Source organism: Microbacterium arborescens (genome assembly GCF_030369635.1).
Taxonomy (GTDB): domain Bacteria; phylum Actinomycetota; class Actinomycetes; order Actinomycetales; family Microbacteriaceae; genus Microbacterium.
Genome location: NZ_CP128474.1, coordinates 2,564,041 through 3,370,341, shown reverse-complemented (window position 1 = coordinate 3,370,341; position 806,301 = coordinate 2,564,041). Strand labels below are relative to the sequence as shown.

At 69.9% G+C, this 806,301-nt stretch carries 740 protein-coding genes, 2 tRNA genes, 3 rRNA genes, 5 pseudogenes and 2 riboswitches (1 of these 752 only partly in view); of the genes and pseudogenes, 446 read left to right on the top strand and 304 right to left on the bottom strand.

The genetic code is table 11. The features are described 5' to 3' along the window. Nucleotides 1–195 precede the first annotated feature (195 nt). From yidD to QUC20_RS15895, 7 genes are all read left to right on the top strand, one after another. A complete protein-coding gene (gene yidD / locus QUC20_RS15925) occupies nucleotides 196–552 on the top strand; it encodes a membrane protein insertion efficiency factor YidD (RefSeq protein ID WP_289331540.1) in 357 nt (118 codons plus the stop codon). Nucleotides 553–559: 7 nt separating this feature from the next. Continuing rightward, on the top strand, nucleotides 560–1,648 hold the full coding sequence (yidC, locus tag QUC20_RS15920; protein WP_289331539.1) for a membrane protein insertase YidC: 1,089 nt from the start codon (nucleotides 560–562) through the stop codon (nucleotides 1,646–1,648). Between the two features lie 46 nt (nucleotides 1,649–1,694). After that, nucleotides 1,695–2,201 carry a Jag family protein gene (locus QUC20_RS15915; protein ID WP_289330519.1) on the top strand — a complete coding sequence of 169 codons (507 nt, stop codon included), beginning with the start codon at nucleotides 1,695–1,697 and terminating at the stop codon, nucleotides 2,199–2,201. After that, the gene (gene rsmG, locus QUC20_RS15910; protein WP_289331538.1) at nucleotides 2,194–2,841 is read left to right on the top strand and encodes a 16S rRNA (guanine(527)-N(7))-methyltransferase RsmG; all 648 of its coding nucleotides are present in this window, start codon (nucleotides 2,194–2,196) and stop codon (nucleotides 2,839–2,841) included. The genes QUC20_RS15915 and rsmG overlap by 8 nt, the downstream gene beginning before the upstream one ends. A gap of 126 nt (nucleotides 2,842–2,967) precedes the next feature. Then, nucleotides 2,968–3,897, top strand: a complete 930-nt coding sequence (locus QUC20_RS15905) for a ParA family protein (RefSeq protein ID WP_120263928.1) — start codon at nucleotides 2,968–2,970, stop codon at nucleotides 3,895–3,897. Further along, nucleotides 3,897–4,880 carry a ParB/RepB/Spo0J family partition protein gene (locus QUC20_RS15900; RefSeq protein ID WP_120263929.1) on the top strand — a complete coding sequence of 328 codons (984 nt, stop codon included), beginning with the start codon at nucleotides 3,897–3,899 and terminating at the stop codon, nucleotides 4,878–4,880. The genes QUC20_RS15905 and QUC20_RS15900 overlap by 1 nt, the downstream gene beginning before the upstream one ends. A gap of 33 nt (nucleotides 4,881–4,913) precedes the next feature. Further along, on the top strand, nucleotides 4,914–5,252 hold the full coding sequence (locus tag QUC20_RS15895; protein ID WP_289330518.1) for a tryptophan synthase subunit alpha: 339 nt from the start codon (nucleotides 4,914–4,916) through the stop codon (nucleotides 5,250–5,252). Nucleotides 5,253–5,337: 85 nt separating this feature from the next. On the opposite strand, the gene trxA is transcribed toward QUC20_RS15895, so the two are convergent. The 4 genes from trxA to QUC20_RS15875 form a co-directional block, all read right to left on the bottom strand. Next, nucleotides 5,338–5,661, bottom strand: a complete 324-nt coding sequence (gene trxA / locus QUC20_RS15890) for a thioredoxin (protein ID WP_023953450.1) — start codon at nucleotides 5,659–5,661, stop codon at nucleotides 5,338–5,340. Between the two features lie 61 nt (nucleotides 5,662–5,722). Continuing rightward, a complete protein-coding gene (gene trxB, locus QUC20_RS15885; protein ID WP_289330517.1) occupies nucleotides 5,723–6,736 on the bottom strand; it encodes a thioredoxin-disulfide reductase in 1,014 nt (337 codons plus the stop codon). Nucleotides 6,737–6,840: 104 nt separating this feature from the next. Then, the gene (murJ, locus tag QUC20_RS15880; RefSeq protein ID WP_289330516.1) at nucleotides 6,841–8,436 is read right to left on the bottom strand and encodes a murein biosynthesis integral membrane protein MurJ; all 1,596 of its coding nucleotides are present in this window, start codon (nucleotides 8,434–8,436) and stop codon (nucleotides 6,841–6,843) included. Then, the gene (locus QUC20_RS15875) at nucleotides 8,433–10,562 is read right to left on the bottom strand and encodes a DUF6049 family protein (protein ID WP_289330515.1); all 2,130 of its coding nucleotides are present in this window, start codon (nucleotides 10,560–10,562) and stop codon (nucleotides 8,433–8,435) included. The genes murJ and QUC20_RS15875 overlap by 4 nt, the downstream gene beginning before the upstream one ends. Nucleotides 10,563–10,689: 127 nt before the next feature. Here QUC20_RS15875 and QUC20_RS15870 point away from each other — a divergent pair, with 127 nt between their 5' ends. From QUC20_RS15870 to QUC20_RS15840, 7 genes are all read left to right on the top strand, one after another. Continuing rightward, entirely contained in the window at nucleotides 10,690–12,207 is a 1,518-nt protein-coding gene (locus QUC20_RS15870; RefSeq protein WP_289330514.1) for a DUF7059 domain-containing protein, read from the top strand. A gap of 56 nt (nucleotides 12,208–12,263) precedes the next feature. After that, nucleotides 12,264–13,697, top strand: a complete 1,434-nt coding sequence (locus QUC20_RS15865; protein WP_289330513.1) for a CCA tRNA nucleotidyltransferase — start codon at nucleotides 12,264–12,266, stop codon at nucleotides 13,695–13,697. Between the two features lie 78 nt (nucleotides 13,698–13,775). Further along, a complete protein-coding gene (locus tag QUC20_RS15860) occupies nucleotides 13,776–15,104 on the top strand; it encodes a GAF domain-containing protein (RefSeq protein ID WP_289330512.1) in 1,329 nt (442 codons plus the stop codon). Between the two features lie 74 nt (nucleotides 15,105–15,178). Further along, nucleotides 15,179–15,715: a putative glycolipid-binding domain-containing protein gene (locus QUC20_RS15855; protein WP_289330511.1), complete on the top strand. Its 537-nt coding sequence runs from the start codon at nucleotides 15,179–15,181 to the stop codon at nucleotides 15,713–15,715. A gap of 34 nt (nucleotides 15,716–15,749) precedes the next feature. Continuing rightward, nucleotides 15,750–17,906: a 4-alpha-glucanotransferase gene (gene malQ, locus QUC20_RS15850; RefSeq protein ID WP_289330510.1), complete on the top strand. Its 2,157-nt coding sequence runs from the start codon at nucleotides 15,750–15,752 to the stop codon at nucleotides 17,904–17,906. Between the two features lie 85 nt (nucleotides 17,907–17,991). Then, entirely contained in the window at nucleotides 17,992–18,501 is a 510-nt protein-coding gene (locus QUC20_RS15845) for a DUF2231 domain-containing protein (RefSeq protein WP_120263937.1), read from the top strand. Between the two features lie 13 nt (nucleotides 18,502–18,514). Next, nucleotides 18,515–19,030 (top strand): DUF2231 domain-containing protein, encoded by a 516-nt coding sequence (locus QUC20_RS15840; protein WP_289330509.1) that lies wholly within the window; start codon nucleotides 18,515–18,517, stop codon nucleotides 19,028–19,030. A 64-nt stretch (nucleotides 19,031–19,094) separates the two neighbouring features. Here the strand turns inward: QUC20_RS15840 and QUC20_RS15835 are convergent, their stop codons facing one another. Continuing rightward, a complete protein-coding gene (locus QUC20_RS15835; protein WP_289330508.1) occupies nucleotides 19,095–23,387 on the bottom strand; it encodes a family 43 glycosylhydrolase in 4,293 nt (1,430 codons plus the stop codon). Between the two features lie 289 nt (nucleotides 23,388–23,676). Here QUC20_RS15835 and exaC point away from each other — a divergent pair, with 289 nt between their 5' ends. The 20 genes from exaC (at nucleotide 23,677) to QUC20_RS15735 (ending at nucleotide 44,525) form a co-directional block, all read left to right on the top strand. Continuing rightward, on the top strand, nucleotides 23,677–25,224 hold the full coding sequence (gene exaC, locus QUC20_RS15830) for an acetaldehyde dehydrogenase ExaC (RefSeq protein ID WP_120263938.1): 1,548 nt from the start codon (nucleotides 23,677–23,679) through the stop codon (nucleotides 25,222–25,224). A gap of 19 nt (nucleotides 25,225–25,243) precedes the next feature. Continuing rightward, the gene (locus QUC20_RS15825) at nucleotides 25,244–25,648 is read left to right on the top strand and encodes a DUF779 domain-containing protein (protein ID WP_289330507.1); all 405 of its coding nucleotides are present in this window, start codon (nucleotides 25,244–25,246) and stop codon (nucleotides 25,646–25,648) included. A 216-nt stretch (nucleotides 25,649–25,864) separates the two neighbouring features. Further along, entirely contained in the window at nucleotides 25,865–26,308 is a 444-nt protein-coding gene (locus QUC20_RS15820; RefSeq protein ID WP_289330506.1) for a hypothetical protein, read from the top strand. Next, nucleotides 26,305–26,790, top strand: coding sequence for a hypothetical protein (locus QUC20_RS15815; RefSeq protein ID WP_289330505.1), 486 nt, complete (start codon nucleotides 26,305–26,307; stop codon nucleotides 26,788–26,790). Before QUC20_RS15820 ends, QUC20_RS15815 begins: the two co-directional genes overlap by 4 nt. Further along, nucleotides 26,787–27,647 (top strand): efflux RND transporter periplasmic adaptor subunit, encoded by an 861-nt coding sequence (locus tag QUC20_RS15810; protein WP_289330504.1) that lies wholly within the window; start codon nucleotides 26,787–26,789, stop codon nucleotides 27,645–27,647. The genes QUC20_RS15815 and QUC20_RS15810 overlap by 4 nt, the downstream gene beginning before the upstream one ends. After that, on the top strand, nucleotides 27,644–28,333 hold the full coding sequence (locus QUC20_RS15805) for an ABC transporter ATP-binding protein (protein WP_289330503.1): 690 nt from the start codon (nucleotides 27,644–27,646) through the stop codon (nucleotides 28,331–28,333). Before QUC20_RS15810 ends, QUC20_RS15805 begins: the two co-directional genes overlap by 4 nt. Before the next feature lie 59 nt (nucleotides 28,334–28,392). Next, complete coding sequence (locus tag QUC20_RS15800) at nucleotides 28,393–29,472, top strand: ABC transporter permease (protein ID WP_289330502.1); 1,080 nt, start codon at nucleotides 28,393–28,395, stop codon at nucleotides 29,470–29,472. A gap of 70 nt (nucleotides 29,473–29,542) precedes the next feature. After that, nucleotides 29,543–30,142, top strand: coding sequence for a TetR/AcrR family transcriptional regulator (locus tag QUC20_RS15795; RefSeq protein WP_289330501.1), 600 nt, complete (start codon nucleotides 29,543–29,545; stop codon nucleotides 30,140–30,142). Between the two features lie 20 nt (nucleotides 30,143–30,162). Next, nucleotides 30,163–31,947 (top strand): alpha/beta fold hydrolase, encoded by a 1,785-nt coding sequence (locus QUC20_RS15790; RefSeq protein ID WP_289330500.1) that lies wholly within the window; start codon nucleotides 30,163–30,165, stop codon nucleotides 31,945–31,947. A 76-nt stretch (nucleotides 31,948–32,023) separates the two neighbouring features. After that, complete coding sequence (locus QUC20_RS15785) at nucleotides 32,024–32,656, top strand: TMEM175 family protein (RefSeq protein WP_289330499.1); 633 nt, start codon at nucleotides 32,024–32,026, stop codon at nucleotides 32,654–32,656. A 199-nt stretch (nucleotides 32,657–32,855) separates the two neighbouring features. Continuing rightward, nucleotides 32,856–33,905 (top strand): LacI family DNA-binding transcriptional regulator, encoded by a 1,050-nt coding sequence (locus QUC20_RS15780; RefSeq protein ID WP_120263945.1) that lies wholly within the window; start codon nucleotides 32,856–32,858, stop codon nucleotides 33,903–33,905. Next, the gene (locus tag QUC20_RS15775; protein WP_120263946.1) at nucleotides 33,902–34,846 is read left to right on the top strand and encodes a carbohydrate ABC transporter permease; all 945 of its coding nucleotides are present in this window, start codon (nucleotides 33,902–33,904) and stop codon (nucleotides 34,844–34,846) included. The genes QUC20_RS15780 and QUC20_RS15775 overlap by 4 nt, the downstream gene beginning before the upstream one ends. Next, nucleotides 34,843–35,682, top strand: a complete 840-nt coding sequence (locus QUC20_RS15770; RefSeq protein ID WP_220118278.1) for a carbohydrate ABC transporter permease — start codon at nucleotides 34,843–34,845, stop codon at nucleotides 35,680–35,682. The genes QUC20_RS15775 and QUC20_RS15770 overlap by 4 nt, the downstream gene beginning before the upstream one ends. 43 nt (nucleotides 35,683–35,725) lie before the next feature. After that, nucleotides 35,726–37,015 carry an ABC transporter substrate-binding protein gene (locus tag QUC20_RS15765; protein WP_289330498.1) on the top strand — a complete coding sequence of 430 codons (1,290 nt, stop codon included), beginning with the start codon at nucleotides 35,726–35,728 and terminating at the stop codon, nucleotides 37,013–37,015. A gap of 66 nt (nucleotides 37,016–37,081) precedes the next feature. Next, the gene (locus QUC20_RS15760) at nucleotides 37,082–38,251 is read left to right on the top strand and encodes an ADP-ribosylglycohydrolase family protein (protein WP_289330497.1); all 1,170 of its coding nucleotides are present in this window, start codon (nucleotides 37,082–37,084) and stop codon (nucleotides 38,249–38,251) included. Further along, complete coding sequence (locus QUC20_RS15755; protein ID WP_289330496.1) at nucleotides 38,248–39,621, top strand: ADP-ribosylglycohydrolase family protein; 1,374 nt, start codon at nucleotides 38,248–38,250, stop codon at nucleotides 39,619–39,621. The genes QUC20_RS15760 and QUC20_RS15755 overlap by 4 nt, the downstream gene beginning before the upstream one ends. Then, complete coding sequence (locus QUC20_RS15750; RefSeq protein ID WP_289330495.1) at nucleotides 39,618–40,550, top strand: ribokinase; 933 nt, start codon at nucleotides 39,618–39,620, stop codon at nucleotides 40,548–40,550. The genes QUC20_RS15755 and QUC20_RS15750 overlap by 4 nt, the downstream gene beginning before the upstream one ends. Beyond that, nucleotides 40,547–42,493, top strand: coding sequence for an SUMF1/EgtB/PvdO family nonheme iron enzyme (locus QUC20_RS15745; protein WP_289330494.1), 1,947 nt, complete (start codon nucleotides 40,547–40,549; stop codon nucleotides 42,491–42,493). The genes QUC20_RS15750 and QUC20_RS15745 overlap by 4 nt, the downstream gene beginning before the upstream one ends. Beyond that, entirely contained in the window at nucleotides 42,490–43,677 is a 1,188-nt protein-coding gene (locus tag QUC20_RS15740) for a CaiB/BaiF CoA transferase family protein (RefSeq protein WP_289330493.1), read from the top strand. The genes QUC20_RS15745 and QUC20_RS15740 overlap by 4 nt, the downstream gene beginning before the upstream one ends. After that, nucleotides 43,674–44,525 carry an HpcH/HpaI aldolase/citrate lyase family protein gene (locus QUC20_RS15735; RefSeq protein WP_120263952.1) on the top strand — a complete coding sequence of 284 codons (852 nt, stop codon included), beginning with the start codon at nucleotides 43,674–43,676 and terminating at the stop codon, nucleotides 44,523–44,525. The genes QUC20_RS15740 and QUC20_RS15735 overlap by 4 nt, the downstream gene beginning before the upstream one ends. An 81-nt stretch (nucleotides 44,526–44,606) precedes the next feature. Here the strand turns inward: QUC20_RS15735 and QUC20_RS15730 are convergent, their stop codons facing one another. Then, nucleotides 44,607–45,599, bottom strand: coding sequence for a LacI family DNA-binding transcriptional regulator (locus tag QUC20_RS15730; protein WP_120263953.1), 993 nt, complete (start codon nucleotides 45,597–45,599; stop codon nucleotides 44,607–44,609). 159 nt (nucleotides 45,600–45,758) lie between these two features. Between QUC20_RS15730 and QUC20_RS15725 the strand changes: the two genes are divergently transcribed. The 8 genes from QUC20_RS15725 to QUC20_RS15690 all read left to right on the top strand — a co-directional run bounded on the left by QUC20_RS15725 (nucleotide 45,759) and on the right by QUC20_RS15690 (nucleotide 53,886). Further along, nucleotides 45,759–47,618: a glycoside hydrolase family 2 protein gene (locus QUC20_RS15725; protein ID WP_289330492.1), complete on the top strand. Its 1,860-nt coding sequence runs from the start codon at nucleotides 45,759–45,761 to the stop codon at nucleotides 47,616–47,618. 72 nt (nucleotides 47,619–47,690) lie between these two features. Beyond that, on the top strand, nucleotides 47,691–49,001 hold the full coding sequence (locus QUC20_RS15720) for an ABC transporter substrate-binding protein (protein WP_289330491.1): 1,311 nt from the start codon (nucleotides 47,691–47,693) through the stop codon (nucleotides 48,999–49,001). Nucleotides 49,002–49,062: 61 nt separating this feature from the next. Next, on the top strand, nucleotides 49,063–50,004 hold the full coding sequence (locus tag QUC20_RS15715; protein ID WP_120263956.1) for a carbohydrate ABC transporter permease: 942 nt from the start codon (nucleotides 49,063–49,065) through the stop codon (nucleotides 50,002–50,004). Continuing rightward, entirely contained in the window at nucleotides 50,001–50,924 is a 924-nt protein-coding gene (locus QUC20_RS15710; protein ID WP_289330490.1) for a carbohydrate ABC transporter permease, read from the top strand. Before QUC20_RS15715 ends, QUC20_RS15710 begins: the two co-directional genes overlap by 4 nt. Continuing rightward, nucleotides 50,921–51,544 (top strand): hypothetical protein, encoded by a 624-nt coding sequence (locus tag QUC20_RS15705; RefSeq protein ID WP_289330489.1) that lies wholly within the window; start codon nucleotides 50,921–50,923, stop codon nucleotides 51,542–51,544. The genes QUC20_RS15710 and QUC20_RS15705 overlap by 4 nt, the downstream gene beginning before the upstream one ends. A 27-nt stretch (nucleotides 51,545–51,571) precedes the next feature. Then, a complete protein-coding gene (locus QUC20_RS15700; RefSeq protein ID WP_289330488.1) occupies nucleotides 51,572–52,366 on the top strand; it encodes an SDR family NAD(P)-dependent oxidoreductase in 795 nt (264 codons plus the stop codon). Further along, nucleotides 52,363–53,082: an SDR family oxidoreductase gene (locus QUC20_RS15695; RefSeq protein ID WP_289330487.1), complete on the top strand. Its 720-nt coding sequence runs from the start codon at nucleotides 52,363–52,365 to the stop codon at nucleotides 53,080–53,082. The genes QUC20_RS15700 and QUC20_RS15695 overlap by 4 nt, the downstream gene beginning before the upstream one ends. 108 nt (nucleotides 53,083–53,190) lie before the next feature. Beyond that, the gene (locus tag QUC20_RS15690) at nucleotides 53,191–53,886 is read left to right on the top strand and encodes a helix-turn-helix domain-containing protein (RefSeq protein ID WP_289330486.1); all 696 of its coding nucleotides are present in this window, start codon (nucleotides 53,191–53,193) and stop codon (nucleotides 53,884–53,886) included. 6 nt (nucleotides 53,887–53,892) lie between these two features. On the opposite strand, the gene QUC20_RS15685 is transcribed toward QUC20_RS15690, so the two are convergent. From QUC20_RS15685 to QUC20_RS15675, 3 genes are all read right to left on the bottom strand, one after another. After that, nucleotides 53,893–54,291 (bottom strand): VOC family protein, encoded by a 399-nt coding sequence (locus tag QUC20_RS15685; RefSeq protein WP_289330485.1) that lies wholly within the window; start codon nucleotides 54,289–54,291, stop codon nucleotides 53,893–53,895. A 243-nt stretch (nucleotides 54,292–54,534) separates the two neighbouring features. After that, the gene (locus QUC20_RS15680) at nucleotides 54,535–55,758 is read right to left on the bottom strand and encodes a hypothetical protein (RefSeq protein WP_289330484.1); all 1,224 of its coding nucleotides are present in this window, start codon (nucleotides 55,756–55,758) and stop codon (nucleotides 54,535–54,537) included. Continuing rightward, nucleotides 55,755–56,741, bottom strand: coding sequence for a hypothetical protein (locus QUC20_RS15675; protein WP_289330483.1), 987 nt, complete (start codon nucleotides 56,739–56,741; stop codon nucleotides 55,755–55,757). The genes QUC20_RS15680 and QUC20_RS15675 overlap by 4 nt, the downstream gene beginning before the upstream one ends. Before the next feature lie 175 nt (nucleotides 56,742–56,916). Here QUC20_RS15675 and rpsF point away from each other — a divergent pair, with 175 nt between their 5' ends. Genes rpsF through rplI form a run of 4 tightly spaced genes read left to right on the top strand, consistent with a single transcriptional unit; the run spans nucleotide 56,917 to nucleotide 58,590 of the window. Further along, nucleotides 56,917–57,273: a 30S ribosomal protein S6 gene (gene rpsF / locus QUC20_RS15670; protein WP_036305492.1), complete on the top strand. Its 357-nt coding sequence runs from the start codon at nucleotides 56,917–56,919 to the stop codon at nucleotides 57,271–57,273. Nucleotides 57,274–57,278: 5 nt separating this feature from the next. Further along, nucleotides 57,279–57,812 carry a single-stranded DNA-binding protein gene (locus QUC20_RS15665; protein ID WP_120263965.1) on the top strand — a complete coding sequence of 178 codons (534 nt, stop codon included), beginning with the start codon at nucleotides 57,279–57,281 and terminating at the stop codon, nucleotides 57,810–57,812. A 59-nt stretch (nucleotides 57,813–57,871) separates the two neighbouring features. Continuing rightward, complete coding sequence (gene rpsR / locus QUC20_RS15660) at nucleotides 57,872–58,126, top strand: 30S ribosomal protein S18 (protein ID WP_023953545.1); 255 nt, start codon at nucleotides 57,872–57,874, stop codon at nucleotides 58,124–58,126. Nucleotides 58,127–58,137: 11 nt separating this feature from the next. Further along, nucleotides 58,138–58,590, top strand: coding sequence for a 50S ribosomal protein L9 (gene rplI / locus QUC20_RS15655; RefSeq protein ID WP_120263966.1), 453 nt, complete (start codon nucleotides 58,138–58,140; stop codon nucleotides 58,588–58,590). A gap of 398 nt (nucleotides 58,591–58,988) precedes the next feature. Here the strand turns inward: rplI and QUC20_RS15650 are convergent, their stop codons facing one another. Next, nucleotides 58,989–60,716: a chaplin family protein gene (locus QUC20_RS15650; protein ID WP_289330482.1), complete on the bottom strand. Its 1,728-nt coding sequence runs from the start codon at nucleotides 60,714–60,716 to the stop codon at nucleotides 58,989–58,991. An 80-nt stretch (nucleotides 60,717–60,796) separates the two neighbouring features. Then, entirely contained in the window at nucleotides 60,797–61,915 is a 1,119-nt protein-coding gene (locus QUC20_RS15645) for a hypothetical protein (protein WP_289330481.1), read from the bottom strand. Between the two features lie 464 nt (nucleotides 61,916–62,379). Here QUC20_RS15645 and dnaB point away from each other — a divergent pair, with 464 nt between their 5' ends. The 6 genes from dnaB (at nucleotide 62,380) to QUC20_RS15615 (ending at nucleotide 67,898) form a co-directional block, all read left to right on the top strand. After that, nucleotides 62,380–63,750, top strand: a complete 1,371-nt coding sequence (gene dnaB, locus QUC20_RS15640; protein ID WP_036304736.1) for a replicative DNA helicase — start codon at nucleotides 62,380–62,382, stop codon at nucleotides 63,748–63,750. Nucleotides 63,751–63,823: 73 nt separating this feature from the next. Beyond that, nucleotides 63,824–64,171, top strand: coding sequence for a hypothetical protein (locus QUC20_RS15635; RefSeq protein ID WP_120263969.1), 348 nt, complete (start codon nucleotides 63,824–63,826; stop codon nucleotides 64,169–64,171). Continuing rightward, complete coding sequence (locus QUC20_RS15630) at nucleotides 64,168–65,070, top strand: ATP-grasp fold amidoligase family protein (RefSeq protein WP_289330480.1); 903 nt, start codon at nucleotides 64,168–64,170, stop codon at nucleotides 65,068–65,070. Before QUC20_RS15635 ends, QUC20_RS15630 begins: the two co-directional genes overlap by 4 nt. A 32-nt stretch (nucleotides 65,071–65,102) precedes the next feature. Beyond that, nucleotides 65,103–66,131: an AbaSI family restriction endonuclease gene (locus QUC20_RS15625; RefSeq protein ID WP_120263971.1), complete on the top strand. Its 1,029-nt coding sequence runs from the start codon at nucleotides 65,103–65,105 to the stop codon at nucleotides 66,129–66,131. Between the two features lie 182 nt (nucleotides 66,132–66,313). Then, complete coding sequence (locus QUC20_RS15620) at nucleotides 66,314–67,648, top strand: APC family permease (RefSeq protein ID WP_289330479.1); 1,335 nt, start codon at nucleotides 66,314–66,316, stop codon at nucleotides 67,646–67,648. 55 nt (nucleotides 67,649–67,703) lie between these two features. Next, nucleotides 67,704–67,898 (top strand): hypothetical protein, encoded by a 195-nt coding sequence (locus QUC20_RS15615; RefSeq protein WP_120263973.1) that lies wholly within the window; start codon nucleotides 67,704–67,706, stop codon nucleotides 67,896–67,898. 1 nt (nucleotide 67,899) lies between these two features. Here QUC20_RS15615 and QUC20_RS15610 read toward each other — a convergent pair whose 3' ends face one another. The 7 genes from QUC20_RS15610 to QUC20_RS15580 all read right to left on the bottom strand — a co-directional run bounded on the left by QUC20_RS15610 (nucleotide 67,900) and on the right by QUC20_RS15580 (nucleotide 74,944). After that, complete coding sequence (locus tag QUC20_RS15610; protein WP_289330478.1) at nucleotides 67,900–68,706, bottom strand: CPBP family glutamic-type intramembrane protease; 807 nt, start codon at nucleotides 68,704–68,706, stop codon at nucleotides 67,900–67,902. Nucleotides 68,707–68,750: 44 nt separating this feature from the next. Continuing rightward, nucleotides 68,751–69,086, bottom strand: coding sequence for a hypothetical protein (locus tag QUC20_RS15605; protein ID WP_120263974.1), 336 nt, complete (start codon nucleotides 69,084–69,086; stop codon nucleotides 68,751–68,753). A 35-nt stretch (nucleotides 69,087–69,121) separates the two neighbouring features. Beyond that, complete coding sequence (locus QUC20_RS15600; protein ID WP_289330477.1) at nucleotides 69,122–70,534, bottom strand: phytoene desaturase family protein; 1,413 nt, start codon at nucleotides 70,532–70,534, stop codon at nucleotides 69,122–69,124. Further along, complete coding sequence (locus tag QUC20_RS15595; RefSeq protein WP_289330476.1) at nucleotides 70,531–71,379, bottom strand: UbiA family prenyltransferase; 849 nt, start codon at nucleotides 71,377–71,379, stop codon at nucleotides 70,531–70,533. Before QUC20_RS15595 ends, QUC20_RS15600 begins: the two co-directional genes overlap by 4 nt. A gap of 66 nt (nucleotides 71,380–71,445) precedes the next feature. Next, complete coding sequence (locus QUC20_RS15590; protein WP_289330475.1) at nucleotides 71,446–72,375, bottom strand: hypothetical protein; 930 nt, start codon at nucleotides 72,373–72,375, stop codon at nucleotides 71,446–71,448. 9 nt (nucleotides 72,376–72,384) lie between these two features. Next, nucleotides 72,385–73,932 carry a cryptochrome/photolyase family protein gene (locus tag QUC20_RS15585; protein ID WP_289330474.1) on the bottom strand — a complete coding sequence of 516 codons (1,548 nt, stop codon included), beginning with the start codon at nucleotides 73,930–73,932 and terminating at the stop codon, nucleotides 72,385–72,387. 61 nt (nucleotides 73,933–73,993) lie between these two features. Continuing rightward, the gene (locus QUC20_RS15580; RefSeq protein ID WP_289330473.1) at nucleotides 73,994–74,944 is read right to left on the bottom strand and encodes an ATP-grasp domain-containing protein; all 951 of its coding nucleotides are present in this window, start codon (nucleotides 74,942–74,944) and stop codon (nucleotides 73,994–73,996) included. Between the two features lie 92 nt (nucleotides 74,945–75,036). Between QUC20_RS15580 and QUC20_RS15575 the strand changes: the two genes are divergently transcribed. Then, nucleotides 75,037–75,426 carry a DUF2256 and DUF3253 domain-containing protein gene (locus tag QUC20_RS15575; RefSeq protein ID WP_120263980.1) on the top strand — a complete coding sequence of 130 codons (390 nt, stop codon included), beginning with the start codon at nucleotides 75,037–75,039 and terminating at the stop codon, nucleotides 75,424–75,426. A 19-nt stretch (nucleotides 75,427–75,445) separates the two neighbouring features. Here the strand turns inward: QUC20_RS15575 and QUC20_RS15570 are convergent, their stop codons facing one another. Next, nucleotides 75,446–76,663 carry an ROK family protein gene (locus QUC20_RS15570; protein WP_289330472.1) on the bottom strand — a complete coding sequence of 406 codons (1,218 nt, stop codon included), beginning with the start codon at nucleotides 76,661–76,663 and terminating at the stop codon, nucleotides 75,446–75,448. Nucleotides 76,664–76,835: 172 nt separating this feature from the next. On the opposite strand from QUC20_RS15570, the gene QUC20_RS15565 reads away from it, so the two are divergent. The 6 genes from QUC20_RS15565 to QUC20_RS15540 are packed head-to-tail and all read left to right on the top strand — an operon-like array spanning nucleotide 76,836 to nucleotide 83,061. Continuing rightward, nucleotides 76,836–78,089 carry an ABC transporter substrate-binding protein gene (locus QUC20_RS15565; protein WP_289330471.1) on the top strand — a complete coding sequence of 418 codons (1,254 nt, stop codon included), beginning with the start codon at nucleotides 76,836–76,838 and terminating at the stop codon, nucleotides 78,087–78,089. Then, on the top strand, nucleotides 78,086–79,009 hold the full coding sequence (locus QUC20_RS15560; protein WP_289330470.1) for a carbohydrate ABC transporter permease: 924 nt from the start codon (nucleotides 78,086–78,088) through the stop codon (nucleotides 79,007–79,009). Before QUC20_RS15565 ends, QUC20_RS15560 begins: the two co-directional genes overlap by 4 nt. Beyond that, a complete protein-coding gene (locus QUC20_RS15555) occupies nucleotides 79,009–79,932 on the top strand; it encodes a carbohydrate ABC transporter permease (RefSeq protein ID WP_434543647.1) in 924 nt (307 codons plus the stop codon). Before QUC20_RS15560 ends, QUC20_RS15555 begins: the two co-directional genes overlap by 1 nt. A 31-nt stretch (nucleotides 79,933–79,963) precedes the next feature. After that, nucleotides 79,964–81,676 (top strand): glycoside hydrolase family 13 protein, encoded by a 1,713-nt coding sequence (locus tag QUC20_RS15550; protein ID WP_289330469.1) that lies wholly within the window; start codon nucleotides 79,964–79,966, stop codon nucleotides 81,674–81,676. A 42-nt stretch (nucleotides 81,677–81,718) separates the two neighbouring features. Then, nucleotides 81,719–82,117, top strand: a complete 399-nt coding sequence (locus QUC20_RS15545; protein WP_353105712.1) for an ArsR/SmtB family transcription factor — start codon at nucleotides 81,719–81,721, stop codon at nucleotides 82,115–82,117. Then, on the top strand, nucleotides 82,117–83,061 hold the full coding sequence (locus QUC20_RS15540) for a cation diffusion facilitator family transporter (RefSeq protein WP_289330468.1): 945 nt from the start codon (nucleotides 82,117–82,119) through the stop codon (nucleotides 83,059–83,061). Before QUC20_RS15545 ends, QUC20_RS15540 begins: the two co-directional genes overlap by 1 nt. 16 nt (nucleotides 83,062–83,077) lie before the next feature. Here QUC20_RS15540 and QUC20_RS15535 read toward each other — a convergent pair whose 3' ends face one another. Continuing rightward, nucleotides 83,078–83,824, bottom strand: coding sequence for an EI24 domain-containing protein (locus QUC20_RS15535; protein WP_289330467.1), 747 nt, complete (start codon nucleotides 83,822–83,824; stop codon nucleotides 83,078–83,080). Between the two features lie 110 nt (nucleotides 83,825–83,934). Between QUC20_RS15535 and QUC20_RS15530 the strand changes: the two genes are divergently transcribed. Continuing rightward, nucleotides 83,935–85,281: an APC family permease gene (locus tag QUC20_RS15530; protein WP_289330466.1), complete on the top strand. Its 1,347-nt coding sequence runs from the start codon at nucleotides 83,935–83,937 to the stop codon at nucleotides 85,279–85,281. Here QUC20_RS15530 and QUC20_RS15525 read toward each other — a convergent pair. Continuing rightward, nucleotides 85,266–86,036 (bottom strand): IclR family transcriptional regulator, encoded by a 771-nt coding sequence (locus QUC20_RS15525; protein WP_120263985.1) that lies wholly within the window; start codon nucleotides 86,034–86,036, stop codon nucleotides 85,266–85,268. The genes QUC20_RS15530 and QUC20_RS15525 overlap by 16 nt on opposite strands. Before the next feature lie 161 nt (nucleotides 86,037–86,197). On the opposite strand from QUC20_RS15525, the gene QUC20_RS15520 reads away from it, so the two are divergent. From QUC20_RS15520 to QUC20_RS15500, 5 genes are all read left to right on the top strand, one after another. Continuing rightward, nucleotides 86,198–87,133, top strand: a complete 936-nt coding sequence (locus tag QUC20_RS15520) for a carbohydrate ABC transporter permease (RefSeq protein WP_289330465.1) — start codon at nucleotides 86,198–86,200, stop codon at nucleotides 87,131–87,133. Continuing rightward, a complete protein-coding gene (locus QUC20_RS15515) occupies nucleotides 87,130–88,032 on the top strand; it encodes a carbohydrate ABC transporter permease (RefSeq protein ID WP_289330464.1) in 903 nt (300 codons plus the stop codon). The genes QUC20_RS15520 and QUC20_RS15515 overlap by 4 nt, the downstream gene beginning before the upstream one ends. Nucleotides 88,033–88,060: 28 nt before the next feature. Beyond that, entirely contained in the window at nucleotides 88,061–89,347 is a 1,287-nt protein-coding gene (locus tag QUC20_RS15510) for a sugar ABC transporter substrate-binding protein (RefSeq protein WP_289330463.1), read from the top strand. A 102-nt stretch (nucleotides 89,348–89,449) separates the two neighbouring features. Beyond that, complete coding sequence (locus QUC20_RS15505; protein WP_289330462.1) at nucleotides 89,450–91,705, top strand: FAD-dependent oxidoreductase; 2,256 nt, start codon at nucleotides 89,450–89,452, stop codon at nucleotides 91,703–91,705. Nucleotides 91,706–91,734: 29 nt separating this feature from the next. Beyond that, the gene (locus QUC20_RS15500; RefSeq protein WP_289330461.1) at nucleotides 91,735–93,789 is read left to right on the top strand and encodes an alginate lyase family protein; all 2,055 of its coding nucleotides are present in this window, start codon (nucleotides 91,735–91,737) and stop codon (nucleotides 93,787–93,789) included. Nucleotides 93,790–93,853: 64 nt separating this feature from the next. Here the strand turns inward: QUC20_RS15500 and QUC20_RS15495 are convergent. Then, nucleotides 93,854–94,877, bottom strand: a pseudogene (locus tag QUC20_RS15495) (zinc-dependent alcohol dehydrogenase family protein). Nucleotides 94,878–95,328: 451 nt separating this feature from the next. On the opposite strand from QUC20_RS15495, the gene QUC20_RS15490 reads away from it, so the two are divergent. The 5 genes and pseudogenes from QUC20_RS15490 to QUC20_RS15470 all read left to right on the top strand — a co-directional run bounded on the left by QUC20_RS15490 (nucleotide 95,329) and on the right by QUC20_RS15470 (nucleotide 101,011). Further along, the gene (locus QUC20_RS15490; protein ID WP_289330460.1) at nucleotides 95,329–97,485 is read left to right on the top strand and encodes a DUF6923 family protein; all 2,157 of its coding nucleotides are present in this window, start codon (nucleotides 95,329–95,331) and stop codon (nucleotides 97,483–97,485) included. 43 nt (nucleotides 97,486–97,528) lie between these two features. Then, the gene (locus QUC20_RS15485) at nucleotides 97,529–99,013 is read left to right on the top strand and encodes a SpaH/EbpB family LPXTG-anchored major pilin (protein WP_289330459.1); all 1,485 of its coding nucleotides are present in this window, start codon (nucleotides 97,529–97,531) and stop codon (nucleotides 99,011–99,013) included. A gap of 26 nt (nucleotides 99,014–99,039) precedes the next feature. Further along, nucleotides 99,040–99,942 (top strand): class C sortase, encoded by a 903-nt coding sequence (locus QUC20_RS15480; protein WP_353105711.1) that lies wholly within the window; start codon nucleotides 99,040–99,042, stop codon nucleotides 99,940–99,942. Nucleotides 99,943–99,978: 36 nt separating this feature from the next. After that, nucleotides 99,979–100,176 (top strand): annotated as a pseudogene (locus QUC20_RS15475) (DUF3140 domain-containing protein); the annotation flags it as partial. Between the two features lie 28 nt (nucleotides 100,177–100,204). Continuing rightward, a complete protein-coding gene (locus tag QUC20_RS15470) occupies nucleotides 100,205–101,011 on the top strand; it encodes an alpha/beta fold hydrolase (RefSeq protein WP_289330458.1) in 807 nt (268 codons plus the stop codon). A gap of 19 nt (nucleotides 101,012–101,030) precedes the next feature. Here the strand turns inward: QUC20_RS15470 and QUC20_RS15465 are convergent, their stop codons facing one another. Beyond that, entirely contained in the window at nucleotides 101,031–101,480 is a 450-nt protein-coding gene (locus QUC20_RS15465) for a GIY-YIG nuclease family protein (protein ID WP_289330457.1), read from the bottom strand. Nucleotides 101,481–101,518: 38 nt separating this feature from the next. Next, nucleotides 101,519–102,442, bottom strand: a complete 924-nt coding sequence (locus tag QUC20_RS15460) for an NADP-dependent oxidoreductase (protein WP_289330456.1) — start codon at nucleotides 102,440–102,442, stop codon at nucleotides 101,519–101,521. A gap of 130 nt (nucleotides 102,443–102,572) precedes the next feature. Between QUC20_RS15460 and QUC20_RS15455 the strand changes: the two genes are divergently transcribed. Then, the gene (locus QUC20_RS15455) at nucleotides 102,573–103,223 is read left to right on the top strand and encodes an acyl-CoA synthetase (protein WP_289330455.1); all 651 of its coding nucleotides are present in this window, start codon (nucleotides 102,573–102,575) and stop codon (nucleotides 103,221–103,223) included. Next, the gene (locus tag QUC20_RS15450) at nucleotides 103,220–103,558 is read left to right on the top strand and encodes an amino acid transporter (RefSeq protein ID WP_120263998.1); all 339 of its coding nucleotides are present in this window, start codon (nucleotides 103,220–103,222) and stop codon (nucleotides 103,556–103,558) included. The genes QUC20_RS15455 and QUC20_RS15450 overlap by 4 nt, the downstream gene beginning before the upstream one ends. A 118-nt stretch (nucleotides 103,559–103,676) precedes the next feature. Here the strand turns inward: QUC20_RS15450 and purB are convergent, their stop codons facing one another. Next, entirely contained in the window at nucleotides 103,677–105,059 is a 1,383-nt protein-coding gene (purB, locus tag QUC20_RS15445; protein WP_120263999.1) for an adenylosuccinate lyase, read from the bottom strand. Nucleotides 105,060–105,086: 27 nt separating this feature from the next. Further along, nucleotides 105,087–105,563, bottom strand: a complete 477-nt coding sequence (locus QUC20_RS15440; protein WP_120264483.1) for a low molecular weight protein-tyrosine-phosphatase — start codon at nucleotides 105,561–105,563, stop codon at nucleotides 105,087–105,089. Between the two features lie 145 nt (nucleotides 105,564–105,708). On the opposite strand from QUC20_RS15440, the gene QUC20_RS15435 reads away from it, so the two are divergent. Together QUC20_RS15435 and QUC20_RS15430 are read left to right on the top strand one after the other, a co-directional pair. Further along, on the top strand, nucleotides 105,709–106,011 hold the full coding sequence (locus QUC20_RS15435) for a hypothetical protein (protein WP_147374378.1): 303 nt from the start codon (nucleotides 105,709–105,711) through the stop codon (nucleotides 106,009–106,011). Nucleotides 106,012–106,016: 5 nt separating this feature from the next. Next, nucleotides 106,017–107,342: an alpha/beta hydrolase family protein gene (locus QUC20_RS15430; protein WP_289330454.1), complete on the top strand. Its 1,326-nt coding sequence runs from the start codon at nucleotides 106,017–106,019 to the stop codon at nucleotides 107,340–107,342. A 51-nt stretch (nucleotides 107,343–107,393) separates the two neighbouring features. Here the strand turns inward: QUC20_RS15430 and QUC20_RS15425 are convergent, their stop codons facing one another. Next, nucleotides 107,394–107,795, bottom strand: a complete 402-nt coding sequence (locus tag QUC20_RS15425) for a phage holin family protein (protein ID WP_120264002.1) — start codon at nucleotides 107,793–107,795, stop codon at nucleotides 107,394–107,396. A gap of 72 nt (nucleotides 107,796–107,867) precedes the next feature. Between QUC20_RS15425 and QUC20_RS15420 the strand changes: the two genes are divergently transcribed. After that, entirely contained in the window at nucleotides 107,868–108,932 is a 1,065-nt protein-coding gene (locus tag QUC20_RS15420; protein WP_120264003.1) for a histidinol-phosphate transaminase, read from the top strand. Nucleotides 108,933–109,074: 142 nt separating this feature from the next. Here the strand turns inward: QUC20_RS15420 and QUC20_RS15415 are convergent, their stop codons facing one another. The 7 genes from QUC20_RS15415 to QUC20_RS15385 form a co-directional block, all read right to left on the bottom strand. Continuing rightward, the gene (locus QUC20_RS15415) at nucleotides 109,075–109,581 is read right to left on the bottom strand and encodes a DUF1990 domain-containing protein (RefSeq protein WP_289330453.1); all 507 of its coding nucleotides are present in this window, start codon (nucleotides 109,579–109,581) and stop codon (nucleotides 109,075–109,077) included. A 318-nt stretch (nucleotides 109,582–109,899) separates the two neighbouring features. Further along, nucleotides 109,900–111,222 carry a glucoamylase family protein gene (locus tag QUC20_RS15410; RefSeq protein WP_289330452.1) on the bottom strand — a complete coding sequence of 441 codons (1,323 nt, stop codon included), beginning with the start codon at nucleotides 111,220–111,222 and terminating at the stop codon, nucleotides 109,900–109,902. Next, nucleotides 111,219–112,925: an ABC transporter ATP-binding protein gene (locus tag QUC20_RS15405; RefSeq protein WP_289330451.1), complete on the bottom strand. Its 1,707-nt coding sequence runs from the start codon at nucleotides 112,923–112,925 to the stop codon at nucleotides 111,219–111,221. Before QUC20_RS15405 ends, QUC20_RS15410 begins: the two co-directional genes overlap by 4 nt. Further along, nucleotides 112,922–113,821, bottom strand: coding sequence for an ABC transporter permease (locus QUC20_RS15400; RefSeq protein WP_289330450.1), 900 nt, complete (start codon nucleotides 113,819–113,821; stop codon nucleotides 112,922–112,924). Before QUC20_RS15400 ends, QUC20_RS15405 begins: the two co-directional genes overlap by 4 nt. Before the next feature lie 116 nt (nucleotides 113,822–113,937). Next, the gene (locus QUC20_RS15395) at nucleotides 113,938–114,924 is read right to left on the bottom strand and encodes an ABC transporter permease (protein WP_289330449.1); all 987 of its coding nucleotides are present in this window, start codon (nucleotides 114,922–114,924) and stop codon (nucleotides 113,938–113,940) included. A gap of 3 nt (nucleotides 114,925–114,927) precedes the next feature. Further along, a complete protein-coding gene (locus QUC20_RS15390) occupies nucleotides 114,928–116,649 on the bottom strand; it encodes an ABC transporter substrate-binding protein (protein ID WP_289330448.1) in 1,722 nt (573 codons plus the stop codon). 53 nt (nucleotides 116,650–116,702) lie between these two features. Continuing rightward, the gene (locus tag QUC20_RS15385; RefSeq protein WP_289330447.1) at nucleotides 116,703–117,725 is read right to left on the bottom strand and encodes a LacI family DNA-binding transcriptional regulator; all 1,023 of its coding nucleotides are present in this window, start codon (nucleotides 117,723–117,725) and stop codon (nucleotides 116,703–116,705) included. A 160-nt stretch (nucleotides 117,726–117,885) separates the two neighbouring features. Here QUC20_RS15385 and QUC20_RS15955 point away from each other — a divergent pair, with 160 nt between their 5' ends. From QUC20_RS15955 to QUC20_RS15335, 9 genes are all read left to right on the top strand, one after another. Then, on the top strand, nucleotides 117,886–120,081 hold the full coding sequence (locus tag QUC20_RS15955; protein ID WP_353105710.1) for an alpha-amylase family glycosyl hydrolase: 2,196 nt from the start codon (nucleotides 117,886–117,888) through the stop codon (nucleotides 120,079–120,081). A gap of 254 nt (nucleotides 120,082–120,335) precedes the next feature. Continuing rightward, a complete protein-coding gene (locus QUC20_RS15370; protein ID WP_289330446.1) occupies nucleotides 120,336–121,472 on the top strand; it encodes a thiamine pyrophosphate-dependent dehydrogenase E1 component subunit alpha in 1,137 nt (378 codons plus the stop codon). Continuing rightward, nucleotides 121,469–122,449, top strand: a complete 981-nt coding sequence (locus QUC20_RS15365; RefSeq protein WP_289330445.1) for an alpha-ketoacid dehydrogenase subunit beta — start codon at nucleotides 121,469–121,471, stop codon at nucleotides 122,447–122,449. Before QUC20_RS15370 ends, QUC20_RS15365 begins: the two co-directional genes overlap by 4 nt. A 31-nt stretch (nucleotides 122,450–122,480) precedes the next feature. Further along, complete coding sequence (locus tag QUC20_RS15360) at nucleotides 122,481–123,827, top strand: dihydrolipoamide acetyltransferase family protein (protein ID WP_289330444.1); 1,347 nt, start codon at nucleotides 122,481–122,483, stop codon at nucleotides 123,825–123,827. Nucleotides 123,828–124,216: 389 nt separating this feature from the next. Then, the gene (locus QUC20_RS15355; RefSeq protein ID WP_289330443.1) at nucleotides 124,217–124,957 is read left to right on the top strand and encodes a DUF5819 family protein; all 741 of its coding nucleotides are present in this window, start codon (nucleotides 124,217–124,219) and stop codon (nucleotides 124,955–124,957) included. Then, nucleotides 124,954–126,126 (top strand): HTTM domain-containing protein, encoded by a 1,173-nt coding sequence (locus tag QUC20_RS15350; RefSeq protein ID WP_289330442.1) that lies wholly within the window; start codon nucleotides 124,954–124,956, stop codon nucleotides 126,124–126,126. The genes QUC20_RS15355 and QUC20_RS15350 overlap by 4 nt, the downstream gene beginning before the upstream one ends. Before the next feature lie 84 nt (nucleotides 126,127–126,210). After that, nucleotides 126,211–132,861 (top strand): hypothetical protein, encoded by a 6,651-nt coding sequence (locus tag QUC20_RS15345; RefSeq protein ID WP_289330441.1) that lies wholly within the window; start codon nucleotides 126,211–126,213, stop codon nucleotides 132,859–132,861. Between the two features lie 82 nt (nucleotides 132,862–132,943). Further along, complete coding sequence (locus QUC20_RS15340; RefSeq protein WP_289330440.1) at nucleotides 132,944–134,380, top strand: phytoene desaturase family protein; 1,437 nt, start codon at nucleotides 132,944–132,946, stop codon at nucleotides 134,378–134,380. Nucleotides 134,381–134,581: 201 nt separating this feature from the next. Further along, a complete protein-coding gene (locus QUC20_RS15335) occupies nucleotides 134,582–134,833 on the top strand; it encodes a DUF4287 domain-containing protein (RefSeq protein ID WP_289330439.1) in 252 nt (83 codons plus the stop codon). Nucleotides 134,834–134,962: 129 nt separating this feature from the next. Here QUC20_RS15335 and QUC20_RS15330 read toward each other — a convergent pair whose 3' ends face one another. From QUC20_RS15330 to QUC20_RS15290, 9 genes are all read right to left on the bottom strand, one after another. After that, nucleotides 134,963–135,529, bottom strand: a complete 567-nt coding sequence (locus tag QUC20_RS15330) for a manganese efflux pump MntP (protein WP_064955859.1) — start codon at nucleotides 135,527–135,529, stop codon at nucleotides 134,963–134,965. A gap of 175 nt (nucleotides 135,530–135,704) precedes the next feature. Beyond that, complete coding sequence (locus QUC20_RS15325) at nucleotides 135,705–137,657, bottom strand: SDR family NAD(P)-dependent oxidoreductase (RefSeq protein ID WP_289330438.1); 1,953 nt, start codon at nucleotides 137,655–137,657, stop codon at nucleotides 135,705–135,707. Further along, complete coding sequence (locus QUC20_RS15320) at nucleotides 137,654–139,144, bottom strand: FGGY-family carbohydrate kinase (RefSeq protein ID WP_289330437.1); 1,491 nt, start codon at nucleotides 139,142–139,144, stop codon at nucleotides 137,654–137,656. Before QUC20_RS15320 ends, QUC20_RS15325 begins: the two co-directional genes overlap by 4 nt. 17 nt (nucleotides 139,145–139,161) lie before the next feature. Further along, nucleotides 139,162–140,814 (bottom strand): glycerol-3-phosphate dehydrogenase/oxidase, encoded by a 1,653-nt coding sequence (locus tag QUC20_RS15315; protein WP_289330436.1) that lies wholly within the window; start codon nucleotides 140,812–140,814, stop codon nucleotides 139,162–139,164. Between the two features lie 47 nt (nucleotides 140,815–140,861). After that, complete coding sequence (lsrF, locus tag QUC20_RS15310; RefSeq protein WP_289330435.1) at nucleotides 140,862–141,734, bottom strand: 3-hydroxy-5-phosphonooxypentane-2,4-dione thiolase; 873 nt, start codon at nucleotides 141,732–141,734, stop codon at nucleotides 140,862–140,864. After that, complete coding sequence (locus QUC20_RS15305; protein WP_289330434.1) at nucleotides 141,727–142,797, bottom strand: ABC transporter permease; 1,071 nt, start codon at nucleotides 142,795–142,797, stop codon at nucleotides 141,727–141,729. Before QUC20_RS15305 ends, lsrF begins: the two co-directional genes overlap by 8 nt. Continuing rightward, entirely contained in the window at nucleotides 142,794–143,765 is a 972-nt protein-coding gene (locus tag QUC20_RS15300; RefSeq protein WP_289330433.1) for an ABC transporter permease, read from the bottom strand. Before QUC20_RS15300 ends, QUC20_RS15305 begins: the two co-directional genes overlap by 4 nt. Next, nucleotides 143,762–145,255: a sugar ABC transporter ATP-binding protein gene (locus tag QUC20_RS15295; protein ID WP_289330432.1), complete on the bottom strand. Its 1,494-nt coding sequence runs from the start codon at nucleotides 145,253–145,255 to the stop codon at nucleotides 143,762–143,764. The genes QUC20_RS15300 and QUC20_RS15295 overlap by 4 nt, the downstream gene beginning before the upstream one ends. A 44-nt stretch (nucleotides 145,256–145,299) precedes the next feature. Then, nucleotides 145,300–146,379 carry a substrate-binding domain-containing protein gene (locus tag QUC20_RS15290; RefSeq protein ID WP_120264027.1) on the bottom strand — a complete coding sequence of 360 codons (1,080 nt, stop codon included), beginning with the start codon at nucleotides 146,377–146,379 and terminating at the stop codon, nucleotides 145,300–145,302. A 183-nt stretch (nucleotides 146,380–146,562) separates the two neighbouring features. Between QUC20_RS15290 and QUC20_RS15285 the strand changes: the two genes are divergently transcribed. Both QUC20_RS15285 and QUC20_RS15280 read left to right on the top strand, forming a co-directional pair. Then, the gene (locus QUC20_RS15285) at nucleotides 146,563–147,303 is read left to right on the top strand and encodes a GntR family transcriptional regulator (RefSeq protein WP_120264028.1); all 741 of its coding nucleotides are present in this window, start codon (nucleotides 146,563–146,565) and stop codon (nucleotides 147,301–147,303) included. Between the two features lie 53 nt (nucleotides 147,304–147,356). Beyond that, nucleotides 147,357–148,379, top strand: coding sequence for a metal ABC transporter solute-binding protein, Zn/Mn family (locus tag QUC20_RS15280; RefSeq protein WP_289330431.1), 1,023 nt, complete (start codon nucleotides 147,357–147,359; stop codon nucleotides 148,377–148,379). 19 nt (nucleotides 148,380–148,398) lie between these two features. Here the strand turns inward: QUC20_RS15280 and csrA are convergent, their stop codons facing one another. From csrA to QUC20_RS15220, 12 genes are all read right to left on the bottom strand, one after another. Then, complete coding sequence (gene csrA, locus QUC20_RS15275; RefSeq protein ID WP_396652159.1) at nucleotides 148,399–148,647, bottom strand: carbon storage regulator CsrA; 249 nt, start codon at nucleotides 148,645–148,647, stop codon at nucleotides 148,399–148,401. A 60-nt stretch (nucleotides 148,648–148,707) separates the two neighbouring features. Beyond that, on the bottom strand, nucleotides 148,708–150,759 hold the full coding sequence (locus tag QUC20_RS15270; RefSeq protein ID WP_289330430.1) for a flagellar biosynthesis protein FlhA: 2,052 nt from the start codon (nucleotides 150,757–150,759) through the stop codon (nucleotides 148,708–148,710). Continuing rightward, on the bottom strand, nucleotides 150,756–151,847 hold the full coding sequence (locus QUC20_RS15265) for an EscU/YscU/HrcU family type III secretion system export apparatus switch protein (protein ID WP_289330429.1): 1,092 nt from the start codon (nucleotides 151,845–151,847) through the stop codon (nucleotides 150,756–150,758). Before QUC20_RS15265 ends, QUC20_RS15270 begins: the two co-directional genes overlap by 4 nt. Before the next feature lie 13 nt (nucleotides 151,848–151,860). Then, the gene (locus QUC20_RS15260; protein ID WP_289330428.1) at nucleotides 151,861–152,622 is read right to left on the bottom strand and encodes a flagellar biosynthetic protein FliR; all 762 of its coding nucleotides are present in this window, start codon (nucleotides 152,620–152,622) and stop codon (nucleotides 151,861–151,863) included. A gap of 1 nt (nucleotide 152,623) precedes the next feature. Beyond that, on the bottom strand, nucleotides 152,624–152,899 hold the full coding sequence (fliQ, locus tag QUC20_RS15255; protein WP_023953659.1) for a flagellar biosynthesis protein FliQ: 276 nt from the start codon (nucleotides 152,897–152,899) through the stop codon (nucleotides 152,624–152,626). A gap of 12 nt (nucleotides 152,900–152,911) precedes the next feature. Then, entirely contained in the window at nucleotides 152,912–153,616 is a 705-nt protein-coding gene (gene fliP, locus QUC20_RS15250; protein WP_289331533.1) for a flagellar type III secretion system pore protein FliP, read from the bottom strand. 26 nt (nucleotides 153,617–153,642) lie between these two features. After that, nucleotides 153,643–154,200, bottom strand: a complete 558-nt coding sequence (locus tag QUC20_RS15245) for a flagellar biosynthetic protein FliO (RefSeq protein ID WP_289330427.1) — start codon at nucleotides 154,198–154,200, stop codon at nucleotides 153,643–153,645. Next, entirely contained in the window at nucleotides 154,157–154,807 is a 651-nt protein-coding gene (gene fliN / locus QUC20_RS15240; RefSeq protein ID WP_289330426.1) for a flagellar motor switch protein FliN, read from the bottom strand. The genes QUC20_RS15245 and fliN overlap by 44 nt, the downstream gene beginning before the upstream one ends. Continuing rightward, nucleotides 154,804–155,733: a flagellar motor switch protein FliM gene (locus tag QUC20_RS15235; RefSeq protein WP_120264037.1), complete on the bottom strand. Its 930-nt coding sequence runs from the start codon at nucleotides 155,731–155,733 to the stop codon at nucleotides 154,804–154,806. Before QUC20_RS15235 ends, fliN begins: the two co-directional genes overlap by 4 nt. 587 nt (nucleotides 155,734–156,320) lie before the next feature. Then, nucleotides 156,321–157,130, bottom strand: a complete 810-nt coding sequence (locus tag QUC20_RS15230) for an OmpA/MotB family protein (RefSeq protein WP_289330425.1) — start codon at nucleotides 157,128–157,130, stop codon at nucleotides 156,321–156,323. After that, nucleotides 157,127–157,930 (bottom strand): motility protein A, encoded by an 804-nt coding sequence (locus QUC20_RS15225; RefSeq protein ID WP_120264039.1) that lies wholly within the window; start codon nucleotides 157,928–157,930, stop codon nucleotides 157,127–157,129. Before QUC20_RS15225 ends, QUC20_RS15230 begins: the two co-directional genes overlap by 4 nt. Then, complete coding sequence (locus tag QUC20_RS15220; protein WP_120264040.1) at nucleotides 157,930–158,196, bottom strand: flagellar FlbD family protein; 267 nt, start codon at nucleotides 158,194–158,196, stop codon at nucleotides 157,930–157,932. Before QUC20_RS15220 ends, QUC20_RS15225 begins: the two co-directional genes overlap by 1 nt. Nucleotides 158,197–158,301: 105 nt before the next feature. On the opposite strand from QUC20_RS15220, the gene QUC20_RS15215 reads away from it, so the two are divergent. Next, on the top strand, nucleotides 158,302–158,931 hold the full coding sequence (locus QUC20_RS15215; RefSeq protein WP_289330424.1) for a hypothetical protein: 630 nt from the start codon (nucleotides 158,302–158,304) through the stop codon (nucleotides 158,929–158,931). Nucleotides 158,932–159,033: 102 nt separating this feature from the next. Here QUC20_RS15215 and QUC20_RS15210 read toward each other — a convergent pair whose 3' ends face one another. From QUC20_RS15210 to QUC20_RS15140, 15 genes are all read right to left on the bottom strand, one after another. Next, a complete protein-coding gene (locus tag QUC20_RS15210) occupies nucleotides 159,034–160,194 on the bottom strand; it encodes a flagellar hook protein FlgE (protein WP_289330423.1) in 1,161 nt (386 codons plus the stop codon). A gap of 88 nt (nucleotides 160,195–160,282) precedes the next feature. Then, complete coding sequence (locus QUC20_RS15205; RefSeq protein WP_289330422.1) at nucleotides 160,283–160,729, bottom strand: flagellar hook assembly protein FlgD; 447 nt, start codon at nucleotides 160,727–160,729, stop codon at nucleotides 160,283–160,285. Between the two features lie 13 nt (nucleotides 160,730–160,742). After that, a complete protein-coding gene (locus QUC20_RS15200) occupies nucleotides 160,743–162,158 on the bottom strand; it encodes a flagellar hook-length control protein FliK (protein WP_289330421.1) in 1,416 nt (471 codons plus the stop codon). Continuing rightward, a complete protein-coding gene (locus tag QUC20_RS15195; RefSeq protein WP_289330420.1) occupies nucleotides 162,155–162,595 on the bottom strand; it encodes a hypothetical protein in 441 nt (146 codons plus the stop codon). Before QUC20_RS15195 ends, QUC20_RS15200 begins: the two co-directional genes overlap by 4 nt. Then, nucleotides 162,592–163,926, bottom strand: a complete 1,335-nt coding sequence (locus QUC20_RS15190) for a FliI/YscN family ATPase (protein WP_289330419.1) — start codon at nucleotides 163,924–163,926, stop codon at nucleotides 162,592–162,594. The genes QUC20_RS15195 and QUC20_RS15190 overlap by 4 nt, the downstream gene beginning before the upstream one ends. After that, a complete protein-coding gene (locus tag QUC20_RS15185) occupies nucleotides 163,923–164,540 on the bottom strand; it encodes a FliH/SctL family protein (protein WP_289330418.1) in 618 nt (205 codons plus the stop codon). The genes QUC20_RS15190 and QUC20_RS15185 overlap by 4 nt, the downstream gene beginning before the upstream one ends. Continuing rightward, complete coding sequence (gene fliG / locus QUC20_RS15180) at nucleotides 164,530–165,531, bottom strand: flagellar motor switch protein FliG (protein ID WP_120264048.1); 1,002 nt, start codon at nucleotides 165,529–165,531, stop codon at nucleotides 164,530–164,532. Before fliG ends, QUC20_RS15185 begins: the two co-directional genes overlap by 11 nt. Then, nucleotides 165,528–167,153 (bottom strand): flagellar basal-body MS-ring/collar protein FliF, encoded by a 1,626-nt coding sequence (fliF, locus tag QUC20_RS15175; protein WP_289330417.1) that lies wholly within the window; start codon nucleotides 167,151–167,153, stop codon nucleotides 165,528–165,530. Before fliF ends, fliG begins: the two co-directional genes overlap by 4 nt. Further along, nucleotides 167,153–167,458, bottom strand: a complete 306-nt coding sequence (gene fliE, locus QUC20_RS15170; RefSeq protein WP_120264050.1) for a flagellar hook-basal body complex protein FliE — start codon at nucleotides 167,456–167,458, stop codon at nucleotides 167,153–167,155. The genes fliF and fliE overlap by 1 nt, the downstream gene beginning before the upstream one ends. Then, the gene (locus QUC20_RS15165) at nucleotides 167,458–167,850 is read right to left on the bottom strand and encodes a flagellar basal body rod protein FlgC (RefSeq protein ID WP_289330416.1); all 393 of its coding nucleotides are present in this window, start codon (nucleotides 167,848–167,850) and stop codon (nucleotides 167,458–167,460) included. Before QUC20_RS15165 ends, fliE begins: the two co-directional genes overlap by 1 nt. Continuing rightward, on the bottom strand, nucleotides 167,847–168,188 hold the full coding sequence (locus QUC20_RS15160; protein WP_289330415.1) for a flagellar basal body rod protein FlgB: 342 nt from the start codon (nucleotides 168,186–168,188) through the stop codon (nucleotides 167,847–167,849). Before QUC20_RS15160 ends, QUC20_RS15165 begins: the two co-directional genes overlap by 4 nt. 110 nt (nucleotides 168,189–168,298) lie before the next feature. Next, the gene (locus tag QUC20_RS15155) at nucleotides 168,299–168,559 is read right to left on the bottom strand and encodes a hypothetical protein (RefSeq protein ID WP_289330414.1); all 261 of its coding nucleotides are present in this window, start codon (nucleotides 168,557–168,559) and stop codon (nucleotides 168,299–168,301) included. After that, nucleotides 168,556–168,933: a flagellar export chaperone FliS gene (gene fliS / locus QUC20_RS15150; RefSeq protein WP_120264054.1), complete on the bottom strand. Its 378-nt coding sequence runs from the start codon at nucleotides 168,931–168,933 to the stop codon at nucleotides 168,556–168,558. Before fliS ends, QUC20_RS15155 begins: the two co-directional genes overlap by 4 nt. Continuing rightward, complete coding sequence (gene fliD / locus QUC20_RS15145; RefSeq protein ID WP_289330413.1) at nucleotides 168,930–170,309, bottom strand: flagellar filament capping protein FliD; 1,380 nt, start codon at nucleotides 170,307–170,309, stop codon at nucleotides 168,930–168,932. The genes fliS and fliD overlap by 4 nt, the downstream gene beginning before the upstream one ends. A 91-nt stretch (nucleotides 170,310–170,400) precedes the next feature. Continuing rightward, on the bottom strand, nucleotides 170,401–171,207 hold the full coding sequence (locus QUC20_RS15140; RefSeq protein ID WP_259455302.1) for a sigma-70 family RNA polymerase sigma factor: 807 nt from the start codon (nucleotides 171,205–171,207) through the stop codon (nucleotides 170,401–170,403). Between the two features lie 234 nt (nucleotides 171,208–171,441). Here QUC20_RS15140 and flgN point away from each other — a divergent pair, with 234 nt between their 5' ends. From flgN to QUC20_RS15120, 4 genes are read left to right on the top strand one after another with little or no spacing between them, the layout of a single operon-like run. Next, nucleotides 171,442–171,924 carry a flagellar export chaperone FlgN gene (gene flgN, locus QUC20_RS15135; protein WP_120264056.1) on the top strand — a complete coding sequence of 161 codons (483 nt, stop codon included), beginning with the start codon at nucleotides 171,442–171,444 and terminating at the stop codon, nucleotides 171,922–171,924. 8 nt (nucleotides 171,925–171,932) lie between these two features. Continuing rightward, nucleotides 171,933–173,336, top strand: a complete 1,404-nt coding sequence (flgK, locus tag QUC20_RS15130; RefSeq protein WP_289330412.1) for a flagellar hook-associated protein FlgK — start codon at nucleotides 171,933–171,935, stop codon at nucleotides 173,334–173,336. 13 nt (nucleotides 173,337–173,349) lie between these two features. Continuing rightward, nucleotides 173,350–174,231 carry a flagellar hook-associated protein FlgL gene (gene flgL, locus QUC20_RS15125; protein WP_120264058.1) on the top strand — a complete coding sequence of 294 codons (882 nt, stop codon included), beginning with the start codon at nucleotides 173,350–173,352 and terminating at the stop codon, nucleotides 174,229–174,231. Then, entirely contained in the window at nucleotides 174,228–174,596 is a 369-nt protein-coding gene (locus tag QUC20_RS15120; RefSeq protein ID WP_289330411.1) for a flagellar assembly protein FliW, read from the top strand. The genes flgL and QUC20_RS15120 overlap by 4 nt, the downstream gene beginning before the upstream one ends. A gap of 7 nt (nucleotides 174,597–174,603) precedes the next feature. Here the strand turns inward: QUC20_RS15120 and QUC20_RS15115 are convergent, their stop codons facing one another. After that, a complete protein-coding gene (locus QUC20_RS15115; RefSeq protein WP_120264060.1) occupies nucleotides 174,604–175,665 on the bottom strand; it encodes a sugar-transfer associated ATP-grasp domain-containing protein in 1,062 nt (353 codons plus the stop codon). Between the two features lie 97 nt (nucleotides 175,666–175,762). Continuing rightward, on the bottom strand, nucleotides 175,763–176,608 hold the full coding sequence (locus QUC20_RS15110) for a flagellin N-terminal helical domain-containing protein (RefSeq protein WP_289330410.1): 846 nt from the start codon (nucleotides 176,606–176,608) through the stop codon (nucleotides 175,763–175,765). A 72-nt stretch (nucleotides 176,609–176,680) separates the two neighbouring features. Between QUC20_RS15110 and QUC20_RS15105 the strand changes: the two genes are divergently transcribed. Genes QUC20_RS15105 through QUC20_RS15075 form a run of 7 tightly spaced genes read left to right on the top strand, consistent with a single transcriptional unit; the run spans nucleotide 176,681 to nucleotide 182,904 of the window. Further along, nucleotides 176,681–177,535, top strand: coding sequence for a metal ABC transporter ATP-binding protein (locus tag QUC20_RS15105; RefSeq protein WP_289330409.1), 855 nt, complete (start codon nucleotides 176,681–176,683; stop codon nucleotides 177,533–177,535). Further along, a complete protein-coding gene (locus QUC20_RS15100; RefSeq protein ID WP_120264062.1) occupies nucleotides 177,532–178,413 on the top strand; it encodes a metal ABC transporter permease in 882 nt (293 codons plus the stop codon). The genes QUC20_RS15105 and QUC20_RS15100 overlap by 4 nt, the downstream gene beginning before the upstream one ends. 10 nt (nucleotides 178,414–178,423) lie before the next feature. After that, nucleotides 178,424–178,840: a Fur family transcriptional regulator gene (locus QUC20_RS15095; RefSeq protein WP_289330408.1), complete on the top strand. Its 417-nt coding sequence runs from the start codon at nucleotides 178,424–178,426 to the stop codon at nucleotides 178,838–178,840. Further along, on the top strand, nucleotides 178,818–179,837 hold the full coding sequence (locus QUC20_RS15090; RefSeq protein ID WP_120264064.1) for a permease: 1,020 nt from the start codon (nucleotides 178,818–178,820) through the stop codon (nucleotides 179,835–179,837). The genes QUC20_RS15095 and QUC20_RS15090 overlap by 23 nt, the downstream gene beginning before the upstream one ends. Next, a complete protein-coding gene (locus tag QUC20_RS15085) occupies nucleotides 179,830–180,789 on the top strand; it encodes a TIGR03943 family putative permease subunit (RefSeq protein ID WP_289330407.1) in 960 nt (319 codons plus the stop codon). The genes QUC20_RS15090 and QUC20_RS15085 overlap by 8 nt, the downstream gene beginning before the upstream one ends. Next, on the top strand, nucleotides 180,779–182,209 hold the full coding sequence (locus QUC20_RS15080; protein ID WP_289330406.1) for a hypothetical protein: 1,431 nt from the start codon (nucleotides 180,779–180,781) through the stop codon (nucleotides 182,207–182,209). Before QUC20_RS15085 ends, QUC20_RS15080 begins: the two co-directional genes overlap by 11 nt. Before the next feature lie 35 nt (nucleotides 182,210–182,244). Further along, the gene (locus tag QUC20_RS15075) at nucleotides 182,245–182,904 is read left to right on the top strand and encodes a DNA-3-methyladenine glycosylase (protein WP_289331532.1); all 660 of its coding nucleotides are present in this window, start codon (nucleotides 182,245–182,247) and stop codon (nucleotides 182,902–182,904) included. A 147-nt stretch (nucleotides 182,905–183,051) separates the two neighbouring features. Here the strand turns inward: QUC20_RS15075 and QUC20_RS15070 are convergent, their stop codons facing one another. Beyond that, nucleotides 183,052–186,105, bottom strand: a complete 3,054-nt coding sequence (locus QUC20_RS15070; protein ID WP_289330405.1) for a DEAD/DEAH box helicase family protein — start codon at nucleotides 186,103–186,105, stop codon at nucleotides 183,052–183,054. Between the two features lie 230 nt (nucleotides 186,106–186,335). Here QUC20_RS15070 and rpmB point away from each other — a divergent pair, with 230 nt between their 5' ends. The 7 genes from rpmB (at nucleotide 186,336) to QUC20_RS15035 (ending at nucleotide 191,381) form a co-directional block, all read left to right on the top strand. Next, nucleotides 186,336–186,572, top strand: a complete 237-nt coding sequence (gene rpmB, locus QUC20_RS15065; RefSeq protein ID WP_005051771.1) for a 50S ribosomal protein L28 — start codon at nucleotides 186,336–186,338, stop codon at nucleotides 186,570–186,572. Then, nucleotides 186,572–186,742: a 50S ribosomal protein L33 gene (gene rpmG, locus QUC20_RS15060; RefSeq protein ID WP_005051772.1), complete on the top strand. Its 171-nt coding sequence runs from the start codon at nucleotides 186,572–186,574 to the stop codon at nucleotides 186,740–186,742. Before rpmB ends, rpmG begins: the two co-directional genes overlap by 1 nt. Nucleotides 186,743–186,746: 4 nt before the next feature. Further along, nucleotides 186,747–187,052, top strand: coding sequence for a 30S ribosomal protein S14 (rpsN, locus tag QUC20_RS15055; protein ID WP_023953697.1), 306 nt, complete (start codon nucleotides 186,747–186,749; stop codon nucleotides 187,050–187,052). 375 nt (nucleotides 187,053–187,427) lie between these two features. Next, nucleotides 187,428–187,550: a hypothetical protein gene (locus tag QUC20_RS15050; RefSeq protein WP_259455303.1), complete on the top strand. Its 123-nt coding sequence runs from the start codon at nucleotides 187,428–187,430 to the stop codon at nucleotides 187,548–187,550. Nucleotides 187,551–187,552: 2 nt separating this feature from the next. Beyond that, nucleotides 187,553–188,719 carry an alpha/beta hydrolase gene (locus QUC20_RS15045; RefSeq protein WP_289330404.1) on the top strand — a complete coding sequence of 389 codons (1,167 nt, stop codon included), beginning with the start codon at nucleotides 187,553–187,555 and terminating at the stop codon, nucleotides 188,717–188,719. 233 nt (nucleotides 188,720–188,952) lie between these two features. Next, nucleotides 188,953–189,240: an HU family DNA-binding protein gene (locus QUC20_RS15040; protein ID WP_036304753.1), complete on the top strand. Its 288-nt coding sequence runs from the start codon at nucleotides 188,953–188,955 to the stop codon at nucleotides 189,238–189,240. Between the two features lie 164 nt (nucleotides 189,241–189,404). Continuing rightward, a complete protein-coding gene (locus QUC20_RS15035) occupies nucleotides 189,405–191,381 on the top strand; it encodes a bifunctional copper resistance protein CopD/cytochrome c oxidase assembly protein (protein ID WP_289330403.1) in 1,977 nt (658 codons plus the stop codon). Between the two features lie 22 nt (nucleotides 191,382–191,403). Here QUC20_RS15035 and QUC20_RS15030 read toward each other — a convergent pair whose 3' ends face one another. Further along, nucleotides 191,404–192,540, bottom strand: a complete 1,137-nt coding sequence (locus tag QUC20_RS15030; protein ID WP_289330402.1) for a hypothetical protein — start codon at nucleotides 192,538–192,540, stop codon at nucleotides 191,404–191,406. A 42-nt stretch (nucleotides 192,541–192,582) separates the two neighbouring features. On the opposite strand from QUC20_RS15030, the gene QUC20_RS15025 reads away from it, so the two are divergent. Further along, entirely contained in the window at nucleotides 192,583–193,962 is a 1,380-nt protein-coding gene (locus tag QUC20_RS15025; protein ID WP_289330401.1) for an ATP-dependent DNA helicase, read from the top strand. 24 nt (nucleotides 193,963–193,986) lie between these two features. Here QUC20_RS15025 and QUC20_RS15020 read toward each other — a convergent pair whose 3' ends face one another. Together QUC20_RS15020 and QUC20_RS15015 are read right to left on the bottom strand one after the other, a co-directional pair. Continuing rightward, complete coding sequence (locus tag QUC20_RS15020; RefSeq protein WP_120264071.1) at nucleotides 193,987–194,652, bottom strand: biliverdin-producing heme oxygenase; 666 nt, start codon at nucleotides 194,650–194,652, stop codon at nucleotides 193,987–193,989. A 71-nt stretch (nucleotides 194,653–194,723) separates the two neighbouring features. Then, entirely contained in the window at nucleotides 194,724–195,032 is a 309-nt protein-coding gene (locus QUC20_RS15015) for a DUF2470 domain-containing protein (RefSeq protein ID WP_120264072.1), read from the bottom strand. A gap of 78 nt (nucleotides 195,033–195,110) precedes the next feature. Here QUC20_RS15015 and QUC20_RS15010 point away from each other — a divergent pair, with 78 nt between their 5' ends. From QUC20_RS15010 to QUC20_RS14930, 17 genes are all read left to right on the top strand, one after another. Further along, the gene (locus QUC20_RS15010) at nucleotides 195,111–196,358 is read left to right on the top strand and encodes a serine hydrolase domain-containing protein (protein WP_120264073.1); all 1,248 of its coding nucleotides are present in this window, start codon (nucleotides 195,111–195,113) and stop codon (nucleotides 196,356–196,358) included. Nucleotides 196,359–196,664: 306 nt separating this feature from the next. Beyond that, the gene (locus QUC20_RS15005; RefSeq protein ID WP_289330400.1) at nucleotides 196,665–198,359 is read left to right on the top strand and encodes an ABC transporter substrate-binding protein; all 1,695 of its coding nucleotides are present in this window, start codon (nucleotides 196,665–196,667) and stop codon (nucleotides 198,357–198,359) included. Nucleotide 198,360: 1 nt separating this feature from the next. Beyond that, nucleotides 198,361–199,335 (top strand): ABC transporter permease, encoded by a 975-nt coding sequence (locus QUC20_RS15000; RefSeq protein WP_120264075.1) that lies wholly within the window; start codon nucleotides 198,361–198,363, stop codon nucleotides 199,333–199,335. Next, complete coding sequence (locus QUC20_RS14995; RefSeq protein ID WP_289330399.1) at nucleotides 199,332–200,330, top strand: ABC transporter permease; 999 nt, start codon at nucleotides 199,332–199,334, stop codon at nucleotides 200,328–200,330. Before QUC20_RS15000 ends, QUC20_RS14995 begins: the two co-directional genes overlap by 4 nt. Before the next feature lie 17 nt (nucleotides 200,331–200,347). Beyond that, complete coding sequence (locus QUC20_RS14990; RefSeq protein WP_120264077.1) at nucleotides 200,348–201,211, top strand: ABC transporter ATP-binding protein; 864 nt, start codon at nucleotides 200,348–200,350, stop codon at nucleotides 201,209–201,211. Further along, nucleotides 201,208–202,098, top strand: coding sequence for an ATP-binding cassette domain-containing protein (locus QUC20_RS14985; protein WP_120264078.1), 891 nt, complete (start codon nucleotides 201,208–201,210; stop codon nucleotides 202,096–202,098). The genes QUC20_RS14990 and QUC20_RS14985 overlap by 4 nt, the downstream gene beginning before the upstream one ends. Continuing rightward, the gene (locus tag QUC20_RS14980) at nucleotides 202,095–203,384 is read left to right on the top strand and encodes an alpha/beta fold hydrolase (RefSeq protein ID WP_289330398.1); all 1,290 of its coding nucleotides are present in this window, start codon (nucleotides 202,095–202,097) and stop codon (nucleotides 203,382–203,384) included. Before QUC20_RS14985 ends, QUC20_RS14980 begins: the two co-directional genes overlap by 4 nt. Continuing rightward, on the top strand, nucleotides 203,381–204,823 hold the full coding sequence (locus QUC20_RS14975; RefSeq protein ID WP_289330397.1) for an aminopeptidase P family protein: 1,443 nt from the start codon (nucleotides 203,381–203,383) through the stop codon (nucleotides 204,821–204,823). The genes QUC20_RS14980 and QUC20_RS14975 overlap by 4 nt, the downstream gene beginning before the upstream one ends. After that, nucleotides 204,820–207,597 carry a beta-L-arabinofuranosidase domain-containing protein gene (locus QUC20_RS14970; RefSeq protein WP_289330396.1) on the top strand — a complete coding sequence of 926 codons (2,778 nt, stop codon included), beginning with the start codon at nucleotides 204,820–204,822 and terminating at the stop codon, nucleotides 207,595–207,597. Before QUC20_RS14975 ends, QUC20_RS14970 begins: the two co-directional genes overlap by 4 nt. Beyond that, a complete protein-coding gene (locus QUC20_RS14965; RefSeq protein ID WP_289330395.1) occupies nucleotides 207,594–208,496 on the top strand; it encodes a dihydrodipicolinate synthase family protein in 903 nt (300 codons plus the stop codon). Before QUC20_RS14970 ends, QUC20_RS14965 begins: the two co-directional genes overlap by 4 nt. A gap of 57 nt (nucleotides 208,497–208,553) precedes the next feature. Then, a complete protein-coding gene (locus QUC20_RS14960) occupies nucleotides 208,554–209,555 on the top strand; it encodes a proline racemase family protein (protein WP_120264082.1) in 1,002 nt (333 codons plus the stop codon). Next, nucleotides 209,552–210,532, top strand: coding sequence for an ornithine cyclodeaminase family protein (locus QUC20_RS14955; RefSeq protein WP_289330394.1), 981 nt, complete (start codon nucleotides 209,552–209,554; stop codon nucleotides 210,530–210,532). The genes QUC20_RS14960 and QUC20_RS14955 overlap by 4 nt, the downstream gene beginning before the upstream one ends. Next, nucleotides 210,529–211,239, top strand: a complete 711-nt coding sequence (locus QUC20_RS14950; RefSeq protein ID WP_289330393.1) for a GntR family transcriptional regulator — start codon at nucleotides 210,529–210,531, stop codon at nucleotides 211,237–211,239. Before QUC20_RS14955 ends, QUC20_RS14950 begins: the two co-directional genes overlap by 4 nt. Further along, entirely contained in the window at nucleotides 211,236–212,402 is a 1,167-nt protein-coding gene (locus QUC20_RS14945) for an NAD(P)/FAD-dependent oxidoreductase (RefSeq protein WP_289330392.1), read from the top strand. Before QUC20_RS14950 ends, QUC20_RS14945 begins: the two co-directional genes overlap by 4 nt. Continuing rightward, entirely contained in the window at nucleotides 212,399–212,707 is a 309-nt protein-coding gene (locus tag QUC20_RS14940; RefSeq protein WP_289330391.1) for a (2Fe-2S)-binding protein, read from the top strand. Before QUC20_RS14945 ends, QUC20_RS14940 begins: the two co-directional genes overlap by 4 nt. Beyond that, complete coding sequence (locus QUC20_RS14935) at nucleotides 212,704–214,212, top strand: FAD-dependent oxidoreductase (RefSeq protein WP_289330390.1); 1,509 nt, start codon at nucleotides 212,704–212,706, stop codon at nucleotides 214,210–214,212. The genes QUC20_RS14940 and QUC20_RS14935 overlap by 4 nt, the downstream gene beginning before the upstream one ends. Further along, the gene (locus QUC20_RS14930) at nucleotides 214,209–215,708 is read left to right on the top strand and encodes an aldehyde dehydrogenase (NADP(+)) (RefSeq protein WP_289330389.1); all 1,500 of its coding nucleotides are present in this window, start codon (nucleotides 214,209–214,211) and stop codon (nucleotides 215,706–215,708) included. The genes QUC20_RS14935 and QUC20_RS14930 overlap by 4 nt, the downstream gene beginning before the upstream one ends. A 95-nt stretch (nucleotides 215,709–215,803) precedes the next feature. Here QUC20_RS14930 and QUC20_RS14925 read toward each other — a convergent pair whose 3' ends face one another. Continuing rightward, nucleotides 215,804–216,670, bottom strand: a complete 867-nt coding sequence (locus QUC20_RS14925) for a MurR/RpiR family transcriptional regulator (protein ID WP_289330388.1) — start codon at nucleotides 216,668–216,670, stop codon at nucleotides 215,804–215,806. 123 nt (nucleotides 216,671–216,793) lie between these two features. Between QUC20_RS14925 and murQ the strand changes: the two genes are divergently transcribed. The 4 genes from murQ (at nucleotide 216,794) to QUC20_RS14905 (ending at nucleotide 221,255) form a co-directional block, all read left to right on the top strand. Further along, nucleotides 216,794–217,699 carry an N-acetylmuramic acid 6-phosphate etherase gene (murQ, locus tag QUC20_RS14920; protein ID WP_289330387.1) on the top strand — a complete coding sequence of 302 codons (906 nt, stop codon included), beginning with the start codon at nucleotides 216,794–216,796 and terminating at the stop codon, nucleotides 217,697–217,699. Between the two features lie 69 nt (nucleotides 217,700–217,768). Continuing rightward, on the top strand, nucleotides 217,769–219,304 hold the full coding sequence (locus QUC20_RS14915) for a PTS transporter subunit EIIC (RefSeq protein ID WP_289330386.1): 1,536 nt from the start codon (nucleotides 217,769–217,771) through the stop codon (nucleotides 219,302–219,304). A gap of 15 nt (nucleotides 219,305–219,319) precedes the next feature. Further along, on the top strand, nucleotides 219,320–220,387 hold the full coding sequence (locus tag QUC20_RS14910) for a MupG family TIM beta-alpha barrel fold protein (protein WP_289330385.1): 1,068 nt from the start codon (nucleotides 219,320–219,322) through the stop codon (nucleotides 220,385–220,387). 109 nt (nucleotides 220,388–220,496) lie between these two features. Continuing rightward, complete coding sequence (locus tag QUC20_RS14905) at nucleotides 220,497–221,255, top strand: phosphotransferase (protein ID WP_289330384.1); 759 nt, start codon at nucleotides 220,497–220,499, stop codon at nucleotides 221,253–221,255. A 63-nt stretch (nucleotides 221,256–221,318) separates the two neighbouring features. Here QUC20_RS14905 and QUC20_RS14900 read toward each other — a convergent pair whose 3' ends face one another. Genes QUC20_RS14900 through QUC20_RS14890 form a run of 3 tightly spaced genes read right to left on the bottom strand, consistent with a single transcriptional unit; the run spans nucleotide 221,319 to nucleotide 224,504 of the window. Then, complete coding sequence (locus tag QUC20_RS14900) at nucleotides 221,319–222,623, bottom strand: ABC transporter substrate-binding protein (protein WP_289330383.1); 1,305 nt, start codon at nucleotides 222,621–222,623, stop codon at nucleotides 221,319–221,321. Between the two features lie 41 nt (nucleotides 222,624–222,664). Then, nucleotides 222,665–223,570 carry a carbohydrate ABC transporter permease gene (locus QUC20_RS14895; RefSeq protein WP_434543646.1) on the bottom strand — a complete coding sequence of 302 codons (906 nt, stop codon included), beginning with the start codon at nucleotides 223,568–223,570 and terminating at the stop codon, nucleotides 222,665–222,667. Next, nucleotides 223,560–224,504, bottom strand: a complete 945-nt coding sequence (locus QUC20_RS14890; RefSeq protein ID WP_289330382.1) for a carbohydrate ABC transporter permease — start codon at nucleotides 224,502–224,504, stop codon at nucleotides 223,560–223,562. The genes QUC20_RS14895 and QUC20_RS14890 overlap by 11 nt, the downstream gene beginning before the upstream one ends. 151 nt (nucleotides 224,505–224,655) lie before the next feature. On the opposite strand from QUC20_RS14890, the gene QUC20_RS14885 reads away from it, so the two are divergent. After that, on the top strand, nucleotides 224,656–225,654 hold the full coding sequence (locus QUC20_RS14885; RefSeq protein ID WP_120264095.1) for a LacI family DNA-binding transcriptional regulator: 999 nt from the start codon (nucleotides 224,656–224,658) through the stop codon (nucleotides 225,652–225,654). Nucleotides 225,655–225,754: 100 nt separating this feature from the next. After that, complete coding sequence (locus QUC20_RS14880) at nucleotides 225,755–226,156, top strand: VOC family protein (protein ID WP_289330381.1); 402 nt, start codon at nucleotides 225,755–225,757, stop codon at nucleotides 226,154–226,156. Here the strand turns inward: QUC20_RS14880 and QUC20_RS14875 are convergent. The 5 genes from QUC20_RS14875 to catA all read right to left on the bottom strand — a co-directional run bounded on the left by QUC20_RS14875 (nucleotide 226,122) and on the right by catA (nucleotide 230,171). Next, nucleotides 226,122–226,877 carry a TetR/AcrR family transcriptional regulator gene (locus QUC20_RS14875; protein ID WP_120264097.1) on the bottom strand — a complete coding sequence of 252 codons (756 nt, stop codon included), beginning with the start codon at nucleotides 226,875–226,877 and terminating at the stop codon, nucleotides 226,122–226,124. The genes QUC20_RS14880 and QUC20_RS14875 overlap by 35 nt on opposite strands. Nucleotides 226,878–226,979: 102 nt before the next feature. Next, the gene (locus QUC20_RS14870) at nucleotides 226,980–228,488 is read right to left on the bottom strand and encodes an alanine/glycine:cation symporter family protein (protein ID WP_289330380.1); all 1,509 of its coding nucleotides are present in this window, start codon (nucleotides 228,486–228,488) and stop codon (nucleotides 226,980–226,982) included. 62 nt (nucleotides 228,489–228,550) lie between these two features. After that, on the bottom strand, nucleotides 228,551–228,958 hold the full coding sequence (locus QUC20_RS14865; RefSeq protein WP_179223243.1) for a GNAT family N-acetyltransferase: 408 nt from the start codon (nucleotides 228,956–228,958) through the stop codon (nucleotides 228,551–228,553). Next, nucleotides 228,955–229,518 (bottom strand): pyridoxine/pyridoxamine 5'-phosphate oxidase, encoded by a 564-nt coding sequence (locus QUC20_RS14860; RefSeq protein ID WP_289330379.1) that lies wholly within the window; start codon nucleotides 229,516–229,518, stop codon nucleotides 228,955–228,957. Before QUC20_RS14860 ends, QUC20_RS14865 begins: the two co-directional genes overlap by 4 nt. Beyond that, complete coding sequence (gene catA, locus QUC20_RS14855) at nucleotides 229,515–230,171, bottom strand: type A chloramphenicol O-acetyltransferase (RefSeq protein WP_289330378.1); 657 nt, start codon at nucleotides 230,169–230,171, stop codon at nucleotides 229,515–229,517. The genes QUC20_RS14860 and catA overlap by 4 nt, the downstream gene beginning before the upstream one ends. A gap of 56 nt (nucleotides 230,172–230,227) precedes the next feature. Here catA and QUC20_RS14850 point away from each other — a divergent pair, with 56 nt between their 5' ends. The 4 genes from QUC20_RS14850 (at nucleotide 230,228) to QUC20_RS14835 (ending at nucleotide 232,504) form a co-directional block, all read left to right on the top strand. Beyond that, nucleotides 230,228–230,629: an arsenate reductase ArsC gene (locus QUC20_RS14850; RefSeq protein WP_289330377.1), complete on the top strand. Its 402-nt coding sequence runs from the start codon at nucleotides 230,228–230,230 to the stop codon at nucleotides 230,627–230,629. A gap of 357 nt (nucleotides 230,630–230,986) precedes the next feature. Next, nucleotides 230,987–231,475, top strand: a complete 489-nt coding sequence (locus QUC20_RS14845) for a hypothetical protein (RefSeq protein ID WP_289330376.1) — start codon at nucleotides 230,987–230,989, stop codon at nucleotides 231,473–231,475. Between the two features lie 253 nt (nucleotides 231,476–231,728). Then, complete coding sequence (locus QUC20_RS14840) at nucleotides 231,729–231,935, top strand: hypothetical protein (RefSeq protein WP_289330375.1); 207 nt, start codon at nucleotides 231,729–231,731, stop codon at nucleotides 231,933–231,935. 170 nt (nucleotides 231,936–232,105) lie between these two features. Further along, on the top strand, nucleotides 232,106–232,504 hold the full coding sequence (locus QUC20_RS14835; RefSeq protein ID WP_289330374.1) for a hypothetical protein: 399 nt from the start codon (nucleotides 232,106–232,108) through the stop codon (nucleotides 232,502–232,504). 193 nt (nucleotides 232,505–232,697) lie between these two features. Here the strand turns inward: QUC20_RS14835 and QUC20_RS14830 are convergent, their stop codons facing one another. The 3 genes from QUC20_RS14830 to QUC20_RS14820 all read right to left on the bottom strand — a co-directional run bounded on the left by QUC20_RS14830 (nucleotide 232,698) and on the right by QUC20_RS14820 (nucleotide 234,845). Next, nucleotides 232,698–233,687, bottom strand: coding sequence for a serine hydrolase domain-containing protein (locus tag QUC20_RS14830; RefSeq protein ID WP_289330373.1), 990 nt, complete (start codon nucleotides 233,685–233,687; stop codon nucleotides 232,698–232,700). A 38-nt stretch (nucleotides 233,688–233,725) separates the two neighbouring features. Then, nucleotides 233,726–234,298 carry a MarR family winged helix-turn-helix transcriptional regulator gene (locus QUC20_RS14825; protein WP_289330372.1) on the bottom strand — a complete coding sequence of 191 codons (573 nt, stop codon included), beginning with the start codon at nucleotides 234,296–234,298 and terminating at the stop codon, nucleotides 233,726–233,728. Between the two features lie 94 nt (nucleotides 234,299–234,392). Further along, nucleotides 234,393–234,845, bottom strand: a complete 453-nt coding sequence (locus tag QUC20_RS14820) for a GNAT family N-acetyltransferase (protein ID WP_289330371.1) — start codon at nucleotides 234,843–234,845, stop codon at nucleotides 234,393–234,395. 6 nt (nucleotides 234,846–234,851) lie between these two features. Here QUC20_RS14820 and QUC20_RS14815 point away from each other — a divergent pair, with 6 nt between their 5' ends. Beyond that, a complete protein-coding gene (locus QUC20_RS14815; RefSeq protein WP_289330370.1) occupies nucleotides 234,852–236,000 on the top strand; it encodes a helix-turn-helix domain-containing protein in 1,149 nt (382 codons plus the stop codon). Between the two features lie 536 nt (nucleotides 236,001–236,536). Here the strand turns inward: QUC20_RS14815 and QUC20_RS14810 are convergent. The 3 genes from QUC20_RS14810 to QUC20_RS14800 all read right to left on the bottom strand — a co-directional run bounded on the left by QUC20_RS14810 (nucleotide 236,537) and on the right by QUC20_RS14800 (nucleotide 238,397). Then, a complete protein-coding gene (locus QUC20_RS14810; protein ID WP_289330369.1) occupies nucleotides 236,537–237,097 on the bottom strand; it encodes a dihydrofolate reductase family protein in 561 nt (186 codons plus the stop codon). 114 nt (nucleotides 237,098–237,211) lie between these two features. Further along, entirely contained in the window at nucleotides 237,212–237,697 is a 486-nt protein-coding gene (locus QUC20_RS14805; RefSeq protein WP_289330368.1) for an RNA polymerase sigma factor, read from the bottom strand. 109 nt (nucleotides 237,698–237,806) lie between these two features. Continuing rightward, nucleotides 237,807–238,397, bottom strand: a complete 591-nt coding sequence (locus QUC20_RS14800; RefSeq protein WP_289330367.1) for a hypothetical protein — start codon at nucleotides 238,395–238,397, stop codon at nucleotides 237,807–237,809. Between the two features lie 254 nt (nucleotides 238,398–238,651). On the opposite strand from QUC20_RS14800, the gene QUC20_RS14795 reads away from it, so the two are divergent. Further along, on the top strand, nucleotides 238,652–239,209 hold the full coding sequence (locus tag QUC20_RS14795) for a recombinase family protein (RefSeq protein WP_289330366.1): 558 nt from the start codon (nucleotides 238,652–238,654) through the stop codon (nucleotides 239,207–239,209). A 39-nt stretch (nucleotides 239,210–239,248) separates the two neighbouring features. On the opposite strand, the gene QUC20_RS14790 is transcribed toward QUC20_RS14795, so the two are convergent. Further along, a complete protein-coding gene (locus QUC20_RS14790) occupies nucleotides 239,249–240,481 on the bottom strand; it encodes a tyrosine-type recombinase/integrase (RefSeq protein WP_289330365.1) in 1,233 nt (410 codons plus the stop codon). Between the two features lie 306 nt (nucleotides 240,482–240,787). On the opposite strand from QUC20_RS14790, the gene QUC20_RS14785 reads away from it, so the two are divergent. Both QUC20_RS14785 and QUC20_RS14780 read left to right on the top strand, forming a co-directional pair. Next, nucleotides 240,788–241,837, top strand: coding sequence for a PIN domain-containing protein (locus QUC20_RS14785; protein ID WP_289330364.1), 1,050 nt, complete (start codon nucleotides 240,788–240,790; stop codon nucleotides 241,835–241,837). Between the two features lie 37 nt (nucleotides 241,838–241,874). After that, complete coding sequence (locus QUC20_RS14780) at nucleotides 241,875–242,639, top strand: hypothetical protein (protein WP_289330363.1); 765 nt, start codon at nucleotides 241,875–241,877, stop codon at nucleotides 242,637–242,639. A gap of 62 nt (nucleotides 242,640–242,701) precedes the next feature. On the opposite strand, the gene QUC20_RS14775 is transcribed toward QUC20_RS14780, so the two are convergent. The 3 genes from QUC20_RS14775 to QUC20_RS14765 all read right to left on the bottom strand — a co-directional run bounded on the left by QUC20_RS14775 (nucleotide 242,702) and on the right by QUC20_RS14765 (nucleotide 245,078). Next, the gene (locus QUC20_RS14775; protein WP_289330362.1) at nucleotides 242,702–243,694 is read right to left on the bottom strand and encodes a hypothetical protein; all 993 of its coding nucleotides are present in this window, start codon (nucleotides 243,692–243,694) and stop codon (nucleotides 242,702–242,704) included. A 398-nt stretch (nucleotides 243,695–244,092) separates the two neighbouring features. Beyond that, the gene (locus QUC20_RS14770; protein ID WP_289330361.1) at nucleotides 244,093–244,608 is read right to left on the bottom strand and encodes a septum formation family protein; all 516 of its coding nucleotides are present in this window, start codon (nucleotides 244,606–244,608) and stop codon (nucleotides 244,093–244,095) included. An 86-nt stretch (nucleotides 244,609–244,694) separates the two neighbouring features. Continuing rightward, a complete protein-coding gene (locus tag QUC20_RS14765; RefSeq protein ID WP_289330360.1) occupies nucleotides 244,695–245,078 on the bottom strand; it encodes a DUF4406 domain-containing protein in 384 nt (127 codons plus the stop codon). 22 nt (nucleotides 245,079–245,100) lie between these two features. On the opposite strand from QUC20_RS14765, the gene QUC20_RS14760 reads away from it, so the two are divergent. From QUC20_RS14760 to QUC20_RS14750, 3 genes are all read left to right on the top strand, one after another. Further along, the gene (locus QUC20_RS14760) at nucleotides 245,101–245,880 is read left to right on the top strand and encodes a DeoR/GlpR family DNA-binding transcription regulator (protein ID WP_434543645.1); all 780 of its coding nucleotides are present in this window, start codon (nucleotides 245,101–245,103) and stop codon (nucleotides 245,878–245,880) included. 115 nt (nucleotides 245,881–245,995) lie between these two features. Then, a complete protein-coding gene (locus QUC20_RS14755; RefSeq protein WP_289330359.1) occupies nucleotides 245,996–246,883 on the top strand; it encodes an SDR family oxidoreductase in 888 nt (295 codons plus the stop codon). 106 nt (nucleotides 246,884–246,989) lie between these two features. Then, entirely contained in the window at nucleotides 246,990–247,484 is a 495-nt protein-coding gene (locus QUC20_RS14750) for a DUF1269 domain-containing protein (protein WP_120264105.1), read from the top strand. Between the two features lie 57 nt (nucleotides 247,485–247,541). Here the strand turns inward: QUC20_RS14750 and QUC20_RS14745 are convergent, their stop codons facing one another. The 3 genes from QUC20_RS14745 to QUC20_RS14735 are packed head-to-tail and all read right to left on the bottom strand — an operon-like array spanning nucleotide 247,542 to nucleotide 249,141. Further along, nucleotides 247,542–247,772 carry a helix-turn-helix domain-containing protein gene (locus tag QUC20_RS14745; protein WP_094260618.1) on the bottom strand — a complete coding sequence of 77 codons (231 nt, stop codon included), beginning with the start codon at nucleotides 247,770–247,772 and terminating at the stop codon, nucleotides 247,542–247,544. Beyond that, complete coding sequence (locus QUC20_RS14740; RefSeq protein ID WP_289330358.1) at nucleotides 247,769–248,383, bottom strand: hypothetical protein; 615 nt, start codon at nucleotides 248,381–248,383, stop codon at nucleotides 247,769–247,771. Before QUC20_RS14740 ends, QUC20_RS14745 begins: the two co-directional genes overlap by 4 nt. Further along, nucleotides 248,383–249,141 (bottom strand): hypothetical protein, encoded by a 759-nt coding sequence (locus QUC20_RS14735; RefSeq protein ID WP_120264108.1) that lies wholly within the window; start codon nucleotides 249,139–249,141, stop codon nucleotides 248,383–248,385. The genes QUC20_RS14740 and QUC20_RS14735 overlap by 1 nt, the downstream gene beginning before the upstream one ends. Before the next feature lie 175 nt (nucleotides 249,142–249,316). On the opposite strand from QUC20_RS14735, the gene QUC20_RS14730 reads away from it, so the two are divergent. The 3 genes from QUC20_RS14730 to QUC20_RS14720 all read left to right on the top strand — a co-directional run bounded on the left by QUC20_RS14730 (nucleotide 249,317) and on the right by QUC20_RS14720 (nucleotide 253,824). Further along, the gene (locus tag QUC20_RS14730) at nucleotides 249,317–251,842 is read left to right on the top strand and encodes an ATP-dependent Clp protease ATP-binding subunit (protein ID WP_120264109.1); all 2,526 of its coding nucleotides are present in this window, start codon (nucleotides 249,317–249,319) and stop codon (nucleotides 251,840–251,842) included. 148 nt (nucleotides 251,843–251,990) lie between these two features. Beyond that, a complete protein-coding gene (locus tag QUC20_RS14725; protein WP_289330357.1) occupies nucleotides 251,991–252,491 on the top strand; it encodes a GNAT family N-acetyltransferase in 501 nt (166 codons plus the stop codon). Between the two features lie 583 nt (nucleotides 252,492–253,074). Further along, nucleotides 253,075–253,824, top strand: a complete 750-nt coding sequence (locus QUC20_RS14720) for a gamma-glutamyl-gamma-aminobutyrate hydrolase family protein (protein ID WP_289330356.1) — start codon at nucleotides 253,075–253,077, stop codon at nucleotides 253,822–253,824. Nucleotides 253,825–253,980: 156 nt separating this feature from the next. On the opposite strand, the gene QUC20_RS14715 is transcribed toward QUC20_RS14720, so the two are convergent. Continuing rightward, complete coding sequence (locus QUC20_RS14715) at nucleotides 253,981–254,865, bottom strand: transglutaminase family protein (protein WP_289330355.1); 885 nt, start codon at nucleotides 254,863–254,865, stop codon at nucleotides 253,981–253,983. Next, on the bottom strand, nucleotides 254,862–257,381 hold the full coding sequence (locus QUC20_RS14710; RefSeq protein ID WP_289330354.1) for a circularly permuted type 2 ATP-grasp protein: 2,520 nt from the start codon (nucleotides 257,379–257,381) through the stop codon (nucleotides 254,862–254,864). The genes QUC20_RS14715 and QUC20_RS14710 overlap by 4 nt, the downstream gene beginning before the upstream one ends. 137 nt (nucleotides 257,382–257,518) lie before the next feature. Here QUC20_RS14710 and QUC20_RS14705 point away from each other — a divergent pair, with 137 nt between their 5' ends. The 3 genes from QUC20_RS14705 to QUC20_RS14695 all read left to right on the top strand — a co-directional run bounded on the left by QUC20_RS14705 (nucleotide 257,519) and on the right by QUC20_RS14695 (nucleotide 259,344). Beyond that, complete coding sequence (locus QUC20_RS14705; RefSeq protein ID WP_289331529.1) at nucleotides 257,519–257,962, top strand: amino-acid N-acetyltransferase; 444 nt, start codon at nucleotides 257,519–257,521, stop codon at nucleotides 257,960–257,962. Between the two features lie 45 nt (nucleotides 257,963–258,007). Continuing rightward, nucleotides 258,008–258,685 (top strand): hypothetical protein, encoded by a 678-nt coding sequence (locus QUC20_RS14700; RefSeq protein WP_289330353.1) that lies wholly within the window; start codon nucleotides 258,008–258,010, stop codon nucleotides 258,683–258,685. A gap of 251 nt (nucleotides 258,686–258,936) precedes the next feature. Then, a complete protein-coding gene (locus QUC20_RS14695) occupies nucleotides 258,937–259,344 on the top strand; it encodes a dehydrogenase (protein WP_120264114.1) in 408 nt (135 codons plus the stop codon). A 513-nt stretch (nucleotides 259,345–259,857) separates the two neighbouring features. Here the strand turns inward: QUC20_RS14695 and radA are convergent. The 3 genes from radA to QUC20_RS14680 all read right to left on the bottom strand — a co-directional run bounded on the left by radA (nucleotide 259,858) and on the right by QUC20_RS14680 (nucleotide 263,110). Beyond that, the gene (gene radA, locus QUC20_RS14690; RefSeq protein ID WP_120264115.1) at nucleotides 259,858–261,222 is read right to left on the bottom strand and encodes a DNA repair protein RadA; all 1,365 of its coding nucleotides are present in this window, start codon (nucleotides 261,220–261,222) and stop codon (nucleotides 259,858–259,860) included. A 119-nt stretch (nucleotides 261,223–261,341) separates the two neighbouring features. Beyond that, entirely contained in the window at nucleotides 261,342–262,298 is a 957-nt protein-coding gene (locus QUC20_RS14685) for an L-lactate dehydrogenase (RefSeq protein WP_289330352.1), read from the bottom strand. Between the two features lie 32 nt (nucleotides 262,299–262,330). Beyond that, entirely contained in the window at nucleotides 262,331–263,110 is a 780-nt protein-coding gene (locus QUC20_RS14680) for an SDR family oxidoreductase (RefSeq protein ID WP_289330351.1), read from the bottom strand. Nucleotides 263,111–263,210: 100 nt separating this feature from the next. Between QUC20_RS14680 and QUC20_RS14675 the strand changes: the two genes are divergently transcribed. Beyond that, on the top strand, nucleotides 263,211–264,062 hold the full coding sequence (locus QUC20_RS14675; RefSeq protein ID WP_289330350.1) for a helix-turn-helix transcriptional regulator: 852 nt from the start codon (nucleotides 263,211–263,213) through the stop codon (nucleotides 264,060–264,062). A gap of 3 nt (nucleotides 264,063–264,065) precedes the next feature. Here QUC20_RS14675 and QUC20_RS14670 read toward each other — a convergent pair whose 3' ends face one another. Then, nucleotides 264,066–265,451 carry an MFS transporter gene (locus QUC20_RS14670; RefSeq protein WP_289330349.1) on the bottom strand — a complete coding sequence of 462 codons (1,386 nt, stop codon included), beginning with the start codon at nucleotides 265,449–265,451 and terminating at the stop codon, nucleotides 264,066–264,068. A gap of 71 nt (nucleotides 265,452–265,522) precedes the next feature. On the opposite strand from QUC20_RS14670, the gene QUC20_RS14665 reads away from it, so the two are divergent. The 3 genes from QUC20_RS14665 to QUC20_RS14655 all read left to right on the top strand — a co-directional run bounded on the left by QUC20_RS14665 (nucleotide 265,523) and on the right by QUC20_RS14655 (nucleotide 268,381). Next, nucleotides 265,523–265,613: transfer RNA gene (locus QUC20_RS14665), tRNA-Ser, on the top strand. Nucleotides 265,614–267,219: 1,606 nt separating this feature from the next. Next, complete coding sequence (locus QUC20_RS14660; RefSeq protein ID WP_289330348.1) at nucleotides 267,220–267,876, top strand: hypothetical protein; 657 nt, start codon at nucleotides 267,220–267,222, stop codon at nucleotides 267,874–267,876. Between the two features lie 208 nt (nucleotides 267,877–268,084). Further along, nucleotides 268,085–268,381 (top strand): hypothetical protein, encoded by a 297-nt coding sequence (locus QUC20_RS14655; protein ID WP_289330347.1) that lies wholly within the window; start codon nucleotides 268,085–268,087, stop codon nucleotides 268,379–268,381. Between the two features lie 76 nt (nucleotides 268,382–268,457). On the opposite strand, the gene QUC20_RS14650 is transcribed toward QUC20_RS14655, so the two are convergent. Further along, complete coding sequence (locus tag QUC20_RS14650) at nucleotides 268,458–269,039, bottom strand: TetR/AcrR family transcriptional regulator (protein WP_289330346.1); 582 nt, start codon at nucleotides 269,037–269,039, stop codon at nucleotides 268,458–268,460. A gap of 57 nt (nucleotides 269,040–269,096) precedes the next feature. Here QUC20_RS14650 and QUC20_RS14645 point away from each other — a divergent pair, with 57 nt between their 5' ends. From QUC20_RS14645 to QUC20_RS14600, 10 genes are all read left to right on the top strand, one after another. Further along, nucleotides 269,097–270,296, top strand: a complete 1,200-nt coding sequence (locus QUC20_RS14645) for an FAD-dependent oxidoreductase (RefSeq protein WP_289330345.1) — start codon at nucleotides 269,097–269,099, stop codon at nucleotides 270,294–270,296. A gap of 372 nt (nucleotides 270,297–270,668) precedes the next feature. Then, complete coding sequence (locus tag QUC20_RS14640) at nucleotides 270,669–270,938, top strand: hypothetical protein (protein ID WP_289330344.1); 270 nt, start codon at nucleotides 270,669–270,671, stop codon at nucleotides 270,936–270,938. Between the two features lie 416 nt (nucleotides 270,939–271,354). Beyond that, on the top strand, nucleotides 271,355–272,692 hold the full coding sequence (locus QUC20_RS14635; RefSeq protein ID WP_289330343.1) for a hypothetical protein: 1,338 nt from the start codon (nucleotides 271,355–271,357) through the stop codon (nucleotides 272,690–272,692). 116 nt (nucleotides 272,693–272,808) lie between these two features. Beyond that, nucleotides 272,809–273,159, top strand: a complete 351-nt coding sequence (locus QUC20_RS14630; protein ID WP_289330342.1) for a hypothetical protein — start codon at nucleotides 272,809–272,811, stop codon at nucleotides 273,157–273,159. Nucleotides 273,160–273,163: 4 nt separating this feature from the next. Next, complete coding sequence (locus QUC20_RS14625) at nucleotides 273,164–273,628, top strand: hypothetical protein (RefSeq protein ID WP_289330341.1); 465 nt, start codon at nucleotides 273,164–273,166, stop codon at nucleotides 273,626–273,628. A gap of 13 nt (nucleotides 273,629–273,641) precedes the next feature. Next, a complete protein-coding gene (locus QUC20_RS14620) occupies nucleotides 273,642–274,121 on the top strand; it encodes a hypothetical protein (RefSeq protein ID WP_289330340.1) in 480 nt (159 codons plus the stop codon). A gap of 47 nt (nucleotides 274,122–274,168) precedes the next feature. Beyond that, on the top strand, nucleotides 274,169–274,642 hold the full coding sequence (locus QUC20_RS14615; protein WP_289330339.1) for a hypothetical protein: 474 nt from the start codon (nucleotides 274,169–274,171) through the stop codon (nucleotides 274,640–274,642). Nucleotides 274,643–274,680: 38 nt separating this feature from the next. Further along, nucleotides 274,681–274,860, top strand: coding sequence for a hypothetical protein (locus QUC20_RS14610; protein ID WP_289330338.1), 180 nt, complete (start codon nucleotides 274,681–274,683; stop codon nucleotides 274,858–274,860). Nucleotides 274,861–275,039: 179 nt separating this feature from the next. Further along, complete coding sequence (locus QUC20_RS14605) at nucleotides 275,040–275,498, top strand: hypothetical protein (protein WP_289330337.1); 459 nt, start codon at nucleotides 275,040–275,042, stop codon at nucleotides 275,496–275,498. A 9-nt stretch (nucleotides 275,499–275,507) separates the two neighbouring features. After that, entirely contained in the window at nucleotides 275,508–276,404 is an 897-nt protein-coding gene (locus tag QUC20_RS14600; protein WP_289330336.1) for an oxidoreductase, read from the top strand. A gap of 50 nt (nucleotides 276,405–276,454) precedes the next feature. On the opposite strand, the gene QUC20_RS14595 is transcribed toward QUC20_RS14600, so the two are convergent. Then, nucleotides 276,455–277,381: an SDR family oxidoreductase gene (locus QUC20_RS14595; RefSeq protein WP_289330335.1), complete on the bottom strand. Its 927-nt coding sequence runs from the start codon at nucleotides 277,379–277,381 to the stop codon at nucleotides 276,455–276,457. Between the two features lie 125 nt (nucleotides 277,382–277,506). Beyond that, on the bottom strand, nucleotides 277,507–278,343 hold the full coding sequence (locus QUC20_RS14590; RefSeq protein ID WP_289330334.1) for a helix-turn-helix domain-containing protein: 837 nt from the start codon (nucleotides 278,341–278,343) through the stop codon (nucleotides 277,507–277,509). 318 nt (nucleotides 278,344–278,661) lie between these two features. Between QUC20_RS14590 and QUC20_RS14585 the strand changes: the two genes are divergently transcribed. The 4 genes from QUC20_RS14585 (at nucleotide 278,662) to QUC20_RS14570 (ending at nucleotide 287,489) form a co-directional block, all read left to right on the top strand. Continuing rightward, nucleotides 278,662–279,588, top strand: coding sequence for a helix-turn-helix domain-containing protein (locus QUC20_RS14585; RefSeq protein WP_289330333.1), 927 nt, complete (start codon nucleotides 278,662–278,664; stop codon nucleotides 279,586–279,588). A 186-nt stretch (nucleotides 279,589–279,774) separates the two neighbouring features. Further along, nucleotides 279,775–285,387, top strand: a complete 5,613-nt coding sequence (locus QUC20_RS14580) for a DUF11 domain-containing protein (RefSeq protein WP_289330332.1) — start codon at nucleotides 279,775–279,777, stop codon at nucleotides 285,385–285,387. Nucleotides 285,388–285,479: 92 nt separating this feature from the next. Beyond that, the gene (locus tag QUC20_RS14575) at nucleotides 285,480–287,228 is read left to right on the top strand and encodes a sigma-70 family RNA polymerase sigma factor (RefSeq protein WP_289330331.1); all 1,749 of its coding nucleotides are present in this window, start codon (nucleotides 285,480–285,482) and stop codon (nucleotides 287,226–287,228) included. 84 nt (nucleotides 287,229–287,312) lie between these two features. Further along, a complete protein-coding gene (locus QUC20_RS14570; protein WP_183045346.1) occupies nucleotides 287,313–287,489 on the top strand; it encodes a hypothetical protein in 177 nt (58 codons plus the stop codon). Between the two features lie 24 nt (nucleotides 287,490–287,513). On the opposite strand, the gene QUC20_RS14565 is transcribed toward QUC20_RS14570, so the two are convergent. Further along, nucleotides 287,514–288,323 carry a TspO-related membrane protein gene (locus QUC20_RS14565; protein ID WP_289330330.1) on the bottom strand — a complete coding sequence of 270 codons (810 nt, stop codon included), beginning with the start codon at nucleotides 288,321–288,323 and terminating at the stop codon, nucleotides 287,514–287,516. Between the two features lie 113 nt (nucleotides 288,324–288,436). Next, nucleotides 288,437–289,288, bottom strand: coding sequence for a hypothetical protein (locus QUC20_RS14560; RefSeq protein WP_289330329.1), 852 nt, complete (start codon nucleotides 289,286–289,288; stop codon nucleotides 288,437–288,439). 107 nt (nucleotides 289,289–289,395) lie between these two features. On the opposite strand from QUC20_RS14560, the gene QUC20_RS14555 reads away from it, so the two are divergent. Together QUC20_RS14555 and treS are read left to right on the top strand one after the other, a co-directional pair. Further along, nucleotides 289,396–290,055: a YoaK family protein gene (locus QUC20_RS14555; protein ID WP_289330328.1), complete on the top strand. Its 660-nt coding sequence runs from the start codon at nucleotides 289,396–289,398 to the stop codon at nucleotides 290,053–290,055. A 62-nt stretch (nucleotides 290,056–290,117) separates the two neighbouring features. Beyond that, nucleotides 290,118–292,415: a maltose alpha-D-glucosyltransferase gene (gene treS, locus QUC20_RS14550; RefSeq protein WP_289330327.1), complete on the top strand. Its 2,298-nt coding sequence runs from the start codon at nucleotides 290,118–290,120 to the stop codon at nucleotides 292,413–292,415. 97 nt (nucleotides 292,416–292,512) lie between these two features. Here the strand turns inward: treS and QUC20_RS14545 are convergent, their stop codons facing one another. After that, nucleotides 292,513–293,754 (bottom strand): maltokinase N-terminal cap-like domain-containing protein, encoded by a 1,242-nt coding sequence (locus tag QUC20_RS14545; RefSeq protein WP_289330326.1) that lies wholly within the window; start codon nucleotides 293,752–293,754, stop codon nucleotides 292,513–292,515. Between the two features lie 161 nt (nucleotides 293,755–293,915). Between QUC20_RS14545 and QUC20_RS14540 the strand changes: the two genes are divergently transcribed. After that, the gene (locus QUC20_RS14540) at nucleotides 293,916–294,158 is read left to right on the top strand and encodes a hypothetical protein (RefSeq protein ID WP_120264152.1); all 243 of its coding nucleotides are present in this window, start codon (nucleotides 293,916–293,918) and stop codon (nucleotides 294,156–294,158) included. Here QUC20_RS14540 and QUC20_RS14535 read toward each other — a convergent pair. Then, nucleotides 294,155–295,453 carry an MFS transporter gene (locus QUC20_RS14535; RefSeq protein WP_289330325.1) on the bottom strand — a complete coding sequence of 433 codons (1,299 nt, stop codon included), beginning with the start codon at nucleotides 295,451–295,453 and terminating at the stop codon, nucleotides 294,155–294,157. The genes QUC20_RS14540 and QUC20_RS14535 overlap by 4 nt on opposite strands. 70 nt (nucleotides 295,454–295,523) lie before the next feature. On the opposite strand from QUC20_RS14535, the gene QUC20_RS14530 reads away from it, so the two are divergent. Then, nucleotides 295,524–296,132, top strand: coding sequence for a TetR/AcrR family transcriptional regulator (locus QUC20_RS14530; protein WP_289330324.1), 609 nt, complete (start codon nucleotides 295,524–295,526; stop codon nucleotides 296,130–296,132). After that, on the top strand, nucleotides 296,129–296,830 hold the full coding sequence (locus QUC20_RS14525) for a FadR/GntR family transcriptional regulator (RefSeq protein WP_289330323.1): 702 nt from the start codon (nucleotides 296,129–296,131) through the stop codon (nucleotides 296,828–296,830). Before QUC20_RS14530 ends, QUC20_RS14525 begins: the two co-directional genes overlap by 4 nt. A 7-nt stretch (nucleotides 296,831–296,837) precedes the next feature. Here the strand turns inward: QUC20_RS14525 and QUC20_RS14520 are convergent, their stop codons facing one another. Next, nucleotides 296,838–297,029, bottom strand: a complete 192-nt coding sequence (locus tag QUC20_RS14520; RefSeq protein ID WP_120264155.1) for an Rv3202a family protein — start codon at nucleotides 297,027–297,029, stop codon at nucleotides 296,838–296,840. Between the two features lie 177 nt (nucleotides 297,030–297,206). Between QUC20_RS14520 and QUC20_RS14515 the strand changes: the two genes are divergently transcribed. From QUC20_RS14515 to QUC20_RS14505, 3 genes are all read left to right on the top strand, one after another. Further along, nucleotides 297,207–298,637 (top strand): four-carbon acid sugar kinase family protein, encoded by a 1,431-nt coding sequence (locus QUC20_RS14515; protein ID WP_289330322.1) that lies wholly within the window; start codon nucleotides 297,207–297,209, stop codon nucleotides 298,635–298,637. A 21-nt stretch (nucleotides 298,638–298,658) separates the two neighbouring features. Then, entirely contained in the window at nucleotides 298,659–299,555 is an 897-nt protein-coding gene (locus QUC20_RS14510; protein WP_289330321.1) for an NAD(P)-dependent oxidoreductase, read from the top strand. 352 nt (nucleotides 299,556–299,907) lie between these two features. After that, nucleotides 299,908–300,117 (top strand): DUF3072 domain-containing protein, encoded by a 210-nt coding sequence (locus QUC20_RS14505; RefSeq protein ID WP_259455361.1) that lies wholly within the window; start codon nucleotides 299,908–299,910, stop codon nucleotides 300,115–300,117. Here the strand turns inward: QUC20_RS14505 and QUC20_RS14500 are convergent, their stop codons facing one another. Genes QUC20_RS14500 through QUC20_RS14485 form a run of 4 tightly spaced genes read right to left on the bottom strand, consistent with a single transcriptional unit; the run spans nucleotide 300,118 to nucleotide 302,505 of the window. After that, complete coding sequence (locus tag QUC20_RS14500) at nucleotides 300,118–300,600, bottom strand: BLUF domain-containing protein (protein ID WP_120264158.1); 483 nt, start codon at nucleotides 300,598–300,600, stop codon at nucleotides 300,118–300,120. Further along, a complete protein-coding gene (locus QUC20_RS14495; RefSeq protein WP_120264159.1) occupies nucleotides 300,597–300,863 on the bottom strand; it encodes a hypothetical protein in 267 nt (88 codons plus the stop codon). The genes QUC20_RS14500 and QUC20_RS14495 overlap by 4 nt, the downstream gene beginning before the upstream one ends. Then, nucleotides 300,860–301,216 (bottom strand): DUF6804 family protein, encoded by a 357-nt coding sequence (locus QUC20_RS14490; protein ID WP_120264160.1) that lies wholly within the window; start codon nucleotides 301,214–301,216, stop codon nucleotides 300,860–300,862. The genes QUC20_RS14495 and QUC20_RS14490 overlap by 4 nt, the downstream gene beginning before the upstream one ends. Nucleotides 301,217–301,275: 59 nt before the next feature. After that, complete coding sequence (locus QUC20_RS14485) at nucleotides 301,276–302,505, bottom strand: ROK family transcriptional regulator (protein ID WP_259455316.1); 1,230 nt, start codon at nucleotides 302,503–302,505, stop codon at nucleotides 301,276–301,278. A gap of 88 nt (nucleotides 302,506–302,593) precedes the next feature. On the opposite strand from QUC20_RS14485, the gene xylA reads away from it, so the two are divergent. Both xylA and xylB read left to right on the top strand, forming a co-directional pair. Continuing rightward, on the top strand, nucleotides 302,594–303,781 hold the full coding sequence (gene xylA / locus QUC20_RS14480) for a xylose isomerase (RefSeq protein WP_120264161.1): 1,188 nt from the start codon (nucleotides 302,594–302,596) through the stop codon (nucleotides 303,779–303,781). A 47-nt stretch (nucleotides 303,782–303,828) separates the two neighbouring features. Continuing rightward, on the top strand, nucleotides 303,829–305,145 hold the full coding sequence (xylB, locus tag QUC20_RS14475; RefSeq protein WP_183045349.1) for a xylulokinase: 1,317 nt from the start codon (nucleotides 303,829–303,831) through the stop codon (nucleotides 305,143–305,145). A 6-nt stretch (nucleotides 305,146–305,151) separates the two neighbouring features. Here xylB and QUC20_RS14470 read toward each other — a convergent pair whose 3' ends face one another. Further along, nucleotides 305,152–305,997 (bottom strand): NAD-dependent epimerase/dehydratase family protein, encoded by an 846-nt coding sequence (locus QUC20_RS14470; RefSeq protein WP_289330320.1) that lies wholly within the window; start codon nucleotides 305,995–305,997, stop codon nucleotides 305,152–305,154. A 53-nt stretch (nucleotides 305,998–306,050) separates the two neighbouring features. Here QUC20_RS14470 and QUC20_RS14465 point away from each other — a divergent pair, with 53 nt between their 5' ends. After that, the gene (locus QUC20_RS14465) at nucleotides 306,051–306,590 is read left to right on the top strand and encodes a YaeQ family protein (protein ID WP_120264162.1); all 540 of its coding nucleotides are present in this window, start codon (nucleotides 306,051–306,053) and stop codon (nucleotides 306,588–306,590) included. On the opposite strand, the gene QUC20_RS14460 is transcribed toward QUC20_RS14465, so the two are convergent. Beyond that, entirely contained in the window at nucleotides 306,575–307,456 is an 882-nt protein-coding gene (locus QUC20_RS14460; RefSeq protein ID WP_289330319.1) for a hypothetical protein, read from the bottom strand. The genes QUC20_RS14465 and QUC20_RS14460 overlap by 16 nt on opposite strands. Before the next feature lie 93 nt (nucleotides 307,457–307,549). Between QUC20_RS14460 and QUC20_RS14455 the strand changes: the two genes are divergently transcribed. Continuing rightward, a complete protein-coding gene (locus QUC20_RS14455; protein WP_289330318.1) occupies nucleotides 307,550–309,892 on the top strand; it encodes a helix-turn-helix transcriptional regulator in 2,343 nt (780 codons plus the stop codon). Here the strand turns inward: QUC20_RS14455 and QUC20_RS14450 are convergent. Continuing rightward, nucleotides 309,799–310,983 (bottom strand): MFS transporter, encoded by a 1,185-nt coding sequence (locus QUC20_RS14450; RefSeq protein WP_289330317.1) that lies wholly within the window; start codon nucleotides 310,981–310,983, stop codon nucleotides 309,799–309,801. The genes QUC20_RS14455 and QUC20_RS14450 overlap by 94 nt on opposite strands. Before the next feature lie 245 nt (nucleotides 310,984–311,228). Between QUC20_RS14450 and QUC20_RS14445 the strand changes: the two genes are divergently transcribed. The 6 genes from QUC20_RS14445 (at nucleotide 311,229) to QUC20_RS14420 (ending at nucleotide 317,954) form a co-directional block, all read left to right on the top strand. Continuing rightward, nucleotides 311,229–313,745: a DUF7507 domain-containing protein gene (locus tag QUC20_RS14445; RefSeq protein ID WP_289330316.1), complete on the top strand. Its 2,517-nt coding sequence runs from the start codon at nucleotides 311,229–311,231 to the stop codon at nucleotides 313,743–313,745. A gap of 190 nt (nucleotides 313,746–313,935) precedes the next feature. Further along, nucleotides 313,936–315,246 carry a hemolysin family protein gene (locus QUC20_RS14440; RefSeq protein WP_289330315.1) on the top strand — a complete coding sequence of 437 codons (1,311 nt, stop codon included), beginning with the start codon at nucleotides 313,936–313,938 and terminating at the stop codon, nucleotides 315,244–315,246. Between the two features lie 78 nt (nucleotides 315,247–315,324). After that, nucleotides 315,325–316,593 carry a Na+/H+ antiporter NhaA gene (gene nhaA, locus QUC20_RS14435; RefSeq protein WP_289330314.1) on the top strand — a complete coding sequence of 423 codons (1,269 nt, stop codon included), beginning with the start codon at nucleotides 315,325–315,327 and terminating at the stop codon, nucleotides 316,591–316,593. A gap of 113 nt (nucleotides 316,594–316,706) precedes the next feature. After that, the gene (locus QUC20_RS14430) at nucleotides 316,707–317,249 is read left to right on the top strand and encodes a MarR family winged helix-turn-helix transcriptional regulator (RefSeq protein WP_289330313.1); all 543 of its coding nucleotides are present in this window, start codon (nucleotides 316,707–316,709) and stop codon (nucleotides 317,247–317,249) included. 89 nt (nucleotides 317,250–317,338) lie between these two features. Next, on the top strand, nucleotides 317,339–317,575 hold the full coding sequence (locus QUC20_RS14425; protein WP_120264169.1) for a hypothetical protein: 237 nt from the start codon (nucleotides 317,339–317,341) through the stop codon (nucleotides 317,573–317,575). 61 nt (nucleotides 317,576–317,636) lie between these two features. Further along, nucleotides 317,637–317,954, top strand: coding sequence for a DUF7882 family protein (locus QUC20_RS14420; protein ID WP_120264170.1), 318 nt, complete (start codon nucleotides 317,637–317,639; stop codon nucleotides 317,952–317,954). Between the two features lie 31 nt (nucleotides 317,955–317,985). On the opposite strand, the gene QUC20_RS14415 is transcribed toward QUC20_RS14420, so the two are convergent. Further along, complete coding sequence (locus QUC20_RS14415) at nucleotides 317,986–318,330, bottom strand: DUF7882 family protein (RefSeq protein ID WP_120264507.1); 345 nt, start codon at nucleotides 318,328–318,330, stop codon at nucleotides 317,986–317,988. 89 nt (nucleotides 318,331–318,419) lie between these two features. Here QUC20_RS14415 and QUC20_RS14410 point away from each other — a divergent pair, with 89 nt between their 5' ends. The 3 genes from QUC20_RS14410 to QUC20_RS14400 are packed head-to-tail and all read left to right on the top strand — an operon-like array spanning nucleotide 318,420 to nucleotide 319,950. Continuing rightward, nucleotides 318,420–318,560, top strand: coding sequence for a hypothetical protein (locus QUC20_RS14410; RefSeq protein ID WP_289330312.1), 141 nt, complete (start codon nucleotides 318,420–318,422; stop codon nucleotides 318,558–318,560). 10 nt (nucleotides 318,561–318,570) lie between these two features. Next, a complete protein-coding gene (locus tag QUC20_RS14405; protein ID WP_120264171.1) occupies nucleotides 318,571–319,455 on the top strand; it encodes a transposase in 885 nt (294 codons plus the stop codon). Nucleotides 319,456–319,464: 9 nt separating this feature from the next. After that, nucleotides 319,465–319,950, top strand: coding sequence for a glutaminase (locus QUC20_RS14400; RefSeq protein ID WP_289330311.1), 486 nt, complete (start codon nucleotides 319,465–319,467; stop codon nucleotides 319,948–319,950). Nucleotides 319,951–319,984: 34 nt separating this feature from the next. Here QUC20_RS14400 and QUC20_RS14395 read toward each other — a convergent pair whose 3' ends face one another. The 5 genes from QUC20_RS14395 to QUC20_RS14375 all read right to left on the bottom strand — a co-directional run bounded on the left by QUC20_RS14395 (nucleotide 319,985) and on the right by QUC20_RS14375 (nucleotide 324,927). Continuing rightward, entirely contained in the window at nucleotides 319,985–321,028 is a 1,044-nt protein-coding gene (locus QUC20_RS14395) for a YihY/virulence factor BrkB family protein (RefSeq protein WP_289330310.1), read from the bottom strand. A 138-nt stretch (nucleotides 321,029–321,166) separates the two neighbouring features. Further along, on the bottom strand, nucleotides 321,167–321,742 hold the full coding sequence (locus tag QUC20_RS14390) for a DUF3618 domain-containing protein (RefSeq protein ID WP_120264174.1): 576 nt from the start codon (nucleotides 321,740–321,742) through the stop codon (nucleotides 321,167–321,169). After that, the gene (locus QUC20_RS14385) at nucleotides 321,739–322,155 is read right to left on the bottom strand and encodes a phage holin family protein (RefSeq protein WP_289330309.1); all 417 of its coding nucleotides are present in this window, start codon (nucleotides 322,153–322,155) and stop codon (nucleotides 321,739–321,741) included. Before QUC20_RS14385 ends, QUC20_RS14390 begins: the two co-directional genes overlap by 4 nt. Further along, a complete protein-coding gene (locus tag QUC20_RS14380; RefSeq protein WP_289330308.1) occupies nucleotides 322,145–322,978 on the bottom strand; it encodes a F0F1 ATP synthase subunit B family protein in 834 nt (277 codons plus the stop codon). Before QUC20_RS14380 ends, QUC20_RS14385 begins: the two co-directional genes overlap by 11 nt. A 443-nt stretch (nucleotides 322,979–323,421) precedes the next feature. Further along, a complete protein-coding gene (locus tag QUC20_RS14375) occupies nucleotides 323,422–324,927 on the bottom strand; it encodes an HNH endonuclease signature motif containing protein (RefSeq protein ID WP_289330307.1) in 1,506 nt (501 codons plus the stop codon). Between the two features lie 215 nt (nucleotides 324,928–325,142). Here QUC20_RS14375 and QUC20_RS14370 point away from each other — a divergent pair, with 215 nt between their 5' ends. The 12 genes from QUC20_RS14370 to QUC20_RS14315 all read left to right on the top strand — a co-directional run bounded on the left by QUC20_RS14370 (nucleotide 325,143) and on the right by QUC20_RS14315 (nucleotide 337,661). Beyond that, nucleotides 325,143–325,430, top strand: a complete 288-nt coding sequence (locus tag QUC20_RS14370; RefSeq protein WP_112617469.1) for a WXG100 family type VII secretion target — start codon at nucleotides 325,143–325,145, stop codon at nucleotides 325,428–325,430. Between the two features lie 7 nt (nucleotides 325,431–325,437). Then, nucleotides 325,438–325,746, top strand: coding sequence for a flagellar protein FlgN (locus QUC20_RS14365; protein ID WP_120264178.1), 309 nt, complete (start codon nucleotides 325,438–325,440; stop codon nucleotides 325,744–325,746). Between the two features lie 9 nt (nucleotides 325,747–325,755). Continuing rightward, on the top strand, nucleotides 325,756–327,000 hold the full coding sequence (locus tag QUC20_RS14360; RefSeq protein WP_289330306.1) for a hypothetical protein: 1,245 nt from the start codon (nucleotides 325,756–325,758) through the stop codon (nucleotides 326,998–327,000). 43 nt (nucleotides 327,001–327,043) lie between these two features. Further along, the gene (locus QUC20_RS14355) at nucleotides 327,044–327,661 is read left to right on the top strand and encodes a hypothetical protein (RefSeq protein WP_120264180.1); all 618 of its coding nucleotides are present in this window, start codon (nucleotides 327,044–327,046) and stop codon (nucleotides 327,659–327,661) included. Continuing rightward, complete coding sequence (locus QUC20_RS14350; RefSeq protein ID WP_289330305.1) at nucleotides 327,658–328,287, top strand: hypothetical protein; 630 nt, start codon at nucleotides 327,658–327,660, stop codon at nucleotides 328,285–328,287. Before QUC20_RS14355 ends, QUC20_RS14350 begins: the two co-directional genes overlap by 4 nt. Beyond that, the gene (locus QUC20_RS14345) at nucleotides 328,284–329,048 is read left to right on the top strand and encodes a hypothetical protein (protein WP_289330304.1); all 765 of its coding nucleotides are present in this window, start codon (nucleotides 328,284–328,286) and stop codon (nucleotides 329,046–329,048) included. Before QUC20_RS14350 ends, QUC20_RS14345 begins: the two co-directional genes overlap by 4 nt. A 177-nt stretch (nucleotides 329,049–329,225) precedes the next feature. Then, entirely contained in the window at nucleotides 329,226–329,513 is a 288-nt protein-coding gene (locus QUC20_RS14340; protein WP_112617469.1) for a WXG100 family type VII secretion target, read from the top strand. A 162-nt stretch (nucleotides 329,514–329,675) separates the two neighbouring features. After that, the gene (locus QUC20_RS14335) at nucleotides 329,676–330,242 is read left to right on the top strand and encodes a hypothetical protein (protein WP_289330303.1); all 567 of its coding nucleotides are present in this window, start codon (nucleotides 329,676–329,678) and stop codon (nucleotides 330,240–330,242) included. A 157-nt stretch (nucleotides 330,243–330,399) separates the two neighbouring features. Then, nucleotides 330,400–332,613 carry a glycogen debranching protein GlgX gene (glgX, locus tag QUC20_RS14330; RefSeq protein ID WP_120264184.1) on the top strand — a complete coding sequence of 738 codons (2,214 nt, stop codon included), beginning with the start codon at nucleotides 330,400–330,402 and terminating at the stop codon, nucleotides 332,611–332,613. Further along, nucleotides 332,610–335,045, top strand: a complete 2,436-nt coding sequence (treY, locus tag QUC20_RS14325) for a malto-oligosyltrehalose synthase (protein WP_289330302.1) — start codon at nucleotides 332,610–332,612, stop codon at nucleotides 335,043–335,045. The genes glgX and treY overlap by 4 nt, the downstream gene beginning before the upstream one ends. Further along, the gene (gene treZ / locus QUC20_RS14320; RefSeq protein ID WP_289330301.1) at nucleotides 335,042–336,778 is read left to right on the top strand and encodes a malto-oligosyltrehalose trehalohydrolase; all 1,737 of its coding nucleotides are present in this window, start codon (nucleotides 335,042–335,044) and stop codon (nucleotides 336,776–336,778) included. Before treY ends, treZ begins: the two co-directional genes overlap by 4 nt. A gap of 31 nt (nucleotides 336,779–336,809) precedes the next feature. Beyond that, entirely contained in the window at nucleotides 336,810–337,661 is an 852-nt protein-coding gene (locus QUC20_RS14315; RefSeq protein ID WP_120264187.1) for a TspO-related membrane protein, read from the top strand. 21 nt (nucleotides 337,662–337,682) lie between these two features. On the opposite strand, the gene QUC20_RS14310 is transcribed toward QUC20_RS14315, so the two are convergent. Then, nucleotides 337,683–338,294, bottom strand: coding sequence for a hypothetical protein (locus QUC20_RS14310; protein ID WP_289330300.1), 612 nt, complete (start codon nucleotides 338,292–338,294; stop codon nucleotides 337,683–337,685). A gap of 179 nt (nucleotides 338,295–338,473) precedes the next feature. Further along, on the bottom strand, nucleotides 338,474–339,199 hold the full coding sequence (locus tag QUC20_RS14305; RefSeq protein WP_289330299.1) for a glutamine amidotransferase-related protein: 726 nt from the start codon (nucleotides 339,197–339,199) through the stop codon (nucleotides 338,474–338,476). Nucleotides 339,200–339,274: 75 nt separating this feature from the next. Between QUC20_RS14305 and QUC20_RS14300 the strand changes: the two genes are divergently transcribed. After that, a complete protein-coding gene (locus QUC20_RS14300; protein WP_120264190.1) occupies nucleotides 339,275–339,574 on the top strand; it encodes a hypothetical protein in 300 nt (99 codons plus the stop codon). A gap of 52 nt (nucleotides 339,575–339,626) precedes the next feature. Here QUC20_RS14300 and QUC20_RS14295 read toward each other — a convergent pair whose 3' ends face one another. Together QUC20_RS14295 and QUC20_RS14290 are read right to left on the bottom strand one after the other, a co-directional pair. Further along, on the bottom strand, nucleotides 339,627–340,391 hold the full coding sequence (locus QUC20_RS14295; RefSeq protein WP_289330298.1) for a LysR substrate-binding domain-containing protein: 765 nt from the start codon (nucleotides 340,389–340,391) through the stop codon (nucleotides 339,627–339,629). A 75-nt stretch (nucleotides 340,392–340,466) separates the two neighbouring features. Continuing rightward, nucleotides 340,467–340,874, bottom strand: a complete 408-nt coding sequence (locus tag QUC20_RS14290) for a transferase (RefSeq protein ID WP_120264192.1) — start codon at nucleotides 340,872–340,874, stop codon at nucleotides 340,467–340,469. A 230-nt stretch (nucleotides 340,875–341,104) separates the two neighbouring features. On the opposite strand from QUC20_RS14290, the gene QUC20_RS14285 reads away from it, so the two are divergent. Next, entirely contained in the window at nucleotides 341,105–341,752 is a 648-nt protein-coding gene (locus tag QUC20_RS14285; protein ID WP_120264193.1) for a YitT family protein, read from the top strand. Between the two features lie 44 nt (nucleotides 341,753–341,796). On the opposite strand, the gene QUC20_RS14280 is transcribed toward QUC20_RS14285, so the two are convergent. The 4 genes from QUC20_RS14280 to QUC20_RS14265 all read right to left on the bottom strand — a co-directional run bounded on the left by QUC20_RS14280 (nucleotide 341,797) and on the right by QUC20_RS14265 (nucleotide 350,134). Then, a complete protein-coding gene (locus tag QUC20_RS14280) occupies nucleotides 341,797–342,570 on the bottom strand; it encodes a DNA-formamidopyrimidine glycosylase family protein (protein ID WP_120264194.1) in 774 nt (257 codons plus the stop codon). Beyond that, nucleotides 342,563–347,383 (bottom strand): Lhr family ATP-dependent helicase, encoded by a 4,821-nt coding sequence (locus tag QUC20_RS14275; RefSeq protein ID WP_289330297.1) that lies wholly within the window; start codon nucleotides 347,381–347,383, stop codon nucleotides 342,563–342,565. The genes QUC20_RS14280 and QUC20_RS14275 overlap by 8 nt, the downstream gene beginning before the upstream one ends. Nucleotides 347,384–347,594: 211 nt before the next feature. Beyond that, entirely contained in the window at nucleotides 347,595–349,265 is a 1,671-nt protein-coding gene (locus QUC20_RS14270; RefSeq protein ID WP_289330296.1) for an ATP-binding cassette domain-containing protein, read from the bottom strand. Nucleotides 349,266–349,480: 215 nt separating this feature from the next. After that, nucleotides 349,481–350,134 (bottom strand): alpha/beta hydrolase, encoded by a 654-nt coding sequence (locus QUC20_RS14265; RefSeq protein ID WP_120264197.1) that lies wholly within the window; start codon nucleotides 350,132–350,134, stop codon nucleotides 349,481–349,483. Between the two features lie 57 nt (nucleotides 350,135–350,191). Here QUC20_RS14265 and QUC20_RS14260 point away from each other — a divergent pair, with 57 nt between their 5' ends. Both QUC20_RS14260 and QUC20_RS14255 read left to right on the top strand, forming a co-directional pair. After that, nucleotides 350,192–350,803, top strand: coding sequence for an NUDIX hydrolase family protein (locus QUC20_RS14260; RefSeq protein WP_094260535.1), 612 nt, complete (start codon nucleotides 350,192–350,194; stop codon nucleotides 350,801–350,803). A 26-nt stretch (nucleotides 350,804–350,829) separates the two neighbouring features. Then, nucleotides 350,830–352,749, top strand: a complete 1,920-nt coding sequence (locus tag QUC20_RS14255; RefSeq protein WP_289330295.1) for a M3 family metallopeptidase — start codon at nucleotides 350,830–350,832, stop codon at nucleotides 352,747–352,749. A gap of 17 nt (nucleotides 352,750–352,766) precedes the next feature. Here QUC20_RS14255 and QUC20_RS14250 read toward each other — a convergent pair whose 3' ends face one another. Then, nucleotides 352,767–353,741 (bottom strand): helix-turn-helix transcriptional regulator, encoded by a 975-nt coding sequence (locus tag QUC20_RS14250; RefSeq protein ID WP_289330294.1) that lies wholly within the window; start codon nucleotides 353,739–353,741, stop codon nucleotides 352,767–352,769. Between the two features lie 99 nt (nucleotides 353,742–353,840). Between QUC20_RS14250 and QUC20_RS14245 the strand changes: the two genes are divergently transcribed. Then, nucleotides 353,841–354,296, top strand: coding sequence for a VOC family protein (locus QUC20_RS14245; protein WP_289330293.1), 456 nt, complete (start codon nucleotides 353,841–353,843; stop codon nucleotides 354,294–354,296). A gap of 74 nt (nucleotides 354,297–354,370) precedes the next feature. Here the strand turns inward: QUC20_RS14245 and QUC20_RS14240 are convergent, their stop codons facing one another. Both QUC20_RS14240 and QUC20_RS14235 read right to left on the bottom strand, forming a co-directional pair. Further along, nucleotides 354,371–355,438, bottom strand: a complete 1,068-nt coding sequence (locus tag QUC20_RS14240) for a threonine aldolase family protein (RefSeq protein WP_289330292.1) — start codon at nucleotides 355,436–355,438, stop codon at nucleotides 354,371–354,373. 81 nt (nucleotides 355,439–355,519) lie between these two features. Further along, on the bottom strand, nucleotides 355,520–357,007 hold the full coding sequence (locus tag QUC20_RS14235; protein ID WP_289330291.1) for a DUF6421 family protein: 1,488 nt from the start codon (nucleotides 357,005–357,007) through the stop codon (nucleotides 355,520–355,522). Nucleotides 357,008–357,157: 150 nt separating this feature from the next. Here QUC20_RS14235 and QUC20_RS14230 point away from each other — a divergent pair, with 150 nt between their 5' ends. Together QUC20_RS14230 and QUC20_RS14225 are read left to right on the top strand one after the other, a co-directional pair. Next, nucleotides 357,158–357,853, top strand: a complete 696-nt coding sequence (locus QUC20_RS14230) for a thiamine pyrophosphate-binding protein (RefSeq protein WP_289330290.1) — start codon at nucleotides 357,158–357,160, stop codon at nucleotides 357,851–357,853. Beyond that, nucleotides 357,853–358,725 (top strand): transketolase family protein, encoded by an 873-nt coding sequence (locus tag QUC20_RS14225; RefSeq protein ID WP_289330289.1) that lies wholly within the window; start codon nucleotides 357,853–357,855, stop codon nucleotides 358,723–358,725. The genes QUC20_RS14230 and QUC20_RS14225 overlap by 1 nt, the downstream gene beginning before the upstream one ends. Here QUC20_RS14225 and soxR read toward each other — a convergent pair. After that, nucleotides 358,720–359,202 (bottom strand): redox-sensitive transcriptional activator SoxR, encoded by a 483-nt coding sequence (gene soxR, locus QUC20_RS14220; protein ID WP_120264206.1) that lies wholly within the window; start codon nucleotides 359,200–359,202, stop codon nucleotides 358,720–358,722. The genes QUC20_RS14225 and soxR overlap by 6 nt on opposite strands. Nucleotides 359,203–359,391: 189 nt before the next feature. Here soxR and QUC20_RS14215 point away from each other — a divergent pair, with 189 nt between their 5' ends. The 5 genes from QUC20_RS14215 to QUC20_RS14195 all read left to right on the top strand — a co-directional run bounded on the left by QUC20_RS14215 (nucleotide 359,392) and on the right by QUC20_RS14195 (nucleotide 364,658). Continuing rightward, the gene (locus QUC20_RS14215; protein ID WP_289330288.1) at nucleotides 359,392–360,393 is read left to right on the top strand and encodes a diacylglycerol/lipid kinase family protein; all 1,002 of its coding nucleotides are present in this window, start codon (nucleotides 359,392–359,394) and stop codon (nucleotides 360,391–360,393) included. A gap of 72 nt (nucleotides 360,394–360,465) precedes the next feature. Then, nucleotides 360,466–361,662 (top strand): histidine kinase, encoded by a 1,197-nt coding sequence (locus QUC20_RS14210; protein WP_120264208.1) that lies wholly within the window; start codon nucleotides 360,466–360,468, stop codon nucleotides 361,660–361,662. Continuing rightward, entirely contained in the window at nucleotides 361,659–362,315 is a 657-nt protein-coding gene (locus tag QUC20_RS14205; RefSeq protein ID WP_120264209.1) for a response regulator, read from the top strand. The genes QUC20_RS14210 and QUC20_RS14205 overlap by 4 nt, the downstream gene beginning before the upstream one ends. Nucleotides 362,316–362,409: 94 nt before the next feature. Next, nucleotides 362,410–363,171, top strand: coding sequence for an ABC transporter ATP-binding protein (locus QUC20_RS14200; RefSeq protein WP_120264210.1), 762 nt, complete (start codon nucleotides 362,410–362,412; stop codon nucleotides 363,169–363,171). Next, nucleotides 363,168–364,658, top strand: coding sequence for an ABC transporter permease (locus tag QUC20_RS14195; RefSeq protein ID WP_289330287.1), 1,491 nt, complete (start codon nucleotides 363,168–363,170; stop codon nucleotides 364,656–364,658). The genes QUC20_RS14200 and QUC20_RS14195 overlap by 4 nt, the downstream gene beginning before the upstream one ends. Before the next feature lie 34 nt (nucleotides 364,659–364,692). On the opposite strand, the gene QUC20_RS14190 is transcribed toward QUC20_RS14195, so the two are convergent. Together QUC20_RS14190 and QUC20_RS14185 are read right to left on the bottom strand one after the other, a co-directional pair. Continuing rightward, complete coding sequence (locus tag QUC20_RS14190) at nucleotides 364,693–365,238, bottom strand: GNAT family N-acetyltransferase (protein ID WP_120264212.1); 546 nt, start codon at nucleotides 365,236–365,238, stop codon at nucleotides 364,693–364,695. Further along, nucleotides 365,235–365,765, bottom strand: coding sequence for a hypothetical protein (locus QUC20_RS14185; protein ID WP_289330286.1), 531 nt, complete (start codon nucleotides 365,763–365,765; stop codon nucleotides 365,235–365,237). The genes QUC20_RS14190 and QUC20_RS14185 overlap by 4 nt, the downstream gene beginning before the upstream one ends. A 32-nt stretch (nucleotides 365,766–365,797) precedes the next feature. Here QUC20_RS14185 and QUC20_RS14180 point away from each other — a divergent pair, with 32 nt between their 5' ends. After that, nucleotides 365,798–366,445 (top strand): 2-phosphosulfolactate phosphatase, encoded by a 648-nt coding sequence (locus QUC20_RS14180; protein ID WP_289330285.1) that lies wholly within the window; start codon nucleotides 365,798–365,800, stop codon nucleotides 366,443–366,445. A gap of 57 nt (nucleotides 366,446–366,502) precedes the next feature. On the opposite strand, the gene QUC20_RS14175 is transcribed toward QUC20_RS14180, so the two are convergent. From QUC20_RS14175 to QUC20_RS14165, 3 genes are all read right to left on the bottom strand, one after another. Continuing rightward, nucleotides 366,503–366,991 (bottom strand): SprT-like domain-containing protein, encoded by a 489-nt coding sequence (locus QUC20_RS14175; protein WP_120264214.1) that lies wholly within the window; start codon nucleotides 366,989–366,991, stop codon nucleotides 366,503–366,505. A gap of 43 nt (nucleotides 366,992–367,034) precedes the next feature. After that, the gene (locus tag QUC20_RS14170; RefSeq protein ID WP_120264509.1) at nucleotides 367,035–367,562 is read right to left on the bottom strand and encodes a hypothetical protein; all 528 of its coding nucleotides are present in this window, start codon (nucleotides 367,560–367,562) and stop codon (nucleotides 367,035–367,037) included. A gap of 79 nt (nucleotides 367,563–367,641) precedes the next feature. Continuing rightward, nucleotides 367,642–368,505, bottom strand: coding sequence for a spermidine synthase (locus QUC20_RS14165; RefSeq protein WP_120264215.1), 864 nt, complete (start codon nucleotides 368,503–368,505; stop codon nucleotides 367,642–367,644). Nucleotides 368,506–368,678: 173 nt separating this feature from the next. On the opposite strand from QUC20_RS14165, the gene QUC20_RS14160 reads away from it, so the two are divergent. The 3 genes from QUC20_RS14160 to QUC20_RS14150 all read left to right on the top strand — a co-directional run bounded on the left by QUC20_RS14160 (nucleotide 368,679) and on the right by QUC20_RS14150 (nucleotide 372,388). Continuing rightward, a complete protein-coding gene (locus QUC20_RS14160; protein ID WP_289330284.1) occupies nucleotides 368,679–370,352 on the top strand; it encodes an ABC transporter substrate-binding protein in 1,674 nt (557 codons plus the stop codon). Between the two features lie 81 nt (nucleotides 370,353–370,433). Next, on the top strand, nucleotides 370,434–371,438 hold the full coding sequence (locus QUC20_RS14155) for an ABC transporter permease (protein WP_289330283.1): 1,005 nt from the start codon (nucleotides 370,434–370,436) through the stop codon (nucleotides 371,436–371,438). Beyond that, the gene (locus QUC20_RS14150) at nucleotides 371,435–372,388 is read left to right on the top strand and encodes an ABC transporter permease (RefSeq protein ID WP_120264218.1); all 954 of its coding nucleotides are present in this window, start codon (nucleotides 371,435–371,437) and stop codon (nucleotides 372,386–372,388) included. The genes QUC20_RS14155 and QUC20_RS14150 overlap by 4 nt, the downstream gene beginning before the upstream one ends. A gap of 16 nt (nucleotides 372,389–372,404) precedes the next feature. Here QUC20_RS14150 and QUC20_RS14145 read toward each other — a convergent pair whose 3' ends face one another. Then, nucleotides 372,405–374,096, bottom strand: a complete 1,692-nt coding sequence (locus QUC20_RS14145) for an ABC transporter ATP-binding protein (protein WP_289330282.1) — start codon at nucleotides 374,094–374,096, stop codon at nucleotides 372,405–372,407. Between the two features lie 461 nt (nucleotides 374,097–374,557). Between QUC20_RS14145 and pxpA the strand changes: the two genes are divergently transcribed. From pxpA to QUC20_RS14110, 7 genes are all read left to right on the top strand, one after another. Beyond that, nucleotides 374,558–375,304, top strand: a complete 747-nt coding sequence (pxpA, locus tag QUC20_RS14140; protein ID WP_289330281.1) for a 5-oxoprolinase subunit PxpA — start codon at nucleotides 374,558–374,560, stop codon at nucleotides 375,302–375,304. A 73-nt stretch (nucleotides 375,305–375,377) separates the two neighbouring features. Beyond that, a complete protein-coding gene (locus tag QUC20_RS14135) occupies nucleotides 375,378–377,123 on the top strand; it encodes a carboxyltransferase domain-containing protein (RefSeq protein ID WP_289330280.1) in 1,746 nt (581 codons plus the stop codon). Between the two features lie 70 nt (nucleotides 377,124–377,193). Next, nucleotides 377,194–377,835: a hypothetical protein gene (locus tag QUC20_RS14130; RefSeq protein ID WP_289330279.1), complete on the top strand. Its 642-nt coding sequence runs from the start codon at nucleotides 377,194–377,196 to the stop codon at nucleotides 377,833–377,835. Between the two features lie 100 nt (nucleotides 377,836–377,935). After that, nucleotides 377,936–378,541: a hypothetical protein gene (locus QUC20_RS14125; RefSeq protein WP_289330278.1), complete on the top strand. Its 606-nt coding sequence runs from the start codon at nucleotides 377,936–377,938 to the stop codon at nucleotides 378,539–378,541. 248 nt (nucleotides 378,542–378,789) lie between these two features. Continuing rightward, nucleotides 378,790–382,284, top strand: coding sequence for a DNA-directed RNA polymerase subunit beta (gene rpoB, locus QUC20_RS14120; protein WP_120264224.1), 3,495 nt, complete (start codon nucleotides 378,790–378,792; stop codon nucleotides 382,282–382,284). Between the two features lie 41 nt (nucleotides 382,285–382,325). Next, nucleotides 382,326–386,198 carry a DNA-directed RNA polymerase subunit beta' gene (locus QUC20_RS14115; RefSeq protein WP_120264225.1) on the top strand — a complete coding sequence of 1,291 codons (3,873 nt, stop codon included), beginning with the start codon at nucleotides 382,326–382,328 and terminating at the stop codon, nucleotides 386,196–386,198. Between the two features lie 95 nt (nucleotides 386,199–386,293). Further along, nucleotides 386,294–386,878, top strand: coding sequence for a hypothetical protein (locus QUC20_RS14110; protein ID WP_120264226.1), 585 nt, complete (start codon nucleotides 386,294–386,296; stop codon nucleotides 386,876–386,878). On the opposite strand, the gene QUC20_RS14105 is transcribed toward QUC20_RS14110, so the two are convergent. Continuing rightward, entirely contained in the window at nucleotides 386,879–387,526 is a 648-nt protein-coding gene (locus tag QUC20_RS14105) for a hypothetical protein (protein ID WP_120264510.1), read from the bottom strand. A gap of 129 nt (nucleotides 387,527–387,655) precedes the next feature. On the opposite strand from QUC20_RS14105, the gene QUC20_RS14100 reads away from it, so the two are divergent. The 41 genes from QUC20_RS14100 to QUC20_RS13900 all read left to right on the top strand — a co-directional run bounded on the left by QUC20_RS14100 (nucleotide 387,656) and on the right by QUC20_RS13900 (nucleotide 415,797). Further along, the gene (locus tag QUC20_RS14100; RefSeq protein ID WP_289330277.1) at nucleotides 387,656–388,756 is read left to right on the top strand and encodes an ABC transporter; all 1,101 of its coding nucleotides are present in this window, start codon (nucleotides 387,656–387,658) and stop codon (nucleotides 388,754–388,756) included. Beyond that, on the top strand, nucleotides 388,756–389,229 hold the full coding sequence (locus tag QUC20_RS14095; RefSeq protein WP_289330276.1) for a DUF6121 family protein: 474 nt from the start codon (nucleotides 388,756–388,758) through the stop codon (nucleotides 389,227–389,229). Before QUC20_RS14100 ends, QUC20_RS14095 begins: the two co-directional genes overlap by 1 nt. 45 nt (nucleotides 389,230–389,274) lie before the next feature. Continuing rightward, nucleotides 389,275–389,937 carry a spermidine/putrescine ABC transporter substrate-binding protein gene (locus QUC20_RS14090; RefSeq protein ID WP_289330275.1) on the top strand — a complete coding sequence of 221 codons (663 nt, stop codon included), beginning with the start codon at nucleotides 389,275–389,277 and terminating at the stop codon, nucleotides 389,935–389,937. 40 nt (nucleotides 389,938–389,977) lie between these two features. Beyond that, a complete protein-coding gene (locus QUC20_RS14085) occupies nucleotides 389,978–391,720 on the top strand; it encodes a DUF5684 domain-containing protein (RefSeq protein ID WP_289330274.1) in 1,743 nt (580 codons plus the stop codon). A 261-nt stretch (nucleotides 391,721–391,981) separates the two neighbouring features. Then, on the top strand, nucleotides 391,982–392,350 hold the full coding sequence (rpsL, locus tag QUC20_RS14080) for a 30S ribosomal protein S12 (RefSeq protein WP_018187369.1): 369 nt from the start codon (nucleotides 391,982–391,984) through the stop codon (nucleotides 392,348–392,350). A 5-nt stretch (nucleotides 392,351–392,355) separates the two neighbouring features. Beyond that, complete coding sequence (gene rpsG, locus QUC20_RS14075) at nucleotides 392,356–392,826, top strand: 30S ribosomal protein S7 (RefSeq protein ID WP_023954027.1); 471 nt, start codon at nucleotides 392,356–392,358, stop codon at nucleotides 392,824–392,826. A 69-nt stretch (nucleotides 392,827–392,895) separates the two neighbouring features. Next, nucleotides 392,896–395,010 (top strand): elongation factor G, encoded by a 2,115-nt coding sequence (gene fusA / locus QUC20_RS14070; protein WP_120264231.1) that lies wholly within the window; start codon nucleotides 392,896–392,898, stop codon nucleotides 395,008–395,010. Nucleotides 395,011–395,154: 144 nt separating this feature from the next. After that, a complete protein-coding gene (gene tuf, locus QUC20_RS14065; protein ID WP_023954029.1) occupies nucleotides 395,155–396,348 on the top strand; it encodes an elongation factor Tu in 1,194 nt (397 codons plus the stop codon). Nucleotides 396,349–396,477: 129 nt separating this feature from the next. Further along, entirely contained in the window at nucleotides 396,478–396,693 is a 216-nt protein-coding gene (locus tag QUC20_RS14060; RefSeq protein WP_120264232.1) for an Rv0909 family putative TA system antitoxin, read from the top strand. Nucleotides 396,694–396,872: 179 nt separating this feature from the next. Beyond that, nucleotides 396,873–397,829 (top strand): type IV toxin-antitoxin system AbiEi family antitoxin domain-containing protein, encoded by a 957-nt coding sequence (locus QUC20_RS14055; RefSeq protein WP_289330273.1) that lies wholly within the window; start codon nucleotides 396,873–396,875, stop codon nucleotides 397,827–397,829. Between the two features lie 564 nt (nucleotides 397,830–398,393). After that, nucleotides 398,394–398,702, top strand: coding sequence for a 30S ribosomal protein S10 (rpsJ, locus tag QUC20_RS14050; protein WP_017201594.1), 309 nt, complete (start codon nucleotides 398,394–398,396; stop codon nucleotides 398,700–398,702). Nucleotides 398,703–398,710: 8 nt separating this feature from the next. After that, entirely contained in the window at nucleotides 398,711–399,370 is a 660-nt protein-coding gene (gene rplC / locus QUC20_RS14045; protein WP_023954036.1) for a 50S ribosomal protein L3, read from the top strand. Nucleotides 399,371–399,372: 2 nt separating this feature from the next. Further along, nucleotides 399,373–400,035 (top strand): 50S ribosomal protein L4, encoded by a 663-nt coding sequence (gene rplD, locus QUC20_RS14040; RefSeq protein WP_120264234.1) that lies wholly within the window; start codon nucleotides 399,373–399,375, stop codon nucleotides 400,033–400,035. Further along, on the top strand, nucleotides 400,032–400,331 hold the full coding sequence (gene rplW, locus QUC20_RS14035; RefSeq protein ID WP_023954040.1) for a 50S ribosomal protein L23: 300 nt from the start codon (nucleotides 400,032–400,034) through the stop codon (nucleotides 400,329–400,331). The genes rplD and rplW overlap by 4 nt, the downstream gene beginning before the upstream one ends. Before the next feature lie 24 nt (nucleotides 400,332–400,355). Further along, nucleotides 400,356–401,195 (top strand): 50S ribosomal protein L2, encoded by an 840-nt coding sequence (rplB, locus tag QUC20_RS14030; protein ID WP_023954042.1) that lies wholly within the window; start codon nucleotides 400,356–400,358, stop codon nucleotides 401,193–401,195. A gap of 12 nt (nucleotides 401,196–401,207) precedes the next feature. After that, on the top strand, nucleotides 401,208–401,489 hold the full coding sequence (gene rpsS / locus QUC20_RS14025; RefSeq protein WP_023954043.1) for a 30S ribosomal protein S19: 282 nt from the start codon (nucleotides 401,208–401,210) through the stop codon (nucleotides 401,487–401,489). 38 nt (nucleotides 401,490–401,527) lie between these two features. Further along, complete coding sequence (rplV, locus tag QUC20_RS14020; RefSeq protein WP_036304774.1) at nucleotides 401,528–401,926, top strand: 50S ribosomal protein L22; 399 nt, start codon at nucleotides 401,528–401,530, stop codon at nucleotides 401,924–401,926. Further along, nucleotides 401,926–402,684, top strand: a complete 759-nt coding sequence (rpsC, locus tag QUC20_RS14015) for a 30S ribosomal protein S3 (protein ID WP_023954045.1) — start codon at nucleotides 401,926–401,928, stop codon at nucleotides 402,682–402,684. The genes rplV and rpsC overlap by 1 nt, the downstream gene beginning before the upstream one ends. Next, nucleotides 402,684–403,103, top strand: a complete 420-nt coding sequence (rplP, locus tag QUC20_RS14010) for a 50S ribosomal protein L16 (protein WP_023954047.1) — start codon at nucleotides 402,684–402,686, stop codon at nucleotides 403,101–403,103. The genes rpsC and rplP overlap by 1 nt, the downstream gene beginning before the upstream one ends. Beyond that, a complete protein-coding gene (gene rpmC, locus QUC20_RS14005; protein WP_023954048.1) occupies nucleotides 403,103–403,411 on the top strand; it encodes a 50S ribosomal protein L29 in 309 nt (102 codons plus the stop codon). Before rplP ends, rpmC begins: the two co-directional genes overlap by 1 nt. Continuing rightward, nucleotides 403,411–403,743 (top strand): 30S ribosomal protein S17, encoded by a 333-nt coding sequence (gene rpsQ, locus QUC20_RS14000; protein WP_120264235.1) that lies wholly within the window; start codon nucleotides 403,411–403,413, stop codon nucleotides 403,741–403,743. Before rpmC ends, rpsQ begins: the two co-directional genes overlap by 1 nt. A gap of 4 nt (nucleotides 403,744–403,747) precedes the next feature. Next, complete coding sequence (rplN, locus tag QUC20_RS13995) at nucleotides 403,748–404,116, top strand: 50S ribosomal protein L14 (RefSeq protein ID WP_091500775.1); 369 nt, start codon at nucleotides 403,748–403,750, stop codon at nucleotides 404,114–404,116. Nucleotides 404,117–404,118: 2 nt separating this feature from the next. Then, nucleotides 404,119–404,478 carry a 50S ribosomal protein L24 gene (rplX, locus tag QUC20_RS13990; RefSeq protein WP_120264236.1) on the top strand — a complete coding sequence of 120 codons (360 nt, stop codon included), beginning with the start codon at nucleotides 404,119–404,121 and terminating at the stop codon, nucleotides 404,476–404,478. A 2-nt stretch (nucleotides 404,479–404,480) separates the two neighbouring features. Continuing rightward, entirely contained in the window at nucleotides 404,481–405,071 is a 591-nt protein-coding gene (rplE, locus tag QUC20_RS13985) for a 50S ribosomal protein L5 (RefSeq protein WP_120264237.1), read from the top strand. A 133-nt stretch (nucleotides 405,072–405,204) separates the two neighbouring features. Continuing rightward, complete coding sequence (gene rpsH / locus QUC20_RS13980) at nucleotides 405,205–405,603, top strand: 30S ribosomal protein S8 (protein ID WP_120264238.1); 399 nt, start codon at nucleotides 405,205–405,207, stop codon at nucleotides 405,601–405,603. Between the two features lie 4 nt (nucleotides 405,604–405,607). After that, the gene (rplF, locus tag QUC20_RS13975; protein ID WP_064955469.1) at nucleotides 405,608–406,144 is read left to right on the top strand and encodes a 50S ribosomal protein L6; all 537 of its coding nucleotides are present in this window, start codon (nucleotides 405,608–405,610) and stop codon (nucleotides 406,142–406,144) included. Nucleotides 406,145–406,146: 2 nt separating this feature from the next. Beyond that, a complete protein-coding gene (gene rplR / locus QUC20_RS13970; RefSeq protein WP_120264239.1) occupies nucleotides 406,147–406,506 on the top strand; it encodes a 50S ribosomal protein L18 in 360 nt (119 codons plus the stop codon). After that, entirely contained in the window at nucleotides 406,503–407,201 is a 699-nt protein-coding gene (gene rpsE / locus QUC20_RS13965; RefSeq protein WP_370877338.1) for a 30S ribosomal protein S5, read from the top strand. The genes rplR and rpsE overlap by 4 nt, the downstream gene beginning before the upstream one ends. Next, nucleotides 407,201–407,386, top strand: coding sequence for a 50S ribosomal protein L30 (gene rpmD / locus QUC20_RS13960; RefSeq protein WP_023954062.1), 186 nt, complete (start codon nucleotides 407,201–407,203; stop codon nucleotides 407,384–407,386). The genes rpsE and rpmD overlap by 1 nt, the downstream gene beginning before the upstream one ends. After that, nucleotides 407,386–407,877 carry a 50S ribosomal protein L15 gene (rplO, locus tag QUC20_RS13955; RefSeq protein WP_183045353.1) on the top strand — a complete coding sequence of 164 codons (492 nt, stop codon included), beginning with the start codon at nucleotides 407,386–407,388 and terminating at the stop codon, nucleotides 407,875–407,877. Before rpmD ends, rplO begins: the two co-directional genes overlap by 1 nt. Nucleotides 407,878–408,008: 131 nt before the next feature. Then, nucleotides 408,009–409,334 (top strand): preprotein translocase subunit SecY, encoded by a 1,326-nt coding sequence (secY, locus tag QUC20_RS13950; protein ID WP_120264240.1) that lies wholly within the window; start codon nucleotides 408,009–408,011, stop codon nucleotides 409,332–409,334. Further along, nucleotides 409,331–409,918, top strand: a complete 588-nt coding sequence (locus QUC20_RS13945; RefSeq protein ID WP_289330272.1) for an adenylate kinase — start codon at nucleotides 409,331–409,333, stop codon at nucleotides 409,916–409,918. The genes secY and QUC20_RS13945 overlap by 4 nt, the downstream gene beginning before the upstream one ends. Next, complete coding sequence (map, locus tag QUC20_RS13940) at nucleotides 409,915–410,748, top strand: type I methionyl aminopeptidase (protein WP_289330271.1); 834 nt, start codon at nucleotides 409,915–409,917, stop codon at nucleotides 410,746–410,748. The genes QUC20_RS13945 and map overlap by 4 nt, the downstream gene beginning before the upstream one ends. Before the next feature lie 11 nt (nucleotides 410,749–410,759). Further along, nucleotides 410,760–411,446: a DsbA family protein gene (locus QUC20_RS13935; RefSeq protein WP_289330270.1), complete on the top strand. Its 687-nt coding sequence runs from the start codon at nucleotides 410,760–410,762 to the stop codon at nucleotides 411,444–411,446. Between the two features lie 156 nt (nucleotides 411,447–411,602). Further along, on the top strand, nucleotides 411,603–411,824 hold the full coding sequence (gene infA, locus QUC20_RS13930; protein ID WP_017201569.1) for a translation initiation factor IF-1: 222 nt from the start codon (nucleotides 411,603–411,605) through the stop codon (nucleotides 411,822–411,824). Nucleotides 411,825–411,900: 76 nt separating this feature from the next. Then, nucleotides 411,901–412,017 carry a 50S ribosomal protein L36 gene (rpmJ, locus tag QUC20_RS13925; RefSeq protein ID WP_005050492.1) on the top strand — a complete coding sequence of 39 codons (117 nt, stop codon included), beginning with the start codon at nucleotides 411,901–411,903 and terminating at the stop codon, nucleotides 412,015–412,017. Between the two features lie 156 nt (nucleotides 412,018–412,173). Beyond that, nucleotides 412,174–412,548 carry a 30S ribosomal protein S13 gene (rpsM, locus tag QUC20_RS13920; protein WP_056371363.1) on the top strand — a complete coding sequence of 125 codons (375 nt, stop codon included), beginning with the start codon at nucleotides 412,174–412,176 and terminating at the stop codon, nucleotides 412,546–412,548. Nucleotides 412,549–412,582: 34 nt separating this feature from the next. Then, nucleotides 412,583–412,981 (top strand): 30S ribosomal protein S11, encoded by a 399-nt coding sequence (gene rpsK, locus QUC20_RS13915; protein ID WP_023954078.1) that lies wholly within the window; start codon nucleotides 412,583–412,585, stop codon nucleotides 412,979–412,981. 122 nt (nucleotides 412,982–413,103) lie between these two features. Continuing rightward, nucleotides 413,104–414,093, top strand: coding sequence for a DNA-directed RNA polymerase subunit alpha (locus QUC20_RS13910; RefSeq protein ID WP_023954080.1), 990 nt, complete (start codon nucleotides 413,104–413,106; stop codon nucleotides 414,091–414,093). A 29-nt stretch (nucleotides 414,094–414,122) separates the two neighbouring features. Then, nucleotides 414,123–414,692: a 50S ribosomal protein L17 gene (gene rplQ / locus QUC20_RS13905; RefSeq protein ID WP_289330269.1), complete on the top strand. Its 570-nt coding sequence runs from the start codon at nucleotides 414,123–414,125 to the stop codon at nucleotides 414,690–414,692. 103 nt (nucleotides 414,693–414,795) lie between these two features. Then, nucleotides 414,796–415,797, top strand: a complete 1,002-nt coding sequence (locus QUC20_RS13900) for a GNAT family N-acetyltransferase (protein ID WP_289330268.1) — start codon at nucleotides 414,796–414,798, stop codon at nucleotides 415,795–415,797. Here QUC20_RS13900 and QUC20_RS13895 read toward each other — a convergent pair. After that, nucleotides 415,791–417,665, bottom strand: a complete 1,875-nt coding sequence (locus tag QUC20_RS13895) for an acyltransferase family protein (protein WP_289330267.1) — start codon at nucleotides 417,663–417,665, stop codon at nucleotides 415,791–415,793. The genes QUC20_RS13900 and QUC20_RS13895 overlap by 7 nt on opposite strands. 134 nt (nucleotides 417,666–417,799) lie before the next feature. Here QUC20_RS13895 and QUC20_RS13890 point away from each other — a divergent pair, with 134 nt between their 5' ends. The 3 genes from QUC20_RS13890 to QUC20_RS13880 are packed head-to-tail and all read left to right on the top strand — an operon-like array spanning nucleotide 417,800 to nucleotide 420,223. Then, nucleotides 417,800–418,684 (top strand): PfkB family carbohydrate kinase, encoded by an 885-nt coding sequence (locus QUC20_RS13890; RefSeq protein WP_289330266.1) that lies wholly within the window; start codon nucleotides 417,800–417,802, stop codon nucleotides 418,682–418,684. Between the two features lie 4 nt (nucleotides 418,685–418,688). Continuing rightward, on the top strand, nucleotides 418,689–419,522 hold the full coding sequence (gene truA / locus QUC20_RS13885) for a tRNA pseudouridine(38-40) synthase TruA (RefSeq protein ID WP_289330265.1): 834 nt from the start codon (nucleotides 418,689–418,691) through the stop codon (nucleotides 419,520–419,522). Nucleotides 419,523–419,554: 32 nt separating this feature from the next. Continuing rightward, complete coding sequence (locus QUC20_RS13880; protein WP_120264248.1) at nucleotides 419,555–420,223, top strand: endonuclease/exonuclease/phosphatase family protein; 669 nt, start codon at nucleotides 419,555–419,557, stop codon at nucleotides 420,221–420,223. 73 nt (nucleotides 420,224–420,296) lie between these two features. On the opposite strand, the gene QUC20_RS13875 is transcribed toward QUC20_RS13880, so the two are convergent. The 3 genes from QUC20_RS13875 to QUC20_RS13865 form a co-directional block, all read right to left on the bottom strand. After that, nucleotides 420,297–420,851 carry an LPXTG cell wall anchor domain-containing protein gene (locus QUC20_RS13875; protein WP_289330264.1) on the bottom strand — a complete coding sequence of 185 codons (555 nt, stop codon included), beginning with the start codon at nucleotides 420,849–420,851 and terminating at the stop codon, nucleotides 420,297–420,299. Nucleotides 420,852–421,071: 220 nt separating this feature from the next. Next, nucleotides 421,072–421,623: a cell wall protein gene (locus QUC20_RS13870; RefSeq protein ID WP_120264250.1), complete on the bottom strand. Its 552-nt coding sequence runs from the start codon at nucleotides 421,621–421,623 to the stop codon at nucleotides 421,072–421,074. Between the two features lie 11 nt (nucleotides 421,624–421,634). Next, nucleotides 421,635–423,428 (bottom strand): DUF4012 domain-containing protein, encoded by a 1,794-nt coding sequence (locus tag QUC20_RS13865; protein ID WP_289330263.1) that lies wholly within the window; start codon nucleotides 423,426–423,428, stop codon nucleotides 421,635–421,637. A 58-nt stretch (nucleotides 423,429–423,486) separates the two neighbouring features. Between QUC20_RS13865 and QUC20_RS13860 the strand changes: the two genes are divergently transcribed. From QUC20_RS13860 to QUC20_RS13850, 3 genes are all read left to right on the top strand, one after another. Further along, nucleotides 423,487–424,113 (top strand): hypothetical protein, encoded by a 627-nt coding sequence (locus QUC20_RS13860; protein WP_120264251.1) that lies wholly within the window; start codon nucleotides 423,487–423,489, stop codon nucleotides 424,111–424,113. Nucleotides 424,114–424,241: 128 nt separating this feature from the next. Next, nucleotides 424,242–424,988 carry a fructose 1,6-bisphosphatase gene (locus QUC20_RS13855; protein ID WP_120264252.1) on the top strand — a complete coding sequence of 249 codons (747 nt, stop codon included), beginning with the start codon at nucleotides 424,242–424,244 and terminating at the stop codon, nucleotides 424,986–424,988. A gap of 127 nt (nucleotides 424,989–425,115) precedes the next feature. Beyond that, nucleotides 425,116–426,612: a glycosyltransferase family 2 protein gene (locus QUC20_RS13850; RefSeq protein WP_120264253.1), complete on the top strand. Its 1,497-nt coding sequence runs from the start codon at nucleotides 425,116–425,118 to the stop codon at nucleotides 426,610–426,612. 29 nt (nucleotides 426,613–426,641) lie between these two features. Here QUC20_RS13850 and QUC20_RS13845 read toward each other — a convergent pair whose 3' ends face one another. Both QUC20_RS13845 and QUC20_RS13840 read right to left on the bottom strand, forming a co-directional pair. Beyond that, on the bottom strand, nucleotides 426,642–427,721 hold the full coding sequence (locus QUC20_RS13845; protein WP_289330262.1) for a response regulator transcription factor: 1,080 nt from the start codon (nucleotides 427,719–427,721) through the stop codon (nucleotides 426,642–426,644). Nucleotides 427,722–427,800: 79 nt separating this feature from the next. Continuing rightward, nucleotides 427,801–428,955: a glycoside hydrolase family 6 protein gene (locus QUC20_RS13840; protein ID WP_289330261.1), complete on the bottom strand. Its 1,155-nt coding sequence runs from the start codon at nucleotides 428,953–428,955 to the stop codon at nucleotides 427,801–427,803. A gap of 72 nt (nucleotides 428,956–429,027) precedes the next feature. Here QUC20_RS13840 and QUC20_RS13835 point away from each other — a divergent pair, with 72 nt between their 5' ends. Continuing rightward, nucleotides 429,028–429,729: a universal stress protein gene (locus QUC20_RS13835; protein WP_120264254.1), complete on the top strand. Its 702-nt coding sequence runs from the start codon at nucleotides 429,028–429,030 to the stop codon at nucleotides 429,727–429,729. Continuing rightward, a complete protein-coding gene (locus QUC20_RS13830; RefSeq protein ID WP_289330260.1) occupies nucleotides 429,726–430,145 on the top strand; it encodes a VanZ family protein in 420 nt (139 codons plus the stop codon). The genes QUC20_RS13835 and QUC20_RS13830 overlap by 4 nt, the downstream gene beginning before the upstream one ends. Here QUC20_RS13830 and QUC20_RS13825 read toward each other — a convergent pair. The 7 genes from QUC20_RS13825 to QUC20_RS13795 form a co-directional block, all read right to left on the bottom strand. Continuing rightward, on the bottom strand, nucleotides 430,124–430,516 hold the full coding sequence (locus QUC20_RS13825; RefSeq protein WP_259455323.1) for a PLD nuclease N-terminal domain-containing protein: 393 nt from the start codon (nucleotides 430,514–430,516) through the stop codon (nucleotides 430,124–430,126). The two genes, QUC20_RS13830 and QUC20_RS13825, sit on opposite strands and share 22 nt — an antisense overlap. A gap of 63 nt (nucleotides 430,517–430,579) precedes the next feature. Further along, nucleotides 430,580–431,653 (bottom strand): spore photoproduct lyase family protein, encoded by a 1,074-nt coding sequence (locus tag QUC20_RS13820; RefSeq protein ID WP_289330259.1) that lies wholly within the window; start codon nucleotides 431,651–431,653, stop codon nucleotides 430,580–430,582. A 14-nt stretch (nucleotides 431,654–431,667) separates the two neighbouring features. After that, complete coding sequence (locus QUC20_RS13815; RefSeq protein WP_120264255.1) at nucleotides 431,668–431,916, bottom strand: hypothetical protein; 249 nt, start codon at nucleotides 431,914–431,916, stop codon at nucleotides 431,668–431,670. 9 nt (nucleotides 431,917–431,925) lie between these two features. Continuing rightward, on the bottom strand, nucleotides 431,926–432,756 hold the full coding sequence (locus QUC20_RS13810) for a metal ABC transporter permease (protein ID WP_434543672.1): 831 nt from the start codon (nucleotides 432,754–432,756) through the stop codon (nucleotides 431,926–431,928). Nucleotides 432,757–432,797: 41 nt separating this feature from the next. Then, the gene (locus tag QUC20_RS13805) at nucleotides 432,798–433,574 is read right to left on the bottom strand and encodes a metal ABC transporter ATP-binding protein (RefSeq protein ID WP_434543640.1); all 777 of its coding nucleotides are present in this window, start codon (nucleotides 433,572–433,574) and stop codon (nucleotides 432,798–432,800) included. Continuing rightward, entirely contained in the window at nucleotides 433,571–434,512 is a 942-nt protein-coding gene (locus QUC20_RS13800; protein WP_289330257.1) for a metal ABC transporter substrate-binding protein, read from the bottom strand. Before QUC20_RS13800 ends, QUC20_RS13805 begins: the two co-directional genes overlap by 4 nt. Nucleotides 434,513–434,521: 9 nt before the next feature. Further along, entirely contained in the window at nucleotides 434,522–435,637 is a 1,116-nt protein-coding gene (locus QUC20_RS13795) for a Gfo/Idh/MocA family oxidoreductase (RefSeq protein WP_289330256.1), read from the bottom strand. A 77-nt stretch (nucleotides 435,638–435,714) separates the two neighbouring features. Here QUC20_RS13795 and QUC20_RS13790 point away from each other — a divergent pair, with 77 nt between their 5' ends. Continuing rightward, nucleotides 435,715–436,677: an alpha/beta fold hydrolase gene (locus QUC20_RS13790; protein ID WP_289330255.1), complete on the top strand. Its 963-nt coding sequence runs from the start codon at nucleotides 435,715–435,717 to the stop codon at nucleotides 436,675–436,677. A gap of 39 nt (nucleotides 436,678–436,716) precedes the next feature. Here QUC20_RS13790 and QUC20_RS13785 read toward each other — a convergent pair whose 3' ends face one another. From QUC20_RS13785 to QUC20_RS13770, 4 genes are all read right to left on the bottom strand, one after another. Continuing rightward, a complete protein-coding gene (locus QUC20_RS13785; RefSeq protein WP_289330254.1) occupies nucleotides 436,717–437,577 on the bottom strand; it encodes a MerR family transcriptional regulator in 861 nt (286 codons plus the stop codon). Further along, on the bottom strand, nucleotides 437,574–438,110 hold the full coding sequence (locus tag QUC20_RS13780; RefSeq protein ID WP_289330253.1) for a VOC family protein: 537 nt from the start codon (nucleotides 438,108–438,110) through the stop codon (nucleotides 437,574–437,576). The genes QUC20_RS13785 and QUC20_RS13780 overlap by 4 nt, the downstream gene beginning before the upstream one ends. Before the next feature lie 70 nt (nucleotides 438,111–438,180). After that, nucleotides 438,181–438,357: a hypothetical protein gene (locus QUC20_RS13775; RefSeq protein ID WP_183045356.1), complete on the bottom strand. Its 177-nt coding sequence runs from the start codon at nucleotides 438,355–438,357 to the stop codon at nucleotides 438,181–438,183. Nucleotides 438,358–438,376: 19 nt separating this feature from the next. Then, nucleotides 438,377–439,513, bottom strand: a complete 1,137-nt coding sequence (locus QUC20_RS13770) for a VanZ family protein (RefSeq protein WP_289330252.1) — start codon at nucleotides 439,511–439,513, stop codon at nucleotides 438,377–438,379. A gap of 85 nt (nucleotides 439,514–439,598) precedes the next feature. Here QUC20_RS13770 and QUC20_RS13765 point away from each other — a divergent pair, with 85 nt between their 5' ends. Beyond that, nucleotides 439,599–440,303, top strand: coding sequence for an L-ribulose-5-phosphate 4-epimerase (locus QUC20_RS13765; protein WP_289330251.1), 705 nt, complete (start codon nucleotides 439,599–439,601; stop codon nucleotides 440,301–440,303). A 9-nt stretch (nucleotides 440,304–440,312) separates the two neighbouring features. Here QUC20_RS13765 and QUC20_RS13760 read toward each other — a convergent pair whose 3' ends face one another. Beyond that, the gene (locus QUC20_RS13760) at nucleotides 440,313–440,546 is read right to left on the bottom strand and encodes a three-helix bundle dimerization domain-containing protein (RefSeq protein ID WP_289330250.1); all 234 of its coding nucleotides are present in this window, start codon (nucleotides 440,544–440,546) and stop codon (nucleotides 440,313–440,315) included. Nucleotides 440,547–440,638: 92 nt separating this feature from the next. On the opposite strand from QUC20_RS13760, the gene QUC20_RS13755 reads away from it, so the two are divergent. Together QUC20_RS13755 and QUC20_RS13750 are read left to right on the top strand one after the other, a co-directional pair. After that, nucleotides 440,639–441,106 carry an acyl-CoA thioesterase gene (locus QUC20_RS13755; RefSeq protein WP_259455406.1) on the top strand — a complete coding sequence of 156 codons (468 nt, stop codon included), beginning with the start codon at nucleotides 440,639–440,641 and terminating at the stop codon, nucleotides 441,104–441,106. Nucleotides 441,107–441,196: 90 nt separating this feature from the next. Next, complete coding sequence (locus QUC20_RS13750) at nucleotides 441,197–442,264, top strand: helix-turn-helix domain-containing protein (RefSeq protein WP_289330249.1); 1,068 nt, start codon at nucleotides 441,197–441,199, stop codon at nucleotides 442,262–442,264. Here the strand turns inward: QUC20_RS13750 and QUC20_RS13745 are convergent. From QUC20_RS13745 to QUC20_RS13720, 6 genes are all read right to left on the bottom strand, one after another. Then, nucleotides 442,208–442,960 carry a glycosyltransferase family 2 protein gene (locus QUC20_RS13745; protein ID WP_289330248.1) on the bottom strand — a complete coding sequence of 251 codons (753 nt, stop codon included), beginning with the start codon at nucleotides 442,958–442,960 and terminating at the stop codon, nucleotides 442,208–442,210. The genes QUC20_RS13750 and QUC20_RS13745 overlap by 57 nt on opposite strands. Then, a complete protein-coding gene (locus tag QUC20_RS13740; protein ID WP_289330247.1) occupies nucleotides 442,957–444,324 on the bottom strand; it encodes a bifunctional PIG-L family deacetylase/class I SAM-dependent methyltransferase in 1,368 nt (455 codons plus the stop codon). Before QUC20_RS13740 ends, QUC20_RS13745 begins: the two co-directional genes overlap by 4 nt. Continuing rightward, on the bottom strand, nucleotides 444,318–445,382 hold the full coding sequence (locus QUC20_RS13735; RefSeq protein WP_289330246.1) for an acyl-CoA dehydrogenase family protein: 1,065 nt from the start codon (nucleotides 445,380–445,382) through the stop codon (nucleotides 444,318–444,320). The genes QUC20_RS13740 and QUC20_RS13735 overlap by 7 nt, the downstream gene beginning before the upstream one ends. 68 nt (nucleotides 445,383–445,450) lie before the next feature. Then, nucleotides 445,451–446,761: a UDP-glucose dehydrogenase family protein gene (locus tag QUC20_RS13730; protein WP_120265318.1), complete on the bottom strand. Its 1,311-nt coding sequence runs from the start codon at nucleotides 446,759–446,761 to the stop codon at nucleotides 445,451–445,453. Nucleotides 446,762–446,857: 96 nt separating this feature from the next. Further along, entirely contained in the window at nucleotides 446,858–448,711 is a 1,854-nt protein-coding gene (locus tag QUC20_RS13725) for an amidase family protein (protein WP_289330245.1), read from the bottom strand. Continuing rightward, nucleotides 448,708–449,463, bottom strand: a complete 756-nt coding sequence (locus tag QUC20_RS13720; RefSeq protein WP_289330244.1) for a cohesin domain-containing protein — start codon at nucleotides 449,461–449,463, stop codon at nucleotides 448,708–448,710. Before QUC20_RS13720 ends, QUC20_RS13725 begins: the two co-directional genes overlap by 4 nt. A 227-nt stretch (nucleotides 449,464–449,690) precedes the next feature. On the opposite strand from QUC20_RS13720, the gene QUC20_RS13715 reads away from it, so the two are divergent. Next, the gene (locus tag QUC20_RS13715) at nucleotides 449,691–451,154 is read left to right on the top strand and encodes a protein adenylyltransferase SelO (protein WP_289330243.1); all 1,464 of its coding nucleotides are present in this window, start codon (nucleotides 449,691–449,693) and stop codon (nucleotides 451,152–451,154) included. A 128-nt stretch (nucleotides 451,155–451,282) separates the two neighbouring features. Beyond that, entirely contained in the window at nucleotides 451,283–451,888 is a 606-nt protein-coding gene (locus QUC20_RS13710) for an excalibur calcium-binding domain-containing protein (protein WP_289330242.1), read from the top strand. A 22-nt stretch (nucleotides 451,889–451,910) separates the two neighbouring features. Here QUC20_RS13710 and QUC20_RS13705 read toward each other — a convergent pair whose 3' ends face one another. Beyond that, nucleotides 451,911–452,846: an aldo/keto reductase gene (locus tag QUC20_RS13705; protein WP_289330241.1), complete on the bottom strand. Its 936-nt coding sequence runs from the start codon at nucleotides 452,844–452,846 to the stop codon at nucleotides 451,911–451,913. Nucleotides 452,847–452,926: 80 nt separating this feature from the next. On the opposite strand from QUC20_RS13705, the gene QUC20_RS13700 reads away from it, so the two are divergent. Next, nucleotides 452,927–453,415, top strand: coding sequence for an SRPBCC family protein (locus QUC20_RS13700; protein WP_289330240.1), 489 nt, complete (start codon nucleotides 452,927–452,929; stop codon nucleotides 453,413–453,415). Nucleotides 453,416–453,480: 65 nt separating this feature from the next. Here QUC20_RS13700 and QUC20_RS13695 read toward each other — a convergent pair whose 3' ends face one another. The 3 genes from QUC20_RS13695 to QUC20_RS13685 form a co-directional block, all read right to left on the bottom strand. After that, entirely contained in the window at nucleotides 453,481–454,914 is a 1,434-nt protein-coding gene (locus tag QUC20_RS13695) for an HNH endonuclease signature motif containing protein (protein ID WP_289330239.1), read from the bottom strand. A gap of 109 nt (nucleotides 454,915–455,023) precedes the next feature. Beyond that, a complete protein-coding gene (locus QUC20_RS13690) occupies nucleotides 455,024–455,296 on the bottom strand; it encodes a DUF1905 domain-containing protein (protein WP_120265209.1) in 273 nt (90 codons plus the stop codon). Nucleotides 455,297–455,461: 165 nt separating this feature from the next. Next, a complete protein-coding gene (locus tag QUC20_RS13685; protein ID WP_289330238.1) occupies nucleotides 455,462–457,150 on the bottom strand; it encodes a fibronectin type III domain-containing protein in 1,689 nt (562 codons plus the stop codon). 226 nt (nucleotides 457,151–457,376) lie between these two features. Here QUC20_RS13685 and QUC20_RS13680 point away from each other — a divergent pair, with 226 nt between their 5' ends. From QUC20_RS13680 to QUC20_RS13665, 4 genes are all read left to right on the top strand, one after another. Continuing rightward, nucleotides 457,377–458,459 (top strand): ECF transporter S component, encoded by a 1,083-nt coding sequence (locus QUC20_RS13680; RefSeq protein WP_289330237.1) that lies wholly within the window; start codon nucleotides 457,377–457,379, stop codon nucleotides 458,457–458,459. A 109-nt stretch (nucleotides 458,460–458,568) separates the two neighbouring features. After that, nucleotides 458,569–461,181 carry a LuxR C-terminal-related transcriptional regulator gene (locus QUC20_RS13675; protein ID WP_289330236.1) on the top strand — a complete coding sequence of 871 codons (2,613 nt, stop codon included), beginning with the start codon at nucleotides 458,569–458,571 and terminating at the stop codon, nucleotides 461,179–461,181. A 198-nt stretch (nucleotides 461,182–461,379) separates the two neighbouring features. Continuing rightward, nucleotides 461,380–463,944 (top strand): DUF5979 domain-containing protein, encoded by a 2,565-nt coding sequence (locus QUC20_RS13670; RefSeq protein WP_289330235.1) that lies wholly within the window; start codon nucleotides 461,380–461,382, stop codon nucleotides 463,942–463,944. Between the two features lie 407 nt (nucleotides 463,945–464,351). Further along, nucleotides 464,352–464,534, top strand: a complete 183-nt coding sequence (locus QUC20_RS13665; RefSeq protein WP_289330234.1) for a hypothetical protein — start codon at nucleotides 464,352–464,354, stop codon at nucleotides 464,532–464,534. A 301-nt stretch (nucleotides 464,535–464,835) separates the two neighbouring features. Here the strand turns inward: QUC20_RS13665 and QUC20_RS13660 are convergent, their stop codons facing one another. The 3 genes from QUC20_RS13660 to QUC20_RS13650 form a co-directional block, all read right to left on the bottom strand. Further along, nucleotides 464,836–466,194: an HNH endonuclease signature motif containing protein gene (locus tag QUC20_RS13660; RefSeq protein ID WP_289330233.1), complete on the bottom strand. Its 1,359-nt coding sequence runs from the start codon at nucleotides 466,192–466,194 to the stop codon at nucleotides 464,836–464,838. 153 nt (nucleotides 466,195–466,347) lie between these two features. Beyond that, nucleotides 466,348–467,220, bottom strand: a complete 873-nt coding sequence (locus QUC20_RS13655) for a hypothetical protein (protein ID WP_289330232.1) — start codon at nucleotides 467,218–467,220, stop codon at nucleotides 466,348–466,350. A gap of 14 nt (nucleotides 467,221–467,234) precedes the next feature. After that, a complete protein-coding gene (locus tag QUC20_RS13650; RefSeq protein ID WP_289330231.1) occupies nucleotides 467,235–467,645 on the bottom strand; it encodes a hypothetical protein in 411 nt (136 codons plus the stop codon). A 218-nt stretch (nucleotides 467,646–467,863) separates the two neighbouring features. Between QUC20_RS13650 and QUC20_RS13645 the strand changes: the two genes are divergently transcribed. Next, entirely contained in the window at nucleotides 467,864–468,628 is a 765-nt protein-coding gene (locus QUC20_RS13645) for a hypothetical protein (RefSeq protein ID WP_289330230.1), read from the top strand. Between the two features lie 374 nt (nucleotides 468,629–469,002). Then, the gene (locus tag QUC20_RS13640; protein ID WP_112617826.1) at nucleotides 469,003–469,185 is read left to right on the top strand and encodes a hypothetical protein; all 183 of its coding nucleotides are present in this window, start codon (nucleotides 469,003–469,005) and stop codon (nucleotides 469,183–469,185) included. Nucleotides 469,186–469,284: 99 nt separating this feature from the next. Here the strand turns inward: QUC20_RS13640 and QUC20_RS13635 are convergent, their stop codons facing one another. From QUC20_RS13635 to QUC20_RS13625, 3 genes and pseudogenes are all read right to left on the bottom strand, one after another. Next, nucleotides 469,285–470,922 carry an ATP-dependent nuclease gene (locus tag QUC20_RS13635; RefSeq protein ID WP_289330229.1) on the bottom strand — a complete coding sequence of 546 codons (1,638 nt, stop codon included), beginning with the start codon at nucleotides 470,920–470,922 and terminating at the stop codon, nucleotides 469,285–469,287. Between the two features lie 1,299 nt (nucleotides 470,923–472,221). Then, entirely contained in the window at nucleotides 472,222–472,509 is a 288-nt protein-coding gene (locus QUC20_RS13630) for a Dabb family protein (protein ID WP_289330228.1), read from the bottom strand. Then, nucleotides 472,506–473,450, bottom strand: a pseudogene (locus QUC20_RS13625) (GDP-L-fucose synthase family protein); the annotation flags it as partial. The gene QUC20_RS13630 and the pseudogene QUC20_RS13625, both read right to left, overlap by 4 nt. A gap of 161 nt (nucleotides 473,451–473,611) precedes the next feature. Here QUC20_RS13625 and QUC20_RS13620 point away from each other — a divergent pair. After that, the gene (locus QUC20_RS13620) at nucleotides 473,612–473,821 is read left to right on the top strand and encodes a winged helix-turn-helix transcriptional regulator (RefSeq protein ID WP_289330227.1); all 210 of its coding nucleotides are present in this window, start codon (nucleotides 473,612–473,614) and stop codon (nucleotides 473,819–473,821) included. Here the strand turns inward: QUC20_RS13620 and QUC20_RS13615 are convergent. Continuing rightward, a complete protein-coding gene (locus QUC20_RS13615) occupies nucleotides 473,818–474,090 on the bottom strand; it encodes a DUF1905 domain-containing protein (protein ID WP_289330226.1) in 273 nt (90 codons plus the stop codon). The genes QUC20_RS13620 and QUC20_RS13615 overlap by 4 nt on opposite strands. Nucleotides 474,091–474,280: 190 nt before the next feature. Continuing rightward, a complete protein-coding gene (locus tag QUC20_RS13610; protein WP_289330225.1) occupies nucleotides 474,281–476,374 on the bottom strand; it encodes an acyltransferase family protein in 2,094 nt (697 codons plus the stop codon). Between the two features lie 458 nt (nucleotides 476,375–476,832). Between QUC20_RS13610 and QUC20_RS13605 the strand changes: the two genes are divergently transcribed. After that, complete coding sequence (locus tag QUC20_RS13605) at nucleotides 476,833–478,074, top strand: hypothetical protein (RefSeq protein ID WP_289330224.1); 1,242 nt, start codon at nucleotides 476,833–476,835, stop codon at nucleotides 478,072–478,074. On the opposite strand, the gene QUC20_RS13600 is transcribed toward QUC20_RS13605, so the two are convergent. From QUC20_RS13600 to QUC20_RS13555, 10 genes are all read right to left on the bottom strand, one after another. Then, nucleotides 478,071–479,570: an MATE family efflux transporter gene (locus QUC20_RS13600; protein ID WP_289330223.1), complete on the bottom strand. Its 1,500-nt coding sequence runs from the start codon at nucleotides 479,568–479,570 to the stop codon at nucleotides 478,071–478,073. The genes QUC20_RS13605 and QUC20_RS13600 overlap by 4 nt on opposite strands. A gap of 313 nt (nucleotides 479,571–479,883) precedes the next feature. Beyond that, complete coding sequence (locus QUC20_RS13595; RefSeq protein WP_289330222.1) at nucleotides 479,884–480,900, bottom strand: polysaccharide pyruvyl transferase family protein; 1,017 nt, start codon at nucleotides 480,898–480,900, stop codon at nucleotides 479,884–479,886. A gap of 182 nt (nucleotides 480,901–481,082) precedes the next feature. Further along, a complete protein-coding gene (locus QUC20_RS13590; protein ID WP_289330221.1) occupies nucleotides 481,083–481,943 on the bottom strand; it encodes a hypothetical protein in 861 nt (286 codons plus the stop codon). 245 nt (nucleotides 481,944–482,188) lie between these two features. Further along, the gene (locus QUC20_RS13585) at nucleotides 482,189–483,103 is read right to left on the bottom strand and encodes a glycosyltransferase family 4 protein (RefSeq protein ID WP_289331527.1); all 915 of its coding nucleotides are present in this window, start codon (nucleotides 483,101–483,103) and stop codon (nucleotides 482,189–482,191) included. A gap of 355 nt (nucleotides 483,104–483,458) precedes the next feature. After that, entirely contained in the window at nucleotides 483,459–484,364 is a 906-nt protein-coding gene (locus tag QUC20_RS13580; RefSeq protein ID WP_289331526.1) for a glycosyltransferase family 2 protein, read from the bottom strand. Nucleotides 484,365–484,398: 34 nt separating this feature from the next. Further along, on the bottom strand, nucleotides 484,399–485,487 hold the full coding sequence (locus QUC20_RS13575) for a glycosyltransferase family 4 protein (protein WP_289330220.1): 1,089 nt from the start codon (nucleotides 485,485–485,487) through the stop codon (nucleotides 484,399–484,401). Beyond that, nucleotides 485,471–486,580, bottom strand: a complete 1,110-nt coding sequence (locus QUC20_RS13570) for a glycosyltransferase (protein ID WP_353105709.1) — start codon at nucleotides 486,578–486,580, stop codon at nucleotides 485,471–485,473. Before QUC20_RS13570 ends, QUC20_RS13575 begins: the two co-directional genes overlap by 17 nt. A 26-nt stretch (nucleotides 486,581–486,606) precedes the next feature. After that, nucleotides 486,607–488,181 (bottom strand): sugar transferase, encoded by a 1,575-nt coding sequence (locus QUC20_RS13565; protein ID WP_289330218.1) that lies wholly within the window; start codon nucleotides 488,179–488,181, stop codon nucleotides 486,607–486,609. Nucleotides 488,182–488,434: 253 nt separating this feature from the next. Continuing rightward, nucleotides 488,435–489,673: a hypothetical protein gene (locus tag QUC20_RS13560; protein WP_289330217.1), complete on the bottom strand. Its 1,239-nt coding sequence runs from the start codon at nucleotides 489,671–489,673 to the stop codon at nucleotides 488,435–488,437. After that, nucleotides 489,666–491,147 carry an outer membrane protein assembly factor BamB family protein gene (locus QUC20_RS13555; RefSeq protein WP_289330216.1) on the bottom strand — a complete coding sequence of 494 codons (1,482 nt, stop codon included), beginning with the start codon at nucleotides 491,145–491,147 and terminating at the stop codon, nucleotides 489,666–489,668. The genes QUC20_RS13560 and QUC20_RS13555 overlap by 8 nt, the downstream gene beginning before the upstream one ends. Nucleotides 491,148–491,402: 255 nt before the next feature. On the opposite strand from QUC20_RS13555, the gene QUC20_RS13550 reads away from it, so the two are divergent. Further along, nucleotides 491,403–493,109 carry a LuxR family transcriptional regulator gene (locus tag QUC20_RS13550; protein ID WP_289330215.1) on the top strand — a complete coding sequence of 569 codons (1,707 nt, stop codon included), beginning with the start codon at nucleotides 491,403–491,405 and terminating at the stop codon, nucleotides 493,107–493,109. 461 nt (nucleotides 493,110–493,570) lie between these two features. On the opposite strand, the gene QUC20_RS13545 is transcribed toward QUC20_RS13550, so the two are convergent. Beyond that, entirely contained in the window at nucleotides 493,571–494,026 is a 456-nt protein-coding gene (locus tag QUC20_RS13545) for a MarR family winged helix-turn-helix transcriptional regulator (RefSeq protein WP_289330214.1), read from the bottom strand. 110 nt (nucleotides 494,027–494,136) lie between these two features. Further along, nucleotides 494,137–494,892, bottom strand: a complete 756-nt coding sequence (locus tag QUC20_RS13540) for an SDR family NAD(P)-dependent oxidoreductase (protein WP_289330213.1) — start codon at nucleotides 494,890–494,892, stop codon at nucleotides 494,137–494,139. A 79-nt stretch (nucleotides 494,893–494,971) separates the two neighbouring features. Here QUC20_RS13540 and QUC20_RS13535 point away from each other — a divergent pair, with 79 nt between their 5' ends. After that, complete coding sequence (locus QUC20_RS13535) at nucleotides 494,972–495,238, top strand: hypothetical protein (RefSeq protein WP_120265233.1); 267 nt, start codon at nucleotides 494,972–494,974, stop codon at nucleotides 495,236–495,238. A 39-nt stretch (nucleotides 495,239–495,277) separates the two neighbouring features. Here QUC20_RS13535 and QUC20_RS13530 read toward each other — a convergent pair whose 3' ends face one another. After that, nucleotides 495,278–495,655, bottom strand: a complete 378-nt coding sequence (locus QUC20_RS13530; protein ID WP_120265234.1) for a MerR family transcriptional regulator — start codon at nucleotides 495,653–495,655, stop codon at nucleotides 495,278–495,280. Nucleotides 495,656–495,791: 136 nt separating this feature from the next. On the opposite strand from QUC20_RS13530, the gene QUC20_RS13525 reads away from it, so the two are divergent. Continuing rightward, complete coding sequence (locus tag QUC20_RS13525; protein WP_289330212.1) at nucleotides 495,792–497,318, top strand: SulP family inorganic anion transporter; 1,527 nt, start codon at nucleotides 495,792–495,794, stop codon at nucleotides 497,316–497,318. A 40-nt stretch (nucleotides 497,319–497,358) separates the two neighbouring features. On the opposite strand, the gene QUC20_RS13520 is transcribed toward QUC20_RS13525, so the two are convergent. Further along, entirely contained in the window at nucleotides 497,359–499,341 is a 1,983-nt protein-coding gene (locus tag QUC20_RS13520; RefSeq protein WP_289330211.1) for a sigma-70 family RNA polymerase sigma factor, read from the bottom strand. A 23-nt stretch (nucleotides 499,342–499,364) separates the two neighbouring features. After that, the gene (locus tag QUC20_RS13515; RefSeq protein ID WP_289330210.1) at nucleotides 499,365–499,670 is read right to left on the bottom strand and encodes a hypothetical protein; all 306 of its coding nucleotides are present in this window, start codon (nucleotides 499,668–499,670) and stop codon (nucleotides 499,365–499,367) included. Nucleotides 499,671–500,235: 565 nt separating this feature from the next. Between QUC20_RS13515 and QUC20_RS13510 the strand changes: the two genes are divergently transcribed. The 8 genes and pseudogenes from QUC20_RS13510 to QUC20_RS13475 all read left to right on the top strand — a co-directional run. After that, nucleotides 500,236–501,636, top strand: coding sequence for an HNH endonuclease signature motif containing protein (locus QUC20_RS13510; RefSeq protein ID WP_289330209.1), 1,401 nt, complete (start codon nucleotides 500,236–500,238; stop codon nucleotides 501,634–501,636). A gap of 237 nt (nucleotides 501,637–501,873) precedes the next feature. Then, complete coding sequence (locus QUC20_RS13505) at nucleotides 501,874–503,334, top strand: helix-turn-helix transcriptional regulator (protein WP_289330208.1); 1,461 nt, start codon at nucleotides 501,874–501,876, stop codon at nucleotides 503,332–503,334. Nucleotides 503,335–503,398: 64 nt separating this feature from the next. Then, nucleotides 503,399–503,695: a DUF7882 family protein gene (locus tag QUC20_RS13500; RefSeq protein ID WP_120265238.1), complete on the top strand. Its 297-nt coding sequence runs from the start codon at nucleotides 503,399–503,401 to the stop codon at nucleotides 503,693–503,695. 223 nt (nucleotides 503,696–503,918) lie between these two features. Further along, on the top strand, nucleotides 503,919–505,301 hold the full coding sequence (locus tag QUC20_RS13495; protein ID WP_289330207.1) for a UDP-N-acetylmuramoyl-L-alanyl-D-glutamate--2,6-diaminopimelate ligase: 1,383 nt from the start codon (nucleotides 503,919–503,921) through the stop codon (nucleotides 505,299–505,301). Between the two features lie 70 nt (nucleotides 505,302–505,371). Continuing rightward, nucleotides 505,372–505,740 carry a hypothetical protein gene (locus tag QUC20_RS13490; protein ID WP_147374451.1) on the top strand — a complete coding sequence of 123 codons (369 nt, stop codon included), beginning with the start codon at nucleotides 505,372–505,374 and terminating at the stop codon, nucleotides 505,738–505,740. Nucleotides 505,741–505,882: 142 nt separating this feature from the next. After that, complete coding sequence (locus QUC20_RS13485; protein ID WP_289330206.1) at nucleotides 505,883–506,905, top strand: SDR family oxidoreductase; 1,023 nt, start codon at nucleotides 505,883–505,885, stop codon at nucleotides 506,903–506,905. 106 nt (nucleotides 506,906–507,011) lie between these two features. Continuing rightward, the gene (locus QUC20_RS13480) at nucleotides 507,012–507,926 is read left to right on the top strand and encodes an endo-beta-N-acetylglucosaminidase H (protein WP_289330205.1); all 915 of its coding nucleotides are present in this window, start codon (nucleotides 507,012–507,014) and stop codon (nucleotides 507,924–507,926) included. Next, nucleotides 507,926–510,550 (top strand): annotated as a pseudogene (locus tag QUC20_RS13475) (glycoside hydrolase domain-containing protein); the annotation flags it as partial. The gene QUC20_RS13480 and the pseudogene QUC20_RS13475, both read left to right, overlap by 1 nt. Nucleotides 510,551–511,065: 515 nt before the next feature. On the opposite strand, the gene QUC20_RS13470 reads toward QUC20_RS13475, so the two are convergent. Next, complete coding sequence (locus QUC20_RS13470; protein WP_289330204.1) at nucleotides 511,066–512,106, bottom strand: LacI family DNA-binding transcriptional regulator; 1,041 nt, start codon at nucleotides 512,104–512,106, stop codon at nucleotides 511,066–511,068. Between the two features lie 107 nt (nucleotides 512,107–512,213). Here QUC20_RS13470 and QUC20_RS13465 point away from each other — a divergent pair, with 107 nt between their 5' ends. The 7 genes from QUC20_RS13465 to QUC20_RS13435 all read left to right on the top strand — a co-directional run bounded on the left by QUC20_RS13465 (nucleotide 512,214) and on the right by QUC20_RS13435 (nucleotide 521,731). Next, complete coding sequence (locus QUC20_RS13465) at nucleotides 512,214–513,485, top strand: ABC transporter substrate-binding protein (RefSeq protein WP_289330203.1); 1,272 nt, start codon at nucleotides 512,214–512,216, stop codon at nucleotides 513,483–513,485. An 8-nt stretch (nucleotides 513,486–513,493) separates the two neighbouring features. Beyond that, the gene (locus QUC20_RS13460; RefSeq protein WP_289330202.1) at nucleotides 513,494–514,471 is read left to right on the top strand and encodes a carbohydrate ABC transporter permease; all 978 of its coding nucleotides are present in this window, start codon (nucleotides 513,494–513,496) and stop codon (nucleotides 514,469–514,471) included. Next, a complete protein-coding gene (locus QUC20_RS13455) occupies nucleotides 514,468–515,355 on the top strand; it encodes a carbohydrate ABC transporter permease (protein ID WP_289330201.1) in 888 nt (295 codons plus the stop codon). The genes QUC20_RS13460 and QUC20_RS13455 overlap by 4 nt, the downstream gene beginning before the upstream one ends. 66 nt (nucleotides 515,356–515,421) lie before the next feature. Further along, nucleotides 515,422–516,720, top strand: coding sequence for a glycoside hydrolase 5 family protein (locus tag QUC20_RS13450; RefSeq protein ID WP_289330200.1), 1,299 nt, complete (start codon nucleotides 515,422–515,424; stop codon nucleotides 516,718–516,720). Nucleotides 516,721–516,770: 50 nt separating this feature from the next. Beyond that, complete coding sequence (locus tag QUC20_RS13445) at nucleotides 516,771–519,794, top strand: alpha-mannosidase (protein WP_289330199.1); 3,024 nt, start codon at nucleotides 516,771–516,773, stop codon at nucleotides 519,792–519,794. Then, on the top strand, nucleotides 519,791–520,306 hold the full coding sequence (locus QUC20_RS13440; RefSeq protein ID WP_289330198.1) for an ASCH domain-containing protein: 516 nt from the start codon (nucleotides 519,791–519,793) through the stop codon (nucleotides 520,304–520,306). Before QUC20_RS13445 ends, QUC20_RS13440 begins: the two co-directional genes overlap by 4 nt. 120 nt (nucleotides 520,307–520,426) lie before the next feature. Continuing rightward, nucleotides 520,427–521,731, top strand: a complete 1,305-nt coding sequence (locus QUC20_RS13435; protein WP_289330197.1) for an alpha/beta hydrolase — start codon at nucleotides 520,427–520,429, stop codon at nucleotides 521,729–521,731. On the opposite strand, the gene QUC20_RS13430 is transcribed toward QUC20_RS13435, so the two are convergent. From QUC20_RS13430 to QUC20_RS13395, 8 genes are all read right to left on the bottom strand, one after another. Then, on the bottom strand, nucleotides 521,700–524,249 hold the full coding sequence (locus tag QUC20_RS13430) for a bifunctional lysylphosphatidylglycerol flippase/synthetase MprF (protein WP_289330196.1): 2,550 nt from the start codon (nucleotides 524,247–524,249) through the stop codon (nucleotides 521,700–521,702). The genes QUC20_RS13435 and QUC20_RS13430 overlap by 32 nt on opposite strands. 72 nt (nucleotides 524,250–524,321) lie before the next feature. Then, nucleotides 524,322–525,212: a hypothetical protein gene (locus QUC20_RS13425; RefSeq protein ID WP_289330195.1), complete on the bottom strand. Its 891-nt coding sequence runs from the start codon at nucleotides 525,210–525,212 to the stop codon at nucleotides 524,322–524,324. A gap of 47 nt (nucleotides 525,213–525,259) precedes the next feature. After that, nucleotides 525,260–526,273 (bottom strand): LacI family DNA-binding transcriptional regulator, encoded by a 1,014-nt coding sequence (locus QUC20_RS13420; RefSeq protein WP_289330194.1) that lies wholly within the window; start codon nucleotides 526,271–526,273, stop codon nucleotides 525,260–525,262. Beyond that, nucleotides 526,266–527,801, bottom strand: coding sequence for a sugar ABC transporter ATP-binding protein (locus QUC20_RS13415; protein WP_120265253.1), 1,536 nt, complete (start codon nucleotides 527,799–527,801; stop codon nucleotides 526,266–526,268). Before QUC20_RS13415 ends, QUC20_RS13420 begins: the two co-directional genes overlap by 8 nt. A gap of 55 nt (nucleotides 527,802–527,856) precedes the next feature. Further along, nucleotides 527,857–528,876, bottom strand: a complete 1,020-nt coding sequence (locus QUC20_RS13410; RefSeq protein WP_120265254.1) for an ABC transporter permease subunit — start codon at nucleotides 528,874–528,876, stop codon at nucleotides 527,857–527,859. Further along, the gene (locus QUC20_RS13405) at nucleotides 528,873–529,916 is read right to left on the bottom strand and encodes an ABC transporter permease (RefSeq protein ID WP_120265255.1); all 1,044 of its coding nucleotides are present in this window, start codon (nucleotides 529,914–529,916) and stop codon (nucleotides 528,873–528,875) included. The genes QUC20_RS13410 and QUC20_RS13405 overlap by 4 nt, the downstream gene beginning before the upstream one ends. Beyond that, nucleotides 529,913–531,460 (bottom strand): sugar ABC transporter ATP-binding protein, encoded by a 1,548-nt coding sequence (locus QUC20_RS13400; protein ID WP_289330193.1) that lies wholly within the window; start codon nucleotides 531,458–531,460, stop codon nucleotides 529,913–529,915. Before QUC20_RS13400 ends, QUC20_RS13405 begins: the two co-directional genes overlap by 4 nt. 64 nt (nucleotides 531,461–531,524) lie before the next feature. Then, a complete protein-coding gene (locus QUC20_RS13395; RefSeq protein ID WP_120265257.1) occupies nucleotides 531,525–532,505 on the bottom strand; it encodes an ABC transporter substrate-binding protein in 981 nt (326 codons plus the stop codon). Nucleotides 532,506–532,830: 325 nt separating this feature from the next. Here QUC20_RS13395 and bsh point away from each other — a divergent pair, with 325 nt between their 5' ends. The 5 genes from bsh to QUC20_RS13370 all read left to right on the top strand — a co-directional run bounded on the left by bsh (nucleotide 532,831) and on the right by QUC20_RS13370 (nucleotide 537,409). After that, on the top strand, nucleotides 532,831–533,808 hold the full coding sequence (gene bsh, locus QUC20_RS13390; protein WP_120265258.1) for a choloylglycine hydrolase: 978 nt from the start codon (nucleotides 532,831–532,833) through the stop codon (nucleotides 533,806–533,808). 157 nt (nucleotides 533,809–533,965) lie between these two features. Then, a complete protein-coding gene (locus QUC20_RS13385; RefSeq protein WP_289330192.1) occupies nucleotides 533,966–534,136 on the top strand; it encodes a CsbD family protein in 171 nt (56 codons plus the stop codon). A gap of 166 nt (nucleotides 534,137–534,302) precedes the next feature. Next, on the top strand, nucleotides 534,303–534,674 hold the full coding sequence (locus QUC20_RS13380; protein ID WP_289330191.1) for a sigma factor: 372 nt from the start codon (nucleotides 534,303–534,305) through the stop codon (nucleotides 534,672–534,674). Nucleotides 534,675–534,749: 75 nt separating this feature from the next. After that, complete coding sequence (locus tag QUC20_RS13375; protein ID WP_289330190.1) at nucleotides 534,750–535,760, top strand: LLM class flavin-dependent oxidoreductase; 1,011 nt, start codon at nucleotides 534,750–534,752, stop codon at nucleotides 535,758–535,760. Beyond that, entirely contained in the window at nucleotides 535,757–537,409 is a 1,653-nt protein-coding gene (locus QUC20_RS13370; RefSeq protein ID WP_120265262.1) for an alpha-amylase family protein, read from the top strand. The genes QUC20_RS13375 and QUC20_RS13370 overlap by 4 nt, the downstream gene beginning before the upstream one ends. A 142-nt stretch (nucleotides 537,410–537,551) precedes the next feature. Here QUC20_RS13370 and QUC20_RS13365 read toward each other — a convergent pair whose 3' ends face one another. The 3 genes from QUC20_RS13365 to QUC20_RS13355 form a co-directional block, all read right to left on the bottom strand. Continuing rightward, nucleotides 537,552–538,475 carry a hypothetical protein gene (locus QUC20_RS13365; protein WP_289330189.1) on the bottom strand — a complete coding sequence of 308 codons (924 nt, stop codon included), beginning with the start codon at nucleotides 538,473–538,475 and terminating at the stop codon, nucleotides 537,552–537,554. A 6-nt stretch (nucleotides 538,476–538,481) separates the two neighbouring features. Next, nucleotides 538,482–540,020, bottom strand: coding sequence for a tyrosine-protein kinase domain-containing protein (locus tag QUC20_RS13360; protein ID WP_120265264.1), 1,539 nt, complete (start codon nucleotides 540,018–540,020; stop codon nucleotides 538,482–538,484). A gap of 96 nt (nucleotides 540,021–540,116) precedes the next feature. Further along, entirely contained in the window at nucleotides 540,117–540,722 is a 606-nt protein-coding gene (locus QUC20_RS13355) for an arsenate reductase/protein-tyrosine-phosphatase family protein (protein ID WP_120265265.1), read from the bottom strand. Between the two features lie 54 nt (nucleotides 540,723–540,776). Here QUC20_RS13355 and QUC20_RS13350 point away from each other — a divergent pair, with 54 nt between their 5' ends. Continuing rightward, on the top strand, nucleotides 540,777–541,589 hold the full coding sequence (locus QUC20_RS13350; RefSeq protein WP_289330188.1) for a CPBP family intramembrane glutamic endopeptidase: 813 nt from the start codon (nucleotides 540,777–540,779) through the stop codon (nucleotides 541,587–541,589). Nucleotides 541,590–541,614: 25 nt separating this feature from the next. After that, a complete protein-coding gene (locus QUC20_RS13345) occupies nucleotides 541,615–543,261 on the top strand; it encodes a hypothetical protein (protein WP_289330187.1) in 1,647 nt (548 codons plus the stop codon). Here the strand turns inward: QUC20_RS13345 and QUC20_RS13340 are convergent. Together QUC20_RS13340 and QUC20_RS13335 are read right to left on the bottom strand one after the other, a co-directional pair. Then, complete coding sequence (locus tag QUC20_RS13340; protein WP_289330186.1) at nucleotides 543,253–544,317, bottom strand: PAS domain-containing sensor histidine kinase; 1,065 nt, start codon at nucleotides 544,315–544,317, stop codon at nucleotides 543,253–543,255. The genes QUC20_RS13345 and QUC20_RS13340 overlap by 9 nt on opposite strands. A 48-nt stretch (nucleotides 544,318–544,365) precedes the next feature. After that, nucleotides 544,366–546,063: a sensor histidine kinase gene (locus QUC20_RS13335; RefSeq protein WP_289330185.1), complete on the bottom strand. Its 1,698-nt coding sequence runs from the start codon at nucleotides 546,061–546,063 to the stop codon at nucleotides 544,366–544,368. A gap of 227 nt (nucleotides 546,064–546,290) precedes the next feature. On the opposite strand from QUC20_RS13335, the gene rplM reads away from it, so the two are divergent. From rplM to glmM, 3 genes are read left to right on the top strand one after another with little or no spacing between them, the layout of a single operon-like run. Further along, nucleotides 546,291–546,737, top strand: coding sequence for a 50S ribosomal protein L13 (gene rplM / locus QUC20_RS13330; protein ID WP_120265270.1), 447 nt, complete (start codon nucleotides 546,291–546,293; stop codon nucleotides 546,735–546,737). Nucleotides 546,738–546,766: 29 nt separating this feature from the next. After that, the gene (gene rpsI / locus QUC20_RS13325; RefSeq protein WP_120265271.1) at nucleotides 546,767–547,258 is read left to right on the top strand and encodes a 30S ribosomal protein S9; all 492 of its coding nucleotides are present in this window, start codon (nucleotides 546,767–546,769) and stop codon (nucleotides 547,256–547,258) included. A gap of 5 nt (nucleotides 547,259–547,263) precedes the next feature. Then, complete coding sequence (gene glmM, locus QUC20_RS13320) at nucleotides 547,264–548,625, top strand: phosphoglucosamine mutase (protein ID WP_289330184.1); 1,362 nt, start codon at nucleotides 547,264–547,266, stop codon at nucleotides 548,623–548,625. Here the strand turns inward: glmM and QUC20_RS13315 are convergent. Then, nucleotides 548,618–549,832 (bottom strand): NAD(P)/FAD-dependent oxidoreductase, encoded by a 1,215-nt coding sequence (locus QUC20_RS13315; RefSeq protein ID WP_289330183.1) that lies wholly within the window; start codon nucleotides 549,830–549,832, stop codon nucleotides 548,618–548,620. The two genes, glmM and QUC20_RS13315, sit on opposite strands and share 8 nt — an antisense overlap. A gap of 424 nt (nucleotides 549,833–550,256) precedes the next feature. On the opposite strand from QUC20_RS13315, the gene QUC20_RS13310 reads away from it, so the two are divergent. Next, the gene (locus QUC20_RS13310) at nucleotides 550,257–552,278 is read left to right on the top strand and encodes a glycoside hydrolase family 71 protein (protein WP_289330182.1); all 2,022 of its coding nucleotides are present in this window, start codon (nucleotides 550,257–550,259) and stop codon (nucleotides 552,276–552,278) included. On the opposite strand, the gene QUC20_RS13305 is transcribed toward QUC20_RS13310, so the two are convergent. Next, nucleotides 552,198–553,661 carry a tyrosine-protein kinase domain-containing protein gene (locus QUC20_RS13305; RefSeq protein WP_289330181.1) on the bottom strand — a complete coding sequence of 488 codons (1,464 nt, stop codon included), beginning with the start codon at nucleotides 553,659–553,661 and terminating at the stop codon, nucleotides 552,198–552,200. The two genes, QUC20_RS13310 and QUC20_RS13305, sit on opposite strands and share 81 nt — an antisense overlap. Before the next feature lie 141 nt (nucleotides 553,662–553,802). Between QUC20_RS13305 and QUC20_RS13300 the strand changes: the two genes are divergently transcribed. Next, complete coding sequence (locus tag QUC20_RS13300) at nucleotides 553,803–555,323, top strand: hypothetical protein (protein ID WP_289330180.1); 1,521 nt, start codon at nucleotides 553,803–553,805, stop codon at nucleotides 555,321–555,323. Here the strand turns inward: QUC20_RS13300 and QUC20_RS13295 are convergent. The 4 genes from QUC20_RS13295 to QUC20_RS13280 form a co-directional block, all read right to left on the bottom strand. After that, on the bottom strand, nucleotides 555,255–556,241 hold the full coding sequence (locus QUC20_RS13295; protein ID WP_120265277.1) for a GDP-L-fucose synthase family protein: 987 nt from the start codon (nucleotides 556,239–556,241) through the stop codon (nucleotides 555,255–555,257). The genes QUC20_RS13300 and QUC20_RS13295 overlap by 69 nt on opposite strands. Continuing rightward, nucleotides 556,229–557,254: a GDP-mannose 4,6-dehydratase gene (gene gmd, locus QUC20_RS13290; RefSeq protein WP_120265278.1), complete on the bottom strand. Its 1,026-nt coding sequence runs from the start codon at nucleotides 557,252–557,254 to the stop codon at nucleotides 556,229–556,231. The genes QUC20_RS13295 and gmd overlap by 13 nt, the downstream gene beginning before the upstream one ends. 137 nt (nucleotides 557,255–557,391) lie before the next feature. Further along, nucleotides 557,392–558,492, bottom strand: coding sequence for a glycosyltransferase (locus QUC20_RS13285; protein WP_289330179.1), 1,101 nt, complete (start codon nucleotides 558,490–558,492; stop codon nucleotides 557,392–557,394). Then, nucleotides 558,489–559,025: a DapH/DapD/GlmU-related protein gene (locus tag QUC20_RS13280; RefSeq protein ID WP_120265280.1), complete on the bottom strand. Its 537-nt coding sequence runs from the start codon at nucleotides 559,023–559,025 to the stop codon at nucleotides 558,489–558,491. The genes QUC20_RS13285 and QUC20_RS13280 overlap by 4 nt, the downstream gene beginning before the upstream one ends. A gap of 118 nt (nucleotides 559,026–559,143) precedes the next feature. Here QUC20_RS13280 and QUC20_RS13275 point away from each other — a divergent pair, with 118 nt between their 5' ends. The 3 genes from QUC20_RS13275 to QUC20_RS13265 are packed head-to-tail and all read left to right on the top strand — an operon-like array spanning nucleotide 559,144 to nucleotide 561,854. Continuing rightward, complete coding sequence (locus QUC20_RS13275; RefSeq protein WP_289330178.1) at nucleotides 559,144–560,418, top strand: hypothetical protein; 1,275 nt, start codon at nucleotides 559,144–559,146, stop codon at nucleotides 560,416–560,418. Further along, on the top strand, nucleotides 560,411–561,115 hold the full coding sequence (locus tag QUC20_RS13270) for an acyltransferase (protein WP_289330177.1): 705 nt from the start codon (nucleotides 560,411–560,413) through the stop codon (nucleotides 561,113–561,115). The genes QUC20_RS13275 and QUC20_RS13270 overlap by 8 nt, the downstream gene beginning before the upstream one ends. 25 nt (nucleotides 561,116–561,140) lie before the next feature. After that, nucleotides 561,141–561,854, top strand: coding sequence for an SGNH/GDSL hydrolase family protein (locus tag QUC20_RS13265; RefSeq protein ID WP_289330176.1), 714 nt, complete (start codon nucleotides 561,141–561,143; stop codon nucleotides 561,852–561,854). 10 nt (nucleotides 561,855–561,864) lie between these two features. On the opposite strand, the gene QUC20_RS13260 is transcribed toward QUC20_RS13265, so the two are convergent. Beyond that, a complete protein-coding gene (locus QUC20_RS13260; RefSeq protein WP_289330175.1) occupies nucleotides 561,865–562,599 on the bottom strand; it encodes a CDP-alcohol phosphatidyltransferase family protein in 735 nt (244 codons plus the stop codon). Between the two features lie 166 nt (nucleotides 562,600–562,765). Here QUC20_RS13260 and QUC20_RS13255 point away from each other — a divergent pair, with 166 nt between their 5' ends. After that, nucleotides 562,766–568,279, top strand: a complete 5,514-nt coding sequence (locus QUC20_RS13255; protein ID WP_289330174.1) for a LamG-like jellyroll fold domain-containing protein — start codon at nucleotides 562,766–562,768, stop codon at nucleotides 568,277–568,279. 166 nt (nucleotides 568,280–568,445) lie between these two features. Here the strand turns inward: QUC20_RS13255 and QUC20_RS13250 are convergent, their stop codons facing one another. Both QUC20_RS13250 and QUC20_RS13245 read right to left on the bottom strand, forming a co-directional pair. After that, nucleotides 568,446–569,708 carry a glycosyltransferase gene (locus tag QUC20_RS13250; RefSeq protein ID WP_120265285.1) on the bottom strand — a complete coding sequence of 421 codons (1,263 nt, stop codon included), beginning with the start codon at nucleotides 569,706–569,708 and terminating at the stop codon, nucleotides 568,446–568,448. Then, the gene (locus QUC20_RS13245; RefSeq protein WP_120265286.1) at nucleotides 569,708–571,186 is read right to left on the bottom strand and encodes a sugar transferase; all 1,479 of its coding nucleotides are present in this window, start codon (nucleotides 571,184–571,186) and stop codon (nucleotides 569,708–569,710) included. The genes QUC20_RS13250 and QUC20_RS13245 overlap by 1 nt, the downstream gene beginning before the upstream one ends. A gap of 350 nt (nucleotides 571,187–571,536) precedes the next feature. Between QUC20_RS13245 and QUC20_RS13240 the strand changes: the two genes are divergently transcribed. After that, the gene (locus QUC20_RS13240; RefSeq protein ID WP_120265287.1) at nucleotides 571,537–571,980 is read left to right on the top strand and encodes an FAD synthase family protein; all 444 of its coding nucleotides are present in this window, start codon (nucleotides 571,537–571,539) and stop codon (nucleotides 571,978–571,980) included. An 89-nt stretch (nucleotides 571,981–572,069) separates the two neighbouring features. After that, a complete protein-coding gene (locus QUC20_RS13235) occupies nucleotides 572,070–573,842 on the top strand; it encodes an ATP-binding protein (protein ID WP_289330173.1) in 1,773 nt (590 codons plus the stop codon). Here the strand turns inward: QUC20_RS13235 and QUC20_RS13230 are convergent. Further along, entirely contained in the window at nucleotides 573,803–574,747 is a 945-nt protein-coding gene (locus QUC20_RS13230; RefSeq protein WP_289330172.1) for a Ppx/GppA phosphatase family protein, read from the bottom strand. The genes QUC20_RS13235 and QUC20_RS13230 overlap by 40 nt on opposite strands. 66 nt (nucleotides 574,748–574,813) lie before the next feature. Here QUC20_RS13230 and coaA point away from each other — a divergent pair, with 66 nt between their 5' ends. The 10 genes from coaA (at nucleotide 574,814) to QUC20_RS13180 (ending at nucleotide 584,552) form a co-directional block, all read left to right on the top strand. Then, nucleotides 574,814–575,770 carry a type I pantothenate kinase gene (coaA, locus tag QUC20_RS13225; RefSeq protein ID WP_120265290.1) on the top strand — a complete coding sequence of 319 codons (957 nt, stop codon included), beginning with the start codon at nucleotides 574,814–574,816 and terminating at the stop codon, nucleotides 575,768–575,770. Nucleotides 575,771–576,727: 957 nt separating this feature from the next. After that, nucleotides 576,728–577,927, top strand: a complete 1,200-nt coding sequence (locus QUC20_RS13220) for an esterase/lipase family protein (protein WP_289330171.1) — start codon at nucleotides 576,728–576,730, stop codon at nucleotides 577,925–577,927. Between the two features lie 65 nt (nucleotides 577,928–577,992). Next, nucleotides 577,993–579,843, top strand: a complete 1,851-nt coding sequence (gene glmS / locus QUC20_RS13215) for a glutamine--fructose-6-phosphate transaminase (isomerizing) (protein WP_120265292.1) — start codon at nucleotides 577,993–577,995, stop codon at nucleotides 579,841–579,843. Nucleotides 579,844–579,868: 25 nt separating this feature from the next. Next, nucleotides 579,869–580,225: a holo-ACP synthase gene (locus QUC20_RS13210; protein WP_120265293.1), complete on the top strand. Its 357-nt coding sequence runs from the start codon at nucleotides 579,869–579,871 to the stop codon at nucleotides 580,223–580,225. Further along, entirely contained in the window at nucleotides 580,222–581,358 is a 1,137-nt protein-coding gene (gene alr / locus QUC20_RS13205; RefSeq protein WP_289330170.1) for an alanine racemase, read from the top strand. The genes QUC20_RS13210 and alr overlap by 4 nt, the downstream gene beginning before the upstream one ends. Next, on the top strand, nucleotides 581,355–581,858 hold the full coding sequence (gene tsaE, locus QUC20_RS13200; protein WP_289330169.1) for a tRNA (adenosine(37)-N6)-threonylcarbamoyltransferase complex ATPase subunit type 1 TsaE: 504 nt from the start codon (nucleotides 581,355–581,357) through the stop codon (nucleotides 581,856–581,858). Before alr ends, tsaE begins: the two co-directional genes overlap by 4 nt. Before the next feature lie 36 nt (nucleotides 581,859–581,894). Continuing rightward, nucleotides 581,895–582,566: a tRNA (adenosine(37)-N6)-threonylcarbamoyltransferase complex dimerization subunit type 1 TsaB gene (gene tsaB, locus QUC20_RS13195; RefSeq protein WP_120265296.1), complete on the top strand. Its 672-nt coding sequence runs from the start codon at nucleotides 581,895–581,897 to the stop codon at nucleotides 582,564–582,566. Then, a complete protein-coding gene (rimI, locus tag QUC20_RS13190; RefSeq protein WP_120265297.1) occupies nucleotides 582,563–583,030 on the top strand; it encodes a ribosomal protein S18-alanine N-acetyltransferase in 468 nt (155 codons plus the stop codon). The genes tsaB and rimI overlap by 4 nt, the downstream gene beginning before the upstream one ends. Further along, a complete protein-coding gene (gene tsaD / locus QUC20_RS13185) occupies nucleotides 583,027–584,091 on the top strand; it encodes a tRNA (adenosine(37)-N6)-threonylcarbamoyltransferase complex transferase subunit TsaD (protein ID WP_120265298.1) in 1,065 nt (354 codons plus the stop codon). Before rimI ends, tsaD begins: the two co-directional genes overlap by 4 nt. Continuing rightward, entirely contained in the window at nucleotides 584,091–584,552 is a 462-nt protein-coding gene (locus tag QUC20_RS13180; RefSeq protein WP_289330168.1) for a hypothetical protein, read from the top strand. Before tsaD ends, QUC20_RS13180 begins: the two co-directional genes overlap by 1 nt. On the opposite strand, the gene QUC20_RS13175 is transcribed toward QUC20_RS13180, so the two are convergent. Further along, nucleotides 584,531–585,757, bottom strand: a complete 1,227-nt coding sequence (locus QUC20_RS13175) for a class I SAM-dependent methyltransferase (protein ID WP_289330167.1) — start codon at nucleotides 585,755–585,757, stop codon at nucleotides 584,531–584,533. The genes QUC20_RS13180 and QUC20_RS13175 overlap by 22 nt on opposite strands. Before the next feature lie 143 nt (nucleotides 585,758–585,900). On the opposite strand from QUC20_RS13175, the gene groES reads away from it, so the two are divergent. The 3 genes from groES to QUC20_RS13160 all read left to right on the top strand — a co-directional run bounded on the left by groES (nucleotide 585,901) and on the right by QUC20_RS13160 (nucleotide 588,866). Continuing rightward, a complete protein-coding gene (gene groES / locus QUC20_RS13170; RefSeq protein WP_023954390.1) occupies nucleotides 585,901–586,197 on the top strand; it encodes a co-chaperone GroES in 297 nt (98 codons plus the stop codon). Nucleotides 586,198–586,319: 122 nt separating this feature from the next. Continuing rightward, nucleotides 586,320–587,261: an EamA family transporter RarD gene (gene rarD / locus QUC20_RS13165; protein WP_120265301.1), complete on the top strand. Its 942-nt coding sequence runs from the start codon at nucleotides 586,320–586,322 to the stop codon at nucleotides 587,259–587,261. A gap of 246 nt (nucleotides 587,262–587,507) precedes the next feature. Continuing rightward, nucleotides 587,508–588,866, top strand: coding sequence for an ABC transporter substrate-binding protein (locus tag QUC20_RS13160; protein ID WP_289330166.1), 1,359 nt, complete (start codon nucleotides 587,508–587,510; stop codon nucleotides 588,864–588,866). A gap of 503 nt (nucleotides 588,867–589,369) precedes the next feature. Here QUC20_RS13160 and QUC20_RS13155 read toward each other — a convergent pair. The 5 genes from QUC20_RS13155 to QUC20_RS13135 all read right to left on the bottom strand — a co-directional run bounded on the left by QUC20_RS13155 (nucleotide 589,370) and on the right by QUC20_RS13135 (nucleotide 594,558). Beyond that, nucleotides 589,370–590,350 carry a putative endonuclease domain-containing protein gene (locus tag QUC20_RS13155; protein WP_289330165.1) on the bottom strand — a complete coding sequence of 327 codons (981 nt, stop codon included), beginning with the start codon at nucleotides 590,348–590,350 and terminating at the stop codon, nucleotides 589,370–589,372. Between the two features lie 201 nt (nucleotides 590,351–590,551). After that, nucleotides 590,552–591,274, bottom strand: a complete 723-nt coding sequence (locus QUC20_RS13150; protein ID WP_091503903.1) for an ABC transporter ATP-binding protein — start codon at nucleotides 591,272–591,274, stop codon at nucleotides 590,552–590,554. Then, entirely contained in the window at nucleotides 591,271–592,308 is a 1,038-nt protein-coding gene (locus QUC20_RS13145) for an ABC transporter ATP-binding protein (protein ID WP_434543639.1), read from the bottom strand. Before QUC20_RS13145 ends, QUC20_RS13150 begins: the two co-directional genes overlap by 4 nt. After that, a complete protein-coding gene (locus tag QUC20_RS13140; RefSeq protein WP_120265305.1) occupies nucleotides 592,298–593,278 on the bottom strand; it encodes a branched-chain amino acid ABC transporter permease in 981 nt (326 codons plus the stop codon). The genes QUC20_RS13145 and QUC20_RS13140 overlap by 11 nt, the downstream gene beginning before the upstream one ends. A gap of 5 nt (nucleotides 593,279–593,283) precedes the next feature. After that, entirely contained in the window at nucleotides 593,284–594,558 is a 1,275-nt protein-coding gene (locus tag QUC20_RS13135; RefSeq protein WP_289330164.1) for a branched-chain amino acid ABC transporter permease, read from the bottom strand. A gap of 251 nt (nucleotides 594,559–594,809) precedes the next feature. Between QUC20_RS13135 and guaB the strand changes: the two genes are divergently transcribed. Both guaB and QUC20_RS13125 read left to right on the top strand, forming a co-directional pair. Next, nucleotides 594,810–596,315 (top strand): IMP dehydrogenase, encoded by a 1,506-nt coding sequence (guaB, locus tag QUC20_RS13130; RefSeq protein ID WP_289330163.1) that lies wholly within the window; start codon nucleotides 594,810–594,812, stop codon nucleotides 596,313–596,315. A gap of 188 nt (nucleotides 596,316–596,503) precedes the next feature. Then, nucleotides 596,504–597,370, top strand: a complete 867-nt coding sequence (locus QUC20_RS13125) for an endonuclease domain-containing protein (RefSeq protein WP_289330162.1) — start codon at nucleotides 596,504–596,506, stop codon at nucleotides 597,368–597,370. A 138-nt stretch (nucleotides 597,371–597,508) separates the two neighbouring features. Here QUC20_RS13125 and QUC20_RS13120 read toward each other — a convergent pair whose 3' ends face one another. Continuing rightward, a complete protein-coding gene (locus QUC20_RS13120) occupies nucleotides 597,509–598,621 on the bottom strand; it encodes an FAD-dependent oxidoreductase (protein ID WP_289330161.1) in 1,113 nt (370 codons plus the stop codon). Between the two features lie 188 nt (nucleotides 598,622–598,809). Here QUC20_RS13120 and QUC20_RS13115 point away from each other — a divergent pair, with 188 nt between their 5' ends. The 27 genes from QUC20_RS13115 (at nucleotide 598,810) to der (ending at nucleotide 628,184) form a co-directional block, all read left to right on the top strand. Beyond that, nucleotides 598,810–600,498 (top strand): ABC-F family ATP-binding cassette domain-containing protein, encoded by a 1,689-nt coding sequence (locus QUC20_RS13115; protein WP_289330160.1) that lies wholly within the window; start codon nucleotides 598,810–598,812, stop codon nucleotides 600,496–600,498. 57 nt (nucleotides 600,499–600,555) lie between these two features. Beyond that, a complete protein-coding gene (locus QUC20_RS13110; RefSeq protein ID WP_120265310.1) occupies nucleotides 600,556–601,674 on the top strand; it encodes a GuaB3 family IMP dehydrogenase-related protein in 1,119 nt (372 codons plus the stop codon). A gap of 1 nt (nucleotide 601,675) precedes the next feature. Then, a complete protein-coding gene (locus QUC20_RS13105; protein WP_434543638.1) occupies nucleotides 601,676–602,557 on the top strand; it encodes an SURF1 family protein in 882 nt (293 codons plus the stop codon). A gap of 10 nt (nucleotides 602,558–602,567) precedes the next feature. Continuing rightward, nucleotides 602,568–603,089, top strand: coding sequence for a DUF3817 domain-containing protein (locus QUC20_RS13100; protein WP_112617903.1), 522 nt, complete (start codon nucleotides 602,568–602,570; stop codon nucleotides 603,087–603,089). After that, nucleotides 603,086–604,666 carry a glutamine-hydrolyzing GMP synthase gene (gene guaA, locus QUC20_RS13095; protein WP_289330159.1) on the top strand — a complete coding sequence of 527 codons (1,581 nt, stop codon included), beginning with the start codon at nucleotides 603,086–603,088 and terminating at the stop codon, nucleotides 604,664–604,666. The genes QUC20_RS13100 and guaA overlap by 4 nt, the downstream gene beginning before the upstream one ends. Nucleotides 604,667–605,273: 607 nt before the next feature. Then, a 16S ribosomal RNA gene (locus tag QUC20_RS13090) occupies nucleotides 605,274–606,793 on the top strand. A 374-nt stretch (nucleotides 606,794–607,167) separates the two neighbouring features. Continuing rightward, a 23S ribosomal RNA gene (locus QUC20_RS13085) occupies nucleotides 607,168–610,274 on the top strand. 99 nt (nucleotides 610,275–610,373) lie between these two features. Continuing rightward, nucleotides 610,374–610,490 (top strand): 5S ribosomal RNA (gene rrf / locus QUC20_RS13080). Together the 16S, 23S and 5S rRNA genes form the textbook arrangement of a ribosomal RNA operon. A 169-nt stretch (nucleotides 610,491–610,659) precedes the next feature. Beyond that, nucleotides 610,660–611,193: a hypothetical protein gene (locus tag QUC20_RS13075; protein WP_289330158.1), complete on the top strand. Its 534-nt coding sequence runs from the start codon at nucleotides 610,660–610,662 to the stop codon at nucleotides 611,191–611,193. Nucleotides 611,194–611,240: 47 nt separating this feature from the next. Then, nucleotides 611,241–611,855 carry a hypothetical protein gene (locus QUC20_RS13070; RefSeq protein WP_289330157.1) on the top strand — a complete coding sequence of 205 codons (615 nt, stop codon included), beginning with the start codon at nucleotides 611,241–611,243 and terminating at the stop codon, nucleotides 611,853–611,855. Then, on the top strand, nucleotides 611,855–612,895 hold the full coding sequence (locus tag QUC20_RS13065) for an HAD-IIA family hydrolase (RefSeq protein ID WP_289330156.1): 1,041 nt from the start codon (nucleotides 611,855–611,857) through the stop codon (nucleotides 612,893–612,895). Before QUC20_RS13070 ends, QUC20_RS13065 begins: the two co-directional genes overlap by 1 nt. Nucleotides 612,896–612,915: 20 nt before the next feature. Beyond that, a complete protein-coding gene (locus QUC20_RS13060) occupies nucleotides 612,916–613,125 on the top strand; it encodes a hypothetical protein (protein ID WP_120264519.1) in 210 nt (69 codons plus the stop codon). After that, on the top strand, nucleotides 613,122–613,928 hold the full coding sequence (locus tag QUC20_RS13055) for a TlyA family RNA methyltransferase (protein WP_289330155.1): 807 nt from the start codon (nucleotides 613,122–613,124) through the stop codon (nucleotides 613,926–613,928). The genes QUC20_RS13060 and QUC20_RS13055 overlap by 4 nt, the downstream gene beginning before the upstream one ends. Further along, nucleotides 613,925–614,860, top strand: a complete 936-nt coding sequence (locus QUC20_RS13050; RefSeq protein ID WP_120264521.1) for an NAD kinase — start codon at nucleotides 613,925–613,927, stop codon at nucleotides 614,858–614,860. The genes QUC20_RS13055 and QUC20_RS13050 overlap by 4 nt, the downstream gene beginning before the upstream one ends. Beyond that, complete coding sequence (gene recN / locus QUC20_RS13045; protein ID WP_289330154.1) at nucleotides 614,857–616,548, top strand: DNA repair protein RecN; 1,692 nt, start codon at nucleotides 614,857–614,859, stop codon at nucleotides 616,546–616,548. Before QUC20_RS13050 ends, recN begins: the two co-directional genes overlap by 4 nt. Nucleotides 616,549–616,566: 18 nt before the next feature. Next, nucleotides 616,567–618,261, top strand: a complete 1,695-nt coding sequence (pyrG, locus tag QUC20_RS13040) for a CTP synthase (protein WP_120264523.1) — start codon at nucleotides 616,567–616,569, stop codon at nucleotides 618,259–618,261. Then, nucleotides 618,254–618,820 (top strand): NUDIX domain-containing protein, encoded by a 567-nt coding sequence (locus tag QUC20_RS13035; RefSeq protein ID WP_120264524.1) that lies wholly within the window; start codon nucleotides 618,254–618,256, stop codon nucleotides 618,818–618,820. The genes pyrG and QUC20_RS13035 overlap by 8 nt, the downstream gene beginning before the upstream one ends. 5 nt (nucleotides 618,821–618,825) lie before the next feature. Then, on the top strand, nucleotides 618,826–619,749 hold the full coding sequence (xerD, locus tag QUC20_RS13030; protein WP_289330153.1) for a site-specific tyrosine recombinase XerD: 924 nt from the start codon (nucleotides 618,826–618,828) through the stop codon (nucleotides 619,747–619,749). A 50-nt stretch (nucleotides 619,750–619,799) separates the two neighbouring features. Next, on the top strand, nucleotides 619,800–620,876 hold the full coding sequence (locus QUC20_RS13025; RefSeq protein WP_289330152.1) for a hypothetical protein: 1,077 nt from the start codon (nucleotides 619,800–619,802) through the stop codon (nucleotides 620,874–620,876). A 92-nt stretch (nucleotides 620,877–620,968) separates the two neighbouring features. Further along, complete coding sequence (locus QUC20_RS13020; RefSeq protein ID WP_120264527.1) at nucleotides 620,969–621,610, top strand: vitamin K epoxide reductase family protein; 642 nt, start codon at nucleotides 620,969–620,971, stop codon at nucleotides 621,608–621,610. Nucleotides 621,611–621,770: 160 nt separating this feature from the next. Beyond that, nucleotides 621,771–622,655 (top strand): ParA family protein, encoded by an 885-nt coding sequence (locus QUC20_RS13015; RefSeq protein WP_120264528.1) that lies wholly within the window; start codon nucleotides 621,771–621,773, stop codon nucleotides 622,653–622,655. Continuing rightward, nucleotides 622,639–623,487, top strand: coding sequence for a segregation and condensation protein A (locus QUC20_RS13010; protein ID WP_120264529.1), 849 nt, complete (start codon nucleotides 622,639–622,641; stop codon nucleotides 623,485–623,487). Before QUC20_RS13015 ends, QUC20_RS13010 begins: the two co-directional genes overlap by 17 nt. Then, nucleotides 623,477–624,070 (top strand): SMC-Scp complex subunit ScpB, encoded by a 594-nt coding sequence (gene scpB / locus QUC20_RS13005; RefSeq protein WP_120264530.1) that lies wholly within the window; start codon nucleotides 623,477–623,479, stop codon nucleotides 624,068–624,070. The genes QUC20_RS13010 and scpB overlap by 11 nt, the downstream gene beginning before the upstream one ends. After that, nucleotides 624,067–624,843 (top strand): pseudouridine synthase, encoded by a 777-nt coding sequence (locus QUC20_RS13000; protein WP_120264531.1) that lies wholly within the window; start codon nucleotides 624,067–624,069, stop codon nucleotides 624,841–624,843. Before scpB ends, QUC20_RS13000 begins: the two co-directional genes overlap by 4 nt. Beyond that, nucleotides 624,840–625,967: a prephenate dehydrogenase gene (locus QUC20_RS12995; RefSeq protein ID WP_289330151.1), complete on the top strand. Its 1,128-nt coding sequence runs from the start codon at nucleotides 624,840–624,842 to the stop codon at nucleotides 625,965–625,967. Before QUC20_RS13000 ends, QUC20_RS12995 begins: the two co-directional genes overlap by 4 nt. Next, nucleotides 625,960–626,658 (top strand): (d)CMP kinase, encoded by a 699-nt coding sequence (cmk, locus tag QUC20_RS12990; protein ID WP_289330150.1) that lies wholly within the window; start codon nucleotides 625,960–625,962, stop codon nucleotides 626,656–626,658. The genes QUC20_RS12995 and cmk overlap by 8 nt, the downstream gene beginning before the upstream one ends. Then, entirely contained in the window at nucleotides 626,658–628,184 is a 1,527-nt protein-coding gene (gene der, locus QUC20_RS12985) for a ribosome biogenesis GTPase Der (protein ID WP_120264534.1), read from the top strand. The genes cmk and der overlap by 1 nt, the downstream gene beginning before the upstream one ends. Before the next feature lie 102 nt (nucleotides 628,185–628,286). Here the strand turns inward: der and QUC20_RS12980 are convergent, their stop codons facing one another. Then, nucleotides 628,287–628,706, bottom strand: a complete 420-nt coding sequence (locus QUC20_RS12980; protein WP_289330149.1) for a GNAT family N-acetyltransferase — start codon at nucleotides 628,704–628,706, stop codon at nucleotides 628,287–628,289. Between the two features lie 92 nt (nucleotides 628,707–628,798). Between QUC20_RS12980 and QUC20_RS12975 the strand changes: the two genes are divergently transcribed. Then, complete coding sequence (locus QUC20_RS12975) at nucleotides 628,799–629,689, top strand: NUDIX domain-containing protein (protein WP_289330148.1); 891 nt, start codon at nucleotides 628,799–628,801, stop codon at nucleotides 629,687–629,689. Then, nucleotides 629,686–630,093 carry a DUF2809 domain-containing protein gene (locus QUC20_RS12970; RefSeq protein ID WP_259455363.1) on the top strand — a complete coding sequence of 136 codons (408 nt, stop codon included), beginning with the start codon at nucleotides 629,686–629,688 and terminating at the stop codon, nucleotides 630,091–630,093. The genes QUC20_RS12975 and QUC20_RS12970 overlap by 4 nt, the downstream gene beginning before the upstream one ends. On the opposite strand, the gene QUC20_RS12965 is transcribed toward QUC20_RS12970, so the two are convergent. Continuing rightward, entirely contained in the window at nucleotides 630,026–630,709 is a 684-nt protein-coding gene (locus tag QUC20_RS12965) for a TetR family transcriptional regulator (protein WP_289330147.1), read from the bottom strand. The genes QUC20_RS12970 and QUC20_RS12965 overlap by 68 nt on opposite strands. Nucleotides 630,710–630,760: 51 nt before the next feature. Here QUC20_RS12965 and QUC20_RS12960 point away from each other — a divergent pair, with 51 nt between their 5' ends. From QUC20_RS12960 to QUC20_RS12950, 3 genes are read left to right on the top strand one after another with little or no spacing between them, the layout of a single operon-like run. Next, a complete protein-coding gene (locus QUC20_RS12960; RefSeq protein WP_289330146.1) occupies nucleotides 630,761–631,402 on the top strand; it encodes a biotin transporter BioY in 642 nt (213 codons plus the stop codon). Then, on the top strand, nucleotides 631,399–632,118 hold the full coding sequence (locus QUC20_RS12955) for an energy-coupling factor ABC transporter ATP-binding protein (RefSeq protein WP_289330145.1): 720 nt from the start codon (nucleotides 631,399–631,401) through the stop codon (nucleotides 632,116–632,118). The genes QUC20_RS12960 and QUC20_RS12955 overlap by 4 nt, the downstream gene beginning before the upstream one ends. 25 nt (nucleotides 632,119–632,143) lie before the next feature. Beyond that, on the top strand, nucleotides 632,144–632,740 hold the full coding sequence (locus tag QUC20_RS12950) for a CbiQ family ECF transporter T component (RefSeq protein ID WP_120265144.1): 597 nt from the start codon (nucleotides 632,144–632,146) through the stop codon (nucleotides 632,738–632,740). Nucleotides 632,741–632,773: 33 nt separating this feature from the next. Here QUC20_RS12950 and QUC20_RS12945 read toward each other — a convergent pair whose 3' ends face one another. The 8 genes from QUC20_RS12945 to QUC20_RS12910 form a co-directional block, all read right to left on the bottom strand. Beyond that, nucleotides 632,774–633,499 carry an anaerobic ribonucleoside-triphosphate reductase activating protein gene (locus QUC20_RS12945; protein WP_289330144.1) on the bottom strand — a complete coding sequence of 242 codons (726 nt, stop codon included), beginning with the start codon at nucleotides 633,497–633,499 and terminating at the stop codon, nucleotides 632,774–632,776. Nucleotide 633,500: 1 nt separating this feature from the next. Beyond that, a complete protein-coding gene (locus tag QUC20_RS12940; protein ID WP_289330143.1) occupies nucleotides 633,501–635,297 on the bottom strand; it encodes a ribonucleoside triphosphate reductase in 1,797 nt (598 codons plus the stop codon). 217 nt (nucleotides 635,298–635,514) lie between these two features. Then, complete coding sequence (locus QUC20_RS12935; RefSeq protein WP_289330142.1) at nucleotides 635,515–638,544, bottom strand: alpha-mannosidase; 3,030 nt, start codon at nucleotides 638,542–638,544, stop codon at nucleotides 635,515–635,517. A gap of 27 nt (nucleotides 638,545–638,571) precedes the next feature. Then, on the bottom strand, nucleotides 638,572–639,423 hold the full coding sequence (locus QUC20_RS12930) for a carbohydrate ABC transporter permease (protein WP_120264543.1): 852 nt from the start codon (nucleotides 639,421–639,423) through the stop codon (nucleotides 638,572–638,574). Nucleotide 639,424: 1 nt separating this feature from the next. Continuing rightward, a complete protein-coding gene (locus QUC20_RS12925) occupies nucleotides 639,425–640,369 on the bottom strand; it encodes a carbohydrate ABC transporter permease (RefSeq protein WP_289330141.1) in 945 nt (314 codons plus the stop codon). Between the two features lie 7 nt (nucleotides 640,370–640,376). Beyond that, nucleotides 640,377–641,732 carry an extracellular solute-binding protein gene (locus QUC20_RS12920; protein ID WP_289330140.1) on the bottom strand — a complete coding sequence of 452 codons (1,356 nt, stop codon included), beginning with the start codon at nucleotides 641,730–641,732 and terminating at the stop codon, nucleotides 640,377–640,379. A gap of 107 nt (nucleotides 641,733–641,839) precedes the next feature. Beyond that, complete coding sequence (locus QUC20_RS12915) at nucleotides 641,840–643,069, bottom strand: ROK family transcriptional regulator (RefSeq protein ID WP_120264546.1); 1,230 nt, start codon at nucleotides 643,067–643,069, stop codon at nucleotides 641,840–641,842. 88 nt (nucleotides 643,070–643,157) lie between these two features. Beyond that, complete coding sequence (locus QUC20_RS12910; RefSeq protein ID WP_183045430.1) at nucleotides 643,158–644,060, bottom strand: Bax inhibitor-1/YccA family protein; 903 nt, start codon at nucleotides 644,058–644,060, stop codon at nucleotides 643,158–643,160. 156 nt (nucleotides 644,061–644,216) lie between these two features. On the opposite strand from QUC20_RS12910, the gene QUC20_RS12905 reads away from it, so the two are divergent. The 5 genes from QUC20_RS12905 (at nucleotide 644,217) to QUC20_RS12885 (ending at nucleotide 650,163) form a co-directional block, all read left to right on the top strand. After that, a complete protein-coding gene (locus tag QUC20_RS12905; RefSeq protein ID WP_289330139.1) occupies nucleotides 644,217–645,215 on the top strand; it encodes a glycerophosphodiester phosphodiesterase family protein in 999 nt (332 codons plus the stop codon). A gap of 90 nt (nucleotides 645,216–645,305) precedes the next feature. Continuing rightward, nucleotides 645,306–646,928: a sensor histidine kinase gene (locus tag QUC20_RS12900; protein WP_289330138.1), complete on the top strand. Its 1,623-nt coding sequence runs from the start codon at nucleotides 645,306–645,308 to the stop codon at nucleotides 646,926–646,928. A gap of 10 nt (nucleotides 646,929–646,938) precedes the next feature. Beyond that, a complete protein-coding gene (locus QUC20_RS12895) occupies nucleotides 646,939–647,880 on the top strand; it encodes an ABC transporter ATP-binding protein (protein ID WP_289330137.1) in 942 nt (313 codons plus the stop codon). Further along, nucleotides 647,877–648,968, top strand: a complete 1,092-nt coding sequence (locus QUC20_RS12890; RefSeq protein WP_289330136.1) for an ABC transporter permease — start codon at nucleotides 647,877–647,879, stop codon at nucleotides 648,966–648,968. The genes QUC20_RS12895 and QUC20_RS12890 overlap by 4 nt, the downstream gene beginning before the upstream one ends. A gap of 7 nt (nucleotides 648,969–648,975) precedes the next feature. After that, complete coding sequence (locus tag QUC20_RS12885; RefSeq protein ID WP_120264551.1) at nucleotides 648,976–650,163, top strand: sensor histidine kinase; 1,188 nt, start codon at nucleotides 648,976–648,978, stop codon at nucleotides 650,161–650,163. A gap of 10 nt (nucleotides 650,164–650,173) precedes the next feature. Here QUC20_RS12885 and QUC20_RS12880 read toward each other — a convergent pair whose 3' ends face one another. From QUC20_RS12880 to QUC20_RS12870, 3 genes are all read right to left on the bottom strand, one after another. Then, the gene (locus QUC20_RS12880) at nucleotides 650,174–651,118 is read right to left on the bottom strand and encodes a helix-turn-helix transcriptional regulator (protein WP_289330135.1); all 945 of its coding nucleotides are present in this window, start codon (nucleotides 651,116–651,118) and stop codon (nucleotides 650,174–650,176) included. After that, nucleotides 651,111–651,437: a DUF7882 family protein gene (locus tag QUC20_RS12875; RefSeq protein ID WP_289330134.1), complete on the bottom strand. Its 327-nt coding sequence runs from the start codon at nucleotides 651,435–651,437 to the stop codon at nucleotides 651,111–651,113. The genes QUC20_RS12880 and QUC20_RS12875 overlap by 8 nt, the downstream gene beginning before the upstream one ends. Nucleotides 651,438–651,623: 186 nt before the next feature. Next, the gene (locus tag QUC20_RS12870; RefSeq protein WP_120264554.1) at nucleotides 651,624–651,833 is read right to left on the bottom strand and encodes a hypothetical protein; all 210 of its coding nucleotides are present in this window, start codon (nucleotides 651,831–651,833) and stop codon (nucleotides 651,624–651,626) included. A gap of 133 nt (nucleotides 651,834–651,966) precedes the next feature. On the opposite strand from QUC20_RS12870, the gene QUC20_RS12865 reads away from it, so the two are divergent. From QUC20_RS12865 to QUC20_RS12855, 3 genes are all read left to right on the top strand, one after another. Next, nucleotides 651,967–652,302 carry a DUF7882 family protein gene (locus tag QUC20_RS12865; RefSeq protein ID WP_289330133.1) on the top strand — a complete coding sequence of 112 codons (336 nt, stop codon included), beginning with the start codon at nucleotides 651,967–651,969 and terminating at the stop codon, nucleotides 652,300–652,302. 240 nt (nucleotides 652,303–652,542) lie between these two features. After that, entirely contained in the window at nucleotides 652,543–653,574 is a 1,032-nt protein-coding gene (locus QUC20_RS12860) for a fatty acid desaturase family protein (protein WP_120264556.1), read from the top strand. A 42-nt stretch (nucleotides 653,575–653,616) separates the two neighbouring features. Beyond that, nucleotides 653,617–653,931 carry a biopolymer transporter Tol gene (locus tag QUC20_RS12855; RefSeq protein ID WP_120264557.1) on the top strand — a complete coding sequence of 105 codons (315 nt, stop codon included), beginning with the start codon at nucleotides 653,617–653,619 and terminating at the stop codon, nucleotides 653,929–653,931. A 7-nt stretch (nucleotides 653,932–653,938) separates the two neighbouring features. On the opposite strand, the gene QUC20_RS12850 is transcribed toward QUC20_RS12855, so the two are convergent. The 3 genes from QUC20_RS12850 to QUC20_RS12840 form a co-directional block, all read right to left on the bottom strand. Beyond that, nucleotides 653,939–654,014, bottom strand: a tRNA-Met gene (locus QUC20_RS12850). Between the two features lie 63 nt (nucleotides 654,015–654,077). Continuing rightward, nucleotides 654,078–654,491 carry a hypothetical protein gene (locus QUC20_RS12845; protein WP_289330132.1) on the bottom strand — a complete coding sequence of 138 codons (414 nt, stop codon included), beginning with the start codon at nucleotides 654,489–654,491 and terminating at the stop codon, nucleotides 654,078–654,080. After that, entirely contained in the window at nucleotides 654,484–655,980 is a 1,497-nt protein-coding gene (locus QUC20_RS12840) for a PspC domain-containing protein (RefSeq protein WP_289330131.1), read from the bottom strand. The genes QUC20_RS12845 and QUC20_RS12840 overlap by 8 nt, the downstream gene beginning before the upstream one ends. Before the next feature lie 114 nt (nucleotides 655,981–656,094). Between QUC20_RS12840 and QUC20_RS12835 the strand changes: the two genes are divergently transcribed. The 5 genes from QUC20_RS12835 (at nucleotide 656,095) to ligD (ending at nucleotide 662,809) form a co-directional block, all read left to right on the top strand. Beyond that, the gene (locus QUC20_RS12835) at nucleotides 656,095–657,336 is read left to right on the top strand and encodes an ATP-binding protein (protein ID WP_289330130.1); all 1,242 of its coding nucleotides are present in this window, start codon (nucleotides 656,095–656,097) and stop codon (nucleotides 657,334–657,336) included. Continuing rightward, nucleotides 657,329–657,988 (top strand): LuxR C-terminal-related transcriptional regulator, encoded by a 660-nt coding sequence (locus QUC20_RS12830; RefSeq protein ID WP_289330129.1) that lies wholly within the window; start codon nucleotides 657,329–657,331, stop codon nucleotides 657,986–657,988. The genes QUC20_RS12835 and QUC20_RS12830 overlap by 8 nt, the downstream gene beginning before the upstream one ends. Before the next feature lie 68 nt (nucleotides 657,989–658,056). Beyond that, a complete protein-coding gene (locus tag QUC20_RS12825; protein ID WP_289330128.1) occupies nucleotides 658,057–660,525 on the top strand; it encodes an ATP-dependent helicase in 2,469 nt (822 codons plus the stop codon). A 46-nt stretch (nucleotides 660,526–660,571) separates the two neighbouring features. After that, complete coding sequence (locus tag QUC20_RS12820; protein ID WP_120264573.1) at nucleotides 660,572–661,672, top strand: SseB family protein; 1,101 nt, start codon at nucleotides 660,572–660,574, stop codon at nucleotides 661,670–661,672. Between the two features lie 105 nt (nucleotides 661,673–661,777). Continuing rightward, on the top strand, nucleotides 661,778–662,809 hold the full coding sequence (gene ligD, locus QUC20_RS12815) for a non-homologous end-joining DNA ligase (RefSeq protein ID WP_289330127.1): 1,032 nt from the start codon (nucleotides 661,778–661,780) through the stop codon (nucleotides 662,807–662,809). A gap of 40 nt (nucleotides 662,810–662,849) precedes the next feature. On the opposite strand, the gene QUC20_RS12810 is transcribed toward ligD, so the two are convergent. The 4 genes from QUC20_RS12810 to QUC20_RS12795 form a co-directional block, all read right to left on the bottom strand. After that, nucleotides 662,850–664,148 carry a threonine/serine exporter family protein gene (locus QUC20_RS12810; protein ID WP_120264575.1) on the bottom strand — a complete coding sequence of 433 codons (1,299 nt, stop codon included), beginning with the start codon at nucleotides 664,146–664,148 and terminating at the stop codon, nucleotides 662,850–662,852. Nucleotides 664,149–664,219: 71 nt separating this feature from the next. After that, complete coding sequence (locus QUC20_RS12805; RefSeq protein ID WP_289330126.1) at nucleotides 664,220–666,316, bottom strand: phosphatase PAP2 family protein; 2,097 nt, start codon at nucleotides 666,314–666,316, stop codon at nucleotides 664,220–664,222. Between the two features lie 141 nt (nucleotides 666,317–666,457). Then, nucleotides 666,458–667,501, bottom strand: coding sequence for an ATP-dependent DNA ligase (locus QUC20_RS12800; RefSeq protein ID WP_289330125.1), 1,044 nt, complete (start codon nucleotides 667,499–667,501; stop codon nucleotides 666,458–666,460). Between the two features lie 9 nt (nucleotides 667,502–667,510). Beyond that, entirely contained in the window at nucleotides 667,511–668,668 is a 1,158-nt protein-coding gene (locus QUC20_RS12795; RefSeq protein WP_289330124.1) for an AI-2E family transporter, read from the bottom strand. Nucleotides 668,669–668,886: 218 nt separating this feature from the next. On the opposite strand from QUC20_RS12795, the gene QUC20_RS12790 reads away from it, so the two are divergent. Next, a complete protein-coding gene (locus tag QUC20_RS12790) occupies nucleotides 668,887–670,758 on the top strand; it encodes an alkaline phosphatase (protein WP_289330123.1) in 1,872 nt (623 codons plus the stop codon). 75 nt (nucleotides 670,759–670,833) lie between these two features. Further along, nucleotides 670,834–671,823: a hypothetical protein gene (locus QUC20_RS12785; protein WP_289330122.1), complete on the top strand. Its 990-nt coding sequence runs from the start codon at nucleotides 670,834–670,836 to the stop codon at nucleotides 671,821–671,823. On the opposite strand, the gene QUC20_RS12780 is transcribed toward QUC20_RS12785, so the two are convergent. Both QUC20_RS12780 and QUC20_RS12775 read right to left on the bottom strand, forming a co-directional pair. Continuing rightward, complete coding sequence (locus QUC20_RS12780; protein ID WP_289330121.1) at nucleotides 671,816–673,063, bottom strand: acyl-CoA dehydrogenase family protein; 1,248 nt, start codon at nucleotides 673,061–673,063, stop codon at nucleotides 671,816–671,818. The two genes, QUC20_RS12785 and QUC20_RS12780, sit on opposite strands and share 8 nt — an antisense overlap. Before the next feature lie 55 nt (nucleotides 673,064–673,118). Then, nucleotides 673,119–673,784, bottom strand: coding sequence for a TetR/AcrR family transcriptional regulator (locus tag QUC20_RS12775; RefSeq protein WP_289330120.1), 666 nt, complete (start codon nucleotides 673,782–673,784; stop codon nucleotides 673,119–673,121). A 61-nt stretch (nucleotides 673,785–673,845) separates the two neighbouring features. Between QUC20_RS12775 and QUC20_RS12770 the strand changes: the two genes are divergently transcribed. Then, on the top strand, nucleotides 673,846–675,372 hold the full coding sequence (locus tag QUC20_RS12770; RefSeq protein ID WP_289330119.1) for an FAD-dependent oxidoreductase: 1,527 nt from the start codon (nucleotides 673,846–673,848) through the stop codon (nucleotides 675,370–675,372). 5 nt (nucleotides 675,373–675,377) lie between these two features. Here the strand turns inward: QUC20_RS12770 and QUC20_RS12765 are convergent, their stop codons facing one another. After that, nucleotides 675,378–677,072 carry a long-chain-fatty-acid--CoA ligase gene (locus QUC20_RS12765; protein ID WP_120264582.1) on the bottom strand — a complete coding sequence of 565 codons (1,695 nt, stop codon included), beginning with the start codon at nucleotides 677,070–677,072 and terminating at the stop codon, nucleotides 675,378–675,380. Between the two features lie 62 nt (nucleotides 677,073–677,134). After that, nucleotides 677,135–677,635, bottom strand: coding sequence for a small multidrug efflux protein (locus QUC20_RS12760; protein ID WP_120264583.1), 501 nt, complete (start codon nucleotides 677,633–677,635; stop codon nucleotides 677,135–677,137). A gap of 111 nt (nucleotides 677,636–677,746) precedes the next feature. On the opposite strand from QUC20_RS12760, the gene QUC20_RS12755 reads away from it, so the two are divergent. From QUC20_RS12755 to sucD, 4 genes are all read left to right on the top strand, one after another. Next, nucleotides 677,747–679,003: a sensor histidine kinase gene (locus QUC20_RS12755; protein ID WP_289330118.1), complete on the top strand. Its 1,257-nt coding sequence runs from the start codon at nucleotides 677,747–677,749 to the stop codon at nucleotides 679,001–679,003. Further along, nucleotides 679,000–679,602, top strand: coding sequence for a response regulator transcription factor (locus QUC20_RS12750; RefSeq protein WP_120264584.1), 603 nt, complete (start codon nucleotides 679,000–679,002; stop codon nucleotides 679,600–679,602). The genes QUC20_RS12755 and QUC20_RS12750 overlap by 4 nt, the downstream gene beginning before the upstream one ends. A 132-nt stretch (nucleotides 679,603–679,734) precedes the next feature. Further along, the gene (sucC, locus tag QUC20_RS12745) at nucleotides 679,735–680,901 is read left to right on the top strand and encodes an ADP-forming succinate--CoA ligase subunit beta (protein ID WP_289330117.1); all 1,167 of its coding nucleotides are present in this window, start codon (nucleotides 679,735–679,737) and stop codon (nucleotides 680,899–680,901) included. Nucleotides 680,902–680,928: 27 nt separating this feature from the next. Next, nucleotides 680,929–681,831, top strand: coding sequence for a succinate--CoA ligase subunit alpha (gene sucD / locus QUC20_RS12740; protein WP_289330116.1), 903 nt, complete (start codon nucleotides 680,929–680,931; stop codon nucleotides 681,829–681,831). A gap of 78 nt (nucleotides 681,832–681,909) precedes the next feature. Here the strand turns inward: sucD and QUC20_RS12735 are convergent, their stop codons facing one another. Continuing rightward, on the bottom strand, nucleotides 681,910–683,346 hold the full coding sequence (locus QUC20_RS12735; RefSeq protein WP_289330115.1) for an NCS2 family permease: 1,437 nt from the start codon (nucleotides 683,344–683,346) through the stop codon (nucleotides 681,910–681,912). 80 nt (nucleotides 683,347–683,426) lie between these two features. On the opposite strand from QUC20_RS12735, the gene QUC20_RS12730 reads away from it, so the two are divergent. The 7 genes from QUC20_RS12730 to QUC20_RS12700 all read left to right on the top strand — a co-directional run bounded on the left by QUC20_RS12730 (nucleotide 683,427) and on the right by QUC20_RS12700 (nucleotide 694,238). Next, a complete protein-coding gene (locus QUC20_RS12730; protein ID WP_289330114.1) occupies nucleotides 683,427–684,713 on the top strand; it encodes a cell division protein PerM in 1,287 nt (428 codons plus the stop codon). Nucleotides 684,714–684,717: 4 nt separating this feature from the next. Continuing rightward, a complete protein-coding gene (purN, locus tag QUC20_RS12725; protein WP_289330113.1) occupies nucleotides 684,718–685,332 on the top strand; it encodes a phosphoribosylglycinamide formyltransferase in 615 nt (204 codons plus the stop codon). Nucleotides 685,333–685,371: 39 nt separating this feature from the next. Continuing rightward, nucleotides 685,372–686,976: a bifunctional phosphoribosylaminoimidazolecarboxamide formyltransferase/IMP cyclohydrolase gene (gene purH / locus QUC20_RS12720; protein ID WP_120264589.1), complete on the top strand. Its 1,605-nt coding sequence runs from the start codon at nucleotides 685,372–685,374 to the stop codon at nucleotides 686,974–686,976. A 113-nt stretch (nucleotides 686,977–687,089) separates the two neighbouring features. Further along, nucleotides 687,090–688,547: an RDD family protein gene (locus QUC20_RS12715; protein ID WP_289330112.1), complete on the top strand. Its 1,458-nt coding sequence runs from the start codon at nucleotides 687,090–687,092 to the stop codon at nucleotides 688,545–688,547. Between the two features lie 42 nt (nucleotides 688,548–688,589). Continuing rightward, nucleotides 688,590–693,167 carry a type VII secretion EssC family protein gene (locus QUC20_RS12710; RefSeq protein WP_120264591.1) on the top strand — a complete coding sequence of 1,526 codons (4,578 nt, stop codon included), beginning with the start codon at nucleotides 688,590–688,592 and terminating at the stop codon, nucleotides 693,165–693,167. Nucleotides 693,168–693,247: 80 nt separating this feature from the next. Then, nucleotides 693,248–693,613, top strand: coding sequence for a hypothetical protein (locus QUC20_RS12705; RefSeq protein ID WP_289330111.1), 366 nt, complete (start codon nucleotides 693,248–693,250; stop codon nucleotides 693,611–693,613). 199 nt (nucleotides 693,614–693,812) lie between these two features. Continuing rightward, a complete protein-coding gene (locus QUC20_RS12700) occupies nucleotides 693,813–694,238 on the top strand; it encodes a hypothetical protein (protein WP_289330110.1) in 426 nt (141 codons plus the stop codon). 623 nt (nucleotides 694,239–694,861) lie between these two features. Here the strand turns inward: QUC20_RS12700 and QUC20_RS12695 are convergent. After that, nucleotides 694,862–696,256, bottom strand: a complete 1,395-nt coding sequence (locus QUC20_RS12695) for an HNH endonuclease signature motif containing protein (RefSeq protein ID WP_289331522.1) — start codon at nucleotides 696,254–696,256, stop codon at nucleotides 694,862–694,864. A 619-nt stretch (nucleotides 696,257–696,875) separates the two neighbouring features. Here QUC20_RS12695 and QUC20_RS12690 point away from each other — a divergent pair. The 8 genes from QUC20_RS12690 to QUC20_RS12655 all read left to right on the top strand — a co-directional run bounded on the left by QUC20_RS12690 (nucleotide 696,876) and on the right by QUC20_RS12655 (nucleotide 702,062). Beyond that, on the top strand, nucleotides 696,876–697,163 hold the full coding sequence (locus tag QUC20_RS12690; RefSeq protein ID WP_112617469.1) for a WXG100 family type VII secretion target: 288 nt from the start codon (nucleotides 696,876–696,878) through the stop codon (nucleotides 697,161–697,163). 58 nt (nucleotides 697,164–697,221) lie between these two features. Beyond that, nucleotides 697,222–697,530 carry a P-loop NTPase family protein gene (locus tag QUC20_RS12685; RefSeq protein WP_137750659.1) on the top strand — a complete coding sequence of 103 codons (309 nt, stop codon included), beginning with the start codon at nucleotides 697,222–697,224 and terminating at the stop codon, nucleotides 697,528–697,530. Then, a complete protein-coding gene (locus QUC20_RS12680) occupies nucleotides 697,527–698,654 on the top strand; it encodes a hypothetical protein (protein WP_289330109.1) in 1,128 nt (375 codons plus the stop codon). Before QUC20_RS12685 ends, QUC20_RS12680 begins: the two co-directional genes overlap by 4 nt. Then, a complete protein-coding gene (locus QUC20_RS12675) occupies nucleotides 698,654–699,295 on the top strand; it encodes a hypothetical protein (protein WP_120264598.1) in 642 nt (213 codons plus the stop codon). Before QUC20_RS12680 ends, QUC20_RS12675 begins: the two co-directional genes overlap by 1 nt. Nucleotides 699,296–699,305: 10 nt before the next feature. Further along, nucleotides 699,306–699,980 (top strand): hypothetical protein, encoded by a 675-nt coding sequence (locus QUC20_RS12670; protein ID WP_289330108.1) that lies wholly within the window; start codon nucleotides 699,306–699,308, stop codon nucleotides 699,978–699,980. Between the two features lie 32 nt (nucleotides 699,981–700,012). Beyond that, complete coding sequence (locus tag QUC20_RS12665; protein WP_289330107.1) at nucleotides 700,013–700,498, top strand: hypothetical protein; 486 nt, start codon at nucleotides 700,013–700,015, stop codon at nucleotides 700,496–700,498. 107 nt (nucleotides 700,499–700,605) lie between these two features. Beyond that, nucleotides 700,606–701,256: a hypothetical protein gene (locus QUC20_RS12660; RefSeq protein WP_289330106.1), complete on the top strand. Its 651-nt coding sequence runs from the start codon at nucleotides 700,606–700,608 to the stop codon at nucleotides 701,254–701,256. Further along, nucleotides 701,253–702,062 carry a hypothetical protein gene (locus QUC20_RS12655; protein WP_289330105.1) on the top strand — a complete coding sequence of 270 codons (810 nt, stop codon included), beginning with the start codon at nucleotides 701,253–701,255 and terminating at the stop codon, nucleotides 702,060–702,062. Before QUC20_RS12660 ends, QUC20_RS12655 begins: the two co-directional genes overlap by 4 nt. 27 nt (nucleotides 702,063–702,089) lie before the next feature. Here QUC20_RS12655 and QUC20_RS12650 read toward each other — a convergent pair whose 3' ends face one another. Then, the gene (locus tag QUC20_RS12650) at nucleotides 702,090–703,517 is read right to left on the bottom strand and encodes a dihydrolipoyl dehydrogenase family protein (protein ID WP_289330104.1); all 1,428 of its coding nucleotides are present in this window, start codon (nucleotides 703,515–703,517) and stop codon (nucleotides 702,090–702,092) included. A 502-nt stretch (nucleotides 703,518–704,019) separates the two neighbouring features. On the opposite strand from QUC20_RS12650, the gene QUC20_RS12645 reads away from it, so the two are divergent. From QUC20_RS12645 to QUC20_RS12610, 8 genes are all read left to right on the top strand, one after another. Beyond that, on the top strand, nucleotides 704,020–704,313 hold the full coding sequence (locus tag QUC20_RS12645; protein WP_289330103.1) for a hypothetical protein: 294 nt from the start codon (nucleotides 704,020–704,022) through the stop codon (nucleotides 704,311–704,313). Further along, a complete protein-coding gene (locus QUC20_RS12640) occupies nucleotides 704,310–706,001 on the top strand; it encodes an alpha/beta hydrolase (protein WP_289330102.1) in 1,692 nt (563 codons plus the stop codon). The genes QUC20_RS12645 and QUC20_RS12640 overlap by 4 nt, the downstream gene beginning before the upstream one ends. A 27-nt stretch (nucleotides 706,002–706,028) precedes the next feature. Then, nucleotides 706,029–706,703, top strand: coding sequence for a hypothetical protein (locus QUC20_RS12635; protein ID WP_147374411.1), 675 nt, complete (start codon nucleotides 706,029–706,031; stop codon nucleotides 706,701–706,703). A 28-nt stretch (nucleotides 706,704–706,731) separates the two neighbouring features. After that, a complete protein-coding gene (locus tag QUC20_RS12630; protein ID WP_289330101.1) occupies nucleotides 706,732–707,349 on the top strand; it encodes a hypothetical protein in 618 nt (205 codons plus the stop codon). 141 nt (nucleotides 707,350–707,490) lie between these two features. Further along, nucleotides 707,491–709,005 carry a DNA-3-methyladenine glycosylase 2 family protein gene (locus QUC20_RS12625; protein ID WP_289330100.1) on the top strand — a complete coding sequence of 505 codons (1,515 nt, stop codon included), beginning with the start codon at nucleotides 707,491–707,493 and terminating at the stop codon, nucleotides 709,003–709,005. Further along, nucleotides 709,002–709,547: a methylated-DNA--[protein]-cysteine S-methyltransferase gene (locus QUC20_RS12620; protein WP_289330099.1), complete on the top strand. Its 546-nt coding sequence runs from the start codon at nucleotides 709,002–709,004 to the stop codon at nucleotides 709,545–709,547. Before QUC20_RS12625 ends, QUC20_RS12620 begins: the two co-directional genes overlap by 4 nt. 309 nt (nucleotides 709,548–709,856) lie before the next feature. Next, complete coding sequence (locus QUC20_RS12615; protein WP_120264611.1) at nucleotides 709,857–711,677, top strand: ABC transporter ATP-binding protein; 1,821 nt, start codon at nucleotides 709,857–709,859, stop codon at nucleotides 711,675–711,677. After that, on the top strand, nucleotides 711,674–713,485 hold the full coding sequence (locus QUC20_RS12610) for an ABC transporter ATP-binding protein (RefSeq protein WP_289330098.1): 1,812 nt from the start codon (nucleotides 711,674–711,676) through the stop codon (nucleotides 713,483–713,485). Before QUC20_RS12615 ends, QUC20_RS12610 begins: the two co-directional genes overlap by 4 nt. 103 nt (nucleotides 713,486–713,588) lie before the next feature. Here QUC20_RS12610 and QUC20_RS12605 read toward each other — a convergent pair whose 3' ends face one another. Both QUC20_RS12605 and QUC20_RS12600 read right to left on the bottom strand, forming a co-directional pair. Beyond that, on the bottom strand, nucleotides 713,589–714,515 hold the full coding sequence (locus QUC20_RS12605; protein ID WP_289330097.1) for an N-acetylglucosamine kinase: 927 nt from the start codon (nucleotides 714,513–714,515) through the stop codon (nucleotides 713,589–713,591). Beyond that, on the bottom strand, nucleotides 714,512–715,492 hold the full coding sequence (locus tag QUC20_RS12600; protein ID WP_289330096.1) for an acetylxylan esterase: 981 nt from the start codon (nucleotides 715,490–715,492) through the stop codon (nucleotides 714,512–714,514). Before QUC20_RS12600 ends, QUC20_RS12605 begins: the two co-directional genes overlap by 4 nt. Before the next feature lie 115 nt (nucleotides 715,493–715,607). On the opposite strand from QUC20_RS12600, the gene QUC20_RS12595 reads away from it, so the two are divergent. Beyond that, nucleotides 715,608–717,824 carry an NADP-dependent isocitrate dehydrogenase gene (locus QUC20_RS12595; RefSeq protein ID WP_289330095.1) on the top strand — a complete coding sequence of 739 codons (2,217 nt, stop codon included), beginning with the start codon at nucleotides 715,608–715,610 and terminating at the stop codon, nucleotides 717,822–717,824. A 76-nt stretch (nucleotides 717,825–717,900) separates the two neighbouring features. Here the strand turns inward: QUC20_RS12595 and QUC20_RS12590 are convergent, their stop codons facing one another. The 3 genes from QUC20_RS12590 to QUC20_RS12580 all read right to left on the bottom strand — a co-directional run bounded on the left by QUC20_RS12590 (nucleotide 717,901) and on the right by QUC20_RS12580 (nucleotide 720,432). After that, nucleotides 717,901–718,353 (bottom strand): GNAT family N-acetyltransferase, encoded by a 453-nt coding sequence (locus tag QUC20_RS12590; RefSeq protein WP_289330094.1) that lies wholly within the window; start codon nucleotides 718,351–718,353, stop codon nucleotides 717,901–717,903. A 78-nt stretch (nucleotides 718,354–718,431) separates the two neighbouring features. Beyond that, nucleotides 718,432–719,871, bottom strand: a complete 1,440-nt coding sequence (locus QUC20_RS12585) for a L,D-transpeptidase family protein (RefSeq protein ID WP_120264616.1) — start codon at nucleotides 719,869–719,871, stop codon at nucleotides 718,432–718,434. Between the two features lie 123 nt (nucleotides 719,872–719,994). Further along, nucleotides 719,995–720,432: a hypothetical protein gene (locus tag QUC20_RS12580; protein WP_120264617.1), complete on the bottom strand. Its 438-nt coding sequence runs from the start codon at nucleotides 720,430–720,432 to the stop codon at nucleotides 719,995–719,997. Nucleotides 720,433–720,604: 172 nt separating this feature from the next. Between QUC20_RS12580 and QUC20_RS12575 the strand changes: the two genes are divergently transcribed. From QUC20_RS12575 to QUC20_RS12555, 5 genes are all read left to right on the top strand, one after another. Beyond that, complete coding sequence (locus QUC20_RS12575; protein WP_120264618.1) at nucleotides 720,605–721,753, top strand: ROK family transcriptional regulator; 1,149 nt, start codon at nucleotides 720,605–720,607, stop codon at nucleotides 721,751–721,753. Between the two features lie 94 nt (nucleotides 721,754–721,847). Continuing rightward, nucleotides 721,848–723,107 (top strand): extracellular solute-binding protein, encoded by a 1,260-nt coding sequence (locus tag QUC20_RS12570; RefSeq protein ID WP_120264619.1) that lies wholly within the window; start codon nucleotides 721,848–721,850, stop codon nucleotides 723,105–723,107. Between the two features lie 64 nt (nucleotides 723,108–723,171). Continuing rightward, nucleotides 723,172–724,143 carry a carbohydrate ABC transporter permease gene (locus QUC20_RS12565; protein WP_120264620.1) on the top strand — a complete coding sequence of 324 codons (972 nt, stop codon included), beginning with the start codon at nucleotides 723,172–723,174 and terminating at the stop codon, nucleotides 724,141–724,143. Further along, nucleotides 724,140–725,105, top strand: a complete 966-nt coding sequence (locus QUC20_RS12560; RefSeq protein WP_120264621.1) for a carbohydrate ABC transporter permease — start codon at nucleotides 724,140–724,142, stop codon at nucleotides 725,103–725,105. Before QUC20_RS12565 ends, QUC20_RS12560 begins: the two co-directional genes overlap by 4 nt. Continuing rightward, nucleotides 725,102–726,178, top strand: a complete 1,077-nt coding sequence (locus QUC20_RS12555) for an ROK family protein (protein WP_353105706.1) — start codon at nucleotides 725,102–725,104, stop codon at nucleotides 726,176–726,178. Before QUC20_RS12560 ends, QUC20_RS12555 begins: the two co-directional genes overlap by 4 nt. Here QUC20_RS12555 and QUC20_RS15945 read toward each other — a convergent pair. The 5 genes and pseudogenes from QUC20_RS15945 to QUC20_RS12530 all read right to left on the bottom strand — a co-directional run. Continuing rightward, a pseudogene (locus QUC20_RS15945) lies at nucleotides 726,073–726,339 on the bottom strand (NUDIX hydrolase); the annotation flags it as partial. The gene QUC20_RS12555 and the pseudogene QUC20_RS15945 overlap by 106 nt on opposite strands. 44 nt (nucleotides 726,340–726,383) lie before the next feature. Beyond that, the gene (locus QUC20_RS12545) at nucleotides 726,384–727,751 is read right to left on the bottom strand and encodes an FAD-binding oxidoreductase (protein WP_289330093.1); all 1,368 of its coding nucleotides are present in this window, start codon (nucleotides 727,749–727,751) and stop codon (nucleotides 726,384–726,386) included. Then, entirely contained in the window at nucleotides 727,748–728,146 is a 399-nt protein-coding gene (locus QUC20_RS12540) for a YrdB family protein (RefSeq protein ID WP_289330092.1), read from the bottom strand. The genes QUC20_RS12545 and QUC20_RS12540 overlap by 4 nt, the downstream gene beginning before the upstream one ends. A gap of 61 nt (nucleotides 728,147–728,207) precedes the next feature. After that, entirely contained in the window at nucleotides 728,208–729,368 is a 1,161-nt protein-coding gene (locus tag QUC20_RS12535; protein WP_289330091.1) for an N-acetylglucosamine-6-phosphate deacetylase, read from the bottom strand. Then, nucleotides 729,356–730,852: a beta-N-acetylhexosaminidase gene (locus QUC20_RS12530; RefSeq protein ID WP_289330090.1), complete on the bottom strand. Its 1,497-nt coding sequence runs from the start codon at nucleotides 730,850–730,852 to the stop codon at nucleotides 729,356–729,358. The genes QUC20_RS12535 and QUC20_RS12530 overlap by 13 nt, the downstream gene beginning before the upstream one ends. Nucleotides 730,853–730,921: 69 nt before the next feature. Beyond that, nucleotides 730,922–731,005, top strand: a riboswitch (ZMP/ZTP riboswitch). A gap of 38 nt (nucleotides 731,006–731,043) precedes the next feature. Between QUC20_RS12530 and glyA the strand changes: the two genes are divergently transcribed. Both glyA and QUC20_RS12520 read left to right on the top strand, forming a co-directional pair. Beyond that, a complete protein-coding gene (gene glyA / locus QUC20_RS12525; protein WP_289330089.1) occupies nucleotides 731,044–732,318 on the top strand; it encodes a serine hydroxymethyltransferase in 1,275 nt (424 codons plus the stop codon). 132 nt (nucleotides 732,319–732,450) lie between these two features. After that, complete coding sequence (locus tag QUC20_RS12520; protein ID WP_289330088.1) at nucleotides 732,451–733,332, top strand: bifunctional methylenetetrahydrofolate dehydrogenase/methenyltetrahydrofolate cyclohydrolase; 882 nt, start codon at nucleotides 732,451–732,453, stop codon at nucleotides 733,330–733,332. A 112-nt stretch (nucleotides 733,333–733,444) separates the two neighbouring features. On the opposite strand, the gene QUC20_RS12515 is transcribed toward QUC20_RS12520, so the two are convergent. The 3 genes from QUC20_RS12515 to QUC20_RS12505 are packed head-to-tail and all read right to left on the bottom strand — an operon-like array spanning nucleotide 733,445 to nucleotide 735,911. Then, complete coding sequence (locus QUC20_RS12515; protein WP_120264627.1) at nucleotides 733,445–734,197, bottom strand: amino acid ABC transporter ATP-binding protein; 753 nt, start codon at nucleotides 734,195–734,197, stop codon at nucleotides 733,445–733,447. After that, nucleotides 734,194–735,039 carry an amino acid ABC transporter permease gene (locus QUC20_RS12510; protein WP_289330087.1) on the bottom strand — a complete coding sequence of 282 codons (846 nt, stop codon included), beginning with the start codon at nucleotides 735,037–735,039 and terminating at the stop codon, nucleotides 734,194–734,196. Before QUC20_RS12510 ends, QUC20_RS12515 begins: the two co-directional genes overlap by 4 nt. A 20-nt stretch (nucleotides 735,040–735,059) precedes the next feature. Continuing rightward, nucleotides 735,060–735,911 carry an ABC transporter substrate-binding protein gene (locus QUC20_RS12505; RefSeq protein ID WP_289330086.1) on the bottom strand — a complete coding sequence of 284 codons (852 nt, stop codon included), beginning with the start codon at nucleotides 735,909–735,911 and terminating at the stop codon, nucleotides 735,060–735,062. A 292-nt stretch (nucleotides 735,912–736,203) separates the two neighbouring features. On the opposite strand from QUC20_RS12505, the gene QUC20_RS12500 reads away from it, so the two are divergent. Continuing rightward, on the top strand, nucleotides 736,204–737,286 hold the full coding sequence (locus QUC20_RS12500; RefSeq protein WP_289330085.1) for a winged helix DNA-binding domain-containing protein: 1,083 nt from the start codon (nucleotides 736,204–736,206) through the stop codon (nucleotides 737,284–737,286). A gap of 87 nt (nucleotides 737,287–737,373) precedes the next feature. On the opposite strand, the gene QUC20_RS12495 is transcribed toward QUC20_RS12500, so the two are convergent. Further along, entirely contained in the window at nucleotides 737,374–738,816 is a 1,443-nt protein-coding gene (locus QUC20_RS12495) for an XRE family transcriptional regulator (protein ID WP_289330084.1), read from the bottom strand. Between the two features lie 118 nt (nucleotides 738,817–738,934). On the opposite strand from QUC20_RS12495, the gene QUC20_RS12490 reads away from it, so the two are divergent. Next, nucleotides 738,935–740,833, top strand: coding sequence for a phosphoenolpyruvate carboxykinase (GTP) (locus tag QUC20_RS12490; protein WP_289330083.1), 1,899 nt, complete (start codon nucleotides 738,935–738,937; stop codon nucleotides 740,831–740,833). A gap of 117 nt (nucleotides 740,834–740,950) precedes the next feature. Here the strand turns inward: QUC20_RS12490 and QUC20_RS12485 are convergent, their stop codons facing one another. Next, entirely contained in the window at nucleotides 740,951–742,903 is a 1,953-nt protein-coding gene (locus QUC20_RS12485; RefSeq protein ID WP_289330082.1) for an ABC transporter ATP-binding protein, read from the bottom strand. A gap of 96 nt (nucleotides 742,904–742,999) precedes the next feature. Here QUC20_RS12485 and QUC20_RS12480 point away from each other — a divergent pair, with 96 nt between their 5' ends. Beyond that, nucleotides 743,000–743,542 (top strand): hypothetical protein, encoded by a 543-nt coding sequence (locus tag QUC20_RS12480; protein WP_289330081.1) that lies wholly within the window; start codon nucleotides 743,000–743,002, stop codon nucleotides 743,540–743,542. Between the two features lie 4 nt (nucleotides 743,543–743,546). On the opposite strand, the gene rraA is transcribed toward QUC20_RS12480, so the two are convergent. Continuing rightward, complete coding sequence (gene rraA / locus QUC20_RS12475) at nucleotides 743,547–744,014, bottom strand: ribonuclease E activity regulator RraA (RefSeq protein ID WP_120264634.1); 468 nt, start codon at nucleotides 744,012–744,014, stop codon at nucleotides 743,547–743,549. A gap of 36 nt (nucleotides 744,015–744,050) precedes the next feature. Next, a complete protein-coding gene (locus tag QUC20_RS12470) occupies nucleotides 744,051–744,902 on the bottom strand; it encodes a sulfurtransferase (RefSeq protein ID WP_289330080.1) in 852 nt (283 codons plus the stop codon). Nucleotides 744,903–744,964: 62 nt separating this feature from the next. On the opposite strand from QUC20_RS12470, the gene QUC20_RS12465 reads away from it, so the two are divergent. Genes QUC20_RS12465 through QUC20_RS12455 form a run of 3 tightly spaced genes read left to right on the top strand, consistent with a single transcriptional unit; the run spans nucleotide 744,965 to nucleotide 747,590 of the window. Continuing rightward, the gene (locus QUC20_RS12465) at nucleotides 744,965–745,906 is read left to right on the top strand and encodes an ABC transporter ATP-binding protein (protein ID WP_289330079.1); all 942 of its coding nucleotides are present in this window, start codon (nucleotides 744,965–744,967) and stop codon (nucleotides 745,904–745,906) included. Beyond that, nucleotides 745,903–746,763: an ABC transporter permease gene (locus QUC20_RS12460; RefSeq protein ID WP_289330078.1), complete on the top strand. Its 861-nt coding sequence runs from the start codon at nucleotides 745,903–745,905 to the stop codon at nucleotides 746,761–746,763. Before QUC20_RS12465 ends, QUC20_RS12460 begins: the two co-directional genes overlap by 4 nt. After that, on the top strand, nucleotides 746,760–747,590 hold the full coding sequence (locus QUC20_RS12455) for an ABC transporter permease (protein ID WP_289330077.1): 831 nt from the start codon (nucleotides 746,760–746,762) through the stop codon (nucleotides 747,588–747,590). The genes QUC20_RS12460 and QUC20_RS12455 overlap by 4 nt, the downstream gene beginning before the upstream one ends. A gap of 9 nt (nucleotides 747,591–747,599) precedes the next feature. Here QUC20_RS12455 and QUC20_RS12450 read toward each other — a convergent pair whose 3' ends face one another. The 10 genes from QUC20_RS12450 to QUC20_RS12405 form a co-directional block, all read right to left on the bottom strand. Further along, nucleotides 747,600–748,529, bottom strand: coding sequence for a phosphotransferase (locus tag QUC20_RS12450; RefSeq protein WP_120264639.1), 930 nt, complete (start codon nucleotides 748,527–748,529; stop codon nucleotides 747,600–747,602). A gap of 41 nt (nucleotides 748,530–748,570) precedes the next feature. Continuing rightward, nucleotides 748,571–749,551, bottom strand: coding sequence for an NADP-dependent oxidoreductase (locus QUC20_RS12445; RefSeq protein ID WP_289330076.1), 981 nt, complete (start codon nucleotides 749,549–749,551; stop codon nucleotides 748,571–748,573). A gap of 123 nt (nucleotides 749,552–749,674) precedes the next feature. Continuing rightward, complete coding sequence (locus QUC20_RS12440; RefSeq protein ID WP_289330075.1) at nucleotides 749,675–751,117, bottom strand: MFS transporter; 1,443 nt, start codon at nucleotides 751,115–751,117, stop codon at nucleotides 749,675–749,677. A gap of 220 nt (nucleotides 751,118–751,337) precedes the next feature. After that, nucleotides 751,338–751,688 carry a Fe-S protein gene (locus QUC20_RS12435; protein ID WP_120264642.1) on the bottom strand — a complete coding sequence of 117 codons (351 nt, stop codon included), beginning with the start codon at nucleotides 751,686–751,688 and terminating at the stop codon, nucleotides 751,338–751,340. Nucleotides 751,689–751,728: 40 nt separating this feature from the next. Continuing rightward, nucleotides 751,729–752,202: a 6,7-dimethyl-8-ribityllumazine synthase gene (ribH, locus tag QUC20_RS12430; protein WP_120264643.1), complete on the bottom strand. Its 474-nt coding sequence runs from the start codon at nucleotides 752,200–752,202 to the stop codon at nucleotides 751,729–751,731. Continuing rightward, complete coding sequence (gene ribA / locus QUC20_RS12425) at nucleotides 752,199–753,530, bottom strand: GTP cyclohydrolase II (protein WP_289330074.1); 1,332 nt, start codon at nucleotides 753,528–753,530, stop codon at nucleotides 752,199–752,201. Before ribA ends, ribH begins: the two co-directional genes overlap by 4 nt. Further along, complete coding sequence (locus QUC20_RS12420) at nucleotides 753,527–754,159, bottom strand: riboflavin synthase (RefSeq protein ID WP_120264645.1); 633 nt, start codon at nucleotides 754,157–754,159, stop codon at nucleotides 753,527–753,529. Before QUC20_RS12420 ends, ribA begins: the two co-directional genes overlap by 4 nt. Next, nucleotides 754,159–755,241 carry a bifunctional diaminohydroxyphosphoribosylaminopyrimidine deaminase/5-amino-6-(5-phosphoribosylamino)uracil reductase RibD gene (gene ribD, locus QUC20_RS12415; protein WP_289330073.1) on the bottom strand — a complete coding sequence of 361 codons (1,083 nt, stop codon included), beginning with the start codon at nucleotides 755,239–755,241 and terminating at the stop codon, nucleotides 754,159–754,161. Before ribD ends, QUC20_RS12420 begins: the two co-directional genes overlap by 1 nt. Before the next feature lie 57 nt (nucleotides 755,242–755,298). Then, a riboswitch (FMN riboswitch) is annotated at nucleotides 755,299–755,445 on the bottom strand. Nucleotides 755,446–755,501: 56 nt separating this feature from the next. After that, nucleotides 755,502–756,365 (bottom strand): Fpg/Nei family DNA glycosylase, encoded by an 864-nt coding sequence (locus QUC20_RS12410; protein WP_289330072.1) that lies wholly within the window; start codon nucleotides 756,363–756,365, stop codon nucleotides 755,502–755,504. A gap of 119 nt (nucleotides 756,366–756,484) precedes the next feature. Next, a complete protein-coding gene (locus tag QUC20_RS12405; RefSeq protein WP_289330071.1) occupies nucleotides 756,485–757,048 on the bottom strand; it encodes a GNAT family N-acetyltransferase in 564 nt (187 codons plus the stop codon). Nucleotides 757,049–757,449: 401 nt separating this feature from the next. Here QUC20_RS12405 and QUC20_RS12400 point away from each other — a divergent pair, with 401 nt between their 5' ends. Then, on the top strand, nucleotides 757,450–758,331 hold the full coding sequence (locus QUC20_RS12400; protein ID WP_289330070.1) for an endonuclease domain-containing protein: 882 nt from the start codon (nucleotides 757,450–757,452) through the stop codon (nucleotides 758,329–758,331). A 576-nt stretch (nucleotides 758,332–758,907) separates the two neighbouring features. On the opposite strand, the gene QUC20_RS12395 is transcribed toward QUC20_RS12400, so the two are convergent. The 8 genes from QUC20_RS12395 to sdhC all read right to left on the bottom strand — a co-directional run bounded on the left by QUC20_RS12395 (nucleotide 758,908) and on the right by sdhC (nucleotide 766,095). Continuing rightward, the gene (locus QUC20_RS12395; RefSeq protein WP_289330069.1) at nucleotides 758,908–759,426 is read right to left on the bottom strand and encodes a hypothetical protein; all 519 of its coding nucleotides are present in this window, start codon (nucleotides 759,424–759,426) and stop codon (nucleotides 758,908–758,910) included. After that, nucleotides 759,419–760,396, bottom strand: a complete 978-nt coding sequence (gene trpS / locus QUC20_RS12390) for a tryptophan--tRNA ligase (protein ID WP_289331521.1) — start codon at nucleotides 760,394–760,396, stop codon at nucleotides 759,419–759,421. Before trpS ends, QUC20_RS12395 begins: the two co-directional genes overlap by 8 nt. 86 nt (nucleotides 760,397–760,482) lie before the next feature. Beyond that, a complete protein-coding gene (locus QUC20_RS12385; protein WP_289330068.1) occupies nucleotides 760,483–761,322 on the bottom strand; it encodes an exodeoxyribonuclease III in 840 nt (279 codons plus the stop codon). Nucleotides 761,323–761,355: 33 nt separating this feature from the next. Continuing rightward, entirely contained in the window at nucleotides 761,356–762,516 is a 1,161-nt protein-coding gene (locus QUC20_RS12380) for a YihY/virulence factor BrkB family protein (RefSeq protein WP_289330067.1), read from the bottom strand. Between the two features lie 58 nt (nucleotides 762,517–762,574). After that, entirely contained in the window at nucleotides 762,575–763,345 is a 771-nt protein-coding gene (locus QUC20_RS12375; protein ID WP_120264651.1) for a succinate dehydrogenase iron-sulfur subunit, read from the bottom strand. Next, complete coding sequence (gene sdhA, locus QUC20_RS12370) at nucleotides 763,345–765,171, bottom strand: succinate dehydrogenase flavoprotein subunit (protein ID WP_120264652.1); 1,827 nt, start codon at nucleotides 765,169–765,171, stop codon at nucleotides 763,345–763,347. Before sdhA ends, QUC20_RS12375 begins: the two co-directional genes overlap by 1 nt. A 46-nt stretch (nucleotides 765,172–765,217) precedes the next feature. Next, the gene (locus tag QUC20_RS12365) at nucleotides 765,218–765,661 is read right to left on the bottom strand and encodes a succinate dehydrogenase hydrophobic membrane anchor subunit (RefSeq protein WP_023955540.1); all 444 of its coding nucleotides are present in this window, start codon (nucleotides 765,659–765,661) and stop codon (nucleotides 765,218–765,220) included. Continuing rightward, on the bottom strand, nucleotides 765,661–766,095 hold the full coding sequence (gene sdhC, locus QUC20_RS12360; protein WP_120264653.1) for a succinate dehydrogenase, cytochrome b556 subunit: 435 nt from the start codon (nucleotides 766,093–766,095) through the stop codon (nucleotides 765,661–765,663). Before sdhC ends, QUC20_RS12365 begins: the two co-directional genes overlap by 1 nt. Nucleotides 766,096–766,284: 189 nt before the next feature. Here sdhC and QUC20_RS12355 point away from each other — a divergent pair, with 189 nt between their 5' ends. The 8 genes from QUC20_RS12355 to QUC20_RS12320 all read left to right on the top strand — a co-directional run bounded on the left by QUC20_RS12355 (nucleotide 766,285) and on the right by QUC20_RS12320 (nucleotide 775,754). After that, nucleotides 766,285–767,400, top strand: coding sequence for a mannose-1-phosphate guanylyltransferase (locus QUC20_RS12355; RefSeq protein ID WP_289330066.1), 1,116 nt, complete (start codon nucleotides 766,285–766,287; stop codon nucleotides 767,398–767,400). 127 nt (nucleotides 767,401–767,527) lie between these two features. Next, entirely contained in the window at nucleotides 767,528–768,640 is a 1,113-nt protein-coding gene (locus QUC20_RS12350; RefSeq protein ID WP_289330065.1) for a BMP family lipoprotein, read from the top strand. Nucleotides 768,641–768,725: 85 nt separating this feature from the next. After that, nucleotides 768,726–770,240 carry an ABC transporter ATP-binding protein gene (locus tag QUC20_RS12345; protein ID WP_289330064.1) on the top strand — a complete coding sequence of 505 codons (1,515 nt, stop codon included), beginning with the start codon at nucleotides 768,726–768,728 and terminating at the stop codon, nucleotides 770,238–770,240. Next, on the top strand, nucleotides 770,237–771,571 hold the full coding sequence (locus QUC20_RS12340; RefSeq protein ID WP_120264657.1) for an ABC transporter permease: 1,335 nt from the start codon (nucleotides 770,237–770,239) through the stop codon (nucleotides 771,569–771,571). Before QUC20_RS12345 ends, QUC20_RS12340 begins: the two co-directional genes overlap by 4 nt. Further along, the gene (locus tag QUC20_RS12335; protein WP_120264658.1) at nucleotides 771,571–772,848 is read left to right on the top strand and encodes an ABC transporter permease; all 1,278 of its coding nucleotides are present in this window, start codon (nucleotides 771,571–771,573) and stop codon (nucleotides 772,846–772,848) included. Before QUC20_RS12340 ends, QUC20_RS12335 begins: the two co-directional genes overlap by 1 nt. 8 nt (nucleotides 772,849–772,856) lie before the next feature. Next, on the top strand, nucleotides 772,857–773,258 hold the full coding sequence (locus QUC20_RS12330) for a cytidine deaminase (RefSeq protein ID WP_023955526.1): 402 nt from the start codon (nucleotides 772,857–772,859) through the stop codon (nucleotides 773,256–773,258). Next, nucleotides 773,255–774,565: a thymidine phosphorylase gene (locus tag QUC20_RS12325; RefSeq protein ID WP_289330063.1), complete on the top strand. Its 1,311-nt coding sequence runs from the start codon at nucleotides 773,255–773,257 to the stop codon at nucleotides 774,563–774,565. Before QUC20_RS12330 ends, QUC20_RS12325 begins: the two co-directional genes overlap by 4 nt. A gap of 73 nt (nucleotides 774,566–774,638) precedes the next feature. Continuing rightward, nucleotides 774,639–775,754, top strand: coding sequence for an adenosine deaminase (locus tag QUC20_RS12320; RefSeq protein WP_289330062.1), 1,116 nt, complete (start codon nucleotides 774,639–774,641; stop codon nucleotides 775,752–775,754). An 80-nt stretch (nucleotides 775,755–775,834) separates the two neighbouring features. On the opposite strand, the gene QUC20_RS12315 is transcribed toward QUC20_RS12320, so the two are convergent. The 8 genes from QUC20_RS12315 to QUC20_RS12280 all read right to left on the bottom strand — a co-directional run bounded on the left by QUC20_RS12315 (nucleotide 775,835) and on the right by QUC20_RS12280 (nucleotide 783,281). After that, nucleotides 775,835–776,635 (bottom strand): endonuclease domain-containing protein, encoded by an 801-nt coding sequence (locus tag QUC20_RS12315; protein ID WP_289331520.1) that lies wholly within the window; start codon nucleotides 776,633–776,635, stop codon nucleotides 775,835–775,837. Between the two features lie 202 nt (nucleotides 776,636–776,837). Next, on the bottom strand, nucleotides 776,838–777,635 hold the full coding sequence (locus QUC20_RS12310) for an alpha/beta hydrolase (protein ID WP_289330061.1): 798 nt from the start codon (nucleotides 777,633–777,635) through the stop codon (nucleotides 776,838–776,840). Next, nucleotides 777,632–778,798 (bottom strand): mannitol-1-phosphate 5-dehydrogenase, encoded by a 1,167-nt coding sequence (locus tag QUC20_RS12305; protein ID WP_120264663.1) that lies wholly within the window; start codon nucleotides 778,796–778,798, stop codon nucleotides 777,632–777,634. The genes QUC20_RS12310 and QUC20_RS12305 overlap by 4 nt, the downstream gene beginning before the upstream one ends. Continuing rightward, a complete protein-coding gene (locus QUC20_RS12300) occupies nucleotides 778,795–779,232 on the bottom strand; it encodes a PTS mannitol transporter subunit IIA (RefSeq protein ID WP_023955519.1) in 438 nt (145 codons plus the stop codon). Before QUC20_RS12300 ends, QUC20_RS12305 begins: the two co-directional genes overlap by 4 nt. An 86-nt stretch (nucleotides 779,233–779,318) precedes the next feature. Further along, nucleotides 779,319–780,902 carry a PTS mannitol transporter subunit IIBC gene (locus QUC20_RS12295; protein ID WP_289330060.1) on the bottom strand — a complete coding sequence of 528 codons (1,584 nt, stop codon included), beginning with the start codon at nucleotides 780,900–780,902 and terminating at the stop codon, nucleotides 779,319–779,321. Nucleotides 780,903–780,955: 53 nt separating this feature from the next. Then, nucleotides 780,956–782,611 (bottom strand): phosphoenolpyruvate--protein phosphotransferase, encoded by a 1,656-nt coding sequence (gene ptsP, locus QUC20_RS12290; protein ID WP_289330059.1) that lies wholly within the window; start codon nucleotides 782,609–782,611, stop codon nucleotides 780,956–780,958. Between the two features lie 50 nt (nucleotides 782,612–782,661). Beyond that, complete coding sequence (locus QUC20_RS12285; RefSeq protein WP_120264666.1) at nucleotides 782,662–782,934, bottom strand: HPr family phosphocarrier protein; 273 nt, start codon at nucleotides 782,932–782,934, stop codon at nucleotides 782,662–782,664. Further along, nucleotides 782,931–783,281 carry a PTS sugar transporter subunit IIB gene (locus QUC20_RS12280; RefSeq protein ID WP_120264667.1) on the bottom strand — a complete coding sequence of 117 codons (351 nt, stop codon included), beginning with the start codon at nucleotides 783,279–783,281 and terminating at the stop codon, nucleotides 782,931–782,933. Before QUC20_RS12280 ends, QUC20_RS12285 begins: the two co-directional genes overlap by 4 nt. Before the next feature lie 107 nt (nucleotides 783,282–783,388). Between QUC20_RS12280 and QUC20_RS12275 the strand changes: the two genes are divergently transcribed. Further along, nucleotides 783,389–785,308, top strand: a complete 1,920-nt coding sequence (locus QUC20_RS12275) for a BglG family transcription antiterminator (RefSeq protein WP_289330058.1) — start codon at nucleotides 783,389–783,391, stop codon at nucleotides 785,306–785,308. Nucleotides 785,309–785,318: 10 nt separating this feature from the next. On the opposite strand, the gene QUC20_RS12270 is transcribed toward QUC20_RS12275, so the two are convergent. The 3 genes from QUC20_RS12270 to QUC20_RS12260 form a co-directional block, all read right to left on the bottom strand. After that, nucleotides 785,319–785,888 (bottom strand): GNAT family N-acetyltransferase, encoded by a 570-nt coding sequence (locus QUC20_RS12270; protein WP_289330057.1) that lies wholly within the window; start codon nucleotides 785,886–785,888, stop codon nucleotides 785,319–785,321. 61 nt (nucleotides 785,889–785,949) lie between these two features. Further along, on the bottom strand, nucleotides 785,950–787,626 hold the full coding sequence (locus tag QUC20_RS12265) for a phospho-sugar mutase (protein ID WP_289331519.1): 1,677 nt from the start codon (nucleotides 787,624–787,626) through the stop codon (nucleotides 785,950–785,952). Nucleotides 787,627–787,676: 50 nt separating this feature from the next. Then, nucleotides 787,677–788,510: a purine-nucleoside phosphorylase gene (locus tag QUC20_RS12260; RefSeq protein ID WP_120264670.1), complete on the bottom strand. Its 834-nt coding sequence runs from the start codon at nucleotides 788,508–788,510 to the stop codon at nucleotides 787,677–787,679. A gap of 68 nt (nucleotides 788,511–788,578) precedes the next feature. On the opposite strand from QUC20_RS12260, the gene QUC20_RS12255 reads away from it, so the two are divergent. Continuing rightward, entirely contained in the window at nucleotides 788,579–790,042 is a 1,464-nt protein-coding gene (locus tag QUC20_RS12255) for an NAD(P)H-quinone dehydrogenase (RefSeq protein ID WP_120264671.1), read from the top strand. A gap of 114 nt (nucleotides 790,043–790,156) precedes the next feature. Here the strand turns inward: QUC20_RS12255 and QUC20_RS12250 are convergent, their stop codons facing one another. From QUC20_RS12250 to QUC20_RS12240, 3 genes are all read right to left on the bottom strand, one after another. Continuing rightward, the gene (locus QUC20_RS12250; protein WP_289330056.1) at nucleotides 790,157–790,606 is read right to left on the bottom strand and encodes a hypothetical protein; all 450 of its coding nucleotides are present in this window, start codon (nucleotides 790,604–790,606) and stop codon (nucleotides 790,157–790,159) included. Nucleotides 790,607–790,619: 13 nt separating this feature from the next. Further along, entirely contained in the window at nucleotides 790,620–792,386 is a 1,767-nt protein-coding gene (locus QUC20_RS12245; protein WP_120264673.1) for an acetyl/propionyl/methylcrotonyl-CoA carboxylase subunit alpha, read from the bottom strand. 98 nt (nucleotides 792,387–792,484) lie between these two features. Continuing rightward, nucleotides 792,485–793,141: a Maf family protein gene (locus tag QUC20_RS12240; RefSeq protein ID WP_289330055.1), complete on the bottom strand. Its 657-nt coding sequence runs from the start codon at nucleotides 793,139–793,141 to the stop codon at nucleotides 792,485–792,487. Nucleotides 793,142–793,185: 44 nt separating this feature from the next. On the opposite strand from QUC20_RS12240, the gene QUC20_RS12235 reads away from it, so the two are divergent. From QUC20_RS12235 to QUC20_RS12220, 4 genes are read left to right on the top strand one after another with little or no spacing between them, the layout of a single operon-like run. Then, nucleotides 793,186–794,481 carry a class I SAM-dependent RNA methyltransferase gene (locus QUC20_RS12235; protein WP_289330054.1) on the top strand — a complete coding sequence of 432 codons (1,296 nt, stop codon included), beginning with the start codon at nucleotides 793,186–793,188 and terminating at the stop codon, nucleotides 794,479–794,481. A gap of 9 nt (nucleotides 794,482–794,490) precedes the next feature. After that, the gene (locus QUC20_RS12230; protein WP_289330053.1) at nucleotides 794,491–795,147 is read left to right on the top strand and encodes a response regulator transcription factor; all 657 of its coding nucleotides are present in this window, start codon (nucleotides 794,491–794,493) and stop codon (nucleotides 795,145–795,147) included. Beyond that, nucleotides 795,137–796,375: an ATP-binding protein gene (locus QUC20_RS12225; RefSeq protein WP_259455368.1), complete on the top strand. Its 1,239-nt coding sequence runs from the start codon at nucleotides 795,137–795,139 to the stop codon at nucleotides 796,373–796,375. Before QUC20_RS12230 ends, QUC20_RS12225 begins: the two co-directional genes overlap by 11 nt. After that, nucleotides 796,372–797,448 carry a hypothetical protein gene (locus QUC20_RS12220; RefSeq protein WP_289330052.1) on the top strand — a complete coding sequence of 359 codons (1,077 nt, stop codon included), beginning with the start codon at nucleotides 796,372–796,374 and terminating at the stop codon, nucleotides 797,446–797,448. Before QUC20_RS12225 ends, QUC20_RS12220 begins: the two co-directional genes overlap by 4 nt. A gap of 219 nt (nucleotides 797,449–797,667) precedes the next feature. Here the strand turns inward: QUC20_RS12220 and QUC20_RS12215 are convergent, their stop codons facing one another. Next, nucleotides 797,668–797,919, bottom strand: a complete 252-nt coding sequence (locus QUC20_RS12215; protein WP_120264677.1) for an acyl-CoA carboxylase subunit epsilon — start codon at nucleotides 797,917–797,919, stop codon at nucleotides 797,668–797,670. Beyond that, complete coding sequence (locus QUC20_RS12210; protein WP_183045392.1) at nucleotides 797,916–799,505, bottom strand: acyl-CoA carboxylase subunit beta; 1,590 nt, start codon at nucleotides 799,503–799,505, stop codon at nucleotides 797,916–797,918. The genes QUC20_RS12215 and QUC20_RS12210 overlap by 4 nt, the downstream gene beginning before the upstream one ends. 129 nt (nucleotides 799,506–799,634) lie before the next feature. Between QUC20_RS12210 and QUC20_RS12205 the strand changes: the two genes are divergently transcribed. From QUC20_RS12205 to QUC20_RS12175, 7 genes are all read left to right on the top strand, one after another. After that, nucleotides 799,635–800,423: a biotin--[acetyl-CoA-carboxylase] ligase gene (locus tag QUC20_RS12205; protein WP_289330051.1), complete on the top strand. Its 789-nt coding sequence runs from the start codon at nucleotides 799,635–799,637 to the stop codon at nucleotides 800,421–800,423. A 62-nt stretch (nucleotides 800,424–800,485) separates the two neighbouring features. Continuing rightward, nucleotides 800,486–801,040 (top strand): PH domain-containing protein, encoded by a 555-nt coding sequence (locus tag QUC20_RS12200; RefSeq protein WP_289330050.1) that lies wholly within the window; start codon nucleotides 800,486–800,488, stop codon nucleotides 801,038–801,040. Between the two features lie 78 nt (nucleotides 801,041–801,118). Beyond that, the gene (locus QUC20_RS12195; RefSeq protein ID WP_289330049.1) at nucleotides 801,119–802,246 is read left to right on the top strand and encodes a 5-(carboxyamino)imidazole ribonucleotide synthase; all 1,128 of its coding nucleotides are present in this window, start codon (nucleotides 801,119–801,121) and stop codon (nucleotides 802,244–802,246) included. A 111-nt stretch (nucleotides 802,247–802,357) separates the two neighbouring features. Then, nucleotides 802,358–802,825: a 5-(carboxyamino)imidazole ribonucleotide mutase gene (gene purE, locus QUC20_RS12190; protein WP_120265158.1), complete on the top strand. Its 468-nt coding sequence runs from the start codon at nucleotides 802,358–802,360 to the stop codon at nucleotides 802,823–802,825. Continuing rightward, nucleotides 802,822–804,264 (top strand): LCP family protein, encoded by a 1,443-nt coding sequence (locus QUC20_RS12185; RefSeq protein WP_289330048.1) that lies wholly within the window; start codon nucleotides 802,822–802,824, stop codon nucleotides 804,262–804,264. Before purE ends, QUC20_RS12185 begins: the two co-directional genes overlap by 4 nt. Nucleotides 804,265–804,267: 3 nt before the next feature. Continuing rightward, on the top strand, nucleotides 804,268–805,353 hold the full coding sequence (locus QUC20_RS12180; protein ID WP_289330047.1) for a glycosyltransferase: 1,086 nt from the start codon (nucleotides 804,268–804,270) through the stop codon (nucleotides 805,351–805,353). Between the two features lie 34 nt (nucleotides 805,354–805,387). Beyond that, on the top strand, nucleotides 805,388–806,301 hold the 5' portion of the coding sequence (locus QUC20_RS12175) for a glycosyltransferase family 2 protein (RefSeq protein ID WP_289330046.1). Its footprint extends 19 nt past the window's final position; only the first 914 of its 933 coding nucleotides appear in the window; it begins with the start codon at nucleotides 805,388–805,390; its stop codon lies off the right edge, out of view.

Sequence of the window (806,301 nt, the reverse complement as noted above, 5' to 3'; positions counted from 1 at the left end):
CGTCAGCAAGCAAGTCGGATCAGCCGTCGTGCGCAACACAGTGCGCCGACGGCTGAAGGCCGTTTGCGCACTGGCTCTTCCCGACGTCCGCGAGGGCGCCGACATCGTCATCCGAGCTCTGCCGTCCGCGGCGCGCTCGGATTTCGCGGATCTGAAAGACGAGGTGGAGCGGTGTCTGCGACGACGTGCGGCGGTATGAGCTGGTCGACGCTGCCGGCCGCCTCCGTCGGTGAGGGCCGGCTGACCGCGGCATCCGTGGCCCGCGCAGTTCCCCTCGTTCCGCGCAATGCCGGCATCGCGCTGTTGCATGCCTATCGATCCGTGGTGTCGCCTCTGTACGGCGACGTCTGCAAGTACTACCCGAGCTGTTCCGCCTACGCGGTGGGAGCCGTGCAGCAGCACGGTCTCGTGAAGGGCTCCGCCCTGACCGCCGCTCGGCTCGCCCGATGCCACCCATGGGCCGCCGGAGGCGTCGATGACGTTCCCGCCCATCGGGACTTCCGCCACACCCTGACCAGGCACGGCTTCGTCGTGCCGCCGAGAAAGGACTGATCCCGTGCTGGATCTCTTCCTCGCCACGCCGACTCCCGTCGTGCCGACCCCGACGACTCCTCCTCCCGGTGGTGCTGACTTCTTCAGCACGATCATGTGGCCGTTCAAGTTCCTCGTCGAGGCGATCCTGGTCTTCTGGCATTGGGTTCTCACTGCAGTCGGCATGCCGGCGGCGGCGGGTGCGACTTGGGTGATGTCGATCATCGGCCTGGTTATCGTCGTGCGTTCCGCCCTGATCCCGCTGTTCGTGCGGCAGATCAAGAGCCAGCGCAAGATGATGGAGCTCGCGCCCGAGATGCGCAAGATCCAGGAGAAGTACCGCGGTAAGCGTGACCAGCTGTCGCGTGAAGCCATGAGTCGCGAGACCATGGCGCTGTACAAGAAACATGGCACGACTCCGGTGTCGAGCTGTCTTCCGCTCCTCGTGCAGATGCCCATCCTCCTCGGCATGTTCTACACGCTGAGTGACGTCAAGAAGCACGCCGAATGGGGCGTGGGTGGTGTCGGCCTGCTCAATGTCGACCTGACCAAGCAGTTCTACGACGCGCAGCTGTTCGATGTCGCACCGCTTCACACGAACATGATCGAGGCGATCAACCTCGGCCAGACCGCCACGGTCACGATCCTCGTGATCCTCGTCGTGCTGATGATCGCGTCGCAGTTCATCACCCAGCTGCAGATCATCTCGAAGAACCTGTCGCCCGAGGCCAAGACCGGCCAGGCGTACCAGATGCAGAAGATCATGCTCTACGTTCTGCCGCTGGCGTTCATCTTCTCGGGCGTCTTCTTCCCGCTCGGTGTCGTCATGTACTGGTTCACGTCGAACATCTGGACCATGGCGCAGCAGTTCATCGTCATCCGCAACCTGCCGACCCCCGGTTCGGAGGCGGCGAAGGCTCGCGAGGAGCGCCTCGCGCGCAAGGGCAAGGCGCTCGATTCGAAGGGCCGCGTCATCTCCATGGAGAAGTACGAGGCCGAGCAGAAGCGCCTTCTCGAGGAGGCCGAGCGTGCTCGTGCAGCCCAGCCGAAGCGCCAGCAGCCCATGAGCAAGCAGCGCGCGAAGAAGCAGACGAACAAGGACGGCTCGCAGGGCTGACCCTGCGAGAACCTGTCAGCGCACTGATCGAACCACGCGAGGAATCATGACGAACCCCACAGAGTCGACGACGGCCGAGCGCGCCGATGCCACGGTCGAAGAGCTCGAGCACGAGGGCGACATCGCCGCCGACTACATCGAGGGGCTGCTCGACATCGCCGATATCGACGGTGACCTCAACCTCGATGTGCGCGCGGGGCGTGCTTATGTGTCGGTCGAGGCCGATGACGCGAGTGCGCTGCGGGTGCTGTCGGACCCGGACGTCGTCCAGGCCGTCCAGGAGCTGACCCGGATCGCCGTCCAGACCAAGACCGGGCGCTTCTCTCGGCTCATCCTCGACATCGGGGGATCGCGCGACGCGCGTCGGCGCGAGCTCGAGCGCCTCGTCGACCGGGCGGTCGAGCGCCTCAACGATGGTGCATCCCAGGCATCCCTGCCCGCGATGTCGAGCTACGAGCGCAAGCTGGTTCACGATATCGCCTCTGAACGCGGGGTCGTGTCCGAGTCGTACGGCGAGGGTGCTGACCGTCATACCGTCATCCGTCATGGCTGATGTTTCACGTGAAACACCCGTGATCGAGTCGGAGCCGACGGGAGCGGTCGATGCTCTTTTCGGACCTCGCGCTGACCTGGCGCGCCAGTACGCGGCTTCTCTCGCCCAACACGGCGAGGAACGCGGCCTGATCGGCCCCCTTGAGCTGCCGCGTCTGTGGACGCGACACATTCTCAACTGCGCTGCTGCCGCGCCGCTGTTCTCTGGGCGAGTAGGCGACGTCGGTTCCGGCGCCGGCCTTCCGGGCCTGGTGCTCGCGATCGCGCGGCCGGATGTCGAGTGGGTCCTCATCGAGACCATGGAGCGTCGGGTTACCTGGTTGGCAGAGCAGGTCAGTGGATTGGGTCTGGCGAACGTCGAGATCGTGCGCTCCCGAGCGGAAGAGTGGAACGGCGCCGGGACTCTGGATGCCGTGACGGCGCGCGCCGTCAGTGCGCTGCGAACTCTCGTCCCCCTGACGGCGCCGCTCGTGCGAAGCGGAGGTGAGCTCATCCTCCTGAAGGGCGCAAATGCCGAGGCTGAGATCGCGGCGGCCGATAAGGTCATCCGTCGATTCCGATTGAACGATGTGCATGTCGAGACAGTGGGGGAGACCCTGCTGGCGGAACCAACGCGAGTCATCCGCGCCACTGTGGCGTGATGTTTCACGTGAAACGTCGGGCTGCGACACCAACCCCCGTTTCACGTGAAACATCACCCCATCCGTTTCACGTGAAACATCAGAGGGCGTCCGTAGAGTGAGATCACGAACCGAGGAGTTGAACGAATGGCAGAACCCGAGTCGGGCCGCGCGTCGTTGACGTTCGATTCTCCGCTGGCTCGCGAGTTGGCGGACCTGTCATCCCGTCGCCGCGCGCTCGACGCTGTGTCGATCGATTTCAGTGGCGACACCCGTGTCATGACGGTCTCCAACCAGAAGGGCGGAGTGGGTAAGACGACCACCGCGGTGAACCTGGCTGCATCCCTCGCTTCGCTGGGTGCACGCGTGCTCGTGATCGACCTCGATCCGCAAGGAAACGCCTCGACCGCGTTGGGCGTGCCCCACAGTGCGGATGTCCCGAGCGTGTACGACGTACTGATCGACCAGTTTCCACTGTCAGACATCGTCCAGGTGAGCCCGGAATCCCCTAATCTCCTCTGCGCTCCCAGCACCATCCATCTGGCTGGCGCCGAGATCGAGCTGGTATCTCAGGTCGCTCGCGAGCATCGCTTGCGAACGGCGGTCGAGGACTATCTCGCCTCGGTGGAGGAGCGCATCGATTTCGTGGTGATCGATTGCCCGCCGTCGCTGGGTCTTCTCACGATCAACGCCTTCACGGCTGCGCACGAACTATTGATCCCCATCCAGTGCGAGTACTACGCGCTCGAAGGGCTCAGCCAGCTGCTCGGCAGCGTGTCGATGATCCAGAAGCACCTGAACAGCCGGCTTCACCTCTCGACGATTCTCCTGACGATGTACGACGGACGTACCCGACTGGCGCAGCAGGTGGCGGAGGAGGTGCGGTCGCACTTCCCGAACGAGGTGCTCCGCACGGTGATCCCGCGCTCTGTGCGCGTGTCGGAAGCGCCGAGCTTCGGACAGACCGTGATCGCTTACGATGGGCAGTCGGCCGGCGCGGTGGCATACCGCGAGGCGGCCGTCGAGATCGCTCAGCGAGCTTCTGCGACGACACAAGGAAACAAGGGAGAAGCCTGATGGCCAAGCGCACCGGATTGGGTCGAGGGATCGGCGCACTCATCCCGACTTCTGAGGCGACGGAGGCTCGACCCGTCGACGTGTTCTTCCCGGGCGGCAGGAATGGTGCGGCCACGGTTGAGGCGCCCGCGTCGTCGGCGACAGAGCAGAGTGATGCCCCCGAGCTCGTCTCGATTCCCGGCGCAGCGCTGATCCAGGTCGACCCGAACGACATCGTTCCCAACCCCCGGCAGCCGCGTACGCACTTCGATAGCGACGACCTGGCGGAACTCGTGCACAGTGTGCGTGAGTTCGGGGTGCTGCAGCCCGTCGTCGTCCGCACGAACGAGGACGGCAAGTACGAGCTGATCATGGGGGAGCGGCGCACACGTGCCGCGCGTGAGGCCGGACTCACCGCTATTCCGGCGGTCCTGCGTGACACCTCCGACGAGAATCTCCTCCGAGATGCCCTCCTCGAGAACCTGCACCGATCGCAGCTGAACCCGCTCGAAGAGGCATCCGCCTACCAGCAGCTCCTCGAGGACTTCGGCATCACGCAGGAAGAGCTCGCTACGCGCATCGGACGCTCACGCCCGCAGATCAGCAACACGATCCGTCTGTTGCGGCTGCCGGTACCGGTGCAGCAACGCGTCGCGGCGGGTGTCCTCAGCGCCGGCCATGCGCGTGCGATCCTTTCGGTCGACGGCGCCGACGGTATGCAGCGCCTCGCGGACAAGATCGTCAACGAGGATCTGTCGGTCCGCGCTGCCGAGGCCGCGGCGAAGACCATCGAGGCTGCCGGTACCCGTCGCCCCGCCCCCAAGGCGGGGGGAGTGCGTGCGCACCTCGATGAGGTCGCGGGACGACTCGGCGACCGTCTCGATACCAAGGTGAAGATCTCGCTCGGGGCTCGCAAGGGACAGATCGTCGTCGACTTCGCGACGATCCAGGATCTGAACCGCATCCTCGCCGAGCTCGGTGAGGATGCATACGGAGCACGCTGACCCCGTGTCGGTGACGCGACGTAGGCTTGTTCGGTGACCGACGAGCAGAACCCCCGCCGAGCGAGCGTCGAGCTGCTGCGCGCGGAGGCAGCTGATGAGCTGTCAGTGCTCGTCGAGGAGCGGCTCCGGGCGGGTGAGGACCCGTGGGAGTTCATGGAGGAGCTGCCGTCCGTCGATGAACTGGTCGTGCTCATGCTCCGAGCCGAGGACATCGCCGCGTACGGCGGTGGGCGCCCGAGCTCGGCCCGCAACTACCGCGTGCTCCGACAGATCGCGATGGATCACCCGGAGTTGACGAGGGCGGTGTGGCGACTGCTCGGCAGCGAACCCCACAGGCGTTGGGATGCCGCGACACGCGCAGACGCCTCCTGAAGTTGAATAGTCCTCGTTCGAAGCACGAAAAAGCCCCGGTCAGATTAGATATCCGACCGGGGCTTCTGTGAGAGCGCCTGAGATCTCAGCCGATGTATGAGGCGAGGTCCTGCTCGAGTGCGAACTTCGGCTTCGCGCCGATGATCGTCTTCTCGACCTCGCCCTTGTTGAAGACCTTCATCGCCGGGATGGAGGTGATCTGGTACTGCATGGCGAGATTGGGGTTCTCGTCGACGTTCAGCTTGAGCACCGTGATCTTCTCGGGGTGCTCAGTGGCGATCTCGTCGAGGATGGGGCCGACCATGCGGCAGGGACCGCACCACGCGGCCCAGAAGTCGACGAGGACGGGTCCATCGGCGTCGAGGACGTCCTGCTGCCAGGTGCTCTCGGTCGTGGCCTTGGCGGTCATGGTGATCTCCTTCGAAAGGGTGTCGCGTACGTCAACGACGTACGCGGGCGAATTGTTCCTGTCAGACCGTCTCGGTCTCGGCGACGAGCGACTCGAGGCCCTCGTCGGGGCGGCCGCGCAGCGGTGAGCTGTCGGCGGCGGGCTCGGACGCCTCACCGAGGGCGGCGAGGTAGTGCTCGACGTCGAGAGCCGCGACCGTTCCACTGCCCGCGGCGGTGACCGCCTGGCGGTAGGTCGGGTCGATGACGTCACCGGCGGCGAAAACACCCGCGACCGAGGTGCGCGACGAGCGGCCGTCGACCCACACGGTGCCGTGCTCGGTCAAGTCGAGCGATCCGTGGACCAGGTGTGTCCGGGGGTCGTATCCGATCGCGACGAAGATGCCGTCGAGGGCGAGCTCGCGGGTCGAGCCGTCGACCGTGTCGCGCAGAACGACGCCCGTGACGGCATCCTCGCCCAGGATGTCGGCGACCTCGGAGTTCCAGATGAACTCGATCTTGTCGTTGTTCATGGCGCGGTTCTGCATGATCTTCGAGGCGCGCAGCTCGTCACGGCGGTGGATGACGTAGACCTTCGAGGCGAACTTCGTCAGGAACGTCGCCTCTTCCATGGCCGAGTCGCCGCCGCCGACGACGGCGATCGTGCGCTCGCGGAAGAAGAAGCCGTCGCACGTGGCGCAATACGACACGCCTCGACCCGACAGGCGGCTCTCGCCCTCGATGCCGATCTTGCGTGGGGCGGAACCGGTCGCGAAGACCAGGCTGTCGGCCTCGTGGGTGGCGCCGCTTCCGAGCGTGACCTTCTTGACGGGGCCGTCGATGTCGAGCTCGACGACGTCGTCGTACAGGACCTCGGTGCCGAACTTCTCGGCCTGCTCCTGCATCTTGGTCATGAGGTCGGGCCCCATGATGCCTTCGGGGAAGCCGGGGAAGTTCTCGACCTCGGTGGTGTTCATCAGCTCGCCGCCCGCTTCGACCGAGCTCGCGATCAGCAGCGGCTTCAGGTTCGCGCGCGCCGCGTAGATGGCGGCGGTGTAGCCGGCGGGGCCGGATCCGATGATGATGACCTGTCGCACGTCGACATCCCTTTCTGGGGTCTGGAATCCGCGTCGCGGATACCCCGACACGTCCAACCCATGGTAGCCGCGGGGCATTCCCCCGCGGCCGTGGCGGAGGGGTGTCAGCGACCGAGGATGCGCCGCACCGTCCGCACCGCGGTGCCGAGCTCCGGTGCGCGCAGGACGGCGAGAAGGCCGACATACACCACGAGGGTCGTCAGGCCGATGACAGCGCCGCCCAGAAGTGCGCCGATGTAGCCGCCGGCCACCCAGCCCGCGCTGCCGCCGAGCGATGCGAAGACGAGCCAGCCGACCATCGCGGCCGGGATTCCGGCGACGACGAAGCGGATGACCGCGCGGACCGCACCACCCAGGCCCAGCGGCCCGATCTTGCGGCGCAACAGGATGACGGCGAGAGCGAGCTGCACGACGTTGGCGAGCGACTGTCCGAGGGCGATGCCGACCGCGAGGTGCTCGAGCGGCAGGAAGGCCGCAGCGATGAGTGCCGTCACGATGACCAGCACCGCCTGGGCAAGGGTGAAGAAGAACGGTGTGCGGGTGTCCTGATAGGCGTAGAACGTCCGCTGAAGCACGAACTGGAACGACAGGGGGAGGAGGGCCACCAGATACGCCGCGAGCACCCAGGCGAAGGCCTGGGCGGCATCGGGCGTCTTCGTGAAGACGCGGGAGATCGGCACGATCGCCGCCACGATCGCCGCGAGCGCGCCGACCATGAAGATCCCGATGGTGCGAGTCGCCGAATCCAGGTCGGCACGCAGCGCGTCGGGCCGACCTGCCGACACGTGTTCGCTGAGCCGGGTGAAGTACGGCGTGCCGATCGACAGCACGATCACCGAGAACGGCAGCATGAAGACGAGCCAGGCGTACGACAGGACGGCGATCGATGGGGCGCTGGATGACGCCGAGCCCACGATGTTGGTCTGGATGAGTCCTGCGACCTGCCCGACGACGACCATCAGGAAGGTCCAGCCCGCCAGCCGGCCGATGTGCCGCAGGCCGATGCCGCGCCACTGGAAGTCCGGGCGGACACGAAGCCCGGCCCGGCGCCAGAACAGCAGTAGCACGAGGGCTTGGAAGACGATGCCGAGGGTCGCCGTACCGCCCATGATGGCGACCATCGTCGGCGTCCATCCGACCGCGTCCTCGCGGACGCCGAACATCCAGATGAAGACCAGGAACCCGGTGATGGAGACGACGTTGTTGATGATCGGCGACCACGCGAAGGGGCCGAACACGCGACGGGCGTTCAGGATCTCGCCGAGCAGCGCGTACAGGCCGTAGAAAAGCAGCTGGGGGAGGCACCAGTAGGCGAAAGCCAGCGCCAGCGCCTGGGTCTCGGGTGCCAGCTTGCCGCCGTAGGCGATCACCAGCAGCGGGGCGGTGATGACCGCCACCGCGGTCGTCACCGCCAGGGCGATCACCCCGAGCGTCAGCAGCTTCGACACGAAGGCGCTGCCGCCGTCGCGGTGCTTGGCCGCCTGGATGATCTGGGGAACGATCACGCCGGCGAGCAGACCCGACGAGATGATCGCGTAGATGTTGTTCGGCAGCTGCGTGGCGAGCGTGAAAGCGTCCGCCGCGCCTGCGCCCACTGTTCCGAGCGCTGCAGCGAGCACGATATTGCGCACGAGACCCGTGACCCGGGAGACGAGTGTTCCCGCGGCGACGACCGCTCCTGCCCGGCCGATTCCGCTCACTCGGTGCTCTCCTGCTGTTCGGGGGTGTCCTGCTGTTCAGCTGCGTTCTCGTTCCGGCGCCGCCGGAGCTTCAGGACCGTGCGGATCACGCCGCCCGCGAAGAGGACGACGACGATCACGATGATGGCCGTGATGCCGACCGATTCCCACTCGGCGCGCACCGTGAGACCGATGGCTTCCGATGCGCCGATCGGCACGGCGGCGGTGCTGCGCAACTGCAGGCTGAGGGTGGTGTCTCCGCTTCCGACGCGTGCCTCGACCGGCACGTCGACACGGGTGTTCTGCTGCGCCCCCGCTTCGACGACGGTCGCCTTCTGCACGATGAGTCGGGGGTCGCCGGTCTCGGCGAAGAGCACGAGCGAGACCGGCCAGGGCAGGTCGTTCCGAACGGTGACCGGGATGGGCGCACTCGTGGCGAGGAAGTTGATGGTGCCGGGATTGGCGATACCGACGGCATCCAGCGTGCTCTCGGTGTTCTGCTCGTGCTGCGCCACGGCGGTCGCCCACGCGGTCGGGTCATTCAGCCAGCCGTCGCCGATCAGCTGCAGGATGGCGGTGCGTTCGCGTGCCGTCAGCTGCGTGGGCTCGACTAACGCCGTGGCGAAGGTCGCGAGCCGTTCCTCGTCGGCGAGGAAGCGTTGGAGGGCCGCGACGCGGTCGGCGGCGGCGGGGATGTCGGCGACGGTGACCTGAGCCGGCGCTGCCGCACGAAGGGCTAGCAGCGACGTCGGGGTCGCCCCCGCGCTGCCGGTGACGGCGGAGATCGCCGCCCTGATGCTGGTGCGCGAGCTCGCCGCCGGCCGATCGATGGTCGTGACGATCGGGGTCTCGCCGCTGAGGGCGACCTGCGCGGTGGCTGCCGCGAGTTCGGCGCTGCGAACCGGTGCGTCGTCCGAGGCGGCGGCGACGCGTGCGAGCTCGGCCGAGACGAGGTTGTCGTAGACCAGCAGATCGGCGTCGCCCGCCGCGGCGCGAACGCCGCCATCGCCGGCAACGGTGTCGGACGGCACGAGGGTGAGCACGTCGGCGTCTGCGTCGGCCTGGGCGTCGAGCGTCGTGACGACATCCGGTCCGGCGGTGCCACCGGCCGGCCAGAACACGTCGCGGACGGTGTTCGCCGCGGTTCCGACGGCGAGCAGCTGCCGCAGGTCGGGCACGGCAGCGGGGGTGGTCGAACCTGCGGAGGCGCTGAAGTCGGCCGGGTCGGCGTACGGGGCGAGGGTTGTGGGCTCGAGCGGCGCCGTCAGGCCGGCGTGGACCTGGGTCGCGAGGTCGGCGTCACCGAACTGCAGGGCGAAGCGCTCGTTGGGGAGAGACATGAGGCTCGTGAGCCAGCCGGTGGCGCTCGCGGGGGCGCTCGATCCCAGAACCCGGATCGAGGCGACGATCGCCGGGTCGACAGCGAGGACGGCAGGAGTGCCGGTCACGGCATCGAGAACAGCACTGAGCGCACCGTTCTCGGCGGTGAGCTCGGAGAGCTCCGCGGCCGTGAGCATGCCCGACGTGCGGGCGCCCGCGGTGACGGGGACGATGACGGTGACCGAGCGCGGCGGTGCGTCGGTGCGGGGCACGGTGATGACCGTGCGCGCCGACCCGCCGGGACCGGAGGCCACGACGGGGTAGACGCCGGGGGCGAGGCCGACGAGGTCCTTCTCGGTCGCTGAGATCGACACATTCGTGGCGCGCTCGTCGCCGGCCGCGAGCTCGGTGACATCGGTGCTGGCGACCTCTTCGAAGACCGGCAGTGTCTCGTCGGCGTCCTCGGCGGGGCGCAACCAGTCGACGACCGCCTGCGGCGATGTCAGCGCAGAGCGCGACAGTGACACCGACACGGTGCCGGCGGGCAGTGCGCGCGGTGAACCGTTCCGCTGATCCACCGAGATCACCGCGTCGCTGCCGTTCGCGACGAGCCCGCCGCTCGCGGGAGCGGCGATGAGCGTGGCCACCCCGGGGGCGCCGGGCGTCGGACTGGCACTCGGTGTCGGGCTCGGCGACGTCTCGGCGACGGCGGCGGCGGGAGAGGCGAGCGGGGCGATGACGATCGCGGCAGCGGCGAGCCAGCCGAGTACGCGGGCACCGCGACGGCCGCGACGGGCGCGGGCGGTGGCAGGGGAAATGTCGGTCATGGCGGCTCTCGACCCGCTGCGATACCCGATCGCAGGGTCGCACAGAGTCTAGAGTGGCCGCCCTGTGCGTCATCCGAGGCGGGCCGGGCCTCGGGCTATTCGCGCATACGCACGGTTGAATGGGGGAGTGACTCTTCACCCCGACGCCGACCGCTGCACGGCGCTCCGTACCGATCTGGATGCCGCGGGCTATCGCGCCGACGCCGTGCGCGAGCTCTGGGGCTCGATGGTCGAGACGGCGGTGGGTCACGGCCTCACCGAGCCCGCCCGTCGCGTGCTGGCCGGGCGAACCGACGCCCTCGCTGTGCTGGCGGGCCTGCTGTTCCTGGGTGGTCCGGCGCCGCGTGAGTCGGTCGACGCCGCGTTGCCGTCGCTCGGAGCAGCGGGCCTGATCGAGCTCGGGCTCGCGCACGTCGACGGCCACCTCGTCGTGCCCGACGCGCTCGTGCGTCCGCAGGACATCTCGGATGCCGCGGGCGAGGGGCACTGGTGGATCGCGAGCGACCTCGACGAGGCCGCGGTGGGCGGCCCGTTGCCCACCGGTCACGTCCTCGGGGTGGGCGGTGCCTCACTGACGCTTGCGGGATTGCAGCTCACGTCGCGAGTGGGACGCGTGCTCGATATCGGCACAGGGTGCGGCATCCAGGCTCTTCGAGCCCGCCGAACGGGCGACAGCGTCGTGGCGACGGACGTGTCGGAGCGTGCTCTCGCCTTCACGCGCCTGAACGCGCTGCTCAACGCCGTCGACGGCATCGAGACGCGTGCCGGCAGCCTGTTCGAGCCGGTGGTGGGCGAGCAGTTCGAGCGTGTCGTCTCGAACCCGCCGTTCGTCATCACGCCGCGCGTAGAGGGTGTGCCCGCGTACGAGTACCGCGACGGCGGGATGTCGGGCGATGACCTCGTCGCCGCGTTCGTGCGCGAGGTCGGGTCGGTGCTCGCTCCGGGCGGAGTCGCGCAGCTGCTCGGCAATTGGGAGTACCGCGCCGGTGAGGACGGTCTCGACCGGGTGCGCTCGTGGGTGTCGGAGTCTTCCGTCGTCCTGGATGCGTGGGTCGTCGAGCGCGAGCAGCTCGATCCGCTCGCCTATGCCGAACTCTGGGTCCGCGATGGCGGCACCGCGCCCGGCTCACCCGCATACGCCCCGCTCGTGCAGGCGTGGCTCGACGACTTCGCCGCGCGCGGGGTCACCGCCATCGGGTTCGGGTACATCACGCTGCACCGCCCGACGGTCATCCCGACGCTCGCCCGCTACGAGCGCATCTCCGGCAGCATCCCGGGCGCTCTCGGTCCCCACATCGGTGCGTCTCTCGACGCCTGGCAGCGGCTCTCGAGCATGACCGACGCCGACCTGGATGCCGCGGTGCTGCGCGTCGCGCCGGATGTGACCGAAGCGCGCCACCACGTACCCGGAGCCGAAGACCCGCAGGTCATCGAACTGCGCCAGGGGGCGGGCTTCGGTCGCGTGCTCGACGTCGATCCGGCGCTCGCTGCCCTCGTCGGGGCCAGCGACGGCGACCTGCCGGTCCGCGTGCTGGTCGCTGCGATCGCGGACCTGCTCGAGGTCGATGCCGCCGCGCTCCGCGCCGACCTGCTGCCCCGCGTGCGCGAGCTGCTGTTCACGGGCTTCCTGCGTTTCGCCGACTGATCGCGAGCTGATCGCCGGCTCGGGAGCGCCGGGGGAGGGCCGGTAGGCTCGGAGTCATGCTGAACATGGCCGAGGGTGTCGCGCGCCTGCGCGCCCTGGCAGCATCTCCCGTCGTCTCGGCGCTGGCCGACGCGTTCGAGCGCGCCGGCTTCGAGCTGGCGATCGTCGGCGGTCCCGTGCGAGATGCACTGCTCGGACGCGCGACGAACGATCTCGACTTCACCACGAACGCCCGACCCGACGACATCCTGCGCGTCGTCGAGCCTCTCGCCACCGCGACATGGGACATCGGTCGTGCGTTCGGGACGATCGGCGCGAAGGTGCGCGGCGAGCAGATCGAGATCACGACGTACCGTGCCGACAGTTACGACGGTGTGACCCGCAAGCCCACGGTCGAGTTCGGCGACACCCTCGAGCAGGATCTCGCGCGGCGCGACTTCACCGTCAACGCCATGGCGCTGCGCGTGCCGGGACCCTCGCTCGTCGACCCGAACGGCGGGGTCGAGGACCTCGTCGCCACGACGCTGCGCACACCGAGTGATCCCGCCGTGAGTTTCGGCGACGATCCGCTCCGGATGCTGCGGGCCGCGCGCTTCGCGTCCCAGCTCGGGTTCTCGGTCGATCCCGCCACCGAACAGGCGATGACCGACCTGCGCGAGACGCTCTCGATCGTGAGCCCGGAGCGCGTGCAGGGCGAGCTTGTGAAGCTGTTGCGCACCGACGACCCTGCCCGCGGCATCCGGCTGCTCGTCGACACCGGCCTCATGCAACTCGTGCTGCCCGAGGTTCCGGCGCTGCGGCTCGAGATCGACGAGCACCACCACCACAAGGATGTCTACGAGCACTCTCTGACGGTGCTGCGTCAGGCCATCGAGCTCGAGTATGAACGGAATCCCGATGCAGCGCCGGATGTCGTGCTGCGACTGGCCGCGTTGCTGCACGACATCGGCAAGCCCGCGACGCGCAAACTCGAGCCCGGCGGGGGTGTGAGCTTCCACCACCACGACATCAAGGGCTCTCGGATGGCGCGCAAGCGCCTGCAGGCCCTCCGCTTCGACTCCGACACGATCTCGTCGGTGAGTCGCCTGGTCGAACTGCACCTGCGGTTCTTCGGCTACTCGGAGGGGGCGTGGACCGATTCGGCCGTCCGACGCTACGTCCGTGACGCGGGGGATGAGCTCGAGCGACTGCACATCCTCACCCGCGCCGACGTCACGACGCGGAACAAGCGCAAGGCGGCTCGCCTGAAGTCGGCGTACGACGACATCGAGAGGCGCATCGACGAGCTGGCGGCCGCCGAAGAGCTCGGCGCCATGCGCCCGGAGCTCGACGGCAACCGCATCCAGGAGGTCCTCGGCATCCGACCCGGCCGTGAGGTGGGCGAGGCGTACCGGTATCTGCTCGACATCCGTCTCGACGAGGGGATGATCGGCGAGGAGGCCGCGGAGCAGCGGCTGCGCGAGTGGTGGTCGGCGCGCTCGGACGGCTGACGACCACGCGAGCTCTACCGCGATGAGCCCGCCCGGCTTAGGCTGAGGGCGCTCCTTCACCGCCGATCGGAGTCGCCCGTGTCCTCGTCGTGGTCTGCGCAGTGGGATGTCGCTCCCGAGTCGTCCCGTCTGCTCATCGAGCGTGCACACGACGAGCTGCTGGCCGGTACCGATGCCGAGCGTCGTCTGAACGATGTCCGGTCGCTCGTCCGAGAATCGTGGCGCCGATCGATGGCGAACCTCGTCGGCGCCGAGGCGCTGCCGCCACTGGAGTTCGACGAACGCGCGCTCGCGGCGTACCGCAGCGCTCACCCGCTCGCCGGGGTCATGGACATGGTCCGCGCCCTGCTCGTGCCGAGCGCCGACTCCGGCGTGGTCGTCGCCGTCGGGGATGCGGCTGGCCGATTGCTCTGGGTCGAGGGCGACACCAGCGTGCGGACGCTCACGGGCGACGTGGGGTTCGTCGCGGGGGCGAACTGGTCGGAGTCTGCGGTGGGCACCTCGGCGCCGGGCACAGCACTGCAACTCGGCCGGTCGGTGCAGATCCGCGGCGCGGAGCACTTCAATCGCCTGGTGCAGCCCTGGTCGTGCACGGCGGCACCCGTGCACGACCCCGAGACCCATCGGCTGCTCGGCGTCATCGATGTGACGGGCCGTGCGGAGGCAGCGACCCCCCAGGCGAGGCTTCTCGTCGACGCGACCGCGCGTGCGATCGAGAGTGAGGTGCTGGTCGCTCGGTTGCGCTCCCGGGCGGACCGGCCGCGCGGCTTCGTCCGATCACGGAACCGCGTCGGTTCCGCCCCGACAGCGTCGACGCTGCGGGTACTGGGGCGCGATCGTGCTCTCCTCGAGATCGCCGGACCCGACGGTGAGCGCATCGTCGAGGTGTCTGCCCGTCACGCCGACATCCTGCTGATGCTCGCGACGCACCGCCAAGGCCTGTCGGCGGAACGTCTGGCCGAACTGGTCTACGGCCCCGATGCCACCGACACGCTTCGCCCCGAGATGGTGCGGTTGCGGCGGATGCTCGAACGAACCGCGCCGCACCTCGTTCCCCTGTCGCGTCCGTACCGGCTGCCGACGGAGCTCGAGACCGACGCGCAGCAGGTGGCCTCGCTGCTCGACCGCGGGGCGCACCGTGTGGCACTCGCCGCCTACTCGGGCCCGGTGCTGCCGGACTCATGCGCCCCGGGAACCGAGGAGGTCCGCGATCGGCTGCGGGGTTCGCTGCGCGAAGCCCTTCTGGCCGAGGCCTCGGTCGAGGTGCTGCTCGCTTACGTCGAGACCGATGAGGGAACCGGAGACGCGGAGGTTCTGCGGCTGTGCCTGCGACTGCTGCCGGCACGCTCGCCGAAACGGGCGGGCATCGTCGCACGGCTGACCGCGCTCGGCAACCCCGACGAATGACCATTCCGTCGGCGCGGACCCGCTGACAGGATGGCGACGCGATGTTGCACGTGAAACATCGAGAGGATGGGAGCATGAGGACGACGCGAATCTCGTGGACCGGCGTCGGGTCGGCGGAGACGGTCGAGAGGTGCACGACGGAGTATTCCGATGACGGCATCCGCATCGTCGGCGAGGTCGACGGCGGCGAGCAGGCCTGCCGCTACGCGGTGCGGCTCGCTCCGGACGGAGGCTTCCACCACGCGACCATCGAGGTGGGCGAGCGGGTGACGCATATCGAGAACACCGACGGAGCATGGACGGTCGATGGCGCCGCACGCCCCGACCTCGCGGGCGCGACGGACCTCGACATCACCGTCACGCCCGCCACCAACGCCCTTCCGATTCGCCGTCTACGACTGGCCGTCGGCAGCCACGCGGATGTCGTGGTGGCCTGGGCGCACGTGCCGTCCCTCGAGGTTCAGCTCAGCCGACAGCGGTACACGCGGGTCGGACCGCGCGCATACTGCTTCGAATCACGTGACCACAACTTCCGCCGCACGCTCACCGTCGACGACGACGGCTTCGTGCTGAGTTACCCCGGGCTGTTCGAGCGCGTGACGGGGTCGTGACCGCGCAGGCGCTCACTGAGACGAGGAGATGCTGATGAGTCGAGACAGCACAGTGGGCGTCGTTCCCGACGCGACGCTCGGATCGCTCGCCGAGGCGTACGGCGTCGCGACCGAGTACTGGTCATTCTCGGGGGAGCATGTGCGCGTGCCCGCCACCACGCTGCGCGCCGTCCTCGCGGCGATGGGCGTCGATGCATCCGACGATGAAGCGGTCGAGCATGCGCTCGCCGAACGGACAGCCGAGCCGTGGCGGCGACTCGTGGCCCCGTCGACCGTCGTTCGGCAGAGTTCGGGGGAGATCGAGGTGCACGTCGCCGACGGCTCCGATGTCGAGGTCGCGCTCGTTCTGGAGGACGGGTCGATCCGAGCCTTGCCCATTCCCGTGCAACAGCCCGTCGCCCGTACGATCGACGGGCAGACGCGTTGGCGGGTACGGGTTCCGGTACCCGAAGACGTGCCGCTGGGCTGGCACACGGTGGAGGCGCGGCAGTACGGCGGAGGAGGCGATCTCCTCGGAAGCGGAGCGCTCATCGTCGCGCCGCAGCGCCTGCCGCTTCCATCGGCTGAGGCTGGACGGCGGTCATGGGGTCTCATGGCTCAGCTGTACTCGGTGCGTTCGCGTCGGTCGTGGGGCATGGGCGACTTCGCTGACCTTGCGGACCTCGCCGCGATCGCGGGCGAATCGGGCGCGGACTACCTGCTGATCAATCCGGTGCACGCAGCGGATGTCACGACTCCGATCGAGCCGTCGCCGTACCTGCCCTCCTCACGGCGTTTCCTCGCACCGCTGTACATCCGGCCCGAGCTCATTCCTGAAGCGGCATACCTCTCCGAGGAAGCGGACGATCGGTTCGACCAACTGCGTCGCACCGCGGCGTCTGCGAACGAGAACGCGGAGACCATCGATCGCGACTCCGTCTGGCGCGCGAAGCGCGAGGCGCTCGCGCTCATCCACGCCGTCGACCTCTCGCCCGCCCGGCGCGCTCAGCGCGACGCCTTCGCCCGGCGCGAAGGGACTGCCCTCGCCGACTTCGCCCTGTGGTGCGCGGTGCGGGAGCACGAGGCTGAGACGGGCGACACGGTCCCGGACGGGATCGCGATCGACGACCCCGAGATCGACAGGCTTCGCGAGCGACTGTCGGACCGCATCGCGTTCCACATCTGGTTGCAGTGGGTCGTCGACGAGCAGCTCGCGGATGCTGCTGCCGCAGCGGCGGCGTCCGGGATGCGGATCGGGATCATGCACGACCTCGCGGTCGGCGTCTCGACGGCCGGTTCGGACGCGTGGTCGCTGGGCGAGCTGTACGCGCCGGGCGTCGTCGTGGGCGCACCACCCGACATGTACAACCAGCAGGGTCAGAACTGGAATCAGCCTCCCTGGTTGCCGCGAGCTCTTGCCGATCATGCCTATGCGCCGCTGCGCGACATGCTCCGGTCGCTGCTGCGCCACGCGGGCGCGTTGCGCATCGACCACATTCTCGGCTTCTTCCGGCTGTGGTGGATCCCCCAGGGACTCGGGCCGGGGGAGGGCACGTACGTCCGCTACGACCACGAGGCGATGATCGGAGTGCTCGCACTCGAGGCCGCCCGTGCCGGTGCGGTGATCATCGGAGAGGACCTGGGGCTCGTGGAGCCCTGGGTGCGCGACTACCTCGCCGAGCGCGGCATCCTCGGCACCTCGGTGCTGTGGTTCGAAAGCAGCGACGACGGCGGTCCCCTCGACCCCGAGCGTTACCGCACCGACGTGCTCGCCACGGTCAACACGCACGATCTGCCGCCGACGGCCGGGTACCTCGAAGGCGAGCACGTCGCGCTGCGAGCTCGCCTCGGTCTGCTGACCAGATCCGTCGACGACGAGCGCGCCGACTTCGAGCGCGAGCGCGACCGGATGCTGGCGGAGCTGCGATCGCGCGGACTGATCGGCGACGGGGCGAGCGTTCAGGATGTCATCGAGGCCCTGCACGTCTTCCTCGCCGCATCTCCGTCGCGTCTGCTCGGCGTCTCGCTCGTCGACGCCGTCGGCGAGAAGCGCGTGCAGAATCAGCCCGGCACCGACGACGAGTACCCGAATTGGCAGGTGCCGCTCGCGGATGCGGACGGCCATGCGGTGATGCTCGACGACCTCGCATCGCTCCCGCAATACCGCTCGCTGGTCGACGCACTCGAGAGGGCGCTGCGCGGCACCCCGTAGAGGTCACGCGCCGGGCTTGTCAACCCGCTACGTGTACGACCCGGGGCGGCCCGTACGGTCAGGGCGTCGAACGAGAGGAGACGCCATGGTCGACACCGCACCGCTCACGCGGGCGAAGTACCCGCGGTCGCTGATCGCGGGGCCCTACGGGCATCCGTTCCACGCGATCGCCATCATCCTGCCGATCGGCGCATGGGTGTCGGCATCGGTCTTCGACGTCATCGCCGTCACGAGTCCGGACGCGGCGGTCTTCGCGCTCGGTGCCCGCATCCTCATCGCGATCGGTCTGCTGGGTGCCGTCGTCGCCGCGGTGCTGGGGCTCATCGACTGGAGCAGCATTCCGAGAGACACCCCCGCGCGGGCGACGGGACTGACCCACATGATCCTGAACTTCATCGCGATGGCGGTGTTCGCCGGCAGCCTGGCCCTCCGCGTCGAGGAGGAGGCGGTGCCGACCCTCGCGATGGTCGCAAGCTTCGCCGGACTCGCTCTTCTGTCGGTCTCGGGTTGGCTCGGCGGGAAGCTCGCGCACACCTTCGGCGTTCGCGTCGCGACCGAGACCACTCAGGCCGAGGGCCTGGAACCGCTGCCCTGACCGAGGAGAAACCATGACCGACCTGGACACCCGTCCTGACAAGCGGCCCGCGAACCCTCTGGCGGGCCCCTACGGACATCCGTTCCACCCGATCGCCGTCACGATCCCGATCGGTGCGTGGATCGCGAGTTTCGTGTTCGACATCATCGGCCTGATCGTGGCCGACCCCACCCCCTACGCCGTCGGTTCGCGGGTGCTCATCGGGATCGGCCTCGTAGGCAGTCTCGTGGCCATCGTGCTGGGGATCTTCGACTACCTCCGCATCCCCGACCGCACCCGGTCGTCGAGCACCGCCACGATCCACATGGGGCTGAACTTCGTGGTGTGCGGTGCGTACCCGTTCCAGCTGTTCCTGCGGACCTCGACCGACGACATCCCGATCGCGGGCGTGATCTTCAGCGCCGTGAGTCTGCTGACGCTCAGCGCGTCCGGATGGCTCGGAGGCAAGCTCGCCTATCGCTACGGCGTGCGGGTCGCGCACGAATCGAAGCAGGCCGAAGGGTTCGTCACGCGACGCAGCCGGCGCTGAGGGCGTGTGAAACGGGCGGCGACCTTCAGGGAAGGCCGCCGCCCGTCGGCGTCGGATGTCGGTGTCAGGCGGCCCGGTCGCGGCGCGCTGGCCGGATCGACCACAGCACGCCTCCCGCGACGAGCAGGAGAGCTGCCAGCAACGCACCGCCGAGCGGCGCCTCAGCACCGGTGACGGCGAGCTGCCCGGACGTGACCACGGTGATCGCCGCGCTGCCGATCACCTGACCGTCGGCCCCGAAGACCACGATCGTGTGACCTCCCGTGGGCAGATCGGCGGGGATCCGCACGTCGAATGCGACGCGCCCGTTCACGTCGGCGGCCGGGATGCCCGCCACCCGGATCGGGTCGCTCCGCAACTCGGCGGCGACCTGCTCGCGGGCCTCGAGGCCGGTGACCGTCACCCGCACGGCCTGTCCGCGCTCGACCGTTGTGGCCGACACCGACACGACCGGGGCCGCAGTGCCGGGCTCGGTCGGGTTGGGCTCGGTCGGGTTGGGCTCGGTCGGGTTCGGCTCGGTCGCCCCGGGCACGTCGCGCGGGTCCACGCTCGCGAGGGTCGGCGTCACGGTCTGGAAAAGCCCGTCGGCGCCGATCTCGACCCGATCGATCGTCGTCTCGCGGTTGGTGCCGTTGCCGCCGGGGATCGCGAACCGGTGGTAGGCGATGTACCACTCGTCGGTGCCGGGGACGTTGATGATCGAGCTGTGACCGGTGCCGAGGATGCCCTGCGACGGGTCTTTCTGCAAGAGGATGCCGCGATACGTCCACGGTCCGTCGATGCTCGTCGACGTGGCGTAGCCGACGCGGTAGTTCTCGGAACCGGTGTCGTCGATCGAGTACGTCAGGTGGTACGTGCCGTCGCGGTAGTTCAGGAAGAGCCCCTCACGGAAGTCCACCAGTCCGTCGATCGGCTTGATCGTCTCGGCCTTGACACTCAGCATGTCGTCGGAGAGCTCGCCGTAGACGGGTCGCCCGTTGCCCCAGAAGAGGTACGACTTCCCCGTCTCGGGGTCGGTGAACGCCGCCGGGTCGATCGCCTGGCCACTGTTGACGGCCTCGTCGTTGGTGATCATCGGCTCCGCCTGCGCGGTGAACGGGCCTACAGGACTGTCAGCGACGGCAACGCCGATCATCTTCCGGTTCGCGGTCGGCTCATGACCGCTGAAGTAGAAGTAGTACCTCCCGCCCTTCTCGATGATCGTCGGGGCCCACGCGTTTCCGGTGGCCCACGGAACGTTTCCGTTCGCGCCGTCGAGCTTCAGGATGGGCTCGTCCGACCGCGTCCAGTCGACGAGATTCTTCGAGGTCCAGACGTAGAAGGTGTTGCCGCCCCAGCCCGGGGTGCCGTCAGTGGTCGCGTAGATGTAATAGGTGTCACCGAACACGGCGATGTTCGGGTCGGCGTACAGTCCCGGCAGCACCGGGCTCTTCATCTCGATGGCCTCCAGCGTCCAGACGACATCGGGCTCTCCCGGTGTCGTGAGCGTGACAGTGGCAGGGGTGCGCAGGTCGCGTGCGGTGCCCGACGGGGGCGTGGCCGTCGTGCCGGATGCCGTGGTGAAGACCGGACGCAGCTGCGTCAGATCCGTGCCGCGCTGCACGGGGAACAGCACCGTGCGGGCGTCGGTGTCGACGATCGGCGCGACCTTGAGTGCGTCGGCATCCTGCAGGCTGATCGCCCCGAGTGCGCTCGTGTTGCCCGAGTTCTGCACGATCTCTTCGGCAGTGAGCGCGCGGTTGTAGAGAGCGAACTCCCGCATCTGACCGCGGAAGAGATTGTCGGCGTTGTAGACCGACTTGCCCAGGTAGTTCGCGAGCGTGCTCCCGCCGCCGATGTCGCCGGGGCGCACCGTCACGTTCGTGTTCTCAGCGACCTGCTGGCCGTCGAGGTACAGGCGAGCCGTGCTCCCGCTCAGCGTGTACGTGAGGTGCACCCACCGGTCACGGGGGAGTGCCGCGCCGGACGTGACGTTCTGCTCGCCGCTCCAGTTGCCCGTGGTCAGCGCCGCGCGGTACTGGTCACCGGTGGAGAAGAGGTAGCCGTTGCCGGCCCCGTCGCCGCCGGTGTTGCCGAAACCGTAGAGGAAGTACGGAGTGCGCTGGGCCGGGTCGATCCGCAGTTCTGCTTCGACCGTGATGTCGTCGACGCCGACGAGCACGTTGTCGGGCAGGTCGACGTAGTCGTCGGTGCCGTCGAACGTGAGCGCGCCGTCGGCGAACGCCGCGCCGCCGCGCACCTGGGCGTCGCGCCCGGCCCCGGAACGGTCGTGCAGCACCGCACCCGCGGCATCCGTGAAGTCGTAGCGCAGCAGCTCACCCTGCTCGTTCGCCGTGAGGGGCTGAGGGAGGTTCGCGCGCAGCGCCGCCAGCTCAGCCGCGGTCACGGGCATCACCGTGCCGTGGCGCGGGCTCGCCGGCAGACGGTAGCTCGCGGGCACCTGCCAGTCCGGCGCGTCGAGATCGTCCGTCCCCAGCGGGATGTAGCCGCGTCCGCCGTACTCGTCGACGAAGAGGTAGTAGTTCGAGCCCGAGGTGTCGCCGGGGTTGGCCCGGAAGATGGTCGGGCCCTCCACGGCACCGAGGCCGGCATCGCGACCGATGCAGCTGTCGATCAGCTTCCATGCGGGGTCGGCGGCGCTCCAGCCGGGCGTGTTGCGATCGTCGACGGCGGTGAGGCTGCTCGACGACTCCTGGATGATGTCACGGCATCCGGTCGTGCTGGCTTCGTCCTTGGTGAATCGGTAGTAGGTGCCGTCGTCTTCGAGGACCGTGGAATCGATGCGCGACGCTCCGAAGTCCTGCCAGACCTTCGGCTCGCTGAACGTCGTGAAGTCACGCGTCGTGGCGTACATCATGGTCTGGTAGAAGCTCCCCGTGTGGTTCGGGTCGTCCTCGCCGAACAGCGACGAGGCCCAGAACACCACGTACTCGCCGAGCGTCTCGTCGTAGTACGCCTCGGGCGCCCACGTGTTGCCCGCGTTGTCGGGGGCGACGCGGACGTGACGCTGCTCGCTCCAGGTGATGAGGTCGTGCGACTCCCACACTTCGAGGTACTTCGAGCCCTGCGTCTGGGCGCGGCCCCAGTCGCCGTTCCTGCCGATGGAGAGGTCGGTGGCGATCAGGTAGAAGGTGTCGCCTTCGGGCGAACGGATCAGGAACGGGTCACGCAGGCCCCGCTCGCCCTGCGTGGAGGTGAGCGTCGGCTGGCCGCCGTTGAGCTCGGTCCACGACAGTGCGTCATTGCCGTTGCTGGCGGCGAAGTAGATGTTCTCGCCCTCGACGGAGTTCCCCGTGAAGTAGGCGAACGTGTATCCCTCGAGCGCCCCGATGTTCGCGGCCTTGCGCACCGACGCCGAGAAGGAGCGGGTGAGCGTCACATTCCCTTTCGTGACGGATGCCGTGAGCGCCACGGTCGTGTCATCGGCGGGTCTCGTGACCACGCCGTCGGCGGTGATGACGGTCGTGTCGGCGGACGACCACGACACATCGAGTCCCTGCGAGCTCGGCGGGAGCGCCAAGTTGCCGCGGACGTCGTCGATGTTCGTGACGGTGAGGGCGTCGAGCGCCGCCTGCGCGGCCTGCCGGTCGTCGGGGGTCTCGACCAGACCCGCGACCTCGTCGGCCGACAGCGCGCGGTCGTACACGCGGAAGTCGCGAAGGCTGCCGGCGAGCCGCTTGTCGGGCGTGTAGGTCGACCGGCCGAGGTAGTTCGCCGTCGTCGTGCCGCCGCCCAGTTCACCAGGAGTGGTCGTGGTGTTCGTGTTCTCGGCGACCTGAACGCCGTCGAGGTACAGGCGAGCCGTCGTCGTGTCGGCATCGAGCGTGTAGGTCATCGTCGTCCAGACGTCGCGCTCGAGGTTCGCCGAGCCGCGAGTCTCCTGCTCAGTGGACCAGTTGCCACTCGCGATCCCCGCGCGCGCCGGGTTGCCGGTGGCGAAGAGGTAGCCGTCGCCGAACCAGTCCGTCGTGTTGCCCAGGCCCCAGATGAAGTAGTCGCCCGATTGCTCGGGACGCACCAGCACCTCGGTGCTCACCGTGACGGACGACAGACCGGCCATCACATCATCGGGAAGGTGCACATAGTCGTCGTCGCCGTCGAGGCGCACGCCGTCCGCGCCGCCGAGGGTCGGGCCACCGACGAACGACGCGTCACGGCCGTTGCCCGACGCGTCGTGCGCAACGGTTCCCGACGTCTCGTCGAGCGGATAGGCGACGACCAGCCCGGAGCCCGGCTCGGCCGCCTGAACAGCGGATGGGATGACGGCCGGCGCCGCGACGAGTGCGGCGACGATCGGGACGGCGAGCGTCCATGGGCGGTGGTGGCGCCAGGGCGCCGAGCGAGCGGATGCGGGCACGGGGAACCTCTCATATGCGACGTTGCATGATCGTCAACACCGACGACGCTCGAATGTTAGCGCTCACAATTGCCGCGGCGCTAGTGCGCGGCATCCTTCCCGCCCCACGTCCGCCTGCTCGTGCCGAGGACGCGCATCCGCACGGTGCCGGCCGCCGACGACCGTGCGGATGCGCATCCTCGCCGCTGCGGGACGAGCCACCGGCCCGTGCAACGCGATGCAACGTAGCGGCGCGTAGCGTGCCCGACACCACCGCAGCATCGGCGCTGCGGGGAGTCGAGGAGATGACATGACCATCGTCGAAGAAGGCGTCTCGAGCGTCTACGCCGCTCCGGGTCAACGCGGAGCCGTCGCGGAGTACCGCGCCCGCTACGGGCACTACATCGGCGGCGAGTTCGTCGACCCCGTGAAGGGGCAGTACTTCGAGAACATCACGCCCGTCACCGGAAAGCCGTTCTGCGAGGTGGGTCGCGGCACCGTCGAAGACATCGACCGGGCCGTCGACGTCGCGTGGCAGGCGTTCGCGTCGTGGAAGAAGACCACGCCCGCCGAGCGTGCCGTGATCCTGAACAAGATCGCCGACCGCATGGAGCAGCACCTCGAGAAGATCGCGGTGGCCGAGACGTGGGAGAACGGCAAGCCCGTTCGCGAGACGCTCGCCGCCGACATCCCGCTGGCGATCGACCACTTCCGCTACTTCGCCGGCGTTCTGCGGGCCCAGGAGGGCTCGCTCAGCCAGATCGACGAAGACACCGTCGCGTACCACTTCCACGAGCCCCTCGGTGTGGTGGGGCAGATCATCCCGTGGAACTTCCCGATCCTCATGGCGACGTGGAAGCTGGCCCCAGCGCTCGCCGCGGGCAACTGCGTCGTGCTGAAGCCCGCCGAACAGACACCCGCGTCGATCCTGTTCCTGTTCGAGCTGATCGGCGACCTGCTGCCCGCCGGCGTCGTCAACATCGTCAACGGCTTCGGCATCGAGGCGGGCGCCCCGCTCGCGCAGCACCGCCGCATCCGCAAGGTCGCCTTCACGGGCGAGACGACGACGGGGCGCCTGATCATGCAGTACGCCTCGCAGAACCTCATCCCCGTCACTCTCGAGCTCGGGGGCAAGAGTGCCAACGTGTTCTTCGAGGATGTCGCCCGCGAGCGCGACGACTACTACGACAAGGCGCTCGAGGGCTTCACGTTCTTCGCCCTGAACCAGGGTGAGGTGTGCACGTGCCCGTCGCGGGCGCTGATCCAGCGCTCGGTGTACGACTCGTTCCTCGGCGACGGTCTCGACCGCGTCGGCAAGATCGTGCAGGGCAACCCGCTCGACCCCGCGACGATGATCGGCGCGCAGGCATCCAATGATCAGCTCGAGAAGATCCTGTCGTACATCGACATCGGCAAGGCCGGGGGAGCGAAGCTGCTCGCCGGCGGCGAGCGGGTCGACCTCGGCGGTGAGCTGAGCGGTGGGTACTACGTCGCGCCGACGGTCTTCGAGGGCACGAACGACATGCGCATCTTCCAGGAGGAGATCTTCGGCCCGGTCGTCTCGGTGACGAGCTTCGACGACTTCGACGACGCGATCGGCATCGCGAACGACACCCTCTACGGGCTCGGCGCGGGCGTCTGGAGCCGCTCGGGTGACACCGCCTACCGCGCAGGCCGTGCGATCGAGGCCGGCCGCGTGTGGACGAACACCTATCACCAGTACCCCGCCCACGCCGCCTTCGGCGGCTACAAGCAGTCGGGCATCGGTCGCGAGAACCACCTCAAGATGCTCGACCACTACCAGCAGACGAAGAACCTCCTCGTGTCGTACGCCGAAGGCGCGATGGGCTTCTTCTGAGACACATCCAGTCATCGACATGTCGAACGACACGTACAGCAGGGTCGCGGTGACCGACGCCGCCGCGGCCCTGCTGCGCGACCTCACCGCCCAGCACGGGCCGCTGATGTTCCATCAGTCGGGCGGATGCTGCGACGGCTCCGCCCCCATGTGCTACCCGGTCGGGATGTTCCTCACAGGACCCGCAGACGTGAAGCTCGGTGAGCTCGACGTCGGTCTCGACGACGCGATCGAGGTGTTCATCTCGCTCGCGCAGTTCGAGTACTGGAAGTACACGCACATCACGATCGACGCCGTGCCGGGGCGCGGTGCCGGCTTCAGCGTCGAGGGACCGACGGGGATGCGGTTCATCATCCGCTCCCGCATGCTCGACGACGCCGAACTGGCCGCGTTCGGGCTCGCGCCGGCATTACCGTCGCAATGACGGTGACGACGCCTTAGGCCCGGCCTCGGATGGCGACGTCGCGCTCGGCCATGAGCCGCGAGAGCCGGGAACGCGAGCGTCGCCTTGAGGGTATTTGTGCGACGTAAGCGCAGGCCGTAACAGCGCGTTGATTCATCCTTTCGGTTGATGCGTCTTGCAATGCAGTCTGTTTAGGCTCGGGGAAGCGATGAAGTCGCTTTCACGAGAGGAAGACAAGTGAAGAGCAGACAGAGAAGCCGCAGACTACGGCTCATTGCGGGCTCGATTGCGGCATCGGCCGCAATCGTTCTCACCGCTGCCGTGCCCGCGAGCGCAGCGGAGTACAGCATCAATGCGCAGCTGAACTGCGCCGGTTCCCTGTTCGAGGGAGACACATTCCGGCCGCACTCCGCGGGCGGCGCGAGCATCCAGCTCACGAGGCACGACTGGTGGAAGAACAACTGGGCGCTCAGAACGGGCCTCCGTGTGCCGTCTGGGGCGCAGACGACGGGTAGCCTTGAATTCTCCCCCGCGAGTCGTGAAGTACATCGATATCGCACGACCAGCGGGAACACCACGATCCCGTCCGGCAGCTATGCCGTGAACGCGCGCGTCAACACCAATGCAAATGGAGGATGTGTCCTCTGGCCGCCGAGCTTCGAGGCCAAGCTGAACCTGTGATGCGCCGCAAATCCCTGGGGGCGGCCATGACGTTGATCGGCGTCATGGCCGTCTCCGGCTGTAGTTCGGAAGAGCCCGAGACTCGAAGCGGCGTCCTCACGAACGCCGAGTATGTCAGCAGCTACCAGAAGATCGCGCGAGAGTTCACGCAGGAGCTTCCTGAGGGGGTTTCCCTGCCGGAAACGCCGCCGGCTCTCGATGGGGACAACATCGGAGAAGGAAATGCTGCGGCTGGTGCCTACTTCTTCTGGTCGTGCGCCTGGCAAGACGTCTATCTCAGCTCCGCCGATCCGGAAGCGCGCGCCACCGCGCTCGCCGAGTTGCGGGAGTTTCCCCGCAGCGACTGGGCCCTCCGATACTGGGACGATCCCGACGACGTGTGGGGTGCAATGCTAGATGCCGCTGAACTCGGCGATCTAACGGATCTCCGCGCGTTCTATGAGGCGGACTGCGGCCATTACCGGAGCGAGGTGGGTCGGTGAAGCGAGGCGTCGTCTGGTTCGTCGTCCTGATGTCCGTCGTCGCTTTGTCGTCATGCGCTCCCGAGCAGGCGGAGAGCGGTGACGTCTCGGCGATGGCGGAGAGTGAAACGGTGAGTGTCGCCGTAGAGACTCGCACGATCAGCGACGTCCTTACTCTGCCCGTCGTCGTCGCGGCCGGTTCGGTCTACTCGGTGACAGCGCCCGCGATCGGCAAGCTCGAGTCGCGACAAGCGGATGCATCCACTCGAACCCCCGACGACGGTCCCGACATCGGTGTACCTCGATCATCGGTATTCACCTTTGTGCCGTCAGACGGTTCTACGCCGACCGAGATCGTTCTGGCTGAAACCGTCACGTCCGTGGAGCCGTCGGTTCCCCTGGACGTGGACGTCGGTGTGGGCACGCCTTTACTGAGCGTGACGGATTCGGCGCTGACGATCACTGCGCAGCTGACTCCGCCGCAAGTCCTACGCCTCGCGAACCGCCAGCCCCTGTCGGTCAGAGCCCAGCTGGATGGCTCGACCGGGCCGTTCGACTGCAGGCTCAACGACTCACGCCCGACGGCAGACGCAGGAACATACCAGCTCACGTGCCGAGTACCGATCGAGACGCCCGGTGTCGTCGGAAGCGAAGGCCTGCTCGCGATCGCCCTCGACGAGAGGTCGGACGTACCGGCCCTCCCCATCGAAGCGATAGCGGGCACGCGCGATCGTGGCATCGTCTACGAGGCGGCAACGGGAGCGACTCGGGACGTCACCCTCGGCATCACCGATGGTGCGTTCATCGAAGTGACAAGCGGGCTGAGCGTCGGTGAGCAGGTCCTCATCCCCGGCCCCAGCCTGTTGAGGAATCGGTGACAGCAACGGTCGTGCGGCTCCGAGCCGGGAATCGGACGCTGCCAGGAGGCGCGCGACTTCTGAAGGGAGTCGATCTCGACGTCGTGCGCGGCGAGAGCATCGCAATCATCGGTAGGTCGGGAAGCGGCAAGAGCACACTCCTCGCGGGGCTCGGTCTGCTTGCCCCGTTCGACGGTGGCACCCACTACGAACTCGGGGGCGTCGATGTCGCCACGATCTCGGAGCGGAAGCGAGCCCGTCTGCGAGCGCAGAATGTCGGGTTCGTCCTGCAGAACGCGGGCCTCGTCTCTCATCTGTCCGCCATCGAGAACGTCGAGATGCCCCTTATCCACAGCCGCACCATGCGCCTCGGTCGAACGCGGGCTCGCGCACGCGAGATGCTCGACCTGCTCGAGGTGGGCCATCTGAGCCGCAGGCGTTCGCCGCAGGTCAGCGGCGGCGAACGGCAGCGCATCGCGATCGCTCGCGCTCTGGCCATCGACCCGGATCTGATCCTGGCAGACGAACCCACGGGAGCTCTCGATGAGGTGACGGGGCGACGGGTGCTCGATGAGATGCTCTCGCGGGTGTCGCAATCCGGCGCAGCATTGATCGTGGTGACCCACGATCCGGAGGTCGCCGCGAGAACCGACAGAACCTATCGGCTGGACGGCGGAACTCTTCGCGAAGACGCGCGGGCATCGTGAGGACGTTGATCGTCGCCCTTCAGGGTCTGCGGGGCGCGCCCGTGAAGAGCATCCTCGTCGTGCTTGCTCTGACACTCGGCATGGTCGGTTTCGTGGCGGTTCTCACCGCCGACCAGGTGATGCGCGACGCGGTGACCCAGCGCGCAGTTCTGCTCGGAGGGAACGCGTCGACCTATCAGGCGACGATTGCGGTTCCGCCGGGCGACGGCGAAGCCGGGCGAGCGGCCGATCAGCTGGAGCGCCGCCTCGCCGCGACCGCGGCGGCGAGTATCGAGGACCTCGACGTCGGTGTCTGGTCGGATGGCGCTGTCATGAACGACGTGGCGGTGGTGTTCACGGAGCCCGGGGTTCGCGACATCCTGCCGTTCCCGCTCGTAGAGGGGTCGTGGTTGATCGACGCCGACGTTCTCGCACCGCGGGTTGCGCTGAACGAGGCGGCGCGCGATGCGCTGAGCGGTACGAAGCCCTACGAGATCGGTACTCAAGACCAGAGAGTGGCCTTCTCTCGCATGGGTGTTGTTCGGGATGGACGTTCCACACCCCAGGTCTACATCCACCTCAACGAGTACTCGCGATGGAACGTGAGCCCATCCGCCGTTTCAGTACGGCTCCACAGTCCGACGCTGAGCGAGGACGAGGTGAGGATGGCCGCACGCCAGCTCGGGGCGGTGGGAGCATCCTTCACCCTCCGCGACATCGCCCGCACCGACCAGGTCGACCTCCTGGCCGACGAGATCGGAACCACGACGCGTGTGCTCTTCGTGCTGGGGCTTCTCAGCCTTGCGTCAACGGTTGTCGGGATAGCCAACGTCGGGCTGGCGACGGCACGGGCACGTGCTCGCGAATTCACCCTTCGACGCGCGATGGGTGCGAGCCGCTCGCAGCTCGCACTCATCGTGATCGTCGAGTCGCAGATACTCGCGGGTGCTGCGGCGGTGATCGCGGTCGCCGGATCGTATGCCCTGTTCCCGGCGGTCGTCGGCGCCTTCGACGCTCAGCTGGGCGTGACCCCACCGCCCTATCAGTGGCACTACGCGCTGGTCTGTCTCATCGTGGCCAGCGCGACAGCGATCGTATCGAGCATCGTCCCTGCGCTGTTGAGCTACGGGCGGGACCTTTCCCGCGTCATGCGCGAGTGAGTACGGCGCGACCGCTTCTCAGGCTGGTGGACGGGGTGCGCGAATATGTAGATCGGTCTATAGTCGATGTATGCCATCCAAAGGAGACCTCACCAAGGCCCGGCTCGCGGCTTCGATGCTCGAGCTCATTCAGATGAACGGTTACAGCGGAACCGGTCTGAACGCTGTGATCGACCATGCGGGCGCACCCCGTGGATCGGTCTACTTCCACTTCCCGGAGGGGAAGGAAGCACTCGGGGCAGCAGCGGTCGACCTCGCTACGGCGCAGTTCGAAACTCTTATCGCGGAAGCTGCGGCGACAGCCGGTGGCCCCGCAGGGGCCGCGCGATCCGCCATCGAAGCTCTGACGTCGATCGTCGTGGAGAGCGACTTCCAGCTCGGGTGCTCGGTATCCGTCGTCACCCTGGAGATGGGCGCCAACAGCGACCGGCTGCGGGACGCGTGCGCGACCGCCTTCGAGGCCTGGATCACTCCCGTTGCTCGCCTTCTCGAGGATGGCGGACTCGAACCCGCCGGGGCTCGCTCGCTCGCGACCGTCATCGTGTCGACCATCGAGGGAGCCGTCATCGTCGCGCGCGCTCTGCGGAGCGCTGAGCCCCTCGCTGCTGCCGCTGACGTCGTGAGCGAACTCATCGATCAGCGCCTTCAGTCGACGGCGGTCGGCCGGTGACGGCCACGGGATCGACCCTCATGCCGTCTCCCCGTCATGCGCTCGTTCTCGGGGCATCCGGATTGATCGGAAGACACCTCGTCGCCACTCTGGCGGCAGCGGGGGCGACGGTCACCGCAGGCGTGCGGAGCGCCGGATCAGCGGCCCGGGTCGAGCAGTGGCTCACTGCGAGAGGTGTGACGAGCGGCATCCGCACGGCGATCGTCGACTCCGACTCGGACCAGATCGTCGCGGCCGGCACGTCGGCACTCGCGGGCGTGACCGAGATCCACAACTGCGCCGGGTCGTATCGCTTCGGGATGAGCGCGGATGAGGCGCGACGAGCGAACGTCGGCATCGTCGAGAAGGTGGTCGACCTCGGTGCCGAGATCTCTGCTCTCCGCCGAATCGTGCACATCTCGGGTTACCGCGTCGGGGGGCAAAACCCGTCGTCGGTGCCGTGGAGCGACGACCACCGCACCGCCCTCTATCGAGAACTCGGCGCGTACGAGGCCTCGAAGGTCGAATCAGACGCGATCTTCCAGGCTCGGGCGAACGATCGCGGCATCTCCTGGACGATCGTGAACCCCTCCAGCGTGATCGGCGACAGCGCGACGGGGGAGTCGGACCAGCTGATCGGCCTCGCGACGACGATCGGGCAGCTCTGGGACGGCACGTCGGCCGCGCTTCCCGGCGACGAGGCGACCTTCCTCCCGGTCGTGACCGTCGACTTTCTGGCCGCGTTCATGGCTGCCGCGGCTGTGGACCCGGCGGCGAGCGGGCAGGCCTACTGGGTGCTCGACGACGACACGCCGCCCCTCGCCGACCTGCTGACCGGGGTGGGTCGCCATCTCGGTGCGCGTATCCCGCGACTGCGCGTTCCGACGTCGGTCATCAAGAAGATCCCGCGCAGCATCAGCGGCGTCGATCCCGAGACGCTGACCTTCCTGTCCTCCGACCGCTACCCGACAGCGTCGGCGCAGGAGCTCGCGAAGCGGCACGGTATCCGGATGCCTGACGTCCGGGTGTCTCTCGAACGGTGGGCGGACCATCTCGCCGCGGGCCGCTTCGGCCAGGCGGTTTCCGACGAGCGACGGTTCACCGTCTACGACCGCACGCGAACGTTCGAGCTCGGCGCGTCGGACTCCCGGCGGGTGATCTTCCCCGGCCTCCCCCTCAACGCCGACACATGGGCCGAGGTCGCGCGCGCGATCGGAGCTCGCGCGGTCGATCTCCCGGGGCTGGGCCTCAGCGGCGGCTCGGGGATCGACGAATGGGAGCAATGGCTCCCCGCAGTTATGGCTGGCCCGGACACCCACATCGTCGGTCACTCCATGGGCGCGGCTGCCGCGGTCATCGCAGCGGACCGTTCCCGTGCTGGCGTGGCATCGCTCACGCTGGTGGCGCCGTTCTTCCTGCAGGAGGCGAGGGGAGCCGCATCCCTCCCGAAATGGTTGGTACGTGCGTACCTGAAACGCGTGACGCCGACTCGGCTTTCGCGCCAGCTGACGGGATCGACGGTCAGCGCCGCGAAGCTCGTCTCCAGCGCGGCGGATCTCCGGCGCCGTTCCGCTGCTTCGGTCGCCGAACATCTCGGGCGTGCGCGGTCACCGAAGTGGCGCGCTGAACTGGTCGAGGCGCTCGCACGCTTCGAGGGACCCGTGCGGATCATCACCGGCAGCGACGACCCGCTGGCGTCGGCCATGATCGACCGATTCGGATCATCGCCGAATGTCGAGCTGATCGAGATCGCGCACGCCGGACACCACCCGCAGCTGACCCACGCCGAGGAGCTCGTCGCGCAGCTGATGCCGGTCCGCGTCTGACGACAGTGTCGGGGGCGCGATCGAGCCGCCCGCGGCAATCTGAGCCACAGGTCTCCGCCGCGCTAGCATCCTCGGCATGAGCGAGGACGTCGCACCGGAGCCCGGCATCCGGGGTCTCAGCGCCGAGCGCACGAAGGCGTTCGTCGACGCGGTCGTCGCCATCGCGATGACGCTGCTGGTCCTGCCGCTCATGGAGAGCGTCGGCGAGAGCGCGGGGCGCGACCACACGACGTGGGAATGGCTCATCGATCAGCGCGACCAGCTGCAGAGCTTCCTCATCAGCTTCGTGCTCATCGCGATGTTCTGGATGCTGCACCACCGGCTCTTCGTGTCGGTGCAGCGCATCACACCGGCGCTGATGTGGATCACGGTGGCATGGATGCTCACGATCGTGTGGATGCCGGTCGTCACCGCCCTCACGGGTCAGGTAGCCGACGATGCGCTCCAGAAGGTGCTCTACATCGGCACACTCGTCACCACGAGCGGGATGCTGCTCGTCACGCGGGTCTACCTGGCACGGCATCCCGATCTGCACCGTGCATCCCGGGACGACCTGCGGCTCGGGATGTCGATCGATCTGTCGATGATCGTGCTGTTCCTGGTGGCGCTGGCGATCGCGCTCGTCTTCCCGGCGGTCGGCTACCTCGGACTGTTCGTCATGTTCCTCACCGGCACGGCGCAGAAGCTGATGGCCCGGATGCTGCGCTGACCCCGCCCTTCCGGTCGCCACCGGACGCGAGGGTGCGCATCCGCACGGTGCGGACCCCCGGCGACCGTGCGGATGTGCGCTCTCGCGGCGGCGAGAAAGAGGGGCAGGCGGAGACCGGGGGTTGACAGGGGGCGGGTGGGGGTGAGAACGTTTACAACGTCCAGCGTTGGAAACGTTTACAATCGCTCGAAGGAGAGCCATGGTCCGCGTCACGATCACGCAGGTCGCCGCCCGCGCCGGCGTCTCCGTCGCGAGCGCGTCGCGTGCGCTGAACGGGCTCGTCGCGAGTCCGGAGACCGCGGCAAAGGTGCGCGACGCGGCACGCGAGCTCGGCTACGTGGCCGACGCCACGGCGCAATCGCTCAAGCGGGGTCGCACGCTGCAGCTGGGCTTCGCCGTCGCCGACATCGGCAACCCGGTCTACGTGGAGATGATGGCAGCGGTCGAGCAGGTGGTCTCGGCATCCGGCTACCGCCTGCTGCTGTCATCGACCGGCACATCGTCATCTTCTGTGGATGTCGTCCGCGACCTCGGTCGCGGATACGTCGACGGGCTCATCCTGTCGCCGCTGCGCGTCACCGATGAGCTGCTCACGGCGCTCGCCGCGGCGCCGATCCCGTTCGTCGTCCTCGGACGGCTGCCGGCATCGGCCGAGTTCGACACCGTGCGTGCCGACTCGCCGACCGCGATGCGCCTCGTCGTCGACCACCTCGTCGACGAGGGTCGCCGTGACATCGCGTTCGTCAACGGCCCGACCGACACCACCCCCGGCGTCATGCGCCGCGACGGTTTCATCGCGGCGGTGGGCCAGTACGACGACCTGCGGACGCGGCACGTCGACGCCGCCGACTTCACGATCGCAGCCGGCTACGACGCGGCGCTGCCGCTTCTCGACCGGCCCGACCGTCCGACGGCCGTGGTCGCGGCGAACGACCTGATCGGCGTCGGGGTCCTCCGCGCCGCCGAGGACCTCGGCCTGCGCGTTCCCGTCGACCTCGCCGTCACCGGCCTCGACAACACCGAGCTCGCCGAGGTCGTCCGCCCCGGGCTCACGAGCGTCGACCTCGGCGCCAAGGAGCGCGGCCGTGCCGCCGCCGAGATGCTTCTCGCACGGATCGCCGACGACACCCGGCCGGCCCGCACCGTCACGGTTCCGCCCGCGCTCGTCGTGCGCGGATCGACGTCGGCATCCGTCCCCGCGGCGCTCCGCCGCCCCGAGCCCATCGATGAAGAGAAGGCACACGGATGACCACGCTCGCAGAGACGAAGACGTCCTCGCGCCCGCCCCGCGTCCGGCAGATCGGACCGCGCGCCCGCGCCCAGCGCAAAGAGGCGATCGCGCTCGTCGCCCCCGCCCTGCTGCCGATCATCATCTTCTCGGTCATCCCGCTCGTCAGCGGAGTGCTCCTCGGGTTCACCGACGCCACCCTCGCGCGAAACGCCGAGGTCTCGTTCATCGGGCTCGACAACTTCATCGAGCTCGCCGGAGACCGTCGATTCTGGCAGTCGTTCGGCATCGGCATCGTGTGGGCCGGGTCGGTCGCCTTCCTCACCCTGGTGAGTGCGATGGGGCTCGCTCTGCTGCTCAACAGCAACCTGCGACTCAAAGGCCTGACGCGCGTGCTCGCGCTGATCCCGTGGGCGATGCCGCCTGTGGTCATCGCGATCGTCTGGCGCATGATCTACAACCCCAACTCGGGCCCGCTCAACGGCGTTCTCGGCTGGCTCGGCATCCCGGGCGTCAACTGGCTGGGCGACTTCTCGACCGCCCTGCCCGCCGTCATCGTCGTCGGCGTCTGGGCCGGCATCCCGCAGACGACCGTGCTGCTGTTGGCCGGCATGCAGTCGATCGCACCAGAGCAGCACGAGGCCGCCGCCGTCGACGGCGCCGGAGCCGGGCGCCGGTTCTGGCACGTCACACTGCCCGCCTTGCGGCCCGTCATCATCGCGGTCACGGCGCTCGACTTCATCTGGCAGTTCAACTCGTTCGGCCTCATCTACGTGCTGACCGAGGGTGGCCCGGGCGGCCGCACCATGATCCCGCCGCTGTTCACCTACCTCGAGGCGTTCCGCAACCGCGAGATCGGATATGCCTCGGCGATGGGCAACGTCCTCGTCGTCGCGATCCTGGTGATCCTCTCGCTGTACCTGATCAATCAGTTCCGTCAGAACAAGGGGGCAGGAAAGTGACCACCAAGCGCCCCCTGTACGCGACCGTCCTGATGTACCTGGCCCTCGCGGGATACCTGATCTTCCTCGGCTTTCCGCTGCTGTGGCTGCTGTCGGCGTCGTTCAAGTCGACGCGTGAGCTGAACTCGCTCGCGGTGAACCTCATCCCGCAGCAGTGGGACTTCGGCAACTACATCGCCGCGCTCGAGCGACAGAACCTGATCACCGCGGCCGGCAACTCGGTACTCGTCTCGATCGTCACGATGATCGTCGCGGTGCTCCTGTCGATGCCCATGGCCTACGCGCTCGCCCGGCTGAAGGGGCGGCTGCGAGCGGCCGGCACGGTCTGGATCCTCGTCAGCCAGGTGTTCCCGACGATCCTCATCATCATCCCGCTGTTCCTCGTGCTGCGGAGCCTGCAGCTGAACGACACCCTTTTCGGCCTCATCCTCGTCTACGTCACCTTCACGATGCCGTTCACGCTCTGGATGCTGCAGGGATACGTCGCGGCGATCCCGCCGGAGCTCGAAGAAGCGGCCGAGATGGACGGCGCCGGCCGCTTCACCATCCTCCGCACCGTGATCCTGCCGCTGCTGGTGCCGGGCCTGGTCGCGACGGCGATGTTCACCTTCGTCTCGGCCTGGAACGAGTTCTTCCTCGCGCTCGTGCTCATCCAGAGCCCGGAGCTGTACACGCTGCCGATCGCGCTGCGCTCGTTCCTCGGGGCCGAAGGGCAGACCCAGCTGGGGCCGCTGGCCGCCGGCGCCATCCTCGCCACGATCCCGTCGCTCATCATCTTCGGGATCCTGCAGAAGAAGCTCACCGGCGGCATGCTCGCCGGTGCCGTCAAGGGCTGACCTCCCCGTGACGACGAAACCCGAAAACCAGAAAGGCCACACCATGAGAAGAATCCGCGGCATCGGCGCCGTCGCATTCGTGGGCATCGCAGCCGTCGCGCTCGCAGGATGCCAGCAGGGCAGCGCGAACAACAGCGGGGGAGACGGCGACGTCGTCACCCTCCAGTTCCAGTCGCTCTCGGACCAGCCCGCGACCCAGGCGGCCATCAGCGAGATCGTCGACGCCTGGAACGCCGAGCACGACGACGTCCAGGTCAAGATCATCCAGGCCGGCTGGGACGGCACCTACGACAAGCTGATCACCCAGTTCTCGGGCGGCACCGCGCCCGACATCATCCACTTCGAGGCGAGCTCGATCGTGTCGTTCGCGGCCGACGGCTACCTCGCCGACCTGACCGACCTCATCGATCCCGAGCTGAAGTCGGACATCTCCGACGGCATCTGGGAGTCGGTGACCCACGACGGTCAGATCGTCGCCTACCCCTCGACCCTGCAGTCGTATATGGCGTTCGCGAACGCCGATCTGCTGGCCGAGGCCGGTGTCGAGGTGCCGACGGGCGACACGATGACGTGGGATCAGCTCCAGGAGATCGCGCGAGCGACGACCACGGCCGACCACTACGGCCTGGGCTGGGGTCTCGGTTCTCCGACCGCCACGATGATGAGCCTGTCGATGGGCTTCGACGGCGGCTACTTCGACGGCGAGGGCGACGACGTAACGATCCAGGTCGGCGACGACGAGCTCGCCGTTCCCGAGCGCATCCACGAGATGGCCTACACCGACCGATCGATCGACCCGACCTCGCTCACCCAGTCGGGATCGGACGTGCTTCCGTCGTTCTACGGCGGCAAGGTCGCGCTGACCGTGCAGGGCTCGTTCCAGGCGACGAACATCGCCGCGGATGCTCCCGAGGGTCTCAACTGGGTCGCGCTTCCGCCGCTCGAGGGATCGGCCGGCGCCGTCCAGGCCGCGAACCCGCAGACCTACTCGGTGAACATCGACTCGGAGCACGTGGAGGAGTCGGCGCAGTTCCTGAACTTCTTCATGGACGGCGAGAACCTCGCGAAGATCGCCTACGCCGACGCGCTCATCCCCTCGTCGGGTGCCGCACGCACGCAGGTCGCCGAGCTCGCCGGTGACGACGCCGCCTGGAAGCAGGTGCTCGCGTCGGGTGAGGGCCTGGTCGGCCCGCCGTTCCTGAAGGTGTCGAAGTACACCGAGTGGAAGGACACGATCGCGACGCCGGCGTTCCAGCAGTACCTGGCGAACCAGATCGACCGCGACCAGCTCGCCGCGCAGCTCAGCGACGGCTGGGCCGACGTCGCCGGTTGACGACTCGCGGGGGCGGGTCGATCCGATCCGCCCCCGCCCACACGCTCGAACGAAGAGAGGGACGTAATGGACGTGTTGCACGATCGGGTGGCAGCAGTACTGGCGGGAGCCGCCGTGGGCGATGCGCTCGGCGGTGCGACGGAGGGCTGGACCCCCGAGCAGATCGAAGAGCGGCACGGTGGACGTGTCGAGGGGATCGTCGGTCCCTTTCTGCCCGACTGGCGCACGGCTCGCCCCATCGCGCCGTACCACAAGGGCGATGGGCACGTCACAGACGACACCCTCATGACCCACGCCCTCATCGAGGTGTACGCCAAGCAGCGCCGGCACCTCGACGCGTACGACATCGCGAGCGATCTCGTGCCCCTCATGATGGGCGAGCGCCGCTGGATCCCCGAGCTCGAAGACGAAGCGCTCATCCTGCAGCGCGTGTTCCTCGCCGAGAAGTGGCTCGTCATGAAGCTGCACTACGGCCACGCCGACCCCCGTGAGGCGGGCGTCGGCAACGTCGTGAACTGCGGCGCGACGATGTACATGGCCCCCGTCGGCCTCGTGCACATCGGCGATCCGCGCGGCGCCTACGCTGAAGCGATCGATATCGCCGGCGCCCACCAGTGGTCGTACGGTCGCGAAGCGGCCGGTGTGTTCGCCGCCGCGGTCGCGGCATCCGCCACTCCCGGAGCGACGGTCGACGACGTTCGAAACGCGGTCCTGGACATCGCACATGACGGCACCGCCGCCGCCATCCGTGCCGTGTTCGATGCCGTCGACGCCTTCCGTGCCGCCGGCGGATCGGACGACCCGCGCGAGCTCGGTCGCGTCGTCCGCGAGGCGGTCAGGCCTTTCGACACGGTGGGCGAGGCGTACCGGTCGCCGGCGATGGATGCGCGTCTTCCCTCGCGGACGAAGGCCATCGAAGAGCTTCCCGTCGCGCTCGGCTTCGTCGTCGCTCACGACGGCGACCTGCGTGCCGCCGTGCTGGATGCCGTCAACTACGGCCGTGACGCCGACTCGATCGCCACGATGGCGGGTGCGATCTGCGGCGGGCTGCACGGCAGCGCCGCCGTTCCCGAGGAGTGGCTGAGCGAGGTCGTGACCGCGAGCCGCCTCGATCTCGACGGCGTCGTGACGACGATGGTGGAGGTCGTGCGCGATGTCGCCCGCGCTGATGCCGAGCGTGCCGCCGCCCGTGCGGAGTCGCTGTCGTCGTTGCTGTCGGTGGGGGCCGACGCGTGAGACTGACCTGGGCTCAGCCCGAAGACCTCGTGCCGGCCGAGTTCGCCGCGCTGCGCGAGCAGGGTGTTCCCGACGCCGAGCTGTCGTCGATCGAGCACCGATGGGCCGAGGCGGGCGGGGCGACGGCGCTCGCTCCCTCCGGAGCCAGCGCGACGCCGGCCTCACCCGAGCTGCGGGCGGAGGCGCGTCGCGTGCTCGACGAGCTGCAGTCGCTGCAGCGCCCGAGTGCGGATGAGCCCGACGGGTGGGATGAGATCGCAGCGCTCCTTCCGGAGTCGTCCGCGCTGACCGGTGACGCCGGCGGCGCCGTGTTCGACCGCGTGCACGGCGCGTGGCTCGGGCGGTCGGCCGGATGCCTGCTCGGCAAGCCCGTCGAGAAGATCCCCCGCGCGGGCATCGAGCAGATCGCTCGCGCCACCGGAAACTGGCCGATCGGCGGCTATTTCACCGCGCGCGGTCTTCCTACTGGTGTCGCCGAGCGCTGGCCATGGAACCGCCGGTCCGCGCCGACCTCGCTCGTCGAGAACATCGCCGGGATGCCAGAGGACGACGACCTGAACTTCCCGATCCTCGCCCTCGACCTGCTCGAGAAGCACGGCTCCGCGCTGACGACCGATCACGTCGCCGAGGCCTGGCTCGCCGCGCTGCCGGCGGGGCGCGTGTTCACAGCGGAACGTGCCGCGTACCGCAACATCCTCGACGCACACCCGGTGCCCGAGACCGCGACGCACCGCAACCCGTTTCGCGAGTGGATCGGCGCCCTCATCCGCGCCGACGTGCACGGGTGGGCGCATCCCGGCGACGTACGGGCCGCGGCGCGCTCCGCATGGATCGATGCGCGACTCAGCCACACCCGCAACGGCCTGTACGGCGCCATGTGGGCGGCCGCCCTCTGCGCGGCATCCCTCGTCGCGGACTCGATGGACGATGTGCTGGATGCCGCAGACACCGTCGTGCCGCCGGACTCGCGCCTTGCCGCGGCCGTACGGCTCGGGCGCGAGACCGGTCGCGCGCTCGGCGCGGGCGAGCTCACGGCTGCCGGTGCGCTCGACGTCCTGCACGCCGAGTATGAGGGGATGCACTGGGTGCACACCCTGAACAACGCCGCGCTCACCGCGTGCGCGCTGCAGGCGCACGGTCATGACTTCGGCGCCGCCGTCGCGCTCGCCGTCGCGGGCGGCTGGGACACCGACTCGGTCGGGGCCACGGTCGGGTCCGTCGTGGGCGGCCTGGTCGGTCCGGACGGCATCGGGCGCGCCTGGACCGAGCCGCTGCGCGACAGCATCGCAACCTCGATGCCCGGCGGTCCAGAGCGGTCGATCCGCGAGCTCGCCGAGCGGACGACCGCCCTCGCGGAGGGGACCTCGTGAGCGTCGTCGTCGTCGGCAGCATCAACCAGGACATCGTTGCCCGCGTCGCCCGCATCCCTGCTCCGGGCGAGACGCTGCTGGCGTCGTCGCTCGTCCGCACGGGCGGAGGCAAGGGCGCCAATCAGGCCGTCGCCGCCCGCCGTGCCGGTGGAGCTGCGGTCGCTTTCGTCGGGGCAGTGGGAACGGATGCCGCGGGCGAGACCCTGCGTTCGGCGCTTGCATCCGACGAGATCGACGTCTCGGGGGTCGCGCAGGTCGACGAGGTGACCGGAACGGCGCTCATCTCGGTCGACGCATCGGGGGAGAACGCGATCGTCGTCGCCGCCGGTGCGAACGCCGCCCGCGACGTCCTCACCGACGTGCAGCGGGCCGTCGTCGCGTCGGCGTCGGTTCTGCTCACGCAGCTCGAGATCCCGGTGGCTCTGGTCCGCGACGCCGCAGCGGCCCGGCGCGAGGGTGCCTGGCATGTGCTGAACGCCGCGCCGTCCGCGCCCTTCGCGTCCGCCCGCGACGCACTGCTCGCGGCCACCGACGTGCTGGTCGTGAACGAGCACGAGGCCCTCGAGGCGGCGGGCATCGACGATCTCGACGAGGCGGTCACCGCGCTCGCGCGTGCGGTGCCCGGACTCGTCGTCACACTGGGCTCGCGCGGAAGCCTCGTCGTCTGCGGTGCCGAGCGCGCCGAGGTTCCGGCGCATGTCGTGACGCCGGTCGACACGACGGGCGCCGGCGATACCTTCTGCGGTGTGCTGGCTGCGGCGCTCGCCGCCTCCGGGCGCCGCCCCGACGCTGTCGACCTGGATCTGCTCGTCGATGCCGCGCGGGCCGGGGCCGCGGCATCCGCTCTGGCCGTCACGCGCCCGGGCGCGCAGGACGCCGTGCCCACCGTCGACGAGGTCGCCGCCCTGCGAAAGGAGAGTCAGCCGTGAGCGGTGGATTCGACCCCCTCGTCCCCCGTGAGATCGACCGCCCGACGCCGGTGCCCCTCGGCATCGACGTCCGGTCGGGCGATGCGGCCCTCGTCCTCGACGACGCGAAGATCTTCGTCGCGCCGACCGATCCCGCCGACGTCGAGGCGTGGCGCGCACAGCTGACGGCGTGGCGCGAGGGCGCGCGCGAACGTCACGGTGCGCCGACCCGCTACGACCAGCCGGAGTCGGCGTGGGCGAGCCGGTGCTTCACCGTCGCCCAGGTTTGGCTCTGGGACGAGCTGTTCTTCGACTTCGACGAGCAACGCTTCACCCCCGAGCGCTTCCTCGCCGACGCGCAGCGGCGGTTCGGCGGCCTCGACGGGATCGTGCTGTGGCACGCCTATCCCGTCATCGGCATCGACGACCGCAACCAGTGGGACTTCTACGCCGTGCCGGGTCTCGTCGAAGCCGCCGAGGCTCTGCGCGCCGCCGGTGCGGCCGTCTTCGTCGACTACAACCCCTGGGATGTCGGCACGCGGCGCTCGGGAGATGACGCCGCCGAGCTCGCCGCCACGGTGCGGCGCCTCGGTGCCGACGGCGTCTTCCTCGATACGCTCCGCAAGGCCGACCCCGACCTCGTCGCAGCCCTCGATGCCGCCCGCCCGGGCATCGGGCTCGAAGGCGAATCGAAGCTCGCGACCGAGCGCATCGCCGACCACACCCTGTCGTGGGCGCAGTGGTTCGCCGACTCGGACGTGCCCGGTGTGCTGCGCGCCCGCTGGTTCGAGCGCCGACACATGCAGCACCACATCCGCCGGTGGCATCGCGACCACGCGGAAGAGCTGCGCTCGGCATGGCTCAACGGCGTCGGCGTGATGGTGTGGGAGGTCGTCTTCGGCGTCTGGGTCGGCTGGAACGACCGCGATGCCGCGACCCTGCGGCGGATGCTGCCCGTGCTGCGCGGCATGCACCGCTGGCTCGTCGAGGGGGAGTGGACGCCGCTCGCGGTGCACGACGCACCGGTCTTCGGGTCGGCGTTCGAACTCGATGGCGTGACCCTGCTGTGCCTCGTCAACACGTCGGGGGCCGACGTCGACTTCGGGCTCGAGACGCGGGGCCGGTGGGTGCCGCTGCACGAGCCCGGCGATCAGGTCTCGTCGGTGACGGTGCCTTCCGGCGGCGTCGCCGCCGTGGTGCGATTGGCCGCGGATGCCGCCGTGCCGGCGGTCGTGGCTGAGGTGAAAGCCACGCTGCGCGACGAGCCTCCCGTGGCGGACGCCTCGTTCCCGCATCGCCGCGCTCGGCGCCTCACTGCTCCGGCCTGGACGGGGCCGGTGCGCGACCTCGGCGCGCGCGAGGAGGAGCCGACCGTGACGGTGGCTCCCGGGTCGCACGTGCTCACGGTGCGATTCCGCGCCCGCGAGACCGGGATGTACGAGGGCGCACCGTACGTGGACGAATGGAAGCCGTTGCCGCCGCGCCTGCACGATCAGCGGACGCTCGAACGAGTCGCCGAGGTGCGGCATCCGGTGAGGGTCGGGGCGTCCGAGGTGACCGAGGCCGAGTACGCGCGGTTCCTCGATGCGATCGGCGAGCACACGGATGCCCGTGACGCCGAGCGCCCCGCGACGGGCATGACGTTCGCGCGGGCTCGGGAGTACGCCGCCTGGGCGGGTGGGCGCCTTCCCACCGAAGACGAGTGGCAGCTCGCAGCATCCGACCCGTCGTTCCGGCGGCGCCAGCCGGAGGTGTGGAACTGGACGGAGTCGGAGCATTCCGACGGCCGCACCCGCTTCGTCATGCTCAAGGGCGGCAGCGCTCACCGCAGCGAGGGGTCGGACTGGTACGTCGAGGGCGGTGTGCAGCGGCCGGAGTTCGCGCTCAAGCTGCTGTTGCCCGGCCTCGGTCAGGACGCGTCGCCCTCGATCGGATTCCGCGTCTGCTGGGAGGAACGCCCGTGACCCCGCTCGACGGACTGCGCGTCATCGACGCCTCGACGCTGTTCGCAGGTCCCATGGCCGCGATGCACCTCGGAGACATGGGGGCCGAGGTCGTCAAGGTCGAGCATCCGACCCGCCCGGATCCCGCGCGTGGTCACGGGCCGAGCAAGGACGGGCAGAACCTCTGGTGGAAGACGCTCGGCCGCAACAAGCGGACCGTCGCGATCGACCTGCACACGACCGACGGGCGGGAAGCGTTCCTGCGCCTCGCCCGCACCGCGGACGTCGTCGTCGAGAACTTCCGCCCCGGAACCCTCGAGCGTTGGGGGCTTGGTTACGACGAGCTGTCGGCGGAGAATCCCGGGCTCGTGCTCGCCCGTGTCACCGGGTTCGGTCAGATCGGCCCGTACCGCAGCCGTCCGGGCTTCGGCACGCTCGCCGAGGCGATGAGCGGGTTCGCCGCCGCGACGGGCGAGCCCGACGGCCCGCCGACCCTTCCCCCGTTCGGACTCGCCGACGGCATCGCCTCGCTCGCCACCGCCTACGCGATCATGACCGCTCTGCACGCCCGTGAGCGAGACGGGCGCGGGCAGGTGGTCGATGTGGCGATCATCGAGCCCATCCTCGCGATGCTCGGCCCGCAGATCACGCGCTGGGATCAGCTCGCGACCGTGCAACCCCGCACCGGGAATCGATCGGCGAACAACGCGCCCCGCAACACGTACCGCACGGCCGACGGCTCGTGGGTCGCCGTGTCGACGAGCGCACAGTCGATCGCGGAGCGGGTCATGACCCTCGTCGGCCGTCCCGACCTCGCCGCCGAGTCGTGGTTCGCGAGCGGATCGAGCCGGGCGCAGCACGCCGACGAGCTCGACGAGGCTGTCGGCAGCTGGATCGCCGGACGCACGCGCGACGAGGTCGTCGAGGCGTTCGAGGCCGCACAGGCCGCCGTCGCCCCGGTATACGACCCGTCGGACATCGTCGCGGACCCGCAGTTCCAGGCGTTGGGCACGGTTCACCGCATCCACGATCCCGACCTCGGCGACATGGCCATGCAGGGACCGCTTTTCCGGATGTCGCGTGACGAGTCGACCATCGCGTTCACCGGCCGCGCCCACGGTGCCGATACCGCCGAGGTGCTGGCGACGCTCGGTTACACAGCCGATGACATCGCCCGCATGCGCGCGGAAGGATCGATCGCATGACACGCGCGATCATGGTCGCGCTGTACGCGCCCGCCGACCGCCTGGAACGCTTCGCGAAAGCGCTGGATGCCGGAGCCGACGCCGTCATCGTCGACCTCGAAGACGCCGTGGCGCCCTCGCGCAAGGCCGCGGCGCGGGCGGCGCTCGCCGACTTCGCCGAGGCGTGGACGTCGCGCGGGGCTTCTGCCCCCGTGGTGCAGGTACGGGTGAACGCTCGGGGTGCGCAGATGCACGACGAGGATGTCGCCGCTGTCGCGGATCTGCCCGCGGCCTTCGGCATCCGTCTTCCCAAGACCGAGTCGGCGGATGACGTCGCGGCGGTCCGCGCCGCGGCACCGGGGCGCGAAGTCCACGCGCTGCTCGAGTCGGCCCTGTCGATCGAGCGGGCGTTCGAGATCGCGCAGGCCGGGGTCGCATCGCTCGCGGTCGGCGAGGCCGATCTGCGAGCGGAGATCGGTGTGCCGGCGGGACGGGACGGCGAGCCCGGACTCGCGTGGTCGCGCGCGCGGGTCGTGAACGCCGCGGCTGCGGCGGGGCTGCCGCTTCCGCTCATGGCAGTCTGGGCGGACGTCGCCGACCTCGCGGGCCTGGAGGCGAGCTGTCGCGCCGGCCGCGCGCTCGGCTACGCGGGGCGCACCGCCATCCATCCGCGGCAGATCGAGGTGATCCGGCGGGCCTTCACCCCCACCTCCGACGAGGTCGAGCGGGCACAGCGCATCGTCGACCGGGTGCGTACCGCGTCCGCGGACGGCACGGGCGCGTTCGTGCTGGAGGACGGCACCTTCGTCGACATCGCCATGGTCAGGGCCGCCCACCGCATCCTCGACGCCGGCTCTCCGTCTCGCTGACGCCGAGAGCGCGCATCTGCACGGTGCGGGCCGCTTCGGACCGTGCGGATGCGCACCCTCGCCACCTCGCCGCTGGCGGGATCAGCGGGTGATGAGGCGGTACGGCACCTGGTGGTGCACGCCGGTCTGGCGGGCGGGGTCGCTCAGGATGTCGAGGATGGATGCCGCCGCCTCTTCGACACCGTGGTCGACGGTCGAGAACCCCGGGATGTGGAAGCGCCCCTCCTCGATGTCGTCGAAGCCCATGACCTGCACGCGATCCGGCACGGAGACGCCGTGGGTGCCGAGGGTGTACAGCGCGCCGAGGGCGAGGCTGTCGCTGAAGCAGAACAGCGCGTCGAAGTCGGTGCCGCTCGCGATGAGGCGTGCGACGGCGGTCGATCCTTCGGCGCGATTGAACTGGGCGACCGAGGCGTACAGCGCCGGGTCGTCGGCGATGCCCGCTGCGGTCAGCGCTCGCCGGTACCCTTCGAATCGCAGCCGGGAGGTGGCGGTGGGGCCGGCTTCCTGCACGCCTACCGCGGCGATGCGACATCGCCCCTGCTCGATGAGGTGCGTGGTGGCCGCTGCCGCCGCCGAGACGTTGTCGATGCCGACGTGATGCACGGACGGATTCAGGAGCTCCTCCGCCTGCTCGCCGATCAGTACGAGCGGAGGGCCGCTCGGCCGGTCGCGCACATCGTCGGGAGTGAGGGCGAGCGGACTCATCACGATCCCGTCGAGCGCGGGGAAGCCCTCCCCGGCCATCATCGCCAGCTCCGCCGGTCGGGCGCCGCCCGTCTGCGCGATGAGAACGGTGAGCGCGCGAGTCTGCGCTGTGGATACGAACTGGGACGCGAACTCGGCGAAGTAGGGCTCACGCAGATCGGGGAGCACCAGCGCGATCAGTCCGCTGCGCCCGTTCCGCAGCTGGCGTGCGGCGAGGTTGGGCCGGTACCCGAGCTCGTCGATCGCCGCGAGGATGCGCTGCCGCATCTCGTCGCCCACCCACCCCGTCCCGTTGACGACGTTGGAGACGGACTTCGCGCTCACGCCGACGCGGGCGGCGACGTCGGCGAGTGTGACGCGGGTCATACGGGCTCCTGTCAGATGGTTCCGAGGGTCGCTGTTGACTCTAGTTCAGCGTGGAACTACTGTTTAGTTCAACGTGGAACGGAAAGCGGTTTCCACCGATCCGCTTCGGGCGGATCCACGACGAGGCCGGCATCGGAGCCGGCAGAGGGAGTCATCGCAGTGGAGCAGGATGCCGGTCGAGAGCCCGACACGACGCGTGCGAGCGCGCTGGAACCGGCGCGGCCGCGCCCGCAGCTCGTGCGTAACTCGTTCCTTCTTCTCGACGGGATGTGGGGGTTCGCTCACGATGACGACGATCGCGGTGTCGCCGACCGGTGGTTCGACGGCCGTGAGCTGCGCAGCAGCATCCTCGTTCCGTTCCCGCCGGAGTCGCCGGCCTCGGGCGTCGGCGAGACGGGCTTCCACCCGATCGTCTGGTACCGCAGGACTCTGTCCGAAGCCGACCTCGCCGCCGCCGGTCATCAGCCGAGCCAGCGTGCGATCCTGCGCTTCGGTGCCGTCGACTACCGGGCCGCCGTCTGGATCGACGGTCAGCTGGTCGGCGAGCACGAGGGTGGGCACACCCCGTTCGCCCTCGACATCACGGACGCGCTCGACGGCGACGCGCGGGAGCACGTCATCGTCGTGCGCGCCGAGGACGACCCGCACGACCTCGCGCAGCCTCGGGGGAAGCAGGACTGGGAAGAGCAGCCCCACTCGATCTGGTACCACCGCACGACCGGGATCTGGCAATCGGCGTGGCTCGAGTCCGTCGCGCCGCAGCACATCACCGGGCTCAACTGGACCAGCGACCTCACCGACGGAACGGTGGCCCTCGAACTCCGGCTCAGCCGGCCCGGACACGCGATCGCGAGCGTTCGCATCGCGCACGAGGGTCGGGAGCTCGCCGCCGCGACGATGCGGACGAGTGGCACGCGAGCGACGCTGACGATCCCTCTCGACGGACAGCGCAACGGTCAGAACTACGAGCGACTCCTCTGGAGCCCCGACCGGCCCACCCTCCTCGACGCCTGGATCGACCTGACCGACGACGGCGGACGAACCGACTCCGTGGCGAGCTATCTGGGCCTGCGCAGCGTGGCCTGGAACCGGGGCGCCCTGCTGCTGAACGACCGGCCCGTGACGCTGCGGTCGGTTCTCAGCCAGGGGTACTGGCCCGAGTCGCACCTCGCCGCGCCCTCACCCGACGCCCTGCGACGCGAGGCCGAGCTGATCGCCGAGCTCGGCTTCAATTCGGTGCGCGTGCACCAGAAGGTCGAGGACGACCGCTTCCTGTACTGGGCGGACCGGCTCGGACTGCTCGTCTGGGGCGAGATGGCGGCGACGTACACGTTCGACGAACAGGCCGTGCAGCGGACGACCGCGGAATGGACGGAGGCGGTGCTTCGCGACCGGGCGCACCCCAGCATCATCACGTGGGTGCCGCTCAACGAGAGCTGGGGTGTGCAGCACATCGCCTCGCGCGCCGATCAGCGGGCCTTCGCCGAAGCGCTGTTCCACCTGACCAAAGCGCTCGACCCCACCAGGCCCGTCATCTCCAACGACGGGTGGGAGCTCGGCACCTCCGACCTGTGGACCCTGCACGACTACGAAGCCGACGGCGGCGTCCTCGCCCGCCGTTACGACGTCGACGACCAGGTGCTGCACGGCCTCGTCTCGGGCATCGGCCCAGCCGGCCGCCGCGTGCGTCTGCCGGGTACGACGGACAGTGGGCAGCCGATCATGCTCACCGAGTTCGGCGGCGTGAAGTGGGCGGCCGATGCGAGCCCGGACGACTCCTGGGGCTACTCCGAGGCGCGCGGCGCAGAGGAGTACGGCCGGATGGTCGCGGACATCCTCCGCGCGGTGCAGTCGGGCACGAGAGGCACCGGCGGCCGACCCGACGGGCTCGCCGGTTGGTGCTGGACCCAGCTCACCGACACCATGCAGGAGCGAAACGGCCTGCTCACCGAATCGCGCGAGCCCAAGCTGCCCATCCAGACCATTCGCTCCCTCATCCGAGGAGCCGAGACCGGCTGAACGTCCGCCGGCGTCCGGCCGGCCACATCCCACACCTAACCCGGGCTCATGCTTGCTCAATGAGGAGAAAACATGTTGAAGAGACTGCCCGCATCGTTCGCTCTCGTCGGAGCCGCCGCCCTTCTGCTCGCCGGTTGCGGCGCCGGCAGCGGTTCGAACGCCGCTCCCGAGGACATCACCTTCGACGACGAGACCGCAGCCAAGATCAGCTTCTCGTGGTGGGGGAACGAAGACCGCGCCGCTCGCTTCGAAGAGGTCGTGGCGCTCTTCAACGAGCAGTACCCGAACGTCGAGGTCGTGCGGAACTTCAACGCCTGGGGCGACTACTGGACCGCTCGTAACACCGAGGCGGCAGGAAAGTCGCTTCCCGACGTGGTGATGATGGATGCCGGCTATCTCGGCGAATACGCCAGCAAGGGTCTGCTCGCCGACCTCTCGCCCTACCGCGACTCACTGCTGCCGCTCGAGGGCATCAACGACCAGGTGCTGGGATCCGGCACCGTCGACGACCAACTCGTCGGGGTCCCGCTGGGGACGAACGCCTGGTCGATGATGTACAACAAGGACATCCTCGACTCGTTCGGCATCGACTATCCGACCGACGACATGACCTGGGACGAGTTCAACGACTTCGTCCTCGAGGTCAACGCGGCAGGCGCGTCATCCGAACCCCGGATCTACGGGGCAGAGGACTACACGGGCGGCCTTCCGAACTTCATCTACCACCTCATGCAGGACGGCAGCCCGGTCTTCGAAGAGGACGGCTCGCCTGCGTTCGACGAGAACGATGTGATCGAATATCTCGACGGCGCCGCCGACCTTCGCGAGGACGGCGACTTCTACCCCGTAGAGCGCAGTGTCGCGCTCTCACCCAGCGGTGGCTTCCTCGCCGGCGAGACCGCGATCTGGTTCAACTTCTCGACGACGGTGCTGCAGGGCATGACGGATGCCGGTACCGAGAACATCGGCATGGTGCAGCCGCCGCTCGAGAAGGGCCAGGACGAGCACGTTCTCGCGCCCAAGCCGAGCATGCTGCTGAGCGTGGCGAAGAACTCCGACCAGAAGCAGGCTGCCGCCGCGTTCGTGGACTTCCTCACCACATCTCCCGAGGTCGCCGAGATCTTCGGCACCTCGCTCGGCACCCCGCCCACCGAAGCCGGGCGCGAGGCGATCGACCAGACCGCGGCCGACACCGTCAACCTCGACTACCTGGCGTCCATCGACGATGAGCTGACCGCCAGCTATCCGATCCTGCCCGCGGGCTACGGCACCATCGAGGCCAAGTGGGGAGAGCTGCACGAGCAGCTGCGATACGGCGATCTGACGACGAAGCAGTTCGCGCAGGAGCTCTTCTCCGAGATCTCGCTGGTACTCGGCTCCTGACCGCTCCGCACGACCCTGCCGCACGGCCGAGGCGCCGGTCCGCAGGAGAAAGGAACAACCCATGACTGCTCCTGCAGCCGTCGTCCCGGTTCGTGCGGGCTCGACCGTGCGGGCCCGGCGTGAGACGCGCGCCGGCTATCTCTTCCTGAGCCCATGGCTCATCGGGTTCTTCGCCCTCACCGCCGGCCCGATGATCGCGTCGCTGGTGCTGTCGTTCACGGACTACAACCTGTTCAACGATCCCGAGTTCATCGGCATCGACAACTACACGCGTATGTTCACCGACCCCAACTTCCTGCAGGCGGTGAAAGTCACCGGCATCTATGTGCTGGTCGGCACACCGTTGAAGCTCGCTGCGGCGCTCGGGGTCGCGCTGCTGCTGAACGCACCGCGCCGTGGGCAGGGGTTCTACCGGTCGGCGTTCTACCTGCCCTCGCTGATCGGCGGGAGCGTCTCGATCGCGATCGTGTGGAAGGCGATGTTCATCGACGACGGCATCGTCGCCCAGATCGGCTCGTTCTTCGGGGGACCGCCGGCTTCGGAGGGCGGATGGGTCGGCGATCCGGCGCGCACGCTCCCGCTGCTCATCCTGCTGACGGTGTGGCAGTTCGGCGCCCCGATGGTCATCTTCCTCGCTGGTCTGAAGCAGGTACCCCCGGAGCTGTACGAGGCGGCATCCGTCGACGGCGCAGGCCCGGTGCGGCGCTTCCTGTCGATCACGATCCCGATGCTGTCGCCGGTGCTGTTCTTCAACCTGCTGCTCGAGACGATTCACGCCTTCCAGGTGTTCAACTCGGCCTACATCATCTCCAACGGCAGCGGTGGCCCGGCGGGATCGACGCTCTTCTACACGCTCTATCTCTACCTCCGGGGCTTCCGCGACTTCCAGATGGGATACGCCTCGGCGATGGCCTGGGTGCTCGTGATCGCCGTCGGGCTGGTCACGCTCATGCTGTTCCGCACATCCCGGGCGTGGGTTCACTATGCGGGGGACGAACGATGACCAACACGATCACCCAGACGGAGCTCATCACCACCGACCCGTCGTCGCGGCGTCGCGGTCGCGATCTCGCGGGAGGGCGGCGTTGGCGCACGCGGGGGAGCGCGGTGGTCTTCCACGTGCTCGCGATCGCCGTGCTCGTCGTCATCCTCTATCCGGCGGCCTGGATGGTGATGTCGTCGTTCAAACCTGGCAACGAGATCATCGGATCGGTGAGTCTCGTGCCGGAGACCTTCTCGCTCGAGAACTACGCCACAGCGTTGGCCGGGATCGGCGGGGTCTCGTTCTGGACGTTCGTCGTGAACTCGCTCGTGCTCGCCGTCGCTTCGGTCGTCGGAGTCGTGCTCTCCTGCTCGGTCACGGCGTACGCGTTCGCCCGCATTCGCTTCCGCGGCAGCAAGGTGTTCTTCCTGTGCATGATCGCGACGATGCTCCTGCCGTTCCACGTCGTGATCATTCCGCAGTACATCGTGTTCAACCAGCTCGACATGATCAACACCTACTGGCCGCTGCTGCTGGGCAAGTTCCTCGCGGCCGATGCCTTTTTCGCGTTCCTCATGATCCAGTTCATCCGCGGTCTTCCCCGCGACCTCGACGAGGCCGCCCGCATCGACGGTGCCGGTCACGCGCGAACGTTCACGGCCGTCATCCTGCCGCTCATGCGCCCCGCCCTCGTCACGAGCTCGATCTTCGCGTTCATCTGGTCGTGGAACGACTTCTTCGGTCCGCTGCTCTACTTGAAGGACCCGGGGATGTACACGATGCCGCTGGCCCTGCGCCTCTACGTCGACCAGACGTCGACGAGCGACTACGGCGCGCAGATGGCGATGGCGATCCTCGCGTTGGTGCCGGTGGTCCTCTTCTTCCTCGCTTTCCAGCGCTACCTGGTGGCGGGCGTCGCGACAGAGGGGCTCAAGGGATGACCTCCCTGCGCAAGCCGGGCGGATCGCCCGAGAGCCGCGCGATCTTCGGCGGCTCGGGTGTCGCGGGGTTCGGCGAGATGTTCGTGGTGGGCATCGGGGTGACGCTGCTGTCGCTGCCGCTCGTGACCCTTGCCCCGGCGTTCGGCGCGGGGGTGCGTCACTTCCGTGCTCACCTCGACGATGAGCCCGACTCGATCCGACTCTTCGCTCTGCGCGGCCTTCAGGCAGTGCGTTCGGGCTGGTGGTTCGGTGCGGCCTGCGCCGTCGTCATCGCGCTCCTCGCCCTGAACGCGGTCGGGGCGGCACAGGGGGCGCTTCCGGGCGGGACGGTCTTCGCGATCATCAGCGGCGGGCTGGCGGTCGTGGTGGCCGTCGCGATGCTGCGAACCGCGGCGCTCTGGACGCCGGGCGCACGATGGATCGACCTGTGGCGCGAGGGACGCGCGGTCGTGACCGACGACCCGGTCGGAACGTCTCTCGTGCTGGTGGGCGTCGGTGTGAGCGCGACGGTCGTCTGGATGCTGCCGCCGCTCATCGTGATCGCGCCCGGGCTGATCGTCGTGTCACTCGTCGCTGCGGAGCGCCGTCGTGCTGCGACATCATCGAGGAGAGCCGCGTAGGCACGTCACCGATCGAAGGAGAGCACGATGCAGTGGGATCTCGACGGCAAGGTCGTCATCGTCACCGGCGCGGGCCGCGGCATCGGCCGAGCCATCGCCGAGACATTCATACATGAGCGTGCCGTCGTCGTCGCGACGGACGTGACCGAGGACGCGGTCGCCTGGGCGGACGAAGCGCGCCGCGCCGCAGGACTCGAGGGCGCCTCCTCGGCATGCGACGTGCGTTCGACCGCCTCGGTGCGGCAGGCCGTGGATGCCGTGCTGAGCCGGTTCGGCCGCATCGACGTCCTCGTGAACAACGCCGGCATCCTGGGCGACGGTCTCATCGAGGATGCCGACGCCGAGACCTGGAACCGCGTCTTCGACGTCAACGTCACGGGAACGTTCCGCACCTGCCAGGCGGTCATCCCCGCGATGAAGCGGCAGGGCGGAGGCCGCATCGTCAACGCGGCGTCGTTCGCCGCCGTCATCCCGAGCGTCGGCGGTGCGGCATATGCGGCATCCAAGGCCGCTGTCGTCCAGTTCACGAGGACCCTCGCGGGAGAACTGGGCCCGTGGGGGATCACCGCGAACGCGTATGCCCCGGGGATGATCCCGACCGACATGAACGGCTTCGCCGACAAACCGCACGACGAGCAGAGTCGGCTGCTCGACACCCTCACCCTCCGTCGCTGGGGCGACCCGCGCGAGGTGGCGGACGCCGTCTGCTTCCTCGCGAGCCATGCCTCGCGCTACGTCACGGGCACCCTGCTCGATGTGAGCGGCGGCAAGTTCGCGACCCAGTTCCCGCAACGCGCATACGAGATGGCGGCCCGGGCATGACCGCCGCCGAACGGCGCGTCGCGTGGATCACCGGCGCCGGCAGCGGGATGGGGCGCGCCGCCGCGCTCGCCCTGGCCCCCGATCGACGTCTCGCGCTCAGTGGCCGGCGTCCGGACGTGCTGGCGCAGACCGCGCGCGATGTGGCGGGCGCGGGCGGAGAGGCCGTCGTGCTCCCGTTCGACACCACTGACGCGGGGGCGGCGACGGCGGCTCGCGACGAACTTCTCAGTCGGTGGGGACGCATCGACGAACTCGTTCTCGCCGCGGGACTGAACTCGCCACGGCGGACGTGGGCCACGCAGTCCGTCGGCGAGGTCGAACAGGTCATCGGCACGAACCTCCACGGCGTCATCCAGGTGATCGATGCAGCCCTACCCGCCCTGCGGTCTTCTGGTTCGGCCTGCGTCGTCGTGGTGTCGTCCATCGCGGCCTGGCGCTTCTCGCCCGTCGCAGGTGTCGCGTACAGCGCCAGCAAGCGCGCGCTCGCCGCTGTCTGCGAGACCCTGAACGCGCAGGAAGCCGCCGCCGGCATCCGGGTGTGCCACCTGTGCCCGGGCGACGTCGACACGGACTTCCTGAGCCTGCGTCCCGAGGTACCCGATGCCGAAGCGCGCCGGCGGATGCTGACTCCCGCCGACATCGGCCGCACGGTGCGCTTCGTCGTCGATGCGCCCCCGCACGTGCGCATCGACGAGTTGGTGATCAGTCCGGTCTGAGGGCGCGAGGGCGCGCGGCTGAGCCGAGGTCCCCGTTCGGCCGGGTATCCAGGGCGGATTCCCGGCTCAAGTGGGACATCGACCGGCTCGAGGCGCGAGACTGGGCCCATGTACTCCGAGGTGCGGTTGTCGGGCGCGGCGACTCTCTGGCGCTCGGCCCACAGCGCCGGGCGTGCCGTCATCCCCGCGGACGGATGCGTCGACCTCATCCTCCGCGACGGGCGGGTCGACGTCGCCGGCCCGTCGACACGCTGGCTCGAGACCGCGCCCGACGGCACGGACGGGTCGACCGGTGTCCGGCTCGCGCCCGGTCACGCCGCCCACGTGCTGCGGATCGACCTCGCCACGATCGCCGATCAGCTCGTTCCGCTCGACGACCTCGCCGCGGCCGGTCACGCGCGCCGTCTGCGGGAGACGATGCTGCGAGCGGCGGATCGGTCGGGGCGAAAGGATGCCGTGTCGCGGATCGCTGCGCTCGGCGACGAGAGCCCACGCTGGATCCACGGCGCTCGCCGCTCGGCGTACGACGCCGTCTCGGCCCGGGATGCTGCCGCGTCGCTCCAGATATCGGAACGCACGTTCCGCCGGCGGATGCTGATGACGTTCGGCTACGGCTACGCCGCCCTGGTGCGTCTGGAGCGGGCTCGCCGCGCACAACGGGTGCTGCGGTCCGGCTCATCGATCGCGGATGCTGCCGCCGCGGCCGGATTCGCCGACCAGCCGCACCTCTCCCGCGAGTTCCAGCGCTTGGTCGGCCGAAGCCCCGCGCAGTTCGCGTCGCAGGTCGCAGTTCGCGTCGAGTGAGGCCCGTCAGCTCGCGTCGAGTGAGGCGTAGAGGTCGACCGAGTTGCCGTCGGGATCGAGCAGCGTCGCGTAGCGCTGGCCCCAGACGGCATCCCACGGCGCCACGTGCCCGGTGAACCCGGACGCGACCATCGCCGCGAACGCCGCGTCGACCTCGGCCGGCGTGCCCTTGTCGAAGGCGAGCGCGATGCGGTGACCGCCCGACGCGGGAGTGTAGGCCGTATCGAACGAGCGGATGGTGTCGATGGTGTCCCATGCCAGGGACGTTCCGTCGTCGAGCGTGGCGTCGACGTGGGGCCGATCGTCCTGGCCCGCATCGATAGGCACGCCCAGGGCTCGGTAGAAGGCGAGTGACGCCGCCATGTCGCTCGTGACGATGCCGATGAATCCGAGTGTGAGTGTCATGGCCTCACCGTAGGGCGGGCCCGTCCGCCTCGTCATGAACGGAACGGCCACCGCCGCGCGCCTCGCGGCCCTGTGGCGGCCCTCGTGCGTGCCGTACGCAGGCTGGATGAGAGTCGCGGGGCGATCGGACGGCGGATAGGGCCGTTCAGCCTGTTGGCGGCACGGGCAATCGCGAACCCCCGCACCGGGATCAGCCCGCCCGAGCGTCGTGACAGCCGCGCAGGCCCGACCGGCGCCGGCAGGTCAGCGCATGGCGGCGAAGAGTCCGCCGATGAACGCGATGACGGGTCCGATCGCTCCGACTGTGACGATCACCAGCACGACGACCACCGCCATCCACGGAACGCTCTTCTTCAGGCGCTGGCCCGGTGCGGCGACACCGGGCGGCGGGCGCAGCAGTCCCGGCGGCGGGGTGACCGGCAGCGCGGGTACGGTTCCGACCGCCTGGCCCGTGCCCGGCTCCGCTGGACCGGGCGTCACCGGGCCGGGGGAGCCGGGTACCGCGGGTACGCCCGCGCCGGACGCCGCCGTCCCGAGCCGGTCGTCGCGCCAGCGCTCCCACTGTGCGAACTTGTCGATCATCGCCGCGACGGCACCGAACAGCCACGACCACGTCGCCGGGTCGAGGGTCGAGAAGTCGCGCTTGCCGTAGAAGAAGAGCCAGTCATCGACGATCTCGACATCCAGCGCGGCGGCGTTGTCGACGAACCGCGCCATGATGTCGGGCGTGAAGAGGTACAGCGCGTCGCGCTCGTAGCCGCGCGGGCAGTAGAGACGGAAGTAGCGGTCGAAGTCGCCCTCGAGGCTCAGGTGCTGATCGCGGTCGAACGTGACGGGCAGGTTCGAGCCGAACAGTCCGTTGTTGCCGAGCGCGTCGAGCACGATGTGGGGTAGGGGAGTCGACAGGTGCACGGCGACGTATCCCCAGGTGTGCGTCTGCTGGTTCTTGCCCGAGCCGGTCGTGTAGCGGTAGTTCGCGAACTCGACGAAACGCGGCTGGTCGCCGCGGACGAGGTTGGATGCCATCCGCCCCGACCCCTGCGAGAAGATCATGCCCGGCAGCGGGGGCTGGGGTCGCTGGGGCTCGAAGCTCATGCCGTTGGCGCGCGCGAAGCGGTCGAGTCGGTACCAGACCGCGGCTTGCGCAGCGCGCTGCCGACGGATGAAGAACGGGATGAGCGCCGCGAGCGCGATGAGGATGACGAGGGGGATGACGCTCGTCAACGACAACACCGCACCCGAGCCCGACTGCGTCCCGATCGCGAACACCAGACCGCCGATGATGGCGGAGAGGACACCGCCGAACACGAGCACGACGAAGGCGATGACGACGACCGCGATGATCACGCCGGCGGTGCCCGAACCGCCGGGAAGCCGGCCGCTGCCGGCCAGGTGCTTGCGAAAGGCGCGCGCGGTAGCCGGGGAGACCGGCTCGAGCAGGGGCCGCGGGTCGAACGGCACGGTCATCGATTCACCTCGTCTGCGCCCCAGTACAGGGATGCGTCGGCCGGAAGGGGCAGGGCTTCGAGCTGGGGTGAGCGGCAGATCGCGTTCACGAGCTCCCGCGAGCCGCCGACGATCGTCGAATCGAAGTCGACTTCCGAGACCATCGCCCAGGAGCGGTCCGCGGGCCAGAGCAGACTCGGGCTCTGCGCCATCGGTGCTGCACCCGCCGCCTCGGCGGCGGCGTCCCGCCAGGGCATCCGCAGCTCCCAGTCGTCGTCGGCGAACTCCCCGACAGCGCCGCGGAACAGGACGAACGAGCGCTCCGGCAGCCTCAGCCGCGGCCCCTCGGAAATCTCCCGCGACAGGATGCCCTCTTGCCAGGTGGGCTTGCGGAAGACGTTGTTGAAGCGGTCCGAGAACGACGAGCCGAGCATGCGGTTGTGGCGGGCCAGGGTGGCATCGTCCGGGTCGCCCATCTGGAAGAACGCGCGCGAGGGATGCCGGCCCAGGTGGCCGAGCAGGCCGCCGCGGCCCTCCCAGAGGCCTGCGGCCACGTCATCCGGTGTCGACGTGTGCCTGATCAGCTCGCGGGCGAGAACCGCCAGGTGGTGCGGGTCGAGATCACCCATCCCGGGTGCTGCGAACCAGCGGCCGTCCGGCGCGCTGCGCTGGTTCGAGCCGAACTCGGGCGAGCGCACGATCGAATCCCACTGCGCCAGCGGATGCAGCGTCGTCTCGAACGCGGCGGCGGTCTCGGCCCACGTGGTGGGACCGGTGACGAGGTCTGCGGTGACCCGCTGCGACTCCTGCCACGGCATCTCGACCCACTCGTCGAACGGGGGAAGCGGGTCGCCGTTCGTGCGGCACTGAACGGATGGCGGATGCAGGACGCGCGCGTACGCCTCGAAGCCCCGGGGCACGACGTCGTGGAACGTCCCCCGCCACGGATCGTCGATGCGTTCGCGCAGCCACTCGCCGGTCGAGACGTCCGCGGTCCATTCCATGCACCCACGCTATCGGGCACCGGTCCGCGGGATCACGCGCGATCAGGTAAGCTGTTGTGGTTGTCCGACTTCGGTCGGGCACGTGCTACACACCCTCCTGCTTCCGGGAAACGCCCGGGAGCCGTTCTAGTCCGAAGGAGGTGGGTCAGTGACGCACACGTACCAGTACGAGCTCATGGTGATTCTCCAGCCCGAGATCGATGAGCGTCAGGTTGCTCCCAACCTTGACAAGTTCCTCAAGGTCATCACGAATGACGGCGGAACCATCGAGAACATCGACATCTGGGGCCGTCGCCGCCTGGCGTACGAGATCCAGAAGAAGAACGAGGGCATCTACGCCGTCGTAAACTTCACCGCGACGAGCGAGACCACGCAGGAGCTCGACCGCCAGCTGAAGCTGAGCGAGTCGATCATGCGCACCAAGGTCCTGCGCGCCGAGGAGGCCATCGCACAGGTCGCCGCCGAGAAGGCGCGCTCCGAGGCGAAGGCTGCTCGCAAGGCTGCCGCCCCCGCTAAGGCTGCGAAGGCTTAAGGCTCATGGCCGGCGAGACCGTCATCACCGTCGTGGGCAACCTCACGGCAGACCCCGAGCTGCGTTACACGCAGAACGGCCTGCCGGTGGCGAACTTCACGATCGCCTCGACTCCTCGCACCTTCGACCGTCAGGCGAACGAGTGGAAGGACGGCGAAGCGCTGTTCCTCCGCGCGTCCGTGTGGCGCGACTTCGCCGAGCACGTGGCGGGTTCGCTGACCAAGGGCATGCGGGTCGTCGCGACCGGCCGCCTGCGTCAGCGCTCCTACCAGGACCGTGAGGGCCAGAACCGCACCGCGATCGAGCTGGAGGTCGACGAGATCGGCCCCTCGCTGCGCTACGCGACCGCACAGGTCACGCGCGCGGCATCCGGCTCTGGTGGTGGTGGCGGCGGCGGAAGCTTCGGCGGCGGTCAGCAGTCGCGCCCCCAGCAGCAGGTGCAGGAGGAGCCGTGGGCGACCCCGGGTTCTTCGGCTCCCGACGCGTGGAGCGCACCGGGTACCAGCGGCGCCTCCTACGGCGACGACACCCCGTTCTGAATCGGATTCCGGGTGCTGCGTGCAGCGGCATCCGATCATCACTCTCGTAAGGAAAAACAATGGCTGGAAAGGCAACCGGCGACCGCCGCAAGCCGCGGAAGGGCGCGAAGAACGCGGCCCCCGCGAAGGCGATCCGCGTCGGCGTCATCGACTACAAGGACGTTTCGACGCTCCGCAAGTTCATCTCGGAGCGTGGGAAGATCCGCGCCCGTCGTATCACCGGTGTCTCGGTGCAGGAGCAGCGTCTGATCGCCAAGGCGATCAAGAACGCGCGCGAAATGGCGCTCCTGCCTTACGCCGGCGCTGGCCGGTAAGGAGCACCGACATGGCAAAGCTGATTCTCACGAACGAGGTCGCCGGGCTCGGAAGCGCCGGTGACGTCATCGAGGTCAAGAACGGGTACGCCCGTAACTACCTCGTCCCCCAGGGCTACGCCGTGGCCTGGACCCGCGGTGGCGAGAAGCAGGTGGCGTCCATCCGCGCCGCCCGCGAAGCCCGCGCGATCCACGACCACGAAGAGGCCGTGGCCCTCAAGAACAACCTCGAGTCGAACAAGGTCAAGCTGGCGGTCAAGGCCGGCGCTGAAGGCCGTCTGTTCGGTGCGGTCAAGCCCGCCGACGTGGCAGACGCCGTCAAGGCTGCTGGTCTGGGCGACCTCGACAAGCGCAAGATCCACATCACCTCGCCGATCAAGGCCGTGGGCGAGCACGAGGCGACCATTCGCCTGCGTGACGACCTCACCGCTGTGATCACCCTGCAGGTGGTCGCCGCCAAGTAATACCTGGCGCACCCGTACGGATGCCGCGGACCTTCGGGTTCGCGGCATCCGTCGTTTCCGGGTGGGTGTCGCCGCGCGTGCGCGGGTGCAAGGTTTCAGATGCGACACCCCGCCAACGGATGGCGTGAGCCGGGGTGTCGGTGTCGATCCGTTGCATCCCGGCCCGCTGCACCACCGGGAGCCGGACGACCCGAACGGCCCGGACGACCCGGCGCGCGCGGATGCAATGGTTCTGGTCCGACACCCCGGTGAGGGATGCCGTGGCCCCGCGTGTCGGTGACGATCCCTTGCATCGCGGCGCGGCGCCGTGAGCGCGACAGTCCGCCCCGAGGGCAGGCCGGAGCGGATGCCGCAGGCTGTGGGCCCGCGGCATCCGCTGTGTCCGAGCTGGCGGTGTGTCAGACGGTGGAGCGACGGCGCAGCGCGACGAGGACGAGCCCCATCAGCGTGAGCGCCAGGGCGCCGAGGCCGAGTGCCACCGGGGTCTCACCACCGGTCTTGGCGAGCGCCAGCGGCCGAGCCGACGCCGCCGAGGCCGACGTGCCGACCACGGTGGTGCCGTTCATGCTCGACGTCGTCGAGACCGCGGGGGTTCCGTCGGTGCCATCCGTGCCGGGCGTCGTGCCCGGGTCGGTGCCGGGGTCGGTGCCGGGGTCGGTGCCCGGGTCGGTGCCGGGGTCGGTTCCCGGGTCAGTTCCGGGGTCGGTGCCCGGGCCGGCCGGGGTGACGACCTCGGTCGTCGAGTCGCCGATCACCGAGATCGCGGTTCCGGTCAGTGAGATCGGCGCCGTGATCGGAAGCGCCAGCTGGGTGCCGCCGAGGATGCCGTCCGAGCCGCTGGTCGATGCGCCCGGCGTGGAACCCGCACCGCCGTTGCCGCTGGTGGTGGTGTCGGTGGTGGCATCGCCGATGACCGAGACGGCGGTGCCGCTGAGGTCGATCGGTGCGGTGATGGGGGCGAGTACCTGGGTGCCGCCGAGGACCCCGTCGGTGCCGTTGGTGGTTGCCTCGGGCGTGGTGCCCGTGGTGCCGCCGGTCGCGCCACTGGTGGTGGTGTCGGTGGTGGCGTCGCCGATGACGGAGACGGCGGTGCCGGTCAGGTCGATCGGTGCGGTGATGGGAGCGAGTACCTGGGTGCCGCCGAGGATCCCGTCGGTGCCGTTGGTGGTTGCCGCGGGCGTGGTGCCCGTGGTGCCGCCGTTGCCGCCGGTCGCGCCGCTGGTGGTGGTGTCGGTGGTGGCGTCGCCGATGACGGAGACGGCGGTGCCGGTCAGGTCGATCGGTGCGGTGATGGGGGCGAGTACCTGGGTGCCGCCGAGGATCCCGTCGGTGCCGTTGGTGGTCGCCGCGGGCGTGGTGCCCGTGGTGCCGCCGTTGCCGCCGGTCGCACCACCGGTGGTGGTGTCGGTGGTGGCATCGCCGATGACCGAGACGGCGGTGCCGCTGAGGTCGATCGGTGCGGTGATGGGGGCGAGTACCTGGGTGCCGCCGAGGATCCCGTCGGTGCCGTCGGTGGTTGCCTCGGGCGAGGTGCCCGTGGTTCCCGTGCCCGTGGTGCCGCCGGTCGTGCCGCTGGTGGTGGTGTCGGTGGTGGCGTCGCCGATGACCGAGACGGCGGTGCCGCTGAGGTCGATCGGCGCGTTCACCGGGGCGACGACCTGGGTGCCGGACGCGACGCCGTCCGCCCCGTCCGTTTCGGCAGTCGGTGCCGGGGCGGGCTGCGCGGGTGCGGGAGCCGGTTCGGTCGACCCGCTGCCGCTGTCCGCCGATGACGTGCTGTCGCCGATGACGGAGACAGAGGTGCCCTCGACCGTCACCGGCACCGAGACGCTGATGAGCGCCTGCGACCCCGAGCCGACGCCATCCGCGCCGCTCGTCGAGCCGCTGGGGGCCGGTGCCGACTGCGGTGCGCTCGCCCCCGAGGCCGAGCTGTCAGCGTCACCGAGGACGGCGAGGGAGGTGCCGCTGACCGTGATCGGCACGTCGACGGAGATGAGGCCCTGGGTGCCCGAGAGCAGCCCGTCCTCTCCCGAGGTGTCGGCCGCGTGGGCGACCGATGCGCCGAGGATCGTGATCCCCCCGGCGAGGAGCGTGCCCCAGACGGCACGCGAGACGATGGTGTTCATGATTGTTCTCTCCTTGAGACTGACGAATGAATGGCGCGAAGCGCCGGGGGTCGTGCCGCGTTGATGCGGCCGACCGCTCGTCAGTCAGGAGAGACGTCAGTGGGGTAGACGGGCGAGATCGGGCCCGTCGAGTCCGTGAGGCGTCCGCGAAGGCGGGGCAGCAGAACGGCCGTCGCTCCGAACGCGAAGAGGGCTGCGGTGACACCGCCTGCGGCACCCGCCGCGCCGGCGGAAGCCGAGCCGGGAACGTTGACGGGAAGTCCGCCGGACATCGGGATGTCGAGCGCGAGTACCTGCTCGCCGACGGACGGCGCGGCGCCAATGGCGGCCCCGACGGCCTCGGATGCGGGCGCGAGCGCGTGCGCCGACGCCACGAGCGTCGCGAGAATGCCCGACCGATCGCCCCCTGAGGTCGGCGTCGCCGCAGCCTCGAGGATGCCGTCCGCAGCCGTGGCGACCGCGTTCATGGGCGAACCGGTCGCGACTCCGGGCTCGAGGTCGTTGCCGGGAATCAGCGGAATCATCGGCTGGTGACCGCCGGGCAGGACGGCATCCGTGATCGGGATGATGGCGGGCGACAGTGCGTCGGTGACCGGCATCAGGGCGTCGGTCACGGGAGTGAGTGCCGACGTGACGGGCGCCAGAGCACCTTCGACCATGCCGAGCACAGGAGCCAGTGGGGCGCCGACGGTCTCGGTCAGCGGCGACAGCGAGGCGACCACGGGAGCCACGGCGGGCGCGACCGCCTCGGTGACGGGCGCAGCGACATCCGACACCTTCTCCACGACGGGGGCGACCGTGCTCGCGACCGGCTCGATGACGTCGGCGACCGGTTGAACTGCCGGGGCGACGACGTTCTGCACGACGGGCTCGACCACATCGCGAACGACGGGTTCGACGACCGGGGCGACGACGGGCGGCGCCGACGAGACGACGGGTGTGACGGCCTGCACGACGGGTTCCGCGACGCGCGCGACGGGCTGGACGACCGTGTCGAGCACGGGCGCGACGATGTCGTCCACCGCCCGATCGACGGGATCGGTGACGGCTGAGACGATGCCCTGGAGTGGGCTGCTCTCGTCATCGGCGGCGTAGGTCGTGGGCGCGAACGCGAGAGAGAGCGCCGTCCAAGCGAAGGCGAGGCCGAGGCCGGTGCCGAGAATCGGCACCCAGCGCGGAGCGCGGCGGTGCTGTTCCATGACGAGCGATCACCTCCCCCGAGAGCGTCGTCATCGTTGGCACGGGACAACCCGTGCCTTCGGGTACTGCTTGGCGTAGAAACATACTCCTGTCGATCCGTCGTGTCTAGGTTTCCCCTGAGTTCATCATGAGCTTTCGCTGAGGCGGACTCGCCGGAGCGCTCGGGCCGACTTGACAAGGCGGTCGTTTTACACAAGTGAGTCCCCAGATGAACAAACCTTCAAGTGAGACTTCAACTACGATCGCCATCCACAGGCTGGGGAAACTAAAAACCCCGATCAGGAGGCTATTAATTGCGAAGTTTCCACGTATCCCCGGGCGTTTTCCACAGGACTTCTGCACAACCGTCGCGGCGTTTCCCGCATTCTCTCCACAGAGTTATCCACAGGCCGGTTTGCGGGTGTCGGACGCCCTCCATACCGTGTACTCCGGCTCGGTCACAGGCCAGGATGCGGGGGTGCGGATGTCGATCGCGGACATCTCTGACGACAGGCTCGGCGGACGGCGCGAACCCGATCGCACTCCGCCGCACGACATGCTCGCCGAGCAGAGCACGCTCGGCGGCATGCTGCTGTCGAAGGATGCCGTCGCCGACGTCATCGAGACCCTGCGAGGCACCGACTTCTACGTGCCGAAGCACGAGCTCATCTACGAGGCGCTGCTCTCGCTGTACTCCCACGGCGAGCCGACCGACGTCGTCGCCGTCACCGACGAGCTCATCAAGAACGGCGAACTGCAGCGGGCCGGCGGCGCCGACTACCTCCACACCCTCACCTCGATCGTTCCCACCGCGGCGAACGCCGGCTACTACGCGACGATCGTCAACGAGCGCGCGCTGCTGCGCCGCCTCGTCGAGGCTGGAACTCGCATCGTCCAGATGGGCTACAACGGTCAGGGCGACGCGGTCGACCTCGTCAACAATGCGCAGGCCGAGATCTACTCGGTGACCGGTGCCGAGAAGGCCGAAGACTACGTCCCGCTCGAGGTCGCCGTCACCGCGGCCATCGACGACATCGAGGCCGCGCGTGGCCGTGACGGTCAGATGACCGGCATCCCGACCGGCTTCTCGGGTCTCGACCAGCTGACCAACGGCCTGCATCCCGGTCAGATGATCGTCGTGGCGGCACGACCCGCCATGGGTAAGTCGACGCTCGCGCTCGACTTCGCCCGTGCGGCGGCGATCAAGAACAACTCGCCGACGATCTTCTTCTCGCTCGAGATGGGTCGCAGTGAGATCGCGATGCGCCTCATGAGCGCCGAGGGTGCCGTGCCGCTGCAGTCGATGCGTAAGGGAACGCTCGACTCGCGCGACTGGACCACGGTCGCTGCCACCCGCGGCCGCATCAACGATGCCCCCCTCTACATCGACGACAGCCCCAACATGACGCTCGTCGAGATCCGGGCGAAGTGCCGCCGGCTCAAGCAGCGCGTGGGGCTCAAGATGGTCGTGATCGACTATCTGCAGCTGATGACGAGCGGTAAGCGCGTCGAGTCGCGTCAGCAGGAGGTCTCGGAGTTCTCGCGCGCGCTGAAGCTGCTCGCGAAGGAGCTGCAGGTTCCCGTCATCGCACTGTCGCAGCTGAACCGTGGTGCCGAGCAGCGTGCCGATAAGAAACCCGCGATCAGCGACCTGCGTGAGTCGGGCTCGATCGAGCAGGACGCCGACATCGTCATCCTGCTGCACCGTGAAGCCGCGTACGAGAAGGACAGCCCTCGCGCCGGTGAGGCCGACCTGATCGTCGCGAAGCACCGTAACGGTCCGACCGACACGGTGACTGTGGCGTTCCAGGGCCACTTCTCGCGCTTCACGGACATGGCGGTCGGGATGGACTGAACGGTCAGCCGACGACCGTTATAGTCCAATGCGCGGAATCGCGCGCATCCCGCCGCGGCCCGTTGGGAGTCTGATGCCGTTCCGCAGTAAAGAGACGCTCGAGCGTTGGCTCGACGAGTTCCACGATCAGCGCGGAGCCGGTGAACTGATCCGTGTCCTCGTTCAGGACGGTTCCGAGGGATCCGATACCGGGCTCGTCGTCGTGCCGCTCGCGAACTCGTCCGTGTCGGTGTTCATGGAACCCATCGAGATCGGTGACGCGCGCTGGCGGATCACCATCGAGCCGCAACCCGACTTCACGATCCTGAGCAGCTTCCAGATGCACGCGCTGGCCGCCGAGTTCACTGTCGCAGCCGAGCTCTGTTCGTTCCTCGAGGCGAAATCGCTCGGTCACGAGGAAGACGACCTCGACGAGTCGTGACCGTCCGAACGCCTCACGTCCGCTGGCGCGAGCGCAGTCGGCTGGTACGGATGCTGCGCCTGTGGCGCACCCGCAACCCGACGACGTTCCGCGAGAAGGTGCGCTACAAGATGCTGCGCGACCGCCGTAGCCTCATCGTCACTTTCGCCGACAAGGCTGCCGTCCGTGATCATGTCGCTTCGCTCGTCGGCGAGCAGTACCTGCCCCGGGTGTACGCGATCGTCGACGACCCGCAGCGACTGCTGAACCTCGATTGGCCCGAGTCGTACGTCGTGAAGCCGACGCACGGCAGCGGTGCCGCACTCGTCGTCTCGCCGACCGCGCCGGCCGACGCCCGCCTCCCCGAGGCGCGCTGGGGGTGGGTCTACCGGCACGTGCGGCCGGAACAGGCGAACCCGCACGAGATCGCTGCGATCGCCGCGGGCTGGCTCGAGAAGCTCTACGGCCAGGGGCCGAACCGCGAGTGGGTCTACGGGCAGGTGCCGCGCCGCGTCATCGTCGAAGAGTTCTTGGTCGGTGGCGATGGCGGCGTCCCGGACGACTACAAGCTCTTCGTCTTCCACGGACGATGCCACTTCATCCAGGTCGACGGCGGACGCTTCGGCGCGCGCACGCAGGACTTCTTCCGACCCGATTGGACCCGCATCCCGATGAGCGGCGGCCCGCCCTGGGCTGATCCCGAGCGCTCGCGACCCGCGCATCTCGACGAGATGATCGACATCGCCGAGCGCCTCGGCGAGGGCACGGACTTCGTGCGCGTCGATCTGTACGACGTCGCCGGTCGCGTCGTGTTCGGCGAACTCACGAGCTTCCCGGCCGGCGGCGACAGCCCGTTCGAGCCGGAGTCGTACAACGCCGAGTTCGGACGACCCTGGACCGTGCCGCGGCGCTACCGCTGAGCGGTTCCCGCGACGCCGATACGCTCTCGACCATGACCGATCGTCTGCTGTATCTCGCGCGGACGTTGTCGCGCACCAAGCGCAAAGACTACGAGAACTACGTGCTCGGCGCCGTGTGGAACCGGCTCTCGGCCGAGACCCGCGCGCACATCAAGCCGGTGTCGCAGCAGACGGTCCGCGCGAGCGACGGAGGGCTCTTCTACCTCGACCTCTTCTTTCCCCAACTCAACATCGCCGTGGAATGCGATGAGCTGCATCATCTCCGTCAGAAGGCGGACGACACCCTGCGCGAGAGCAGCGTGCGTGCGACGTTGGATCCTGTGGAAGACCCCGATGTCTTCGCCACCATCACGGCCATCTCCGCCGACGCCGGCTGCCGAATTCTCCGCGTTCCGGTTCCGGAGGCGCCGAAGGCGGCCGGAAAGGGTCCGGCCGTATCCGCACCCGCCCACACGCTCAGCCTCGAGGCGTTCGAGAAGGCCATCGACGCGCAGGTGGCAGAGATCGAAGCCGCTTCGCGAGAGGCGCGCTCGCGAAGCGGCTTCGTGAGCTGGAACGAGCTGGACGCCCGCGATGAGCCGGAGCTCTTCTACCGCGAGCGCACGGAGTTCGCGGTGGAGGATGCCGTGGTGTTCTCGACCATCGGCGAGATCTGCAACGTTCTGCTCGGCGCCGGCTACTCTTCCGGCCTCACCCGCACCCGCGGCTACTTCACTCCGCGATCGCTCGCGGCGACGCGGCGGTCGTCGAACGATCTGTCCGATGTCAAGCTGTGGTGCCCCTCAGAGGTGCGTGTTTCCGGAGCCCGAGCCGCATGGGGCAACACCATCTCTCCCGACGGACAGGAGTTGCGGGAGCATGACCGGCGAAGTGACGCGGAGAGGGCGAAAGCCGGCCGCGCTGCGGCGGATCACCCGCGGATCACCTTCCTCAAGGTCAAAGACCCCGTCACCGGGCGCAGCGGCTACCGCTTCGTCGGACTCTTCCGGCCCCACTCCGTGGACGGCGCCGTGCGCGTCTACCGCCGATCCGAGACCCGCTTCCCCCTCATCGGGAGATGAGGGGCCGCTGCAGCCGCCGACGGCTCGGGCGTTCGCGCAGGTCGGCGATCGCCTCGTCGCTGACACGATCGGGGGCGTGATGCTCGTTCGTCACGCCCCGAGTATTCCGCTCGCGCCGCCGGATCGCAGACGCTTGTCAAGCCGCTACGGGTTTCGCGGTGCCGCGACCTAGCGTTCGCGGAATGAGCAAGACCGACATCCCCGCGCCCACCCGCCTTCGGCGGGGAATCGGCGGACCGCTGCTGTTCGCCTTCATCCTCGGTGACGTTCTGGGGGCGGGTGTGTACGCGCTCATGGGGGTGCTGTCGGAGCGCGTCGGCGGGATGCTGTGGGCGCCGCTGCTCGCAGCCCTCGTGCTCGCGCTGCTCACGGCCGGGTCGTACGCCGAGCTGGTGACGAAGTACCCGCGCGCCGGCGGCGCCGCCGTCTTCGCCGAGCGGGCGTTCAAGAACAAGCTCGTGTCGTTCCTCGTCGGCTTCTGCATGCTGGCCGCGGGCGTCGTGAGCGCGGCGGGGCTGTCGATCGCCTTCGCCGGTCAGTATCTGCAGACGTTCGTCGAGGTTCCCGTGGTGCCGGTCGCCATCGTGTTCCTCGCCGTGCTCGCGGCGCTCAATGCCCGCGGCATCCGGGAGTCGATGGGCGCGAACTTCGTCATGACGGCCATCGAGGTGTCGGGGCTGGTGATCGTCGTCGTCGTGGTCGGTGTCCTCCTCGCCGGGGGCGGCGGGGACGTCTCGCGCGTGACCCAGGTGCCCGATGGCACCGGAGTCGCGACGGCGGTCCTCGCCGGAGCGATCATCGCGTACTACTCCTTCGTGGGCTTCGAGACGTCGGCGAACATGATCGAGGAGGTCAAGGAACCGTCGAGAATGTACCCCCGCGCGCTGTTCGCGGCCCTCGGCGCGGCGGGGCTCGTCTACGTGCTGGTCGGTCTCGCGAGCAGCATCGCGTTGCCGCCCGAAGAGCTGTCGAGTTCGAGCGGTCCCCTCCTCGCCGTCGTCGAGGCGAGCGGCGTCGCCATCCCGTCATGGCTGTTCAGCCTCATCGCGCTGATCGCCGTCGCCAACGGCGCCCTGCTCACGATGATCATGGCGAGCCGTCTCACGTACGGCATGGCTGAGCAGGGGCTGCTGCCGCGCGCTCTGTCGCGGGTGCTGCCCGGGAGGCAGACGCCATGGGTGGCGATCCTCGCCACGACGCTCGTCGCGATGCTGCTGACGCTCGTCGGCGACCTCGCGCTGTTGGCCGAGACGGTCGTCCTGCTGCTGCTCTTCGTCTTCCTGAGCGCGAACATCTCCGTGCTCGTTCTGCGCCGTGACCGCGTCGAGCATGATCACTTCCGCGTATGGACGTTCGTTCCCGTGTTGGGCATCGCGTCGTGCCTGCTGCTGCTCAGCCAGCAGACGCTGCGGGTGTGGATCTTCGGCGCCATCCTCATCGCCGGCGGCATCGTGCTGTTCTTCGTGGCGCGCTGGGCGCGGGGTCGTGGCGAGCAGGAGAAGACATCGCCAAGATGATTCGTGGGCATATCTTTAGTAGGCTCATGATCTCCACGAGAAGGAGGACGTCAGCGTGATCGTGCTGTTCCTGGTTCTGTTCCTCGGGGGCATCTACCTGATGGGTGCCGCCTTCAACGTCGCCGAGTTCCCCGGCCTCGTGTTCACCGGAGGGCTGCTCATCACCTCGGCTGCCGTCGCCATCCCGTTCCTGATCAGTGCAGTCGAGCATCGCGGCGAGAAGCGCAGCGGTACGAGCGCCGCGGACTGAGTCAGGTTCGAACTGTGTCCTCGGCTTTCCGGCCGAACAGGGCGACCGATGCCAGCGCGATGGCCACGACGGCGGCATTCGCGACGAGGGTGCCCGGCCAGGTCGCCGGCGGAACTCCGACGGTGAAACTCATCGCGTTGAATGCGGTGTGCGCGACGATGCACAGAAAAACCGCATTCGCGCTCGATACCCGGAGAACGGCGCCATAGAAGAAGCGGAACGCCATGATCTGCAGCGCGAACATCGCGAAGTCGATGGCTCCCGATTGATGATTCGTGCCGGGGATGAAGAAGAGCGGCACGTGCCAAGCGAGCCAGATGAGGCCGACGATGAGGGAGGAAAGCAGGTATCCCCATCGGTGGTCGACCGCGGGCTGGAGCGACGTCATCCAGCCCGACTCCTCCATGCCTCCGATGATGAGGTTGCCGGGGATGGACAGGAAGAACATGTACCAGGGCACGGCGGTCGCTGACGGTCCCGACACGGCGACGTGCAGGATGAAGTACACGGTCAGCGTGAGCGCGATGAGGACGTACCCTCGCAGCGGTCCACGCGCGGCGAACACCCATCGCAACCATTCCCCGAGGTGGGATACCCGTCCGTTGCGACGCAACACGATGTACGACGCGATCGCCGGCGAAAGGATGTAGAGGGCGAAAGGCACGTTCGCGGCGAACTCCGGCAATGTCGTGACGACGTTGTTCACCCGGTACCCGAACGTCGCGGCCACGATCAGCGCACCCGCGAATCCGTAGGCGATGACGAAGGTGAGCGCGACGAATTGCCGCGCAATCCGGACATCCCTCATGCCACCACCGTAGAGCCCCGCGGCTGCGCGCACTGCCGAGCGGATCACGGGTGGTTCGACGTGAGGACGAACACCATCGCTCCCAGCAGGACAGCCGCGTTGAACGCAAGGGAAGCGCACACAGCCACCGACCCCGCGCGAGACGGATATCGACCGCGAAGGCCGACGAATGCGGCGGTAGCCGAGAGACCGGCCCATCCCGCGAGGCCTGCAATCCCCATCGCGACGCCAACCGTTCGTTCGAGATCGTCGGAGTCGGAGAACTCTCGAAGGACGAAGCCGCCTTCCCAGTAGAGGCCCGCCAGGCCGAGCATGAGAAGTCCCGAAAGGCCCGCCACGGTCGCAGCCAGGGTGAGGACGATGCTTGCCGCGATACGCACGACCCCATCCTGACGCAACGGGTGCGTTCGCCTGCTCAGGCCGGATGCCGCTTCAGCAGCTTCGAGGCGACGATCATCGCGCCGCCGAGAACGGCGGGGATCCCGCCGCCCGGATGCACCGACGCGCCGACACGCCAGAGCCAGGGCGCGCGGAGGTCGTGCTGCGCGGGCTGGTGCAGCGGACCGCTCATCCACAGCGGTCGCGACGCCCCGTAGAGGGCGCCGTGCGGTTCGCCGAATGTGCCGAAGTAACGCGGGTCGAGGACGGTCGTCTCGGTCATCCCGTCGGTGAGCGGCTCGTCGAGGCCCATGACGCGTGAGATGCGTTCGATCTCCCGCGTCACGAACGGGTGATCGAGCGAGTAGCCCTGTCCGTCGGCGGGGCTCGTCAGCAGGACGGCGAGCGTGCTGCGGTCGTTCGGGTAGATCTCGCCGGCGCGGTAATGGTTGACGAATGCCATCGTGTCGGCGGGCTCGTCGCCAGCGGCGAGACTGCGGTGCAGGGCATCGGGCTTCGTAGGCAGGATGACGCTGTGCGCGGAGATCCGCTCGGGCAGGGGCCTCTCGAGCACGCCGTAGATCGCGACGGCCGAGCACGACAGCGACGGCGAACCGGGAGCGAGCCGACGACGGCCGAGCAGCACGTCGAGCCGCGCGGCGTCGAGACCGCTCACGACGACATCCGCCTCGTGCACGCCGCGCTCGGTCGTGACCCGCCCGCGCTCGATGCGCGTGACGCGCTCACTGGTGCGGATCTCGACGCCCGCGGCATCCGCCAGTCGCTGCAACGCGATGACGATCTCGAACACGCCGCCGCGCGGCACCCACACCCCATCGGCGGCCATGACGGCGGGCATGCTCGCGTACAGCGCGGGAGTGCGGTCGGGAGAGACGCCGGCGTTGAGGGTGTGGATCGCGATGATCTCGCGCAGCCCCTCGGGCATCCAGGTGAGGCTGTCGAGGTAGGCGCGGGTGCTGAGGCGCCGGCCGTACACGGCGAGCAGCCGCCGCAGTGCAGGCAGCGACGAGCGATCGAGCGGGTCGGCGACGAGCAGCGCGGCCACGTCGCCCGCGAGGGGCGCATGCTCGTCGCTGAACCGCTTCCACGCGGGGTGCCAGGGATGCCCCTCCGGCACGGGCAGCGAGACCTCTTCGCCGCGGTAGTAGTAGCGGCCGACCTCATCGAGACGGACGAGGTCGAGGCCCGCGACATCCGCGCCCGTTCGCGATCCTGCGTCCAGACGGCGCAGCAACTCGTCCCAGACGGAGGGGAAGGTCACGAGCGACGGACCGGTGTCGATGCGCTCGCCGTCGAGCTCGATGCGCCGACTCTTGCCGCCGACCGTCTCGGCCGCTTCGAGCAGGGTCACCCGATGGCCGGCGTGGGCGAGAAGGGCGGATGCCGCGAGCCCGCCGAGGCCTGCGCCGACGACGACGATACGACTCATGGATAGATCCCGAGGAAGATGGCGGCGAGCAGCAGCCCGCTGGCGACCGAACCCGCGATGTACGGGAACGCGATGGACAGGGGATACAGCGTGCGGCCGGTGGCAGGCGTCGGACGCACCAGCATCCACACGACGAGTGTTCCCGCGAGCGCGAGGTTCACCAGGGCGACGGGCAGGCTGACGAGCGCGAACAGCACGGTCGAGACCAGCCACCACGCTCCGCTCCACACGGCCGTGCCGCGCGGGCCGAGCAGCACGGCGGTCGTGGTGATACCCGCCTCGCGGTCTTCCTCGATGTCTTGCACGGCGTCGTAGGCGTGTTTCGCGACGCTCCAGGCGAGCAGCCCCACGACGGCCGGCCAGACAGGGGGTGCCTCGAGGGCGACCGGCAGGATCAGCAGCGGCAGGCCGTAGGCGGCGTTGCTCAGCGAGTCGAGGAACGGTCGCGCCTTGAAGCGCAGTGGCGGAGCCGAGTAGAAGACGAAGACGCCCGCGTACAGCAGGATCAGGCCGACAGCGGCGATCGGCAGCGCGATCACGAAGTAGACGAGGAACGGGATGTTCGTGATCGCCACCGCCCACGCGATGAGCTTCACTTCGCGCGGATCGATCCGCGCACCCTCGATCGATCCCTTTCGCGGGTTCAGCGCGTCCGTGTCCTGGTCGAAGATGTCGTTCACGCCGTAGATCAGCAGGTTGAACGGCAGTGTGAGCCAGATCAGGAGGGGGATGGCGGCGAGGTCGATCAGCTGGCCGGTCAGCCACATGCCGAGCGCGCCGGTGCCGATCGTGTTGATCCACAGGACGGGCCGCGAGATGTGGACGAGGCGCGCGATCGGCCTCATCCGAGATTCGTCCGGTCGAGGCGCTTCGTATCGTCGTTCACGCGGATGCTCACGCCTCACGGTACCTCAGCGATGATCGGCCACGGCGCCGCTGCTCTCGCTGCGGGGTCGGCGACGAAGAGCGGTCAGAACCAGTGCGCCGACAGCACCGATGCACGCCGCCACGATGAGCGGCGGCACGACGAGCTCGACAGCGGTCAGCGCCATGGCGAAGACTCCGATGCCGTAGTCGGCCATCTCGGCGGGGTAGGGCGCCAGCACGCGCGTGCCCGCGGCGGACGAGACGGCGGTGAAGAAGGCCGGTCCGATCCACAGCGCGGCCAGGCTCACGACGACGGCCGCGACGCGCCCGGCCGTGCGGAACCCGCACCACGCGATCACGGCGCCGACGAGAACGGCCGGCAGCCACCGGAGCAGCAGCAGGACAGCTGAGGTGACCGGGTCGTTCGCGAGCGACAGATAGCTCTGCAGCGGGAGCCCGATCCATCCGGGAACGGTGAGCGCCGCGAGCGACAGAGCGATCGCAGCGCCGGGGACCGGGGCACGCGCGGTGAGAAGCAGCACGAGCACGCTCATCAGGAGCGAGACGACCATGACGGCGATCACGGCCGCCGCGTACACGACGCGGCGGCTCGAATCCTCGAGCATCGACACCGTCACGACCGACGACTGCGCGATCGCGATGACCTGGATCACGGCCACCCCGAGCGTGAGCCAGCCTGTCGCTCGGCGGGAGCGGCGGTGGCGCAGGATGCGCGCTGCGAGGCCGGCGACGGCGCCGCCGACGACGAGCAGCGAGACGATCGTCGTGAGGTAGTACTGGCTGAACGGCAGCAGCGAGAACGGCGTCGTCAGGTCGGTCTGGTCTGCGGCGAGATTCTGCAGCGGCAGCCGCGCGCCGGTGATCAGCCAGGGCAGCAGACCCACGACCGCGCCCCCGGCCCCGACGAGAACCCAGGCGGCGCCGGACAGTGGCGGGCGGTCGATGCTGCTCATCCGCGCAGACTATCGAGACGCCGCCACGTCGCCCCGCCGGATGGCGTCAGCTCGGTCGCGGATCGCGGTGATCTCGTCGTCGTCGAGGCGCGCCAGGTTCTTCACCTGCAGCGCCATGCGGTGGTTCTCGGCGAGCGGCTCCTCGTGGCGGATGAGGTAGTCCCAGTAGAGAGTGGTGAAGGGGCAGGCGTCGTCGCCGATGCGCTTCGCGGGATCGAACGGGCACGTCTTGCAGTACGGGCTCATCCGGTCGATGTACTTGCCGGTCGCGGCGTAGGGCTTGCTTCCCATGAGCCCGCCGTCGGCGTACTGGCTCATGCCCAGCGTGTTCGGGAGCTCGGCCCATTCGACCGCGTCGACGTACACGGCGAGGTACCAGGCGTGCACCTCGCGCGGGTCGACGCCGAGCAGCATCGCGTAGAGCCCGGTGACCATGAGGCGCTGGATGTGGTGCGCGTACCCGTTCTCGAGCGTCGTGCCGACGGCATCGGCGAGACACGCCATCGGGGTGTCGCCCGTCCAGTACCAGTCGGGCAGCGGCTCGAACGCCTCGAACGCGTTCCGCTGAAGGTAGCCGGGCATCTGCGTCCAGTAGATCCCGCGCACGTACTCGCGCCAGCCGAGGATCTGCCGGATGAACCCCTCGACCGCAGGCAGCGGCGCGTGCTGCCGCCGGTACGCCGCCTCGGCGGCTGCGACGACCTCACGCGGATGCAGCAGCTTGAGGTTCATCGACGACGACAGGTGTGCGTGCCACAGCCAGGGTTCGCCCGGCCACATCGCGTCCTGCGCGTCGCCGAAGCCCGGCAGCCGCTCGTCGATGAAAAGGTCGAGCGCTTCGAGCGCCTGCGCGCGAGTGACCGGCCACGCGAACGTGTCGAGCGAGCCGGGGTGCTCGCCGAATTCTCTCTCGACCAGTGAGATCACCTCGCGCGTGATCTCGTCGGGCGGAAACGTCGCCCGGGGCGGCACGAGTCCCGGGCCCTGCTTCGGGAACGCTCTGCGGTTGTCGGCGTCGTAGTTCCACTGCCCGCCGACGGGTTGCCCGCGGTTGGTCATCAGGATGCCGTGCCGCTTTCGCATCTCGCGGTAGAAGTACTCCATTCGAAGGGTCGCCCGGCCTTCGGCGTGTTCGGCGAACTCGGCGATGGTCGAGAAGAAGTGGCGGTCGACCCGGATGTCGAGGGGGATGCCGGCGGCATCCGCGGTCTGCTTCAGCGCCTCGCGCACGCGCCACTCGCCGGGCTCGGTCACTACGAGCGTCTCGGGCTTCAGCTTTTCCAGGTCGGCGGCGAGCTGGCCGGCGAAAGTGCCCGAGTTCCCCCGCGCGTCGAGCTCCGTGTAGTGCAGGGCGTGCCCGGCGTCGCGCTGGTCCTCGGCGAAGTGGCGCATCGCCGCGAGGAACACCGCGGTGCGGGGCTTCGAGCTCCAGACATGCGTGGACTCCTCGGCGACCTCCGCCATCCAGACGGCATCCTGCGCGGGGTCGAAGTCGTCGAAGGCGCTCGCGTCGGGGTCGAGCTGGTCGCCCAGGACGATCACGAGGTTTCGGAGCACGGTGTCAGCGTAGGAAGGGCCTCGGGTGCGGCCTATCGGTTGTGCGTGAGGCGGGCCTGCGCTAGTTGCGTGCTTCGCCGAGCAGTCCGCCGAGGTACCGGGCGATCTCGCCCGGCCCGGATGCGTGAGCCGAGGCCTCGACGTCGGGGTTATAGTTCGTGTTCGTGTTGAGGTCGTAGGTGACGAGTCGCCCGTCGATCGTCTCGACGAACTCGATCCCGGCGATGCGGATGTCGACGGCGCGGAGGAAGTCGCGGTGCTGCGCGACCAGCGGGTGGTCGGCGGTGATCTCGCCGCGCAGCGCGAAGGGCGGATAGGCCGGGGCGGCGTCCGTGCCCGCGGCGGGGTCGACGACGCACGCATCGGCGGGGCAGAGCTCGAAGCTGCCCGCGCTCGTGTCGACGCGCACGGCGTAGACGAACTCGCCGCCGACGTATTCGGCGCGGGTGACGAACGGCTCACGGGCGAACAGGAACTCCTGGATGAGCGTGATGCCGTCGGGGGATGCCTCGAACTCGGGGCCGTCGACCCAGGCGTCGAACTCGTCGTGGGAGTCCCAGCGGCGGACGCCGAGACCCTTGCCGCCCTGGTTGTGCTTGCTGATGAACGGCACCGGGAACTCGCGTGCGCGCTCCTTCAGGTCACCGGTGCCGAAGACGGCGACGGTGCGCGGGACGTCGATGCCGCTCGACCGCAGGGCGGCGTGCTGGGCGACCTTGCTGACCTCGAACTCGAGGACGTGGCTGCCGCCGACCACGGGGCGGCCCCACGACTCGAGCCAGCGCAGCACTGCGCGGCCGTACTCCTTCGACTGCGCGTGATCGCGGGTGTGCGCCGATGCCGACAGCCGCGACCAGAAGACCCCCTGCGGCGGCTCGGCCGACAGGTTGATCGAGCCGTCGGTGAGCAGCCACTGCTCGGCGGGGACGTCCTCGGCGGCGAACGCGGCCGCGAAGGGCGCCCACCACTCGGGGTTCTCGTGGATCACGTACACCTTCGGCGACAACGACATCCCGCCAGGCTAAGCCGGAGAGGCGGGCCCGGGCGCACCCGGCGTCTGTCAACAGCGCGCGTCCACGCCCGGAACGCGCGCAGACTGGACGCATGCCCCGAGCTGCCGCCGCCGCGACCCCGCCGCCGAAGACGTGTGCGTCGTGCGGGCGCGAGATGCAGTGGCGTGCGAAGTGGGCAAAGAACTGGGACGAGGTCCGCTACTGCTCGGATGCCTGCCGCCGTCGCGGCATCCGTCCCGTCGACGCGCAGCTGAGCGAGAAGATCCTGGAGCTGCTGAGCGCCCGCTCGGCGGACGCGACGATCTGTCCGTCCGAGGCCGCGCGCGCCGTCGGCGGCGAGGAGTGGCGCGACCTGATGGAGCCTGCGCGTCGCGCCGCGCGGCGGCTCGTCGCCGACGGCGAGGTCGAGATCACGCAGCGCGGCATCGTGGTGGACCCATCGACGGCGAAGGGACCGATCCGCATCCGTCGCGCCCGCTGACGCCGGCGCCCGCGCGCGGTCAGGCGCTCGCGCTCGCGCGCGCCGCCCACACGTCCAGTGCCGAGGCTCGGGCGGCTTCTGCTGCTCCGGCTACGGCGCCGACCACGACGACGTCGGCGCCGAGATCGGATGCCACGAGCTCTGGCGCCGGCAGGTCGAGGTCGGTCGGGAGGAACCGGCGCGCGGCGGCGACGACTTCTTCGACGCCCGCGGAGATGCCACCCGAGACGACGACGCGCTGGGGGTCGAACATGCTCCCGAGCACGCTCACGATGCGGGCGAGCGTCATTCCGACGCGTTCGGCGATGCGAAGGGCGTCGGCGTCGCCGCGCGCGGCGAGCTCGAGCACGGCGCGGGCATCAAGATCGGCGGATGCGAGGGCCGAGAGCGGGCTCTCGGGCGAGAGCTCGCCGCCCGCGGCGGCTTCCCTCGCCCACTGAACGGCGCGAGTTCCGAGCCCCTCCGCGTTCCCGACCCCCTCGACGTGGTCGAAGGCGACCATCTCGCCCACCCCGCCGTGTCGTCCCCGCAGCAGGTTGCCGTCGACGACGACACCCGCCCCGAGGCGCGTCCCCGCGAGCAGGGCGATGAAGTCGCGGCACTCGGCCGCGGCGCCGACGGAGCCCTCGGCGACGGCGGCGAGCGAGGCGTCGTTGTCGACTCGCACGATCGGCGCCCACGACAGTTCGTCGACGAGCCCCGGGTTCATGCGCGCCCAGAACCCGCGGGGGTGCTCAGGCGAGTGTCCTTCGCCATCGACGGGTGCCGGCACGCCGACGCACACGGCGAGCACATCGCCACGCGTTCGCCCGGCGGCGTCGAGTGCCGCGTCGATGACGGCGATGATCCGCCGGGCGCGGGTTGCGGCATCGTCGCCGTCGAGCACGAGAGTCGCGCGCTGCGTGGCGAGGCTGCGCGAGCGGAGGTCTGTCACGGTCGCGGTGAGGTGCACATGCCCGGCATCCACGCCGACCAGCACGGCAGCATCGTCGCGGAGCGCGAACCGGCGGGCGGGGCGTCCCTTGCGGTAGTCGCCCGCGAGGCGTGCGTTGGGGAGCTCTCGCAGCAGCCCGAGCTCGTCGAGGGCCTCGAGTGCGTCGATCGTCGTCGAGCGGGTCAGCCCGGTCGCGGCGATGACGTCGGTCGCGGTGAACTCCGCCGAGGTCCAGGCAAAGGCGAGGACCGCGTCGTGGCTCGCGGGGCGCGCGGCCACCGTCGTCATCGTCGTCGTCGACATGCGTGTTGACCTTTCTGATCCGGCCCTGCCATACTGCCGTTCAGTAATTGATTTGGCGAGTAAATTTACTCGGCGACGATTCGAGCCGCAATGAGGCGATCGGAGGAAACAGGTGACGGAGCCGGTGTGGAACAGGGCGAGACGGTCGAGGCGCATCGTCGCGTCGGCGGCGGTGGCCGCGCTCGCCGCGACGCTGCTCGTGGGGTGCTCAGCGGACGGGCGGGAGACGATCCGCTTCACCTTCAGCAAGCGTGAGGCGCTGTCGTTCATGCAGGACGTGGTCTCGCAGTACAACGCCTCGCAAGACCGCGTGCGCGTCGAGATGGACACCTCGGGAGTGGATGTCGTCTCCGCCAGCTTCGTCCGGGGCAATCCTCCCGACATCATGCTGGCCAACTACAACTACGAGGTTGCCCGATTCGTTCAGCGATGCGCGCTGACGGATCTCGCCGGCACCGACGCCGCCGCGAGCACCCGCGAAGACTTGCAGCCGCTCATGGACCAGTACGGCACGTGCCCCGGACGCACGAGCGCCCTGCCCTACTCGGTCATGGCGTCGTCGGTCATCTACAACACCGCGATCTTCGACGAACTCGGCCTAGAGGTCCCGACGACGTGGAGCGAGCTCATTGCGGTGTGCGACGCGCTGCAGGCGGCGGGGGTCACCCCGTTCTACGCGACCTTCAAGGACGACTGGACCATCGGTCAGGGCTGGTACGACTACGCCGTGGGCGGCTCGGTCGACGTCCTCGACTTCTTCGACCGGCTCGCGACGGAGGGCGCGGATGTCGGTCCCGAGTCCTCCACGTCGTTCGAGAAGGACTTCGCCGAGCCCGCAGAACGGATGCTGCAGCTGACCGGTGCCTACGTCAACCGCGACGCCGCGAGCCGCGGCTACGGCGACGGCAACCTGGCCTTCGCCCAGGGCGAGGCGGCGATGTACCTGCAGGGACCGTGGGCCTTCAGCGAGATCGCGAAGACCGCCCCCGACCTCGACCTCGGTACCTTCCCGCTGCCGATGACCGACGACCCGGCCGACCGCGCAGTGCGGGTGAACATGGACCTCGCGGCGATGATCCCCGAGGGGTCGCGTCATCAGGACGCCGCCCGTGACTTCCTCGAATACCTCTTCCGACCCGAGATCATCGAGGCCTACAACGCCTCGCAGCTCGGCTTCAGCCCGACGACGGATGCCGCACCGCCCGACGATCCGCGCATCGCGGGGATGGAGGAGTTCTACGACGCCGGGCGCGTCTACCAGGGTCCCTCGGTGCTGGTGCCGAAGACCATCCCCGTCTTCGGGTATGCGCAGGCGATGGTCTTCGGCGACAGCCCGGCATCCGTCCTCCGCACGATGGACACCGACTGGGCGCGACTGGCCTTCCGCCAGCCCGCGCTGACGAACGAGGCGGAGAGCGCGCGATGACCGCGACGACGAGTTCCACGACGACGATCCTCACCGGCGGTGACCGGCGCGCCCGCCGGAGCCACCGCCGGGTCGAGCCGATCTACTACGTGTTCCTGCTGCCCAGCCTGGTGCTGTTCACGCTCGCGATCACGGTGCCCGGCCTCATCGGCATCTTCTTCAGCCTCACCGACTCGATCGGGATCGGGGAGTGGCGCTTCGTCGGCCTGACGAACTACATCGCGCTCTTCAGCGACCCGGCGATCCTGCAGAGCTACCTGTTCACCGCGGGCTTCGCGATCGCGACGGTCATCGTCGTGAACGTCATCGCGTTCCTGCTCGCTGTCGGCCTGACCGCGCGCATCCGATTCAAGACGGGCCTGCGCACGATTTTCGTCATCCCGATGGTGATCTCGGGCATCATCATCGCCTACGTCTTCAACTTCCTGTTCTCGAACTCGCTGCCCGCCGCGGGCACATCGCTCGGGCTTCCCTGGCTCGAGACGAGCCTCCTGGCGAACCCCGACCTCGCGTGGGTGGCGATCGTCATCGTGACGGCCTGGCAGGCAATCCCCGGCACGCTCCTCATCTACATCGCCGGGCTGCTGTCGGTTCCGGGTGACGTCTACGAGGCGGCAGATCTCGATGGCGCGTCGAAGACGCAGCAGCTGCTGCGCATCACGGTGCCGCTCGTCGCGGGATACGTCGTCATCAACGTCATCCTCGGGTTCAAGGGCTTCCTCAACGCCTACGACATCATCGTCGGCCTGACCAACGGGGGACCGGGCACCGCGACCCGCAGCGTCGCGATGACGATCATCGCGGGCTTCAACGGCGGTGACTACGCCTATCAGATGGCCAACGCGACCATCTTCTTCGTCGTCGCCGTGCTCATCTCGCTGCTCCAGCTCTCGCTCACGCGTGGAAGGAACTCGTTCTGATGTCCACTTCTCAGCCCGCGCTCGCGTTCGAGCAGGCGGATGCCGTCACCGTCGGCGCCCGCCGTCGCGCCCGTCCGTCCCGCGTGGCCCGCACCGGGAAGGGCGAGCGCATCAGCTGGTCCACGACCGTCATCCTGATCCTCTGCGCCGTCACGGTGCTGCTGCCGCTGTATGTCACCGTCTCGATGGCATTCAAGACGACCGGTCAGGCGGTCGACGGCAACGCGTTCTCGTTGCCGGCGCCCTTCAGCATCGACGGGTTCGTGCAGGCGTGGAACCTGACCAGATTCCCGGTCGGGGCCGCGATCTCGTTCTTCGTCACCGCAGGCACGGTCGTTGCGACCATCATCCTCGCCGCTTTCGCGTCGTACGCGATCGTCCGCAACTGGGACCGCCGGCTGTTCCGCTACTCGTTCTTCTACCTGCTGGCGGCGATGTTCATCCCGTTCCCGGTGGTGGCTCTGCCGCAGATCCAGCTGACCGGTCGTCTCGGCCTCGACAACCCGGTCGGCGTGGTGCTGCTGGCGACGATGTTCCAACTCAGCTTCAGCGTGCTGCTGTTCACCGCGTTCCTGCGCTCGATCCCCATCGAGCTCGAGGAGAGCGCGCGCATCGACGGCGCGTCGACGTGGCAGACCTTCTGGAAGCTGATCTTCCCGCTGCTCGCGCCCATGAGCGCGACGGTCGGCATCTTCGCCTTCCTCTACGCCTGGAACGACTTCATGCTGCCGTCGCTGATCATCTCGGACCCCGCCATGCAGACCCTGCCGGTGCGGCAGAACCTGTTCCAGACCCAATTCAGCAACAACTACAACGTCTCCTTCGCCTCGTACCTCATGGCGATGGCGCCCGCGATCCTGGCGTACCTGTTCACGCAGCGCTGGGTGATGGAGGGCGTCACCCAGGGTGCGGTCAAGGGCTGACCACGCGAACCCCATGAAAGGACACATCTCCGTGACAACCTCGCTAGACCTCGCCGCCGGCCCCGACGCCGACACCGTCCTCGGTGATGAGTCCGCCCCGTGGTGGCGGCAGGGGGTGGTCTATCAGATCTATCCCCGGAGCTTCTCCGACGCCAACGGCGACGGGCTGGGCGACCTCCCCGGCATCACGGCGCGCGTCGACTACCTGGCGGAGCTCGGGGTGGATGCCGTCTGGCTCAGCCCGTTCTACCCCTCCGAGCTCGCCGACGGTGGCTACGACGTCGCGGACTATCGCAACGTGGATCCGAGGCTCGGAACGCTCGAGGACTTCGACGCGATGCTCGCGGCGCTGCACGAGCGCGGCATCCGTGTCGTCGTGGACATCGTGCCGAACCACACCTCGGACCAGCACGTCTGGTTCCAGGAAGCGCTCGCTGCAGGCCGGGGATCCGCCGCGCGTGAGCGCTACATCTTCCGAGAGGGCACGGGCCCGGAAGGTGCCGAGCCGCCGACCGACTGGCTGTCGGTGTTCGGCGGATCGGCCTGGGAACGCGTCTCGGACGGGCAGTGGTACCTCCACAACTTCGCCCGCGAGCAGCCCGATCTGAACTGGGACCACCCCGAGGTGCGGGCCGACTTCGTCCAAACGCTGCGATTCTGGTCCGACCGCGGCGTCGACGGGTTCCGCATCGACGTGGCGCACATGCTCACGAAAGACCTCACCGAACCGCTTCCCTCGCGTGCTGAGCTCGACCTCATCCCGCGCGACGGCAACCACCCGCTGATCGACCGGGATGACGTCCACGAGGTGTACGCCGAGTGGCGCGCCGTCTTCGACTCGTACGACCCGCCCCGCACCGCGGTCGCGGAAGCGTGGGTCGACCCGGCGCGCATCCACCTGTACGCGCGCCCGGAGAGCCTCGGCCAGGCATTCAACTTCGATCTGCTCGAAGCCGACTTCGACGCGGCGGCCTTCCGCCGGATCATCACGGACAATCTCGCTCTCGCCCGTCAATCGGGATCGTCGAGCACGTGGGTGCTGTCGAACCACGACGTCGTCCGGCACGCCACAAGGTACGGGCTGAAGACGCCGACCGCGGAGACGAGCATGCCCTCGCGGCATGGCGGGCAGTGGCTCATCGACGGCGGCGACGAGGCGGGCCTCGACCGTGAGCGCGGGCTGCGCCGAGCCACGGCCGCGACGATGTTCATCCTCGGCCTGCCGGGGTCGACTTACATCTACCAGGGCGAAGAGCTCGGACTGCACGAGGTCGCTGACATTTCGGCATCCGATCGTCAGGACCCGACCTTCTTCCGCACCGAGGGTGCCGAGATCGGACGCGACGGATGCCGTGTGCCGTTGCCCTGGACGACGACCGACCCGTCGTTCGGGTTCGGCGACGGCGGTTCTCACCTGCCGCAGCCCGCCTGGTTCGCCGAGCATGCCGTCGCGGCTCTCGACGGCGCACCCTCGTCGACGCTCAATCTGTACCGGAAGGCACTACGGCTGCGATCCCTCCTCCAAACAGGGGAGGAGCTGACATGGATCGAGACGGGCCGTCCCGACGTGCTGCACATCGAGCGACCCAACGGATGGCAGGTCGTGACGACATTCGGCGCGGAGCCGTACCCGGTGCCGGCGGGGGAGATTGTGCTCGCGACGCAGCCCCTCGTCGACGGGTGGCTCCCCGGCGAGGCGACCGTCTGGCTCGCGCCGGGCGGAGCCGATCAGGTGCACGCCTGACATCGCCTATCCCAGATCGGAGTTGCGCGATATCATCGCTTTATGGCGATGAATGAAGCTCTCGAGGGTCGTGTCCCCGTCGAGCTCGACGCGCGCGCGACCGAGGTCTACGCACACCTCTTCCAGGCGCTCGCCGACCCGACCCGGCTCGCCGTGCTGCAGCATCTGTCGTACGGCGAGCACCGGGTGCGCGATCTTGTCGAGCACGTGGGGCTCGCACAGTCGACCGTGAGCAAGCACGTCGCCTTCCTGCTCGAGTGCGGGCTCGTCTCGGTGCGGCCCGACGGGCGATCGTCCTGGTACGCCCTGGCCGAGCCCGAGGCGACCGCGCGACTCATCAACGCGGCGGAGGCGTTGCTGGGCGCGACGGGGACGAGCGCGACGCTGTGCGGGCACCTCCGGCGGCCCCGCTCCGTCGCCCCCGAGGCCGAGGCCAGCTGATGGGCGCCGGACACGACCACGGCCCCGTGGACGCGGCCCAGGCGGGACAGCCCGCCGACTTCCGGATGAAGCTCTGGATCGCCTTCGGGATCACGGCGGCGATCGTCGTGACCCAGGCAGTGGGGTCGATCGTCACAGGCAGCCTCGCCCTGCTCACCGACACCGCCCATGCCCTCACCGATGCCTCGGGCCTGCTCGTCGCGCTCGTGGCCGCGAACCTCATGATGCGGCCCGCCAACGCCCGCCGGACGTGGGGCTTCCGCCGGATCGAGGTGATCGCGGCGTTCGCCCAGGCGGCGCTGCTGCTCGTGGTGGGCGTGTACGCCGCGATCGAAGGCATCCGTCGCCTGTTCGAGCCGCCGGAGGTTCCCGCGCTCGAGCTGCTCGTCTTCGGCGTGGTCGGGCTCGTGGCCAACATCGTCGCGATCGCGGTGCTCGCATCGAACCGTGGCGCGAACTTCAACATGCGTGCGGCGTTCCTCGAGGTGCTCAACGACGCCCTCGGGTCCGTCGGGGTCATCGTCGCGGCGATCGTCATCGCGACGACCGGCTTCGCCCAGGCGGATGCCGTCGCCGGCCTGTTCATCGCCGCCCTCATCGTGCCCCGCGCGGTCAAGCTCATGCGCGAGACGGCGTCGGTGCTGATGGAGTTCACGCCGCAGGGGCTCGACCTCGACGACGTCCGTGCACACATCCTGCGCCTGGACCACGTGACCGACGTGCATGATCTGCATGCCTCCACGGTCGCGTCGGGGCTTCCGACCATCACGGCGCACGTCGTCGTCGAGGACCGGTGCTTCACCGACGGCCATGCGGCCGAGGTGCTGCAAGAGGTGCGCTCGTGCGTCGCGGAGCATTTCGAGGTATCGGTGCTGCACTCGACGTTCCAGATCGAGAACGAGCGTATCCGCGACGAGGAGCCCGATTCGGTCCGGCACGACTGACGCCGGGCGCGGGGCCTCAGTCGTGCGCGTCCAGCACGGTCCGCGCCAGCCGGGTCGAGCCGGCGACGGCAGCCGGCATCGCGACGACGGCCCCGAGCGGAACAAGAAAGCACAGCTGCGTGGCGATGCCGAAGCCCAGGAACCGGGCGCGGTGTACTCGACGCAGCCGCCGACGGTCGGCGGCTCGGATGCCGCGGGCCGACAGGGCGCGCGAGGTCAGCTCATCCGCGAGAAGCCAGCCGGTGAGCGACACCGCCGTGACCGACCCCAGTACGCCGCCGACGACGGGGATCAGGCCGACGAGCGCCGCGATGGCGGCCGCGAGCAGACCGCGGGCGATGAGCCCGATCGCATCGCCGACCGAGCGCCAGAACCCGCTCTCGCTGTCGGGTACCGGCCCGCCGAGGTCGGCCTCCGCGGCCCGCCAGATGCGGTCGTAGAACGGCTCGCCCACCATGAGGGTCAACGCCGTGAACGATACCGCGACGAGCACGATCGCGCCGCCCAGGAGCGCTGTGCCCGCGGCGATCCTCACGAGCGTGGCCCACAGTCCCGGCCAGGCGTCGGCGAACGGGGTGAGGGAGTCGACGATCCCCGGCAGGAACCCGCCGAGCGCGATGAGTCCGCCGAGGAGGACGAGGCCGACGATCGCGGCGGGGATGAGGCCGAGCGCCATGACCCCGGGGCGGCGCGACCAGAAGCCGAACCCGCGAGCGAGATCTGCGGCACCGCGGAGGAACAGGCGAGCGGGAGCGTCGGGCATGTTCACATCCTGCCTGCACCGGTGGCACGCGCGTGTCAGGGGCACAACCACAGATCGCGCGCCGACGCCAGGGGTTGTTCGGATCCGGGGCGAGCCGCTGAAGTGATGCGATGACCAACGACACCAGTGCGCCGATCGCTGACGATCGCCCCGGGCTGAAACGGGCCATCGGGACCCCCCTCCTGTTCGCGTTCATCGTCGGCGACACCCTCGGCGCCGGCATCTACACCCTCGTCGGGACCATGGCGACCGATGTCGGCGGTGTGATCTGGCTGCCGCTGCTGATCGCGCTCGTCGTCTCTCTGCTCACGGCGGGAACGTATGCGGAGCTGATCACGAAGTACCCGCACGCGGGCGGGGCGGCTCGTTACGTCGACAAGGCGTTCGGCATCCCGTTCCTGTCGTTCCTCGTCGGCTTCCTCATGATGGCGTCGGGCATCACGACGGCGGCGGCGCTCGCGAACGCGTTCGCGGGCGACTACTTCGCCGCGCTGTTCGACATTCCGCCGATCCCCGTGGCGATCGCCTTCATCGCGGTACTCACCCTCATCAACCTGCGGGGTGTGCGCGAGTCGCTCGCGACGAACTTCGTGGCGTCGATCATCGAGGTGTCGGGGCTTGTCATCGTCATCTTCGTCGCGGCGATGGTCTTCGCCGGGGGCGGCGGCGAGCCGGCACGGATCTTCGAGTTCGCCCCGGACGTGGCCCCGCTGCAGGGGGCGTTCGCGGCATCCATCGTCGCCTTCTTCTCGTTCCTCGGCTTCGAGGCGGCGGCCAACATGGCCGAAGAGGTGAAGAACCCGTCGAAGTCATACCCCCGGGCGCTCTTCGGCGCCATCATCACCGCGGCGGTCGTCTACCTGCTCATCGCGATCGGGGCCGTCATCGTCGTGCCCCCTGCCGAGCTCGCCGAGTCGACCGGGCCGCTGCTGGACGTCGTGACCGCGAGCGGCTTCGCGATCCCGCCGTGGCTGTTCAGCCTCATCGCCCTCGTGGCCATCGCCAACGGGGCCCTGCTGTTCATGGTGATGGCCAGCCGCGTGGGTTACGGTCTCGCCGAATCGGGGCTCCTGCCCCACGCCTTCGGTCGCGTGCTGTCGAAGCGTCGCACGCCGTGGGTCTCGATCCTCGTCGTCGCGGGCGCCACGATGCTCCTCACGGTGCTCGGTGACATCGGAACACTCGCGGAGACGACGGTGCTGCTGCTTCTGCTCGTCTTCTTGTCGGCGAACGTCAGCGTCCTGGTGCTGAAGAAGGACAAAGTCGAGCACAAGCACTTCTCGGTGCCGCGGGTCGTGCCCGTGCTCGCGATCATCGCCAGCATCGTGCTGCTCACGCAGCAGACCGGGCCGGTGTGGCTCGGCACCGCCGGCTACATCGTCGTCGGCACGATCCTGTTCTTCATCGCACGCGCGGGGCGCCGCCGGTCGGACCGCAAGGCTCAGGCCGGGCCCTGATAGCCGAGGCCCGAGCTGATGCGGTCGGCGGTCTCGACGACCGTGCGGCCCAGCTCCGCGCCGCGCGCCTCGAGATCGATCGCCGTGAGCGGCCCGGAGATGGAGACGGCCGCGACGATCTTCCCGCTGCGGTCGAGGATCGGCGCTGCGGTCGAGGCCCGTCCGAGCACGAACTCCTCGACCTCGATCGCGTAGCCGCGTCTCGCGGTCAGCGCGACCTCGCGGTCGAGCGCTTCGTGCGTCGTGATGGTCGCCTCGGTGAAGCCGGGCAGCTCCGGCAACAGCCGTAGGCGCTTCTCGCGATTCGTGCCGATGAGCGTGGCCTTGCCGATGCTGGTCGCATGCAGCGGCACGCGCTGCCCCATCAGCGTGTGCGACTTCGGTGACAGCGGCCCTTCGAAGTTGCAGAGGTAGACCAGCTCCGCGCCGCGAAGGAGGGCGATGTTGACGCCGAGACCGATTTCGCCGGCGAGGCTCTGCGCGATCTGACGGCCGACTCGGTGCACCCGGTTCTGATTGATCGCAATGCCCGCGAGGGTCATGAGCTCGGCGCCGAGGAAGTACAGCGCCGTCTGCGGATCGCGTTCGACCAGCCCGCCGGCCTCGAGAGTCGCGAGCAGACGGGACGCGGTCGACTGACCGATCCCGGCTTCGCGCGCGACATCGCTCACGCGCATGGGCTCGCCCCCCGAGAAGGTCTCGAGAACCGTGATCGCCTTCTCGACGCTCTGATTGGCGCCCTTCTCCGCAGCCATGCTTCCTCGCTTTCGCCGCCGACGTCCGTCACCCCATTATGCACATAGTGCATGACGGTTGCGCACTGTGCGCACGTCGTGCACTCTGAGTTCGGCGACGCGGATAGTCGCTACCCCGGGAGTCGCAGACGACGGCCCGGACGACGAAACGAAGGACGACGATGACCTCTTCGAGCGTGACCGCTCACGAGAGCCCCGGGCGGGGCCGACTCGGCTCGCGGCTGAGCGAGCGCACCTTCCTGGTCTTCCTGCTGCTGCCCGGGTTCGTGCTGCTCTGCGCGATCGTGCTCTACCCGCTGCTGCGGTCGCTCGTCTCGGCGTTCTTCGACGAGAACCTGCTCTATCCGGGCATGGAGTTCGTGGGGCTCGAGAACCTGTCCGCCGTCCTTGCGGATGACTTCGGTCGGCTCGTCTGGCAGACCCTCATCTTCACCGTGGGCGCGACCATCGCCCCGTTCCTGATCGGGCTCGCGCTCGCGCTCGTGCTGAACCAGCGCTTCCCGGGCCAGCGCATCTTGCGGGGCGCCTTCCTCATCCCGTGGCTGATTCCCGGGGTCGTCGTCTCGTTCCTCTGGATGTGGATCTTCGACGCCAACTACGGTGTGCTCAACGGCATCCTCATGAGCCTCGGTGCCATCGACAGTCCGGTCGCCTGGCTCTTCCAGACCGACACTGCTCGTGGTGCGCTCATCATCGCGAAGACGTGGAACACCTTCCCCTGGGTGATGGTCATGCTGCTGGCCGCACTGCAGACGGTCCCCGGCGAACTGCACGAGGCGGCCTCGATGGACGGAGCCGGAGTCGTCCGCCGATTCTTCGCCGTGACCTGGCCGCACATCCGCGGCGTCGCGGCTCTGGTCGTGCTGCTCGAGTTCATCTGGAACTTCCAGCACTTCGACACGATCTTCGTGCTGACCGACGGCGGCCCCGCGGGCACTACCAGCACTTTCGCCACCGAGGTGTACGACACCGCTTTCCGCGGCTACGACCTGGGTCACGCCGGCGCGCTCGGCATCGTCTGGATGGCGCTGCTGACGGTGCTCGTCGTGGTCTACGTGTGGCTCTCCGAGCGTGGCGAGAAGGAAGGCTCCCGATGAGCACCATCACCCCCGTCCCCGTGCCCGCGGCAACGGCCGCGGCGGCCCCCGAGCCCCCGCGGCCGACCCGACGCCGACGCACCCGCATCCGCTGGGGCATGTGGACCGCGCTCGCGGTGATCGTCCTCTTCGGCTTCGCTCCCGTGTACTGGCTCCTCGTGACGTCGCTCACCCCGAGCGACCGCGTGTTCGCCTTCCCGCCGGCCATCTTCCCCACACAGGTGACGTTCGAGCACTACGCGGCGGTCTTCGGCAACGAGCAGATCTTCGGCTACCTCCGCAACAGCGTGATCGTGTCGGTCGTGACCGCCGTGCTGTCGGTCGTGGTGTCGATGTACATGGGATACGCCTTCTCGAAGTACCGCTTCGCGGGCCGCAAGTCGCTGATGTACTTCGTGCTGTCGAGCCAGATGTTCCCGCAGGCGCTGCTGCTCGTCACGCTCTACCTCGTCTTCGCGCAGTTCGGTCTCCTGAACACCTACCTCGCGCTGATCCTGTCGTTCACGACGTTCACGCTGCCGCTGTGCGTCTGGATGCTGAAGGGCTTCTTCGACGCGCTCCCCGACGACCTCATCGAGGCCGCGCGCATCGACGGTGCCGGTCCGTGGCGCATCTTCCACTCGGTCGTGTTCCCGCTGGCGGCCCCCGGTCTCGTCGCGGCCGGGCTGTTCGCCTTCGTCCGCGGGTGGAACGACTTCATCTTCGCGCTCACCCTCGCCGGGCCCGATCGGCAGACGCTGCCGCCCGGCCTCGTGAACACCTTCATCTCCGAGGCCAGCACCTCGTGGCCCGCGCTCATGGCGGCATCCCTCGTGGTGTCGGTGCCCGTCTGCGTCGCGTTCATCCTGCTTCAGCGCTTCCTCGTCGGCGGCATCACCGCCGGCGCGGTCAAGGGCTGACCCACCCACCCGATTCGAAGGAGAATTCATGGTCCAGGACATCTCGCGGCGCACGCTGCTGCGGTACTCGGTGTTCGGCATCGGCGGCGCCGCCGTGCTCGGGCTCGCCGGTTGCGCCCCGGGAGGCTCCGGTGCGCCGGCCGCGACGCCGGGCGGCGGCACCGCCACCGACTTCACGTTCTCGTCGTGGAGCCTGTCGGAGGAAGCGGCGAAGCCGGCGATCGAGTCGGCCCTGACGAGCTTCCGGCAGGCCGAGGGCATCGGGATCGACACGGTCGCCTACCCGTACAACGACTACCTCAACCAGCTGACGCTGCAGGTGCGGGGTGGCCAGTTCGCCGGTGCCGCGCAGCTCGACGTCGCCTGGCTGTCGGCGCTCGCCGCGCTCGGGAAGCTCACCGACCTGTCCGCGTTCACGCAGGGCAAGGGGTACACCGACGCCGCCCTGGGGGCGGGCAAGTCGGACGGCAAGCAGCTCGGACTGCCCTGGACGATCGGCGCCGTCGGCCTCATCGGCAACGCCGAGCTGTTCGACCGTGCCGGGGCGTCGCTCACCCCCGCCACGATCGAGGAGTTCGAGGATGGCCTGCGTGCGCTCAAGGGGATCGGGGTGATCCCCTACGCGGCGAGCACGAAGGCCGCGCAGCTCAAGGACATCGTCGTGTGGATGCAGACCTTCGGTTCGCCGATCGTCGACGGCGACGAGTCGGCGATCGGAGACGAAGCGTCGATCAAGGCCGTCGAGTGGTACAAGAAGCTCTACGACGAGGGGCTCATCGCGCCCGACGTCGACCGGGCCGCCGCCCGCACCCTCTTCGCTCAGGGTGCGACCGCGCTCTACGACGATGCGCCCGTGGGCAAGTCGGCCGTGCTCTCGCAGTCGCCCGACGCCTCGCTCAGCGACAAGATGATCCCGATCGCGCGGCCGGTTCTCAAAGCCGGTCAGACCCCGCAGCACGTCCTCTGGGGACACCTCGTCGTCGTCGTCGACGGCGAGGGGGCGCAGACGGCGGCTGACTTCGCGTCGTGGCTGACCAGCGACACCGCGCAGAGCGAGACGTACTTCACGGCGCTGGGCCTGCCGCCGACGACGGATGCCGCGCTGTCGTCGGACGCGGTCACCTCGAACGCCTTCGTCGAGGCATTCACGTCGTCGATCACGGCGACGGCGAAGCCCAGCCCGCTGTGGAAGTACCCCGCCTACGGGCAGATGGAGACCGCGATCGCCGAACAGGTGCAGGCGGTCCTCATCGGCCAGGCGCAGCCCGCCGCGGCGATGAAGAGCGCGGGGGAGGCGATCTCCCGCCTGCTCTGAGCCCGCCCGGGCCCGCGTCCGTCTCACCGCTCGATCAGACCGCCATCCGACCGGCGGGAGCCGTCTCGCTCCCGCCGGTGATCCCCCTGCCCTGAAGGAACCATGCGCACTCAGAACATCGAATCCGACATCACCGTCGTCGGCGGCGGCCTTGCCGGCGTCTGCGCGGCGATCAGCGCCGCGCGGCTGGGGAAGCGGGTGGCGCTCATCGGCAACCGGCCGGTGCTGGGCGGCAACTCGTCGTCGGAGGTGCGGGTCTGGGTCGTCGGCGCGACGTCGCACGGCATCCAGCGGTTCGCCCGCGAGAGCGGCGTGATCGGTGAGCTCTACGTCGAGAACCAGTACCGCAACCCGGAGGGCAACCCGATCATCTGGGACGAGGTCGTGCTCGACGCGGTGCGGGCGGAGCCCAACATCCGGTTGTTCCTCAACACGGATGTGCGCGAGATCGACACCGACGACGTCGACGGCGAGCGGGTCGTGACGGCCGTGCACGGGTGGACGATGGGGTCGGAGATCGCCACGACGTTCCGGAGCCCGTATGTCCTCGACTGCACCGGCGACGGGCTCATCGGGTACCTGGCCGGCGCCGAGTTCCGGATCGGACGGGAGTCCCGCGACGAGTTCGGCGAGGCGTGGGCGCCTGAGACGGCCGACGACGAGCTCCTCGGCTCGACGATCCTCTTCTACACGAAGGATGTGGGGCGACCGGTCGACTTCGTCGCGCCGGACTCGGCGAAGGACATCACGACCACCCCGATCCCGACGTCGCGGATCCTGCGGTCCGGCGACTCGGGTGCGCATTACTGGTGGATCGAATGGGGCGGCCACCTCGACACCGTGCACGACAACGAGGCGATCCGCGATGAGCTGCGCTCCGTCATCTTCGGCATCTGGGACTACATCAAGAACTCGGGCCGCTTCGACGCCGACACCCTCGATCTCGAATGGGTCGGCACGATCCCGGGCAAGCGCGAGTACCGCCGATTCATCGGCGACCACGTGCTGACCCAGAACGACATCCTCGATCAGGTCGACCACCACGACGACGTCGCGTTCGGCGGCTGGTCGATCGACCTGCACCCGGTCGAGGGCATGTACGCCACCGAGGCCGGGGCTCACCAGCGGTACTCGAACGGCATCTACGGCATCCCGTTCCGCAGCTACTACTCGCGCAACGTCGCGAACCTGCTGGTAGCGGGTCGTGACATCTCGGCGAGCCATGTCGCGTTCGGCTCGACCCGTGTCATGGCCACATGCGGCGCGGGCGGCGAAGCGGCGGGAACCGGAGCCGCCCTCGCGCTCGACCTCGGGGTGCGTCCGCGCGCGCTGGCGGCCGACCACGCCGACGCGTTGCGCCAGGTGCTCCTGCGCCAGGACGCCTCGGTGTTCGGCGTGCGCAACACCGATCCGGCCGACCTGGCGCGGCAGGCCCGCGTATCGGCGTCATCGGTGGCGACCACGCTCGACCCTGTCGAACTCGTGCCGGATGCCGCTGTCGCCGAGCAAACGCTCGACTCCGACCTGGGGGTGCTCGTCCCGGTGGACCCGCGGCTCGACGGCGTCGACGTCCTGCTGAAGGTGACCCGCGGCACCACCCTCACCGCCGCCCTGTGGACCACCGGGCGTCGGCAGAACGCGGTTCCCATCGACGAACGGATGCGGGTCTCGGTCGACGTGAGGGCAGCCGCCGACCCGCAGTGGGTGCGGCTGCCGCTCGTGTGGACCCCGGCTGAGCCCGAGAACGTCGTCGTGGTCCTGGGCGCCGATCCCGATGTGAGCGTCGTGCTCGCCGAGGCGCAGGTGCCGGGAGTGCTGACCCTGCCGCACCGACCTCAGGCCGACGGTGATCAGAACGTCGCCGTCGACGAGTCCGAGAGCGTCATCGCGTGGCCGGCGATCCCGATGCGAGGGCGCACGCCGCGCGTGCGCCTGCATCCCCAGACATCGGCCTTCGCGGCCCAGCAGGCGGTCGGCGGCTATCAGCGGTTCTTCGGCGGTCCGAACCTGTGGATGTCGCGCCCCGACGACGCGGCGCCGCATCTCGCCCTCGCGTGGGACGTCGAGCAGTCGATCACGGCCGTGCGCCTGGTGTTCGATGACGACACCGACGTCGAGCTCAACACGCTGCATCACCACCGCACGCCCAACCGCGTGTTCCCCGAGCTGGTTCGCGACTACGTCGTGGAGACCTGCGGCGCCGACGGTGTCTGGGTCGAACGGGTCAGCGTGACGGCGAACCGCCGACGACAGCGTGTGCACGATGTCGAGGTCGACGGGGTCACGGGCCTGCGGGTGCGGGTGACGGCCACGAACGGTGCCGCGCAGGCGCGGATCGTGTCGCTGCGCGTGATGTGAACACCGAACACCCCGACGAAAGGTACGACATGAAGAATCGATGGAGATTCTCGCTCGCTGTGATCGGAGCCGTCGCGCTCGCGATACCGGCTCTGCCCGCGGTCGCCGCTCCGGCGCCGCCCGCGACGATCGAGGAGGCGTTCGATGAGCTGACTCCCGACTGGCTGCCCGCAGCCGGAACGTGGGAGGCGGCGGACGGCGTCGCGAGAGTCGTGCAGCCGGGGTCGTCGCGCGGATCGATCCTCGCGCTGACCGGCCGCGGCCTCGCCGAAGCGGCGACGGCGACGGTGACCTTCGCCTCTGCGGGCGGGGGAGCCAGCGCGTGGGCGGGCTTCACGGTGCGTCGCACCGGAACAGCCGACGACTACACGCAGTCCGGTTACACCGTCTTCGTGCGCAACAGCGGAGAGCTGGCGGTCATCCGCGCAGCCGGTGACGGGCAGGTCGCCGTGCTCGGCACCGCGCAGACCGACGCCCGCCCCGGCGCCGGCCCGGTGACAGTCACGGCGTCGCTCGACGGTGAGCGGATGCGGGTGGGTCTCGGTGGCGCCGGGGAGGTGACGACGCTGATCGAGGTCACAGACGCCACCTTCTCGGGCAGTGGGTTCGCGCTCGCGGCGCACCGCGACGTCCGGATGTCGGTCGACGCCGTGCAGCTGTCGGGCGTCATCGATCGCGCCGAGCCGGTGCCGACCGACTGCGTCGGATGGTCGGGTTCACCGGCGACGGATGCGGGTCGCGGCGAGGTGCTCGTCAGCGACGCGCGCATCGAGGCGGTGTCGGCGCGCATCGCGGCGGGTGAGCAGCCGCAGACGTCTGCGTACGCGCGTCTGCTCACGGCCGCCGACGCGGGTCTCGAGCGAACACCTGCTCCTCCCACGACTTTCTTCGTGCCGTTCTTCTACAACGATCCGACCGCGCACCGTGCGGCGCGGGACGGGCTGCAGAACGACGCGAACACCGCCTACGAGCTCGCATTGGCGTATCGCCTGTCGGGTGATGCCCGCTACGGCGCGCACGCCGCGCAGTTCATCGATGCCTGGACCACGACGGTCGAATGCGTGCGTACCCGGGAGGACTCCGCGCTCGCCTTCAGCTACCACTTCCCGGCCTTCGTCCACGCCGCGGAGCTGCTGCGCGGCACTTCCGTGTGGAGTGCGGCATCCGAGGCCGTGTTCGCCGGCTTCCTGCGTGAGACGGCGACACCGGTCGCTGCGTCGATCCTGCATCGCACGAACAACTGGGGCAGCTGGGCCCTCGAGACGACGACCGCCGTCGCGGCCTACCTCGACGACGAGGCGGGGCTCGACGCTGCGAGCGCGCGCGCCGTCGAGCTGCTCGATCACCAGATCGACGAGAACGGGCACCTTCCGGAAGAGGTCGACCGGAACAACGGCGTCGGCGATTACGGCATCTGGTACACGCACTTCTCTCTGCTGCCGCTCTTCCTCGTCGCCGAGACGCTGTCGGCGCACGCTTACGACGTGCACGATCACGTGAACGCTAACGGGCGCGGGCTCGCGGATGCCGCAGATGCCGCGACGAGATGGGTCGCCGACCCGGCATCCTTCCCCTACTACACGGGCGACCCGGCGAAGCTCGCGAACGTGCGCACGATCGATTACCTGCGTGACGCGGGAATCACGGCGCACAGCATGAGCTACTTCGAGCTGGCGCAGAACCACTTCCCGACCGACGAGCGCGCAGCGCTGCTGGCCGAGGAAGGGCCCATGACGACGATCCATTCGGCGCCGTACCTGAGCCTCACCCACGGTGGACTCGCCGACATCACGGCGGCTCCCGGCGAAGGTGAGCCCGGCGGGGGCGAGCCAGGCGCGGGAGAACCGGGAGGGGGAACCCCCGGCGGCACGGATTCGCCGGGAGGCTCGTCGGGAGGCTCGTCGGGCACCGGTCCGGCCGGGGCGCCGGGCGGTAGCTCGGATGCCCGGGCGGTCGGCTCGCTCGCGGCATCCGGTGGTGAGGTCTCGCTCGCGCCGCTGGCGCTCGCCGCAGGGCTGAGCCTCGGCGGCCTGCTCCTCATCGTCGCCCGGGTGCGCCGGCGAGCGGTCACGGCGCGGGGCTGAGCCGGTCTGCCGCGGTCCCGCATGCAAGGGATCGCGGCAGACGCGCCGTGCATCCCGGTACCGGTCAGAGGGTGAGCAGCACCTTCGTCGCGCGGCGTTCGTCCATGGCTCGATAGCCCTCGGCGGCGTCGTCGAGGGGGAGCGTCAGGTCGAACACGGCTCCGGGGTCGATCGTCCCCGACATGATGAGCTCGATCAGCTCGGGCAGGTACTGCCGCACCGGGGCGGGGGCCGCCGTGGAGGTGCACGCCGGATCCGAACAGCTCGGCGCCCGGCAGCTCGACGTCGTGCGAGACCCCGACGTAGCCGACGTGACCGCCGGCGCGGGTGGAGCGGATCGCCTGCATCATCGATTCCTGCGTGCCGACCGCTTCGATGACCGAGTGCGCGCCCAGGCCGTCGGTGAGCTCCTTGATGCGAGCGACGCCGTCGGCGCCGCGCTCCTCGACGATGTCGGTCGCGCCGAAGCGGCGGGCGAGCGCCTGGCGGTCGGCGTGCCGCGACATCGCGATGATGCGCTCGGCCCCGAGCTGCTTGGCCGACAGGATGCCGAGGAGGCCGACCGCTCCGTCGCCGACGACCGCGACCGTCTTGCCAGGGCCGGCCTGAGCGGCGACGGCGGCGAACCAGCCGGTGCCGAGCACGTCGGATGCCGCCAGCAGGCCACGGATCTGGTCGTCGGTGGGCTGGCCCGGGACGACGACGAGCGTGCCGTCGGCGAGGGGAACGCGCAGGCGCTCGGCCTGTGAGCCGAGACGGCCCATCGGCACGCGGTCGACGCAGTGCGACTGGTAGCCGTCGCGGCAGATCTCGCAGGTGTTGTCGGAGGCGATGAACGAGCCGACGACGAAGTCGCCGACGGAAAGGCCGCTGACGTCGTCGCCGATCTGCTCCACGACGCCGACGTACTCGTGGCCCATGGGGATGGGGCGGCGGATGGGGTCGTCGCCGCGATAGGGCCACAGGTCGGAGCCGCAGATGCAGGCCGCCGCGACGCGGATGACGGCATCCGTGGGCTTCTCGATGATCGGGTCGTCGCGTTCCTCGACGCGGACGTCGCCGGGGGCGTGCATGATGACTCCGCGCATGGTGGGTGTCCCTTCGTAGCGGTTCTTAGCGGTGATCCCATTCCACCCCCATCCGAGCCCTCCCGCGCACCTCTGGCCAGTCGTGAGGGATGCGTGGCAGCATGCGGGCTCACGCAGCGCGGACCTGTCGGGGCCCTCGTGGCGAGTCGCCGCCGGGCATGACCGCTGCCGTGGCGGCCGTCGCCGGGGATACGGTTCACGTCGGACTGCTCGGACGCGTCGTCCACCCAGCGTGGCGCGTGAACCCATCCATCTCGTGGGCGGGGCAGGTGTGCCCGCTATGAGACCCTCACCGGCCAGCCGGCCCCATGCAGGAACTCCGTCGGTTGTCTCGATGCGCGCGGCCGACGTCCTATTTGGCGCAGTTCCCCACCGAAACGGCGGCACCTCATCGAGGATAGACAGGCTGTCTCGGCCTCCTGAACTCGAGACAGGTTGTCTGGGGGTCAGGATGCGACGTTTCGTGGCGAAGCCGAGATCGTCGAACCGCGGAAAGCGTCTTCTCGCGATGCTCGCCGGCGTTGCCGTGCTCGTCGGCGGAATGCTGGTCGGCGGTGGGGCGCCGTCGGCGCAGGCGGCCGCGGGCGATCCGTTCGACCCGTCGACGCCGACCGTCTTCATCTCCCAGGGGACCCCGACGCAGCTGCAGCGCGCGGAGACGCGCGGCGACGGATCGTTCACCTTCGTGAACGAGGGCGGGCGTGCATCATCGGGCTACAACGCGATCGGATTCAACCCGGCTGACAACTACATCTACGGAATCGTGTCCGAGACGGGAGGGAACTTCCCTCAAGGATCACTCGTCCGCATCGGCCAGGGCGGCGTCGTGACACGTGTGGGGACCACGATCTACTCCGACCCGGTCTCCGGGTCCCGGCAGTTCTTCTCGGGTGCGTTCAACCCGGCCGACGGGCTTTTCTATATCGGCAGCACGAACAGCGCGAATGTTCTCGCGCTCAACGTGGCCACCGGCGCCGTCGCCAAGACAATCGCCCTGCGCGACCCGATCGCGAGCAACAACAACCAGCTGTTCGTGCCGGATTTCGCGTTCAAAGACGGATATGCGTGGGGCTCGGCATCGAATGGCAGCATCCGCCGTATCGACATGAACACGGGCAACATCACGAGATTCACGGGTGTCCTCCCCGACTCGGCTGCCGGCTACGGAGCGGTCTGGACGTTCGGAAACGGAAACCTGGGCCTTTCGGCGAACAGCACCGGCTTGGTGTACCAGGTGGTCATCTCCAACCCCGCTTCCGCCAACCCCACCTTTGAAGTAGCGGATCCGGTCACCGGTCCGTCCTCCACCCTCAATGACGGCACGTCGATCCCGGGCCTGCCTGCAGACCTTTCGATCACGAAGACCGGGCCCGCCGAGTTCGTGAGCGGCAGCCGGATCGAATACGAGCTCACGGTGACGAACAACGGTTCCGGCTCCTCGAGCGGATGGACCGTGATCGACACATTGCCCGCAGGCATGAGCGACCCGACGATATCAGCCGGGGTCACCGCCACGGTGACGGGCGACAGGATCTCCGTCGCCGGCGGCCGTCTGGCCGTCGGCGCCTCCACCACGTTCCGCATCGCCGTCAACACGAACGTGCCGGTCGGCGAATGCCGGACCAACGTCGCGACCGTCGAGGGCAACGAAGCGGACTCGAACGCCGCGAACGACAGCGGGTCGGCCCAGGCCTGCTCCGTGACCCGCGAATGGAGTCTCGCGAAAGCCGCGTTCCTGGACGGGCAGCCGCTCGCCGACGGAGCGACCGTTCAGCCGGGAGATACCCTGAGCTACCGAGTGACCGCCGCGAACACCGGCACCGCCGCAGTCCCGGATGTCGTCCTCACCGACGACCTCGCCGGCGTCCTCGACGATGCGACCTTCACGGCAGGCTCGGGCTCCCTCGTGGTGGCCGGCGGAACGCCTCAGCCCGTAGCCGACCCCTCCGGGGACTCGCTGACGGCCGGACCTGTGGTTCTGCCGCCCGGCGCGAGCGCCGTGCTCTCGTACGACGTCGTCGTCGGCGCGGACTCCTGGTCGCGTGAGCTCCGGAACACGGTGAGCGGAACGGGTCTGTACCCGCCGGCTGCCTGTGACGAGAACTGCTCGACGCTGCAGGTCACTCCTTCGCTGGTGCAGGTGCAGAAGGTCGGGGAGTCCGCGACGGGGCAGGTCGTTCCGATGGACGGCTCGCTGTGGGCCGTGTACGCCGCCGCCCAGGGCGGCACCCCCGTTCGGGCCCCCCTGCCTCCGCGGACCGACGATTCCGGGCAGCCGGCAATCGGACTGTTCGTGACTTCCCTCGAAGCGGGCTCCTACTACCTCGAAGAGACGCGGGCGCTTCCGGGGTTTCAGCTCCTCGCGCAGCGGGTGGGGTTCACCGTCGACGCCGCGGGCACGATCGTCCTGACCGATGCTGCGGCCACCCTGTCAGTTGTCGATGTCGACGGGGTCGCGACGATCCGGGTCGAGGACGTGCCGCGGTACGTCCTCCCCGCCACTGGCGGCCCCGGCGAGGGCGCCGTGTACCTCGCCGGGAGCATCCTCATCCTCCTCGCGTTCGGTGCACTCCACCGCGCCCGGGTGAAGCACGACCCCACCTCCTGACTTGGCACTTCCCGAAACACGATCACTCACCCAAGGAGCACTCTTGTCCACGAGCACACGATCACGCGCGGCCAGCGCTTTCGCTGCGGCTGCCATAGCGGTCCTGACAGCGTTGTCGTTCGCCGCGCCCGCCAGCGCCGCCCCTGTGATCGACCCCGATGAGACCGGGTCGATCACCATCCACAAATTCGACCGGCCGGAGTCGCCGACGGGACTGCCGAACAACGGTACGGAAGTCGACACGACCGGGCTGACGCCTCTCGAGGGAATCACATTCCGCGCGCGCCAGGTGCAGGGGCTCGACCTCAGCACGAACGCCGGCCTGGCGGCGGCATCCGACCTCGCCGCCTCTTTCAACGCCGGCGATCCCGAGGGGTCGATCACTGCGGAGGGGTACACCCTCTCGAGCGGGACGACGCAGACCACGGGCGCGGACGGCGAGGCCCTCTTCGGTGGGCTTCCCGTCGGCGTCTACGTCGTCGAGGAGACGGGCTACGGCCCGGGCATCACCCCGAGCGTGCCGTTCGTCGTCACCGTGCCGCTGACCGACCCGAACAGCAACGACACGTGGCTCTACGACGTGCACGTGTACCCGAAGAACTCGACGACGGCGGCGGAGAAGACCGTCACCGACGCGACCGCCCGTGGACTGGGCGACGAGGTTCGTTTCACGATCGCGACCGACATCCCTAACGAGTCGGTCATCGACGGCTACCGCATCGTCGACACCCTCGATGCCAAGCTCGACTACGTCTCGACAGCCGTCGCGCTCGAGAGCGGTACCGCCCTCGGCGAGGGAACCGACTACACGATTGGCTTCGACGAGGCGACCAACTCGGTGCGGGTGGAGTTCACGGCAGCCGGCCGCGCCGTCCTGGCCGCGAACAACAGCACTCGCGTGATCGTGAACATCATCACGTCCGCCAACGCGATCGGTGAGATCGAGAACCAGGCCGTGCTGTACCCCAACGCCGCGAGCTTCGACGCAGCAGCCGGCGACCCCGGCGGCCCCGTCCTCACCCCGACGGTCGAGACCCGCTGGGGTGGTATGACCCTCCAGAAGGCGGGCACGGGGGGAGAGGCGCTCACCGGCGCGAAGTTCGCGATCTTCACCAGCGAGGCCGACGCTCTCGCGCAGACGAACGCGGTGAGCATCGACGGAGTGACGGAGTTCGAGGTCACCGCCACCAGCGGTGAGCTCACCATCAACGGTCTGCGGTACTCCGACTTCGCCAACGGTGCCACGGTCGCCGAGGGCGACCCCGGCTTCATCCGCTACTACCTCGTCGAGACGCAGTCGCCGGACGGCTACGAACTGCTCGCTCAGCCCGTGAGCTTCCTCGTGAACGCTGCGAGCACGGCGACCGGGATCGACATGACGGTCACGAACGTCCCGAGCAACGCCGGTTTCCAGCTTCCGCTGACCGGTGGAACCGGAACAGGGCTGCTCTACCTCGCGGGCGGGGTGCTGGTCGTCGGCGGAGCAGCGCTCTTCATCGTGTCGCGCGCGCGGCGCGCCCGGGCCTGATCCGGCCGTTCCCGGGCGACCATCACATGAGCGCGACGACGGCCATGCCTCCGACGAGGCGTGGCCGTCGTCGACTCTCGCGACGACGCTGGTCGCCGGTCCACCTCTTCGCGGCTCTCGCGATGCTGTTGGGAGTGAGCATCCTGCTCTACCCGTCGGCTGCGCAGTGGCTCTCAGACCGCGCCCACGCGACCGAGGTGTCCGGGTACGTCGAGCGCGTCGAGGCTGCCCCGCCGGCCGAGCTGCAGCGGCTTCTCGCCGAAGCGAAGGACTACAACACGCGGCTTCCCCAGGGGCCTCTGCGCGATCCCTACGTCCTCACCGAGGCCGGGTCGCCCGCGCCGGCTGCCGGTGATGTCGACTATTACAACGCCCAGCTGTCGACCGGCTTGAATGCGCCGATGGCGCGCGTACGCATCCCCGAGATATCGCTCGACCTGCCCGTCTACCACGGCACGGACCCGGCAACCCTCGACAAGGGGATCGGGCATCTGCTCGGTTCGAGTGTGCCGACGGGCGGCCTCGACACGCACGCCGTCCTCACCGGCCATTCCGGGCTGCCCGGGGCGCGGCTCTTCACCGACCTGCACGAGCTGAAGGTCGGTGACCGCTTCTTCATCGAGGTCGCGGGGCAGACCCTCACCTACGAGATCGATCAGATCCTCACGGTCACGCCTGAAGACGCAGAGCTCCTTCGCCGAGATCCGAACGGCGACTACGTCACGCTCCTGACGTGCACACCGACCGGCATCAACACCCACCGGCTCCTCGTCCGCGGCGCGCGGGTCGAGACCGTCTCGAGCGGTCTCGCCGATGAGACGCTTCCGCCCGATGTCGCCGAGCAGGCTTTCCCCTGGTGGATCGTTGCCCTCACCGCGTCCGCGGTGGCCGCGGGATGGCTCGCTCGCCCGCGTCGCCGCCTGCGGTGAAGCCGAGATCCGCCGCATCGCTCTCAAGAGGGTGCATCCGGGCAACCGCCGCGCCGCATCGTCGACCTCCTGCGCACCAAGAAGGACGATCTCACCGAATCGGACCTGAAGCACATGCGCAGAGTCGTCGGCTATGTCAACCGGCACCTCGCGCAGCGCCCCTCCGGTGACATCACCGAGACGGCCTGGCGCTATTCGCTCATGAACTGGGGTCACGACCCCGCGAAGAAATGACGGCCCCGCTGGGCGGGAGAATGGAACAGTGAGCATCCCCGCATCCTCCGGTCTGACCGAGCTGCCCGAACCGCGATTCGTCCTCGTCGGCGAAGACGGCCATCGCATCGCCACCTACTCGTGGGGGGAGGATGAACTTCCGACCGTGGTCGTCGTCCACGGATTCGCGTCGAACACGAAGGACAACTGGGTCTCGACCGGCTGGGTGCGAGACCTGCAGCGTGCCGGGTTCCGCGTCCTCGGTCTCGACCAGCGCGGTCACGGGGCGAGCGACAAGCCGCATCGCGCGTCCGACTACGACCTCCATCAGCTCGCCTCCGACGTCGAGGCGGTGCTCGACACCTACCTCGTCGACACGGCGATGTACGTCGGATACTCGCTGGGTGCGCGCGTGGGCTGGGAGGTGCTGAAGGACTTCTCCGCGCGCATCACCCGCGGCGTGCTGGGCGGCGTGCCCGACGGCATCCCGCTCGCGCGCCTCGACATCGATCAGGTGCGCGCGCTCGTTGAGAACGGCACCGAGGTGACCGACCCGGTCACGCAGAACTACGTGCAGCTCACCGAGCGCGTTCCCGGCAACGACCTGCGGGCGCTGCTGGCGATCGCCGGCGGCATGCGCGCCTCGGGCACCGTCGACCCCGACCCCGCCAACGCGCCGGAGCAGCCTGTGCTGTTCGCGACAGGATCGCGCGACGCGATCATCGAGGGATCGAAAGCCCTCGCCGCCGCGACGCCGCAGGGACGATTCGTCGAGATCCCCGACCGGCATCACTTCAATGCGCCGGGGTCGCGGGTGTTCCGACAGACCGCGATCGAGTTCCTCACCGAAGAATGACGCGGCGCCGGCCGCGGAGTCATGACGACGCGCGCCGGTAGGCGTCGCCCAGCCAGCGGTCGTAGGCGAGCCATGGGTCGGATGCCGCTGCCCGCAGCGTCTCGATGTGCTCGGTCAACGGGTCAGTGAGCGTGAACCACTCACCGCCCTCTCGCAGGGCCGCGAACTCGCGGTGCCGCTGCTGTTCGAGCGGCCGGCCGCCGCGTTCGAGCGCGAGGAGCTCGTCGTGCCGGATCGCGGCCAGCCGCTGACGCGGCCGCTCGCTCGTGCCGATCTTCACGCGTGCGCCGAATCGCAGGTAGTAGACGACGGGGACGACCGGTCGGGGTAGATCGGCGTCGAACGCATCGCCCAGGCGCCACCCGCAGCGCTGACACAGCCAATGCCCCGTGTCGGCGTCGACCCCGCCCGCCCGCCCGCCGCAGACGCGGCACGGGGACGGCATCTCGGATATCGGCGAGGCGGGCACGACTCCAGGATCGCGCCCGCCTCCGACATCCGGTCGGGTCAGACCGTGACGACGATCTTGCCGCGCGTGTGTCCCTCTTCGAGACGGGCATACGCCGCGGCGGCGTCGTCAAGCGGGAAGGTCTCGGCGACCTCGACCCGCAGCGAACCGTCGGCGGCGAGACGCGCGAGCTCGGCGAGCTGCGCGGCATCCGGGCGCACCCAGATGTAGTTGCCGCCGAACTCGGATGCCGCCCGCGGGTCGGCGATCGATGTCACGACCCCGCCGTCGCGCAGCAGGTCGTTCGTGGAGTCGAGCGAGCTTCCGCCGGCGAAGTCGAGCACGACGTCGACGCCCTCGGGGGCGAGCTCGCGCACCCGGTCGGCGAGGCCGTCGCCGTAGACGACGGGCTCGGCGCCGAGCCCTCGGAGGTAGTCGTGGTTGCGCTCCGACGCGGTGCCGATGACGCGCGCGCCGCGCAGGCGGGCGAGCTGAACACCGAACGATCCCACTCCGCCGGCCGCGCCGTGGATGAGGACGGTCGATCCCTCGCCGACGGCCGACCGCTCGATCGCCTGCAGCGCGGTCAGGCCGGTGAGCGGAATCGCAGCGGCCGCGGTGAAGTCGAGACCGTCCGGCTTGCGCGTGGCCGTGCGCACGGGAACCGCCATGTATTCGGCGACCGAGCCGCCGCTGACGACGTCGGCGCGGGCGTAGGCGAGCACCGGGTCGCCGACCTGGAACTCGGGGGTGTCGAGACCGACCTTCTCGACGACGCCAGCGACATCCCAGCCGGGAACGGCGGGCAGCTGAACGTCGAGGAGCCCCTGCAAGTAGCCCTCGCGCACCTTGTAGTCGACGGGGTTCAGGCCCGCGGCCACCACGCGCACCACGAGGGTGTCGGGTCCGATGTGGGGCATCTCCCGCTCGGTGATCTCGAAGCGGTCGTTGCCGCCGAACTCGTTGTACGTCAATGCCTTCATGTGCCGAGCCAACGTCGGCGTGTGCGGCGGGATTCCCGACAGGATGCGGTGGGGATGCCGCCGACGGGCGGCCTCCCGGGTCGGACGCGTAGAATCAGGGGGATCCCGTTCTGAATCGCGAGAGTCCGCCGTGTCTGCTGCATCCGCCGCCCGCACCTTCGAGGTGCGGCATGTCCAGCTCGCGCGCGCCCTTTTCGCGGCCGTCGCCGCGGTGATGATCACCTTCTCGCCCGATCACTCGGCGACCGTAGGGATGTCGGTCTTCAGCGGTTTCGCGACGGCGACCGCGATCGTGTTCTTCGTCGGAGCATGGTTGACGAGTCCCGCAGGCCGCCGCGCGCTGCCGATCGTCCTCGGCATCATCACCCTGATCGCCGCGATCCTCGCCGGCGTGCCGCCCTTGCGGACGACGGTCGGTTTCTTCGTCGTCGTCATCTCGTGGGCCGCGCTCACGGGGGCGATCGAGCTGATCGGCGGCATCCGCGGTCGCCGTTCCGGTGCCCCGGTCGCGCGCGACGAGGTTCTCATCGGCGCGGTCACGCTTCTGCTGGTCGTCGGCCTGCTGCTGGTCAACCCGGCCTACCGGCTCGACTACGTCATCGAGGAGGCCGGAGCCTTCACGCTCACCGGCATCACGATCGGGGTCGGGCTGTTCGGCGGCTATGCCGCGGTCGTGGCCGTCTTCCTCGGAATCGCCGGCTTCTCGCCGCGGCGCGAGGAGCTCGCGCCGGCGGCATCCGTTCCGTCATCCCCCTCGTCCGATCCGGAGGTCGCATCGTGAGCGGCGAACACCCCACCCGCCGCGAGATCATGCGTCCGGTCCAGCTGCTGGGCCTCGCGTTCGTCGCGGCGATCTTCTCGGGTGTCATCACCCTGGTCTCGATGGGGGCGTTCCAGTCGATCCCGCGCGAAGACGTCGAACGCGCCGTCGTGGTGGCCCTGGTCGTCGCGGGCATCGCCTTCATCGCGACGCTCGTGATCATCGCGCTACTGATGCTCGCCGTCGACCCCGCGCAGGTGAGCAAGCGCGTCGACCGGCCCGTGCTGTACCCCGACGAGTCCGAGACGCCCGACGACCCGGCGTCCGGCTCGTCACCCTCGTCGCCCCAGCGCTGAGATACCGCCCAGCGCTGAGGTATCGCCCAGCGCGTACCGTTCACGCGAGAACGCACCGCCCCGCGAGCATTCTCGACGGGGCGGTGCGTTTTCGGTGCGGCGCGTTGACGACGAGGCCTCAGGGCAGGCGTGACACCAGGTCGTCGGCGAGGCCGGCGTAGGTCGCGGGCGTCAGTGCCAGCAGGCGCTCCTTGGCGGCATCACCGATGTCGAGCCCACGGACGAACTCGGCGAGCTCGGATCCGCCGACGCGGCGGCCACGGGTGAGGTCCTTCAGCAGCGCATACGGATCGGTGATCTGCGAGCGACCGGCCGCGATCTCGGCGCGGACGACGGTCTGGATCGCCTCGGCGAGCACCTCCCAGTTCGCGTCGAGATCTTTCAGGAGCACGTCGCGCGACAGCGAGATCTCGGTCAGCCCGCGCTGCAGGTTGTCGAGGGCGAGCAGCGAGTGACCGAAGGCGACGCCGATGTTGCGCTGCGTCGTCGAGTCGGTCAGGTCGCGCTGCATCCGGCTCGTTACGAGCGTCTGCGCGAGGGTCGAGAACAGGCCGCCCGAGATCTCGAGGTTCGCCTCGGCGTTCTCGAAGCGGATCGGATTGATCTTGTGCGGCATCGTCGACGACCCGGTCGCGCCGGCGACGGGGATCTGCGCGAAGAAGCCGAGCGAGATGTAGGTCCAGACATCCGTGGCGAGGTTGTGCAGGATGCCGCCGGCGTGCCGGACGCGGTCGTAGAGCTCGACCTGCCAGTCGTGCGACTCGATCTGGGTGGTCAGGATGTTGAAGTCGATGCCGAGGCCCTCGATGAACGAGCGCGAGAGCTCGGGCCAGTCGACGTCGGGCTCCGCCGCGAGGTGCGCGGACCAGGTGCCGGTGGCGCCCGAGAACTTCGCGAGGTACTCGCCGCCCTCGATCTGCTTGGCGACGCGGGCGAGACGCCAGGCGAACACGGCGATCTCCTTGCCCATCGTCGAAGGGGTCGCGGGCTGACCGTGCGTGCGCGAGAGCATCGTGGCGTCGCGGTGCTCGCGGGCGAGGTCGCCGAGCGCGTCGATCACTGCCTGCAGCTTCGGCAGCCAGACGTTCTCGACGGCACGCTTGACCGTGAGGGCGTAGGAGGCGGAGTTGATGTCCTCGCTCGTGCAGGCGAAGTGGGTCAGTTCGGCGATCGCGTCGAGGCCGAGGGCCGACAGGCGATCGCGAACGAGATACTCGACGGCCTTCACATCGTGGCGTGTGACCGCCTCCTTCGCCGCGAGCCAGTCGATCTCGGTCTGGCCGAAGTCGCGGTACAGCCCGCGCAGCTGCGTCTTGTGCTCATCCGAGAGAGGCGAGCTGCCGAACAGGCTCCGGTCGGTGAGGGCGATGATCCACTCGACCTCCACCTCGACCCGCGCGCGGTTCAGACCGGCTTCGGAGAGGTAGTCGGCGAGGGAGCCGACGGCGGCGGCGTAGCGACCGTCGAGGGGGCTCAGGGGCTGCGGGGGCAGAGAGGTCACGAGGCTCCATTCAGTGTGAACGGGCGCTCAGGACGTGGTGCGGATCGCGGGTTCGAGCTGCCGGAAGAGCGCCCGGCTCGCGCTCTCGATCATACCGAGCACCTCGTCGAACATTCCGGCGTCTCCGTAGTACGGGTCGGGAACGTCGAGGTCGCCACCCGCGTGCGCGTCGAACGACATCAGCAGGCCGAGCTTGTCGGTGTCGGCCGTCGTGCGCGCCCAGTTCGACAGGACGCGCTCGTGCGAGCGGTCGAGCGCGACGATGAGGTCGGAACGATCGAAGTCGGACAGGGTGAAGCGGCGCGCCCGGTGCCCCCGTCCGTCGTATCCGCGACGCTCGAGCGCCTCGAGTGTTCGTCCGTCGGCGGGCTCGCCGACGTGCCAGTCGCCGGTTCCCGAGCTCGCTGACACCACGCGGTCGCCGAGTCCCGCCTGGTCGACGAACCAGCGGAAGACCACGTCGGCCATGGGGGAGCGGCAGATGTTCCCCGTGCAGACGAACATGACGCGGAAGGGGTCGGCGCGTCGGGTCACCGTCCCATTGTGGAGGATGCGGCCTTTCCTGCACAGACGTATCGGCGCACGACCTCCTCCCCGGCGGCGGACGAGGGCGGTCTCTGCGGCTTCCCGCAGCGGCATCGTGGCAGGCATGACCTCTCCTCACCTGCTCGTTCCGGACGCCGCGCGGCTCGATGCTGCCGCGGTGCGGACGCTCGAGATGATCGCGGTGCTGCGCTCGCGCCTGCCCTCCCTGCGCGACGAGCTCGACGCGGTCCGGCGCCGCGCCGCCGAGCTCCAGCACGAGACGGCCTGGCGCGCACGGGCGGCGAGCGACTACCGCTCGCGCCTCGACGCATGGCGCGCGTGGGCGGATGGCGTCGCGGCTCGCGTCGATCAGCTCGACGACGAGCTGCGCCGGGTTCAGGTCCGGCTCGTGGCGGGCGGCCCGTGAGGTCCGTGAGCGACGACTCCCTCGACATCCGCGACGGTGGGGTCATCGCCGTCGATACGGGGCAGCTCCGGGCCGCGGCATCCGTGCTCGTCGGGCTGTCGACGCGATGCGACGCACTTCGGTCGACGTTCGAGACGGGCACGCGCGAGCTCGCCGCGCACGATGCGACCGCGTGGCCTGCCGCGGCCGTCGCCGTTGATCTCGCCCGCGTTCTCCATGAGCTCGCGGTCGAGGCCTCGGCTCTCGCCGGAGGGTTGCGGGATGCCGCCGACGTCTACGACATCGTCGAGCTCGAGGTGTCGCGACGGGCCGCCGCGGACGGCGATCGCCGGGTGACGGCGCTCCTCGATCACCGCATCGCCGAGGCGCGCGAGCGCTCACCGAGCGCCGGCGGCCGCGCCGACCTGCTGCTGATGACGTGGCCGTTACTGCGGCACGGTGAGCTTCAGCGCCAGATCGGCGGCGCCACCGTCCCGCTGGGTCTGCTCGGCGGCGCGGCAGTCGCGGCCGGCGGCCTCGCCCTGACGGCTCTCGGAGCGCTCGGGCTGGGGCGTACGCCGCCCGCGCGGGGCGGGCCCGGGTCGGTCGGAGATGCTGGGCCGGCGCCGCTCGTTGAGGTCGCCCGGTCGGCGGCGCCACCGGGATCGGCCTCGCCGCCGCTCACCCTCGCGACGCTCGCCGAGCGCATCCCGCGCGAGGGTGATCAGCTGCGCGTCGAGCGGTACACCGTCGCCGGAGGCGAGAGGCACTTCGCCGTCTACGTCGCCGGAACCCGATCGCCGCTCGGCTTCGGCGGCCGCGAACCGTTCGACATGTCGTCGAACGTTCAGCTGTACGCCGGCCGCACCTCGGCGTCGTACGAATCGGTGGTCACCGCTCTCCGAGCGGCCGGTGCTCGCTCGGGTGACGCCGTACTCGCCGTCGGGTACTCCCAGGGCGGCGCGATCACGTCACGGCTCGCGTTGGACGGACCCTTCCGCGTCGTCGGCAACGTGACCTTCGGCTCGCCGGTGCAGGCGGATCCCGGTGACTCCACGGTCCAGGTCACGCTGCGGCACACCGACGACCTCGTCCCTGCCCTGCAGTCCGGCGGCCACCTCGATCGTGCCGGGGCGCCGGGCAGCATCGTCGTCGAGCGGATCGCCGATCCACCGCCCGGCATCGCGGACATCACGCTCGGCGCTCACTCCATGGACGCGTACGGAGACACCGCCTCGCTCGCCGACGCGTCGGGCGATCCCCGCGTCGGAGACGTCCACGAGCGTCTCGCGCAGTTCGTGGGCGATGAGCCCGCGGAAGTCACGACCTACCGTGTGCAGCGGCCCGAGTGATCCTCCGATCTCGGCTGCGCCGGTGCCGGTGGGCGTCAGCGGCGGTCGGTGTCAGCGGCGGTCGGCGTCGCGACGAGGGCGGAACAGGATGCCGGCGACCCAGTTGATCAATGCGATGACGATGGCCGCGAGCACAGCGACCCAGAAGCCGCCGATGCGCAGGCCCCAGTCCCAGCCCGAGGTCACCCATCCGGTCAGCCACAGCAGGAAGCCGTTGATGATGAACGAGATCAGGCCGAGGGTCAGGATGTACAGCGGGAACGCGAGCACCTTCAGCACAGTGCCGACGACCGCGTTGACCAGCCCGAAGATGAGGGCGATCAGAAGCAGTGTGAGCACGAGCTGCAGGTCACCGCCCGGCGGGAACGCCACGACCGACACCTCCAGCGCCGGGATCAGCGTCACGATCCAGACCGCGAAGGCGTTGACGATCAGTCGGATGATGAGGCTCATAGTGCCGTCAGTCTCCCACGGCCGCCCCCGTGCGTCATCCGATCGGCGTGACGGCATCCGTAGACTCGCATCGTGACCGACCTGCCCGTGCGCATCCGACCCGAGATCGCGGCCCTGCCCGCATACCGCCAGGGCCGTCAGGCCTCAGCCGACGCTTTCAAGCTGTCGAGCAACGAGAACCCCTTCGACCCGCTGCCCGGCGTCGTCGAGGCCGTGCGCGCGGCGACCACGTTCAACCGGTACCCCGACGCCTCGGCGGGTCGCCTGCGCTCCCGGCTCGCAGACCGTTACGCGGTCGCGCCCGATGGTGTGCACGTGGCCGCCGGATCGGTGTCGATCCTGTACCAGCTCGCGTCGGCGACGAGCGGCCCGGGCGACGAGATCATGTTCGCCTGGCGGTCGTTCGAGGCCTACCCCGGGCTCGCGACCGTCGCCGGAGCGACCGCCGTCGCCGTGCCGCTGGCCGCTGACGCCGGACACGACCTCGATGCGATGGCGGATGCCGTCACCGACCGTACGCGGATGATCATCGTCTGCAGCCCCAACAACCCGACCGGGCCCGTCGTCAGCCAGGCGGCCTTCGACGCGTTCGTCGCGCGCGTCCGCTCCGACGTCCTCATCGTCCTCGACGAGGCCTACGCCGAGTTCGTCACCGATCCGGATGCCGTCACCGGCGCCGCCGTGCTCGCCGCCGGCCACGCCAACGTGGTGGTGCTGCGCACCTTCTCGAAGGCGTACGGACTCGCCGGACTTCGCGTCGGGTACGCCATCGGCGACCACCGCATCCTCGACGCGGCCCGCAGCACCGGCATCCCGCTCTCGGTCACGGCCCAGGCCGAGGAAGCCGCGCTCGCGAGCCTCGACGCCGAGGACGAGCTGCTCGAACGGGTGCGTCACATCGCCGTGCGCCGCGACGCGCTCGCCGACCGGTTGCGCGAGGCCGGCTGGGACGTCCCGGTCGCGCAGGGCAACTTCGTCTGGCTGCCCGCGGGCGAGCGGGCGCTCGAGATCGCGGAGGCCTTCGACGCGGCGGGCCTGATCGTCCGGGCGTTCGCCGGCGACGGAGTGCGCATCTCGGTGGGCGAGGAGGAGTCGATCGAGCGGATCGTCGCGGCCGCGGCATCCGTCGTCGGCTGACCCGGCGCGTCGCGTGGAGCCGCGAGCCGGGATGCAACGCTTCGGGCCCGACACGCCGTGACGGATGCCCGTCCACCCGGGGTGTCGGCCACGATCCCTTGCGTCGCGGCTCAGCGCCTCAGTGGCTCAGCGGCTCAGCGGTTCAGTGACTCAGCGGGCCGGCGGAGTGGTCGCCGCGGCGCAGCGCGCTGAGGTAGCGGGTGCGCACGATCACCTGCACCACGCGGACGGCGGGATAGGCCAGCCGCCAGAACCACGTCGGCGCCGGTCGCGAGAGTGACCGCAGGGTGAAGAGCACCTCGTCGCCGCGTCGCGTGATGAGGAACGTCTCCTCTCCCTCGAGGGGATGGCCGGGCAGCGCGAGGTAGACGTACCCCACGCGGTCGGGCTCGTCGACGAACGCGACCACCTCGACCGGCTCGCGGAGGGTGAGCGGCCCGAATCCGATCTCGAGCCAGTGCCGCCCGTCGACGGCGGGGGGAACATCGGGGACCACCCGGAATCCGCTGCGCGTCTTTACCCGCCAGGCGAGCAGGTCGGTGCGGGCTCGTCGCCAGGCGGCATCGCCCGCACCCACGCGCACGGTCCTCTCGAACCGGCGGAAGCCTCGCCCATCGGCGTTCCACTCATCGCGGTGCGGCAGGCTCATGCGTCCAGCATCCCACCCGACTCTCCGGCTGTGCGCGGATACAAGGGAATCGACGAGACACCCCGCACGGATGCCGCTGCCGCAGGGTGTCGGTCATCATCCCTTGCGTCGCGGCGCGAGGGCCCGGTTCGCGAGGCGCCCGCTGCTGGGTGGGGTTCGCTTGGCGGGTAGTGCCCGTATCGGGGGCGGTGTGGGCGGGAAGTGCCAGGTCAGAAAGACCCCCGTCGCTCGGCGGCGTTCGCTTGGCAGTTCGCGCCCTTGGTCGCGGCCCGTGGGGGCGCGAGGTGTCAGCTCACGCGAGTCGCGACGACCGGCGACCTACGCCGGGGTGAAGCCCAGCTTGTCAGCGCCTCGTGCGATCCAGGGATGCCGTGAGAATGCGTCCCACACGAGCGTCGAGCCGAGTGCCGCGGCGCCGAGCAGCGCGGTTGCCCCCTTGTTGAGCCCGTATCGGGGCTCGGCGTACCAGGGTTCGTCGCCCTCGAGGTTGACTCCGTCGGTTGCGCCCCAATCGTTCCACGCGCCCGGGTGCTCATCGCGCAGCACCCGCAGTGCGGGCGCCACCTCATCGGGCGCGAGGGCGAGCGCCCCGAAGAGCGAGACGGGCGGCACCGTGCCGTCGGCGTGCGGCTCGCGCAGCGCGGGGCGCGCCCCGTTGACGACGTACCCGCCCGGGCCGAGGCCCGCCGCCGGACCCCAGAGTCCAGCGTCGAAGGTCTTCCATCGTCCCGCCTGGTCTGCGCACCACGCGCGCGAGGCCAACGACGCCTCACGAGCGTTCGCCCACCAGTCATGCCCGTCGAGGTCGCGCACCCGCTGGAACGGGTAGAACGCGAGGGGAAAGTGGTACGTGAACAGGGTTCCGGCCGGCTCGTGCACGCACTCGTGCCCGCCGTACGATCCCACAGGCTTGTCGAACCCCTGCCACAGCGCACGCGCGAGTTCGGGCGACACCGACTCGTGGCCCGCCGCGAGAAGGTACATCGGCAGCTGCTCGGCGGTCATCGACCAGGCGCTCACGAATCCGGCCTCGTCGGCGCCGTCGGCGTAATCGTCCTCGCGGTCGGCGACCCACGCCATCCGCACGACGGTCCGGTCGCCCGAGTCGTCGATGATCCACGGCCAGTCGATGCGCTGCAGCAGGCGCTCGGTGCGCTCGCCGATCTCCCGTCCGGCGTCGCCGTCGCCGGCGAAGAAGGATGCCGCCACCGCGGCGCCGCAGAGCGCGAGCGTCGTGTCGATCGTGGAGTACTCCGATCGGCCTTGGCGCTCGCCGGTGGCCGCGTCGACGAAATGCGCGAGGAACCCGCCGCGTTGCGGCACCGACTGTTCCAGGGTGCGCAGTGTCGCGGCGGCCCGGTCGCGGACGTCGCCGCGGTCGAGGATGCCGCGCTCGACGCCGACGCACCAGGCCGCCAGGGCGAAGCCGGTCGCCGCGATGGTGGCGACCCCCGGCAGGTCGTCGCGGTCGAGCACGAGTCCGCAACCGGGGCTGTCGAGACCAGCGGTCGCGTGCGCCCACAGCCACCGGATCGATGCGTCGACCTCGCGCTCGGTGAGCTCGCGGATGTCCGCGGGAAGCTCACCAACAGGAAGCCCAGTGCCAGGAAGCCCAGTGCCAGGAAGCTCAGTGTCGGTCACGCGGCGGTCCTTCTCTCGAACGGGTTGGGGATGGCATCGAGCAGCTGTCGGGTGTACTCGGCCTGCGGGTTGTCGATGACCTGGTCGGCCGGCCCCGCCTCGATGAGCTCGCCGCCTCGGAGCACGAGCGCGTGGTTGGCGAGGCTCTTGGCCGAGAGCAGGTCATGGGTGATGTACAGCATCCCGACGCCGTGGTCGGCGACGAGCGACTGCAGCACCTCGAGGATCTCGGCACGGATCGACACGTCGAGGCTCGCGATCGGTTCGTCGGCGACGACGAGTCGCGGCTCGGCGGCGAGGGCGCGGGCGATGACGACGCGCTGACGTTGGCCGCCCGAGAGCTCGTGCGGGAGACGCCCGAGGTACCGGCCCGCCGGGGTCAGGCCGACCTGTTCGAGCAGGCTCGCCGACCGCTCCACGGCCTCGCGACGCCCGACGTGCAGGAAGTTCGCGAGCGGTCGTGACAGCGAGTACCCCACGGTGAGCGTCGGGTTGAGTGCGGCGTACGGATCCTGGAACACGTACTGCACGTTGCGCCGATACTCGCGCGCGAGCCGGCCGTGGAGCGTCGTGATGTCGTGCGCCTCGCCGTCTTTCTGTCCGTAGTAGCGCACCGAGCCCGAAGTCGGATCGTCGATGCGGGTGAGGATGCGCGCGATCGTCGACTTTCCCGAGCCCGACTGGCCCACCAGCGCCGTCACCTCGCCCTCGCGCAGCGTGAATGAGACGTCCTTCACGGCATCCACATGCTCGGTCCGCAGCCCCTGCCGCTTCGAGAACCGGCGGTGGAGGTTCTCGACGTCGATGACGGGGGCGTGCTCGACCGGAGCCTCCTGCGACACCTCGACGGGCGCTTCGAGCTCGGCTCCGGTGTACCCGGCGACGTCCTCGCCGAGCAGCTCGGCGTACGACCCGACGAGGTGGATGGAATACGGATGCCGCGGGCCCGTGGTGACGGCATCCTGCGCGCTCATGTCCTCGACGATCTCGCCCTCGTACATGACGGCGACACGGTCGGCGAAGTCGAGGAGCGTGCCCATGTCGTGGGTGATGAGGATCGCACCGAACCGCTCGCGTTCCTGCAGCTCGCGGATCTTGTCGAGGATCGACTTCTGAACCACGACGTCGAGCCCCGTGGTGGGCTCGTCGAACAGCACCAGTTTCGGCTTGAGCGCGAGCGCGAGGGCGAGGTTCACCCGCTGCTTCATGCCGCCCGACAGCTCGTGCGGGTACATGTCGAGAAACCGGGCGTCGACGCTGACGAGGTCGAACAGCTCCTCCGCGCGTGCCCGCGCAGCCGCTGTGCCCGCCCCGGTGTGCTCGGCGAGGATGTCTTCGAACATCTTCCGGACGCGCACGACCGGGTTGAGCGAGTTCATGCTCGACTGGAACACCGTCGACACGTACGACCAGCGCAACGGGCGCAGCTCGTCGTCGGCGAGTGCCGTGACGTCGCGATCGCCCCATCGGATCGAGCCGCCGGTGATGTGCCCCGGGCTCCGCAGCAGACGCAGCACGGCCTGTGCGAACGTCGTCTTGCCCGAGCCCGACTCGCCGGCGAGTCCCACGAACTCGCCGGGTGCGACGCGCAGCGACACCCGCTTGACCGCGTCGAGCGTGGCGCCGAGCTTCGGCCGGTACTGCACCGACAGGTCGGACACATCGAGCACGGGCGCCGCGCTCGGATCGGATGTCGGGCTCATGACTTCTCCTCTTCGCGAAGGTGCGGGTTGCTGAGCATGTCGACGCCGAAGTTCACGAACGTCAGCGACGTCATGAGGAGCGCGAGCATGACGCCGGGCGCGACCAGCCAGACCCAGAGGCCCTGAACGAGCGCGCCGTTGGCGTTGGCCTGAGCGAGCATCTGACCCCAGCTGACGGTGTTGGGATCGCCGAAGCCCATGAACGACAGGCCGGCCTCGGCGGCGATCGCGGCGGTCGCGGCCCCGATGAAGCCCGAGACGATCAGCGATGACATGTTCGGCATGATCTCCCGGAACACGATGCGCAGCATCCCGTCGCCGCCGAACCGCGCGGCGGTGACGTAATCGCGGTTGCGCATCGAGATGATGAGCGATCGCATCTCGCGCGATGCGCCCGCCCAGCTGGTGATCGCGATCACGAAGACGAGGAGACCGAGCCCGCGCGTCTCGCTGTACGCGACGATGACCATCATCAGCGGGAGCACCGGGATCACCAGGGCCAGGTTCGTCAGGAACGACAGGATGTCGTCGAGCAGCCCGCCCTCGCGGTAGCCGGCGAGCAGCCCGACCACGATCGCGATGACGATCGTGGCGAGTCCTCCGAGCACCCCGATCGCGAACGAGAGGCGGGTGCCGTGGACGAGCTGCGTCCAGATGTCGTAGCCGAGCGTGTTCGTGCCCATCCAGTGGGTCCAGCTCGGATCCTGCGACGGCGCGAAGGTCGCGTCGTTCGGTCGGTACGGCGAGAGGAGATCGGCGAACACCGCGACGAGCAGGAACACCACGAGCATCACGATGCCCACGCGCGCCTTCCTGCTCGACCAGATGACGGCGTACCACCGGGCGGGTCGGACGACCGCCACGATCTCTTTGGTCGATGCATCTTCGTCGGTCACGCGCCGCCGGAAGGTGCGGACGGGCTCGGTGCGCATCGGTTCGGTTCGCGCCGGTTGCGGCATCGAGGCCGGCTGGGGGATGGGGGTCTCATCGGACATCGTTCGTCACCTGCCTTTCACGCCTTGGCCCGGCGGGCCCGGGGGTCGATGAGGGGGTAGAGGAGGTCGACGATGAAGTTCGCCGTCAGCACGATGACGATCGTCGCCAGCAGGATGGCCTGCATGAGGGGGAAGTCGCGGTTCGAGGTCGCCTCGCCCATGAGGCGCCCCATGCCGGGGTAGTCGAAGACCGTCTCGATGAGGATCGAGCCGCCCATGAGCACACCCAGCGACAACGCGAACCCCGTGATGACCGGGAGCAGCGCGTTCCGAGCCGCATAGCCGAGGGCGAGGGTGCGCTCCTTCAGTCCGGCGGCTGCGCCGAGGCGGATGTAGTCCTCGCCGAGCACCTGCACCATGGTGTTCCGCATCGACAGGATGAAGCCGATCGGAGCCGTGACCATCAGCGTCAGCGCGGGGAGGAACCCGTGCGAGACGACGTCGGCGATGTGGATCGGGGTGAGCCCCGGGGTCGTGTAGCCGTAGCCGCCGGATGCCGGGAACCAACCGAGCGTGTAGGCGAAGACGAACAGGACGATGAGACCGATCCACACGGACTGCAGGTTGCCGACGAATGTCGAGCCGACCGAGATCGTCGCGTCGAAACGGCTGTTGCGCCGCCACGCGGCGATCGCCCCGAGCAGCGTGCCCAGCACGAACGAGAGGATCTGGGTGATGCCGACGAGAACGAGCGTCCACGGCAGCGCCTGGCCGATGACGTCGGCGACGGGGTACGGGAAGTATGTGAACGACGTGCCGAGGTCGAACGACGCGAGCTGTCGCAGATAGTCGCCGTACGCGATGAAGACGTTGTCGTTCGAGTAGCCGAGCATCGCCTTCACGGCGGCCACCTGGGCCGGATCGATCTCGCCCTGGCCGTTGAGCTGACGGACCATGATCTCGGCCGGATCGCCGGGCTGGAGCCGGGGGATGATGAAGTTCAGCGTGATCGCGGCCCAGAGCGTGAGCAGGAAGTAGCCGGTCTTGCGGGCGTAGTAGGCCATGGCTCAGTCCTCCCCGCCGGCATCCGCCCCGCCGGCATCCGCCCCGCCGGCATCCGCCTCTCCCGGCGGGCGCAGGTTCGGGAGGACGCGGATGAGCTGGTCGACCGGATACGGGTTGTCTTCGCTCGGCCATCCGACGGCGTTGTTCGTGCGGTAGATGAGCCGGTTCGGCGCGTACTGCAGCGCGATGTAGGGGAACTCGGTCATGAAGATGTCGATGATCCGGGCTTCGATCTCGGCGGTGCGGCTCTCGTCGGTGGTGTTGGTCCACTCGGCGATGAGAGCGTCGATCTCCGGGTTGACGTAGCGGGCGCGGTTCAGCAGAAGCTCCTGCTCGGTCGAGATCTGCGAGGCCTGCAGCTTCGCGCCGAGGTCGCGCGCCCGCTGGCATCCGCCGCTGATGAAGTCGACCGTCATGTCGAAGTCGCCGGCCTTCTGCATCCCCTCGATCGCGTTGGGATCGGTCGTGACCATGCGCACCGAGATGCCGACGTCGGCGGCGTTGCGGGCGACGACATCCGCCATGGCGATGACGTCCATCCACCCGGCCTGCACGCTGAAGACGAACGACAGCGGCTCACCGTTCTCGTCGACGCGGAGCCCGTCGGGCCCGCGCTCGTAGCCGGCGGCATCCAGCATCTCGTTCGCCCGCGCGGGGTCGTAGGGGATGAACTCCTTGCCCCGCCACTGCTCGGGCACCGCCTGCTCCTGGAAGGGGAGGAGCAGCATCGTCTGGCTCGCCGGCTCCATGATGCCGAAGCTCGCGCGCTGGCTGAGCGCCTCGCGATCGAGCGCGTAGGCGAAGGCCTCGCGGAATCTCGGGTCGTTGAGCACCGGGCGCTCGTTGTTGAGCACGAGGGCGGTGATGGCGTCGGGCGGGTAGAAGAAATGCGCGTTCTCGGGGTCGGGCGCCACCACCGAGCGGTTGGGGTTGGGGATGTCGCCGCGGTAGAGGTCGAGCGCGCCGCTGCGGAGCTTCAGTGCCCCGGAGTTCGCGTCGTACTGGCCCTCGAGCGAGAGGCGCTGGACGCGGACCTCGTCGGCGTTCCAGTAGTTCTCGTTGCGCTCGAGCACGAGGCGGCGTCCGTTGTAGGACTCGGGGGTGAACGGGCCGGTGCCCACGCCCTGCTCGTCGACGAACAGGGTCGGATCGCCCTGCGCGGCGTAGATGTGCTCGGGCAGGATCTTGGTGTTCTGCAGGATGGCGTCGGTCTTCGGCACCGCGGCACCCGCGAAGTCGAAGACGACGGTGTGGTCGTCGGCCGCGGTGACGCTCTCGGCGGGAGCGCCGAAGAAGTCGCCCCACAGGCCCGACTTGTCAGCGGCGGGAAACTCCTTGCCCGCCATGAAGGTGTACACGACGTCGTCAGCGGTGAAGGGCTCGCCGTCGCTCCACTCCACGCCCTCGCGCAGGGTCAGTACGAGGCGGTCGGGGCGTTCCCACTCGTAGTCGGTGGCGAGCCAGGGCACGGCCTCGCAGGTGAATCGGTCTCGGATCATGAGCGGCTCGAAGAGCCAGGTCTGAACCGTCGCGTTGGGGGAGAGCCAGTTGTAGTTGAGCAGTCCCTGCACCGATCCGCCGGCCTCGGACGGCATCCGCAGCTCGTCGATGAATCCCGGCGGGGCTTCGGGTGCGGGCTCGAGGCCGACATTCGCGCACGCGGATGTCGCGAGCAGCGCGGTCAGGGCGATCGCTCCCGCCGCCAGTCCTCTGCGTCTTCTCATCGGAACCTCCTCGTTCCTCTGTGAGGCCGGTCGCTCCTCGACCGGTCGCGTTCTCAGTCGGGCATCGCCTCCGGCGTCGTTTCCGGCGCGCAGCCGCACGACTCCCGCACGACCAGTCGGGTCGGCAGGACGGTGTGCGACCGGATGTCATCGCCCAGCGCACCGGCCGCTGCGCGAGCACCGAGCTCGGCGATCGGCTGGTGCACCGTCGTCAGGCGCGGCGAGGCGATGCCGGCGAGAGCCTGGTCGTCGAAGCCCGTGACCGCGACATCCGCCGGGATGCGGTGGCCGAGGCCCGGCAGTGTGGCCAGCATGCCGATCGCGAGCTCGTCGTTGGCGCAGACGAGAGCATCGGGCAGATCCGCGTCATCGTGCAGCATCCGGGCGGCGACCGCGCCGCTGCGCACGTCGAGGCCGAGCCGGACGGGCTCACCCGCCTCGGCGAGACCGCGCTGCTCGAGAGCGTCGCGGAAGCCCTCGTAACGCCACGCCGTGTCGGGTGACCCCGAGGGCTCACCGACGAAGCGCATGCGGCGGTACCCGTGCACGTCGGCGAGGTGGCCGGTGAGCTCGGCGGCGGCCGCGCGGCCGTCGGTCACCACGGTCGCTGCCTCGTCGGCCTCGCCGGCGACGACGATCACTCGGCCCGAGCGTGCGAGCGCGGCGACCTCGTCGGACGGCAGCGTGCCGCCGGCGATGATGAGTCCGTCGGTGCGTTCGGCGAGTTGGCGCACGGCCCCGGCGGCGTCGGGCCGCAGGTGGGTTCCGACGACGTTGATGACGACGCCGCGCTCGACCGCCACCGACTCGGCGCCCTCGATGAGCTGGGCGAAGTAGGGGCCGCCGAGTCCGGGCAGCACGATGCCGAGAGTGTTCGTGCGCTGATACGACAGGGCGCGGCCGAGAGCCGAGGGGCGGTATCCCAACCGGTCGATCGCGGCCTGGACGCGTTGTTTCGTTTCGGCGACGACGCGCGGATCGTCGTGCGTGACGCGCGAGACGGTCGCGACCGACACCCCGGCCTCGCGGGCGATGTCGCGGATGGTCGGGCGAACGGCGGGGGAATCGGATGCCACGCGGGCCCACCTCACTTCGTCGTGTCGGGTGCGGGTGCTGGTGTCTGGTGCCGGGTTGCTCTGTGATCCGGCGATGTAACCGGATACATTGGGGACTGTACCTCCGTGTAACCGGTTACATCAAGCCTTGCATCGAGAAAACCTGCGAAGGAGCAGCGTCATGACCCTCGTTCCCCTGGCCGATCGCCTCGACCGCCTCGTCCTGTATCAGGCGTATCCGCAGAGCTTCGCCGACGCTGACGGTGACGGCATCGGCGATCTCGACGGTGTCGCGGCGCGACTGGATTACCTCGCCTGGCTCGGCGTCGATGCCGTGTGGCTCAACCCCGTCTTCGTCTCGCCCTTCCGCGACGCCGGGTACGACGTCGCCGACTTCGACCGTGTGGCCGACCGGTACGGCGGCGACGCGGCGATGGACCGGCTCCTCGCCGAGGCCGAGCGGCGGGGCATCGGGATCGTGCTCGACCTCGTGGCGGGTCACACCTCGGACGAGCACGTGTGGTTCGGCGACGCGCTGGCCGCGCCCGTCGACGGTGACCCGGAGGGTGACCGGTACGTCTTCAGCCCCGTGGCCGCAGACGGATTCGTGCCGGTGCCGCGCGGGGACCGCGGGTTCTACAAGCCGAACTTCTTCCACTTCCAGCCCGCGCTGAACTTCGGCTACGCCCGGCCTCATCCGGACGAGCCGTGGCGTCAGGCCGTCGATGCACCCGGGCCATCGCGCAACCGAGATGCCCTCGTCGACATCATCCGGCGGTGGTACGACCGCGGTGTCGCGGGATTCCGCGTCGACATGGCCGCGTCGCTCGTGAAGGACGATCCCGGACACGTCGAGACCGCGAAGCTCTGGCACGACGTGCACCGTCGTCTCGACCGCACGCACCCGGGCCGCATCCTCATCTCCGAGTGGGGCGACCCGGCACGAGCGGTGCCCGCGGGATTCGACGTCGACTTCTTCCTGCAGTTCGGCGGCGACTTCGACGGGATGCCGCTGAAGTCGCTGTTCGAGAACGGCTCGGGCACCGTCCACGAGGCATGGCCCGCCCGCGACGCGTGGGCCGACGCCGCCGGTCGAGGCGACGCGGCAGAATTCGTCGAGGCGTGGTCCGAGGCGCGCGATGCCATCCGTGAGGCCGGCAGCCGGGGGATCGTCGGGCTGCCGACGGCGAACCACGACTTCACGCGCATGGTCAGCGGCGACCGCGATGCGCGGCAGGCCCGCGCGGCGCTGCTGCTCGTGCTGACCTGGCCGGCGATGCCCTCGATCTACTACGGCGACGAGATCGGCATGCGCTACCTGCCGGGCGTCGGCCCTCTCGAGGGGTCGTCGCTCGGGCCGACGTACGAGCGAGCGGGATCGCGCACGCCGATGGCCTGGGGAACGGTGGAGATTCTCGGGCAGCGCGCCCACGAGTCGAGGTACCTGCCCGCCGACCCGGCCCCGGACGCCCCGACCGTGGCGCGGCAGCTGCATGACCCGGCATCCCTCCTGCACTTCCTACGTGACGCGATCGCGCTGCGGCGGGGCGATCCCCGACTGTCGGCGCGGGCCGACGTGACGGTCGACGACCGGCTACCCCTTCGTGTACCGGCGGGGAGGGTCGCTTCTGGTCGCGCTCAATCCGGCCGACCGGCCCTGCGACGTGGCGCTCGGTGGCCGCGGCATCCCTCTCCTGTCGTTCGGGGCGCGTGTCGAGGGCACGACCCTGCGCCTCGAGCCCTTCGGCGCGGCCGTGATCGACCTCGGCCGCTGACCGGCCCCGGCGTGGTGGGGGTGTGGGTGCCCGTGCGCGGATGCAAGGAATCGACCGCAACACCCCGGTGCGGATGCCGCCGGCCCGGGGTGTCGGTCGTGATCCCTTGTATCGCGGTGTGTGCGCGGCGCGGGCGGCACGCGTGGCCGGACGCGGCGCGGCGATCAGCCCGAGACGGACGTCACCAGATGCTCGGCCCGGCGGGTGAGCAGGCGGCGCAAATAGGGTACGAGCACGAGGCGTTCGGCGATTCGGCCGAGAACGGGCGAGGCGAGGGTCACGCGGTCGGTCATGATCGTCATCCCGTCGCGCTCGACATAGAGGTGCTCGTGCCGGAACACGCGGAACGGCCCGGAGACCTGCTCGTCGACGAAGCGGAGCGGCCGGTCGAGTGCCGTGACCCGCGACGTCATCCGGAACGGGATGCCGAAATGCCACGCCCGCCAGGTCACCGTTTCGTCGAGCCCGATCAGGCCGCTCGTCACACCATCGATCGCGCGCTCGCCGGTGCCGCGCATCGAGGCGACGTGCGCCCCGATGTCACGCGACGCGTCGAACAGCGCCTCCGCCGATACCGCGGCGCGCGTCACGATCTCGAATGACGACGTCATCCGCCGATCCTCCCACCCCCCCCCGCCCGCTCGCGCCCGTCGCACCGCGATGCAAGGGATCCAGTGCGACACCCCGACTCGGATGCCGTCGCCCCGGGGTGTCGGCCACGATCCCTTGCATCCGCGCCACGCCCACCCCGCCCCCCACCAACCCACCCCGGGTTGTGCCGTGTCGACCGCGAATCGCGGCATCCGTTGTCGACCGCATGCAGATCGGGTCATACCGGGGGCGTTAGCGTGGGAGGGTGACCGACGAAGCTGAACTCGATCCCGCTCTCGTCCGCGTCCTCGCGGCCGACGGCTCACTCGACCCGTCGCCCGAAGCCGAACGCTACTTGCCGGTGATCGAGGCGCTCGCCGACACGGAGCTCGAGACGTTCTACCGCGACATGGTGACGGTGCGGGCCTTCGACCGCCAGGCCACGAACCTGCAGCGTCAGGGGCAGCTCGCGCTCTGGCCTCCGTCGTTCGGCCAGGAGGCCGCTCAGGTCGGTTCCGCGCGGGCGACCCGGCCCCAGGACCACCTCTTCCCGTCGTACCGCGAGCATGTGGTCTGCACGATCCGCGGCGTCGACCCGATCGACATCATCCGGCTCATGCGCGGCCTCACCCACGGCGGGTGGGACCCGACCGACCCCCGCAACGGCAACACCCACATCTACACGCTCGTGCTCGGCTCGCAGACGCTGCACGCCTCGGGCTACGGCATGGGGATGGTCTTCGACGGGCGCACCGGCACGGGCGACCCCGAGCGCGACGAAGCGGTCATCGTCTACTACGGCGACGGCGCCTCGAGCCAGGGCGACGTGCACGAGGCGATGGTCTTCGCCACGAGCTACAACACCCCGCAGGTCTTCTTCCTGCAGAACAACCACTGGGCGATCTCGGTGCCGGTCTCGACGCAGTCCAAGGTCCCGCTCGTGCGCCGCGGCGCCGGCTATGGGATGCCGTCGATCCGTGTCGACGGCAACGATGTGCTCGCCAGCTATGCCGTCACCAAGCTCGCCCTCGACGAGGCCCGCTCCGGTGAGGGGCCCCGTGCGATCGAGGCGCTGACCTACCGCATGGGTGCGCACACGACGAGCGACGACCCGACGAAGTACCGCACGAGCGACGAAGAGGCCTTCTGGGCGCGGCGCGACCCGATCGCCCGTATGCGCGCCTATCTCGAGAGCCGCGGCGCCGCCGCATCCTTCTTCGACGACGTGGATGCCGAGGCTGCGGCCTATGCCGACGACGTCCGGGTCCGCACGAACCAGCTCACCGCTCCCGAGGCCGACAGCATGTTCGCTCACGTCTACAGCGAGCAGCACCCTCTCGTCGATCGGCAGCGGAAGTGGCTCGCCGACTACGAGGCATCCTTCGAGGAGGGACGCGCATGAGCGTCGAGACGCTGCCGTTCAGCAAGGCGCTCAACGCGGGCATGCGCGCCGCGATGCAGGCCGATGACCACGTGCTGATGATGGGCGAGGACATCGGCCGCCTCGGGGGCGTGTTCCGCGTCACCGAGGGGCTGCAGGCCGAGTTCGGCGACCGACGCGTACTCGACACGCCCCTCGCCGAGTCGGGCATCGTCGGAACCGCGATCGGACTCGCGATGGCCGGCTTCCGGCCGGTGTGCGAGATCCAGTTCGACGGATTCGTCTTCCCCGCCTTCGACCAGATCACGACGCAGCTCGCGAAGCTCACGAACCGGCACGATGGGCGGATGTCGTTCCCCGTCGTCATCCGGATTCCCTACGGCGGGCACATCGGCGCCGTCGAGCACCACCAGGAGAGCCCGGAGGCGTACTTCACGCACACCCCGGGTCTGCGGGTCGTGTCGCCCTCGACGCCGAACGACGCGTACTGGATGATCCAGGACGCCATCTCCTCGAACGACCCGATCGTCTTCCTCGAGCCGAAGTCGCGCTACTGGACCAAGGGCGAGGTCGATCTCGCCGCGCGGGCACTGCCGCTGCACGCCTCGCGCGTGGTCCGCCGCGGAACCGACGTCACGCTCGTGGGCCACGGTGCGATGGTGACGGTGCTGTTGCAGGCTGCCGCGCTCGCCGAGAGCGAGGGCGTGTCGTGCGAGGTCGTCGACCTGCGCTCGCTGTCGCCCGTCGATTACGGCCCGATCCTCGACTCGGTGCGGCGCACCGGACGCATGGTCTACGGCCAGGAGGCCCCCGGCTTCACATCGCTGGGCTCCGAGATCGCCGCGACGGTGACCGAGCAGGCGTTCTTCTCGCTCGAGGCTCCCGTGCTGCGGGTGTCGGGCTTCGATGTCCCGTTCCCGGCGGCGAAGCTCGAGGGCGCGTACCTCCCCGACGCCGACCGCATCCTCGAGGCCGTCGACCGCGCCCTCGCCTACTGACCACCCGACGCGCCTGCGAGAGGATTCCCTCATGAGCACCCAGACCTTCCATCTGCCGGACGTCGGCGAAGGCCTCACCGAGGCCGAGATCGTGCAGTGGCGCGTGGCCGCCGGCGACGAGGTCGCGGTCAACGACGTCCTCGTCGAGATCGAGACCGCCAAGTCGCTCGTCGAACTGCCGTCGCCGTTCTCGGGCACGGTCGGCGAGCTGCTCGTCGACGAAGGCACCACTGTCGAGGTGGGGGCCGCGATCATCACGATCGCGGGCGCGGCCGGGGGAGCGGATGCCGCGAGCGGCAACTCCGAGCATGGCGAGACCCCTGCCGAGAAGCCGGCCGCCGCCGGTGATGCAGCGGAAGAGAACGGTTCGGTCCTCGTCGGGTACGGCGGAGCCGGTCAGGTGCAGTCGCGTCGCCGCAAGCCGGCTGAGCCGCCGGCCCGTGCCGCTGTGGGCGTCGTCGCGAAGCCCCCGATCCGCAAGCTCGCGCGCGACCTCGGCGTCGATCTCGCGTCGGTCACGCCGACAGGAGCCGCGGGCGAGGTGACCCGCGAGGATGTCGTCAACCATGCGTCGCAGGCATCCGTCTTCCGCAACCTGCAGACGCCTGCCCGACCCGAGGTGCGCGAGCAGACCATCCCGGTTCCGCCGGCGGTCGTGTCGGCCGGGCCGGTTGACGACCGCGAGGAGACGATCCCGGTCAAGGGCGTGCGCAAGGTCACGGCCAAGCACATGGTCGACTCCGCGCACACCGCGCCGCACGTATCGGTGTGGACCGACGTCGACGCGACGCGCACGATGGAACTCGTCAAGCGGATGAAGGCGTCGCCCGACTTCGCCGACATCAAGGTCTCACCGCTGCTGATCATGGCGCGTGCCGTCGTGTGGGCGGTGCGCCGCACGCCCATGGTGAACGCGGCGTGGGTCGAGACCGAGAACGGCGCTGAGATCCGGGTGCGTCACTACGTCAACCTCGGCATCGCGGCGGCGACTCCGCGAGGCCTGCTCGTGCCGAACATCAAGGACGCCCAAGACCTGAACATGCGCGGCCTCGCCCGCGCGCTCGAGAAGCTGACGCTCACCGCGCGCGAGGGGAAGACCTCCCCCGCCGAGCAGCAGGGCGGCACCATCACGATCACGAACATCGGCGTGTTCGGCATGGATGCCGGCACCCCGATCATCAACCCCGGCGAGTCGGGGATCGTCGCGATGGGAACCATCCGGCAGAAGCCGTGGGTCGTCGACGGCGAGGTGCGTCCTCGCTTCGTCACGACCGTGTCGGGCTCGTTCGACCACCGTGTCGTGGACGGTGACGGCATGAGCCGGTTCATCGCCGACGTGGCATCCGTCTTGGAGGAACCCGCACTGCTGCTGGACTGATTCCGCCGGTACGTCGTCGGAGACCTGCGAAGGGGGGAGCGTGATCACGCTCCCCCCTTCGGCGTGGGAGGGAATCCCCGCGGGGTGAGGTCCGGTACCGCTCGTCGATGACGAAGCGGTAGCTGTCGACCCATGGGGGGCACGTCGTCGCGCCCGGATCGTGACGCCGAAACCGCGATCACGGATGCCCCGCGCCGTGCTGACGAAAAACTTCCCGCATTCCGCGTCACGATCCGTCGTCGCAGCGGTCTCGAAGTCAGGGCGCATTCACGGGCGCCCCCGAGACCACGTACACGGGGAGAGAAATGACCAGGACAATGCCATCGGCGCGGTGGAGGCCGACGCCCGCGAGAAACGACGGAGACGCCAAGGCGTCGACACGATGGACGGTGCGCATCGTCTCGACGGCACTGGTGCTGTTGACGGCGTGGCACGTCTTCGCCTCGTTCTTGTGGATCTATCCGCCCTCGGCGCTGCGCCAGCTCCCTCCCGAGAACGCGCTCAGCTCGTACATGCTGCCGCTGTTCGGTCAGTCGTGGAGTGTGTTCGCGCCCGAGCCGATCAACGGCGACTATCACTTCAACGTTCGCGCCCTCGTGACAGATGACGCGGGTAACGAGTCCGAGACCGGCTGGGTGAGCGCGACCGATGTCGAGCTCTCCATGGTGAAGAACAACCTGTTCCCGCCGCGGGCCGGCATCCAGGCCGAGGAACTCGCGAGCAACTTCAAGAAGTCGTGGGACGGGCTGTCCGAGAGCCAGCGCGCGCTGACCCTCGAGAACCACATGGGTGACGAGTGGCTGTCGACGCTGTCGGCCGAGCTCGAGAGTGCTGACGACGAGGTCGATCCCGACGCCTACGTCGGCGACGACCGCATGGCGACCGCTTATGCGACCCAGGTCGCCCACGCGATCTGGGGAGACGACGTCACCGCGGTTCAGTTCCGCGTGAGCCGCCAGAACGTCGTGCCGTTCGCCGAGCGCAACAACCCGAACGCTCAGCGCCCCGACCCGACCGTCATCCGCCCGGGCTGGCGCGAGGTGTTCACCGAGCCGGGACAGAACGAAGACCGCTTCGCCGAGGTGTTCCGGTCGCAGTACGAGACCTACCTGAAGGGCCTGAACCGATGAGCACCACCGACTCGAACGCTACGGCGACGCCCCGCATCCTCACCTTCGTCGGCTCGCTCATCGCGCAGTTCGCACAGACCACGACTGTCGCCGCGACCCGCACGTTCTCGGCCGCGAACCACTGGCTTCATGACTCGAAGAAGGCGCTCTACGGCCTGGCCGTGACCCGCATCCTGTTCGGCCTCACCGGACTCGGACTGCTGCTGACGAACTTCAACACCCGCTACTACTCGTTCGGCTCGGGCTCCGCCTGGAACCGCGAGATGGCGGACCCGCTCAGCGACTTTCCGAGAATCTGGCTCTTCTCGTCATTCCACAACGCCATGGGCAACGACCTGGCCTACTCCACGCTCTACGTCGCGCTGATCGGCCTGAGCATCCTGTTCATCCTCGGCTGGCGATTCCGCGTCGTGCTTCCGGTGTTCTTCTGCCTCTGGGTCGGTTTCATCGAGGCCAACGACATGGTCGGCGACCAGGGCGACAACATGTTCCGCATCGCGATGATCCTGCTCTTCTTCGCTGACCCTGCCGCGCGGTGGTCGCTCGACGCTCGCCGTCGGGCACGCAAGGGCGAGTGGTTCCGCGATGGATCCGCGCCGCGTCAGATCGGCATCGTCGCGCACAACCTCACGCTCGTCGCTCTGGCCGCACAGGTCATCTTCGTGTACACCTCGGGCGCCCTGTTCAAGGCCGGCGGCGCACCCTGGCGTGAGGGCTGGGCGATCTATCACCCGCTCGAGACGGCGCGTTTCGGCACCTGGCCCGCGTTGTCGGACTTCTTCATGGCCTGGGGGCCGGCTGTCGCCTTCCTGACACTCGGCACGCTGTTCCTGCAGGCGGGATTCCCGTTCATGCTGCTGACGCGCCCGACCCGACTGATCGCGCTGTTCGGAATGCTCGGCTTCCACATCGGAATCGCCGTGCTCATGGGCCTGCCCTGGTTCTCGCTGACGATGGTCGCGATCGATGCGATCTTCATCCGCGACCGGTCTTGGGCGGGAATCGCTCAGACATTCACGGAGAAGTGGCGTGCGGCCGCATCGAGTCCCGGAGGGGGAGAACTCCAGGTTCAGCGCATGCCTGCCACGACCGAGGACGTCGATCCCTCCGCGGCCGAAGCCCAGGACCACACAGACTCCGCGCAGCTCGTGGGAGCGGGCTCGCGGTGACCGCCGTCCGGCTCGGCCGGTCGGCGTATTGGGGGAAGAGCACCGGGACACCGGTACTTCCGATAACAAAGGAGAACGCTCAGAATGACGAATGAGCAACATGCACGCCCGCCGGGGCGTTGGAAGCGCAGAGCGCTGACGGTCGGCGCGGGGGCGGCTGTCATCAGCCTCGCCGTGATGGGTGCGGCGACCGCGGCCAATGCGGCTGCGGGTGACCCGTGGCCCACCGACAAGACTCAGGTATGGCTCCTGCAATCGAACCGGACATCTGCCGGTTCGCTCTTTGACGTCAAATACTCGCCGACATCGGGACAGTACAGCTTCGACCGATTGGGTTCCGTCCAGCCGGGCGACCTGTCGACGATGGCTTTCAACCCGGATGACGGCTTCATCTATGCGACGCTCTACCCGGGCACCGCGGTGCGCGACCCGCTCTATCGCATCGGTCAGGGTGGTGTGGCGACCCGAGTGGCCGGGCTGACCGGACCCGTCGCACCGAATGTGACGGGCTGGTCGGGCATGGAATACCACGACGGGAAGTTGTGGTTCTACTCGACCGGTGGAACGGTCATCGCCTCGATCGACCTCGCAACGGGTGCGCAGGAGACCCACACCTTCTCGGGGACTGTGCGAAACGACAGCCCGAACGATCTTGTCTACGCGGACGGCTACTTCTGGTCGGCGAGTTCGGGTGGGTACCTGCTGCGCTATGACGTATCCAGCAACACTGTGACGAGGATCGACGCGCCGGGACTCCGGACGGGCGGGACGACTAACTACGGTGCTGCCTGGGTGACGGGATCCGGGTTGCTCGGGTTTGTCGACAACGCCTCCGGCAGGGTCGTGCATGTACGTGTCGCCGGCTCACAGGTCGCTGAAGTGATAGGCGTGGGGACGGCGAACTCCACTATCGACAACGATGGGGCCTACAACTTCGGTGACCCGGCTGACATCGCGCTGAAGAAGACCGGCCCGGTGGAGTTCATGCCCGGTGAGTCGTTCGAGTACTCGTTCACGGTGAGCAACGTCGGCAGTTCCCCGTCGGGAGGCTGGTTCCTCAAGGACGTGCTCCCCGCGGGGCTGAGCAACGCGATCCTGGTCGACAGCCCGGGTGTCACGCTGACCACCCAGACGGGCGCAGACGGCCGGGAGACTCTGCTCATCAACGGCGGTGAGGTCGGAGCCGGCGAGAAGATCGATTTCCGCGTCCGCGTCACGGCCGCGAACGACATCAGCGGCTGTGTGACGAACACGGCCGAGCTGGTGGGCATGGAGGATGACCCCGACTACGGGAACAACACGTCCTCCACCGACTGTGCGCGGGTTGTGACCGCACGTCTGAACCTCGACAAGGAGGTCTCGAAGGTCGTCGACACGAATAACAACGGCATCACCGACCCGGGCGACCAGATCTTCTGGCGGTTCAAGGTCACCAACACCGGAATCGCGAACATCGAGAACATTGCGATCCGCGACGAGTTCCTGCAGAACGCCGGCGTCGGCGTCAGCTGCGACCCGATCGCTCTCGCGCCCGGCCAGTCGGCTGAGTGCGAGTCGACCGAGCCGTACGTGATCACTGCCGACGACGCGAAGAAGGGTTCGGTGGAGAACACCGCGCTCGCGACGGGCAACGTGCCCCCGGGACAGCCCGGCGAGCCCGGCAACGTCGAGTCGCCCGAGGATTCGACGAAGACCCCGGTCGAGGAGCCCCAGAGCAACGTGAACGCGTCTGCGTCTGCGTCGGCTTCGGCGAAGGCTGATGACAACAGCAACCCGTCCGCTCAGGCGGCGGCTCAGGCTGCAGCATCCCCGGATGCTGAGTCGGCTGCCTCTGCTGCGGCAACCCCGAACGCGGAAGCGGCAGCGAAGGCTGCGGCTAACCCGGATGCGTCGAGTGCGGCGTCGGCTGATGTGTCTTCGGACCCGTCTGCTGCCGCGCAGGTCTCGGCGAGCCCGGCTGCGAACGCGGATAACTCGGACAAGGTGAACGCTGATGCTTCGGCGTCGGTGAACGCTGATGCATCCAGTGCGGCGAAGGCGTCGGCGACGTCGAACTCGTCGACGGATGCGTCGTCGGAGTTCCAGGCCAATGCGAACGCGTCGGCGTCTGCGTCGGCTTCGGCGAAGGCTGATGACAACAGCAACCCGTCCGCTCAGGCGGCGGCTCAGGCTGCAGCGACCCCGGATGCTGAGTCGGCTGCGTCGGCTGCGGCGACCCCGAACGCGGAGGCTGCAGCTCAGGCTGCGGCTAACCCGGATGCGTCGAGTGCGGCGTCGGCTGATGTGTCTTCGGACCCGTCTGCTGCCGCGCAGGTCTCGGCTAGCCCGGCTGCGAACGCGGATAACTCGGACAAGGTGAACGCTGATGCTTCGGCGTCGGTGAACGCTGATGCATCCAGTGCGGCGAAGGCGTCGGCGACGTCGAACTCGTCGACGGATGCGTCGTCGGAGTTCCAGGCCAATGCGAACGCGTCTGCGTCTGCGTCGGCTTCGGCGAAGGCTGATGACAACAGCAACCCGTCCGCTCAGGCGGCGGCTCAGGCTGCAGCGACCCCGGATGCTGAGTCGGCTGCGTCGGCTGCGGCAACCCCGAACGCGGAAGCGGCAGCGAAGGCTGCGGCTAACCCGGATGCGTCGAGTGCGGCGTCGGCTGATGTGTCTTCGGACCCGTCTGCTGCCGCGCAGGTCTCGGCGAGCCCGGCTGCGAACGCGGATAACTCGGACAAGGTGAACGCTGATGCTTCGGCGTCGGTGAACGCTGATGCATCCAGTGCGGCGAAGGCGTCGGCGACGTCGAACTCGTCGACGGATGCGTCGTCGGAGTTCCAGGCCAATGCGAACGCGTCGGCGTCTGCGTCGGCTTCGGCGAAGGCTGATGACAACAGCAACCCGTCCGCTCAGGCCGCAGCTCAGGCTGCAGCGACCCCGGATGCTGAGTCGGCTGCGTCGGCTGCGGCAACCCCGAACGCGGAGGCTGCAGCGAAGGCTGCTGCTAACCCGGATGCGTCGAGTGCGGCGTCGGCTGATGTGTCTTCGGACCCGTCTGCTGCCGCTCAGGTCTCGGCTAGCCCGGCCGCGCAGGCTGATAACTCTGACAAGACCAACGCTGACGCGTCGGTCGCGGCAGAGTCTGACGCCTCGTCGGCGGCGAAGGCGGCGGCAACGTCGAACTCGTCGACGGATGCTTCGGTGCAGTTCCAGGCTGATGCTGACTCCTCGGCTGACCCGAACACCAACGTGAACGCTTCGGCGTCTGCGTCGGCTTCGGCGAAGGCTGATGACAACAGCAACCCGTCCGCTCAGGCCGCAGCTCAGGCTGCAGCATCCCCGGATGCTGAGTCGGCTGCGTCGGCTGCGGCAACCCCGAACGCGGAGGCTGCAGCGAAGGCTGCTGCTAACCCGGATGCGTCGAGTGCGGCGTCGGCTGATGTGTCTTCGGACCCGTCTGCTGCCGCTCAGGTCTCGGCTAGCCCGGCCGCGCAGGCTGATAACTCTGACAAGACCAACGCTGACGCGTCGGTCGCGGCAGAGTCTGACGCCTCGTCGGCGGCGAAGGCGGCGGCAACGTCGAACTCGTCGACGGATGCTTCGGTGCAGTTCCAGGCTGATGCTGACTCCTCGGCTGACCCGAACACCAACGTGAACGCGTCGGCGTCTGCGTCGGCTTCGGCGAAGGCTGATGACAACAGCAACCCGTCCGCTCAGGCCGCAGCTCAGGCTGCAGCATCCCCGGATGCTGAGTCGGCTGCGTCGGCTGCGGCAACCCCGAACGCGGAGGCTGCAGCGAAGGCTGCGGCTAACCCGGATGCGTCGAGTGCTGCGTCGGCTGATGTGTCTTCGGACCCGTCTGCTGCCGCTCAGGTCTCGGCTAGCCCGGCCGCGCAGGCTGATAACTCTGACAAGACCAACGCTGACGCGTCGGTCGCGGCAGAGTCTGACGCCTCGTCGGCGGCGAAGGCGGCGGCAACGTCGAACTCGTCGACGGATGCTTCGGTGCAGTTCCAGGCTGATGCTGACTCCTCGGCTGACCCGAACACCAACGTGAACGCTTCGGCGTCTGCGTCGGCGTCGGCGAAGGCTGATGACAACAGCAACCCGTCCGCTCAGGCCGCAGCTCAGGCTGCAGCATCCCCGGATGCTGAGTCGGCTGCGTCGGCTGCGGCAACCCCGAACGCGGAGGCTGCAGCTCAGGCTGCGGCTAACCCGGATGCGTCGAGTGCGGCGTCGGCTGATGTGTCTTCGGACCCGTCTGCTGCCGCTCAGGTCTCGGCTAGCCCGGCCGCGCAGGCTGATAACTCTGACAAGACCAACGCTGACGCGTCGGTCGCGGCAGAGTCTGACGCCTCGTCGGCGGCGAAGGCGGCGGCAACGTCGAACTCGTCGACGGATGCTTCGGTGCAGTTCCAGGCTGATGCTGACTCCTCGGCTGACCCGAACACCAACGTGAACGCTTCGGCGTCTGCGTCGGCGTCGGCGAAGGCTGATGACAACAGCAACCCGTCCGCTCAGGCCGCAGCTCAGGCTGCAGCATCCCCGGATGCTGAGTCGGCTGCGTCGGCTGCGGCAACCCCGAACGCGGAGGCTGCAGCGAAGGCTGCTGCTAACCCGGATGCGTCGAGTGCGGCGTCGGCTGATGTGTCTTCGGACCCGTCTGCTGCCGCTCAGGTCTCGGCTAGCCCGGCCGCGCAGGCTGATAACTCTGACAAGACCAACGCTGACGCGTCGGTCGCGGCAGAGTCTGACGCCTCGTCGGCGGCGAAGGCGGCGGCAACGTCGAACTCGTCGACGGATGCTTCGGTGCAGTTCCAGGCTGATGCTGACTCCTCGGCTGACCCGAACACCAACGTGAACGCGTCGGCGTCTGCGTCGGCTTCGGCGAAGGCTGATGACAACAGCAACCCGTCCGCTCAGGCCGCAGCTCAGGCTGCAGCATCCCCGGATGCTGAGTCGGCTGCCTCTGCTGCGGCAACCCCGAACGCGGAGGCTGCAGCGAAGGCTGCGGCTAACCCGGATGCGTCGAGTGCTGCGTCGGCTGATGTGTCTTCGGACCCGTCTGCTGCCGCTCAGGTCTCGGCTAGCCCGGCCGCGCAGGCTGATAACTCTGACAAGACCAACGCTGACGCGTCGGTCGCGGCAGAGTCTGACGCCTCGTCGGCGGCGAAGGCGGCGGCAACGTCGAACTCGTCGACGGATGCTTCGGTGCAGTTCCAGGCTGATGCTGACTCCTCGGCTGACCCGAACACCAACGTGAACGCTTCGGCGTCTGCGTCGGCTTCGGCGAAGGCTGATGACAACAGCAACCCGTCCGCTCAGGCCGCAGCTCAGGCTGCAGCATCCCCGGATGCTGAGTCGGCTGCGTCGGCTGCGGCAACCCCGAACGCGGAGGCTGCAGCGAAGGCTGCTGCTAACCCGGATGCGTCGAGTGCGGCGTCGGCTGATGTGTCTTCGGACCCGTCTGCTGCCGCTCAGGTCTCGGCTAGCCCGGCCGCGCAGGCTGATAACTCTGACAAGACCAACGCTGACGCGTCGGTCGCGGCAGAGTCTGACGCCTCGTCGGCGGCGAAGGCGGCGGCAACGTCGAACTCGTCGACGGATGCTTCGGTGCAGTTCCAGGCTGATGCTGACTCCTCGGCTGACCCGAACACCAACGTGAACGCTTCGGCGTCTGCGTCGGCGTCGGCGAAGGCTGATGACAACAGCAACCCGTCCGCTCAGGCCGCAGCTCAGGCTGCAGCATCCCCGGATGCTGAGTCGGCTGCGTCGGCTGCGGCAACCCCGAACGCGGAGGCTGCAGCGAAGGCTGCTGCTAACCCGGATGCGTCGAGTGCGGCGTCGGCTGATGTGTCTTCGGACCCGTCTGCTGCCGCTCAGGTCTCGGCTAGCCCGGCCGCGCAGGCTGATAACTCTGACAAGACCAACGCTGACGCGTCGGTCGCGGCAGAGTCTGACGCCTCGTCGGCGGCGAAGGCGGCGGCAACGTCGAACTCGTCGACGGATGCTTCGGTGCAGTTCCAGGCTGATGCTGACTCCTCGGCTGACCCGAACACCAACGTGAACGCTTCGGCGTCTGCGTCGGCGTCGGCGAAGGCTGATGACAACAGCAACCCGTCCGCTCAGGCCGCAGCTCAGGCTGCAGCATCCCCGGATGCTGAGTCGGCTGCGTCGGCTGCGGCAACCCCGAACGCGGAGGCTGCAGCGAAGGCTGCTGCTAACCCGGATGCGTCGAGTGCGGCGTCGGCTGATGTGTCTTCGGACCCGTCTGCTGCCGCTCAGGTCTCGGCTAGCCCGGCCGCGCAGGCTGATAACTCTGACAAGACCAACGCTGACGCGTCGGTCGCGGCAGAGTCTGACGCCTCGTCGGCGGCGAAGGCGGCGGCAACGTCGAACTCGTCGACGGATGCTTCGGTGCAGTTCCAGGCTGATGCTGACTCCTCGGCTGACCCGAACACCAACGTGAACGCGTCGGCGTCTGCGTCGGTCGATCCGGGCGCTGAGAACTCGGCTTCGGTTGACCCCGGCGCTGAGACGTCGGCCTCGGCCGACAACGGCACCGACCCCGGCGCTCAGGCGTCGAGCAACAGCGCGTCGAGCAAGTCCGACGGCTCGCTCGCGCGTACTGGAGGCGACACGGCGGCTGCCATGGGTATCGGCATCGGTGCAACGATGCTGACTCTCCTGGGCGTGCTCGCTGCCGTCTTCGGACGCCGCAAGAACCGGGAGGTCGAGGCGGAGTAATCCCCTCGTACCATTCCAAGGGTGGGGCGGGAGCCTTCGGGCCCCGCCCCACCTTCCCTACTTTCCAGAGAGGTGCACAGCCATGGCCGCTGTCGCGCAAGGCACCGCCGTCGTCGTCGGCAGCGGCCCCAACGGGCTCGCCGCCGCCCACGTCCTCAACCGGGCCGGCTACGCCGTGACGGTCTACGAGGCGAACGATGTGCTGGGCGGCGGCGCCCGCGCGGCCGAGCCGCTGATCCCGGGGATCGTCCAAGACCACTGCGCCGCTGTGCATCCGCTCGCGCTCATCTCGCCCTACATCGCCGAGCTTGCGCCGGATGTGCAGTGGGGCAAAGCGTCGATCGAGGTCGCTCATCCGCTCGAGGGCGGCCGCGCCGCACTGCTGCACCGATCGGTGGAGATGACCCTGCACGGCCTCGGCGCACCCGCGTGGGGTCGCCTCTTCGGCGCCCCGGCACGCCGCTTCGATGCCCTCGCCCCGGAACTCTTCGAACCGCCGCTCCATATTCCGCGGCATCCCTTTCTCTTCGCCCGGTTCGGAATGGTCGCAGCTCCGCCGCCGAGTCTGATCGCGCGGCTGCTGACCTCTGAACCCGCCGCAGCGCTGTACGCCGGGATCGCCGCTCACTCGTTCCAGCCCTTCTCACGCCCCTTCGCGGGGGCGGTGGCGGCCGCGCTTCTCACCGCCGCTCACGGTGTCGGGTGGCCCGTGGTGGTCGGGGGTACCTCGAAGCTCACCGATGCGATCGTCGCCTCGCTGCGGGAACGCGGCGTCACCTTCGTCACCGGGCATCGGGTTCGCAGCCGGGCGGAGCTGCCACCCCACGACATCCTGATGCTCGATGTACATCCCACGCAGGTCGAGGGCATCGTCGGCGATGCTCTTCCGCGCTGGAGTAAAACCCGTCTTCGGCGGTTCACGAGCGGACCTGGCGCGTTCAAGGTCGACTTCGTCGTCGAAGACGGGGTGCCCTGGACCAACCCGGACGTGTCGCGCGCCGGAACGGTGCACGTCGGCGGAACGGCCGCCGAGATCGCACGGGCCGAGGCCGAGACCTCGCGCGGCCGCATGCCCGAGCGGCCATTCGTGCTCGTCGGACAGCAGGATGTCGCCGACCCGACACGCCGCGTCGGCCGCCTGGCGCCCGTGTACGCCTACGCCCATGTCCCGCAGGGATACACGGGTGACGCGACGGCGGCCATCATCCGCCAGATCGAGCGTTACGCCCCCGGTTTCCGTTCCCGAATCGTGGCGCAACGCAGCTACTCGACAGGCGATCTCGCACGCGACAACGCGAATTTCGTCGGCGGCGACATCCTCACCGGGGCGAAGACGCTCGGCCAGCTGCTCCTCGGCCCGGCAGCGGCGGCATCGCCCTACGACGTCCGGGTTCCCGGCGTCTACCTGTGCTCGGCGGCCACTCCGCCGGGGCCGGGTGTGCACGGGATGTGCGGCTACAACGCGGCCCATCGCGCGCTGGCGGACGAGAGGCCTCGAGCGCGTTCCGCGTCGGCGTGACGTCACGAGAGGGGGAGCGGCCGAAGTCGCTCCCCCTCTCGCTACACGGTTCCCCACCGGTTGGGGGCCGGCAGGGGCCCGACGGGGAGTGCCGGACAGGTCTCGCGACCTACCGAAGAGATGCCCGCCCACCCGTTTCGTGACGAGACTTCGCAAAAACTCCTCGCCCGCGGCAGCGCGGGTCGGCGGTAGCCTCGGCGCATGAGTGCGTCGCGCGTCCCCGCTCCGGACATCGATCCCGCGAACAAGCCGAAGGGGCCGGCGTCGTACTTCCCGAGCATCGAGAAGACGCACGGGCTGCCGATCCAGCACTGGCTCGACATCGCAGCCGATCAGCTCTCGACCGGGATGTCGCACATGCAGGTGGTCGAGTCGCTCAAGACCGAGCACGGACTCGGCCACGGTCACGCGAACGCCGTGGTCGCGTACGTGAAGGCGAAGCTCGCGGGCTGACCCGCCTCGCTCCGGCGCTCACGCGCCCCGGCATCCGTGCTTCGGAGGATGTCGCGAACCTCGGACTGTTCGCGCGCAAAGATCCGAGGTTCGCGTGATTCTCCGAGGCTCGCGAGCGCGACCCGCGCGTCAGCCGGCGACGAGGTGCTCGATGAGGATCTGGGTGCCGATGCCGATGAGCACGATGCCCCCGATGATCTCGGCGGGCTTGCGCCAGCGCGTGCCGATGCGGTGGCCGATCAGCACCGCGACGAACGACAGCGCGAACGTGACGAGGCCGATCGAGACGACCGCGATCCACAGCGGCACGTCGAGGAATGCGAACGACAGGCCGACGGCGAGGGCGTCGATGCTCGTCGCGAGGGCGAGCAGCACGATCTCGCGAGCGGAGAGGCCGGATGCGGCATCCGCGTCGTCCTCGTCGGGACGGAACGCCTCCCACAGCATCTTGGCGCCGATGGCGGCGAGGAGGCCGAAGGCGATCCAGTGGTCGAACGGGGCGATCGCCTCGGCGAACGTGCTGCCCAGCAGCCAGCCGATCAGCGGCATCACCGCCTGCGCGAGGCCGAAGGCGCCTGCGATGAGCAGGGCGCCCCGCACCACGTGGGCGCGCAACTGCAGTCCCTTTCCGAGAGCTACGGCGAACGCATCGGCGGAGACGCCGACGGCCAGGATGAAGAGCGCCCAGGGCGACATGGCTCCTCCTCGAAGCGGGGATGACGGGATGGCCGGCGATCGTCCCGGGCACCGTCGAACGGAGATCGGCCGCTCTCGAGCTTGCCAGTCGCGGGCCGTCGAAAATGACGAAAAGCCCTGATTGACAGCATTTCGGGCGAGCGAATCGTTCGGTCGGCCGAAAAACGGCGCGGCCTCAGATCACCCGGTCGTTGCCCCCGTCGACGCTGAGGTGCGCGCCGGTCGTCGCCGGCAGCTGCTCACAGAAGACGGCGACCGCCTCGGCGACCATCGCGCTCGTGACCTCAACGCGCAGCAGATTGCGTGTGCGGTACTCCTCGACGCTGAGGCCGTAGCTGGCCGCGCGCTCCGCGAGCAGCTCGGGTGTCCAGATCGCCGTGTCGAAGACCGCGTCGGGCTCGACCTGGTTCACCCGGATGCCGTCAGCGGCCCACTCGATCGCTGCGACCCGCGCGAGCTGAGCCGCTGCGGTCTTGCTCGCCGAATACGACGCGACGCCGGGGCCCGGTGCCGCGACGTTCTTCGTCGACACGAGCACCACGCGCCCGCCCCGGGGCGCCAGCGCGAGGTGCGCGTGCGCCGCCCGCATCAGGCGCAGGGGCGCGGTGGCGTTGACGCGAACGGCGCGCTCCCACGCGGCATCGTCGAGGTCGGCGATCGGCTGACTGCGGGGGAAGATCCCGGCAGCGACGACGAGCATGTCGATGCCCCCATACGTGCGGACCGCCTCTTCGAGGGTGCGCTCGATGACCGCAGCGTCGGCGACGTCACCGACCACCCCGCGCCACGCGTCACCCGAGAATGCGTGCGGCACGCTCGGATCGAGGTCGACCCCGACCACGGCGGCGCCATCGGCGAGCAGTCGCTCCGCGGCGGCCCGCCCGATTCCGGAGGCGGCGCCCGTCACGATGGCGACTTCCCCCGCGAGCGGCGCGCGGCGGCGGCCGGCGAGCTTGGCCTGCTCGAGCGACCAGTACTCGATGTCGAAGCTCTGCGCTTCGTCGAGCGACCGGTAGCCGCCCAGCGCGTCCGCCGCCTCGATGACGGCGATGGTGTGCTCCGCGATGTCGGCCGCGACCCTGACGTCCCGCACGGTGTCGCCGGCGGTCAGCATCCCGAGCTCCGGGTCGAACACGACGCGCGGCGCGGGGTCCAGCGGCGTCATCGGGCCCGGCTGGCGGTGCCGGTGGCGCTCGACGTAGGCCCGGTACGCGCTCGCGTAGGCCGCGACATCGCGCCCGACGAGCGGATGCCGCTTGGTGTAGATGACGTGTTCGGGGGTCGCGGTTCCGCGGGTCGTGGCCGCGTCGAGATCGGTGCGGCCGGCGAACGCGGCGGCACGGCGCGACCGGCTCTGTCGGAGCAGCATCGGCCGTCCGGCGGCGCGCGCGATGTCGGCGCGCAGGCCCGCGATTGTCTCGAGCGTGCCGCGCGGGGGGATATCGTGACCACCGGCATCCGTCTGACCGGCATCCCTCTCGCCGGGTGCGATGATTGCCGACAGCCCGGTCGCGCGGGCGACGATCTCGCGATGGCGGGCGAGCACGGCGTCGGGGTCGTCGCCGAAGGTGAACAGGCCGTGATTGCGGAGGACGAGCGCATCCACGCCGCTGAGGTCGGTGTCGGCCACGAGGCGTGCCAACGGGAAGCCGGGCATCACGTACGGCAGAACGGCGACCCGCGGGCCCAGTGCCGCGGCGATCTCGTCGTCGGGCACGTCGCGATCGGTCACGGCGACGATCGCGTCGGCATGCGAGTGCAGCGCGACCCGGCCGGGGAGATACGCGTGCAGCAGCGCCTCGATCGAGGCCGTCGGTGCCGATGCGTCGAGCGAGGCCTGGCGCAGCTCGTTCACCATCGTCGGGTCGTCGAGGTGCGGCAGGCGCAGCAGGCGCTCGAGGCGGTCGCGACGCAGTGGCGCGAATCCTGCCGGCTCGATCGTGGCGAGATCCCATCCGCTCCCCTTGACCAGGACGAGGTCGACGGGCTCGCCCGTGACGTCCTCGCCTCGCGCGGTGATCGACGTGTTCCCGCCCCCATGGAGGACGAACGAGGGATCGCCGCCGAGGGCCCGACTGACGCGCACGATCTCGTCGAGGGCGTCGGACACGCCCGACGAGGGCGTCATGCGTAGGCCTCCCAGACGCTCGTCATCGACGACACGACGCGGTCGAAGCGGGCCGCCTGCTGCTGATACGCGGTGCGGCAGATGCCCGGTTGCACGACGAGCGCGGGGTCGGGTTCGACGCCCCACGGCGTCATGTCGACCCCGACGCCCCGTGCCGCGAGCGAGGCGACGCCGCGCGCGCCCAGCTCGGTGCCGAGCTGCCGGCGCATCGCGTGACCGATGACATCAGCGAACATCTGCGCCCACTGGGGGTTCTTCGCCCCGCCGCCGGCGAGGGTCCACGGGGCGTCGGTGACGACGGCCCCCGTCGCGACGACCTTCTCGATCTGCACGCGGTGGTACTGCGTGATGCCTTCGGCGACGGCGCGGGCGACGTGCGGGTAGCCGTGGCTGCCCTTGATTCCGACGAAGGTGCCGGAGGCGCCGAGATGCTCGGGCGCGCCGTGGATGAAGGGCAGGAAGAGCAGCCCGTCCGCCAGCGGGGGTGCGCCGTGCGCGGCTTCGAGGAGGTCGCGCGGAGTCAACGGGAGAGTCGCGCGGGCGCCGAGCAGCCCGGACGCCCACTCGATGCTCGCGGCGGACGTGGGCGCGACCTCCATGGCCAGCATGAGGCGGGGATCGGGGAGCAGCGCGTTGATCGTGACGCGCGGGGGAACGGCATCCGTCGGCACCACGACCGCGTTGATCGCCCAGGTGCCCACGATCACCGTCACGTCGCCGAGATCGGTGGAGCCTGCGCCGAGCGGGCTCGCGACGCAGTCCATGCAGCCGGCGACGACGGGCGTACCCGCGGTCAGGCCCGAGCGTGCGGCGGCGTCGGCGCTGATCGTCCCGACGACCTCGTCGCTCGCGTGCAGGGGTGGCAGGATGCGCTGGAGTTCGCGGGGCAGACCGAGCATGTCGAAGACCTCGGGCTCGTACTCCCGCTCGCGGAGGTTGACCAGTCCGCACCCCGACGAGTCGGACGTGTCGGCGCTCGCGACGCCGGTGAGGCACGCGGTGATCCAGTCCTTGCAGGTCAGTGCCCAGCGTGCTCGTTCGAGCGACTCGGGCTCATTGTCGAGCAGCCACCGCAGCAGCACGCCGGGCTGCGCGGCCCACGGAAGCGACCCGGTGAGCAGCCGCATCCGCTCGACCGCCGCAGGATCGAGGGCCGCGACGACGTGCTCGGCCCGGCTGTCGGTCGAGGCGATGGCGGGCCGCACCGGCCGCAGCTGCTCGTCGACGAGGTACAGGCCGTTGCCGTGACCGGTCGCGCCGACGGCCGTGACGGTCCATCCGTCGGCCGCGAGCCACGCGGTCAGGTCGCGCAGGACGTCGGCCACGACGTCCCACAGCGTGTCCATCGCGATCTCCTGCCGCTCGCGCGAAACCGCGACGCGGGGGTTCGGCGCCGAGACCGTGCGGATCTCCCGCCCGGCGTCGTCGAACGCCGCTGCTTTGGCAGACGTGAGGCCCACGTCGATGCCGATGACGCAGATCTTCATCGATCCTCGTTTCTCACTCAGGCGGCCGTCGGCTGAGCGGGTGCCGGGCGCAGGGTTCGGGGTGCGAAGCGCCGAGCGGCTTCACGGTATCGCGCCAGCTCGGCTTCCGCGCGCTCGGCACTCCAGTCGCCGTGCGCGACGAGGACGTCGGCGGCACGTGCCGCACAGCCGAGGCCGACGTCGCTGTTCAGCGCGATCGCGGTGCGGCGGATGAGCACGTCTTCGAGCGTGTGGGCGCCCTCCTCGCGGACGGCGTAGACGACCTCCGCGGCGATCGCCCCGCTCTCGTCTTCGATGACCTCGGCGAGAGACGGGTCGGATGCCGCCAGCATCTCGATCGGGCGACTGAGGGTTCCGTACAGGTCGGCGAGCCGGCGGGCGCTGCGCTCCGGCAGGGTGCTTCGGGTGACGCTGTCGGTGATGAAGCGTGCGTGATCGCCCGCGGGGGCGCCGGGGAACCGGGCGGTGCGGGTCGCGGAGCGGCGGTGGCCGAGCCCCAGCGCCGTCTCGATGCGCCGCAGCGCCTGCTCGCCCAGGGCCCGGTGGGTCGTGTACTTGCCGCCGATGACGGTGAGCAGTCCCGCGGCGTCGCCGGTGTGCACGACGATCTCGCTGTCGCGGCTGACCGAGGCCGGGTCGCTCAGGTCTGCCACGTAAGGAAGCGGGCGCACTCCCGAGAACGACCACAGCACGGCGTCGCGTCGCAGACCGGCCCCCGGGATGAGGTCGTTTACCGCGCGGAGCAGGTAGTCGACCTCGTCGTCGTCGACGACGATCTCGTCGATCGACCCGTCGTAGGGCAGATCGGTCGTGCCGATCATGTACTTTCCGTCCCACCACGGCAGGACGAACATGGGCCTGTTGTCATCGGGTGACTCGAAGAAGATGCAGGTGTCGGGCGCGCCGGGGAACGCGTCGACGACGAGGTGGCTTCCCTTCGTCGGGCCGATGCGGCGCGGGTGCTCGCCCTGCAGATCGAGGATCGCGTCGACCCACGGGCCGGCGCAGTTGACGACGACCGGGGCGCGCAGCGTCCGCTCGCGACCGTCCTCACGGTCGAGGTAACGCACGCCCGCGATGCGTCCCTTCTCGCGGATCAGGTCGGTGACGGGGGTGTGGGTGAGCACCGTGGCGCCGTGGTTGGCCGCATCGATCGCGAGCTCGATGCCGAAGCGCTCGGTCACCGGCACGTGCGCGTCCTGGAACAGGCCACCCCACTTCACGCCGCCCGCAGCGACCGACGGCCACTCGCGCGACAGGCGCCGCGAGAAGACGATGCGGTTGCGCGGCAGCTTCTTGCCGAACGACAGGATGTCGTGCAGCAGCAGGCCGCACGAGAGCAGCCAGCCCGGCCGCGAGGCGCCTCGCGAGAACGGGATGAGCATGGGGTAGGGGCGCACGAGATGCGGTGCGGTGCGCAGCAGGATGTTGCGCTCGCGGATCGATTCGAGCACAAGCGGGATCTCCACGCGCTCGAGGTACTTCAGGCCGCCGTGGATGAGACGGGTCGAGATCGCCGAGGTGCGGGCGGCGATGTCGTCGCGGTCGATGACGACGACGTGGAGGCCACGGCTCGCGGCCTCACGGGCGATGGCGAGGCCGTTGATCCCGGCGCCGATGACGACGACGTCGGCCGAGGTGGGCTCGGCATGGGTACGAAGCGAGGGCATGCTGCATCCTTCGGGTCTCGGGGCGCCCGCGGGCGCCCCGAGACGGTTCAGTGGGAGAGGGTCTGGAACAGGTCGAAAGCGTCGTCGGCGCTGAGGCCGTCGTGCACGACCCCCCGGACGGCCGCGAGCATGGCGGCCGGGTGCTCCGACTGGAACACGTTGCGTCCCATGTCGACGCCCGCCGCGCCTTCCGCCATGGCGCGCGACGCCACACGCAGGGCCTCACGCTCCTCGACCTTCTTGCCGCCGGCGATGACGATCGGGACGGGGCACGCACTGGTGATCGTCTCGAAGCCCTCCTCGACGTAGTAGGTCTTCACGAACGCCGCGCCGAGCTCGGCGCTGATCCGGGTGGCGAGCCGGAAGTAGCGGGCATCGCGCACCATGTCGCGACCGACCGCGGTGACGGCCAGCACCGGGATGCCGGTGGCCTGGCCCGCGTCGACGAGCGTGGTCATGTTGCGCACCGACTTCGTCTCGTTGTCGCCGCCGATGAAGACCTGCACGGCCAGGGCCGCGGCATCCAGTCGTATGGCGTCGTCGATCGAGACGGCGATCTCTTCGTCGGAGAGCTCCTTGAGCACGCTGGGACCGCCGGAGGCGCGCAGCACGATGCCCTTCGACGAGTGCGGCGGGATGGTCGTGCGCAGGGCTCCGCGCGTGCACATCAGAGCGTCCGCCTGGGGAACCAGCGGCAGGATCGAGCGGTCGAGCCGCTCGAGGCCGGAGGTCGGGCCCTGGAAGTAGCCGTGATCGAATGCGAGCATCACGGTCTTGCCGTCGCGGGGGTCGAACACGCGCGACAGTCGCGCGCGCATCCCCCAGTCCTGGCCTGCTTGGCCCTTGATGGGGTAGCCGGTTCCGGCCACGGCGGGGCCGGAGTAGTCGGTTCCCTCACGCAGGTCGTCGAGGTCAGCCATGGATGTTCTCCTTGTTCTTCGGGATGGGGTCGGTGTCGGCGCGTCGGGCCGAGGGAACGGAGGCGGGGCGACGCAGGCTCACCCGCAGCCGGTGCAGAGAGCTGCGGCCGGTTCCGGTGGCGGCCGAGGCGATCACGACGACGAGGACGACGAGCACGCCCTTGAGCACGTTCTGAGCGCCGATCGACCACCCCACGAGGTTGAGCAGTCCCGACAGCAGCACGAAGAAGAGGGCGCCCGTCCAGGCGCCGGCCGGCACGGGGCGACCGCCGGAGATGAGGGTGCCGCCGATCACGACGACGGCGATCGAGTCGAGCATGTACGAGCTGCCGAGCACCGTGCTGGGGGAGATGAAGGCGGCGAGCAGGCCGCCGACGAGCCCCGCCAGGCCCGCCGAGACGAGGTAGGCCGTGACCGTCACCCCGGCCACCGGCAGACCGGCGCGCTCGGCGGCGCGAACACTCTGGCCGACGGCGATGACCGCCACGCCGACGCGGGTCCGCGTGAGGGCGAGCCAGACGATCACGGTCATGGCCGCGACGACGAGCGCGATGACGGGGATGCCGAGAGCCTTGGCCGTGACGAAGGCCCGCAGGCCCGCGTCGGCGCCGGCGCGTGCGGCATCCGCCAGCAGGAGCGTCGCAGAGGTGACGACGAGGCTCGTCGCGAGCGTCGCGATGATTGGCGGCACCCGCAGGAGCAGGATGGCGGCCGCGCTGACCGCGCCGGCGGCGAGCCCGGAGCCGACCCCGGCGGCGAGCCCGATCACCGGCCCCGCCGTGGCGCCCACGCCGACCGAGACGTAGGAGGCCATCGAGATGACGGTGCCGACGGAGACGTCGATGTTGCCCGGGCCGAGGGTGATCACCAGCATCTGCCCGAGGGCGACGAGCACGAGGAACGGCGCGAGCGAAAGGGCCTGGGCCATGGGATCGAGGGGCGACCCGGGGCGCACAGCGATGATGACCGCCCACACGGCGAGGACGCCGAGGAGCGACCACCCCCAGGCGGGCCAGACGGGGCCGCGGCGGAGCGCCGGGAGCGGGATGGAGGCGGAGGTCATCGCGCGATCCTCTCGGTGATCATGCGGCCCGCGAGCACGGCGATGACGATGACGCCTTGTGCGGCCGATTGCAGGGCGGACGGGAGGTTGATGAGGCTGAGCAGCACGGTGATGAGGCCGAGGGTGATCGCGCCGAGCGTCGTACCGATCGGCAGGGCCCGGCCGCCCGAGAAGGTTCCCCCGCCGAGGATCACCGCGGCGATCGTCATGAGGGTGTACTCGCCGGCGGCGTTGATGTCGCCCGACCAGGTCTGCGAGGCGAGGAGCAGGCCCGAGACGACGAGGAGCGCGGCCGCGGCGACGTATGCCGTCGCGCGGGTGGCGACGAGCGAGGCGCCCGTCTTCTCGAGCGTCGCGGCCTGCGAGCCGAGCGCGCGCATGCGGGCCCCGGCGAGGGAGCGTCGCGTGATCCACCATCCCAGGACCGTGGCCGCGGCGATGAAGATGAGCGGTGCCGGGAACCAGGTCGGCCGCCAGGTCGACAGCGCCGAGAGCCAGTCGGGGGTCTGACCGCCGGGCGTCGGCCGGATCTGCAGTCCGATCCCCAGCCACACGAACGACATGCCCAGCGTCAGGATGATCGAGGGCACCCCGCGGCGCTGCACCACCCAGGCGAGCAGTGCGTACACGACGAGGATGCCGGCGATCATGGCGATCGCGAGGGCGGGGGTCTCCCGCAGAAGCGTCGCCGCGATGACCGTGATGAGGCCGACGAGATAGCCGACGCTCAGGTCGATGTCGCCGACGGCCATCATGATCATCTGCGCTTGGGCGGCGAGCACGAGCGGCACCGACGACATCAGCATCAGGGTCAGGCCAGGCACGCTGAGGATCCCGGGCTGCAGGACGGCGGTCACGGCGAAGATCGCGATGAGCGCGACGAGTGCGAGGAGAGCGGGCGATCCGTTGACGGCGGAGGCGCGCAGGCGCTGCGGCGCGGTGGGTGGGGAGAGCACGTCGGTGGTCATCGGTCCTCCTGGACTGTCTCGGCGTCGATTCCGAACGAGTCCGCGATGATGCGCTCGTCGGTGATGTCGTCGCCCGCGAGCTCGCTGACGACGCGCCCGGCACGGAAGACGTAGACACGGTCGCAATGCGCCATCTCGCCGTTCTCGGTGGAGTACCAGACGATCGAGCGGCCGCGTGCGGCCTCGACGCGCATGAGGGCGTAGAGCTCGTTCTTCGTGGTGACGTCGACGCCGCGGAAGGGGTCGTCGAGCAGCACCAGGGGAGCATCGGTCGCGAACGCCCGCGCCACGATGACCTTCTGCTGGTTCCCGCCCGACAGTGACGTGATCGGTGCGCGTGCGCCGCCTTTCACGTTCAGGCGTTGCACCCATTCCTCCGCGAGCCGCCGGCGCCGGGCGGGCGGGACGATACCGGCCCTCGCGAGATGACGCGTGGCCGAGACGGTGAGGTTGTCGGCGACGTTCCAGAGCGAGAAGATCCCGCTGGTCTGGCGGTCGCCGGGAACGTAGGCGCGCCCGCGTACGACACGGACGCCGCGCGCGTTGGCCCAGAGCCGGTGCAGCAGCTCGTCCTGACCGTGGCCGGCGAGGCCGGCGAGGCCCACGATCTCGCCCGGTGAGACCGAGAACGGCACCTCGCCTCCGTCGATCCGGGCGACGGTGCCCGTCGCGTCGATCTCGGGCCGAGCGCTCGCCGCGCTCACCCGGCGCACCGTGGCGGTGTCGGCGTGCACCTCGCCGCCCATGGCCGCCAGCAGTGCGTCCTCGTCGGTCTCTCGCGCCGAGACCACGTCGACCACGCGTCCGTCTTTCATGACGGCGATCCGGTCGGCATGGGCCAGCACCTCCTGCATCCGGTGGGAGATGAGGACCATGCCGACGCCCTCGGCCGCGAGGCCGCGGAGGGCGTCGTAGAGCTGGCGGGTCGCGTTGATGCTGAGCGATTCGGTCGGCTCGTCGAGGATGAGCAGCGACAGCGACGGCGTGCACAGTGCGCGCGCGATCTCGACCATCTGCCGCTGCGCCATCGTGAGGTCGCCGGCCCGGCGCAGCGCCGAGACGCCGTGTCCGGGGAAGACCTCGTCGAGCTTGCGCGACACCCGCCGCTCGGCGCGGCGGTTCCAGCCCGCACCTCGGGTGCCGGCATCCGAGAGCGCGATGTTCTCGGCGACCGTGAGGTCGGGGCAGAGGGCGAGCTCCTGGTAGATCATCCGCACACCGGGCTGCTCGGTGCCGGGCTTCGCGGTCGCGGCGCCGGTCTGCCAGCGGATGCTGCCGGCCTCGGGCTGCTCGCGCCCGGCGAGCACCCGCATGAGGGTGCTCTTGCCGGCGCCGTTGTGGCCGACCAGGCCGAGGATCTCGCCGGCCGACACCGAGATGTCGATCCCGGCCAGGGCCGTCGTGTTTCCATACCGTTTGGCGACGGCCTCGGCCGTGACGAGCGCCACGTCCGAGGGTGCGGTCGCGGGGGTGTGCGACAGGGTTGTCATCGGGTCTCCTGGTTCGAGCTGGTCGGCCACGGCATCACCGGGTGTCAGGGCAGTGCGGGCGTGGCGACGTCGTCGCCGGCCAGCAGAGCCGCGATGGCGGCGTCGGTGGTCGCCTCGTCCCAGGCGTTGGCGGCGTACTCGTCGGTGCCGAGGGTCTCGACCCAGTAGTCGAGGTTCTCCTGCGTGACCTGCACGAGCGGGAGGACCACGTCGTCGGGCACCTCGTCGCCGCGCAGCTTGGCGATGGCGGCGTAGAGGGCGGCGACGATCTGTCCGGGATCGGTCAGCGCCGCGAACGACCCGTTGTCGATGCCGCTTTCCTTCCAGAACGACAGCGACTTGCCGTCGGTGTCGAAGACGACGACCGGGATGTCGCGCCCGGCCGACTGGAAGGCCTGGACGACGCCCATGCCGCCGATGCATCCGGGAACCGCGGCGATCGTCGGCATCGAGCCGAGGATCGCGACGATCTCCTTCTGCGCCGTCGCGGCGTCGCAGAAGCCGTTCACTTCGGCGGCGACCTTCACGTCGGGGTAGCCGGCGAGGATCTCCTGCTGGCGGGCGTAGAACGCCTCGTCGGGCTGCGAGCCGATGACGCCCCGGTTGAGGATGATGTCGCCCTTGCCGTCGATGGCGTCGAGGGCGGGCTGGAGCGAGTCGGCGCCCCACTGCCCGTAGTCGTTGCGCACGACGACGCCGCAGCTGGTGTCCATGTCGGCGTCGACGATCACGACGGTGATGCCGGCGGCGCACGCCTCCTCGATGACGGGGACGAGGGCGGTCGAGGATGCCGGGATGACCATGAGCACGTCGGGGTTCTGAAGCATGAGGCTGCGAATCTGGGACGCCTGCTCGGTCGCGCTGTTCTCGCCCGGGGCATTGACGACGCTGTAGTCGGAGACGACGCCGCTCTCCTTGAGCTTCGCGGCCTCCGTCTCGAACTTGTCGATGAGGGTCAGGCGCCAGCCGTTGACGAACCCGTTCGACAGGGCCACCTTCAGGCCCTGGGGTTCACCGCCGGCGGTGGTGTCGGTCGGGCTGCCGGCGCAGCCCGCGAGGACGAGAGCGGAGATCGCTGTCGCGGCCGCTGCGGCGAGCATGCGGCGGGTGGTCGGGAACGTCATCGTTGTGCCTCCTGGTGTCGCATCGTTGCGAGGTGCCGATGTCACGAGGGCGTGCGGGCTGCCTAACTCGTAACAACCAACCTGTCATGACAAGTTGGTGATGACTAAGATAGGGAGCGGGCCGCCGGGTGTCAACACGGCGCCGGATACGCTCGCCGTGACGGCCCGATCGAGGAGGCTCCCATGACCGCAGCGACGACGCTCGACCGCTCGTCCGATCTCCCGCTGTGGCAGCAGCTGTCGCTCGCCTTGCGTGGCGAGATCGAGTCGGGGCGCCTGCGGCCCGACCAGGCGCTGCCCTCCGAGTCGGAGCTCATCGATCGTTTCGGGGTCTCGCGCACCGTCGTCCGAGAGGCGCTGGCCGACATGGTGCGCGCCGGGCTGATCTACAAGGTGCGGGCCCGTGGCTCATTCGTCTCGCCGGCGCGACCCGACCTCCGCTTCGTCGGTTCGATGGCGGGCTCGTCGGACGATCTCGCCGGAACGGGGCGGGTGGTCACGACCCGCGTGCTCGACTTCGCGGTCGGGACCGCGGATGCCGCCGACGCCGAGGCGCTGCGCATCCCCGTGGGTGCTTCCGTGGTGCGGCTGCGTCGTCTGCGGCGTGTCGACGAGACGCCCTGGCTGCTGGTCGACACGGTGCTGCCGCACGACCGCTTTCCCACCCTTGCCCGTGCCAACCTCGAGAACCGTTCGCTGTACGAGCACCTCCGGCGCAACTTCGGGGTGCAGCCCAGCGGAGCCGACCGCTGGCTCAGTGCTGTCGTCCCCGAGCCGCCCGACGCCGAGCTCCTCGAGCTGGCGCCGGGCCAGCCCGTGCTCTCGATCGAGTCGATCGCGTGGGATGCCGACGGGCGGCCCTTCGAGCGATATCTGGCGCTCCACCGGAGCGACGAGTCGCGCTTCTACGTGGGAATCCGCTGATGTCGGGCTCCTGCGGTCAAGAGAACGATTATCAGTAACGTACAATCGAGGGTATGACCCGTCGACTCCTCCCCGCAGCCGTGCTCGTGGCCGCGGCATCCCTCGCACTCGCCGGCTGCGCCGGTACCTCCTCGCCGGCCGCGAGCGGCTCGGACGACGGAAAGATCAGCGTCGTCGCCTCGACGAACGTGTACGGCTCGCTGGCTGCCGAGGTGGGCGGCGACGCCGTCGAGGTGACCTCGATCGTGACCTCGCTCGCGCAGGACCCGCACTCGTACGAAGCGTCGGCGCGCGACCAGCTGACGGTGTCGCAGGCCGACCTCGTCATCGAGAACGGCGGGGGCTACGACTCGTTCCTCGACGGGCTCGTCGAGTCGAGCGGCAGCACCGCTCCGGTGCTCACGGCGGTCGAGTTCTCGCACGACTTCCCCGGGGCCGAGGGGCACGGGGACCACGCCGACGAGCACGCGTCCGACGAGCACTCGGCCGACGACCACGCGTCCGACGACCACGACCACGGTCACGACCACGAAGGTCACGACCACATCGAGGGCTTCAACGAGCATGTCTGGTACGACCCGCACACGATCGCCCACCTCGTCGAAGACATCGCGCACGAGCTCGGCGAGCTCGACGCGGCGAACGCCGACACCTTCGAGGCGAACGCCCAGGCGCTCATCGAGCGGATCGACGGTCTCGAGACGTCGCTCGACACCATCTCGGCGGCTCATCAGGGCGAGAAGATCTTCGTGACGGAGCCGGTGCCGCTGTACCTGGCCGCCGCGGCGGGCCTCGACAACGCGACTCCGGCCGCGTTCAGCGAGGCCGTCGAGGAGGGGCAGGACGTGCCTCCCGCGACGCTCCTCGAGGCGCAGCAGATCCTGCGCTCTGGCGACGTGCGGATCGTGATCGTGAACGCCCAGACGGGCGGCGCCGAGACGACGGAGATCACCAAGCTCGCCGGCGAGCTGAACATCCCCGTGCTGGAGTTCACCGAGCTCATGCCCGACGGCGTCGACTACGTGGGCTGGATGCAGCAGAACATCGACGAGATCTCCGGGGCGCTCGCGGGCTGACCCGCCGCCCGAAGCTCTCTCAGTCCGCCGTCGGGGCCGCGCCCTGGCGGCGGACGAGTGCGTTCAGGAGGGCCTGCTGCTCGTCCGCGGACGAGCGGGCGGCCGAGACGTTCTCGGTCTCGACGGCAGCGACGATCTCGGCGCGCTGGATACGGGTCGACCGCGGGGCTTCGATGCCGAGCCGGATGCTGTCGCCCTTGACCTCGAGCACCGTGAGCTCGATGTCGTCGCCGATGAGCACCTTCTCACCGACTCGTCTCGTCAACACCAGCACTCGATCACCCTACTTTCCGTACGCGCTGCGCGCGCTCCGCGGCCGACGCGAGTCTCATGCGGTCGTGATGGCCTGCGCGTCGCCGACGGTGTCTCGGACCACGCCCACGGTGTCGATCGCCAGGCCACCCGCCGTCGCCTCGGTGTACGACAGCACAGGCAGACCGTCCGTCTGCGACGAGATGAGGCGCCGGACGGCGGAACGCAGCGACGGGGCGCACACGAGCACAGGCTCCGGCCCCGGGCCGGCCGCCTCCAGAGCGGCGCGTGTCGAGGCCACGACCGCCTCGAGCCGATGCGGGTCGAGCGCGATGTGCGGGCCGTCCTCGCTCGGCCGCATGGCCTCGAGCATCGACTGCTCGAGCAGCGGGTCGATCATGACGATGCGCAGCCGCCCCTGCTCGGCGAACCGCGTCGCAACGGCGGGACCGAGGGCGAGGCGCGCGGTCTCGATCAGGGCGTCGGGGTCCGTCGTCGTCTTGGCGCGCAGCGCGAGTGCCTCGTAGATCCGGGTCAGGTCGTTGATCGGGATGCGCTCGGCGAGAAGGCCCTGCAGCACGCGCTGCACCTCGGCGAGCGACAGCAGCGCCGGCGTGAGCTCTTCGACGGCCGCGGGGCTGGACTGACGCAGCGTCTCGGTGAGCTGACGGACGTCTTCGCGGCTGAGCAGTCGGGCGGCGTGGGCCTGGATGACGGACGAGAGGTGCGTGATGATGACGCTCGCGCGGTCGACGACCGTCGCGCCCGCGAGCTCGGCGCTGTGCCGCATCTCGAGGGGCACCCACTTGCCGTCGATCCCGAAGACCGGGTCGGGCGACGACCGGCCGGGCAGGGTCTCGAGCCCCGAGCCGAGGGCGAGGAGCGAGGCCCGAGGCGCGACGCCGCGACCCGCCTCGATCCCGGCGACCCGGATGACGTAGGTCGACGGCGGCAGTTCGATGCTGTCGCGGGTGCGCACGGGCGGAACGATGAGCCCGAGCTCGAGCGCGGTCTTGCGTCGCAGCGAGCGCACGCGCCCGAGCAGGTCGTCGGGGCCCCCGGTGACGAGATCGACGATGTCGGGCGCCAGCAGGATCTCGAGCGCGTGCACCCGCATCCGCTCGGCCAGTTCCTCGGGGGTGTCGACGGCGCCGCGCGGGTCGACGGCGGGGGCGTCCTCGGCCGCCTGAGTCTGCTCGCGACGCCCGACCCGCTGCGCGATGAGCAGCAGGGTGGCGCCGATGACGAGGAACGGCAGCATCGGCATTCCGGGGATGAACGACATCACGATCGCCGCGCCGCCGGCGATCGACAGCGCGTTGCGCGACTGCGTCAGCTGCGCCGCCGCGGCCGAGCCCATGTCGGACTCCGCCCCCGAGCGCGTGACGATCATGCCCGTCGCGACCGCCATGAGCAGTGCGGGGATCTGCGTGACGAGGCCATCGCCGATCGTGAGCAGAGCGTATGTGTTGAGGGCTTCGCCCGGCTCCATGCCCTTCGAGAGCATGCCGATCGCGACGCCGCCGACGAGATTGATGATGATGATGACGAGACCGGCGATCGCGTCGCCCTTGACGAACTTCGAGGCACCGTCCATCGCGCCGTAGAAGTCGGCCTCGGCGGCGATCTCTGCGCGCCTGCGCCGAGCTTCGGTGTCGCTGATGAGGCCGGCGTTGAGGTCGGCGTCGATCGCCATCTGCTTGCCCGGCATGGCGTCGAGGGTGAACCGGGCGCCGACCTCGGCGACGCGCTCGGCGCCCTTCGTCACGACGACGAACTGGATGACGATGAGGATCAGGAACACCACGATGCCGATGACGAGCGATCCGCCCACGGCGATCGCGGCGAACGCGTCGATGACCTGCCCCGCGTGCGCCTCTCCCAGCACGAGCTTCGTCGACGCGACGTTCAGCCCGAGCCGGAACAGCGTCGCCACCAGCAGCAAAGAGGGGAAGACCGCGAAATCGAGCGGCCGCTTCACGAACATGGCGGTTAGCAGGATGAGCAGCGCGAACAGGATGTTCGTGATGATGAGGACGTCGAGGATCGGCGGAGGCACCGGCACGATCAGCAGCATGATGATGCCGACGACCCCCATCGGCACCAGCGACCTTCTCAGGATGTTCATCGGGGTGCCTTCCTCTCGGGAACGGTGTGAACGCCGCGCGCAGCGCCGCGGCGCTTGAGCCCGTCGACGAAGACGAGCACGCGGGCGACGGCGGTGTAGAGATCACCCGGGATCTCCTGTCCGAGCTCGCACGCGCCGTGCAGGGCGCGGGCGAGCGGGATGTCGCGGACGAGGGGGACGCCGGCCTCATGGGCTCGCTCGCGGATGCGTTCGGCGATGAGGCCCTGGCCCTTCGCCACGACCCGCGGTGCCGATTTGCCCGGCTCGTAGCGAAGGGCGACCGCGATGTGCGTGGGGTTCACGAGCACGACATCCGCGTCGCCGACGGCGGCGATCATGCGGTTGCGGCTCATCGCCATCTGGCGGGCGCGGCGCTGGCCGCGGATGAGCGGGTCGCCCTCGGAGTTCTTGTGCTCGTCGCGCGCTTCCTTCTTGGTGACGCGCGTGTGCTTGCGGTTGCGACGCATGACCACGAGGACGTCGATCGCGGCCAGCAGCACGCCGACCGCGACCGCGGTGATGAGCAGTGCGGTCACGACGTTCGAGGCGATCTCGAGCAACCGCGTGATCGGGTGCGCGCCACTCATCGTCAGCACGGGCATGAGCCCGGCGACGACGAACCACAGCGCGAGACCGATCGCGGTGGTCTTCAGCAGTGCCTTCGCACCCTCCCACAGCGCCTGCACGCCGAAGAGCCGTTTGACGCCGTTCAGCACGTTGAACTGCTCGAACCGCGTCGGCACGCCGCGCAAGTGGATGCCGCCCTGCGCGACCGACCCGAGGATCGCGACGAGCGCGACGGCCAGCAGCGCCGTGCCGAGGACGGCCGGGATGCTGCCGAGGGCCGACGACAGGACGGCGACGGCGTGCTCGGGGTCGGGGTTGCGGATGACCGCGGCGATCTCGACGAACTGCGCGGCACCGGCATCCGCGCCCGCCCCGATCATGGCGGGGAGGACAAGCGCGACGGTGCCGATGGCGAGCCAGGCGGACAGGTCCTGGCTGCGCGAGAGCTTGCCCTTGCGATAGGCATCGCGCAGCTGACGCCGGCTGGCGTGCTCGGTGCGTTCGCCGCTGTCGCTGCTCATGAGACGCCGCCGTTCATCGGGTGCCGCCGATCAGCAGCCCGGTTGCCTGGTCGGTGAGCGCCCCGACGACAGCCGGCAGGGCGAGGATGACGCTGCCGGCGAGGAGGAACGTCAGGATGATCTTCAGCGGGAAGCCGAGAGCGAACGCGTTGAGCGCCGGGGCGACGCGGCTGACGAGCCCGAGCGCGATGTCGGCGAGGAAGAGCACGAGCAGCAGAGGGCCGGCGATCTGGAGCGCGGCGACGAGCAGCTGTGACGCCGTGTCGACGAGCAGCTCGACCGGGCGAGCGAGGTCGAGCACGCCGTCGACGGGAATCGCCGCGAAACTGCGCGCGAGCCCTGCGAGGATCAGCTGGTAGCCGTTGCTCGCGAACAGCAGGGCGAGGGCGATCATCTGGAAGAGCCGCGTGAACTGGGCGCCGTTGACGTTCATCTGCGGATCGAAGCCCTGCGCGAGCTGGAACCCGCCGAAGACGTCGATCAGGCCCCCGGCCGACTGCACGACGGCGAAGCAGGTCATCACGAGGAAGCCGAGCAGTGCGCCGGTGACGACCTGTGCGGTCAACGCGAGGAAGAACGCGCCGGTGTCGAGGCTCTCGTATCCCGGCGCGACCGTGCCGCTGAGGGCGAGGGCGACCCCGATCGCGACCATCGCCTTGATGCGGGCCGGAAAGGCACCGTATGAGAAGGGTGGTGCTATGAAGATGAACGCGGTCGTGCGGACCGCGGCGAGACCGGTGGCCTCGATCCAGGCGAAGTCGAGCAGCAGCTGCATCTCAACCGCCCGAGAGCAGGTGCGGGATGCGGTCGAACATGGTGTGGGTGAAGGCGATCGCCTCGGCGATCATCCAATGCCCGCAGACGACCAGCGCGATCGCGACGGCGACGGCCTTCGGCACGAACGAGAGCGTGACCTCCTGGATCTGCGTGATCGACTGCAGGAGCGAGATGGCGAAGCCGACCACGAGCGCCGTGATCAGCAGGGGCGCGGCCAGCTTCGCGGCGAGCACGACGCCCTCCATGCCGATGTCGAGGACGGCCTCAGGGTTCACGCGTGCCCCCGGTCATCCGCCCGCTCCGTAACTCTCCATGAGGGTGCGGAGGATGAGTCCCCACCCGTCGACGAGGACGAACAGCAGGATCTTGAAGGGCAGCGAGATCATCACCGGCGGGAGCATCATCATGCCCATCGACATCAGCGCCGCGGCCACGACGAGGTCGATGACGAGGAACGGCACGAAGATGACGAAGCCGATGATGAAGGCCGCACGCAGCTCGGAGATCATGAACGCCGGGATGAGGGTGATCATCGGGACGCTCGCCGGATCCTCGGGGTTCTCGGCCCCCGCGAACCGCGTCATCAGGGCGAGGTCCTCCTCGCGCGTGAACGACAGCATCCAGGTGCGCAGCGGGTCGGTGCCGACGCCCACCGCATCGGTGAACGTCAGCGAGCCGTCGACGTAGGGCTGCACGGCGACCGTGTTGATCTCGGTCAGCACGGGCCACATGACGAAGAGGGTCAGGAACAGGGCGAGGCCCGCGAGCACCTGGTTGGGCGGGATCGTGGGCAGCGACAGCGCGTTCCGGGTCATCGCCAGCACCACGAAGATCTTCGTGAACGACGACATCATGAGCAGCAGCGCCGGGGCGACCGACAGCAGCGTGATGCCGATCAGCGTCAGCACCGACGATGAGGGCGTACCGTCGATGCCGTTGATGTCGACGGAGATGCCGCCGTTCGACGACGGCGTCGAGGCGGCGACGAGCACGAGCGCGCCGAGCGCGCCGCCGAAGGTCACGCGCCCAGGGCGCGGCGCAGCACCTGTGCGGCATCACGCGCGGTCATGATCGCCGGGCGGGCGGTGCGTTCGGCGCGGGCCTGCGATCGCAGGAGGGGCACCGGCGGGCTCAGGGGCGCGCCGCCCGCGACATCCCGCAGAGCCGGACGGCTCGTGCCGAGCTCGTCGTGCTCGGCATCCCGTGACGGGGCATCGGAGGCAGGGTCGATCCGATCGAGCATCGACACGCCGCCCTCGGTGATGCCGAGCACGTAGCGGGCGCCGTCGATCTCGACCACGGCGACCTGCGCCTTCGGCCCGATGCCGCGCTTGGCGACGACGGTGATGTCGGTGACGGCATCCGAGCGTGCCGACCTCCGGCTCCGCGCGCCTCTCGCCCGGGCGCCCGCCGCACCGCCGAGGCCGCCGATGCCGCCGCTCCGCGAGAAGCGGCGCTGCAGCACCCACACGATGCCGAGCACGACGCCGAGCGAGACGACGACGCGCAGCGCGAGCAGCAGATCGTCGATGTCAGGCCTCCGCGTTCTCGATGATCCGCGTGATGCGCACCGCATAGTCCTGGTCGACGACGACGATCTCGCCGTGGGCGATGAGCCGGCCGTTGAGCTTGACGTCGGCGGGCGCGCCCGCCGAGCGATCGAGCTCGATGATGCGGCCGGGCTCGAGGTCGAGCACGTCGCGCACGGTCATGCGCGTGCGGCCGACCTCGACCGTCAGCTCCATCTCCACGCCTGCGATGCGCTGCAGGCGACGAGGCGAGGCCGCGGCGGGGTGCGATACGCGAACCGCGAGGCGCCCGATCACGCGGGCATCCTCGTCGACGAGGTCGAACACCTGCGCGGCCGGGTGCGCGAAGAGCGACGAGGCGTCGCCGATGGTGGCCTCGCCGAGCACGCTCGGCCCGAACGCCGTCGCGGCGGCGTCGAGGGCGTCGCGCAGCCGCTCGTGCAACGGCAGTCCGGCGTCGGCGCCGACGAGGGCAGACTCGTCGAACACGACGACCGCGAGCGCCGCGCTCGTGTCGCCGACCGACGAGACGATGACCGCATCGCCGGTCTCGCCCGCGTTCGTGCCGGGTCGGGCCGTGATGCGCGACGCCGTGGGCAGCCGGTCGGCGAATGCGGCCGCGGCCGCGGCCTCGTGGGTGGTGGTGCTGGTCATGACGACTCCTCGGACAGCGCGGGGGAGAGATCGGATGCCGTCACGACGCACGCGAGGCGCGCGCCGTGCGACCCGATGGCAGCGGATGCGACGACGTGTTCGTCGACGGCGAGATCGAGGGGACGCTCGGCCGCGTGTGCGAGCGAGATGACGTCGCCGACCGCGAGGTCGAGGACCTCGGCGGGCCGCACGGCGCGCGGCGCGAGCCGCAGCGTCACCTCGACGGGGGTCTGCTCGATGTGCCGGCGGACGAGGCCGGGGTCGTTCGTCGCACGCGGCGCCGAAGCGCTGTCGGACAGGCGTTCGAGCAACGTCGCGGCGGGGAGGGCGATCGTCGCGGTCTCGGTGCGGTCGGCCAGGCGCATCGAGAACCGGGCGACGACCACGAGGTCCTGACCGCCGACGACCTGGGCGAAGGCGGCGTTGTACTGCACCGCGCCGACGCTCAGCTCGCGGGGCAGGAGCGAGCCGAGGGCCGTGCGGAGATGCCCGAGGGTCTCGTCCATGAGCGACCGGATCAGCGCCTGCTCGATCGCCGTGAGAGCGCGGGCCTCCGGGCGCTGCGAGCCGTCGCCACCGAGCATCTTCACGATCCACGACAGGGCCGACGGCAGGGGGAACTCGATGACGGCGCGGTCGTCGGAGGCCGCATCCGAGCACAGCACGAGCGTCGTCGTCGGCGGGACGGTCGCGACGTACTCGTCGTAGGTCTCCAGGCTCACCCGCTCGAGGGCGATGTGCGCGCGCACGCGGGCTTTCGCAGCGAGGAGCATCGCCCACTGACGCGCGAAGGCGTCGAAAGCCCCGGCGAGAGCGCGCGTGTGCTCACGCGACAGTGCCGCGGGTCGGCCGAAGTCGTAGCGTTCCGGGGCCGCGGTCGCGGCATCCTCGGTTCGCGCGCTCGGGGCGATCGGCACGGTCTGCACGGCGGGGACTATCGGTCACGCGTGTGGCTCCGTTAGGCGCGGGCCGCGCCCGCTCGGCGTCGCGGGCTTGGGTTGGGGTGGCAGTTCGCGCCCGCTCGGGGCCCGGGTTGGGGCGGGAGGTGCCAGCTGGGTGCTGGGGGTGGTGTGGGCTTGGGTTGGGGTGGCAGTTCGCGCCCGTTCGGGGCCCGGGTTGGGGCGGGAGGTGCCAGCTGGGTGCTGGGGGTGGTGTGAGCTTGGGTTGGGGTGGCAGTTGGCGCCCGCTCGGAGCCTGGGTTGGGGCGGGGGCTGCCAGGTGAGCGCTGGCCGCGGGCGCGCGCCAGGGTTGGGTTGGCAGGTGCTGCACTCAGTGCCCGGTTGGGGCGGGAGCTGGCGGGCAGATGCTGGCTAGGGCTCTGGTTCGGGCGCGGGCTGGACCAGGGTTGGCAGTGGCTGCCCACTCAGAGCCCGGTTTGGGGCGGGAGTTGCCATCTGGATGCTGGGTGTGGGCGCGCGTCGGCTTTGGGTTGGCAGTTGCTGCCCGCTCGGGGCCCGGGATGAGGTGGGAGCTGCCAGGTGAGCGCTGGCCAGCGCGACGGCGCGGCGCGGGGTCAGCCGTCGGCGGCGGCGAGGCCGGCGAGCTCGCCGCGCACCTGGGCGTCGGCATCCGAGAGCACGACGAGGTCGACGCGGCGGTTCTGGGCGAGGGCCTCCGCGCTCGACCCCTCCGCGAGGGGCCGTGACGACCCGAAGCCCACCGAGCTGATGCGCTCGCGGGCCACGCCGCGCGCGTCGACGAGGTAGCCGAGCACGCCGTTGGCCCGCGCGGTCGAGAGCTCCCAGTTGTCTACGAAGGGCGCGATGGCGGGTCGGGCGTCGGCGTGACCCTCGACCGAGATGAGGTGCGTGTCGGCGGCGAGAACGGCTCCCGCGGCGTCGAGCACGGCCCGGGCGCGATCGCTCAGGTCGGTGCTGTTGGTGTCGAAGAACGTCTCGGCGCTCACGAGACCGATCGTGAGACCCCGGTCGTCGATCGTGAAGGTCGCGGCGTCGCCCAGGCCCTGCTCGGCGAGAGCACCCTCGAGTCGTGAGCGCAGGTCGTCGAGCGAGCTGTACTCCTGCTCGGCCGGCGTCGGCCCGGTCGGCGTCTCGACGAACCCCTCGCCCTCTTCGTCGATGAGCTCGGGCGGCACGACGACACCCTCCGAGACGTCACGGGTCTCGGAGATCTCCGAACCGAACCCCGTCGCGAGCGAGGCGCGCAGCTGCTCGAACTTCTCCTGGTCGACGTTGGACATCGCGAACATGACGATGAACATGCACATCATCACGGTGATCATGTCGAGGTACGACGCCATCCAGCGCTCGTCGGGGCCCTCGTGCGAGGACTCCATGACGCGGCGGCGACGCGGCGCGCTCATACCCCGGCGTCCGCGGGCTCGTCGGCCGTCGCCTTCGCGCGACCGCGGCCCGGCTTGGTCTCGGGGGCGAGGGCGCGCAAGCGCTCGGCGACGAGCATCGGGGGATTGCCCGCTTGGACGGCGAGCATGCCCTCGGTCACGAGCGTCATGCGGTCGACCTCGATCTCGGCGAGGCGCTGCAGGCGGGTGCCGATCGGCAGCCAGATGAAGTTCGCTGACAGCAGGCCCCACAGGGTGGCGACGAAGGCCGCCGCGATGAGGGGGCCGAGCTGGTCGGGCTTGTCGAGGTACTCGAGCACGTGGGTGAGCGAGACGACCGTTCCCACGATGCCGACCGTCGGGGCGTACCCGCCCAGAGCGGAGTAGAACCGCGAGGCCGTGCGGCGCTCCGCGGCGACGGTGGCGACGCGGTCTTCGAGGACGACGCGGAGGTCTTCGGCATCCGTGCCGTCCGCGATGCTCTGGAGGGCGTGGCGCAGCAGCGGGTCCTTCTCGTCCGCCACCGCGCTCTCGAGCGCGAGCAGGCCCTCGGCGCGCGCCTTCTCGGCATAACCGACGACGGTGTCGATGAGCGCCTCGGTGGAGCCCTTGATGCCGACGAACGCTCGCGGCAGCGCGCGCACGGCGCCCGCGGCATCGCGCAGCGTGCCTCCGGCGATCCCGATCGCGATCGTCGCTCCGAACACCAGCACCATCGGCGCCGGCAGCAGCAGGGCGTTGAGGCTCGCCCCCTCGAGCTGGATCATCGCCCACAGGCCGCCGAAGGCCAGCAGGATGCCGATGAGCAGTGACGGATCCATCAGCGCTCGCCCCCCGTGACCGGGGAGGCCGACCCGGAGGCCGAACCGGATGCCGACCCGGAGGCCGCGGCATGGCCGAGCGCCGTCGCGAGCACGCGGGCGCGGAAATCGACGATGCTCTGGATGACGGCATCCATCGTCTCGGCGACGACGAACGTCGCCCCGTCGACCAGTGTCAGCGTCGTATCCGGGCTCGCCTGGATGCGTTCGACGAGGTCGGGGTTCACGGCGAACCGGTGGCGGTTCAGTCGTGTCAGAACGATCATGTCGCCCTTCTCGTCGGTCGGCGCGTGGGGGATCGGGGTCGTCGCGGGTACGGCGGCTCCGAGAGGACTGTCGGCAGGACGCGGCGGTCGGTTAGCGTTGCGCTCGTGTCAGCGTCGTCACCGCAGCCCTCGTTCTTCCGACCCGTCGCACCGCGGGACATCCCCGACGACGATCATCCGGCGCTCGACATGCCGCCATGGATGGGCCCGCCGTGGCACGTCGCGCCCGCGATCGTGGCGCTCGACCGGGAGGTGGGTCGCTCGTCCGACACGGTGGTGTCGCTCGTCCTCGCGCGGGTGTACCGAGAGGGCATGGCACTGCGGGTGGCGGTGCGTGTCGCCGAGACCGGTCGGCTCGCGCGGCAGCGGATCTGGGGATACCTTGACCGCGCCCACGGCCGAGGTCAGCTCGACGAGCGGTTCGATCCGACGGGCCTGCGCTGGGGAGTCCGCTTCGCCGACGGGCGCACCGTCACGACGCAGGACGATTCGCCGTGGGCGCGGGGCGACGTGACCGATACGCAGGTCGAGGGGCCGGTGCTCGAGGGACTCGCCCGCCCGCAGGGCTACGCCGACAGCTGGGAGCGCGAGTTCTGGGTCTGGCCGACGCCCCCCGGCGCGACGTTCGAGGTCGGAGTCGAGTGGACCGCCCGGGGTATACCCGAGACGGTCACCGAGCTCGATGCGGAGGCGCTCGACGCGGCATCAGCGCGAGCGCGCCCGCTGTGGCTTTGACCGGCCGCGCGCGCAACTCCTCAGAGACCGTCGCAGCCGGCGCCGCCTGCGGGTCATGCGGGCGAACCCACGGGGATTCCGAGGAGTTGTGCGCTGCGGCGATCAGCGCTTGAGGTTGGTCAGCTCCTGCAGCACCTCGTCGCTCGTGGTGATGATGCGGGCGTTCGCCTGGAATCCGCGCTGCGCGACGATCAGGTTCGTGAACTCCTGCGAGAGGTCGACGTTCGACATCTCCAGCGCCCCGCTGACGAGCCCGCCGCGATCATCGGTGCCCGCGGTGCCGACCGCGGCCGCGCCCGAGTTCGCTCCGGCGCGATACTGCGACGAGCCGGCCTTCTCGAGCCCCTCGGGGTTGTCGAACGATGCGAGCGCGATCTGCGCGAGCACCGAGGTCGCCCCGTTGCTGAACGCGCCGACGAGGCTGCCGTCGGCCGACAGGGTGTACGAGACGAGGCTGCCGGGCGCGCGACCGTCCTGCCCGCCGAGCTTGACGGTGCTGAGGTCGGCGTAACCGGTGATGGCCGAGAGGTCTACGGCGACACCCCCCGAGGTGATGGTGGCGGGCGTCGTGGTCAGGCGTCCGTCGGTGAAGGCGAGCTGCGTCGTCGCGGCGCCGTCGGTGACATCCCAGCCGCGCGCGGTGCGCGTGAAGGTCAGCGCGAGCTGCCGCGATTCGCCCTGCGCGTCGTACACGGTCACATCGCGCACGAGCTTCTCGCCGACGGCGGCGCCGGAGGGCAGGTTGCCGGTGACGCTGGCGTTCTCGGTGCGCCGCCCGGGCGAGGTCGCGCCGACGGGGAGGGCGATGTTGCCGACCGGCCCGCCCGTCGGCACGACGCCGTCGACGCTGGTCCAGCCCTGGACCAGCGCGCCGTCCTTGGTGGTCAGGCGACCGGCGGAGTCGAAGCCGAACGAGCCGTTGCGCGTGTAGAGCGTCTCGGCACCGTTGCGCACGACGAAGAAGCCGTCGCCGGCGATCATGAGGTCGGTGGGCACGCCGGTGGCCTGCTGCGACCCCTGCGTGAAGTTGGTGCGGACGGCGGCGACCTGGGTGCCCAGGCCCACCTGAGCGGCGTTCGTGCCGCCGGCGCCGGCCTGCGCCGCGCGGGAGTTCTGCACGATCTGCGAGAGCGTGTCCTGGAACTGGACCGATCCCGCCTTGAACCCCACGGTGTTGACGTTGGCGATGTTGTTGCCCGTCACATCGAGCATGGTCTGGTGCGAGCGGAGGCCGGAGATGCCGGCGTAGAGCGAGCGGAGCATGGTGTGTCCTTCGGTGAGGGGGGGCTGACGTTTTCGGTGGGACTGGCGGGATGCGCGGGGGCGAGGGGCGGGGCGTCGGCGAGGTGATTCAGGATGCGGATGCCGCGGGCGCTGCGGCATCCGTCACGGAGATCCCCGACACGACGTCGAGGGGCACGGCGGTGCCGCCGATCGTGACGAGCGGGACGCCCTTCTCGAACGACACCTGGGTCACGCGACCGCTGCGGGTCGTGCCGTCCGCGTCGACGTACGAGGCCTGTTGCCCGACGAGCGCGGCGGCGGTCTGGCGCATCGTGAGCGCGAAATGCTCCGACGAGGTCGTGGTGAGCGCGACGAGCTGCTCCATCATCGCGAGCTGCGTCGTCTGCGCCATCATCTCGTTGGTGTCGAGCGGCGAGCTCGGGTCCTGGTTCTTCATCTGCGCGACGAGCAGTTGCAGGAAGACCTCCGAGTCGAGCGTCTGCTTCGGGGCGGCGGGGGGAGGGGATGCCGTGGGCGTGGCGCCCACGACGCCGACGGGCGGAATGCTGCTCATGGGATTCTCCGATTCAGGCGTAGAGGTCGATGCGGCCGGCCTCGAGAGGCGCGGGGCGGTGGGGCACGGCGATGCCGGTGTCGTCGGGGTCGGACGCACGACCGGTGTGCTCGTTGCCGTGCACGCCGGGGGTCTGCGGGGATGCTCCGCCGGACGAGCCGCCTCCGGATGTCTGCGCGCCGAAACCGCCCGGACCGCTCGGTGTGGCCTGGTGGCCGACGGTCGGCAGCGACGACGGTGTCGGCGACGGGTCGTCGCCCGCGGCGAGGCTGACGGACGAGAAGGGTGCGAGCGCGGCGAGATCGCGCCGCAGCTCGCCCAGGAGCGCGCGGATCGCCTCGTGCGCCGCCGGCGTGCCGGTGGCGAGCTCGACGGTGACGGCAGATCCGGAGATGTGCGCCGTGACGGTGATCGGTCCGAGGCTCTCGGGTGAGACGCGCAGCACCATGGCGTGACGTCCGGGCTCGGCGGTGACGAGTGACAGCACGGGCGCGCGCAGCTGCGGTGCGAGAGGCGGCGCGGCCGTCGGCGCGGGAGGTGCGGCCGCGGAGGATGGTGCCGATCCGAGCTGCGTCGGCGTCGGTATCGGAGCAGGGGATGCCGCGGTCACGCCCGCAGGAGGCGTAGGCGTCGACGGCGAGGCCGCGTCGACTCGCGTGGCCTGCGGGGCCTCGGGGGCGCCGGGCTGAACGCTCGCCGCGTCGGAGGTGAACGCATCCGTGGCCTCGGACGCGACGACGACCGACGCTGTGCGCACATCCGCGCCGGCGCCTGCTGTCGTGCCGGATCCCGCTGCTCCTGCCGTCGCTGTTGTCGCCCCTGCTGCTGCTGATGCCGTCGTCGCTTCCGTCACCGCTGCCGAGAACGTCGCCGCCACGGCGGTCTCTCGCGTTGCCGCTCCCGCTCGGTCGGCCCCGAGCTGCGGGACGTCGGAAGACGGGATCAGGCTCGGGTCGGCAGCGACCCCGGAAGCATCCTTCGCGGTGGCCGTCGCCCCTGCCTCTTCCGCGATCACGTCTCCGCTGACGGCACTCCCGCTGACGGTGTTCCCGCTGACGGCGTCTCCGACGACGGGGTTCCCGCTGATCGCACTCCCGACCACCGGATCGCCGGAGACACCGGCATCCCCGACGCCGGCTGCATTCGAACCCGCCCGAGGCGCCGCGGGCGCGGCCATCGCCGCGAGTTCCCCGGTCGCCGCCTCGACCCCGGACCCGACCCCGGCCTCGACCTCGGATCCGAGCCCGGCGACATCCCGACCGACCCCGGAGGCGTCCTCGCCGCCCATCGGCGCGGTCGCGGTCTGTCCGGCGAGTACGAGCGCGAAGACATCCGCGGCCACCGCACCGTCGTCGCCGCCATCGTTCGGCCCGCCGCGAGGACGCGCGACCGCGACCGTCGCCCCGGGGGTGATTCCCCACAGATTCACGACGTCTCCTCCGGTGCCGGATAGTCGTCAGCCGTCGAGCGCAGCGCGACCTCGTCGAGCACGGCCTGCTCGGCGGCATCCCGTCTCGCGCGCTCTCGATCGTGGAAAGCGTCGGCCAGCCGTTCGATGCCCTGCTCCGCCCGACGGGCGTCGGTGAACCGGGCGCGCGCCGCGTCGACCTCGTCGCGCTGCGCGCTGCGGAGCGTGTCGAGGTCGGTCAGCAGGCTGCGGGCGGCCGCACGACTGGCGGCGAGAGCCGCGAGGGTGCGGACGTCGCCCGGGGTGTCGGCCGACGTCGTCAGCGCTGCACGCAGCTGCCGGTCACGTGCCTCGGTGCGCTGCTGCTCCATCGCCGCGCGCGAGAGGTGCGCTGCGGCGGCGCGCTGCTGGATGCCGCGGATGCGCAGCAGTCCGGCCAGGGGGAAGCCGCGCTTCATGAGACGTCTCCGAACGATGCGACGAGTTCGCCGAGCCGGCGCCACGACTCGCCCGCGGGGGAGCGGTCGTCGAGATCCTGGCGGAGGAAGGCGTCGATCGCGCGCGCGGACGCCACGGCGGCATCGACCCGCGGGTTCGCTCCCGACTGGTACGCGCCGACACCGATGAGGTCTTGCGCCTCTTGGCGCGCGGCGAGCACCGACCGCAGCGTCGTCGCGAGGCGGCGCTGCTCACCGGTCGCGACCTTGCCGGCGAGCCGCGACACCGAGCCCAGGACGTCGATCGCCGGGTGATGGCCGGTGACGGCGAGCGTCCGATCGAGCACGAGGTGCCCGTCGAGGATCGACCGCACGGTGTCGGCGACGGGTTCGTTGTGGTCGTCTCCCTCGACGAGCACCGTGTAGATGCCCGTGATCGACCCGCGGCAATCGGTGCCGGCGCGTTCGAGCAGACGCGCGAGCACGGGAAAGGTGGAGGGCGGGTAGCCGCGCGTCGCGGGCGGTTCGCCGGCGGCGAGTCCGATCTCGCGCTGGGCCATGGCGACTCGGGTGAGCGAGTCCATCATGAGGACCACGTGCTGCCCCTCGTCGCGGAACGACTCGGCGATGCGTGTCGCGGTGGACGCGGCCCGCAGCCGCGCCATGGCCGGCTGATCGGATGTCGAGACGACGACGACCGAGCGGGCGAGACCGTCGGGGCCGAGGTCGTCTTCGAGGAACTCCCGCACCTCTCGCCCGCGCTCGCCGACGAGGGCGATGACGTTGGCTGTGGCCGACGACCCGCGCGCGATCATCGACAGCAGCGACGATTTGCCGACACCCGACCCGGCGAACAGGCCCACGCGCTGGCCGCGGCCGAGGGGGGTGAGCGTGTCGATCGCGCGGACCCCGGTGATGAGCGGGTCGGTGATGCGTTCGCGCCCCATCGCAGAGGGAGGCGCATGGTCGAGGTCGACGCGCGGGGCGACGAGGGGGCCGCGCCCGTCGATGGGGCGACCCAGGCCGTCGAGCACGCGCCCGAGCGCAGCGGATCCGACCGGCACTCGGGCACGGCCGGCGAGGGCGCGGACCGGGTCGCCGACCCGCAGCCCGTCGGTGACTCCGAGCGGCATGCAGCGCAGGACGCCGCGGTCGGCGGCGACGACCTCCGCGGGTATGCCGGGGGTCCCACCGCCGATGGCCCCACCGCCGGTCTGCCCGCCGAGCTCGACGAGATCGCCCACCGCCCCGTGCACGCCGCGGATGTCGACACCGAGCCCGACGATCCGCGAGACCGCGCCGGTCCGGATCGGTCTCACCGCCTCGATGACCGCCGGCCAGCCCCCGCTCACGCGCGCTCCTCGAGGGCACGGCGGGCCCGCGCGAACGCGGCTGCGATCCGCAGATCGATCGCACCGTCGGCGAGTCGGATCGTCGCGTCGCCGGGCGCCAGGTCGGGGTCGACCTCGAACGCCACCGATCGCGGCAGCGTCTCGGCGAGGGCAGAGGTGACGACGTCCGCGTCGGCAGGGTTGAGTCGCACCACGCGCACTTCCGGAGCCTCGACGTCAGCCACAGCGTTCTCGATCCGAGCCGCGGTCGTGAGCGCCGACCGCACGGAATCCGAGAGTTCGCGCTCGACGATCGCCTGCGCCAGCTCGATCGCCATCGCGTGCAGGTCCGCGACCGCCGGGGCGGTCAGTTCCGCCGCGCGGGCGTCGAACCGGTCGGATGCGCGCTCGACCGCAGCGATGGCGGCGGCCACGCGTGCGCGCTCGGACGCGGTCGCGGCAGCCTCGCGCGCGTCGCGTTCGGCGGCTTCCCGCGCGGCGTGGGCCGCGGCCAGCCGCATCCCCTCGGCGTACCCGGCAGCGTGACCGCGGGCGCGGGCCCGGTCGCGTTCGTCGGTGAGCGACGGCCCCGACAGTCGAGGGATCTCGAGGCGGGTGAAGGCGTCAGACGACATACTCCTCCTCGACCCGCTGCACCCGGATGTCGCCGGCGGCCTCGAGCTCGCGGATGGTCCGGACGATCGCCGCGCGGGCCTCCTCGACCTGCGAGACGCGCACGGTGCCGAGCAGGCGCGACTCCTCTTGCAGCGCCTCGCGGTTGCGTTCGGTCATGTTGCGGAGGATGACGTCTGCGACGGGACCCGACGAGCCCTTCAGCGCGAGGGCGAGCACGCGCACGTCGATGCCACGCAGAACGCGCTGCGCGTCACGGTCGTCGAGCACGACGATGTCGGCGAAGGTGAACATGCGCGAGCGGATGTCTTCGGCCAAAGCGCTGTCGCGCGCCTCGATGCTCGCGAGCAGCGCCTTCTCGACGGTCGCATCCGACCGGTTGATGATGTCGACCAGGGGCTGCACGCCGCCGAGGGTCTCGCGGGCATCGCGTGTGGTCAGCGCTCCCGAGCGCGCGCGCAGCGCGGTTGCGACGACTGCGACGGCATCCTGCGACGCGGTCCCCATCGTCGCGATCGCCTGGGCGACGTCGGTGCGGGCCGGGTCGGTGATCTCGGCCAGGACGGCCGCCGCGCGCTCCACGGGCAGATGCGCGATGACGAGCGCGACGGTCTGGGGAAGCTCGCCGTCGAGGATGCTCGCGACCTGGGCCGGTTCGACGGCGGTGAGGAACTCGAACGACGAGCTCGTCATCGACGACGACACCTTCGTCAGCACCCCCGCGGCGCGTTCGGGACCGAGCGAGGCCTCGAGCAGACCCGTGGCCAGGTCGCGTCCGCCGCGGACGGGCGGCAGGTGTCCCCGAACGACCCGTTGGAAATCGGTGAGCGCATCGCGCGTGGTCTCGAGGTCGAGGTCGCGCAGCCGGATGATCTCCGCCGCGATCGCCTCGGCCTCGTCGTCGGAGAGGTGCTTGAGCACCTCGACGGCCTGCGCCCGGTCGAGGTTCATGATGACCACGGCCGCCGTCTGGGTTCCGGTGAGTTCGCTCATGCGTCGGTCGAGTCCCGGACGAGCCGGCGCAGCAGGTCGGCGGTGCGGGCGGGGTCGCGGCGGGCGAAGTCGCCGATCTCGGCGCGACGGCGGTCGAGCGCGACCTGTACGGGCTCCGGGTCGGGTTCGGGCTCCGGGTCGACCGCCATCGCGGGCAGCGGCACCGTGGGCGCCTCGTCGAGGAGCGGGGTCGCGAGGCCGCGGGTGAGCGCGTCGAATCGGTCGAGCGGCTCGTCGACAGGGGTCAGAGTCAGCACCGACTCGTCCTCGGCGGCCGCGCGACGGCGGCGGACGATGACGATACCGGCGATCGTCGCTCCGATGAGCCCGAGCACGACGACGGCGGCGACGATCGCGGTGCGGAGCGTCTCGGCGGAGCGTTCGGACTCCTCGGCCTCGCGAGCGGCGTCGAGAGCCGCCTGGGCGGCCGCGGCGCCCTGATCGCTGAACGCGACGAGCTCGACGGTCACCTGGTCGCCGCGGGCGCGGTCGATTCCGGCGGCCGACATCACGAGGGCTTCGAGCTGAGCGACGTCGACGACGTCGGTGCCGTCGGCGTTGACCGCGACGGCGACGGTCTGCCGCGCGACGGACCCCGCCGGGGTCGAGGTGCTCTCGACGGTCTTGTTCACGACGTTCGACCGGTTCGTCTGCGTCGACTCGTAGGTGCCGGCGCCGCCGACGCCCGCGGGCAGCTCCGCGCCCAGGACGCCGGTCTGACCACCCGTGCCCGTGTAGCTCTCGGTGCTCGATTCCTCGGTGGCCGGCAGGGCGCCCTCGACCGGCGTGTAGGTCTCGTCGACGCGCTCGGTCGCGGCCTGCTGCATCTCGGCGGCGACCGAGACGGTCGCGTTGCCGGTGCCGAGCACGGTGTCGAGCATCTGCTGCACGCTCGCGGCCATGCGGGTCTCGTATGCCCCGGCCTGCTGGTCGGCGTTGCGCGTGGCATCGCCGCCGATCGCCGAGAGGGTGCGGCCGGCGGCGTCGACGACCGCGACGTTCTCGGGCTTCATCCCGCTCACGGCCGCCGAGGTCAGGTGAACGATGGCCTCGACCTGTTCGGGTGGCAAGGCGACCCCGCGGGACGTCTCGATGAACACGGATGCCGTGGGCTCGATCTTCTGCGAGACGAACACGCTCTCTTCGGGCAGGGCGAGCTGGACCGAGGCCGTCGTCACGTTCTCGAGAGCGCCGATCGTGCGGGCGAGCTCGCCTTCGATCGCACGCTTGTACGTGACCGACTGCTGGAACTCCGAGCTCGTCACGCCCATCTTGTCGAACAGCGAGTACCCCGATGACTCCGCGCTGGGCAGGCCGGCCGCCGCGGCCGCGAGGCGCTGCTCGTAGACGGCGGTCTCGGGCACGAGCACGGTCGAGCCCCCGTCGGTCAGCTCGTAGGGGATCGAGCCGGAGCGCAGCTGCTCGACGACAGCGCTGGCGTCGGAGGCCGACAGCCCCGAGAACAGCGGGGTGAGGGTCGGACGCGACATCCAGCTCGCCAGGGCGAACACACCCATCGCGAGCACCGCGATGCCGATGATCGCGATCGTGCGCTGGGCGAGGGTGAACCCGGCGATCGTCGCGCGCAGGCGGGTCCAGAGCGAGGTGACGGCGGCGGGCATCAGGCCTGCATCCGCATGATGTCGTTGAAGGCCTCGACGCCCTTGTTGCGTACGGCGGCGATGAGCTCGAGGGTCACCGAGGCGCGCGACGACGCGATCATCGCGGAGTGGATGTCGTCGAGGTCACCCGTGACGGCCGCGACGGCCAGCTCGTTCGACGTCGACTGCATCGCGCGCAGCTCGTCGACCGCGCCGGTGATGCTCGCGCCGAAGTCGGCGCCGCCGGTCTGCTGGGGTGCGCGGGTGCTCGAGGTGAGGGCGGATGCAGCCGCGCCCAGCGCGTCGATGCCCGACAGCGGCGGCATCAGCGGCGTCCGATCTGCAGGGCGGCCTCGTAGGTGGCCTTGGCGCGGTCGACGACCGCCGCGTTGGCCTGGTACCCGCGCTGCGCGAGGATCAGGTGGCTCATCTGCTCGCCCAGGTCGATGTCGGGGTAGCGGACGTAGCCGTCGGCGTCGGCGAGCGGGTTGTTCGGCTCGTGCACGAGCCGGCCCTCCGCGCCGCCCCACACGGCGCCGGCGACGCGAACGCCGCCCGGATCGCCGGCCGACTCGACCGCGATGTAGCGCTGGCGGAACGCGTCGTCGCCGGGCGCGACCGCGGTGTTGATGTTGGCGATGTTGTCGCTGAGGGCGTCGAGCCAGGTGCGGTGGGCCGTCAGGCCCGACCCGGCGATGCCGATGGCGTCGAAGGTCATGAGGTCCTCATCGCGGTCTGCATCGAGCTGAACGTGCCGCCGACGGCCTGCGCGGCGAACTGGTACCGCAGCACCGCCTCGATGTTGGCGAGGGTCTCGGTGTCGAGATTGACGTTGTTGCCGTTGAGGCGTGTGGCGGCGGTCGACTCGCGCACGGTCGCCGTCACGGCGCCGTCGCCGCGTTCGACCGAGCGGGCCAGGGCGTTCTCGAAGCTGACGACCTTGGCCCGGTAGCCGGAGGTGTTGACGTTCGCGATGTTGTCCGCGATGGCGCGCTGGCGCTCCGCGAGGCCCGAGAGGGCGCTCGTGAGCGCGGTGGTGGTCACAGATTCGAGCACGAAGGCGTCTTCCGTCGAACGATGTGGCCGATCCCTGGCCGATGGATGAGCGATCCGTGCTCAGCATCACCTATCGGCCGCCGCAGCGACGGCGTAAGCCGCGAGCGCGGTCAGCCGTCGAGGTCGAGGTAGACGGCGTCGGGATGCCGCTGCGGGATGCGGTCGATGGCGTCGAGGTGCCCGCGGACGGTGTCGAGCTCGGCGCGCAGCTGCCGCGACCGGTCGGCCTGCGCGCGCACGACCGCCCGCGCCCGGTCCTCGAGATGCGCGGGGAGCGGGCCGAGCCCGGGGGGCGGGTGCCACGGGAGGGCGCCGGCGGGGTCGCCCATCAGCTCCGCCTCGAGCCCGTCGAGCAGGTCGGCCCACGTCACGCGGGCATCGCCTCCGCCGCGCCGTGCCACGCCTCGCGCAGCGGCGCGATGAGGTCGCGGCATTCGCGGGTACGCTCGGGGTCGCGCCCGATGTTCGCCCCGATGAGCGTGCGGGTGATGTAGTCGTACACCGTCCGGAGTGCCGCCGAGCCGCTCCAGCTGTCGTCGAGCGAGCCGGTCAGCTCGACGAGGATCCGCTGGGCGTGCTGCAGCTGATCGTTGGCGGTCTGCCAGTCCGCGGCGCGCTGCGCCGCCTCGCCGCGCTCGACGTCGAGCAGCAGCCGGTCGAACAGGAGCGTGACCAGGCGCGACGGGCTGGCCGAGAGGATCGTCTCTTCGCGGTAGCGCTGTTGGGCGCGCAGGGCGGCGTTCATTTGTTGCCCGTTCCCGACATCGCCGACAGCTGCGACTCGAGGTACGACGATTGGGTCTGCAGCCTCGAGAGCATGGTCTCCATCGCGGCGTAGGTCCGCTCGAGGGTCGCGCGTCTCTGCTCGAGCCGGAGGTCCCAGCGCGTCAGCTGCTCGCCGAGCATCTTCACCTCGGACTCCTGTCCGGTGATGCGTGCCGTGAGCAGACCGTCGTACTTGTCGGAGTAGCGGTCTGCGACATCCTGCACCCGCGCGGCGACGCCGGCGAAGACCTGCTGCACCCCGGCCGGATCGTCCGCCAGCGCCTTCGTGAACGCCTCCTCGTCGAAGGTCAACGCGCCCCAGCGGTCGACGCTCAGCCCCATGGTCGAGGGAGCGACCCCGTCGAGCGGCAGCTGCACCGCACCGGTGAGAGCCTGGTGGAGGGCGCGCACGGTGCTGTCGCCGGTGAAGACGCCCAGTCGGGTCTGCTCGCCGGGCGTCGTGGCGGTGGTCGCGGTCGACCCGCGGGCGATCCCCGCGAGCAGCGTGCCGATCTGGGTGACGAAGGCCTTCGCGGCCGCGGCGCTGCCGTCGGCGTCCGCGGCGACGGTCACCGACACCGGGGTGGCCGATGCGCGGGTCACCGACACGTCGACGCCGGCGAACAGCGACGTGAAGGTGTTGCTCGCCGAGGTCACGGTCTGCTCCGCGGCGGTTCCGGCCCACAGCCGTACCTGCGCGTCCGTGCCGACCGTCACGATCGCCGATGCGGGTTCCGAGGCGAGATCGCTCGCTGTGCCGGCAGCGACCGCGGCGGCGTCGCCGCGGAACACCTGGAACGCGTTCTCCGCGCCCGTCTCGGTGGCGGTGATCTGCAGGCGCCACAGCGCCTGGCCGTCGGCGTCGACCCCCGCCGATACCGCGGACGCCGTGATGCCGGTGCCGGCTGCGCTCAGCGCGTGCGCGATGTCCGCGGCCGCACCCGACGTCGGTCGGACCTCGACGGGCTTGCCGTCGGTGCCGACCACCGTGAAGACGAGCGGGTCGTCCGCGGCGGAGCCGAACGGCCCCGTGACGATGCTGTGGGCCGTGGCGACGCGGTCGACGACGACGTCGGCCCGGAGGACCGGCGCCCCCGCGGATGCCGTCACCGTCAGGCTGTCGTCCGAACTCGTCGCCTTCCGGTGCAGCAGGGCCGTCGGGCCGGCGGCATCCTTCGCCTTCGTCGCCAGCGACTGCAGCGACGCGTTCAGCGCCTGCAGCTGCGCGATGACGGCCTTGCGGTCGTCGGACTTGGCGCTGAGGATCGTGCGCGGCAGGCGCTCGACGTTCATGAGCGCGTCGATGATCGCCTTGGTGTCGAGTTTCGAGGCGAGGCCGTCGATCGAGATCGCCATCTGCCCGTCCTGTCGTTCATCCGTGCGGCCGCGTGCGCGCCGTCCGTTCGCTCTATCGGCCGCGCGGGCGCGTGCGTTAGCGGGACGGATGTCAGAGCGCGACGGATGCCGCGGGCGCGACGCCCCGGCCGCTGCGGGGCAGCATCGCGGTGATCCGGGCGAAGTAGGCCTCGCGTGTCTCGACCGACACGCGCGAGACGGGTTCGGCCTGTTCCTCGGCGACGAATCGTTCCAGCGCGTCGCGGAGCAGCCGGATGGCCTCGGCGCGCTGCTGCGAGACGGCGGAGTGCGAGACGCCGAGCTCGGCCGCGATCTCTTTGACGGGGCGCTCGTCGATGTAGACGGCCTGGACGATGGCGCGCATGCGCTCGGGCAGGGCCGCGACGGCGCGTTCGAGCACCTCGCGCCGCTCACGGAGCACGGCGGCCTCGTCGGGCAGGACCATCGCGCTCGGCACCTCGAGCGCCGTGGCGTCGTCGATGCTCGTGACCGTGCGCGCGGCGTCGTCGAGAGCCTCGACGACTGCGGCGCGGGGCAGGCCCATGGTGGCCGCGATCTCGTCGACGCCGGCGACGCGGCCGAGGCGTGCGGTCAAGGTATCGCGTACGGCCGTCGTCTCTTTGATGCGCTTGCGGATGCCGCGCGACGCCCAGTCCATCGAACGCATCTCATCCGCGAACGCGCCGAGGATGCGCCGCCGCGCGTAGGCGCCGAAGGGGACGCCCAGAGCGGGGTCGAACGCGTCCGCGGCCGTGACGAGGGCCAGCGCTCCGACCGAGGCGAGCTCTTCCAACGGCACGTGCGTGGCCCGCGAGTGGAGATCGCGCGCCAGATAGCCCACGAGGGGCAGGTTCTCTTCGATGAGTCGATTGCGTTCCGCGTGACCGAGGATGTGCAAAGGGGGCCTCTTTCGTGGCGTGCACCCGCTCCCGCGGCCCGAATTCGCGGAAGCCGTCACGCCGGCTGAGGCCATCATAAGCAAAATGAGAAAGATCTCATACGGAATCCTGAGCAGAAGTAACGTGATCGACTCATGCGCCGATAGTCGAGGATGATCGCTTCAGAACGGTTCGTCAGAAGAGCGAGTCGTTCGATGCGGTCCATGGGGGGCTGCTCAGGTAAGGGGGAAACCGTGGGAGCCAACGAACTGTCGATGCAGCTGTGGCGCGAGCGAGAACTGCTCGAGATGCTGATCTTCAAACTCGAGGAGCAGCGTCTGCTGCTCGAAGCCGGGAACACCCGGTGGATCCATCTCGCGTCACGCGAGATCGAGCGCGTGCTCGAAGAACTGCGCGAGTCGGGCCTGGGCCGCGACGTCGAGGTCGCCGCGGTGGCACGCGAGTGGGGCGTCCCCGAAGCCGCCACACTCGCGGAGCTGCTCGACTCGGCGCCGACGGGCACCTGGCGCGATGTCTTCGCCGAGCATCGCGCCGCGCTCACCGAGCGCATGGCCGAGGTCTCGCAGCTGAAAGAGGCGAACGAGACGCACCTGCGCGCAGCCAGCCGCGCAGTCGACGAGACGCTCGCCGGGCTCGAATCCGGCACGGGCGAGTACACCACCGGCGGTGGGCGGGTCCGCGAGGACACCGCGCGCATCGTCGACAGGGAGATGTGAGGACGCAGATGTCGACATTCAGCGGGTTGGGAACGGCGGCGAGCGCGCTCGCCGCCGCGCGCCGCGGCATGGATCTCGCGGGGCAGAACGTCGCCAACCAGCTGACACCCGGTTACACGCGGCAGCGCCTCGAGACCTCCGCCGTCGCGCCCCCGGCGAGCTCGACGCGCTTCGGGCCGGTCGCCGGCCAGGGCGTCTCCGTCGACGGGATCGCGCGCCTGGGCGATGCCGTGCTCGACGCGCGAGTGCGAGACACCCTCGCGGCATCCGGGTACTGGTCCGCGCGGGCGCAGGCCGCGGTGCGCGCCGAGGCGTCGCTCGCCGAGCCGGGCAAGAACGGTCTGGCCGATCAGCTCTCGCAGCTGTGGACCGCGTGGCAAGACCTGTCGAATGCTCCGGACTCCACCGCGGCGGCGGCTGCGGTGGTGACACGGGGCGAGACGCTCGTGGCACGCATCGCCGACGGCTACCGTTCCGTCGCCGAGCAGTGGTCGTCGGCGCGCGACGCCGCCGAGTTGACGGTCGATCAGATCAACGCCGCCGCGGCCGAGATCGCCGAGCTCAATGCCGGCATCCGCGAGGTCGGCGTCGCGGGCGGTTCCGCGAACGAGCTCATCGACCGACGGAACCTGCTTGCGCAGACGGTCGCGCGGCTCTCCGGTGCCGTCGGCACGGTCGAATCCGACGGCACCCTCACCCTGCGGGTCGATGGGAACGCCCTCGTATCGGGCACGCGCGCTCGTGAGCTGGACGTCACCGGACCCCGATCGATCGGTGCGGGTGAGCCGGTCGTACTCGCTTGGCGTGAGCCCGGCGCCCCGCCGGTCGGCGTCTCGAGCGGGGAACTGGCCGGCACCCTGTCCGTGCTCGCGCCCGCGGAGTCCGGGGGAGTGCTGGCCGGGCTCGCGGCCTCGTACAACGAGCTCGCGAGCTCTCTCGCGGCGACCGTGAACGCCCAGCACCGTCTCGGGTCGACCGCATCGGGAGCGCCGGGCGGCGACTTCTTCGCCGTCGCAGCCGGTGCGCCCGCCGCGCTCGGACTCAGCGTCGTGCCCCGGGGCCGCGACGAACTGGCGATCGCCGCTCCCGGCGCCGGAGCCCTCGACGGCGGCAACGCCGACGCCCTCTCCGGCATCGGGAAGAGGTCCGACGGACCCGACGCGCTCTGGAGCGACGTCGTGTCGCGCCTCGCGGTCGCGACATCCGCCGAGTCGGGACGGGCGGCGCGCGCCGAGACGACGGCGGTCGCCGCCGCGGCGGCCCAGCAGTCGGTCGCAGGGGTCGACAACGACGAGGAGACCATGAGCCTGCTGACGTATCAGACCGCGTACCAGGCGGCCGCCCGCGTCCTCACCGCCGTCGACGAAGCCCTCGACGTCCTCATCAACCGCACCGGCCTCGTCGGCCGCTGACACCCGGAGCGCCATGATCAGCCGAGTCACGTCGCAGACGCTCGCCCAGTCCGCCCTGCGCAATCTGCAATCGGGTCTGAGCGACCTCGCCCGCCTCCAGAACCAGGCGACCTCGCAGCGGGCGTTCGCCGCTCCGTCCGACGATCCGGCCGCGGCGGCAGCCGCCCTCGACCTCCACGCCGCGCAGCGCCGGAACGACCAGTACGCGCGCAACATCGGCGACGGTCTCACGTGGGTGACGACCGTCGACAACGCCATCTCGGCGTCGACGTCGCTGCTCGGGCGAGCGCGAGACCTGACGCTGCGCGGTGCCAACTCCGGGGCGCTCGACGCCAACGCCCGCGAGGCGATCGCGCTCGAGCTCGAGACCATCGCCGACGAGCTGCTCGCTCAGGCGAACACCACGCTGCTCGGACGGTCGGTGTTCGCCGGGACCGCGGAAGGCAGCGCCTTCGGGCCCGACTTCGCCTTTGCGGGGGTGCCGGGCAGCGAGGTGCGCCGACGTGTCGCCGACGGCGAGACGGTGCGGGTCGACGCGAGCGGCGCCGAGGTGTTCGGCTCGGGCGAGGACTCGGTCTTCGCGCTGATCGGATCGATCGTCGCCGATCTGCGCGGCGGAGCGGACGTGCGCGGCCGCATCGACCAGATCGATGACCGCATGAACGCGATGCTGGGGGTGCAGGGCACGGTGGGGGCGAGGCAGAATCAGATCATGCGAGCCAAAGACGCGGCGGCAGACGCGACGGTGTCCCTCGAAGCCCAGCGCGCGGCGATCGAAGACATCGACACCGTCGAGGTGCTCGTCGCCCTGAAGTCGCAGGAGCTCGTCTACCAGTCCGCCCTGGCCGTCACCGCCCGGGTGATGCAGCCGACGCTGATGGACTTCCTCCGATGAGCGCTCTCGAGTTCGTGACGCCCCCGCCGGGACTGTCACCGCACACGTCGTTCTCCCTCGACGAGGTCGAGGGCGGCGGCGGGCTGTTCACGCTGACGGCCGCCGACGATCCCGGGGTGCGGCTGTTCGCCGTCGATCCCGGAGCGGTCGTCGACGATTATTCGCCCACGCTCTCCGACGCGCACGTCGCCGACCTCGGACTCGCCGAGTCGGCCGACGCCCGCGTGCTCGTGGTGGCTCGGATGACGGATGAGGGAATCGGGGTCAATCTCCTCGCGCCCGTCGTGATCAACCGCCGTACCGGCGTCGCCGCCCAGGTCATCCTCGAGGGCCAGGATCTGCCCGTCCGGGCTCTGCTGAGCTGAGCCGCGCTCAGGCCACGGCGCGCGCGAGCGGCGTCGCCGACACGTCCGCATCCGCGTCGATCGCGGCGAGGTAACGCGGCTTGTGGCCCGTGCGGATGCCGGTCGCGCTCGGCTTGTTCTCATAGACGCCCGCCGCCCAGTTGCCCTCGACGAGCACGGGGCCGGTCGGCGAGACAGCGATGTCCCAGCCGACGTAGCGCACCTGCGGCACGACGCGCGCGAGCCGGTCGACGAAGTCGAGCACCTCGTCGAACATCGGCAGGCGGAAGTCGGCGATGCGGATGCCGCTGTCGGGATGCGTCGGGTACACGCGGTCGTTCGAGTCGTAGCCGTCGCCCGTCGCCCGGCCGGTCTCGTCGAGCATCGCGTAGAAGCCGCCGAAGGCGTTCTGGTCGCTCACGGCGCCGCGGCCGAACTTCTGCGCCATGGCGAGCACGTGCGTGCGCTCGCCATCGAAGTACGTCGTGACGCGCGTCGTGTTGACGGTGCCGGCGCAGAGGGCCGCGAGCTCGTCGTGCTGGCGGATGACCTCTTCGACGAGCGTCTCGCCGCGCTCGAGCAGTCCGCGGTGGAACCGGGTCCAGTCGGTGACGTCGCGGGCGAGGTAGCGGTGCACCCCGAGGCCCGCCCGGCCCAACGGCTCCTTCGTCACGATCGTTCCGTGCCGCAGCGCGAAGGCGCGCACATCGTCGGCGTTGTCGTCGGTGACGACCAGCCACTCGCGCTGCAGGTGCGGCGCGAAGGTGTCGTTGAAGGCGATCTTGTCGTGGAAGAGATGACGGTATGCCGGATCGTCGAACCGCACCGCGAGGCGGTGCGAGACGGGGCTGGTCATGTAGGTCGCGCGCTCGGCACGGGTGAGCATCGCGAAGTCGTAGTCGATGTAGTCCTGGAACCCGACACCGCGCACTCCGGCCTGCCAGAGCATGTCGACGACGACGCCGAGCGTGCTGCGGCCGTGCCGCTGCCCGGCCCGCCGCGCGCGGGCGACGAGGCTGCTCGGGTTCACGCGTCGCGCCCGTTCCCACAGGAAGGGGAGGCCGGGCGTGAGGGTTCGGGGGGATGTCATCGGGTTCCTCGTCAGTTCTCTCAGGCGCGTTCCCGCGGTGCGCCCGCGACGGCGATGGGTCCTGCGTCGGGCGGCGCAGGACCCACCGTCGCGAGGCTTACCGGAGCAGCTGGAGCACGCCCTGGTTGGCCTGGTTCGCCTGCGCGAGCATGGCGGTGCCCGCCTGCGAAAGGATGTTCGCCGCGGTGTACTTGACCATCTCGGCCGCCATGTCGGTGTCGCGGATGCGGCTGTTGGCCGCCGACAGGTTCTCCGCCGACACGTTCAGGCTGTTGATGGCCGACTCGAAGCGGTTCTGCGACGCACCGAGGCTCGACCGGGCGGTCGAGATCGCGGTGATCGCCGTGTCGATCGTGTCGATGGTGGTGCGTGCGGTCGCGTTGTCGGTGACCGCGAAACCGGCACCGACGGCGGTGCCGTCGGCAGAGGCGAGCGTGCCGACCGCGGTCGCGACGTTCGCCAGGTTGATCGTGATCGCGTCGTTGTCGGTACCGCCGGCGCCGACCTGGAAGGTCAGCTCGCCGCCCTTGAGCAGGTCGATGCCGTTGAAGTTGGTCGACTCGGCGATGCGGCGCAGCTCGAGGCTGAGCTCACCGGCCTCCTTGGTGATCGCGGCACGGGAGTCCGCGTTGTTGGAGCCGTTGCCGCCCTGGACAGCCAGGTCGCGCATGCGCTGGAGGATCGAGTGGACCTCCGTCAGGGCGCCTTCAGCGGTCTGGATGACCGAGATGCCGTCCTGAGCGTTGCGCGAAGCCACGTTGAGCCCGTTGACCTGAGACTTCAGGCCCTCCGAGATCGCGAGGCCGGCGGCGTCGTCCGCGGCGCGGTTGATGCGCAGACCGCTCGAGAGCTTCTCGAGCGACTTCGACACATCGTTCTGCGTGCTGGACAGGTTGCGGTACGCGTTGAGCGCGCCCACGTTGGTGGCGATCTGCATTCCCATGGTTCATTCCTCCGTGATTGGGATGAGCGGGAGCCCGTCCTGGGCTCCCGGAGTCCGTCCGTGGACTCCTGGATGCCTCTATCGACCACCTCGGCGGATCGGTTAGGCGGGTACGCTGACCCGGTGAGCCTGCTCGATATCCGTGGTGCCGCGCTGCGGCGTTCCGGGCGCGAGCTGTGGAGCGGACTCGACCTCACGGTCGAGCCGGGCGAGCTCATCGCGGTCCTCGGTCCGAGCGGCTCCGGCAAGACGACGCTGCTGCGCGCCATCCTCGGGCTCGAGCGCTTGAGCGAGGGGTCGATCACGGCGCTCGGCCGGCCGGTCAAGCACAAGGGCAACCGGTCGATCGGCTACCTGCCGCAGGCCCGCCCGCTGCCGCGCGACACCGCGTTGCGCGCCCGCGACCTCATCGCCCTCGGCGTCGACGGGCACCGGTTCGGTCTGCCGCTTCCGCGCAAGCGCGACCGTGAGCGCGTCGACCGTCTGCTCGACGGCGTCGGCGCCACGGCGTTCGCCGACCGTCCCGTGGGTGTGCTCTCGGGCGGCGAGCAGCAGCGCCTGCGCGTCGGTCAGGCTCTCGCCGACGACCCGCAGCTGCTGCTGTGCGACGAACCGCTCACGAGCCTCGACCTGGCGAACCAGCAAGCCGTCGTCGGTCTCATCGACCAGCACCGACGGTCGGGCGCCGGCGTGCTGCTGGTGACGCACGACATCAACCCGGTGCTCGGCAAGGTCGACCGCATCCTCTACATCGCGAACGGCCGGTTCACGCTCGGCACCCCGAAGGACGTGCTGACCTCGCCCGTGCTCACCGACCTGTACGGCGCGCCGGTCTTCGTGCTGCGGGCGGGCGATCGTCTGGTCGTCGTCGGCGCCCCCGACGCCGACGCCTCGCACCACCACCACGACCACGGAGACCACGCATGAACTGGGGCGACATCGGCGACGCGATGTTCGGCGGGCTCCCCGTCTACGGCGACATCCTCGCTCTCGTGCAGAACTCCGTCTGGGCGGGGGCCGTCCTCGGCCTCGTCGGCGGCCTCATCGGAGTGTTCGTGCTGCAGCGCGACATGGCCTTCGCCGTCCACGGCATCAGCGAGCTCTCGTTCGCGGGCGCGGCGGCGGCCCTGCTGATCGGCGTCGATGTCGTCACGGGGTCGATCGTCGGGTCGATGATCGCCGCCGCCCTCATCGGGTGGCTCGGCTCGCGGGCACGCGACCGCAACTCGATCATCGGCGTGCTCATGCCGTTCGGCCTGGGCCTCGGCATCCTCTTCCTCTCGCTCTACGACGGCCGCAGCGCCAACCGGTTCAGCCTGCTGACCGGGCAGATCGTCTCGGTGCAGTCGGGGCAGCTCGGATGGCTCATCGGCATCGGCGCGTTCGTGCTCATCGCCCTGCTCCTGATCTGGCGCCCGCTGCGCTTCGATTCGCTCGATCCGCAGTCGGCCGCGGCGCGCGGGGTGCCCACAGTGGCCGTGTCGCTCGGGTTCATGCTGCTGCTCGGCCTCATCGTCGCCGTCGCCGTGCACATCATCGGTGCGCTGCTGGTCATGGCGCTGCTCGTGACCCCCGCCGCCGCGGCGGTGCGTGTGGCGACGGGTCCCCTCGCGGTACCGCTGCTGGCGGCCCTGTTCGGCGTGGTGTCGGCCGTCGGCGGCATCCTGCTCGCGGTCGCCGGAACGCTTCCGGTGAGCCCCTACATCACCACCATCTCGTTCACGATCTACCTGGTGTGCCGCATCGTCGGCGCCCGCCGCGGCAGAGTGCTCCGCACCCAGCCGACGCCGAGGCGCGCCGAGTAGACTCGCCGCCATGGCTCAGCGGAACACCTGGCAGCGCGAGCGCGTGCGCACGGCGCTGTCCGACGCCCGCGGTTTCGTCTCGGCCCAGGACCTCCACGCGTCGCTGCGCGACGACAACACCGGCATCGGATTGGCAACGGTCTACCGCGCCCTCGCGACCCTGGCCGCCTCCGGCGAGGCCGACCAGCTGCAGAGCCCCGAGGGCGAGGCCATCTACCGGGCCTGCTCGAGCGACGGTCACCACCATCACCTGATCTGCCGCTCGTGCGGACTCACGGTCGAGATCCAGGCGTCCGACGTCGAGGAGTGGGCTCACCGCACCGCCGCCGCCAACGGCTTCACGCAGGCCGAGCACATCGTCGACATCTTCGGCGTCTGCGCCGCGTGCTCCGCAGCCCGAACCGATGAGAAGCGTGGCGGCGCCTAAGACCGCACGGCTCGCGCCATCTCCCGCGACGCGTTCGGCCGTCGCGCTCGGGATCGGTGCGGCCGTCGTCGCTGTGCTCGTCGCCATCGCCGCACTCGCACCGGGGCCGTCGCTGCCGACCCGCGCGCAGGACGGCGTCACGCTCGGGCTGAGCGTCCTCATCGAGTCGTTGCCGTTCGTCCTGCTCGGCGTCGCGCTGTCGATCATCGTTCAGGTCTGGGTGCCGCCGGGCGTCATCGAACGCTGGATGCCGCGCCGCGCGTGGGCCCGTCGCGCCGTGCTGTCGCTGCTCGGCATGCTCATCCCCGTCTGCGAGTGCGGCAACCTGCCCTTCGCGCGCGGGCTCATGATCCGCGGCTTCTCGGTTCCCGAGACGATGACCTTCCTCATCGCGGCGCCCATCGTGAACCCGATCGTCATCATCACGACCCACCAGGCGTTCGGCTTCGACGACGGCATCCTGATCGCGCGTCTGCTGGGCGGGTACGCGGTCGCGAACCTCATCGGCTGGTTGTACTCGCGTCATCCCGATCCCGACGGCCTGCTGACCGATCGGTTCCTCGCGGCCTGCGAGCTCGCGGCCGAGGATCCGGGCGGAAAGGGACGCCGCAGTCTCGCTCAGTTCGTGGTCGAGCTGCGGGCGGTGATGCCCGCGCTGATCCTCGGCTCGGCGATCGCCGGCGCCGTGCAGGTGCTGGTGCCGCGCGATACCTTGCTCGCGATCGGCTCGAACCCGGCGCTGTCGATCCTCGCGATGATCCTGCTCGCGATGATCGTGTCGATCTGCTCGAACGTCGACTCGTTCTTCGCGCTGTCGTTCGCCTCGACCTTCACGCCCGGCTCGATCGTGGCGTTCCTGCTCGTCGGTCCGCTCGTCGACGTGAAGATGCTCGCGCTCATGCGCACGACGTTCCGCTCGCGCGTGCTGGTCGCGCTCGTCGTGATCGTCGTGCTCTTCGCGATCGCCGTGGGAGGGATGGTGAATCTCCTTGCCTAAGTCATCGGCTCTGCTGACCCGGCTGTTCGGCGTCGGGCTCGCCGCCGCGCTCGCGGCCATCACGGTCACCCTCGCCCTCACGGGGCGCATCGGGCTCTACATCAACCCGGAGTCGGCGTGGTTCGCCGTCGGGATGTCGGTGCTCGGCCTCATCGGCACCGTCGTGAGCTTCGCGCTGCCGCTCGGGGCCGAGGCCGACCACGGGCACGACCACGGTGAGCTGCACGGGCACGGCGACCTGCACGGCCACGGCGCCGGGCACACACACGAGCACGAGCACCAGCACGCGCATGAGTCCGCGCACGAGTCCGCGCACCAGGACGCACCGCCGACCAGCCGTCGCGCAGCCCGCGCCGCGGTCCTCGCAGGACCCGACGCCGCCGCCCTCGCCGGCGACACGGCCGCGCCGGGTGCTGCCGTCACGCCCGTGCGCCCTCGCCCTGACTGGCGGCTCATGCTGGGTTCCGCTGCTGCGGGAACGGGTGGGCTGCTCGCGACCGGCATCGTGGCCGTGGTGCTCGTGACGCCGCCCGCGACGCTGTCGGCCGAGCTCGCCATGTCGCGCGACACCGGCACGCCGCCGCTCTTCCAGGGCGCCGACACGGTCGCCCTCGCGACGACGGGTGACACGTCGTCGTTCGGTGTCGGCGAGTGGGCGAGCGTCTTCGCGACGGCGACGAACCCGGAGGCGTTCGAGGGTGACGAGATCAGCCTGACCGGCTTCGTCACGCCGTCGAGCTCGGGGGGCTTCGGGCTGACCCGGCTCGTCATCACCCACTGCGTCATCGACGCGCAGCCCGCGAGCATCCCGATCGGCGACGCCTCCGACATCCCCGCGACGGGGGAGTGGGTCACGGTCACCGGCGTCATCCGAGACCGCGACGGTGCGCTCGTCGTCGAGGCCACCGGGGTGCAGACCGTCGGCGAGCCCGAGGACCCGTATGAGTACTGAGGATACGGACGGGATGTCGCGGCGAGGACGGTCGCGCGAGCGGCGATCGCGGCGCTTCGTCGTCGCGATGGCGGCGGTCGTGGGCGCTCTCGCTCTCGTGGGTGCGGCCGGCGGCGTCCTGACGACGGTGCAGGGACCGCGTGCGACGTCGACGAGCGTCGATCCGCAGGCCGGCATCGAGTCCGCGGGGTCGCGCCTGATCATCACCACGACGCAGTCGCTCGAAGAGGTCGATCCCGCGCAGGTGCACATCGAGCCGGCGGCGGACTTCACCGTCGACACGTCGGGGCGACAGATCGGCATCCGCTTCACCCTGCCGCTGCGCGATGCGACCGACTACACCGTGCGGGTCGACGGGGTCCAGGGGCTGGGCGGGGGACCGGCGGCCACGCTCGAGGAGTCGTTCTCGACGCCGGCGCTGGAGACCTACATCCTGCAGCGCGGTGGTGCCGAAGACACCATCTTCCGCACGGGACTCGACGGCGCGAACGCGGTGCCCGTGTTCGCGGATCCGCACATCGAGGACTTCCGGGCGACGTCGACGCATCTCGCGATCGTGACGGCCGACGACGAGGGCGTCTCGACGCTGATCGTCACGGATCGCGACGGCGAGGGGGCGCGCGAGCTCGCCCTGCCCGGACGCGGGTTCGTCACCAACCTGCAGACCGCCGATCGCGGCGATCTGATCGGCTACACGTACACCGACGCGGGTATCGGCTCGTCGGGTGGTCTCGAGAGCGCGCTGTTCACGGCGTCGCTCACGGAGGCCAGCGCTGACGACGAGCCGGCGCAGCTGCAGTTCGCGGGCGGCGACGCGCGCGTCGACGACTGGCGGTTCGTGCCGGGGACGGATGCCGTGCTGCTGCTCGGCTTCGACGGCGCGTTGACCCTCGTGTCCGCTGCGGGCGGTGAACCGGTGTCGCTCGGCAATGCGATCACGATCGACGGCATCGCCCGCGGGTCCACGGAGGCCATCGTGCAGCGCGCTACCGGGCTCGTGGCGATCGATCTGGCGACGGCGGAGGAGCGGCCGCTGAGCGCCGCGGATGCCGCTGCCGGTGAGACCCAGTCGGTCACGGCGCTGCCGGGCGACGCCGACCAGACGCTGCGCGTGCTCTCCCGCCTCGACGGGTTCACGGTGCTGTCGACCTCGGCTGCCGTCGTCGGCGCCGACGGGGCCACGCGTGACGTGTTCACCGTCGCGCCGGACGACCTGCTGCTGCACACGTGTGTCTCACCGAGCAGCCGCTACGCGGCGTTCCTCATCGCCCCCGACGCGGTCTCGAATCCGTATGACGCCTACGCGCTGCCGTTGCCCGAGCGAGTGCAGACCCACATCGTCGACCTCGGCACAGGCGAGGAGGCGTCGGTGCTCAGCGGATTCGACATCTCGTGGTGCCAGAACGCGCCACGGCCGTGAGCGTCGGCGGGGGTGGGGTTCCCGTCGGGTTCCACCTGGCGACGCGTGAGGAGCTCGCGGAACTTCCGGTGCACGTCGCGCCGCGGCTGCTCGGCGGTCTGCTCGAGGTCGCGGTCGACGGTGCACGGGTCGTGGCCCGGCTGACCGAGGTCGAGGCGTACCACGGGCGCGACACGGGTGATCTGCCCGATCCCGGATCGCACGCGCGCATGGGGCGGACCGCGCGCAACGCCACGATGTGGGGCGAACCGGGGCATCTGTACGTGTACCTCAGTCACGGCATCCATTCGTGTGTCAACGTCGTCTGCGGCCCCGCGGGCGTCGCCGGCGGTGTGCTGCTGCGCGCCGCGGAGATCGTCGATGGTGCGGATGTCGCGCAGGTGAGGCGCGCTGCGGCCCGCACGCCGCGCGACCTCGCCCGCGGCCCCGGACGGCTCGGCCAGGCCATCGGCCTCCGATATCCCGCCCACGACGGCATCGACGCGGTCGCGGGCGTCGAGCGCGCCGGCGCCACGGCCCGCCTCTATCTTCCGGATGTCGCGGAGCCGGAGGTCGTGGCCGGCCCGCGTGTGGGCGTCGCCGGCGTCGCGGGAACGGACGCGTTCCCCTGGAGGTTCTGGATCGCCGGTGACCCGACGGTCTCGCCGTTCCGGTGGGGCCGCGGCGCCGCAGAAGCCGCTTCGCGCGCCCGCTGACGCGCGCCCGCTGACGCGCGCCCGCTGCCGCGCGCCCGCTGCCGCGCGCCCGGCGACGACCCGACGCGAATGGTCGTGTCAGCACCGGATAAGGCGCCGTTCGCGTCGGTTCGCGCGGCAGGGGAGGGGTGAGGGGGGAGGGGGCTGTCAGTCCCAGCGGGTGACGACCGTGAGGTCGTCGGCGACGGCCCCTGCGCGACGAGACCTCGCGAGGAGAGCGAGCGAATCCGGGCTGTCGACGAAGTGCAGTGTGCACGGGCCGACGACCCGCTGCCAGTCGTCGGCGAACGCGCGGATCCGCGGTCCCGCCATGCCGAACGCCGCAGGCACCGGCAGGAACTGCGAGCCGCCCGAACCGCTCGACGATCCGGTCCGGGCCGCGCGCCACAGCAGCCACCGCACGATCGGTGTCCGCCCGCCGGCATCCACCTGAAGGAGGAATCGCGGTGTCTTCACCGGGCCGAGCAGTTCCGCCATCGCGGCGGCGAACACGCGCTGCTCATCGAGGGAAGCGTGCGTCAGTCGCAGTTCCAGATGTTGGATGCCGCTGGCACCCGCCGGCCGCGCGACGACCACCTCTGGCGTCGCGGCGTCGCGGAGGCGTCCCGATCGTTGCAATGCCGCCACGACCACGCCGGCCATCCGCCGGTACAGTTCCGGAGCGTCCGCGTGTGCGCGCCGGGCGAGCCACCAGGCCCGAGCGACGGGAGCCCCCGCGGTCAGGGCCCCGATCAGGGCCGCCGCGCCGGCGACGGGACCCGCGAGTCCCAGCGCCCCGGCCCCGCCGACGATCATGAGAGCGAGCCCGATGACGGCGACGACGCCTGCTGCCGCTGTGCCGACACCGAGCGCGGCATCCGCTCGGAGGCGCGTCCGGAACGTCGGAGCGTTCACGCGCCGCACGACCAGCGCATCCGTCGACTCTCGATCGAGGTAGTCATCGCCGATACGCCAGAGGGCGCGCGTGTGCTCCCGCGGATCGACGACCGTCAGTCCGTCGAGCGCGTGCGCCGATGGCCGCGGGCCCGCCGCGATCAGGCGGCGCTGATCGGACGTCAACACCCCGGCGAGCCCGCGGACGATGCGCTCCGGATCGTCGCGGTGCACACCCCACAGCCGCTCGTGCTTGCGGCGCAGCCGCGACAGGTCGGGCGCGGCGAAGATGGGCGACTCGGGCGGGAGCATCGCCGTCACGGTCCAGATGTGCGCGACCTTCTCCGGCCAGCCCGGATCCAGGCGCAGCGCGCGGCCCCGCAGCTGCTGCGTCGCGGGAGCCGTCGCCACCGACGTCAGATCGATGAGCGTGTTCACGGCGGGGCAGTCCCACCCTTCGCCGAACAGTCCGCGCGTTCCGACGATGACATCGAGCTCGCCCCGCGCCAGAAGGATCGAGGCGGCTCGGACGAATCCTGCAGCACCGACGCCGGGCGCGGAGATCTCCGACACCGCCGGACTCTCCGCGACAGCGACCGCCGTCACCTCGATGCCGAGCGCTGCCGACCAGGCGGCTGACAGCGTCGCGGCGTGGCGCGTCGCCATGCGCGTCGTCGATCCGGTCACCAGCACGCAGCGCAGGTCGGCGGTCGCGGCATCCGTTGCGACGACGTCGAAGGTCCGCACTGCGCCAGCCCGGCCGATCAGCCCGCCGTGTCGATTGCCGTGCTCGCTGAAGTCCGACACGACGAGCGCGCGCAGGCGAGGCCCGATCCGATCGCGCTCGAGCCGGAGGATGTCGCAGACCGCACGGTCCTTCGACAGTGACGAGGCCAGCATCGTGTCGATCGGGTCGCGCGTGCGGCGCAGGCCCCGATCAGTCAGCGAGAACCCGAAGTCGGCGAGGGCCGCCCGGATCCGCTCCCATCGCTCGCGTGCCGACGGGTCGGGCAGGATGCGGTCGAGCGCGAAGCGTCCCAGCAGGCGCAGCGCCTCCTCCGTCGTCGGCGGTCGCCGCGCCGCGAGCGGGAGATGGGCGACGAGCGGATGGTCGGGATGGACGGTGGCGAGCATCGCGGCGGCCGCCTCGGCCGCCGCGAAGTCGTCGGCGAACGCGCGCGACAGTCGGATGTCGACATCCGTCCCGCTCTCGTCCGTCGCGCTCTCGTCCGTCGCGCGGCGTGCCGGCGGGGCCGGCGGCGGAGCGAGGGCCCGGGCCGACGACCCGGCTGCCGTGCCGGATACGGCGGCGCCCGTCCCGGCGGCAGCCGCGTCGCCGTGATCGGCCGCGGCATCCGGTGCCGGCTGGAGCATCCTCACCAGGTGGTCGGCCCCGTCGCCGCGCGTGAAGGTCGAGCGGATGAGGACACCGAGGCCGGTCGCCGCGCCCGAGAGGAACGCGAGCTCGTCCGTCGACGGTTCCACGAACCGCACGTGCTCACGATACGGAGCGAGGTTCCCCTCGCGGACGACCGCGGGGATCGGCACCTCGTAGTCCACGCCGCCCAGCAGCGACGTGTAGTTGTCGTAGGCGTTGCCGTCGTCGGGCGAGGGGAGCGTCGCCGTCAGGCCGATGACGAGCGGAGCCCGCCCCGCAGCGCGAAGGCGTGTCACGAGCGCCGCGACCACGAGCGCCCAGTGGTCGAGCAGGTGGTGGCATTCGTCGAGCACGACCGTGTCGACACCGTGCTCGACGAGGCGCTCGATCAGCGCGCGGGCGTTGGGATGCAGCGCTCGCGACAGCGCATCCGGATCCTCCTGGGCGATGCGGCGCCGCAGGGTGCGGGAGCGCCGGGCGATGCCCGCGGCATAGGCGCGACGGTTGCCCGAGCGCAGAGCGTCGAGCCAGGCGGATGCCGCATCCGTCGACCGTCCGTCCGTCTCGAGCTCACCCAGCCAGCGGTCGTGAGCCACGGCCGCGAGGGGGTTCTCGCCGTCGAGCACGCTCAGCGACTGGTAGGTCAGCGCCGTCAGTGCGGCCGGCGCATCACTCGTGGTCGAGACGTCGGCGGCGGCGGGAGCGAGGCGCCGCGCCTCGACCGCCCACTGGTCGCGGATGGTGATCGTCGGGGCGAGGACGAGGGTCCGCCGCCCCCGCCGCATCGCGAGCAGAAGGCCGAGCAGGGTCTTGCCCGAGCCCGGGGGAGCCACGATGTGGAGAGGCCCCGGGGCGTCCGCGTCGACACGTTCGAGCGCGTCCGCCTGGTAGTGCCGCAGCCTCCCGTCGAACCGCCACCGCCGGAGGGGAGCATCGACCTCCGACGACATAGCGGCAGTATGTCAGAGCGGCAGGGAGCGGCATCCCCGGCCAGCGGAACCCGTGCGCGGTCAAGGCGACACGCCGTCGCGTGCTAGACTGACTGTTTGTCTGCGCGCACTCCAGCACGCAGTACGTACCCACTCCCCATCACAGGCCCGAAACGGCCGGATGAGGCGCGGGTGCAGACAAGGGATCTTGGGTGGCACCGTCCGGTGTCACGGTACTAAGGAGAATCACTATGGCAGCAGTGTGCCAGGTGACCGGAGCAGTTCCCGGCTTCGGTCACAACATCTCGCACTCGCACCGCCGGACGAAGCGTCGCTTCGACCCGAACGTGCAGAAGAAGACCTACTACGTTCCCTCGCTCGGTCGCAAGATCACGCTGAACGTGTCGGCTAAGGGCATCAAGGTCATCGACGCCCGCGGCATCGAGTCGGTCGTCAAGGACCTCATCGCGAAGGGTGTGAAGCTCTAATGGCGAAGAAGGCTCAGGACGTACGTCCGATCATCAAGCTCCGTTCGACCGCTGGTACGGGGTACACCTACGTGACGCGTAAGAACCGTCGCAACAACCCCGACCGCATCGTGCTGAAGAAGTACGACCCGGTGATCCGCAAGCACGTCGAATTCCGAGAGGAGCGCTGATCTCATGGCTAAGAAGAGCAAGATCGCGCGCAACAACCAGCGTGAAGAGGTCGTCGCCCGCTACGCCGAGAAGCGTGCCGAGCTGAAGAAGACCCTCGTCGACCCGAACGCGACCGACGAGGCCCGCGAGGCCGCCCGCGTCGGTCTGCAGAAGCTCCCGCGCAACGCGTCGCCGGTTCGCGTCCGCAAGCGCGACGCCATCGACGGTCGCCCCCGCGGCCACCTCTCGAAGTTCGGCATCTCGCGCGTCCGCTTCCGCGACATGGCGCACAAGGGCGAGCTGCCCGGTGTGACCAAGTCGAGCTGGTAAGCCGCCTGCATCACAGCACCGAAGCCCCCGTCCCGATTCCTCGGGCCGGGGGCTTCGTCGTTTCCGCGCTCGGCCCCGGCTGGCGAGCGGGATCGCCCGGCTCGATCGAGCCGTCCACAGGCTCAGCCCCGCGCAGGCGCTCCGCTGCAGCGGATGGACCCGGCTGAGCCTGTGTTCGGCACACCGCCCGGCGTCGGTTCGCTCGGCCGTCCGGGCGTTGGCTCGGCGCGCAGGGCGTTGGACCAACCCGGGTTGACCGTGCCGTCGACAGGCCAGGCCGGCGAGAGCTGCTGGCCGAACCCCCGAGTCGGCCCTGAGCCTGTGTTCGGGACGGGTCGTCGCGACTGCGACTGCGACTACGGTCGGAGGATGGACATGAGCTCGATGATCATGGGCGGCGCGATCGCGTCGGTGATGTGGATCGTCTTCGTGCCGTGGTCGAAGCTCCGGCGGCTGCGCGAACTCGACGAGCGCGCCGAGCGCCCGGACGGAGACTGACCGTGCCGTTGGATCCCTTCTTCGCCGAACGGCTGCGCACGCACCGCCGCTATCTCCTGCGGCAGGCATGGCGATCGGTCACATCAGCGGTGGCAGAGCGGATGCCGCGACCGCGTCGATCTCCCGCCGCCGACGGGGTGCCGGGCACGGCCCCCGCCGCGACGGCCACCCCCGCGAGGGCCACCCCCGCGCCGGCCGCCTCCGCAGCGACTCCCGTGCCCGCCCCGGCCCCGGCCCCGGCCCCCGCCCCGGCGAAGTCCGGCGCCAAGCGCCCCCTCACCCCGCGCGAGCGTCACCGCAGGGCCGCGCTCGCTTGGGACCGCCAGGAGCTCCGCACGGTGGGCGCGCCCGGCCCCGCGATCGAGACGTCCGAGCACATCGTGCCGGTCGCCGGCCACCCCGACGTGCGCGTCCGGGTCTACCGCCCCACCGCCCTCGTCGAGGGCGAGGCCGCGCCCGCGTGCCTCGTGTTCGGCGGCGGAGCCTTCCGCATCGGCGGCATCGACTACCCGACGGCGGATGCCGCGTGCCGACGCCGTGCCGAGGCATCCGGTGTCGTGCTGATCGCGGTCGATTACTCGCTCGCGCCCGAGCATCGCTATCCGACTCAGATCGAGCAGGCGTACGCCGCGTGGGAGTGGGTGCACGACCAGGCGGCGGTCCTCGGGATCGATCCCGACCGGATCGGGATCTCGGGGGCGTCGGCGGGCGGCAACATCGCCGCCGTCCTGACGCTGATGAACCGCGACCGCGCGCGGCTGCCTGTCGCCGTCCAGATCCTCGAGGTGCCCGTGACCGACCTCACGGGGCGCTTCATCGACCTGCGTGCGACATACGCCCTCGGCATCCCGGCTTTCATCGCTCTGCGTGAGCTCGTTTCGGTCGCCCGCACCTATCTCGGCGATCGAGCGCGGGCGCACGAGTCGTACGCATCGCCGATGCGTGCCGATTCGCTCGCCGACCTACCGCCGGCGGTGATCCTGACCGCCGAGTACGACCCGCTGCGCGGAGACGGCGCGGCCTACGCCGCGAGGCTCCGCCGCGCCGGAGTAGAGGCCAGCGCAACCCGGTATCTCGGTGTCACGCACGACACCCCGATCTTCGTCGGGGCGCTTCCCGCCGCGCGCCGCTGGGAGGCCGAGGTCGTCGCGGCACTGCGCCGGATCTGACCGTCGCTGCAGCTGCCGCGACCCCGATCAGACGTCACATTCGCCCCACACGCCCCGAAAACGGGCGACACGCCGGGTGAAAGCATCCCTGGATGCCGGTAAATCCGCGAAATTCCGCGGAATCCGCGTATATTCGGGACCGGTCGAACGACCAACCGTGGGACGCGAGTCCCCCGGGAACCACCCACGCTGTCGGCGGCGCGTCCGTCGTCCGCCGTCTGGAGGACAACCCTATGGCTGACAAGTCCATCACCAAGACCGAGCTCGTCGCGAGCATCGCCAGCGCCACCGGTCAGAGCCAGGCCGCCGTCTCGGGCGTGCTCGACTCGCTCTTCACGACCGTCTCCGAGGCCGTCGCCAAGGGCAGCAAGGTCTCGATTCCGGGCTGGATCGCCTTCGAGCAGGTCGACACCGCCGCTCGCACCGGCCGCAACCCGCAGACCGGCGAAGAGATCAAGATCGCCGCGGGCAAGCGCGTCAAGGTGACCGCCGGCTCGAAGCTGAAGGCCGCCGTCAAGTAATCGACGACGATTCACCGGAGGGGGATGCCGCACGGCATCCCCCTCCGTCGTCCTCCCGCCCCGCGAGGTCCCAGTTGGGCCGGGAACCCGGTCCGCATACCCGGCCGAAGGGGGACCTCGCGGCTCCGACCTCCCGGGGCAGCCGACCGCCGTAGGCTTGTGGGGTGGAATCCCGAGCGCAGCGTCTCGCCGGACCGGCGATCCTCGCTGTGTCGGCTCTCATCGTCGTCCTCATCGGCCTCGCGGCCGGCGGCGGCGCGGCCCCGCTGCAGCTGCTCGACCCCGGACCCGTCGTGCGGTGGGGCCTGCCGATCATCAAGCTCGTGGTCAACCTCGCCGCGGCCGGCATGGTCGGATCCCTCGTCGTGGCCCTGTTCGCCCTGCGTGCGGGGGAGCGCCCGTTCGACACCGCCCTCGACACCGCGTCGATCTCGGCGGCGGTTTTCACCGTCGCCAGCGCGGGCACGGCGTTCTTCACCTTCCTCAACCTGCTGGGTGCCGCGCCCAGCGCAAGCGCCGAGTTCGGCCAGCAGCTCGGCCGGTTCCTCGTCGACACCGAGGCCGGGCGCGCCTGGCTGCTGACGACGATCGCCGGTGCCGTTCTGACGGTGCTGACGTTCGCCGTGCGCGGCTGGACCTCGACCCTGATCGTCGGCATCCTGGCTGCGGCATCCCTCATCCCGATGGCCACGCAGGGGCACTCCGGCGAGGAGGCGAACCACAACATCGCGGTCACCGCCCTCGCGCTGCACATCGTCGCCGCGGCCGTGTGGCTCGGCGGCCTGCTGCTGCTCGTGATCATCCGGCCCGTCGTCGACCGCGCCGACATGGTCGCCGTCGTGTCGCGGTACTCGAGCATCGCCCTCGTCGCGTTCATCGTGGTCGCGGTGTCGGGGACGGTCCGCGCCGCCGTCGCGATCCTCTCTCCCGCCAACCTGTTCTCGCCCTACGGGGCGCTGCTGCTCGTCAAGGTCGTCGCCCTCATCGCGATGGGGGTGCTCGGCGCCTCGTACCGCGGTCGCCTCATCGCGAAGCTGGCGTCGTCGGGCGCCGCACGGGTGTTCTGGCTGCTCGTCACCGTCGAGATCGTCTTCATGGGCATCGCGAGCGGTGCCGCCGCGGCTCTCGCGCGCACGCCTCCGCCCGTCGATACGACCCTTCCCGAGCAGCAGACCCCGGCCCAGATCCTGACCGGCACCGTGCTGCCGCCGGAGTTGACGATCGAGCGCTGGTTCACGACCTGGGACGTCGACCTGCTCTGGGTGTTCGCCGTCGGGTTCGGCCTGTTCTTCTACCTCGCCGGCGTGCGGCGGCTGCGCAAGCGCGGCGACAGGTGGCCGATCTATCGCACGGCGCTGTGGGTGTTCGGTCTGCTCCTGTTGCTCTGGGTCACCAGCGGACCCATCAACGCCTACCAGGACTACCTGTTCAGCCTGCACATGGTCGGGCACATGCTGCTGTCGATGGCGATCCCGCTGTGTCTCGTCGCCGGGGCGCCCGTGACCCTCGCGGCCCGCGCGATCCGCAAACGCGACGACGGGTCGCGGGGCGGCCGCGAGTGGATCCTGTGGGCCGTCCACACGCCCTTCTCGAGAGTCGTGACGCACCCGGCGTTCGCGTCGATCATGTTCATCGGGTCGCTGTGGGTCTTCTACTACACCGACCTCTTCCGCTGGTCGCTGTACGACCACATCGGGCACGAGTGGATGGTCGTCCACTTCCTCATCTCGGGCTACCTGTTCGTGCTGTCACTGATCGGCATCGACCCGGTGCCCTACCGTCTGCCGTACCCGTTCCGTCTGCTCACGCTCATCGCGGTCATGGCGATGCACGCCTTCTTCGGCATCGCGATCATGATGTCGTCGGGCATGTTTGCCGCGGAGTGGTTCGGATCGATGGGCCGAACATGGGGTCCGACGCCGCTCGAGGACCAGTACATCGGCGGCGGCGTGGCCTGGTCGGTCGGTGAGATCCCCACCTTGATCCTCGCGGTCACGGTGGCGATCCAGTGGAGCCGTTCGGACGACCGGATGCAGCGTCGCCGCGACCGCCAGGTCGATCGTGCGGGCGACTCCGAGCTCGACGAGTACAACGAACGTCTCGCCGAGCTGGCCCGCCGGGACGCCGCGCGCAGCAGGTGACCTCGGCGCCGACCGCGTCGCGTCAGCCCTGGTCGGCCGACACCTGGATGGATGCCGTACCGTCGGGGAGGATCGTGATCGATCCGGTCAGGAAGAACTCGACGTCCTCCGACACCTCGTTGAGGCGTCCGTCGTAGATCGAGCGGATATCGACGTCGATGTGGGCGACGGCGCGGGTGCTCGGGATGGCCCACTGCGCCCCGTCCGGCACGACCTCGATCTCGGGGTTCTGTGCGATCGACCACTGCGGCACGCCTTCGACGCGGTTGCGCACGAAGTACCCGAACGGGCATCCGGTGGGCTGCAGCACCTGCTGGGTCGCGCACGACGCGAGGAACTCGTCGACGCGGTCCTGCACGACGTCGACGAACTCCTGGGTCGGCTCCGTCTGCAGATCGACGGGCACCGCCTTCTGCGGGGCATCGGAGAGCACGGCCACCCCCGGCGTCCGCGCCGTCGGGGTGTCGACCGAGATCGAGTAGGCGCCAGGAGAGAAGACGAGCATCGAGACGGGGACGAGCGGGTCGGCGTTCACGCCCTCGGGGGCGACCTGCCGGGTGTCGAGCTCGAAGCCGTTGACCGAGAACCGGGTGGCACCGCGCACGGTCAGGTCGATCGCCGAGAGCGGACTGTGGGCGAAGCGCCAAGCGGGGGCGACCCCGATCCAGCCGTCCTGCTCGACGTCGAACTGCGTGCGGCCGCGGTGTCCGTTCGCGAGGTAGGTCACCGTGATCTCGGTGACGCCGCCGCGCACACGCTCGCCGATGACCGAAACATCCGACAGCGGTGCGAGGGCCGCGCGGCGCAGCAGCACCTCGGATGTCGTCGACGGCAGTTCCGCCGCGGCGAGCTCGGCGGAGTCCATCGCAACGCCGGGCAGGCGAAGCGCGTCGGCGGCGCTGCCGCTGCTCAGCAGCGAGAGGTAGCGCTCGACGAAGGCGGCGGGGCTGTAGAGGGTGCGGTACACCGCGACTCCGCCGACGCCGAGCGCGCCGAGCGCGAGCACCGACAGCAGCCCGATCGCCGTGAGGTCGAAGGCGAGCCGGCGACCGCTGCGCGCGCCACGTCGACCGCCCCGGCCGGGGCGACGGGTGCTCGCGGGCGCGCTCGACGCATCGTCGCCGATCGCGGCGTCCGGAGTCGTCTGCGCCTCGTGCACAGCACAAGTCTAGGAAGGCTCACCTGTGGCTACCATGAATCGGTGACCTTGCCTCCTCTCTCCGCTGAGCAGGAGGCACTGTTCCGCCGCATCGAGTCGACCCGCGACCACGTCTTCGTCACCGGTCGGGCCGGTACCGGCAAGTCGACTCTGCTGCAGCACCTGGCGTGGAACACCGACAAGCAGATCGCCATCTGCGCGCCGACCGGAGTCGCCGCCCTCAACGTCGAGGGGCAGACGATCCACTCGCTGTTCCGCCTGCCGATCGGTCTGGTCGCCGACAGCGAACTCGAGCAGTCCGAGCCGACGCGCCGCATCCTCAATGCGATCGACACGCTCGTCATCGACGAGATCTCGATGGTCAACGCCGACGTGATGGATGCGATCGACCGGTCGCTGCGGCAGGCGCGTCGGAGGCGTTCGGAGGCGTTCGGCGGCGTGCAGATCGTCATGTTCGGCGACCCGTATCAGCTCTCGCCGGTGCCGCCGCGCGGTGATGAGCTCAGGTACATCCGCGATCACTACCGCTCGTTCTGGTTCTTCGACGCGCAGGTGTGGGCGGGGCCGAAGGCGGATGCCGGTGCGATCCGCTCGGACGGGCTGCTCGATCTCGGACGGGTGGGGGCCCCGCTGCACATCGCCGAGCTCGGCGAGATCCACCGTCAAGCAGACCCGGGGTTCAAGGAGATGCTCAACGCCGTCCGCTACGGCGTCGTCACGGCCGACATCGCGGCGGCCCTCAACGCCGCGGGCGCCCGCACGCCGCCCCCTCCCACCGGCGATGAGCCGCCCGTGATCACGCTCGCGACCCGCAACGACGCCGTCAACCGCATCAATCAGCGTCATCTCGATGCGCTCACCGGACCGGTGCAGACGGCGAAGGCCGACGTGAGCGGCGACTTCGGGCGGGGCGAGACGTCCTATCCGGCCGACCCCGAGCTGCAGCTCAAGGTCGGCGCTCAGGTGATGTTCCTCCGCAACGACGTCGCCGGCTACGCCGGTGACGGCCCGCGCTGGGTCAACGGCTCGATCGGAACCGTCACCCGCATCGCGGGGTCGTCGGTGCGTGTCGAACTCGACGGCGAGGAGCACGATGTCGAGCCGGCGGTCTGGGAGCGGTTCCGCTACGCCTACGACCCGGGCTCGCGCAAGCTGACCCGCGAGATCGTCGCGGAGTTCACGCAGTTCCCGCTGCGGCTGGCGTGGGCGGTGACGATCCACAAGTCGCAGGGCAAGACGTACGACCGGGCGGTCGTCGACCTCGGGTCGGGCGCCTTCGCGCCCGGACAGACCTACGTCGCTCTCTCGCGCCTGACCTCGCTCGAGGGCCTCTATCTGTCGCGGCCGCTCCGGCCCAGCGACATCCTGGTCGACCACGACGTGCGCCGTTTCATGGCCGCCGTCCGCGCCGCCGGCATGTGACCGGAGGCCGGCCGCGTGACGCGGTCAGGCGACGACGGATGCCGCGCGCGCGGCCTTCGCCGCGGCGAGATCGGTGAACAGGTCGGTGTTGAACTGGTAGGCGACGAGCACCTCGTCGATCACCCGCTGCTGCTCGGCCTCGTCCCAGGGGGCGGCGTCGAGCTGCTCCCGGTAGCGCTCCTTGAATGCGGCCGGGTCGGCGATGTCACCGAAGATGTAGAACCCGATGCCGTTCGTCTCGAACCCGAACTGGCGCGCCATGAGCTTGCCGATGAACAGGCCGCCCGAGAGGTCGCCGAGGTACCGGGTGTAGTGGTGCGCGACGAACCCGCCGGCCCAGGTCGCCCCGACCTCGTTGATGCGGGCGACGTAGCGCTCCGTCGTCGGCAGGGGGGTGATCCGCTCGCGCCAGTCGGAGCCGATCAGGAAGTCGAGGTCGGCCTCGAGTGCGGGCAACCGGGTGAGCTTGTCGCTGATGAAGGTCGCGGCGATCGGGTCGGCGGCCATGCGCGAGGCTGCGGTTTCGAGCGCCGCGTAGATGAACCAGTGCTGCGCGACCAGCGCGACGTAGTCGTCACGCGTGCCCTTGCCCCGCATGAGGTCGGACATGAACCCGGCGCCTTCGCTGCCGGAGTGCGCGGAGCTGGAGCGCTCACGGAGAGCGGTCGAGAACGGGATGGGTTCGAGCATGGCCCGACGATAGCACTTAGGTACAGCTAAACTGAAGGTTTTTTCGCGACCTCTTAACGAATCCGTAACGCTCAGTCGTGCGGGCGGGGCTCGACGCCGAGCCGCTCGCATGCGGCGTCGTAGAGCGCGACGATCTCGCGACGGACCTCGCGGCGCTCGGTGATGGGGCCGCCGGGCCAGGCAACGCGGAGGTCGCGGATGCCGCCGTCCGCGCGCGTCGCCTGCCAATCGCCGCCGTCGCCGTCGAAGTGCGTCATCGTCGCCGACGCGGCATCCGGTTCGCCGAACGCGCGCGCGATGAGCAGGTTGTCGTCGCGGTGGTCGTCGTTCATGTGACCGAGCACGCCGGAGATGGCGTCGGCGTCGAAAGCGTGTGTCATGCGTCCACCCTAGGTTCGCGGTATCCACAGGAGCGGTGTGATTCACTGGAGGCATACATCTCGGGGGGTGGCTCAGGAATGCGTGCGACTCGACGCCGTCGGAGCGCGGGGATCGCCGTTGCGGTCGCTCTCGCACTCGGTCTATCGGCGTGCGCGCCCGCGAACATCGACACCGTCGCAGCGCCCCCGCAGGTCGAGGGCGACCTCGGCGGCGACACGCAGGCGCAGCTCGTCGCGGCGGTCGAACGCGCGATGGCGATGACCGGGTCGGCGGGCGCGATCGCCGGCGTATGGGTGCCCTGGTCGGGCGAGTGGGTACAGGGCTTCGGCACGAATCCCGACGGAACCGAGGTCAGCGCCGACGACTCCTTCAAGGCGGGGCCGGTCACTCGAGCGATGACGTGCGACGTGTTGTACGGCATGGCCGCAGACGGCACCGTCGAGCTCGACGACCCCGTGACGGAGTGGATCGTCGGGTTCCCCGCGACCCCCGTGGTCACGCTCGAGCAGCTGTGCGACAGCACGTCCGGGCTCGGGTCGTACCAGCCGCAGCTTCAGGGCCGGTGGGAGGCCAACCCGGCGCGCCCGTGGGCGCCGCACGAGCTTCTCGCCTATGGCTTGGCGGCCTCGGGGCCGACGGGCGGGACGTCTTTCGTGAACTCCGATGCCGGATATGTCCTCCTCGGCATGGCTCTCGAACGGGCCGCCAACAGCACTGCTGCCGAGCTCTTCCAGCGCTACGTCTTCGAGCCGCTCGGCATGCGGACATCGTCGCTGCCCTCCCGCACCGCCGATGTGGGCCTGCATGGCACGCAATCCGTGCTGACGCCCGAGGGCGCGGCCGATTGCGCGACGGCGGCCGACCTCACCGCGCTGTCGCCGACGGCGGGGTTCACGTCGTCGGGTGTCGTGACGACGGCCGGCGACCTCGGCCGTTACGCCCGTGCGCTCGCCACGGGGCTGCGTCCCTTCGATGACGAGCAGCGATTCGGTGCTCCGATCCCGGTGGCCGAGGGCGTGCCGACCTGGTACACCGTCGACGGCGGCGCCTACCAGGCGGGAACCCTGATCGGCCAGTACGGATCGATCCCCGGGTATCAGACCGTGGCCTTCGCCGACCGCGAGACGGGTCTCACCGTCGTCGCCGTGCTGAACAACTCCCGCGCCTCCGCTGAGGCGATCCGGGTGCTCGGGTGGCAGCTGGCTGCGATCGCCTCGAAGGCTCCCGCCGCCTCGGGCGAGACCGCCCCGCCCTCGGGCCTGCCCTGGACGGCGGAGCAGCTGGACGGCGATCTCGCGTCGGTCGCGATCTGCCCGCTTCCCTGACCTCGCTCGCGCGCTCGCGCGGCCTCGACGAACGTCGGAGGATGTCGCCGACATCGGAGCGATGACGCGAAGGCATCCGATGTAGCCGTCATTCTCCGAGTCTCGCGCGCCGAGGCCGCCGCTCGCTGTGTTTCGCGGATGTGAAGAATCGGCCGCGTCGCGTGACGATCGTGTCACAGGGCCTGCACGGCACCGCTCCACTCGGTAGAACGGATGCAGCGTGATCGTGCAATTGCACATTGCACCGTGATGTTGTTTTATGGACAGCACTCGACGCAATGGAGCAGAGAAAGGGAAGGTCCACCGATGACCACCACCAGGAGATTCGCCGGCATCCTCGCCGCCGGAACGGCCATGGCACTCGCCCTCACGGCGTGCGCCGGCGGCGGCGGTTCGCCGCAGCAGACCGGCAGCGACGGCACGCCCCAGGCCGGCGGAACCGTCCACATGCTCCAGAACGCCGACTTCTCGTACCTCGACCCCGCCCGCGGGTGGGACGGCGGCGTGAACGCGTTCTACCGGCTGCTCTACCGCGGGCTCACCATGCAGGCGGCCGGCGACTCCGCCGACCCCAACGCGATCGTGCCCGACCTCGCGACGGGTCTCGGCGAGGTCTCCGATGACGGACTCACCTGGACCTACACGCTCAAAGACGACCTCTTCTTCGACAACGGCGACCCCATCACCTCCGCCGAGATGGAGTTCGGCATCTCCCGCGCGTGGGATCCGCAGATCGGCATCGGCTCGCCCTACCTCAAGTCCGTCATCGACGCGCCCGCCGACTACCAGGGCCCGTACGTCTCGGGCGACCTCCCCACGATCGAGACCCCCGACGAGAAGACGATCGTCTTCCACCTCAAGGCACCCTTCCCCGAGTTCGACAACGTCCTCGCCCAGCCCAACGCGGTCCCCTTCCCGATCGGATCCGGCGGCGGTGACGAGTTCATCAACGACGTCATCGCGTCGGGGCCGTACACGCTCGACGCCTACACCCCCGGCAGCACCATCAAGCTCGTGCGCAACGAGCACTGGGAGCCCGAGACCGACGACGTGCGCAAGGCCTACCCCGATCAGTGGCAGTTCGACATCGGCATCGACGGCGCGACGATCGATGAGCGCATGATCGCCGGTCAGGGCGCCGACCAGAACGCGATCGCGGGAAAGATCGCGGGGGCCACGCTGCCCCGGATCCAGACACCGCAGCTGCAGGAGCGTGCTATCACGGCCCCCGCCTACTGCACGACCTACATGTCGCTGAACACGTCGAAGCCGCCGTTCGACGACGTGCGCGTGCGTCAGGCCGTCAACTGGGCGCTCGACCGTGCCAGCATCCAGAACGCCTCCGGCGGCAACCAGCTGGCGGATGTCGCCACGACGATCATCCCGCCGGCCGTCAGCGGACACCTCGACTACGACCTCTACCCGTCCGACGGCAACACCGGCGATGTCGACGAGGCTCAGGCGCTGCTCGCGGATGCCGGACTCGGCGACGGGTTCGAGTTCACCCTCGACATCCGATCGAACCCCGTCGCCCAGGCGCAGGCCGAAGCCGTGCAGCAGGGTCTCGAGCGCATCGGGGCCGACGTGAAGCTCAACGTCATCGACACCTCGATCTACTACGAGACCATCGCCACCCCGTCGCAGCAGAACAACGCCGCGATCACCGGCTGGTGCCCCGACTGGGCCTCGAGCGCGAGCACCTTCATCCCGCCGCTGTTCGACGGTGCTGCCATCACCGAGAAGGGAAACCAGAACCTCGCCCAGCTCGACGACCCCGCCGTCAACGAGCGGATCGCCGAGATCCGCGCGATGACCGACGTCGACGCGGCCAACGAGGCATGGGGTGAGCTCGACAAGCAGATCATGGAACTCGCGCCGATCGCGCCGATGGTCTTCGAGAACGGCATCTTCCTGCCGGGGTCGAACATCGCCGGCTACATCCCCAACACCAACATGACCGACCTCACGATCGTCGGTCTGAAGGACCCCTCGAAGGGCTGACATGACCTTCAGCTCGGCCCCCCTCGAGGTCGAGGCCACGCCGGGCGGTGATTCCACTCTCGACGAGACAGTGGAATCCCGTCCGGCGTCCGGCCGGAAACTCCTCAGAGGCTTCCTCGCCGATGTGCCCGCGATGCTGTCGCTGGCCTACATCGTGCTCGTGCTGCTCATGGCGGTGTTCGCGCCGCTCATCGTGCAGATCAGCGGCTGGTCGCCGTACCAGTTCGACCAGAGCGCCATCGACCCGAACATGGGTGCGATCCCGATCGGTCCGCTCGGCGGCATCAGCGCCGAGCACTGGTTCGGCGTCGAGCCCGGCAACGGACGCGACATCTTCGCCCGCATCGTCTACGGCGCCCAGGTGTCGATGACCGTCGCCCTCTCGGCGACGCTGCTGACCACCGTGCTCGGTGTCGTGCTCGGGATGCTCGCGGGCTACCTCGGCGGCTGGATCGACACGGTCATCTCGCGGGTCATGGAGTTCCTCATGGCTTTCCCCGCCCTCATCTTCATGATCGCGATCCTGTCGGCGCTGCCGGCGGACAACCGCGTGCTGCTGCTGGTCGTCGTGATCTCGTTGTTCGGCTGGCCCTACCTCGCGCGCATCGTGCGGTCGCAGACGCTCTCGCTGAAGGAGCGGGAGTTCGTCGAGTCCGCCCGCGCATCGGGGGCCTCGAGCGTGCAGATCATCTTCCGCGAGATCCTGCCGAACCTCTCATCGACCATCATCGTGATGGCGACACTCGCCGTTCCCGGCTACGTCGGCACCGAGGCGGGACTGTCGTTCCTGGGTGTCGGCGTCGTGCCTCCCACCCCCAGCTGGGGCCAGATGATCGCTTCCGCGGCCCCCTGGTACGCGGTCGACCCGATGTACTTCCTCATCCCGGGCGCCTTCCTGTTCCTGCTCGTGCTCTCGTTCACGACCCTCGGCGACCGCATCCGCGCGCTCGTCGGCAGCGCGGAGGTGCGCGCGTGACCCGTTTCGTCCTCTCGCGCGCGACCGGCATGGTCGTCGTGCTGTTCCTCGTGACGCTGTTCACGTTCGTGATCTTCTTCGTGCTCTCGCCCGATCCTGCGGTGCAGATCTGCGGCAAGAACTGCACGCCCGAGCGCATCGACCAGATCCGCGCGAACCTCGGCCTCGATCAGCCCTTCCTCACGCAGTTCTTCACGTACCTGTCGGGTCTGTTCGCCGGCCGCGAGTACGAGATCGCGGGGGCGACCGTCGTGTGCGGCGCCCCGTGCCTCGGCTACTCCTTCCAGACGGGGCAGCTCGTCGGAGACATGATCGTGCAGCGCCTGCCGATCTCGGCGACGATCGCGATCGGTGCCGCGGTGCTCTGGCTCGTGGGCGGTGTCGTCGGCGGTGTCCTCAGCGCGGTGCGGGAGGGGCGGTTCACCGATCGGTTCATCGCCGGGCTGACGCTCGGGTCGATGTCGATCCCGAACTACGTGCTCGCCCTCGCGCTGCAGTTCGTCCTCGTCGTCTCGCTCGCGTGGCTGCCGTTCCCGCAGGCCGTGCCCTTCGCCGACGACCCGGTGCAGTGGTTCCTGAACTTCCTCATGCCGTGGATCGTCCTGGCGGTCGGGTACGCCGCCGTCTACACGCGCCTGACGCGGGCGAACGTCATCGACACCCTGCAGGAGAACTTCGTGCGCACGGCGCACGCGAAGGGCCTGCGGCCGAGCCTGGTGTGGCGTCGCCACGCGCTGCGCCCGGCGCTGACCCCGATCGTGACGATCTTCGGGATGGATGTCGCGGGGCTCCTGGGTGGCGCCGTGATCACCGAGACCGTGTTCGGCATCAACGGGGTGGGAAAGCTCACCGCCGACTCGATCTCGTCGAACGACCAGCCGGTCATCATGGCGGTGACGCTGCTGTCGGCCTTCTTCGTCATCGTCGGAAACCTCGTCGTCGACCTGCTCTACGCGGCGATCGACCCGCGCGTGCGGACGGCGGCGAAAGCATGAGCGGCGAAAGGATGCCGATGACGGACGACCTCCTGCGGGTCGACGACCTGACCGTGCAGTTCCGCACCGCCGGCGGCGCCGTCCGCGTCGTCGACGGCCTGAGCTTCTCGGTGCCGCGAGGCGGTGCCCTCGGCATCGTCGGCGAGTCGGGGTCGGGCAAGTCGATGACGAGCCTCGCGATCATGGGGCTGCTGCCCAAGGGTGGCACGGCCACCGGCACGGTCGACTTCGACGGCCGCGATCTGCTCACCCTTCCCGCACGGGAGATGCGTCAGGTCCGCGGCGATCGCATCGCGATGATCTTCCAGGACCCCCTGTCGTCGCTCAACCCGTACTACACCGTCGGCACCCAGATCGCCGAGGCGTATCGGTCGCACCGGTCGGGCGTCTCGCGGCGCGAGGCACGACGGGTCGCGATCGAGGCGATGGAACGGGTGCACATCCGGGATGCCGCGAAGCGCGTCGACCATTACCCGCACCAGTTCTCGGGCGGGATGCGGCAGCGCATCATGATCGCCATGGCGCTGAGCATGGAGCCCGAGCTCATCATCGCCGACGAGCCGACCACGGCCCTCGACGTCACGGTGCAGGCGCAGATCCTCGACCTGCTGGCCGAGATCCGCCGCGACACGGGTGCGGGCCTCATCCTCATCACGCACGATCTCGCGGTCGTGAGCGAAGTGACCGAGCAGATCGTCGTCATGCGAGCCGGTCGCATGATCGAGCGGGGCAGCGTCGAAGGGGTCTTCAGCGACCCCCAGGAGGAGTACACGCGGCGGCTGCTCGACGCGGTGCCCCGCATCGACGACGCGATCGGCGAGCTGCGCACGACCGACATCGCGATCGTGCCGGAGAGCGAGATCGAGGAGGAGAGGGCATGACCGACCAGACCGCGCCGCTGTGCCGCGCGACGGGCCTCGTGAAGGAGTTCGCGAGCCCGGGGGCGACGATGTTCTCGCGCAGCAGTCGCTTCCGCGCCGTGGACGGCGTCGACCTCGACATCCGCCGGGGAGAGACCCTCGCGCTCGTGGGCGAGTCGGGGTCGGGCAAGTCGACCGCCGCACGACTGATCGCGCGCCTCATGGACACGACGGCGGGGACGATCGAGTTCGAGGGACGGGATGTCACCCGGTTGCAGGGGCGCGACCTCCTCGCATTCCGCAGCGACGTGCAGGTGATCTTCCAGGACCCGTACTCGTCGCTCAATCCGAAGCACACCGTCGAGCGACTCGTGACGGCCCCCCTGCGGTATCAGAACCGGAAGATCCCCGGGGGAGCGCGCGCGTTCACCCGTTCGCTCATGGAGCGGGTCGGGCTCAACCCCGATCACTCCGACCGTTACCCGGCGCAGTTCTCGGGAGGTCAGGCGCAGCGCATCGGGATCGCCCGGGCGCTCGCCGTCGGCCCGAAGATGGTCATCTGCGACGAGGCCGTGTCGGCTCTGGACGTCTCGGTGCAGGCGCAGGTCATCAATCTGCTGACCGCCCTGCAACGCGACGAGGGCTTCGCCTACCTGTTCATCGCGCACGACCTCGCCGTCGTCCGGCAGATCGCCACGCGCATCGCCGTGATGAGCCGCGGCTCCATCGTGGAGACGGGCGAGCGCGACCGCGTCTTCGAGAGCCCTCAGCACGAGTACACCCGCACGCTGCTCGCGGCGGTGCCCCGCATCAACCCCGAGTGGGACCGCCGACGGCGGGCCGCCGAGAAGGCGCGCCGGAACCGCGCGGCAGCCGCGGCATCCGACACCCAGACGGAGGCGTCATGACGAACGAGTACCACCTGCCGGGCATCCGCGTCGCGGAGCGTCGCATCGAGGTCCCGCTCGACTGGAGCGCCGGCACGGCGGCCGCCGGGACGATCGAGCTGCTCGTGCGCGAACTGGTCGATCCCGACCGGGTGCGCGACGAGCTACCGCTGCTGACCTTCCTGCAGGGCGGCCCGGGCGGCTCGAACCCCCGGCCGCTGCGCCGCGACGGGTGGATCGACGAGGCGCTGCGCGACTATCGCGTGGTGCTCGTCGACCAGCGCGGCACCGGGGGCAGCACGCCTCTCGAGGCGGTCGATGTGGCGGGTCTCGACGCCGCCGCCGGCGCGGACCTCCTGGCCCTCCACCGGGCCGACTCCATCGTCCGCGATCTCGAGCACGTGCGCGAGACGCTGTACGGGGGTCGGCGATGGGCCACGCTCGGCCAGAGCTACGGCGGCTTCCTGACGCTCACCTACCTGTCGATGGCGCCCGAGGCGCTGACAGCCTGTTATGTCTGCGGCGGCATCCCCGGCACCCCACCGCGGGCCGCCGAGGTCTACGCCCGCACCTTCGACCGCGTCGCGGCGAAGACCGCGGAGATGTACCGGCGGTTCCCCGCCGACGTCGAGGCGATCGCGCGCATCGCCGACCGGCTCGCCGAGGGCGACGTCGCGCTTCCGGACGGCGACGTGCTGACCGTCCGCCGGTTCCAGTCTCTCGGGATCGACCTCGGGATGAAGCCCGGCCACGAGCGCCTGCACTGGCTCGTCGAGAAGGCGTTCGCCCGCCCGGGGCGGCTGTCGGAGGCGTTCCTGGCCGACGTGCAGTCGCTCAGCTCGTGCGCCGGCAACCCGCTGTTCTGGACTCTGCAGGAATCGATCTACGGCGATCCCGCCAGCGGACCGACGGCATGGGCGGCGCAGACCGAGCGCGACCGTCGTCCCGTCTTCGACGAGAGCCGCCGTCCCCTGATGTTCACGGGCGAGATGGCCTTCCCCTGGATGTTCGACGAGGTGCGCCTGCTGCGCGGCTTCCGCGACGCCGTCCACGCGCTCGCCGAACGCGCCGACTGGACGCCGCTCTACGACCTCGACCGGCTCGCCGCGAACGACGTCCCGCTGGCCGCCGCGGTGTACTTCGACGACATGTACGTCGACGCGGGGCTGCAGCTCGAGACGCTCGCGCGCGTCGGCAACGCGCAGTCGTGGGTGACGAACGAGTTCGAGCACGACGGCATCGGCTCGGGTCGCACCTTCACGCGACTGCGCGAGCTGGTCCGAGACCGCGGAGGAGAGAAGCGATGACCGCTCCAGACACCACCCGTCCGCCCTATGCCGGCACGCGATACCCGCGCCTGGCGCAGGTGCCGGCGTTCACCGAGTTCGTCTCGCGCGACTGGGCGGACGTCCCCACCCGGCCGCAGCTGCCCGCGGGCGCCGCAGCCGCGGCATCCGCTCATCGCGATCGCCTCAGCGCCGCGCTTCCCGGTCAGGTGGTCGTCGCGGCTGCCGGGCATGCTCCCGTCCGCAACGATGACGCGCACTACGACTTCCGCGCCGACAGCGGGTTCGTCTGGCTGACGGCGTGCCAGGTCGAGGGCGCCGTCATCGTCCTGTGGCCCGCGAGCGGAGGGCACGACGCCGTCCTGTACCTGCCCCCGCCGTTCCGCCCGGGCGACGCCGGCTTCTTCTCGGATGCCAACCACGGCGAGCTCTGGGTCGGCCCGTCGGCGGGTCTGCCGGAGTGGGCCGATGCGCTGGGAATGACCGTCGAGCCGCTCGCCGCGCTCGAACGGCGTCACCCCGAGCTGCGAGGCGCCGCCGCCGCACGCTCCGCGGCAGCGCTCGCCGCCGAGGTGGGCGCGGAGGTGTCACCCGAGGTGGAACGCGCGCTCGCGCGCCTGCGCATGGTGAAGGACGCCTGGGAGATCGGGCAGCTCCGCGAGGCCGTCGACGCCACGGTCGCCGGGTTCGGCGCGGTCGTGGCCGAGGTGCCGCGAGCCATCGCCGACGGCCTCGGCGAACGGTGGCTGCAGGGGACGTTCGACCGGCACGCGCGCACCTACGGCAACGGACCCGGCTATTCCACGATCGTCGGGTCGGGCGCCCACGCGCCGATCCTGCACTGGGTGCGGTGCGACGGCGACATCGTTCCGGATGCGGCGCTCCTGCTCGACATGGGAGTCGAGGCGCGTTCGCTCTACACCGCCGACGTCACCCGCACGGTTCCCGCCAGCGGCACGTTCTCACAGGCTCAGCGCGACGTGCACGACCTCGTCGAGAGGGCTCACCGCGCCGGCCTCGATCGCATCCGTCCGGGCGTCGAGTACCTCGACTTCCACTTCGCGGCGATGGAGGTCGTCGCCCAGGGGCTGCACGATTGGGGGCTGCTGCCGGTCTCGGTCGACGAGGCGCTGTCGCCCGAGGGGCAGCAGCATCGGCGATACCTCGCGTGCGGCATCGGCCACCACCTCGGGCTCGACGTGCACGACTGCAGCCAAGCGCACTACGAGGACTACATGGGCGCCGCGCTCGAGCCGGGCGTCGTCATGACCGTCGAACCGGGCCTCTACTTCCACGCCCACGACCTGACCCTCCCGCCCGAGCTGCGCGGCATCGGCGTGCGCCTCGAAGACGACGTGCTCGTCACCGACGCAGGGTCCGAGGTGCTGTCCGCGGCCCTGCCGATCTCGGCCGACGAGGTCGAGGCGTGGACGCGTGCACAGTGGACGGGCCAACGATGACGGAGACCGCACCCCGCGCGGTGCCGTTCCCGCCCGGTGCGGTGCGCCTCGGGCACGCGAGCGCGTTCGCCCCGGCACGCGACCGGATGCTGCACCTCGCCCGGGTCTACCCGATCGACCGGCTCCTCGCGGTCTTCCGCGCCGCCGCGGGGCTCGACACCCGCGGCGCCGAGCCGCCCGGTGCCTGGGAGGGCTTCGGGCATCCGGCCGAGGAGCCGTGGGGCGAGCACGACTACCCCGGGCGCGAGGCGGCGCAGACCGCGAACCTCCTGCGCGGGCATTACGCGGGTCATTTCCTGTCGATGCTCGCGCTGGCAGCCGCAGCGGAAGACGACGACGAGCTGCGCTCGCGGGTCGACGAGCTGGTGGGCGGCCTCGCGGAGGTGCAGCAGGCGCTCGCCGCGACCGGCCGCTACTCGCACCCCGGCCTCCTGTTCGCGTCGGGCGAGTGGCAGTTCGCCCGCCTCGAGCACTTCGCGCCCTACGGCGAGATCTGGGCGCCGTACTACACGTGTCACAAGATCATGGCGGGTCTGCTCGACGCGTACGAGCTGGCCGGGAGCGACCGCGCCCTCGAGGTCGTCACGGGCATGGGGCACTGGATCTCGGCGCGGCTCGAGAAGCTCGATCACGAGCATCGTCAGCGCATGTGGTCGCTCTACATCGCGGGTGAGTTCGGCGGCATGAACGAGACGCTCGCGCGCCTCAGCGCCCTCGTCGACGAGCCGCGCTTCCTCGCTGCGGCGCGAGCATTCGATCAGGGCGATCTGCTCGATGCGGGTTCGTCGGGGCGCGACATCCTCGACGGGATGCACGCCAATCAGCACCTGCCCCAGCTCGTCGGCTACGTGCGCGAATACGAACTGACGGGCGAGCGCCGCTACCTCGCCGCCGCGATCGGGGTGTTCGACCAGATCGTCCCGGGGCGCATGTACGCGCACGGCGGCACGGGCGAGAACGAGCTGTGGGGCCCGCCGCGCACCGTCGCCGGCGACATCGGCCGGCGCAACGCCGAGACCTGCGCGGCCTACAACCTCGTCAAGCTCGCCGAGGCGCTGTTCGCCCACACGCTCGAGCCGCGGTTCCTCGACTACGCCGAGCGCGCGCGGCAGAACCAGATCCTCGGCTCGCGGCGCGCGACCGAATCCGACGACAGCCCCGAGGTGACCTACATGTTCCCGGTGCACCCCGGAGCACTGCCCGAGTACGACAACGTGGGCACGTGCTGCGGCGGAACCGGGCTCGAGAACCACGTCAGCCATCAGGCCGGGATCTTCTTCCGCGGCACCGACGCCGAACCGGGCCTGTGGGTCGCCCGGTACACACCCGCTGAGCTCCGCTGGGACGACCAGGGGGTGCGGGTCGTCATCGACCAGGAGCACCCCTTCGCGCAACGCGTGACTCTGCGGGTGCAGACGGTGGCCGCCCGTCCCGTGCGGCTGGCGCTGCGTCTGCGCGTCCCGGCATGGGTCGCCGGCGTCGCCGGTGTCGCCGTCGACGGTCATCCTGTCGATCTCGACGCGGTGCCGGGCGGCTTCGTCACGGTCGACCGGACCTGGCGGGGCGACGAGCGCATCGAGCTGACGCTGCCGGCGGCGCTCCGTTCCGAGCCGACGATCGACGATCCGGGGCTGCGCAGCCTGAGGTACGGGCCGCACGTGCTCGTCGCTCGCGAAGCGTCGACGACGGCGATCGAGCGGCCGTGGGATGCGCGCCGGATGCCGCCGAACGCGATCCGCGCCGATGTCGACGACGTTCCCGGGGCGCTCGCCGCGGACGGCGCGGTGCTGATCGCGGGGCTTCGCCACGAACCGGTCTGGAACGGCTCGGACGAGCGGTACCACCTGTACACGCGTGCGGTCGATCGGACGATCGGTTTCGCGGGCGTCGAGACGGGGGTGCCGGCGCGGCGCCGACCCGACGGCACGACGCTGATCGACGACCTGTGGGCCGAGCCGGCGCCGCAGCACGACGCCGCGCTGCTCGACCGCCTCGTCTCGACGTGCCGCACCGGCATGACGGATTCCCTCGTGAGCGCGTCGGAGGCTCGCACCGTCGTCGCTGCCGCGCTCGAGGCCGGCCTCGATGCGGGCGTCGACGCCGAGGGCGGGTCGACGGGGCGGCCGGACGCCGCGCGTCGGGCGCGGGAGTTCCTCGCCGCGACCGCCGCGGCGCCGGATGCCGTCATGCCGCCGACCGTCGACATCGCGGTCTCGCCCGCGCCAGCGGCCTCGGGCTGGTTCACCACCCCACCGACCGTCGAGGCGCGGGTGTCGGATGCCGCCGGGCGAGATCCCGGCCACGAGCTGCGCCTCGAGCTGCGTGTGGGCGACGGGCCGTGGCGGGCTGTCGACGGCCCCGTCGTCATCGAGCGCGAGGGAGCGGTCCTCGTCGAGGCCCGCGCGATCGACGCGGACGGGCGGTCGAGCATCGTCCGGCGCGAGCTCGCCATCGACACTGCCGCGCCGCGCAGCGAGGCGCGGGTGAAAGAGCTCGGCGCCGCCGTCGAGATCACCTTGCTCGCCACCGACGACGTGTCGGGGGTCGACGGCATCCGGTGGTCAGGGGAGGGGACCTTCTGGGCGACGTTCCAGGAGGCCTTCGTCCGTGCCCTCACCGATCGCGAGCAGGTGATCGAGTTCGCCGCGACCGACCGCGCCGGCAATGAGGAGACCCGTCACCGACTCACTCTTCCGCCCGCCCCGAAAATGGATACCATTGCAATTGCACTGACATCGGCGCCTGACATCGCCAGATCGGAGAACGACTCATGACCGACCGCAAGCCCTGGCACGGCGTCAACCTCGCGACCACCCTGCCCTTCCACGACGACCTGTCCGTCGACTACGACGCCTATGCCGAGCTCGTGCGCTTCACGACGCAGAACGGCGTGACGGGCATCATCCCCAACGGCTCCCTCGGCGAGTACCAGACCCTCACCGAGGACGAGCGCAAGCGCGTCTTCCTCACCGCGATCGAGGCGGCTCCCGATGCCGCCGTCATTCCGGGTGTCGGGGCCTACGGTGCTCTCGAGAGCGTCCGGTTCGCCGAGCACGCCGCCGAGAACGGCGCACCCGCCGTCATGCTGCTGCCCCCCAACGCCTACCGTGCGAGCGACGACGAGGTCGTCGACCACTACCGTCGGGTCGCAGCCGTGGGCCTGCCGATCCTCGCGTACAACAACCCGATCGACACGAAGGTCGACCTGCGTCCCGACCTGCTCGCCCGCCTGTTCGACGAGGGGCTCATCGTCTCGGTCAAGGAGTTCTCGGGCGACGTCCGCCACGCCTACGAGATCCGCGAGCTCGCTCCGGGCCTCGACATCTCGATCGGCTCGGACGACGTCGTGTTCGAGCTCGGACTCAACGGCGCGGTGGGCTGGGTGGCCGGCTACCCCAATGCGATCCCCGCCGCGACGGTCGAGCTCTACACGCTCTCGACCTCCGACGACCCGCAGGACTGGGTGCGGGCGCGCGAGATCTACCGCGACCTGCACCCGCTGCTGCGCTGGGACTCGAAGACCTGGTTCGTGCAGGCGATCAAGCTGTCGCAGCAGGTCGCCGGTGTGCTGACCAGCACGACGACGCGTCCGCCGCGACTCGCGCTGCCCGACGAGGTCGCCGCGCGTATCATCGCCGACACCGAGGCCGTGCTGAGCAAGGGCTACCGCTGACCCGCTGAAACCCCGTCCCGCTGACAGCACCGCCGCCGACGATCGAAAGGCTTCCGCATGCGCACGAAGCGCGTCTTCCACGCCGTGGACTCCCACACCGAGGGGATGCCGACACGTGTCATCGTCGGCGGCGTCGGCACCCTGCCCGGCGCCACGATGGAGGAGCGGCGGCAGCGGTTCATGGCCGAGAACGACGGTCTGCGACGCCTGCTGATGAACGAGCCGCGGGGGCACAGCGCGATGAGCGGCGCGATCCTGCAGCCGCCCACCCGGCCGGACGCCGACGTCGGCGTGCTCTACATCGAGGTGTCGGGGTGCCTGCCGATGTGCGGCCACGGCACGATCGGGGTCGCCACGGTGCTGGTCGAGACGGGCATGGTTCCCGTCGTCGAGCCCGTTACGACGATCCGGCTCGACACCCCCGCGGGACTCGTCGTCGCCGACGTCGATGTGGTGGACGGCCACGCCGAGCGCGTCACCATCCGCAATGTGCCCTCGTTCGTCGTGGGCCTCGGGCGCACGGTCGACGTCCCGGGCTTCGGGCCGGTGACCTACGACCTCGCTTTCGGAGGGAACTTCTACGCGATCGTCCGGCTCGACGACCTCGGCCTGCCCTTCGACCGTGCCCGCAAAGACGACCTGCTGCGAGCCGGACTGGCGATCATGGCGGCCGTCGACGAGGCCGACGACCCCGTGCATCCCATCGACACCACCATCCGCGGCTGCCATCACGTCTACCTCGAGGCGCCCGGCTCGACCGCGCGGCACTCGCGGCACGCGATGGCGATCCACCCGGGATGGTTCGACCGGTCGCCCTGCGGCACCGGCACGAGCGCGCGCATGGCGCAGCTCCACGCGCGCGGCGAGCTCGCGCTGCACACCGACTTCGTCAACGAGTCGTACATCGGCACGTCGTTCACGGGTCGACTCGTCGAGCAGACCGAGGTCGCCGGCATCCCGGCGGTCATCCCGACGATCACCGGCCGGGCGTGGGTCACCGGCACGGCCCAGTACATGCTCGACCCGAGCGATCCGTTCCCCGAGGGGTTCGTCCTGTGACCGCGCTGCCGGCCGGGGTGCCCGTCGTCTCGGCGGCCGACATCGAGCGCGCGATGACCCCGGCGGCGGCGGTCGATGCCGTCGCCGCAGCCCTGCGATCGGGGCTCGACGTCGAGGCCGATCACGAGCGCATGTTCGCGCCGCTGACGGCGGGCGACTTCCTGCTCATGCCGTCGGAGTCACCGGATGCCGCCGGCATCAAGGTCGCCACGATCGCCCCGGCCAACACGCTGCTCGGGCTGCCGAAGATCAGCGCCTGGTATCTGCTGTTCGACCGCGAGACCCTCCAGCCCACGGCGATCGTCGACGGCACGCGCCTGACGACCCTGCGGACGCCCGCCGTCACCGCTGTCGCCGTCCGCGGTCTGCTCGCCGCCGACCCGCGCGGCGCCCGGCCGCGGATCGACCGTCTCGCGGTGCTCGGGTCGGGTCCGCAGGCGATCGAGCACGTCGCGACGCTCGCCGCGGTCCTGCCCGTCGGCGACGTGGCGATCATCGGACGCACCCCCGAGCGGGTCGAGGACGCCGTGGCGATCCTCCGGGGCCGAGGCATCGACGCGCGGGCCGGGGTGCTCGCGGATGCGTGCGACGCGGACGTCGTCGTCACCGCGACGTCGTCGAGCACGCCCGTCCTCGACCTGGACGACGTCGCCCCGGGTGTCGTCGTCGCCGCCGTCGGCGCACACGGACTCGACCACCGAGAGGTCGGAGCCGACCTCATGCGTGCCGCCGACGTCGTCGTCGAGGCCCGCGCCTCCGCCGCGCGCGAGAGCGGCAACCTCGCGGGCGCAGCAGCCGGCGGTGCATCCCTCGCCGAGCCCGCCAACCTCGTCGAGCTCGTCGCGGGCCGCGTGTCGCGGCGGCCCGGAGCACCCGCCGTGTACACGGGCGTCGGCATGGCCTGGGAAGACCTCGCCGTCGTGCAGGGGATCATGGAGGTCATGCGGCGGGGGTCCGCATCGGAGGAGACGACATGAGCACGCCCGAGTTCCGCAACGTGGTACGGCTGGACAAGCAGCCCAGCATCCGCTCGACCGTCACCCGCGCGCTCCGCGCCGCGGTCATCAGCGGCGAGCTGCAGCCCGGGCGCGTGTACTCCGCGCCCAGCCTCGGTGAGCAGTTCGGCGTCTCGGCCACGCCCATCCGCGAGGCGATGCTCGATCTCGCCCGCGAAGGGCTCGTCATCACGATCCCCAACCGCGGCTTCCAGATCACCGAGGTCTCCGAACGCGACCTGCGCGAGGTCACCGAACTGCGCCTCATGCTCGAGCCGCCCGCCGTCGAGCGCGCGACCCCGCTCATCCCGGCCTCGGCGCTGCCGGAGCTGCGCCGCAAGGCCGCCGACATCGTCGCCGGCGCGCAGTCGGGCGACCTCGTCGAGTACCTCGCCGCCGACAGCGACTTCCACCTGGCGCTGCTGCAGTACGCGGGCAACGGCCGCCTCGTCGATCTCGTGGCGGGACTCCGCTCGCAGACGCGCCTGTTCGGCCTGGCGAACCTGCACGAGCAGGGACGTCTCGTCGCCTCCGCCCACGAGCACGATCTCATGCTCGACGCGATCGAGGCGGGCGACGCGGAGGGCGCGCGCGACCTCGTCCACCGCCACATCGAGCACGTCCTGACAGACTGGTCGGGCGAGGCCCCGACTCGCGCGGATGTCGCGGGGGGCGGTGTCGGCACGTGACGCATCGCGTCGGGAACCCCGACGTCCTGGTCATCGGCGCGGGCATCGTCGGCGCGGCCGTCGCACGCGCGGCGGCTGAAGCCGGGTTCTCGGTCACGGTCGTCGAGCGGGGCACGATCGCCGCCGGCACGACGAGCCGATGCGAGGGAAACCTCCTGGTCTCCGACAAGGAGGTCGGCCCCGAGCTCGAACTCGCACTCCACTCGCAGCGCATCTGGCGCGGCGAGCTCGCCGAACACGCATCGCGGTGGGAGTTCGAGGCCAAGGGCGGACTCGTCGTCGCGGCGAGCGAGGGAGGGAAGACGGCCCTCGACGCGCTCGCCAATCACCAGCGCTCACTCGGCATCCGAGCCGACGACGTCCCCGACATCGCGGCACTGCACGGTATCGAGCCCTACCTGAACCCCGCTATGGCGGGCGGGGTCTACTACCCGGACGACGCGCAGGTGCAACCCGTGCTCGCCGCGCATCATCTGCTGCGGCTTGCCCGCGACCGCGGAGCCCGGCTGCTGACGGGCGTGACGGTCACCGGCATCCGCGTCCGCGCCGGGCGCGCGATCGGCATCGACTCGAGCGCCGGCGTCATCGATGCGGGCGTCGTCGTCAACTGCGCCGGTCCCTGGGCGGGCGAGATCGCCGCGCTCGCGGGCCTCGAGCTGCCCGTCCTGCCGCGGCGGGGCTTCGTGCTGGTGACCGAGCCGGTCCCGGTGACGGTGCGGCACAAGGTGTACGCCGCCGAGTACGTGCAGAACGTCGCGTCGTCGGATGCGGGGCTCCAGGTCTCGTCCGTCGTGGAGGGCACCCCGAGCGGCACGATCCTCATGGGCGCGAGCCGCGAACGCGTCGGCTTCGACTCGTCGTTCTCGGCCGAGGCGGTCGGGCGAGTCGCGCGCGCAGGCGCCGAGCTGTTCCCGGTGCTCGCCGACGTGCAGATCCTGCGGACGTACTCGGGCTTCCGGCCGTACTGCCCCGACCACCTGCCGGTCATCGGTCCCGACGCGCGCCTCCCGGGGCTCTGGCATGCCGCCGGCCACGAGGGCGCGGGCATCGGGCTCTCGGTGGGCACCGCGGCCCTCATCGTGCAGGCGCTCTGCGGGGAACCGACGGACCTTCCGCTCGACGCCTTCCGGCCCGAGCGCTTCGCGGAGCGGGTTGCGGCATGAGCGCGGAGATGACGAGCGCGAACGCCTTCGACTTCGACGGCGTCTCGGTACCGTTCCGCCCTGGTCAGACGGTGGGCGGCGCGCTGGCGGCATCCGGTGTCGTGTCGTGGCGGGCCACACGGGGAAGCGGCGAGCCTCGGGGGCTCTTCTGCGGCATCGGCGTCTGCTACGACTGCCTGCTGAACGTCGACGGGCAGCGCTCGCAGCGTGCCTGCGTCACGCCCGCACGGCCGGGGCAGGAGGTCCGCAGCGACGACCCCGGCGCGCCCCTGCCGCTGCCCGCGCCGGACGGGGCGGAGTCGTGAGCGTCGAGAACCGCGCTGTCGACGTCGACCTCGCCGTCGTCGGGGCCGGCCCGGCGGGGCTGTCGGCCGCCGTCGCCGCCGCCGAGACCGGACTGCGGGTCGTGCTCGTCGACGCGGGCATGCAGACGGGCGGGCAGTACTGGCGCCACCCCGACGAACGGCACCTCGACGCGTTCACCGAACCCGAGCACACCGGTCACCATCATTGGGAGCACTACCGGGGACTGCGCGACCGGCTTCACCGTCAGCTCCGCTCCGGAGGCATCGTCCACCGGGCCGGGCGACAGGTGTGGCGGATCGACCGCGAGGCGGGTTCCGGGTTCTCGCTGCGGACGACGGCCGTCGCCGGCGCGGATGCGGTGGCGGCGGCCGACCGCACGGTCCGCGCCGAGCGGGTGGTCCTCGCACCCGGCGCCTACGACCGTCAGCTGCCGGTGCCCGGGTGGACGCTGCCCGGCGTCATGGCCGCGGGCGGCGTGCAGGCGATGCTCAAGGCCAATCAGGTGGCGGCCGGGCGCCGCGCCGTCGTCGCGGGCACGGGGCCGTTCCTGCTCTCCGTCGCCGCGGGACTCGCGCGGGCGGGAGTCGAGGTCGTCGCCGTCTGCGAGGCCAATGCGCTCTCGCGCTGGGCCGCCACGCCGCTCCGAGCGCTGCAGGAACCGGGCAAGCTCGTCGAGGGCGTCGGCTACGCGACGACCTTCGTGCGCGAACGCATCCCGCTCCGCACGCGCACCGTCGTCACGGAGGTCACGGGGGAGGGGCGCGTGACCGGTGCGACGATCGCGCGCGTGGATGCCGCCGGGCGGGTGCGACCGGGCACGCAGCGCACCCTCGACGTCGACCTCGTCGCCTTCGGCTGGGGCTTCACCCCGCAGATCGAGCTCGTCGTCGGCGCCGGGGCCGAGACCCGCATCGACGTGGACGGATCGCTCGTCGCGGTCGTCGACGTCGACCAGCGCACGAGCGTGCCCGGCTTGTACGTCGCCGGCGAGGCGACCGGCATCGGCGGCGCCGTGCAGTCGTGCGCCGAGGGCGAGCTGGCCGGGCTCGCGGCCGCCGTCGACGCCGGGCTCGCGGTGCCGACCGCGACGGCGCGACGCCTGCGCCGCCGGATCGCGCGCGGTCGGAGCTTCGCCGTCGGGATGCACCGGGCGAGCCCCGTGCCCGAGGAGTGGGCGACCTGGCTGCGCGACGACACCCTCGTCTGCCGGTGCGAGGAGGTGCCGCTGTCGGCCGTGCGGGCCACGGTGACCGACCTCGCCGCCGACGACGCGCGGGATGTGCGCGTGACCGCACGTCCGGGCATGGGCATGTGCCAGGGGCGGGTGTGCGGCTTCGCGCTCTCGTGCCTCGTCGAGCAGGAGACCGGCCGGCCCCGGCGGCCCGGCGACGTCGAGCCCCTCGTCCGCCGGCCCATCGGCACGCCCATCCGCGTCGCAGACCTCGCCGCGCTCGCAGACCTCCCCGACCCCGCAGACCTGTCTCCCCGGAAGGAAAGCTCATGACCACCGCAGCATCCCCCGCCACCGCGACGCCCGTCGCCGATACCCCGATCGCCGAGGTCGACGCGTTCGTCGGGCTCGCCGCCGACGCGTCATCGGCCTGGCGTGCGGCCTCGATCGCCGTCCGGGGCGAGGCGCTGCGGGCGGTCGCCGAGGGGCTCGACGCGCGCGCCGACGACCTGGTGCTGCTCGCCGGTCGCGAGACGCACCTCGCCGAGGCGCGGCTGCGGGGCGAGCTGAAGCGCACGACGTTCCAGCTGCGCCTGTTCGCCGAGGTGCTGGCCGAGGGTTCCTGGCTCGATGCGCGCATCGATCACGCGGTCGCCGACTATCCGATGGGGGCGCCGCGCCCTGACATCCGTCGCCAGCTCGAGGGCATCGGCACGGTTCTCGTCTTCGCCGCGAGCAACTTCCCGTTCGCGTTCTCGGTCGCCGGCGGCGACACCGCGAGCGCGCTCGCTGCGGGGAACGCCGTCGTGCTGAAGGCCCACCCGGGCCATCCGCACCTGTCGCAGCTGACGGGCGAGATCGTCACCGCGGCCCTCGCGGCGGCGGGAGCGCCCGCGGGCGTCTTCACGGTCATCCACGGGACGGATGCCGGGGTGCATGCCCTGCGGCATCCCGACGTCCGCGCCGCCGCGTTCACCGGGTCGATCGCCGGCGGGCGTGCGCTGTTCGACATCGCGATGGCGCGGCCCGAGCCGATCCCGTTCTACGGCGAGCTCGGCAGCGTGAACCCCGCGTTCGTCTCGCGCGGAGCCGCCGAGTCGCGGGCGGCGGAGATCGCCGAGCAGTTCGTCGCCTCCGTCGTCGGCAGCGCGGGGCAGCTGTGCACGAAGCCCGGGCTGCTGCTCGTGCCCGCGGGTTCAGGGGTGATCGACGCGCTCGCCTCGGTCGTGCTGCCCGAGCCCGCGCCGCTGCTGAACGACTCGATCGCCGCGGGTTTCCGCCGGGCACTGGATGCCGCCGCGGGGCACGACGGGGTCGAGGTGCTCACCCGAACGCCCGCATCGGGCGACGACGCCGACCTCGCTCCGGCGCCGGCGCTGCTGCGGACGACCGCGGCGGCCGTCATCGCCGACCCCGATGCCCTGGTGTCGGAGATGTTCGGCCCGGCGGCGCTCGTCGCCGAGTACGACGACGACGCCCAGCTCGTGGCCGTCGCGAAGCTGCTCGAGGGGCAGCTGACGGCGACGATCGTCGCCGAAGAGGGCGATGCGGTGGCCCGCGAGCTGCTTCCGGTGCTCGCGACGAAGGCCGGCCGGGTGCTGTGGAACCAGTGGCCGACCGGTGTCTCGGTGACGTGGGCGCAGCAGCACGGAGGCCCGTACCCCGCGACGACCGCGGTCGGGACGACGTCGGTCGGGACCGCCGCGATCACCCGGTTCCTGCGGCCGGTGGCGTACCAGAACGTGCCCGATGCGCTGCTGCCCGCCGCGCTTCAGGAGGCCAACCCGCTCGACATCCCCCGCCGCGTCGACGGCGTCCTCCACCCCTGACCCCGGTCCCTGCTCAGCTCATACGTCGAGTCGCCAGAAGATGTGGATGCCGGTGCCCCTGGACCCACGCCTTCTGGCGAGTCGACCGGGGTGGGTCACCTCAGGTGCTGGGCGCCGACGGCGGCGCGGGTCGCGCTGAGCGCCGCATCGAGGTCGGGGTAGCGCAGCTGGGCGACGCGGATGAAGACGAAGTCGGCGACCGCGAGCTGCGCCATCCGGCTCGCGAGTGCCGCGGCGCGCAGCGTCGCCTCGCGTGCCGGGGTGCGCAGGGTGGCGGATGCCGCGGCGGCGAGCGGCGACTCGGTGTCGTTGGTGATCGCGACCGTGAAGGCTCCGGCGTCGGAGGCGATCTCGACGGCTCGCAGCACGTCGATCGTGCCGCCGCTGAACGAGAACGCGATCGCCGTGGTGCGCGCGTCTGCGAGGGCGGCGTGCACGAGCTGGACGTGCGTGTCGTGGGAGCTCAGGCACATGATGCCGATGCGCTGCAGCTTCTGGGCGAGGTCGGCGGCGGCGAGGCCCGATGCGCCGACGCCGAAGGTGACGACCCGCTCGCTGCCGGCGATGGCGTGGGCGATGCGCTCGAGGGCGTCGAGGTCGAGCATCCGCCCGGTCTGCTCGATCGTGCGCGCCTCGTGGAATGCGACCTTCGCGACCATCTCGGCGGGTGAGTCCGACGGGTTCAGCTCGCCCTCGGCGATGTTCGAGCGCTCGAGCTCCATCGCGCGGCGCGACACCTCTTGCGCGAGCTCGACCCGGAACGAGGGGTACCCGGCGAAGCCGAGGCTCTTCGCGAAGCGCACGACCGATGCCTGTGACACCGACGCGCGTTCGGCGAGGGTCGTGACGGTCGCCGACACGGCGAACGAGGGGTCGTCGAGAACCGCGCGAGCCACCTGCACCTCGGCCGGGCGCAGACGGGGGATGATCGCGCGGGTCGCTTCGAGGACGTCGCCGTCCATGTGCCTCCTCGGGAAGTCGGTTCAGTCTTCCACAGATGTTGACAAAAGATGCCGCCAAGAGCACTCTGTGTGAAACAACGTGCCACGCTCGCGCACGCCGCCGCGCATCGACGAGGAGCATCCGTGACCACCGCGCACCCCACCCCCGCCACCGAGACGCCCAACCCGCTCACCGGCGAGCTCGACGCGATGTCCGTCGACGAGATCCTCCGTGTGATGAACGACGAGGATGCCGGCGTGGCCGGCGCGGTCTCGGCGGCCATTCCCGAGATCGCCCGAGCCGTCGACCTCGCCGTCGCCGCGCTCTCGTCCGGCGGACGCCTCGTCTACCAGGGGGCCGGCACGAGCGGCCGCCTCGGGGTGCTGGATGCCGCCGAGTGCCCGCCGACGTTCGGTACCGACCCCGCGCAGGTGGTGGGCCTCCTCGCCGGTGGTCACGAGGCGATGTTCCGCGCGATCGAGGGCGCCGAGGACTCCCGCGAGCTCGGCGCAGACGACCTGGCCGGCATCGGGCTCACCGAGCGCGACGTCGTCGTCGGCATCGCGGCATCCGGTCGCACGCCGTACGTGCTCGGCGGACTCGACGAGGCCCGCCGCGTCGGCGCCGCGACGGTCGCGATCTCGTGCAGCCCGAGCGCCGAGATCAGCGCCCACGCCGACGTCGCGATCGAGATCGACAACGGCCCCGAGGTGCTCACGGGCTCGACGCGGCTCAAGGCGGGCACGAGTCAGAAGCTCGTGCTCAACATGATCTCGACGACGACGATGGTGCGTCTCGGCAAGGTCTACGGCAACCTCATGGTCGACGTGCGCCCGAGCAACGAGAAGCTCGTCGCCCGCGCCGTCCGCATCGTCCAGGCCGCGACCGAATGCGACGCAGCGACTGCTCGCCGCGCCCTCGACGAGGCCGACGGCCACGCCAAGACGGCGATCGTCGCCATCCTCTGCGACGTCGACGCGGCGACCGCGCGCGAGAGGCTCAGCGCGGGCGCGGGCTTCGTGCGCGAGGCCGTGCGCAGCCGAGACTGACCCCAGCGCCCCCACCAGCACATACCCCAGCACCCGACACCCGAACCCCGTCCGCCGGAAGGAATCACCGTGGATTACCCCGAACTCAGCGAGGAGATCCTGCCGCTCGTCGGCGGCTCGCGAAACATCGCCTCGTACACCAACTGCATGACGCGCCTGCGGCTGAACCTGCACGACCCCTCGAAGGCGGATGTCGCGGCGCTCCGGCGTCTGACCGGCGTGATGGGCGTCGTCGACGGCCCGCAGCTGCAGGTCGTCGTCGGTCCCGGTCACGCGCAGCGTCTGCGCGACGCTTTCGCCGAGGTCGTCGATGCCCCCGCCGAGGCCCCCGTCGACGATCCCGACGACGAGGTGGCCGACATCGCGGCGGCCGCGGCGGGGAGCCGGGCCACAGGCGCGCGGGCATCCGGCGGCGGTGAGCCCGTCGACGCGGTGACCGACCTGCGCACGCTCCAGCAGGAGAACACGCAGAAGGTGAAGTCGCGGCATACCTCGCGGGTGCACGGGCTCTTCCGTCACATCGCGAACATCTTCGTGCCCATCATCCCCGGGTTCATCGCGTGCGGACTCGTCGTGGCGATCGGCAACATCTGGAAGCTCATCGATCCCGGCGTCGCCGCCAACCCGTGGTTCCTGGTGTTCGCTGCGCTCGGCACGATCGTCGTCGCCTCGCTCAACCTGATCGTGGGACTGAACACGGCGAAGGAGTTCGGCGGCACTCCGGTGCTCGGCCTCATCGCCGGCGCCATCTCGTACCTCCCGGCGCTCGCCGGCATCGCCGCGACGACCGCCGCCGACGGCACGGTCACTCCTGCCCAGCCGCTCGTGCTCCCGCTGTTCGGCGAGCTGAAGCCGGCGCTCGGTGGCATCATCGGCGTCATGGTGACGGCGTGGCTGTTCACCGTGATCGAGAAGTGGATCCGCAAGCGCGTCCCGGCCTGGGCCGACCTCTTCGTCGTCCCGGTCGTCACGCTCCTCGTCGGAGCCGTCATCTGCATCTTCGTGATCATGCCGATCTCGGGTCTGCTCATGCAGGGCATCAACTGGCTGCTCATCGACTTCGCGCTCGAGCGCGGCGGCGTCATCGGCGGATACCTGCTGTCGTCGCTGTTCCTGCCGCTCGTCATGCTCGGCATCCATCAGGGCCTGACGCCGATCCACGCGCAGCTCATCACCGACCACGGCTTCACCGAGCTGCTTCCGGTGCTCGCGATGGCCGGCGCCGGCGAGGTCGGCATGGCGATCGCGATCTTCCTCAAGACCAAGAGCACCCGGTTGAAGAACATCATCCGCGCCGCCCTGCCGATCGGTGTGCTCGGCGTCGGCGAACCCCTCATCTACGGCGTCTCGCTGCCGCTGTTCTACCCGCTCATCACCGCGTGCCTCGGCGGTGGCTTCGGTGGCGCCTTCGTCGCCTTCGGCATCCAGGCCTCCGGCGGATTCGGTGCCGGGGCGCTGGGCCTCTCGGGCGTGCTCATGACTGCGGTCATCACCAACGGCGCGTGGCTCTGGTACGTCGGCGGCCTCGTGATCTCGTACATCATGGGCTTCGTCTTGACCTGGTTCTTCGGGTTCAAAGAGCACATGGTCGAGCGGCTCGGCTGAGACAGGAGCGTCCGCATGCTGTTCTCGATCTACCCCACGGATGCCGCCGCCACTCGGCGGGCCGTCATCGACCAGGTGCTCGCGACGGCACCGCGCCCGGCGCCGGCCGGCTCCGGCGACGAGCGGATGCTGTTCACCTCGCTGCACATGGTCGACACGGGTGAACTCGCCGCCTTCGGCGAGGTGCTGCGTGCGGCGCACGACGACGATGGCGTGACCTTCTGCGCCGACGTCTCGCCCGTCGCGCTCGAGCACGTCGTCGCCGGTGACGAGGGATGGGGGTGGCTGTCACGCCGGGGCATCACGGCGCTGCGGCTCGACTACGGCTTCGGAGCCGACGAGATCCGTCGGGTCGCCGAGGCGTCGGGATGCCGGATCGCCGTCAACGCGAGCACGGTCGACGCGGCCTTCCTCGACGAGTTGGCGGGACTGCCCGTCTGGGGATGGCACAACTTCTATCCGCGACCCGAGACCGGGCTGACCGCGTCGTTCCTCGTGACGCAGTCGCGGCTGTTCCTCGACCGGGGGATGCCGGTTCTCGCGTTCATCCCCGGCGAGGGCGAGCTGCGGGCGCCGTTGCACCTCGGGCTGCCGACGCTCGAGGAGCAGCGGCACCGCAACGCGTGGCGTTCGTACGTGCAGCTGCGGCGGCTCGTTCCCGAGGCGGTCGTCGTCTGCGCCGAGGGCGTGGTCGCCGATGACCACGCGGACTGGATCGCGCAGTTCGAGGCGACGGGCACGGTGACGCTCCCGGTCGTGGGGCTGGACGCCGCGGCATCCGTCCTGCTGGAGCGGCCCTGGCGGTTGCGGGTCGAGGATGCGGCGGCGGCGTTCCGGCTGGACGAGACACGCGGCGGCATACGTCCGTCCCGCACCCGCAACGCGGACTCGCGTGAGCGCGGCAGCCTGCAGGTCGACCTCGACGCCTATGGGCGGTACCGGGGCGAGGTCCATCTCATGCGCACCGATCGTCCGCTCGACGCGGGCCAGGCGCGCATCGGCGAGGTCGCCGCGCCGTACCGCGGGATCGTCGACGACCTGCGTCCCGGCCAGACCGTCCGCCTGATCCCTTTCGCCGCCTGACCCGGCCCTCCTCCCGTCGACTCGCCACGAACTGTGGATCCCGGGGTGCCCGCATCCGCACTTTCCGGCGACTCGACGGTTCTCTGGGCGGAGACATACGCTCGGGGGCGTGCTGAACGGGGATGGCGAAGAGCCGCTGGAAGGCGGCAATGCGAGCGGCAGCGTGGTGCGGGTCGGCGACACCGTGCGCAAGACATGGACGGCGTCGACCCCCAGCGTCATCGCCTTCGTCGAGGCGCTCCGCGCGCAGGGCGTCGACGCTCCCGAGCCCCGCGGGCGCGACGAGGCCGGTCGGCAGGTGACCGAGTTCGTCGACGGCGTGCTCGCGATCGACGCCGGCCCGATGGGCCTCGCTCAGCTGCATCGCGTGGGCGCGCTCGTGCGCCGCATCCACGACGCCGCGGCGGTGTTCGTCGCTCCCGCCGACGCGATCTGGGAGACGGCGATCACCGCTCCGGGCGACGAGCTGGTGTGCCACAACGACCTCGCGCCCTGGAATCTGGTGCTGGGCGAGCGCTGGGTATTCATCGACTGGGATGCTGCGGCCCCCAGCACACGCTCGTGGGATCTCGCCTACGCGGCCCAGTCCTTCGCCCTCGGCGACCCCGGGGAGGATCCCGCGGTGGCCGCCGAGCGGCTGCGCTCGTTCGTCGACGGCTACGAGGCCCCGGCCGCGCTCCGCGCGCAGCTGCCCGAGACGATGAGCGCGCGCGTCGCGGCGATGCACGCCCTTCTCGAGAGCTCGCACCGGTCGGGCCGCGAACCGTGGGCCACGATGTACGTCGAGGGGCACGGCGAGCACTGGGCCGCCGTCCGCGACTTCGTCGACCGCCACCGCCCGACCTGGACCCGCGCCCTGACCCGATGACCCCCGACTCCTGCCCGCCGCATCCGCGCATCCTGGCGAGTCGACGAGCGCGCGCCGGGAGTTTCAGTTCGCGGCGTCGATCGACGCCTGGACGTCGGCGATGAACCCCGTCGCGGCGGTCTCCGGTGTCGTGCGCTCGAACATCACCTCCTGGAGATATCGCAAGAAGATCGCGTCGACATCGGATGTGCCCAGTGGCGGCGGCGCGGGGGCGGCGCCGAGCACGGGAACCCGCGACTCCGAGTAGGCCACGGCTTCAGCCTCTTCGGAGGTGAGGCCGGGCTTGATCAGATCGAGGTTCCTCGTGCTCGCGGGCAGGCCTCGCTCGCTGCCGATGACCTTCGTCGCCTCGGGGTCGTTCAGCAGGAAGTCCACCAGCGCGGCGGCCTCGGCGGGATGCCGCGACTGCGACGAGATCGACCAGTACATTCCCGGCTTGAAGTAGTCGAACGTGGGTTCGCCGTCGTCGTGGTTCGGCATCGGTACGAGCTCGATGTTCGCGCCCGATGCCTTCGCGTAGGCCGAGATCAGGGTCGCCGGCGCGAAGAACGACGCTGCCGTCCCGACCGAGAACGGCAACTGGTCGAGCGGAAGCGAGCTGGTCTCCGACCACACCGACGCCGGAGCCGACGCCCCGCTTCGTGTCAGGTCGAGGCTCGTCCGGAAGAAGTCGGCGACCGTCTCGGCCGAGACCGCGACCTCGTCACCGTCGTACAGCCGCTCGCCGACCTGACGCGCGAACAGCTGCAGCTGCCAGCTGCCGGAGAGGACGCTCGTGCCGTAGACCCCGGCCGGTGCGGCATCCGTGACGGTCTGGGCCCAGGTATCGAACTCGTCCCACGTCCACGACTGCGTGTGGTCGGGCAGAGGCACGCCGATGCTGTCGAGCAGATCCGTGTTGACCAGGAGCGCCGTGCTCGATGTCGAGATCGGGATCGCGTACAGGCGCTCGTCGTAGCGCCCCATCCGGAGGACCGAGTCGTCGAGGCCGGCGGTGTCGATGCGCAGAGCGTCGAGATCGCTGAGCGCTCCTCGCGCGGCGTAGGACGAGAGATAGAGCTCGTCCATCTGGATGACGTCCGCGGCGTTCTTGCCCGCCGTTGCGGTTGCGAGCTTCTCCCAGTAGCCGCTCCAGTCGGAGAACTCGGGGACGATGGTGATGTTCGGGTATTTCGCCTCGAAGAGATCGATGACCTGCTGCGTGCGCTCATGGCGACTGTCGCCGCCCCACCACGCCATGCGTAGGGTGACCGGGCCGTCGCTGAGCTCGGTCGAGGCGGCTCGGTTGCCGACGCCGCATCCGGAGAGGGCCAGCAGAGCAGCGGCGCCGGCGGCGATGCCGGCGATCAGACGTTTCGGTACGTGCATGATGACACTCCTGTTTCGGGTTGTTCTGCGGGATGCGCGGGTCACTTCAGCCCGCTTGTGGCGATGCCGCGGATGAGGAACCGCTGGCCGAAGGCGAAGACGATGATCAGCGGGACGATCGAGACGACGCTCATCGCGAACATCGCGCCGAACGACGATGACGATTGCGCGTCGATGAAAGACCGCAGCGCGATCGGCACCGTGTAGTTGTCGGGGCTCGTGAGGAAGATCAGCTGCGAGAAGAAGTCGTTCCACACCCAGATGAACGTGAAGATCGTCGTCGTCGCCAGCGCCGGAACCATGAGCGGCAGGATGATCTGGAAGAAGATGCGGGCATGCCCGGCGCCGTCGATCCGCGCCGCTTCATCCAGTTCGCGCGGCAGTCCGCGGATGAACTGCACCATGAGGAAGATGAAGAACGCGTCGGTTGCGAGGAACTTCGGCACGATCAGCGGCCAGAACGAGTCCGTGAGACCGACCTGCGCCCACAGGATGTACTGCGGCACGATCACGACGTGGATCGGGAGCATCAGCGTTGCCAGCATGTACACGAAGGCCGTCCGCTGGAAACGGAACCGCAATCGGGCGAAGGCGTACGCGGCGAGCGAGCAGCTGAACAGGTTGCCGATGATCGAGCCCACGACGACCAGGAGCGAATTGGCGATGTACTGTCCGAACGGAGCGCCGAGAGCGGTCCAGCCGTAGGCGTAGTTCTCCCAGACGAAGTCGGTCGGGATGGGCGAGGGGTTGCCGAAGATGCTGCCGTCGGGCCGTAGCGAGCTCACCACCATCCAGAGGACGGGGTAGAGCGAGCCCACGACCACCGCGAGCATGAGAGCGTGGCGCAGGATGCCGCGCAGCCGTGCGCGCGAGGCGCCGCCGGGGCGGGCAGCTCGCTCTCCCCGCGTGCGGGCCGGTCGGCCGGTGATGAGGGTTTCAGTCGTCATAGTGCACCCAGTACTTCGAGAGCCAGAAGTTGATCGCCGTGACGGCGCCGATGATGAGCAGGAGAAGCCAGGCGAGAGCCGAGGCGTAGCCCATGCGGAAGGCCCCGAATCCTTCCTGGTAGAGGTAAAGCGTGTAGAACAGCAGCGAGTCCGCGGGTCCGCCTGACCCGCCCGACACGACGAAGGCCTGCGTGAACGCCGAGAAGGAGTTGATGACGGCGAGGACGAGGTTGAAGAAGATGATCGGAGTCAGGAGCGGAAGCGTGATCGCGCGGAACCGCGACCAGGCATGGGCGCCATCGACGGCAGCGGCTTCGTATAGCTCGCCCGGGATCTGCCGCAGGCCCGCGAGGAAGATCACCATCGGTGAGCCGAACGTCCAGACGTGCAACAGGATGATGGTGCTCAGGGAGGTGTCGGGGCTGCCGATCCAACTGGTGTGCGACTCGATTCCCACGAAGCCGAGCAGGGAGTTGAAGAGTCCGTCTGCGCCGAAGATCAATCGCCAGAGCATGGCGATCGCGACGGACGTCCCCAGCAGGCTCGGGAGGTAGAACGCGGAGCGGTAGAACGGAAGCGCCCGCATCCCCTTGTCGAGCACCACCGCGAGGAGGAGCGCGATCGCCAGTTGCAGGGGCACCCCCACGACGACGTACGTGAAGGTGACGGCGAGGGAGGTGTGCAGCCGCGTGTCCGTCAGCATGCGCTCGTAGTTGGCGAGCCCGACCCATCCGGGGTCTTGCAGCAGGTTGTAGTCGGTGAACGACAGGTAGAGCGACATGATGATCGGCCCGAGCGTCAATGCAACCGCGCCAATGGCGAATGGTGCGAGGAACAGCACAGCCGCTTTGTTGTCGGGGAGTGGGATCCGCCGTCGCTCTTTGTCAGCGCTGCCGGTCGTTCGGGCTATGCGTCGCAGTTCGGCGATGCTCATCGGCCACGCATCCTCTCTGATGGCGGTGCGCAGGATCGTCGTCGCTCTGGTCGCGCCGGTAGGTCCTGCCATATTGACTAATACGTAGTAGTTGTCGGTAGTAGGATGATGCCGACGAACGTCGATAGAGTCCATGCCAAGAAAGGCAGTCATGGGGAAACGGCCCACGAGCCGCGACGTCGCCGCCCGCGCGGGAGTCTCGCAGTCCACGGTCTCGCAGGTGTTCACGGGACGCGCGGGCATCTCTGCCGCCACACGTGAACGCGTGCTCGAGGCGGCTCGCGAGATCGACTACCGGCCGAACCTCGCCGCTCGCTCGATGCGCACGACGCGGACGGGCCGGCTCGCAGCGGTGCTGCCGATCACCGCGTTCCACTCGGCCCCGCTCATCGCCGGCACGATCGAACGCGCCCGAGCCGCCGGGTACGAGGTGGAGGTTCAGAGCATCCCCAACGCGCCGGATCAGCGTCGACCGCGACTGCTGGAGATGATCGACTCCCGTCAGTTCGAGGGCATCCTCTGCTATGCGCCCGTCCCCGGTGACGATCTGGCGCGTGTCGACCCGAACGTGCCGGTGCTGACGCTCGAGGAGTTCGACGACGACATGCGCGTCTCGGGGGAGATGCTCGACGTCCACCCGCTCGAGAGCATGGTGGAGCGGCTCGCCGAGCTCGGGCACCAGCGGTTCCTGCACATCACGGGTGCGCGGAGTTACCCCTCGGCGGACGCGCGGCGTCGGGCCTACGAAGCGACGGTCGCCCGGCTGGGAGTGGAGTCCGTCGGCGTCGTCGAGGGTGATTGGAGTGCGCAGTCGGGGCTCGACGCGATCCGTTCGCTCGGCGAGGCCTCGCTTCCGCTCGCCGTCATCGCCGCGAACGACTTCATCGCCACCGGCGTCATCCGCGGAGCGCTCGAACGAGGGTGGGCGGTCCCGGGCGACGTCAGTGTGACGGGGTGGGACGACTCGCCGACCAGCGCCTTCCAGATGCCCTCCCTCACGAGCGTCTCGATGGACTACGTCGAGCTCGGGCGCCGGACCGCCGACCGCCTCATCGCTCTCATGCGGGGTGAAGACCCGCCGGCCGCCACCGATCCGCTGCAGCATGTGGTCTGGCGCGAATCGACCGCGGCTCCCGCCCCGTCCTCCTGACGTCGAGTCGCCAGGTTCTGCGGGTCGGGCGTGCCCGGCATCCACGTTTTCTGGCGAGTTGACGGTGGCGCGGACCGCGGTTGGGGCGTACCGTTCGGGCATGCCCGCTCCGGTGCCGTACATCCATTTCGCCGCCGACGCCGCCGACGCGCTCCGCTTCTACCGGTCGGTGTTCGGGGGCGAGCTCCAGCTCCACACGTACGCCGACTTCGGTCGGGATGACGGTGCGCCCGAACTCATCGCGCACGGCGAGCTGCGCGGACCGGTCGACCTCTTCGGTGCCGATGATCCGACGGCTGCCGCACCGCCGACGATGGCGGGGGTCATGCTCGCGCTCCTCGGAGCCGGCGACGAGGGGGCGTCGCGTCGATGGTTCGACGCATTGGCTGACGGCGGAGCGGTGATCGATCCCCTGCAGCGCCGGGCATGGGGCGACTACGACGGCCAGGTCAGAGACCGCTACGGTCTCACCTGGCTGATCGGGTTCTCTCCGGCATCCTGAGCTCGCTCGTCGACTCGCCAGAATCCGCGGGTGCGGTGCCCCCCGCATCCGCCGTTCCTGGCGACTCGACGGGGCCCGGCAGGGCGCGCCGCGGCGGGGCCAGGTCCTCGATCAGGAACTCGTCGAAGCAGGCGCGCAGCTCATCGGCCATGTCGAGCGCGGTGCGGTCGAGCAGCCATTGGATCTGGAGCCCGTCCCACACCGCGATCGACCGGGCCGCGGCACTGGGGATGTCGACGCCGTCGCGCAGACCGCCCTCGGCCCGGATGACGCTGAGCGCATCGACCACGATCTGTCGGCTGTTCTCGTAGCGCTTGCGGAAGAAGTCATGAGCCGGGTGGTCGGGCGAGGTCGCTTCGGCCGACAGGGTGCAGAACAGCTCGATGACGCCCGGGATCGTGGAGTTGTAGTCGGCGAGGGCGATGAGGTCGTCGAGCGCACCGCGCCCCGCGTGCTGCTCGAACGCGAACCTGCTGCGCGCGAGCTCGTCACGGTGGTCGAGTACGGCGAGCAGCAGCTCGGCCTTGTTGCGGAAGTGGTGCAGGAGACCGGCCTCGCTCATGTCGACGCGTTCGGCGATCTCACGGAGCGACCCCTTGCGGTAGCCCGCGCTCGCGAACACGGCGAACGCCGCATCGAGGATCAGCGTGCGGGTGCGCGCGCTCTTGGCGTACGGGCCTCGGGCGGTGGCGGTTCGGGGCGTCGGGGTCACGCGCGGCATCCCCTCATCCTGTCGGGAACCGCCCCGTCGCGCGGGGGCTCGCGCGGAAATGCGAAGCGTGTCGGTCGCGATCGGTGGGGCGCGAAAGGTCGCAGCGACCTGTCATCGGCCTTCGCGCAGGTGGTCGCGGTGCTTGGCCGCCTGCCGTGCGCGCACCCGCACCGCGACGGGTCCCGTCACGGTGAGCTCGTCCTCCCAGCATTCGATGCCGCGGATGTCGGGCAGTCGTCCCCGCGTGAACACGGGGTCGAGGCCCGCCCGCCTCTGCTCGGTGTAATCCCGGAGCAGGCGGAACGCGATGCCCGACAGCAGCGCGATCGCGACGAGGTTCGTCAGCGCCATCACGCCCATAACCCCATCGGCGAAATTCCACACGACATCGGCGCTGGAGACGGATCCCGCCAGCACCGCGACGACGACGAGCGCCCGGTACGCCGTCAGCAGGCCGCGGTCGGCGGAGATGAACTCGATGTTCGACTCGCCGTAGTAGTAGTTGCCGAGGATCGACGAGAACGCGAGCAGGAAGATGATGACGCTCAGGGCGATGCTCGACCAGCCGCCGAGCGTGTCGACGAGCGCTCCTTGCGTCAGGTCGATGCCGCGTGAGGCCCCGGCCAGGTCGGGGACGGACACCAGGATGATGAACGCCGTCACCGTGCAGACGAGGAAGGTGTCGAAGTAGACACCGAGGGTCTGCACGAGGCCCTGCTTGACCGGATGGGTGACAGCGGCGCTCGCGCCCGCGTTGGGGGCTGAGCCGAGCCCCGCTTCATTCGAGAACATGCCGCGCTTCACGCCGGTGAGCACGATGTAGCCGAACGTCGCACCGACGACCTCGTTGAAACCCCAGGCCGAGGTGAAGATCTCGGCGAACACCGGGCCGATGCGATCGAGGTGCAGCACCACGACGATCACGCCGATCACGAGGTACCCGACGGCCATGATCGGCACGAGCAGCTGCGTCACCGATGCGATGCGCCGGACCCCGCCGAACACGACGAGACCCGTCAGCCCGGCGAGGCCGACGCCGATGACCCATGTCAGCCAGGGCAGGTCGCCGGCGCTCGAGCCGACCGTGGCGCTGATCGTGGCCACGATCGTGTTGGCCTGCAACGAGCTGAAGGCGAATGGGAAGCAGGCGATCAGGATGACGGCGAACAGGATGCCGAGCCAGCGGGCGCCCAGCCCACGCTGCATGTAGTACGCCGGTCCGCCGCGGAAGCTCCCGCGGTCGCGGGTCTTGAACAGCTGAGCCAGCGACGACTCGATGAAGCTCGACGCGCCGCCTACGAAGCCCATCACCCACATCCAGAAGACCGCGCCGGGGCCGCCGACCGCGATGGCGGTGCCGACACCCGCGATGTTGCCGACCCCCACCCGCGAGGCCGCCGAGATGGTGAAGGCCTGGAACGCCGAGACCGACTGCGGCTTCCCGTCGGCGGTCTGCGGGGTCTTGTCGGTCAGCGTCCGGAACATCTCGGGGATGAGGCGGAACTGCACGACGCCGGAGCGGACCGTGAAGTAGAGCCCCAGGGCGACGACCACCGGGAGGATGATCCAGGTCCACAGATGGTCACCCCACGTGAGCAGCCAGTCGTTTACGGCGTCCATGCCCGTCAGTATGGCCAGTCGGGATGCCGCGTGCGAGGGCGTCGCGTGCAGGGTGTCACGGGTCAGCGCTCGGCGACGATGTCCATGCCCGGGCCCTCGGCCGCGCGGGGAGCGAAGCCGTGGCGCTCGTAGAACGCGGCCCGGCCGCGCGCGGCGAAGAGCTGGATGTCGTGTACGCCGCGCCGTCGCGACTCGGCGACGAGCATCCGCAGGATCTCACTCCCGATGCCGCTGCCTCGCGCTGCCGTCGCCACGATCATCTCGGTCACGAACGCGTGCAGCGCGCCGTCGCTGATCAGGCGCCCGAGGCCGATCAGGTGCCCGTCGCCGTCACGCGCCGTGCACACGACCCAGCTCCCCGCGAGGGCCCGTTCGAAGGTTTCGAGCGACCACTCGGCCCAGCCCGTCTCGGCGTAGAGCGTCGCGAACTCGGCGGCCGTGGGCGGGGCGAAAGAGTAGTGGACGGTCATACTGCACCTCCGAGGAGCGTGTGCCGCCAACCCGTCCCCGCGCGCTCGTAGACGACGCGGATGTGACGCCGATCGAGCGAGCCCTGCCAGAATTCCACCCTGGTCGCCTCGATGCGCCAGAGTGCCCAGTCGCCCTCGGCGACATCCCGGCGCGCCGCCTCGGACCGAGCGGCCAGATCTGCGGCGGTGTCCTCGGCGCTGGCCTCGCGGATCGGCCCGCGCACGCGCACGGCCCGCATGACCGGCTGCCACCAGAACGCCAGAGCTGCTGCGGGCTGCGCTTCCAGCTGCCCGCCCTTCGCGGATGACCGTGTGCTCGCGAACGCCCAGCCGCGGTCGTCGACGTCTTTGACGATCAGTGTGCGGGCGTCGGGGATGCCGTCGGCGTCGACCGTCGCGAGGGTCGCGGCGTGGGGCTCGGTGACCCCCGCGGCGGCTGCCCGGTGGATCCACTCCTCGAACAGCGTCACCGGCGATGCGGGGAGCCGGTCGGTGTCGAACGCCGGAGGTGTGCCCGTCAGCGAGGGCTGCGAGCGCAGCCACTCGCGCAGCGCGCTCATGCCGCGAGCCAGGCGACGTCGGCGAAGAGCCGGCGCAGGTCGTTGACGAGCCGAGCGGTGTGGAAGCCGTCGGCCGCGGCGTGGTGCACCTGCACGGCCATAGGCAGCAGCATCCGTCCGTCACGCTCGACGTAGCGCCCGAGCGTGAAGATCGGAGCGAGGTGGCCCCCGCCGCCCTCGACGTTCAGATTGAACCCGGTGAAGTCGGTCCACGGCAGGCTCGACACGTCGAAGCTGTTCGGCGGCGGTGGACCCTGCGGGAAGAGCTCGGTGCTGCCGGCGTGATCGGCGATCACCCGGGCCGCGGCATCGTGGAAGGCGGCGAAGTCGCGGTCGAAGGCCGCCGAGACGCTCGAGAACGTCTCGGTCTCGGGGTGGAAGATCGTGAACGACGGGTGGACCTCCGGCCACACCGCGGGGGCGCCGTCGGCGGTGAGCGTCATGCGGAACTCCGGGTGACGGTTGACGATCGACGCGATCGCCCAGACTTGCGCGATGTAGGTGCGACGCCCGGAGGCGCGCACCGCCGCGACGAAGTCCGTCACGTCGATCTCGACCGTCATCGAGTAGGTGCAGCGAACGGTGCGGAGGTAGTGCTCGAAGTGCCGCCGTCGCGGCCAGGTCTCGAGGTCGATGGGGGCGGCGTCGTGCATGTTCTCATCCTCCCAAAGCAGCCGTCGCGCCGCAGATGCGCGAGAGTAGAGGCACTATGACCGACACCAGGCCCTCCGTTCTCTTCGTCTGCGTGCACAACGCGGGACGCTCGCAGATGGCCGCGGGATTCCTTCGCGACATCGCGGGTGACCGCATCGAGGTCCGTTCGGCCGGTTCCCTGCCCGCCGATCGGATCAACCCGGTCGCCGTCGAGGCGATGGCCGAACTCGGCATCGACATCACCGCCGAGCACCCGAAGGTGCTCACGACCGAGGCCGTGCAGGCATCCGACGTCGTCATCACGATGGGATGCGGCGATGCCTGCCCGTTCTTCCCCGGCAAGCGCTACGAGGATTGGAAGCTCGACGACCCCGCGGGACAGGGCATCGACGCCGTCCGCCCGATCCGAGACGACATCCGCGAGCGCATCCGCCAGCTGGTCGACGAGCTCATCTGACGGCGCGGACGCGCATCGCGTGAGACCTGCGACCGGATCGCCGACACCATCGAACGCGACCACGAGCTCCGACTCGCCGACCAGCTCGAGCACGAAGAGATCGCCACGCTGTTCTGGGCACGCGACTGGAACAACCGGCCCGCGTCCGAAACCCTCCGACCGGTCCGCAACCAGGTGATCGTGCCCGCGTGAGACCGAACCGGTGACTCAACCTCTCAATAGGCCCACAGCAGCATCTGACATCGTGTCGCGTCTCCGCGCGATGAAAACCGTGCCCGAGCTTCGCGTTCTCGTCGGCGGGACGTATGGAGCGTCTACGGTCGAGCGCTCCGGTCGCTCTGGTTTCGGAAGCAGTTCGTGTTCGTGCTTTACGGTCTCGCGGCCGCGGCGCTCATCGCTGTAGGCATCCGAGCTGGCGACGTGGCACCTGCGGTCACCGGCGTGACCCTCCTCGCCGTCATCCCGGTCTCGCTTGCCGGTATGTACCTCCACCGCGCTGCGCGACCGGCTGCGTCCATAACGCTCGTAACCGACCGTGCGCACCTGGCCCTCGCCCTCAAGAAACGGCGAGGACGCGTGAAGATCGTGCCAACAGACCACTGGGTGGATCGGTGCAAGATCCGCGGGGAAGCCGTGCGCGGTCAGGCGACCGAGTTTCGACGAGAAGTCCTGCGGCTCCTCATTGAGCACGATGCGACCGTCACAGCTCGAGCAGCGAACCCACGTGTGCGGAACCTCTACGAGAACGTCCTCCGCGCTCTCCACCTCGACCCCGCCCCCTTCCTCAAGGGGAAACGACGACTCAACGTCACATCAGAGCAACTGCGCGCCCAAATCGCGTCGTGAGCTTCGTTGCTTTGTTCGCCCTGAGGTCGAATCAGCTACAGGCGCGACGGGGCATTCGCGCGGCGTCTCCTTGTCTGGATGGCGTGGTGCTTCGCGACGATACCTACGCTCTGTCGCTGCGTGCCGGCTCTACGCTCCTTAATGCTCCCTCGTCGCTTCGCTCCTCAGTCCGCTCACCGCTACGACCCCGCACTCCGCTCCGCCACTTCGGTCTCTCTGCTATCGCACCAGCCACCCAGACAAGGAGACAGAAATGAACGCAACATCCGCACACACGATGATGATCCTCACGAGTGTCCTCTTGGCCGCCCTGGGGCTCGGCGCGCTCTTAATGCTCGGGGTAGCGATCGCCGCTGGCGAGACCGAGGGGATCGTCGGAGGTCTGATCGTCCTGACGATCTACGCAGTCGTCATGGCTCGCATCATCACGATCTACAAGAAGGACAAGGCGAACCGCTGAGCCTCACCGGGCCCGGGGGCGCCTCCGGCCCCGCTGAACTGTCGGAGGGCATGCTGATCAATAACGATGTCTACGGGACCCCTCAAGGGCACATGTCGACCAGCTTGACCTCTACTGTCCCACCGCGGGACAGTAGAGGTGTCCCACGATGGGACACGGTGGAGCAAGTCATGTCGGAGTTCATCAGTTCGGCCGAAGCGTTCCGAATCGCTCGGGAACGCGCGAGCGTTGCTGCCACGTTGGAGGCGACCACCCTGCACATGGCCGTGTTCGATGCGCGGGAGGCCGGACTATCCGTACGCGAGACTGCTGCAGCTCTCAACGTTCCCAAGAGCACCGTTGCCCGCCACTGGAGCGAGGGGCACAAATGCAACGTGCCGGTGCCCGTGTGGGGGTCGGTATCCGCATGGCGCGAAGCTCACAACGCGATCTGGGCGCACAACCCGCGCGAACTGGCCGACGATTGGGTGCCCTACGAGTGGCGCGACGAAGCCGATCGGCGCACCGTCACGCGGAAGCACCGCGGCACAGCCACCCTGGCCGATCGCGCGGAAACGAGGGGAGAGTAGGCCCGCGACCCGGACTACGGGACCGGCGGCCGAGGAACTGGCGCGGACCAATAACGATCGTTTTTGGGCCGCGGTGTGAGGGGTCTTTTAGAAGGCCTTCCGGAGAGGCGGGCTGGAACCGTGTTTCGGCGGGCGTTTCGGGCGCGTGATCGTGCACCCTCGGGGCGCCAGCGCGGGAACCCAACCAGTATCCTTAGCCGCGGGCATCCTGCAGTACTGACTGGCCGAGCCGCCTCTCCGCGTCGCGGCCGAGCCGCTGGTTTGTGAGGACGACAGCGGCTGCGCCCCTGCGGAGGTCAATGACCAAGAAGGAGCCGAAGCTTCCTGTGCCGCCGCCGTGATGTATGACGCGATGGTCGTTCTTCATGAGCCACCAGCCGAGTGCCATGTCGTCGTGCCGGGAGATGTTCGCGCGATGCGAGAGGAGCATCGAGAGGTATCCGTGCTGCTCGTTGATGTAGATGCGCGCGTACTTTAGGAGGTCGTCAGCGGTGGAGCTGATCGCGCCGGCGGGCCGCATGAGCTGCTGGTCAGCGGTCGACCAGTCCCAGTTCCCACAATCGTCTCCCTTGCGCGTGGTCCCGTTGAGATTGCGGGTAGGTGAGGTGCCCACGTGGGTGTTCAGCAGGCTGAGGTCGTCACGAAGATAGGTGGTCATGGCCGCGGTGTAGTCCTCGCCGGCAGCGCTGCTCACCGCGCAACCAAGGAGTGCGTACCCCAGGTTCGAGTACTTCCAGGCGTAGTCGCGATCCTCGACCTTCGACTCTCCCGCGAGGTCGCGGAACCGGTCCTCGCTGACGGCCATCGGGTTGACGTTCTGGTTCCGACCGCGGATCAGGTCAAGGATGATCCTCGCGTACTGAAGGCGCGTGAGCGGCGCGGTCGCCGAGTATCCGGCGACGTGAGCGGCGACCCTCTCGAGAGGAGGAGAGTAGGTGGACTGATCGAGCCACTCCAGATGCTGCGCGAGAGGATCGCTCAGCGACATCCGCCCTTCGTCGACGTGTTTGGCCAGCAGTGACGCGGTGAGCGTCTTCGTGATGGAGCCGATCTCATAGAGGTGGCCCCACGGGTCGCGCTCCCCGAGGGAGTCGAATACCCGCACAGTCGCGGTGTCGTCGTGACTAAGAAGTCCGACGGTGAGCTGGATACCGGTCCGTCCTCGTGTCGTTCGGGCGATCATCTCCAGGCTCGTTGGCCCCAAGGTGCGGGTTGCGCGGCTCATCCTCGTACCTCAGAAGACTTCGGGTCCGCTCCGATCGTCGCGGCTGCGTTCGGATACCTCGCCGCGAAGGTGTCGCTCACGTCCTCCTCGTATCCCTGGTACTCGGCGCCGTCGAAACGGTGGAGCTTCATCAGAAGGCGCCAGGTGGCCTCAATCTCCTCGTTGCTGAAACTGCCGAACAATGTCGACAGAAACGCCGAACCGATGACGGCGTTTTGCGCCATCACCTCCGCGCCGAACTCGGTCAGTCTGACGGTCACCGCGCGTCGATCCGTCGAGGCGGGGGTTATGGCGACGTAGCCCTTGGACTGGATGGTCGTCAGCATCCGTTGAGTGTTCTGCTTGGAAGTGCCGAGCTTGTGCGCGATGTTCGTGAGTGAGGTGTCCTCGGGCTTCAGATGCAGAACCGCGAGCATCGCCATGTACTGCTTGCCGGTCAGGCCAGCATGCTGCTCGTCGGCGAACCGCTCCACCTTGTTAGCGACAGACAGAAGCGTCGCGTAAGCCTGTTGTGCCAGATCGAGGGAGTCCGCGCTCAAGCTCACTTGATCACCGTCTCGCGATGTCATGAAACACCTTTCGTCAACATGTTGTCGATAAATCGTAATCACCACATGTCATGCCGTCAACATGTTGACGGCATGCCGAGTCTGCGCGAGTGAGTCAGAGCTGGATCGTAAAGCGGTGCATGCCGTCATCGGTCCCGTCGTGCTGCCATCCGCAACGCGCGAAGAAGGCGAAGGCTGCGGCGTTGTCGGGATCAACGAACGCGAGCCATCCGCGACACGGGGGATGGGCGGGGTCGGCCATGGCCGTTCGCAGTGCGCGACGGCCGTACCCGCGACCGCGGAGCACGGGATTGACCGCGACATCTGTGAAGGCATGCGCATCACCGGAGTCATCCCACACGCATCCGAGAAGCGCGACCGGATGCCCAGTCGGATCGCGTACGACGAGGTGCACACCGTCCTGGGCCGTGAGCGCTTCGCGAAGCCACTCCTCGTCTAGAGGGCCGAGCCTTGTGTCGAGCACAGGATCACCGAACCACTCTTGGATCCAAGGCCAGTCACTCGCGTGCAACCGACGGCCCGTCAGCTCGGAGTCATTGATCGACATCCCACCATGATCTCCACCGACTATGAGACGTCGCGCGCCCCCGCAGCCCGGAACTGCGGGCGCATCGACCGAGGAAGCGTGGCTTGCATCTCAAGCCACTTGAGGCAGGAAGGTGGGGGCATGAACATCACAGAAGACACTCTTTACTCCATCGGCGAGGTCGCACACCGCACCGGACTCAGCGTTAGCGCCATCCGCTACTACGCCGACGAAGGGATCGTTCATCCGACCGATGCGACCGACAGCGGTCATCGCCTCTACGACCTGGATGCGATCGCTCGACTCGAGTTCGTACGCACGCTCCGTGACCTCGAGACGGGTCTCGACCAGGTGCGCCGCGCCCTCGCCGGAGCGACCACGCTGCGGGACCTGCTCGCCGAGCATCTCGACACGATCGAGAAGCGGACAGCTGACCTCCAAGCAAAGCGGGCCGTACTCCGCGCCCTCGTCCGACAGGACGGCACCGCCGAGCGCGCGAACCTGCTGCGCAAGCTGGTGACGATGTCGGATGCTGAGCGGAAACGGCTGGTCGACGAGTTCATCGACGAGGTCTCGGCTGGGCTTCCGGTTGAGCTGGTCAACCGAGTCCTCGGTGTCCGGCCGCAACTGCCATCCGATCCCACACCGGAACAGCTCGATGCATGGGTCACTCTTGCCGAGTTGCTCCGCGACACGACATTCCGGGCGGCCACGGGCACCTACCTGCGCGAGACGTACGCGGAATTCCCCGGGTCGACGATCTCTGCGCCGCACGTACAGGAATTCATCGCCACGATGGGAAACGAGGTGACGCCGCAGCTACTCGCCGCTCATCGCGCTGGTTTTGCCGCTGATGACGCGCACGTGATCGCCCTCGCCGCGCGGCTCGTCGAACAGACTGCGGACGCCTTCGGAGTCGCGGCCGACGACGACCTCCGGCAACGGCTTGCCGCTCGCTACCGCGAACTCGACACCATCATCATTGGGGCACTACAGGACGCGGACTACAACGCGACCGAAGGACGCTACCTCGAACTGGTATCGATCATCAACGGTCAGACCCACCCGGATGCGGACCTCCTCAACGCTGCTGGTCGAGGTCGGAGCGAAGGCGACGAGCTCGCTTTCGGAGACTTCGGCAAATGGCTGTCCGCGGCCATTCTCGCCACCCCATAAACCTCGGCGCTCGGCCACCATGAGCCGATGCCTGCCATACGAGTCGCCGTTGAGTTATCGAATGCGCCTACGGGTTCAGACGCGCTGGGATACCGATGTGGCTGCTGGGGGTGTCCGTCCATCTGCTACCTGCTCGCGGGTGTCGTTTCAAGCAGTGCTGACACGCGAACGGGTGCGTAGTCGCACTCAGGAGCCGTGAACGGTCGAGTGCGGGACGCCGCCAGGCGCCCTGTGAGCGGGCCGTCATAAGCGCGGTGCGTATCGACACCAGCTTTCGGGGGTCGGTTTCGCTCCGGCCGGCTCGTGACCCGACGAGTCCGCGGCGAACCGGAGCGCTGTCCGCGCTGCCCAGCATTTTGAAGGCGCGCGCCTCCAGGAGTACCTGGCACAGAGACCCTCCGGAAGCTCAGACCGCTTGCATCGCGACGCAACCAGCGATCACGACTAGACGTCTCGATGGCGGTACTGACCGTTGCCTTCGATTCGACAGGCGTCCACGGCGCCGCATCTGCTGACCGTAAACGATCGGTTTTGCGTCAGCGTGTCGTGACGTCGTAGGTGATGCGCACGAGCCCGTCGCTTTCGGTCGAGTGGTGTCCGCGGAGGGTCAGGAGGACGTCACGGTCCAGTTCGCCGAACAGTCGAGTTCCCCGGCCGAGAAGAATCGGGGCGATCGAGACGGTGAGTTCATCGATAAGGCCGCGAGAGATGAAGGCCTGGATTGTTTGCCCCCCATCGACGTAGACGCGCTCAGCGTCGCTCTCCGTGAGGAGCGCCACGACCTCGTCCAGGGATCGGGCGATATCTGCTCTGTCGGAGGCGTCGAGCGTCGAACTGAGGACGATGACGCGTTTGCCCTCGAAGGGCCACACATCGAATCTGAGGACGGTCTCGTAGGTGGTGCGCCCCATGACCAGGGTGTCGATATTCGGGAAGAACGATTCCCAAACGAGGGCGGGGTTCGCTCCCTTGTCGGTCGAATGTTGACGAGGTTCGGGCGTCGTCAGCCAGGACAGATCACCGTCAGGCTTCGCGATGTAGCCGTCCAGGCTCGTTCCGATGAAGACGCATCCGCGCCAGGTGCGATGAGTGGTCATAAGATTATGATGCTCGGGAGGTCCGACATCGAACTGCTCCGGCCCACGGTGCGAAACCGATCGTTTTCGGCGGTTCACGCACAGGGCCCGTCTGGATAGTGCCGGATAGGTCGTTCAAAACGAGGTTTCGGTCGACGTTTTCGGCATGGTGCCCATGGACTCTGAGCCTGCGCGGCCGCTGCGGGCTTGCTCGTTGGTCGCTAATCGAATGGCGAGACGCTGTTTTGCTCGCGCGTATCGGGTTCGTGCGGTGGAGGGGTTGATGCTGAGGAGTGTCGCTGCGTCAGCCAGTGTGAGGTTGTCCCAGTGCACGAGCATGACGAGTTCGCGTTCGGTCGGCCGGAGCTCTTGAAGCGCCGCCCACACTTGGTTGTCTCTTTCGTTGGTCTCCCCGATCTGTGCCGGGTCGCTCTGGCGGATGTCGGTCAGCAGGTCCTGAACATGGACCGAGTGTAGGGCTTGTTCTGTTCTGGAGTGGTGGCGTCGGTGTCTGCGCAGGATGTTGCGGGCGATACCGAAGCTCCACATTCGTGCTTCGAGCTGATCGCGAGGTATGCGGGTGCGACGTTCCCAGATGATGGCCAGTGTCTCGTTGAGCATGTCTCGGGCCTCGGTGGGGCGCGGCGTGCGAGGTAGCGAAGGAGGTCTTCGCCGTTGGATGTGACGACGGTTGTCGCACGGTCCTCAGGGGTTTGGTCGTTGACGGTCATCACCGGAAGGGGCCGTTGCACGTGTCGGTGCTACCCCACTGGCTTGCGACTCCTTGGAGGTCTGGTGGCAGGCGACGCTCGATCACGGGAAGGATTGCGATCTTGAAGGAGATCGCGTCACGTGTCTCGGATGTGTCGTTCGTCCAGGTCTCGCCAGATTGGGGTGCCACGGGGTTCGCGGTTGCCTGATCGTAGATCTCCTGACCAACGCCGTCCCAGTTAGTCGAGGACAAAGCTTCCGCCACACGCTCGTCTCGGCTCGTGCGGTCTGCTCCTCCGACATACACCGCCCAGACGCAGTCGACCGTTGTTCCGGACACAGTGGTGTAGTTGATCGCCACCTGCATATCCGCTTCGACCTGCGTGTCATCGATGCCGAGCCACAGCGGGCTGGCAACCGCTGCTCCCGTTGACACGATCGCCACCGTCAGCCCGACGGGGACAATCACCTTCCACCGTTTTCGGGCACCGCGCCTACCTGCAGTCGCGCGCGCGTGGTTCCAGGCGCTCGAGACCATCGGCGTCAGGGATTCGTCGTTGAGGTTCCTCGCAGGGTCGAGACGCCGCAGTTCTTCTTCGAGAGCACTCATACAAGGGTCCTTCCGACCGTGTCAGCCTTGCTGCTGTTCACCCTCTACATGCCACGTCAGGCCTGGAGCGTCCCAAACTTTCCGTCAAGACACTCACCCCTCTGTTTGTATGTACCCACAATCGTCCGAAACTGATCGTTTCTGGCAGGCTCGTCGACGTCGACGAACAGCTGTGCGACACGCCGACGATCGATAGGCCGAAACCCCCTGTCGAAACCGTTTCGCGCCGGAACCTCGGCGGTACCGTTTTCGGCATGGCACATGAAGTCGGTTACGCCCGGGTTTCGAAGCGGGAGCAGAACCCGGACGCGCAGGCCGCTGAGCTACGCGCGGCCGGGTGCGAGCGTGTCTTCGTTGACCACGGCGAATCGAGCCGCGTCACCGACCGGCCGCAGTGGCTGGCGTGTCTCGACTACCTTCGGCCGGGGGACACCCTCAAGGTGCGCCGGCTCGATCGGCTCGCCGGCAGTGAGCGCATCCTGATCGAGACCCTGCAGGACCTCGACGCGCGCCAGGTGAACATCGTGAGCCTCACAGAACCGATGATCGACACGACGTCGCCGATGGGCCGCGCCCTGTTCGGGATCGTGGCCGTGTTCGCGCAGCTGCGCGTCGACACGATCAGGGAAAACACCCGACGAGGCCTCGACTATGCGCGGGCGCAGGGGAGGGTTGGAGGCAGGCCGAGCGTGATGACCCCGGAGCGGATCGCGACGGCCCAGCAGCTGCGCGCAGACCGCCACAGCTGGGAGAGCATCGGCCGTGTTCTTGGAGTTGGTGCGTCGAGCGTGCGTCGCGCTCTCGCGAGGTAGCAGTGAGTATCGAGCAGCGACCTGAACTGTAGGGGCTGTCTAGGTTCCGAGGGGGCCCTCATCGAGATGTCGAATCAACGCAACTGACTCATGATGAGTCCAGAGCGCGTCCTTCCGGAGGACTCGTTCAAACCACCCGTGTGCCGCGTCGTTTCTGATGTCGAGGATGCGCTCAACGGTGCGCAACTGCGAGATCGATAGAACGCCACGCGCTCGAAGCTGGGTAGCGTATGTGCTCAGACTCGCGTCTCGTTTGGTGATTGAGATCCCATGCCGGGCGGCGGCGAATCGAAGAGACCTCTCGAGCGTCGCGGCGATCAGCATGACGGCGCTCGATGGGTGCTGTGCGCGATCGGCCAGGAGGGTCTCTGATCGCAAAATGAACTCATCAAGCTCGGAACCCCGCGCTGCGATCATCTTGCCAAGACGTATGGACGCGTGCTCGTGCGGTGGTAGGTCGATGGTGCGGAGTAGCTCGGCTGTCGTGTCTGGACTTCCAGGGGGAAGAGTCCTGACGACGCTTAGATACGAGAAGCGATTCTCCATTGCTGCCGACCGCAGAACGTAGGAGAGGCTGAGGCTTGTGATCCTTCCTTGCATTCCTGCGCGCCGGGCGACGTCTCTGACGATCTGATGGACAAAGGTGGTGGCTACCATGTCGTTCTGGCGCGCCGGGGCGAGGATGCGGCCACTTCTACGGCCATCAAGATGCTTCTGAATCTCGCTGGCGACCTGCTCTGGGACGGCTACGTATCCGATATCTGACTGAGCGCGGCGTTGCGGGACGCTGAGTGCGGTGACGCCTCCGCGGTCATGGAGGTCTTCGGCCCGCGCCGCACGTAGTTCGTCTCGACGAAGACTGCAGAAGGCCAGCAACCCGATTACTACGCGTTCGCGTCCTTCCGCGACGGCCCAGAGATCGGCGAGCTCTTCCAGAGTTGGGACCGTACGGATGGCGCGTGCAGGTTCGACTAGCGAGAGCTCGGCAGTTGGGTCACGGTCCATCCGCCCGATGCGATGCAAGTAGCCGTAGAAGCTGCGAACGTTCTTCAAACGTGTATTACGCGTCGCGGCGGCCAATGCGCGTCTGTTCAGTGCTTCACGGAAGGCGAGGATGTCAGACGCCGTTGCCTCGAGCGGCTCCAGCTCGCTCTCAAGACTCCACTCCCGGAAGGTCTGCAGCCCCAAACGGTAAGTCTCACGGGTGGAGGGCGTATACGCGCGGTGATGCAAAAACGCCCGCACCAGCGCATCCCAGTCCTTCTCGTTCACGGACTGATCGTACGCAGACGTCCCAACCTCCCACCGGTTCGGCACGGTAGATTGCCGTCCAGCTGGTGCCGGTGCGGGAGACGCCGCCTATCCGAGATCGGCTGACCCTCTGCTTGCTGAGGCATCGCGCTCCCGGAACCCTGAGAAGTAGATCGCTGGATATCTCTGCTGACCTGGCTTTTTATCTGATAATGGTGATTATGTCAGCTTATTTGAGATAGCTTTCTCGCGACCTGGCGGTGACAAGCTGGACATACGGACGCGGCGCGCAGAACCGTGCGACGTGGACGAGGACATACTGGCGTTGTGCTGATCCTCTACCCGGACACCAACGCCTTCCATGCAGACTTGCTCATGATGCGCCCGACGAGCGGCAAGCTGATCAACGCGCTGTTGCCGGGGCAAGTCGAGGTAGCTCTGTCCCCCGTTGTTGTCGCTGAGGCGGTGCGTCAGGCAAGGGAGTCTGCACAGGACACGGTGCGAGGGCTGCAAGCTGCTGTCCGCGACCTCCCGCGAAAGCACGGCGTGCCGACCGAGGCCTACATGGCCACCGTGGATGCGCTGTCTACCAACGTGCAGCACGCATCAACCCGGGCGCTGGCGCCGCTGCTCGAGCATTCCGCATGCCAGGTGTGTCCCTGGCCGGTGACATCGAGTGAAGAGCTCGTGTGGCGTGAACTCGAACGAAGAGCGCCGACCTCACTGAAGGGCGGCCAGACCGTGGGCCTGCGAGACACCATCATCTGGCACGGCCTCGTCGAGCTGATGCAAACGCTCAACGACGACGACGAGGTTCTGTTCATCTGCGCCGACGGTGGCTTCCTCCTAGACGGCGATCTTGCCCCCTCCCTCATCCAGGAGCTCGAGGAGAAGTGGGTCGACCCAGGGCAACTGCGAGTTGTGGCTCGCCTCGAGAACGCGATCGCTGAGGTGGAGGAGCGTCGTGAGTTGCTGACACGCCAGGAACGCCTCGCGATACAAGCCGTCATCGATCACCTCGCCGACTTCGAGGGGAAGACCTGGGCCTACGTGGACGCGTCGAACGAGGCGCCGATGAAGTACGGGATAGAAGAGGGGCTGGTAGTTGCTGTTGATTCGATCAACATCGAGTCGACGAGCGGGGTTCCGCCGGAAACGGTGGAAGCGACAGCGGAGATCACCATCTCCGGATTCATGCGGACCGATGAGTACCTCCAGGAACACTCCGAGGCAGTGGAGTGGATGCAAGGTGACTATTCCGACCCGATGATTGGCGTGGACTTCACCTCTACGGTCGCCCTCGAGGCGGAGGTAACGATCGCGCCTGGTGGCGATGACGCCTGGGTCGAGGACGAGACCCTGCGATGGATCGAATGAGCTCTCAGGCGTGCCTGTCGGATGGGAGAACGCGACCGTGCTCTCGTTGATGGCGGTTCCCGCCGGCGGGATGAGCGATCCGCTGACCGTCTACGCCGTGCCGTTGATTCTCGCTCTCCTGGGTATCGTCGGCGTGGCTATCGGCGCCTGGATAGCGGCACGCAGCGCCCTCCGAAGCCGTCTCATCGATCTGAACGCCGCGGAGGCAGCGTCGGAGCGCGCGTTCGGCATCCGAGCTGTGGCTGTCGTCACGAGTCTTGGGATCGCGACCCACCACCTCATCGAGGATCTTCAACAGCGGGGGCAAAAGATCGCGGACGCCGCTGACGGTCGTCCTGTCACTGTGATGCTCGAGCTCGACCCAGCGCGATCCAAGCAGGTAGAGCTGCTTACCGACGAGTGGCGTGCGGTCCTCGCCGAGGCGCAGTTTTACACAACGGGTAAGCTAGCTAAGGCCCTCTACGAGTTCGATCAGCAGCGCGACATCGTTGTGAAAGGTGTGAACGGGGCCACACATGCTGAGGGCCTCGCGTCTGCGTCGGATGCGTGCGCAGTCTGGCGCGAGTACCACGCCCGCCAGGTCTACCGACTGTTCCAGATCGATAAGATTCAGGGCCGCGCGCGTATCTACCGGATCGCACACGTGAGGCGGCTGCGCCATCTCGCGCGATCGCTAGATAAGGCTCTCACCGAGTCGATGAAGGACGGCGATCGCTTGGTGCGAGCGGCTGACGATGAGTACGGTGCACCAGTGTCACGATCGGACAGAGCCCCGGGTACCGGGCAGGCGCCCAAGTCCTGAGATGGCACGACGCGTCGATGGATCTGCTCCGTTCCTGGCGCTCACCGCCAGCGGTCGTGAGGTCAGCTGGGCGCGAAGGCGTCGGTATCGCGTTCGAGCCAGCACAGGAACGCTGTGGCGTTCATCAGCGCGATCAGACTGTTGACCTTCGTGTACTGGCGGGAGGAAACGGCGTGCGCGGTCGCATGCCTAGAGAACGTGCGCGGAATCGAGTCGCCTTCGCAATAATCGGTGTGGCTCACAGCGAGCGGCCCCAAGACCATGAGAGCCCGGAGGCCGAGCTTAGATAGTTCAGGTCTCCGATTCTTGGCGGTCACCAGCGACCATTTGTGGCCGGCAGCGTGGGGCTTCATGTACGACCGCCCAAGTGTGTCGATGAGGTTGGCCGAGAGCGCCTGAGCCGCTTGGTGGTGTCCACCCCGAATCGCGGAAGCTGACAGAGAGACGAACCGCGCGTGCGCTCTGCCCTCGCGACTAGGCAGCTCGTTTGAGGCGCGAATGCAGTCGCTGAGAATTTCGTTACATCCGCTGCGGACGATCTCTCGGCGTTCCTCACTGTCGTCCGCCGCAAGGAGGCGCTCGACGAGGGCTGAACGGGGAACCCAGGCCAATGCGATGCCGTCGACCAGCAAGATCAATCGCAGCTTGTCATCGTCGAGACGTTCACCGCTCGAGACGTGGGCCCAATTCGGGGGCAGAGCGCGAACCCGTTGGTGAGCGAGACGCGACAAGCCGTCGAACCACGAGGTGTCAATGGATCGGACCCAAGACGTGTAGGCGTGGAGGGCGTCTTGGATGCCGGTGATCGCGGTGGTGTCGATGGTTCTGATCTGCGGCATGTTGCGGAGGGCGTCTTGGATGCCGGTGATCGCGGTGGTGTCGATGGTTCTGATCTGCGGCATGTTGCGGAGGGCGTCTTGGATGCCGGTGATCGCGGTGGTGTCGATGGTTCTGATCTGCGACGCGTTGAACGCGCGCGGGGGTTCTTCGCTCAACCGGCTCTTGAATAAGTCACGTTTACTCACGCCCTCACTGAAGCAGAACATGATGAGCACGGCTCCGACCTGCCGAGCTCAGTCGCGGTAGGTTCGGCCGTGCAGGCACCGCGAGGAGATAGCCGCATGGCGCGAAGACCCGACGTCGACCGGTTCTGGTCCTACGTTGTGCGCGGACCCCGGCAGGACGATTGTTGGCTTTGGGTCGGCGCCGTCGGTGATGACGGCTACGGACGGTTCTGGACTGCAGGCGACGGCGCTGGTCAGCGCACGATGCGCCCGCAACGCTTCCTCTATCGACACCTCACCGGCGTGGATCTCACACCGGACGTAATGCTTCTGCACCGGTGAGACGTGCCACTGTGCCCTCCCGCCGGAAACGACGATCGCCCGCCAGGGACGGATGTCCACAGCGGGCGATCGCGCCAGTCGCTCTCGAAGGCGATGGCGGAAAAGCGTCAGCGCGCGGCGCCGGCGAGGGTGCCGGTGACCTGACCCTGCGGGTCGCCGATGAGGCAGAGGATCTCGCGGTCACCGGCGTCCCAGCTGCCCGCGGTGGGCACGTAGTAGTTGAAACCGAGGACCGACTCCTCGTATGCGATCCCCACGAAGGGCGCGAACGCGTCGTAGCAGACCTGTTCGGCCTCGGTCTGGGCCGCCTCGATGCCGGGGAACTCGTCGGCGTCGATGTCCTGTGCGTGGTACGCCTCGAGGTCGTGGGCCTCGCTGCACGGGACGGTGGGGGTCTCGGTGACCTCGGTGTCGGCGGTGCCCGAGTCGAGCATGCAGTCGCCCACGCGGATCGCGAAGACGTCGGTGCTCTCGTTCGACTCGGCGATCGCGCCGGACTCGTCGCGGACGGGGGCGGCGGCTCCGCCATCGGTGAAGGCGTTGAGCGCGGAGCAACCGGTCGCGAGCAGAGCGACGGTCAGTGCGGCGGCGGGCAGGGCGAGGAGTCGACGAGCAGTGTTCACGTCGAACGACTCTAGCCAAATTCGGCAGATTCTGGGAAATGCTGATGATTTTGCTGAGTGTTCATCGCCCCGCCGTCTGAAACGCTTCACGCGACGCCCGGAACCTCATCGAGCGCGGTGTAGACGGGGATGCCCCGCTCTCGTGCGATCGCGACGTCCTGATCCGCGCCACGCGACTCTCCCGGTAAGCGCAGGACGGCATCGCAACGCTGCAGCAAGCGGTGCGCAACCGGATACATCACCTTCTCGGCGAGCGGGTCGGAGGGGCCGGCCGCCCCCGCGCTCGCGAGTACGGGGAGGGCGACCCATTCCCCGATCATCGGGATGTGTCCCGCAGCGAACAGGGGCCAGGCAGCCTCCTCCAAGCGGTCCAGATTGCGCCGCATCAGCGCGGGGTCGCCGCCGGTGCCCGAGGCATAGGGTCCGGCGATGAGGATCATGAGGGATGCCGTGGTGGCGGATTCGGTCATGGGTCGAATAATATGCATAAACGTGCAAGAACGTGAAGGAGTCGGATTGCTCGCCGCATCGAGGAAAGACCTGCTGCTCGCCCGGCTTCGCGCCGACGGCCGCATCGTCGCCAAGGAGCTGGCCGCTGAGCTGGGCGTCTCCGAAGACAGCATCCGCCGCGATCTGCGCGAGCTGGATGCCGCCGGCCTCGCGGTGCGCGTCTACGGGGGAGCGGTTCCCGCCTCGCCCGCCATCGCCGACTACGCGTCTCGCCAGACGGTCGCCACCGAGAGCAAGCAGCGCATCGCGCGATTCGCCGCGAGCCTCATCGAACCGGGCAGCACCGTCATCATCGACGGCGGGACGACCGCCCTCGCGACGGTGCGGGCGCTCGATCCCACGCTGGACTGCACGATCGTGACCCACAGCCCGACCGTGGCGGCAGCTCTTCTCGATCACGCCGCCGACGTCATCATCATCGGCGGCCGGCTCTTCAAGCACTCGGCGGTCGCGAGCGGTGCGGCCGCGGTCGAGGCCGCCCGCATGGTGCGAGCCGACCGGTTCCTCCTCGGGGTCACCGGCATCCACGCCGACGCGGGTTTGACCACCGGCGATGCCGACGAGGCGGCGATGAAGCGCGCGCTCGCCGAGCGGTCTGCCGAGACCTACGTCTTGGGCAGCGAGGAGAAGATCGGCGCCGTCTCGCCCTTCGCGGTGCTGCCGTTCGACGCGGTCACGGGGGTCATCGTCGACCCCGCGGCTCCGGCCAACAGCCTGGACGCCCTCGAACGCCGCGGCGTGCCGTTGCTCCGTGCCGGGTGACGGGGCGGGGTGACGGCGGGGCGGCCGCTCGTTAGGCTGTGTCGCATGCAATGCCGGTGAACCGCCTCCGATCCCCATCCGCGCGTCGACGACGACGCGATCGAAAGGCCCACCCATGCACGCTTCCTCTCCCTCTGCCCTTCCGCTGAGCGGTAAGACCGCCCTCGTCACGGGCGTCTCGCGCCGCCGCGGCATCGGCTTCGCCGTCGCGACGACACTCGCCGGACTCGGCGCGAGCGTCGTCGTCCACCACCACCGGCCCCATGATCTCGACCTGCCGTGGGGCGGCGACGACCTCGACGCCGTGCGAGCCGGCATCCGCTCCCACCTCGTGGGCGATGCGGGCTTCGCCGACATCGCCGGGGATCTGAGCGCGGCGACGGCGGCGGACGACCTGATCGACGAGGCCGCGGCGCTCACCGGCGGGCTCGACATCCTCGTCTGCAACCACGCCAAGAGCGGCGACGACGGCAGCATCCTCGATATGACGCCCGAGCGCCTCGACGCGTTCTGGGACGTCAACACCCGGGCGACGCTCCTTCTCACCGCGGCATTCGCCCGGCGCTTCGCCGAGCCTCCTGCTTCCGAGACGCCTCGCCGGCCGGGCGACCGGATCGCCGGCGCGAAGCCCTACGACGCGCCGCAGGGGCACGTCGTGTGGATGACGTCCGGGCAGATCCACGGACCCATGGTCGGCGAAGTGGCCTACGCGACGAGCAAGGCCGCGCTCGCCGGTGTCACGAGAACGGTGGCCGCGGAGCTGCTCGAGCTCGGCGTCATCCTCAACACCGTCAATCCCGGACCGGTGAACACCGGCTACCTCGACCCCGACACGACCGACCGCTCGCTCGACGATCTCGACGACTGGTTGGCGACGACGGCGTTCGGTCGGGTCGGGCGGCCCCAGGACCCCGCTGAGCTGATCGGATGGCTCTGTAGCCCGTCGGGGTCGTGGCTCGTCGGTCAGGTGCTCACGAGCGACGGCGGTTTCAGCCTCAGCTGACCGGCGGTCCAGCGGGAGGCGGGCGTCGTCGGCCCCCCTTGTCGCTCATCACATGCCGGGATACCGTCGGCCTCGACGAGACATACGACACGAAATGAGGGGTTTCATGGCCGATTTGATCGTGATTGCATTCGACAGCGAAGCGGACGCCGAGGCCGCGTACAACGAAATCCAAGTCCTCCAGAACGACCTCGTGGTCGAGCTCGCCGGGCTGGCACTGGTCAAGGTCGACGACGAGGGCAAGACGAAGGTCGAGTATCCGGGCGTCGTCGGCAAGGTCGGTGCGGGTGCCGCGGGCGGGGCGCTGTTCGGCGCCCTCATCGGCATCCTCTTCTTCGTCCCGATCGCCGGGCTCGTCTTCGGAGGATTGTTCGGGGCCCTCTTCGCCGGACTCGACAAGACGAATCTGGATGCCGAATTCCGCGACCGTGTGAAATCGGCGGTCTCCGCCGGAAAATCGGCCGTCGTGCTCTACGCGACCAAGATCACGACGGACAAGTTCGCGTCCGCCCTCGCCGGGTACAACGGCACCGTCGTGCAGACTTCGCTCTCGGAGAAGGACGAGCGGGAGCTCATCCACGACCTCAGCGGCGCGCGGTAGTAGTCCGGGGCGCGTTCGGGTCGGGGTGTCGTTCGCCGCACCCCGACCCTTCCGTCGTCAGTCGGCCCGCACGAGCAGGTCGCCGATCTCGCAATCCAGCGCCCGGCAGATCGCAGAGAGCGTCGAATAGCGGATGGCGCGGGCTCGGTCGTTCTTGAGTACCGAGAGATTCACCACGGAGACGCCGACGATCTCGGACAGGCGCGTGAGGGTCATCCCGCGCTCGGCGAGCAGCTCGTCGAGGCGGCAATGGACGCCGCTCGGACCTTCCTCGTCTGCGGGGCTCACACCAGGCCGTCCGTGTCGCGCTGCAGACGCACGCCGCGTCGGAATGCGACCGCGATGAGGCCGACCGTCACGCCGACCGCCCACACCGGTGCCCATCCCCAGAAGTCGAGGAAGTGCAGCGGCTCGCCCTCGCCGACGCCCAGAGCGCTGAGGACGCCGTTACGCCCGATGTTCTCGAGGATGAGCACGACGAATCCTCCTCCGACGAGCGCCCACCCGATGACGTCGAAGGCCCGAGCGGTCGCCGGGACGAAGAACCGGCCGCGCAGGAAGCTGCGTGCGACGTACATCACCGCGAGGATCACGGCGAGGCACGTGATGCCCCACACCACGATCGAGCCCGCGAGCGCGGCCGCCGTGCCGCCGTCGACCTCGGGCGCGATGACGAGTGCGTTCTGCACGACGCTGTCGACGTACCCCGTGCCCGACCCGACGGAGGCGGAGAACGGCTCGTCGTCGATGTCGATCCGCCATGCGACGCCCGCGTCGCGGAAGACGTCGAGGAACCGTGCGACGACCGAGAGGACGACGGTGATCGCGGCGCCGATGCCGAGCAGGAGGACCGTGATCGCGTCGGCGGCATCCGAGCGGGGTCCGCGGGTGAGGGTCATCACACCAGTCCTTCCGTGTCGCGTTGGAGTCGTGAGCCGTACCGGAACACTGCCGCGAGGGCGGCGAGGCCGAGGCCTGCGGCGATGGGCCAGAACGGGAGGGTGACGTTGAGTGTCGCTTCCGGCCACCACGCGAACGGATCATCGATTCCGGGGATCTCGGTCCACTGCGCACTTCCCCGGGCGAACAGTTCCTGCGACGCCATGCTGCCGGCGATGTCGGAGAGCAGCTGCGCGGCCGTCCCGCCGGCGGCGACGATGACGGCGGTCGCCATGGTCACGCGCACGATGATGCGATCGAAGGCGCGCCCGGCGAGCAGCTGGAAGCACGCGACGGCGATGAGTGCCGCGATCGCGGTGGGGATGAGCGTCCACAACGCCTGCCCAGCGGTCCAGAGCCCGCGTGCGAGCGGGCTGATCCCCGCGACGTCGACCTCGGCGACCATGAAGCCGCCGCCGGCGACCTCGGCCGTTGGGCCCGCGTCGATCACGACGCCCGGGAGCAGGTCGGGCCAGAACTGCGCCACCGGGACGCTCATGCGAGGCGCGTCTGCCGCGAGGTTCTGAATCACCGAGATGACCGCCCCGAGTAGACCGAATGCCGCCCAGGCGGCAGACAGGGTGAGCGCAAGGCTCACGACGGGAGAAGGGTCGCCACGGCGACGGGCGCGGGCCGCGGCGACACCGAACACGGTGGCTGCCACGACGATCACCACCGCGATCGCCACGATCGGGCCGATGTTCCACAAGACCAGCATGCTCTCGACGCTCCATATCGATAGTCGTTGTTATCGAGAAACGATATGGTCCGAGGCGACCGAGCGCAACCCCGCGTAACGCTATGCCGACGGCGAACACGGGCATACCCGTATCCCTGCCTGGTTAATCTCTTTCGTAAGCGCCCGGAGTCCCGGCGCTCAGAGGAGGCTGACGATGTTCGAGAGATTCACGGATCGTGCCCGTCGCGTGGTCGTGCTCGCCCAAGAAGAGGCGAAGATGCTCAACCACAACTACATCGGGACCGAGCACATCCTCCTGGGTCTGATCCACGAGGGTGAAGGCGTCGCGGCCAAGGCCCTCGAGAGCCTGGGCATCTCCCTCGACGCCGTGCGCGAGCAGGTACAGGACATCATCGGTCAGGGCCAGCAGCAGCCGACCGGTCACATCCCGTTCACGCCGCGTGCCAAGAAGGTCCTCGAGCTGTCGCTGCGCGAAGCGCTGCAGCTCGGACACAACTACATCGGCACCGAGCACATCCTCCTCGGCCTCATCCGTGAGGGCGAGGGAGTGGCCGCTCAGGTGCTCGTCAAGCTCGGCGCCGACCTGAACAAGGTGCGTCAGCAGGTCATCCAGCTGCTCAGCGGCTACCAGGGCAAGGAGCCCGCCGGCGCGACCGTCGGCGCGGGCGAGCAGACCCAGGCGCCGCAGGGCGGCTCGGCTGTGCTCGACCAGTTCGGGCGCAACCTCACCCAGGCCGCGCGCGACAACAAGCTCGACCCCGTGATCGGTCGCGAGAAGGAGATCGAGCGGGTCATGCAGATCCTCTCGCGTCGCTCCAAGAACAACCCGGTGCTGATCGGCGAGCCCGGCGTCGGCAAGACCGCCGTCGTGGAAGGCCTGGCGCAGGCCATCGTCAAGGGCGATGTGCCCGAGACGCTCAAGGACAAGCAGGTCTACTCGCTCGACCTCGGCTCGCTCATCGCCGGTTCCCGCTACCGCGGTGACTTCGAGGAACGTCTGAAGAAGGTCACCAAGGAGATTCGCACCCGCGGCGACATCATCGTCTTCATCGACGAGATCCACTCGCTCGTCGGTGCCGGTGCGGCAGAGGGCGCGATCGACGCCGCGTCGATCCTCAAGCCGCTGCTCGCCCGCGGCGAGCTCCAGACGATCGGTGCCACGACGCTCGACGAGTACCGCAAGCACTTCGAGAAGGATGCCGCGCTCGAGCGCCGGTTCCAGCCGATCCAGGTCGGCGAGCCCAGCATCCCTCACGCGATCAACATCCTGAAGGGGCTGCGCGACCGCTACGAGGCGCACCACAAGGTGCAGATCACCGATGGCGCGCTCGTCGCCGCGGCGAACCTGGCCGACCGGTACGTCAGCGACCGCTTCCTGCCCGACAAGGCCATCGACCTGATCGACGAGGCCGGCGCCCGCCTGCGCCTGTCGATCCTGTCGTCGCCGCCCGAGCTGCGCGAATTCGACGAGAAGATCGCCAAGGTCCGCGAGGACAAGGAGCGCGCGAGCGAGGAGCAGGACTTCGAGAAGGCCGCATCGCTGCGTGACGAGGAGAAGTCGCTGCTCGCCGAGCGCCTGCGCCTCGAGAAGCAGTGGCGCTCGGGCGACGTGGCCAGCCACGCCGTCGTCGACGAGGGGCTCATCGCCGAAGTGCTCGCCCAGGCCACCGGCATCCCGGTGTTCAAGCTCACCGAGGAGGAGACCAGCCGTCTCGTCTTCATGGAGAAGGCGCTGCACCAGCGCGTCGTCGGGCAGGAAGAGGCCATCGCGGCCCTCTCCCGCACGATCCGTCGTCAGCGTGCCGGCCTGAAGGACCCGAAGCGCCCCTCGGGCTCGTTCATCTTCGCCGGCCCCACCGGCGTCGGAAAGACGGAGCTCGCCAAGGCGCTCGCCGAGTTCTTGTTCGATGACGAGGGCGCGCTGATCTCGCTCGACATGTCGGAGTACGGCGAGAAGCACACCGTCTCGCGTCTGTTCGGTGCCCCTCCCGGATTCGTCGGATTCGAAGAGGGCGGTCAGCTCACCGAGAAGGTTCGTCGCAAGCCGTTCTCCGTCGTGCTGTTCGACGAGATCGAGAAGGCCCACCCCGACATCTTCAACTCGCTGCTGCAGATCCTCGAAGAAGGGCGCCTGACGGACGGTCAGGGTCGCGTGGTCGACTTCAAGAACACCGTGATCATCATGACGACGAACCTCGGCTCGTCGGCGATCGCCGGTGGACCGGTCGGGTTCCAGGTCGAGGGCAACGCGCAGACCAGCTACGAGCGGATGAAGGGCAAGGTCGACGAAGAGCTCAAGCGGCACTTCAAGCCCGAGTTCCTCAACCGCGTCGACGATGTCATCGTCTTCCCGCAGCTGAACAAGGCCGAGCTGCGCCAGATCGTCGGCCTGTTCACCAAGCGTCTGAGCGAGCGCCTGCTCGACCGCGACATGACGGTGGAGCTCTCCGACGCCGCGAAGGACCGCCTCATCGAGATCGGTTTCGACCCGACGCTCGGTGCTCGTCCGCTGCGTCGTGCGATGCAGCGCGAGGTCGAGGACCAGCTCAGCGAGAAGATCCTGCACGGCGAGCTCAACCCTGGCGACCACGTGAAGGTCGACACCGAGGGCACGAAGTTCGTCTTCGAGACGGCTCCGCGTGAGGACAAGGTGGCGATCGGCGTCGGCGCTGCCGGCGAGATCGCTGCGACTCCCGACATCGCCGCCAGCGGCGACTGACCGAGGTCGCGCGAGCGACGAATCGCACGGAGGGGCGGATGCTGCGGCATCCGCCCCTCCGGCGTTTTCGGGGCGGGAGCTGCCCCGGCTGGCGGCGGAGAATGGTGGGATGCAGCCGTTTGCTGTCGCTGTCCGTGCCGTCGACAGGATGGATCCCGTTTGGGTGGCCGTCTCCGGGCTGCTTCGCGACTACCACCTGCAGACGGAACACGAAAAGGCTCTGCACGGGGTCACGGCGGGTGGGGTCACGGCGGGTGGAGTGACAGCGGGTGGGGTGGCGGGTGCCGCGCTGCCCGCGAGGTATCGGGTCGAGGTCGACGACCCTGCCGAGGCGTTCGCGGGGGCTGCTGTCGCCGTCGCCGAGGACGACGTCGGGGCGGTCGGCGTGGTGGTGCTTCAGCCCTCGGGCCGCGACGTAGAGCTGAAGCGGCTGTGGGTCGCGCCCGCCGGACGTCGACGGGGAGTCGCGGCGGCTCTCGTGACATACGCGAGTGAGCATGCCGAGCGAGCGGAAGCCGACGGGCTGCGGCTGTCGGTCTGGGACTGGCGCTCCGACGCGCTCGCCCTCTATCGGTCGCGGGGGTTCACCGTCGAGCCTTCGTGGGAATCGCGCGAGCGGCTGGTCTGCCTGCGCCGAGCCCTGGACTGATCTTTCCGCGTCGGTGCGTCAACCCCTCCTTGCCTTCGTGCCCGGTCTGCGTGCCGTCGACAGGCTGAGCGCGGTAGGGGTCGCTCTTCCAGCCGATGTGTATGTGCTCAGCCTGCGGACGGGACGCGTCGCGCGGGTTCAACGCGACTGACCGGGGACGGACTCGGGGCCAGAGTCGGACTCGGGCTCGGGCTCGGGCTCGGACTCGGAGTCGGACTCGGACTCGGACTGGGGCTGTGGCTGTGGCTGTGGCTGTGGCTGGGGCTGGGGCTGGGGCTGTGGCTGGGGCTGTGGGCTGTGCCCGGGGGCGTGAAGCTTGGCCCAGGCCCGGTTCTGGGCCTACTGGGGCACGGTTCTGCGTGGGGACGTCTACCGATCGCGGGTGCGGCGTGCCGCCAACAGGCTGAGCATGGCCGGCACCGCCGCGATCGTCGCTTCGGGCGGGCCCAGCCTGTCGACGGGACGCGTCGTGCCGAGATCCCCGCGCCCGGCGGCGCCCGGCGGCGCCCGGCTGCGCAAGGCTGCGCCGAGCGCGGCGTCGGTGTGTGACCGGCGCGAAACACAGCGGCTCTACGATCGGCGCGTGAGCAGCGAAAACGCCACGACGGCGCCCCGGCCCGTCATCGGCTTGACGACCTACCTCGAGCGCGCCCGTCAGGGGGTGTGGGACGTGCGGGCGAGCTTCCTGCCGCAGCAGTACTTCGACGGCGTGACGGCCTCGGGCGGTGCCGCCATCCTGCTTCCGCCGCAGCCGGCACCCGTGCCTGCCGCCGATGTCGTGCTCGACCGGATCGACGGGCTCGTGCTCACGGGCGGCCTCGATGTGCAGCCCGAGCTGTACGGGGCCGAGCGGCATCCGCTGACGGATCCGGCCCGGCCGGATCGCGACGACTGGGAGCTCGCCCTGCTGCGCGGTGCCCGTGAGCGTGGCATCCCGGTTCTGGGCATCTGCCGCGGTCTGCAGCTCATCAACGTCGATGCGGGCGGCACCCTCCACCAGCACCTTCCGGACGTGCTGGGCACCGACCGATACCAGCTCGGGAGCGGCGTCTTCGCGCGGAACGATGTCGCGGTCTCAGCCGGGACGATGTTGTCGGAGCTCGTGGGGACAGGCTCGCTCACCGTGAGCAGCTACCACCACCAGGGCATCGACCGGCTCGGCGGGGACCTCGTCGTGTCGGCCCGCAGCGGCGAAGGTCTGCCGCAGGCGATCGAGTCGCCCGGCTCCGACTTCCTCGTCGCGGTGCAGTGGCACCCCGAGGAGGACGCCGCCGACCGCCGGCTGTTCCTCGGCCTGGTCGCCGCGGCGACAGAGTACGCCGCGGGTCGCTGACCCCCCCCGGCATCCCTGGCTCGTCCTTGTTGCGCTGGCCGTGCGCGAATGCAAGCGTTCGTGGCCGACACCCCGACCCCGGATGCCTCGGCCCGGCGTGTCGACTCGGATCTCTTGCATCCGCGCTCGCAGAGGGACACCCGGATGCCGTCGGGGTCAGGGTTCGAGAGGGGCGACGTCGACCGAGACGCGCAGGGTCGAGGTCTTCGCCTCGGTGAAGATGATGCCCTTCACGGGCGAGACGTCGCCGTAGTCCCTGCCCCATGCGACGGTGACGTACCGGTCGTTCGCCCACTGGTCGTTCGTCGGATCGATCGCGAGCCACTGGTCGGTGCCCGGAAGCCACACCGCGAGCCAGGCGTGCGAGGCGTCGGCGCCGAAGACGCGCTCCTTGCCGGGCGGCGGCTGCGTCGCGAGGTACCCCGACACGTAGCGCGCCGCGACACCGTGCGAGCGAAGGCATGCGAGGGCGACGTGGGCGAAATCCTGGCAGACGCCGGCCCGCTTCTCCAGCGCGTCGGCGACGGTGCTCGTGACCGTCGTCGCCGTGCTGTCGTAGTCGAAGTCGGTGTAGATCCGGTGCATCAAGTCGCTCGCGGCTTCGCCGATCGGGCGTCCCGGGGTGAGCGAGACCGCGCCGTAGGCGGCGGTGGCCTCGGACTGCGCGACGCGCGGCGAGGGGAGAGCGAACTCGGCGGCGCGCCACGCCCCCTCCTGGTCGGGATGCCGCAGCGGCCGGGCCGCCTCCCAGGGCAGGGCGAGTGCCGCCGGGTCGTACTCCGGAGCGGTGACGATGACCTGGCTGGAGGCCTCGATCGACAGCGCCTCGTGCGCGGCGGTGACATGGAAGTACGTCGACCAATTGCCGAAGTAGTCGGAGTCGCGCCGCATGTCGCCCGGGGCGGGCGAGACGACGACATCCGCCTCGCGCACCCGCTGCCCGGGCAGTTCGCGCGGTATCAGGTGGAACTGCCCGACGCTGTCTTCGACGGGAGCGCTGTACGTGTACGCGGTGCGATGCCAGACGCGGTACTGCTTCACGCGCGGGCCTCCATCAGTTCCTCGATGAGGGCCAGCGACGACAGCGCGACCGGGGGCGGGCCGCTCTCGAAGTGCAGCTCGTCGATCGCGTCGCCGAGCTGCTCGAGCTGGGCCGTGAGGTCGTCGAGCAGGTCGGCGAGCGGAGAGCGGATGCCGTCGACGGCATCCCCCAGCGCATCGGTGTCGATCGCGCTGACGAGGGTCTCGAGGTCGTCGACCAGACGCTCGGGCCGTGTCGACCCCGTCGATGCGGGCGCCGACGCGAGATGGGTCCGCAGCTCGGCGAGGCAGAACGCCAGCGACCGGGGGTTGTCGGGGTCGCGTAGCAGCAGGTCGAGCACGTCGCCCAGGCGCACCGCGCCACGGAACCGTCGTCGGTGCGTGACGATGCTCTCCGATGCGGTGAGAAGCGCCTCGAGCACGGCCCGTTCGGTCCGCGCGTCGCGGCGGTCGACGACGACGCGCAGGATGTGGCAGACCTGCAGCGCGCGCTCGAGGAAACGCCCCGCCTCGATGAAGTGCCATCCGGTGTCGCGCATCATGTTGGCCGACACGCCCTGCAGCGACAGGACGACGGTGAGCATGCGCCCCGCCGACTCGGCCGTGCGGTGCGCGTGCGGCGATGCCCGCAGGGCGCGGGAGGCCCGTTCGATGCCGGCGAAGACGCGCCACGTGTCGCCCGACAGCTGGTCGCGCACGCCGTCGAGCGCGTCGCGCAGCCGGCTGAGCGCGTGGGCGGTCGAGCCAACCCGTGCGGCGTCGAGCAGCAGCGACCGGAAGTCGGCGTCGGCGGCATCCGGCCCCGGACCGGCGAGCCGCTTGATGGCGTCGCGCAGCACGCGGGCGCTCGTGTGGCTGGCACGACCGGCGCCGGCCAGGTCGAGCTGCTGCTGCGCCGTGAGCACCAGCCGCAGCAGGTCCTCCGCCCGCTCGGCGTACCGCCCCGACCAGAACATGTCGTCGAGGGCGCGCGGCGCGATGCTCGGGGCGCTGCGGCCACCGGGGAGCGGACCGATCTCGTTGAGGCCCTGATCGGCGTCGCCCTCAGCGGCCTTCAGCACCCAGACGTCCTTCGTGGTCGGCGCCGCATCGGGGCTCTCGCGCACGGTGGCGAGTCCGCCGAGGAGGGGGCGGTACGCCGAGCCGTGACGCAGCGTGAAGGCCCGGAAGATCAGAGCGCGCGGGCGTGCGCCGTCGCCGGCCCAGACGGGGGCCTGCGAGAGGGGCAGCAGCTCCTGCCCGACGTAGCGGTGCGGTGCGGCCTCGATGCGAGCGGCGACGGCCGCGGCATCCAGTCCTGTCAGATCGCGGCGTGATCCGTCAAGGGTCCGCACGAAGAGGGAGGGATCCTCCGACCGGACGCGATCGAGAACGACCGCGCGCGCCTCGTCGTCGCCGCACCACCACGTCGGCACGGCGGGCAGGCGCAGCTGCTCGCCGAGCAGGGCTTCGCAGGCCCCGGGCAGATAGGGCAGCAGGGCGGGGTTCTCCAAGACGCCGGCGCCGAGTCCGTTCACGAGCCGCACCGTCCCGCGGCGCACCGCCTCGGTGAGGCCGGCGACGCCCAGACGCGAGTCGGAGCGCAGCTCGAGCGGATCGCACCACTCCGCGTCGACGCGGCGCAGGATGACGTCGACCTGCTCGGTCGGTTCTCTGCGCGGCCATCCGGTGGGCTTCATCCACACCCGGCCGCCACGCACGACGAGGTCGCTGCCCTGCACGAGCGACAGGCCCAGGCCTCGCGCGAGGAAAGCCTGATCGAACGCCGTCTCGGAGTGCGGGCCGGGGGTCAGGACGACCACGCGCGGCTCGGCGACGCCCTCGGGCGCTGACGCGGCGAGCGTCGCGTGCAGGGCCGAGAAGTACGGCTCCATGCGGTGCGGGTCGCTCTGCTGGTACAGGTCGGGCAGCACCTGCGAGATGACGCGCCGGTTCTCCATCGCGAACCCCAGGCCCGACGGCGCCTGCACGCGGTCGGCGAGCACCCGCCATTCGCCGTCGGCGTCGCGTCCGAGGTCGGTTCCCGACAGCAGCAGCGGATGCCGGTCGGCCGCCGTCGACCGCGCGAGAGGGCGGAGGAATCCCGAGTGGCCCAGCACGGCCGCGGCCGGGATGGTTCCCGATGAGAGCAGGCTCTGCCGTCCGTAGAGGTCGGTGAGGACAGCGTTCAGCAGCTCGGCGCGCTGCGCGAGGCCCGTCTCGAGCCGCGCCCAGGCGGCCGCGTCGACGACCAAAGGGACCGGGTCGAGCTGCCACGGCTGGGCGCCGCTGTCGGGGCGGACGTAGGTCACACCGTCGTCAGCGAGGAAGCGGGTGATCTCGCCCTCGACGCGGGCCAGCTCGGACGGGGTCAAGGCCAGCGCGAGGCCGGCGAGTGACTGCCAGGCGGGGCGGAGGCTGCCGTCGGCATCGACCACCTCGTCGTAGCGCGAAAGGTCGGCGGGGCCGTGGGGGAGCGACGACAGAGGCAGTGTCGGCTGGGACACTGCGGCTGCGTAGTCACGGAGCACGCTCACGTCGGCACTCCAAAGCGGGAGGGATCTCGGGCTGAGGTAACCTTACCGGCGCGGACTATCGTTGAGGTGTGAGCTCCGACGACCCGGCCTTCGTCGTCCGCCCCGCGAGGGCGAGCGATGTCCGCGGCATCCGCGAGATGCTCGACCCCTGGGTGCAGCGACGAATCCTGCTCGGCAAAGACCTCGTCGTGCTCTTCGAGTCGGTGCAGGAGTTCGTCGTCGCCGAGGCCGACGGCCGGCTGGTCGGATGCGGCGCCCTCCACGTCATGTGGGAGGACCTCGGAGAGGTGCGCACCCTCATCGTCGTCGACGAGTGGCTCCACCGCGGAGTGGGCGGCGCGATCGTCGACCGGCTCGAGCAGAACGCCCGGGAGCTCGGCCTCTCGCGGCTGTTCTGCCTCACCTTCGAGGTCGACTTCTTCGCCCGCCGCGGCTTCGAGGCGATCGGCGAGCAGGTCGTCGATGCCGACGTCTACTCGCAGCTGCTGCGAAGCCCCGACGAGGGCATCGCCGAGTTCCTCGACCTCGCGCACGTCAAGCCGAACACCCTGGGCAACACCCGGATGCTCAAGCACCTCTAGGCGTGCCGCCCCGGCGGCATCCGGCCCGCGCCCTACCCTGGCTTCATGACCGACACGCCGCCCCGACGCCGTCATTCGCCCGCGGTCTACCGTCGCCGGCGACTCGCGCTGCTGCTCGTCGTGCTCCTCATCGTCGCCGCCGTCGTGCTGGCCTTCTGGCGGCCGTGGGAGGGCGCCGCATCCGATGGTCCGGCTCAGCCCGCGTCGTCGGATGCCGCGGCCTCGCCCTCGTCGTCGCCGTCCGATGCCGGGGGCGACGCGCCCGAGCCGTCGACATCCGCGAGTGAGCCGTCGCCGTCGCAGGATGCCACGGCGGAGGAGGTCGAAGCGTGCTCGGCGCGCTCGGTGCAGGTCTCAGCGGTCACGGACAAGGATTCCTATGGCGCAGGGGAGTTGCCGCAGCTGTCGATCTCGCTGACGAACGCGGGGGCGGAGGCCTGTCTGCTCAACGTCGGAACGGCGACGCAGAAGCTCACGGTGTCGAGCGGTCCCGACGTCTGGTGGCGCTCGACCGACTGCCAGAGCGAGTCGAGCGACCAGGTGGTGCAGATCGATCCGGGGCAGACGGTGTCGAGCGTGACCCCCATCACGTGGGATCGCACGCGCTCGTCGGTGGACAGCTGTGACGGAGAGCGCCCGGCCGCGCCCGCGGGCTACTTCAATCTCGCCGTGGAGATCGGCGGGTTGGCGGCGCAGCAGGAGCGCCAGTTCGTCCTGCGCTGACCGGCGTTCGCGGCCCCGCAGGAGAGTGAGACTTTTCTCACTCGACGGGACGAGACAGACGCCGGGGTGCGGACGTAACCTGGAGTCAGCTCTTCGAGGAACACCCTCGCTGTCCCCAGCGGCGAGTAGTCGCGCAACCCCCCAGAATCGCGACGACGGATCCCCACCTCGGATGGGCGATGGGCCCTCTCGATTTCCTCAGTCCCCAATGAAGAGTTCGAGAGGGCCCCTTCTCTCTCTAGGCTGAGGTGATGGCTGGAAAGAAGCGTGGCGTGAAGAAGCCGCTGCCCGAGTTCCGCAATCCGCAGCTCGCGGACGCCCTGCAGACCCAGGACATGGCTGCTCTCGCGTTCGCGCTGCGGCACGGCCCGACCGTCGTGCCGCTCATGCGTCCCGGCGATCGCGATGACCCGCGTGACGTCGGTGAGATCTGGACGTACCGCGACCCCAACACCGGTGACGTCGCGCTGCTGCTGTTCAGCGATGCGGCGCACAAGCCCGAAGCGCTGCCCGCGCATGTAGCGTTGCAGTCGCCCGGCGGTCTGCGCGCATTCCTCGGGGTTCACGAAGCGGAGATCACCACGGTGTTCTTCGACATCGCAGGCCCCCACCCCATGCAGGCCACCCCGCAGGACGTGATCGCCGCGCTCGACGCCTGATCGCCGGGTTGGTGGGGCCGGGGGGTTGGGGTTGGGGTTGGGGTTGGGGTTTGGGTTGGGTTGGGTTGGGTTGGGTTGGGTTGGCAGTTGCCGCCGCTTCGGCGCTCGCGATGGGGCGTGTTCTGCCAGGTGAGTAGCCCAAGACCGGGCTCTGGCTCTCGTGCTCTGGATTGGCAGTTCGCGCCGCTTCGGCGCTCGCATTAGGGCGCGTCCTGCCAAGTGAGTGGCGTTGGCTCGGCGCATCAGGGTTTGGGTTGGCGCTTCGCGCCGCTTCGGCGCGCGCGATGGGGCGTGTTCTGCCGGGTGAGAACTCGACGCCGAAGGCTCGAGGTTTGGGTTGGCAGTTGGCGCCGCTTCGGCGCGCGCGATGGGGCGTGTTCTGCCAGGTGAATAGCCCAACACCGGGGCCTCGAGGTTTGGGTTGGCAGTTGGCGCCGCTTCGGCGCGCGCGATGGGGCGTGTTCTGCCAGGTGAGACCCCGGCGGCCCGGGCTCGGCAGCTCGAGGCGGGGGGTCAGAAGCCGACGTCGGCGGCGGATGCCGCGGGCTGACGCACCTGCAGATCGCGCATCGCTCCGCCGATCGTGCGCGACGAGGCATCCACCACGGCGGTGTAACCCATGCGCTTCGCTTCGGACTGGCGCTGGCTCGACTGCGTGACCGGGCGGATCTCGCCCGCGAGACTGAGCTCACCGAAGGCCGCCACCTGTCGCGACACGGCCTTGCCGCCGACGGCACCAGCGATGGCGATGGCGATGGCGAGGTCTGCAGCTGGCTCGACGAGGCGCACGCCGCCCACGGTCGAGACGTAGACGTCCTGGTCGCTCGTCACGGCGACGCCGCGCTTCTCGAGGACGGCGAGGATCATCGCAACGCGTGCGCTGTCGACGCCGCTCACGACCCGGCGGGGATTGGGCGCCCCGGTCTTGAGGGTCAGCGCTTGGACCTCGACCGGCAGTGCTCGTCGCCCCTCGAGCGCGATCGTCACGCAGGTTCCGGGCACCGGGTCGCCGTGCCCGAGGAACAGCGCGCTCGGATCGGGCACCTCGGCGATGCCGTCGCCCGTCATGTCGAAGCATCCGACCTCGTCGGTCGGGCCGAAGCGGTTCTTCAACGCCCGGACGAACCGCAACGAGGTCTGGCGGTCGCCTTCGAACTGGCAGACGACGTCGACGAGATGCTCGAGCACCCGCGGGCCGGCGATCGAGCCGTCTTTCGTGACGTGGCCGACGATGAGGACGGGGAGGTCGCGCTCTTTCGCGACGCGGATGAGGGTGGACGCCACTTCGCGTACCTGGCTCGGCTGACCGGCGACCCCGTCGGAGAGCGACGACGACACGGTCTGTACCGAGTCGACGATGAGCAGGTCGGGGCGCACCTCGTCGACGTGACCGAGCACGGTGGCGAGGTCGGTCTCGCTGGCGAGATAGAGCGCGTCGTGCAGCGCGCCGGTCCGCTCTGCGCGGATCCGTACCTGGCCGAGCGATTCCTCCGCGCTCACGTACAGGACCCGGCGGCCTGAACGTGCGGACTGCGCGGCGACCTCGAGCAGGAGCGTCGACTTGCCGACGCCGGGCTCGCCCGAGAGCAGGATCGCGGCCCCGGGGACCACTCCGCCGCCGAGCACACGGTCGAACTCGCCGACCCCGCTCGATCGTCGAGGGGCGTCGGTGGTGTCGATCTCGGTGATCGGACGAGCGGCGCGCGCCGCACCGGGGCTGACCGCGGTCACGGTCGAGGTGATGCCGGTCTGCGTCGCCGCCTCGACGACGGTGCCCCACTGCTGACACTCACCGCAGCGACCGACCCACTTCGCGGTCGTCCACCCGCACTCGGTGCACTTGAAGGCCGTCGTGGGAGCGGGACGTCGAGAGGCCATGGATCCAGGGTAGGCGCGACCTCCGACATCCCCGCCGACCAACGCCTCGACGGCGCTCACGCGATACGAACGTCGGACCGGTGGTGCGGATGTCGCGTTGCCCGGGCGCCGCGAAGGGCTCAGCCGCGCAAGGAGGCCGCGACTTCCTGGAGGGATGCTGCCGAGTGCTGGAACAGTTCGAGCTCACGGTCGGAGAAGGCGATCTCGCGCACGGGGAACGCACCCCGACGGTTGACGACCGAGGGCACCGACAGGGCCATCCCGTCGACGCCGTGGAAGTCGCGCAGCACCGTGGAGACGGGCAGCACGGCATCCTCGTCGCGCAGGATCGCCTCGACGACCCGCGCGCTGGAGAGGCCGATGGCGTAGTTCGTCGCGCCCTTGCCCTGGATCACCTTGTACGCGGCATCGCGGACATCGATGGCGATCTGATCGATCTCCTCTCTCGTGAACTTGGGCTGGCCGTCGAGCGGCACCCAGTCGAGGATCGGCACCGTTCCGATCGTGGCGTGAGACCATAGCGGGAACTCGGTGTCGCCGTGCTCGCCGACGATGTACGCGTGCACGCTCGAGATCGAGACGCCGGCGCGGCGGGCGATCTTCCACCGCAGGCGCGAGGTGTCGAGCACCGTGCCCGAGGCGAAGATGCGCTCGGGCGGCAGGTCGGTCGCTTCCTGCGCGAGCACGGTCAGCACGTCGCACGGGTTCGTGACGATCACGAAGGTCGCGTTGGGGGCGACCTCGAGCAGCTTCGGCATCATCGAGGCGATGATTCCCGCATTGACACCGGCGAGCTCGGTACGGGTCTGACCCGGCTTCTGCTTCGCTCCCGCGGTGATGACGACGACGTGCGAGCCCTCGGCGACCGAGATGTCGGAGCCGCCGATGATGTCGCTCGATCCGGTGAACTGCGCGCCGTGGGCGAGGTCGAGCACCTCGGCCTCGGTCTTCTCGGTGGCGATGTCGTACAGCGCCACGTGGCGGGCGGATCCCCGGATGAGGGCCGCGTAGGCGACGCTCGAACCGACGGCGCCCGCGCCGACGACGGTGAGTTTGGAGTTCTCGATCGCGCTCATGACCTCAGTCTGGCAGGGGGGAATGAGAGTCGCTACCGGGCCCCTCGCCGCCCGGCGTGCGGGTCGCTCGCGTTGAGTGCGCGCACGACGTCGGGGTAGTCGCCGCGTGCCTCGCCGTGGCGCAGGAGCCCGACGCGCTCGACGAGCACCTCGCGCACGTCCGCATCCCGCTCGAGGATCGACATGACCTCGTCGACGAACGCGTCGAGCGGCTGAGCCTGCGGGTTCTCGGCGTGGCCGGGCATGAGATCGGTCTGCACGGCGGGCGGCACCAGCTCGACGATCGACACCGGCGAGTCGGCGTACTGCAGCCGGAGCGATTCGCTCAGCATGTGGATCGCGGCCTTCGTCGCGTTGTAGCTCGGCGTCGCGGCGAGCGGAGCGAACGCCAGGCCCGACGAGACGGTCATGATCGTCGCGGCGGGGCGCGCCAGCAGGTGCTCGATGAACGCGCCGATCAGCCGGATGGGACCCAGCAGATTCGTGATGACGGTGCGTTCGGCGCTGGCGACGAAGCCTGCGGGCGAGGTCCAGTCTTCGGCGTTCATGATGCCCGCCATCGTGACGAGCACGTCGAGATCGGGATGCCGCTCGAGCACCTCTCCGGCCGCGCGGGCGATGGATGCGGCATCCGATGTGTCGATCTCGACGCCGTCGATGCCGGGGTGCGAAGAGCGCAGGTCGTCGATGAGCTCGCGCCGGCGTCCGCCGACGATGATCGTGTTGCCGCGCTCGGCGAGGGCGATGGCGAACGCGCGGCCGATGCCGCTCGTTGCGCCGGGGATGAAGATGGTGCGTCCGGTGATGTCCATGCCCCGACTCTCGTCGCGGCATGCGCGGCTATCCAGGCACATCCGAACGGGGGAGCGGCGGTCCCTGGTTCGGACGGGCCGCGCTGGTCAGAATGGATGCGTGGACCGCGCTGCTCTTGCCCGATTCCTCCGCGCGCGTCGCGAGCGACTGCGTCCGGAGGATGTCGGGCTGCCATCCGGGGAGCGCCGGCGGGTGACGGGACTCCGACGCGAAGAGGTCGCGCAGCTCGCCATGATGAGCGTCGACTACTACACGCGGCTCGAGCAGGAGCGCGGGCCGCAGCCGAGTCTCCAGATGCTCGCGTCGCTCACGCGGGCGCTGCGGCTCTCGCGCTCGGAGCGCGATCACCTGCACCGTCTGGCGGGGCACACGCCGCCTGAACGTTCCGGTGCGGCCGATCATGTGGCGCCGGCCCTGCAGCGGGTGCTCGATCGGCTCGACGACATCCCGGCGCTCGTGATCACCGAGCTCGATGAGACGCTCGCGCAGAACGATCTCGCGCGGGCTCTCTTCGGCCCGCGCGAACGGCGCACCGGACCGGAACGCAGCGGCGCGTGGTGCTGGTTCGTGCATCCCGACAGCGAGCGGGCGGTGTATCCGGCATCCGATCACGATCGGCAGAGCCGGGCGATCGTGGCGAATCTGCGTGCCGTCGCGGGCCGCGGTGGCGCCGGATCGCGCGCAGCGCGTCTCGTCGACGACCTGCGCGAACGCAGCGTCGAGTTCGCTCACCTCTGGGATCTCGAGGAGGTCGCCGAGCGGTTCGCCGATCACAAGGTCGTGGTGCATCCAGCCGTCGGCGAGATCGAGGTCGACTGCCAGGTGCTCTTCACGGAGGACCGTTCGCAGGCGCTCCTCACGCTCACCCCCGAGCCCGGGTCGGAGGCGGCGGAGAAGTTGCGGATGCTGGCGGTGCTGGGGCCTCTCGCCTCGGAGCGCTCGCCGGTCTGAGTTTCAGCTCGTCGCGCCCGGGCCCGCAACTGAGGGTGCGCTGTTCCGGATGCCGGCGAAGGCGATGAGCCCGCCCGCGGCCATGAGTGCCGCGGTGACGATCGCTGCCCGGTGGAATCCGTCGAGGTCGAGTGCGCCGCCCACGATCGGAGCCAGGAACGCGATCACCACGAGGCCCGCCACCCGTGCGACGGCGTTGTTCACGGCCGAGGCGATACCCGATCGTTCGGGGTCGATCGCGCCGAGGATCGTCGAGGTGAGGGGCGAGACCGTCGCGCCGAGTCCGAGCCCGAACACGACGAGGCCGGGGAGCACCTGCCACCAGTAGTCGAAGGACTCGCCGACCAGGAGCAGCATCAGTGCGCCGCCGGCCATGACGAGCGGGCCGAGCGTCATGAAGAGCCGTCCGCCGAGGCGTTCCGCGAGCGAGCCGGCCCACGGGCTCAGCGCGATCAGCAGCACCGTGGTCGGCAGGCTCGCGAGCCCCGCCAGCGTCGCGCTGAGGCCCGCGCCTTCCTGCAGGTAGACACCGACGACGAAGCCGTTGAGCGAGAGGGCGGCGTACACGAACAGGGTCGCGAGGTTGCCGGTCCAGTAGTTGCGCACCCGGAAGAGTCCGAGCGGAAGGATCGGATGCCGCGACGTGCGCTGCCGCAGCAGGAAGGCCGCGAACATCACGGCTCCGACGGCCAGCGGCATCCAGATCGCGGGGGAGGTCCAGCCGAGGTTCGGCTGCTCGATCAGCGCGAAGACCATGCCACCCAGGCCCGCGGTACACAGGGCGGCGCCGAGCCAGTCGATACCCGCGTCGGCTCGGCGCTCGTCGTGAACGGGGAGACGCGTGACGAGCCACAGAGTGACGGCGACGGGGATGACGTTGATGAGGAACGCGTAGCGCCACGAGAGCAGATCGACGAAGAGGCCGCCGAGGAGCGGGCCGATGAGCGAGGCCCCAGTGGTGAAGGCCGTCCAGAGGCCGATGGCGCGCGAGCGCTCGTGGCCCTGGAGGAGGGAGGTGATGAGGGCGAGCGAGCTCGGCACGAGGAACGCTCCCGCCGCGCCCTGGACGGCGCGCGCGGCGATGAGGAGGACCGGGTCGGGCGCGAGACCCACCGCCACCGAGGCGACGCCGAAGCCGATCAGCCCGATGCGCAGCACGAGGAGGCGTCCGTAGGCGTCGCTCACCGAGCCCGCCAGGAGGATGAGCGACGAGAGCGTCAGCAGGTACGCGTCGACCGCCCATTGCTGCGTCGCGAGTCCGCCGCCGAGCTCGCGCTCGATCGCGGGCAGGGCGACGTTCACGATCGTGCTGTCGAGGAACGCGACGGATGACGCGAGCGACGCGATCGCCACGATGAGTGCTGTCTGCGGGGCCGATGAACGCGTCACGGACACACGCTACGCCTGACCACGGACACCGCGGTTCGCGGCATCGCCCGAGATGTCGTAAGCTGGTCGGCGGTGACGTGTCCGAGCGGCCGAAGGTGCAACTCTCGAAAAGTTGTGTAGGGTAACCCCCTACCGTGGGTTCAAATCCCACCGTCACCGCCAGTGAAAACCCCCGGTTATCCGGGGGTTTTCTGCATGTGTGGGACGGGTTTGGTGCACATCTGAAGCTGAGGCCGTGGCCCTCACCAGTGTCCTGGCGGTCTGGTTTTGGCGAACGAGCCAGCGAGCCCTTGCTGATGAGGCACTTCACCCGTCGGATGCCCGCCAAAGGAGTCCCGAGCCTTCCGCGAAGACTCGGTGTCGACTGACGCAATCAGGTTGCGAAACCGCTCCTGGTAGCCACCGACGTGCGCGAACGGCTACCTGCCGATAACGATCGTTTCTGGCGAACGCCGCGAACCCGTGCGTAGGGTCGCGCCGTCAGTAGCGGCGGCGGGGGTACGTCGTAGGACCGTCCGGGAGACTGGACAACCTCGGAAACTTGCCTTGCGCTGCCACCCCGAACCAGGTAGCCCACCTCTGCACGAAGTCTTCGGGGTCGCCCGGATCGAGGGGGGAGATGCCCCAGCCCAGTTGGCCGCCACCAACCGCGCCGCTGGTCAGAATGGAGAGCCCTTCTGGCCCAGGCAGCGCTCTAGGTTCGTTGTCGGAGTCTGCGCCCCAACCCTGCATGAACCCCATCTCGTACCAGACGTAGTGGTGAGGCTCGTCGAAGTCTCCGAAGTAGAGCGAGTGGCCACGAGATCTGCCTCTGGCAGAAAGCTCAATGCTCGAAGCTGCAACGACATCCAGCGTCCCTCCAGAGGACCCAACAGGCTGCAGCGGGGTGATTCGCAACTGGGCGCCGCCCAGCGTCAGAGCGACGCCACCCCCGCGCCGTTCCGCACTTGTGTCGGGCGCGCTGTCACGGATGAACTCGACTACCTCTTCGATAACTGCCTCATAGCCCGACCTCGCCGCCGAAACCAAGTTTTCCCGACGTTCCGCTTCGGTCCGTGCCACCGCGGCGGCCGCCTCAGCTTCTGCTCTTTCGGCGAGAAGGGAAGATTGCGCTTGCCCAAGCGCCTGAGCTGCGGGCGAGGTAGCGTCGGTTCCCACACGGGCGAGGCGGGCTGTTATGTTGGCCGCTGAAGGCCGCGCCTCAGGCGCCTTCCCGAGGCACTCGTTGACAAGCCATGCCAGTTTCCGCGGCCCCTCAAGCATCGGCGCGACCTCGGTTAGATGCCCCATCCGTATCTGCTCTCGGGTACCAGTGAAGGGGGCGGCAGCGGGGCTGGAACGACTATCTCCCTCGCGCTGCACGCACTGGACGCGGCCTCATTCACAAGCTTGCACATCCTCGCTGAAAAAGTCGACGGGGTGATAACGCCGTTCGCTCTTTCGACTGGAGGCTGTGGTGGCGGGAACGCGACCTCCATCAGGTTGTCAGGCGGCAAAGGTCTGAGTACCTGCTTCTCGGGAACCGGTACCCTCGGTATCTCGCTCCCGAACACCTACTACATCAGTGCTGGCTACATCAGTGCTGGCAACCAGCTCACCACGTGGTGGGGCGGTGCCCGCGCTGAGTTCGTTGTAGCGGGGGCGAGCAAGACGCTCACCAGCAATCTGAACGTTGACACGGTCGTTCGCGGTTCGTGATATTCCAGCGGGGCACGTAACCGTGGCGGTTGCGTGCCCCGCATTTTCAGCATGATCGTAGGGTGCAGTCATGGCAGAAGTATCGGGAGACGAGCGGCGATGGCTTGCAGAGCGGGTCTTCGGACCGGGAGCAGAGCCGACGCCATCGGAGTTGCGTGAGTTCGCTGCCCTAAGTGCTGGAGCCTCGCCCCGAATGCTGCCGCAGGCACAGCAGGATGCGGACGACGGCGCCGAGGTCGGTTTCGGCCCTACCCGGCGAGAGGTGGAGGCGCCGCCGCGCCGGCCATCTTCGCGGGTTGGTCTGGTGCTCCTCGCGATCGCGTGTGGATTTCTCGGCGGCGCCGGAATCGTCGCCCTCGGAGGTAACACGCCTGATCGAGGCCCAACGGAGGCGGTGCACGCAGATGTCTCCGAAGACGCGGCACCTGATCCGAACGATTGGGCTTTGAACAGCCTCGTCTCCCTGGGCGCGTACGGAGAGACCGACGTTTGGTTAGCCCTGTCGAAAGACCGAGTGCGTGAGTGCATGATCACCAGCGGCGCGGACGGTGGGGTGACCTGCAAGCTGGCGGGAAGTGATCAAGTTCTGTCCTCTGGCTCGATCGAGAAGCAATCAGACGGCTCGACCGTGCGAAGGACTTTCACGGTGGAGACCAGCGGCGGCGCGCGAACAGTGCAGGCTACCGTCGAGCTTTTCGATGCCACGGTCAAGACTGTGCAGAGCTGAGCCGCCAGAAACGAGCGTTTACGACGCTCAGGCCGCCGAGCTCCGCGCAGCCAGCTGCGAGCGGGTCTTCGTCGACCACGGCGCATCGAGCCGCGTCGCCGATCGCCCGCAGTGGGTTGCGTGCCTCGACTACCTGCGGCCGAGGGCTCCTACGTCGAGCAAGACACGATCTCGTTGCGTGTGGAAACCCGCGGAAGGGACGATCACGGTGCTTACCGACATCCGGATCTTCTCGGTCACCATCACTGCGGACACCTCCGACGTGCCCGACCCGACCCAAATGGAGCAGTTCGGAATCACGGGCTACTTCACCGACCCCCGGCTGGACGCCCTTGGAGGCGTCGGCCTGTGGATGGATACGGAGTCCGCCCCCGTCGACGGAGGCTCGGGAACAGTGATCGTCCCCGGAGTCCACATCCAAATCGGAGGCGGGCGCTGGGGTGAGGACAGTCAACTCGGGAAAGATCGCTTGGTCACGCTCGCGCTGCAACTCCTCAACACGTAACTCGGCAGCAGATACGCCCGGGTCAACCCGGTCGCTGACTCACGGACGCTGACGACTGCACTGAGACTGGCGCGGGTCACGCGGCATCGGGCGCGTCGATGATTGCCTGAAGCGACGCGCCGAGGAGGCGGGCCGCTTCGGCGGGTTCGAGGTCGAGGAGGGGATCGAGGGCGATCACGTAGCGGGCGAACGCGTAGCCGAGGATCTGCGATGTGATGAGGCTTGCCCTCAGGGACGAGTCCGGTAGCCCGCCCGGGAGGAACGGCAGTACCTGCGCGGCGAAGACTGATCGCACCCGGGCCGACGCGTCGGCATCCTGCGCTGAGGCTCTCAACAGGATGCGCAGGGCGCGTCCCGGCGTCTCGCCGCCCCACAGGCGCACCGCGTGCCGCGCGAGGGCGTGGCCGAGGTCGGCCTGCGGCACGGCATCCACCCGCGGGAGGTCGAGCTCGATGGAGGTGGCCGCGAGGAACAAGCCCTCCTTGCTTCCGAAGTAGCGCATGATCATCGCCGGATCGATGGCAGCGTCGTTCGCGATGGCTCGTACCGTTGCGCGTTCGAAGCCCTCGGTCTCGAATCGCGAGGCGGCGGCGCGAAGGATCGACTCCCGCGAGCGGCGACCCTTCGCGGTTGAGATAGATGCGTCAGGTGAAGCCACCGACACAATTTAACAACGCTCGTTGACTTTCAATGTGACCGGTGCAATTGTCAACGCATGGTGACTTCTGAATGGCGCGGACCCCATAAGTCCGTCGATGTCCTCATCGTCGGCGCCGGGCCCGTCGGTCTTGCCGCGGCGGTGACTCTGAGCCGGAGAGGTAAGAAGGTGCGCATTGTCGACGCTGCTCCACGCGGCTCGTCCACATCCCGCGCCGCGGTAGTCCACGCCCGAACTCTCGAGGTACTACATACCATCGGCATGGCAGCACCCCTCGTAGAGGAGGGGGTGATCGTGCCTGACTTCACGGTGCGCAACGGCGCGCGGACGCTCGCCCGCCTCGACTTCCGCGGACTGCGCACCCCATACCCCTTCACGCTCATGATTCCGCAGGTGCGCACCGAGGAGCTGCTGCACGCCACGCTCGTGGAGCTCGGCGGCGAGGTGGAAAGAGAGGTCGAGTTCGACACGTTCGCCCGCCCTGCCGCACCCGCACCCGCGGGAAGGGGTCAGGTCGCCGTCCTCCGTCACGCAGACGGCACACTCGAGAAGGTGGCGGCCCGCTTCGTCATCGGCGCTGATGGCAGTCGCAGCCGCGTCCGCGAGCACCAGGGGATTCCGTTCGAGGGCTTGGAGTATGCCGCCTCCTTCGTGCTCGCCGATGTCAGGCTGAGCTGGTCGCTCCCCGGTGATGAGGTCCAGCTCTTCTTCTCGAAGCAGGGTCTCGTGGTGGTCGCGCCGCTCCCCGGCGGACGGCACCGCATCGTCGCCACCATGGATGAGGCGCCCGCCCAGCCGACCGTGGGCGACGTGCGGCACATCCTCGACGAGCGCGGGCCAGGTGGGGCGGTCGTCGACTCGCTTGTCTGGAGCTCTCGCTTCCGTGTCGCCCATCGCCTGGCCGCCGTCTTCCGCACCGGGGCTGTCTTTCTCGCTGGCGTCGCCGCCCACGTGCACAGCCCGGCCGGCGGCCAGGGCATGAACCTCGGCTTGCAGGACGCCGTCTTCCTCGGCGGTCTCCTCGCCGACGTCCTCGCGGGCGAACGGGGGGAAGAGGCGCTCGCTGACTACGAGCGTCTGCGCCGCCCGGCGGCCCGAAGCGTGATCGCTCTCACCGACCGCATGACCCGGATGGCGACCCTCCGTGATCCGGTGCTCCGCGGCCTACGCGACCGCGCGATCCGGGTGGCGCTGCACTCCCCACGACGGCAGGCGGCGCTGGCCCGCCGCATCGCCCAGCTCGACACCGCGTCGTAGCCGCCCCTCCGCCGGCGGCCAGAAGGGGGAGCGCGATCACGGGGATCATCAGTTGCCGAACCTGGTACGAGAGGGCGACGATGCCGAGGCCCTTGCCTGCCTCCTCGAACGAGGGCAACACCTCGGTCATGAGCGCTACGTCGACCGACACGTACGCGACCTGGCAGCTCCGATGATGGCGACACCGCTGAGGATCGAGCCGACGTCGGACGCGAGGCACGTGTGGTGCCTGTGCCAGGGATAGCCCGCTGATTCCCAGGGCTCGCCTACCGTGGCTTGTCGTTTCGTGCCGCGTCCGAAGGATTCACCCGTTCGGGTGATTCGCTTTTTCGACTGCGTTCGTAGGCTGGTGATGCCTTGAGGGGGGGTGGCATGACCGACGTTTCCGTGGATTTCGACACGCTTCGCTCGTCGGCAACCACGATCGGCGCGGCGGGCCGTGCTGTGAGGAACTCCGGCGAGCTGGGATATGTCAGCGAGAGCGTGTTCGGATCGAACGAGGTCGCGTCTGTCCTGCAGGACGTCGCGACCGAGCACAGCATCCGCGCGGAAGTCGCGAGCGAGACGCTAGTGACCGTTGGTCGGCGCCCGGAGGTGTCGGCGAACGAGTTCACTCATCTCGACGGAGTCATGGCGTACTGATGGTCGACCGGAATGACCCTGGTGCCGGCGACCCTTCCGCGATGGCGGCCATGGCCGATGACTGGGGTGAGCGGGCAGAGAGTATCCGTTCGTCGCAGGCGAGCGTTCGTTCCGCAGCGGAGGCGGCATCCGGTTCGTCGTGGTCGGGCGAAGCTCACGATGCTTTCCAACGGCAGGTGGCGGCGGTGGAGCCCGATCTGCTGGTGCTCGCGACGGGCATGAGCGCCGCGGCCGGTGCGCTGAGGGGCTACGCGGAGGTGGTTCGCGCGATCAAGGACGAGCAGGACTCGCTCGCCCGGCGCCGGGCTGTTGTCGAGGATGAGCGCGAGGAGCTCCGTGGGCAGCTGCGGGTTGCGCGTGCAGAGTCGTCGAACAACTACGTCTCGTTTCCCGAGCCGGTCGCTCGCGCTCGCGCGTTGGAGATCGAGCTCGGCGACACCCGGGATGCTCTCGACGCCGTGGAGGCGGAATGGGATGCGCTGTGCGAGAGGCGCGCCGCAGCCGACGACGCACTGATCTCAGCGCTGTCATCCCGGGACGTCCGAGGCGCGCTGGGAGTGTTCGCTCGCGGAGGTGCTGCGGCTATTCCACGGGGCGGGCTGCTGACGCTGGTCGCATCGATGTCGGAGGCTGACCTTCGGGCATTTGTCGCGGTGCATCCTGAGGTCCTCGACCAGATCCGCAGCGCTCCGGCGGCGGAGGTCGCCACCTGGTGGGGAGCGCTCGTCGATGGAACTCGGGCTCTGCTGGTGAACGGTATCCCCGAGCTGATCGGAACCCTCGGCGGCATCCCGGCTGTCGTTCGCGAAGCGGCGAATCGTCTCGTGGCCGCGGCGAATCTGGAGGGCCTCCTGCGGGAGCGAAGCCTGCTCACCGGTGAGGGTCCGCCGACCCTTGGCCCTCCTTCCAGGCTGGCCAACCCGTGGCTGTTGAGGCAGATCATCCACCAGTTCAACGAGCAGCAGTACGTTGACCGGCTTGCGGCTCTTGACTCCGAGATCGCGTACCTCGAGCGCGTGGTCGTAGGAGACGTGTCGCTCTATCACTACGACCGGGACCGGCAGCAGATCATCGAGATGTTCGGTGACGTCGCGAAAGCGGATGTCATCATGAGTTTCATGCCCGGCACCAACACGTCGATGGAGAGCTTCTACTCCTCCACCGCCGGCGAGGGGCTGACAGCCCTGACGCGGCGGATGGTCGAGTATCCCCCTGATGGTGTGGAGGTGGCGGGCTTCGTCCTCAAGCAAGGGTTCTTCCCTAACCTCGCTCCGCCGGAAGTGGCGGTATTGGGGCCGCAGGTGAACCTGTGGGCTCTGCCGCTCGGCAGCCGTTACGCGGCGTTCGAGGAGGAACTGGATGTCATCACCGACTCGACACCTCTCCTCTCTGTTGAGCACTCATTCGGGTCGAGCCCTGGCGGTCAAGCCGAGCGGCTGGGCGCTGACTTCCAAGCTCGAGTGGTCCTGGCGGGCATCGGGATGCTGGACGGGTGGGAACCGCAAGACGGCACCGCCTACTACGCCATCCAAGGCCCCACCGACATCAACCGGGCGCTCGACGGGATGCAAGTCGACCCGTTCGGATACGCCGTGACCGCCAGTGAAGAGAACGGCTTCACCGAGCTCAACTCCGGGTTCGCGGGCTTTCGTCCCTTCGGACAACACGGAGACGTCATCTCACCGGATCCGTCCGTGAATCTCCAGACGCATCGTCATCTGCGACGCATCTTCCTGGAGGTGGTCGACCGGTGAGGCTAGCGCGAGGAGTCGCTGCGGGAGTGGTTCTGGCTTTGGCGGGTATGACAATGGCGGGGTGTGCGATGGCAGGACGGCCGACGCTCGAAGCAGCGCGGGCTGAGACTCAGGCCGTGTTGCAGCAGATTGCGGACGAGGTTCCCGATGGTGTTGTCGAGGTCCGTACCCCTGATTCGGCCTACCTGGCCTGTGACGGTGGCGGGTATTACTCGATCAATCATTGGGTCGTAACGCCGGGGCCCGAGTTCGACGGTGAAGCGTTCGTCGACGCGCTGCCGGCGCGCCTGGGTGATGACTTCGTCGTGGCCGAGACGGTGGACATCAAGTCCCCAGCTGTGGCCCTCAACCACGTCAGCGGCGCGGTCCTCGACGTCGTGGTCCTTGGGTCGGACGGCGGTGTTGTCGTCGATCTTCTCAGTCTCGCCCCATGCGGCGATGGCGAGCCACCGGCCGAAGGGCAGTGAACCGATGAAGCGTTCCCATGCAGTGTCGGTCACTGCAGTTCTGACGCTGGCAGGAATGACGATGGTGGGGTGTGCGACGGCAGGGCGGCCGACGCTCGAACAGGCGCGGGCTGATACTGAGGCCGCGATGCAACGAATTGCGGACGAGGTCCCGCAGGGCCGCGTTGAGGTGCGAACTCCCGACTCGGCCTACCTCGCTTGCGATGGCGGTGGGTACTACTCCATCAACCGCTGGGCGGTCACCCCGCAGCCTGGTTTCGACGGCGAAGCATTCGTCGACGCACTCCCCGGCCGCCTGGGTTCCGATTACGTGGTCGCCGAGACGGTGGACATCAGGTCCCCAGCGGTGGCCTTCAATCACGCCAGCGGGGCTGTCCTCGACGTCAAGGTACTCGGGACCGAAGACGACATCGTCGTGGACGTTCTTGGGCTCGCGCCATGCGGCGATGGCGAGCCTGAGGCAGAGTGAGGGGATGCCGCCGATGAGCGGATATCTGATGACCCCCACGCGTACTCTGTCGACCCTCCTCATTGTGGCGCTGACAGCCACCGCTATGGCGGGCTGTGCAGTGGTGGAGCGACCGACGCTCGAAGAGGCGCGGGCTGAGACCGAGGCGCTACTGCAGCGGATTGCGGATGAAGTGCCAGGCGGTGTCGTGACGGTCGACACCCCCAACCCGTCCTACCGGAATTGTGGCGACGGCACGTACTACGCGACCATCCAGTGGGGAGTCACGCCGGGGCCGGGATTCGACGGAGAAGCGTTCGTCGATGCGCTTCCTGGACGTTTGGGCGAGGACTTCGTGGTCGCTGAGACGGTTGACATCACGTCGCCTGCTGTCGCTTTGGACCACTCGGGCGGCACTGTCCTCGACGTTCAGGTTCTCGAGATCGACGGAAGTATCGTTGTCGACCTGCTCGGTCTGACTCCCTGTGGGGCAGGGGAGCCCGCGGCGAGATGATCCCCACCTTGGCGAGACGCCCGTGCGGCGCAGACGCGGCTTCGGAGATGTCTCCCTCGAGGCGCGCGAAAGGCGTCGCGCTTTGTCTGCTCCTCGCGTTGGCTGCAACGACGATGACGGGGTGCGTGATGGCAGGTCGGCCGACGATCGATGAGGTGCGTGCTGATACGGACGCGATGATGCAGCGCGTCGCGGATGAGGTTCCCGGCGGGGTTCCGGAGGTCCTGCCGTCCGACTCGCCCTATTGGAAGTGCGCCGAAAACTCGTTCTACTACTCGACGCGCTGGACAGTTGCCCCTGAGGAGGGATTCGACGGATCGGCCTTCATCGAAGCGCTCCCGGATCGTCTGGGCGACGGGTTCCGTGAGTTCGAGACGGTCGAGGTATCGGTGCCCGCCATCGCATTGAAGCACTCCAGCGGTATGCTCCTCGACGTCCAGGTGATCGATCTGGACGGCCGTACGGTCGTCTCCCTGCTGGGCGTCTCTGCGTGCGGTGAAGGGGAACCGCCTGCGGAGTAGCCGAAGCCGCCCGACGTGACGGTTGTCCAGGTGAGACGATGCCTCGCATTGCTCCCGCCCGGCCGGTGACCTTTATCGGCGCGCTGGCAGCCTTGGCCCTGTTGGGTTGTGCAGCGGAGCAACCGACGCTCGAGCAGGTGAAGGCTGAAACCGAGGCTGTCCTGCAGCCGATCGCGGACGAGGTTCCGGGTGGGGTTGTGGAGGTCGTCACCCCCTGACCCGTGCTCGGTCTGACTCCCTGCGGGACAGGACAGCCTCCGGCGAGATGAGCCCCACCTTGACGAGACCACCGCACGGCGCAGACGCCGCTTCCGAGACGCCTCCCGCGAGGCGCGCGAAAGGCACCGCGCTTTCAGCGATACTCGCGTTGGCAGCGACGACGATCACTGGTTGTGTCATGGCAGGTCAGCCGACGATCGATGAGGTGCGTGCTGATACGGACGCGATGATGCAGCGCGTCGCGGATGAGGTTCCCGGCGGGGTTCCTGAGGTCCTGCCGTCCAACTCGCCCTACCTGGAGTGCGCCGAAAACTCGTTCTACTACTCGACGCGCTGGACAGTTGCCCCTGAGGAGGGATTCGACGGATCGGCCTTCATCGAAGCGCTCCCGGATCGTCTGGGCGACGGGTTCCGTGAGTTCGAGACGGTCGAGGTATCGGTGCCCGCCATCGCATTGCAGCACTCCAGCGGTATGCTCCTCGACGTCCAGGTGATCGATCTGGACGGCCGTACGGTCGGGGTTGCCCGAGTCCGGGTGGCTACTCCATCACCCGTTGGGTATCAACCCAAGGCCGGCGAGGATAGCGAGCAGGTGCTTGTGAACCGCGAGATTCCGCCGCAGCCGCCGGCGCGATAGCGTGCCGGCATGACTGGATCCGCAGCACCGAGGATCGCGGTGATCGGTCCTGGCGCCATCGGCACGGTGATCGCGGCGCTGCTCCACGACGCCGGGAGACCTGTGCTCGTCGCCGGCCGCTCGCCCCGTCGCGATCTGCGCCTCGACACGGCACATGGCTCGATCGTCGTTCCCGGCCCGGTACTGACCGACCCCGCGCACTCGCCCGGTGCGATGGATCTCGTCTTCCTCGCGGTGAAGGCGACGCAGACGGATGCTGCCGCGGCGTGGCTCGCTGCGCTGTGCGGGCCGTCGACCATCGTCTGCGTGCTGCAGAACGGCATCGAGCAGGTCGAGAGGGTAGGTCCGCTGGTGCCCGAGTCGACCGTGTTGCCGGCGATCGTCTGGTCACCCGCGGAGCGCCGCCCCGACGGCAGCGTGCGCTTGCGCGGTGAGCCCCGGTTCACCGTCCCGCAGAGCGACGGCGCGGAGCGGGTCGGTGATGCCCTCGACGCGACCGCGTGCGAGTTCGCCGTCTCCGACGACTTCACCACGCTCGCGTGGCGCAAACTCCTCCAGAACGCCGTCGCGGGCCTCATGGCGCTGACGGGGCGCCGGGCCGGGATGTTCCGGCGGCAAGATGTCGGCGACCTCGCGCTCGCGTACCTCCAGGAAGGCCTCGCGGTGGCCCGCGCCTGCGGCGCCGCCCTTCCCGACGACGAGCCGGATCGGATGCTGGAGCGGTTCCGAGCGTTCCCCGACGATATGGGCACGTCGATCCTCGCCGACCGCGAGGCCGGGCGGCCTCTCGAATGGGATGCGCGCAACGCGGTGATCCGGCGTCGCGGCCGGGAGCACGGCATCCCTACGCCCGTGACCGACGTGATCGTGCCCCTCCTCGCCGCGGCGAGCGACGGTCCGGGCTGATTCAGCGCGTCACCGCGCCTTCCGCGACCCGCCTCGGTGCTGGGCTCCGCTCAGACCGCGAAGCGCTCGCCGATCATCTCGATCGAGGCATCCCAGAGGCGCGGTCCATCGGTGAGGTCGCGGAACGGCGCCCAGAACTCCTGGCGACGCGGTGCGCCCGCGATGACGCGACGGGGGCCGTAGAACTCGTCGCCGAGGGAGTCGGGTCCCGCGGCCGCGAGCAGGGCGGGTTCGGCCGCGCTCGGCACGGTTCCGGCGAGGCCGACGTGCGAGAGCGCGACGATCAGCGCCCGGCCCGGCGACGCCTTCGCCCGGCCCATTCCGGGCTGCGCCGCGAGCAGGTTCGTCGGGCTGACGCCGGGATGCGCGATGTTGCTCGACACGCCCCATCCGCCGGCGCGGCTGCGCGCGTCGAGCTCGCGGGCGAAGAGGGCGACGGCGATCTTCGACTGCCGGTACGCGGCCATGTCGTCGTAGCTGCGCCGCCAGTCGAGGTCGTCCCAGTTCAGTCCGCCCGAGCGGGCCGCCACGCTCGTCTGGTGCGTCACGCGTGCCTCGCCGGCGCGGAGCAACGGCATCAGGCCCAGAGTGAGGGCCACGTGGCCGAGGTGGTTGACGCCCCATTGCAGTTCGAAGCCGTCCGCGGTCGGCTGCCGTGACCCGGGGGTCATGACGCCGGCGTTGTTGACGAGCAGATTGACGGGGCGGCCCGCCGTCTCGAGGCCGCGGGTGAACGCGGCGACCGAGTCGAGCGAGGCGAGATCGAGCGGACGTGTGGTGACGTCGGCACCGGGCACGGTGCGGCGGATGCCGTCGAGGGCGGCCTCGGCTTTCGCGGGCGACCGTGCCGGCAGGACGACGGTCGCACCGGCGGCCGCCAGTCGCGTTGCGATCACCCGGCCGATGCCGTCGGTCGCCCCGGTGACGACGGCGAGGCGTCCACGCAGGTCGGAGAGGGGAGCAGTGTCGCGGGTCATGGTTCCTCCATCGTCGACACGAACCGGGACGGTCCGCTCGCTCCATGCTGATCGCGGTGCCCGGCGGCATCCAGCGCCGGTTCATCCACTGATCGCCGGGTCACCCCTCGGCCGGGTACCGGGGGTCAGGTAGCGGCGGCGCCGATGACGGCCAGTAACTGCAGCTTGTCGTGGCTCTCGCTCCCCGGCGCCGCCGTGTAGACGAGCAGGCGGTGCGACTGATCCGGGTCGAGGAGGGTCTGGCATTGCAGTTCGAGCGCGCCGACCTCCGGATGCCGGAACCGCTTGACCTCGGGCGGAGCGATGCCGACCTGCTGGGCGTCCCACAGAGAGCGGAACTCCGCGCTGCGTTCTCGGAGCGACGCCGCCAGCCCGGCCGCGCGCGACGATGGGCCCCGCAGGGCTACGATCTCGCGAAGACCGCCCGCGTACACCCGGGACAGCACCGCGTGCTCGGCCTCGTCGTACGACGCGCGTGCGGACGGGTCGGTGAACCAGCGGTAGCCGAGGCTGCGCGCGTCCCCGGTGTGCCGGGTCGCGTCACCGACGAGCGCCACGCTCAGCGGTGTCTGCCTCAGAGTCTCACCGAGCTCCGTGACGATCTCGGCGGGGGTGTCGTGCAGGCGGTCGAGGATGCGCAGCAGCCCCGGGCTGACATGATCGCTCGCAGGCCCGCGAGCGGGCGGCGCGTGTCCGGCGAGACGGAAGAGGTGGTCGCGCTCGCCGAGTGTCAGGTGCAGCCCCTGCGCGATCGCGGCGAGCATCTGCACCGACGGGCGGGGACCGGTGCCGCGCTCGAGACGGGCGTAGTAGTCCGTCGACATGTTGCAGAGAGCGGCGACCTCCTCGCGGCGCAGCCCGGGAGTCCGGCGACGCTGGCCGCGCAGGAGCCCGACATCCGAGGGCTGCAGCGTCTCTCGCCGCGTCCGGAGGAACGCGGCGAGCGTGTCTCGATCGATCATGTGGCGTTCGCCTTCCGGGTCGAGCGGTGCGGCATCCGTTCTACCGGTCGGCGGCGAATGCAGCCAGGACCTGCCGGTCATCCCTTCGTCGGGCCTCGACACCACAGACGACGACTCCTTCTGAGAGTCGCCTTCGGGCCGCAGATCGCCCACTTCTCCTCAGCTGGCGGTCGAGCCGAGGAGAACAAGCCAATCTGATCGGCGAGGCGCTCCGAATTGAATCATGTCGGGCCTCATGGCGCCGGGGGGACCATGTTGACGGCGTATTACAGAATGGTCCGTAACCCACTGCCGTCGGTCTCCAAGAAGGGGGCATGGATGCGACCGGACCGTCCGCTCATCGCTCGAGGTGAGTTCGAGCTGAACAAGTTCCGCGCCGACGGGCGCGAAAAGCTGCTGAGCCTGATGCCGCTGACGACCTACATGTCGTCGGCGAACATCGGATTCACGGCCGTGCGCGATGACAACGCGCTGCTTCGCGCCAACGTCGTCCGCGTCGGCGCGTATCTCTTCACTCATGCGCGAATGCCGGCGGCGACGGTCGTGTGGCCGCGAGACGAGCGCTCCCGAAATCGCGTCGTGGCGATCGTCGCGGAGGGGCGCGCATTACAGGTGCGCTCGGACGCCCCGGTCGTGGCCCGGCGGAGCTCGTCGTTCCTGATCCCGCCCGGTACGGCGCCGGTCACGATCGAGGCGGCCGAGCCGACCGAGCTCGTGTTCATCAGCCTGGATGCCGGTGACTTCGCCTCCCGGCGGCGGATGGGGTTCGACCGCATCAGCCGATCAGGAGCCGACGAAGCGGTGATACGGCCGTTGGTGACGTTCGTGAAGGCGCTGTGCGCCATCGAGTCGGATGTTGTCGAGATGGGCGGTTCCCCGCTGGGCGACGCTGCGGCCGAAGTCTCCGTCGCGCTCGTCGCATCGCTGATCGGCGACACGCCCCCGGAGCTGTCGTTGCCGAACGCGGTGATGGACATCCTGGTCCGCGAGTATGCGTCGCCGACTCTGTCGCTGTCTTCCGTCGCGAATCGGCTGGGCGTTTCGACCCGCACGGTGCAGAGCGCCCTGAGTGCGCAGGGGCGTACGTTCTCGGAATCGCTCCTCGAGATCCGGCTCAGGGCGGCGACCGAGCTTCGGCGGCACAACCCGACGATGACGCTGGACCTCGTTGCCCGGGCGACCGGATTCGGCACGCGCCAGTCTCTGCATCGGGCCATGCGCAAGGTCGACGAGTCGTCCACCTGACGCTCCGGTCGGGCTCCCCGCGCGCTGTCCGTGTACTGAATCGCGCAAATTTCAGAAACCCGCGTCACGTTTCGTGAAGCGAACCGTGGAGAAGGTGATGGCCTCCCTATGCTCCGGCTGGGAGGCACGCCCAGGGGCGCGCCGCGCCCGAGACGATGCATGGACGGGGAAAAGATGAACAGCACCATGGGATCCACGCGCAACGGGAGGCCGCCGGTACGCGGTCGTTTCCGCCGAGCGCTCGCCTCGATCGCCGTGGGGAGTCTCGCTGCGGCCACGCTGGTCGCCGTGAACCTGGCGTCGCCGCTTCCCGCGAGCGCGGCCGCGGGAGATCCGTTCAGCCCGGCTGAACCCGTCGTCTACATCGCGCAGGAGGACCCGACACAGCTCCAGCGCGCCATCACGAACGGCAGCGGGGGCTCCTTCACGTTCTCCGACGAGGGCGGTCCGGCCCCCGTGACGTACAACGCGATCGGCTTCAACCCCGCCGACAATTACATGTACGGCATGGTCAACATCGGCAACAGCAGCATCCCTGCCGGGTCGCTCATCCGCATCGGGCAGGGTGGAACGGTTACCCGGGTGGGTACGACCGTCTACACGCACACGGGGAACACGACCACCCGGTGGTTCTCGGGTGCTTTCAATCCCGCCGATGGACTCTTCTACGTCTCCGACTTCGCTCCGCAGACGTCCATGCTCGCGATCAACGTCGCAACCGGCGCCATCGCCCGGCGTGTGGCTCTGAACGACGTGCCCAACGTTCAGGATTTCGCCTTCAAGGACGGCTTCGCGTGGGGTGTGAACACCTCGGGCCAGATCCGGCGGATCAATGTCACCACCGGCGCGATCACGACTTTCGGTGCCGTGCTGCCTGCTACCGGTGGCGGATACGGCGCGGCGTGGAATTTCGGTAACGGCAACCTGGGTTTCTCGTCCAACAGCTCTGGCGTCGTGTACCAGGTGAGCATCGTCAACGGTGCCTCCGCGCAGCCGACGTTCCGCCTGGTGAGTCAGATTTCCGGACCGCCCTCGAGCCGCAACGATGGCACCTCGATCCCCGGCCTGCCTGCCGACCTCTCGATCGATAAGACCGGACCGGCCACGTTCACGTCCGGCGAGCGCATCAGCTACCAGGTCACGGTCGTGAACAACGGCCAGGGCGTCTCGAGCGGCTGGACCGTCACCGACACGCTGCCCGCGGGTCTGAGTAGCCCCCAGGTCACCGGCGACGTCGCCTCGAGCATCAACGGGTCGACTGTCACCGTCACGGGCGGGCGGCTTGCTGTCGGAGAACGCGAGACCTTCACGATCTCGGCGGCCACCAACGTCTCCCCGCCCGCGTGCATCACGAACACGGCGAGCGTCGTCGGCAACGAGCAAGACCCGAACTCCGCGAACAACCAGGACAGCGCGCAGTCGTGCGCCCTGGCGCTCTCGGTCACCAAGACGTCCAACGCGACGGCGAACTCGCGACCGGGCGACGTCATCACGTACACCGTCCGCGCAACCAACACCGGAGCAGGCAACTACACCACTGCGAACCCGGCGGTGGTGTTCGACAACCTGTCGGGCGTGCTGGACGACGCGACCTACAACAACGACGCTGCGGCATCCCGCGCCGGCGCCCTGTCGTACCAGCAGCCGCGCGTCTCGTGGTCCGGTGCGCTCGCGGTCGGACAGTCCGTCGACATCACCTACAGTGTCAGGCTCAAGGCCGGCGGTGATGGCGCGGCCCGCAACGTCGCGTGGGTTCCGAACGATCCGTCCGTGACGACACCTCCGAGCTGCAACCCCGCGACCGGCGGCATCGACAACGCGACCGGCCAACCGTGCGCGGTCGTGACGGTCAATCTGCCCCGTCTGACGATCGACAAGTCTGCGAACACGACCGAACTCCCCGCGGTCGGCGAGCAGGCGACCTACACGATCGTCGTGCGTAATCCCGGGCCCGGGGCCTACACCGCCGCTGAGCCGGCGACCGCCACGGACGACCTGAGCGACGTCCTCGACGACGCCACCTTCGACGACGCGTCGCTGACGGCGTCGACCGGCACCGTCACGCGTTCGGGCAACACGCTGTCGTGGAGCGGGCCCCTCGCGGCCGGCGCTCAGGCGACGATCACCTACTCCGTGACCTACACGGGCGAGGGCGATCAGATCCTCCGAAACTCGGCGTGCGTGCCGACGGACCAGACGGCCCCCGGTGCTCAGAGCTGCGACCGCGTGCAGATCCCCGGCGCGCTGCTCACCCAGTGGAAGAGCGCGCAGGCCTCATCCGATCCGGTCGTGGCCGGGTCGACGATCACCTACACGCTCTACTTCGACAACGACGGCGAATCTGCTGCAACGATCGACGCCGTCGACGACCTCACCTACGTCCTCGACGACGCCGATGTCACCTCCGAACCGACGAGCCCGAACGGCCTCACCGCAGTTCGCGACGGCGCGCGGATCTCGGTCACCGGCTCCGTCCCGGTCGGCGAGACCTACACGGTGACCTACACCGTAACGGTGCGTCCGGACGGCGAGAGGGGCGACAGTGTCGCGTCGAACTTCCTGCTGGCGCCGGGCGAGACGCCTCCTTCCGGCGGCGAATGCGTGCCGACGGATGACGAGCAGCCGAACTGCACGAGCACGCCGATCACCGGCGTCGCTTACACCAAGACGGTCACGGCTTCCGAGTCGCCGGTACGCACGGGCACGGAGCTCACCTACACCGTTCGAGTGACCAACACCGGAGCCACCACCGTCGACGTCGCGCAGGACGACGACCTCAGCGACGTCCTGGATGACGCGACCCTCACCGGTGCCGCGGCCTCCGACACGCCCTCGGTCACCGTAGCCGGCCCGACCGACGACATCCTCGCCATCCGCGGAACCCTCGCGGTGGGAGCGACCGCCGAGGTCACCTACACCGTCACGGTCAATGCGTTCGGCGATCGCGGCAACAACCAGGCCTCCAACTTCCTGGTTCCGCCCGGAACGCCCCCTGCCGGGCCGTGTGACCCGGCCGCGGAGAAGTGCACCGACACGCCGATCGCCGGATACACCATCTCGAAGTCGGCCGACGTCGAGAACGCGACGCCCGGATCCGTCGTCACCTACACCGTCACGGTGACTAACGTCGGCGGGGTGGCGTACACCGCCGACAACCCGGTGTCGTTCTCCGATGATCTCTCTGCCGTTCTCGACGACGCGACCTACAACGACGACGTGTCGGCGGGCGGGTCGGTGAGCGGGAACACCCTGTCGTGGTCCGGCCCGCTCGAGGTCGGCGCCACCGTGGACGTCACATACTCGGTCACGGTCGACGACCCGACCCAGGGCGACTCGGTGCTGGGCAACGTGGTCGTCCCCGGCGACCCGACGGGCGAGTGCCTGCCGGACGCCTGCGAGACGACGACGCCTGTCGCGTCCTACACCGTGGACAAGACGGCCAGTGCCGAGTCGGTCATGGCCGGTGGTGTCATCACCTACTCGGTTGTCGTCACGAACACCGGGCAGGTCGACTACACCGCCGAGAACCCGGCATCCTTCGATGACGACCTCAGCGGCGTCCTCGACGACGCGACCTACAACGGCGACGTCTCCGAGGGAGGTGCCGTTGCGGAGAACACCCTGACGTGGTCCGGCCCGGTCGCCATCGGGCAGTCGGCCACCGTCACGTACTCGGTCACCGTCAACGACCCGCTGTCGGGCGACCGTGAGCTCGTCAACGCCGTCGTTCCGACGACCCCGGGCGGCAGCTGCGACTCGGATGGCACGTGCACCACGCGGACGCCTGTCGCCTCGTACACGGTGTCGAAGTCGTCGGACTCCGCGACCGTGCGTCCCGGCGGTGTCGTCACCTACACGGTGACCGTCACTAACACCGGCGACGTCGCCTACACGGCCGACGACCCCGCGTCGTTCGCTGATGACCTGTCCGGAGTTCTGGATGACGCGAAGTACAACGACGACGCCACGAACGGGGCGACCGTGTCGGGCAACACCCTGACGTGGTCCGGCCCGCTGGGGGTCGGCGAGTCGATCGAGGTCACGTACTCCGTGACCGTCGACGACCCCGTGACCGGCGACTTCGATCTCCGCAACGCCGTGACCCCCTCGGGGCCGGGCGGAAGCTGCGACGGCGTGTGCGAGACCACCACTCCGGTGGGTGCCTACCGGGTCGTGAAGTCGACCGAGACCACCGAGGTCGTCGCGGGCGACACGGTCGAGTACAGCATCCAGGTCACCAACACCGGCCAGGTCGCGTACACGGCAGACGACCCCGCGTCGTTCACCGATGACCTCTCGAGCGTGCTCGACGATGCCACCTACAACGGCGATGCGACGAGCACGTCGGGGGCAGGGGTGTCGTACACCGCGCCGGAGCTCAGCTGGTCGGGTGCGCTCGCCGTCGGCGAGACGGTCACCGTCACGTACTCCGTGACGGTCAACGACCCGGCGACGGGTGATCGGCGACTGGACAACACCGTGGTGACGCCTCCGGGCTCGGGCGGCAACTGCGTCGAGGGATCGACGGACCCCGCGTGTGTGGCGAACGTCCCGGCATCGTCGTACTCCATCGCGAAGTCGGTTTCGTCGGGTACGGCGCTGCCGGGTGACACGGTGACTTACACGGTCACCGTCACCAACACGGGAGCACTGCCCTACACCGACGAGAACCCGGCGTCGTTCACGGACGACCTCTCGCGCGTTCTCGACGACGCGACCTACAACGGTGACGTGTCGCTCGGTGGGCAGGTCGCCGACGACACCCTGACGTGGGCGGGTCCCCTCGCGGTCGGCGAGTCGATCCAGGTCACGTACTCGGTGACCGTCGACGACCCGGTGTCGGGCGACTTCGACATGCGCAACGTGGTGGCTCCGTCCAGCCCGGGCGGCGAGTGCCTCGAGGGTCAGTGCGCCACGGAAACGCCGGTCGCAACCTACGGCGTCACCAAGACGTCGGATGTGCAGGACGTCGTCCTCGGTGGCACCGTGACCTACACGGTCGTCGTCGAGAACCTCGGTCAGGTCGCGTACACCGACGATGCGCCGGCATCCATCAGCGACGACCTGTCGGGCGTTCTGGATGACGCGACGTACAACGACGACGCGACCTCGGGAGCTGAGGTCGACGGGACGACGCTCGCATGGTCGGGCCCGCTCGCGATCGGCGAAAGCGTGACCATCACGTACTCGGTGACGGTCAACCAGCCGTCGACCGGCGACGGACGCCTGCGCAACGCGGTCGTGGGCGACGCCCCGGGCGGCCGTTGCGAGGGCGCGTGCGAGACCGATACCCCGATCGCGAGCTACCGCGTGACGAAGGACGTCTCGTCGGAGCGGGCCACCGTGGGTGACCGGCTCACCTTCACGGTGACCGTGACCAACACCGGCCAGGTCGCCTACACCGATGAGCGTCCCGCGTCGTTCACCGACGACCTCAGCTCCGCGCTGCGCGTGGCCTCGTACAACGGCGACGCGAGCAACGGCGCCGAGTATCAGCAGCCGGTGCTGTCGTGGTCGGGTGCCGTAGGAGTGGGCGAGAGCGTCACGGTGACGTACTCGGTGACGCTCCGCTCGGTCGGTGAGATCCGGAATGTCGTGGTGACCCCCGACGGGTCGGGTGCGAATTGCGCCGAGAACGCGACGGACGCCGATTGCGCCACGCGGACCGTCGTGGTCCCGCCGGGCCTCGCCGTCACCGGCGGTGCGCTCTGGATGGGCGGCGGACTCGCCGGCATGGCTCTCGTGATGCTCGGTGTCTGGCTGGTCGTGCGACGCCGTCAGGAGGCAGCATCCGCCTGATGGTCTGAGGTCGACGCAGCGGCGGTCGCGGGTTGCCCGCGGCCGCCGCTCGCGTCGCCGGTGGACGTGGAGCGAGAAAGGCGTGTGTGGCGATGACGATCCTCGATGAGCCGGCGCAGTCGCGCGACGACGTGCTTCTCGACAGAGTGCGCATGGGCGACATGGCCGCGTTCGGCGAGCTTTGGCGTAATCACGCCGGGTCGGCGCTGTCTGTGGCCCGCGGGTTCCGCGGTCTCGATCCCGACGACCTCGTCGCCGAGACGTTCGAGAAGCTCCTGCGAGCGCTCCGCAAGGGAAAAGGGCCGACCGGAGCCTTCCGTCCGTACCTCATCGCATCCGTGCGAAATGTCGCCCGGGACCACTACCGATCGCGCCGGGAGTCAGCCGACGACGACCTCGAGCTCATCGTCGACGAACGGGCGCTGAGCGGCGAGGACGCGGCGACGAGGTCGCAGGCCCATGACGCTGCTGCGCAGGCGTTCCAGTCGCTGCCGGAGCGGTGGCGCGAGGCCCTCTGGTACAGCGAGGTCGACGGCCTGCCTCCGCGACAGCTCAGCGACGTACTCGGGGTTTCGCCGAATGGGGTCTCGGCACTGGTGGTTCGCGCCAAGCGCGGGTTCCGCGACGCCTGGGTGAGCGCGCAGCTGGCGCGGTCCGGGTCTGAGGAGTGCCGCCCGATCGTGGCCGAGCTCGGCGCATACACGCGCGACGCGCTGTCTGCTCGCGACCGCAAGCGCGTCGATCAGCACCTGCTGACCTGCGAGTCGTGCCCGGCTGCGCTCACCGAGGCCAGGTCCATCTCGCAGACGCTCGCGCTGGTGCTGCTGCCCGTCGTCGCGGGAACGGCGGGCGCCGCGACCTACCTCTCCAGCGCGCCGGCGCCCTCCATGCCGCTCGCCCTCGGCGCGGGGGGCGCGCCGGCGCCCGGGCCGGGGGAGGCGCGTCCCGTCGTCCGGCCGGGAAAGCGGCGGCTCGTGATCGCCGGCGTGGGGGCGGCTCTGCTCCTGCTGGTCGCGGCCGCGGTCTGGGGGATCACGGCGTGGTCGAGCCAACTCGGCGTCGAGTCCGCAGATCGGGGCTCGGTTCCGGGTGCTCCGGCGAGTCCGGTGCCGGGGCTCGAACCCGAATCCGTGCCGGGCGAGCCGACGGTGGAAACCGAAGCCCCGATACCGTCTCCGACGCCGACAGGTGACGCCGATGACCAGCCGGTCTCTCCCGTGGCCCCGGGACGGCCGAGTCCTGCGCCCTCCGTCGACGCGCCCGCCGATCCGACCGTCCCGGTGCCGGTGCGGCCTCAGCCCGGCTCCGAGCTGCCGGCCGCTCTGACGGCAACGGTCTCGCAGGCCGATTCGCGGATGCTCCCGGTGATCAGCGGAACGGATGCTGTGCCGGGGGCAGTGATCTCACTGCTCGACGAGGCTGGTCAGGTCGTCGGCGAGACCCGCGCCGACGCCTTCGGGCGCTGGACGGCGCGGGCGACGGGGCTCGCCCCCGGGACGGGTGGGCTTCAGGCTGTTCAGAGTGTTGCGGGTGTCACGTCGACGCCCTCCGGGGCGGTGCCGTACACGGTCGATGAACCGCCCCTGCCGGCGAGCCCCACTGAATCCGCGACGGTCGACGCCGACCGATTCGCGTTCCGGCTCACCGCGCCGGGCGGCACGGTCATCCAGCGGATGCTGCCGGGTGACGACACCGTCCAGACCCTCACGATGCCCGCAAGCGGCGTATGGAACGAGTACCTGGCCGTGCCTCCCGGCGAGAACGTCATGCGCCTGCGCTACGCGAACCCGCAGGCCCGTGATTTCGGCCCGTGGAGTTCGACGCGGTTCATCGCCAACTGAATCGTTCGAGCGCGGATCACGTCACGATCCGCGTGTGCGGGTGTCTCTTGAGCGAAGGCCGCACCCCGACGAACAGGCGCACGCATGACGCAGCTCGACACCATCGACACCCCGCACCCCGACCGTGCGGACGATCGCGGGGAGGTCCGCGACATCGTGCGCGGCATCGTCATCATCGGCGTGCTCGCGTTCGGGATCTGGCTCAGCCTGGCAGGCGTCGCCTACGCCTTCGCACAGGTGGTGCTCGCCGTGACCGACTGATCGGACGGGTGGTGACGCCGATCTTCAGCCGGCGTGCGCGCGGACGCGGCGACGGATGACGGTGGTGGTCACGGCGATGAGGGCGATGCCGGAGATCAGCGCGATCGGAAGCGACGCATAGCCCGCCGCCACGCTCGAGATCGTCGCGCCTACGAGCGCGTATGCGGCGGTCGCGGCGTACCAGATCGATCCCCGCGAGATCACGAGGAACACGACGGCGAGGCCAGCGGCCGCGGCGATCACGAGGATCTGCCAGGTGGTGCCCCACCCCCCGTCATTCGGCGCGCCCGATCCCTGCAGGACCGTGGCGACGTTGACGAAGAACGCCATCGAGGTCCAGCCGGCGTACAGGCCCTGCGAGGCATAGAGGGTGACCCGGTCGAGGGGCTTCCACCCCGCGATCTCGTCGCGGCCGTGAGAGATGCGTGCCCAGGCGGCGAGGTTCGCGCCCACGATCAGCAGGAAGGGCAGCAGGGTGATCGCCGACTGCTGTCCGAACGCGGCGGCGGTCAACCACAGGAAGAAACCCGCGTAGAGGAGCACGTTCGGCGCCACCAGCCGGTCGCGCACGGGTGAGTCCGCTGTCGACCGCCGGGCCTGGAGCAGCGCCCAGAGGATGCTCGCGGAGATGATGACGCCCCAGATGCTGAACATCGGCCCGGGAGGAACGATCGGTGAGAAGTCCGCGCCGCCTTGCAGTTCCGTCGGCGACCACAGCTCGAACGCGAGAGACGAGACCGGCTGTCCGATCGCCAGAGCCAGAACCGCGACACGTCCCCATCGCACACCGGATGACGCGGTCGATGCCTGGGGTGTCGTGCTCGTGGTCGTCATAGTCGTGTCTCCTTCTCGCTTCTGCGCGAGAACCTATGACGATTTAACTAGAAAAGCTAGCTACCTTCACATGGGTGCAGTCGTGTGGCATCATGCGGACGGCCCGAGGCGCGTCATCGATCGTGACGCTGGCTGACGGGGAGCCACAGCATCGTCTGCTCCCGGATGATGAACCCGCCCGGAGGAGTATCCGGTGCGTCGGCCTGCATCGCTCCGCCTCGTGAGTGGAGCTCGACGATTGCTGCGCTGCGTCGCCGGACCAGCTCGGCGAGGTCGGGACGCTTCTCGAGCTCGCGCGTGAGTTCGGCAGTCATCCGCTCGCGCTGGGTGGCGATCTCCGCCGCAACGTCGAGGTGCGCCGATTCGACCCCGGTGTCGATGTCTTCGGTCATCTGTCGTCCGCGTGCCCGCACCACGCGGACGACAATCGCCGCGATTGCCCCCAGCACCGCGCCGACGAGATATGCCGTTCGCACCCAGCCGTCGGTGACCACCACGGCCACGCTCGCGGCGGCCATCAGCGAGATGGCGAGCAACGTGCTCTGCAAGGCGACCGGTCGTCCGAGCGGTCGCCCCCCAGCAGCTGCCACCGCCGCGACGACCCCGGCTCCCACGACCACGCTGACGATCGCGCCGGGAACCACGGTGTTCTCGATCCCGAGGCGGATGCCGTTGAGCATGCCGATCGGCAACACGGAAAGCAGCAGCAGGACGAACACGACGCGAAGGATCGCTCCACTGTGCGGGTCGCGCGCGCCGAAGCGCTCACGAAGATGCGCTGTGACGCTGCGCCGTGCGGCGTTGCTGGCCGCCGCGCCCTCGCGCCAGAGCCGGTCGACCAGGTCGCCGAGTCCCGCCGAACGCAGAACGGCGGCATCGACGTCCGCGCGGGTGAGGCGTCGGGGCGGACGTGCGCCGAAGTCCAGGCCGGCGAGGCTGTCGGGCGACGGATCGGAACGAGGCATCACCGACGATTCTCCCCCCTCGGCGGAAGCCCCTGACATCGAGCCCTCGCCGCACCACGGTACCCGCGCGCCCGCAGTCCGGGCCCGGCGAGGAGGAGACTGGGAGCATGGTGCGTCAACTCAGCGCCCGTCGTCTCGCCGTCGCGGTCGCGCTGGCCGCGCTGGCGGGGTACCTCGACGGCTGCGGCTTCATCCTGCTCGGCGGCTACTTCGTCTCGTTCATGACCGGCAACACCACACGCCTGGCGGTCGACCTCTCGAACGTCGACTGGTCGGCTGCGGGCCTCGCCGCCGCGCTCATCGTCGCGTTCGTCCTGGGCGTCATGGCGGGGACCGCGCTCACGTCGCCGGCATCCGATCGCACCGTGCACATCCTCGCCGTGATCACCGTCGCCACCGCCGCCGCCGCCCTGGTGGCGGGGTCGTTCGCGCCAGTCGCAGCGGGATCGCTGCTCGCCTTCGGCATGGGGGCGGCCAACACCGTGCTCGCGCAGCGGCAGGACGTCGCGTTCGGGGTCACCTACATGACGGGAGCCCTCGTCAAAGTGGGGCAGGGCATCGTCCGCTCGCTGCGCGGCGCAGACCGCTGGGGCTGGTCGCGGCACCTCCTGATGTGGGCCGCGGTCGCGCTGGGGGCGGTCGCGGGCGGCCTCGCCTCGTCGGCCCTTGCATCGAACGCGCTGTGGGTCGGGACCGGTGTCGCCGCCGCGCTCACCCTGGCGGCGGCCGTGTGCCGGATGCAGCGCACGCGCGCGCGGACCCCTTAATGGTTCGCTCGTTCGGGCACCAGCCCTTTTCGCCGGATCGGCCCCGCCCCTAGCGTTGAGGCATGGCGCGCGACGACGAACAGCCGGAGGACCTCTACACCGCCCCGATCACCCTCCCGGGGGCCGCGGGCACCGACGGCGAAGACACGGACCTCGAGGTGCCCGAGATCAGCTACGACGAGCAGCGCTACCCGGCCCGCCCGCGCCGGTTGCGACCGCGCGACCAGTTCCGCGGCGGCAGCGTTCGCCGCAACATGACCGACCCGCGGACGGCGAACGGCAGCAACCCCTCATACGTCGAGTGGCTCGTGCGGCAGTCGATGCTGAAGGATGCCGACGTGCTCGCGCGTCAGCTGTCGGGGCAGCCCGCCATGTGGCGCAACCCGTACGCCCGTCCCGATGCGCGCCGTGCGATCTCGACGACCGACGTCTGGTTCACGGCCTACCCCATCTCGCTCATCACCCGCCCCGGCCAGTCCTTCCTCGCCGCGCTCGGCGATGACCGGCTGTGGTCGGTGTTCGAGCGCATCGGCATCACCGCGATCCATACGGGGCCCGTGAAGCGCGCGGGTGGCATCACCGACTGGCGCGAGACTCCCAGCGTCGACGGCCACTTCGACCGCATCAGCACCTCGATCGATCCGGCGTTCGGTACCGAGGAGGAGTTCCGTACCCTGTGCGACGTCGCGGACGCGCACGGCGGCAGCGTGATCGACGACATCGTGCCGGGTCACACCGGCAAGGGGGCCGACTTCCGCCTGGCCGAGATGGGGTTCAAGGACTACCCCGGGATCTACCACATGGTCGAGATCCCGCCGGAGGACTGGCATCTGCTCCCCGACGTCCCCGAGGGGTACGACAGCGTCAACCTCGACTCCGCGAACGAGCACGAGCTCGCCGAACGCGGCTACATCATCGGCGCGATGCAGCGCGTGATCTTCTACACCCCCGGGGTGAAGGAGACGAACTGGAGCGCCACGGCCCCCGTCATCGGACCCGACGGCGCGACTCGGCGCTGGGTCTACCTGCACTACTTCAAGCAGGGGCAGCCGTCGATCAACTGGCTCGACCCGACCTTCGCGGGCATGCGCCTCGTGATCGGCGACGCCTTGCACTCGCTCGGCGAGCTCGGCACCAGCGCGCTGCGCCTCGACGCCAACGGCTTCCTGGGCGTCGAGAAGAGCGCGGAGGGGCTGCCCGCCTGGTCGGAGGGGCACCCCCTCTCGCATGCCGCCAACCACATCATCGCGGGCATGGTGCGGAAGGTCGGCGGCTTCACCTTCCAGGAGCTGAACCTCACGATCGAGGACATCCGCGACACGGGTGCGGTAGGGGCCGACCTCTCGTACGACTTCATCGGACGCCCGGGCTACCACCACGCCCTGGCGACGGGGCAGACGGAGTTCCTGCGCCTCGCGCTCACCTCGTCGCTCGAGCTGGGCGTCGCACCGGTGCAGCTCGTGCACGGGATGCAGAACCACGACGAGCTGACCTACGAACTCGTGCATTGGGCGACGCGGCACGGCGACGACGTGTACCGCTTCCGCGGGCGCGACATCACCGGCAGTGAGCTCGCGGAGGAGATCCGCGCCGATCTGACCGAGCATCTCACCGGAACGGCCGACTACAACCGCGTCTTCACGCAGAACGGCATCGCCTGCACGACGACATCGCTCATCGCGGCATCCCGCGGCATCGCACGCCTGGACGACATCGCCGACGCCGATGTCCCCGGCATCCGAGACGCCCACCTGCTTCTCTGCGCGTACAACGCGTGGCAGCCGGGGGTCTTCGCCCTCTCGGGCTGGGACCTCGTGGGAATGCTGACGGTGCCCGCCGATGAGGTCGCCGACCTGCTCGGCGCCGGCGACACGCGCTGGATCGAACGGGGTGCGCACGATCTGCTCGACGCCGACCCGACCGCGACGCGTTCGGCGTCGGGGATGCCGCGCGGGCGCGCCCTCTACGGCGCCCTGCCCGCGCAGCTCGACGATCCGGAGTCGTTCGCCTCGCGGCTGTCGGGCATCCTCGATCTGCGTCGCGAGCACGGCATCGCGACCGCTTCGCAGGTCGACATCCCCGAGGTGGCGCATGCCGGGATGCTCGTGCTCGTGCACCGGCTCGACGACGGCGACCCCCACGCGGATGCCGCGATGCAGGTGACCGTGCTGAACTTCTCGCCCGAGCCGACGGAGGGCACGGTCCGCTCCGAGCAGCTCGTGCCGCGCAGCGAGGTGTACGACGCGGCCTCGGGCGAGACGATCGGCCGCGTCGACGACCTGCAGAGCTTCAGCGTGTCGCTGCCCGGCTACGGCGCGAAGTTCCTGGTGCTGCGCGCGCCGGAGCCTCTCGAGGATTGACGCCGCGATACATCCGTCGGACCGGTGGTGCTGGTGTCGCCTCGGCGAGGCGTCCGGTAGACACGGGCACCGCCCATCCGACGAATGTATCGCCGCCTCAGGCCAGTGCGGCGTCGATGCCGGCGAGGGGCACGGGCAGCCAGCCCGGGCGATTGCGGGCTTCGTAGATCGACTCGTAGACGGCCTTGTCGAGCACCAGGGCCCGCAGGAGCACCGGGTCCAGGGCGATCGCGCCGGGGGCCGCGGCGTACGTCTCGACGAAAGCTGAGCGGCAGGCTGCAGCCCACCCCATCGGATCGGGTCCCTCGCCGACGGCGCCGGCGTAGTCGAACGAGCGCAGCATTCCGGCGACGTCACGCGGCGGCAGATCGGGGATGGCGCGCTCGGCCATCGGCCGCAACGGCTCGCCCTCGAAGTCGACGATGCGCCATCCTCCCGCCGGCACGGCGAGCACCTGCCCGAGGTGCAGGTCGCCGTGGATGCGCTGGAGGCGCGGCCACGGGCGGGCGAGGGCCTCGTCGTACACGGCGCCGATCGCATCGACGCGATCGGCGACGGCGGGCACCTCGGTGGCCGCGATCGACAGCCGTCGGCGCCACGCCGCACCCGTCGCGCCGACCTCCCTCGCTGCCGCCTCGGTCGTGTCGAGCGCCGCGCCGAGCGCGCCGTGCACGCCGGCGACGGCGATGCCGAGGTCACGGGCGGCGTCGGTGAAGTCGCGGTTCTCGCGCGCGGCCTCGAGGGCTACTGCCCAGCCGTCGCGGACGCCTCGGAGGAACTCCTGCGCGAAACCGAGGGTGCCGCGAGCCGAACCGGAGTCGCGTCCGATGTCGGGCCATTCGGCATCGAGGCTGCCGAAGAACCTCGGAACGAACGGCGACCCCGCATCGCTCAGCACCCGCTGCACCGTCACGTCGGGGTTCTCGCCGTGGTGGAGGGCGCGGAAGAGCTTCAGGATGATCGTGGGCTCACCGTCGACGTCGAACACGATCGATGTGTTCGACTGTTCGCCCGTCAGCACGCGCGAGCCGGTGACTCGTGTCACGTCGACGCCCATCTCGGCCAGCGTGCCGATCGTGAACCCCGTGTTGCGCGTCGCGTCGACGAGGTACTCGTCGCCGTCGCGGGCGACGACGTCATCACCGTCGGCTGGCGCGGACACCCGCGCCAGCGGCACGTTGTAGAGCGTCGGCAGGGCGCCGGCGTCGTCCATGAGGAGGTAGCGCGTCGCGCCGGGCGCGGGTTGCGCGTCGAGGATGCGGAATCGCGGTCGGTGGCTCTTGCCGGCGTACCACCGCTGTCGCGCCGCCCAGGCGCCGAGCTCATCTGTCAATCGCACGGTCCCACACTGTCGGTTCCGGCTTCCCGAGCAAAAGGGCTGGACGCGCGCGGGGGAGAGGCGTAATGCTCGGTTCCGCACCGGAACGCACATTCGCGCCGAAGCGACCGATAGTGACCGGTGGAGCGGTGCACCCGAGAACGCCGCTCGCGGAGAGAGACATGTCGCGGCATGATGCGGTGAACAGGCGAGCGCGGCGCGTCCGCGGCATCCGCGTCGCCGTCGGCGTGGCGCTGATCGTCGTGGTGTCAGCCCTCGTCCTCGTCCAGGTCGCGACGGGATGGCATCTGCGGCAGCTGCGGGTACTCGCTTTCGCCGGCCTCGTGGTGATCGTGCTGCTCGGGGCGTTCGTCGCGGTGACGGTGGCCAACGGTCGCCGCCAGTCCGAGGGCGAGGACGCCTAGGCCCGGGCACCCGACGCAGCCCCGGCCTCGATGCTGGCCGGGTCGCCGCCGGGCGCCTCGTGGTGCGTCGCCGCGTCGACGATCCGTGCGCGCAGCACGGTGATCGCGGCCACGACCATGAGTGCGGCGCCGAGCGCGTACGGGGCCGCATGAGCGACGCCGGCGTAGAGCACGCCGGCGAGGATCGGGGCGATCGTGCCCATCGCGGCGGTGAGTGACTGGGTGACTCCGCCGAGCCAGCCCTGCTCGTCAGCCGCGACGGCGTTCGACATCACCCCGTCGAGCGTTGCCTGCGAAGCGCCCTGTCCGGCCGCGAGCGCGAGCGCGCCGAGGATGAACAGCCAGGGCTGGGCGACGAGCGAGGCGACCACGGCGAGAGCGACGAGTCCGGCCGTCTGAGCCGCGATGCCGGCCACGATGACGCCGCGCTCGCCCATCCGCGGCAGCAGCAGGCCGAGGAGGATGCCCTGGACGAGGATGTCGATCACTCCGACGACGGCGATCAGCAGTCCTATCGCGGTGGGTCCCCAGCCGATGGAGTCGAGGGCGAGCACGCTGAAGTTGTTGACGAAGAAGCCGAACGGGAGCGCGAGCAGCGCGAAGGCGATGAGCAGCGCGCGCAGCTCCGGGCGTACGAAGGCGCGGCGGAACACGAGGAACGGGTTCAGGTCCGACACGGCGATCGCGGGGATGCGGTTCGTGCGTTCGAGGCTCTCGGGCAGGAGGAAGATGCTGAGGGTCGCGATGAGGAACGAGATCCCGGCGGTGACGAAGACCGGGAGGGCGAGGTCGATCGCTGCCAGCAGGCCGCCGAGCGCCGGCCCGACCATGGTGCCGATGCCCGAGAGCGCCCCGAGCAGGCCGAATCGCTGTGCGCGCTTCTCGGGCGGGGTGATGTCGGCGAGGTAGGCGAAGAGGGCGGGGAGGTCGCCCGCCGTCGCGCCTTGGACGACGCGCGCGAGCAGCAGCACCCACAGCGCCCCGCCGATGCCGAACAGGAGCATGCTCAGCGCCGCACCGAACGAGGCGACGATGATCACCGGGCGGCGGCCGAACCGATCGGACAGGCGTCCGAGGAAGGGCGCAGCGATGAAGGCGCACAGTCCGTTGACGGCCTCCAGCGCGCCGACCCACAGGGCGAGCTCGCCCTCGCCCGAGACATAGCGCAGCACGACGAACGGGAGGACAGGGAGGACGACGGTCATACCCGCCGTCGTGAGTGTGGTGAGCACGATCAGCATCACCCAGCGGCGGTCGGTGCCGGCGAGGCGGAGACGCGACAAAACTGAAGTCATACCGGAACTGTACCGATACCAGTTTTGGTGTCAATACAGTTTTTCGCGCGAGAGCCCTAAGATCGACCACATGACCGAGATCGCGCCCGTGGGGCGCCGCGAGCGCAAGAAGGCGGCCACGCGCAAGCGGATCTCGGATGTCGCGACGGCGATGTTCCTCGAACGCGGGTTCGACGACGTCAGCATCCGTGAGATCGCGGACGCCGCCGATGTCTCGCCGACGACCGTCTTCGCGCACTTCAGTCAGAAGGAGGCGCTGGTCTTCGATGAGGATGACGAGCAGCGCGAGCGCCTCGTCTCGGCCGTGCGCGACCGCACCGCCGGAACATCGATCGCCACGGCGATCCGCGCGTACTACGAGCGTGAGATCCGTGCGGGCGCGGCCGAGCACGGCGACGATGTCGCTCGTCGGTTCATGGACTTCCTCAACGCGACACCCGCCCTGCGCGACTACGCCGCGCGCATGTGGCTGCGCCACGAGGACGCGCTCGCCGATGCCGTGGCGGCCGAGCTCGGCGAGGAGCGGCCCGACGCCCACATCCGCGTTTTCGCGAGGTTCGTGCTCCAGATCCAGACCATGGTGAATGAGAGCGACGACCCGGAGGCGACGCTCGACGCGGGGTTCGCGGTGCTCGAGAACGGCTGGTCGGCCTTCGAGAATCGGGAGGCGGAGCGATGACCCGGCGCAAGTCTCTCGTGAACACCGTGGCCGACGATCTGCTCGATCGCATCATCGCCGGCCGGTTCGCGCCGGGTGACGCGCTGCCGACCGAGGCCGAGATCGGCGCCGAGTTCGATGTCAGTCGGGTGACCGTGCGCGAGGCGCTGCGGACGCTGTCCGCCCGCGGCATCGTGCGGGTGGTCTCGGGGGTCGGGTCGCGCGTCGCGCCGGTGGAGGAATGGTCGTCGGTGTCCGACGCCCTGCGGTTCCGCGCCGCGCACGGTGACGATGCCCTCGTGGCGGAGCAGCTCATCTCGACGCGCCGCCTCATCGAGTGCGAGGCCGCGGCTCTCGCCGCGTCGATCGTCGACGACGCGGCCCTGGCGGAGTGCGCGGCATGCGTCGACGAGATGGTCGCGGGAGCGGCCGCGGGCGACGTCGATCGCTTCGTCGAGGCCGACCTGCGCTTCCATGCCGTGATCCTCGGCGCCTCGGACAACCTGTTCCTCGGGGTGTTGCTCGCACCCCTGACCGAGGTGCTCGCCGAGCGCCGGGCGCAGACCTCGCGGGTGCCGGAGATCCAGGAGCACGCGATCGAGGAGCATCGGCGTATTCTCGCGGCGCTGGGCTCGCGCGATCCGGAGGCCGCCCGCGCAGCGATGGATCACCATCTGCAGCAGACCCTGGATGACTTCCGCCGCTACGTGGCCGGTTGAGGAGGCCTCACGTCGTTTCGGGCTCGTCGTCGTCGATCGGCACCTCGTGACTCTGCTCCCAGACGTCGGCGTCGTCCGCCTCGGTCGTCGGGGCCGGGATCTCGGGAGCCGTCCCGTCGTCGGGTGTGACGGGATGCCGCTGTTCCTCGGCGTCGGCCACGGGAACCTCGGCGCCGTGCTCGCGGGCGGTCTCGGACATGTCTGACTCCTCTCGTCTCCTGCGGGTCGATCGTCTGATGCCAGCGTGCGGCCCATGCGGGCGACGACGCAACCCCCGAGCGCGATGTGTCGCCCGATTGACGTCCCTCCCCTCCTGCTGCATGCTGTCATACAGCTGATAGCCACTCGGCTGGCCACTCAACGACGAGGAGATCCCATGGCACCGACCGCACCACTGCCCGGCCTGCCCGATGCCACGCGTCCTGATGTCGGTGTGCTCGCGGCGCGCATGGCCGAGAGCGGGCGCGTGTTCGTCGTCCTCGACGACGATCCCACCGGGACGCAGTCCGTTGCGGACCTTCCTGTGCTGGGGGCGTGGGATGTGGCCGACCTGGTCTGGGCGTTCTCGTCAGGGGCTCCCGCGGTATATGTACTGACCAACTCGCGCAGCCTCGCACCGGCCGACGCCGAGCGCATCAACCGCGAGGTCGTGCGCGCGTCCCTCGCGGCGGCGGAGACAGTCGGCGTCCGGGTCGGCTTCGTCAGCCGCAGCGACTCGACGCTCCGGGGGCACTTCCCGCTCGAGCCCGACACGATCGCCGATGAGGTCGCCCGGTCGGGGGCCGCGGCGCCGACGAACGTCGTCGTCGTGCCCGCGTTCCCGGATGCCGGGCGCGTCACGGTGCGCGGGGTGCACGGCATCCTGTCGGACGAGGGCTTCACACCGATCGGCGAGACGGAGTTCGCCCGTGACTCGACCTTCGGCTTCCGCTCGTCGCGGCTCGCCGACTGGGTGGCGGAGAAGACCGGCGGGGCGGTCGCCGCCGCCGATGTGGTCGAGGTCACCGTCGACGACCTCCGCGCTGGCACCGCTGCGGTCGCCGCGGTGCTGCGTTCTGCCCCGGAGGGTGTGCCCATCGTCGTCGACGCGGTCGTGGAAGAGGACCTCGTCGAGCTGGCGTTGGGGCTCGAGGCGGTCGAGGCGGAAGGTCGTTCGTACGTCTACCGGGTCGGGCCGCCGTTCGTGCGAGCACGAATCGGCCAGCGACGCCGGCCGCCCCTCGACGTCGCCCGGCTCGGCGCCGACCGTGCGGCGCGCGGCGGGCTGGTCGTGGTCGGGTCGCACGTCGGCCTGACGAGCCGCCAGCTCGCCGACCTGATGCGGCATCGACCGCTCGAGGCCGTCGTCGAGCTCGACGTGCCGCGGCTGCTCGATCCCGCACAACGAGCCGCGGAGCTCGATCGGGCCAGCTCGATCATCGCCACGGGACTGCTGCGAGGCGACGTCGTGCTTCACACGAGCCGGACCCTCGTGCGCAGCGACGACCCCGACGAGAGCCTGGACATCTCGCGCCGCGTCTCGCGAGCCGTCGTCGATGTCGTCCGCACCGTCGTCGCGCGTGTCACGCCGCGGTTCGTCATCGCCAAGGGCGGCATCACCTCGAGCGACGTCGCGACGCGCGGGCTCGAGATCCGCCGCGCGCGCGTGCGCGGTTCCCTCTTTCCCGGCATCGTGTCGGTCTGGGAGGCGGCCGACGGGCCGGCATCCGGGATCCCCTACATCGTGTTCGCCGGCAACGTCGGCGACGACGGGTCGCTCACCGCCGCTGTCGAGCGGCTCTCGCTGACGCCCGCGCCATCCGCCTGAGCTGAAGGAGCAAGGTTCGATATGAACGACAACACAACGGTTGCGGTACTGGGGCTCGGCGCGATGGGCCTGCCGATGGCCGCCCGCCTGGCGGAGACTTTCCCTGTCCGCGGCTTCGACATCGCCCCCGCGCGGCTCGCGCTGGCCGCCGAAGCGAGCGTGACGCCGGCTGATTCCGCCGCCGAGGCCGCCGACGGCGCACAGGTCGTCCTGGTGGCGGTCCGCGATTCGACGCAGCTCGCCGACCTCCTCTTCGGCGATGACGGCATCGCCGACGCCCTCGCGGAGGGGGCGGTCGTCGTCCTCACCAGCACCGTCGGCACGGACGGGGTCGCCGACGTCGCGGCCTCGCTCGCCGAGCGCGGCATCGGGCTCGTCGACGCCCCCTTGAGCGGCGGTCCGATCCGGGCGCGAGAGGGCGACCTGCTGATCGTCGTCGGTGCGCACCCCGACGCCCTCGCCGTCGCCCGACCCGTGCTCGACCAGCTGGCGTCGACGCTGACCGTCGTCGGGGAGCGGGCCGGCGATGGTCAGGCGCTGAAAACGGTCAACCAGCTGCTGTGCGGCGTGCACATCGCCGCCGCGGCCGAGGCGCTCGCGCTCGCCGACCGGCTCGGGCTCGACCTGGAGCGCACGCTCGAGGCGTTGCAGGCCGGTGCTGCCGCGTCGTTCATGCTCGGCAACCGCGGGCCTCGGATGCTGCAGGCCTGGGATTCCGACGGCGCCGAGGTGCTCAGTCGCCTCGACATCTTCGTCAAAGACATGGGGATCGTCGGCACCGCGGCGCGGCGGGCGGGGCTTCCGGCGCCGCTGGCAGCCGCCGCCGAGCAGAGCTACCTCCTGGCGCAGGCGCAGGGACTCGGCGAAAAGGACGATTCCGCCGTCATCCGCATCTCGGCGCCCGCGCGCCGCGGCTGAGCACCGATCTTGCGGATTCCTTGAGGTTGCGCGGTGCACGCGTTGCGGATTCCTTGCGGTGCGTCGCCGACGATCGAAGAACACCCGGCCACGGGGACGCTGCCCGAACGGCGCTCCCGGGCCGGGTGTCTCGTTGTGCGGTTTTCGCGCGGCGCGCAAGTGCCTCGGCTTATCGGCGCAGTCGGCATAGCGTCGAGCCATGAGCGATCAGAGCATCCCCACACCCGACGAGCCCACCTTCCCCGCACCCGCCGAGCCCACCGTTCCCGTGCCCACGGAGCCGACGACGCCCGCGCCGGGTGAGCCCTCCGCGCCGACTCCGCCCGCAGCGTCCGAGCCCGCGGCGGACACCCTGGGCGGGACCGAGGGCGCGGGCCAGGGGTCGCCGGTCAAGGACCCCGAGAACTGGGTCACGGGTGATGAGCCCATGACCGGCCCGCAGCGGAGCTATCTCGACACCCTCGCACGCGAGGCCGGCGAAGAGCTTCCCGGCAATCTCACCAAGGCGGAGGCGTCGGAGCAGATCGACCGTCTGCAGGACGCGACCGGGCGCGGCGAGTAATCAGGCGCCTGCGTCGGGTGCGGCGTCGGTGCCGTGCTGCGGCCGAGCCGAGCGCACGCGGAACCACAGGCTCAGCTCACGAGCCGCCCGCAGCGTCGCGCTCGGGTCGCCGGCGCTCTCGAGGTCGTCGAAGGTGTCGCGGAACCCCGCCGGAGCGTCGCCCGTCGTCTCGGCGATCGGCTGATAGCCCATCGTCCACTCGCGGAACTCGCGGTGGGCGATGGGCTGCTCGATGAGGACACGCATGCCGGAGTGGCGCGAATCCTCGCGGATGGTCGCGAGGAGGTCGCGCACGGTCTGCTCGGGGCCCTCGAGCACCTGGACGAATCGACCGCCGCGGTACAGCAGCATCCCCGTCAGGTCTCGATCCGCGTTCGACGCGCGGCTCTGCTCGAGCAGAGCCGCCAGCTCGTCGTCGCCGAACGGGGCCCGGGCGTTGCTCGTATAGAGGACCGAGAGCAGGTCGGCGGGCGTCGAGGTCATCGGATCTCCCGGAGTTCGATCGGCGGCGCTTCGTCGGGGATGTCGGGGGTCGCGCCGAGGGCGAGCGTGCGCATGGCGGTGGTCAGATCGGTGAACGCCCCGACGCGAGACGACCGGGAGTCGTACGCAAGATACCGGCCGTCGGCCTGCCGGTCGATGTATCCCACGAACTCACCGGTGCGGCTGCCCACGTGGAAGCCGTCCTCGACGCGCGCCCAGACGATGCCGTTGCCGGGCGCACCCGCCGCGCCACCGGGGATCATCGGGCGGCCTGCGCGCGGGGAACCCACACGAGGGCGCCGGCGGCGATGAACGTCGCGGCCCCGACGACATGCGCCGCCATCCAGACCGGCTGGTCGAGCGAGAAGGGGTACACGGGGTTCCAGACCACCGCGACCGCCGCCATCGGAAGAGCCCACCACCACTGCCGCGCCTGGATCGCGAACCACGCGATGATGAGCGCGAGGATCGCGACGACGAACGAGATCACGATCGCGAACTCCCCGCCGATGAGCGGGATGCCGGCGATGAGGGCGGCGGCTCCGAGGATGCCGGGTGCGAGCGCGTTGCGCTGACGCTGCGGCGGGTCGGCAGGTCGGGTGGATCTGGATGCCATGCGGACGTTTCTCTCGGGGCGGACGGCGCGACGCTGCGCGCCTGTTCGATCGTACGAGTTCAGCGCGTGGCAGAGGTCGCGCTTGACGCGGCCGCTGAATCGGTCATCGGCGCGCCCGACCCGGTCATGACGGGCACCGGATCGGCGAGGAGGTCGGCGAACGCCGTCTCGGCAGCGCCGACGAGGAGCCGGTCGTCGCCCAGCTCGGCGGTGCGTACGAGCGGGCAGGCGGCCGAGATGGTCTGCCGAGCGACGGCCTCGGCGAACTCGTCCACGTCGCTTTCGACGAGGGGAGCGAGGAAACCGCCGAGCACCACCACCGCCGGGTCGAGGACGTTGACGGCGCTCGCGACCGCCGAAGCCAGGATGCGGCGCTGCCGGCGCAGCTCGGCGCGAGCAGCGGGGTTCGCGGCCCCGTGGACGGCGGCGCGCAGCTCGGCGTCGTCTGCGCCGGGAAGTCCGAGCGAAGCGATCAGGCGGTGCCGGCTCACTTCGTCCTCCAGAGCGGCGTGCTCGCCGGAACGGCGGTCTGCGGCATCCTCGAATATCGCGGGGTTGTGCCCGAACTCGCCGGCCAGGCCGCGCGCGCCGCCGACGAGTGCGCCCCCGACGACGAGCCCGCCGCCGATGCCGCTCGCCCCGCCGTTGAGGTAGATCACATCGGCGACGCCGCGGGCAGCGCCGAAGAGGTACTCGGCGTGCGCGCCGTACGACGCGTCATTGCCGACCGTCGTGGGCGTGCCCGTGGCTGCCGTCACGAGCTCGGCGAGCGGAGCGTTCGTCCAACGCAGGTGCGGGGCGTGCACGACGAGACCGGCTGCGGGCTCGACCAAGCCCGGGACGGCGACGCCGACACCGATGACCGTCGTCGCCGCGAGCGGGCCCGCTCGCCAGTCCTCGATGGTCTCCGCGATGAGCGACGCGAGCTCCTGCGGCGTGATGAGGGCCGTCGTGAGCGCGCGGCGGCGGGCGTGCACACGGCGGTCGAGGCCGACGGCGGCGAGCGTCACGGCGTCGACCTCCGGGTTCACGGCGACGGCGACGACATCGGCGCGTGCGGTGATGACCGGAGAGGGGCGACCGATGCGCCCCTCGGGGGCGCCGGCGGTCTCGGTGACGAGCCCCAGGCGCGCGAGCTCTGCCGTCAGCGCGCCGATGGTCGAGCGGTTGAGGCCGAGTTCGGCAGTCAGCGCGGCGCGCGAGATCGGCCCGTCCCGGTGCACGACGACGAGCATCCGAGCGAGATTCACGCGCCGGACGAGTTCGGCGGTTCCCGGCGCGACACTCACGGGATCAGCCTACGAGAATCCAGTTTGTTGACGTAATAGACAAATCGACTTACGCTGAGCCCGCAGCAATCGAAGCGAAGGAGCACGCATGCGCACCCCGACCCCGGCCGACAAGTTCACGTTCGGCCTCTGGACCATCGGCTACAACGGCACCGACCCGTTCGGCGGCCCGACCCGTCCGCCCCTCGACGTCGTCCACGCGGTCGAGAAGCTCGCCGAGCTCGGGGCCGCAGGACTGACGTTCCACGACGACGACCTGTTCGCGTTCGGATCCAGCGACAGCGAGCGGCAGACGCAGATCGATCGCCTCAAGGGCGCGCTCGCCGACACCGGTCTGACCGTTCCCATGGTCACCACCAACCTCTTCAGCGCTCCCGTCTTCAAGGACGGCGGCTTCACCTCGAACGACCGTGCGGTCCGCCGCTTCGCCATCCGCAAGGTGCTGCGGCAGATCGACCTCGGCGCCGAGCTCGGCGCCGAGACCTTCGTCATGTGGGGCGGCCGCGAGGGGGCAGAATACGACTCCGCGAAGGACGTCCGCCAGGCGCTCGAGCGCTACCGCGAGGCCGTCAACTTCCTCGGCGACTACGTCGTCGAGAAGGGCTACAACCTGCGCTTCGCGATCGAGCCGAAGCCGAACGAGCCGCGCGGCGACATCCTGCTGCCGACCGTCGGTCACGCGCTCGCCTTCATCGAGTCGCTCGAGCGTCCTGAACTCGTCGGGCTGAACCCCGAGGTCGGGCACGAGCAGATGGCGGGGCTGAACTTCGCGGCCGGCATCGCGCAGGCCCTGTACCACGGCAAGCTCTTCCACATCGATCTCAACGGTCAGCGCGGCATCAAGTACGACCAGGACCTCGTGTTCGGTCACGGTGACCTGCACAACGCGTTCGCCCTCGTGGACCTCCTCGAGAACGGCGGCCCGAACGGCGGCCCGGCGTACGACGGACCCCGTCACTTCGACTACAAGCCGAGCCGCACCGAAGACGAGACCGGCGTCTGGGACTCCGCTGCCGCGAACATGCGCACCTACCTGCTGCTCAAGGAGCGGGCCGCGGCGTTCCGCGCCGACCCCGAGGTCCAGGAGGCGCTCGAGGCCGCCCGCGTTCCCGAGCTGGCGCAGCCGACGTTCGGCGAGGGGGAGAGCTACGACGACTTCGTCGCCGACCGCTCGGCCTACGAGGACTTCGACACCGACGCCTACCTCGGCGGCAAGGGCTTCGGGTTCGTCCGTCTGCAGCAGCTCGCGACCGAGCACCTGCTCGGTGCGCGCTGACGCCTGAGCGCGACGAGCCCCGCAACGCGAGAGAGAAGGATGCCGGCATGACGCTGGTCATGGGTGTCGACTCGTCGACCCAATCGTGCAAGGTCGTGATCGTCGACGCCGACACCGGTCGGGTCGTCCGGGAGGGGCGTGCGCCCCACCCGGACGGCACGAGCGTCGACCCCGAAGCCTGGTGGGCTGCGCTGCAGGCTGCCGTCGAGCTCGCGGGCGGGATGTCCGACGTCGCGGCGTGGTCGATCGGCGGTCAGCAGCACGGTCTCGTCGCGCTCGACGAGCAGGGGGCGGTCGTGCGCGACGCCCTGCTGTGGAACGACACGAGGTCGGCGCAGGCGGCATCCGATCTCGTGGCCGAGTTCGGCGCCGAGCGCCTCGCCGAACGCACCGGGCTCGTCCCGGTCGCCTCGTTCACGATCAGCAAGCTGCGATGGCTGCGCGACCACGAGCCGCAGAACGCTGGGCGCACGGCGGCGGTGGCGCTGCCGCACGACTGGCTGACCTGGCGGCTGCGCGGTTTCGGCCCCGCCGCCGACGGCTCAGCCGGGGCCGCGGTTCTCGGCGAGCTCGTCACCGACCGTTCCGACGCGTCGGGAACCGGGTACTGGAGCGCCGTCACGGGTGAATACGACCGCGAGCTTCTCGTGTCGGCCCTCGGACACGACGTCGTCGTGCCGCGGGTGCTCGCCGCCGACGAATGGGTCGAGGACAGGGCTGGCCGGCGGGTCGCCGCGGGTGCCGGCGACAATGCGGCATCCGCTCTCGGCGTCGGCGCGGGCCTCGGCGACGTCGTCGTCTCGATCGGCACGTCCGGCACCGTCTTCGCAGTGAGCGACACGCCCGCGATCGATGCGACCGGAACCGTCGCGGGCTTCGCCTCGGCAGACGGTCACCATCTGCCGCTCGTGTGCACGCTCAACGCGGCACGCGTGCTCGACGTGGTCGCGGCGTTGCTCGGGGTCGACCACGACGGGCTGTCGCAGCTGGCGCTGTCGGCCGATCCCGGTGCGGGCGGGCTGACCCTCGTGCCGTACTTCGAGGGTGAGCGCACCCCGAACCTGCCGGACGCGACGGCTGTGCTGAGCGGGATGACGCTGGCCTCCACCACCCGCGAGAACCTCGCCCGCGCCGCGGTGGAGGGGATGCTGTCCGGGCTCGGCGCCGGGCTCGACGCCCTGCGCGACCAGGGGGTGCCGCTGCGCCGGGTGCTCCTGGTCGGCGGGGGAGCGCGGTCGGCCGCCGTGCAGCAGATCGCTCCCGCTGTCTTCGGTCTCGACGTCGAGGTTCCCGCCCCGGGCGAATACGTCGCGCTCGGCGCGGCTGAGCAGGCCCGCCGCGTCGTCGCGGCGGATGCCGGCTAGACCGCCTCAGACGTGGTCGCGCCAGGAGTGCTTCGGCTCGTACCCCAGGAGCCGCCGCGCCTTCTCCGTCGAGAAGAGCGACCGGTTCGTGCCGAGCTCGCCGCGGACCTCGACGTCGGGGAAGACCTCGGCCACGAGCTCCGCGTTCGGGCGTGACATGACGGTGTCGGCGGCTGCGATGAGGAACCGGTCGAATCCCGCCGGCGCGTTCTCGAGTGCACGCATCACGGCCTGGGCGCCGTCGCGTGCGTCGATGTAGCTCCACACGTTCCACTTGCGGCGCACCGGGTCGGCGTCGAAGGAGGGGAACTCGGCGTAGTCCTCGGGAACCATGACGTTCGAGAACCGCAGCGCCGTGATCGACAGGCCCGGGTGCCAGCGCACGAGCTCGATCGCGAGCTGCTCCTCGAGGTGCTTCACGAGCGAGTACACCGACTCGGGGCGCGCGGGGTAATCCTCGTCGACGGGGATGTACGGCGGCGGAACGTCGAACGGCAGTCCCTGCACCGTCTCGCTCGAGGCGTACACGATCCGGTCGATGCCGAGTCGTGTCGCGGCGTGGAAGACGTTGAAGGTCGCGGCCATGTTGTTGTGGAAGGTCGCGATGTCGGGACGGATACCGGGGGCCGGGACCGCGCCGAGGTGCACGATCGCGTCGACGCCGTCGTGGCGGTCGCCCACCGAGCCGAAAGCGTCGACGACCTGGCCGTAGTCGGTCAGGTCGATCTGCACGAACGCGGGCCCGCGCGTGCCGACGACGTCGAAGCCGATGACCTCGTGGCCCGCCGCCGTGAGCTCACGAGCGACGACCGTGCCGAGTTTTCCCGATGATCCCGTCAGTGCGATCCGCATGAGAACAGCGTCGCACACGGTGGTGCACCCGGGGGCGGCTAGGCTCGTTCCTCATGGCTGCCGGGGCGACGATCCACACGTTCGATGCGACGCTCGCAGACGTCGACCGCGGCGTGTACGAGTCGTTCGCGCTGCGCCTCGCGCGGCATCCCTCCGAGACGGATGCCTTCATGCTCACCCGGTTGCTCGCCTACTGCCTCGAGTACGAGGAGGGCATCGATTTCACCGAGGGCATCGCCGCGAAGGACGAGCCGGCCGTGCTCGTCCGCGACCTGACCGGATCGATCGTCGCCTGGATCGAAGTGGGGGCGCCGGATGCCTCACGGCTGCACCTCGGCAGCAAGCAGGCCGACCGCGTCGCGGTGTACACGCAGCGCAACCCCGGACCGATCGTCGCGGCGTGGGCGGGGAAGAAGATCCACCGTGTCTCGGACATCGCCCTGCACAGCTTCGAGCCGGGCTTCATCGACACCCTCGTCACGGCCCTCGACCGCCGCAACACCGTGACGGTCTCGGTCACCGAGCGGCACCTCTACGTCGAGCTCAACGGCGTGACCGCCGAGTCCGACGTCATCACTCAGCCGGCCGGCTGACCCGTGGCGCCGTCGGGCGCCTCCGGGGCCGCGGAGGACGTCGGGGCCTCCGACACGAACACGTCGACGCCGGCATCCGTCAGCACCAGCTGCATCGCGGTGCCGATGGGGTAGCGGGCGAGGAGATCCTCGGGCTGATCATCGCGAACGACGAAGGAGACGGCAGCGGGGAACGCGCCGGCGGAGCAGCCCTGGTCCATGAATCCCGACCAGGAGTCGCTCGTCGACGACTCGACGTCGGCGACCCGCGTGACGATGACGCAGGACTCGGACTCGCTCTCGTCGAGCGACCAGAAGCTGGGGGTCTCGAACACGGCGAGTCCCAGGAAGGGCTCGAACGACCGGCCCTCGCGGTTCCGGTCGTAGCCGCCGAAGAACTCCGGCAACTCGGCCCCCGTCGGCAGCAGCGTCGTGACGTGCGAGACGCGCGCGTCCGGCGGCAGCGCCGTCGCGGTCGAGGCGCTGCGCGCCGTCGCGAACGCCGTGACGCCGACCGCGAGGGCTGCCACGGCGACGAGCGACCCGGCCCACATGAGCAGGGGTCGCGGCCGTCGCGCGCGAGGGACCGTCGGGTCCGCGGCGCCATTCCCGGACTCGTGACTCCCGGACCCGTGCCCCTGGGACTCGTCGTCCCGCGTCTCGTCGGACCGGACCGCTGACGCGTTCGGCACCGTGTCGATGATCGGCGGCGACTCCGGCTCCGGAGCGGGCGTGTGCTCGTGTGCGCGTGGCAGCCGGCGTTCGCGTTCGCGTTCCTCGAGCTCGGCCAGTCGTGCCAGTGCCACCGGGTCGTCGGCGATGTCGCCGCCCGGCGCGTAGGCGCGGTTGCGGAGGGCTCGAAGCTCGGCGGCAACTCCCTCGTCCATCCTTGAATCGTGGCACATCCCGCCACCCGCGGGGGCGGTCGCCCGGTCGTGCGGCGTCGACTCCGGCGGGGCGGCTCCGTTAGCATTCCAACCATGGCACCCCTGCGCGCGCCGGTGCGCCTGGACCGCCCACGTCTGCTCTCGGCGCTTGCGTCGCCCGCGCCCCTGGTCGCTCTGCTCGGTCCGGACGGCGCCGGCGCGAGCACGCTGCTGCGCCAGTTCGCAGAGGAGCGTGACGACGTCACGTGGGCCGGCGACGGCCGCATCCCCGACGTGGTCTCGCGCACGCTCGTCATCGACGACGGCGACGCCCTCGCGCCCGACGCCTGGGAGCGGGTGCGGCAGCTGCGCATCACCCGGCCCGATCTCGTCGTTCGGCTCGCCGTACGCAGCGCCCGCGCCGTCCCGCTGGCCTGGGACGTGGAATGGGTACGCGATCTCGCCTTCACGCTCGACGAGACGATCGCCTACGTCGCCGCGCGCGACTCCCACCTGAATCCCCGCACCGTGCAGCTGGTGACGGGCGGACTCCCCGCGGCCGTCGTCGCGGTCGTCGAGGCGAACGTCGTCGACGCCGATGCGGTTCGACTCGTGCTCGCGCGCCTCGCGCCGCATCCGCTGCCGGCCTCGGCCGCCGCCCTGGCGGTGCCCGAGTTCCTCACACCCGCGCTCGCCGCCCAGCTCGGCGGCGACGACGCCGTCATCGAGCGGGCCGAGCGGGCGGGGCACGGCGAATGGCGCACCGACGACGGCACGCTGATCTTCGCGCTCACGGCGCCGATCCGTGCCGCGACGCTTGCGGCGACGCCCATTCCCGAGGGCGAGCAGCGCGCGATCCGCCACCGCGCCGCCCGTGCGCTGCTCCGGGAAGGCTCGGGGCTCGGCGCGCTCGTGGAGGGCGCCGCTGCGGACGCCCTCGACATCGTCGACGCGGCCCTGCGCCGCGACGGGCTCAAGCTGCTCTGGGGCAACGGCCCCCGCATCGCCGCGGCGCTGCGTCCGATCCCGCTGCTGCAGCTGCGGCGCTGGCCCGTCATCGCCCTCGCGCAGGCCCTCATCCTCAACGCCCGCCGGGAACACAAGGTCCGCGCGGCCGAGCTGCTGGGCGTCGCGCTGCTCGGAGTCCAGACGGGCCAGAGCGAACCGGCCGACCGTGCCCTGCTGCGCGTCGTCGAGTCGGTCGCGCGCCGGCTCACCGGCGTCGGCGACCGCGGTCTGCGCGCTGCCCGCGCGGCGGCGCGCATCCTCGACGAGCTGCCGGCAGCCGATCTCGAGCAGCTGCGCGGGCTGCGCGGCGATCTGCACGCCCACGCGGCGATCAGCCTGCTGTACGGCGGTGACGACGAGGCGGCGGTCGAACAGTTCGAACAGGCGCTCGCGACGGCCGTGCGACCGAGCGTCGAACTCGTCGCGTACGGCGGCCTGGCCCTCGTCCACGCCAAGATAGGCGATCTTCCGGCGGCGCAGACCTGGGCGGCGCAGGCCACCGGACGTCCCTGGCCGGACGACATCCTCAACGAGTATCAGGGCAGCATGCTGTGGATCGCCGAGAGTCAACTCGCGCTCGAACGCGGCGACGTCGGCGCCGCGGAGGCTGCGATCGCCCCGATCTGGCCGATCATCGACACCATCGAGCATTGGTCGGCGATCGCGATGGTGCGCGCATGGACCGACGTCTCCGCCGGTCGCCCCCACGAGGGTCTCGAGCGGCTGCGCGCGCTGCGCAGTCGTCGTGGACGACGGATCGCGTCCGGTTCGCCGGCCGCGCGCGTGCTCGACGCCACCGAGAGCGCCCTGGCGCTCGCCGCGGGCGACCTGGCGTCGGCGCGCCGGCTCACCTCGCGTTCGTCCGACGTCCCCGAGGTGATGCTCGCCGCCGCCCGCGTCGCGGTCTTCGACCGTCAGCACGAACGTGCGCTGAAGCTCCTCAACGCCGTCGCGGCGCGCACTCCACGACAGCGGACCGAGTCCGCGGCGCTCGAGGCGATCCTGCTCCACCGGGTGGGCCGGGTCGTCGACGCCCGCGTCCTCGCCCAGCGTGCGGGCACGCTCGCTCGCACCTACGGTCTGCGCACCCCGTTCCTCGTCATCCCCGCCGACGAGCACGATCTCTTCGCGGGCGAGGTCGACGACGTGCCGGCGCCGATCACGGTCGCGGGGGTCGCCCCGCAGCTCACGGCGCGGGAGGCTGTCGTCGCCCGTCACCTCGTCGACACCGCGAGCGTCGAGGAGATCGCCGCGCGCCTCCACGTCTCGGTCAACACCGTGAAGTCGCAGCGGCGTTCGCTGTACCGCAAGCTCGGCGCGTCGTCGCGCGAGGAGGCGATCGCGGCCGCCCTCGCCTACGGTCTCCTGACGGATGCCGACCCCACGCGGGCGATCACCGCGGTCGATGCCAGCGCCGCCGACGCGGCCAAGACGAACAGGACGCCGTAGGACCCGGAGCCGACGAACAGCACGAGGCCCGCGAGGGCCGGCGCGAGCGTCTGCGGCACGATCGTCGCGAGACCCAGCAACCCGAGGTCCCGCCCGGAATCGCCGGCGGACGGCAGCACGTCGATCATGAGGGCCAGATCCGCTGCCAGGTACACCCCGCGAGCCGCCCCGCCGATGACGGCGAACGCCACGAGACCGGCGACGCTGGGCGCGGCGAGAGGGATCAGGAGGGATGCCGCCAGGACCGCGCTCGCCGCGACCACCCAGGGCACGCGGCGCCGGATCCAGAGTGCGCCGGCTACGGACCCGCCGACGAGGCTGACGATGTGCAGGCCGATGACGAGGCTCGCGGTGCGGCCGGCCTCCTCGACGGAGGCGCCCGTGAGGTCCATCACGATGTACAGCAGGTACCCCATCACCAGCTGATGCCCCAGCACGAGGAAGAACCGTGCGGTGAAGACGAGCCGGAGGTCGCGCGACGCCCACGCCTCTCGGATGGGTAGTCGAACGGCCCTCGGGGCGCTCGAGCGGTCGGGGTTCGCGACCACGAAGAAGACCGCTGCGATCATCAGCCCGGCCGCCAGCGCGACATACACCAGCGGCGGGCTGGCGACGCCGAGACCGGCACCCGCCGCGCCGGCGGCGAGTCCGCCCGCGGCGCCCATGCCGAAGAAGGCCGCCGCCCGGGGCCGCCGCGACGGTTCGACGCGGTCGGCCAGTACGGCGTCGAGCGGCGCCTCCAGCACGTTCAGGAGCGGCTGCAGCACCAGCCACCCCAGGGCGACCGCCCAGACCGACTCGGCGTGGCCGAGCGCCACCATCACGGCGGCGCTGCCACCCGCACCCGCGAGGATCCAGGGCGCACGCCGTCCCCAGCGCGAGCGCGTCCGGTCCGACGCAGCACCAGCCAGCGGGTGGACAACGAGGGTGAGCAATGACGACGCGGTGAGCACGACCGCGAGGACGGCGTCCTTATGGGCGGGGTCGGCACGGGCGATCTGGGCGGGAACGAGCACTCCCGCGACGCCGCCGTAGACGGCGTTCAACGCCAGAGCAGCGATCAGCAGCGACCAGAGGAGCCGGGTGTGCACCAGAGCATTCTGGTGCGCGCGCACCGGTCGCGCGAAGCCGGGATGAAATGCGAGGTGAAGTTCCCGGTTTTCACGCGTCAGCGACGGGTGGTCGCCGCCAGGGTCGAGCGGATGCGCATTCGCTGCGCTCTCACAGGCGCTGCCCGAGCGCTGTGCCCTTTACCCGAAGGATGACCGTGAAATACCTGCGCCCAGATTCACCGCCGCCGCCGCGACGACGTCGCGCCCGTACCGTTGCGAGAGGCGTGCTCGCGGCAGCCCTCTCGTCGGCCCTCGCTCTCGGCGGCGCGGTCGGCGCGCAGGCCGTCGAGTCCGACGTGCCGCCGTCGACGAACCCCGCGCTGAGCGAGCACTGCCAGATGAACATCGCCATCAGCGTCGACTTGTCCAATTCGGTGACCGACACGCAGCTCGCGCAGACCCGCTCCGAGCTGGCCGGACTGGCGCAGTCGCTCGAGGGCTATCCGCTCCAGCTCGCCGTACACAACTTCGCTTCCAACGCTCCCGCCACCAGCGGCCCCTCGAACAGCCCGCTGCCCCTGACGTCGCTCGCCGACGAGGCCGGAGTCGACGCCGTCGGCGCCTACGTCAACGGCATCCAGCGTCCGGCGAGCGCTCAGGGCGGCACGAACTGGGATCGCGGCTTCGCCGCCGTCGCCGCGTCGCCGGAGACCTACGACGCGTTGATCTTCCTCACCGACGGCAACCCGACCCAGTACGGCAGCCCGGCACGGGGACCCGGAAACAGCACCGACCGCGCCGTCATGGACGCTTCGGTCCGCAGCGCGAACGAGCTCAAGGCGACCGGCACCCGCATCGTCCCGATCGGCGTGAGCGACAACCTCTCGGGCCAGGCGCTGGCCGATTTCCGTGAGCACATCCGGCAGGTCTCCGGGCCGACGGAGGGCTCCGACTACTACATCGCCGGGTTCTCCGCCCTGCAGCGCACGCTGATCGACATCGTCAACGCCAACTGCGTCTCGATCTCTCTCGAGAAGACCGGCGTGCTGGCGACCGGCGACCGCGGCGTCGCGGGAGACACCGTCGACTACGCCTTCACCATCACGAACGACGGCGGCGTGACGCTCACCGATGTGACGCTCGCCGACCCCAAGCCCGGCCTCTCGTCGATCCGGTTCGGCGCATGGCCCGGTGCCCCCGGTGTGCTCACCCCCGGCCAGTCGGTGACGGCGACCGCGACGTACACCGTGACGGACGCCGATGTCGCGGCGGGCAGCATCGAGAACGTCGCGACCGTGACCGGGACCCCGCCGGCCGGTGACCCCGTGTCGGATGACGCGCCCGCACTGGTCGCACTCCCCGACCCGGTTCCCGCGATCTCGCTCGAGAAGAGCGGCGCCCTCGACGGCGATGAGATCGCGTACACGTTCACCGCGACCAACACCGGCGACGTGAGTCTGACGAACGTGTCGATCACCGATGCCCTCCCGGGTCTGTCCGAGATCTCGTACGGTGCCTGGCCCGGCGCGTCGGGCGTGCTGGCCCCGGGCCAGTCGGTCACCGCGACGGCGACCTACGCCCTGACGCAGGCCGACCGCGACGCGGGTGTCGTCGAGAACACCGCCACCGTGGTCGGCACCCCGCCCGCCGGTGACCCGGTGACCGACGAGGACGACGTCGACGTTCCCGTGCCGCAGGCACCCGGCATCCTGCTCGAGAAGACCGGCGCGCTCGAGGGAGACGTCGCGACGTACACCTTCGTCGTCCGCAACGCCGGAGACGTCACGCTTCGCGACGTGTCCGTCACCGATGCCCTCCCGGGGCTGTCGGCGGTCGTCTACGGGGCGTGGCCGGAGGCCGAGGGCGTGCTGGCCCCGGGCCAGTCGGTCACCGCGACGGCGACGTACACGCTGACGCAGGCCGACCGCGACGCGGGTGTCGTCGAGAACACCGCGACCGCGACAGGCACCCCGCCCGTCGGCGACCCGGTCACCCACGACGACGAGGTCGAGCTGCCGGTCGCGCAGACTCCCGGCATCGCGCTGGTCAAGACCGGCGTCCTCGAGGGCGGCGAGCTGACCTACACCTTCACCGCGACCAACACCGGCGACGTGACGCTGACGGACGTCGCGATCGCCGACGCGCTGCCGGGTCTCTCCGACCTCTCCTACGGTGCCTGGCCCGCTGAGGCGGGCGTGCTCGCCCCGGGTGAGTCGGTGACGGCCACCGCGACCTACACGCCGACGCAGGCCGACCGCGACGCGGGAGTCGTCGAGAACACGGCATCCGTCACCGGCACCCCGCCGACCGGAGACCCGGTGAGCGACGAGGACGAGTTCGACCAGCCGCTGCCGCAGGGGCCCGCGATCGCGCTGACGAAGAGCGGTGAGCTCGACGGCGACCGCATCCGCTACACCTTCACGGTGACGAACACCGGCGACGTCACGCTCCGTGACGTGGCTGTGCGAGACGGGCTGAGCGGACTCTCCGAGATCGTGTTCGGTGCCTGGCCGGGAGCGCAGCACGTGCTCGCGCCCGGTGAGTCGGTGACCGCGACCGCTGCGTACACGGTGACCGCGAGCGACCGGACCGCCGGCGGTGTGACCAACACCGCGACCGTCACCGCGACTCCGCCGACCGGTGACCCGGTGACGGATGACGACACCGTCCGCACCGCGGTGGGGGCGCTCGCCGCGACCGGAGCGGGCAGCGAGCAGCTGATGCGGCTCGCGCTGTTCGGTGGACTGACGATCGCGCTCGGCGCGGCGGCCGTGGTGCTGCGCCGCCGGACGCGCGCCTGACCACGACTGAGGCCCCCGCGACGTACCCGACGTCGTGGGGGCCTCAGCGTTTGTCAAGCATTCAGCGGATCCCGAGCGGGTGCCGCTACTTTTGTGCGATGACGCATCGAGCCTCTCAGGCCTCCGACTCCGATAGTCCCGGCGCCCGGGTGACCCCGGGTGCGCCCCGTCTTGCGAGCGAGTTCCGCCGGTGAACGGCGATCTGCTCCTCAACATCGTCCTCGTCGTCGTCTTCGTGCTCATCGGCGGCGTCTTCGCCGCCACGGAGATGGCGCTCGTCACCCTTCGTGACAGCCAGGTCAACGCCCTCGCGCTCCGCGGCAAGCGCGGCGAGAAGGTCGCGGAACTCGCGCGGAACCCCAACACGTTCCTGTCGGCCGTTCAGATCGGCGTCACGGTCGCGGGCTTCGCCTCGGCGGCGTACGGCGCCTCGTCGATCGCCCCCTCGCTCGCACCCGTGCTGGTCTCGTGGGGGCTGTCCGATGCCGCCGCGATGACCGTCGCGACGATCGTCCTGACGCTGATCATCGCCTACCTCTCGCTCGTGCTCGGCGAGCTGGTGCCCAAGCGCCTCGCCATTCAGCGCAACGCCGCCTTCGCGTACGGCGTCGCGCCGGTGCTCAACGGTTTCGCGAAGCTCATGAGGCCGGTGATCTGGCTGCTGTCGATCTCGACGAACCTGCTCGTGCGGATGCTGGGCGGAGACCCGAACAAGACCGGCGAAGAGCTGAGCGACGAAGAGCTCCGCGACATCGTGTCGAGTCACGAGGGGCTTCCCGAGGACGAGCGGCGCATCCTCGACGACGTTCTGTCGCTGCGTGACCGTCAGCTGAGCGAGGTGATGCGTCCGCGTCCCGAGGTGGTGTCGTTGCCCGGCGGGGAGACCGTCGGGGCGGCCGCCGCGCTCGTGCGCGACCTGCCCTACTCGCGCTACCCGATCATCGATCAGACGATCGACGACGTCGCCGGGTTCGTGCACGTGCGCGACGTGCTGGATGCCGCGGGCTCGGACGACGCGCAGCCGCTCCAATCGATCGTGCGGCCGATCCGGTACTTCCCCTCGACTGCGCGGCTCCTGCCGACCCTCACGTCGATGCGGGCGGAAGGCAGCCAGATCGCTGTCGTCGTCGACGAGTACGGCGGCACCGACGGAATCGTCACCCTCGAGGATCTCGTCGAGGAGGTCGTGGGCGAGATCGTCGACGAGTACGACACCGAGGCGATGCCGCACCCACTCGCGGGCGACGGCGGACCGGTCGAGGGGCGGCTGAACCTGCAGGACTTCGAGGAGGCCACCGGCATCTCGATCCCGCGCGGGACGTCCGACACCGTGGCCGGTTTCGTGATCGAGCAGCTCGGACGTCTCGCCCGGGTCGGCGACCGCATCGAGGTCGACGGGGCGACGATCGAGGTCACGCGGCTGGACCGCCGTCGTATCGCGGAACTCCACGTGGCGCGCGCGTCGAAGGACGGGCCGACGGCGGTGCCCGCCGAAGGGTAAACTGTCGGTCGGTGCGTCGGGAAGTCTGGTCGACATGTCCGTCGGCGACTGCCGGCGGAGGATCGAAAGGCTCCTCGCATGTACGACGCTCTTCCCCGCCGGGCCCGGTTGCGCCGCTGGCTGTCGCGTGAGACGACGGGCGGGGCGCTGCTCCTCGCGGCTGCGGCCCTCGCGCTGATCTGGGCGAACTCGCCCCTGGCCGGCTCCTACACGGCATTGTCCGAGTTCACGATCGGGCCCGCTGCCCTGCACCTGGACCTCTCGCTGTCGACGTGGGCCGCGGACGGACTGCTCGCGCTGTTCTTCTTCGTCGTGGGCGTCGAGCTCAAGCACGAGTTCGTCGCAGGCAGCCTCCGCCGGCCGCGCGAGGCCGCCGTTCCGGTGCTCGCAGCGGTCGGCGGGATGCTGCTGCCCGCGGTCCTCTTCACCGTCGTGATCGTCGCGACGGGCGACACCGATGCCCTGCGCGGCTGGGCGATCCCGACCGCGACCGACATCGCCTTCGCGCTGGCCGTCCTGGCGATCTTCGGTCGTGGCCTCCCGCCGGGGCTGCGCACGTTCCTGCTCACGCTCGCCGTCGTCGACGACCTGCTCGCGATCCTGATCATCGCGATCTTCTACACCGCGACGATCCACATCGTGGCGCTCGTGGTGGCGCTCGCGGCAGCGGCCGTGTTCGCGGTCGTCGTCCGGCAGCGGTGGGCGCGGTGGTGGGTGCTGTTGCCCCTCGGACTCGTGGTGTGGGGCTTCCTCCATGCGTCCGGCGTGCACGCCACGATCGCCGGCGTCCTGCTCGGGTTCGCCGTTCCCGCGCGGCCGGTGCACGGCGAGAGCGTGGCGCGCACCGATACGTACGACGACCTCGTGCGTCCCGTCTCATCGGGTATCGCGCTGCCGGTGTTCGCGTTCTTCGCCGCCGGGGTCAGTGTCGTCGGAACGAGCGACCCGCTCGGGGTCATCGCGCAGCCGGTCGTGCTGGCCATCGTGGTCGGCCTCGTCGTCGGAAAAGCGATCGGCGTGCTCGGCACCACCGCGATCGTCACCCGCACGACGCCTCTGCGGCTGCCGGAGGGGGTGCAGGTGCGCGACCTGCTGCCGATCGGGCTGCTCTGCGGGATCGGGTTCACCGTGTCGCTGCTGATCACGGGCCTGTCCTTCGCCGACGGCGTCCACACCGACGGCGCGCGCCTGGGAGTGCTCCTGGGGACGCTGATCTCGGCTGCCGGCGCGGCACTGCTCCTCAGCCGGAGCGCGCGACGTGCGCGTGCTGCCGCGGCGGTGGGCGCTCCGCCAGCCCGCACCATCGACGGCGAGGGGCCCGCGCTCGGGTTCGACCGCGACGAGTGAGGCGCTCCCGGCACGGTGCGCGTTCCGGATCGTGGCGCGGCACGGATGGGCGGGAGAGTCAATCCCCGCGCGCGCCACGTGCGCGCAGCCTCGCTGCGTCTTAAGATGCCGAAGTGCCCGATGTTCCGACACCGACCCATTACTGGTATCCGTCGGACTCGGAAGACCCCGGGACCCCGCGCGAGCGCGGCATCGCCGTGCTCCAGGCGTTCCGGCTCTATCGGGCCGCCGAGGCCGCGATGCGCCGCCGCACGCGCGACTCGATGTCGATGGGTGAGAACGAGCTGCTCGTGCTCCGCTACCTCATCAAGGCGCACGGCGAGGGCCGCCTCGTCGGGCCGACCGAGCTCTCCCGGTACCTCGGCATCTCGACGGCGTCGACGACGGCGCTGATCGACCGTCTGCAGAAGTCCGGTCACGTCACGCGTCAGGCGCATCCCAGCGACCGGCGCAGCGTGCACGTGGTCGCCACCGAGAAGTCCGACGTCGAGGTGCGCGACACCCTCGGTCGCATGCATGAGCGCATGATCGCGGCTGTCGACGGGATGACGGCCGAGGAAGCACGCATCGTCATCGCGTGTCTCGGCCGCCTTCAGCAGGCCGTCGACGAGGTCGACGCGCATGCCCCGGATCCGACGCGCAGCGACCCCGTCTGACAAGTAGCTAGTCTCCGGAGAAAGCCCGCGAATTGACATTCGTCAAGCGGTGCGACGGGTGACACGATGGGAACATGTGTTCCCATCCGGTGACCCCGACCGAGGAGCGCTTCGCCATCGAAGGTCAGGTGGTGACGTCGTTCTCGGGGGTCGTGGCGCGCCTGTCCGCCGCGCATCCCTCCCTCGCCGTCGTCGACGTCGAGCGCGTCGTCCTGCGCGAGTGGGAGGCGTTCAGCGCCGGAAGACCGGTCGTCGTCCCGATCGGCGTCGAAGAGGGGGCGGCTGAGATGCTGGCCGTCGAGGCCTCGGCTCAGATCGACGGTTAGCCGGTCGCCCTCGTACGGTCCGTCGTTTATCGGACCGTCTGTTGCGCGTTAGGCTCATCGCGTGGGCCGATTCATCTACGACACGCTGGGGAACTCCGTCGAGATCGACGACCGGACTCTGGCGCACCTGCGCATCGTCATCATGAACAAGCTGCGCCGTTCGGAGCCGTTCATGTTCGACATCGATCTGCCCCGCGGAGGTGAGCGTCGCAGCTACTGGATCCACCCGTCCGTGCCGCTGCAGTTCCATTTCTCGGGCAGCCGCCAGCCGCGGATCAACCGGCACTGGGTCGAAGAGCTGATGCAGGTCGCGAGCGGTCCGGCCGGTCTCACGATCGTCCCCGAGCCGGCCGAGGACGGCGCGCCCGAACTCGGCTGAACGGGCACGCGCCCGCTCGGACCCGCGTCGGTCAGGCGGTGGCGTCGTTGCCTGACTTCGCTACCGCGTCGGGGTCGTCGATGTGCTCGGTGACCACCATGATGCCGCCGGACGAGTTCGCGGAGTTCGCCATCTCCTCGACCCATTCGCGGCTGAGAGTGGTCGGCTCGGGGTCGTCGAAGGCGAACCTCAGCGGGATCGAGGGGTGCAGCCAGATCGTGCTGCGTCCCGTCGGTTCGCCGTCGGGGTGACGCCATGAGAGCGTGAAGCTCTCTCCGCGCCGCAGCTTGGTGGCGATGACGACCTTGAGGTGCGCCAGCGTGCGGTCGTCGATGTGGATCGGCGATGCGCCGTCTCCGTAATAGATGGTGCCCACGAGCACCACATTAAACCGCTGCGGGACGAAGCCCAATCTCATTGTCAAGGCCTCGACGCTCCGTGGATCGCGGAGAAAAGTGGAGGTCGATGACGATGGATTCACGCCCCGACGACGAGTTCGAGCCCAAGACCGCCGGCTCGCTCGACGACGATGTGTTCGCGGATCTCCCGGCCTTCGATGTCGTCGACGGCGAACTGATGCCGCGCGCTCCGAAGCGCGGTCGGTGACAATGGCGGGATGACGGCGAAGGACGCACCCAACGGCGACGGCGGGGACGCCGGTTTCGACGCGATCGCCGCCGAGCTGCTGGCGGTGCCGCCCGCGGACTTCGTCTCGGCCCGCAATGCGCGTGCCGCGGACGCGGATGCGGATGCGGATGCGGACCTGGCCGCGAGCATCCGGGGCCTGCGTAAGCCGACGGTTGCGGCGTGGGCGGTCAATCTGCTCAGCCGCGACGCGTCGTTCCGCGAGGCGCTCGAGCTGTCTTCGGCGTTGCGGGAAGCGCAGGACGACCTCGACGCCGCGGAGCTCGCCCGGCTCGGCCGACAGCGGCGTGCGCTGGTCGCCGCGCTCGCGCGTCGGTCGGCGGACCTGGCGGCGGATGCGGGCGTTCCCCTATCGGCGGCGGCCCGCGACGAGGTGCAGCGCACGGTCAATGGGGCCATCGTCGATGCCGTGGCCGGAGCGGTGGTGGCAGCGGGGCGGCTCGTCCGCACCCTCGAGCCCGGCTCGCTCGAACCCGAGAACCTGCAGGATCGCGTTGCCGGCTCGATTCCCGGCGCCCCCGACTCGGCCGGCGCGCCCGGCGGGTCACGAGACGATCTCGCCGAACGTCGGTCGCGGCGTGAAGCCGAGAAGCGACGGCGCGAGGCGCAGCGCGAGGCGAGTGAGGCCGGCCGTGCGCTGGCGCGCGTGGAGGAGCGCCGGGCGAGCGTGCGGGAACGCGCCGACAGGCTGCACGAGCGAGCGGAGGAGCTCCGACGCGACCTCGCACGGGTGTCGGAGGATGCCGAGCGGGCCGACGCCGCCGTCGACGAACTCGACGACGCGGTGGCATCGGCGCGGCAGACGCTGGCGGCGGCGGAGCGCAAGGTGCGGTCGGTCGGCGGCGAGGGTCAATAGCATCGAGGGATGGCGGATGGGATGGCGGATGCTGCGACCGAACTCATCGCCGATGCGCGCCGTCGGCTGACCGGCGTCGCCCGCGAGCGGCTCGGTGTCCGCAGCGAAGGACGCCGTCTTCTCGGTTTCGGCCGCGCCACCCGCATCCTGCCGGTCGGGGATGCGTGGCATCTCGGCGTTCTTCTCATCGCCGACGAGAAGGTCTTCGCGACAGGTGAGCTGCTGCGAGCCCGCGCCGAGGCGATCCGCGGCTACACCGCCGAGGCACAGCGTGCCCGGTCGGAGCGTGCTGCGGCGGCGTTCCGCGGCGGCTTCGCCGAGGGTGAGCCCGTGCACCTGGACTGGTCGCCGATCGATCTCGACGTCGTCGACGCGGGCGGTGCCTCGGGGCCGCTCGCGCGCGCCGATGACGGTGTGGTGACGGTCGCGTTCGCGGCGGGGGCTCGGATGCCGCTTGCCGCCTACCTCGACGATCGGATCGCGCTGCTGCCCTGACGCGACCGGCCCGGACAGCAGTGCGGTGACGACGTCAGTCGTCCGATGCGCCGCCCGTCGCCCGCAGCCGCCGGGCCTCGGCGCGCTCCTCGGCCTCCTGCTTCGCGGTCTTCTCGATGCGGGCGGTGTCGCGGGGCGGCAGCTGGATGGTCTCCTCCGCGGGCATCCCGGCCTGCAGTTCGCGTCCGCGCTCGAGCTCGGCGTCGAACTCCGCGCCGAACAAAAGGGCGAGGTTCGTGATCCACAGCCACAACAGGAAGACGATCACGCCGGCGAACGACCCGTAGGTGCGCTCGTAGTTCGAGAAGTTCGCGACGTAGATGCCGAAGCCCGCGGTCGCAAGGGCGAGGACGACGATCGCGATGACGGCTCCCGCGCTGATCCAGCGGAAACGCGGCTGCTTCGCGTTGGGGCCGAAGTAGTAGAGCACGGCGACGAGAAGGATGACGATGAGCGCGAGCACGGGCCACTTGGCGATCTGCCAGATGAGCACGGCGGTGCTGCCGAGGCCGATCGCGTCGCCGACGGCTTCCGCCACGGGGCCGGAGACGACGAGAAGGACCAGCGCGACGACGACGAGCGCGACCGCGAGCAGCGTGACGCCGAGTTGCTGGGGCTTCAGCTTGACGAAGGGGCGCCCCTCGTCGATCTCCCAGATCCGGTTCATGGCGCGGCTGAACGCGCCGACGTAGCCGGAGGCCGACCACAGCGCGAGGACGATGCCGGAGACGAGGGCGAAGCCCGCCCCGGGGGAGGTGGCGATCTCCTCGATCGGTCCGCGCAAGGTGTCGGCGGCGCCGCCGGGGGCGACCTGGCCGACGATGTCGAGCACGGCGTCGGCTGCCTGCTGCCCCTGCCCGATGACGCCGAGGAGCGAGAACACCGCGAGAAGGCCGGGGAACGCCGACAGCACGGCGTAGTAGGTGAGCCCGGCGGCGAGGTCGGGGCACTGATCGCGGCTGAACTCGCGGACGGTTCGTTTCAGCACGTGCTTCCACGAGGGCTTTTCGACGTCGGTGATGGAGTCGGGCTTCGCGGGGTGCTCGGGGTCGAGTCCGGCGGTTCTCTGGTTGCTCATGTCTCTCCTGGGATCGTGCGCGCCGCGGGTGTCAGCGGCGGGGTCGGTCGGCGACGCGGGAAACGTGACCGTGCACCGGGCCGGCGGCGGATGCCGTCCCGGTGCACGGTTCATGCAGTGCTCGTGCTGCGACGGATGTCAGGTGCCGCTGACGTTGCCCCGGGCCTCCTGGGCGCGGTCGGTGACGGTGTCGACTCCGTCCTGCGCATCGCTCTTGACGTGGGAGACCGCCTCGGTCGCGGTGTCCTTGACGGCCGCGGCGGCATCCTGCACCGGCTCCTTCAGGTCGGAGCCGACCTGCTGGGCGACGCTCTTCGCCTCGTCGACGAGGGGCTGCGCCTGTTCCTTCACGTCGGCCGCGATCCCCTTCTCCTTCGTGGATGCCGGGATGAGCGAGGCGACGAGCAGGCCGCCGGCGAACGCCATCAGGCCGACGGCGAGGGGGTTGCCCTCCGCCTTCGCGCCCACTCTGTGCGCCGCGTCGGATACGCCACCGGCGACCGAGGAACCCGCGTCGTGGACCGATGAGCCGGCGTCGTCTGCCGCGCCCATCACGCGGTCGCGGAGTGACCCGAAAGCGCCCTTGATCTTGTCGGTCTGACGGTGGGCGATCTTCGAGGGCGTCACCTTGTCGACGAGGGCGTCGGTGTCTTGGCTCAGCTCGCGACGCTTGCGCTCGATGTCGGCGCGGATCGCTTCCGGTGAATCGGTCATCGGTTCTCCTCATTTCTCTTCAGTGCGTCGGGGATTTTGCCCAGGGTCTCGGCGGTCTGTGGGGCGCCCTGGACCTTCGCGAGCTGCTTGCGTCCGAGGGCGTACAGCACGGCCGCGATGACGCCCCAGATGACGGCGACGATGACGGCGGACCAGCCGAGCCCGACGAGGTGCCCGAGGGTCCACCAGAGTGCGATCGACAGGAAGAAGATCGCCATGAGCGCTGCGTAGCCCGCGCCGCCCAGCATCCCGGCTCCCTTGCCCGCCCGCGTTCCCGACTCCTTCAGCTCGGCCTTGGCCAGGTTGATCTCCTGGCGCATCAGCTCCGACAGGTCGCGTGTCACCTCGCCCAGCAGATCGCCGAGCGACGTGGTCGCCGCCTGCTGCTCGGAAGGCGTGGGGTTATCGGTCATCTCGGGTCTCCCCGATGCCCTCGGTGTACGGCTCGTCGGCTGTTCGGCCGAGCGAGCTGTCGTAGAGCGGGGTGGGCTCTGCGGCATCCGCCCTTGCGTCGATCGGCTCGTCGAGCGGCGCGCCGACGGGAGCGTGCGACGGCGCCGACGGCGCGGCGGGGATGCCGGTGGGCGCCGAGCCCGGCGTGCCGATGGGGTCGTCGAGTGGAGCGTTCACCGGCGCCGGGGACGGAGCCGAGGGGGCCGACGGCACACCGTCGGCAGTCGTGCCGGAGCTGGCAGCGGAGGCAGGGGCGGAGTCATGCTCCTCCCTCGCGCTCTCGGTGAGCGCGCGGGTGAGGCGACCGGCGACGACACCGGCGATCAACGCACCCGCGATGAACACCCCCGGCTTGCGCCGGGCGAAGCTCTTGACCTCGCTGACCAGCGAACCCGGGTCGCGTTGCGAGAGCCAGTCGGATGCGCCGCTCACGCGGCTCGACACCTGACGCACCAGGTCGGTGGCGATGCCGGGGTTCTCGGAGTTCTGCGCCAGGGAGTCCAGCTCGTCACCGATCGAGCGCAACCCGTCGGCGACGCGCTGCTGCTGCGACGCGGCCTGCTCGGTGAGCTGCTGCTTCGTCTGCGCATAGACCTGCTTCGCTTGCGACTTCGCCTCGGACGCGACACCCGCCACCTCGTGCTTCGCCGTCTCGACGACGTGGCCGGCCTCGGCTTTCGCGGTGCCGGCGACCTCGCCGGCCTCGTGCTTCGCCGTCTCCGCCGTTCCCGGCCCTGATCCTGCCTGTGAGCCGGACGCCGGCTCACCGTAGTTCTGCGACATCGGTTCTCCTCTCGGTACCGCTTTGCGTTCGTGGGGTGCCGATGTAACGCCTGAGTCCCGCGTCTTGCCCCGGGGCTTGACGTCGGCGACATGCTGTGGATGACTGGGTCCGCTGCGCCGGCTCGGCGCTGTCTCGGCACTGTCTCGGCGCGAACTCAGCCTGAACTCAGCGCGAACGGATGCGAGTTCGGACACCGGCCGGGCCCCGACGCCCTCGGCAATGCGCTCCGGCACCCGGCAGCGCGCTCCGGCGCCCGGCAGTGCGCTCTGGCATCCGGCAGTGCGCTCTGGCACGCGGGAGTGCGCTCCGGCACCCGGCAGTGCGCTCCGGCGCCCGGCAGTGCGCTCTGGCACGCGGGAGCGCGCTCCGAGACACGCGCGGCATCGAGGGCTGCGCCGCACGCCGTCGTCGTCTCCCGCTTACCCTGGCCCGTGACCCCGGATCAGAACGGTGGAGCCTCGGCACCGGGTGGGCCGGAGGTCGTGAAGGTGACGAGTGGTGGGGGCGCGTCTTCGCGGTAGACCCGTCCGGTGGGTGAGGTCCAGACGAGTCTCCCGCCGGTGAGTTGTCGTACGTGCCAGCGGGTGTGGTGTTTGACGTCGTGGTGTCGTTTGCAGAGATGGGCGAGGTTCCGCACGTGCGTCGCCCCGCCGTGGGAGGCGGCGATGGTGTGGTCGATCTCGGAGCGGATGGCGGGTTGTCGGCATCCGGGGAACCGGCAGCGCCGGTCACGTGCCCGCAGGAGGCGGATCATCGCGTTCGTGGGCCGGTAGGTGTCGCATTCGAGCACGGTCCCGGTGACGGGGTGGGTGAGTAGTCGGGCCCAGGAGGTGGTGTTACCGGCGAGTTCGCGTGCGGTGGCCGCGTCGATGGGGGAGCGTCCCGCGAGATCGGCTGGCCCTTCGTCGTGGCCCATCAGGGTGAGGGCGGAGACGGCGACCTGGACGTGTGCGCGGATCGCCCCGAGGGTTCCGTCGCCGTCTCCTGCGTCGGTGGGGTCGAGGGAGGGTGTTCCGGCGAGGAGGAGGTCGCTGAACACGTCTGCGCGGACCTGGTCGATGGTGCGGGCGTCGTCGACGAACGACGACCCGACGTGGATGGCTGTGTCAGCATCGGTTTCGGTGCCGTTTGCGTCGGCTCGGGCGGCGGGGATGTCGGGAGCAGCGCCGTTTGCGTCGGCTCGGGCGGCGGGGGTAGCTGGGGAGGGGGTGTTGCAAGCGGCGTCATTTGCGTCGGCTCGATTGGCCGGGATGCCGGGAGCGTCGTGATCCGACCGAGCGGTGATGATCTCTCGCGCCTGCCGAGTGAGCCGATCTACGATCCCGTCCGCGATGACGGTCGGCAGGGTCGCGATCAGGTCCGACATCCCGTCCGGCCCCGGCTGGACTCGCACGCACCGCCTCGTGACGGCTTCCTGATGTCGTTCGGTGAAGCTCCGCGGGTGCAGGCGCTCCGCCAGCATCCGCAGTGCATCCCGCACCCGATTCGGTGTCTCGCCCTCGCACTTCTCGACCGCGATCCGTTCGAACTCCTCGCGCGCTTCCGCCGGCACGATGCATCCGACCTCTTGGATCACCCGGACATGCCCGCGGACGATGCGGCCCGCCTCCCACGCGGCCATCGTCAGCGGGTAGTTGTCCACCAAGTCGCGGGCCTCGTCGATCCGGCGTTGCAGGGTGCGGTCGGTCGCAACGAACACCCCGGCCAGCTCGGCGGCGATGCCTCGCAACGCCATCTCCCGCGCCTTCACGCGCTCCGACGCGCCGAAAGCCTGCCGCTCGGCCAGCACACCGGCGGCGGCGAGCACCCGAACCTCACGAATCTGCGCCAGCCGCGCATCATCCGCCGCGCCCTCGGCATCCGCGACGAGCATCGCGAGCGCATCGACATCGCCGTCGCTGCCCATCCCGCTGCTCGCCCGCCGACCGAGCCCGCCATTCGAATACATGTTCTAATGTTGCCACAGGCCTCCGACATTGCGCCCCGACCATCCACCGCGCCCGATCCAAAGACCCGGACGGCGTGTGAGAGTCGGGTCGCCGGTGTCTGACGGGTGCGACAGGGTGGGGAGTTCTCCCCATCGACCTGGCGTGATCGGTGCCGGTAGGTTTTGGGTGTCGGCTCCGGAGGGGGGTCGGGACATCTACTTTCAGGAGGGCCGTCATGGCTGATTTCGGTGCGTCTTATGGCGAGATGGAGCAGGTTGCGAGTTCGCTGGCGCAGGCTCGTGATGACATTCAGGGTCAGCTGGACACCCTGAAGTCGCAGGTGGACACGCTGCTGGGCGACGACTTCAAGACGCAGCACGCGTCGGGCAAGTTCGGTGAGGGCTACTCGGAGCTGACGACGGGTCTGAAGAACGCGGTCGATGGCATCAACGACATGTCCGAGTCGCTGCTGGGCATGATGCGCGCGATCCAGGACCTCGACCAGCAGCTCGCGGGCAGCTGACCCGACGATGTCCGTTCGGCTGTCGTACGACGAGATCGGAGCGCTCTACACCAACCTGCTGGCGACTCAGACGGAGTTCGACAACGCTTCGGCGCGGGCGAGCGATCTCGCCGACGATATCGGTCGTCCGTACGATCGTGGAGAGCTCCGCGACGAAGCGAACACGTTCGAGAGCCAGTGGGACGATCGCCGCGGCAAGCTCAACGAAGGGCTGGAGTCGGTGATCAACCGTGCGAAGACGGTCCTCGAAGGGTTCGGGGACTTCGACCTCGAGTCGGCCGCTCAGTTGGCCGCGCAGATGCAGGAAACCGGGTAGGGCAGACAGATGGCTACGCATGAGTCACCACGCGGTCGACCGGTCGAGGACGTCGTCGGCAACGCCGGGTTGATCAGCTCCCGCGGCACTCAGGTCGTGAACCTGGGCAACGCGATGGCGGACGCGGCGGCGCTGCTCGATCGCCTCGTGGCCGACGGTGCCGACATGGAGGGCTCGGCGATCGACAAGCTGCGCGAGGCCGGCGAAGAGGTCTATCGCGAGTTGGGACGTGCTGCCGACCTGTATGTGGCGGTGGGCCCCTACATCCGCGAATACGGTACAGCGCTGGGCGATGTCCAGGGGCGGATGCAGTCGAGCGTGCCCGCGGCGGACCAGGCGTGGGCCACCCTGCAATTGCGGCGCGAGCAAGCCGTCGAGGCGGAGAACGCGCGGGTGAATCAGACGAACTCCACGCCTTCCCTCGACCCGGGCGAGTCGGACGCCGCGCAGCAGCGGGCCGACGAAGACGCCGCCGACGCGCTTGCGGCCCGCAACGCCGCATACGACCTCTGGGAGGCGGCGGGCGAGGCGTTCGATTCCGACTACGACGCGTGGGAATCGGCCTTCGAGACCGCCGTGTCGGGAATCCGCAGTGCCACGCAAGATGGCGTGCAGGACTCGTTCTGGGACAACCTCGACGGTCTCGTGTCGTTTGTCCTCGACGTTCTCGCGATCGCAGGCATGGTCCTCGCGGTGCTGGCGCTCGTCGTGGGCGGACCGATCGTCGCCATGCTCGCCCTCGCTGTCGGGGTGCTCTCGCTCGTGCTGACCATCTACCAGGCGACCCGTGGCGACGCCGGTCCGGTCGAGGTCGGCCTCGCGATCCTCGGTGTCTTCCCGTTCGGTGCCCTGGGCGAGTTCGCATCCGGTGGCATCGGGTCGGGCATGCGCGCGTGGACGGGGCTGTCACGTGGCGGCCTGTCGGTCGCCGACGACGCCGCGCGGTGGAGTCTGAGTCTGAGCAGCGGTCTCCCCGACTTCGTGTCGAACATGCGCGGACTGGGGGGCAGCGGTGCGGGCTTCCTGTCGCTCGGCGGCAACAGCTTCGAGTTCATGTCGGACCTCGTGACCGGTTTCGACAACGATATGTGGCGGGTCGTCGGCGAGCTCGGCACGATGCCGCAGCAGGCCGCCTACGCGACGGATGCGGCGGGGACCTTCGTCGGCAGCGTCGCCAACATCTTCAGCTACGGCGAGAACATCATCGACGTCGGCGCCGGCTCGTTCCTGAACCTCGCGGATCTTCGGTGGTGAGTCCAGCCGGAACGATGCCGCTCGGCTGTGGCAGGGTGATCTCATGATGTCGTTGCGCGACGAGATGCTCGGCCGCGTGGCGTCTATCCCCGCGTTCCGCATGATGGGGCCGCCGGGGTGGGAGTTGCATGAAATGGCGCCGGAGGTCGAGCAGCAGCTCGTCGCCCGCGCGCGCGAGCGACTCATGGCCGCCCACCAGCCCGTTCTGTTCGCTCGGTTGGGCCCCCTCGTCACCGAGGCGTTCTCCTCGGCCCGCGCGCAGGGGGCGCGGTTCATGATCATGCCGGGATCCGACACTCCCACCGGTCTGCTGGCACCTGTCACGATCCTCGGCTCGTTGCAGCGCTCTTCACCATCGGCTCCGCTCGATGCGCGCGTGGCCGAGGCGATCGAGCACCACGGCGCGCGACCTCTCGGCGGGAGCCGCCATTTTCTTCGGTGGGAGCACCGCAAGCGGGCACGGATCGATGGCGATGAGGCCGATACGCGGACGCTCGTCTACATCACGCCGATCCCGGGCACCGGAAGATCGAGTGCGCTTCAACTGACGGCCACGATCGTGCAGCCGGTCGAACGCGACTCGGAGACCGATGCGCGCATCGCAGACTGGGTCGACATGATCGACGCATCGGTCGCCACGTTCGCGTGGGTTCGCTCATGATCGCCATCCGCCACGTCGACGATCCGGAATTCGTCGTCGCGTTGCCCAGCGACGAGATGGATGACGCCGCACGCTGGGACTGGGCTCGCGGGGCCGTTGCCGACACCGCGAGCAGACACGGCGCCGACGCCGTGCGATCAGATCTCGCCGTCGAGTTCGCGGCGCGCGCACAGGCGAAGATCTCGGGCGAGGGGGCGGCCGGCGTGCTGCTGTACGTACCGTCGTGGCGGGTCTGGACCGCGGTGCGCGTTGCCGTCAGCGACCTCGAGCCGACACCGCAGGAGGTCGAGGCCTTCGTCCGTCCCGCCGCCCTTCTGCCTCCCCAGGTTCGCGTGACCCCCGAGCTTCCCATCGGGCGGGGAGCATCGTCGACCGTTCTGGTGAGCGCGGACCCCGCACTCGGGGCGGTGCGCTGGCTCTTCGTGCCGCCCGGTCGCGGGATTCGTGTCGACATCACCCCGGTCGCGGCTCCCGCGGTGACGGCGACGGCCGCGTTGACCGAGGTGTTCCTCTCGACTGTGCGCATCGAGGGTGTCGACGGCGCACGGTCTGCGGCGTTCGAGCCGGAAAGACTCGCTTCGCCCCCCGATCTCGAGGGGCGAAGCTGGCCGGAGTGGGCATCGTGACGACGGGTCCGGCGGCGCGGTACGCGGCCACGCGGCGCACGTGGGAGCCGATCGACTGGTGGCGTCTCGAGGCGCGTGCGTGGCAGGAAGCGCCCGCGGTGCGACGGGTCATCGCTCTGTTCGCGCCGACGACGGTCTTTCGCGAGCTCGCCGCCCAGTCCGGGCGGAACCCGGTGGTGGCGGTGCTTCTGCTGGTCTGGAACCTCGTCGGGCTCGGCGCACCCGTCGTCGGCGCCGCGATGTTGCTCGGCTGGGTGTTCGGACGAGCGGATGCAGCGGCTGTCGGCGCCGCGGGGATCGCCTTCGCGGCCGGCGCAGTCGTCGCCGGCGCCGGCCTCGTGACAAGCGGTCGTGATGCCGGTCGTGTCGACGCCGGGTCCGCGCACGCGATCGGATGGGTTCATGTGCTGGCTGCCGGTGCCGCGTCGGTCGTGTCGATACTTGCCGTGCTCCAGAGCCAGGCGACAGGTGCCTGGGGGTTGGGGTTCATCATGCTCGATCTCGTCGTGGGTGCGCTGTACTTCGCGGTCTTCCGGCGGAAGCCGACCGACGGATCGGAGCGCTGGAAGCGAACGGTGGATCAGCTGGCAGCCGCCGTGTCGGCGCTCGACGACGACACCCGCGCCCGCATCCTGGCCGACATCGGCGACGCCATCGATGAGCTCGAGACCGCCGGCCGCATCCCGGAGTCCGTGGCCGCCGAGGCCCGGCAGACACCGCCCGGTATGCTCGGCGCGCGCTTCGCCCCGCGCAAAGCCTGATCGCCAGCGCGGCATCCTGCGCGAGACCCGAACGGTGTCTGCGAGTCGGTGCTCCGATGTCCGGTCGGTTCAACCGGGTGGGGAGTTCTCCCCATCGACCTCGGGTGATCGGTGCCGATAGGTTTTGGGTGTCGGCTCCGGAGGGGGGTCGGGACATCTACTTTCAGGAGGGCCGTCATGGCTGATTTCGGTGCGTCTTATGGCGAGATGGAGCAGGTTGCGAGTTCGCTGGCGCAGGCTCGTGATGACATTCAGGGTCAGCTGGACACCCTGAAGTCGCAGGTGGACACGCTGCTGGGCGACGACTTCAAGACGCAGCACGCGTCGGGCAAGTTCGGTGAGGGCTACTCGGAGCTGACGACGGGTCTGAAGAACGCGGTCGATGGCATCAACGACATGTCCGAGTCGCTGCTGGGCATGATGCGCGCGATCCAGGACCTCGACCAGCAGCTCGCCGGCAGCTGACGCCGGTTCGACCTTCAGCGGTGCGGGTGCGGATGTGCCCGGATCCGCACCGCTGAGTGATCGGCGATAGGGGAGGTCCGAGCACGGCCGACACATTGACAACATCGTGGCCAATGGCGAGGTGCTGCAGTGATCTGGCGGAAAAAACTGGTCGGAGCGACGATGGTTGCCGCGGCGGCCATCGTCCTGACGGGATGTGAAGCGACAGTGGCGCAACCGACGGGCGACGAGCTGTACCAGGAGGCGGAGAGCCTCTACTTCGATTTCCGCGAGACGACTAACGGCGTGCTGGCCGTCATCAATGACGGGCCGTGGGAGGTGCGGACGTACGGGATGACGCCATCCGGTGTCGGGTGCGGCGACGGCTGGAAGTTCGACCTGACGCGCACGACCACGATCGACCCGGCAGGGGTCTCCGGCAAGCGCGAGGCCGTCGCGCAGCACCTGGTGTCCGAAGGCTTCGAGATCGACGGCATCGATCTCGATTCGGGCGAGGTCGCGTCTACGGACGTGATCGTCCGCGAGCAGGGCGTCTACTCCCTGCTGACGGTGACGCTGGTCGACAACGGGAACGTCGTCGTCACCGCCACGTCGCCGTGCAAGCCCGGCGACAAGTTCGAGCTCAGCCGGATGCTGTTCGGCAAGGGCCCCCTGTCTGAGGGGTATCTCCCCGACCGGGAATCTCCCTCCGACCCCTTGTTCTTCGGCACCGACCGCGGCGAGCGCTGACCCCCAGCGGGACGTTCCACTCGCCAGGGTCTGCGGATCCGAAGCCCCGTGCATCCGCATCTTGTGGGCGAGTCGACCGGATGTGCGCACTTGTCAAGGGCACCGGGTCGTGTGATTCCGGCTGAGTAGTGTGAGCCTCACGAACAGGGGAGAACACATGCAGGCATGGCCGGGTTCCGCGTATCCGCTCGGAGCGACGTACGACGGTAACGGAACGAACTTCGCTCTCTTCAGCGAAGGAGCCGACAAGGTGGAGCTGTGCCTCTTCGATGAGGACGGCACCGAGACGTGCGTCGAGCTGCGTGACGTCGACGCCTTCGTCTGGCACGCCTATCTGCCCAACGTGCAGCCGGGTCAGCGCTACGGATATCGCGTGCATGGTCCGAACGACCCGGCCGACGGCAAGCGGTTCAACCCGAGCAAGCTGCTGCTCGACCCGTACGCCAAGGCCGTCGAGGGTCAGATCGATTGGGGGCAGCCGGTCTTCGGCTACAACTTCGGCGAGCCCGACTCGTTCAACGACGAGGACTCGGCCGCGCACATGATGAAGGGTGTCGTCGTCAACCCGTTCTTCGACTGGGCGGGCGACCGTCAGCCGAAGATCCCGTACGCCGAGAGCGTGATCTACGAGGCGCACGTCAAGGGCCTGACCCAGCTGCATCCCGACATCCCCGAGGACATCCGCGGAACGTACGCCGGGCTCGCGCACCCTGCCGTCATCGAGCACCTCAAGAAGATCGGAATCACGGCGATCGAGCTGATGCCGGTGCACCAGTTCGTCAACGACTCCACGCTGCAGGAGAAGGGGCTGTCGAACTACTGGGGCTACAACACCATCGCGTTCTTCGCGCCCCAGAACACCTACTCGGCCACGGGTGACCATGGTCAGCAGGTGCAGGAGTTCAAGGCGATGGTCAAGGCGCTGCATGCGGCCGGTATCGAGGTCATCCTCGACGTCGTCTACAACCACACCGCCGAGGGCAACCACATGGGGCCGACCCTGTCGATGCGCGGCATCGACAACGAGGCCTACTACCGCCTGGAAGACGACGACAAGCGTTACTACACCGACTACACCGGCACCGGCAACAGCCTGAACGTCGGCAACCCGCACGCGCTGCAGCTGATCATGGACTCGCTGCGCTACTGGGTGACCGAGATGCATGTCGACGGCTTCCGCTTCGACCTCGCCGCGACCCTCGCGCGAGAGTTCTATGACGTCGACCGGCTGTCGGCCTTCTTCGAGCTCGTGCAGCAGGATCCGATCGTGTCGCAGGTCAAGCTCATCGCCGAGCCGTGGGACATCGGTCCCGGCGGCTACCAGGTCGGCAACTTCCCGCCGCAGTGGACGGAGTGGAACGGCAAGTACCGCGACACGGTCCGCGACTTCTGGCGGGGCGAGGCCTCGACGCTCGGCGAGTTCGCCTCGCGTCTCACCGGCTCGGCCGACCTCTACGAGCACGACGGCCGCTGGCCCGTGGCATCCATCAACTTCGTCACGGCACACGACGGCTTCACCCTGCGCGACCTCGTGTCGTACAACGAGAAGCACAACGACGCCAACGGCGAGGACGGCAACGACGGCGAGTCGCACAACCGCTCCTACAACATGGGCGTCGAAGGACCCACCGACGACCCGCACGTCCTGACGATGCGTGCCCGCCAGCAGCGCAACTTCCTCGCGACGCTGCTCCTCAGCCAGGGCGTGCCGATGATCTGCCACGGTGATGAGCTCGGTCGCACGCAGCAGGGCAACAACAACGGTTACGCGCAGGACAACGAGCTGACGTGGATCCATTGGGATCAGGTCGACCAGCCGCTCATCGAGTTCACCGCAGCCCTCGCGCGTCTGCGCCGGCTGCACCCGACGTTCCGGCGCAGCCGGTTCTTCGACGGGCGTCCGGTGCGGCGCGAAGAGGGCGCTCCGGTGCCCGACATCATGTGGCTGCGACCCGACGGCACCGCGATGCAGCCCGAGGACTGGGACTCCGGGTTCGGGCGCGCGGTCGGCGTCTTCCTCAACGGCGACGGCATCCGCGAGCGCGATCGTCGTGGCGAGGACATCTCCGACGACCACTTCTTCGTGCTGTTCAACGCCGGCGACGACGAAGTGGAGTTCACCGTCCCCTCCGACCAGTACGCCGACCGGTGGGAAGTGCTGATCGACACGAGCGGCGAACTCGTGGGGACCGACCCGCTCGCGGGCGGCAACGCGCTGCAGGTGCGTGCCAAGTCGCTCGTCGTGCTCGGCGAGTACGTCGAGCCCGAGGCCGAGGCCGATCACTCGGTCGCCGCGTCACTCGCGGCCTACACGACGCCGATCGACATCATCCCCGCCGAGGCGCCGACCCCGGAGCTGCCCGGCCGATGACCGCCCCGATCTCGACATACCGGCTGCAGATCCGACCGGCGTTCGACCTCGGAGCCACGGCGGGCATCACCGACTACCTTCGCGACCTCGGCGTCGACTGGGCCTACCTCTCGCCGTTGCTCGCAGCGGCAGAGGGGTCGGACCACGGGTACGACGTCGTCGACCCGACGACGGTCGATCCGCGCCGCGGCGGCCCCGAGGGGCTGGCGCGCTTCTCGGCGGCTGCTCGGGATGCCGGACTCGGCGTGCTCGTCGACATCGTGCCGAACCATCAGGGTGTCGCGGTGCCCGCCGAGAACCCGTGGTGGTGGGACGTCCTCCGGCACGGCCGGGGGTCGGCGCACGCCGACGCGTTCGACATCGACTGGGAGCACGGCGGGGGCAAGGTCGGTCTGCCGATCCTCGGCTCCACGCTCCGCGAGGCCGTCGCCGCGGGCGAGATCGAGGTCGCGCCGGTCACGGCCGATGAGGCGCACGGCGCCCAGGGCGTCGCCCGCTACTACGACCACGTGCTGCCGCTGGCAGACGGCACCGCCCCCGCGGCGGCGACGACCGACCCCGCGACGGTGGATGCCGTCCTGGCGGCCCAGCACTGGCGCGCCGCGTTCTGGCGCGATGACGCGAGCGAGCTGAACTACCGGCGCTTCTTCGCCGTGAACACGCTCGCGGGTGTGCGGGTCGAATTGCCTGAGGTCTTCGAGGCGAGCCACGCCGAGATCCTCCGCTGGCTGCGCGAGGGTCTGGCCGACGGCCTGCGCATCGACCACCCCGACGGTCTCGCCGACCCGGGCGGATATCTCGAGCAGCTCGCCGAGGCCACCGGCGGCGCGTACGTCGTCGTCGAGAAGATCCTCGAGCACGCTGCGACCGATCATCCTGAGCAGCTTCCGGCGTGGTGGGCGACAGCCGGCACGACCGGCTACGACGCGATGGCCGAGATCGACCGCGTGCTCATCGACCCCGCCGGGGAGAGCCGGCTCGACGATCTCGACGCGTCACTGCGCTCGGCGGATGCTCCGGCGTCGTACGACGAGATCGTTCGCGAGGCCAAGCGTGCGGTCGCCGACACGTTGCAGGCCGCCGAGGTGGGCCGGCTCGTCCGCTGCCTGCCCGACGACCTGCGGAACGAGCTCGGAGCGGATGTCGCCCGCGACGCGTTCGCCGAGCTCCTGACGAGCTTCTCGGTGTATCGCGTGTACCCGCCGGTCGGCGACGAGCTCGTCGCGGAGGCGGTGGCCGCGGCATCCGCATCCCGTCCCGATCTCGCCGACGCCATCGCGGTCCTCGCCCCGCTGGTGACCGCCGGCGACACCGAGCTGAGCCGCCGGTTCGGGCAGACCACCGGCCCGGTCATGGCCAAGGGCGTCGAAGACAGCGCGTTCTACCGCTACCCCCGTCTCGGCACGCTCACCGAGGTGGGCGGCGATCCGGGCGTCTTCGCGCTCGACGTCGCCGGCTTCCACCGCGCGCAGGCGCAGCGGCAGGCGATGTGGCCGCAGGCCCTGACGGCGCTGAGCACACACGACACCAAGCGCAGCGAGGACGTCCGGGCCCGGCTGTCGGTCATCGCCGAGGTGCCCGACCGCTGGCGCGACGCGCTCGGACGTCTGCGGGCGATCGCGTCCACCGGCGACGGGCGCCTGGACGACCTGCTCTGGCAGGCGATCGTGGGCGCCTGGCCCGCATCGCCCGACCGGCTGCGCGACTACGCGGAGAAGGCGTCGCGCGAGGGCGGCATCGTCACGACCTGGACCGACCCCGACGAGGATGCCGAGGCGCGCACCGCCTCGCTCGTCGACGCCGCGACCTCGGGCGAGGCCCGCGCGGTCGTCGAAGAAGTCGTCGGCGAGCTGACCATGCCCGGCCGATCGAACTCGCTCGCCGCCAAGCTGCTGCAGCTGACCGCGCCGGGGGTGCCGGACGTCTATCAAGGCACCGAGCTGTGGGACCTGTCTCTGGTCGACCCCGACAACCGTCGCGACGTCGACTTCACCGAGCGCCGCGCGCTGCTGGCGAAGCTCGACGGTGGATGGCATCCCGAGATCGACGACTCGGGAGCGGTGAAGCTGCTCGTCGTCTCGCGCGCGCTGCGTCTGCGCCGCGATCGCCCCGAGCTGTTCACGCGCTACGCGCCGCTGCCCGTCGTCGGCCCCGCCGCCGATCACGCCGTCGCATTCGACCGCGGCGGCGCCGTCAGCGTCGCCACACGCCTGCCCGTGGGCCTCGCCGCGCGCGGAGGGTGGGGCGACACGGTCGTGATGGTTCCGCCCGGGCGTCACGTCGACCAGCTGACCGGCCGTGCATGGGACGGCGGCGCCGTGCGGCTGGCCGATCTTCTCGACACCTATCCCGTCGCGCTCCTCGCCGCGGAGCATCCGACCGCCCAGCATCCGACCGCCGACCGTCATTCCGCCGAAGGGGAGAACGCATGATCGAGGTGTGGGCCCCGCGCCCCGACCGGGTGAGGCTCCGACGACCGGATGCCGCGGACGTCGAGCTCTCGCGCTCGGTCGACGGCTGGTGGTCGGCCGACGTCGAGCTCGCGCCGGGCGACCGCTACGGCTTCGTGCTCGGCGACGGTGACGACGCGCGCCCCGACCCGCGCTCGCGGCGGCAGCCCGACGGTGTGCACGGCCTCTCCGCGGTCGACGATCCGTCGTCGTTCGCGTGGACGGACCACGGCTGGACCGGTCGGCCGCTCGCCGGCGGCATCATCTACGAGCTGCACATCGGCACCTTCACCAGCTCCGGCACGCTCGACGCCGCCATCGGCCGGCTCGACCATCTCGTCGAGCTCGGTGTGACCCACGTCGAGCTGCTGCCGGTCAACGCGTTCAACGGCACCCACAACTGGGGCTACGACGGGGTGCTCTGGTACGCGGTGCAGGAGAGCTACGGCGGGCCGGAGGCCTACCGCCGGTTCGTCGACGCCGCGCACGCGGCCGGGCTCGCCGTCATCCAGGATGTCGTCTACAATCACCTCGGTCCCTCCGGCAACTACCTGCCCGAGTACGGCCCGTACCTGCGCGACGGCCGTCGCAACACGTGGGGCGACAGCGTCAACCTCGATGAGGATGCCGTTCGCGAGTACATCATCGGCAACGCCGAGATGTGGCTGCGCGACTTCCACGTCGACGGACTGCGGCTCGACGCCGTGCACGCCCTGCACGACGACGACAGCCCGCTGCACATCCTCGGCGAGATCTCCGACCGGGTCGACGCGCTCAGCACTCACCTCGGGCGCCCCCTGACGCTCATCGCAGAGAGCGACATGAACGATCCCGTCATGATCCTGCCGCGCGAGGCGGGCGGCCACGGGATGACGGCGCAGTGGTCGGACGACTGGCACCACTCCGTGCACGTCGCGCTCACGGGCGAGACGGTCGGCTACTACGCCGACTTCGACGCGCTCGACGCCCTGCCGAAGACCTGGAACGCGGGCTTCTTCCACGACGGCACCTACTCTTCGTTCCGGGGCCGCGATCACGGTCGTCCGCTGCCGCCGGAATCGCCGTCGTGGCGGCTCGTGACGTTCGCGCAGGATCACGACCAGATCGGCAACCGCGCCGCGGGCGACCGGCTCTCGGCGACGCTGGATGCCGATCGGCTCGCGGTCGCCGCCGTCCTCACGCTCACGGCGCCGGGCACTCCGATGCTGTTCATGGGCGAGGAGTGGGGAGCGTCCACGCCGTGGCAGTTCTTCACATCGCACCCCGAGCCCGAACTCGCCGAAGCGACCGCGGCCGGCCGCAAGCAGGAATTCGCCGAGATGGGCTGGGACGAAGACCTCGTGCCCGATCCCAACGACCCGGCCACCTTCCTGCGGTCGAAACTCGACTGGACCGAGGCGCACGAGGGCGATCACGCGCGCCTGCTGTCTCTGTACCGCGAGTTGGGCCGGCTGCGTCGTTCGGTCCCCGACCTGACCGATCCCCGCTTCACCGCGCGCGGTGCCGGGGCGTCGGAGGGTGAGGGCGGCCGGCTCTACGACCTGCAGCGCGGCCGCGCACGCGTGCTGGCGAACCTCTCGCGCGAGCCGTGGCGGGTCGAGCTGCGCGGTGATACGGTCTGGCTCGAGACGCGGCCGGGTCGGATCGTCGACGAGATGCTCGTCGTGGAGCCGAACTCCGCCGCCATCGTGGGGCCGGATCTGTCAAGCGGATGACCGAGGGCGGCGCCGGATCTACCGTGGGGTGATGAGCACCACAGCCCACCACGCCGCACGGTCTCCGCGGCAGCCGTCCGACCTCGTTCGGCAGATCGCGGTCATCTCGGCCGTCGTCTTCATGATCATCGCGGCGATGGTCGGCACGGGCCTGTTCGGCGGGACGAACGTGCGCGACCTGCAGGGCGGTGCGCTCGACGCCGACTCGACGGTGCTCGCCCCGGGGACGCAGGCCTTCAGCATCTGGTCCGTCATCTACCTCTTCATGATCGGCTACACGGTCTGGCAGGCGTTGCCCGCGCAGCGCTCGCGCGACCGGCAGCGGCTCGTGGGGTGGTGGATCGCGTTGACGGCCGTCCTCAACGGGGGATGGCTGCTCGCGGCGCAGTTCACGACGCTGCCGCTCACGGTCGTCGCGATCGTCGCGCTGCTCGCCGCTCTCGGATGGACGTTCCGGCTGCTCGTGCTGTCGCGGCCCCGGTCGGCCGGCGACCGGCTGCTGATGGACGCCACGGTGGGCCTCCACCTCGGGTGGGTGTCGCTGGCCACGGTCGCCAACGTGACCGCGTGGCTCAGCCGGACGGTGCCCGAGTCGTGGGGAGCGCAGGCGGACGTGTGGGGTGTGGCCGTGCTCGTGGTCGTCGCCGCGGTCGGCGTCGGCATCGCCGCCTTCTCGCGTGGCCGGCCGTCGCCCATCATCGCGCTGTCGTGGGGTCTGGCATGGGTCGCGATCGCCCGGACGACCGATCAGCCCCACTCGACCCCGGTCGCCGTCGCCGCCGTCGCGGTCATCGTCGTGGTGGTGGCTGCGGCAGCCGTCACGGCCTGGCGCTCGAACGGCCGCGAGCACCGCGGCATCCTGCGCCGACCGCGCACGGCCTGACAGCCGGCGCGCCAGGCGGCTTCAGCCCCGCGGATGCGACGAATGTATCGCCCACAGCCCCAACGATCGCAGCGCTCGTGCGTAGGCCCGGTTCAGCTGCGCCGGTGGGTGGACGCTGAGCTGCGCGAGAAGGTTCGAACGGCAGATGATCGCCGCGCACAGGCGGTAGGCCTCGTCGACGACGCCTGCCTCGTTCCATCGCGATTGCGAGCGCGACAGCGCTGCGATGTCGACGAGGGTGGGGTACTGCGCATCGAGGAACTCCTTCACCGACCCGTGCTGCTCGACGAATGGTCCACGTGGACCGCGCGGCTTGCGGCGGGCGAGCTCCGCGCCCAGGTGATCCGTCTGCGTCTGAACCGACCGGCGAGCTGCCCGTAGTCGCGCGGCGGTGGGTGCTCCCAGCGGCGTGCTGTCGAGGCGCTGCCGGACCGCGACCGCGAAATCCGCCAGCCGGTCGGCGGCCGTCGCGACGGGCGGGTGGGACGAGCGGTCCTCCAGGTCGGCGAGCGCGGGGGTCAGGTGTGCGAGGAGCCAGAACGCCGCGTCATCCGAGAACACGAACAGCGTCCCGCCGTCGCATCGAACAGCGGTCATGTCTGGTCCGCGAACCGCGGCGGTGATCGTGGTCACGACGTCTCCTTCGTCCGGGCCGGATGCGCGCCCGATGGCGAGACCTCGTGGCCGGTCCGATCTGACGAGAGATGCTCAGAGCGTTACCGAAACGTGATGTTTGCGCGATGGTGATACAACCGTCGGCGTCGCAAGGCCACACACGCACCGTCGATCCGACGGATGTATCGCGCTCGGCGTCAGAACGTGGCGGCGAAGGCGGCGAGGAGGCGGCTCGGCTCGGTCACGGGGGCCGCGAGCACCCGAGCCGCGACGCGATCGTAATCGTCGGCATCGAAGTAGCCGTCGTTGCGGTAGACCGTCATGCGCTCCGTGAAGTCCCGCGGGGTCGGCTCGGGGTGGAACTGCGTCGCGTACAGGCGATCGCCCACCCGGTAGGCCTGCACCGGGCACTCGTCGTTCGTCGCGAGCAGCACCGCTCCGGCCGGAAGCGTCTCGGTGCCCTCCTTGTGCGCCGTGAGCGCCGTGAAGGTGGGGGAGAGCGAGCCGAGCAGCGGGTCGGCCCGTCCGGCATCCGTCAGCGTCACCTCGGTCGGCCCGGTGTCTTCCGGGAAGTCGCGCGAGATCGTGCCGCCGAGGTGCGTGGTCGCCACGCCGATGCCGAAGCAGGTGAACAGCGCAGCCGTCTGAGCGGATGCCGCGGCCTCGGCGATCCGGGCGAGGTCGGCCTCCAGCCGCAACTGTCCCTCCGGCTTCGCACCGGGATCGTCGGTGGCGTTGAACGGGCTGCCGCCGACGACGAAGCCGCGCCAGCGCGTGAACGCGTCAGCGGGCAGGGCGTCGCGGGTCAGGTCGATGCGCTCGAGCGCGGACTCGTCGAGACCCATGGCGGTCTTGAACGAGGCGTACTCGGCCTCGGCGGCCGTCTGCTGCGGGCGCACGCAGACGTACACGAGCGGGGCCATGCCGAAAGTCTAGGGGCCGCGTCGACGCCGCCCGGCGGGGATGACCTTCCGTGACGAGAGGTGCACAATGGCCCGATGACAGCGCGTGTGATCGTCACCGACCCGACCGGGATCAGCGGGGTGCTCGATCGGCTCGATGCGGCCGCGGCGTCTCGGGGCTGGCGGGTGCGCCGCCCCGCCGACGCATCCGGCATCGAGGCGCGGGCACGCGAGGCGCGGGCGTCGATGCGGCTGCCGGTCCCAGTCGTCGTCGAGCTCGAGGCGGATCCGGATGCCGTCGCGGCCGACGATCCGATCGACGCCGTCACTCTGCTGACACGCACTCCGGTGCCGGGGGCGATCCCCGACGGCGAGCGGCGGCTGCACGGAGCGTGACTCCCGGCGTGGATCGACCCGGACCGCGTCGGCGTCCGTCAGGGCGACGGATTCAACGCGACGAGTTCGCGGTGCGGCCGCGGACGATCCCGATGAAGGTCTCGACGAGAGGCGTGGTCGCTTCCGTCTGCCACGCGAGCGCAATCGTCGAGGTCGGCGCATCGACGACGGGGCGGAAGGCCGTGTCTTTGCGATGGTGCAGCCGCGCGAGTGACATCGGCACGAGCACGATGCCGACGCCCGTGGCGGCCGTGGCGACCGCATCTTCCGTCGTCGCGAGGGCGGGGAAGGCGGGGGCGACGGCGCCAGGCACCTCGAGTCCCAGGGGATCGTCAGCGGGCACGATCACGACCTCGCCGACGAGATCGGCGAGGGTCAGTTCGTCGGCGGCAGTGAGCGACGAGTCGGCGCCGCACACGACGACCGTCGTCTCGTCGTAGAGCGGAATGACGCTCAACCCGGAGCGGTCGATCGGAAGCCGGACGAGGGCAGCGTCGACGTCGCCGTCCGCGAGAGCGGCGGCCTGGTCGTCGAATCCGACCGTGACGAGGTCGATCGGGTTGCCCGGCATCCGCTGTTTCCACACGTCGATCCACTTGCCCGGCGTGGCGCCCGGAGCAGCCCCGAGGCGGAACGACCCGAGAGCAGCGGTGTCGGGGCGTGCGGTTCCCGGTTCACGGCGCGGCGGCACCGTCCGGTCCCCCGTGCTGCCGCTTCCGGCGCGCCGGCCGGGGGAGGGAGCGCCACGGCGTCCGGGTGCGCCGGTGCCGCGGCCGCCGCTGCGCGCGGGGCGGCCCGAGGGGCGTCCGGGTGTCATGCGTGAAGCGTATCCCGGGTTCGCGGCAGCCGAACGGTCGAGCGTCCGGCGCCGGCGGAGGCGAACGTCGTCAGATCACGCCGCCAGGCGGAGCCCGCGCTGGTCCGTCGCCACGTGCTCGCCGTCGGCGATGTTCTCGTCGTCACCGATGAGAGACCCGCCCGCGACGTGCGCGTGCGCCCCGATGAAGGCGCGGATGCCGATCTTCGCCCGCGGGCCGATGGCCGCGCCGGATCCGACGTGCGCGTGCGGCGCGATCTCGGCGTTGGGGCCGATGACCGCTTCGCGCTCGATCCATACGCCGCGGCCGATGTGAGCGCCCGCCGCGACCTGCACACCGGGTTCGACGTAGGCGCCTGCTTCGACGAGCGCTGTCGGGTGCACCTTGGCCCCGTTCGCGATCAAGCCTCGACCGTTCGCGTGCTTGCGGTAACGCAGCGTCTCTCCACGGTCGTTCTCGATGTCGATGTAGTTCTTGCCCACGATCCCCTCCGACAGTTCCGGTTCCGGTACTGAGTACTGGAAACAACCCCACGATCCGCGTTTTCATTCCCAAGAATCATTCGGAGCGGCGGCCCGACCGGTTTGCTGGAACAAGCGTGCGACGTTCCGCCGCCGAGGTCGAAGGGGTGTGCGAGGTGACGTCGGCGCGATAACATGCCCGGCTCGCGCCGGATGATGACCGCGCCCCTGTCGTTTGCGAGGATGGGCGGGTGGAGCCTACTCGCGCACCCTCGACCGGACCCTCCCTCGTCTTCGAGGCCGCGCTGACACGTCACACCCGCGCGGAGGACCTGCTCGGCATCGTGACGGGCACTTTCGTGGCATCCCTCGGTCTGTACCTGCTGCAGTCGTCGGGCTCGGTGACCGGGGGCACAGCCGGCCTCGCGCTCCTCCTCGGTTACGCGACGGGATGGTCGTTCCCGGTGCTGTTCGCGGTCGTGAACGCGCCGTTCGCGGCGCTGGCACTGTGGAAGAAGGGGGTGTCGTTCACGATCCGCACCTTCGTGTCGATCGGTCTCGTGTCGGCGTTCACCTTCGTCCACCAGCACCTGCTGCAGTTCGCGAGCATCGAACCGATCTACGGCACCCTGGGTGGCAACCTGCTCGCCGGCGTCGGTCTGCTGATCCTGTTCCGGCACCGATCGAGCCTCGGCGGGGTCAACATCATCGCCCTCGTCCTGCAGGAGCGCGCCGGCTTCAGCGCGGGATGGACGCAGATGATCTTCGACGTCGTGATCATCGCCTCCGCGCTGCTGGTGCTCGCCTGGCCGGCCGTGCTGCTCAGCGCCGCCGGCGCGGTCGTGCTGAGTGTCGTCCTCGTGCTGAACCACCGGCCCGGTCGCTACATCGGCCGCTGAGCGCTGGTCCCGCCGGGGGCGGGCTCCGGTGGGCTCCGGTGGGCTCAGCTCTGGCAGCGCGGGCACCAGAAGACGTTGCGCTCGCTCGTGGGCAGAGCCCCGATCTCGTCGGCCCGGATGAGTGTCCCGCATCGCCGGCACGGCTTGTTCTCGCGCCCGTAGACCCACATCCGCTGCCCGGGGCGGTCGTTGCCGGTGAAGGTGCGTGCCGCGCGGTCGCGGTTCGCGTGGATCATCCGGTAGCCGGTCTCGAGCACGCTGGCGGCGTCGATCTCGGTGGCGGGGGTCGTGGGGAGGATGCCGCGCACGAACAGCAGCTCGTTCGCGTAGACGTTGCCGAAGCCGGCGACGTTGCGCTGATCGAGCAGGGCGACGTGAGCCGCTCGCGAGTCCGAGCTCACGCGCCGCACGGCCTCGTCGAGATCCCAGTCGGGACCGAGCAGGTCGGGCCCGAGGTGGCCGACGAGACGGTCTTCGTCGGCGGTCGGCAGCACTTCGACCATCGCGAGCTCGAAGCCGACGGCGTCTCGGTCGCGCGTCCCGACGATCGCACGCGCCTGGAACGCGGGTGCCCGCCAGCGCTCACCGTGACGGTAGACGTGCCAGCGTCCCTCCATCTTCAGATGCGAGTGCAGGCTGTACGATCCCAGGCGCAGCAGCAGATGCTTGCCGCGCGCGATCGACGACGAGACGGTCTCACCGCGCAGATCGGCCGTCGCGCTGCCGGGAACACGGATGTCGAAACGGGTGACCTCCTGCCCGACGAGGGCCTCGCCCAGCTTGCGCGCGGCGCGGAAGACTGTGTCGCCCTCAGGCACGCTCGGTGCTCCCCGACATCGCCGTCCGCGAGCCCGCGGTCAGCCGCCGCAGGGTCAGCCCGCGAGACGACTCGACGAAACCTCCCGCGCGCAGTGCCCGGCCCGTCGGGGTGTTGTAGACGAACTCGCCGTTGACCTGCTCGACGGTCAGGGTGTCGAGTCGCCGCGCCTGAGCGGTTCTCACGAGGTCTGCCGCAGCCGCGGTGAGCACCTCTTCGTCGTCGGTGAACGCGAGCGCAGAGCGCCCGCCGCGTTCGAGGTAGAGCACGAGCGCACCGTCGACGAGGACGACCACGCCACCCGCCTTCCGCCCGGGGCGGTGCGAGACGCCCTCGAGCGCCGGCCAGCCGAGGGCTGCCCCGTACGGATTCGCCGGGTCGGTGGCGGCGAGCGTCACGGCGCGGCGCGGCGGCGGGTCGGGCAGGGCTGCGAACTCGCGCAGCCGGTCGACGGTCACGGATGCCGCGAACTGCGCGGCGCCGAGCGTCTCGATGACGTAGCCGCGGCGGCAATGGCCCGCCTCTTCGAAGCCGGCGAGCACACGGTACACCTGCGCGAAACCGCCGGGCACGCCCTCGGACTGCACGCTGCCTCGTGTGACGACGCCATAGCGGTCGAGCAGCAGTCCGGCGGAGGCCGTGACGCGGAGCGACGGATCGGGCTCGACCGCGGGGAGCAGCGACCATCGGCCGCCGAGGGTCGACGGGCGCGGCGCCGCAGGCGTCGTCGTGGGGCGTGCCAGCGGCGTGCCCCGGTACAGGCGGGACCGGGGCGTGCGACGGGCGCTCCGATGCGCTTGCGAGCCGCCCGACAGGAGCGAGCGGACCGGTGTGAACGTGTCGTTGGTCAGGCGACCGGCCCACGCGAGGCGCCACAGCGCGTCGAGCACGCTCTGCTCGTTGGGGGCGCCGACGGCGGCGACGAGCTGTCCCGCGAACCAGCCGCCGCCGACGGCGAGAGCCTCGAGGATGCGCACGTCGAGGTCGCCCGAGGTCGCCGACTCGTCGATCTCGGAATCTGCGTCGGCCAGCGCGAGGGTGAGCGGAGCCATGTCGGCGGGGTGGAGCGCGATCCAGCCGTCTCGCCCCGGCAGGGTGCCGTGCCCCGACCACACCACCTCGCCCGTCGCCGTCAGCTCGTCGAGCATCCCGGGGGCGTAGTCACGCACGCGAGAGGGGAGGACGAGCGACTCCCAGGCGCTCGCGGGGATCGGGACGCCCGCGAGCTGCTCGATCACGGCGGCGACGCCGTCGACGCCCTCGAGAGGCCGGGTGACGTGCTGCCAGACGGGCAGGAATCGAGCGAACGCCTCGGGAGAGACCGGCTCGACGCTGCCGCGGATCGCGGCCAGCGACCGCATCCGGAGTCGCCGCAGCACCTCCGAGTCGCACCATTCGAGGTCGTCGGCCTCGGAGCCGGTCGACTCGGGCAGGAAGTAGCCGCTCGCGATGCGTCCCTGCGACTCGAGGCGCTGCAGCGTCTGACGCGCGACGGCGCTGCCGATGCCGAGCCGCATCGCGACGTCGGCGGTGCGGAACGGCCCGTGAGTGCGGGCGTGGCGCGCGACGAGGTCGGCGAGGGGGTCGACGACCGGCTCGAGGAACGCGGTGGGGATACCCACGGGGAGGGCGGCGCCCAGCGCGTCGCGCAGGCGCCCGGCATCCTCGATCGCCGCGGTGCGCTGCACGCCCGCGATCGTGACGGGTATCGCCCGACGGGCGGTCACGAGCTGCTGGAGCAGCTCGGCCGCCTCGGCGACCCGCCGTGGGGGAGGAGCATCGCCGACCGGAGGAGCGGGCGCGGCCTTCGTGTCCTCTGCTGTCCCGATCCCCTCCGCTGCGCCGGTGGACTCTTCGAGCCGGGCTGCGATCTCTTCGGCGTCGAGTGGCCCCAGCAGGCGGAGCAGGTCGGCGACCCCCTCGACCCCCCGCGCGCGACGATCCGGGGCGAGGCGCTGCGCCTCACGCTCGAACTGGGCGATGACGTCGGGATCGAGCAGCTCGCGCATCTCGACCTTGCCGAGCAGTTCTGACAGCAGCGCCGGGTCGACCGAGAGGGCAGCGGCGCGGCGTTCGGCGAGCGGAGAATCGCCCTCGTACATGAACGCGCCGACGTAGCCGAAGAGCAGATCGCGGGCGTAGGGCGAGGGCTGCGACGTCGTCGTCTCGACGAGGCGGATGCGGCGGTCGGCGATGCTGCGGGTGATGCGCAGCAGGGCCGGCAGGTCGTACACGTCCTGCAGCACCTCGCGAAGGGTCTCGAGGATGATCGGGAACGACGGATGCCGGCGGGCCACCTCGAGCAGCTGAGCCGAGCGCTGCCGCTGCTGCCACAGCGGCGCGCGCTTGTTCGGGTTGAGTCTCGGCAGCAGCAGGGCGCGCGCCGCGCATTCGCGGAAGCGCGAAGCGAACAGAGCCGAACCGCCGACCTCGTCGGTGACGATCTGCTCGAGCTCGTCGGCGTCGAACACGAAGAGGTCGGCACCGGGCGGCTCGGCCGCGGCATCCGGCACCCGCGCGATGATGCCGTCGTCGCTCGCGACGGCCGCACCCTCGACGCCCAGACGCTCGCGGATGCGCGCGTTGACCGCCAGCGCCCAGGGTGCGTGGACGTGCATGCCGTACGGGGAATGGAGGATGACGCGCCAGTCGCCGACCTCGTCGCGCGAGCGCTCGACCGTGAGGGTGCGGTCCGTCGGCAGGCTGCCGGTCGCCTCGCGCTGCTCGGCGAGGTGGGCGAGGAGGTTCTCGATCGCGTAGTCGTCGAGCCCCGATTCGCGCAGCCGTTCGGTTGCCTTCTCGGGGCCGGCAGCCGACACCTCTCGGCTGAACTTCCCCAGTGCCTCGCCGAGCTCGGCCGGACGCCCCAGGCCGTCGCCGTGCCAGAAGGGGAGCTTGCCCGGTTGGCCGAACGCGGGCACGACGTTGACCCGGTCGTGGGTGATCTCCACGATGCGCCAGCTCGTCGTGCCGAGGGTGAAGACGTCGTTGACTCGTGACTCGTAGACCATCTCCTCGTCGAGCTCGCCGACGCGGGCGTTGCGGCTCTCGCCGGCGACGAAGACCCCGAACAGGCCACGATCGGGGATCGTGCCGCCGCTCGTGACCGCGATGCGCTGTGCGCCGGGGCGGCCGGTGAGCGTGCCCTGGTCGCGATCCCACACCAGTCGCGGCCGCAACTCGGCGAACTCGTCGGACGGGAAGCGGCCGGCCAGCAGGTCGAGCGTCGCCTCGTAGGCCGAGCGGGGGAGCGTGCGGAACGGGGCGCTGCGCCGGACCGTCTCGAACCAGGCCTCGACCTCGATCGTGCCGGTCGCGCATGCGGCGATCGTCTGCTGGGCGAGGATGTCGAGGGGGTTCTGCGGCACCGCGATCGCCTCGATCTTGCCCGCCAGCATCCGCTCGGTGACGACCGCCGTGTGCAGGACGTCGCCCCGGTGCTTCGGGAAGAGGGCCGCCCGGCTGACCTCGCCGACCTGGTGACCGGCCCGACCGACGCGCTGCAGGCCGGATGCCGCGGACGGCGGCGCCTCGACCTGGATGACGAGATCGACGGCGCCCATGTCGATGCCGAGCTCGAGGCTCGAGGTCGCGACGACGCAGCGGAGCACACCCGACTTCAGCTCGTCCTCGACCTGGGCGCGCTGCTCTTTCGAGACCGAGCCGTGGTGGGCCTTCGCCAGCACGGGCTCAGCGCCGGCGGAGGCGCCGGCCTGCGCCATCATGCCCGCGGGAACGGTGGGCTCGGGGAGCTCACCTCCGAGACGCTCGGTGTAGATCTCGTTGAGGCGTCCGGTGAGGCGTTCGGCGAGGCGCCGCGAGTTCGAGAACACGATCGTCGAGCGGTGCTGCAGGATGCGGTCGACGATCGCCTCCTCGACGTGGGGCCACACCGATCCGGTGACCTCCGTCGCCTGCGGCGCGCGGTACCAGGCGCCGTCACCGTCGTCACCGTCGTCACCGTCGTCATCGTCGTCATCGTCATCGCGACCGCGTGGGGCGCCCGCCTCTTCGGCGCCCGGAGGAGCCGGCGGATGCAGCATGTCGGGGATGGGCACGACGACGTTGAGGTCGAACGCCTTGGTGGCCCGCGGAGCGACGATCTCGACGGGAGCCGCGCCGCCGAGGAAGCGTGCCACCTCGTCGATCGGGCGCACGGTGGCCGAGAGGCCGATGCGTTGAGCCGGCTTGTCGAGGAGCGCGTCGAGGCGTTCGAGGCTCACGGCCAGATGCGCGCCGCGCTTCGTCGCCGCCACCGCATGCACTTCGTCGACGATGACGGTGTGCACGCCGCGCAGTGTCTCGGAGGCCTGCGACGTGAGCATCAGATAGAGCGACTCGGGGGTCGTGATGAGGATGTCGGGCGGCCGGGCGACGAGCGCGCGCCGATCGGACGAGGAGGTGTCGCCGGAACGCACTCCGACGGTCACCTCCGGCACCGTCTGCCCGAGCCGACGCGCCGACTGGCCGATGCCGACGAGAGGGGAGCGCAGGTTGCGCTCGACGTCGACGCCGAGCGCCTTCAACGGCGAGATGTAGAGCACGCGGGTGTCGGCCGGCGCGGCATCCGGTCTGCGGCGTTTCGCCGGCTTGTCGTCGACGGGGCCGGCCGCCGCCTTGTCGCGGAAGATCCGGTCGATCGCCCAGAGGAACGCCGACAGGGTCTTGCCCGAGCCGGTCGGGGCGACCACGAGGGCGTGCTTGCCGGCGGAGATGGCATCCCACGCGCCGGCCTGTGCCGAGGTCGGTTTCGAGAACGCGCCACGGAACCAGTCCGCGGTGGGCGCGGAGAATCGGGCGAGCACATCGGCCATGCCTTCATCTTCGCGCGGACCTCCGACATCGGCGCGGTCTTGCGCCCGCGGCATCCGCCATGCCAGCCCGCCCCCGCCCCGCCCCGCCCCGCCCCGCGAGGTCCCACTTGGGCCGGGAACAGGACGGGCATTCCCGGCCCAACGGGGACCTCGTTGTTGTCGGCCCGGCCCAACGGGGACCTCGACCCCCACGGGCACCGGGGACCTCGGCTCACGACGAGGGCGAGACCTCGCTGAGCCGGCCGTCACGCAGCTCGAGCGTCAGGCCGGGTGCGAAGCGCGAGAGGAAGCCGTCGTCGTGGCTGACGACGAGCACCGCCCCGCGGTACGCGGACAGCGCCTGCACCAGCTGATCGACCGTGTCGAGGTCGAGGTTGTTCGTCGGCTCGTCGAGGACGAGCAGCTGCGGCGGGGGATCCGCCAGGAGCGCGCACGCCAGCGCCAGCCGGAACCGCTCACCGCCCGACAGCGCCGCAACGGGCCGCAGCACGGTGTCGCCGCGCAGCAGGAACCGCGCCAGGCGATTGCGCAGCTCGACGTCGGTGGCCGCGGGCGCAGCCTCCCGCACGCTGTCGAGCACCGTCGCCTCATCCCGCAGGCCGTCGATCCGCTGCGAGAGGTATCCGACGCGATCGGTGTGCGCGGCGGCCGTGCCGCAACTCCTCATTTCCGGGCCATCCGGCGGGCCGCCGCCGGGGTGAGGGGGCGCAGGAGCGTCGGATTCTGAGGAATTAGCGCTCGCCGACCGCACCAGCGCCTCGAGCAGGGTCGTCTTCCCCGCGCCGTTGGGGCCGACGAGCGCCACCCGTTCGGGCCCCTGCACGATCCACGAGCGCTCACCGTCGCCGATCGTCGCGAGGCGCCGGCCCGCCGCGACACCCGGGTCGGGCAGGTCGATCCGCACGGTGTCGTCGTCGCGGACCCGCCGGCCCGCCGCATCCAGGGCCGACCGGGCCGCCGCCTCGCGATCAGACGCCTCGCCGCGCGCGCGACCCGCCGACACCTGCGCGGCCGATGCGCGGTTGCCGGAGATGATCCCGGGCACGCGCTTCTCCCGCTGTGCCTTGGCTCCCATCCCAGCCCGCCGGGCGAGCTTCGTCTCGGTCTCGACCCGGTCCCGGCGCTCGCGTCGGAGAGTCGCGGCCGCGGTGGTCTCGGCCGCCCGCGCAGCCGCCTGCTCGGTGTCGCGCCACGTCCGCCACTGCGAGTACGGACCCCCGAACACGTCGAGCTCGGAGCCGTAGAGCTCGGCGGTGTCGTCCATCAGCTCGAGCAGGGTCGTGTCGTGGCTGACGACGACGAGCGCACCCCGCCACCCACGCACGAGCTCGCCGACCCGCTCGCGCGCGTCGCGATCGAGGTTGTTCGTGGGTTCGTCGAGCAGCGCGATCTCGGCGCCGCGCAGTCGCACTCCGACGAGCGCGGCGAGCACGGCCTCACCGCCCGAGAGCTCGCCGATGCGGCGGTCCAGAGCCCCGGGCGGCAGGCCGGCCGCCGTCAGCGCGGCGACAGCTCGAGCCTCGGCGTCCCAGTCATCGCCGATCGTGTCGAAATGGCGAGGGTCGACGTCTCCCGACTCGACGGCGCGGACGGCATCGACGACGGCGGCGACGCCGAGCAGGTCGGCGACCCGCCGCTCGACGTCGAGTGTCAGGCGCTGCGGCAGCAGCTCGACCCGCCCCGACGTGGTGACCGAGCCCGATGTCGGTATGAGCTCGCCTGCGATCAGCCGCAGCAGCGTGGTCTTGCCCGAGCCGTTGCGGCCGACGAGGCCGGTGCGTGCGGCGCCGAAGGTTCCCGATACGTCGAGCACGGCAGGGGTGCCGTCGGGGTGGATGAGGGTGATGCGGTCGAGGACGACCGCGGGTGCGGGATGGGGCATGACTGCCTCCTCGGATGTCGTCGGGCGCGGGCGCGACCGACACCGAAGACACCCCGACCGGGGCGGAACGGTCCGGCGGCCAGCGCGGAAATCGAAGAATGCGCTGGCCTGGTCGGACGCCCGAAGGGTCGACGGATCAGCGCGGGATCACAGCGCGGTCGCGTCGAAACCGATCAACGGTCGTTCCTCACACTCGGGACAGGGGCCCGGGAAGTCTACGCCGACGGGAGCTGCTTGTGCAGGAAGGTCGCGACATCTCGCAGCTCTTCGGCCGAGACGGCATGCCCGAGGTCGGGGTAGACGCGCCCGCTCAGGTCGACCCGGCCGGGCAGCCACTGCGCGGTGATGGCGACGAGCGCAGGCGGGATGACGTCGTCGAGGGCGCCGCGGCCCCAGAACACGGGTGGGCGCCGTTGGGCGAGCTCGGCGTCGGTGTCGAGGTCGCCGGGATTGGCGTAGCCCGACAGATTCACCGCGAAGGCGTAATCGTGCGGACGGAGCCGGAGCGCCTCGAGCGCCATGAGCCCGCCCTGCGAGAACCCGAGCAGTCCGACGGATGCCGCGTCGCCCCGCTCCGCGTCGATCCACTCGGTCAGTGCGCGGGCGGATGCCGTCGCCGCCTGCGGATCGCGACCGTTCAGGCCCTCGATCGGATACCACGACCACCCCGGCGTCGGGAAGGGTGGGGTGAGCGGAGCGCGCACCGCGGCCACGACGTACTCGGCGGGGAGATGCGGTGCGAGGGCGAACAGGTCGTTCTCGTCTGAGCCATAGCCGTGCATCATCACCAGCAGGGGCCGCCCGGCACGCTCGGCGGGAGCGGCCGACCAGCGCACGGCCGCGGAATCGAGAGCCGGAACGGACGACATGCGACCATCCTGCCAGCCTCCTCCGACACCGCCGGGGGTCATTGGTATACATGAGGCATGGCCGTGCGCACCCCCGATCCCGATCCCGACGAGCGCGGCGAGTCGTCGCTCCCGGCCGACCCGCTGCGCGGAGCCCCGGGCGGCGGAGCCACGAACCCGGCCTGGCTCAGCGATGTCGAGCTCACCGAGGCGCGCCGCCGTCTGCCGATGCTCTACGTCGAGGCGGTGCCGGTGCGCACCGACGGTCTCGGCGCCGTGACCCAGGTCGGCATCCTGCTGCGGGCCACCCCGGTCGGCGAGATGACGCGCACGATCGTCTCGGGTCGCGTGCGCTACGGCGAGACGATCCGCGACGCGCTATTCCGTCACGTCGAGAACGACCTCGGGCCCATGGCCTTCCCGCTCCTGCCGGCATCGCCCACGCCCTTCACCGTCGCCGAGTACTTCCCGATCCCCGGCGTCAGTCCGTTCCACGATGACCGCCAGCACGCCGTGTCGCTCGCCTTCGTCGTGCCGGTCACGGGTACCTGCGAGCCCCGTCAGGACGCGCTCGAGGTCACCTGGCTCGACCCCGCCGAAGCGGCATCCGATGCCCTCGCCGCCGAGATGGAAGGCGGTCGGGGCACCCTCATCCGACTCGCGCTCGCCTCGGTGGGCGCGCTCCGCTGAGGACCGAGCCTGCGTAGGCTCGGGGCATGACCGATCCGCAGCCCCTCGCCTTCCCCGCCGACCACGCCGGATGGCTCGCGTTCGCCGCCGAGCGCCCGGATGCCCGCATCGCCCGCGTCCGCGAGATCGACGCCCAGCTGATCGCGGGGCACGAGCTGTCGCCGCTGGCCCGTCTGCAGCTGTGGAACGAGGCGTCGATCGCCGTCGCCGAGGCGGCATCCGAGGCGTCGCTGCTGAGCGAGTCGCACCCCGACGCCGATGTTCGGGCCGCGGCCGAGGCGCGCGTGCAGGCGATCGACGCGCTCCTCTCGCAGCGGGCGCTCGACCCCGCGCTGTTCGCCGTGTTCGACGGGCTGGCCACCGACGGGCTCGACGCCACCGCCCGCCGTCTGCTGGCACACATCCAGCGCGACTTCCGCCGGGGCGGCGTCGACCGCGACGAGGCGACACGCGACCGGCTGCGGGCGCTCGCCGAGCGTGACACCGAGCTGTCGCTCCAGTTCTCGCGCAACATCCGCGACGGCCGGCGCGAGCTGAAGCTCCCCGCCGAGGCGCTGGAGGGGCTGCCCCAGGACTTCATCGACGCTCACCCGGTCGACGACGAGGGCCTCATCACCCTCACGACCGAGTACACCGACCTCATGCCCGTGCGCGAGTTCGCGGTGCGCCGCTCGACGCGCACGGCGCTGCTGTCGGTGTACAACGACCTGGCCTGGCCCGACAACGATCCCGTGCTCGGGGAGCTGCTCGCGGTTCGCGCCGAGCGCGCCGAGCTGCTGGGCTACGGCGACTGGGCCGACTACGAGACCGAGACGCGCATGATCGGCTCGAGCGCCGCCATCCGCTCGTTCCTCGATGACATCGATGCGGCGACCCGCGAGGCCGCCGCGGCCGAGTACGACCGCCTGCTCGCGCGGCTGCGCGTCGACGAGCCCGACGCCGATGCGGTCACCTCGGCCGACCTCTGGTACCTCCTCAGCGCGCTCAAGCGTGAGGAGTACGCCGTCGACGCCCAAGCCGTGCGCGCGTACTTCGCCTTCGACAACGTGCTGGCGGGTGTGCTCGACGTCACCGCGCGACTGCTCGACGTCACCTACGTCCCCGTCGATGCGGGAGCCTGGCACGCGGACGTCCGCAGCTACGACGTCGTCCGCGGCGATCGCCGGCTCGGCCGGATCCACCTCGACCTCCACCCGCGCGAAGGCAAGTACAACCACGCGGCGTGCTTCAACCTCGCGCCCGGCATCGCGGGACGTTCGCTCCCGGAGGGCGTGCTGCTGTGCAACTTCTCGCGCGGACTGCTCGAGCACGACCAGGTCGTGACGTTCTTCCACGAGTTCGGCCACCTCGTCCACGGCATCCTCGGCGGCGCCGATGCGGTCTGGGCCGACTTCAGCGGCATCGAGACGGAGTGGGACTTCGTCGAGGCGCCGAGCCAGCTGCTCGAGGAATGGGCCTGGGACGCCGGCGTGCTGGCGACGTTCGCGCGCAACGCCGACGGCGAGGCGATCCCGGCCGACCTGGTCGAGCGGATGCGGGTGGCCGACGCCTTCGGCCGCGCCCTCGAGGTGACCCGTCAGCTCGGCCACGCCAACGTCTCGTACGGGCTGCACGTCGAACGGCCGAGCGACCTGCAGGCCGCGGTCGAGGGTTGGTACCGCGCGTCGTCGCCCGTGCACCCACTGCCGAACGGACACACGTACGCCGGCTTCGGGCATCTCACCGGATACGGCGCCTGCTACTACACGTACCAGTGGAGCCTCGTCATCGCCCGCGACCTGCTCTCGGCGTTCGGCGACGACCTGATGGATCCCTCCGTCGCGACCCGCTATCGCGAGCGCATCCTCGAGCCGGGCGGCAGCCGTGACGCGGCCGACCTCGTCGCCGACTTCCTCGGTCGCCCGTACTCGTTCGACGCTTACCGGGCCTGGCTCGCCGGCGCCTGACCCCCGCGCCCCGGCGGTCAGGCGGGGGACGCGCGGGCGTAGCGGGCGGCGAGGAGGGCGAACGCGTCGGCGAGCTCGGGGGGACCGACGACCTCGAGCTCGGCGTCGAACCGCCCGAACGAGGCCGCGAGCGCGGTCCACGACCACGACCCGGCCTCAAGCCGACAGTGCCCGTCGTCGAGCGGCGTGACGGTGCCGTCACCGGCGAAGGGCATGACAGCGGATGCCGGCAGGTGCAGCATGACGGAGCCGCGACAGGGCCACGTGCCCGAGTCCGACCCGCGGAAGCGTGCCGACACGAACGCGTCGACGTCGCCGCCGGGTACGGTGCGTCGCGCGAAGCCGGCGCCGAGCGGTGTGCGCGGCCGGATGCGGTCCACCCGGTACAGGCGCCAGTCGTCTCGGTCGAGGTCCCACGCGACCAGGTACCAGCGGCCGCACGACGCCACGAGATGATGCGGCTCCGCGCGTCGGGCCGGCGTGGATCCGACGGCATCCGCATCGCGCGCCTCGCCGTAGTCGAACCGCAGGGTCAGTCCGTCGCGGATGGCGTTCGCGAGAGTCGACAGAACCTCGAGCGAGACGTCTGCGACGGCGGCATCCCCCGGGCGGGCCACGACGGTCGGGGTCAGGGCGTCGAGGCGGTGCCGGAGTCTCGAGGGCATGACCTGCCGGATCGTCGTGAGCGCCCGCGCGGCGGCCTCGCCGATCCCTGCGCCCAGCACGGGTGCCGTCCGCAGGGCGAGGGCTACGGCGATGGTCTGGTCCTCGTCGAACAGGAGTGGCGGCAGCTCGCTGCCGGACTCCAGCCGGTACCCGCCGTCGAGGCCCGTCGTCGCCTGGATGCGGTATCCCATCTCGCGCAGACGCTCGACGTCGCGGCGCACCGTGCGGTCGCTCACTCCCAGACGCGAGGCCAGCACCGCGCCCGGCCAGTCGCGGCGGGCCTGCAGGAGCGACAGCAGGGTCAGCAGTCGCGAGGTCGTCGTCATCGCCTCACCGTATCCGTCATTGCGGACAGAAACTGACCGGAAGGGCTGTCAGGGTGAGGTCGTCGAGCCGATCGGGCCGGCCCTTTCCCAGGAGCAGCAATGACCATTCAGACCACCCCCCACCTCAACTTCCGCGGCGACGCCCGCCAGGCGCTCGAGTTCTACGGCGCCGCGTTCGACGGCCACGTCGCCATCACCACCTATGCCGAGGTCGGTATGCCCGCAGGTCTGCCCGGCGCGGATGCCGTCGTCTTCGGGCTCGTCGCCGGCAGCAACGGCTTCCGCGTCATGGCGTACGACATCCCGGGCAGCGCTGAGGGGTCCATCGCCGGCGGCGGCTCGACGCACCGCCGCGACAACGCCACCCTCACCGATCAGGCGTTCTTCGTCTCGGTCGGTTCCGAAAGCCTCGACGAACTCCGCGGCCCGTGGGACGCGCTCGCCGCGGATGCCGTCATCGTCGAGCCGCTCGCGGCATCTGCGTGGAGCGCCGGCTTCGGCATGCTCACCGACCGGTTCGGCGTCACGTGGAGCTTCAGCGTCACCGCCGCGTGAACGCACGAGAGCCGCGGTCGGATCGATTCCGCCGCGGCTCTCTGTCGCGCGTCGCGCCGCGTGTCAGTCGGTGGTCACTCGGTCGTGAGGCGCGCCAGCTCGGCGACGAACGCGTCGACGTCGGATGCCGACGTGTCGAACGAGCACATCCAGCGCACCTCCCGGCGGGCCTCGTCCCAATCGTAGAAGCGGAACGACTCGCGCAGCCGGTCGGCGACGCCCTCGGGCAGCACCGCGAACACGCCGTTGGCCTGCGTCGGCTGCGTGAACTCCACACCCCGCACTGAACCATCGGCGAGCCCTGCCTCGACGGCAGAGCGCAGGCGCTGCGCCATCCCGTTCGCGTGCTCGGCGTTGCGACGCCAGAGGTCGTTCTCGAGCAGCGCGACGAGCTGTGCCGAGACGAAGCGCATCTTCGACGACAGCTGCATGTTGAGCTTGCGCAGGTAGGTCAGCCCCTCGGATGCCGCGGAGTCGAGCACGACGATCGCCTCACCGAGCATCGCGCCGTTCTTCGTGCCGCCGAAGCTGAGCACATCGACGCCGACATCGCGCGTGATGGCGCGCAGCGGCAGGCCCAAGGCTGCGGCGGCGTTGGCGATGCGCGCGCCATCCATATGCAGCCGCATCCCGCGTTCGTGCACGTGGTCGGCGATCGTCCGCAGCTCGTCGGGCGTGTACAGCGTGCCGAGCTCGGTCGACTGGGTGATCGAGACCACGAGCGGCTGCGCGCGGTGCTCGTCTCCCCAGCCCCACGCCTCGCGGTCGATGAGCTCGGGGGTGAGCTTTCCGTCGTCGGCGGGGACGTTCAGGATCTTGATCCCGCCGACGCGCTCGGGCGCCCCGCCCTCGTCGACGTTGATGTGCGCGGTCGACGCGGCGATCACAGCGCCCCAGCGCGGCAGCATCGACTGCAGGGCCGCGACGTTCGCGCCTGTGCCGTTGAAGACCGGAAAGGCCTCTGCACCGTCGCCGAAGTGCTCGCCGACGAGTTCCTGCAGGCGGGCGGTGTACACGTCCGACCCGTAGGCGGTCTGGTGGCCGTCGTTGGCGGCGGTGATGGCCGCGAGGACCTCCGGGTGGATGCCGGAGTAGTTGTCGGACGCGAAACCGCGCACCGACGTGTCGTGCAGGGAGGTCATGACCTCATCCTTTCTCACGAGTCCGCGGCCCGCGAATCCGCCGGTGTCCGGTGGATCCGCGAGCCGCGGAGCAGGTGCTGGTCAGCCGCGGATGCCGCGGGTGGAGGCGATCACGTCGCGCATCTTCTTCTCGAGCGCCTCGTAGAACATCGACAGCGGGAACTCGTCGTCCAGCACGGCATCGGTGTACCCCTTCGGCGGGCCCGCGAGGACGTCGTCGGGCAGGCCGCGCGCCCACACCGACGCGGGATGCGGTTCGAGGACCGAGCGCACGAGGTCGTACGCCGCCAGCCAGTGCGCGGTCTTCGGCCGGTCGATCGACTCCCAGTAGAGCCGGTCGATCGCATCGCCCAGGGCGACGACGGCATCCGGCACCTCACTCCATTCGAAGGCGAGTGCGGTGTCGGTCCAGTGCAGCACGCCGCGACGGTGCAGCCAGGCGAACAGCAGCTGACCGCCGAGCCCGTCGTAGTTGCGCACGCGCGATCCGGTGATCGCGAACCGGAAGATCCGGTCGAAGATCACGGCGTACTGCACGAGCCGCGACAGACGCAGCAGCTCGGCGTCGACCGGGTCGAGATCCGTCTCGGCGCTCAGCCGCCGGTCGAGCGCGACGCATTCGCGGAACGCCGTCAGATCGCATCTCAGCTCTTCGAGGGAGTACAGGAAGAACGGCATCCGCTGTTTGATCATGAACGGGTCGAAGGGCAGATCGCCGCGCATGTGGGTGCGGTCGTGGATGAGGTCCCACATCACGAACGCCCGTTCGGTGAGCGCCTGGTCGTCGAGCATCTCCGCCGCCTCGGCGGGCAGGTCGAGCTTCGTGATCTCGGACGCGGCACGCACGACGCGGCGATAGCGGGCCGCCTCGCGGTCCTGGAAGATCGCCCCCCACGTGAACGGCGGGATCTCGCGCATGGCGACGGTCTCGGGGAACAGCACGGCCGAGTCGGTGTCGTATCCGGGCGTGAAGTCGAGCAGTCGCAACGAGACGAAGAGCCGGTTGGGGTACATCGTCTCGAGTCGCGCGATCGCCTCGGGCCAGATCGTCTCGACCAGGAGCGCCTCGACATGACGGTTCCGCGATCCGTTCTGCGTGTACATCGGGAAGACGACGAGGTGGCGGATGCCGTCGACGCGGTGGAGCTGCGGCTGGAAGGCCACGAGCGAGTCGAGGAAATCGGGCACGCCGAATGCCCCCTCCGTCGAAGCCGCGCCGTCCGGATGATCGGACCCCGCCCATCTGTCGAAGTCCCGGATCGACGCCGCCAGGTAGTCGGCATCGTGAGGGAACCTCGGGGCGAGTCGGCCGATCGCGTCGGTGATCGCCGCGACGTGGCGGCGTGCCGTCTCGTGGTCGTCCGCGTCGGGCACGGAGCCGTCGGCGGCCTGCAGCTCGTGCAGCGCCGTCGCGGCGTCGCGCAGCGCGATCCACGCCGGGTCGTGCTCGACGCCGTCGGCGAGCGCGATGCTCAGGGCGTCGACCGCGCCGCCGTCCTCGACGACCTCGGGCTCGCCGATGATCGTCTTGGCGGCACCGGGGGTGGGGTGCGTCTGTGCGATGGACATGGGGGAACCTCCGATCTACGAGGTACGGCTCCCGCGCGGGAGCGGTGGACAGGTGGCGTCAGCCTAACCGGCCGCCGGGCTTTCGGCGACGGCGGAGTCGGGCAGCGGCCGCTTGACCTCAATCGAGCTTGAGGTTTTAGCGTTCGAGACATGATCCGAACCGACCCCGACCCCCACGTCGACTCCTTCACCGAGCGGCTGCCCGCCGCCGTGCTCGACCGCCTCGCACGAGTGACCGGCGACGAGAAGCACAGCGCCGCGGCGCACTCGACCCTCGACGCCCTCTGGGTGCTGCACGATCGGGTGCTGCGCCCCGAGGCCGGCGACCGCTTCCTGCTGTCGAAAGGCCACGGTCCCGCCTCGTACTACGCCGTGCTCGCTGCCCGGGGCCTGGTGCCCGACGCATGGCTCGATGACCTGGCGGGCGTCGACTCGCCCCTCGGCCACCATCCCGACCGCGTGCTCATTCCCGCCGTGGAGATCTCGTCCGGCTCGCTCGGGCACGGTCTGCCGATCGCGGTCGGCCTCGCCCGCGGCCTCGACATCGCGGGTGCGGGCGGACGCGTGTTCGTCCTGATCGGCGACGCCGAGCTCGACGAGGGCAGCAACCACGAGGCGATCGCCGTCGCCGGACGCCTCGCTCTCGCGCGGCTGCACTGCATCGTCATCGACAACGCCTCGGCATCCCTCGGATGGCCCGGCGGGGTCGCGCGGCGGTTCGCGGTGGAGGGGTGGGATGCCGCCGAGGTCGACTCACGCGATCACGCCGCGCTCGCCGCGGCCCTCGAGGCGGGCGGCGCGATGCCGCGCGTCACCGTCGTCCATACCGCTGCGAAGGGATCCTGATGCGCGCGCGCTTCTCCACCACGATGTCCGATCTGCTGGCGACCGACGAACGTGCGGCTCTCGTCCTCGCCGACATCGGGCCGATCGATCTCGCCGCGGGCACCGCCGCCGCCGACCGCGTCGTCAACGTCGGGATCCGCGAGCAGGCGATGATCGGCGTCGCGGCCGGGCTCTCGCTCGCCGGGCTCCGCCCGTTCGTGCACACCTACGCCCCGTTCCTCGTCGAGCGGCCCTTCGAGCAGATCAAGCTCGATCTGTCGCACCAGGATCTCGGGGCGGTGCTCGTATCGATCGGTGCGAGCTACGACGCCGCAGCCGAAGGGCGCACGCACCAGTGCCCCGGCGACATCGCCCTGCTCGGCACTCTGCCGGGGTGGCGGCTGCACACGCCGGGGCATCCCGACGAGGTCGAGGCGCTGATCCGGGCGGCGGCCACCTCCGACGACCGTCAGTACATCCGGCTCTCGACGCAGGAGAACCGGACGGCCTTCCCGACCGACGGGCGGATCCACCCCGTGCGCGGGGGATCGGGTGTCCTCGTGCTGGCCATCGGCCCACTGCTCGACGCCGCGCTCGAAGCGACGGCCGGCACGGGGCACGCGGTCGCCTACACCGCGACGCCGGTGCCGCTCGACCGTGACGGTCTGCGCGAGCTGAGCGCCGGGTTCGACCGGGTCGTGGTGCTCGAACCCTTCCTCGAGGGAACGACCGCCGCCGCGGTCGGCGCGGCCGTCGGCGGCAGCGGCATCCGCATCGAGCACATCGGTGTCGGGGTGGGAGAGCAGCGCCGATACGGCACTGCGTCCGACCACGCGCGGCTGCACGGCCTCGATGCGTCGGGGATCAGGCGGCGCCTCGACCGGCTCTCATGACGGAGCGGCCGCGTCGTCGTCGAGCACGTGCCGGAGCGCGGGCGCGACACGACGCGGTCCGCTGCCCTCCGCGCTCAGCGCGTCACCGGGGTTCAGCAGATCGCACGACCGCATCGAGAGACAGCCGCATCCGATGCATCCCACGAGCTCGCGTTCGAGCGACTCGATGGCCGCGCGCCGTTCCTCGAGGCGGATCTTCCACGCCCGCGACACCCGTTTCCAGTCATCACTGCTGGGCTCGGCCTCGGCGGGGAGAGAAGCGAAGGCGTCGGCGACCTCGGCGAGCGGGATGCCGAGGCGCTTCGCGACGAGGATGAGGGAGATGCGCCGCAGCATGTGGCGACTGAACCGGCGCTGATTGCCCGCCGAGCGAGTCGAGGTGATGAGCCCGTGCCGCTCGTAGAAGTGCAGCGCCGACACGGACACACCGGTTCGAGCACTCACCTCGCCGATGCTCAGGAGATCATTGGACCGCATCACGCCTGCGACTCTACGACGCGCCGATACATCGGTCGGACCGGTGGGGCTGGTGTCATCGCGGGCGGCCGTCCGCGCCACATCAGCACCGAGCGCCCGACGGTTGTATCGGCGTCTGCCGTCACCGCCGGGTCGGGCCGGCACTGTCAAGCTGTCGCGGGTGTGCGCCCGCGGCGTTAGCGTCGCACCATGCCCGCCGACCACCCCGCCGACCACCCCGTCGCCCCCGCCGCACCGTCACCCGCCGCGTCCGGCTCCACCGCCGACGCTTCCGACGGGCGCGGCCTGCTGCTGATCACGAACGCGCGAGCGGGAACGTCGGTGGTCCGCCCCGACCCCCTGCCCGAGATCCGGCGGCGACTGCCGCAGGCGCGGATCGAGAGCCTGGGCGACTCGTCGATGGACGACATCGTCGCATCGGCCGTGTCAGCCGCCGATGCGCCCACGGTGCTCGCCGTCCTCGGCGGCGACGGATCCGTCTCGCGCGCCGCTCACCTCGCGCGCCGTCATGACCTGACGCTGCTCGTGCTGCCCGGCGGCACCTTCAATCACTTCGCGCGCGCGGCGGGCCTCGACACGGTCGATGCCGCCCTCGACGCCTATGCGGCCGGGACGGTCCGCCGCGTCGTGGTCGCCGAGGCGGTCATCGACGACGGCGATCCCGTGACGGTCCTCAACGCGGTGTCGCTCGGCTCCTACCCCGAGCTCCTCGCCGAACGCGAGAAGCGCACGAGTCTCGGCAAATGGTGGGGCGGCGCGGTCGCGGCGTGGCGCGAGATCCACGGCGCCCACCGCATCACGATCGTGCGCGACGGCCGCCGGGCGGTCGTCTGGTCGGTCTTCGCGGGGCTCGGCCGCAACGACCCGCGTCGCATCGCGATGATGCGGCGCGCGAGCCTCGACGAGGCGGTGCTCGATGTCCGGCTCCACCATGCCCGGGGCACGCGGCTGCGGGCGGTGACCTCGCTGGCGTTCGGTCGTCGTACCCTCGCGGTGATGCGCGCACTGCGTCTCATGCCGCCGGCATCCGATCTCGAGCGAGCCGTCGTGGCGGAGATCGAGGTGACGGTCCGGCCCGGCGGCGCGACGCCGGTGTTCGCGCACGACGGCGAGCTCACCGAGACTCCCGCCGGCGACTACCGGCTCCGGCTGCGCGCGATCCCGGGCGGCCTGCGCGTGTACGCGCGCTGAGGCGGATGGCGTTGCCCGCGGATACATCGTCAGAGGGATGCCGCGCCCGCGGCGCTCGCGTACCGTCGTAGCGTGTTCCGTCCGCTCCGCCGCTATCAGCTCTCCGTCGACATCTCGGTGGCTGTCGCCTTCGCGGCGCTCATGCTGCTGTTCACGTGGGTGGGCGTCGTGGGTGTCGGCATCCCCAACGACCGGGTGTCAGCGGTCGTCGCGATGCTTCTGGTCGTCCCGTTCGGCGCTGCGGTCGCGCTGCGTCGCCTCTCGCCGCCGCTCGCGCTGACGCTGGCGTGGGTCGGTGCGATCCTGCAGATGCTGGCGCAGCTGCCTCCCCTGCCGGTCGACATCGCCATCTTCGCGGTGCTCTACACCTGCGCGGCGTACGGCACGAACCGGATCTTCTGGCTCGGATTCGCGTCCTCCATCGGGGGCGCGCTGGCCATCACCATCTACCTGCTCATCCCGACTGCGGCGTACTCGGTCACGACAGCGGGTGATGAGCTGGTGTACTTCCTCGTCACCGGCACGATGCTCTTCGTCGCGGCCGTCTTCGGCCTGCTCCTGGCGTGGACCGTGGGCGCACTCGTCCGCGTCGGGCTGCGTGCCCGCGGCAATGCCGAGGCCCAGCGGAAGGCCGAGGAACGCGCGACGGCGGAGTTCGAGCGCAACCGCATCGCGCGCGACATGCACGACGTCGTCGCCCATTCGCTCGCGGTCGTCATCGCCCAGGCCGACGGGGCTCGCTATGCCGCGGCGGCGGATCCGGATGCCGCTGCCACCTCGCTTCAGACGATCTCGTCGACGGCCCGTTCCGCCCTCTCGGACGTGCGGATGCTGCTGACCCAGCTGCGCCACAGTGAGGGCGAGGGTCCCCAGCCGACCGTCGCGGAGCTGGAGGTGCTCTACGCGCAGGTGCGCGCTGCCGGTCTCGACCTGCGCGTCGACGTCGACCCCGCACCGCCGGGCGAGCCGCCCGCGGCGGTGCAGATCGCGGTGTACCGGATTCTGCAGGAAGCCTTGACGAACGCGATGCGGCACGGCGCGGGCGGTACCGTGGAGGTGTCCCTGTCCTGGCTGTCCGACCGCGTGGAGGTCCGTGTGAGCAACCCGCTCTCGCCGGTGAGTGAGGTCACGGGCCCGGTGCGCACGGGCGGTCACGGCCTCATCGGCATGCGCGAACGCGCTCAGCTCATCGGCGGCACCATCGAAGTGGGCCCCCGCGACGGCGCATTCGTCGTGGCGGCGACCCTGCCCATCGGCGGCACCGCGTGAGTGCGATCCGGGTCGTCCTCGTCGACGACCAGGCGCTCTTCCGCGCCGGCATCCGCATGGTGGTCGCCTCACAGCCCGATCTCGAGGTCGTCGGCGAGGCGTCGGACGGCGCAGAGGCGATCGGCATCATCCGCGAGACACGTCCCGACGTCGTTCTCATGGATATCCGGATGCCGGTGATGGACGGCCTGACCGCGACCGCTCAGCTGCTCGACGATCCGGTCTTCGATGGCGCTCCGCCGCGCATCGTGATGCTGACCACCTTCGACCTCGACGAGGCGGCGGCGCGGGCGATCCGTCAGGGCGCGAGCGGGTTCTTGCTCAAGGACGCCGACCCCGAGTTCCTCCTCGCCGCGATCCGCACGGTGCATTCGGGGTCGTCGGTCATCGCGGCCGCGGCGACGCGGGAACTGTTCGCGACGTTCTCGGCCCCCGCGCAGAAGGCCGTGCCGGCCGCGTTCGCCGAGCTGACCGACCGTGAGCGGGAGATCTTCGCTCTAGCGGCCCGGGGGCTCTCCAACGCCGAGATCGCACAGCGCGAGTTCCTCTCCGAGGCCACCGTGAAGACCCACATCAGCCGGATCCTGGCGAAGCTCTCCCTGCGCGATCGCGTGCAGCTGGTCGTCTTCGCGTTCGAGCACGGGCTCGCCTGACCCTCGCGGGCGGATGAGGGATCATCCGCAAGATGTACGTGTCCGCGACGGTGGACCGATGTCGGCGGACGCGACGCTTCGTAGCGTCGGAGACATGCAGATCTCGACCACCGACCTCGGCCTCGCCGCCCGGGTCCAGAACCTCTCCAAGACCTACGGCGCCGGCGAATCGGGCGTCCGTGCGCTCGACGGCGTCTCGGTGGGCATCCGCCGTGGCGAGTTCACCGCCATCATGGGCCCATCCGGCTCGGGCAAATCGACCCTGATGCACATCATGGCCGGGCTCGACGCCCCGACAACGGGTCGCGCGTGGATCGGCGACACCGAGATCTCGGGCCTCTCCGACCTCGATCTGACGATCCTGCGGCGGCGCCGCGTCGGCTTCGTGTTCCAGTCGTTCAATCTCGTGCCCACCCTCGACGTCATCGGCAACATCACGCTGCCGTTCGAGCTCGACGGGCGGTCGCCGTCGGCCCTCGAACGTTCGCGCATCGACGGGCTGGTCGATTCCCTCGGGCTCGGCGCGCGGCTGCGGCACCGTCCGCATGAGCTGTCGGGTGGCCAGCAGCAGCGCGTCGCGATCGCCCGTGCCCTCGCGACGGCGCCCGACCTCGTCTTCGCCGACGAGCCGACCGGCAACCTCGACTCGCGGTCGGGTCGTGAGGTGCTCGCCCTGCTCGCGACGGCGAGCCGCGAGCACGGTCAGTCCATCGCGATGGTGACGCACGACCCCGTCGCCGCTTCGCACGCCGATCGGGTGATCTTCCTCGGCGACGGCCGCATCGTGGCCGACAAGCCCAGCCAGAGCGCCGAGCAGATCTCGGCCCACATGCTCGCCGCCGAGGTGTCGGCATGACCGCCGTGACCGCGGCGCGCGCGGCATCCTCGTCGGCGCGGATGCGGCCCGGGTCGGGTTCGGCGGCCCCGGCCTCCGGACGTTGGGCGTGGCTGCGCGAGCGGGGGATGGGCGCCTCGGTGCTCGTCGCCGCGATCTCGGGCGGATTCGGCGTGCTGCTGGTCGCCGTCACCGGGCTGATCGGCGCGTGGCTCATGGCCGACCCGTTCCTCTCGGGTGGAGAGACCATCGTCATCGTCGTGGCGATCCTCAGCGTGCTGCTGGTCGCGGTGGCGATGTACGTCGCCGCGATCGTCACGGCCAACACGTTCGCCACGATCGTGGCGGGTCGCACCCGTCAGATCGCCCTGATGCGCCTCATCGGCGCGTCGGCGCGGTCGCAGCGGTCGCGGATCGCGCGGCAGGGCCTCGTCGTCGGCGCGATCGGCGCCGTGCTCGGGCTGGTCGGCGGAACCGCCGGAGCGCTCGGTCTCCAGCAGATCGCCGCACGGGCGTGGGGGCTCGACGTCGACTACAACGTCGTGCAGCCCGTGCTGCTGGCGCCGGCATTCGTCGTAGCGCTGACGACCTGGATCGCCGCGTGGTCCGGGTCGCGTCGCGTGCTCGAGGTCACGCCCCTCGCTGCCCTCGCGGGGTCCGCGCCGCGCACGGCGGAAGAGGCCGCGGGCCGTACGCGCCGCCGCGTCGCCGCGGTGTCGTTGTTCGGCGTCGGCGCGGTGCTGCTCGCTCTCGGCATCCTCGCCGGCTTCACCACACCCCTCGGCGTGGTCGTCGCGTTCTTCGGAGGTCTCGCCTCGTTCACCGGACTGAGCCTGGGCGCCGCACTCGTCATGCCGCCGCTGCTCCGACTGACCGGTCGGCTCTTCGGCCGTTCGGCGTCGGCGCGGCTCGCAGCCGAGAACGCGCTGCGCTACCCGGAGCGATCGAGCCGCATGGCGATCGGCGTCGTCATGGGCGTCACGCTCGTGACGATGTTCGCCGTCGCCTCGGAGTCGGTCAAGGGCGTCATGGCCGCCTCGGGCGGTGGCGAGGTGTCGGGCGAGATGGCCCGTCTGCTCGACACGTTCAGCGCGGTCATGATGGCTCTCGTCGGGGTGTCGGCGGTGATCGCGGCCGTCGGTCTCGTCAACCTGCTCACGATCGGCGTGGTCCAGCGCACCCGCGAGCTCGGGCTGCTGCGCGCCCTCGGCCTGACCGGACGTCAGATCCGCTCGATGGTGCTGTTCGAGGCGGCGCACATCACGATCACCTCGGTCGTGTTCGGCCTGCTTCTCGGCATCGCCTACGGCTGGGCGGCGGCGCAGTCGCTGCTCGGGTCGGTGCGGGTGCCGCCGCTGTGGCTCGCCCCCACCTTCGTGCTTCCGGGCATCCCGTGGCTCACCGTCGCCGGGATCGTCGTGGCCACCGCCGTGCTCACCCTCGTGGCCGCCGTCGTGCCCACCCGTCTCGCGACCCGCGTCTCGCCCGTGGAGGCACTCGCCGAGTGACGCGGCTCACGCTCCGGCAGGTCCGGCTCGTCCCTCATCGGCGGACGAGCCGGACCTCGCTGATGGTCTCGCCCCAGCTGGTGTCGTCCTTCACGGCGCCGTCGGGGCGGAATCCGTTGCGGGCGTAGAACGCGCGGGCACGCGGGTTGTCGGCGAGCACCCAGAGCGACGCGGGCTCGTCGCCCAGAGCGGCATCCAGCAGCGCCTGCCCCGCGCCGGTGCCGTAGTGGGCGGCGAGGACGTAGATCGCATACAGCTCGAGCGGTGCAGCGGGAGGGTCGTCGCGGGACGAGCCGCTGACGGCGAAACCGACGATCGTGCCGGAGATCACGGCGACCCATGTGCGGCCGAGGTCGTGCGTGCGTTCCGTGCCGGCCGGCACCGCCGACTGTCGCTCGTCGAGCCGCTGCTCGTGGCCGAGCAGTTCACCCCGTACGCGCGTCAGACGATCGAGATCGAGGCGGTCGAGGATGCTCTGCGGCATCCGGCCGGTGTAGGCCTCGTGCCAGCCGACGACGTGCACGCGCGCGATCGCCGCAGCATCGGCGGGAACGGCCCGCCGCACGGCGACGGCGGTCACGACGCGGGATCGGGCTCGGGCTCGGGGTCGTAGGCCCAGGTCGGCGCGACCTGCCGCAGGCGCGTCGATCGCCACTGCCAGGTCGCCCAGAGCATCGGCCACAGCGCCGGCGCGGCGAGGCCCCCGATCACGAGGCGCTCGCGCCACAGCGTGCGGGTGGGGTCGCCGGGTGCCGGCGAGACCGCCATCTGGTGGTCCCAGACGTCGAGCACCGAGAGCGGGCCGGTGAGGGGGATGCCGCTGTCACGCAGGATCCGCACGGTCGAGGCATCCGTCTCTCCGGGCCGGTGCTCTTCGACCGCACGGTCCGACACGTGGATCAGCTGACGCCCGACCGGCATGCCCAGCGCCGACAGCTGGACCGGCACGTCCGCCCCCGGTTCGAGCGAGGTCGGCATCCCCTCGGCGGCGAGGGGCTCGAGCCCCATGAGCGGTGCGTACAGCTCGGCGAGCGCGCGCGGCGAGTGGAGGGCACGCCAGGCGGCGTCGGCGTCGCAGTCGAGCACGAGCTTCTGGAGGATGCGCATGAGCCCAGTCTGCCCCGTCGTAGGCTGATCGGATGCCGTTGCCCGCAGCATCCTCGCCGTTCGACCAGTCCCGCTACCAGGTGCGTCTCGACTGGGGCATCGCGGGCCTTCGCCGCGTGGCCCCCGCGGATGTCGTGGTCGTCGTCGATGTGCTGCGCTTCTCGTCGACCGTCTCGGCCCGCGTCGCCGCGGGGGAGCGCGTCGTGCTCGACGACGCCGCGCGCGCCGTCTCGCGCAACGGCGCGATGATCGCCGGGGCGGCATCCGATGCGCTCGTGCTGCTCGGCTGCCTGCGCAACGCCGGCGCGGTCGCGGCCGCCGTCCTCGCGGAGCAGCAGCGCCGCGGAGCCCGCACGAGTATCGCCGTGATCGCCGCGGGCGAGCTCGCCGGGCCGGGCGAGGAGCCCGAGCTGCGTTTCGCCGTCGAAGACCTGCTCGGTGCGGGAGCGGTCGTCGACGCCCTCTCGCGCCTCGGCATCGACCACACCTCGCCGGAAGCGGCCGCGGCGTGCGAGTCGTTCCGCGGCCTCGGCGGCGCGGTGCGGCACCTGCTCACGGCGAGCGGCTCGGGGCAGGAGCTCCTCGAGCGTGGGCTGCGCGCCGACGTGCTCGCGGCGGCGCAGATCGGGGCCGATGCGATGGCGCCGGTGCTCCGCGGCGGTGTCTTCACGGCCGCCTGACGCCGACTCCTCGAGAACGTCGCGAAACGAGCCCGAATCGAGGAGTTCGTGCAGCCGTCAGCGCGGGGTCGCGGCTGCGCGTCGGTCCGCCGGGGAGATCTCGCGGCGAACCCACCGGAACAGATGGCGCTCGTCGTATGACGATGCGCACATCCGGCATGACGCCGCCCGCGTGGGACGGCGGTGGCGGTAGGCCACATGGCCGGCGGGGCACTGGCCCACCCATGGCGCCAGCTCGACGGCCGTCTCACCGCGATGGGTCGTGCCGCCGACATAGCCGAGCTCGCGCGCCGTACGGAGCCAGTCGCGACCGTGGCCGGCGGCCGGGCCGGCGATCGCGTGGGCGACCTCGTGCAGCAGTGTCTGGTGGTTCTCGTCGTCGTCGAACCGGGCTGCGAGGTATCGCGAGACGCTGATGCGCCGGCGCGTGTAGTCGCACTGGCCCGCGCGACGCTTGGCGTTGTCGAACCGGAACGTCCAGGAGTCGTCGAGGTGCGCCGCGATCAGCGCCTCGGCCCAGACCCGGACCCGATCGAGATCACTCATGCGGTGGACGTTACGCGCGGGGTGAGACAGCGGACGGCGGCGCTCAGCTGGCGACGATCGAGCGCGAACGGCGCCGCTCAGCGGCGTCGACGGCGAGCAGGGTCGACTCGAGCTGCTCCTCGGGGGCGCCGCCCTCCTGGCGGAGGAACAGGGCACGCTTGAAGTCGGTGCGAGCGTCGGAGTACTCCTCCGCGTCGTACGACACCTTGCCGCGGTGCTGGTAGGCGAAGGCGGCGAGCAGGGGCCAGTTCTGGCCCTCCGCTTCCTCCGCGCACGTCGTCAGCTCCTGGATCGCCGCGGCGAACGCCCCGCGATTCTGCAGGATCGTCGCGTGCAGCACACGGGCGCGCAGCAGGTCTTTGCGGGTCCCCGCCATGCGCGCCACTCGCACCGCCTGCTCGGCGAGGACGAGAGCCTCGTCGAGCCGATCGAGCACCTTCAGCAGCCAGACGCGCTCGAGGAGCGCGGGCAGGCTGCGCTGCTCGCCGATCTCAGCCAGGCGCTGTGCGCACTGCTCCGGGTCGACGATCTCCCGCAGCGTGTCCGGGTCGTACCCGAGGATGTAGCCCACCGTCATCCACCTCCGCGACTCGAGAACGGTGGATCCCAGTCTCGTCGAAAGGCGCCGAAGCGCCCGCCCGCCGCGCCGGTCAGCGTTCGAACACGGATGCCGACGGCTTCGGCGACGGGGTCGCGTCGGCGTCCGTCGCCACCCGGGCTCCGCGGGCGAACTCGTCGATCTCCGCGCCCTGCGCGACCTTCGCGGGAAACGGCCCGGCCGCCATCAGGCGCGGCAACCACTCCGAGGGCAGCGGGGCAGCCGACGCCGCGATCACGATGTTGCCGAATCGTCGCCCCTTCAGCAGCTGCACCTCGGCGAGCAGCAGCACCTCGGGGAGGACCTCGCGCACCGTCGCCACCTGGCGCCGGGCGAACGCCAGTCCCGCGCCGTCGGCGACGTTGACCAGCAGCACACCGTCCGGTGCGAGCAGTCGTGCGAGCGAGCGGTAGTACTCCACCGTCGTCAGGTGGGCGGGGGTCTGCGCTCCCGCGAAGACGTCGGAGACGACGAGGTCGGCGGCGCCGGTCAGGCCCGGGGGGAGCTTCTCGGCGACGGTGCGGGCATCTCCGATGCGCACGCGCACCTGCGCGCCTCGGGGAAGGGGCAGAGCCTCGCGGACGAGGTCGACCAGCGGCTGTTCGAGCTCGATCACCTGCTGGCGCGATCCCGGCCGGGTGTGGGCGATGTATCGGGGAAGCGTCAGTGCACCGGCGCCCAGATGGACCGCGGTGAGCGGCTGTCCCGGCATCCGCAGACGGTCGATGACAGCCGCCATCCGGGCGATGTACTCGAAGTGCAGGTGTGTCGGATCGTCGAGGTCGACGTGCGACTGGGGCGTTCCATCGACGTCGAGCTCGAAGCCGGACGTGAACGAAGAGGGCACGATACGAGCGATCGTGCCGTCTGACAGGCGTGCCTGCGGACCGGGTTCCTCGACGCGCGCTCGTGCCATTCCTCAACGCTAGCGGCACGCGTCGCCACCGGTGCGAGCCGGTCTGCGCAGTCGAAACACGATCGAGACATCGATGTAATGACTTCGACCCTCCTGCCCGTATAGGTTCGGACCCAATTACCTCGGAGCGCGCCGCGGTGGGCCCGCTCCGGACCTCAGAAAGGGACACCCCCATGCTCTCGACTCCTCGCAAGCGCGCGCTCGCGGGACTGGCAGCGGTCGCCATCGGCGCCCTCGCCCTCTCGGCGTGCACCAGCCAGCGCGGAGGGGACGGTGAGACGGATGCCGCGACCGACGTCGACGGCACCTTCGTCTTCGCCGCCTCCGCAGACCCGGCCAGCCTCGACCCCGCCTTCGCGCAGGACGGTGAGACCTTCCGCGTCTCACGCCAGATCTTCGAGGGCCTCGTCGGCACCGAGCCCGGAACCGCCGACCCCGCGCCCCTGCTCGCCGAGAGCTGGGAGTCGTCCGACGACGGACTGACCCACACCTTCCAGCTGAAGGAGGGCGTGACCTTCCACGACGGCACGCCGTTCAACGCCGAAGCGGTGTGCGCGAACTTCGACCGCTGGTACAACTGGACCGGCCTGGCAGCCAGCGAGGCTCTGTCGTACTACTACGGCAAGCTCTTCCGCGGCTACGTCGAGACCCCCGACACCGCGGTGTTCGACTCCTGCACCGCCGGCTCCGACCTCGAGGCGACGGTGCAGCTGAAGCAGCCCTTCGCCGGCTTCATCCCCGCCCTCTCGCTCCCCGCCTTCGCGATGCAGAGCCCGACCGCGCTCGAGGAGTACGGTGCCGACGAGATCGGCGGCACCGAAGAGGCCCCCTCGCTGTCGGAGTACGGTGCCGGACACCCGACGGGCACCGGCCCCTACAAGTTCGACGAGTGGTCGCCGGGCGAGGAGCTCACGCTCTCGGCCTACGACGACTACTGGGGCGATTCGGGACAGGTGAACAAGATCATCTTCCGCGTCATCGACGACCCCACCGCGCGCCGTCAGGCCCTCGAAGCCGGATCGATCGACGGCTACGACCTCGTCGGCCCCGCCGACACCGCCGCGCTCGAAGAGGCCGGCTTCACGATGGTCTCGCGTCCCCCGTTCACGATCCTCTACCTCGCCTTCAACCAGGCGCAGCCCGAGCTGCAGGATGTGCGCGTCCGCGAGGCGCTCTCTCACGCGATCGACAAGGAGGCGCTCATCTCGCAGGTGCTCCCCGAGGGCACCGAGGTCGCGACGCAGTTCATGCCCGACACCGTCAACGGCTACAACCCCGACGTCACGACGTACGACTACGACCCCGAGAAGGCCAAGGCCCTGCTCGCGGAGGCCGGCTACACCGAGGCCAACCCGCTGACGCTGACCTTCAACTACCCGGTCAACGTCTCGCGCCCCTACATGCCCGACCCCGAGCAGATCGCCACCGTCATCTCGACGCAGCTGACCGACGTCGGTGTGCAGCTGACGCCGCAGACGGATGCCTGGAGCCCCGACTACCTCGACAAGATCACGGGCACCGCCGACCACGGCATCCACCTCCTGGGCTGGACGGGCGACTACAACGACACCGACAACTTCGTCGGCGTGTTCTTCGGTGCGCCCTCGGCCGAGTGGGGCTTCGACAACCCGGAGCTGTTCGCGGCCCTGAACGCCGCACGCGGCGTGCCGAACCTCGAGGAGCAGACCGCGCTCTACGAGCAGATCAACGAGCAGGTCGCCGAGTTCATCCCCGGCGTGCCCCTGGCTCACCCGGCCCCGACGCTCGCATTCGACCCGCGCGTCGAGAGCTACCCGGCCAGCCCGGTCAACGACGAGGTGTTCACGGACATCGTCCTGACCGAGTGACGACGAACCGCTGACCCCGCGGGGCGGGCGACCGCCTCGGGCGCGAGCCCGCCCCGCACTCCTCGACCGAAAGATTCCGCGTTGCTGCGAACCATCGGCCAACGGCTGCTTCTGCTGATCCCCACGCTCCTCGGGCTCAGCATCCTCCTCTTCCTCTGGGTGCGCGCCCTGCCCGGCGGCCCCGCCGTCGCCCTCCTCGGCGAGAAGGCGACCCCCGACGCGATCGCCCGCATCAACGAGCTGTACGGCTTCAACCGGCCGATCCTCGAGCAGTACGCCACCTATATGGGTCGGCTGCTCACCGGCGACTTCGGGTCGTCGATCGAGACCGGGCGCCCCGTCGTCGAGGAGTTCCTCCGGCGCTTCCCGGCGACCGTCGAGCTCTCGATCGCGGCGCTCATCTTCGCCGTCGGCATCGGCATCCCCCTCGGGTATCTCGCGGCCCGACACCACGGCAGGATCAGCGACCACCTCGCTGTCGTCCTGAGTCTCGTGGGCGTCACGATCCCGGTGTTCTTCCTGGCCTTCATCCTCAAGTACGTCTTCGCCGTTCAGCTCGGCTGGCTGCCGTCCGACGGCCGCCAGGACCCGCGCATCGATGCGACCCACTACACGAACTTCTATGTGCTCGACGGCCTCCTCACGGGAGAGTTCGACGCCGCATGGGACGCCGTCCTCCACCTCATCCTCCCGGCGCTGGCGCTGGGGACGATCCCGCTCGCGATCATCGTCCGCATCACCCGCGCCTCGGTGCTCGAGGTGCAGAACTCCGACTACGTGCGCACCGGCCGGGCCAAGGGCATCGCCCGCCGGACGCTCCGCGGCCGCTTCATCCTGCGCAACGCCATGCTGCCGGTCGCCACCACCGTCGGCCTGCAGGTCGGACTGCTGCTGGCCGGAGCGATCCTCACCGAGACGGTGTTCGCCTTCCCCGGGATCGGCTCGTTCCTCGCCCGGGCGATCAGCGCCCGCGACTTCCCGGTGCTGCAGGGGTTCATCCTGTTCATCGCCGTCATCTACGCGCTCATCAACCTCATCGTCGATGTCTCGTACAGCCTGATCGATCCGAGAGTGAGGGTCTCATGAGCACCAACGCGCTCCCGCCCGCCCCCGGCGACGGACCCGCCACGGCCGTCGCCGAGCACGAGGTGCTCGAGGCCCGCGCCGGCGGCGGGTTCTGGCGCGACGTCTTCGCCCGCCTCCGGCGAAACCCCGTGGCCTGGATCGGCGCCGCCATCGTGCTGGTCTTCCTCCTCGTGGCGATCCTCGCGCCGTGGCTCGCCCCCTACCCCGAGACGGCCCTCCCCGGCGCGCGGGAGGTCACCCCCACCCGCATCCCCGGTCCCGGCGAGATCGCGGGCTTCCCGCTCGGCCTCGACCGCTTCGGCGGCGACGTGCTGTCGAAGCTCATCTGGGGAGCGCGGGCCTCACTGCTCATCGGAGTGATCTCGACCGCGTTCGGTCTCGCCGGCGGCATGCTCCTGGGCTTGATCGCCGGCATGTTCGGGGGCTGGGTCGACACCGTCGTCATGCGCTTCGTCGACATCCTCCTGTCGGTTCCCAACCTGCTGCTGGCCGTCTCGATCGCGGCGATCCTCGGTCAGTCGCAGCTCGCGATCATGATCGCGATCGGAGCCTCGCAGGTGCCGATCTTCGCGCGCCTGCTGCGGGCCTCGATGCTGCAGCAGCGCAGCGCCGACTACATCCTCTCGGCGCAGACCCTCGGCCTCGGCCGGGGCAAGATCACGATGAGCCACGTGCTGCCCAACAGCCTCGGGCCCGTCATCGTCCAGGGGACGCTCACCCTCGCAACCGCCGTCATCGACGCCGCGGCGCTGTCGTTCCTCGGCCTCGGCGGCGGGGGAGCGGCCACCGCCGAGTGGGGCCGCATGCTCACTTACGCGCAGAACGAGCTCGCGATCGCGCCGTGGCTCGCATTCCTCCCGGGCCTGTGCATCATGATCACCGCGCTCGGCTTCACGCTGCTCGGCGAATCGCTGCGCGAGGCCATGGACCCGCGCACCCGCGCCCGCTGACCTGCTGGCCGGTGGCTCAGGAGGCGATGTCGAGCTCGTTGCCCGGGATCGACGACAGCAGCCGCCGCGTGTAGGGGTCGCGCGGATTGGTGAAGATCTCTTCGCTCGAGGCGGCCTCGACGAGGGCGCCGTCCTTCATGACGCAGACGTAGTCCGAGATCAGACGCACGACGGCGAGGTCGTGCGAGATGAAGAGGTAGCTCAACCCGTACTCGCCCTGCAGGTCGCGCAGCAGCGTGAGGATCTGATCCTGAACGAGGACGTCGAGGGCCGACACCGGCTCGTCGCACACGATCAGCTCGGGGTTCAGCGCGAGGGCGCGTGCGATCGCGACGCGCTGACGCTGCCCGCCCGAGAGCTCGGAGGGGTACCGGCGCAGCATCGTCTGCGGCAGGGCGACGTCGTCGAGCAGCTTCCGCACGCGCGCGGCGCGGTCTCTCGCGGTGCCGCGCTTGTAGAACTCCAGCGGCTCGGCGACGATCCGCTCGATCGTGAACATGGGGTTCAGCGACGAGTACGGGTCCTGGAAGATCGGCTGCACCTTCTGCCGGAACTCGCGCAGCTGCGCGCCCTTCAGGCCCGCGACATCCTGCCCCTCGAAACGGATCGTTCCCGATGTCGGTTCGATCACCTTCAGCAGCATCCGCGCCGTCGTCGTCTTGCCCGACCCGGATTCGCCGACGATGGCAACCGTCTCACCGCGCGGGATGGCGAGTGAGACGTCGCTGACCGCGGCGAAGTCATCCTTGCGACCGCGGATCTTGTAGAGCTTCGTGAGGTTCTCGATCTCGACGATGTGATCGCGGCGTGCTGCTGTGTCCGCCGGGGCCGATGCTCCGGATGCCGCGGGGTCGGTGACGGCAGCCGGTGGGGGCGTCGCGCGGTAGGCCTCCGGCCGCAGGCGCACCGCCGCGACCGAGGGCGCCGCCTTCACCAGGGCCTGCGTGTAGGGCTGCTGCGGATCCTCGAGGATCTGGCGGGCCGGACCCTGCTCGACGATCCGGCCGCGATGCATCACGACGACGCGCGCGGCGCGCTCCGCGGCGAGGCCGAGGTCGTGGGTGATGAGCAGGACGGAGGTGCCCAGCTCACCCGTCATCCGCCCGAGCTGATCGAGGATCGTCTTCTGCACCGTGACGTCGAGGGCGCTCGTGGGCTCGTCGGCGATGAGCAGCCGCGGGTTGCAGGCCAGCCCGATCGCGATGAGCGCGCGCTGCCGCATCCCGCCCGAGAACTCGTGCGGGTACTGCTTGGCGCGTTCGGCGGCATCCGGCAGCCCGGCCGCGGCGAGGGTCTCGATGACCTTGGCGTCGACGTCCTTCGACGTGGCGAGGCCGTGAGCGAGCAGCGTCTCGGCGACCTGGGTGCCGATCTTCGAGACCGGGTTGAGGTTGGACATCGGGTCCTGCGGCACGAGTCCGATCGACCCGCCGCGGATGCGGCGAAGCGTGCTCTCGGGCGCGCCCACGAGCTCCTCGCCGTCGAGGCGGATGCTGCCGCGCACGACGCGCCCGTTGCCCGGGAGGAGTCCGATCACGGCCATCGCCGTCGTCGACTTTCCCGAGCCGGACTCGCCCACGATCGCGACGGTCTCACCCGCCGAGATCTCGAGGTCGACGCCCTCGACCGCGTGCACCGGGCCCTCGAGCGTGCGGAAGTCGACGGCCATGTCGCTCACCCGCAGCAGGGGAGTGGAGGAGTCTGCCATTGGCCCATCCTGCCCGCCCGCGGCCCCGAGCGCACCGTGTCGGGCCCACCCGTTACATCGACGTAACGCTGGCCCGTCGTCTCGCGGACCGGGCGCGCTCGTGCCGCGGACCGCGCGCTCTCGTGCCGCGGACCGGGCGCTCGTGCCGCGGACAGGGCGCTCGTGCCGCGGACCGCGCGCTCGTGCCGCGGACAGGCTGGCTGCCGCGGGGACGCCGTTCGCGGGGGCGGTGCGGCTGTTCAGCCTGTTAACGGCACAGCCGTCGTGACGGGTGCAGGCCCGGCGGGCCTGCGGCGGGCGTGCCGCGATCAGGTTGGGTGTACCGGGGCGGGCCTCGAGCCGGGTTCGGGCGTCGGTCAGCCTGTGCACGGCACGGCGCGGCACGGGCACGGCACGGGCACGGGCACGGCACGGCACGGCGAGCCGCGGTGCCCGCCCGGGCCGCGGGCTAGCGTTGACCCATGGACCTCAACGCGGACCTGGGCGAGACGGTCGACGGCGTCCCGACGGCCGACGACACCGCGATGTTCGCCCTCGTGTCGAGCGCGTCGATCGCCTGCGGCGGTCACGCGGGCGACGCCTCGTCGATGCGCACCGCCGTGGCCGGGGCCGCCGCCGCCCGGGTCGCGGTCGGTGCCCACCCCTCCTATCTCGACCGGGCGGGTTTCGGGCGGGTCCGGGTCGCGGTCGAGCCCGATCTGCTGCGCGCGCAGGTGCTCGGTCAGTTGCACGCCCTCGCCGCCGCCGGTGCCGACGTGCGGTACGTCAAGCCGCACGGGGCGCTCTATCACGCGGCGAGCGAGGATGCGGCGACCGCGCGAGCCGTCGCCGCGGCGGTCGCGGATCTGTCGGTACAGCTCGGCCGCGCGGTTCCGCTGCTGGGGCTCGGGGGTGCGATCGTGTCGGCGGCGTCGGATGCGGGGCTGCCGTTCCATCTCGAGGCCTTCCTCGACCGCGGCTATCGCGCCGACGGCTCGCTCGTGCCGCGCGGAGCTCCCGGCGCGCTGCTCGACGATCCGGACGTCGTCGCCGAACGTGCGCTCCGCTTGGCGACGCAGGGGGAAGTCGTCGCGGTCTCGGGAGAGGTCGTGCGCAGCGAGGCGGCGTCACTGTGCGTGCACGGCGATTCCCCCGGTGCCGTTGCGATGGCTCGCGCGGTGAGGTCAGCGCTCGACGCCGCCGGGATCGTGGTGCGCTCGCCGTGGTGACGGTCGTGTCCGAGCCGCCATCCTGCCTGCTGGGGCGAGGTCCCCGACACGGCGCCGGATCGAGGATGCCGCGATGAGGATGCTGCCGATGGGCCACGACGCGGTGCTCGTCGAGGTGTCGGATCTTGCGGCGGCGATGGCGCTGCACGCGAGGCTGACGGCCGCGCCGCCGCCGGGGGTGGTCGACATCGTGCCCGCGGCCGCGACGGTTCTCGTCCGGGTCGATCCGGCCGTGCTGCGACCGGCGGCGGTCCGGGCCTGGGTCTCGTCGGCTGTGACGTCGGCGGCGCCGCCGGCATCCGCCTCCGCGTCCGTGACGTTGCCGATCCGCTACGACGGGGCCGACCTCGCCGATCTCGCCGCGCTGCTCGGATCCAGCACCGAGGCGCTCGCCGCCCGCCATGCCGGGACCGACTGGACGGTCGCATTCACGGGCTTCGCCCCCGGGTTCGGCTATCTGGTCGGCGCGGGCTGGGATCTCGACATCCCGCGTCGGCCGTCGCCGCGCACGCGCGTCGCCGCCGGCTCGGTCGGTCTGGCCGGTGTGTTCTCAGGAGCGTATCCGCGCGAGTCGCCGGGCGGATGGCAGCTCATCGGCACGACGGACGCGCCGCTGTTCAACGCGGATGCCGATCGCCCCGCACTCCTCGTCCCGGGCACGGCCGTGCGCTTCGACCCGATGCGCAGCCGCGTCGCGAGTTCGGATGCCGCGGGTTCGGATGCGGCGCAGTCCGATTCGCCGACTCCGGATGCCGCGACGCGGCCGACTCTCGACGTGGTGACGCGGCTGTTCCCGGCCCCCGCGGCCCCGCCGGCCCCCGCCCGGCCTCCGGCGACGGAGCCGGCGACCGAGCCGGCGAACGGACCGGCAACGGCGACGGCGCCAGAACCGCCGGGACGCACAGCACCCGCGGCTCCGCGCGGCGTCCGCGTCATCGCGCCGGGCCTGCAGAGCACGTTCCAGGATGGCGGCCGTCCGGGACGGGCTGCGGACGGCATCGGCGCGGCAGGCGCCGCCGACCCCGCCGCATGGGCGCTCGCGAACCGGCTGCTGGGCAACCGCGAGGGGGCCGCCGCCATCGAGGTCGCCGTCGGCGGGCTGCGAGCGGTGGCGGAGCGCGATCTGACCGTGGTCGTGACGGGAGCGTGGGCGCCGGTCGTGATCGACGGACGCGTGGGCGACCCGTTCGTCGTGCACCGATGGCCGACGGGAGCGGAGCTGAGGCTCGACGGTTTCCTCGCCGGTTCCCGCGCCTACCTCGCCGTTCGCGGAGGGTGGGACGTCGCGCCGGTCGCGGGCTCGCGATCGACCGACACGCTGGCCGGGCTCGGGCCGGCGCCGCTGCGAGAGGGGGATGTCGTTCCCGTCGGCGACGACGTCGCCGGGCCGGTTCCCGTTCTGCCGCTGCATCCGTGGGGGCCGCCGCCCGCCGGAACGGATGCGGTTCCGCTCGACATCCCCGTCATGCCCGGTCCGCGGTCGGACTGGCTCACGTCGGAGTCTCGGCGCCGCCTCGCAGGCGAGACCTGGATCGTGTCCGCGGCGGCGGACCGGGTGGGCATCCGCCTCGAGGGCCCGCGTCTCGACCGGCGGCGCGACGACGAGCTGCCCAGCGAGGGGATGGTGCCGGGGGCGATCCAGGTCCCGCCCGCGGGGCATCCGGTCGTGTTCGGTGTGGATGCCCCGGTGACCGGCGGATACCCCGTCGTGGGCGTCGTGACACCGGCCGGTCTGGCTCGTCTCGCACAGGCCCGTCCGGGAGACCGTGTGCGACTGCGCCCGACGATGCGGGGCGAGGGCCCCGCCGACGATCGCTGATCCGTCAAGGGGGAGAACTCCCCCTGTCAAGAGCCGGTGGACTCGGGCCGGTTCGCCTAGCGTCGAGACCATGATCCGCACCAAGACCACCACATCGGCCGCGCTGCTCGTCTCCGCGGCGCTCCTCCTCGCCGGTTGCGGCGGGCAGGCGGACGACACCGCCGCGTCGGGGGACGCCGGCGCGTCGCCCGCACCCTCGTCCTCGACTTCGTCGTCCGCTCCCGCCGCGAGCGCCCCGGATGTCGCGCCCGCGTCGGGCGAGACCATCACCGGAACGGGCTACAGCTTCTCCGTGCCGGAGGGCTGGGCAGTCCCCGAGCAGGCGGTGCCGGGTACCGAGAGGCTCGACGTCTTCGTCGCCGATCTGTCCGACCCCACGGCCGCCTTCGCCGACAACGTCAACGTCGTCCTCTCGCCGGAGGGTCAGACCGTGACGCCGGAGCAGATCGAGAAGGACGGCGTCGAGCAGCTGGAGACCCAGGCCGGCGCGACCGACGTCGCCGTCGCGCCCCGCACGGTGATCGCCGGCGGCGAGTCCGCGCACATCACCGCGTCGGTCACGCAGCAGGGCGCGACGTACAACGTCGACCAGTTCTACGCGTCCGACGGCGACCGCACCTACGTCGTGACCTTCTCGTTCAGCCCCGAGGTCTCGGAAGCCGACCGTGCGGCCGTCTACGACTCGGTCCTCGCTTCGTGGGCGTGGGCCTGATCCTCGCACCTCGGCAGCACGCCGCCCGCTTCTGCAGCGGGCGGCGTGCTCTCGTGTCAAGGGGAGTGCTCGCGCTGCCGATTCGCCTAGCGTGTGAGGCATGACGCGCTCCCGGATCGCCCCGATGGCCGTCGCCCTCGTGTCGGCGACGCTGCTGCTCGCGGCGTGCGATGCGCAGCCGGGGGCTGACCGACCCGACGGTTCGTCGCCGGTCAGCTCGGCGCCCGCGACACCGGCACCCACCGCGACCTCATCGGTCGAAGACGAGCCCGGCGAGACGGTGCGGGGGAGCGGGTACAGCTTCACCGTGCCCCGCGGGTGGGCCGTGCCCGACCAGGACCCGACGGGAGGGCAGGTCGACGTCTTCGTCTCGGAGTCCGCCGACGCCGAGGGCCGATACATCACGGTCGTCGTCTCACCTGGCGTCATCACCCCCGGTGACGTCGAAGCCGACGGCGCCGCGAGCCTCGAGGCGGTGGGTGCCACCGACGTGTCGTTGGAGGACCGCGTCGACATCGCCGGCAGCGAATCGGCGCATCTGGTCGCGACCCTCGAGCAGGGCGGCGCCCCGACCCTCATCGATCAGTACTACGCCACGCGCGACGAGCAGACGTTCGTCATCACCATCGCCTCGCCCGCCGACACCGCCGAGGAAGACCGCCGTCGACTGGCCGAGATCGTGCTGTCCAGCTGGGCCTGGGAGTGACCATCGTCCCGGGTGGCGCGCATTTATACCGCAGCATCCGGGGGTCGTCAAGGATTGTGCTGGACATGGCGCGTCGCGCCGCCTATAGTTGGTAGTTGCGCTCCCGTCCCCCTTGCCCTCATATGGTGGTCGGCTTGTGCTCTGCGCGATTCCGCCCGTCCGACGGCGTGAGACGCGCGAGCTCGGACCGGGAGCACTCCACCTGACGACAAGGAACCGGCCCCACCCGGGCCACGGAGGTAATCCCCTTGGCTGCTGCGAGCAACGCATCCACCACCACCCCCAAGAACGGTCGCGGCGCTTCCCGCCTCTCGTTCGCGAAGATCTCCGACAAGCTGACGGTCCCCGACCTGTTGGCGCTGCAGACGGAGTCTTTCGACTGGCTCGTCGGCAACGACGCCTGGAAGGCCCGCCTCGCCGAGGCGCAGGCCGCCGGTCGCACCGACGTCGCCCTCCAGAGCGGCCTCGAGGAGATCTTCGAGGAGATCTCGCCCATCGAGGACCTCGGCGAGACGATGCAGCTGTCGTTCACCAACCCCTACCTCGAGCCCGAGAAGTACTCCATCGAGGAGTGCAAGGAGCGCGGCAAGACCTACGCGGCGCCCCTCTACGTCGAGGCCGAGTTCATGAACCACCTCACCGGTGAGATCAAGACCCAGACGGTCTTCATGGGCGACTTCCCGCTCCAGACCGGCAAGGGCACCTTCATCATCAACGGCACCGAGCGCGTCGTCGTGTCGCAGCTCGTCCGTTCGCCCGGTGTCTACTTCGACAAGACGCCCGACAAGACCTCCGATAAGGACATCGTCTCGGCACGCGTCATCCCCTCGCGCGGCGCATGGCTCGAGTTCGAGATCGACAAGCGCGACCAGGTCGGCGTCCGCATCGACCGCAAGCGCAAGCAGTCGGTCACCGTCTTCCTCAAGGCCCTCGGCCTGACCAGCGAAGACATCATGGCCGAGTTCGCCGGGTACGACTCGATCGAGGAGACCCTCGCGAAGGACACGATCCTCACCAAGGAGGACGCGCTCCGCGACATCTACCGCAAGCTCCGTCCGGGCGAGCAGGTCGCCGCCGAGGCAGCGCGCGCGCTCCTCGACAACTTCTACTTCAACGCCAAGCGCTACGACCTCGCCAAGGTCGGTCGCTACAAGATCAACCAGAAGCTGGGTCTCGACACCCCGATCGAGGAGTCGGTGCTCACCGTCGCCGACATCGTCGCGACCATCAAGTACCTGGTCCGTCTCCACCGCGGCGACACCACGTTCGACGGCATCCGCGACGGCAAGCCCGCCGAGATCCGCCTCGACACCGACGACATCGACAACTTCGGCAACCGTCGTATCCGCGCCGTCGGCGAGCTCATCCAGAACCAGGTCCGCACCGGTCTGTCGCGCATGGAGCGCGTCGTTCGCGAGCGCATGACCACGCAGGACATCGAGGCGATCACGCCGCAGACCCTGATCAACGTGCGCCCCGTCGTCGCCGCGATCAAGGAGTTCTTCGGAACCTCGCAGCTGTCGCAGTTCATGGACCAGAACAACCCGCTCGCGGGTCTGACCCACAAGCGTCGCCTCTCGGCGCTGGGCCCCGGCGGTCTGTCGCGTGAGCGCGCCGGCGTCGAGGTTCGCGACGTCCACCCGTCGCACTACGGCCGCATGTGCCCGATCGAGACGCCCGAAGGCCCGAACATCGGTCTGATCGGTTCGCTCGCCTCGTTCGCGCGCATCAACGCGTTCGGCTTCATCGAGACCCCGTACCGTCGCGTCGTCGACGGCAAGGTCACCGACGAGATCGACTACCTCACCGCCAGCGAAGAGAACGACTACGTCGTGGCGCAGGCCGGTGTCGAGCTGAACAAGGACGGCTCGTTCGTGGCCGACCGCGTCCTCGCCCGCCGCGGCAAGGGCGGCGAGGTCGACCTCTTCCCGAACGAGGAGATCGGCTACATGGACGTCTCGCCGCGCCAGATGGTGTCGGTGGCGACCTCGCTCATCCCCTTCCTCGAGCACGACGACGCGAACCGCGCCCTCATGGGTGCGAACATGCAGCGTCAGGCCGTGCCGCTGCTGCGCAGCGACTCGCCGCTGGTCGGAACGGGTATGGAGGGCTACGCTGCGATCGACGCCGGTGACGTCATCACCGCGCAGAAGGCCGGTGTCGTCTCCGAGGTCTCGGCCGACGTCGTCACGGTGCAGCTCGACGAGGGCGGCACGCAGGACTACTTCCTCCGCAAGTTCGACCGTTCGAACCAGGGCACGTCGTACAACCAGCGCGTCGTGGTCTCGGCCGGTGAGCGCGTCGAGGTCGGCGAGGTCATCGCCGACGGTCCCGCCACCGAGAACGGCGAGCTCGCGCTCGGCAAGAACCTCCTCGTCGCCTTCATGACGTGGGAGGGCCACAACTTCGAGGACGCGATCATCCTCAGCCAGGAGCTCGTGAAGAACGACACGCTCTCCTCGATCCACATCGAGGAGTACGAGGTCGACGCGCGCGACACCAAGCTCGGCAAGGAGGAGATCACCCGTGACCTCCCGAACGTCGCGCCCGACCTGCTGAAGGACCTCGACGAGCGCGGCATCATCCGCATCGGCGCCGAGGTGCGTCCCGGCGACATCCTCGTCGGCAAGGTCACGCCCAAGGGTGAGACCGAGCTGTCGGCCGAGGAGCGTCTGCTCCGCGCGATCTTCAACGAGAAGAGCCGCGAGGTCCGCGACACGTCGCTGAAGGTGCCCCACGGTGAGCAGGGAACCATCATCGCGGTCAAGGAGTTCAACGCCGAGGACGGCGACGACGAGCTCGGCTCGGGCGTCAACCGCCGCGTCGTGGTCTACATCGCCCAGAAGCGCAAGATCACCGAGGGTGACAAGCTCGCCGGCCGCCACGGCAACAAGGGTGTCATCGCGAAGATCCTCCCCGTCGAGGACATGCCCTTCCTCGCCGACGGCACGCCCGTCGACGTCGTCCTGAACCCGCTCGGCATCCCGGGTCGAATGAACTTCGGCCAGGTCCTCGAGCTGCACCTCGGCTGGATCGCCGCGCAGGGCTGGAAGGTCGAGGGCAACCCCGAGTGGGCCGAGCGCCTGCCCGAGGTCGCACGCGAGGCCGCTCCCGGCACCAAGGTCGCGACGCCCGTGTTCGACGGTGCGTTCGAGTCCGAGATCGCGGGTCTGCTCGACTCGACGAACCTCACCCGCGACGGCGAGCGTCTCATCGACTCGTCGGGCAAGACGAAGCTGTTCGACGGTCGCTCCGGCGAGCCGTTCCCGGCTCCGATCTCGGTCGGCTACATGTACATCCTGAAGCTCCACCACCTCGTCGACGACAAGATCCACGCGCGCTCGACGGGCCCGTACTCGATGATCACCCAGCAGCCGCTCGGTGGTAAGGCGCAGTTCGGTGGCCAGCGCTTCGGCGAGATGGAGGTGTGGGCCCTCGAGGCCTACGGCGCCGCGTACGCCCTCCAGGAGCTCCTGACGATCAAGTCCGACGACATCGTCGGCCGCGTGAAGGTCTACGAGGCCATCGTCAAGGGCGAGAACATCCAGGAGCCCGGCATCCCCGAGTCGTTCAAGGTGCTCATGAAGGAGATGCAGTCGCTCTGCCTGAACGTCGAGGTCCTCTCGGCCGACGGCACCGAGGTCAACCTCCGCGACACCGATGACGAAGCCTTCCGCGCAGCGGAAGAGCTCGGCATCAACATCTCCAGCCGCTTCGAGTCCTCGTCGATCGACGAGATCTGATCCGGCCAGGCAACGAACAGAATTCCGACACAGGAGAATCAGTGCTCGAGTCACACACCTTCGATCAGCTTCGCATCGGCCTGGCCACTGCTGACGACATCCGTCGTTGGTCCTTCGGCGAGGTCAAGAAGCCCGAAACCATCAACTACCGCACGCTCAAGCCCGAGAAGGACGGCCTCTTCGGCGAGCAGATCTTCGGCCCCTCCCGCGACTGGGAGTGCGCCTGCGGAAAGTACAAGCGCGTCCGCTTCAAGGGAATCGTCTGCGAGCGCTGCGGCGTCGAGGTCACCAAGTCCTCGGTCCGCCGTGAGCGCATGGGCCACATCGAGCTCGCCGCTCCCGTGACCCACATCTGGTACTTCAAGGGCGTGCCCTCGCGCCTCGGGTACCTGCTCGACATGGCGCCGAAGGACCTCGAGAAGGTCATCTACTTCGCCGCGTACATGGTCATCTCGGTCGATGAGGATGCGCGTCACCGCGACCTCCCCACGCACGAGAACAACCTGCGCCTCGAGATCAAGAACCTCGGCGACCGCCGCGACGCCCGCGTGGCGACGCGTCTGGCGAAGCTGGAGGAGGAACTCGCGACCCTCGAGGCCGACGGTGCCAAGGCCGACCAGAAGAAGAAGGCCAAGGACTCCGCCGAGAAGGACATGGCGACCGTCCGCAAGAACTTCGACGAGCAGATCTCGCGCCTCGAGCGGGTGTGGGAGGAGTTCCGCTCCCTCGAGGTCGGCCAGCTCAAGCAGGAGGACGACGTCTTCCACGAGCTGCAGGACCGCTTCGGCCAGTACTTCGAGGCCTACATGGGTGCCGAGGGCATCCAGCGTCGCCTCGCGGCGTTCGACCTGGCCGCCGAGGCCGAGTCGCTGCACCTGCAGATCTCCGAGGGCAAGGGCCAGCGCAAGATCCGTGCGATCAAGCGCCTGAAGGTCGTCAACTCGTTCCTGCAGACCGGCATGTCGCCGGCCTCGATGGTGCTCGACGTCGTCCCGGTCATCCCGCCGGAGCTGCGTCCGATGGTCCAGCTCGACGGTGGCCGCTTCGCGACCTCCGACCTCAACGACCTGTACCGCCGTGTCATCAACCGCAACAACCGTCTGCGTCGTCTGATCGACCTCGGGGCTCCCGAGATCATCGTGAACAACGAGAAGCGGATGCTGCAGGAGGCCGTCGACGCCCTGTTCGACAACGGTCGACGCGGTCGCCCCGTCACCGGAACCGGCAACCGTGCGCTGAAGTCGCTGTCCGACATGCTCAAGGGCAAGCAGGGACGTTTCCGTCAGAACCTGCTCGGAAAGCGCGTCGACTACTCGGGCCGTTCGGTCATCATCGTCGGACCCCAGCTGAAGCTGCACCAGTGCGGTCTGCCCAAGCAGATGGCCCTCGAGCTCTTCAAGCCGTTCGTCATCAAGCGCCTGATCGACCTCGGTCACTCGCAGAACATCAAGGCGGCCAAGCGCGCCGTCGAGCGCACGCGTCCCGAGGTCTGGGACGTGCTCGAGGAGATCATCCGCGAGCGTCCCGTGCTGCTCAACCGTGCACCCACCCTGCACCGCCTGGGCATCCAGGCCTTCGAGCCCCAGCTCGTCGAGGGCAAGGCCATCCAGCTGCACCCGCTCGTCTGCGCCGCCTTCAACGCGGACTTCGACGGCGACCAGATGGCCGTCCACCTGCCGTTGTCGGTCGAGGCTCAGGCCGAGGCCCGCATCCTGATGCTCGCGTCGAACAACATCCTCAAGCCCTCGGACGGCCGTCCGGTCACCCTGCCCTCGCAGGACATGATCATCGGTCTGCACCACCTGACCACGGTCATCGAAGGTGCCAAGGGTGAGGGCCGCGTGTTCGGCTCGGTCGGCGAGGCGATCCTGGCCAAGGACGAGGGCACCCTCGACCTGCAGGCCAAGGTCCGCATCCGCATCCCCGGCCTCGCGTTCCTCGAGGGCGACGCCCCCGAGGGCTACGAGCGTCACGGTCTGGTCGACGCTTCGCTCGGACAGGCGATCTTCAACGACACCCTGCCCAAGGGCTACCCGTTCGTGCGCGAGCAGGCGGACAAGGGCAAGCTGTCGCAGATCGTCAACAAGCTGGCCGAGGAGTACCCCAAGACCGAGGTCGCGGCATCCCTCGACCGGATCAAGGACGCCGGCTTCCACTGGGCGACCCGTTCGGGCGTCACCGTGGCGCTCAGCGACGTCCTGACGCCGCCGAACAAGGCCGAGATCATCTCGAAGTACGAGAAGCTCGCCTCGAAGGTCCAGGGCCAGTTCGAGAAGGGTCTCGTGACCGACGCCGAGCGTCGCCAGGAGCAGATCAAGATCTGGACCGAGGCGACCGACGAGGTCCAGGCCGCCATGAAGGCGAACTTCCCCGCCGAGAACACCATCAACCGCATGGTCTCGTCGGGCGCCCGTGGTAACTGGCTGCAGATCCGTAACATCGCCGGTATCCGAGGCCTGGTCAACAACACCAAGGGTGAGATCATGCCGCGTCCGATCATCTCCTCGTACCGCGAGGGGCTGTCGGTGGCGGAGTACTTCACCGCGACGCACGGTGCCCGTAAGGGTCTGGCCGACACCGCTCTGCGTACCGCCGACTCGGGTTACCTGACCCGTCGTCTGGTCGACGTCTCGCAGGACGTCATCATCCGCGAGGAGGACTGCGGCACGTCGAAGGGTCTCGAGCTGCCGATCGCCGCAGCCGGTGCCGACGGCGCCCTCATCAAGGATGCCAACGTCGAGAACTCGGTGTTCGCCCGTACCCTGGCCGCCGACGCCGTCTCGCCCTCGGGCGAGGTGCTGGCCGCGGCCGGCGACGACGTGGGCGACGTGCTGATCAACAAGCTCGTCGAGGGCGGGGTGACCTCCATCAAGGTCCGCTCGGTCCTGACCTGCGACTCGGCCGTGGGTGTCTGCGCCAAGTGCTACGGCCGTTCGCTGGCCACCGGCAAGATCGTCGACATCGGCGAGGCGGTCGGCATCATCGCCGCCCAGTCGATCGGTGAGCCCGGTACTCAGCTGACGATGCGTACCTTCCACACCGGTGGTTCTGCATCGGCCGATGACATCACGCAGGGTCTTCCCCGCGTGCAGGAGCTCTTCGAGGCCCGTACCCCCAAGGGTGCGTCGCCGATCGCCGAGGCCAGCGGCCGCATCACGATCGACGAGACCGAGAAGGCCAAGAAGGTCATCATCACGCCCGACAACGGCGACGAGCCCTTCGTCTACCCGGTGCTGAAGCGTGCGACCCTCCTCGTCGAGGACGGCCAGCACGTCGAGGTCGGCGACCCGCTGCAGGTCGGCACGCTCGACCCGAAGGACATCATGCGCGTGCAGGGTGCCCGCGAGGTGCAGAAGTACCTCGTCGGCGGCGTGCAGGGCGTGTACCGCTCGCAGGGTGTGCCGATCCACGACAAGCACATCGAGGTCATCGTCCGTCAGATGCTGCGGAAGGTCACCGTGGTCGACCACGGCGACACCACGCTGCTGCCGGGTGAGCTGGTCGACTTCAAGAAGTACCAGCAGATCAACCGCGAGACGGTCGGCGAGGGCAAGCGCCCCGCGTCGGGTCGCCCCGAGCTGATGGGTATCACGAAGGCGTCGCTCGCGACGGAGTCGTGGCTGTCGGCCGCGTCGTTCCAGGAGACCACCCGCGTTCTGACGCAGGCGGCCATGGAGGGCAAGAGCGACCCGCTCGTCGGCCTCAAGGAGAACGTCATCATCGGAAAGCTCATCCCCGCCGGAACGGGCCTTGCGAAGTACCGCAACGTGGCCGTCGAGGCGACGGAGGAGGCGAAGAGCGAGCGGTACCCCAACCGCATCTTCGCGTCGGACGGCGCGTACAGCGACGCCGACCTGAGCTACGTCGACTTCGACAGCTTCTCCACCGACGGCGACTTCACCAGCTACAACTGATCGATCGCTGATCCTGCGAAGGGCCCCGGGCATGTCCCGGGGCCCTTCGTCGTGTCGGTCGGCGTGAGCGCACTCCTCCGGATTAGCGTGGAGAGGTGGCACGCATCGGGGGTCGGAACGTCGTCTTCGCCTGGATCGTCGGCGTCTTCTGCGCCGGCGTGATCGGGGTGCTCGCGTTCCTGACCGTCCCGCTCGTCACGACGGGCATGGGGATGCTCGGCGCAGGCGCCGACGAGGGTGCCGCCGCCGCGGCCGCCGATGGCCCGCAGCAGTGCCGCGAGCTGTACCCGGAGGCGCTGTGGGTGACGCTGCAGTACTCGCCCGGCGCCCAGCTCGAGCAGACGCAGGACGCCCCCGTCTCGACCGCGACAGCCCTCGTCGAGGCTCTTGCTCCCGAGGTCCGTTTCACGTGCGCGTGGACCTCGGATGCCGGGTCGATCTCGACGACGGTCGGATCGGTGGGAACGGATGCCGGTTCGATCGCGGCATCCGCGCTGCCCGCTCAGGGCTTCACGTGCGATGAGAGCGGCGTGCGCACGCTCTGCTCGCGCACTGACGGCGACCTCGTCGAGACGATCGAGGCGGGAGAGGGGCACTGGGTTTCGACGTCTCAGTCGGTGTGGCATCCCGAGCAGTACGCGAGCCGCGTCGGCAACGCGGTCTTCGCCCCGTCCCGCTGATCAGGGCGCGGGCGTCGCGGCGCCGGCGGGCCAGAGCGACGCGATGATGCCCGTCGTGTAGCCCTCGGGCGCGAGGTGCGAGAACTGGGTGTCGATCAGCACGCCGTCGCGGAAGAACAGCGTCCGTCCGTCTGTGACGGGGTAGCGCGCGTTCTGCCAGGTCTTCTCGCAGCGCACGCCTCCGGCCGGTTCGTAGCAGGTGAAGCCGATGCCGGTGAGCTCGTTGAAGAAGTCGATCACGGGATTGCGCTCGGCGTAGCCGATGGTCGTCTCGATCTTGGCGGTGTCGGCGGCGGGGTCAGCCCAGACGCAGCGCAGCGACCCGTCGGCCCGGAGTCCGCTCTCGCCGAAGGCCGGGTCGTTCAGCGGCACGGATGCGAGCGCGGTCCGGGCGGGTGCGCCGAGGATGCCGGCGCAGTCGCGGGGGAGCACGGTGGTCGACACCACCGAACCGGATGCCGCCGGCGGCGGCCCGCCCGCCTCGGCCGATACCGTCATCGCGGGCGTCGGGGTGACGGCGTCGACCGGCGTGGTCGCACCCGGGGTCGCGGCCGCGCCGGTGCCGGGTTCGGGCGCGCAGCCCGCGAGCAGCGCGACCGCGAGGACTACCGCGGCGGGCGCGAGGCGGGGGAGGGCGCGCGAGGTCATGGGACGACGATACGTCCGCACCTGCGGACGGGTGCGCAGACACGTCGGCACGCCTGCGCGGCGCGCCCCCGTCGCCGGGATATCCTCGCCTCTGCGGCGGCACCGGCCACCGCGTGAGGAGCACATCGCATGAGCGACCCCAAGTACGGCGAGCCGGTCGACGAGCCGCAGCCGGTGGACGACGTCGTGGGCAGTGCCCGGGCAGGGCTCGCCGACGCCGAGGCGTCGCGCGGTGCGGTCTCGGTCGACGACTGGGACGCCGCATACTCTGGCTCCGGCAACCTCCCGGAGCGGTCCGCGACCGCTGACGACACGGAGCGCCCCGCGTCCGACGGCACGACCGCTGCGGCGGATGCCGCCCGGATCGATGCCGCTTCGCACGACGAGCGCACCGACACCGTCGGCTCGTCCGCGACCTCCGACAGCTGGAACTCGCCCAGCGAGTGGGACTCCCCGCGCGACGCGGACACCGCGACCACCGGAGACCCGGATGCCGCGGCATCCACCACCGATGCTGCCTCCGGCACCGCTGCCGCCGCCGGCGCAGCCGCCACGAGCGATACCGCGACGCGCGCCTACCGTGCCGACGAGGCCGATCGGGCGAGCACGGTGAGCGCGAGCGAGCCCGTCGCCGAGACCCCGGCGACCGCCGCGCCGAGCCCGCAGCCCATCTTCGTGCAGGCGCCCGAGGCGCCCACCCCGCGTGGCAACCGCGGTGCGGCCGGCGCCATCGGTCTCCTGGCCGCCATCGCCTTCGCGCTGATCTACCTGGGTGCGGCGCTGGGGATCGATGCCGTGCGCGGTGAGGTCACGACCGCCAACATCGCCGACCAGGCTCTGGCAGCCGCCACCTCGTGGTGGTTCTGGGTACCCGTCGCGGTGTTCTTCCTGGCGTTCTGGATCCTGGGCGCGTTCATCAATCGCGGACGGTGGGGTCTCTGGGTCCTCCTCGGCCTGCTGGTGGGTCTCGCGTCCTACGCGGGTCACATCGCCGGACAGCTCTTCCAGGCCCCGTTCTGGACGATCGCGCCCAGCCAGGCGCTCACGATCGTCGGCGAGCAGGCATTCGCGCCCCTAGCGCTGGTGGCTCTGGTCGCCGGTCGCGAGCTGACGATCTGGTTCGGCGCCTGGGTCGCCGCCCGCGGTCGCCGCGTCACCGAGATCAACGCCGAGGCGCAGCGCGAGTACGAGCGCACCCTCGAGGCGGGGCCGCAGCTGCACCGCTACTGATGTCCACCCCCTCCGGCGGAATGCGCCCCGGGCTCGCCACCGCTTTCGCGGTCGTGGGCTTCGGGGCGCTCGCCATCTGCGGCCTCGGCATCCTGAGCCTCGCGACGGGGCAGGATGTCGTCGCCGTCCGTGGCCTCGGACCGGTCCCCGGCGCTGTCGGGTTCGCCGGTGCGGTCGTCGCGGTCGCAGCGGTCCTCGCCAGCACGCTGCGCGCGGCACGGCCGTCGTATGCGATCGCGGCCCTGACGGGGGTCGTGTCGCTGTTGGGATACCTCGTCGGGCTCGTCGGATCGGCCCTGTTCGTGGGGGTCGACGCGGCCCGCGCCCTCGCGGCGGCCGGCGGCTTCGCGGTGTCGTGGTTCGGCGTGCTCCTCGTCATCGCCGCGGCGACAGCGGGGTGGTCGGCGGTAGCCCTGGTTCGCACGCGGGCGACGCCGCCGCGGTGGGCCTGGGAACGCGATGAGGACGAATGACGCGAAATCCCCGCGTCATCGGCCCGGATCGGCGACAATAGGCCCGTGGAGCGGTCGATCGAGACCCAGGTCAGCCAGGCGGTGGATGCCTGGCTGCGTTGGCTGCCGCGCTGGCAGCCGGCAACGCACCGCGGTCGGGTCGCTCCCTGTCGGCGGTGCATCGGCTCGCCCGTCCTGTCGGCGGTCGGTCTCGGATCCGACGTTCCCCACGGGGTGCAGCACGGTCTGTCCACGCGCATGAAGTCCATCGTGGATGCCGCCGTCGCGGAGTACACCTCGCGCAACCTGCCGATGCTGCAGGCCGAGCTCGATCAGCAGGCCGCGCGCAACCGGGCACGCAGCTATCGTCCGGCAGAGGGCCTCGAGCCCGAGTTCGAAGGTCTGCCGCTCGACCCCGATCCGGTGGCTGGAGCGCCGTTCCTCTTCACGATCTCGGGGCTGGCTCAGGAATCCGACCAGGCGGTGCCCGATCTCCCGCCGCTCAGCAGCGAGGCCAAGGCGGCCCTGCGTCAAGAGGTGGGTCTCGCCGACGACTACGCGAACATGATCGGGCGCGAGGTGTGCGCGGTGCTCCTGCACCACCGGCTCCGCGTTCAGGCGGCCGTGGCGCAGCATGTGGAACCGCAGATCGAGGCGATGCTCGCCGAGCTCACCCGGTCACTCGACGCTCCCTTCGAACCGGGCCCCGATCGCGGCGGCGCGGTGTGACGACGGTGGTCGAGCGCCGCTGGCCCTATCGTGGGATGCGATGACCACCTCCGCCAACGAATCGCTCCTCATCCTCCTCGTCGTTCTCTCGACGGTGCTGGGTGCGGTCTTGTACGTCTGGACAGCGCTCGCGCTGGCCGGCCTGTTCCGCAAGACCGACGAGGAGCCGTGGCAGGGGTGGGTGCCCGTGCTGAACATCGCCGTGGTGCTGCGCATCGCCGGGTTCAGCCCGTGGCTCGTGCTCATCGGCCTCTTCCCCGTGGCCGGTCCCCTCGTGGTCTACGTGCTGCTGGTGATCTCCGCGAACCGCATCGGACGGGGCTTCGGCGTCGGGCCCGGCATGACGGTGCTCGCCGCTCTGCTCTTCGTCGTGTGGGCGAGCATCCTGGGACTCGGGCCCGCCCGTTGGCGCCAGGAGCGCACCGCCGAGGTCACGCCGCCGCCCTGGGTCTTCACCCCGCCGCTGTCCGAGTCGGAGCAGGACGACCCGCAGATGCGGTCGCCTCGCGCTCCGGAGCCCACGGCGCCGCCGACGCTCGCCACCCCGACGCTGTCCGCGCGGCACTTCAGCCCCGAGCCGCTGGCCGCCAGCGGCGAAGCTGTCGCCGAGCGCGAGGAGACGCCGACAGGCCTGCAACCTTCGCCGTGGGCGCCGCCGTCGCCCTTCGCCCCCGCCGCCGTTCCGGAGCCCGCCGCCGTTCCGGAGCCCGCCGCCGACCTCTCGACGCCTACGACCGCACCGGCTGCCGCGGTCGTACCGTTCGCGGGCGATGCTGCTGCTGTCGAGCCCGAGCCCGAGCCCGAGCGCGAGCGCGAGCCCCAGCTCGCGCCCGGGTCGGAGCCCGCGCCCGCAGTCGAGCCGCGGGCCGCGGCATCCGCTTCCGCCGAGCGCGATTCGCCGGTCGCGTCCACCGAGGGCGCCCCGGTCGACGAGCCGCAGCCCGACCGCAGGCCCGCGTTCTCCGAGCCGGCACCGCGGGAGGCGCGCGAGCCGATCCTCCGCGAGCCGGCGCCGGCGGCTGAGACTCGCCCGGAGCCCGCCGACGTCGCGTCGGAAAGCTCAGACGCTGACGACGACGGCTCGGACGACGCCCGCTGGCCGTCGGAGATCGACGACGTCTCGGCGATCTCGCCGTCGCCGTTCCCGTCGCGCGCGGCATCCGACCGCCCCGGGGTGGTGCCCTCGTTCGCCGATCCCGACGCCGCCTCCGGTCTCGGCGCGGGACGCCGGACGTGGGATGCCGTTCCCGCCACGCCGATCGCCCGCCGCGCATTCGCGCGGACCCCCGATGAGTTCCCCGAGCTGTCCGACGAGGTCTCCGCTGTCGCGAGCGCTCCCGCGGCCGGCGCACCGCGGACGGCGGAGGCGGCGGTGCCCGCACAGCTCCGCCGGGCAGAAGGGCCCGACGACGGCGACATCGACCACACCGTCGTCGTGGCGCGCCGCCGGGTCTACTGGCAGCTGGTGCTGCCCGACGGCGAGATCGCGCCGCTGACCGGCGACGTCGCCATCGTCGGACGTCAGCCCGCGCCCGACCCGGAATATCCCCGTGCCCAGCTCGTCGCCATCGAGGACAGCACGCGCACGGTGTCCAAGACGCACGCGCGACTGGAGCTGCGGTCGGGGCTGTGGCACATCACCGACCTCCATTCGACGAACGGCGTCGTCCTCACCAACTTCCTCGGAACCGAGATCGAGCTCGAGCCCGGATCCGACGCTCCGGCGGGCGAGCGTTTCCTCCTGGGCGACGCGGAACTGCGTATCGAGCGGCCCGGAGCCTGAGACCGATACCACCGGCATCCGTCGGCGTTTGCCCGCCTCGCCGCAGAGGCGTATCATTGATCGGGTGTGCGCTCGTGCGCGCCCTGCGTCGTGCCTCGGTCCGATGGTCAGGTCGAGGCGGAGCACGCGAATCGGGATCGTCCTGCGAACAGGACGCCCCCACGGCATATCCACCCTTCGAAAACGCAGCATTCGTGACGCGCCGGTGGATCTGTGGTGAAACCACGACGCTGTCACCGTGCAGCACTACAAGGAGAGAACGTGCCAACCATTCAGCAGTTGGTTCGCAAGGGTCGCTCGCCGAAGGTCACCAAGACCAAGGCGCCCGCTCTGAAGGCGAACCCCCAGCAGGCGGGTGTCTGCACCCGCGTGTACACGACCACGCCCAAGAAGCCGAACTCGGCCATGCGCAAGGTCGCACGTGTCAAGCTCCGCAACGGCACCGAGGTCACCGCCTACATCCCCGGCGAGGGCCACAACCTGCAGGAGCACTCGCTCGTGCTCGTCCGCGGTGGTCGTGTGAAGGACCTCCCCGGTGTCCGTTACAAGATCGTCCGCGGTGCGCTCGACACCCAGGCCGTCAAGAACCGTAAGCAGGCTCGCAGCCGCTACGGCGCGAAGAAGGGTTGAGTTAGATGCCTCGTAAGGGACCCGCGCCCCGCCGCGTCGTCGTCAACGACCCGGTCTACGGTGCTCCGATCGTCACGCAGCTCGTCAACAAGATCCTCGTCGACGGCAAGAAGTCCATCGCCGAGTCGATCGTCTACACCGCGCTCAAGGGTGTCGAGGCCAAGAACGGCCAGGACGCCGTCGCGACGCTGAAAAAGGCGCTCGACAACGTCCGTCCGACCCTCGAGGTCAAGAGCCGCCGCGTCGGTGGCTCGACCTACCAGGTGCCCGTCGAGGTCAAGCCGCACCGCGCGAACACGCTCGCGCTGCGCTGGCTCGTCTCGTACGCCAAGGGCCGTCGTGAGAAGACGATGACCGAGCGCCTGCAGAACGAGATCCTCGACGCCTCGAACGGCCTCGGTGCCGCGGTCAAGCGCCGCGAAGACACCCACAAGATGGCCGAGTCGAACCGCGCCTTCGCGCACTACCGCTGGTAAACAGCTTCTCGGTGCCGGCCGGGGGAACCTCCCCGGCCGGCGCTCCCGACCAAACGTAAGGAACAGCCCGTGGCACAAGAAGTGCTCACCGACCTCAACAAGGTCCGCAATATCGGCATCATGGCGCACATCGATGCCGGCAAGACGACGACGACCGAGCGCATCCTGTTCTACACGGGCGTCAACCACAAGCTCGGCGAGACGCACGACGGCGCCTCGACCACCGACTGGATGGAGCAGGAGAAGGAGCGCGGCATCACGATCACGTCTGCCGCCGTGACCTGCTTCTGGAACAAGAACCAGATCAACATCATCGACACCCCCGGCCACGTCGACTTCACGGTCGAGGTCGAGCGTTCGCTGCGCGTCCTCGACGGCGCGGTGGCGGTCTTCGACGGCAAGGAGGGCGTCGAGCCCCAGTCCGAGACCGTCTGGCGTCAGGCCGACAAGTACGACGTCCCCCGCATCTGCTTCGTCAACAAGATGGACAAGCTGGGCGCCGACTTCTACTTCACCGTCGACACCATCGTCAGCCGCCTGGGTGCCAAGCCGCTCGTGCTGCAGCTCCCGATCGGCGCCGAGAACGACTTCGTGGGCGTCATCGACCTCGTCGAGATGCGCGCGCTGGTCTGGCCCGGCGACGCCAAGGGTGACGTGACCATGGGCGCGAAGTACGAGATCCAGGAGATCCCGGCCGACCTCGCCGACAAGGCCGCCGAGTACCGCCAGCGGCTCCTCGAGACCGTCGCCGAGTCCGACGACGCGCTGCTCGAGAAGTTCTTCGGCGGTGAAGAGCTGACCGTCGCCGAGATCAAGGGCGCGATCCGCAAGCTCACCGTCGCGGGCGACCTGTACCCCGTGCTCTGCGGCTCGGCGTTCAAGAACCGCGGTGTGCAGCCCATGCTCGACGCGGTCGTCGACTTCCTCCCCTCGCCCCTCGACGTGCCCGCCATCGAGGCGCACGACCCGAAGGACGAAGAGAAGATCATCGAGCGTCACCCCGACGCCAACGACCCGTTCGCGGCGCTGGCGTTCAAGGTCGCCGTGCACCCGTTCTTCGGTCGCCTCACCTACGTCCGCGTGTACTCGGGTCACCTCGACTCGGGCGCGCAGGTCATCAACTCGACCAAGGGCAAGAAGGAGCGCATCGGGAAGATCTTCCAGATGCACGCCAACAAGGAGAACCCGGTCGACTCGCTCACCGCGGGCAACATCTACGCCGTCATCGGCCTGAAGGACACCACCACCGGTGACACCCTGGCCGACCCGGCGGAGCCCGTCGTCCTCGAGTCGATGACGTTCCCCGAGCCCGTCATCGAGGTCGCGATCGAGCCGAAGACCAAGGCCGACCAGGAGAAGCTGGGTGTCGCCATCCAGAAGCTCGCCGAAGAGGACCCGACGTTCCGCACCGAGCTCAACCCCGAGACGGGTCAGACCGTCATCAAGGGCATGGGCGAGCTGCACCTCGACATCCTCGTCGACCGCATGAAGCGCGAGTTCCGCGTCGAGGCGAACGTCGGCAAGCCGCAGGTCGCGTACCGCGAGACGATCAAGAAGGCCGTCGAGCGTCACGACTACACCCACAAGAAGCAGACCGGTGGTTCGGGTCAGTTCGCGAAGATCCAGTTCGCGATCGAGCCCCTCGAGGTCACGGCCGACAAGACGTACGAGTTCGAGAACAAGGTCACCGGTGGCCGTATCCCGCGCGAGTACATCGAGCCGACCAACCAGGGCTTCCAGGACGCGATGAACGTCGGCGTGCTCGCCGGCTACCCCATCGTGGGTGTCAAGGCGATCCTGCTCGACGGCGCGTCGCACGACGTCGACTCGTCCGAGATGGCGTTCAAGATCGCCGGTTCGATGGGCTTCAAGGAGGCGCTGCGGAAGGCCAACCCGGTCATCCTCGAGCCTCTGATGGCCGTCGAGGTGCGTACGCCCGAGGAGTACATGGGCGACGTCATCGGCGACCTGAACTCCCGTCGTGGCCAGATCCAGTCGATGGAGGACGGCTCGGGCATCAAGATCGTCCGCGCTCTCGTCCCCCTGTCGGAGATGTTCGGCTACATCGGTGACCTGCGCTCGAAGACCTCGGGCCGCGCGGTCTACTCGATGGAGTTCGACAGCTACTCCGAGGTCCCCCGCGCGGTGGCCGACGAGATCGTCCAGAAGAACAAGGGCGAGTAAGCCCTCGGGGTGCCGGGGGCCCACGCTCCCGGCATCCACTCAAACTGAATATCGACCTCTCTACTAGAGTGAAAACATCCCCGTAGAGAACCGGTCGCAATCCAGCGCCCGGAGATCTACAACGACAGTCCTGAGGAGGACCCAGTGGCTAAGGCCAAGTTCGAGCGGACCAAGCCGCACGTCAACATCGGAACCATCGGTCACGTCGACCACGGCAAGACGACGCTCACCGCAGCGATCTCGAAGGTGCTCGCTGACAAGTACCCGTCGGCCACCAACGTGCAGCGTGACTTCGCGTCCATCGACTCGGCGCCCGAAGAGCGTCAGCGTGGTATCACGATCAACATCTCGCACGTCGAGTACGAGACCCCCAAGCGTCACTACGCTCACGTCGACGCCCCGGGTCACGCTGACTACATCAAGAACATGATCACCGGTGCCGCTCAGATGGACGGCGCGATCCTCGTGGTCGCCGCCACCGACGGCCCGATGGCTCAGACCCGCGAGCACGTCCTGCTCGCCAAGCAGGTCGGCGTGCCCTACCTGCTGGTCGCGCTCAACAAGTCCGACATGGTCGACGACGAGGAGATCCTCGAGCTCGTCGAGCTCGAGGTTCGCGAGCTGCTGTCGTCGCAGGACTTCGACGGTGACAACGCTCCCGTCGTCCGCGTCTCGGGCCTGAAGGCTCTCGAGGGCGACGAGAAGTGGGTCAACGCCATCGTCGAGCTCATGGACGCCGTCGACGAGTCGATCCCCGACCCGGTGCGTGACAAGGACAAGCCGTTCCTCATGCCCGTCGAGGACGTCTTCACGATCACCGGTCGTGGAACCGTCGTCACCGGTCGCGCCGAGCGTGGCACCCTCGCCATCAACTCCGAGGTCGAGATCGTCGGCATCCGCCCGACGCAGAAGACCACGGTCACGGGTATCGAGATGTTCCACAAGCAGCTCGACGAGGCCTGGGCCGGCGAGAACTGTGGTCTGCTCCTCCGCGGCACCAAGCGTGACGACGTCGAGCGTGGCCAGGTCGTCGTGAAGCCGGGTTCGGTTACCCCGCACACCAACTTCGAGGGCACTGCCTACATCCTCTCGAAGGAGGAGGGTGGCCGTCACAACCCCTTCTACACGAACTACCGCCCGCAGTTCTACTTCCGCACCACGGACGTCACCGGCGTCATCTCGCTGCCCGAGGGCACCGAGATGGTCATGCCCGGTGACACCACCGACATGTCGGTCGAGCTCATCCAGCCGATCGCCATGGAAGAGGGCCTCGGCTTCGCGATCCGTGAGGGTGGCCGCACCGTCGGCGCCGGCACGGTGACCAAGATCATCAAGTAAGTCTCTCGACTTCCTTCGCGGAACCCCTCGGACCTTCGGGTCCGGGGGGTTCCGTCGTTTCGCAAGCTGTTGACGCCGGCCCTGCGGCGCGCTGTCATGGCTTCAACCGTTCGACGAAAGGACCGTGCCATGGGCGTGGACGACATCATCAACAAGGGCAAGCAGATGTTCGAGCAGAACCGCGACAAGATCGAGGAGGCCCTCAAGAGCGAGAAGGCCGAAGAGGTCAGCGACAAGTTCCTCCAGGGCGCGGCGGATGCCGTGAAGAAGGTCGTGCCGGAGCAGCAGCACGCGAAGATCGACGAGGTGCGCGAGAACGTCGACAAGAACATCGGCAACCAGTAGGCCGAGCGCCGAGAACGCACCGCCGCCGCGAGGGCGCACCGTAGCTGGTGCGTGGTCGCGTCGACGGTGCGTTTTCGCGTTCCCGCGGGGGTTCCTCCCCAGCGGTGCGGGGCGCGGGGCTATGCGCGGGGAGCGCGGGCGGGGAGGAGCGGGGCTGCGGGGGCGGGCACCGTGGGGGAGTGACCGAGCACGACGACCTGATCCTCCGGCGCGATGCGCGTCGTCATGGCGAGGCGTCCACTCTCGACCGTGCCGTCGCCGACGGGGAGCTCGTGCGCGTGCGGAGGGGGGTCTACGTCGCGGCATCCCGGTGGGCGGCTGCACGGCCGGAGGAGCGGATGCGGCTGCGTGCGCTCGCTCTCGCCGCGGTCGCCACACGCGATCCGGTCTTCTCGCACGCGACAGCCGCTGCGCTGCATGGGCTGCCGGTCCACCGCGGCGACGACGCTCGCGTGCACACTCTCGAGCTCGGCCCGGCGCCGGCTCCGAGTCGCAGCGACGTCGTGCGGCATCGGCACGAGGTCATCGCTTCCGACATCACGTCCGTCGATGCGCTGCAGGCGACGAACATCGCGCGCACGTTGTTCGATGTGCTCTGCGCCGAGAGGGCCGAGACCGCGACAGCGGCGATGGATGCGGCGCTGCGAGCGGTGGCGTGGCAGGGCCGGGGCGTCTACGACCGGGCTGCCGCCGCGGCGCTGGTCGCCGACGTGGCCGGTCGCATCGAGCGGGCTCCCGGTGCCCGCGGCATCCGTCGCGCGCGCTTCGTGGTCTCGATCGCCGACGGCCGCGCGCAGCTGCCGGGTGAGAGCATCAGTCGGCTGTGGATGCAGCAGCTCGGCGCCACGGAGCCGACGCTCCAGCATCCGGTGGCTCTCGGCGGCGGGCGGTGGGCGTTCCTCGATTTCGCGTGGCCCCGGCTGCGGAGGTTCGGCGAGTTCGACGGCGACGGCAAGTACGTCGATCCCGCGTTCACGGCGGGCCGCTCACCTCGTGACGTGCTGCGCGAGCAGCGCGATCGCGAGAGTCGCATCGTCGCGGCGACCGGCTGGACTCCGATCCGGTGGGGGTGGGAGCGACTCGCCTCACGCCCGACGTTCGCCGCATTCCTCCGCGCCCACGCTCTCCTGCGCTGACCCACCCACCCCCCAACCCACCCCCCAACCCACCCCCCAACCCACCCCCCCCAACCCACCCCCCAACCCACCCCCCCCAACCCACCCCCCAACCCATCCCGCCGAACGCGCACCATCGCCGCGAGGGTGCACCATAGAAGGTGCGCGGTCGCGGCGGCGGTACGTGTTCGGCGGCCCGCGGCGGCCGCGCCCGGCGTCACGCGGATATCGCGACACGCCCGGGTTTGCGACACGCCCGGGCGGCACGTAGACTATCCAGGTTCCACATTCCGACGGGTGCCCAGCATCCCGGATCACTGTCACGACAGTGCATAGGCGGCGCGAAGCGCAGAGTCCTAGGCCACGGGCAGATGAACATCGAACCCCACACCGACCTGGAGACAGGATGCGCGCCTGCGCGCACGGTGCGGAACCGCGGGGAGACTCGCGGGTTTGACATCAGAACAGTGGTGCAGCATCACCGCCCCGGCGGTGAGAAGTGCCCGGCGCAGACCGCGCCACCGGGCGTCCAATGCGCTCGCGACCAGCGAGACGTAAGACGCGATAAAGAGAGTGAGCAGACAAATGGCGGGACAGAAGATCCGCATTCGCCTGAAGTCGTACGACCACGAGGTCATCGACACCTCGGCACGCAAGATCGTCGACACCGTGACCCGTGCGGGCGCGACTGTCGTCGGCCCCGTGCCGCTGCCGACCGAGAAGAACGTCGTGTGCGTCATCCGGTCGCCCCACAAGTACAAGGACAGCCGCGAGCACTTCGAGATGCGCACCCACAAGCGTCTGATCGACATCGTCGACCCGACGCCGAAGGCTGTCGACTCGCTCATGCGACTCGACCTCCCGGCCGACGTCAACATCGAGATCAAGCTCTGAGGTTCGACATGGCTGACATCAACTCCAAGGTTTCCAAGGGCCTCCTCGGCACCAAGCTCGGCATGACCCAGGTCTGGAACGAGCAGGGCAAGCTCGTCCCCGTCACGGTCATCGAGATCGCGCCGAACGTGGTCACCCAGGTCCGTACGCCCGAGAAGGACGGCTACTCGGCCGTTCAGATCGCTGCCGGCCAGATCGACCCCCGCAAGGTCAACAAGCCCCTCACGGCCCACTTCGAGGCCGCCGGCGTGACCCCCCGTCGCCATCTCACCGAGGTGCGCACGGCGGATGCCGCTGACTACTCACTCGGTCAGGAGCTCACCGCCGGTGACACGTTCGAGGCCGGCCAGCTGGTCGACGTCGTCGGCACCAGCAAGGGCAAGGGCACCGCGGGTGTCATGAAGCGCCACAACTTCAAGGGCGTCTCGGCCTCGCACGGTGCGCACCGCAACCACCGCAAGCCCGGTTCCATCGGTGCCTCGTCGACGCCCAGCCGCGTCTTCAAGGGCATGCGCATGGCCGGCCGCATGGGTGGCGAGCGCGTGACCGTCCTCAACCTCACGGTGCACGCCGTCGACGCCGAGAAGGGTCTGCTGCTCGTCAAGGGCGCCGTCCCCGGTGCACGCGGCCGCATCGTCTACGTCCGCAACGCTGTGAAGGGTGCCTGATCATGGCTGACTCGACTCTCGCGCTCGACGTCCGGAGCGCTTCCGGCAAGAAGGCCGGCTCCGTGGAGCTGCCCGCCGCGCTCTTCGACGTCAAGACCAACGTTCCCCTCATCCACCAGGTCGTCGTCGCGCAGCTCGCGGCGGCTCGCCAGGGCACCCACTCGACCAAGCGTCGCGGTGAGGTCTCGGGCGCCGGCCGCAAGCCCTTCAAGCAGAAGGGCACGGGTAACGCCCGTCAGGGCTCGATCCGCGCGCCGCACATGACCGGTGGTGGCATCGTGCACGGCCCCAAGCCGCGCAACTACTCGCAGCGCACCCCCAAGAAGATGGTCGCCGCCGCACTCCTCGGAGCGCTCAGCGACCGTGCTCGCGGCCAGCGTCTGCACATCATCGACTCGTTCGGTGTCGAGGGCGCGCCCTCGACCAAGGCCGCAGCCGCCGTGCTGACCGGTCTCGGCGCCACGAAGAACGTCCTCGTGGTCATCGAGCGCGGTGACGAGATCACCGTCAAGAGCGTGCGCAACCTCGCGTACGTCCACGTGCTGACGTTCGACCAGCTCAACGCCTACGACGTGCTCGTCTCGGACGACCTCGTCTTCACCAAGGCCGCCTACGACGCGTTCGTCGCGTCCAAGGCCGGCGCCACCGAGGAGGTCTCGGCATGACCGCCGTCAACAAGGACCCGCGCGACATCATCCTGAAGCCGGTCGTCTCCGAGAAGAGCTACGGGCTCATCGACGAGGGCAAGTACACGTTCCTCGTGGACCCCCGCGCTTCGAAGACCGAGATCAAGCTCGCGATCGAGAAGATCTTCGGTGTCAAGGTCGCCGCGGTCAACACGCTCAACCGCGCGGGCAAGTCCCGTCGCACCCGCTTCGGCACCGGCAAGCGCAAGGACACCAAGCGCGCCATCGTCACCCTGAAGTCGGGCACCATCGACATCTTCACGGCAGTCGGCTGACGGTCGGGATAGAGGACAACGAACATGGCTATTCGCAAGTACAAGCCCACGACCCCGGGTCGCCGCGGTTCGTCGGTGGCCGACTTCGCCGAGATCACCCGATCGACGCCCGAGAAGTCGCTCCTCCGCCCGATCGCCAAGACCGGTGGCCGTAACAACCAGGGCCGCATCACGACCCGTCACATCGGTGGTGGCCACAAGCGCCAGTACCGCGTGATCGATTTCCGTCGCAACGACAAGGACGGCGTCAACGCCAAGGTCGCTCACATCGAGTACGACCCCAACCGCACCGCACGCATCGCGCTGCTGCACTACTTCGACGGCGAGAAGCGTTACATCATCGCCCCGAACAAGCTCCAGCAGGGCGACATCGTCGAGTCGGGTGCCGGCGCTGACATCAAGCCCGGCAACAACCTGCCGCTGCGCAACATCCCGACCGGTACGGTCATCCACGCCATCGAGCTCCGCCCCGGCGGCGGCGCGAAGATGGCTCGCTCGGCCGGCGCCAGCGTGCGTCTGGTCGCGAAGGACGGCCCCTACGCCCAGCTGCGTCTGCCCTCCGGCGAGATCCGCAACGTCGATGCGCGCTGCCGCGCGACCATCGGCGAGGTCGGCAACGCCGAGCAGTCGAACATCAACTGGGGCAAGGCCGGCCGCAAGCGCTGGAAGGGCGTTCGCCCGACGGTTCGTGGTGTCGCCATGAACCCGGTCGACCACCCGCACGGTGGTGGTGAGGGCAAGACGTCCGGTGGACGTCACCCCGTCACTCCCTGGGGCCAGGCTGAGGGTCGCACCCGCCACCCCAACAAGGAGAGCGACAAGTACATCGTCCGCCGTCGCAACGCCGGCAAGAAGCGCAAGTAGGAGTAGAGGAAGATGCCTCGCAGCCTGAAGAAGGGCCCCTTCGTCGACGAGCACCTGCTTCGCAAGGTGGTCGCGCAGAACGAAGCCGGCTCCAAGAACGTCATCAAGACCTGGTCGCGCCGTTCGATGATCATCCCGGCCATGCTCGGCCACACGATCGCCGTGCACGACGGACGCAAGCACATCCCTGTGTTCGTGTCCGAGACCATGGTCGGCCACAAGCTGGGCGAATTCGCGCCCACCCGCACCTTCCGCGGCCACGTGAAGGACGACAAGAAGGGCCGCCGCCGCTGACGCGGGGGCAGTTCCAGAGAGGACAGAGGAGGAGAGACATGGTGGAATCCACCGCGCGCGTGAAGCACATCCGCGTGACCCCTCAGAAGGCTCGTCGTGTCGTCGCGCTCATCAAGGGCAAGCAGGCTCAGGAGGCACTCGCCATCCTGAAGTTCGCCCCCCAGAGCGCCAGCGAGCCGATTTACAAGCTCGTCGCCTCGGCGGTCGCGAACGCTCGCGTCAAGGCCGACAAGGACAACGAGTTCCTGGACGATGCAGACCTGTACGTGAAGAACGCGTACGTCGACGAGGGCACGACGCTCAAGCGTTTCCAGCCCCGCGCCCAGGGTCGTGCCTTCCAGATCAAGAAGCGCACGAGCCACATCACGGTCGTGCTGTCGACGCCGGAGAACGCGGATGCCGCGGCCGCCGGTACGAGCAAGAAGGCGAGCAAGTAATGGGACAGAAAGTCAACCCGTACGGCTTCCGCCTCGGCATCACCACGGACCACGTGTCGCGTTGGTTCTCGGACTCGACCAAGCCGGGCCAGCGTTACGCCGACTACGTCGCCGAGGACATCAAGATCCGTCGTCTGCTGACCACGTCGCTCGACCGCGCCGGCGTCAGCAACATCGAGATCGAGCGCACCCGTGACCGCGTCCGCGTCGACATCCACACCGCCCGCCCGGGCATCGTGATCGGTCGCCGCGGCGCCGAGGCCGAGCGCATCCGCGCCGACCTCGAGAAGCTCACCGGCAAGCAGATCCAGCTCAACATCCTCGAGGTCAAGAACCCCGAGGCCGACGCCCAGCTCGTCGCGCAGGGCATCGCCGAGCAGCTCTCGGCTCGTGTGGCGTTCCGCCGCGCGATGCGCAAGGGTCTGCAGGGCGCTCAGCGCGCCGGCGCCAAGGGCATCCGGATCCAGGTCTCGGGCCGCCTCGGCGGCGCGGAGATGAGCCGCTCGGAGTTCTACCGCGAGGGCCGCGTGCCCCTGCACACGCTCCGCGCGAACATCGACTACGGCTTCTACGAGGCCAAGACCACCTTCGGCCGCATCGGCGTGAAGGTCTGGATCTACAAGGGCGACCTGACGGCCAAGGAGCTCGCTCGCGAGCAGGCCAACGCGCCGAAGACCTCGCGCGGTCGCGACGACCGCGGTGACCGCCGTCGTGGTCCCCGCAACGAGGCCCCCGTGGCAGAAGGAGCGTCGGCCTGATGCTTATCCCCCGTAAGGTCAAGTACCGCAAGCAGCACCACCCCAAGCGCGATGGCCAGGCCACCGGCGGCACGAAGGTCTCCTTCGGCGAGTTCGGCATCCAGGCACTCACGCCCGCTTATGTGACCAACCGTCAGATCGAGTCCGCTCGTATCGCCATGACGCGTCACATCAAGCGTGGCGGCAAGGTGTGGATCAACGTCTACCCCGACCGTCCGCTCACCAAGAAGCCCGCCGAGACCCGCATGGGTTCGGGTAAGGGCTCGCCGGAGTGGTGGGTCGCCAACGTCAAGCCGGGTCGCGTCCTCTTCGAGGTCGCCGGAGTCAACGAGGAGCTCGCTCGCGAGGCCCTGACCCGTGCCATTCACAAGCTGCCGCTTAAGGCACGCATCATCAAGCGCGAGGAGGGCGACGCGTAATGGCTGTCGGCACCAAGACGCTCGCCCCGAGCGAGCTCGACACGTTCGAAGACCAGCGCCTCGTCGAGGAGCTGCGCAAGGCCAAGGAAGAGCTGTTCAACCTGCGCTTCCAGTCGGCCACCGGCCAGCTCGAGAGCCACGGCCGCATCCGTGCGGTCAAGCGCGACATCGCGCGGCTCTACACGGTGATCCGCGAGCGCGAGCTCGGCATCCGTGCCACGCCCGTCGCGGAGGCGCCGAAGGCGAAGAAGACCAAGGCCAAGAAGGCGGATGACGCCACCGAGGCCGCGAAGGAAGAGACCGAGTGATGGCTGAGAAGAAGGATGCCGCAACGGCACCCGCGGCCGCCGGCCACGAGTCGGCCGCGCACGACGTCCGCGACGAGAACGCCCGCGGTTACCGCAAGGCTCGTCGTGGCTACGTCGTGAGCGACAAGATGGACAAGACGATCGTCGTCGAGGTCGAGGACCGCGTGAAGCACCCGCTCTACGGCAAGGTCATCCGCCGCACGTCGAAGGTCAAGGCCCACGACGAGGCCAACACCGCCGGCATCGGCGACCTCGTCCTCATCAACGAGACTCGCCCGCTGAGCGCCACCAAGCGCTGGCGTCTGGTCGAGGTCCTCGAGAAGGCGAAGTGATCTCATGATTCAGACCGAATCCCGCCTCAAGGTCGCCGACAACACCGGCGCCAAGGAGCTGCTCACCATCCGTGTGCTCGGCGGCTCCGCCCGCCGGTACGCCGGACTGGGCGACATCATCGTCGCCACCGTCAAGGACGCGATCCCCGGTGGCAACGTCAAGAAGGGTGATGTCGTCAAGGCCGTCATCGTCCGCACCGTCAAGCAGACGCGCCGTTCCGACGGCTCGTACATCAAGTTCGACGAGAACGCCGCCGTCATCCTGAAGAACGACGGGGAGCCCCGCGGCACCCGCATCTTCGGACCGGTCGGTCGTGAGCTTCGCGACAAGAAGTTCATGAAGATCGTCTCGCTCGCCCCGGAGGTCATCTGATCATGGCGAACATCAAGAAGGGTGACCTGGTTCAGGTCATCACGGGCGCCAAGCCCGAGCGCGGCGGCGACCGCGGCAAGCAGGGCAAGGTCCTCGAGGTCCTCGTCGAGCAGAACCGCGTCATCGTCGAGGGCGTGAACTACGTCACCAAGCACAGCCGCGTCGGTCAGACGCAGCGTGGCACCAAGACGGGCGGCATCGAGACCTTCGAGGCCCCCATCCACATCTCGAACGTCCAGATCGTCGACCCCGAGACGAAGAAGCCGACCCGCGTCGGCCACCGCGTCGAGGAGAAGACGAAGGACGGCGTGAAGCGCACCGTCCGCGTGCGTTACGCGAAGAAGAGCGGCAAGGACCTCTGAATATGAGCAGCACCACTGCCGCGGCGGCTGGCAAGATCCAGCCCCGCCTGAAGCAGAAGTACCAGAGCGAGATCAAGAAGGCTCTGCAGGACGAGTTCGGCTACGCCAACGTCATGCAGATCCCCGGTCTCGTGAAGGTCGTCGTGAACACCGGTGTCGGCGAGGCAGCTCGCGACAGCAAGGTGATCGACGGCGCTGTGGACGACCTGACGAAGATCACGGGTCAGAAGCCGATCGTCACGAAGGCCCGTAAGTCCATCGCGCAGTTCAAGCTGCGCGAGGGCCAGGCCATCGGCGCGCACGTCACCCTCCGTGGCGACCGTGCGTGGGAGTTCATCGACCGCCTCGTGAACCTCGCGCTGCCCCGCATCCGCGACTTCCGCGGTCTGTCGCCCAAGCAGTTCGACGGTCACGGCAACTACACCTTCGGTCTGCAGGAGCAGGCGGTCTTCCACGAGATCAACCAGGACCGCATCGACCGCGTCCGCGGTTTCGACATCACGATCGTCACGACGGCGAAGACGGATGACGAGGGACGCTCGCTGCTTCGCCAGCTGGGCTTCCCGTTCACCGCGGACAACGCCCAGGCCTAATCCGGTACAATCGATCGTTCGGCCTCGGGGCATGCTCCGGGGCCGAACGACTGCACAACTGAATATGGACATTCATCGAAGGTCGCCTGTCGTGTAACGGCAGTCGAAACCTCATGATCAAAGGAAAACACCTATGACGATGACAGACCCGGTCGCAGATATGCTGACCCGTCTGCGCAACGCGAACTCGGCGCACCACGACTCCGTGTCGCTGCCGAGCTCGAAGCTCAAGACCAACATCGCCGAGATCCTCAAGCAGGAGGGCTACATCTCCAGCTGGGAGGTCTCCGATGCTCGTGTCGGCCAGACCCTCACCATGACGCTGAAGTACGGCCCCAACCGCGAGCGGTCGATCGCCGGCATCAAGCGCGTCTCCAAGCCCGGTCTCCGCGTTTACGCGAAGTCGACCGAGCTGCCCACGGTCCTCGGTGGCCTGGGCGTCGCGATTCTGTCCACCTCCTCTGGCCTCCTCACGGACCGCCAGGCCGAGTCGAAGGGCGTCGGCGGGGAAGTCCTCGCCTACGTGTGGTGATCTGATGTCGCGTATTGGACGTCTTCCCATTGACATCCCTGCCGGTGTGACCGTCGAGGTCGCCGGACAGGACGTCCTCGTCAAGGGCCCCAAGGGCGAGCTGCGACTGACCGTCGCCAAGCCCATCGAGGCCAAGGTCGAGGAGAACCAGGTTCTCGTCACCCGCCCGGATGACGAGCGCGAGTCGCGTGCCCTGCACGGCCTGACCCGCACCCTGATCAACAACAACATCATCGGCGTGACCCAGGGCTACACCAAGGGTCTCGAGGTCGTCGGCACCGGTTACCGCGTCGCTCAGAAGGGCTCGTCCGTCGAGTTCGCTCTCGGCTTCTCGCACCCCGTCACCGTCGAGGCACCCGCCGGCATCACCCTGACCGTCGAGGGCAACAACAAGCTCACGGTCAGCGGCATCGACAAGCAGGCGGTCGGCGAGACCGCGGCCAACATCCGCAAGATCCGCAAGCCCGAGCCGTACAAGGGCAAGGGTGTGCGGTACGCGGGCGAGGTCGTCCGCCGCAAGGCCGGAAAGGCTGGTAAGTAAGCATGGCTGTGAAGAGCAAGTCCGACGCGCGCGCGCGTCGTCACGCCCGCCTTCGCAAGAAGATCGTGGGCACCGAGGTCCGGCCGCGCCTGGTCGTGACCCGCTCGGCCCGCCACGTCTTCGTGCAGCTCGTCGACGACGCGAAGGGCCACACCGTGGCATCCGCGTCGACCCTCGAGGCCGACCTGCGCACGTTCGACGGTGACAAGACCGCCAAGGCCCGCAAGGTCGGCGAGCTCGTCGCCGAGCGCGCCAAGGCCGCCGGCGTCGCAGACGTCGTGTTCGACCGCGGTGGCAACCGCTACGCGGGCCGTGTCGCAGCGATCGCCGACGGCGCTCGCGAGGGAGGTCTGAACCTGTGAGCGATGCAGTGACCAACAACAACGGAGAGAACCCTGTGACCGAACAGGCTACGACCGAGCAGGCCGCAGGCACCGCTCCCGTCGAGCGCGAGGCCCGCGAGCCCCGCCGCGGCAGCCGCGAGCGCAACAACAACCGTGACCGCGGTTCGCGCGACGCCGACAAGAGCCAGTTCCTGGAGCGCGTCGTCACGATCAACCGCGTGTCGAAGGTCGTCAAGGGTGGTCGTCGCTTCAGCTTCACCGCTCTCGTCGTCGTCGGCGACGGCAACGGTCTGGTGGGCGTCGGCTACGGCAAGGCGCGTGAGGTCCCCCTCGCCATCTCCAAGGGTGTCGAAGAGGCCAAGCGCAACTTCTTCCGCGTTCCCCGCACCGGCTCGACCATCCCGCACCCCGTGCAGGGTGAGGCAGCCGCCGGCGTGGTGCTCCTGCGTCCGGCCGCGGCCGGTACCGGTGTTATCGCCGGTGGTCCCGTCCGCGCCGTGCTCGAGTGCGCCGGTATCCACGACGTCCTGTCGAAGTCGCTCGGCTCGTCGAACACGATCAACATCGTGCACGCGACCGTCGAGGCACTGAAGCAGCTCGAGGAGCCCCGTGCGGTCGCCGCACGCCGTGGCCTGGACTTCGACCAGGTCGCGCCGGCTCGTCTCGTGCGCGCTGAGGCCGAGGCGAACGCCGCACAGAAGGTAGGTGCCTGATGGCCGCTCGACTGAAGGTCACCCAGGTCAAGTCCAAGGTGAGCGAGAAGCAGAACCAGCGCGACACGCTGCGTTCGCTGGGTCTCAAGCGGATCGGCGACTCGGTCGTCCGTCCCGACGACGCGCAGACGCGCGGCTACGTCAAGACCGTCGCGCACCTCGTGAAGGTTGAGGAGATCGACTGATGGCTGAGAAGAAGGACGACAAGAAGGCGAAGGCCGAGACCACGGCCGCTCGTCCCGGTGTGCTGAAGGTGCACCACCTGCGTCCGGTCCCCGGATCCAACACCGCGAAGACCCGTGTCGGTCGCGGTGAGGGCTCGAAGGGCAAGACGGCGGGCCGCGGTACCAAGGGTACGAAGGCTCGCTACCAGGTCAAGGTGGGCTTCGAGGGTGGCCAGATGCCGCTCCACATGCGCACCCCGAAGCTGCGCGGGTTCAAGAACCCGTTCCGCGTCGAGTACCAGGTCGTGAACCTGGACAAGCTCGCGGAGCTGTACCCGCAGGGCGGCGACGTCACCATCGGCGACCTGGTCGCCAAGGGTGCCGTCCGCAAGAACGAGAAGGTCAAGGTGCTCGGCACCGGCGACATCTCGGTGGCGCTGAACGTGTCGGTCGACAAGGTCTCGGGCTCTGCCGAGCAGAAGATCGTCGCGGCCGGCGGGTCCATCAAGTAATTCGCCAGCGAGGGCCGGGGTTCGCTCCGGCCCTCGCTTCGTCGTATCCGAGGCGCGCGAGTGAACGGCCTGGGATACCCTGGTTGACGGTGTCTTCCCGAGACGCCGCCCATCCCTTGGGAGGAATCCACTTGTTCAGCGCCATTGCGCGGGTCTTCCGCACCCCGGATCTCCGGCGGAAGATCGGCTTCACCCTGGCGATCATCGCCATCTACCGCCTGGGCGCCCACGTCCCGACGCCGTTCGTCAATTTCCCGAACGTGCAGAGCTGTCTCGACCAGAGCGGAACCGCGCAGGGCCTGCTCTCGCTCGTGAACCTGTTCTCGGGCGGCGCGCTGCTGCAGCTGTCGATCTTCGCCCTCGGCGTCATGCCGTACATCACCGCGACGATCATCGTGCAGCTGCTGCGTGTGGTCATCCCGCACTTCGAGACCCTCTACAAGGAGGGCCAGTCGGGTCAGGCGAAGCTCACGCAGTACACGCGCTACCTCACCATCGCGCTGGCGCTGCTGCAGTCGACCACTCTCGTGACGGTCGCACGCTCGGGTCAGCTGATCCCCGTGACCGGTGTTCCCGAGTGCGCGCAGCTGCTGACCTCGGAGGCCTGGTACGCACAGCTCCTGATGATCATCACGATGACCGCCGGCACGGGCCTGATCATGTGGTTCGCCGAGCTCGTCACCGAGCGCGGCGTCGGCAACGGCATGTCGATCCTCATCTTCACCTCGATCGCGGCGACCTTCCCGGCCGCCCTGTGGTCGATCGCCGTCGCGCGCGGCTTCGAGATCTTCCTCCTCGTGCTCGCTGTCGGTATCGCCGTCGTCGCCCTCGTCGTCTTCGTCGAGCAGTCGCAGCGGCGCATCCCCGTCCAATACGCCAAGCGGATGGTCGGCCGACGCACCTACGGCGGGACGAACACGTACATTCCGATCAAGGTCAACATGGCCGGCGTGGTGCCCGTCATCTTCGCCTCGTCGCTGCTCTACATCCCCGCGCTGATCGCGCAGTTCAATCAGAACCCGGATGCCGACGGCAACGTGCCCGGCTGGGTGGCGTGGATCCAGCAGTACTTCACGACCGGCGACAGCCCGCTGTACATGGCGGTGTACTTCCTGCTGATCATCGGCTTCACCTACTTCTACGTCGCGATCACGTTCAACCCGGTCGACGTCGCCGACAACATGAAGAAGTACGGCGGGTTCATCCCCGGCATCCGTGCCGGTCGCCCCACCGCGGAGTACCTCGACTACGTGCTCACCCGCATCACCGCTCCCGGCTCGATCTACCTGGGGCTCATCGCCCTGCTGCCGCTGATCGCGCTCGCGACGGTCGGTGCGAACCAGAACTTCCCGTTCGGCGGCGCATCGATCCTCATCATCGTGGGTGTCGGACTCGAGACGGTGAAGCAGATCGACGCGCAGCTTCAGCAGCGCCACTACGAAGGGTTGCTGCGATGACGGCTGCGCGTCTGCTGATCGTCGGGCCGCAGGGCTCGGGCAAGGGCACTCAGGGAGTGCGCATCGCCGAGGCCCTCGGCGTTCCCGCCGTGTCGACCGGCGATGTCTTCCGGGCGAATGTCAAGGAGGGCACTCCGCTCGGTCAGCAGGTCAAGGCGATCATCGACGGTGGCGACCTGGTTCCCGACGAGCTGACGAGCGCGATCGTGCGCGATCGTCTCGCACAGGACGACGCCGCCGGCGGGTTCCTGCTCGACGGGTACCCCCGCAACCTGGCCCAGGTCGCCGACCTCGACGCATTCCTCCGCAGTCGCGGTGAGGAGCTGACCGGCGTCATCGAGCTGGTCGTCCCCCGCGAGGAGTCGATCGCTCGGCTGTCGAAGCGCGCGGCCGAGCAGGGTCGCGACGACGACAACGCGGAGTCGATCGCGAAGCGTCTCTCGATCTACGAGAACGAGACGGCGCCGATCCTCGACGTCTTCCGCGAGCGCGGCATCGTCGACCAGATCGACGGGGTCGGCTCGCTCGACGAGATCACCGAGCGCATCACCGCGGCCCTGACCGCCCGCGGCATCACGGCGTGATCGGCCGCCGCTCCATCTACAAGTCGCCCGCACAGCTGCAGGCGATGGTCGAGCCCGGCCTCATCACGGCGGCGGCGCTGCAAGCGGTTCGCGAGCGTGTGGCCCCCGGCGTGACGACGCTCGAGCTCGACGCGATCGCGGCGGACGTGATCCGCTCGCGCGGTGCCGAGTCGAACTTCCAGCTCGTGCGCGGCTACCGCCACACGGTGTGCGCCTCGGTCAACGAGCAGGTCGTGCACGGCATCCCGAACTCGCGCCCGCTCGAGCCCGGCGACATCCTGTCGATCGACGCCGGCGCTCAGTTCCGCGGCTGGAACGGTGATTCTGCGATCACGATCGTCATCCCCGATCCCGACCGCCCGGAACTCGTCGCGGCGCGTGAGCGGCTGTCCGAGGTGACCGAGGAATCGCTGTGGGCTGGTATCGCCGCCATGGCGAACGCGAAGCGCATCGGTGAGATCGGCGACGCGATCCAGACGTCGATCGAGTCTTCGGGCGAGGGCTACGGCATCCTGCGCGACTACGTCGGGCATGGTATCGGCCGCAAGATGCACGAGGCGCCGTCGGTGTTCAACTACCGCGTTCCCGACCTCGGCCCCGAGGTCAAGCCCGGTCTCGTCCTCGCGATCGAGCCGATGGTCGTGGCGGGCTCGGAAGAGACCTTCACCGAGGATGACGACTGGACCGTCTCGACGATCGACGGCTCGGACGGCTCCCATTGGGAACATAGCGTCGCGGTGCATGATGGGGGAATCTGGGTTCTCACGGCACCGGACGGTGGCGCCGCGGGGCTCGCTCCGTATGGAATCGTGCCGACGGAAATCGGCTGAGGAGAGAAGTGATGGCTACTGCGGCGACGGGCAAGACCAACTGGTTCGCGATCTGGGTGTCGACGGCCGTGGTGGTCGTCGTGGCTCTCATCGTCGCGCTCGTGGTGTGGATGAACAACAGCGCGACCGATCCGGGCACCCCGCCCACGGGCTCGGGTATCAACCAGGAGACCGGCGCGGTCGTGGTCGGCGAGGGGTCGCAGACGCTCGACACCTACATCGACTTCATGTGCCCGATCTGCGGTCAGTTCGAGACGACGTACGGTCCCGAGATCCTCGACCTCGTGAACGACGGCACGATCACCCTCAACATCCACCCGATCTCGATCCTCGACCGCTACTCGCAGGGGGCCGAGTACTCGACCCGCTCGGCCAACGCGATGTACTGCGTGGCCGAGGCCGATCCCGACGCCGCTGTTCCCTTCATGCAGGCGATGTTCGAGCAGCAGCCCGCGGAGCAGTCGACGGGCCTCACCGACGAGCAGATCCTGCAGATCGCCTCCGACGCCGGCGTCACCGGCATCGACTCGTGCGTCACCGATCGCACCTACGAGTCGTTCGTGACCGCGAAGACGAAGGAGACGCCGATCCAGCCCGGTGCGAACGGCATCGGCACGCCCACGATCGCGGTCAACGGCGAGACGATCTCGAACAGCACCATCCCCGCCCGGGGCTCGTTCGCGACGCTCTTCAACTGACCGTCGCGGAGCGACGCGCCGGAGAAGATACGGCGAGTTGCCGGAGCGTGCGGTAGCGCGTATGCTTGCTCTTTGGTGCGTTGCGCCTCTCTCGGCGTGTCACCGAAAATCCCATCCAACGCAGACCGACCGGCCTGCACAACTGTAAGCGAGCGTATGGCGAAGAAAGACGGTGTCATCGAGATCGAGGGCGTGATCTCCGAGGCTCTGCCGAACGCGATGTTCCGCGTCGAGCTGAGCAACGGGCACAAGGTCCTCGCAACGATCTCGGGAAAGATGCGACAGAACTACATCCGCATCATCCCCGAAGACCGCGTGGTCGTGGAGCTCAGCCCCTACGATCTGACTCGCGGCCGCATCGTCTACCGCTACCGCTGAGCCCAGCGCACACCGGTCGAGAAGTAACGCCCCGGGGCTCCTGCTCCGTCGGCGAAGACAGCGAATCAGGAACATCATGAAGGTCAACCCCTCCGTCAAGCCCATCTGCGACCACTGCAAGGTCATCCGTCGCCACGGTCGCGTCATGGTCATCTGCAAGTCGAACCCGCGTCACAAGCAGCGCCAGGGCTGATCGGATGCCGCGTGCACGCGGCGCTCGGTCCGACGACAACTCAATACACCTCAGGCAGATCAGAGCCCGCCCGGCGACGCCGGCGGGGGACACCTCGGGACGAAGGCCCGAGCACAGATCCTGCTCCATACCTTCGACTACTCCTAGGAGAACCGCATGGCACGTCTTGCCGGCGTTGACATCCCGCGCGACAAGCGCGTGGTGATCGCCCTCACGTACATCTACGGCGTGGGCCGTACCCGCTCGAACGAGATCCTCGCAGCGACGGAGATCGACGAGAACATCCGCGTCAAGGACCTCAGCGACGACCAGCTCGTCGCGCTCCGCGACTACATCGAGGGCAACTACAAGGTGGAGGGTGACCTGCGCCGCGAGGTCGCCGCCGACATCCGCCGCAAGGTCGAGATCGGTTCCTACGAGGGTCTGCGCCACCGCCGTGGCCTGCCCGTGCGCGGTCAGCGCACCAAGACCAACGCGCGTACGCGCAAGGGTCCCAAGCGCACCGTCGCCGGCAAGAAGAAGGCGCGCTAAGGCGCGGCCCCCACAGGTTTAGGAGAACACGCACATGGCACAGGCCAAGTCCGCAGCGCGCAAGCCGCGCCGCAAGGAGAAGAAGAACATCGCGCTGGGTCACGCCCACATCAAGTCGACGTTCAACAACACGATCGTCTCGATCACCGACCCGTCGGGCGCCGTCATCAGCTGGGCCTCCTCGGGTGGCGTCGGCTTCAAGGGCTCGCGCAAGTCGACCCCCTACGCCGCCGGCATGGCCGCCGAGTCCGCTGCGCGTCAGGCGCAGGAGCACGGCGTCAAGAAGGTCGACGTCTTCGTGAAGGGCCCCGGTTCGGGCCGTGAGACCGCGATTCGCTCGCTGACGGCCGCCGGCCTCGAGGTGGGGTCCATCCAGGACGTCACCCCGCAGGCCCACAACGGCTGCCGTCCCCCCAAGCGCCGCCGCGTCTGAGCTGACACGGATCCGGATGCCGCATCGCGCGGCATCCGGACTTCCGTCGTTTCCTTGAAAACTCAACACCTCACTGAATTGCACGTGTCATATAGCGGTCACGTGATCGAAAGGAACACATAGTGCTCATCGCACAGCGTCCCACTCTGACCGAGGAGAAGATCGGCGAGTTCCGCAGCCGGTTCGTCGTCGAGCCGCTCGAGCCCGGCTTCGGCTACACCATCGGCAACGCGCTGCGCCGCAGCCTGCTGTCGTCCATCCCGGGTGCCGCCGTCACCAGCATCCGTTTCGACGGTGTGCTGCACGAGTTCAGCACGATTCCGGGCGTGAAGGAGGATGTCACCGAGATCATCCTCAACATCAAGCAGCTCGTCGTCTCGTCCGAGCGCGACGAGCCCATCACGGCTTACCTGCGCAAGACCGGTGCCGGTGAGGTCACGGCCGCCGACATCTCGGCTCCCGCCGGTGTCGAGGTGCACAACCCCGACCTGGTCATCGCGACGCTCAACGACAGCGCGAAGTTCGAGCTCGAGCTCGTCATCGAGCGCGGTCGCGGCTACGTCTCGGCGACCCAGAACCGCAACGAGTACGCCGAGGCCGGTCAGATCCCGATCGACTCGATCTACTCGCCCGTGCTCAAGGTCAGCTACCGCGTCGAGGCCACTCGTGCCGGTGAGCGCACCGACTTCGACAAGCTCGTCCTCGACGTCGAGTCGAAGGCGTCCATCTCGCCGCGCGACGCCGTTGCTTCGGCCGGACGCACGCTCGTCGAGCTGTTCGGTCTGGCCCGCGAGCTGAACGTCGAGGCCGAGGGCATCGAGATCGGCCCCGCGCCGGTCGCCGAGGTCCTCACCAACGAGCTGTCGATGCCGATCGAAGACCTCGACCTCTCGGTCCGCTCGTACAACTGCCTCAAGCGTGAGGGCATCAACACGGTGTCCGAGCTGGTCGCCCTCTCGGAGACCCAGCTCATGAACATCCGCAACTTCGGTCAGAAGTCGGTCGACGAGGTGCGCGACAAGCTCGTCTCCCTCGGCCTGTCGCTGAAGGACTCGGTTCCCGGGTTCGACGGTGCGCACTTCTACGGCGGATACGACGACGAGAACCTCTGAGCCCCCTCTTCTTCCTGGAGTAATCAAAAATGCCTAAGCCCACCAAGGGTCCCCGCCTCGGAGGCGGCCCCGCACACGAGCGCCTGCTTCTCGCGAACCTCGCCGCGGCGCTGTTCACGCACAAGTCGATCACCACGACCGAGACGAAGGCCAAGCGCCTGCGTCCGTACGCCGAGCGTCTCGTCACGTTCGCCAAGCGCGGCGACCTGCACGCCCGCCGCCGCGTCGCGACGGTCATCGGCGACAAGAGCGTCGTGCACGAGCTCTTCGCCGAGATCGCCCCGCTGGTCGCCGACCGTGAAGGCGGCTACACCCGCATCACGAAGATCGGCAACCGCAAGGGCGACAACGCCCCCATGGCCGTCATCGAGCTCGTGCTCGAGCCGGTGAACCCCAAGCCGAAGTCGGCGAAGAAGTCGGCTGCGGCCGCTCCTGCCGCCGAGGCCCCGGCCGAGGAGGCTCCCGTCGAGGAGGCCACCGAGGCTCCCGCCGATGACACGGCCGCCGACGCCGGCGCCGAGTCGCCGGAAGAGGGCGCAGCTGCTGAGGCTGCGGCCGAGGACGCCGCTGAGGCTCCCGCCGAGGACGACAAGAAGTAACCAGCGCCACGCGCTCACGACGGGCCCGTGCTCTCTCCGGAGGGTGCGGGCCCGTCGTCGTGCGCGTGGGAGGCCGGTGGCTCCCATGTGGGAGGGTGGAGGGGTGAGCGAGCCGAACGCACCGTCCTGTCCCGCCGTCGCGCGCTGGCGTACCGCTACCCCGGACGACATCGACATCATCCAGGGGGTCCTCGTCGCCGCCGACCGCGTCGATCACCCGACATGGACGACGCCGCGCGAGGATGTGGCCGAGACGTTCGAACTGTCGCACATCGATCACGCGCGCGACACGATGATCGCCTTCGACGCCGATGGGCACGCCCTCGCTGTCGGCAGCGTGATGCTGCACCCCTCGCGAGAGGAGCACCTGCATATCTACCTCACCGGCGCGGTGCGTCCCGAACAGCGCGGACGGGGAATCGGCACAGCTCTGTTCCGATGGCAGCACGAGCGTGCGGAGGAGCAGCTACGCGAGGCGACGCAAGCGGATGCCGCCGCGGCTGCCCTTCCCTCCGAGATCCAGGTGTACGCGTCGGAGAAGAACACCGCGCTCGAGCGCATCGCCGAATCGCTCGGATATCGCACCGAGCGGTGGTTCTCGACGATGCACCGTGACCTGGCGCAGCCGATCGACGATGTCGCCGCTCCCGACGGCGTGGAGCTGGTGCCGTTCTCGGCCGACCGGGCGGAGGACGCGCGGCTGGCGCGCAACGACGCGTTCCGCGATCACTGGGGAAGTCTGCCGACGCCGCCGGAGCGGTGGCAGCAGTTTATCGGCGGTCCGTTCCTCCGCCCCGACCTCTGCACGCTCGCGGTCGAGGAGGGGAACATCGTCGCGTTCTGTCTGGTCTCCGTGAATGAGGGCGATTTCGAGGTGCTCGGTCCGAACGCCTACATCGACCTCGTCGGCGTGGTGCGCTCGCACCGCCGCCGCGGCCTCGCTCCGGCCGTCATCGCGCGATCGCTCGCGGCGATTCGTGATGCGGGGCTCGGAATGGCCGTGCTCGATGTCGACACCGAGAGCCCGACGGGGGCGAATGCGCTCTACGGCGGGTTGGGCTTCACCGCCTACGAACGCGACCGGGTGCTGGTCCGCCGCTACTGATCCTCGTCGGCCCCGAGCATCTCGAGAAGCGTCGTGCGGGTCTGCTCCGCGGCCCACTGAGCCGTGGCGAGCTGGGTCGCGGCGCCATCGACCGCCCGCTTCACCATGCTCGCGTAGAGCTCGCCTCCTGCCGACTCGGGGTGGATCTGATCGCCGGCGAGCAGGTCGGTGCGGCCGGCGATCGCCCCGGCCCAGTCGGCCACGGCCACCCGGGGGTGCGTGGCGGCGAACGCGGTGAGGTCGCGATTGACTCCCGGGATCCAATCGCGCGGCGCGGACGCGTTGACGAGGATGACGTATCTCTCGGGGCCCGCGGCATCGACGATGCGCTGCAGCGCATCGGTCGAGACCGGACCGTTCGTGCCGAGCCCGACCACGACGTACTCGCGCAGCTCGCCCGACGCGGCGAGGTCCTCGACGATGTGGGCTCCCGCCCAGAGCGACCGTGAGACCTCCGCGTCGACCGCGATACCCGGCATCGCCTGCAGTAGTCCCGGTGCGGAGGCCAGCATGACGGAGTCGCCGACGGCGCTCACCCGGGTGCCGTCGACCGTTTGAGCGCCGGGCGCGGGCTCGGGGGTGGGATGGTGCTGCGCCTGCGCGAGCGCGTCGCGCCCGGCATCGACGGCGTTCTGGCTCGTCGTCTCACGCGGGGCGGCCGCGACCGCGGCCGTCGTCCCGCCGAGGGCGAGTGCGGCCGCGACCGCCGCTGCGAGGGTCGCCGCGCGCCGCGACGGGCGCGAGCGGAGCCCGTGGCGCGCGAGTGCGAACGCGCCGCGGAATCCGTGACGCCGCACGGGCTGCTCGATCCAGCGGTACGACAGCGCCGCCGCCACCACCGAGGCCGCGGCGACGCCGGCGCTCGCCATGACCGGGACGCCCGCCTCGGGGCCTGCGCCGCTGAGCTGGAACGACAGCAGGACGAGGAGGGGCCAGTGCCAGAGGTACACCGCGTACGACCGCTCGCCGAGCCAGCGCAGGGGCATGACATCGAGCACGCGGCCGAACCACGATCCCGGCCACGCCGCGATCACCAGCACGACGGCGGTGAGGAGCGACGCGGCGAGGCTGGAGGCCGGGAACGTGATCGCCTCACCGCCGCCCACGGCGGCCGCACCGACGATGCCCGCGGTCGCGAGCGCCCCGACGATGACACCCCACACGGGGCCGACGCCGGCGACCGACGGGCGGCGCACGACGAGGCCGTGCAGCGCGAACGCGACCGCGACACCGATGAGGAGTCCGAAAGCGTGCGTGTCGGTGCCGAAGTACACCCGGGTGAGGTCTGCGCCCGCGGCGACGCTCGTGAACGCCCACGCGGCAGACAGCGCCGCGAGTGCGAGGGCGACGCCGGCGCGCGAGCGGCGGCCCGGAAGCAGGAGGAAGAGGGGGAGCAGCAACGGCCAGAGCAGATAGAACTGCTCCTCGACGGCGAGCGACCACAGGTTGCGGAAGATCTCGGGGTCGGCGGCGGAGAAGTAGGTGCCGCCGTCGGCCATCGACACCCAGTTGTAGGAGAAGGTCGCGGCGCCCAGGACCTGCAGTCCCATGTCGACCAGCACGTCTCCGCCGACGAGCCACGCCAGGGAGGCGCTCACGGTGACGACGGTGGCGAGAGCCGGCAGGAGCCGCCGCGCGCGGCGCACCCAGAACCTCCGCAGACGGATGCGGCCCTCTCGGGATCGCTCGCGCAGCAGGAGCGTCGTGATGAGGAACCCGGAGATCACGAAGAACACGTCGACGCCCACGTATCCGCTGCGCAGGAAGCCGGCCGGGAACAGGTGGTAGACGACGACGAGGATGACGGCGACGGCACGCAGGCCGTCGAGACCCGCGATGCGGGCGCGCGGGAGAGGGGGAGGTGTCATACGGCGATGTCCGGGGTCGTCGGGGGGACGGGCGGCGGCAGCCTCCCAGTGTAGAGGGGGTGCCTGAGGTGATGTGGTAGACCGGAGGAGATGCGCGGATCCCGCGTGAATCGAGTTTCGAGAACAGGTGGAACATGGGCGCTCCCGAGGTGCTGGTGCTGGGTGAGGCGTTGGTCGACATCGTCGAGACCGCCGATGGTGTGACCGAGCACGTCGGCGGCAGCCCCGCGAACGTCGCCGTCGGCGTCGCCCGTCTCGGTGTGCCCGTGCGGCTGGTGACCAGGCTGGGGCGTGACGAGCGCGGGGAGCGGATCGCCCGGCACGTGCGCGACGCGGGAGCGAAGGTCGCCGAGGCATCGTGGACCGATGCCTCGACCGACACGGCGCGCGCCCGTATCCGTCCCGACGGGTCGGCGGAGTACGAGTTCGACGTGGCGGGCGTCGTCCCTCCCGTCGCGCTGGACGGTGCGGCGCTCGTCCACACCGGATCGATCGCCCTGTTCCTCGACCCGGGCGGAGAGACGTGCCTCGCGGCGCTGGAGGCGGCCCGCGGCGACGCGATCGTCACGGTCGACCCCAACATCCGTCCGGCGCTCGTGGGCGCTCGCGAGACCGCGCTCGCGCGGTTCGCTCGTGCCGCCGCGGCCGCCGACCTCGTCAAGCTCAGCGACGAGGACGCCGAATGGCTGTGGCCCGGAGACGACGCGCCCACGGTGCTCGAGACGATCGCTCGCCTGGGTGCCGCGGTGGTCGTCATGACCCGAGGCGGCGACGGCGCGATCGGCCGGGCGCCCGACGGCACGGTCGTGGAGGTTGCCGGTGTGGCCGTGGTGGTGGCCGACACGATCGGCGCGGGCGACTCGTTCATGGCCAGCCTGATCGCCACCCTCGTCGACCGGGGTGTGCCGACCGACGCCGAGGCACTCGTGCGCGCATTGCGGATCGCGGCGCGCGCCGCGGCGATCACAGTGTCGCGCCCCGGCGCGAACCCGCCCACGCGCGCCGAACTGGAAGACTGATCGGGTGCGCCTGAGACTCGACATCGCCTACGACGGATCGGGATTCTCGGGCTGGGCGCGCCAGCCCGGCCTGCGCACCGTGCAGGGCTCGATCGAGGCCGCCGTCAGCCGCGTCCTCGGCGGCGATGCGCAGCTCGTGGTCGCAGGACGCACCGACGCGGGCGTACACGCCTCGGGGCAGGTGGCCCACCTCGACCTGACCGAGGCGCAGGAGGCGAGGCTGCGGCGGGGACGCTCACCGGAGCCGACCGCCCTCGCCGCACGCCTGAACGGTGTGCTCGGCCGCTATACCGATGTGCACATCCGGGCGACATCCGAGGCCCCCGAGGGTTTCGACGCCCGATTCTCCGCGGTGTGGCGGCGATACGCCTACCGCGTCGCCGACCGCACGACGGGCTACGACCCGCTCGAGCGCTTCCGCACGACCTTCGTGCCCGCCGCGCTCGACGAGGCGCTGATGGATGCCGCGGCCCGCAGCCTCACCGGGCTCCACGACTTCGCCGCGTACTGCAAACCGCGGCCCGAGGCCACGACGATCCGCACGCTGCTCGAGTTCGACTGGCGACGGGACGACGCCGGCGTGCTCGTCGCCAACGTGAAGGCGGACGCGTTCTGCCACAGCATGGTGCGCGCCCTCGTCGGTGCCTGCGTCGCGGTCGGGGAGGGAAGGCTCGGTGTCGAGGATGTCGCCGCGCTCCGCGACGCCGGGCGACGTACGAGCGCTTTCGCGGTGCTGGCGGCGCGCGGGCTCATCCTCACCGAGGTGGGATACCCCGCCGACGACCTGCTCGCGGCACGGGCGGAGCAGACCCGCGCTCGCCGCGCAACAGACACCTGACCGAAAGGAAGCGGGCGTAGCCTGGCGGCACCATGAAGGTCATCTCGTACAACTTGCGCAAGCACCGCGCCGCATCCGAGCTCTCCGACCTCGTCCAGCAGCACGGAGCGGACGTGCTGTGCCTGCAGGAGGCCGACACGAGCGGCATCCCCGACGAGATCAGCGGGCTGCGGCTGGCCGACGCGACCGCACGCAACCGGCTAGGGCTCGCCGTGTACTACCGGGAGAACACCTACCGGGCGGTCGAGGTGCGTTCACTCGCGCTGAAGAAGTCGCTCCACGATCGTGTGCTCAAGCCGGCCGAGGAGCGCATGCTCGGTGTGCGGCTGCGTGACATCGACGACGGTCGCGACCTGATCGTCGCGAGCTTCCACGCCGCTCCGCTGACGGCGCTCAACTCACTGCGACGCAACCAGATCCAGGCGGCCCTGGGCGCCCTGACGGAGCTGGGGACGGGACTGCCGATCCTCATGGTCGGCGACTACAACTATCCGGTCTTCAAGGAGAACCTCGGACAGGTCGTCCGCAAGCAGGGGTACGAGCTGACGCTCAGCGACGCCCGGACCTACACGCGCTACAAGTTCTTCCGCGGGCACTACGACTTCGCCACGAGCGTCGGGTTCGACATCGCACGGGTGCAGACGCTGCCGCAGGGCGCGAGCGACCACCTGCCCATCCTCGTCACCGCCGAGCCGGTCTGACACCAGCCGGTCCGACAAACACGGATGCCCCGGAGCCGAAGCTCCGGGGCATCCGTTCGTGTTGCGCGCCTGATCAGGCAGCGGCCTCCGCGTTGCGGTGGCGGCGGACCGTGCTGGCCACGGCGATGCTGCCGCCGGCGAGGGCGAGAGCGCCACCGCCGATCCACAGGCCGAGGAGAGCGGCGTTGTCGCCACCGGTTGCGGGCAGGGTGCCCGAGCCACCGGCGCCGCCGGCCGCGGCCGGAACGGCGATGGTGACCGTGCTCGCACCCGAGACGGTACCCGTGGCGGTGAGGGTGTACTCGCCGGTCGCGTTGGCGGGCAGAGTCACCTGGAAGGCGACCTCACCGGCTGCGTTGGCGACCTTGGTGGTGCTGGTCGAGGTGACCGCGAACTTCACGAACGCGACACTGCCGGCGGCCGCGTTCTCGCCCGTCAGCGTGCCGGTGACGCTCTCGTTCGGCTCGAAGTTGTTGAACGCGATCGTGGCGGTGCCACCCGCGGTGACGGTGACGGACGAGCCGCCGACCGGTGCCGGGGTGTAAGCGTTTGCGATGGCGGGGGCTGCAAAGACAGCCGCTGCTGCGATGGCGGAGGCCGCCGCCGCCTTGATGAGACGGTTCTTCATGTGTCCTGCTTTCCTTGGGTCATCCGGAGGCTCACACCCAACGGAGAAGTAATACTAAGGATTACGTCAGGAGTGGTCACAGCAAGTATTCAGGCACAAAGGCCCTACATGCAAGCTGAAACATTTCGGTCGCGTTAACATTTCGCGATCCGGATGCCCGGCGGCGCGCCGTGGACGCGGAAACACGCGGATGCGGGTGTCGAACGGCTTCGGGAGCGGGTCAGATGCGCGCGTCGCGCGCGCGGCGTACCGCCGAGGCCAGCGCGATGGTGGCCCCCGCCGCCACGAGCGCGCCGCCGCCGACCCACAGGCCCAGCGAGGTGCGCGCATCGCCGCCGGTCGCGGGCAGACCGGCCGCGTCGACGACCGAGGCGCTCGCGGTGCCGCCGGCGGACGAAGGCGAGATCGCCTCGATGTTGTAGACGCCGACGGCGTCGGCGGGGAAGGTGATGGCGACGGGGGCGAGAGCGCCCTGATCGGACGATTCGCGCATCGTGCTGCCGGTGGTGACGGCGAACGCGGCCCGGGCGAATGCGACTCCTGCGCCGTTCTCGCCGCGGACCGTGATCGTGACCGCCTCGTTCGAGCCGAACGTGCCGTCGGCGCACGCGAACTCGACCGTCCCGCCCGCCACGAAGGCGCTCGGGGTCGTCGTGCACGACTTCGTCGGCGGGTAGATGGTGGCGCCGGTGGACGCGGATGCCGCTGCCGGGAGGGCGATGATCGCGGCCACGAGGGTCGCGACGGCGGCGAGAGAAGCGGTGCGGCGCATGATCGGTGAGTCTATGCGTCGCCGCAACGCGCAACAACAACGGTGGGCCGGTCTGCGTCGACGGTGGGTGTCACGGCGGCCGTCGCCGTGGTCGCTCCGCTCTCGGCGACGACGCTCACGGTGGCGGTGACCGACTCGCCGGGGGCGAGATCGGACGAGAACACCATCACCTGCCGCCCGGCATGCGAGCCGCCGCCGAACCCCGCACCATCGGACCGGGTCGCCGACGAAAGCGCGTAGCCCTCGGGCAGATAGAGGTAGGCGACCGTGCGTGCCACGCCCGCCGGCACACCGAACGCCCCGCCGCCGGTGACATAAGACGGGAGAGAGGTCGCGGCATCAGCCGGTGCGTTGTTGGCGATGGTGACCTCCAGCGTCACCGGAGAGGACGTCCGTCCATCGCCGCCGACCGCGCACGTCTCCCACGCCAGGCGGGTGTCTGCGGTGAGGTAGTAGTCCATCTTCGATCCGGTGCCGTCGTTGAGGAAGACGCCGAAGGCGGCCGTGTCGGCATCCGTGTCCGGCAGTGGCCCCGCGAGCGTCGTGTCGGCGAGCACCGCCTGATCTTCGGGGATCGCACTCCACAGCAGCAGACGTCGTTCGTCGCCGGCGCGGCCCAGGGCGGCGATGAGCTTCGCGGGATCGGCGGCGCCGGAGGCGAGGCGCTCGAACACGGCCGCCGACGCGGCCGCGAAGAACGCGTCCTGATCCCGCGGGCTCTCGTACCGCGAGTAGACGTCGTTGAGCAGGAGGGGCACGGCGTTGTCCGCGGAGACGACGTCGCCCGTCGGCAGCTCGACGGGGCCTGTGGCCTCGAGGATGTACGACAGGGCGACGGGATCGGTCGCGATCACGCCGTCGACGCTCTGCCCGGTCTGCCGCAGAAGCATCTCGCGGGCGAGCGGGCCGCCGACGGAGAAGTCGGGGATCTGGGTGACGTTCTGGATGTAGCGGCCGGGCCGCGTCTCGTAGATGCGCTCGATCTCGGGATCGAGGGGGAGCACCGGCTCGCCGAAGTTGGAGAAGTCGGACGACGAGGCCTGTCCGGCCAGCTCGATCCGCCCGTCGGCGGTCTTCACGATCGCCATCGCCCCGACGATGCCGCCCGTCGATCGCCATTCGGCGTTGTTCTGGAACGCCAGCAGGTACGTGCGCTCGCCGGACGACCCCAGCATCGCGGGCAGGAGGGTCGAGGCGCGGGCAAGGGCGTCGGTGGCCGAGGCTCCGGTGTCGAGGAGCTCGGACACCTCGTCGACGGCCGCCCGGACGGGCCGCATGAGCGGGGTGTCGTCGAGAGCGCGCACGGATTCCGCTGCGGCGGCGACCGTGTCTGCCCCCGCGCGAGCCGGCTCGGCGATCTCGCGGAAGACCGCCGTGTCGATGCGCCCGTCGACGGGCCGGAAGGCGTCCGGCGAGAACGCCGAAGCCACATCGGCGAGGGGGAGGAGCCCGTCTCGGGCGATGTCGTCGGCCGCCGCGGCGATCGTGCCGACGGCGCGCAGCTGCGGGCCGATCCACGGGGTGCCCTCGGCGAGCGACCAGACCGGGTCGGAGGTGAGCTCGCGCGCCGTGGCCGCGTGGTCGGCGACCTCGGTGATGTGCGGGGCGGCCGCAGCCGGATCGGCGAGCGAGTCGACGGCGCTGCGGGCCGAGGCCTCGGCCTCGCGCAGTTCGCCGTACGCGAGGGCCCCGCGGACGCCGACCCAGGCGGCGACCGCGATGAGGGCGATCAGGAAGATCCCGGCGATGGCCGCCAACGCGAGCTGCGTCCGGCGCAGGGGGCGGGGCTGGTCAGCGGTGCGCACCCGATCACTCTAAGGGGCGGGCCCGTGCGTACACTTGCGAGAGGAAGCGGAGGACTCGATGAAGCGACGCTGGGGGACGGCCGCCGCGACTGCGGTGATGGCTGTGGCTCTCGTGGGATGCGGTCCTGCGCCGTGGAACGCGCCGTCGGGTGACGGGGGCGACGCGAGCGACCCCGCGCCGTCGCCGAGCATCTCGCGCTCCGCCGTGCCGCCGCCGATCCCCAACGACCTCTCGAGCGGCTCGACCGAGCGTCAGGTGACCGCGGGCGCCGTGACGGGGGCGCTGAACTACTGGTCCGACCTGTCGATGGACCGATGGTCGGCGACGGCCCTCAAGCCCGTCAGCCTCTCGCTCGTGACGACCGTCAGCCCCGACGACGGGCAGAAGGTCTACCTGCAGAAGGCGACGATGATCGCCGTGCCCGGCAACGCGGAGGGCGATCTCAGCCCCCTCGCGCCGACGTCGGACCAGTCGGCGACGAACCCCGGCTATCTCGTGCTCTCGCCGTACAGCTACTCGCAGACCTTCTACGTCGGCGAGGTGCCTCCCGAGGCCACGTTCGTCACGATCCGCTTCACGTACGACTTCCTCGTGCAGACCACCCCCACCTCCGACGAGTTCGCCAAGCAGACGGCGACCGACAGCATCACCGTCGCGATCGCAGCCGCGCCCGAGGCCGGCTGAAACCTCAAGGTCGCCGCAAGGCAACCTGAAGAGATCGGAAAGCGGCCCGGATCGTGGCCGGCCGGATGCTTGTATGGCCACGCCCGCGACATCCGACGCCGGTCCCGCTCTCAGAAATCCGGTCTGCCATGCTCTCGCGCCGCTCACCCGCCCTCCGCACCGCCGTGTCGGCGGGCGCGCTCGCTCTCTCGCTCGTCGCGCTGACGGGATGCTCGGAGCTGACCGGCATGATCAACGCCGTCCAGGGTGATCCGGTCTCGGCCGTGCCCGCTCCGGCGCCCTCGCAGTCGCCGAGCATGGCATTCAACTCGCAGTTCACCTATGACGGTTCGGTGTCGCTGTCCTCGGACGTGGCGCAGGATCTCGAGCTGCGTCTCGACGTGTGGGCACAGGACCCCAAGCGCACCCAGGAATGGACCCCCGGTGCCGAGAAGACGTTCGGCTTCGCGGTCAACGTCCACGACAAGCGCGTCGACGAGAAGGCCGTGCTGTCGCAGAAGCGCCGCGTGTTCATCTCGTCGATCTCGATCACCTCGCAGACGGCGCAGACGTCGGGGCAGGTGCAGAACCCGTTCCAGTTCAGCGCCGACCCACGGACACTCGTTCCCAGCGACACGATCCGCTCCGATCGTGGGCTGCTGCTCAACAGCTTCCAAGGCGGCCTCTACGTGCCCGAGACGATCGTCCACGGGCTGCCGGCCGATACCTACGGGATGACGCTGGAGTTCGCGATGACGGTGTGGGTCGAGGGTAACGCGAACGACGACGCGAGCTTCACGCAGCAGACGGTGTACCAGTACCTGCCGGTCGCGATCTTCAGCGACGAACAGGCGGCGGACGCGGCGCCCGCACCCGCTCCCAGCACGACGCCGTGAACGGTTCGAGGCGCCTCGTTCCTTGCGCATAAATTGCGGTTGACTTCGTCCGGTCTGAACACGCCGCGTTCCAGAATGGACCTCGGCAGACAACAGCTGCCCGACACCTCGCACAGGATGTGACCGCATGACTCAGACGCCGTACACGCCGTACACGCCCAACCCGGCGTTCGGTCAGCCGCAGTACCCCGCCCCGCAGGCGCCGGTCGAGCTGGCGGATCACTTCGAGACGGCGTTCCCCGACGACTTCGAGTCTGTCCTCGAACAGACCACGGTCCACCGCTCCACGATCGGCTGCGTCATCCCGGCGTACAACGAGGAGGAGTCGATCGCCGACGTGATCGAGGGGCTGCTCGCCCAGACGCGCGTCCCCGACGTCATCCACGTCATCGCGAACAACACCTCCGACAACACCGTCAAGATCGCCGCGGGGTATGCAGGTCCCCACGAGGTGACGACAGAGCTCGGCACGCAGTTCACCGAGGTGTTCGTGCACGACATCGGCAAGAACCCCGACAAGAAGGTCGGCGCGCTCAACTACGGCTACTCGCTCGTCGAGGGCTACGACTACCTGCTCGGCGTCGACGGCGACACCATCGCCGACTCGCGCGCTGTGGAGTTCCTCGAGTCCGAGGCCGTCGGCGACTCGCGCATCGGCGGCATCTCGGCGATCTACTCGATCGACGACAAGCCCATCAAGGGAACGATCGCGAAGTTCCTCATCGCCGGCCAGCGCACCCAGTTCGCGGCCTTCAACATGCAGAACCTGCTCCGCGGGCGCAACATGGCCGTCCTCGGCGGACAGTTCTCGATCTTCTCAACGAACGCCCTGCGCGACGCGATGAAGGCGAACCACCAGTCCACCCCGTGGGTCAAGGACTCCGAGGTCGAGGACTCGCTGCTCTCCTTGCAGATCAAGAGCGCCGGATACCTCACCAAGATCAGCCCATACGCCCGGGCCAATGTCGGCGGCATGACGACCCTCAAGGGGTACGACGCGCAGCAGGTCAAGTGGACCTACGGCGCCATCGAGCTGATGTGGCCGGGCCAGCGCGGCGACACGAAGGGGCAGCCGTTCCACCCGAACCTGCGCCTGCGCTGGTTCGAGAACTTCGGGATGCTGACGAACCTGTTCGTGCGCGTCGCGTTCCTCATCCTGCTCGCGGGCTCGCTGTCGATCAGCGCCTTCGTCTTCTCGCCGTTGTGGCTCATCCCGCCGATGGTGGCCGTGCTGCTGAACCTGCGCATGGCCCGCAGCATCAAGGACCACAATCAGCGCGACATCCTCTTCGCCCTCCTGGTCTTCCCGGCCGAGGCGTTCATGTGGATCAGGCTCGGCCACTTCATGCGCTCGTGGTCGCGCTTCCTGTCGAAGAAGAAGGTCGACAACTGGGCGATGCAGGCCAAGGCCGAGAGCGGCGGCGGCAGCATCGGTCACTGGATGCCGCTGCTCATCCTCGCGGCCGTGCTGCTGGCGATGGCCGTCGTCTGGAACATCATCGGTCCCGTCGCGCAGTCGTCGATCCTGTGGATCGGGTGGCCGATCGTCGGCGTCGTGACCGTGCTGCAGACCCTGCTGATGTTCTCGAAGCTGGTCCGCCGCCAGAACGGATACAAGGTCTGAATCGGCGGAACTGCCGGAGAGTCTGAGGTTCAGACCGCGGCGGCGGTCTCCGATGTCATGCGGTACCCGACACCGCGGACGGTCTCGATGTACCGCGGGGTCGTGGGGCTGTCGCTCAGCTTGCGGCGGAGGTTGGTCATGTGCGCCTCGATCGCCCGCTTGTCGGCCTCGCCGACGAAGTAGCTCGTGACATACGACTCGCCGCGTAGGACGAGGGTCAGGTCGGCCTTCGACCGGACGCGGCGCTTCGAGGCCATCAGGGTCGAGAGCAGATCGAACTCGGTGCGGGTGAGGTCGAGCTCGCGGCCACCGATGTAGGCCAGGCGCGTGTCGGTGTCGACCTGCAGGTCGCGGTGCGTGAGCCAGTGCTCACCCGTGGCCGGGACGAGGTCGCCGCCGGACTGGTGCACGACGACGTCGGAGCCGGGCGCCGGTGCCGGCGTGGCCGTGTCGCTCGGGCGGTGCACGATGATGGGCTGCTGCGCGGGGCTCTGGGGCGGCGCAGACTGCGGCGGCGCTGACTGCTGGGGGATTGGCTGCTGCGGGGGCGCGGGCTGCTGTTGCTGCTGTGCGGCTCCGCCGAAGCGTGCGAGGTACTCCTCGTACGACAGCGGCGCAGCATCGGCGGCGGGGGCGGCGGGGGCCGCGGGGGCGTGGTGTGCCAGCGCGGGGCGCGCGCCGGGGAACGACGGACCGACCGAATCCTGCTGGGGGGCCTGCTGCGCCGCAGCGGCGCGCGGGCGTCGGAGCAAGGCGTCGACCCGCGCCCGGAACTCGCGCGGGCGGAACGGCTTGACGATGTACTCGTCGGCGCCGGAACCCAGGCCGAGCACGACGTCGGCCTCTTCGGAGAGCCCCGTGAGCATGATGATATACGTGTCGCTCTGAGCTCGGATGCGCCGGGCGGCCTCGAAGCCGTCGATGCCGGGCATGTTGACGTCGAGAGTCGTCAGCAGTGGTCGGTACGACAGCACCGCCTGGATGCCGTCGATGCCGTTGCCGACCGAGACGGTGGAGAACCCGGCGGCCTCGAGCACCTCGACCAGGAGATGACGGATGTCGGGATCGTCCTCGACGATGACCGCCGTCTTCATCTGCTCGGACATCATGCGCGTCACTCTTCTCCCTCAGGTTCGGGTAATTTTGCCATACGCAAAGGGTCCGGCAGTCCCTCCCCGGCGGTCTGAGTCAGGGCGCGACGTCGCGGGTGAGTTCGACGGCGCCGGCGGGCCACCACACGCCGGCTGCGGGCCCGCCGTTGCATGGCCCATCGCTCTCGCCCGGAGGCTTGATCCACAGGTTCGTGTCGACGACGTCGTCGCCGAATGTCCCGCTCGGGTCGCCCACGGTACGCCCCGGCGGGTTGCACCACTCGCCGTCGCCCGGAGCGCCCGAGCCGTTGCGCGACGTGTCGACGAGCGCATGCATGCCGCCGAGGCGGTCGGAGAGCGCGTGGGCGTAGGCGAACTCGTCGAAGGTGTCGTTGAAGTTCGACACGTTCGTCACGAATCCGCGGACGCCCGAGACCGTCACCTTCTCGATGAGCTCGGCCATCGCGTCGGCGCCCAGCCAGTTCGAGTGCCCACCGTCGACGTACACCCACGTGTCGGTGCCGGTGAGGCGCTCGAGGGCCCCGCGCAGCTGCGTGACGCGCTCGTCGAGGTTGCCGCACTGCGGGGCGAGCGCGAGACTGTCGGGCTCGACGATGACGACCTTCTTGACATCCGGGACCGAACGCAGCGCCGTTCCGATCTGCCTCGTCCAGGTCTCGTAGTCCGCCTCGTCGAGACCGCCCGCGGAGTGGTTGCCGCAGTCGCGCCCCGGCAGACCGTAGACGACGACGGCCATCGCCGTGTCGGACTCCCGCGCCTCGTGGGCGATGTTCAGGACGCGCTCGCCGACCTCGCCGATGGGGTCCTGTTCCGGGGTGAGCCAATAGGCGGTCGGCTGCGACGACAGATACTCGGCTGCGGCGACCTCGTCGGCGGTGCCGCCCTCCGTCAGTGCTCGCGCGGCCTTCGACTCGGCCGGTGCCACGAAGGCCGTGCCGACGCCGGGCGGCCGCGCGGTGAGCGCTTGCACGCTGTTCGTCACGAGCGTCACCACCAGGGCGACGGCAGCGATGACGGCGGCGACCGCGGTGACGATGATCGCGAGCCACGCCCAGCGCGGCAGCCGGCGTCGGCGCCGGGGCGGGCGCGGGGAAGCCGGCCGCTCGGGCGGCGGTGGCGGCTCGTAGTGCCCGCTGATGATGTAGCCGGCCGTATCGCCACCGGCATCATCGTGACCGGCGCCGCCACCCGCGCCGTGACGCGATGCGTCGGAGCCGGGTCGCTGTGCCACGGACTGACTCTAACGGTTGGCCTCGCACCGGGGGCCGTCGTGCGCCGTTATCGGGGCGGATACCCTGGGGCCATGGGCGACGTGATCCTGGGAGTGACCGACGCGGACGGCGCGGGTGCGCGTGAATGGGCGTTCCGCCGAGCCGAGGCGTTGAGTCTGACACTGCGCGAGCTGCTGATCGCTCCGACGCGCGACGATGCCGAGCGGGTCGCCGCCGCGACCGCGGATGCCGAGATCCTCGTGCTGCCGGAGGAACACGGCCACGCGTACCGCGCTCTCATCGCCCACGCGCATTGCCCGGTCGCGATCGTTCCCGAGCGCCTCGACGCGGACCACGATGGCGACGCGCGCCGCGGGGTCCTCGTGGGGGTCGACGCCTCGGACGTCTCGGCCCGGGCGCTCGACTTCGCCGCTCGTGAGGCCGTCCGCACGGGCGAGCCGCTCGTCGCCCTCGCGGCCTGGGAACCCGTATCGGTGGGCACCGAGCCCGGCCTCGACCTGTGGACGGGGCCGATGCCCGTCGACCTGACGGAAGCGACGGCCGGGATGCTCGACCGCATGCTCGAGCCCGTACGTGCGGCGTACCCGCAGCTCGACGTGCGCACGCGCATCGATGTCGGCGACGCCTCCAGCCTGATCGAGGACGCTTCGCGCCATGCCGTGCTGACCGTCGTCGGATCTCACGGCCGCACGGGACTGTCGCGGCTGCTGCTCGGATCGGTCAGCGAACGCGTCGCGGCCCACGTCGGTTCTCCCACCGTCATCGTTCGGTGACCCGCGTCGCGCGGGCCCTGCTGATCGGCTACGTGGTCGTCCTCGCGTTCGTCGCGTTCTGGCCCACGCCCGTCGACCGCGACGCCGGACCGATCCTGCGAGCGATCACCTCGGCCGTGCCGTGGCTGACCTACGACCGCATCGAGTTCGGCGCGAACATCGCCCTGTTCGTCCCGTTCGGCTGCTGCGCGGCGCTCGGCTGGCCCCGCTGGCGGGCATACGTCATTCCCGCCGGGCTCGTCATCTCCGTCGTCATCGAGGCGGCGCAGGGCGTGCTGCTCTCGCAACGGACCGCGAGCGTGTGGGACGTCGTGGCCAATACCCTCGGAGCGGCGGTGGGCTGGCTGATCGCGCGACGGTGGGCCCTCAGGAGCGATCAGACCGTCGAGAGGGATCAGCCCGCGTCGGGCGGCTGAAGACCCTGCGAACGGCGGCGGCGGATCTCCGCCTCGAGCTCCGCGATCTCGATCTCCCGTTCGAGGTCGGCGAGCTGCTGCGCGGTGGTGCGGTAATCACGCGGCTGCGGACGACTCGCAGGCGTGGCGGGGGTGGGTTCGTCGCGCGACCACCGGCGAGGATCACCGAAGCTCATCGACTCGCGCGGAGTCGTGTCCCACTCGCGTCCGAGCGCGAACCACAGCACGGAGCCGAGGAACGGCAGGAAGACGATGAACAGCACCCAGGCGAACTTCGGCAGGTGCTTCACCTGGTCGTCGCGACGGGTGATCGCATCGACGAGGGCTGCGACCATCAGGACGAGGACGATCAGGGGGAGCAGCAGATACACCCCGCCAGGCTGGCCCAGGTCGGCGCCTCGGCGCAAGAGAGGGCAGAGCAGAAGGCATGACGGTCAGAACGCGTAACGGATGCGGCACGACGGCAGTTCACGTTCGATGAGCGCGCACAGCGCCGCGACGGCCTCGCCCTTGAATGGCGAGCGGTACCGCACGTTCATCGCGCCGTTCTGCCAGCGCTTGGTCTCCTGCATGCGCGGAGTCCACAGCAGTTCCTCGCCGCGCGGGTGCCATCCGAGGTTCACCTCGTGGAGTCCTTCATTGTGGGTGAGGAGGATGATCTCGCACGCGAGTTGAGCCTTCGCCCGGTCGGAGAGCACGTCGCTCAGCTCGCGCAGCAGTGCCGTCCAGTCCGCGATCCACGTCGGAGTGAGGATGACGGGCGAGAAGTTCAGGTGCACCTCGTAGCCGGCGTCGACGAAGTCGTTGATCGCGGCGATCCGCTCCGAGACGGGCGACGTGCGGATGTCGGTCACCTTCGCCGTCTCGTGGGGCATCAGGGAGAAGCGGATGCGGGTGCGCCCGAGCGGGTCCCAGTCGAGCAGGTCGCGGTTGACGTACTTCGTCGCGAACGACGCCTTGGCCGTCGGCGACATCCGGAACAGCTCGCACAGGTCGCGGACGTTCTCGCTGATCATCGCGTCGACCGAGCAGTCGCTGTTCTCGCCGATGTCGTACACCCATGCGTCCGGATCGCACTGGTTCGGCTCGGTCTTGGGCCCTCGGCGGGCGATGTGACGGGCGAGGTGGCGTGAGATCTCGTCGATGTTGGCGAAAACGGTCACCGGGTTGCTGTATCCCTTGCGGCGCGGCACGTAACAGTACGAGCAGGCCATCGCGCATCCGTTGGCCGTGGACGGTGCGATGAAATCGGCCGACCGGCCGTTGATCCGGGTCGCGACGGACTTCTTCACGCCCAGCACGAGCGCCTCGGTCTTGATCCGCACCCAACGCCGCACATTGGCCTCGTCGCCGTGGACCTCGGGGACGAGCCAGTGCGAGTCGATCGGCACGATGTCGGCCTGCGGCCACCGCGCCACGATCTGCTGCCCCCGCGGCAGCGCGAGCGCCTCATCTTCGGCGTAGATGCGGCTGATCTGCAGCAGCGGCGCCGGATCCCGAGCTGTCACCTGTTCCCGGGCGGTCAGTCGGTCGACTCGAGCTCGACCTCGCCGCCGGCGAGAGCATCGGCGTACGTGCGGACGTCCGGACCGGGCTCCCAGTCGATGAACTTGTCCTTCATGTGGCTGACGAGAGCGGCGTACGCCTTGTCGGCGTCGTTGGCATCGTCGGTCGCGGCGACGGCGGCGACGGCATCCTGCAGGACACGGTCGGCGTCGTCGAGGACCTTCTGGCGGGCTTCGTCGTTCCAGTGGATCTCGCTGATTCTCATAGCGGCACGCTAGCCAGCCTGAACCGATCGGGCGACGGGCTTGCGCGATGCGATCCGGCGCCCGATGATCCCCTGCTTCGGGCTGAAGAGGTACACCGCGGCGAACACGATGCCCTGCACGAGCACGACCAGTCCGCCCGACGAGGCGTCGACCCAGTAGCTGACGTAGATGCCGACGATGGAGGACGCCGCCGACAGGGCCGGGGCGATGACGAGCATGCGGCCGAATCGGTCGGTGAGCAGGTGCGCCGTGGCGCCCGGGATGATGAGCATCGCCACGACCAGCACGACGCCCACCACCTGCAGGGCGACGACCGCGGTCAGGGCGAGGACCCCCAGCAGGAGCCCCGACAGCAGTCGGGGCGAGAGCCCGATGGCGAAGGTGTGGATCGGGTCGAACGCGAACAGGGTCAGATCGCGGCGCTTGACGAACAGCACCGCGAAGGCGACCGCGGCCAGGACCGCGATCTGCACGAGGTCGCCCGTCGATACCCCGAGGACGTTGCCGAACAGGATGTGGTTGAGGTCGGTCTGGCTCGGCGTGACCGAGATGAGCACGAGGCCGAGCGCGAAGAGCGTCGTGAAGACGATGCCGATGGCGGCGTCCTCCTTGACCCGGCTCGTGCCGCGGATGATGCCGATGAGGGCGACCGCGAGGAAGCCGAACACCAGGGCTCCGATCGCGAACGGCGCGCCCAGGACATAGGCGAGCACGACCCCGGGCAGGACGGCGTGGCTGACGGCGTCGCCCATGAGCGACCAGCCGATGAGGACGAGCCAGCACGACAGCACCGCGCAGACGATCGCGGCGATGGCGGTGGCCGACAGGGCGCGGAGCATGAACTCGTACCGGAGGGGCTCGAGCAGGATGTCGATGAGGCTCACGGGTGCTCCTCGGTGGTGAGCGGGCGCTCGTCGGTGAGTCCGAACGCCCGTGCGAGCAGCTCGGGGCGGAGCGCTTGGTCGACCGTGCCCTGGAACACGACGCGGCGCAGCAGGAGCACCGCTTCGTCGGCGAGAGCCGGGAGCGCGTGGAGGTCGTGGGTGGAGACGAGCACGGTGCGGCCGTCGGCGGCGAGCTCTCGGAGGAGGCGGACGATGGTCGCCTCGGACTTCTTGTCGACCCCCGCGAAGGGCTCGTCGAGCAGGAGGACACCGGCGTCCTGGGCGATGCCGCGGGCGACGAATGCCCGCTTGCGCTGCCCGCCCGACAACTGGCCGATCTGGCGGTCGGCGAGGTCGGCCAGCTCGACGCGCTCGAGCGCGTCGTCGACGGCGCGGTGATCGTCGGGGCGCGGCCGGCGGGTGGGGCCGAGGCGTCCGTACCGGCCCATCATCACGACATCGCGAACCGACACCGGAAACGTCCAGTCGACGTCCTCGCTCTGCGGCACGTACCCGATGAGGCCGTGACGCCGTGCGGCTGCGGGGGGCTCCCCGGCGACGCTCACCCGACCGCTCGCGGGGCGGACGAGGCCCGTGAGCGACTTGAAGAGCGTGGACTTGCCCGAGCCGTTCATGCCGATCAGCGCGGTCACCCGGCCCGGCGTGACGGTGAGGTGGACGTCGTCGAGCGCCACGATGTCGCGGTAGCGCACCGAGACGCCGGAGACCACGATGCCCGGGGTCGAGGTGATCCCGGCGCTCATGGCGCTCATGGTGCGCTCCGGGTCAGCGCCGCGGCGATGGTCTCGGCGTCGTGACGGAGCAGGTCGAGGTACGTCGGCACGGGGCCGTCGGCCTCGGAGAGCGAATCGACGTACAGTGTGCCGCCGAAGACGGCATCCGTCGCCTCGACCACCTGCTGCATGGGGCGGTCCGAGACGGTCGACTCGCAGAAGACGGCGGGCACGTCGTTGTCGTCGACGAACTCGATCGTCTGCCGGATCTGCTGGGGCGTCGCCTGCTGCTCGGCGTTGACGGGCCAGATGTAGGCCTCGGTGAGTCCGGCGTCGCGGGCGAGGTACGAGAACGCACCCTCGCAGGTGACGAGCGCGCGCTGCTCGTCGGGAACCGCTTGGAGGTCGGCGATGAGATCGTCGTGGATGCGCTGGAGCTCGTCGTTGTAGGCGGCGCCGTTCGCAGCGTAGGTCCCCGCGCCCGCCGGATCGAGCTCGCTGAACGCGGCGACGATGTTGTCGACGTACCGCTGCACGTTCAGGGGGCTCATCCAGGCGTGAGGGTTGGGTTTGCCCGCATAGGCGTCGCCGGTGATGTCGATCGTCTCGACGCCCTCGGACACGACGACGTGGGGTGCGTCGGCGGTCTCGACGAAGCGCGCGAACCACGACTCGAGGCCGAGCCCGTTGTCGAGGATCAGGTCGGCGTCGGCTGCCGCCGCGATGTCTCGCGGGGTCGGCTCGTAGCCGTGGATCTCGGCTCCGGTCTTCGTGATCGATCGCACGTCGAGCCGGTCTCCCGCGACGTTGCGGGCGATGTCGGCGAGGACCGTGAAGGTCGTCAGCACGACGGGGCGGTCACCGGCGGGTTCGCCGGCGACCTCCGCGTTCGAGCCCGTCGCGCAGCCCGAGAGCACGGCTGCCGCCGCCCCGAAGGCGACCAGCGCGGAGAGGCGGCGATGTCGATTTTTCGGCATACCGAAAAATTACCCGCTGGACTCCCGCGCGTGCAATTCCTCGTCGACGACATCGGCCCAGGGTTGACGCGTCGAGCGCACGGTGTCACCCGATTTGGCCGCCTGCTGCATGAGCAGCGCGAGGTAGTGGTCCTGGCTCGCCTCGGCCAGCGAATACACCGGTGCGCGCCCGTCGATGGCGCGCGGCATGGCGTCGAGCATGCGCGCGATCGCGATCTCGTCGTCGTTGAGGCGCGCCGGGAGGAAGGGATTGCGGAAGACCCATTCGTCGCCGAGCAGGATGCCGCGCAGGAACATGCCCTCGAGGTTGCCGCCCTCGCCCGTCATGACACGTCGAAGTGAGCCGAACACGGGTTCGTCGAACCGCCGCAGGTATCGCACCTCGCCGTTCTCGATCTCGCCGCGCTCGCCGCGGACAAGCAGGCGATTGCCGCGGATCCATGAGAAGTACTGCTCACCGGCGAAGTCGTACACGCCGAGGCGGCCGTCGAACATGAAACGTGCCGTGGTCTGCGTCGCCGTGACGATGCGCTCCTCGGTCGGATCGCCGGCGCGTCCAGGTCCCGCCACGAGCGGGGAGCGGAAGACGGATGCCGAGATGTCGACCTCGTCGGCGCCGACCCCCAGCGCCCGGCGCATGACGCTGACGCCGTGGTAGTCGTGGCACTGCGCCACGAGCGCCTGCGACGGTGTGCCGAGTCGCCCGGAGCGGGCGACCGCGAGCTGGGCCGACAGCAGGGGCGACAGGTGGTACTGCTCGGCGACCTGCACCGTCGGCGCGCCGGGACGGGCGGCCCGGTGCCAGAGCTCGACGAGGTCGTCGATCCCTGCGGCGGGCGGGGTCTCGGTCAGGACGGGGATCCCCCGGTCGACGAGGTCGAGGATGATCCCGGGCGCCACATCGCGGGGAACCGAGACGACGACGACGTCGGGGGTGCTGTCGGCGAGCAGCGCGGCGAGGTCGGTGTAGCCGCGCACACCCCAGCGCTTCTCGATCGCGGCGGCCGTCGTGGCGCTGCGGGTGACGAGCCCGGACACGCGGAAGCGTTCGGGCAGGGCTGCGGCGACGCGCAGGAAGAAGTCGCTGCGCCATCCGCTGCCGATGATCGCGAAGGTGAGGGTCATCGGCACAGTCTGCACGCCGCGGCGTGTGAGACGGTAGGGGAATGGTGGAGGGGCGCGCTCGCGGGGGTGGGAATGATATGGAGCCGGCCGACATCGACGTCGAGACCGTCGAGTTCGACGGGGTCCGTACACGAGTCACGCGGGTGAAGACGGCGTCGTCCGCCGATTCGGAGCGCGCCTTCGTCCTGATCGCGGGCATCGGCGTGGCCGCGACGTACTTCGACCTGCTCGCCCCGACGCTCGCGCAGAAGGCGCAGGTCTACGCTCTCGACCTCCCCGGTTTCGCGGGCCAGCGCGCGCCGCGCGACGAGCCCTCCGTGTCGTTCTTCGCCGACCAGGTCGAGGCCGTGCTCGACCGTTTCGACCTCGACGACCCCGTGCTGCTGGGGCACTCGTTCGGCACGCAGATCGTGACCGAGGTGCTCGCGCGGCGCCCCGGCATCCGTCGCGCCGTCCTCATCGGACCCGTCGTGAACGACCGAGAGCGTTCGGTGGTGCTGCAGGCGATCCGCTTCGCGCAGTCGTCGCTGTTCGAGCCGTTCCGTCTGGTGATGCTGGCAATCAGCGCCTACCTGCTGTGCGGGTTCGCGTACTTCATGCGGGTGCTGCCGCACATGATGCGCTATCCGCTTCGGGACCGGCTGGCGGATGTGTCGGCGCAGGTGCTGCTGATCCGCGGGGCGCGAGATTTCTCGTCTCCGCGCTCCTTCCACTCGTCGCTCGTCGCGGTGGCCCGCGATGCCTGGCGGTGGGAGATCCACGGCGCCGCGCACTCGGTCATCAACGGCAACGCGATCGGGGTGGCGAAGCTCATGGACGCGTTCGTCGCGGGCGACCTGCCCCGACGCGGCCAGATGTCGCAGGAGGAGGCGCGCGTGCCTCGGCCCGCCTACGGCGGCGTCGCCCTGATGTGGCGCGCGACGCGCTACCGCGTGCAGGAGTGGTTCAGCGCGCGAGAGGGCGACGAGGTCGGCGTCGAGCACGCGAAGGAGTCGCACGCCGCCGTCATGTGGCGAGCGTTCACCGGCGGGCGTCGCTGAACGAGGTCGCGCGGCGCGTTACTCTCACAGCGCGGTGCGTTACTCCCACACCGCGGTGTCGGGATCGATGCCGTGCGCGCGGGCGCTCTCGTCGATGCCGCGACGCAGCCACGAGGCGAGGCCCGGGTGGAGACGGTCGTAGTGGGCGGCGAACGCGGCATCCGCTTCGTACATCCGGCCGAGGCAGACCTGCATCGACCGGCTCACCGGGAAGTACTCGCTGACCAGCGCGCGGTGGCGTTCGACTAGTGCGTCCGCCTCCGGGCTGCCGGGCTCGATCCCGGCGGCGGCCGCGGCCGCGAGGTCGGCGTCGAGCGCGGTCATCGTCGCGGTGATCGCCCGCCACTGATCGGGGCTGCGGGTCGCGGCACGCTCCGCGTACTGCTTCCACTGCGGTGTGTCGCCGTAGCGGCGCCGGGCGAGGGCGGGCCAGTCGGGATTCCAGTCCGGGCCGAAGATCGACAGCTGCTCTTCGGCAGTGAGCAGCACGCCGCGCTCGTGCGCTTCGATCATGCGGTCGAGGCCGGAGCGGAGCACCTCGAGTCGCGCGAGCGAGCGCGACACCTCCTCGCGTTGCTCGCGCAGCGCCGCGGATGTGTCGCGTCCGGGCTCGTCGAGGATCTCGCGGATCCGGTCGAGACCCAGCCCGACCTCCCGGTACACCACGATCCGCTGTAGACGAGCGATGTCGTCGGCGGTGTACAGCCGGTAACCCGCATCGGTGCGCAGCGACGGCGACGCGAGGCCGGTCTCGTCCCAGTGATGCAGGGTGCGCACCGTGATCCCGAGATCGGATGCCGCACGCCCCACCGTCACACCGTTCTTGTTGTTTCTGATGTCGGTGTTGTTGTTCTCGGTCCTGGTGTCGATGTCGCCGGTGTCGTTCATGCCATGACTCATGGTTGCTCCTGCGCGGGCGTGATGCCGATGGCGGCGAGGGAGCGGGCGGCCGCGCTGCCGGCCTCGTACGGTTTTGCCGCGGTGACGACGATACGCGCGTTCTCCGGGGTGATGATCTCGACCTCACGGCTGTTCCACGCGGTGTCGTGCAGCTCGCCGACCGCGCCGGGCGCCAGGGTTCGGCAATCGTCGGCGATGCCCTCGAGCTCGCTGAGGACGCAGGCGTAGCTGTAGCTCAGCGCGGGCGGTTCGAACGCGGGTCGCGAGGCCGGATCGGCAGCGACGAGGAGGACGTCCTGGAAAGCCCAGCGCCGCAGGTGCACGAGTGTCCCGGGAATCGTGAAGAGCTCGAAGAATCCGAGGCCGGCGGTCCAGAACCGCGTCGAGGCCGCGAGGTCGGGCGTGGGGATCGTGACGAACGCCGGCATCCCGTAGATGCCGCGGTAGGGCTCGGGGGCGACGGCATCCGGTCCGGGCGCGGGAACGGGACTGATCTCGAAAGCGTCGTAGGACGGGGTGTCGTGATTGGTCATACGACGACTTTCCCGCCTCACGCCGCGTGAGGGTCAAGCGGGGTGCGGGTGGAGTTCGGGCGCGTTCGGGTCAGCGATAGGTTCCGCGGGGGAGCAGCATGGCGGCCGCGATCGCGAGGACGATCATCGCGACGCCTCCGACGACGACACCGAGCATGGGGTTGAGGGTGAGCAGCCCGACGACGAATCCGAGGGCGATGCCGACGAGAGCGCCGGTGGCGGTGTGGGCGAGTGCTTCGACGTCCATGCTCTCGACGGTACGGACCTCAGCGCGGGCGCGCGTCCCCCGTGCGGGTGATATCGCCTCGTCCTGCGGGACCACCCCGGCGGCGATGTTCACGGCTGTGTGCACTGCCGGGCTCGCGGCTGTCGCGCAGCTCCTGACGGCCGAGGAGTCCGGGAAGCCCGCGGCCGGTGCGGGTCGTGAGCGTCAGGACGGCCGCCGTCGCGACGAAGGCGAAGGAGAACAGGCCGCCGCCTCCCGGCAGCTGGTCGATCAGGGCGTACCCGCCGATCCCGCCGATGAGACGGGCCAGCCGTGTCACCGCGGCCGGGGCCGGGCCGCCGGCGTAGCGGAGGCGAACGGTCAGGTCGCCGATCGTGCGGCCCGACAGCAGGACGCATCCGCCCACCACCACGAGTGCGGCGAGGGCGCCGATGTCGCCGCCGACGTTGGTCTCGACCGCGACGTCACGGTTGCCCGTGAACACCAGGGCCGCTTGGATGCCGACGCTGACGACGATGCCGACGAGCGAGTAGGACAGCAGGTCGCACACCATCGCCAGGATCCGGCGGCCCCGGGTCACGGGCCGTGGGGCGTCGGGCTCATCCGAGAGCGGACGGCGCGGCACGAGGAGGGCGAGGACCGAGCCGACGACCGCGCCGACGGTGTTGGTGAGCAGGTCGTCGACGTCGAAGACGCGGTAGGCGCACGGGTAGACGCCCCAGACCCCGGTCAGCTGCGTGAGCTCGACGATGAGCGAGATGCCCAGGCCGGCGGCGACGGCGACGAGGATGCCGCGGCGGGCGAGCACCCGGACGAAGAAGCCGAGCGGCAGGAAGAGCAGCACATTGAGGGCGAGCTGCAGGAAGACGGAATCGGAGAGGAATGCGCGGGGGCTGCCCCCGGCGCGGCGGACGGCCCCGCGGATGTCGTCGACGAACTCGAACGGGTTGAGGTTGACGCCCGCGCAGCGCATGCTTGCGGGGTCGGGAAGCGGCAGGAGCGTGTACGTCCAGATCGCGAAGAAGTAGACCAGCGCCGCGCCCCACAGCAGGAGCTGTCCCGCGGTGAGGTGGCCCGTGCGCCGGTACTGGATCGCGACGAACGGCACGAAGAGCACGACGCCGACGAGCGCGCCGATACCGATCGCCACCGCGCCGAGGAACACGTTGTCGCCCATTCGGACAACTCTCGCAGATGAGGCGCGGTTTCCTGGACCTGACAGGTGTTACCGGTAACATGATCCCGAGAGTCGAAGGAGTCCGATGGAACACGAAGCGGTGGTGCGGGTTCGGGCCGAGGTGGCGTCGTTGCACGCGGAGCTGGTGCGTTACGGGCTGGTCGTGTGGACCGGCGGGAACGTGTCGGGCCGGGTGCGCCTGGGTGGAGATCCCGCCGATGACCTCATGGTGATCAAGCCGTCGGGGGTGTCGTATGACGAGTTGGCTCCGGAGAACATGATCGTGTGTGATCTGGATGGCCGTGTGGTGCCGGGTACGCCGGGTGCTGATCGGTCGCCGTCGAGCGATACGGCGGCGCATGCGTATGTGTATCGGAACATGCCCGAGGTGGGTGGTGTGGTGCACACGCATTCGACGTATGCGGTGGCGTGGGCGGCGCGGGGTGAGGAGATCCCGTGTGTGATCACGGCGATGGCTGATGAGTTCGGGGGGCCGATCCCGGTGGGGCCGTTCGCGATCATCGGTGATGACTCGATCGGTCGGGGGATCGTGGACACGCTTCGGGGGCATCGTTCTCGGGCGGTGTTGATGCAGAATCATGGCCCGTTCACGATCGGGTCGAGTGCGAAGGATGCGGTCAAGGCTGCGGTGATGGTGGAGGACGTGGCTCGCACGGTCCATATCGCCCGGCAGGCGGGTGAGGTGATCCCGATCCCGCAGGACGCGATCGATGCGTTGTACGACCGGTATCAGAACGTTTACGGACAGACCACCGACGACCGCCGGTAGCCCCGGCGCTCAATCGGATTCGCTGGATGCCTCCTCGGCGATGCCGGCGAGGCGCTCGCGGGTCTCGCGTTCGGCGATGATGCCGATGAAGTCGGTGACGCGGGCGTCGGCGTGGCTCTCGACCGATGCTGCGGCTTCGCGGCGGATGAGATCGTCGTCGACATCCGGCATCCGCTTCTTGACTCGTTCGGCGACCTCCTCCGTCACCTCGTGAGCGTCGAAGTCTTTCGCAGGCTTGTCCATGGTCATATCATCCGACGTCGCCGTTGCGCGGGGAACCCGTCGACGCGACGCCCCCGCGCGTGCGATGATGCGCGGGATTAGGCTGGATCAACGTGAGCGATCAGACGAGTTCCGAATGGCCCTGGTCGGAGGGCGGCATCAACTTCCACACGCGCAAGTGGGTGCGACCGGAAGACCTCAACGCCAACGGCACGCTCTTCGGCGGCAGTCTGCTGCGCTGGATCGACGAAGAGGCCGCGATCTACGCGATCATCCAACTCGGCAACTACCGCGTCGTGACGAAGCTGATCTCCGAGATCAATTTCGAGTCGTCGGCGCTGCAGGGCGACCTCATCGAGATGGGGCTGACCGCGACCCACTTCGGTCGCACCTCGCTGACGATGCGCGCGGTGGTGCGCAACATGATCACGCGCAAGCGCATCCTCTCGATCGAGCGTCTCGTCTTCGTGAGCGTCGATGAGAACGGCCAGCCGATCCCGCACGGCTACTCCGCCATCACGTACGACCGCGACCGGATGCCGCACGAGCACCCCAAGACGGACTCGGTGCGCCTGCCCTGACCCGCGCGCATCCGCGTGATTCCGGGCTGGCCAGATGGTCGAGCCGTGTCGGCTTGGTGTGCCGGGCCCGCGGGTGGTGCACTGAGCGACGTGAATGAAACGTACGGGACCGGATGCCACAAGGGCGACGTCGGTCGCTTCCTCGCCACCGCTCGGCGCGCCGCCGGGCTCACGCAGAAGGAGCTCGCCGCGAGCGTCTTCGTGACCGAGTCGGCGGTGTCGAAGTGGGAGCGCGGGCTGTCGTACCCCGACCTCGCGACTCTCGGTCCGCTCGCGCAAGCGCTGGGGGTGACCGAGGGTGAGCTCGTCAGCGCCAGTGCGGACGACCGTGGCCGGCTCGACGCGCACCAGGCTCGCGTGCACCGCCGGTGGCGGGCCGCCCTGCTGCGGACCACGATCGGCGCGTACGCGGTCGCGCTGGTCGCGACCTTCGTGACCAACCTCGCGGTCGAGCACACGCTGTCGTGGTTCTGGATCGTCGCCTCGGCGGTCGCTCTGGCGTTCTCGCTGACCACGCTGCCGCTGCTGGTGACGGGTCGGCGCGGCTGGACGACCTTCGCCGCGGCGCTGGTGTCGCTCGGCCTGCTGCTCGCGTCCGTCGAGGCGCTGACCTCGGCAGGGTTCCTCGGCGTCACCGGTGCCGCGATCCTGTTCGCGGCGGTCGTGGTCTGGGGGCCGCTCGCGTTGCGATCGTTCGGATCGGGATGGCTGCGCGCACACAGCGCCGCAGTCGCTGTCGTGATCGATGCGGTGGGGCTGACGCTGATGCTCGCCGTGATCCTCGGGGCGGTGGGCCAGGACCGCGCGTTCGTCGAGATCGCACTGCCCCTCGTCGCCGGAGGCTTCGGTCTGGCCCTGCTGATCGTTCTGGTGATCCGCTACCTTCCGCTGCGCGGGCTGCAGCGGGCCGCCATCGTGTGCCTGGTCGCGGGTGTCGTCGCGGTCGTCGCCGGGCCGCTCGTCGACGGGCTTCTGGGGCACGCCCCGGTCGTGCTGGGTCCGGTCGATCTGACGACGTGGTCGGACGCGACGATCAACGGCAACGTGACGGCGCTGATCGCGGGGGCGTGCGTGCTCACGGCCATGGTTCTGGGGGTGTTGTCATTCGTGCTGCGGCGCGGCGATCGTCCGGACGCCGCTGACGTCGTGGCGATCTGAGAGCCGCGCGTGGGTGGCCCGGACGAAGGCGGCGTACCCGCCGGGTGTGCGGCCGTCGAACCTGCCGGAGGTGACGACTTCGTTGTGATCCGTTGCCACCACGCGGGCGCCGACCGCACGTGCCCCGCGCACGAGTTTGACATCCTCGTGCTCGTCGAGGTCGGCGAACCCGCCCGCCGCGAGGTACACCTCGCCACTCAGGCCCAAGTTCGCGCCGTGCACGTTGCCGGCCGGGTTGCCGGGGTGGTGCGTCGCGATCCAGTGGTCGGCGTGCCGCGCCGTGAGGTCGGCGAAATCCGGGCGCACCGTGCCCAGGACCACCTCGGCGCCGGCCGCGTGGAGGTCGAGCTGGTGGCTGAGCCAGTTGGGCGGGACGACGGAGTCGCCGTCGGTCGTGGCGATCCAGGTGCGCGCCGGCGGGACGTCGCCGAGCTCGTCGAGCGCCTCGGCGACCCCCGCACGCCGAGCTGTGCCGACGCAGCGCGCGTCGATGCGCAGGGTGCGCACGGGCCAGGAACGGGCGATGACCTCGGAGGCGTCCGTGCAGGCGTCGAGAACGACGATGGGCGCGATCCGGACGCCCGGATGCGTCTGCCCGGTGTGTTCGAGCGCCGTGGTCAGCGCCGCGAGGCAGCGATCGAGGAGGTCGGCTTCGTCATGCACCGGCACGACGACCGCCACCGCATCCGGGGTCACGCGACGAGACCGGTCTCGTTCGCGACCGAGCGGGCGGCTGCTCCCGCGAACACCTCGAGGATGAAGTCCTCCTCGTCGTGGCGGACGAGGCGTGTCAGGGACCCCTCGGCGTGCAGCGCCGCGTGGACGTCGTCGCCCGAGAGGGGGTACTCCGCCACCGGGTGGCGCCAATGGCACGCGATCAGGTGCCCGTCCGGTGTCAGCGACGAGACGATGCGTCCGACGGCGGCGGTCAGATCGGTCGTGTCCCAGTAGTAGCCGACCTCGGAGAGCACGACGAGGTCGAACTCGCCGCCCGGCCACTCGCCCGGAAGTGCTGCTCGTGCGAGACGCACGTCGCTGCGCTCGCCGAGACGTCGTGCTGCGACGGCGAGCGGCGCGTCGGCGATGTCGACCGCGAGCAGGGCATCGCACCGTTCCGCGAGCAACGCCGTGAGCGCACCCGTCGAGCACCCGAGCTCGAGCGCTGACCGGTATCGGGCGCGTGGGAGGGTCGCCATCGTGATCTCTCGTTTGCGTTGTTCGTACCACCGCGAGTCGAAGCCCCAGGGGTCGTCGCCGTTGCGCCGGTAGAACGCGTCGAAGAAACCGCGGGTCAGGCTTCGCGCCTCGCGCGGGGCGCGGATGAACACCTCGAACGAGCGGTCGAAGTGTTGCTGCATCCCCTCATGGAGCATCACTTCGTCGCCGGGGGCCGCCGACAGGGGCTCTACTTGGCTGCGGTGCATGCGAGTGGCGGCACGTTTGCTGTCGAGTTCGGTGCCGCTGAGGTCGACGATCTCTATCTCGTCCCAGGGGACGTCGGCGGGCGAGCCCCAGTGCCACAGCCAGATGGGGTAGGCCCGGCAGGGGATGCCGACGTGTGAACACACCTCGTCGACCACCTCGCCGACGACCCGATGATCGCGGTGCCCGTCGCCCTGCCAGGGTGACACGACGAGCCGGCGGGTGCTGCCGGGGTCAGCCTGCAGTGCGTCACGCAGGGCGCGCGCGATCTCGTCGCGCGCGGCATCCGTCTCACCGTCGGGAACTCCGAGGAACCGCGGGCGGATGGTCGGCGAGAGCTCCGCGAGCGCCCGGGTCGCCTCTTCTCGGCGCAGGTGGGCGAGCTCATCCGGCCGGTGGGTCGGCGAGTCCGGGTGCGACCCCTCGCCGTCGGTCACGACGAGCACCGTCACGGCGCCGCCGCGCGCCGCTACGCGCGTCATCAGGCCGGCCGCTCCCAGGGTCTCGTCGTCGGGGTGGGCGGCGACGACGATGAGGTGGTCGACGTCGTCGGGCATCGTCGGGAGCGCACGCCCGGCGAAGGCCTCCGTCCAGGTCGCCTCGGGTGTGCCGGCGTCTCGGTGGCTGAAACTCACCATGCTCCGCGCCCCTCGCTCAGGCTGGTCCCGATCCGCGCGAGGTCACGCTCCCCGTGGTGCTGGCGGAGATAGATCTGCAGGTCGGCGACGCGGCGCGCATGTGGCTCGTCTGCGACGAGCGGGAGTGGCCCGAGTGCGCGGGCCGATTCGGCGAGTGTCGTCTCGACGGCAGCCGCCACGACAGCGCGCACGCGCCCGGCGAGCAGCGCCGGATCAGGGTCGGCGTCGATCGCCTCGGCCGCCGAGCGGAGAGCGAGCCGTGCGTTCCACAGGGCCGTGTCGACGCGGGCGAGGTGGACCCGCGACAGCTGATCGGCGCCGGGGCGTCGAGCCGCGTCGAGCAATGCACCACGAAGGGCGACCGCCCCTCCCCACCAGCACGCCGCCACGCCGATCCCGCCGCGTGCGAAGCCGGGGCGGCGCAGATACCAGCCGGCCTCGCCGACGGGCACCGCGGCCGCGGAGGTGAAGTCGACCGGAGCACTCACCACCGGAACGAGTCCACGGGCGTGCCAAGGACCCGCATGAGCGTCGACCTCGGGAGTGCGCAGTGCGACCGCGAACAGCCGGCGTTCGTCGCCGTCCCACGCGGTGACGAGAGCGTGGGTGAGCTGCTGCGCGAGGGAGCACCAGGGCTTCGTGCCGGAGAGCCGCCATCCGTCGCGATCGCGGTGGGCCTCGAGACGCAGGCCGGGCCCCTCCGCGGCGAACACGCCCCACGACGAGCCGGTGCCCGCGCCGATGGACTCGAGCGCGGCCTCGCACCCCTCGCGCCGGGCTTGGTCGAGGATGTCGAGCGCGTCGAGGTGGGGTTCGAGGATGCGGGCGGCCGCGACATCGCGACCCGCCACCGAGGCGAGCAGCGACCAGTCGTCGATCGCCGAGTGATCGAGCGGCCGGGTCGCGCCGACCATGACCGCCCAGTCGAGGGTGGCGGCCACATCCGTGCCGAAGCCGTCGATGTCGGCCGCGGCGTCGAGTGCGCGGGCCACGGCGCTGTCAGCTTGTCCCTCCTCGGTCAAGCGGGGCAGGGTCATCGAGTCGCGGGGGTCGCTCACCCGTTCATCATCGCGCGGACGACCGGTGCGCAGGGGGACCCGTGCCCGATTCGCCGGTGTGGTGTATGTCAGGGGCGCCCCATGCCGCGGTAGTCCCAACCGGCGGCGCGCCATGCGTCGGCGTCGAGGCAGTTGCGTCCGTCGATGATGATCCGCCCGGCGGTGAGGGAGGCCGCATGAGCCGGGTCGAGCTCGCGACGGTACTCGTCCCACTCGGTGACGACGATGACGGCGTCGGCGGCGCGGAGGGCCTCGTCGCGGTCGTCGACGTAGTTCAGCTGCGGGTGGATGCGACGGGCGTTCTCGATCGCCTCGGGATCGGTCACGGTGACCCACGCGCCGAGGCCGTGCAGGCGAACGGCGACGTCGAGCGCGGGGGAGTCTCGGGTGTCGTCGCTGTGCGGCTTGAAGGCGGCCCCGAGCACCGTGATGTTCTTCTTGAACACCGATCCGCCGAAGGCGCTGACGACGAGGTCGACGGCGCGGTCGCGGCGCCGCATGTTGATCGCGTCGACCTCGCGGAGGAAGGCGACCGACTCGCCGCGGCCGAGCTCTTCGGCACGGGCGGAGAAGGCGCGGATGTCCTTGGGCAGGCAACCGCCGCCGAAGCCGATGCCGGCCCCGAGGAAGCGGCGGCCGATGCGTGCGTCGTGACCGATCGCGTCGGCGAGGGTCGTGACGTCTGCTCCGGTGACCTCGGCGATCTCGGCCATGGCGTTGATGAAGCTGATCTTCGTCGCGAGGAAGGCGTTCGCGGCGACCTTCACGAGTTCGGCGGTGGCGAGGTTGGTAACGATGAACGGGGTGCTCTTGGCGATCGAGGGGTGGTACACCTCGCGCAGGATGTCGGCGGCTCGCTCGCCCTCGGCGCCGGCGGGAACACCCGCGACGAGGCGGTCGGGGTCGACGGTGTCCTGCACGGCCCACCCCTCGCGCAGGAACTCCGGGTTCCAGACGAGGGTGGCGCCGGTGGGGGTCACGCGTTCGGCGAGCGTCGCGGCGGTGCCGACGGGGACCGTCGACTTGCCCGCGACGATGTCGCCCTCGGCGAGGTGCGGGATGAGCGCATCGACAGCGGCGTTGACGTAGGTGAGGTCGGCGGCGTAGCCGTCCTTCTGCTGCGGGGTGCCCACGCCGATGAAGTGGACGGCGGCGCCGGCGGCATCCGCCATGTCGGTCGAGAAGCGGAGTCGGCCCGAGGCGAGGCCGTCGCTCAGGATCTCCTGCAGCCCGGGTTCGAAGAACGGCGCCTCGCCGTTCGAGAGCGAGGCGATCTTGCGCGCGTCGACGTCGATTCCGACGACCTCGTGCCCGATGGATGCCATCGCGGCGGCGTGGACCGCACCGAGGTAACCGCAACCGATGACCGACAGACGCATCATGCTCTCTCTCCGCGGCCCCGACGGGACCGACACTCTTTCATATCAACTTCCCGTGACGCGGGTGTAAACGAGCCACCCGCGTCACGGGAATGATCAGCCCGCCGGAAGCGGTCCGTACAGCGCAGGCGTCGTCCGCGCGCCGGTCGCCTGCTCGAACGAGAACGCCAGACCCAGCAGGGTTCCCTCGGCGAAATCGCGTCCCAGGAACTCGAGGTTCACGCCAGCACCGGGGATCTGCTCGGTCGCGCTCGCCTGGCCCATCGGCACCGTCACGGCCGGAAGGCCCGTGTTCGGGCTCAGCCGCATGTTGCTGCCGACCGTGCCGTAGGGCGTGCCGCTGGGATAGATGATCGCGTCGATGTCGTTCGCGTCGAGGAACTCCGTGACGATCTGCTTTCCGCGGGCGAGCTGCAGCGTGTGCGATCCCGCCGGTCCCGCCCAGTCCTCGTACTGCTGCGGGGTGACGGTCGAGCGCGGCCCGTACGTCGATGAGCCGCGGTTCGGTGCGACGTTCGGCGACTGCGCGATGGCTGCGAGGCTCCGAGCGCTGACTGCCGGGATCAGGTAGTCGTCGATGTAGGCCTGCAGGTCGTACCCGAACTCGACGGCGCTGCCGCTTCCCTCGCTCAGGATGCCGCTGAATCCGTCGGGCGCCGCGAGCTCGACGACCTCGGCGCCCTGCGCCTCGAGCGTCTCACGCGCAGCGGTGAACAGGCGCTGCGTCGTGGCGTTGGTGCCGACCATGTTCTGCGCGGTCGGCAGACCCGTGATCACGGCGATGCGGGCGCCGCGGAGGGCATCGGCGTCGAGCGAAGCGGTGTAGCTGGCGGGCACGAGCCCCTCCTGGCGGGCTGTCACCGGATCCGCCGAATCGGCGCCCACGACGGCGTCGAGAGCGACCGCCGCGTCGGTGACCGAGCGCGCCATCGGACCGCCGGTGTCCTGCGAGAGCGCGAGCGGCACGATGCCGTCGCGGCTCGCGAGCCCCACCGTCGGACGCACGCCGACGAGCTGGTTGTAGGTCGACGGGATGCGGATCGAGCCGCCCGTGTCGGTGCCGAACCCGATCGCGGCGAGGTTGCTCGCGATGGCGGCGCCCGTCCCTCCCGACGATCCGCCGGAGCTGCGGTTCGTCGCGTACGGGCTCGAGACGGTGAGGGCGGTGCCGGCCGGCTGGTAGGCCGACCACTGCGACGACAGGTTGATAGCGAACTCGTCCATGCTCGCCTTGGCGAGGATGACCGCGCCGTCGGCGCGAAGGCCTTCGACCATGTGCGCGTCCGAGGCGGTGCGGTTGTCGTTCCAGCAGCCGCAGCCGGCCGTGGTGGGCATGTCGAGGGTGTTGTAGTTGTCCTTCACCGCGATCGGCACACCGAGCAGCATGCTCGTCATGCCCTTCTCGGCGCGAACGGTGTCGGCTGCTGCTGCCGCAGCGAGGGCGGCGGCGTCGCCGGTCGTGATGATCGAGTTCAGCGGCCGTCCACCGGGCTCGATCACCGCGCGGTCGTAGGTGGCGATGCGGTCGAGATACTGCTGGGTGAGCTCGACCGACGTGACGACCCCGGCGTTCATCGCCGCCTGCATCGACACGACGTCGGCCTCGACGATCTCGAAGGGACCGTCGTCGTAGATGGCTCGCTCGGAGACGAGGGCGATGTCTGATGCCGTGATCGCACCGTCCCCGTCGAGGTCGTACGCTCCCGCCTCCGCCCAGTCGGCGTCGGTGTTGGTGCTTCCGATGAACGCCGCGACAACGGCGAGGTCGTCCGTCGTGATCCTGTCGTCGCCCGTGAGGTCGAGCTCGGTGTAGTAGGGCGCGAGGAACGGAGCCCCGGCGGTAGGTGCGGCCGCTGCGGCCACGGCGGGCGCCGCGGCTGCGGGTGCGGCGAAACCGCAGGTCAGCAGCGCGCCGATGGCGGCGGCGGGGACGATCAGCCGGCGGTTCATGCGGTCACCGCCCGGCGGCGCAGGACGATAGCGGTGCCCGCGGCGAGAAGAACGGCGCCGAGCGCCGCGCCCAGCACGATCGGCGTCGCGTCGCCGCCGGTGGCCGAGAGCGATCCGCTGGCGGCTCCGCCGGGGGCGGAACCTCCGGATCCGGCAGCCGGGGAGCCCGCGACGGGCGCGCTCGCCGACGGTTCGGGTTCGGGTTCGGGTTCGGGCTCGGGTTCGGGCTCAGCGACGGGGAGAGCGGCGATCGTGATGTCGGCGGTCGCGGCATCCGTTGCCGTCGCCGTCTCGCCGGTGCCGCCGACGAGACGGACGCTCGGGAGTGAGACCTCGGCCGTCCCGGCGCCCTCGGCGGTGAACGAAAGCGTCGCGAGCGTGAGGGGAGCGGCAGGGTCGGAGGCGAGGCCGGGCGAGGTGCCGAGGCGGGAGTGGGTGACGGTGATCGTGCCGCTCGCGGTCTCGCGTGCGGCGGTGAAGCCGCCGTCGGGACCTGTGGCCGTGCCGTCGACGTAGTCGAGCAGAGCGTCGGGCACGGAGACTTCGAGGTCGTAGGCGTAGAGGTCGACGACGTCGGTCGCCGTGAGGACGACGTCGATCCGGTCGCCTTCCGTGGCGGTGGCGGCGATGCCGATCGCGAAGGTCGCGCTGGGTGGTGCGGCCACCGCGGCCGGTGCCGCGGCGAGGGCCGCGGCCAGTGCGACGACGCCGGCGACGGCGGGCGCGAGGGTGATCGATGGTCGAGCAGGCATGCGGAAGCAGCCCCTTTCCTGGGTCGGGTGCACTCAGGACGGCAGGCTCTCGTGGGGCTCCGAGCCCACGGTCCTCGGGGGATGTGCCGAGCTTGGCAGGACAGCGTTTCCTGTCGGTGTCGGCGCGTTACGCGCCGGTTTCACTGCCGCTGTCCCGGGCCTGCCCGGATCATCCGGAGGACCGCCACGCCGGCCCCGGTGCGGCGCAGCCCGCGTAGCCTCGGTTCATGCCTCCCGTCACGCTCTCGCTGTCGCACGACTTTGCCGACGCGTTGCCCGCGCTCGCGCGGCCGTGGTCGGCAGATCCGGCGCCCGAGCCGCGGCTGCTCGTGCTCAACGAGGCGCTCGCCGACGAGCTGGGGCTGGATGCCGCGTTCCTGCACAGCCCCGCAGGGGTCGACTTTCTCGTGGGTGCTGCGCTGCCCGATGGCGCGCAGCCGGTCGCACAGGCGTACGCCGGTCACCAGTTCGGCGGCTTCTCGCCGCGGCTCGGCGATGGGCGGGCGCTGCTGCTCGGCGAGATCATCGCACCCGACGGCTCGCTCCGTGACCTGCACCTGAAGGGATCCGGGCCGACGCCGTTCGCGCGTGCGGGCGACGGGCTCGCGGCGGTCGGCCCGATGCTGCGGGAGTACGTCATGAGCGAGGCGATGCACGCTCTCGGCATCCCGACGACCCGTTCGCTCGCCGTCGTCGCGACCGGGCGTGAGGTGCTGCGCGAGACGGCGCTGCCCGGTGCCGTGCTGGTGCGGACCGCCTCGAGCCACCTGCGTGTGGGCAGCGTCGAGTTCGCGCGGGGTACGGGCGACATCGCGGTGCTGCGGGCGGTGGTCGACTATGCGATCAGGCGGCACCACCCCGAGGCTGCGGACGAGGAGATTCCCGCGCTGGGCCTGTTCCGCGCCGTTGTGGCGGCGCAGGCCGATCTCGTGGCCCGGTGGATGCTGGTCGGCTTCATCCACGGGGTCATGAACACCGACAACATGACGCTTTCGGGCGAGACGATCGACTACGGCCCATGCGCTTTCCTCGACGCGTACGACCCGGCGACGGTGTACAGCTCGATCGACACCGGCGGGCGTTACGCGTATGGCGCCCAGGCGTACATCGCAGAGTGGAACCTCGCCCGCCTCGCCGAGGCGATGCTGCCGTTGATCGACGACCAGCTCGACCGTGCCGTCGAGCGGGCGCAGGGCGTGCTGGCCGAGTTCCGGCCTCGGTTCGCCGAGGCGCGGACGGCGGGCATGCGACGAAAGCTGGGGCTCGTCGGTGCGCGAGTGGTCTCCGATGAGCAGGTCGAGGCTCTGGCGGGCGACTTCCACGAGATGCTCGAGCGGGTGCGCGCCGACTACACCTCGACGTTCCGGTCGCTGTCGGATGCCGCGCGCGGCGATGCCGCCGGTCTTGAGGCGGCTCTCGGCGGCGACGCGGCGCTGGCCGGCTGGCTGGGCCGGTGGCGTGCGCTGGATCCGGACGTCGGTGCGATGGATGCGGCGAACCCGATCTACGTGCCGCGGAACCACCTCGTGGAGGAGGCGCTCGCCGCGGCGACGGACGGGAACCTCGAGCCTCTCGGCTGGCTGACGACCGTGCTGTCGACGCCGTTCACGGCGCGCGCGGGCGCCGAGCGGTACGCCGAGCCGGCGGGTGCGGACTTCGCCGCGGGCTACCAGACGTTCTGCGGCACCTGACCGGAGCGGAACGCGACGCCGCCGGTCCGCATTGCGACGCACCGGCCGGGCATCCGTGGTGCGGTGACGGCTCTCCCGCGATGATGACGGCGGGGCCGCGCGGGGGCGCGGCGATGGGGGAGAAGAACATGGCCGGATCCAGCCTGCGTGCCGACGGCAAGCCGTCGTTTCTGGCGCGTCCGATGTCGCGCAAGGCCGCGCTGATCACGTCGGCGTCGGCGCTCGTCGCGGGGCTGCTGCTCGGTGGCGGGGCCGGCGGAGCGGGCGCTCAATCCGAGGTGACGTCGCTGAAGGATCAGGTGACCTCGCTCGAGACGGATGTCGCCGACGCGGAGACGGTTGCTGTCGAGAACGACACCGCGCTCACCGACGCCCGCGCCGATCTCGATGAAGCGCTCGAGGACCTCGCCACGGCGACCGCGTCGCTCGAGACCGCCACCGCGCAGGTCACTGAGATGCAGACAGCGGCGACCGCGTCGCAGACCGAACTCGACGCCCGGGCCGCGCGGATCGCGGACCTAGAGGGGCAGCTGTCATCTCGGTCTGCGCAAGCGCCGGTGGCTCAGGTGCCGGCCGCGCAGGCACCCGCCGCGCAGGCGCCTGCGGCTCCGGCATCCACGTATTACGACAACTGCACGGCAGCTCGGAACGCCGGTGCCGCCCCCGTGCGGGCGGGCGACCCCGGTTATGGGCGCCACCTCGACCGCGACGGCGACGGCATCGGCTGCGAGTAGCTCCGGGCTCGGGGCTCCGGACTCAGGGGACCTTGTGGCCGGCGGCCTGGATGAGTGCGTACCACTCGCCGCGGGTGAGGGGGATGTCGCTGCCGGCGGCGGCATCCGCGACGCGCTGGGGATTCGTGGTGCCGAGCACGACCTGCATGCCGGCGGGGTGGCGGGTGATCCACGCGGTCGCGATGGCGGTCGGGGTGACGCCGTACTTCGCGGCGAGCTCGTCGAGCTTCGCGTTGAGCTCCGGGTACTCCTCGGCACCGAAGATGACCCCGTCGAAGAAGCCCTTCTGGAACGGTGACCACGCCTGCAGGGTGATGCCGTTGATGCGCGCGTAGTCGACGAGCCCGCCGCCGTCTCGCGTGATCGAGTCGTCTTCGCCGGCCATGTTCGACGCGAGTCCCTGGGCGATGATCGTCGAGTGCGTGATCGACAGCTGCACCTGGTTGGCCACGAGCGGCTGGGTCACGGCCGTCTTCAGCAGGTCGATCTGGCGGGGCGTGTGGTTCGAGACGCCGAAGGCGCGGACTTTGCCCGACGACTCGAGGTGGTCGAAGGCGCGGGCGACCTCGTCGGGCTCGACGAGAGCGTCGGGACGGTGCAGCAGCAGCACGTCGATGCGGTCGGTGCCGAGCGCTTCGAGCGACTCTTCGGCCGAGGTGACGATGTGCTCGTACGAGTGGTCGAAGTGCCAGTCATCGGCGACGATGCCGGTCTTGGTCTGCAGTGTGATCTCGTCGCGTTCGGATGTCGTCAGGTTGAGCGCCTCGGCGAAGCGCCGCTCGCACGCGTGGCGCGACGAGCCGTACAGGTCGGCGTGGTCGAAGAAGTCGACACCGACCTCGCGGCAGCGGTCGTAGAGGGCGCGGATGTCGGCGTCGGAAAGGTCCTCGATCCGCATCATGCCGGCGACGACGTTGGGGACCTGGATGTTGCTCCGACCGAGGGGGACGCTGCGCATGATTCTCCGTTGATTCAGGGGCTGGGTGGGCGGGGTCGCCCTTCTCAGTATGCGTCGCCGGAGCGTGCCACGATGGGCGGATGCCGGTCGTCGAGTCGCGTTGCGTCGTTCCCGTGTCCGTCGACGTTGCATTCGCGGTGTCGCAGACGCAGGGCGAGGTGCGCAAGCGATGGGATCCGTTCATCCGGCGACAGCACCTGATCGGTGCCGAACGTCCCGCGAAGGGAGTTCGTACCTACACGGTCCAGCGGTTCGGGCTCGCGATGGAGAGCGAGTACGTCTCGTACAACCCGCCGTCGAACGTCGGGATGCGGATGACGAAGGGCTCGTGGTTCTTCGCGAGGATGGGCGGCGGGTGGCGGTTCCGTCCGGTCGACGGTGACCCATCGCGCACGCTGGCGGTGTGGCGCTACAACTTCACCTGCCGCCCGGCATGGCTCGCGCCGCTCGCGGAGCGCGTCGGCGCGGCTATTCTGCAGCGGGACATCGATCGGCGGATCGCCGGGTTCGCCCGCGGATGCGAGGATCCCGTCGTGCTCGCTGAGGCGGAGCGTATTCGCAGCGCGTGATCTCCCGGCGCCCGGCGCCCTCCGCCCTCCGCATCCCGTCGGTCTCGCGGGAACTGCGCGTCGGGTCAGAAGGGTGGCGCCCCATCGGGCGGTGCACCGGTCCTTGCCGCGAGCGCCGGTGGTGGCGGCGGGCTGCCGATATCGGGAACAAAGCACACCGATGGAACGGGAACGTCTTCGCGGTAGACCCGACCGAGGGGTGAGGTCCACTCCAGGACGCCGCCTCCGACCTGCCGAACCTCCCATCTCGTGAACTGCTTCATCGAATGGTGGCGCTGGCAGAGGTGGGCCAGATTGAAGATGTGGGTGTGGCCGCCCCGGGCGTAGTCGATCGTGTGGTCGAGCTCGCAGCGGATCGCAGCCCGCCGGCATCCGGGGAACCGGCAGTGCTGATCTCGCGCTTTGAGCAGTCGGCTCATCGCGGCGGGCGGCCGATAGGTGTCGACTTCGACCGGCGTTCGCGTGATCGGATCGACGAAGAGGCGGTTCCAGATCTTCGCGCGACCGGCAAGCTCGCGTGCCGTGTCGGCGTCGATCAGTGCAGCGCCGAGCAGCTCGGCCGGAGCGTCATCGGCACCACTCATCGTCTCGGACGTCAGCGTCACCTGCACCTGTGCTCGGATCGCGCCGAGCGGACCCGCGGCGTCGCTGCCGTAGGTCGGGTCGACGATCGGAGCGCCGCCGAGCAACAGGTCGCCGAGGATATCGGCGCGCAGCTGATCCATCGTGCGGACATCGGGCTGTGCGACATCCCCGGCCGTGACATCCGCCTCTTGGACACCTGTCGAACTCGCCGCGGCATCGTCGGTCGAGGGGGCACCTGCGGCTGACCGGTCATCTTTGACGGAATGCGCCATGGCGGTGAGGCGATCGTGGATGCCGGTGGCGATGACCGTGGGCAGGTTCGCGCCGAGTTCGGACATGCCGTCGGCGCCGTGCGTCACCCAGACGCTTCGCTTCGCCGCCGCAGTGCGGTGCCGCTCGGTGAACGATTCGGCCCCCAGCCGCGCGGCGAGATTGCGGAGCGATTCGCGCACCCGTGATGCGATGTCGCGCTCGCAGATCGAGATGGCCTGGCGCTCGTACTCGGGTCTGATGTCGTCGTCGAGACCGCAGCCCATCCGGACGACCATGTCGACGTGGTCGCGGGTGATGCGCCGATGCTGCCATGCCTCGAAGGCGGCGGGGTAGTCGTCGACGATGGTCAGCGCGTGGTCGATCTCGCTCTGGGCGCGGCGATCGTGCGACCGTCGCACTCCGGCGACTTCTGCTGCGATCGAGCGCATCTCCATGTCGGATCCCATGCCTCGGGGACGCGCGGCGGAGCGCGCCGCCTGGCGCAGAGCGCTGCGTCCCGCCTCGGCGAGAGCGCGCGTCATCGCGATGTGCGCATCCTGGAGCAGATCGTCGGCCTCAGACACCCGATCGATGAGGCTCGCGAGCGACGAGCCGGAGGAGCCGGCATCCGGTTCGTCGTTCGATGACTCGTTCGCTTGCATGTACCCATCTTGGCAGTGGGGTACGACATTCATATCGAAGATATGTTCCATCGAGGAAAGGTCGCTGTGCCGCGGCGTTGGGGAGGAATGGGCGGCGGGCGCGGAGGCTTTACCGAGGCGTGATCACGACGTCGACGGCGTCACCGATGTCTTTGCCGAGCTGCTTCCGCACCTTCGCGCTGAGCGACACCATGTGTCCGCCCGAGCCGGTGACCATCGCCCCGACGTTCTCCAGCCTCACATCGTCGATCGTGGCGTCGACGCGCACCGTCTTCTTCGTGCCGAAGAACTCCGCAGACCCCGGGATGTCGACGCAGCTCCACGTCTCGCCCTTCACCTCGACGCCGATGGTGGCCGGAAACCGCAGCTCGCGCTCGCTCATGCAGCCAGGGTAGATCAACGCCAACGCGGTGGAGAGACCGCCGATGACAGCGCGCCCCGGTGAGCGCGCACCGATGCACCCCCGGGGAGCCGCAGCCGGATAGAAGACGTGCGGGGCACCGCCCCCCATGGCCGGTGCCCCGCACGTCCTGTCACGACGACGACGTCAGTCGGCGACCCGTCGTCGTGCGATCCCCACGGCGCCCGCCGCGAGGAATGCGATGCCCCAGATCGCCAGCTGCCAAGGCGCGTCTCCGCCGGTGGCCGCCAGCATGCGCCGCTCGGCCGCAGCAGAAGCCACCCCAGAAGCCGCCCCAGAACCCGCCGCCGGGTTCGCCGCGCCTGCAGCGCCGTTGCCCGAGACCGCGCCCCCCGTGCCGGCCTCGGCCCCGGAGCCAGCCCCAGGCGCCGACCCCGACCCCGACCCCGACCCAGACCCCGACCCCGACCCCGACCCCGACCCCGACCCAGAACCCGACCCCGGCTGCGATCCGCCCGGCCCCGGCGGCGTCGTCACATCGGCGGGGCGCACCTCGACGGGGCTCCATCCGAGCGTGGTGCCGTCGTCCGCGGCGAGGGCGAGGCGGTGGGAACCGGCCGGGATGTCCGCGGGGAGCGCGAACGTCGCCGCGCCCTCAGCCGTCACGGTGGCGCCGCCGAGGTAGCGGGGCTCGGAGAACAGCCACCCGTGGATCGTCGCGCCCGCGAGGTCGCGGCCGACGTTCGCCGTCACCGTCGAGCCGGGCGCCGGTGTTCCGTCCACCACGACGTCCCCGCGGTTGCCTGCGTTCAGACCGTCGGGGTCGGGCACTGCCGGGCCCGAAGCTGCACCCGTCGTGGCCTGCACCGAGACGGGAGCGCTCTGGCCCGCCGCGTTGTGGGCGGTCACCGTCACCGTGTACGTGGTCGACGGCTCGAGGTCGGTGAACCCGAAGCGTCCGAGCCCCTGCACGTCGTCGACCTCGCGCGTTTCGGTGCGGCCGCCGCCCGTGAGAGTCGCGGTGTAGGTGGTGGGCAGATAGAACGGCCACACCCCCTCCGGGAACGGGGTCTGCAGCGGGGCCGCCCAGATCTCGCCGAGCAGCGCCGTGGGGCTGCTGTCACGGATCGTCACCGTCGGCTCGCCGGGAACCTCCGGCACCGCGAACCAGATGTTGCGGGTGCCGGTCGCGCCGTAACTGTTGTGCAGGCTCGCCTCGATCTCGTACGTGCCCGGCTTGAGTCCGGTCAGGATGAAGACCGTCCGGGTCGTCGAGGTCCGCGTGATCGGTTCGCCGCCGTCCATCGGACGGACGATGAGCTCGTATCGCTCGATCGGTCCGCGCTCGCCAATCGGGCCGACGCCGATCTCTGCGCCATCGACCCGGATGCTGATCGTGACCCCCGTCTGCGGCGGCAGGTTCGCGGCGGTGTCATCGTCGCCCGCACCGGACCCGTCGTCATTCACGTAGCCGGCCGCGGCACTGACTGCCGCGAGGTCAGCAGACTCCGGTGCAGGTGCAGGTGCAGGTGCAGGTGCAGGTGCAGGTGCCGATGCGGATGCGGATGCTTCGGCGGCCACCGGCATAGCGACGACCGGCTCCCCAACCGGCGCCGCGACAACAGGCGTCTCGGCGACCGGCTCGACGGCCGGCTCCGAACTCGGCGTCGCCGGCCCCGGCGCTACTGCCGCCGCTCCCGCCGCCGCAACCGGCGGGCCCGCCTCGACAGCCTCGTTGGCGGTGGCCGACCCCGCCGGACCGGCGCCCCCGGCCGGCTCGTCGGCATGCGCCGGGAGCGCCATGCCGGCGACGACGAGTGTCGCCGCGATCAGCGCGGCGGAGGCCGCGGCGAGGGAGGGATGTCTCTTCTTCATGGATCCTCATCGGGAACGGATTGCGACCCGCGCCCCAGTCGGCGAGCCGTCGATCTCACGCTGGCATCGGTCGCCCGATCACAACGGCCGTTCAGGCCCGCCACGGCCGTGTGCGAACAACTCCGAACACGCCGGCGGCCGGCATCGATAGAGTGAGCGCCGCGGGGCGAGGGGTCGCGCCGCGCGTATGCGGTTTGCGACATGCGATCGCACCAAGGGTGGGGGAGTGTCTGTGCAGGAGGACGAGAAGCGATTCGGCGAGCCCGATTCGCTCGACGCGATCGCGCGCGATCTGCTCGCGTTGAAGGATGCCGCAGGCCCCGTGTCGTACGCCGAACTCGTGCGTCGCATCGCGCAGCTGCGGGTGGAGCGTGGCGTGAACCCCGCGGCCGCGCAGCCCCCGCGCACCACCGTGTACGACGCGTTCCGACCGGGCCGGGCCCGGATCGATGTCGGCCTGCTGCGCGACATCGTGCTCGCGCTGGGCGCCGACACCGCTGAGGCCGATCGCTGGATCCGTCGGTATCAGGCCACCCGCCGGCCCGACGACGTCGCTCCGCGGGTCGCCGCCCCGCCCCGCCCGCGCCCGTCCCCGGGCTCCGCCCTCCCACCGTCGCCGCGTCCGACGCCGCAGCTGCCGGCGACCCCGCTGGCGGCGCCGCATCCGCTCGTGTCGCGCCGCGTGCAGGCGCTGATCATGCTCGGATGCCTCATCGTCAACTTCATCGGGATGTCGACGGTGCAGCTGCTGCACCTGCCGATCTACCTCGACATGGCCGGAACCGGCGTGGCGGCGATGATCTTCGGGCCGTGGGCCGGGGTCATCGTCGGGTTGAGCACGAACGTGTTTGGTTTCGTCGTCGGAGCCCCCGGAGCCGCGCCCTTCGCGATCGTCAACGTCGCCGGAGCGCTCGTGTGGGGGTACGGCATCCGCCGCTTCGGCATGGGGGCGGACCTGTTCCGCTACGTCAATCTCACGCTGCTCGTCGCGGTGGCGTGCTCCTTGGTGGGGGCTCCGCTGGGCGTTCTCATGTTCGGCGGGTACTCCGGCCACGGTTCCGACAACGTCACGTCGTCGATCGCCGGTCTCGGGCTGCCGGTCGTCGCGGCGGCGTTCTCGGCCAACATCCTCACGTCGATCATCGACAAGATGCTCTCGGGGTTCATCGCCCTCGTCGGCATAGCGATGCTGCGCACCCGAGTGAGCATTCCCACCGCGCAGATCCCGCTCGTCGAACGGCTGATCGTGCAGAGCGGACAGGTCTCGGGTAACCGGATCGGCTGGTCGCCCGGCGCGATCGCGCGCTGACCTCGCTGTCGCTCGACCCTGGTTGCCCTCACGCGGCCACGGCGGAGTCCGGGTTCTCCAAGGTGAGCTTCCTAGGCTTGTCGTTTCGGCATGGCGAATAGGGGTGCAGATGAATCGGGTCTCGGCTGGGGGAGCAGGGATCGAGTCGGCCACCGGTGTGCCCGACCGGCCTCGACTGACACGTGTGCTCGAGTCACCCATGGTCCGGTTGTGCGTCGTCCAAGGACCGAGCGGGGCCGGCAAGACGACGCTGCTGCGCACCTGGACGCTGCGGACGGAGCGCCCCGAATCGGTCGTGTGGGTTTCGGTGCCCGAGAAAGTGGACGGCAGCCGGATGCTGTGGCATCGGGTCATCACCGCTGCCGCGAAGACCGGGCACGTGTCGGCCGACGTGGTCGCACGCGCCGGCCGGCTGGTCGAGGCGGGCGCCGACCCGGTCGAGGCGGCCCGCCGTGTCGTCGCGCTGGATCGCCCGGCCGTGCTCGTGCTCGACGCCTACGAGCGGCTCGGCGAGCTGACCGAGCGGATCGACGCCGATCTCGCGCGTCTCCTCGCGATGTACCCGATGCTGCGCGTCATCGTCGCGACTCGGGGGGAGACGGCCCTGTCGGTCGCCGCTCTGGATGACGGGATCACCCGCGTGCTCTCGCGCAGCGAGCTGGCCTTCACGCCCGCAGAGGTCGTCACGCTCATGCGCGAGCAGGCGCGCATGGCCGACGAGAGGGCGGCGCATCAGGTGGTCGTGGCCACCGGCGGATTCGCGCTCACGGTGTGTGCGGTGGTGAGCGCGATCGCGCAGGTCGGCCACATTCCTCGACTGGACTCGAGCGAGTGGCACGGCGTCGTGGCCGATCGGATCGCGTCGTCGCTGCACGACCCCGCGACCGTCGAGTTCATGACCGACACCGCCGTCGCGCGGTCCGTCGACGCCGACCTCGCCCGACGGCTGAGCGGCAATCCGGATGCCGAGGCGCTGCTCACGGCGCTCGAGAGAGACGGGTTCGGGCGATGGATCCCCTACGCGTCGGGTGGGCGCGTGTTCCAGTACGCCGAGACCGTGAGGGACGCGTTCCGTGCTCGCGCTCGTCGGGACGGCGACCGATACCGGCGGTTGTGCGTGACAGCGGCGCAGTCGATTCTCGAGGGTGGCATGGGCCTCGTCTGCGCCCTCGAGCTGGCCGTCGAGGGCGCGGATTGGGCGCTCGCTGATCGCGCGCTGGCTCACCTCTTCGCAGCGAGTATCGACAGCTACGCGGATGACAGCCTGTTGCCGGTGCTCGAGCGCGTGCCCGAGAACGTTCTGCCGTGGCATCCGATGCTCACGTTCGGCCTGGGGTTGTCTCTCTCGGCCAATCCGCTGCGGTGGCCCGAGGCTGCTCGCCTCTTCGACATGGTGATCGATGCGCCGTCGTACCCCACGTACTTCGCCCCCGCGCTCGATGAGGTGACCCGGCTGAGCGTGGGCGCGACCGCCGCGCGCCTGCGCGGAGACTGGTGCACTCCGATCACGTGGAGCAGGCGTGCCGTCGAACTGATCGACCAGATCGATCCCGATGTCCGTTCGCGCTTCAGAGAGCACCTGGGTGCCATGCTGCGGCAGCTGAGCCTGTCGCTCTGGCAGGGAGGTCGTCTGCACGAAGCGATGACGGCGGCGACGCGGTCGGCGGCGGTGTGCTCGACACCGGCGTCACGCAACTCGTCGACGGTCGTCGCCGCGGCGATGATCGCTTCGGCGGGTGACACCGAACGGACTCGTGCCCTGCTGGCGAGCATCGATCGCACCGCCTGGTCGCTCGAGAACGGCCTGGTGTCGTCCAAGGGTCTGGCGGTCCTCGCCCAGGCATGGATCAGCTTGGACGCGCTCGACTTCCGTGGCGCCGCGAAGCAGTTGAAGCTCATGCCGAACGCGCCGCACTCCGAACGCTGGCCGTTGCTCACGGCGACAAGCCTCGCCGTCTGGCACGGCAAGGGGCTCGCGGCGGCGGAAGCTGAGCGTGTCGCGACGGAGCTCGGCCACGGCGACCTGCCCGGGGTGGGGGCCAACGTCGCCAGCCAGCAGCTGCACGCCGCCCTCGGGCTGGCGTGGCTCGCCGCCGGCGACCACCGCCGTGCCGCCGAGGTGCTGGATCCGCAACCGTCCGACAGTCCGTACCTGTCTCACGCGCGCGTGATGTGGCTGCTGTCCGAGCACCGCGACGCCGCCGCCCTCGAGCGGGCTGAGGCCGAGCTCGAGCTGCCCGGGCACACCATCCGCTCGCGCGCCGAGGTGCAGACGTCGGGCGCGATCGCGGCGCTGAGAGTGGGCGACGACGAACGCGCCTGGACCTGGCTCGGGGCCGCGGCCCTGGCCGCCGACAGTTACGGCGCACGGATGCACGTCGCGTTGCTGCCGCCTCGTGATCGCCTCGCGCTGGGAGACTTCGCGGCGCAGCGGAACTCGCTCGTGCTGCAGCGCTACCTCAAGACCCCGGGTCGGGTTCGCGGTGCCGCCCGGCCGCCGGCCGTTCAGCTCACCGATCGCGAGAAGGTCGTGCTCGCGGCGGTCGACAAGCATGGGAACACCCGCGACGTCGCCGCAGCGCTCTTCGTCTCGCCGTCGACCGTGAAGGCGCAGCTGCAGTCGATCTACCGCAAGCTCGGTGTGACGTCGCGCCGAGCCGCCTGCGATGTGGCCCGCGAGCTCGGCATCCTCGACTCGAACTCCTCGCCGCACGTGCCGTGAGTGGCACGACCGGGACTAGTCCGGGAGTGAAATCGCGGCCGAAAGGACTAAGTCCTTCCTCCTGACCGTCCTGGCGCGTCTTGGGGCTGAGACCGTTGTTCGGTCGCCACGAGCGCGACCGAACAACCGTCGCCGATCTGGGGCGGCGCGAGACACGATGCGCTCGGGGTGACACCCCTGTGCGCTGGGGGAGGAACCATGCAACGTACGGAGGCAGGTGCGCGTCCACGCCGCGGGCGTATGGCGAGCGCGGTGCTCGCGATCGTCGTGATGGCCATCGGGCTCTGGGGCGGCGCCACGCCGGCGGTCGCCGCCGGGTCGTCGGCGGTGCTCGACAGCGTCGAGTTCGCGAACGACACCTTCCAGGACCAGTCGGTTCAGACGCTCAAGGTGGCGTGGCACGCGAGCGAGTCGCCGGCCACGCCGCCGCTTCACGTCGCGTTCGATCTGCCGGCCGAGCTCATCGGGCAGGGCACGTCGTTCAGCATCGGCAACGGCACGTGCACCGTCACCGCAAACCGGGTCGAGTGTGTCGTCGACGACGACTACGTGCTCGAGAACCCGCTGGACATCCGGGGCGAGTTCGAGATCCGGGCGCAGGTCGACCTCAAGAACACCGAGGCGCTTCCGGGCGCGACGTTCACGGTGGGCGGCGTTTCGACCCCGCCCGTGCACGTCGACTCGCGTTTCTGCGCCGAGAACTGCGAGTACGGCGGCGTCTGGGGGCCGTGGAAGAGCGGCTGGTACGACAACCCGAACGACACCGTCCACTGGTGGGTCGGCGTGCCGACGCGCGGCGACGGCATCCAATCGGCGGACGGCGGGCTGTCGCTCGCGCCGGGGCAGACGATCACCGTCACCGACAGGTTCGACGAGAACAACCCGTTCACTCTCGTCGAGGGGTCGCCGCGGGTGCAGCGCGCGACCTGCGTCGCGGTGAGCGAGTGGAACGATCCGTCGCTCGTGTGGGTCGACCTCGACCGTTCGCAGTACACCGTGAGCGACGGTGGTCGGCGCGTGCAGTTCGTGACGACCGCGGGCGAGGGGTGCGTCGGCCAGGATGCCGGTGAGAACGCGGTCGCGCTGACCGGATCGGTGTACCAGGTGAACTGGGACACCATCGCCGAAGACGGCGGCAAGGGCGTGTCCGGGCCGGGCTCGTACGACAACAACGCGACGATCGAGATCGACGGTGCCGTCAAGGAGACCACCGCGACCGCGACCCGTTACAGCAGTAGCGGGTCGGCCATCGGCCGGAGCTACGCCCGCTTCCAGCTGCAGAAGACGTGGGACATCGACGCCACGGTCATCGCCCCCGACGGCATCCGAGTCGATTACACGATCGAGTACCCGGGCGGCGTCCCCGCCCCCACCTCGGGCACCATCACTCTCGACGCCGGGAATGACTGGTCGTACACGAGCCCCGACATCTACGCCGGTTCGACGGTGACGCTGGCGGAGGTCGACCCGTGGCCCAGCAACGTCGACGGCTCGGCCGTGCTGACGCTCGACGGTGCTCCCGTCGCGCCGCTGCGAGACGGCTCGTTCACTTTCACGACGACCCACTCGACGACCCCGCTCGCGGTCACCCTGACGAACGCGGCGACGCTGCAGACGCAGGCCGTGCAGGCGCGGAAGCAGCTCGACAACCCCGACGGGATGCGGATGCCGGATGGCACGGCGTTCGAGCTGACGGCGTCGTGGCCCGCGAGCCCCGACCTCGCGATCGCGGCGGGCTCTGCATCGGTCGCGCTGCCCGCCGACGGATCGGTCGTGGAGTTCCCCGCGCTACCGGTCGGTGCCGAGGTCAGCTTCGCCGAGACTACGCCTGCCGATGTTGCCGGTGGCACGTGGACCGGCTCGACCGTCTCGCCGCAGACGCTGGTGATCGGACCGGACTCGGTCGGGACGACCGTGACCGCGACGAACGTAATCGCTCGCGACGTCGGGTACTTCGCCATCGAGAAGAAGCTCACCGGCGATGCCGCCGACCTGGTCATCGACCGCACGTTCGAGGTCGACTACGCCTGGCCCGCGAACAGCGAGCTCGGCATCGAGGCAGGGTCGGGGACGGTCTCGGTCATGGCAGACGAGGATGCCGTGACGGTCACCGCGCCCGCCGGCGCCGAGGTCACCCTCAGCGAGAAGCCGGTCGCGATCACCGGAGGGACGTGGGCTGCGCCGACCTTCGAGCCGGGCAACACGATCACGGTCGTGCAGGACGAGACCGCGCGGATCACGCTGACCAACCTCATCGAGCTGAACACGGGCGCCTTCTCGCTGCATAAGGTGATCGACGGCAATGCCGCAGGTCGCGTTCCCGCCGACGCCGAGTTCACCGTGCACTACGCCTACCCCGCCGGTGTCGGATTCGGCGCTGCCGAAGGTGAGCTGACGGTCGCAGCCGGTGAGACCGTGACCAGCCCGCAGCTGCCTTACGGCGCGCAGGTCACTCTCACCGAGCTCGCACCCGCCGATGTCGAGGGCGCGACGTGGGAGGCGCCGGCGTTCAGCCCCGCCACCGTCGCGATCGGTGACGGCACGGTCGTCGAGGTGACGCTGACGAACACTCTCACCGCGCCAGAAGTGGTCGCCGCCACGGTCCCGGGTGACCCGGGTGATCTCGCGGCCACCGGTGTGCTGGGCGGTGACGCGGTCGTGTGGTGGGCGACGGGGTCTGCGCTTCTCATGCTCGCGATCGGGGCCGCGGTGCTGATGGCATCTCGCTCGCGGCACGCCCACTCCGTCGGGGCGGTCGAGTAGCGGAGAAGCGCCTCAGATGGGGGGAGTGGCCGGAGCGAGTCGATCGCTTCGGCCACTCGTCCTTTCGGTCAGCGCCTGCGTCGGCCGCGTCGCCGGCCGTAGGCGGCGGCTGTCGCGATGGCGGCTACGGCGAGCAATGCGGCGATGAAACGGATGCGTCGGTCTCGGGCCTTCGGTGCGGGGTCGGTGTGTGCGCTTGAAGTGTACGCGAGGTGTGTATGCCATATGGCATCCCGCCTGCCACAACCTCAGGGTGAGCACACCCGGACTGTGAGCCGGTACCGGTCTTAACCCTGCGTTCCCTCAGGCCTGAGGTGCGCGCAACGTGAGAGGCGTATCGTCGCGTTCTGTCGGGAGCGGGGTGCCGACGCGCATCGATCAAGGGTGGTCTGCGGACGGGGAGGAACATGCGCAACTACCGAGTGACCCACATCTACGACGCAGCCGACGGCTGGCGACAGGTGCGGCCCTTCGTGCTGACCGCTGACATCCGCGATGAACTCATACGGGACGGATGCACGATGGTGCGAGTCCGTTCGGGGCTCGGGCATCGCAAGCTCTCGCTCATCCGGGTGCGAGACCTGCACTGAGGTGCCCAGATCACTGCGGAATAGGGGTCCAGCCGAGCACGATCGCCGTAAGTGTCACTGCTCCTCGTGCTTCCCGTTGCTCTGGAGGTCACGAGTGAATCGCTCCTCTCGCGGGTGATCGGTTCGTCGACGACCGGGTCGAGAAGAAGCGTCCGACCGTGAGCGTCGAGCTGGACGCCCGCCATCTTCAGACGACGTGCGAGTGCGCTGCGGAGGCCCCGTCGAGTGCCACGCGGCCGGGAAGCACGGGATTAGCCATGCTCCTCGAGCTGACCGAGGCGCAGGTAGCGACCCACCCGTGTCAGAAGGGCGGTGGCTCGTGCCTGCTCGCCTCGGGTGGTGGCGCGGCGCCAGTGTCGGGAACGAAACAGACCGACGGAACCGGAACATCTTCGCGGTAGACCCGGCCCAGGGGCGAGGTCCATTCCATGACCCCGCCGCCGATCTGTCTGACTTCCCACCGGGTGAATTGCTTCATCGAATGGTGTCGCTGACACAGGTGGGCAAGGTTGAAGATGTGCGTGTGCCCACCGAGGGCGTAGTCGATGGTGTGGTCGAGTTCGCACCGGATCGCGGCCCGGCGGCATCCGGGGAATCGGCAGTGTTGATCTCTTGCCTTGAGCAGTCTGCTCATCGCCGCGGGCGGCCGGTAGGTGTCGACCTCGACCGGGGTGCGGGTGATGGGGTCGATGAAGAGCCGGTTCCACATCCTGGCGCGGCCGGCGAGTCTGCGGGCGGTGTCGGCGTCGATGAGCGAGGCGCCCACCAGTTCGGCGGGGGCCTCGTCGGTGCCGGTCACCGTCTCGGACCTCAGCGTCACCTGGACCTGCGCCCGGATCGCACCCAGTGGCCCCGCGGCGTCGCTGCCGTACGTGGGATCGACGACCGGGGCGCCGCCCAGCAGCAGGTCGCCGAGGATGTCGGCGCGGAGCTGATCCATCGTGCGGACGTCGGGTGCAGAATCCTCCACCGGCGCCCCACCGGCGGCGGCGCGTGCGTCTTTGACGGACTGCGCCATGGAGGTGAGGCGGTCGTGGATGCCTGCGGCGATGACCGTCGGCAGGGTGGCGCTGAGTTCGGACATGCCGTCGGTGCCGTGGGTCACCCAGACGCCTCGCTTCGCCGCGGCGCTGCGGTGCCGCTCGGCGAAGGACTCGGACCCCATCCGGGCGGCGAGGTTGCGGAGCGGTTCGCGCACCCGGGAGGCGATGTCGCGCTCGCAGACGAGGATCGCCTGCCGTGCGTAGTCGTCGCGGATGTCGTCGGCGAGGCCGCATCCCATCCGGATGACGACGTCGACGTGCTCGCGCGTGATGCGCTGCCGCTCCCATGCCTCGAAGACGACGGGGTAGTCGTCGACGATGGTCAGCGCGTGGTCGATCTCGTTCTGCGCGCGGCGGTCGTGCGACCGCCTCACTCCGGCGATCTCGGCGGCGATCGAGCGCATCTCCATGTCGGACCCCATGCCACGCGGCCGCTCGCCCGAGCGCGCAGCGACGCGCAGAGCGCTGCGCCCCGCCTCGGCGAGCGCACGAGTCATCGCGATGTTCGCTGCGTGGAGCAGGTCGTCTGCCTCGGACACCCGATCGATGACGCCCGCGTACGGCACGCTCGACGAGCCGGCATCCGGTTCGTATGAGCTTTCGCCGTTCGATGTCATGTTCCCATTATTGCGAGGGAGTCAGACATTCTCCTCGAATATCCGTACGGCTGTGGAGAACTGTTTTGCGGCTCGGTTGTGGAGGAATGGACGGCCGCGGCGGAGCCCGCTCCTCTACACCGAGTCGGGATTCGGCAGGTTGGCAGTGACGACTCACGTGATAGTTGCGGTGGAAATCGCGAGCGCCACGGCGGGGACGATCAGCAGAAGGCTTGCAACGGCCCACGAGATCACCTCCGCAGCTCGCGCCCACCCTTCGCCGCGCTCTTTCGGCGGTGAGGCCGTGGCGATCTGTTCGCCCGCTGCGGCGGCGAGTATCAGCCCGAGGGGGAACACGACGCTGACGAACGGGCTGATGACAGCGAGCCGGTTCAACGGCAGCGTCGCAGGGCGCTTGCTTTCGTCCCGCAGGACACCGTCGTCGAGCCGGTTCGCTTTGCCCTCTGCGAGCTTGATTGCGATCGCCCGGAGAAGCCGGCTCTCGGCGGGGCCATCGTCGGAGCGCGGCCGCCGCCGGCCGGTGAGGTAGAACGCCATCCCGGCGTTGCTGCAGGTGACGACGGTGAATCGAAGAAGAGCGTCGGCCGCAGCGCCGATCGGGTTCGTCCCGTCGGCCGATTCGATACTCGCGATGACGATCGTCCCCGAGACGCCGACCATGGCGAGGATGACCACGTCAGTGTCGGTAGGGGCGACCGCGTTGAGCATGAGGAGCTGAGCGACCATGAGACCGATGACGCGCGCAATGTCACTGATCACCCCTCGCATAGATGGCGGCCCCGCGCGGCGCTTGAGCGCGGTGAGAGCTGCGCGCTGCTCTTCCGCGGCGATCTTTCGGCGCGTGCGTCGCACAGCCGGGTCGGTCGGGGGGAGGGGGACTGCCGCCGCGGCGTCTGCCGCGAATAGCGCCAGGAGAATTCCGAGAGCTATCGGGCCGAAGCCGCGCACCAGGTCGATGCCGGTCGGTGCGGGTTCGATCATGTATGGGATGGCGATGTAGATGCCCAAGCCGAGTGACGTGGGCACGAGCAGCGCGGCGATCAGTGGGAGGAGTTGCTGCCGTCCCCCCCCCCCGATGCAGTGGGCTGTTGAAGCGCCCCAGGGTCTCGGACGGCGAGTTGCAGAGTGGTGACGAACAGGCCGACTACACCGAACGCGGCGAGTGCGTCGCCGCCGTCGAACCGCGGCAGGACGAGCCGCGGCGCGTCTGGGTTGAGCTGGGTGAGGGCGAAGAGTGAGACGAGCGTGAGGACGGCGACTCCGCGCCCCAGCGTTGCGCCCAGAGTCCGCGCGTACTGCGAGAAGTCCTCGTCATGGGCTCGCAGCAAGTCGGCGAGATCGTCCGCGACCGATTCCTCTTCGGCAACCGGATCGGTGTCGGCGGGTGCGCTCAGCGAGGCATCACGAGGCGGCCGTCGGCTACGCAAGAGCATTGTCGCGAGGACTCTCATAAGGCGATTCTGCCGGTGGGCGCCTCGCCGCCGTGACGGTGCCGGGCATGTGACTTCGCCCGTCAGGTCGCGCCGATGTCACTCGCGTGGACGCGCGAAAGGCACGCAGGTAACCGTGATCGCTAGAGTGACGCCGCGGGGACACTCGGTCGCTTCGGCAGACGCGGCGGTGCCCGCTCGAGCCGGGCGGTGACCAATTGAACGTGATGCGACGGAGCGTGGCGCGAAGGCCGCGCCGCCTGTTCGTCGCGACCGTCGGGTGCGTCGTCCTCGTGCTCGCGATGGCCGCGTGTTCGCAGGGACGAGTCGACCCGCAGGAGTACGACCCGTACACGGTGGCGCAGCGTGCGGATGCCGCGGCGGCGGCCGAAGCAGCGCTTTCGCGAGCGGCCGGCGGGGTCGTGCTGACCACGGAGACCACGGATGTCTGCTCCCCGGGGCGAAGGAACTGGTGGGTCCAGGATCTCAGCGCGTGGACCTGCTCGCGTTCCTCTCGGTGGCTCGTTGCGGCTGCGAGCGGCGACCCGGGGGAGGTGATCGCCGGATATCGGGCTCATCTGACCGACGCCGGATGCACGGTCGACGAATCGTCATACGGGATGGTCGAACGCTACTGGGCTGACTGGGGAGTCGCGGGGATGTATCAGAACGGTGAGCCCTACACCGTCGACGACCTTCCCTCGGCGTTTGCGATGTGCGACAACCAGTCGGTGGGCATCGCCTTTCGGACGCCCGCTGCGGTGCGGGCCCCTGCCCCCGCGCTCTCATCCACACTCGTGATCGAATACGACGCTTTCGAGCTCGAAGCGGTGACCGGCGCCGGAATACCCTTCGTCGTCGTGCTCCGCACAAGCCGGGGCTACCACTCCGTCGACTGGACGGGCGAGATCAGCGGGAAGGACGAGGATGACGCGGAGTCGGACTTCCCGCCCGGCTGGAGCGACTGTTACAGCGGAAGCGACTGCGACTGCCCGGGCGGATAGAGCCGTCACCGGGTGACAGCCACGTGCGCGTTCGGTCAGCGACTGCGGCGACTGCGGCGTCGGCCGTAGACGGCGGCCGTCGCGATCGCGGCGACGGCGAGCAATGCGGCGATGAAGAAGACGGTGGTGTCCACGGTGGCTCCCCACGGTGGGCGGGTGCATGCCACGCTACGCGGACGACGGATGCCGCGGGCGGCCCGGTTGTGGCGGAACCTCAGTGCCGGCGCAACCCGACCGGTAGTCGATACGGGTGGTAGCCCTGGGTTTGCTCAGGCCTCCTGTGCCCGCGGCGTAAGCGGCGTATCGTCGCGTTCTGTCGGGAGCGGGGTGCCGACGTGCATCGATCAGGGGCGGTCTGCGGAAGGGGAGTAACCATGCGCAAGTATCGAGTGACTCACATCTACGACGCAGCCGATGGCTGGCGCCAGGTGCAGCCCTTCATCCTGACCGCTGATATCCGCGATGAACTCGTGCAGGGCGGATGCAGCATGGTGCGAGTCCGCTCAGGGCTCACGCATCGCAAGCTTTCGCTCCTCCGGGTGCGCGACCTGCACTGAGGGTGCGCGGTCTCTAGGGCAGCGCCAGGGTGGCCATCTAATTGAGCCATTGAGCTTCACGGGCTCGCCCATGACGCTTTCGACGCCGAGTTCCCGGGGTCAGCGCGCGGTCCCGGTGCCGGCGAGCTCCGGGACCGCGGCTTCAATGAGCTGTCGCACCACCGGGTCGAGGTGCGCATCTGCGTCTAACGCGGCATTGATCCACTCGGGGCCCTTACCTACGTCGCGATGAAAATCCTCGAGCTCCCCCACCGGCACCAGGATCACACCTTTTGACGCCAGTGCACCGATGAAGGCTCGGACGGAGCGCGAGGCATTTCCGGCGGGTGCGCCCGCCAGCCCACCATTCTTCAGCCGCGTCCAGAAGTCCGAGACCCCCTTCGCGTGTTTCTGGATGTCGGTCCAGTTGGACTCCAATTCATCGTCCCACTCCTGGCCGAAAGCTCGAACGATGGACTTCAAGACGTGAACCCGCTCCAGTGTGTCGAAGTCAACGATTGCCGAGACGCTGACGTCGAGGTCCCCAAGTAGCGCGCCGAGCTTGGCGATGCCACCGTCGCCACTGCTCGGGACGAAGAGAGTGTTGTCTGCGACGCTTTGAATGTCTCGACTTGTGGCCAACTCGTCAGCTGCGGCTGAGTAGAATCGGCAATCGGCGTCGCCCTCGCATATGACGACGCGCTGGTGGAAAAGTCCTTGAAGAACAGTGGAGTAACGCAGGGACGGTTGCAAGCGATAGCGTTCTAGCTCCGATGTCGACAATTTCTTCACGGAGGCGCCATCCGGCCCTCTTCGTAAACGAATGATCTCCACCCCGGCTTCGCCACCCTCCAGTAGGCCTACGAGGAGGTCGCGGTCGTGCGTTGCCACTATCACCTGCATCGCGCGACCCTGCGCCTCTCTTGACAGCCAGCGTCCGACGGCTCTTGCCTGAGCAGGGTGAAAAAAGGTCTCGGGTTCGTCTAGGAGTAGGACTTGCGGCGACAACGCAAGCACGATGAGGGCGAGTCCCGCGAAACTGCGCATGCCGTCGCCTTGTTCGTCGAGATTTCGAGTTGCGGTGACGGCATCCGCGTATTCCTTGCTGATGTTGTTGGCGGGCGGAATCTCGACTTCGATGCGGCCAGCCTTGAGTCTCGGTGGAAACGTCACTCGGTCAACGAAGCACGGAATGTCGAACAAGTCATTCATGATCTGGGTAAACTCGCGTTCGAGTGCTCCGTCTTCCATTAGACGACGGATCAACCAGTTTCGAAGCGATTCCGGCGCCATGTCAGTGCGGAGGGTGCCCTCGGCATATGATGTCAGCCCTCCCGCGGGAATACGCCTGACAACTGCCTCTGTCAAGTATTGCAGACCTGATCCGTGCTCAGCGCTCCGCAAAATGGGTGCGATTCCGTCTCGTCCCACCTGCAGTGCGCCGGGCGGTAGCGAGATGTTCGTCGGGTGGCCACCGTCCACTCCTACCGCGTTTCGATGTAGCCACGCGGCAATCGCGTCGTCGTCGAGGTCGCTGAGTCTAAATCTGGATTTCGCGACGAGTGGTCGCGCCTTCGCCTCCACTCCGAAGTGCCCGACGTCTCCCTCGCCCTGACGAACGGACTCGACGAGGTCCTTCAGCAGCTGCGACTTTCCGGAGTTGTTCGCGCCGACCACACACGTGACGCCCTTTTCGGAGAGCGTCACGACCTGGCCGCTCGCAAGTTCGAAGCACTCGAAAGAGGCGCTGAATGTCATTTCGAACCACCCTTGAAGATGCTGGTGTAGTAGGACTGTCATCGGTCGAAGCCCTGCGTTGCCTGTCGGCTAGGTTCATCATGCACCCTCCTCGAGTCGACGGGAGTGGATCCGGAGAATTGGGCGGTTACCTCTCGGGGCCCGGCGTGGGCGGTGTGGTCTCGCTCTTCGGCAGCCTGCACTGCTTCTCGGTTTGGCGGGGCAGTCGCCGATTGAGGAACCTGAGCTCTTCGTCACCGCCTGAACCGTCGACCGGTGCAGGGCGAGGTGATATTGGGCTCCTCTGACCGACGCCGGGTGCATCGACTTCCGGACGACCGCTGCAGCGCAGTCGGCTGCCCTCGCACCGTCATGCTCGCTCATCATTTGTAACGATGCGCTCGAGCTCGAAGCGGTGACCAGCATGGGAACGCCCTAGGTCATCGTGCTCGGCACCAGCCGAGCTACCAGTCCGTTTCATGGACGGGCCTGCCCGGCTGGTGCGCCTGCCACAGCGGCGGTGACTGCGACTGCCCTGGTGGATGAACAGCGCAGATCGCGTACTCGGGGTACTGCGCCCGCGGATGACGGCATTAGCGCACCTGTGCGGCTCCCGTCGGACTCGTTTCAGGTAACTGCTCGATGTAGAGCGGTCTGGCCGGGCTGCCCCTCTCGTTTCGTGGTTCTTGTGAGATCAACCAGCCCAGTGGAGAGAGGACATAGAAACCTCCGGCCACGAGAGCAGCCGCGACTCGACCGATCGTCCCCCACATGGTGTCGACCCACGCTGGTCGGCTGCCGTCCAATCGCCGCCTAGCCACCATCACCACCCCGGTGACGGTGACCGCTACCGCGATCGTCGCTGCTATCCCCAGCAGCACCTCAGCCTGTCGGCCCGCCTCGAGTAGGAGAGAAACAGCCAGCAACGCCGTTGAGCCCGAACGGTTCTCCACACCGTTCGCGCTGGCGAAGGCTATCGCGACGATAAGTAGGAGAGCTGCGGCGAGTGCCACGAGGTCGGCGCGCTCGTTGATCCATGGCCGGCTGAAACCAACCAGCCTGCCGGGACCCCGAGCCATTCCATGAATGCGCGAAGCTGCTCGGTGGGAAGCAGTTCGTTCAAAGCGCCAACGACTGCTCCGAGGAACGTGACTCCGCAGGCGAATCGGTACACGTTGTCGAGTGTGAGTTTGAAGAAGCGGGGTGCATCAAAGCCCATCGTCGCCGCCTCGCAATGCCCTCTCCAGGGCAGAGAATCGATGTTGATCACGCATGTGGGCACCGTAGCGGCACCCCACGACAGCTCCCCATGCGCTCAAGTCACGCCTGGTAGTCGCCGACCCACCAGTCTGAGATCTCGGCCATCACTTCCGCGGTCGACCTATGCTGCGGATCAGCATGGAACGCCTCGAACGCGGCCTGATCGCCGAAGACGCCATCCTCGACGATGACGCGACCCTTCCGCTGGTCCAGCGACAGCTCGACCGTCCACGATTCGATACCTGGCAGAACGGCGAGTGACCGAAGCGCGTTGATCGCTTCGGTCACTTGTTGGTCTGAGACCTCATCGTGGATGCGGAACAGCACGATGTGGCGGAACGTGCTCACTCGCGGATGCGCTCGACGTTGTCGTGGTACCAGGCCACGGTGCGCTCCAGGCCCTCTTGCAGCGAGATCTGAGCGGTTTACCCGGCGTCGGCGAGCTTCGATACGTCGAGCAGCTTCTGCGGCGTTCCATCGGGCTTCGAGGTGTTCCACTCGGTCTCGCCCTGGAAGCCGGTGACGTCGGCGATCGTCTCGGCGATTTCGCGAATGGTGACGTCTGACCCGGTGTCGATAGCGACCTGCTCGGGGCCGTCGTAAGCAAGTGGAGCACGGCATCCGCCAAGTCGTCGGAGTGCAGGAACTCGCGGCGCGGGGTTCCGGTGCCCCAGTTCGTCACCGAGCTCGCACCCGAACGCGCCGCCTCGTCGTAACGACGGATGAGCGCGGGCAGCACGTGCGACCCTGGGCGAGAAGTTGTCATTCGGCCCGTAGAGGTTCGTAGGCGTGGCCGAGATCCAGGGCAGCCCGTACTGTCGCCGAACCGCCTGCGTGTGCAGAATGCCGTCGATCTTCGCGATCGCGTAGGCATCGTTCGTCGGTTCGAGGTGGCCCGTCAGCAGCGAGTCCTCGCGGATGGGCTGCTCGGCGAACTTCGGGTAGATGCACGACTAACCGAGAAAAGCGACACGCTCGACGTCATTCGCGGGTGCGGCATCGAGCACGTTCGTCTGGATGCGCATGTTGTCGCTGAGGAACTCGACGGGGTGCGTGCTGTTCGCCATGATGCCGCCGACCTCGGCTGCCGTCAACACGACGTATTTCGGCATGATCTCGCCGAGGTACGCGAAGACATCATCGCGGTTCTTGAGGTCGAGTTCTTTCGAAGTATCGCCGACGACGTTGGTGAACCCGGCCTTCTCGAGTCGCCGCACGATGGCGGAACCGACGAGCCCGCGATGCCCCGCAACGTAGAACGTCGCGTCACGGTCGAGCTCGCCTGGCGTTTAGCTCAGGCCGTCGCTCGCGGTCACTTGTGACCCCACGAGGCGAGCTTCACGGTGTCGATCCAGTCTAGGCCCCTGTTCGAGTGCTTCCACGGTCGAGCTGGCGAGCGGGGCGTCGCTTTCGCGAGCTGCAGTGCGCGATCGGCGGCATCTCGCAGCGGATGCTAACCCTCACCGTGCGCCGGCTCGAGCGCGACGGCCTGGTCATCCGGACCGTTCCGGCCCAGGTCGACTACCACCTCACCGAGACCGGCGCGAGCCTGACTCACCCAGTGAAGGCGCTCGCCGACTGGTCGCTCGAGAACTGCGGCGGCATCGCGGACGCGCGACAGGCGTATGACGCGCAGCATCCCGACAACGACATCCGCTAGCGCGGAGCGATGACGACGTCGACGACATCACCGACGTCTTTGCCGAGCGCTGTGCGCACCTTCGCGTTGAGCGACACCATGTGCCCGCCGGTGCCGGTCACCATGGCGCCGACGTTCTCGAGCAGGATGCCGTCGATCGTCGCGTCGACGCGGACCGTCTTGCCCGTGCCGAAGAACTCGGCCGAGCCGGGGATCTCGACGCAGCTCCACGTCTCGCCTTTGATGGCGACCCCGATGGTCGTCTGGAACCGTAGCTCGCTCGCGCTCATGCCGTCAGGTTAGGGGAGGGCGACGCGGATGCCGTACGTAAGGGCGGGGGTCGTGATGAATAGTGCGAGACAGCTCGGGTGCCGCGTGCGCCCCACCTTTCATCGCGGTCCAAGCTCGGTGGAGCGGGCCATCAGGTGAGGGGAGAGCCCGCAGCCCATCCCCTTCAGGGCCCATCCGGGCGGCCGAACCCTACGCGACGCCGGCGGCCGCGAGCATCTCACGCAACGCAGGAGCTAAATGCTCCGCGTAGGGCATCGTCATATGAGCTACATCCCGCTTGATCGGTAGGGAGGATGTTGCCGGCGGGCAGCGACCTCCCACGCAAAAGAGCGGAGACGCATCGACGTACGAGGCTCCGAGACGGCTGGCAACTTCACGTTCGACTTGGCTCACGTTCTGCCATTCTGCAGTGACGGAGCCAGTGCAGTCAGCTGGATCCGACAGCGGAGAGTAGCACTGAACAATATCGACGTCGGCCGGCGGCGCGGACAGCAAAACCACCTGCGCAGCCGACGTGCGCACCTGCTCCAACAACCGATCGAGTCCTCCGCCCCACGCGGACGACGACATCTCTCCGCCGCTCTCTGCGTCGAGGGGTAGCTCGTAGGTGTTCGAGACGAGCACAAGCTCGGGTGTGAGAGACTCGATGGTTGCCATCGCTTCACGTTTTCGCTCCTGGCAGGCCTCCATCTTCTGCGCATCGTCCGCCTTCACGACGTCGACAAATGGGCACCCGTACATGGCTCGGATGACCAGCTTCCACTCTCCCTCTGCTAGCAGAGGAAGGAGAGCGGGAACCCAAGAGAGTGCGACGGAATCGCCCACGAGCACGGCGGTCTTTGTCGCTGACTCAGCCCCAAATGTGCATTCGGACTCGGGAAGGAGTTCGATGTCCCCGCAAGGCCCAACGCCCGCGGGAATCTGATCACGTTCGATAACGAAATCCAAAGTCGGCTCTGTGGCAGGCCATTCTGCGAGCCGCACCGCCTCGCTCAGCTCGGCGGCGATCGCGGAGGCCTCGGGACCGAGAGGCGCGGGCGGAGTCGCAGACGCCGAGGGCGTCGGTTCGCTGTTCCAGTCTGGCGCCGCAACATACTCCGCAACACCGGTCGTGGTCCCTGTGGTGGACGCCAAGGAAAGCGGGACGAGGACTGTCACGGCGAGCACGAGAGCCGAGAGGCCGCCCCACCTGTACGAAGGGCCGAACTCACGCCGCCAGTTCGCCCATTTCTCGGCGCGCCTCTCCCGACGTCGGCGCGGTGACGATGCGGATATTCGCTCCAGCCAGGGGGATCTTTGAATCGGCCGCTCCACCAGGTGGAATGAGAGGGCCGCCAGCGTGATCATCGACAGTAGCGCGAGCGCATAGAACGCGAATCCCTCGAACAGCACCCCAAGGAAGATGATCACGGGGAAGTGCCAGAGGTACAACGAGTACGAGATGTCGCCAACATAGAAGCTAATGGGATTGGTCAGAGGAAAGAGCGAGCGCTGCGGGCCGCCCGTGCCGGCGGCAACGACCATCAAGGTTGCCGCCACGGGGAGCAACGCCCACGGCGCGGGGAAGGGCATCTCGTCGTGGATGAGGAAAAGAGAAGCGACGATGATCGCGAGACCGATCCATCCCATGAACGGCCGGACCGCGTCAGGAATTCGCCCGCACCACGGCGCGCAGATCGCCAGCACCGCCCCAAGGCCCAGCTCCCACGCCCTCGTGAAGGTCGAGAAGTAGGCCACGGTCGGGTTGTTCACCGACTCCCACATGCCCCACAAGAATGATGCGAGAACGATTAGGGCCATGAGGAGTCCGGTCAGGGGCCGCCGACGCAGTCGCACGGCGCGGGTAGCTGCAATCGCCAAGACAGCCCACATCAGCCAAGGCCACACGAAGTAGAACTGCTCCTCGACGGCCAGCGACCAATAGTGTTGCAACGGCGAGACCGGGCCGGCGGCTTGGAAGTAATCTGTGCCGATGGAGGCGAAACGGACGTTCGCGGCGAAAAAGAACGACCAGATTGCGTCCCCGAAAGTTTGACCAGCTCGGGCCTGGTTGAAGATGAAGGCGGAAGCGGCGACGGTAGCTGCGAGCACAAGGGTCGCGGCGGGCACGATCCGCTTCACTCGGCGCCGGTAGAAATTCACAAAGGAGATCGACCCGGTGCTCTCATGCTCGCGCAGCAGGATACCCGTGATGAGGAACCCCGAGAGGACGAAGAAGATGTCCACGCCGACGAAACCACCACTGGGCCACTGCACCAGGTGGTCCGCGATGACAGCCGTCACCGCGAGTGCTCGGAGGCCCTGAATGTCCGGCCGGAGGTTGCCCCTCGATGTTGCACTGGGAAGATGCCGGTTCAGCCACCCGCGACTGAATACATGCCCTGATGGCACCTTGATCCCCTAACCCCTAATTGCGTTCTCCGGGAAGTATAGAAGCTCGCGGACCGCCCAACTGCGATCGGCGAGCGACGCGAACGCCAAGGATGAGTCCGTCAGGATCGAGCCCCTCGGCCGGGTGCAGATCTTCGCGGGCGCTGAGGGCCTCGTCAGGCCCCGGGTCGGGTTGCGGCCAGATCTCGGCTCGAGCTACACCGTCGCGAGCATCCTGCTAGGCGTCGCACTCGTCGCGCTATGCGGTGTGGTGTCGCCTTGCCGATCACGAGGTCTAGGAACGATAGGAACGAGGTGGCGGCGGAGATCCGAATCGCGGTCAGTGTTCAGGGCGCCCTAGACTCGCGCTCATGGCGGGGAGCAATCGGACACTGTGCATCTCGGTCATCGCTTCCCTCTACGCGCTGACGCTTCTTCCGTCCAGCGCGACGGCTGCTCTTCCGCTGGGTAGCTTTTACGCCGTGATCTTCGCCATCGTCTCGCTGACGATCGGGATCGTGAGTCAGCGGCGTAGTATGCGTCGGCCGCCACTGAGCGGAGCTCTGCTCGGGTTCTACGTACTTGCGACCCTCGCGACCACGTTCTCGGGTACGGCGAACCCATTCTCCCTGCTCATCCCGGTCGTTGCGCTCGGTGCCTACTGGGTCGTCTTCTCGTCAACATCGCGCGACCGGGCAGTCATAGCGGCCAGCATCGTCTTTCTCGCTCTGATCGAGACGGCACTCGGAGCAGCCGAGGTCTTCCTGGGCACCGGGGTACTCGTGGGGCAACCGTTCGTCCTTACGCCCGACAACCCGTTTTTCCCCGGACGCCCCCGCGCACAGGGCACCCTCGCGCACCCCCTCGTGCTCAGCTTCGTGCAGATTGTCGGCATCGGCCTGATTTGCGCAAGACGCACTCGAACTCTTCTCAGACTGCTCATCGCGGCAGCGCTCGTCGTCGGAACCGCGCTCACCGGTAGCTCGTCCGGGCTCGTCGTCGCGATCATCGTGGCTGCGCTTTGGTACCTCAACCGCACGTCTCCGGTTGCCGCCACCTTCGCCTACCTGTCCGCTGCCATCGTGATCCTGCTCGTCACGGCTCAAGGCCTCACGTCCGCAGTCCTCGAACAGGAACTCGACGAGCGCAACGCGGGTCATCGCATCAACTCGATCGCAGCGATCCCCAACCTCCTCTTCGAAAGAGACCTGGGCGCTGCCATCTTCGGAAGCGGCTACAGCAGCGTGACAGAGCTCTATCGAAACGGCATCTTCTTCAACGACGGCTTCTACGCCGTCGATAATCAGTTCGTCTCTTTGCTCGTGCAGGGAGGCATCGTCGGAGCGGCGCTGGTTCTATGTGCGATCATCGGCCTGACAGTCGCGATCGCGCGGCGCAATCGTGCGCACTTGCCTGGATGGGTTGGGCTCGTCGGGATGGGTTTGTCGTTCGATTTCATGGCCTGGTACGTCACAGCCGCGCTCTTCCTTGCCTACGGAGCGATAGCCGTAGGCGATCGCTCCGGCGAGAGGGAAGAAATCAGCCTGACTGGCGCAATGAGCGAAGTGTCAGCCGGTAGTAGCGGCACGGCTGCCGCGAGGCGCGCGGTCTAGAGCTCGGTCCGCAGCAGTCTCGGCACGAGCGCGACCGGGGCCCGGCGGCGTGACAGTACGAGAGCAGCGAGCACCCCTGCCGCGACAAGTGACGCGCCTATCAACGGCCCGATGTCCGGCAGGAGTACCGCCGCGACCGCGCCGATGAGCGATGGCGGGGCGACGATGAACACCGCCGGAAGCACGCTCGCGCGCAGCCATCCAAGAATCGAGAATCCGATGACCCGACGTGCGCGCAAGACGTAGAGAGGCTCGACGATGAGCAGCGGCAGGACGAACGCCGCGGCGACGCCGACGATGCCCCACAGTGATCCGAGCCACAGGCCAAGCATGACGTACACCACGAGCCAGAGCACTTGTAGGTCGAGGAACGCTGCCGGCCGGCCGAGCGCGTCGGCGGCGGGGACGAACTGCAGGTGTATGGCGTTGAGCACGATACCGCTAAGGAGGATCGTGATGGTGAGCGCGATCGTTCCGGTGGGCGCGTCGGAACCGAGCCAGATCCGAGTGAAGTCGTCCGCGAGGAGAGTGATGGTCACGCACCCCGTCCCGGCAACCAGCAGGGAGATGAACCCGAGGATCATGACGATTTGGCGGCCCTGCCGGTGGTCGCCAACGAACACTCGGGCGAGCATCGACTTGAAAGGATCAGTGGTCCATGAAAAGACCTGCCGCACCCCGGTGTAGACCCGGAATGCGGCAGTGAAGTAGGTCACGGCGCTGGGCGTCGCGACGATCGCGACGAGCACGGTGCCGACCTGCAAAATGAGCATGCTCACCGACGCGGTCGCGAACGAGCGGAGGCTGAACCTCCACATGAATCGCAGCGTCGCGATCGTCGCGCGAGACCAGTGCGGCCGGACGACGCGGCGCAGCACGATAACCATGGAGATCAGCGACGGCAGGACGATGCCCACGACTTCGGCGATCGCGACAATCAGGAGGGACTCGAACACGAGGCAGCCGAGCACAGTGATAATGATCCGGGCGCTGAGCCCGACGAAGACGTTCCGGCGTTCGACCGGCAATTCGCCGGCACCGGTCAAGACAGCGTCGAACGGCTTCAGCAGGATGCTGCTGAGGGCGACCGCCCCGAGCAGCGCGAGTGCCGTGCCCGTGGACGGGTCGAGGACAGCGGCGACGTCGGGCGTTGAGACGTAGAGGCCCGCGGCGACCACGAACCCGGTGACGCCGAGGATGCCCACGGCCGTGTTCCACATCAGCGCGGCGCCGAGCATGCCGCCAGGCGTGGCGTCGAACTTGTCGCCGCCGCGGCTTCGTGATCCGAAGTGCACGAGCGCCGACCCGATACCAAGGTCGGTGAGCTGCAGGTACGCCGCGACGGCGACCAGGACGAGCCACACGCCGTACGGGCCGCTGCCTACTGTCGAGATGATCAGCGGCAGGAGCAGGATGCCCGTCGCGATCGAGAGGAGACCCGCTGCCGAGCTGCTCAGGATGGCGGAGATGCCGCGGTGTCGTTTCGGCTCGGGCACAGTGGGAGACTACCGCGCGGAGAGTCCCCGACTGTGCGTGCAGTCGGCGTAACGGAGGAGCATGCCCTGCGACTGCTCCAGCTGAACGCTGAGTACCAGGCCATCGAGCGAGACGAGGGAGTGGCCATTGAGATCGTTCGTCCTGACGGGGCACCCCGTACGCAGGGAGATCTCGCCGCCGATTATGGCGACATCCTCGTGCAGGGGGGGGGCGAACCGTGCGGCGAAGATCGTGAGCGTGGTCGGCGTCTCGAGAGGATCTCGCGTGCTCGTCAGGCGCGTCGCACCCGCTGAACTCCGAAGGTCGCGGCTTTCAGATCTGGATGCTACTTAAAACGTCAGACGCCTCACGACCGTCTGCGACCAGCGTCATCAGTCCCAGGTCGTGAAGGTAATCGCCGTAGATCGCGCTGACCTTGCCGTTGGCGTTGTCCATTGCAACGACGCGTCTCCCCAGGAGAATGGCCATGACGCTCGCGTGGAGACGATCGGTGACGACGACGGATCCTTGTAGAATTAATCTCTGAGCCGAGTCGACGTTCAGCCGCGACATCTGGGTGTAAAGCCGATGCTGAAGCGGATAGAGCGGACGTCGCATCAGGGGCAAGCGGCGCGAAAGCGCGCCAGGCGCATGCATCGCCCACCACTTCACCTTGTCGGCTCTGCCGAGGCCCCAGTCGGACGACAGCGCGGTTAGCGCGCGCGGCAACGAGACCGCGGACCCAGTGGACTCCGAGTCACCTCGCTTCAGGTAGACCACGTCGAATCGGGGCTCGCCGGTCTTCGCTGAACGCGAGTCGAGGGGCGCGCCCAGCGCGAGGTCTGGGCAGAACCGAACTGTGTTCTGCGGGAAGAGTTCAGCCGTCAGCTGCGCACCTGCCCGATCCCTGATCAGGAGTGTCAGGTTCGGATGCGCGCGGTAGACATCCTGCGCTTGCCGGAGCCCCGTCTGCGTGGTGAAGTCGACGCTCTGAGGTAGCTGGATGATGCGCCGGTCATGGTTCTCAGAGATCACGCGTTCGCGGAACTTCTGGATTTCGGTCCAGCGGTCGCCGAAGTTCCCACCGCCCTGGATCAGAATCGGGCCATCCGGAACGAAATGATCCAGATCATCCTTGTCGTATCGCGTTATGTCTCCGACGTAGTCAATTTTGAGGCCGAGTCGGGCAAAGTAGGCGTCTTGCCCGAGCGAGATCAGATGATCTCCGGCGTTCTCGTGGTTCGGAAAATCGACCAGAGCGGCGCGGGTACCGGGTCGGAGCAGCTCCGCCAGTAGCGCGTAAGACTGATCGCGGATGCGGGCGAGTGCAGCGGTGTTGAGAGAAGGCATAAGGGTTCTTTCGGTCGGATGGTAGAGCTATGAGAGACCACGTATACGGCCGGCGGTCCTGCCAATAGATAGGTCCTTCGGAGCCCCATCTCGCTGCACGAGCTGCGCTTCTGTGATTGTCGAAGTTGTAGTGGCAGAGGTGTGGTGGCCATCAAGTTGGCGCCTGCGTGCGCGCGTGTGTTTCACTCGGTCGATCTAACGGAGTTGGCGATCTGCGACCAATCGGAACCGCGCGCGATCAGTCCTGGCTCGGCGTGGGTGGACTGCGGCGGCTGGCTCCCCACTATCGTCGCGGGCTTGCGAGCGCTCGCGACGATCAACGACATGGCACGAAACGTCGCGTGCCAGGCCGCCCACGGCAACCGTCGGATCCCCCACGGGGAGCGTCGGGTCAGTGGCCACGCAACGTACTTCAGGCCGCTTCCATACACACGACGGGCGCCGCCACCGAGAGCTCGGCAGATCAGCTCGTCCCACGAGCCACCGCCGTAGGAGAAGACACGGTGCAACCACCGGTCCCTCATGAACGCCCGCGCGGTCACTCCAAAGCTGGACACGCCGCTTTCGATCGGCACCCATTGTGGAGTCGTGGTATCTGCCGTGCGCCGCGAGCCGAAGGCTCGGTCGTCGTCGGTCCAGTACAGGTAGCGGTAGTCGGCCTCTGTCGATAGCAACTCCGTCAGTGCTCCCGGCCGGTGAAGGTGATCGTCCTCCACAATGTAGATCACATCAGCCGCAGCACGAAGTGCGGAGCGTCGAGCCGCGTGCTCGACATGCGGAAGTAAGGCCCGCCATGAACGCATCGATGATCCGCCGTCGATTTCCAGCACGTCATCGAACCGGGAAGTCAATGATGCGAGGCCCGGTGGAAGCGCAAGGCCAGAACTCGTATCAACGGCCAGAGTGCATCTCACGACTCGGCCATTGGCACGCGCTTGCTCTGCAGAGTCGAGCACCGACGCGATGCAGATCTCCTTCGAATACCAGTCGGGCCGCGGTTTCCCGTTACTTTTGGGCGTCGCTCGCACGAAAACTGTCAGCACCTCGCGCTCCCCTCAACGCCTGAGCGCGGACCCGAGTCCGATGTGGGGTGAGTGCCCGTGTGGACACGCACACTGGGGCCGATCAACACGCGCGATTCGAGATGATGCGCGCCTTGCACCATGACCCGTAACTCAATACTCAGTCCGCGCCGCTCACCGACTGGGACAGCGAAGAAAACTGCGATCGCGAGTATGCGTCTTCTGACGGAGCTTGCGACGTGAGCGGCCAATTGATCCAGCAAGGCTCAACTCCTCAAAACCTGTCGAGCGAATTTCGCTAGTTCGGCGGCCATCGACGTGCTTCGGTGGTCGCGAAGCACCTTCTCGCGGCCCATCTTCCCCGCCTCGGCTGCTGCGGCGGGGGCGTCGAGGTATCTCGAGATCGCGCGGGCTAAGCCTTGCGGTTCGTGGGACCGAACCAGGGTTCCCGTCGCTCCGTCTTCGATGTAATCCTCGAGTCCGGGTGTCGCCGTGATGACGACCGGTCGCCCCGTGGCCATCGCTTCGAGCGAAACCGTCATACCCGACGCGTGCAAATTCGGCAGGGTCGCGACCACGACAACTGTCGCGCGCCGATACAACTCTCTGAGCTCGATGTGGGACAGATGAGGGACCGCCGTGGTGTTGGGCGGTGGAGGCAAGGGAGAAGACGTTTGCACAATCGCTCTGACCGCTGGGTGAGTATCTGCTACGGAACCCAAAGCCTTGTAGAGCGAGGCGGTGTCGCGGTCGCGGTCGCCGCCGACACTGACAATTAGAGGATCGCTTGGGTAGTCCGCGAGCTGGAAGAAGTCCTCGTCAATACCAAACCGTATATATCTCGACGTGGGCGCCCCGGGCCCTAGCCATTGTTGGAGGTGAGGCAGCTGAGCCTCGCTCAGTACCCATAGTCCTCGGGCGCGCCGAAGAATACGCTGCATCAGCAAGCGCTGCGCCGTTCTGCGACGCGATGTGGGTCGATCAGTCGCCCAGATGACTCCCGAGAGCACGGGCGTGTCTAGATTCGCCGAGATGACTCGCGTCGCTGACCATTCATCCCAGGTGAGGGCGGCCTTCGCGACGGCGAGCGCGGGGGGCCTGCTTGCGAACTGGGCGCGCGCCAGTGCTACGTACGACGAGGGCGGTGTCGATCCAACGCTCACCCGCATATCCTCCGCCATCTCGGTCACGAGGCTGTGCAGACCGTAGGGCCAGCGACTGGGCCTGGACCCTTCGCGGTGCGCCTGTTCCCACGCAACCGCATCGACGCTGCCGGGGAACTGTACCTCAAGGTGGTTGATCATATTTTCTCCCGCAGAAGAAGTACGAAAGTGGCTGGTCCAACGCTACGGCGGGCGACCCGAAGCGAACTCTCGACCCAATCGAATCGGGCCGTCTTCCAGAGCGCGACCGGGCCCGCAGAGTCTCTGTAGTCGAGAAGTAGGCCGATTCGGAGCCCCGCGCGCAACCCGGGGGACGCGAAACCTACCGAGATGCTGCTGAGAATCCCGCTGAGCCCCGTGTGCGACCCCGCTGTCATTCGCCACGTCTTTTCGAGGACACGATGGCGCGCGCGTACGAGGCGAAGCGCTGGTGCGCAGCTCGATCTCCCCGAGCCGAGAAGGTCACGCGCAGCACCAGTGCGCGTGCGGCATAGCCTCCAGCTACGACGAATCGCCAGATCCATGAACGTATGAAGCCGGCCCGGTAGCGCATCTGGTACAGGTCGAAGAGGTTCTCGAGCCATTGTGTACGCACAGCACTCGTGCCGGAGCTGCTGCCACCGACGGCGTGTTCAGCCTCGGCCCAAGGTGCCAGAACGACACGATGCCCCTGATCCCGGATCCGCAAGCAGAACTCCACGTCTTCGGCGTACATGAACCAGCGCTCAGTGAGACCGCCGAGCTCCGTCCAGGCGGATCGACGCACGAAGAGACAGCCGCCGGATACCCAGTCGAGGTCGGTAAGCCCTTCGCGCTTCTGCTGGCCTTGCAGAAGGTAGTGGCCACGTAGGAGGGGTATCTTCTTGGCTAGTCGCGATAGGCCGCTGGAGTGCGTGAACATGCGCCAAATAGTCGGTTCGAAACCACCGGCCATCGTGGTGAGGTGACCCCCTGCTTCGACGACTATCGGCGCGGCGACCGCGACGTCGGGATGCTTGTCGAAGACGGCCAAAACGTCATTGATGGCGCGTTCCGCGATCATTGCGTCTGGGTTGAGGAGGAGGAACAACTCGCCCCGGGCGCGCTTCGCGGCGATGTTCACCGCCGGCGCGAATCCGAGGTTCGCTCCCGTTTGCACCCACTCCGTATCGGGGCGGTTGTCGAGCACCACGGACCGTGTGTGGTCCGCGGAAGCGTTGTCGACGACGATGACCTCAACGTCTGCCGGGAGTGCGTTGAGGGACGCCGCTACTACTTCCGCGCTGTTGTACGTGACCATCAGGACGGAAAGGCGGGGCCGGCGGTGGGCGCCGTCAGGCATTGTGTTCTCTCCCGGCTTCGAAGGACAGCATCGCCGCACGCATAGACCCGGCCGCTCGCTCCCACTGCAATTCTGCGTCGCGGGTCGTGGTCGCTGGAGCGCTGGTCGTGCGAGGCGCGATACGTTCCAGCGCCGCAGCCAGCTTCTCGGCCGAGTCCGGCGGCACCAACGCCCCTCGACGCCCCACGGTCTCGCGCATCACAGCAATGTCCGATGCGATCACCGGTGCTCCGAAGTGCAGCGCCTCTGCAGGGGGCAGGCCGTAACCCTCGTCCAACGACATGTATATGAGGCAATCTGCGCGTTCGTACAGCCAGCGAAGTTCGCCGTCTGACACCCGCCCCAAGAAGATGAGGCGCCCGTCCGAGACGAATTCCGCGACGGCGGGCGGCAGGTCTGCTTGGGCACCCGAATACTCCGCGCTGCCGACGATCACGAGAGGTCGGTTGGCTGTGATGCTCGCGCTTCGCATGGCGCCTGCGATGACCGTCGCCAAGTTCTTGCGTGCATTCAGGCGCCCGACCGAAAGCACAAAGTTGGCGACTTCCGGTAAACCCGCCGGTCGGCGCGCGGTCGCATGGGTGAGTCCAGATGAAACGCCGAGCCCGGTCGTCAGCACAGGCGCGAGTTCGCGGTGGAGGCGTTGCATGCGGGCTGCCTCAGTCTCTGAAGACGTCGCCACGATCGAAGCCCGCCGCGCCAATACCGCCATCGGAGAGAAGTAGACCCGTTCCTTCAGCGAGAACCATTGGGGGTTGTCTTCGAAGAGAAGGTCGTGGATGAACACCAACGATCTGCCGGTGATCGGCGCATAGTTGTGGCTCACGACGAAGTCCGCACGATGGAGCCGAGCAAGCAGAGGAAGCTCGATGGCGTTCGAGACTGCTTGGGGGCCAAGTCTCGTCGTCACCGGTCGGACGCCTTCGGGTTCCTCGAACATCGCAACGTGCTTGCGGCGGATCGCCACCAGCAGTTCGTCACCGGGAAATGCCCTCGACCAAGCGTGGACGAACTCCCGCATCACAGTTTGATTCGCGAGCGGACCGCGCACCCACCAGAACCCGTCAAAGAGCAGGCGCATCCAGCAACTCCCTCAACGCCCGCTCGTAGCTTGAGCAGACCGCTTGCCAGGTGTAGAACTCTTCGCTTCGGCTCAGCGCGGACGCCGTTGCCTCTTCCTGTCGCTCGGGCGACTCCATCATTGCGATAACCCCGGCCGCGATGGCCTCGGGGGCCGGCGGCACGAACGTACCCGAGGGGCCTACGACTTCGCGGTTGTAGACGGTGTCACGCGCCACGATCGGCGCTCCGCACGCCATCGCCTGGACGAGAGCCGGGTTAGTGCCGCCAACACTGTGCCCATGGAAGTAGGCGCCAGCGTGTTGGAGCAGTGCAAAGAGAAGGGCATCGTCGCTGAGATGGCCGAGCCACCGAACGTTCGGCGAGGAAGCCGCCAACTGCTCTGCTTCCTCGTCAAGCTGCCCCCCGTAGCCACTGGAGCCCACGATGACCACCGGGTGTTTGAGGGCGATCTGGCGTGCGGCGCGGAGGAACTCGGGAACGCTATTCTCCGGAACGAATCGGGCGACTATCAGCGCATAGCCCCGTGACGGCAACCCGAGCGGGACTTCGAGCGGCCCGGGATCCGTCCCGCCGTATGGGATGAACACGCCATCCCGACCGAACTGCTGCTTCCAGCGGTGCTCGATCGCGCGGGCGTCGAAGACGAGGTTGGTCCCGAACCGAGCCGTGAGTCGTGCCCCCGTAAGGAACATGGTCTTCGCGACGCGGCCCCACTTATCGCGATCCCACTCGATGCCGTCCACGTTGACGAGGGTGGGGATGCCGCGCGCTTTCATCATCGGCAGGAAGAAGCCGTTGGCAACGTTCATCACGAGAGCCACGTCGGGCTTCCGGCGCACGACCGCGTCCATCGTGGCCGTCAGGCCGTACGAGAGAGTGCTGAGGGACTTGGATTCCACGCCGCGGGTCGTCACGCTCCGAACGCGCGGGTCTCGATCGGCGCTATCGTCACGAACCGCGCCTGGCCGACCGTAAACCGTGACATCCCATCCGTGATCGACGAGGAAAGGTGACAGGCGCCTGACCGCGGTTTCGAATCCTCCATAGAAACTCGGGTAACCCCTAGTACCGATGATCGCGACAGAAGGCATGCGTCCCTTGGAGAAGTGTCGGGTGGTCAGTGAGCGGTTTCGCCGGGCGAAAGAGCGGCTCGGGCGGTCTTTGCAACGATCACGAGGTCGCTCACAAGCGACCAGTTCTCAACGTACGACAGGTCGAGGCGCACCGAGTCCTCCCACGACAGGCTGGACCGGCCGCTCACTTGCCACAGGCCGGTGATGCCGGGCTTCACGAGGAACCGGCGGTGCACGTGGTCCGCGTAGCGCTCGACCTCGGAGGGCAGCGGGGGCCGGGGCCCGACGAGCGACATCGATCCGCCGATGACGTTGAAGAGCTGGGGCAGTTCGTCGAGGCTGAACTTGCGCATGACGCGGCCGACGGGGGTGACGCGCGGGTCGTTCTTCATCTTGAAGAGCACCTCGTTACCGGCATCCCGTTGCTGTTTGGCAAGAGCCTCGAGCAGGTCTTCGGCGTTCACGACCATCGTGCGGAACTTCAGCATCGTGAACTCTCGCCCGCGCAGGCCAACCCGCGTCTGCCGGAAGAAGACCGGACCCTGGCTCGACAGCCGAACGCTGAGGGCGAGGAACAGCAGCACGGGGCTGAGCACCACGACGCCGATCGCGCTCGCGACGATGTCGACCGTGCGCTTCAAGAAGAGCTGACCCCGGCTGAAGCGCGGGGTCTCGACGTGCATGAGCGGCACGCCCGCGACGGGCCGCGTCTGCACGCGGGGGCCGGCGATGTCGACGATGCTCGGCGCGAGCACGAGATGCTGGCGGCCGGCCTCGAGGCCCCACGAGATCTGCTTCACCTTGTCGGGCGGAAGCTCGTCTGTGCTGGTGACCGCGACGGTGTCGGCTCCCGTGGAGGCCATGGCCTGGGTGACGGCATCCACGCTTCCCATGATGGGGATGTCGGTGCCCTCCACGGTGCCGGCGACACGGCCCGAGGGAACGCACGCCCCGACGACCCGGTACCCCGAGCCGGGGGTGCGCTGAAGTTCGCGTGCAAGGTAGGTGACGGATGCCTCAGACCCCACGAGCAGCACGCGCGCGGAGTACTCGCCGACGGATCGTTTCGCGACGAGCCACTGGCGCCAGAGCCACCGCGAGAACAGCAGCATCCCGATGCCGACGGGCAGGCTGATGAGCAGGAATCCGCGGGCGACGTCGACTCGCGCGAGGAAGGCGAGGATCGCGATGACGCCGAAGAGCGACAGGCTCGACCGTGCGATGCGCGCGTACTCCTCCGCCCCGGCGCCGATGATGCGGTGGTCGCGGGTGTCGGCGAGGCTGAGCGTCCACATCCACGCGGCGACCAGGCCTCCGGAGAAGAGCCAGTAAGAGATGTCGGTGATGCGCGAGTCTTCGCGAATCGACACCTCCGCGTTGCCGAAGCCGAACCACGCGATCTGCGTTCCGTAGACGACCCAGACCAGCACGAGCAGATCCGTCAGCCGCAGCAGTGACGCGTACCGGCGTCGCCAATCACGAGGACCGCGGTACGCGGCCGGAGCCGCGGCGGGGTGCTCGTCGCGATCCGCGGACGCGCCGGATGCGGACGGCGCACCGAACGTGTCGGAAGCGGGCGAGGCAGCCGGTGAAGGCGCAGTGGGGGAGTCGTACGGCATGACATCCTCCCGTGCGGTTCGCGATGAGTTGCTGGGAGAGGGATCGTACGCCGCGCGTGTGTCGCGCATGTGAAATCGGGATCACCGAGCTAACGGGCGCCCCTCCCGTGCCGATGGTATCGGTTTCATAGGCGCGGCTTAAGTAGGCCATCCGGTGGACACCCGCTGAAATGCACTGATCAGCGTGGAAAAAATTTGCTCGAACCTGAGCGGGCGACTCGTATTTCGTACCAGGGCTCTGCGCGTCGTGGCCTCACCCTCCCGTCGAGCGGTCGCGGTAGGCCGGCGGGGTGTCGACATAGCTGTCGCCCTGCTGGTGGTTGAGCAGCCTGACCACCCGCTCTCGCGAGAGGTCGTGTTCGGCCGAGAAATCGGGGTCGCAGCGACCGAGCCATGACGCGTGCGCGCCGCAGTCCCAATCGGCGTCGACGGGGAAGTAGCGCAGGAACATCGCATCGGCCATCGGGCAGGCGCCGTTCGCATCCGTGCGGAAGCAGACGCGGTAGTCCGTCGCACCGGAGACCTGGCCGGTGATGCTCGTGATGTTCGACTGCGGGTACTCCGCGGCGATGGTCGTCGTGTCGATGCACGGATCGCTCGTTGTGAGCGGACACCACCGACCCGCGAGTTCCGGCGGCGTGCCGGGGGGATGCTGCGCCTCCGGCTCTCCCGACGGCGCGAGCTGAATCAGGCCTGCACCGTCCGGAATGTAGCGCCGGTCGTACTCGGCCGACCGCGCGGTGATCTCGAATACGTCTCCGCGCGGCACCGCCGCCTTCTCGGCGTAGAGCTCGCCCGACGCGCCGGCGTACAGATGCGACTGCTCGCCGTCGGCGGTCTCGATGTCGAGGCGCAGCATCCAGGTGTAGGAGTACCCGCCCGGCGCGATCACTCCCATGTGCAGCACCGTGCTGACGTCGTTCCGCACCGTGATCGCCTGCGACCGGAAGGAGGGCTGGCCGTCGGCGGCGGTGAAGTCGCCCGAGGCGAGATCGAGATCCAGGCTGTGGACCTCTGGCACGTCGTCGCCACCGCCCTCGCCGCCGGTCCCGAAGTCGACGAATACGTCGTCGTGCGCGGGCGACGCGGTGACATCGACCGCCCTGATGCTCAGGAGCGTGACCGGCTCGCTGCCCGTCGCGCGGAGGGTCCACGAGTCGAGCCGTCGACCGATGGGGATCGCTGCGGCGGGACGAACCCCCGACACGATCTCGCCGACGACGGCGGCGGACTGAATATCGGCCTCGGCCACCGCGTACAGACGTTCCGCCGACATGCCACTCGCTGCGACCCGGATCTGCACGGGCTGCCCCGGAGCGGGCGGCTTCGCGAACCAGTCGTCGGTGGCGGCTCGGATGTTCTCGCCGAACACCCCGATCAGGGCGCCGACGACCGCGACGATCAGGGCGCCGATGATGCCGCCCACCGCCACGACCACGCGCTTGCGCGGCTCGTCGGGCAGCCAGCGAGAGGGTCCCTTCGCTTCACTCATCGCAGGCTCCCGTGGTCTCTGCGGTGAAGATCGCGTCGAGGAGAGTCGCCTCATCGTCGGCGGCGAGGGGCGCTGCGTCCAGACGCACGGACACCAGGCACGAGCCGCGGACCGCGGTGATCGTTCCGTCTGCGCGACGGACGGTCGCCGCGGCATCCGGTGTGGCGTCAGGTGCGGCGCCCGCCGTGTCGTCGGTCGTGTCGTCGGTCGTGTCGTCGGGCGATCTCGTCAGCTCGAACGCCGTACGCGCCGACGCGGCGGTCGCGAGGGCGGCGGCGTGAACCGTGGCGAAGCGTGCACCGGCGGCATCGTCGACGAGGGCGAAGTCGAGATCGCCTGGGTCGCCGACCGCTGTCGCCGTCAGGCGTCCGGCGGAACCGGCGTGGACCGCGAAGCTGCCGGGCCACGAGCGGATGTCGTCGGGCGGCGGGCCGCCTGTCTGCCAGCGCCACAGCGTCAATACCGTCGCGCCGCCGACCTGGCGTGAGAGCAGGTAGTCGTCACCCGTCAGCGGGGTGAGCTCACCGGCGCGGCCGACGACCGTCGCGAACGCCGTGTCGGGCCCGTCGCCGGCGCGGACCACGCTCAGCACGGCGAGATCAGACGCGTTTTTCACGCGCAGGTAGCCCGCAGTCGGATGCAGTTCACCCGAGCCGGACACCGCGACGACGTCGTTCTCGAAGGTGCGGTGCACCACGTCCGTGCCGGGCGGGATCGAGCCGGAGAGCGTCTGGACGAGCGTGCCGTCGTCGCCGACGATCCACAGGTTCGCCCCGTCGTCGCTCGCCGCCGCGAGGCCGTCGATGAAGTCGAACCGGGTCGCGGTCGCGGTCGGCGAACGCCAAACCTCTCGCAGGGAATCATCCAAACGGACGAGGTGAGACGGCTCTTCGTCGCACACCTCGAGAACCGCCAACCATGGCTCTTTGCCGGGTGAGAGCTCGGCGTCTCCCACGGAGCACGACTTCTGCGGCATCCACGGCTCGGCTGTGCGGACGTTCGCCACATCGGTGATCGACACGGCGTCGTCACGCATCGTGGCGACCCGGCCATCGGAGAACGCGCCGATCACAGAGCCGCCGTTCGCGGTGCGATTCCACATCGGGTTGCCGGTCGATGCGCTCACCGCCGAGACGTGCACGCCCGATTCGAGCCGCTGCTGCACCGTCACGACATCGCCGCGCACCGTGACGGCAGAAGGCATCGGGGCGAACGGCAGGCTCCACCTCGTGCCGCCGTTGCGCGTGTTCAGCGCCGCGAGCGTCTGCCCCTGTTCCGAGGCGACGATGACGACTCCGTCGCCGGATGCCACCACCCGGGTCGTCACGTCGAACGTCGTCTCCCAGCGTGGTGAGAACGCCTCTTCGGGCTGTGCGCCGGTGCAGCCCGAGACGAGCAGAGCCGTGACCGCGACGAGAGCGACGCCGACGGCCCGGCGAGCGGTGCGATCCGTGCGCTCCGAGGGTCCGCCCACGCTGTCTCTCCCTTCGTCGGTGCGACCTGCCCGCACCCTACCGAGGGAACGCCCGGCTCGTGAGGGGGCGGCAAGACGGTGGCATGCCATATGGCATGTGGCCTGCGGTGCTCTCGACGCGACCGGCCGCGTCATGGACGAAGGAGAGTCGGGATCGCGCGTTGGTAGCCGAACACTCGGCCCGATTGCGCATCGCCTACGACGGGGGAAAGGGTCCCGCACCTGGCAGAATGAACGCCGACAGAAGGGCGGCGGATGCCACGACCCCCTCTTCTCGACGAGGCCCGCACCGCGTGGCGACGTCGGGAGACCGAGACCGCCGTCCGCGCCGCGCTCGCCGCGCACGACGCCGGCGATCCCGACGGCCTCGCGCTGGCCTGCTCGATCGGGATGCGGGGCTACCGCGCCGACATGCTCGCCGCCCACCGGGACGATGTGGCCGCTCTGCCCGACGGGGTGCTGCGCGAGGGCGTGCTGGCCATGCTGCAGATCGGCACCGGCGACCTCGACGGCGCCGCGCTCCGCATCCTCACCCTGGCCGAGAGCGATGAGGCTGCCGAGAGCGGCACGATCGACCCGCTGGAGAGCGAGGGGATGCTGCTGCCGATGCTGCTGTCGTACCTCGCGACCGGCAGCGTCGCTTCGGCATCCTGGGTGAACGCGCGGCGGTGCATCGATGCGGCCCGCGCGGCCATGGCCGCGGCATCCGCTGTCGAGGGCCGGGTGCCGGCTCCCGCCCATGTGCCGTTCGACCTGCTCGGACTCGACGCGATGGTCGAGCAGCATACGAAAGCGGGGGATGCCGCCCGCCGCGTGCTCACCGAGACCCTCGCCCCGCTGCGGATGCGTAACAGCCTGTCGGACCTCCACGCGCTCGCCCTCGTGTGCCTCGGCAGCGTCGATCACCTGTCGGGGCGTCTCGGCGAAGCCGCGCTCAACCTCGCCCGCGGAGCCCGGCTCGCGCCCGCCTGGCGGCACGGGGTGCGTCTCCATGCCGAGGTCGAGCTCGCGTTCGTGCGTGTGCGCCAGGGATGGTGGCGCGATGCCGCCGAGGTCGTGCGCGCGACGGCGCCCCCGTCGGGGCTGATCGAGCACGACTGGCTCGAGCCCCAGGCGCTCGCCGTGCACGGGCTGCTGCTCGCGCTCCGAGGCGACATGGCGGCGAGCCGGCCCGTCCTCGACCGGGCCGCGCTGCTGTGCCGCGACACCCCGTCGTTCCTCGCGCAGATGGTCATCACCCACGCGCGCATCATGATGGCGATCTCGCTGAGCGACTGGGCCGGACTGCGTCGTGCCCTCGAGGACGCCGCGGAGCCCGGGTACCGGCATCCGTACCGCGACGACGAATGGCGGATGCTGAACTCGCTCGCCTCGTGGCATCTCGGCCGTGTCGATGAGGTCAGGCGCGGCGTCACCGCATGGATGGCGCAACCGGGGTCGGATGCGAGCCCGTACGCCTGGGCCTTCGTCTCGATCCTCGCCGAGCACGACGAGCGCTACGCCGAGGCGACGACCGCCGTCGACCGCGCCCTCGGGCTGCTGACGCTCGACCACGACCCCTTGGGGCGGGCATGGGTGCGCGTCGTCGCCGGCATCCACTACAGCCTCTTCGGTGCTCGGGGACGGCCGGATCCGCGGCGCGCGCTCGCCGTCTACGAAGACGCCAGCGCCGAACTGCTGGAGCTCGGCGCGGTCGGTCTCGCGCGTCGCTACGACGAGGCCGTCGCCGCGACGACGACCGAGATGCAGCGCGGGTCACGGGGCGCCGACCCGACCGCGCGACTGACCGAACAGCAGCGCAAGGTGGCCGACGCGGTGGGACAGGGCTACACGAGCGGTGAGATCGCCGGGCTGCTGCACCTGTCGAAACGGACGGTCGACTACCACGTGGCCAACATCATGCGCCGCCTGGGGGTGTCGAGCCGCCGCGAGATCGCGCGCGTTCTCGGCGGCAGGCGCTGACGGGTGGGCGGGTGCCCGGGTTGCCGGGTGCCCGGGTGCAAGGGATCGTGGGCGACGCGCCGGGGGAGCGGCATCCGGGCCGGGGTGTCGGATCGGATGCATTGCATCGCGGGCCGCGGCGGCCATCCTCCACATCGCGGGGCCGGGTACGCGCAACGAGGCGGTGGATCGCGAGCGCGGTTATCGCGACGCGATGGGCGAAGCGGGACTCGAACCCGACGTGCTCGATGTGTCGACGGACAGCGACCGAATCATCTAATCGTTGAGCCGCAGCTGGTCGTGCGGGCATCCACCGCCGCCGTCTGAGGTGCCCGCCGGGCAGATCTGTCGTGCTGCCCGCGTGCGCGGATGCTAGGAATCGTGGGCGACACGCCGCGGCCGCGGCATCCGGACCGGGGTGTCGGATCGGATGCCTTGCATCGCGGCACGCGGCACGCGGCACGCGCCGCGGCCGAGGGGTGTCAGGCGGCTTCGGCGGCTACGCGCATGCGGGAGAGGAAGTCGACGAGAACGGCGGCGGACCCGGCGGGCATGTCGGCGATGACGTCCTCGACGCGGTGCTGCACGTCGGATCCGGATCGGCGGAGGCTCTCGACGGGGCGGTCGCCGAGCGTCACGAACACCTTGCGGCGGTCGGACGGATGCGGCTGCCGTCGCAGATACCCGGAACGCTCGAGGCGATCGAGCATGGCGGTCGTGCTCGCGGATGAGATCCCGAGCTCCTGCGTGATGTTCGAGGGGGTGAGGGTGATGTCGCAGTCCTGCGCCTCGATCAGCTTCTCGAGTGCGATGAGGTCGTTCTCGCAGACCAGCATCGAGTCGCGCAGCCGCAGCCGGATGGCTCCCTCCGCGGCCTCGTAGGCCCACAGCGCATCGAGGACTGCCGACGCCGACGATGTCTCACCCTGCAGTGTCATGACGACTCCCGTACTGATCGGCCTAGCGGCTCAGTCTGTCCGAGCGATCCGGCGAAGGGGAGCCCTTCCCGTGGGAGCGCTCACCTGGTACGGGCAGAGGAAGGTATGCCTCAGTGGACCGAGAACCCGCCGTCGACGGCGATCGCCTGACCGGTGACGTACGCCGAGCTCGGTCCGGCGAGGAAGATCGCTGCGGCAGCGAAATCGTCGGCCCGCCCGTTGCGTCCGACGAAGGTGCGGGCCGCGAGAGCGGTGACCACGTCGGGATCGCTCGCGAGCCGTTCGTTGAGCCGGGTGAGGACGAAGCCCGGGACCAGCACGTTCGACGTCACCCCGGATGCCGACCACGCCTCCGCCTGCGACCGGGCGAGGCCTTCGAGGGCGGCCTTCGACGCGCCGTAGGCACCGCTCGACGCGAACGCGCGGCTCGCCTGCTGCGAGCTGATCGAGATGATCCGGCCGTAACCGCGCTCGATCATCCCGGGCGCGAGCCGCTGGCCGAGGATGAAGGGGGCGTCGAGGTTGACCGCCATCGTGGCATCCCAGGACTGCTCGTCGAGTTCTGCCAGGGGAGGGCGGATGTTGATGCCCGCCGAGTTGACGAGGATGCCGATGTCGCCGGCCCGATCGGCGAGCTCGTGGCAGCCGGCGCGGGACGAGAGGTCGGCGACGATCCCCGCCGCGAGTCCGCCCTCCATGCGGATCTCTTCGACGGTCTCGTCGACGCGGTCCGATCCGCGTGCCGCGACGATGACCTCGGCGCCGGCCGCGGCCAACGCCCGGGCGATCCCGCGGCCGATGCCCGAGCTCCCGCCCGTCACGAGGGCGCGTCGGCCGGAGAGCCCGAAGAGACTGTGCAGATCCATCCCGCCAGCGTATTGACCGAAAGTCCGTTCGGATGAAGCGTCTAGCAACGATCGAAGATGTGTTCTATCCTCGTGTGTCATGACCGATACGACGAGCGCACACGACGTCACCCTCTGGCTCGTCGACGACATCCCCGCGCGGATGTTTTACGCGGGTCGGCGCTGGACCGTCAGCGACATCCCGACCCGGCTGCGCGATTCGGTATGGTCGCTCGCCGCGGACGATGACCGGCGGCGCGGCCTCTACGGCTGGCGCTTTCAGGCCACCGACTCGGACGGTGAGGCGTTCGTCTTCGATGTGTACTGCGGTGAGGGCGGGTGGCATGTGCACCGCGCTTACGCCTGAGTCGCCGGGGCGGGCGGCGCCATCCTCGCCATCCTCGGGTCAGATGTCGCTGAGCTGCTCGAGGAATTCGTCGGCCATCGCGACCTGGCGGGTCAGTTTCTCGCGACGCTCGGCGGCGCCCGCGCGGATCGAGTCCAGGCGGTCGCGCAGCTCGACGTCGTCGGGTGCGGCCGCGAGGGCTTCGACGACGTCGAGGAGTTCGCGCATCTCGTCGAGGCTGTAGCCGAGGGGCTTCATGCGCCGGATCAACAGGATTCGGGCGATGTCGTCCTCGGTGTAGAGGCGGAAGCCACCCTCGGTGCGTGCCGACGGGGTGACGAGGCCGATCTCGTCGTAGTGCCGGAGCGTGCGGAACGACAGTTCGGTCCGCTCGGTCACCTCTCCGATGCGCATGGTGACCTCATCGCGATTCGCCATCAAACCTCACGTTACGTTAGATTCTCGTCGGCGCATCGTGCGCCGCCCCCATTCTTCCCGCGCCCGGCAGTCGCCGCTGCGCGCGCCCATGCGATCGCCTGCCACCTCGGGTGAGGCACCGACCGAAAGGCACCGAGTGACCGCCGTCACCCCCGCCCGCGACAGCGCCGCGCGCTACCGCATCGAACCCACCGTCCTGCAGGCTCTGCGCAGCCCCCGGCTCCTGACCCGCGAGGTGTTGGCGGGACTCGTCGTCGCCCTCGCGCTCATTCCCGAGGCGATCGCGTTCTCGATCATCGCCGGAGTGGACCCCCGGGTCGGGCTCTTCTCGTCGTTCATCATGGCGGTCGCGATCGCCTTCCTCGGCGGCCGTCCGGCGATGATCACGGCCGCGACCGGTGCGATCGCCCTCGTCATCGCGCCGGTGGCGCGTGACCACGGCGTCGACTACCTCATCGCCACCGTCCTGCTCGGCGGCGCGATCCAGATCGTGCTGGCGGTGCTCGGCGTCGCGAAGCTCATGCGATTCATTCCGCGCTCGGTGATGGTGGGCTTCGTCAACGCGCTCGCGATCCTCATCTTCCTCGCGCAGCTTCCTCAGCTCTTCGGCGACGGCATCCCGTGGCTCGTCTGGCCGCTCGTCGCCGCGGGGCTCGTCATCCTCGTCGTGTTGCCGCGGCTGACGAAGGTGATCCCGGCGCCGCTCGTCACGATCGTGCTGCTCACCGCGGCGGTCGTGGCGTTCGGCTGGCAGGTGCCGACGGTCGGCGACCAGGGGGAGCTGCCGTCGAGCCTGCCCGCGCTCTTCGTGCCCGACGTTCCGCTGACGCTCGACACGCTGCGCATCATCGCTCCTTATGCGCTCGCGATGGCGGTCGTGGGGCTGCTCGAATCGCTCATGACGGCCAAGCTCGTCGACGACATCACCGACACCCGCTCGCGCAAGACCCGCGAGGCGCTCGGACAGGGGGCCGCGAACATCCTCTCCGGCGCGTTCGGCGGCATGGGCGGGTGCGCCATGATCGGCCAGACGATGATCAACGTGAAGGCGTCGGGGGCGCGCACGCGCATCTCGACCTTCCTCGCCGGTGTCTTCCTCCTGATCCTCGTGCTCGTCCTGGGCGACGTCGTCGCGATCATGCCGATGGCTGCGCTCGTGGCGGTCATGATCATGGTCACGGTGGCGACCTTCGACTGGCACAGCATCCGGCCCGCGACCCTCCGGCGGATGCCGAAGAGCGAGACAGCCGTCATGGTCATCACGGTCGTCGCCACGGTGTGGACCCACAACCTCGCCGTCGGCGTCATCCTCGGCGTCATCGCTGCGATGGTGATGTTCGCCCGACGCGTCGCGCATTTCGTGACGGTCACCCGAACTCTCGCCTCGGCCGGTGACGAGCCGGTGGCGCGTTACGAGGTCGACGGTGAACTCTTCTTCGCGTCGAGCAACGACCTGACCACGCAGTTCGCCTACGCCGACGACCCCGCGCGCATCATCATCGACATGAGCCGGTCGCACGTCTGGGACGCCTCGACGGTGGCCGCGCTCGACGCTGTCGTGAACAAGTACGAGCGGCACGGCAAGACCGTGACGATCGAGGGTCTCAACGCCACGGCATCCGCTCTGCACGGACGCCTCACCGGCAACGTCGGCGCGTCCTGATCGAGCGGGCCGGGGTGCGGAATCCGGTCGCGGCCGCCGATCAGAACGTGGTGAACGACACGAACGACGGCGGACCGAAGCGGCCCGTGGCGGGATCGATGTATCGCACCGCGAGCGTCACCGGGCCGGGTGCCGGCACCATGTATCGCGACACGAAGGTCCCGTCGGCGTCGAGGCGCATCAGGTCGTCGCGCCAAGGTGCGGCGTCGTCGACACGGGCGCGCTGGACCACCAGGTTCGGCTGACCCGTCACGCCGATGTCGAACCCGGATGCCGGCACCGACGAGCTCGCGAGGGGAGCGGTGAACGTCGGTGGCGGCGACACCGTCACAGCGGCGGGCGGGCAGAGCGACGAGAGCTGCCCGTCGACGCGCTGCCGTGCCGACAGCGCATGCCGGCCCGGGGGCAGGTAGGCCGCGGCATCCGTCTGGTCGCGTCCGCCCGAGAGGTCGGATGCCGTCCACGCGCCGTCGGCGTCTGCCTCGGTGCGGGCCCAGACCGTGCCGTTCTCGTCGATGACCTCGACGACCGCGCCGGGGGTCGCCGTGCCCGAGATCAGCGGGTAGACGCTCGGCCCGGCGCTGCTGTCGACCGTCATCGTCGGCGCGGCGGGCGCGGTGACGACGGGCGGCTGCGAGGTGCCGGGAGTCGGGGTGGGGTTCGGCGTCGGGGTGGGGGTCGGGGTGTGCTCCGAGGTGCCGGTATCGACGGGAGAGTTCGGTGAAGCCGTAGCGTCTGCCTGCGGTCGAGGCGAGCTCGGGACCGAGGGAGCGTTCGGCGCGGGGATGAGGCGAGGGCTGGGCGCAGAGCGCTCGTGCGCGTCAGGGGTCGCGTCGTGCGGCGGCTGCGCAGGCGGTTCGGCGACCGGGGGCGCCTCGGAGGTCGGGCTCTCAGACACAGCGCCGGCCGCGCGCGCGTCGGACGATGTGCGGTGCGGGTGCGGCTCTGACCCGGTCGCCCGCGGGGGAGCAGTCGTCGGTTCGGTGAGCGGCAGGGTGACGGCGATCGCCGTTCCCGCCGCGGCGACGGCAGCGACGACGACGAACAGGGGACGACGCCATCCCGACCGCGTGGCGGATCGTGCGGCTCGTCGTGAGGTCGGTGCGCCCGTGGTGGTGCCGCGCGGGGTGCTGGTGGTGATGCCGGCGCCGGTGCCGCCGGTCGCGCCCGTCGCACCTGCGGGGCCGAGGGCGAAGGTCGCGACCTGCGCAGCACCCGACTGCGTCCACGCCGTGTACGACGCGGCAGCCGGGATGCCGACCACGAGGGGAACGAGCACGAGCGCCAGCCGCGATGAGACGTCGCGTGCCTCGACCCAGGCGAGCGCGCATCCCTCGCACGTCGAGAGGTGCTGCTCGACGCGCCGCGTGTCGCGCCGCGACAGGCCCGATCGCGAATGCGCCCCGAGCAGTTCGAGGGTCTCGCGGCACTCCTCGTTGTCGGCGCGGCGGAGCTGCGCCGACACCCACGCATCGCGGAAACCGCGCCGTGCGCGCACGACAAGAGCGGATGCCGCGTTCGGGGCGAGACCGAGCAGCGGTGCGAACTGGCGCGGCTTCAGACCGTCGACCTCGCTGTACCAGAGGGCTTCCTGCCAGCGGGTGGGGAGGGTCGCGAACGCCGACGCGACAGCGCTCGAGTCGAAGCCCGCGATCGTCGACCATTCGGCGTCGGGAGCCGTCTCGTCGGCGGCATCCTCCAGGTCGGTGGCGTACACCTGCTGCTGCTGCGCGCCCCACTTGTGGGCGACGTTGCGGACCGACGTCAACAGGTACGGTCGGAACCCCATCGAAGGCCCGCCACCGCGCCGGATGGCGGACAGGATGCGGGCGAACGCCTCAGCGACGACATCATCGGGATCGAGCGACGAGTATGCGCGAGCGACGGCGTGAGCGGCGGCCGAGTGGCGCAGCCAGAGCTCGCCGTAGGCGCGTTCATCATGATTCCGGGCGCGCTCGACGAGCTCGTCATCGGACGCTGCGGCGGTCGGTGTGCGCGGCTCGTTGTCGTCGGAAGACGCCAACCTCAAGCGGTGCGGCGCCGTCGTCATCGCGACATGTGGGGGTAGGCGGACGGTCCGGCACCCAGCCGGGCGAGCGGGTCGGATCGTTCGGCATCGCCGATCGCCTCGACGTTGCGCAGATGACGGGTGAGAGTCGCGTAGACCTCGGGTGAGAAGCCGTCGCAGGCGAGAGTGGCGATCACCGCGTCGCCGCGCGACTTGTCGGTGATGAGAATGAGGCGGGCAGTGGCGCTGTCGTCGTCCGCAACGCGCGACGAGCACACGAACCCGACATCGCGGCGATGCCACGAGTGTTCGCGGGTGCTCGACCAACCCCAAGTGACCCGCACGGTCGCGCCGCTGATCTCGACCGTGGCCGGGCGGATCGCTCCGGCAGGAGTGCTGCTTCGGCGGGTTCGTATGCGACCGATCGGACACGCGGCTGACCGGAAGGTGATCGTGCTCAGACATGCCGCGGACGGGGTCCGGGGATAGTGGTGCGTAGGGGTGTGGGGCTGGTCGGGGGAGTGGTTCAGCTGGTGCCGGCGGTTGCGGGCGCCGGTGCGGGCGCGGTCGCCGGCGCGTCGGAAGGAGGGCCGGGTCCGGGTCCGGCTTCTCGTCGCCGGAGGCGCCGGGAGCGTGTTCGTCGCAGCGTGCATGCTGATGAGACACCGGCGATGGCGAATCGTGACGCGAAAAGGCGGAATTCCTTGCCGGGCGAGATCGGGTGCGGGGTGGGTTTCGCGGGGTGGGGGTCGCGGGGTGGGGGTCGCGGGATGGTGGTCGCGGGATGGTGAGGGTGGGATGGCGCCCTGGTGGGACCATTGGTTCCTCCCCACGTGGCGCCGTTCGCTGACTTTTGTGATCGAACAGAGATTCGATCGCGATGTCGTACCTCGCTGCCACAATGGGAACATGGCAGCGAACTACGGGAGCGGCGAGGTGCGATGCGGTGACTCCGCGCCCCCACAGGTGCTCGCGTTCGCGAGGTACGCGGAAGCGCTCGATCTCTCGCATGCCGCGGATGTTGCGCGGATGCGTGCGTTGGCTGACCTGGGCAGGTCGGCGTTGCGGGAGGCCCGGCGCGATGGGGTGCGGGGCATGGCGTCCGACATGGAACTGCGGTCGGTCGCGGCTGAAGCTGCCGGGATGGCGCGGTTGACCGACCGCCGGTTGCAGGGCGAGATCGACCACGCGATGACCGTCATCGATGACTACCCGGCTGTGTTCGCGGCGTGGGTGGAGCGGCGGATCGAACGCGGACACGTCGATGTGGTCGTGAAGGCCGGGGCGGGGCTGCCGGACGAGGTGCGCGGTGAGTTCGCGGAGGCTGCGATCGGCGTGTGCGAGCGGGATGTGCCCTCACGCGTACGGGGCGCGCTGGACGCGTTGGCGGCGCGGGTGCACCCGCGATCGTTCACGGAGCGGCACACGGCTGCGGCGGCGGAGCGGTGCGTGCGGGTGTTCCACGGGACCGACGGGATGTCGAACCTCGTCGCCAACCTGCCCACCGTCATCGCTGCGGGGATGCTTGACCGGCTGACGCAGATGGGACAGTCGGTGAAGGACGCCCGGGCGGAGGGTGCGGATGCTGCGGGGGCTGGCGGTTCGGGCGCGGATGCCGCGGGCGGTGCGGGTTCGGAGGTTGTGCCGGATGCGAGGACGATGGATCAGCTGCGGGCTGACATCCTCGGCGACCTCGTCCTCAGCGGAGCACCCGTGGTCGATCCGACCTACGGGACAGACCGGGCCGGTGGGCTCGGGGCGATCCGCGCACGCGTCCAGGTCGCCGTCACCGCGCAGACCCTGACCGGCGACGACGAGCACCCGGCCGAGGCCGTGGGCGCCGGGTTGATCGATGCCGACACCGCCCGCCAGCTCGCCGCGCAGGTCTCCGAATGGGATCGATTGTTCATCGACCCGATCACCCGCACCCCGGTTGAGATCGACACGTACCGGCCCACCGTCGCGATGAAGAAGCTCCTCACCGCCCGAGACCAGCACTGCCGGTTCCCCGGATGCCGCAGAGCCGCGATCCGGTGCGAACTCGACCACACCATCGACTACGCCCTCGGCGGGCACACCCACCTCCACAACCTCGCCCACCTGTGCCAGCGGCACCATTCGATGAAGCAATTCACGAGATGGGACGTGCGGCAGATCGGCGGCGGGGTCCTCGAATGGACCTCGCCCCTGGGGCGGGTCTACCGCGAAGACGTACCGACGCCGGCCGTGTGCTTCACCACCGGCACGGTGGACCCGCCACCGGATGGCCGGACCGGCGGAGCGCCGTCGCACGAACCACCACCCTTCTGACCGTGGGGTTCGGCGTTGTCCCGTGGGGTTCGGCACTGCCCCTCGGGGTTCGGCGTGGCCCCTGGGCCGGCGTTGTCCCTGGGGAGTATCGGCCGGCGGTGCTCTCCGTTCGCACGTGAGCATTCGCGGGCCGCGAAGCGATCTCGTGAAGTCGCGTCACGATGCGGGCCTCGCGGCGTCCCTCATATGACGATGCGACGACCGCATCGCGTGATCCAGACACTCCGGAGACCCATCGTGACGATCGAGCGCCGCGCCATCCCGCATCCCAGCCGCACCCACGAGCTGCGGGCCACCGCGCATCGCGTCGTCGCGGGCAGTCTGCCCGGCGCCCGGCCCGGGCGACCCACCCAGGTCGACCTGGCGCGGCTGCGCACGCTCGACGTCGGCGCGACGCCGCAACTGTGGACCGAGTCGAACGTGCACCTGCTCGAAGGGATGCTCATCGCCCGCGTGCGACTCGACGACCTCGACGGCGCGCTCGCCCTCGTCGACGGCCACTTCACCGAGGGGCGTCTGCGGGCCCGCGCCGTGCTGGGGCTCGATGCGCTGGGATCGCTGTTCGCGGCGGTGGCCGAGGTGTACGCGGCGGCAGGACGCCCGCGCGATGCCGGCCTCTACGCATCGCGAGCGCTCACCTTCGCCGACAGCCACGCCGTGCGTTACCGCGCCGCGGCCGTGCAGACCCTGGTCTTCGCGGTGAACGGCGAGTTCGACGCCGCGGCGAGATCCCGCAATATGTGCGCCGAGCTGGGGCGCGCGAACCGCTGGAACGTCGCCGACACCGACTACGCCCTCGCCCTCGCCGACATCCTTCTCGCGGTCGGCGCGTTCGACGCGGCCCGCGTCTCGCGCGCTGCCGCAGCGCTACGGTCGCGCGCTCCCCGCGACCCCTACGCGCAGCACGCGGCCGCGACGGCGGACGCCCTCGCCCACGTCATCGTCGGCGACCTCACCGCTGGTGTCGCCGGCCTGCGAACGGCGCTCGGCGGCGCCTGGTCGCATCTCAGCCACCGGCTGATCCGTGAGCTCGCGCTCTCCGCCCTCGCGGACGCCACCCTGGCCCAAGGTGCTGCCCGCCGAGCGCTGTCCCTGCTCGACGGCCCCACGTCAACACCGAGCCACACCGTGTGCTTCGAGGCGCAGCGCGCGGCCGCCCACCTCGCGCTCGGCGACGAACGCGCCGCACTCGATGCCACCGACGTTTGCCTCGCGCTCGGCGCGGAGCACTGCCCGCGCACCCTCGCCATCGTCCTGGTGCGCCGCGCCGTGGCGCGAGACCGCCTCGAGCAGCCCGACGCCGCCGACGCCCTGTTCGACGAGGCCTGCGGCCTCGCCCTGCACACCGGCGACCTCATCGCGCCGTTCGTCACGATCCCGCACGCGCAGCTCGCCCCGTTGGAGAACCGACTCCGCGACCGGCGCCCCGATCTCGCCGCACGCATCAGCGCGGCCATCGAGCCCCTGCGGCTTCGCGACTCCCGCCCGCCGAGGCAGGCTCTTCCCGCGCTCACCCCCCGCGAACGATCCGTGGCCATGGCGCTGCGCGACGACAAGACGTACGCCGGACTCGCGCACCAGTTCACCGTCTCGATCAACACGATCAAGTCGCAGCTGCGCTCGCTCTACGCCAAGTTGGGCGTCTCGAGCCGCAGCGAGGCGGTCAGCATGCTCGAACGGCACGGGTTCTTCTTCTGAGCCCGGCCCACGCCGGATGATAGCCGCCGCCCCCGCGCGCCCCACCGCCACCTAAGCTTTGCCCGTGGGCAGATTCTTCTACGACAACGCGGCCAACTTCGTCGAGATCGACGATCGGGCGCTCGCGCACCTCCGGCTGGTCCTGATGACCAAGCTGCGGCGCGGCGAACCGCTGATGTTCGAGACGACCTCGCCCCACGGCACGAGCCGCCGCGACTTCTGGCTGCACCCCACGATCTCGGTGCAGTTCCAGTTCGCCGGCAGCCGGCAGCCGCAGATCAACCCGAAGTGGATCGACGCCCTCATGGAATCGGCCAACAGTGCCGACGGCCTGCGGATGGTGCCCGAACCCCAGGGCTGATGTCCGCTGGCTTAAGCGGCGCTTACGTTACAGTGCCAATCTCAGACTCCATCGAGTCCTTGCTCCGGGTTACCGCCCGTTCCGGGGACCATCGGGTCAGAGAGCAGTGGGGCGGGAGATGCAGGACGCTGGGCAGGGTCGGAACCTCGACCCCGAATGGTGGGCGACGGGGGTCGCCGGGGGGAACGTACCCGGCGGACGCCTGCGCGGCGACAGTCGCACGGTGCAAGCCGGCGACGTCTTCGTCGCGCTCGGCCGCGACGAGCGGGTGCGCGAGCACATCACGCAGGCTCTCGAACGCGGCGCGGCCCTCGTCCTGACCGACGCGAGCGTCACCCACGTCGACGACCGCGTGCGCGGCATCCCGCACCTGACGACTGTCATCGGGCGCCTGGCCGACCAGTACACCGGACACCCGTCTGCGAACATGACCCTCGTGGGGGTGACCGGCACGAACGGCAAGACGTCGACGGTGCAGCTGCTCGCGCAGAGCTGGCAGATCCTCGGTCATCGCGCGGCCACGATCGGCACGCTCGGCGCCGGCCTGTTCGGCGCCCTCGCCAAGACCTCGCTCACCACTCCGTCGGTGGTCGACATGCACGAACTCCTCGCCGACATCCGTCACGCGGGCGCCGACGCGGTCGCGATCGAGCTGAGCTCGCACGCGCTCACGCAGGGGAGGGTCGACGGATGCCATTTCGACATCGCCGCGTTCACCAACCTCACCCGCGACCACCTCGACTACCACGAGTCGATGGAGGCCTACGGGCAGGCCAAGCAGCGCGTCTTCCGCCTGCGCGGGGTCCGGGCCGCAGTCCGCAACCTCGACGACCCCTACGTCGCGGGCATCGCATTGCCGGCCGGGCTGGCCGATGTCGGGGTATCGACGGTCGGTGCGCCGACCGCGACGGTTCGCGCCGGGAACATCCGGGTGCGCCCCGACGGCGCCGACTTCATCCTGACGATCGACGGTGAGAGCTACGACGTCGCCTCACCGCTCATCGGCCGGTTCAACGTCGACAACCTCGCGATGACGGCTGGCGTCCTCCACGCGCAAGGCACCGCGCCCGACGCGATCGCGGCAGCGGTGCGCGCCATCCGCCGGGTTCCCGGCCGCATGCAGGTCGTCTCGCCCGGGGTCGGTCCGCACGTCGTGGTCGACTATGCCCACACGCCCGACGCGCTGCGCCAGGCGCTCATCGCCCTCTCGAGCGGTCCCGGACGACTGAGCGTGGTGTTCGGCTGCACGGGCGACCGCGATCGCGGCAAACGACCCGAGATGGCGGTCATCGCCGAAGAGATCGCCCAGACGATCATCGTCACCGACGACGACATCCATCACGAGGACGGCGACGCGATCGTCGCCGATATCCTCGCCGGGTTCCGCTCGCTCGAGAGGGTCCGCGTCATCCGTGACCGCGCCTCGGCGATCGCGGAAGCGGTGGCCGCAGCCGCACCCGACGACACGATCCTCATCGCCGGCAAGGGGCACGAATCGGTGCAGATCGTCGGCGACGACGCCGTCGCGTCCGACGACGTCTCGATCGCCGCCGGCGCGCTGCGGTCCTGGCGTGAGCGGCACGCGCTGCTGCCCGACGCGCGGTAGTTCGATCCAGCACCGCGTCCAGCCGGAAACGGCGGGCGTTTTCATTCGGGTTATGGCAAGATTCGACGTGATGAGCGACGATATCCACCGCGTCCCCGTGCGGACGAAGACTCTCCTCGAGGAGTGGGTCGCCGAGTTCCTCGAGCAGGGGAAGGCGCCCGGCGTCTCGGTCAAGGTGGCCATTCAAGACGGGTCGGACGGGCTCGACACCGGGCTCGTCATCGTGCACCTCGAGAATGCGCCTGCCGACGTCTACATGCAGCCGCGGGCCATCGACGACCCCGAATGGGAAGCGACGCTCACCGCCCGCTCCGACGACCTCACCCTCACGCCGTACCAGATGGCTGGTCTCGCCGCAGAGGTCGCCTTCGCGGGAAACCTCTGCACCTTCCTGCAGTTCAAGTCGATCGAATGGGACCGCATGTCGGGCATGCGCTGAGCGCGCCCGGACCGTTCCCCTGCACCGTCCCCTAGACCATTCCTCGCGGCCTGGCAACGGCTGCGCTCTCGCTCGCGCACGTGCCGACAATGGTCGCGATCGCGAGCTTCCACCGTGGATGCCTCGGTGGAAGGAGATCGTCATGGTCGCATCGAGCGGGCGCGGAGTCGCCGTCGTCACCGGAGGAAGCGCGGGCCTGGGGCGGGCGATCGTCCGCGAGCTCGCGCGCCGTGGCTGGGACGTCGCAGTCCTGGCGCGCGGCCGTGACGGCCTCGACGGCGCCGTCGCCGACATCGAGGCCTCCGGACGCCGCGCGCTCGCGGTGTCGGTCGACGTCGCCGACGCGGATGCCGTCGACCGCGCGGCAGCCGATGTCGAGGAGAGCCTCGGACCGATCGACCTGTGGGTCAACAACGTCATGTCGGGGGCGATCGCCACCTTCCTCGACACGACGCCGGGTGACTTCGACCGCGCCACGGCGGTGACCTACCTCGGCGCCGTCAACGGCACGCGGTCGGCGCTCCGGCGGATGCGCGACCGCGACCACGGTCACATCATCCAGATCGGGTCGGCGCTCGCCCACCGCGGCATCCCCCTGCAAGCCGCCTACTGCGGTGCGAAGCACGCGATCCACGGATTCACGGATGCCGTCGTGTCCGAGCTCACCCACGAGAAGAGCCGCGTCGCCGTCTCGATCGTCGACATGCCCGCCCTCAACACGACCCAGTTCGGCTGGGTGAAGTCGAACTTCGCGCAGCATCCGCAGCCGGTGCCGCCCATCTTCCAGCCCGAGGTCGGAGCGCGGGCCGTCGCTGACGTCGCCGACCGGCCGCGCCGGCGGACATGGGTGGGGGAATCGACCGTCGGTCTCATCCTCGGCACGCGCGTCGCGGGCCGCTTCCTCGACTGGTACCTCGCCAAGAACGCGTGGGAAGGCCAGTTCGCCCCCGGGTCGGACGCCTCCGCGACACCGCCGAACCTGTATGAGCCGGTGCCGGGCGACCATGGTGCGCACGGCGCATTCGACGACCGGGCGCGGGGCGAGAGCCTGCAGACCTGGGCCATCCGTCATCGCGCGCCGCTGTACGCCGCAGCGTCGGCGGCGGCGTCCGCGGCGGTCGTGGGGGTCATCGCCGGAGCGAGGTCGCTACTGCAGCGTCGTTGACGCTCCGCCGAACCCGGGGCCGCGCCCGTTGACTAATTCGGTTAAGTCGGGTTCTCTGGCACGCGTCGGCACCGTGCCGACGACAGCGAACTCAATGAGGAGCATCATGTCGAGGACCCCCCGCCCCGCCCGCCGTTCCGCCGCGCTCGCCGCGCTCGCGGCGGCCGCGCTGGCCACAGCCGCATTCGCGCCCGGTACCGCCGTGTCGGCCGCGTCGGCCGCGTCGACCGACCCGCTGACCGTTGCGTACGTCGAGGTCAACAGCAACGAGCTCCGGACCGTCGGCGACTACGAGCTGGCCGACGGCTCGAACGCGTTCGACGTCGCGATCATCTTCGCCGCGAACATCAACCACGACGGTACCGGGGCCGTGCTGCACCTGAACGATCAGGTGACAGCCACCCTCGAGGATGCCGACACGCAGATCCGGCCCCTGCAGGACAAGGGCATCAAGGTCACCCTGTCGCTGCTCGGCAACCATCAGGCTGCCGGCTTCGCCAACTTCCCGTCGCAGGCCGCCGCCGCGGCCTTCGCCGACCAGGTCGCCGCCGTGGTCGAGCAGTACGGTCTCGACGGCGTCGACATCGACGACGAGTGGGTCACGTACGGCTCGAACGGCGTGCCGGCGGCGAACGCCGACTCCGCTCGGTGGCTCGTCGACGCGCTCGATGCGAAGCTGCCGGCCGGCAGCATCATCTCGCTCTACGACATCGGCGCCGCGGCCGCGAGCCTGAAGTCCGCTCCGGCATCGGTGCTCGACAAGCTCGACTACATCTGGAACCCCTATTACGGGCAGTACAACATCCCCGCCTACCCGGGGGTCGGCAAGGACCGCCTCGGTCCCGCCGCGATCGACCTGACGCAGACGTCGGCGACGACGGCGGCGAACCTCGCCCGCCGTACCGTGGACGAGGGGTACGGCGTCTACGTCACCTACAACCTGACCGCGGGCGACCGCAGCTCGTACGTGTCGTCGTTCACGCGCCAGCTCTCGGGTCAGGAAGCGGTCTACGTCGGCTGATGGTCGACATTCCTACGCGGGGTCAGCGCGTCCGCCGCGCCGTCCCCGCCTTCGCACCCGCCGACACCGCCGAATCCGACCGGCGTCGCTGCTTCCGGATCGACGTCGGTGCCGGCCCGTCCGTGACCGACCTGCCCGCTGCGAACGAGCAGCCCGACCTGCGCGGGCGCCGTGTCGCGGCGGGGGAACAGCTCACCGTCGACGTGTTCCCCGTCGCGGCGGAGTCCCGTGAGGGGATGCCTGACGATCGCTACGCGGCGACCGCCGTGGCCGTCGACCTCGTGTTCGATGACGGCACCACCCTCTCGGGGGCCGGCGCGCGAGACCAGTACGGCGACGCCGTCGACCCCGGCGCGCAGGCACGCTCGAAGCGCCTCTGGGTCGATCAGTGGAACCGCCGCACCGTCGACCTCTCGCCCGTCGTCGGGCGTCGGATCGCGGGCGTGCGCGTCGTTGTCGGCCCGGGTCGGGGCGGGCGCATCGTGTTCGTCGCCCCACCCGTCATCGAGCCCGTGCCGCACCGCCCGGAGCACCTGATGGGATGGGCCGACACCCGCCGCGGAACCCGGGGATCGGATCGCTTCTCGCGCGGGAACACCGCGCCCATCGTGACCCTGCCCCACGGCGGCGTGTTCGCGCTGCCGATGACCGATGCCTCGGCGGGCAACTGGCCCTATCGCTACCAGGTCGACCGCCCGGCGATCCAGGCGTTCGCGACGAGTCATATCCCGAGTCCGTGGATCGGCGACCGTGGTGTGTTCGAGCTCATGCCGAGCCCGAACGAGAGGCCCCAGCGCGACCGTCGGAAGCGGGCGCGCCGATTCGCCAGGGCCGGCGAACACGCATCCCCGCACGAGTACCGGGTCGAGCTCGACGGAGTCTCGGTGCTGCTGACCGCGGCCCGCCATGCCGTGGGCATGCGGTTCCGCTCGCACTCGGACAAGCTGTCGGTCGTCGTCGATCACCTGGGCGAAGCGGTCTCGGCCGCGTGGGCGGAACACGACGGGGCACTGCACCTCGATGTCCACCTCCGCGACGGCGGCGGTCGCCCCGACCACCATGTGCACGCCGTGCTGCCGGGGGTTCGCCGCCACGACCTCGCGCTCTCACGCGGCTCGCTGCGCGGCGCGATCGTCTTCGAGCGACCCGCCGTCGACATCGTCGTGGGGATGTCGACGATCGACGCCGCTCAAGCGGCCGAGAACGCCCGTGCCGCCGGCGGTGTCGACGACATGCGCGCCGCGGCCGAGGCGGCGTGGCGCGGGGTGTTCGAACGGTTCGAGATCTCAGCGCCGGGCGCCGTCTCGGACGACACCCTCCGCTCGATAGCCGGATCCCTCGCCCGCGTCTTCAGCTACCCCAATGCCCACGACGAGCCGTCGCCCGGCGGCCCCCGCTACCGCAGCCCGGTCGACGGTGTCGTGCGGTCCGGCACCTACTCCTCGAACAACGGATTCTGGGACACCTACCGCACCGCCTGGCCGTTCCTCGGGCTCCTCGCCCCGCGCACCGCCGCGGCCCTCGCCGACGGCTTCGTGCAGCACTTCCGTGACGCCGGATGGGTCGCCCGGTGGAGCGCGCCGGGGCCGGTCGATTCGATGACCGGCACGACCAGCGACACGGTCTTCGCGGGGCTCGAGGCGCTCGGGGTCGCGATCGACACGCGGCAGGCCTACCGATCGGCCCTGCGCCACGCGACCGTGCCCGCCGCGGATCCGCGGGTCGGTCGCAAGGGGCTCCGTCCCGCGATCTTCCGCGGCTTCACCGACACCGACACGCACGAGGGCATGTCGTGGACGCTCGACAACGCGATCAACGACGCCGCCGCCGCCCGGCTCGCCCGTGCGCTGATCCGGGACGAGACGGATGCCGCCGAGCGCGACCGTCTCGCCGCCGAGGCCGACTACCTCGCGCGCCGCGCGCTCGCCTACCGTTCGGTGTTCCGTCCCGGCCTCCATCGACGCGGCGACCACGATCTCGGCTTCTTCCTGGGGCGACGCCCCGACGGCGAGTGGCGCGTGAGCGCGGACGAGTTCGACCCCGCCGAGTGGGGGCACGACTACACCGAGACCAACGCGTGGGGCACGATGTTCACCGCGCCCCACGACGGGGCAGGGCTCGCCACCCTCCACGGCGGCGAGGAGGGGCTCGGCGCCGCTCTCGACGTCTTCTTCGCTACGCCCGAGACCGCCGCCCCCGACCTCGTCGGCTCGTACGGGTTCGTCATCCACGAGATGAGCGAGGCGCGCGACGTTCGCATGGGCATGCTGGGGCTGTCGAACCAGCCCGCGCACCACATCCCGTTCATGTACTGCTTCGCGGGGCGACACGACGACGCCCACCGGATCGTCGTCGAGGCCCGCGACCGCCTGTTCGCCGGTTCGGACATCGGGCAGGGCTATCCCGGAGACGAGGACAACGGCGAGATGTCGGCGTGGTACCTCTTCGCGGTGCTCGGCCTCTACCCGCTGGTTCCCGGCGCGGGCGAGTTCGTGCTGACGCCGCCGCTGCTGCCCCGCGTCGTGCTGCATCCGGAGGGGCGTGAGCGCCCCCTCGAGATCATCACGACCGGCGCCGGGCGGCCGTACATCCGAGAGGTGCGCATCGACGGGCGGGTGTGGGAGCGCATCGCGGTGCCCGCGGATGTCGTCCGTCGAGCCGAACTCATCGAGGTGGAGCTCTCGGACGAACCAGCGGGGTGGGCGAAGACGACACGGCCCACATCCTTCAGCGTCGAGTTCGACGCACCGCCGCTCGTCGACCTGCTCGAGGTCGTGCCGCGATCGGTCACCGACGACATCGGCGAGAGCGTCCTGTGCCTCGAACCCGGCGACGCCGTCGACCTCCCGCTGCGCGCTTCGTCGAGCATCGGGCTCTACACGGTCACGCTCGCGGGGCGGCCCGCGCCGCTGCCGGTGAGGTGTCCCGACCCGGGCTCGCCCGCAGCGGTCACGACGGTGTCCTGGCGGCTGCGCGGGCGCACCCCGTCGGGGGAGTGGTTCGACCTCGACGAACGCGTCGACGAACCTTCTGGTGAAGAACTCCACATCGCGTCGCAGACCCGGCCGTTCGCTACGCGGGGTGGGGTCCCTGACATCGCATGGGTGCGTTTCGAAGCGGTGACCCGGATCGATCTCGCTCAGCTGGAGGTCTTCGCCGGGCCGGTGCTCTCGCGCGCGGACAACGCGGGCGGGGCCGCGGCGACGGATGCCACCGGGCCGTCCGACCCGATGACATCCATCAAGGTCCGCGCGGCGAGCTCCCCGAGCGCATAGGTGTCGCGCGTGAGCGCCGTGATCGAGGGGCGCACGAGTCTCATCGCGATCGAGTCGTCGAAGCTCGCGACCGAGACGTCGCCGGGGATCGAGACACCGAGCTCCTGGGCGACCCGCAGACCCGCGAGCGCCAAGACGTCGTTGTCGTAGACGATCGCGGTCGGTCGGTCACCGCCGGCGAGCAACGAGTGGGTGGCCTCAGCCGACTGCTCGGCGGAGTAGTCCGTCGCCACGGAGAGCGGCGCCGGGGCGTCGTAGCGCCGAGCGCACTCGCTCAGGGCAGACCGGCGCAGCTCGGTGTGCTCGAAGTCGAGCGGCCCCGTCACGTGCGCGACGCGACGGTGCCCGAGGTCGAAGAGCGTCTCGAAGAGTGCCGTGGCCACGGCGTGGTCGTCGATCCAGACGCTCGGGATCGCCGCATCGATGCTCGGGTGGCTGCCGATCTGCACCGCCGGCAGGTCGAGTTCGGCCAGGAGCGCGATGCGCGCGTCGTCGCGGCGCGGGTCGACGACGATCACCCCGTCGACGCGCTGCGTCGCCTGCCACGTGCTGTAGGCGGCGAGCTCCTCCTCGAGTGACGAGACGACGAGGGTCTGCAGGCCGGTGTGGGTCTCCGACAGTCCCGCCTGGATGCCGGCCATGAGTTCGGGGAAGAACGCTTCGGTGCCGAGGGTCCGCGCGGGGCGGTTGATGACGAGCCCGATGACGTCGACGCGCGAGCGCCCGAGCGCGAGCGCCGCGGAGTTGGGTCGGTACCGAAGCTCGGCGGCGACGGCGAGCACGCGTTCGCGCAGCTCGACGCTCACCCCGGGACGGTCGTTGAGCGCGAACGACACGGCCGCTTTCGAGACACCGAGCCGCCGGGCGATGTCGGCGATGGTCGCCCGTTTGCGCGGTGTGGTCATCGGTTTCTCCTCGCGAGCTGAACCGGATAAGTGATCCTTGACTTACTCGGTTTAGTTGCTCAGGCTATACCCCGTCGCACCGTTTGCATACGAAGGAGTTGCACACCATGAGGAACTCGCGAACCCCCGCTTTGGCAGGGCTCGGACTGCTCGCCGCCACCGCGCTTCTGGCCGGGTGCTCGAGCGGGCCCGGAGCCGGCTCCGACCCCGACGGCGAGGTCGCGGGATCGATCCGGTTCCAGACCTGGTCGCTCACGCCCACCTATGCCGAGTACCTCGACGGCGTCATCGACGCCTTCGAGGAGAAGTACCCCGATGTCACCGTCGAACTTCTCGACCAGCCCGGCGACGGGTACTCCGAGAAGGTGCTGTCGCAGGCGTCGACGAACACGCTTCCCGACGTCGTGAACCTCCCGCCCGACTTCGCCCTTCCTCTCGCCCGGCAGAACCTGCTCTACGACGTCAGCAAGGCCACCGACCTCGAGTCGACCTACTTCGCGGGCTCGGTCGACGCCTACCGCTTCGACGGCGTCGAAGGCGTGTACGGCTATCCCTGGTACCTCGGCACCGACGTCAACTACTGGAACTCCACCCAGCTCGACGCGTGCGGCCTCGACTCGGCGAACCCGCCGAAGACGACCGACGAGCTCTTCGCGCAGGCAGCGACGATGGCGGATGCCTGCCCCGACGATTTCCTGATCAGCCGGGTGCCCGGCATCGGCGACTTCACGCTCGAGGGCATCGACATCCTCAACGACGACGGCACCGAGTTCGTGTTCAACACCCCCGAGGCGGCCGCGCTCGTCGATCGCTACGCGGAGGCCTACGCGAACGGCGAGATGCCGCCGACCGTGCTGAACGCCGACTACCTCGGGAACGCGCAGCTGTTCACGCAGGGCAAGGTCGCGTGGACGACCGGCGGCGCGACCGCCATCGATTCGTTCGAGGAGAACAACCCGAGTCTGAAGGGCAACGTCGCCATCACCCCCGCCCTGAACATCTCGCCGCTGTACGTGCAGGGCGTGAGCGTGGCTGCGAGCAGCGAGAACCTGGCCGCAGCGCTCGCCTTCGCCGAATTCGTCACCAACGCCGAGAACCAGAACGCCTTCGCCCACATCGCGAACGTCTTCCCCTCGACCCAGGGGTCCGACGCCGACCCCTACTTCACCGACGACGACGGCACCCCGTCGGCGAAGGCGCGCATCACCGGCTTCGAGTCGCTGAAGACCGCCGAGGTGCTCACCCCCTACTCGGTCAACGGGGCGATGAACGACTACCTGAACCAGCAGATCGCCCTGGCCATCCGCGGTGACATCTCGGGCCAGGAAGCGCTCGACAAGTCGGTCGAGAAGCTCAACGACCTGCTGGCACGGCAGTAAGGCCGGCCATGACCCTCACCAACCTCCCCGCGGCCGGGCTCGCCCCGGTCGCGGGGGCGCCCGCCGCCACCGCGGCACGACGGCGCCGTCCCGTCGGGCACGGCCCCGCGAACGCGACCCGTTCGTGGACGCCGTGGCTCTTCCTCGCCCCGGCCCTGCTGTGGCTGGCGGTGTTCTCGATCTGGCCTTCGCTCAACACCATCCGTATGGCGTTCACGAACGCCAAGCCGCTCGGGGGCAACGAGCAATACGTCGGCTTCCGGAACTTCGAGCTGATCCTCCGCGACGACCAGGTCATGGGCGCGCTGCTGAACAGCGTCGTGTTCATGCTCGTGTGCCTGCCGCTGCTGACGATCCTCCCGCTGCTCATCGCACTCCTGGTCGAGAAGAAGCTCCCCGGCATCGCCTTCTTCCGCACGGCGTTCTACACGCCCGTCATCGCCTCCGCCGTCGTCGTGGCCCTCATCTGGACCTTCATGCTCGACGACCGGGGGCTGGTGAACGGCCTCGCGCAGGCGATGTCGATCATCCAGCAGCCGCTGCCCTTCCTCACCGACCGCTGGCTCATCATCCTCAGCGCCGTGAGCCTGACGGTGTGGAAGGGTCTCGGCTTCTACATGATCATCTACCTCGCCGCCCTCGGAAACGTCAGCCGCGACCTGCACGAGGCCGCCGCGATGGACGGCGCCGGCGCGGTGCGACGCTTCTTCTCCGTCACCCTGCCCGCCGTCCGCGGAGCGATGTTCCTCATCGCCGTGCTGGTGTGCATCGCCGCTCTCCGCGTCTTCAGCGAGGTGTTCATCATGACCGGGGGCACGGGCGGCGCCGGCGGTGAGGCGATGACGATGGTCATGCTCATCCAGCAGTACTCCCGCGGGTTCTCGGGCGACCTCGGCTACGCCAGCGCGCTCAGCATCCTCATGTTCTTCGTCACGCTCGTACCGATGCTCGTCCTCGCCAAGATCAACAGCCGGAGCAGCGAATGAGCGCCACCGCCACCCGCGAGCGGGTCGAACCCCGCCGACGTCGCCGCGGCGGGTTCGGCTCGATGCGGCCGGGCGAGATCGTCGCCCGGTACGGGCTGCTCGTCCTCGTGCTCTTCATCAGCATCGGCCCGTTCTTGTGGCAACTCTCGACATCGCTGAAGAGCACGAGCGAAGACATCTACACCCGCATCCCGCAGCTGTGGCCGAGCCAGCCCACGCTCGACAACTACACCCGCGTCATGGATGCGATCCCGGTGTGGCAGTTCATCGGGAACTCGTTGTTCGTCGCGGTCTTCGCCGTGGGCGGCAACGTCGTGTTCTCGACCCTCGCCGGCTTCGCTCTGTCGCGCCTGCGGTTCCGGGGACGCAAGATCGTCATCGGCCTGTTCCTCGCGACGCTGATCCTGCCGGGCGAGGCGACGATCATCGCCAACTTCGTCACGATCCGCAACCTCGGCCTCGCCGACACCCTGCTCGGTGTCGCGCTGCCCGGCATGGTCGCCACCCTCAACGTGCTGCTGATGTACAACGCGTTCCGGGTGCTGCCCGAAGAGATCGACCAGGCGGCGATCATCGACGGCGCCAACGCCCTGCAGCGGTTCTGGAGCGTGTCGCTCCCGTCGGTGAAGGGAACGGTCGCCGTCATCGCGATCTTCAGCTTCATCGGCGCCTGGGACGACTTCCTGTGGCCGCTCATCGTGCTGACGAGCCCCGACCAGTTCACCCTCACGATCGGCCTGCAATACCTGTCGGGCACGTTCTCCAACGATCAGCGCATGATCGCCGCGGGCTCGATGATCGCCTTCGTCCCGATCGCGATCGTCTTCGCGGTGCTGCAGCGTCACTTCTTCAAGGGTGTCGAGGAGGGCGGGGTCAAGGGCTGAGCCCCACCCCCGCTTCCTCGCGTCGCCCCCTTCTCCGCCCCGTCGTCCCCGACCCCGGAAGGCCCCATGACCTCCCCGATCGACCCCGTGATGAGATTCGGCGTGAACTACACGCCCCGCGCCGGCTGGTTCCATGCGTGGCTCGACCTCGACCTCGACGAGGTGCGCCGCGACTTCGAGGCGGTCGCCGGGCTCGAGGCCGACCATGTGCGCCTCTTCCCGCTGTGGCACCTCGTGCAGCCGAACCGCGGACTGCTCCGGCCCGCGGCCCTCGCCGACATCGGCGCGGTGGTGGATGCTGCGGCCGAGTTCGACCTCGATGTCAACGTCGACGCGCTGCAGGGGCACCTGTCGAGCTTCGACTTCCTGCCCGCGTGGGTCACGACGTGGCACGAGCGCAACATCTTCACCGACCCCGTGGCCCTCGCGGGCGAGGAGGCGTACCTGCGCGCCCTCGGAGAGGTGCTGCGGCCGCGCCCCAACGTCTTGGGGCTGACCCTCGGCAACGAGGTCAACCAGTTCGCCGCGAGGCCGCACCCGCACCCGCATCCGATCGACGAAGCGCAGGCCGAGGAGTGGCTCGTGCGTCTCCTCGGCGTCGCACGCGAGAGCGCACCCGGCCTCATCACGCACGCCGCCTACGACGCGACCTGGTACGACGAGCGTCAACCCTTCCTGCCGTCTCACGCCGCCGAGCACGGCGACCAGACCGTCGTGCACTCCTGGGTCTTCAACGGCGCGGCCCAGCGTCACGGCGGCCTCGGCGCCGGATCGGTGCGGCACGCCGAGTACCTCGTGCAGCTCGCGGCCGCGTGGCACGCTCTCGCCGATCGCCCGGTCTGGCTCCAGGAGGTCGGCGTGCCCGTCACCGTCGTCGATCGCGGCGACGCGGCCGACTTCCTCGAACAGACGGTGCGTCGCGCCGCCGACGTCCCCGTGCTCTCCGCCGTCACGTGGTGGTGCTCCCACGACGTCGCCCGCTCCCTGCTCGACTTCCCGCCGGTCGAGTACGACCTCGGACTGATCGACGAGGACGGCGCCGTCAAACCGACCGGTCGCCGGTTCGCCGAGCTGGCGCGCGAACTGCGCGGCGCACCCCGCCCGGCGGCATCCCCCGTCGGCCTGGTACTCGACGACTCCCGCCCCTACCGCGCCGACTGTGCACCGGGCGGCGCATTCTTCGAAGCCTGGGTGCGCGCCGCCGAACGCGATGGCCGCGGCCCGCAGGTCGTCCTCGCCTCGCGGCAGACGGATGCCGCGCTGCTCGCCGCACGAGGGATCTCGAGGATGGAGCGAGTGGATGCCGCCGACCGAGGCGCACCCACCCCCGTCCTCGGCGGTGGCGCCGCCGCCACCCTGCCCTGACCCGACCCGGCCCGACCCGACCCGACCCGACCGAACGGATCCACCCACCCATGCACGACGACATCCCTCTCACCACCGGCCGCGCCGCACGCGTGCTCACCGAGCGCATCCGCCCCGCCATCCATTCCGCGCGCATCCCGCTCGAGATCTCGGCGAACCGGTTGCCGGGCGAGCCCATCGCGCCTGCCGCCGGTCTGGCGCTGGAGTTCGAGCCGTTCGAGGCGGGATCTCCGTGGGGACCGGCATGGTCGACGACCTGGTTCCGCGTGCGCGGGCGGGTGCCGGCGGCGTGGGCGGGTCGCCGGGTCGAGGCCGTCGTCGACCTCGGCTTCGACCCGAACATGCCCGGCTTCCAGTGCGAAGGGCTCGTCTACCTCCCCAGCGGCGAGCCGGTGAAGTCGCTCAACCCCCGCAACCAGTGGGTGCGCATCGCCGAGGAAGCCGCCGGCGATGAAGAGGTCGAGTTCTACATCGAGGCCGCCGCCAACCCCGTGCTGCTGGACTACCACCCCTTCCTCCCGACGCAGGAGGGCGACATCCAGACCTCCTCGCCCCGGCCCCTCTACACGGTCCGGCACATGGACCTCGCCGTATTCGAGCCCGAGGTGCACGAGCTCGCGCTCGACCTCGAGGTGCTCGTCGAACTGCAGGCGGAGCTGCCCGAGACCGCGCCCCGGCGCATGCGCATCCTGCAGGCACTCGACGACGCGCTGGACCGTGTCGACCTGCAGCACATCGCCGAGACCGCCGCGGACGCGCGGGCCGCGCTCGCCGAGGTGCTGGCGTCGCCCGCCGAGGCCAGCGCGCACCGCATCTCGGCCATCGGCCACGCCCACATCGACTCGGCGTGGCTGTGGCCGGTGCGTGAGACCATCCGCAAGGTCGCGCGCACGAGCACCACGATGACCGAGCTGCTGGCGGAGAGCGCCGACTTCCGGTACGGCATGTCGAGTGCGCAGCAGTACGCCTGGCTCAAGGAGCATCGTCCCGAGGTGTGGGCGAAGGTCAAGGATGCCGTCGCCGCGGGGCGCTTCCTGCCCCTGGGTGGCATGTGGGTCGAGTCCGACACCGTCATGCCCACCGGCGAGGCGATCGCCCGCCAGTTCCTCTACGGTCAGCGCTTCTTCGAGGAGGAGTTCGGCATCCGCTCGCGCGGCGTATGGCTGCCCGACTCGTTCGGATACTCGCCCGCGCTGCCCCAGCTCATGCGCCGCGCCGGCTTCGAGTGGTTCTTCACGCAGAAGATCTCGTGGAACCAGGTGAACAAGTTCCCGCACCACACCTTCGCCTGGGAGGGGATCGACGGGTCGCGGATGTTCACCCACTTCCCGCCGATGGACACCTACAACTCGCAGCTGTCGGGCATGGAGGTGGCGAAGGCGTCGCGGCAGTTCCGCGAATCGCGTGTGGCATCCGGATCCATCGCGCCCGTCGGGTGGGGCGACGGCGGCGGCGGCACGACCCGCGAGATGACCGGCAAGGCCGAGCGCCTCGCCGACCTCGAAGGCAGCGCACGCGTGCAGTGGGAGCACCCCGACGCGTTCTTCGAACGCGCGATGGCCGAGCTGCCGAAGCCGCCGGTATGGGTGGGGGAGCTGTACCTCGAACTGCACCGCGCGACCCTCACGAGCCAGCACAAGACGAAACAGGGCAACCGGCGCACCGAGCACCTGCTGATCGAGGCCGAGGCCTGGTGGGCCACCGCCGCCGTGCGCACCGGTGCCGACTACCCCTACGACGAGCTCGACGCGCTGTGGCAGCAGGTCCTGCTGCAGCAGTTCCACGACATCCTGCCCGGCACCTCGATCGCGTGGGTGCACCGCGAGGCCGTCGAGCAGTACGAGCGCGTCGCGGCGGCCGCCGAGGCGCTCATCGATCGTGCCCAGGAGCTGCTGGCCGGCCCCGGCGACGAGCGCGTCGTCTTCAACGCGTCGCCGCTGGCCCGCGACGGCGTCCCCGGGCTCGGCGCCGCCCCCGCCGCACCCCCGGCGGGAGCGGTCGACGTGCTCGAGCGCGACGGCGGATTCGTGCTGGGCAACGACCTCGTCCGGGTGACGATCTCGGCCGACGGCCTCATCACCTCGGCGATCGATCTCGCCACCAGGCGCGAGACCATACCGGCGGGCGAACCGGCGAACCTCCTCCAGCTGCACCAGGACTTCCCCAACATGTGGGACGCCTGGGACGTCGATCGCTTCTACCGGAACCGCGTCACCGACCTCACGGACATCGACGCGCTCGTCGCCGACACGCGTGACGGGGCGGCCCACGTCACGATCACCCGGTCGTTCTCGGAGTCGACGCTCACGCAGGAGCTCGTCCTGCGGCCCGGCTCGCGCACCATCGAGATCTCGCAGCGAACCGACTGGCACGAGGTCGAGAAGTTCCTCAAGGTCGCATTCCCGCTCGCGATCCAGGCAGAGCACACCGCCGCTGAGACGCAGTTCGGCTACGCCCGGCGCGTGACCCACACCAACACCAGCTGGGAAGCCGCGAAGTTCGAGACCTCGATGCACCGCTTCGTCCACGTCGCCGAAGAGGGTTTCGGGGCGGCCCTCGTGACCGACTCGACCTACGGGTACGACGTCACGCGCGACGCCGACCCCGACCGCGGCGTCACCACGACGGTCCGGCTCTCGCTGCTGCGCGCGCCGCGATTCCCCGATCCCGAGACCGATCAGGGTGAGCAGACCCACCGCTACGGTTTGGTGATCGGCGCCGACATCGAGACCGCGACGGCCGCGGGTATCGCACTGAACACCGCGATGCGCGAGCGCGTCGGAGCGCCCGTGGCGCCGCTGGTCACGGCGACACCCGGCATCCTGGTCTCGGGCGTCAAGCTCGCCGCCGATCGCTCGGGCGACCTCGTCGTGCGCGTGTACGAGCCGGCCGGGCGGCGCGTGGCCGGCGACGTGCGCATCGACGGGGCGGTGATCGTCCGCGAGGCCTCGCTCATCGAGGACGACCTCGGCGAGGTCGAGCATGACGCCGGCCGTGTGACGGTCGAGCTGCGGCCCTTCGAGGTGCGCACCTATCGGGTGAGCGTGCCCGTCGGTGCGAGGATCGAGGGATGAGCGAACACAGCGGATCCTCTCGCGCCCTGCCCCTCGACGAGGCCGCAGCGGCCGAGATGTGGGAGCAGTATCGGGCCGCGCACCCGGAGGCGGTGCGCGCGGCGCCCGAGTACACCGTCGAGCACTTCGGCGACAACGCACGCCTGGCCGACGAGCTGCTCGAGATCGTTCTCGCGGGCGGCAAGCGTGCCACCGCCGAGCTCGTCGCCGACTTCGTCGCGCGGGGAGATCTCATCCCTCGCCTCGGCTCGCACTGGATCGCGTGCGACAGCACGGGAACCCCGCGCATCGTCATCCGCACCACGGAGTTGCGCCTGGGGCCTTTCGCGAGCGCGGATGCCGCCTTCGCCGCCGACGAGGGCGAGGACGACCTCTCGCTCGAGAGCTGGCAGCGCGAGCACCGACGCTACTGGACCCGCGTCGCGGCGGCCCGCGGAGCCGAGTGGTCGGAGGACGAGGACATCGTCTTCGAGCGCTTCTCGGTCGTGTGGCCGCCCGAGCACGCCGACTGATGAAACCGCCGCGAAAACCGGGCCGCGTGCGCAGGCGAGCACGCGGCCCGGTTTACGCTGTGGGCGGGGCGGTGAGCCCGTCGCGCCACTGCGGCGCGGCGCCGTCCTCGGGAGGTCGATGTGAACTGGCTGCTCAACACGAACATCCTCTCCGGCCCAGCCGTCGTCGGGACGTGCATCGCGGCTGCCCTCGCGTTCGTGCTGCTCGTCGTGCTGCGGCCGAGCAACCGCTGGCTCCGCCGGCGCTGGACGATGACGGCAGCGACGGCGGCGGTCGTCGCGGGGCTCCTGGGCATCGGCCTGACCTGGCTGCTGGCGGATCACTACAACCTGTTCGGCGTGGTCCTCACGGCCGACTCGCGGATGTGGATCGCGCTCGGGTTCGCCGCCATCGGGGTCGCCCTGGTGTCGCTCTGGCGTCCCACCTGGCGCCGGGCCGTCGCCGCGCCGCTGGCGATCGTGCTCTTCGCGCTCACCGCAGCGATGGGCGTGAACATCGCGTTCGGACAGTACCCGACCGTGCGCCTCGCCCTCGGGATGCCCGCGTTCGGTTCCGCTGACCTGCCGTCCCTCGACGGCAACGCCGACCGTCCGACGATCGCCGACTGGACCGCCCCCGACGGGATGCCCTCGACCGGCGAGGTCGGCACGGTCACGATCCCCGCGACGGCGTCGGGCTTCACCGCCCGTCCGGCCGTCATCTACCGCCCGCCCGCAGCCCTCACCGACAACCCGCCGCTGCTGCCCGTGCTGATCGTGCTGTCCGGACAGCCCGGCCAGCCCCAGGATCCGCTGATCGCGGCCCACCTGCAGCAGTCGCTCGACGCTTATGCGTCGGCTCACGACGGCCTCGCCCCGATCGTCGTCTCGCCCGATCAGCTCGGCTCGCCCGACACCAACCCGATGTGCATCGATTCGCCGCTGGGAAACTCGGCGACCTACCTGACGGTCGACGTGCCGACCTGGATCAAAGCCAACCTGCCGGTTCTGGACGCCCCCGACTTCTGGGGCATCGGCGGCCTGTCGCAGGGCGGCACCTGCTCGATCCAGCTCGGTTCAGCCCACCCCGAGCTCTTCAGTGCGATCCTCGACGCCTCGGGCGAGGAGTTCCCTTCGCTGGGTGACGAGGCGACGACGATCGCGCAGGGCTTCGGCGGCGACCGGGCAGCCTACGAGGCGGCTAAGCCCGCCGCGATCATGGCGGCCCACGCGCCGTACCGCGACATGACCGCCGTCTTCGGCGTCGGGAGCAACGACGCCGGGTTCCTCCCGGGCGTGCAGCGGATCTATCAGGCCGCGCAGGCCGCGGGGATGGATGCCACCTACGTCGAGGCGCAGGGGAGCGCGCACGATGCGGCCTCGTGGACCTACATCTTCCAGCAGGGTCTCGAGATCATCGCCGATCACTGGGGGCTCGGCCGCTGACGGCGGGCTCGCGCAGCGACCCCGCCATCCGTACCGCCTGCCCGAGGGTGAGGGTGGGCAGGTAGCACCGCGTCAGAGCGACGCCCAGCGCGGGCAGCATCGCCGGGTCGGGATACACGGCCCACAGCGGCACGAACTCGGGCTGGAACTTGCGCTTGAAGTTCAGCAGCGACCGGAACCCGTACGCCGGCTCGAGCAGCCCGCCCAGCAGGTCGAGCAGTCGCGCGACATTGGTGCGCTCGGCGTCATCGCCGAGCTGCGTCGAGGCCAGCGGCGAACCCGACAGGCTCAGCAGGCCGAGCCCGTCGCTTTTCATCCGGTCGGCGGCGGCGCCGATGACGAACTCCATGATCCCGTTCATCGCGTTGCCACGTCGCCGCATGAAATCGAGGGTGTAACCCGTCACGGCTCCGTGATCGAACATCGGCAGCCAGCTCGTGACCGCCTCGATCCGGCCGCTCTCGTGCACCGCCATCATCAGCCGCACCGCCGGGTCGTCGAGCTCGTCGACGCCGCCGAGGGTGAACTCCATCTCGGGCAGCGTGCGATCGGCGACCCAGCCCTCGGAGATCTCGCGGATCTGAGCGTGCTGGCTCGAGGTGAGCTCCCGCCACGAGGTCCAGACGGCCGTGATCCCCTCGCGCGACGCCCGGTTGGTCGCGGTGCGGATGTCCTGCCGCTTCTTTCCCGCCGTGTTCCACTCGGGCAGGCGCAGGACGGCCTCCTCGGCCACCGGCATCCGCTGCCAGCCGAGGTGGTCGAAGACACTGCCCTCACGCGCGTCGACGCTGTAGAAGGTCGCGGTCCAGCCGTGCGCCCCGCAGAACTCCACGAAGCCCGACACCACGTCGGGCCGGTCGTGGTCGGGGCCGAACGGACCGCCGAGGGTCACCGCGATCGTGCCGCGCACGCGGTAGGCGATCGCCGCGTCGGCATCGGGCGCGAACCAGTAGGAGTTGCCGCGCCACGTCGACATGAACGACAGCGTGTCGCCGCCACCGCGTTCGAGCACGCCCCGGGCGCGCAGCCGGTCGGGTGCATCGAGCACGGTGCGCGAGTCGACGAGCACGCGGGCGACGGCGACGACCAGGATCAGCCAGAACACCAGCGACGGGAGGTACCACATCGCCTGGGCGGCACCGGACTCGGGCACGAACTCGATGATGTCCGAGGGGATGAGGGTCGGCGGCACGAGGCGCAGGGGCAACGCGCGCAACACCATGAGCGCATCCACGCCGGGCTGGAAGCCGTCGGCGATCACGAGCGTCCCGACGAACGAGACGACGAGCGTCGCCGCCGTCCCGATCACGATCGTCAGGATGAACGTGCGCTTGGCAGCCGCGGTGGTCGTCACCCGGGCGGCTCCCCGGAACACGATCAGCACGATCGCGACGGCCAGGGGCACGATGGCGCCGACGATCACCCCGGTGAGGGTCTGCCACACGAAATCCGCGGTCTCGGCGTTGACGGCCTCGCCGATGGCGGCGACGGTGTCGGGCTCGATCACGAAGAACGTATAGAGCATGCCGGCGAATATCGCGAGGTTGATCGCGACGGCGACCTCGAGCGCGATGCGCCGGCCGTTGCGGATGCCCCGCGCCGCGAGCAGGAGGACGACCAGCGGGAGCAGTGCCACGACGCTCGACCACCCCTGCAGATCGGAGATGGAGGAGAAGTCATCGGGGCACGGGGCGCCCGCCGAGCCGAACGCGCAAACCTGGCCGTCGACGATGCTCAGCGGGTCGATCGAGAGATAGCCGTAGATCGAGAGCAGGCCCGCGCCCGACCCCGAGGCGGTCGCGACGACCGGGCCGATCGCCGTGATCGCGACGATCGCTGCGAGCAGCACCCGTTTCTCGTAGTACGAGCTGCGCACGAGGCGGAAACCGCTGCTGCGCCCACCGAGTGCGAAGCCGAGCGCGAAGCCTACCGGCACGGCGAGGAGCGAGAACAGGTCGTTCGCGCCGCCCGAGTAGAGATAGAGCGTGACGGCGGAGAGCACCCCCAGCAGTCGAGTGCGACGCCGCCAGATCGTGCCGAAGAACGAGCTGGCAGCCATGGCCGTGGCGAGCAGCGGGGCGGTGGGCGAGAACACGTCGACGGCGGGCGCGTTCAACGGGATGCCGGCGAGGTAGGTCTGCTCGAACAGGTCGATCGCGAAACCCAGGAAGGATGCCGCGACGCCGCCCACGAGGTACGCGATCACGGTGCGCATGCTCCCCATCGCCCGTTCGGCGGCGCCCACCACCACGAGCACGAGGACGACGAACACGATGAGGGCCGGCACCGTCTCGACGACGAACAGCGAGGTCACGGAGCTCCACCAGTGACGAGTCGCGGCGCCGGCGCCACCGGCGTCCTGGGCGGGGATGAAACCCCAGTCGATCGGCTCGAAGATCAGCCCCGCGACACTCAGCCCGATCGTGAGGATCGCGATCAGGAGCGTCACCGGACGGTGGCGCAGCCAGGAGCCGGCGCCCGCGGCGAACGAACGCAGGTCGCTGAGGGATGTCGTCACCTGACGCACGATAGTGGCTCCGCCTGTGCGCGCAGAGCAGGCGCACAGCGGGCACTTATCCGGCGGGAAGCCTCATCCGGCTCGCACCGAACCGAACCACAGCGCGAAGTAGTAACTGAAGTTGCGGTTGCCGTACGACGAGCACGGGCCGCCCGAGCCCCATCCCGCCGACATGGCCGCGGGGTCGGGCTGGTAGGGCGTGTAGTTGTACAGCGCCGCCGTCGCGTCGTTCTCGATCGCGACATCCGTCCCGCCGCACGCGGGGTCGGGGTGGAAGGCGATGAAGTGGGTTCCGGGCTGTCGCATGAAGTTCGACGCGCGGTACGAGGCCAGGTCGGTCGCTCCGGCCACGATCTGTGCGCCGACGCCCTCGTACTCCGGGTCGCACGGGGCGGTGTCGGGGCAGCTGGCGCCCATCGCCGCGCGCAGCCGGCCTTCCGACGGCGCGCGGGCCGCGCGGCCCTCGATCAGCGACTGCTCCTTCTGGAGGGTCACGAGGATGACGCGCGCCGAGATCCCGCAGGCCTCCTGCACGCGATGGATGATCTCCGCGACGGGCAGCTCGCCGCCCTCGATCGCGCGGCAGATCACGTCACCGGTGCGTTCCGACACCCGCGCCTCGCGCGATGAGATGCCGGCTGTCGCGACGTTCAGACACGCTCCATTGACGCATTCGCCGATCCGGTCGTCGAGGAAGTCCTGGATCTCCGCGGTCGAGAGCGCGTCGCGATCGAAGAAGAGGTCGTCGTCGATGAGGTTGCCGGGGTCGATGTCACCGGCGTTCGGCGGGAGTGCGCGCGGCTGATCGCCCGGAGGCGCGGCGCCGCCCGGGATCGCCGCGAGGTTCGTCGCGGTCACCCCGATCGCGACGATCAAGGTCACCAGCAGCACGGGCACCGTCACGAGGACGGCGACGATCCCGATCCGGCGACGGCGCCGCCGCATCCGGGATCGAGAGGCCATGGGAACGATCGTGCCGCACCCGGTCACGAGAACGCTGGGAGCGGCGCTCAGCCGTCCGTGACCGACGACTGCCGCACGATGAGCCGGGTCGGCAGCGGCGTCGCTTCGGTCACCACATCGGGCTGCTCCACCACGAGCAGCACCTTCTGCATGATGAGGGCGCCGAGCGCCGGGAAGTCCTGTTCGACGGTGGTGAGCGCGGGGTGCAGGAAGGCGGCCTCGGGCACGTTGTCGAACCCGACGATCCCGACGTCTTCGGGCACGCGCAGTCCGCGCTCGCGGAGCGCCGAGAGCACGCCGATGGCCATGTGGTCGTTCCCGACGAAGATGCCGTCGCCCGGCGCGATGTCGCTCTCGATCGCGATGCCGAATCCGCTCGCGGCCGACCAGTCGCCGTAGGCGAGCGGCGGGATATCGAGCCGCCTCGCGACGAGCTCGTCGCGCCAGCCGCGCACGCGCTCGGCGGCGTCGGGATTGCGTGCGGGCCCCGCGATGTGGTGGATACGCCGATGCCCGCTCTCGGCGAGGTGGCGCACGGCACTGCGTGCACCCCGGTACTGGTCGATCGCCACGAGCTGCGGGTGCGGCCGGCTCGTGGCGGCGACGGCGACGAGGGGGATGTCGAGCTCGAGACCCTGGACGGCGGCGAGCACGTCGAGATCGACGACGATGAGGACGATGGCGTCCACGCGCTGCCGGAGCAGCCCGTCGATCGCCGACCGCACGGCGGCGACATCGCTCTCGGGCGAGCTGATCGCGTCGACGTTGTAGCGCTCCGACCGCGCGGCGAAGTTGAAGTGGGTCGCGACCGAGGTCGGCCCGAACTGCACCGTGCCGGGGGTGATGAGGCCGATCGTCCGGGTGCGCCGGGTCACCAGCGCGCGCGCCGCGGGAGAGGGGCTGTAACGCAGCTGCGCGATCGCCTTCTCCACCCGCTCGCGGGTGGCCGGACGCACGTTCGGCATGTCGTTGAGCACGCGCGACACCGTCTGGTGCGAGACGCCGGCCAGTCTCGCGACGTCGAAGATGTTCGCCGCCCGGGGCGTGCGCGCGTCAGTCATCGGCCTTGCCGGCGGGGTCATCGGCGCGGGCGACGAGGGCGATGAGCAGGTCCGAGGTCAGATCCGCGGCGGGCACGACGTGGGCGATGCGCCCATCGCGGACGACGGCGACGGTGTGCGAGACGCGCAGCACCTCGTCGAGCTCCGCCGAGATGTAGACGACCGACACGCCGTTGTCGGCGAGCTCTCCGACGAGCCGTTGCACCTCGGCCTTCGCGCCGACGTCGATGCCGCGGGTGGGCTCATCGAGCACGACCACCCGCGGAGACAGCGCGAGCAGTCGGGCCAGCAGCACCTTCTGCTGGTTGCCGCCCGAGAGCTCCCGCACCGGCCGGTCGATGTCGGCGGGACGGATGTTGAGGGCCTCGATCCAGCTCCGGGCGAGCTCGCGCGCCCGAGTGGCGCCCACGGGGCGCAGGATGCCGCGTTGCGCCTGCAGCGCGAGCGTGATGTTCTCGAGCACGCTGAGGTCTCCCAGCACGCCCTCGGTGCGACGGTTCTCCGACGAGTACACGACCCCGCGCCCGATCGCCGACCGCGGACCGTGACCCCCGAGCGGGGTCTCGTCGAGCAGCACCGCGCCCTCGTCGAGCCGGTCGACCCCCGTGAGCGCACGCGCGAACTCGGTGCGACCCGAACCGAGCAGACCGGCGAAGCCGATCACTTCGCCCTCGACGAGCTCGAGGTCGAACGGGTGCCGGGTCCGGCCCGTGCGTGCGCCGCGGGCCGACAGCACCAGGGGCCCCTCGCTCGGCGGCGCCGGCTCGTCGTCGATCGCGGCGAGCCGCGCCGCCGAGTCGCCGAGCATCTTCTCGACGAGCTCGACACGCAGCAGCTCGGTGGTCGAGTACTCCCCGACGAACCGGCCCCCGCGGAGCACCGTGACGCGGTCGCACAGCTCGTAGACCTGGTCGAGGAAGTGCGACACGAACAGCACCGCGATGCCGCGGGCCGTCAGCTCGCGGACGACGCGGAACAGCTCGGCGACCTCGTCGGCGTCGAGGCTCGACGTCGGCTCGTCGAGCACGAGCACGCGGAGGCCGTCGCCCGACACGGCCCGGGCGATGGCCACGAGCTGCTGGATCGCGAGGGAGTGCGATGACAGGAGCGAGCCCGGGTCGATCGAGACGCCGAGGGATTCGAGCGCAGCCGCGGCCCGCCTGCGCATCTCGGCGTGATCGATGATGCCGAAGCGGCGCGGTTCGCGTCCGAGCGAGACGTTCTCGGCGACGGTGAGGTTCGGCAGCAGGTCGATCTCCTGGTACACCGTGGAGATGCCCGCCGCGATCGCGTCCGCGGGGCGGGCGAGGTGCACCGGGGCGCCGTCGAGGAGGATCTCACCGGCATCCAGGCGGAGCGCGCCGGTGATGGCCTTGATGAGCGTCGACTTCCCCGCGCCGTTCTCTCCCATGAGCGAATGCACTTCGCCCGCGAACAGGCGCAGATCGACGTTCGCGAGCGCCTGCTCGGGGCCGAAGCGCACGTCGGCTCCGCGCACCTCGAGCGTCGGCGGCGCCTCGGGATCCATGCGCACCATCATGCCGCCCCGAAGCGCCGCCGCGCTGCCGCGGCGCGGCGGGCCGTCACCGCCGCGTGGCGGATCGGCTGACGATCACCCGCTGCACCACGACGAACACCAGCAGCAGTGCGCCCACCGTGATGCGGGTCCATGACTGCTCGGCGCCCAGGAACGAGATGATCGTCCGGATGAGGCCGTAGACGAACACCCCGATGAGCGATCCGACGACGAAGCCGCTGCCTCCTGTGAGGAGAGTGCCGCCGATCACCACCGCGGCGATCGTGTCGAGCTCGGTGCCGACGCCGTTCAGGGGGTAGCCCGCGCCGGAGTACGCGGTCAGCACGATGCCCGCGATCCCCGCGCAGATGCCGCTGATGACGTAGACCAGCAGTCGGGTGCGCACGACCGGCAAGCCCATGAGGCGTGCCGACTGCTCGCTGCCGCCGATCGCGTAGACGGTGCGGCCGAAGCGCGTGTAGCGCAGGACGAGGGCGGCCAGCACGACGGTGAGCAGCGCCAGGATGCCGGTGGGCGTGATGTACCAGCCGCCGAACGACAGCCGGGTCGACTGCAGCCACAGCAGACCCTCGTCAGCGACCTTGATCGACTCGAGGCTCACCACGAAAGCGAGGCCGCGCGCGAGGAACATCCCGATGAGCGAGGCGATGAAGGGCTGGACGTCGAAGAACTGCACCAGCACGCCGATCAGCAGGCCGATCGCACCGCCGATCGCGATCATCGCCGGAATCGCGACCGCGACGGGCACGCCCTCCGACAGCAGTCGCGCGCACAGGATGCCGGTGAAAGCCATGACCGCGCCCACCGAGAGGTCGATGCCCCCGGTGAGGATCACGAAGGTCATCCCGACCGCGAGCACCAGGAGGTAGGCGTTGTCGAGGAGGATCGACGACAGGATCCGCGGCAGCTGGAAGTTCGGGAAGTTGATCATCGCGCCCGCGATCATCACGAGGAGGATCGCGGCGGCCGCGAACACCGGGACGAGGGCGATGTGGCGGCTCAGGAAGCGGCGCCAGGGGCTCAGGGCGCGCTCGTGCGCGCGGGGGGCAGCGGTGAGCGATGTCATGACAGCACCTTCGCGTCGGAGCGGGTGGAGACCGGGCGAGCCGCGGGGCGGCGGCCGGAGGTGAACCAGCCGCGCACCCGGCGCGACTGCAGCAGCACGACCACGAGCACCGCGCCGGCCATGAACACCGGGCTCACCGCGGGCGGGACCCCGAGGAAGGTGATCGTGGTCTTGAGGGTCTGGATCGTGAAGACGCCGACCACGGTGCCGGCGATGCTGAACTTGCCGCCCGCGAGCGATGTGCCGCCCAGCACGACGGCGAGGATGGCGTCGAGCTCGATGTACATGCCCGCCGCATTGGCGTCGGCGGCCATGATGTTCGAGCTGTACAGGATGCCGGCGATCCCGGCGAGGGTCCCGCTGGCGATGTACGTGCCCCAGATGATCCCGCGCGAGCGCACGCCCGCCAGCCGGCTGGCCTCGGGGTTGATGCCGACCGCCTCGGTCAGCATCCCCAACGCGGTGCGCCGCTGGACGACGGCGACGACGACGATCGCCGCGACCGAGACGCACAGCGCGAAGGGCAGCCCGAAAACGTAGCCCTGCGCCATGAACTGGTAGGGCTCGCTGTTGATCGTGGTGATGAACCCGCGCGTGATGAGCAGGGCGACGCCGCGCCCGGCGAGCATGAGCACGAGGGTGGCGATGATCGGCTGGATCCCGAGCACCGCGACGAGGAAGCCGTTCCAGGCCCCCAGGACGAGCGAGGTGCCCACGCCCGCCGCGATGGCGATCGCGACGACCCCGAGGTTGCCCGGCTCGGGCGAGGCTTCGATGATCGTCAGGGCGACCGCGCCCGACACCGCCATGATCGCGCCCACCGAGAGGTCGATGCCGCGTGTGGCGATCACGAGCGTCATGCCGAGGGCGACGAGCATGAGCGGGGCGCTGTTGCGGAGGATGTCGATGAGCGAGCCGTACAGCTGCCCGTTCTGCACCGTCACGCTCAGGAACGACGGCCGCGACACGGTGTTGACCGCGATCAGGGCCACGAGGGCGAGCACCGGCCAGACGAGCCGGTGCGTGAACAGCTTCTTCACGCGATCTTCTCCTTACCCGAGGGGTCCTCGGAGTCGCCCTCGGCGATGAAGGCGACCAGTGTGTCGACGTCCACATCCTGCGTCATGAGCTCGCCGATCTTGCGACGATCGCGCAGGACGGCGACGCGTTGCGCGATGCGCAGCACCTCCTCGAGCTCCGAGGAGATGAAGACGACGGCCAGTCCCTGGGCCGCGAGCTCGGCGACCTTGCGCTGGATGTCGGCCTTGGCGCCGACGTCGATGCCGCGGGTGGGCTCGTCGAGGATGAGCAGTTCGGGGGCGGTGGCGAGCCATCGTGCCAGCAGCACCTTCTGCTGGTTTCCCCCCGAGAGGTTGCGCACGAGGGCGTTGGGGTCGGCGGGGCGGACGCCGAGCGCGTCGAGGTATTCGGCGACGAGCGCGTCGCGCTCGCTCTGCGGCACCCGCCGCAGCGCGCCGCGCCGTGCCTGCACGCCGAGCACGATGTTCTCGGCGACGGTGAGGTCGGCGACGATGCCTTCGGACCGGCGGTCCTCGGACGAGAACGCGATGCCGCGATCGAGCGCGTTCCGCGGGCTGCTCAGACGGGTGGGTGCACCATCGATCTCGACGGTGCCGCCGTCCGAGCGGTCGGCACCGGCGAGCAGCCGCGCGAGCTCGGTGCGGCCCGAGCCGAGCAGCCCGGCGAGCCCGACGACCTCGCCGCGGTGGACGTCGAGATCGGCCGCTTCGATGACGCCGCGCCGTCCGACCCCGCGAGCGCGGAGAACGGGCACGGCGTCGCGGTCGATCTCGCGCTCCGCCGTCGACGACAGAGCGTCGAGGGCGCTCAGCTCGCGCCCGATCATGCGCGCCACGAGCGCCTCGCGCCCGAGCTCGGCGACGGGGTACTCGCCGACGAGGCCGCCGTTGCGCAGCACCGTCAGGCGGTCGGAGATCTCGTAGATCTGGTCGAGGAAGTGCGAGACGAACAGGATCGCGACCCCGCGGTCACGGAGCCGTCGCATCACCGCGAACAGCTGCTCGACCTCGCCGCGGTCGAGGCTCGACGTCGGCTCGTCCAGGATCAGGACCCGGGTGTCGATGACCATCGACCGGCTGATGGCGACGAGCTGCTGCACCGCGATCGAGTGGCTGGCGAGCACGGAATGGGTGTCGATGTCGAGTCCGAGCTCGGCGAGATGGCCCGCGGCCGCCTCGTGCGTCGCGCGCCAGTCGATGCGTCCCGCGCGGCGCACCTCGTTGCCCAGCATCACGTTCTCGGCGACCGAGAGGTTGGCGCACAGGTTCACCTCTTGGTAGACCGTCGAGATGCCCGCGGCCTGCGCGTCGGCCGTGCTGCGGAACGAGCGCTCGCGGCCGCCCACGACGATGCTGCCGCTGTCGATCGCGTAGACGCCGGTGAGCGCCTTGATGAGCGTCGATTTGCCGGCGCCGTTCTCTCCCATGAGCGAGTGGATCTCGCCGCCGTAGAGCGTGAGATCCACGGCGTCGAGCGCCTTCACGCCGGGGAACTGGATGGTGATCCCGCGCATCGCGACTGCGACCGGGCGTTCCGTGGTCATCATCGACCCGCTTTCTGAAGGGGGAGTGGCGGCCGGTGGTGCCGGCCGCCACCAGGGTGTCGGATCAGTAGGGGCGGCTGTCCAGGACTTCCTTCGCCTGCTCCTGCGTGAAGCTCTGGTCCTCGACGATGTAGGTCTTGTCGACCGACTCGCCCGCGACGACGGACTTCACGACCTCGGCCGTCTTCTCACCGAGGAGCGGGTTGCACTCGACGATGAAGTTGAACTCGCCGTTCGCGAGCGCGGTCATGCCGTCCTTCACCGCGTCGATCGTGACGATCTGGATGTCGGTGCCCGGCGTCATACCGGCCGCCTTGATCGCGTCGAGGGCGCCGAGGCCCATGTCGTCGTTGTGGGCGAAGAGCACGTTGATCTCGGAGCCGAACTTCTGGAGGAAGCCCTCCATGACCGTCTTGCCCTCGGCCCGGGTGAAGTTGCCCGTCTGGGAGTCGAGCACGGTGATGTCGGTGCCCGCGACCGCGGCGTCGAAACCGGTCTGCCGGTCGGTGGCCGCCGACGAGCCGGTGGTCCCCTCGAGGATCACGAGGTTCGTGGGCTTCGAGCCGAAGTTCTCGGCGACCCATTCGCCCGCCGTCTTGCCCTCCTGCTCGAAGTCGAGCCCGATCCAGCTGGCGTAGAGGTCGTCGGGTGCCGAGACCGTGCGGTCTTCGAGGATGACGGGGATGCCGGCATCCTTCGCCTCTTTGAGGACGTCGTCCCACCCGTCGCTGACGATGGGCGCGAGCACGATCGCGTCGACGCCCTGGTTGATGAAGCTGCGCACCGCGGCGATCTGGGCCTCGGGCTTGTTGTCGGCGGCGTTGAAGATCAGGTCGAAGCCGTTCTCAGCCGAGAACGCCTCCTTGATCGACTCGGTGTTGGCGCTTCGCCATCCGCTCTCGGAACCGGTCTGGGCGAACCCGACCGTGATGACGTCGTCGCCGCCGGAGCCGCCCGGCGAGCCGGAGCTCGCGCATGCGGTGGCGCTGAGTGCGACGACGCCGAGCATGGCGATCGCGGTGACGACGGACTTCACCTGGGACATCGGAAACCTCCTCGTTTCGTCCGGCGACGTCGCCGGATCTCTGATGCATGTCACCACAGGGGGACGCTCGAATGTTAGCGCTCACAATACGGGTCGTGTCAAGAGCGGTCTCCGTAACGAATCAGCAACCGCGAGGGCCGGGCAGCCACGGTCGCCATCGGCGCGGATCGCCCCGAGGTGAGCGCTCACACCTGTCGGCGGTGTGCGCGTTCCGCCGGGCCGCACGTGCGCGACGGCGTGTCAAGGGCCCTGCCGTGCGGCGTCCACGCTCGGGTAGGGGTGGGACGAGGGTCGACGGGCGGCCCGACGTCACAGGAGGCGCACCATGTGCACAGGTGTCAGCTACACCACGCGGAACCACTACTTCGGCCGGAACCTCGACCTCGAGTTCTCGTATCATGAGACCGTCGTGGTGACTCCGCGCAACTTCCCCTTCCGTTTCCGGGCGACCGATCCGCTCGAGACCCACCATGCGATCATCGGCATCGCGACGATCGCCGACGGCTACCCGCTGTACTACGACGCCGTCAACGAGCGGGGGCTGGGCATGGCCGGGCTGAACTTCCCCGGCAACGCGGACTACAAGCCCGAGAAGGCCGGCACGACGAACATCGCGTCGTTCGAGTTCATCCCGTGGGTCCTCGGCCGCTTCGCGACCGTCGACGAGGTCGCGGCGGCGCTCACCGACGTCACGATCACCGACGCCTCGTTCAGCGACGCCTTCCCGGCCTCACCGCTGCACTGGATCATCGCCGACCGCGAACGGTCGATCACCGTCGAGAGCGTGCGGGAGGGGCTTCGCGTGTACGACAACCCCGTCGGCGTGCTCACGAACAATCCGACGTTCGACATCCAGCTGTTCGGCCTCAACAACCTCATGCACCTGTCGACCTACCCGCCGGAGAACACCTTCGCCCCCGAGCTCGCGTTGGACCGGTACAGCCGCGGTATGGGAGCGATCGGGCTCCCCGGTGACCTCTCGTCGTCCTCCCGTTTCGCCAAGGCGGCGTTCACCCGGATGAACTCCGTCGCCGGCGAATCGGAGTCGGAGTCGATCAGCCAGTTCTTCCAGATCCTCGGGTCGGTGGCGCAGCAACGCGGGTGCGTGCACGTCGGGGAGGAAGGCAAATTCGAGATCACCATCTACTCGTCGTGCTGCAACACCGACACCGGTGTGTACTACTACACGACATACGAGAACAGCCAGATCTCGGGAGTCGACATGCATCGCGAGAACCTCGACGCCGACACGCTCGTGCATTACCCGCTGGTGACGGGGCAGCAGATCAACATGCAGAACTGACGACCCGCCATACCGGATCGGTGGCTATACCGCATTGCCGTCCGGAACGCGAGTGGTCGCGCGGTGGGAATCGATCGACCTACCGTATCCGGACCGGGATGAACCGTCCCGGCATCCGGGATCAGACCCGGACGCAGATCGACGGAAGGGGCCGAATATGGGACTCGACGACAAGATCAAGAACGCAGCTCAGGACGTCACCGGCAAGGCGAAGGAAGCCGCCGGCAAGGCGACCGACAACGAGCGTCTCGAAGCCGAAGGCCACAAGGACCAGACCGCCGCCAACGTCAAGAAGGCCGGCGAGAACGTCAAGGACGCCTTCAAGTAAGACGCTCCCTCACGCGAGCGCCCCGGGTCCATGGACCCGGGGCGCTCTGCTGTCCGCCTGCGGGGCGCTCGGGGTGGATGTATTCATCTGACTGCATCCGCCTATCACGAGCGGTGTCGAGACTCAAGCGCTTCCGGGCTGTGCGGTCGCGCAGCACGATTCCCTCATGACAGATCTGCTCGCGCCGGACACGGCCGCGGACGAGCCCTCACGTCCCGGCTCCGAGGCCGAGCTCCACGCGCTCCTCACCGCTGTCGCCGCCGGCGACCAGGGTGCGTTCGCCGAGCTGTACGACGCCACCGCCGCCGCTGCCTTCGGGCTCGCGCTGCGGCTGACTGCGAGCAGGGATGCAGCCGAGGAAGCCGTGCGCCAGGCCTTCCTCGACGTCTGGCGCGAGGCGCGCTGGTTCGACGCGGGCGCGGGCACCGTGCGCGCCTGGATCCTCGCCCGCCTCCGGCGTCGCGCTGTCGGGCGCGGCCGGCTGACCGAGATGCGCGAAGCGCTGACGCGTCTCCACGAGACGAGCGGCCCAGCCTGACACCGGCCCCGTACCGCAACAGGCTCGATCGGGCAACAGGAGGTGCTCGGCCCGGCCCGGCCGAAAGACTGGGGCATGGCCTTCATCGGATATCACGCTTCGCACGAACAGCTCGCGCCCAGCGCGCTCCTGGAAGCCGTCATCGCAGCCGAACGCGTCGGCTTCGACGGTGCATTCAGCGCTGACCACCTCGCGCCGTGGACTCCCCGCCAGGGGCACTCGGGCAACACGATCGCGTGGCTCGGCGCCGCCCTCGCCTCGACCCGGTTTCCCATCGGATCGGTCTCCACACCCGGTCAGCTGTACCACCCCGTCGTGAGTGCACAGGCGATCGCGACTCTCGCCGAGATGTTCCCGGGGCGCTACTTCGCCGCCCTCGGCAGCGGCGAGCTGCTGAACGAGCACGTCACCGGCGCGCCCTGGCCCCCGAAAGACGAACGCACCGCGCGCCTGGGAGAGTGCGTCGAAGTGATGCGGGGACTGCTCGCCGGCGAGCGCATCGATCACGACGGCCGCATCCGCGTGCACGAGGCCCGTCTGTGGAGCCTGCCCGCGGGGCCGGCGACGCTCATGGCGACCGCCGCCTCGCCCGAGACCGCACGGTGGGCAGCCGGGTGGGCCGACGGACTCGTCACGGTCGGCACGCGCCGTGACCAGGTCGCCGAGATCGTCGACGCGTACCTGGATGCCGGCGGCCTCGGCCCCACCTGTCTGCAGGTGCACATCGCGCTCGCGGGATCGAGCGAAGAGGCCACCACGCTCGTGCGCGACCAGTGGCTGCACGGCGTGGTCACCCCGCCGGAGGCTTGGGACATCGCCCAGCCGGAAGACTTCGCCGCCCGAGCCGGCGACCCCACCGATGCCGAGCTGGCCGAGCACGTGCTCGTCGCGGACGATTCCCCCGGCGGCATCGCCGATCTCGCCGACCGCCTCGCGGGGCTCGTCGACACCGGCTTCGACCGCCTCTACATCCACGAGATCTCACAGGACCAGCGCGCGTTCCTCGGTGAACGGGCCGCGGCCCTCCTCACGGCACTGCGTGAGCGGCTGGGCGCCGAGCCGAATGACTCCGGGAGCGCACGATGAAGATCTCCGACACGAGCGACCTGTGGTGGAAGAACGCCGTGCTCTACTGCGTCGACGTCGAGAAGTACCTCGACGACGACGGCGACGGCGACGGCGACCTGCAGGGCCTCGCCCGGCGGCTGCCCTACCTCGCAGACCTCGGCGTGACCTGCCTCTGGCTCATGCCCTTCTATCCCACGCCCGGGCGTGACAACGGGTACGACGTGTCGGACTACTACGGGGTCGATCCGCGCGTGGGGACACACGGCGACTTCGTCGAGCTCATCCGCACCGCCGAGGACCGCGGCATCCGGGTCATCGTCGACCTCGTCATGAACCACACCTCCGACCAGCATCCCTGGTTCCTCTCGGCACGAGAGAGCCGGGAGTCGCCCTATCGCGACTTCTACGTGTGGCGCGACGAGATCCCCGACGACCCCCGCGAGACGCAGTTCCCCGGTGAGGAAGACGGCGTCTGGGAGTGGGACGAGAGAACCGGGCAGTACTACCTGCACAGCTTCTACGCCCACCAGCCCGACCTGAACGCCGAGAACCCGGCCGTGCAGCGCGAGCTGGCGAAAGTCATGGGCTTCTGGCTACAGCTGGGCGTGTCGGGCTTCCGGGTCGACGCGGTGCCGTCGTTCGTCTCTTCGCCCGAACGTCGCGAGCCGCAGCGCGACCACGACGTCCTGCGCGCGCTGCGCCGCTTCGCGCAACGGCGCTCGAGCGAGGCGATGCTCGTCGGCGAGGTCAACGTGCCGCACGACGAGCAGGCCGCCTACTTCGGCGCGGACGGCGACGGCGAGCTGCACATGCAGTTTGATTTCGCGAGCAACCAGGCGCTCTATCTCGCGCTCGCGCGGGAAGACCCGCAGCCGCTGCGCGCCTCGCTCGAGAGCCGTCCCGAGATCGCGACGATCTCGCAGTGGGCGAATTTCGTCCGAAACCACGACGAGCTCACCCTCGACCAGCTCTCCGACGCCGAGCGGGAGGAGGTGTTCGCCGCCTTCGCGCCCGAGGAGTCGATGCAGGTGTTCGGTCGCGGCATCCGGCGCCGGCTGCCTCCGATGCTGGGCGGCGACCCGCGCCGAATCCGCCTCGTGTACAGCCTGCTCTTCTCGCTGCCCGGAACGCCGGTGCTGTTGTACGGCGAGGAGATCGGAATGGGCGAGAACCTCGACATCGAGGAGCGCGACGCGGTCCGCGTGCCGATGCAGTGGCGCCCCGACGGCGGGTTCTCGACCGCGCCCGCGAGCGCGCACCCTCTGCCGGCACCGGAGGGCCCGTACGCCCCTCAGCACGTGAACGTCGAGAACCAGCTTCTGGTCCCGGACTCGTTGTTCGCATTCATCCGCGGGCTCGCGCGCAGCTACCGGCAGTCTCCCGAGATCGGGTGGGGCGAGCTCGAATTGCTGCCCGTCACCGCGGCATCCGTCCTGGCCCACGGCGCTCGCACGAGCGAGAGCCGATTCGTGGCGGTGCACAACTTCGCCGGCGAGCCGGTGGCGTTCGACGTCGATCTCGGCGACGAGCCCGCAGGCACCGAGCTCGTCTGCCTCGCCTCGGGCGAGAGCTGGGCGCTGGACGGCGGCACCGTCTCGATGGGCCTCGACGGCTATGGCGCGCGGCGTCTCCGCGTCACGCGTCCCGGCGACGGACGCTTGCGCTGACGGGTGAAACAGCGGGTGATTTCCGCGGCCTCAGCGGATCGAGGGCGGGGTCCGTGTCGAGGATGGGGGAGGGGCAACGGGGGCGAGGTACGGACGGCCGGGGGGATCGTCCGCACCTCGCCCCCATCTCCGCGACTCGTCGTCAGGGCGTGATCGACACGACCGTCTCGCCCGACCACACGACGGTCTCATCGTCGAAGGCGGCAACCGCCGCGGGCGCCGCCGGATCGGTTCCGGCAACGCATTCCGTCGCAGACACGACGCCGGCCGCATCTACCCATGACAGCGACAGGGCACCATCGCACGCACCGGCATCGACACGCGCGACCGCGGTCTCGCGGCCCAACACGTCGAGTGCGACGGCGTTCGCGAGCGGTAGGGGAGCGAACGCTCCCGTACCGACACGCGTATACGGGACGCCCTCGCAGATGACCGCGGTCTGCTGCGCGCCCACCCGCACGCTCGCGGGTGCGGCACACGGCAGCGGAATCTCACCGGAGGGCGAATCGAGCACGGTCGGAGCCGAACCCGCCGGGTACATCGCACGCGCCAGCAGATCGGGGTAGGGGTCCCAGAACCTCCCCTGAGTGAACGTGCGCAACAGCTGCGGCGTGCAATCCGCCAGATCGACGACGAGCTCGGCGTCGGCGCCGGAGAGACCCGACAGGGCGCGAACCTGGGCGATCCCGCGGGAGCGCGGCGTCACATCGACCCACGTCGCCCCGTCGTCGTCGGAGCGCTCCACGACCGGTTCCTCGCCGTTGCAGGCACCGGCCGTCGCCCGCCATAGCGTTCCCTCGGACGAACGGGCGAGGAAGCGCTCCGCGGCCCCGATCGCCGTCGGCGATGCGGTCGGAGCCGGCGAGTCGGTCGCGTCCGGTCGCGCCTCGCCGCGGAACGAGAAGCTCGGCACCGGCCCCGCGGTGAGGGCGACGGCCGTCTGCGAGCTGCGGTCGTGCTGGAGCGCGAGGGCCGTCAGAGCGACGACGACCAGGGCGAGCGCGCCGACACCCGCCACCGACAACGCACGAGCGATGGGCGATCCGGTCAGGTCACGTCGCGCCATGCGCCGTCAGCTCTCAGACGGATCGGAGCGCCGCGAGTCGTCGGAGGAGCGCGTGCGGAACCCCAGCTCGTCGAGGGTCGGCGGGGCGGCCGTCTCGCTCGTACCGGTGCTGCGGCCACGGCGGCCGCGCGGCTGCTTGGCGCGCGCGGCGGGCTGTGCGCGCCGCGCCTCGCGCGCCGCGGTCTCCTGCTGGGTGTAGCCGTAGCCGTAGCCATACCCGCCGTAGTACGCGTCGGGTCCGCGCGTGGGCACCATCGTGAGGACCACACCCGCGACCTTGGCATCGACGGTCTGCAGGGCGTCGATCGCGCCGGTGAGCTGGTGGCGGGTCGTCCGGCCCGCGGCCACACCGACGATCGCGCCGCTGGTGGCGCGGGCGAGGATCGCGGCGTCGGTCACCGGCAGAAGCGGCGGGGCGTCGCAGAGCACGACGTCGAAGTCGCGTTCCAGCACCTCGAGCAGCTGGCGCATCTGCGGTGAGGCGAGCAGCTCGCTCGGGTTCGGCGGGATCTTGCCCGACGGCAGCACGTAGAGGCTCCGGCCTCCCCACGGCAGCATGACATCTCCCAGACGCGCGCGTCCGATGAGGACGTCGGTGAGCCCCGCCCCGCCTTCGAGACCGAGGTACTCGTCGACCTTGGGCTTTCGCAGATCGGTGTCGAGCAGGGCGACCTTCTTGCCGGCGTCGGCGAGGGCGATGGCGAGGTTGATCGTCGTGGTCGACTTGCCCTCGCTGGGCACCGAGCTCGTCACCACGAAGCTCGAGCGACCACCCATGTCGAGGAACTGGAGGTTCGTCCGCAGCGCTCGGAACGACTCCGCACGCGGGCTCAACGGGTCGGCGTGCACGATGAGGGGCCGGTCCTTCGCCTTCGGGTCGAAAGCGATCGCCCCGATCAGGGGAGAGTCGGTGACCTGCTCGACATCGCGCGAGCTGCGGATGCGGGTGTCGAGGACGGTGCGCAGCACCGCGATGCCGATTCCGAGCGCGAGGCCGACGAGAAGTCCGAGCGCGAGGTTGAGCGGGACGTTCGGGCTCGACGGGCTCAGCGCCGGCTGGGCGTCGCGGACGCGTGAGAGCTGGATCGGGCTCGCGCCCGAATCGCTCGCGGGCTCGATCGCCGGGACCGCCGCCGACAGGCTCGCCGCGAGGGCGTTGGCGATGTCCGCCGCCGCAACCGGGTCGGTGTCGACCACGGTGATCGTGATGAGCGTCGTGTTCAGCGCCGCGCTCGCGTTGACCTTCTCAGCGAGCTGGCCCGCCGTGGTCTCGAGGCCGAGCTCCGCGATCACGGGATTCATCACGATGGGCGTCGAGACGAGCCCGACGTAGGTGTTGATCCGCGCCTGCGCGAACGTCGAGCCCTGCTGGAGCTCGGCGACGCTGCCGGAGGTCTGCGTCGACACGAAGACCGTGCTGGACGACTCGTAGGTGGGCGTGCGCGTCAGCGAGTAGGCGGCGGCCGCACCCACACCCACGAGGGTGACCACGAGGATCACGATCCAGTTCTTGCGGAGGATGCGGATGTAGTCGGAGAGCTCCATGCTGCCCTTCGGTGCGCGCCACGAGGGCATCGGCGGAAACTCGGATCAGTCTGCCACAGCCATGTTTCGGGCCGGGGTCGGATCGCGCGTGCCGGATCAGGCCGCCGTCGCCGTCGCGAGCCCGACGACGCGCACGACCTGGTCGATGGCGGGATCGAGCTGCGCCGCCGACAACTCGTACGTGGACCACGAGCGCCGGTACGGGTCGACGACGTCGTCGTCGGCGGGGTCGGCCGGCGGGAGCACGAGCCCCCGCTGCCCCGCGACCGCCGCGACCGCCGCGCGCAGCCGGCCGGCCGCGTCCTGGTCGGCGGCCGCATCGACGGCGTCGCGCAGCGCACGATCCGGAAGCGACGACGCCAGGCGTCCGAACTCGCGCACCGTGAAGGCGACGCGGGTGCGCGAGGGGACCAGCTCGGCCACCGCGCGCCGGTGCTCGCGTGCCATGGCCAGGACGAGGTCCGCCGAGCTCAGGTGCTGTTCGGTGAGGAAGCGCGCCCGGTGGGCGGCGGCATCCGACGCGGCCACGCCGCGGTCCAGCGCCAGCTGCTGCGCCTCGGGAGTCATCGCGTGATCGGCCAGGCCGCGCGTCCCCGCGCTGGCGACCCGGACATCCCTCCCGGCGAGCCGCGTCTGCAGCAGCAGTGCGGCGAGAGGGGAGCGGCAGATGTTGCCCGTGCAGATCGTCGCGATCTCGATCATGTGACCTCCGCATCGGGGCAGCGGCGGTCGGCGGGCCGCCGGTAACGTGGGCGCGTGCACACCCACCCTAGCGAGCCGGTCGCGTCCGTCGCCGATCCCGCCGTCGACCCGTCGGCGGAGTACGCCTCGTCGCGGTCGCGGCGCCCACGTCGCCGTCGCGTCGACTGGCGCCAGGGCGGATCCAGCGTGCGCCGCTGGCGCGAGATGATGCTCGCCTGGTCGCTCGTGAGCCTCGGCGGCGGCATCCTGCTGGGGTATCTCGTGCTGTGGCTCCAGCCCGCCGCTGCCTGGTCCGGCATCGCCGCGACGGCGGCGCTCTGGCTCGGGATGCTGATTCCCGTCGTCCTGGCGCTTCGCGTCTCGCGGCCGGCGGGGCTCCTCCGGTTCCGTGCCTCCGACCTCCTCATCGGTCTCGGATTCGGCGTCGTTCTCCGGCTCGCCCAGGGGCTCATCCAGCAGGGGGTCGACGGGCAGGCCCGGTTCCCCGGCCTCCTGCTCGTCGACGGCGGGCTTCCGGCGAGCTGGTGGCTGACGGATGCCGCCGCTGCCGGTGTCGTCGCGCCCGTCCTGGAGGAGTTCTTCTTCCGCGGGGTCGTGCTCGTCGCCGTCTACACGCTCCTGCGCCGCGCCGCGGGGCCGGCGACCGCGGGTGTCGCCGCCCTGCTCGTCTCGACGGCGGTCTTCCTGGTGAGTCACCTCATCGGCGGCGACCTGGGCGTCGACGGCGTGCTCTCGATCGCGCTCGTGGGGGCGGTGTGCGCCGGGCTCGTGCTCCTGACCGGGCGCATCTGGACCGGCGTCGTCACGCACGTCGTCTACAACCTCTCGGGGGTCGGCCTCGCCCTCGTCGGAACCTTCGCGGCCTGAGTCCTCGCCTCGGCACGGAGTCCGCATGACGACCTGGTGGAACGCGGTCTCCGGCGGCGGCTTCTACACCCGCTGGAGCGCCGCTGTGTCGCTGCTGGTCGCCGGGATCTTCTCGGTGCCCTCGATCGGCGGGGTGGGCATCGAGGCCTACCTGCGCGGCGCGACGGTCGCCGTCCTCGGGTGGGCGGTCCTCGCGGCGCTGCTCGTGCCCGTGGCCGTCGCGGAACGACGACTGCCGTCACGGACCGCCCGCGGCGCGCTGGTGCTCGTCGGCCTCGTCGCGGTGGCGACGATGCGCTCCTTCGTCAACGACGCGATCAGCTCGGCACTGTTCGGCATCGTTCCCAGCGGACCGATGCCCTCGCGCATCGCGACCAACCTCGTGACCGCCGTCGCGCTGCTGTCGATCGTGGCCGTCATCACGTCACGTCACGCCGCGTCGCGTGCCGCCGCCGAACGGCTGCGCGCGGCGCTCGCGCGGGTCGCGAGCGCCGAGGCGCAGCGACAGCGAATCGCATCGGAGTCGCGGGCGGCCCTGGTCACCGGTATCGCGGAACTGCGTCGCGCTCGCGAACACATGCTCGGCGGCCCGGTCGACTTCGAGGCCGTCCGCGCGTTCTCCGAGGAGGTTCGCGCACTCAGTCACCGTGTGGATCGGATGCGGCGACGTCCCGACGCCGGAGCCTCCGACGCTCCGCTGCCGCACGAGCCGCTGCCTCACGAGCCGAGCCCGCGCCTGTCGCTCCGTCTGATCGCCCCGCCCTGGCTCAGCGTCGCGCCGCTGTATGCCGTGGCCTGCATGCCGTACGCCATCGCGGCGGGTGGAGCGGGGGTCGGCCTCGCCGGTCTGGGCGGCGGCATCCTCGTCGATCTCGTCGCCGGTGCCGTTGTGCGCCGGTGGGCGCGCCCGCCGCGACCCGTCGCCTTCCTGGCGAGCTGGACCGCCGCCGGCGTCGCGATGAGCATGGTCACCTATCTCTTCCTGCCGCACATCGGTGTGCTCGGGCTGGTTCCCGTGCTCGCCGTCCCCGTCGTCGCGGTCCTGGTCGCTCTCTGTCGCGACGCCCTTTCCCGGGCCGGTGCCGACGAGCGCCGCGCGGCCGCGGGCCTCGCGGAGGTCGCCCGCGAGGCGGCCGAGGTCGACGAGGGGGCCTCCGCCCGCCGGGCGATCGACGTGCTCCATGGGCGCGCGCAGGGTGCATGCGTGGTCTTCGGGGCCCGCGTCGACGAGCGGGCCCCCACACCGGATGAGGTGGCGGACTTCCGGGGCCGAACCGAGGCGGCGTTCGACGACATCCTCGACAAGGGGGTCTCCGAGCGGATGCCTGCGAGCGAGTCGCTCGATCGTCTGATCGAGGCGTGGGCGCCCGCCGTCGCGGTCACGCAGCACATCGACGACGCCGTCCGGCACCGGCTGGCCGACCCGGAGACCGCCGACCGTGTCGTCTCCCTCGTCACCGACGCGCTCGTCAACGCCGTCAAACACTCCGGGGCGCGCCGGGCGCACGTGGTCGCGCGCGTCACGGGCTCGGGGGCGCTTCTCCTGCGAGTCTCGTCGCCCGGACGACTCGTGCCGCATCCCGGCCGCGGCCTCGGGACCCGCGGACGTCGAGTGTTCCAGGACGGCGACGACGTCGTCCTGGAATCGGTCTTCCCGCTGCCGTCAGTGTGAGGGCGGCAGGCGCAGGGTGACCGTCGTGCCGACCCCGCGAGTGCTCTCGATGAACGCCTCGCCGCCCAGCCGCCGCGCGATGTCGCGGACGCTCGCGAGACCCACGCCCGTGCCGCCGTCACCGGGGTCGGAGAGTCGTCCGCGGTGGTACGGCTCGAAGATCGACGCGAGGTCGGCCGGATCGATGCCGCGTCCGCTGTCGGCGACGGAGACGACAGCGGCATCCGGTTCCTCCGACACCGAGACGACGATCGCGTCCTCGCTGTACTTCGCGGCGTTGTCGATGATGTTCGCCAGAGCCCGGCGCAGCAGCGCGCGATCGGTCGACACGTGCGCGCGGCCCGCGCCCCGCACCGCCACCCGCTCGTTGACGTCGCCCGGCAGGACGAGCTCGGCCGCCTCGCGGGCGAGGGTGAGCAGATCGGTCTCCTCGCTCTCGTCGCCGTGGCCGCCCCGCACGTGCGCCGACAGCTCTCCCGCCATCGCGATGATGTGGTCGGTCACGCGCGACACGTGCTGCAGCAGTCCGGCCTGAGCCGCGGGGATCTCGTCCTCGAGCAGATCGACGTATCCCCGCAACGCCGTGATCGGAGAGAGGAGGTCGTGGGCGAAGGCGCGGAGGAAGCCGTCCTTCTCGTCGTCGATGCGCTTGGCCTCGCTGAGGTCGCGCACGATCTTCACGAAGCCCGCGGGCGCGTTGTCGTCGTCGCGGACGGCCGTGATGAGCACGTGCGCCCAGAAGAGCGAGCCGTCCCCGCGCACGCGCCAGCCGGTGTCCTCGACCGACCCCTCGGCGCGAGCGGCGGCGAGCAGTCGCTCCGGCCGGCCGCGCTCCCGGTCCTCGGGCCGGTAGAACCGCGAGAACGGCGTGCCGATGACGTCAGGCGCGGCGTACCGCTTGAGCCGCTCGGCCCCGGGGTTCCACGACCGCACCACGCCGGCGTCGTCGAGCTCGACGATCGCGACCGAGGTCACTTGCGCTGCCCAGTCGGTCGAGGCGCCCGCGAGGGGCGCCCTCGCCGCGGGGGCGTGGTCGTAGGGGGGAGCGCTCATCATCGTCGTCACCTCGAACGGGCCGAGTTGTCGGGAGTCTCAGCGTCGGGATCATTCTCCTGTCGCGGTGAATGTCGCGCCTGCACTTGACACGGGCGCGCTGAGGGGCCGCTCGCGTGGTGACGTGGTGGGCAGCACGATGGCCATCGCGGTGCCGCCGGACGCAGACGCTCCCACCCGGACACGCCCGCCGTGAGCCACGACCGCGTTGCGGACCACCGAGAGCCCGATGCCGAAGCCCTGGATCGCGTGCTCGCGGGCGTACGTCGTGCGGTAGAACGGGTCGAAGACGCGGGTCCGCTCGAGAGAAGTCAGGCCCGGGCCGCTGTCGCTGACGACGATGTGGATGCCCGAGTCGTCCACGCGCTGACCGATCACGACGGCCGACGCGGGTGGGCTGAACTTCAGGGCGTTGACCAGCAGCTCCTCGAGCGACTGGCGGATGCGCACGGGGTCGAGGACGACGCGTTCGTCCGTCGCGCCGATCTGCTGGATCGAGCTGCCGCGGCGCTCGGCCTGCGGCGTGACGGCGCGCACCGCCGAGGCGATCAGATCGCTGAGGGTCACGGGCCGCGGTGACACCTCGGTGTCGGTCGAGGCGGCGGCGAGCAGCTCGTTGATGCGGTCCGTCAGCACGAGGACGTTGCGCTCGACGAGCGAGAGGTAGCGCATCGCGGCCGGATCGTCCGACCCCACTCGCTCCGTCAGCAGATCGAGGTATCCGGTGACGCTCGTCAGCGGCGTGCGCAGCTCGTGCGACACGGTCCGCAGGAAGTCGTGCCGGATCTGCGCGGCGTCGGCCATCTCCGTGACGTCGTGGGCGACGACGAGCGTGCCCAGCAGGGTGCCGTCGGCGCGGCGCACGCGGTCGGAGTCGGCGAGGATCGCGCGCTGCGCCATCGGCGGCCCGACCCACTCGATGGCCTCGCTCACCCTCTCGCCCCGCAGGGCCCGGGGGATCAGCTGCTCGTGACGGGGGACGGGCGTGGCGCGGTCGGCGGCCAGCACCGCGTCGCCCGCGTAGGGGGGTTCGTCCAAGGAGAAGCCCGACGCGACCGAGAGGTCCTCGGCGGTCCGGTTGGCCAGGACCAGGCGACCCGCGTCGTCGTACAGCGCCACGCCGCTGCGCACCGTGTCGAGCACGGTGCGCAGCACCAGCTCGTTGTCGTGGGCTTGCGTGAGCGCGCGCGCCCGCTCCTCGTGCGATGAGCGGAGACGACGGCTGCTCCGGCGCAGATGCTGCGCCGCGATGTTGACGACGACGGCGACGGCGAGGATGAGTACCGGGAGAGTGAAGACGTTGACCCACTCGAGCGCCGTGACCGGCAAGGTGCCGCGCACGACGAAGGGCAGGGAGGTCATGAACGCCGCGCCGCCCACCGCCGCGACGAAGGCGACCGGCGGGAACCCGTACGCGATCCACAGGATCGGGAAGATCGCGAGCATGCTCACGCCGGGCAGCAGCCAGACGACCTCGGTCCGCAGCAGCGCGACGGCGACGATGTCAGAGAACGCCAGCACGATCAGCCATGACGGCGAGAACCGTTCCCACGGGACGAGCGCGCCGGCCATCGTGGTGGCGATGACGAGGATCACGGCCGCACCGACGAACGGCGACGACAGCGAGGACGGCGCCCCGACGGCGAGGGCGCAGATCACGACGAGCGTGCCGACGACGAACGGCAGCTGCGCGCGCGTTAACACCCGGATGCGCCCGACGCGCGCACGCTGCAATTCGAACAGGGGCATCCGGGGTCTCCGATCGGGGTGCATGAGAGATCGAGGACGGCCCGGGGGGACAGGCGCGGCTTTGATAACGTCGACCGATAGCGTACGCTGTCTCTTTGGTGCGCATGCCATGCAGGCGTGTCGCCACGAACGTGAGCCCTCCACTGGCGTGTTCGTCCCCGTCGGACGAACCACCCCGGAGCGGGATTCACGAACTCCTCCGTTCGATTCAAGAAAGCAGCACTACTGTGACGCGCACTTTCACCCCCAAGGCTGGCGAGATCCAGCGCGAGTGGCTGGTCATCGACGCAACCGACGTCGTTCTCGGCCGCCTCGCCTCGCACGCCGCCGTCCTCCTCCGCGGCAAGCACAAGGCTTCGTTCGCTCCTCACGTCGACACCGGTGACTTCGTCATCGTCGTCAACGCCGAGAAGGTGGCCCTGACCGGTCAGAAGCTCCAGAAGAAGATGGCCTACCGCCACTCGGGCTACCCGGGCGGTCTCAAGTCGGTCTCCTACGAGGAGCTGCTCGAGAAGAACCCCGTCCGCGCCGTCGAGAAGGCCATTCGCGGCATGCTCCCGAAGAACAGCCTGGGCCGCCAGCAGCTCTCGAAGCTCAAGGTCTACGCCGGTGCCGAGCACCCGCACGCTGCGCAGCAGCCCACCACCTACACCTTCGACCAGGTCGCCCAGTAAGCGCCGCGAAAACACTCAAGGAACCACTGATGGCGAAGATCGCTGACTCCCTCGAGGAGACCCCCCAGAACTACTCGACCGAGACGCCCGCCGCGGAGGCCGCTGCCGCTTCCGCTCCGCGTCCGGTCCTCTCGGTCCCCGGTGCCGCCGTGGGTCGCCGCAAGCAGGCCATCGCCCGCGTGCGCCTCATCCCCGGTTCGGGCACGGTCACGGTCAACGGGCGCACGCTCGAGGACTACTTCCCGAACAAGCTGCACCAGCAGCTCATCAACGACCCGTTCACGGTGCTCGAGCTCGCCGGCTCGTACGACGTCATCGCGCGCATCTCGGGCGGTGGCCCTTCGGGTCAGGCCGGCGCGCTGCGTCTCGGCATCGCCCGTGCGCTCAACGAGATCGACGCTGAGAACAACCGCCCGACCCTGAAGAAGGCCGGCTTCCTCTCGCGCGACGCTCGCGTGAAGGAGCGCAAGAAGGCCGGTCTCAAGAAGGCCCGCAAGGCTCCTCAGTACTCGAAGCGTTAAGCTCCGTGGCGCTGTTCGGTACGGACGGTGTTCGGGGGCTGGCCAACGGCCCCCTCACCGCCGAACTCGCACTCACCCTGGCCCAGGCGACTGCCGTCGTCCTGGGCCAGGGCCGTATCGCCGAGGCGCGCAAGTCCGCCGGCAAGCGGCTGACCGCTGTCGTGGCGCGTGACCCCCGCGTTTCGGGCGAGTTCCTCTCCGCCGCCGTGGCCGCTGGGCTCGCCTCCTCCGGGGTCGACGTGCTCGACGCGGGCGTTCTGCCCACCCCTGCTGCGGCGTTCCTCGTCGGCGACATCGACGCCGACTTCGGCGTCATGGTCTCGGCGTCCCACAACCCTGCTCCCGACAACGGCATCAAGATCTTCGCGCGCGGCGGCGTCAAGCTCCCCGACGAGGTCGAGCGCCGTATCGAAGAGGCCCTCACCGGTCCCAAGCTCCAGCCGACCGGTGCCGCCGTCGGCCGCATCCGCGTGTTCGCCGACGCCGAGGACCGCTACGTCGTCCACCTTCTCGGCTCGCTGCCCCACACGCTCGACGGCATCCACGTCGTCATCGACTGCGCGCACGGCGCCGCGTCGGGGGTGTCTCCGCAGACGTTCCGAGACGCCGGTGCGAAGGTCACCGTGATCGGTGCCGACCCCGACGGCCTCAACATCAACGACGGCGTCGGCTCGACCCATCTCGACCGGGTTGCGGCGGAGGTCATCCGCACCGGCGCCGACATCGGCATCGCCCACGACGGCGACGCCGACCGCTGCCTCGCCGTCGACGCCGACGGTCGCGTGATCGACGGCGACCAGATCATGGCCATCCTCGCGGTGGCGATGAAGGAACGCGGACGCCTGCCCTTCAACACCCTCGTCGCGACCGTGATGAGCAACCTCGGACTGCACCGGGCGATGGCCGAGCACGGCATCGCCGTCGAGCAGACCGCCGTCGGCGATCGCTACGTGCTCGAGCGGATGAATCAGGGCCGTTTCGGGCTCGGCGGCGAGCAGAGCGGGCATGTCATCATGAGCCGCTACGCGACGACCGGCGACGGCCTGCTGACGGGGCTCCACCTCGCCGCCGAGATGGCGCGCCAGCGCAAGACCGCTGCCGAGCTCGCATCCGTCATGACGGTGTATCCGCAGGTGCTCGTCAACGTTCGCGGCGTCGACCGCGACCGGGTCGCGAGCGACGCGGGTGTCCAGGATGCCGTCGCCGCCGCGTCCGCGCGCCTCGGCGACTCCGGCCGCGTGCTGCTGCGCGCGTCGGGCACCGAGCCGCTCGTGCGGGTCATGGTCGAGGCGACGACGGAGGATGAGGCCCGGACGATCGCCGACGAGCTCGCCGGTGTCGTGGCCGACCGACTCTCCCTCAGCTGATCCGTCCCCGCAGCTCCGCCTCGTCCGTCGGCGCTTCGGCGAGGACGAGGCGCGCGGCATCCGTGGCGTCGGCGACGTTCCACAGCAGCACGCCGACCGGCGCGCCCGACTCGTCACGGTAGTACACGACCGTGCGGGCGCCCGCTTCGTCGTCACCGACCTCGACGACGAGCGTGTCGAGGTCGGGATCGAGCGTCCCGACGGCCTCCCACCGCACGCCGAACACCTGCGAGTAGAAGTACGGGGTGTGCCGGTACGCCTCGCCGCTGCCGGCCATCGACCGTCCGGCCGCACGGCCCATCTCCTGGGCGTTGTCCACGTGCTCCACCCGGGTGCGTCCCAGCAGACGGTCGGGGTAGGAGGCGATGTCGCCGGCGGCCCAGATCGCGTCGTCGGAGGTGGCGAGGGACTCATCGACCACGACACCGTCGTCGACGGTGAGTCCGGCCTGTTCGGCGAGGTCTGTCACGGGCGAGACCCCGAGCCCGAGCACGACGGCGTCACCGCGCAGCCGCGACCCGTCATCGAGCACGACGTCGAGCACAGCATCCGGTCCGTCCGCGTCGGACTCGCCCGCCACCACCTCGTCGACTCGGCGACCGGCGATGAGACGCACGCCGGCGTCACGGAACAAGCCCTCGTAGCGGTCGGCGAGCTGCGGCGGGAATGTGCCGTCGCCGAGCGTCCGGCTCGGGAAGACCAGGTCGACCTCTACGTCGTTCTGCACGAGCCCCGCGGCCAGCTCGGCGCCGATGTAGCCGCCGCCGACGACCACGATCCGGCGGGCCTCGGTCGCGAGCTCGCGCAGTCGGCGATAGTCCTCCGCGGAGCGGAAGAACAGCACCCGGTCGCTGTCGGGCGCGTCGACCTCGTGCGGGCGTGAGCCCGTCGCGAGGAGCAGCCGGCGATAGCCGACGCGTTCGCCGTCGCCGACCAGCACCGTCCGTCCGTCGCGGTCGATCTCGGTGACGACGGTCTTCAGGCGGATGTCGGCGCGGGTGTCCTCCGACGTGCCGAGCGGAACCTGGTCCCACGTGAAGTCGGGGTCGGTCCACAGCTTCTTCGACAGCGCCGGGCGTGTATAGGGCTCGTCGACGTCCGCACTGAGGATGCCGATCGTTGCGTTGTCGTCGATCTCGCGGATGCCGCGGGCCGCCGCATCCGCGACCATCCCGCCACCGACGATGAGGTAGTCGTAGCTCTGCATGCCGCCACGCTAGAGGCCGGCGGTGGGCGATCCCACGCCGTGCCCTCGAAGCGACGGGCGCGTAAGATGCTCCGCCCGAGAATCCACTGCCCGGACGCTCTTCCCCAATCGCGTCCGGGCAGTGAACCAGCCCGTCCCGCCACTTCCCCGGGCGGCAGTCGGACCCGAGCAACGAGCCTCATCGGATGTCGGCCCGCTCGGTCTCGGAACGAGATTCACAGTATTGCGTGACGGCGGCGAAGGCGACGGCTTCGGGCAACGTTGAGTCAACGTTGCGGTTGTCTTCGTGGCGCCTTGCGGTTCGGTTCCGGCCACGGGCATTTGGCGGGATCGGGGCTTCGTGGCACACTCGTGGGGATTGCTGGGGGAGGGACTCGGCGGGCGGTATGTGCCCGTCGAGATGATTGTTACCCACGAGGAAGACATGAAACCCGACAATCAAGATCCCCGGAACTCGCGCCGACGACGTTGGACGCGAGGCCTTCTCGCGACCCTGTCCACGGCCGCGCTCGTGCTCGGCGCTGCGGCCACGGCCCAGGCCGCAGACGAGGTCGCCCCACAGGCGGCGACGCCCCAACCAGTGACCGTGACGCTGTCGGCGAGCGACCTCGCCACCGTGTCGTCCCGCTCGCCGCGGACCGTCCTGCGGAACCAAGCGCTGAGCGCCACGTCCACCCAAGACCGGGCCTATGCCCGCTTCACCCTGCCGGAAGACGTCGACACCACCCGACCTGTGACGGCGTCGCTGTCGCTGACCGTGCGGTACACGAACGCGACGACGGCCGGCGTCGACGTCTTCGTCGAGGGCGGCGCCTGGTCGGGGAAGACGCTGACCTACGCGAACCGCCCCTCCGAAGGCGGCGACCGGCTCATCCGATCCAGCCGGACCGCACGCACGGGGGCGACGCTGACGATGTCGCTCGGCGACGTGGTGCAGGACGTGCGCGACGGCGAGCTGTCGCTGAGGGTGGCGTACCGGCAGAAGAGCGTCTCGACGCTGTTCCACCGCACCGGTGACAAGGCGCCCTCGCTGAAGCTGACCTACACCCCCGAGCCCGCGGGCACCCCTTCCCCGGAGCCGCCCTCCGCGCCGGAGCCCACTCCCGCTCCAGAACCGAGCACGCCGCCGACGGTCGACACGTCCCGCATGGTGTTCGCGCACTATTTCCCGCCCTACCCGATCTCCATCGACAATCGTCCGGCCGACAGCGACTACTACGCACGCAACTATCTGGACCCCGAGGGTGAGAACGGCAAGCACGCCGAGTACGGCGGGCTGCTGCGCGACCGTCCGCTCGCGGTCGCGCCGTCGGGCTCGTCGACGTGGCGCGTCGACAATCTGCGACGCGAGGTGTCACAGGCGCAGAGCGCGGGGATCGATGGCTTCACCGTCAACATCATGAGCGTCAGCGGCACCAACTGGGACGCCGCGAAGAACCTCTTCACCGCGGCTGAGCGCCAGGGCCGATTCGCTGCGGTGCCGATGATCGATGCCTCGGCATCGGTGGCCGGCGTCGACCCCGAGACCGTGGCGGACCGCCTGGCGGAGCTCTACCGCTCGGCGGCGGCGTTCCGGGTCGGTGACCGGATGCTCCTGTCGTCGTTCGCGGCCGAGAAGCAGAGCGTCGACTGGTGGTCGCGCATCATCCAACGTCTGCAGCGTGTGCACGGTGTGCCGATCACTTTCCAGGCCGTGTTCCTCAATGCCTCCGACGCGAACATGTCTGCGTTCCGTGACATCGCAGACGGCTACGGCAACTGGGGCGTGCGCAGCGAATGGCACACCTCGAACGGGCCCGACTACGCCGCTCGCGCCGCTGCTCTGGGCAAGACGTGGATGGCCCCGGTCTCCGTGCAGGACTACCGTCCGCGCGCCGGCGTGTTCGCCGAGTCGGGCAACACCGACAACCTCCGGGCGTCGTGGCGGCGTGCGATCGAATCGGGGGCGCAGTACGTGCAGCTGGTCACGTGGAACGACTACAGCGAGAGCACGCAGTTCGCGCCGTCCGCCGACCACGGTGACACGTTCCTCGACATCAGCCGGCCGTACCTCGACTGGTTCCACAGCGGTGCGCAGCCCCGGGTGACCCAGGATCAGGCGTTCCTCGTGCACCGCACCCAGTTCGTCGGTGCCCGGCCGGCCCTCGGCCACCTGCTGGCGTCTCCGACGCTCGGCGGCACATCGAGCAGCCCGACGGACGAGGTCGAGGCGGTCGTCTACCTGACCGCTCCGGCCACGCTCACCGTCAGCGTGGGTGGCGTGGCCACGCGCTTCGAAGCCCCCGCCGGGCGGTCGGTGTACACGGTGCCGCTCCGCGAGGGTACGGTGTCTGCGACCATCGAGCGCTCGGGACAGCGCGTGGTGTCATTGACGTCGCCCTACCGCGTCGTCGGGACTCCGGAGGTGCAGGACCTCAGCTACTACGGGGTCAGCAGCGTCGGCTGACGCTCCGGGACGCCGCGCCCCGGGCGCCGCGGCGTCCGGGGCGCCGCTGCTGCGTCCCCGGCCGCGTCGGCCGCTCTCGGGCACCACCGAGTACGTCGAGTAGCTGCGGCGGTCCGCGCGCGTGGGTCGTGCCAGATTGAGCACGACACCATGGATCGTCGCGCCCACCGAGGCCAGCCGCGCGGTCGCCCGCCGGACGTCGCGCTCGCGGGCGCGACCGGCGCCGACGACCAGCACGGCGCCGCCGAAGACACGGGCCAGGACGGCTGCGTCGGCGACCGGGTGAATCGGGGGCGCATCAATGATCACGATGTCGTGCGCGGCGCGCAAGCTCTCGAGCAGCTCGAGTGCACGCTCGGACTCGAGCAGTTCCGACGGGTTGGGTGGCACCGGTCCGGCCAGCAGAACATGCAGCCGTTCCGGCCCCCACGCGACGAGAGCGTCGTCGAGCGTCGCCTCGCGTGCGATGACGCTGGTGAATCCGAGATCGGGGGGAAGGTCCAGGATTCGGCTGAGACTCGGGCGACGCAGGTCCGCCTCCACGAGACACACCGAAGCGCCGGTGGCGGCGAGAGCGACGGCGGCGTTGGCAGCGGTCGTGCTCTTCCCTTCGCTGGGGACCGAGGACGTGAAGACGAACACCCGGTGGTCCTGAGAGGCCTGAACGAAACGGAGATTGCCCCGGAGGCGGCGATAGTCCTCCGATCGCAGAGAATGCGGCGCGGTCAGCAGGGCGAGCGGCGCCCGATCCGCGGTGCGGTCGGTGCTCACGGTGCCGATGACGGCAGCCCCGGCGGCCTCCTCGGCCTGCTCCACGGTGCGGACTCGCGAGCCGAACATCAACCGCAACAGGATGACGGCAGCCGCAGCGACGAGTCCGCCCAGTGCGCCGAGGATCACGAGCATGGGCGTATGCGGCGCGGAGGGCGAATTCGGCGGCACAGCGTTTTCGACGACGCGCAGCCGGACCGGCGAGGTGCCGTCGACCTGGGGCGAGAGCGTGGGCACGACCTCGGCGAGCTTGGCCGCGACGAGGTTCGCGATGCGAGCGGCCTCCCGCGGAGACGGATCCACCGCTGAGATCGAGATCATCGAGGTGTTCAGCGGCACCGAGGTCGACACACGCGAGCGCAGCTTGGCCGTCGAGTCGGACAACCCGAGCTCGTCGATGACCGGCGCGAGGACGATCTCGCGCGTCGCGACGGTGCTGAGATTGCGCGCCTGCTGCTGGGAGAAGTTGCTGCCCTGCGCGAGCTCGCCCGTCGTCGAGCTGCCGGTCACAGCGACGAACACGTCGGCCCGTGCCGTGTACTCCCGCGGCACCGTCCAGGCGTATGCCAGCCCGGCCGCGGCGCCCAGCGCCACCAGCACGATCACCGTCATCCAGTGATATCGGATCACCCGTAGAACACGGCTGGACTCCATAGCGTCCCCCATTCGCGCGTCGACAAAGCGACGCGGCCCCAATATGCCGCGTGCGAACACGCGGACCCCCGTCTGACATGATATGCGAGGGGGAGGCTCGTGGGGAAGCAGACCGGAACGATCGGCGAGACGTCGTTGCGCGGCGGCGCGCGCATCGCACTCGTCGCGCTGTCGATCGGCGTGCTGAGCGTCGTGATGCCGCTCGCTCTGGTGTCCGACATCCCCGACCGGGGACGAAGCGAGGCGTGGGTCGTCACGCTGCTGATCATGATCTACGGCGGCATCCGGCTCTCGCTGTCGTGGGTGTCGGGCCGCCCCCACCTGTTCGACTTCTTCTTCTGGGTGTTCGCATACATCTTCATGGGGCTGGCGCCGACCGCGCAGATCCGCGCCGACGCGGTCTCGACAACGACCCCCGGCATCGATCCGGCCTTCGATCTGCCGACGGCAGGGATCGTCGCCCTCGGCATCGCCTGTTACGAGGTCGCGCGTGCCGCATGGATGCTGCGGCAACATGCGCGTCCGCCGCATGCGGGGCAGGCGCCCCGACCGGTCAGCGCGGCACGGACCGTCGGACTCGCGGTGGTCGGGCTCGGTATCAGCGTGTTCTTCGTCGCGCAGCTCGGCCCCGCCGCAGCCCTCGGCAGCCGCGAGGCGGCTTTCGCGGCTCGCGAGGCGCGCTGGCCCGACCCTGCCGTGCGTGCCGTCATGTACGCGGCGTCGGTCTACCCGCTGCTCATCGCGACCGGTGCGCTGGCGCAGCTGCGACGAGTCGCGGTCTCACGGGCCGCACGCATCGCGTACACGGTCGCGGCTCTCGCCGCCTCGGTCGTCCTGCTCCTGATCGTGAACCCGGTCGCGAGCGCGCGGTACACCTTCGGAACCGTCGCCGTCGCGCTGGCGATCTTCGCCGGCGCGGCCTCCACCCGCCTCCGAGCCCGCCTCACGATGCTCGCCGCGATCGTGGCGTTCCTGTTCCTCTTCCCGATCGCCGACGCCTTCCGCACCGATGAGGTGCGGGTCAACCGGACCAGCTTCTTCGGCGAGTATCTGGCGAACCCCGATTACGACGCGTTCTGGCAGGTGGCGAACTCGCTCGCCTACTGGCTCGACGGCCTCGTGGAGCCGGCTCGACAGTTCCTCGGCAGCATCCTGTTCTGGGTGCCGCGGTCGATCTGGCCCGACAAGCCCACCGACACCGGCATCGTGCTCGCCGAGTACCGGGGATACAGCTTCGACAACCTCTCGGCGCCGGTGTGGGCGGAGGCCATGGTCAACGGCGGCATCGTCGCCGTCGTCATCGTCTTCGTCGGACTGGGCATCGTGCTGCGGGTGATGGACGTCAGGATCGTGACGGCATTCGCTTCCGGCGGCGTCTGGGCGATCGCCGGGGCGGTCCTGCCGGTATACATGACGATCCTGATGCGCGGCTCGCTGCTCCAGGCAACCGGTGCGACGACCGTGATGATCGTCTGCCTCCTCCTCGTCGCCGGGCGGGTGCATTCACCCGGCGACGGGGAGGAGGCGCCGCTCGGACCGAGCCGCGCAGGATCAGGCGGCGCGGAGCTCGGCGTGGCTGCGCCGGTACCAGGCGATGGTCCGGGCCAGCCCGCCGCGTAGCCCGATGCTCGGCGTCCAGCCCGTCGAGCGCAGCAGTGAGATGTCGAGGAGCTTCTGCGGAGTGCCGTCGGGCTTGGTCGTGTCCCAGCGCGTCTCTCCGCGGTAGCCCGTGATCGTCGCGATCTGCTCGGCGACCTCGCGGATCGTCGTGTCCTGACCGGTGCCGATGTTCACGTGAGAGGCCCCGTCGTAATGCTCCATGAGGTGCACGATCGCCGAGGCCAGGTCGTCGGCGTGCATGAACTCCCGACGCGGCGTGCCCGACCCCCAGTTGGTGACCACCGCGCTGCCGAGCGCGGCGGCCTCATCGTAGCGACGGATGAGCGCGGGCAGTACGTGGGATCCGAGCGGCGAGAAGTTGTCGTTCGGTCCGTACAGGTTCGTCGGCATGACGGAGATCCAAGGGAGACCGTGCTGTCGCCGCACGGCTTGGACGTTCAGGATTCCGGCGATCTTCGCGATGGCATAGGCGTCGTTCGTCGGCTCGAGATGGCCGGTGAGAAGACTGTCCTCGCGCAGTGGCTGCGGCGCGAACTTCGGGTAGATGCACGACGATCCGAGGAAGACCAGCCGCTCGACTCCCACTTCGGCCGCGGCATCCATCACGTTGGACTGGATCCGGATGTTGATGCTCAGGAAGTCGGCCGGATAGGTGCTGTTCGCGAGGATGCCGCCCACCTTCGCCGCGGCCAGCACGACGTAGCGCGGGCGGTGCGCGCGGAAGAATCGGAAGACGTCCCCGCGTTCGGTGAGATCCAGTTCGGCTGAGGTGCGGGTGAGGAGGCGGTCGAAGCCCTCGGCTTCGAGTCGACGGACCACCGCGCTGCCGGCCAGGCCTCGATGACCCGCGACGAAGAACGTCGCGTGCCGATCGAGCCGGGTCGGGTCGAATGCGAGCCCGTCGCTCACGCGGCCCATCCCGAGAGGGCGACCGTATCGATCCACGGGCGACCCGCGAACTCGAGGGCGCGGATGTCGGCGTCCACCATGATGCGTGCGAGCTCCAGCGGGCCGACCGTGGCCTTCCAGCCGAGCTTCTCCTCGGCCTTGCTCGGGTCTCCGATCAGCGCGTCGACCTCGGTCGGACGCAGGTAGCGCTCGTCGAAGCGGACATGGCGCCGCCAATCGAGACCCGCGTGGGCGAAGGCCGCTTCGAGGAAGTCGCGAACGGTGATACCGATGCCGGTCGCGAGCACGAAGTCCTCCGGCTCGTCGGCCTGCAGCATCCGCCACATCCCCTCGACGTACTCGGCGGCGTAGCCCCAGTCGCGGACGGCGTCGATGTTGCCGAGGTACACGTGGTCCTGAACGCCGAGCTTGATCGCTGCCACGGCGCGCGTGATCTTGCGGGTCACGAACGTCTCGCCTCGGCGGGGCGACTCGTGGTTGAAGAGGATGCCGTTGACCGCGAACATGTCGTAGGCCTCGCGGTAGTTCTTCGTGATCCAGTAGCTGTAGAGCTTCGCGGCGGCATACGGCGAGCGCGGGTAGAACGGCGTGGTCTCGCTCTGCGGCGGAGGCGTGGCGCCGTACAGCTCGGAGGAGGACGCCTGGTAGAAGCGGGCCCGGACCCCTGACATGCGCACGGCATCCAGGAGCCGCACCGAGCCGGTTCCGGTGGTGTCAGCGGTGTGCTCGGGCTCGTCGAACGACACGCGCACGTGCGACTGCGCACCGAGGTTGTAGACCTCGTCCGGCTGGATCTGCGCGAGCAGCGTCGTCATGCGGACGCCGTCGCTGAGATCGCCGTAGTGCAGGAAGAGGCGTGCCCCCACCTCGTGCGGGTCGACGTACAGGTGGTCGATGCGCGACGTGTTGAACGTCGACGCCCGCCGCACCAGGCCGTGGACCTCGTAGCCCTTCGCGAGCAGGAGCTCGGCGAGATAGGACCCGTCCTGGCCCGTGATGCCGGTGATGAATGCACGCTTCATGAGCGTTCTCCCCCAAAGCCTCGGCGCTGCAGCCCCGTCGCGCGACCCGAGCGGACCCCTCCGCTCGGCGCGTGCCGATCCCCAAATCGACGGTGTTGCGAGTATAGGGATGTCGAGCTGTCCACCACAAGCGCGGGTCACCGCGCGTACAGCTCGACCAGCCTCTCGGCGATCGCGGGCATCGTGAACCGCTCGCGTGTCAGGTCGCGGCCGCGTTCGCCGCGCAGGCGTGCATCCGCCGGGTCGGCGAGCAGTCGCCGCATCGCCGTGACGAGGGGTTCGAGTCCACCGTCGGTGACGAATCCCGCCCCGGCGTCACGCACAGCCGGGGCCAGTCCGCAGGAGTCCGTGACGACCACGGGCAGACCCGCGGACATGGCTTCGAGCACCGACATCGGGTAGGGCTCGTCGACTGCCGGGAGCACGTAGCCGCTGGCTCGCCGCATCCGCTCTCCCGTGCGTGCGGGCTCCAACGCACCCTCCCAGCGGATGCGCTCGGGGTGGCCCGACGCCTCGATGGCCGCGCGGACGGCGTCGCCCTCGCCTTCGTCGGGGCCGACGAGGCGGAAGCGGGCCTCGGGGAACTCGTTCGCCAGTCGCGCCGCGGCCTCGACGAACTGCACCGGCCGTTTCCGGGGTGCGAGCCGGGCGAGGTACAGCAGCTCGGGCCCGAGCGGGGCGGCTGCGGGTGCCGTCGGAACCCCGTTGGGAAGCTCGACCAGCTGCGCACGGCCCCGGCCGATGGTCTCGAGCGAGGCGCGTTCGCGCTCGGTCAGGTAGGTCACGATGCGTGCCCCTGCCAGTGCCGGGCGCGTCAGCACCGCGTCGAGGGGGATTGCGAGCGGATTCGTCGACTCGTCGATCATCCCGTGGGTCTGGAGGACGGTGGCGACCCCGCGCGAGCGCGCGATCCGGGCGGCGGGCAGAGTGACGAGGTCGCGCGCGGCATGCACGTGCACGACGTCGAATTCGTCGACGTGCCGGCGGAGCGCACGCAGCAGTGCGGGCGATCCGACGCCCGCGAACCCGATGCCCGGGATGAGCGTACGTGCCGGGAAGAGTCGGGCCGGGATGCCGTCGATGTCGGTGGGGATGACGTCGTATCCCCGCGCCGCGCCCGCGAGCACCACGTCGTGCCCGAGATCCCGCAATGCTGCGAGCTGATTCAGCGCCACCCGGAGGGGCCCGCCGTACTCGCCGTGCGGGCTCACCAGGGTGACGACGGCGAGGACCCTCACGACCGCACGACCGCGGCCGGGGCGAGCACGGTCGCGCCGGCGGGCACGTCGCGGACGACGAGCGCCGTGGCTCCGATCACGGCGTCCGCTCCGATGCGGACGCCGCGCAGCACCGTGGCGCGGGCGGCCACCCACGCGCCGTCTTCGACGACGATCGGCGCATTGTCGAACTCGAAGGTGGGTGATCGATGATCGTGGCTCCCGGTGCACAGCAGCGCGCCCTGCGAGATGCAGACATCGCTGCCGATCGAAACCGGCTCGAGATTCAAGATCCAGGCGCGCTCGCCGATCCAGGTGTCATCGCCGATCGTGAGCTTCCAGGGCCAGTGGACGCGGACCCCGGCGCGCAGATTCACACCGTTTCCGATGCGGGCCCCGAACGCACGAAGCACCGCGACCCGGACGCGGACCGGGACGAACCACGGCATCACCCCGATCGCCGAGGCGAGCTGCCACGCCGCTTGCCAGACGGGCCCGCGGCCCTTGTCGTATCCCCTGCCGCTGAACCCAGCGAGCCGTCGCCGTTCCCCCATGGCGCCTCATCGTACACACGGCCGCGGGATCGGCTGGAGACAGATGCCGCGCCGATGCGGTACCGTCCTCCGTACGGGCAGGCGTGGGGACGCGGCCCGGATTCGGGGGTATGGGGGAATGTCCGACGTACGGCGGCGACTGCGCCGCCTCTCGGGCGGGCTCGGCAGGATGTCGGGTTTCGCCCTGTCCATCGGGCTGCTGGCGATTGCATCGCTGGCGGCCATTCCGGTGATGGTCGCGGCGGAGGGCGATCGAGGCTGGGGGGCGATCGCGCTCGGACAAGCCGTAGGCGCCATCGCCGCCGCTGCGATCGGGTTCGGCTGGGGCGTCTCCGGCCCGGCGCGCATCGCCGTCGCCGACGAGTCCTCACGCCGCACGGCGTACATCGAGTCGGTCCGCGCACGGCTCGCGCTCTTCGCGCCGATCGCGCTCACGAGCAGTCTCGCCGCGGCCGCGATCGCCCCACAGTCGCCGGGCCTGGCCGCCCTCGGGGCGGTGACAGCGGCCGCTGCCGGCGTCTCGGCGAACTGGTACTTCGTCGGACGCGGGGCGCCGTTCTCGCTGTTGCTGGCCGAGACCCTGCCGCGCGTGGTCGGCACCGGGGTCGGCATCGCGCTCATGCTCGGCGGCGGCGGAGCCGCCGTGGGGCTGACCGGCATGCTGGGCGGCATGGTCGCGGCATTCGCCTGCTCGACCGTGTGGATCCTGGTCTCCTCGCGACGCCACCGCGCATCGGCGCCGCCGCCGGGTCGGCTGCTGCGCGTCCTGGCCGATCAGCGTCACGGCATGGGGTCGGCTCTCGGATCAGCGATCTACATCGCCCTCCCGCTCGTGGTCGTCTCGGTCGTCGCGCCGGCCGCGCAGCCGGTCTTCGCCCTCGTCGACAAGTTCCAGCGACAGGTCGGTGTCGCCCTGCAGCCGGTCATCACGGTCGCCCAGGGCTGGGTGCCCCGTCGTGACGATGCCGAGAGCGCATCACGGGCTCGAAGCGCCCTGCTCGTCGGCAGCGGGATGTCGCTCGTGATCGGCACCGCGGTCGCGATGGCCGGCGGCGCGGCACTGGACTGGCTGGGCAACGGCGAGATCGACGTCATGCCGCTGGCGATCGTCCTGATGGCGCTGTTCGTCGCGGTCAACTTCTTCGAGTCGCTGGTCGCCAAGGCGCTGCTGCCCTCGCTGGGGCGGCTGCGTATCGGCGCGCAGGCGACTCTCATCAGCACGGTCGTGGTTGTCCCCCTCGTCGCGCTCGGCGCGATCCTGTGGGCCGCGCCGGGCGCTCTCGGGGCCGTCGTGGTGGGACTCCTCACGCGCGGCGCCGTCGAAGCGGTCGCCGCCTCACGCACCATCCGATCGAACAGATCCGCTGTCATCCGGGAGGAGATCGATGCCTGACAAGGTCCGCGACCTGCTGAGGCTGGCACTGTGGCTGCTGCCCGCGAGTCGCCTGAAGAATGCGCTCCTGCGCCGAGCCGGCCACCGCATCCACACCACGGCCCGCGCACGGGCGAGCATCGTGTGGCGCGTCGCGTCGTTCGAGCTCGACCCGGGTGCCACGTTCGGTTCGGCGAACGTGGTGAAGAACATGCGCGAGATCCGGCTCGGACGCGACGCCATGCTGGGGCGCTGGAACCTCATCTCGTCGCATCCCCTCTTCCTCCGGCACCTGCCGGAGGGGGGACGGCTGATTCTCGGCGACCACGCGAAGATCACCAGCCGCCACCAGCTCGACTGCTCGGGCTCGCTGACGCTGGGGGCATTCGCATCGCTGGCGGGACACCAGAGCCGTGTGATGTCGCACAGTGTGGATCTCCAGCGGAACGCGCAGGCCGCCTTCCCGGTCGTCATCGGCGAGCGGTCGTTCGTGGGCACGCGCGTGCTCATCCTGGGCGGTGCGGTGCTGCCGCCCCGATCGGTGCTCGGGGCGGGATCGGTCCTGACCCGTGCCCGCGGGGTGCCCGACGCGGGTCTGTGGGCGGGGGTGCCCGCCACCCTGCGCGGCACCGTCTCGGGCGCCTGGTTCGACCGACGCGAGACCTCGACCCACGACCTCTGGATTCCGGCGACGGACGAGATCGTGTCCACGCGATGAGAGCGGGTGTGCGATGAGAACGAGGATGCGAACGCATCGCGGCGGCGGCCACTGGTGGCAGATCGACTGGGGCGGCTTGCCGGTATGGGCGGTCGCGCTCTCCGCGGTGGCCATCGGCGGAGTTCTCGCCGGCGGGGCTGCGCTGCGTTCGAGCCCCGCCTCCGAGGTGCAATCCGCGCCGATCGTGGTGTTCCTCGGTGATTCGTACACGGCCGGCGTCGGGGCATCCGACAAAGCCCTCGGGTGGGCGAGCCTCGTCGGCGAGGCCGAGGGATGGCGGGTGCGCAACCTCGCGCGGGGCGGGACCGGCTACGCCGCGCGCGTGACGGGTGAGGCCGCACCGGCGGCCTGCGGCCGCGACGAATGCCCCGCCTTCGGCGAGATGGCCCGCGAGGGCGCCTCGCTCGTGCCTGACATCGTGATCGTGTCCGGCGGGCGCAACGACATCGGCCAGGCGCCGGTCGACGCGGATGTCGCCGACTTCTTCGACACCCTGGCGGCGGCCTATCCCGGCAGTCGCGTCTACGTCACCGATGTACTCTGGCACGACCAGGCGCCGGAGGCCGTTCAGGAGCTGTCGCGCATCGTCGAGGCGGACGCGCAGCGCGTGGGCGCTGTCTGGCTCGACATCGGACAGCCCCTGGCGGGCGACAGCGGACTGCTCGCTCCCGATGGGGTCCATCCCAACGATGCGGGACACGAGGCCATCGCCCAGGCCGTGATCGCGGCGCTCGGCTGATCGGCGCAGTCTAGGCGGGGGCGCCCGGCGGCGCGGCGCCGACCGGGGCGGCCAGCGACCGGAACCACTTGCGAGAGAGCAGCGCCGTGATTCCGGTGGTGGCGAGCAGCAATGCGGCGTAGACGACGACGAAGACCTCCGGGGCGCCCCACAGCACGAACGCCACGGCGAGGACGCCGTAGTCGGCGGGCAGGAGCAGCACAGCCCGCAGCGTCGACGGCGGTGGCGTCGCACCCGATCGAGGTGCGAGCAGAGAGTAGAGGGTCAGGCCCGCGAAGAGCACGACCGCGACGAGCGCGTACGCGAGGGGGAGCAGCAGCCAGGCCCCGCCTGAGCGACCGCCGCCGGTGAAGCCGATGAGCACCGCGGCGTGCACGCCCACCATCTTGCCGGCGTCGACGACGTGGTCGAGCCATTCCCCCGCACGTGACGAGGCGCCGGTCAGACGTGCGACTTGGCCGTCCGCCGAATCCAGGGCGAAGCCGATGACCAGCAGAGCCGCAGCGGTGACGCCGCTCCAGGCGGTCGCCGGAACGGCCGCGACGACGACGAGTCCCGCTGTCGTCGCGAGCGCGGAGAGCGCCGTCACCGTGTTCGGGCCGATCGCCGTCGCAGCCGCCGCGGCGGCGAACACCCGCCCGAGCGGCCGGTTGACCCACCGCGAATAGAGCGAGACCCCTCGCTTGCCCTTCTGGGCCTGTCGCAGACTTCCCCACGCGTCGCTGAATCGCACTGTTTCCCCCATCGCGCCGATCGGCCGAATCCGATCTATGCGTCCCCTGGGCCACAGTGTACGATGCACGAAGTCGGAGTGGTGCTGGGGCACCGATCCGGGCTTGGGGAACGACGTGCGACGGGGGTCGCGCGTTCTGGGGAGCGTCCGTGAGGGCGCGCAAAATTGGGGAACACTCGTGCGTACACGCATCGCGGCCGTCGCCGCTGCCGTCTTGGCTCTTTTCATCGGGGCCGGAGTCGTGGGGATCACAGCCCCGGCATCCGCTCTGTCGCCCGGCGTCTCGTTCGCCGCCGACGACCAGTCCACCTGGCAGACCAACGGCACCGTGTACGCCCTGGGCGCTGCCGGGGGCAAGGTCGTCGCCGGCGGCACGTTCTCGCAGATCCGCCCGCCGGCGGGCCGATCGGATGCCGCTCGGGTCAGGAACGCCCTCGTCATCCTCGATGCCGAGACCGGCGAGCCCGACGCCTGCCAGTTCGCCGTCACGCTCAGCGGCGGTACTCCGACGGTGCGGGCGATCGCGGTCAGCGCCGATCAGTCGCGCGTCTACGTCGCCGGCAACTTCTCGACCATCGGCGGAGTCAACGTCGCCCGGATCGCGGTGCTCGACGTCCAGGCGTGCACGGTCGCGCCGTTCCGTGCGCCGTTGCCCGGTTCGACCGTCACCGCCCTCGCCACCCACGGCAACGTGCTCTACGCCGGCGGCCTCTTCAAGACTGTCGGAGGACAGACCCGCGAGGCCTTCGCCGCGTTCGACGCGACGACCGGCGCACTGCTGCCGTGGACCGCCAACGCCGTCCGCGGCCGCACCGACCTGCCGAAGGAGGTCAACGAGGGCCGTGCGATCGCCGTGTCACCCGACGGTGCGAAGGTCGTCGTCGGCGGCGACCTGTTCTCGATCAACGGGCAGTACTCGCACTCCATCGCCATCGTCAGCGGTGCCAGCCTGACCGACGGCAGCGGCGGCCAGGTGCTGCGCACCTACAGCCCGGGGTTCATTCCCGACACCTCGGTCACCAAGACGATCATCGACGGCGGCGACGGTCGCTTCTACATCGGCAACGAGGGGACCGGCGGCGGCGTGTTCGACGGCAAGGCGGCGTTCTCGTGGGCGACGGGCGACCAGGTCTGGCGCGACACGTGCCTCGGCGCGACGCAGTCGCTCGTGATGTACCAGGGAACGCTCTACTCGGCCAGCCACGCCCATGACTGCAGCGGGATCAACGCCTTCAACGACGGCATCCGCCGTTACTTCATGGCGCAGAACCCCGACTCGATGGAGGTGCTCGGCTGGCTCCCGCTCGGCAACGACGGCATCGGCGAGGGCATCGGCCCCCGCGCGCTCGCCGTCGCGACCGGCAACGCGAGCGGACAGCGCTACCTGTGGTCCGGCGGTGACTTCACAACGATCAACGGTCGCGCCCAGCAGGGGCTCACCCGGTTCGGGCCGCAGGACACCGGCGCCCCGCCCACGCCTGTCGCCAGCGCACAGGCCACGAGTGACGGCACCATCCAGGTCCGCTTCCGCACCGTCGTCGATGCCGATGACAGCCACCTGACCTACAGCGTCTACCGCGGCAACGCGACCGAACCCGTCTGGAGCGGCACGGGCAGGTCGCTGTGGTGGGAACGCCCGCAGGTCACCTTCGTCGACGCTGACGTCACGCCCGGCGCGAGCTACACCTACCGCGTCACCGCCAGCGACGGCACCAACACCTCGGCCCGCTCGGCAGCGGTGAGCGCAACGGCCCGTGCGGCCGGTGCCGACTACCCCGCGGCGGTACGCGCGGACGGGCCCACGAGCCTGTGGTCCGGCTCGACCAACGGCACCTGGGCCCACGACTCGGGTGCGGCGCAGACCCGCACCGACGCCGTCCCCGCCACTCTCATGGACGGGGCGACCGTCTCGGCCGACGGTGCGGTGCCGGCTGCGGGAGGCTCGCTCCGGTTCGACGGTGTCGACGACTACGCCATCACCGACCAGCTGCGCCCGGGTCCGTCGACGTACACCGTCGAGGCGTGGATCAACACGACGACGACAGCGGGCGGCAAGATCGCCGGCTTCGGCAACGGGCGTCCGCGCACCGGCTCCAACATCTCGAACCTCAGCGGCTCGTACGACCGCCACGTGTACATGCAGAACGACGGCCGCATCACCTTCGGCGTCTGGGTCGGCGGCGCGTCGACCGTGACCAGCCCCCAGCCGCTCAACGACGGGCAGTGGCACCACGTCGTCGCCACGCAGGGCGCGAGCGGAATGGCGCTCTACGTCGACGGGCTGCGTGTGGCGTCGAACAGCAACCGCGATCAGCAGTCGTACTGGGGCGTCTGGCGGGTCGGCGGCGACCAGCTGGGAGGCTGGCCGGGGCAGCCCTCCAGCAACTTCTTCGGCGGACTGATCGACGAGGTCGCGATCTACCCGAGCGCTCTCCCTGCCGCGCGCGTGGCCGCCCACTATCAGGCATCCGGTCGGACGCTCGATCTGAACACCGCTCCCGCCGACGCCTACGGCGCCGCCGTCTTCGGAGCCGAGCCCTCCGTGTACTGGCGGTTCGACGACACCGGGGCCACGGCAGCCGACTCGTCGCTGTTCGGCACGAGCCCCGGCGTATACAACGTCGGTGCTCAGACCCAGCCCTCGGGTGCGGTCTCGGGCAGCGGATCGGTCTCGCTCCCGGGCAACGACTCGGGCACCGTGGCGCTCGGCCAGCGGACCGCTCCCTCGCCGACCACCTCGGGAGAGATCTGGTTCCGCACCGACACGACCGCGGGCGGCAAGCTGTTCGGGTTCGAGAACGTGCCGACCGGCAACGGCTCGAGCTACGACAAGCAGCTGTATATGACCAACGACGGACGACTGATCTGGGGTTCCTACCCGGGGTACGTCGCCACGGTCGAATCGTCGACGTCATACAACGACAACGTCTGGCACCACGCCGTCGCCGTCATCGACGAGACCGGCCGCAAACTCTACGTCGACGGCGAGCTCGTGGCCGCGAACGGCCAGACGGGCGCCGAGACCGGCGACGGGTACTGGCGCATCGGCGGCGGCAACCTCGGCGGCTGGCCCGGCCAGCCCCCCTCGTTCTACTTCGACGGCGAGCTCGATGAGTTCGCGATCTATCCGACGACGCTCGACGCGGCCACGGTGGCGCGCCACCACGCGATCGGCATCGCCGACACCACCCCGCCGGCCGCGCCCACGGCACTGTCTGCGCAGGCATCGGCAGACGGCGTGCATCTCTCATGGGCAGCCGCGACCGACGACCACGCGGTGGTGTCGTACACGGTCTACCGCGGCACGACGGCCGACTTCGCGCCCAGTGAGGACACGCGCCTCGGGACAAGCATCACGACCGGATTCGTCGACACGGCGCAGGTGCCCGGCACGCGGTACTACCGCGTCGTCGCGGTCGACGCCGCCGGCAACGTCGGACCCGCCACGGACGCCGTGCAGGTCGACCTCCTCGACACGACGCCCCCGCAGACGCCGGTCGCCCCGCTCGCGACGGCCGCCTCCGACGGGGTCTCGCTGACGTGGACCGCGGTCGCCGATGATGTCGCGGTCACGGGCTACACCGTCCACCGCGGCACGACGGCCGATTTCACGGCGGATGCCTCGAACGTCGTCGGCACGACGGCGACGACCGGATTCACCGATCCGTCGCCCGCACCCGGCACGTACTACTACCGCGTCACCGCATCCGACGCCGCGGGCAACGTCAGCGCGGCCTCTCCGTCATCGCTCCCGGCGACGGTGACCGCCCCCGACACGACGCCGCCCTCGGCACCGGCCACAGCCACGGCCACGCTGGTCGACGGCACCGTGCAGGTGCGCTGGACCGCGGCCACGGACGACCGAGGGGTCGCCGGATACCGGGTGCACCGCGGCTCCGATGCCTCCTTCACCGCCGACGAGACCAACCGCGTCGCCGCGGTCACCGACCTGGCGTTCGACGACCCCGGCCTCGCGCCCGGCGTGTACCACTACAAGATCACGGCGGTCGATGTCTCCGGCAACGTCGGGACCGCGGCATCCGTCGCCGTCACGATCGAGTCGGTCGAGCCGGTCGTGGTCACGGTCCCGGTGGCCGACGACGCGATGGTGGTGCAGGGCGTGCCCGACACGAACTACGGCGCGAGCACGCAGATCTCCAGTCGCGGCGGCACCAGCCAGATCGAGTCGCTGCTGTCGGCCCCGCTGCCGTCAGCTCCGAACGGCACGGCGCTGACGCGGGTGACCCTGAAGCTCCGGACCTCGACCGACCCGTCCGCGGGCACGGTAGAACCGACCGACTTCGCGATCATCGGAGACGCCTGGAACGAGTCGACGGTCACGTGGAACACCCGTCCCTCGACGCCGGGCGCCGGGGCCGGACGGCTCGGGCAGGCGCCCGCCGTCAACACCGCGTACACCGTCGACCTCTCGGCGGCATCGCTGCGGCCTCTCCTCGGACAGAACGCGACGCTCCGGATGACCGGGACGGGCGCGGACAACCTGCGGCTGTGGTCGTCGGAGGCGGCGAACAGCTCGTACCGTCCCGTGCTCGTGCTCGAGTTCACGCCGCTGTCGGCACCCGACACGGCGGCGCCCACGGCGCCCACGGGTGTGCAGGCGAACGCGGCGGGCACGACGGCCGGTCTCTCGTGGACTGCCGCGACAGATGACCGCGGTGTCGTGCGCTACGACGTCCACCGGAGCACCACGCCCGGCTTCGCGGTGTCGGCCGGCAACCGGGTCGCGCAGACGGCCGGGACGACCGCTCAGGACGGCCCGCTCCAGCCGGGTACCTATGTGTACCGGGTGGTCGCGTTCGACGCCGCAGGCAACGCCGGGCCCGCGTCGGACGAGGTGACGGTGATCGTGACCGCTCCCGACACCACCGCGCCGTCGGCGCCGGGGACACCTGCGGTGGCGGTCACGGGCGGTTCCGCTCAGGTCTCGTGGCCCGCGAGCAGCGACGATGTCGGAGTCGCCGGCTACGACCTCCACCGCGGGACCACAGCCGGCTTCGCCGCCGACGCGGCCTCCCGGATCGCCGCCGTCACGGCAACGACCTACACCGACCCGGGGCTCGCCCCGGGAACCTACTGGTACCGCGTCGTCGCCCGCGATGCCGCGGGGAACGCCAGCGCGGCGTCGGCGGCGGCCTCGGCGACGGTGGTGGCACCGGTGCAGACGGTGACGACGACGATCGCGGTCGACGCGGATGCCGCCGGCTACGCCAACACGCCGACGCAGAATTACGCGACGTCGAACCAGCTCGTCTCGCGGGGTGACGTGGGTCAGCAGAGCTTCCTCAAGCTGACGCTCCCCACCCTCCCGGTGGGCGCGACGCTCGTCTCGGCCACGCTCGGCGTGCGGACCTCCACCGACCCGTCGGCGGGCAGCGCGGGTGCTCATGACGTGCACCTGATGGACGGGGCGTGGGACGAGGCCACGCTGACCTGGAACAACCGCCCGACCACCGTTCGCGGCACGAGCCCGATCGGAACGCTGTCGGGAGCCACGGCCACCAACACGCCGTACAGTGTGGTTCTCGCTGCCGATCAGCTCGCGCCGCTCCTGGGTCAGAGCGTCACGCTCCGTGTCTCGACCACCTCGGCCGACAACCTGCGCGTGTTCTCCCGCGAGGCGACGTCGGCGAGCCAGCGGCCGACCCTGACCCTCACCTACACCCTGCCCTGACCCGGGCGGGGGCGGCGTTCGCGTCGCACACGGCGGCCCGGCCGACGACCCGAATGGTCGGCCGGGCCGCCGACGTTGGCGCTGCAGCCACACCTCTTAACAGCCACACCTCTTAATAGGGGTGCTGGAAGCGTGCGCCACCTCGCTTATCAGGGGTGGCGGTGGCTCAACGCCGTGACGAGGAGGTGAGAGAGCGCTCGACCCCGTCGATCGCCGCGGACAGCGTCCGGGCGAAGGCCGCGATCGCGGCATCCTCCGTCAGGATGCGTCGCCGGTAGCTCTGCGCCTCAGCGCCGTAACGCGCCGCGCGCTCGGGGGCGGCTGCGAGCTCCTCGGCTGCCGTCACGAGCGCGCCGGGCGCTGCCGGCGGGACGATCGGGCCGGCTCCGGCGGCGTCCATCTCGGCGAAGGTCGTGCTGGTCGTGTCGACGGCGGCCAGCACCGGCTTCCCGACCGCGAAGTACGAGGTGAGCTTGCTCGGCACCGACATCTCCGTCAGACCCGCGCGTTCATGCACGAGCAGCACGTCTGCGGCTGCGAGTACGTCGAGGAACTGCGACTCGGGAAGCGGGTCGACGAACGAGACGGCTTCCGCGCCCGGGCGCTGTTCGAGCGCGGCGCGCTGTCCGCCGTCACCGACGAGCGCGAAGCGTACGCGCGACCCACGCTCTCGAGCGATCACGGCGGCATCGATGACGTTCTCGAGCCCCTGTTTGGCTCCGATCGCGCCGGTGTGCAGCACGATGACCTCGTCATCGCCCCAGCCCATGCGTCGTCGCGTTGCGGCCGTGTCGCTCGCCGCCGGCTCGGGCACGTGCGACCAGTTGCGCACGACATCGACCGGACGCGTGACCCCGAGGCGTTCCTCGAGGGCCGTCCGGAACCGCCGGTGGATGACGACGACCCGCTCCGAGGCCGCGAGCAGGCTCGCCTCGATCGCGGCGATCGCCCCGGCCCCGGACCCCGACCCCGCCTCCTGAACGCCGATCGCGTAGATGTCCTGTACCCAGGTGACGACCGGAATGCGGTGCAGCCGCGCCCGCAGTGCGACCATGCGAGAGGCAAGGAGGGCGGGGGAGACGACGACGATGGCCGCGGGATCTTCCCAGCGGCACGTCAGGGCACGCAGTCCGAACGAGATCTCGAACACGGCGCGCTTGATCGCGCTGGGAGCGCGTGGCACGTAATGACGGAGCCGCCGGATGTCGACGCCCGACACGGCAGAGCGCGCCGGCAGGTCTCGGAACTCCTCGGGCACGCGCCACCAGGGATAGTGCGGGTACGACGTGAGCACACGGACGTCCCACCCTTCGCGCGCGAGGCCTTGGGCCATCCCCGTCGTATACGGACTGATCCCGGTCGGTTCAGGCGCGTAGTTGATGCCCACGAACAGAACGGATGCCGGCACGGGCTGCGGCCTCGGGCTCATCAGTAGGCTCCCACCGGTCGGAGCATCACCTTGACGGTGCGCCACATGATCATGAGGTCGAGGGTCACCGACCAGTTCTCGACGTAGCGGAGATCCAGCGCGACGCTGTCCTCCCACGACAGGTCGCTGCGGCCGCTCACCTGCCACAGACCCGTGATCCCCGGCTTGATGTACAGGCGCCGGAACACGCGCCCTTCATAGTTGCGGACCTCAGACGGCAGCGGCGGGCGCGGCCCGGAGATGCTCATGTCGCCCCGAAGGACATTGAAGAACTGTGGCAGCTCGTCGAGCGAGTACCGGCGCAGGAAGCGGCCCACACGCGTCACGCGCGGGTCGGAGCGCAGTTTGAACAGCGGACCCGCACCGTCGTTGGACGGCAGGAGTTCGGCGAGTTCCTGTTCCGCGGCGTCGGTCATCGAGCGGAACTTCAGCATCGTGAACTCCCGCCCGTCGCGGCCGACCCGCTGCTGGCGGAAGAACACCGGGCCGGGGGAGTCGAGTCTGATGGCCAGGGCGATGACCGGGGTGACAAGGGCGACGACGGCGCACGCGGCGGTGCTCACGACGAGGTCGAGCAGGCGTTTCAGCGTGTGGGCCGCGCCCTCGAATACCGGGATCTTCACGTGGATGAGCGGGAGGCCCTCGATGGGGCTCAGGCTGATGCGGGGGCCGGCGACGTCGGCGAGTCGGCTCGACATGATCAGCTCGGCTGCGGTGCCCTCCAGCTGCCAGGCCAGCGAGCGCGAGAAGTCGGGGTCGTCGTCGGGCACGCTCGCGACGACGAGCGTGTCGGCGCCGACTTCACGTGCCACGCGGGCGATGTCATCGGCGGTTCGCACGGCGAACACGCGGCCGGGATCGCTCGCGACGTCCTCATCGCTCAGCGCCAACGCGATCACCGAGTATCCGTTGTCGGCGAGGGCGAGCTGGCGCATGACGTAGTCGACGTCGCGGCGCTTGCCCGCGATGAGTGTCGCCGACGCGTACTCGCCCAGCCGACGCCGCATCCTCAGCCACGCCCGCCAACGCCAACGAGCCACCAGCAGTGCCAGTACCCCGGCGGGCAGCGCGATGATCATCTGCATCCGCAGACCGTCCCACTGCGCGATCTCGAAGCCGACGGCGAGGAGCCCGAAGGCGACGCCCGTCGCATTCGCGACGCGCTTGTACTCACTCGACCCGGCGCCCATCACGCGGGGTTCGCGTGAACCGAAAAGCGCGAGACCGGCGAGCCACACGACGAGGGTCGCGGTGGTGATCGGAATCACGACCGACGGAGCCTCGCCCAGCCGCGTCGACACAACGCCTGCCGCCGATGCCGCGATGGCGGCGATGAGGGTGTCGGTCACGCGTAGACGACGCGCGTACCGTCTCTCACGCTGCCTCCGCAGTTCGAGAGACGGCAAGCGGCGCGGTGAGACTGCGGGGTCGCGGAACTCTCCCGAGCCCAGGCCCGTGCGGTCTTCGACAGCGGTCATCGGATCGATCCGATGACGCGTTCAGCGACGCGCACGACAGCATGATTGACGCGCATGATGTGCTCCCCCCAAATGGAACATCGCGACGAGGTCGCTCAGATCGGTCGCGAGTTCCCAGGCTCGAGACCGAGTGCGTCGGATTCCTCCGTGGCCGTTCCCACAACGGCCCGCCATCGATTTCTACACCATCGGCGGGCCGCAGGGAAGTCCCCAGGCCGCTGAGCGACACGCCGACTTCCGCAAACGGGTCTGCTCGGTGTACTGTCTCTCGCACCGGCGTCGTGCCGGTATTGGGGAATGCGCTCGGCGGGTGGGACCAATGAGCGGGTCACGAGCGTTTTGGGGGCGCCATGACACAGCGAATCGGGTACGCCGCGGGGGCGTTCGATGTCTTTCACATCGGGCACCTCCAGATTCTTCGGCGTGCCCGTGAGCACTGCGACATCCTCATCGCCGGGGTGGTGAGCGACGAGATGCTCCTGCGCACCAAGGGCATCTCGTCGTTCATCCCCACGGAGGAGCGCGCGGAGATCGTGCGGCACATCGATTTCGTCGACGACGTGCATATCGAGCGTGCTCCCGACAAGCTCGACGCCTGGCGCGAGGTCGGGTTCACGCACTTCTTCAAGGGCGACGACTGGCGCGACACCGACAAGGGGCGTGCGCTCGAGCGTCGTTTCGCCGAGGTCGGGGTCGAGGTCGTCTACTTCCCGTACACGGCGCACACCTCGAGCACGCAGCTGCGCCGTGCGCTATCGGCCGCCGCCGATCGAGCGCGGGCGGCGACCGCCTGACGCTCCCGCCTCGGTGCGGTGCGCGACATCGCGGTTCGCTATGATGTCCGCCAGCGAGGGATCGGCCCGTCGTGTTCGAGGGGGCGACCGTGGGGTGGGGACGAACGTCGCGACGTCGAGCGCGGCTCCGTCCGGGCGTCGCGATCTGGTGGGATGCCATCTCCGGCGGGCGCTTCCTCACCATCTGGAGTGCGCTCGTCGCGCTTCCGACCGCCGCCCTCGTGCTCGCGCCCTACGCGACCGTCGACACGGCCGGGGAGCTCTTCGCCGCGCAGCTCGCCGCGCTGGCGGTCGCCGTCGTGCTCGGTGTGGCGCTCGTGCCGGTCTGGTTCCTGGAGCGGCGCATCGCCTCCCCGACGGTGCGCGGTGTGCTGGTCCTGAGCGCCGTGGTCGTCGCGGCCACGATCCGCCCCTTCCTCAATGATGCGGTGGCCCTCCACCTCTTCGGCCTCGCCGCCGACCCCGCCTGGCTCGCCCGGATCATCACCAACGTCGTCGCCTGGATCAGCGTCCTGTCGCTGGTCGCGATCGCCGAACAGCTCTACGTGAGCTCCGCGATCGCGCGTGTCCGTCTGATCGAGGCTCTTCAGGCCGTGACCGACGAGCAGCGCCGGGCCGTGAGCTACGAGCGGGAGAGTCGCACGTTCCTGGCGACCGAGATCGGCGTCCTCCGTTCTGCGCTGTCGGCCCTGACGGTTTCGGTATTGGATTTCGAGCGCGTCAGGGAATTCTCCGACACCGTCCGCTCGCTCAGTCACAGCGCCCGGGCGCGAGCCGGGCTCGATCTGGCCGAGGTCGCGCCCGATGTCGCAGAAGCGCTGGTCCCGGGTGCCGAGCGGGCCTTTCTCGAGCGTCTCCGCCCGCCCGCCGTCGGCCTCGTCGGGGCGATCTTCGCCGCAGGCAGCGCGCCGTTCGCGCTGCGCACCGGCGGCCCGGCGCTCGTGGTCCTGATCGCGGGCGGCATCGTCGCGCTCTGCCTGGTGGCCGACGTGGTCAGCCGCCGGGTGGCGTATCGCCGTTCAGCACGTGATCGGGGCCTGCTGCTGATCATCGTGTGGGTCGGCGTCGCCGTCGTCATCGCGGGGGCGGCTCCCGTCGTGGGCGTTCACAGCCTCGTTCCACTCATTCCTGTCGTCGCGCTTCCCGGAGTCGCGGTGATCGCGGCCCTGTGCTCCGAGGCCGTCCATCGCGGGCGCGTCGAGTCGAGACGGCTCGGCCGGGCGCTGCAGGCCGTCGTGCGCTCGGCGGCGGACCGGGCGTCGGGCGTACGGCAGGAGCTGGTGCGCGCCTCCGAGGTGCTTCACGGCCGGGTGCAGGGCAGCTGCGTCATCCTCGCTGCCCAGGTCGACGACGACATGGCGACGCGGGCCGACATCCTCGCCTTCGAGAAGGCGGTCGGCGACGGGCTGATGGATGCCGCGGGCGGCGGCGGGGCGGCGCCGTCTCGCCCCGCCGATCTGGCCGAGACGGTCGCGATCTGGGGGCCCGTGCTCTCGGTCTCATCCGACGTGGATGCCGTCGCGACCCGCGCCCTGACCGATGAACTCGTCTCGACCCGAGTCGTTGCGGTCGTGGCCGAGGGACTCGTCAACGCCGTCAAGCACGCGGCCGCGCGGTCGGCCGCGATCGAGGTGCACGGCGACGGCGCCGGATCATCGCTGGCCGTACGCGTCCGCACGCCGGGCCGGTTGCGTGTCGACTCACGCGGGCCCGGACTCGGCGTCGCCGGACTCGGTCCGACCGCTCGGGTCTTCCAGCACGGCCGCGATGTGGTCCTCGAGGTCTCGGTGCCGACCGGCGAACCGGAGCTGGTCGGGGCAGGTCAGGCCGGCGGTGCGCTCCACGACAGCGACTCGATGTAACGCAGCAGCACTCCCTCGCGCAGCGCCCATGGTGAGACCTCGAGCTCGTCGACGTCGAAAGCCCGCATCACCTCGTGCAGCACGACTGCGCCCGCCACGATCTGGACGGTGCGATCGGCCGTGATGCCGGGAAGCTCCTGCCGAGCGGATGCCGGGATGCGGGCGAGTCGGGGGATCCACGAGCCCAGCGCGGCGCGGGGCAGCGTCATCCGCTCGATCCCCGACCATCCCGGCATCGGATAGCCCGCGAGCTTCGCGAGCGACCGGATGGTCTTCGATGACCCCACGACGTGATCGGGGCGGGGGCGGGCGGACATCGTGGCGACCACGGGGGCCAGGGTCTCGCGCGCATGCTCGCGCAGCAGTTCGACGGCGTTCTCGCCCGGCGGATCCGTCGGCAGGAACTGCACTGTCATCCGCCCGGCACCCAGCGGCACCGAGGCTGCCTCGTCGGGCAGCTCGTCGCTGCCGGCGGCGATCTCGAGCGAGCCGCCGCCGATGTCGAACAGGAGGATCTCGCCCGCCGACCAGCCGAACCACCGGCGCACGGCCAGGAAGGTGAATCTGGCCTCCGACTCTCCGCCGAGCACCTGCAGGTCCTGGCCGAGTGCCCGCTCGATGGCCGCGATGACCTGCGGTCCGTTGGTCGCCTCGCGCACGGCGCTCGTGGCGGTGGCGAGAAGCTCCGCGACGTTTTCGGTGCGTGACACCGCGACCGCGTCCGTCACCGCCGTGACGAGTGCGTTCACGCCCTCGTCGCTGATCGACCCGTCGGGCTCGAGGTAGCGCATGAGGCGCAGCACCGTCCGCTTGCTGGTGCGCGCCAGCGGGCGTCCGCCGGGGCGGACATCGGCGACGAGCAGGTGGACCGTGTTCGAACCGATGTCGAGGACTCCCAGACGCACAGGTTCACAGTAGTGGCAGGCCGAGGCGCCGTCGGTGCGGACGGGTGGGGGGTTACGATGAGCGCGATGTCCCCTGAAGATGTGCAGGCGCTGACGCCGCTCGCCCCCGCGCTGTATCGCGAAATCGGCCGTGCCGACTGGGCCCGGCTCGCCGCGGGCGTGACGCAGCCGCTCACCGAGACCGAGATCGTCCAACTCCGCGGGCTCGGCGATCGCATGGACCTCGGCGAGGTGTCGCAGGTCTACCTCCCGCTCAGCCGTCTGCTGTCGCTGTACGCCAGCGCGACTCGGCGTCTCGGGGCCGACACCGACGCTTTCCTCGGCGAGGAGGACAGCACGACCCCTTTCGTCGTCGGGGTCGCCGGCTCGGTCGCCGTCGGCAAGTCGACCGTCGCGCGTCTGCTCCGCGAGTTGATGAGCCGCTGGCCGGGCACGCCCCGCGTCGAGCTCGTCACGACCGACGGGTTCCTCTATCCGAACGCCGAGCTCGAGCGCCGCGGCCTCATGGCGCGCAAGGGCTTCCCGGAGAGCTACGACCGCCGCGCGCTGATCGAGTTCCTGACGGCGGTGAAGTCGGGCGCCCCCGAGGTGCACGCCCCGTTCTACTCGCATATGCGGTACGACATCGTCCCCGACGCACAGATCACCGTCCGTCGACCCGATGTCGTGATCGTGGAGGGACTCAACGTCCTGGCGCCGCCGCCCGCCCCGCACGAGGTGGCCGTCAGCGACATGTTCGACTTCTCGATCTACGTCGACGCGGATGCCGAGCACATCAGCCAGTGGTACGTCGACCGCTTCATGGCGCTCAAGGCGGGAGCGTTCAACAACCCGTCCTCGTACTTCAACACCTTCGCCGATCTCGACGACGACGCCGCGATCGAGATGGCGCGTGGCTTCTGGAACGACATCAACCTCCCGAACCTGGTCGAGAACGTGCTGCCGACGAAGCATCGGGCGACGCTGATCCTGCACAAGGGCGCGTCGCACGCCGTCGAACGGGTGCTCCTGCGCAAGGTGTGACGTCCGCGATCCCGGATGCCGAAAGCGGCGTGCCCGCCGATCCGTGAGGACGACGGGCACGCCTGGGTGTGGACGGCCCCCGCTCAGGGGGAGGGGTGCGACCCGAAACCGCGCGGTCCGATCGGACGAGCCGGCGTGGCCGGGGCCCGGGTCGCGGTGATCGAGCGTGAGCCGCCACATCCAGACGGCGTGTATCGGGCCGCCGGCAACTGCCGGCGGAGCGGAATTCGACCGTTACGGTCGACGCTGTCGCGGTGGCTGCCCCCCAGCAGCCGACCGAGCGCGTGGAATCGCCTCGTCATCTCATCCCCAATGTCTCCACGAGAGCGAACCCAGATCCGTCTCTCATGCCCCAATACCGCCGGGTCCAGCACGCCGGGTCCCATCCCGGCGAGTCTTGTACGCCCTGCGTTTCACCCCGGCTGAGCCGCAGGCTGCGCTCAGTATGGCAGAGCGTCTCCGCCACGGGAAGCGTCAGTATCCGCGGCGTCCTCTGCGCGTCGCACGCACCGTGTGCGTTGTGCAGTGCGCGTGCGCGGCTGCGCACTGCACAACGCCCTCACGGCGCGCAGATCCCCATCGGCACCCTGAGCTTGACGCGCATAGCGACTCCCTCGCCCCCCAAAAGCGGGGACTCTGCACGTCGTGGTTGATCGTACAACTGATGGTGATGTCCGCCAATAGGGGGACAAGATCCGCTTCGCGGATCGGCGTTCCGGGCTCGTGAATCCGGTAGGCTTCATGAGCCTGCGCAGTGCTCGAACCGTTCCCCAAGCGGTGATTCGGTCGACAGCCGTCCCCAACGGCCCGACTGAGAGCGCGTGGGCCTAGCGGGGCCCTCTCGAGTAAATCAGTCCCCAAATGGCTGACTCGAGAGGGCCCTCGTCTTGCTCGGCGGACGACGCCTTCGCATTTCTCGTTACGCACCTGTCATCGCAACCTGCTAGGTATGAATCCATGGAACTGGGGCGGCGCTCGCGCGCGCTCGTGCGCGTCGTGGTACGGGTGCGGCGACGGCGTTCCCGGTGGCGTCCGCTCGTCGCGTTGAGCACGGTGATCGTGCTCGCCGCGACGGCCACGCTCGCCCCCGCAGCGGCCTCCTCGGCATTCGCCCCCGCGGGCACGGGCACGGTGTCCGCGTTCGCCGACCGCGTCGTCCGGTTCGGTCAGGAGGGGGTTCAGGACTCGCGAGCCGTGCTCCTCGTCCACGGCTGGCTCAGCACGGTCCTCCCCGATGCCGACGGCCGGCCGTCGTATGCCCGATCGCCCTTCGCGCGCCCGGTGCAGTGGCGCGACGGTTCAGGCGCGCCGGTAGCCCGTGGCATGACGGCGTCGCTGCAGGAGCGGCTCGAAGCACAGCCCGGCGTCGCGGTGTACGCCTTCGACTACTCCGCGAACTCGGCGAGCTGGGTCGGATCGAACGGTTCGGCCGACAACCTCGCCGCGGCCATCCGCTCCATCGCGGACAGCGTCCACGGTCCCGTCGACATCGTGACGCATTCGATGGGCGGCCTCGCGCTGCGGTACGCGTTGCGCGACGACCCCGGTGTCGCGGCGCTGATCGGCGAGGTGGTCACCGTCGCCGCCCCCTCGGAGGGATCGGATATCGCCAACGTCGCTGTCGACATCGCCGCGGTGATCCGCGCCACGATGTCGACGGTGCCGGTGCTGCAGAATCTCGTGCTGCCCTGGATCGGCGCCGTCTGCAATAACCAGCTGGCCTCCGATGCACGCGGGGGCTGCGACCTCCCGCCGGTCATCCGCACGGGGATCGCCGCTCTGGGGCCGGCCGGCACCGCCCTGCGAGCCGGCTCGACGGACCTCGCTGACCTACCCGACTGGCCGGAAGGGCTGCATGTGCATGCGATCGCCGGGTCCGCGGTCGTGGCGGTCCCGCTGCCGACGGGGAGGACGTGGGAGGCACGCCTCGGCGACGGTCTCGTGGCCGAGGGATCCGCGCTCGCGGGGGCGAGCGAGACCACGGTCGTCAGCTGCCGCACGGATCTGCCGCCCGGTGCCGCCGGGATCGGGATGATCCTCTCGGGCCAGGTGGCCGCGCCGCCTTTCGGTGGGGCCTGCGGGCACGACGCGATCTTCTCCAACCTCGAGGTCGTCGACGCGGTGATGGGCGTGCTGCGAGCCTCCGCGTCCGCCTGATCGCGGACCTCTCGCACGGCCCCGTGGGCCGAGCGCACAGGGGCTCCCGATCTAGGATGGACCCCATGTGCGGAATCATCGGCTACGTGGGCCCCCGTCCCTCGCAGGACATCCTCATCTCAGGTCTCGCCCGCCTGGAGTACCGCGGTTACGACTCCGCCGGCATCGCCGTGATCGACGGCGAGGGCGGCCTCGGCACGCGCAAGCGCGCCGGCAAGCTGCAGGTGCTGCGCGACGATCTCGCCGCTCACCCGCTCGCCGACGGCACGACCGGTATCGGCCACACGCGATGGGCGACCCACGGCGGTCCGACCGATGCCAACGCCCACCCCCACCTCGCCGACGACGACAAGCTCGCCGTCATCCACAACGGCATCATCGAGAACTTCGCCGAGCTGAAGTCCGAGCTCGTCGCAGCGGGCTACACCTTCCGCAGCGAGACCGACACCGAGGTCGCCGCGGTGCTGCTGGGGCGCGAGTATCAGGCATCCGGTGACCTCATCGCGGCGTTCCGCGCGACCGTGTCACGTCTCGAGGGCGCGTTCACGCTCCTGGCCCTGCATCGCGACCAGCCCGGCCTCGTCGTCGGTGCCCGCCGCAACTCGCCGCTCGTGATCGGCCTCGGTGACGGCGAGAACTTCCTCGGCTCCGACGTCGCCGCCTTCGTCGAGCACACCCGCCACGCCCTCGCGATCGGGCAGGACCAGATCGTCGCGATCACGCCGCAGGAGGTCACGGTCACCGACTTCTCGGGTGATGCCGTCGACGTCGAGCCTTTCGAGGTCGTGTGGGATGCCGCCGCGGCCGACAAGGGCGGCTGGTCGTCGTTCATGGCCAAGGAGGTGTCGGAGGAGCCCGAGGCCGTCGCCAACACCATCCGCGGACGCGTCCACGACGGTCTGGTGCAGATCCCCGAGCTCGACGGCCTCGACGAGCTGTTCACGGGCATCGACCGCATCATCGTCATCGCGTGCGGCACCGCCGCCTACGCCGGCATGGTGGGCAAGTACGCCCTCGAGCAGTGGGCTCGTGTGCCCGTCGACGTCGAGCTCGCCCACGAGTTCCGCTACCGCGATCCGGTCATCGGACCCCGCACCCTCGTGGTGTCGATCAGTCAGTCGGGCGAGACGATGGACACCCTGATGGCGGTCAAGTACGCCCGGGAGGCGGGTGCGAAGACCCTGTCGATCTGCAACACGCAGGGGGCCACCATCCCGCGCGAGTCCGACGCGATCGTCTACACGCACGCCGGTCCCGAGGTCGCTGTGGCTTCGACCAAGGCCTTCGTCGCGCAGATCACCGCGCTCTACCTGCTGGCGCTCCACGTCGGTCGCGTGCGCGGCGCGATGGCCGACGAGGCGATCGCCGAGCAGGTGGCCCAGCTCGAGGCCGTTCCCGAGAAGATCTCCCGGGTGCTGGCGAGCGAGCAGGAGCACATCGAGCAGTTCGCGCACTGGATGGCCGACACGCGGTCGGTGATCTTCCTCGGTCGCCACGTCGGCTACCCGATCGCGCTCGAGGGTGCGCTCAAGCTCAAGGAGATCTCCTACATCCACGCCGAGGGCTTCGCCGCGGGCGAGCTCAAGCACGGTCCGATCGCCCTCATCGAGCCCGGCCAGCCCGTGTTCGTCATGGTGCCCTCGCCGACGAGCTCCCCCCTGCTGCACGCCAAGGTCGTCTCCAACATCCAGGAGATCCGCGCCCGTGGCGCCCGCATCATCGCGGTCGCCGAAGAGGGGGATGCCGCCGTGCTCCCGTTCGCCGACGAGGTGCTGCGCATCCCGCTCGCCGAGCCGCTGTTCGAGCCGCTGCTCGCGGTCGTGCCGCTGCACATCTTCGCCATGGGCCTGGCCACCGCCAAGGGCCTCGACGTCGACCAGCCGCGCAACCTGGCCAAGTCGGTCACGGTCGAGTGACCCCGCGCGGGCGCACGGTGACGCCGTGATCGTCGGTATCGGCGTCGACCTGGTCGACGTGCCGCGCTTCGAGCGTTCGCTCGAGCGCACGCCCCGACTGCTCGATCGGCTCTTCTCGCCCGCCGAGCGAATCCTCAAGCCGCGCTCGCTCGCCGCCCGCTACGCCGCCAAGGAGGCGCTCATCAAGGCTCTCGGCGGGTCGGAGGGTGTGCACTGGATCGACATCGAGGTGGCGTCGGAGGCCTCCGGACGGCCGGTGTTCGCGCTGACGGGCGAGACGGCGGCGACTGTCGCCGCGAGGGGAGTGACGACCGTGCACCTGTCGCTCTCGCATGACGCGAACCTCGCGACCGCCTACGTGATCGCGGAGGCGTCGTCGTGACCGCGCGGCCGCTGCGCGAAGCGCTGATCGACGTCGACGCCATCGAGCACAACGTCCGACACCTGCGGCGCCTCGTCCAGACCGAGGTCATCGCCGTGGTCAAGGCCGGCGGGTACGGTCACGGCGCGTTGCTGGCAGCCACGGCCGCCCTGGCGGGAGGCGCGACCCGACTCGGGGTGGCCGACGTGTCCGAGGCGCTCGCGCTGCGCGGGGCGGGCATCACGGCCCCGGTGGTGGCGTGGCTGCACGGCTCCGACGCCGACTTCCGCGACGCCGCCGAGCACGGCATCGAGCTCGGGATCTCGAGCCTCGCCCAGCTGCAGGCTGCTGCGGCCGCGGCATCCGCCGAGCAGCCGGTCGGTGTGCACCTGAAGGTCGAGACCGGGCTCGGGCGCAACGGGGTCGAGCCGCGCGAGTGGCAGCGCGTCTGCGCGGAGGCGGCCCGTCTCGAGCGCGTCGGACGCCTGCGGGTCGTGGGTGTGTTCAGTCATCTGTCGAACACGAGCATCGACGACGACCGCCGAGCGCTCGCGCGGTTCCACGACGCTCTCGCCGAGGCCGCGGCCGCGGGAGTCCATCCTCCGCTGCGCCACATCGCCGCATCGAACGCCGCGATCGCCCTGCCGGAGGCTCGATTGGACTGCGTGCGCCTGGGACTGGCGATCTACGGCCTGTCTCCGCTCGCCGATCGCTCGTCGGCCGAGCTGGGCCTTCAGCCCGCGATGACCCTGCGCACGTCGGTCGCCGCGGTGCGACGGGTGCCCGCCGGACAGGGCGTCTCCTACGGGTACACGCATCGCACGGCGGCGGAGACGACCCTCGCCCTCGTGCCCCTCGGGTACGCCGACGGCGTCCCCCGGCAGGCCTCCGGGCGCGGTCCCGTGGTCATCGGCGGCCGGCGGTACACCGTGTCGGGGCGGATCGCGATGGACCAGTTCGTCGTCGACGTCGGCGATGCCGACGTGTCGATCGGTGACGAGGTCGTGCTCTTCGGCGACCCGACGCTCGGATACCCCGCCGCAGCCGAATGGGGCGATGCGGCTGACACGATCGACTACGAGATCGTCACGCGGATCGGCCCGCGGGTGCAGCGCACGGCGGTATCGTCCGAGATGACGGGAGGCCGACGATGAGCGGGATCGACGAGTACGTGGGCGAGCGTGAGGTGACCTCGGCCGACGAGATGGAGGCGTGGGGCCGCGAGATCGGGTCTCGGCTGCGCGCCGGTGACCTCGTCGTCCTCACAGGCCCCCTCGGCGCCGGCAAGACGACGCTCACCCGGGGGATCGGCGCCGGTCTCGGCGTGCGCGGTCCCATCCAGAGCCCGACCTTCGTCATCGCCCGCACACACCCGTCCCTCGTCGACGGGCCGCCGCTGATCCACGTCGACGCCTACCGTCTCGGCTCCCCGGCCGAGCTGTCCGACCTCGATCTCGACCTCGACGCCAGCGTCACGATCGTCGAGTGGGGGCACGGCATGGTCGACGGGCTGCGTGAGAGCTGGTGGGAGATCGAGCTCGAACGCGGCTGGAGCGGCACCGGCCTCGACAACGCCTGCGGCACGAGCGGCCCCGCGGCCGCCGAGATGGCCGACGCCGCCCCGCGCATCGTCACCGTCACGCGTCGACCCTGAGCGCGTGGCGTCTCGCCCCGGGCTACCCTGGGTGACGTGATTCTGGGCATCGACACCTCGATCGGCACCGCCGTCGCGATCGTCGACCCCGCGGGTCGCGTGCGGGCCGAGGCGGTCAGCCCCGACCCCCGCGGGCACGCCGAGGTCATCGGAGATCTGCTCGTGCGCGTCTTCGGCGACGCGGGCGTCGGCCCCGCGGAGATCACTGCCGTCGCGGCCGGCATGGGCCCGGGCCCGTTCACGGGCTTGCGGGTGGGTATCGCCGCCGCGCGCGCGTTCGCGCTCGGGCGCGGCATCCCGCTGATCCCGGTCGCGAGCCATGACGCCGCGGCCCGCGCGCACGTCGATCCCGAGTTCGCGAGCCCGGGCGCAGCCCCGGTCGAGGGAGAGCCGATCGCGATCGTGACCGATGCCCGCCGTCGGGAGCTCGCCGTCTCGGTCTACCGCGTCGAGAACGGGATGCCGGTGCGCATCGTCGATCCGCACCTCGTCCCACGCGCGGCGACCGAGCCCCTCGACCTCTTCGGTGCCCCCGCGGCGGAACTCGCCGAGACGACGTCGATCAGCGCCGCTGCCCTCGCCCGCGTCGCGGCCGAGCGGCTGGCGTCGGGAGCGATCGACATCGCGATCGGCGACGCCGCGGAGCCGCTGTATCTCCGTGCCCCCGATGTGACCGTTCCCGCCGGGCCGAAGAAGGTCGGCACGTGAGCCTGCGCACAGCCACGGACGGTGACCTCGACGCCATCATGGCGCTCGAGGAAGCGTCGTTCCCGACCGACGCGTGGAGCCGCGGGGCCATGTCCGCCGAGATCGCCTCGCCGCACGGCCGGTACCTCGTCGACGTCGAGGACGATCGCGTCGTCGGCTACGGCGGCGTGCGTGCGGTGCACGGTGCGGCCGACGCCGACATCCAGACCCTCGCCCTCGAACCCGCACGGCGGGGCACCGGCCGCGGCCGGAGGCTGCTTCGGGCGCTGATCGCCGAGGCCCGTGACCGGGGAGCGCGCGAGGTCTTCCTCGAGGTGCGCGCCGACAACCCGGTCGCGCAGCGGCTCTACGCCTCCGAGGGTTTCGTCGAGATCGCGCGCCGGCCGCGCTACTACCAACCGGACGACGTCGACGCCATCATCATGCAGCTGAGCCTCCGCGGTGAGGGAGGGACCGAACGATGACCACCGAGCCGACCCGTTCCGAGCCGCTCGTGCTGGGGATCGAGACCAGCTGCGACGAGACCGGCATCGGGATCGTCCGCGGGCGCACCCTGCTGTCGAATACGATCGCGAGCTCGATGGCCGAGCACGCCCGCTACGGCGGCGTCGTGCCGGAGGTCGCCGCCCGCGCGCACCTCGAGGCGCTGCAGCCGGCGATCGAGGCCGCCGTAGCCGAGGCCGGGGTCTCGCTGACGGACCTCGACGCCGTCGCCGTCACGAGCGGGCCGGGGCTCGCGGGCGCCCTCATGGTCGGCGTGGGCGCCGCGAAGGCCCTCGCCGTGTCGCTCGAGAAGCCGCTCTACGCCGTCAACCACCTCGTCGGGCACATCGCCGCCGACATCCTCACCGGCGACGACGTCGAATACCCCACCGTCGCTCTCCTGGTCAGTGGCGGACACACCTCGCTCCTCCTCGTCCGAGACCTCGTCTCCGACGTCGAGATGCTCGGCGAGACGATGGATGACGCCGCCGGCGAGGCATTCGACAAGATCGCGCGCATCCTCGGTCTGCCTTACCCCGGCGGCCCGGAGATCGATCGCGCCGCGGCGGACGGCGACCTCGACGCGATCCGGTTCCCCCGCGGGCTCTCGCGGGCCTCCGACATGGCCGCGCACCGGTACGACTTCTCGTTCTCGGGGCTCAAGACCGCCGTGGCGCGCTGGGTCGAGCAGCGCCAGGCGGCGGGCGAGACCGTGCCGATCGCCGACGTCGCGGCATCGTTCCGCGAAGCCGTCGTCGATGTTCTCGTGACCAAGGCACTCGACGCGTGCGCTCAGCACGGCGTGCCGCGGCTGCTGCTCGGCGGCGGTGTCATCGCCAACCGGCGACTGCGCGAGGTCGCGATCGAACGCGCCGCTGCCGCCGGAGTCGCGGTCCGCATCCCGCCGCTGAGCCTGTGCACCGACAACGGGGCGATGATCGCGGCGCTCGCCGCCGAGCTCATCTCCTCGGGCGCCGAGCCGTCGACGCTCTCGTTCGGCGCTGATTCGACGCTTCCCGTGACCGAGATCCAGGTGCGCTGATGAGCGACGACCGGCTGCGCAGTCGGCGACCCGCGGTGGATGCGCCCTCCGACGACGTTGCTCCGGCCCCACTGTCCGCGCCGCTGCCCGGAGAGCACCGCGGCGGGTTCCAGCGTGAGTTCACTCAGCCGACGCCGCTGCTGCACATTCCCGAGCCCGATGGCCGGATCGAGCCCGTCGCGCCTGAGCCGCGGGTCCAGTGGGCTCCGGCGGCCGAGGTCCTGCCCCGATCGGGGGCGTGGTCGTTGGCCCTGGCGATCATCGCCCTCGTCCTGTCGCTGTTCGTCGGGTGGGCGTTCCCGCTCGGCCTCGCCGCGATCGTGATGGCCGTGCTCGCCTTCCGTCGGCCGTGGGAGAGCCGCACCGTCGCGGTGTGGGCGCTCGGCCTGGCGGCGCTGTCGATCGTGTACAGCGCCGGGTGGCTCGTCTGGTCGGCGAGTCAGTCCGGGCTGCTGGACTGAGCCCCTTCGGCGGGGTCGGCGTCGACCCGGTCCGCGAGGACGGCGACGCGTCGGTCTCCGATGCGGGTGAGGAAGAGGGTCGCCGACGCGCTCCCCGTCAGTGTGAGCTTCTTGCGGAACTGCGCCGGATCGACGTCGACGCCGCGCTTCTTGATCTCCAGGATGCCGATGCCCGCGCGCTTGACGGCGGCATCGATGTCGCGCGGCTTCAGCGGCAGCACCTCGCGGACCCGGAACGTCGTGGCGAACGGACTGGTGGGTCCGGCGTCGGACGTCATGTAGGCCGTCCCGCCGGCGAGCATGCCGGCGTCGAGCGAGCGCGCCACATCGCCGATCAGGCGAGCGCGGATGACGGCGCCGTCGGGCTCGTGCAGGTAAGCGCCGAGCTCGCGCGGCTCGGCGTCGGCGGCGTCGCCCGGCGCCGTGAGCTCGGCGGCACGGTCGCCGCGGAGAACGAGCGCAGAACGCCGCACGCCCGGGCGAGCGAGAGCGCCCGACCACACGACCAGCTCGATCGTCGACCCATCGGCGCTGATCCACTGCGCTTCGCCGTCGGTCGGGAGGTCGTCACGGTCGAAGGCGGGCCCGAGCTTGATGCCGGTCGGCAGCCGTTCCGCGAGGCCGAAGGCCCACTCGAGCGAAGGTGTGTAGTCGGATGCCGCGACGCGGCGCGTCTCGCCGTGCCCCGAGGTTCGACGTGCCGGATCGAGCCAGACCGCGTCGATGCCGGTGAGATCGGTCTCTTCGGCGCGGCCGTGGCGTACCCGGGCCGATGAGCCGAACGGGGCGAGGTTGTAGGCGGCCAGGGCGGCGGTGATCTCGTCGGCGTCGACGGCGAGGACCTCGAGCCCGATACCGGCGAAGCCGAGCGCGTCGCCGCCGATCCCGCAGCCGAGGTCGGCCACGCGGGCGATGCCGGCATCGCGGAATCGGCCGGCGTGACGCGCGGCGACCGCGAGACGCGTGGCCTGTTCGAGACCGGCTCGGGTGAACAGCATCCGGTCGGCGAACGGACCGAACTTCGCCCGCGCGCGCTCCCGCAGACGGGCCTGGCCGACCACCGCCGACACGAGGTCGGGGGAGAGGCCCTCGCGCCGCAGCCGCGAGACCGCGGTGGCGGCATCCGCCGTCGATGAGATCCGGAGGGTGTCGACCAGACGGAGGCCCTCGGGGGTCAGCAACGCGGAGAGCTCGGCGTGATCCACCACGACAGCCTACGCGGGGGCGGCGGCGGATGCCGCGGTAGGTTGGCACTCGCGTTGCGTGAGTGCCAACGTCCCCCTACACTCGGAGTTGGCACTCTCAGGGTGAGATTGCCAACAAGTCTTGTCGAAGAAAGAGGTAGACCGTGTCGGTTTCCATCAAGCCGCTCGAGGACCGCATCGTCATCAAGCAGGTCGAGGCCGAGCAGACCACTGCGAGTGGTCTGGTCATCCCCGACACCGCCAAGGAGAAGCCCCAGGAGGGCGAGGTCGTGGCGGTGGGCCCCGGCCGCATCGATGACAACGGCAACCGTGTTCCGCTCGACGTCGCCGTCGGCGACCGCGTGATCTACAGCAAGTACGGCGGAACCGAGGTCAAGTTCGGCGCTGACGAGTTCCTCGTGCTCTCGGCGCGCGACGTCCTCGCCGTCGTCGTCCGCTGACGCAGAGCTCTTCCACGAAGGCCCGGGTGCATGGCATCCGGGCCTTCGTCATGGCAGAAGCGCGGCGGCGGATGGCAGTCCGTCACGACCGCGACGTGTCATGACCGTCCTATGCTTGGCTCGTGACACCCGTCGATCCCGCCCGTGAGCGCACCCTGGGTGGGATCTACGCCTTCTCGGCGTACGTCCTGTGGGGGTTCATGCCCCTCTACTTCCTCACGCTCGCCCCGATGGGGCCGTTCGAGGTCGTGTCGTGGCGCATCCTCTTCTCGCTCGTCTTCTGCGCGATCCTCCTCACGGTGCTCCGCGCCTGGGGGAAGCTGATCGCAATCCTGCGCACGCCGCGGCTGGTGCTGTGGACGATCGTCGCCGGCCTGCTCATCTACGTGAACTGGCAGGTCTTCCTCATCAGCACCCTCACCGGCCACGTGATCGAGGGGAGCCTGGGGTATTTCATCAACCCGATCGTCACGGTCCTCCTCGGAGTGCTCGTCCTGAAGGAGCGGCTGCGGGTCGCGCAGTGGGTCGCGATCGGCATCGCGGCGGTCGCGGTCGGCGTCATCGTCGTCGGGTACGGCGCATTCCCCTGGATCGCCCTGACCCTCGCGGCCAGCTTCGGAACCTATGGGCTGGTGAAGAAGCAGATCGGGCCGTCGGTGGATGCCGTCAGCGGGCTGACCCTCGAATCGCTCTGGCTCGCACCCGTCGCCATCGTCCAGGCGATCGTCGTCGCCGTCACCGGCGGGCTGATGTTCGGCTCGGTCAGCCCCGGGCACACCGCCCTGGTGACCCTTGCCGGCGTCGTCACCGCCGTGCCCCTCCTCTTCTTCGCGGCAGGTGCGCGGCGCAGCAGCCTCACGGTGATCGGTCTGCTGCAGTTCGCGGCACCGATCCTGCAGTTCATCACGGGCGCCTGGATCCTCGGCGAGCCGATGCCGCTCGAGCGCTGGATCGGGTTCGGGCTCGTCTGGCTCGCCCTCGTCGTACTCAGCGTCGACTCGCTGCGCGCCGCTCGTCGATCCAAGCGCGCCGACGCGGCATCCGATGTCGCGCCCGTCGTCTGAGACCGCCGCACGGGAGCGGGGAGCCTGACCGCAGCGTCGCATTCCGGCTCGTCTGATCGGCCCGATGAGGGTCGTGGCGCCGGGCTCCGCCGCGGAACGTCGGGGTTCACGCGGCGCCGGAGATAACGATTGGGTCGCGTAACAGACCGTTAACACATCGCAACATCGCCGACGCGAGAGCGCCACTAGGTTTAACCCCAACCTCGCGGGGCTTCGGTGCCGCGTTCCCACTCATCAAGGAGCACAATGGGCGTTCTCACCCGTTCCCGCACCGCGAAGGTCCTCGGCGGTATCGCCGTGATCGGCGCGAGTGCCCTCGTCCTCGCAGGCTGTGCCGGAGACAGCGAACCCGCTGCGTCGGGCGACGCCGGCGGGAACACCTCGGCCGATTTCCCGATCGACTGCGACGCGGCCGCGCCCGCGTCGTACACGCCGGAGTACACCTCGACCTCGACCGGTCCCGGAACCGACCTCACCTACACGATCGGCACGGCTCTGCCCGTGACCGGCAACCTCGCCTTCCTCGGCCCGCCCGAGATCTCGGCGACCGAGTTCGCCGCCTCCGAGATCAACGCCGCGGGCAAGGGCATCACGATCGACCTGAAGCAGGGCGACTCGGGTGACACCGACAACAAGGCCTACGAGACCGAGATCCCCCGACTGCTGGGCGAAGGCGCCACGGCGATCATCGGTGCGGCCTCCTCCGGTACGTCGCTGCAGTTCATCGACCAGGTGATCGCCGCGAACGCCATCCAGTTCTCGCCCGCCAACACCTCCGCGGCCTTCACCGGCTACAAGGACAACGGCCTGTACTGGCGCACCGCTCCCTCCGACGTGCTGCAGGGCGAAGTGCTCGGCAACCTGATCGGCGCCGACGGCAACGAGACGCTCGGCATGATCGTCCTCAACGACGCATACGGCACCGGCCTCGCGTGCTTCACCAAGGCCGCGTTCGAGGCTGCCGGCGGCGAGGTCGTCGCAACCTCGCTCTACAACACCGGTGACACGAACTTCTCGGCCCAGGTCGAGGATGTTCTCGCAGCCGGCCCCGACGCGATCGCGCTGATCACGTTCGAAGAGGTCAAGACCATCATCCCCGAGCTGATCGGCGCCGAGGTGGCCCCCGAGCAGCTCTACCTCGTCGATGGAAACCTGGCGAACTTCGGCGACGACTTCGAAGCCGGCACCATGGCGGGTGCGAAGGGCACCTACCCCGCGGTCGACCCCGCGTCGATCGCGACCTTCCGCGACAACCTGCAGGCGTTCTGGACCGGTGCCGGCAACGCCGAGCTTCAGGACTTCACCTACGGGCCGGAGTCGTATGACGCGGTCGTGCTGCTCGCTCTCGCGGCGCTGCAGGCCGGATCGACGGCGGGCCCCGACGTGGCCGCGAACCTGCAGGCGGTCTCGGGCGGCTCGGGTGACGGCACGAAGTGCACGAGCTTCGCGGAATGCGCCGACCTGATCATCGCCGGCGAAGCCGCCGACTACGACGGCGTCTCGGGCCCGATCACCTTCAACGAGGTGGGCGACCCGACGGAGGCATCCACCGGTGTCTTCGAGTACGGCGACGACAACAACTACGAGTTCGTCCGCGTCGGCTGATCACCACGACGAGGGCCCCGGTCTCCTGGCCGGGGCCCTCGTCGTGTGCGGTGGGTGCGGGCTGGGCTCGGGGCCGGGGTTCGAGTTGGCAGTTGGCGCCCCCTCTCGGGGCGTGAGCGGGCGCGAGCTGCCAGGTGAGCCCGGGTCTGGACGGGGTCGAGGCTCGAGTTGGCAGTTTGCGCCCCCTCTCGGGGCGTGAGCGGGCGCGAGCTGCCAAGTAAGGCATCGGCCTGGGCTGGGTCGGTGCCCGAGCTGGCAGTTGGCGCCCCTTCGGAGGCGCGGAGCAGGCACGAGCAGCCACGTGTGGCGTGGACCGCCGGCTCGGCGTGCCGGCGCCCCGGCCAGTCCGGTTGCCCCACAGTTGCTGAATTGGCAGTTGGCGCCCACTCTCTGGGCGTGAGTGGGCGCAAGCTGCCAAGTGGGGCCATCGGTCTGGGATTGGGGTGGCAGTTGGCGCCCGTTCCTGGTTCGGGAGTGGGCGCGAGCTGCCAGGCGGAGCGTGGTCAGCGCGGGGGAGACCAGCCGCGCCGTCGCAGGGCACCGCCCACGAGGGCCACTGCCGCGGAGCCGGTGGGTCGGATGTGCGCGGAGGTGAGCCGCACCACCTCGAAGCCGAGAGCGACGTAGGCGGTGTGCTTCTCGATGTCGCGCGCCCATTGGCGTCTCGAGGTGCGGTGGTGGTCGCCCTCGACCTCGGCGATGACGCGGTACTCGGGCCAGACGGCATCCGCGATCCCCGCTAAGCGCCCCGCACGATCCCGGATCTCACGGTCGAGCACAGGCTCCGGCAGCCCCGCCGCGACGACGACGAGCCGGAAGTCGGTCTCCAGCGGCGACATCGCGCCCTCACGAATGAGCGCGAGCGCTTCCGCGAGCTTCGCGGAGCCGACACGTCTCCCCGCGGCGGCGGCGACAGCCAGCTCCTCGACCGTGCTCAGTCGCTCCTCGGGCAGGCGCCGCCCCCGCTCACCGCGCGGCACCCGCACGAGAGCATCGCCGATGCGGACCAGCTCGCGAACACCGGCATCCCGCCCGAGCATCGCCCACGTCGATGCCGGCGTCGACACCCGCAGGCCTCCGAGAGTGGTCACCTCGACGTGCGTCGGGGCGAGCTGGCGTCCTCGGATGCCGTGCCGGCGCGGTGCGCGCGCGGGCGCGACGACCCCCACCTCGAGCTCGCTCGGGGGACGAGCGCTCGTCCCCCAGAGCACCGCTGCCGTCCGTCCGCAGAAGAAGGCCCGCGCGTCCATGATCTGGGAGTAGGCTCGCGCGCGGTCGAGCACCCGGCGTCGGACCTCCTGATCGTCGTCGAGCAGCCCGCACGCTACGGCATCCTCTGTTCCGCGCCTTCGGCGCACGCCGCGGAAGGGCGTGTCGAGGTCTGCCGCACGCAGCCGCTTGGGCGAGATGCCCGACGCCGATGCCGCGGCGCACGAGAACACCTCGTCGAGGTCTTCGGGCAAAGGCTCCGGACGTCGCGGCATTCCCTCATCCTGCGGGCGGCCGCGGCCCGCGTGTGGGCGGGCGTCCCCGCCTGTGCACATCCCACCCAGCTCTCTCGTGGGGGAGGAGCGCCGCCGTCAAATGCACTTCGCCTGGCAGCTCAGGCCCCTTCCGCGTGTGAGAAGGGGCGAGAACTGCCAGGCGAAGCCAGCCAAACCAGGCGAAGCCAGCCAAACCAGGCGTCAGGTGCCCAGGGTGCCGAGGTACAGGCCGATGACCTTGGGGTCGTTGAGCAGCTCGCGGCCGGTCCCCGTGTAGGCGTCGCGACCCTGGTCGAGGACGTACCCGCGGTCGCAGATCTGCAGGCAGCGCCGGGCGTTCTGCTCGACCATGATCGTCGTCACGCCCGCCTTGTTGATCTCCGACACCCGCAGGAACGCCTCGTCCTGACGCGACGGCGACAGGCCCGCCGACGGCTCGTCGAGCAGCAGGACGTACGGGTCCATCATGAGCGCGCGCCCCATGGCGACCATCTGACGTTCGCCGCCCGACAGCGATCCCGCCCGCTGCTGCAGCCGCTTGGCGAGATCGGGGAAGATGGATGTCACGAAGTCGGTGCGCTCCGCGACGACCTTCGGTCGCTGGTACGCCCCCATCTGCAGGTTCTCGGCGATCGTCAGGCTCGGGAAGACGTTGTTCGTCTGCGGCACGAAGCCGACGCCCTTCGAGACGAGCTTGTTGGCGCGCAGCCCCGTGATCTCCTCGCCGTTCAGCTTCACCGAACCGGAGCGCACCTTCACCTGACCGAAGATCGCCTTGAGCATCGTGGACTTGCCGGCGCCGTTCGGGCCGATGATCCCCACGAGCTCACCGGGGGCGGCGGTGAGGTTCGCGCCGTTGAGGATGTTCACGCCGGGCAGATACCCCGCGTGCACGTCGGACAGCTCGACGACGTTCTCGGTCACTTGCGGTCCCCATCCTTGTCGGCATCCGCGGCATCCGCGGCATCCGGAACACCCGCGGCATCCGTGGTCGGCGCCTCTACGATCGCCTGGTCGAGCTCGTGCACGGTCTCGACGAGCTCTTCCGCCTCGGGCGGCAGCTCGCCGGCGTGGCGGCCCGTCACGACGCCGAGGTCGACGTCCTGATGCGCGCCGAGATACGCGTCGATCACGGCGGGGTTCTGCATCACGGTGTCGGGCGGGCCCTCGGCGACGACGCGTCCTTCGGCCATCACGACCACCCAGTCGGCGATGTGGCGCACCATGTGCATGTCGTGCTCGACGAAGACCACGGTCATGCCGAGGTCCTTCAGGTCGAGGATGTGGTCGAGCAACGACTGCGTCAGCGCGGGGTTCACCCCGGCCATCGGCTCGTCGAGCATGACGAGCACGGGATCGCTCATGAGCGCACGGGCCATCTCGAGGAGCTTGCGCTGTCCGCCCGAGAGCGACGCGGCGAAGTCCTTCTCTTTCGTGTCGAGCTTGAACCGCGCGAGCAGGCCCCGCGCCTTCTCCTCGATCTCCGCCTCCTGCTTGCGCCAGAGGAAGGGGAGGATGCCGGCGAAGATCCCCTCGCCGGTCTGCTTCGGGGCACCGAGCTTCATGTTCTCGAGCACCGTGAGCAGGCCGAGCGACTTCGTCAGCTGGAACGTGCGCACCTGGCCCATGCGGGCCGCCTTGAAGGCGGGGATGCCGGCCAGGTTGGTCCCGTCGAACGACCACGACCCCGCGTTGGGCTTGTCGAAGCCGGTGAGGAGGTTGAACAGCGTGGTCTTGCCGGCGCCATTCGGTCCGATCAGGGCGGTGATGGCACCGCGCGGAATCTCGAGGTGCTCGACATCGACCGCGGTCAGGCCGCCGAAGACGCGCTTGACGCCGTCGGCGACGATGATGGGGTCGTTCTTCGCGACGCCGGGGCGGACCTCGCCGCTGCCGTCGTCTTTGTGCAGGCCGGTCGCCTTGGGGCGCGGCGTCGGGGGTACGACATCAGCGGACAAAGGTCAGCTCCTTCTTGCTTCCGAGGATGCCCTGCGGGCGGAAGATCACCAGCAGCATGAGCGCGACGCCGACCAGCACGAACACGAGCATCTGGCTCTGCTCGCTGGTCAGGAACGGCAGCCAGCCGATGTTGACGAGGGCCGGCAGCAGGTTCGACAGGAACGCGCGCACCACCCAGAAGAGCACGGCGCCGAGCACCGGGCCGAAGATGGTGGCCGCGCCGCCGAGCAGCAGCGCCGTCCAGACGTAGAACGTCTGCGAGGTGACGTAGACGTTCGGGTTGACGTTGGTCCCCATGGCGGTGACGATGCCGCCCGCCGCGATGATGACGCCGCCGACGATGAGCGCCTGCATCTTGAAGGCGAAGACGTTCTTACCGAGCGAGCGCACGGCGTCCTCGTCCTCGCGGATGCCGCGGATGACGCGCCCCCACGGGCTGCTCATGAGCAGCCAGACCAGCACGACCACGATCGCGATCGTGATGATCCCGACGATGATGACCCACCACTGGTCCGACTGGTAGGTCCACGGCCCGAAACCCCACCGACCGGGAGGAAGCGGGTTGCTGGCGCGGAATCCGGCCTGGAAGCCCGAGAGACCGTCGGCCGATCCCGTCTGGTTGCGGAACGCCGACGTCAGGAAGAGCAGGCGCAGCACCTCGGCAGCTGCGATCGTCACGATCGCGAGGTAGTCGCCGCGCAGCCGGAGGGTCGGGATGCCCATGACGAGCGCGAAGATCACGGCGGCGATGAGGCCGACGAGCGCTGCCACCGGCCACGCGAGCCCGAAGGTGAGGATCGAGATGGCGAACCCGTAGGCGCCGATCGCCATGAACCCGGCGACACCCATGTTCAGCAGGCCCGCGAAGCCGAAGTGAACCGAGAGGCCGATGGCGGCGAGGATGTACCCGAGGGTCGCCGGGGCGAGGATCTGCGCCGCGGTGTTGCTGAGGATCTGAAGGAAGTTCACGATGCCTATCCGATTCGCTCTCGGCGCCCGAGGAGACCCTGCGGGCGGAACAGCAGGATGACGATCAGCACGACCAGCGCGCCGACGTACTTGAGGTCGGAGGGGATCCACAGCGTCGACACCTCGACGAGGAGCCCCACGATGATGGCGCCCACGAGCGCGCCGAAGGCGGTCCCGAGACCGCCGAGCGTGACGGCGGCGAAGATGAGCAGCAGGATGCTGGTGCCCATGTCCCACTTGATGCCCGGGCGGAAGTAGGCCCACAGCACACCGGACAGGCCGGCGAGGGCTGCGGCGACCACCCAGACGACCCGGACCACCGCGTCGACGTCGATGCCGCTGGCCGCGGCGAGCGAGGGGTTGTCCGAGACGGCCCGGGTCGCGCGGCCGATCCTCGTGCGCATCAGCCACCAGGCGAAGCCGGCGATGACCACGAGTGAGACACCCATGCTGATCACGTCGGTGAGGGTGAGACGGACGGGGCCGAGTCCGGGGATGACCGAGGTCGAACCGCCGGGGAGCTGCGCCGTCCCGCCGCCGACGAACATCTGGAAGACGTAGCGCAGCGCGAGCGAGAGGCCGATCGAGACGATCATGAGCTGCACGGTGCCGAGGCCGCGGCGTCGCAGCGGTCGCCACAGGCCGGCATCCATCGTCAGCCCGAACAGCGCCGACACGGCGACCGCCAACGGGATCGCGATCCAGATCGGCAGGCTGAAACCGGCTGAGAACAGCAGCGCGGCGAGCGCGCCGAAGGTGACCATCTCGCCGTGGGCGAAGTTCGACAGTCCCGTCGTGCCGAACACGAGCGAGAGGCCGATCGCGGCGAGGGCCAGCATGAGACCGAAGTTCAGCCCGTTGACCGCGCGGGAGAGCAGCTGGTCGACGAAGCTCGTCGTCTGCCGCTCGGCCGCTTCGAGGGTGAAGTTGCGCGTGATCGTGCTGGTCGCGCCGAACTCCACCTCGATGGTGGGCTCGAAGCCCTCCGGAACCGACACCCCCGAGGGGAGGCTGTCTTCGACGAGCTCGACGGTGTAGGCGACGTCCTTGGTCGGAACGCCGATCGAGAAGCTGCCTCTCTCGTTCGTCTCGCCTTCGGCTTCGAAGTCGCCGCCGGTCACGACGATGGTGACTCCCTCGACGGGTTCACCGCCGGTGCGGACGTTGCCCGCGATCGTGAACGGCAACGACTCGGCGTCGTCGCCTGCGGCGAGGGCGGGGGAGGCGATGCCCAGGAACGCCACGGCGGCCAGGAGGCCGGCGATCAACGTCGAGAACATGCGCCTCGGGCGACGAGCAGCGCGCGTCATCGAAGTGATCGCCACTGGCACCTCCTGAGATAAGTGGACGAACGCCGAGAGGTACCGGTTCTGCTGGTGGCTTCGGCGACACCTGAACGTATGCGCTGATTGTTGCTTGCGTGTTTCCGGTGCGCAACAACGAATGCGGTGTGTCGTTTCGCGGATCTCGGGCGCGGGAATGCCGCGCGGCGCCGGGCGCTTAGAATCGTTGAGACTTTCAAGGAGTGCGCATGAGCGACTACAACGACCCGTTCGGATTCGTCGGCCTCACCTACGACGACGTCCTGCTCCTGCCGGGGCACACCGACGTCATCCCGTCCGAGGCCGATACGTCGTCGCGCGTGACGCGCCGCATCACCGTGGCGACGCCCCTGCTGTCGGCCGCGATGGACACCGTCACCGAGGCGCGCCTGGCGATCGCGATCGCCCGCGAAGGCGGCATCGGGATCATCCACCGCAACCTCTCCATCGAGGAGCAGGCGGCGATGGTCGACCGGGTCAAGCGCAGCGAGTCGGGCATGATCACCGACCCGATCACCACGACCCCCGACGCCACGATCGAAGAGGTCGACGCGCTCTGCGGGCAGTACCGCATCTCGGGTCTGCCGGTCATCGACGACGAGGGGCATCTGCTCGGCATCGTCACGAACCGCGACATGCGCTTCGTCTCGGGCTTCGAGCGTCAGACCACGAAGGTGCGCGACGTCATGACGAGCGAGAACCTGGTCACCGGGCGGGTCGGCATCGGTGCGAACGAGGTCATCGCGCTCTTCGCCCACCACCGCGTCGAGAAGCTGCCCCTCCTCGACGACGAGGGCAAGCTCGCCGGTCTCATCACGATCAAGGACTTCGACAAGAGCGAGAAGTACCCCCTCGCCACGAAGGACGACCAGGGACGCCTGCGCGTCGGCGCGGCCATCGGCTTCTTCGGTGACGCGTGGCAGCGGGCCGAGGCCCTCCGCGACGCCGGTGTCGACGTGATCGTGGTCGACACCGCGAACGGCCAGTCCGCGGGCGTCATCGACATGGTCAAGCGGCTCAAGGCCGACGCATCCTTCGAGCACATCGACGTCATCGGCGGCAACGTCGCGACCCGCGAGGGCGCGCAGGCCCTCATCGACGCGGGTGTGGATGCCGTCAAGGTCGGCGTCGGGCCGGGCTCGATCTGCACCACGCGCGTCGTCGCCGGAGTCGGTGTTCCCCAGGTCACCGCGATCTACGAAGCATCGCTGGCCGCGCGCGAAGCCGGCATCCCGATCATCGCCGACGGCGGCCTGCAGTACTCGGGCGATATCGCCAAGGCCCTCGTCGCCGGTGCCGACTCGGTCATGCTCGGGTCGCTGCTCGCCGGAACCGACGAGTCGCCGGGCGAGATCGTCTTCCAGGGCGGCAAGCAGTTCAAGCAGTACCGCGGCATGGGTTCGCTCGGTGCGCTGCAGACCCGCGGCAAGAAGACCTCGTACTCGAAGGACCGCTACTTCCAGGCCGATGTGCCGAGCGACGACAAGCTCATCCCCGAGGGGATCGAGGGCCAGGTCGCCTATCGCGGCCCCGTGTCGGCCGTGGCCTACCAGCTCATCGGGGGACTGCGGCAGTCGATGTTCTATGTCGGCGCCCGCACCGTCGAAGAGCTCAAGGCTCGCGGCAAGTTCGTCCGCATCACCTCGGCCGGGCTCAAGGAGTCCCACCCCCACGATGTTCAGATCGTGGTGGAAGCCCCGAACTACAAGCGCTGACCCCCGGGCCCGAAGCTCGGAGATTCTGACGAAGGTCGGACCGATCCCCGCGGATCGTCCGTCCTTCGTCGCATTCTCCGACGAAGGACGTGCGCGGCGGCTCCTCCCCAGCTCGCCGTGGCGCGCTGTCGTCCCGAGTTCTCGGGTCCGGATGCCGCGCGGCGGCGAAGCGCCGTCACGATGACGGGATGCCGCGCCGTCCTGCTCCCTCCGAAGTGGCCGACTGGGTGGATGCCGCCGGCGGTATCGCGCATCGCAGCGCGGTGCTCGCAGCCGGGTTCCCGGTGCGCGTGCTGCGCGAGGCCGTGGCCGGAGGCGGACTGCGGATGGTGCGCCGCGCGTGGTGCGTCTCCGCCGGGGCTCCGCACGACCTGCTCGCCGCGGCATCCGCCGGCGGCAGGCTCACGTGCGTCTCGCTCGCGCGGCGGCGCGGCTGGTGGGTTCCCGACGGCATTCGCGAACGACACCACGTCCACCTCTTGCCGCGCGCCTCGTCATCGGGCCTCATCGGCGCCGACGTCAGCGCCCACTGGACGCGGGCGCTCTGCCCCGTCGCGCGGTCGGATCTCGAAGCCGGGATCGAGGACGCTCTCGGCCACATCGCCCAATGCCTGTCGCGCGACGAGGCGCTCGTGGTGTGGGAATCGGCATCCCGCGCCGAAGCTCTGGCGCCCGAAGCTCTGCGCGCGGTGCCCTGGACCTCCATCGCCGCGCGTGAGCTCGCCTCCGCTGTGACGGGACTATCCGACTCCGGCCTGGAGACGCTGATCTTCGCCCCCTTACGCGAGCGCGGTGTCGCCGTCGTGCAACAGGCCCGCATCGCCGGCCGATTCGTCGACGGCCTCATCGGCGAGGCGCTGGTCGTTCAGGTCGACGGATTCGCGTTCCACTCCTCGAGCGCGCAGCGCACCGCGGACGTCGCCCACGACGCCGAGCTGCGGCTGCGCGGCTACACGGTGCTGCGCTTCACGTACCGGCAGGTGGTGCACGAGCGTGCCGCCGTCCAGCGCACCCTGCAGCGCGCTCTCGCTCAGCGACTCCACCTGTGGCCGTGAGTCGCGCCGCGCGGGGACTGCCCGCGAACTACGGAGAATCGCGTCGAACTCGGAGGGATCGAGCCGATCGGTCCGAACTTCGCCGCATCCTCCGAACTTCGCCGCATCCTCCGAACTTCGCGCCGCCCTCGCCCGCGTTCAGGCCGCGGGCAGCCGGAACGGCGCGGCCGCGCGAGCCGCCGCATCGAGGGCGAGGTCGGCGAGAGTCGCCCCGACACCGGGCGCGAACTTGAAGCCGTGGCCCGAGAACCCCGCGCCCACCACGACCGAGCCGACGCGGTCGAGCACGAACGCGCTGTCATCGGTCGAGGTGTAGGTGCACGACAGGTGTACAGCGGAGCCCGGGTCGAGGCCCGGCATCCATTCGCGCACGTAGTCGACGAGCGTGTCGTGGTGCGTCACACGGTGGGGCCGCTCGTCAGGGTCGACGACGTCTCCGACGCGGTGGAATCCGACCTTCACGCCTTCGCCCGGCGTCGGCATGCCGTAGACCGGCGCCGGGTAGCGCGCCGGGTCGAGCCGATGGTTGAACGAGGGCCACGGGCCGGTCGTCGGAGCGAAATGCGCCGGAGTCTCTTCGGTCACCGTCAGGCGCGGCAAGCGGATGCCGCGCAGCAGGCGCTCGGTCCAGGCGCCGACCGTCGCGACGACGACATCCGCCTCGATCTCTCCTCCGTCTGCGAGCTGCACGCGCGCGCCGCGCTCGCCGAGGTCGTCGACCCCCGTCACCGGCGCGCCCCAGCGCACCTCTCCACCGGCGGCGAGCACGCGCCGCTCGAGCTCGAGCATCGCCGCCGACGCCCGCGCGACACCGGCGTCCGACGAGAACAGCACATCCGTCTCGAACCGCATCCCGGGCCAGCGCGCACCCGCCTCCGCCGCCGCGAGCATCTCGACCGGGATGCCGCGTTCGCGCAGGCTCCGGGCGATCGTCTCGAGCCCCGCGTCGCCGTCGGCGGCGCCGCCGAGGTCACTGCCGACCCCGTGGGTCACGAGCCCGTGCCGCCGCAGCAGTGGCTCGCCGCCGACCTCGCCGAGCGCATCCCAGCCCTCGCGCGCTCGCTGCAGCAGGTCGAGGTAGTGGGTGTCGGCGTAGGCGTTGTTGAAGTTGCGTGTCTCGCCGTGCGAGGCCCCGTGCGTGTGTCCGCGCCCGAAGCGCTCGAGCACGATGGGCCGTTCACCGCGCCGGGTCAGTGCCCATGCGGTGGCGAGGCCCATGACGCCGGCGCCGATGATCACGATGCGACTCATGCGGCCAGCATCCCACCCGCCGCCGCGCCGCCGTGCGCGATTACGGCCGACTTCGGAGAATCGCGTCATTCTCGGACGCATTCGGCCCCAGCATCCGAGTCTCGTCCGATTCTCCGAGGTACGCGGGCGCGCGCCGCGATGCGATAGCCTGGTCGGCTCCGCAGTGGAGCGGAAAGGCCCGGTCCACGATGGGATCGCTCGACATCCAAGGTGTCTCGTACACCCTCCCCGACGGCAGGCCGCTGCTCGACGAGGTGACGTTCCGTGTCGGCGCAGGCTCGACGACCGCGCTGATCGGTCAGAACGGCGCGGGAAAGACGACGCTGCTGCGCATCATCCGCGGGGATGCCGCGGCCCACGGCGGCGTCGTCCAGATCGACGGCGGGCTCGGGGTCATGGACCAGTTCGTCGGGCACGGCGTCGCCGGTGAGACCGTCCACGACCTGCTCATCTCGGTCGCGCCCGATCGCGTCCGCCTCGCCGCCCGCGAGCTGGATGACGCCGAGAACGCCGTGATCGCCTCCGACGAGCTCGACACCCAGATGCGCTACGCCGCCGCGATCGCCGACTACGCCGACGCCGGCGGCTACGAGTACGAGACCGTATGGGACACCTGCACGACGGCGGCTCTCGGCGTCCCGTTCGAGCGGGCGAGCTATCGCGAGCTGACGACCCTGTCGGGCGGCGAGCAGAAGCGGCTCGCTCTCGAGGCGCTGCTGCGCGGACCCGATGAGGTGCTCCTGCTCGACGAGCCCGACAACTACCTCGACGTCCCGGGCAAGCGCTGGCTCGAGGAGCAGTTGCGCGAGACGACCAAGACGGTCCTGCTCGTCTCGCACGACCGAGAGCTGCTCGCGCGCGCCGCCGACCGCATCGTGACGCTCGAGGCCGGGGGAGCAGGCAGCACGGCGTGGGTCCACGGCGGGAGCTTCGAGACCTACCACCGCGCCCGCGACGACCGGATGGCCCGCCTCGACGAGCTGCGCCGTCGGTGGGACGAGGAGCACGCGAAACTGAAGAAGTTCGTCGCCGACATGAAGGTGAAGGCGGCCGCGAGCGACGACTTCGCCTCGCGGTACCGGGCGGCCCAGACGCGCCTGCGCCGGTTCGAGGAGGCCGGTCCTCCCGAGGAACGCCCCGCCGAGCAGAACCTCCAGCTGCGCCTGCGCGGGTCGCGTACTGGCAAGCGCGCGGTCGTCGCCGATGGACTCGAGCTCATCGGCCTCATGCAGCCGTTCGACCTCGAGGTCTGGTTCGGCGATCGCGTGGCCGTGCTCGGCTCCAACGGTTCGGGGAAGTCCCACTTCCTGCGGCTGCTCGCAGCCGGCGGCACAGCGCCCGACGCGCTGCTCGGGCACGTCACCACCGTCGGTGCCGCCCTCGAGCCGGTCGCTCACGCCGGCAGCGTCACGCTCGGGGCGCGAGTCGTCCCGGGCTGGTTCGCCCAGACCCACCGGCATCCGGAGTTCGCCGGCCGCACCCTGCTGGAGATCCTGCATCGGGGCGACGACCGCCGAGCCGGGATGCCACGGGATGCCGCGAGCTCGGCGCTGGACCGCTACGGGCTCGTCCGCCAGGCCGAGCAGAGCTTCGACAGCCTCTCGGGCGGCCAGCAGGCGCGGTTCCAGGTGCTGCTGCTCGAGCTCTCCGGCGCGACGCTGCTGCTGCTCGACGAGCCGACCGACAACCTCGACCTCACGTCGGCCGAGGCCCTCGAGCAGGCGCTCGCCGCGTTCGAGGGGACGGTCCTCGCGGTCACGCACGACCGCTGGTTCGCGCGCTCGTTCGATCGGTTCGTCGTCTTCGGTGGAGACGGACGCGTCTACGAGTCGGGCGAGGCGGTCTGGGACGAGCAGCGCGTCGCCCGTGCTCGCTGAGCGGGCGGCCGGTCCGGACGTCGCGTCCGGGCCGGCCGGTAGGCTGGAGGGGTGACCATGGAGATCGAGCTCGGCCGCGCCAAGCGCGCCCGTCGGGCCTACGCGTTCGACGACATCGCGGTGGTGCCCTCGCGGCGCACCCGCAACACCGAGGACGTGTCGACCGCTTGGTCGATCGATGCGTTCCAGTTCTCGATCCCGGTGCTCGGCGCTCCGATGGACTCCGTCACCAGTCCCCGCACGGCGATCATGCTCGGTCAGCTCGGCGGACTGGGCGTGCTCGACCTCGAGGGGCTCTGGACGCGATACGACGACCCCGAGCCCCTGCTCGCCGAGATCGCGGGACTGCCTGATGCGTCGGCGACCCGACGCATGCAGGAGCTCTACGCCGAGCCGATCAAGCCCGGGCTCGTGCGCGACCGCCTGGCCGAGATCCGCGCGGCGGGCGTCACGGTGGCCGGCTCGCTCACCCCGCAGCGCACGCAGGAGCTGTACGAGACGGTCGTCGCCGCGGGCGTCGACCTGTTCGTCATCCGAGGCACGACGGTGTCGGCCGAGCACGTCTCGAGCGTCGACGAGCCCCTGAATCTCAAGAAGTTCATCTACGACCTCGACGTCCCGGTGATCGTCGGCGGCGCGGCGACCTACACCGCTGCCCTGCACCTCATGCGCACGGGGGCGGCCGGTGTGCTCGTCGGCTTCGGCGGCGGCGCCGCCTCGACCACCCGCGCGACCCTGGGCCTGCACGCTCCGATGGCCACGGCTGTGGCCGACGTCGCCGGAGCACGTCGCGACTACCTCGACGAGTCGGGCGGGCGTTACGTCCATGTCATCGCCGATGGCGGCGTCGGCACGTCGGGCGACATCGTCAAGGCGCTCGCGATGGGTGCCGACGCCGTGATGCTGGGCGTCGCCCTGGCGCGCGCGACGGATGCCCCCGGCCAGGGCTTCCACTGGGGACCCGAGGCCCACCACGCTCAGCTTCCCCGCGGTCGCCGTGTGGCGGTGGAGCAGGTCGGCTCGCTCGAAGAGGTGCTCTACGGCCCGGCGCCGGTCGCGGACGGCACCGCGAACCTCATCGGCGCGCTGAAGAAGTCGATGGCGACGACCGGCTACTCCGACCTCAAGGAGTTCCAGCGCGTGGAGGTCGTGGTGGCGCCGTACAGCGTGCGGTGACATGAGCTCGATCGACTCCGCTCCCTCCGCAGCGCCGGCGGCGGCTTTCGCGCCTACGCTGCGCGAGGTCATGCTGCGCCCGTGGTGGCTGGGCATGCTCGCCTTCGCGCTGCTCGTGGCGGCGGTGTTCGCGTGGCTCGGCCAGTGGCAGCTCTCGCGCGCCGTCGACACCTCGCCGCCCCCGCCGGGTCAGACCGAGCAGGTGCGCCCGCTCGCCGATGTGGCCGAACCCGGCGAATACCTGCCCGAGCCGCTGGTCGGTCAGCGGGTGGAGGCGCGCGGGTCGTTCGTCGCCGACGACTTCGAGGTCGTCTCGTCGCGCTTCGACCGCGGCGAGGAGGGGTACTGGGTGACCGGTCAGCTCCGGGTCGATCCCGAGTCCGCGCGGTCGTCCGATCCGACCTCGCTCGCCGTCGCGGTGGGGTGGACGGCCGACCGAGCCGAGGCGGATGCCGCCGCGGCGGCACTCGACGCCGATCCGCCGCAGGATGTCGCCCTCACGGGACGCATCATCTCCGACGAAGGCCCCGCGCTGCCGGGGCGTGGCGCCGATCCGCAGGAGATGACGCGGATGTCGCCCGCCGCGCTGCTCAGCCGCTGGCACGACACGGCGGGGCTCGACGTCTACCGCGGCTACCTCACGTCCGCGGAGTCGTTCGGGGGCCTGACCGCGATCCACTCGCCGGCGCCGGACGAGCGGTCGAACGTGAACTGGCTCAACATCTTCTACGCCGTCGAGTGGGCGGTGTTCGCGGGCTTCGCCTTCTACATGTGGTACCGCCTGGCCAAGGACGCATGGGAGAAAGAGCTCGAAGACCTCGAGGACGAACGCGAGGACGCTGACGTCCCCGCCGCGGGAAGCGTCCCGCCGGGCCGCGACTAGACTGGACCCCATGCCTCGCGCCCCGAAACTCGCCACGTTCCCGGCGATCCGGAACGCACTGCGCTTCTACCAGATCTGTTCGGTGATCACGGGTGTCGGCCTGCTGCTCCTGCTCGCCGAGATGATCCTGAAGTACACCCCGATCCACACCGAGCTCTTCGCCGGCGGGTCGGGTGGTCTGCTCTGGTTCGCGCCCGTGATCGCCGGTGCCGACTGCGAGTGGTGGTCGCTGTTCCTGCCGCAGACGAACTCGTGCGAGATGCTCTCGACGGGCGACGGCTTCAACATCTCGCTCGCGATCCTCGTCGTGCACGGCTGGTTCTACGTCGTGTATCTGTTCTCCTGCTTCCGCGTATGGAGTCTCATGCGCTGGTCGTTCCCCCGCTTCATCCTGCTCGCACTCGGCGGCGTCGTGCCCGCCCTGTCGTTCTTCATGGAGGCCCGCGTCGCACGCGAGGTGAGGACCTACCTCGCCGAGCGCGAAGCCGCTGAGGCCGCCGCATCCATCCCCGCCACGGAAGGCACCCGGTGACCACCCAGACTGAAACGTCGCAGCGTCCTGTCCTCGTCGTCGACTTCGGCGCGCAGTACGCCCAGCTCATCGCCCGTCGCGTGCGCGAAGCGGGCGTCTACAGCGAACTCGTCCCGCACACCGCGACCGCCGAGGAGATCGCGGCGAAGGAGCCGGTGGGCATCATCCTCTCCGGCGGTCCGTCGTCGGTGTACGAACCCGGCGCCCCGGCGATCGACCCCGGGGTGTTCGATCTCGGCGTCCCGACCCTCGGGATCTGCTACGGATTCCAGGTGATGGCCCAGAGCCTGGGCGGTGAGGTCGCCAACACCGGACTCCGCGAATACGGCGCCACCGACGCGACCATCGTCACGGAGGGCACCCTGCTCGAGGGGCAGCCGGTCGAGCAGAACGTCTGGATGAGTCACGGAGACCAGGTCTCGCGCGCGCCCGAGGGATTCGAGGTGCTCGCTCGCACAGCAGCCACGCCCGTGGCCGCCTTCGCGAACGACACGCGCAAGTTCTACGGCGTGCAGTGGCACCCCGAGGTGAAGCACTCCGACCACGGGCAGAAGGTGCTCGAGAACTTCCTGCACAAGGCGGCGGGGCTCCCGGCCGACTGGAACAGCGGCAACGTCATCGCCGAGCAGGTTGAGCGCATTCGCGAGCAAGTCGGCTCGGGGCGCGTGATCTCCGCGCTTTCGGGCGGTGTCGACTCGGCCGTGTCGACGGCCCTCGTGCACAAGGCGGTCGGTGACAAGCTCACCGCGATCTTCGTCGACCACGGCCTTCTCCGGAAGGGCGAGAGGGAGCAGGTCGAGAACGACTACGTCGCCTCGACGGGTGTCCGGCTGATCACGGTCGACGCCCGCGAACGTTTCCTCGAGGCCCTCGCCGGCGTGAGCGACCCCGAGCAGAAGCGCAAGATCATCGGGCGTGAGTTCATCCGCGCCTTCGAGCAGGCCGAGCGCGACCTGATGGCCGAGGCGGCCGCCGACGGCGAGCCGATCCAGTTCCTCGTGCAGGGGACGCTGTACCCGGATGTCGTCGAGTCCGGCGGTGGCGCCGGCACGGCGAACATCAAGAGCCACCACAACGTGGGCGGCCTGCCCGAAGACCTGCAGTTCGAGCTCATCGAGCCGCTGCGAACGCTCTTCAAGGACGAGGTCCGCGCCATCGGCCGCGAGCTCGGACTTCCCGAGGCCATCGTCGGACGTCAGCCGTTTCCGGGGCCCGGCCTCGGGATCCGCATCGTGGGCGAGGTCACCGCTGACCGTCTCGAGATCCTGCGTGACGCCGACGCGATCGCCCGTGCCGAGCTGACGAAGGCGGGGCTGGATGCCGAGATCTGGCAATGCCCCGTCGTGCTGCTCGCCGATGTGCGATCGGTGGGAGTGCAGGGGGACGGGCGCACCTACGGACATCCGATCGTCCTGCGTCCCGTCTCGAGCGAAGACGCGATGACCGCGGACTGGACGCGCCTGCCCTACGACGTGCTGTCGAAGATCTCCAACCGGATCACGAACGAGGTCCGCGACGTGAACCGCGTGGTGCTCGACGTCACCTCGAAGCCCCCGGGGACCATCGAGTGGGAGTGATCGCGCGAGCGACGCTCGACAGCGAGACGGCGGATGCCGCGGCCGAACCAGCCGCGGCATCCGCCGTTTTCCGCATGATCACGCGGATCGCGGGCCGTCGAGCGGGTTGCGACACGCCCGGGATGTCGCACCGCTTTGCCACGATGCCGGGAGCCGCGTAACTTATTACTTGTTCGCCCCACAGGGAAGAGCGAGAGGGCCGGAAGGCCTACGCCCCCTCAAGCGGAGAACGAATCCCATCCCAAACCTCTTGCGAGAACAAGACGCTTGCGTCTAGGATGGAACCTCCACCCCGAACATCAGTCCTCGACTGGCACGGAACTTCGTTCCCACGTCAACCGAAGCGTGTCGTCGGTGGGGTATGGTTGTGAAGTTGCCCTCTGGGCTGGCTGTGAGGTCAGTTGGGGGAGCGTCCGATCCTTGAGAACTCAACAGCGTGCACTTGTCAAATGCCAAATAACCTCGACTCCACTTCGGTGGGGTGAGATTCCTTTGGATCAAAGACCTTCCTTCGGGGAGGCAACGGATAGTCAGCAATGATTTATCTCTTTGGTCAGCATCAAACTCGCTGCTCTGGTCTTTTTCCGACTGGTCGCAGCAAATTTTCTTTACGGAGAGTTTGATCCTGGCTCAGGATGAACGCTGGCGGCGTGCTTAACACATGCAAGTCGAACGGTGAAGCAGAGCTTGCTCTGTGGATCAGTGGCGAACGGGTGAGTAACACGTGAGCAATCTGCCCCTGACTCTGGGATAAGCGCTGGAAACGGCGTCTAATACCGGATACGAGCTGCGACCGCATGGTCAGTAGCTGGAAAGAATTTCGGTCAGGGATGAGCTCGCGGCCTATCAGCTTGTTGGTGAGGTAATGGCTCACCAAGGCGTCGACGGGTAGCCGGCCTGAGAGGGTGACCGGCCACACTGGGACTGAGACACGGCCCAGACTCCTACGGGAGGCAGCAGTGGGGAATATTGCACAATGGGCGAAAGCCTGATGCAGCAACGCCGCGTGAGGGATGACGGCCTTCGGGTTGTAAACCTCTTTTAGCAGGGAAGAAGCGAAAGTGACGGTACCTGCAGAAAAAGCGCCGGCTAACTACGTGCCAGCAGCCGCGGTAATACGTAGGGCGCAAGCGTTATCCGGAATTATTGGGCGTAAAGAGCTCGTAGGCGGTCTGTCGCGTCTGCTGTGAAAACCCGAGGCTCAACCTCGGGCCTGCAGTGGGTACGGGCAGACTAGAGTGCGGTAGGGGAGATTGGAATTCCTGGTGTAGCGGTGGAATGCGCAGATATCAGGAGGAACACCGATGGCGAAGGCAGATCTCTGGGCCGTAACTGACGCTGAGGAGCGAAAGGGTGGGGAGCAAACAGGCTTAGATACCCTGGTAGTCCACCCCGTAAACGTTGGGAACTAGTTGTGGGGTCCATTCCACGGATTCCGTGACGCAGCTAACGCATTAAGTTCCCCGCCTGGGGAGTACGGCCGCAAGGCTAAAACTCAAAGGAATTGACGGGGACCCGCACAAGCGGCGGAGCATGCGGATTAATTCGATGCAACGCGAAGAACCTTACCAAGGCTTGACATATAGAGGAAACGTCTGGAAACAGTCGCCCCGCAAGGTCTCTATACAGGTGGTGCATGGTTGTCGTCAGCTCGTGTCGTGAGATGTTGGGTTAAGTCCCGCAACGAGCGCAACCCTCGTTCTATGTTGCCAGCACGTAATGGTGGGAACTCATGGGATACTGCCGGGGTCAACTCGGAGGAAGGTGGGGATGACGTCAAATCATCATGCCCCTTATGTCTTGGGCTTCACGCATGCTACAATGGCCGGTACAAAGGGCTGCAATACCGTGAGGTGGAGCGAATCCCAAAAAGCCGGTCCCAGTTCGGATTGAGGTCTGCAACTCGACCTCATGAAGTCGGAGTCGCTAGTAATCGCAGATCAGCAACGCTGCGGTGAATACGTTCCCGGGTCTTGTACACACCGCCCGTCAAGTCATGAAAGTCGGTAACACCTGAAGCCGGTGGCCCAACCCTTGTGGAGGGAGCCGTCGAAGGTGGGATCGGTAATTAGGACTAAGTCGTAACAAGGTAGCCGTACCGGAAGGTGCGGCTGGATCACCTCCTTTCTAAGGAGCATCTGACTCTTCGGAGTCCAGAACCCAGTTCGAAGGCACATGTTCTTCGCTGGGAGCTCATGGGTGGAACATTTGACATGGTGCGAAGGATGAGGTTCTTCTCTAGTACGCCGCTTGCGGTGGGAACGGGGAGGGTTTCGGGTGTCGCACCTGCACGCTGTTGGGTCCTGAGGGACCGGATGAGAGTCCGCAACCTCTGGGCCTTTTCTTCATGCTGCTTGGGTGGCATGTGGGGAGGGTACCGCCCGTACTTTGAGAACTACACAGTGGACGCGAGCATCTTCGATGCGACACCTTCGGGTGTTGTGTCGTGAAGATGATCTTAAAGATCATTAGTCAATTTTTTGACGATTCAACTCATGTGATTTCAAGTCTTTAAGAGCAAACGGTGGATGCCTTGGCATCTGGAGCCGAAGAAGGACGTAGCAATCTGCGATAAGCCTCGGGGAGTGGATAAGCACACTGTGATCCGAGGGTGTCCGAATGGGGAAACCCCGCTGGGCGGCGTGCCGACCTAGTGACTCCCGCCTGAATATATAGGGCGGGTAGAGGGAACGTGGGGAAGTGAAACATCTCAGTACCCACAGGAAGAGAAAGCAACAGCGATTCCGTTAGTAGTGGCGAGCGAAACCGGATCAGGCTAAACCTTGCGTGTGTGATAGCCGGCAGGCGTTGCACGTTGGGGGTTGTGGGACTTTTCTGATCATTCTGCCGAGTGGTCGACGTTACAAGAAGGTATAGACGAACAGGTTTGAATGCCTGGTCATAGAGGGTGCGAACCCCGTAGTCGAAATGCTTCTCTTGGCGTGAAGAGTATCCCAAGTAGCACGGGGCCCGAGAAATCCCGTGTGAATCTGTCAGGACCACCTGATAAGCCTAAATACTCCCAGATGACCGATAGCGGACAAGTACCGTGAGGGAAAGGTGAAAAGTACCCCGGGAGGGGAGTGAAATAGTACCTGAAACCGTTTGCTTACAAACCGTTGGAGCCTCCTTAGTAGGGGTGACAGCGTGCCTTTTGAAGAATGAGCCTGCGAGTTAGCGATACGTGGCGAGGTTAACCCGTGTGGGGTAGCCGTAGCGAAAGCGAGTCTGAATAGGGCGATTCAGTCGCGTGTCCTAGACCCGAAGCGAAGTGATCTATCCATGGCCAGGTTGAAGCGACGGTAAGACGTCGTGGAGGACCGAACCCACTTAGGTTGAAAACTGAGGGGATGAGCTGTGGATAGGGGTGAAAGGCCAATCAAACTTCGTGATAGCTGGTTCTCTCCGAAATGCATTTAGGTGCAGCGTTGCGTGTTTCTTGCCGGAGGTAGAGCTACTGGATGGCCGATGGGCCCTACAAGGTTACTGACGTCAGCCAAACTCCGAATGCCGGTAAGTGAGAGCGCAGCAGTGAGACTGTGGGGGATAAGCTTCATAGTCGAGAGGGAAACAACCCAGACCACCAACTAAGGTCCCAAAGCGCGTGCTAAGTGGGAAAGGATGTGGAGTTGCTGTGACAACCAGGAGGTTGGCTTAGAAGCAGCCACCCTTGAAAGAGTGCGTAATAGCTCACTGGTCAAGTGATTCCGCGCCGACAATGTAACGGGGCTCAAGCACGCCACCGAAGTTGTGGCATTGACATTATTGGTAGGCCTTCGTGGTCCAGCCGTGTTGATGGGTAGGAGAGCGTCGTGTGGCCAGCGAAGCGGCGGTGTGAACCAGCCGTGGAGGCTACACGAGTGAGAATGCAGGCATGAGTAGCGAAAGACGTGTGAGAAACACGTCCTCCGAAAGACCAAGGGTTCCAGGGTCAAGCTAATCTTCCCTGGGTAAGTCGGGACCTAAGGCGAGGCCGACAGGCGTAGTCGATGGACAACGGGTTGATATTCCCGTACCGGCGAAGAACCGCCCAAGCTAATCCAGTGGTGCTAAGAGTCCTAACCCGGGCTTAGTTGATCCCTTCGGGGTGAGACGGTCCGGTCTAACGCTCGACCCCATGCTGGTGCGGCTAGCGTATTAACAGGTGTGACGCAGGAAGGTAGCCCAACCCGGGCGATGGTTGTCCCGGGGCAAGTGCGTAGGCCGAGTCATAGGCAAATCCGTGACTCATACAGGCTGAGACACGATGCGGATAAAAAGTGGGTGATCCTATGCTGCCGAGAAAAGCATCGACGCGAGGTTCTAGCTGCCCGTACCCCAAACCGACTCAGGTGGTCAGGTAGAGAATACCAAGGAGATCGAGAGAATCGTGGTTAAGGAACTCGGCAAAATGCCCCCGTAACTTCGGGAGAAGGGGGGCCTTCCACTTATTAGGATTTACTCCGAAAGGGTGTGGAGGCCGCAGAGACTAGTGGGTAGCGACTGTTTACTAAAAACACAGGTCCGTGCCAAGTCGCAAGACGATGTATACGGACTGACGCCTGCCCGGTGCTGGAAGGTTAAGAGGACCGGTTAGCCGCAAGGCGAAGCTGAGAATTTAAGCCCCAGTAAACGGCGGTGGTAACTATAACCATCCTAAGGTAGCGAAATTCCTTGTCGGGTAAGTTCCGACCTGCACGAATGGCGTAACGACTTCCCAACTGTCTCAACCGCGAACTCGGCGAAATTGCACTACGAGTAAAGATGCTCGTTACGCGCAGCAGGACGGAAAGACCCCGTGACCTTTACTACAGCTTGGTATTGGTGTTCGGTGTGGCTTGTGTAGGATAGGTGGGAGACTTTGAAGCGGTGACGCCAGTTACCGTGGAGTCATTGTTGAAATACCACTCTGGTCACTCTGGATATCTAACTTCGAACCGTAATCCGGTTCAGGGACAGTGCCTGGTGGGTAGTTTAACTGGGGCGGTTGCCTCCCAAAAAGTAACGGAGGCGCCCAAAGGTTCCCTCAACCTGGTTGGCAATCAGGTGGCGAGTGTAAGTGCACAAGGGAGCTTGACTGTGAGACTGACAGGTCGAGCAGGGACGAAAGTCGGGACTAGTGATCCGGCAGTGGCTTGTGGAAGCGCTGTCGCTCAACGGATAAAAGGTACCTCGGGGATAACAGGCTGATCTTGCCCAAGAGTCCATATCGACGGCATGGTTTGGCACCTCGATGTCGGCTCGTCGCATCCTGGGGCTGGAGTAGGTCCCAAGGGTTGGGCTGTTCGCCCATTAAAGCGGTACGCGAGCTGGGTTTAGAACGTCGTGAGACAGTTCGGTCCCTATCCGCTGCGCGCGTAGGAAATTTGAGAGGATCTGACCCTAGTACGAGAGGACCGGGTTGGACGAACCTCTGGTGTGCCAGTTGTTCCGCCAGGAGCACCGCTGGTTAGCTACGTTCGGGATGGATAACCGCTGAAAGCATCTAAGCGGGAAGCCGGCCTCAAGATGAGATTTCCATGCCTTCGGGCGAGAGGCTCCCAGCTAGACTACTGGGTTGATAGGCCGGATGTGGAAGCGTGGTAACACGTGAAGCTGACCGGTACTAATAAGCCGATGACTTGATAACACACCGTTTTTGGTGCTTGCGTCCACTGAGTGGTTCTCGATGTACGGTCGAGAACCGCATAACGATCAATCGTTGTGCAGACTGAAACATCAATAGTGTTTCGGCGGCCATAGCGTGAGGGAAACGCCCGGTTACATTCCGAACCCGGAAGCTAAGCCTCACAGCGCCGATGGTACTGCAGGGGGGACCCTGTGGGAGAGTAGGACACCGCCGGACTTCTTTCGTGAAAAGGCCACCCAATGTTGGGTGGCCTTTTCTCGTTTCCGGGACGAAAGGAACGTCGTGACTGAAGAAGACCGCCCGCGATCGGAGCGTAAGCCCCGCTACTCTGCTGCGGATTCCGGTGCGCGGCGTCCATCTCGCGACGGCGACTCCCGTCCGCCGCGTGCCAATGACGATCGCCCGCGTCGGGATGGCGCCGGAGACGGCCGTCCTCGTCGCGACGGTGATTCCCGTCCTCGTCGTGATGGTGATTCCCGTCCTCGTCGTGATGGTGATTCCGGTCCGCGTCGCGATGGTGATCGTCCGTCGTACCAGCGTCGTGATGCTGATTCCCGTCCGCAGCGCGATGGTGATTCCCGTCCGCGTCGCGATGGCGATCGGCCGTCGTACCCGCGTCGTGATGGTGACCGCCCGTCGTACCAGCGTCGTGATGGTGATTCCCGTCCGCGTCGTGATGGTGATCGTCCGTCGTACCAGCGTCGTGATGGTGACCGTCCTTCTTACCCTCGTCGCGATGGTGACCGTCCGTCGTACCCGCGCCGCGACGGCGACGCGCGCCCGCGTCGGGATGACCGCGACGGGGCACGTGCGTCGCGTCCGCCGCAGGGTTCCGAGCGTCGCGACATCCCGCGCGGCCCGGAGATCCCCGAAAGCGTCACGGCTCGTGACCTGCCGGGCGCCGCGCGCAACGAACTGAAGACCCTGAGCAAGGAGAACGCGGAGCAGGTCGCCCGTCACCTCGCCATGGTCGCGCAGCTGATCGACGACGACCCCGAGCTCGCGCACGAGCACGCTCTCGCGGCATCGCGCCGGGCCGGTCGCGTCGGAGTCGTGCGTGAGACGGTGGCGATCACCGCCTATGCGACGGGCGACTACGCCCTCGCGTTGCGCGAACTGCGCACCTACCGCCGCATCTCCGGAAGCGACGACCAGATCGCCATGATGGTCGACAGCGAGCGCGGAGTCGGCCGTCCCGACCGGGCGCTCGAGGTCGGCCGCGCCGTCGACCGGTCCACCCTTCCCATCGAGGTCCGCGTCGAGCTCGCGATCGCGATGTCGGGTGCCCGCCTCGACCTCGGCGAGACCGAGCGCGCGCTGCAGGAACTCGACATCCCCGAGCTCGACCCTGACCGCGCCTTCTCGTGGAGCCCCGCTCTGTTCGCGGCCCGGGCGGCTGTGCTCGAGGACCTGGGGCGCTCCGGCGAAGCCGCACTCTGGCAGCGTCGGGCCGTCGTCGCCGAGGAGGCACTCGGCGCGACCGACGCCGACCGCGAGCTGATCGTGGTCGACGACATCGATGAGACCGCGGCGCTCGAAAGCGAGGCGCCGGCGGAAGCCAAGACGGAGGAGCGCGACTGATGGGGCTGTTCTCCCGCTCATCGACGACGGCGACGCCGCTCGACGGCGTGGATGCGGTCCTCGCCGACCTCGACGGCGTCGTCTATGCCGGGCCGGGCGCGCTCCCGCATGCCATCGAGAGCTTGAACCGCGCGGGTGCGTCGCGCCGGCTCGGATACATCACCAACAACGCATCCCGACGGGACTCGGTCGTCGCCGAACACCTGCGCGAGCTCGGGCTGACGTCCACCCGACCCGAAGACGTGATCACGAGCCCTCAGGCTGCCATGCGCCTGCTGCGTGAACGCGTTGCCATTGGCGCGACGATCCTCGTCGTCGGCGGTGACGGGCTCGTCCACGAGCTCGAGAAAGCGGGCTATGTGCCCACCCGTTCGGCCGACGACAACCCCGCGGCCGTCGTTCAGGGGTTCGCACCCGACGTCGGCTGGGCGCAGCTCGCCGAGGCCGCCTACGCGTTGGCCACCCCGGAGGATGAAGGCGGGATCCCCTGGATCGCCACCAACACCGACTGGACCATTCCGCAGGCGCGGGGGATCGCGCCGGGAAACGGCACCCTCGTCTCGGCCGTGCACACGGCGGTCGGCCGACTCGCGACCGTCGCCGGCAAGCCCGAGCGTCCGATCTTCGACGAGGCCGTCGCCCGCTTCGGGGCCGCGCAGCCCCTGTTCATCGGCGACCGCCTCGACACGGACATCGCCGGTGCGCAGGCAGCCGGAATCCGCTCGGTGCTCGTGCTGACGGGTATCGATCGGCCCAAGCACGTGCTCGCGGCCCCCGCCAACGCCCGGCCGACCTACATCGTCGGCGACCTGCGTGAGCTGCACGAGCCCTACCCCGAGGTCAGGACGAAGGGCGACGTGACCACGGTCGGCGCCGCATCCGTGCGCATCGACGGCGCCGACATCGTCATCGAGTCTGAAGGCGACCGCCCGATCGACCTCGTGCGTGCGGGTGCCGCCGCGATCTGGGCGACCGGCCGTGCGATCTACGGATTCCGGGTGCCGGAGCGTCTCTACGCGGATCCGTTCCACCGTCCCTGACCCCGCGTATCGTGGGAACCATGTCGATGGATGGTGCCGACCCGGGTGAGCGCGACGCCGCCACTGCGGACAGCGCGACGCAGGGCCTCGCCGAGCAATGGCGTGACGACCTGCTGTCGTCGCTCGACGTCATCGAGGATCAGCCGTTGAGCGAGCGGGCCGCGTCGTATGCGGCCCTGCATGACGAGCTGGCGCGTCGCCTCGACTCCGGTCCCACCGGCGCCGCGTGAGCACGCGTCTCGATTCGGCGCTGGCGGCACGCGGACTCGCACGCTCGCGCAGCCACGCCGCGACCCTGATCGCCGAGGGGCTCGTGTCGGTGGACGGACGCACCGTCGTGAAGGCGTCCCACCCCGTGGCGGATGACGCCACCATCGCCGTCGCCGGGGCCGACCACTACGTCAGCCGCGCGGCGCACAAGCTGATCGCCGGGCTCGACGCGTTCGGCATCCACGTCGCGGATCGGAGCGCCCTCGACATGGGCGCCTCGACCGGGGGCTTCACGCAGGTGCTGCGCGAGCGCGGCGCCCGCCCCGTCGTCGCCGTCGACGTCGGACACGGGCAGCTCGCGCCGAGCATCGCCGCAGACCCCGACGTGCTCGTCGTCGAGGGCTTCAACGTGCGCGACCTCTCGCCCGAGGCGCTGGCCGGTATGGCGGGCGCCTCGTTCCAGCCGGAGATCATCACCGGCGACCTCTCGTTCATCTCGCTGGAGCATGTCCTTCCCGCCGTCGTCTCGGTGTGCGATCCGGCGACCGATGTCGTCCTGCTCGTCAAGCCGCAGTTCGAGGTCGGTCGGACCGCCGTCAAAGGCGGGCTGGTGACCGATCCGGCCCTCCGAGCGGATGCTGTGATGGGCGTGCTGTGGTCGGCGTGGGACGCGGGGCTCGCCACGCACGGTGTCATCGCATCGCCGCTCGTGGGAACGCACGGCAATCAGGAATACGTCGTGCACCTGTGCATCCGCGCTGGTGACGCGGGCAATCCGACACAATGGATACACACGGTGGACGAACTGGCGGGAGCCCGATGACCGACGCGATGCGCAACATCCTCGTCGTCGCTCACGCGCGCCGTCCCGACACCGTCGCCGCGGCGCAACGCGTCCTCAACGCGCTGTCCGGTGCCGGGGCGCGGCCCGTGCTCGCCGCAGACGACCGCGCCGAACTCGTCGAGGCGCTCGGTGAGCTGCCCGGCGTCGCCACACTGGATCAGGAGGTCACGGTCGCCGATCTCGAGCTCGCGATCGTCCTGGGCGGCGACGGCACGATCCTGCGCGCCGTCGACCTCGTCCGAGGCGGGACCGCGCCCGTCCTCGGCATCAACATGGGCCACGTCGGCTTCCTCGCCGAGATCGAGGCCGACGACATGGACGACGCCGTCCGGCGGGTCATCGACCGCGACTACGACGTCGAAGAGCGCATGGCGCTCTCGGTCCGGGTGAAAGACGGTTCCGGCGCTGTCGTGTACGAGACCTGGGCGCTGAACGAGGCGACGGTCGAGAAGGCCAGCCGCGAACGGATGCTCGAGGTCGTCCTCGAGGTCGACCGGCGTCCGCTCTCGGCCTTCGGCTGCGACGGCGTCGTCATCGCGACACCGACCGGATCGACCGCGTACAACTTCTCCGCCGGCGGCCCCGTGATCTGGCCGGACGTCGAAGCGGTGGCCGTCGTGCCGCTCTCGGCCCATGCGCTCTTCGCCCGTCCGCTGGTGATCAGCCCCGAGGCATCCGTGGCGATCGAGGTCGGCGCGGGCACGAACGGCACCGGCATCCTGTGGGCGGATGGCCGCCGCTCGCAGGAACTCCCGCCGGGCGCCCGGGTCGTGGTGCGCCGTTCGAAGACCCCTGTGCGCCTGGCCCGACTGCATCCGGCCGCCTTCACCGACCGGCTCGTCCGCAAGTTCCGGTTGCCGGTGGTGGGCTGGCGCGGTCCGAGTCTCGAGCAGCAGGAGAGTGCGACGTGATCGAGGAGATGCGTCTGCGCGGCCTCGGCGTGATCGCCGAGGCGACCTTGCCGATAGGCCCCGGGTTCACCGCGATCACGGGTGAGACGGGTGCGGGCAAGACCATGGTCGTCGCCGGGCTCGGACTGCTGCTCGGGCAACGCGCCGACTCGGGAGCCGTGCGCGCCGGTGCGCCGCAGGCATCCGTCGACGGCGTCTGGATCGTCGACGAGAGCGGGCCCGTCGCCGAGCGGGTGCGCGAGGCCGGAGGAGACGTCGAACCGATCGGCGGGGGCCGCTCCGAGCTGTATCTGGGCCGTGTGCTGTCGAGCGAGGGGCGCTCGCGCGCGAGCGTCGGAGGCCGTCCGGCACCCGCGGCGGTGCTCGCCGAGCTCGCCGAGCAGCTCATCGTCGTGCACGGACAGTCCGACCAGCTGCGCCTCAAGTCCGCCGCCGCGCAGCGCGACGCGCTCGACCGCTTCGGCGGGCCGGAGATCACCGCGGTGCGCGATCGCTACCGCGCGGCGTTCGAGGCCTGGCGTGCCGTCGATGCCGAACTGACTCAGCTCGACGCCGATCGCGATGCGCGCCGACGAGAGGCGGACGATCTACGCGCCCGCATCGCCGACATCGAGGCCGTCGCGCCGCAGCCGGGCGAGGATGCGGCGCTCGCCGAACGCGCGGAGAAGCTGGCGAACGTCGAAGAGCTGCGTGCCGCCGCAGCCACGGCACACGATGCGCTCTCGAACGACGATGAGCTCCCCGACGCGGTGTCGCTCCTCGCCGAGGCCCGGCGCGCCATCGAGCGCTCCGCGGCGAGCGATGCGGCGCTCGCCGCGTTCGTGGAGCCCCTGGCCGACCTCGGTTACCGCGCCGCCGATCTCGTGACGGGACTGAGCGCGTACCTCGCCGATCTCGACGAGAGCGGGCCGCAGGAGCTCGCGGCCGTCGAGGAGCGGCGCGCGGCGCTGAACGGCCTGCTGCGCGTGCACGGCACTCTCGACGAGGCGCTCGCGCTGCTCGAGAGCGGGTCCGCGCGACTCATGGAGCTCGACGACGACGGCGACCGCATCGAGAGACTGCGGGCTGAACGCGACGAGCTCGGCGAAGCGCTGGATGCCGCAGCCGCGGAGCTCACCGCAGCCCGTACCGCCGCCGCGGAGCGCCTCGGCGAGGCGGTGACGGCGGAACTCCGCGAGCTCGCCCTGCCCGACGCGCGACTGCTCGTCACCGTCGAGCCCGGCACTGCGTCGGTGTCGGGTCGTGACGACGTGACGATCCTGCTGGCGCCGCACCCCGGCGCCGACCCCCGGCCGGTCGCGAAGGGAGCCTCGGGTGGTGAGCTCAGCCGTGTCATGCTCGCGATCGAGGTCGTGATCGCGGGAACCGACCCCGTGCCGACCTTCGTGTTCGACGAAGTGGATGCCGGCATCGGCGGTGCCGCCGCGATCGAGGTGGGGCGACGGCTCGCACGGCTCGCCGAGACCAGCCAGGTGATCGTCGTGACGCACCTCGCGCAGGTCGCGGCCTTCGCGACGAACCACCTGACCGTCGTGAAGTCGAACGACGGCTCGGTGACGGCCTCGAGCGTGCGGCGTCTGGACGGCGGCGACCGCGAGGCCGAGATGGCGCGTCTGCTGTCCGGGCTGCCGGATTCGGGGGCCGCGATCGAGCACGCCCGAGAACTGCTGAACCTGTCGCGTTCCTGACTGATAGAATAGAAGCCCGTGACGGACACTCATCGCGCGGCCTCTTCCCAGAACACCACCAAGCAGATCTTCGTGACCGGTGGTGTGGTCTCTTCTCTCGGTAAGGGACTGACCGCCGCGAGTCTCGGCAACCTCCTCACCGCACGCGGTCTCCGCGTCGTGATGCAGAAGCTCGACCCGTACCTGAACGTCGACCCGGGCACGATGAACCCCTTCCAGCACGGTGAGGTCTTCGTCACCGACGACGGCGCCGAGACCGACCTCGACATCGGGCACTACGAGCGCTTCCTCGACATCGAGCTCACGCAGGCGGCCAACGTCACGACCGGGCAGATCTACTCGCAGGTCATCGCCAAGGAGCGCCGCGGCGAGTACCTCGGCGACACCGTCCAGGTCATCCCGCACATCACCGACGAGATCAAGCGCCGGATGCGGCTGCAGGCGACCGAGGAACCCCGCCCGGACGTCATCATCACCGAGGTCGGCGGCACCGTCGGCGACATCGAGTCGCAGCCCTTCCTCGAAGCCGCCCGCCAGCTGCGTCACGAGCTCGGCCGCGACAACGTGTTCTTCGTGCACGTCTCGCTTGTACCGTTCATGGGAGCCTCGGGCGAGCAGAAGACGAAGCCGACTCAGCACTCGGTCGCAGCCCTCCGCCAGGTCGGCATCCAGCCCGACGCCCTCGTGCTGCGCAGCGACCGTCCCGTCAGCGAGAGCAACCGCAACAAGATCGCGCTCATGTGCGACGTCGACGTCGAGGGCGTCGTGAACACCGTCGACCTGCCGAGCATCTACGACATCCCCTCGACCCTCAACGACCAGGGCCTCGACGCCTACATCACGCGCCGACTCGGGCTCGCCGAGAAGGCCGACGACGTCGACTGGACGCGGTGGAGCAAGGTCCTCGACGCCGTCCACAACCCCAAGCACGAGGTCACGATCGGCCTCGTCGGGAAGTACATCGACCTGCCCGACGCATATCTGTCGGTCACCGAAGCCCTCAAGGCCGGCGGCTTCGCGCAGGAGACCAAGGTCAACGTCACCTGGATCCCTTCCGACCTGTGCGAGACGCCGGAGGGGGCCGAGAAGGCTCTCGCGAGCATCGACGGCATCGTCGTGCCCGGCGGCTTCGGCATCCGCGGCATCGAGGGCAAGCTCGGCGCACTGAAGTTCGCGCGCGAACAGGGCATCCCCACGCTGGGCATCTGCCTGGGCCTGCAGTGCATGGTCATCGAGTACGCGCGCAACATGGCGGGCCTGTCGGGTGCGTCCTCGAGCGAGTTCGACCCGGAGACCGAGTTCCCGGTCATCGCGACGATGGCCGAGCAGGTCGACATCATCGCCGGCGGCGACCTCGGCGGCACGATGCGCCTGGGCCTGTACGAGGCCGACCTCGCCGAGGGCTCGCTCGCGGCCGAGGTGTACGGAGCCACGAAGGCCTCCGAGCGCCACCGCCACCGCTACGAGGTGAACAACCGGTACCGCGACCAGATCGCCGAGGCCGGACTGGTCTTCTCGGGCCTGTCACCCGACCGCAACCTCGTCGAGTACGTCGAGCTGCCGCGTGACGTGCACCCGTACTACATCGCGACGCAGGCCCACCCCGAGCTGCGGTCGCGCCCGACCGAGGCGAACCCGCTCTTCCGCGGGCTGGTCGCCGCCGCCCTCGACCGGCACCGCGCGAGCGAGCTGTTCGAGGTCGAGGATGCCTGAGCTGCGCGACGAACCCGTCGAGCCCGAGGTCGTCTCGAGCGAGCTCGTCTACTCCGGCCACGTCTGGGACGTGCGGAGTGAGACGGTGCGTTTCGGCGACGGCGAGATCACCCGCCAGTTCGTCGATCACCCCGGGGCTGCGGCCGTCGTCGCGATCGACGACGAGGAGCGCGTGGTGCTGATCCAGCAGTACCGGCATCCGATCCGTCACCGCGACTGGGAGATCCCCGCCGGGCTGCTCGACGTCGCCGGCGAACCGCCGATCGAGACCGCCCGGCGGGAACTCGCCGAAGAGGTCGACCTGGTGGCCGAGTCGCTCGAGCCGCTCGTCAGCATCTTCACGACGCCCGGGGGCAACGACGAGATCATCCACGTCTTCCTCGCCCGCGGACTCCGTCCGGCACCGAGCGCTTACGAGCGCGAGGACGAGGAGGCCGACATGCGCGTCGAGCGCGTGCCGTTGACGGAGGTCGTCGACGGCGTGCTCGCGGGACGGTTCCGAAACGGCATCCTGGCGACGGGCGTGCTCGCGGCGGCCGAACGGCTGCGTCGGGGCTGACGGACGTGCGGCTCGACCGCGCCGTCGCGGCGTACCTGCGACACATCTCGGTCGAACGCGGACTGTCGGCGCACACCGTCGCGGCCTATCGCCGCGACCTCGACGCGTACACCGTGTGGCTCGACGGGCAGGGCATCGACGAGACGTCGGAGATCACGGCGGAGGTCGTGACGCGGTTCGCGGAAGAAGCGGCGTCCGCCGACCCGCCGCCGGCGGCGACGTCGCTGGCGCGGCTGCAGTCGTCGCTGCGGGGACTGCACCGCTTCCTGGCCCGCGAAGGCATCGTCGACGCGGACCCGACGCAGCGGCTGCGCCCGCCCAAGACGCCGCGGCGCCTCCCGAAGGCGCTGACGATCGATCAGGTCGAACGGCTGCTCGACGCCGCGGGCCCCACGCCGGGCGATGTCGCGGCGACCGACCTCGCCGCGTTGCGGGATCGAGCGCTGCTCGAGCTGCTGTACGCGACCGGCGCCCGGGTGTCGGAGATCGTGCAGCTGGATGTCGACGACCTCGCCCTCGGCGACGTGCTGCGCGTTCGAGGCAAGGGCGCGAAGGAGCGGATCGTGCCGGTCGGCTCGTACGCTCGCGCCGCGGTCGAGGCCTACCTCGCGCGGGCGCGGCCGGAGCTCTCCCGGCGCGGACGGGCGACGCCCCGGCTGTTCCTCGGGGTGCGCGGTGCTCCGCTGTCGCGGCAGAGCGCGTGGCTGATCATGCAGCAGGCGGCCGAGCGCGCTGAGCTGGCGGCCCATGTGTCACCGCACACCCTCCGGCATTCGTTCGCGACGCACCTGCTGCAAGGCGGAGCCGACGTGCGTGTCGTGCAGGAACTGCTCGGGCACGCCTCGGTGGCGACGACCCAGATCTACACGCACGTCACGGTCGACGCGCTGCGAGAGATCTACGCGACCTCTCATCCCCGCGCGCGCTGAGACGCGCGCGGGCGAACGGCCCCGCAGCCCCGGCACGGCAGGATGGGAACATGAGCAGCGGCGCATCCCGGGACGACGCCGGAGCCACCCCGTTCGGCACCGAGGCGCTCACGGCGCCGCTCCCCGAGCCCGGGGAAGCGGGGCTCCGTGGCGAAGCGGGGCGGGGCGCCTCACGGATGGTCGCCGCGCGGGCGATGTTCGTCTCGGCGGTGCTGGTGCTCGGGGCGGGCGTGCTCGCGTTGCTCTTCGTCCTCTCCGTCCAATCGATCGCGGGCGGCTCGGGCCTGTCGTGGGCGACCATCGTGATCGCGGCGGTGATGGTGCTGCCACTCGCGGTGAGTCGCTTCGACGGGATGCGTCGCGCCCGGCAGGAGGCGGACGCCGCGTTGTACCGTCTGGAACGGTTCGCGACAGCGAACCGGCTCGACCTGCGCCACCGCGAGGACGACCCGCCGGAGAGCGCGACCGTCTTCGGCCTCGGCAAGCGCCGGATGGCGACCGCGGTCGTGACGGGGAGCGAGCCGCGCCCGTTCCGCTCGGCGGACTACGCGTTCGACACGTGGATCGGCCGCTACCGGATGCCGCGCTCACTGACGTACCTCCGCGTCGGCATCGCGACCGAGCTGCCGCGGGCGAGCCTGGTGGCGGTGCACGCGCCGGGCGCGCCGTCCTGGCGGCCGCCCGAAGGCCAGGAGCGGATCGAGATCGGTGGCGGGTTCGACGAGCACTTCGGCGTCTGGTGTGCGCCCGCGGATGGCGACGGTGTCCGACGGATGCTCACGCCGTCCGTGCGCGCCGGCCTGGCGGCGGTGGCGCCCGATGTGGACGTCGAGACCGCCGGACGCCACGTGTACTTCCTCTCGCGCGGCGCGCTGCCGCGGTGGACCGCCCCGTTCTGGCGCTGGACCGAGGACCTGCTCGCGGTCGCCGCGCGTATCGAGGATGCCGCGGACCCTCATCCGGAGCCGTCGCCGGGCGGGGCGCTGCGCAGCACCGACGCGGAACGGGCCGAGACGCGAGCATACCTGTTCACCCGGCCCGCGGTCGGTCGCCCCGCGGCCATCGGCTGCCTGCTGCCCCTCGTCTTCGGGGTCGTCGCCGGTCTGCTCACGGCGACCTGGCGCTGAGGCTGAGACCGGTCTTCGCGGCATCCAATCGCGTCGGTTTTTCCTGGCACGGGGCAGCCCCGACCACGGGGCGAACACCGCAGGCTGACCTCATGCCCACCACAGCATCCGTCGACGCCGCAGCATCCGACGACGCCGCAGCATCGGCACGCGACATCCGGCCCGGTCCCGCGCTCGCCGTCGTCTGGATCGTCGTCGGCATCGCGGGGTGGGTCGTGTCGTTCCTGCTCTACCACGAGTACATCGGGCAGCTGACGGGCGGCGAGGCCATGATCTCGTGCGACATCAGCCCCGTCGTCACCTGCGGGCCCAACCTGCTGAGCCCCGGCGGGAACCTGCTCGGATTCAGCAACTCCATCATCGGGATCGTGCTCTTCCCGGGGGCGGTCTTCGCGGGGGTCTCGGCCCTTGCCGCGCCGGCCGGGCTTCGTCCCTGGTACTGGCGGGTGTACGCCGGCTTCGTCGCGGCGGCGTTCGTGCTCGTCCACGTCTTCGCCTACCGCAGCGTGTTCGAGTACGGCTCGCTGTGCCCGTGGTGCATGGTCGTGTGGCTCGTGACGATCCCGCTCTTCTGGGCGACCATCGGCTGGACGCTGCGCGAGGGAGTCTGGGGGAGCGCGCCGCAGCGCGTCGGGGCGCTGCTGCTGTCGTGGACCCCGCTCGTCGTCGTGACCGACTACCTCGTCATCGCGGTGGCCGCGCAGGTGCGGCTCGACGTCCTCGGCAGCCTCTGAGTCCTCGGCCCGGGGCGATACATTCGTCGGAACCTCGGTGCTGGTGTCGCTTCCGGCGCCCGTCGAGGGAACTTCCGCCCCGCGCGTCCGACGAACGTATCGGCTCGCGCCGGGTGCCTGTGCGAGAATCGATCGCACGCTACGGAAAGCAGGAGTCTCGGTGACGGACAAGTCGCGGAAGGCCGGGAAGGCCCCCACGGAGGACACCCCGATCGGACCCACCGGTCGGCCATACCGAGGTTTCCCGACCCCGCCGAAGCTCGACGGTCACGGCCCCGCGCGCATCATCGCCCTGTGCAACCAGAAGGGCGGCGTCGGCAAGACCACGACGACGATCAACCTCGCCGCATCCCTCGCCGAGTACGGACGCAAGGTTCTCGCCGTCGACTTCGACCCGCAGGGCGCGCTGTCGGCGGGCCTGGGCATCGCCACGCACGACGTCCCGACGATCTACGACCTGCTGCTCGACACCAAGCGCGACGCCCACGAGGTCATCGTGCCGACCTCGGTACCGGGTCTCGACGTCATCCCCGCGAATATCGATCTCTCGGCGGCCGAGGTGCACCTCGTCAACGAGGTCGCCCGCGAGACGATCCTGGCGCGCGTGCTGCGCGGCGTCTCGGCCGAGTACGACGTCATCCTCATCGACTGCCAGCCCTCGCTCGGGCTGCTCACGGTCAATGCGCTGACGGCGAGCCACGGCGTCCTCATCCCGCTCGAGTGCGAGTTCTTCGCGTTGCGCGGTGTCGCACTGCTGATCGAGACGATCGAGAAGGTGCGCGACCGGCTCAACCCGTCCATCGAGCTCGACGGCGTCCTCGCGACGATGTACGACCCGCGCACGCTGCATTCGCGCGAGGTGCTCGAGCGCGTCGTGGAGGCCTTCGGCGACGACGTGCTCGAGACCGTCATCGGGCGCACCGTGAAGTTCCCCGACGCGTCGGTCGCGGGAGTGCCGATCATCACGTTCGCGCCGGAGCATCAGGCCGCGCAGGCCTACCTGCGTCTCGCGCGGGAGCTCGTCGCCCGTGGCGCCGTCGCCTGACGGGCTCGCCGATGCCGCCGAGCCGGCCGAGCCCGACGCGGGCGATCCGAGCGGTCCCGGCTTCCGGGTCTCGCTGACGAACTTCGACGGGCCGTTCGACCTGCTCCTCAACCTCATCGGCAAGCACGAGCTCGACATCACCGAAGTCTCGCTGAGCAAGGTCACCGACGAGTTCATCGGCTACCTGCGCGGGCTGGAGCCCGAGGAGCTCGACGCCGCCTCGGAGTTCCTGGTGGTCGCCGCGACGCTGCTCGACATGAAGGTCGCCGGCCTCCTGCCGCAGGGCGAGCTCATCGACGCCGAGTCGGTCGCGCTGCTCGAGGCGCGCGACCTGCTGTTCGCCCGGCTGCTGCAGTACCGCGCGTTCAAACAGGTCGCCGGCTGGTTCGCCGAGCGCATCGTCGCCGAGGACCGGCGTCACACCCGCTCGGCGCGCCTCGACGAGAAGTATCGCGCAGCCGCCCCGGAGCTCGTGTGGACGCTGAGCCCCGACGACTTCGCGGCGCTCGCTACGCTCGCCTTCGCGCCGAAGGAGATCCCCGTCGTGGGTCTGGACCACCTGCACGCACCGCTCGTGTCGATCCGTGAACAGGCGGCGGTCGTCGTGACGTTGCTCCGCGGCGCGGGTACCCTGAACTTCCGCGAGCTCATCGCGGGCGTCACGCAGCCCGGCGTCGTCGTGGCCCGCTTCATCGCCGTGCTCGAGCTCTACCGCCACGCGGCGCTGTCGTTCGAGCAGCTCGAGCCGCTCGGCGAGCTGACGCTGCGCTGGACCGCCGACCGTTGGTCCGAGGAGAACCTCGCCACGCTGGGAGCCGATTATGACCGATGACCCGACACCGACCGTGGCCACGCCGATCACAGACGTCGCGCGTCGGCTGGAGGCGATCCTGCTGATCGTCGACGAGCCGCAGAGCCTCGTCGCGCTCGCCGCCGCCGTCGGCGCGCCCGTCGCTGCCGTCCGCCAGGCGGTCGCCGGTCTCGTCGCCGATTACGACGGCGAGGCGGGTGGCCCGCGTCGCGGCTTCGAGCTGCGCGAGGTGGGCGGCGGCTGGCGCATGTACGTGCGCGCCGAACACGACGCTCTCGTGAGCGAGTTCGTCAACACGCAGGCGCCCTCGCGCCTGTCGCAGGCGGCGCTCGAGACGCTCGCGGTCATCGCGTACAAGCAGCCCGTGTCACGCAGCCAGGTGGCTTCGATCCGTGCCGTCAACGTCGACTCGGTCGTGCGCACCCTGCTCTCGCGCGGGCTGGTGACGGAGGTCGGGCACGATCCCGAGACGGGGGCGATCCTGTACGGCACCACCGACGCGCTGCTGGTCAATCTCGGCATCAACTCGCTCGACGAGCTGCCGCCCATCTCGCCGTTGCTCGACGACGGCGCCGACGGTTTCGAAGGAGAGGCGACGCGATGACGGATGCCGAAGGAGTACGCCTGCAGAAGGTCCTCGCCAACGCGGGGGTGGCGTCGCGCCGCGTGTGCGAGCAGCTGATCGTCGAGGGTCGTGTTCGTGTCAACGGCACGACCGTGACCGAGCTCGGCAGCCGGATCGACCCGACCGTCGACATCGTCGACGTCGACGGCACCGCCGTGCAGCTCGACACGACGAAGCGCTACGTGATGCTGAACAAGCCGACCGGTGTCGTCAGCTCGATGAAGGACGAGAAGGGCCGGGCCGACCTGCGCCGGTTCACGAAGGACTGGGACGAGCGCCTCTACAACGTGGGCCGCCTGGATGCCGAGACGAGTGGTCTGCTCGTGCTCACCAACGACGGCGAGCTCGCCCATGTCCTCGCCCACCCCTCCTTCGGGGTGACGAAGGTCTATATCGCGAAGGTGCGCGGGCGCGTGACGCCGCAGACGATCGCGCGCTTGACGAAGGGCGTCGACCTCGACGACGGTCCCATCGCCGCGGACAAGGCGCGACTGCTCGACACCTCCGGCGAGACGAGTCTGGTGGAGCTCACGCTGCACTCGGGGCGCAACCGCATCGTCCGACGCATGATGGCCGAGGTCGGGCATCCGGTTCTCGAGCTGGTGCGGCGCCAGTTCGGGCCGCTCCACCTGGGAACCCTCCCGGCGGGACGCGCCCGGGAGTTGACTACAGTGGAACGCGGTGCGCTGCTGACGCTCTCGCGCAGCGCCGACGGTGCCCCCGAGCACCCGACTTCTCCGGAGAACCCGTGACCGATTCCTCGCTCGATCCCGTGCGCCCCGGCCGTGCTGCACGCACGGCCGGTACCGTGCGTATCGTCGGCGCGGGCCTGCTCGGCTCGAGCATCGGTCACGCGCTTCGCCTGCTCGGCGTCGACGTCGCCCTCGACGACGCCTCGCCGGCTCAGCTGCGGCTCGCCGTCGACTACGGCGCCGGGCGCCTCGCGGCACCGGATGACCGCCCCGTGCTCGTCGTGGTCGCCGTGCCCCCGGATGTCACGGCGGATGTCGTCGAGCGCGAGCTGCGCTCCCACCCCGGCGTCGTCGTGACGGATGTCGCGAGCGTCAAGCTCGAGCCCTACCTCGAGCTGCGCAAGCGCGGCGTCGACCTCACGCATTACATCGGTTCGCACCCGCTCGCCGGCCGTGAGCGGGGCGGGGCGATCTCGGCTCGCGCCGACATCTTCGTCGGACGGCCCTGGGTCGTGTGCCGCGACGAGGAGACGCGCGCTTCCGACCTCGCCGTCGTCGAGGGGCTCGCCCTGGATCTGGGTGCGATGCCGCTCGAGATGACCCCGCACGAGCACGACGAGGCCGTCGCGCTGACCTCGCACGTTCCGCAGCTGGTCGCGAGTCTGCTCGCCGGACGCTTCGTCGCGGCTCCCGAGGGATCGCTGCGCCTGACGGGCCAGGGCGTGCGCGACACGACGCGCATCGCCGCATCCGCCCCCGAACTGTGGGTGCAGATCCTCGGCGCCAACGCCGCGCCCGTCGTGGCCGTGCTCGACGACCTGGCCGGTGACCTGCGGGCGGTGGCCGACGCACTGCGCGACCCGGCGGCGCCCGGTGCTCGTCGTGCGCTCGCCGACACGATCCGCCGCGGCAATGAGGGCGTCGAGCGCCTGCCCGGCAAACACGGGCAGAACCGCCGGTTCGAGCAGATCGTCGTGCGCGTCGACGACACGGCGGGCCAGCTCGGTCGGCTGTTCGGCGATCTCGGCGAGCTCGGAGTGAACATCGAGGACCTCCGCCTCGAGCATTCCCCGGGCGCGCAGTTCGGGCTCGCGGAGCTGAGCGTCGTCCCCAGTGCCGTCCACGAAGCCGTCGCCGGGCTCGAGAAGCGCGGCTGGAAGATCGCGAGCGTCCCCCATGCCTGAGTCGCATCCCGCCCCTGAGTCGTTTCCCGTGACCGTCGCGATCGACGGGCCTGCCGGCAGCGGCAAGTCGAGCGTGTCGAAGCAGGTCGCCCGCGTGCTCGGCTACGGCTTCCTCGACACCGGCGCCGCCTATCGTGCGCTCGCCTGGCACGTGCTCGCGGACGGTGGCGACACGGCCGACGCGGATGCCGTCGTGCGCGCCCTCGACGACTTCGACTACGCGATCTCCCTCGATCCCGACGACCACTGGGTCCGCGTCGGCGATGTCTTCGTGACCGACGACATCCGTGAGCCGCGCGTCTCGGCGGCCGTCAGCGGCGTCGCGCGCGTGCCCGAGGTGCGCGAGCGCGTGAACGTGCTGTTCCGTGCGCTCGTCGCGGCATCCGGCGCGAGCGGCGTCATCGTCGAGGGGCGCGACATCACCACCGTGGTCTTTCCCGATGCGCCCGTGCGCATCCTGCTGACCGCCAGCCCCGAGGTGCGCGCCGCGCGCCGCAGCGCCGAGCTCACGGGAGAGGATGCCGCGGCTGTCGCCGAGGCGCTCCACCGCCGTGACGCGTCGGACTCGCAGGTCGTCGACTTCCTCACCGCCGCACCCGGCGTCGTGGTTGTCGACTCGACCGATTTGGACTTCGATCGGACCGTGGACGCCGTCATCGACGTCGTGCGCACCGCGACAGGAGAGAACTGATGGCTACCACCGACGACGAGTACGAGGGCGGTCCCGACCAGCTCGAGGAGAAGCTCGCGAACCTCGACGAGCATCTCGCCGACCAGCGGGCGGCGGCGCTGCGCGCATCGCTCGCCGACTACGAGCTCGATGACGACGACACCGAGCTGCTGGCCGGCTTCACGGCGGGCGGTGAGGTCGTGGAGGTGCTCCCCGCGCTGCCGGTCGTCGCGATCGTGGGCCGCCCGAACGTCGGCAAGTCCGCGCTCGTGAACCGCATCCTGGGCCGCCGCGAAGCGGTCGTGGAAGACACCCCCGGCGTCACGCGCGACCGGGTCAGCTACAAGGCCGAGTGGCTCGACCGCCGCTTCACGCTCGTCGACACCGGCGGCTGGGAGCCCGACGCGCGGGGCATCGACCGTTCGGTCGCCGCGCAGGCCGAGGTCGCCATCGACCTCGCGGACGTCGTGCTGTTCGTCGTCGACGCGATGGTGGGCGCCACCGCGACCGACGAGGCGGTCGTCCGACTGCTGCGCAAGTCCGACAAGCCCGTCTTCCTCATCGCGAACAAGATCGACGACGCTCGCCAAGAGCCCGAGGCCGCGGCGCTGTGGAACCTGGGCCTCGGCGAGCCGCACCCCGTCTCGGCCATCCACGGCCGCGGAGTCGCGGATCTTCTCGACGAGCTCATGAAGGTGCTTCCCGAGGTCTCGGCCGTCGCCAAGAACGAGCTCGGCGGCCCGCGTCGCGTGGCGATCCTCGGCCGGCCGAACGTCGGCAAGTCGTCGCTGCTGAACAAGGCGGCGGGCGAGGAGCGCGTCGTCGTGAACGACCTCGCGGGCACGACCCGCGACCCCGTCGACGAGGTCGTCGAGCTCGGCGGCAAGCTCTGGCGGCTCGTCGACACCGCCGGCATCCGTCGGCGGGTGCACCTGCAGCAGGGTGCCGACTTCTACGCATCGCTGCGCACGTCGGCGGCGCTCGAGAAGGCCGAGGTCGCCGTCGTCGTGCTCGATGTGACCGAGTCGATCAGCGTGCAGGACCTCAACATCATCGACCTCGTGCTCGAGTCGGGGCGCGCGCTCGTGCTCGCGTTCAACAAGTGGGACCGTCTCAACGACACCGACATGGACAACGCCGATCGCCGCCGCTACCTGGAGCGCGAGATCGAGCAGGATCTCGCGCACGTCACCTGGGCGCCGCGCGTCAACCTGTCGGCGCGCACCGGCCGTCACCTCGACAAGCTGGTGCCTGCTCTGGAGACCGCCCTGAAGTCGTGGGATCAGCGCATCCCCACGGGCAAGTTCAACGCGTTCCTCGCCGAGCTCGTCGCCGAGCACCCGCACCCGCTGCGCGGCGGCAAGCAGCCCCGCATCCTGTTCGGCACGCAGGCGTCGACCCGTCCGCCGACATTCGTGCTGTTCACGACGGGGTTCCTCGACCCGGGCTACCGCCGCTTCATCCAGCGCCGGCTGCGCGAGCTCTTCGGCTTCGAGGGCACGCCGATCGTCACCAACATGCGGGTGCGCGAGAAGCGTCAGCGCTGACCGTCTGAGCGGCCTTCACCTGGCAGTCCGCGCCCCCACGCATCGGTTTTGTGGGCGGGGACTGCCAGGTGAAGCGCCCGACGCGGGCCGAGGGCCGAGGATTCAGCGCTTGGCGGGCGATGCCCGGCGCACCATCGCCGTCTCGTCCGGCGTCTCGAAGCCGAACTCGGCGTAGAGGCTGTGCGCGTCGCGCGTGAACAGGGTCCAGCGGAAGTCGTGCCCCGGCCCGTCGTCGATCATGCGTCGCAGGATGCGGTGCGCGATGCCTGCGCCCTGGTGCTCGGCGACGACGAAGACATCGGCGAGGTAGGCGAAGCTCGCTCCGTCCGAGACCGCGCGGGCGAAGCCGACCTGCTCGCCGGTGTCGGCACGGTATGCCCCCACGAGCCGCCAGGCCGAGTCGAGCTGCGACTCGAGCACGGGGCGTTCGCGCCACCGGCCCCAGTAGGCCTGGGACGAGAGCCAGCGCCACACGAGGTCGCGCTGGATGCGGGCGGGTGCGTCATCGATCTCGTACTCCACGTCCCCATTGTGCGGCGACCTCCCGTCGCGCCCAGCCGGTAACACGATGCCAATCACGAGCCCGTGGACCGCGGCTGTGTCAGGCTGTGTGGATGACCGACGATCACGCCGCCGCCCCGCGCCCGCCGCACGGCCCGCGCGATCCCGGCGATGCGTGGGTCGTCGCCCCGTCGGGCGAGCGGTACTGGGGACGCTTCGGTGCCGCCGGTCTGCTGGCCGTCGATCCGGAGCGCGGCGTGCTGCTGCAGCACCGGGTGTCGTGGAGCCACTTCGGCGACACCTGGGGGCTGCCCGGTGGTGCTCGTCACGCGGGGGAGTCCGCGCGGGACGGCGCGCTGCGCGAATCCGCCGAAGAGGCGGGTGTGCCCGCGGATTCCGTCGCGCCGCGGTTCCTGTCGGTGCTCGATGTCGGCGTCTGGACCTACGGCACCCTCGTGGCCGATGTCACGACGCCGTTCCGCCCGGTGATCAGCGACCCCGAGAGCCGCGAGCTGGCGTGGGTCCCCATCGATGAGGTCGAGTCGTTCCCGCTTCATCCCGGCTTCGGCGCGTCGTGGCCTCGGCTGCGCGGCCTGCTCGCGGTGCGGCCGACCATCATCGTCGACGTCGCGAACGTGGTCGGCTCGGTTCCCGACGGCTGGTGGCGCGATCGCGCCGGCGCCGCCGACCGGCTGCTCGCCCAGGTGGCTGCTCTGGCCGAACGGGGGACGGATGCCGCCGCCCTCGATCTGCCGGAGGACACGTGGTTCCCGCGCATCGTGGCCGTCGTCGAGGGGCAGGCTCGCGACGTCGCGGCGCCCGTCGGCATCGACGTCCACCGGGCGCCGGCTGCAGGCGACGACGCGATCGTCGAGGCGGCGACGGCCGCGGTGGCCGCGGGCGACCGGGTCAGCGTCGTGACATCGGATCGCGAGCTGCGCGCGCGTGTGGAGGCCGCCGGGGCACGGGCCGTGTCGACATCGTGGCTTCGCGACCGCCTGTGACGACCATCCGGGCGCGGCGGTTGCTCGCGGCGCTGGCAGCGGTCGCGATCGTCACCGCCGGGCTCGTCGTCCACGGGCTTCTGCCCGACTCCGCCGCGACCGACATCGCGGGTGACGCCCTGTACGCCGTGCTGATCTACGTGCTCGTCGTCGTGCTCGTGCCGCGCGTGTCGGCGACGGTCGTCGCGGTGATCGCCGGGGGCTGGTGCATCGCCGTCGAGCTGCTGCAGCTGAGCGATCTGCCTGCCCGTGCGGCCGAGGCCTTCCCGCCCGCGGTCCTCGTGCTGGGCACGGTGTTCGACGCGCGCGACCTGCTCGTCTACGTCGTGTCGGTCGTCATCGCCGGGGCGCTGGATGCCGCGTGGCGCCGCCGTTCGCGGCATCCGGAGCATCCGCGCGGCTGAGGATGGTCGTCGTCGCCCCCGCGATGATGAGGTCGAGCGCCGCGGTGAACCCGTCGTCGTCGCCGTCGGCGACGCGCTCGGCCGACGCGGCCACGGTGCCCGCTGCAGCACCCCACGCGTCGGCGCTGCGCCGCTGCTGCTGGTGGAAGGTGAACCCGACGACGAAGTGGGTGATGGCGTCGGCGATGGTGTCGGCGAGCGACGCGGGTGCGCCGTGCTCGACCGCCACGGCGCGCAGCTGCGCATGCACGGGCGGTTCGACGAGCCCGAGCGCGAGCGAGCTGGAGACGACCTCCGCGCCGTCGCGGTACGCGAGCAAGCTGTCGTGCAGACGCAGGGCGAGGTCTCGCGCGGCGCCGTCGAGCGTCGTCGACGACGGCGCATCGGCCGCGGCGAGCGGTCGCAGGATGCGCCCGCTGACCGCGGCGAGCAGCTGCTGCTTGTTCTCGACGTGCCAGTACAGCGCGCTCGGCTGCACGCCGAGGTGCTCGGCGAGACGCCGCATCGACAGGTCGGGCAGCCCGACGCGGTCGAGCAGCTCGAGGGCGGCGTCGACGACGTCGTCGCGCGAGCGGCGTGGTGCTCGACTCGCGCGGTTTGAATCGTCGGCGATCATGGCGCTACTCTACCTGAACGTCGTTCACGTGAACGGTGTTCAGGAGGAATCATGCCCCGATCGACCCACGCGGCCCGTCCCGCATTCGACGCGACCGACCTCGCACGCGCAGCGGTCTTCGCCGCCCTCATCGCGGTGCTCGGTCTGCCGGGATCGTTCACGCTGTTCGGTGGTGTCCCCATCACGGCGCAGACGCTCGGTGTGATGCTGGCGGGCGCCGTGCTCGGGCCGGTGGTCGGCGCAGCATCGGTCGGCGCCCTCCTCGCCCTCGTCGCTGTCGGCCTCCCGCTCCTCGCGGGCGGCCGCGGAGGACTAGCGGTCTTCGTAGGCCCGACGGCGGGCTACCTGGTCGGATGGCTCGTCGGTGCCGTGGTCGTCGGGCTCATCGTCCACCTCGCGGGACGGCGCCCGGTATGGTGGCGAACCGTCGCGGGGCTCCTCGTCGGAGGCGTGCTGGTCGTCTACGCATTCGGCATCCCGGTCCAGAGCGCTGTGCTCCGACTTCCCATCGAGCAGGCTGCGCTCGCGAACCTGGCGTTCGTGCCGGGCGACATCGTCAAGGTCGTCGTCGCGACGCTGGTGGTGGGCGCGCTCGTGCGCGGCTACCCGCGGGCTTTCCGGCGCACGTGGGCGCCGCGCGCGGGCACTCGGGTGACCGACGATGCGCCGACGATGACCCCCACGTCGGCATGACGGCCGGGCGACCCCGCGCGACGGCCACGACGATCGGCGGCATCCGACTCGATGCCGCGACCGTGCGTCTCGGCGACGCTCAGGTGCTGGCACCCCTCACCCTCGATCTCGATGCCCGGACGATCGCGGTGGTCGGCGACAACGGGTCGGGCAAGTCGACGCTCGCCCGGCTCATCGGCGGGCTGGTGCGTCCGACGGGGGGAACGGTCCGGGTGCTCGGCTGCGACCCGGTGCGCGATGCGGCGGAGCTGCGACGTCGCGTCGCGATCGTCTTCAGCAACCCGGACGCGCAGATCGTCATGCCCACGGTCGCCGAGGACGTCGCCTTCTCGCTCCGCGGCGACGGTGCCTCCCGTGCCGAGCGCGCGGCGCGCGTCGGCCGAGCGCTCGAACGGTTCGGTCTGACCGACCTGCGCGATCACCCCGCCCACGAGCTGTCGGGCGGGCAGAAGCAGCTGCTCGCGCTTTGCGGCGCGTTCGTGCGCGAGCCCGAGCTCGTCGTCGCAGACGAGCCCACCGCATTCCTCGACGGGCGGAACGCCGCACGCATCGCGGGCCATCTCTTCAGCGACACCGGCCACCGGCTGCTTCTCGTGACCCACGACCTCGACCTCGCGCGGCGATGCGAGCTCGCCGTGCACGTGGCCGCGGGACGCGTCGTCGCGGCGGGTGACGCGTCCGAGGTCGTCGACGCGTACGCGAGGACATGGCGATGACGTCGGCCCCGGCGTGCGGGGCGAGATGCTGACGCTCTACCGTCCGGGAGAACGTGGTTGGCACCGGATGCCGGCGGCGCCCAAGACCGTGCTGATCCTCGGCATGGTGATGATCGTCTCGCTCCTGCCGGCATCGCCCCCGACGGCAGCGGTAGCGGCGAGCCTCTGCCTGGCCTGCTACGGCATCCCGGGAACAGGCTGGCGCGAGCTCGCCCGCCAGGTGTGGGCGCTGCGGTGGCTCCTGGTCATCGCGCTCGCCGGTCAGCTGGTCTTCCTCGGTGTCGAGCCCGCGATCGTCGGGACCGTGCGCATCCTGGTCGCGATCCTCCTGGCCTCGCTGCTGGCGCTCACGACGCCGGTCGCGGCGCTCCTCGACCTCTTCGAACGAGTCCTCCGTCCCACTCGGGCGGTCGGTGCCGACCCCGAGCGCATGTCGCTCCTCCTCGTGGTGGCGCTCGGTTCCGTGCCGACGCTCGCCCGCATCGCCCGTGACGTGCGGGATGCGCACCGGGCGCGGGGAGCGCGGGGCGGCATCCGTTCGTCGGCGCTCGCGTTCATCGTCCTCGCGCTCAAGCACGCGGACGATCTGGGCGACGCCCTCACCGCGCGCGGAGTGCGCTGATCAGAGCCCGGGCGCGCCCCGACGCGCCCGGGCTCACCGCACGTCGACGTGCTCGAACCGCTCGCGCGGCACGCGGTCGAGACGCAACGGCTCGCCGTCGGAGATGCCGCATCGGCTGCCCGTCGCGCGGAATCGCTGGATCGCCCATCGACGCACCCCGCGGTCGGCGAGCGTCTCGCCGAGCTCACCGAGCCGCTCGTCGTCGATGAGATCGGGGTGCACGGTGGTGCGGACCTCGACATCGAGTGGATCGGGGGTCGCGGTGCGCTCCCGCTGAGCCGCGAGCACGAGGTCGAGCGAGCGCAGCGCAGCGCGTCCGCTCGGACCGCGACCCGTCACGCCGGCGTAGTCGCCGGCCGAGGCCTTCACATCGAGCCCGATCCACGACAGCGCCGGCAGCGCCCTCTCGAGCAGCGCCGGATACGCGCCGCCCGTGTGCAGCCCGACGTCGAACCCGAGCGCGCGGGTCCGTGCGATCGCGTCGGGAAGGGCGCGTTGCATCGTCGGCTCACCGCCCGAGAAGACCACCCCGTCGAGCAGGCCGCGGCGCTCGCCGAGGAAGGCGGCGACCGCCTCCCATGGCATGGTGCCGCGCCCGCGCGGATCGATCAGATCGGGATTGTGGCAGTAACGGCAGTCCCAGGGGCAGCCCTGGAGGAAGACTGTCGCCACCAGGCGGCCGGGCCAATCGACCGTCGAGAACCGTGAGAGTCCCGCGATGCGCAGACGGGATGCCGCGTGGTCGTGCGCCGGAGGCATGTCACACGACCGCCGCGGCGCGCTCGTACGAGAACGCCCGGCGCTCGGCCGCCTCGCCCTTCTTGCCGATGTTGAACGACGCGACCGGGCGGAAGTAGCCCATCACCCGCGTCCACACCTCGCACTCGGCGCGGCACTGCGGGCACGTCGCGTGGTCGCCCGAGAGGTAGCCGTGCTGCGGGCAGATCGAGAACGTCGGCGTGATGGTGATGTACGGGATGCGGAACCGCTCGAGCGAACGGCGGACGAGGGCCTTGCACGCCTCGCCCGTCGGTGCAGCCTCGCCCATGTAGAGGTGCAGGACGGTGCCGCCGGTGTACTTCTGCTGCAGACCCTCCTGGAGTTCCATCGCGAGGAACGGGTCGTCGGTGAAGGCCACCGGCAGCTGCGACGAGTTCGTGTAGTACGGGTTCGTCGCCGTCCCGGCATGACGAATGCCGTCGAAGCGTGCGATGTCGGCGCGGGCGAAGCGGTAGGTCGCCGACTCGGCTGGGGTGGCCTCGAGGTTGTAGAGGTGCCCGGTCTGCTCCTGGAACTCGACCATGCGTGCGCGCACGTGATCGAGCAGGTCTGCGGCGAACCGCATCCCCTCGTCCGTCGTGATGTCGTGCGTGTCGCCGAAGAAGTTGCGCACCGCCTCGTTGAGCCCGTTCACGCCGATCGTCGAGAAGTGGTTGTCGAGGGTGCCGAGGTAGCGTCTGCTGTAGGGGAAGAGGCCGGCGTCGAGGTGGCGTCCGATGACGGCCCGTTTCGCCTCGAGACTGTCGCGGGCGATCTCGAGCAGCCGGTCGAGCTGCGCGTACAGGCCCGGGCGATCGCCGGCGTGCACGAACCCGAGCCGTGCGCAGTTGACGGTGACCACTCCGACGGAGCCGGTCTGCTCCGCTGATCCGAACAACCCGTTCCCGCGCCTGAGCAGCTCGGTGAGGTCGAGCTGCAGCCGGCAGCACATCGACCGGATCATCCCGGGGTCGAGGTCGGAGTTCACGAAGTTCTGGAAGTAGGGCAGGCCGTACTTCGCCGTCATCCCGAACAATGCGTCGACCTCGGGGGCGTCCCAGTCGAAGTCTTTCGTGATGTTGTAGGTCGGAATCGGGAAGGTGAAGGCTCTCCCGTCCGCGTCGCCCTCCGTCATCACCGACAGGAAAGCACGATTGATCATCGCCATCTCGGGCGCGAGGTCGCCGTAGGTGAAGTCGGCGAGGCGACCGCCCACGAGCGGGCGCTGTTCGGCGAGGTCGTCGGGGCAGGTCCAGTCGAAGGTCAGGTTCGTGAAGGGCGTCTGGGTTCCCCACCGTGACGGGACGTTGAGGTTGAACACGAGCTCCTGGATGCCCTGGCGCACCGCTCGGTCATCGAGTGCGTCGAGCCGCACGAACGGGGCGAGGTACGTGTCGAACGAGCTGAACGCCTGCGCTCCCGCCCATTCGTTCTGGAGAGTCCCGAGGAAGTTGACGATCTGCCCGAGGGCGCTCGAGAAGTGTTTCGGCGGGGTCGACGAGATCGCGCCCGAAACCCCGTTGAACCCCTGCTCGAGCAGTTGGCGCAGCGACCAGCCGGCGCAGTAGCCGGCGAACACGTCGAGATCGTGGATGTGGATGTCGCCGTCGCGGTGCGCTGCCCCGGCCTCGGGCGCGTAGACCTCGTCGAGCCAGTAGTTGGCGATCAGCTTGCCGGACGCGTTGAGGATGAGGCCGCCCAGGCTGTAGCCCTGGTTGGCGTTCGCGTTGACGCGCCAGTCGCGTCTCTCGAGATACTCCTCGACGGTTGTTCGGACGGGGATTGAGCGCATGGTCATGTGAGTCCCTTCACGAGGCGCCCCAGATGTGGGGGTCGGTTCTCGATTCAGCCACTACATGATGTGTTGCCCTCGCGTGGCGCGCCGGAACAAATCCCCGCACGCCACGCGCGCCAGCGGCGGAGAATGTCGCGGACTTCGGACGTATCGTGCCTAAGGGTCCGAAGTTCGCGACATCCTCCGAGTTCCGTGTCGTGTCGCGTCGCGGAGCCGGGGCTCAGCGGGCGAAGCGGAGCGTCACGATCTCGAACGGGCGGAGAGACAGGGGCGCGGCGTCGCCGGAGAGAGCGGATGCCGCGACCTCGCGCTCGAGCAGATCGGTCTGGGTCACCGCGCGGGCGTCGAAGCCGGCGCGCACGACCGTGTCGACACGGCGGCCCCATGCCTCGTACAGCCGCACGACGACATCCCCCGAGCCGTCCTCGGCCAGCTTGACCGCCTCGACGACGACCCCCGAATCCTCCACCGTCACGATCGGTTCGATCGCGGATGCGGTTCCCGTGACGATCCGCTCGGGCAGGTTCAGCCGGTAGCCCTCGATGACGGCATCCGCCACGTCCGCGCCGACGACCAGGCCGACTCGCAGCGCGTACGTGCCCTGGTCCTGCGTGGGGTCGGGGAACAGTGCCGACCGGATCAGCGACAGGCGGACGACCGAGATCGTACCGCCGCCGGCCGATCGCTCGGCGCGCGTGATGTCGTGGCCGTACGTCGAGTCGTTGACCACCGCGACACCGAAGCCGGGCTCGCCCACGCGTACCCAGCGCTGCGCGACGGTCTCGAAGCGGGCGGCATCCCACGACGTGTTGGTGTGGGTCTTGCGTTCGATGTGGCCGAACTGCACCTCCGAGGTCGCGCTGTCGGTGTGCACGTCGACGGGGAACGCGAGCTTCAGCAGCTTCTGCGATTCGTGCCAGTCGAGCTCGAACCCGAGCGACACGGTGCGAGAGTCCGCCGCCAACCCGATGCGCTCGGTCACCCGCGACGAGCCGAACGAGCGGGTGACGACGATCTCGTCGCCGTCGAGCTCGAGACCATCGAGGCCGTCGAGGTCGGTCACGGTGTTCCGGTAGTGCACGTCGACGTCCCAGGCATCCCACTGGGTCGGGGTGTCGCGGTGCAGCTGCAGCAGAGCGGATGCCGTACCCGGCGGCACGCTCTCGCGACCGCTCGCCACGTCGACGGCCGAGACGATCACGCCGCGATCGTCGACCACCACGCGCACGATACCGTTGTCGAGCACCCAGCCCTCGGGCGAGCGTTCGGGGCGCACGCGGGCGGCCTCGGGGGCGGCTGCTGCACCGAGAGCCGCGACCCCGCCGCGAGCGTGGGGCGCTGCATTGACCCGCAGCTCGTGCGTCGCCTCGCCCGGCTCGGGCGACCCGGCCAACGCCGTCAACGCTTCGCCGATGATTCCTTCGAGCTCACGGGCGACGGCGGCGTAGTTGCGCTCGGCGTCCTGGTACACCCACGCGATCGACGATCCCGGCAGGATGTCGTGGAACTGCTGCAGCAGCACCGTCTCCCATGCGCGGGCGAGTCTCTCGGCGGGGTAGGGGGCGCCCGTGCGCACAGCCGCGGTCGTCGCCCACAGCTCGGCTTCGCGCAGCAGGTGCTCGCTGCGTCGGTTGCCCTGCTTCGTAGCGAGCTGGCTCGTGTAGGTGCCGCGGTGGAACTCCAGGTACAGCTCGCCGACCCACACCTCGGGGTCGGGGTACTCCGCCTCGGCGGTCTCGAAGAATCGCCGGGGCGTCGAGTGCACGACTCGCGGCGATCCCTCGAGCGAGGTGGTGCGCGCGATCGCCGCTGTCATCTCGCGGGTGGGCCCGCCGCCGCCGTCGCCGAAGCCGTAGGGGAGCAGCGAGACGGTGCCGCGTCCCTTGTCGGCGTAGTTGCGTTCGGCGTGCGCCAGCTCGGCTGCCGAGACGACCGAGTTGTACGAATCGACCGGCGGGAAGTGGGTGAACAGGCGTGTTCCGTCGATGCCCTCCCACCGGAACGTGTGGTGCGGCATCCGGTTCGTCTCGTTCCACGAGATCTTCTGGGTGAGGAACCACCGCGCCCCCGCGGCTTTCGCGATCTGGGGGAGGGCGCCGCTGTATCCGAACGAGTCGGGAAGCCACACCTCGGGGGTGTCGATGCCGAACTCGCGCTGGAAGAACCCCTTGCCCGCGACGAACTGCCGAGCCAGGGCCTCGGCGCCGGGCAGGTTGGTGTCGGATTCGACCCACATGCTGCCGACCGGCACGAACCGCCCCTCGGCCACGCGTGCCCGGATGCGCTCGAACAGGTCGGGGTAGTACTCCTTGACCCACGCGTACTGCTGCGCCGAAGACGCGGCGAAGACGAAGTCGGGATCCTCGTCCATCAGCGAGAGGACGTTCGAGAACGTGCGGGCGACCTTTCGCACCGTCTCACGCACCGGCCACAGCCACGCCGAGTCGATGTGGGCATGTCCCACGGCGTGCAGCGTGTGCGCGCTCGCCGAGGCCGGAGCCGCGAGCACGGGCGCGAGCACGGCGCGACCCGCTGCTGCGGTTGCCGCCACATCCTGCGGGTCGACGACGTCGATCATCCGTTCCAACGCGAGCAGGATGTCGGCGCGCCGCGGCGAGGTCGCGTCGAGCTGCGCCGCGAGTCCTCGAAGCGCGGAGGTGTCGGCCAGCAGCGCCGAGACCTCGAGGTCGCGCAGGCGCACATCGACCGTGCGCAGCACGTACACGGGGTCGGCGCCTGCCGTCGCCCGGTCGCCGACCGGTGTGGGCGCGAAGGTGAAGATGCTCCCGACGTCGGGGTTCGACGCACCCTCGACGAAGACGTCGACCGCGCCGCCCGGCGACACCGCCTCGGCGGCGACGTTGTTGAACGGTGCGATCCCGCGCAGCGGCCGGCCGTCGACCGACCACACCATCGCCTCGCACTGGAAGCCCGCCTGCCCCGACGTGAAGCCGAGGTCGACGACGAGTTCGGCGCGCGTCCCCGGGATCGGCCGGCCGCCCTCGAACCAGTCGGCCGGCGCATCGCCCGTGACGCGGAACCAGGTCGTCCCCCACGGGCGCCCCCAGGGCTGACCGACCTCGATCGGGCGGTAGTCGCCGGCGCGGGCTTCGTCGAAGGCCACCGGTTCGCCCGGTGCGTCCCAGGCGGTGACCGAGAGCGGGTGCGAGGCGCGGTGGATCGCGGGAGCGAGACGCTCGCGCATGAATCGGTCGATGCGCAGCAGCGCGAGGGCGGAGCGGTCGTGCATGGAGAAGCCTTTCGAAGAGGAGGTGCGTCAGCCCTTGACGGAGCCGGCGAGCGCGAACGCTCCGCCGGAGAAGCGCTGGACGAGGACGTACAGCACCACCATGGGCGCGGCGTAGAGCACCGAGTAAGCGGCGAGCTGGCCGTAGGCGATCGAGCCGTACTGACCGAAGAAGTTGAAGATCGACACCGCTGCCGGAAACTTCGACGAGGTGAACAGCAGGACGAAGGGGACGAAGAAGTTCCCCCACGCGGTCGTGAAGACGAAGATGAACACGACGCCGATGCCCGATCTCATGAGCGGGATGACGATGCGCGCGAGGGCCTGCATCGACCCGGCGCCGTCGACCCACGCGGCCTCCTCGAGCGAGATCGGCACGGAGTCCATGAAGTTCTTCAGCATCCAGATCGCCATCGGCAGGGATGTCGCCGCCATGAAGACGATGACGCCCCACACCGAGTCGAGCAGTCCGAACGAGACGAACAGCGCGTAGACCGGAACCATCATCGCGGTGATCGGCAGTCCCGTGCCGAAGAGGATGGCGTACATGAACGTCTTCTGGAACCGCATCGCGTAGCGCGAGAGCGGGTAGGCGGCGAGCACGCCGACGACGACGGTGATGACGGCGGTGCCGAGCGACACGAGGATCGAGTTCAGGAGCGGCTGGAACGTCAGCTCCCACGTCATCACCTGCGTGTAGTTCTCGAGCGTCCAGGTGTCGGGCACCTTCATGGTGACCTTCGCGTCGCCGTCGAACGAGGCGAACACGATCCACAGCAGCGGGACGAGGAAGAGCACCCCGATCGCGGCGAGGATGACCGAGGACAGCACGGTCTGGGCGCGCTTGCGCGGCGCTGAGACCGAGGTGGCGATGGCGGCCATGTCAGTCGACCTCCGGCTTGAGGATGCGGATGTACACGGCGGAGAACACGGCGCCGATCAGGAGGGTGACGACGGCGATCGCCGTGCCGTAGCCGACCTGGGCGAACTTGAACGCCTCCTGGAACGCCAACACGGGCAGCGTGGACGACTGCGTTCCCGGCCCGCCTCCCGTCATGACCCAGATGAGGGTGAAGACCCCGAGCGTCTGCAGCGTCGTCAGCAGCAGGTTGGTGGAAATCGAGCGACGGATGACGGGCAGGGTGACGCGGATGAACCGCTGCCAGGCTCCGGCGCCGTCGATCGTCGCGGCCTCGATCAGCTCGGGCGGCACCTCCGAGAGCGCGGCGTTGTAGACCATCATCGAGAAGGCGGTGCCGCGCCAGATGTTCGCGAGGATGACCGCGAGCATCGGGAAGTAGTACAGCCAGCTCGTGCCTTCGAGGCCGAACCAGCCGAGGAAGGTGTTGAGCGTGCCGTCGGTCTGGAAGAAGGCGTAGAGGGCAAACGCGGCGACGATCTCGGGAAGGACCCAGGCGAGCACCACGAGGCCGCCGACGATCGAACGCAGTGGCTTCACCGAGCTGCGGATGAGGACGGCCAGCAGCATCCCGAGGACGTTCTGGCCGATCACGGCGGAGGCCAGCACGAAGACGACCGTGAGCGCGAGTGAGAGCCAGAACTCCGCGGAGCCGAAGAGCGCGGTGTAGTTGTCGAGTCCGATGAACTGCGGGTTCGCGGCGCGGGGGCCGGTCATCGCGCGATCGGTGAGCGAGCCGTAGAGGGCGTAGACGATCGGCCCGAGCATGAACGCCAGCAGCAGCAGGACCGCGGGCAGGAGCGGGAGCAGACGTGCGGCGGCACGGCCGGCCGACCGTCCGGACCGGGAGGTGATCTCCCGGCCCGGACGGTGCCGACCGCCGGTGGTGACGGTGGCGGTGGCGGTCATCGCTGGCTCAACCCGCCTGCGTGTTCTCCTCGCCGACGATGCCGACGAGAGCGGAGTCGTACGCGGCCTGCGCGTCTTGCGGGGTCGCCTGGCCGGTGAAGATCGACTCCGTCGCCCGTGGGATGTTGGCCGAGATCTGCGAGTAGTCGGGCGTCGCCGGGCGGAAGTGGGTGTACGGGACGAGCGAGGAGAAGAACTCGAACGACGGGTTGTAGTCGAGGTACTCCTGGCTCGCGGCGACATCCTTGCGCACCGCGATCTGCCCGGCCTCCTGGTGGTACATCAGCGCGTTCTCGAAGGTCAGCGCCTGCGCGATGAAGTCGAACGCGGCCTGCGGGTTCTTCGCGTTGGATCCCATCGCGAGCGTCCAGCCGCCCGACATCGAGGTGAAGCCGTCGCCGCCGCCGTCCTGCGTCGGCATCGCGGCGAAGCCCATCGTCTGCTCCCACTCCGGCCAGGCGTTCTCGCCGTCGATCCAGTTGCTCGGCAGCCAGGAGCCGTCGAGCGCGATCGCGATGCCGCCCTGGGGGAGCAGCTCCGTGCTGACCTTGGTGCCCCAGCCGGCGTCGAGCGCCTGCGCGGGGTCGGGGCCGAGCTTCTCGTCGGCGACGGTCTTGTAGAACTCGAGCGCGTCGCGGAAACCGGCCGACCCGGTGACCCACTTGTTGGTGTCGGTGTCGAGCAGTTCGTCTCCCGTGCCGTAGAGCAGCATCTCGAAGCCCTGCATCGAGGTCGCCTCGCCCAGCGCCTGCGAGGCGTAGATGTTGAACGGGATGACGTCGGGGTTGCTCTCCTTGATGGTGCGCGCGGCCTCGAGCACGTCGTCCCAGCTCTCCGGCGCCCAGTCCTCGGGCAGGCCCGCCGCCGCGAACAGCTGCTTGTTGAAGTAGAGGCCGCGGGTATCGGTGCCGAGTGAGACGCCGTACGTCTTGCCGTCGTCGCCGAGGCCCGCCTGCTTGGCGCCCTCGTCGTACTGTTCCCACTGGTCCCAGTCGGCGAGGTAGTCGTCGATCGGCTGCAGGTATCCGGCGGCGGCATCTGATCGGATCTGGAAGGTGTCCTCGTAGATGACATCGGGGGCGGTCCCCGCCGACCCGTTCATCAGGGCGAGCTTGGTGAAGTACTGGTCCTGCTCGGCCTCGATCGGGACGAGCTCGACCGTCATCCCCTCGTTCGCGGCCTCGTACTCCTCTTTGGTCTTCTTCATGAGCTCGTCCATCGCGGTGAACGACGTGGTCTTCTGGTAGGCGACGCGGATGGTGTCCGACGACGCCTCGTCGCCTCCGCCGCTGCCGCAACTCGTGAGAACGAGCGAGAACGCGGCGATTCCGACGACCGCTGCGGTCGTGGTGGATCTCTTCATGGTCGAAGCTCCTTTGCTTGGACAAGAGCGCTGGTGCGCGCGCACATCTTTTCTAAACCAAATGGAATAAAAGGACAAGGTTTCGCCCGCACCTTTTCTTCGCGGGGTCAACCCGCCGTGCCCGCGATCATCAGGTCGGTCGGGCGCGGCGTCATCGCGGCGTCGAGCACGAGGCATGCGGCCCCGGCGGCTGCCGCGTCGGTGGCGAGCGCGCTCTCGAGCACCCGGATGCCGCGGACCGTGGCTGTCTCGGTGCTCGCCGCGACGGCGTCGGACAGGGCGCTGCTCGCGCTCGCCGACAGCAGCGTCCACAGGGGGCCGCCGACGACGACGACATCCGCGTCGAGGAGGTTGTTGATCTGAACGACCGCACGCGCGAGGCTCGACCCGGCCCGCCTGACCGCGGCCGCAGCGCGCTCGTCACCGCCGCCGGCCCGGGATGCCAGCTCGCGCAGGCGCTCCCGGAGCGCGGGCGCGGCGACGGGCTCAGCACCGTCGATCACGCCGCCGTCGACGAGCAGCCGTTCGGGCGCGATCGCCGCGCCGAGGCACCCGCGCTGACCGCATCCGCACATCGGCCCGTTCGGTTCGACGACGAGATGCGCGACGTCGCCGGCGTTGCCCGTCCGGCCGCGGATCGGAGTGCCGTCGACCGCGAGGCCCACACCCACGCCGGCGCCGTAGTAGACGAAGATCGAGTCCTGCAGCTCTTGCGCTGCATCGCGCCAGAGCTCGCCGACCATCGCGGCCACGACGTCCTTCTCCACCGTCGTCGGCAGTCCCGTCGCCTCGTGCAGCAGCGGGCCGAGGGCGAGGTCGTGCCAGATCGGGGGCAGGAGCGGGGGCTCGAACAGGATGCCCGCCTCCGCGTCGAGGGGGCCGGGGGCCGCGACGCCGATGCCGAGCACGGATGCCCGCGATCGCCCACCCTCCACGAGAAGCGACTCGACGGTGCCGACGAGGTCGGCGACGATCTGATCCCGAGTCGCGTCGGGGCGCGGCGTCCGTTCGGTCTGCGCGACCACGTGACCGAGGAGATCGACGACGACGACGGTCTCGACCGCAGGATCGAGGTGGATGCCGACGGCGCATCGCGCGGCGGGATCGAGCTGGAGCGGGGTGCGGGGCTTGCCGGGGCCCGAGACGACCGGCGTGCCCTCGCGCACCCAGCCCTCGGCGACGAGACGGCGGGCGACGTTGCTGAGCGTCTGGGCGGAGAGGCCGGTGCGGGCGGCCAGCTCGATGCGGCTGATGCCCTCGGGGGAGCGTCGGATCAGGTCGAGCACGAGCGTCTGGTTGTACGTGCCGACGGCCGGCAGATTCGAGCCGCGTCTCATGGTTCCTCCCGTCGAACCATACTGTGCGGGTGCATGGCGAAGACCCGCCCGGCGAACCGGACGGGCCTTCGAGGATCGCGGGGTCGCGTCAGTTGTTTCCGCGCAGGATCGCGATGATCCGCAGGATCTCGACGTACAGCCAGACGACCGTGACCATGATGCCGAACGCGCCGACCCATCCGAATTTGCGCGGTGCGCCGTTGCGGACGCCCTGCTGGATGTTGTCGAAGTCGAGCACGAGCGAGTACGCCGCCATGATGACGACGAGCACGCCGATGATCAGCCCGAGCGGGATGCCGGCGATCTTCATGCTGTGCAGACCGAACATCATGCCGCCCGGGATGACGCCGAAGAGCATCAGGCCGACGTTCAGCAGCGAGAAGACGAGGTAGCCGAGCATCGCGATCATGAAGATCTTGGTCGCCTTGGCCGAGGCCCGGACCTTGCCGCTCGCGAACAGCGCGAGGGTGACGCCGACGACGGCCAGCGTCGCGAGAGTCGCCTGCATCACGATGCCCGGGAAGATGAACTCGAGGTAGGCGGAGATGCCGCCGACGAAAAGCCCCTCGAAGGCCGCGTACGCGAAGATCAGGCCGGGGCGGACCTTCTTACGCGACGTGAAGGTGATGACCATCGCCAGGACGAAGCCGCCGAGCGCGCCGATGATCCACGGGAGGAGCGTCGGGCTGGGGTTCAGGCTCGTGCGGTCGACGGTGGACAGCGTCCACACCCAGCCGACGGCTGCCGTCACGAGGAGGATGGCGAAGAGGCCGAGCGTCTTGACGACGGTGTCTTCGACCGTCATGCGGTCGGTCTCGCGGGCACCGGCGGCCGGCGAGGCGTACATGCCTTCGAGCTGCGCCTGTGCGGCGACGTCCACACCGGCGTGCTGCGCCGAGGCGGTCTGCATGCCGGGAGCGGCGGGCGGCGTCAGACCCGGCCGCTGCTCCTTGAACGCGGGATTGTCGAATGCGGGGTTATTGAGGGCCACTGCTCTCACACTCCAAGTCGAGGGTCGACACAGCTGGATGCCGTGTCCACCCAGCCTAGGGGAACCGGTTCCCGCGGTGCGCGTTCCCCGCTGTGAGCAGGCCATGAAGCCGATCGCCCTCAGCGAAACACCGCGGGCCGGCCCTAGCCTGAGACGGTGCCTCGCCCCCTCGTGATCGGACACCGCGGTGCGCCCGGGTACCTCCCCGAGCACACCCGCTCGTCGTATCTGCTGGCGCTCGAGAACGGCGTCGACGCCGTCGAGCCCGACGTCGTCTTCAGCCGGGACGGCGTCGCGATCATCCGCCACGAGAACGAGATCGGCACGACCACCGACGTCGCCGACCACGCCGAGTTCGCGGCGCGGCGTACGACGAAGACCGTCGACGGCGCCGCGGTCATCGGTTGGTTCACCGAGGACTTCACGTGGGACGAGCTGTCGCGGCTCCGGTGTCGCGAGCGACTCCCGCAGCTGCGGCCCGACAGCGCCCGGCGTGACGGCGCGGAGCCGATGCTGCGGCTGCGAGACCTCTTCGACCTGGTCGCGGACTTCGCGGAGCAGTCCGGGCGCCGACCGGGCATCGTGGTCGAGATCAAGCACGCGACCTTCTTCGAGAGCGCGGGCTTCGACGTCGCCGGCCTCGTCGGCGCCGAGATCGAGGCGGTCCGCGCCGATCTCGCAGGTCTGCCGCTGTGGATCGAGTCGTTCGAACTGACGATCCTCGACCGGCTCGCCGACGCCGGAGTCGCCGGAACGCGGATCTTCCTCCTCGAGGCCGACGGGACCCCGTACGACCTCGTCGCCGCCGAGGGCGAGCATGCCCGCGGCTATCGAGCGTGGGCATCGCCCGCGGGGCTCGATGCGCTGCGCGGCCGCGTCGCCGGCGTGAGCCTCGACAAGCGGATGATCCTCGACCCCGCTCAGGGTGCGGACGGCGGGCGTGTTCTCGTGGACGCAGCGCACGAGCGCGATCTGGTCGTCTTCACCTGGACCGCGCGGCCTGAGAATGCCTTCCTCGCCCGTCGGCATCGACGCCGCGGCGGGCGATCCGCGTGGGGTGACTACCGCGCCGAGTGGGCCGAACTCGCGGCATCCGGCGTCGACGGTGTCTTCGTCGACCACCCCGATCTCGGTGTCGACGCCTTCAGGAACTGACGCCGGCGCTTGTCACGGACTTGACATCGGACGCGCCGGGTCGGGAGGGTGATCGTCGTCGGGCGAGCGGATGCCCGCGGATGAGGCCCGATGCTCAGCAGACCCCGGATCCAGCCGTACGCCCAGTACCTGATGGCGGTGTCGACCGCGATGATCTCCACGACCGTCGCGATCGTCGAACCCACGCGCATCACCGTCGCCTATGTCATCGGCGCGGGCGTCATCCTCGCCGCCTGCATCGCCATGGGGTTCGTCTGGCATTACAAACCGACCCGCGGAACCGTCTGGGTCTGCATCGTGCCGCTCGCCTCGATCCTCGCCTGCGCCCCCATACGCAGCAGCGCGATCGATCTGCTGCCGGTCGCCGGGATGCTCGTGATCTTCGCCATCGCCTGGCTCGCGTTCGCGTTCCCGCCGGTCGTCGCGGCGCTCGGCGTGGTGGTCGCGGGGCTCCTGCCTCTCGCAGCGGACCCCGCCGTCCCCGCGGGGCTCGGCGAATGGGTGTCGCTCGTGACGCTGCCGGCGATGCTCGGCCTGTTCGCGATCGGTACCCGTTTCGTCGCCATCGACCTCCGCCGTCAGCGCACGACCGTCCGCAGCACCACGCATCGACTGGCCGAGGCGCTCGAGTCGTCGGGTCGAGCCGACGCGACCCTGCGTCAGCTGCTCGACACGAGCCCGGACGCCATCGTCCTCTTCGGCGACGACGGCGCGGTGCTGGTGGCGAACGCCCCCGCACGCGCGCTGGCGCGCCGCGCCGGGATCGAGATCTCGCTCGACCAGGACGGGCGCGGCGCCGTCTACGAGGAGGACCGGGTCACACCGATCGCGTGGGGACCGTACCTGCGCGACATCATCGTCTCGGGCGAGCTCGCCGACGCGCGTCGGGTGTGGGTCGGCGAGCCCGGCGCCCAGGTGGCCCTGCGTTTCGTCGCCCGCCCCATCGCTCTCGACGGCGAGACCATCGGGGTCCTCGTGGTCGCTCAGGATGTGACCGAGCTGATCGAGGCTGTCGCCGTACGCGACCGCTTCCTCGACACGGTCGGCCACGAGCTGCGCACTCCGCTCACGGTCATCCTCGGCAACGCCGAACTCGCCGTCGCCGGGGCCATGCCCGAGCATCGCGACCGGTGGGAGACCGTCCACCGCGCCGCCGAGAGGCTGGAGCGGACGGTCGAGCTCATGCTCGCGACGGGCCGCGCGGATGTGTCGCCCGGGGTGCCGTCGAGCGACGTGCGCGTGGTCGTCGACCGGGCCGTGTCCGAAACGGCCGACGGTGTTCCCGAGGTCCGGGTCACCGTGACGGGAACCGAGGCCCGGGCGCGCATCGCGGACCGCGACCTCCAATCGATCGTCGCGGAGCTGCTGCACAACGCCCGGCAGGTGTCGCCCCGCGGTGGCGAGGTGACGGTGGCGATCACGAACCGTCCCGACGACATCGTGATCGCCGTATCCGATGCAGGCCCGGGGATGACTCCCGCCGAGCGACGGCAGGCGTTCGAGCGCTTCTACCGCACCGCGCGTTCTCGTCGAAGCGCGGACCAGGGGCTCGGCCTCGGGCTCTCGCTCGCGAGGGGTCTGGCGCGGGCCTACGGCGGTGATGTCCGACTGCTTCCCGGAACCGTGCGCGGAACCACCGCGGTCGTCCGCCTGCCCCGAGACGACGCGCCCGCCGCCGGATCATCGCTCGATCCGGGCACCGCCGTCCCCTAGGGTGTCGGACATGCTCACCGCCGGGATCACCGTCCGCGACGTTCGTCGATCGTTCGGGCGGGTCGACGCCGTGCGTGGCGTGGATCTCGATGCCCGAGCCGGTGCCGTGACCGGACTGGTCGGCCCCAACGGCGCCGGCAAGACGACGCTGCTGCTGATGCTCGCGTCGCTGCTGCAGCCCGATGCCGGCAGCATCCGCATCGCAGGCATCGACCCGGTCGCCGATCCGGCGCAGGCGCGCGCACGGTTGGGCTGGATGCCCGACGCACTCGGCGCATGGGGGTCGCTCACGGTGCGGGAGACCCTGGAGATGACCGCTCGGCTGTACGACCTCGACAAGCCCGCGGCGGCCCGCCGTGCGGGTGAACTGCTCGATCAGGTCGGGTTGACCGGTCTTGCCGGATCGCAGGCCCGTGTGCTCTCACGGGGGCAGAAGCAACGGCTGGGACTCGCGCGCGCTCTCGTGCACGACCCTTCCGTGCTCCTCCTCGACGAACCGGCTTCCGGGCTCGATCCGCAGGCGCGCGTCGACCTGCGCGGACTCCTGCGCGGCTTCGCGGCGGCGGGGAAGACCGTGCTCATCTCCAGCCACATCCTGTCCGAGCTCGAGGAGGTCGTCGATGACGCGGTGTTCCTCCTCGACGGCGCGACCGTCAGCCCCGACCGCGTCGCGGCGGCCGCGGGTCGCACCCGGACGTGGCGGGTGCGCGTCGCCGACCTCGAGGCGCAGGCCGCTGTGCTCCCGATAGCGACGGCACTCGGGCTCGATGTCGCGCGGGTGCCGATCGATCGCCGCGATGTGCTCATCCCGTTCGCGTCGGAGGCGGAGGCGGCGGCCGGCCTGCGCGTGCTGATCGACGCCGGCGTCGCCGTCGCGGAGTTCTCGGCCGCCACCGGGATGCTCGAGCACACCTTCCTCGATCTCGGCTCCGAGCGGAAGGAGGCGTCATGAGCATCGCGCGGCTGTGGACCGTCGCCCGCCTCGAGCTGCTCCAGCGCGTGCGCACCGTCTCGTGGTACGTGCTGCTCGGTATCTTCGCCGTCCTGCTCATCGGTGTGACGGCGCTCGCGTTCCTCGCGTTCGGCGGCATCGTCTCTCAGGCCGACCAACGCGGCGCGGGGATCTACTCGACGATCGTCATCATCACGCTGTTGCTCGTCGTGCTGGTCTCACCGACGCTGAGCGGCAACTCCATCAACGGCGACCGGGATGCCGCGACCCTCGCACCCGTCCAGGTGACCCTCGCGCGCACGTCCGAGATCCTGCTGGGCAAGGTGCTCGCCGCCTGGATCACCGGGCTCGCCTTCGCCGCCGTCGCGGCACCCTTCCTCGTCGTCGCGACGCTGGCCGGGGGAGTGGACCCCGTCGTGGTCGTGGTGTCGCTGGCGGTCCTCATCGTCGAGATCGGCATCATCGCCGCGATCGGGGTCGGGCTCAGCGGCCTGATCGCCCGCCCCCTCTTCTCGGTGGCGGCGACCTACCTCGTCGTCTCCGCCCTCGTCTTCGGGACGCTCATCGCCTTCGGCCTGGGCGCGACCGCGTTCTCGAGTGAGGCGACCACGACCTACCGCCCGGCGATGTACAACGCCGACGGCTCGCCGCAGTGCGTCGACGGCGCGGACGACTGCTGGAACGATCCGGCCCGCATGGTGTGCGACGCCCCGCAGGACTCGACGTACACCGTGCCGCGGTTCGACCGCGTCTGGTGGGTGCTCGCGGCCAATCCCTTCGTCATCCTCGCTGACGCGACGCCCGCCGAGTACAACGGATACGGCCAGCCCGTCGACCTGTTCGGACAGATCGCGTCGGGAGTCCGCCAGGCGCAGATCCCGCCCGACCTCGCGACGGTGTACGACGAATGCCGACCGACCATGCGCGATGGCGTGGAGACACCCGCCGAGATCCGCGATCGGACCGTGCCGAGCTGGTTCGTCGGACTCGGCGGCCAGATCGTCGTGGCCGGCCTGCTGGTGGCGGGAGCCTGGTCGCGGACGAGGACGCCGGCCCGAGCCCTCCCGCCGGGAACGCGGATAGCGTAAGAGAGCCATGGTCACCGAACTCGACATCAGCCGCCGCGAGGCGATCGACGCCTACCACGTCATCGGCGAGGCCCCCGCGCCCGACCTGCAGGGGATCGTCCGCCTCGCCGCCACGGTGTGCGGCGTCGACACGGCCGTCATCAACATCATCGACGACCGGTCGCAGCACCAGATCGCCGCCGTCGGCTTCGAGCCGGCCGTCTGCTCGCGCGAAGACTCGATGTGCGCCGCGGTCATCGCACGCCCCGGACGGGTCGTCGTTCCCGACGCCCGCCTCGACGACCGCTTCTCCGCGAACCCGTTCGTCACCGGCGAGGTCGCCCACGTGCGGTTCTACGCGTCGAGCCCCCTCATCACCCCGGCGGGTGTCGCGATCGGCACGCTGTGCGTCTTCAACGACTCCGTCGGCGATCTCGACGAGTCCTCGCGTGATGCGCTCGACCTGCTCGCGCACCAGGTGGTGGACCTGCTCGAACTGCGCCGGATCAGTCGTGAGCTCAGCGAGTCCAACGATCAGCTCTCACGCTTCGCGGGGCAGATCAGTCACGACCTCCGCAATCCGCTCACGGCGCTCACCGGCTTCCTCGAGCTCGCGATCGACAGCCCCGACATGGACAACGCTCCCGAAGCGGCGCGGGTGCTCGCCCGTGCGGAGTCGGCGGCCGACCGTATGAACGCCATGATCTCGGACATCCTCTCCTACGCCCGCGTCGGCGGCGCGAGCCCGCAGCGGAAGCGGGTCGATCTGGATGCCGTGATGCACGCCGTCGTCGAGGACCTCGATGCGCAGATCTCCGCCTCGGGCGCCGATGTCAGCCAGGACATCGACGTGCAGCCGGTCGGGGATCCCACCCTCCTGCGTGCGGTGCTTCAGAACGTCGTCGCCAACGCCCTGAAGTTCACCGCCGCGGCCGAGCTCGCGCCCCGGGTGCGGGTTGAGGCGCACGCCGTGCCCGGCGGGTGGCGCATCACCGTCGACGACAACGGCCCCGGCGTGCCGCCGGAGGACCGAGAGCGCGTGTTCGCGCTGATGGAGCGGGGCGACTCCGACGTCGACGGACTCGGGATCGGCCTGTCGACCTGCCGACGCGTGATCCAGGCGCACGGCGGGCGAATCGGTCTCGACGACTCGCCGCTGGGCGGCGCCCGCGTATGGATCCTGCTCCCCGACGCCGCGGCCGCATCGGCCGCCTGAGGGAGGCGGCTCAGCGGCGCAGCGTGTGCGACGGGTGCTCGCCGTACATCGCGGCGTAGAGCTGGGCGAAACGACCCGTGTGAGCGAAGCCCCAGCGCAGCGCGACATCCCGGACCGTCGTCGAGCCGGGAGGCGCAGCGCGCAGCTCGCGATGAGCTCCCTCGATGCGCAGGCGGCGCAGATAGGTGCTCGGCGGGATCTCGAAGGCCTTGTGGAACGCGCTCTGGAGCGCTCGGACCGATGTTCCCGAAGCGACCGCGATGTCGCTGATGCTGATGGGGTTGCCGACGTTCTCCTCCATGAAGGCCACGGCCCGGCGGACGGCGCGCGCCGTCGGGCGGCGACGTTCCCCCTCGTCCGGGTCGATGAGCGGGAATGCCGTCACGAGCGACGCGACCGCCTGGTGGATGAGTTGAGTCCGCATGAGCGGCGACGCCGCGACCTTCTCGTCGGCCAGGATGGTCGCCTCGAGGAAGCGGAGCGTCTCGGCGACGAGCCGCGGGTTCTCGGCCCGGCGGTTCAGCCCGGCGAACTGCAGGTTGCGCGGGTCGTCCCCGATCAGTGCGCGCAGCACATGGTCGAGAGTCTCGACGGTGATGCTGAAGGTGCGCAGGTGCAGCTGCCGGAATTCGGCCGTGAACTCCGTCTCGGGCGGCACGACGAAGGGCGTGCGTCCGTCGCCGGACTCTCCGCCCACGTGCCAGCGATGGCTGCCCTGGGCCGCGTGCGCGACGATGATGCGGGGAAACGCGTGCGTGGCCGAACGCATGGTGCCGGTGAAACGGATCGCGGCGGCCGCCGCTTCGGGGTGAGCGAGAGCTGCCATCTCGTATCGGAACGGCGTGGAACCGTCGACCGCGAGAGAGACCGAGGACTCGTAGAGCGAGCTGATCGATTCCTGTGCCCGACCGGGGTCGTCGGTCTGCAACCCCCGTCGAACGGGCTGACTACTCAACACCGAGCTTGTCGGTCGCGGACTCCGCCGGCTCGGGAACGACGTAGAGCCCGGTGGGCGAGTTGGCCGTGTACATCAGCGCCTCGAGCCAGGCGCGGTTGATCGCCGGGGTGCGACTGCCGTGGAAGGTGAAGACGAGGGATGCCGCAGAGTGCATCCAGACGGTCGTTCGGCCCTTGCCGACGCTGACATCGTCCTTCCAAGTGAAGAAGAACGCCTCGCCTCGTCGGAGCTTGGCCCCGATGGTCATCTGAAGGTGTGCGAGCGTGCGGTCCTCGATGTCGACGCGATTGTTGCCGTCGTAAACAAACCTGCCCAATATTCCTCCTCGCGCGCCGATGGCGCGATCAACAGCTTCCGCGATCGAGTCGGCGGGGATCGCGGAAGAATCCGATCCGCGCGCGCTCGATCCGCGACGCGCACAGCCGCGCTGTGCTTCCGCAGGTTTGAGGCAGTTCTCAGGAAGGGGGAGGGGGTTGACTTTCGCGGCCGGATGCGCAAAGCCTCAGTCGCCGGGGATGTCGGCGAGGGTGACGTCGACACCGGGAGTGATGAGCAGATCCGTCGTCTGCGCGACGCCTTCACCGTCGTTGACGGTGAGCCATCCGTGGCCGATCGCGAGCGCGGCGGCGATCTCGGCGCGGATGTCGTCGATGTCGCGTCCGCCGATGCTGTAGGGGCGACCGCCGTAGAACACATCGACTCTCTTGGACACGGCATCCGCCTCTCGCTCCACCGGCGCTGAGCGCGCCGCGTCAGGCGAGACTACCGACCCCTTCGTCGGGCGCAAGGGGATGCCGGTCGTGCGTTGCGGGCGTTAGGGTCGGGCCGGACCGGAAGGACAGGTGATGGGCCGTTTCATCTACGAGAATCAGATCCGAGCCGATTTCGAGGACCGGACGCTCGCGCACCTCCAGACGGTGATCACCACGAAGCTCCGTCGTGGCGAAGCCTTCACCCTCACCTGGAAGGACGACGTGAGCATCGGAGACGGCCGTACCACCGTGTGGCTCCATCCGGGATGCGGGCTCGTCTTCAAGTACTACGGCTCGCGCACGCCGGCGCTGAACCGCACCTGGCTCGAGGCGCTGACCTACACCGCCAACTCGCCGACCGGCCTGTACGTCGTGCCGGAGCCGCCCGACTCGTCCCGCGGGCATGCATTCCCGGACGTGTCCGAATAACCGGGCGGGCACTTCGCGCCTGAACGGCTGCCGTGCATCGTCCGTGAGAGCCGGGCATATACCGCTGCGGCGATCCAGCGCTCCGTAGTGTGGGCCTGAAGCCGTCGGCATCCGCCTTCCGCTCCCCGACCTTCCCCGGTCACGAACGAGTCAGCAGGTGCTCTCATCGCTTCAACCGTCGTCGAGTCGCGTCTCGGCCCCATCCGCACCACCTACGCCGGAACCGCCGACTTCCCGCCGATGGCCAAGGCCTTCACCGATGTCTCCCGCGTCGTCCGCGAATCGGGCCTTCTCCGCCGCACCCCGTGGTTCTACGGGATGGTGGGCCTCGCCCTCGTCCTCGCCATCGGCGGCTGCGTGACCGGCTTCGTCCTGCTCGGCGACAGCTGGTTCCAGCTGCTCATCGCCGCAGCGCTCGGCATCGTCTTCACACAGGTGGCCTTCCTGGCGCACGAGGCCGATCACCGTCAGGTGCTCGCCTCCGGGCCTGCGAATGACCGTCTGGCCCGCATCCTCGCTGTCGGCGTGGTCGGCATGAGCCTGTCGTGGTGGACGTCGAAGCACGCTCGGCATCACTCGAATCCCAACAAGGTGGGCAAGGACCCCGATATCGAGATCGACACGATCTCGTTCATCGAGGAGGATGCCGCCACGGCTCGCGGCGTCCGCCGGTTCATCACCCAGCGCCAGGGCTGGTTCTTCTTCCCGCTGCTGCTTCTCGAAGGCCTGAATCTGCACGCCCTGTCGGTACGCCACCTGTTCAGCCGCGGCCCGGTGAAGAAGCGTGCGCTCGAGATCACGTTGATCCTCGCGCGCTTCGCGATCTTCGTCGCCCCGATCTTCATCTTCCTGCCGGTCGGCATGGCATTCGCCTTCTTCGGCGTCCAGGTTGCGGTCTTCGGGTTGTACATGGGTGCCTCGTTCGCCCCGAACCACAAGGGCATGGCGATCATCGCGCCCGACGCGAAGCTCGACTTCTTCAGCAAGCAGGTGCGCACCTCGCGCAACATCGGCGGCGGCTGGTGGGCGACGTGGCTGATGGGCGGCCTCAACTACCAGATCGAGCACCACCTCTTCCCGAACATGCCGCGTCCCGCCCTCGCCCGTGCCCGCGAGATCGTCAAGGACCAGTGCGACGCCCTGAACGTGCCGTACACCGAGACGACCCTGTGGCGGTCGTACGCGATCGTCATCGATTACCTCAACCGCGTCGGGCTCGCGGCACGCGACCCGTTCGACTGCCCCATGCGCGCCGAGCTCCGCCGCGCCTGACGCGCAGCATCTTCGACATCGGCCACGGCTCATACTGAGTCCGTGGCCGATGTCGATTCCGAACGCTGGCTCGTCATCGACGGGCGACGCTGGCGGCGCACCGACCCGTCGTTGCCCGACGACATCGTCGCGGCGCTGAAATCGCACCTCGGACGGGGCAGGTCGGCGGTCGGAGCGGCCAAGCGTCGCGGAGACGACGACGCCGTGGCGGCGGCACGCGAACGCGTCGGGCTCGCCAAGCACGGCCTGGGGGAGCGCGGTCCCTACTGGTGGGACGAGCCCGAGGACGAGCGTCTCGGCCGAGCGCGAGACGCCCTCCGGCGGCTCAACGCGCTCGACGGTCTTGCCGGGGAGTGAACTCGAATGGACGCGACGGCGGGAGTCGAACCCGCAACGCGATCGGTTATGAGCCGATGCCCGGGACCACCCGGATCGCCGCGATGCCATCACGCTACGTCGGACCGTCGGCGACGGCCAGCGCTGTGAAGGCGGGAGTCGTCGTGCTACGCGGTATGACGCTCGGAGGAGTCTGCGGGTGCCGGCGCCCCCGCGGATGCCGCGCGTCGGGCTGACAGAAGCCGCTGACCGCGGCGCAGCAACCCGACGACCCCGGCGATGAGGATCAACGCTCCTACCGTCAGCAGGGCAGCAGCGACCAGTGCCGGAATCGAGGGCGCGGCAACCCACCCGACGAGCGTGCCGTAGGCCTCGGGCGAGCGCGTGAGGACGACGCCGCCTGCCGCGGCCGCCGCGAACGCGACCCCCCACACGATCCCGGCCCAGCGGACCCGGGGCCGATCCACGGGAGCGGTGAACGGGGGAGTCTCGACCTCGGTCGTCTGGATCATGGTGTCGTCCATCTGGATGGTGTCCATTTCGTCGGTGTCGTCGGATCGGACCGCGGTCGGATCACTCATGGGTCCGCTTCGTCCCGAGGAGACGGATCTCGATGTAACCGCTCTCCTGGTCGACCGTCAGGACCTGCTGCGTGGTCGTCGGGCCGATCGAGGCGATCGTCGTCTCGATAGCGGTACGGTCCGGACCGTCGGATCTCGCGTCGGGGCCGTCGGCGAGCAGGGTCCATTCGTCGTCGTGCGAGAGCACGAACGACGCGTCGTCGCCGACAGAAGCGCGCAGCACGACCTCGACGCCCGGATCGACGGTCACCAGGGTCGTCCCCGCTCCCTTCTCGATGCTCACCGAGTGCGCATCCGGGGCGTCGACGAGGGTGACGTGGAGGTCGCCGAAGGTCTGCCGGAACGGGGCCGTCGCCGCGTCGGACGAGACGTTCGAGATCGCATAGGCGCCGATGTGCAGCTCGGCGACGACCGTCAGCGCGATCGCGCTACCGCCGCCCATCAGCAGGCACACCGAGGTGAAGGCGAGGAAGCCGCTCCGCCGGCGGGTGGCGCCCGCGACGATCATGGCGAGGGCCGTGACGAGGGCTGCGATGAAGAGCCCGAGCGCGACGGACAGGCTGCCCGGAGCGGCCAGCCCGGCGACCGTGCCGGCGATGACGGCGACCCCGGCGCTCACGGCGACGAAGGCGATGCTCGTGCGGGGGCGCTCAGCGCGTCGTGCGCGGCGGCGCTCCGCCGCCTCCCGCGCGAACGCGGCCGCCGTGGCGCGACGCTCTTCCCGTGCGGCGGCGCGAGCCGCGCGATCAGCGTCATCCTGCTCCCGCCGCCAGGCGCGATCGCGCTCCTTCCAGGCCGCGTGCTGCGCGCGCCACGCAGCCAGGTCGGCGGGGCCGGCGTCGTTGCTCAGGGGCACGGGCGGCACGGGGGCGACGGCGTCACCTTCCGTTCCGCCCGCGCCGGCATCCGCGACAGAGCCGTCGGCGGATGCGGCCGGGACCGTTTCGGACGCTGCGGAAGCCCGACGCAACTCGTCCTCGTCGGTGCCCGGGGTTCGACGCGCTGCTCGGACCAGCAGCGCGATCACGGCGGCTGCGAGAACGGCCCCGCCCATGAGGGCGAGTGCCACGAGGACGGCCGTGACCGCCCCCGCGCTCGAACTCGTCGCGAGGCCGGCGAGCGTGATCAGCAGACCGAGGATCTGAACGGCGCCGACGATCGCGACGGCGAGGATCGCGCCTTGCGTGTAGGTGAACCGGCCGCGTTCCAGATCGGCGGCGTGCGTCCGTCCCGAAGCGTCGGGCAGGACGGCCCACGCCAGGGCGTAGGCGACGACCGCGGGGAGGCCGATGATGGTGGCGACGACGGCGATGCCGCGCACGATGACGGGGTCGATGCCCCACCGTGCAGCCACTCCCGCGCACACGCCACCGCCCCACCCGTCCCGGCGGGCCAGGCCGAGGCCCTCGACCCAACGGAAGAACCCGCCGTCCGTCGTAGACGTGGGGTCGGATCCTGGCGGGGCGGCGAGAGGCGGCGCGGAATTCATGATCCGATCCTCCGCGGTCGGCGGCAGCGGCCGATATGGGGGATCGCCCTGACGCTTCCCTGATCCTGCGCCGGCGCCGGTGTGCGGCCGAGGCCGGAATGATTGGATGTGGCCATGTCCTCCGCTCTCGCGACCCCCGCCGTCCACCCGGGACCGCCGCCGCCGCGACCGGTCGTCGGGCCCCGCACGCGGCCACCGCTGCAGCGCGCTCGCGACAGCGTGGTCTCGGGCGTCAGCGCGGGGCTCGCGCGGCACATCGGCGTCGGCGTCGGCAGCATCCGGGCGCTGTTCATCGTCCTGACGCTCGTCGCAGGAGCCGGTCCGCTCCTGTATCTCTGGCTCTGGGCCATTGTGCCCCGCCGAGCCGGGACGACGTCGCCGACCCGACAGGCGCCGGTCGCCTGGATCCTGGCCGCGGGGGCGATCGCCGCGCTGCCGATTCTGTTCGCGGTTCTCGCCGTCGAGGCCCGCGACGCCTGGATGTCGCGTTCGTTCTCGCCGGTGCTTATCGCGGTCGTCGGGTTCGCGAGCGTTCTCGCCGCGACTGCAGGGTGCTGGGCCGAGCTCGTCGATCGTCGCGACATCGACCGCGGCGGCCGGCATACCGTCATCGTGCGGGCGGTCGCCGCCGGCATCCTGCTCGTGGCGGTCTTCGCGATGCTGCCGCGTGTCGACTCCGATGGCCTCGTGGCGCTTCCGGCACTCGCCTTCCCCGTCGCAGGGCTGCTCGCCCTCGTCGGGGCCGTACTCGCCAGCCGATGGCGCGACCTGTCGGGTGAGCGCGTGCGCCGCATCCGCGAGGAGCAGCGGAGCGCCATGGCGGCGCATCTGCACGACTCGGTCCTGCAGACCCTCGCCCTCATCCAGAACACGGCGGGACCCTCGAGCGAGGCCGCCCGCATCGCCCGGGCCCAGGAGCGCGAGCTGCGCGCCTGGCTCTTCGACGGCGAGCCGCACGCCGACAGCGACCTCGCGACCGACCTGCGCGACTACGCCGCCGCCCTCGAACTCGACTACGCGGTGCGGATCGACGTGGTCTCGGCGGGGCTGTCGGCCGAGCGGGCGAGCGGTGAGCTCGCCGCTGCGGCTCGAGAGGCGATGCTCAACGCCGCGCGGCACGCCGGCGGCGACGTCTCGGTCTACATCGAAGGCGGAGCCCGCGGGGTCGACGTCTACGTGCGCGACCGCGGGCCCGGATTCGAGGTGGCGGCGATCCCGGACGACCGGCTCGGCGTCCGCGAGTCGGTCATCGGCCGGATGCGGCGCGCCGGCGGATCCGCTTCCGTCCGGGCGGCGGCGTCGGGCGGCACCGAGGTCCACCTCCACGTCGGTGGCCAGGGGGACGCACGTGGCTGACGCGCTGCGCGTCGTCATCGTCGACGACCACTCCATCTTCCGGTCGGGGCTCCGGGCCGATCTGTCTTCGGGCATCGCCGTCGTCGGGGAGGCTGCGGACGTCGAGTCCGCCGTCGAGGTCGTCATGCGAACGGAACCCGACGTCGTGCTGCTCGACGTGCATCTGCCCGGCGGATCGGGCGAGGAGCGCGCCGGCGGAGCCGAGGTGATCGCCCGGGCCGTCCCGACCTCGGCTCGTTTCCTGGCGCTGAGCGTGTCGGATGCCGCAGACGACGTCGTCCGCGTCATCCGCGCCGGCGCTCGCGGCTACATCACGAAGGGTTCCTCGGGTGAGGAGGTGAGCCGCGCGGTCGTGGCGGTCGCGGGCGGCGACGCCGTCTTCTCGCCCCGGCTCGCGGGCTTCGTCCTCGATGCATTCGGCGCGGTGGCCGGCGAGACGGCGACCGCGGTCGACGAGCTCGACCGCCTGTCGTCGCGCGAGCAGGAGGTCATGCGTCTCATCGCGCGGGGATACGCCTATAAGGAGGTCGCCGCCGAGCTGTTCATCTCGGTCAAGACCGTCGAGACCCACGTGTCGGCCGTGCTGCGCAAACTCCAGCTCTCGTCGCGGCACGAGCTGACCGCCTGGGCGACCGCGCGGCGCCTGCTCTGAACCTCGCGTCGGCCGGCGATCGCGCGGACCCGACCGGTGTCGGTGGCCGAACGTAGAATCGAGGGGTCATGCCAGAGCCCATCAAGCCCGTCATCGTCGGCTCCGCCGCATCCGTGCGCCCCGGCGCCTCCTCCGGCGAGCGTCCCGACGCCGACCTCCTCGAGGGGCTGAACCCACCCCAGCGCGAAGCGGTGACCTACCGCGGCCCCGCGTTGCTGATCGTCGCGGGCGCCGGGTCGGGCAAGACCCGCGTGCTCACGCACCGCATCGCGTCGCTCCTGCGTGGCCGCGAGGCGTGGCCGAGCCAGATCCTCGCGATCACCTTCACCAACAAGGCCGCCGGCGAGATGCGCGAGCGTGTGCAGCAGCTGATCGGTGACAGCGCGCAGGGCATGTGGATCTCGACCTTCCACTCGGCGTGCGTGCGGATCCTGCGCCGCGAGGCGCAGCAGTTCGGGTTCACCAAGAACTTCACGATCTACGACTCGGGAGACTCGCGCGCGCTCATCAAGCGTCTCGTGAAAGAGCACGAGGCCGATGCCTTCGGGCTCACCCCGGCGGGTGTGCAGAGTCGCATCTCCAAGCTCAAGAACGAGCTCGCCGACGCCGACTCCTATGCGCGCCAGGCAAACATGTCCGACCCCGCAGAGCGCGTGTTCGTCGAGCTCTTCGGCGCCTATCAGTCCGCGCTCCAGCGGGCCAACGCCTTCGACTTCGACGACCTCATCGCCCAGACGGTCTACCTTTTCCGAGCGTTCCCGCACGTCGCCGACGTCTACCGCAAGCGGTTCCGGCACATCCTCGTCGACGAGTACCAAGACACCAACCACGCCCAGTACGCGCTGATCCACGAGCTGACCCGTCCCGTCCAGGGGCAGGGCGGAGACGCGTTCTCGTCGGGCGGCATGATGATCTTCGAACCCGAGTCGGCGCCCGAAGTCGAGGCGGCCTCGCTGACCGTGGTCGGCGACTCCGACCAGTCGATCTACGCCTTCCGCGGCGCCGACATCCGCAACATCACCGAGTTCGAGCGCGACTATCCCGGCGCGAAGGTCGTGCTGCTCGAGCAGAACTACCGCTCGACGCAGAACATCCTCTCGGCCGCGAACGCCGTCATCTCGAACAACTTCGACCGCAAAGACAAGAAGCTCTGGACGGATGTCGGCGCGGGCGACGCGATCGTCGGCTTCACCGGCTACTCGCAGCACGATGAGGCCCAGTTCGTGGCCGACGAGATCGAGGCGCTGCACCGTTCAGCCGTGCCTTACTCGCAGATGGCGGTGTTCTACCGGACGAACTCGCAGTCGCGTGCGCTCGAAGAGATCTTCATCCGCGCGGCGATCCCGTACAAGATCATGGGCGGCACCAAGTTCTACGACCGTGCCGAGATCAAGGATGCCCTGGCATACGTCGTCGCCGTGGCGAACCCCTCCGACGAGCTCGCGGTGCGCCGCATCCTGAACCGGCCGCGGCGCGGCATCGGCGACGTCACCGAGACGTCCATCGCCCGGTACGCCGCCGAGCAGCAGATCACCTTCCGCGACGCGCTCGCCAACGCTTCGGCGCTGGGCGTGGGCCCGAAGATCCAGGCCGCGATCGCGCAGCTCGACGCCGTGCTCGCCGAGGCGTCCGAGATCATGCTGCCGAGCTCGGGCGAGATCGCCCCGCCGACGGCCGTGACCGAGGGCCTGACCGTGCTGCTGAACAAGTCCGGCTACATGGATGCGCTGCGCGCGAGCCGTGACCCGCAGGACGAAGCGCGCCTCGAGAACCTCGACGAGCTGATCGCCGTGACGCGCGAGTTCGCGCGGAACAACCCCGAGGGCACCATCCTCGACTTCCTCACCGAGGTCGCTCTCGTCGCCGACGCGGACGACCTCGACGACGCGTCCGGAACCGTCTCGCTGATGACGATGCACACGGCGAAGGGGCTCGAGTACGACGCCGTGTTCGTCACCGGTGTGGAGGAAGACCTGATCCCGCACCGCATCTCGGCGAACGAGCCCGGTGGGCCGCAGGAGGAGAGGCGATTGTTCTACGTCGCCCTCACCCGTGCCCGCAAACGCCTGCACCTCTCGCTCGCCATGACCCGCGCACAGTTCGGCGAGGTCTCGGCCGCGATGCCGAGTCGGTTCCTGCAGGAGATCCCGCATGACCTGATCGACTGGCGCCAGTCGCCGGGTGACGTGAACTCGCGTGGGGGCATGCAGTCGCGTGCGCTCAACGGGCGGCGGTCGGGCACTTCCGGCGGTGGGTTCGGCGGCTCGGGCAAGCGCTACGGCGACGACCTCGTGCCGCTGCCCCGGCGCGAGAAGAGCAGCGACATCGCGAAGTTCGCCAACCGCATCCCGGCGAAGGTGCGCGACAACGGCGACCTCGAACTCGGGCCCGGCGACCGCATCAAACACGACGACTTCGGCGAAGGGCGGGTCGACGCCGTCACGGGCGAGGGAGCCAAACGCGTCGCACATGTGCGTTTCGATTCGGCCGGCCCGAAGAAGCTGCTCATCAAGATCGCGCCGATCGTCAAGCTGTAACGCAAGCCCCCCGCGCCTCGAGAAGGCGCGGGTTAGGCTCGGAGGCATGGCGATCTTCAAGCGCTCCGCGCGAGACACCACGAGCCAGCCCGCGAACGACGATGAGGTCGGCGCCGCGACCGACGGCGACGTCGCCGCGCAGCCCGTCGACGAGGCCCCGGCTGAGGCCGTGCCCCACGTGGGCATCTCGATGTCGACGTTCGGCGCGCCCGCACCATCCGCCGCTCCGGCTCAGCCCCAGCGGACCGTCACCCGCCCGCCCGCGGAGGCTCCTCTCCGCACCGAGACGGTGACGGGAATGCCCGACAACACCCTGGTGCAGGCGGCGCTCGCGTCGTTGCCGGAGAAGCCGGGCAACGTCGACGTCATGAACGTCATGCGTCAGAGCATGCAGGGCACGATGTACGTCCGCGTGCGCGGCGACGCTCGGGCGCTCACCGCCGAGGGCAAGCCGATCACACTCGCCGTCTCGCAGATCGACGGAGCACGGTTCCTCCTCGCCTTCACGGGCGGCGCGTCGCTGCGCGCGAGCGTCGAGGCCGACGGCGACCGCGACACTTCGGCGTTGGGGCTTCCCGTGGCGAACGTCTTCCGCAACGCGATCGAGGGCCCGTACGAGGGGCTCATCATCGATCACGCCGTGGCCGGCTCGCGCATCGTGCTGCCCGTCCAGCTCATCACCAAGGCGTTCGAAGAGGGTGACCCCGCCTTCACGATCAAGAACCTGCTCGCCGGACCGCGAGGCCCCGAGACCGCCGCCGCCGTCGGCGAAGCTCTCGCGCAGGCGCCGCTGTGGGTGGCCGCCGGGCCTGCGGGCGACGGCGGTCAGCTCGGCCTTGCCGAGTCGCGCACCGCCTCGGGTGAGCGGCGCCTCGAGGTGTACTCGCACCCGCTCGAGGTCCTCGTGCTGCAGCGCGGCGACCGTCCCGTGCCGGTCACCGCGCCGCAGCTCGCTCGCGCGCTCCAGTCCAACCCCGCGCTCAGCGGCGTCATCGTCGACCCGGGCGGCCCTTGGATCCACGTCGACCGGGCCGACCTCGGTCCCGTCCTCGCCCGCGCCGACGAGCCCGACCCCGAGCCTGCCGGCGCCCCGGCAGCACCCGCGGCCTCGGAGCCCTCGGAGCCGTCGGAGCCTTCGGAATCCTGACGCCGTGGCTCTGCTGCAGCCGTCGGCGCTGCGCGCCCCGAGCCGTGCCGGTGTGGACTTGTCCAGGGGGTAGGTCATCGCGCGCCGACGCCCTAGGGTCGGGCCATGGCGAGCGAGCGCATCACCCTGACCGTGCCCGGCCCCGAGGGCGATCGCGAGGTGGGGCTGTCGAGTCCCAACCGCGTGCTGTGGCCCGAGCTCGGCATCACGAAGCACGAGTACGCCGAGTACGCGATCGCCGTCGCCGAGCCGTTCCTGCGCGCGAACGGTCATCGGCCCGTCTCGCTCGAACGCTTCCCCGACACGGTCGACGGGGAACGGTTCTTCTCGAAGAACCCGCCGAAGGGGGCGCCCGACTACGTCGACCAGGTCGTCTGCACATACAACAGCGGGCGACGGCATCCGCAGGTCGTGCTCAACGAAGCCGCCGCGGTCGTCTGGGCCGTGCAGATGAACACCGTCGTGTTCCACCCGTGGGCGTCGCTCGCCGCCGACACGGACGACCCTGTCGAGCTGCGGATCGACCTCGACCCGCAGCCGGGCACGGACTTCGGGGATGCCGCGGCTGTCGCCCCCGCGCTGCGCGAGGTTCTCGCCGAGGCCGGGCTGACGGCGTTCCTCAAGACCAGCGGCAACCGCGGGCTCCATGTGTTCTGCCCCATCGAGCCGGAGCACGAGTTCCTCGACGTCCGGCATGCGGTCATCGCCGCCGCCCGTGAGCTGGAGCGTCGGATGCCCGACCGTGTGACGACGAACTGGTGGAAGGAGGAACGGGGCGAGCGGGTCTTCGTCGACTTCAACCAGGCCAATCGCGATCGCACGATGGCCGGCGCCTACAGTGCGCGCGCTCTGCCGACGGCGACGGTCGCCACCCCGATCACCTGGGACGAGCTGGAGGCCGGCGTCGAGCCGACGGCCTTCACGGTGCGTACGGTGCCGCAGCGGCTCGCTGACATCGGCGACCCCTGGGCCGAGCTGCAGGCCGCGCCCGGCCGTATCGACACGCTGCTGGAATGGTGGCGGCGCGACCTCGACGCCGGGCTGGGCGAGCTGCCATTCCCGCCGGAGTTCCCCAAGATGCCCGGGGAACCGCCGCGCGTGCAGCCGAGCCGTGCTCGAGTTCCCGAGGCCGACTAGCCGATCAGCCGACCAGCCGACCCGCCGGCCCCATCGCCGGTCACGGGGCGGAGGGGCGCTGCCATTCGCGCTCGGTGACCACACGGGCGACGGTCAGGCCGACGGCCAGCGCGACGACGACGAACACCGCGGTGACTCCGTACTGCACCGCGCTGAGGGTGTCTGACTCGATCGTGCCGACGATGGCGCGGTAGGCGGATGCTCCCGGCACCATGATCAGCACGGCGGGAACGGTCAGCGTGATGCGCGGCGCCCGCACGAAGCGTGAGACGGCGAAGGCCCCGAAGCCGACGGCGACGCCGGCGGCCGCGGCCGCGACCGGCTGCATGGTGCCGTGATCGATCATGAGCAGACGGCCCACATTGGCGACCGTGCCGATCGCCGCCGCCGCCAGCGCGATGCGCCACGGAGTCGAGAACAGCAGGGCGAAGCCCATCACACCGATGAACCCCGCGACGAGGCGTCCGAGCGAAAGCAGCGGCTCGGTCAGTTCCGGCGCGGCGACGGCGACGGCGCTCGTCTGGAACACCGCGGCCACGGCCCACACGGCGCATCCCGTCGACAGCAGGACCAGGCATGCGTACACGACGCGGTTCACTCCGGCGTTGAGGTCGAGTCGGGCCAGGTCGAGCGCACCCGTGACGAGGGGGAAACCGGGGACGAGGTACAGCACGGCGCTGGTCAGAGCCGCGCCGTACTGGGGCGATGGCGCGCCGAGCAGCTCGATCAGGTGCGAGACGCCGAGGAAGGCGAGGAGCGCGGCCGAAGCCGACAGGAATACGAGGAGGAACTCGTTGACCTGCAGTCGCGCGCCGCGGATGCGGACGTACTGGCCGAGCGCGACGGCCAGTGCCACGCTCAGGCACTCCGCCCAGCCGCCGTTGTTCAGGAAGGCGAATGCCGTGCAGGCGGCCGCGGCGGCGAGCACCCGCACCGCGGTCGGGTAGCGCGGCGGCATCCGTTCGATGCGGTCGAGCTCGCGCTGCAGCTCGTCGGCGGTCACGCCCGCGGCGACGCGATGAGAGAGGTGCATGACCTCGGCGATCCGTTCGGAGTTGACCACCGGATGCCGCACCTCGGCCACGCGCGTGCGGAAGAGCTGTCCACGCTGGGCGGTGATGACGATGTCGGTCATGCCGACGCGGGACTCCAGACGCTCGAGGCCGAGACCGCGGGCGGTGCGGTCCATCGTGTCGCGCACCCGCGCCGACGACGCCCCCGCCCCGAGCATGAGCGTGCCGAGGCGCAGCACCGCGTCGGTCCGGGCGATGAACCTCAGGGGCTCGAGGTGCAGTTCGGCGGTGCCGTCGGGGACGTCGTCGCGCTGGTCATCCCGCATGGTTCGATCCTCCCACCCGGGACGTGCGCCCGGGTGGGAGGATCTGCCGGACCAATCCGCTCGGGCTGCCGTCAGCGCCGCGCCGGGCGCCGGTGGCGCGAGAGCAGCACGGTGCCGCCGGCCGCGGCCAGCACGACGCCGCCGATCATCATGCCGACCGGTGCTCCCTCACCGCCGGTCCGCGCGATCCGCTCGGCGACGGGGCGCGCCGCGACGCCGGTGCCGGCAGGGGAGCCGTCGGTCCCGCTCCCGGTTCCGCTCCCTGCTCCGGGATCGGCGGGCACGGCAGTACCGGGTGCCTCACCGGGCGTCTCACCGCCGCCTGCGGCAGCCTCGACGAGATAGACGCCGTCGGCTCGGTACTCCAGCGCAGCGTCGAAGCCTGCATCGGCGGCGAAGACCTCGACCGCGTCGAAGCGGGTGTCGGCGGCATGATCGCCGTACGAGATCAGGCGTACCGGAGCGGCCGGGACGCCCCCGGGCAGGTCGACGCGCAGGGTTCCCCCGAGCGTGGCGGTGCCGGCGATCGTGAGCGCCGGTGCATCGTCGTCGACCGACAGCTCGAGCGTGGCGGCATCAGCCTGGGTGTAGTCGCCGCCGACCGCGAGCCCCGAGGTCGCCTCGATCAGCGAACCGCCGGCGATCGTCAGATCTCCCGCGCCGAGGGCGGCGGGCGCGGCGGCCCGAATGATGCCGTCGTCGACGACGGTGCCGCCGGTGTAGGTGTTCTCTCCCGACAGGACGAGCGTGCCCGAGCCGTCCTTGGTCAGCGAGCCCGCACCGTCGATGTCGTTGCGCCACTCGTCCGTCGCCGCGAAGCCGCCGGCAGCGGCATCCATCGTCACCGTCACATCGGTGTCGAAGGCTCCGTATCCGTTCGACGCCTCGAAGAGGTTCAGCCGGCCCCAGCCCTCCGGGTCGTCGAGCACCGCATGGCCCGAGTCGATCGCGGTCGAGTGGAGCACCCAGCGGCGCTGTTCGGCGTCGAGGTAGGGCAGCCGGTGCTCGAGCAACACCTCGGCGCCTGCCGGCACCCGTGCGGCTTGGCCGGTGGCGCCCGTCGCCGGGAGCCCGTACGTCATGCGCTCGCGATACTCCTGCGCGCGGAGGTCGTAATCGTCGTCGGCGGGTGCGCTGCCGGATGCGGTGGTGGGGAGCGTCGCAAGCAGCTCCTGTGCCTGGCCCGACGCAGCGGCGCGCAGCTCGGCATGGGCGGGATCGTTCAGGCTCGCGGCGGCGAGGGCGGTCGCGAGCACACGACCGCCGATCACGTCGAGCGACGAATGCATCCCGGCGACGATCCGGCTGTCGCCGATCTCCGCGGCGTTCGCGATGAGGAGGTCCTGGTACTGCGGTGCCGCGTCGGCGAGGGCGAACGAGGCGAGGTAGGCGGCGTTGGTGTGACCGCTCGGGAAGCCGCCGTCGCTCGCCGCCTCGCTGTCGGGCTTTCGCACCGGCATCAGCGCCGGGACGATGATCGAGTCATCCACCCAGCGGAAGGGGCGCTTGTAGCTGAAGAAGTTCTTCGACGGGTTCGACGAGGCGGAGGGGCCGCGCACCGTGTCGACGAGAGCGACGACCGAACCGAGGTCGGAGTCCGGGTCCGCCCAGCGGCCCGAGGCATTGCCGGCGTCGTCGTAGCGCACCGTCGTGGCATCGGCGGGAATCGTGTCGGGGATCGTGGTGCCGGCGTTCATCGCTGCGCGGAAGGCCGACGCAGCCGGGCCGAGGCCGTCGATGGCGCTGTAGCTCTGGTGGCGGCGATCGAAGACCCACGCGGCGGTCTCATCCGACGCGGTGCGCGACCGCGCGACCTCAACGTTGCGCGCGATGTTGGCGTCGAGCACGGGGGCCCCGGCATCCGTCGCCTGTCCCGTATCCCACGTCGCGCCCGGCTGCCAGAGGTCGAGCATGCCCGCGAGCACCCCGATCGCCGGGTTCGTCTCGGGCGTGGTGTTCGCGGAGCTGTTCGCGGTGTAGACGTCGACGAACGTGCCGTACGGTGCGGCGTGCGGCGCGATCGTGCTCTCGTCGAGCAGGCCGCGATCAGCCGCGTTGGCGGGCGCCGCTGAGCCGAGAGCGAGGGCCGTGATGGCGAACGCCGCCACGGACGCGGAGATGGCCGTCCGGTGCCGGCACGGACCGGGAGCAGGGGAAGTGAGATGCATGCAGCGTCCTTCGAATGCGGGGGGAGAAGCGCGCCCCAGCCCGGGTGGGCGGGGTTGCGGGCGACTCTCGCACGCTAGGAAGCGGTGCGCAACGATCGGTGGCCGAGGCGTGAACGGCGGGTGTCGCACCCGCGTCCGCCGTCAGTCCAGGACGTCGGCCAGATCGTAGGCTGCGACCGTCTCGAGCTGGTCGAAGGTGCACGAACGGGCGTCCCGATCGTTGCGCCACCGCTCGAACTGGACGGTGTGTCGAAACCGCTGCCCCTCGAGCTGGTCGTAGCGCACCTCGAGCACCAGCTCGGGTCGCAGCCGTACGAACGACACGTCCTTCGACGCCGTGAACCGCGACCGGTCGGACTCGCCGGTGACGGCGGCCCCCGCGGCATCCCGCTCCACGAGCGGCGCGAGCTCGTCGATCAGTTCGCGCCGTCGCTTGTCGCTCCAGGCCGAGACGCCGCCGACCCCGTGCAGCTCGCCGTCGTCGCCGTAGAGGCCGACGAGCAGCGACCCGACACCGGTGCCGGACTTGTGGATGCGGTATCCGATCGCGACGACGTCTGCCGTGCGGGCGTGCTTGATCTTGAGCATCGTCCGCTTGCCGGGCGCGTAGGGCTGATCGTTGGGCTTGGCGACGACTCCGTCGAGGCCCGCACCCTCGAACTCAGCCAGCCAGCGTCGGGCGGTGTCGACGTCGTCGGTCGTCCGCGTGACGTGGATCGGATCGGGCACGGCTCGCAGCAGTTCGACGAGCTCGCTGCGGCGCTGCGAGAACGGCTCGGCCTGCAGGCCGCGGTCGCCGCGGGCGAGAAGGTCGAACGCGATGAACATCGCCGGCGTCTGCTCGCTGAGCAGGGCGACGCGGGACGCTGCCGGGTGGATGCGCTGAGACAGCGCCTCCCACTGCAGCCGGCGGCCGCTCGCCGTGTCGGTGGCCACGACGATCTCGCCGTCGAGCAGACACGGCTCGGGAAGCAGGCGCGAGAAGGCGTCGACGAGCTCGGGGAAGTAGCGGGTGAGGGGTTTGGACCCGCGACTGCCGATCTCGACGTTCTCGCCGTCCCACGAGACGATCGCGCGGAACCCGTCCCACTTCGGCTCGAACGACAGCCCCGCGGCGTATCGGCTCGGATCCGGGATCGCGGCCACGGCCTTCGCCAGCATCGGTGCGGGGATGTCGTACGTCATCGGGTCGCCTCAGGCCTGCAGCTGCTCGCGGGGCTTCGGCCGGGCCCAGCGGGCCGGCAGGTCCGGTCCGTCCCACACCTGCACGATGCCCCACACGACGGCGGTGATCGGCACGGCGAGCAGCGTTCCCAGGATGCCTCCGATCGCGGTGCCGGCGGTCAGGGCGACGAGCACGACGAACGAGTGCAGCTTCATCGTGCGGCCCATGAGCACGGGCTGCAGGAAGTTGCCCTCGAGCTGGTTGACGAGCACCACCGCCCCGACGACGAGCACCGCGTTGAGCGGACCGTTCGCGACGAGCGCGACGAGGGCGGCCAGGATGCCGGCGAGCGTCGCACCCACGATCGGGATGAAGGCCAGGAGGAAGACGAGGACCGCGAGGGGGAGGGCCAGCGGCACCTGGAGCACGAGCAGGGCGATGAAGATGCCGGCTGCATCGACGAAAGCGACGGCGGCGGTGCCGCGGATGTACGAGCCGAGCACGACGACCGTCTTGTCGCCGATGCGACGAGCGCGCTGCTCTTTCGAGCCGCGGAACGGGCGCAGGAGGAACGCCCACATGCGGGGTCCGTCCTTGAGGAAGAAGAAGAGGATGACCACGAGCAGCACCGCACCCGTGATGAAGGTCGCCACGGCACTCACGCCCGCGATGGCGCCGGAGCCGAACTGGGCGCTCGTGACGAAGTCGCCGAGGGCACCCAGCCATTCGTCGATCTGCTTCTGGTCGATCGAGAAGGGGAGCGTCTGCGCCCACGCGATGAGCTGCTGGAAGCCCTCCTCGGCCTGCGAATACAGGTCGTCCCACTGGTCGCGGACGGCCCAGACGATCAGCCACGACAGACCGGTCAGCAGGACCACGATCGTGAGCAGGGTGATGATCGTCGCGAGCAGCGACGGCACGCCGTGGCGCCGCATCCAGCTCATGGCGGGAGCGAACGCGCACGCGAAGATGAGCGCGAGGATCAGCGGGATCGCGACGACGGACACCTGCCGCAGGACGTAGACGATGCCGATGGCGAGGATCACCAGGACGATGATCTGCACCCCGCGGATAGCGAGCCGGCCGAATCCGTCGGCCCACAGCCCCGTGGGCGGCCGTTCGGCATCGCGATCGATGGCATCCGCCAGCACGGTCTCAGGCCGTGGGCTCCGTCGGAACAGACTCATGACGACGACGGTAGCGGACGGCGACGACGATGACCCGGGGTTGCGTTCGTGGGGCACGTGCGACAGTGCCGGGCTGCGGCGGTCACCTCCGCGGCTGCTCTCGTTCACCGTCGCGTCGCCGGGAGGTCGCCGCGCGGCCACCCCCGCCGACGACCGTGGAGGTGCCGCCCGCAACGCGGCGGCTTTCGCACCCCCCCCAGATACGAAAGAGGATCTCCATGCACCGGAGAGCGCACACGCGCGCCTGCACCCTGACCGCGGCGAGCGTCGTCGCCGGTCTCGTTCTCGCGTCGGCCCCGGCCGTCGTCGCGAGCGCAGCCGATGCCGACGCGGCATCCGTTCCGAAGAACGTCATCCTGATGATCTCGGATGGCGCGGGCTACAACCAGTTCGACGCCGCGAGTCTGTACGAGCATGGCACGAGCGCGCATCAGGTCACCGTCGATCCCGGGACCGGAGCGATCGCGCACGGGGTGGCAACGCCCGGTCAGGTCTACGAGACCTGGCCCGTCCAGGTCGCCCAGTCGCACTACTCGGCATCGGGCCGGGCGGAGTACGTCACCGAGAAGGCATGGGGAGACTTCGGCTGGGTCGCTTCTGGCGCCACCGACTCCGCCGCAGCGGGCACGGCGCTCGGAACCGGTGTGAAGACGAACAACGGGACCCTCGGCTTCGAGCCCGGCGGCGATCGCCTGCTCACCGTGGGCGAGCAGGCGCAGGAGGTGGGCAAGAAGGTCGGGCTCGTCACCTCCGTGCCCTTCAACCACGCCACTCCCGCGGGCTTCATCGCCCACAACGCCGACCGCAACGACTACCAGGGCCTCGCGACCGAGATGATCGACAGCGGCGTGGACGTCCTCATGGGTGGCGGTCACCCGATGTACACCGACGCCCACGAGCCTCGTCCGGCCGATTGGACATGGATCGCGCAGACCGACTACGAGCGCCTCTCGACCGGAGCGACGCCCTTCAGCTTCATCGACGACAAGGCCGACTTCGAAGCTCTCGCCGCCGGAACCGCCACTCCCGACAAGGTGTTCGGTCTCGCGCAGGTCGCCGAGACCCTGCAGTACAACCGCCCCGGACTGGCGAACGACGCCGCGCCGCCGTACACCGATCCGGCTAACGACGTGCCCGACCTCGACACCCTCGCCCGCGGGGCGCTGAACGTTCTCGACACGGGTGACGAGGGCTTCTTCCTCATGGTCGAGGGCGGCGCGGTCGACTGGGCCGGCCATGCGAACCAGACCACCCGCCTCATCGAGGAGCAGATCGCCTTCAACGACGCCGTCGAGGCCGTCGAGTCGTGGGTCGAGGAGAACAGCAGCTGGGACGAGACGCTCGTCGTCGTCACCGCCGACCATGAGACCGGCTATCTCGCCGGTGCAGGGTCCGGGCCGGAGACCGGGTGGACGCCGATGACGGGAACGGCGGGGCAGCTCCCCGACCTGACGTGGCACTCGGGCGGACACACGAACGCGCTCGTCCCGCTCTTCGCCAAGGGTGCCGGGGCTGAAGCGCTCGAAGCGCGGGCCGACCAGTGGGATGTCGTCCGCGGCGCCTATCTCGACAACACCGCGATCGGCGAGACCATCTTCGACTTCCTCGGGCACGGGGAACGGAGCTCGGCCGATGCCGTCGCACTCGAGGCCGCCATCTCGGGCCAGCCGGCGGACGGTGCGCTCAGCCTCAGCGTCGCCGGACACGGCGAGCGCGTCGCGTTCGGCGGCTCCGGGGCGAAGCTGGATGCGACGATGCCGCTCGTGACGGTCGCCGACACGCGCAACGAGGTCCGCGCCCAGGGACGCGGCTGGACACTCGCGGGATCGGCGACGGACTTCGTGGCCGGCAATCGCACGCTGGCGGCGGAGAACCTCGCGTGGGCGCCGCGCATCGTCCGGTCCGAGTCGGGCGCCGCCGCGGGCGGCCGGGCGACGCTCGACTCGCCTGCGACGCTCGCCGCCGCCGACCGGACGTCGCGTGTGGGAACGACGGTGGTCGGCGCCGATCTGGATCTGACGGTTCCCGCACACGCTGCCGGCGGCCGTTACGGCAGCGAGATCACGCTCACCCTGTTCGCGCAGGACTGACCGGTCCACGCGACATCGATGCATCGGCGGGGGCGGGCTTCGGCCCGTCCCCGCCCCCAGCTCACCGGAGACCTCATGCCCCGCGTCCTCCTCATCCGTGCCGTGCTGCTGGCAGCAGGCGTGCTCGCCGCGCTCACGGCATCCGCATCGCTCACCGTCGTCCCGGCATCGGCCGCGGCGCCGGAGCCGCCCACGATCGAGTGGGGGGTCGTCCCCGCCGACGCCGCCGGTCCCGACGGCAGGGTGTCACTGCGCCACACGATCGACCCGGGCGGCGCGATCACCGATGCCATCGCGGTCACCAATCACTCGAGAGAGGCCGCCGTGTTCACCGTCGCCGCCGGCGACGGTGTCGTGGGCGCCGACGGCGCGTACGACGTCCGTGCCGACGATCCGGCGGCCGGCGGAGCCTGGATCGACGTCGGTGGGGTCGACGGCGACGGCCTCGCGCTCGCCGCGGGCGAGACCCGGGTGCTCCCCGTCACGATCACGGTGCCGGCGGATGCGACGCCGGGGGATCACCCGGCCGGGATCGTCGTGGGCCTCAGTGCCGCGGAGTCGGGGGTCACGGTGACGCACCGTGTCGGCGTGCGCGTGCATCTGCAGGTCGCCGGCGAGATCGCTCCGATGCTCAGCGTCGACGCTGCCGCGGCGAGCTTCACGCCCTCGTGGATCCCCTTCGCTCCCGGCACCCTGACGGTCGAGTACCGCGTGACCAACACCGGCAACGTCCGGTTCGGGGCGAGCGTCGCCGCCGATGCTGCGGGCCCGCTGGGGCTCATGCCCGGGGGCGGGACCGCCGCGGCGTTCGAGGTGCTGCCCGGCGGCACGGCGACGCAGCGCATCGAGCTGCCGCTCGCGCCGCTGTTCTTCGCCGCCGGCGAGATCACCGTCACCCCGGTGTCGCTCGGCGACGATCGCGTGCCGCTGCCCGAAGCGGCATCCGCGGGGTTCTCGACGCCGGCCGTGGCGTGGTCGTCGATCGCCGTCGTCGCGCTGGGGGCGGGGATCATCGCGCTCGTGGTGAGTATCTTCGTGCGCCGACGCGCGCGGCGGGTCAGGTGAACGCGCCGACTCCGGTGATGTCGCGGCCCAGCAGGAGCGCCTGGACGCTCTCCGTGCCCTCGTAGGTGTGGATCGCCTCGATGTCGGCCATGTGCTGCATGACCCCGTTCTCGAGCAGGATGCCGTTGCCTCCGAGGAGGTCGCGCGCGGTCTGCGCGATCCGTCGCGCGGCCCGGGTGTTGTGGTATTTCGCCAGCGACGCCTGGGTCGGCCGCAGGCCGCCGGTCGTTTCGAGGTCGGCGAGCCGGCGGCAGTAGAGCTGCATCGCGGTGAGCTCGTCGAGCATCTGCGTGAGGCGTTCCTGCACCATCTGCGAGCGGGCGAGCGGCCGACCGAACTGGATGCGCTCGCCGGCATAGGTGACCGCCGCCTCGTAGCAGGCGGTCGCGTGTCCCAGCGCAGACCACGCGACGCCCGAACGGGTGGCGTAGAGGACCGTCGAGGCATCCCGGAACGATCGCGTGCCCGCGAGGACGGCGTCGGCCGGAAGCCGCACGTCGCGCAGCGCGACATGCGCCTGGTGGATGCCGCGCAGCGACGCCTTGCCCGCGATGACGGTGCCGGTGTAACCGGGGCGGTCCTGCTCGACGAGGAAGCAGCGCACGGAACCGTGCAGCTCATCGCCCTCGTCGTCGACGCGTGCCCAGACGAACGTGATGCCGCCCGACGCCCCATTGCCGATCCACTTCTTGGCTCCGCGGAGCACCCACTCGTCGCCCTCGCGGCGGGCGACGGTCTCGAGCGAGACCGAATCCGAGCCGTGGTCCGGCTCGGTGAGCGCGAAACTACCCAGAACCTCGCCCCCGGCGAGCGGCCGCAACCAGCGCTTCTGCTGGTCAGGAGACCCGAACAGGGCCAGGGTGCGCAGCGCGAGCCCGCCTTGGACGGCCTGCGCCGTGCCGAGCGAGCCGTCGCCGCGCGAGATCTCCATATTCACCAGGCCGGCGCCCAGCGGGGTGATGCGCGTGAGACCCGGGTGGTCGATCCCGTCGACGAAGAGGTCGAGCTCGCCCATGCGGCGGACGAGGTCGAGCGGGTAGGTCGCGGTGTCCCAGGCGCGCTGCATCCGGTCGCCGACCTCGTCGACGAACGTGCGGGCGCGGTCCCACGCGGCGCGGTCGGCGTCGTCGACGTCGGCGAAGACGCCGTAGTAGTCGGTGTCGCGGCGGCCCGTCAGGGCGTACGAGGCGACGCGCTCGCCGGGGAGTGCGTCGAGGTCACGGTCGGCTTCATCGCTCATGGCATCCAGTATCACCCCGAACGACACTGAGTGTCACGCCGGCGCCCGGGGTCGGTCAGGAGAGCTCGGACCGGATGCGGCGGGTGACCTCCGCGAGCGGCATCCGGCGAGGGAAGACGGCGACGACGACGTCCTCGTCGGCCGGAGGCTCGCCGTCCGGATGCACCCCGAACCGACGCAGCAGATCATCGAGCGCGGCGTGGACCGTGAGCCGGTTGACCGTGTCATCGCCGCGGAGCAAGCGGCGCAGGACGTGATTGTGGACGGCGGTCACGGCCGCGCTGAAGCCGACGAGCTCGGCGGCATCGAGCTCGGGCAGACGCGCACGCAGATGATCGCCGAACAGCCGTTCGTAGCGGAAGACCATGACGATCTCGCGGTCGCGCAGCGCCGGGACGCCGCGCACCACGCGGTATCGCCGCCGGGCGAGCTCGACGTCGGCGGCGAAGTGGTCGAAAGCTGCGAGCGCGGCATCGCACACCGCGCGCCACGGGGTCTCGTCCGTCGTCTCGAGCAGCTCGCGCAGCGCCGCGATAGCGACGTCGTGGTCGGCGAAGACCACATCGTCCTTGCCGCCGTATTGCCGGAAGAACGTCGATCGCGACAGACCGCCCGCCCGAGCGATGTCGTCGACCGAGGTGCGTTCATATCCCTGCTCGTCGAACAGGGCGACGGCCGCGGCCACGAGGGGGTCGCCGGGGGTGCGGGAGGCCTCGGTCATGGGCACCGAGCCTAGTGTCAAGTCGCTTGTCGCCGTCCGGTGCGCGGCGTTGACTGCGGGCATGACGCCGCTGTGGAAGACCGATGTGTCCGCGCCCACCGGAACGCCGTTCGAACCGGGGCAGCGTCACGATGTCGTCATCGTCGGGGCAGGGCTGACCGGGCTCGCGACCGCGCTCGAGCTCGTCCGCAGCGGCATGGATGTCGCGATCGTCGAGCGCGGCGGCATCGGCGAACTCGCGTCGGGCTCGAACACCGGCAAGATCTCGCTGCTGCAGGGCACGACGCTGTCGTCGTTGCGCCGGCATCACCCGGCATCCCTCGTCCGTGCCTACGCCGACGCGAACCGCGACGGCTTCGAGTGGATCACCCGTGCTGCCGACGAGCTCGGTGTCTCGACGACCGTCCGCACCGCGTACACCTACGCTCACGGTGCCGACGGCGTGGCGTCGGTGACGGAGGAGTACCGCGCGGCCCGTGAAGCGGGCCTCGCCGTGCGTCTCGCCGGTCCCGAGGAGCTCGCGGCCGGTCCCGTCCGCATGGTCAGCGCCGTCGCCCTGGACGATCAGCGCGCGATCGACCCGATGAGCCTGTTGACGGCACTGGCGACCGCGTTCGTCGCCGCCGGCGGCCGGCTGCATCTGAACACGGCGGTGCGGCGCGTGCGGGTCGTGCCGCGGCCCCGGGTCGACACCGAGGCCGGCACGCTGTTCGCCGCGAAGATCGTGCTGGCCACGGGGGCGCCCCTCACCGATCGCGGACTGTACTTCGCGAAGGTGAGCGGGATGCGGTCGGCGTGCGTCTCGTTCGACCTCGAGGGCGAGGTACCCGACGGCATGTACCTCTCGGCCGACAGCCCGACCCGGTCGGTGCGCACCGTGACGGCCGCCGACGGCGCGGGCGGCGGAACGGATGCGGCGCCGCAGCTGATCGTCGGCGGCGCCGGTCACCCGGTCGGCCGAGTCGAGAGCGAGCTGGCGATGCTCGAGGAGCTCGTCACGTGGGCGCGGGAGACGTTCCCCGTGGGGACGGAGACCCACCGCTGGTCGGCGCAGGACTACACCTCGCACAACCTCGTGCCGTTCATCGGGGTGATGCCCCGCTCGCTCGGGCGCGTGCGGTTCGCGACCGGCTACGCCAAGTGGGGGTTGACCAACGCACCCGCTGCCGCGTTGCGCATCGCCAGCGAGCTGCGCGGCGAGAAGATGCGCGAGCGCCCGACATGGATGACGGTCATCGGCACGCGCCTCACGGTTCCTGCCGACCTCGCTCGCGGCGCGACGGAGAACGCGAAGGTCGGGGCCGCCGCTGCGCGCGGCTGGGTCGGCGCGGCGACGCGATCCACGCCGGTCGAGCAGCCGGCAGAGGGCCAGGGCACCGTAGCGCAGCATCATGCCCGGCCTGTGGGCGTCTCGACGGTCGACGGTCAGACGCGGGCGGTCAGCGCGATCTGCCCGCACCTCGGCGGCGTGCTCGAGTGGAACGACCTCGAGTGCACGTGGGACTGCCCTCTGCACGCATCACGGTTCACCCCCGACGGCGAGCGCATCGAGGGCCCCGCCTCGACGGGCCTGCGGCGGCTGGGCTGAGAGGCTCAGTCGCGCGCGAGAAGCTCTTCGCGCACCTGGCGCCGGAGCACCTTGCCGATGAGCGACCGGGGCAGATCGTCGACGGCGATGATCCGGCGCGGCACCTTGTACGCCGCCAGCCGCGTGCGGCAGAAGTCGCGCAGACCCTCGACATCGAGCGTGGCGCCGTCGCGCAGCACGACCGCGGCGACGACCTCCTCACCGCCCGATGAGCGCGGGGCGGCGACGACGGCCGCGGCCTCGACATCCGGGTGGGCGTGCAGGGTGTCTTCGACCTCGCTGGGCGAGACGTTGAACCCGCCCGTGATGATGAGCTCCTTGAGGCGGTCGACGATCGAGACGAAGCCGTCGGGCGACACGACGGCGATGTCGCCGGTGCGCAGCCAGCCGCCGGGCAGAAGCGCATCGGCGGTCTCGGCGGGGCGTCGCCAGTAGCCCGAGAACACCTGTGGTCCGCGCAGGAGAAGCTCGCCCTCTTCGCCCGGCTCACGGTCGACGGAGGGGTCGTCGGGGTCGACGATGCGGATGTCCGTGCTCGGGAACGGGACACCCACGGTGCCGGGACGGCGCGAGGGGCCCATCGGATTGCCGAGCGCGACGGGGGAGGACTCGGTCATCCCGTATCCCTCGACGAGCAGGCCCCCGGTGGTGTCCTCCCAGCGGCGGACCGTGGCGACCGGCAGGCTCATCGCCCCCGAGATCGCGAACCGTACGCGCGAGAGGTCGATCGCGCCGCGGGATGCCGCACGCGCGAGCTGGTCGTAGATCGGCGGCACAGCGGGGAGGAACGTCGGCGGGCTCTTCTTCGCGGCATCCGCCATGAGGCCCACGTCGAACTTCGGGAACAGCACGAGCTTCGCCCCGATGCTCATCGCGAACGTCAGGCAGAGCGTCATGCCGTAGGCGTGGAAGAGCGGCAGAACGCCGTAGAACGTCTCGTTGCCCTCGACGAGTCCCGGCACCCACGCGCGACCCTGCATCGCGTTCGCCCGGAGGTTGCGGTGCGACAGCACGGCGCCCTTGGGGATGCCCGTGGTGCCGCTGGTGTACTGCAGCAGCGCGGTGTCGTCGAGGCTCGGCCCCGCCACACGCCGCGACACCGCGCGGCGGTGGAGGAGCCGCGACCAGGGCAGCGCGTCCTTCGTGCGCGGCTTCGCCGTCAGCTGCGCCCGCGACTCCCGTGCCTTCGCGACGGGCAGCCGCAGGAGCATCCGCTTGCCGCGGGGGAGCGCCTCCGTGACATCGACGCTGATGATGCGCTCGACGCGCAGATCGGTCGGGAAGTCGGCGATGGTGTCGACGGTCTTGTCCCACACGATCGCGAACCGCGCGCCGTGGTCCTCGAACTGGTGCCGCAGCTCGCGCGCCGTGTAGAGCGGGTTGTGCTCGACCACGATCGCGCCCAGGCGGAGCGCTGCGTAGAACGCGATGACATGCTGCGGGCAGTTCGGCAGCACGATCGCCACCCGATCTCCGGCGGTCACGCCGAGCCGGCGCAGCCCCTCGGCGGCCCGGTCGACGCTTGCCCCGAGCTCGCGATAGGTCATCGAGGCGCCGAAGAACTCCAGCGCGGTCCGGTTGCCGTGCCGTGCGACGGTCGCGGCCAGCATCTCCGGCAGGGTCTGCGTGACCTCGTCGATCTCGGCGGGGACGCCGTCGGCGTAGGCCGACAGCCACGGGCGGGACTCCAGGGCGGTCATGTCACCATCCTGCATTCCAGGGCATGCCGGCCGCTGAATACGGCCTGGGGGTTGCGGGAGTGTCAGGTGGCGACGTAGAGCACGCCGGTGATGAAGAGGGTGATGATCGTGGTCCACATCACGATCGCGGCTCCCTGCCACAGGAGGACGATGCGCGGGGGCACCCCGGTGGCGGTCAGGGCGGCGGCGGTGAACTGCGTGGGCAGCAGGAGCGGGCCGAGCAGGCTCACGCCCGGGGTGCCGTAGCGGTGGTACGCCTTCTGGAACTTCTCGCTGCGGGCCGACTTCGGTTTCTCGGGTGCGCCGCCCCGCGTGGTGACGGCGGTGCGCACGCGCGCGGCGACGAGCACGACGACGGCGACACAGACGAAGTTGCCGATCGCGCCGGAGAGCGCGGCGACGACGGGGTGGATGCCGCCGATGATGCCGATGCCGGCGGCGCCCTCGCCCTCGATGAACGGCACCGCACCCGCGAGGGCGACGATGACGGGCTGGAGGATGTCGGGCATTCGGGCCACGAGGTCCTGGAAGCCGAGGATGAGGTCTGCAAGGGGATTGGTCATGGATCCATCCCAGCCGCGCCCGATCGCAGGCGGGAGTGTCGGGGCGTCACCCGCGACCGGGAGGTTCGGCGGCCTCGGCCATGACAAACGTCATGGTCGTACTCTGGCCTCGTGAACGACCGCGACCATCGACCGGCATCCGCGCCGCGCAGCACGACGCTGGCCCGCGAGGTCGTGGCCACCTCGTGGTACATCGCCGCATCCATCGTCTTCTTCATGATCTCGGCGCTCGGCATCTGGAGCCTGTGGGCGCTGCTGGTCCGCACCCGCCTGGAGGATCCGGCGGTGATCGTCGGGTATGCGGCCGGCTCGGTCGCCGTCCTGGTCTCGACCGTCGTGCTGCTGTCGCGCTACCGCACCGACGGCGACGTGGGTGAGGCCGACCGGCCGCCCCGGCTGCGGCGGTTCCTGTCGTGGCCCGTCCTGGTCGGGGTGGCCGGATCGCTGCTCGTCGGCGTGACGACGATGACGGTGCTGTTCGCCGCCGCCGTCCTGGCCACGATCCTGTGCCTGGTGCGTTGGGGGCCCGGCATCCGGTGGCGCGGCGTGATCCTCGTCGAGGCCGCGCTGGTCGCGCTGTGGTTCGCGGAGCGGGCGCGCATCGAAGGCGCGCTCGAGGGCACGGGATCATTCGCCTTCGCCCTTCTCGTCTTCGCCGTCGCCCTCCCGGCCTCCATCGCGCTGTCGCTGTGGTCGTGGGACGTCGTGCTCGAGCTTGACCGCGCCCGCGCGACCGAGTCGCGTCTGGCGGCGACGCAGGAGCGTCTGCGCCTGGCGGGCGAGTTGCACGACCTGCAAGGACACCACCTGCAGGTGATCGCACTGCAGCTCGAGCTCGCCGAGCGGATGCTGGAGCGCGATCCGGATGCCGCGGGCGAGCAGATCCGTCTGGCGCGGGCATCCGTCGATGCGGCGCGGACCGGAACGCGCGAGCTCGCCGGGCGCTTCCGCGGTGTGCCGCTCCCCGACGAACTGGCCAACGCCGCCGATCTGCTGCGGGCCGCGGGGCTCGCGGTGCGGCTCGACGTCGCGGCCGATGCCGTTCTCGCCCCCGCCGACACCCTCGGTCCCGTCATCCGGGAATGCACGACGAACGTCCTCAAGCACGGCGGCGGTCGCTGGGCGGAGCTGAGGCTCGACCGCGACGGTGCGTACTGGCGTGTCGCCTTCGCCAACGATCCGGGTGCCGGGTCGGCTCTCGGTTCCGGCTCGGGCCTCGACGGCATCTCGCACCGGGTCGGGGTCGCCGGCGGCGACCTGCGCACCCGTCGCGACGACGATCGGTTCGAGGTCGTCGTCTCGATCCCCGCGGCTTCAGCTGCCGGGGCGGGGCGCCGGGAGCCGGCCGAGGAGGGGCTGCCGCAATGATCCGGGTGCTCATCGCCGACGACGAGGACATGATCCGCTCCGCCCTCGCCGCGCTGCTGCGCCTGGAGGACGATCTCGAGGTCATCGCGGAGTGCCGCGACGGCGAGAGCGCGGTCGAGCGTGCGCTCGAGCTCCGGCCCGACGTCTGCCTGCTCGACCTCGAGATGCCCGGCATCGACGGGGTCGAGGCGGCGGCCCGCATCCGCCGGCACGTCCCGGCTCGCTGCGTCGTGGTGACCCGGCACGCACGGCCCGGCGTCCTCCGGCGCGCCTTGAGCGCAGGAGTCGACGGATTCGTGCCGAAATCGCGTCGCGCCGACGATGTCGCCGCCGTCATCCGCGAGGTCGCCGCCGGGCGCCGGTACGTCGATCCCGAAGTCGCCGCCGACGCCCTCAGCGACGAGCGGAGCCCCCTGACCGACCGCGAACTCGACGTGCTGCGAGCGGGTGCGCGCGGCGAGACCATCGCCGAGATCGCGGCGACACTTCACCTGTCGGCGGGCACGGTCCGCAACCACGTCTCGTCCGTGCTCGGCAAGCTGCATCTCGCGACCCGTCAGCAGGCGGCGATCATGGCGCGCGAGCGCGGCTGGATCTGACTCGGCCCCCTTCGTTCGGCGGGGATCGGGCAGGGGCCGTCAGGCGCGGGTAGTAGGCTTTCCGATCGGGCGATATCTCGACATCGAGATTCTTCACGCCCATCACCCACCGTCGCCCAGCGAAGGATTGCAGTGGACCTTTACGAGTACCAGGCCCGAGACCTGTTCGAGAAGTACGAGGTGCCGGTGCTCGCCGGCATCATCGCCGACACCCCTGAGGAGGCGAAGGCGGCGGCCGAGAAGATCGGCGGCGTCGTGGTCGTCAAGGCTCAGGTCAAGACCGGAGGTCGCGGCAAGGCCGGCGGCGTCAAGGTCGCCAAGACCCCCGACGAGGCGTACGCCGCGGCCGAGACCATCCTGGGCCTCGACATCAAGGGCCACGTGGTCCAGCGCGTCATGATCGCGCAGGGCGCCGACATCGCCGAGGAGTTCTACTTCTCGGTGCTGCTCGACCGCGCCAACCGCTCGTACCTGAGCCTGTGCTCGGTCGAGGGCGGCATGGAGATCGAGGAGCTCGCCGTCGAGCGTCCCGAGGCGCTCGCGCGCATCGAGGTCGACCCGCTGCAGGGCATCGACAAGGCCAAGGCCGTCGAGATCGCCCGCGCCGCGAACTTCCCCGACGACCTCGTCGAGAAGGTCTCGGACGTGTTCGTCAAGCTGTACGACGTCTACAAGGGCGAGGGCGCGACCCTCGTCGAGGTGAACCCGCTGGTGCGCACCGGCGCCGGTGACATCGTCGCCCTCGACGGCAAGGTCTCGCTCGACGAGAACGCCAGCGAGGTGCGTCACCCCGAGCACGAGGCGCTCGAGGACAAGGGCGCCGCGGACCCGCTCGAGGCCAAGGCCAAGGAGTCGGGCCTGAACTACGTCAAGCTCGACGGTCAGGTCGGCGTCATCGGCAACGGTGCGGGCCTGGTCATGTCGACCCTCGACGTCGTCGCCTACGCCGGCGAGAAGCACGGCGGCGTCAAGCCCGCCAACTTCCTCGACATCGGCGGCGGCGCCAACGCCCAGGTCATGGCCTCGGGGCTCGACGTCATCCTCGGCGACGAGCAGGTCAAGAGCGTCTTCGTCAACGTCTTCGGCGGCATCACCTCGTGCGTCGCCGTCGCCGAGGGCATCGTCAAGGCCCTCGAGATCCTGGGTGACTCGGCGACCAAGCCGCTCGTCGTGCGTCTCGACGGCAACCAGGTCGACGAGGGCCGTGCGATCCTCGCCGACGCGAACCACCCGCTCGTGACCCTCGCCGCCGGTATGGACGAGGGCGCCGACAAGGCCGCCGAGCTGGCGAACGCCTGAGCTCCGGACGCGAAAAGGACCAACGACATGTCTATCTACCTCAACAAGGACTCCAAGGTCATCGTCCAGGGCATCACGGGCGGTGAGGGCACCAAGCACACCGCTCTGATGCTCAAGGCGGGCACCAACATCGTCGGCGGCGTCAACGCCCGCAAGGCCGGCACCACCGTCTCGCACGCCGACGCCGACGGCAACGCCGTCGAGCTGCCGGTGTTCGGCTCGGTCGCCGAGGCGATCGAGAAGACCGGCGCCGACGTCTCGGTCGCGTTCGTGCCCCCCGCGTTCACGAAGGACGCCATGGTCGAGGCCATCGACGCGGAGATCCCCCTGCTCGTCGTCATCACCGAGGGCGTGCCCGTCGGCGAGTCGGCCGAGGCCTGGGCCTACGCCAAGTCGAAGGGCAACAAGACCCGGATCATCGGGCCGAACTGCCCCGGCATCATCACCCCCGGCGAAGCTCTCGCGGGCATCACTCCCGCGAACATCACGGGCAAGGGCCCGATCGGTCTCGTGTCGAAGTCGGGCACCCTGACGTACCAGATGATGTTCGAGTTGCGCGATCTCGGCTTCTCGACCGCCATCGGCATCGGCGGCGACCCGATCATCGGCACGACGCACATCGACGCCCTCGCAGCGTTCGAGGCAGACCCCGACACGAAGGCCATCGTCATGATCGGCGAGATCGGCGGCGACGCCGAAGAGCGCGCGGCCGAGTACATCAAGGCCCACATGACGAAGCCGGTCGTCGGCTACGTCGCGGGCTTCACCGCGCCCGAGGGCAAGACGATGGGCCACGCCGGCGCCATCGTCTCGGGCTCGGCGGGAACCGCGCAGGCGAAGAAGGAGGCCCTCGAGGCCGCCGGTGTCAAGGTCGGCAAGACGCCGTCCGAGACCGCCGCGCTCATGCGGGAGATCATCGAGAAGCTCTGACGCTTCCGGATACGACGAAGGGGCGGATGCTGCGGCATCCGCCCCTTCGCTGTTCTCCAGAAGCGCGTCTGGCGGCGATCAGACCCCGAGGAGCGCCTCGAGGGGGCCGCGGGCGAAGAAGATCACGAAGCCGCCGGCGACGACCCACAGCAGCGGGCTGATCTGCTTGACGCGGCCCGAGAGCGCGTTGACCAGCACCCACGAGATGAAGCCCGCGCCGATGCCGTTGGCGATCGAGTAGGTCAGCGGCATCACCGTGGCGGTGAGGAACACCGGCAGCAGGACGCGGAAGTCGCTCAGGTCGATGTGCGCGATCTGCGACAGCATCATGGCTCCGACGATGACCAGTGCCGCGGCGGCGACCTCGGTGGGGACGATCGAGGTCAGCGGCGTGAAGAACATCGCGAGCAGGAAGACGAGGCCCGTCACGACGTTGGCGAGTCCCGTTCGTGCGCCCTCGCCGATGCCCGATCCCGACTCGACGAAGACCGTGGCCGACGACGAGCTCGTCGCGCCACCCGCGATCGCGCCGACGCCCTCGACGATCAGCGCCGACTTGATGCGGGGGAAGTCGCCCTTCGCGTCGGCGAGGTTCGCCTCCTTGGCCAGGCCCGTCATCGTGCCCATCGCGTCGAAGAAGTTCGAGAACACGAGCGTGAAGACGAGCATGACGAGGGTCACGATGCTGACCTTGCCGAGGTCGAAGCCGAAGTCGACCGCGCCGATGAGGCTCAGGTCCGGGACGCTGACCGGCGAGCCCGATAGTGCCGGGACGGTCAGCCCCCATCCGCCGGCGTTCTCGGTGGCCGGCCCGAGGTGCCAGATGGCCTCGACGACGATCGACAGGACGGTGCCCGTCACGATGCCGATCAGCATGCCGCCCTTGACCTTTCGGGCGACGAGGATGCCGGTGAGCAGAAGGGTGATGACGAACATCAGGGTCGGTACCGACGCGACGGATCCGCCGACGCCGAGCCCGACCGGGGGAGAGGCCTGGCCGGTCGAGGTCACGAAGCCGGAGTTGACGAACCCGATGAACGCGATGAACAGACCGATAGCCACCGTGATCGCGAGCTTGAGCTGTACGGGGACCGCATCGAAGATGAGCTTGCGCAGACCCGTGGCCGCCAACAGCACGATGATGACGCCGTTGATCATCACAAGCGCCATCGCCTCGGCCCAGGTGACCTCGCCCACCACGCCGAAGGCGACGAACGCGTTGATGCCCAGCCCGGCGGCGAAGGCGAACGGCAGCCGCGTGATGAGCCCGAACAGGATCGTCATGACGCCCGCGGTCAGCGCCGTCGCGGCGCTCACCGCGGCGAAGTCGAGGGTCGTTCCCGCCACATCGGGTTTGCCCGACAGGATGATCGGGTTCAGGATCACGATGTAGGCCATCGTGACGAATGTCACGAGGCCGCCACGGACCTCCGTGCCGATCGTCGAGCCGCGCCGGCTGATGTCGAAGAAGCGGTCGATGGCCCCCTGGGGCGCGCGCGATTGCGTAGTGTTCACAAGTTCCTCCGAGAAGACGCTAGCGCGCCCGCGCGCGTCCGCCCGACACGCACAGACTCGCTGGGTAGGGTCGATCAGGCATGAATCGCCTCCTCGTCGCCCTCCTCTCCGCCTTCGACGCCCTCGTCGCGGTGGCCGTCGGCGTTGCCGCGGCCCTCGCGCCGCTGACCGTGCTCTGGGCGGTCGGCTTCGGCGGGGGAGCCGACTGGTCGTCGCTCTGGCCCGCGTCGGTGCGGCTGTGGCAGTTCGGAAACCTGGTGCCGCTGCAGGTCTCGCTGCCGCAGGAGTACACCGTGGCAGCCGGCATCGCCCCCGACGCGCTCACCTTCTCGCTCTCGCTGCCGCCCCTCGCGGTCGCGCTGCTGATCGCGCTGTTCGCCGCGCGGTCGGGGGCGCGCGCAGCCGGTGCCGGAGCCGGGTTCACCGGGGTGCTCGCCGGGACGGCGACCGTCGCCGTCGCCTCAGCCCTCGTGGCCGCCACGGCCTCGACCCCCTATGCCGTCGTCGAGACCTGGCAGGCCGTTCTGCTGCCCACCCTCGTGTTCGCCGTCCCCGCCCTCCTCGGCTCGGTCGCCCGTGCGTGGCGCGACGGTGACGACGGGCCCGTCGACTCGCTGTTCGTGAGGCTCGACCGGAGCGGCTACGCAACGGCCGTCTCGGCCGGCGCCCGCGGTCTCGCGATCGCCGTGGTCGGCTTCGCGGGTGTCGGTGCGCTGCTCGTCGGCGTCGCCGTGCTCGTCCGCGGGGGCGAGATCGTGTCGCTCTTCCAAGCAGCCAACGTCGATGCGATCGGTGCGACCGCCGTCACCATCGGGCAGGCCGCGTACCTGCCGACCTTCTTCGTGTGGGGTGGAGCTTTCGCCGCCGGGCCCGGGTTCTCGCTCGGTGCCGGCTCGACGGTCGCAGCATCCGGCACGCAGTTGGGCGTCGTTCCCGGCATCCCCGTGCTCGGGGCGATCCCGCCGGCGACGCCCCCCGTGCTGCTGCTCGTCGCGCTGCTCCTGGTCGCGCTCGGGTTCATCGCCGGCAGCGCAGCACGTCGCCGGATGCCCGCGCCGGCATCCGCGCTCGTCGCCGATCCCGTCCTTCCCCGCCTCGCCGCCGCGGCGATCGTGGCTGTCGGGGGCGGGCTCGCGGTCGCCGTCCTCTCGCTCCTGGCGTCGGGCGCCTTCGGCCCCGGCCGACTCGACCAGATCGGCCCGTCCGCGGGCGCCGTCGGTCTCGCCTTCGCGGTCGAGATCGGCATCGGCGCGACGATCGCCTTGCTCGGCCCGCGCACCGTCCGCCACGCGGACGCGGCCGCCGAACGCTCCACCGCGGGGGATGACGATCAGGCGCGGCTCGCCGGAACGGCGCGGGTAGAGTAAGACGGTGCTGACGGTCGCGGTCCTCATCTCCGGTGGCGGGTCGAATCTGCGGGCCCTCCTCGATGCCGCGGCCGAGCCCGGATTCCCGGCCCGCGTCGTGGTCGTCGGCGCCGATCGCCCCGCCGACGGTCTCGCCCACGCCGACGCCTTCAACATCCCCACCTTCGCGGTTCCGTTCCGGGAGTACGCGACGCGCGAGGAGTGGGGCGACGAGCTCCTGCGCCAGCTCGAGGCCTGGGCTCCCGATCTCATCGTGCTCAGCGGTCTCATGCGGCTGCTGCCCGCCGCCGTCGTCGACGCGTGGGCACCCCGCATCATCAACACCCACCCGGCATACCTGCCCGAGTTCCCGGGAGCGCACGGCGTGCGAGACGCGCTGGCCGCGGGCACCGACCGGACGGGGGCGAGCGTCATCGTCGTCGATGCCGGCGTCGACACCGGGCCGATCCTGGCGCAGGAGCGGGTTCCCGTTCTGCCCGGTGACGACGAGACGACCCTGCACGAGCGCATCAAGCCCGTCGAACGCCGCCTGCTGATCGACGTCGTGCGGCGCATCGCGACCGGCGACATCGACCTCGCCGCGCCCGCTTCCCCGAACCCGACCGCTCCGACCGCCTGACGCACCGCAGGCCCCACACCGCACCCGAGGAGAACCGCCATGGCCGGACCGAGCCACGACCCCGCCCTCTACCGCGCACGCGACCTCGTCGCCGTCCGCCGCGCGCTCATCTCGGTGAGCGACAAGACCGATCTCCTGCCCCTCGCGCAGGCGCTCGCCGACGCCGGCGTCGAGATCGTCTCGACCGGAGGGTCGGCCGCGCTCCTGCGCGACGCGGGCCTGACGGTGACGGATGTCGCCGAGGTCACCGGATTCCCGGAGTCGCTCGACGGTCGTGTGAAGACCCTGCACCCGAGCGTCCACGCGGGACTCCTCGCCGATCTGCGGCTCGAGAGCCACGAAGCCCAGCTCGGGGAGCTCGGCATCTCGGCGTTCGACCTGGTGGTCGTGAACCTGTACCCCTTCGTCGAGACCGTCGCGTCGGGCGCCGCGCCCGACGACGTCGTGGAGCAGATCGACATCGGCGGCCCGGCGATGGTGCGCGCGTCGGCGAAGAACTTCGCCAACGTCGCGATCGTCGTCTCGCCCTCGTCGTACCCGGCCATCATCGAGTCCGTCTCCGCCGGCGGCACGAGCCTCGCGCAGCGCCGCGACCTCGCCGCCCGTGCGTTCGCACACACGGCCGAGTACGACCGTGCCGTGGCGACGTGGTTCGCCGAGTCGACGCTCGAGGGCGACGAGCTGCCGCAGCACCTGACGATCCGCGCCGAGCGGCTGGCCACGCTCCGCTACGGCGAGAACTCCCACCAGCGCGCCGCCATCTACACCCGCGCGGGCGGCCACGGCATCGCCCAGGCCGAGCAGCTGCAGGGCAAGGAGATGTCGTACAACAACTACGTCGACGCCGATGCGGCCCTCCGCGCCGCGTTCGACATGGTCAAGCCCGCCGTCGCGATCATCAAGCACGCGAACCCGTGCGGCATCGCCGTCACCGCGCCGCAGGCGCTGGATCCCATCGCCTCCGCACACCTGCGGGCCCACGAGTGCGACCCCGTCTCGGCCTTCGGCGGCGTGATCGCCGCCAACCGCACGGTCACGCTGAAGATGGCCGAGAACCTGCGCGACATCTTCACCGAGGTGATCGTCGCCCCCGACTTCGAGCCCGAGGCACTCGAGGTGTTCAAGCTGAAGAAGAACCTGCGGGTGCTCCGTCTTCCGGCCGACTGGCGCCAGGAGCGCATGGACGTCCGCCTCGTCTCCGGCGGACTGCTGTTGCAGGACGCCGACCGCTTCCCCGACGACATCGAGTCGGTCGCGAAGGACTGGCAGCTGGTCTCCGGCGAGCGCCCCGACCCCTCCGAGCTCGAGGGCATGATCTTCGCGTGGAAGGCGTGCCGCGCCGTCAAGTCGAACGCGATCGTGCTCGCACAGGGCTCCGCGACGGTCGGGATCGGCATGGGCCAGGTCAACCGCGTGGACTCGTGCCGACTCGCCGTCGAGCGCGCGGGCGAGCGCGCGGCCGGCTCGGTTGCGGCATCCGATGCCTTCTTCCCCTTCGCCGACGGTCCGCAGGTTCTCATCGACGCCGGGATCAAGACGATCATCCAGCCCGGCGGGTCGGTGCGCGACCAGGAGGTCGTCGACGCGGCCCAGGCTGCCGGCGTGACGATGTTCTTCACGGGTGAGCGCCACTTCTTCCACTGACGTTCCGGCCTCTCCGCCGGCGTCGTGCGGGCCCGTCGAGTCAATAGTCGATCGCCGGGCCCGCGACGGACGATAGGGTCGCTTCGGGTGTGAACCGTTTCGGGGAGGAACGAGTGATCTGGGAGATCGATGAGCGCGCTCGGACGATCGAGGGGCTCGATGCCGACGGTCGGCCGAGACCGGAGTACGCCGCGTCGCTCGGGCTGCGTCCAGCACCGTTCGGCCGGCGCGTGCTGGCGACGGTGCTCGAGGCCATCGTCCTGCTGCTGATCCAGTCGCCGATGCTCATCGTCGTCGTCCCGGCGCTGAGCACGGCCATCCTCGCGGCCGATCCCGTCGAGGCGCTGACCGCTCGTGACGATCTGGTGCTGCTGATCATCCTCGCCGCCGTCAGCTCGGGGCTGTCGACCGCTTTCCTCCTGGTCCAGCTCATCCTGCTCGGTCGCCGCGGTGTCACCCTCGGCAAGGCGCTCACCGGCCTGCGGGCCGTGAACGTGCGCACCCTCGAGCGGCCGGGGTTCTGGCGCGGGGCCGTCGTGCGCTATCTCGTGCTCTGCGCGAGCATGATCGTTCCGCTGCTCGGTCCATTGCTCGTCATCGCGCTCTCGCCCCTGTTCGATCCCGCCCGGCGGGGCCGCGGCTGGCCGGACATGGCCGCCGCCGTCTGGCTCGTCGACGTCAAGCACGGGCTCAACCCCTACGACGACAAGCGGATGCGCATCGCGCGTAAGACCGTCGCGACCGATCTGCTCGATGTGAAGGCCGAGCTCCCCTCGCTCGCGACGCCGGTGGCCACCGGCTCGGCCGGTGCCTATGTCCCGCTCGCGCGTAACAAGGGGGGCGTGCTCGGTGCGGTGCGCTCCGCTCCCGGCAGCGGGATCATCGGCGAGACGGATGCCGCCGATGACGAGGTCCGCCCCGGCATCCCCACGACCGTCGCGCCGGCACCGTTCGTCGCGCCCGCTCCGGGAATGCCCGCTGCGTCACCGTCGCCCGGTGCGCCGGAAGCACCCGCCTCCGCGCCGATTCCGGCCGCCGCGCCGAGGCCCGCTGCTGTCGCGCCCGGCGCGATCGTCGCTCCGGCCGCGGGTTCGGCATCCTGGACACCGCCCTCCCTTCTCGAGGACCCGGCACCCGCGCCGGCTCCGACGGCGCCGCCGGCTGCTCACGCGACACCCGCGGTTGCTCCTCCTGCTCCCGCCGCTTCCGAGCAGGTGCCCGCGCCGGCATCCGCGTCGTCCGCGGTCGTCGAGCTGACCCTCGACTCGGGTGACACCATCGCCGTGCCGGGCGGAGGCGTCGTCCTCGGGCGTGCGCCCGCGACCGGCCCCGACGACGTGGACGTGCTGCCCGTGCCGGTGATCGACCACACCCGGTCGATCTCGAAGACGCACTGGGCACTGCTGCGCCTCGACGGCCGGGTCGTGGCGGTCGAACGCGGCTCGACCAACGGCAGTGTGCTGGTGCGAGGGGCTCGCGAGCAGGCTCTCGTGCCCGGGCACCCCGTCGACCTGCGCGACGGCGACACCATCCGCTTCGGCGACCGCTCCGCGGTCGTCGCCATCCGCTGACCTCCCCGCCGACCGACGTCGCACGGCTGACAGGAAACCTCGATGAGACTCAAGCTGACTCTCCAGCGCCGTGATCACACCGGCACCGACATCGTCGTCACGTCGGACTCGACGGCCACCGTGCACGACGTCGCCCGCCGGATCGTCGACAGCGATCCGCGACGGGAGGTCGCGGCAGGCGAGGCGGATGTCCTGACACTCACGGTCGCGCCGCCGACCTCACCCGACTTCGTCATGCTCGACCCGCACATGCTCGTCAGCGACGCGCCCATCGGGTCGGGGTTCGTCGCGTCGGTGACCAACCTGGGCGCGGATTACGTCGCCACGCGCGGAGCGGGCGGCCCCGTCGCCGCCATTCTCCACGTCGTCGGCGGCCCCCTCGCGGGACGCGAGTTCTCGCTGCCGCAGGGTCATTTCACGATCGGCCGGGCGCAAGGCAACGACATCGTCCTCGACGACCGGCTCGTCTCCAAGCGCCACGCTCGCATCGAGATCGGGGCATCCGTCGAGCTGGTCGACCTGAACTCGGCCAACGGCATCGTGATCGACGGCGGTCTCGTTCAGCGTCTCCGCGTCATCCCCGGTCAGCGCTTCCAGCTCGGCGACACCGAGCTCGTGGTCTCGATGGCCGAGACGTTCGCTCCGGTCGAGCAGGATCCGGTCCTCGAACGCGGCGGCAGCCTGCTGTTCAACCGCAGCCCCCGGGTCGAGGCGCGCTACGTCGGGGAGGAGCTCGAAGAGCCGCGGCTGCCCAAGGACCCGGTCTCGCGCCTCTTTCCCTGGCCGATGCTCATCGCTCCGCTCATCCTCGGCATCGCGATGTTCTCCATCACCAATCAGCCGCGCACGCTGCTGATCGTCTTCATGACCCCGATGATGCTGCTCGGCAACTTCGTCTCGCAGCGCACGCAGCTCGGCCAGCGCCAGCGCAAAGAGGTCGAGATCTTCGAGCGCACCTTCGAGGAGCTCGAAGAGAAGCTGTACCGGCTGCGTCCGCGTGAGCGCGAGGTGCGCAACGCCGAAGTCCCGCCGGTGGCAGTCGTCTTCGAACAGTCGATGCAGCTCGGCCCCATGCTCTGGACCCGCCGGCCCGAGCATTGGAACTTCCTCTCGGTGCGCATGGGCACCTCGGAGGCTCCCTCGCGCACGAGCGTCAAGCGCGCGGAGAACCCCGACGCGCTGCAGGAGTACGTCGAACGCGTCGACCGCTTGCGCGAGCGCTACCGTCTGATCGACGGCGTCCCGGTTCTCGAATCGCTTCAGAGCGTCGGCGTCATCGGCGTCGCCGGCGGTGCCCGCGAGGCCGCCGACGCTCTTCGCGGTCTGGCCGTGCAACTATTCGGCCTGCATTCCCCGAACGATCTCGCCGCCGTCGCGCTGACCGAGCCCGAGTGGGCGAAGGAGCTCGAGTGGCTCAAGTGGCTGCCGCACACCTCGAGTGAGCGCAGCCCGTTCCGTGACATGCCGCTGTCGGATTCCGCCTCCACGGGGGCCGCGCTGCTGTCGGGTCTCGAAGAGCTCGTGATGCGTCGGTCGAAGGCGGCGGCCGCGCCGCGTCTGCCGTTCGACGACGACTGGGACCCGATGCGCTACGGCACCGACGTCCGGCGCGCCGCTGAAGAGGCGACGTTCCCGGGGCAGACCGCGGTGCTCGTCATCGTGACCGCCGACGCGCCTGTCGACCGCGCCCGTCTGATCCAAGTGCTCGAGCGCGGCGCCGACGTCGGGGTCTACGGCATCTTCGTCGCCCCCGTCGTCGATGCGCTGCCCGCCGTGTGCCGCTCGTTCGTCGACGTGTCGGCGGGCCTCGGTGCGGCGCGTGTCGGAACGGTCCGCAGCGGCGTCGAGTACCCCGTCACCGAGGTCGAGGGTGTCTCGAACGAGCTCATGACCGTGCTCGCGAAGCGCCTCGCGCCCGTCACCGACGCGAGCACGATCATCGAGGACTCCTCCGACATCCCGAACTCGGTGATGTTCCTCTCGCTCGTCGGGTCGGAGCTCGCGTCCGACCCCACCTTCGCGGTCGAGCGCTGGCGTGAGAACAACACGATCCTCGATCGCTCGGGCGCTGCGCTGCCCCGCCTCAAGAAGGCGGGCAACCTCCGCGCGATCGTGGGCCAGGGCGCCACCGACGCCATGACGCTCGACCTGCGCACACAGGGCCCCCACGCCCTCGTCGGCGGTACCACGGGTGCCGGCAAGTCGGAGTTCCTGCAGGCCTGGGTGCTCGGCATGGCGGCCGCCCACAGCCCCGACCGCGTCACCTTCCTCTTCGTCGACTACAAGGGCGGGTCGGCCTTCGCCGACTGCGTCGAGCTGCCGCACACCGTCGGCCTGGTGACCGACCTGAGCCCGCACCTCGTCCGCCGCGCCCTGACGAGCCTCCGGGCCGAGCTGCATCACCGCGAACACCTGTTCAACCGCAAGAAGGCGAAGGACCTCCTCGAGCTCGAGAAGCGTCGTGACCCCGAGACCCCACCCGCTCTCGTGCTGGTGATCGACGAATTCGCCGCTCTCGCCGGCGAGGTGCCCGAGTTCGTCGACGGAGTCGTCGACATCGCTCAGCGCGGCCGTTCGCTCGGTATCCACCTCATCATGGCGACGCAGCGTCCCGCCGGCGTCATCAAGGACAACCTCCGCGCCAACACGAACCTGCGCGTCGCGCTGCGCATGGCCGACGAGTCCGACTCGAAGGACGTCGTCGACGATCCCGTGGCGGCACGCTTCGACCCCAGCATCCCCGGCCGCGGTATCGCGAAGACCGGCCCGGGCCGGCTCGTGCCCTTCCAGTCCGCCTATGCCGGCGGCTGGAGCACCGATGAGGTCGTCGCCGCCGATGTGAGCGTCGCCGAGCTCCGCTTCGGCTCGGTGCAGCGCTGGGAGGTCGACGAGAAGCCCGAAGACCCCGCTGCCGAGGTCGACCCCGGGCCCAACGACCAGAAGCGCATCGTCGCGACCCTCGTCGCTGCGGCCAACCGGGCGGCCATCCCTGCCCCGCGGCGGCCGTGGCTCGACGATCTGGAGACGACCGTCGACATCCGCTCGTTGCCCGCGGGCAGAGCCGGGTCGATCCTCATCGGCAAGAGCGACATCCCCGAACGCCAGCTGCAGGAAGCGGTCTACTTCGATCCCGACCGCGACGGCTCGATGCTCGTGTACGGCACGAGCGGCTCGGGCAAGTCGACGGTCCTCCGCACGATCGCCATCGCCGCCGCGACCACGGGCCGCCGCGCCGAGAACATCGAGGTCTACGGCCTCGACTTCGGATCGGGATCGCTCAAGAGCCTCGAGATCCTGCCACACGTCGGATCGGTGATCCCCGGTGACGACGCCGAGCGTGTGCAGCGCATCATGCGTTCGCTCGGCAAGGTCCTCGACGATCGCGGCAAGCGCTTCAGCGCCGCCAACGCGTCGACGATCGCCGAGTACCGCGAGCTCACCGGCCGTGACGAGGCGCGCATCGTGCTGCTGCTCGACGGGCTGCCGCAGTTCCGGGCCGAGTGGGAGTCGACGACGGCGCGGATGCCGTTCTACCAGGCGTTCATGCGGATCCTCGGCGAGGGCCGCCCGCTCGGCGTCCACGTCGTGGCGACCGCCGACCGCTCCGGGTCGGTGCCGACGGCCGTCAGCTCGAACATCTCGCGTCGCGTCGTCCTGCGCCTCTCCGACGAGAATGCCTACGCGCTACTGAACGCGCCGAAGGATGTCCTCGACGAGCGATCTGCGCCGGGTCGGGCGATCGTCGACGGGTTCGAGACCCAGATCGCGGTGCTCGGCGGCACGCCGAACGTCGCTGAGCAGACGAAGCTGCTCGGTCAGCTCGCCGACGAGCTGCGTTCGCGCGGCGTGCGCGAGGTCGCCGAGATCGGCTCGCTGCCGACGCGTCTGGCACTCGCCGACCTGCCCGACCGCATCGGGGAGTTCCCCGTACTCGGTGTCGCCGAAGACACGCTGGCGGCGCGCGACTTCGACCCCGTCGGCACCTTCGTCGTCGCCGGCCCGCCGATGGCGGGCAAGACCACGGCGATGAAGGCGCTCATCACCTCAATGACGCGCCTCGACCCCGAGGTGACGCTGTTCCACTTCGGCGGGCGCCGGTCGCAGCTGCGCGATTTCGCGCCGTGGGTGCGCAGCGCCACGACGCCCGACGACGCGAAGGAGCTCGCCACCGAGCTCGCGGAGCTCGTCGCGGATGAGACGCTGGGGCGCCGCATCCTCATCGTCGTCGAGGACGTGCCGCAGTTCGCCGACTCGCCCGCGGAGCGCCCCCTGAAGGCGCTGTTCCAGGCGGTGAACCGCAGCGATCACCTGCTCATCGGCGATGCCGACGTCACGCAGGTGACCAGCGGGTTCGGCCTCGTCGGCGACTTCAAGGGCGGCCGCAAGGGCATCATCCTCAAACCGGATGCCTTCGACGGCGACGCCGTGTTCAAGGTGCCGTTCCCGAAGGTCAAGCGCAGCGACTTCCCTGAAGGCCGCGGAATCTTCGTGCAGGCCGGTCGCGCCGTCACGGTGCAGATGCCGCTCGTCGAGTCCGAGACCGTCGCGGCGCCCGGTCCTGTGGCGGCCAGCGCCGCGGAGGTCGTGTCGACGGACACCGTCACCGAGACCATTCGCTGAGTCGGATGTCGTCGGGGCGGGTCCGCGCGTCGCCAGCCACTGCGGGCGGGCGGTGGTGGGCGTGGATCGCGGGCGCCGGGATGACGTCCGCGGTCGTCTCGGCTGCCGTGATGTATCCACCGCTCCGGCGTATCCGGCTCGACCCCGGCCTCGCCCTTCCGATCATGGTGACGGCATCCGTCGTCGCGGTTCTCGCTCTCGGCGCGGCGGCCGTCGTCCGGCCTGCGGCAAGGCGAACGGATGCCGCGATCATCGCCACGATCGTCGCGGTGGCAATGGTCGCGGCGATCGGATACCGCGCTGTGGTGGGAACGTCTGCGGGCACGTCGTTCTCGGAAGCGCAACTGCGGCTGTGGTTCGCACTCGCCGTGGCGCAGGTCGTGCTCCTCGTCATCATCGCGGTGCGATCGCCCCGCCCCCGGCGCGCCGATGAGGTGCGGCGGTGAGCATGCGGAGAAGTCTGTTCGGTGCGACGGCGGCCGCGTTCGCGGTCACCGTTCTGACGGGATGTGGGGCGACGGTGGCAGAACCGACAGGTGAGGAACTGTTCGAGCGGGCGGAGAGCCTGTATCTGGATTTCCGGGAGACGACGAACGGAGTGCTTGCGGCGGTCCACGACGGGCCCTGGGAGGTGGGGCGTACGGGATGCTGCCGTCGGGAGTCGGGTGCGGCGACGGGTGGAAGTTCGATCTGACCCGGACGGTGAGCATCGATCCGGCGGAGATCCCGGACAAACGGGAGGCGGTGTCTCAGCATCTGGTCGAGGCGGGTTTCGAGGTCGAGGGTATGGATCTCGCGTCCGGGACGGTGTCGTCGGGTGATGTGATCGTGCGCAAGCAGGGGGTGTACTCGCTGTTGACGGTGACGTTGATCGACAACGGCAACGTGGTGCTGACCGCGACCTCGCCCTGCCAGCCCGGCGACATCGAGGAATTGGACCGGATGATCTATGGTGACGATCCGATTCCGGATTGGCCGGTCCCAGAGCAGGAGGCGCCCTCCGACCCGATCTTCTTCGGCATCGCCGATGGTGAGCCGCGGCTGCCCTCTTCCCCGCCGCCCGCAGACTGAGCGGGCCGCGGAGAGTTGACCGGGGTTGTGGATCACACTCACCCCTGGGAGTGGCGGCGTCGTTCTCCGGCACCGCGGTGCTCGTGCCACCCCGCCACGAGCGCAACCGGGGTCCGGTCGTCGCCATGGCCGTCTTCGTGGGGGCCGCGCGCTCTCCCGCGTACGTGCTGTCGGCCGGCAGTGCTGCCGGCCGCCTGGCGTACGGGACTGCACGGTGCGGTTGCCGCGCCGGGACCTCGTCCGACGGTGTCGTCGTTGTCCGCCTGGGCTGGCGCCGTGCCGCAGCCGACCGCCTCACCACGCCGAGCGCACTCCGCGAGCCGAACGCTCTATGTGGTGATCACCGTCGTCTCACGCACTCGTTGCATACCTCATCGGGTCGCTCGTGCTGTCGGGTGGCCAAGTGAGCGCACCGATGGACACGAAGCGGGACGCCGTCATCCCCTCACCGCTCTTCCTCGTGCCGACGGCGATCCTGGTCGGCCTCGCTGCGGCTCTCCGGGGTTCTCGCGCGATCCTGAGCGCGGAGACGCGGTTCAGTCGCCTCGAAACGGTCGCTTTCCAGCGGCATTCCGAGATCTTTCATACCCTGGCGCTGCGCGTCGGGACGGCGGAGATGCGCGTCAGAACGGTGGTGGTACGTCGGGTGGTGGCCCAGCCGTGCCGGGTGGTTCTGGGATCGTGAAGGTGACCAGTGGTGGTGGTGCGTCTTCGCGATAGACCCGCCCGGTCGGTGAGGTCCAGACGAGGGTTCCACCCGCGAGTTGTGCCACGTGCCATCTGGTGTGGTGTTTGACGTCGTGGTGGCGTTTGCAGAGGTCGGCGAGGTTGCACACGTGTGTCTTGCCGCCGTCGGATGCGGCGATGGTGTGGTCGAGTTCGCATCGGATGGCGGGTTGTCGGCATCCGGGGAACCGGCAGTGCCGGTCCCGGGCTCGCAGCAACCGGATCATTGCCGCGGTGGGCCGGTACGCGTCGCATTCCAGGACGGTTCCGGTGACGGGGTGGGTGAGGAGCCGGCCCCACGAGGTGGCGTTGCCCGCCAGCTCGCGGGCGGTGGCGGCGTCGATGGGGGAGCGTCCGGCGAGATCAGCCGGCTCCTCATCGTTGCCCATCAGGGTCAAAGCCGACACCGCGACCTGTACGTGCGCGCGGATCGCTCCGAGGGTGCCGTTGCCGTCACCGGTCGCGGTGGGGTCGAGGGCCGGTGTTCCGGCCAGCAGGAGGTCGGAGAACACGTCGGCTCGAACCTGGTCGATGCTCCGGCCGTCGTCGATGAACGACGACCCGACATCAAGCGTCGTTTCGGCGTCGGGTGCGCCGCCATTCGCGTCGGCTCGCGTGTCGGCTCGCTCGTCAGGAACGCCCGCGGCGTCGCGCGCAGGTCGTGCGTTGATGATCTCCCGCGCCTGTCGCGTAAGTCGGTCGACGATTCCGTCGGCGATCACGGTCGGCAGCGTCGCGATCAAATCCGACATCCCGTCCGGGCCGGGCTTAACCGAGACGCACCTCCCCGCCGCGACCTCCTCGTGGCGTTCCGCGAACGATCGCGGGTGCACCCGTTCGGCGACCATCTGGAGCGCGTCGCGCACCCGGTTCGGGGCGTCGCGTTCGCACTTCTCGATCGCGAGGCGTTCGAACTCCGCACGGTCACCCGCCGGGATGACGCCTCCGACGTCCTGGATGACCCGCACGTGCCCGCGGACGATCCGCCCGGCCTCCCATGCCGCCATCGTCAACGGGTAGTTGTCGACGAGGTCTCGGGCTTCGTCGATGCGACGCTGCAACGTCCGGTCGGTCGCGACGAACACCCCGGCAAGCTCGGCGGCGATCCCACGCAGTGCCATCTCCCGCGCCTTCACCCGCTCTGACGCGCCCGCCGACTGCTGCTCAGCCAGCACCCCCGCCGCCGCCAGAACCCGCACCTCCCGGACCTGCCCGGCCCGCACCACATCCGCAGCCGCCTCGGCATCCGCGACCAGCGCCGCGAGCGCGGCGACGTCGGCGTCGCTGCCCATCCCGCTGCCGGATGCGTGGTTCGAATGCACGTTCTAATCATGGCGCCGACCTCCGACATTCACCCGAACTGTCCACAGGCTGCGGCATCCGCGCGATCGACCGTCGGAACATGCCGCAGCACAGCCGTCCGAACCTGACGCGTCACGCACGTTTGGACCGCGGTGGAGCCTCCCGAGCGCCTGGGTTCCGCTCATCATCATCGCCGTCGTCAACATCGCCCCCGCCGCGATCGTTCTGGCTGGCCGCGGCCGCGGCTCACATCGCCCTGCACGTCTTCCTCTCGCGCGTCGTCCGATTCCGCGGGGGTGGTCCGATGTCGAGAAGCTCGAGATGACGATGGCGCCGGAGGTCATGTCGCCTCGCACGAAGGCCGCGCTCGCGGGCGTCGGCCACCTCACCTGAGCTCACCGACGGGCGGGATGGAAAAGACCGCGGTATCACGGCGCGTCCTCTCGGCATGAAGGGCGGAACTGCGCCACGGGCTGCCGGAGGAAAGCGATTGCCTAGCACATTCCGAGATGGGGAGTTCTCCCCATCGACCTGATGTGATCGGTGCCGATAGGTTTTGGGTGTCGGCTCCGGAGGGGGGTCGGGACATCTACTTTCAGGAGGGCCGTCATGGCTGATTTCGGTGCGTCTTATGGCGAGATGGAGCAGGTTGCGAGCTCGCTGGCGCAGGCTCGTGATGACATTCAGGGTCAGCTGGACACCCTGAAGTCGCAGGTCGACACGCTGCTGGGCGACGACTTCAAGACGCAGCACGCGTCGGGCAAGTTCGGTGAGGGCTACTCGGAGCTGACGACGGGTCTGAAGAACGCGGTGGATGGCATCAACGACATGTCCGAGTCGCTGCTGGGCATGATGCGCGCGATCCAGGACCTCGACCAGCAGCTCGCCGGCAGCTGATCTCGTCTTCTCGGAGCCGAGGCGTCCTGGGCGCCTCGGCTCCGCTCGATTCTCGGAGGTGACCATGGTCGACGTGCGGATCGACTACGGCGCGATGCGCGCCAGCCGCAACGCTTACGCGAACATGCGAGATGTTCTCGACGGGGCGACACGGGCGATGTCGAACGTCTCGGGCGCGGCCGTGCCCCAAGACGTGCTGCGGCGGCGTCTCGAGGATCTCCACGACTCGTGGGGTGGCGGTATCGACAAACTCGCCCGCTATGCCGAAGACGCGGGCACGGGACTCGAGGGCATTCTCGAGGCATTCCAGCAGCTCGACACCGAGCTCGGCAACAGCATGGTTCCGCAGGAAGGATCGGCGTCGTGACCGACTTCTCCGCTCTCGGCTTCGACCCCGCCCCGGGAGACGTCGCGACGCTCTCCGGATATGTGGTTGCGCTCACCACCAGTTGCGACGGCGTCGATGACGCGCTCTCGATGATGGACGGCTCCGACGACGCCGCCTGGATCGGGAAGTCGGCGACGGCCTTCCGCGCCGCACTCAGCGAGGACTTCCGACCGCACCTCAGCGACACCGGCGAGGCGTTGCGCACATCGCGGACCGCCCTCGCAACCTGGACCGATCAGCTCACCAACTACCAGCGGCGTGCCGCAGCGCTCGCGGAGGAGGCCTCAGCGGCATCCGCGAGCGTCGCCTCATCGGAATCGGCGCATGCGCAAGCGCAGGCGAACAAAGACGCCGAGGATGCCGACCCGGATGCCGTGTCGAACGCGTCGACGGCGCTGGCGAACGCGCAGGGCGAGCTGGAGTCGATCCGAGCGCGCGCTCGTCAGCTCAAGGACGAGGTCGACGCCGACGCGGCCGCCGCGGCGGGAGCGCTCCTGTCGGCGAGCGACACGCTCGACTCCTACGCGGGCAACAAGTTCACCAACTTCATGGGCTCGGCCGGCGACTGGCTCGCCGACGCAGGCAACTGGCTCATGGACAACGTGGTGCCGATCCTGGAGGACATCCTCCGGGCGGCGCTGCCGATCATCGCGATCCTCTCGCTCTTCATCCCCGTCCTCGGCACGGTGGCGCTCATCATGTCCATCGCGCTCGTCGCGATCGACGGCCTGCAGTGGGCGACCGGTCGCGGAACGTTCGCCGAGTTCGCCACCGGCGCCCTCGGACTGCTCGCGGGTGGCGCGCTCGGGCAGGCGGCAAAGGCGCTGATCGGACCCGGCGGACAGGTGCTCATCCCGTCGATCCAGGGCATGACGCCGGCCATGGCCGGCGGTGGAGCCGCGGCGGGAAGCGTCGCCGTGGCGCTCAACGTCAATCTGCCCAACATGGTCGCGAACACCTACTGGACCGTGAACAGTGCGATGGACGCCCACAGCAAGGGGACGGACTTCGTCGACAGTCTGACCGGGCCGTGGCAGAACCTCTCCGAGCGGTTCAACAACACCCTGCGCGGCAACGGTCCGCGCACCGACGAGGAGGTCTGATGGCCGAGCAGGAGGCGACGCTCGACCCGATCGCGGCTGAGGGTGCGCCGCTGCGGGTCTGGCAGCGGGTGCCCCAGGGGTGGATCGAGTTCCGCTCGTTCGGCGATCGTTCGCCGCAGGAGTGGCTCGACTGGTACCTCGTGAGTGCCGAGGGCTGGCTCCCGGATGCCGCGCGCGACGCGATCGTCGACGGCTTCCGTGCCGGCGTCGAGCTGTTCGCCGACACCGCCTTCGCCTTCGCCGGTGTCTCGCTGACGCTGGGCGAGCGCCCGGCGGCATTCTTCCTCTGCACGAACGTGGTGCCGGGGGCGGCCGCGACCGACGCCGCCGCGACGGCCTTCCACCGGCTGCTCCCGCTTGCGCGGTTCGGCGAGGGCGGGCGCAGCGAGAGCTTCACTACCCCGGACGGTCGCGTCGGCACGATCACCCTCGGTGCGTCGATGGACGGCGGGATGCCGCACCTCACCGCGGTCGGCGAGATCCGTCTTCCCGGCGACGCGGGCACAGCCGTCGTCATGGGGTTGTGCTCCGACCCGCAGCAGTCGGCCGAGCTGGCGCTGCACGTCGCGTTCGCGCTCACGACCACGCAGGCTCTGCCCGAGGGCGTCGAGCCCGCAGACCCCGTCTCAGCCACCCCGTAGCATTCTGTTCATGGCGTTCGCGTTGATCCAGGCCGCATCCCGCCCGTTCCTCGGGACGGGTGAGACCGTGGATCCGTACGCGCCCCCGACGGCCGCCGAAGCTGATCGTGCCGCCGCCGTACTGCGTTCGGACTACGAGCGATGGTCGCGCTGGGCTCTCGGCGTCGTCGCCTTCGTCGTCGCCGCCGGGGGAGGCTTCATCGCAGCGGGAATGGTCGCGTCACTCAGCACCCCCGGGCGCGTAGACGCTGTCGATGTGATCGTGACCCTGATCGCCGTCGTGATCGCGCTGGCAGGTTCCACATTGCTCGTCGCCCTGTGGTGGACCGGCCGCGCGCTCACCCGGGCGGCGTCGTACTGGCTGCGCGCGCCGTACGTGAACGGCCAGCGCGCGCCGCGAGCCGCCGGGTGGGTGCAGGCGCGAACAGTGAACCTCGAGCCCCGCATCCTCGTCCGCCTGCTCACGGTAGCGCTCGCGTTGCTGGTCGCTGTGGGTGGCGTCGCAGTGTTCATACGCGACCTCGGCGCCGGCGTCTCGATCTTCACGGTGCCGGCCCTGCTCGTCGGCATCTGCGGCGCCCTCAGTGGAATCGGGCAGAGCGGCGGCGTCTTGCGTATCGTCAACGGCCTGAGTGCGGGCGACCCGCTGTGGTCGTGGCTCACACGCTCGGTGCGCGCTCGCTGACACGCGCTCCATCTGCCGCATACGCTGACACCGTGGTCCCGCCGTCGTCGCCGCCGAGCCGCGGGCACGCGTTCGCCACGCGTGCCTCTGCGATCGTCGGCGTGGTTCCTCCCGCTGCGCTGATCGTATTCCTCGTGGGGTCGCTGATCCTCTCGGGCGGGCAGGTCAGCGAGTCCACAAGGGCCAAGTGGGCCGTCGCGGCGCCGTATCCGCTCTTCGTCATACCCGCCGGAGTCCTGATCGCGCTAGCCGGTGCATCCGTGGTCTTGGCCGTCGTCTCGGTGGCGACCGCTCGTCGCGACGATGTGCCGGGTCTGCGCGGACTTATCGGGCCTGGCACCGCCGCCGCGATCGCTGCGGTCCTGTTCGCCGGTATGACGCCGGAGCACGGCGTGCGAACGGGGGACATGGTCTGGGGTGCGCAATGGGCCGCGGCCCCGATCTCGGCTCTCGCGGTCGTCATCCTGGTCGTGGGCATCGCCATGCTCTCCCGACGTTCCTCGATTGGTGAGCGATGACGGCGGGCCGGCTGGGGCACTCGCGGAGCAGCTCATACCGCCTCCGCGCGACATGGCGAGCGCGACGCACGTTTGCCATGGCGCTGGCCACGGGAATGGTAGTGATCATGACGGGATGCAGTCCCGCAGCCGAAGCACCGACGGGAGATGCGCTCTACCGCGACGGCGAGGATCGATACCTCTCGTGCGCGACGACCATGCATTCGGTGATCATGGCGATCCACGATGGTGAGTGGAAGGTGGATCAGGGGTCGTGGGGAGCCTCGCCTATCCCGTGCCGGAGAGAGGGCGGCTCCGACGGGTACGCCTTTTCGTGGGCGCGACTGCTGGAGCAGGACGCGCCGGATGTCGACTCGATCGTGGCGGCATCATCCGCTGCCTTCGAGGCCGCAGACATGACGGCGACCACCACGACCTACGGCGAGGGAGACCGCCAGGAAGTCAACGTGATCGCGACGGGTGGTCCCGTCGGTCGTGGCGTCGTGACCATACGCCCTGCGCGGGGCACGATCCGAGTCACCGCGGAACCCGGGTGCTTCCCCGGTGACGCCGCGAAGCTGTATGACATGGTCTTCGCCGGCATCTCCTACCCCGGACTCGCCCTGCGCGTGCCGGCCTTCGAGGGGCCCGATTGGCAACCCCGGTTCTATTTCCCCGAGGACGGCAGCCCGGTGTACTGGAACGAGGACGGAACGCCGATCGAACCTCCGCCCGCGTCCACCGAGTCTCCCGTCGCCCCCTACGGCGGTGGCTCATGAGCTTCCTCCGCACCACCGCACGCGGCTGGGCGGAGGACCACTCGCTCGCCGCCGACGTCCGATTCGCGCAGCTCGAGGCTGTCGCCTACCAGCGGCATCCGGAGATCTTCCAGCACTTCGGCGCCGACGGCGCCGCGATGGCGCAACGCCTGCACGCGAACGCGAAGAGGTCATCGTTACATCGCATCCTCGACGTCGTGCTGTGGGCCCTCGTGATCGGCGCGTTCTTCGCACCGATCACGGGCCTCGCCGTGCTCATGGGCGACCGCTTCGACTTCCACCGCATCGAGGCCCAGCGGGCGATGCCGATCGCGGGCGCGATGTTCACCGTCGCGGCGGTCAGCCAGGCCACCCTCCTGGTCATCTGGCTGCTCCGGGGCGCCCGGTTCTCGTGGCCGGAGTTCTCCATCCACCTCGTGGCGGCGGCGATGGCACTTCTCGCGCTGGGCACGATGCCCGGCGTCGCCGAGCTCGACGACTACACGGGGTGGCAGCAGTGGCGGGTTCCGGTCCTCATCGCGCTCGGCGTCGCCGGGCTGGCAGCCCTCGTGATGCTGGTGCGCTTCCGCGTCCGCGAGCCCGATGGCGACGGCGAGGGCGCGCCCGAGACAGGCCTCAGCGTCGGCGACATCCGCGCCCGCATCGCGGCGCTGCCGGCGGGTGAGCGTCAGGCCATCGTCGACGACCGCGACGCCGCGCTCGCCGTGCTGCACGAGCGCGGCTTGATCGACGCCGGCACCCTGGAGCAGGCCCTCGGGTGCGAGCCGGGAACGCTGTTCCTCCTCGACGCCGAGCGGCGCGCGTGAGCCGGTGGCTGCGGCGGGCCGACCGACTCAGACGGTCGGCCGGCCGTAGGTCTCGAGGAAGCGCAGCCACACCTCGCTGAGCGTCGGGTACGCCGGCACGGCGTGCCACAGCCGCGCGAGCGGAACCTCGCCGACGACCGCGATCGTCGCCGCCTGGAGCAGCTCACCGACATCCGCCCCGACGAACGTCGCCCCGATGAGAACGCCGCGGTCCTCGTCGACGATCGCGCGCGCCTGACCGGTGTACGCGTCCGAACGCGTCGACGCGCCCGCGATCCACGAGAGGTCGTAGTCGAGCACGCGGATGTTGCGACCCGCGGCGCGCGCGGACGCCTCGGTCTCGCCGATCGAAGCGACCTCGGGGTCGGTGAAGGTCACCTGCGGCACGGCGGCATGGTCGGCGGTCGCGACATGGGCGCCCCACGGAGCGTCGTCGACCGTGCCGCCGGTCGCCCGGGCGACGATGACATCGCCCGCCGCGCGGGCCTGGTACTTGCCCTGATGGGTGAGGAGAGCGCGGCGGTTGACGTCACCGACCGCGTAGAGCCAATCGGATCCGCGGACGAGCATGGTGTCGTCGACATCCATCCAGGAATCGGGCTCGAGGCCGACGGCATCCAGTCCGAGATCCCCGGTACGAGGGACACGACCGGTCGCGACGAGCACCTCGTCGGCGCGGACGCGCGTGCCGTTCGACAGCTCGAGCTCGACCTGGCCGTCCTCGACGCGCTGGGCGGAGACGAGGTCGGTGTGGAGCAGCACGCGCGCGCCGCGGTCGGTCAGCGACTGCGCCACGAGGTCGCCCGCGAAGGGCTCCATCGGTCCGAGCAGCCGGCTGCGCGCGATGAGTGCGACGTCGCTGCCGAGGTCGACGAACGCCGTGGCCATCTCCGCGGCGACGACACCGCCGCCGACGATGGCGAGCGAACCCGGAACCTCTTGCACGGCGGTCGCTTCGCGGCTCGTCCACGGCGAGACATCGGCGAGGCCGGGGACATCGGGGAGGAGGGCCGCCGAACCCGTGCACACCGCGACGGCGTGGCGCGCGACGAGCGTGGTGACGGAACCGTCGGGTTCGGTGACCTCGACGCGCTTCTCGCCCGCCAGCCGGCCGTGGCCGCGGACGAGATCGACTCCCGCCCCCTGCAGCCACTCGACCTGGGACGAGTCGTTCCAGTCGGACGTGAGCGAGTCGCGACGGCGCAGCACACCGGCGACGTCGACATCGCCTGTCACGGCCTGCTTCGCGCCGTCGACTGCGCGGGCCGCGCGCAGCGCCGCGCCGGCCCGAAGCAATCCCTTCGACGGCATGCACGCCCAATACGAGCACTCGCCGCCGACGAGTTCGCTCTCGACGATGGCGACGCTCAGGCCGCCTTGTACGGCACGGTCGGCGACGTTCTCGCCGACGGGGCCTGCTCCGATGACGACGAGGTCGTAGGTGCGTTCGCTCATGCCGCGACGCTAACCCCGTCGCGGGCTGCACGCCAGCGGTTGCGCTCGGAAGCGTCGCGGGGGTCACGTCGCCGGGCGCGGGCGGCGCAGCCGGTCGCTCGTCCGCGTGTGCCGTCAACAGGCTGAGCGGTTCAACCCGACCGATGAACGGAGATCGCGTGGGGTTGAGCCTGCGCACGGCACGCTCGGTCGGCCGCGCATCGGCGCGCGGCGCAGGCTCGACCCGCCCGCCCCTCCGGGCCGACGAAGACACCGGTGGCACCGCTGCGCGCCTCGGGGCGTGCCGAGAACAGGCTGCGTCGACGCATCCCGCCTGTGCTCGGAGGTTGGGGCCGGGTGAGCCTGTTTGCGGCACGGCGAGCCGGTCGCGCCGCGGATGAACCGGCGGATGCCGCGGCCGCAGCGCGCGGGGTGCGGCAGGGGAGTCCTCCCCATCGACGCGGCAGCGGGCCTGTCGATAGCGTGTCAGCGTCGGCCGGACCGAGCCGGCGGAGGGGGCCCGATGTCAGACGTCGAGATCTACTATCACGCGCTCACGAGCGCGGCGGATGCGATCCAGACGCGGGTCTCGAGCGCGGTGGTGGACAACGCCGACATCCAGGGGGACGACACCGGCGTCGAGAACCCCGCACACCGGGTCGCGCTCCGTCTCGAGATGAACCGGCGGCTGAGCTCACTGAATCGGGTCGTGCTCGACCGGACCACCGCGGCATCCGAGGTCGCCGCCTTGCTGACCGCGATCGCGACGCGCTACTCCGATCTCGACGTCGAGCTCACCGGGCAGGAGCAGCCGTGACCCTCACGTCGCCGAACCGCGGCTACCCGCTCGAGCGCCTCGAGGGCAATCCCGGGTCGATGAGCTGGTGGAGTGGTGCGTTCAGCCGCGTCGCGGGCTCGCTCGGAGACCTCCGCACGACCGTCCAGTCCGCGACCGACCTCGACGGCGTCGGCGCATCGATCCGGTCGGCGCGCTCCAAAGCGCAAGAGGTCGCCAGCGGACTCGCCGCGGAGATCGCCGAGGCGGAGCTGCTCGCGGGGGTGCTTCAGCGCTACGCCGACGCGTTCTCATCGTCGGCCGAGGCGGCCAACCGGCTCATCGACGACATCGAGTCCGCCCACGCCGCGTTGTCGTCGGCATCGGCCACGGCGAACGAAGCGGGGCTGAACGCTCTCTGGACCTCGCGCTCGGGAGAGCCTGCCGACGTCCGGCGCGCGAACGACGAGGCACAGGATGCCGTCGCCGCCCGGGATGCCGCGGCCAGCGATCTCGCCGATCTGTGGGAGCAGTTCGAGAGCCACTACTCCGCCTGGGACACCGCCTACGACGCGGCGCTCGCCGAGCTCGCCGGCGGGGCGGGGCCGGCGATGACGTCGCAGGCGCAGAACCTGCTCGACCAGCTGCTCGCGGCGGACACCCCGCAGGCGGTGCTCGAGCTGTGGCTCGCGCATCCCGAGCTGCAGGATGAGGTCGCCCGGGCGCATCCCGACATCATCGGCAATCTCGACGGCATCCCCTACGACGTCCGCGGACGGATCAACCGCGAGCGCCTCGAGGCGCTGCGCGCCACGAACCCCGGGGGTGCCCTCGGCGACGACGTCGCGGCGCTGTGGGAAGAGCTGACGGATGGCCCGCCCTTCCCGCTCCTGATCTCGTTCGATCCCGACGGTTCGGCGCAGACCACCGCGGCACTGGCCTACGGCGATCTCGCTTCCGCAACGGACATCAACGTGCTGGTTCCCGGTATGAACTCGTCTGTGGCGGGCATCGGTGAGTGGGGAGACTCGGCTCGCGCGCTCAACAACGCCGGACCGGGCCTCGCGACGATCGCGTGGTTCGGCTACGACTCTCCCAACGAGATCGAAGAGCCCGGCATGGACCGGGCGCGTGACGGCGCGGCAGCACTCCGCTCGTTCCTGCTGGGAATCGACGCGGTGCATCCGACGGCGGAGAAGGCCGTCATCGCCCACTCCTACGGCAGCACGACCGCCGCCCTCGCGATCGGTTCGCGCCCGGGCGCACTCGGCGTCGACCAGTTCATCGCCGTGGGCTCCGCCGGTTTCCCCAGCGATCCTCAGGTGCTCTCGAATCTTCAGAACGCCGACGACCTGCGCATGTACGCGACGCTGTCGGAGAACGATGCGTGGGCGCGGATCGGCCGTGACACGAGTTGGGGTGGCGCGCACGGCACGGTGCCCGAGACGCTCCCGGGCGTGACCGAGTTCGGTAGTGACGGCGGTTACGCGGGCGACCAGCACCTCGCGCCCACCCCGGGGCACGGCGCCCACGAAGGCGGCAACGGCCCACTTCCATCGGGCGACGGCGAGGGGTACCTCGTGCAAGGATCGGAATCGTTCTACAACATCCAGCAGATCATCCTGACCGGTGAACCCGGGACGGAGATTGACGGTGAGGGCAGCGAGCGCGGCTTCTGGGATCTGCCCGATTGGCTGCGATGGCTGCCCGTTGACCCCTACCGGACGTGACTGATGAGACCGACCTCGCGGATGACGATGACGGCTTTCACCGTCGGATTGGTGTTGATGATGAGCTCGTGTGCGGCGACGCCAAGTGACGAACAGCCGGCCGCGGACGTGTACACCCAGGCGCGCGAGCAGTTCACGGCGATGGCCGACGAGCTGCATACGGTGATCATGGCGATCGAGCCGACCGACTGGCGGGTCGACCAGGGACAGTACGGAGCCCGCCCGAGCGGATGTCAGCTGGGGGTCAGCTCCGACACGGGGTACTCGTTCACCGCGGTGCGCGCGCTCGAGCTGCCGGGGCGGGATGCTGCGGACATCGCGGCTGCGGCATCCGAGGGTTTCGCCGAGCTCGGGATAGACGCGGAGGCCGTGGAGCGCGGTTCGGGGGACGCGCGGGAGGTGACCGTCGTGGGGGAGAGCGACGCCGCCCGCACCGTGGTCGTCATCCGCCCCGTCGACGGCCGTGTGCTCGTCTCCAGCGAGACCGCCTGCACCGCCGGATCGAGCTCCGACATCCTCACGACGATGTTCGGTGAGGAGCTGTACCCCGATGACGTCTGGCGTCGCCTTCCCGCGACGGAAGGTCCGTCGTCGGTGCCCCTGTTCTTCTTCCCGCCCGACGGTCCCGTGTACTACAGCGAGGACGGCACGCCGGTCGAGCCGCAGCCACTCGTGACGGACGCCCCGGTTCCGCCTCGATGATGACCTGACACGCTCGCAGATGTTCCGGGTGAGAAGTGTGAGCCGTGCCGGCGTCGGCGCACTCGTGCTGCTCTCGGTGCTGCTGGTGAGCGGATGCGGAGGCTCCGGCGGCGTCGGTGACAGCGAGACGTACGCGCAGGCGCGGGACCGGTTCTTCGCGTTGGCGACGGGCGTTCACACGGTGATCATGGCGATCGAGCCGGCCGAGTGGAGCGTCGTGGACGGTGCGTACGGCGCACATCCGACAGGATGCCAGCGCGGGCTCAGCGAGGACGGGGGATACCGTCTCGTGGCCGTACGCGGTCTGGAGCTGCCCGGACGCGACGCATGGGAGGTAGCCGACGCAGCGGTCGAGGCTCTCGCCTCACTGGGGATCGAAAGCGACACGAGCGACCGGGGGCAGGGGGACGCGCGCGAAGTGACAGTCGTCGCCGAGGGGGTCATCGCCGAGCGGACGGTCGTCACGATCCACGCGGCAACGGACCGGGTGAGGGTGTCGGCCGAGACGGAATGCGCCCCCGGGTCGGCACATGCCCTCGCGACAGAGGTTTTCGCCGAGGAACGCCTGCCCGCGGACGTCTGGCGCCGGCTTCCCGCGACGGAAGGTCCCTCCTCGGTCCCGCAGTTCTCCTTCCCGCCTCGCTGACCTCCCGTCGACTCGCCAGAAAGCGCGGATCCGGGAGGGGCGGGATCCGCATCCCGTGGCGAGTCGACCGTGCCGTGCCCCGGGAACGGTCGTGTCCGATTTCCGCGAGCCGGTGTCGGCGGGGCGTGTCAGGCTGGGGGCATGACGAGTGACGGGATGACCTTCGACGAGCGGTATCGCGCCATCGACGCGCGCGACCGCCGCTTCGACGGCCAGTTCGTCACGGCCGTTCGCTCGACGGGCATCTACTGCCGCCCGAGCTGCCCCGCCCGCACCCCGCAGCCCGCCAACGTGACCTTCTATCCGACGAGCGCCGCGGCACACGAGGCCGGCTACCGCGCGTGCAAGCGGTGCCTGCCCGAGGCGACTCCGGGCTCGCCGCAGTGGAACCTGCGCGGCGATCTCGCCGCGCGTGCGATGCGTCTCATCGCCGACGGCGTCGTCGATCGCGAGGGCGTCCCGGGGCTGGCATCCCGCCTCGGCTACTCCTCGCGGCACCTCACCCGGCTGCTGACATCGGAGCTCGGAGCCGGTCCGCTCGCGCTCGCCCGCGCGCACCGCGCCCACACGGCGCGGGCGTTGCTGGTCGACACCGACCTGCCCATCGCCGACGTGGCCTTCGCCGCGGGATTCGCGAGCGTGCGGCAGTTCAACGAAACGGTGGGCGAGGTGTTCGCGATGCCTCCCGGCCAGCTGCGGGCGCGCCGGCAGGTGGGGGAGCGGATGCCGGGCCGCATCGACCTCGTCCTTCCGGTGCGGGAACCGTTCGACGCCGCCGGCCTGTTCGGGTGGATGCGGGCGCACGCCATCCCCGGTGTCGAGTCGGGTGACGAGCGCTCGTTCGCCCGGGTCGTCCGGCTCGCGGGCGGTCCGGCCTGGTTCGAGGTGCGCCAGGATGACGCGGGCCGCGTGCGTCTGCGCGCCGAGCTCGCCTCGCTGACCGACCTGTCCACCCTCATCGCGCGCGTCCGACGGCTGTTCGATCTCGACGCCGATCCGACCGCCGTCGACGAAGCCCTGGCGCGGCATCCCGAGCTGGCGCCCCTCGTCGCACGGATTCCGGGAGTGCGCCTGCCCGCAGCCATCGACCCCGACGAGATGCTCATCCGGGCCATGATCGGCCAGCAGATCAGCGTCGCCTCGGCGCGCACCGTGCAGGGGCGGCTGGCCGCCGAGCTCGGCGAACCGGTCGAGACCGCCGCCGGCCCGGCGATCCTCTTCCCGACGATGTCGGCGGTCGCCGAGCACGGCGCCGACGTCCTGCGCGGGCCCGGCGCCCGCATCCGTGCCATCGTCGGCGCCGCCACCGCGCTCGCCGACCGCTCGTTGCGCCTGTCTCCCGGCGACGACACGCACGAACAGCGCTCCGCTCTGCTCGCCCTCCCGGGCATCGGCCCCTGGACGGCCGACTACGTGCGCATGCGGGTGCTCGGAGACCCCGACATCCTCCTGCCCGGCGATGTCGCGGCCCGAGCAGGGGCCGCCGCAGCAGGCATCCCCGCCGGCCCGTCCGAGCTCGTCGCCTGGTCCGAGCGCGTCGCGCCCTGGCGCAGCTACCTCATGGCGCACCTCTGGTACGCCGCCCCCGTCACCCAGGCTTGGCGCGAGAGCGCGACCGAGCCCACCCTCTCGCCGTCCCGAAAGGCCCGAGCATGACCGCCACCACCGACGCCTCCGCCCCGACCGAGACCACCCTGGTCGAGACGGCCCGGCTCCAGACCGTCGCGACGCCCGACGGGCCTTTCACGATCCTCGAGGCGGGCGGTGAGGTGCTCGCCTCCGGGTGGACCAGCGATCCCGATGCGATCCTCAACCGACTCCGCCCCGTCGCGCGTCCCGCGCAGATCCTCGACGGTCCTACGGATGCCGCGGCCGCCGTGGCCGCCTACTACGGTGGCGACCTCACCGCCATCGACGCGGTGCCGGTGCGTCAGCCCGGCACCACTCTGCAGAGCGTGGGGTGGCAGGCGCTCCGGCGCATCGCTCCCGGTGAGCCGCTGACCTACGCGGGCTTCGCGGCGGCGCTCGGCTCACCCGGAGCCGTGCGTGCCGCGGCATCCGTCTGCGCCCGCAATGCAGCGGCGTTGTTCGTCCCGTGCCATCGCGTTCTCCGCACGGGTGGGGCGCTCGGGGGATTCGCGTGGGGCGTCGAGGTCAAACAACGTCTCCTCGAGCGCGAGGCGCGGCTTCGCGCCTGAATCGCTGCCAGGTTTTCCTTGCACTCAGCGAATACACAGATATATCCTGGAGGGCTCCCGTGTGCGTAGCGGGTGCCCCGTCCGCTCGACCCCAGGAGGAAGCCATGTCATCGGCCATCGTCATCACGAAGTCCGTCGCCTTCCTCGTCACGGCCGACGGGCGTCCCGCACGCGGAGGAATCGTCCGGTAGCTCCGGGAAGCGCTTCAGCGCTTCAGACGTTCCTTCCCTCGGGGTCCGTGCCCCGATTCGCCGCGCTCGCGCGCGCCCCTCGCCGTCACCGGCATCCCGCTCGACACACCTCAGGATCATGACCTCCTCGACGCCCCCTCGTCTGTCCACGCCGCGCGCGCTCGCGCGTCTGCTTCCGTTCGCCAAACCGGTGCTGCCGCGACTGAGCCTCGGCTTCGCCAGCGCGCTCGTCGCGAGCCTGCTCGCTCTCGGCATCCCGCTCGTCCTCGAGGTGATCGTCGGCCCCGAGGGGCCGATCTCCTCGGGCGACCCATGGCTCATCGTCCTCGGCGCCGGCGCCATCCTCGCACTCGGCCTGCTCGAGGCGCTCATGGTCTGGGCGCGCCGTTGGTTCGTGCTCGCCCCTGCCACGAAGGTCGAGTACGAGCTGCGCACCGACTTCTTCGCGCGGCTCCAGCGCCTGCCGGTCGCCTTCCACGATCGCTGGCAGTCGGGCCAGCTGCTGAGCCGGATGATGCAGGACATCAGCCTCATCCGCCGCTGGCTCGCCTTCGGCATCGTCCTGCTCGTCGTGAACATGGTGACGATCGTCGTCGGCTCGATCATCCTGTTCCGGTGGCACTGGCTGCTGGGCACGATCTTCGTTGTCGTCTCCGCGCCCCTGTGGATCGCGGGCTTCGTGTTCGAGAACCGCTACGGGCTGCTCTCGCGCCAGAGCCAGGACCAGGCCGGTGATCTCGCGACGGCCGTCGAGGAGTCGGTGCACGGCATCCGCGTGCTGAAGGCGTTCGGCCGCGGCGGTCACGCCCTGCAGAAGTTCACGCGGCAGGCCGAGACCCTGCGCGAGACCGAGGTCAAGAAGGCCAAAGCGGTCGGCTGGATCTGGTTCTGGCTCGTTCTGCTGCCCGACATCGCCTTCGCACTGTGCCTCGGCGCCGGCATCTACCTCGTGCAGGCGGATGAGCTCGGAGTCGACTCGCTCATCGCGTTCTTCGCGATGGCGACGATCCTGCGCTGGCCCGTCGAGTCGATCGGGTTCCTCTTCTCGTTCCTCGTCGACGCCCGCACGGCGACCGACCGCATCTTCGAGGTGTTCGACGAGCAGAACACGATCACAGACCCCGAGAACCCGACGACCATCGCGCAGCCGCGCGGCGAGCTCGTCTTCGAGGGCGCCCGCTTCCGTTACCAGGATGCGCCGGAGAGCGAGCGCGATCTGCTCGACGGCATCGACCTCGCGCTGCGTCCGGGCGAGACGATGGCGCTCGTGGGCCTGACCGGGTCGGGTAAGACGACGCTCACGACGTTGCCCGGCCGGCTGTACGACGTCACCGGCGGCCGTGTGCTGCTCGACGGCGTCGACGTGCGCGACCTGCGGCTCGACGAGCTGCGCCGCCACGTCGGCATGGCATTCGAAGACGCGACGCTGTTCTCGCAAACCGTCCGCGAGAACGTGCTGCTCGGGCGCGAAGACCTCGAGCGCGGCAGCGCGGAGGCCGAGCGCGTCATGCGAGAGGCGCTGTCTGTCGCGCAGGCGAACTTCGTCGACACGCTGCCGGCGGGGGTCGACACGGTCATCGGCGAAGAGGGGCTCAGCCTCTCGGGCGGACAGCGGCAGCGCCTGGCGCTCGCCCGCGCCGTCGCCGCTCGTCCGGCCGTGCTCGTGCTCGACGATCCGCTGTCGGCACTCGACGTCGACACCGAGGCGCTCGTCGAAGACGCGCTCCGCGAGGTGCTCGCCGACACGACCGCCCTCATCGTCGCGCACCGCCCGTCGACGGTGACGCTCGCCGACCGGGTGGCGCTGCTCGAAGAGGGGCGCGTGACCGCCGTCGGCACCCACTCCGAGCTGCTGCGCACCAGCGAGCACTACCGCCACGTCATCTCGAGTCTCGAGGACGAACAGCAACGACAGGACGAAAGGGAGGTGACCCTGTGAGCACCGTCACCGGGACGAGCGGCGAGGACCGCTCCGACTACACCCGCGACGAGAGCCGCGAGATCCGGCGGCGCTCGCTGCGCCTGCTCGGGTCGCTGGTCTCGCCGCTGCGCATGCAACTGGCGCTGGCGGCGGTCGTGCTCGTGGTGTCGACGGCGTTGCGGGTCGCCGGCCCCGCTCTCGTGGGCTGGGGCATCGCCAATGCGCTACCCGCCGTGCAGAAGGAAGCCGACTGGATGCCGACCATCGCGGTCGTCATCGTCTTCCTCATCACGGCTATCGGCGGCGCCGCGCTCATCGGCTGGTACGCCGTCGTCGCAGCTCGCCTGACCCAGGCGGTCATGATCGACCTGCGCAAGCGGATCTTCCGCCACACGCAGCGGCTGAGCCTGGAGTTCCACGAGTCGTACACCTCGGGGCGCATCATCTCGCGTCAGACCAGCGATCTCGACACGATCCGCGAACTGCTCGACGGCGGCCTGAACGAGCTCGTCTCGGGTCTGCTCTACGGCGGGTTCACCCTCATCGCGCTCCTGCTGCTCGATTGGCAGTCGGGCGTCATCCTCGCGGTCATGGGCATTCCGCTGTTCCTGCTCATGCGCTGGTTCTACCTGCGCTCGCAGGTCGTCTACCGCGAGTCGCGCGTCATCAGCGCGAAGGTGATCGTCAAGTTCGTCGAGTCGATGACCGGCATCCGCGCGGTGAAGGCGTTCCGCAAGGAGCCCGCGAACGATGCCGAGTTCGGCGGGCTCTCGAGCGACTACCGCGATGTGAACATGCGCTCGATCCGCCTGTTCGGAACGTTCGAGCCGGCGCTCATGGCGGTGGCATCCGTCTCGCTCGCCCTCGTGCTGGCATGGGGCGGATTCCGGGTGGTCGACGGCACGCTGAGCCTCGGCTTCCTGCTGTCGGCTGTGCTGTACGTGCGCAACTTCTTCGCGCCGATGCAGGAGGTCGCCTTCTTCCTCAACTCGTACCAGTCGGCGACAGCGGCGCTCGAGAAGGTGTCGGGCGTGCTCGAAGAGGAACCGACGGTTCCCGACCCGATGGCTCCGGTCGAGCTGCGTGAGGCCCGCGGGCACCTGCGTTTCGAGGACGTGACCTTCGGGTACTCGGATGCCGTGACGATCCTGCCCGACTTCTCGCTCGACATGCCCGCGGGGCAGACGATCGCGCTCGTGGGGACGACGGGCGCCGGCAAGTCGACACTCGCCAAGCTCGTCGCGCGCTTCTACGACCCCACGAAGGGCCGGGTGACCCTCGACGGCGTCGACCTGCGTCAGCTGCATCCGAAAGACCTACGGCGCGCGATCGTCATGGTCACGCAGGAGGCGTACCTGTTCAGCGGCACGGTGGCCGACAACATCGCGCTCGGCAAGCCCGACGCGACGATGGACGAGATCCAGGCCGCGGCACGGGCCGTGGGCGCGCACGAGTTCATCGAGCGACTCCCCGACGGATATGCGACCGACGTCAACAAGCGAGGCGGCCGCGTGTCGGCGGGGCAGCGTCAGCTGATCTCGTTCGCGCGCGCGTTCCTCGCCGACCCGGCGGTGCTGATCCTCGACGAGGCGACGGCCTCGCTCGACATCCCGAGCGAGCGGCAGATCCAGGAGGCCCTCGGGACGCTGCTGGCCGACCGCACGGCGATCATCATCGCGCACCGCCTGTCGACAGTGGCCATTGCCGACCGTGTGCTGGTGATGGAGCACGGCCGCATCATCGAGGACGACACACCCGCCGCGCTGATCGCGGGAACGGGCAAGTTCGCCCAGCTGCACACCGCCTGGCGCGAGTCGCTCGTCTGACCCCACGCCGAGAACGCACCCTCGCCCCGAGAACGCACCGGAGACGGTGCGTTCTCGGCGTTGCGGTGCGTTCTCGGCGGGGGTCGGCGTTGGGCGGAGGTCGTCAGCGGATGACGCCGGCGTGATGGGTGACCGCGGCGAGGGGGTGCGACTCGTCGAGGTCGGCGAGGGCCATCACCCCGTCGATACCGACGCCGACGGGGGCCACCAGGCGCACCGACTCGTCGCCCGCGTGCAGATCGTCGGCGAAGGCCTCCCGCAGCGGGGTCGAGCCGAACACGCCTCCGATCGCGCACACCGGGAACGACTCCTCGTCACTGCGCACCTGGGCGATCGCGGCGCGCACGCTCTGGGCGAGCTCATGCGCGGCGCGCACCGAGATGTCCTGCGCGACGGCGTCGCCCGCGTCGGCCGCGCGGGCGACGACGGCCGCGTAGCTCGCGACGACGCGGACGCGGTCGGGGTCTGCCTGCAGGCTCATGTACGCCTGCGACAGGTCGGGCCAGCGGTCCGAGACCGCCGCCGTCAGCTCGGTCGTCGGGCCACGACCGTCGTAAGCGCGCATCACGGCGTCGAGGGCCTCGCGGCCGATCCAGTAGCCGCTGCCGGCATCGCCCATGATCCAGCCCCAACCGTCGACGCGAGCGGTGGTCTCGGCCCCGACGGCGAGCGTCACGACTCCGGTGCCGGCTGCCACCACGGCCCCGCGCCGGTCGCCGAGGGCGCCGAGGAACGAGGTCGTCGAATCGTGCGCGAGCACGACCCCGCGCACGCCCTGCGCCGCCGTCAGGGCGAGCAGGGCGTCGGCGTCGGCGTTCGCGTCGGTCAGCCCCGAGATGCCCGCCACAACCACGTCGGCCGGTTCTCCGGTGCGCGCCGCCGTCTCGGCGACGACGGCGGCGAGCTGGGGGAGCAGCGGCTCGCCGGTGCGGATGCCGGGGAAGAGGAGGTCTCCACCGGATGCCGCGGCCGGGCGCACCTTGATCCCGCTCTGTCCCGCGTCGATGGCGAGCACGCGACGTGCGCTCATGCGTCGCCTCCGAGAACACGACGCAGGAACGCCGCCTGGGCCTCCCACTGGTAGCCCTGCCCGCCCTCGTGCTCGTTGAAGGGGAAGACCGACATCTCCTTGTGCGTGCCGCCATAGGCGTTGAATGCGGCGTAGACCGTCGACGGCGGGCACACCGGGTCGAGCAGTCCCACCGAGAACAGGGCGGCGGCGTCGGCGCGACGGGCGAAGTTCACGCCATCGAAGTACGACAGGGTCTCGAAGACCCGGGCCTCGTCGCCGCGGTGGACGGCCAGCCAGCGCACGACCTCCTGATAGGGGTCGCTGCCGGTGAACCCGACGGCACGCTCGAAGTGGCAGAGGAAGGGCACGTCGGGCATCGCCGCGACGAGGCCTTCGCTCAGGCCGGCGGCTGCGATGGCGATGCCGCCGCCCTGGCTGCCGCCCGTCACCGATACCCGCGAGGGGTCGACCTCGGGGAGCGATCGCACCGCGTCGACAGCGCGCACGGCGTCGGTGAACACGCGTCGGTAGTAGTAGGTCTCGGGCGATTCGATGCCGCGAGTCATGAAGCCGGGCACGGCCGGGCCCGACCCGTGCGGATCGGGCGTCTCGCCGCCGCTGCCCCACACGCTGCCCTGTCCGCGGGTGTCCATGACGAACGAGGCGTATCCGGCGGTGGCCCAGGCGAGCCGCTCGGTGGGCAGACCCCGACCGCCGCCGTAGCCGACGAACTCCACGACCGCCGGCAACGGCCCCTCGCGATGCGCGGGGAGGATCAGCCAGGCCTTCACGGGATCACCGCCGTAACCGGGGAAGGTCACGTCGTGCACATCGACGGTGGCGTACAGCTCGGATGCCGCAGACACCGTCACCTCGCCTCCGGCCTCACGCGAGCCCGCGATCGTGGCCGACCAGAAATCGTCGAAATCGCTGGGCTCGCTCACCTCCGGGCGATAGTCCTGCAGTTCGGCGAGCGGAAGATCGAAGCGCGGCACGCGCTCACCCTAGCGCGAAGCCCGGAGTCGTGAGAGATATCTCGACATCGAGAGAACTGCCCCCGTGCGATACGCTGAGGACCGACCCTCGACGCGCTTTTTGGAGAGACGACACGTGCCCGACTCGACCATCATCTACACGTACACCGACGAGGCGCCGGCACTGGCCACCGCCTCCTTCCTGCCCATCGTCGAGGCCTTCGCCGGTGCGGCCGGCGTGGCCATCGAAACCCGCGACATCTCGCTCGCGGGCCGCATCCTCGCCGCCTTCCCGCAGAACCTCACCCCCGAGCAGCAGGTGGGCGATGCCCTCGCCGAGCTCGGCGGCCTGGCGACGCTGCCCGAGGCCAACATCATCAAGCTGCCGAACATCTCGGCCTCGATCCCGCAGCTGAAGGCGGCCATCGCCGAGCTGCAGGCTGCGGGGTACGACATCCCGAACTACCCCGACGAGCCGCAGAACGTCGACGAGAAGGACGTCCGCGCCCGCTACGACCGCATCAAGGGCTCCGCCGTGAACCCCGTGCTGCGCGAGGGCAACAGCGACCGTCGCGCTCCGCTGTCGGTGAAGAACTACGCGCGCAAGCACCCGCACCGCAACAAGCCGTTCGCCGACGGGTCGAAGACCCGCGTCGCGACGCTGGGCCACGACGACTTCAAGTCGAACGAGACCTCCACGGTCATCGAGGGCGACGACGTGCTCACCATCCGCTTCACGGCTCAGGACGGCACCGTCACCGAGCTGAAGTCGGGCCTTAAGGTGCTCCCGGGCGAGGTGGTCGACGCGACCTTCCTGTCGGCCGCGGCCCTCGACGCCTTCCTCGCCGACACGGTCGCGCAGGCCGCCGCCGAGGACGTGCTGTACTCGGTGCACCTCAAGGCGACGATGATGAAGGTCAGCGACCCGATCATCTTCGGTCACGTCGTGCGCGCCTTCTTCGCCGACGTGTTCGCCCGTTACGGTGACGACCTCGCCGCTGCCGGCCTCACCCCCAACGACGGCCTCGGTGCGATTCTCGCGGGCCTGTCTCAGCTCGGGAACGGCGACGAGATCCGTGCCGCCTTCGACGCCGCGATCGCCGCCGGCCCGCGTCTGTCGTACGTCAACTCCGACAAGGGCATCACGAACCTCCACGTGCCCTCCGACGTGATCGTCGACGCCTCGATGCCCGCCCTCATCCGCAACGGCGGCAAGCTCTGGGGTGCCGACGGCGGCGAGGACGACACGATCGCCGTCATCCCCGACTCGTCGTACGCCGGCGTCTACCAGGCGACGATCGACGACGTCATCGAGCACGGCCCGCTCGACCCCGCCACGATCGGGTCGGTGCCCAACGTCGGCCTGATGGCCCAGGCGGCGGAAGAGTACGGCTCGCACGACAAGACCTTCGAGATCCCGGCTGCGGGCACGGTCGAGGTCGTCGACTCCTCGGGCTCGGTCCTGCTGTCGCACGAGGTCCAGGCCGGCGACATCTGGCGTGCGACCCAGACGAAGGATGTCGCGGTGCGCGACTGGGTCAAGCTCGCGGTCACCCGCGCGCGCGCAACGGGCGTCCCCGCCGTGTTCTGGCTCGACGAGACCCGTGCCCACGACGCGAACCTCATCGCGAAGGTCAAGACCTACCTCGCCGAGCACGACACCGACGGCCTCACCATCGAGATCCTGGCGCCCGCCGACGCGACGCGCTACTCGCTCGAGCGCATCCGCCGCGGTGAGGACACGATCTCCGTCACCGGCAACGTCCTGCGCGACTACCTGACCGACCTCTTCCCGATCCTCGAGGTGGGCACGAGCGCCAAGATGCTCTCGATCGTCCCGCTGCTGGCCGGTGGCGGTCTGTTCGAGACCGGCGCAGGCGGCTCGGCACCGAAGCACGTGCAGCAGCTCGTCGCCGAGAACTACCTGCGGTGGGACTCGCTGGGCGAGTTCTTCGCTCTGGCCGCCTCGTTCGAGCACCTCGCCGAGTACACCGGCAACGCCCACGCCAAGGTGCTCGCCGACACGCTGGATGCCGCGACCGGCACGTTCCTCGAGCAGGACAAGTCGCCCGGCCGCGCGCTCGGCACGATCGACAACCGCGGCAGCCACTTCTACCTCGCGCTGTACTGGGCTCAGGAGCTGGCCGCACAGACGGTCGACGCCGAGCTCGCCGCCGCGTTCGCGCCGGTCGCTGAGGAGCTCGCCGCGAACGAGACCACGATCGTGGACGAGCTGGTGGCGGTTCAGGGATCGCCGGCGGAGATCGGCGGCTACTACCGCCCCGATGCCGAGCTCGTCGCTGCCGTCATGCGGCCTTCGGCGACGCTGAACCGCATCATCGACGGGATGTGACCTCACTCTGACGCAGCAGAACGCCCCGGCCGCTTCGGCGGTCCGGGGCGTTCTGCTGCGTGCGTGGGGGAGTCCGTCAGAAGCGGATCTCGGCGACGACCTCGCCGTACTCGGTCTCGTCGACGGGGGTGAAGCCGACACGGGCGAAGAACGCCTCGGGCCCGCCCTCGCCCGCTTCGTAGATCACGTTGAGGCAGTCGAAACCGCGCTTGCGCGCCTCGTCGACCAGTTGCTCGACCGCGAAGCGTCCGACGCCGCGGCCCTGGTCGTCGGCGTCGACGTTGATGCGCCACAGCACCGAGCGGAAGTGCTCGTGCGGCGCGTCGGGGTCGAAACCGGCGCTGACGAATCCGACGACCTCGTCGCCGTCGAGGATGACGCGCTGCCATGAGGTCGCGGGGTCGACCACGGTCGCGGCGATGGCGTAGCTCTCGGGCACGACGAAACGCTCCTGCCCGGGCTTCAGCGACAGGTTGTTCACCGCGACGATCGTCGACGCCGACAGTTCTTCCACTCGGAGGTCAGCCATGGTCACAGGCTAACGGTGATCGATCCGTCGCGCATCGATCGATCGGACGATACGACGGGAGACGTCGGTTCCCGTCGATCAGGCGTGGACGTAGACGTCGGTTCCGGCGACGGCCCACTCGTAGATCTGGGCGGCGCGCGAGTCGGGCATCCCGACGCACCCGGCGCTCATCCGGTTGCCCCAGTTGCTGTGCCAGTAGACGCCATGGAACGCCTGATCGCCGTTGAAGTACATGGCCCACTTGACGTCGGGCTGAACGTAGCTGACACCGGAGTCGGCAGCGGTGCCGCGCATGTCCTGGCGTGGGGTCTTCCACCCGATCGTGTAGTAGCCGGTCTGCGTGTCGGCGCCGGGGCGGCCCGTCGAGACGAGCCACGAGTCGACGACGACGCCGTTCTCCTTGAGGTAGAGGCGTTGCTCGCCGAGGTCGACCTCGAGAAGACGGGTGATGGTCTCGGTAGTGACCGGGACGACATCCACGGGCAGACGGTAGGCGGCATCCCCCGTCGCGAGCTGTTCGGCGAAATCGGCGGCGATGCCGTCGGTCGAAGTCAGCGTGCGGCCGTCGAGACCGGCGTCGGAGTCGTCGATGATCTCACCGGCGGCGTTGGCGAACACCACGCCGTTCACGGGGGCACGATCGACGAGGCTCGGCAGCGTGTCGACGACGGGCTGGATGGCGGCGGGGTCTGCCGTGATCTCGAACGACCCGTCGTCGGCGGTCGCGACCGTCAGCCAGCTCGCCGCCGTGGCGCGGTCGACGGGAACGGTGCGCTCGTCGCCGACGTAGAAGCCGACGCCGTCGAGCATGCTGTTGAGCGACGCGGCGGTCTCTTCCGCGGCGGCGGTGGTGGTCAGTGCCGAGACGGGTGTGAGCTCGGGGTCGATGGCGGCGCCGGTCGCGCCGGAGTCGAACGCGCTCTGCAGGCCCGCACGGGCCGCCTCGGGGTCCACTCCCGCGCCGGGCACGTCGGGGCTGACGACGTAGGACGTACCGTCGAACGAGATGGATGCCGCCGTGGGCTCGACGTAGAGGTCGCCCGCAGCGCCCCGCAGCGCGCTGCTGGCGCTGGCTTCGTCGAGGGTCACGGTGGCGGCGATGGGGTCGCCGAACCACTGGGTGACGTTCCACGCGGGTCGGGCGTCGAAGGCGGATGCCGCGAGCGCCGTGCCGTCCACCTGCGCCCCGAGGTCGGCACCCGAGACGCTCGCCCCGCCGTCACCGAGCGTGACGGTGGTCTGGTCGAGCCGGTCCTGCACAGCCGATGCTGCGGCGCCGGGGGTCATGAAACCGACGGGGACGCCGGCGATGGTCGTGCCGGGGGCGATCAGGAAGAAGGATGCCGCGGCTGCTCCCAGCGCGACGACGCCGACGGGAACACCGATCCACAGGCCGAGATGCCGCTTCTTGCGCGCCGGCTCGACAGGTGCCCATTCGACGCGCTGATCGGGATCGGTCGAGGGCACGCCCGATTCGGCCGTGCTCTCGTGATCATGCTTCGACGCGACATCCGTCACCGCTGTACCCCCGTCTGCGCGTGAACGCGCACTCGGAACTCATGGTACGCGACAGCAGTCCGAGAGCGGCCTGAGTGAAACCAGAGTGTTATTCAGCGGCGCAATCCGGCTCGCGCCGGGTGCTCAGCTGGCGCCGCAGAGTTCGGTGTAGGTGTCGATGCTGCCCTGGACGTCGCTGAGCGCCGTGGTCAGCTCCGTGGCTCGATCGGTGTCGCCGGCGGCGACGGCCTCCATCGAATCGGCGGCCGAGGAGAACGCCGTCTGCAGGTCGGGGAGGATGCCCGAGACTTCTTCGTTGGTGACCTGGGCGGCAGCCTCGCCCATGCCGTCGGAGATGGTGCGCAGCGCACTCGCCGCCGCGGCGGGGTCGGAGGGGTCGATCTCCTGGATGCCCTGCGTGGCTTCGGTCATGACGTCGTCGACCTGCGTGCACGCGTCTTCGACCGACTGGTTGCTCGCGGCGTTCGAGCCTCCGGAGGCGGAGTCGTCGCCCCCGGTGCATCCGGTCAGGGCGACGAGCGCCAGCGCGGTGACGGTGAGGGCGGTCAAGCGACGGTTCATGCGGTTCTCCTCGGGGCGGCGATCACTCCACCCTACGGAGGAGTGGCGCTGGAGAGTCCCACTTGACATCTGGTCTGGACGTGCGGCGCGGATGTAACGGGTTTGTAAACATCACTAGCAAAACCGACCCGGCCGCTTGTGCCGGCCCCTTTCGTAAGGTCTACTAACAAACATGACGAGCTCGGACACCCAGGCCCCGCGGCGCACGACCCGCACGCGGCGCCCAGGCGCGAAGATCCTGCCCGAGCACGCTCGGGCGCACAACCGCGCGCTCGTTCTCGAACGGCTCTTCCACGGGGGAGCGATGAGCCGTGCCGACCTGGCCCGCGAGACCGGATTGACGCGCGTCACGATCTCCGACCTCGTCGCCGAGCTCATCGGCGACGGCTTCGTGGCGGAACAGGGTGTCCGCGAGGCCGCGGGCCCGGGCAAGCCTGCCATCCTCATCGATCTCGCTCGTGACGGGCACCGCATCGTCGGCCTCGACCTCTCGGGGAACGACCTGTTCGCGGGGGCAGTCATGACCCTCGACGGCGAGATCGTCGCGCGTCACGAGGCTGCCGTCCCCCGAGACCGCGCCGACATCCTGCCGGTGGTCGTCGAGCTGGCGCGCACTCTCGTGCGCGATGCGCATGCGCCCGTGCTCGGGGTGGGCGTCGGTACCCCGGGTGTCGTCGACGCGGCCGGGGTCGTGCTCGCCGCGCCCGGCCTCGGTTGGGAAGGCGTCGACCTCACCGGCATCCTGAGCGATGCCGTCGGCGTGCCCGTCCTCGTCGCGAACGACGCGAACGCCGCGGTGCTCGCGGAGCACACGTTCGGCGGAGCCGGTGACGACGTCATCCTCGTCAAAGTCGGCCGAGGCGTCGGTGCCGGGCTCCTCACCGGCGGCGACCCCCTGCGCGGTGCGCGATCGGCCGCGGGTGAGATCGGTCACGTCACCGTGGGCACCGACGGCGGCCCCGACTGCGCCTGCGGCAAGGTGGGATGTCTCGAGGCATGGATCTCGGTCCCCTCTCTCTCCGCCCGCCTCGCAGCCGGTGCCGAAAGCGATCGCGAGGGACTCCTGCGCGACGCGGGCGAGCGGCTCGGCATCGCACTGGCCCCCATCGTCGGGGCGCTCGATCTGTCGGAGGTCGTCCTCTCCGGCCCCGCAGAACTTCTCGACGGCCCGCTCGCACGGGCGGCTGCCGAGACGGTGCGCACCCGCACGCTCGCCACGTTCCACGACGAGCTGCAGGTGCGGATGACGGAGCAAGGCCAGGACATCGTCCTGCGCGGCGCTGCCGTCATGGTCCTGTCAGGTCGCCTCGGCGTCTCCTGACCCTGCTCCACATCCGCTGAGATCCACCCGCACCAACCGCTCCACACCCGGACGAGCCATCCGACTCGTCGACACCAGAGAAGAAGGAATCACCATGAAGAAGAGCCTCGGAGCACTGTCGCTCCTCGGTGCCTCCGCCCTGCTGCTCGCCGGTTGCGCGAGCGGCGACGCGGGGCAGAGCGCCGAGACCGGAGACCTGACCGTGTGGCTTGTCGGCACCGACACCCCGCAGGACGCCCGCGACTACCTCAAGAAGACGTTCGAAGCCGAGAACGAAGGCTGGACGTTGACCATCGAGGAGAAGACCTGGGCCGACACCGCGGACAACTACGTCGCCGCGCTGTCATCGAACGACGCACCCGACCTGGTCGAGGTCGGCAACACGCAGTCGCCCGGCTTCATCGACCAGGGCCTGTTCCTCGACATCTCCGACATCGAGGCCGACCTCGGCGGCGATGCGTTGCTGCAGAGCTTCGTCGAGCTCGGATCCGCGGACGGCAGCCTCTACGCCGCGCCGTACTACGCGGGGTCGCGCATCGTCTTCTACTCGCCCTCTTCATACAGCGGTGAGGTGCCCACGACGCTCGAGGAGTACGTGGCCGACGGCATCGCCGCGACGACAGCCACCAAGTCGGGCATCTACGCACCCGGCAAGGACTGGTACAACGCCCTTCCCTACGTCTGGGCGAACGGCGGCGAGATCGCGACCCAGGACGGCGACACCTGGAAGGGCGGGTTCTCCAGCTCGGGCGGCATCGCCGGTCTGGAGATGCTCCAGGACGTCTACGAGAATGCCACCATCGCGCCGGCCGACGCGGACGAGACCGATCCCCAGGTGCCCTTCTGCGCCGGCGAGGTCGGATTCCTCTCCGCTCCCGCCTGGGTGAAGTGGTCGATCCTCGCACCCGCCGACGACGCGAAGGCTCCCGGCTGCCCCGAGACCGCGGGCGCCGACCTGAAGGCCTTCGCGCTTCCCGGCATGACCGCCGGCGAGGTCGCTCCGGTGTTCGCGGGAGGCTCGAACATCGCCGTCGCCGCGAAGTCGGACGCACCCGACAAGGCCGAGGCTGCGCTGAAGATCATCCTCTCGGAGGGCTACCAGAAGATCCTCGCCGAGAACGGCCTGATCCCCGCGCTGACCTCCTTCGCCGAGTTCCTGCCCGACGACGAGATCACGGCCGAGGCCGCCAAGGCCGTCGCGTCGTCGAAGGCCGTGCCGGCGAGCCCGAATTGGTCCGAGGTCGAGTCATCCGGTGCCATCAAGGACGCGCTGGTCAAGATCGCACAGGGCGGCGACGTCACCGCGATCGCGACCGAGCTCGACAGCCAGATCGAAGCGATCCTCAACAAGTAGCCGGGCGTCGTGGGACGCGGCGCCCGGCCCCGCGTCCCACGACGATCGCAGAGAGGACAGGACGATGACAGACGTCCTCACCCGCCCGCCCCGCCGCGCGAAGCGCCCGGCGTCGCCGACGCCGGGCGAGCGGGAACGGTCGCGCCGACGGCGTGACAACGTCGGCGCGCTGACACTGCTCGGCCCATCGCTCATCATCCTCGGGGTGATGGTCGGCTATCCCGCCGTGCTGATGCTCGTGCAGTCGTTCACCGACTACGCCATCCGCAACAAGGTGCAGGGCACGCTGCCCGACTTCATCGGTTTCGAGAACTACCTCGAGGTCTTCACGCAGTCCGACTTCCCGGCCGTCCTCGTCCGCAGCCTCGGGCTGATGGTGGTGATGACCGTGCTGATCGTCAGCCTCGGCGCTCTCGTCGCCGTGCTCATGACGCGGCTGCGGCGAGGCTGGCGCGTCCTCGTGTCGCTCGGCCTCCTGCTCGCCTGGGCGATGCCGCCGCTGGCGGCGACCACCGTCTGGGGCTGGATCTTCGACTCGCAGTACGGCATCGTCAACTGGGCCCTGAACACCATGACGGGATCGACCGACTGGACCAACCATTCGTGGCTGGCCAACCCGTGGTCCTTCTTCTTCGTCCTCACCGTGATCGTCGTCTGGCAGGGCGTGCCCTTCGCCGCCTTCACCCTTTACGCAGCACTCGGACAGGTCCCCGCCGAGGTGCTCGAGGCGGCATCCCTCGACGGCGCGGTGGGCTGGCAGCGTTTCCGCCTCGTGGTCTTCCCCTACCTGCGCAATGTCGTCACGGTCGTCGTCGTGCTCCAGGTCATCTGGAACCTCCGCATCTTCACCCAGGTCTACGCGCTGCAGCAGCGCGGCGGCCTCATCTCCGAGACCAACGTGCTCGGCACCTACATCTTCCGGCAAGGGCCGGGGGAGTTCGGCGTGACGAGTGCGATCGGCGTGCTCATGGTCGTGCTGCTCCTCGCCCTGTCATGGGGATACATCCGCACCACGCTCAAGGAGGAGGAGCTGTGAGCACCCAGGTCACCCCGGCGACCCAGCTCGGCACGATCGGGGTCGACGAGGTCGTCGGCGAGGTGGGGCGCGCGAAGCGCCCCCGGCCGCGATCGCTCGACGTGAGGCGACCGCCGCGTCGCCGCATCCTCTCGCGGGCGGGACTGAACCTCGCGGCGCTGATCGTCTTCGTCTGCTCGGTGTTCCCCGTCTACTGGATGCTGAACATGTCGTTCACGCGCGGCGAGAGCATCATCAGCCGCACCCCGAGCTTCCTGCCCTTCGACTTCACCCTCGGCAACTACGCGACCGCGTGGACGCGCGAGGCGGCTCCGGGGCAGACCGACTTCGTGCACGGTCTGCTGTCGTCGACCCTGGTGACCGTGGGCGTCCTCGTCGTCACCCTGGTGCTGGCCTTCCTCGCCTCGATCGCGGTCGCCCGCATCCGCTTCCGCGGCCGGCGCTCGTTCATCGTCGCCGTGCTCATCGTGCAGATGATCCCCGGCGAGGCGATGATGTTCACGATCTACGGCATGATCGACGACTGGCGCCTGATGAACACCCTCATCGGCCTCGGCATCGTCTACGTCGCCGCCGTCATCCCCTTCACGATCTGGACCCTGCGCGGCTTCGTCGCGGGAGTCCCGGCAGACCTCGAAGAGGCGGCCATGATCGACGGGTGCACGCGCACCCAGGCGTTCTGGAAGGTGACCTTCCCGCTGCTGGCCCCCGGGCTCGTCGCGACCGGCATCTTCGCGTTCATCCAGTCGTGGAACGAGTTCACGATGGCGCTGCTGCTCATGAAGGGCTACAACCTGACCCTCCCGCCGTGGCTGCTGTCGTTCCAGTCGGCGACCGCCGCGACCAACTGGGGCGCCGTGATGGCGGCATCCACCCTCATCTCGATCCCCGTCGTGATCTTCTTCCTCATCGTGCAGGGGCGGATGTCGGGCGGGCTCGTCTCGGGCGCAGTGAAGGGATGACGCTGCGCATCGGTGTCGACGTGGGCGGCACGAAGATCCTCGCCGTGTCCGTCGACGACCACGGTGACGAGATCGCGCGGCGGCGCCGGCCCACCGGATGGGGCGGGGATGCCGTCGCCGACGGCGTCGCAGCCATCGTCGCCGACCTCGCGGGCAGTGAGACGGACGTCGCCATCGGCGTCGGGGTTCCGGGACAGATCCTGCCGGGAAGCGGCGTCGTCGAGCACGCTCTGAACCTCGGGATCGAGCGGTACGACCTCGCCGAGGCTGTCGGGGCGCGGCTAGGCGTCAGGCCCTCGATCGACAACGACGTGCGCTACGCGGCTGTCGGCGCGCGCTCACTCCGGCCCGCGGGCGGATCGCTCGCCTACCTCAATCTCGGTACCGGCGTCGCGGCGGGAATCGTCGACGAGACCGGACCGAGGCGCGGCGCACGCGGCGCGGCCGGCGAGATCGGCCACATCCCCATCGACCCCGACGGCCCTCGCTGCCGCTGCGGACAATACGGATGCATCGAGGCGTTCGCCGGCGGCGGAGCCGTCGCCGAGCGCTGGGGCGAAGCCGCGCCGCTCCCGGTGCTGACGGTCTTCGACGCCGCCGATGCGGGAGACGAGCGCGCGGGCGCCATCCGAGGCGACCTGGTCCACGGCGTCGCCGCAGGGGTTCGGCTCCTGGTGCTCACGACCGACGTCGACGTGGTCGTCCTGGGTGGGGGCATCGCCGCGCTCGCCGACCGCCTGCTCAGCCCCGTGCGGGCGGCGCTCGCCGAGTCCGCCGCGGCGTCGCCGTTCCTGCGGTCGCTGCGGCTGGACCAGCGGGTCGAGCTCGTGCCCCGCGATGTGCCGGTGGGAGCCCTGGGGGCCGCTGTTCAGGCCCAGGCGAGCGGAAGCAGATGCTCGGTGCTGAGCGGTGCCAGTGGCAACGCGGCGGCTTCGTCCGCCGTGAGCCAACGCGCCTCGGCGATCTCGGCGGCTGCGCTGACCGACGCGGGGTCGAGCGTGATCGCGAACGCTTCGGCGACCACGCGGAAACCCGGCTCGTTCGCGGCATCCGACTCGAACCGGCCGAGATAGACGAGGTCGGGTTCGGCCACGACGACGCCGAGCTCTTCGTGCAGCTCGCGGACGAGGGCCGCGCCGGCCGACTCGCCCGGCTCGGGCTTGCCGCCGGGCGCCATGAACCGCTCGGTGCCGCGCTTGCGGACGAGGAGCGTGCGCCCGTCGCCGTCGGTCACCACCGCGGCGCTGACGTGCACCTCCCGGGCGGGGACGGATGCGGTCACTGTGCGAACACCTTCCCGGGGTTCAGGATGCCGGCGGGGTCGAAGACCCGCGCGATGCGGCGCTGCAGCTCCCACTGGTCGTCGCCGAGCTCGTCGGCGAGCCAGCGTCGTTTGAGGACGCCCACGCCGTGTTCCCCGGTGAGTGTTCCGCCGAGGCGTAGAGCCGACTGGAAGAGGTCTTCCGCCGCCTCCCAGATCACCTCGGGAACCTCGTCGCCGTCGAAGATGAAGTTCGGATGCAGGTTGCCGTCGCCCGCGTGGCAGACGGTGGGGATCGTCAGACCGAAGCGCTCTTCGATGCGCGCGATCTCGTCGAACATCGCGGGCAGGGCGCTGCGCGGCACCGAGACGTCTTCGATGAGTGCAGTCCCCAGCGTCTCCATGGCCGGATGCATCGACCGCCGCACGGTCCACAGCTGCTGAGCCTCCGCGTCGTCCCGGGCGAGGCGAACGGTGCCGCCTGCCGCGGCGAGCACCGCCACGACGGCCTCCGCTTCGGCGGTCGCCCCGGGGCCGTCGGTCTGGACCGTCAGCTGCGAGGCGCCGGGGGTGGGGGCGGGAAGACCGAGCAGACGATGCGAGGCCGCCAGCGAGGTTGCGTCCATCAGTTCCATGATCGCCGGCTGGATCCCGGCTGCGGTGACCGCCGACGCCGCGACCGCCGCGGCGCGGACATCGCCGAACGTCGCGGCGATCGTGCGCGCCTCACCGGGAACGAGGCGGCGGAGTTTCAACGTCGCGGCGACGACTATGCCCAGGATGCCCTCCGAGCCGATGACGAGCGAGGTCAGGTCGAGACCCGTCACGCCCTTGACCGTCCGGTGGCCCAGGCGCATCAGGCGCCCGTCGGCGAGGACGAGATCGAGCCCGAGGACCGCGTCTCGGACCACGCCGTACTTCGCGCACAGCAGGCCGCCCGCGCCCGTGGCGATGTTGCCGCCGACGGTGGAGATGTCGCGGCTCGCGGGATCGGGAGCCCACCACAGGCCGTGCTCCGCGAGGGCGGCGTTCAACTGTCCGTTCAAGATGCCGGGCTCGACCACCGTGATGAGGTCGTCGGGGTGGACCTCGAGGATGCGGTCCATCGAACGCAGCGACAGCCCGATCTCGCCGACCCCGGTGTTCGCGCCGCCGGCCAGCCCCGTGCCGGCGCCGCGCGGGACCACGGGGGTGCCGGTCGCCGAGGCGATGCGCATCGTCGTCTGGACGTCGTCGACGGTGCGGGCATGGACGACAGCGAGGGGCGACCCGGATGCCGCCTGGCCCGACTTGTCGGCCCGGGCAGCGGTGCGGCCGGCGTCCGTGACATCGACGCGGTCGCCGAGCTCGGCGACGAGCCGGGCGACGACGTCGGGCACGGTCATGACAGGCGCCGGCGCCCGGCGATCACGCCGCAGGTCACCGCGATGACTCCGAACACCAGACCGATCCAGGCCTGGCCCATGCTCCACCAGGCGATGGTGGCCGAGGCATACACGAACAGCTCCACGAGGGCGCGCACGAACGGGTGCACGACGAGCACGGCGCGCGGCGAGACGAACAGAGCCCACAGGAGGATCGCGGCGACAGGAGCCCCGATGCCCGCGACCAGATTGAGCGGGAAGTCCCACGCGGCGAAGCCCCAGATCGCGAACGTCGCGACGGCGAACAGCAGACAGGCGAAGGCGAGGAGCTCGACCGCCGAGAGAGCCCGCCGCGTGCCGGCCGCCTGCTGCGGCGCCTCGGGGTTGGCAGGACGGACGTTCGGCAGTTCGGACATGCCTCCGATTCTAGGCGCCGGCCTCACGCCACCGCCCCGGGAGAGACCTCCGGCGAGCGGGTCACGCGCACCCGGTCCACACGCGGCGGACCACGAGATCGGCGTCGAGCAGCACGGCGTCCGCCGGGCTTCCGATCGCGAGCGATCCGAGCTCGGGGCGGCCGATCGCCTGGGCCGGAGTGGTTGTCAGCGCCGTGACGGCCGCCGGCAGGTCCACGCCCGCGGCGACCGCCGTCCGCAGCGCGGCATCCTGCGTGAGGGTGGACCCGGCGATCGTTCCGTCGAGCAGCCGCGCCACGGTGTTCTCGACGCGCACCGCGAGCGCCCCGAGCACGTAGTCGCCATCGGCCGAGCCGGCAGCCGCCATCGCATCGGTGACGAGCGCAATGCGCCCGGGGGCGGCGGCGAAGGCGATCCGCACCACCTCGGGAGCGAGATGCACGCCGTCGGCGATGACCTCGAGCGTGACCCGCGGGTCGGCGGTGGCCGCGCCGATGGGGCCGGGCTCGCGGTGGTGGAGTCCCGGCATGGCGTTGAAGGCATGGGTGAGGATCGTGGCGCCGGCATCGAACGCGGCGCGCGTGGTCTCGGCATCCGCGTCGGTGTGCCCGACGGCGGCCGCCGCACCCGCGGCGACGATGCGCTCGATCGCGGCGAGGGCGCCGGGAAGCTCGGGGGCGATCGTGACCTGACGGACGGTGCCGCGCCCGGCATCCATCAGCCGCGCCACGGCGTCGGACGCGGGGGCGATGAGCAGCCCGGGGTCGTGGGCGCCGTGGTGCCCGAGGTCGAGGAACGGGCCTTCGAGGTGCGAGCCCAAGACGGTGCCGTCTGTTTCGGTGAGATCGGCGATCGCCGAGACCCGGCGTGCCAGGTCGTCGACCGACGCGGTGACGAGCGAGATGACCGCACGGGTCGTGCCGTGAGCGCGATGCAGGTCGCGGGCCGTGCGGATCGCGTCGGCGCCGTCGTCGTACGCCGCGCCACCGCCGCCGTGACCATGGATGTCGATGAAGCCGGGTGTGATCGTCGCGCCGGGACCAGCGGCCTCGACGGCGTCGACGATCTCGTCGACCGGTGCGCCGGCCACCGCGCCCCGCCACGTGTCGCCGGTGCCGTGCGCCTCGACCCGGCCGCCGCGTACGACGAGCCACGCGTCGGGCGTCTCGCGTCCGCCGTCGATGAGCCGCGCGGAATGGATGACGTGGTTCACGGGGTCCATGCCACCTCCGACGAAGCGGGGAAACGGATGCCGAGGGTCGTCCACAGCGGCCCGAGCCCGCCGACCCGCTCGCGGAACGACTCCCACGTGCGGTCATCGGCGGCCCCGGTGGCGACCGACCAGGCGGCTTCGGCCGCAGCCGCGATGCGCGGGAAGGCCAGGGCGTCGATGCCGTCGAGATCGCGCACGGTCTCGGTCCACAGCGGGGCTTCGACCCCGAGGATGTCGTCGTCGGTGAGGCCGGACACGACATCGACCGGCTCCCACGAGTACGCCCGCTCGAGGCTCGTCGGGCCGTTCGCCCAGGTCAGCCCGAGCGGCGCATCGGCGGTCGGCTTCATGTCGAGGTACACGGCGTCGGCGGGGGAGAGGATGACGCGGCCGCCCCGCGCGACGAACGCCCGCGCCCGCTCGTCAGCGCCGTCGGTCGGTGTGACGAAGCCCCAGTACTGACCGATCGTGCCCGGTGCGAGGTCGTCGGCAGCGCCGGCCTCGTGCCACGCCACCGGGGTCTTGCCGAGGCGCGAGATGACTCGCGACGTGCGCGCGACGAAGGTCGCGAAGTCCGCCGCCGGGGTGCCGTGCGCCTCGTCGCCGCCGAAGTGCAGGTACGGCCCGGGCGTCAGCTCCGCCAGCTCCGTCAGGACGTCCTCGACGAACGCGTCGGTCGCCGGTGCGCCGATGCGCAGCGACGAGAAGCCGACGCCCATGCCCGAGTACGGCTCTCCGGCGACGGGGGTCGGGCCGCCCGCGGCATCCCACCCCTCCAGCGACGGCGCGGCCGCGACCTCGGGGTAGGCCAGGCCGACGGCGTGGGTGTGTCCCGGCATGTCGAACTCCGGGACGACGGTCATGTGGTTCGCGGCGGCGTGCGCGATGATCGCGCGGTAGTCGTCGGGTGTGTAGAACCCGCCGGGATCACCGCCCACCGCGCTCGACGAAGCGCGGGCGGCGAGCTCGGGGCGGCTGGCCAGAGCGAGCCGCCAGCCTTGGTCGTCGGTGAGGTGCAGATGCAGGACGTTGAACTTCAGGCTCGCCGCCCGCTCGAGGTAGGCGGTGACGGTCGAGACGTCGTGGAAGTGGCGCGCGACGTCGAGCATGACGCCGCGGTAGGCGAAGCGAGGCTCGTCGGCGATGTCGACGGCGGGGATGACCCAGCCTTCCGGCGACCCGGCGATGAGCTGGCCGAGAGTCTGGGCTCCGTAGAAGAGGCCAGCGGCGTCGGCGCCTCGGATCGACACGCGGTGCTCGTCGACCGACATCCGGTACGACTCGGGCGGGCCGTCGCCGTCGACTGCGGCGTCGATGACGGCGCGACCGGGATCTGCCGTGATGTGGAGGCCCGTGCGGGTCAGGATGAGCCGGTGGAGCACGCCCGCGGCATCCGCATCGCCGGTCACAGCCACGTCGGCGGTGAGCGCGAAAAATGCGCCGGGAGAGGGCGTGACGGAGGAGGGCAGCGGGACCAGTGGCAGCGACGTCATCGCGCCCCTATCTGTAAGGATGCCTAACAAACTTTCGTGCCAGCGTACCAGCGCGGCATCCGTTATGCTCGGACGCGTCGCGACTGGCGTTGAGGTGGGCCACCACCGGGGAGCGACCGACACGGCATTCGACCGCACGCCTGGGCCGATGTGGAACCTCTGTTCGTGAAAGCCGTCGTCAGGAGATCGTCATGACCGATTCGTATTTCAACGCCCCGCTCGCCGAGGTCGACCCCGAGATCGCTCAGGTCCTCGAGCGCGAGCTCGACCGCCAGCGCGGCTACCTCGAGATGATCGCATCCGAGAACTTCGTGCCCGTCTCGGTGCTGCAGTCGCAGGGGTCGGTGCTCACCAACAAGTACGCCGAGGGTTACCCGGGTCGCCGCTACTACGGCGGCTGCGAAGAGGTCGACGTCGCCGAGGAGCTCGCGATCGAGCGCGCCAAGTCGCTCTTCGGCGCCGCGTTCGCCAACGTCCAGCCCCACTCGGGCGCGACGGCCAACGCCGCCGTGCTCCACGCCATCGCGCGCCCCGGCGACACGCTCCTGGGCCTCTCGCTCGACCACGGCGGCCACCTCACCCACGGCATGAAGATCAACTTCTCGGGCCGCCTGTACGACATCGTCGCCTACGGCGTGAATCCCGAGACCTCGCTGATCGACATGGACGAGGTCCGCCGCCTCGCCCACGAGCACAAGCCGAAGGTCATCATCGCGGGCTGGTCGGCCTACCCGCGTCAGCTCGACTTCGCCGCGTTCCGTGCGATCGCCAACGAGGTCGGCGCGTACCTCTGGGTCGACATGGCGCACTTCGCCGGTCTCGTGGCCGCGGGTGTGCACCCGTCGCCCGTGCCGCACGCCCACGTCGTCTCGTCGACGGTGCACAAGACCATCGGCGGCCCCCGCTCGGGCATCATCCTCACGAACGATGCCGACCTGGCCAAGAAGATCAACACCGCCGTCTTCCCGGGTCAGCAGGGCGGCCCGCTCATGCACGTCATCGCGGCGAAGGCGACGGCGTTCAAGCTCGCCGCGACGCCGGAGTTCAAGGAACGCCAAGAGCGCACCGTGCGCGGCGCCGCGATCATCGCGGACCGCCTGACGCAGCGGGATGTCGCGGATGCCGGCATCGCCGTCCGCTCGGGCGGCACCGACGTCCACCTCGTGCTCGTCGACCTGCGCGACGCCGAGCTCGACGGCAAGCAGGCCGAAGACCTGCTGCACGAGATCCGCATCACGGTCAACCGCAACGCGGTGCCGAACGACCCGCGTCCGCCGATGGTCACCTCGGGCCTGCGCATCGGCACGCCCGCTCTCGCGACCCGCGGCTTCGGCGACGCTGAATTCACCGAGGTCGCCGACATCATCGCGCTCGCGCTGCAGCCCGGCGCCGACCTCGAGGCCCTGCGCGCTCGCGTGGCGACGCTCGCCGACGCCTTCCCGCTGTACCCCGGCCTGCAGCAGTAACCCGGCGTCGCCGGTCGCCGAAAACGCACCCGCTCCGCGAGAACGCACCCCGCGCGGTACGTTCTCGCGGGGGCCATGCGCTCTCGGCGGCCGCGGCCCCACGACCGCGATCCCTCTCGAACGGAGACTGACATGACCGCGCAGAAGCTCGACGGGCGGGCCACCGCCGCCGCCATCAAGACCGAACTGGCCGAGCGCGTCGCCGCGCTGAAGGCGCGCGGGGTGACCCCGGGCATCGCGACGGTGCTGGTCGGCGCCGACCCGGCATCCCAGCTGTACGTCGGGATGAAGCACCGCGAGTCCGAGGCGATCGGCATGAACTCGATCCAGATCGAGCTGCCGGCAGAGTCGAGCCAGGCCGAGGTCGAGGAGGTCATCGACCGCCTCAACGCAGACCCGACGTGCCACGGCTACATCGTGCAGCTCCCGCTGCCGAAGCACCTCGACACCGACCGGATCCTCGAGCGCATCGACCCCGCGAAGGATGCCGACGGTCTGCACCCCGTCAACCTCGGGCGTCTCGTGCTCAACGTCAACGACCCCATCACGACGCCCCTGCCCTGCACGCCGCGTGCCGTCATCGAGCTGCTGCAGCGCAACGGGTACGACCTCGCGGGCAAGCACGTCGTCGTGGTCGGCCGCGGTGTCACGATCGGCCGCTCCATCGGCCTGCTGCTGACCCGTCGCGAGATCAACGCCACGGTGACCCTCACCCACACCGGAACCGCCGACCTCGGTGCGCACCTGCGCGAGGCGGACGTGATCGTCGGCGCCGCAGGCGTGAAGCATCTCGTGACCGCTGCCGATGTGAAGCCGGGCGCCGCCGTGCTCGACGTGGGGGTCACGCGCGAGAACGACCCCGAGACCGGCAAGTCGAAGGTCTACGGCGACATCGCACCGGATGTCGCCGAGGTCGCGGGCCTGCTCTCGCCGAACCCCGGCGGCGTCGGCCCGATGACCGTCGCCCTGCTGATGACCAACGTCGTCGAAGCCGCCGAGCGCGCGACCGCCTGACCCCGGCCTCCGCGTCCCCGCCCCCCGCTCGTCGACTCGCCACGAACTGCGGATGCCGGCCCGCCCGGACCCGCGTTGTCTGGCGACTCGACGGGGTGGAGGGGGAGTGGGGTCAGAGGAGGAAGCGGGAGAGGAAGGCGCGCGTGCGCGGTTCGCGCGGGGAGCCGAAGACCTCCGACGGTGCACCTTCCTCGACGATGACGCCTTGGTCGAGGAAGACCACCCGGTCGGCGACATCCCTCGCGAACGCCATCTCGTGCGTCGCCATCAGGATCGTCGACCCGGCCACGGCGAGATCACGGACCAGTTCGAGGACCTCGCCGACGAGTTCGGGGTCGAGTGCCGACGTGATCTCGTCGAGCAGCAGCACCTCGGGGTCCGTCGCGATCGCACGGATGATCGCCGCCCGTTGCTGCTGGCCGCCCGAGAGCCGATCGGGGTGCTCACCGGCCTTGTCGGCCAGCCCGATGCGCGCGAGGAGCTCACGCGCCCGCGCCTCCGCCTCGCGCCGTGGCACGCGATGCACGACGCGGGAGGCCAGGGTCACGTTGTCGAGCACCGACAGATGCGGGAAGAGGTTGTAGCTCTGGAACACCGCTCCCAGGCGTGCCCGCACCGCGTTCGCGTCGACGCGAGGATCGGAGATGTCCTCGCCGGCCAGCAGGATCTGCCCGTCGTCGATGGGCTCCAGCAGGCCGAGGCAACGCAGCAGGGTCGACTTGCCCGAACCGCTCGCACCGATCAGGGCGACGACCTCGTGCCGGGCGAGCGATACATCGACGCCGCGAAGCACCTCTTTGTCGCCGAACGACTTGCGGATGCCGCTGGCGTGCAGGACGTCGGTGCCCGCAGTGACCTCGCTCACAGCACCGATCCCGTCTGCTCGCGGCGTCGAAGCCTCGCGGTGTACCAATCGGTGAGCCGGATCGTCGGGATCGCGAGCAGCACGAACAGCACGCCCGCCACGACATACGGGGTGAAGTTGTAGGTCGTCGCGACCACTCCCCGCGCCTCGGCGATCGCGTCGAATGCGGCGAGGATCGAGATCAGCCCGACATCCTTCTGCATCGAGATGAAGTCGTTCATGAGCGGCGGGGTCATCTTGCGCAGCGCCTGTGGCAGCACGACTCGCACCAGGGTCTGCGGGTAGCTGAGCCCGAGCGCGCGGGCGGCGAGACGCTGCGACGGATGCACCGACTCGATGCCCGCCCGGACGACCTCCGCGACGTAGGCCGAGTAGGTCAGCGTGATGGCCAGGACACCCAGCAGCACCGGGTCGATGCGGGTGTTCAGGATCGTCGGCAGCCCGAACCCGATGAGGTACAGCACGATGACGAAGGGCAGGCCTCGGAACAGGTCGGTGTAGGCGGCGGCGATCAGGCGGAGCGGGAAGAACACCGGCCCCCGCAGGGTGCGCAGCAGCGCCAGCACCAGGGCCACCGCGGCGACCGTGAACACCGAGATCGCGAGCACCTGCAGGTTGACGAGGAACCCCTGCCACACCTCCGGCAGCGCCTGGACCGCCACGGCGGGGTCGAAGAAGCTCCGCTGGACGGTCGCCCAGCCCTCCGTGTTGATCACCATCACCCAGACGACGGCGGCGAAGGCGAGCGTCGACGCGACGGCGATCAGCACCGACCGGCGCTCGCGGCCGCGCCGATACGCACGGCGCTCGAGTTCGAGCGCGCTCGGGACGGAGGAGGTCACGGATAGACGCTAGCGCGCCCTCACTGGAGGAGCGTCACGCCCTCCGTGAGACCCGAGAGCCACTTCTGCTCGAGGTCGGCGAGGGTGCCGTCCTCGCGCAGTTCGTCGACGGCGGCCGTCACGGCCGGGGTGAGCGGCGAGTTCTTCGCCAGCAACAGGCCCCATTCGTCCTCGATGCCCGCCTTCGGCAGCTCGCCGACGAAGAACGAGTTCTCGATGTAGAAGTTGACGGCGAGGTAGGCGGTGGGCGTGTCGAGCACGATCGCGTCGATCTGTCCCGCGCCGAGGGCGGCCACGGCATCCTCGTTGGAGTTGTACAGGCGGGCCTCGGCGTCGGGCGCGACCTCTGCCAGCGTCTGGGCGCTGGTGGAGTTCGCCATCGCGCCGATCGTGAGGTCGGTCAGGCCCGCGATGTCGGAGACGCCGTCGGCCGCGCCGCCCGCGATCGCGACGATCGACTGGCTGGCCGAGTAGTAGGGCGACGAGAAGTCGACGCCCTGCTTGCGCTCATCCGTGATCGTGTACTGCTGGACGTTGATGTCGAAGCTCTTCGGCCCGGGCGCGATCGCGGCCTCGAAGCTCGTGCGCACCCACACGACGTCATCCGGTGCGAAGCCGAGCTTGTCGGCGACGGCGTAGGCGACGGCGGCTTCGAAGCCCTCGCCCGACTCGGGGTCGTCGTCGACGAAGTACGGCTCGTAGGCCGTCTCGCCGGTGGCGAAGGTGAGCTTGCCGGGGGTGACGTAGTCTTCGGCGGCAGGTCCGGAGGCGTCGCCGGAGGCGGCGGGCGCAGGCGAGGACGAGCAGCCGGCGAGGAGGATCGCGAGCGCAGCGACGCCGATCGACGCGGCGCGGACAAGAGAGCGGGACATCGGGGAACCTCCGGGTGCGGATGCCGCGCATCGGCGTGCTGTCACCGGCGGCTGCATCCATTCTCACCTGCCCCGGATACCGCGGGGCGCGCGGGTCGTCGTGTTACGGCCTGCGCGGCGGCGGGGCCCGAACCCTGCGACGTCCCACTTGGGCCGGGTATGAGCCGCGCTTACCCGGCCCAAGTGGGACCTCGCAGGAAGTGGACCCGCGGGGGCGGGATCGGGCAGGATCGGCGGCGTGCGGGACAACGGTGGGGGCGATAGCGGCAAAGGATGCCGCGGGGAAGCTGAGGTGATCGCGGCGCAGCGGCTGCGTTCCCACCTGCTGAGTGAACCCGCGTCGTCACTCGGCGAGGCCGCGGCTCACATGCTCGCGCTACAGGCGCAGGACTTCTGGTCCGGACGATGGGCGCTCGCCGTCCGCACCGACGGCGAGCCCGCGCTGCGCGCGGTGGATGCCGCGTTCGAGGACGGCACACTCGTGCGCTCGTGGACGCAACGCGGGACGCTGCACATCGTGCGCTCGGTCGACCTCGCCGGGATGCTCGCGGTGACCGCCGAGCGCCAGCAGCGCGCGGCAGCCGGCATCCTGCGTGGGCTCGCGGTCGACGATGCGGTGCTGGCGACGGCTGAGCGCGCCGCCCGGCAGGCGCTGCGCGGCGGGAACCGGCTCACGCGCGACGAGTTCGCCGACCTCCTGCGCGGCGCCGGCATCGAGACGGAACGCTCGCGCGGCAACCACATCCTCTCGGCGCTTGCCGTGCGCGGGGTGCTCGCCTTCGGCCCGGTGGTGCCGCGCGAGGGCGGGCCGACCCGCGACCAGTTCCTCGTCGCCGTGGACGAGCTGCCATCGGGGCGGATGCCCGACGATCCGCTCGCCGAGATGTTCGTGAGCTACATGCGCTCGCACGGACCCGCGCGCATCGAGGACTTCCGATGGTGGGCGGGCCTGCCGATCGGGATGTCGCGACGTGCGGCCGAGGCGGCTGGTGACCGGGTCGTCGAGGTCGAGACCGGACTGTTCGCGGCACCGGATGCCGAGCCCGGCGCGTCGGCATCCACCTCCGGCTCGGTTCCCGGCCGCGACGGCGGGGATGTCGTCGCCCTCCCCGCCTTCGACGAGTACTACCTCTCCTACGCCGACCGGACGACCGTCTGCGACCCCGACCTCGCGTCGCGGATCGGCCCGACCATGAACGGCCAGGTCGCGCCGATCCTGATCTCCCGTGGCCGGGTCATCGGCACCTGGCGCCACTCCGTCGCCCTCGGGCGGCACCATCTGCCACCCGGCTCCACGCTCGTGACGGACCCGTCGGTCGCGGCATCCGCGATTGCGGCGGCGCTCGCGCGGGTCTCACGCTTCCTCGCCGGCTGAGCTCGCGCGGCGCCTCCGAGGTCCCACTTCGGCCGGGTATCCCGGCGTGATTCCCGGCCCAACTGGGACCTCGAGCGCTGTCCCGGGTCAGCCGGCGGCGTGACGGTCGAGGAAGGCGTAGACCTCGCCGTCGTCGACACCGGGGAAGTTGCCGCGCGGCAGCGGCGAGAACATCTGCATGTGCACGCGAGCGCTCGGCCAGGCCTTGCCCTCCCATCGCGACGTCAGATCGGGATCGGGCCGCCGGCAGCACGACTCATCGGGGCACGTGGATGTCGCCCGCTTCTGCGTCTCGCGTCCGCGGAACCAGCGGGCGTCATCGAACGGTACGCCGACGGTGATCGAGAATTCGCCCTCAGCGGTGGTCCCGGTCTGGCTCGAGCACCAGAAGGTTCCGCCCGGGGTGTCGGTGTACTGGTAGTGCTCGACGGTGCGGTTCTGCTCCTCGAACGCCGACCGCGCCGAGAAGGCCCGGCACACGACCTGGCCCTCGACGCTGCCGGTGACGTCCATCGGCAGCGGCAGGCCGTCGTTCTCGTAGACCCGCGTGATCGCGCCCGCCCCGTCGACGCGCAGGAAGTGCAACGGGATGCCCAGGTGCGTGGTCATGAGGTTCGTCATCCGCATCCCGGCCGCCTCGTGCGTCACCCCGAACGCGTCGCGGAAGTCCTCGACAGCCAGGTTGCGGTCCTTCTTCGCCTGCGACAGGAACGCGACCGAGGCCGTCTCGGGCATGAGGCAGCACGCGGCGTAGTAGTTGATCTCGAGGCGCTGCTGCAGGAAATCGGCGTAGTCGTTCGGGGGAGTGTGTCCCAGCAGGCGATGGGCCATCGCCTGCAGCGCCATCGACCGCAGGCCATGGCCGCCCGGGATCGACGCGGGGGGAAGGTAGATGCGCCCGTTCTCGAGGTCGGTGACCGAGCGTGCCGAGTGCGGGAGGTCGGCGACGTACAGCAGCTCGAACCCCAGCTGCTCGGCCATGATGCTCACGGTGCGATGCGTCAGCGCGCCCGAGGTGTGTCCGGCCGCCTTCAGCTGCTTCTCGGCGAGGCGCTCGATGTCGGGGAGGTAGTTCGCGACCTCGCGCATCCGTAGGCGCAGCTCGGTGTTGGCACGCCGAGCCTCTTCGGGCGTCGCGATCGCCTCGCGCTCGCGGCGCTGCAGTTCGCGATGCAACCCGAGGATCGACTCCAGTGTCTCGTCGCTCATCGTCTTGCCCGCGCGTACCGGTGCGATCCCGAGCCTGCGGAAGACGGGACTGGCCTGTGCGCGCTCGAGCTCGAGTTCGAGGGCCGCGCGCCGGTTCGGCGGTTCGGGCGAGAGGAGATCGGCGACATCGGTGTCGGTCGCCGAGGCGATCGACTGCAGCAACGAGAGCTTGGGCTCGCGCCGTCCGTTCTCGATGAGGCTCAGCTGGCTGCCGGCGACGCCGACCTGCGCGCCGAGCTCGTCGAGCGTCAGCCCGCGGGCGACTCGGTGGTGACGGATGCGGTGGCCGAGGGTCGCGAGTTCGATTCCGGATGCAGCCATTCCTTGATCATAGGGAAAGATTCGGGTTTCTTGAAGGCACCGATCTCTGTAAGACGGGGTATTCGTGCGTTGGAATCGTCAGGTATCACCGATCTCGCCGCCGATGTAGGAGACCGACATGGCCATCGCCGACCTCTTCACCCGTCCCGCCTCAACCGGTACGTCCGCCGCGGCCAGCGCGCAGCGCCGCCCCCGCACCGATCTGGGCGCCCGGCCCGCGACGGCATCCGGACCGCTCGCGGATGTCGTCGCCTGGGTCGACGAGATCGCCGCGCTCACGCGGCCCGATCGGGTGCACTGGGTCGACGGCTCGGCCGCCGAGAACGACGCGCTGCTGCGCGAGATGGTCGACGAGGGCAAGCTCATCAAGCTCAATCCCGGGTGGCGGCCCGGGTCGTACCTCGCCCGATCGCACCCGAGCGACGTCGCTCGCACCGAGGCGCGGACCTTCATCGCGTCCGAGCGCGAGGAGGACGCCGGCCCCACCAACAACTGGGTCGCGCCCGACGACATCCGGACGACGATCACGCCCCTGTTCGCCGGGTCGATGCGCGGGCGCACCATGTACGTCGTGCCGTTCTCGATGGGAGCGGTCGGCGGCCCGCTCTCGCACATCGGCGTGCAGGTCACCGACAGCGCCTACGCGGTGGCATCCATCGGCATCATGACCCGCGTCGGTGCGGCCGTGCTCGACGAGATCGCCGACGGCAAGCCCTGGGTCAAGACCGTCCACTCGGTCGGTGCGCCGCTGGCACCCGGCGAGGCGGATGTCGCGTGGCCGTGCAACGACGAGAAATACATCGTCCACTTCCCCGACACTCTCGAGGTGTGGTCGTTCGGGTCGGGCTACGGCGGCAACGCCATCCTGGCCAAGAAGTGCTTCGCGCTGCGCATCGCGTCGGTGATCGGCCGCGACGAGGGCTGGCTCGCCGAGCACATGCTGCTCATCCGGGTCATCGACCCGGCCGGCAAGGCCTACCACGTGGCCGCGGCGTTCCCCTCGGCCTGCGGCAAGACGAACCTCGCGATGCTGCGTCCCACGATCCCCGGATGGCGGGTCGAGACGCTCGGCGACGACATCGCCTGGCTGCGTCCGGGATCCGACGGCCGGCTGTGGGCGATCAACCCCGAGGCGGGCTTCTTCGGCGTCGCCCCGGGCACCGGGGAATCGACGAACGTCACGGCGGTCGAGACGCTGTGGGGCAACACGATCTTCACGAACGTGGCGCTGCGTCCCGACGGCGACGTCTGGTGGGAGGGACTCACCGACGAGGCGCCCGCCGAGCTCATCGATTGGGAGGGCAAGCACTGGACGCCCGACTCGGGCCGGCCGGCCGCGCACCCCAACTCGCGCTTCACCGTCAGCGCCGCTCAGTGCCCCCAGATCGCGTCGGATTGGGATGCCGCCGAGGGCGTGCCGCTCGACGCCATCCTCTTCGGCGGCCGCCGGGCGACGAATGTCCCGCTCGTCGTCGAGGCGACCGACTGGACGCACGGCGTCTTCATCGGCTCGACCATCTCGTCGGAGCGCACGGCGGCGGCTGAGGGGACGCTCGGGGAGCTGCGCCGCGACCCCTTCGCGATGCTGCCGTTCTGCGGTTACAACATGGGCGACTACTTCGCGCACTGGCTCAAGGTCGGGCAGAAGCTGCGCTTCGACCGGGCTCCGCGCGTGTTCCAGGTGAACTGGTTCCGCAAGGGCGCGGACGGGCGGTTCCTGTGGCCCGGCTTCGGTGACAACTCGCGGGTCATCGACTGGATCGTCCGCCGCCTGAACGGTGAGGTCGACGCCGTCGAAAGCCCGATCGGCCGTCTGCCGCGCACCGATGACCTCAACCTCGACGGCATCGAGGTGTCCCAGCGTGATCTCGACGAGCTGTTCGCGGTCGACACGGAGTCGTGGCTGCGCGAGGCCGACCTCACCGAGGAGTTCTACGACACCTTCGGCGACCGGCTGCCCGCGGCACTGCGCTCCGAGCTCGAGGCCCTGCGCTACCGCCTCGGCCACCGCGCCTGACGTCGCCCCGTCCCGCCGCCCCGCGCCGGCCGCGAGGACGCACCGTCGCCGCGAGAACGCACCGCAGAGGGTGCGCGCTCGTGGCGATGGTGCGTTCTCGGCGAGAAGGCGTGGGCCTCAGACGAGCAGCTGGTGCTTCGCGAGATCGCGGTACAGCGGCACCGTGGCGACGAGCTCGGAGTGCGTGCCCTGGCCTACGACCCGGCCATGGTCGAGCACCACGATGACGTCGCTGTCGACGACCGTCGAGAGCCGGTGCGCGATGACCACGAGGGTGCGTCCCGTCGCGACCGCGTCGATGGCCTCGCGCATCCGCTGCTCGTTGAGTCCGTCGAGCGACGACGTCGACTCGTCCAGCAGGAGGACCGGGGGAGCCGCCAGCAGGGCGCGCGCGATCGCGAGACGTTGACGCTCTCCGCCCGAGAGCATGACACCCGCTTCGCCGACCGGAGCCTCGAGCCCCAGCTCGCTGCGCTCGAGCACGTCGCCGAGGTTGACCGCGCGCAGAACACGTTCGCATTCCGCGTCGGTGGCCTCGGGGGCGGCCAGCCGCAGATTGTCGGCGATCGTGCCCGCGAGGGTGGGGGCGTCCTGCTCGACGTAACCGAGCTGTGCGCGCAGTTCGGCGCGGGGGATCGACCGGATGTCGGTGCCCCCGACCAGCACCGCTCCGCCGGTGACGTCGTAGAACCGTTCGATCAGGGCGAGGGTCGTCGACTTGCCCGCACCCGAGGGGCCGACGAGGGCCACGCGCGCGCCGCGGGGAACGCGGAAGCTGACGCCCCGGAGCACCTCGCCCTCACCGGCGGCGACAGCCCCGGTTGCCGGGACGGAGACCGCTTCGGCATCCGCGTCGCTCTCCGAAGCACCGGCTCCCTCGGTCACCGCGGTGACCGAGGAGGTGTCGACGCGCGCGTCGGCGAGCGTGCGCAGCGCTTCGTCCGACGCGGTGCGCCGAGCCGCGACGACGGCCTCGGGGTAGTGGAAGTGCACCTCTCGGAACTCGATCGCGACGTCGCTGTCGCCCGAGGCGGTGACGGCGGCCGCGGCATCCGGGTCGGCCGAGTCCTCCGTGGGCAGATCGAGCACTTCCTGGATGCGGCCGAGCGCGCCGAGCGCCTGGTTGACCGAGGTGATCGCCCCGAGGAACGACGCCAGCGGCTGCACGAGGAAGAACAGGAACATCACGAACGTCACGAGGCTCGCGATCGAGATGGCGCCCGAGGCCACGCGGTATCCGCCGACGCCGAGCACGACGAGCAGTGATAGCTGAAGCGCGATGCCCGCGACGGGCACGACGAGAGCCGATGCCTTCGCGACCCGCACCCCCGCGTCGTACGCCTGGCGAGCGGAACCCGTGACGGCTGCTTCCTCGCGCTCGGTCGCTCCAGCGGCACGGATGGTGCGGATCGAGCCGATCGCCCGTTCGACGCCCGAGGCCAGTTCGCCGACGCGCTCCTGCTGTTCGCGTGTGGCACGGCGGATGCGGGTGCTCAGGCCCACGACGACGGCGACGGAGGCTCCGATCACGATGACGATGAGCAGCAGGAGCAAGGGGTCGATGAAGAGCATCGCGACGATCGCGCCGACGAAGATCAACGCGTTGCCGACGGAGTCGGCGAGGCCCTGGGTGAGCACGGCGTAGAGCAGGGTCGTGTCGGTGCCCACCCGCGAGACGAGGTCGCCGGTGCGCCGGGCGTCGAACTCGGAGATCGGCAGCCGCAGCAGCCGCGCGATGAGACGGCGGCGGCTGGAGAACACCACCGCCGTGCCGGTGCGCTGGAGCAGATAGTGCTGGAAGGCGCCGATGGCGGATGAGACGACGACGAGGATCACGAGTGCCCACACGAGGATGCCGAGCGCGTCGCCCGCCTGCACACGCTCGATGACCTGCCCGACGACGAGCGGCTGGCCCAGCGTGGCGACAGCCTCGACGATGCTCAGCACGGCGACCGCGACGAGCACTCCTTTGTGCTCGAACAGGTAGGGGAGCAGCTGCGAGAGCCGGGCTCGGGGCCCCTCATCGGTGCGGCGGCGTCCGCCGCGCATGCGGCTGCGGGTGTCGGACATGCGGTCCCCTCGGTTCGGCGAAGCTGTCACCTTCGACCGTACTTTCTTTCGCCCGAGGTGGTTGTCTGCTCACGGCATCGATGGCAGAGTGCCCGGATGCGTTCGACCACGAAACGTCAGGCGGCGCCGCTTGCGGCGGCCGCGTTCCTCGTGTTCTCCCTCGCCGGCTGCACCGGTCCGGTCGTAGACGGCGAGGTGGCAGAGCCGTCGGCATCCGCCGGTTCCACGCCATCGCCATCGCCCACACCGACATCCGATGCACGCACCGACGAGGAGCAGCTGCCGCTGCCGGTCGATGAGATCGCGGACTGGGCCGAGACGGCCGTGCCGCGTTCCTCGGACACGACCGGCATGGGCACGTTGTCGGGGTGGCTCAGTCAGCACACCTCCGCGCACCAGACATCGCAGTTCTCGTCGCTGCCCGCCGGCACCTACCAGGCGCAGGTCGCGTGCCGCGGCGCCGGCACGATCACGGTGACGGCGGGCCCGGTCGACGGAGCCTCGCCGAGCGAGCCCGTGACGTGCGAGAACAGCACGATCGCCTTCGACGTCACGATCGACCAGCCCGGCATGAGCGTCACGATGGACCTTGCCGGCGACCCCACCATCTACGCGCTCACGTTCGAGCGGATGGCCTAGACGCTCAGCGCTCGACGAGCACGCCGTCGGCGTCGGCCCAGAGGCGCCGGCCGGGTGTGAAGACGACGCCTCCGACCGTGACCGGCACATCGACCTCGCCGATGCCCGCCTTGCCGCTTTTACGCGGGTTCGAGCCGAGCGCCTTGACACCGAGGTCGAGCGACGCGATCGCCGCACGGTCGCGGATCGCGCCGTTCACGACGATGCCCGCCCACCCGTTCTCGACGGCGGATGCGGCGATCAGATCGCCGACGAGAGCCGATTCGAGCGACCCTCCGCCGTCGACGACGAGCACCGCGCCGTCGCCCGGCGTCGCCAGCACCTGTTTCACGAGTGCGTTGTCGCGATGGCAGCGCACGGTGCGGATCGGGCCCTCGAAGGCTCTCCGGCCGCCGAGGTCGAGGAGCTGGACGCCGAGCGAGTCGAGCTCGTCGCCGCGTTCGTCATAGAGATCAGCGGTGGCGGTCGTCATGTCGACAGGGTAGCGGCGACCGCCGAGCGCGGCCCCTCAGGCGCCGGTGGCGACGGGCCGATCGGGATGCTGCGACCACTGACTCCACGAGCCGGGGTAGAGGACGGGCCGGTACCCCGCGAGGCTCAGGGCGATGGCCTCGTGCGCGGCGCTGACCCCCGAGCCGCAGTAGACGCCGACCGTCGAGCCGGGCTCCGCGCCGAGCGCGGCGAATCGTGCCCGCAGCTCGTCGACGCTGCGGAACCGCCCCGACTCGTCGTTGTTCTGCGTCGTCGGCGCGGACACCGCGCCCGGGATATGACCGGCGCGCGGGTCCATCGGCTCGACCTCGCCGCGGAACCGTTCGCCGGCGCGGGCGTCGAGCAGCAGGCCGGCGCGGGCATGGTCGAGGACGTCGTCCATGCCCAGGACCGGCAGTGCGCCCGGCGACACGACCGCGGTGCCCGGACGCACGGCTGGCGCGTCGCCCTCCTCGAGGTCGAATCCCGCGTCGATCCAGGCGGCCAGGGCGCCGTCGAGCACCCGGACGTCGGCGATGCCGGCATCCCGCAGCACCCACCACGCTCGGCCGCTCGCGAGGTTGGCGACGTCGTCGTAGACCACGACGGTGTCGCCGTCGTCGATTCCCCAGTCGCGCACGGCGGCCTGCACCGTCTCGCGGGAGGGAAGCGGATGCCGCCCGGCAGCCGGGTCGCCGTGCTCGGCGAGCTGCGTGTCGAGGTCGGCGTAGCGCGCGCCGGGGATGTGGCCGGCGCGGAACGCGGGGCGTCCGTCGGGGCGGTCGAGCCACCAACGGACGTCGAGGATGCGCACGGGGCCGCCATCGGAGTAGCGGCCCGCCGCGATGGCGGTGCGGAGTTCAGCGGCAGTGGTGAGGATGCGATCCATGCGTGCGATTCTCGCGCACCGCGGCTCCGGTCGCTGTCCGACCGCATCGCTAGTGTTGTCGCGTGCCAGAATCCGTCATCTCCGCCCGTGGGCTGCGCAAGACTTACGCCGTCAAGGGCAAGCCCGACTTCGTCGCCGTCGACGACCTCTCGTTCGAGGTGGCGCCCGGCGAGTCCTTCGGGCTGCTCGGCCCGAACGGCGCGGGCAAGTCGACCACGATGAAGATGATCGGCGCGGTCTCGACGCGCAGCGGCGGCGACCTGCAGATCCTGGGGCTCGACCCCGATCGCTACGGTCCCGAGATCCGGTCGCGGCTCGGTGTCGTACCGCAGCAAGACAACCTCGACGGTGAGCTCAACGCGCGCGAGAACCTCTACATCTACGGGCGCTACTTCGGTCTTCCCGGCAAGGTCTGTCACGAGAAGGCCGATGAGCTGCTCGCGTTCGCGCAGCTGGAGGACAAGGCCAAGAACAAGGTCGACCAGCTCTCGGGCGGCATGAAGCGACGCCTCACGATCGCCCGCGGTCTCATCAACGACCCGCGCATCCTGCTGCTCGACGAGCCGACCACGGGTCTCGACCCGCAGGCGCGCCACGTGCTGTGGGACCGGCTGTTCCGGCTGAAGGAACGCGGCACGACCCTCGTGCTCACCACGCACTACATGGACGAGGCCGAGCAGCTGTGCGACCGGCTCATCGTCGTCGACAAGGGGCGGATCATGGCCGAAGGCACTCCCGCCTCCCTGATCCGCGAGCACTCGAGCCGCGAGGTGCTCGAGGTGCGCTTCGGCTCCAATCGCAACGAGTCCGCGGCGGTCCAGCTGCGCGGCATCGGCGACCGTGTCGAGGTGCTGCCCGACCGTATCCTCGTCTACGCGCACGACGGCGAGGCCGCTCTCGAGCGGGTGTCGGCAGCCGGCCTCACGCCGCTCACGAGCCTCGTGCGCCGGTCGAGCCTCGAGGACGTCTTCTTGCGCCTGACCGGACGGTCGCTGATCGAATGAGCACGCGAACCGCACATCCCACCCTCGACGAGTTGCGTGCCGAAGCCCTCGCCGGCGGGCGCAGGCCCCGCCGTTACGGCACCTGGTACGTCGCCGAGCACATGGTCCGCGCGATGCGCGCCTATGGCTGGACCATCGTCGTCGGCGCCGTCGGGCAGCCGATCATGTACCTGCTCGGGCTCGCCGTCGGACTCGCTGCCCTCATCACGGTGCCGATCTCCTCCCACGGGCAGGAGGTCGGCTACCTCCCGTTCGTCGCCCCGGCTCTGCTGGTAACCGCGGCGATCGCGGTGGCATCCGAAGAGATGACCTACCCGGTGATGGCGGGGTTCAAATGGCGCCGCTACTTCTACGGCTTCAACGCCTCGGCGCTGTCGAGCCCGCAGATCGCGAACGGCGTCATCATCGGGGCGACGGCGCGGATGATCGTCGCCGTCGGCGCCTACTACCTGTTCATCTGGCTGCTGCCGTTCGGCGCCGTGCCGAACCCCGCGACGGGCTGGCTGTCGATTCTCGCCGGCGTCGCGGCGGGCGTCGCCTTCGGCATCCCCCTCATGGCGTACGCCGGGTCGATCCAAGACGACAAGGGTCAGTTCGCTCTCGTTCAGCGGTTCATCTTCATGCCGATGTTCCTCTTCTCGGGCACCTTCTACCCGGTCGAGACCTTACCGATCGGCCTGCAGTGGATCGCCTGGATCTCGCCCCTGTGGCACGGCGCCGAGCTCGGGCGCGCGGCGACCTATGGGGCCGACATCGGGGCCGGGATGATCGCCGTGCACGTGCTCTACCTGGTCGCACTCGCCACCGTCGGCTACCTCTGGGGTCGTCGCGTGTTCACCCAGAGGCTCGCGAAATGAGCGCCGTGATCGCGCGAGAGACGTCGCCGGCCGGTCGCCGCGGCGGCGTGCGTGCGCTGTGGGCGGGCAACCCGGGCGCAGTCGTTCAGCGCGGCCTCATCGCCGCCCGCTCCTCGAGCTGGATCGTGGTGCTGTCGGGCTTCTTCGAGCCCGTGTTCTACCTCGCTTCCCTCGGGATCGGGCTCGGCGCTCTCATCGGCGACGTCGAGACTTCGTCGGGCGCCGAGGTTCCGTACGCCGCGTACATCGCCCCCGCGCTGCTCGCGGTTTCGGCGATGAACGGCGCCGTGTACGACTCGACGTGGAACGTCTTCTTCAAGCTGAACTACGGCAAGCTCTACGAGGGCATGCTGTCGACGTCGCTCGGGCCGCTCGACGTCGCGCTCGGCGAGATCCTCTACGCGCTGCTCCGCGGTCTCGTCTACGCGACCGGCTTCATGATCATCATGCAGGTGCTGGGGCTCAACCTCGCGTGGACCGCCGTGCTCGCTCTCCCGGCGGTGCTGCTCATCGCGTTCGGGTTCGCGAGCATCGGGATGGCCGTCACGAGCTACATGAAGACCTTCCAGCACATGGACTGGATCAACTTCGTGCTGCTGCCCATGTTCCTCTTCTCGGCGACCTTCTACCCGATCACGGTGTACCCCGAGTGGGTGCAGGTGATCGTGCAGGCGCTGCCGCTCTGGCACGGCGTCGAGCTGATCCGAGGATTGACGACCGGAATCCTCTCCGCCGGGATGCTGTGGCACGTGCTCTACTTCGTCGTGATGATCGGGCTCGGTCTGATCTTCACCACGAAGCGATTGCGAGCCCTCTTCCTCGACTGACGCCGAGACTCACCGCGCGGCAGCCTGCGCCTCCTCGCGGCGCCTCGATATCCAGGCCAGGACGTCCGGGGTGACGTAGTCGACGTGGCCCGCCTTCGGCCGGATGTCGGCCTCGAGGACCGCGAACGCCCACGCGCGCGCGACCGCCCACCGGGCGTCGTCGATGGGGGCCGATCGCGCGACATACGCGTCGTGCAGCGCGCGCCCGAAGCGAGGCAGCAAATCGGGAGCCAGCGCGCTGCCCGGGGATGCCGGGGTGCTCGTGAGGCGGCCGATGAACTCGACGAGCGAGTGGGTCCTCGCGAGATCGAGCAGCGCGGGGCCACGGCGGGCGTTCGCCCAATCGATGACGCCGGAGACCTCGCTGTCGCGCACGATCACGTTGAACGGATGCAGGTCGAGGTGCAGCATGCTCTGTCGCGTGCCCTCGAAGGTCGCGTGCACGCTCGCTCGCGCCGCTGCCGTGGGCGGCATCGCCCAGGCCGCCGACCACGAAGGCAACGCCGAGACGTCGAGGTGCGCCGCGTGCAGGCGAGCCAGAACATCGCCGCACGCCGCTCCCCAGTGCTCAGCCTCGTCGGGAGCGCGTGCGAGGCGTCCTGCGAGCGTCTCGCCGTCGCAGAATGCCACGATCGTGAGACGCCCGTCTCGTTGTCGCTCGTCATGCAGGACCGCGGGAACCGTCAGGCCGCCCTCAGAGGCCAGGCGCAGCGCCGTCGTTCCCACTGACCTCTCGTCGTCCGAGCCGCCCGGAGCCGACGGCGCCCACCGCGCGACCGCGTCGGGGATGCCGTCGCGGGTATGCACATGCCAGACACGGTCACCGCTGGAGCCGGCTTCCATCGGGGTGATGAGCGCCTCCGCGGGACGAGTGACGACCCCCAGGGCGTCGACGATCCGTTCGACGATCCCGGGCGGAAGCGATGATGCGGTGGCCACGCGGCCACGCTATCCCGGCGCTGGTCCGTGACGCGACGAGGCTACGACTCGATGACCTCGCGCGCTTTCCGGATGCGCCGCGGATTCACCGGATGCGTCGCGAGCACGACCTTGCCGCGCGAATGCAGCTTCTGGAGGTCGTCGTATGCCTCCGCGACGTCCGCGAGCGGGTAGAAGCCCGACACGAGCGGCGAGACGACCCGCTTCTCGGCGAGCTCGACAACCTTCCGCAGCTGAGTCGTGCCGTGGGCGACGGCGTCGGGGCTGTCGGAGAGCAAGGCGACCTCACGGTCGCGCCGATCGGCACTCGAGCGGAACTTCCCTGCGGGCACCCCCAGAGCCTCGGCCACCTCGCGCCCGTCCTGCCCGAAGTTGTCGATGAACGCCGTCACTCCCCCGGGCGCGAGAGCGCGGATGCGCTCGACGATCCCTTCGCCGTAGCGCACCGGCTTGACGCCGAGCTGGCGCAGGTAGTCGAAGTTGCGCTCGCCGCAGGTGCCGATGACCCGGGCGCCGCGGTGCAGCGCGATCTGCGCCTCGATACTGCCGACCCCGCCTGCGGCCGCCGAGATGACGACGGTGTCGCCGGAGTCGATCTTGAGCTCGTCGAGGATGTCGAGCGCGGTGGTGCCCGCCAGATACAGCCCGCCAGCGATCTCGAAGGTCACGCCGCGCGGCTTGCGGACCAGCCGGTCCACCCCGACCGTGAGGTGACTCGCATGCGCCCCCGATCGCACGTGGCCGACGACATCGGCGCCGACGGCGAACCCGCTGGTACCGGTGCCCGCCGCGATCACGGTGCCCGCGAAGCAGCTGCCCGAGCGGCGAGGAAAGGGATCGTCCCATTCCTTCTCGGCGCCCGATCGCACGAAGCCGTCGATGTGGTTGAGGCCCATCGTGATGATCTCGACCGTCACCTCTCCGGCCTCGGGCGCGGAAAGCGGACGTTTCACGAGACCCAGAACCTCGGGCCCGCCGGCCTGCTCGTACTCGACGACCGACGCCTCGGCGACCTTCTTCATGACGGGCTCCTCACCTGAATGTGAGTCAGACAGTAGACCGCGCGTGATGAGGTGGGGAGACCTTGACAACGACGGATGCCGCGAGCCCGAAGGCCCGCGGCATCCGTTCGTTCGCCGTGGCGATCAGCGGGTGGCCCCCGCCTCGCCGATGTTGGTGTCGTACTCGGAGTCCTTGGTCTCCTTCGACAGCCACAGCGCGATGAAGGTGAGCACCGCCGACGCCGTGAGGTAGACGCCGACGAGCCAGGTCGAGCCGCCCGCGAGCGCCCACAGGGTCGTCGCGATGCTGGGCGCGACGGCCGCACCGAGGATCGACGCCACGTTGTACGAGATGGCCGAGCCGGTGTAGCGCACGTTGGTCGGGAACAGCTCGGGCAGCAGCGCGCCCATCGGGCCGAAGGTCGCGCCCATGAGCATGAACCCGAGCACGAGGAATGCCTGCACGAGGGCTCCGGTGAACTTCGGGTCGAGCTGCGGCGCGAGGAAGACCGCGAACAGCAGGCCGAAAACCGCGATGACCCCGGTGACCCACAGCAGCAGCTTGCGCCGGCCGATGGAGTCGGCCACGGGGCCCGACAGCAGGGTGAAGATGCCGAAGAAGATCACGCCGACGATCTGCATGATGACGAAGTCGGTGAACCCGAACCCGAGGCCGGGGACGTAGGCCGCCGCGTCGAAGGCCGCCCCCGATGCCTCGGCGGTCGCCTGCGCGGTCTCGAGGGTCGGCTTGGTGCCGTACGCGAGGGTGAAGCTCGTCATCAGGTAGAAGAGCACGTAGGTGGCGAGCATGATGAACGTGCCGAGGATGAGCGCCCGCCAGTGCCCGCGGACGACGGACCCGAGCGGGAACTTGCGGATGGCACCGGTCTTCTCCGCCTTGGCGAACGTCTCGCTCTCGACGAGCTTGAGACGCACCCACAGGCCGACGATGACCATGACGGCCGAGAACAGGAACGGCACGCGCCAGCCCCAGGCGAGGAACTCCTCGGATCGCTGGGCCGGGCCGTCGGGGTGCGGCAGCGCGAAGTAGATCACGAGGAAGACCGAGTTGGCGATGATGAAGCCGATCGGGGCGCCCAGCTGGGGGAAGGTGCCGTACCAGGCGCGCTTGCCCTTCGGTGCGTTCTCGGTCGCGACGAGGGCGGCTCCCGACCACTCGCCGCCGAGGGCGAAGCCCTGAGCGAGACGCAGCACGAGGAGCAGCAGCGCCGCCCACCAGCCGATGTCGTTGAAGGTGGGGAGGCATCCGATGAGGATCGTTGCGATACCCATCGTCAGGAGCGACGCGACGAGGGTGGCCTTACGGCCGAACTTGTCGCCGAAGTGGCCGAAGACGACGGCACCGATGGGTCGGGCGACCATCGCGGCGCCGAAGACCGCGAACGAGGCGAGGAGCGACGCGGTGTCGTCATCGCTCGGGAAGAAGAGGATCGGGAAGACCAGGACGGCCGCGGTCGCGTAGACGTAGAAGTCGTAGAACTCGATCGTGGTGCCGACGAGGCTGGCGGTGATGACGCGGGAGCGGGGGTTCGCGGGCGCGGCGGGGGCCGCGGTGGCGGATGACATGTGCGGTGTGATGCCTGTCTGGGAGAACGGGTGAGCGCCCTCGTGGGAGCGTGCCGGTGGGCGGACGTCCGAGCGGGGTGGTGCGGCGGACGTTCGACGCGGGGATCACCGGCGGCGTCGACGGTGTCGGCGACGCACGATCGTCCATTCTACGGCGGATGCCGCGACCCGGGGTCCGAGTCGCGGCATCCGCTTGCCTGGTGGGCCGTGGCCCGGGTCGTCAGCGCCAGAGCACCGCGATCGCGACGTTCGCCACCGTGCCGAGTCCGATGAGCCAGAAGATCGCGGCGGGTACCGACTGCGTGCGCTTCTGGCGGGCTGAGCCGATGCCCAGAAGCGCGCCGATCACGAGCAGGATGACGAGTTTGACGGTGATCTTGACGTAGTTGAACTCGTGGTCGGTGCCCCACGGTGCTGCCAGAGCGAGCCCGGCGACCCCGGCGACGAGCAGGCCGTAGCTCATGACCCGGGTGATGCGGCGGGCTCCGAGGGCTTCGACGAGCCAAGCGCCGAAGAGCGTGGCGAAACCGATGAGGTGGACGACGAGGACGATTCCGCGGAGCGTTTCCATACCCTCAGCCTAGCTGAAGGTATGGAAGCCCGAAACGACGTCAGCCGCGGAACGAACGCAGCGTCAGCGCGGTGCGCAGCGCCGCATCCGCAGCCTCGGCGCCCTTGTCCTCCTTCGAGCCGGGCAGGCCCGCCCGATCGATGCCCTGCTGCTCGTCGTCGAGGGTGAGCACTCCGAATCCGACCGGCTTGCCCGTGTCGATGGCGACACGGGTCAGCCCGTCGGTGGCTGCCGAGGAGACGAAGTCGAAGTGCGGTGTTCCGCCGCGGATGATGACGCCGAGGGCGACGACCGCGTCGGCGCCGGAATCGAGCGCCGCCTTGGCCACGACCGGAAGCTCGAACGAACCCGGCACGCGCACGAGCCGCCAGGCCGCACCGGACTCCTCGAGCACGCGTTCCGCGCCGGCGATGAGGCCGTCGGTGATGACGTCGTGCCATTGGCCGGCGACGACGACGACCTTCAGGTCGGTCGCGTCGATCTGCTGGCGTTCGGGGGCGCCGTGTCCGCTCATGCGATGTTCTCCGAGTTCTGTCGGGGGTCGGTGGTCTCGTCGGCTGCGCCGGTGGACGTGGCGGCGACCGTGCCGCGGGCGAGTGCCGCGCTCAGCTCGGCGTCGTCGATGATGTGGCCCATGCGGTCGCGCTTCGTCGCGAGGTACTGGTGGTTGTTGGCACCGACTCCGACGAGCAGCGGTACCTGCTCGGCGATGTCGAGGCCCAGGGCGCGCAGCTGCGACACCTTGTCGGAGTTGTTCGTCAGCAGTCGGATGCTGCCCACGCCGAGGTCGGCGAGGATGCCGGCCGCAGCCGCGTAATCCCGGGCATCGGCGGGAAGCCCGAGCGCGAGGTTCGCGTCGAGGGTGTCGAGCCCGCGCTCCTGCAGCTGGTAGGCGCGCAGCTTGTTGATGAGGCCGATGCCACGACCTTCGTGACCGCGCATGTAGATGACGATGCCGCCCTCGCGGTCGATCGCGTCGAGGGCCGCATCCAGCTGCGGTCCGCACTCGCACTTGAGCGAGCCGAACGCCTCGCCCGTCAGGCACTCCGAGTGCACGCGCACGAGCGGGGCGGCATCGGTGAGATCGCCCGAGACGACGGCGATGTGGTCGGTCCCGGTGACGCGGTCCTTGTAGGCGAGGAAGCGGAACGCACCGTGCGAGGTCGGCACCTGCGCCTCCGCACGCAGGCTCACGCGGCGGCGGTTGGCCGCGGCGCCGCCGGCGGGGCGTGGATCCGTCTCCTCGAGGTGGGCGATGAGCTGCTCGATCGTGATGACGGGGATGCCGTCGCGCTCGCCGAGCTCGAGCAGTCCCGGCATCCGCATCATCGAGCCGTCGTCGGCGACGATCTCGGCGATCGCGCCGACCGGCTCGAGACCGGCGAGCTGCATGAGCTCGACGGCGGCCTCGGTGTGACCGCTGCGCTCGCGGACGCCCCCCTCGACGGCGCGCAGGGGCAGGATGTGCCCCGGACGGATGACGCTGCCGGGCGTGGAGGCGGGGTCGGCGAGCACCGTGAGGGTGCGGGCGCGGTCGGCGGCGCTGATCCCGGTCGTCACGCCCTCGGCCGCGTCGACCGAGACGGTGTAAGCGGTGCCGCGGGCGTCCTCGTTCGTCTCGACCATCGGGGGGAGGTCGAGACGGTCGGCCCACTCGGCGGGCATGGGAGCGCAGATGAACCCGCTCGAGTGGCGGACCGTCCACGCGATCCACTCGGGAGTGGCGAGAGCGGCCGACAGGATGACGTCGCCTTCGTTCTCACGGTTCTCATCGTCGGCGACGATGATCGGCTTTCCGGCCCGCAGCGCGTCGAGCGCCTCGGAGAGGGGAGAAAGGCTCATCGGGAGCCTCCTTCGTTCGAGAGAGTGGTGAATGCCAGCAACCGCTGGACGTGTCGGGCGAGGATGTCGGTCTCGAGGTTGACCGCGTCGCCGGCGACACGGTCGCCGAGCGTCGTCGCGGCGAGGGTCGCGGGGATGAGCGAGACCTCGAGCCAGGCCTGCGGTGCGGTCGCCGTGCTCACATCGCTCACCGTCAGCGAGACGCCGTCGACCGTGATCGAGCCCTTATCGACGACGAGCGGTGCCAGGTCGGCAGGCACCGAGATGCGCAGCACGCGCCACTGCTCACCGGGACGCACCTCCAGCACGCGGCCGAGGCCGTCGACGTGCCCCTGGACGATGTGCCCGCCCAGACGGGTGTGTGCCGCGAGGGCGCGCTCCAGGTTCACGGCGCGGCCCGGTTCGATGCCCGTCAGGCTCGACACGTCGAGCGTCTGGCGCATCACGTCGGCCGTGAACCAATCGTCGCCCTGGTCGACCACCGTGAGGCAGACGCCGCTGACGGCGATCGAGTCGCCGTGTCCGGCATCCGACACCGCCTTCGGCGCGCGCACGGTGATCCGGACGCCGTCGCCCGACGGCTCGACGGCGACGACCTCGCCGATCTCTTCGATGATTCCGGTGAACATCAGGCGTCTCCTTCGGAGGGGGAAGTCGGGGTCACGGGGGAGGCGACGATCAGCAGGTCGTCGCCGAGGGGCTCGACCGAGCTCACCCGCAGGCGTCGCTGGTCCGCGATCGTCTCGACGCCGAGCGAACGCAGTGCGGGACGGTCGTCGCCGGCCGATCCGGAGCCGATGAGGGTCGGCGCGATGTATGCGAGGATCTCGTCCGCGAGCCCGGCCCGCACGAACGCGCTCGCGATGGTCGGGCCGCCCTCGACGAAGACGCGCTGCACGCCGAGTTCCCGCAATTGCGTCATCAGCGAGGGCCCGTCGGGGCTCTCGCCGCCCAGGTTCTCGCCGTCGCGGTGAAGCAGCGGCATCGGATGACGGCGCACCAGGGCGTCGTCGGGCACGGACCGCTGACCGAGCACGACGGGCATCGGCTGCCGGTCGTAGAGGGTGCCGTCGGGACGCCGAGCGGTCAGGGCGGGATCGTCGGAGAGGAGGGTACCCGTTCCCACCACGATGGCGTCCGCCTCGCTGCGGCGGCGATGGACGTCTGCTCGTGCGACCGGGCCGGTGATCCATTGGCTCGTGCCATCAGGGGCCGCCGCGCGTCCGTCGAGCGACTGCGCCCACTTCACGGTGACGTGCGGTCGGCCGAGGCGCTGCACGGTGAGCCAGTCGTGGATGAGCGCGTGACCGTCGTCGCCCAGCACTCCGCCCTCGATATCGACGCCGGCATCCCGCAGACGCCGGGCTCCACCGGCCGACGCGTCGCCCGGGTCGGAGACGGAGTAGACCACGCGCGCCACGCCGGCCTCGATGAGGGCGAGCGCGCACGGGCCCGTGCGGCCGGTGTGGTTGCAGGGCTCGAGACTCACAACGGCAGTCGCGCCACGCGCCGCGCCCGCGGGCAGCTGCGACAGCGCATCCACCTCGGCGTGCGGCGTGCCGGCGCCGCGGTGCCAGCCCTCGGCGAGCACGGAGCCGTCGGCGGCGAGCAGCACGGCGCCGACCTGGGGGTTCAGTCCGCGCGGACCGTTGCCGGCGAGCTCGAAAGCGCGACGCATCGCGGCGATCTCGCGGTCGGTGGTGCCCGGCATCCTTCGTCCTTCGGTCAGTCTCCGGGGACGCGGGCGGGCGCGCGCAGCGCGAACGCTGCCGTGCTTCCTCTCATCCGGACTAGCGACTCGCGTCGCATCACCGTCGGTCCCGGAATTCCACCGGATCAACCTCTCGGCCCGAGGGCCTCGAGGGTCGCGGACTCTCACCGCCGGTTCGGATTCTCACCGACCCCGGAGCACGTTCAATACTCCGATCGTACTCAACGCGCGGGCGTCCGCGGCATTCCCGACTTCCGCCGTCACTTGAGCAGGCGTGAGAGCCGGCGATCGGCGAGCAGCTTGCCCCCGGTCTGACACGTCGGGCAGTATTCGAGACTGTTGTCGGCGAAGAAGACGCTGCGCACCTCATCGCCGCAGACGGGGCAAGCCTCGCCGCGGCGGCCGTGCACCCGCATCCCTCGGCGCTTGGCGTCTTTCAGATCGGCGGGCGGCTTGCCGGATGCCGCGGCGACCGCCTCGGCGAGCGTCGCGCTGAGCGCTGCGTAGAGGCGGTCGACCTCGGCGTCGTCGAGGTTTGCGGCGAGGGCGTACGGCGACATCTTCGCGGCATGCAGGATCTCATCGGAATACGCGTTGCCGATGCCGGCGACGATCGATTGATCGCGCAGCACGCCCTTGATCTGCGTGCGGCGTCCGGTCAGCAGACCCGCGAGCGTGTCGCGGTCGAAGGAGGCGTCGAGCGGGTCGGGCCCCAGCCGCGCGATGCCGGGCACCTCGGCCGGATCGCGGACGACGTAGACCGCGAGCGACTTCTTCGTACCGGCCTCGGTCAGATCGAACCCCGAGTCGTCGTCGAAGCCGATGCGGAGCGCGATCGGGGTCTTGCCCGGGCGGATGACGGTCGACGGCAGCGCGTCGTACCAGCGCAGCCATCCGGCCTTGGCGAGATGGAACACGAGGTGCGTGCCGCCGTCGGTGGCCAGGTCGACGAACTTGCCGTGGCGGGACGCCGAGGTCACCGTCGCGCCCTCGAGCGACTCGATCGGCGGATCGTATGTCTTCAGCGCAGAGATCGCACTGACCCGGGCTTTCGTGATGCGGCGCCCGGCGAGGCGGCCGCCGAGGTAGTCGACGAGTCCCTGCACTTCCGGCATCTCGGGCATGGCGTCATCCTGGCACGCATCACCCCCATCGAGCACGGGGTTGCGCGCCTGATTCGGCGCGGTTCAGGCCGCGCGGGTCAGTCGGCGCGGGTCAGTCGGCGCGGGTCAGTCGGCGAGGATCAGTCGGCGAGGATCGGCCAGGGTTGCGGCTCACGGTCGTCCGTCGGCAGGAGGCCGGCGATCCAGCCGTCGTGGTGGGCATCGCTGTGCGAGAGCCCCTGGCGCAGCATCCCCTCGTATCGGAAGCCCAGAGTGCGCGCCGCGCGTGCTGAGGCGATGTTGCCGACGATCGCCCGCCACTCGATGCGTGCGAGCGCCAGCGGCTCGGCGAACCCGAAGTCGATGACCGCCCGCGCCGCCTCGCTCAGGTATCCGTGCCCGCGCGCCGGTGCGCTCATCCAGAACCCGATCTCCGCCGCGCCTCCCGGGCTCACCCGGTGCAGGCCGATCATGCCGATCCACTCGCCGTCACGACGGATACCCCAGGTGAGCTCGGACTGCTCGTCCCACCAGGCCGCCGCCTTCGCGACGAACTCCTCGGCATGCGCGCGGGTGTACGGCGACGGCACCGTCGTCCAGCGCGGGACCTCGGGGTCCTGGGCGGCAGCGGTGATCGCCTCGGCATCATCGAGAGTAGGGATCGACAGCTCGAGCCGCGCCGTGCGGAGGGTCACCGGTTCCATGCCCCGACCCTACCGAGGTCCGGCGCGTGGTCCGGTTCCGCGGCCCCACACCTCGGTTCGGTGCCGCGAACAGGTTCAGCTTCGTGTTCCCGCGTCGAACGGCTCGGTGCGCCGCGTCCATCCTGCTGACGGCACGTCCGTCGGCTGTGCGGGAGGGGCGGTCTGCTCGCCGGTCTTTCGTGCGTCGATGGGGCGATGGGGCGATGGGGGAGTGGAACGCGCTAGCTGTGCCGCGAACAGGCTCACGGCATCATCGCGCGCGCCACCGCGCGCGGCGGCCCGCGTGAGCCTGCCGGCGGCACCGACACCGCGACTCCCCCACAAGCGGCGGATGAGCTGATCTGCTCACAATCTGCTACTGCTCCGGCCGCTGACGTGACCGCAAGCGGCACCGTCTCCGCATGGACCTTCGCGCCTCCTCAGCCTGGCCCGCCGCCGACGTCATGGATCTGCGTTGCTGGTCGACATCCGAGCTGCGCGCCGACGGAATGCGCAAACGCGACATTGCGGATGCCGTTGCCACGGGCCGGCTCGTGAGGCCCCGGAGGGGCTCGTATCTCGTCGCCGATGCGCCACGGTCCGTCGTGACCGCCGTGTCGCTCGGTGGTCGGCTGACCTGCGTCAGCCTCCTGCGTCTGCTTGGGGTGTTCGTCCTCGAGCCTGGGCAACCGCACGTTCAGCTCCCGCCGACGGCATCCCGCTTACCGCTCCGAACGGCGGGGACGGACGCGAAGCCGGTCCTGCACTGGACACCGCCCGCCGCACCGCGGCCCCGTTGGTTCGCGTGCTCGAGCATCATCGACGCCTTGGCGCGCGCGGTGATGTGTCAGCCGCCCCGAGCGGCCGTCGCGACGCTCGACAGCGCGCTTCAGCTCGGGCTCCTCCATGCCGCCGATCTCGACGCGGTCTTCGCGGCGCTACCGCTCCGGTACCGTTCCCTCCGGCGCCTGATCGACGGACGGGCCGAGTCCGGGCCGGAGACGCTCATGCGGCTCCTTCTGCGCGGCGTCGCGAAGACTGTCGAACTGCAGGTGCGCATACCTGGAGTGGGGCGAATCGATCTGCTCGTCGACGGCTGGCTGATCGTGGAATGCGACAGCGATGCGCATCATTCCGGACTCGACGCGCGGCGACGAGACAGCACGCGCGATCTCGCGGCGGCAGCCCTCGGTTACCTGACGCTGCGACCGATGGCGGCGGACATCATGTGGCGTCCCGACCGGGTGCTCGAAGCCGTGCGGGGACTTCTCGGTCGCGGCGCGCCGCGGGCGCGCGTGCGCTGACTCCGGACGGGCGGGCCTCGTCGCGCGGCTTGTCGCGCGTGCCGTGCGCAGGCTGAGGGGGGTCGCGGCGGGTCGTGTGGGTGTGTGGGGAGTGATGAGCCTGTTGACGGGACGGGGATGAGTCGAGGATTGGTCCCCGGCCCCTCCCGCCCCGGCCGGTGTCGACGGATGTGGTCGTGGTCGTGGTGTGGGCTGGTGGACGGGGGCGGTGCCTGCTGTTTCGCGTGCCGTGAGCAGGCTCAGGTACGTCGCGGCGGGTCCTGTGGGTGTGCGCGGGGTACTAAGCCTGTCGACGGAACGGGGATGAGCCGAAGGGATGCTCGGTCCGCGTCGCCCGGCTTCGGTAACCCGGATCTGCACGGGGGATGGGGGCTGAGGTACCACCCCGGCCGGTATCGACGCTGATATCGCCGTGTTTCTGGTCCGGGCGTGGCCGGACGCGGCTCGGCCGCCTGCGCCCGCTGTTCCGCGTGCCGCGTTCAGGCTGAGAGGCGCCGCGGCGGGACGTGCGGGCGTCAACGGGGTGCTGAGCCTGTCGACGGAACACAGACGAGATCGAGACTGAGGATGCGGGCCTCAGGCTGAGGGATTCTGCGAGATGTAGACCGCCATCGCGGCCAGGTTCGACAACGGAGCCATCGCGCCGTTGGCCGGCGCGTCGAAGACCATCGCTTCGACACCCGCCTCGGCATACGACGCGACCCAGGCCGCCGCCGACGGAAGCGGCACCGCGAGCAGTCGCGACGCCTCATCCTCGGGCAGGCCGAACCCGAGGGCGGCTTCGTGCGCCCGGTCGGCCGTCGAGAACGCGAAGATGACGGCACCTTCGTCGGACCGCAGCGCGAAGGGGGTGGGCTCGTCGTCGGAACCGCGGGCGATGAAGAGCCAGCGGTCGAGCGCGAAGGCGGCGCGCCAGAGCCGCTCCTGAACTGCGGCGTCGGTCGGCGATGCCTTCGATGCGGCGGCGGCCTCGTCGAGCGCTGCGATCAGTTCGGGTGCGGGCTCGGCCGGCACCTCCGCCAACGGCTCCGCGGACGCTGATGCCGACTCCGCGGGAACAGCAGCCCCGCCCCCGGTCGATTCGTTGTCAGACACGTCGCAGCAGTCCCAGCTTGTCGTAAACGTCGCCGAGCGTACGGTCGGCGACCTCGTCGGCGCGCGCGGCGTTCGACGCGAGCACCCGGTCGAGCTCGGCGGGGTCGTCGAGCAGCTCGAGCGCGCGCTCGCGCACCGGTCCGAACTCGGACACGACCACCTCGGCGAGGCCCTTCTTGAAGTCGCCGTAGCCGCGGCCGGCGTACTCGTCCTCGATGGCGGGGATCTGACGGCCGGTGAGCGCCGCGTAGATCACGAGCAGGTTCGACACTCCGGGCTTGTTCTCGCGGTCGTATCGCACCGACCCCTCCGAGTCGGTCACGGCCCGCATGACCTTCTTCGCCGACACCTTCGGGTCGTCGAGGAGCCACAGCACACCGGCATCCGATTCTGCCGACTTCGACATCTTCGCGGTCGGGTTCTGCAGGTCGTAGATGCGGGCGGTGTCCTGCTGGATGACGGGCATCGGCACGCGGAAGGTCTCGCCGAAGCGCGAGTTGAAGCGCTCCGCAAGGGTCCGCGTCAGCTCGACGTGCTGCTTCTGATCGTCACCGACCGGCACGATGTCGGTCTGGTAGAGCAGGATGTCGGCGGCCATGAGCACCGGGTAGGTGAACAGCCCCACGTTGGTGGCGTCAGCGCCGTAGCGCTGCGACTTGTCCTTGAACTGCGTCATCCGGCCGGCTTCGCCGAAGCCGGTGATGGTCGAGAGCACCCACGCGAGCTCGGCGTGAGCGCGGACGTGCGACTGCACGTACAGCGTCGACCGAGACGGCTCGATGCCCGCCGCGATGTACTGGGCTGCGGTACGCCGGGTCTTCGCCCGCAGTTCGGCCGGATCGTTCGGCTGGGTCAGGGCGTGCAGGTCGACGACCGAGAAGAATGCGTCGTAGGTGTCCTGCAGGTCGCGCCACTGCATGAGAGCCCCGATGTAGTTGCCGATCTGGAGCGAATCGGCGGACGGCTGCATTCCGGAGTACAGGCGGGGCTTGGTCACCAGAAGAGTCTACGGGCGTCGTCCCGCGCTTCGTCGCCCCGCCCCTCGCCCCTCGGACGTCACCCAGGGAAGACGTAGTCCGCCACGACGGGGGCGTGGTCGCTCCACCGGGTGTCCCACGAGGGCGCGCGTACGACGCGGTAGTCGGTGACCCGCTCCGCCAGCTGCGGGGTGGCGAGGTGGTAGTCGATGCGCCATCCGGTGTCGGTGTCGAAGGCTTTGCCGCGGTTGGACCACCACGTGTACGGCCCGTCGACCTCGCCGGCGAACCGGCGTCCGACATCGACCCACCCGAGACCGGTGCCCCGCCCGCCGTCGACGGTGTCGACTTCGACGCCCTCGGGCGCGGTGAAACGGTCGAAGTAGGCGCGCTCGCGCGGCAGGAAGCCCGCCTTCTTGCGGTTGCCGCGCCAGTTGCGGATGTCGAACTCGCGGTGGCCGACGTTCAGGTCGCCGGTGATGACCGCGAGCTCGCCGAGCTGCGGCATCCGCTCCTCCATCGCGTCGAGGAACGCGTACTTCGCGACCTGCTTCTCGGTGTCGGCCTCGCCGGTGAAGACGTAGGCGCTGACGACGGTGAGGTGCTCGCCCGCGACCTCGATGTCTGCCTCGACCCAGCGTCCCTTGGAGTCGAGGTCGTCGTCGCCGAGCTCGATACGCCACACGTCGAGCGGCTCGCGGGCGGCGATCGCGACGCCCGCACGTCCCTTGGCGAGCGCCTCATCGGAGACGAAGTGCCAGCCGGGCAGGGCGGCGGCGAGGTCGGAGGCCTGCGCGCGGACCTCTTGGAGAGTCAGGATGTCGACGTCGGCGGTCTCGAGCCATTCATGCATGCCCTTGCGGGCGGCGGCGCGGATGCCGTTGACGTTGACGGAGGCGATACGAAGACGGCGTGACACGTCTGCCAGCGTAACCGCGACCTCCGACACCGCTCACCGGGCGGTCGTCTGCTCCGCGTCGAGTCGCCGCAGCAGCTCGCGAGCCCGGTTCACGTCGCGCCGAGCGGGGATGCGCTGCCACCAGCCCGCCTCGGCGAGAGCGTGCTCGGCGTCGCGCAGCTGTGCTTCGGCGACAACGCGCAGCGCCCGCCGCTCGTCCGCGCGGCGCTCCTCCTCGGTCCTGACCTCGAGCGGGATGTCGTCGTCCGCGGCCGACACGGCCACCCACGACGCCGCGACGAGGATGACGATCCCCGCGAGCCGCAGCCAGAGGAGGAATCCGATCAGCACAGAGAAGGTCGCCAGGAGCGGGTTGGTGGGGGAGTATACGGCGAGGAAGCCGGCCCCGAGCTGCAGCACGCTCAGCGCGACGCCGCCGAAGATCGATCCGGGGATGATCTTGCGCCAGGGCAGTGCTGTGCCGGTCAGGAACCGGATCAGGGCGGTGAGCGCGGCGGCGTTGATGACGATCGCGACCAGCACCGATGCGAGCCGGCTGAGTACGTCGATCGTGGTCGACTCGTAGGCGACGTCGAACAGGTCGAACAGCTGCCGGACGACGCCGCCGGCCACGAGGCCGAGCGCGGCCCCCAGCACGAGCGCGAGGCCGAACAGCAGGGCCGCGCCGAAGTCGCGCAGCTTCAGGAGCACGTAGTTGCGCGTGTCGAACGGCAGGCCGAAGATGTCGCGCACCGCACGTCGCGTGAAGGTCACGAATCCGATGGCCGTCCACACCGCGACGGCCAGGGCGGCGGTACCGGTGACGGCGAGGAGGCTGCCGCTGTCGCGCGCGATGCTGGCGACGTCTTCGGGGGAGACGGGACCGTCGTGCGAGATCAGCCCCGGGATGTAGCTGTTGACGACCCCGATGAGGGCGTCGATGGCCATGCGCGACCCGCCGAGCCATAGCCCCACCACGGCGAACGCCGTGTAGAGGGTGGCGAAGAGCGCGAAGAGCGACTGGTAGCTGATGCTCGCCGCGAGGAGGAACCCGTTGTGGCGGAGGAAGTGCCGCCAGACCCGGATGGGGAACCAGCCGAGCGTGCGACGCGTGATGGTCGTCGCACGCTCGAGAGGCTGATCGAGGCGTTCGCGCAATCGGGACGAGTCCCACCGCTCGCGCAGCGCATCTGTCGCCGAGGGGTCGGGTTCCACGTCGTCGAATGTACCGGCAGCGTCGGTGTCAGCTGATCGAGCGCGAGGCCCGGCCGGCTCAACGACCGCGCAGAACCGCCTGCTTGACCTCGGCGATCGCCTTCGTGACCTCGATGCCGCGCGGGCATGCCTCGGTGCAGTTGAAGGTCGTGCGGCACCGCCACACGCCCTCCTTGTCATTGAGGATATCGAGGCGGACGTCGCCGGCATCGTCGCGCGAGTCGAAGATGAAGCGGTGCGCGTTGACGATCGCGGCCGGCCCGAAGTACTGACCGTCGGTCCAGAACACGGGGCACGACGAGGTGCACGCGGCGCACAGGATGCACTTCGTGGTGTCGTCGAAGATCTCGCGGTCGGCGATCGACTGGATGCGCTCCTTGCCGGCCTCGGGCTTCGAGTTGGCGATCAGGAACGGCTGCACCTCGCGGTAGGAGGCGAAGAACGGCTCCATGTCGACGACGAGGTCCTTCTCCAGGGGCAGGCCCTTGATCGCCTCGACGTAGATCGGCTGCGAGATGTCGAGGTCCTTGATCAGCGTCTTGCATGCCAGGCGGTTACGGCCGTTGATCCGCATCGCGTCGGAGCCGCAGATGCCGTGGGCGCACGAGCGGCGGAAGGTCAGCGACCCGTCGACGTCCCACTTGATCTTGTGCAGGGCGTCGAGGACGCGGTCGGTCGAGTAGAGCTCGACGTCGTAGTCGACCCACCTCGGCTCGCTGTCGACCTCGGGGTCGAAGCGCCGGATGATGAAGGTGACCAGGAACGACTGGATGCCGGTGTCGTTCGCCGCCTCGGCAGGGGCCGTGGCATCGGTCTCGACGATCGTCATCAGTACTTCCTCTCCAGCGGCGGGTACCGCAGTTCGCCGGCCTCGTTCTTGGTGAACACGACGGGCTTCCAATCGAGCCGGATGTGGTCTTCGGGGTGCGACGAGTGGGGGTCGCCCGACAGGTAGGCCATCGTGTGCTTCATGTAGTTCTCGTCGTCGCGCGTCGGGAAGTCGTCGCGCATGTGTCCGCCGCGGCTCTCCTTGCGGTTGCGCGCGGCGACGACGACGACCTCGGCGATGTCGAGCAGGAAGCCCAGCTCGACCGCTTCGAGCAGGTCGGTGTTGAACCGCTTGCCCTTGTCGTCGACGTGGATGTTGTTGAACCGCTCGCGCAGGTCGGCGATGACGTCCATGACGTGCAGGAGCGACTCCTCGGTGCGGAACACCTGGGCGCCCTTGTCCATCTCGTCCTGGAGCGTCTTGCGCAGGACCGCGATCCGCTCGGTACCGGGGTTGTTGCGCACGCCTTCGATCAGCTCGCGCACCTCCTTGGCGGGATCGGCGGGCAGCGGGACGAAGTCGGCGGTCTTGACGTACTCGACGGCGTTGCGGCCGGCGCGCTTGCCGAAGACGTTGATGTCGAGCAGCGAGTTGGTGCCGAGGCGGTTCGAGCCGTGCACCGAGACGCACGCGCATTCGCCGGCGGCGTAGAGACCCGGAACGACGGTGGTGTTGTCGGCGAGGACCTCGGCCTTGACGTTCGTGGGGATGCCGCCCATCGCGTAGTGCGCCGTGGGCATGACCGGCACGGGCTCGACGACCGGGTCGACGCCGAGGTAGGTGCGGGCGAACTCGGTGATGTCGGGCAGCTTGGTCTCGAGGACCTCAGCCCCCAGGTGCGTGCAGTCGAGCAGCACGTAGTCGCGGTGCGGGCCTGCGCCGCGACCCTCAGCGACCTCCTGCTGCATGCATCGCGAGACGATGTCGCGGGGAGCGAGGTCCTTGATGGTGGGCGCATAGCGCTCCATGAACCGCTCGCCCGACGCGTTGCGGAGGATCGCGCCCTCGCCGCGCGCGCCTTCGGTGAGGAGGATGCCGAGACCGGCGAGGCCGGTCGGGTGGAACTGGAAGAACTCCATGTCCTCCAGCGGCAGGCCCTTGCGCCACACGATGCCGACGCCGTCGCCCGTGAGGGTGTGGGCGTTCGAGGTCGTCTTGTAGATCTTGCCGAAACCGCCGGTGGCGAAGATGACCGCCTTCGAGTGGAAGACGTGCAGATCGCCCGTGGCCAGGTCGTACGCGACGACGCCGGCGGTCTGGGTCGAGCCGTCGGGGGCGGTGACTGTGATGAGGTCGAGCACGTAGTACTCGTTGAAGAAGTTGATGCCGAGCTTGACGCAGTTCTGGAACAGCGTCTGCAGGATCATGTGGCCCGTGCGGTCGGCGGCGTAGCAGGCGCGGCGGACCGGCGACTTGCCGTGGTCGGCGGTGTGGCCGCCGAACCGGCGCTGGTCGATCTTCCCGTCGGGCGTGCGGTTGAAGGGGAGGCCCATGTTCTCGAGGTCGATGACCGCGTCGATGGCCTCCTTCGCGAGGATCTCCGCCGCGTCCTGGTCGACGAGGTAGTCGCCGCCCTTGACGGTGTCGAAGGTGTGCCACTCCCAGGAGTCCTCTTCGACGTTGGCGAGTGCCGCCGCCATGCCGCCCTGCGCCGCACCGGTGTGCGAGCGGGTCGGGTACAGCTTCGAGATCACCGCGGTACGGGCACCCGGACCGGCCTCGATCGCCGCCCGCATGCCGGCGCCGCCGGCGCCGACGATGACGATGTCGAACTGGTGGTAGTGGATGCCGTCCTTGACGACGACCTCTTCGGTCTGGGTGCTCACGGGGCGAGCCTTTCGTTGCTGTGATTCACGTCGTCGGAGCGCAGGGTCAGCCCTGGCAGGTCTCCCAGAGCATGCTGTCGGCCGTCACTCCGAGGCAGGGGTCGAAGGTGAACACGACCAGGGTGCCGAGCAGGATCAGCAGTCCGGCGGAGAGCCAGATGGCCCACACCAGAACCTTGCGCGCCGTGGCACCGGTGACGTAGTCGTTCACGATCGTGCGCATGCCGTTCGCGCCGTGGATCAGCGCGAGCCACAGCATGAGGACGTCCCACCACTGCCAGAACGGGCTGGCGAACTTTCCGGCGACGAACGCGAAATCGATTCCCTTGATGCCCTCGCCGAGCATCAGGTTGACGAAGAGGTGACCGAAGATCAGGACCACCAGGAGCACGCCGGATGCGCGCATGTAGACCCAGCCCCACTTCTCGAGGTTGGCGCCCTTCTTGCGGACCTGCGGGCTGCGGGGAGCGGCAAGGGTGTCGGCGGTCATCAGTGACCCCCTCCAATCTCGGAGAGAACGATCGGCACGTGGCGGGCTGCGAAGCCGACGATCGTGACGGCCCAGACCGCCAGCACGCCCCACCACAGCTGGCGCTGGTGGCGCGTGGCCCACGGCCACAAGTCGACCGCGATGATGCGCAGGCCGTTGAAGGCGTGGTACACGATCGCGGCGACGAGGGCGACCTCGCCGAGACCCATGATCGGGTTCTTGTACGTGCCGATGACGGCGTCGTAGGCCTCGGGCGACACGCGGATCAGCGCGGTGTCGAGCACGTGGACCAAGAGGAAGAAGAAGATGGCCACGCCGGTGATGCGGTGAAGCACCCACGACCACATGCCCTCGTTGCCGCGGTACAGCGTGCCGCGCGGGGTCTTTGATGTGGTCTGGGCTACCGACGGTGTGACGCGTGCTGGTGCAGACACGGTCGTCCTCCCTGGATCGAACACGGTTCGTGGGGGCGATCGATGCCCCGGTGGGGTGGTTGACCCCCGGCGTCACATGGGCGCACAACGATTCTAGGCCGGGAAAATGACGCGGGGCGACGAAGGGCACCCTAAAGAAAGGGGGTTCTTGCGCCGGGAGCCGCACCGGCGCCCGGGTACGCTCGGAGCATGGTCGACGAGATCCCGGACTTCTACGCCGTCATCCCCGCGGGAGGGGTGGGCAGCAGGCTGTGGCCGCTGTCGCGCGCCGACGCCCCGAAGTTCCTGCATGACCTGACCGGATCGGGCCATTCGCTGCTGCGCGACACGTGGGATCGGCTCGCGCCGCTCTCGGGCCCCGATCGCATCGCCGTGGTCACCGGCCGTGCTCACCGCGCCGCGGTCGAGGCTCAGCTTCCCGGCATCCCCGACAAGAACGTCTTCCTGGAGTCGGAGCCGCGCGACTCGGCCGCAGCCATCGGTCTCGCGGCGGCGATCCTGCACCGGCGGCATCCCGACGTCATCATCGGCTCGTTCGCGGCCGACCACGTCATCCGCGGCAGCCGGGTGTTCGAGTTCGCGGTCCGCGACGCGGTCGAGGTCGCCCGCGAGGGCTACATCTGCACCATCGGCATCACCCCCTCCGAGCCCGCTGTCGGCTTCGGCTACATCAAGCGCGGCGGCGAACTGATCGTCGATGGCGCTCGCGACGCCTCTCTCGTCGAGCGTTTCGTCGAGAAGCCCGACCTCGAGACGGCGCGAGCCTATGTCTCCGACCGGTCGTACCTCTGGAACGCGGGCATGTTCATCTCGCGGGCCGATGTGCTGCTCGCCGAGATCGAGGCCAACAGCCCCGAGCTGCACGCGGGCCTGCTCGAACTGGCCGAAGCGTGGGACGACCGCGACCGTCGCGGCCCCGCCGTCGACCGCATCTGGCCGCGACTGAAGAAGATCGCGATCGACTACGTCGTCGCCGAGCCCGCAGCAGAGAAGGGCAAGCTCGCCGTCGTCCCGGGTCACTTCGACTGGGATGACGTCGGCGACTTCGCGAGCCTGGCCAAGCTCAACTCGAACGGGCGCAAGAACGATCTCGCCATCCTGGGCGAGAACGCCCGCATCCTCTCCGACGCCGCCAGCGGCATCGTCGTGAGCCACACGTCGCGCGTCATCAGCCTCATCGGCGTCAAGGACATCGTCGTGGTCGACACCCCGGACGCGCTGCTGGTCACCACGAGCGAGAACGCCCAGCGCGTCAAGCACGTCGTCGACGCCCTCAAGCTGACGGGCCGCGGCGACGTTCTGTGACGCGCACATTGCGTCTTTGTAACCATTCGCGAGGCGGGGTGCGTCCGAGGTGCAACCCGGACGAAACAGTAGGTAACTTCATTCCAGCCGCCGCGAAGTCCGCGGCGCCTTCAATGTGGAGGCTGCATTGACACTCTCGACCCCTCAGAAGCTCGTCGGCATCACAGCTGCCGCGGGCCTTCTCGTCGCCCTCGCCGGTTGCGGAGCCGCACCCGATGAGGCCGGCGGATCCGCCGCACCCGAGGCGGGCTCGGACTTCACCCCCTGTCTCGTCTCCGACGAGGGCGGCTGGAACGACCGTTCGTTCAACCAGTCGGCCAAGGAAGGCATGGACCGCGCGGCCAAGGAGCTCGGCGTGGAATCGATCGAGGTCGAATCCACCACGGAGAACGACTACGCGCCCAACCTCGAGACGCTCGTCTCGGAGGGCTGCGACCTGATCGTCGCCGTCGGCTACAAGCTCGCTCCGGCCACCGTCGCGTCGGCCACGGCGAACCCCGACATCGACTACGCGATCATCGACGACTACGCCGACACCGACTTCGACGGCACGACCGACGCGCCCAACATCAAGCCGCTGGTGTTCAACACCGCTGAGGCCGCCTACCTCGGCGGCTACGCGGCGGCTTCGTGGTCGGCTGACGCCGGTGTGAACAAGGTCGGCACCTTCGGTGGCGACAAGTTCAACTCGGTCACGGTCTTCATGGACGGCTTCCAGCTGGGTGTGGAGAAGTACAACGAGGACAAGGGCGCGAACGTCGGCGTCGTCGGCTGGGACATCACCGCCCAGGACGGCAACTTCACGGGCGGCTTCACCGCCAACGACACCGCCAAGCAGGTCGCTCAGGGCATCCTCGACCAGGGTGTCGACGTGATCCTGCCCGTCGGCGGCCCGATCTACCAGAGCGCCGCGCAGGCGATCCGCGAGGGTGGCAGCGACGTCGTCATGCTCGGCGTCGACAGCGACCTCGCCGTCTCCGACGACACGGTCGCCGACCTGACGCTCGTGTCGATCCAGAAGGCGATCGACGTCGCCGTCTACGACGCCACCGTTGCTGCCCAGAGCGGCGACTTCACGACCGACCCCTACGTCGGCACGCTGAAGAACGAGGGCGTGAAGCTGTCGAGCTTCCACGACTTCGAGTCGCGTCTGCCGGCCGGTCTCGCCGACGAGCTGACCGCCCTCCAGGAGTCGATCGTCTCCGGTGACATCACCGTGGACTCGCCGAACTCCCCGTGAGTTCATGAGTCGTCGGGGCCGGGGGACGAAAGTTCCCCGGCCCCGACCGCTGTCCACCCACCCTCCGTCGCATAGATTGGCCGACATGAAGCTCGAACTCCGGGGCATCACCAAGCGCTTCGGCACCCTGGTCGCCAACGACCACATCGACCTCGTCGTCCGGCCGGGCGAGATCCACGCTCTCCTCGGGGAGAACGGCGCCGGCAAGTCGACTCTCATGAACGTCCTCTACGGCCTGTACCAGGCCGACGAGGGCCACATCCTCCTCGACGACGTCGTCCAGGACTTCCGCGGACCCGGCGACGCCATGGGCGCGGGCATCGGCATGGTGCACCAGCACTTCATGCTGGTCCCGGTCTTCACCGTCGCCGAGAACGTCATGCTCGGTCACGAGAACACCAAGGGTCTCGGGGTGCTCGACCTCGCCGCCGCCCGCGCGCACGTACGCGCCGTGGCCGACCGCTTCGGCTTCCAGATCGACCCCGACGCCGTCGTCGGCGATCTGCCGGTCGGCGTGCAGCAGCGCGTCGAGATCATCAAGGCGCTCTCGCGCGAGGCCAAGGTCCTCGTCTTCGACGAGCCCACCGCCGTGCTCACTCCGCAGGAGACCGACGAGCTCATGGCGATCATGCGTCAGCTGCGTGACGAGGGCACCTCGATCGTCTTCATCACCCACAAGCTCCGTGAGGTCCGCGAAGTCGCGGACCGCATCACCGTCATCCGCCTGGGCAAGGTCGTCGGCGAAGCCTCGCCGACGGCGAGCAACGCCGAGCTGGCAGCGCTCATGGTCGGCCGCCCGGTCGAGATGGTCGTCGCCAAGGGGGCACCGAACGTGGGGGAGGGCGGTCTCGTCCTCGACGGCATCCGCGTCGTCACGCCGTCGGGAATCGTCGTCGTCGACGACGTCGACCTGCAGGTGCGTTCGGGTGAGGTCGTCGCCGTCGCCGGCGTCCAGGGCAACGGTCAGACCGAGATCGTCGAGGCGATCCTCGGGCTCCTGCCGATCGACCACGGTTCGATCCGCCTCGACGGCGACGAGCTCGGCGGACGCAGTGTCCGCGCGATCCTCGACCGCGGCGTCGGGTTCGTGCCCGAGGACCGCAAGGAGGACGGCCTCGTCGGAGCGTTCTCCGTGCAGGAGAACCTCATCCTCGACCGTTCGGACGACCGCGCCTTCAGCCGCGCGGGCACGATCGACCGCCGGGCGCTCGAAGCGTTCGCCCGCGAGCGCATCACCGAGTACGACATCCGCACCCAGGGCCCCGACACCCCGGTCGGCACCCTGTCGGGCGGCAACCAGCAGAAAGTCGTCATCGCCCGCGAGATGGCCCGGCCGCTGCGACTGCTCGTCGCGGCCCAGCCCACACGCGGCGTCGACGTCGGCAGCATCGAATTCATCCACAAGCGCATCATCGAGGCCCGTGACTCCGGCGTCGCCGTCCTCGTCGTCTCGACCGAGCTCGACGAGGTGGTCGCCCTGGCCGACCGCATCGCGGTGATGTACCGCGGTCGCATCGTCGGCGTGGTTCCGGCGACGACGCCGCGCGACGTGCTCGGTCTGATGATGGCCGGCGAGGTTCCCGAGGAGTCAGCAGCATGACCACCCCCACGCCCGGTCCCGGGCCCGACCTTCCCGTCGAGCCCGCGGACTCGCAGCTGCCCCCTGTAGGCGGCCCCCTGACGGGCAAGCCCGAGGTGGCCCCGCCGCCGACGACGAACCGCGTCATCACCGAGGTGATGCGCAGCAGCGCCGTCATCACGGTGCTCGCCATCGTGCTCGCGCTCATCGTCGGCGGCATCATGATGGCCGTCACGGACGAGCGGGTGGCTGCGGCGTCCGGCTACTTCTTCGCTCGCCCGGGTGACACCCTGGCCGCGATCTGGCAGTCGGTCTCGGGCGGCTACGACGCCCTGTTCCGCGGCGCCGTGTTCAACACGCGTGTCGACGACTTCGCGACGCAGATCCGTCCGCTCACGAACACGCTCGGCTTCGCGGCTCCGCTGATCGCCGCCGGACTCGGCGTCGCGCTGGCGTTCCGCGCCGGTCTGTTCAACATCGGCGGCCGCGGCCAGATCCTCATCGGGGCCGCTTTCGCCGCCCTCGTGACGTTCAACCTCGATCTGCCCATGTTCATCCACCTGCCGCTGACGCTGATCGCCGGCATCGTGGGCGGCGCCCTCTGGGGCGGGCTCGTCGGACTGCTGAAGGCGCGCACCGGCGCGCACGAGGTGATCCTCACGATCATGCTCAACTACATCGCCTACTACCTCGTCAGCTGGATGGTGCGGACCCCCTCGCTGCTGCAGCAGACGGGCACGACGCAGTCGATCTCGCTGCGAACGCCGGAGTCCGCCCAGTTCCCCGAGCTGCTCGGCCCGCAGTACCCGCTGCTCGACTGGGGCTTCATCGTCGTCATCATCGCGACGGTCGTCGTGTGGTGGGTCATCGAGCGATCCAGCCTCGGCCTGCGGCTGCGCGCCGTGGGCGAGAACCCGCACGCCGCACGCGCCGCCGGCATCTCGGTCGAGCGCATGTACGTCTATGCGATGCTCTTCGCCGGCGGGCTCGCGGGCCTCGCCGCCATGAACCAGGTTCAGGGTCAGGTCACCACCGGTTTCACCGCTTCGATCGACGCCGGCATCGGTTTCGACGCGATCACCGTCGCTCTGCTCGGACGCTCGCGTCCGTGGGGCGTCTTCGCCGCCGGCATCCTGCTCGGCGCACTCAAGGCGGGCAGCTTCACGATGCAGGGCTCGGAGGGGATCCCCGTCGAGATCGTGCTCGTGGTGCAGGCGCTCATCGTTCTGTTCATCGCGGCTCCGCCGCTCGTGCGGACGATCTTCTTCCTTCCCAAGACCGATGCTGAGAAGCGCGCGTCGGGCCGCACGAAGAACTCGTCGCGCCGCGCCGCTGTGAAGGCGGGTGCCTGATGGCAACGACCGATCTGACCTCCGCCGCCGCTGCTCCCGTCGCGGTGAAGGTCCGCCACCTCAAGCCGGCCATCGCCCTGGGCGTCGCCACCCTGCTGCTGGCGATGCTGTTCGCCCTCGTCCCGCGCGGCGGTACGAGCACGTTCCGCCTCGCCGACGGCGGCTCGACGATCCCGATCCCGGACGTCGCGCTCCCGACCGGGCCGACCAGTTGGACGCTGCTCGCGCTCATGGCCGTCATCACGGCGGTCGCGACGTGGGACGCGTTCGCCTACCGCCGCCCCCGCACGTGGCTGATCGCTGTGGCAGGGTTCGTCGGCGTGTTCGCCTTCCTCGTCTGGGCAGCTGCCGAGGGGCTCGTTCCCGTCATCGGTCTGCTGTTCGGCGCCGTGTCGCTGTCGGTCCCGCTCATCTTCGGTGCCCTCGGCGGCGTCATCGGTGAACGTGTCGGCGTCGTCAACGTCGCCATCGAGGGTCAGTTCCTGCTCGGCGCCTTCGGCGCGGTGCTCGTGGGCAGCATGACCGGCAACCCGTTCATCGGACTGATCGCCGCCATGGTCGGCGGCGTCCTGGTGAGCCTCGTCCTCGCGGTCTTCTCGATCCGCTACCTCGTCGATCAGGTGATCGTCGGTGTCGTGCTGAACGTGCTCGTGACCGGCCTCACCGGATTCCTCTTCGGTGCGCTCCTCGCGCCGAACGAGGCGACGCTCAACCGTGCGACGACGTTCCAGCGCCTGCCGATCCCGCTGCTCAGCGACATCCCCGTGATCGGGCCCGTGCTGTTCAACCAGACGTTCATCGTGTACCTGATGTACGTCACCGTCGGTCTCGTCGCCTGGGGCCTCTACCGCACCCGGTGGGGTCTGCGGCTGCGGGCCGTCGGCGAGCACCCGCAGGCCGCGGACACCGTCGGCATCAAGGTCAACCCGACCCGGTTCTGGAACGTCAGCCTCGCCGGTGCGATCGCCGGCGCCGGCGGTGCGTACTTCACCCTGGTGTCGGTGCCGACCTTCACCAAGGAGATGACCGCGGGCCTGGGCTTCATCGCCCTCGCCGCCGTCATCTTCGGACGCTGGGACCCGATCCGCGCGACCCTGGCGGCGCTACTGTTCGGGTTCGCGACGAACCTGCAGAATCTGCTGACGGTGCTGCGGACGCCGATCCCCAGCGAGTTCATGCTCATGCTCCCGTACCTTGTGACGATCCTCGCGGTCGCCGGGTTCGCGGGGCACATCCGTGGGCCGGCAGCCGCCGGCAAGCCGTACATCAAGGGGTGACCTCTGCTGTGACAGACATCGATTGGGACGAGCTGCGCGCCGTCGCGACGGAAGCCATGACGCGTGCGTACGCACCGTACTCGCGCTACCGGGTGGGCGCGGCCGCGCTCGTCAGCGACGGACGCATCGTCTCGGGATGCAACGTCGAGAACGCGTCGTACGGCGTCGGGCTGTGCGCCGAGTGCGCCCTCGTCGGCGACCTGCACATGTCGGGCGGCGGACAGCTCGTCGCCTTCGTGTGCGTCAACAACGACGGGCAGACGATCATGCCGTGCGGTCGGTGCCGCCAGCTGCTGAACGAATTCGCCCTGCCCGGAATGCTGCTCGAGACCGTCTCGGGCATCCGCACGATCGACGAGGTGCTGCCCGACGCGTTCGGGCCCCGCGACCTCGAGGAGGCCGCCCGATGAGCGCCGAGTCCACCGCATCCGCTGTCGAGGCGTTCGACGCCGTCGACGTCATCCGCACCAAGCGCGACGGCGGCGCCGTCCCCGAGGAGGCGCTCCGGTGGATGATCGACGCGTACACGCGTGAGTACGTGGCCGACTCGCAGATGGCGGCGTTCGCCATGGCGGTACTGCTCAACGGGATGGAGCGCGACGAGATCCGCGTCATGACCGACGCGATGATCGCCTCGGGTGAGCGCATGAGCTTCGCCGGACTCGGCAAGCGCACGGTCGACAAGCACTCCACCGGCGGTGTCGGCGACAAGATCACCCTGCCCCTCGCGCCGCTCGTCGCCGCCTTCGGTGTCGCCGTGCCGCAGCTGTCGGGCCGTGGCCTCGGACACACGGGCGGCACGCTCGACAAGCTCGAGTCGATCCCCGGGTGGCGTGCGGCGCTGTCGAACGACGAGATGTTCGCTCAGCTGCGCGACGTCGGTGCCGTGATCTGCGCCGCAGGCTCGGGCCTCGCGCCGGCCGACAAGCGGTTGTACGCGCTGCGCGATGTCACCGGCACGGTCGAGGCGATCCCGCTGATCGCGTCGAGCATCATGTCGAAGAAGATCGCCGAGGGTACGGAATCGCTCGTGCTCGATGTGAAGTTCGGCTCCGGCGCCTTCATGAAGGACGTCGACAAGGCGCGCGAGCTCGCCCGCACGATGGTCGCGCTCGGCGCCGACTCGGGCGTTGCGACGACCGCGCTCCTCACCGACATGAACGCACCCCTGGGCCTTGCGATCGGCAACGCGAACGAGGTCCGCGAATCGGTCGAGGTCCTCGCCGGCGGCGGCCCCGCCGACGTCGTCGAGCTCACCGTGGCGCTGGCGCGCGAGATGCTCGCGCTCGCAGGACAGCCCGACGCGGACGTCGAGGCGGCCCTCGCCGACGGCCGGGCGATGGACGTCTGGCGCCGCATGATCCAGGCACAGGGCGGCGACCCGGATGCCGCGCTCCCCGCGCCCCGCGAGACGCACACGGTCACCGCGCCGACCGCCGGCGTGATCTCCCGGCTCGAGGCGCTGCCCTTCGGCATCGCCGCCTGGCGCCTCGGCGCCGGTCGCGCCCGCGCCCAGGACCCGGTCATCCACGCCGCGGGCATCGACCTGCACGTCAAGCCGGGTGACGAGGTGGCTGCCGGTCAGCCGTTGTTCACCCTTCTGGCCGATGATGGTGCGCGGTTCGACCGTGCTCTCGACGCGCTGCACGGCGCGTGGGAGATCGACGACGACGCTCCGCCCGCGGGGCCGCTCGTCCTCGAGCGCATCACAGCCTGAGCTCCGGCATCCGTTCGTCGGGTGCCGTCCTTCCTAACCGTCCTACCCGCTCGTTCACACCAGGGAGCCCGCCATGCCGATCGAACAGCACGCCGACGTGAAACTGCAGGGCGTCTCGGTGCGGTCGCTGCCGAAGGTCTCGCTGCATGACCACCTCGACGGCGGCGTGCGTCCCGCCACGATCGTCGAGCTGGCCGACGAGCTCGGAACCGACCTGCCCGAGACCGACGCGGACGACCTCGCCGACTGGTTCGAGGAGCAGAGCGATTCGGGTTCGCTCGTGGACTACATCAAGACCTTCGAGGTCACACTCGGGGTCATGCAGACCCGTGAGGGGCTGCGCCGCATCGCGCGCGAGTTCGTCACCGACCTCGCCGCTGATGGCGTGGTCTACGGCGAGGTGCGCTGGGCGCCCGAGCAGCACCTGCGCGCTGGTCTGTCGCTGCAGGACGCCGTCGACGCCGTGCAGGAGGGCATCGAGGAGGGCGAGGATGCCGCCGAGGCTGCGGGCGACGACATCCGTGTCGGTCAGATCCTGTCGGCGATGCGTCAGGCCGACCGCTCGCTGGAGATCGCCCGTCTGGCGGTCGACAACCGCGGCCGCGGCGTCGCGGGCTTCGACATCGCGGGCCCCGAGGACGGCTTCCTTCCGGCGGGCCACCGCGAGGCGTTCGACTATCTCGCCTCGGAGTTCTTCCCGGTGACCGTGCACGCGGGTGAGGCCGCGGGCCTCGACTCGATCCGTTCGGCGCTCATCGACGGGCGTGCGCTGCGCCTCGGCCACGGTGTGCGCATCGCTTCGGACCTCAACGTCGTCTCACGTGAGGGCGAAGAGGTGCTCGTCCAGTTCGGCGACCTGGCGCGGTGGGTGCGCGACCGCGAGATCCCGCTCGAGCTGGCACCGTCCTCGAACCTGCAGACCGGTGCCATCGCCGGCTGGGGCACGCAGTGGGAGGATCACCCCTTCGATCTGCTGTACCAGCTGGGCTTCTCGGTCACGGTGAACGTCGACAACCGCACCCAGAGCCGGACATCGCTCACGCGTGAGCTCGCGACCCTGGCGCAGACCTTCGACTACGACCTCGACGATCTCCAGGCCTTCCAGCTGAACGCCGCCGCCGGCGCGTTCCTCTCGGTCGAGGATCGGGAGGAGCTCATCGAGGTCATCGCGGAGGGCTTCGGAGCCTGACCCCGGCTAACTCCTCAGTTCTGTGCCGGGTCCGCCGAGTTTCTGGGTTCGACCGAGGCTAGGGAGCCCGGTATGAGGAGTTATCGCGTTGGACGGTGGGCGACCACAGCGCGAAGCTGCTGCGCCAGCCGGTCACGGTTGTGGAAGATGTCCTCGGCTAGCGGGCGAATAGTCGTGTACCCCTGGGCTGCGGCTGCGAGATCTCGTCGCCTGTCGCGCTTCTGAGCATCCCAGCCGGAGTGGTGGGCTTCGCTGTCGCATTCGACGATCAGCCAGCCTTCGACGAGGAAGTCGACCCGGCCGACTCCCGGAATGTCGACCTGAGTCTCGAATCGGCATCCGATCGCACGGAGGACGAGGCGGAGGAGTGACTCGGAACCGGATTCTGCTGAGGGGTCGAGGAGGAGCTGTAGCCGGCGGTATCGGCGCGGCAGGCGTGCGAAGATCTCGGCAATGCCCTCAGCGTCGATCATGCGCTGGTGCCATGCGCTGTCGAGCGTGGCGACTGCGGCGCGGGGATCTTGGCAGCGGCACGCCTGCGCCAGCGCGGAGACGAGATCGGCGGTAACCGAGGTCGGCGGGTCGTCATCCGTTCGCCAGTGTCGGACGACACCGTCGGGGGCTTCCGGCAGCCTGCTGGACCCCACGCGGGCGTTGACGTGGAGCGGATGCCGGTCCAGCACGAAGACGCCGACAGCCCTCAGCAGTGAAACGCAGTCCAGCCGGCAGCCCAGCCGCGCCGCCGCGAGGATATCGGGATGGGTCGAGCCGGGCAGATAGCGCCCGCGGCGGACGCGTACGAGTGTTACCTGCGCGAGCGCGCGGTCGACCTCTGAACGGCGGAGACCGAGGTCCGTCGCGCTCTTCCAATCTGTCGGCATCACGTCGGCAGTATGCGAACTCTGTGCCTACCGTGATCGAGGTAAGTGGGGTGCTGAGGACAGCAGACCTCGGGATCAGCTTTGGGGAGGGCCCGCCGCCCGGGCGTCAACTCCTCAGTGTTCCAGCCTCAGTAGGGCCTGCGGCAGTCTCAGGCGCCTCCGATGCCCATATCTGAGGAGTTCGGCCGCCCCGGGCGCCGGGTCAGCGGGGGAGGGATGCCACGAGTGCCGACAGCGCCGCGGTGACCTCGGCCCGCATGTCGGCGGGCGAGATCGAGGGGGTACCGTCGCCGGCCTGGGGACCGTAGTCGCCGAAGGATGCGTGGCTGGCGCCGGCGATCTCGACGAAAGTCGCACCGGCGGGCAGCAGGTGGCGGTTGTCGTCGACCTTCTGCGGTGTGGTCAGGCCGTCGTCCGAGCCCGACAGGCTCAGCACCGGCAGCCCTGATGCCGACAGGTCGGTCGCGCAGTATGACCCGAACAGGACGAGCCCGTCGGCATCCGTCGCCAACTGGCACGCCCGTACGCCGCCGAGCGAGTGCCCGCCAACCAGCCAGGTCTCGACCCCGGGGACGAGGTCCGTGAACGACGAGAGCGGCCGCGGGTCGAAGAACGCGAGGTTGAGCCACGGCCGGGTGATCACCACCGTCACATCGTCGTCGGCCACCACGTCGGCGAGGATCGCCGCGTATGCCTCGGCCTGCACTTTCGCGCCCGGCACGAAGACGAGGCCGACACCCCCCGGTCCCTCGGCGGGTTCGAGCACGAGGCTGCCGTCGACCTCCGACATCGCGATGCGCGCGTCGGCGCGGACGGCGGCGAGGGGCTCCGCCTCGGCGTCCATGACTCCGACCTGGCTCCAGACGAGGATGCCGACGACGGCGGCCACCAGGATGCCGGCGATCGACAGCAGGCCGACGCGGACGATCCGTCGCGTCCGCAACCGACGGTGCGGGCGTCCGGGCTCGTCACCCGCCGCCCGCACCGCCGCGTCGCTCATCGGGGGTCTGAGCCGATCGCCGACTGGCGCTCGGCGACCGCGCGCTCGACCCGCGCGAAGAGCGGGTGCGAGGGCTCGAGTCCCGTCACCGAGGCCGTGAAGGATGCCGCATCCTCGGTGCGCAGGCGCTGCTGCAGCTCGACGGACTGCGGGTCCTCCGGGTCGTCGAACGCAAGGGCGGCGCCGATCGCCGCGACCAACGCATCCACCGACAGGCCGGCCTCGGCCGCTTCCGCGGCGGGGCCGACGAAGCGCTCGTGCCGGGAGAGCTTGCGGAGGGGCTGGCGTCCCACGCGTCCGACGGTGTCGGGCAGCTCGGGGTTGGCGAAGCGCCGCAGGATCGTGGCGCGGTACTCCGCGAGCTCGCCGGCGTCGAGACCGTGCTTGTGGACGAGGAGCGCCGAGGTCTCTTCGAGCGCGGCCGAGACGCTCGCGGCGATCTCGGGTACGGCGAGGGCTTCGGCCACGGTCGGGGTACCGGCCTGCGCACCGAAGTACGCCGTCGTGGCGTGTCCGGTGTTGACCGTGAAGAGCTTGCGCTCGATGTAGGGCTCGAGGTCGTCGACGAAGTGCGCGCCGGGGATGTTCGGCAGGTCGCCCCCGAACGGGCCGGACTCGATCGCCCACTCGTAGAACGGCTCGACCGTGACGTCGACGCCGGCGCCCGCGGGCTGCGCGGGCACGATGCGGTCGACGGCGGTGTTGGCGAAGATCGCTCGGCCCGAGACGGCCTCCCACGCGTCACCGGCCTGGGCGCGGATCTCGTCGCGCAGCAGGTCGGTGGCACCGATCGCGTTCTCGCACGCCATCACGGCCAGCGGAGCGGCCGCGGGGTCGCGCAGCGCGAGACCGGCGAGGATGTGCGGCGCGATGAACTTCAGAACAGTGGGACCCACCGCGGTCGTGACGACGTCCGCGGTCGCGACGGCATCCGCGACGGCCTGCGGGTCCTCCGCGCTGTTGAGTGCGCGGAAACCGGTGACGGTGCGGTCGACACCGCCCTCGCCGACCTCGTGGACGGTGTACTCGGACGCGGCGTTGATGGCGTCGACCAGGGGAGCGGCGACATCGGAGAAGACGAGCTCGTAGCCGCCTTCGTTCAGGAGGAGGCCGACGAAGCCGCGGCCGATGTTGCCGGCTCCGAAGTGGACCGCGGTGCTCACTGGTTCACCGAAGCGAGCAGGGCGTAGAGCTCGTCGGGGGTCTGCGCGGCCTTCAGTCGGGCGACGTCGTCCTCCTCGGAGAAGAGCAGGGCGATCTGCGACAGGATGTCGAGGTGCTCGTCGCCCTTGCCGGCGATGCCGACGACGAACGACACGGGCTCCCCGCCCCAGTCGACGCCGCCGTCGTAGCGGACGAACGACAGCGCCGAGTCGAGGATCGCGTCCTTGGTCTCGTTGGTGCCGTGGGGGATGGCGAGCTCGTTGCCCATGTACGTCGACACGGTCTGCTCCCGCTGCTGCATGGCGTCGAAGTACGCGGAAGTGACGGCACCTGCGGACTCGAGAAGGTCAGCGGCCTCCTTCATCGCCTCTTCGCGGGTAGCGCTTCCGGAGTGGATGCGGATCTGACCGATGTTCAGGACCTCACGTGCCATGTCTGTCTCCTTCGAGTGATGTTGCGGGGGGATGACGCGGGGCCGAGGCGGATGGACCGCCCCGGCCCCGGGTCTGGGTTTCGAGCCTATGCGTCGGCGTCGTGCTGCTTGCGGACCATCTCCACGACCTCGTCGTACTTCGGCGAGTTCATGAAGTTGTCCACCGACACGTGCAGCGCGTCGGGGTTCTGCGCCTTCGCGCGGTCGGTCAGCTGCTGCTGCGTGATGACCAGGTCGGCGGTGCCGTCGAGGTTCGCGATGGCCTTGTTGACGACGGTGACGTCCTCGATGCCGGCCTTCTTCATCTTGTTGCGGAGGACGCTCGCGCCCATCGCCGACGAGCCCATGCCCGCGTCGCACGCGAACACGATCGACTGGATCGGCTTGGTCGCCGTCGCGGTGCCGGTGCCGGTGGCGGCGGCTGCGCCGGTGGCGGCGGCCGCACCCGATGCGCGCAGACCCGACAGGGCCTCCGAGCTCTTGCCCTTGTTGGCCTCGGTGCGTGCGATGGCGTCCTCGAAGGTGCCCTCACCGGCCGCCTCGCGGGCGAGGTCGCGCTTGCGGCCCGCCAGCAGGATTGCCGCCGAGACGGCGAACGTCACACCGGCCGAGATGATGACCGACAGGATGACGCCGAGGTGGCTGCCCGGCGCGGTCTGGATGAGCACCGCGAAGATCGACCCCGGCGAGGCTGCCGCGACGAGGCCGGAGTTGAAGATGGCGTTCGTGGCAACACCACTGGCGCCACCGGCGATGAGCGCGACGATCAGGAGGGGCTTCGCCAGCACGTACGGGAAGTACACCTCGTGGATGCCGCCGAAGAACTGGATGATGAACGCACCCGGTGCGGTACCGCGCGCGATGCCGACCCCGAAGACGGAGATCGCGAGCAGGAGGCCGGCACCCGGGCCGGGGTTGGCCTCGACGAGGAAGAGCAGGCTCTTCCCGGTCTCGAGCGACTCCTGGGTTCCGAGCGGGGTGAACACGCCGTGGTTGATGGCGTTGTTGAGGAACAGCACCTTCGCGGGCTCGACGATGATGCTCGCCAGCGGGATCAGGCCGCGGTCGACGAGGAAGCCGACGGCACCACCGAGCACGTCGGTGACGAACTTCATCACCGGGGCAAGCCAGAAGAAGGCTGCGAGCGCCGCGAAGAATGCGACGAAGCCGGCACTGAAGTTGTCGACGAGCATCTCGAATCCGGCGCGGACCTTGCCCGCCCACAGCTTCTCGATCCACTTGAGAGCCAGAGCGGTCAGGGGACCGGCGACCATCGCGCCGAGGAACATGATGGTGCCCGAGGCGCCCACGATGACGCCCATCGCCGCGACTGCGCCGACGACACCGCCGCGGACGCCGAAGACCATGCGGCCACCGGTGTAGGCGATCAGGGTAGGCAGCAGGTAGGTGATGATGGGACCGACCAGGCCGGTCCACTCGGTGCCGTCAGGGGTGACCCCGCCGCCGAGCATGCGGGAGTCGGCCCACTGCCAGGCTTCGATCGGCCCGTCCTGGCCGACCCATCCCGTGTCGATGAACAGAGCGGTGATCAGACCCCATGCGATGAAGGCCGCGATGTTGGGCATGACCATTCCCGAGAGGAAGGTTCCGAAGCGCTGGACGCGGACCCGGACCCCACCTCCCGCGGATGGTGTTGACGTCGTTGTCATTTCTGGTTCTCCTTCTGGTGCGGTGCAGTGTGTGGTGCGGGTGCTGGTGCTGATCAGATGCCGGCGGCGGTCTGCGCGGCGGCGCGTGCCGAGGCCGCGTCCGTCGCGGTCAGGGCGGCCTCGGCGATGCGACGTGCGTCGTCGAGGGTGTGGGCGAGCAGGGTGGCGCGGACGTCGGCGAGCGCGGTGGGCGCCATCGACAGGCTCGTGGCGCCGAGGCCCACGAGCACGACGGCCAGCAGCGGGTCGGCCGCGGCCTCGCCGCAGATGCCCACGGGCTTGCCGTTGGCCTGGCCCGCCTTGCCGGTCTCGTGGATGAGACGCAGCACGGCCGGGTGCCAGGGGTCCTGGAACGACGACACCGAACCGAGCAGGCGGTCGGCGGCGAGCGTGTACTGCGTCAGGTCATTGGTGCCGATCGAGGCGAAGTCGGCGACCTTGAGCACGTGGTCGGCGAGCAGCGCCGACGACGGCACCTCGACCATGACACCGGCGGTCTTGATGCCGTACTCGCGAGCGATTCCGACGAAGTACTCCGTCTCCTCGACGGTGGAGACCATGGGGGCCATGACCCACAGGTCGGCCTCGGTCGCGGCATCCGCTTCGGCGAGCGCGGTGAGCTGCTCGCGCAGGATGTCCTCGCTGGCGCGGAGGGCGCGGAGCCCGCGGAGCCCGAGCGCCGGGTTCTCCTCGTGCGCGTCGTTGAGGAATGCGAGCGGCTTGTCGGCCCCGGCATCCAGGGCGCGGACGACGACCTTCTGGCCCGGGAACGCCTGCAGCAGCTTCGTGTAGGCCTCGCGCTGCTGCGCGACGGTGGGGGCCTGAGCGGAGCTGAGGAAGAGGAACTCGGTGCGGAAGAGGCCCACGCCCTCGGCGCCGAGCTCGACGGCCTGCGCCGCTCCCTCGGGCTTGCCGAGGTTCGCCAGCAGCGGGATGGCCGTGCCGTCGGCGAGTGCACCGGGGGTGATCGGGGCGGATGCCGCCGACTTCCGCTCGTCGGCGCGGTTCTGGGCCTGCGCGAGCTCGTCGTCGCTCGGGTCGGTCGTGACGACGCCCTTCGCGGCGTCGACGATGACGGTCTCGCCGTCGGAGAGGCTCGCGGCCTCGGTGACGCCGACGACCGCGACGATCGACTTCTCACGGGCCAGGATCGCGGTGTGCGAGGTCGGACCGCCCTCGGAGGTGACCAGCGCGAGGACCATGTCGAGGTCGAGCAGCGCGGTGTCTGCGGGGGCGAGGTCCTTCGCGACGAGCACGAACGGGTGTCCCGGCTCGGGCACGCCCGGGGCGGGGACGCCGCGGAGGTGCGCGATGACGCGCTGCGCGACGTCGTCGAGGTCTGCGGCTCGCTCGCCGAGATAGCCGCCCATCGCCGACAGCTGGTCGCGGAACGAGGCGAAGGCGTCGTAGACGGCGAACTCACCGGTCTTGCCGGCCTGCAGGCGGGTCGCGACCTCGGCCTCGAGGCTCGGGTCCTCGGCCATCATGGCCTGCGCTTCGAGCACGTCGCGGGCGGCTCCGCCCGCCTGTGCGCCGCGCTGTTCGAGTTCACGCGCGACAGCGGCGACGGCATCCTTCACGCGCGCCGTCTCTTCGTCGAGCGAGCGCTCCGACTTCTCGTCCTTCGGAGCGGGAAGCGGCTCCGCCATCCGTGCGATCGGTCCCTGCGCGACTCCCAGGCCGATGCCCACTCCGCGAAGCTCACTCATTGCTCGATCTCCTTCGTATCGTCCGTGTTCGTATCGATGGTCGTTCGTGGTCACTCGTCGTGGTCGGTGGCGAGGAGGTCGGCGAGTTCGTCGAGGACGTTCTCCGCGCTGTCGCCGTCGGCCGTGAGGGTGACGTAATCGCCGTACTCGACGCCGAGCGCGATGACTCCGAGGATGCTCGCCGCGTTCACGGGCGAGCCCGATCCCTTCGAGATCGTGACGTTGGCACCCGACTGCTTGACCGCCTGGGCGAACAGCTTCGCGGGACGGGCGTGGAGCCCGTTGGACGATCCGATGCGGACGGTACGCGATGCCTCGCTCATGAGGAGGTCCTCTCCGTTGAAGGGATGTCGGTGCTGGAACGTGTGGTGGCAGCCGGAGCGGTGATCAGCGCGAGCGTCCGGCTGCCGTCGAGATCTCGGAAGATGTCGGCGGGCATCAGGATGACGCGCGTTCCGCGGGCAGCCGCGGCCTCGGTGATCCGGTCCAGCTTCGGGATGAGCTGGGGGCCGACGAGGACGATGTCCGCCGCGTCGAGATCGATCGGCAGTGACTGCTCGGTTCCGGCGGTGGCGGTGATGTCCAGACCGCGCGCTTGCGCCGCATGGCGCACTCGCTGTGCGACGAAAGTACTCGACGCACCCGCGCCGCATACGACCAGGATCCTCATCGACCCGCCTCCTCCTCTCCCCATTGTTGTGAGCGGCCTGAGAGGCGACAAGGCCTTCCTGCTTCCGCAGGGGCGGAAGGTGAGTCGGGCCATGATGGAATGGGAGCGTGACCAGGAGCCGGCAGGACCGCGTCCTCGCGATTCTCGCGCGAGACGGCGACTGGGTGACGGCAGCCGCGCTCGCCGACGCGATCGGGGTCACGCCGCGCTCCATCCGAAGCTATGTCACGGCGCTCAACGCCCGGGTCCCCGACGGCGCCGTGGTCGAGTCCGGGCCGCAGGGCTATCGTGCGGGGCCGGACAGTGCCGCCGCGGTGCACGTGGGTGACGCGGGCACACCTCGCGACCGGCTGCACCGCCTCGTGCGCGCACTGCTGGATTCCTCCGAGGGGATCGACCTCTTCGAGACCGCGGAGGCCTTCTTCGTCAGCCCCGCCACGATCGACGCCGACCTCGGCCGGGTGCGCGGCCTGCTCGGCGGCACCGAGCTCAGCCTCGAGCGCACGTCGTCGCGGGCGCGCCTGCGCGGCACGGAGATGGCTCAGCGGCGGCTCCTCAGCCGGCTCGCGCACGAAGAGACCGACGACGGATCGTTCGACCTCGACAGTCTTCGTCGCACTCTCGGCGAGCGGTCCGTCGGGGCGGTGGCCTTCGGCCCGTTCAAGGATGATCTCGTCGCCGAGCTCACCGAGCTCGGCTACTTCGTCAACGAGTTCGGCATCGGCGACGTCGTCATGCACATCGCCATCGCCGCCGATCGCATCACTCGAGGTCGGGCGCTCGAAGTGGCCGAGGCCGACGACGCCGCATTCCGCGCGGAGGTCGGCGACATCCTCGATCGCCTCACGCGACGCCACCTCGGGGTCGTCCTGGGCTCAGGCGACCGGCAGCACCTCGCCGCCCTCGTGCTCACACGTGTCGTCGCCCCGGGGGCGACCGAGCCGGCGGCGCTCATCCGCGAGCGCATCGACCCGGATGTCGCGACCGCGGTGCGCGACGTCGTGCGGCGCGCGGCCGCGGAGTTCCTCGTCGACATCGACCAGGAGGACTTCGTGCTGCGCCTGTCGCTGCACGTGCAGAACCTCAAACACCGGGCGCGTGAGCAGGCGTGGTCGCGGAACCCGCTCACCCGGTCGCTGAAGACGACGTATCCGATGATCTTCGAGGTCGCCGTCTACATCGCCGACGCGCTTCGGGGCCTCCTCGGCATCCCTCTCCTCGACGACGAGATCGCCTACATCGCGATGCACGTCGGCGGGCGCCTCGAACGCAGCCGGCTGTCGGCGCAGGCGCTGACGGCGACGATCGTCTGCCCCGGCTACTACGAGCTCCACGAGCTGCTGCGTTCCAGTGTCGACCGGTCGTTGGGGCAGGCACTGGATGTCGTGGGCGTCGAGACGCGCGTCGACCCGGACTGGGCCTCGATCGACACCGACCTCATCCTCTCCACCATCGCGCCTCCCGTGATGAGCGATCGGATCGTCCACATCCAGCCGTTCCTCACCGACGCCGACATCGATCGCGTGCAGACCGCCGCGGCCCGGCTTCGACGCGCTCGCCGCCTCGCGCGCCTGCGCGCCGAGCTCGAGCGCTACTTCGACCCCTCCGCCTTCATCCGCGGGCTCGACGGCGAGGGCGGGGAAGAGGCCTCGATACGCCGACTGGGCTCGCTGCTCGTCGAGCAGGGGGTCATCGACGACGACTACATCGAGCGCACGATCGAGCGCGAGCGGCTGTCGTCCACGGCCTTCACCGACGCGCTCGCCGTGCCGCACGCCATCGGCATGACGGCCACGCGAACGGCCATCTCGCTCGGCATCGCGGATCCCTCGATCGCGTGGGGCGACGGGCGGGTGCAGGTCGTGGCGATGGTGGCGTTCTCCGAATCGGATCGCGCCGCGTTCCAGACCGTCTTCGAGCAGCTGGTCGAGGTTTTCAGCGAGCGCGAGAGCGTGCAGCGGATCGTGCGCCGCGGCACGACCTTCAGCGCCTTCCTCGACGAGCTCGTGGCGGTCGTCGACGGCTGATCGCCTGCGCTCAGCGGGCCAGTCGCGCCCCGAGTCCCAGCTTCACCGCGGGCCACTCGTGCGGGAGCACGGAGTACACGACGGTGTCGCGCAGCGTTCCGTGCGGCCCGAGCCGGTGGTTGCGGAGCACGCCGTCCTGCTTCGCGCCGAGCCGCTCGATCGCCGCGCGCGATTGGCGGTTGTGCCATGACGTGCGGAACTCCACCGCGATGGCGTCGCAGGCCTCGAACGCGTGGGCGAGCAGGAGGCGTTTCGCGGCGGTGTTGACGGCTGTGCGCTGCACGGCGGGCGAGAGCCAGGTGTGCCCGATCTCGACTCTGCGGTTGGGCTGGTCGATGTTGCAGAACGTCGTCATCCCCACCGCGATGTCGCCCCGCAGCACGGCGAACGGGTTCATGTGCCCCTCGTCGCGCCAGGCGAGTCGCTGCGTGATGTCCGCCGACACCGAGTCGGGAACCGAGGTGTACCAGGCGTACTCGAGTCCGACGGTGGCCCGCGTCAGGTCGTCGGCATGGTCGTACGCGAGCGGCACGAGCCGCACGTGGTCGTCGGCGAGCTCTACGGGTTCGGTCAGCAGCACTCCCGAAGCCTAGCGGCGCGGAATGCGCGACGCGTGGGCCGTGCGTGCCGGAACGCGTGCGTCAGCCGATGGTCGCGAGCAGCTCGCGGACGCCGGCCTCGAGAGCGGCGAGCCGGGATACCGCGTCGGCGGGCGAGTCTCCGCGGACGTCGAGGTACAGCTTGAGCTTGGGCTCGGTGCCGCTCGGGCGTACGAGGATGCGGGCGTCGCCCTTGAGCCACAGTCGGAGGATGTCGCCGAGCGGCGGACCCGTCACCGGAGCGGCGAGATCCTCGAACGACACGACCGCGGCATCGCCGATCCGCGTGGGCGGCGCCGCGCGGAGGGCGGCGGTGATGCGCCCGATGACCGCGAGGTCGTCGACGCGCACCGACACCTGTCCGCTGGCGAAGCTGCCGAACTCGGCGTCGAACTCGGCGAGCAGGTCGCCCAGCGCACGGCCCTGCTCTCGCGCTTCGGCGGCGAGGCCGAGGATCGCGATGGCGGCGGAGATGCCGTCCTTGTCCTTGACCGTTTCGGGATTGACGAGGTAGCCGAGCGCCTCCTCGAATCCGAAGACGAGCCCGGGGGCGCGTGAGATCCACTTGAACCCGGTCAGGGTGGCGTGGAAGTCGAGGCCGTAGCGCTCGGCGACGACCTGGAGCGCGGGGGAGGAGACGAGCGAGCAGGCGAGCGATGCCCCCGGCGTCGTGCCACCCTCCGCGGCGCGACGCGCCGCGCGCCAGCCGAGCAGCAGACCGATCTGATTGCCCGTCAGCCGCCGCCAGCCGCCCTCCGCCGCGGCATCCGGAATCGCGACGGCGAGACGATCGGCGTCGGGGTCGTTGGCCAGGATGAACTCGGCGTCGTTCGCGCGCGCTGTCTCGAGCGCCAGGTCCATCGCGCCCGGCTCCTCGGGATTGGGGAAGGCGACGGTGGGGAACCGGCCGTCCGGCTCCGCCTGCTCGGCGACCTGAACGGGGTGGGGGTAGCCGGCGGCGTCGAGGATGCGCAGCATCGTCTCGGTCCCCACGCCGTGCATGGCGGTGTAGACCCAGCGCATCCCGTTCGCGCCGGCAGGAGCCGGGGCGACCGTCGCCGTCGCCGCGACGTAAGCCTCGACGACCGCGTCGTCGGCGGTCTCGTACCGCTCGGAGCGGGGGAGGGCCGAGATGTCGCCCGCGTCGGCCACCCGCTGGATGTGCGCGGCGATCTCAGCGTCGGCGGGCGGCACGATCTGCGAGCCGTCGTCGGCGCCGCCGAGGTAGACCTTGTACCCGTTGTCGTCAGGCGGGTTGTGGCTCGCGGTGACCATGACGCCCGCGTCAGCGCCGAGGTGCCGCACCGCGAACGCCAGAACCGGCGTCGGGAGCAGACGGGGGAGCAGGATGGCCCGCAGGCCGGCGCCCGCGAAGACCTCGGCGGAGTCCTGTGCGAACCGCGCTGAGCCCCGGCGTCCGTCGTAACCGATGACGACGACGGGAGGGGCGTCCGGGCCCGCCTTCTCGAGGAGGTACGCCGCCAGGCCCGCGGCGGCCTGCGTCACGAGAACGCGGTTCATGCGATTGCTTCCGGCGCCGAGCCGGCCTCGGAGTCCCGCGGTGCCGAAGGCCAGGCGGGTGCCGAAGCGGTCGACGAGGTCGGCTGCGGCGACGGCATCCCCCGCCTCAGCCGCCGCGATGACCGCGGCCAGCTCGTCCCGGGTCTCGGGGTCGGGATCCTGAGCGAGCCAGGCTCGCGCCGCGTCCCACGGCACCACCGGGGTCGTCGTCTCGACGCCCACGCCCGTGACAGGCTCGTCCGCGGCGGTCACAGCGCCTCGATCACGCGGGCGAGGAGCGCTGAGATCACCGGCTCGGCCTCGCGTCCGGCCTCGATCACCTCGGCATGGCTGAGGGGGCTCTCCTGGATGCCGGCGGCGAGGTTGGTGATGAGGGAGAACCCGAGGATCTCCATGCCGGCCTCGCGCGCGGCGATGGCCTCGAGCGCCGTCGACATGCCCACGATGTCGCCGCCGAGCGTGCGAGCCATCCGGACCTCGGCCGGCGTCTCGTAGTGCGGGCCGCGGAACTGCGTGTACACGCCCTCGTCGAGCGTCGGGTCGATCGAGCGGGCGATGTCGCGCAGCCGCGAGGAATACAGGTCGGTCAGGTCGACGAAGGTCGCGCCCTCGAGCGGCGAGTCGGCGGTGAGGTTCAGGTGGTCGCTGATCAGCACGGGCTGGCCGGGGCGCCACGTCGGCTTGATGCCGCCGGCGCCGTTGGTCAGCACCATGATCTTCGCGCCCGTGGCCGCGGCCGTGCGCACGCTGTGAACGACCCGGCGGACGCCGTGACCTTCGTAGTAGTGGGTGCGCGCGCCGATGACGAGGATGCGTTTGCCCTCGGGGGTCAGGATGCTGCGAAGCGTGCCGACGTGCCCCTCGAGCGCGGGCTTGCTGAATCCGGTGACGTCGGTGGCGGGAATGGTCGCCGTGGTCTCACCGATCAGCTCGGCCGCACGACCCCACCCGCTGCCGAGGGTGAGCGCGATGTCGTGGCGCTCGACGCCGCTGATACGGGCGATGTCGGCCGCGGCCTCGCGGGCCACATCGAGCGGGTCGACCGCGGGATCGTCGAGCGGGTGCACGGAGGAGTCAAGCATCCCCCCACTCTAAGACGCGCGACCGCTCCGACGCAGGCGTGCGCGATGGCCTCCGCGGCTGAGGAAGAATGGAGACCATGTCGCCTCTCAGCTTCGAGCGCACCCAAAGCGTCGCCGTCCTCGGTGGCGGCCCCGGCGGATACGAGGCGGCCCTCGCCGCCGCCCAGCAGGGCGCGGAGGTGACGCTGGTCGAACGCGCCGGCGTGGGCGGCTCCGCGGTCATCACCGACGTCGTCCCCTCGAAGTCGCTCATCGCCACGGCTGATGCGGCCGTCGCCATCAGCGGGGCATCCGATCTGGGGGTGCAGCTGTTCGCGCGGTCCGATTCCGGCACGCCGCTCAAGCCGGAGGTCGCGATCAACCTCGCGGCGGTCAACCGCCGACTGCTTTCCCTCGCTCGCCAGCAGTCCGACGACATGCGCGCGCAGCTCGTCGAGGCCGGCGTGCGCATCATCTCCGGTCACGGCCGCCTCGACGGCACGCACGCCCTCATCGCGGCGACCGGCCCCGGGGGCACGGACTTCGACCGCGTCGAAGCCGACACCCTGGTCGTCTCGGTGGGCGCCTCGCCGCGCGAGCTGCCGAGCGCGAAGCCCGACGGCGAACGCATCCTGACGTGGACGCAGCTCTACGACATGAAGTCCCTGCCCGAGCACCTCATCGTCGTGGGCTCCGGCGTCACCGGCGCGGAGTTCGCGTCGGCGTACATGAACCTCGGCGCGAAGGTCACGCTGATCTCCAGCCGCGACCAGGTGCTCCCGGGCGAAGACGTCGACGCGGCCGCCGTCATCGAGAAGGTCTTCAAGCGCGGCGGGATGACGGTGCTGTCGAAGTCCCGTGCCGAACGAGTGGAGCGCACCGAGAACGGCGTCGTCGCGACGCTCTCGGACGGTCGCACGGTCGAGGGGAGCCACTGCCTCATGGCGGTCGGCTCGATCCCCAACACCGCTGGCATCGGGCTCGAGGAGGCGGGCGTCCAGCTCACCGACTCCGGTCACATCCAGGTCAACCGCGTCGCGCGCACCTCCGTGCCGAACATCTACGCCGCCGGCGACTGCACCACCTTCGTGCCGCTCGCCTCGGTGGCCGCGATGCAGGGGCGCCAGGCCGTCTTCCACGCGCTCGGCGACACCGTCATCCCGCTCGATCGTCGCCGCATCACCGCGAACATCTTCACCGCTCCCGAGATCGCGACGGTGGGTCAGCAGCAGAAGGACGTCGAGTCGGGCCTCGTCAACGGCTACGTCCACAAGCTCCCGCTCGCCGCGAACCCGCGCGCGAAGATGATGGGCGTCAAGGACGGCTTCGTGAAGATCATCGCGCGTGAGGGCTCGGGCACCGTCATCGGCGGCGTCATCGTGGCCCCCCGTGCATCCGAGCTCATCTATCCGATCGCGATCGCCGTCGAGCGCCGTCTCACCGTCGACCAGGTCTCGCGCGTCTTCGCGGTGTACCCCTCGCTGACGGGCAGCATCACCGATGCCGCTCGCGCGATGCACCTCGTCCAGCGCGACGAGGATCCGCTGTCCTGAGCGGCGCCGACGTACCAACGTCGGAGAATCGCGCGAAGGTCGGAGCGGTACGAGCGAACGGTTCCGCTGTTCGCGACATTCTCCGACGTTCGCGCGGCGCAGGACGCGGGTAGGTCAGTCGACCTCGGCGTAGAACCGGGTCTCGGGGTCTGCGGCGACGTCGACGGTGACCGCGGTCGTCCGGCCGGCATCGGCGAGGTCGAGCCGGTGCGGCTGCTCGTCGCAGGCGATATCGGACTGCAGGGCACGCGAGCCGGTCGCGGTGGCTGCTTCGACGAAGACGGTCGCGGTGTGCCCGCCGAAGCAGCGCACCTCGACCGCGGCCACCGGGCTGGGGTCGCCGAGCGTCAGGGTGACGCCGGCGGCGGCATCGGTCCTGTCTCCGACGGGGCTCGTGTTCCCGCTCGCGATGCCGACCCCGAGGTCCGCATCCGCGCGTTCAGCGGCCACCGAGGCGAGCCACGCATCCGCCGCCGCGAGATCCACGGTGGTGGGAGCGCAGGCGCTCAACCCGAGCACGAGCCCCAACGAGCAGACGGTGATGACACGTGAACGATGCGGCATGGCCCCGCTCCCGTCACGAGATGGTGAGCAGGGGGTGGCCCGCGCCGACCGTGGTGCCCGGGGTCGCATCGATGGCGCCGACGACGCCGTCCTTGTGCGCCTGAATGGGCTGCTCCATCTTCATCGCCTCGAGCACGACCACGAGGTCGCCCTTGACGACCTGCTGACCGGCCTCGACCGCGACCTTGACGACGGTCGCCTGCATGGGCGACTTCACGGCGTCTCCGGATGCCGCGGCGCTCGCACTCGCGGCGTGGGAGCGGCGCGACGGGGGCACCTGAGCGGGGCGCCCCACGGCGACCGGCGGTGTGGCGACACGGTCGGGAAGGCTGACCTCGAGCCGCTTGCCCGAGACCTCGACGACCACGGTGTGGCGGCCGCTCGGCTGCGCGGGAGCCTCCGACTCGCCGTCCCATGCAGGGATGTCGTTGACGAACTCGGTCTCGATCCAGCGGGTGAAGACGCCGAACGTGCCGTCCTCCGCCGTGAAGGCGGGCTCGCGCACGACGCGGCGGTGGAACGGCAGGACCGTCGGCATGCCGGCGACCTCGAACTCGTCGAGCGCGCGTCGCGAGCGCTCGAGGGCTTCCTCGCGGGTGCGCCCGGTGACGATGATCTTGCCGAGCATCGAGTCGAACGCGCCCGAGACCGAGTCGCCCGCGGTCACGCCGGAGTCGAGACGGATGCCGGGGCCGCCGAACGTCTTGAAGACGTGGATGCGGCCGGGCTGGGGCAGGAAGTTGCGCCCGGGGTCCTCGCCGTTGATGCGGAACTCGATGGAGTGCCCGACGGGGGCCGGGTCGTCGTAGTCGAGCGTGCCGCCTTCGGCGATGCGGAACTGCTCGCGGACGAGGTCGATGCCGGTGACCTCTTCGGACACCGGGTGCTCGACCTGCAGTCGGGTGTTGACCTCGAGGAACGAGATCGTGCCGTCGGCGCCGATGAGGAACTCGCAGGTTCCCGCGCCGACGTAGCCGACCTCGCGCAGGATGGCCTTCGAGGCGGAGTAGAGGATGTCGTTCTGCTCGGCGGTGAGGAAGGGGGCGGGTGCCTCTTCGACGAGCTTCTGGTGGCGTCGCTGCAGCGAGCAGTCGCGCGTGGAGACGACGACGACGTTGCCGGCCGCGTCGGCGAGGCACTGGGTCTCGACGTGGCGCGGCTTGTCGAGGTACTTCTCGACGAAGCACTCGCCGCGACCGAACGACGCGATGGCCTCGCGGGTGGCCGACTCGAAGAGCTCGGCGACCTCGTCGAGCTCGCGCGCGACCTTGAGCCCCCGCCCGCCGCCGCCGTAGGCGGCTTTGATGGCGATCGGCAGACCGTACTCGTTCGCGAAGGCGATGACCTCGTCGGCGCCGCCCACCGGCCCCGGAGTGCCCGGGGCGAGGGGAGCGCCCACCTTCTCGGCCACGTGGCGCGCGGTCACCTTGTCGCCGAGAGCCTCGATGGCTTCGGGTGTCGGGCCGATCCAGGTGAGGCCGGCGCCGATGACGGCACGCGCGAACTCGGCGTTCTCGGCGAGGAAGCCGTAGCCGGGGTGCACGGCGTCGGCACCGGAGCGGCGGGCGACGGAGAGGATCTTCTCGATGGAGAGGTAGGTCTCGGCACTCGTGGATCCCTCGAGGGCGTACGCCTCGTCGGCGAGGCGAGCGTGGAGCGCATCGCGATCCTGGTCGGCGTAGACGGCGACCGACGCCTTCCCACTGTCTCGGGCGGCGCGCACGATTCGGACGGCGATCTCGCCGCGGTTCGCGATCAGGACCTTGGCGATCTCAGGCATGAATGCCAGCCTAGCGAGCCCAGGCGCTCCTCTTTTGGATCACTCGCACAAAGTGATCGACTGAACGTGGGCGGATGCCTACCAACGTGGCGTCTCGGTCACGACGCGCGGGGCGTGGTCCACAGGTCTGGCCAGGCCACATCGAGCTCGCCGACGAGGCGGCGCAGCGTCGACAGCGACATCCCCACCACGGTCGAGGGATCGCCCTCGACCCGCGTGATGAAGGCGCCGCCGAGACTGTCGACGGTGAAGGCGCCCGCGACCTGCAACGGCTCGCCGGTGGCGACGTAAGCCGCGATCTCGTCCGCGGAGATGTCGTCGGCGAAGGTCACCGCGGCCTCGGCGACCGCGTGAGCCTCACGCGGAGCGGCGCCCGGACGAACCCGGAACACGGAGTGACCGGAGTGGAGGATGCCGGTGCCCCCGCGCATCCGCTCCCACCGCTCGGTCGCGACCGTCGGGAGCAGGGGCTTGCCGAGCACCTCGCCGTCGAAGGCGAACATCGAGTCACCGCCGATGACGATGCCGTCGAACTCGGGCTCGTCGCGCAGGAGAGCCGCGACGACGTCGGCGGCCTTGCGCCGCGCGAGCAGCAGAACGTGCTCCTCGGGCGGCAGAACCCGGCCCTCCGCTGATTCGAGCGCGGCGACGACAGCCTCCTCGTCGACCTCGGGCGCACGTGTCGACGGTTCGATGCCGGCCTGTCGCAGCAGCATGAGTCGGGCGGGGGAGGTCGAGGCGAGGCACACGCGCATGCCGTTCACGCTACCCGTGGGCGCGTGTGTGCGAGCATCGTGGGATGCAGTCCGGCGACCTTCTCGATCTCGACGTCACCGACGTCGCCCATGGCGGCGTCTTCGTCGCCCGTCACGAGGGGCGCGTCGTGTTCGTCCCCGACGCGATCCCCGGAGAAAGGGTGCGGGCACGGCTGACCGACACCGCGAAGTCCTCGTTCTGGCGGGCCGAAGCTCTCGAGGTGCTCGAGGCGTCGCCGCACCGGAGGTCCCATGTCTGGGCGCCGGCCGACATCGGCACCGCACCGGAGAACCGGCCCGGCGGGGCGGACTTCGGCCACATCGAGCTCACGCACCAGCGCGAGCTCAAGCAGCGGGTCCTGCGCGACGCCCTGCAGCGCTTCGGCGGTGTCGACAGCGACGTCGTGGTGGCCGCCGCGGGTGCCGACGAGACCGCCGACGGCACCGGATGGCGCACGCGCGTCAGCCTCCACGTCGACGACGAGGGGCGCATCGGTCCTTTCGCGGCCCGATCGCATCGCGTCGTCGAGGTCGACGAGCTGCCCCTGGCGACGCCCGCGATCGCTGACGCGGTGTCGCGCGGCCGCTCGGCGGCTCCCGGTCGTCTCGACCTGGTGCAGCCCTCCGATGGGCGGGTGCGCGCGCTGCCGCGGCCCGAGACCCCCCGCCGTCGTGGTCGGGGCGGCCCCCGCCCGGTCGTGGACCCGGCTCTGCGCGAGACGGTGATCGAGCGGGTCGGCGACCGCGAGTTCCGGGTCGACGCGGGGGGCTTCTGGCAGGTCCACCGTCTCGCGCCGGCTGCTCTGCGGAACGCCGTGCACGAGGGGCTGCGCGCGGCAGGACGCGACGCGGTGGATCCCGAGGCGTGGCACCTCGATCTGTACGGCGGCGTGGGGCTGCTCGCGGCCGCCGTCGCGGAGCTCGGCGGCCCCGCCACCCGGATCACGAGCGTCGAGTCCGATCCGCGTGCCACCGACCATGCCGGTGAGAACCTCGCCGAGTGGGTCGGCGCGCGCGCGGAGACCGGTCGCGTCGACCGCTGGCTCGCCCAGACGGAGCAGGCGGCCTCGAGCGCCGAGCGTGCTCGGATGCGCGCCGGGGTCACGCTCCTCGATCCGCCGCGGGCGGGGGCCGGCCGCGAGGTCGTCGACTCGCTGCTGCGGTTGCGCCCCGCGACCCTCGTCTACGTCGCGTGCGATCCCGTCGCCCTCGCGCGCGACCTCGGCATGCTCCGCGCCGGGGGCTATGCGCCCGTGTCGCTGCAGGGGCTCGATCTGTTCCCCAACTCGCACCACGTCGAGGCGGTCGCGGTACTCACCGACGAGGGTCCGCTGTCCTAGGCTGAGCGCATGACACGGGTGGCACTCATCGACGATCACGAGTCGGTCCGACTCGGGCTCGCTGCCGCCTGTTCCCGCGCGTCCGTCGGCGACGTCGTCTTCACGGGCAGCACCGTCGCCGAGTACTTGCGCTGGCGCAAAGAGACCGGCGAGGCACCGGCGGATGTCGTCGTCCTCGACCTCATGCTCGGCGACGGCGCCACCGTCTCCGAGAACGTCGCGCAGCTCGTGTGGGACGGATCGCAGGTCATCATCCACAGCGTCGCCGACCGGCCGGCCGCCGTGCGCGAGGCGCTCGCCGCCGGAGCGCTCGGCGTCATCAGCAAATCAGCGCGCGCCGATGACGTCGTCGCGGCGATCCGGACGGTGGCGCGCGGCGAGCACCTCGACAACGTCGAGTGGGCCAGCGCCGTCGACGGCGACCGGGCGTTCGCCGACGCTCAGCTCTCCGCGCGCGAGCGCGACGTGCTGCGGCTCTATGCGGCGGGCCTTCCGCTGAAGGCCGTGGCCGAACGCCTGGGGATCGCCTATTCCACCGCGAAGGAGAACATCACCCGCGTGCGGGTGAAATACGTCGAGGTCGGCCGCCCCGCACCCACCAAGGTCGACCTCCTCCGCCGTGCGATGGAAGACGGTCTCGTCGCCGAAGCCTCCGATGTCCGCTGACCCCCCTGACACCGGAGTCCCCCGTCCCCGCCGGCCCGCGGAGTTCCGTGAAGCTCTGGCTCAGACGCAGCGGTTCACCCAGTCGCGCATCGACCGCATCCTGGGAATCGTCGTCGGCGCGGGAAGCTCGGTCATCGGCATCCAGGCGCTCGTGGGCGCGCTCAGCGCGCCGGCGGGAAACCCGACCTGGAACACGATTCTGCTGGTCGTCGTCCTCGGCTCGCTCCTGATGATGTGCATCTCCCTCCTCACCTCCCGGGGTGTCCGCGTCTTCGCGGGGATCTTCGCGGGCGTCTTCCCGATCGCGACGCTCCTCTGGCCGCTCGCAGCCGGAACCGGCACGACGGTCGACGAGCAACCCTGGCTGTGGTTCCTCATCAACGTCGGCACCGTCGCGGCCGTGTTCTGCATGCCGCTCGCGGGACAGATCGTCTGGGCGTTCCTGCTGCCGCTGCTCTACGGCACCATGCGGCTGACCTTGCTGCCACTCACGCCCGCCACCGTGCTCGATGTGGCGCTGGACTCCGCGTTCGCCATCATCCTCGCCAGTGTCCTGATCGTCGTGGGATGGATCCTCCGCTCTCTCGCCGCCAGCATCGACAGCGGGCGGGAGGGGGCCGTGCGCTCCTTCGCGCAGGCGGCGGCCGCCGACGCGGTGGAGAAGGAGCGGGTCGCTGTGGCAGCGCTCATGCACGACAGTGTGCTGGCGGCCCTCATCGCGGCCGAACGGGCCGAGACCGACCGGGAGCGCACCCTCGCGGTATCGATGGCTCGTGACGCCCTCACCCGTCTTGCGAACGTCGACCAGGAGGCGGGGGAGGGCCCGGACGCGCCGGTGTCGGCCCCCGCTCTCGGTGCCGAGCTCGAAGCGAGCGTGCGGAGGCTGCATCCGGCGACCGCCGTCACCCACGACATCGGCCCCGACGCCGTGGCGGTTCCGGGTCGCGTCGCGCGTGCGCTGCAGCTCGCGGCCGCGCAGGCCGTCACCAACTCGGTCGAACACGCCGCTGCGGCGAACCTGCGCGTCTCGTTCCGAGCCGACGCCACCGGGCTGGGCATCGCAGTGAGCGATGACGGTCCCGGTTTCGAGGCGTCTCGCGTCGCCGAAGACCGCCTCGGCATCCGCGCGTCGATCATCGCGCGCGTCGCCGCGGTGGCAGGAGTGGCCACGGTCGAATCCGGCGCGACCGGAACGACCGTGTCGATCAGCTGGCGGGAGCGCCCATGAACCGTTCGGTCCGTTGGGTGCTCTCAGCGCTCGGCGTCGCGTTCACCGCGTATCTCGCGGTGGGCGGCATGTTCTGGACCCGCCCCGTCGACGTGCCGGTCGTGCTGGTCCTCAACCTCGTGGTGTACCTCGCCGTCACCGGGCTGTGCATCTTCTGGCCCGCGCGGCCGATGGGCGTTCCGTCGCGGCCCGCCGCCGACGTCCCGGCGTTGAGCGCGGTGACGGCGGGGATGAGCCGCCCGGCGCCGCTGCCCCTGTGGATCGCGCTGCTCGCCTTCGCCGTGACGATCGTGATCCCGTCCGCCACGTGGTGGGCCGCAGGCGAGGCCGGGCGGCTGCAGCCCTTCGCAACCTGGAGCCTCGGCGGTCTCGGGGCGCTGATGGCGATCCTCGTCGTCCGGCGGCGGTCGATCGTGGCCTGGTCGGGGATCGCGATGCTGTTCCTGCAGTCGGTCATCTGGATCGGTCCCGAGCCGACTCTGTCGCTCGGCGCCGTCGGTTCCGCCCTCTGGGTGGGCGGTGCGCAGATCATCGTGCTGCTGATCGACCGAGCCGCCGTCGAGACCGCGCAACTGACGGCCCTTCAACGCGAGGCGTCCGAGTGGCTCGCGACGCAGGAAGGGCGCCGGCGGGAGAGACGCGTTCGCGTCCAGCGAGCGCTCGCCGTCGCGGGCCCGGTGCTCTCGCGGACCATCAAAGCCGATGGCGACCTCGACGATGACGAACGGCTCCAAGCCCGGCTCGCCGAGGGACGTTTGCGTGATGAGCTGCGCGGGCCCCGCCTGCTGGACGATGCGGTGAGACGCGTCCTCGAGGACGTCCGACGCTCGGGCTCTCACGTCACCTTCCTCGACGAGGGCGGGCTCGATGGGCTCGATGAACGCGAACTCGCCGCCATTCGAGCCGAGCTCGCCGACGTGCTCGACGGCGTGCGGTCGGAGCGCCTCTACATCCGCACGTCGACGCATCCCGATACGGCGGTCACGGTGGTCGGCCGATCACGTCACGACGACGGTTCCGACGAGACGGTCGACCTCTGGCGCGAGATCGCGCGGCCTCGCCCGCGCCTCTGATGCCGACGGGGTGCTGGGGGCGAGGGGCGGCGAAGCCGCCCGCCCCTCGCCATGCGAGTGGTTACCCGAAAACCGACTCGCAGCAGTCACCGGCACGAGGCTCAGGTGACCGAACGCAGTAGCGTTCCAGCAGATCCAGTCTGTGGCAATGTGCCAGATCTGTCTGTAGGTATTTCGGGGGACAAAATCGCTCGGGAGCGAACCGCCCCGAGCGAGCCGTCAGCCGGTGAACCTGCCCCAGCCGAAACCGCGGCGCAGCGGGGTCCGCAGCGCGCGCGCCGAGCGACGCCACGCCGATTCGGGCGTCGGCTCCGGGGCGACGGCCTCGGCCGCCTCCTGGGCGTACGACTCGCTCACGACGGCGATGAGCGCGGCGAGCTCTTCGGGCGTCGGGTTGCCGCGGCGCACGTCGATGCGGAGGGGCCGCTCCTCGCGCGCCGCCTCGTCACGAGCGTCATCCGGCCCGGTCACAGCGGGATGTTCCCGTGCTTCTTCGCGGGCAGCTCGGCCCGCTTGCCGCGCAGCGCGCGCAGCGACTTGGCGATGTACACGCGGGTCTGCGCGGGCTCGATGATGCCGTCGAGCTCGCCGCGTTCGGCTGCGAGGAACGGGGAAGCCACGTTGTAGGTGTACTCGGATGCCAGGCGCGATCGGACGGCGGCGACATCCTCGCCCGCCTCTTCGGCGCGCTTGATCTCACCGCGGTAGAGGATGTTCACCGCACCCTGCCCGCCCATCACGGCGATCTCCGCCGTGGGCCAGGCCACGTTGACGTCGGCGCCCAGCTGCTTCGACCCCATCACGATGTACGCGCCGCCGTAGGCCTTGCGCAAGATCACCGTGACGAGGGGGACCGTCGCCTCGGCGTAGGCATAGAGCAGCTTGGCGCCGCGGCGGATGACGCCGGTCCACTCCTGGTCGGTGCCGGGGAGGTAGCCCGGGACGTCGACGAGAGTGACGATCGGCACCGAGAAGGCGTCGCAGAAGCGCACGAACCGGCTCGCCTTCTCGCCGGCGTCGATGTTCAGCGTGCCCGCCATCTGCGAGGGCTGGTTGGCGATGATGCCGACGGTGCGGCCTTCCACCCGGCCGAAGCCGACGACGATGTTCGGCGCGAACAGCGGCTGCACCTCGAGGAAGTCGCCCTCGTCGACGATGCCGGCGATCACCTGGTGGATGTCGTAGGGCTGGTTCGGGGAGTCGGGGATGACGGTGTTCAGGGTGCGGTCGTCGTCGGTGGTCTCCCACTCGAAACCGGTCTCGTAGACCGGGGCGTCCGACATGTTGTTGTCGGGCAGGAAGCTCAGGAGCGAGCGCGCGTAGTCGATCGCGTCGTCCTCGTCCTCGGCGAGGTAGTGCGCGACACCCGAACGCGTGTTGTGGGTGTGGGCGCCACCGAGCTCCTCCATGCCGACGTCCTCGCCCGTCACCGTCTTGATGACATCGGGGCCGGTGACGAACATCTGGCTCGTCTTGTCGACCATGATCACGAAGTCGGTGAGGGCGGGGGAGTACACCGCGCCGCCGGCGGCCGGGCCCATGATGAGCGAGATCTGCGGGATGACGCCGGATGCGGCGGTGTTCAGGCGGAAGATCTCGCCGTACTTGCCGAGCGCCACGACGCCCTCCTGGATGCGGGCGCCGCCGGAGTCGAGGATGCCGATGATCGGCATCCCGCCGCGGAGGGCGAGCTCCATGACCTTGATGATCTTCTCGCCTGCCGACTCGCCGAGCGAGCCGCCGAACGTGGTGAAGTCCTGCGAGTAGACCGCGACCGTGCGTCCGTGGATCGTGCCCACCCCGGAGACGACGGAATCGCCGTACGGGCGGGAGCGGTCCATGCCGAACGCGGTGGTGCGATGCCGCACGTACTCGTCGAGCTCGACGAACGACCCCGGATCGACGAGCATCTCGATACGCTCGCGCGCGGTGAGCTTGCCCTTCTTGTGCTGCTTCTCGCGTGCCGTGTTCTCGGCGTCGACGACGGCCGACTGGTAGCGCGCGCGGAGGTCGGCGATCTTGCCGGCGGTCGTGGACAGGTCGGGCTGGTCGGTCACGCGTTCCACCCTATCCAGCGCTGCCCCGCAGCCGTTGGAGCACGCCCACAACGACGGCGGTGATCACCTGTGGAAACCCTCGGACGCAACCCCTCGCCTCGCGCCGATCCGGCATCGTAGGGTGACGCCATGACGATCCCCGAGAACGGCTATCCCCGTGCGGCCGCGGTATCGCCCCGCCTGCACGTCGTGGAGCACACCGATTCGACCAACGCCCACTTCCGTCGCGACGTCGAGGCCGATCCCGATGCCCACCCGCATCTCTCCGTCGTCGTGACGACCGACCAGCGCGCCGGGAGGGGCCGGCTCGATCGCAGCTGGACCGCTCCGGCCGGCACCGCCCTCGCGATCTCGGTGCTGCTGCGCGTCGGGGCCGTGCCGGTCCGCTTGCGCGGCTGGATCCCGCTCGTCGCCGGTCTCGCGATGAGCGACGCGGTCGCCGCCCAGCTGCACGGTCGGCGCGTGGGCGTCAAATGGCCGAACGACGTGCTGGTCGACGGCCGGAAGATCAGCGGCATCCTCGCCGAAGTCCTCCCGGGTGAGGCGGGGGACGTGATCCTCGGTGCCGGAGTCAACACGACCATGGCCGAGGTCGATCTGCCGGTCGCGACCGCGACGTCGTTCACCGCGCTGGGTGCCTCGGCCGACGAGGATCGGCTGCTGGCGGACTTCCTCTCCGGTCTGCGCGACCACATCGCCCACCTCGCGGTGTCGGGCGCAGACGACGCGCTGCGCGAGCGCGTCGCGGCGGCGTGCGTCACGATCGGCGAGGACGTCGTCGTCTCGCTGCCCGGCGGCGAGACGTTGACGGGAACGGCGGAGCGCCTCGACGAGGATGGGCGTCTGGTCGTGCGGACAGGGTCGGTCGAAAGCGTCGTCGGCGCCGGTGACGTCGTTCACGTCCGCGGAGTCGGCTGAGGCCTCGCGGCATCCGGGCGTGCCGTCGTCGCGTTGTCGTACCGGCGGGTCATGATGGTGCTGTGACACAGCCCGCAGCCTCGTTCGGCCGACCCGTCGCGCCCGCGCTCGGTGCCGCCGCGCCCGAGCTGCGCGTCGCCCGGCTGCGCCCGCACGCCGGGCCGCTGTTGTGGCCTGCGCTTCTGCTCATCGTCGTCGCGGGTGTCACGGGGTACTTCACCGACAACCTCCCCGCGCCGTTCACGGATGTCATGCTCTGGTCGGCCGCGGGGCTGGTGGTCGTGCTGCTCGTCGTGCTGCCGTTCCTGCGCTGGCTCGCGCATTCGTACACGATCACGACGCGCCGGGTCATCGAGACCTCGGGACTCATCGTGCGTCGCCGGTCCGAGCTCAGCCACATCCGCGGCTACGGCATCGATGAGTCGCGCGGCCCGCTGCAGCGACTGAACGGCACGGGAACCCTGACGCTCTCGAACGGCGTCGACCCCTCGATGCGGCTGCGCAGCATCCCGGCTGTCGCGCTCGTCCACGAGGTGCTCGCGGACCAGGTCGAGGTCAGCCAGATCCTCGCGCATCGCGACTCGCACAGCATGCCGGTCATCGGTTCCGAATCCTGAGCCCGTCCGAGTCCGATCGCACGTGCGGTCGCGTGGCCCGCTGTGCGCGATGATGGATCCGAAACCGGAGGAGGCGCCATGTCGTTGCGAGTAGGAATCGTCGGCGGAGGACAGCTGGCCCGCATGATGATCGCGCCGGCCGTCGAGCTGGGAATCGACGTGCGGGTGCTGGCCGAGGAGCCCGGGATGTCCGCCGCCATCGCGGCGACGTCGACGGGTGACTATCGCGACCTCGAGACGGTCCGGTCATTCGCCCGCGACGTCGACGTCATCACCTTCGACCACGAGCACGTGCCGCAGGACGTTCTGCGTGCCCTCGTCGACGAGGGCGTGGCCGTGCACCCCGGCCCCGACGCGCTCTTCTACGCGCAGGACAAGCTGCGTATGCGCGCTCGCCTCGCCGAGCTCGACATGCCGCAGCCCGAGTGGGCCGCGATCTCGGATGCCGCCGGTCTGCAGGCGTTCCTCGACGACAACGGCGGGCGTGCTGTCGTGAAGACCCCGCGCGGCGGTTACGACGGCAAAGGCGTGCGCGTCGTGCGCGCCGCCGAGGAGGCGGCCGACTGGCTCGACGCGCTCGAACCCGGCGGACAGCTCCTCGTCGAAGAGCTCGTGGAGTTCACGCGCGAGCTCGCTCAGCAGGTCGCACGCCGGCCCTCGGGGGCGTGGCGTTCGTACCCCGTGGTGGAGACCGTGCAGCGCGACGGCGTGTGCGCCGAGGTCATCGCTCCGGCGCCGCGGGCGGGCCGGCGCCTGGTCGAGGTCGCCGAGAGCATCGGCGTCTCGATCGCGGAGGGGCTGGGTGTGACGGGCATGCTCGCCGTCGAGCTCTTCGAGACGGCAGACGACCGTCTGCTCGTCAACGAGCTCGCGATGCGGCCGCACAACAGCGGTCACTGGAGCCAGGACGGCGCCGTGACCGGACAGTTCGAGCAGCACCTGCGCGCAGTGCTCGACCTTCCGCTCGGCGACACGTCGCCGCGCGCGCCGTGGTCGGTCATGATCAACATCCTGGGCGGCCCCGTCTCCGACTCGCTCGCCGCGCGCATCCCCGCCGCTCTCGAGGCCCACCCGGGCGCGAAGGTGCACACGTACGGCAAGGCGCCGCGGCCGGGACGCAAGGTCGGTCACGTGAACCTCTCGGGCGACGACCTCGACGCCGTCGTGGGCGACGCCCGCGTGGTGGCCGCGCACTTCGACGACTGAGCATCACCGGGTACCGCGCCGCTCCGGGGATTCCTCAGGTGGCCCGCCTAACCTGGGTCGGTGACATCCTCGCCGCTGCATTCGTCGGACGCTCCGCTGGTCGGAGTCGTCATGGGTTCGGACTCCGATTGGCGCGTCATGAGCGACGCATCGCAGGCACTGACCGACCTGGGCATCGCGCACGAGGTCGAGGTCGTCTCGGCCCACCGCACGCCCGACAAGCTGCTGCGTTACGGCCGTGAGGCACGCGGGCGCGGGCTGCGCGTCATCATCGCGGGAGCCGGAGGAGCAGCGCACCTCCCGGGCATGCTCGCATCGCTGACGCCCCTCCCTGTCGTGGGGGTTCCCGTCCAGCTCGCAACCCTCGACGGGCTCGACTCCCTGTTGAGCATCGTGCAGATGCCCGGCGGCATCCCCGTCGCCACCGTCTCGATCAACGGAGCGAAGAACGCCGGCCTCCTCGCCGCGCGCATCATCGGGGCCGCTGATCCGGCGCTCGCCGACCGGCTCGAGGAGTACGCGCGCGGGCTCGAGCAGCAGGTCGAAGAGAAGAACCGCCGCCTGAAGGAATCCCTGTGAGCGTCGGCGCACCGCCGCGAAGCTCCGCCCGGCCGCGTTCCTCGAGCCTGATCGAGGAGCGTCCCCTCCGGCATCCCGATACGTCGTCGCCCGAGGTGATGGGACGACGCGGCTGGTGGCTCGTCGTGCTCAACTTCGTGCTGCCCGGGTCGGCCCAGGTACTCGCGGGCAACCGGCGCCTCGGGCGTTTCGGTCTCGCGGCCACGATCACCATGTGGGTCCTCGCACTGCTGACCGTGCTGACCGGGCTGCTCTGGCGCCCCCTCCTGCTGTCGCTGGCGACCAACTGGTTCGTCCTCCTGATCGTCCAGGCGGTCATCGCGTTCTATGCGGTGCTGTGGATCGTGCTCACCATCGACACGCTGCGCCTGGTGAAGCTCGTCCGCGCCGGCACGGTCGCCCGCATCGGCGTGCCGCTCCTCGCGATCCTCCTCGCCGTCGCATCGACGTCCGCGGCAGCCTGGACCTTCGACCGGGTCAACTCGGTGCGCGAGACCCTCAGCACCGTCTTCGGGGCGAGCGGACCCAGCGTTCCGCCGTCGGACGGGTACTACAACGTCCTCCTGCTCGGCGCCGACAGCGGTGAGGGGCGCGACTCGATGCGGTTCGACTCGATCTCCGTCGTCTCGGTCAACGCCGAGACGGGGGCGACGACGATCACCGGTGTGCCGCGCGACATGGGGCATTTCCCGTTCGCGCCGGGACCGATGCACGACCTATACCCCGACGTCCACGAGGGCCGTGTCGATCCGAACTGCGGGTGGAGCAGCGGCATCAACCAGCTGCAGACCGAGGTCGAGATCTGTCGCGATGGCGACGCGATGTACCCCGACGCCCGAGGCGACGGGTCGTCGCCGGGCGTCGAGGCGACCAAGGACGCCGTCGAGGGAATCCTGGGCATCACCATCCCGTACTACGTCTTCATCGACATGAAGGGCTTCGCCGACCTCGTCGATGCCCTCGGCGGTGTCGACATCAACGTCGTCGAGCGCCTGCCCAAGGGCGGCGGCCCGCGCTACGAGGGCCAGAGCGCCGAGGACTGGGCCGAGGGGTGGATCGAGGCCGGACAGCAGCACATGGACGGCGACACCGCCCAGTGGTACGCCCGCTCGCGCTACACGACGAGCGACTTCGACCGGATGCGCCGCCAGCGCGAGCTGCAGCAGGCGATCCTCGCCCAGATGACGCCGCAGAACGTGCTCGATCGGTTCACCGAGATCGCCGACGCCGGGCAGGTACTCGTGCAGACCGACATCCCCGCCGACCTCCTGCCGTTCCTCGCCGACATCGCGATGAAGGCCAAGGAGCAGCCGGTCACCACGATCGAGCTGACTCCCGAGAACGGCATCGAGGAGGCCGACCCCGATTGGGCTCTCGTCCGGCAGATGGTGCAGGATGCGCTCCACCCGCAGACCCCGACCCCGGCGCCGGAGGGCTGAGCGATGGCCACCGTCCTCCGTGTCGTCCTCGACCAACTGACCGACGTCGTCGACGCCGACTCCGCCGAGGCATCCCTCGAGGTGGCGCGCGCGCTCATCGAGACCGCGCCGGCGCGATGCGAGGTAGCCGCCGTCGTCCCGTCGGATGCCGTGGATGCCGCCTCCGCGCTCAGCGGTGTCGCCCAGACCATCCGGGCGCCGTTCCCTCGAACGGGCCTGCTGGCCTCGTGGCCGATGGGCATCTCGGGAGGCGTCGCGGGCGGTCTCTTACACGCCCCCACGTTGCTGGCCCCGCTCGTCAAGCACGATCGAGCGCACGACAACGAGCAGACCGTGGTCACCGTCTGGGACCTCGCCGTCTGGGACACGCCCGCACTGTTCCCCCGGGCGACGCTGCTCGCCCATCGAGCGCTGCTCAAGCGCGCTGAGAAGCATGCGGATGCCGTCGTGGTCCCCGCGCACGCCACCGCGCACCGTCTCGCCGAGATCGCGCCCAAGCTCAGTGGCCGGATCCGGGTCATCCCCGGCGCCGCGCCCGGGGACTTCCGCGTCCCGACCGACGCGGTCGGGCGGCGGCGCGAGCTGGGCGTGCCCGATCGTGTGGCCGTCGTCGCCGGCGGCACCGAGGAGCAGCTGCGCGCCGTGCTGGCCTCGATCGCGGGGGAGCAGACCTCCAGCGTCGTCGTGTTCGACGAGCCGGCCGAAGTGGCGAGCGCGATCGCCGGGGCCGGGATCGACCGCGACCGCGTCATCGTTCCCGGCCGGCTCGATGCCGCCGACCGAGCTGCCGTCCTCGACGCGGCCGTGCTGCTGATCGCGCTCTCCGACGGGTCGGGGTTCCCCTGGCGCGCGGTCGAGGCGATGGTGCTGGGCGTTCCCGTCGTCGCGTGCGACTCACCCGTGCATCACGAGGTGCTGCTCGACGGCGCGCGCGTCGCGCCGTTCGACGAGCTGCGGGATGCTGCGGGAGAGGTGTTGTCGTCGCCGGACGAGCTGCACCGGTGGGCTGTGCGCGCCGGCGACCGCGGCCGAGCGTTCTCGTGGCGCGATCACGCAGAGCGCGTGTGGGCGCTCCACGCCGAGCTGTGAGCTGTCGGTAGATCTTCCCTCCTAGGGTGGACACATGCCCGCACGCGTAGGAGTCGTCATCCGCACGGCCGACCGGCCCGAGTTCCTCGCTCGGGCCCTCGCCGACGTCGCCGCCCAGACCTTCGGCGACCGACGGATCGTCGTGGTCAACGACGGCAGCGACCGGACCGCCGTCGACGCCGTGGTGTCGGCGTCCGCCGCCGTCGACACCGTGACGGTCCTCGACTCGCGGGCCCCGGGCGGCCGATGCGCCGCGGCGAACACCGGCGTGGAGGCTCTCGACACCGAGTTCGTCGTCATCCACGACGATGACGACCTCTGGGCTCCGGAGTTCCTCGAGCGCACCGTCGCTTTTCTCGACGACCACCCGAACGACTCCGGGGTCGGCGTCGCGACCGCGATCGTCTACGAGCAGAAGCGCGCGGGGCGGTGGGTCGAGACGGGACGCGTGCCGTTCTGGGCCGATCTGACGGCGCTGCGCTTCATCGATCTGCTCGAGGTCAACCGCGCTGTCCCCATCTCGTTGCTCTACCGTCGCGCGCTTCACGAACAGGTCGGTCCCTACGACGAGTCGCTCGAAGCCGTCGAGGACTGGGAGTTCTACCTCCGCGTCCTTGCTGTGGGGACGCTCGGCTTCATCGGGGGAGAGCCGCTGGCCTTCTGGACTCAGCGTCCGGGGGCGTCGGGTGCCGAGGGGAACAGTATGTTCGCGTTGGAGCATCTCCACGACCGTGACGACATGATCGTGCGCGACCGTGAGCTCCGCTCCTGGGTGGCGGAGAACGGTGCCGGCCTGCCGCTCTACCTGGGAGCCATGGAACGTCGCATCGTCGCGGAGCTGCGGAGCGAGGTCGAGTCGTTGCGGCGCGAACAGCGAGATCAGCGGGCTGTCATCCGAGCCGAGATCGATGCGCACCAGCCGATCTGGTCGCGGCTACGTCGCCTGCG

What these genes read in the sequence shown, in the direction of transcription:
- yidD (WP_289331540.1), top strand. Translation starts at nt 196, where the DNA reads ATGAGCTGGTCGACGCTGCCGGCCGCCTCCGTCGGTGAGGGCCGGCTG.
- QUC20_RS15915 (WP_289330519.1), top strand. Translation starts at nt 1,695, where the DNA reads ATGACGAACCCCACAGAGTCGACGACGGCCGAGCGCGCCGATGCCACG.
- rsmG (WP_289331538.1), top strand. Translation starts at nt 2,194, where the DNA reads ATGGCTGATGTTTCACGTGAAACACCCGTGATCGAGTCGGAGCCGACG.
- QUC20_RS15905 (WP_120263928.1), top strand. Translation starts at nt 2,968, where the DNA reads ATGGCAGAACCCGAGTCGGGCCGCGCGTCGTTGACGTTCGATTCTCCG.
- QUC20_RS15900 (WP_120263929.1), top strand. Translation starts at nt 3,897, where the DNA reads ATGGCCAAGCGCACCGGATTGGGTCGAGGGATCGGCGCACTCATCCCG.
- trxA (WP_023953450.1), bottom strand. Translation starts at nt 5,661, where the DNA reads ATGACCGCCAAGGCCACGACCGAGAGCACCTGGCAGCAGGACGTCCTC.
- QUC20_RS15875 (WP_289330515.1), bottom strand. Translation starts at nt 10,562, where the DNA reads ATGACCGACATTTCCCCTGCCACCGCCCGCGCCCGTCGCGGCCGTCGC.
- QUC20_RS15865 (WP_289330513.1), top strand. Translation starts at nt 12,264, where the DNA reads ATGCTGAACATGGCCGAGGGTGTCGCGCGCCTGCGCGCCCTGGCAGCA.
- QUC20_RS15855 (WP_289330511.1), top strand. Translation starts at nt 15,179, where the DNA reads ATGAGGACGACGCGAATCTCGTGGACCGGCGTCGGGTCGGCGGAGACG.
- malQ (WP_289330510.1), top strand. Translation starts at nt 15,750, where the DNA reads ATGAGTCGAGACAGCACAGTGGGCGTCGTTCCCGACGCGACGCTCGGA.
- QUC20_RS15845 (WP_120263937.1), top strand. Translation starts at nt 17,992, where the DNA reads ATGGTCGACACCGCACCGCTCACGCGGGCGAAGTACCCGCGGTCGCTG.
- QUC20_RS15840 (WP_289330509.1), top strand. Translation starts at nt 18,515, where the DNA reads ATGACCGACCTGGACACCCGTCCTGACAAGCGGCCCGCGAACCCTCTG.
- exaC (WP_120263938.1), top strand. Translation starts at nt 23,677, where the DNA reads ATGACCATCGTCGAAGAAGGCGTCTCGAGCGTCTACGCCGCTCCGGGT.
- QUC20_RS15825 (WP_289330507.1), top strand. Translation starts at nt 25,244, where the DNA reads ATGTCGAACGACACGTACAGCAGGGTCGCGGTGACCGACGCCGCCGCG.
- QUC20_RS15795 (WP_289330501.1), top strand. Translation starts at nt 29,543, where the DNA reads ATGCCATCCAAAGGAGACCTCACCAAGGCCCGGCTCGCGGCTTCGATG.
- QUC20_RS15790 (WP_289330500.1), top strand. Translation starts at nt 30,163, where the DNA reads ATGCCGTCTCCCCGTCATGCGCTCGTTCTCGGGGCATCCGGATTGATC.
- QUC20_RS15785 (WP_289330499.1), top strand. Translation starts at nt 32,024, where the DNA reads ATGAGCGAGGACGTCGCACCGGAGCCCGGCATCCGGGGTCTCAGCGCC.
- QUC20_RS15780 (WP_120263945.1), top strand. Translation starts at nt 32,856, where the DNA reads ATGGTCCGCGTCACGATCACGCAGGTCGCCGCCCGCGCCGGCGTCTCC.
- QUC20_RS15775 (WP_120263946.1), top strand. Translation starts at nt 33,902, where the DNA reads ATGACCACGCTCGCAGAGACGAAGACGTCCTCGCGCCCGCCCCGCGTC.
- QUC20_RS15765 (WP_289330498.1), top strand. Translation starts at nt 35,726, where the DNA reads ATGAGAAGAATCCGCGGCATCGGCGCCGTCGCATTCGTGGGCATCGCA.
- QUC20_RS15760 (WP_289330497.1), top strand. Translation starts at nt 37,082, where the DNA reads ATGGACGTGTTGCACGATCGGGTGGCAGCAGTACTGGCGGGAGCCGCC.
- QUC20_RS15735 (WP_120263952.1), top strand. Translation starts at nt 43,674, where the DNA reads ATGACACGCGCGATCATGGTCGCGCTGTACGCGCCCGCCGACCGCCTG.
- QUC20_RS15730 (WP_120263953.1), bottom strand. Translation starts at nt 45,599, where the DNA reads ATGACCCGCGTCACACTCGCCGACGTCGCCGCCCGCGTCGGCGTGAGC.
- QUC20_RS15720 (WP_289330491.1), top strand. Translation starts at nt 47,691, where the DNA reads ATGTTGAAGAGACTGCCCGCATCGTTCGCTCTCGTCGGAGCCGCCGCC.
- QUC20_RS15715 (WP_120263956.1), top strand. Translation starts at nt 49,063, where the DNA reads ATGACTGCTCCTGCAGCCGTCGTCCCGGTTCGTGCGGGCTCGACCGTG.
- QUC20_RS15710 (WP_289330490.1), top strand. Translation starts at nt 50,001, where the DNA reads ATGACCAACACGATCACCCAGACGGAGCTCATCACCACCGACCCGTCG.
- QUC20_RS15705 (WP_289330489.1), top strand. Translation starts at nt 50,921, where the DNA reads ATGACCTCCCTGCGCAAGCCGGGCGGATCGCCCGAGAGCCGCGCGATC.
- QUC20_RS15700 (WP_289330488.1), top strand. Translation starts at nt 51,572, where the DNA reads ATGCAGTGGGATCTCGACGGCAAGGTCGTCATCGTCACCGGCGCGGGC.
- QUC20_RS15695 (WP_289330487.1), top strand. Translation starts at nt 52,363, where the DNA reads ATGACCGCCGCCGAACGGCGCGTCGCGTGGATCACCGGCGCCGGCAGC.
- QUC20_RS15690 (WP_289330486.1), top strand. Translation starts at nt 53,191, where the DNA reads ATGTACTCCGAGGTGCGGTTGTCGGGCGCGGCGACTCTCTGGCGCTCG.
- QUC20_RS15685 (WP_289330485.1), bottom strand. Translation starts at nt 54,291, where the DNA reads ATGACACTCACACTCGGATTCATCGGCATCGTCACGAGCGACATGGCG.
- QUC20_RS15680 (WP_289330484.1), bottom strand. Translation starts at nt 55,758, where the DNA reads ATGACCGTGCCGTTCGACCCGCGGCCCCTGCTCGAGCCGGTCTCCCCG.
- QUC20_RS15675 (WP_289330483.1), bottom strand. Translation starts at nt 56,741, where the DNA reads ATGGAATGGACCGCGGACGTCTCGACCGGCGAGTGGCTGCGCGAACGC.
- rpsF (WP_036305492.1), top strand. Translation starts at nt 56,917, where the DNA reads ATGGTGATTCTCCAGCCCGAGATCGATGAGCGTCAGGTTGCTCCCAAC.
- QUC20_RS15665 (WP_120263965.1), top strand. Translation starts at nt 57,279, where the DNA reads ATGGCCGGCGAGACCGTCATCACCGTCGTGGGCAACCTCACGGCAGAC.
- rpsR (WP_023953545.1), top strand. Translation starts at nt 57,872, where the DNA reads ATGGCTGGAAAGGCAACCGGCGACCGCCGCAAGCCGCGGAAGGGCGCG.
- rplI (WP_120263966.1), top strand. Translation starts at nt 58,138, where the DNA reads ATGGCAAAGCTGATTCTCACGAACGAGGTCGCCGGGCTCGGAAGCGCC.
- QUC20_RS15650 (WP_289330482.1), bottom strand. Translation starts at nt 60,716, where the DNA reads ATGAACACCATCGTCTCGCGTGCCGTCTGGGGCACGCTCCTCGCCGGG.
- QUC20_RS15645 (WP_289330481.1), bottom strand. Translation starts at nt 61,915, where the DNA reads ATGGAACAGCACCGCCGCGCTCCGCGCTGGGTGCCGATTCTCGGCACC.
- dnaB (WP_036304736.1), top strand. Translation starts at nt 62,380, where the DNA reads ATGTCGATCGCGGACATCTCTGACGACAGGCTCGGCGGACGGCGCGAA.
- QUC20_RS15635 (WP_120263969.1), top strand. Translation starts at nt 63,824, where the DNA reads ATGCCGTTCCGCAGTAAAGAGACGCTCGAGCGTTGGCTCGACGAGTTC.
- QUC20_RS15625 (WP_120263971.1), top strand. Translation starts at nt 65,103, where the DNA reads ATGACCGATCGTCTGCTGTATCTCGCGCGGACGTTGTCGCGCACCAAG.
- QUC20_RS15620 (WP_289330479.1), top strand. Translation starts at nt 66,314, where the DNA reads ATGAGCAAGACCGACATCCCCGCGCCCACCCGCCTTCGGCGGGGAATC.
- QUC20_RS15610 (WP_289330478.1), bottom strand. Translation starts at nt 68,706, where the DNA reads ATGAGGGATGTCCGGATTGCGCGGCAATTCGTCGCGCTCACCTTCGTC.
- QUC20_RS15600 (WP_289330477.1), bottom strand. Translation starts at nt 70,534, where the DNA reads ATGAGTCGTATCGTCGTCGTCGGCGCAGGCCTCGGCGGGCTCGCGGCA.
- QUC20_RS15595 (WP_289330476.1), bottom strand. Translation starts at nt 71,379, where the DNA reads ATGAGGCCGATCGCGCGCCTCGTCCACATCTCGCGGCCCGTCCTGTGG.
- QUC20_RS15590 (WP_289330475.1), bottom strand. Translation starts at nt 72,375, where the DNA reads ATGAGCAGCATCGACCGCCCGCCACTGTCCGGCGCCGCCTGGGTTCTC.
- QUC20_RS15580 (WP_289330473.1), bottom strand. Translation starts at nt 74,944, where the DNA reads ATGTCGTTGTCGCCGAAGGTGTACGTGATCCACGAGAACCCCGAGTGG.
- QUC20_RS15575 (WP_120263980.1), top strand. Translation starts at nt 75,037, where the DNA reads ATGCCCCGAGCTGCCGCCGCCGCGACCCCGCCGCCGAAGACGTGTGCG.
- QUC20_RS15570 (WP_289330472.1), bottom strand. Translation starts at nt 76,663, where the DNA reads ATGTCGACGACGACGATGACGACGGTGGCCGCGCGCCCCGCGAGCCAC.
- QUC20_RS15560 (WP_289330470.1), top strand. Translation starts at nt 78,086, where the DNA reads ATGACCGCGACGACGAGTTCCACGACGACGATCCTCACCGGCGGTGAC.
- QUC20_RS15555 (WP_434543647.1), top strand. Translation starts at nt 79,009, where the DNA reads ATGTCCACTTCTCAGCCCGCGCTCGCGTTCGAGCAGGCGGATGCCGTC.
- QUC20_RS15545 (WP_353105712.1), top strand. Translation starts at nt 81,719, where the DNA reads ATGGCGATGAATGAAGCTCTCGAGGGTCGTGTCCCCGTCGAGCTCGAC.
- QUC20_RS15540 (WP_289330468.1), top strand. Translation starts at nt 82,117, where the DNA reads ATGGGCGCCGGACACGACCACGGCCCCGTGGACGCGGCCCAGGCGGGA.
- QUC20_RS15535 (WP_289330467.1), bottom strand. Translation starts at nt 83,824, where the DNA reads ATGCCCGACGCTCCCGCTCGCCTGTTCCTCCGCGGTGCCGCAGATCTC.
- QUC20_RS15530 (WP_289330466.1), top strand. Translation starts at nt 83,935, where the DNA reads ATGACCAACGACACCAGTGCGCCGATCGCTGACGATCGCCCCGGGCTG.
- QUC20_RS15525 (WP_120263985.1), bottom strand. Translation starts at nt 86,036, where the DNA reads ATGGCTGCGGAGAAGGGCGCCAATCAGAGCGTCGAGAAGGCGATCACG.
- QUC20_RS15520 (WP_289330465.1), top strand. Translation starts at nt 86,198, where the DNA reads ATGACCTCTTCGAGCGTGACCGCTCACGAGAGCCCCGGGCGGGGCCGA.
- QUC20_RS15515 (WP_289330464.1), top strand. Translation starts at nt 87,130, where the DNA reads ATGAGCACCATCACCCCCGTCCCCGTGCCCGCGGCAACGGCCGCGGCG.
- QUC20_RS15510 (WP_289330463.1), top strand. Translation starts at nt 88,061, where the DNA reads ATGGTCCAGGACATCTCGCGGCGCACGCTGCTGCGGTACTCGGTGTTC.
- QUC20_RS15505 (WP_289330462.1), top strand. Translation starts at nt 89,450, where the DNA reads ATGCGCACTCAGAACATCGAATCCGACATCACCGTCGTCGGCGGCGGC.
- QUC20_RS15500 (WP_289330461.1), top strand. Translation starts at nt 91,735, where the DNA reads ATGAAGAATCGATGGAGATTCTCGCTCGCTGTGATCGGAGCCGTCGCG.
- QUC20_RS15490 (WP_289330460.1), top strand. Translation starts at nt 95,329, where the DNA reads ATGCGACGTTTCGTGGCGAAGCCGAGATCGTCGAACCGCGGAAAGCGT.
- QUC20_RS15480 (WP_353105711.1), top strand. Translation starts at nt 99,040, where the DNA reads ATGAGCGCGACGACGGCCATGCCTCCGACGAGGCGTGGCCGTCGTCGA.
- QUC20_RS15460 (WP_289330456.1), bottom strand. Translation starts at nt 102,442, where the DNA reads ATGAAGGCATTGACGTACAACGAGTTCGGCGGCAACGACCGCTTCGAG.
- QUC20_RS15440 (WP_120264483.1), bottom strand. Translation starts at nt 105,563, where the DNA reads ATGTTCGTCTGCACGGGGAACATCTGCCGCTCCCCCATGGCCGACGTG.
- QUC20_RS15435 (WP_147374378.1), top strand. Translation starts at nt 105,709, where the DNA reads ATGACCTCTCCTCACCTGCTCGTTCCGGACGCCGCGCGGCTCGATGCT.
- QUC20_RS15425 (WP_120264002.1), bottom strand. Translation starts at nt 107,795, where the DNA reads ATGAGCCTCATCATCCGACTGATCGTCAACGCCTTCGCGGTCTGGATC.
- QUC20_RS15415 (WP_289330453.1), bottom strand. Translation starts at nt 109,581, where the DNA reads ATGAGCCTGCCGCACCGCGATGAGTGGAACGCCGATGGGCGAGGCTTC.
- QUC20_RS15405 (WP_289330451.1), bottom strand. Translation starts at nt 112,925, where the DNA reads ATGAGCCCGACATCCGATCCGAGCGCGGCGCCCGTGCTCGATGTGTCC.
- QUC20_RS15395 (WP_289330449.1), bottom strand. Translation starts at nt 114,924, where the DNA reads ATGGCCTACTACGCCCGCAAGACCGGCTACTTCCTGCTCACGCTCTGG.
- QUC20_RS15390 (WP_289330448.1), bottom strand. Translation starts at nt 116,649, where the DNA reads ATGAGAAGACGCAGAGGACTGGCGGCGGGAGCGATCGCCCTGACCGCG.
- QUC20_RS15955 (WP_353105710.1), top strand. Translation starts at nt 117,886, where the DNA reads ATGACCCTCGTTCCCCTGGCCGATCGCCTCGACCGCCTCGTCCTGTAT.
- QUC20_RS15365 (WP_289330445.1), top strand. Translation starts at nt 121,469, where the DNA reads ATGAGCGTCGAGACGCTGCCGTTCAGCAAGGCGCTCAACGCGGGCATG.
- QUC20_RS15360 (WP_289330444.1), top strand. Translation starts at nt 122,481, where the DNA reads ATGAGCACCCAGACCTTCCATCTGCCGGACGTCGGCGAAGGCCTCACC.
- QUC20_RS15350 (WP_289330442.1), top strand. Translation starts at nt 124,954, where the DNA reads ATGAGCACCACCGACTCGAACGCTACGGCGACGCCCCGCATCCTCACC.
- QUC20_RS15345 (WP_289330441.1), top strand. Translation starts at nt 126,211, where the DNA reads ATGACGAATGAGCAACATGCACGCCCGCCGGGGCGTTGGAAGCGCAGA.
- QUC20_RS15340 (WP_289330440.1), top strand. Translation starts at nt 132,944, where the DNA reads ATGGCCGCTGTCGCGCAAGGCACCGCCGTCGTCGTCGGCAGCGGCCCC.
- QUC20_RS15335 (WP_289330439.1), top strand. Translation starts at nt 134,582, where the DNA reads ATGAGTGCGTCGCGCGTCCCCGCTCCGGACATCGATCCCGCGAACAAG.
- QUC20_RS15330 (WP_064955859.1), bottom strand. Translation starts at nt 135,529, where the DNA reads ATGTCGCCCTGGGCGCTCTTCATCCTGGCCGTCGGCGTCTCCGCCGAT.
- QUC20_RS15325 (WP_289330438.1), bottom strand. Translation starts at nt 137,657, where the DNA reads ATGACGCCCTCGTCGGGCGTGTCCGACGCCCTCGACGAGATCGTGCGC.
- QUC20_RS15320 (WP_289330437.1), bottom strand. Translation starts at nt 139,144, where the DNA reads ATGAAGATCTGCGTCATCGGCATCGACGTGGGCCTCACGTCTGCCAAA.
- QUC20_RS15315 (WP_289330436.1), bottom strand. Translation starts at nt 140,814, where the DNA reads ATGCCCTCGCTTCGTACCCATGCCGAGCCCACCTCGGCCGACGTCGTC.
- lsrF (WP_289330435.1), bottom strand. Translation starts at nt 141,734, where the DNA reads ATGGCTGACCTCGACGACCTGCGTGAGGGAACCGACTACTCCGGCCCC.
- QUC20_RS15305 (WP_289330434.1), bottom strand. Translation starts at nt 142,797, where the DNA reads ATGACCTCCGCCTCCATCCCGCTCCCGGCGCTCCGCCGCGGCCCCGTC.
- QUC20_RS15300 (WP_289330433.1), bottom strand. Translation starts at nt 143,765, where the DNA reads ATGACCACCGACGTGCTCTCCCCACCCACCGCGCCGCAGCGCCTGCGC.
- QUC20_RS15295 (WP_289330432.1), bottom strand. Translation starts at nt 145,255, where the DNA reads ATGACAACCCTGTCGCACACCCCCGCGACCGCACCCTCGGACGTGGCG.
- QUC20_RS15290 (WP_120264027.1), bottom strand. Translation starts at nt 146,379, where the DNA reads ATGACGTTCCCGACCACCCGCCGCATGCTCGCCGCAGCGGCCGCGACA.
- QUC20_RS15285 (WP_120264028.1), top strand. Translation starts at nt 146,563, where the DNA reads ATGACCGCAGCGACGACGCTCGACCGCTCGTCCGATCTCCCGCTGTGG.
- QUC20_RS15280 (WP_289330431.1), top strand. Translation starts at nt 147,357, where the DNA reads ATGACCCGTCGACTCCTCCCCGCAGCCGTGCTCGTGGCCGCGGCATCC.
- QUC20_RS15270 (WP_289330430.1), bottom strand. Translation starts at nt 150,759, where the DNA reads ATGAACATCCTGAGAAGGTCGCTGGTGCCGATGGGGGTCGTCGGCATC.
- QUC20_RS15265 (WP_289330429.1), bottom strand. Translation starts at nt 151,847, where the DNA reads ATGAGCAGCGACAGCGGCGAACGCACCGAGCACGCCAGCCGGCGTCAG.
- QUC20_RS15260 (WP_289330428.1), bottom strand. Translation starts at nt 152,622, where the DNA reads ATGCAGCTGCTGCTCGACTTCGCCTGGATCGAGGCCACCGGTCTCGCC.
- QUC20_RS15245 (WP_289330427.1), bottom strand. Translation starts at nt 154,200, where the DNA reads ATGCGGTGCGCATCACGCGGATCATCGAGAACGCGGAGGCCTGACATC.
- fliN (WP_289330426.1), bottom strand. Translation starts at nt 154,807, where the DNA reads ATGACCAGCACCACCACCCACGAGGCCGCGGCCGCGGCCGCATTCGCC.
- QUC20_RS15230 (WP_289330425.1), bottom strand. Translation starts at nt 157,130, where the DNA reads ATGAGCGCGCCGCGTCGCCGCCGCGTCATGGAGTCCTCGCACGAGGGC.
- QUC20_RS15225 (WP_120264039.1), bottom strand. Translation starts at nt 157,930, where the DNA reads ATGGATCCGTCACTGCTCATCGGCATCCTGCTGGCCTTCGGCGGCCTG.
- QUC20_RS15220 (WP_120264040.1), bottom strand. Translation starts at nt 158,196, where the DNA reads ATGATCGTTCTGACACGACTGAACCGCCACCGGTTCGCCGTGAACCCC.
- QUC20_RS15210 (WP_289330423.1), bottom strand. Translation starts at nt 160,194, where the DNA reads ATGCTCCGCTCGCTCTACGCCGGCATCTCCGGCCTCCGCTCGCACCAG.
- QUC20_RS15205 (WP_289330422.1), bottom strand. Translation starts at nt 160,729, where the DNA reads ATGAGCAGCATTCCGCCCGTCGGCGTCGTGGGCGCCACGCCCACGGCA.
- QUC20_RS15195 (WP_289330420.1), bottom strand. Translation starts at nt 162,595, where the DNA reads ATGAAGCGCGGCTTCCCCCTGGCCGGACTGCTGCGCATCCGCGGCATC.
- QUC20_RS15185 (WP_289330418.1), bottom strand. Translation starts at nt 164,540, where the DNA reads ATGTCGTCTGACGCCTTCACCCGCCTCGAGATCCCTCGACTGTCGGGG.
- fliG (WP_120264048.1), bottom strand. Translation starts at nt 165,531, where the DNA reads ATGAGCGAACTCACCGGAACCCAGACGGCGGCCGTGGTCATCATGAAC.
- fliF (WP_289330417.1), bottom strand. Translation starts at nt 167,153, where the DNA reads ATGCCCGCCGCCGTCACCTCGCTCTGGACCCGCCTGCGCGCGACGATC.
- fliE (WP_120264050.1), bottom strand. Translation starts at nt 167,458, where the DNA reads ATGCCGCCGCTGTCGGGCATCGACGCGCTGGGCGCGGCTGCATCCGCC.
- QUC20_RS15165 (WP_289330416.1), bottom strand. Translation starts at nt 167,850, where the DNA reads ATGACCTTCGACGCCATCGGCATCGCCGGGTCGGGCCTGACGGCCCAC.
- fliS (WP_120264054.1), bottom strand. Translation starts at nt 168,933, where the DNA reads ATGAACGCCGCCCTGCGCGCCCAACAGCGCTACCGCGAAGAGACGATC.
- fliD (WP_289330413.1), bottom strand. Translation starts at nt 170,309, where the DNA reads ATGGCGATCTCGATCGACGGCCTCGCCTCGAAACTCGACACCAAGGCG.
- flgK (WP_289330412.1), top strand. Translation starts at nt 171,933, where the DNA reads ATGTCGACATTCAGCGGGTTGGGAACGGCGGCGAGCGCGCTCGCCGCC.
- flgL (WP_120264058.1), top strand. Translation starts at nt 173,350, where the DNA reads ATGATCAGCCGAGTCACGTCGCAGACGCTCGCCCAGTCCGCCCTGCGC.
- QUC20_RS15120 (WP_289330411.1), top strand. Translation starts at nt 174,228, where the DNA reads ATGAGCGCTCTCGAGTTCGTGACGCCCCCGCCGGGACTGTCACCGCAC.
- QUC20_RS15115 (WP_120264060.1), bottom strand. Translation starts at nt 175,665, where the DNA reads ATGACATCCCCCCGAACCCTCACGCCCGGCCTCCCCTTCCTGTGGGAA.
- QUC20_RS15110 (WP_289330410.1), bottom strand. Translation starts at nt 176,608, where the DNA reads ATGGGAATGCAGATCGCCACCAACGTGGGCGCGCTCAACGCGTACCGC.
- QUC20_RS15105 (WP_289330409.1), top strand. Translation starts at nt 176,681, where the DNA reads ATGCCTCTATCGACCACCTCGGCGGATCGGTTAGGCGGGTACGCTGAC.
- QUC20_RS15100 (WP_120264062.1), top strand. Translation starts at nt 177,532, where the DNA reads ATGAACTGGGGCGACATCGGCGACGCGATGTTCGGCGGGCTCCCCGTC.
- QUC20_RS15095 (WP_289330408.1), top strand. Translation starts at nt 178,424, where the DNA reads ATGGCTCAGCGGAACACCTGGCAGCGCGAGCGCGTGCGCACGGCGCTG.
- QUC20_RS15090 (WP_120264064.1), top strand. Translation starts at nt 178,818, where the DNA reads ATGAGAAGCGTGGCGGCGCCTAAGACCGCACGGCTCGCGCCATCTCCC.
- QUC20_RS15080 (WP_289330406.1), top strand. Translation starts at nt 180,779, where the DNA reads ATGAGTACTGAGGATACGGACGGGATGTCGCGGCGAGGACGGTCGCGC.
- QUC20_RS15070 (WP_289330405.1), bottom strand. Translation starts at nt 186,105, where the DNA reads ATGTCGTCGGAGGTCGATGCTCCCCTCCGGCGGTGGCGGTTCGACGGG.
- rpmB (WP_005051771.1), top strand. Translation starts at nt 186,336, where the DNA reads ATGGCAGCAGTGTGCCAGGTGACCGGAGCAGTTCCCGGCTTCGGTCAC.
- rpmG (WP_005051772.1), top strand. Translation starts at nt 186,572, where the DNA reads ATGGCGAAGAAGGCTCAGGACGTACGTCCGATCATCAAGCTCCGTTCG.
- rpsN (WP_023953697.1), top strand. Translation starts at nt 186,747, where the DNA reads ATGGCTAAGAAGAGCAAGATCGCGCGCAACAACCAGCGTGAAGAGGTC.
- QUC20_RS15050 (WP_259455303.1), top strand. Translation starts at nt 187,428, where the DNA reads ATGAGCTCGATGATCATGGGCGGCGCGATCGCGTCGGTGATGTGGATC.
- QUC20_RS15040 (WP_036304753.1), top strand. Translation starts at nt 188,953, where the DNA reads ATGGCTGACAAGTCCATCACCAAGACCGAGCTCGTCGCGAGCATCGCC.
- QUC20_RS15020 (WP_120264071.1), bottom strand. Translation starts at nt 194,652, where the DNA reads ATGCTCGAACCCATCCCGTTCTCGACCGCTCTCCGTGAGCGCTCCAGC.
- QUC20_RS15015 (WP_120264072.1), bottom strand. Translation starts at nt 195,032, where the DNA reads ATGACACACGCTTTCGACGCCGACGCCATCTCCGGCGTGCTCGGTCAC.
- QUC20_RS15010 (WP_120264073.1), top strand. Translation starts at nt 195,111, where the DNA reads ATGCGTGCGACTCGACGCCGTCGGAGCGCGGGGATCGCCGTTGCGGTC.
- QUC20_RS15005 (WP_289330400.1), top strand. Translation starts at nt 196,665, where the DNA reads ATGACCACCACCAGGAGATTCGCCGGCATCCTCGCCGCCGGAACGGCC.
- QUC20_RS15000 (WP_120264075.1), top strand. Translation starts at nt 198,361, where the DNA reads ATGACCTTCAGCTCGGCCCCCCTCGAGGTCGAGGCCACGCCGGGCGGT.
- QUC20_RS14990 (WP_120264077.1), top strand. Translation starts at nt 200,348, where the DNA reads ATGACGGACGACCTCCTGCGGGTCGACGACCTGACCGTGCAGTTCCGC.
- QUC20_RS14985 (WP_120264078.1), top strand. Translation starts at nt 201,208, where the DNA reads ATGACCGACCAGACCGCGCCGCTGTGCCGCGCGACGGGCCTCGTGAAG.
- QUC20_RS14980 (WP_289330398.1), top strand. Translation starts at nt 202,095, where the DNA reads ATGACGAACGAGTACCACCTGCCGGGCATCCGCGTCGCGGAGCGTCGC.
- QUC20_RS14975 (WP_289330397.1), top strand. Translation starts at nt 203,381, where the DNA reads ATGACCGCTCCAGACACCACCCGTCCGCCCTATGCCGGCACGCGATAC.
- QUC20_RS14970 (WP_289330396.1), top strand. Translation starts at nt 204,820, where the DNA reads ATGACGGAGACCGCACCCCGCGCGGTGCCGTTCCCGCCCGGTGCGGTG.
- QUC20_RS14965 (WP_289330395.1), top strand. Translation starts at nt 207,594, where the DNA reads ATGACCGACCGCAAGCCCTGGCACGGCGTCAACCTCGCGACCACCCTG.
- QUC20_RS14960 (WP_120264082.1), top strand. Translation starts at nt 208,554, where the DNA reads ATGCGCACGAAGCGCGTCTTCCACGCCGTGGACTCCCACACCGAGGGG.
- QUC20_RS14950 (WP_289330393.1), top strand. Translation starts at nt 210,529, where the DNA reads ATGAGCACGCCCGAGTTCCGCAACGTGGTACGGCTGGACAAGCAGCCC.
- QUC20_RS14940 (WP_289330391.1), top strand. Translation starts at nt 212,399, where the DNA reads ATGAGCGCGGAGATGACGAGCGCGAACGCCTTCGACTTCGACGGCGTC.
- QUC20_RS14930 (WP_289330389.1), top strand. Translation starts at nt 214,209, where the DNA reads ATGACCACCGCAGCATCCCCCGCCACCGCGACGCCCGTCGCCGATACC.
- QUC20_RS14925 (WP_289330388.1), bottom strand. Translation starts at nt 216,670, where the DNA reads ATGGACGGCGACGTCCTCGAAGCGACCCGCGCGATCATCCCCCGTCTG.
- QUC20_RS14910 (WP_289330385.1), top strand. Translation starts at nt 219,320, where the DNA reads ATGCTGTTCTCGATCTACCCCACGGATGCCGCCGCCACTCGGCGGGCC.
- QUC20_RS14900 (WP_289330383.1), bottom strand. Translation starts at nt 222,623, where the DNA reads ATGCACGTACCGAAACGTCTGATCGCCGGCATCGCCGCCGGCGCCGCT.
- QUC20_RS14895 (WP_434543646.1), bottom strand. Translation starts at nt 223,570, where the DNA reads ATGACGACTGAAACCCTCATCACCGGCCGACCGGCCCGCACGCGGGGA.
- QUC20_RS14890 (WP_289330382.1), bottom strand. Translation starts at nt 224,504, where the DNA reads ATGAGCATCGCCGAACTGCGACGCATAGCCCGAACGACCGGCAGCGCT.
- QUC20_RS14885 (WP_120264095.1), top strand. Translation starts at nt 224,656, where the DNA reads ATGGGGAAACGGCCCACGAGCCGCGACGTCGCCGCCCGCGCGGGAGTC.
- QUC20_RS14880 (WP_289330381.1), top strand. Translation starts at nt 225,755, where the DNA reads ATGCCCGCTCCGGTGCCGTACATCCATTTCGCCGCCGACGCCGCCGAC.
- QUC20_RS14875 (WP_120264097.1), bottom strand. Translation starts at nt 226,877, where the DNA reads ATGCCGCGCGTGACCCCGACGCCCCGAACCGCCACCGCCCGAGGCCCG.
- QUC20_RS14870 (WP_289330380.1), bottom strand. Translation starts at nt 228,488, where the DNA reads ATGGACGCCGTAAACGACTGGCTGCTCACGTGGGGTGACCATCTGTGG.
- QUC20_RS14865 (WP_179223243.1), bottom strand. Translation starts at nt 228,958, where the DNA reads ATGACCGTCCACTACTCTTTCGCCCCGCCCACGGCCGCCGAGTTCGCG.
- QUC20_RS14860 (WP_289330379.1), bottom strand. Translation starts at nt 229,518, where the DNA reads ATGAGCGCGCTGCGCGAGTGGCTGCGCTCGCAGCCCTCGCTGACGGGC.
- catA (WP_289330378.1), bottom strand. Translation starts at nt 230,171, where the DNA reads ATGCACGACGCCGCCCCCATCGACCTCGAGACCTGGCCGCGACGGCGG.
- QUC20_RS14850 (WP_289330377.1), top strand. Translation starts at nt 230,228, where the DNA reads ATGACCGACACCAGGCCCTCCGTTCTCTTCGTCTGCGTGCACAACGCG.
- QUC20_RS14840 (WP_289330375.1), top strand. Translation starts at nt 231,729, where the DNA reads ATGAACGCAACATCCGCACACACGATGATGATCCTCACGAGTGTCCTC.
- QUC20_RS14835 (WP_289330374.1), top strand. Translation starts at nt 232,106, where the DNA reads ATGTCGGAGTTCATCAGTTCGGCCGAAGCGTTCCGAATCGCTCGGGAA.
- QUC20_RS14830 (WP_289330373.1), bottom strand. Translation starts at nt 233,687, where the DNA reads ATGATCGCCCGAACGACACGAGGACGGACCGGTATCCAGCTCACCGTC.
- QUC20_RS14825 (WP_289330372.1), bottom strand. Translation starts at nt 234,298, where the DNA reads ATGACATCGCGAGACGGTGATCAAGTGAGCTTGAGCGCGGACTCCCTC.
- QUC20_RS14820 (WP_289330371.1), bottom strand. Translation starts at nt 234,845, where the DNA reads ATGTCGATCAATGACTCCGAGCTGACGGGCCGTCGGTTGCACGCGAGT.
- QUC20_RS14815 (WP_289330370.1), top strand. Translation starts at nt 234,852, where the DNA reads ATGATCTCCACCGACTATGAGACGTCGCGCGCCCCCGCAGCCCGGAAC.
- QUC20_RS14810 (WP_289330369.1), bottom strand. Translation starts at nt 237,097, where the DNA reads ATGACCACTCATCGCACCTGGCGCGGATGCGTCTTCATCGGAACGAGC.
- QUC20_RS14805 (WP_289330368.1), bottom strand. Translation starts at nt 237,697, where the DNA reads ATGCTCAACGAGACACTGGCCATCATCTGGGAACGTCGCACCCGCATA.
- QUC20_RS14800 (WP_289330367.1), bottom strand. Translation starts at nt 238,397, where the DNA reads ATGAGTGCTCTCGAAGAAGAACTGCGGCGTCTCGACCCTGCGAGGAAC.
- QUC20_RS14795 (WP_289330366.1), top strand. Translation starts at nt 238,652, where the DNA reads ATGGCACATGAAGTCGGTTACGCCCGGGTTTCGAAGCGGGAGCAGAAC.
- QUC20_RS14765 (WP_289330360.1), bottom strand. Translation starts at nt 245,078, where the DNA reads ATGACCGAATCCGCCACCACGGCATCCCTCATGATCCTCATCGCCGGA.
- QUC20_RS14755 (WP_289330359.1), top strand. Translation starts at nt 245,996, where the DNA reads ATGCACGCTTCCTCTCCCTCTGCCCTTCCGCTGAGCGGTAAGACCGCC.
- QUC20_RS14750 (WP_120264105.1), top strand. Translation starts at nt 246,990, where the DNA reads ATGGCCGATTTGATCGTGATTGCATTCGACAGCGAAGCGGACGCCGAG.
- QUC20_RS14740 (WP_289330358.1), bottom strand. Translation starts at nt 248,383, where the DNA reads ATGACCCTCACCCGCGGACCCCGCTCGGATGCCGCCGACGCGATCACG.
- QUC20_RS14735 (WP_120264108.1), bottom strand. Translation starts at nt 249,141, where the DNA reads ATGCTGGTCTTGTGGAACATCGGCCCGATCGTGGCGATCGCGGTGGTG.
- QUC20_RS14730 (WP_120264109.1), top strand. Translation starts at nt 249,317, where the DNA reads ATGTTCGAGAGATTCACGGATCGTGCCCGTCGCGTGGTCGTGCTCGCC.
- QUC20_RS14725 (WP_289330357.1), top strand. Translation starts at nt 251,991, where the DNA reads ATGGATCCCGTTTGGGTGGCCGTCTCCGGGCTGCTTCGCGACTACCAC.
- QUC20_RS14705 (WP_289331529.1), top strand. Translation starts at nt 257,519, where the DNA reads ATGCTCGACCCCTGGGTGCAGCGACGAATCCTGCTCGGCAAAGACCTC.
- QUC20_RS14700 (WP_289330353.1), top strand. Translation starts at nt 258,008, where the DNA reads ATGACCGACACGCCGCCCCGACGCCGTCATTCGCCCGCGGTCTACCGT.
- QUC20_RS14695 (WP_120264114.1), top strand. Translation starts at nt 258,937, where the DNA reads ATGGCTGGAAAGAAGCGTGGCGTGAAGAAGCCGCTGCCCGAGTTCCGC.
- radA (WP_120264115.1), bottom strand. Translation starts at nt 261,222, where the DNA reads ATGGCCTCTCGACGTCCCGCTCCCACGACGGCCTTCAAGTGCACCGAG.
- QUC20_RS14685 (WP_289330352.1), bottom strand. Translation starts at nt 262,298, where the DNA reads ATGAGCGCGATCGAGAACTCCAAACTCACCGTCGTCGGCGCGGGCGCC.
- QUC20_RS14680 (WP_289330351.1), bottom strand. Translation starts at nt 263,110, where the DNA reads ATGGACATCACCGGACGCACCATCTTCATCCCCGGCGCAACGAGCGGC.
- QUC20_RS14660 (WP_289330348.1), top strand. Translation starts at nt 267,220, where the DNA reads ATGGCAGAAGTATCGGGAGACGAGCGGCGATGGCTTGCAGAGCGGGTC.
- QUC20_RS14645 (WP_289330345.1), top strand. Translation starts at nt 269,097, where the DNA reads ATGGTGACTTCTGAATGGCGCGGACCCCATAAGTCCGTCGATGTCCTC.
- QUC20_RS14640 (WP_289330344.1), top strand. Translation starts at nt 270,669, where the DNA reads ATGACCGACGTTTCCGTGGATTTCGACACGCTTCGCTCGTCGGCAACC.
- QUC20_RS14625 (WP_289330341.1), top strand. Translation starts at nt 273,164, where the DNA reads ATGAAGCGTTCCCATGCAGTGTCGGTCACTGCAGTTCTGACGCTGGCA.
- QUC20_RS14620 (WP_289330340.1), top strand. Translation starts at nt 273,642, where the DNA reads ATGAGCGGATATCTGATGACCCCCACGCGTACTCTGTCGACCCTCCTC.
- QUC20_RS14615 (WP_289330339.1), top strand. Translation starts at nt 274,169, where the DNA reads ATGTCTCCCTCGAGGCGCGCGAAAGGCGTCGCGCTTTGTCTGCTCCTC.
- QUC20_RS14610 (WP_289330338.1), top strand. Translation starts at nt 274,681, where the DNA reads ATGCCTCGCATTGCTCCCGCCCGGCCGGTGACCTTTATCGGCGCGCTG.
- QUC20_RS14605 (WP_289330337.1), top strand. Translation starts at nt 275,040, where the DNA reads ATGGCAGGTCAGCCGACGATCGATGAGGTGCGTGCTGATACGGACGCG.
- QUC20_RS14600 (WP_289330336.1), top strand. Translation starts at nt 275,508, where the DNA reads ATGACTGGATCCGCAGCACCGAGGATCGCGGTGATCGGTCCTGGCGCC.
- QUC20_RS14595 (WP_289330335.1), bottom strand. Translation starts at nt 277,381, where the DNA reads ATGACCCGCGACACTGCTCCCCTCTCCGACCTGCGTGGACGCCTCGCC.
- QUC20_RS14590 (WP_289330334.1), bottom strand. Translation starts at nt 278,343, where the DNA reads ATGATCGATCGAGACACGCTCGCCGCGTTCCTCCGGACGCGGCGAGAG.
- QUC20_RS14585 (WP_289330333.1), top strand. Translation starts at nt 278,662, where the DNA reads ATGCGACCGGACCGTCCGCTCATCGCTCGAGGTGAGTTCGAGCTGAAC.
- QUC20_RS14580 (WP_289330332.1), top strand. Translation starts at nt 279,775, where the DNA reads ATGGGATCCACGCGCAACGGGAGGCCGCCGGTACGCGGTCGTTTCCGC.
- QUC20_RS14575 (WP_289330331.1), top strand. Translation starts at nt 285,480, where the DNA reads ATGACGATCCTCGATGAGCCGGCGCAGTCGCGCGACGACGTGCTTCTC.
- QUC20_RS14570 (WP_183045346.1), top strand. Translation starts at nt 287,313, where the DNA reads ATGACGCAGCTCGACACCATCGACACCCCGCACCCCGACCGTGCGGAC.
- QUC20_RS14565 (WP_289330330.1), bottom strand. Translation starts at nt 288,323, where the DNA reads ATGACGACCACGAGCACGACACCCCAGGCATCGACCGCGTCATCCGGT.
- QUC20_RS14560 (WP_289330329.1), bottom strand. Translation starts at nt 289,288, where the DNA reads ATGCCTCGTTCCGATCCGTCGCCCGACAGCCTCGCCGGCCTGGACTTC.
- QUC20_RS14555 (WP_289330328.1), top strand. Translation starts at nt 289,396, where the DNA reads ATGGTGCGTCAACTCAGCGCCCGTCGTCTCGCCGTCGCGGTCGCGCTG.
- treS (WP_289330327.1), top strand. Translation starts at nt 290,118, where the DNA reads ATGGCGCGCGACGACGAACAGCCGGAGGACCTCTACACCGCCCCGATC.
- QUC20_RS14540 (WP_120264152.1), top strand. Translation starts at nt 293,916, where the DNA reads ATGTCGCGGCATGATGCGGTGAACAGGCGAGCGCGGCGCGTCCGCGGC.
- QUC20_RS14535 (WP_289330325.1), bottom strand. Translation starts at nt 295,453, where the DNA reads ATGACTTCAGTTTTGTCGCGTCTCCGCCTCGCCGGCACCGACCGCCGC.
- QUC20_RS14530 (WP_289330324.1), top strand. Translation starts at nt 295,524, where the DNA reads ATGACCGAGATCGCGCCCGTGGGGCGCCGCGAGCGCAAGAAGGCGGCC.
- QUC20_RS14525 (WP_289330323.1), top strand. Translation starts at nt 296,129, where the DNA reads ATGACCCGGCGCAAGTCTCTCGTGAACACCGTGGCCGACGATCTGCTC.
- QUC20_RS14520 (WP_120264155.1), bottom strand. Translation starts at nt 297,029, where the DNA reads ATGTCCGAGACCGCCCGCGAGCACGGCGCCGAGGTTCCCGTGGCCGAC.
- QUC20_RS14515 (WP_289330322.1), top strand. Translation starts at nt 297,207, where the DNA reads ATGGCACCGACCGCACCACTGCCCGGCCTGCCCGATGCCACGCGTCCT.
- QUC20_RS14510 (WP_289330321.1), top strand. Translation starts at nt 298,659, where the DNA reads ATGAACGACAACACAACGGTTGCGGTACTGGGGCTCGGCGCGATGGGC.
- QUC20_RS14500 (WP_120264158.1), bottom strand. Translation starts at nt 300,600, where the DNA reads ATGACCTCGACGCCCGCCGACCTGCTCTCGGTCCTCTATACGAGCAAC.
- QUC20_RS14495 (WP_120264159.1), bottom strand. Translation starts at nt 300,863, where the DNA reads ATGATCCCCGGTGGCGCGGCGGGTGCGCCCGGCAACGGCATCGTCTGG.
- QUC20_RS14490 (WP_120264160.1), bottom strand. Translation starts at nt 301,216, where the DNA reads ATGGCATCCAGATCCACCCGACCTGCCGACCCGCCGCAGCGTCAGCGC.
- xylA (WP_120264161.1), top strand. Translation starts at nt 302,594, where the DNA reads ATGCGCACCCCGACCCCGGCCGACAAGTTCACGTTCGGCCTCTGGACC.
- xylB (WP_183045349.1), top strand. Translation starts at nt 303,829, where the DNA reads ATGACGCTGGTCATGGGTGTCGACTCGTCGACCCAATCGTGCAAGGTC.
- QUC20_RS14470 (WP_289330320.1), bottom strand. Translation starts at nt 305,997, where the DNA reads ATGCGGATCGCACTGACGGGATCATCGGGAAAACTCGGCACGGTCGTC.
- QUC20_RS14465 (WP_120264162.1), top strand. Translation starts at nt 306,051, where the DNA reads ATGGCTGCCGGGGCGACGATCCACACGTTCGATGCGACGCTCGCAGAC.
- QUC20_RS14460 (WP_289330319.1), bottom strand. Translation starts at nt 307,456, where the DNA reads ATGGACGAGGGAGTTGCCGCCGAGCTTCGAGCCCTCCGCAACCGCGCC.
- QUC20_RS14455 (WP_289330318.1), top strand. Translation starts at nt 307,550, where the DNA reads ATGGCACCCCTGCGCGCGCCGGTGCGCCTGGACCGCCCACGTCTGCTC.
- nhaA (WP_289330314.1), top strand. Translation starts at nt 315,325, where the DNA reads ATGTACGACGCTCTTCCCCGCCGGGCCCGGTTGCGCCGCTGGCTGTCG.
- QUC20_RS14410 (WP_289330312.1), top strand. Translation starts at nt 318,420, where the DNA reads ATGACGATGGATTCACGCCCCGACGACGAGTTCGAGCCCAAGACCGCC.
- QUC20_RS14405 (WP_120264171.1), top strand. Translation starts at nt 318,571, where the DNA reads ATGACGGCGAAGGACGCACCCAACGGCGACGGCGGGGACGCCGGTTTC.
- QUC20_RS14400 (WP_289330311.1), top strand. Translation starts at nt 319,465, where the DNA reads ATGGCGGATGGGATGGCGGATGCTGCGACCGAACTCATCGCCGATGCG.
- QUC20_RS14395 (WP_289330310.1), bottom strand. Translation starts at nt 321,028, where the DNA reads ATGAGCAACCAGAGAACCGCCGGACTCGACCCCGAGCACCCCGCGAAG.
- QUC20_RS14390 (WP_120264174.1), bottom strand. Translation starts at nt 321,742, where the DNA reads ATGACCGATTCACCGGAAGCGATCCGCGCCGACATCGAGCGCAAGCGT.
- QUC20_RS14385 (WP_289330309.1), bottom strand. Translation starts at nt 322,155, where the DNA reads ATGACCGATAACCCCACGCCTTCCGAGCAGCAGGCGGCGACCACGTCG.
- QUC20_RS14380 (WP_289330308.1), bottom strand. Translation starts at nt 322,978, where the DNA reads ATGTCGCAGAACTACGGTGAGCCGGCGTCCGGCTCACAGGCAGGATCA.
- QUC20_RS14375 (WP_289330307.1), bottom strand. Translation starts at nt 324,927, where the DNA reads ATGTATTCGAATGGCGGGCTCGGTCGGCGGGCGAGCAGCGGGATGGGC.
- QUC20_RS14370 (WP_112617469.1), top strand. Translation starts at nt 325,143, where the DNA reads ATGGCTGATTTCGGTGCGTCTTATGGCGAGATGGAGCAGGTTGCGAGT.
- QUC20_RS14365 (WP_120264178.1), top strand. Translation starts at nt 325,438, where the DNA reads ATGTCCGTTCGGCTGTCGTACGACGAGATCGGAGCGCTCTACACCAAC.
- QUC20_RS14360 (WP_289330306.1), top strand. Translation starts at nt 325,756, where the DNA reads ATGGCTACGCATGAGTCACCACGCGGTCGACCGGTCGAGGACGTCGTC.
- QUC20_RS14355 (WP_120264180.1), top strand. Translation starts at nt 327,044, where the DNA reads ATGATGTCGTTGCGCGACGAGATGCTCGGCCGCGTGGCGTCTATCCCC.
- QUC20_RS14350 (WP_289330305.1), top strand. Translation starts at nt 327,658, where the DNA reads ATGATCGCCATCCGCCACGTCGACGATCCGGAATTCGTCGTCGCGTTG.
- QUC20_RS14340 (WP_112617469.1), top strand. Translation starts at nt 329,226, where the DNA reads ATGGCTGATTTCGGTGCGTCTTATGGCGAGATGGAGCAGGTTGCGAGT.
- QUC20_RS14335 (WP_289330303.1), top strand. Translation starts at nt 329,676, where the DNA reads ATGGTTGCCGCGGCGGCCATCGTCCTGACGGGATGTGAAGCGACAGTG.
- glgX (WP_120264184.1), top strand. Translation starts at nt 330,400, where the DNA reads ATGCAGGCATGGCCGGGTTCCGCGTATCCGCTCGGAGCGACGTACGAC.
- treY (WP_289330302.1), top strand. Translation starts at nt 332,610, where the DNA reads ATGACCGCCCCGATCTCGACATACCGGCTGCAGATCCGACCGGCGTTC.
- treZ (WP_289330301.1), top strand. Translation starts at nt 335,042, where the DNA reads ATGATCGAGGTGTGGGCCCCGCGCCCCGACCGGGTGAGGCTCCGACGA.
- QUC20_RS14315 (WP_120264187.1), top strand. Translation starts at nt 336,810, where the DNA reads ATGAGCACCACAGCCCACCACGCCGCACGGTCTCCGCGGCAGCCGTCC.
- QUC20_RS14305 (WP_289330299.1), bottom strand. Translation starts at nt 339,199, where the DNA reads ATGGCCCCGCTCGTGTACGTCTGCGTGCGCCCGCAGCAGACGGCCGCC.
- QUC20_RS14300 (WP_120264190.1), top strand. Translation starts at nt 339,275, where the DNA reads ATGACAGCGCGTGTGATCGTCACCGACCCGACCGGGATCAGCGGGGTG.
- QUC20_RS14295 (WP_289330298.1), bottom strand. Translation starts at nt 340,391, where the DNA reads ATGACACCCGGACGCCCCTCGGGCCGCCCCGCGCGCAGCGGCGGCCGC.
- QUC20_RS14275 (WP_289330297.1), bottom strand. Translation starts at nt 347,383, where the DNA reads ATGGCCGATGTGCTCGCCCGATTCTCCGCGCCCACCGCGGACTGGTTC.
- QUC20_RS14270 (WP_289330296.1), bottom strand. Translation starts at nt 349,265, where the DNA reads ATGCCCCATCCCGCACCCGCGGTCGTCCTCGACCGCATCACCCTCATC.
- QUC20_RS14265 (WP_120264197.1), bottom strand. Translation starts at nt 350,134, where the DNA reads ATGTCGTCCGTTCCGGCTCTCGATTCCGCGGCCGTGCGCTGGTCGGCC.
- QUC20_RS14260 (WP_094260535.1), top strand. Translation starts at nt 350,192, where the DNA reads ATGGCCGTGCGCACCCCCGATCCCGATCCCGACGAGCGCGGCGAGTCG.
- QUC20_RS14255 (WP_289330295.1), top strand. Translation starts at nt 350,830, where the DNA reads ATGACCGATCCGCAGCCCCTCGCCTTCCCCGCCGACCACGCCGGATGG.
- QUC20_RS14250 (WP_289330294.1), bottom strand. Translation starts at nt 353,741, where the DNA reads ATGACGACGACCTCGCGACTGCTGACCCTGCTGTCGCTCCTGCAGGCC.
- QUC20_RS14245 (WP_289330293.1), top strand. Translation starts at nt 353,841, where the DNA reads ATGACCATTCAGACCACCCCCCACCTCAACTTCCGCGGCGACGCCCGC.
- QUC20_RS14240 (WP_289330292.1), bottom strand. Translation starts at nt 355,438, where the DNA reads ATGACCTCCCTGCACGACACGTCGGTGCGCGGTTTCGCGTCCGACAAC.
- QUC20_RS14235 (WP_289330291.1), bottom strand. Translation starts at nt 357,007, where the DNA reads ATGTCCATCGCACAGACGCACCCCACCCCCGGTGCCGCCAAGACGATC.
- QUC20_RS14230 (WP_289330290.1), top strand. Translation starts at nt 357,158, where the DNA reads ATGATCCGAACCGACCCCGACCCCCACGTCGACTCCTTCACCGAGCGG.
- QUC20_RS14225 (WP_289330289.1), top strand. Translation starts at nt 357,853, where the DNA reads ATGCGCGCGCGCTTCTCCACCACGATGTCCGATCTGCTGGCGACCGAC.
- soxR (WP_120264206.1), bottom strand. Translation starts at nt 359,202, where the DNA reads ATGCGGTCCAATGATCTCCTGAGCATCGGCGAGGTGAGTGCTCGAACC.
- QUC20_RS14215 (WP_289330288.1), top strand. Translation starts at nt 359,392, where the DNA reads ATGCCCGCCGACCACCCCGCCGACCACCCCGTCGCCCCCGCCGCACCG.
- QUC20_RS14200 (WP_120264210.1), top strand. Translation starts at nt 362,410, where the DNA reads ATGCAGATCTCGACCACCGACCTCGGCCTCGCCGCCCGGGTCCAGAAC.
- QUC20_RS14195 (WP_289330287.1), top strand. Translation starts at nt 363,168, where the DNA reads ATGACCGCCGTGACCGCGGCGCGCGCGGCATCCTCGTCGGCGCGGATG.
- QUC20_RS14185 (WP_289330286.1), bottom strand. Translation starts at nt 365,765, where the DNA reads ATGCGCATCCTCCAGAAGCTCGTGCTCGACTGCGACGCCGACGCCGCC.
- QUC20_RS14180 (WP_289330285.1), top strand. Translation starts at nt 365,798, where the DNA reads ATGCCGTTGCCCGCAGCATCCTCGCCGTTCGACCAGTCCCGCTACCAG.
- QUC20_RS14175 (WP_120264214.1), bottom strand. Translation starts at nt 366,991, where the DNA reads ATGAGTGATCTCGATCGGGTCCGGGTCTGGGCCGAGGCGCTGATCGCG.
- QUC20_RS14165 (WP_120264215.1), bottom strand. Translation starts at nt 368,505, where the DNA reads ATGGCACGAGCGCGCGTCGAGGAACCCGGTCCGCAGGCACGCCTGTCA.
- QUC20_RS14160 (WP_289330284.1), top strand. Translation starts at nt 368,679, where the DNA reads ATGCTCTCGACTCCTCGCAAGCGCGCGCTCGCGGGACTGGCAGCGGTC.
- QUC20_RS14150 (WP_120264218.1), top strand. Translation starts at nt 371,435, where the DNA reads ATGAGCACCAACGCGCTCCCGCCCGCCCCCGGCGACGGACCCGCCACG.
- QUC20_RS14145 (WP_289330282.1), bottom strand. Translation starts at nt 374,096, where the DNA reads ATGGCAGACTCCTCCACTCCCCTGCTGCGGGTGAGCGACATGGCCGTC.
- pxpA (WP_289330281.1), top strand. Translation starts at nt 374,558, where the DNA reads ATGGACCTCAACGCGGACCTGGGCGAGACGGTCGACGGCGTCCCGACG.
- QUC20_RS14135 (WP_289330280.1), top strand. Translation starts at nt 375,378, where the DNA reads ATGAGGATGCTGCCGATGGGCCACGACGCGGTGCTCGTCGAGGTGTCG.
- QUC20_RS14130 (WP_289330279.1), top strand. Translation starts at nt 377,194, where the DNA reads ATGATCCGCACCAAGACCACCACATCGGCCGCGCTGCTCGTCTCCGCG.
- QUC20_RS14125 (WP_289330278.1), top strand. Translation starts at nt 377,936, where the DNA reads ATGACGCGCTCCCGGATCGCCCCGATGGCCGTCGCCCTCGTGTCGGCG.
- QUC20_RS14105 (WP_120264510.1), bottom strand. Translation starts at nt 387,526, where the DNA reads ATGACCTCGCGCGCCCTCCCCCGCCTCGCGCCCGCCGCGGTAGTCCTC.
- QUC20_RS14100 (WP_289330277.1), top strand. Translation starts at nt 387,656, where the DNA reads ATGAGCGACCCCAAGTACGGCGAGCCGGTCGACGAGCCGCAGCCGGTG.
- QUC20_RS14095 (WP_289330276.1), top strand. Translation starts at nt 388,756, where the DNA reads ATGTCCACCCCCTCCGGCGGAATGCGCCCCGGGCTCGCCACCGCTTTC.
- QUC20_RS14085 (WP_289330274.1), top strand. Translation starts at nt 389,978, where the DNA reads ATGACCACCTCCGCCAACGAATCGCTCCTCATCCTCCTCGTCGTTCTC.
- rpsG (WP_023954027.1), top strand. Translation starts at nt 392,356, where the DNA reads ATGCCTCGTAAGGGACCCGCGCCCCGCCGCGTCGTCGTCAACGACCCG.
- QUC20_RS14060 (WP_120264232.1), top strand. Translation starts at nt 396,478, where the DNA reads ATGGGCGTGGACGACATCATCAACAAGGGCAAGCAGATGTTCGAGCAG.
- rpsJ (WP_017201594.1), top strand. Translation starts at nt 398,394, where the DNA reads ATGGCGGGACAGAAGATCCGCATTCGCCTGAAGTCGTACGACCACGAG.
- rplC (WP_023954036.1), top strand. Translation starts at nt 398,711, where the DNA reads ATGGCTGACATCAACTCCAAGGTTTCCAAGGGCCTCCTCGGCACCAAG.
- rplD (WP_120264234.1), top strand. Translation starts at nt 399,373, where the DNA reads ATGGCTGACTCGACTCTCGCGCTCGACGTCCGGAGCGCTTCCGGCAAG.
- rplW (WP_023954040.1), top strand. Translation starts at nt 400,032, where the DNA reads ATGACCGCCGTCAACAAGGACCCGCGCGACATCATCCTGAAGCCGGTC.
- rplB (WP_023954042.1), top strand. Translation starts at nt 400,356, where the DNA reads ATGGCTATTCGCAAGTACAAGCCCACGACCCCGGGTCGCCGCGGTTCG.
- rpsS (WP_023954043.1), top strand. Translation starts at nt 401,208, where the DNA reads ATGCCTCGCAGCCTGAAGAAGGGCCCCTTCGTCGACGAGCACCTGCTT.
- rplV (WP_036304774.1), top strand. Translation starts at nt 401,528, where the DNA reads ATGGTGGAATCCACCGCGCGCGTGAAGCACATCCGCGTGACCCCTCAG.
- rpsC (WP_023954045.1), top strand. Translation starts at nt 401,926, where the DNA reads ATGGGACAGAAAGTCAACCCGTACGGCTTCCGCCTCGGCATCACCACG.
- rplP (WP_023954047.1), top strand. Translation starts at nt 402,684, where the DNA reads ATGCTTATCCCCCGTAAGGTCAAGTACCGCAAGCAGCACCACCCCAAG.
- rpmC (WP_023954048.1), top strand. Translation starts at nt 403,103, where the DNA reads ATGGCTGTCGGCACCAAGACGCTCGCCCCGAGCGAGCTCGACACGTTC.
- rpsQ (WP_120264235.1), top strand. Translation starts at nt 403,411, where the DNA reads ATGGCTGAGAAGAAGGATGCCGCAACGGCACCCGCGGCCGCCGGCCAC.
- rplN (WP_091500775.1), top strand. Translation starts at nt 403,748, where the DNA reads ATGATTCAGACCGAATCCCGCCTCAAGGTCGCCGACAACACCGGCGCC.
- rplX (WP_120264236.1), top strand. Translation starts at nt 404,119, where the DNA reads ATGGCGAACATCAAGAAGGGTGACCTGGTTCAGGTCATCACGGGCGCC.
- rplE (WP_120264237.1), top strand. Translation starts at nt 404,481, where the DNA reads ATGAGCAGCACCACTGCCGCGGCGGCTGGCAAGATCCAGCCCCGCCTG.
- rpsH (WP_120264238.1), top strand. Translation starts at nt 405,205, where the DNA reads ATGACGATGACAGACCCGGTCGCAGATATGCTGACCCGTCTGCGCAAC.
- rplF (WP_064955469.1), top strand. Translation starts at nt 405,608, where the DNA reads ATGTCGCGTATTGGACGTCTTCCCATTGACATCCCTGCCGGTGTGACC.
- rplR (WP_120264239.1), top strand. Translation starts at nt 406,147, where the DNA reads ATGGCTGTGAAGAGCAAGTCCGACGCGCGCGCGCGTCGTCACGCCCGC.
- rpmD (WP_023954062.1), top strand. Translation starts at nt 407,201, where the DNA reads ATGGCCGCTCGACTGAAGGTCACCCAGGTCAAGTCCAAGGTGAGCGAG.
- rplO (WP_183045353.1), top strand. Translation starts at nt 407,386, where the DNA reads ATGGCTGAGAAGAAGGACGACAAGAAGGCGAAGGCCGAGACCACGGCC.
- QUC20_RS13945 (WP_289330272.1), top strand. Translation starts at nt 409,331, where the DNA reads ATGACGGCTGCGCGTCTGCTGATCGTCGGGCCGCAGGGCTCGGGCAAG.
- QUC20_RS13935 (WP_289330270.1), top strand. Translation starts at nt 410,760, where the DNA reads ATGGCTACTGCGGCGACGGGCAAGACCAACTGGTTCGCGATCTGGGTG.
- infA (WP_017201569.1), top strand. Translation starts at nt 411,603, where the DNA reads ATGGCGAAGAAAGACGGTGTCATCGAGATCGAGGGCGTGATCTCCGAG.
- rpmJ (WP_005050492.1), top strand. Translation starts at nt 411,901, where the DNA reads ATGAAGGTCAACCCCTCCGTCAAGCCCATCTGCGACCACTGCAAGGTC.
- rpsM (WP_056371363.1), top strand. Translation starts at nt 412,174, where the DNA reads ATGGCACGTCTTGCCGGCGTTGACATCCCGCGCGACAAGCGCGTGGTG.
- rpsK (WP_023954078.1), top strand. Translation starts at nt 412,583, where the DNA reads ATGGCACAGGCCAAGTCCGCAGCGCGCAAGCCGCGCCGCAAGGAGAAG.
- rplQ (WP_289330269.1), top strand. Translation starts at nt 414,123, where the DNA reads ATGCCTAAGCCCACCAAGGGTCCCCGCCTCGGAGGCGGCCCCGCACAC.
- QUC20_RS13895 (WP_289330267.1), bottom strand. Translation starts at nt 417,665, where the DNA reads ATGACACCTCCCCCTCTCCCGCGCGCCCGCATCGCGGGTCTCGACGGC.
- QUC20_RS13890 (WP_289330266.1), top strand. Translation starts at nt 417,800, where the DNA reads ATGGGCGCTCCCGAGGTGCTGGTGCTGGGTGAGGCGTTGGTCGACATC.
- QUC20_RS13880 (WP_120264248.1), top strand. Translation starts at nt 419,555, where the DNA reads ATGAAGGTCATCTCGTACAACTTGCGCAAGCACCGCGCCGCATCCGAG.
- QUC20_RS13875 (WP_289330264.1), bottom strand. Translation starts at nt 420,851, where the DNA reads ATGAAGAACCGTCTCATCAAGGCGGCGGCGGCCTCCGCCATCGCAGCA.
- QUC20_RS13870 (WP_120264250.1), bottom strand. Translation starts at nt 421,623, where the DNA reads ATGCGCCGCACCGCTTCTCTCGCCGCCGTCGCGACCCTCGTGGCCGCG.
- QUC20_RS13860 (WP_120264251.1), top strand. Translation starts at nt 423,487, where the DNA reads ATGAAGCGACGCTGGGGGACGGCCGCCGCGACTGCGGTGATGGCTGTG.
- QUC20_RS13855 (WP_120264252.1), top strand. Translation starts at nt 424,242, where the DNA reads ATGCTCTCGCGCCGCTCACCCGCCCTCCGCACCGCCGTGTCGGCGGGC.
- QUC20_RS13850 (WP_120264253.1), top strand. Translation starts at nt 425,116, where the DNA reads ATGACTCAGACGCCGTACACGCCGTACACGCCCAACCCGGCGTTCGGT.
- QUC20_RS13845 (WP_289330262.1), bottom strand. Translation starts at nt 427,721, where the DNA reads ATGATGTCCGAGCAGATGAAGACGGCGGTCATCGTCGAGGACGATCCC.
- QUC20_RS13835 (WP_120264254.1), top strand. Translation starts at nt 429,028, where the DNA reads ATGGGCGACGTGATCCTGGGAGTGACCGACGCGGACGGCGCGGGTGCG.
- QUC20_RS13815 (WP_120264255.1), bottom strand. Translation starts at nt 431,916, where the DNA reads ATGAGAATCAGCGAGATCCACTGGAACGACGAAGCCCGCCAGAAGGTC.
- QUC20_RS13810 (WP_434543672.1), bottom strand. Translation starts at nt 432,756, where the DNA reads ATGCTCCGCGCCCTGTCGGCCACCGCCATCGCCGCGATCGTCTGCGCG.
- QUC20_RS13805 (WP_434543640.1), bottom strand. Translation starts at nt 433,574, where the DNA reads ATGAGCGCCATGAGCGCCGGGATCACCTCGACCCCGGGCATCGTGGTC.
- QUC20_RS13800 (WP_289330257.1), bottom strand. Translation starts at nt 434,512, where the DNA reads ATGCCGAAAAATCGACATCGCCGCCTCTCCGCGCTGGTCGCCTTCGGG.
- QUC20_RS13795 (WP_289330256.1), bottom strand. Translation starts at nt 435,637, where the DNA reads ATGACCCTCACCTTCGCGATCATCGGCAGCGGATGGCGCAGCGACTTC.
- QUC20_RS13790 (WP_289330255.1), top strand. Translation starts at nt 435,715, where the DNA reads ATGGAGCCGGCCGACATCGACGTCGAGACCGTCGAGTTCGACGGGGTC.
- QUC20_RS13785 (WP_289330254.1), bottom strand. Translation starts at nt 437,577, where the DNA reads ATGAGTCATGGCATGAACGACACCGGCGACATCGACACCAGGACCGAG.
- QUC20_RS13780 (WP_289330253.1), bottom strand. Translation starts at nt 438,110, where the DNA reads ATGACCAATCACGACACCCCGTCCTACGACGCTTTCGAGATCAGTCCC.
- QUC20_RS13775 (WP_183045356.1), bottom strand. Translation starts at nt 438,357, where the DNA reads ATGGACGTCGAAGCACTCGCCCACACCGCCACCGGCGCTCTCGTCGGC.
- QUC20_RS13770 (WP_289330252.1), bottom strand. Translation starts at nt 439,513, where the DNA reads ATGGGCGACAACGTGTTCCTCGGCGCGGTGGCGATCGGTATCGGCGCG.
- QUC20_RS13765 (WP_289330251.1), top strand. Translation starts at nt 439,599, where the DNA reads ATGGAACACGAAGCGGTGGTGCGGGTTCGGGCCGAGGTGGCGTCGTTG.
- QUC20_RS13760 (WP_289330250.1), bottom strand. Translation starts at nt 440,546, where the DNA reads ATGGACAAGCCTGCGAAAGACTTCGACGCTCACGAGGTGACGGAGGAG.
- QUC20_RS13740 (WP_289330247.1), bottom strand. Translation starts at nt 444,324, where the DNA reads ATGGTGAGTTTCAGCCACCGAGACGCCGGCACACCCGAGGCGACCTGG.
- QUC20_RS13730 (WP_120265318.1), bottom strand. Translation starts at nt 446,761, where the DNA reads ATGCGTCTGTCGGTCATCGGTTGCGGTTACCTCGGTGCGGTCCACGCC.
- QUC20_RS13725 (WP_289330245.1), bottom strand. Translation starts at nt 448,711, where the DNA reads ATGAACCGCCGGCTGATCGTCCCCGCCGCCGCCATCGGCGCGCTGCTG.
- QUC20_RS13720 (WP_289330244.1), bottom strand. Translation starts at nt 449,463, where the DNA reads ATGCCTGCTCGACCATCGATCACCCTCGCGCCCGCCGTCGCCGGCGTC.
- QUC20_RS13715 (WP_289330243.1), top strand. Translation starts at nt 449,691, where the DNA reads ATGCCTCCCGTCACGCTCTCGCTGTCGCACGACTTTGCCGACGCGTTG.
- QUC20_RS13710 (WP_289330242.1), top strand. Translation starts at nt 451,283, where the DNA reads ATGGCCGGATCCAGCCTGCGTGCCGACGGCAAGCCGTCGTTTCTGGCG.
- QUC20_RS13705 (WP_289330241.1), bottom strand. Translation starts at nt 452,846, where the DNA reads ATGCGCAGCGTCCCCCTCGGTCGGAGCAACATCCAGGTCCCCAACGTC.
- QUC20_RS13700 (WP_289330240.1), top strand. Translation starts at nt 452,927, where the DNA reads ATGCCGGTCGTCGAGTCGCGTTGCGTCGTTCCCGTGTCCGTCGACGTT.
- QUC20_RS13695 (WP_289330239.1), bottom strand. Translation starts at nt 454,914, where the DNA reads ATGCAAGCGAACGAGTCATCGAACGACGAACCGGATGCCGGCTCCTCC.
- QUC20_RS13690 (WP_120265209.1), bottom strand. Translation starts at nt 455,296, where the DNA reads ATGAGCGAGCGCGAGCTGCGGTTTCCGGCCACCATCGGCGTCGAGGTG.
- QUC20_RS13685 (WP_289330238.1), bottom strand. Translation starts at nt 457,150, where the DNA reads ATGAAGAAGAGACATCCCTCCCTCGCCGCGGCCTCCGCCGCGCTGATC.
- QUC20_RS13675 (WP_289330236.1), top strand. Translation starts at nt 458,569, where the DNA reads ATGAATCGGGTCTCGGCTGGGGGAGCAGGGATCGAGTCGGCCACCGGT.
- QUC20_RS13670 (WP_289330235.1), top strand. Translation starts at nt 461,380, where the DNA reads ATGCAACGTACGGAGGCAGGTGCGCGTCCACGCCGCGGGCGTATGGCG.
- QUC20_RS13665 (WP_289330234.1), top strand. Translation starts at nt 464,352, where the DNA reads ATGCGCAACTACCGAGTGACCCACATCTACGACGCAGCCGACGGCTGG.
- QUC20_RS13660 (WP_289330233.1), bottom strand. Translation starts at nt 466,194, where the DNA reads ATGACATCGAACGGCGAAAGCTCATACGAACCGGATGCCGGCTCGTCG.
- QUC20_RS13650 (WP_289330231.1), bottom strand. Translation starts at nt 467,645, where the DNA reads ATGAGAGTCCTCGCGACAATGCTCTTGCGTAGCCGACGGCCGCCTCGT.
- QUC20_RS13640 (WP_112617826.1), top strand. Translation starts at nt 469,003, where the DNA reads ATGCGCAAGTATCGAGTGACTCACATCTACGACGCAGCCGATGGCTGG.
- QUC20_RS13635 (WP_289330229.1), bottom strand. Translation starts at nt 470,922, where the DNA reads ATGACATTCAGCGCCTCTTTCGAGTGCTTCGAACTTGCGAGCGGCCAG.
- QUC20_RS13620 (WP_289330227.1), top strand. Translation starts at nt 473,612, where the DNA reads ATGCTAACCCTCACCGTGCGCCGGCTCGAGCGCGACGGCCTGGTCATC.
- QUC20_RS13615 (WP_289330226.1), bottom strand. Translation starts at nt 474,090, where the DNA reads ATGAGCGCGAGCGAGCTACGGTTCCAGACGACCATCGGGGTCGCCATC.
- QUC20_RS13605 (WP_289330224.1), top strand. Translation starts at nt 476,833, where the DNA reads ATGGCGGGGAGCAATCGGACACTGTGCATCTCGGTCATCGCTTCCCTC.
- QUC20_RS13595 (WP_289330222.1), bottom strand. Translation starts at nt 480,900, where the DNA reads ATGCCTTCTCTCAACACCGCTGCACTCGCCCGCATCCGCGATCAGTCT.
- QUC20_RS13585 (WP_289331527.1), bottom strand. Translation starts at nt 483,103, where the DNA reads ATGGCGGAGGATATGCGGGTGAGCGTTGGATCGACACCGCCCTCGTCG.
- QUC20_RS13580 (WP_289331526.1), bottom strand. Translation starts at nt 484,364, where the DNA reads ATGGTCACGTACAACAGCGCGGAAGTAGTAGCGGCGTCCCTCAACGCA.
- QUC20_RS13575 (WP_289330220.1), bottom strand. Translation starts at nt 485,487, where the DNA reads ATGCGCCTGCTCTTTGACGGGTTCTGGTGGGTGCGCGGTCCGCTCGCG.
- QUC20_RS13570 (WP_353105709.1), bottom strand. Translation starts at nt 486,580, where the DNA reads ATGCCTTCTGTCGCGATCATCGGTACTAGGGGTTACCCGAGTTTCTAT.
- QUC20_RS13565 (WP_289330218.1), bottom strand. Translation starts at nt 488,181, where the DNA reads ATGCCGTACGACTCCCCCACTGCGCCTTCACCGGCTGCCTCGCCCGCT.
- QUC20_RS13560 (WP_289330217.1), bottom strand. Translation starts at nt 489,673, where the DNA reads ATGAGTGAAGCGAAGGGACCCTCTCGCTGGCTGCCCGACGAGCCGCGC.
- QUC20_RS13550 (WP_289330215.1), top strand. Translation starts at nt 491,403, where the DNA reads ATGCCACGACCCCCTCTTCTCGACGAGGCCCGCACCGCGTGGCGACGT.
- QUC20_RS13545 (WP_289330214.1), bottom strand. Translation starts at nt 494,026, where the DNA reads ATGACACTGCAGGGTGAGACATCGTCGGCGTCGGCAGTCCTCGATGCG.
- QUC20_RS13540 (WP_289330213.1), bottom strand. Translation starts at nt 494,892, where the DNA reads ATGGATCTGCACAGTCTCTTCGGGCTCTCCGGCCGACGCGCCCTCGTG.
- QUC20_RS13535 (WP_120265233.1), top strand. Translation starts at nt 494,972, where the DNA reads ATGACCGATACGACGAGCGCACACGACGTCACCCTCTGGCTCGTCGAC.
- QUC20_RS13530 (WP_120265234.1), bottom strand. Translation starts at nt 495,655, where the DNA reads ATGGCGAATCGCGATGAGGTCACCATGCGCATCGGAGAGGTGACCGAG.
- QUC20_RS13510 (WP_289330209.1), top strand. Translation starts at nt 500,236, where the DNA reads ATGGCAGCGAACTACGGGAGCGGCGAGGTGCGATGCGGTGACTCCGCG.
- QUC20_RS13490 (WP_147374451.1), top strand. Translation starts at nt 505,372, where the DNA reads ATGAGCGACGATATCCACCGCGTCCCCGTGCGGACGAAGACTCTCCTC.
- QUC20_RS13485 (WP_289330206.1), top strand. Translation starts at nt 505,883, where the DNA reads ATGGTCGCATCGAGCGGGCGCGGAGTCGCCGTCGTCACCGGAGGAAGC.
- QUC20_RS13480 (WP_289330205.1), top strand. Translation starts at nt 507,012, where the DNA reads ATGTCGAGGACCCCCCGCCCCGCCCGCCGTTCCGCCGCGCTCGCCGCG.
- QUC20_RS13470 (WP_289330204.1), bottom strand. Translation starts at nt 512,106, where the DNA reads ATGACCACACCGCGCAAACGGGCGACCATCGCCGACATCGCCCGGCGG.
- QUC20_RS13465 (WP_289330203.1), top strand. Translation starts at nt 512,214, where the DNA reads ATGAGGAACTCGCGAACCCCCGCTTTGGCAGGGCTCGGACTGCTCGCC.
- QUC20_RS13460 (WP_289330202.1), top strand. Translation starts at nt 513,494, where the DNA reads ATGACCCTCACCAACCTCCCCGCGGCCGGGCTCGCCCCGGTCGCGGGG.
- QUC20_RS13455 (WP_289330201.1), top strand. Translation starts at nt 514,468, where the DNA reads ATGAGCGCCACCGCCACCCGCGAGCGGGTCGAACCCCGCCGACGTCGC.
- QUC20_RS13450 (WP_289330200.1), top strand. Translation starts at nt 515,422, where the DNA reads ATGACCTCCCCGATCGACCCCGTGATGAGATTCGGCGTGAACTACACG.
- QUC20_RS13445 (WP_289330199.1), top strand. Translation starts at nt 516,771, where the DNA reads ATGCACGACGACATCCCTCTCACCACCGGCCGCGCCGCACGCGTGCTC.
- QUC20_RS13440 (WP_289330198.1), top strand. Translation starts at nt 519,791, where the DNA reads ATGAGCGAACACAGCGGATCCTCTCGCGCCCTGCCCCTCGACGAGGCC.
- QUC20_RS13425 (WP_289330195.1), bottom strand. Translation starts at nt 525,212, where the DNA reads ATGGCCTCTCGATCCCGGATGCGGCGGCGCCGTCGCCGGATCGGGATC.
- QUC20_RS13420 (WP_289330194.1), bottom strand. Translation starts at nt 526,273, where the DNA reads ATGACTGACGCGCGCACGCCCCGGGCGGCGAACATCTTCGACGTCGCG.
- QUC20_RS13415 (WP_120265253.1), bottom strand. Translation starts at nt 527,801, where the DNA reads ATGGATCCCGAGGCGCCGCCGACGCTCGAGGTGCGCGGAGCCGACGTG.
- QUC20_RS13410 (WP_120265254.1), bottom strand. Translation starts at nt 528,876, where the DNA reads ATGACATCGCTCACCGCTGCCCCCCGCGCGCACGAGCGCGCCCTGAGC.
- QUC20_RS13400 (WP_289330193.1), bottom strand. Translation starts at nt 531,460, where the DNA reads ATGACCACGGAACGCCCGGTCGCAGTCGCGATGCGCGGGATCACCATC.
- QUC20_RS13395 (WP_120265257.1), bottom strand. Translation starts at nt 532,505, where the DNA reads ATGTCCCAGGTGAAGTCCGTCGTCACCGCGATCGCCATGCTCGGCGTC.
- bsh (WP_120265258.1), top strand. Translation starts at nt 532,831, where the DNA reads ATGTGCACAGGTGTCAGCTACACCACGCGGAACCACTACTTCGGCCGG.
- QUC20_RS13385 (WP_289330192.1), top strand. Translation starts at nt 533,966, where the DNA reads ATGGGACTCGACGACAAGATCAAGAACGCAGCTCAGGACGTCACCGGC.
- QUC20_RS13380 (WP_289330191.1), top strand. Translation starts at nt 534,303, where the DNA reads ATGACAGATCTGCTCGCGCCGGACACGGCCGCGGACGAGCCCTCACGT.
- QUC20_RS13375 (WP_289330190.1), top strand. Translation starts at nt 534,750, where the DNA reads ATGGCCTTCATCGGATATCACGCTTCGCACGAACAGCTCGCGCCCAGC.
- QUC20_RS13370 (WP_120265262.1), top strand. Translation starts at nt 535,757, where the DNA reads ATGAAGATCTCCGACACGAGCGACCTGTGGTGGAAGAACGCCGTGCTC.
- QUC20_RS13365 (WP_289330189.1), bottom strand. Translation starts at nt 538,475, where the DNA reads ATGGCGCGACGTGACCTGACCGGATCGCCCATCGCTCGTGCGTTGTCG.
- QUC20_RS13360 (WP_120265264.1), bottom strand. Translation starts at nt 540,020, where the DNA reads ATGGAGCTCTCCGACTACATCCGCATCCTCCGCAAGAACTGGATCGTG.
- QUC20_RS13355 (WP_120265265.1), bottom strand. Translation starts at nt 540,722, where the DNA reads ATGATCGAGATCGCGACGATCTGCACGGGCAACATCTGCCGCTCCCCT.
- QUC20_RS13345 (WP_289330187.1), top strand. Translation starts at nt 541,615, where the DNA reads ATGACGACCTGGTGGAACGCGGTCTCCGGCGGCGGCTTCTACACCCGC.
- QUC20_RS13340 (WP_289330186.1), bottom strand. Translation starts at nt 544,317, where the DNA reads ATGATGAGCGCTCCCCCCTACGACCACGCCCCCGCGGCGAGGGCGCCC.
- QUC20_RS13335 (WP_289330185.1), bottom strand. Translation starts at nt 546,063, where the DNA reads ATGCCCCTGTTCGAATTGCAGCGTGCGCGCGTCGGGCGCATCCGGGTG.
- rpsI (WP_120265271.1), top strand. Translation starts at nt 546,767, where the DNA reads ATGGCGAAGATCGCTGACTCCCTCGAGGAGACCCCCCAGAACTACTCG.
- QUC20_RS13315 (WP_289330183.1), bottom strand. Translation starts at nt 549,832, where the DNA reads ATGCAGAGCTACGACTACCTCATCGTCGGTGGCGGGATGGTCGCGGAT.
- QUC20_RS13310 (WP_289330182.1), top strand. Translation starts at nt 550,257, where the DNA reads ATGAAACCCGACAATCAAGATCCCCGGAACTCGCGCCGACGACGTTGG.
- QUC20_RS13305 (WP_289330181.1), bottom strand. Translation starts at nt 553,661, where the DNA reads ATGACGGTGATCGTGCTGGTGGCGCTGGGCGCCGCGGCCGGGCTGGCA.
- QUC20_RS13295 (WP_120265277.1), bottom strand. Translation starts at nt 556,241, where the DNA reads ATGGGCCGCGTGAGCGACGGGCTCGCATTCGACCCGACCCGGCTCGAT.
- gmd (WP_120265278.1), bottom strand. Translation starts at nt 557,254, where the DNA reads ATGAAGCGTGCATTCATCACCGGCATCACGGGCCAGGACGGGTCCTAT.
- QUC20_RS13280 (WP_120265280.1), bottom strand. Translation starts at nt 559,025, where the DNA reads ATGGGGGAACGGCGACGGCTCGCTGGGTTCAGCGGCAGGGGATACGAC.
- QUC20_RS13275 (WP_289330178.1), top strand. Translation starts at nt 559,144, where the DNA reads ATGTCCGACGTACGGCGGCGACTGCGCCGCCTCTCGGGCGGGCTCGGC.
- QUC20_RS13270 (WP_289330177.1), top strand. Translation starts at nt 560,411, where the DNA reads ATGCCTGACAAGGTCCGCGACCTGCTGAGGCTGGCACTGTGGCTGCTG.
- QUC20_RS13265 (WP_289330176.1), top strand. Translation starts at nt 561,141, where the DNA reads ATGCGAACGCATCGCGGCGGCGGCCACTGGTGGCAGATCGACTGGGGC.
- QUC20_RS13260 (WP_289330175.1), bottom strand. Translation starts at nt 562,599, where the DNA reads ATGGGGGAAACAGTGCGATTCAGCGACGCGTGGGGAAGTCTGCGACAG.
- QUC20_RS13250 (WP_120265285.1), bottom strand. Translation starts at nt 569,708, where the DNA reads ATGAGCCCGAGGCCGCAGCCCGTGCCGGCATCCGTTCTGTTCGTGGGC.
- QUC20_RS13245 (WP_120265286.1), bottom strand. Translation starts at nt 571,186, where the DNA reads ATGACCGCTGTCGAAGACCGCACGGGCCTGGGCTCGGGAGAGTTCCGC.
- QUC20_RS13240 (WP_120265287.1), top strand. Translation starts at nt 571,537, where the DNA reads ATGACACAGCGAATCGGGTACGCCGCGGGGGCGTTCGATGTCTTTCAC.
- coaA (WP_120265290.1), top strand. Translation starts at nt 574,814, where the DNA reads ATGTCCCCTGAAGATGTGCAGGCGCTGACGCCGCTCGCCCCCGCGCTG.
- QUC20_RS13220 (WP_289330171.1), top strand. Translation starts at nt 576,728, where the DNA reads ATGGAACTGGGGCGGCGCTCGCGCGCGCTCGTGCGCGTCGTGGTACGG.
- glmS (WP_120265292.1), top strand. Translation starts at nt 577,993, where the DNA reads ATGTGCGGAATCATCGGCTACGTGGGCCCCCGTCCCTCGCAGGACATC.
- tsaE (WP_289330169.1), top strand. Translation starts at nt 581,355, where the DNA reads ATGAGCGGGATCGACGAGTACGTGGGCGAGCGTGAGGTGACCTCGGCC.
- tsaD (WP_120265298.1), top strand. Translation starts at nt 583,027, where the DNA reads ATGACCACCGAGCCGACCCGTTCCGAGCCGCTCGTGCTGGGGATCGAG.
- QUC20_RS13180 (WP_289330168.1), top strand. Translation starts at nt 584,091, where the DNA reads ATGAGCGACGACCGGCTGCGCAGTCGGCGACCCGCGGTGGATGCGCCC.
- QUC20_RS13160 (WP_289330166.1), top strand. Translation starts at nt 587,508, where the DNA reads ATGGGCGTTCTCACCCGTTCCCGCACCGCGAAGGTCCTCGGCGGTATC.
- QUC20_RS13155 (WP_289330165.1), bottom strand. Translation starts at nt 590,350, where the DNA reads ATGCCGCGACGTCCGGAGCCTTTGCCCGAAGACCTCGACGAGGTGTTC.
- QUC20_RS13135 (WP_289330164.1), bottom strand. Translation starts at nt 594,558, where the DNA reads ATGTTCTCGACGTTGATCGCCGGCCTCCTGGCCGCCGTGGCGTTCCTG.
- guaB (WP_289330163.1), top strand. Translation starts at nt 594,810, where the DNA reads ATGAGCGACTACAACGACCCGTTCGGATTCGTCGGCCTCACCTACGAC.
- QUC20_RS13125 (WP_289330162.1), top strand. Translation starts at nt 596,504, where the DNA reads ATGCCGCGCCGTCCTGCTCCCTCCGAAGTGGCCGACTGGGTGGATGCC.
- QUC20_RS13120 (WP_289330161.1), bottom strand. Translation starts at nt 598,621, where the DNA reads ATGAGTCGCATCGTGATCATCGGCGCCGGCGTCATGGGCCTCGCCACC.
- QUC20_RS13115 (WP_289330160.1), top strand. Translation starts at nt 598,810, where the DNA reads ATGGGATCGCTCGACATCCAAGGTGTCTCGTACACCCTCCCCGACGGC.
- QUC20_RS13110 (WP_120265310.1), top strand. Translation starts at nt 600,556, where the DNA reads ATGGAGATCGAGCTCGGCCGCGCCAAGCGCGCCCGTCGGGCCTACGCG.
- QUC20_RS13105 (WP_434543638.1), top strand. Translation starts at nt 601,676, where the DNA reads ATGAGCTCGATCGACTCCGCTCCCTCCGCAGCGCCGGCGGCGGCTTTC.
- QUC20_RS13100 (WP_112617903.1), top strand. Translation starts at nt 602,568, where the DNA reads ATGCCTCGCGCCCCGAAACTCGCCACGTTCCCGGCGATCCGGAACGCA.
- QUC20_RS13070 (WP_289330157.1), top strand. Translation starts at nt 611,241, where the DNA reads ATGGTCGCGCAGCTGATCGACGACGACCCCGAGCTCGCGCACGAGCAC.
- QUC20_RS13065 (WP_289330156.1), top strand. Translation starts at nt 611,855, where the DNA reads ATGGGGCTGTTCTCCCGCTCATCGACGACGGCGACGCCGCTCGACGGC.
- QUC20_RS13060 (WP_120264519.1), top strand. Translation starts at nt 612,916, where the DNA reads ATGTCGATGGATGGTGCCGACCCGGGTGAGCGCGACGCCGCCACTGCG.
- QUC20_RS13050 (WP_120264521.1), top strand. Translation starts at nt 613,925, where the DNA reads ATGACCGACGCGATGCGCAACATCCTCGTCGTCGCTCACGCGCGCCGT.
- QUC20_RS13035 (WP_120264524.1), top strand. Translation starts at nt 618,254, where the DNA reads ATGCCTGAGCTGCGCGACGAACCCGTCGAGCCCGAGGTCGTCTCGAGC.
- QUC20_RS13025 (WP_289330152.1), top strand. Translation starts at nt 619,800, where the DNA reads ATGAGCAGCGGCGCATCCCGGGACGACGCCGGAGCCACCCCGTTCGGC.
- QUC20_RS13020 (WP_120264527.1), top strand. Translation starts at nt 620,969, where the DNA reads ATGCCCACCACAGCATCCGTCGACGCCGCAGCATCCGACGACGCCGCA.
- scpB (WP_120264530.1), top strand. Translation starts at nt 623,477, where the DNA reads ATGACCGATGACCCGACACCGACCGTGGCCACGCCGATCACAGACGTC.
- QUC20_RS13000 (WP_120264531.1), top strand. Translation starts at nt 624,067, where the DNA reads ATGACGGATGCCGAAGGAGTACGCCTGCAGAAGGTCCTCGCCAACGCG.
- cmk (WP_289330150.1), top strand. Translation starts at nt 625,960, where the DNA reads ATGCCTGAGTCGCATCCCGCCCCTGAGTCGTTTCCCGTGACCGTCGCG.
- der (WP_120264534.1), top strand. Translation starts at nt 626,658, where the DNA reads ATGGCTACCACCGACGACGAGTACGAGGGCGGTCCCGACCAGCTCGAG.
- QUC20_RS12975 (WP_289330148.1), top strand. Translation starts at nt 628,799, where the DNA reads ATGACCGACGATCACGCCGCCGCCCCGCGCCCGCCGCACGGCCCGCGC.
- QUC20_RS12965 (WP_289330147.1), bottom strand. Translation starts at nt 630,709, where the DNA reads ATGATCGCCGACGATTCAAACCGCGCGAGTCGAGCACCACGCCGCTCG.
- QUC20_RS12960 (WP_289330146.1), top strand. Translation starts at nt 630,761, where the DNA reads ATGCCCCGATCGACCCACGCGGCCCGTCCCGCATTCGACGCGACCGAC.
- QUC20_RS12955 (WP_289330145.1), top strand. Translation starts at nt 631,399, where the DNA reads ATGACGGCCGGGCGACCCCGCGCGACGGCCACGACGATCGGCGGCATC.
- QUC20_RS12950 (WP_120265144.1), top strand. Translation starts at nt 632,144, where the DNA reads ATGCTGACGCTCTACCGTCCGGGAGAACGTGGTTGGCACCGGATGCCG.
- QUC20_RS12945 (WP_289330144.1), bottom strand. Translation starts at nt 633,499, where the DNA reads ATGCCTCCGGCGCACGACCACGCGGCATCCCGTCTGCGCATCGCGGGA.
- QUC20_RS12940 (WP_289330143.1), bottom strand. Translation starts at nt 635,297, where the DNA reads ATGACCATGCGCTCAATCCCCGTCCGAACAACCGTCGAGGAGTATCTC.
- QUC20_RS12935 (WP_289330142.1), bottom strand. Translation starts at nt 638,544, where the DNA reads ATGCACGACCGCTCCGCCCTCGCGCTGCTGCGCATCGACCGATTCATG.
- QUC20_RS12930 (WP_120264543.1), bottom strand. Translation starts at nt 639,423, where the DNA reads ATGGCCGCCATCGCCACCTCGGTCTCAGCGCCGCGCAAGCGCGCCCAG.
- QUC20_RS12925 (WP_289330141.1), bottom strand. Translation starts at nt 640,369, where the DNA reads ATGACCGCCACCGCCACCGTCACCACCGGCGGTCGGCACCGTCCGGGC.
- QUC20_RS12920 (WP_289330140.1), bottom strand. Translation starts at nt 641,732, where the DNA reads ATGAAGAGATCCACCACGACCGCAGCGGTCGTCGGAATCGCCGCGTTC.
- QUC20_RS12915 (WP_120264546.1), bottom strand. Translation starts at nt 643,069, where the DNA reads ATGAGACGCGGCTCGAATCTGCCGGCCGTCGGCACGTACAACCAGACG.
- QUC20_RS12900 (WP_289330138.1), top strand. Translation starts at nt 645,306, where the DNA reads ATGCTCAGCAGACCCCGGATCCAGCCGTACGCCCAGTACCTGATGGCG.
- QUC20_RS12895 (WP_289330137.1), top strand. Translation starts at nt 646,939, where the DNA reads ATGCTCACCGCCGGGATCACCGTCCGCGACGTTCGTCGATCGTTCGGG.
- QUC20_RS12890 (WP_289330136.1), top strand. Translation starts at nt 647,877, where the DNA reads ATGAGCATCGCGCGGCTGTGGACCGTCGCCCGCCTCGAGCTGCTCCAG.
- QUC20_RS12885 (WP_120264551.1), top strand. Translation starts at nt 648,976, where the DNA reads ATGGTCACCGAACTCGACATCAGCCGCCGCGAGGCGATCGACGCCTAC.
- QUC20_RS12865 (WP_289330133.1), top strand. Translation starts at nt 651,967, where the DNA reads ATGGGCCGTTTCATCTACGAGAATCAGATCCGAGCCGATTTCGAGGAC.
- QUC20_RS12860 (WP_120264556.1), top strand. Translation starts at nt 652,543, where the DNA reads ATGGCCAAGGCCTTCACCGATGTCTCCCGCGTCGTCCGCGAATCGGGC.
- QUC20_RS12845 (WP_289330132.1), bottom strand. Translation starts at nt 654,491, where the DNA reads ATGAGTGATCCGACCGCGGTCCGATCCGACGACACCGACGAAATGGAC.
- QUC20_RS12840 (WP_289330131.1), bottom strand. Translation starts at nt 655,980, where the DNA reads ATGAATTCCGCGCCGCCTCTCGCCGCCCCGCCAGGATCCGACCCCACG.
- QUC20_RS12835 (WP_289330130.1), top strand. Translation starts at nt 656,095, where the DNA reads ATGTCCTCCGCTCTCGCGACCCCCGCCGTCCACCCGGGACCGCCGCCG.
- QUC20_RS12825 (WP_289330128.1), top strand. Translation starts at nt 658,057, where the DNA reads ATGCCAGAGCCCATCAAGCCCGTCATCGTCGGCTCCGCCGCATCCGTG.
- QUC20_RS12820 (WP_120264573.1), top strand. Translation starts at nt 660,572, where the DNA reads ATGGCGATCTTCAAGCGCTCCGCGCGAGACACCACGAGCCAGCCCGCG.
- ligD (WP_289330127.1), top strand. Translation starts at nt 661,778, where the DNA reads ATGGCGAGCGAGCGCATCACCCTGACCGTGCCCGGCCCCGAGGGCGAT.
- QUC20_RS12810 (WP_120264575.1), bottom strand. Translation starts at nt 664,148, where the DNA reads ATGCGGGATGACCAGCGCGACGACGTCCCCGACGGCACCGCCGAACTG.
- QUC20_RS12805 (WP_289330126.1), bottom strand. Translation starts at nt 666,316, where the DNA reads ATGCATCTCACTTCCCCTGCTCCCGGTCCGTGCCGGCACCGGACGGCC.
- QUC20_RS12800 (WP_289330125.1), bottom strand. Translation starts at nt 667,501, where the DNA reads ATGACGTACGACATCCCCGCACCGATGCTGGCGAAGGCCGTGGCCGCG.
- QUC20_RS12795 (WP_289330124.1), bottom strand. Translation starts at nt 668,668, where the DNA reads ATGAGTCTGTTCCGACGGAGCCCACGGCCTGAGACCGTGCTGGCGGAT.
- QUC20_RS12790 (WP_289330123.1), top strand. Translation starts at nt 668,887, where the DNA reads ATGCACCGGAGAGCGCACACGCGCGCCTGCACCCTGACCGCGGCGAGC.
- QUC20_RS12785 (WP_289330122.1), top strand. Translation starts at nt 670,834, where the DNA reads ATGCCCCGCGTCCTCCTCATCCGTGCCGTGCTGCTGGCAGCAGGCGTG.
- QUC20_RS12780 (WP_289330121.1), bottom strand. Translation starts at nt 673,063, where the DNA reads ATGAGCGATGAAGCCGACCGTGACCTCGACGCACTCCCCGGCGAGCGC.
- QUC20_RS12775 (WP_289330120.1), bottom strand. Translation starts at nt 673,784, where the DNA reads ATGACCGAGGCCTCCCGCACCCCCGGCGACCCCCTCGTGGCCGCGGCC.
- QUC20_RS12770 (WP_289330119.1), top strand. Translation starts at nt 673,846, where the DNA reads ATGACGCCGCTGTGGAAGACCGATGTGTCCGCGCCCACCGGAACGCCG.
- QUC20_RS12765 (WP_120264582.1), bottom strand. Translation starts at nt 677,072, where the DNA reads ATGACCGCCCTGGAGTCCCGCCCGTGGCTGTCGGCCTACGCCGACGGC.
- QUC20_RS12760 (WP_120264583.1), bottom strand. Translation starts at nt 677,635, where the DNA reads ATGACCAATCCCCTTGCAGACCTCATCCTCGGCTTCCAGGACCTCGTG.
- QUC20_RS12750 (WP_120264584.1), top strand. Translation starts at nt 679,000, where the DNA reads ATGATCCGGGTGCTCATCGCCGACGACGAGGACATGATCCGCTCCGCC.
- sucD (WP_289330116.1), top strand. Translation starts at nt 680,929, where the DNA reads ATGTCTATCTACCTCAACAAGGACTCCAAGGTCATCGTCCAGGGCATC.
- QUC20_RS12730 (WP_289330114.1), top strand. Translation starts at nt 683,427, where the DNA reads ATGAATCGCCTCCTCGTCGCCCTCCTCTCCGCCTTCGACGCCCTCGTC.
- purH (WP_120264589.1), top strand. Translation starts at nt 685,372, where the DNA reads ATGGCCGGACCGAGCCACGACCCCGCCCTCTACCGCGCACGCGACCTC.
- QUC20_RS12710 (WP_120264591.1), top strand. Translation starts at nt 688,590, where the DNA reads ATGAGACTCAAGCTGACTCTCCAGCGCCGTGATCACACCGGCACCGAC.
- QUC20_RS12705 (WP_289330111.1), top strand. Translation starts at nt 693,248, where the DNA reads ATGACGTCCGCGGTCGTCTCGGCTGCCGTGATGTATCCACCGCTCCGG.
- QUC20_RS12700 (WP_289330110.1), top strand. Translation starts at nt 693,813, where the DNA reads ATGCTGCCGTCGGGAGTCGGGTGCGGCGACGGGTGGAAGTTCGATCTG.
- QUC20_RS12695 (WP_289331522.1), bottom strand. Translation starts at nt 696,256, where the DNA reads ATGGGCAGCGACGCCGACGTCGCCGCGCTCGCGGCGCTGGTCGCGGAT.
- QUC20_RS12690 (WP_112617469.1), top strand. Translation starts at nt 696,876, where the DNA reads ATGGCTGATTTCGGTGCGTCTTATGGCGAGATGGAGCAGGTTGCGAGC.
- QUC20_RS12675 (WP_120264598.1), top strand. Translation starts at nt 698,654, where the DNA reads ATGGCCGAGCAGGAGGCGACGCTCGACCCGATCGCGGCTGAGGGTGCG.
- QUC20_RS12670 (WP_289330108.1), top strand. Translation starts at nt 699,306, where the DNA reads ATGGCGTTCGCGTTGATCCAGGCCGCATCCCGCCCGTTCCTCGGGACG.
- QUC20_RS12660 (WP_289330106.1), top strand. Translation starts at nt 700,606, where the DNA reads ATGACGGGATGCAGTCCCGCAGCCGAAGCACCGACGGGAGATGCGCTC.
- QUC20_RS12655 (WP_289330105.1), top strand. Translation starts at nt 701,253, where the DNA reads ATGAGCTTCCTCCGCACCACCGCACGCGGCTGGGCGGAGGACCACTCG.
- QUC20_RS12650 (WP_289330104.1), bottom strand. Translation starts at nt 703,517, where the DNA reads ATGAGCGAACGCACCTACGACCTCGTCGTCATCGGAGCAGGCCCCGTC.
- QUC20_RS12645 (WP_289330103.1), top strand. Translation starts at nt 704,020, where the DNA reads ATGTCAGACGTCGAGATCTACTATCACGCGCTCACGAGCGCGGCGGAT.
- QUC20_RS12635 (WP_147374411.1), top strand. Translation starts at nt 706,029, where the DNA reads ATGACGGCTTTCACCGTCGGATTGGTGTTGATGATGAGCTCGTGTGCG.
- QUC20_RS12625 (WP_289330100.1), top strand. Translation starts at nt 707,491, where the DNA reads ATGACGAGTGACGGGATGACCTTCGACGAGCGGTATCGCGCCATCGAC.
- QUC20_RS12620 (WP_289330099.1), top strand. Translation starts at nt 709,002, where the DNA reads ATGACCGCCACCACCGACGCCTCCGCCCCGACCGAGACCACCCTGGTC.
- QUC20_RS12615 (WP_120264611.1), top strand. Translation starts at nt 709,857, where the DNA reads ATGACCTCCTCGACGCCCCCTCGTCTGTCCACGCCGCGCGCGCTCGCG.
- QUC20_RS12605 (WP_289330097.1), bottom strand. Translation starts at nt 714,515, where the DNA reads ATGAGCGCACGTCGCGTGCTCGCCATCGACGCGGGACAGAGCGGGATC.
- QUC20_RS12590 (WP_289330094.1), bottom strand. Translation starts at nt 718,353, where the DNA reads ATGGCTGACCTCCGAGTGGAAGAACTGTCGGCGTCGACGATCGTCGCG.
- QUC20_RS12580 (WP_120264617.1), bottom strand. Translation starts at nt 720,432, where the DNA reads ATGAACCGTCGCTTGACCGCCCTCACCGTCACCGCGCTGGCGCTCGTC.
- QUC20_RS12575 (WP_120264618.1), top strand. Translation starts at nt 720,605, where the DNA reads ATGACGAGCTCGGACACCCAGGCCCCGCGGCGCACGACCCGCACGCGG.
- QUC20_RS12570 (WP_120264619.1), top strand. Translation starts at nt 721,848, where the DNA reads ATGAAGAAGAGCCTCGGAGCACTGTCGCTCCTCGGTGCCTCCGCCCTG.
- QUC20_RS12565 (WP_120264620.1), top strand. Translation starts at nt 723,172, where the DNA reads ATGACAGACGTCCTCACCCGCCCGCCCCGCCGCGCGAAGCGCCCGGCG.
- QUC20_RS12555 (WP_353105706.1), top strand. Translation starts at nt 725,102, where the DNA reads ATGACGCTGCGCATCGGTGTCGACGTGGGCGGCACGAAGATCCTCGCC.
- QUC20_RS12545 (WP_289330093.1), bottom strand. Translation starts at nt 727,751, where the DNA reads ATGACCGTGCCCGACGTCGTCGCCCGGCTCGTCGCCGAGCTCGGCGAC.
- QUC20_RS12540 (WP_289330092.1), bottom strand. Translation starts at nt 728,146, where the DNA reads ATGTCCGAACTGCCGAACGTCCGTCCTGCCAACCCCGAGGCGCCGCAG.
- QUC20_RS12535 (WP_289330091.1), bottom strand. Translation starts at nt 729,368, where the DNA reads ATGGACCCCGTGAACCACGTCATCCATTCCGCGCGGCTCATCGACGGC.
- QUC20_RS12530 (WP_289330090.1), bottom strand. Translation starts at nt 730,852, where the DNA reads ATGACGTCGCTGCCACTGGTCCCGCTGCCCTCCTCCGTCACGCCCTCT.
- glyA (WP_289330089.1), top strand. Translation starts at nt 731,044, where the DNA reads ATGACCGATTCGTATTTCAACGCCCCGCTCGCCGAGGTCGACCCCGAG.
- QUC20_RS12520 (WP_289330088.1), top strand. Translation starts at nt 732,451, where the DNA reads ATGACCGCGCAGAAGCTCGACGGGCGGGCCACCGCCGCCGCCATCAAG.
- QUC20_RS12505 (WP_289330086.1), bottom strand. Translation starts at nt 735,911, where the DNA reads ATGTCCCGCTCTCTTGTCCGCGCCGCGTCGATCGGCGTCGCTGCGCTC.
- QUC20_RS12495 (WP_289330084.1), bottom strand. Translation starts at nt 738,816, where the DNA reads ATGGCTGCATCCGGAATCGAACTCGCGACCCTCGGCCACCGCATCCGT.
- QUC20_RS12490 (WP_289330083.1), top strand. Translation starts at nt 738,935, where the DNA reads ATGGCCATCGCCGACCTCTTCACCCGTCCCGCCTCAACCGGTACGTCC.
- QUC20_RS12485 (WP_289330082.1), bottom strand. Translation starts at nt 742,903, where the DNA reads ATGTCCGACACCCGCAGCCGCATGCGCGGCGGACGCCGCCGCACCGAT.
- QUC20_RS12480 (WP_289330081.1), top strand. Translation starts at nt 743,000, where the DNA reads ATGCGTTCGACCACGAAACGTCAGGCGGCGCCGCTTGCGGCGGCCGCG.
- rraA (WP_120264634.1), bottom strand. Translation starts at nt 744,014, where the DNA reads ATGACGACCGCCACCGCTGATCTCTATGACGAACGCGGCGACGAGCTC.
- QUC20_RS12470 (WP_289330080.1), bottom strand. Translation starts at nt 744,902, where the DNA reads ATGGATCGCATCCTCACCACTGCCGCTGAACTCCGCACCGCCATCGCG.
- QUC20_RS12460 (WP_289330078.1), top strand. Translation starts at nt 745,903, where the DNA reads ATGAGCACGCGAACCGCACATCCCACCCTCGACGAGTTGCGTGCCGAA.
- QUC20_RS12455 (WP_289330077.1), top strand. Translation starts at nt 746,760, where the DNA reads ATGAGCGCCGTGATCGCGCGAGAGACGTCGCCGGCCGGTCGCCGCGGC.
- QUC20_RS12445 (WP_289330076.1), bottom strand. Translation starts at nt 749,551, where the DNA reads ATGAAGAAGGTCGCCGAGGCGTCGGTCGTCGAGTACGAGCAGGCCGGC.
- QUC20_RS12440 (WP_289330075.1), bottom strand. Translation starts at nt 751,117, where the DNA reads ATGTCATCCGCCACCGCGGCCCCCGCCGCGCCCGCGAACCCCCGCTCC.
- QUC20_RS12435 (WP_120264642.1), bottom strand. Translation starts at nt 751,688, where the DNA reads ATGGAAACGCTCCGCGGAATCGTCCTCGTCGTCCACCTCATCGGTTTC.
- ribH (WP_120264643.1), bottom strand. Translation starts at nt 752,202, where the DNA reads ATGAGCGGACACGGCGCCCCCGAACGCCAGCAGATCGACGCGACCGAC.
- ribA (WP_289330074.1), bottom strand. Translation starts at nt 753,530, where the DNA reads ATGAGCCTTTCTCCCCTCTCCGAGGCGCTCGACGCGCTGCGGGCCGGA.
- QUC20_RS12420 (WP_120264645.1), bottom strand. Translation starts at nt 754,159, where the DNA reads ATGTTCACCGGAATCATCGAAGAGATCGGCGAGGTCGTCGCCGTCGAG.
- ribD (WP_289330073.1), bottom strand. Translation starts at nt 755,241, where the DNA reads ATGCCGGGCACCACCGACCGCGAGATCGCCGCGATGCGTCGCGCTTTC.
- QUC20_RS12410 (WP_289330072.1), bottom strand. Translation starts at nt 756,365, where the DNA reads ATGCCCGAGATGCCGGAAGTGCAGGGACTCGTCGACTACCTCGGCGGC.
- QUC20_RS12405 (WP_289330071.1), bottom strand. Translation starts at nt 757,048, where the DNA reads ATGGAACCGGTGACCCTCCGCACGGCGCGGCTCGAGCTGTCGATCCCT.
- QUC20_RS12400 (WP_289330070.1), top strand. Translation starts at nt 757,450, where the DNA reads ATGGACCTTCGCGCCTCCTCAGCCTGGCCCGCCGCCGACGTCATGGAT.
- trpS (WP_289331521.1), bottom strand. Translation starts at nt 760,396, where the DNA reads ATGCAGCCGTCCGCCGATTCGCTCCAGATCGGCAACTACATCGGGGCT.
- QUC20_RS12375 (WP_120264651.1), bottom strand. Translation starts at nt 763,345, where the DNA reads ATGACGATCGTCGAGACCGATGCCACGGCCCCTGCCGAGGCGGCGAAC.
- QUC20_RS12365 (WP_023955540.1), bottom strand. Translation starts at nt 765,661, where the DNA reads ATGACCGCCGACACCCTTGCCGCTCCCCGCAGCCCGCAGGTCCGCAAG.
- QUC20_RS12355 (WP_289330066.1), top strand. Translation starts at nt 766,285, where the DNA reads ATGGTCGACGAGATCCCGGACTTCTACGCCGTCATCCCCGCGGGAGGG.
- QUC20_RS12345 (WP_289330064.1), top strand. Translation starts at nt 768,726, where the DNA reads ATGAAGCTCGAACTCCGGGGCATCACCAAGCGCTTCGGCACCCTGGTC.
- QUC20_RS12340 (WP_120264657.1), top strand. Translation starts at nt 770,237, where the DNA reads ATGACCACCCCCACGCCCGGTCCCGGGCCCGACCTTCCCGTCGAGCCC.
- QUC20_RS12335 (WP_120264658.1), top strand. Translation starts at nt 771,571, where the DNA reads ATGGCAACGACCGATCTGACCTCCGCCGCCGCTGCTCCCGTCGCGGTG.
- QUC20_RS12325 (WP_289330063.1), top strand. Translation starts at nt 773,255, where the DNA reads ATGAGCGCCGAGTCCACCGCATCCGCTGTCGAGGCGTTCGACGCCGTC.
- QUC20_RS12320 (WP_289330062.1), top strand. Translation starts at nt 774,639, where the DNA reads ATGCCGATCGAACAGCACGCCGACGTGAAACTGCAGGGCGTCTCGGTG.
- QUC20_RS12315 (WP_289331520.1), bottom strand. Translation starts at nt 776,635, where the DNA reads ATGCCGACAGATTGGAAGAGCGCGACGGACCTCGGTCTCCGCCGTTCA.
- QUC20_RS12310 (WP_289330061.1), bottom strand. Translation starts at nt 777,635, where the DNA reads ATGAGCGACGCGGCGGTGCGGGCGGCGGGTGACGAGCCCGGACGCCCG.
- QUC20_RS12300 (WP_023955519.1), bottom strand. Translation starts at nt 779,232, where the DNA reads ATGGCACGTGAGGTCCTGAACATCGGTCAGATCCGCATCCACTCCGGA.
- QUC20_RS12295 (WP_289330060.1), bottom strand. Translation starts at nt 780,902, where the DNA reads ATGACAACGACGTCAACACCATCCGCGGGAGGTGGGGTCCGGGTCCGC.
- ptsP (WP_289330059.1), bottom strand. Translation starts at nt 782,611, where the DNA reads ATGAGTGAGCTTCGCGGAGTGGGCATCGGCCTGGGAGTCGCGCAGGGA.
- QUC20_RS12285 (WP_120264666.1), bottom strand. Translation starts at nt 782,934, where the DNA reads ATGAGCGAGGCATCGCGTACCGTCCGCATCGGATCGTCCAACGGGCTC.
- QUC20_RS12280 (WP_120264667.1), bottom strand. Translation starts at nt 783,281, where the DNA reads ATGAGGATCCTGGTCGTATGCGGCGCGGGTGCGTCGAGTACTTTCGTC.
- QUC20_RS12260 (WP_120264670.1), bottom strand. Translation starts at nt 788,510, where the DNA reads ATGCTTGACTCCTCCGTGCACCCGCTCGACGATCCCGCGGTCGACCCG.
- QUC20_RS12255 (WP_120264671.1), top strand. Translation starts at nt 788,579, where the DNA reads ATGGAGACCATGTCGCCTCTCAGCTTCGAGCGCACCCAAAGCGTCGCC.
- QUC20_RS12250 (WP_289330056.1), bottom strand. Translation starts at nt 790,606, where the DNA reads ATGCCGCATCGTTCACGTGTCATCACCGTCTGCTCGTTGGGGCTCGTG.
- QUC20_RS12245 (WP_120264673.1), bottom strand. Translation starts at nt 792,386, where the DNA reads ATGCCTGAGATCGCCAAGGTCCTGATCGCGAACCGCGGCGAGATCGCC.
- QUC20_RS12240 (WP_289330055.1), bottom strand. Translation starts at nt 793,141, where the DNA reads ATGCGCGTGTGCCTCGCCTCGACCTCCCCCGCCCGACTCATGCTGCTG.
- QUC20_RS12235 (WP_289330054.1), top strand. Translation starts at nt 793,186, where the DNA reads ATGCAGTCCGGCGACCTTCTCGATCTCGACGTCACCGACGTCGCCCAT.
- QUC20_RS12230 (WP_289330053.1), top strand. Translation starts at nt 794,491, where the DNA reads ATGACACGGGTGGCACTCATCGACGATCACGAGTCGGTCCGACTCGGG.
- QUC20_RS12225 (WP_259455368.1), top strand. Translation starts at nt 795,137, where the DNA reads ATGTCCGCTGACCCCCCTGACACCGGAGTCCCCCGTCCCCGCCGGCCC.
- QUC20_RS12220 (WP_289330052.1), top strand. Translation starts at nt 796,372, where the DNA reads ATGAACCGTTCGGTCCGTTGGGTGCTCTCAGCGCTCGGCGTCGCGTTC.
- QUC20_RS12205 (WP_289330051.1), top strand. Translation starts at nt 799,635, where the DNA reads ATGACGATCCCCGAGAACGGCTATCCCCGTGCGGCCGCGGTATCGCCC.
- QUC20_RS12195 (WP_289330049.1), top strand. Translation starts at nt 801,119, where the DNA reads ATGTCGTTGCGAGTAGGAATCGTCGGCGGAGGACAGCTGGCCCGCATG.
- purE (WP_120265158.1), top strand. Translation starts at nt 802,358, where the DNA reads ATGGGTTCGGACTCCGATTGGCGCGTCATGAGCGACGCATCGCAGGCA.
- QUC20_RS12180 (WP_289330047.1), top strand. Translation starts at nt 804,268, where the DNA reads ATGGCCACCGTCCTCCGTGTCGTCCTCGACCAACTGACCGACGTCGTC.